This is a genomic window from Erythrobacter sp. K21-9, from assembly GCF_055808355.1.
Window position 1 is genome coordinate 738694 of sequence record NZ_CM147866.1, and the last position, 922746, is coordinate 1661439.

Consider the following 922746-nt stretch of genomic DNA (forward strand, 5'->3'; position numbering starts at 1 on the left):
CTTTCCTGCGCACCAAGAAAAAGCTGCTTCCCGATGCGATCCATTACGGCGCGATGCTGGAAGTCCCGGCCCTCGCAGAAGTGCTGGACCTCCTGCTGCCAAAGCTGAGCTTTCTCTCGGTTGGAACCAACGATCTCACCCAATTCCTGTTTGCCGCCGACCGCGCGAACCCGAAACTCGCCGAGCGTTACGACTGGCTCAGCGTGCCGATTATGAGGTTCCTGCGCCGGGTCGTCCAATCGACGGTCGGCAGCGGTGTCGATCTGGGTGTGTGCGGCGAGATGGGTGGACGCCGGCTGGAAGCTCTCGCGCTGCTCGGTATTGGCTTTCGCAGGCTCTCGATTACGCCTGCCGCAGTCGGTCCGATCAAGGAACTGGTGCGCAAGGTCGATCTTGCAGAACTCAGTGAAGCGATGACCGGCTGGTTGACCGACCCTGCGGTCGATCTGCGAAAGGAGCTTTCCGCATGGGCCGAAGCGCGCGAGATCGAAACCGACTGATATACCGCGCCGAGAGACAGTCCGCCCCCGGCGCGCGCCGGTCCGCCGCGCGAATCCTTGACAGGACTCGACGAAAAATACTTGGGTGGGGAACAGAAAATAGTATAAAACCCACGCAAGAGTGGATCGGGTCATGAATGATGAGCAAGACAGCAGCATGGAAGAGCTGACTGCCGAGCCTGCAGAGGTACCGGCGGGCGCAGGTGATCGCCTGCGTGAAGCGCGCAAGCTGCAAGGGTATGAGCTCGATCATATCGCAGCCGAAACGCGCATTCCGGTCCGTCACCTTGAGGCAATCGAGGACGGCGCATTCGACGAATTGCCATCGCGCGCATACGCGATCGGATTCGCGCGCACCTATGCCCGCGCAGTCGGGCTCGACGATGGCGAGATTACCGACAGGGTTCGCGAAGAATTGGCCGATGGCCGCGCGCGCCAGTCCGCGCTTGCAGGAGGCATGGAGCCGGGTGACCCGGCCAAGCTTCCGTCAGCAGGACTTGCATGGTTTGGCGCCGCCGCCGCGGTCATTCTCGCGGTCGGTATCTTTGCATTTTACAGCACCTACTTCGCAGCGGGCACCGGCCCCGCGCCGCTTGTGACTGAAAACGAAAGCGACGAGGATCCCGACCAGCTGGCGCTCGAAGATGGCAGCTCATCCGGCGCGATGACAACCAGTGGCCGGTCGATCGATTCCTCGGGCCAAGTCGTTTTTACCGCGCTGGAGGACGGCGTCTGGGTGCGTTTTTACGAGGACGAAGGCGAGCGTTTTTTCGAAGCGCAGATGGCCAGCGGAGATACTTTCGAAGTACCCGGAGATTCCGAGGCACCGCTCATCAACACAGGCCGCCCCGATGCCTTTGCGATCACGATCGACGGTCAGGAAGTGCCCAAACTCGCCAATGAGCCGATGACGCTAGGTGATACGCCGATATCGGCATCGGCATTGCTCGCACGAGCTGAGACCGACAACGCTGCTGCGCCTCAGATCAATTGATCCCGGTTAACCCAGCAGTCTTTCCCACCGATTTAGTAGCTGCCGCGCTCGACTTGATGCGCGCCGGACGGCACAGATTCGGCTGATATTCATGCGCAGCCCGGCAGGTTGATCCCCTATTGCAAAATCCGGTCAGGCAAGCGCGAACACGCGCTTTGCGGCATTTCGCAAACAGGTAGCGCGAACACATAGAGAGGGAGCAACACAGCTCATGAAAATCGCTCTTCAATCAAAGATTTCGAAAACCCTGGTGCGCTCTGGCGCCGCATTGGTCGTCGCCGCAACCGCCGTGACTTCGCCAGTCCCCGCCTTGGCACAGGACAATTCTTCCGATTCCCGGCTGCGAAAAATCGAAGCCGAAATCCGCGCGCTCCAGCGCAGCGTCTTTCCCGGCGGCGACGGTCGGTATTTCGAACCGCAGATCACGAGCGGCGAAACCAGCACTGCGCAGACACCGTCGAACGCGCCTTCGACCACGGCGGTTACGGACATTCTCGCTCGGCTCGATGCGATGGAAACGCAGCTTCAGCGGCTGACTGCAATTGGCGAAGAGAATGCCAATGCGGTCTCCCAAATTCAGAGCCGGCTGGCGTTGCTGGAATCCTCGCTAGCGGCAGGAGCGAGCCTAGCCGAAACGGTCAATGTCGAACAACGCGCCTCTACCGAGACCAATCTGAGCGCCATGACCGGCGGCGCTTCGGCTCCGGCAACCGCCCCGGCAGAACCGGCGGCCGTCCAGCCTGGCGCCGACCCCGAAACTCCCGGTCCGAGTGCAGAGCGCCTCGCCGCAGTTCAGGAAATCGCCAAGCCGCAAACAGGCGATGCAGCCGACGATGAATATTCCTATGGTTTCCGGCTCTGGAATGCTGGCTTTTATCCCGAGGCGCGGCAGCAATTGTCGAGCTTTGTCGATCAGTATTCCGATCACTGGCGCGTCACATGGGGCCGCAACCTGCTGGGGCGCGCTTTCCTCGACGACAATATGCCAGAAGAGGCCGCACGCTGGTTCTTGCGCAATTACCAGGCCGACCGGACGGCGCCGCGGGCACCGGACAGCCTGCTTTATCTTGCGGAGGCCATGATCGCGATGGAAGACACGCGCCGGGCATGCATCGCCCTCGCAGAATTTGGCGAGACTTATCCGGCGGTCGCGAGCGGGCGTTTGCTTGACCAGTACGAGACCAATCGCCGCAGGATTTCGTGCGAAGGATGAGCCTTAAGGTAGCAGGGGGCGCTCATTGATACGGACCTTCATCCCGATCTGATCGCGCGGTTTCGCGCTGACCTTGATCGCTTCGGTTTCGCCGATGCGCGGCTGGGTGTCGCAGTTTCGGGTGGGCCCGACAGTCTCGCGCTCCTGCTCCTCGCCCATGCTGCATGCGGTGCGGCCAACGTTGCAGCCGCAACTGTCGATCACGGTCTGCGCCCGGAAAGCGCGAGCGAAGCGGCATTCGTGGCAAAGGTGTGCGAAAGTCTCGGTATCGAACACGCCACGCTGAAGGTCGAAATATCCGAAGGCAATATCCAGTCGAGCGCCCGTTCGGCGCGGTATCTGGCGCTCGGACAATGGCACGATACCACCCGCGTCGGCGCTGTCATGACGGCGCACCACGCGGACGATCAGGCCGAAACCGTGATGATGCGCCTCAACCGGGGCAGCGGTGTGCCGGGCCTCGCGGGCATCCGCTCGACCGCCGAAATTCCCGGATGGGGCGGCACGCTTTTTCGCCCGCTGCTACGCTGGACAAAGGCCGAACTCGAAGCCGTGGTCGAGCAGGCAGGGATTGAGCCGGTGCGCGATCCTTCCAACACCGATGAGCAATTCGACCGCGCGCGCGCGCCGCCTTCTGTCGGAGCAGGACTGGATCGACCGGCAGGCGCTAGCAACGAGTGCCGAGCACCTTGAAGACGCCTGGCGCGCCATCGAGTGGTTCGCCTCCGAAGACTGGGAAACGCATGTTGTCCCTGATTCCGATGATCAGGGCCGGGCCTTTCGCTATTACGCCAATGTCCCGCGCGCCATCGCGATCGAGACGATTTGCCGGATCATCGCAGAGCTTGGTGGAACGGCAACGCGCAGCGAGGCGGGGCGGGCATTCGACCGTTTGTGGCTAGGCGATAACGCTTCGCTTGCCGGGGTGCTGGTCGTACCGGGCACCGAGCAGATCGAGCGCACCGGTGTGACCATGCGGGTGTGGCGCTTCAGTCCGGAGCCGCCGCGCAATCACGGTTAGGTGATGATCTTGTCACCGATGCCGACCATCTCGCCGCGCGTGATCACGACCATGTCCCCGCGCTTGGCGATGGCGAAGAGTTTCTCCGCGAACGGATCGGGCACTCCGATACAACCGTGGCTCGCATAGCCGTTGAGCACCGGCGAACCGTGAATCGCAATCCCGTCCCACGTCAGCCGCAGCGTCCAGGGCATCGGGGCGTTGTTGTACTTTTCGGAGATGTTGTCCTTTTCCTTGGTCAGGATAGGGAACGAACCAAGCGGAGTGGGATGCTTCTGCGCGCCCAGCAGCGCGACCGCGGTGCCGATTTCATGGCCATCGCGGAAGACGCTGATCACCCGTGCGTCGAGATCGACCGTGATCACTGTTGCGCCGGTTTTGGGCGCGCGGCTTTCATCCCAGTGCCACTCGCCATAGCGTATGGTTCCTGCGATCGGCAGGATGCTCTTGATTACGAAAGGGTCGTCGCTGACGATAGCCGGTTCAGGGGCCGGCTCGGGAACGGGCTGCACGATGGGGTTTGCGATCATGCGGGCCGCCGGTCCGTGCGGGGCTTCGCCTTCGGTTACGTCACCGGGCAGCCGGGGCATCTCGACGTCGATGCGCGGCGCGTCTTCGCCCGGTGCGCGCTCGGCGCCATAGGCGACGGCAGGGGCGCCGGTATCCGGATCTATGGCGCGGATTTCGACATCCTGTTCATCTTGAACATTCGCATATGATGTACCGCCTGCGAATGCGACGAGCGCCAAGAGACCGGTGAATCGCGCAAGATCGAGTGCTTTTTTCATGCGGCACATATACCGAATTTCTCGTTCAACTGCCAGCGACTAACGCGCGGTCGTCTCGCGAAGGGACGAGGGGACGGCGCAATCGTTAACGTGTCGCACTTAAGCGCGGCCTCTAACCGTGCGCCCCAAACTGATTGGCGATGCTGATCGATAGACGCAGCATGAGCGCATAGGCCCGCTCAATCGGATCGATAAAATCGCGCCCGATCTGGGCGTACCCTTCGCTGGAGGCATCGGGATAATCGGCGGGGGCGTCCATTGCGAAGTCGCTCGGTTCAGGGAAATGGGTCGGGAAGGCTCGCCGCATCTGCGCAAGGGCGTCCTCAATCCGCAGCGAGAAGACCATTTCGAGCACGTCTTCGCGGCTGATATCGTTGGCGCGGCTGAAAACCGGGACCGATACCGCTTTCAAGAATATGTGCTGCATCAGCGCGAGCCGCACAGATTGAGCCGCGCCGATCATCCGTCGTGTGTTTTCGCGGTTCGTGTCGCGGCTTTCAGCGGGAAGCAGGTCCAGCAAGCGGTGGAACTTGAGCGCATCGACGCGCAGCCGCGAGGCGAGCCTGCGGTAAACGCCGGTCCGGTCATCCTTGGTGAGGAACTCGGCGAGGGTCTCGCATGCTGCCGACAAATGCGGCTCGGTCCCGCGATAGGGGCGGCTGGCCCAATAAGCCGAATTGAACAGCTCGCCATGCGCCGCCACCGTCTTGATACTGGCAAGCGCGTTCGAGGCGCGAGCAAGGCCGATCAACTGCCGCCCGCGCGGGCTGGCTTCGATCAGGCTGGCGAGCTCTTCGTAATTGCCGTCCGCCGCGCTGCCGATGCCCGAGATGACATTCACCGGATAGCCAAGCTGTTGCAGGATCGAATTATGCGGGATCGCGCGTATCTGCCGCAAATTCATATCGCGGTCGGCGGAAATGTCGGATTGGCGGCGCGAAACGCGGCTGCCTGTCGAATTGAGCAGGCCCAGACCGAAGGCCGTGACTGCGCGCGAATAGGTCGCGCTGCGCAGGTGGCGGCGCTGGTCGGCGCGAATGGCACGGTAGAAATCGAGGCTCAGGTCCGTGCGGTCGTAGAACGGGTCATCCGCAGCCTTGGGATCGTGCCGGGGCGAGCAGGCAATGCGCGACAACGTCGCTAGGGCCAGTTCCGGACCTGCAAAGAACAGGTATCCGTCTCCGCCCTGAAAGCTGACCTCGGGTTCAAGCTTGATGTCCGAACGCGCAAACCGGTCGCGTGCCCAGGCGCTCATCGGCCATGTCAGGCGGTCGTCGAAACCTGCCGGATGCGCTCCGCGCCCCATGCTCTCGCCATGCGTGTTGAAGATCAGCGCGGAAACATCGGTCAGCCCGCTCTTCGCCATGGCCTGTGCGAACCGGCCTTGCAGCCGCTCGATGGCGAGGCTTGCCGGGATCTGTCCCACGAACCTCCCAGCGTCGGAAAAGCCGGTCTGGATGCAAGCACGCCCGCGCTGGCGGACATAGTCGCGGTACTGATCCTCCGCGCACAGCGCATCGAGGAAGCGCCCGCCATGTTCGAGCGCGCTTTCCGTTTCGAACAGCGGCGACACATCGACCATTTCCTCGATTCCGAAAGCGCGCGCGAAATACAGCGCGGCGAGGATCGTCGAGGGCTGCTCGCACTCGGCGATCAGCATCCGGATCGGCGTATCGGCGTCAATATGCTCGAGGATCTGCGCCATCGCGAGGAATTGCCGGATCGCAGTCGAGCTTTCGATGGCGAGGCTGGCGAAATTGGTGCGCATCGGCTCGATCCGGGCGAGCAGCGCGCGCAAGGTCGCCATCGCGCCCTTGCTGGCGAGGTCGAGGGTGGGCTGATCGGTCAGGCGGCTGCGAATGGCGTTGTGCAGCTGTTTGGCATTTACGCGGAAGTGGACGTGCCCCATGCCAAGCCCGTCGGCGCGCATACAGGCGGCGAGGGTCTTGAGAGCAATCGCGCGTTCTGTATCGCTGGCCGAGCGGGCCTCGGTCTCGAGGCTTTCGATGATCGATTTGAGCGATGTGAGCTTGTCTGGATGCTCGTAGGTCAGCCGGTTGGCAGCCTGCGAGAGCGCTTCGGGTTCTGACAAGTCCTCGGCAAAATCCTCGGCGCTGCGGGCGGCATGGTCGGCGCCCGCACGCAAGGTTTCGATGGCGGCATGGTCGCTGTCGATCTCGGCGAGGTTATCGGCAAAGCGCAGCAACCGCTCGGCCTTTTCGGAAAGGCGGAAACGGATCGAGGTGTACCATTTGATATCGGTGCGCCCGTCCATGTCGTACCCGACCCAGCTTGCGAACCGAAACGGCAGGGGCGCAAGATCGAGCCACTTTTCGGGCCAGGTCTTTGCCGCATGCGCCAGCGTATCGCGCACTATCAGCGCGCGCGCGTCCTGCGCGTTGGCGAGCGCCTTGGTCACTTCGCCGTGCTCGTAATCCAGCGTGATATCCGGACGTGCCGAGTGCGCGGTGCAAACCGAGCGTGTCACCGGCGCATCGCTGCTGGCCGCCTCGGCGACGGCGGCCGTCTGGTCGGGCGTCATCAGGAAGGTCGGGTGCGCTGTGAAGACAGCGTGCAGGCGCGGGCTCTCCCACTGCGCTCTGAATTCATCGAAGTCGCTGCTCGCGGCGAACGCGGCTCGACAGCGCGTCGTGATTGGCTTTTGGAGTGACCGGTGAAACCAGCCGCTGCAAACGCGTTGCACGTGCTTCCAGACCGGAACATTCGAGCTCTTCGACCAGCGCCTCAAGGGCATCGAGATCGGTCGATCCGGCCTCCAGCGCACGCGACAGGTCGAGCCCCAGCTGGAACACCGGATTGAATAAAGGCGTCTCGCGCGCGCGGGCGTGCAATTCCTGGAGGCGTGCGCTGAGATCGGCCGTAGACTTGAGCGGCAAGGTCATGCGCTGGGTTCTCCGAGGTGTTCCTGGACGTAAGCAGCCGCTGCGCCGAGGAGGCCGGGCTGTGGGTGGGTAATTAGCTTTACAGGAAGTGTAGACATCAGCCCGGCAAAACGCCCTTTGGCAGTGAAGCGCGAGGCAAAGCCCGATGCCACGATGGTTTCGCGGATCCGGTAACCAAGGCCGCCAGCGACAACCACGCCTTTCGCCCCCTGGATCAACGCGATATCGCCAGCAACCGAGCCGAGAGCAAGGCAAAATCGGTCCACCGCTGCAGCAGCGAGGCTGTCTGCGCCTTCCATCCCTGCGGTCCAGATTTCGATGTCGCTCATTTCCTTAACCGCGCGGCCTTCCATCGCGGCGAGCGCTGCGTAGATGTCAACGATGGCCGGGCCCGAGACGACACGCTCGTCGGATACGCGTGTGTGCCGTTTCCTGAGCCGCGCGAGGATTGCATCCTCGATCGCGTCGACCGGCGCAAAATCACCGTGGCCGCCTTCGGTCGCCTGCACGCGGTAGGTTCCGTCCGGGCGGCGATAGAAATAGGCGACGCCCAAGCCTGTGCCGGGGCCAAGGACGCTGATCGTGCCCGGATCGGGGAGAGCGGTGTCGGGTCCGGCGAGATGCACGAATTGATCAGTGGGAGCGCGCGCGGCGGCGTGCGCAACCGCTTCGAAATCGTTGACGATGGTGTAGTGCGAGCAGCCCAGCTTGCTCCCGATCAGGGGCGGGCGGATGATCCACGGATTGTTCGTGAAGCGGATAAGATCGGGCGTGATCGGCCCGGCGACTGCCATCGTAACCGCATCGGGCAGCGCGCCGCCCATGCGTTCGCGGTAATCCTCCCACGCGGTCTGGAAGCTTGCATGGTCATCGGTGTGGAGCGTCGTCGGCTCGCCCAGTGTGATCGCGCCGCCAGATTCGATAGTGGCGATAGCAAAGCGCGCATGTGTCCCGCCAATATCGACCGCGACGATATCTTGACTGTCACCCAACGTTTACAGCCCCGCGCTGGCGAGGATGGCCGATGCGCCCTTTTCCGCGCCGTCGGCATGGGTTTGCAGCATCCGGTACATTTCGCGCCCGACGCCCCATTCGCTTTGCGGATCGGTTGCGGCCTCGCGCGCTGACAGGTCGGCGTTAGTCGATAGCTCCCCGGTCTCAGCGCAGACCTTGATCACGTCACCATCTTGAAGAAGCGATAGCGGCCCTCCGCCAAGCGCTTCGGGCGTACAGTGGATCGCGGATGGCACCTTGCCGCTCGCGCCAGACATGCGGCCATCGGTGACGAGCGCGACCTTGTGTCCGCGGTCCTGCAGCACGGCAAGCGAGGGCGTGAGCGAGTGCAGTTCGGGCATGCCATTCGCGCGCGGACCCTGAAAACGGACAATGACGACCACGTCCCTGTCGAGTTCGCCAGCCTTGAAAGCGGCGACCACGTCCCTTTGGTTCTCGAACACGCGGCACGGCGCTTCGACCGTCCAGCGTTCCTTCGCAACAGCCGAAGATTTGAAACAGGCGCGCCCGAGATTGCCAGTAACGAGCCGCATTCCGCCATCGGGCTGAAACGGGTCGGAGGCCGGGCGCAGCATCTTGTCATCGCGGCTTTCGGTTACCGGTGTCCATGCGAGCGCCTCTTCGCCGTCCAGCGCAGGTTCGGCGGTGTAGGCTTCCATTCCACCCTCCCAGACGGTCAACAGATCGCCGTGAGCGAGCCCTTCTTCAAGCAGCGTGTGGGTGACATAGGACATGCCGCCTGCTTCGTGGAAATGGTTCACGTCGCCTGATCCGTTGGGATAGACCCGTGCCAGCAGCGGTACGACACTCGACAATTCGGCAACATCGTTCCAGTCGATGATCACGCCAGCGGCGCGGGCCATTGCCGGAATGTGGATCGCATGGTTGGTCGATCCGCCGGTCGCGAGCAGGCCGATCACCGCGTTCACGATGGCCTTTTCGTCTACCACCTGTGCGAGCGTCCGCTCGGTCGTGCCCGCCAGTTGGGCCAGTCGGTGCATGGCGGCGCGGTCGAGCGCCTGGCGCAGCTTGGTCCCAGGCTGGACGAAGGCGCTGCCCGGAATGTGCAGCCCCATCATCTCCATCATCATCTGGTTGGAATTGGCCGTGCCATAGAACGTGCAGGTTCCCGGTGAGTGGTACGAGCCAAGCTCGCTTTCGAGCAACTCGTCACGCCCAATCTCGCCAGCCGCGTATTTCTGGCGGGTTTCCTGCTTCTGCTTGTTCGAGATACCCGACGGCATCGGACCTGACGGCACGAACACTGCAGGCAGGTGGCCAAAGCGCAGCGCGCCCATCAGCAGGCCGGGCACGATCTTGTCGCAAATGCCGAGGCAGGCGATCCCGTCGTACATCTGATGTGACAGCGCGATGCCGGTTGAGAGCGCAATGACATCGCGGCTGAACAGTGAGAGTTCCATCCCGTCTTCGCCCTGGGTCACGCCGTCGCACATTGCTGGCGTCCCTCCTGCGACCTGCGCGGTCGCGCCGACTTCGCGCGCGAAGATCTTCATCCTGTCGGGATAGCGGCCATAGGGCTGATGCGCGGACAGCATATCGTTATATGCTGTCACGATGCCGATATTCGGGCCGCGCCCCGCCTTCATCGCGTCCTGATCCTCCAGCGCGCCTGCGAAGGCGTGGGCGAGGTTGGAGCAGGCAACGTCCTTGTGCTCGGGCTTGCGATCCGCCTCGCGCTGCATCAGCTCGAGATAGGACGAGCGCGAGTCTTGCGAGTTTTCAATCACCCGCTGGGTCACCCGGTGGATGGTATCGTTGAGTTTACTCATGCCAGCTCACTCCATCGCGTTCGGCAAGGGCGATTGCAGCGCTCGGCCCCCAGCTGCCTGCGCCATATGTCTTGGGTTTGATGTCTGCGGTTTCCCACACTTCGCGGATCGCATCGACCCAGTGCCACTGCGCCTCGACCTCGTCGCGCCGCACGAACAGCGTCTGGTCGGCATTGATCAGGTCGAGCAGCAGGCGCTCGTAGGCGATCCGGCGGTGCTGGCCGACAAAGGCATCGGGCATGGTGATCTCCAGCGGCACTTCGCGCAGCCGCACGCCTTGCACGCCAAGTCCCGGAACTTTCGCCATCAGCGAGAGCGTGATGTTCTCCTCGGGCTGGATGCCGATCACCAGACGGTTAGGCTGCATCGTCGCGCCCATCTCCTCGAAAATGGAGTGCGGCACGCAGCGGAATTTGACGACAATCTCGGTCACGCGTTCAGGCAGGCGCTTGCCGGTGCGCAGGTAGAACGGCACGCCTTTCCAGCGCCAGTTATCTACGTGCGCCTTGATCGCGACGAAGGTTTCGGTGTCGCTTTGCTTGCCGAGTTCATCGTCATAGCCGGGAACAGCCTCGCCGTTCACTGCGCCAGCCCGGTACTGACCAGTCACCGTTTCGCTCGCCTCGACGCGGCGCAGTGCGCGCAGGGCTTTCACCTTTTCATCACGCACGGCGGTCGCATCGAAGCTCGTGGGAGGCTCCATCGCGACGAGCGCGAGCAATTGCAGCATGTGGTTCTGAACCATATCGCGCAGCGCGCCTGCATCGTCGTAAAATGCGACGCGGCCCTCCAGCCCGACCGTTTCGCCGACGGTAATCTGCACATGATCGATATAGTTCGAATTCCAGATCGGCTCGAACAGGATATTGGCAAAGCGTAGCGCGAGCAGGTTCTGGACCGTCTCCTTGCCGAGGTAGTGGTCGATCCGGAAAATGCGGTCCTCGCTGAACGCCTCGGCGACCGCGTCGTTGATTGCACAGCTTGTTTCCAGGTCGGTCCCGAGCGGTTTTTCCAGGCCGATACGCACATGCTCGCCGGTCAGGCCCGCATGTTGCAGGCCCGCAATCGTGGGGCCAAACAGGCTCGGCGCGGTCGAGAGAAAAATCGCAAGGCCGCCGTCCTCGTTGGCATTGTCCGAAGGGCCGACCTTCTCCGCGAGCGCCTCATATCCTTCGAGCGTGGTCGCATCGAGCGCCTGATATGAAAGCCGGTTGAGAAAGGTCGCCATTCCGCCCCTCCGCTCCGCCGGAAGAAAGGTCTCCAGAGCCTCGCGGGCCATGTCGCGAAACGCATTGTCGTCCATGTCGCTTCGGGCTGTGCCGATGATCCTGAGGTTGTCGGTCAGCAATCCATCCGCATCGAGCGCACACAGGCTCGGCAGCAGCATCCGCCGCGCCAGGTCGCCAGTGGCGCCAAACAGCAGCAGGCGGTCAGCGTTAATTGCCGGTTCGGACATCAATCCATTCCCCTCGCGTCAAGAGACGTGCCGCGACATCGCGCGGTTTGCCACAGTCCTAGCGCGATGCACCATTGTCGGCCATAGCGCTGCATAGCTATTCAATTGCGCCTTGAGGGAGAGGCTTTTTCATGGAAACTCCGCGCAAACCGATGCGAGTGACCAGTTTCGACGTTGCCGAGCGGGCCGGGGTGAGCCAGTCCACCGTCAGCCGTGCGCTGTCGGGATCGGTACCGTCATCAGCGAAGCCACGCGCGACAAGGTCTTGGATGCGGCACAGGAACTCGGTTACTTCGTCGATGAGCGCGCGGCCCGGCTCCGGCGAGGACATACAGGCACACTGGCAACAGTGGTCATTTGCAAGCCGGGCGGCGGAGCGCGTGACGTCAACCCGTTTTCCTACGCGCTGCTGGGCGGAATTTGCGCGGCAGCCGCTGAACGCGGGCTGGAAGTGCTGGTGTCGCTGCAATCGGAAGAAGAGAAGTTGTTCGGGCATTACGTCGAGCGCGGTCAGGCCGAGGGCATGATCGTAATCGGAACCACGGCCAATCGGGCTGCGTGGGATTACTTTCGCAAGGTGGGCGAAAACACGCAGCCTGTGGCCTATTGGGGGTCGCCGCTCGGAGATCTCGATTGGGTCTCTTCCGACAACGAAACCGGGGCCAGGCTGGCCGCGGAGCACTTGGTCGAGAAGGGGTGCAGGGACCTCGTTTGCGTCGGCTCCCGCACCAGCGCGCAGCGGCAATTTGCCGAGCGGGTCGATGCATTCGAGGCCCGCGCAAAGGAACTCGGCGCAGTAGCCCGACTGGCCGAGATCGAACCGGGCGGAGCGCGCCGCGAGCAGGGCCGTATGGCGACCGAGCGACTGCTTGCGAGCGGATCGGAATGCGACGGCATCTTCGCGGTTTGCGATGCGCTCGCATTCGGCGTGATGGAAGCGCTGCAAGCGGCTGGCCGGTCTGTCCCCGCTGACGTGAAGCTGGTCGGTTTCGACGGTATTCCTGCCAGTGAGATGACCACGCCGCCTCTTACCACGATCGAACCAGACCTCGATTGCGCTGGCAGGCTCTTGGTCGAGGCGGTTGCGGATGATGGGGCGGATGATGGCGCGCGCTTAAGCATCCGCCGGGTTCCGGTCCGGTTGGTTGAGCGCGGCAGCACCTAGAAAGCCCGATCAGCGCGAGCCGCAGCGCCGCTTCATTTCCATTCCATGCAATCTGCCTCTCCCCAGGCACGTCTTGACGATGCCGGGCTTCAAGTGTCGACTTCAAATACATGAAAAGAAAAGAATTCGAAAGTTGCCCAAAATATACAATATTATTTCGGAGCGTAATGTTAAAAAACTCAAATCAATCTCTATGATACTGTATTCGATACAGCGTTATCTAACAAAACTAACAAACGAGATTGGTCGGGTGTGGAAGAGCCACCGCGCGGGACGTTGTTCCTGCGACGCGCATGATGCGAACCATAATAGTGGGAGATTATCATGGCAAAGGCAGAGAAGACCAATCGTAAACCGGTGATCATTACCTTCAAGAAGAAGGACAAGAGATCGAAGTCCGAAGACAAGCAGACAATCCTGCAAAACGCGATCGACCAGGAGGTCGCATTTGTGACCGCCGACAGCGTTTCCACGCAGGCTCGCCCGGTCGCATCCGGGCAGGACATGGCCAAGCTCGGCTATGACGTGAACCGGTATGAGGCTCCGATCCTGATCGCGAACCTCACCGATGCCGAAATCCAGAAGCTCAAGAAGGACAAGGACATTGCCCGGATCGAGGATGACGGCGAGATGTATGCGCTCGACGGCCCCGATGCGCTGGCGCAGACCACGCCTCCGGGGATCACTCAGGTCAAGGCGCCTGCAGCATGGCCGAGCAGTATGGGCGAAGGGATCAAGGTGTTCATCTGCGATACCGGGATCGATTCCGATCACCCCGACCTCGTCGCCAATCTTCGCACGGGCAAGAGCTTCGTTCCGACCGAAAGCACCACCGAGGATTTCAACGGGCACGGAACGCATTGTGCTGGCACTGTCGCCGCGGTTGACAACAACATCGGCGTCGTCGGCGTCGCCCCACATGCATACCTCTACCCGGTCAAAGTGCTCTCCAGCACCGGCAGCGGAAGCTGGAGTTACCTTATTGCCGCACTTGACTGGATCATGTCGAAGAAGGGCGCGCGCATTGCCAGCATGAGCCTCGGCGGCGGCGGCGCTCCGCAGGCGCTCGGCGATATGTGCGAGGCGGCCTATGATGACGGCGCGCTGCTGGTGGCGGCCGCGGGCAATTCCGGCAATGGTGTCCAGCCGCTGTTCCCGTCACGCTATCCGCATGTGATCGCGGTGTCGGCAATCGACTTCTCGGACCAGTTGGCGAGTTTCTCCAACACCGGCGCCGAGATCGAACTGGCAGCTCCGGGCGTCGCTATACGCTCCACCACGCGCGGTGGCGGTTATGGCAATCTGAGCGGCACTTCGATGGCGCGCCCTCACGTCTCGGGCGCGGCAGCGCTCGCCTGGGGGTCGCATCGCAGCGTGAACAACAAGCAGGTGCGTTGGCTGCTCAACACCTTTGCCGACAAGATCGGGGACCAGGACCCCTTGAAATTCGGCAATGGTCGGGTCGATTGCAACACATCGGCCTTCTGGATCGGCACTCCGCAAGAGCACGTGATCTGATCGAGTGAGGAGTTGTCAACGTTGAGCAGGGGGCAGGGCATGGATCAGGTATCTACCGAGGTCACGGTCATTCCGCTTGCGAGCGCGATCCAGCGCCCTGTCCCCGCTTCGCGCAAGACCCGCGATATCGTGCCGCCGGGCTATGGCAGGCGCGAGCAATGTAGGCCGTTCGTCGCGGCGAATGGTGCAGGCCTGTCGATCCTTTCCCCTTTTACATGGGGCTATTGCCAGCCGGAGAATGTACCAAGCGGAGCGCGCAGCTTTCGCTCTCCGATTTCTGGCGGATGTCCGCACCGCGTGTTTTACGTGGTGGATGAGCCGGCGAGGCAATTTCGCGGCAATCAGTTCGCCTTGCCTGAGAGCGTCACCGAGCGCACCGGTCCGATGGCAATGCCGGGGCTCAGCTTCTTCGAGCGGGCCGATCAGCAGGGGCAGATCAAGCTTCACCTGCCCTATATGCTGCGCACTGAGAAGGGGACCGCCATGCTGTTTCTTCCACCGATCAACCGCCCACGCAGCGACGGATTGACCCTGCTTTCGGGCCTTGTGGAAACCGCATGGTATGCTGACGCGGTCAATATGGTCTTCGAACTGCCGGAAGCCGATAGAGCCGTCCATGTCGAGACAGGCGAATCGCTCGCGCAGGCGATCCCCGTGGCATCGAGCGTCGTGAAAACGGTGCCGGTCATGCTGGAGCCGCATCGCAGGCAGGTGCGCGATGCGCTGGGAGAAATGAGGGATTGGCGCGCGGCCAAGGGCAAGGACAAGTCCGCCTACAAGACGCTGGCAAGGAACCGCTGATCGCAGCGGCGACCTACTCCGGCAGAGCGCGCATTTCTCCGTCAGCCTCAATTCGCGCGACCGCCGGGTCTTCGGCCAATGCCTTGAGCCCCTTGGCGTCGATCACGGCAACAATCATTGGCAGGGCCTGCATTCGGTTGATCACTTCGACCCCCTCCGCGCTCGCTACCTGAGCGCCATCAGCATCGGGTTTAAGCGTGATGATCACGCGTTCCCGTACCGGCGCATCATCCGTCCCCGCTTCGAGAGCGGTGCGCAGGTTCTCGTCTACCTTGTCGGTCATCGCAATATCTCCAGCTACAGCATCGTACCGGCACGCAGCCTGTTTGCCCGGCTACATCGGCAGGCGCACTCATCTGTCCGCCTGCCTCTGTTTCAGGGGAGCAAGCGAGCAGCGCTAGCGCCGGGCCGGACCCGAGTAGGCAGGCCGCGTTTCGGGCGGTCGTCATTAAGGCCATGTTTCTCATGGGAAGACTATACCACAGCTGGCCAGCGGAGCGCTGATCATCGCATGGTCTGTCCCGAGGTAAAGCACGGTCTGCCGCGTTTTGGCAGGAATGCCATCCTTTAACCCGCTCCTACGAAGCGCTGCATTCCTGAACTTCGACGCTTGAATGCAGGAAGCGATTGGGGCCGAACGTCGTGAGGAAACTGACATCGGCGGCATCGCGGCCCACACCGATCTTCGCTGTCTTTGCAGGGTCCGCCATGCCGGTGGCATCGACGATTTGCCACGCTCCGCCATGCTCGCGGCTGGGGTCGGCGAGAAACACTTCGGCCACTGCATGAAAATCCGGCGGTGACACGCCGGGCGCGAAGCAGGCGACATAGCGCGCCGGGATGGTCGATGCCCGCGCCAGCGTGACCAGGACATGCGTGTAATCGCGGCAGATTCCCTCGCGCGCGATCATGCTGTCTATCGCGGTGGTCGAAGGATTGCTGGAGCCGGGCGAGTAGGTAAAGTGCTCCTGCAGCCACTTCGAAATCGCAGCGATCTTCTCACCTCCGGTGAAATCGCCGAATTCGGACGATACGAAATTCTGGAAGCGGTCGGCGTGGCAATACCGCGAATCGAGCAGGTATTGCACCGCCTCACCGGGAAGGTCGTGCGGGTCCAGCGCGGCGAGTGATGACAGGTCCGACGTAATCCTTTGAGGTTCGATCACAGCGTCGTAGCTGACTTCGAACCGGCCTTTGGACCTGATCCAGATGCGCTCGCCGATATCGTCTTGCGCCGCAATACGGGCTAGGTGTTCTGCCTGGCTCATCTCGGTGTTGGCGGAGAGGATGCGCTGCTCGGGAAGAGCGGCCGCCTCGAACTGCAACAGCGCATCGGTAAGCTGGTCGGTCTCGAATGCGAATTGGGTCTTGATCTGAATGGCCATTACTTAGCCAAGGGTCGTGAAGCGGAACCGTTCCCGATTGCAGGCAATGCGGCACAATAAAGCACCGGCAGGACGAGGCTTACGAAAGCGCGCCGAACAGGTCGTGCGCGTCAGCGTCCTCGATCACGGCATCGACGATGTCGCCTGCCGCCAGCGTTTCAGGCACATTGCGCAGGTAGACCGATCCGTCGATCTCCGGCGCGTCCGCCTGGCTGCGACCGGTCGCGCCGATATCGCCGTCTTCGTCCGGCTCGCCGACCTCGTCGATGATGACCGGGATAGTCCGCCCAACTTTTGCGGCTAGTTTCGCGGCGCTGATCCGTTCGGTTACTTCCATCAGACGGGCGTAGCGCTCTTCCTTGATCTCTTCGGGCACGGGATCGGGCAGGTCATTGGCCGCAGCGCCTTCGACCGGCTCGAACCGGAATGCGCCGACGCGGTCAAGCTGCGCTTCCTCGAGCCAGTCGATGAGGTATTTGAAATCCTCTTCGGTTTCGCCGGGGAAGCCGACGACAAATGAGGACCTTACCGCGATGTCGGAGCAAATTTCGCGCCAGCCCTTCAGGCGTTCGAGCACCTTGGCCTCGTTGGCGGGGCGCTTCATGCGCTTGAGAACGCTAGGCGCGGCGCGCTGAAACGGGATGTCGAGATACGGCGTCAGCAGCCCCTCGGCCATCAGCGGGATGACCTTGTCGACGTGCGGGTAGGGATACACGTAATGGAGCCGCACCCACGGCGCGGCATCGTCGGTCGTGCGCAACTGGCCGAGTTCGCGCGCGAGATCGGTCATGTGCGCGCGGACCTCGCGGGCGTCCTGCCCCAATGGCCAGAGCCGCGCCTCATGCCGCGTATCGACACCGTAAGCGCTCGTGTCCTGGCTAATCACGAGCAGCTCTTTCGTGCCCGCAGCGAGTAGCTTTTCCGCCTCGCGCAGCACCGCATCGATGCGGCGGCTGGCGAGCTTTCCGCGCAGTTGCGGGATGATGCAGAACGCGCAGGAGTGATTGCAGCCCTCGGAAATTTTCAGATAGCTGTAATGGCGCGGCGTCAGCTTGATATCGGGCTGAGGGATGAGATCGACATACGGGCCTTGCGAGGGCGGGGCATGTTGGTGCACCGCTTCGACCACTTGCTCGTATTGATGCGCGCCGGTCACGGCGAGCACTTGCGGATGCGCGGCGCGGATCGCGTCGGCCTCTTCGCCCATGCAGCCGGTGACGATGACGCGGCTCGTTCTCCGAAATCGCCTCGCCGATCGCGGACAGGCTCTCTTCCTTCGCGCTGTCGAGGAAGCCGCAGGTGTTGACCAGCACAACGTCCGCACCGGCATAGTCGGGCGACATTGCATATCCATCGGCGCGCAGGCGCGTGAGGATGCGTTCGGAATCGACCAGTGCCTTGGGGCAGCCGAGAGAGACCATGCCGACGCGCTTTGCGTCAGGGAGAGAGGTGGTGGAAGTGCTCATATTGGCCGCGCCCCTACACGTGTGCGGTCGATTGCGCTAGCTTCGAGCGCGGGACAGGGAGAACTCGCATGAATGATTTTGCACTATGGCCCGTGCTTGCGGGCGCCGCAGCATTCTTTGCCGTCGGCGCGCTCTGGTACGGAGTGATTTTCGGCAAGCCGTGGCAGAAGGCTGCGGGAATGTCTGACGAGCAGGTCCAGGGCGGCAACATGGCGCTGATATTTGGCCTGACATTCCTGTTCGAAATGCTGATCGCAATGGTGCTGTGGCACTTGCTGGCTCGGACCAACCCGGCCTCTCATGTCGTCATGATAATGTCGGTGGGCTTTGCGCTCGGCGTCATGATTCCGGCTGTTGGGATCCATTACCTGTATCTGCGCAAGACTTTCGCGCATTTCCTTATCGATGCAGGGCACATGTTGTTCGGCATGGCAGCAATGGGCGGCGTGTTCGTGCTATTTCGCTGAGCCCTGAGGGACGGGCGCTTGAGAAGGATTGCCGTCAGTTGGCGTGACCATCTCCGCGCGTGGTTCCATTTTCGGTCGCGACGATTTCCACGATGACATCACCTTCCTGCAGGCTCTCGCACTCTTCTTCCCAATAGCCGATCGCGCGGCCATTGCGGTAAATGCGAAGGCCGCGTCCGCCGGTGCTGAGCTCCGTAATCGAAGAACCACATTCGTCTTCCGTGACCACGCGTTCGACCAGCTGAACCCGTCCTGTGACCGAGGCGAGGTCTGACAGGTATTCGGCAATATGCGCGCCCTTGGCCGAGCCTGCGAGCAGCAGCCCTGTAAAACGCACCGGGTTGATGACGTTGTTGGCCCCTGCCTGCCGGGCAAGAAGTTCGTTATCGTCGGCGCGCACGACCACGCTGATCGGGACCTTTGGCGCGAGATGGCGCACGGTCAGCACGATCAGGATCGACGTGTCGTCGCGCCCGGCGGAAACCAGCACGGTCTGCGCTTCCTGGATCTCGTACTGCTTTGAGCGTTTCGTCGCGCGTCGCATCGGCGGCCATCACGTTGACGCCAAGCTTTTCAGCAGAGCGCAGTCGCTCCTCGCTGGGATCTACCACGACGATGCACCGGGCATCGGTGCCGCGCTCGATCAGTTCCTCGACGCTTTGCGAGCCGGAAATGCCATAGCCCAGCACGACCACGTGATCGGACAATTTCTCCTGGATACGGGCCATGCGCCATTTCTCCCAGCTACGCTTGATTATGAAGTTGTAGGCCGTGCCCACGAAAATGAAAAAGACCGCGAACCGGATCGGGGTCACGATCACCGCCTCGATCAACCGAGCGCTGTCGGTAACCGGCGCGATATCCCCGAACCCGGTCGTCGTGATCGAGATCATGGTGAAATAGACAATGTCGAGGAAGCTGACTTCGCCATCGACGCTGTCGACCAATCCGCCGCGGTCGAACCAGTGGATCATGACGACGATGAAGATCAGGAACAGTGCGAGGCCCAGCCGGATGCTCAGGTCGCCCCAAACGGGGATCCTGACTGCACGGCGCAGCGGCTTGAACTTGCTCGCCGCGACGACCTTGTCGGGCTTGGCGTTGAATACGCGGTCGGGTTGCCGTTTTGCCATGATCGTATGTGCCCCTGCCGTGCCGCCCTAGCTTTCGAACCGCTTGGCCATCGCATCCAGCGACGTGTGGTGCGTGAGATCGAGCTGAAGCGGGGTAACAGCAATATAGCCATCGTCGATCGCTTCAAGGTCGGTTCCGTGATCCAGCGTGTGCTCGATCGCGCGCAGGCCGAACCAGAAATAGCGGTGGCCGCGCGGATCCTTGCCCTCGACAATCGAACCGCGCGAGTAATCGTGAAAGCCTTGCCGCACGACGCGGATGCCCTGCACGTCTTTCGGCGCGCGCGGCGGGAAGTTAATGTTGACGAGCGCGCGGTCATCGAACGGCACATCGAGCAGCGGTTTGAGCACTTTCGGGCCCCATGCGCGCGCCGCTGCAAAGAGATCGCCGCCAGCGGCGCTTTCGCGGCTGTAAACCTGGCTGAGAGCGATGGATCGCACCCCGGCCAGCGCACCTTCGATGGCGGCGGAGACCGTGCCGGAATAGGTGATGTCATCGCCGAGATTCGCCCCGCGATTGACGCCGGAGAGGATCAGGTCGGGCGGACCGTCCATCACCTCGCGCAGCGCCATCATCACGCTGTCGGTCGGCGTGCCAGTTACGGCGAAGCGGCGCTCGGCGAATTGCTGGAGGCGCACCGGGTGGTTCAGGGTCAGCGAATGGCCCGCGCCCGATTGCTCCTCGGACGGGGCACACACCCAGATATCGTCCGAGAACTGCCGCGCGATCTCTTCCAGCACCTCGAAACCGGGCGCGTGATAGCCATCGTCATTGGTGAGAAGAATGCGCATCAGTCGGCAGGCTCCAGCGTGGTGATACCGCCCATGTAGGGTGCAAGCGCCTCGGGGACCATCACGCTGCCATCGGCCTGCTGGTAATTCTCTATGATCGCGACCAGCGCGCGGCCGACAGCGAGACCCGATCCGTTGAGGAGGTGAAAATACTCGCTCTTCTTCGATCCATCGGGCCGGTAACGCGCATTCATACGGCGCGGCTGATAGGTGCCGCCGTCGGAGCACGAGCTGATTTCGCGGTATGCCTGCTGACCAGGAAGCCAGACTTCGAGATCGTAGGTCTTCATCATGGTTGCGCCCATATCGCCAGCGCACAGCGCCATAACTCGGTAGTGCAGGCCGAGCGACTGGAGGAGCTTTTCGGCGATGCCAGTGATGCGCTCGTGCTCTGCCGATGCATCCTCGGGCAGGGCGGCAACGATCATCTCGACTTTTTCAAACTGGTGCTGGCGGATGAACCCGCGAGTGTCGCGCCCCGCAGCGCCTGCTTCGGAACGGAAACAGGGGGTAAGCGCGGTCAACCGCATCGGAAAGTCGCTTTCGGCGAACAATTGCTCACGGAAGGAGTTTCCGAGCGCCATTTCTGAGGTCGAGATCAGGAGGCGGTTGTCCGTGGTGCGGAACAAGTCTTCGGCGAACTTCGGCAACTGCCCTGTGCCGTAGCCGGCTGCTTCATTGATGAGCAGTGGCGGGTTGCATTCGGTAAAACCATGATCGCGCGTGTTCGTGTCGATCATGAACTGGCCAAGTGCGCGGTGGAGGCGGGCCATGTCACCGCGCAAAAAGGTGAAGCGCGCGCCGGAAATCTTCGCGCCGGTTTCGAAATCCATACCGAGGGCCGGCGCAATATCTGCATGTTCTTGCGGCGCGAAATCGAATTGCGGCTTTTCACCCCACTCGCGCAAGAAAACGTTGTCGTCTTCGCTCTCGCCGTCCGGGACCGATGGGTCGAGCAGGTTGGGCAGCGCAAGCAAGACGCCGTTCAATTGCTCTGCCATTTCGCGCTCACGCTCTTCGAGTGCGGGCATCGACTGCTTTATCTCGGCCACTTCGGCCTTGAGCGCTTCGGCGGTTTCGGTGTCGCCCTGACCCATCGCCTTGCCAATCGCCTTGGAGGCATCATTGCGGCGCGATTGTACCTCTTGAAGCCTTGTCGTTAGCGCCCGGCGTTGCTCATCCAGCGCAAGGATGTCCTGTGCAACGGGTGCCAGCCCGCGCCGCGCCATTATCGCGTCAAACCCCTCAGGATCGTCTCGTATCAAGCGGATATCATGCATGGGGAGCGCCTATGCCCGCTTCGCATGAGATTTGAAAGTGCGCAGAAGGGGTTGGGGCCGGACTTGCTGTCTTGGGGAAGGCGTCCGGCCCCTTGGAGAGAGGGTCAGAAGTTGAATTCGGCAGTTACGTAAAACCGCCGCGGATCGCCATAGAAACCCGTTAGCGTCCCTTCGAGGCCAAGCGTCGGCGTGAACGGTGTGCCTGGCGGGAAGCCGCCGGTCACGAAATTATACCCGGCAACAATATATTCCTTGTCGAACAGGTTCTTGCCGTGCGCTCCGATGGAGAACAGCCCGCTATCGGCGGTGTAGACGATGCTCGCATCGACGAGCACGAAGCCGTCCTGGTCAAGGAACGGGTTGGGCACCTCGAACTGGCTCGCATCGGAACGCAGCGAGCCGTTGCCGAGAAAATCGACCATGCCGCCTGCTGCAGGAACTCCAAGCACGAAACCCATATGCGCGGTGATGTCGGGTGTGTTCTGAAAGGTGCGCTGGTCGGCGACATCGTTGCCGAATGCGTCGATGAAGGTGTTGAACTTCGCATCGAGGACGCCGAGCGACCAGTTGACGTTAAGACGGCTGCCATCGCCCGCAAAATCGCGTCCGACCAGCGCGCTGCCTTCAAACTCGATGCCGTTCACATCGGCGCTCGCGGCGTTGGAAGTGATGCCGATGAAGCTATCGTTGATCCCGTCACCATTGGTGTCGAGACCGACTGAACCGGGGATCTGGACATCGTCATACTGGCCGAGAAAGGCTGCAATCGCGATGTTGAGGCGGTTGTCCAGCAGCGAGGCTTTCCAGCCCAGTTCATAGCTGTCGACCGTCTCGGGCGCGAAGCGCAGGAATTCGAACTGGTCGTCGAAATCGACGTCACCATCACCGTCAAGATCGGGTGCGGCACTGGTTTGTCCGCGCGGATCGAAGCCGCCGCCTTTGAAGCCCTGGCTGTAGGTGAAATAGAAATTGTGATCGGGCGTCGGCTGGAAGCTGATCGAGGCGCGGGGGTTGAAATCCTCGAACGTCTCGCTCCCTTCGAAATCGCTGGTCACTGCGATCGGTATCGCCGCGCTGTTCGGATCGAACAGGTCCGAAAAGCCGCCGATGAATGTGGTGCGCAGCACGCGGCTGGTGCGTTTGTCATTCGTATACCGACCGCCCAGTGACACACTCAGCGTGTCGGTGATGTCGAAGGTGAAATCGCCAAACACCGACCATGTCTCCGTGCCGACTTCGCCCAATGTCTGCGCATTCAGGCCGGGCAGGCTGATGAGGTCGCCGGTGGTGAACAGCGCCACATCGAACGCGGTAAAGGCGTTCGCGTCGAGATAATAGAAGCCAACCACGCCGGACAGCCGGTCGCCTTCGTAAAGCAGCTGCAATTCCTGGCTGAACTGGTCGTTCTCGTAGATCGCGGGCACATCGAGGTCGGCGGCTGGCAGACTGTCGAAATCGATCGGCGTGGTGGATTTATCCTCGCGATATCCGGTGATCGATTTCAGCGTGATCGTCTCCGAAAGCTCGACCGCGATGTTAAGCGCGCCGCCATAGGCTTCGACCTCCTGATCGACGATATCGAGCCCGGCGCGTGTGTCGAACACATCGTCGAGAACAGGCGCTCCGGTGAACAGCCCGGGGATCAGCCGCGTGCCCTGACGCGCTTCGCTTTCGTCGAGGATATAATCGCCCGACAGCCGGACGAAGACCGGGCCGTTGTCGAATTCGAGCGTACCGCGCGCGGCCCAGACGTCCTTGTTGTAATTTTCCGTGCCGAGATTGAGGTTGTCGCCAAACCCGCCGCGCGACAGGCGCGCCCCGCTGGCGCCTATCGTCAGCGTATCGGTTAGCGGCGTGGAGCCGGTGATGACCAGATCGGCCTGATCGTATGACCCATAGGTTCCGCGGATCGAGAGGCTCGGATCGTCGGGCAGCTCTGCCGTGACATATTTGATCGCGCCGCCAATTGTGTTGCGACCATAGAGCGCGCCCTGCGGTCCGCGCAGCACCTCGATCCGTTCGACATCGTAAACATCGAGGACGGCGGCTTGCGGGCGGTTGAGATAGACATCATCGACATACAGCCCGACGCCGGCCTCGAAACCTGCGACCGGATCCTGCTGTCCCACGCCGCGAATGAATGCGGTGAGGGTGGTGTTGGTCCCCCGGCTCACTTCAAGCGTGATGTTGGGCACTTGCTGGGCGACCTGCGTCAGTTCCAGAACGCCCTGTTGTTCGAGCATGTCGCCCGTGATCGCCGTGACCGATAGCGGCACATCGACGAGCCGCTCCTCGCGCCGCCTGGCGGTGACGATGATGCCGGGGCCGTCCATTTCCTCGGCGCTGTCCGCGCTACTAGCAGCGCTATCCTGCGCGGCCGCCGGCGCGGCAAGCATGGCAAATCCCGCGCAGCCGGACAGCAGCGCAGCACGTGTGGCAAACATCATATTCATAGGTTGGCCCTCTCCCAAAAACCTTGTGACAGCTTCAATATTGAAAGTTGAACCAACTTTCAAGTTTAGTCTTGTCGAAGCGCCCTTGCGCCCTTACTCACACAGTGGGAGGAGTAGCGGATGGCAGGAAATGGGGGCAGCCAGTACAAAGTCGCAGGTCATGCCTTGGCTGACGATAAAACGCCGCGCACCGAGCGCGGCCGGCGGACTTTGCGCAAGCTGCTCGATGCTTCGGCAATCGAATTCGGAGAGAAAGGCTTTCACGAGGCGTCGGTCAGCTCCATCACGCGGCGCGCCGGCGTCGCGTTGGGCAGTTTCTACACCTATTTCGACAGCAAGGACGCGCTGTTCCGGGCGCTTGTGGCGGACATGAGCGAGAACGTGAAAACCAGCGCACGCTCGGCGCTGGCCCACGACATGGGCGCTCTGGAAATCGAGCGCGCCGCGCTCGCCGCGTTTCTCGATTTCGCCCGCGAGCACAAGGAAATCTACCGCATCATCGACGAGGCGGAATTCGTCGATCCGGCGAGCTACCGCGCGCATTACGAGACGATTGCGGAGCGCATCCAGGCCCGGTTCGAAGCAGGCTCGGCCAGCGGCGAATTCCGAGCGGGTCTCGGTGAACTGGAGGCGTGGGCGGTGATGGGAATGAACGTGTTCGTCGGCCTGCGCTACGTCGTCTGGAGCGATGCCGGGGAGGCCCGCCCGTCGAGCGAGATTGCAGGTGCGGTCAACGAATTGCTCGCCAAAGGTATCGCGAAGCGCGATTGATTGCCGAATAACTGATCTGAAAAGATGGTGGGCGCGGCAAGGATTGAACTTGCGACCCCACCCGTGTGAAGGGTGGGAAAACGGGCGTAGGCGGCTTTACACGGACAATAAAAGTCAATAAAAACAATCATGGGTGTTCGGACGTGTCCGCCTATGTTTTTCATGTTTTTTTCATGGATTTTGGAGAGTCGCGAAAATGCCCGATCTGAGCCGTATCGGAGAGCGTGAGAAGCTGAAGCCCAAGGCCGGGGATGAGCCGCATTGGCAACGCCTGCGCCAAGGGGTCTATCTCGGCTACCGGCCTTCGAAGAAAAAGGCAGGCGGCACATGGTTTGCTCGCTTCTATGACTCCGAAGCCAATCGCAATTCTCGCAAGCGGCTGGGCGACTATGGCACGCTCACAGGCCATGACGTTTTCAAGCAGGCCAAGGCGGATGCCGAAAGCTGGGCCGAGACGGTCGAAAGCGGCGGCGAACGCCCCCGCGATATGGTGACGGTCAAGGATGCGTGTGAAGCCTATCTGGAGCAAAAGCCCGGATCGATTGCCGAAGGGGTCTTTCGCCGCCATGTCTATTCCGATCCAATCGCCAAGGTGAAGCTCGATAAGCTCCGGCGGCACCATCTGAATGCATGGCGCAAGCGGCTTGAGCAGGCTCCGGCCTTGCTCACGCGCAACAAGAAGGGTGAGAGGCGTTGGAAGGAACGCGCAAAATCGACTGTCAATCGCGACATGGTGCCGCTGCGCGCCGCGCTGGGCATGGTCCTAAAGCCCGGTGCGCCGAATACGGATGCGGCATGGCAAGAGGCGCTTCGCCCCTTCAAGGGGGCTGACAAGCGCCGGGAATTGTATCTGGACCGCGACGAGCGCCGCAAGTTGATTGATGCGACCGGCGAGGAAGCGCGGCCCTTTGTGAAGGCGCTCTGCCTTTTGCCGCTTCGACCTGGAGCCTTGGCGAGCCTCACGGTCCGCGACTTCGACAGGCGCACCCGCTCGCTCACCATTGGCAAGGACAAGAACGGCAACCCGCGCCAGATTTCATTGCCGCCCGTCATTGCCGATTTTATTGCTGAACAGGTGAAGGCCAAACTGCCAGCCCCGCCGATATTCGCGCGCACCGGGGGTAAGGCTTGGAGCAAGGACGCTTGGAAATACCCGATCAAAGACGCAGTAAAGGCTGCTGGCGCGCCCGGTGCTGTGTCGGCCTACACGTTGCGCCATAGCGTTATCACAGACTTGATCCGCGCCCGCTTGCCGATCCTGACGGTTGCGCAGCTATCGGGCACGAGCGTTGCGATGATCGAAAAGCACTATGGCCATTTGGTGCGCGATGATGCCGAAGAGGCACTGGCGAGTATTGCTATCTAGCGGTGGATTACTTCTCCCCAGTCGGGCGATGAACTTGCACGTCTTCGCAACTTCTCCATAGTCGTTGCACGGGGATAGGCAGGCCAGCCGACAAGCGCGTTTCCTACGTGTTTCCCCCAATTCATTTTGGGAGCCGCGAGGGAAGCGGGTTGAGCGACAACGAACCAAATCGAAATCCTTTAATTGTTCCGCGCGAAGGCCCCTTGGCAACGGTGCAGAAAGCGCTTTTGAGTTTCCGCGAGCATCTAGTTGAGAACAACATTCAAGCCGGGGAGCCACCGCTTCAGCCAAAAGATCGAGAACTACCGGGGCGAGACTGGCTGCCCGAACCTGAATGGTTAAGCGGCTGGAGAGCGTTCGAGATTTTCCAGTTGCAGGAAGAGCCATACGAGTGGGCACCTGCGCTAGCTAGGATTTGCAAAGTCATCTCGGATCACGGTCTCGATGGTGAGAGCAAGCCGAACTATGCAATGGCAAAACTGCCTCCCAGTCATCCATTGCTTGATGCCTTTCCCACGGGCACAACTGTTTGGTTTCGGGCGCTTTACGAGTTGCTCTTAGTCAAGAATGGCGAGGAAATCGAAAGGTGGGAGCACCTAGTTGGAGATTTGTATGATTGGATTGGCCCTTGGGATAATCTCCGGCTTCTAGCCCGAGATGCTCTCGAAGAGGCGCTTAGCCATCACTGGAGCATTGACCGGATTTCGCTACCTGAGGCGAAGCAAAACCCCGTTTGGACCTTTCCAATGGCGCTCACATGGATTGCGACAAGGGACTTTCGTGCGATGGCCAGAATGCCCGTATTTTGCCAGCCAGTGAATGAGATTGAAGAAGCAGCGGCAGATGGTGGGGTGTGGGGCTACGCTACGAAGGCACTTGGCTGGTTGCACACTGAGATTTCGTTTGTGCACTGCAAATGCGGCGCGCTCTCTGATTATCGCTTTGAAGCGTGGCGGCATTGCACCTGCATCTCGGTCGCATGGGAGGAACTTGTGCGTCACATGGGCGGGCTGGGGAGCCACGTCCCGGAACTGGTGTTCAATCTTCAAGAGGGTTGGCTTTCGATGACTTGGCCCGATGGGGCAGATGACATTCGCTTCCTTCGCAGTGAGATCATGGAGAAGTGGCCAGCCGTTGCGCCGCCATCAGTGGTATTGCCAACTGCGCAGCCGTCGATAGCTTCTATTGAGCGCGAGTGTCAGGGATGGCTCTTGGAGCAGTTTGCCGATGATCCTGAGAAGAAGCGAACAAAGGGCGACTTTAGAAGCGCTGCGATGGCAAGATTTGGCTCCGGCCTTTCAGAACGCGGCTTCAATCAAAGAGTTTGGCCAAAACTGGCGCAAGAGCATAGGCGAGATGGCGCTGGTGCAAAGCGGAAATCATGACGGCGAATTGAATCGCTGATTTTTTGCGACTGCTATTCGACCGATTTTTTCGGACCGATGTGTCCTGCATCCGCTGGCATTCGCTGGCACTTTGCAGGGGAACACCCAATGGAAAAGCTTCTCGTTTCGATCCTTGATGCCGCCGATGCGCTGAGCGTTGGTCGCACCACTGTTTATGAGCTTATGCGCTCCGGCCAGCTCGACACCCGCAAAATGGGGCGGCGGCGGTTGATCACGGCGGAATCGCTCCGGCGGTTGGTCGACAAGAAGGACTGAGGGGCAAAGCGATGGGCCGGATCAATCCGCGCCGCGCCAAGCTCCACCGGTCCTATGACGTGTGCGAGCTTGCCGACCGGCTAGGCGTGCACAAGAACACGGTGCGCCAATGGATCAAGAACGGTCTGCCCGTGGTGGACGGAACGCGCCCAGTCCTGATTCTTGGTAGCGACTTTCAGGCATGGTGGAGTGAGCGGAGCAAGGCGGCAAAGCGCCCGTGTCAGCCGGGGCAGATCTTCTGCTTCAAGTGCCGGGAGCCGAAGCGGCCTGCGCTGGGAATGGTGGAATATGCCGCCACAAATGCCGTCACGGGCAATCTGAAGGCCATCTGCGAGACGTGCAACACGATGATGCACCAACGCGCCCGGCTGGCCAATCTCGCCACCAGAATGCCCGGAATGGACGTTCAAATCACGCGGTCACCTTCAAGCATAGTTGAGCGGGCGCATCCCTCCCCAAACTGTGACGAAACGAAAGGAGCCTGAGACATGGCAAAGCACAATGCGGCAAACACGCGGATCAAGCGCGAATACTTCCACTATCTGAAGGAAGCGCGGCGGCGGGATGAGCAATCGATTGATCAGGTGGCCAAGGCGCTCGCCCGCTTCGAAGAGGCGACCGGGCACAAGGACTTCAAGCGCTTCCACCGTGAACAGGCTGTGGCTTTCAAGAAGCGGCTGGGCGCGGGGAAAAACGCCCGCACAGGCAAGCCGCTTGCTCGTGCCACGGTGCATTCGACCCTTTCGGCCTTGCGTGAGTTTTTCATCTGGCTTGCTGGCCAGCCGGGTTACAAGAGCCGGATTGCCTATTGCGATGCCGACTATTTCAATCTGTCAGAGAAGGAAGTCCGGATTGCCAAGGCGACCCGCGAAAAGCCGGTGCCAACGCTGGAGCAGGTGCATCATGTGCTGGCGACCATGCCAGCCGGAACCGACATCGAGAAACGCAACCGGGCGCTGGTCGCGCTCGCATTGCTCACCGGGGCACGCGGCGCGGCGCTGGCCAGTCTGAAGCTGAAGCACATCGACCTGGAGCAAGGCTGCGCGCATCAGGATGCGCGCGACGTGAAGACGAAAGGCAGCAAGACCTTCACAACGTGGTTTTGTCCGGTGGGCGGCGATGCGCCGCAAATCGTCACCGACTGGTGCGAGCATTTGCGCACCGCGCTTTATTGGGGCGAAGATGATCCGCTCTTTCCCAAGACGCTTATGGGGTTGGGAGAGCAGGGTGAATTTCAGGCAATAGGCCTTGCCCGCGAACACTGGAGCGGCACCGGGCCGATCCGGGCAATCTACAAACAGGCATTCGCGGCGGCTGGTCTGCCCTACTTCAACCCTCATTGCTTCAGGGACGCGCTGGTCCAGCTTGGCGAGCGCATCTGCACCACGCCTGAGCAATTCAAAGCATGGTCGCAGAATATCGGGCACGAGAAGGTGCTCACCACGCTGACAAGCTACGGCAAAGTGCCAGCCGCACGCCAAGCCGAACTGATCAGAGCGCTGGGACAGGACGCGGGTCATGACAACGCCGCGCTTTTGGCCGAGCTGGCGGATGTGATGCGCAAGCATGGCAAGGACACATAAGACCTTCCAGCCGCGCCGATTTTACTGTTAGGTGGACAATCTAGCAGGGGTCGGCGCGTGCAATTGTTCAATCCAAAAACTATCAAACGACACGTTGAACGCGCGGGCGATCCTGATCCGGCGAAGGCCGACATTTTGCGCCAATGGGCCAATACCATCGCGGACGGATCGATCCAGACCCAAAAGGAAACTGCGCTCCACGGCAACTTCAAACAGCGCATTGTGTGCGAGGTTCTGGGCTACAGTGACTTCAAATCAGGCGAATGGACTGTCGATGCCGAGGCCACGATTGGAGCTGGCTCAGTTGATCTAGCGCTAGGCCATTTCAGTGCTGAATCGAGCAAGATCATCGCCCCTTTCGAACTCAAGGGTGCAAAGACAAAAGACCTAGACGCAATCATGCCGGGGCGTGCCAAGACCCCGGTGCAACAGGCGTGGGAATATGCGGCGGACAACGTCGGCACAAAATGGGTGCTGGTGTCCAACTATCTCGAAATCCGCCTCTACAGCTACGCGGACGGGCGGCAATTCTACGAGAGCTTCGACTTAGCGAAGCTCACCGATCCTGAAGATTATCACCGCTTCATGCGGTTGCTGTCGGCGGACAATCTGCTGAACGGACGCACTCTCGAACTATTGGCCGAGAGTCGCAAAGAAGACCGCGACATCACGGCGCGCCTCTATGCCGATTATCGCGCTTTGCGCAGCGACCTTATCGGAGCGGTGCAGACTGCGCTTCCTGAAGGCGATCCGCTCGAAGCGATCCGGCTGGGGCAAACCATTCTGGACCGTGTGCTGTTCACCGCATTTGCCGAAGACAATGGTCTTTTGCCTGACAACACCCTGTTGCGAGCTTTCGAGCACAACGATCCTTACAATCCCAAACCCGTCTGGCAGAATTTCTGCGGGCTGTTCGGCGCGATTGATAACGGCAACGAGACGCTGAAAATCCCGCGCTACAATGGCGGGCTATTTCAGCCGAACGCGGTGATCGATGCGCTCGAAATCCCCGATGCCATATGTGAGGGCTTCAAGCGGCTGGCCGAATATGACTTCGCCAGCGAGATTTCAGTCACGGTGCTGGGGCATATTTTCGAGCGGTCGATTGCCGATGTGGAACAGCTCCAGGCCGAAGCGCGCGGCGAGGCGGTTCTCGAAAAGAAGGCCAGCGGCACGAGCGGGCGGCGCAAGCGCGATGGGGTTGTTTATACGCCGGACTACATTGCCCGCTTCATTGTCGAACAAACGCTGGGCACCCATTGCCGGGAACTCTTTGGGACTATCCTGAGCCAATACGCGGCGAAGGGCGCGACAGCCGATGATGAGCCGATCAACTGGAGGTCAGGGAAAGCAGAACGGCTGGCGTGGGCCGAATATCGCGACAGGCTCACCGCGTTGCGCATTGTCGATCCCGCCTGTGGTTCGGGCGTGTTCCTTATCATGGCGTTCGACTGGTTGAAGGCCGAGCTGCTGAAGGTGAACGCCAAGCTGGCCGAGCTTGAGGGCAAAGGCATGGCAGGGAGCCTGCTAGACCCGGACAGCGAAATCCTCACGCAGAACCTGTTTGGCGTGGACGTGAACAGCGAGAGCGTCGAAATCGCCAAGCTGAGCCTGTGGATCAAGACTGCGCGCCGGGGAAAGGTGCTGGACAGTCTGGATGCCAATATCCGCGTTGGCGACAGCCTGATCGAAGATAGCTCATACGCCTACCGTGAAGAGGGCTTCGTCTGGAAAGAGGCGTTTCCCGATATTTTTGCCGAGGGCGGCTTTGATGTCGTGCTGGGGAATCCGCCCTATGTGCGCATGGAGCTGATCAAGCCCATGAAGCCATGGCTCGAAAAGCGCTATGAAGTGGTGGCGGATCGCGCCGACCTTTACGCCTATTTCTTTGAACGCGGAATCAAGCTGCTGAAACCCGGCGGGCGGCTGGGCTACATCAGCAGTGCGACATTCTTCAAAACCGGATCGGGCGCACCCTTGCGCGATTTCCTGCGCAAGAACGCGACCATCGAAACCGTGATTGATTTCGGTGATCATCAGATTTTCGAAGGTGTGACGACCTATCCCGCGATCCTCACCATGAGTGCGGGTGCGCCACCGCCGGGGCATAACCTGCAATTCTGGAACATAGATGCGATGCGCGCCGATAGCTTCGCTGATGCGTTCGATGATGCCGCCATGCCTTTTCCGCAGACCGAACTGGGGCGGGGATCGTGGGAGTTGGAGGGCGAGGCATTGCGCGCGCTCAGGGCCAAGATCATGACGTGTAAGCCGACGCTGAAGGACGTTTACGGTTCGCCATGCAGGGGAATTGTCACCGGTCTGAATGAAGCCTTTGTGATCGACACGCCGACAAAGGAAAAGCTGTGCGCCGCCGATCCGCGATCAGCCGAATTGCTCAAGCCTTGGCTGGAGGGCAAGGACCTGAAGCGCTGGCGAGCCGAACCGCGCGAGCTTTGGATCATCTACATCCCGAAAAACCGGGTGAAGATCGATGATTACCCGGCGATCCGCGATTGGCTTTTGCCTCTTAAGGAACAGCTGGAAAGGCGCGCGACAAAGCAGGAATGGTTCGAGCTTCAGCAGGCGCAGGAGGCCTATTCCGGGCCAATTGCAAAGCCCAAGATTTCCTATCCGCACTTCAATGCTGAGCGCCTATTCTCGCACGAAGAGACCGGTGCGTTCTCGAATGATAAGACCTACTTCATTCCGCACAGCGATATGTTCCTGCTGGCACTTCTAAATAGCAGCGCGATTTGGTTTGCGCTCAGCAATCTAGCCCCGGCGGTGCGCGGCGGGTTCCATGAATTGCGGGTGCAGTATGTTGAAACTGTCCCAATTCCAGAGGCGAGCGAACAAGCGCAAGCGGACCTCGCCGCGCTTGCTGATGCGGCACAGACAGCCGCCGAGAACCGTTACAAGCTGGAACTGTCAATCACCCGCCGCATCCCGGACCTTGCCGCCGATCCGGCCAGCGCCAAACTTTCCACCGCGCTCAAGGAATGGTGGACCCTGCCCGATTTCGCCGCGTTTCAGCGCGAAGTGAAAAAGGCGCTGAAGGCCGAAATCCCGCTTAAACAGCGCAGCGAATGGGAAGACTGGATCACGACCACCCGCACCGAGATCAACGCGCTCAGCGCAGAAATCAGGCGGCTGGAGGCCGAGATTAACGCCAAGGTCTATGAGCTTTTCGATCTCACGCCTGAGGAAATCGAATTGCTGGAGGCGAACATATGAGCGGCTTGCCTGATGATTATCTCGATGCGCTTTCTACGCTCGCCAAAGCTTTTGTCACCTATGAAGCCAAGACTGGCGTATCGGCCATTCTGGTGGGCGGCTCTGCCACCGCAATAAGCACAGGCGGGGCATTTATGTCAGAGGACTTCGACGTGGTTGCAGGAGATGATGCAGCATTTAGCGAGGCGATGGCGGCGCACGGCTTCGAAGAGGAAAGCCCGGCTGTGCATGGCCTTGTCGCGTGGTATCACGCTGACTTTCCCCGCTATGCCGTTGAGCAGGTTTCCGGCGGCTATTTCGACGGGAAAGCGGACCGCGCAAGATGCGTTAAACTCACCATTAAGGATGATAGCGCTATTGTGCTTCCAGCCGTTGAGGACTTGATTGCGGACCGTTTAGGCCAATATGAGGTTTCAAGCGGCGATGATGCGATGCTAGAACAGGCTAAAGCCTTGTTTGCGCTATCGAATGGGCTGGATTTGGACTATTTGAAGCGGCGCATTGTCGAAGAAGGTGGAAATGTTGGACTTTTGGGTCTAGAAAACAGCTAGTGAAGCAAATTGCATTCAACGATTTTCAGCGCGCGATTAATGCGCGCAAAGCCGCCATCGGTTTCGATGAAAGCGCGGCCAGCGTTGATGCACGCCGCAACAAAGGCGAACGGCGCACCCCTGCAAAGCGTGAATTGCTGATCAGGACGAAAGCGCGCGCCAAGGCTGCTGGTGTGGCCCCTGTGGTCAGTTACTGAGCGCTCAAACCGCTCGCAAACCACCACTCATTCTGACCAGAATTCTCTGATCCTCACACCGCGTTTTTCATGTTTTTTTCATGGAAACGCTGCCCATCTTTCCTAAGTCATTGAAAAGATGGTGGGCGCGGCAAGGATTGAACTTGCGACCCCACCCGTGTGAAGGGCTGGCTACCCAATCCCGAGCAATCTATATCGTCTAAAGAAGTCTAGCGTTTCCGAGGGTCTGCGCCTAGATCGGGTCCGGGGTGGTCTTAGCGGGTCCGGCCTAAACCGGCCCTTTTGGCTACCCCGGAGCTACCCCCGAGGGAGTTTAGCACGATGGCGACTGCGACAAACGAAGCGACGGTGGGACACAAGCCCGGCTGTGAGAGACTGACCGACAAGCGGCTCGAGAAGCTAAAGGCACCGGAGGGCAAGCGGCTCGAGATAGCCGACACCATCGTCTGGGAGCTCCGCGTCCGCGTGGGCAAGAGCGGCAAGAAGAGCTGGTCGATACTCTACCGGGTGGCCGGACCGGACGGGAAGCGGGGCAAGATGAAGCGCCTCGGGCTGGGCACCTACCCGGCCGTGTCGCTGACCGAGGCGAGGGAGAAGGCGCGCAAGGCCCTTGAGGCTGCCGACCAGCAAATCGACCCCGCCAATGAGCGCGCAATCGAGAACGAGAAGCGCGCCAACCGGACCTTCGAAGTTGTCCTCGAGCGGTATGTCGAATTGCATGTGAAGGTAAGCACCCGAGACGGACAACGCGCGAAGGAGCGGGAGGAGCTCGCCTTGAAAGAGGCGGAGGAGAAGGGAACGAAGCCTCGCAAGGTCGGCAAGTGTCCCGCTGAGCGATTGCTGACCGATCTAGTCCTGCCCAAGTGGCGAGGCCGGTTGCTCGAAAGCATCCGCCGGACGGACGTGATGGAAGTACTCGACGATGTCGTACTGGAACGGGGCGCGAACGTCGCGCGCGAGGTCCGCAAGCACCTCGTCGGGATGTTTAGTTGGGCGATGGATCGGGGCCTTATCGACATAAGCCCGGCGGCCGGGATTAAGCGCAAGGACCTGCGGTACGAGTCGCGCAAGCGGGTCCTCTCGATGGATGAGCTCCGCCGCGTCTGGGAGGCGGTACGGTGAGCTGGGCTATCCCTTCGGTCCGTGGGTCCGCCTCCTGATCCTGACCGGGCAACGGAAGAGCGAAATTGCGGGTCTCCGCCGGGAGTGGTTCGACGAGGACCTAGAGCGCGTGTTCGTGATCCCCGCCACCGTCTATAAGACGGGCATTATCCATGCGGTGCCGCTGTCCGCTCCCGCTTGGGCAATCGTCTCCGAGTTGCCGCGCTGGAATGAGGGGACCTGCCTCCTCTCCGGGACCGGCGACCGCCGCCCGATAAGCGGCTTCTCGAAGGCGGAGGCGCGCTTGCGCAAGAAGATTGCCGAGTACGAGGCAGAGAACGAGCTCAAGCCGATGCCGCGCTTCGAGATGCACGACATTCGCCGCTCCCTGACCACGCATATGATCCGCATCGGCATCCGGGAGGAGCACGTCGAGCGGGTCCTCGGACACAAGATCGCGGGAGTGGCAGCGACCTATAACCAGCACGACTACCTGCCCGAGAAGCGGGCCGCGCTCGAGAAATGGGGCGAGCTGTGGACCTGACCCCGGAGCCGTTGACGGAGGAAGAGCGCAAGGCCGTTGACCTAGCCCTGCGCGTCGGTCGCACTGCCGAAGCTGACCTACCGGCTGCCCTCGTCGAGATGGGCGAGGCGAATAGGAAGGAGCTCCGCGACTTCGGAAGGGCTTGGGCTGCGCTGAGCGAGGAGAGCCGCTCGGTACCGTCGAATGGATGGTCTCCCGCCGCACAGGTGTCGAGGACCGATCCTCGCTGGACGTAGGGCAGGCCGTCGATGACTTCCTAGCGATGACGCGCGGGAAGCGTGGACCGGACATTCCCGGCCTTCGGACGGTTGCCGGAACGCTTCGCGAGATATGGATTGCGCGCGGCGGTGAAGGCACCGTTCGGAACCTATGGCGGGACAAGCAACCGACCTTCGATGCGCGGCGGGAAAACCGAGCACCGACCGAGGCGAGGGGGCCCAGCGAGATGCTCCTCTTCGTGGCGCGCCACTTGATCGACATATTCGGTGCCGAGGCAATCTGCCCTTCGAACAATCCCTCGAAGCTGAGCCTCGAGAGCATCCTCGAGGCTGCCTGTACGAAGGCCGACACGGCATTGCGTGCGGCGTAGCGGAACTTCTAGCGACCTGTGCGACCCGTAATGCCGCTACGAACTAGCTGACCCATTGCGCCTAGACCCTTCGTATCCGCTCGGACGCGGACAGAACGGAGGACGGCGCGATGCCCAAGGACACAGCGAACGACACCCTGCCCGGCTCGGATCGGAGAGCCGACAGGACCGTGATCGACGTGAACGGCGTGAGGGAGATGACCACCCTCGGCAGATCGACAATCTACGCGCTCGCCAAGAAGGGCGAGTTCCCGAGGCCCAAGCCCATCGGCCCCAATCGGGTCGTGTGGCTGAAGTCTGAGGTGCAGGATTGGATCGACGCCAAGCTGGCAGAGGCCGAGGCCGCCTAAAAGTCGGGCCGTCCGCCCTGACATCGCGGCGAACGGCCCTAGCTCGAACACGGGACAGGAAACTACCCGATGACTGAATCTATACCCGCCTCCGATGGCGGCGCGAAGGCCGAAGGATTGAGCGGACCGGAAGCCGCCGCAGCCTTCGCTGAGTGGCTGGGACATACCCCGCTTGCTGTGACGACGATTGTGCCAGACGGGAGAGGCGGGACCCCGACATTCTATCTGGATAGGCCCGAGGAGGTCGCCAGTTTCGTCCGCGAGTGGTCCGGCGAGCGGAACATCTACTATACCCACGCCCGGCTGCGTGAGCGGTCCGGCGAGAAGCCTAAGAAGGCGCACCTAGTGGGGACCGAGTTCCTCCACGCGGACCTCGACCCGCCGAAGAAGAGAATGTCGTCCGAGGAAATCGACCGATGGATAGAGGACGAGCTCGAGCGCATCCGAAGCCGGGAGGACTTGCCGCAGCCGAGCGCCGTTACGGTCTCCGGCAATGGCCTGAATCTCCTATGGCGGCTGGACACCTTCTTCGACCTCGCAAAGCGGCCCATAGACGAGCTCGAGAGCCGCAATCGCGGCCTGTGCCAAGCACTCGGGGCGGACGTAAACACTTGGAACATCGACCGCATTCTTCGCCTCCCCGGCGGTGACAATCTGCCGACCAAATCAAAGCGAAAGCTCGACCGGGTGAGGCGGGAAACCCGCATCGTCTATCTGAGCGCCGAACGATACTCGCTCGATGAGTTCCCGCAGGCAGTCGATGATGGCTCGAGCGCTCCCGAACCGGAGCCGGTCTCGCTTGAGCGTGTCGAGCCGATCCGGCTGACGGACCTGTCCGAGCTCGACAAGTACGCCCCGCCGCCGTGGGTTCGCGGGACGATTGTCGAGGGAGACCATCCGGCGGAGCCGAACAAGTGGGGTGGAGACCGTTCCCGCGCCGTATTCGCCGTGACCTGTGCGCTAGTCCGCGCCGGGGTCCCGCCCGCGATGATCCTCGGCATCCTGATCGACCCCGACTTCGGAATATCGGCACACGTCCGTGACCAGAGCGAGAGCGAGGGAGGGCGCATTCGCTATGCGCAAGAGCAAGTCGAGAACGCGGCGAAGAAGGTTGCGCGGGATGAGGACAGCTTCGCCACGAGCAATGAGGGGAAGATATACGCCAACCACCAAGGCAATATCCGGCTGGCGCTGAGGAAGCTCGGGGTCGAGCTCCGGCACGACATGTTCGCGGATCGCTCGATAATCGACGGGCTCGAGGGCCACGGGCCGCTCCTCGACGATGCCGCCCTTACCCGGTTGTGGCTCGAGATTGACGAGCGCTTTCGCTTCCGCCCGCAAATCGAGTTCTTTACGAAGGTGCTGATGGACACCGCGCGCAACGCGCCATTCCATCCGGTGCGCGACTACCTCGACGGCTTGGAGTGGGACGGTGTCCTCCGGCTCGACACTTGGTTGTCGGAGTACGGCGGCGCGGACGACAACGAGTATGCGCGCGCGGTGGGGGCTCTCCCGCTGATCGCGGTACCGTCCGCCGGGTGAGGGAGCCCGGGTGTAAGTTTGACGAGATGCTGACGCTTGAGAGTGAGCAGGGGACGAACAAGTCCTCTGCCCTGCGCGTCCTTGCGGTACGCGACGAGCAATTCGGTGACGACCTTCCGCTGAACGCGGACGGGAAGAAGGTAATCGAACAGACCGCCGGCAAATGGATTATCGAGGCTGGCGAGTTGAAGGGAATGCGCAAGGGCGAGGTCGAGCACCTGAAGGCCTTCCTATCCCGGCAGGACGACACGGCGCGTCTGTCGTATGCCCGTCTGCCCGTGATCGTGCCGCGCCAGTTCGTGGTGATCGGTACGACCAACAGTGAGCGCTATCTCCGAGACCTTACCGGCAACCGGCGTTTCTGGCCTGTGCGGGTGGGGGGCTTCGACCTCGAGGCGCTGCGGCGCGACCGGGACCAGATATGGGCCGAGGCCGCAACGCGTGAGGCGGAGGGAGCCAGCATCCGGCTGGATCCATCGCTCTACGCGGCCGCCGGGGTCGAGCAGGAAGCACGGAAGGTTGATGACCCCTTCGTTGACTCCCTTGCGGCTGCGCTCGGAGATCGGACCGGCAAGGTGCGCGCGGCCGATGTTTGGAAGCTGCTCGGCATCCCCGCTGGACAACAAACGCAGGAACAGAACGCTCGGCTTGGGGACGCGATGCGCGAACTTGGCTGGGATCGGTCCCGGCGGCGCTTCGGCGGAAAGAAGCCCGAATACGGCTATGCGCGCGGAAACAGGGCGCAAATGGAGCGTCGGATAGAGGTCTCGCTCGGCGCGACAGGCTATTTCGTCGATGAAGCGGCCAGCGACCCTGAAGTGTCGGACGATGACTTGCCATACTGACCCGTTCCTCCCTGCGTTCCCTCCCCGCTGTCGAAGAGGGGGAACGGCATACGGCCAGCTTTCCTTGGATAAATGGCAGGGGCGTTCCCCCCGTTCCTGCCGTTCCGCGCCCCGGCCTATAACCCCCTACGAGGGCCCAAGGCGGAGCCCCCTTCCGCTCTCCTCTTTTCCTCTTTTGTCGAAGAGAGGGGGAACGGGGAGAACGGTACTCGAGATTGGCGGAAAAGCTGGCGCGAGAGCGTTCCCCCAAGGGAGAACGGTGAGTGGGAACGGGCCAGAACGGGTACGATGCGCGACTGCTTGGGCCTCCGCCCACCCACCACCTGATGCGCTGGTGCTTACGCGCGCGGGCGCGAGACCAACGGGCCGGGGAGGGGAGCTGACCCTCTATCGGGGCGAGGCCTTCGACCGCGAAGCCACAGTCCGCATGGATCGGGCGTTGCCTTGTTTGGGCGGGGGTATCTGCCGGGGTAGCGAGATGCTAGGCGGGAGCCTTACTGAAGCCGATCCTTCGGAGAAATTCGGACCACCCGCGATAGCGCTCTGCGCCCGTACCGGGGCTCGATGCCGTGTACCGACAAGGCCGCAAGAATGTCCGCATCGGAGCCGTGCTTGGTCTCCGTCGCGGTGAGCTCCATCGGGGAGAAGCTGGAGCCCATATACTCCTTGAAGCGCACGGTGAGCAGTCGATCCTCTGGCGGCTCTCGATGCTCCCATCCGGTGAAGTCGAGCTTCTCGCTGCCTTGGACCCACCCGCCGGGAGTAAGGTGCATCTCGTCTATCTCGTTGCTGGCCGACATTGCGATCCCTCCGTTGTTAGAGCGGACCCGTGCCGCTGCCCCTTTCATCTCGTGTTCGCCGCGCCGAATTTCAACCTAGCACGCAATGTTCGACCGTTCGTTTTCGGGCGGTCGCCAGCTAGCGTCTCGGCAATGAAAACGACCCTGACTGACCGCCGCAAGCGCCTATTCCTGAAGGAGCTCTCCCGCCACGGCATCCTCGTGCGCGCGGCCCGGGCCGCGAGCCCCCGAGCATCGGCCCGATACGGCGCGCTGCGCACCTTCAAGGACGAGCGCGAGCGTGATACCGAGTTCGCGGCGCAGTGGGACGAGGCAATGGACGCAGCCGAGGCCAGTATTGAGGCCGAGATATTCCGGCGCGCGCAGGAGGGCTGGGAGGAGCCGATCTTCGGCGACCGCCACAAGGAGAAGATCGTCGGCACGGTGCGCAAGTATTCGGACCGCCTGCTCGAGCTCCGCGCCCGGGCGATGCTGCCCCACTACCGCGAGACGCACGGCATCGCGGTGAACAAAACGGTGACGCATAACGTGAATGCCGGTCTCTTGGGCGACGCAGTGGCGAAGGTCGCTCTCGAGATGACGCAGAAGCTGCGGAGCGACCTCCCGGCTCCCGCGAAGGTGATTGACCATGATCCGCGATAAGGCGCGACAACGCATGGGGCTGGCCCCGATGAACCGCGACACGGCGCTGGACGAGCTCGCCTTCGCGGTGACCTACCGGATGATGACTCCCGAAGAGCGCCGCGCGCTGCGACTCGAGCTCGTGATGGAGATGGGTGAGGCGGCACCCGCGACCCCCGAATTGGCCGCTCTTTGGCATGAGGACCGGCTGATTCGGGGCGAGCACCCACCGCGCACACTCTATGACCAATGCGTCCTCGAGCGAGCACGCGACGAGGCCGCCCTAGCCGATGTTCGACGAGGGGTTCTGGCGACTGCGCCAATCCGACCTCGAGGGCGCTGGCTTCGACAAGCGGGAGGCGCGCGACGTGATCGCCTCGCTGCGCTCCTCCTTGGGCAATCCGCCACCCCCCGACGACACAGGAGACGACAATGGGACTACTGAACAACAGGCCGCTTGACCGCACCGATCCGATCCGGGCAGCCGCCAACGACAAGGTCGCGACCGGGCTCCGCTTCTCGAAGGCGATGGCCGAGGCTGGCGCAGCAATGGATGACCTGTTCGCCGCTGACCGCGCCTACCTGGCCGCGTACCGTGAGGCCCACGGGGTCGAGGCCTACTCCTCGTCGCTGATGATGAACCGCTTCCGGTCGATGCTCCTATGCGAGCTCGAGCTCTCGGTTCCCGAGCTCCTGAAGTACCTGAACCAGCCCCGGCAGTCGCTCCCGCGCTGCCGCCGCCTCTCCGACAACATAGCCGCGCAGGTCGAGAATGACCTGTCCTCCCTCCCTACCGAAAAGGAACCGACCCAATGACCAATCCGCAGAAGAAGTTCGACATTCTGGATATGACCGTGAACGAGGTCTCGACCGTTGACGTGCCCGCGCAGAGGGGAGCCGTCGCCGTGATTATGAAGCGCGACGGGGACGGAGTGGACATCCGCAAGAACGCCTCCGAGGTTGCCACAGGGCAGGCCGCGCCGCTGTATAAGGCGGTCGAGTACGCCGACGCCATCATGGTCCGGGCCGAGGAGATTGCGCTGGCGAAGGGAATCACCGCCGGGAGGGCACTGATCGACTACGCCGTGTCCGATCCGGCGTTGAAAGACCTGTCCTGCGCAGAGCGGATGGCCGAGGCGAGCTTCCGCAAGGCGCGCACCGATGCGGTGTACGAGGCGAGCGACAAGTGGAGCTGACCCAGCAGCAGGTCCTCGACCACTACGCGGGGACGTTCGACGAGAGGCAGCGGAGGGCGCACACCGTGGCGCTCGCTGCCGCTCTCGCCTTCGAGAGAGACAAGTGGCCCAGCCTCGAGCTCGTCCGGCGCGTCTCGGCACTCTACGACGTGGCAGTCGAGGAGCTCGGTGCCTACTTTGGGCTGATCCGCCAGCCCGGCGAGCGCGAGGTCTGGGTGGACGTGTTCCGATCCCCGGAGCACCAGCACTTCGTCCGCGACACGATGACCAAGCGCCAGAGCCAGTGCTACGGCACGATGTTGGCGATGCTCGAGGTGGCGTGAAGGTCCGGGCTCGCCGCTACCGCAATATGCGCGACCTCGAGGGCGAGCCGATCCCGACGCAGGACCGGAAGTGCCTGCGTTGCGGCAAGACCTTCGAGAGCGAGGGTCCGCACAATCGGATGTGCCACCCGTGCCGGACGCACGACCTGAGCCCGTATGCGATTTAGTCGTCTTGGTCGAAGAAGGCCTTGACCAACGCGGTGCCGACAGTCGCGGCCAGCACCGGAGGGACGGCGTTGCCCACTTGGGTAAATTGACGAGCTGTGGGACCGACAAACACGTAATCGTCTGGGAAGGTCTGTAGGCGAGCGCATTCGCGGACGGAAAGAGTGCGAGGGACCTCCGGATGGAGGTGTGATCGTCCGCCACCATTCGTGCCGCCTGCTATGACTGTCTTCGAAGGTCTCGTCGGATCGAGCCTATCGACGCGACCGAGTTGATCTCTTTGCCCATAGTCGAGGACCATATACCGCTGGAGCGATCCCGCCTTATGTTTCCGGGTCTCGTGGTTTGCGATGTTGTGTCCGGGGGGTATCTCGAGAACACTCCCGCTGCCGATATGATCTTGAGCCTCGGGTACCACGAACTGGCCGCCGGTCCGCGAACCGACAACGAACATCCGCTGACGATACTGCGGGACGCCATAGTCCGCCGCCTCGAAAACGGACGGCTCGGCTACGGTGTAACCGGCCTCCTCGAGTTGTGCGATTGCAACCGAAAGTTGTTCGCCCCCGTCGATGTCTCGGAGCCCGGGCACATTCTCGATTAAGAAGGCTGCTGGTCTGAATTCCTTTATGAGAGCCACAAAATCGAACAACAGGTTTCCGTTCTTCGCGTGATCGAAGCCGACGCGCTTGAAGTTGTCCCCCCACTTAGCGAAGCGCTGATTGGCTGCGATTGAGAATGGCTGACAAGGAGGGCCACCGACGAACAGACCTTTGAACGGCCGGTCGATGAGCGGCTCTAACGCCGCAATAACATCTTCGACCTTTGAAACATCGCCATCGTGGAATGGCGGGCCAAACACGTTCCACTGCGGTCGGTTTTTGCGCAACGTGCGACAGAATATCTCGTTGTGCTCGAAAGCAGCCACGTTTTCGAACCCCAATGCCTCGAGACCCAGATCCATACCTCCGCAACCGGTAAAGAAACTGACGACAGGAATGCCTTTGCCTACCTTCTCGAACGATTGAAGATCGACCGGACGCCCACCATCCCACACCCGGGAACGACTGTTCGAATAGCTGAGGTCGTGGAGAGCGTAGCCTTCCCTCTCGAGGAGTTCGTATAGATCGGCGTCCTTCTCGACGGCCTTGGCGATTAGCCGCCTCTGCTCCTCGTACGAGAGGGCTGCCAATTCGTTTGCTAAGTTCCTAGCCAGCATACTTTGCTTTCGCCTCCTCGTAGACTTTCCGTGCCTCGGCAGCGTCGGAGAAGTCCTTCTTCCCTTGGGCTTTGAGCCATTGCCCGTAGTATCTGTGGACCGCTCGGTGACACGACGGACAGTTAGCCACAAGGTCGTCGAGAGCGGTCCCCTTCTTCGTCGTACGCGTTCCGGAACAAAGTGGCAACACGTGATGTATGTCGAGGACCCGATCTACCCACGGATATTCGTCTGACGTGTCTTTTTGACAGAAATCGCAAGTGGCGGAAGGGTGTGCCTCGAAGAAGGCTTCTCGCAACTTTGAGTTCCGCTCGATCTTGAGGTGCGTCCGCTCGACCCGGTTGCCTTCGGCAAATCCCGCCTCGACTGCATCGCTGACCACCGTGTTGCTGTAATCGAGATGAAGATCGGCCGTCGCCGAGGGGAATAGGGCGGCAAGTCGAGCGATCTCCTTATTGCCGTCTGCCTCTCGCGGCCCTCCGACCGGATCGAGCTCCTCGAACACGTCTTTCGCGTCGCTCTTGTCGAGCGAGACTGAGAGCGTGTTAGCCGTGGAGCTTAGATAGGAGACTTGCGCCAGTACCCTGCGGAGGCTTTCGATTGCTTGGCGCTTGTTCCCTATGACGGGGTAGGTGTTGTCGATAATGCCAAGAAACGCCGTTTGGTCCTCGTCTCCGACAAAGCCGGAGCCCGCAAATGCGTCGATGATCTTGCCAAAGGCCGTTGACTGTTCCCCCACGTACCGCTCGAGCCAAAACGTATTTGAGGCTGAACAGTAGTGGGAAGCGCATTTCGGCGGTAGCATCCCAGCCCTGTAAGGCAGGCGAAGGGTCTGTCGTCGCCTCCGCTAGAAAATGGAAATACTCGTCGCTTGTGACCTTGCCGTCGTCTGCGAGGAGTTTCGCGAGCGCTGTTGGGCGGCCTGTTCCGTTGTCGTCGAACGCGATTAAGCTGAGTTTGAATACCCGCTGATAGTTGCGCCACGGCCTCTCGTATCCCGGCGTGTTGGGGGAGAAGGGTAGGCCAACCGCAGCAACTAGATCGGCATTGAGCGCGGACTTAATGTCCGCTTTGGTCGCAAATTTCGCGATCTTGCGGAGCGCATCGAACTGGAAATAGTCGAGCCTACCTTGATCCCAGTGCCACATGATTGCTCCGCCTACGAGTGAGCGTGGACGGTAGCGGTCAGCTATCTTGGATGCCAGCGAACGGCCCGGGAAATGCTTCTGTATCTGTGGATTAGGGGTCCCTTGCTATCCCGAGTAGAAAAAATCTCGAGACTACCCCTGAGGCTACCCCCGAGCGGGGTAGCGGGAAAATAGACAGCTAAGTGCTTGATTTATGGTGGGCGCGGCAAGGATTGAACTTGCGACCCCACCCGTGTGAAGGGTGTGCTCTACCACTGAGCTACGCGCCCGCCGGATTTGCCTCGGAGGCAAGGGCAGGGGCGCGCGTTTACTGCGGAGCTTTCAGCTTTGCAAGCGCCGAGGGCTGGCCCTCCGGCGTTACTTGGCGAGCAGGGCCTGAAACAGCTCGACCAGACCCGCCGCGTTTTTTGTGCGCACTGGAGCAGCCTCGGCAGGACATTCAAGGCAATAGGCCTGGATGCCGCGCGATCCGGCCAGTCTTTCTGCGTCTGCCAGCAGGCGCGATAGCGCAATGTCACGATTGAGCGCTGCCCGCGAAAACAGGTCCGCGCCGCGCGCCTGCTGTGTGGGAGCAGATGAGCCTGCGAGCAGCTGGCGAATGAGCGAATCGTAATTGGCCGCCTGCGCTCCGAGAAAGCGAGCGCGCCAACCATCGTCTTCGATACCCGCCTGCGTTGCAGCCCATGCCAGCGCATCGTCGAGCCCGCCGAACTGATCGACAAGGCCAAGCTGCCGGGCCGAGCCGCCATCCCAGACGCGGCCCTGCGCAATCGTGTCGATCTGCGCCGGGGTCTTGCTGCGCGCGGTGCTGACCCGTTCGAGGAAGTCGCTGTATGTGTCGGTGACCGTCGCCTGCAGGATGGCGTCGACCTCGGGTGTCAGCCCAGCGATCAGGTCCGGCTGACCCGATAGCGGTGTGGTGCGGAAGCCATCGGCGTTGACGCCGATCTCCTCAGCTGCGTTCTCGAAAGTCGGAAGCACCGCGAATACGCCAATCGAACCCGTGATGGTCTCGGGCTGGGCGAAGATGCGGTCGCCCGATGTCGCCACCCAATATCCGCCGCTGGCCGCAACATTGGCAAAGGATACAGCGACCGGAATGCCTTTCGCGCGGTAACGTTCGATTGCGCGGCGAATTTCCTCCGAAGCCGTGACGGAGCCTCCGGGTGAATTCACGCGGACAACCAGCGCCGCCAGATCATCGTCCAGCGCGTCATCGAGCAGGTCCGCGATCCGCGTCCCGCCTGCTGTGCCAGGGCCTGCCTCACCGTCGACGATCGTGCCTGCCACGGTCACGACGCCGATGGCCTTGCCACTCTTGGATGGCGCTGTGTCCGCAAGATAGGGGAGCAGCTCGCTTTTGGCATAGGTCCCCGGGCTTTCGTCCCAATCGTCAGCGCCAGCGACCTCGGCGACCCGGTTGCCGAATTCGACCGTGTCGCCAAGCTTGTCGACGAGCCCTGCGGCCAAAGCCGCCTTTGCAAGGTCTCCCTGGCTTTCCTCGACCCAAGCAACGGGGTCGGTGGTGACCCGGTCAAGGTCGATTTCCGGGCGGGCCTTTTTGACATTGGCCTGCCATTCCTCCCACAGCGCTCCATAAAGTGCCGAGATGTTTTCGCGCGCTTCGTCGGACATGGAATTGCGCGAATAAGGCTCTACCGTTGCCTTGAATGTCCCGACGCGGTAAATGCGCGCGTTGACGTTCAGCCGGTCGAGCAGGTCGGCGTAATAGAGGTTGCTGCCGCCCGGTCCGGCGATCACCGCGCCGCCCAGCGGGTCGGCCCACACTTCGGATGCGCGCGCGGCAAGGTGCATGTGATCGTCGCCATAACCGAGCGCGTAGGTAAAGACCGGCTTGTCCGCCTTGCGAACGCGGTCCATCGCCTCGCCCACTTCCTGCAAATGTACCTGCCCGCCGCCGATGAAGGTGGTGAGGTCCATCACGACCGCTTTCACCCGGTCATCGCTCGCCGCTGCATCGAGCGCGCGCACCAGATCGCGCGCCTGGTGCTCCATCGGCGGAGCTTCACCGGCGAGCAGCGCGGCAAATGGATCGACCGCAGAGCGCTCTTCGACGACATAGCCCGACAGATCGATGTAGAGCGCGCCTTCGCGGACCTGACCGGGATTGGGGGCAGCCGACAGCAGGCTGAACAGCGCGAGGAAGAACAGCAACATGAAGGTCAGGACCAGACCGTCCTTCACTCCGACCAGAAATTTCCAGACTTTGCCGACAAATGCCATGTGTTGTGCGTCCTTGTTCGCGCTACCGGGCTACAAGCGCCCCCGCTTTCCCTATAAGTAGGCACGGTTTCCCGCTAAATCCATTGAGAAGCACGCAAGCAATGGGTTGAGCAGTGGACATCGCTCGACTAAGGGCGTTGCTTTAATGACAGGATCGGAAACTTCCACGGCGCATGACCGCTTTCCAGCGGGGCGTCTCGCTTTTCCTCACCGCGATCTGACCGGCATCGGCCAGCTTGAGCGGCACGAAATCCTGTATTTGCTCGACCAAGCTGAACAATGGGTCACACTCAATCGCCAGAGCGCCAAGCATGCCGGATTGCTGGGCGGGCTGACGATCATCAACGCTTTCTTCGAAAACTCCACCCGCACTTTGCTCAGCTTCGAGATCGCGGGCAAGCGGCTGGGCGCGGATGTCGTCAACATGCATGCCGCGCAAAGCTCGGTGAAAAAGGGTGAGACGTTGATCGACACCGCGATCACGCTAAACGCGATGCGCGCCGATGCGATCGTCATTCGGCATGGATCGAGCGGGGCGACGCAGCTGATCGCGGACAAGGTCGATTGCCCGGTTCTCAATGCAGGCGATGGCAGCCACGAGCATCCGACGCAGGCTTTGCTCGACGCGCTGGCCCTGCGGCACAAGCTGCGCGAGCGCGGCGATAGCGGCGAGGATCTGACCGGGCTGACGATCACGATCTGCGGAGACATCCTGCACAGCCGGGTCGCGCGCTCGAACATCCTGTGCCTGCAAGCGCTGGGCGCGAGCGTGCGGGTTTGCGCGCCGCCCGCGTTGATGCCCGCCGGGATCGAAGCGCTTGGCGTGGAGCCGTTCTATAATTTTGATGCAGCGCTCTCCGGGACGGACGTGGTGATGATGCTGCGGCTTCAGTCTGAGAGGATGGCGGGGCAATTCATCCCCTCGGCGCGTGAATACCACCACCTCTATGGCCTCACCAAGGCGCGCCTCGAACACGGGGCAGACGGCGCCATCGTGATGCATCCCGGCCCGATGAACCGCGGGGTCGAGATCGATAGCGAGGTCGCCGACATGCTCGACCGCTCGATCATCACCCAGCAGGTCGAGATGGGCGTTGCGATTCGCATGGCGCGCCTCGACATCCTGACGCGTTCGGCGCGCGGTGTGGAGGGCTGGGCATGAAACAGGCGCGCGCGCTCACGATAACCGGCGGCAGGCTGGTTACTCCCGGCGGCATGATCGAGGGAGCGATCCGCCTCGATAATGGACTGATCGCTGCGCTTGGCGCAGACACCTTGCCGCAGGACGGAGACGAGGTGATCGACGCAAACGGCAAGCTGGTTGCACCCGGCCTGGTCGATCTCGGCGTGTTTTCGGTCGACAAGCCTGCTTTTCATTTTGGCGGGATCACTCGCGCAGCGCTGATGCCAGATCAGTCGCCGCCGCTCGATTATCCCAGCCGCATCAACTACATCGCCAAGAGCGGCAAGCCCGACCTCTGGGTCCATCCGCTCGCCGCTGCAACGCGCGCGCTTGAAGGGCGGGAGCTGGCCGAGATCGCGCTGATGAAGGACGCCGGCGCGCGCGGGGCGGCGACAGGGCGGCGCTGGATCGCCGATAGCGGAACGATGCTGCGCCTGTTGCAATACGCAGCCATGCTCGACCTGGTGGTGGTCGCCCATCCCGAGGACGCCGCGCTCGCAGGCGAAGCAGCGACCACCGCAGGCGCGATTGCGACCCGGCTGGGCTTGCCAAGTGCCCCTGCAGAGGCCGAGGCGCTGGCAATCGCGCGCGACATTGCGCTCGCCGAGATGAGCGATGCGCGGCTGCATTTCCGGCAGGTCACGACCGCGCGCGGGTTCGAGCTGGTGCGCGAGGCAAAGGCGCGCGGAGTGAAAGTCACCTGCGGCATTACGCCTGCCCATTTCATGCTGTCCGACCTTGCGACCGCCGATTTTCGTACCTTCACCCGGTTTTCCCCTCCGCTGCGCAGCGAAGCCGATCGGCAGGCCGCGCTTGCTGCAATCGGGGACGGTGTCGTCGACGTCATTTCGAGCGGCCACGATCCGCGAGGTCCTGAGGGCAAACGCCTTCCGTTTGCCGATGCCGAGCCGGGCATGGCCGGAGCAGAAACGCTGCTCGCCATGACGCTCGGGCTGGTGCGCGACGAAGTGATCGATATGGCGCGGGCATTTGAACTGCTTGCGGCCAATCCGGCGTCGCTGCTTGGCGTTCAGGCGGGTGCTCTCACCATCGGATTTGAGGGTGACATCGCCATAATCGATCCCGATGCGCCGTGGTTCGTCGATCGCACGAAAATGGAAGCGACAGCGGACAACACGCCGTTCGACCGTCAAGGGGCTCAGGGCCGGGTGATCCGCCTGATCAAGGGCGGGGTCGAGGTCTGACCGCACAAAATACCCCCGGAGCTTTCGCTCCGAGGGTCAATTTGCTCAAACCAGTAAGTCCGGATTAACGCGCGCGCGCCGCAATTCGCACACCGCGGTCCACCGCGCCTGCGGGCGGGCTTGAGGCGGCGTAAGCAAAGCAGCCGCGGCCCGTGGATTTCACGGCGGAGCACATCTTGCTTGCGGTCGACTGGCCGAAACCGGCTGCTGCAAGGCGGAAATAGGTGTTTCCGTTCACCACAGCTTCGGTGATGACCACGTCGTGGCTCCTGAGTTGCGGGAATTTTTTCTTGAACTCGGCCCACTTGCCTTCGGCAACAGCGCGGCTGTCGAAGCTGCCAAGCTGGACGAGGTGGGTCGCAGCCTTGCCGGTCGCAACCGCCATGCGGCGCTGCGAGGACGGCTTTGCGACGCGCGCCGGAGCGGCTTTGGCTGCCCTCTTGGGAGCAGCCTTGCCTGCAGTCCTCACCGGCACCTTCTGGATGACAGGCTTGGAAATGTAGCGCGTTTCCGGCTTCGCTTCAGGAGCGGGCGCCGCGGCAACCTTGACCGCTGCAGGCTTCGCTTCGACGGTTGCCGGTGCAGGCGCTTCGGTTTCGCCGAATGCGAGGCGTTCGGCTTCGCTCGGCTCAGCGGTTTCGATCGGAGCCTGCGCAGCGGCTTCTGCCACCATGACCTGCTGGCTCGGGAAATTGGAAAGTGCGAGATAGGTCGGCTGGCCGCCATCGCTGACCGGACGGACGTTCAGGAGACCGGCGACGCGGACCTGGTAATCCTCCGGCTTTACGTTCGCTGCCCAATCGGACAGGCGCGCATCGAGCTGGTCTGCCGGCACGTCTTCTGCAGCCATGACGCGGGCTGCGCGCCAGTTTCCTGCGAGTGCGTAAGTGTAGGCGAGGTTTTGGCGAACCTTTGCGGAGTTCTGGCCGCCGCGAAGCGTATTCGTCAGCACGTGGACGCCGCGCTCCGGCTCTCCGGCGAGCGCCAATGCCAGGCCGAGATCGGCTGGGTCGATTGCGCCTTCCCATTCACCAAGCATCGCGAGGGCATCAGCGTGATCGCCCGTGGCGGTTTTCGCCAGCGCATAGCTGAGCACGGTGCGCGGATCCTGGTCGCCCAGTTCGAGCGCATCGCTAAAGCTGGTCGCGGCCGATTCGAACCGGCCCGCCTCGAGATAGGCCGCACCGAGCATGGCGCGAAAGCTCGAATTGCGCGGCTCGGCAAGAACAGCCGCTTCAGCGTGGGTGATGGCCTTGGCCACCTGACCCTTTTCAAGCGCGACTTGCGCTTTGGCAAAAGACGTCTCAGCTGGTGCGGCTACCGAGCCGGTGCAACCCGTGAGCGCGAAGCTCGCGAGCGCCGTCGTCATGATCAGGCCAAGCTTTGGCGCGCTCATGGAGCCTGCGGTGCTGTGATCGATTGTCCCGGCCATTGGTTTAGTCCCCTGTCCTGTATTGCTCATTTGACTGGCAGTTGGCGTCAATTCGGTTTCATGCGCTCGGCGAGCGCGTCGAGTTCTGCGAATTGCTCGAACATTGAGTCGAGCGCTTCGGTCACCAGCGCCTGCGCGCTGATCCCCTGCATCGTCGATGCGAGGCGAAGTTTCAGATGGCGGTCGGCGTCGAGGCGCAGCGTGAAGGCAGCGCGCTTGCCGGTCTTGCCGGAGGATTTCGCTTTCTTGGTGCGCGCAGTCTTCTTTGCGACGCGCTTGACCGGCGTGTCGTCCGCAGCCGCGTCCATCGCCGCATTGGCGAGCACGCGATCCGACAGGTCTTTCTGCTGGCGACGGACAACCGGGCTGCTGATTAGAGGAACGTCCTCATTGGCGGCCTTGGGTGTAATGGGCACGACGTCGGCCCCTGCGTCAGGCGCACTCAGGACGGGCTGGTCGCCGTCATCTTGGCCCATGTCGTTCCAGCCGAGATCCTCGAGCTGTTCGTCGGCGAGCGCGGCCATGGCGGCGGGATCCTGCGGCATCGGCGCAAGTTGCGGACGCATGGCAGGCTTTGCGCCGCCCTTGCGGGCGAGCAGAGCTGGATTCAGCGAGGCGAAGCTGGCTTCGGACATCGCGCGGCCAGCCTGTTACTGGGCCACCCGGCGGCCAAAGCCACCGGCAGCGCGTCCTGCGCCAGCCTGCTGTGCCTGACCACCTCCCGGCGCGGCAGCAAACACCGTCCGGCGGAAGTTCTTTTCAAGACGGTCCGAAATGTATTTCCAAAGCGCGGTTATTTCCGCTGCACTGCGACCTTCGGGCTCGACTTCCATCACCGTGCGGCCATCGATCATCGAAGCAGCAAAATCGGTGCGGTGGTGAAGTGTGATCGGGGCGACGGTGCCGTGCTGTGACAGCGCGACGGCGGCTTCCGATGTAATCTTGGCTTTCGGGGTTGCCGCGTTGACGACAAACACCAGCGGCTTGCCAGCGCGTTCGCACAGATCGACAGTTGCGCCCACGGCGCGAAGATCGTGCGGGCTGGGCCGCGTTGGAACCACGATAAGCTCGGCTACACCGATCACCGACTGAATAGCCATGGTGATCGCTGGTGGAGTGTCGATCACTGCCAGTTTGAAGCCCTGCTGACGCAGAACCGCAAGATCGTTTGCGAGGCGCGAAACTGTGGTCTGGGCAAAAGCGGGATATTCCGCCTCACGCTCATTCCACCAATCGGCCAGCGAACCTTGCGGATCGATATCGATGAGTACGACCGGGCCAGCGCCAGCGCGCTGAGCCTGTACGGCCAGATGTCCGGACAGGGTTGTTTTCCCAGATCCGCCTTTCTGCGATGCCAAAGCAAGTACACGCAACGCCAGGTCCCCCTATTTAAGACCGTTGATGCCGCACGATTGCGGCTGAGTGACTATGGGATCGCAGACTACCCCTAATTTTGGGTTAACGCGGGCGGCATTGGATTGGCCGAATCGTGGCCGCCGGGGGTGCGCCGCAACTGGGCAACGAAATCCTAACCGGCGTTATCTAAATATATGGCCGACGGATTTGATCGCCCAGTTGCTCAAGGGCTTAAGGTTGGCCGCATCGCTGGCCGCAATTGCAGGAGTGCACTTCGAGATGGCACATAGTCTGAACCATGCGTCCCGCATTGAAAGAGGCCTGATCGCAGCCGGACTGGCGGCCTGCTTCGCTTGGGCCAGCCCGGCCATTGCCGATGTCAAAGACGGCGTCGATGCCTGGAGCGCAGGCGATTACGACCGCGCGGTGAGCGAATGGCAAGCTCCAGCGCAGGCGGGCGATCCCGATGCCTTGTTCAACATGGCGCAAGCCTATCGCCTCGGTCGCGGCGTGGCCGCCGATATGGAGCGGGCAAAGGCGCTTTACGCGCAGGCGGCAAATAGCGGCCATCTGAAAGCTGCGGACAATTACGGTCTGCTGCTTTTCCAGCAGGGCGATCAGCAGGCAGCCATGCCCTACATTCGCGCCGCAGCCCAACGCGGCGACCCGCGCGCGCAATACATAATGGGCCTTGCGCACTTCAACGCGGATTACGCCGACAAGGACTGGGTGCGCGCCTATGCGTATGTCACGCTCGCGCAGTCCGCGGGCTTGCCTCAGGCGGCTGGTGCACTTGAGCAAATGGACCAGTATGTTCCCGAGCCTCAGCGCGCAGCGGCGCAATCGCTGGCTCGCCAGATGGAAGCGGGAGCCACGCAGCGCCGTGCGGTCCAGCTTGCCGCCGCCGATCTGGGCGCGCGTTCGGCTGTTCCAGCTGCGGCCGTTCCCGCTGCCGCAGAAGTGGCGGCAATTCCGGTTCCGCAAGCCAGCGAGCCTCCAGTCCAAGCTCTGGTCCAGGCACAGTCCCGGCCTCCTGAACCGCCCGCAAAGAAAACCGGTGAATGGCGCGTTCAACTGGGTGCGTTTGGCGTCGAGGGCAATGCCGAGCGCCTGTGGGCCAAGCTGTCGGACAATCCCGCGCTTGCCGGAACACGCAGATTGCTGCTGCCATCGGGCAGGGTTACGCGGCTGCTCGCAGATGGATATTTGACCCGCGCCGATGCGCGCTCGGCCTGTGCTTCGCTGAAGCGGCAAGGACAAGACTGTCTCGTCACGCGCAAATAGGCGCGAGAATATAGCGCTTTCCCTCACGCGGCGCGCTGTTAGAAACGGCAGCCGGGATCATGTGGGGACGATCAATGAACGAAGCTGTGCAGTCGCAAATTGCCGACGAACCAATATACAGCGCGGAGGCCGCGCCCGCGCCAGTCACTTCCAGCGAACGCATCTCCACCCTCGATTTCATTCGCGGAATAGCGGTCATGGGTATTTTGGCGGCAAACATCGTCGCATTCGGCCAGCCGTTCCAGGCCTATATGTATCCTGACGCATTCCTGACCGAGCACGGGCCGGTCTCGGATTGGCTGCTGATCGCGCAGTTTGTCATCATCGATAACAAGATGCGCGGACTGTTTACGTTGCTTTTTGGTGCGGGGCTCTACTTGTTCATGGAGCGGACCTGGGCGCGAGGCGGGACACGGTGGCGCCAGATGTGGCGGTTGGCCGTATTGCTGGCGTTTGGCCTTATCCACTTCTTCGTCATCTGGATGGGCGATATCCTGCTTTACTACGCGCTGATCGGTTTCGTGGTCGTGCTCTGCTTGAAATGGAGCGCGAAAACGCAGTTACTTGTTGGCTTGCTTGCATATTTCGTTGGCGCACTCCTGTACGCAGCGATGCTGACCTATTCCTATGCGGTACGCGGAAACCTCGTTTGGCGATCAGGCCGCGATGTCTGAAACCCGGACCAACATGATCGCGGCCAAGGAAGCTGCCATGGCTGACGGCGAGATTGAGACAACGCTAAAAGAAACAGGCGATTTCGCAGGATTGATCGCCCACCGGTTCAGTGAGCACTGGGTCGACCCGATTGCCAACGTATTCTTCGTTGGGATGGAGTCCTTGCCGCTGATGTTGCTGGGTGTCGCGCTCTACCGATACGGTTTTTTCAGTGGCGGCTTCTCGTCCAGCAAGATGCGACAGTGGGGCTGGGCCGGGCTGATCGTGGGCGGTCTTCTGACCTTCGCCCTTGGCCTGGTCCTGAAAAGCGCCGACTTCGGGTTTTACGTAATGCAGGCTGCCTTCATTGGATGGAGCCCCATTCCTCAATTGATGATGGTTCTTGGCCTAGCCGCGCTGATGGTAGAATATTCTCCGGCCTGGACCGGTTGGCTGTCTGAGAGGGTGCGCGCTGCCGGACGTGCGGCTTTCACCAATTACCTTGGCACATCGATCGTCATGATCGCGTTATTTCAAGGATGGGGCCTGGGTCTGTTCGGTGAGTTCAACCGCCCGATGCTATATCTGGTCACGGCGATAGCATGGGCGCTGATGCTGCTGTGGTCGAAGCCGTGGCTGGACCGGTATCGCTATGGCCCGCTCGAGTGGCTGTGGCGCTGTTTGACCTACGGCAGGATATTTGCGTTGCGCAGGTGAGGCGCGGGCGCTTGGGGGTAATCTGCAAAAACCTCCTTGCTATTGAGAATAATTCGCATATCTTGGCTTTGCAAACGCTTCGCAGGAGTGATTCTTTAGCCTTATGTATATCTGCATTTGCAACGCGATCCGCGAAACCGACCTTCGCACGGCGGCCCTGGGCCATGGCGGCGACGCCGAGGCGACATACGCGACGCTCGGTAAACGGCCCAATTGCGGCCAATGCCTTAATAAGGCTGGCGAAATTATCGACCAGGAACGCGCGCTTGCTTCTTGCGAGAAACTCGCAGTCTAAATAAGCGCAGCGCTACTGCGAACGGCTCTCAAATACCTGAATCATAACGATATTTTTTCGCCCGTCCCTTGCTGAATGGGATGAGAGCGCGCATATACAACAGCGCGAGTTCATCACACTGTCCGCACATCCATGCGGCATTCTGCGAAGGGAAACACCGCCATGAAGGGCGATGCAAAAGTCATCGAATATCTCAACAAGGCTCTCACCAACGAGCTGACCGCGATCAACCAGTACTGGTTGCACTACCGTGTGCTGGCCGATTGGGGCGTGACCAAGCTGGCCGAATACGAACGCCACGAAAGCATTGAAGAAATGCAGCATGCGGACCGGCTGGCCGAGCGCATTCTTTTCCTTGAGGCGCTGCCCAATTTCCAAGCGATCCACCAGCTGAAAGTTGGCGAAACGGTGGAGGAGATCCTCAAGGCCGACCTCGCGCTCGAAGAAGAAGCGATTCCGTTGCTGCGCGATGCCGCCGAACACGCCAAGAGCGTGAAGGATTATACCTCCGAGCAGATTTTCGAGGACATCCTCGCCAATGAGGAAGAGCATGTCGACTTCCTCGAAACCCAGTTCGACATGATCGAGCGGATGGGGCTGCAAAACTACGTGCAGCTGCAAAGCCATCCGGTACCGGTGAAGGTGAGACGAACGCAGGCGGCAAATAGCCGCAAGCTGGCGAATAGAGCGCACGAAGGGCGGGGCCGGGTGGCTCCGCCCTTTTGCTAAATGTCGTATCCATACAAGACCATTAACTCTATATTTGACACCCGTCAGCGATGGGCGCAGCAATGTGTCCAGGGAGCGTGATACGGGGGTAAATCACAACACATCGCATCTCAATCACGAGATCGTACGCCTTCCAATTCGATTGGGTCGCACCTTTCGAACTTTGGAGCTTTTAATGAGCAAACTTGTCAAGACCATCGCCGGCAGCATCGCTGCGGCCACTCTCGCCATGTCCACACCGGCGCTCGCCGATATCGAAGTCTACGAGGACTACGCGCCGTCCGACGAAGTCGTCGAAATGACTCTCGTCAAAGTGGATGAGGGACAATTCGAGACCTATCTCGAAGGGCTGCAGAGTACATGGGTGGCAGCCAATCAGATCCAGAAAGATCTGGGCCACATCAAGGATTTCGCAATCTACGGCGTCCCTTATGGCGAGAACCACTTCAACATGGTGCTGATCGTGGTCTACCCCGACACCGCATCCGTCGGCCCAAGCAAGGAGCGCTACATGGCGTTCCTCGATGCGTATGGCAAAGCCAACATCGATCAGGGCAACACGACCGTGCTCGAACTCTACAACAAAATCCGCAAGATTCAGGGCACTTACGCACTTCGTGAAGTCGAAATGCTGAAGTAAGCGCAATCGAAACGGACTGTTTCAGGAAAGGGCGGGGCTGCGAGGCTCCGCCGTTTTTCTATGTCTTGGCTTTCCGCGGACCGCCCGCCGCAAGCTGCGTCTCGCGCAGGAACACGATCAGCGCCGCAATCAGGAATGTGATGGTAAGCACCCACATTACGGCGATGACGGTTCCGATCCTGGCGCTGACGTAAGTCGATACGAACAGCAGTGCGATCACCACGCTGATGATTACCGCACCGGCAGACGACAACATGATGGCCCGGCGCGCCAGAGCGCGCCTCTTGCACAGCCAGTCGACTTCCTCCGTATGGTTTGGCCCGCGATCACCCTCGTCCTGCGCCTCGAGGCGCTCGATCCGTCCGGCGACCCAAGTCAGACGCGCCATCATCACGTTCATGATGCTGCCGATACCGACGAGCAGGAATGCAGGTGCGAGGCTCGATTGCAGCGCCTGCTGGACGGCGAGCGTGCTCGATGTACGCTGGAGCAATTCGGCGGCGATGTCGGAGGCTGCGAACAGGTCCAGCATCACCGCTCCCCGCTGTAATTGCCCCCACCGCCTTTATTGGCGTTGTAGGGGTTCTTCGGGCTCTTGAGCGTCACGCGTACCGGCACGGCATCGAAGCCGAGCTTCGCGCGGATGCCGTTGACGAGATAGCGTTCATAGCTCTTGGGCAGATCGTCGAGCCGTGTACCGAACACCACGAAGCGCGGTGGGCGGGTGCTCGCCTGCGTGATGTAGCGCAGCTTGATCCGGCGACCACCGGGCGCAGGCGGCGGGTTGGCATCGAGCGCATCGTCGAACCAGCGGTTGAGCGCGGCGGTCGGCACGCGCTTCGACCAGCTTTCGCGCAGGTCAAAGGCCGCGCTGAGCATCGCGTCGAGCCCTTTGCCGGTCTTCGCACTGACAGCGAACAGCGGCAGGCCGCGCACCTGCGCCAGTCCATCGTCGAGTGCGGCGCGGATGCCGTTGAACAGCCCGCTCGCGTCTTCTGCGATATCCCACTTGTTGATCGCGATCATCAGCGCTCGCCCTTCTTCAAGGACCATGCTCGCGATCTTGAGATCCTGATGCTCAAGACCCTGCGTCGCATCGAGCAGCAACACCACGACCTCGGCAAAATCGACAGCGCGCCGGGCATCGGCGACCGAGAGCTTTTCGAGCTTTTCGGTGACATTGCGCTTCTTGCGCATACCGGCAGTGTCGATCAGGCGGATCTCGCGCGTCTCGCCGGATTTGGGATCGTCCCAGTGCCAGTCGATCGCAATGGAATCGCGTGTGATCCCGGCTTCCGGGCCGGTCAGCAGCCGGTCTTCACCGAGAAGCCGGTTGATCAGCGTCGATTTACCGGCGTTTGGCCGTCCGACAATGGCGAGTTTGAGCGGGCCAAGCGGCGCTTCCTCGTCTTCGTCTTCCTGGTCGGCAATCTCGGCAGCAGCTTCGGCAGCGTCGGCCTTTTCACCGATGACCGGCCAAAGCGCGCTGAACAGGTCGGCAATGCCTTCGCCGTGTTCGGCAGAGACTGGGACCGGCTCGCCTAGCCCAAGGGAATAGCTTTCCAGCACTCCGGATTCGCCGGAAGCGCCCTCGACCTTGTTCGCGACCAGCACGATCGGCACGTCATATTCGCGCAGGTAGCGGGCGATTTCATTGTCGAGCGGGGTCAGTCCGGCGCGGGCATCGACGACGAACATCGCCGCATCCGCGCCTTCGAGGCTGGCCTCGGTCTGTTTGCGCATCCGGTCGGGGAGCGAATAATCGTCCTCGTCCTCCCACCCGGCGGTATCGACGACGGTGAATTGTAGCCCTGCAATCTCTGCGTCGCCCATGCGGCGATCGCGCGTAACGCCCGGCTGGTCATCGACGAGCGCGAGCTTTTTGCCCACGAGCCGGTTGAACAGCGTCGACTTGCCCACATTGGGGCGCCCGATGATGATGACCTGAGGTTTCATTTCGCCCATGCAAGTGGCCCCTTACCCGCCACTTGGCAAGCGAGGGCCCCTTTTAGTCCTTCTTGGCGACCGGCGGATTTTCGCCGAGGTCTTCGTACCACGCCTCGACCGGGCCGGTCAGCTTGATCGTCAGCGGCTGTCCCTTGCGGTCTACGGTCTTGCCCGCCTGGACCCGGACCCAGCCTTCGGAAATGCAATATTCCTCAATGTCGGTGCGCACCCGGTCCTTGAACCGGATGCCGACACCGCGTTGCAGCACTTCAGCGTCGAAGGCGTCGTTGCGCGGATTGACCGAGAGGTGATCGGGCGGAGTGTCTGTCTTTGCTTCGTCTGTCATGACGCGCGCCGATAATCGCCTCTTGCCGCAGCGGCAAGCTCAATCGGGCAAAACCGGGCTTTCATCGGGATTCTGGCCGGGCTCGTCCTGGTCGGGAGTAGGCGGTGTGATCTCGTCCGGCGCGGTTTGCGGTGCGGGCTCGGGTATCCTGTCGGGCGGAGCCTCGGGCGGGGATGCCGGTTCGACCGTATCGGGTTTGGGTTCGGGCTGCGTTGCCATTGCGCGTCTCCTTTTCAATCCGGGCGTAGCAGGGTTTCGGGCGTCATCGAATCGTGCTCTTGCTCGCCCGCACCGTCGCGGCGCTGGCGGCGGACGAGTTTGTCGGACAGATCGGTGTCGATCTGCTCGGGATCACTGCGTTCGCCGCGGACCTCTCCCGGCTTGTCGCCATCGGCGGCAAATTCTGCGGCGGTCTTCGGTTTCACCGCAGGATCGATCACCGGCGGGGTCGCGGGCGGAGTGCGGGGCGTTTCGTAGGGATCGTGGGCCATGATGTGATTCTCGCTTTCATCTAACCACATCAACATCGGGGGAGGCGCGGTTGTTCCGCCCTCGCGTCCACTGCCGCGTACGCTTGCGTGCACCATCAGCCTTGCCCTTTTGCCCAAGCGAGGATAGAGGCCCAGCGCAGATGCGCGCGGGGGCTTTCGGGTTTCCCGCGCGGCTTCGTCTGGGCAAGCGGGCGTGGCGAAATTGGTAGACGCGCCAGATTTAGGTTCTGGTATCGCAAGATGTGGGGGTTCGAGTCCCTTCGCCCGCACCAATACCTCGCCCCAGCCTCAGCGCGAACGAAGGTCTCTTAACAAATCGAATGCAAGCTCAAGAAGGCTCCAGTAAAACCCCATGCAGACCAAGCAGACTAGCAATGAAGGCCTCAAGCGCGCCTATCTGATCACCCTGACCGCCGACGAGATTGGCGCGAAGATCGAAAGCGAGATCAAGAAGATCGCGCCGCAGGTCAAAATGCCCGGCTTTCGCCCAGGCAAGGTGCCCGCGAACCTCGTGAAGAAAATGCACGGCGAGCAGCTGCATGCGCAGACGCTCAACGACATGATCTCGCGAATCGGTCGACAAGGTCATCAAGGATGAGAACCTGCGTCCGGCGATGCAGCCGAAGATCGACCTTGGCGAAGGCTATGAAGAAGGCAAGGACGCCGAAATCACGGTCGAGGTCGAAGTGCTTCCCGAAATCGAGACGCCGAGCACCGATGGCCTGAAGCTTGAAAAGCTGGTCGTCCCGGTATCCGACGAAGCGATCGACGAAGCGATCCAGAACATCGCGGGCCAGAACAAGAGCTACAAGGACGCGGCCAAGACCAAGAAGGCAGCCGACGGCCACCAGCTCATTATCGATTTCGTCGGCAAGCTCGGCGATGAAGAATTCGAAGGCGGCAAGGCCGAAGACGCTGCGCTGGTCATCGGTTCGGGCACTTTCATCCCCGGCTTCGAAGAACAGCTTGTCGGCGTGAAGACCGGCGATGAGAAAACCATCACCGTGACCTTCCCCGAGGACTATCAGGCCGAGCATCTCGCCGGCAAGGAAGCGACCTTCGACGTGACCGTTAAGGCGGTGAAGGTAGAAACCGATACCAAGATCGACGACGAATTCGCCAAGCAGCTCGGTCTCGACAGCATCGACAAGCTGAAAGAGATCATGAAGGGCCAGCTCGAACAGCAGACCGCTGGCCTAACCCGCACGCAGATGAAGCGCGCGCTGCTCGATCAACTTGCCGCCGGACACGATTTTGACGTGCCGGAAACAATGGTCGAGGCGGAATTCGAGCAGATCTGGGCGCAGCTCCAGCAGGAAGCCGCGAATGACGACAATCCGGATGACGCTCTCAAACAGATCGAAGCGGAAAAGGACGACTACAAGTCGATCGCAGAGCGCCGCGTGCGTCTCGGCCTGCTTTTGTCGGAAATCGGCCAGGCGAACGGCGTCGAAGTGAGCGCGCAGGAAATGTCGATGCTGATCCAGCAGGCAGCGCAGCAGTACCGCGAAGAAGATCGCGAGCGCTTCATGCAGTATGTTCAGCAGGAACCAATGGCCGCCGCCCAGCTGCGCGCCCCGCTTTACGAAGACAAGGTCGTCGACTTCCTGTTCGACAAGGCCGACGTCACGACACGTGAAGTGACGCAGGAAGAGCTGCAGGCAGCGATCGAAGCCGAAGACGAGGCCGAAGCCGAAAAGGCCAAGGCTGCGCCGAAGAAGAAAGCAGCGGCGAAGAAGGCTCCGGCCAAGAAGCCCGCGGCGAAGAAAGCGCCCGCCAAGAAGGCGGATGCGGACGAAAAGCCTGCGGCCAAGAAAGCTCCGGCCAAGAAGCCCGCGGCAAAGAAGGCCCCCGCCAAGACCACTGCTGCCAAGCCAGCTGCGAAAAAGGCTCCGGCGAAGAAACCCGCCGCCAAGAAGCCGGCAGCCAAGAAGGCGCCAGCCAAGAAGCCGACCGCGAAGAAGGCCGACTGATTAACCGGAAGTCCGGCGCGGGATTAATCGCTCGCCGGTTTCCACGGTTCGAATGAAGGCGCGGGCAGTGTGGCTGTCCGCGCCTTTTCATATGCAGCGCCCGCTTTCAGCACTGCGTGGTCTTCCCACTTCTTGCCGAAAAAGCTGAGGCCGACCGGCAGCCCCTCGACTGCGCCCATCGGCACGGTGAGGTGCGGGTAGCCTGCAATGGCGGCAGGCGAGCCGAACCCGATCGATCCGTCGAAATTGTCGCCGGTCACCAGATCGCTGACCCATGCAGGACCGCGCGTCGGGGCAATGAGGAATTGCACGTCGTTCTCTGCGAACAGCGCGTCGAGCGTCTCTGGTCCGGCAATGCGCAGCGCGTTGGCCTTCGCAGTCTCATAGGCCTCGCGGTCGGTCGTGCGCTCCGCTGTCTCGAAAATGCCCTGATCGAACCACCGCATTTCGGCGGCCGCATTCGCTTCGTTGAAAGCGATGAGGTCAGCGAGGCTACGCGGCGTCTCCTGCCCCTCCATCTCGGGGATCGAGGCGAGGTATTTGCCCATCTCCTCGCGCAGTTCGAACAGCAGCACGGTAAAGCTGTCCTCCCAGATCGCGTCGTTCATTTCGAACTCGATATCGACCAGCACAGCGCCTTCGCGCTCGAGGTCGGTAAGCGCGGTTCCGAAGACCGCCTCGACATCGGTGCGGTCCCCAATCTGGTTGCGCATCACGCCGATCCGCACCCCTTTGAGCGAGGCTCCTGCAAGCCCTGCTGTATAATCCGCGATGCGCGGCACGCCGATTGTGGCGCTATCGGCAGGGTCTTCGCCCGCTATAGCGGAGAGCAGCAGCGCCGCATCATGGACGCTCCTCGTCATTGGCCCGGCAGTGTCCTGCGTGCTCGAAATCGGAACGACATGCGTGCGGCTGACAAGGCCCACGCTCGGCTTGAACCCGATCACGCCATTGATCGAGGCCGGGCAGGTGATCGAGCCGTTGGTTTCTGTCCCGATTGCGCCCCAGGCAAAGCCCGCCGCGACCGCCGCGCCGCTTCCGGAGGATGAACCGCACGAATTGCGGTCGGTAGCATAGGGGTTGCGCGTGAGCCCCCGATCGCGCTCCATCCGCTGGTGGAATCGTTCGAGCGAATGTTGGCCCATTCGGAAAGATTGGTCTTGCCCAGCACCACGCCGCCCGCGCTGCGCAGCTTGGCGATCAGCGGTGCATCGCGCCCGGTGCGGTTGTTCTGGAGAGCAAGGCTGCCCGCGGTGGTCGCGAAATCCTTGGTCTCGATATTGTCTTTCACAAGCACGCTGCGCCCGCGCAGGATACCGGTCATGACAAGCTTTTGCGCCTCGAGCGGGGCGGCAGGGTTGTAATCTATCACCGCGTTGAGCTGCGGCCCCGCATCGTCGAGCGCCTGGATGCGCAGGATGTACTCGTCGACCGCATAGGCCTCGGCAAAGGAATTTGCATCGGGCGCTGCGCGCGGCTCACCATCCTCCGTATCTTGGGCGGCGGCAGCGCCAGCCGTAAAAAGCGAGATTGCGAGGGCGGTCGACGTCAGAAGCTTGGCTGTCATGTGCGAGTGATTGCGCGATTCTTGTGGCTTCGCAAGGGGCTTCGTCAGGCGCGGGGCGGCATTGTGGGTAAGGTTTTGCAAAGGCTGCGTCTCAATACTGGACGCACACTTTCCTGCCATTGAGCTTGGACGAGGCGCGCGCGAAACGGATGCCTCGAACCACCGTCAGGAAACCATGCACACCGCCAGCACAGCCTCAAAGCCCGCTCCTCGCAAGCACTATCACGATATCGATGGTGCGCGGTCGGTGCTGATGTTCCTGTCTGTCGCGCTGCATGCAGGCACCGTTTACGCACCTGCTCGCCCGTGGATCACCAGCAACGCCGCGCGCGCGGATTTCTTCGACTGGCTGATCTTTGGCTTCCACCTGTTCGTGACCCCGACATTCTTTTTTGTTGGCGGGTTCTTCGCGGTGCTGCTGCTGACGCGGCGCAGCGCGGGCGACTTCATCTGGAACCGCTTCCTGCGCACCGCCGTGCCGCTGATCGCGATCGCGTTGACGTTCAACATGATCGAGCATTTCCTGCGTTGGGGGGACGCAGGGGGCGGGGCTCGCTGATCGACTGGATCGCGAGTCCCGCTTTCGTGCAAGTCTGGGCGGACGGGACGTGGCAATTGCACCTGTGGTTCCTGGTGAGCCTGCTGCCGATGTTCCTGCTGGCAGCGCTGGTGCAAACGGCTTTGCCGAAGAATTCGCGCCTGCGCGCGCTCGCAGCCGAGTTTTCGGACAGCTTGGGCGGCTGGATTTCGGGCAGCCTCGCTTTCGCATTTGCGCTGATCGTTTTCGCCCTTGCCAACACTGCGAATTATTCGGCGGCGGCGCTCGTGCCGGGCGGGTACGAGCTGATCTTCCCCGGCTTCCAGAGCTGGTACAAGCTCACGTCCGAATTTCCGTTCTTTGTCATCGGCGTGATGGCGGCGCTGTCGCCGCGTCTGCTCGCCGCCCTGTTCGAATGGCGCTGGTGGATGCCGTTTGCAGCGGCGGCGGCCCTGATCCTCCAGCCATATCCAAGCCCTGAGCAAGGTTTTGCGACCGGCCTTGCGATGCTGTTCCTCAACCAGCTGGCAATCTGGACGTTGGTGCTGTTCATCCTGCAATTCTTCCACCGCTATTTCAGCGCAGGTGGGCCGCGCACCCAGTGGCTCGCCGATTGCGCGCTCTCGATGTATCTCTTCCACCACGCCTTCGTGTATATTTACGGGCAGCTTCTTGTCGACGTGGACTGGCCGATGGCGGCCGAATTCACCGTCCTCACCATCGCGTCTGCCGGCACGGTCATCGCGATCCATGAATTGCTGGTGCGACGCGTCGCGATCATCCGCCTTCTGTTCAACGGTAAGACCGATATCGCGGCGGTGCGCCGCCAGCCGGGCCTGATCGAAGCTTTTCGCATTCGCGGAGGCGAGGACAAGGCGCAGCAGACGAAGCCGGTACAGGCCGGGGCGACAGGCTCTGCCGGACGACTTTCCCCCAGTTGATTGCCAGCTGATCGCCGAATGATTGGGGGCAATTGGTTAAAGCCCTTGAATCCCGTACACCCTGCCCCGACATTGCTTTTCCGACACTCAAGAGGAAACCACCCCACATGATCGATCTGTTCGGCGAGACCGGCGAAACTCACGGCTCACAGGGCCAGTTCACCACAGACCCCCTGACCGGCGCGCTCGTGCCGGTCGTGGTCGAGCAAACCAGCCGCGGTGAGCGCAGCTTCGACATCTTCAGCCGCCTGCTGCGCGAACGCATCGTCTTCATCACCGGCCAGGTCGAAGACGGGATGGCATCTCTGATCACTGCGCAGCTGTTGTTCCTCGAAAGCGAAAACCCTTCCAAGCCGATCAGCATGTACATCAACTCGCCCGGCGGCGTGGTGACTGCCGGCATGGCGATTCACGACACGATGCAATATATCAAGCCGCGCGTGTCGACCGTGTGCATGGGGCAGGCCGCATCGATGGGCAGCTTCCTGCTGGCCGCTGGCGAGCCGGGTATGCGCGTCGCGCTACCCAATGCCCGCATCATGGTGCACCAGCCTTCGGGCGGCGCCCGCGGCATGGCCTCCGATATCGAGATCCAGGCGCGCGAGATCCTGCGGATCAAATCGCGCATGAACGATCTGTATGTGAAATATACCGGCCGTCCGCTCGAAGAGATCGAAAAGGCGATGGACCGCGACACTTTCCTCGAAGCCGAAGAGGCCAAGGAATTCGGCCTGGTCGACAAGGTGTTCGAGACACGCCCCGAAAACGAAGAAAGCGATGACAAGGAAGGTTCAGGCGGCGCGCCCGAATAACGGCGTCATGACGTCTGCAAAACCCGCCCCAGAGCGGGACAGCAGCCTTTCGAAAGCGAGCTTTCATGCGCAGAGGGCGGTTTTTCGCCCTCTGCGCGGACCGAAAATACGTCTCCATGAGTTGATTCATATGGAGTCGGCTATACAGTTGGCGAATCCCTTCCGGGCGCGTTGCCCCCTGCGTGCAAGGGATTCGAGGATAACAGGATGACGAAATTGAGCGGATCTGACAGCAAAAGTACCCTCTATTGCAGCTTCTGCGGGAAGTCGCAGCACGAGGTGCGCAAGCTCATTGCCGGACCCACCGTTTTCATCTGCGATGAATGCGTCGAGCTGTGCAACGACATCATCCGCGAAGAAACCAAAGCCGGGATCGCGGGCAAGAAAGAGGGCGAGGTTCCTTCACCGCGCGAGATTTTCGAGACGCTCAACGATTACGTGATCGGCCAGAACAGCGCGAAGCGCAACCTGGCGGTCGCGGTGCACAACCACTACAAGCGCCTGAAACATTCGGGCAAGGCTGGCGGCGATGTCGAGCTGGCAAAGTCGAACATCCTGCTGGTCGGCCCGACCGGCACGGGCAAGACACTGCTCGCCCAGACGCTGGCGCGCACCTTCGATGTGCCCTTCACGATGGCCGATGCGACCACTCTGACCGAAGCGGGTTACGTGGGCGAGGACGTGGAAAACATCATCCTGAAGCTGCTTCAAAGCTCCGACTACAACGTCGAAAAAGCGCAGCACGGTATCGTCTATATCGACGAGATCGACAAGATTACCCGCAAGGCCGAAAACCCCTCGATCACGCGCGACGTGTCGGGTGAAGGCGCGCAGCAGGCCCTGCTCAAGCTGATGGAAGGCACCACCGCCTCCGTCCCGCCGCAGGGCGGACGCAAGCATCCGCAGCAGGAATTCCTGCAGGTCGACACGACCAACATCCTGTTCATCTGCGGCGGCGCGTTCGCGGGTCTGGACAAGATCATCGCCGACCGTTTGCAGAAGCGCTCGATCGGGTTCGGCGCGCATGTCGCCGATCCGGACAAGCGCAAGGTCGGCGAGCTGCTTGAAAAGAGCGAGCCGGAAGACCTGCTCAAGTTTGGCCTCATCCCTGAATTCGTCGACCGCCTGCCGGTAATCGCGACCCTGCACGACCTCGATGTCGATGCACTCGTCACGATCCTGCAAGAGCCGAAGAACGCGCTGGTGAAGCAGTACCGCAAGCTGTTCGAGCTGGAAGATGTCGAGCTGACCTTTACCGACGAGGCGCTGAAAGCCATCGCCGAACGCGCGATCCTGCGCAAAACCGGTGCGCGCGGCCTGCGGTCCATCGTCGAGGGCATCCTGCTCGACACGATGTTCGATCTGCCCGACATGGACGATGTGTCCGAAATCGTAATCGACGACGAAGTCGTGGCGGGCAAGAAAGACCCGATCCGCGTTGTCGCCAACGACGATGAGGGCAAGAAGGAAGAAGCAGCCTGATCCAGCGATCTTCGAACAGGCACATTCTGTTCGTCTGTAGCCGGAACAAGCTGCGCAGTCCCACCGCAGAGCATATCTTTGCTGACGCACCCGGCATCACGGCGATATCGGCGGGCATCGCTCGCGATGCGGAAGAGCCGCTTACCGACGAACTGATCGCCTGGGCCGATGCGATCTTCGTGATGGAGCGCGTGCACCGGCGGAAAATTCGCGAGAAGCACAGAAGCGCTCTGAATGGTAAGCGGCTGATTGTTCTCGATATCCCCGATGACTACGACTTCATGGATCCGGCGCTCGTCAGCCTGCTAAAGACACGAATGCGGCGATGGCTCCCGGGGGACAGCCTGTGAAAACAATCGGCATCCTTGGCGGGATGAGCTGGGAAAGCTCGGCGCAATATTACGCCATCATCAACCGCGAAGTGCGCAGGCGCAAAGGCGGCATCGCCTCGGCGCCGATCCTCATGCACAGCTTCGATTTCGAACCCATTGCGGCGCTCCAGCGGGAGGGCGAGTGGAACCGGATGGGCGACATGCTGGGAGAGGCGGCAGCCGGGCTTGAGCGCGCAGGTGCCGACATCATTCTTATCGCGACCAACACGATGCACAAGGTCGCACCGCAGGTTGAAGCGGCGATTTCCTGTCCACTCCTCCACATTGCCGACCCGCTTGCCAAAGCTGTCAAGCAGGCGGGCCATTCGCTGGTCGGGCTGCTCGCCACGCGCTTCACCATGGAAGAGCCGTTTTATGCGGATCGCCTCGCCGAGCACGGTGTGGGCGTCGCCTTGCCCGACCAAAAACAGCGCGAAGAGCTTCACCGCATCAACTTCGAGGAATTATGCGCGGGCGAGGTGCGCGAAAGCTCGCGGCAGGCCTGTATCGAAATGATCGATGGCCTGAAAGAAAGCGGCGCTCGGGGCGCCGCTTTGGCCTGCACCGAGATCATGCTGCTGATCGACCAGAGCCACAGCGCGCTGCCGCTATTCGACACGACGCAGCTTCACGCAGGGGCGGCCGCGGACTTCGCGCTTGCTTAATTCACCGCGCTGACGCTCCGCTGCTTGAGTGCGAAGACCAAAACCCCGCCCGGCCTGGAGGAAAGTGGCCGGACGGGGTCAGGTAATGCGCCGCCCCGGATGGGAGGGGTTGGGATGATGGAGCGACGCGAAGCGGGGAATGCGAGATCGATCAGGCCGGGAGGAACACTCCATCGGTCACGTGGATCACGCCATTGGAAGTCTGCACATCGGCCTGTGTCACGGCGGTCGCGCGGCCCTTGGCATCGGTGATCACGATGGTGTCACCGGCAAGGCGCGCCGTAAGCTTTCCGCCCGAAACGGTGTCGATCGTGGCGGTGCCGCCATGCTTGTTGATCAACTCGATCAGGTCCGCGCTGGTCACATTGCCGGCGACTGCGTGGTAGGTCAGCACGGATGTCAGCGCGCCCTTGTTCTCAGGCTTCACGAGCGTGGCGACCGTGCCGTCCGGCAGCTTCGCAAATGCGGTGTCGGTTGGAGCAAAAACGGTGAAAGGACCGGGACTTGCGAGCGTGTCCACCAGGCCGGCGGCCTGGACCGCGGTCACCAGCGTCGTATGGACGCCCGTGCTCTGAGCGGTCTCGACGATGTTCGGAGTGCTCTTCTTGGCATGGTCATGTGCGGCGACCGGCACGGTTGAAATTGCGGCCACACCAGTGGCGGCGGCTATGGCAGCAAAGGCTGCGGATTTGAGCGTCTTGGGGGTTACAGGCATTGGTATCTCCTTTGTCTGCAAGCCCCTCCCGGATCTTGCATGTGGAGCTACGCAGGCCCGTCTCGGGCGGATGCGAAAAAAAACAAATATCTGAAAAATCTGGATGAATTGAGTGGATGGCGCGCCCGCTCGAAGCGTCCGGTCAAATCGGAAGCTCAGACCTGCGAGAACGCGCCTTCGGCCACGACCGGACCTGCGTCGACGCCCTCGGGCTTGCCGCCGAGAGGCTCGCGCGTCAGCAGCAACTGCACCCCGTCGCCCAGGTTGCGGGCGATGTCGGCGGGCAGCTCCATGGACCGCATTTCGCCCGGAACGACCACGCCGAGCGATTGCAGGTCGCTGCCGTCTTCGGGCACTAGCCATAGCTCGTGATCGTGCACACCGTCGGCGGTGAGGCCGATGGCTCCGACCAGCATCTTTTCGCTTTCTGGGATGTAGGTCACGTCGAGTCGGAGGCCGGTGTCGCCGATCGGCACTTGCGCGACCAGCGGGTCGGCGGCGGCTATCTGCTCGGGCGGTTGTTCGACCGGCACGATCACCGGCGTCTGATTGCCGGTGAAAGCAATGAACGCGGCGAGCGCTGCGGCAGCGGCCGAGGTCAATCCCGCGGTCCATTGCCAGCGTCGCACGCGGTGCTGAAGCATTACGACATTGGCCGCCGCGCCGCCTCCGCCTGAAAGCTCTGCCTGTGCCTGGGCGGCCCGCTGCGCGTCCACTCGGGCTTCGATCTGCGCCCACAATTCGGCGCTCGGCACCATCGGTGCCACCTCGTCGAGCAGCGGCGACAGGCGCTCTTCCCACTGCGCGACTTCGGCTGCGAATGCGCTATCGCTCGCCAGCCGTCCGCGCGCCATCAGCAATTCTTCGCCTTCCAGCAGGCCAAGCGCATATTCGGCGGCGATCATTGCGTCGTCGCGCCCGCCGTCTTCAGTCAATTCAGCGTCCGAAGTCATTCGCCCGCCTCCAGGCAGGTGCGTAGCTTCATGATGCCGCGGCGGATCCAGCTTTTCATTGTTCCAAGCGGCACATCCGCCGTCTCGGCGAGCTGCGCGTAAGTCTTTCCATCAAAAAATGCAGCGCGGATATTGGAGCGCGCCGGGTCTTCCAGAGTCTCGAGGCAGGTGTGGACCCGTGCCGCGCGCTCGCCATCGATCATGATCTGATCGGCGAGCGGAGCCGCGTCGGGAAGCGGAGCCGCCTCGTCGACAGGCACGGCGCCGCCGCGCACCTTGCCGGTGCGCAGCCGGTCGATCGCGCGATTGCGCGCAAACGTCGCCAGCCACGAGATCGGGCTCGCGCGGTCGGGGTCATAGCGGTCGGCCCGCTGCCATAGATTTACGTAGACGTCCTGCAAGGCGTCTTCTGCCTCCTTTGTATCGCCCAAGATACGCAGGCAAATGCCGAACAGTTTCACCCGGGTTGCGCTATAAATTTGTTCGAGCGCGGCGCTGTCCCCTTCGCCGAGGCGAACCATTGCTGCGCGCAGGGCCTCGCGCGCTTCGGCAGAGGCGGGGGTGGGTGTGCCTGCCATCAGCAGCCGGTCTCGCATTCGTCACCGCGCCCGCGCTCCACCTGGATTGTCGTGTGGTCGATCCCGAACCGGTGCTCGAGCGAATGGGCGATCTCATGCAGGAAATCATCGGAGCACGGTGCCCCCGGCATGATCAGGTGCGCGGTCAGCGCGGTTTCCGTCGTCGACATTGGCCAGATATGCAGGTCATGCACCGCTTCAACCCCTTCAAGATCAGCCAGATGGCCGCGCACGTCGCCCACGTCAATCCTTGCAGGAACTGCAAGCAAGCCAAGCTTCAGGCTGTCCTTGGCAAGACCCCAGGTGCCCCATGCAATCATCACGACGATTGCGAGGCTGACCAGCGGATCGATCCACCACAGCCCGCTGAACAGGATGGCAGCGCCTGCGACAACAACGCCGACCGAAACCAGCGCATCGGCGGCCATGTGGAGGTAAGCGCCGCGAATATTGAGATCTTCCTGCCCGCGCATGAACAGCATCGCGGTGCCCGCATTGATCGCAACGCCGATCCCGGCGACGATCATCATCACCATTCCCTGCGGCTCCTGCGGCTCCATCAGGCGCTCGATTGTCTCGAACAGGATCGCACCGATGGCGATGGCCAGCAGCAGCGCATTGGCCAGTGCTGCAAGGATGGTCGAGCTCTTGAAGCCGTAGGTAAAGCGCTCCGATGGCGGCTTTTTCGCCGCTATGCTCGCGCCCCATGCAAGCAGCAGCGCAAGCACGTCGGACAGGTTATGGCCCGCATCCGCAACCAGCGCCATGGAATTATAGAGAAATCCGAAAGATGCCTCGACCACGACGAACAGCGTGTTGAGAACAATCCCGATCGCAAATGCCTTGCCGAAATCCTTCGGCGCGTGGCTGTGACCATCATGACCGTGACCGTCATGACTGTGACCATCATGGCTGCGGCCTGCGTGGTTAGGCCCGGCATCTTCATGCCCGCCGTGACTATGATTGTGACCCGCACCCATTGAAATCACTCATAAACGCACGAATCGAGCGCGTCACCCTTTACCACTCTCATGCGCGCCTCGATGGTGTTGCCATAGCGCGCCAGCCATCCCCCGGGATTCTTGACCGAGCGGGTTTTCGGACTGGGCAGGGCGACGGCCATGCGGCTTGCCTCGTCGGCGGATAGCCGCGCGGCGGACTTGCCGAAATAGCGCTGCGCCCCGGCCTCCGCCCCGTACGTCCCGACGCCCGTTTCAGCGACATTGAGGTAGACTTCCATGATGCGCTGCTTGCCCCACACAGCCTCGATCAGGAAGGTGAAATACGCCTCAACACCCTTTCGGAAATATCCTCCGCCCTGCCACAGGAACACGTTCTTGGCGGTTTGCTGACTGATGGTGGATGCGCCCCTGATCCGGTCGCCCCTCGCATTTTCCCTGATCGCCTGCTCGATCGCCTCGGTGTCGAAGCCGGAATGCTCGCAGAATTTGCTGTCCTCCGATGCGATGACGGCTGCGACGAGGTTGGGGTCGATATTGCCGAGGCTCTCCCAATCCTTGGTGATGCCATTTTCGTCCATGAGCATCGTTGCGGTGACGGGGACGGGAATCCATTTGAAGGCTATCACCAGCAGCAGGCTGAGCGCAAACAGGGCGAGAATGATCTTGGCGAGGATGCGCGCAATTTTGATGGCCATGTGGCAGCATCTATCCGCCCCGACCGCGCGGTGCAATCGCATCCGGCTTGTGAAGCGCGCCGCCGCGCGCTTTGAAGCGGCATGACCGGATGCCACGGGGAGAATTGGACCATGCGCTCGTTACATTTTGCCGCCGCCTTTGCACTTGCCGCCGCCGCGCTATCTGCGCCTGCCCATGCCGACGGGCACGATATCGCCCAGGCGGTCGAGACGGATTACGACGCCTATCTTGAACCGCTCTTCATCCATTTCCACCAGAACCCGGAACTGTCCTTCCTCGAGAACAGGACTGCGGCCCGCATGGCGCAGGAGCTTCGCAGTGTCGGGATGGACGTGACCGAGAATGTCGGCGGCACGGGTGTGGTCGGCATGATGCGTAATGGCGAGGGGCCGCTGGTCATGCTGCGCGCCGACATGGACGGGTTGCCGGTGGAGGAGAAATCCGGGCTCGAATACGCCTCTACCGCCACGCAGATCGGGCAGGACGGCGAGAAATATCCGGTGATGCACGCTTGCGGCCACGACGTGCACATCACCTCGATGATCGGTACCGCGCGGCGTCTGGCGGCGATGAAGGACCAATGGAGCGGCACGGTAATGTTCGTCGTGCAGCCCGCTGAAGAACGCGTTGGCGGGGCCAAGGCCATGCTGGCGGATGGGCTGTATGAGCGCTTTGGCAAGCCCGACTATGCGCTCGCGTTTCACATTGGCTCGCAATATCCCGCCGGCAAGGTCACGGCGTCGGAGAGCATCCAGTATTCGAGCGCCGACAGCGTCGATATCATGGTGCCGGGGATCGGCGCCCACGGGGCGAGCCCGCATGCGGGCCGCGATCCGGTCTACATCGCCTCACAGATCGTCACTGCGCTGCAATCGATCGTCAGCCGCGAGGTCGTGCCGCTGAAGCCCGCCGTCATCACCGTCGGCGCGTTCCATGCGGGCACGAAGCACAACATCATCTCCGACCGCGCCGATCTGCAATTGACGGTGCGCGCCAATGACGAGGAAACGCGGGCGCAGCTGCTTGCCGCGATAGAGCGGATCGCGGTCGGCATCGGCACAGCGCACGGCCTCCCCGATGACCTTCCGGTGAAGGTGACGGTGAGCGAAGGCACTCCGGTCACGAACAACGATCCCCAGCTCGCCCGCAGGCTCAATGCGGTCATGAAGCGTGAGCTGGGAGAGGACGCCGTCATTCCCTTCGAACAGCGCGGCATGGGCGCGGAAGACTTTGCCTATTTCGTCTCGGAGGAGCTGGGCGTTCCCGGCTATTACCTCAGGGTCGGAGGAACCCCGCAAGAAGCGTTCGATGCCGCAGCCAATGGCGGCCCGGCCGTGCCCTCCCACCACAGCCCGCTGTTCAAGATCGCGCCGAGACAAAGCGTAACAATGGGCACGCGCGCCATGCTTGCAGCGGTGATGGATTTGGCGCCTGCGGATTAATAATTCTCTTGATCGAGATCCTTCGCAAATAAAAGTTAGCTGCGTTCGTTGCTGGTTACAGTATTTGGCTAAAAATATGGCTGCATGATAAAATTTCCGGACGATATCCGGGAGACTAATCATGAGCGACCCAATTACGATCAACCCAACCTACAGGATTTGGGTGGCAGCACTCATCCTTGCACTGTTTTTTGCTGTTGCTGCGTATTTGATGAACCGGATCTACGGTTCTGGTACTGATGCAACCCAGTGGACGCAGGCGCTCGTAATATTCAACGCTGTCAGCACTTTGGCGACGACCGCGGCTGGCGTGCTACTAGGTGTTGAAGTGCAGCAGTCGAACGTCCAGGCGGCAAACCACATTGCGGCTGATGCGCAATCGCGAGCCGAGCAGAGCGCCTATCAGACCCGGCTTCAGCGCGAAGCCATGACCCGTGCGCTCGCAACGATCGAATCGGTTGAGGCCACGGCGCGGGACACACACAGTCTCGAAGCAGGCGAGGTGAATGCAGTCGGCCGCGCCGCGCACATCCTGCGAGAGGAATTGATACGCGGCGCGACCGATTGATGGTTGTTGATTACGCCATGCCCGGCAGCAGACGGTCGCCTGCGATGCGCTGCATTGCTTTTTGCAGCTTTTCAAACGCGCGCACTTCGATCTGGCGGATGCGTTCGCGTGAGACGTCGTAGACCTTGGAAAGCTCTTCCAGCGTCTGCGGTTTTTCCGTCAGGCGGCGTTCGGCCAAGATGTGCTTTTCGCGGTCGTTCAGGCTGTCCATTGCCTCGACCAGCATTTCGTGGCGCACTTCGGCTTCTTCGGCGTCGGCAACGGTTTCGTCCTGCAAGGGACGATCGTCGGTAAGCCAGTCCTGCCATTCGCCCGAGCCGTCCTCGCCATTGCGCATCGGCGTGTTGAGCGAGCCGTCGCCGCCCATCATCATCCGGCGGTTCATGTTGACGACTTCCTGCTCCGGCGCGCCGAGATCGGTGGCGATCTTCGTCACGTCATCGGGCGACAGGTCGGTGTCTTCGTAGGCTTCGAGCTGCTTCTTCATCCGGCGCAGGTTGAAGAACAGCTTCTTCTGCGCGGCGGTGGTGCCCATTTTCACGAGGCTCCACGAACGCAGGATATATTCCTGGATGCTCGCCTTGATCCACCACATCGCGTAGGTCGCGAGGCGGAAACCGCGATCTGGCTCGAACTTCTTGACGCCCTGCATCAGGCCGACATTCCCTTCGGAAATGAGGTCGGACACGGGCAGACCATAGCCGCGATATCCCATCGCGATCTTGGCGACGAGCCTCAGGTGGCTCGAGACCAGCTGCGCGGCGGCATCGGGGTCTTCGTGTTCGGCATAGCGCTTGGCGAGCATGTATTCATTCTCAGCCGTAAGCACCGGGTATTTCTTGATTTCCGACAGGTAGCGGTTGAGGCCTTGCTCACCGCTGAGCGCCGGGACTGTCGTTCTTGCTTTACTCACTTCTTCCCTAACCTTCCTATTGTCGACCTCGTGCGCCGGACCCCTGATGGGCATCCGGCATTTCGGGCCACAAAGTTACATATAGACGATTCGCACGGAAAAGTGTGCGCTTTTCATCGATTAGAACGTGCAAGTTCGTCGATTAGTTCCTGCATATCCAGTTGTGTGGCCGCGTGAAAAGATACGGTTTCGCGCGATATTGGATGCAGAAATCCCAATTCGGCGGCATGCAGCGCCTGACGCTCGAATTTCAGCTGCAAAAGCAGCGGTTTGAGCGATTTCGGGGTTTTTCCGTAGATTGGATCTCCTAATAGCGCATGGCCGATTGATGCACAGTGAACACGGACCTGGTGCGTGCGGTACGGTTTCCAGCCTGCATTCGATCAGAGAGCTGTCATCCATCCGCTCCAGAACTGTATAATGCGTAACCGCGCGCTTGCCGCGTGAGGAATTCTTTTCGAGCACAGCCATTTTCTTGCGATTGGCGTCCGACCGGCCAATTCTCTCGTCGATTGTCCCGGTCTCAGGTCTGGGGTGGCCGCCGCACACCGCCAGATATCGCCGGTGGATCGAATGATCGGCAAATTGCGCGGCAAGCCCTTCGTGTGCCGCGTCGGATTTGGCGACCACGAGCAGCCCGGAGGTGTCCTTGTCGATGCGGTGGACGATGCCGGGCCGGGCGACCCCGCCAATCCCGGACAATTGTCCGCGGCAATGGTGCAGCAGCGCATTCACCAGAGTGCCATCGGGATTGCCCGCTGCCGGGTGCACGACCATGCCCGCAGGCTTGTTGACGACGATCAGGTGCTCATCCTCGAATGCTATATCGAGCGGGATGTCCTGCGGCTGTGCCTCGGCTTCTGCGGCGGGCGGCACGGTGATGCGATACTGAGCACCCTCGCCGATTTTTGCGCTTGGCGATGCGGCGGGTTTGCCATCGATCTTGACCTGCCCCTCCGCAATCAGCGCCTGCACCCGGGCGCGCGACAATTCGGTCGCGTCCGCGAGAGCCTTGTCGAGGCGCGAGGGAGCGGGAATTGTGCCGGTGATGATTTTGGGCGCGGACATGCTAGGGCCATGCGCGATGCACATCGAGGTGACAAGAGAGGTGATCGAGGCAATGCGGGCCGCTGCCAGCGCCGCGCATCCGCGCGAGGCGCGCGGAATTTTGACGGGCGAGGGCAATCGCATCGCCGGCCTTGTCGAAGCCGCGAACGTCCATCCCGATCCCGAGACACGCTTCGAGATCGATCCGCAGGCGCTGATCGATGCGCACCGGGCCGGGCGTTGCGGGGGTGCCGAGGTGATCGGCTATTTCCACTCGCACCCCTCGGGAGATGCGGCACCTTCGCTAACCGACCGCGCGATGGCCGCGCATGATGGCAAAGTGTGGGCCATTGCCGCCAGCGGCGTTCTCAAATTTTGGCGGGACGATGCGGCGTGTTTCGAAGAGCTTTCCTACGCGGTTGTGAGCCGTTAGATCGCCGGGTGATGATCCCGCTTCTGCCTCGCTTCCACCGCTTTTTGTGCGGATTTGGCGAAGGCTGGTGGAAGGAGGAGTTTTTTCCGCTTAGACAGTGTCTCATGTGTCTCATTCAAAGCCGGACAATCCCAACATCATGACCTCGCAAACCGACCTTGCCGCGCTGCTGTGCTCGCGCCTGTGCCACGATATGCTCTCACCCGTCGGCGCGCTGTCGAACGGGCTCGAACTGCTCGCCGATGAGCAAGACCCGGAAATGCGCAAGCGCTGCGTCGAATTGCTCGAACAAAGCGCCAGGATCAGCACCGACAAGCTCAAGTTCTTCCGTCTTGCTTTCGGCGCGGCTCGGCGGCTTTGGCGACAACGTACCGGTGGAAGAGGCGCAGGACGTGATTGCGGCGCTGGCTGCCGGGAACAAGCGGGTGGAGCTGCATTGGGCGGTGAGCGAGCCAACCTTGCCGAAACCGGCGGTGAAGGTGCTGCTCAACCTCTCGCAAATTGCGCTGGAGGCACTCGTGCGCGGGGGTTCGCTCGATATCGGCGCGGAAAAGCGCGACGGCAATGTCGAGATCGTCGCCCGCGCCACCGGCAAGAAAATCGCATTCGACGAGGTGATCGGCCACGCGCTGCAAGGCGAGATTTCGCCGGTCGAGGTGACGAGCCGCACCGCTGCTGCCCACATGATCGCAACTTTGGCGGAAGAACTGGGCGGCGGACTGCAATATGCGCTCTCGAACGATGCGCTGGTACTGGGCGCGGTGATTCCAGAGCCTGAGGGGATGATCGGATAGGCCTATGGAAAAAAGCGAACTTGTCCATGCGGTGATGCACTCGCCGAATTTCGACGAGCGCAACCAGCCCATAACCATGCTCGTGCTGCACTACACCGAAATGCAGCCGGTCGAGCGGGCGCTCGGCAAGCTGACCAATCCCGAAGCCAAGGTATCGGCGCATTACCTCATCAGCGAGGCAGGTGTGGTTACGCAGCTCGTTCCGGAAGAAAAGCGCGCCTGGCATGCAGGGCTCTCGTTCTGGCGCGGCAACAAGGACGTGAATTCGGCGAGTATCGGGATCGAGCTCGATCATCCCGGCCACAGCGGCGGTTACCGCGAGTTTTCGGAAAAGCAGTTCGATGCGCTGGTCCCGCTGATCGCGCGGATCGTGAAGGATCACGATATTCCGCGCGCCAATGTCGTGGGTCACTCCGACGTCGCGCCCATGCGCAAGGTCGATCCGGGCGAGCTGTTTCCGTGGGACCGGCTCGCGGAATACGGCCTGTGCCTGCCTCGGCCCACACAGCTGGAAAAGGGCGATCCGTTTCCGAACATGGGTTCCTTCATCCTCGGGCTCGAGCGTTTTGGCTATGACATCACAGAGGGCCGCAAGGCGATCGAGGCGTTCGAACGGCGCTGGCGGCCGGAGAAGATCTCTGGCGAATTCGATGCCCAGCTGGGCGCGATCCTCTGGCAATTGCTGCTCGACCGCGACCGCGGGGCGGCACGCTAAGCTTCCCTACAGCTTCGCGCTGGTATAGAGCGCAGCGCGTCAGGGGGCCGAGGCAGCCGCGGGATCTTCGGATCGCGAGGAAAGTCCGGGCTCCACGAAACAGAGGTGGCGGGTAACGCCCGCCGGTCCTGAACGTGGTTCAGGATCAGGGAAAGTGCCACAGAGAGTATACCGCCGATGGCGCCTAAAGCGCACAGGCAAGGGTGAAAGGGTGCGGTAAAAGCGCACCGGGGCACTGGTAACAGCGTCCGCATGGCAAACCCCACCTGGAGCAAGGCCAAATAGGGGTCTCGCGCCCGCCTTCGGGCAGAGCAGGAGTGTTTCGCTCCGAGAGATCCGGGTTGGCTGCTTGAGCCGCTCAGCAATGGGCGGCCTAGATGAATGGCTGCCGCCGCGTGGCAGGTCCCTTGCGGGATACCGCGTGCGGAGACAGAACCCGGCTTATGAGGCCCCCTGATGCATTGTTTGCGCCCTAGCGCTTCGCTCCTTGAGGTCGAAAGCTGCGGAACGCCCCGATCGGATGGCCGTTAGCACGTGATGATAATCTCAGCTTCCCATCCGCGCAGCGCTGCGCAGCGTATCGCCATCATCCTTGCCGTCGTCGTCCAGATCGGCGCGACGTTCCTGCCCGCGCTCGGGTTTGGAGAGCAGATCGGGGAGCGCTCCGACAGCGTCCGCACGCTCATCACGCCGTCGGGCTGGGCGTTCTCGATTTGGGGTCCGCTGTTCCTCGGATCGGCGATCTTCGCGGTGTGGCAGGCGCTTCCGGCGCAGCGTGACAACGCCTTGCTCGACCGGATTGGTTGGCCCGCCGCTGCCGCGCTGGCGGCGCAGGGCGTGTGGGCGGTCTACACCCAGTTCGCCAACCTCACGGTAATTTCGGCGATCATCATCTTCACCTCGCTGATAGGCCTGCTGATCGTCCTGCGAGCATTGGTCCAGCACACCGCATTTACGACCGGCGAGCGGTGGCTGGTCGCGCTGGTGTTCAGCGCGCTCGCGGCGTGGCTGACGTACCGCCAGCATCGTCAACGTGTCCGCCACGCTCGTCTATTCGGGGGTTGGCGAGGAGCGCGCCTATCCGCTGGTCACAGCGATCATGGTCGCGATTGGAGGAGTGATCGCAGCGCTTGCGACCGTGCGCAGCCGCGGCAATCCTTGGTACGCCATCGTCTTCTGCTGGGCGCTCACAGCGATATATTTTCGCGGCGGGCAGGAAGCGGACGTGATCGCCTGGGCCTGCATCGGCGCTGGTGTCGTGGTGGTGCTCTCTGCGATCGCTGGACTTTCGCGGGCCGAAAACCGCCGCCACTGGATCGGCGTCTGACGCGACTATCCGGGCTGGACGCCAACCGCCGGATACAGCTCGTCAAGCGGGCGCGAGCGGCCATCGGAGCAGACCAGCCGCACGTGATAGCGCTTCATCCGGCGCGGATTGGTCACGCCGACGCTATGCGCTATCACGCCGACTTCCTTGCGCATCTGCTCGACAAAGTTGGCAACCCGCACAGCTTTGCTGGCCGGGTCGAGCCCGCGCTGGAGGCTTGGGTCGTGCGTGGTGATGCCGGTCGGGCAGGTGTTCTTGTTGCACTTCATCGCCTGGATGCAGCCAAGCGCAAACATGAAACCGCGCGCTGAAATCGTGAAGTCCGCGCCCGCACACAGCGCCCATGCGACATCGGTAGGGTTCACAAGCTTGCCGCTGGCGACAATGCGGATGCGGTCCTTCAGACCGGCCCGATCCCTGATGTCGACCAGCATCGGCAGCGCCTCGTGCAGGGTCAGCCCGACATTGTCGATCAGCGGGAGCGGCGCCGCTCCGGTTCCGCCGTCGCCGCCATCTACGGTGATGAAGTCCGGCGCGCTTTCGATGCCTCGCCGGTTTACCTCTTCAAAGAGTTCTTCAAGCCAGCCATAGGCGCCGATCACGGTTTTAAACCCGACCGGCTTGCCTGTGACCTCGCGGATATGCGCGATCATGCCGAGCAGTTCGTCGATATTGCCTATGTCGGGATGGCGGTTGGGAGAAATTGATGCCTCGCCCGCCGGGATGCCGCGAATTTCCGCGATTTCCTTGTTCACCTTTGCAGCGGGAAGGATGCCGCCCTTGCCGGGCTTGGCGCCTTGCGACAGCTTGAGCTCAAACATGCGCACCTGCTCATGCGCGGCGACTTCGCGCAGCTTGGCGTTGGATAGGTTGCCGTCTTCGTCGCGCACGCCGTATTTGGCGGTTCCGATCTGGAACACGATGTCGCAGCCCCCTTCAAGATGGTACGGCGACAGGCCGCCTTCACCCGTATTCATCCAGCACCCGGCCTTGGCCGCGCCGTTGGAGAGCGCCCGGACCGCTGGGGTCGACAGCGCGCCGTAGCTCATGCCCGATATGTTGAAGAGCGAAGGCGCGAGGTAGGGGAGCCGCGCTGCGCCTTCTCCGATCAGCATGGCCGGCGCCTTCACCGCATCGCGTTCGAGGGTCGGCCACGGGCAATTCACGAAGATCGGCGTGCCGACCGGCTCAAGATTGCGGGTCGAGCCGAATGCGACATTGGTGGATTTCGCCTTGGATGCTTCGTCGACCCAATCGCGTTGCGCCCGGTTGAAGGGCATTTCCTCGCGGTCCATCGCAAAGAAATACTGGCGGAAAAATTCGCCCAGATCGGACAGGATATACCGCATCCGCCCGATCACCGGGTAATTGCGCCGCACCGTGTCGTTCGTCTGATACCGGTCGATAAAGAACAGCGCGATCAGCGCGAGGACGATCAGCCCGATGACAAAGATGAACAGGCTGGTCAGCCCATCGAGGATAGCGGTCACTGATTGTCCCTCCCAAAGCGCCTCTCGCAAGGAAGTTCGCGCGGCGCTTTTGCAAGGTTACACTATTGACCTGCACGCAGGTGTCTAGCGCGCAGATCAAGGAAGCGGCGGGTCAGGCAGCGGCCTGCTGGCTCACGACCTCGATGGCCTCGTCCTCATGGCTGGTTTGCAACCGGCGCTTCTGACTGCCCTCGAGCACCAGCGTGGTCAGCACCCCGGACCGGAAGGCGCCGGTGTCGATGCCGATGCGGTTGCCGCAATCCATCACGTCTTCGAAGATCGTATGACCATGGACCACGACTTTTTCGAGCGGTCCCGTGTGGTCGAGGAAGCGGTCGCGAATCCACAGCATGTCGCTTCGTTTTTGCGCATCGATGGGTACCGAAGGGTCGATGCCAGCATGGACGAAAAGGTAATCGCCCGCGACGATCATCTCCTCGAAATCCTCGATATATTCGCGGTCGGATTGCGGGACGAGACGCGGGAGCTGATCGAACAGTTCGTCCAGCGTCATCGCGTTGAATTGTTTTCGGGTAAGGCCATAGCTCATGATGGTCTCGCGCCCGCCATGCTTCATGAAATGGCGCAGGATGTCGGGCTTTTCGAAGGCCTGCAGAAACATCTCTTCGTGATTGCCGGCGAGCACGCGAACGATCTCGCTGTTTTTGCCAGGCGCGTGTGCGCGCTATCACGCCGGCGCTGTCCGGCCCGCGATCCACGAGATCTCCCAGCAGGATAACCTGCGTGTCGGCGGGGCCGCTTGCAGCGTCATCCGCCTCGATAGCGGAGATCATCGCCTCATACAGGTCGAGCCGCCCGTGAATATCGCCCATCACATAGTAACGCATCCCCTCCGGAACGGAAGGAAGGCGCGGCTCGGATTTCGAGCTGAAGAGGGAGCGAATCGTGTCGAACATGGTCTGTAATCGCAAAAAGCCGATCGTCCGTGCGGGGATGAACCCAACTTAGGTCGCGGGCAATATGGTTTCTGCTGGTTCACATAAGCATCCGCTTGCTGAACGGCAAATGAGTAGCGATGATCGGGTCGGCACACCTGCTGATGCAAATATCCCACAATCGTGTGGCTTTGTGGACTGCTGTGCAATTACTCTTGTGCAATGCGGCATAAATGTGCACGATTGTTTCACATTCGCACGAGATTGCCGATAAAAATGGCGGCCGGCGAATGTGCAGGTGGGACGAAGCAACAACACAACAAAGGAAGTTGTCATGCTCACGTCCATCCGCGGCCTCACGGCTGCGTCACTCTCTACGGGCCTTATTCTCTCCGCTGCGCCCGCATTCGCTTCTGACACGGTCTCGGAAGATGCGAATACTCAGATCAATACCGATATGGAGATCAGTGCCGAGCTGATTGAGGCTGCGGCCATTCTCGACGAATCGCCGGGCGATACGCCGATCCTCTCGCTTACACCCGCTACCGAGCGGGCAAGCGCGCCGGTCGATCCAGCCACGACCAGCAACCTTGCCGACGATAGTGCCTTCACGTTCTCGGCCAATGTCGCGCTGGCGACTGAATACCGGTTTCGCGGGGTCGCCCTGACCGATGGCGAGATTGCCATCCAGGGCGGTTTCGACCTCGGCCATTCCTCCGGCTTCTACGTCGGCACCTGGGCCTCCAACCTCGACGAACAGACTGTCGGCTACGGCTCGATCGAGCTTGACGTCTATGGCGGCTGGAGCGGCGACCTGACCGATGGCCTCTCGGCCGATGTTGGCGTGATCGGCTATCTCTATCCGGATGCTGGTCCTGGCGAGTTCGATTATGTCGAATTCTACGGCTCGATGAGTTTCGGCCTCGGCCCGGCATCGCTGACGGGCGGCATTGCCTATGCGCCTGAACAGGATTCGCTCGGCGGCACGGACAACCTTTATCTTTACACCGATATTGGGTTCGCCATTCCCGACACGCCGCTGACGATCACCGGCCATCTGGGCTACACCGATGGGTTCCTTACCTTCACCAATGACAGCGAAGCGTTTGACTGGTCGATCGGGGCCGACCTGGCGATTGGTCCGGCAACACTCAGCGCAGCCTATGTCGGTGTCGAAGGTGACGTGCTGATCGATCCGAACGGTACTTTCACCGATGACGCGTTCGTCGTGACGCTCAGCGCGAGTTTCTGACCATTTCGCTCAGTCGCAGGAGCGAACGCCCTATCCGCACCTAAGCAGGCGGAATAGCGGGACCTCTAAGAAGGCGCGGGACCAAATCCGGTCTCGCGCCTTTTTTAGTCGAGGCTGAAATCGACCGTCGTGACGACACGCACCTTCTTGTACGGGCTGTCCGAGGTTCCCCAGCCGCCGCTCTCGCCGTCGCGCGCAGTAATCGAAAAATAGCCCTGCGTCGCGTCCTTGATCGCGCCTACGCCCGCGCCCGAGTCCTCGGCGAATTGTTGGGCCGATGCGCGCGCATCGCGCGTTGCCTCGGCCACCATTTCGGGCTTGATCTCGTTGAGCCGCGTAAACGTGTAGCTCATGCCCGATCCCTCCTCCAGGAAGACGCCGCGCCCTACCAGGTCGAACTGCCGGGCCACGGCACGCTGGGCGCGCTCGATATCGTCGCTTCGCAGTGCCAGCCGCTGCCGGACGGTGTAGGTTGTAACGCCGCGATTGGTGTGACTGGACACGTTCGCGCCCGTCGGTTGCAGCGCGCTCTCGGGAAAGCCGAGATCGCCAAAAAACTGCTCGATGCTCTGCGTGTCGCGGCGCATCTTGGATTGCGCCTTCGCCAGGTCTGTCGAACTGGCCGAATAGCTTATCGTCCAGGTCGCGAGGTCGGCGGTGACATTGCGTTCGGCAAGGCCGCGCACGGTCACCGATCGTTCGGCTTCCTTCGCGCGCAGCAGGCCATCGCCCAGCAGATACCCGCCCAATATCATTCCGGCCGAAGCGATCGCAGCAGTGCCGAACCACCGCGTCGTTGTCGCTCCAAGAGTTCGCTTGCGCGCCGGACCGGTGTTCTCCATGTCTTGCACCGCATCACCTGTCTCTCCGCTCATCGCATCCTCCTATTGTCAATGCGGTGAATTGTGCTTCAGTGTCGATGAACCGAGTTTGAATTGCTGGAGAATGAACATGGTCAAATATCTGCATTCCATGATCCGGGTAAGCGATCCGGATGCCACGGTCGATTTTTTCAAGCTCATCGGACTGGAGGAAGTCAGGAAGTTCGAAGTCGAGGCCGGGCGGTTTACGCTCATCTTCCTGGCCGCTCCGGGACAGGAAGGCGTCGCCGAGGTCGAACTGACCTATAACTGGCCGCCCGAGGATGGCAGCGCGCCCGAGGATTATGATGGGGGGCGCAATTTCGGCCACCTCGCTTACCGCGTCGAGAACATCTACGACACCTGCCAGCGGCTCGCCGATGCCGGTCACATCATTCACCGACCGCCGCGTGACGGACACATGGCTTTCGTAAAATCGCCAGATGGCATTTCGGTCGAGCTGCTGCAGGAGGGCAACCTTGAGCCCAGAGAGCCGTGGGCCAGCATAGAAAACACCGGCAGCTGGTAAGCGCGCGGGCCGGGCGCGGCGTCAGGCCGTGCTCGGCTGATTGCCCTTATCGTCGCATTCGGCCTCGGGATGCGTCGTGGTCAGGCGCAACACGATGAAGCCGAGGATAGCGGAGATCGCCGATCCGGTAAGGATGCCGATCTTTGCCTCTTCGACGAACATCGGCTGCTGCGGAAAGGCAAGTCCGCCGATGAACAGGCTCATGGTGAAGCCGATGCCGCACAGGATGGATATACCCCAGATCTCCATCCACGTGGCCCCCGCCGGGCGCGGTGCGAAGCCGACCCTGTCCGACAGGAACACGATCGAAAAGATGCCGAGCTGCTTGCCGATGACAAGCCCAGCCGCGATTGCGATTGGCAGCGGATCGGTGAATGCCTCGATCCCCATTCCGCCCAGCGCGACGCCTGCATTGGCGAAACCGAACACCGGCACGACAAGGTAAGCGCTCCACGGCGCGAGGCTGTGTTCGAGCTTTTCGAGCATCGAATTGCCATCGGGGCGCTGCATCGGGATCGTCAGTGCGGCGAGCACGCCTGCAATCGTCGCGTGAACGCCGGTGTTGAGCACGCAGTACCACAGCACCGCCGACATCAGGAGATACGGCCACAGCACGCCGACCTTACCCCGATTCATCGCCAGCATGACCCCGAACACTACGGCTGAAATCAGCAGCCACATCATCTTGATCGTAGGCGTGTAGAAGATCGCGATCACCAGCACGGCGCCGATATCGTCCACAATCGCAACGGTCAGCAGGAACAGTCGCAAGGATGCCGGCACGCGGTTGCCCAGCAGGCCGAGCACACCCATCGCAAAAGCGATGTCGGTGGCCGCCGGGATTGCCCAGCCATTCATGTATTCGCCGCCGCCAGACACCGCGATAAACACTGCGGCTGGCACGAGCATTCCGGCCGCCGCTGCTACCATCGGCAGCCGCCGCGCGGCAGGATCGGCGAGCGAGCCTGCCACCATCTCGCGCTTCACTTCCAGACCGACCACGAAGAAGAAGATCGCCATCAGTCCGTCATTGATCCACAGGTGCAGATCATAGAGCTTCGGGATCGGGGTCCACGCCAGCTCGCCATAGAACAATTGCTTGTATTCGGAGGCAAAGGGCGAATTCGCAGCGAGCATCGCAGCGGCAGCGACAATAATCAGCAGGATACCTGCCGAAGCATCGCTTACGAACAGCGCGCGAACGGGCGCGAAGAGCCGACGAAGAGGCGGCGCGAGAGTGGAATTCGTTTCGGACATTGTGCGGGCCCTCTTTTAGAAAACTTGAAGCGGTTGCAAGGGCTATCAGAGCACGTTAGGCTCTTTTTTCTGATCAAGGGATGGGGGTCGCCTTGGCTCTATGGGGCTTTGACTTGTGGCAGTGGCTTGCACTGTTGCAACACGAATTACTGTTGTTTGCAGGAGTATTCTTCCTGATCGGCGCGATCGACGATGTCGCGGTCGACGTCGCCTGGTTGTGGCTTAAGCTGACGGGCCGGGCGAAAACCCCTGAAATGAGCCGTGCCGAACTACAGGACCGGCAATTGCACGGGCCCGCTGCGATATTCATTCCCGCCTGGAGTGAAGCCGAGGTGATCGGCGATACGATCGCGCACACGCTCGGCTGCTGGAAACAGGCGAATCTGCGGCTCTATATTGGCTGCTACCGAAACGACCCGGCGACAATCGCTGCCGTCATGACGGCAGCGCGGGGCGATGCCCGGATACGGATCGTGATTCATGACCGTGACGGGCCGAGCACCAAGGCCGATTGCCTCAACCGGCTCTTCATCGCCATGCGTGACGATGAGCGGCGGATGGCCGCGCGCTTTGCTTACGTCGTGTTTCAGGATGCCGAGGACATGGTCGATCCGGGCGGTCTGGGTCTGCTCGACAAGGCTGTGGCAGAGGGGGCAGACTTCGCGCAATTGCCGGTCGAGCCGATGCCTCAGAGCACCAGCCGCTGGCTGGGTAGCCATTATTGCGAGGAATTTGCCGAGGCGCATGGCAAGGCAATGGTCGTGCGCGATGAACTGGGCGCGGCGCTTCCGGGCGCGGGCGTGGGCTGCGCGGTCTCGCGCGATGCACTGGAGCGATTATGCCGCAGGCGCGCGGACGGATGCCCGTTCTCGTCCGAATCGCTTACCGAAGATTACGAGCTAGGTCTGGGCGTGGCGGAGACCGGCGGCACGTGCCGGTTCGTGCGGGCGCGCGGTGAAAATGGCCTGCTGATCGCAACGCGCGCCTATTTCCCGGCGCGGCTTGACCACGTGGTCCGGCAAAAGACGCGTTGGGTCCACGGCATCGCCTTGCAGGGCTGGGATCGCACGGGCTGGGGCGGGGGCCTGATCGAGACATGGATGCGCGCACGCGACCGCCGCGGGCCGCTCACCGCTCTGGTGCTGCTGATCGGTTACACGCTGCTTGCGCTGACCGCAGCGAGCTGGACTGCAATCGGGCTCGGATATGCCGAGCCGGTCGTTATTTCACCGCTGCTCAAATGGCTGCTCATCGCCAATTTTGTCGCTTTTGTCTGGCGTGCGCTGTTTCGGTTTGGCTTCACGGCACGCGAATACGGAATGGCAGAAGGCATCATGGCGGTGCTCCGCATTCCGGTCACCAACGTGGTGTCGATCATCGCCGGGCGGCGCGCGATCGTCGCCTATGCCAAGACCCTGCTCGGGCGCGCGATCGTGTGGGACAAGACACCGCATTCATCCCATCCCGCCCGGCTTGGTCCGGCGAAGGCAGGCCGATCATGAGCGCTGGCGAAGGCGTGATGCGGCGCGGCAGTCCGCTGGCGATGCTGGCAATGCTCATGGCGGTGTGGGTCGGCGGACGAGCGCTCACATGGGAAAATCCGTTTCCACTCGTCCTCCCCGATATCATTGGCGAGGACCTGCTGTTTGCCGAGGCGAAGACCGGGCGGTTGCGACTGCTTCCGGGCGAGCAACAAGGGCCGAGTGATGCGGCACCGGCGAGTGCCGATCCGACCGAGCCTGCAAGGCATTCGGCGGTGCTGAGCGGCTTTTCGAATGCGCCGAATGGTGAAACCGCCGATGCCGTTCTCGATAATGCGCTGGGGCACCAATTGCTCTGGCTCCGCGCGCTAGGGGCAAAGCTTCCGGTCGGGACGGCGGGCGGCGCAGCGCTCCACGCGCTGCAGACGTCGCAGCGCATTGCCGGTGTTACCCCGCTTTCCCCTCCGGTCGAGCAGCCGGTTTCGCCCGATCGCTGGTCGGTCGATGCGTGGGCCTTCTGGCGGCAGGGATCGAACGCCGCGCCGATTTCGCAGGGGCGCGCCGATCTACGGGGCGAGCCAGGTTGGCGCGAACCTGCAATACCGCTTTGCGCCAGCTTCCAGCCGCGATCCGCGCCTCCACCTCCGCGCCTACCGTGCTCTCGTATCGGGCGGAGAGACCGAGCTTGCTGCGGGCGTATCCGCACGGCCAATCGGCGCCGTGCCGGTTCGCGTCGCAGCCGAACTGCGCGCGGTGCAGAACGATTTCGGCACCGAGGCCCGCCCTGCCATCATCGCTGTCACCGAGCTCCCTCCGCAAGGCTTGCCTGCCGCCTTCCGGCTCGAGGCTTATGGCGGCGCGGGCTATGTCGGCGGCAAGGACGCCACGCCTTTTGCCGACGGGCAGGTCGCGGTGACGCGCGAATTGGCAAGCTTTGACGGACCGTCTGACACCCGCGCCCGCCTGAGCCTTGGCGCAGGCGCGTGGGGCGGCGCGCAAAAGGATGCAAGCCGCGTCGATGTCGGTCCGACCATGCGCGTCGATCTGAAACTGGGCGAAGTGCCTGCGCGCATTTCGGTCGATTGGCGTGAGCAGGTTGGCGGGGATGCCGCGCCCCGATCCGGCGTGGCCGCGACGCTTTCGACACGCTTTTGAGAGCGCTTGCGCCCAGCCGCTTCGAATAGCTCGGGTTTGACGGGGATCGCACTGGCATAGCGGCTATCATCGCAGGCCGTGGTGGGTTAGTGCTCACCGCATGGACGTCTACCTGCCAATCGCGAATCTCTCGGTGAACGGATTCTTCATCGTGCTGCTTGGCGGGTTGACCGGAATCCTCTCCGGGCTGTTCGGGGTTGGCGGAGGTTTCCTGACGACGCCGCTGCTCATATTCTACGGAATTCCGCCAACCGTTGCCGCGGCCTCCGCTGCGACGCAGGTGACGGGAGCGAGCGTGTCCGGCGCGCTGGCACATTCGAAACAGAACGGGGTGGATTACCGCATGGGCGCGGTCATGGTCGGCGGCGGGATCGTCGGCGCGCTGATCGGGGCGGTGCTGTTCAGCGCGCTCCAGGCGCTTGGCCAGATCGATGTCGTCATCAATGTCCTTTACGTCGTGATGCTCGGCACAATCGGTGCGCTGATGATGCGCGAGGCGGTGGACGCATTGCGACCGGCCAAGCAGGGCGCGAACAACCAACCGCGCAAGCGCCGCCATCACCCGCTCGTCGCCGGCCTGCCGTTTCGCTGGCGGTTCTATCGCTCGGGCCTTTTCATATCGCCGCTCGCTCCGCTGATTCTCGGGACGCTGGTGGGCATCCTGACAATGCTGATGGGTGTCGGCGGCGGTTTCCTGCTGGTCCCGGCCATGCTGTACCTGCTCGGGATGAGCGGCAATGTCGTCGTCGGCACATCGCTGTTCCAGATCCTGTTCGTGACGATGGTTACCACCATGACCCACGCGCTCACGACCAAGGCGGTAGATATCGTGCTGGCTGGCCTGTTGCTGCTCGGCTCTGTGCTCGGCGCGCAGTTCGGCACGCAGATCGCCATGAAAGCGCGCCCAGAAATCCTGCGTCTCGTCCTCGCCGCAATCGTCATCGCGGTGGCGCTGCGGATGCTGTACGGCCTCGGCGTCCAGCCTGACGAGATATACACGGTCAGCCCGCTGTAATGGCCTGGCGGGGCGGGCTCGCGGGCAAGGTCGCCGTGCTGGCGGTCGCCGCCGTGTTCCTCAGCGCCCAGCGCGAACCGATCCTTGTGCCCGAAGTCAGTCAGTCCAGGATCGAGGTGCGGCAAGGCTTTACCGGCGCGGACCTGCTTCTTTACGGCGCGGTGATCGATCCCGGCGGAGCGCCCGGAAGGAGCGAATACGATATCGTCGTGGTACTCAAAGGGCCGACCGAGCCGATCCGCTTGCGCGAAAAGGATCGCATCGCGGGCATCTGGATGAATGCCGGATCGAGCGATTTTCGCTCGGCCCCGTCCTTTTTCGCGGTCGCATCCTCGCGCCCGATAAGCGAAATCGTCGATGAGCGCACGGCGGCGATTTACGAGCTCGGCACCGACTTCATCCAGCTCAGCCCCAGTGGCCAGATCGAACCCGAAGAACAGGCGCGCTTCGCCGCCGGTCTGGTCGAAATGCGCCAGCGCGGCGGGCTGTACAAGGAAGACCCGCAAGGCGTGCGCATCAGCGAAGGCGTGCTCTACCAGGCGCGCATCACGCTGCCCTCCAATGTGATCACCGGGCCCTATACTGCGGAGACCTTCGCAATCGCTGATGGCCGCGTCCTGGCAAGCGCCACGGCGGAGATCGCGGTCCAGAAGGTGGGCCTTGAAGGGCGGGTGGTGACTGCCGCCGAACGCTCCTCGCTGCTCTATGGACTGGGCGCAATCCTGTTGTCGCTCAGCATGGGCTGGTTCGCCGGGCGGTTTTTCAACCGATCCTGACCACGTAAAGTCGCTGGTTATCGTTGACGCGATTTTAACCGAAATCTGGCAGTGATTCCCCCTCACGCGAGGATCGGCACAGGCGTGTCCGGCGCGCGTTACCGCATGGGTAAGGGACGACAAATGAACGATATGGCCAGCCAGAACTTCGACAGCAGCGCAGGCGAGGCAGCTGCATCGCAGGGCGAGCGTCCCGACAATGCGCGGATGCCGATCGGCGTCGTGCTCGAAATCTCGGGCGCCGGCTCGCAAATCGCGCTCGATCTCCAGCGGCTCAATGAATGCATGGACGATGACGATCCCTCGATCGTCCTGGCAGGCCAGGTCGGCAGCCAGATCAAGATCCGCGTCGGCGACGCATGGCTGCTCGCCAGCGTCCGCGACCAGCGCAAGGATCGCCGCAACGAGGCCGGCATCATCGCGCATATCGACTTCCTCGGCGAGGGCAGCGAGGAAAAGCTGACCGAGCCGCATCAACGGTTTCCGCCGCGGTGTCACCCGCTATCCGGTCCCCGGCGCGATGGTATATCCGGCCAGCACCGAGGATCTCGAGCAGATCTATGCCAGCGATGGCCGCGCCAACATAACAATCGGCAAGGTCTTCCCGACCCGCGACATCCGCGCCGGGCTTTATATCGACGCGATGCTGGGCAAGCACTTCGCGCTGCTCGGATCGACCGGTACCGGTAAATCGACCAGCGCCGCGCTGATCCTGCACAAGATCTGCGAGGCCGCGCCGAACGGCCACATCGTCATGATCGATCCGCACGGCGAATATTCCGCCGCATTCCGTCAGAGCGGACAGATCCTCGACGTCTCCAACCTCCAGATGCCCTACTGGCTGATGAACTTCGAGGAGCACTGCGAAGTCCTCCTCACCAGCGACGGCAACGAGCTGCAGGTCGACATGGACATCCTTGCCAAGTGTCTGCTGCAGGCACGTACCAAGAACCGGCTCGCCGAAACCATGGGCAAGATCACCGTGGATTCGCCGATCCCCTACCTCCTGTCCGACCTCAGCAACATCATTCAGGACGAAATGGGCAAGCTCGACAAGGCGACCTCCTCTGCGCCTTACATGCGGATCAAGGGCAAGCTCGAAGAGCTGAAAGCCGATCCGCGTTACCAGTTCATGTTCTCCGGAATGCTCGTGGGCGACACCATGGCCGACTTTATCGGCAAGGTGTTCCGTATGCCCGGCAATGGCAAACCGATCTCGATCATCGACGTCTCGGGCGTTCCATCCGACATCACTTCCACCGTTGTCGCCGTTCTTTCGCGGCTCGTATTCGACTTCGCCATCTGGGGCCGCGAGGAACAGCAGCGCCCGATCCTGCTGGTCTGCGAGGAAGCCCACCGCTATGTCCCGAACGAGAAGAACTCGGACGGTTCCTCGGTCGCCCGCATCCTCAGCCGGATTGCCAAGGAGGGCCGTAAATACGGCATCTCGCTGGGTCTCATCACGCAGCGCCCATCCGACCTCGCCGAAGGCGTGCTGTCACAGTGCGGCACGATCATCTCGATGCGTCTCAACAATGACCGCGACCAGGCTTTCGTGAAGGCCGCCATGCCCGAAGGCGCGCGCGGCTTCCTCGATTCGATCCCGGCCCTGCGCAACCGCGAATGCATCATCTGCGGCGAAGGTGTCGCAATCCCGATCCGCGTGAGCTTCGACACGCTCGAAGAGCACAAGCGGCCCGCTTCCGAAGACCCCAGCTTCGTCGATCTGTGGAGCACCGGCGGCGACGAGGAGGAAATCGTCGAGCGCGTTGTCCTCAGGTGGCGCTCGCAGGGGTAGTTCCTTGTTTTCCGCACTCCATCCGGGGTGCGATGTCCTCGGTCCTGGCGCACCTGCGGGCGGGCAGTCGCGCTTGCGGTGCTTCGCGCCGTGCTCCGCAGTTGGATCGTGAGGGCGTAAGACCCGTCACGTGCCGCGTGTGTCTCCATAGAGGTGGATGTGCATTCGGTCGCTCATCCGGTATCCGTGTTTCAGGCATAGCGGCGCGAGCCATTCCTGCCTTGCGCGCAGCGCGTCGCTGGTCGTGCCTTCCGCCATCAGAAAAACGTGGCCCGGTTTGAACCGGTATTTGCGCTGCAATTCAAGCACTTCGTCCACGTCTTCGGGCGCGGCGACGACGAATTTGAAGAACGCGCGCGGGTCGCTGGCGTAGAAATCCAGCCGCTCCGGGATCAGCGCCAGGTCCGCCGCATTGCCCGAATGCGCGAGCTTGGGGCTGACATTGTACTGGTCCACGCGGATATCGACGTGGGCGGGGGCCTTCGTCGTCCCGTTGGTTTCGATCTCCACTTCGATATCGGGCAGGTGCGCCAGCATGTCGGCCAGCGCGCCGCCCTGCATCAACGGTTCGCCGCCGGTGATGACGAGCCGTTTCTGACCCAGCGCCGCGATCCGTGCGGCAGCGTCTTCGGGATCGAGCGAGACCTGATTGGCCTTGCGATCAAAGGTTACGCCTCCGCGGTGCTCGCGATTGTCGCCCTCGAAATGCCACGTATACGCGGTGTCGCACCACGTGCAGGCGAGGTTGCAGCGCGACAGCCGCACGAACGCGACCGGCTGGCCCGCACTCGGCCCTTCGCCCTGAAGCGAGGCGAAAATCTCCGGTCCGCCGGTATCATCGGTGGCAAGGACTAACGCCATTGCGGCGCGCTCCTGCCTGAAACGCATGACACATTGTCCAACATGTCATCCGTATCATACAGGTTCAAAGCACTGAAATCATGAGAGAACCCGCATGTATGATACGGGTGACAACTCTCCAACTTCGGCGTCATGGCAGCGGCTGCGATCATGCCGGTGCCATACCGCGATTGGCGGGCGTAGGAAAGGTGAGCGGGTTTTCACTGCAAGACCTTAGCTGACCAAAGCGGACTGTCTGGTAACGACCCCAATTGCGGACCTTGATACGTCTCAGTAAAAAATCATCTGGGTGCACCGGAAGTAAGCGATCTTCCGTCCAGTTTGTTCGTGCGTAACAATCGAGTCCCACACCTGAGTGCTGCGCCCAAGATGGACAACTGATGAGCGAGCAATCAGTGTGCCATCGCTCGCAGTGCCAACGAAGTTCGATTTGATTTCGACCGTAGTATAGCCCTTTGCTCCATCCGGCAGAGCATTGCCCGCCGCAAACCCGCACACAGAGTCCGCAAGCGCAACTACACTTGCGGCGTGCAGTGCGTTGGCACCGGAGCGAAGGTGGACAGGGCCGATCTCCATCTTTGCTTCGAGCCAACCGTCACCTTCGCCCACCAGAGTAATGCCCATATGCGGCACAAGGCCGCCGTTCGGTGGATTGAAACGCTTGTCTGTCATGCTGCCTCGCTCTTCCCAATAAAGGCATCGACGGTGCGGTTGAATTGGTCGAGTGCACCCTCGAACCTGCCAAATGTCAGCACATCGTTGGCGCCGGATTCCAGACCTGCCTGGATACCTTCACCGATCTCAAAGTCCTCTTCGAGAGTCATGATCGTGATCTTGTGATTGTGTCGCCAATAGGCGTCATCCTTGCCCTCTGCCAAATGCCCGCTCTTGGGGGCCAGAGTGACAAGCCTCAACCCTGTCTGCCCGGGATGGGAAGGTTGGCTGGTGATCCACACGACGTGGTCCTGCTGCACCAACAGCTGGGTCGTAGGAAACAAGGTATAAAGAACATTGGCGTGATCGCGCACGCGCCATTGTTCTCGATCTTCATCGCCGAGCGAAGCCATGCTGGTACGCGGAAGAACTGACCGCATGTGCGGGCCATAGGCACGGTAACTGGACAAATTGTCCTCAAAGTAAGGACCGATTGTGGCGCGATGAGCCACGCGGAAATGATATGCCTCGATTCCCCCTTCGACGATGATTTTCCAGTTTGCCGCGCTCTCAATCCGATCTTCCGCCGCGATCACCATATTCGCCATGCCCAGGCTCTCTATCTCGCCAGCCATAGGAGCGAAGTGGTCATTGAAATCGAACGTGCCGCCGGGATCAGGAACAACCCAGATCAACCCGTATGCTTCCTTGGTGGGCAGTTCATTCAGACCGATCTTGGATTTGTCGACGCCTTCAAAACCGCTCTCGAAATGTGGTGCGCCGATTAGCTCGCCAGAACTGGCGTAGGTCCATGCGTGATAAGGGCAGGTGAAGCGATGCTTGCAGCCAGCATCCTCTTCCACAAGGCGCGCGCCGCGATGGCGGCACACATTGAGGAATGCGCGCACGACACCCTGCTTGTCTCTTGTCAACAGTACCGGCAGACCTGCGACCTCGCACCGCAGGTATGCTCCTGCACCATCAAGCTCGCTCGAATGTGCCGGCGAATGCGGCAAATTGCGGAAAATCGCCGCCTGCTCGCGTTTGAAGCGCTCGTCGCTGACGTAATTTTCGACAGGGCTGAGAGCGACTTGCTCATCCAGAAAAGGAGATTTGGCGGCTTTGAGGTCGAGCAATTCGTCGATCAACTCAAGTTCTGTTGCGCGTTCCATACGAGTCTCCTTACCGTTCGGTAGGTATTTGACTTACCGCTCGGTAAGTGTCAAGTCTCGCAAATGTCAGACGCCGTCCTCGAACCCACCTCCACCCGTGACCGGATGATTGCCGAAGCACGTGAGTTGTTCGCAGACAGGGGCTTCTATGGGGTCAGCATCGCGCAAATCGCCGCTGAGCTTGGTTTCACCAAGCAAGCCCTGCTCCATCATTTCGGAACCAAGGCAAAACTCTACGGGCTCGTTCTTGAGCAAATCGCGAACGAACTTGCAGAGCTACGCCCGGGATCAGATCTGAGCGATGATCCCGCAAAGCAATTTGCCGAATACTTCGTGGCGATGATTTCAGACACACCAGAAAAGGTAAACCGATCGAGGCTGCTGATGAGGGAAATTGTCGACAATCGAGCACGGGCGGAAACGGCTGGCAGCTGGCACCTGAAGTCCTTCTTGGAAGAACTGACTGCTATGCTCCGTGCGGTTCCCAATTGGGCAAAGGCTAGCGACGCGAAAGTTCTAGCCGCAATCATACAGCTATTAGGGGCACTGAATTATCAGGCCGTGTCCGGACCCACCTTTCGCGGAATCTTCGGCGCGCAACCCATGGACAAAGTTGATGCTGCGTTCGCAAATCAACTGCGAACAACTGTTGGCGCGGTTTTGAAAGCGGGACCTGCGAACTGAGCCGAAAACGTAGGTCCGCTTTCCACCCAATTGCGGCCCTACAGCGGCCACAGAAGCGATCCCAAGAGCAGACAGGCGTTTACGGCATACCAGCCGAAAGCGGTCGGTCTGATAACGACCCAATAGCGGAACCTAGTCCCTCCCGATAGTTTATCGTGATGCCAACAATGCAACCGACCATTCCGCTCACATTGCCACTTTTTGAGGTGGCAAGCATTCTACCAGCCTTCGCTTTTTGGCTGCTGTGGCCGGAGGCAAGTGGTCTCGATGATATATTTTGGAACCTCTTGGGACTGATTGCCTGGGTAGCGCTAATCCTCTGGATTAGTCGCGGACGAAGTCGAATTGGTCGTTTGCTCTTTACTGTGTTGATAATTTTGCAGGCCGTTCCGTTCGCCTTCGAGATGCATGAGTTAGATCGGCAGGGCTTTGCCATCGTTTTCCTCAATGTAGCTTACAGCTCGCTCCTTCTCGCACTGCTCTGGAGGCCGACTACTACGAACTGGTTGAGAACTCCGAGGCCGGCTTACGACAGCCAATGAATGTGTCCGCTTTCCACCCAGTTTCGGTCATAGCATAACCGCCCGCTGTCTCCTGAAAGCAGACTCAGCGCAGGCGAATATCTAACCCAATCGCTTGAGTGCGCCCTCCAGCCGTTCTACTTCTGCCGAATGATGCGCGAAGTCGGCTTTGGCCTTCTCGACCGCTTCCGGCTTCGCACGTTCGACGAAGTTGGCATTGCCGAGCCGCCCTTCGAGCGATTTCGCTTCCTTTTGCGAGGCGGCGAGCGCCTTTTCGAGGCGCGCTTTTTCCTCGGCAATGTCGATGATGCCTTCCAGCGGGACGATGAACACGTCCGCGCTTCCCGATGCCTGGGCGGTGACCTGCATGGCGGGGCCGTCAGGCGCTTTGCCTACAGTCACCGGCGTCAGGCGCGCCAGGCGTTCGATTGCGGCGCTGCTGCGCTCGATCGTGCTCGCCGCCAGCGGTGAGGCTTCGGGCAGGAACGCGGCAAGCTTCGCGCCCGGCGGGATGCCAAGCTCGTTCTTGGCACTGCGGACATTGGTGGTGAGGTCGATCACCCAGTCGATGGCGTCGGTGGCGTCCGTGCTGACTTCGGCGCGCGGCTCTGGCCATTTCGCCGTGATCAGATCGTACGGACGTTCCCCCTGCGCGTGCCACAGCTCTTCGGTGATGAAGGGCATGAACGGGTGCAGCATGACGAGGATCTGGTCGAGCGCCCATCCGGCAACCTCGCGGGTTTCCTTGGCCGGCATCGCATCCGGATCGCCTGCGAAAACCGGCTTGATCAGTTCGAGATACCAGTCGCAGAACCTGCTCCATGTGAACTGGTAGATCGCATTGGCCGCAGCATCGAAGCGGAGGTCGGCCATCGCCTGCTCGATTTCCTCGCAGACCTGCTGAACTTCGCCGATGATCCACTGATTGGCGGCGAGGCGAGCTGTCGGGGCCTTGAGCGTGGTCGACGCGCCGATGCCGTTGGACTGGCAGAACCGCGTCGCGTTCCACAGCTTGGTCGCGAAGTTGCGGTATCCCTCGACCCGCTTTTCATCCATCTTGATGTCGCGGCCCTGGCTTTCCATCGCCGCCATGAAGAACCGCAGCGCATCTGCGCCGTACTGGTCGATCAGGCCGAGCGGATCGACGACATTGCCCTTCGACTTGGACATTTTCGCGCCATCGGCTGCGCGCACGAGGCCGTGCAGATAGAGCTTGGGCCACGGCGCCTGCCCCATATTGTACTGCCCCATCATCATCATCCGCGCATCCCAGAAGAACAGGATATCGAAGCCGCTGATGAGCAGGTTGTTAGGGAAGTGCTTATCGAGCAACTCGGTCTGGTCCGGCCAGCCGAGCGTGGCGAAGGGCCACAGCGCGGAGGAGAACCACGTGTCGAGGACGTCGGGGTCTCGAAGGAGCGGAAAGACATCGCCACGAAGCATCTGCGGGTTGCTCCGCATAAAATCGTCATGTTCAGCCTGCGTATCGAACACTCTGATCTGGTCGGGATGGACTTCAATTTCATAACGGTCGCTTAGCTCGGCTGCTAATGCACCCACATCTTCGACTACGAAAGTTTCGCGGACAAAAGTATGCTTGTCGCCGTCGGTTATCTCGCCATAGATGAAGCCACTTTCAGTGCGTTTCGGCCCAAACCAAGCCGGAATCCGGTGCCCCCACCACAGCTGGCGGCTGACGCACCACGGCTGGATGTTCTCCATCCAGTTGAAGAAGGTTTTTTCCCAGCTCTTGGGGACGATTTCGATGGTGCCGTCGCGCACGTCCTGAATGGGTTTCTGCGCGAGTTTCTCCGCATCGACATACCACTGGTCGGTAAGCCAAGGCTCGATCACCACGCCGCCGCGGTCGCCAAAGGGTGTCGCGATTGCACGCGGCTCGGCGTCGTGCTCGACCTCCTCGCCCTTCTTGGTCTTGGCGATGTGCGGGATAAGGTAGCCGTCGGCCTTGAGCTGTGCGACCACGGCCTCGCGAGCGCCGTCCACTCCATCGCGCTTGAAACGGTGCAGGCCGATGAATTTTTCCGGGATGAGGGCGTCTGCCGTCTGGCAGACATTCGCATCGCCATCGAGCATGTTGAGCATCTCACCAGCGGCAAACCCGGCGCGCTTGCCAACCTCGAAATCGTTGAAGTCATGCCCCGGCGTGATCTTCACCGCGCCCGAGCCCAGCTCGGGGTCGGCGTGTTCATCTTCTACGATCCGGATTTTGCGCCCGGTGATCGGCAGGATCACATGCTTGCCGACGACGCTTTTGTAGCGCTCGTCGCTCGGGTGCACTGCAACCGCCATATCGGCCAGCATCGTCTCGGGCCGCGTGGTCGCAACCTCGATATAATCGCGGCCATCCGCCAGCGTCACGCCGTCTTCGAGCGGGTATTTGAAGTGCCAGAAATGGCCCGCAATTGTCTGCTGCTCGACCTCGAGGTCCGAAATCGCGGTTTTCAACTTAGGGTCCCAGTTCACCAGCCGCTTGTCGCGGTAGATCAGGCCATCATTGTAGAGATCGACGAAGGTTTTCAGGACCGCTTTCGTGAAATGCGGGTCCATCGTGAACTGCTCGCGGCTCCAGTCCATCGAACAGCCGAGCCGGCGCAGCTGGGTCGTGATCGTCCCGCCGCTCTCCTCTTTCCACTCCCACACCTTGCCCACGAATTCCTCGCGCGAGTAGTTGGTGCGCTTGTCTTGACGCTCCTCCATCTGCCGCTCGACCACCATCTGCGTGGCAATGCCCGCATGGTCGGTGCCGACCACCCACAGCGCATCCTTGCCGCGCATCCGTTCATAGCGGATCACGATATCCTGCAACGTGTTGTCGAGCGCGTGACCGATATGCAGCGAACCAGTCACGTTGGGCGGCGGGTTCACGATGGTGAAGGCTTCCGCATCCGGGCGATCGGGCCGGAACCCGCCGGTTTCTTCCCAATGCTTGTACCAGCGCGCTTCTATCGCGGCGGGATCGAAAGTCGTGTCGAGGGTCATTGTTTTGTTGTCTCTCGTGCCAAGCCGCCCGCTCCCCCGCCGTTCCACCCGGAAGCCTGACAGACACTGTTCCGGGTAAAAGGGCGGGGGAGCGGGCTGGTGCGGAATTTGCCGTCCTCCCATGCCAGCCGGTTTTGTGCCGTGCAACATTTTGTGCACGGGCGCGCGCCGCGCATGTGCACTTTCCATACTTGTGATGCGACCGTTTTGCTCACATAGATCAGTGCGATGGATGGGGCCGCGCAATTCTCGCTCGAAGACGATGGCGCCGGTGGCGCCAGGCTGGCGCTTTCCGGCCCGTTTCTCGTATCGACCATCGGTTTCATCGATCACGATCTGTTCGCTATCGAGCAGGATCTGAGCAGCATCGACATGTCTGGCATCGAGGAAATCGATACGACCGGGGCGTACATCGCATGCCGGATGGCTGCCGAACACGATGCCGAGATTGTCGGTGCGGACCAGTCGGTGCAGCGCGCGCTCAACGCGATCGACCGCAGCGCAAGCGGAGCCGAGATATCCGCTCCGCGTACGCCGGTCTGGGAGCGCGTACCCGAGGCGATGGGCGAGAAAGTGTTCATCGCGCGCGCAGGGATATTGGGAGTGGTCGGATTTATCGGCCAGATCCTGCTCGGCTTTGGCAGCCTGATCCGCAATCCCAGCCGCTTCCCGGTCAAACCGCTGGTGCGCCAGATGGAGCTGGTGGGCGTGGCCGCATTGCCCATCATCGGCCTCATGAGCTTTCTGATCGGCGTGGTGATTGCGCAGCAGGGTGCGGTGCAGCTCGAACAGTTCGGTGCAGAATCGCTGACGGTGAACCTGGTCGGGCGGATCACCCTGCGCGAGCTTGGCGCGCTGATGACCGCGATCATGGTGGCGGGCCGCTCGGGCAGCGCCTTTGCCGCGCAGATCGGGACAATGAAACTGACCGAGGAAGTGGACGCGATGCGCACCATTGGCATCTCGCCGATAGAGGTGCTGGTAATCCCGCGCATCCTCGCCTGCACGTTCATGATGGTGCTGCTCGGCTTCTACGCCTCCATCGTCGCTATCGTCGGCGGGGCGGTGGTCGGCCAGATGGTACTGGGCATCCCGTTTTTCACCTTCCTGGAACGGATTCAGGAAGTCGTGCCGACCTACGATCTGTGGGTCGGCCTGATCAAGGCGCCGGTCTTCGGCCTGATCGTCGCGCTTGCAGGATGCTATCACGGGATGCAGGTGAAGGGGAATTCCGAGGAGGTTGGCAGGCGCACGACCATGGCGGTGGTGTCTGCAATCTTTGCGGTGATCGTCCTCGATGCTTTCTTCGCGGTGTTCTTTACCGAGATCGGGTGGGGCTGAGCCATGCTGGAAAGAGCTTACCTGCCCGAAGGCGAACCGCCCATCGTGGTCGAGGGACTGGTCAATCGGTTCGGCGATTTCGCCGTTCACGAAGGGCTCGACCTGACGGTCAATTCGGGCGAGATCATCGGCGTGGTCGGCGGATCTGGCACCGGCAAATCGGTGCTGATGCGCTCGATCATCGGCTTGCAGCATCCCAATGCAGGCCGTGTCCACGTTCTGGGCCGCGAGATCACCGGGGTCGATCCCGACGAAAATATCGGCGTGCGCTGCCAATGGGGCGTCCTGTTCCAGGGCGGCGCGCTGTTCTCCACGCTGACGGTGGGCGAAAACGTCGAAGTGCCGATCAAGCAATTCTATCCCGAAATCGAGCCCGAGCTGCGGCGCGATATCGCCCGCTACAAGGTTCAGCTGTCCGGCCTGCCGGAAGACGCGACTTCCAAATATCCGTCCGAATTGTCGGGCGGCATGAAGAAGCGCGCCGGCCTTGCCCGCGCGCTGGCACTCGATCCGAAACTGCTGTTCCTTGACGAACCGACGGCGGGCCTCGATCCGATCGGCGCGGCCAAGTTCGACCGGCAGACCAAGGAGCTGAAAGAGACGCTTGGGCTGACCGTGTTCCTCATCACGCACGATCTCGATACGCTGTACGAAATCTGCGACCGGGTGGCGGTCATCGCCGATAAAAAGGTGATCGCCGTGGGGACGATCCCGGAATTGCTCGAAGCCGAACATCCCTGGATTCACGAATATTTCAACGGTCCGCGCGGGCGCGCCGCCCGCGATACGCATGTTCGCGGGGGAGTGGCCGTAATGGATAAGTCGATGGACATTGCCGTCCAAGAACGGCCATAGGAGCGGTATGGAAACGCGGGCAAATCATCTCTGGGTCGGTGCGGTCACGCTGCTTTTGCTGGCGGCGCTCGCCGCGTTCATCATCTGGATCGCCCGGCTGGGTCAGGGCGATCAGAACGAATACGACATTTTCTATGCGCAATCGGTCTCCGGCCTCGCGAGCGGCAGCCAGGTTTCCTATGCCGGGGTTCCCGTGGGGCAGGTGACGCAGATCGCCCTGTCCGACGAAGACCCCGAATTCGTGCGCGTCCGGATCAAGGTGCGCGAGGAAGTCCCGATCCTGGTCGGCACCACCGCCACGATCCAGGCCAGCTTTACCGGCGTGTCAAACATCCTGCTCGACGGCGCGCGCAAGGATGCGCCGCCGATCACGTGCGAAACCACCGCTTGTCCCGAAGGACGTCCGGTCATCCCGCCCAAGGATGGCGGCATCAACGCGCTGCTCAACAACGCGCCGCTTTTGCTTGAACGGCTCGCGACGCTGACCGAGAACCTCAACATCCTGCTCGGCCCGGAAAACCAGCAGCAATTGACCGGTATCCTGCGCAATTCGAACCGGCTGACAGAGGAGCTGGCGCAGGCTGCACCCCAGCTGGAAGGGACATTCGCCGAATTGCAGGTCACCTTAAGAGAGGCTGGCGAGGCGCTCGATGCGTTCGAGCAGGCGACCGAGACGACCGACGCATTGCTCAATCAGGAAGGGGCCGCGTTGGCCGAGGAACTGCGCGGCACGCTGAGATCTGCCAATCAGGCCGCGTCCTCGCTTGCGGCCACGCTTGAAGACACACGCCCCGCAGCCCGGCAATTGCGCGAAAGCACGCTGCCCGCTGCCGAGGCAACCCTGCAGGACCTGCGCACGACCAGCCGCAGCCTCAGATCGCTGACCGAAAAGCTCGACAGCAAGGGGGCAGGCGCGCTGCTCGAGGGCCAGAAACTGCCGGATTACGAGCCATGAGGGGAACACCGAGGATGACAACACCGAAGCCCTCACCGCGCAGCGCCATGACGTTATTGGCCAGAACGAGCGTTATCAGCGCCGCGGCGATAGCCTTGTCCGGCTGCATCAGTCTGGGCGCCGAGCCGCCCGAAAGCCTGCTGACGCTCAATCCGGTGACGACCGCTGCGGCGGGACCGGGGGCGACGGCAAGCACCGCCGATGCGTCCGCTGCAATTGCGATCCTTCCGCTGGAAGCTCCGGCGAAACTCGATGTCCTGCGTGTGCCCGTGTCCGTGTCGGACACGGAGCTGGCCTATCTTCAGGATGCATTCTGGGTCGAGAAACCGGCGCGCCTGTTCCGCCGCCTGATCGGTGAGACATTGCGCGCGCGCGGCGAGACGCTGGTGCTCGACAATGACGATACGCCGCTATTGGCTGCGCAAAGCGTGCGCGGGACGCTGATGGAAATGGGCTACGATGCGGGCAGTTCGACCGCCGTCGTCCGCTTCGATGCGATCTCGCACCTACGCCGACGGCACAGTCGCCTCGCGCCGGTTCGAGGCGAGCGAGAGCGGTATCCTGCCCGAACCCGGCTCGGTCGGCCCTGCGCTCAACCGCGCAGCGAACACGGTCGCGGGCGAAGTGGCGGACTGGATGACGGAAGCGGGCTGAGACGCCCTCAGCGTGAACCCGCAGCCCGCACGAATTTCCACGCGCTGAGAAAATCGCTCGCGCGTTTGGCGCGCTGCGCCTCGGCCTCGGTATCGCGGCCCCACAGATCGGCCTGCCATTCTTCTTCGAGGCTTGCCGCCCGCCATAGCGCTGCGGCATTGGCGTCGCTTTCTTGTGCCGCAGAGGACAGGGCGATGACCAGCGAAGCCGCAAGCGATGTCATCGCCTCGATCCCGGCCAGTTCGAACCCGTTCTTTTCCGCGAGCCGGGTTTTCAGTGTAGCCAGAGCCTGCTCGCTTTGCGGGTGGTGGACGATGCCGCTCACCCGGGCGAGTGTGATGCCTTCGCTCTCTTCGAAAGCCTGCACGACCGGCTCCCACACGTCTTGCTGGCGCGCATAGAGCGGCTCGTCGGGGTCGGCGCGGTAGAGCAGCGTGTCGGTGTCGCCGAACGCGATGAGCTTGTCAGTTACAACGCCGGTGTCGGCTCCGACGATATCGATGGCGTAATCGGCCATGTCGCGCAGCGGAAACAGTCTTGGATCGAGCTCTTCGCCCTGGATATCCCATTCGTCCGCCAGCACCTGGGCCAGCGTCTTGCTGGGCAGGATTTGCGGCGTACCCTTCACCGTCTTGAGGCCGCGCCCATCGAGCGTGACCTGCCAGCCGCCGCTTTCGCCTAAGCTTTCGACCTCGCGGATGCCCACCGCGTCGAAAAACCGCTTCATTCCTGCTCGTCTCCGGCGTCCGATTTCCATTTCTTCGCGAGCATGGGCGGCGCAAAGAAGAATGCGATCATCCCGGCGAGCGCCAGCACCACCCCAAGCGCGTAAGGCAGATCAACGAGGCTGCGAGCAATCGCGATCCCCACGATGACGGCGCCGATGGCGACGATCCTCACCGCGTTCATTATCATGTAGCGCTTCTGCGCGAGCGCATCGGTGTCTTGAAGGCCGCTCACAGCGCGCGCTCCAGTGCCGCGCCCAGATCGGCCACGCGGTCCACGACCTCGGCTCGCTCCGGTCGCGCGCAATTCCTCCGGCGGGTGGTAGCCCCACGCCACGCCGAGTGCGCGGACATTCGCAGCGCCCGCCATCTGCATGTCGAAGCTGGTATCGCCGATCATCACCGCTTGCCCCGGCGCTGCGCCTGCCTCGAACAGGGCTGCCTCCAGCATGGCAGGGTGCGGTTTGGAGGGGTGGCGGTCGGCGGTCTGGAGCGAGACGAACAGGCCCGCAAGGCCGTGCCCTTCGAGGCAGGCGGTCAGGCCGCGATCCGACTTGCCAGTGGCGACCGCGAGGCTCCAGCCATCGCCGTGCAGCGAATGGAGCAATTCGGCCATGCCATCGTAAAGCGGTTCGTCGAGCAGGCCTTCCTCGCGGCGCGCGCGAAAGCTCGATTTGTAGAATTCCGTGACGTCGCGCGCCTTGTCCTCGTCAAGCTCGGGCGCAAGCTCCCGCACCGCCACGCCGAGGCTCAGGCCAACCATGCGGCGCACCTGGTTGCTGTCAGGCGCGGGCAAATCGGCGCGGGTAAAGGCGCGCTCCATTGCCCAGCACACATCGGCTTGCCCGTCGACCAGCGTACCGTCGCAATCGAAGACCGCCAGCTTCACGCTCATTTCTTGCGGCGTCCGGGCCGGGGCTTGCCCTTGCCTTTACCCTTGGCCTTGGCCGCAGCCTTCGCCTTTTTCTTGGTGGTTTCGGCTGAGATCGTGCGGCTCTTGCGCTCGCCCCGGCGGTCCTTGCGATATTGCTTGGCATGGCGCCGGGCGGCCTGCTTCTTTTCGGTCGGCGTGCGCTCGGGCGCTTCGTCGCGCACGGGCGAGGCATCGGACAGCGACAGGTCGAAACCGAGCGCTTCCATGCTGGAGGCGAAATGCTCGGGCAGCTCGGCGGTCACGTCCAGCTTGCCGCCGCCGGTCGCCGCGCCCGCAGCCTCGTTGCCGGGCTGCGAAATGATGAGGCGGCGCGCGTGGAGGTGCATCTTGCGGCTGATGCTGCCGGTCAGGAAAGCGTCCTGCCCGCCATATTTGCCGTCGCCGACGATGGGGTGGCCGATGGCCGCCATGTGCACCCGCAGCTGGTGGGTGCGTCCCGTGAGCGGTTCAAGTTCGACCCATGCGGCACGCGATCCGGCGCGCTCGACCACGCGGTAGCGGGTGCGCGCGACTGCGCCACCTTCCTCGTCGACATGCATTTTTTCGCCGCCCGTGCCCGGCTGCTTGGCGAGCGGGGCGTCGATCGTGCCTTCGCGCACTTCAGGCGCGCCGACGATCAGCGCCCAGTAGACCTTGCGGGCGCTGCGGCCCGAGAACCTCCGCGAATAGGATGCCGCGCTGCCCGGAGTGCGCGCGATCAGCAACACGCCCGAGGTATCCTTGTCGAGCCGGTGGACGAGGCGCGGACGCGGTGTCTCGGCGTCCTCGACAAACGCGTCGAGCAGCCCGTCGACATGCTTGGTCGTCTTGCTGCCGCCCTGCGTCGCGAGGCCCGGCGGCTTGTTGAGCACGATGGCGCTCGGCGTTTCGCGGATCACCATGGCGTGTGCCTCGGCAATTTCGTCCGCGGTCAGCTCGCGCTTGGGGCGAGGGGCCTTATGCCTGGCCTCTCCGCCCGGAGGGACGCGCAGGGTCTGCCCTTCGGCGAGGCGGTCTTCGGGCTTGGCGCGCTTGCCATCGACGCGGACCTGACCGGTGCGCGCCCAGCGCGACACGGTGGCAAAGCCGATCTGCGGCAGGTTACGTTTGAACCAGCGATCCAGACGGATGCCGTCATCGTCCTCGCTCACGGTGAATTGGCGGACCTGCGCTGCAGCTTTGGGTTTCATGCTGCCCCCCGCATGATGAGAAGACCGACGTAAAGCGCTGCCAGCCCTGCAAGGACCGAAACGGCGGCATAGATGACCGCCAGCCCGGCAAAGCCGCGCTCGATCAGCAGCAGCATTTCAAGCCCGAAGGCGCTGAATGTGGTGAACCCGCCAAGCAGGCCAACGCCAAGCAACAGGCGCAGTGTTTCATTGGTGTGCCCGGTGCGCGCCAGCCACCCGAACAGCACGCCCATCGCCAGGCATCCGATCACGTTGGCCGCCAGCGTCGGCCAAGGAAAAGCCGCGCCCGCGCCGACCTGATGCATGACCGCCCGGCCCAGCTGATACCGACCCACAGCGCCGATAGCGCCGCCAAGCGCAACGGTGGCAGAAGCGGCCAAAGGTGATAGGGTGAGGGTGGTCATTTGCAGCCCTTTAGCGACCACTATGCATCCTGCATAGCGCCGAAGGCAGTTGCAATCGGCGCGGCACCGCCGTTTGACGCTTTGATATCTTGCCAATTTATGCAGCAATCGCTATACGGGCCCTAGTTCGAGCGCGTTCCGAGCCTTGAAAGGGTGGGAATAGCGCCGTTTTTAACGTCAAATTTACGCGCACTCCCGCGATTCGACAGCGGGGCTTCGGTATTCGGGTTTTCGATCATCGGGGCGGGGCGCAATTGGAATGAGGTAGAATTCGTTTATGCAAATCATGGTTCGCGATAACAATGTCGATCAGGCCCTCCGCGCGCTCAAGAAGAAGCTGCAGCGTGAAGGCGTTTATCGCGAAATGAAGCTGCGTCGCCATTACGAAAAGCCCAGCGAAAAGCGCGCCCGTGAAAAGGCTGCCGCCGTTCGCCGCGCTCGCAAGCTCGAGCGCAAGCGCATGGAGCGTGACGGCATCAAGTAATGCTGGCATTTGGGCGGAAATCCGCTTGAACGCTTACACATGATAAGCCATCAGGGCGCGGTATCATTCCGCGCCCTTTTGCTATCCAGATTCCGCGGGACCAATCCCGCCAGAAGCGCGCATCCGATCAGGGAAATCCAATGACCGAAGTTACCCGCGTCCCCATCAAGCCCGTGACCGACGGTTCGCTGACCAAGCTGTGGCTTGGCGTGGCGCTCGCCATCCTGCTCGGCGGCGGCCTTGCATGGGCAGCGATGCCCAAGGGGCTCGACATTGACACGCTCGTGGCTGGCGAGGGTGCGAGCCCGCAGGCCGGCGATGTCGCCTTCGTCAAATACAAGGGCAAGCTGGCCTCCTCCGGCGAAACCTTCGACGAATCGCAGGACATCCCGCTGCCGATCCAGGGCCTGTTTCCCGAAGGCACGCCGTTCCCGATCGAGGAAGGCGCGACCATCGACGGGTTCTTCAACAGCCTTCAGCAGATGCAGAAGGGCGGCAAGTACGAGGTCTATATCCCGTCGGAACAGGCCTACGGTGCGGAGCCGCCTCCCGGCGCGCCGATCCCGCCCAATGCCGACCTGATCTTCGAGATCGAGCTGGTCGATTTCATGTCGAAGGAAACATTCGACCGAAACCTGCAAATCCTGCAGCAGGCCATGCAGCAGCAGGGGCCCGGCGGGATGCGCGGACCTCCCGGCGGACCTGCAGGTGCGCCTCCGCAGAACGCGCCCGGCATGCAGCCGCCGCCCGTTCCCCTCCCGAACGAATAATCCCGAGAGACATGCCATGTCGGTAGACAAGCAGACCGTCGCCAAGATCGCGTCGCTGGCGCGGATCAAGATGGGCGACGATGAACTCGAAAACCTTGTGCCCGAGCTCAACAACATCCTCGAATGGGTCGAGCAGCTGGGCGAAGTGGACGTGCAGGGCGTGGAGCCGATGAGCGCGGTGATCCCGAACACGCTGCGCCTGCGCGAAGACGTGGTCGATGCCGACCCGAAAACTGCTGGCGGGCGGCGCGACGACGTGCTCGCCAATGCCCCTGCCGCCGAACACGGATTTTTCGGTGTGCCCAAGGTGATCGAATAATATGACTGATCTCACACAGCTTGGCGTGAAAGCCATCCGCGACGGTGTACGCGGCGGAGACTTCACCGCCCGCGAAGTGGCGGAAGATTTCAACGCTGCCGTAGCCGCCGCAGCGCAGCTCAACGCCTTTATCGTGACGACGCCCGATCACGCGCTCGCCGCTGCCGACGCCGCCGACAAGGCCCGCGCCGATGGCAAGGATCTCGGGCCGATGGCGGGCGTGCCGATCGGGATGAAGGACCTGTTTGCAACGCGCGGCGTCCAGACCACCGCCGCCAGCCACATCCTCGAAGGCTTTTCGCCGCACTATGAAAGCACCGTCTCGCAAAACCTGTGGGATGCGGGGGCCGGGATGCTGGGCAAGCTGAACCTCGACCAGTTCGCGATGGGGTCGTCCAACGAAACCAGCTATTTCGGCAATGTCTCCTCGCCGTGGCGCAAGGAGGGCACCAATGCCGCGATGTCGCCCGGCGGTTCCTCAGGCGGTTCGTCGACAGCGGTTGCAGCGCGCATCGCGCCTGCTGCGACTGGCACCGACACCGGCGGCTCGATCCGCCAGCCCGCCGCGTTTACCGGGATTTGCGGGATCAAGCCGACCTATGGCCGCTGCTCGCGCTGGGGCGTGGTGGCGTTTGCGTCCTCGCTCGATCAGGCCGGGCCAATGTCGCGCTCGGTCGAGGATTGCGCGATCATGCTCGGCGCGATGGCGGGCTTCGATGCGAAGGACGCGACCAGCCTCAAAATGGACGTGCCCGACTGGGAAAGCGCGCTCAGCGCAGACCTCAAGGGCAAGAAGGTCGGCATCCCCAAGGAATACCGGATGGAGGGGACCGATCAGGCGATCCTCGACAGCTGGGAGCAGGGCAAGGCGTGGCTGAAGGATGCGGGCGCGGAAATCGTCGACATCTCGCTGCCGCACACCAAATACGCGCTGCCCGCATACTACATCATCGCCCCTGCCGAGGCGTCCTCCAACCTCGCGCGCTATGACGGCGTGCGGTACGGCCTGCGCGACCTGCCCGATGGAGCCGGATTGCAGGACATGTATGCAGAGACCCGCGCCGCCGGGTTCGGAGACGAGGTCAAGCGCCGCATCCTGATCGGCACCTATGTGCTGAGCGCGGGCTTCTACGATGCCTATTACAATCAGGCGCAAAAGGTCCGTGCGCTCGTGGCGCGCGATTTCGAGCAGGCGTGGGCGCAATGCGACGTCATCCTCGCCCCGACCACGCCGACCGCATCGTTCCCGTTGGGATCGCTCAATGACGATCCGCTGACGATGTATCTCAACGATGTGTTCGCCGTGCCCGCTTCGCTCGCTGGCCTTCCGGCAATGAGTGTGCCCGCGACGCTGAATGAGGACGGGCTCCCACTGGGCCTCCAACTGGTCGGCAAGCCGTTCGACGAGCAGACCGTGCTCGACGCAGGTCTGGCGATCCAGCAGCGCGCCGGGTTCACCCACGCGCCGGAGAAGTGGTGGTGACAGTGGAGCAACCCGCCGCTGACGCTGCGATGCGCTTCGACGTGCTCGATGCGCTGCGCGGCATTTGTGCGCTGCTCGTCGCGCTTTACCACTTCCAGTCGAACGGCTACATATCAAGCCTGCTGATCGTAAAGAACGGCTGGCTGTTCGTCGACTATTTCTTTGTTTTAAGCGGTTTCGTGATCGCGCATTCTTATGGCACTCGCCTTGCAAACCGCGAGGTGTCCGTCGGGCGGTTCATGGGCCTGAGAATGGGGCGCATATACCCGCTCCACATCTTCGTTCTGCTGGCGTTTATTGCGCTTGAGCTGGTGCTCATCGTGTTCGGCGACACGTTGTCCCGATATGTCTCGCGTGAGGCATTCTCGGGATCACGTGGGCCTGAATCGCTGTTTCAGAGCATCTTCCTGCTACAGACATTTGGATTTGGCGATGCGCGCGGTTGGAATACCCCTGCCTGGAGCATTGCGGTACGAGATCTGGACATACCTGTTGTTCGCGTTTGTATTTCTCGCGCCCAAACGCACGATGCTTGCGATTGCGGCATTCCTCTCGGCGGGATGCGCGATCTGGATGATGGGCTTTTCAGAAGACCTCCATATCACCTTCGAAGGTGGTATCCTGCGTTGCATCTTCGGTTTCGGCATTGGGGTGCTGACCTACCATGCTTTCCGCAAGTTCGGCGGAACAGGCGGGACGGGTTGGGAACTCCTCGCTCTGGCCGCAACTTTTGCATTCGTGTCACTGACCACGCGTGCGCTCACTTTCGTTGCTCCTCTTGTCTTCGCTGCCATGATCTTCATCCTCGCCAGCCAGCGAGGTTTCATTTCAAAGGCACTCGGCGCAAAACCGTTTCAATGGCTCGGGCTGACGAGCTATTCGATCTATATGATCCATGTGTTTGTGCAGGGGCGGATCGGAGAGTTTCTGCAGGTCACCAAGATCGTCGAACTGAGCGTCGATGACATGGGCCGAACCGTGCTTCAGGGCCCACCGTTAATGGCAGACGCGATTACGCTCTCAATGCTCATCGTGGTGGTTATGGGGTCACTCGTAACCTATTACCTGATCGAGAAACCCGGCCGCGACTTGTCACGCAAATTGGTGTCGGGCAGACCCGAAATCTCCGCTGCGCAAAAGGCGGCATAGAATGCTCTTCGCGACCATCTTCCTCGTTTGTTTCGTGATCCTTGGGGGCGTCGTGATGTACCTCTCCAAGACGATCGATCACGGCGAGGCGCGGTTCGATAGCAGCGGCAAGCGAGTCAAGGATGAGCCAGCGGATAAGGGCCCGGTGCGTCCGGCGCAGCGGCTTGAAAAAGACAAACCCACCAATCAGGTGAACAACGATGAGTAATTACCGCATCCAGGGACAGACCGGCGAATGGGAGGTCGTGATCGGCCTTGAGGTCCATGCGCAGGTCACCTCCAATTCCAAGCTGTTCTCCGGCGCTTCGACCACGTTCGGGGCGGAGCCCAATTCGCAGGTCTCCCTCGTCGATGCGGCGATGCCGGGGATGCTTCCGGTGCCCAATGCCGAGTGCATTCGTCAGGCGGTGCGCACCGGCATGGCGATCGAGGCCGAGATCCACAAATGGAGCCGCTTCGACCGCAAGAACTACTTCTACGCCGATCTCCCGCAGGGCTATCAGATCAGCCAGCTGTATCACCCCATCGTGGGCGAGGGGCAGCTGCTGATCGAAGCGGATGAAAAGGGCGGCATTCCCGAAGACAAGATCATCGGGATCGAGCGTATCCATGTCGAGCAGGATGCGGGCAAGCTGATGCATGATCAGCACCCGACCATGTCCTATGTCGATCTCAACCGCAGCGGTGTTGCGCTGATGGAGATTGTCTCGCGGCCCGACATGACCTCGCCTGCCGAGGCGGGCGCCTATGTGCGCAAGCTGCGCTCGATCCTGCGCTATGTCGGAAGCTGCGACGGCAACATGGAAGAAGGCTCGATGCGCGCGGACGTCAACGTCTCGGTGCGCAAGGCTGGCGAGGAACTGGGCGCGCGGACCGAGACCAAGAACGTGAACTCGGTGCGGTTCGTCATGCAGGTCATCGAATACGAAGCAGGGCGGCAGGTCGATGTGCTGGAATCAGGCGGGAGCGTCGATCAGGAAACGCGCCTGTTCGACGTCGCCACCGGCACGACCCGGACGATGCGGTCCAAAGAGGACGCGCACGATTATCGCTACTTCCCCGATCCCGACCTGCTGCCGCTTGTGCTGGAGGATGATTTCCTCACCGAATGCCGCGCGAGCTTGCCCGAACTTCCCGACGCCAAGCGCCGCCGGTATGAGGAAGAGCTGGGCCTGACGCCGTACAATGCGCGCGAGCTGACCGCCGAGGTCGAGACATTCGGACGGTTCGAGACGCTGCTGTCGGTGACGGCGACGAAGATCGGCAAGCCCGAGGCGAAGGTCGCCACGCAGGTCGCCAACTGGTCGCTCTCCACCGCCCCCGGCGTAATGAACGCTGCCGGCGACGAGGCCGATCCGGCCAATGCCACCGCAGAGCGTCAGGCGCAGATCCTCGCCATGCAGGACAAGGGCGAGATTTCGGGTGGTCAGGCGAAGGAAATCTTCGAGCTGGTCCTGCGCGAGGGCCGCGAGCCCGAAGAGATCGCCGACACCGAGGGCCTCAAACAGGTCAGCGATACGGGCGCGATCGAGACCGCCATCGACGAAATCCTCGCGAACAACGCGGACAAGGTCGAGCAATACAAGGGCGGCAAGGACAAGCTGTTCGGCTTCTTCGTCGGCCAGACCATGAAGGCGATGCAGGGCAAGGCGAACCCGGCGGTGGTCAACCAGATCCTGAAGGACAAGCTGGGGTAGCGTTCAGCCAGCGCGCGAATAGGCGAGCTGCATCCAGTCTTTCACTTGCTGGTCGAATTCGGATGCGCTTTCGAGCCTTACCCGGTGGCTGCACATCGCGTTGTATTCCTCCAATCGTCCGCTCGCCGGATCGCCCTTTAGCGCCAGACCGAGGTCGATGCGGGTCCTGGTCGCCGGGGTAATGAGCGCAAACTGCTTCTTGCGGCGCAGGCTGACACTCGCCTTCTTGGGCGCAATTTCCACGTCCTTGCCGAGTGACTGCGCAAACGCGGCGATTTCTTCATAGAGCGGACGCAAACCCGCTTTGCCGCCGGAATATTGCGCGGCCACCAGGTCCACGTCCTCTCCGGTTTCGCGCGATTTCGATGCGATCAGGTTGGCAAAGCCGTGGCTAACGCCATGCTCCTGCTTGAGCAGTTTCATGATCTCGCCATGCTTTTCGGCGCCGCTTGCACGGATCAGAGCGATCCATTCGGGCAGCGTCTTTCCGGTCTTTTCAGGGATATTGGACAGCATCGTTGCCAGCTGGTCATCGGGTGAAGCGGCCATGGGAAACTCCTTTGGGTCAGAGGGTGTCGATTTTCTCGAAGGTCCAGTTTTCGGAGCGGCTGGAATTCGGCGTCAGCGGCTGGGCCAGTCCCATGACGCCGAGCATCAAGCGGGTGCCGAGCGAAGGCCTGCCGGTCTCGACCACCGATTTCAGGGTCTCGACAATCATCGTGCCGCCTTGCGCCATGCTCTTTTCGGTCTTCGTCCCGGCAGGCACGTTGGTGGTGATGAGCGAGAAATCGACCCCGCCCTGAACTTCGGTAAGCTCGTATGTGACCACGCAAGGGGGATCGTCGTAGGCAGTGAATTTGAACGTATGCGAATACCGATGCGGCGGATCGAATTCGATGATTTTGCCAACGACGCTGCGATATTTGCCGTTGGTTGTTTCCATTGCGACCGGCGCGCCGGTTTCCATCTCGCCGGGGGTTCGGCAGACCGCACCGAAGAAGAACGGCAGCATCTCATCGGTCTTGACCAATTCGTTCCAGACGGTCTCGATCGGGGCCTTGATAAAGGCCTTGTAGACTGCCTTTTGCGTCTTCGTTTCGCTTGTGGTCATTTCTTTTCCCCCTGCTTGGCCGCGCTTTCCGCGGCGTGTTTGATCGACGTCAGGCGCGAGGCGAAATGCTCGCTGTATCCATCCATCCAGCGTTCCTGAATGAGCCTGATGGGGACCGCGTTGAGATAGAGCTTGCGCGTGCGGCCCTCTTTCTCGCTCACCACCAGGTCGGCCCGTTCGAGCACGGTGAGATGCGCCATGATGGCGATGCGGCTGACGTCGAAATGGCTCGCCAGCTTGCCGACCGCCATGCCCGGCTCGCCCCGCAAGAGGTCGAGAATTTCCCTGCGCTTGGTGTGAGCAAGCGCGTGGAACAGGTCATCCATGTCCGAATCGGTAATCATGTAATTACATTATTACATAATGCGGCGTGAGTCAACTCGTCGCCCAGACCGCCAACTTTCCGTGCCTATTCCTGACCGCGCCGCCAGCCTTCGCGGGTCATGCCGACGAAGCGTTGACCCAGCCCTTCGGAATTGCGCTCCAGCACATCGCGCAGGCTGGTCGTGTCCTCGATGGCGGCGATGCCTTCGGGCGTGAAGGTCGCGGATTGCACCTCAGGATCGCCCCAGACATGCTGTGACAGGAGCGGGTTGGTGAGCGCCTGCGAGAACGCATCGACCGCGACCATCGATTGAAGCAGCGCTGGCAGCGGGCCGTCTTCGGTGCGCGGCTGGGCAAACAGTCCGGTGTAGAATTCCAGCCTGCCGACATCGCCGTACAGATTGCGCAAGGCCTGCTGTGTCGCCGTGTTGGGCGTGATGTCGTCCCAATCGCGGGCAGGCTTGTGCTTGAAGGCGGATTGGTAATCGACAAACGGCGCGATCCGATTCTCGCGCGCTTGCAGGATCGCAGACTTTTCGACCTCGACAAGGAATGGTGCGGTGTTGAACAGGCCCAGTTCCGCAGCGCGATTGGCGCTGACATCGACAAAGCCGTTCGCAAGCCCGCCTTCGATCAGGGCGGAATTGTTCAGCCTCAGCGCGCCGCCCGGCAATTCCTCGCCGCCCCAATTCAGCGTTTCCGGGATCAGCGAATGCCAGCGGTACAGCAGGCTGAATTCCGCCGTGATCCAGTTGGGCCGGTTCCAGTTCGCCTTCCACGCGGTCGATGGGTCGGCTGTGAGTTTGAGCGGAGTGGAGTTGATGTGGTTGATATATTCCTCGACCACGATCTTGATGAACATCACCGTGACGCAGGCGCGCGCGGCATCGAAGACGCGCTGGTCGTTCCAGTTCGGATTGAGACCCGTGATCATCGCCGCTAGCCGGTTGTGTTCGCGCAGGAACAGCGTGTTGAGCATCGCCACCTGCGGCACGGCGTTCGCCCGGTCGCCGCCCACCGCAAACAGCGTCTCGCGCGCCTCGGGAGTGGTGTGGTCGATTCCGAGCGGGGTATCGAGCAGCGGGCGTCCGGCATCGTCGGTGAAGTCCGGATTGAAGCTCATCCCTCCCGGCTCGAACAGCTTGAGCGGATATTCCTCCAACGTGCCGGTGCGTGAATTGTGCAGGCTTTCGGATTTCAGCCTGCCGCGCAGTTCGGGCTCCTCGCTCAGGGTGCGCAGCGCGAGGGTCTGTTCGACCGTGCGGCCATAGAGCGGGCATTGGTCGATCTCGTGATTGGAGGTGTTGCGCCGCCGGTCCTCGATCGTCTCGCCGCTGCCGAACTCGTTCGAGATCATGGTCCGGATGAAACCATCGGTCAGGTACTGCGCGAAAGCGGGGAACAGGCAGGTCGATTTGGGGCACAGGAGCTGGTCGCGGCTGTCCGGCGCGCGGAACAGGTCGGTCACGCGGTCGGCATCGGGGAGGTCCGGAATATCCTGCGCGGGCAAATGGCGCGCGCTGTAGCTGCGATCGGTCAGACCGCGCCAGCTCACATGATCGTTGAGTGTGCTCCACGGATGCGGCCGGTTGCGCGTGGTCTTTGCGAGGCGGCTGATGGCGAGCCGATTGATTAGGCGCGCAAGCGCGGGTGAAAGCGATGACAGCACCGACGCGATGCGATACGCCAATTTCAGGAACAACGACTGCATGACACCTCCCGGATAGCCCCCGGATGTCTACAGAGTGAGCGAATACCAGAGCGCCGGACTGTCCGCAATCGGGCGGGTTAATGCCGGCAATGGCCTTGCGGGTGCGGGCGCCCGGCGCTTGCCAGGTTCCGCTACTGAAACTGCTCGCAAGAGAAACTCTTCAGCACACGAAAAAGGCCGCCGAAGCGCTGTGCTCCGGCGGCCTTTTTGCGTGTTTCTGGCGAGAGACGCGCTTAGGCGGCCTTCGTACCCGTCAGCGGCATCGCGCCGAATGCGCCGGCATTGACGTTGCCTGCCAGCGTGTCGCCTTCGACGGTGGCTTCGCAATCGAGCGTCATCGGCATCGGGACGGTCATGTTCATCTTCCAGGTCATCTTGTTGCCATCGACCTTGCCTTCTTCGACATCCATCGAGCCCATGCCGCCGGCCATGTTGCCGGAGAAGGTGCCGTCGCCATTGTCGACCACGGTGAAGGTGCCGCTCTGGTCGCCCATCGGGCTCTTGACGGTCGTGTTGTAGGTACCGGAAACGTCAGACATGTATGATCTCCTTGCTGATCGCGGCGGCGGACCGGCGCGCGGTGTTGTTCGAGCGTGATCGGCCCGCATGGCCGTGAAACTCATGAGCGCGGTATTTACACGTGTGTCAGTGCCATTCAACCTCAATCCGGCGCGTAAGAAAAAGGGCGAGAGCCGCCGATGCGCGCTCCCGCCCTTCCTGAATTGTACTTGGCCCTCAAGGCCGTAGCGTCACCCGCCTGGCGTCACTCGCCTTCGGGCAGCTCGCGCACTTCGACCGGCAGGCCGAGCCCTTCGAGCTGGGTCTGCACCATGCTCGCATCGCCGACCACGACCCAGACGAACCTGTCGATATCGAGCGCGGCGCGCGCCGCGGCATCGAGGCTTTCAGCGCTCTGGCCCTGGTACTTCTCGACGAGGCTTTCGTAATAGTCGTCCGGGCGTCCGTAGAGCGCGTTGCTCTGCATGGCGCTCAGGACGGCGGGCGAGGTTTCGAACCGACCCGGCAGCTCTCCGATTTCCTGCGCGACATTGCGCTGCAGTTCTTCGGTGGTGACGCCGTTCGTGGTCAGGAATTCGCTCGTCTCGCGGATCAGCTCGGCAACCGAATCGCCGGTGCGGTCCGCCTGGACGCCGCCGGAAATGGTATAGGCCACTGCGTTCTCGCGCGCCTGCGGTCCGCCGCGCACACCGTAGCTCCATCCCTTCGTCTCGCGCAGGTTCATGTTGAGCCGCGCGAGGAAGTTGCCGCCAAGCGAATTGTTGGCATTGGTGAAGTCGATGTAATTGTCATCGCTTGCATTGAGCGGCGTCAGCTGCGCGCCGAGGATGAAGCTCTGCGGGCTGTTGGGCCGGTTGATGAGGATGATCCGTCCGCCTGCGTCCGGCGCACCATCGAGCGTGAAGCTCTTTGTGCCTTTCGCCGCTGCGGGCGCTTCCCAATCGCCGAACACGCCGTTCAGCGCGGTGACGATTTCAGCCATGGGACGGTCGGAGATCACGAATACCTCGCCATTGTCGGGGCGGATCCAGGTGTCCTTGAAGCTGACCAGATCGTCGCGCGTGATCGAGGTTACGCTTTCGACCGAGCTGTTCCCGCCATAGGGGTTCGCTTCACCGAAGATCTCCGGCGCGATCGAGCGAAAAGCGATGCCTTGGGGCGTCTTCAGCTGCTGCCTGATCCCGGTAACCGTCTGCGTGCGCACACGCTCGAGATCGGCGGGATTGAACGCAGGTTCGCGCACGATATCGCTGAGGAGTTCGAGCGAAGGCACGAGGTTTGACGACAGCGCCGACAGCGTGAAAGTCGACCGGTCCGCTCCGCCGCCGGTCGAGATCGACGCGCCGAGGCGTTCGCGCTCTTCGGCGATTTCCTGACTGGTCATGTCGGCTGTGCCTTCGTCGAACAGCGACAGCGTGAGGTCTTCGAGACCGCGCATATCGACCGGATCGGCCGCGCTGCCCGCATCGAAGGAGAGCGTCACATAGGTCGCCGGGACTGCATCGCGCTGCGCGTAGGTCAGCTGCATTCCGTTGGCGAGCATCGCGCGCTCGAGATCGGGGAAATCAAGCGTTGCGATCGTGTCGATCGGCGGTGCGGGGCGAACCTTGGAGACGGTGATCTCTTCGGCTTCGCGGTCACGCTCAGAGGCGTTTTCGCCTTCAGTCTCGACCGAGGCTGCCTCCTCGTATTGCGCGTCGCGCTCACCCGGTTCGAGGACAAGGGTGAAGCTGGGGCGCGTCATCCAGCGCTCCATCGCGGCTTTCACATCGGCTGCGGTGAGAGTGGCGAGAACATCGAATTGCTTCTGGTAGAAACCCGGATCGCCAGCGAGCACTTCGCCGCGCGCCAGCGTCACCGCCTTGCCGCCAAAGCCGCCGACCTGCTCCAGCCCGCGGATTGTGCCGGCAAGCTGGTTGGTCGCCGCACGGCGCACTTCGTCGTCGGTTGGTCCCTCGGCAATATATTCGGCGATCAGCTCGTCGAGCCGCGCCTCGAGCGTTTCGAGCTCTACGCCGGGTTTCAGCGTGGCGGACACGTTCAGGATGCCGACCCGCTGGAAATCGAAGTTGCCTGCGCCGACGCCGACCGCCAGCTGCTCATCGCGCACCAGCACCTCGTCGAGCCTGCTGGAAGCAAGGCCGCCAAGGATGGTCGCGCCGATATCGAGAGCGGTCAGTTCCTCACTGGTGATGCCGGGGGCGGACCAGAACTTGCTGACAGTGGTTGCGGCCACCTGATCGCGCATCACGCTGCGCTTGTCTTCGGCCAGCACGGGGATTGCAGCCTCGGCCGGATTGTTGACCGGACCGCGCGCGATCTCACCGAAATACTTTTCCATCAGCGGCCGGGCTTCGGCGGCGGAGATATCGCCGGCGAGGACCACGGTCGCGTTGTTGGGGCCGTATTTGTCGCGGAACCAGTTCTGCACGTCCTCCATCGAGGCGCTGTCGAGATCGGCCATCGAGCCGATCACCGAATGGCTGTAGGGGTGCCCTTCAGGGAACATGTTTTCGAGGATTTCATAGAAGACAAGGCCGCCGGGCTGGTTGTCGCCCTGGCGCTTTTCATTCTGCACGACGCCGCGCTGGTTATCGAGCTTCCCCTGCGTCACCGCGCCGAGCAGATAGCCCATGCGGTCGCTTTCGAGCCACAGCGCGCGTTCGAGCGCGGGGCTGGGCACGGTCTGGAAATAGTTCGTCCGGTCGAAATTGGTCGTCCCGTTGGTATCGGTCGCGCCCATTTCCTGGAGGTATTGGAAGTAATCGTTCGGCGCGTTTTCGCTTCCGTTGAACATCAGGTGTTCGAACAGGTGGGCAAAGCCGGTCTTGCCTTCCGGCTCATCCTTGGAACCGACATTGTACCACACCGCGATGCCGACGACCGGCGCCTTGCGATCCTCGTGGACAATCACGGTAAGGCCGTTTTCGAGCTCGAATCTCTCATACGGTATCGCAACCTGCGAGACGAGCTCGGACAGGTCGCCTGCGCCTGCCATTTCGGAATGCGCGTGGCCATCGGCAAGCGCCGGTGCGGATGGAGCGACCATCGCCAGCGCGATTGCAGCAATACTCGTGGAAGCCAGGCGGGCGCCTGCATTGAACAGCGACATGGTGAATCTCTCTCTTTTGAAACTCTTACTACGAATACGGTGCGCCAATTGGCGTGACACTTCAAGTTACATTATTGCACGTTCGTCACCGTGTAGCGCCGCTTGGCATTGGCGAGCACGTCTTCTCGCCAGAACTTGACCGGCTTCAATTGGTGATCGACGAAAAGCTGCATCTGATCGGTGTGGTGCGGGCTGCCGGGCCGGGTGATCGCAGCGCCGAACGGCTGGATCGATTCAGAGCGGACGCGGCTCGCCATCTTGAGGCCATTCGACCCACTGGATGAAGCTGTCGCCGTGGACAAGGCGCAGGCGGCCATCATCATCCACATCCCATGTGGTCGAGGCGCGCAAGGTGTCCGAGCCGCCATCAAGCGGCAGATCGACATCGCCTTGACGCAGACGGAGCAGGTCGCTCATCGGCGGATCGAGCCTGCCGAAATGCTCCATCAAATGCTGGGCTGCATCGTGGAGCATATCTTGAACATCGGGCACTTCGGCTTTGTTTTGATATTCAGCGGACATGAAATCGCGGATCATCAACAATGCCAGAGCATCGGCGCGACCTTTGTTGTCGGCGGTGAAGTCCCAGGTAAGAAGCAGTTCGCGTGCCTCCCAAAGAAGTTCTTCGTCGATTGTCAGGGTTGATTTGATGGTCGTCTTCTTGCTTCGCCAGTTTTCGAGCTCGTCCCACAGATCAGCGACATAGCCCTCGCGTTCATAGGCGGTGTCATACTTGATCCGCTCCAGCGCTGCGCGGTCGAGCAGGTTTGCTTCAGAAAGCAGCTTGTAGGCGCGGCGCGAACGGTTGGTTTGCTTGCGCTCAACCCCCAGCACTGGCGAGAAGTCGTCGGGCAACAGGTCGCTGCCTGCGCCTGCCGCCGTATAAGGTTCGTTGTTGGCATTGTAGATCCAGCCGCTGGGCGGATTGATCAGCTTGGGCAGTTCCTCATAATCGACAGACCCTTCCCAGATCAGGTCGCTGCGGTCGCCCGGCAGCGCGCTGCGCCAATCGGCTCTCACATCGTCGGGCCGGTCGGGGATTGCAGCGTTATAGACGTAGGCGATGTTTCCGTCCTCATCGGCGTAGATGAAGTTCGTGCTCGGGATCGCCATGCGCGCCATCTGCGCCTGCCACTCGGCAAGGTTCGTCGCCTTGTTGAGCCGGTAATAGGCATCGAGCTGCTCGACGCTGTCCATCCCGCCATAGCGGACTGCGAAATAGCCGTCGTCGTTCTTGATCACCGGGCCGTGAACGCTGCGATAGACAGTGCGGCGCACCGGGAGCGTGATCGGCCCCAGCTTTACCGGCAGGGTCACGGTCCTGCTTTCCAGATCGAGCCACTCATCGTCGAGCCGGTAACGTAGTTCTTCCCCGTCAATGCCGGGCGAAACGGCGACTTCGAGCTTGTAGATGTCGGCCATGTCGGGGCGGTTGACGGTGTTGGTCCAGCCAAGGTGGCGGTTATGGCCGAGAAACGGGAAGGGCGAGCCGGGGAAATTCGCCCCGGTGAAATGCCATCCCTCGCCGCTTTCCACGGTGAGTTCGTACCACGCCACGCCGCCGCGCAGCGGTTGGTGCGAATTGGAGATCAGCGTGGTCGGACCGCCCGATTTTTCCGGCGCTACGGCAAAGGCGTTGGAGCCGAGCAGCGCCGCATCCTCGCCCCACGGCAGCGGATGGATGCCGCTATGCGCCTCGGTTTCCTCAAGGCGCGTCGCATCTTCCACCGCAGGCGTCTCCGGCAGGGCAGTGCCGCGCGGAAAGCCCGGAATGTCGGGGCCGAACTCGCGCCGCAGCTCATCGCCCGAGACAAGCGGCGCGATGACATTGCCGAGCCCGTAAAAGAATGGCTGGCGCAGGACGAATCCCGCCGCAACGTCTTCGCCATTGACCGGGAAGAGGTTGGCAAGCTTCAACTCATCCGGATTGTCCTCGGCAAACTGGTTCAGCCCGCTGGCATACGCCTCGAACAGGGCGCGCGTGTCAGCCGGCAGTCCGGCGAACTTGCGCTCCGCCGTGCCGCGCGCATCGAGCAGGTGGTAGGCGTAATCGAACTGCGCACCTTCCTGTCCGGCAATCGCGCCGTAACGCCCCCGGCTCATCGCGACGACATCCTGCAAGGTGAAGAAATCGTCCTCGGCCTGAGCAATCGCCACACCGAAAGCGACATCCGCATCGGTCTCGCCGTAAATATGCGGGACGCCGTATTCGTCGCGGACGATTTCTGCGGTGTAATCCCGCTCGGGCGGAGCCTCTGCCTGAAAGGCGTAATACGGCTCCCACGTCATCAGGCCGATTACCGCCGCCAATAGAACTGCAAGCACGGCGAACCCGGCCCCGACAAACCATTTGCGCATCTACTCTATCTCCCTGGGAGCGGGTTAGCGGGAATGTGCAGGTCCGGGAAGAGGCCAGATCGCAGACCTTTAGGGCGTCTGGCCGTACTTCGTGGCTATCACCGCGTAGGACCGGCGCAGGTGCGGAATTCCAGCCAGACGGGGGAATGCAAGGCCTTCGTCCCGACTATACAGAAAGCCGCCATGCTCCATCGGGGTCTCGACGAGAGCTTCGTCGGAGCCGGGCGCGGTGAATGCGAAGTCCCCTGCCACGCCCGTGCCGCCCTTTGCGATCACCAGCAGCGCGGTCTGGTTAGAGGGATTGGCCACATTGTCCATCAGCTCGTGAGTGACCACTTTCATGCCCAGATCCTCGGCATGGCGGCGCAGGCGGCTGACATAACCGAACTCCCGCATCCTGGTCTGCGTCGCTTCGCTCCCCAGTTCGTCACTCGGTTCCAGGAGGATCAGGTATTTGCTGCACACCCGGTACAGTTCGCTCAGCAATTCGCGCTCGCGTCCGCCATTGGGTTCGAGTGCATGCGAGGAGATCACCGTATCGACGCTGCTCGCCGCCAGCGGAATTTGCGCGATATCGGCGGTGAACAGCGCGACATCGAGCTTTTTGTCGCGCAGGTATTGCGATGCGAAGTGAGCGCGCGACCATGACAGGTCGAAGGCCGCCAGAGACTTGCCGCGCCAGCCGTTCTTCTCGATCATTGCGGCAAAGGTCGTCCCTTCGCCTGTTCCGACATCGAGGATCGAATTGCCCACGTCCAGCCCGTCGATGCGCCGCGCAAGCTCTGCACAGTATGCATCGAGATAGCTGGCCATGTCGGGGTTCGACAAACCTGAGATATACGTGCCGGTTTGCAGGTCGTAGGCGATCTCGATGGCCTCGACGCTGTTGGTGTCCCGGTTGTTTTCGGCCCTCAGCATCTTCGTGATGTTCTGGCCTTCATCATAGGCCTGCCTGAGCCTGATAATGGCGTCGCGGTCCATAGGAGACATCCTCGCAAATCGTTTCTTCACCGGTCGTGGTTGGCCGCGCTATCGGCCAGCAAGATGGCAAGGGCAAGTGCGATCCCGGCCTCCTGCACAGCGTGTGCGCTCACCTGCCTCGATCTTGCCTCGCAGGGATGCGCGGTGGTCTTTCATAGGCGCGTGAGATTGGAACCGGAATGATCCGACCTATATGTCATTCCGACAGTGTCTTTTGCACTTTATGCATCACAGGCTTTTTGAGGTTTCACGATGAATCTGGAAAAATTCACAGACCGCGCCAAGGGCTTCCTGCAAAGCGCGCAGACGGTTGCGATCCGCATGAACCACCAGCGGATCACCCCGCTGCACTTGCTGAAAGCTCTGCTCGAAGACGAAGAGGGCATGGCTGCCGGGCTGATCCAGCGCGCTGGCGGCGAGGCGGCCCTCGCGGTGAGCGCGGTCGATGCCGGGCTGGACAAGATACCGGCGGTGACCGGCGGCGGGGCGCAGCAGACGCCGGGCCTCGATAACGATGCGGTGCGAGTGCTCGATCAGGCGGAAACTATCGCCGAAAAGGCGGGCGACAGCTATGTCACCGTCGAAATGATGCTCGTCGCATTGTCGCTGGCGCCCGGTGCAACGGGCGAAGCGATGAAGGCCGCGAGCGTTACTCCGCAAAGCCTCAATTCGGCCATCGACCAGTTGCGCGGCGGCAAGAAGGCCGACAGCGCCAATGCCGAGGCCAATTACGACGCGATGGAAAAATACGCGCGCGATCTCACTCAGGCAGCGCGCGACGGCAAACTCGATCCGGTCATCGAGCCGCGACGAGGAGATCCGCCGCACCATCCAGATCCTTGCCCGCCGGACCAAGAACAACCCCGCGCTGATCGGCGAACCCGGCACGGGCAAGACCGCGATTGCCGAGGGTCTCGCTTTGCGCATCGCCAATGGCGACGTGCCCGACAGCCTCAAGGGCCGCGCGCTGATGTCGCTCGACATGGGCGCCCTGATCGCAGGCGCGAAATATCGCGGCGAATTCGAAGAGCGGCTGAAATCGGTGCTCGACGAGGTGAAGAATGCCGACGGACAGATCATCCTGTTCATCGACGAGATGCACACTCTTATCGGGGCGGGCGCTTCCGAAGGCTCGATGGACGCATCCAACCTGCTGAAGCCCGCATTGTCACGCGGCGAGCTGCATTGCATCGGGGCCACGACCCTCGATGAATACCAGAAATATGTCGAGAAAGACCCCGCGCTCCAGCGGCGTTTTCAGCCGGTCTATATCGAGGAACCCAGCGTCGAGGACACGATCTCGATTCTGCGCGGTATCAAGGACAAGTACGAACTCCACCACGGCGTGCGCATCACCGACGGCTCTATCGTCGCCGCAGCGCGCCTGTCCGACCGCTACATCCAGAACCGCTTCCTGCCGGACAAGGCCATCGACCTGATGGACGAGGCGGCTTCGCGCATCCGGATGGAAGTCGAGATCCAAGCCAGAGGAAATCGACGAACTCGACCGCCGGATCATCCAGCTCAAGATCGAGGAATCGGCGCTGGAGAAGGAAGGCGACAAGGGATCGCAGGATCGGCTCGAGAACCTGCGCAAAGAGCTCGCCGAACTCGAACAGCAATCCTCCGAGCTGACGACCCGCTGGCAGAACGAGCGCGACAAGATCGAAGGCGAAAGCAAGATCAAGGAAGAGCTCGACCATGCCCGGCTGGAGCTGGAACAGGCGCAGCGCGAAGGCGATCTCGCCAAGGCAGGCGAGCTTTCCTACGGCACGATCCCCGATCTCGAAAAGCGGCTCGAAGCGGCCGAGGGCATGACCGAGAACGCGCTGCTGCGCGAAGAAGTGACCGAAGAAGACATCGCGGGTGTCGTCGCCCGCTGGACCGGAATCCCGATGGAACGGATGATGGAAGGCGAGCGCGAGAAGCTGCTGGAGATGGAAAGCATCCTGGGCAAGCGCGTGATCGGGCAGGAGCAGGCCATCCAGTCCGTATCCAAAGCCGTGCGCCGCGCGCGCGCCGGATTGCAGGACCCGAACCGACCGCTCGGCAGCTTCCTGTTTCTAGGCCCGACCGGCGTCGGCAAGACCGAGCTGACCAAGGCGCTGGCCGGGTTCCTGTTCGACGATGACAGCGCGATGGTGCGGATCGACATGAGCGAATTCATGGAGAAGCACTCCGTCGCCCGGCTGATCGGCGCGCCCCCGGGCTATGTCGGCTATGACGAGGGCGGGGTGCTGACGGAGGCCGTGCGGCGCAGGCCGTATCAGGTGGTGCTGTTCGACGAGGTCGAAAAAGCGCACTCCGACGTGTTCAACGTCCTGCTGCAAGTGCTCGACGATGGGCGCCTGACCGATGGACAGGGCCGCGTGGTCGATTTCTCGAACACGCTCATCATCCTGACTTCGAATCTCGGCAGCCAGTTCCTCTCCAACCTTGGCGACGATCAGAAGGTTGCCGATGTCGAGGACCAGGTGATGGATGTGGTGCGCGGACATTTCCGCCCCGAATTCCTCAACCGGCTGGATGAGATCATCCTGTTCCACCGCCTCGCAATGGAGCACATGGCTCCGATCGTCGCGATCCAGGTCAAGCGCGTGCAAAAGCTGCTCGATGACCGCAAGATCACGCTCGACCTGACCGAAGCTGCGCTCAGGTGGCTGGGCCGGGTGGGCTACGATCCGGTCTACGGAGCGCGGCCTTTGAAGCGTGCCGTCCAGCGTTATTTGCAAGACCCGCTGGCAGAGATGCTGCTCGAAGGGACCGTGACCGACGGGACGACGGTCAAAGTCGATGAAGGCGACGGCGAATTGCAAATGACGACGGCGTGATTGTTAGCAATTTGTGAAATTAAATGACTCATACGTAAAATAACTGAGAAGGGTGGTGGTTTGTTTCGCGCAGACCACCCTACTTTGATTGAATCTTATAGTCATAATCTGTTTAAGTTGCGCAACCGCTTCCTTTCTGTGGGATTAACGCAACACGAGCATGAAAAGTGCGCGAAAAGCGCGTGTCACACGCTCGCAGCTTTGACTTCATTCTTTCGCTATTGCACAAATCCGACATCGCAGGGGCTTTGTCGCGAAGTCAGCAATGGGGATTCTCTCTTCCGCACCGGGTAAGTGCGGGTGGGAGATGTTGTCTGATTGGGTGTCGGAGCTTCGGTTGTCGCAACTGGAGTCACCATGAAAAAGTTTAACAGCAGTTCTGTGAAGGCGCTCGCCTTCTCCGCATCGGTAATCGCGTTCGCGACCGCCGCTCCGGCTTTCGCGCAAGATGCCGAGCCGGGTGATGAATGTATCACGGACACCAACGCACCGGGCACCGTCGATGCCTCGGGCGATTGCATCCAGACCGAGGATGGCCCCACGGGCGCCACCACCGGACAGGGTGAAGAAGTCGATATTACGACCGGCGCATCGGGTCAGCAGCAATCGCAGCAGGGCGGTATCACCGTTACCGGTTCGCGTATCGTTCGCGACACTTACAGCTCGATCTCGCCGCTTCAGGTGCTCAGCACCGAAAACCAGCAGGCTGTCGGTGCATTCGACCCGGCGCAGATTCTGCAGCGTTCGGAAAGCGCCGCCGGTCAGCAGATCGATGCGACCTTCCAGGGCTTCGTCCTCGACAACGGTCCGGGTTCGCAGACGCTGAACCTTCGCGGTCTTGGTGCCGATCGTACGCTTCTTCTCGTCAATGGTCGCCGCCTCGCACCAGCTGGTGTGGAAGGTGCGCCGACCAACCCTTCGATCAACCTCGTTCCTTCGACGCTCGTCGATCGCTACGACCTGCTGCTCGACGGTGCATCGTCGGTTTACGGTTCGGACGCTGTTGCCGGTGTGGGTAACATCATCCTGCGCAAGGACTTCGATGGCCTTGAACTGCAGGCCAACGGCAACATCAACGAATTCGGCGGCGGCGATGACTACACTGTCAGCGCGGCCTGGGGCTTCAACACCGACCGCGCATTCTTCGGCATCGGCGCTGAATATGCACGCCGCGACGAAGTTCGTCTCGCAGACCGTCCGTTTCTCGCCGGCTGTACCACCCCTCTCGAACTGACCGATAGCGGCGAAGTTCGCAATGTCGGGATCCGTGCCAAGGCGATTGTTGAGAACCGCACCCCTGGCGTGACCGTTCGCGAGCAGCCTTGCAACATCACCAGCCAGGTTGGCCGTATCGTCAGCCCGTTCCAGTCCTACGGTTCGATCTACTTTACGCCGGGTCCGGGCAACTCGGGCATCACGAACTACGACGAATCCACCATCGGCGGCGTTGATATCGACGGTGACGGTGACGGCTTCCGCGATGTCGACTTCTCGCTCATCGACCGTAACGGCGCGAACCCGGAACAGGTGTTCATCTCGGGTCAGGAACTCTACAACGTTTTCGCCTACGGTGAATACACGTTCCCGGGCGATGCAAACATCACGCCGTTCTTTGAAGCCAACTACACGCGCGCCGAAATCCAGTCGGACAGCGGCGGTGCTGGCCAGATCTTCCCGTATGTACCGGGCAGCAACCCGTTCAACCCCTGTAACACCGCGAACAACGACTGTGCAGCTGCGGAAGTCACGCTGCTTGGTCGTCCGGGCGCCAACGCAGGCCTCAGCCTTCCTGTCATCCCGGTCCTCTCGATTGTGGGAGACCGCGATAACTTCGATGTTACGCAGGAGCAGTATCGCGGTGTGCTCGGTGTGCGCGGCGATCTGCCCTTCATCGGTTCGAGCTGGACCTTCGAAGTCGCGGGTACCTACTCGCGTTCGGAAGGGTCTTCGGTTCGCTTTGGTATCCGTGAGGACAAGCTTGCGCTTGCGCTCGGTATCGACCCGACCGCCGATTTCGATGGCGACGGCATTGTCGACAATAACGGTGACGGAATTGCCGACGATTACGACCAGGGCGTGGCGTTCATGCCGACGCTGACCAATGGCGCATGCGATTCGGCCAGTCTTGCAAATCCCGGTCTGGCTCTTGCCGACCTGACGCAAGGCTGTGTTCCGGTAAACCTGTTCTCCGCCAACGTCCTTGGCACCGCGATTGGTGACTTCGACACCCAGGCAGAGCGCGATTACCTGTTCGGTATTCGCGGGTTTGACACCACCTATGAGCAGATCCTGCTTTCCGGCTTCATGACGGGCGATCTGTTCGAACTGCCCGCCGGTCCGGTTGGTGTGGTGCTTGGTGCCGAATGGCGCGAAGACTCGATCGACTCGCAGCCGAACGATGTGGCCGCAAACGGCCTTTTGTTCGCCTTTTTCGCTGACCGCGGCGCAACCGGTTCCAAGTGGATCCGTGAGCTGTTCGGTGAAGTCGACATTCCGCTGATCGCTGGCGAAACGCTGGTCGAAGAGCTGACCGTCAACCTGTCCGGCCGTGTCACGGACGAGGAATTCTACGGCACCGCCGGGACTTACTCGATCAAGGCTGGCTGGCGTCCGGTGGCACCGCTGCTGATCAAGTTCAGCTACGGTACGTCATTCCGTGCACCGAACCTGCGCGAGAATTTCCTCGAAGGTCAGTCGGGCTTCCCAACTGTCATCGATCCCTGCGCCGTGCCGGACGATGCGTTCGTAACGCCTGCTGGAGCGACCAGCGGTTTCTACGATCCGACGCTCGACACCCGCGACCAGGCAATCTTCGACAACTGCACACGCGAAGGTCGTGACCCGACCAGCGTTGGTATCGACGTCTCGGCACTGAACACCATTCGCCAGCTGAGCATCGAAGACACCGCAGGCGGCACGTTCGACCTCGATCCGGAAACCTCGCGTTCGATCACCACAGGTTTTGCTTTCGAAGAGAGCTTCGCCAGCGGTTTCGAATTCGCTTTCAACTTCAACTATTTCGACATCAAGTTGAAGGACTCGATCATCGAGCCGTCTTCGCAGTTCATCATCAATGACTGCTACACCCGTCAGGATGGCATTCGCAGCCCGTTCTGCGATCGTATTACGGTCGACACCAACCCGAACTCGCGTCAGTTGGTCAGCGCAACCAATTCCGGCTTCATCAACCTGAACCAGGAATCGGTCCGCGGGATCGACATCAACACGACCTTCGGCAAGGACGTTATGATCGGCGGCGAGAACTTCGATCTGGCGCTCAACCTTCGGGCGAACCACCTGATCGAACGTTCGACCCTCTTCATCGACGACAACGGCAATCAGACCTTTGACGATGATGCGGGCGAATTCGGTCTTCCAAGTTGGACTGGCCGTGCGACCTTCTCGGTCGACTGGACCGATTTCCGCTTCACTTGGCAGACCCGTTACATCGGCGATGTCGAGCAGCAGGCAGACGGTATCGATCCGCTTGACGATGCGTTCGGCAACCTGGGTACTGGCTTCTTCGGTGACACCTGCACAGGCCTCGGCCCGGCTGGTGACGGCGTAAACGGTGACGGTGTATTCTGCCGCGATATCGGTTTCGCCGACGAGTACTTCGAGCACACGGCATCGCTCCGCTGGGATAACGGCACGCTCCGCGTCATCGCGGGTGTGACCAACATCTTCAACGAAGACCCGCCGCTGGTTGACAGCAACGAAGTGTTCAGCGTTTCCAACGTTCCAATCGGAAACGGTTACAACCTGGATGGCCGCGAATTCTTCGGCCAGCTGCTGTACCGTTTCTAAGGGCTAAACCGCTCAATTAAGCCAAAAAAAGCGGCTCCTCGCACTTGCCGAGGGGCCGCTTTTTTGATTTAATGCAAGGTGTTCGAGCCGCTGGACGGGAGGCCAGGCGGTTCATGTGAACACCAATCCATTTTCAACCTGGAAGAGTTCTAAATCATGAAGCTTTTTAAAGCCCCGCTGGCAGCCGCCATGGTCGGTGTATCGGCACTCGGTCTCAGTGTCGCCGCGCCCAGCGAAACACAAGCGCAGGCCAGCGTTCCGGTCGACGTCTGGGCATTGCGCGCTGTCGTCAATGCAGTCCAAGTTTCTCCCGATGGCAAGCATGTTCTCGTGCACAAGGTCGAAAGCCGCGAAGGCGAATATCTGCTTGAAATCTACAGCACCGATGACCTGTCGAAACCGCTCCGCAGGCTTAACGCCGATCCGATGGAAATCATCGGCGCACAGTGGGTCAGCGATAACTATATTTTCGGCACTGCGTGGCAAGTCAAACGCTCACAGGTCAAGCGCCCGGAGCAGGACATTCGCGAATATCTCGCGTATTCCTACGATCTGGAGAACAACACGTTCAGCAAGGCTGCCGGTAATTTCGGCTTGGTAAGCACCCTTCCGAATGATCCTGATAAAGTCCTCATTGGCGGCGGGAATGCCATCCCTGACCCTACCGGGCGCGACCCTTTTGCGGCTGCGCGCCCGAGGGCCTATTACAAATTCGATCTCAGGACTGGTAGCCGTTCGCTCGTTCTCAAGGGCAACAATAAATACCCGCAGGTTGAGCGCTGGGATAGCGAAGGCAACGCAAGATACACCGCTGTGCTTGATCGTACAGACGGAACCTACAAGGAATATTATCGCAAACCTGGCGACAGTTCCTGGACGTTTTTTCAAGAAACAGATTTCACGGATCCCGACAACGTCTATAAATTCTACGGCGGAAATTTCGGTGTAGTCGGTTTCAAGCAGGACGATCCAAACACCGGATATTTCGTGCATGTCGCGGAAGGTGAGGACAAGGCTGGCCTTTACGAGTTTGATTTCTCGTCTGGTCAAATCGGCAAGAAGCTGTTCCAGCCGGAAGACGCCGACGTCCTGGGTATTCAAACTCATTCGATACCGGGCAATGATAAACTCGTCGCTGCCGTCTATCCGGGCGCCAAACTGGAGCGGCATTGGTTCGATGAGGAAGAAAAGGCGCTTTTCGAGGCGCTCGAGCAACAGATCCCTTACGCGCATGACATTTCCATATCGAGCCGCTCACGTGACGGGCTGACGATGATTGTGACCAATCGCGGCCCTCGCGATCCTGGCTCATACTGGATGGTCAAGGACGGGAAGCTGGCCAAACTTGGTAGCCGCAATCCGCTTCTTAACCCCGAACAATTGAGCGATGTGAAATACATCCGTTACAAGGCGCGCGACGGCCTGGAAATTCCGGGATACGTGACGATGCCCAAGGGCGAAGGGCCGTTTCCGCTCATTGTGCAGCACAATGGCGGTCCTGCCGTGAACGGAAGGGTGTCGTTTGACGAGATGGGGCAAATGCTCGCTTCGGTCGGCTACATGGTCTTCCACCCTGAAAACCGCATTTCGACAGGCTGGGGCAAGAAGCACTTCAACGCAGGGTATTTGCAGCACGGTCTGGCAATGCAGGATGACAAGGATGACGGCGTAAAATACCTCATCGAACAGGGCCTTGCCGATCCGGATCGAGTTGCCTTCTTCGGCTGGTCCTACGGAGGCTATGCCGCGTTGGTTGCCGCAGCGCGTCAAGATAACCTGTATCAGTGCTCGATCGCAGTGAACGGCGTGGCCGACGCCGAGAAGCAGTACCTCTACCGGAACGACCCCGATCTGAAGGCGCTTGACGATTGGAACAAGCATCGCGGCGGCACAACGGTCAATCCGATCAACGAAGTTGCCAATGTGAACATTCCGCTGCTCATGATCCACAGCGATAATGATCGCCGTGTCATGTATTATCACTTCAGAGACTATAAGAAGGCATTCGAAGCAGCAGGGAAGCAGGGGCAGTTCGTGACCCTTGAGGGTGCGGACCACTTCAGCAACACGCTGATGTTCAATCACCAGCAGCAGCTATACACAAAGATGCTCGACTTCTTGGCGAATGATTGCGGACCTGGCGGTCTCTGATCTCGCCTCGGCACAGCAACTGATAGAAGAGGGCTCGGTCGCAGGACCGGGCCCTTTTTTCATTGCGCTCATGGCAGCGCCGCGGGGAGGGCGGAGCTTGAGGTCGTCAACCGTGCGAGGGCTACAGGAGCCGCTTGGGTTCAGTGTGGGCCGTGTCTGCCGCACCGGATGTAATGGCTGTGTGTTTCCAAGCATGGCTCGAGAATGCCCGAAGGTGCGCTCCGCATGTCCCGCGCGTTGTTCCTGGTGCTGAGGAGCGTTCCGGCGACTGGCCGATGCTGCTTGCAGCGCAGCGAGAGGGTGGCCACCCGCTTTGATTTGCGGGGCGCTGGAGACGCGGCGTCGCGCTGCGGGCCCGATCCATCTCTGCGTCATGAAGCCGGCGGGAGGGCCGCCTCAAAGGCAAGCGAGGGGACTGGTGAGAAGCTCGCGCAGATCGCTGTCGAGCGAGTTTTCCGAGCGCCCCTCAAGGATCACCCAAGGCTGGGGCTCACTTTCTTCGGGCGGCCTAAATCGCCCACAAAAAAAGCCGCGGTCCGAAGACCGCGGCTCTCTTTGTCGTTTGCTGTCAGCCTGGATTAGAAGCTGAGGCGGACACTCGCTGCATAGCTGCGGCCACGAATGTCATAAACGTTCGGGTAGGTGTTACCCGAGTTGTTTGCAGTCGAACCGATGTTCGAACCGACGATCGGCGGCTGCTCGTCGAGCAGGTTCTGGATGCCGAACACCAGCGTCACGGGATCGATTTCTGCACGAAGCGTCAGGTCAAAGTAGCTGTACGCTTCGATGGTCGTGAATTCCTCGACGAACCGCTCGGGTCCGGAAAGGGGCTCATATTCGAAGCTGTCGATCCAGCGCCAGTTAAGCGACAGTGCGAGCACATCGTAAGTGAGCGTGTTGCGCCAGTTGAACGAGAACTCTGGGTTCAGAGCGCCCGAGCCAACGCCGCCGCAGTTTGTCGAGTAGAACCCGACACACTCACGGTTTACACCGACCGCCGAAGACTGGAATTCTTCGTTGGCAGTCCAGTTACCGGCGAACGACGAGTTCCACCCGATAGCAGCGCTGAGATCAGTGTTGTAGCTGATCGTCAGATCGATACCGTCGGTGAAGATCGTTCCCTGGTTGGAGAACGGTTGCGGGAGACCCGGAGTGGTCGCCAGTTCACCGAACAAGTTACCGGTCGCCGGGTTCCGGCGGATGCCGGTGCAGTTCGGATCGGTCGCCGAGCTACTGTCGATGGTGAAGTTACCATTCGAGTAGTCGTCACCGAAGCAGAGCGCGAAGATGTCATCCTCGGTAGCTTGCGTGATCGCATCGGTGATCTTGATGTTGTAGTAATCGACCGTCGCAACGAGACCGGGAGCGAAATCAGGCTGGAACACGGCACCAATGGTCCATGTGTCAGCATCTTCCGAGTCGAGATCGGGGTTGCCGCCCGAGGTCACGTTCACCTGACCAGCCGGATCGACAATGATCGAACCGATTTGGGTCGGATCCGCACCCTGTGCGAGGCAGATCGCGAGCAGATCGGCATTGCCTGACGGGGCTCCGCCAGCGCATGGGTCAGCCGAGAAGTTCGCCAGGCCCGTAACAAGTGGTGAGAACAGTTCGAAAACGTTCGGAGCACGCGTCACGCGCTGAAAGTTGCCGCGGAACTGGAGCGCCGGAACTGGCGACCAGGTGCCGCCGACCTTCCAGGTGTATTCGGTGCCGGTGGTCGAGTAATCCGAAATACGACCGCCGAGCTGGAGTGTCAGCTCATCGAAGAAGGATGCACCTTCGACAATCGGAATGACAAGCTCACCGAAAACTTCGGACACATCGTAGGAGCCGGTGAAGTCAACAGCAGCTGCGCCGTTACCAAGCACTTCCGAAGGCGTCTGCGATGCAACGTCAGACGACTGACCAGCTACGTAGTCGCGATACTCGACACCGAGCACGAAGTTCACGCCGTTTTCAGCCCATGGAAGGGTCAAACCTGGCTCGCCGGTGATGAAGCCACCGACCTGGAACAATTCATTGAAGTTCGACTGCTGGTTGCCGGTATCGATGAACGCAATGGCGTCTGGCTGAATTGTGCCAGTGTCGCCAAAGATGTTGATCGGGACACAGCCACCAGTCGGATCCAGACATTCGGTCGTGCTCGTGGCATTAAGGGACTGCACCAGACGCGAACGCAGGCCGTTGCCGGACTGGCGCCGCGTACGCTCGCTCTCGCCATAGGCGAAGAAGGCTTCGTACTGGATGGTGTCAGTGATATCGCCGCGGGCACCGCCTTTGACCTGGAATAGGTCGGTTTCACGGACCGAGAGACGCTCGCCAAACTCGACGAAACGACGGCCCAGAGTAAGGCTCGCAGTCTCGAAGTCAGGATCGTTCGGATCTGTCGCCGCACGAGCTGCTGCACAAGCAGCAGGGTCGAGGAATGGTTCCACGACACCCAGCGCACTCTGCTGAGGAGTGGTGGCGGTTGCAGCCTGGAACAGAACGGTATCACGTGCACAGATTTGATCAACGAGTGCGTCCGGCAGGAACGGGTTCGACAGTGGAATGTCGACCGTAACACCGAAGGTGCCTGAAGGCGCGCCGTTGGTTTCAACCGTGCTGTTCACATACATCGCTTCGCCGAAGAATTCGAGCGACGGGCTGACTTCGTAATTGCCCTGCGTGTAGATGCGGTATTGCTCCAGAGGTGTCTGGAAGTAGTTGAACGGGTTGAAGTTGAACGGCGTGAAGCCCGGGTTCACCTGGCCCGTGGCAGGATCGATCTGAACGAACCCGCCATTTACCTCGTTGCCCGTCTCCGGATCGATGACAATGTTGTTCAGCAGACCGCTCGCACCGCCAGCCGCCGAAAGGCGGATTGGAGTGGTGGTCGACGAACCGCCGGGGTTACCGGAGAACGAGCTGATGTTGAACGTCGAGAAGTCGCGGTCGCCCTGACGGAGCGGGTCGCGGTTGGTGTACCCGATGTTGAACACGACATTGCCGCGGCCATCTTCGAGGTTCGCACCGAGCGTAAGGTCGGCACGGAAGACGTTGCCATCGCCCTGTTCGGTGATGTTGTTGGTGACGTTGAGCTCGGCGCCTTCAAAATCAGTCTTGGTGATGAAGTTGATAACGCCCGAGATGGCGTCGGCACCGTAGGTCGAACCAGCACCGCCGGTCAGAACATCGACACGCTCAAGCAGGGCAACGGGGATGACGTCGAGGTTGACTTCGAGCGTGGTCGTCGAAGGAATGACGCGCGTGCCGTTGAGCAGCGAGATGTTACGGTTGGAGCCGATACCGCGAAGGTTGATCAGCGTGGAACCGCCATTGCCGTTATTGGTGTTGGCGCCGATCGAGTTGACGATGCCCGGGATCTCGCGGAGCACTTCTTCGACACCGGAGGTCTGCTGAAGAAGGATTTCGCCTTCGCCAACGACTGCAACCGGGCTCGAAAGCTCGAGGTTGGGGTTGGTGACACGTGTACCTGTGACAATGATCGCATTGTCAGAGGCCTGAGGAACGACCTGGGTGTCCTCATCGACTGTATCCTGATCCTGAGCGAACGACGGAGTCGATGCCAAGGCCAGGCCTACTGCCATCGATCCGGCGCTCAGTCGGAGCTGCGTGGAAAATTTCATATGGTTTCTACCCTCATGACTGATGTCTTTCCCTAGGAGTGAAAAGACACAACAAGGATGGCTCAATTCACCTGGCCCATTCTCCGGCCAGATGCTCTCCTCATCCAATTAGTCGGGCTAGTTGGAAGCGACCCACGCAAAATTTGCGCGGAATTTATCCGTCCAGTCCCTAGGCTGCGGGTTACGCCGCTTGGACCCCGCAAGGGAAGCGATGACGGACGTTTTCGACAAATTGAAATCGCGGTGTAGCACTGTTGCAACACTCGAAAACACTGCGAATTAACCATCGTAGAGCGCCGGTTTGCGGCAATAGTGTTGAAGGCGGCAAAAAGCCCTTAACGCGGTGGGCGCAGCCGCAATGGCATTATCGTCGCACCCGCAAGCCAATTCGAAAAGGCTGCGCACGCGAAAAGCTGGCAATGGGTTCTTGTCTTGCGCGCCGTATCAGGACTGCGATCAGGCCGGCACGACATCGAACACCGCGGTCATGCGTTCGGTCGCGGCCGGTCCGCCGAATGCAGTTGTGCCGTGATACATGGTCGAGGGAAACAGGGCGATGAAGCCGGGTCGCGGCTGGATCGATTGGACAGGAGGCATGTCGAGCGCGAGATCGCGGGGCGGGCGGCCAAGTTCAAGCCATCCGTTCCTTGCCGCGTCATCCACCGCATCCGGAACCGCGAGGTAAAGCGCGCTCGAAAGGATGCCTTCAGGATGAATGTGCGGCACGTGATGGTCCCCGCCGCCTGTGAGCCGCACCGACCATGATCCGGCCATGCCCCAGCCTGCGCCGCGGTGCCGCAGAAGCGGGTGGGCCGGATCGGCTGGCGGCAGCCCTGCGCGATACGTCTCGAGCGCAGCGAGCGCCGCGGCTTGCAGGTCGCCGAAGACTCTCTCGCGTCGCTCAAACAGGTTGCCGCGTGTCTGCGTCCCGCCGCGAAGGCTTTGGCCAATCGGCATCGCGGCATTCCTGTGCAGGAGGCGCAATTCGGCGGTTGCCTCGTCCAACAGGCCCGCCTCGCCCTCAATCGGCAACATCTGGATGAGGCCTTCCTGACCGTGCAGCCAGTCGGCGCGCGCATCCCCTGCGAGCCGCCACACGATCCCGCGCAGCGCCCATGCGGCGATGTCCCACGGGTTTGCCGCAAGCGCTTCGCCGAGCAGTTCGCCTGCCGCGTCGGTGTCGCGCGCGCGCAGACGGTGGCGTGCTTCGTGAAGCGCGCGCTGCGGAGATCGCATGTCCAGTTTCCGGTAGATCGCATCCGCCCGGCTCCAGTCGCCCGCAGTGCCTGCATGAACCGCCTCGAGAAGCATGAATTGCGGCTCTTGCGGGAATTGCTCGCGGGCGCGCGCGGCGACCTCTGCAGCCTCGGCTACGTGATCGAACCCGGCGAGGGTTTCGCAATGCGCTGCGGCAATGTTGGGATCGCGCGGATGCTTTGCCTGCGCGGCGGTATAATGGGAGGTAAAGTCGGCTTCGCCCGCTGACAGCCGCAATTGCGCCAGAAATGCCTGCGCATCGAGAAAGCCGGGCGCTTGGTCGGCGATCTGCCGGGCAACGATCCGCGCGCCTTTCCTGTCGCCGGTCAGTTCAAGCGCGCGCGCCTTGCCCAGCCACAGCTTCGCATTGCCGGGATCGCCGCGCAGCGCTTGGTCGAACAGCGCCAGCGCGGCTGGATCACCGCGTGTCAGCGCTGCGTGTGCGGACTGGGCTGGGCTGGGCGAAGTCATGGCGAAACAAGCGCTAACCACCTTTGCCGTAGCGACACAAGCCGTGCCGGTGCACGGGGTGCGAATGGCCTCTCATTTTGCCCGCTTGATTCCCGCGCGGCGCTCCCATAGGCCGGTGGCAAACAGCAACGTTTACGTAAACGAGAGGACACCCCCGATCATGCCTACAGCCTATATCGTCGAAGCCGTCCGGACCGCTGGCGGCAAGCGCGGAGGCCGTCTGGCCGGCGCGCACCCGGTTGATTTGCTCGCAAAATCGCTCGATGCCGTGGTGGAGCGCAGCGGCGTCGATCCGGAGGCGGTCGACGATGTCGTGACCGGCTGCGTCAGCCAGGCGGGCGAACAGGCCGGACAGGTCGGGCGCATGGGCGCGCTCGCATCGAAACTGCTCCCGCAATCCACACCCGCCGTCTCGATCGACCGCCAGTGCGGTTCCTCGCAGCAGGCGATCCAGTTTGCAGCGCAGGCCGTGATGAGCGGCACGCAGGACGTCGTGATCGCCAGCGGCGTCGAAAGCATGACGCGCGCGCCGATGGGTTCGAACATGACGCTGCACATGAAGGAAGGGCTGGGCAATTACATGTCGCCCGGCGTCATGGAGAAGTATCCCGGCGTCCAATTCAGCCAGTTCATGGGCGCGCAGATGATCGCGGATAAGCACGATTTCACCAAGGATCAGCTCGACAGCTTCGCGCTTGAAAGCCACATGCGCGCGATCAAGGCGACCGAAACCGGGGCGTTCGAAAACGAGATCGTGCCGGTGCAGATCGAGACGCCCGAGGGCGAGGAGATGCACACGGTCGATGAGGGCATCCGCTTCGACGCGACGCTTGAAGGGATCGCAGGCGTCAAGCTGCTTGCTCCCGATGGCAAGATCACTGCGGCGAGCGCAAGCCAGATCTGCGATGGTTCCTCGGCGGTGATGGTCGTCTCCGAAGAGGCGTTGAAGCGCCACAATCTCACCCCGTTGGCGCGCATCCACAACCTCACCGTAACCGCAGGCGATCCTGTCATCATGCTGGAGGAGCCGCTGTTCGCGACCGACAAGGCGCTGGAGCGGGCTGGCATGAAGATCGGCGATATCGACCTGTATGAAGTCAACGAGGCCTTCGCCCCGGTCCCGCTTGCATGGCTCAAACACACCGGTGCGGACCCCGACCGCCTGAATGTCCACGGCGGCGCAATTGCGCTTGGCCACCCGCTTGGCGCATCGGGCACGAAGCTGATGGCGACGCTGGTCCACGCTCTCCACCGGCACGACAAGAAATACGGTCTTCAGACGATGTGCGAAGGCGGCGGTGTCGCCAACGTCACGATCATCGAACGCGTTTAACACTCAAAATTCACAAGAGGATTTTTCAATGGAAGTTTCAGCCAACACCCCTGCCGTCGTCACCGGCGGCGCCTCCGGCCTCGGCGCAGCCACCGCACGTGCGCTCGCCGCCAAGGGCGCGAAAGTCGCAATCTTCGATATGAACGAGGAGAAGGGCGAGGCAATGGCCGCCGAAATCGGAGGCGTCTTCTGCAAGGTCAACGTGACCAGCGACGACGATGTCGATGCAGGCTTTGCCAAGGCCCGCGAAGCGCACGGTCAGGAGCGCATCCTCGTCAACTGCGCCGGCATCGGCAACGCGATCAAGACCGCCAGCCGCGACAAGCAGTCGGGCGAGATCAAGCACTTCCCGATCAGCGCGTTCGATTTTGTGATCCAGGTCAATTTGATCGGCACGTTCCGCTGCATCGCCAAGTCGGCGGCGGGAATGATGACGCTCGACCCGATCAATGAAGACGGCGCGCGCGGCGCTATGGTCAACACCGCATCGGTCGCTGCCGAAGACGGTCAGATGGGCCAGGCGGCCTATTCCGCATCGAAGGGCGGGGTGGTTGGCATGACGCTCCCCATCGCGCGCGACTTGATGCGCGAAGGCATCCGTGTGAACACCATCCTGCCGGGTATCTTCGAAACCCCGCTGATGAACGCCGCCCCGCCGCAAGTGAAGGAAGCGCTCGCCGCCTCCGTCCCGTTCCCAAAGCGCCTCGGCAACCCTGAAGAATATGCCAAGCTTGCCATGTGCATGATCGAAACCGGATACTTCAACGGTGAAGACGTGCGGCTGGACGGAGCGATCCGCATGGCACCGCGTTAAAACTCAAATCGCCATCAAGGCATTTATCGCCGTCCGTGCACAGGCATGGGCGGCGATTTTCGTTTTGGGCTCTCTGAAGCTCCCGCATCCGCCCGCGCTCTCAACCTGTAAATGCGGCAGTACGGTCATATCCTTCCAAGCGACCATGCGATCTCAATGAACAGGTTATCACGACCTTGAGGTCTTTCGATGCGGCGACGTCGAAAACCGTACTTATCTTTGAATTTATTACAGAATTGCCATGCTTAATTTCCAGTAAACCATTGTGGCTATTAGGAAAATCCTCAAAAGTTAACGAATTGGATACGATTCCCCAATATTGCGCTTAGTGACTTTGGAGGTTTTAATGCCGAACTTTATGTCACGCCTAAGGCAGGACACTGCTGGTAACACGATAGTCATCTTCGCCGCCTCACTTATTCCGCTAGTCGGCATGGTCGGCAGCGGGCTCGATGTGAGCGTAGCGTATATGGCGCAGGCCAAGCTCCAGAATGCCTGTGACGCAGGTGTTCTGGCGGGGCGGCAGGCCATGCAGGGGAACAGCTGGAACAGCGAAGCCGAAGCCGAAGCCAACAAGCTGTTTGATTTCAACTTCCCCAGCGGGACCCATGGCGTGCAGGACGCAAATTTTAATATTTCGCAGGACCCTGACGACCCGGCGCAGCTTGTCGGATCGGCAACTGCAACCGTACCCACGGCATTGATGAAGGTGTTCGACTTCGACAGCATCGACATTGCCGCCGATTGCGACGCCAAGCGCGACCTGGGGCACAACGATGTCATGGTCGTTCTCGATGTGACGGGTTCCATGAACAATGCGCCATCGGCTGGCGGCGGGACGAAAATCGCGCGCCTGCGGACTGGTGCCATGGGTCTTTATCGCGCGCTGGACGATGCGGCGAACGGATCGATCACACGATTTGGTCTGATGCCGTATTCGCATACTGTCAATGTCGGGGGCTCTCTCGATAACAACGACATTCTAGTCGACCAGGAGTATGTCGACCGCAATGTTGAATGCGGTACGATGGTCCTGCTGGTATGTATATGACACGAAAACCGTGAGTATCGACGACTCATCCTGGGACGTCTCAGGGGGTGCTGAGGCAGACCTAGAAGCTTACCGCACGAGCGGAGAAGCCTGCATCGAGGAACGCCCGAGCATCGGTAATGACTACACTCCGTTCGAGATTGACGACTTAATCCGCCGGGCCGATGTGGATGATAGGGCAACAAGCGGTAGTGATACATTGCACCAGTTCGGTCGCTACGATCCAGACGTGCAGGAAGGCGAATCGCAGGACGGCTGCCCGTCCCCAGCGGTGCGACTGCAGGCTTACGGAAGCGAGTCTGATTTTCAGACCGCCGTAAACACTGCCACAGCCAATGTAACCGGTGGTACTTACCACGATGTCGGGATGTTGTGGGGCACGCGCTTCATTTCTCGCACCGGCTTCTTCGCTGGGGATAATCCGACGGAAATTGACGGCATTGCGGTCAATCCGCACATCGTTTTCATGACCGACGGCATGCTCGATACAGGTGATCGATTGTATTCTGCGCACGGCGTCGAGCGCTATCAGGATAGGACTGACACTTGGGATCTGCAGACTGCAGCGCACCTTTCTCGCTTCGACTCGGTTTGCGATGTCGCAAAGTCGATGGGGGTTACAATCTGGGTGATCGCGTTGGATGTCACCGATACGGATGACGTCGAGCCCTGCGCCACCAGCAGCGCGCACTTCTACACCAGTGACGGTTCCGATCTTGAAGAAGTCTTCGAGCAGATCGGTCAGGGTATCGGCAATTTGAGGCTCACGAAATGACTTTTCTTTGCAACCTTGCCGCCCGTCTGCGCCGTGATACGTCGGGCGCGACCCTCGTGGAATTCGGGTTCATAGTCGGGCCAATGTGTGTTCTGATCCTTGGCGGGCTGGATCTAGGATACCAAAGCTATGTCCGTTCTGTCATGCAAGGCGCGCTTAACGATGCTGCGCGTACTGCAGCGGTTCAGAACCCAGAATTCAGTTCCGAAGGCGAGACCGTCGAGGAGCAGGTGGAAAACATGATTCGCGATAGGGTCGACACCGTTGCGTCGAGCGCGACGATCACCGTTACCCAGAGGAGCTTTTTCGAGTTCTCTGACATCGGCAATCCGGAAAAATTGATGACTGACGTCAACGGCAATGGCGCGTACGATGAAGTCGACGGCGATTGCTGGGAAGATGCCAACAACAATGGCGAATATGACACCGATACCAATTCGGGAATCGATGGCCGCGGTGGAGCGAATGATATCATTTTCTATACCGCCAACGTGTCGACTCCTCGCCTGTTGCCGCTCGACGGCATGATTGGTTTGCCATCGACGATCGACATGACATTGGAGGCTGCGGTCCGCAACCAGCCCTACGGCACGCAGGCGACGCCGCCGGTCATCTGTGCGGAGCCAATGTGATGAGCAAAATTGATCGCCTCTTAATGCGCCGGATGCAACGCGATGAACGCGGTGTTGCGATGATCGAGTTTGCATTCGCAGCGCCGATGTTTCTTGTGCTGGTCTTGGCCGGGCTCGAATTGTCCAACCTGGCAATCTCACATCTGCGCGTCAGCCAGCTTGCAATGACTGTGGCGGACAATGCGGGCCGCGTCGACGTGGGTATTGACGAAGCCAATATTCACGAGGTTTTTGCCGGTGCCGGGGTAGTTGGCAACGCGCTCGACTTCGAACCGAATGGCCGCGTGGTGCTTTCTTCGCTCGAAGACAATCGGCAAAGTGGAACTGATGCTGGCCAGATGATCAGTTGGCAGCGTTGCTGGGGCTCACTCGACGTCGATCCGGCTTACGCGGTCGAGGGCGATGGTGCCGATGATGATCTGCTCGAAGACGGTATCGGTCCAAGCGACAATCTGGTTTTCGCCAGCCCGAATGCCGCGGTGATGTTTGTGGAGGCGACCTATGAGTACCAACCGCTCATTTCCTCCGGGTTTTTCGATGCGCCAACCATCCGCTATGAAAACGCCTTCACCGTGCGCTCGCGCCAGAACAACGTCCTTAGCAACACGCAGAATCTCACTGAGCTGACTTGCTGACAGGGCGAAAGCGGTCGGGGTAGACCGCGCCCGATTGGCCCTATGCCGCCGCGTCGCAGCGCGCGCGGCCCAGTCAGATATTCGCTTTCCTACATCGCCGCACCGCCCTATCGAATTGGGCGATGAAAAGGCCCTTCCTTTCCCTTATGGTGCAGCCGGCAGGCCGTCTGCTAAAGGCGGACCTTTTGACCCCAGGACACTGTCTCATGTGTCTCACGGTGCACGGAGGGAAACATGACAGACTACACCCAGATCCTCGTCGAGAGGGAAGACGGCATCGCGACCATCACGCTCAATCGTCCGGACAAGATGAACGCCTATACCCGGACTATGGGGGCGGAGATCATGGCGGCGATGGACGATATCGATGCCGATGACAGCGTGCGCGCGGTGATCTTCACCGGGTCGGGCGAGCGGGCCTTTTGTGCCGGGGCGGACCTGACGCCGGAAGGGGGAGGGCATGTCTTCTCCGACCCGACCGAGGTCGAGGATCTAAGCGATCCGACCGTGCGCGACGGCGGAGGGCTGCTCACCTTGCGGCTGTTCGAATCGAAAAAGCCTCTGATTTCAGCGTGTAACGGCGTAGCTGTGGGCGTCGGCGCGACGATGCAGCTGGCGATGGATATCCGGTTGGCGAGCGATACGGCGCGCTTTGGCTTCGTATTCGCACGGCGCGGGATCGTGCCCGAAGCCGCCTCGAGCTGGTTCCTGCCGCGCATCGTGGGGATCAGCCAGGCGCTCGAATGGTGCTATTCGGGCCGGGTGTTCGGCGCTGCGGAGGCGAAGGAAGGCGGGCTGGTGCGCTCGGTCCACTCGCCGCAGGTCCTGATGAACGAGGCGCGCGAGCTGGCGCGCGAGATTGCGCAGAACACTTCGGCAGTATCGGTGGCGATGACGCGGGCAATGATGTGGCGGTTGATGAGCGCGGACCACCCGATGGAAGCGCACAAGATCGATAGCCGCGCGATCTACCGCCTGTCACGCGGGGCCGACGCGAAAGAAGGGATCGCAAGCTTCCTCGAAAAGCGCGAGCCGCGCTACCCCGCCAAGGTCAGCGAGGACATGCCCGATTTCTACCCCTGGTGGGATGAGCGCACCTACGAATAGGTCAGCCAGGCGGCGCGCCTTGCGCGCCCGGCACTTGCCAACCGCGATGGTTTCAGGTGATACCACTTCGCATGAGTGACGACACCCTCGAAAACAGCGCCGACTGGAGGCTTGCGGGCTTTCTCCCGTACCAGCTTTCGATCGCATCCAACGCGGTCAGCGACCTGATCGCGGAGCGCTATCGCAAGCGCTTTGGCCTGAAGGTCACCGAATGGCGGATCATGGCGGTGCTGGGCGATGGCACGCAGCGGGCCTGCACGCAGCAGGCGCTGACGCAGGTGACGCGCATGGACAAGGTCGCAGTCAACCGGGCGTGCAAGGTGCTCGAAGAACGCGGGCTGATCCAGCGCGTCCCGAACGAGGCCGACGTACCGCTCGCACCTGCTCGAACTGACAGAAGAGGGCGCCTCGATCCACCGCGAGGTGATGCCGCTTGCGCTGGCGACGGAGCGCGAATTGTTCGAAGGCTTTGCGCCGCACGAACGCGAGCAATTCCGCGATCTGCTGGACCGGATGCACGACCGCGCGGCGACGCTTGCGGGCGATAGCTGACCAAAGAAAAGGGTCGGCCAGGCGAACCTGACCGACCCCTTTACCGTGCGAGCATCGTGCCTCGATGTACTCGCGTGACTTACTCGCGGTTGATGAGAGTATCGGAGATCGCACAGGCCGCTGGGCCAAGGATCACGATAAACAGAACCGGGAGGATGAACAGGATCAGCGGTACCGTCATGATTGCCGGCAGACGCGCGGCTTTCTCTTCGGCGCGCATCATCCGCTCGTTACGGAATTCGGCCGACAGCACGCGCAGCGAGCTGGCGAGCGGTGTACCGTACCGTTCGGTCTGGATCATCGTCGTGACCACGCCCCGGACCGCTTCGAGATCGACCCGGTAGGCAAGGTTGTTGAAGGCGAGGCGGCGTTCGTTGAGGAACGACAGCTCGATCGCGGTGAGGGCGAATTCGTCGCCCAGTTCCGGATAGGCGCGGCCCAGTTCCTTTGCGACGCGATTGAACGCGGCGTCGACGGTCAGACCGGCTTCGGCGCAGATCACCAGCAAGTCGAGCGCGTCGGGAAGGCCTTTCTGGATTTCCTTGGTGCGCTTCGACGACTTGTTGCCGAGGTACAATTCCGGACCCTTGTAGGCCAGGAACACGACCAGTGCAGTAGCGCCAAGGCGAGTGAACGGTCCCCAATCGGGGAAGAATTCGACGACGTAGATCATCAGGAACGCAAATGCGCCCAGCACGATCGGCAGGATCGCACGTGCACCGATGATGTAGACCGCCAGTTCCTTATTGCGGTACCCGGCATGAGCCAGCTTCTGCTGAACGGCTTCCAGCTGGCTTTGCTGGAGCACCTTCATGTTGCTCAGCTTTTCTTTGACCTTGTCGGTGTTGTCGGTCTTGCGAACCAGACTTGCGCGCTTTTTCGAACCCTGGGTGATGATCCCGGCCTTCAGCTCGTCGCGGCGCTCGTTGAGCGATTTGACGCGCTTGGCCATCGGGTCCTTGATCGTGACCGCGGCGTAGATTGCCATGATCACGGCAAAGGCGGCGAGGCCGGCCAGCACGGTTCCGACGAGAATAACGTCAAAGCCGAGCAGAGTTGGTCCTGCGGGTTGTTGAAGCATGATTGTTGTCCTTCCCGCCTAGATTTCGAAACTGACCATCTTGGCCATGATGAAGACCCCGATGCTCATCCACACCAGTCCGCCAAGGCCGGCCACAATCAGGCGGTCCTCGTAGAAAAATCCGCCGAGATAGGTCGGGTTGACCATGTAGACCATGATGAAGACGAGGAAGGGCAGCGAGCCGACGATGTAGGCGGAAGCTTTCGATTCCGAGCTCATCGCCTTGATCTTCAGCTTCATCTGCGAACGCTTGCGCAGCACGTCGGCAAGGTTCGACAGCGTCTCTGCAAGGTTACCACCGGTCTCGCGCTGGATGGCGAGGGTGATGCAGAAGAAGTTGAATTCCGGAATGCCCAGGCGGTCGGCGGTTTCCTGGAGCGAATCCTCCATGGTCTTACCGATCTTGATCCGCTCGACGATGCCCTTGTACTCGGCACCAACCGGCCCGGGAACTTCCTGAGCGACGACAGCAAGCGTCTCGGTCACAGGCAGGCCCGAACGCAGTCCGCGCACCAGCAATTCGATGGCATCGGGGAATTTCTCGTTGAACTTGGCGGTGCGCTTCTTGATGAAGTAACCGACCACGAAGTGCGGAATTCCCGCACCGATCAGCAGGCCAACGCCAAGCGACAGCAAGAACGCGCCCGATTGCAGGTAAATCGCCATCGTGATGACCAGCGCAAGGCCGATCGATGCGTAGATATACTGAGTAACGGTCCAGTCCTTACCGGTCCGGTCGAGCCGGGTGGTCAACGCTTCCACGCGCGAACCGGAGCCTGCGACGCGGTGCGCTTTCGGCTTGCGCGCAGCGATCGCCTTTTTCAGCTGCGATTCAACCTTGGTGTCGGTGTTCTCCGAGTGGCGATACCGCAGCGCGTCGAGGCGGCGCTTTTGCGCCTTGCCTGCACCCGAACCGGTCACGAGGAGGTAGCCCACCACGATCACGACAAAGATTACGCCGGTAATGAGCAGTGTTTGGGTAAAGTCCATACTATTGCTTCCCGCCAAGTTCCTACGTTGCGCTGCGCCAGTCGCAGCCTTGCCTCAAGGCCGATCAGACGGCCCGCCCCGCCGCCCCGAACGTCCGCAAGGCGGATGATCGGAGGAGAGGTGAAGAGCGGCTTATTCAGCCGGTTCTTCCACTTCGGCTTTGTCCTTCTTCGCCAGCAGCGATTTCAGGTCGAAGCCGCCGAGGAGCGATTTCTTGTCTTCGCTGAGCGAGGACAGATCTTCTTCGGTTGCGCCGATGATGCGTGTGCCAATCTGGCGGATCACGGCGCTTGCCTTGCTTGACTTGTTCGCTTCGACGAACACCTGGCCAAGTTTGGCTGCGTTGGATGCGGCCTTGATGTCGTAAGGGACAACAAAGTCGATCTTGCGTTCGATCGAGGCTTCGAAATCGGCCTTGCTGATCTCGGCTACGCCAGATTGCACCTTGTTGGCGACAATCATCGGGTGTGCGTGAGCAGCGTTGGTCTTGAGCCACGAAAGGACACGGATCGTGTCGCGCGCCGACGCCAGCGTGAGTTCGCAGGTCAGAACGACCAGGTTCACGTCCGCGAGCAGGTGCGGGAAGTTGATCAGCATGTTGCGCGGCATGTCGATGACGGTCATTTCGAACGCCTGGCGGAATTCCTCCTCCAGTTGCACGAACGCTGCGCCATCAGTCATCAGCGGTTGGCTGATCGGTGCCTCAGCCGAGAGGATCGAAAGCTTTTCATTGGCGCGCGTCATGGCACGCTCGATGAAGAGGCCGTCAATACGGCTCGGATTGTCGATCGCATCGGTCAGTCCGCGGCCCGGTTCCAGATCCAGCGCAAGCGCGCCGGTTCCGAAGTGGATATCGAGATCGAGCAGCGCAGTCGGCGAATCGTGCTCGCCGCTAAACAGCCATGCCAGCGAGGTTGCCAGCGTCGAGGCACCGACGCCGCCACGTGTTCCCACGACGGCTGTCGAAATGTGCTTCTTGACCGCTTCGCCGTCACCCGACTTGGGCGAGGTGAAGACTGCCAGCGCCTGATTGAGCGCATCGTGCAGTTGCTGTGCATTCAATGGCTTCAGCAGATAGTCGTGAATGCCGCTCGCGACGAGGTCGCGGTACAGGCGAACATCGTTGACCTGGCCGATGGCGATAACCACCGTGCCCGGCTCGCAGACTTCTGCCAGAGCGTTGATATCGTTGAGCGGATCTCCGCTTTCCGAAAGATCGACGATAAGGATGGCCGGGCTCGCGCTGACAGAAAGCGACTGGATTGCATTACGCAGGCCGCCCTTATTGCACTTTTCGGGCTGCCAGCCCATTTCGATTACGACCGGGCGTAGCACGTCGAGTGCGGCATCATCGCAGATATACGCTGCAAAAGCGTCACGATTTCCGGGCAAACCTGATTTCCAGGGAGCGTTCATGATTACTGTCCTCCTTGACCTTGAGCATTCTGCAGACCAGTTGCGCCGGTCGGCGTGGCTTCACGATAACTATCAATTGCCTTGGTCCCTGTGGCGATCACGGTTTCACCCGTGCCTTCTTGCCCTTCGAGCAGGTCCTGCGGGTTGGCGACCATGGCGGCCAGGTTGCCGTTAACGGCGCAACCGTAACCCGGGCTTGATCCATTGCCGTAATTCATGTCCGAATTCGCCGACCAGTCCGGGCAGCCCGGAACCGAAGCGGTTGAGCGTGAGATGACCACGCGGGCCTGACCAGGCTGGAGATAGCCAGCGGTCGTCGGTGCGACTTCTTCGACGATCAGGCCATAACGTCCGGCAAGATCATTGACGGCATTCGTCACGGCGGGGCTGTTCGAAGGATCTTCCACCGTGACCCGGTCGCCGTAGCGGAGGTCCATGGTTTCAAACCACCCATTCAGCCGGGACTGCTCGGAAATCGGCAGGCCTTGCGCGTTGGTGTTCACGTCGAAAGTGAAGTTGGTTTTTTCGACCACTGGCTGCTTGGTGCTGTAGAGCGACGTGTTCGTCGGCATCCCCCCGCAGCCGGCAAGGACCAGCCCCATCGAGAGTGCAAGAGCGTGTAGCGGCGCCTTGGCCAGTTTGCTTTTAAATGCAGTGTGCATCGTTCTCACCTTTCTCGAATTAGAGGCTGAAGCCAGGAGCCGCGGCGTCTGCCTTACGGTCCTTCTTACGCTTTTTCTTATCGGCCCGGCGCGGATCCTTCGGAGCGCTGGTCGGGACGATCGCAGCCGGATCGGCATTGCTGATGTCCGGGTTCGGAGCGTCCGGACCCGATGCAGTCGGACCGGGACGCTGTTCGCCCGAGACGCCGGCGTTATCCTGGTAGCCGATGAACTGCTCGAGCTCGTTGGCTGAACGGAAACCGTCGGTCGGCAGCTTGATGTCACGGTCGTTGACCGGTTTCACCAGATACGGAGTAACCACGATCACCAGCTCGGTTTCGCCGCGGCGGAACTCGCGTGAGCGGAACAGGTTGCCAAGGATCGGAACGTCGCCGAGGCCCGGTGCCTTGTCGAGCAGGTTCTGCGAATTGTTGCTCATCAGGCCTGCGATCATGAAGCTCTGGCCGGAGCCGAGTTCCACAGTCGTCTCGGTGCGGCGGATAGTGAGCGCCGGGACCTGGAAACCGTTGAGCGTAACCGCGCCCTGGGTCGACAGCTCGGACACTTCAGGGCGAACCCGCAGCGAAATCCGGCCATTGGCAAGGACGGTTGGGGTGTAGGCCAGGCTGACGCCGAAGTCGCGATACTCGATCGAGACATTGCCGAGCCCTTGACTGACTGGGATCGGGAATTCGCCGCCAGCAAGGAACGTGGCGGTTTCACCCGAAAGCGCGGTCAGGTTCGGCTGCGAAAGCGTGGTGATTAGGCCGAGGCGCTCCGAGAGATCGAGCGCGCCAAGGACATCGAGGCCGAACAGCCGTCCCAAACCACCAAGGGTCGTGTTGCCATCGGAGTTGATACCCGGACCCTCGATAACGATGTTTTCGCCGGTGGTCGGATCGACACCGACGATCAGGCCGGGGTTTTGCACGCCGTTTCCAACAGCAAGCGGACCGTCAAGACGGAAATCGCCGTTGCCGAGCTGGCGACCGGTGCCGATAGCACCGCGGAAACCGCCGGTCGAGAAGTCATAGGTCGACAGGTTGCCGCCGATCTGGCGAACAAGGCTGCGGCTGACTTCGGCGAACTTCACCTGCAGGTTGACCTGCAGCGGAGTTGCGGTCTTCAGACGGCTGATCACATTGGCTTCTTCGCCGAGGAAGGCCTGGACGAGGCGCTCGGCCTCGGCTGCGTCCTCCGGAGCGCCGACTGTGCCGGTCAGAAGGACAGTGTTGGTCCCCATCGTGGCAACATTCACGCTCGCATCGGGCATGGCCAGGGCCAGCATCTGATCGACGCTGCCGATGTTCGAGCCTACCCGGATATTGGCCGAGAAGATCACATCGCCGCGAGCATTGCTTGCGTAGATGGTCGTCTCGCCGCCGGATTTGCCGAAGACATACAGCTGGCGCTGCGATTTGACCTGGACATCCGCGACCCCGTCATTGGCGACGAAGACGTCGGCCATCGAACCAGGGATCGTTACCAGCTCGCCCTTGCCGATCGACAAGACGATTTCCTGGGTCGGGCTGACGACTTGCTGTGCGGTTGCGGTGCTGACCGGAACTGCGGCAAGCGGCGCTGCGGCGATGGATGCCAAAAGCAGTTTGGCAGTAAGTTGGCGTGTCATCTTTCGACCCCCCATGTGTTTCGGCTTGACCGCAGGTGCGGCTTGGAAACGGTGTGTGTGACGAAGCATTGCTATTCCCCTGAGCGTTCGGTCAGCTTGCAGGCTCAACGTGAGCCGCTGACCGGCACTTCGCTGGTGGCCTTGCCGCGGGTTACGCGGACGGTCGGACCTTGATGGACGGGAACGCCGCCAGCTTGAGCCGGGACACCCGGTGCTGCTGCGGTGCGGGCCGTGTTAAGAGCGGCCTGCGCCTTGCGTTCTTCCTGAAGGCGGAACTTCGACACATCGAGCGCGGTCTGGAATGTCTGCTTGCCATCGACCGGACGGCCAATTGCAGTTTGCAGGATACGCTCTTCCTCTTCGGCCGAAGCGCCGTCGGGGATGTCGATGTCGCCATTGGCGATCGCGCGGTCGAGCTCGGCCTGGTTGTCCGCGATCGAGCGCAGGACGAGGCTGAGTGTACCCATGGTCTGGGCGACAGCGACCTTTTCGGCGAGCTTCGGAGTAACTTCGAGCGTCACCGTGCGGAATGCACGTACGATAGTCTTGTTGTCCTCATCCTTGACGGATTCGGTCGACTGGTCGGTGGCGAGGACGCGCAGGTTGCGAAGGATGGTCTCGGCGCCTTCCAGATCGACATCGGTGATCACGTTTTCGAGCGATTGCGTGAGAACGAGGTCGACGCGGTCACCCGGGAAGACAAAGCCTGCAACACCGGTGCGAGCCGAAACCGGCACGGTGACAGCGCGCATGCCCGGGCCAAGCGCCGCAGCAAGAAAGCCGCGGTCGCCGGGGCTGACAAGCGAACCTTGCGTCACAGGTTCACCGGCGGTCACCGGGAAGCGCACGACAGTGCCCAGAAGCTGGTTCACATCGGATTCTCCGCTCAGGAAGTATGCGTCCTGAACGAGTTCTTCCGGCCATTGCTGGTAACCCAGCGCATCGGCAGTGATGATGGTGCCCGCAGGCAGAGCCCGGTTGGCGACAAGCACCTTGGGTCCGGTCGGTTCGGGGGCCGCGACGGCCTCCGGTGCGGCACCTTCGGCGAACATGCTGCGCGCAAGAAAAGCAGTGCCGACCGCAACGATCAGCGCTCCAAGCAGCAGTACCAGCTTCTTCCTATCCATGGCTATTCTAGCCCCCTCGTTTCGGCCCTAAAAAATGATCGGGCGGGTATGGTTTCAATCCGTACGTCCGAATTGGTTAAGATGAAGTTCACGCCACCGGCATGTTCTTCGGAAGGTAGTTGACGGCGAGCACCCAGAGCCCGCCGAATGCGATTGCGACACCGTATGGAATTGCGAGGCGTTCCTTTTGCCGGCGCAGGAAATGCCAGCCGCCCATCACGACAGTGAGCACGCCGCCGGCGATCGCCATGATGATCAGCAATTGGAGAAACGCGGTCGGCTCGATCCACAGAGCGAGCGCAGTCAGCAGCTTCACGTCGCCGCCGCCCATCAGTCCGGCTGCGAACATCGCGGCCAGAACGGCAAAGGCGGCAAGCGCCACGCCAAGCTGCATGGCGACGCCGGGCCACAGCGAAAGCCCGCTGCTCCACCAGAACAACGGCGCGCCAATGGCAATGGCCAGGTTCAGCTTGTTGCTGATCTGGCGGCTGCGCATATCTGTAAACGCGGCAATAAGCAGTCCGATTGCCAAGGCAATCAGCAGCCCGTAGTGAAGGTAGGTCGTAAGCATCTGGCCCCCAGGGGTTGCCTGTCGAACGGTCCGGCAGGTCCTCTTGAGTGTTGTGCTACAGGCGAGTGCTTACCAAACAGTAACCACGACCAGAGGGCAGATATTAGCCACGTGAGCAAAGCTTCTTCAGTTACCAAAAAGCCGCAGTCCGATCCGCCGATCGATCGCCGGGCCATACCGCCTGCTGCGACAGAGGGCGTATTCGAGACACATGACGGTCACGTCCTGCGCCGGATCGACTGGCCCGGCGCGCGCGAGGATGAAAGCGCACAGCGCGGGTCGATCCTGTTTTTCCCGTACCGCGGCGACAATTACGAAAAATATCTCGAAAGCCTCGAAGAATGGCACCGCGCAGGCTGGCGCGTCACCGCAGCCGATTGGCGCGGGCAAGCGGGCAGCGGACGGCTGGGCAAGGACGAGGTCACCGGTCACATCGAGGACTTCGGAATCTGGATCGACGACCTTACCGAGCTTTGGCAGGCCTGGAAGGCCGAGACCCCTGGTCCGCACATCCTCGCGGCGCATTCGATGGGCGGGCATCTTCTCATGCGCGCGCTGGTCGAACGCCGGGTCGACCCGCAGGCGGTATTCCTGAGCGCGCCGATGCTGGGCATGAACGGTCCGCCATTGCCGCTGCCAATGCTGCACGGCGTCGCGACCGTGATGACCAAGGTCGGCGATCCGACCCGGCAGGCGTGGAAGTGGAGCGAGAAGCCCGGTGAACTACCGATAGGACGCAAGACATTGCTCACACACGATCCGGAACGCTACGAGGACGAGCAATGGTGGCGCGATCGCCGGCCCGAACTGGTGATGGGTCCGGCGAGCTGGCGCTGGGTCGAGCGGGCTTATGCCTCGTGGCGCAAGCTGGAGGAGCCGGGCGCGCTTGAAAGCGTGACAACGCCGGTCCTGATCGTCTCGACCAGTGCCGACAAGCTGGTGAGCCACGCGGCCAATGTCCGCGCAGCGCAGCGGCTGCCTAATGGCAAGCTCCATGAATTCGGCGAAGAGGCCGCACACGAAATCCTGCGCGAGGTCGATGATGTGCGCCGGGCCGCGATGCAGGCCATCGCAGATTTTCTCGACACTCACGCTCCGGCGAAAGCAGCCTGAGCGCGTGACGCAGGTGGTTTACGATTTTGCGGTGATCGGGGCGGGGATGGCCGGCGCCAGCATTGCCGCCGAGCTTGCCCCTTACGCATCGGTGATCGTGCTGGAGGCCGAAGATGTGCCCGGCTACCATTCGACCGGTACGCTCGGCAGCGTTCTGGGAGGAGTGCTATGGCGGGCCGGGCGTCGTCCCGTTGACACTCGCATCGGGGAAGTTCCTGCGCGAACACGGCTTCCTGCGCCCGCGCGGTGCGCTGTATGTCGGGCAGGCCGGAGACACGGCAAAGCTCGATGATTTTCTCGACACGTTCAGCGGCACAGGCGTCACGATCGAGCGGCTGGGGCGTGAAGGCCTCGCCAACCGCATGCCGCATATGCGGGAGGAATGGTGCGATGCGATCTGGGAACCGGCCTGCGCCGATATCGATGTAGCGGGCCTGCATCAGCATTACTTGAAATCGCTCAGACAGGCCGGAGCGCAGCTGACCTGCCGCGCGCGGGTCTGCGGGCTCGAACGAGACGAAGATGGCTGGCGGATCGTTGCCGAAAGCGGGGAAACCTACCGCGCTCAATCAATCGTCAACTCCGCCGGGGCGTGGGCCGATACAATGGCGCAGCTCGCCGGAGCGCGTCCCCTGGGCATCGATCCCAAACGCAGAACCGTTGCCCAGTTGCGGGTCTCGCCCGAAGCGCCGGCCGGCATGCCGTTGGTGCTCGACATCAATGGCGGGTTCTATTTCAAATCCGACAATGGCCGCTTGTGGCTCAGCCCGCATGACGAAATCCCCACCGCTCCATGCGATGCCGCACCAGAGGAGATCGACGTCGCGCGCGTGATCGACCGATTCCAGCACGTGACCGACTGGAAAATCGAAGCGGTCGAGCGGCGCTGGGCAGGCCTGCGCAGCTTCGCGCCGGACAGGCTTCCGGTCTACGGCCGCGACCCGGAAGTGCCCGGTTTCCTATGGTTTGCAGGGCAAGGCGGCTTCGGCATCCAGACCGCTCCTGCCGCCGCACGCCTCGGCGCTCAGATCATGCTCGGGAACGCGCCGGACGCGATGACCCGCGAAATTGACCCGGCCCGCTACACACCGGCACGCTTTCATAACGCTGCTGCGAGCGCCGATGCCTAGCCAAGGACCAAGCAATCTGTAAGGTGCACGGCGAGTTTAACGACCATCACAGGGAGAATTAGAATGGCTCACAAGTTTGAAATCTACAAAGACAAGGCCGAAGAATACCGGGTGCGCTTCAGCTACAATTCCGAAGTGATGTTTTCGACGCAGGGCTATTCGAGCAAATCCTCAGCGCAAAACGCCATCGATCTCGATCAAGAAAAACGGCCCGGACGCTCCGGTCGAAGACAACAGCTAAGCTGCAGACCGGTCTCTGACCAAAGCGGGCGCGCCTCAACCGGGGTGGCGCCCGTTTTTATTCGGGCGCGACGTCTTCACTCACTGCAGCGCGTTCGGCCTCATTGCTGGCAAGCTCGTCCACACGCTCGTTCTCGGGATGGCCGTTATGACCCTTGACCCAATGCCAGTCGACGTCATGGCGCGCTGACACCTCGATCAGTTCATGCCACAGATCGGCGTTCCGGACCGGTTTCTTGCTCGCCGTGATCCAGCCGCGCTTCTGCCAGCCCTCGACCCACTTGGTGATTCCGTCGAGCACGTATTTGCTGTCGGAGTAGAGATCGACCTTGCACGGCTCGATCAGCGCGCCGAGCCCCTTGATAACGGCGGTCATCTCCATCCGGTTATTGGTCGTGTCGGCCTCACCGCCGGACAGCTCCTTTTCATGATTGCCCATGCGCAGGAGCGCACCCCAGCCGCCCGGTCCGGGATTGCCCTTGCACGCACCATCGGTGAATATCTCGACTTGTTTCATAGGTCGTTTCATCGACTCGTGTTTACGATCAGTCAAAGGCCTTTTCGCCCAATTCGTCGTAAACGTGCCATCTTGCGACGAATTGCATCGGATCCTTACGAATTACGAGCGCATCATCGGGGGTGTCGAGCCAGTCTTCGGCGCGGCTCGCGACAAATCGCAGAGCGGCGCCTTTCGCTATTCCCGGAAGCAAGGCTCGCTCTGCGGGTTGCAGCGGGCGAATGCTTTCATAGCCAGCTATCATGGCCCGCCCCAGATCGGCGCGGTATTCGTTCGCCTCGTCAAAGCACCAGGCCGTGTGGGTCGTGGCGAGGTCGAGCGCCATTGCCCCGCTGCAGGCAAAGTAGAAATCGATGAGGCCGGTGACCTCGTCATCCAGCATCAGGACATTGTCGGGGAACAAGTCGGCGTGGATATGGGCCTGCGGCAGCGTCTGCAGGTCGATAGCGGCAGCATCGCGCGCAGGCGCGAGCATGGCGGGCAGGTCCGGATGGATCGAGCCAAGGCCGCCAGGCCCGCATTGTTCCAGCACCGCGAGATTGTCGGCAAAGCCCATCGTGTTCGCGCGCGAAAGTCCGAAGTCACCGCTCGCCAGATGCATGTTCGCCAGCACTTGCCCCACGGCGCGTGCCTGCTCGGCGCTGGGCAGGGTGGGGGAAACGCCGGGCAGGAATTCGATCAGGGCGACCGCCTTGCCATGCTCCATCCGGTATGCCGCGCCCGAGCGGTCGTGGATCGTGCGCGGGACCGGGCATCCCTTGGCCGAGAGGTGATCGAGCAGGCCGAGAAAGTATGGCAGGTCCGATAGCTCGATCCGCCGCTCATACATCGTCAGGATATACCGGCTGCCCTTTCCATCAGGCCCGGAGGTTTCGATCAGCCAGTTGGAATTGGACACGCCCTCGGCAATACCCTTTGCCGAAACAAGCGCGCCGACATCGTAATGCGCGATGAGATCGGCCAGCTGTTCCGCGCCAAGATGGGTGTAGACCGCCATGAGTGCAGGCGCTTTTCCGAATTACTCGGTGAGCTGGCGCGGCAGCTTGAACACCATCTTTTCCTCTGCCGCCGTGATCGTGCGTTCGTGGATCGGTCGCAGCTTGCCAAGCGCATCGACAACTTCGCGGACCAGCACTTCGGGGGCGGAAGCTCCGGCTGTGAGGCCGAGCGTTTCGACCCCTTCGAGCCATGCAGGATCAATCTCGTCGGCGCGCTGGATCAGTTTTGCCGGTGTCCCGAGTCGCTCGGAAACCTCGACCAGCCGCAGCGAATTGGAGGAATTGGACGCGCCGATAACCAGTACAAGGTCGCAATCGGGCGCAAGATCCTTGACCGCCGCCTGCCTGTTCGAGGTGGCGTAGCAAATGTCCTCGGCCTTGGGTCCGCTGATATTGGGGAAACGCCATTCCAGCGCGGCGATCACTTCGGCTGTGTCATCGACCGACAGGGTTGTCTGCGTGAGATAGGCGAGTTCCTCGTCACTCTCGAACGGCAGCTTGTCCACGTCCTCGATCGTTTCCACCAGCGTCATCTGGCCCGGTTCGACCTGGCCCATCGTCCCGATCACCTCGGGGTGGCCTTCGTGGCCGACGAAGATGATGTGGCGGCCCTTTTCGATCTGGCGCTCGGCCTGGCGGTGCACCTTGGACACCAGCGGACAGGTCGCATCGAGATAGACCATGTTGCGCCGCTCCGCCTCTGCCGGGACGGCTTTCGGGACGCCGTGCGCGCTGAATACGACCGGTGCATCGGCAGGCACTTCGTCCAGTTCCTCGACAAAGATCGCGCCCTTGGCCTTCAGGCCTTCGACGACATATTTGTTGTGGACGATTTCGTGCCGGACATAGACCGGTGCGCCGTAGCGCTCGAGCGATTTTTCGACGATCTCGATGGCTCTGTCGACCCCGGCGCAAAAGCCGCGGGGCGCCGCGATGAGCAGGTTGAGCGGTTCGTCCGAGGAGACAGGTTTCCTGTCTGAGGCGTCAGTGGTTGGAAATGGGGCGTTCATATGGCTCCCTCTAGCGCTTTGCTGCGCGCACCGCTAGGGCGAGAACGAATGCCGCGCCGATTGTGCAGCGGCTTGTTGGATCGATAATTCAAGGACGTGTTTTTCATGGCATTTCGCACCCGTGTTCTTCCCGCTTTTGCGCTCGCAGCTGCATTGGCAGGATGCGCCCGCGAAGGTGAACTGGTGGTGGACCAGGGCGTCGGCATCACTGCCGTCCTGTCATCGTGCCCGGCGGTCGGCATTCCCGACTACACTGGGGACATCACCGCGTTTCGCGCAGCCGGCGACCCCACGCTCGCCAATCTCGACATGACCGCCAGCATGACGAACCTGCGTTCGACCTGCAACGAAACGGGCGAGCGGGTCTATACCGAGGCGACGTTCGATGTGAATGCCCGGCGCAGCGATGTGCGCGGCGCCCGGACTGTCACTCTGCCGTATTTCGTTACGGTCCTGCGCGGCGGCAGCGCCGTAGTTACCAAGCGGATCGGACAGGTCACGCTGAATTTCGCCGACGGGCAGGAGCGCGCGAGCGCCAGCGGCAAGGCGGGCTCCTTCGTGAACCGCGCCGATGCGACCTTGCCTGAAGACATCCGCGAACGGATCACCCGGCGCCGACGACCTGGCGATGTCGATGCAGCGCTCGACCCGCTTTCCGCTCCTGAAGTAAAAGCCGCGATCCAGCGCAGCCGGTTCGAGATGCTTGTCGGCTTCCAATTGTCCGAGGATCAATTGGCTTACAACGCTACGCGCTAGTGGTTTCGCACGCCATCCGGCGCGCGGTATCCTCGCTCAAGCGGCATCCAGCCGCATCGCTGCGGGCGACCGGTCGGCCTTGCGACGCCGTTGGCGTCGTCTGGCGCTCCATACTCGACCTTTGCCCCGCTTACACTTTCCGCTAACTGCGCCGGTGAAATGACCCAAAGCCAAACCCTTTACGCTGCCTACGCGGCCAAGATCGAAGCTGTCCTTGCCGCTCTGGCGAGCGAAGGCGTGCTGCCTGCCGATGCAAGCTTTGCCAATGTCACGGTAGAACCTCCGCGCGATCCTTCGCACGGCGATCTCGCCACCAATGCCGCGATGGTGCTGGCCAAGCAGGCCAAGACCAACCCGCGCGCGCTGGCCGAGCAGGTCGTCGCAAAGCTCCGGGCCGACCCGAGCATCACGAGCGCGGACATCGCCGGACCGGGCTTCATCAACCTGCGGCTCGACCCATCCGCATGGCTCGCCGAGCTCGCTGCCATCGTCGAAACGGGAGACCGGTATGGCCGTTCGTCGATGGGCGAAGGCCGGATGGTCAATGTCGAATATGTCTCGGCCAATCCGACCGGGCCGATGCATATGGGCCATTGCCGCGGGGCGGTGGTGGGCGATGCGCTTGCAAGCCTGCTCGAATTTGCCGGGCACAAGGTCACGCGCGAATATTACATCAACGATGCGGGCGGCCAGGTCGACGTGCTCGCCCGGTCGGCGCATCTGCGCTACCGCGAGGCGCTGGGCGAGGATATCGGGGCCATTCCCGAAGGCCTCTATCCCGGCGATTACCTCAAGCCGATCGGCGAATATCTCGCGCAGGAGCTTGGCGACAAGCATCTGGGAGAGCCGGAAGAAGAATGGCTCCCCTATTTCCGCGCCGAGGCGGTCGAAAAGATGATGGACCTCATCAAATCCGACCTCGCCTTGCTCGGCATCAGGCACGACGTCTTTTCGTCCGAGGCGGCGCTGCACCTTGCTGGCAAGCCTGACGAAGCCGAGGCATGGCTGCGCAAGCATGACCTCGTCTATGACGGCGTGCTCGAAGCGCCAAAGGGCAAGGCTCCGCCCGAGGATTGGGAGCCGGTCGAACTGCCGCTGTTCCGCTCGACGAAGTTCGGCGATGATCAGGATCGCCCGATCAGGAAGTCGAACGGTGCGTGGACCTATTTCGGGGCCGACCTCGCCTATCACATGCAAAAGGCCGAGCATGCCGATGAACTGATCGACATCTGGGGCGCCGATCACGCAGGCACGGTCAAGCGGATCAAGGCGGCGGTGGCCGCGCTTTCCGAAGGGCAGGGCGAGCCGATCCCGTTCGACGTGAAACTGGTCCAGATGGTCCAGCTGATGCGCGGCGGAAAGCCGGTCAAGATGTCCAAGCGCTCGGGCAATTTCATCACTATCGCCGACATGATCGAGGAAGTCGGCAGGGACGTGGTGCGCTTCACCATGCTGAGCCGCAAGCCCGAAGCGCAGATGGAATTCGACTTCGCCAAGGTGGTCGAGGCTTCAAAGGACAATCCGGTCTTCTACGTGCAGTACGCCCATGCGCGCATCCGTTCGACGCTGCGGAAGGCAGCGGAGGCCGGGTTCGCGCCGTCTTCCGAAGCATTGGAGCAGCTTGGCGACGAAGAGATCGCCATGATCCGCAACGCTGCGCAGTTCCCGCGGATCATCGAATCCGCCGCCAAGGCGCGAGAGGCGCACCGAATCGCGTTTTATCTCTACGATCTGGCGGCAGAGCTGCATGCGTTCTGGAACCTGGGTAACGATGACGCACAAAAGCGGTTCATCGTGGAACAGGATAGGGGTTTGACCGAGGCGAGGCTTTTCCTCGCGCAGGCAATCGGGCAGGTGATTCGCAACGGCCTGAATGTGCTGGGTGTGGAAGCCGTGGAATCTCTATAGCGGTTAGCTAACCTGATGGTATGCTCAGGCTCGATGGAAAGGTTGCAGATCCGTGGTAATCGACGCTGAATTCGAAGAAATTGAGAACACCGACGGGGAATTGGACCTGTCAGAGACCGACAGCCTGCCCTGGCTCGAATCGAATGAAGAGGACGAGGCCGCTGGCGGTGTCGATACCGCCCAGATCGTCGGTTTCGGCGTGGTCTTGCTCGCAATTCTCGTCGGGATCGTGGGTGCGATCTACCTGCTGACAGGCAGTGTCGGTGACAGCGATATCGTCGCCGATGGCAGCACGATCGAGGCGCCCGAAGGCCCGATCAAGGAACGGCCCGAGGATCCGGGCGGCAAGGAGTTTGCTGGAACTGGCAATGTTGCACCCGCCGTGGGCGAAGGTCAGGTGCGCGAAGGGCAGATGCGCAGCGACGATGCCCCGGAGGCGGCGCCGTCTCCCTCCATTGCAATTGTCGGATCGGATCCGGGTCCGGCAGCCGAGAACGACACTGCAACCAAGATCGTCCCCGCCGATCCGCAGGGCGTCGGCGTCCAGCTCGCCGCCTATGGCTCACGCTCGAGGGCGCAAACCGGCTGGCAGACGCTGACCCGGCAGACCGATGTGCTGAACGGCGTGAAGAACCGGATCGTGACAGGCGTGGTGGATGGCAGCACCGTGTACCGCCTCCAGGCGGTCATGCCCGATCGCGCAGCCGCCGAAGAATTGTGCCGCAAGATCAAGGCAGACGGTCTCGATTGCGCGGTCAAATCGTAAGCCGACGCGAGGCGAATGGTTGCCGTATTGCGCGCACCGTCCCGTTTTCCCCCACAATAGGTGGTTAGCGCGCTTGCCTGACGGTGTGCCTCCTGCAAGTCTCATCGCATGATTCCGGCGATTTTCGGATGCAGCGGCCCCAGATTGACGGTACCGATGAGCGCGCTTTCTTCCGCGAGGCGGATCCGGCGGGCTACATCCTGTTCGGTAGAAATTGCGAAAATCCGGAGCAATTGCGAGCCCTGACCGATGAATTGCGTGCGCTCCACGGACGTGACCGGCTGCTCGTATCGATTGACCAGGAAGGCGGAAGGGTTGCGCGCCTGCGCCCGCCGCACTGGTCGGCCTATCCCACCGGGGAAGCGTTCGACCGGTTGTACGATCTTGCCCCGGCCAGCGCCATCGAAGCGGCCCGCGCCAATGCGCACGCAATGGGGCTGGAGCTTTCCGCAATGGGCATCACGGTCGATTACCATCCTCCGCTCGATGTGCGGCAGGCAGGTGCTCATGACGTAATCGGCGACCGCGCGCTCGGCAGTGATCCGGTGCAGGTGGCTGCGATTGGTCGCGCGATCCTCGAAGGACTTGCTTCAGGCGGCGTTGCGGGCTGCATCAAGCATATGCCCGGCCACGGGCGCACCAGCGTCGACACGCACAAGGAAATGCCGACCGTCCATGCGAGCGCAGAGGAACTGGAGAGCGATCTCGCGCCTTTCCGCGCGCTCAATTCGGCGCCCATCGGGATGACCGGACACCTGCTGTTCCCGGTGTGGGATGCCGACAATCCGGCCACGTTGTCCGCCAAGATCATCCGCGACATCATCCGCGGCGAAATCGGCTTCGACGGCCTGCTGCTCACCGACGATATCGACATGGAGGCGCTTGAGGGGACCATCCCGGAGCGTTCGGCCCGCGCCCATGCAGCGGGCTGCGATCTCGTGCTCAATTGCTGGGCGAAGATGGACGATATGCAGGGCATCTGCGAGCGGCTGCCGGCCATGTCGGACAAGACGTCCGAGCGACTGGACCGCGCGCTTGAGGACACCCGGATCGAGCCGAATATCCCCGGCGCGCAAACGGAATTGCTGGCCAAGCGCGATGCCTTGCTCGCGCTGACGGGAGAAGCGGCGTGACCGGACCTCCCGAAGACGGCTTCATGTTCACAGGCGGCGTAGCAGGCATGGATGAGCCAATGGCTCAGATGCCTGATGGCTGGGCCGATGACGATACTGCAACGCAGAGCGCAAAAGCAGGCGACGAGGCGCTCTATCTTGAGCTTGACGGGTGGGCAGGGCCGCTGGACCTGTTGCTCGACCTTGCGCGCCGGCAGAAGGTCGATTTGCGCCAGATATCGATCCTCGCCCTGGTCGACCAGTACCTGACCTATATCGAACGCGCCGAAGAGCTGCGGCTCGAGCTGGCAGCCGATTACCTCGTGATGGCGGCATGGCTGGCCTATCTCAAATCCTCGCTGCTCCTGCCCAAGGAAGAGCAGGAAGACCCCAGCCCCGAAGAGCTCGCCCTGCGCCTGCAATTGCGGCTCCAGCGGCTTGGCGCGATGCGCGAGGCGGCGGCGCGGCTGATGGGGCGCGACCGGGTCGGGCGCGACACATTCCTGCGCGGTTCGCCCGAGGGCCTGCGGATCGACCGCAAGACCCAGTGGAAGAGCGATGCCTATTCGCTCATCCAGGCGTATGGGCAGGTGAAGGCCCGGACTGCGCCGCGCATCTACCACGTCGCCGACCGCCCGGTGATGACGCTCGACAGCGCGCTCGACCGCGTTTCCGCTATGCTGGGCGTGACGCTCGAATGGATGGATATCCGCGACTTCCTGCCGCGGCACGCCGAACCGGCGCTGCGCAAGTCGGCGCTCGCATCGAGTTTCGTAGCGGCGCTTGAGCTTGCCCGCCTTGGCCGCGCCGAGATCGAACAGGACGCGGCGTTTTCTCCGCTGCGCATCCGGCGATTGAAGGAACAGGCCGCAGCATGAGCGAAACCGCAGTCACTGGTGACGCGCCGACCGGCAACGCTGCGCCCGCGCGCACGCTTGACGAGATCGAGCGCGCGCTTGAGGCGACCCTGTTCGCAGCTGAAGACCCGATGAGCGTCGATGCGCTCTCCACCCATCTCGGCGGGCTCGAAAACGCGGCAGTGCGCGAGGGATTGAAGACGCTCGCGGCGCATTATTCCGAGCGCGGGGTGCACCTCGTCGAGCGCGGGAAACGCTGGCATTTCGAAACCGCGCCCGACCTTGCCCACTTGTTGCGGCGCGAGCGCGAGCAGGTCCGCCGCCTGAGCCGGGCCGCCACCGAAGTGCTATCCATCATCGCCTATCATGAGCCGGTCAGCCGCGCGGAAATCGAATCGATCTCGCGGGGTGCAGACCGCGAAAGGTACGCTCGACGTGTTGATGGAGGCCGGGTGGATCAAGCTGGCCGGACGCCGCGAAGTCCCCGGACGCCCTGTCATTTACGCAACCACGCTGGAATTTCTCGACCATTTTGGGCTTTCTTCGCGCCGCGACCTGCCCGGCATGGAGGAATTGCGCGCTGCCGGACTGCTCGATCCGGTGGACGATGCGCTTGAAGAGGCGATGGAGAGCGCGGGAAGCCCGCCAGACGCGGACGAAGCGTCGACGAGCGAGGAACCCGGCACGCGCGAATCGGACCCCGATACGCACTGACGATCCGCGCAAAATCGCGCCGCTGGATCATCCCGACTGGCGCGAAGGCGTGATCGGCCCTATATTGGGTTCACACACAATTAGAGAGAGTTCGCATGGGCGGTATCGGCATCTGGCAAATCGTAATCGTGGCGCTTGTCGTCCTGATCCTGTTCGGGCGCGGTCGTATCTCCGAAATGATGGGCGATTTTGGCAAGGGCATCTCCAGCTTCAAAAAAGGCATGACCGAGGAAGAGGAAGCCGATAGCGCCGCAAAGGCGCAGATCGAGGCTCCGACAAAGGATGTGCCGCCCACTGAAACCAAGACCGGTGACCGCAGCGATTCCGCCAGCTAACCGCTGCGACTACACGCGGCTCGCCCGCTTGAAAGCACTTAATGTTCGATATCGGCGCTGCTGAACTTCTTGTTATCGTCATCGTGGCGATCCTCGTGATCGGTCCCAAGGAAATGCCGCGTGCGATGCGCACCGGCCGGGCGCTGGATCGGGCAGGTCCGCAAAGTCTCCGCGCATTTCCGCACCGGCATCGATGCGATGGTCCGCGAGGCCGAGCTTGAGGACATGGAAAAGAAGTGGAAGGCGCAGAACGAGGCGATCATGAAGCGCACCGCCGTGAACGCCGAAGTCGATGCGGGCGAACCGGTCATGACCGGGCCGCCTCCAATTGCCGCCGATAGCGAGCCGGAAGGCGGGCCCGATCCGATGGCCGACGATCCTGCTCCCGAGGCCGATGACGGCGCTCCCGAATTGCCCCTGGCGCCTCGCAAGGACATCCGCGGCTCCCGCGGAAAAACGGCGGAGTAGGCAGCGGCAATGGCCTTCGAGATATCCGACATAGACGAGACGCGCGCGCCGCTGCTCGATCACCTGGTGGAGCTGCGCTCGCGCCTTATGCGCTCGGTGTTTGCGCTGATGATCGGCTTCGGGATCTGCCTGTATTTCGCCGATCCAATCCTGGCCTTTCTGGTGAAGCCTCTGAAAGCGGCATTTCCCGACGGGGAGGGCCAGCTCATCTTCACCCGCTTGCCAGAGCTGTTCTTTGTGGACTTGAAGGTCGGCCTGTTCGGCGGGTTCATGGTCAGCTTTCCGATCATCGCCAACCAGCTCTGGGCGTTCGTCGCACCGGGCCTGTACGCGCGCGAAAAGAAGGCGTTTCTGCCGTTCCTGATCGCAACACCCGTGCTGTTCATTGGCGGCGCATCGCTCGCCTATTTCGTGGTCATGCCGACCGCGTTCAGGTGGTTCCTCGGCTTTGGCGGCGACGCGGGCGGGCTGGCTGTAGAGGCGCTGCCGGCGGCGGGCGATTATCTCGATCTCGTAATGCAGTTCATCCTGGCCTTCGGATTGACTTTCCTGCTGCCGGTGCTGCTGATGCTGCTTCACAGGGCAGGGATCGTCACGCGCGCGCAGATGGCGGGGGCGCGGCGCTATGTTGTGGTCGGTGTCGTTGCGCTGGCAGCGATTGTCACGCCGCCTGATCCCGGCTCCCAGGTCATTCTCGCCCTGCCGCTGCTGGTCCTGTTCGAAGGGTCGCTGCTGCTGATGAGGCTGCAGGAACGTGCGGTGGAAAAGGACGCTAAGGCCGCGGCTGCTGCCGCAAACGAGGACGAGCCAACAGCCGAGGCCTGAGAGTTCTCAGAGCTGGGAGCGGCGGTGCGGCCTTATCCTTCGGTGACCCGCAATAGGCCGACTACCGATATCGTGGGGGGCACCTGACTGTCGGAACAATGCGATCGAGGCGCGGGTACTGGACAAAAAAAGGGGCCCCGAAAGGAGCCCCTTTGAATTGGTATCGACCGAAGCTTACGGGCTGGTCGGAACGTCGTCACCGCCGTCTGCAGCGATGATGATGCCAGCAATGATTGCGGCAGCAGCCAGAATGCCGATGATGATGCCGGAACCGTCACCCTCGAGTTCGCTTTCGCTTTCAACTGGAGCAGCGCTGCGCTCGAAAGCTGCTTCTGCGATCGCAGGCGAAGCAGCAAGCGAAACCGCTGCGGTAGCCAATGCGAGGTTACGGATTTTCATCGATTCGTCTCCTGTGAGCTCTTAATTAATCTGGTTCGGACCCGAGTTAGCGAAGTCCGGCAATTCTTACAAGCCCTAATTTGTATCAATCCTTAGGTCGGGTCATCCCAAGAATGGTTCGTAATCAATATTTTATCCGGCGATCTTCCGAAAAACGCCAGCGCAGATGGCACTTCCCGTCAAATCAGTTGTGTGCAGTTGCACAATTGCAACCTAGGCTTTGATTCGACGCAGTTTTAGCCGCTCCGCCGACGTGCCTGACCGATTAACGGAGCGAATCCGCAAACCCTTTGCACTCTACTTACTTCATTACGTGACCAAATGATGAAGCTGCATCTATATTTGATCAACTAAGTAACCAGACGTAGCTGTGGGCTATTCGTTCCAGAAAAGACGTCAGCGCGCTCGTTTCCCGCCGACCCACACTTCATGGATGGTCGTCTCGCGGATTTCGGCAGGGGATGCGATCATCGGGTCGCGGTCGACGAGGATGAAGTCGGCGCGTTCGCCTGGCACGAGTCGCCCGAACTTGCCATCGGCAAAGCCGGCATAGGCTGCGTCAGCCGTGAAGGCCTTGAGTGCGGCTTCGCGGCTGACGGTTTCACTGGGCAGCCAGCCGCCGAATGGCTCTCCGTTGGCGTCTGTCCGGCTGATGGCGACCGCAAGTCCTGCGAACACGTCAGCCGGTTCGACCGGCGCGTCCGAGCCGAATGCAAGCTTGCCGCCGACCTTCAGCACGCTGCGCCATGCATAGGCTCCATCCAGGCGGTCCGGGCCGAGGCGTGCTTCTGCCATGGTGCGGTCCGAGGTCTGGTGCAGCGGCTGCATCGAAGCAATGACGCCGTGATCGCCGAAGCGCTCAAGGTCGGCAGGATCGACGATCTGCGCGTGCTCGATCCGCCAGCGCCGGTCGCCTTCATAGGTCTCGGACAATTCCTCGATCGCATTCAGCACTTCGGCGTTCGCGGCATCGCCGATCGCATGAATGGCGCTCTGGAAATTGTCGAGCGCGGCGCGGCTCATCAGGTTGCGCAATTGCGCGGGTGTCAGCAGCGGCAGGCCGGTTGTGCCGGGTTCGTCCTCGTACGGCTCCTTGAGGGTCGCGCCGCGCGATCCCAGCGCGCCGTCGAGATACAGCTTGATGCCGCCGAGGCGCAGCTTGTCTTGATAGAGCCACGGGGTCGGGCCGGGTCCGGCAATCAGGTCCATCGTGTCCGCATCGGTGGCGTAGGACATGATGCGGATGCCGAGCCGTCCAGTATCGCCAGCGCGGCGAAAGGTCTGCCAATCCTCGATGCTGGTGCCCATGTCGGCCACGGCGGTGATCCCGTTCTGGAGCAGGCGTTCCTGAGCCTTGGCCAGCGCGGCGTCGCGGTCTTCTGGGCGCGGAGCGGGAACGACAGCGTTCACCAGCGCTTCTGCCGCGTCGACAAACACGCCTGAGGGCTCGCGGCTGCCGGCCTTGCGGATAATCCGCCCGCCAGCGGGGTCGCCATTGTCGGCAGTGACGCCTGCGCGCTTCATCGCCATCGTGTTGGCCCAGCTTGCATGGCCATCGACGCGCCCAAGCCATACCGGCCGGTCAGAGACGATCGCATCCAGCTCCTCGGCAGTCGGGAAGCGGCCAAGGCCCCACTTTTCCTGGTTCCAGCCGCGCCCGAGGATCCACGGACGTCCGGGATTCTCCTCGGCAAATTGCTCGATCTTCGCAAGCGCGTCGTCGAGCGAGGTCGTCTCCGACAGGTCGAGCAGCAGCGCGCCAAAGCCGATGCCCATCACGTGAACATGCGCGTCGATCATGCCGGGCAGCATCACGCGGCCCTGGCCATCGATCCCGTAATCGACATCGCGCGGGCGCTCCTCTCCGCTTTCGAGCACCTGCGTGATGATCCCCTGATCGTCGAACACGAGCCCCGTGAAGCGGACAACCTGGCCTTCTTCATCGACCGTCACGCCGTCGACATTGTCGATCAGCGTGTCGGCCAGCGCCGGAGTGGAGGCGAATGCGGCGAACGCCGCGAGGCTGCGGATTACACTACGGAGCATCTCGTTCCTTACTTTGATTGGCCTGATGGCAGCCGGGTGATGAGCGCGCTCGTATCGCGCCTGCCGCCGCCTGCGGCCTGTACGTCGGCATAGAATTGATCGACGAGGGCGGTGACCGGCGAGGACAGGCCGAGCCGCTTCGCTTCATCCAGCGCATAGCCCAGATCCTTGCGCATCCAGTCGATGGCGAAGCCGAAATCGAATTCGCCTGCGGTCATGGTTTTCCAGCGATTGTCCATTTGCCAGCTCTGGGCGGCTCCGCCGGAGATCGCCTCGTAGGTCTTTTCAAGATCGAGGCCCGCTGCCTCGGCCAGCCGGATCGCTTCGCCCAGGCCGCCAAGAACGCCCGCAATGCACATCTGGTTGGCCATTTTCGCGGTCTGCCCCGCGCCGCTCGGCCCGACATGCACGATGGACTTCGCATAGCATCCCATCACCGGGCGCGCGCGGTCCATCGCAGCGTCCGAACCCCCGCACATGATCGCAAGCTGGCCATTGACCGCGCCCGCTTCGCCGCCGCTTACCGGAGCATCGACAGCCTCCACGCCGTGCGCTTCCGCTTCGCTCGCCAGAATGCGGGCCATGTCGGCGGAAACAGTGGTGTGGTCGACCAGCAGCGATCCGGCGCGCATTGCGGTGAGCGCGCCCGCTTCGCCGAGCGCGACTTCGCGCAGGTCCTCGTCATTGCCGACGCATATGAATACGATATCCGCCTCGCGCGCGGCCTCTGCCGGGGTCTGCGCAAAGGCAATCTCAAGTCCTTCCTCGCTCCAGACCTGCTGCCATTTGGACGCCCGCTCTGCCGAGCGGTTATACGCGGTGACCGGGTGTCCGGCGCGGGCGAGGTGCCCGGTCATCGGGCCGCCCATCACGCCGAGGCCGATAAAAGCGATTGCTTGCGGTGAAGTCATGGCGCGCAGCACTAATGGGATTTCGCAGGCTTGCCAATGACATCGCGGCGTCTTTGCCGGACGATACTTTTCCGCGGCAAAGCCAGATGCGCCGGGGCCATAGCAATTCTTGGTGGCACGCCGAGCCTTAGGAATTGCCCTTGCCCGCCGGACAGCCTAATCCCGCCGCCATCATGACTGCCGAACCCGCATCAGCCGAACCGCTCAGCCCGCACACAGCCAGCCCCGATGAGCTGACCATCGACACAATCCGCGCCGCCGCCGCGCGGATCGAAGGCGCAGTGGTCAACACGCCGATGATGCATTCGATCACGCTCTCGGAGATTACCGGCGCGGATATCTGGCTCAAGTTCGAAAACCTGCAATTCACTGCGGCGTATAAAGAGCGCGGCGCGCTCAATGCGCTGCTCCACCTTACCGACGAACAGCGACAGCGCGGCGTGATCGCGGCCTCCGCAGGCAATCACAGCCAGGGATTGTCCTATCACGGCACGCGGCTGGGCGTGCCGGTCCATATCGTGATGCCGCGCACCACGCCCACCGTAAAGGTCATGCAGACCGAGAGCGTTGGCGGGCAAGTTGTGCTCGAAGGGGAAACCTTCGACGAGGCGCACGCCCATGCGCGCAAGCTTGAGGCGGAGATGGGCCTGACATTCGTCCATCCCTTCGATGACCCGCTGATCGCCGCCGGGCAGGGCACGGTCGCGCTCGAAATGCTCGAGGTCCAGCCCGATCTCGATTGCCTGGTCACGCCAATCGGCGGGGGCGGGCTCATCTCCGGCATGGCAACAGTCGCCAAGGCTCTGAACCCCGATATCGAGGTTGTCGGCGTGCAGGCGGCGCTGTTCCCGAGCATGTTCGACAAGATCAAGGGCGAAAGCCACGATTGCGGCGGCGATACTCTTGCAGAAGGCATAGCGGTCAAGAAGCCGGGCGAGTTCACCAGCAAGGTGATTGCCGAGCGGGTCGACGATATCCTGCTGGTCGATGAGCCCGCGCTGGAAAAGGCGGTGTCGCTATTGCTCCAGATCGAGAAGACCGTGGTCGAAGGGGCGGGGGCCGCCGGTCTTGCGGCGGTGCTCAGCAACCCGGAACGCTTTGCGGGAAAGACCATCGGGCTGGTTCTGTGCGGCGGCAACATCGACACCCGCCTGCTCGCCAATGTGCTCCTGCGCGACCTCGCCAGGCAGGGCCGCCTCGCCCGGTTGCGGGTGACCTTGCAGGATCGCCCCGGTGCGCTCTTCAAGGTGATGAGTCTGTTCGACCAGCACAACGTCAACATAATCGAGATTTACCACCAGCGCATTTTTACCTCGCTTCCGGCCAAGGGCCTGATCACCGACATCGAATGCGAAGCGCGCGATGCCGAGCAGGTCGAGCGGCTGGTCGACGCGCTGCGGGCGAAGAACTACGCGGTCCAGATGGTGGAACTCAACTAAGACACGCACGGCGCGAGTGCGCTCTTGCATCCAATATTGCTGTTTATGACCGGAGAAATCGGTCCGCATTGGCCGCAATTTGTGCGCCGAATTGTGCAAAGTAAGGCATTATTCACCGTGTTTCATGGTTAAGGGTCTTTTACCGGGGAACCCGAAAAGGCATAACAACGTCTTAACAAGAACAGAATCGATTCCCGCAGCCAAGAGGACGCAGCCAAACCCGTGACGGCCCCGATCCGCTTTCCCCGTTTCTTTGTGACGAGCCCTGCGCCGTGCCCGTATCTGCCCGGGCGGCAGGAGCGGAAGGTCTTTACTGAGCTTAAAGGCGCACACTCCGACCAGCTGAACGAGGCACTGGGCCGCATCGGTTTCCGCCGTAGCCAGACGGTCGCGTACCGGCCAAGCTGCCTCGATTGCCAGGCCTGCGTATCGGTCCGTGTTGTCGCCGCGGAATTCAAGCCGTCGAACACGCAAAAGCGCGATATCAGGCGCAATGCAGACCTCGTCGTGACCGAATGCCGCCCGTGGGCAACCGATGAGCAGTTCGAATTGCTCGCGAAATATCTCAGCGTCCGCCACCCCGATGGCGGGATGTCGGCCATGGACGAGCTCGATTATGCCGACATGATCGAACACACGCCGGTCACCAGCACGGTGATCGAATATCGCGAACCATCGGTGGATGGCGAACCCGGCAAGCTGGTCGGCGCGTGTCTGACCGATCGTCAGGGCGACGGCCTGTCCATGATCTACTCGTTCTACGATCCGGATCACGAGGACCGCGCTGGTCTGGGCAATTACATCATCCTCGACCACATCAAGCGCGCGGCAAGGGGCGACTTGCCCTATGTCTATCTTGGATATTGGGTCGAAGGCAGCCCGCGGATGCAATACAAGGTGCGCTATCGCCCGCTCGAGCGGCTGACGCGCGATGGCTGGCAACGGATGGACCGCGAAGAGCAGGGCAAGTTGATCGCCGAAGCGACAGCACCTCGCGGCGAAAAGACTGGAACATTGGGCGGCGCAAGGGGTAAAGACGGGCAACCGGTCAAATTTCCCGCGAGCTAATATTTGCAAGTTTTACAATTGGATCTTTTCTTGGCGGGCGGGCTCTGCGTGGCAACCGCGCTTGTCCCGGTTGAGGCCAATGCATTCTCGGAAGACAGCAATGACCAACAGCAGGAGGAGCAGGCAGCCCCTCCTCAGCCCGAACCGCAGCCTCTGCCGCCGATACTCCAGAGCCGAAACCTCGACGAACTGATCCCGGAAAGCGCGGTCGGCGATGCCGAGGACTGGGCGCAGCAGGGCACGCCCGACACAGCGCGCGCCGAAGCCGACGTCGAAGCGGTGTCCGATGCTGCCGAAGACGAACTCGAAGCGGCGCCGGATCCGGCAGTGGCTGCAACGCTCGACGGTTTCGAGATTCCTCAGCCCGAACGGCTCGAACCCGATCCAGACGTCGAAGCGCTCGCCGAGATCGATGCTCCCGATCTGATCGAGCTTCCCGAGCTGGAAGAATTCGAGATCAGCGATGAATTGATCCTCGCCTTTCCGGTCGATAACGACCTCTTCCCGGAACGCACCAATTTCATCGAGCGGTTCAAGGTGCTCTCGACGATCGAGACCCTCGAAAGCGGCGATGACACCGTGCCCCAGCTTGCCGCCCGCGCGCGCGCCGATGAAGAGCTGCTCACCGAAATGCTGCGCACCTACGGGTATTACAGCGGAGAGGTCGCGCGCCAGCTATCGGGCGGGCGGCGCGGGGATAACGGCGATATCGCCGGGTCGGATATCGACCCGCAGGTCCGCTTCGATATCCTGCCGGGAGAGCGCTATTCCTTCGCGCAGGTCGATCTGGGCAGGCTCGACACCGCGCCCGATTACGCAGCGCTGCGAGAGAGTTTCGCGATCCAGCCGGGCGATCCGCTGCAATCGGACCGGATCGTTGCCGAAGAACAGGACCTTCGCCTGGCGCTCGGCGAAAGCGGCTATCCGTTTGCCGAGGTCGAGGCGCCTTCGCTGCTGATCGATCATGCCCGCAATGAAGGCGACCTGTCGCTGCCGGTCGAGCCCGGCGGCAAATACGTGTTCGGCGGGATCGACAGCGAAGACCCGAAATTCCTGTCTGGCCGCCACCTTTCCCGAATTGCACGGTTCGACAATGGCGATGTCTATCAGGCGAGCCTGCAAGCCGATCTGCGGCGCGCGGTCATCGCCACCGGTCTTGTCACCAGCGTCGCGGTCACCCCGCGCGAGATCGCTCCGCCGCAAGATGGCGAGCCGGGCCAGGTCGCGCTCGACGTCGAGTTCGAACGCGCACCCCTTCGCACCATCGCCGGAGCCATCGGCTACGGCACCGAAGACGGGGTGAAGGTCGAGGCAAGCTGGGAACACCGCAACCTGTTCCCGCCCGAAGGCGCGCTGAAGCTGCGCGGGATCCTGGGCGCGCGCGAACAATTGGCGAGCGTCACCTTCAAGAAGAACAATTTCCGCGACCGCGATCAGGTTCTGACCGTGGATGCCTATGCCAGCGACATCGAGACCGAAGCCGTCGATGCACGCACGATAGCGCTGCGAGGTTCGTTCGAGCGGATTTCCAACCTGCTATTCCAGAAGCCCCTGAGCTGGCAGGTCGGGGCGGAGGCGCTTTACACCGATGAGCGCAACCGCGTGATCGGCGGCGTTCAACGCGAGCGTCAAACGTATAATATCTTCGGGCTCTTCGGAAGCGCCACACTCGACTCGAGTGACGACTTGCTTGATCCGACAACGGGGTATCGCATCACCGGTTTCGTTGCACCGGAGGTCTCCAGGTCTCTCAGCACGGAGACGTTTTACCTGCGCGCACAAGCCGATGCGAGCTATTACCATGAGGTTGGGACCACTGTCCTGGCTGGACGAGTTCGGGCCGCGACGATTCAGGGCGCCGAAGCCTTTGAGATCGCTCCTTCGCGCAGGCTGTATTCGGGCGGCGGCGGCTCGGTTCGAGGCTACGGATTTCAGGGTATCGGACCGCGTAATGATTTCGGCGAAGCGACAGGCGGGGGTTCGCTTGTCGAGCTATCGCTTGAAGCACGCATACAGACCGGGCTTCTGGATGGCGCTATAGAGGTTGTACCGTTCATCGATGCAGGTTCGGTCTCGCTTGGTTCGACACCGGATTTCCGCTTTGTCCAATACGGCGCAGGCGTGGGCATCCGGTACAAGACCAGCTTCGGCCCGATCCGCGTCGATGTCGGAGCGCCGCTCAATCCGACCCAATTCGATGCGCCAGTCGTTGTCTATGTCAGCCTTGGGCAGGCGTTCTGATGGCCGAGGAAGACGTCATCACCAGCGAGGAAGCCGACAGCCCGGTGCGCAAGCGCAAGCGCCGCTGGGCCAAGCGGGCGGGCTGGGTGCTCGCAATCCTGCTCCTGCCGCTCGTGCTGGCCGGATTGTTCCTGAGCACTCCGATCGGCAAGCGGTTCGTGACCGAACAGATCGCGCAGGTTGCGCCCGCATCCGGGATGCGGTTCGAGGTCGGGCGGATCGAAGGCGACATTTACGGCAAGGCTGTCCTGCACGACGTCATTTTCAGCGATCCGAAGGGCGAGTTCCTGACGATCCCCGAGGTCGTGCTCGACTGGTATCCGCTGGCGTTCCTGTGGAGCGGTATCGACGTGCGCGAACTGACCGCGCGGCGCGGACGGCTCGAACGCCTGCCGGAACTGCTGCCCGGCGATCCCGACGCGCCCCTGCTTCCCGATTTCGATATTCGGGTCGATGAACTCAACATCGAAAGTTTCGTCCTTGCCCCCGGTATTGCGGGCGATCAGGCGCACACGGTCGATCTGTCGGGCCAGGTCGATATTCGTGCAGGGCGCGCGCTCGTACAAGCGGATGGCCGGGTCGGACCGGAAGATCGCCTTGCGCTGTTGCTTGATGCGGAACCCGATGGCGACCGGTTCGATGTATCGCTTGATTACCGCGCGGCAGCCGACGGGCCGATCGCGCTGATTGCAGGTCTCGACTCGGCCTATGAGGCGCAGATCGACGGCGACGGCAAGTGGTCGCGCTGGCTTGGCTACGCTCTGGTCAGACGCCAACGCGGGGACGCCGAGCCGGAGCGGGTGGCCGCGCTCAGGCTCACCAACATCGCAGGCACATACACCGCGCTGGGGCAGATCAGCCCGCCGGTGAGCGGCGGCGGCATCCTCGACCGGGCGCTTGGCGATGCAGTATCGCTGGCGCTGAGCGGGACTTTAGAAGACAGCGTGTTCGACGGGCGCATTTCCGCCATTTCTTCCGCGCTGGATCTGCGCGGCGGCGGAGCGGTGGACCTTGCCGGCAACCGATTCGACGATTTCGATACGCGCGCCGTGGTCCGCAATCCCGACCTGCTGGGCGAGGCCGTCTCGCTGCAAGATGCGCGACTGACCGCAACCATCGACGGGCCGTTCCGCGACCTTGAAATCGCGCATCAATTGAATGTCGAGCAGCTCGCCGCCGGTGAAACCCTGATCGAAGGGCTCGCGCAATCGAGCATCGCCACTTTCGACGGCGAAAGGTTCGCCCTGCCGCTCGATGCGAGCGTGGAACGCGTCGTGACCGGTACAGAACTGGTCGATCCGCGGCTCGTCGGCGGGACACTGACCGGCCGGCTGACCTATGCGGGCAGCCAGCTGAACGCTGACAATGCGCGCCTCACCTTTCCCGGCCTCGAAGCGGTTCTCGCGATGAGGGGTGACACGGGACGCGGTATCTATGCGCTGGCCGGGCCGGTCAGTGCCAGCGGGCTCGAGCTTCAGGATATCGGCACGGTGAACGCATCGGCTGACATGGTCGCGCGCTTCGGTGCGGACATCCCATGGAATGTCCGCGCAAATATCGCAGGCAACCTCGGTAACGTCAACAACGCTACGGTTGCGAACGTTGCAGGCGAGACAATCGAATTTGCAGGCGCTTTCGGCGTCGCTGCTGACCAGCCGAGCCGTGCTGCGCGACATGACGCTTGAGAGTGAGCGCCTGAGCGCCCGGTTCGACAGCCAGATCGTGGACGGCCGCACCACTCTGGCTGGCGGCGGAAGCCACACCGAATACGGGCCGTTCACCGTCGATGCCGAGATATCGGGCGAAGGCACGCGCGCCGAACTTGTGCTCGCCGACCCGCTTCCGGCCGCCGGGCTTCGCGATGTGCGGCTCGTCATTGCGCCAAGCGAGAACGGTTTTGCCATCGACGCGTCAGGCGGATCGCTGCTCGGACCGTTCGAGGGCCAGCTTGGCCTGATACTGCCCGCCGATGCACCAACCCGGATCGCGATCGACCGACTGCGCGTCTACCGCACGAATGTCGCGGGGGCACTCGTGCTGCGCGAGGCCGGGATCGCAGGCGATCTGGCGCTGGAAGGCGGCGGATTGAACGGCACGGTCTCGCTCGCTCCGGGGGCAGGCGGAGCACAAGGTTTCGATCTCGACCTCACGGCGCGGCAAGCACATTTTGGCGGAGACACGCCGATCGGGATCGCTAATGCCGATATCGATGCATCCGGTACATTCCGAGAGGGCAGCAGTCAGATTGACGCCGACATTCGCGGCTCGGGCTTCGAATACGGTGCGCTCAGCATCGCCAATTTCGCCGCCGAAGCCTCGATAGTCAACGGGCGCGGCAACGTCACCGCATCGATCGCCGGACGGCGCAGTGACCGTTTCGCGCTCAAGCTCGACGGTGACATCGCGCCGGAACGCATTGCGCTCTATGCGCGCGGGGAATTCGGCGGACGGCAAATCACCATGCCACGCAGGGCGGTGCTGACGGCGTTGGACGATGGCAGCTGGCGCCTCGCCCCGACGCAGATCGGCTTTGCCCGCGGCTTCGCGATACTCGAGGGACAGCTTGGCGGTTCTGCCACGTCGCTCGAGGCAAAGCTGGCGGACATGCCGCTGCGGCTGGCCGATCTGGCCGGGGCCGAGCTGGGGCTTGGCGGGCGACTATCCGGCGTCATCACCTGGGATCATGGCGCGGACGGACCGCCGGTTGCCAATGCCCGCGTGCGTATCGACGACTTTACACGGTCCGGCCTGGTGTTGTCCTCGACGCCGATCGACGTGCTTGCGGTGGCCGATCTTACGCCCAGCCGGCTGACCGTCGGCGCGCGCCTGCGCGAAGACAGCCGCCGGCTCGGCAGGCTCGATGCGCGCATCACGGGCCTGGGCGGCGGGAGCGATCTTGCGGGCCGGATCATGAACGGACGGCTCGACGCCGATTTTGCCTATGATGGCGGGGCGACGGCCTTGTGGCGGCTTGCCGCGATTGAGACATTTGACCTCGCCGGACCGATCAGCATTAGCGCCAAGGCGCGCGGCACCCTGTCCGATCCGCGCATCACCGGCGCGCTGGCGAGTGACGACCTGCGGCTGCAAAGCGCGATTTCGGGAACGGACATCAATGACGTCTCGGCGCGGGGCCGCTTTGCCGGTTCGCGGCTCCAGCTCACGCGGTTTTCCGGCACGACGCGGGGCGGCGGCCGGGTGCAGGGCAGCGGCACCGTCAACTTTGCCTCTATGGGAGCGGGTCGCGGACCGCAGATCGACCTGCGCGCCGCAGCAACCGATGCGCGCCTGCTCGCCGCCAACGGCCTCAACGCGACCATCACCGGCCCCTTGCGCATCGTGTCCGATGGCGCGGGCGGGACAATAGCCGGGCGCGTTTCCATCGACCGCGCAACCTGGAAGCTGGGGATCGCAGCGGAGGACATGTCGCTGCCGCAGATCGCCACGAGTGAGATCAATCGGCCTGACAGCCTGGGGGAAGCGAGGACGGCGGCCTCCGGCTCGTGGCGCTATCTCATCAACGCAACCGCGCCAAACAGGGTGTCCGTCGACGGCCTTGGCCTCGAAAGCGAATGGGGCGTCGACATCGCGCTGCGCGGCACAGTCGACGACCCGCGCATTGGCGGCGAGGCACGCCTTGTGCGCGGCGACTACACTTTTGCGGGCACCCGGTTCGAACTGACCGAGGGGCGCATTGCCTTCGACGCCAACGTTCCCATCGACCCAAGGCTCGCCCTGGCTGCGGAGACCAGCGCTAACGGGACCGATGTCAGCGTATCGATCACCGGCAACGCGCAGTCTCCGCAGGTCGCCTTCTCGTCCGAGCCTCCGCTGCCCGAGGAGGAGATCCTCTCCCAGCTGCTGTTCGGCGGATCGGTCACTTCGCTATCCGCGACCGACGCGGTCCAGCTCGGCGCAGCGCTCGCTTCGCTCAGGGGCGGGGGAGGCGGGCTCGATCCCATCGGCGATCTCAGGCGCTCGATCGGTCTCGACCAGCTGCGCATCGTCAGCGCCGATCCGGCGCTTGGCCGGGGGACCGGCGTGGCGCTTGGCAAGAATGTGGGGCGCCGCGTCTATGTCGAGATCGTGACCGATGGGCGCGGATACAGCGCCACCTCGGTCGAATACCGCGTGACCCGCTGGCTCGCCCTTCTGGGGACCGTTTCCACTATTGGCCGCGACAGCGTGCTGGCAGAGATCAGTCGGGACTATTAGCGCTATTCGGACGAGCCGGCCAGCGCGTCGGGATCGACCAGCACGGTGTCGATCGGGATCACCACACCGTTGCTGCCCACCACGGGATCGCTTTCAAGGCGCGCTCTTTGCCCGCCTGCATTGCTGACCACGACAGCTTCGCCATCGAGCGTCAGCGTCAGGTCGCCCGAGCCGAAGGTCGCAAGGGTGACTTCGCCGCCATTGTCCGCAATCGCCGCGCGGATCGCGTCGGGCGTGAGCGCGCCGGGTACCATGTGTTCGCGCAGGATTGCCGCCACGATCGCTCCGCGTGCCTCATCCTCGAGCATCGCTGCGGCATCATCGCCCAGCGCCTCGAATGCGGTGTCGGTTGGCGCGAAGACGGTGTAGCTGGCCTCACCTTCGAGCACGCCGTCCAGCCCAGTTCGCTCCAACGCGCCTGCCGCGACCGAGATGCTCGCGGTATCGGCCACCACTTCGGACAGGGGATCGCCCGAGCGGTCGGTGACGCCCGGCCCGGTGTCGATATCGGTTTCGCTCTCGCAGGCAGCGAGCGTCAGGGCGATGCCGGCGACAAAACCGGTCTTTAGAGACATGCGGATCATGCGAGGCTTCCTCAGATTGCGAGGTCGATAGCAGCGGCGACGAGCGCCGTTTCGGGATCGATCTCATAGACATACCCGTCGGAATAGCGATAGCGCGCGTCCGGGCGGTCGTAATACCGATCTCGGTAGGCATAGGGCACGTTGTAGACATCGTAGCCGCGCGGCATCGGCTGGCCGACGGTGATCTCGTCACCGGTCAGCAGCGCTGCAACCGATGCAATCGCTGCGGTCTCCGGATCGACGCGGTAGATCACGTTGTCGGCATAGCGATAGCCGCGCGGATCATCGAAGCCGTAATAGCTCTCGTAATAGCGCGGCAGCGGGCGCGCCTCGTACGTGCTCGGCCAGATGTTGCCAATGCCGAGCGCGCCTGCGAGCAGCGGGACAAACCCGGCAAGCCCGTCCGCCTGGTAGCGCAGCAGGTAGCCGTCATTGTAGAGATACCGTCCGCGTTCCGCGCCGAACAGGCCGAAGAAGCCGGGGTCGTAGCTGCGATAGCGCTGGCGCGCCTGGCCCGGAGGCAGACAACCATTGCGTTTCTTGGCGAGGCCCGGCGGGCAGCCATCGATCAGGCGGGTGCGCGTGCCGAAAGTGTCGCGCAGCAAGGCGGGCGCATAGCCGATATCGATGTCGATCCCGCCATCACGGCGCCCGTCATTGCCGCGGCCCTGATTGCCGCGAGCCGCATTTGCGCCGCCTCTCTGGTCGTTACCGCGCACGGCTGCGCCGCTCCCGCGATTTGCGCCGCTATTGCCGCGTTCGGCCTGCGGCGGAGGACCGCCCCGGTTTCCCACGTTGCGATTGCCGCCGCCATTGCCGCGATCTACCTGCGCGGGCGGACCGCCGCGATTGCCGGCATTCCCGTTGCCGCGGCCCTTATTGCTGCTATTGCCGGGCTCCGCCTTGGCCGAGGCGGCCGGCGAGCCGCCATTGCCGTTACCTTTGCCATTGCCATTGCCGTTGCCCTGTCCCTGCGCAAAGGCAGCGGGACTGGCGATCAGAGCGATTGCAGCGGTGCTTGCAAACCATTTCATCATGGCAAATCCTCCATTGGGTGAATCAACTCCATGACTATTGCCCGGTTCCGCAATGCGCACGCCGACCGCCCGTGCTCCGGCCTATGACTGGTACAGCGCTGCTTCTTCCGCACGCCGCCGCACGAGGCCTTTCAGTACGCGGCCACCGGCCTTGTTCCAGCGCGCAAACTCGGCTGCTGCGCCTTCGGTGTCTCCGGCGACGTGCTTCTTGGTCAGGGTAGCGCGGACGATGGCCCCGGTGTTGTAGTGGAAGCTGACCATCGCATCGAACTGGCTCTGCGTGGTGGGTGCATAGCCGATTGCGCGCGCCACTCCGGTGGCATAGCGGGCAAGGTCGCTTTCGAGCCGCGCGTCGCACTGCGCCTGCGTCCACACCGTGCCGGGGGCAATACGCCCGCCTGCGCCGTCAGGTCCGGTCGCACCCCAGCCGATCGTCCACGGATCGCCGCCCGTGCCGGGATCGGGATAGGCCTCGATCATCCCATCGCGTCGCAGCCGCGCGCAGCCCTCGAAGCGCTTGATCAGGGCGATGCCGTCAGGCCCGATGCGGTCCGGATTGCCCGTTTGCGCGGGCGGCGATGAGACACATGAGACAGTGTCCTGGGGCGAAAACCCGGACGGGTCGGGAGCGCCGCCGACTGCCCGGTCGATAGCGTCGACTTCGGACTGGCGAAGCCCGCGCTTCAGGATCTTGCGGACGGTGTCGAAAATGGGTTTGCGTTGGTCTGGGCCGGACATTGCGGGGCCTCCTTTGAGAATGGGGGAGACCGGGCAATTAGACACAATTCAGACGAGTAGGAAAATGGTCTCTAGTGTATCGTAAAGCCTTTTTGCGAACCGGTTGAAATTACGAGGCGAGGTCGCGTTCGATATGGTCAAGCATCACGTCAGTGGTCCATTCAAGATCGGTGACTAGGATATCGGGTTGATACACTTCGCCTGAACCGCGTGGGCGATTGACCCAGATCTTGGTTGGCAGGATCACGACACCGCGATCCGAGGGCAGGTCCTGAAAACGAGTCTCAAGATATTCACTGTCCGCCGAAGTCGGGGCGCCGACCAGCGTTACATCGGGAAAGCGGGTAAACACATCTACCGCATCGAGGCATGCGCTTGCGCATGCACCATCCGTAATGACATACACAGGGGGCAGCGCGCGAGGCTCGGTCGGGGACGCTTTGGCGAGCAGCTTATTGCCGATATGCTCCTTGGCAAACGTCTGGCCCGCATCGCGTGCAGCCGTAAGTTTCGTCTTCATCTCGTCGATCAGATCGGCGATTTCAATCATCCCGAGCTCGCGTCGGTTTTCGGCGGCTTCCGTAAAGTGAGCGATGTTGCCTTCGTCAGCCAGATACCAGACTTGGGTGTCACGGAAGTAATCGGCCATCGCCCAGTCGACGGCCTCTTCACCCCATAGTCTCTTTGCCACGTTATAGGACCAAGTTGAGCTTCCGCCGCCGTTCCGACGCAAGTCGATCACGATGGCGCGCGCTTGCGCAAACTCGTCCTGATGCGCATCAAGATCGCTGAACAGCGTCTCGTATTGCGCTTGGCCGTCGGGGCCAGGCGAAAAGGTAGAGAGCGTAATATACTGAATGCCTTCCCGCAGCTCGGTCAGGCCGACAGGGGCGCGCTTGCCCTTCTCGATCGCCGCCCAGAACCGCTCTTCGGGCTCCTGTGACCATATGAGGTCGTAGGATACGATAACACCATCCAGGCTTTTGAAATCGCATGCGTTAGGCGGAGCTGCAGTCATCAACTGTGGGCGTGAAAAGAACGTGCTGGCAAAAGACCACCATTGCCCAGCCTCCTTCGGTCGACCTTGAAAAGCGAACACTTGCTTAGCGATCAGGCTGTTGGCGTCCTCCCCGTCGCATGCGATCAGGGCAGAGCCAAGCGCAGGGCCGGCATGGCTCGTTTCCGTGATGACGAGTGCTTCGCCGCGCCATTCGGCGGCAAATCCGGGCCAGAGCGTACCCCTGCTAGAATAGCTGACGAATGTGCGAGCGTGGCCATCGGCAAGAACGCCGTTGAAGGCGCTCATCGCCAGAGCGTGACCGGTGTGGTCTTTAGCGCCCTGCGCAAAGGCGAGCGCTTTGTCGCGCGCTCTTTCAAGCAATGCCGGAAAGTCTCGATTGTTCGGATCGTACATGCCCGGATGATGGCGGGCGAAGATCGCGTATGCGCTCTCGATGTCCTCAATTGCAGCGGCGCGGCGATCGATTTCCGGTTCAGCGTTCCCTGCTTCACCCTGCGCGGCCTGCGCAAGCAGAGGCTGCGTGACGAAACTTGCATTCAGCGCTGCCGCAGCCACCATAGATTTCGAACTGGCGCGTCGCATTAAGAACTCTCACCGCCATGATTAAGCGGTTAGCATAGCTTTTGCGCGTCCTGACGACAATGCTTTGATATAAAAACATAAAAGCCCGATCTCTCGACCGGACCTCAATGTAATTCTACCGCTTCACTACTTGAGGCCTGTCTCGGTCGGTCCAATACCAACCGCAAAGGCGGCTGCCGGTCCACAGCGATGCCATCGTTCATCGCAATAGCAAGGAAGCGGAGCCGCGGATGCGGCTCCGCCATTATGAATCATGCGCTGTAATACATGTCGAATTCGACCGGGCTCGGTGTGGTTTCGAGGCGCATGACCTCTTCCCACTTGAGCTCGGAATAGGCGACGATCTGGTCTTGCGAGAAGACATCGCCCTTGAGCAGGAATTCGTGATCGTCTTCCAGTGCCTCGAGCGCTTCGCGCAAGGATCCGCAGACGGTCGGCACGTCGGCAAGCTCGGCTGGCGGCAGGTCGTAGAGGTTCTTGTCCATCGCATCGCCGGGATGGATCTTGTTCTCGATCCCGTCGAGGCCCGCCATCAGCAGCGCGGAGAACGCGAGATACGGGTTCGCCAGCGCATCGGGGAAGCGGAATTCAACGCGCTTCGCCTTCTCGCCTGCGCCGTACGGAATGCGGCACGAAGCCGACCGGTTGCGGGCTGAGTAGGCGAGCAGCACCGGCGCTTCGAAGCCGGGGACCAACCGCTTGTAGCTGTTGGTCGTGGCATTAGTGAAGGCGTTGATCGCCTTGGCATGCTTGATGACGCCGCCGATGTAATGGAGGCAGGTTTCCGACAGGCCGGCATATTCGTTGCCCGCGAAAGTCGGCTTGCCGTCCTTCCAGATCGACATGTGGCTGTGCATGCCGCTGCCGTTATCGTCCTTGATCGGCTTGGGCATGAAGGTCGCGGTCTTGCCGTAAGCGTGCGCGACCTGCTGCACGACGTATTTATACACCTGCACCTGGTCGGCGGCTGTCGTCAGTGAGGAATAGGTGATGCCAAGCTCGTTCTGGGCAGCGGCCACTTCGTGGTGGTGCTTGTCCATGTTGAGGCCCATTTCGAGCATCGTCGCGACCATTTCGCCGCGAATGTCCATCGCGCTGTCGACCGGTGCGACGGGGAAATAGCCGCCCTTGGCGCGCGGACGGTGGGCCATGTTGCCCATCTCGTATTCCTTGCCGGTGTTGGTCGGCAGCTCGATATCGTCGATCGCGTAGCCCGATCCGGCATAGCCGTCCTCGAAGCGGACATCGTCGAACATGAAGAACTCGGGCTCAGGCCCGACATAGATCGTGTCGCCGATGCCGGTCGATGCGAGATAGGCCTCGGCGCGTTTCGCGGTCGAACGCGGATCGCGCGAATACAGCTGGCCGTCCGACGGCTCGACGATGTTGCAGAAGATCGACAGCATCGGGGTTGCGGAGAACGGATCGACATACGTTGCGTCCATGTCCGGCTTTAGGATCATGTCGCTTTCGTTGATGGTCTTCCAGCCTTCGATCGAGGAACCGTCGAACATCAGGCCATCTTCCAGCGCGTCTTCGTCCATGACGCCTGCGGCCATGGTGAGGTGCTGCCATTTGCCCTTCGGATCGGTAAAGCGCAGGTCGACCCATTCGATTTCTTCGTCCTTGATCTGTTTCAGGACGTCCTTGGTGCTAGCCATGTCGGTATTCTCCAGCTGGTAGTTCGAGAGGTGTGCTCATCATGATGACGAGCGAGAGCGGGATTGGTTCAAAGTTGGACGCTAGATCGCGTCATCGTTGGTTTCGCCGGTGCGGATGCGCAGCGCGGTTTCGACCGGGCTGACGAAGATCTTGCCGTCTCCTATGCGCCCTGTCTGTGCAGCGGCGGCGACCGCTTCGACCACGCGTTCGGCCTGGTCGTCTGCGACCACGACTTCGAGTTTAACCTTGGGAAGGAAATCGACGACATATTCCGCGCCGCGATACAGCTCGGTGTGGCCCTTCTGACGGCCAAAGCCGCGCGCTTCGGTAACGGTGATGCCGGACACGCCGATTTCGTGCAGCGCCTCCTTCACCTCGTCGAGCTTGAAGGGCTTGATGATCGCCTCGATCTTCTTCACGTGCGTGGTTTCCCCCGGGTCGGTCTGGTTATTGACATTATTCTAACCAAGAATCGTGCCAAAAGCTGCGCAACACCGGGTTACTTGATCCTGCCGCTGGCGCAAGGGTCTTGCCGGGGTGCTCGCGTCTTGAGCAAGATTGTTCGCGCCCGCGAAATGCTGCACAGTTTGCAGACGCCGCGTGCCTAAAATTTGGGCAACACTCGGCTGGAGCGGGTCAGCGCGACAGCGCAAGTCCAGCCGTCTCAGGCAGGCCGCACATGAGGTTGAGGTTCTGGATCGCCGCGCCCGATGCGCCCTTGCCAAGATTGTCGAGCACCGCGACGAGGCGGGCCTGCGACCCGTCGCTGGAATCGTAAACGTAGAGGTCGATCCCGTCCCATGCGGGCGCGCCCTGACGCAGCAGCAATTCGGCTGGCAGGTTGGCGGACGAATGCACTTTCACAACCTCGCTGCCGGCATAAAACGCGGTCAGCTCGCCTTCGAGGAACGCCGCCGAAGTCGCCCCGGTCATGGCGGCGAGCGGAAGGGGGATATCGACCACCATGCCGCGATGCGCGTTCACGACGCTCGGCGAGAAAACCGGCGGATGGGCGAGCCGGGCCACGCGCTGCATTTCGGGCAGGTGCTTGTGCCCGAGCGCGAGGCCATAGGTGCGAAAGGCGATGTCGCCTGCGTCTTCGAACCGGCCGATCAGCGCGTTGCCCCCGCCCGAATATCCGCTCACTGCATTGACGGTATAGGGCCAGTCCACCGGCAGCAGCCCGGCCTTTACCAGCGGGGCGACAAGCGCGAGGAAACCGGTCGGATAGCAGCCCGGGTTCGACACCCGTCTGGCAGCGGCGACCACATCGCGCCCCGTCAGCTCGGGAAAGCCGTAGGTCCATCCGTCCGCAACACGGTGCGCGGACGAGGCATCGATGATGCGGGTGTCGCTCCCCTCCGCCAGGGCCGCCGCCTCGCGCGCGGCATCATCCGGCAGGCACAGGATGGCGATGTCGGCGGAATGAAGCGCGTCCTTGCGCGCCGCGGTATCCTTGCGCTGCGCATCGCCGAGCACGATCAGGTCGAATTCGCTGCGGCCCGTGAGCCGCTCGCGGATTTCGAGGCCGGTTGTCCCGGCGGCTCCATCGATGAAAAGACGCGTTGTCATGGCCGCATCTGTATACGCTTGGCGGGGTCGTTCAATCCTTTAGGGGCTGCTCAAGGGATTGCTCGAGGCAAGCGGCCTTGCAATAGCCGCTTGGCCCATCGGGGCCGGTGCAGCCCCAGACCCACTCGCCAGCTTTATCCAGAACCTCGAACCGCGCGCCTGCATCCAGCTGGTGCATGATCTCGCTGTCTTCGCGCGGGGCGAGGTGAAGCTCCGCGCCGCCAGCGCCGATCGTGTGGATATGCGGGACAACGTAATGCGCGGCGAGGTGCGTCCCGGCAAGCGCGATATGCGCCAGGTCACCGCGCAGCGGCAGGCTGCCGGGCTTCGGCTTCTTGACCGGACCTTTCAGTCCGAGAATGCCGTCCGGTATGCCGTAATCGCCTGATTGCACGTCTGTGCCGCTCATCCAGGAAAAACCTTCCGCCCCGTTTGTGCGTCCGCGCCCGGCAGGCGAAGACCTCGATCCTGCGCGCTTAGCGCCGCAGCGGTTGACGGGCAAGCGAGCGTTTTGGGAAGCCCGAAAGAGGGACAGGCATCAGCCAGAAAAGCGGTCCTTGAGCATATGCCACGAAGCGCGCAGGCCGTAGGCGGTTCCGCCCTTTGTCCGCCCCGGCTTGGCAAAGGGACGCCATGCGAATGTGTCGAAATGCACCCAGTCCAGTCCGTCTTCGACGAACCGGTCGAGGAACAGCCCGGCGACGCTCGCCCCGGCATAGGGGTTCGTGTGCGCGTTGGAGATGTCGGCAATGTCGGAATTGAGATATTCGCGGTATGCCTCGGGCAGGGGCAGGCGCCAGGGTTCATCGTCATGCGCCTTGCCCGCGGCAATCAGCGCCTCGGCGGTCGCATCCTCGCGCGCCATCATCGCGGCGTAATCCGGGCCGAGCGCGACGCGCGCCGCGCCGGTCAAAGTGGCAAAGTCGATCACCAGTTCGGGCTTGTCCTCGCTCGCGCGGGTCAAGGCATCGCCGAGGATCAGGCGCCCTTCGGCATCGGTGTTGTGGATCTCGACGCTCAGCCCCTTGCGGCTGGCAAGCACATCGCCGGGGCGGAAGGCATTGCCTGCGATTGCATTTTCGACCGCCGGGACGAGCAGGTGGAGCCGCACTTTGAGCCCGCCGCCCATGATCAGGCCCGCCAGCGCAATCGCGTGCGCCGCGCCGCCCATGTCCTTCTTCATCAGCCGCATCCCCGACCCAGGCTTCACGTCGAGGCCGCCGGAATCGAAGCACACGCCCTTGCCGATGATCGCAAGCACGGGATCGTTTTCCGAGCCCCAGGTGAGGTGCATGATGCGCGGGGCATGTTCGCGCGCGGCGGCGCGGCCCACGGCGTGGACCATCGGATATCCCTGCTCCAGCGCGTCGCCCTTGGTCACGGACAGGTTGCCGCCATGCGCCTTGGCGAGCTTTTCGCATTCGGCTTCCAGAGCGGCTGGCCCCATGTCTTCGGCAGGCGTGTTGACGAGGTCGCGCACCAGCATCTCGGCCTTGGCCTCTGCGGTGATGGCATCGATGCGTCCCGGCTGGCTTGTCAGCAGGACCCGCGGACCTTGCGCGTTCTCGTCTTCCTTGTAGCGGGTGAAGCGGTACTGCGCGGTCAACCAGCCGAACATTGCCGGGCCTGCCCCCGTCTCCGCCGCGTCGCCCGCCAGCCGGTATGTGCCTTCGGGCAAATCTTCGGCAAGCTTGGCAAGGCACCAGCTCGATAATCCCTGCGGATCGGCAACCCCGCCGACGGCGAAAAATCCGTCGCTATTGGGCACGATCCCGACCTGGTATCCGCGCCCTTCGAATTTCTGTCCGGCAAGGCTGGCGCGCTGCGCCGAACTCAAGCTCTTGGCGAATTCGTCGAAGCCGTCCTTGTTCACGAGGTGAATGTCTACGGCGTCCTGGCCGCGATCGGGCTGGATGAGGTCTGTGATATCGTTCATGGTCCTTCAATTAGTGATGGCAAACGCCATGTCACGCAAAGTTTCGCAAGCGCGGGGAGGGATGGCGCCATGAACAGGTATCTGATCGGGAGCGCAGCGGTGCTGGCGATGGCGGCGTGCTCCTCGCCCGAAGGCGCGGGCGAAAAGGCCGCCGCATCCCATCTCAGCGCCTCGGCTAAAGCCGGGGCGGTCAGCTTTTCCGATAATTCGGAGCAGGGTGAGGCAAAACGCGAATTCTCGTATAGCTGGCCGGGCGAAGTGTCAGCGATCCCCGCGCTCGCCGCAGAGCTGACGCAGGAGCGGGATGTGAGGCTTGCCGAGCAAACATCGCAGTGGACCGAGATGGCCGCATCCTGCCCGCCTGACGCCGTGAGCTGCCGCATGAACACGTATGAGAGCGAATGGACAGTCGTCGCCGACACGCCCGGGTATTTGAGCCTGTCGAATTCGTTCTACACCTATACCGGCGGCGCGCATGGCAATTACGGGCGCGCAGCGCTGGTTTGGGACCGCGAGGCCGGGCGCTCGCTAGAGCCGCTGCAGATGTTCGGCTCTCCAGATGCGCTGGATTCTGCCATCGGGCGCAGCGCATGCGATCTCCTCAATGCCGAACGCGAAAAACGGCGCGGTCAGCCTGTGCCGCAGGGCGCGGGCGAATGGCCGAACCAGTGCGTCGCTATTGACGAGGCCGCCATTTTCCTCGGCTCTTCGACCGGCACGCGGTTCGACCAGATCGGCGTGTACTACGCGCCGTATGTCGCCGGCGCCTATGCCGAGGGCGATTTCGAGCTGACCCTGCCGGTGACTGAGGCCGTGCTCGATGCGGTTCAGCCGGCCTACCGCGACGCATTCTCGCCAGCAAAGTAGAAATTCGCAGGCAAGCTCGCTACATAGCGCGAATGACCGAATACCAACTCGTAGAGAGCAGCGACACCGTCTACCGCGACGGGACGATCAAACTTCACACCGAAGAAGGCTTTGAAGGGATGCGCAAGGCCGGACATCTGGCCGCGACGATCCTCGATGAAGTTGCCAACCTTGTCGTCCCCGGCGTCACCACGGCGCAGATCGACGACCGCATTCGAGAGATGATGCTGGATGCAGGCGCGGTCCCGGCAACGCTGGGCTACCGGGGCTATACGCATTCGAGCTGCATCTCGATCAACCACGTCATCTGCCACGGCATTCCGGGCGACCGGGCGCTGAAGGATGGCGACATCCTCAACGTCGATGTGACCCCATTGCTCGATGGCTGGCACGGCGACACGAGCCGCATGTTCTTTGCAGGTGAGCCGTCGATCAAGGCGAAGCGGCTGGTCGATGTGACCTATGACTGCCTGATGCTCGGGATCGAGGCGGCGGGCAAACCCGGCGCGCGGCTCGGCGATATCGGCGCTGCGATCGAGGCCCATGCCAAGCAATTCCGCTACGGCGTGGTGCGTGAGTTCTGCGGCCACGGCCTCGGCCGCCTGTTCCACGATGCGCCAGAGGTGGTGCATGCAGCGAAGGCGGGCACAGGGCCGGAGCTGAAACCCGGCATGTTCTTTACCATCGAACCGATGATCAATCTCGGCAAGCCTTGGGCAAAAGTGCTGGGCGACGGCTGGACCGCCGTGACCCGCGACAAGTCGCTCTCCGCGCAATTCGAACACAGCCTCGCGATCACCGAGGATGGTGTCGAGATTTTCACCAAGAGCCCGACGGGGCGCGACAAGCCGCCTTATGCCTGAACCTTCGAGCTGATTGCAGGACGCAGACGGGGGATACATGGGTTCGTTTGCCAATCTCCTGACCTGGTACCGCATCGCCGCTGCGCCTGTTGTGGCAGGGGTGGCGATTGTGGGGCTGCGCGATGCGTTTTTCATCTTGCTGATCGTCAGCCTTGCGACCGATGCGGTGGACGGGCCGATCTCCCGCTGGACGGGGACGGCTTCGCGGTTCGGCGCTCGGCTCGATACGATTGCCGATGGCCTCACCACGATCGCAGCCCTGCTGGGCCTCTACATCTTTGAGCGCAGCACCATCCAGCCCGATCTGGGGTGGCTGTACGCCTTTCTCGCCACCTATGCGGCCGCGGCCACCGTGTGCCTTGCGAAATTCCGGGTTTTTCCGGCCTATCACTTGTATCTGTCGAAGATCGGCGCGGTTCTGGCCGGGCTTTTCATCGTCTGGCTGTACCTGTTCGATTATTCGCGCGCGTTCCTGGTCGCGGTGTTCGCGGTGGGTATCCTGGCCAATCTGGAATCGATCCTGACGACATTGCGGCTGCGCGCGTTTCGGGCGGATATCGGGAGCGTGCTCGCGATACGGGGCCGCGGCGCGGGTACCTAGAGGAAGAACACCGCCAGCACCGCGACCATGATAGCGATGACGCCGACCGAATAGGCCAGCATCACCTTCACCTCTGGCGTCAGGCGCCGCATGGTCAGCCATTCGAAGCTCAACGCCATCAGGATCGTGATCGGCAATTGCACTCCGATTGCAATCGGGTCGGGCAGGCCCAGCACCTGCACCACACGGGCATAGGCCGGGGTCATCAGCGCGAGCGTGCCGATCAGCATCGCTTGTCTGTGCGCGTGCAAATTGCCCTGGCGCGCGAAATGGATGCCCGCGATGTAGAGCGGCACGAAGGTCACGAACGCCGCGACATTGACGATGGTCACTTCGAAGCGCCCAAGCTCCTGCCCGATATTCCACGAGATAATCACGCCCGACACCACCATTGCAATCACGAGGGCCACGGAAACCTTGCCCAGCGACTTGTGCAGGGCGAACCGTTTCCACGCCGCTAGCGAAGCCTGATTGGCGAACAGCGCAAACCACGCCAGCATCACCACTGCATGAAAAATCACGACCGGCGTGAAGCGTGCCAGCGTCTCGGGGTAAAACAGCGATTTCGCGCCGAACGCCACCACGCTGAACAGCAGCAGTCCATTGCCGATCCGCCGCAACCGGATGTTTGCGGCGATCTGGTCTTTCGGTTCCAGCACTTAAACGTCCCTTGCAGCCCTGATCGCGGCCCCGGCGGCGAATGGCGCGATGGCCACCAAGGCGAGGCTTATGGCTGCAACGAAGCCGAGGCTTGCTTGATCCTGACGCGCCAGAGATCCCGCGCCGAAAATCAGGATCGGCAGGGCTAGCGGGATCAGCAGCAGCCCCGAAAGCGCTGCGCCTGCCCGCAGGCTCGCTGTGAGCGCGGCGATCATCAATCCGATTGCGGCAAGCCCCGGAGTGCCCGCGAGCAGGCCGAGCAACAGCAGGTGCAAGGTCGGCCCATCGAGCGCCAGCAGCGCGGCGGCGGGAAACGCGGCGAGGATCAGCGGCGGGCCAAAACTCAGCCAATGCGCGGCGAGGCGCACTGCCATCATCACCTCTTCGGTGAGGCCGCGCAGGCGGAGCTGGTCGAACACGCCCAGCTCGATATCCTGCGCCACAAGCTTTTCGAGCGGCAGGATCGCGGCAAGCAGTGCGGCGATCCAGACGACGCCGCCTCCCGTTCGGCCAAGCAGGCTGGCGTCCGGCCCGACCGCAAACGGGTACAGCATCGCGACCGCGACGAAGAACACGACCGGAAGAGCCGCTCCGCTGCCTGCGAAGGGGAAGAACTTGGCCAGATCGCGTTTGAGCAGCGCGGCGATCATGCGGCGTCCTCGGACACGTTTTCAGAAGTGGGGGCGAAGTCCTCGATAGCGAGCGTTTGCAAGCCTTCGATGGCCAGTGTCTGGTGCGAGGCAATCAGCGCAATCCCGCCGCCGCCGACATGCAGCTGGATCAGCGCGGTGACCTGCTCGATTGCGGCTGCATCCAGCCCGCTCAGCGGTTCGTCGAGCAGCCAGATCGGCAGGCCCCGATTCAGCAGCGCGGCCAGTCCGGCGCGCTTCCTCTGGCCGGTCGACAGGTAACGCACCGGCACATCGAGCAGCGGCTCCAGTCCCAGCACGCTCAGCGCGCCCGAAGGATCGCCGCAGCCATCGACGCGGTTCCAAAACGCCAGCGCCTTTCCCAACGGCTGGTCGGGATCGAGTGCGGTGCGTTCATCCAGCAAACCCGCCCCGCCATGCCGCTCGATGGTCCCGGCAAATGGTGTGAGCAAGCCCGCGAGGGCGCGGATCAGCGTCGTCTTGCCGGTGCCGTTCGCGCCGGTGACATGGCAAGCCTCGCCCGCGCCCAGACCAAGCGTAAGACCGCGAAAAAGCACCCGGTCGCCGCGCCGACAGGCCAGAGCTGTTGCAGAAAGAGTGGGGGCGGCAGAACCTTGCATCGAGATGTGCGTTAGGCAAAAGCTATCCCGCCCACAACACTCTGACACAGGAGCCTCCCCCGATGGCCAATGTTCCCGAACTCGACGAGAAAGAACGTGCAAGCCTGCTGGCCGATCATCCCGATTGGGAATCGGCGCGCGAAGGCAAGGCGATCACGCGCACATTCCAGTTTGGCGATTTCTCCGAAGCATGGGGATTCATGAGCCGCGTCGCGCTGCTTGCGGACAGCCACGATCACCACCCGGAATGGTTCAACGTCTATGCCAACGTGGAGATCACGCTGACCACGCATGATGCCGGGACAAATGGCGGGCTATCGCACCTCGATGCGAAGCTCGCGCGCGCTATCGACAGGATCGCAGGCTGATCATCGGCCCAGCAGCGAGGCGGCTTCGCGGTTTTGCTTGCGGATCTTCCCCGGCATCCAGCGTTTGGCGAAATTGAGCTTTCTGGCGGTCTTGCCGACGAGATAGTGCAGCCCGTCGCCGTGGACCGCGTCCCATATAGTTTCCGCGACCTCTTCGACAGGAGTGATTTCCAGCCCCGCCGCTCTTACCCGGTCGCGCACAGGCTCGTTCGAATGGCGGTTGCCGGTCCCGTCCAGCAACGGGGTTTCGATGAAACTCGGGCAGATCGAGCACACCTTGATGTCCTCCGGCGCCCATTCGGCATCAAGGCTTTCGGCGATGCCGCGCACTGCGAACTTGGTCGCGCTGTAGACGCTCATACCCGTGCCGCCGGTAATCCCGGCTGCGCTTGCGATGTTGACGAGGCAGGAACCCGGCGCGGTCTTTTGCAGGTAGGGATAGACCGCCTGCGCGCCGTAGAGCACGCCTTTCAGGTTGATATCGAGGCAGCGGTCGATCTCTTCGGTTTCAAGCTCCGCGAGCGGCCCGCCGGTGCCGATCCCGGCATTGTTGACCATCACGTCGATCCGCCCGCCCGCAGCCGTCGCGAACGCTTCAAGCGCGGTGTCCCACGCCGCGCGGTCGCGCACATCGAGCTTGTGCATGTATTTGAACCCGCCCTCGATCAGGCCGAGCGTGTCTTCCATTCCGGCCTCGTTGATGTCCGCGATACCGACGAACCAGCCGCGCTCGCCGAAATAGCGCGCGGTCGCGCGGCCGATGCCGGACGCTCCGCCGGTGATGAAAATGCTGCGGCGCTGGCCGTCTGTTTGCGGTGCCTTGCTCATGTGAACCCTTCCCAAGATTTCAATTTGAAACCTGTTTAGGGACAGGCGGCGCTTTTGTCATCCGCCCAGCGCAGTTTCCAGTCCCTGCACGTGTCCCGCGCCTTCGACGATCTCGGCGGTCGAGGGTTCGAGCACATCGCCCAAAGGCTCGGCGCGCCCGCCAATGCATTCGGCAAGAAAATTCTCCGCCACCGCGAAGAATGCAATCGAATTGGCGGGCTTGGCAAAGCCGTGTCCTTCGTCGGGGTAGAGCACGTAAGTGACCGGAATCCCATGATCCTTCATCGCACCGACGATCTGGTCGCTTTCGGATTGCTTGACGCGCGGATCGTTTGCACCCTGCGCGATCAGCAGCGGCTTGGTGATCTCGTCCGCCTTGTAGAGCGGACTGGCTTCTTTCAGCAGGGCAAGCCCTTCTTCGGTTTCGGGATTCCCCATCCGCTCATGGAATGTCTTGACCAGCGGGGCCCAATAGGGCGGGATTGTGGAGAGCAGCGTTTCGAGATTGGACGGCCCGACGATATCGACGCCGCATGCGAACACGTCTGGCGTGAAGGTCAGTCCGGCAAGCGTCGCATAGCCGCCATAGGAGCCGCCCATGATCGCGACCTTGTCCTCCTGCGCAATGCCTTCAGCGACGGCCCAGCGGACCGCGTCGATCAGGTCGTCATGCATCGCGAGGCCCCACTGCTTGTTGCCGGCATTGATGAAGCCTTTGCCAAAGCCGGTCGAGCCGCGGAAGTTTACCGACAGGACCGCATAACCGCGATTGGCGAGCATCTGGTGGATCGAGCTGAACCCGAACGTGTCACGCGCCCACGGTCCGCCGTGGACCAGCAGCACCATCGGAACAGGCTCGCCGGGGCGTCCGTTCGCATCGGCATCGCTGCCCGCCGGTAGCGTCAGATAGGAGGGCAGGGTCAGCCCGTCACGGCTGGCGATCTCGACCGGGTGCATCGGCTGGAGCGGTGCGCCCTCAAGTTCGGGCCGGGAGACGTAGAACGGCGTCAGAGTGCTCGCCTCGCGGTCATAGATATGGGTCGCGATCGGGCCGGTCAGCGGGTCGTTCCACACGATCCACGACGCATCGTCATCAGTGCGGCTCATGATCCCGTATTCGCCATCGAACTGCGCGCGCAGCCAGTCGAGCGAGGCCTTGAGGTCGGCGTCGATCGCGGTCCATTCGGTCTTGAGGTAATTCACCGAATAGGCCTGCACTTCGCCCGTCTGCTGGTGGCGGATCGTGCCGCCGATATCGGCCTTGTCATCCTCGGCGATCAGCTCGCGCTCACCGCTTGCCGTATCCTGCGCGTAGAGCGCCGCCGTATCGCGGCCCCGGCTGTCGAGCCAGTACAGGATCGAGCCATCGACCGTGTACCCGGCGGGCGAGGTCGTCAGCGCATCCTCCATTGCCGTGCTTTCGAACGGTTCATCCTCGACATCATTGCCCGCCACGCGGAAGTAGTCGGTCCCGCCTGCCTCGTTCTGCTGCATGGCCATCTGCAGCGTCAGCGTGTCGTCCGCCATGAACCCGGCATAGGCGTTGTTCTCGTAAACCAGCTCCAGCGAGCCGGTGTTGAGATCGAGCAGGTGCACGTCGTGGAATTGCGGATCGCGGTTGTTGAGGCCGACCAGCACCTTGTCCTTGATCGTCTCCGAGGCGCCGACGATCTGCACCCGCGTGTTCTCGAACGGAGTGAGGCATTCCTCCTCGCCGCTGGCGATGTCGATGCGGTAAAGCAGGAAATTCTCGTCCCCGCCCTTGTCCTGGATATAGCCGACGCTCTTGCCGTCTGGCGCCCAGAAATGCTCGCGGATCGGGCGGTCGGTGGAGGAGGTGATCGCCTGCGCATCGTCAGGCTTGGCGCGCGGGGCGACCCAGATATTGAGCACGCCATCCTTGGGCGCGAGCCAGCTGAGCCATGTGCCATCGGGACTGATCTTGCCCTGAGCGCGGGTCGGGTTGCCGAATAGATGCTCGCGCGGGATCAGCGGGAATTGGTCGATAGCGGTATTGGCGGTCGTCATGGTCTCTCCCTTGGATGAGGGTGACAGCTAGGGAGCGGGGCGGGGATTGCAAATGCCGGGGTGAGTCATTGCCGGCTCTTGACCCCGATTGCGGACACCCGCCCCCAAGTGTGATACCCTCTGACCGATCAGTCGCTGCTCCAGCTCGGTTTCAACTTGTAAGAATGGCTGAGCGGTTTTCTGACTGATGCAGGGAGGCTGCCGTGTCCAAAGATCCTACCGAGATGGCGAACCGCATGTGGAGCAGTGCTGCTGCGGACTATGATGACATCAGCTTCAGCATCTCGGATGCTTTGGTTCATACTACGATGCGCCTGAACCCGTCTCCCGGTGACAGTGTCATCGACATAGCAACTGGCACGGGGATGAGCGCGCGTTTTGCGGCACGGTTTGCTGCCAGCGTTACTGGAATTGATATCGCCGACGGCCTGCTGGCCGCTGCCCGTGAAATTGCGGCGCATTGTGAGCCGCCCATTACGTTTACGAAGGCGGATGCAGCGAACCTCCCATTCCCTGAGGCGCATTTCGACCGAGCTGTTTCGACTTTTGGCATCATGTTTGCACCCGATCAGGAAGGCGCTGCAGCTGAACTCGCAAGAGTCCTGAAGCCCGGTGGCAGGGCGGTAATCACCTCATGGGCTCCTGACCCCGCTGTCGGGCGCATATTCGAATTGGTCAGTGAATATCAGGATTCGAGCTCAGCGAGCGGTCCCTCACCCATGGTCTGGGGGAGGAACGTGGTGTCAGCGACCTGCTGGGCGAAAACTTCGAACTCAGTTTTGAAAACGGGGTAAGCTATGGTTGTTTCGACTCAACGGAGCATCTCTGGCGCTTCTACATTCGCACTTTTGGCCCGATGCGAGAGATTGTCGAAGCCAACGACGATTCCGTCGTCCAGGAATTGGGCCGCCGCTTCAAGGAAGAGCATGAAAAATTCGATGGCGGAATGGGGCTAACGATCCCGCGCCCCTACCTCCTCGCAAAGGCGGTTCGTCGACGCTCGGATTAGGCATTCGGTTTGCCTCCCGCGCAGCGTCCATTTGCCGTCCCAGTCACAAAGCCGGATTGGCGTAGTAATGCCAGGTGAAGATTGCCATTGCGCCCCGGTGCGGTGACCACCGTTCGCCGATTTCGCGCAGTTCCTTTTCCTTTGGCCGCTCGTCCAGCTCCAGCAGGCGTTTCACACCTTCCTGCACCGCCAGATCACCGGCAGGCCACATGTCGCCGCGCCCTTCGGCGAACAGCAGGTATATCTCGGCCGACCAGCGCCCGATGCCCTTGATCTGGGTGAGTTCTTCGACCGCCTCTTGATCATCCTCGGGCAGGTTGTCGAAATCGACCGCGCCCGCTTCGACCAGCTCGCACAGGCTCCGCGCATAGCCCTGCTTCTGCCGCGACAACCCGCAGGCGCGCAGCGTATCGAAATCGCGTTTCAGCAGGCAGGCGGTCGTGAAATCCTCGCCCAGCTCGCCCTCAAGCTTGTTCCACATCGAGCTTGCCGCCGCGATCGAGACCTGTTGACCAACGATCGTGCGAAGCAAGGTCTTGTAGCCGCGATCGCGCAGGCGCGGCTCGGGATAGCCGACGCGCTGCAATTCGGCGGCGAGCCTTGCATCGCCTGCCGCCAGTTGATCCAGACCGCCTCTGATCTGCGCCGCTGTCAGCCCCACTCACATTTTCCTTAGCTTGCGTTGGAATCCGGAACGTCCTAGCAGCGCGGCTGTTTTAGCGATAGCGCGCATCCTTGCGCTCAACCTGTCAAAGAGGAACCGAAGCCCATGCCAAAGCTGGTCGTCACCAATCGTGAAGGCGAAACAAGCGAGATCGAGGTCGAAGACGGCCTGACGGTGATGGAAGCCATCCGCGATAACGGCTTTGACGAGCTGCTGGCGTTGTGCGGCGGGTGCTGTTCGTGCGCGACGTGCCACGTGCACGTGGTTGGCGGCGCGACCGACAAACTGCCGGCGATGAGCGAGGACGAGGACGACCTGCTCGAATCCTCCGAGCACCGCACCGAAAACTCGCGCCTTTCATGCCAGATCCCGTTCACGGCAGAGCTTGACGGGCTGAAGGTAACTATCGCCGAAGAAGATTAATGTTGTTTGCGGGGGCGGGGCGAAGGCTCTAAATCCCGGGCATGAACATTACCCAACCTTACGGCGATACGCTCGCCCTGATCGGGAACACGCCGCTGGTCCGCCTTGCCGGGCCGAGCGAGGCGGCGGGCTGCGACATCTGGGGCAAGTGCGAATTCGCCAATCCCGGCTCATCGGTAAAGGACCGCGCGGCGCTCTACATGATCCGCGATGCCGAAGAGCGCGGGGAATTGCAGCCCGGCGGCACCGTGATTGAGGGCACGGCCGGCAACACCGGCATCGGCATCGCGCTGGTCGCCAATGCGCTCGGCTACAAGACGATCATAGTCATGCCCGACAACCAGTCGAAGGAGAAGATGGACACGCTGCGGGCACTCGGCGCGCAGCTCGTGCTCGTCCCACCGACCAAATATGCCGACCCTGCGCATTTCCAGCACGTCTCGCGCCGCATGGCGGAAGAAACCGAGGGCGCGATCTGGGCCGGGCAGTTCGATAATGTCGCCAATCGCAAGGCTCATATCGAGACCACGGCACAGGAATTGTGGGTGCAGACCGGCGGCAGAATCGACGGCTTCACCTGCGCTGCCGGGACCGGCGGGACGATTGCGGGCGTCGGCATGGGGCTGAAGGAAAAGGACGAGAATATCCGCATCGCGCTGACCGATCCGCACGGCGCGGCGCTCTACAATTACTACGCCCACGGCGAGCTGAAAGGCGAGGGATCGTCCGTCGCCGAAGGGATCGGGCAGGGCCGCATCACTGCCAACCTGGAGGGCGCGCCGATCGAAACGCAGTTTCGCATTTCCGACGAGGAAGGGCTGGTCTGGGTCGAGCACCTGCTGCGCAAGGAAGGGCTGTGCCTTGGCCTGTCATCCGGCATCAACGTTGCCGGCGCGATTGAACTCGGCAAGCAATTGGCCGCCGAGGGAAGCGAAAAGCCGCAGATCGCAACGATCCTGTGCGACACCGGGTTTCGCTACCTCTCGACGCTTTACAACGCCGAATGGTTGGCCTCGAAAGACCTGCCGGTGTTCGACTGGCTGGCGCGCGAACCGGCTGGCTGATAGGCTGGGCCAATGGCTAGCAGAAAGCTCTTCGGACGCATCGGCGATGAACCCGCCTCGGGTGGTGAGCCGCCAGAGGGCGCACCGCTCGGCGGGACGCGCGCCGAGGCGATCCAGCGGCTCCAGGTCGGCCTGTTCGGGATATTCGCGATGGTGCTGCTGGTCGGGCTGGCGAGCATCATCGGCGGTCAGGCCGAACTTGCGGAGCAGACCGCCGTGCCCGAAGCCGCTCCGACTACGGAGCCAACCGAAGCGCCGCCGCAGCGCGATCCGCTGGTCGATGCAGGCGTTGTGCCCGATATTCCGGTGGACCCTTCGCCAAGCCCGGCGCCCAGCGGCAATGCCGACAGCGCCGCTGCGGCGCCGCCCGAACCCGCGGCTCCGCCAGCCGACGTCGAATTTCCGTAATGCGATTTGCCGCCCAAGTCGCGGGCGCAGGATTGGCCGCGGCAGCGCTGGCCGCTTTGCCGGGCTGCGAAGCGAGGACTGCGGAGGCCGAGCCCGCCGAGGCGCCTGCCGCAGAGGTTGCGAGCGCAAAACCGCTGCTCGGTCTGATGACGAGCCTGCCGCTTTATTGGCCGCTGGGCGCTTCGTTTGGAGAGTTCGCGAGCGGCGAAGCGCAGGTGCCGCCCCAGCGCCAGACGCTTGAGGCCGGGTTCGAGCTGATGCCGCTCGATACGCTTTCGCCGATTGCCGGTCTGTCGACTGGCGATCCTGACACCGATCCACTCGCCGGGCTTGACCGGTTGGCGGTGATCCAGCCGCGCGGTCTGTCCCCGGCGGACAATGTAGCGCTGGATGACTGGGTAAAGGCCGGGGGCAAGCTGCTGCTCGTGCTCGACCCGATGCTGACGGGTGAATACGAATTGCCGCTGGGCGATCCGAGGCGGTACCGGTGGATATGGCTCTGATCCCGCCCGTTGTCGTACCGCTGGGGGCTGGGCGTCGGGTATGACGAGAGCCAAAGCGCGGGGCTGCGCAGTGTCGCTATTGGCGAAGGCCAGCTCGTGGTCAATCTGGCCGGAAACGTAATCCTTCAGGATGGCGGGGCGGGAGAGTGCGAAGTGCTCGCCGAGGCCATCGCGGCGCGCTGCCGGATTGACGAGGGCGAGGTGATGCTACTGGTCGATGCGTTCGTTTTCGAGCAGGGGCAGGCGGCTCCGCTCAGCGACTTCATGGACTTCGCCTTCCCATGAGAGCGATTTGGGGAAAATGCGGGATGCAGTTGCGCCTGCCGACTCCGGACAAGGGACTCGAGCGGGAATATCGGGGAAATAGCCTGAATTCAGCGCTTTCCTACGGGAAATTGCGGGATGTTTGGGGTTATCACGGGTGTGGTAGGCATTTAGATTATCCAAGAAAAGTGTTATAAAACAGATACTTTCCGTTTAATCCCTAGATTTCCCGTAAAAAGCCCTTTCATCATACTCGCATCCCCGATATTACCGGGTTCCATCAAACATGTCTGTTTGCCCCGCGTCACCTGAATTCGGTCGGCGCGCCGCCTCCGTTCGCGCGGTGGCGGCTGCGGGGAAGGCATGTCTGGTGCGATGGGCATTTCAATCGGGAATGCCAGTCGGGGATATGAGGGGATTGAGAAGCGTGTCTGCGCTCGGGACATATAGCGGAAAAGCCTATTCGCCTTCGGGCGATAAGGGTCGCTTCGTCCTGCCTCCCGCGTTCCGCAAGGCGGTCAAGGAAAGCTCCGGCGGCAGCAAGACGCTGTGTCTTGCTGCGCATGAGAAATTCGATTGCCTGATCGGGTTCGGCCTTTCGCGGATCGATGAACTGCACAAGCAGCTCGACCGCGAGGAAGAGCGCGCCATCCGCATGAATGTCACCGAGTTCGACCGCGATATCCGCGCCCAGCAGCTCTTCGGGTTTGAGCAGCTCCCTTTCGACGATAGCGGGCGCTTCGTCATGCCGGATCACCTGCGCGATCTCGGCAAGGTCGATGGCGGACTGTACTTCCACGGTGCGGGCGAATTCTTCTTCGTGTGGAATCCCGAGGAACTGGCGCGCATGGATAAAAGCTTTCGCGGTGCGCAGGTTACCTGCGCCAGCATGGTCAAGGAAGCCGCAACAAAAGCCTCCAAGAAGGGGGGCGGCAAGTCATGAACGCGCCTCACATCCCCGTCCTGCTCGACGAAGTGATCGCTGCGATCGGCCCGCGTCAGGGTATGGAAATAGTCGATGCGACCTTCGGCGCGGGCGGCTATTCGGCGGCGCTGCTGGAAAATGGCGCGCGCGTCTATGCCTTCGACCGCGATCCCAATGCGATCCGCGATGGCGCCGCGATGGTGCAGAAATATGACGGCAGGCTCTCGCTGCACGCCGAACGCTTCTCGCACATGCGCGAGGAACTGGAGCGCATCGGAGTGCCGCAGGTCGATGCCGTCGTGATGGATATCGGCGTTTCCTCGATGCAGCTCGATCACGGGGAGCGCGGCTTTGCGTTTTCCAGTGACGGGCCGCTGGATATGCGCATGAGCCAGGACGGCGAAAGCGCAGCCGATTTCCTCAACACGGCCGATGAAGCCGCGATTGCCGACGTGCTTTACGAATACGGCGAGGAACGCCAGTCGCGCCGCGTCGCTCGCGCCATCGTCGCCGCGCGCCCGCTGGAGACGACCGGCGAGCTTGCCCGCGTGGTGCGCAAGGCGCTGGGGCACAAGCCGCACGACAAGAAAGACCCGGCGACCCGCACATTCCAGGCGGTGCGCATCCATGTAAACGATGAACTGGGCGAGCTGCGCGCAGGGCTGTTGGCGGCAGAGGCTCTGCTGAAAGATGGCGGCGTGCTCGCGGTGGTCAGCTTTCACAGTCTCGAAGACCGCATCGTCAAACGCTTCCTCAAAGACGCCTCCGGCGCGGGCCGCGCAGTCTCCCGGCACCTGCCCGGCGAAATCCCAGGACCCGATCCGGTTTTCACGAGAGTCTCCAAGGCGATCCGCCCGTCCGAGGCCGAGATCGACCGCAACCCGCGCGCGCGCTCATCGACCCTGCGCCACGCCATCCGCACCGCAGCCCCAGCAAGAGAGAGGAACGCAGCATGATCGTAACCAGCACTCAGATCCGTTCGCTCGGATGGGCCGCTGTCCTCGCGGTGTGCCTCGGCCTTTTCGCTGCGCTCAGCCTGCGCGTCCATGCCGTCAAAAGCGAGGTGCTGCTGGCAGAACGCCAGATCGTCTCGCTCGAACGGCAGACAAAATTGCTCGAGACCGAGTTCGAGACCCGCGCCAGCCAGCGCCAGCTTGCCAACTGGAACGCGGTCGAGTTCGGCTTCGAAGCGCCGCGCGCCGACCAGTATCTCGAAGGGGAGCGCCAGTTGGCGAGCCTTGGCCAGCCGCTTGGTCCCGATGCGCCGCGCCAAATTCGCGTTGCCCGCGCCGAAATTACGGATGCTTCGGGCGAGGCGGATGAACCGCGCGAAATGGTCTCGCCGATCACCGGCGCGCCGATCACGCTCGCCGCTGCCAATATCGAAGACGATGCTGGCGCGGTGTTCGCCGATGCGTTTGGCGATTTTCTGATCGAGGCATCCCCGATCCGCGCTGCCAATGCGCGGACCGCTGCCAGCGCGGGTCTCGCAGGTGAAGGCGCCGGGGGCCGCGAATGAATTCTTTCAGCCCACAATTGGGGCTGGGCTTCACAGGGGGACCGCTATTCGCGCCGGATGCAGCGCCGCATTCGCCGCTCAAATCCGCGCAGGGTCCGGCAGTCCCGGCGGGCCGCGTCCAGCTGTTCCAGCTTCGATTCCAGTCGCTGCTTACCGCGCGGACGCGGGTGCTGTTCGTCGCGGCGATCTTCACCGCTGTCGCTGCGGCGGCGCTTTTGCGCATTACGTGGCTCGGCTTTGCCGGGTCTGCGCCGACGCATTCGAGCCTTGCTGAACAATTGCTCCCGCCGCGCGGCGAAATCACCGACCGCAACGGAGCGCCGCTCGCACGCGCGTTTCCAGCCTACGCCTTGTGGTATGATCCCAAGGCGATGGGCGATGGCGGCGATCCGCTGGTGGGCGAGCCGGAAGCGGTCGCCGCGCAACTTGCTGCGATTTTCTCCGACATGGACGAGGCAGAAACCGCTCGGAGGCTGGCCAGCGGGCGCGCGGGATATCTGCGCCGCCGCGTGCTTCCCGAGGACGCCAACCGCGTGTTTGAACTGGGCGAGATCGCGCTGCAATTCCCGCAGGAACCCGACCGCCACTATCCGCAGGGCTCGCTTGCAGCGCATGTGCTTGGCTACGTGGTCGAACAGCAAGGCGGCAAGATCGGCATGGAGGAAGTGCTCGAGGAGCGGCTGTCCGATCCCGACCTGCGCGCCAATCCGGTCGCGCTGTCGATCGACGTGCGCGCGCAGGGCGCGCTCGAAGACGAGCTGCGGCGCGGAATGCTCGCCACCGATGCGCTTGGCGCAGCGGGTATCGTGCTCGATGTCGATACGGGCGAGATCATGGCGATGGCCTCGCTGCCCGAATTCGATCCCAACGTGGTTGGCGCCGATGGTGCGCCCAACGTCTTCAACCGCGCGACCAACGGGCTTTACGAGCTTGGCTCGACCTTCAAGCCGCTGACGGTTGCTGCCGCAATCGACGCAGGGGTCATCCGCAATCTCGGGCGGGAATGGGATGCGACCACGGTCGAGGTCGGGAACCGCCGCATCCGCGATCTCAAGCCCAAGGGAGAGACGCTGAACGTGCCGCAGGCGCTGGTCTACTCTTCAAACACCGTTACTGCGCGCGTGGCGGACAAGCTGGGGACGGAACGGCTGCAACAAATGCTGGTTGATCTCAACATGAACCAGAGGCCGTTTATCGAGCTGCCCGCGCGGGGCAAGCCGCTCTGGCCGCAGAACCCCGAGAACCGGCACACCAACATGGTGATCGGCTACGGTCACTCGCTCGCGGTCACGCCGCTGCATCTGGCGAACGCCTATGCGGCGATGGTCAATGGCGGCATCTGGCGTCCCGCGACCCTGCACAAGCTGGATGCCGGCGATATTCCGCGCGGCAAGCGGGTGTTCAAGGCGTCGACTTCTGCCCGGATGCGGCAGATGCTGCGCATGATCTCGATTTACGGCACGGGCCGCAGCGCCGATGCGCCCGGCTTCCGGATCGGGGGCAAGACCGGCTCGGCTGAGAAACCGGGCAAGGGCGGTTATAGCCGCCGCAAGATCATCTCGACGTTTGCCGCCGCTTTCCCGATGGATCGTCCGCGCTATGTCGTGGTCGCAATGATCGACGAGCCGCGCGGCACCGTCGCAAGTTCGTTCCAGCGCACCGCCGCGTTCAACGCCGCGCCGGTGGTCGGGCGGCTGGTTCCGCGCATCGGCCCGATGCTGGGCGCGCGCCCGGATGCCAGGCGCGACGTGGATATCTCCGACCTCCGCTATCTGGTGGAGAAAGATAAATGAAGCTCGCCAGGCTGATTGAAAGCGCGGGCCTGGACGCCAGTAATGCGCCGCCGGACGCAGGCGTCACCGGCTTCGCCATCGATCACCGCAAGATCGCACCCGGCACCGTGTTCGGCGCATTTCAGGGCGCAAACTTCAATGCCGAAGACTTCATCCCCGCCGCCATCGAAGCAGGCGCGGTTGCTGTTGTTGCCCGGCCCGAGGCTTCGGTCCAGGGTGCCGTGCACATCGCCAGCGACGAACCGCGCCGCGCGTTTGCGCAGCTCGCCGCGCAGTTCTTCACGCCCGTCCCGCCGCATATTGTCGCGGTTACGGGCACGAACGGGAAGACCTCGACCGCCGAGATGACGCGGCAGATATGGCGCATGTGCGGCGAGCGCGCGGCCAGCATCGGCGCGCTCGGCGTGACCACGCCCGATGGCAGCGTTTCGACCGGGCTGACCACGCCCGACATCGTCACATTCCTGTCGAACATGAGCGGGCTGGCGCGCGAAGGCGTGACGCATGTCGCCTACGAAGCGTCTAGCCACGGCCTCTCGCAATTCCGCAATGAGGGCCTGCCCGTCACCGCCGCAGCCTTCACCAATTTCAGCCGCGACCACCTCGATTATCACGGCACGATGGAGGATTATTTCGCGGCCAAGATGCGGCTCTTCGGAGAGGTTGTGAATGAAGGCGCGCCCGCCATCATCTGGAACGGCGCGGATGCGAATGAATGGACCGACCAGGCCATCGAGCAAGCCGCCGCGCGCGATCTCGACGTGCGCACGGTTGGCGAGAAGGGTGAGTTTCTGCGCCTCTCCGAGCGCGAGGCGACCCAGCTCGGACAGACCCTGACCATCGAGCATGGTGGCGAGAGCCGAACCGTGAAGCTGCCGCTGATCGGCGCCTACCAGGCCGCCAATGCGTTGGTTTCGGCGGGGCTGGCGCTGGCGACTGGCGCGAACGCTTCGCAGGTTTTCGATGCCGTAGGCCGCTTGCAGCCGGTGCGCGGGCGGCTCGAACGCGCGGTGATCACCGCCAGCGGCGCGCCGGTCTATGTCGATTACGCGCACACGCCCGACGCTCTGGAAGCGGCGATTGTCGCGCTGCTGCCGCATGTGAACGCGGATAAGGGCGGCAAGCTCATTGCGGTGTTCGGCGCAGGCGGGGACCGCGATACGGGCAAGCGCGCTCCGATGGGCAAGGCAGCGTCGCGCAAGGCGGACGTGGTGATTGTCACCGATGATAATCCTCGCGGCGAAGATCCCGCCGCAATCCGCTCAGCCGTGCTGGCCGGCGCTGGCGACAACGCCTCGGAAATGAGCGGACGGCGCGAAGCCATTTCCGCAGCCATTGGGCAGGCAGGAGCGCACGACATCATTCTCATTGCAGGCAAGGGCCACGAAGAGGGCCAGATAATCGGGTCGGGAGACGATATGCGGGTATTACCGTTCAACGATGTTCAGGTCGCGCGCGAATGCGCTGCGGAAAGCGCGTCCAAGGGTTCCGGGGAGAGCGCCGTATGAGCGCAGCCCACGCACTCCTGCGCGCATGGCCCGCCGATCCGCGCGACACGCTGCCGCTTGCCCTGTGGGACGCGGCCAGCATCGAGGCGGCAACCGGCGGAAAGGCCAGCCATGCCTTTCGCGCGTCGGGTGTCGAAATGGATTCGCGCGACGTGCGTCCCGGAGACCTCTTCATCGCGCTCAAGGGTGAGGCGATGGACGGTCACAAGTTCATCGACGGTGCGTTCGCCAAGGGAGCGGTTGCCGCCATCGTCGACCGCCCGGTCGATTATCCGCATGTGCTGGTCGAGGATACGACCAAGGCGCTCCGCGATCTTGCCCATGCCGCGCGCGACCGCTCGTCCGCAGTGCGGATCGCGGTCACGGGATCAGTCGGAAAGACCGGGGTGAAGGAAGCGATTTTCGCCAGTCTCGACCGCGCAAGCAGAGGCGCAGCGCATCGCAGCGTGCGGTCCTACAACAACCATGTCGGCGTCCCGCTCAGCCTCGCGCGGCTGCCTGCTCGCGCTAAATTCGGCGTGTTCGAGATGGGCATGAACCACGCAGGCGAAATCGCACCGCTGGCAGAGCATGTTCGCCCTCAAGTCGCGCTCATCACGACGATCGCACCGGCGCATATCGAAAATCTCGGCAGCATGGAGGCGATTGCGGATGAGAAGTCCCAGATATTCAACGGCCTTGCCGAAGGCGGCACGGCGGTAATCCCAACCGACAGCGAATACACTGCTCGCATGATCGAGCACGCGCGCAAGCTGGGCGTCAAGATCGTGACCTTTGGACGCAGCACCGATGCTGATGTCCGGCTGCTCGATGCGATCCCCAGCGCCAATGGCGGATCGCTCGTAACCGCTGATCTCGGAGAGGCGCGCCTGTGCTATTCGGTCGCGGAACCGGGTGAGCACTGGATCGCCAATTCGCTTGGCGTCATGGCGGCAGTGCGCGCAGCGGGAGGCGATCTCGCCGCAGCAGGGCTGGCGCTGGCGGAGATGGGCGGCCTGAAAGGACGCGGCGCGCGCTTCGATATCGCAGCTGCGGGCGGTAAGGCGCTACTTGTGGATGAAAGTTACAACGCGAACCCCGCTTCGATGCGCGCGACCTTGCGCCAGCTTGGCCAGACACCTGCCCACCGGCGCGTCGCGGTGCTCGGCAGCATGAAGGAACTCGGTGATTTCGCAGCGAAATTCCACCGCCAGCTGGCAGAGCCGTTAGCCGAGGCAAAGATCGATCACGCCATCCTCGTCGGCGAGGAGATGCGCGCGCTCGCCAGCGAGCTTGGACGGCAACTGGGAAACCCCTAGCAATCCGCTTGGCATTCGCCCCGGCTTCGAGCATTGCGAAGGGCCTGACGAAGCGATCGCGGCGCTAGAGCAATTCGGTCTCACGCACGGCGATGCCGTGCTGGTAAAGGGCTCCAACTCGATCGGCCTCGGCAGGCTGGTGACACACTTTACGAGCGCCTCGGGCTAAGCGGGGGCGAAGGACCTGGATGCTCTATCTACTCGCTGAATGGCTGGGCTTCGAAGGAGCACTCAACCTTGTGCGCTATCAGACGTTCCGCTTCGGCGCGACGTTGATGACGGCGCTTATATTCGGGCTCATCATCGGGCCGCGTTTCATCAACATGCTGCGCGTGCGCCAGGGCAAGGGGCAGCCGATCCGCGAGGACGGCCCGCAAACGCACCTCGCCAAGGTCGGCGCGCCGACGATGGGCGGGCTGATGATCCTGGTCGCGCTCGTGTTCGCGCTGCTGCTGTGGATGGACTTGCGCAGCCCGCTGGTCTGGGCCTGCCTTGCGGTCACCGTCGGGTTTGGCGTGATCGGGTTCTTCGACGATTACGACAAGGTGTCCAAGAACTCGCACAAGGGTGTTTCGGGCAAGGTCCGGCTGCTGCTTGAATTCGCGGTCGCAGGCGTGGCGTCCTACCTGATCGTCAGCCAGATCAACACCAATCTCTACATTCCGTTCTTCTCCGAAGTGCAGATCCCGCTCGGGCCGTTCTACTACCTGTTCGCCGCTTTCGTGATCGTGGGCGCAGGCAATGCCGTGAACCTGACCGACGGGCTGGACGGACTTGCGATCATGCCGGTCATCATTGCTGCGGGCACGTTTGCGCTGATCGCCTACCTCGTCGGACGCGTCGATTATTCCGACTATCTCGGGATTCCCTACGTGGAAGGTGCGGGCGAACTTGCGGTGTTCTCCGCCGCGATCATGGGTGCAGGGCTCGCATTCCTGTGGTTCAACGCCCCGCCGGCTGCGGTGTTCATGGGTGATACCGGCAGTCTTGCGCTCGGCGGAGCGCTCGGCGCGATTGCCGTGGCGAGCCATCACGAGGTCGTGCTGGCCATCGTCGGCGGGCTGTTCGTGCTCGAGGCGGTGTCGGTGATTGTGCAGGTGTTCTGGTTCAAGCGCACCGGACGGCGCGTGTTCCGCATGGCGCCGATCCACCACCACTTCGAACAACTCGGCTGGAGCGAGAGCAAGGTCGTGATCCGGTTCTGGATAATCGCAATCATCCTCGCGATGATCGGCCTTTCGACGCTCAAGCTGAGGTGAGACTGCTGCCGTGATCACTTCCCCCGCCTTCGCCGACAAACGCTATGCCGTGCTCGGCCTGGCGCGATCGGGTGCGGCGGCGGTTGAAGCGCTGCTGGCCAGCGGGGCTGAGGTCACTGCATGGGACCGTCAGGATATTGCTCGCGAACCGTTCGAGGGACGCTGCGCGCTGGCCGATCCGCTGGGGATCGACCTGACCGGTTATGACGCTGTAATCGTCTCCCCCGGTGTCCCGCTCAACACCCACCCTGTCAAGGCCCATGCCGAGCGGTTCGGCGTGCCGGTGATCGGCGATATCGAGCTGTTCGCCCTTGCGCGCGGCAACCTGACCGAGCACAAGGTCGTCGGCATCACCGGCACCAACGGCAAGTCGACCACGGTGGCTTTGCTGCACCACATCCTCAAACTGGCGGGCCTTCCGTCGCTGCTCGGCGGCAATATCGGGGAGCCGATCCTGGCGCAGGAGCCGCTTGAGCCTAACGAGCAGGGCACGGGCGTCTATGTGCTCGAATTGTCGAGCTACCAGATCGACCTGACGCGCTCGCTCGCCTGCGAAGTCGCGGCGCTGACCAATATCACGCCTGACCATCTCGACCGCTATGACGGGTTCGAGGATTATGCGTTTGCCAAGGGGCGGCTGTTCGCAATGCAGGGCTCTGGCCAGTTCGCGGTGTTCGGCAGCACTGCCGGGCCTGCCGGCGCGATCATGCGGGCCGAACAGGAGCGCCGTCCGCAGGGCCGCGCGATCGCCGCCGATCTAGAGCGGTTCGCGCCGATGCAGTCCGAGTGGCCGGGGCTGCAAGGGCCGCACAATCTCGAAAACGTCGCCGTCGCGGTCGCACTGGCGGAAGAGCTGGGCGTGACCGAAGGCCAATGGCGCCACGCCCTCCCGCGTTTCCGCAACCTGCCGCACCGCATGGAACTGGTGTGCGAGGAAGACGGCGTGCTGTTCATCAATGACAGCAAGGCGACGAACCCCGCCTCGACCGCTCCGGCGCTTGCAGCGTTCCCGCCCGATCCTGATATCCGCGGCGGAGCGCAGCGCATCCACTGGATCGTGGGCGGGCTGGCCAAGGAAGACGGGCTGGGCGAATGCGCCGATCATCTCGGCAATGTCGCGGCGGCATACACAGTGGGTGAAGCGGGGCCGATGTTCGCCGACCTGCTCACCGATCAGCTACAAGGGGTCGAACGCTGCGAGCTGGTGAGCGAGGCGGTAAGCCGCAGCCGCGCCGCTGCGCAGCCGGGCGATGTCGTGTTGTTCTCCCCGGCCTGCGCGAGCTTCGACCAATTCCGCGATTACGAGAAGCGCGGCGAGCACTTCCGCCAGTTGGTCGGCGTCATGGCCGAATGCGACGATTGCAGCGCCGCAGCCGACATCGGGACATCAGCATGAGCGGCACCGGCACCTTCGCTCCCTCGCGCGGTGAGCGCTCGGGCCGTACAGTGTCCGGTCCGGGCCGCCGATGGAGCGATCACGCGCGCATCTGGTGGCGCGAGATCGACAAGGGGCTGTTCTTCCTCGTCCTGCTGCTGATGGCACTCGGCACGGTCGCGGTCGCAGCGGCGGCGCCAGCAGCGGCGGAGCAACTGGGGCGGCGCGGCGTCACGGTCGGCGAATTTCATTACCTGCGCCAGCACATCATGTGGCAGGCGCTCGGCATTACGGGCATGATCGGCGTATCCTTCCTTGACCGGGATTCAGCCCGCAGGCTCGGTATTCTTGCGTTTGCGGGTTTCCTGTTCCTGCTGTTTCTTGTGCCGGTCTTCGGCGTGGAGAAAAACGGCGCGCGGCGCTGGCTTGAGTTCGGCATGTCCTTGCAGCCGTCAGAATTCCTCAAGCCCGGTTTTGCGATCATGCTGGCGTGGATCCTGTCATGGCGGCTGAGGGACCAGAACCTGCCGGTCCTGACCTTCGCCACAGCGATCATGGCGCTGGTGGCAGGGCTTCTGATGCTCCAGCCCAATCTCGGAGCGACGATCCTGTTCGGCGGGATCTGGTTCGTGCTGGTGTTGCTAGCAGGCGTATCGATCCAGCGGATCGGCGGTCTGATCGGGCTGGGACTGGTGTCGCTGACGGCTGCCTATTTCCTCTACGACAATGCCCGCTACCGGATCGACTCTTTCCTCGGCGGAGGAACCGCGTTTGACCAGGTTGACCTCGCGCAGCGCACTCTGCTTGCAGGCGGCTGGACCGGCAGCGGATTGTGGCTCGGAATTCGCAAGATGAACCTGCCGGAGGCGCACACCGATTACATCTTCTCTGTCATCGGCGAGGAGTTCGGGCTGTTAATGTGCGGGCTCATCGTGCTGGTGTATCTCGCCATCATCGGCAAGGCGCTGATGCGGCTGGTCGATGAAGACAATCTGTTTGCGCTGCTGGCGGGCGCGGGGCTGGTTACCCAGATCGGCGGCCAGGCGTTCATCAACATCCTGGTGAACCTGCAACTGTTCCCGTCGAAGGGGATGACGCTGCCGCTGATCAGTTATGGCGGATCATCTACGCTCGCCGTGTGTTTCACCATCGGGCTGCTATTGGCCATCACCCGGAGAAATCCTTTTCTCGAGCGCGAGAGCACCGGATTGAAAGACTTATTCGAGCGCCCGAAAACCGGGCACAAGGAGGACCGCGCATGAACAGCGAGAGCGGCAAAGCGGCGCAGCATGTGCCATCGGGCGCGAGCCGTCATTTCGTGCTCGCAGCAGGGGGCACGGGCGGGCACCTTATCCCGGCCTTCGCGCTTGCGACAGAATTGCAGGCGCGCGGGCATCATGTCGCGCTGATTACCGATGCGCGCGGGGCGAACATACCAGGCAAGCCGTCCGGGCTGACCGCGCATGTCCTGCCCGCTGGACGCTTCGGCAAGAACCCGCTGCAATGGATCCGCGGCGCGCAGCGCGTGTGGGAAGGGCGCAACATGGCGCTGCGCCTGTTCGAAAGTTTCGAACCGAGCGCGGTGATCGGTTTTGGCGGCTATCCCGCATTGCCGGCTTTGCTCGCTGCGACTTCTGCCAATATCCCTACGGTCGTGCATGAACAGAACGCCGTGCTGGGCCGGGTCAACCGGCTGCTGTCGGGCCGGGTCGATGCCATCGCGACCTCCTATCCCGAGGTCGAACGGCTCAAGCCCAAGCATCTGGAAAAAACTCATCTGGTCGGCAATCCGGTTCGCGCCGAGGTGCTTTCCCTGCGCGATGAGGAATTTCCGGCATTCACCGAAGACGGCCTGCTGCGCGTGCTGGTGACCGGCGGCAGTCAGGGCGCGAGCATCCTGTCCGATGTCGTGCCAGACGGTCTCGCCATGCTCCCGCCGGCACTGCGCCAGCGCCTGCAAGTCACGCAGCAATGCCGCAGCGAGGATGTTGACCGCGTGCGCGAGCGTTATGCCAATCACGATATTCCTGCCGAGCTCGGCACCTATTTCGAGGATATGGATGAGCGGCTCGCCGATACGCACCTGTTTATCGGGCGCGCGGGCGCTTCCACGATTGCGGAGCTGACCGCTGTGGGCCGGCCCGGAATCCTGATCCCGCTACCGATTGCGACCGATGATCACCAGGCCGTCAACACGCGCGAAATCACGAAGGCGGGCGGCGCGCGCATGATCCGGCAGGCGAAATTCACGCCGAAGGAACTCGCCAAGCAAATCCAGGCGATGGCGCAGAACCCCGCAAGCCTCGCCAATGCAGCGCACGGCGCGTGGAATTGCGGACGGCCCAAGGCTGCGCGGGACCTTGCCGACCTCGTCGAAAGCATGAGCGGGATTGACCTGATGGACGTGATCCGCGTGGGCGGAAACAACGCCCGCGCCGCGACGCAGGGCGCTCCGGCTGGCCAGGGCGCAACAAAGGACCGCGCTGCATGAAAGGCGTTCCGACAGACATTGGTGTCGTCCATTTCGTCGGCATAGGCGGGATCGGCATGTCGGGCATCGCCGAGGTGATGAACAACCTCGGCTACACGGTGCAGGGCAGCGACATCAAAGAAGGCCCCACGGTCGACCGGCTGCGAGAGCAAGGCATTTCGGTCAAGATCGGGCACGATGAAAAGAACGTCGAAGGGGCGGGCGTCGTCGTAACCTCCAGCGCCGTTCGCCGGACCAACCCCGAGGTCGCCCATGCGCTCGAAAACCGCGCGCCTGTCGTGCGCCGCGCGGAGATGCTGGCGGAACTGATGCGCCTCAAATCGACCGTCGCGGTCGCGGGGACGCATGGCAAGACCACGACAACCAGCATGATCGCCAGCCTGCTTGACTCCGGGGCAATCGACCCGACCGTCATCAATGGCGGCATCATCGAACAATATGGATCGAATGCGCGCCTCGGCGACAGCGACTGGATGGTCGTCGAGGCCGATGAGAGCGATGGCAGCTTCCTGCGGCTCGACGGCACCATCGCGGTCGTGACCAATATCGATCCCGAGCACCTCGACCATTACGGCGATTTCGACGGAGTGAAGAAAGCCTTTGTCGAGTTTATTCACAACGTGCCGTTCTACGGCGCGGCTATCCTGTGCATCGACCATCCCGAAGTACAGGCGGTGATCAGCCAAGTCCGCGACCGTAAGGTGCTTACCTACGGATTTTCGCTCCAGGCCGATATTTGCGGGGTGAATGTGCGCCCGCATGACGGGGGCAACACATTCGACGTGATCGTGCGCCAACGCGGTGAGGAAGATCGGCGGATCGAAGGCGTCCACCTCCCGATGCCCGGCAAGCACAACGTCCAGAATGCGCTCGCCGCGATCGCGGTCGCGGTCGAGATGGGCTGCCCCGACGACGTGATCTGCAACGGTTTTGCCAGCTTCAGCGGGGTCCGCCGCCGCTTTACCAAGGTCGGTACGGTCCCGTTTGACACTGGCTCTGCCACGATTATCGACGACTACGCCCACCACCCGGTTGAGATCAGCGCAGTGCTTGGTGCGGCGCGCGAGCAGGTCGATGCGGCGGGTGCTGGCGGGCGGGTCATCGCTGTCGCTCAGCCCCATCGCTACACCCGGCTGAACGATCTGATGGACGATTTTCAGACCTGCTTCAACGACGCTGATATGGTCTATATCACGCCTGTCTACGAAGCGGGCGAAGACCCGATCGAGGGCGCCGATGCAGACGGGCTCGTCGCGGGCCTGAAATCGCGCGGGCACCGCTCTGCCGCTACAATCGAGGACGAAACCGACCTTGCGCGCACTCTGGCCGAGGAAATCGGGGCCGGGGACATGATCGTGTGCCTCGGCGCGGGGGATATCACCCGCTGGGCTGCTGGCCTTGCCAGCGCAATAGAATCACAACGGGGGGCATGAGCGACATGGTTCAGCCCGACGACTGGTTCGACCGCGACGATGGCACCGCGCCGACCTGCGCGGTCGAGGGCGGGGCGGATGCGCCCGTGCCGATTGCCGATATTCGCGGCGACCTGACGCGCAACGCGCCGCTGAAGAAGCTCGTCTGGTTCAAGAGCGGCGGCGCGGCCGACTGGTTGTTCGAACCGGCCGATCTTGCGGATCTGAAGTTGTTCATGGACCGCCTTGGCGGGTCGATGCCAGTCATGGCGCTTGGCCTCGGCTCCAACCTCATCATCCGCGATGGCGGCGTTCCCGGCGTAGTGATCCGCCTGGGCAAACCGTTTTCCGAATGCGAAGTGACCGGGGAGACGGCGATCACCTGCGGCGCAGGTACGCCGGGCATCCTCGCCGCATCGAGCGCCCGCGATGCCGGGATTGCGGGCCTCGAATTCCTGCGCGGCATTCCGGGCACGGTCGGCGGCTTTGTGCGCATGAATGGCGGCGCCTATGGACGCGAGGTGGCCGACATCCTGATCGATTGCGACGTCATCTTGCCCGATGGCGAACTTGTCACGCTGCCCAAGGCGGACCTGCAATACACCTATCGCCACTCGGCTCTGCCCGACGGCGCGGTGGTGGTCTCCGCCCGGTTTAAGGGCGCGCCCGGCGACCCCGAGGAAATCGGCGCGGAAATGGACCGCATCGCCGAAGCGCGCGAAAACTCGCAGCCACTGCGAACCAAGACCGGCGGTTCGACCTTCAAGAACCCCGAAGGCAAGAAGGCATGGCAACTTGTCGATGAAGCAGGCTGTCGGGGTTTGAAGATGGGCGGCGCGCAGGTGAGCGAGAAGCACACCAATTTCCTTATCAACACAGGCGACGCCACCAGCGCCGAAATCGAGGGGCTGGGCGAGGAAGTCCGCAAACGCGTCCACGAAAAGTCCGGTGTCGCGCTCGAATGGGAAATCCAGCGGGTGGGGCGGTACCGTGAACGAAGAGGAACTGAGCGATTTTGAAGAGGGCATACTTCAAAACATCGAGGAGCATGGCTGCCAGGTAAATTATGTTTTCGATCCGGAAGACGTGTTTCCGGACAGGAGCTATTCAATAGGCTTTCCTGAGTCGGTCAAGCAACCAGAAGTAATCTGCTTCGGTCTCGGCAACAAGTTGATGATTTCTATTATTAACGACCTTCTCAGGCAATGCCGGCACGGGCTGACCATGCATAACGGTTCGCTCGTCAGTGACTTGCTTGACGGTTTTGACTGCGTGTTGCGGCGCGTGCTTCCCGATCACATAATCGCAGACAACTTCGGGTCGGCTATGTGGTATTCGCGCTATCGCGGTTGGGGGCCGATGGAGGATGCATTTCAAATCGTATGGCCAAGCTCAAAAACAGGATTGTTTCCGTGGGAGGACGGAGTAGCCCAAGAGGTCATCGATGCGCAGCCAGCGCTCTACGAGGTAGCGGCATGAGCGATAAACTCCACGTTGCAGTCCTGATGGGCGGCTGGGCGAATGAGCGCGAGGTTTCGCTGATGAGCGGGCACGGCGTGGCCGATGCACTTGAAAGCCGGGGCCACCGCGTCACCCTGATTGATATGGACCGCGATGTCGCCGCGCGCATTGCCGAGGCCGCGCCTGATGTCGTGTTCAACGCGCTGCACGGCGTGCCGGGCGAGGACGGGACGGTTCAGGGTATGCTCGACCTGATGGGCATTCCCTACACGCATTCTGGTGTTGCGACCTCGGTTATCGCCATCGACAAGCAGCTGACCAAGCAGGCGCTGGTTCCGCACGGCATTCCGATGCCCGGCGGACGGATTGTCAAGTCGGACGAACTCTTCGAGCGCGATCCAATGCCGCGCCCCTTTGTGCTAAAACCCGTCAACGAAGGCTCCTCTGTCGGGGTCGCGATCGTCACCGAAGACAGCAACATCGGTAATCCGATCGCGCGCGATGCAGCAGGGCCATGGCAAGATTTCAGCGAACTGCTCGCCGAACCGTTCATCCGGGGGCGCGAGCTTACGACCGCTGTGATCGACGGCGAAGATGGTCCGCGCGCGCTCGGCGTGACAGAACTCATCATCGAGAACGGGTTCTACGATTTCGAGCACAAATACACCGAAGGGCGCGCGCAGCACGTATGCCCGGCAAAGATCCCCGCCGAGATCGCGCGCCTGTGCGAACAATATGCAATCAAGGCGCATCAGGTGCTTGGCTGCCGTGGCACGAGCCGGACCGATTACCGCTGGGACGACGACGCGGGGGAGGACGGCCTGTTCGTGCTGGAAACCAACACTCAGCCGGGAATGACCCCGCTCAGCCTCGTGCCCGAGCAGGCGAAACATGCAGGGATCGACTATGCTGAACTGGTCGAGATGATCGTGCGCGATGCGCTGCGGGTGCACACCGACAATCGCAAGGAGGACGCACATGGCTAATATCAAGCGTTCGGGCGGCAAGGGCGTCCGCCGCGCGGCCAAGGCGCAGGGACGCGCGGCTGGCGCGCGCCGGGCCAAGGCGAAGACAACCGGCCTTGTCGACAGCGCAATGGGCATCCTGCCTTTCACCGAAGAGCAGTGGAGCCGCATCTGGCTCGCTGTCATTATCGGCGGCGCGGTCGCGCTCGCCTGGGTGATTGCCAATCTGGCAGGCGTCCCGGCAATGGCGCAGGCGCAAGTCGCCCACATGGCTTCGGACGCCGGTTTCGAGGTTCGCCACGTGCGCGTCACCGGTACCGACCGGATGGATGAGCGCGAGGTCTATGCCCGCGCTCTCGCACAGCGGGACCAGCCGATGCCGCAGGTCGATATCGAGAAGCTGCGCGCCGATCTGCTCGAATTGCCGTGGGTCGCCGATGCGCGTGTCTCGGTCCAGCTGCCCGAAACGCTCGCCATCGATATTGTCGAGCGCGAGCCGCATGCGGTGCTTGAGCAGCCGAACAAGCTGATGCTGATCGATGCGGGCGGGCATGAACTTGCACCGATTTCGCGCGACGCCGCCGCCGGGATGCTGCGCATTTCCGGACCCGGATCGGCCAAGCAGGTTGCCAGCCTCGACCGGCTGCTCGCTGCTGCACCCGCGCTTCAGCCGCAAGTCGTGTCGGCCGAATGGATCGGCAATCGCCGCTGGAACGTGACGTTCAAGACCGACCAGGTGCTGGCGCTGCCCGAAGGGGATGACGAAGCCGCCTCCGCGCTGGTGAAGTTTGCGCGCATGGATGGTCAGAACCGCCTGATCGGCGGCAAGGTCGCCAGTTTCGACATGCGCGATCCCCCGCGCATCTACATGCGCATTCCGGGCCGCGCCGACGAAGTGCAATCGCTTGCCGAGAATGCGCCCTGATGCCCGCTTCCAAACCCGCCTCCCGTAGCAAAGCCGCACCGTCCAAGGCCCGCCTCGCCAAGGTCTTTGGCGCGGTCAATATCGGCTCGTTCCGCATCTCCGCCATGATCATGGGCGAAACCGAAACCGGCGATTTGCTGGTCCTTGGGTCGGGTCACCGCGCCAGCGCCGGGGTCAAGCGCGGCTACGTCACCGACATGCGCGCGGCGACCTATGCCATCAGAGACGCGGTCGAGCGGGCGGAAAAGAACGCCGGGCAGAGCGTGCAGGGCGTGTGGATCGCCTGCGCCGGGGCGGGGCTGAAAAGCAACGTCTCCAAAGTTGAAATCGAAATTGGCGGCCGCCGGATCGAAGAGGAAGACGTCGAGCACCTGCTGATCGCGGCGCGCGATACGATCCAGCCCGATGGCCGCACGGTCCTCCACGCGCAACCCGCCCATTACACGCTCGACGGCGCGCACGGCGTCGCCAATCCGCGCGGCCTTCATGCCGAACGGCTGGGCGTCGATGTGCACGTCATGCTTGCCGATGGGGCGCCCGTCCGCAACCTCATGGAAGCGGTACAAAGCGCCCATCTCGAAGTCGAAGGGGTGGTCGCCGCGCCGCTGGCGGCGGGCTATGCGTGCCTCTCCGAAGAAGAGCGCGAACTCGGCGTGGCGCTGGTCGAGATCGGATCGGACGTCACCAATGTCTCCGTTTTCGCAGGCGGGATGCTGCTGGGCCTGCGCGCAGTGCCGATCGGATCGGGCGACATCACCGACGCCGTTGCGAGCGCGTTCGGCATCCGCCGGTTCCAGGCCGAGCGGCTCAAATGCGTGTCCGGGTCGGCCATAGCGAGCCCCAGCGATCACCGCGAAATGATCCCGGTCAACGGCCCCAATGACGACTGGGAAGAAGGCGCGTCGGGACCCGTCGCTCGCGGCGCGGATGACAAGAACCGCATTCCCCGTGCCGAGCTGGTCTCGGTGGTCACGCAGCAGCTGTCCGAACTGACCGGCGAGATTGGCAAGGCATTGAAGGAAATGGGCTTTTCGGGATCGCGCGCAGGGCAGGTCGTGCTCACAGGCGGAGGCGCAGAGCTCGCTGGCCTCGCCGAGTTTACACAGAGCGCACTCGGCATGCCGGTGCGTATCGGGCGCGCCCCTTCGCTCACCGGACTGCCCGAAGCGCGCGCGACCCCGGGCTTCGCGACACTGGCGGGACTGTGCCTTTATGCAGCCGATGATCCGGTCGACATTCGCGCGGTCGGTCGCCGCGACGGCGAAGCGCATGGCTTTGGCCCGTCAGCACCCGGATCCTTCGCGCTAGGCCGAATATTTCGCGCGCTAAGGGAATATTTTTGATGTTCGCCTACGTTCTACTGCGTGGGCAGAGCGTGTATGGGGTGTTATAACCCGCTGTGGATAAGGATTTCTGCGGTATAACGGGCTTGTAGCGTATGTGTCACAAGCGATTTGAATGAATGGCAAGGCCAGGCGGTAGATAAAACAGGGACGCCCCCGCCTGCTTGGAGGAAGAATTAGATGAGCATCAATATCGGACCAGCAGCCAGCGACGATATGCGTCCGCGCATTACCGTGATCGGGATCGGCGGCGCCGGCGGCAACGCGATCGCCAATATGATCGCCTCGGAAATCGAAGGCGTGGATTTCCTCGTTGCGAACACCGATGCGCAGGCGCTCAGCAGCAGCCCTGCGGAAAAGCGCATCCAGCTTGGCCCGGACATCACCGGCGGCCTTGGCGCAGGCGCGCGTCCCGAAGTGGGCAAAGCCGCAGCCGAAGAAACCGTTGCCGAGCTCGAGGAAGCTCTCGAAGGCGTGAACATGGTCTTCATCGCAGCCGGTATGGGCGGCGGCACCGGCACCGGTGCAGCGCCCGTGATTGCCGAGGCGGCCCGGCGCAAGGGCGTGCTCACGGTCGGTGTCGTGACGAAACCCTTCCTGTTCGAAGGCGCGCGCCGGATGCGCGCTGCAGAGGCCGGTATCGAGGAGTTGCAGGATCACGTCGATACGCTGATCGTGATCCCGAACCAGAACCTGTTCCTGATCGCCAGCCCCGAGACGACTTTCAAGGAAGCCTTCGGCCTCGCTGACGAAGTGCTGCAGCAGGGCGTGCGCTCGATCACCGACCTGATGGTGATGCCGGGCCTTATCAACCTCGACTTTGCCGATGTGCGCTCCGTCATGAGCGAAATGGGCAAGGCGATGATGGGTACGGGCGAGGGCGAAGGCGAAAATCGCGCGCTCGACGCTGCCGAACAGGCAATCGCCAACCCGCTGCTCGACGGTGTGTCGATGCAGGGCGCGAAAGGCGTGATCATCTCGATCCTAGGCGGCGAAGACATGAAGCTGCTTGAAGTCGACGAGGCCGCAAATCACATTCGCGAACTGGTCGATGAGGATGCCAACATCATCTGGGGCAGCGCGTTCAACCAGGATCTCGAAGGCAAGATCCGCGTGTCGGTCGTCGCGACCGGCATCGAGCAAAGCGCTGCGGCAAAGGCCGAAAGGTCCCAGCCGGTTTCGCTGTCGAACGCGCGCGCACCCAAGCGCCCGATTCTCGACCTCGGCACACAGAGCGAGGATGAAACCATCGAAGCGCCGCTCGACCTGACCGCACCGGCGCCCGAGCCGGAAGCCGAGCCCAAGGTTGAGATGGAACCGGCTCCCGAACCTGCAAACGAGGCGGAACCTTTCGACCTGACCGGCATGCAGGCGGGCGACGACATGGGTGAGGACGACGGCGACGATGTCGATGGCATCGTCGATCCACTCGCTGGCTTGCGCCAAACTGAAGAGGACGAATACGAGCTCGCCAGCGAAGCCGAGGAAGGCTCGCTCGCCGATCCTGCCGAGGACGCGCATTTCGCAGCACCCGGCGATGATGGGTTCGCGGACAGCGATGGCGGTGATGCAGGCACACCGGAACCGCTCGAGCTGGGCGGCGACTTCGCCGAAGCTGACGGAGCGGGAGGCGGCGATGACCTGCTCGGCGATGCCGACCGCCTTGCCGCCGAGGACAAGCCGGTTGAGGCCCGCCAGGGCGGAAGCGGCGGCAGCACGGGAGCAGGCGGTGACGCCGGCGAAAGCGGCAGCGGCTCGGGCGGAGCAGCACCCGGCAAGGCGGCTGATGCAGCCGCCGGGGGCAGTACTTTGTTCGAACGCATGGCCAATCTGTCGCGGTCAGGCACCGATGACAAGGACGAGGATGATGAGGACGGTGACGACGATGCGCCCGCACTCAGCATTCCGCGGTTTCTTGGACGTCAGAACAACCAGTAAAACGGCCTCGCAAATACCGCGCTTCCAGCTTTGAAGCTGCGTCGTTTCGGCGGGCGCGCGGTGCTGTTCGCCTCGCATTCAGGCGCGGCGGCCTAGCGCGGGATGACAATTCGGCTAGCTGAACATTCGTGATGACATTCTTTACCCGCCAATTTTCGCTCGCTCGCTCCGCCATGATCGCTGCATCGGTGCTCGGTCTGGCTGGTCTGAGTGCGGTGCCCGTTTCGGCCCAACGATCGACCTCGCGCGCGGTGGTTCAACCGCTTCCGACAAAGGATTTGCAGCGTCTCAACCGCGCGCTGATCCGGCTCGCCAATAATCCGAGAAGCGTGGATGCGATGATCGAGGCGGGCGACGCCGCGTTGAGTGTCGACGATCTCGAGGCCGCTATGGGATTTTATGGGCGTGCAGAGGACCTTTCGCCCAACAATCCGCGCATCAAGCTCGGTATGGCAAGCGTGTATTTGCGTTCGGGCCGCCCGGTCGAGGCGCTGCCGTTCTTCGCTGCTGCACAGAGCGCGGGCGCGGAAACGCGGGACTTTCTGAGCGATCGCGGGCTGGCTTTCGACCTCATCGGCGATGCCGAGAGTGCGCAGGCCGTCTACGTCCGGGCCATCGCGATCAATCCCTCCGATAACGAGGCCAAGCGGCGACTGGCGCTGAGTTATGCGATCTCGGGCAATCGTGCAGGCTTTGAGGACACTCTGAGGCCGCTGCTGGACCAGCGCGATTTCGGCTCATTTCGCGCGCGCGCTTTCGGACTGGCGATCCTCGGCGAACAGGACCGGGCAGCGGCCATCGTCGATGCGGTGATGCCGCGCGATCTTGCGAGGCGGATCACGCCCTATCTTGAATTTATGCCGCGCCTGACAAAGGCGCAGCAGGCGGCTGCGGCCAATATCGGTGTGTTCCCGCGCGCCGCCGATATCGGGCGCGAAGACCCGCGCATCGCAGCATATGTTGGCGCTGCAGGCAGTTCGGCGGCAGCCGCCGCGCGCGAAGCCGATAGCAAGCTCGAACCGGCAGGAGAGCCGCTGGGCAACCAGGCGCAGGCCGCAGCCGATGCTGCGACCACGACGGTGCAGCCCGCGCAGGCGCAGATTGCGACGGCCCAGCCCGAGCCCGCTCAGGTTCAGCCCGCACAGTCACAGCCCGTACAGTCACAGCCCCGGCCCGTACGTGCCGAACCGGCAGGCGCGCAGCCAGCCAGCGTGGCCGATGCGTTCGCGGATATTGGAAGCAGCGCTCCGCCAAAGACCGATACCGCCGCGAACGCGGTCGATCTTGGCGCAATCCAGATCCCGCGCGAAGCCGCGCCCGCACCAGCTGAGCCTGCAGAGCCTGTTCATCCGAGCCGGATCTGGGTCCAGGTGGCAACCGGGCAAGATATGGCCGCGCTCAAGTTCGACTGGGCGCGCTTGTCGCGCCGCGTGCCCGAGCTGCTCGGCAGGTTCGAACCGCATGTGACGCCGTGGGGGCAGGCCAACCGCCTGCTCGCCGGACCGGTCGCAAATCTCGCCGAAGCGCGCGATCTCATCAATGCGCTGAAGCAGGAGGGCGTTGACACATTCCGCTTCACCAGCCCCGAAGGCACTGAAATTAAACAATTAAAGTAATAAATTCGGCTCATCCCCGAGTTTCTGTGCACAAGCTTTGAACAAGCGAAGCGCGTTCTCCCCAGCCGCGCCGAGCGCCCGGATTGCCAAGCGATAGGTTGTGCAGGCATCCCTCCAATCGATGACATTCAAAGCCCAATCCCCCGAAGGCTCCTCCTGATGAGAGCGCACGAGTACGATTTCTCCGCGCAGGATGACGCAGCGCCTGTCGATATGCTGGCCGCGCTGTTCGAGGCGCGGAACTGGACCTGCGAGATCGTCTCCGATGACGAGATGACCGGGGAAGTGCAGGGTAGCTGGGCCAAGTACCAGCTGCGCGCGATCTGGCGTGCGCCGGACAATGTGCTGCAATTTCTCTGCCTTCCCGACATCCGCGTGCAGGAGGACAAGAAGCAGCGGGCCTACGAATTGCTGAGCCTCGTCAACGAGCAGATTTGGCTCGGCCATTTCGATATCTGGTCGAATGGCGAGGTCCTGCTTTATCGCCACGGCGCCTTGCTAGGCGATGACGGAATGCTGAGCCTGACGCAGGCGCAGTCACTGGTCGAAAACGCCATCGACGAATGCGACCGGTTCTACCCGGCTTTCCAGTTCGTGCTGTGGGGCGACAAGAGCCCGCGCGATGCGCTGGATGCGGCAATGGTTGACGCGGCGGGCGAAGCTTAGGCAAGGGCAGTTGCCGAAAGGTGGTTTTTCCCATGCCCAACACTGGCCAGCCCGGCAGCGCACAATCCGAGATCAGGCAGCTGCTTATTATTGGCTGCGGCAATATGGGCGGCGCGATGCTGGCCGGCTGGCTGGCTGCGGGGTTTTCGCCCAAACGCTTCGCGGTTCTCGATCCGGCGCTTGAGGCTGCTCCTGACGGTGTCGCGCTATACCGAACGCCGGAAGACGCCGCTGCAGCGGGCGCGCATGACGCGGTTCTGCTTGGCTTCAAACCGCAGCAATTGAGCGCGCTCGCGCCCGGTTTGCAGGGCCTTACGGGCGAGGGCGCAAAGGTCTATTCACTGCTCGCGGGCCTCACGCTGGCGCAGTTGCAAGACGCTTTCCCGAAAGCGGCCTTGCATGTTCGGGTGATGCCCAATCTCGCTTCGCGCATCAACAAATCGCCGATCATCCTGCTTGAGCGCGGGCTCGATCCTGCCGCGCGCCCGGACGTAACCGCATTTTTTGGCGCTCTCGGCACAGCCGTCTGGCTGGAGGATGAGAGCAAGTTCAACCTCGTCACGGCCCTCGCCGGATCGGGTCCGGGATTTGTCTATCGTTTCATCGATGCGCTTGCGGGTGCGGCGACCGATCTGGGCCTGGATCAGCACCAGTCGGAGGCGCTCGCGCTGGCGATGGTGGACGGAGCCTCATCGCTGGCGGCGGGCGAAACCATTCCTCCCGGAGAGCTCGCGGACCGGGTCGCAAGTCCTGGCGGGATGACGCGCGAAGGGATGAATGTGCTCGATAAAGATGGCGCACTTCGCAAGTTGCTCGTCGAAACCCTGCGGGCCACCGCAGAACGCGGATCGGAGCTTTCTGCCGAAAATAATTGATTTGGCAGGACAAGTGGCCGGGCACTTGGGTTAATTTCCGTCAACATCTTGCTACCGGTTTCGCTTGAAATCCGATGACAAAACACCGATATTGCTCTCGAAGAGGCGCGGCATTTCGCGCCGTTATTGGAGTTAAGGATCCAAAATGGCTGATTGGAAAGACACACAGCGCACCGGATTTGGCTCGGTGCCGCGCGCCGGCGGCGACGTCGCTGGCGTGACTTATGACGAGGGCCTGCGCAAGCATATGCTCTCGATCTACAATTACATGGCCTCGGGCGTGCTTTTGACAGGCATCGTCGCGCTGCTGTTCGTCAATTCGCCGTTCTTCGAAATGGCCTTTCAGGTAGTGCAGACGCCGGGTGGGGTGGCTCTTTCGGCTACCGGACTTGGGTGGATCATCCAGTTGTCGCCGCTGGCAGTGATGCTGTTCTGGTGGTTTGGCGCGAACAAGGCATCCGTAGGTACGCTGCAAATCGCCTTCTGGTCGTTTGCGGTGCTGTTCGGACTGTCGCTCTCGACAATCCTGGTGATCTACACCGGCGAATCCGTTGCAGCAGCGTTCTTCTCGACCGCTGCGGCTTTTGCGGGTCTCTCGCTGTGGGGCTACACCACGAAGAAAGACATTTCGGGCTGGGGCAGCTTCCTGATCATGGGCGTAATCGGCCTTTTCGTGGCGATGCTGCTCAACGTGTTCTTGTTCCAGTCGGGCGTGATGTCGATGGTCATCAGCGTGATCGGCGTGCTGATTTTCGCCGGTCTGACGGCGTACGACACGCAGCGTCTGAAGAACCAGTATCAGTATGTTGCCGGGACCGAGATGGCTGGCCGCGCGATCATTTTCGGCGCGCTGAACCTCTATCTCGACTTCATCAACATGTTCATCTTCATCCTCCAGCTGCTCGGCAATCGCGAGTAATTGCGGGGCGTTGATCAGATCGGAGGCACACTTCTTCGATCAAACTGGTGAAATCTCTTATGCCCGGGACCTTTAACGAGGTTCCGGGCATTTGCTTTGCACCACGATGTGACTATCGAAACGCACTTAATACCAGAGCAATGCGGTGTCGGGCATGATCTGCCACCGGTAATGAGAGAGAAAAGCATGAAATTTGCGGACGGTCGCACCGCCAAGAACCAGCCCGCGCGGAGACGCGCACCTGCCGGGCTGCGTATTACCGCCGTGGCGATGGCAGTCACGGTGCTCGGTGCCTGTGCCAGTCCGCCGCCGCCTCCGCCGCCGCCGCCTCCGCCTCCTCCGCCCCCACCTGTCGTTGAAGCGACCCCGTATCGTCCGCTGCCGCCAGCGGGCGCGGCCTATGTGATGCGCATTCCGGGCAGAGATGCGATGGGTCGCCGCCAAACAGTCAACCGCAATATCAGCGCCGATGAAAAGGTATGGCATTTCCGCTCCGCCTGGAACGTCGCCGCACTCAATTGCCTTGCCCCGCAATACGAGCCCATTCTCGAGGCCTACAGCACCTTTATCGACGAGCACGCCAGCGCTCTGATGGAGGTCAACAACCGGATCGACGAGGTCTACAATATCGTGGCCGAAACTCGGCGTGATGCGATCATGGCGCGCGAAAACCAGATGACTAGCGTCTACAATTTCTTCGCCTTGCCTCCTGCAAGGGCGAAGTTCTGCCGGGCCGCGCTCGACATCTCCAATCGGGCGCTGGCCGCGCCGCCGGCCGATCCGCTTGCATTTGCAGAAGCCAATTTTGCGCAGCTCGAAGCGCCGTTCGAAAGCTTCTTCAACGAATACGAAAACTACCAGCGCATGTCGGCGGCTTGGGACGCCAAGTTCGGGGACCTGTTCGGTCCTTCGCAGCCCGGCTGGGTCGCCGTGCAGGCGGCTCGCCGGAGAGCGGCGCTCATCCCGACGGTACGGAGAGAGCGATCCCGCCTCGACCCTTGCAAGCCCCACCCGTGAGGCGGGTGTCGTGATCGACACTCAAACCGGCGCTGCGGTGCCGGTATTGCCGGTCGAGGAGGACTTCGTGTCCCAGCCGGTAGTCGAACCCGTCGCGACTGACACTGCCACTGCCGATCGGCGCGAAGCCGAGCCGGCTCCTGCACCGCGGGGCCTGCGTTAATCCGTCCGCGCGGCTTGCCGAACTCATCGTCACAGCGTAACGCATCGCCATCACTTCGGTAACGGGAACGCGGTTCAATTCCGCGGCTGTCCCTGCAACTGTAAGCGGTGAGCGACTGTTTCGCGCGGCTCTTCATGGGCCGCAGCCACTGGGGAACACCAGCACGGTGCCCCTGGGAAGGTGAGAGCCAGACGCGCATGATCCGTGAGCCAGGAGACCGACCGAAGCGTGTCGCTTGTTGCCTGGTTCAGGGATTGATCCGGCGCGAAAGAACTTTCGTTTCGAGCGACGATGTACTGGCCGGGAGGGTTCGCCCTCGCGGTCAATGTGTTGCTTGAACGGGAGGAATTATCCGTGAAGAAAAATTCGATATTGTGCAGCACCGCGTTCGCGGCGCTTGGATTGTGCGCGCCGGTCGCGGCGCAGAACGCGGATGGGAAATATCTCTATCCCGGCCAGACCGAAAAGCCCGAAGTGCTTGTGACCGCGAGCCGGACCGACAATTCGGTTTCGCTGGATGAATATACCGGCTCCGCCTCGGTCATCACGCCGCAGCAGCTGGAACAGCGGCAGACCCGCGACATTGCCGATGTGCTGCGCGATGTACCTGGTGTGGCGGTCAGCTCGGTCGCGGGGCAGACGCAGATTCGCATGCGGGGTTCGGAGGCCAATCATGTGCTGGTGCTGGTCGACGGGATCGAAGTTTCCGACCCCTTTGCCGGTGAATTCGACATCGGCACCCTTCAGGCCGAAATCGGGAGCCGGGTCGAAGTGCTGCGCGGACCGCAATCCGCGCTCTACGGCAATGACGCGATCGGCGGCGTGGTCGCGTATGAAAGCGCAAGCGGGCGCGATCTCGAAGGGTTCGCCGCGCGGATCGAGGGCGGCACACAGGGCACGATCAACGGCTCGGCCCGGATCGGTGCGCTTGGCACGGCATGGGACGCAGCGCTCTCCGCCACTGTCGTCAGCACGGACGGCCAGCCCAATGCGAGAGGCGGGTCGCGCGACATCGGGCGAGACAGCTATACTGTGTCGGGCAAGGGCGCTGTGGACCTTGCACCGGGTCTTGAACTGCGCGCTGCGGGCCGGTTCATCCGCACCGAGGGCGACTTCAACGATAGCGACTTCGACACCGCCGCGCCGACATTCGGGCTGATCATCGACAGCCCCGGCACGCGGTTCGAGAACGAGGCTCTCTATGGGCTTGTCGGCGCGCGTATTGACGCGCTGGAGGGACGCTGGACGCACGATCTGTCGGCCCAGATCGCCGACATTACCCGCGACAGCTTCGCCGCATTCGGTCGCACCAGCGGCAGCGAAGGCGACCGGCTGAAGGCATCCTATGTCAGTGCGCTTGAAATCGGCGAGGGGCACAACCTGACCTTCGCCGCCGACTGGGAGCGCGAGCGGTTTCGCAACAACGATCCCTTCGGCGTGGCCTCGGATACGCGGCAGCAAATCGAGAATATCGGCCTTGTGGGCGAATATCGTTTCACCTCGGAGCGCTTTGACCTGTCCGCCGCCCTGCGTCACGACATCAACGACCGTTTCGCCGATGAGACCACGTTCCGCATAGGTGCAGGCTTCGCTGTGAGCGGCACCACCCGCATCAGGGCAAGTGCGGGGTCGGGCATCAAAAACCCCGGCTTTTTCGAGCTGTTCGGTTTCTTCGATGGCCGTTTCATAGGCAACGAGAATCTGAGCCCCGAAAAATCGACCGGCTGGGAAGTCGGCATCGACCAGCGGTTGGCGAATGGAGCGGTCACTCTTTCCGCGACGTATTTCGACAGCGAGCTTGAGGATGAGATTTTCACGACTTTCCCTGCGCCCGATTTCATCGCGACGCCTGCAAACCGGGCCACCGAAAGCACCCAGAGCGGCGTGGAGCTGTCGGCCCGCGCGCGTCTGGGCGGCGGCTTCAGCCTCGATGCGTCCTACAGTGTGCTCGACGCCGAAGAAGACGGGGCCGAAGAGGTGCGGAGGCCCGATAACATCGCCAGCGCAGCGTTCAACTGGTCCCACCCCCAAGATGCCGCGTCGGCCACGCTTGTCATCCGTCACAATGGCGCGGCGGAAGACCTCGCCTTTACCGACCCGAGCTTCGTTCCGGTGCGGGTGAGCCTGGACGATTATTCGCTGGTGAATATCAACGCGCGGGTCCGACTGACCGACGGGATCGAAGCGTTCGGAAGGGTCGAGAATGTGCTCGATGAGACCTACGAGCAGGTGTTCAGCTTCGTCTCTCCAGGGCGCTCTGCGGTGTTGGGATTGAAGGCGAGCTTCTGACGGCCCGCAGTGATGCTGCCCGTCAGGTCGTATGAGCGAGGATATCGCAGTCCGGATGGCCTGCGCATACAAGAACGTCTCGCAATTTGATCGGGAAATGCATAGGTGCGTCCCATGCATTTCCTCGATCAGGCCAAAATCTATCTCAAATCGGGCGCAGGCGGGCCGGGAGCGGTCAGCTTTCGGCGCGAGAAATACGTCGAATATGGCGGCCCCGATGGCGGCAATGGCGGCAAGGGCGGCGATATCATCTTTGAAGCGGTGCAGGGTCTCAACACCCTGATCGACTTCCGCTACGCCCAGCATTTCAAGGCCAAGCGCGGTAATCACGGTCAGGGCCGCGATCAGACCGGTGCGGGCGCACCCGACATGATCGTGAAAGTCCCGGTCGGCGCGCAGGTCCTGTCCGAGGACAAGGAAGAGGTTCTCGCCGATTTTACCGAGATCGGCCAGCGCATCACCTTCCTTGAAGGGGGAATGGGCGGACGCGGCAATGCGTCGTACAAAAGCTCGACCAATCGCGCGCCGCGCCAGCACCAGCCGGGCGAGCCGGGCGAGGAAATGTGGGTGTGGCTGCGGCTGAAACTGCTTGCCGATGTGGGCCTGCTGGGCCTGCCCAATGCGGGCAAATCGACCTTTATCAACGCGGTGTCCAATGCCGGGGCCAAGGTGGGGCATTACGCCTTCACCACGCTGATCCCGAAGCTGGGTGTGGTCAATCACAAGGGCCGCGAGTTTGTGCTGGCCGACATTCCCGGCCTTATTGAAGGTGCAGCAGATGGCGCCGGGATCGGTGACCGGTTTCTCGGGCATATCGAGCGCTGCCGCGTGCTCATCCACCTGATCGACATTGCCGGTGACGACCCCGCCGCGGCCATGAAGACCGTTCGCGACGAACTCGCCGCTTACGGAGCCGGGCTGGAGGACAAGCCGCAGCTGGTCGCGCTCAACAAACTGGACCTAGCCGACAAGGAGTTGGGCGAAGCATTCGCCGATGAGCTGATTGCAGCAGGCGCGGACAAGGTATTCCGGGTGTCCGGCGCGACCGGAGAGGGGATCGAGGAACTGCTCGATGCCGTGCTCGGCTACCTGCCGGACAGCACCTCGACAGAAACCAATGCAGCCGAAGTCGAGAACGCGGAAGAGGATGGCGGTGAGTGGTCGCCGATCTGACGTGATGCGCCCGGCCTCGATCAAGGATATCGGCTCGGCGCGCCGGCTGGTGGTCAAGATCGGCAGCGCGCTGCTGGTTGAAGACGGTGAGCCTGCATTGGCGCAGCTGCGCTCGCTGGCTCAGGACCTGGCGGGGCTGCGTACGAACGGCACCCAGATCATTGTCGTCAGCTCTGGCGCAATTGCGCTGGGCGCAGCCCGGCTTGGCCTGCCCAAAGGCGGACGTGCGAGCCTGTCCGACGCGCAGGCGGCAGCCTCTGTCGGGCAGGTTGCGCTGGCGCAGCTTTGGGCCGGGGTTCTGGGCGAGCACAATCTGCTGGCTGCACAGATGCTGGTCACTTTGGGCGATCTCGAAAATCGTCGCCGCTACCTGAATGCGGCTGCCACGCTGGAGCGCCTGCTGGAGGCGGGCGCTGTCCCGGTCGTCAACGAGAATGACAGCGTCGCGACCGAAGAGATTCGCTTTGGCGATAATGATCGGCTGGCGGCGCGCGTGGCGCAGGCGGCGGGCGCGGATGCGGTGCTGCTGCTATCCGACGTGGATGGTCTCTATGATCGCCCCCCTCACGAAGAGGGCGCGCAATTGGTCGAGCGGGTCGAAGGCGTCACGCCGGAGGTCATTGCGATGGCAGGTGACGGCTCATCCTCTGGGCTGGGCTCAGGCGGGATGACGGCAAAGCTGCAGGCGGCACGGATCGCCGAGCGGGCAGGTATCATGCTCGCGATCATCAATGGCACTCGGGAATCGCCGATAGCCAAAGCGGTTGCCGCCGATCGCGGCACCGTGTTCCTCCCGGTGAGAAGCGATAACGCGCGCAAGGCCTGGCTCGGAGGGCGGCTGGCCCCCGAAGGCAAGCTCGCAGTCGATGCGGGGTGTGTCCGCGCGTTGGCCGACGGCGCAAGTCTGCTGGCGGCGGGTCTCACTCACATCGAAGGCGAATTCCAGCGCGGCGACCTCGTCAGCCTGCACGGTCCCGGCGGGGAACTGCTCGGGCAGGGGCTGGTCGAATACAGCGCAGCTGATTGCCGAGCGATCCTGGGGCTGCGCGAAAGCGAACAGGAAGCGCGGCTCGGCTATGCACCGCGCGCGGCAGTGGTCCACCGCGACCACATGGTGCGATCTTGAGGATGCATCCATGACGATAGCAATCACGGGCGGGACCGGCTTTGTCGGCAGCGCGGTCCTCGACGTGGCGCGGCAAAAGGGCTTTCCGGTAAAGGCGCTTGCGCGCGGAGAGCAGCCGGAGCAGCCGGGTGTCACATGGGTCCGCGGCGATCTGGACGATTCAGCCGCCTTGCGAGAATTGGCGGAAGGGACAGAGGCGGTGATCCACATTGCCGGCCTCACCAACACGCCCAATCCAGTGCGCTTCGAAGCTGCCAATGTTGCCGGGACCGCGAATATGATCGCCGCTTCCAAGGCGACCGGGACGGACCGCTTTGTGTTCGTCTCTTCGCTCTCGGCGCGCGAGCCTGAATTGTCGGCCTATGGCGGATCGAAGCACCGGGCGGAGAAGCTGGTCGAAGCGAGCGATCTCGATTGGACCATTGTGCGCCCTCCCGCCGTGTATGGCCCGCGCGACACCGACATGTTCGAGCTGTTCCGCTCGGCCAAATACGGTATCGTCCCGGTGCCCCCCGAAGGCCGCACCTCGATCATTCATGTCGAGGATCTGGCGCGGCTGCTGGTTGCGCTGGTCCCATCGGACCACAAGGTGACAGGCAAGACGTTCGAGCCGTGGGATGATAACGGCTTTGGCTACGAGCATTCCGAGCTTGGCAAGATGATCGCCGAGGCGGTGGGCAACCCCAACGCCATTGCGCCAAAGCTGCCCGCGTCGATCCTGCATCTCGCTGCAAAAGCGGATCAAGCCATTCGCGGTCCCAAGGCCAAGCTTACACCCGACCGTGTCGGCTACATGCTCCACCCCGATTGGGTGTGCGACATGAAGAAAGCGCCGCCGATCTCGCTGTGGCAGGCGGTTTGGCCGGGCGAGGAAGGTCTCAAGATGACCGCCGATTGGTACAAGGCCGAAGGCTGGCTGTAGCGCGCGGCTTTGACTTGCCCGCGCGAAGCCCTAGAACGCGTGCGGGTTCGCATGATTAGGAAATGGCGCGCAATTGTGCGCTTCGACATGCATTGGGGACTAATATCATGAAATATATCGCACTTGCCGCAGCTCTGGCGGCCGTAACTGCTTGCTCGCCTGCAGAAACCGAAGAAGCGGCGGAAGTGGATACCGCTGCGGTCGAGGATACGGAAATTGTCGCTGACCCCATCGCAGCCGATGGCGCGCCTACGCCGGGCACGTACGAAGTCACCAATTCCGAAGGCGGCGTCAGCACCGAGGTCATCAACGCAGATGGCACTTTCACCAGCACCGGCCCCGATGGCGAGGTACCGACCGGGACATGGGAACAGCGTTCTCCGGAAGAGTTCTGCACGCAGGGCGACGGTGAAGACGCCATGACCTGCTACGCCGAGGGAGTCGATGCGGACGGCGTCTGGACTTCGGTCGATCCCGATGATGGCGAGGTTTCTACGGTCGTGCGGGTCGACGCCGACAGCTGATCGCAGGCCGACATGACGAAGGGCGCCGGCGCGGAGTTAATTCGCTCTCGGCGCCCTTTCCATTGCCGCAATCCCGGTGAGGATCAGAGGAACGGCTCCTCGCCCGGTTTGTGGATGCCGCATTCGGTCTTGTCCCAGCCTTTCCACCGGCCCGAGCGCGGGTCTTCGCCGTCGGCTACCTTGTGCGCGCAAGGTTCGCAGCCGATCGAGGGGAAGCCCTGCGCGACCAGCGGATGGCGCGGCAGGTCGTGCTCCTCGAAATACGCCTGGATGTCCTGTGCCGACCAGTCGATCAGCGGGTTGATCTTGAGGCGGCTCGTGCTCATCCGAGGTGTCGACTTCGAAGCGGGGAAGGTTGGCGCGGCTGCTCGACTGGAACGCCTTTCGCCCGGTGAAGCTCGCATCGAAGCCTGCGAGCGCTTTGGCCAGCGGCTTGACCTTGCGAATTTCGCAGCAGCCATCGGGATCGTAGGACCAGCGCAGGCCGCTTTCGTCCTTGGCGATGACTTCGGCTGCTTCGGGCGTCAGGATCTGAAGATTGGTCAGGCCAAGCCGCTCAACCACCTCGTCGCGGTATTGCAGCGTCTCGGCGAAATGCTTGCCGGTTTCGAGGAACAGCACCGGCACATTCGGATCGACCTGCGCGATGAGGTGGAGCAAGACCACGCTTTCGGCGCCGAAACTGGAAACGACGGCAATATCGCCTGCCAGATCGCCCTCGATCACCCCTTCGAGCATTTCGCTGGTCGAGCTGCCACGGAACATGCGGTTGAGGCGCACCGCGTCATGATCGGAAAAACGCGGCGCCGTGTCGATCCGGTCGACCGCGCGGTCGAGCGCCTCCTGCTGGTTCAGCGGAGCGGAGTTCTCGCGCTTACTCATGGCGCAATTCCGGGATGGTCGTGCGGCGGTCGGCAGCGTTCTGATAGACATTTTCCCACGTCGCAAAGGCGCGCCTCGCTTCCTCTTCATCGAGCGGCTTGTCGGGGGCAAAGGCATCGAACCCGCAGCGGCGCATGTGGCTGAGCTGGTCGATCAGCACGTCGCCCACGGCGCGCAGTTCGCCTTCGTAACCGGCTTCGCGCAGGATACGCGCCGCCGAATAGCCCCGCCCGTCGGCGAAGGTCGGAAAGTTGACCTCGACGAGTGCCAGCCGGTCAAGGAAGGGCAGGAGCAGACGCGCATCGTCGCCCGGCTCGATCCGCACGGCGGTTGCATTGGTCTGGTCGCAGCACGCATCGACGGTGACGGTGCCGTGATCGGCGACTTCGTCATCGCGAAAGCGGAACTGGACGTCGTCCGGGCTGGTGCCAAGATCATTCGCCATAGAGCGCCTCCTTGAACGGGGCCATGCCGATGCGGCGGTAGGTATCGAGGAACCGCTCCCCTTGCTCGCGCTGCGCGATGTAGACATCGGTAACGGTCTCGACCGCCTCGATCACTCCGTCCTCGGTAAAGCCGGGGCCGGTGATCTTGGCGAGGGACACGTCTTCCGCCTCGCTCCCGCCGAGCGAGAGTTGGTAGTTTTCAGTGCCCTTCTTGTCGACGCCGAGGATGCCGATATGGCCCGCATGGTGGTGCCCGCAGGCATTGATGCAGCCCGATATCTTGAGCTTCAATTCGCCCAGCTCGCTTGTCTTGCCGGATGTGTCGAAGCGTTCGGATATGCGCTGTGCGAGCGGGATAGAGCGGGCGTTGGCAAGACTGCAATAATCGAGGCCGGGGCAGGCGATGATGTCCTCGATCGTGTCGAGATTGGGCGCGCCAAGGTCCGCCGCATCGAGCTGCGTCCAAAGCGCATGCAGGTCAGCGATCTTCACATGCGGCAGGACAATGTTCTGCGTGTGCATCACGCGCAGCTCGTCGAAACTGTATTGCTTCGCGAGCCGCGCCATCGTGCGGATCTGCTCGCCGGTCGCATCGCCGGGGATGCCGCCGACGGGCTTGAGCGAGATCACCGCGCTGACATAGTTGTCATGCTTGTGACGGTGCGTGTTTCGGTCGACCCACAGGGCAAAGTCGGGATCGGAACGGTCGATGGTTTTCGGCCCGTCCTCGAACGCAGGATCGGCGAAAAACGGCTTCAGCCGCTCCAGTTCCGCGTGCGGGGGTTCGACGCCGACGCCGAGCAGGTGCGCGAATTCCTCCTCGACCTGGCGCTTATATTCCTCCGCGCCCAGTTCATGGACGAGGATCTTGATGCGTGCCTTATACTTGTTGTCGCGCCGGCCATAGCGGTTGTAGACCCGCAGGCACGCCTCGGCATAGGTGACTAGCTGATCGAGCGGTACGAAGTCGCGGATCATCGGAGCGATCATCGGGGTGCGGCCCATGCCGCCGCCAACATAGAAGCGCGCGCCGATTTCGCCATCCTGCTCGACAATCTGAATGCCGATATCGTGGAGCCGCATCGCCGCGCGATCTTTCTCTGCCGCGATCACCGCGATCTTGAACTTGCGCGGCAGGTACGTGAATTCCGGGTGGAAGCTCGACCACTGACGCAGCAGCTCGGCATAGGGGCGCGGATCGACCAGCTCGTCATGCGTCGCGCCAGCAAAGTGATCAGAGGAAATGTTGCGGATGCAGTTCCCGCTCGTCTGGATCGCGTGCATTTCGACCTTGGACAGGTCTTCGAGAATGTCGGCGGCTTCCTCCAGCTTGATCCAGTTGTACTGGATGTTCTGGCGGGTGGTGAAGTGGCCATAGCCGCGGTCGTACTTGTCCGCGATATCGCCAAGCGCAGTCATCTGTTCGCTGTTCAGCGCGCCATAGGGGATGGCGACGCGCAGCATGTAGGCGTGGAGTTGCAGGTAAAGCCCGTTCATCAGCCGCAGCGGCTTGAACTGGTCTTCGGTCAGCTTGCCTTCGAGGCGGCGCCGCGCCTGATCGCGGAATTCCTCGACGCGCGCATCGACCATCTGCTGGTCGTAATTGTCATACTTGTACATGTCAGATTACCCAGTCGAGAGCTTCGGGGTTTTGCGGTTTGAGCGTAAGGTCGGGGCGCACTGTCGGACCGAGTGCGCGCACGCGGTCCTTGATGTGGGCGGGGCGGACCTTGCCGTCATCCTCGCGCGTGGCATCGAGCGAATAGGGCACGTTGACGCGGCGCGCGGCTTCTTCGCGGGCCATGATTTCCTCGGCTTGCTCGCCGACATCGACGGCGTCATCGACATAGATCGACCATGCCTCGCCGTCCCACCATACGACAGCGCCGGATTTGAGGTCGTTTCCCGTGAGTATCTTCATTGCGCGGCCTCGATTGCTGTCCGGACGAGCGTACTATCCTCGCGCGCGGTCACATCGCCGATCACGATCAGCGCCGGACTCTTGATCCGGTGCTCGGTGACGAGGTTCGGCAGGCCAGCGAGCAGCCCGCGCACCACGCGCATGTCCGGGCGCGCACCGTTTTCAATCACCGCCAGCGGCACGTCGGGGGAAAGACCGTCGGCCATCAGCTTTTCGGCGATCTGCGGCGCGGTCTTCACGCCCATGTAGATCACCAGCGTGCGCCCCTTTCCGGCAAGGCCCGACCAGTCCTGATCGGACAGTCCTTTGCACTGGCCCGCAACAAAGCTCACGATGCTGGAGGCGTCGCGGTGGGTAAGAGCGATGTGGGATGCCGCTGCGGCGCCATTGGCGGCGGAGATACCCGGCACGATTTCGACGCGGACACCGGCGGCCTTGGCGTCTTCGGCTTCCTCGCCGCCGCGCCCGAAGATCAGCGGATCGCCGCCTTTCAGGCGCACGACGTCGCGCCCGGCGAGCGCCTCGCGGATCAGCAGCGCATTGATCTCGCCCTGCGGCAGAGTGTGCCTGGAGCGCTGTTTGGCGACCGAGATCAACTGCGCTTTCGGGTTGGCGAGCGCAAGAATTTCGCCGCTTACCAGCCCGTCATGGACGATGAGGTCTGCGTGCTCGATCAGCCGCGCGGCGCGCAGGGTCAGGAGGTCGGGATCGCCCGGTCCTGCGCCCACGAGATAGATGATTCCGATATTATCCATGCTGCCGAAATGGCCGGGTGCACCCGCTCACGCCAGCGAGAATGGGTTTGCGAGCGATAAGGAAAGCTTTTGCGGCGACTTAGCCCGGTTTGGTGTGCCGATCCGCGAGCGCTTCGATCAGGCGGTCCATTTGCTCACTCGCACGCAAATTGAGATCGCGCTGCGGGAACGGGATTTCGATCTCGTGTTCCTTGAACAGCTCCCACATGCGCATGTACACGTCTGACCGGATATTCGCGATGCCCTCCTCGGGGTCCTGGATCCAGAACCGCACATCGAAATTCACCGAGCTATCGCCGAATTCCATGACGTTTACGCGCGGCTTTGGCCGCTTGAGAATGCGGTCGGTTTCCGCCACCGCCTGATAAAGCAATTCGGTCACAAGGTTCAGATCGCTGCCATAAGACACGCCGACCGGGGCCTTCACGCGTACATCGCGCGAGGAATAGGACCAGTTGACCACCTGGTTGATCATCAGGTTCTCGTTCGGGATCAAGTGCTCGGTCTGGTCGCGGGTGATGACCGAAATCGCGCGGATACCGATCTTGCGAATTTGCCCGACACTTTCATTGCCTGCGCCATCGGTGACCGAAATCACGTCGCCCGGCTTGATCGACTTGTCGAGCAGCAACAGGATCCCCGAAATCAGGTTACCAAAGGTCTTCTGGAGGCCGAAACCGATGGCGAGGCCGAATGCGCCGCCGAAAAAGGCAAGCGCGGTGAGGTCGATGCCGAGCAGGTCGATCCCGATCAGGAACGCGAGCGCCCAGATGGCAATCGTGCTGAGCTTTTCCGCAAGCACCTTTTGCGTCTCGTCGAACTTGGATATCCGCCGGATCAGACCGCGGCTGAACCGTGTCGCCATCCATGCCAGCGTGATGACCAGCAAGATGACACCGATGACCAGCAGGACGTCGAGCAGCGAGATACGCAGATTGCCGATCTCGAAAGCGAGGCCCCTCAGCGTTTCGAGAAAAGCGCCAGCGGTTTCGCTGCGCTCGCCGACATCCTCGACGAGATTGCGCGACCCTTCGATGACCTCGACCGGTTCTTCCGGGGTTGGCTCGGGCGTCGGTGTCGCTTCGCCTTCCGGCGTAGTGCCATCTGCGCCGGGCTCGCCCGCCGCTGCATCGTCGGCGCTCGGGTCGACGGTCTCGGTCACATCGGCTGGCAGCGAGGCGGACGTCGTCATTCTTGTTCCATCTTTGCAAGCGCCTGTGCGAGGTCCGCGATCAGGTCCTGTGGGTCTTCCAGCCCTATCGATAGGCGAATGGCGGCGCGCGCGCCAGAGCCGCCCTGTGCAAGCGTCGGCGCGCCCATCACCGCGCGGTGATCCTGCGGGAAAATCGGAAGCGCAAGGCTTTCATACCCGCCCCAGCTGTAGCCGATGCCGAAATGCTCGAGCGCGTCGACCACGCGCCCGCTCGCCTGTGGATCGCCGCTGGCAAGTACGAAGCTGAACAGCCCGCATCCGCCGGTGAAATCGCGGGTCCACAGATCGTGCCCCGCATCGCCGAGCAGCATTGGGCACATGACCGCGCCGACCTGCGGCTGATCGGACAGCCACCTGGCGATAGCGAGCGCGCTCGCGGTGCTCTGGTCCAGCCGGATCGCCATAGTGCGAAGGCCGCGCGCCGCCAGCGCTGCATCATCGGGGGAGACGACCTGCCCAAGTTCCTGCGACGTGCGGCGCAGCGCGCGGTACCAGCGCTCGCCCGCGCTCGCCGACCCCATCATCAGGTCTGAGTGCCCGCCGACATGCTTGGACAGGCTCATCATGGTGATGTCGCAGCCATGCGTAAGCGGCGCAAAGCCGAGCGGGCTGGCCCAGGTGTTGTCGATCATGCTGACCGCGCCGTGTTCGCGCGCGATGCGAGCAAGCGCAGGGACATCGCAGACTTCCATCGTCAGGCTGCCGGGGCTTTCGAGCCAGACGGCCTTCACCGGCTCATCGAACAGGGCCGCATAAGAAGCTAGATCGAGTGGATCGAAGAAGTCGGTCGTCACGCCGAGGCGCTTCAGCAGTCCGGTCGCCATGCTGCGCGAGGGGTCGTAAGCGTTGTCGGTCATCAGCAACCGGTCGCCGGGTCGCAGGATCGCCAGCATACACCCGGCAATCGCCGCGACGCCGCTGGGGTAGAGCACGGTGCCGTGCGCGCCAGGCTCGATTTCGGTGAGCGCATCGGCCAGCGACCACTGCGTCGGTGCGCCGCGCCTTCCGTAAAAGAATCCGCCATCGGCGTTGGACTTGCCGGCTGCCTTGCGGTCGGCCTCGCTGTCGTAAAGGTGGGTCGAGGCTCGCCAGACGGGCGGATTGACGACAGGCCCGGTCCATTCCTTGCGCCTCCCGGCCTGCGTGACGCGGGTGGCGGGGCGCGTGTCCTTGGAACCGTTATCGCTCATGGCGTCCTGTTCTTTTGGGGCCCTTGCGCTTTGGGCGTATCGGGATCGGCGCTCCATTCCTGCCAGCTTCCGTCATACAGCGCGGTGTCGTCATGGCCGATGAGGTGCAACGCGAACAGCAGCACGCTTGCGGTCACACCGCTCCCGCAGGTGGTGATGACCGGCTGGTCGAGATCGACCCCCGCCTCCTCGAACGCGGCACGCAGGGCTTCGGCGGACTTGTAGGTGCCGTCATCATTGAACACCTTGCCGAAAGGCAGGTTGAGCGAGCCGGGAATGCGTCCGTTCTCGCCGCCATGCACCGGGTCGGTGCCGCTGCCGAACACGCGCTCGGCGCTGCGAGCGTCGAGCACCTGTTCGGCCTGGGTATCGAGATTGACGAGCATGTCATGCTTGCTGCGCACACCCATTGGCGAAAAGACACCGCCGGTTTCCACCGGATCAAAGTCCGCCACGCCGCTTTGCAGTTCGCGCCCTTCCGCTTTCCATTTGGCCAGTCCGCCATCGAGGATCGCGACGTCTTCAATCCCGTGCGCGGTCAGGATGAACCACGCCCGGGCCGAGGTTTTGACGTCGCTGTCATCGTAAATGACGACGGCGCTTTCGGGCGCGACACCCAGAGCATCGAGGCGCCCTGAAAGCTGATCGGCGCTGGGCAGGGCAGCGGGTACGTCCGACCCCGCGTCGGTCAGGCTCGCCAGATCAAGCAACCGCGCGCCGGGAATATGCGCGGCCTCATATTCGGCGCGCGGATCGCGGTTTGCAGCGGGGAGGTGGCGCGATACGTCGAGGATGACGAGATCGGGGCTGCCCAGGCGCGCAGCCAGCCAATCGGTCGTGACGAGGCTAGGTATCGGGTCGCTCATGAGCGGAGCGGTAGCGCGGCAGCCACCTCTCGCCAAGGCCCTCCTGTGGGAGAAGACCGTATGTCAGGCGGGCTGGGCGGTGCTTGCCTCTTTCAGCTCGCGGGTTCGCAGTCCGGCGATATTTCCCGGCGGGCTGTCGAGCGAGATCGGATGGAGACGCGCCTGGCTTGCCGCGCTCGGCGCGCCGACGATGAAATTGCGGGTGTGCTCTGAAAGCCCGCGCGCTTTCAAGGTGAGCAGCAGGAGCGGGATAAAGAGCGGGGTCTGGCCCTGGCGGAAGCCCTGCACCTCGTTCCACGGTAGCTGAACCTCGCCGATGACCGTGCGGCTTTGATGCGGGCCAATACGCTCGACTTCATGCGGCTGTGGTTTGCCGGTCGGCATGGCGATCCCGCTTTCCCGCTTGGCCGTGGCGAGGACTGCGCCAATGACCAGGTCGCGGATCGCCCGGTCCGTCCGATTGCTGATCTCGATCCGGTATTCGACCGTGAATTTCATCACGCTGCGCGAGGCGCTGAGGATATTGACCTGCAAATCGATGTCGCCGGGCGAGCGCGGGACTGGTGGCGGCGGCGCGGTGTCCGGTGCAGCGTCCGGCTCGAGAGCCATGTCAGGGGAGAGGACGACCGGCTCCCGATCGGAGGGCCCGGCATTGGCGCGGGCCGCCGGTTTGGCGGGCGCGCCATTCAGCTTTGCAATCGATTGCCTGACCCCGGCTGTCATTGTTCGTGCGCTAATAGCCCGCGCTGGCTGGGCCGCGGCTTTCCTGCGCCATATCCACCATGCAAAGGCGGCGAGCGCGGTCAGAAGCGTGATGAGGGCGGCGATTGCCACGTTCGAAATGCCCGGCCCCGCCGATTGCGGCACGGGGACGACGCCCCCAGCGATATCGCCCGGTTCCGTGCCAGCAGCAGGACTGCGTTCGGACGGCGCATCATTGTACCAGCCGTCCCCCTCGAATGTTGGCTCGGCTATTTCCGGCGCAGCGACGCTTTCTAATGCGTCGACCGCTTCAGCAGGAGGCAGCGCGCTGGTTGCGGAAGGTGGTGGGCCGACGCACGCGCGCTGGATCCGATGAGGCGGGCTCGCTCCGGGCAGGAGCAGGTGCCTGCGTGGGCGCGGCGGAAGGCGTCGATGCAGGCGGCACCGATGCGGGCGGCGCTTCTTCCACCACCGGAGCGGGCGCCGCGGTGGGCGTTGGTGAAGGGCTAGGCGCAGTTTGCGCAGGCTCATCGACGATTGTGCGCGGGCTGATCGCTACACCCGAGCGAACATCGGCAGGCCCTTGCGGTGCCGGTGTCGGAGTGGGCGTGGGCTCAGGCAGGCTGAACGATCCGGGCGAGCTTTGCGCGGCAAGCGGACCGGACAGACCGATCGCGGCTGCGGCGACGCCCACGGCAAAGGCATGGCGCGCTTTCATAAAGGCAAGCGACCTTTTGTGGGGACGGAGATGGAGAGTGTTCGCGCGCATGGTGCGTTATATATCGTTGGCGGGTCTACGTTAGCGGGGGTGCTGTATAACTCACATAAATGTCTGCGCATGCGCGTCCAGTTCCGCGCTTGCACGCTCGGCAATTTCGCGGCAACAGCGCGGCATGGAAAGCACACCAAAAACCGAACCTGATCCGCAATTTCTCGGCAAGGATACCCCGCTACCCGCTTCACCGGAAGAGGCGCAGCTCGATTATGTGCCGAACCCGCGCAAAGACAGCCTGTTTCTGGTGCGCTTCGCCGCACCCGAGTTCACTTCGCTGTGTCCGGTAACCTCGCAGCCGGATTTCGCGCATCTCGTGATCGATTACGCGCCCGGCGAAACCATCGTCGAATCCAAAAGTCTCAAGTTGTTTCTGGGGAGTTTTCGCAACCACAACGGCTTCCATGAGGATGTAACTGTGGGAATTGGGCAACGCCTTGCAGAAGAAATGCGTCCGAAATGGCTTCGAATAGGCGGCTATTGGTATCCGCGAGGCGGCATTCCGATCGACGTATTCTGGCAAACAGGGGCGCCGCCCGCCGAGTTATGGTTACCGGACCAGGGTGTGCAGCCCTATCGCGGCAGAGGCTGATCCTCGGGCGAGAGCACAGAATCAATCGGTTAATTGGTTAAAACCCCACGAAAACCGCGCGATTCCTCTTTTCATTTGTTCGTCATATTGTATGAATAGATCGACTTGGGAACAGGAGGAGGGAGTGCGCGGTCGCGTGAATTTCTTAACCTCTTCCGACATACGAACCTTTTTTTGCTCGAGGGGCACCTGATGACTATTCCTGCCAATACCAAATTCCGCGCTATCGGCGGAGCTTCCGTTCTTGCACTGACGTACCGGGCTCGCTGGTCCTGCTTTTGCGCAATCCGCACCGGCACCTCTTGCTGCTGCGCCAGCCGCTCCGACCACTCCCACGCAGCCTGTCCCGGTGGTCCAGTGCGTTGAGGATACGCCTGACAATTTCGTCTGCGCGCCGGGCACCGATCCCGATGGTGTTGGTGAAGACCCGACCCCCGACGATCCTGCCGATCCGATCACGATCACGATCCAGGACGGTGCCTTTGTCACAGGTTCGACTGGTTTTTCCAGCGGTGCGTCGGTTACCGGCGACAGCGGTACGGTCGTGACGAACGCGGGTTCGATCGTTGGCGGCGCGAACGGCGCGGTCATCCTGAACTCGGACGCGACGCTCGACAACTCGGGCTTCATCAGCTCCGACTTTGCAATCGCTATTCGTCTTGGTGATGACGTCGATGTCACCAACAGCGGAACGATCTACGGCAATTCGAGCGTAGGCCTGATCGCCGGTCGCGATGGGAATGTTCTCGTCAATTCCGGCCTGATGCAGAACGATGCGGGTTCGGTGCTGTTCACCACGGGTGACGGCCTTCCGACCGTGACGAGCGTCGACAACCAGGTGACTGGTTCGATGTTCACGACTGCGAATGATTCCACCGTGATCGATATTCAAGAGCGCGGCGTCGTGAACAATGACGGTCTCATGCAGTCGTTCGGCGACGGTAGCGGCGTCATCAGCATTGCTATCGCAGGCACGGTCACCAACGGCGGCAATATTGCTGCGAATGGCGACAATCTTACCGCAATTACGGTTGGGGATTCCGGGTCCGTTACGAACGACGGACTCATCCAGACGACGGGAGCCGCCGCTGCAGGAATTCTGACGGGTGAGAATGGCACCGTGGTCAACACCGGAGAGATTTCGGTTGCGGATTCTGGTATCGGCGGTGCTGTTCAGGTCGGAGACGGAAGTACTGTCACGAACGACGGTACGATCTCGGTACCGGCGGCGATAACGATTTCGGTGTGCTCACCGGATCGGATACGACCGTTACGAACAATGGCCTTATCGAGGCTACCGGAACAGACATCACTGCTGGCATTCTGGACTCCGACGCATCTAATGATTCCAACGTGGTCGTAAACAATAGTGCGACCGGGATCATCCGGTCTGCCGGTGACGGCTCCAACGCCAGCGGTGTTGCTCTGGGTGTTTTGACTGGCGCAGCGACCGACAATGTCGTCAATAACGATGGCCTTATCGAGTTGACCGGCGACGGAATGGCGGGTGTCTGGCTTGGCAATGGCGGCGTCATCAACAACACTGGAACCATTCAGGCCACCGGTGACGGCGTAAACGCAGTCATGTTCAACGACGTAGGCACGCTCAACAACAGCGGTACAGTGGCCACGACTGGCGCAGGTTCGGTTGCGATCGTTGCCGACAGCGCAGTGTCGATCTTCAACGCCGACACCGGCGTCATCAGCTCCGCACAAACCAACGCGGTCCAGCTGGTCAGCCCCGATGCGGTGCTTGAAAACTTCGGCCTCATATCTTCGGACACCGATGCCGCTGTAACCAGCAATGCCGAATCGCACGAAGTCTTCAACTACGGCACCATCACTGGCGGTGCCGGTACGGCTGTCGACCTCGGTGCTGGCTTTGACACGTTCTATGTCCTCAATGGCGGTGACGTGAACGGCACCGTCGATGGCGGAGCGGACGGCGACACGCTGTTTGTGTTCGTGACAGATGACAGCCAGACCTCATTCAATGTTTCGGAACTCGGCACGACCTACGTCAATTTCGAACGCTACGGTCTCGGCACGCAGAACTTCGATCCGAACGACACCACGGTTTCGACCGCAGGTACCGGACGCCTCATCCTGACGGGTGAGACCGATGCAGCGCTTGCTATCTTTAACAGCGCCTTCCTCACTTCGGACCATGGCAACATCGTGTTCCTCCAGGCTCGCGAAAACCCGAATGATGGGACTACTCCTGAAAGAATCCTCATCATCGCCCAGAACGGTTCGATCGATACCAACCTGAACGATGCGATCCGCGTCATCGACGACGGCTTTACCATCAACAACGTTGGTACGATCCGCTCCAACAGCGACGAAGCGATCGAAGCTGAAGGCATCAACGATCTGTTTGTTGGCAACAGCGGCCTGATCATCGCCGATGCCAGCGGCGACATGGCCATCGAAGCGAACGACAACCTCACCGTGGACAACCGTGGCCGGATCGAATCCGTAACCTCGACCGCGATCGAGGCTACCGGCACCGGACTTGACGTGCTCAACCTCGCAACAGGTGAGATCGTTGCCGCTGCCGATGACGCAATCGTTGGCGTCGATGGCGTCTTGATTGAAAACGCCGGCCTGATTTCGGGCGGTGAGAACGACGCGATCGAATTGAACGACGGTACGATCACCAACTCTGGCACGATCATTTCGACGTCTTCGGCGATGGGTGTTCTCGACGCAGGTATTGCCTTCGCAGGCGGTGCCGAGGCGAGCACCGTCACAAACGAAGCTGGCGGCGTCATCGAAGGCGATGTCGCAATCATTTCGGATGTCGGCAACACCGGCGACCAGACAGTGGCGAACTTCGGTACACTTACCGGTACCGTATCGGCGAAGCCGTGGTGCTCGGTGCTGGTAACGACGAATTCCAGCACTGGACCGGCGCTGTCACCGACGGCAACGTCCGCCTTGGCGGTGACGACGATACCTTCATTCTTGAAGGTTCGATGTCCTCGATCCTCGGTACGGTTTCGGGCGATGGCGGCGACAACACCGCTATCCTCGGCGGCGTGTTCGACGGCGACAATCTAGTGAATTTCCAGAACATCTCCCTCGGCCAGCTGTTCGACCTGCGGGTCTCGGGTGACCGCATGGTAACCGGCGACACATCGGTCGACGGCAACGTTACCTTCGCTCTGGGTGTCGATACACTCATGGTAGATGGCGACCTGGTATTTGCCGATGGTTCGGTCATCACCATCCTGACCCCGCTGGACGAAGCTCTGCTTGGCCAGACGGTGTCGGTGATCGAGGAAACCGGCGCGTTTGCCGACAATGGTACCACGATCAACGTCATCGATGACGATCTGCTGATCGAATACACCCCGATCATCGGCTCGCTCCAGGTCCAGGTCGGAACGGCCAACCCGCTCGCAACTTCGGGCGATGCGAACATCGTGGCAATCAGTGGTGCAGTGACCAATGCGATCAATGGCGGCACTCTGAGCGCCGCCAACTTTGCAGCGTTCAACGCGCTTCCGGATGCTGCCGCCTACCAGGCTGCCCTGATCGATGCGCTGCCTTCGCTTAGCGAAGCTGCGGGCCGTGAGATCTTCGAAACCTCCAGCGCGGCGAGCGATGCACTCGATCGTCACCTGGCAGCCGAAGGAACCTCGGTCTGGGGTCAGGTCATCGTTCGCGGTGCCGAGCAGGACGCTCTTTCGCCAACGGTCAACGGCTACGATTCCGATCAGCTGATCTTCACCGTCGGCGCGGATTTCGCAGCGACCGAAGGCGTCCGTATCGGTGCACTCGCAAGCTATGCCGACATCGACAGCGATGACGACACTGCCACGAAGAGCGCGGAGATCGAAAGCATCAAGCTTGGCCTCTACGCAGCGATCGACCTGTTCGAGCGCGGTTTCCTCAACACGGAAATCGCTTACCTGACCGGTGAAGTCGAAACCTCGCGTAGTGGTTTCCTCGGATCGATCACTTCGGGCTTCGATTTCGACGGCATCACCGCTCGTTCGACATTCGGCTATGACGTGCTTGAAGACGCAAACGTATCGCTGACGCCGAGCATCGGTGTGAATGCGGCGCGGATCAACTTCGACGACGCCGTCGAAGCTGGCGGGTTCGGCTTCACGGTCGAGCGCGGCGATGCGGAATTCATCGAACTGCGCGGCGGCATCGAACTGGGTGCGCAGATGTCCGAAGGCGTGGATGCCTTCATCAAGGGCACGATCATCCACGATGTCATCGACAGCGATCGCAGCTTCCGCCTCTCCTCGGCTCAGCTTCCGACCTTCAACGCGCGGCTTCCGCTGCGTGAGCAGGACCGGTTCGAACTGGCTGCGGGCGCAAGCATCGACGTGTCGGAGACCTTCGCGATCGATCTCAGCTACCTGGGTGATTTCAACGAGGACTACAGCGGTCACGCTGGACGCGCAGCGCTCCGCTTCTCGTTCTGATCCGAGTAAGCCTACAAAAAAGGAAAGCCGGTCACTGCAAAGTGGCCGGCTTTCTTTTTGTCGATCATCGTGAGCTGCGCGAGGACGAACTGACGCGTTGACCCGGCATAACCTACACGGCAGCGGCAAGAGAGCTAGCCGCGGGCCTTCATGATCGCCTTGTTGCGCGCATCGACGATCCGGAACGCCTTGAGCACGGAATAATCTTCGTCGGTCCGCCCCTCATGGCCCAGCAGCCAGAGTTGCTGATAAAACCAGTATATCCCGGCAAAGCCATTGATCGCCTTCATCATTTGCAGGCGCTTCAGGAAGCCTAGCCAGGCCGGGATCAATTCCAGGTCGTCCTCGAACCGCGGCAGTGCTTCGCGCCCCTCGATCAACTGGCGCGGCGCGTCGGTTACCAGACACATCGGGCGGCCCAGTCCGATCACGTCCGCTGCGCCGATTTGGAGCGCCTGATCCATTGCGGCGCGCGCGCGAAAACCGCCGGTCACCATCAACGGCACGCCGACCTCGTCCTGCATCGCCTTGGCAAAATCCACGAAATAGGCCTCGCGCGCGGCGGTGGAGGGCGCGACGTTCTGCGCCTCCTCTTCCTCCATCCCGGCAACGCCCATCAGCTTGGGTTGTTCGTAGGTTCCGCCCGAAATCTCGATCAGGTCGGCGGAGGCTTCCTCGAGCCATTTGACGACCGCCAAGCTATCCTCGAAGGCAAAGCCGCCCTTCTGGAAGTCCGCGCTGTTGAGCTTGACCGAGATCGGAAAGTCCGGCCCAACCGCCTCGCGCACTGCACGGACGGCTTCGAGCAGGATGCGCGCGCGGTTCTCGAGGGTACCGCCATATTCGTCGGTCCGCAGGTTCACGCGGGGGCTGAGAAATTGCGAGATCAAATATCCGTGGGCACTGTGAATTTGCACGCCGGTGAAGCCTGCATCCTTGCACGCCTTTGCCGCGATTGCCCAGCGCTCGACCAGATCTGCAATCTCCATGGTCGTCAGCGGCGTAGGCTTGCCGAATTGCCCGCCCGGCAGCGCAAGCGCGACATCGGAGGAAGATTTGGGGTGCGGATTGACCAGTTTTTGCGTCTGCCGCCCGCCGTGGCTGAGCTGCGCCCAAAGGTGATTTCCCCCGCGAGTTCCGGCCTTGGCCCAGCCTGCAAGCCGTGCGGCCATGTCGGCATCCGGCTCGCGCTCGATCACGACATTGCCGGGCCGCTCAAGGTGATCCTTGTCGATGATGATATTGCCGGTCAGCAGCATCCCCGCGCCGCCATCGGACCAGATGCCGTAGAGCCGCTCAAGCTCCGGTGTCGGGCGGCCATCGGGCGTCGCCAGCCCCTCTGTCATTGCCCCCTTGGCGATGCGATTGGGAAGCGTGGCCCCGCAGGGCAGGGTAAGCGGATCGCTGAGCATTTTCACCTCGGTTCAAGTCGCTGATGGCAACCCGGCTAGACGGTGGAGGCAATGCATTCAACCGCGCCAGCCCCGCACGGACTGGCGAGGGTGCAGGCAAGGTCAACTCCGAATTTGTCGAACATTTCGATCCGGAGGTGCGCAAGAGGGGAAAATGGTGCCGGCTGCAGGAGTCGAACCCGCGGCCTGATGATTACAAATCAACTGCTCTACCAACTGAGCTAAGCCGGCCCATTCATCGTTACCGATGCTGCTGCGGCGCAGACAATCGGAACGCGCGCCAAATGCGTCAAAGCGCGCCGAATGTCCACCCCTCTGTATAGGCGATTTGCGCGGTGAGGCACTTTGGCTCCCACCGGCGCTTTTCGGGGGCCACCTTGCGCAGCCACGCAGCCGTCAGCAGCGCGTCGGAGGAGTGGTCGTCGATCTCGCCGATGCGGTCGACCGGCGGGCAATTGAGCACCTCCAGTGCAGCGTTGAGGTCGGCATAGGTCAGCAGCTTGGTCCGGCTGCCGCCTCTGTTCTGAAGCTGCGCCGCGGTCTCTTTCGACGCGAGGCCGGTATAGATCTCGACCAGCATTGAACCTCCCTGTTTGAGGCGTTTGTCCGGAACCGGGTCGATTGGCCAGACGGGCAAGTGCCCCTGCAAGCGGTGGAGCATCCGCATTCCGGTGAGCGAGCTTTTGCCGACCTGCGCTGCGCCGACGAGGTTGAAATTGCTCACCGGGCGGCATTTTTGGGCGCGCTGCGCTGTTTCGGCTTCTCGGAATCGGCCCTCTCGGGTCACCGCTCCGGGCAGCAGGAAGCGGTCGCCGAGGTGATCCTTCCCGTGGCGGAAATAGCGCGAGGCCTCTGCATGTTCGACAAAGCTGCTTGCGCCCAGATGCGGGTCGCCCTCGCAAATGTCGTCGATCAGCGCCCACAGCCGCTTGGCGCTTTTCGGGCTGTCCTTCCAGCCGGGAAAGAATGCGCCTGCATCATTGAACGGCAGGCTGATGCCGAGGTCGATCCCGACCAGCGAATTGGCGGGCAGGTCGTCGCGCAGGATTTCGAACACGTCATTGCGCGAAAATCCGCCCTTTGGTGGGTCGACGAGAACCGGCGCGCCGCCGTGTGCCTCGGCGATGGCGAGCGCGATGCCCTTGTGCCGCTCGCCGCGCGCGCCCGACCAGTCGATGGCGACGAAGTGGTCCCATTCCCTCATTGTTTGCGATCGCTGCGAAGCTTGTTCCAATATCCGATCCGCTCGCGCACCTTGCGCTCGAACCCGCGCTCGACCGGATCATAAAAGGTCTGCGGCTCCATCTCTTCGGGCCAGTAATTGTCGCCTGAGAAGCCCTCATCGGTGTTGTGATCGTAAGCGTAGCCTGCACCGTAGCCGATCTCCTTCATCAGCTGGGTCGGTGCGTTGAGGATATTGGCAGGCGGCATCAGGCTGCCGGTTTCCTTTGCTGCCTTGAACGAGGCTTTTTGCGCGGCATAGGCGGCGTTCGATTTGGGCGCGGTGGCGCAGTAAAGGCAGGCTTGCACGATGGCGAGCTCGCCCTCGGGACTGCCAAGAAATTCATAGGCGTCCTTTGCGGCGAGGCACTGGGTGAGCGCCTGCGGGTCGGCGAGGCCAATGTCTTCGGAGGCGAAGCGCACGAGGCGGCGCAGGACGTATAGCGGCTCTTCGCCCGCGGTCAGCATGCGCGCCATGTAATACAGCGCCGCCTGCGGGTCGGACCCGCGCAAGCTTTTGTGCAGCGCGCTGATCAGGTTGTAATGCCCGTCGCGGTCCTTGTCGTAGACGGCAACGCGGCGCTGCAGGAATGCGCCGAGGGCTCCGGGATCGAGCGGCTCGGTGATGGACGCGTTGTAGAGCGTTTCCGCTTGGCCCAGCAGGAACCGCCCGTCGCCATCGGCGTGTCCGATCAGCGCGGCGCGCGCATCGCCGGTGAGGGGGAGGGGCCTTCGAGTTTCTCGGCGCGCGCGAGCAACGCTTCGAGCGCGGCGTGATCCAGCCGTTCGAGGATCAGCACCTGCGCGCGGCTGAGCAATGCGGCGTTGAGCGCGAAACTGGGGTTCTCGGTCGTCGCGCCGACCAGCGTTACCGTGCCGCGCTCGACAAAAGGCAGGAAGCCGTCCTGCTGCGCGCGGTTGAAGCGGTGAATTTCGTCCACGAACAGCAAGGTGCGCTGGCCCGCCTGGGCCATCTTGTCGGCTTCGGCAAAGGCCTTCTTGAGGTCGGCAACGCCGGAGAACACCGCGCTGATCGACACGAACCGCATCCCCACTTCATCGGCAAGAAGGCGCGCAATGCTGGTCTTGCCGGTGCCGGGCGGTCCCCACAGGATCATGCTGGACAGCTTGCCCGCCGCGACCATCCGCCCGATCGCGCCCTCCGGGCCGATCAGGTGGTCCTGCCCGATAATCTCCGCCAGCGCGCGCGGGCGCAGGCGGTCGGCCAGCGGCGCGTCCTCTCGCGGCGCATCGTCTCGCGCGGGTGCTGGCGCGTCGTTTCCAAACAGGTCTGCCATTCGTGGACCGAGATAAGCTGCTCGTCGGAAATTACCATCCAGCACTTGCATAGATAGCTCCAAGATATATCTTCAACCTATCGAAACGTTTCTGGAGACATAGTATGACCTGGCAGAAATATGGACGCGGCGGCTGGAACAATCTCGGCCCGATGATCGCGATGATGGCCGCTTCGGCGGCGAGCGAGTGGGAGGACGGCGAACGGCGACCGCGCCGCGCACGCAACTGGCAGGACGGGCCGAAGCGCCGCAAACGCCGCGGCCGGATGTTCGGCACAGGCGAACTGCGCCTCGCATTGCTCGCTCTGATCAATGAGGAGCCGCGGCACGGATATGAGCTCATCAAGGCGGTCGAGGACATGACCGGCGGTGCGTATGCGCCCAGCCCCGGCGCGGTCTATCCGACGCTGCAATTGCTCGAGGAAGAAGGCCAGATCAAGCAGGCCAAGCCCAAAGGCAAGGATGATGACGGCGAAACCGGCGGCAAGAAGCCGTTCAAGGCGACGAAGTCGGGCAAGGCCGAGCTCGAAGAACGCGCAGACGAAGTCGACCAGCTGATGGGCCGCCTGGGAGAGCACGGCGAACGCGCCGAACGCGTCAAGGAAAAGTCCCCCGACCTGTTCCGCGCGATGGGCAATCTTGCAAACGTGCTCAAGAACCGCGCGAAAGCTGGCAAGCTCGATCAGGCCGCAATCAACGAGATCGTCGACATCATCGACGAGGTGGCAAAGCGGATCGAGCGGCTCTGACAACTCTGCCCCCTTCGTCGGTGCGCCTACACCCCTGATCGTTAACGCATTTGCGGCGCGCCGCCCGCGCGCCTAGTCTCCTGTGCATGGAAGCGGCCAGCCAATAAGGCCGCCTGACGCGAGGAGGGGACATTGAGCAAACTTGGTGGGCCAAAGACACCTTGGCACCTGTGGGTCATAGGCATCGTTTCGTTATTCTGGAATGCTGGCGGCGTTGCCAGCTACATGTTGACGGAACTGGGCATGCTCGAAGGCATGGACTTCCCGCCTGACCAGCTTGCATATTTCTACAGCTTTCCTGCGTGGGCGGTCGCGTTCTGGGCGCTTGGGGTTTGGGGATGCTTTTTTGGCTCGCTCGCATTGCTGTTCCGCAGCAAATGGGCTGTTGCAATGTTCGGTATCTCAGTCGTGGGGCTGATCGGCACGACCGTATATCAACAACTGCTTTCGGAATTTCCTGATTCCATGGACACTACGGGACAGACACTGTTCGCGGCGGCGATCTGGGTTATTACCATCGGGCTGCTCATCTATGCGAGCCGCATGAGGCGAGCTGGCGTGCTGAAATGATGGCTAGCTGATCAGGCGGCCTCGGCAGCCTGACCGGCTTCCGCTGCCTGCAAGGCCTGGCGATCCTCGATCAGGCGGACATAGGTGTCGGCCACGACCTGGTTGATCGCTTCCCAGCTGTATTCGCGGCTGCGCGCTTCGCCTGCTGTTCCGTGCGACATGCGCAGGGCCGGGTCGGTGCAATAGGGAGCAATCGCCTCGGCAAAAGCGGCGCTGTCGCCGGGAGGGACGAGCCGCCCGGTCACATTGTCGTTGACGAGGCTCGATGCGCCGGTCGCCCCGGCGGCGACCACCGGCAATCCGCAGGCCATCGCCTCCAGCGTGACATTGCCGAAAGTCTCGGTGATCGAAGGATTGAAGAAGACATCGCCGCTCGCGAGCGCTTGTCCAAGGTCAACGCCGGTCTTGAACCCGGCAAAGATGCCGCCCGGCAAGGCGTTCTCGAACCATTCGCGCGCCGGTCCGTGGCCGATCACCAGCACCTTGTGCGGCACCTGCCGCTTGCGCAGCTGGACGATGGTTTCGGCAAAGACGTCCAGCCCCTTTTCCATGACCAGTCGGCCGAGAAACACGATCGCGACATCGTCATCGGCAAGGCCCAGCGAGCGCCGCCATTCCAGATCGCGCTTTTCCGAGGAGAAGATGGTCCGGTCCACCCCGCGCGACCAAAGCGAAATGTCGTCATGCATGTCCATGCTCAGCAGCTCGTCGATCATGCTCTGTGACGGCGCGACCAGCGCGTCGCAGCGATTGTAGAAGCGCCGCAGCATTCGCACCACCAGCGGCTCGAGGAAGGCCATCTTGTAATAGCGCGGATAGGTTTCGAAGCGCGTGTGCACCGAGGCAAGCACAGGGATATCGTGATCCTGCGCCCAGCGCAGCGCCGAATGGCTCGCGACATCGGGCGAGGACAGGTGGACGATATTGGGCTTGAACTTCGACAGGTCGCGCCGGACTTTCGAATTGAGCCCGGTGGGAAAGCGATATTCGCCGCGGTCGAAGGGAAAACCGACCGAAGGCAAGCTGACCAGATCACCGGTCGGCTCGAAGTCGGGCTGTGCCACGGTCGGCGAATAGACCCGGACGCCGGCTCCCTTGCCCAGCAAGGAACCCACCAGACGATTGAGCGCCTGATTGGCGCCATCGCGGGTGTAATTGTAATTGCCGCTGAACAGGGCGATGCGGAGATCGGAAGTCTGCATTGCGAGCGACGTTTAGGGCAGTGCGAGCGATATTGCGAGAGGGAAGGGACGCAACAAATCTCCGCCTGCTGCGTTGACTTCGCGAACCACATCACTAGAGCGGCCAGCGGGCCACGCGGTCCCAACGCCGCGCGAGCTCTCTGCAAGGAGAGAATACATGAATGATTACGCACGTGGGCTCAGCCATGAGCCGCCGCTCAAACCTGAGCGTCCTCAATTTTCATCCGGCCCGACGGTCAAGTTCCCCGGATGGTCCCTCGACAAGCTGAAAACCGAATCGCTCGGGCGCTCGCATCGTTCCGCGATCGGCAAGTCGCGCCTGAAATACGCGATCGACCTGTCAAAAGAACTGCTCGGTATCCCCGACGATTACCTCGTCGGCATCATGCCGGCCTCCGACACCGGCGCGCTCGAAGCGGCGATGTGGACGATGCTCGATCCCGCGCGTCCCGCGACAGTCGCGGCGTGGGAAAGCTTTGGCAATGTCTGGATTCAGGATGCGGTAAAGCAGCTGAAGCTGCCGAACCTGCAAACCCTCTCGGCCGATTACGGCGAGATCCCCGACCTTTCGACCATCCCGCAGCGCAACGACGTGGTGTTCACCTGGAACGGCACGACCAGCGGCGCAATGATCCCCGACACAGACTGGCTGGAGCCGGGGCGTGAGGGCATCACAATCAATGATGCCACGAGCGCGATTTTCGCGATGGAGATGGACTGGCCCAAGCTTGATGCCACGACCTTCAGCTGGCAGAAAATCATGGGGTCGGAGGCGCAGCACGGAATGCTGATCCTCTCGCCCAAGGCGGTGGAGCGGATCGAAAGCTACGATCCGGCATGGCCGCTGCCCAAGCTGTTCCGCATGAAAAAGGGCGACAAGCTCAATCGCGGCATCTTCGAAGGCGCAACGATCAACACGCCATCGCTGCTCGCGACCGAAGACTACATCGCCGCGCTTGAGTGGGCGAAGTCGATCGGCGGGCGCAAGGCGCTGTTCGAGCGGGCCAACACCAACGCCGACCTGGTCAAGAACTGGATCGAGGCCAAGCCGTGGCTGCGCAACATGGTCGCCGACCCGGCGCAGCGTACAAATACGGGCGTGTGCATGGTGTTTCAGGGCGATTGGTATGAAAGTCTGTCCGCAGAGGACCAGGCCGCTGTTCCGAAGAAGATCGTCAAGCTGCTCGAAGACCGCAATGTCGGGTACGACTTCAACGGCTACCGCGACGCTCCGCCGTCCCTGCGGATCTGGTGCGGCGGCACGGTCGAGGCGGAGGATATCGAACGCCTCCTGCCGTGGATCGAATGGGCCTACGAGACCGTCAAGAACGGTTGATTTTCGGGCGGTCCGGAAAATCGGACCGCCTCACCTCCTCCCAATGAAAGGCTAGCCGCGCGCCGACCGGTGCAAGGCTGGCGATAGGAATTCATCATGAGCAAACCCAAAGTCCTTATCTCCGACAAGATGGACCCGAACGCCGCGCGTATTTTCGAAGAGCGCGGCTGCGATGTCGATGTCATCACCGGCGAGAGCCCTGAAGAACTCAAAGCGCGCATCGGCGAATATCACGGTCTCGCGATCCGGTCCTCGACCACGGTGACGCCTGAAATCCTCGACGCGGCGACTAATCTCAGGGTCATTGGCCGCGCCGGGATCGGGGTCGACAATGTCGATATCCCATACGCATCGAGCAAGGGCGTGGTGGTGATGAATACCCCGTTCGGCAACTCGATCACCACCGCTGAGCACGCGATCGCGATGATCATGGCGCTGGCGCGGATGATCCCTGCTGCCGACAGCCGCACGCAGAAAGGCGAATGGCCCAAGAAGGATTTCATGGGCATCGAGGTGACCGGCAAGACGCTCGGCCTGATCGGTGCGGGCAATATCGGCGGGATCGTCGCGAGCCGGGCGCAGGGCCTCAAGATGAAGGTCATCGCCTACGACCCCTTCCTGACCGAAGACCGCGCGATTGAAATCGGCGTCGAGAAAGTCGATCTCGATAACCTGCTGGCGCGCGCCGATTTCGTTTCGCTGCACACTCCGCTGACCGATCAGACGCGCAATATCCTCAGCCGCGAACGGCTCGAAAACGCCAAGCCCGGCATCCGTATCGTCAATTGCGCGCGGGGCGGATTGATCGACGAGGTTGCCCTCAAGGATTGCCTCGAAAGCGGTCAGGTCGCAGGCGCCGCGCTCGACGTGTTTGCCGAGGAACCGGCCAAGGAGAACCCGCTGTTCGGCGCGCCGAACTTCATCTGCACCCCGCATCTGGGCGCATCGACCACCGAAGCGCAGGTCAATGTCGCGCTGCAGGTGGCCGAGCAGATGGCCGATTACCTCGTCAATGGCGGCGTTACCAATGCGCTCAACATGCCCTCGCTGACCGCCGAGGAAGCGCCGAAGCTGAAGCCCTATATGGCGCTGGCCGAAAGCCTCGGCAGCCTTGTCGGACAACTGGCGCACGGCAACCTCACCAAGATCAGCATCGAGCGCGAAGGCGCCGCCGCGCAGCTCAATGGCAAGCCGATCACGGGCGCGGTGCTGGCGGGCTTCATGCGCCGCTATTCGGACACTGTGAACATGGTCAACGCGCCCTACCTTGCAAAGGAGCGCGGGCTCGACGTCAGCGAAATCCGGCACGAGCGCGACGGTGCGTTCAACACCCTGATCCGCGTAACGGTCGAAACCGACGCCGGACCGCGCTCGGTTGCTGGCACATTGTTCGGGGCCGACAAGCCGCGCCTCGTCGATATCTTCGGGATCGGGATCGAAGCCGATCTTGACGGCGACATGCTCTACATCGTCAATGACGACAAACCCGGCTTTATCGGGCGGATCGGGTCGCTGCTGGGTGAGCGCGGCATCAATATCGGCACGTTCAACCTCTACCGCCGCGATGCGGGCGGGGAAGCGGTGCTGCTGCTCAGCCTCGATCAGCCACTGAGCGCCGAGATCCTGGCCGAGGCCGAAAAGGTCGAAGGCGTGAAGATGGTCAAATCGCTCGTCTTTTGAAAATGAGGCGTCCCCGGACTTGACCCGGGGACGCTATCGCCGCAGGCGCTTGTCCAGATGACAGACACATCCGACCTCCTCCCAGAAGGCCTCGAAGACCGCCTGCCGCAGTCCGCCGCGCGCATCACCACGGCCATGCGCGCCTGCCTCGATGTGCTGGAGAGCCAAGGATATGACCGCGCGCGTCCGCCGCTGCTCGAATTCGAAGGCTCGCTCGCGCGCGGGATGCAGGGGATCACTACGCGGCAGATGTTCCGCTTCGTCGATCCGGCAAGCCTGCGCACGCTTGCTTTGCGCAGCGACATTACGCCGCAGATCGGGCGGATCGCGGCCACCAGCATGGCAGACGCGCCGCGCCCGCTGCGGCTTGCCTATTGCGGCGATACAGCGTTGATCCGGGCGAGCCAGCTCGATCCCGCGCGGGAGCGCTTGCAACTGGGTGCGGAGCTGGTCGGCGCCGATACGGTCGCCGCGGCTGGCGAGATCGTTGCGCTGGCCGTGCGCGCATTGAGCGCGGCGGGCCTCACCGGCATCTCGGTCGATTTCACGCTCCCCGATCTGGTGGACACGCTCGCTGCCGAGGCGATGCCGCTCGAACCCGATACGGTCGAGCAGGTGCGCCGCGAGCTCGACACCAAGGATGCAGGCGGATTGAAGGCGGCAGGCGGCGAGGCGTACCTCCCGCTGCTCTATGCCACCGGCCCGTTCGAAGAGGCGCTGGCGAGATTGCGCGATCTCGATGCAGGAGGGGCGCTCAAGAGCCGCCTGGACGGATTGGAAGCGGTCGCTGCACGCATCGGAGAGACGGCGCGGCTCACGCTCGACCCCACCGAACGCCACGGTTTCGAATATCAAAGCTGGTTCGGATTCACGCTCTATGCACAGGGCGCGCGCGGGGCTGCGGGGCGGGGCGGCACTTACCAGATCGGCGGGAGCGATGAGGCCGCGACCGGCTTCACGCTTTATGTCGATGCCGTGGCCGAGGCCGCGCCCGATCCGGAAACACAGCGCACCGTCTACCTCCCGCTGGGTTTCAGCGACAGCAAGGCCGAGCGCCTGCGCAGCGAAGGCTGGCGTACTGTCGAGCAGCTTTCGGACGGTGAAGACCCGCGCGCACTCGGATGCTCGCACGTGCTGGTGAATGGCACACCCGCCGAATTGTGAAGCGGCAAAAGGAGATCGTCGATGAGTGAAAAGCCGGTTGCCATATCGATCGATCCCGACCCGCTCGAACCCTATGCACTTGCGCCCGCGTGGCGTGTGGGCGATCTCGTATTTCTCTCAGGGCAGGCGGCGATAGCCGAGGACGGCTCGATTGTCGGCGAGGATGATTTCGACCTGCAACTCGGTCAGACGCTCGCCAATATCGAGCGCGTGCTCGAGGCGGCGGGCAGCGATATGTCGAAAATCGTGAAGGTCACGATATACCTCACCGACATGGCGAACTTTCCTAAGATCGTCGACGCGCGCAAGAAGCACTTCACCCCGCCATACCCGGCGGACACCACGGTCGAGGTGACCGGGCTGGCGCTGCCCGAACTGATGGTCGAGATCGACGTTATAGCAAGCGCCGCCTAGCTGAAAAGCTGCGCCAGGAATTCATCGATCAATATTGTCGCGGGATCGCCCGGCGCGCCCAATTCGCGATTGAGCCGCCCATGATCGGTGCCTTCGATAGGCAGCGCTTCTGCCATCGCCCCGGCATCGCGCAGAGCGAGCGTAAGCGCGGCAGATTGCGTCTCCGATCGCGCGCGCTGTGCGACGTAGAGCAGCAACCAGTTGGGCGCGTCCGGCGCGCCAACATGGGTGACGGGCGAGAGCGCGCTATGGCGGGCGGGGTCGTCTCCGAAGACGTCGCTATACAGGTTCTTCGCGCTTCCCTCGGCATCTACGATGCTCTGGCCAATATCATATCCCGCCCCGTCGAGCAGGATCACGCCCCGGATCGCGCCGAAGGCATCGCCTGCATATTGCGGATCGGTGCTGACCAGCGCCGCAAGATGGGCGCCCGCGCTGTGGCCCATAACCGCGATCCTGTCCGGGTCGAAACCGATGGCGGAGGCCTGACCGCGCAGCGCCCGAAGCGCCGCGCCGATATCCTGCGCCTGGCTCTCCACCGGCGCATCGGGCATCACCCGGTATCCGGTCGAGGCGAAGTAGTAATTGTTCCCGGTGAAATGCGCAGGTTTCGATTGGACGAGCTTGTGATTTCCGAACGACCAGCCGCCGCCGTGGATGTGCAGGACAAGCGGCAATTCATCGACCGCCCCCTCCGGTTCGAAAACGTCGATCTGCTGGCGCTGGTGCTCGCCATAGAAAACGGTGCGGTCGGCGCGCACGGGCGCCTGCGGGACTGCGCCGGTACGCTCACCGCGCTGTCCGCCGCGTTGCTGCATGCGCGCGAAGGGCGCTCGCGCTGCTGTGCGAAAAGCGGCGCAGCGATCAGCGAAATAATGCCAGCGGCAGCAAGGGACTTGGACAGTCGGTTCATGCAGCGTCTCCTCATCGTGCGCCCAGATAACGCCGTTCTTGCCCGAACCCTTCGCCGTGCCAACAGATTTCATGTCGCAAACCGTATCGCTGCGGAAGCGAATTACCGCTTTCCTACTCGCACCCTGATGGTGCAGGCCCGGTGCAATGACACGTTACGCATTTCCCTGCGGCAATCCGCCTAAATCGACCGGTTTCAGGGCCGTTTTGACTGCTCAGACTTTTTTGCCCCTGAACACTGTCTCATGTGTCTCATGAATTGGGTCTGCAAACGGTTGCCCTAACCCTCCCAACCGCCTAGGCCCGCGCGGTTTGTTCACCCGGAAAGAAAGCTGATAAATGGCCAACGTCACCGTGATCGGCACCCAGTGGGGCGATGAGGGCAAGGGCAAGATCGTCGATTGGCTCGCCAGCCGCGCCGATGCCGTCGTCCGCTTCCAGGGCGGGCACAATGCCGGCCATACGCTGGTGATCGATGGGAAGGTCTTCAAACTCAGCCTGCTGCCCTCCGGCATTGTTTCGGGCACGATGAGCATGATCGGCAACGGCGTGGTGCTCGATCCGTGGGCGCTGCGCGACGAGGTCGAAAAGCTCGAAGGGCAGGGCGTGGTCATCAATGACGACAATCTCGCAATCGCCGACAATTGTGCGCTGATCCTGCCGATGCACCGCGACCTCGATGGCCTGCGCGAGACGGCGGCGGGCAAGGGCAAGATCGGCACGACCGGGCGCGGCATTGGCCCCGCTTACGAAGACAAGGTCGGACGCCGCGCGATCCGGGTGTGCGATCTCGCGCATCTCGACGATCTCGACCCCCAGCTCGACCGGCTGTGCGCGCACCACGATGCACTGCGCGCCGGGTTTGATCAGCCGCCGGTGGACCGCGAAGCGCTGCTGAACGAACTGCGCGACATCGCTGACTTCGTGCAGCGGTTTGCGCAACCGGTGTGGAAGCGGCTGAAGAAGGTGCGCAAGGCGGGCGCGAAGATCCTGTTCGAAGGCGCGCAGGGAGTGCTGCTCGACGTCGATCATGGCACCTATCCGTTTGTCACGAGCTCGAACACGGTCAGCGGCGCGGCGGCAGCGGGGAGCGGTCTGGGACCGAACTCGACCGGCTTCGTGCTCGGTATCGTGAAAGCCTATACGACGCGCGTGGGCTCAGGCCCGTTTCCGACCGAGCTCGATGACGACGTCGGCCAGCGGCTCGGCGAGCGCGGGCACGAATTCGGGACTGTCACCGGGCGTCAGCGCCGGGTCGGCTGGTTCGATGCGGTGATCGTGCGCCAGACCTGCGCGATCAGCGGCGTGACCGGCATAGCGTTTACCAAGATCGACGTGCTCGACGGGCTGGACACTGTGAAGATCTGCACCGGATACCGGCTGCGCGGGAACGTCTATGACTACCTGCCGAGCCATGCAGGCGAGCAGGCCGAGGTCGAGCCGATTTACGAGGAAATGGAAGGGTGGAGCGAAAGCACCGCAGGCGCGCGCAGCTTTGCCGACCTTCCCGCGAACGCGATCAAGTACATCCAGCGCGTGCAGGAACTGATCGAATGCCCGGTGGCGCTGGTCTCGACCAGCCCGGAACGCGACGACACGATCCTGATGCGCGATCCGTTTGTGGACTAGCGCGGGATTTGCGAGATCGGACAATGCGCGATATCCTGTGCGATATGAACCGCTTGCTCGCCTCGCTCCTGCTGCTCGTGCTCGCGGCCTGTGCTGCGCCGGGCAAACCGGTTGCCGAGGCCCCGCAGGCCGATCGCGGTGCGCAGCGGGCGATGACTGCTACGGCCCCGGTGAGCGCGCCGCTGGTCGCGGACTACCTCCTCGTCGACAAGTCCGAACGCCTGTTGATCGCCTATCAGGATGGCAAGCCGATCCGCGCCTATCGCGGGCTGAGCTTTGGCGATGCTCCGGCTGGGCACAAGCGCTTTGAAGGGGATGAGCGCACGCCGGAGGGGCTCTACACCATCGACAGGCGCAATCCGCGCAGCAGTTACCACCTGTCGCTCGGCATCTCCTACCCGAATGCAAGCGACCGGGCCTTTGCCGCGCGGTATGGCCGCAGCGCGGGCGGAGACATCTTCATCCACGGCCAGCCAACCGGCTATCGCGGACCGCCGCTGCAAGGCGACTGGACCGATGGTTGCATCGCTCTCACCAACGCCGAGATCGAGGAGCTGTGGCGCATCGTGCCCGACGGGACGCCCATCGAGATCCGCGCCTAGTCCTGCTGATGCTTGCCCTCGCTGAGCAGCGCTACCTGCACCTGCAGCCGCTTCACCTCGCGCAGGACAGTGAGCATGTTCATGCGGGCGAACATCCACTCTTTCAGAAAGCCCTGCATGATCAGTAGGCCAATCGTCGTAAGCCCCCAGCCCAGCATAGCGTCGGTGCCATCGGAAGTGACCGCGCGGTAGAAACAATAGGCCAGGCCGATACCGATCACGATAGCTATGGCAAAGCTGAAGCGCGCCCAGCCGCCCAGCGGTCCGTGCCAGCTATCGCCGATCTGCTGAAACATCCCGCGATCTTCATCGAGGCTGGCGAGAAACGCGTGGTCGTCGCTTCCCAGCGCTTCGGCGATACGGGCGTCGGTTGGGTTGGGGTTGCTCATGGCAAGTCTCCTGAGGTTGGTTCGGAAAGCGCCACCTTGAGTTTGCGGCGCGCGTGAAACAGGCGGCTTTTGGCCGTTCCTGTCGGGATGTCTTGGACTGCTGCAATCTCGGCGAGGGTCAGGCCCTCGACGAAGTGAAGGTGCGCGGCAAAGCGTTGATCAGGAGGCAGTGCGGCAAAGGCCTGGTTCAGCGCCAGTGCCTCGTCCGCCTGCGGATCGAGCGATGGTTCCGGCGAATTGGCCGCTCCGTCTTCGAGCTTCCGGCGGCGGATGGCGCCGCGCAAATGATCGGCGCCGCGACGATGCAGGATCGCAAAGGCAAAGCTGCGGAACCGCGCAGGATCGCGCAGACTAGCAATCCCCTTCCAGATGCCGATCCAGCATTCCTGCGTGAGATCGCGCGCAAGGTCGGCATCTCCGGTGAAACGGTAGGCTGCGCGGGTCAGCCGGGTGTTCCAGCGCATATGGAGTTTGTCCAGCGCGCGCCGGTCGCCCTGCTGCACCATCACGACGAGCAATTCGTCAAACAGAACGCCTGCCTTGGGCGCGGAAAGGTTGGAATTGCCGCTCATTACAAAGGTAGTCGGGCAATAGGCGCAAATGGTTCAATCGCGATGTCGGAAATTACGCAAATTGCACGATATCCTTGACCTGATCCTGCTTTGTTCTACTCTCGTTCTCAATTGAAGGAGGCGATTCGATGAGTAACGCGGGGCAAATGGATGGCGATTTCAGCTACGATGTGGCGCGGGATTCCGCCGGCTTGCCAGCACGTGTCGCGATTTTCGCGGACCGTCCGCGAATGCGCGAAGAGATTGCGCAGGACATGGCAGGCGCGGGCTTTCGCACGGTCGATGGCGGTGAGATCGCCGCCCTGCTCGACGGCCCGATTACCCTGCTCGGCGATGTGGTGATGATCGATTGTCCTGTGCTCGATGGCCGCGGGCTCGCCTCTCTGGCGCGGCTGGACATGCGGGTTTCGCGCGCCGGAGCGCAGCTGGTGGTATCGACTTCGCTCGATGCGCTTGACGACGTGTTCGCCGCGCTCGACCAGTCGCATCCGCAGATACTGGTGCAGCCGAGCCGGGCCGAGCGGATTGTCGCTGTGGGCCGGGTGCTCGCCGACATCGGGGGCAGCCGCGCGCGCGAAATGAGCGACGATGACCGGCTCAGCCTGATGAAGCTTGCCCAGCAGGTCGAAAACATCGCGCACAAGCTGGAAGGACTGTCGGACAGTCCCGGCCACGCAGGGTCTTACACGCCCGCTTCGGAGGGCGACCTGGTCAATCCGGTTTCGCCAACACACCTGTATGATGCCGCGCACCCTCCGCTTCCTGATCCGCGCCTCGTGCGCCAGATGCTTGCCGCGCGGCAGGCCCGCGCGCGCTTTTTCGAAGGCGAACTGTTCGCCGATCCGGCGTGGGACATGCTGCTGGACCTGACAGCGGCGCATTCGGAGCACAAGCGCGTGTCCGTAACGTCGCTTTGTATTGCCGCAGGCGTTCCGGCAACCACGGCGCTGCGCTGGGTCAAACAGATGGTCGATAGCGGGATCTTCGAACGGATCGCTGATAGTTCGGACAAGCGGCGCGCCTTCATTGCGCTTAGCGAACGGTCTGTCGAGGCTATGGCGCGCTATTTTGCCGAGGTCGAGATTCCGCTGGCGCAGGCGGCCTAGTCTGGCGCGCGTTCAGCCTCGCCGGTCCAGCGCAGGATTACTGTGAGGCGGGCGTCTCCCGAGAGTTCACTGGATTGCTGACACTGCGCAGGGCCGCCAGCCGCGCGCGCGGCCCGGCAATCGGCCCGGTCGCACACGAACCGCTGCGCATCGGCGCGGGCGCGGGCGAGGATTGCGGGCGGAACCGCGCCATCGCTGCACACCGCATCGGCCTCTCCCAGCATACGCGACTGCCTGATCGTGAGGTCTTCCGGATCGCCGCTGCCGATGGCAAATTCCGCCGTTTCGCTGGGCGCATCGCCAAATTCGCCGCGCGACCATGGCTCGACCCGGTCGGCAGAGGCAGGGTCGAGCGGATCGAGCGGTCCGCCCTCACGCAGGCCCGCATCGATCGCTCGGCGTCGTTCGCCGCCATCGGGGAGGCGCTCTCTCAGAAGCAGCCGGGCGCTCTTGAGCGCATTGGCTAGGCTCCCGAGGGATTGCGGCAGGAGACGCTCCAATCGTAGCCGGACATGCTTGGCAAGCCCTGCCGAAGCGCCGCCGGTTCCCACCGCGATCAGCAGCGGATCGCGGTCGAGGATGCTTGGAGTGGTAAAATCACACAGGTCGGGCCGGTCGACCACGTTCACCAGCATCCCTGCGCAGCGCAGATTGATCGCCGCCGCCTCGCATGCATTCGCATCCTCATAGGCGACGAAGGCAATCCGCACGCCCTCATCGACCGCGCGTTGAATGTCGCCAACGATCATACCGCCCGCGCGCTCCACCAGGCGGCGCTTTGGCTCCGCTGCGTCCCCTTCGCCCAGCACCAGCACCTTCTGCCCGGCGATCTGGTGGAACAGTGGCAGGCTGGCCAGCTCAGGCGTCCTTGCGCTCATCGCAGCGTCAGGCGAGCCATTCCGGCACGCGCTCCGCATCCATGATCGAGCCTGCATCGATCCGGTCGGCGACGACAGCGAACTTGTCGCCGTCAACCAGCACCTCGGCGACGAAGCCGCGCGAATTGTAGCTCGATGCCATCGTCGCGCCATACGCCCCGGCGGTGCGGAACACTGCCAGGTCTCCGCCTTCGAGATGGTCGCATTCGCGGCCCATCGCGAAGGTGTCGCCGGTCTCGCAAATCGGGCCGACAATGTTCGCGGTCATGTCCGCACCGCTGGGTTCGACCGCTTCGAAATGGTGGTATGCGCCGTAGAGCGCCGGGCGGGCGAGGTCGTTCATCGCTGCATCCACGATCACGAAGGGATGGTTGAGCCCGCGCTTCACCCGCACCACGCGCGTCAGCAGCACGCCGGCATTGCCCGCGATCACGCGGCCCGGCTCGAAAATGAGCGAGACGTCCCAGTTCTTCGTTACCCGCGCGACCATCGCGCCGTATTCGGCGGGCGAGGGCAGTTGCTCGCCGCGCTTGTACGGCACGCCAAGTCCGCCGCCCAGATCGACATGGCTGATCGTGTGCCCCGCACCGCGCAGCGCCTTGACCAGAGCGCCGAGCTTTTCAAAGGCGCTTTCGAGCGGCGCAAGCTCGCCCAACTGGCTGCCGATATGGACCGCAACGCCGCGCAGCTTTACGCTCGGCTGGCCTGCAAGCTTGCCGAAGATCTGGCCCGCCTGGTCGATCGGCACGCCGAACTTGTTGTCCGCCTTGCCGGTCGAAATCTTGTCATGCGCGCCCGCATCGACATCCGGGTTGATCCGCAGCGCGCATTGCGCGGTCTTGCCTATTCTTGCGGCAATCTCGGCGAGTTCGAGCCCCTCTTCCTCACTCTCGATATTGAATTGGCCGATCCCGGCTTCGAGCGCTTGCTCTAGCTCGCGCGCGGTCTTGCCCACACCGGAAAAGACGATTTTCTCCGGAGCCATACCGGCAGCCAGCGCGCGGCGCATCTCGCCCACGGACACGCAATCCGCTCCGTAACCCTGGCGTTGCAACACCTTGAGCACGGCAAGATTGGGGTTCGACTTGACCGCAAACGCGATCAGCTTGTCCGGCAGATCGTCCAAAGCCTCGCGAAAAACGCGGGCATGACGTTCCAGAGTGGCGCGAGAATAGACGTAGACCGGCGCGCCGACCTCGCCCGCGATGCGCGGCAGGGGAACGTCCTCGGCGCGCATCACGCCGTCCTTCAGGGCAAAGTGATCCACGGCTTCTCTCGTCTATTCGGGGGGAAGATCGAACGGATCGTCTTCGCGTTCTTCGCTGCGGCGGCGCAGTTCCACGCTGCGTTCGGGCGCGGCGAGCGCGTCGAGTTCGAGCAATTCCTCGGCCGTACGCTGATCAGCTGCGCCGTAGGGAGCGACCGGCAGGCTCGCGCCTTCGGGCGGGGCGAGCTGCGCGCGCGAACCGCACGCGGCGAGCGCCAGTCCCAATCCAAACAGCAGGGCATTCCGCATCATTCGTCCATTCCAAGCTCTGCGCGCGCGCGCTTAACCTGACTACGTACCTGCTCGGGCGCGGTTCCGCCATAGCTTGCGCGCGAAGCGACCGAGGCATCGACGCTGAGCGCATCGAACACGCGGCTGTCGATCTTGCCGTCGATCCCCTGCAGGTCTTCGAGCGGCAATTCGTCGAGGGCGACGCCGCGCTTTTCCGCCAGCTTCACAGCTGAACCGGTAATGTGATGCGCCTCGCGGAAAGGGATGTCGGCCTCGGTCACCAGCCAGTCGGCAAGGTCGGTCGCGGTGGCATAACCAAGCTGAGCCGCCTCACGCATCCGGGCGGTGTTGAAGGTGCTGTCGGCGATCATCCCGGTGGTTGCCGCGATGCTCAGCGCCATCAGGCCGGCGGCCTCGAAAACAGGCGGTTTATCGTCCTGCATGTCCTTGGAATAGGCGAGCGGCAGGCCCTTCATCGTGATCATCAGCGCGGTGTGGCATCCGATAACCCGTCCCGCATGGCCGCGGACAAGCTCGGCGGCGTCGGGGTTCTTCTTTTGCGGCATGATCGAGCTGCCGGTGGACAGCGTGTCGGGCATCCGCACAAAGCCGTATGGCTGGCTCGCCCAGATGATAAGCTCTTCCGCCAGGCGCGACAGGTGGAGGGCGGTGACGCTCGCTGCATAGAGGTAATCCATTGCGAAATCGCGGTCGGATACGGCGTCGAGCGAGTTTGCGGTGGGCCGCTCGAACCCCAGCGCCTGTGCGGTCATGTCGCGGTCGATGGGAAAGCCCGTCCCCGCCAGCGCCGCCGATCCGAGCGGGCTTTCATTCAGCCGCGCGCGGGCATCCGACAGTCTTGAACGGTCGCGCCGTAACATCTCGTAATAGGCCATCAGGTGGTGGCCGAGCGTCACTGGCTGCGCGGTCTGGAGGTGGGTGAAGCCGGGCATGATGCTGGCCGCATGTTCCTCGGCGCGGAACACCAGTTCGCCTTGCAAGGCTTCGAGGCCGTGATCCATCTGGTCGATTGCCTCGCGCACCCAAAGGCGGAAATCGGTCGCCACCTGGTCGTTGCGGCTGCGCGCTGTATGGAGCCGTCCGGCAGCGGGACCGATCAATTCGGCGAGCCGCGCTTCGGTGGTCATGTGGATGTCCTCGAGGTCCCAGTCCTCGGGAACTCCGCCCATCTCGTATTCGGAGGCGATCTGCGAAAGGCCGTCTTCGATCGTCTTTGCGTCGGTGCCGCTGACGATCCCTTGCCTGGCGAGCATCGACACATGCGCTTTGCTCGCGGCGATGTCCTGCCGCCACAGCGCCTTGTCGAACGGGATCGAGGCATTGATTTCGCGCATGATCGCGCTAGGCCCTTCGGCGAACCTTCCACCCCACATCGTATTGGATTGGGTGCTGGAACTGTCTGGAGAGTCGCTCATGATCCGCTTTTCACTCGTTCTCGCCGTCTCGGCGCTTGCCCTGAGCGGCTGCGATAGTGCGCCAGAGGAAACAGCGCAACGCGGTAACGAGAGCGCCGCTGCGGCAGAAGCGCCAGGCCCGCCGCCGCTGCCCGGCCAGATCGTGCGGTTCAAGGCGGGGACCGAAATGCCCGATCTGACCTTCACCGATCCAGATGGCGCCGAACTCAGGCTCACCGATCTCAAGGGCACGCCGGTCCTGCTCAACCTGTGGGCGACGTGGTGCGCGCCCTGCGTGATCGAGATGCCAACGCTGGATGCGCTCGCGGCGCAATTGGGCGATGACGTCAAGGTGCTCACCGTGAGCCAGGATGTGCGCGGGGCCGAGGTGGTCGCGCCATTCTTCGCCCAGCGCGACTTTGCCAATCTCGAACAATGGCTGGACGAGGACGCAGACCTGTCTGCTGCGCTCAATGAAAGCGGGCTGATGCCGCTCACCATCCTGTTCGATGCCGAGGGCAGGGAATTGCTGCGGGTTGCGGGCGGCTATGAATGGGACAGCGAGGAAGCGGTCGCTCAGATTTCCGAGGCCATCGCTTCGCCTGCCAGCGCCGAGTAATCGGGCGGGGCAAGGCCAAGCGGGGCGAGCGGGAAGCCGAACAGGCCGCTCATCAGCTGCGCTTGTATTTTCGATGCCGGCCATAGCTGCGAAAGCGGTGCGAGCAGCCGGTCGCGCAGCGCCGGGTGCCACGACGTGCTTGACTGGTAAAGCGGAGTGAACAGCGCGGTTATCCATTGATACAGCCACACGTGATCGCGCCTCCAGCCAACCGCGAGGCGAAGTTTCTCATCGAGGGTGCGTCCTTCGGCGAGGCCGCGCGCCAGACTCCACGCATCGAGCAGCGCCATATTCGCGCCTTGCCCAAGCTGCGGGCTGGCCGAGTGCCACGCATCGCCAATCGCGATCAACCGTTCAGCACGAGGGCGCTTGTGCGCGCGGTGGGCGTAGCGAGCAAAGGTCAGCTGATCCCGGCTGGTGATCCGGTCGAGCAGGACGGCGGTTTCCGGCCACAGCGCGCGCACCTCGTCCTTCCAGGCATCGAGCGGCATGTCCTGCCACGCAGCGTAATCCGAACGTTTCAGCGACCAGAAAAACGCGACCTCCGGGCTGGCCGCGTTTTTGCGCGCACCAATGGGCAGGACGCCCACCATCTGTGCCGCGCGGCGGTATCTCTGTTCAAGCAAATTGCCCGCGAACGGATCGTCCGGTCCGGTGGGCAGGCTCGCCCAGAGCGCGCCGAATTCAAGCACGCCCTTGGGTTCCTGGTCGAACACGGTGCGCCAGCCACTCGCATCGACCACGAGGTCGAATTCCGGTGAGCGTGATCCATCCTCGAAGACGACATGGCGGCCTTTCGGTCCCAATCCGGTTGCGTTGACCGTGCGCCCGGTCTCGATGGTGATGGTGCGCGCCTTCGCCGCCTCGAACAGGACGCCGAACAGGCTTGCCCGGTGGATGCCGATGCCGAATGCGTCTCTTAGCCCGAGCTTGTCATATGACGCATCGAGCACGAGCTTCCCATGCTCCTCAAGGCCGCGCAGCGCATCGATCCGCGCCCCGCGCCGGAAGATCTCTGCGCCGAGACCCAACCGTTCGAGCACCGCCATACCGCTGGGCTGGATCATCAGTCCGGAGCCGACTGGGCCGGGCTCGGCGAACCGATCGAAGATGGTAACGCTGTGACCCTGACGCTCAAGCAGCAGTGCAGCGGCGAGACCTGCCGGACCGCAGCCAGCAATAGCAATGGTCAGCGGCGCGTTGGTCAATGGCTCCATGCACCCGGTCTTGCAGGATCGCCCAGACGCGGTCGAGTGCATCCGGCGCGCAAACTGTGGAGCGCACCGCAACCGACCAGAATCAAGGCCATGACGGGAAATACGTGGTGGGCGATGACAGGCTCGAACTGCCGACCCTCTCGGTGTAAACGAGATGCTCTACCAACTGAGCTAATCGCCCCAACCACGCTCGCCCTTGTACGGGCGGGAGAGCGCTATCTAGCGGCTAAAACTTCAAAATCAATCGCTGATATGGTGGAAACGGCATCGCGGCGCTAAAGGCTGGCCGTATGAACGCGCCCCATCTCCTCGTCCTCGCCACGGGCGGAACCATCGCCGGTATCGCCGGCTCTGCCACACGGCACGATTACCGGCCCGGCCAGATCGGAATCGCGGACTGGCTTGATCAGGTGTCCGAATTCGGGCTTCCCGCTAGGCTGACGGGAAAGCAGATCGCCAATATCGGATCGGAGGATGTCGGCCCAGCTATCTGGAGCAAGTTACACGCGGAAATCACCGCCGCGATGGCGGATGAGGCGGTGGACGGCATCGTTATTACTCACGGAACCGATACTGCAGAGGAAACCGCCTTCCTGCTGGACCTGACGCTGCCTGCGACCAAGCCGGTCGTGCTGGTCGGAGCGATGCGACCTGCGGACGTGGTTGGCAGCGACGGAATGCGCAACTTCGTCAACGCGGTGCGCGTCGCGGGCGATCCGGGCGCAAGCGGGCGCGGGGTGCTGGTGGTGATGGGCGACCGGGTGCTGGCGGCGCGCGATGTCCGCAAGGTCCGCACGCGCGGCACCGACGATGCGTTTCGCGGCTTCCCGCGCGGAGGCATCGCGCTGGTCACGCCGAGTGCGCTCGAATGGTTCGGCAATCCGTGGCGTGAAGGCGAGGGCGCGCGGTTCACCTACTGCGAAGACCTGCCCGAAGTGGAAATCCTCTACATCGCCGCCGGGATCGAGCCTGAGCTCGTCGACCGCATTATCGGAGGCACCGCCGAGGGCATCATCGTCGCCGGCGCCGGGGAGGGAAACATGCCCGAAGCCGTGCGGCAACGCTTGGCCGAACACGCGGAGAAAGGCGTCGTGGTCGTGCGCGCCAGCCGCGTCGATGAAGGGTTGGTCGACCGCGAAGAGGGCGAGGATGACGCCAACCGCTTCGTCGCGGCGCGCGCATTGAATCCGCAGAAATCGCGCATCCTGCTGAAGCTGTTGCTGGCCGAGGGGGAAAGCGACCTGGCAGTGATCCAGGCCGCTTTCGATAATCCCTGATTACTTTCCTGATCAGGCCCAGGGCGTGACCAGATACTTCTCGCCGGTTTTCATCTGGCGATAATCTGTGATCGCGTCCTTGGTCAGCATTTCTTCGAGATTGACCTTCGCCTTGTAATGCGAGGCGAATGTCGTGGTCAGGTTCTGCTGCACGCGGGTGCGCATCTTTACGACCGTCTCCATTCCGACCTTCTGAAGGAACGGGGTCAGCAGCCAGCCCGAAACGGTCCATTGCAGGCCGTAGCTCGGCGTCAGGATCGTCGGGCCGAGGTCGAGCCGCCCGTACATGTACATCTTCTTGTCCTGATTGGAGCCGTAGCGCGAATATTCGTCCATCTGCGAGGCTGCGACCTGTTCCATCGCCTTGAGCACATGGTCGGTGTTCTGCCCGCCGCCGATCGGATCGAAGCCTAGGAATGCGCCGGTCTCGGTGATCGCGGTGCGCAGCTGCTTCATGTAATCATCGTCCGACGAGTTCACGACATATTGCGCGCCAAGACCTTTCAGCAGATCGACATGGTCCTGCTTGCGCACGATATTGACGATCTTCATCCCGTCCTCGAGCGCGATCTTGTTGAGCATCTGGCCGAGGTTCGACGCCGCGGCGAGGTGGATGATCGCATCGTGGCCTTCCATCTTCGCGGTCTCGACAAATCCGAGCGCGGTCATCGGATTGACGAAACTGGACGCGCCAACCTCGGATGAATGATCGCCCAGCGGCAGGCACATCATCGCATCGGCGATAGCGTACTGGCTGAAGGCATTGCCGGGAACGCAGGCGACCCGCTGGCCCATCAGCGCCTTGGCCATGTCGCTGTCGCCGGTCGCGACAACTTCGCCAGCACCTTCGTTACCGGCGGGCAGGCGCTGTCCGTGGCGGTTCTTCTGGCCTGAAAGGAACGGCTCAGGCATGTCGGCGACGACCTTGCCGTCCGAATAGTCGGCATTGTCGAAATCGGCGGCGCTGGTGAGGATCGCGAGGTCGGACGGGTTGATCGGCGCGGCCTCCATCTTGACCAGCACCTGGTTTCCAGTAGGCTGCGGGAAGCTCTCCTCGCTAATTTCTAGAATGAGTTTCCCGTCTGCGCTGAGCGTGGTGAAAAGCTGCTTGCCTGTAGTGGTCATGATTGTTCCTCTCCTGAGTCGGGATATGCTGTATCTGGATATTGGGCCTCGACGAAGTAGAGGCCATAGGGCGGGGCGTTAAGCCCTAATTGCTGGCGGTCGCGCGCCTCGAGTGCCTTGGCGACCTGATCGACCTCCCACGTGCCTGCGCCGACGAATTTGAGGCATCCGACCATCGATCTGACCTGGTGGTGAAGGAAGCTGCGCGCTTCGGCGTGAATATGTATCTCGGGCCCGAAAGTGCTCGACGCGCGCACGACTTCGAGCCTGTCGAGCGTTTTCACGGGGTCCTTTGCCTGGCATTTGACCGAGCGGAAGGTCGTGAAATCGTGCTCTCCGACCAGAGATCTTGAGGCGCGCTGCATCGCTTCGATATCGAGTTCGGGTGCAACCTGCCATGCGCGGTTCTTTGCCAGCGCAAGCGGCGCGCGGCGATTGACGATGCGGTAGAGATACTTGCGCCCTTCACACGAAAAACGTGCATGCCAATCCTCGGGCACGACCTCGCAATGATTCACCGCGATGGGCTGGGGGCGCAGATGGGCGTTGATCGCCTCCATTAGGCGGAACGGCGTGATGTCCCGCTCCAGATCGACATGGCTGCGCATGGCAAGCGCATGGACACCGGCATCGGTGCGGTCGGCGCTGTTCAACGTTGGATTTTCACCCGTGATGGCGTGCAGCGCATCTTCGATCGCCTGCTGCACGCTCGGCCCGTGCTTCTGCCGCTGGAGACCCTGGTATGGCGTGCCGTCAAACTCGTATGTGAGTGCAAAGCGGGTCAAGACAGCGTCGTCCCCGCCGAGAGCGCTCGCCCGCGCAGGAAATCGGCGCGGTCCATGACCGGTTTGCCCGCGCGTTGCAGCCGCAGGGGGCGGATCGCGCCGTCTCCGCAGGCAATCGCAAGATCATCGTCCAGCACTGTGCCCGGATCGCCCGAGCCGTCGCAGCCTTCCGCCTTGAGCAGCTTGATGCGCTCCCCTTCGTATTCGAACCATGCGCCCGGAAACGGGGCGAGGCCGTGGATATGGCGCACCAGTTCGCCCGCAGGCCGCGCCCAGTCGATCCGTGCCTCGGCCTTGTCGATCTTGGACGCGTAGGTCGCGTGCGTGTCGTCCTGAGGCTGCGGGGCGTAGCCATCGAGGTCGGCCAGCACCTCGACCATGGCGCTCGCTCCCAATTCTGCGAGCTCTTCGGTCAGTTCGCCGGTCGTCTTGTCGTTCACCGGCGTGTGCACGATGTGCAGCATCGGCCCGGTGTCTAGGCCTGCTTCCATCTGCATGATCGTGACGCCCGTCTCCTCATCCCCCGCCATGACCGCGCGGTGGATCGGCGCGGCTCCGCGCCAACGCGGCAGGATCGAGGCGTGGATGTTGAGGCAGCCGTGTTTCGGCGCGTCGAGGATCGCTTGCGGCAGGATCAATCCATAGGCGGCGACCACTGCAACGTCGGCTTCGAGCGCAGCGAATTCGGCCTGCGCTTCCTCGCCCTTCAGCGATTTGGGAGAGCGAACCGGTATGCCCAAAGCCTCGGCCTGCGCTTGCACAGGGGAGGGACGCAGCTTCTTGCCCCGACCCGCCGGACGCGGCGGCTGGGTGTAGGCGCATGCAATTTCGTGTCCCGCATCTTGCCCCCATTCGTGCAGGGCGACGAGCGCTGGCACGGCAAAATCCGGCGTTCCCATGAATATTATGCGCATGACGGTGCTTGCGGGCCTTTCTCGAAGTGACGCCAGCCCCTATCTCTCCCCTCATGGCATCGCAAGAGATCGAAGCTTTATCGGGAGCGCTTGCCCGGCTCCCCGGCCTTGGCCCGCGCTCTGCGCGGCGGGCTGTGCTGTGGCTGGTGAAGAACCGCGAACAGGCGCTGCCTGCGCTGCTCGAGGCGCTGGACGCGGTGTCGGAGACGCTGGTGGAGTGCCAGACCTGCGGCAATGTCGATACGAAAGATCCGTGCGGCATCTGCGCCGATCCCAAGCGCGATGCGAAGGCGCTGTGCGTCGTCGAGGATGTTGCCGATGTCTGGGCGCTGGACCGCGCGCGGCTGTTTCAGGGGCGCTATCATGTGCTCGGCGGTCGGCTCTCCGCGCTCGACGGGGTTGGGCCGGAAGATCTCAACATCGCGGATTTGCTGAAGCGCGTTGCAGCCAAAGAGGATGGCGTCGCGGTCGATGAGGTCGTTCTCGCCATGAACGCCACGCTGGAGGGGCAGACAACCGCGCACTACCTCGCCGAGCGGCTGGAGGAGCACAATGTCCGCATCACCCAGCTCGCCCACGGCCTGCCGGTAGGCGGTGAGCTGGATTATCTCGACGAGGGCACGCTGGCCCAGGCCCTCAGGGCGCGGCGGCCCATGAGCAGTTAGGTCACGGCAGTCAAAGGGCGACTGGGTCAGGCTAGTCTTGCGGAGGCTATCCCTCAGCAAATTGCCGCGAGCGAAGAAACAACTATCCTTGCGGGCAATGCCTGCACGCACTAAATTGCGATCATGGCTATTCGCGAAATTCTTGAAGTGCCGGATCCCCGGCTCAAAACCGTGTCCGAACCGGTGAAACCAGACGAGTTCAATGACGAACTGCGCGCGCTCGTAGAGGACATGTTCGAAACGATGTATGACGCGCCCGGTATCGGTCTTGCAGCGATCCAGGTCGGCGTGCCCAAGCGGGTGCTGGTGATCGATCTCCAGCCCGAAGACCCTGACGCCGAGCCAGTCGAATGCGACCATGATCACGGGGACGATGGGCACAAGCATACCCATCCTGCGACCAGAAAAGAGCCGCGCACTTTCATCAACCCCGTGATCATCGATCCCGCCGAGGAGCTATCGACCTATCAGGAGGGCTGCCTCTCGGTCCCCGAAATCTTCGCCGATGTAGACCGCCCCGCGACCTGCACGGTGCGGTATCAGGACCTGGACGGCAAGGAGCACGAGGAAAACCTAGAAGGTCTGCTCGCCACCTGCCTCCAGCATGAAATGGACCACCTCGAAGGTATCCTGTTCATCGATCACCTCTCCCGCCTGAAGCGGCAGATGGCGCTCAAGAAATTGAAGAAGCTGCGCCAGGCGGCTTAACCCTCGGTCTTCATCCGTCCGACCGCAGCCTTCACATCGCGGATCACTTCCTTGCACATCTGCGCGCAGCGCTTGCAGTGGCGGTCATCGTGCATCGAGCAATGTTCGAGGCATTGTTCGCGCGCGACGATGGTTGCGAGGCCCATCGCGCGGATGGCGATCACGTTCTGACCCGTGCGGCGTGAACCCATGCGGTAGAAGGCGGTGCAGGCATCCGAGGCGTCGAGGCAGCGGCGGATGCATTCGGCGCGCTCCTTCGCATCATCCTCTGCCAGACAGGCATCGGCGCACGAATTGATGATTGCCGCGCCGTACATAGCGTGCTTGACCGCCTCGCCCAGATCGGAGTTGTAACCGTCACCCACATGCGGGTGGTCCTGTATCATTTCCTTGATCGACATCGGTTTTCTCTCCTTTGTATGTGGAGCGAACGGGGCTGGGGATTGGTTCCAAATTGGCTGCATTGGCGCTTGGCGTGCGGCGGCGTTCCAGCTATGTTCCGCCAATGGATGGAAATATTCTTGTAGCTGCTATTGGCGCTTTGGCGCTGCTCATCGGGCTGGGTGTGGGCTGGTTTCTGGGCGGTAAGCCCGCGGCTGAGCTGCGCGAGCGGCTGGGCGAGCGTGAGGGCGAATTCAAGTCAGCGATAGCTGAACTGGGCGAGGCGAAGGTGGACCTTTCGGCAGCGAATGAACGCGCCGCGCGGGTCAGTGCATTAAGTGAGGAGCTGGAAGCTGCGCGGGCCGAAAACGCCGCGTTCAAGGCGGAGCGCGCCGGCTTTGCCGAGCAGAAACGCCTGCTCGAAGAATCGCGCGGGGCATTGCTCAAGGAATTTGAAAACACCGGCGCGCAGGTGCTGGGCAAGGCGCAGGAGGCGTTCCTCAAGCGCGCCGATGAACGCTTCAAGCAGTCCGAGGAAGCAGGCGAGCAGAAGATCAAGGCACTGCTTTCGCCGGTCGGTGAGCGGCTCGCCAAGTACGAAAAGCAGGTCGAAACGCTGGAAAACCAGCGCAAGGATGCGTTCGGGCAGCTGCACGGTGTGATCCAGTCGATGCGTGAGGGGCAGGAAGAGGTAAGGCGCGAGGCGCAGCGGCTCGGCAATTCGCTGACCAATGCACCCAAGGCGCGCGGGCGCTGGGGCGAGCGCGCACTGCAAAACGTGCTCGAACAATGCGGGCTAGCCGAGCACACCGATTTCCACCTCGAACAATCAGTCGATATCGATGCTGGTCGACAGCGCCCCGATGCCATCGTCAACGTGCCAGGCCAGAAGCAGCTTGTGATCGATGCGAAGGTGTCCTTGAACGCCTATCAGGCCGCGTTCGAGGCGGATGATGATGCCGAGCGGATCACGCATCTCGACCTTCACGCCAAATCCATGCGCAATCACGTGCAGACGCTCGGTAGCAAAAGCTATCAGAGCCAGTTCGACGACGCGCCCGATTACGTGGTGATGTTCGTGCCGGGCGAGCATTTCGTCGCCGCCGCGCTAGAGCATGATCCGGAGCTGTGGGATTTCGCCTTTCGCAACAAGGTGCTGCTCGCCACGCCGACCAATCTAGTCGCCATCGCGCGCACCGTCGCGCAGGTCTGGCGGCAGGACAAGATGGCCGAAGAGGCTGCCGAGATCGGCAAGATGGGCGCGGAGCTCTACGACCGCCTGCGGGTTGCCGCCGAACACATGAAACGCGTCGGCGGAGGGCTGGAGACGGCGGTCAACAATTACAACAAGTTCGTCGGCAGTTTCGAGCGCAACGTGCTGACTTCGGGCCGCCGCATGGCCGAAAAGGGCATCGAAATCTCGAAAGAGATCGACGACGTCCCGCTGGTCGAAGGCGCACCGCGCTACACCGCAAAGGACGTGGATGAGATTGAGACGCTGGAGGACAAGCGGGACGCGGCGGAGTGATGTGGAGGAATTTAGAACTCCATAAGGTCGCGGGATCGCTCGCCTAGATCACTGCACGCAAGCTAGAAAAGTCGGCTCCGTTTGGGAACCAAATTGAACGCCAGCGTTCAATAATGCGAAGGTCGTTTCGGCGGCCCAAACGAAAGCGCGAGCCATGACCCAGTTCCCACTCGATACCGCCACAACTTTGACTAAGCTCGATTCGGACCGGGTGCAGGCCGATGGCGGCGCCGAGTACTGGAATTTTCAATCCGCGTTCGGAGGTTGGGCGTTGGCCGCCGGGTATTCGGCGATCCAGGCTAAACAGCCGCAAAACAGCGCGCTGGCCAGCGCAACGGCCACATTCCTGAAGCCACTACCGCAAAGCGGACTGGTTATCGATGTTCGCACCCTACGCGAAGGCCGGCGGACCAATTTTTTTAGAACCGAATTTTTTGCAGGGTCGGAACCGACCGAGCCAACCTTTGCCGCCGATTTCGTCTTTTCCGAATTGCGTGACAAACCGCTGGATTACAGCGTCGATTTCCCCACTGTAGAACCGCCTGAACAATCGGACCGCATTCCCGATACTCCGGGCCCGCGCTTCCTCAGCAAATACGAACAAAGGATGTGCCTGGGCACCGCATTTACCGAGCAAGAACGCCCGCATTCTGCCGTTTGGGTGCGCGATGCCAGCGATCGGTACCGTGGGATGAAAAGGCTCTTCTGGCGGTATCCGATACCCCGATGCCGCGGACATTCTTCCTCGATTCCACACCCCGCTTCGGGGTCACGGTGCAATATGATCTGCACGTGCACTGCACCGCTGAGGAATTGACTGCGCTGGGCAGCGAATTCATCCTGGTCGAAGCGCACGCTGACAGAGTGCGAAACGGTAGGTTTTCGCAAACTACGCGCATCTGGTCGAAAGCTGGCCAACTTCTCGCCATCTCGAATCAACTGGCCTTCTACTGACGGAGACCTGCGCTGCCGGGCGTGCGATCAAATGTCGCAGCTATGGCTGAGCACCTGTGCTTGCCTGCCTCGGCCATCCGATGTGCCGAAACAGGCGAAACATCCATGCGCTTTTTCTTGGGCCTAGTCCTGCCGCGTTCTGATCGCCGCAACCCGGCTTAATCGCACCGGCAATCGCCGCGCGGCGGACCAATCAGTCTCCTAAGCACTCCAGAACTTCATAGGCCAGCACCGCCCCTGCAACCGCTGCATTCAGACTGTCGGCGCGCCCGCGCATCGGCATCATGACGCGCAGATCGCATTCGGCCTCGTAGGCTTCGGGTAGGCCTTGCGACTCGTTGCCGATAAGGATGAAGCAGGGTGCGTCATAAGCCGCGCCGCGATAAGGCACCGCGTCGCGCAAGCTCGCCGCGACCAGCTGTCCCGCGCCGCCGCGCAGCCACTGCGTGAACTCCTCCCACCGCGCCTGCGCCAGACCTTGCGTAAAGATCGCGCCCATGCTGGCGCGCACCGCCTCTGCACTGAAGGGATCGGCGCAATCGTCGATCAGGATCAGACCGCCTGCGCCCACGGCGTCTCCGGTGCGCAGCATCGTGCCAAGATTACCCGGATCCCTGAGCGCCTGCGCCACCAGCCAGATTGGCGCGGCACCGCGGTCCAGGCCCGCCAGCGCGGTTTCCCATTCGTCGAACACGCCGGCAACGCTCTGCGCGTTCGACTTGCCGGTGATCTTGGTGAGGATGTCCGGCGTGGTCTCGATCACCTCGCCGCCCGCGCCGCTGACCTCGCCCTCCAGCCGGTCCAGCAGCGGGTGCGGCTCGCGCGCTTCGGCCATGACCAGCTGGCGCGGCAGGCGTCCGCCCTCGCGCGCATCTTCGAGCAGGCGCAGCCCCTCGACTAGGAACTGGCCCGCGCGTTTGCGGTGTTTCTTGTCACGCAGGGAGCGCAGGTATTTGACGGTCGGATTGGAGAACCCGGTGATCTGTTTGCGCATGAGCCGGCGCTATTCTTCGCCGAATCCGTTTTCGATCAGTCCGACGAGTTCGCCAAGCACGCTTTCGGCATCGCTGCCGCCGACGATCACGTCCACATTATCGCCCTTGGCTGCGCCGAGCATCATCAGGCCGAGGATCGATCCACCCGCCGCTTCATTGCCGTCTTTCGCGACCCGAACATCGACGCCTTCGGGCAGTGCGGCAACTGCGCCGACGAATTTGGCGCTGGCCCGCGCATGCAGACCGCGCTTGTTGACGATGGTGACGTTGCGGCGGAGTTCGCTCATCCCATTGGCCTCACGCCTTCGCAGCGGTCTGCCCGGCATCCTCGCCGAGTAGTTCGCTGGCCACGGTGATGTAGTTGCGCCCGGCCTCCTGTGCGGCCTCGACCGCTTCGACCACGCCCATTTTCTTGCGCGCTCCGGCAAGGCGGATCAGCATCGGCAGGTTGATCCCGGCAATGACCTCCACCCGTCCCGTATCGAGCAATGAGATCGCGAGATTGGAGGGCGTGCCGCCGAACAGGTCGGTCAGGATGATAACGCCGCTGCCAGCATCGACGGTTTCGATGGCGGCTGCGATTTCGGCGCGGCGTTGTTCCATGTCGTCGCTCGGACCGATACAGACGGTCGCAATGCCGCTCTGTGTGCCGACAACGTGTTCCATCGCTTCGACAAATTGGTCCGCGAGGCGGCCGTGGGTAACCAGGATCAAGCCAATCATACGGGAAGTTACGTCCGTCAGTTACCTAGCCCGGCACACGTTCGATTTCATCGGCGGCGCGCGAGCCCAAATTTCGATGGCGGACAGTGGGCGAAAATCCCGCGTCGCGCAAGCCTTGGGCCATGCGTTCGGCGGTGAAGACCGAACGGTGTCTCCCCCCGGTACACCCGAAAGCAATGTGCACATACGCCTTGCCCTGCGCCTGGTAGCGGGGAAGCAGGGTGAGAAGCAGGTCGTGGATTTGCTCGAAAGCGGTATGAAACGCGGGGTCTTTTTCGATGTGTTCGCCGACCGGCGCGTCACGCCCGGTTAGTTCACGCAGCCCCTCGACCCAGTGCGGGTTGTCGAGAAACCGCATGTCAAACACGAGGTCGGCGAGCGGCGGCATCCCGCGCGCGAAACCGAAGCTCGAAATGGTCAGCGTGGCATCACTGGCCTCGCTGTTGTCGAACAGGTCGCGGACATGGCCCTGCAATTCGTTCGTGGCGAGCGAGGTTGTGTCGATCACCGTGTCCGCCCAGCGCCGCAGAGGTTCGAGCAGCTCGCGCTCAGCCCCGATGCCTTCGAGCAGCGGGCGCCCCTGCGTCATCGGGTGGCGGCGGCGCGTTTCATTGTAGCGGCGCTCAAGCTCGGTGTCGGCGCAGTCGATGAACATGAAGCTGACGGACAGGTCCTCGCGCTCGGTCAGGTCCTTGAGCAGGGCGATAATGTCGCCCGGCACGAAGCCGCGCGTACGCGAGTCGAAACCGATGGCGAGCGGGCCGCGCTGCTCGACCAGCGGCTCATCACCGGGCGCGACGAGTCGTTCGAGCAGGCGGACCGGGAAGTTGTCGATGGTCTCCCAGCCAAGATCTTCCAGCACATCGAGCGCAGTCGATTTGCCCGCGCCGGACAGCCCGGTGACCAGCAGCAAGCGCTGCCGGCCGGGATCGGCAGGAGGAGTGGCGGCAGGATGCGCAGGTTCCATGTGCCCTGTCTCGCGAGAATACGCGCGAATGGAAAGCGCCTTTTTTGCAAGGGCTGTGGATTGCGGCGGATCAGCCCGGCTTGAGCCCATGGTTCGCTAGAGCCCATTCCGCACGCAGGGCAGGGGCGATATTACCCGGATCGAAGGGGAGGGCTGGGATTCCAGCCCCCAGAATGTCCTTTGCCGGGATGTTCTCCGGCATACGCTCGGGGCTTTGTCCGAGGGAGAGGATGAGGGCGACCGGCACTTCGGTTACAACCGGCAATTCGATCAGGCCCACTCCATGCACCTCGAGCAGGCCCGCGATGTTCGGCGGAGGGGACGCGAGGACCTGCGTCCCGCGCCGCTCCAGCGTGACGCCGTCATCGCCGATCAGCGCTGCGCCGCGGTCGATCAGCGCGAGCGCGAGGCTCGACTTGCCGATGCCTGGCGCGCCTTCGATGAGGAGCGCGCGGCCATCGACCGCGACCGCGCTCGCCTGAAGAATAATGCGGTCCGCGCCGCTCACGCAGCGGGAAGCCGGAAACGCAGGCAGGCACCGGGCTCGCCATCGGGGCGGGCCTCAGCAGAAAGCGAGCCGTCATGCGCTTCGGCAATGGCGCGCGCAATGGCGAGACCGAGGCCGGAATGGTTGCCGAAATCCTCCCGCTCGGGCCGGATCGAATGGAATCGGTGAAAGACCTTTTCGCGCGCATCTTCGGGAATGCCCGGCCCGGAATCGCACACCATCACAGTTACACAATTGCCGTCATTGTCGATCATGACCTCAATCGGAGCTTCGTACCGGAGAGAAGGAGACCGCGTTGTCCAGCAGGTTCTCGACCACCCGCTCCAGCCGCGCGCCCACGCCTTCGACATAGGCGGCAAACCCGCGAGTTTTCAGTTCGATGCGGTGATTGAGGTTTTCTGCCCGGTGTTCGCGGCTGCCGATGATCTCGCGCACGAGGCTGGCCATGTCGATGCGTTCGCGCGTCGCGCGCGACATTTCGGCATCGATCCGGCTCGCGTCGGAAATTTCGGAGACAAGGCGGTCGATCCGGCGCACGTCGTGAGTGGCGATCTGTTCGAGCTCGCGGCGAGTATCCGGGTCTTCGACACGCGGGAGCGATTCGATCGCGCTGCGCAGGCTCGCAAGCGGGTTCTTGATTTCGTGCGCGACATCGGCGGCAAAGCTGTCCACCGCATCGATGCGGTGGCGCAGGGCGCCGGTCATATCGGACACTGCCCGCGCGAGCAGGCCTATATCATCACTGCGTTCAGGAAGGCGCGGAACCTCGACCTCGCGCTCGCGCCCCTGCCGCACCTTGACTGCGGCGCGCGCCAATTCGCGCAGAGGTGTGACGATGGTGCGCGCCAGATAGAGCGAGAGCATCGCGGAGGCGAACAGCACCAGCAGCACCGCCGTCATCAGTGTCGTACGCGCCGCCTGCACGGTTGCGGTGATGTCCACGGCGTTGCGCACCGTCAGCAGGGTCGCACCGTTCAGCCCGACCGGTGCTGCGGCGGTGATGACCGGCGTGCCATCCTCCCAATCATAGAGCGTAACCTGGCTGCGGCCTTCCTCACGCGCGCGAACCAGTTCCGGCCACGCATCGGCCATCTGCGCCTCGGGCTCGAGGTAATCGGTCACCGGCTCGGCGCTGACGATGGTGTCGACTGTCCGGTCGAGCCAGCGGGCGAATTGCTGTTCGCGCGTGTCATCGCTGATGTCGTCGAATTCGAAGGAGGGTTCATCGAGCGCGAAGCTGTCGGCCCACAGCAGGCCTTCGGCATCGAACATGCGCAAGCGCATTCCCTGTTCCTTTCCGATCTGGACCAGCAACGCCTCCTGCCGGTCGCGGGTCGCCCCGGCGAGTGCCTCTGCGGTGATCTGCGCTTCAATCCGGGCCAGCTTGAAGCGTTCGTTGATAAGCTGCGTGCGGTAGCTGTCGATATAGAACAGGCCGCCGCCAAGCAGGGCCAGCGGGAGGATGTTGACGACGAGTATGCGTGCGGTAAGCGAAAACCGAGCCGCCCCCGCTCAAGGTCTCGGTGCTGCCGCCAACTGGCAATGTTTCCCGGCTGACCTTGTGATAGGCATCTTCAGCCATCGTTGAAGCTGTATCCCGCGCCATATAGCGTCTCGATCGCGCCGAATTGCGGGTCGGCGCTGCGGAATTTGCGCCGCATCCGCTTGATATGGCTGTCAACGGTCCGGTCATCGACGAAGATATCGTCGGGATAGGCGGCATCCATCAACTGATTGCGGCTCTTGATGACACCCGGTCGAGCGGCCAGCGCTTCGAGGATGAGAAACTCGGTGACCGTCAGGCTGACCGGCCGGCCATCCCACGTCACGTGATGGCGTGCCGGGTCCATCTGCAGGCGGTCGCGCTCAAGGCTGTCCGGCGCGGGCTGAGCTGTGCTGCCGTCTTCTCCGCCGGTGTCGCGCACCGGATCGGCGCGGCGCAGGATGGCCCGGATGCGCGCGATCAGCAGGCGCTGGCTGAACGGTTTGGCGATGTAATCGTCTGCGCCTAGCTCGAGTCCGGCTTCCTCGTCCTCCTCATCGTCCTTGGAGGTGAGGAAAATGACAGGCAGCGCCACATGCTCGCGCACTTTCTTGAGCAGCTCCATGCCGTCCAGTTTGGGCATCTTGATATCGAACACGCCGAGCGCAGGCGGGTTCTCGATCAACGCCTTCAGCGCGGTCTCCCCATCGGAATAGAGCCGCGTCACGAACCCTTCTGCCTGAAGCGCAATGGAAACCGTGGTCAGAATGTTGCGATCATCATCGACCAGAGCGATTACCGGCGCATCATCGGGCATATCGGCAGCGGCGCTCGATCCGGCCTGGGCGCCCTCTTCACCCGGTGCGCCTTCAATGGTGTCGGTCATGCTATTTCTCCTGCGGCGCGCGTATCCCTGCCGCTTTTCCAGAGGATTAGCGGTTTCGGGGCGCGGAAACAACGCGCGGCACAAATGGTATCGCGCTGCGATCGGCATACCTCTTTGGGCGAATCGCCATGAGGGCGTTTGACGCGCGCGGGGAGGGCATATATCGAAGGAATAATTGGGATCTGACGGATTCTACGGGCTTTTTCCTGCCCTTTTTCCGGGCTATTGCGCTCATCTGTGCATACGTATGCACGAGTCTCTGGAAAATGATCGTGTCCGTCTGCCAATAGCCAGTCCTTTGATGGAGAATTCACGTTGACGCCTCTTGCCCAATCGCTGTCCAGTCAGGGGATTGAAACCCAGGCGGAAATCCACCCCAATCTTGGCACGCCTGCGCTGGTGGAGGCCTCTCTGGCCGCCGGTGAAGGCGTGCTGTCGAAGCACGGGGCCCTTGTCGTGCAGACCGGAGCGAAGACCGGGCGCAGCGCAAACGACAAGTTCATCGTGCGTGATGCCGCCACCGAAGACACGGTGTGGTGGGGCAAGGTGAACAAGGGCATGACGCCCGAGCACTTTGCCAATCTGAAGGCGGATTTCATGGACGCCGTCGCCGGCAAGGAAACGCTTTATGTCGCGGACCTGTTCGGCGGATCGCAGCCCGAGCACCGCGTGAACGTGCGCGTGATTAACGAGCTTGCGTGGCACAACCTGTTCATCCGCACCCTGCTGGTGCGTCCGACCAAGGATCAGCTTAGCGATTTCGCGCCCGAATACACGATCATCGACCTGCCGACTTTCAAAGCTGATCCGGCACGCCACGGCACGAACAGCGAAACCGTGATTGCGGTAAACCTGTCCGAAAAGCTGATCCTGATCGGCGGCACGAAATATGCAGGCGAGATGAAGAAGAGCGTCTTCGGCATTCTCAATTACCTGCTGCCGATGAAGGGCGTCATGCCGATGCATTGTTCGGCGAATATCAGCGAAGACGGCAAGACTGCCGTGTTTTTCGGTCTGTCAGGCACGGGCAAGACGACCCTGTCCGCCGATGCCAGCCGCACACTGATCGGCGATGACGAGCATGGCTGGTCGGACACTGCGGTCTTCAATTTCGAAGGCGGCTGCTACGCCAAAATGATCCGCCTGTCGGAAGAGGCGGAGCCGGAGATTTACGCGACCACGCGGCGGTTCGGCACGGTGCTCGAAAACGTGGTCATGGACGAGGAAACGCGCGAGCTCGATTTCGACGACAACTCGCTCGCGGAAAATACGCGCGGCGCCTACCCGATCGACTACATTCCCAACACCAGCGAGCACAATCTCGGCCCCGTGCCGAGCAATGTCGTAATGCTCACCGCCGATGCGTTTGGCGTGTTGCCTCCGATCTCGCGCCTCACGCCCGATCAGGCAATGTACCACTTCCTGTCGGGCTATACCGCCAAGGTCGCCGGGACTGAAATCGGCGTGACCGAGCCGGAAGCAACGTTCAGCACGTGCTTTGGCGCGCCCTTCATGCCGCGCCACCCGAGCGTTTACGGCAACCTGCTGAAGGAAAGCATTGCCAAGTGGCAGGTGCAGTGCTGGCTGCTCAACACCGGGTGGACCGGCGGCAAATACGGCACCGGCAACCGCATGCCGATCAAGGCAACGCGCGCGCTGCTCAATGCCGCGCTCGACGGCGATCTCGACACTGTTGAGTACCGCAAGGACGGTAATTTCGGTTTCGAAGTGCCGGTGCAGGTGCCCGTGCTCGCCCAACAGGGCATCGACCAGACAATCCTCGATCCGCGCAGCACTTGGGCGGACAAGTCCGAATATGACCGGACCGCGCACAAGCTGGTGCAGCTGTTCATCGACAACTTCGCCGAGTTTGCGCCGCATGTGGACGAAGGCGTCCGGCAGGCAGCGCCCGCTGCGCCCGTCGCGGCCTGATCGCCGCCAACGAGTTGGAGAGGGGAGCCCCGCCTTGCGCAGCGACGCAGGGCGGGGCTTTTTTTCGGCACATAAGCTGTTTTCGGGCGTCTATTCAGTAACAGGGATCAAGCAACGACAGGAGAGCACGCAATGAGCCTTTTCGACCAGATACTGGGCGCGGCCCACAACCACCCCACCGTCAAGAACATGGCCGAAAAGCTCGGCATCGATCAGGAAACTGCGGAAAAGGCTATTGCGGCGCTCACCGAAGGGCACCAGGCCGATGGCGACACGCTCGATGTCGCCGCTCAAAAAAGCGGGCTCGACCAGGGCGTTCTCTCGCAGGTCATGGAACATGTCGGCGGCGAAAGCTCGCTGACCGGGTTCATGCAGCTGCTGGACAAGGATCATGACGGCAATCCGTTGAACGATATCACCGACATGGCGTCGGGACTGTTCGGCAAGAAATAAAAACCCGTACCCCCCGCAAATATTTTCAGGAGAGACGCAATGAGCCTTGCTCAAATGTTGCAACAGACCGGCGCCATCAGCTCGATGGCGAGCGAACTCGGCATTGATGAAGGGACCGCGAAGACTGCGGCTGGCGCGCTGCTTCCGGCGATTGTGGCCGGGATGGGCCGCAGCGCAACGGGCGGGGCGACCACGCCCGATCCGATGGGCGGACTTGGCGGCCTGGCCGGGGCGATCCTCGGCGGTGGCGGTGCATCGGCTGGCGGCTTGCTCGACGCGGTTCTGGGTAACAGCCCCACTCCAACCGCGCCCGGCAATGACATTCTCGGCAATATCTTCGGCAGCAAGGATGTGAGCCGATCGGTCGCGGGCGAGGTCGCATCGATGACCGGCCTCGATGAAGGGCTGCTCAAGAAGATGCTGCCGATCCTCGCAATGGCTGTTGCCGGCTACATGGCCAAACAGGCGACCGGCGGAGGATCGGCCGGCGCTGCCCCGTCGCAAAACCCGCTGGGCGGCATACTGGGCTCAATCGTCGGCGGCATGATGAAGCGCTGATTGCAGCCGGGGCGGCGACGCATTCAGTCGCCGTCGCCTTCACCGTCTCCGTGATCGTCCGTTTCGTCACCAACGCGACTATCCGGGCGGCCCATTGAGAGCCGCATCGGTGCTCCCTCGGGTGCCTGTTCAAGCACGTCGATCATGTTCTTGGCGAGTTCGGCCCTGCTTCCGCCGTGAGGATCTGCGGCGAGCGGTTTCAGGCTGAACTTCGCCAGCTCGATCTTGCCTTCACTCGCTTGCATCATAGCCACCTGCACCCAGAGATGTTGGTCGAACGGCGCGAGCTGTGCCGCTCGTTCGAGCGCGGCGCGCGCATTTTCCGATGGTGCGACACCGCGCTCGGCATAGCTGCGGTAATAATAGATCAGCGGCAGTGGATGATCGTTCTCACGCTGGTTGAGCGCGGTGAACGGAGCCATCGCTTCCTCGTATGCCTGATCGGGCACGGCGGCATCGGCAGCCTTGCGGAACAGCGCATATCCCTTTTGCACGTAGGGATTGGTGCGCGCGGGATCGAGCGCGATGGCACGGTCTGCTGCCGCAATGGCCGCATCGTCATTGCCGGCATCGTATTCCGCCTCGGCGAGGGCGGACAGCACGCCGGGATCGTTTGGATACTCGGCAGCGACTTCGCGCACCTCGACTAGCAGTTCCTCTGCCTGCTCGCGGTTGACGCCGCGCTGCGAAACCATGCGCAGTTCCATCACTTCCGCTTCGCCTTCCGGCAGTTTGCGCAAGCTTACCTCGCCGATCTGGAACCGCTCTGGGCCGAGATTGAAGGTGAACATCCGGCGCTCCCGAAGATATTTCTTCAGCTCTTTTTCGAGCTGGTCGAGATCGCCGAAGACGGCTTCGCCCGCTTCAAGCGAACCCGTGCCGTTCGCAATCGCCATCAGATAATCGTTCAGCTGCCCCGCACGCTCCTTGGAGAATGTGAGGTAGTGGTACAGCAGCCAGCTGCGCCCGTAGAATCCGTCGCCGCTCGATCCGCGCTTCCTTCTCTTGTAATCGGGATCGAGTAGTTCGTGGACAGACACCGGATTGCCGACATTCAGTTCATAGGCGCGGTGCTGCGCGGGTCTGCCGATCATGACGCTGCCATCCTTGTCGAAGGTGGCGGCGGCGAAGAATTCGGCGGCCCCTTCGCTCATCCAGCGCGGCATGGCAAAACGGCTGCTCGAGATCAGGAAATGGTGCGCGTATTCATGCAGGAGCACCACGGTCGAGAAGTGCGGATACCCGTTCTGATTGCGGATATCCTGGACAAAGGCCCGGCTGGCCCCGGCGCGCGGGACATAGAAACCGGCGATGTTGCTGTTCTTCTGCCCGGCGAGGCGCCGCAGGTCGCGTCCCGATCCAACCACGAAAATCGTGACCCGGTTGGACGGGCTCGGCTTTCCGATCGCGCGTCTCGTCAGGTAGGACAGCGCACCATGATAGCGTTCGAGGTTTTCGGCAAAGCGGCGAATGTCCTTCTCGCTGTCATCGGCGTAAATGACGAAGTGGTCGGATGATGCCTCATACCAATCCGCCCTGGCGGGCGATGCAATGGCCCCAAAAGCGAAAACCGAAAGAAAAAGCGAAAAGATTTTGGATTTCATGATCCCGCGCGTCCCCTTAACTCAGTAAAGAGTGCCGCGACACGACTGAATTCGCAATGAATTTCTTCGGATAATTACTCGCTAACCGTAATCGCCGCGCTTGCGATCGTCGAGGTAGCTCCAGATTCGGCTGACCACCACCGATCCCTCGCCGACCGCGCTGGCCACCCGCTTCACCGATCCCGAGCGGACATCGCCCACGGCAAAAATACCGTCAGTGCCCGTTTCGAAGGGTGTGTCGCGGCCAACCTCTGCGCCGGTGCGAACGAAGCCTTTCTCGTCAGTTTCGACGAGGCCGGAGAGCCAATCGGTGTTGGGAGCAGCACCGATCATGATGAACAGCGCCCTGGTTTCGATCTGACGCTCTTCACCATCGGACTTTACAGTCACCGAGCTCAGCCAATCATCGCCGTGCAATGCCGTGACTTCGGTGTGGTAGTGTATCGTGATCTTCTTGTCGGCTTCGAGCCGCTGGCTGAGATAGCTCGACATGGACGCGGCAAGGCTGCCCGAGCGCACCACTAGGTGCACGTGCGCGGCGGTGCGCGAGAGGAACATCGCCGCCTGACCGGCAGAATTGCCGCCGCCGATCACGACTACTTCTGTGCGGGCGCAGAAACGCGCCTCCATCTCCGTAGCGGAGTAGAAGATGCCCGCCCCTTCGAGCCGTTCGAGATTATCCAGCGGGAGCCGGCGATATTGCACGCCGGTGCTGACAAGGATGGCGCTTGCGCAAATCTCGTCCTCATCGTCGAGCCGGGCGCAGAAGGTGCCGTCCTCGCGTTTGGTCAGGCCGATAACGCAGCGCGGCATCACGAAGCGTGTGCCGAATTTGAGCGCCTGGATCTGGCCGCGATAGGTGAGGTCGGTTCCGCTGATCCCGGTGGGAAAGCCCATGTAATTCTCGATCCGGCTGGACGTGCCTGCCTGCCCGCCCACCGCAGTATCCTCGATTACCAGCGCATCGAGCCCTTCGGACCCGGCATAGACCGCTGCGGCCACTCCTGCCGGGCCGCCGCCGACAATCAGCAGATCGAAATCACGCTGCGAGCAGATATCGAGATCGAGCCCGAGATATTGCGCGACCTTGCGCGGGGTCGGGTCCTCAAGTTTTTGGTCGGTGCCAAGGATGACCGACGGGTGATGACCGGTCAGGTCGCAGACTTGCGCGGTTTCCTCGTCGGTCGCATCCATGTCGTAGCTTTCGAACGGAATGCGGTTGCGCGACATGAACCGCTCGACTGCCTGCACTGCCGGATCGCGATCGGCGCCAATGATCTTCACTGCCGAATTGCGCATTTCAAACTGCTTGCGCCGGCGCGCGGCGAAGACCGTGATGATATGGTCGGATAGCTCCGGCACACGGCTCATCAGGTCGAGCATAGCGGTGCGCGGGGCGGCGATGACCCGGGTCTCACGCGCGGCGCGCATTTTCAGGTAATTGGTGCCCCGGTTCAGAAACCCGATCTCGCCCATGAACTGCGTTGGTCCAAGCGAGGATTCGAGCATGCGCTCGCCAGTGTGCGGATCGACCACTTCGATCTCGCCGTCCACCACGTATATAAACGTGTCCATCGGATCGCCCAGATCGGCGACGATTTCGCCTTTCGGATAGGTCTTTTCCTCACCGATCTCGCAGATCGCCGCGACGTGATCGTCGGCCAGCGGGACGCGCCGCATGGTTTCGAGGTCTTCTCCAAGCTGTTCCATACGCGGCTCCCGTTATGTGATGCGAGCTATATGGTGTCAGGCGCGCGCGCCTGCAATGTAGCGCGAAACCGTCTTCTCGACGACATTGAGCGGCGCATTCCCGCCCATGATGACGGCGGTGTTGAAAGCCTTGAAATCGTAGGCGCTGCCAAGCTCGGCCTCGGCCCGCGCGCGCTGGCGCACGATTTCGCTGTGGCCCAGCTTGTACCCGGTCGCCTGGCCCGGCCAGCTGCAATAGCGGTCAACCTCGCTGGCGACTTCTTCGTACTTCGAACCATTGCGTTCCACGAAGAAGCGGCGCGCCTGCTCGCGGCTCCAGCCTTTCGAATGCAGGCCGGTGTCGACCACCATGCGGCAGGCACGGAAGGCGAGCGACTGGAGATAGCCGAGCCGCCCGACCTTGAAATCGTCATACGCGCCAAGCTCGTCGGCAATCTGCTCGCCATACAGCGCCCAGCCTTCGCTAAACGGGTTGAAGGCGAGAATCGAGCGGATGAGCGGCAGGCGATTGGAATATTCGCCCTCCCAGACATGGCCCGGAATGGTCTCGTGATAGGTGAGATCGGCCAGGTCGTATTTGCGGTGCAGGTCGGTGGTGCGCAGATTGATCCAGAACCGGCCCGGGATCGTCCCGTCCTTGCTTCCCGCTCCGCCATAGGCTCCGGGAGCGCCGGCTTCCTCGGCAATCGAGATGCGGGTCACTTCGAGATTGGGATCGACCAGTTCGTCGAAGGCGCGGGGCATCTGCGCCTTGATCCAGTCCACCCGCTCATCGATGAAAGCAAAGATTTCCTCGCGGCCCTTGTCGCCTTCGGAAAACTTGTAGCGCGGGTCGGCGGCGAGCGTCTGCATCCGCTCCCCAACCGTGCCGCTGGTGTAGCCGATCTCTCGCAGGATCGGGTCCATTCGCCCGTGCAGCGCTTCCAGCTCTTCGAGGCCCTGGCGGTGGATTTCATCCGGGGTGAGGCGGGTCGTGGTGCTGGATCTGAGCGCCCAATCATAGAATTGCTCGCCGCTGGGGCGTGCGGAGATCCCCGGATCGGAGGTTGCGGCCGCGCGTTGCAGTTTCAATTCTTCGAGCTGATCCGAAAGCGCACCTGCAATCGCCCCGCTTTCCATTGCGAGCGCAAGCTCGGCGCGCGAGCCGGGCAGGCCGATTTCTTGCAGTGATGCGCGCAGATGATCGGTGAAAAGCTCACCCTTGGCGGCGCTCGCGATGGACAATTCCATCTGGCCGATGGCCTTGTCGATCAGGAAATCGGGCGGGACCACGCCCATGCCGCGCGCCTGACGCATTCGTTCAAGCTCGCCACCAAGCACGGCGGGAAACTGCTCAACCCTCTCGAGGTAGAAATCGGCATCCTGCGCATCGCGGAGCGGGTGGTCAGACTGCATGAAGCGCGGCGCGCCAATATACGCGCCGACATTCTGGATGACGACATAGGGCGCCGTGCGCCAATTGCCGACCGGCGTATCGCCGTACGGCAGCGCGAAGCCATCGAGCGCCAATTCGTAAGCGCTTTCGACCACCTCGATATTGGTCAAGGTCTCGGTGTCGAGGCCGGCGCGGGGGTAGGCGCGCAGTTTGGCGAGGTTGTCCCGCAGCGTCGCAGCGTAGGCATCCTGCCCTTCCGGGGTCTGATCCTCCAGCTTGCCGCGCAGATGGGCATAGCTGCCGGTGTCGACGCCAAGGGTCGTGGCGCGTGTCGGTTCGTGCTCCAGCATCGCATAGGCGATCTGGTCGAGCATCTGATTGGCATCCGTCGCCGCAGTGGCCGGAGCGCCTGCCTGATACGCCGCCCCCGCGCAGCCCGGAACAAGCGCCAATGTGGAAACGCCGCCAAGCCCGTAAAGGGCCTGACGGCGCGTGATGTTCTGGTTTGTCTCTCTCATGGCGCGTGGGTGTACCGCGCGCCTGAAAGGTGTCAAATCAGTTCTTGAGTTCGCCCGGAACGACGCCGCCGGCCTTGGCGATTTCGTCCATTACATCGCGGTGCAGCTTGATGTTGTCCTCAGCGCTGCCCGAATAGCCGGTATTGCCCATTTCCTGCGCAAGTTCCTTGCGGTTCTCATAGCTCGGATCGATCTTCACAAGCTTCATGAGATCGACGATCGAGGTGCGCCAGTTGAGATCTTCGGCGCCCGGGATATTGGCGATACGCTTTTCGACTTCGTCCTGGCTGATCGGCGCGCGCTCTTTTGGGCCCGAGGTCGCGGTGGGCTGCGGGTTGCCCTTGATCTCGTCCTTGTCGTCATCCCCGAAAATCGCGTTTTTGATCGAACTGAAAATACCCATGCATTCCTCCTCTAAATGGTCTTGCAAGTGCGGCAGTCGCGTGTGCAAAGCACATCTGACGGACACTTCTCCCCTACCAACGTATGACGAGGCTATTCGTTCATGGATATCGTACTTTCCATCGTGATGCTTGCAGCATTCGCCCTGCTGGCAGGCGCTTTCGTCTATTGGCGGCGCACCAGAGAGGTGAAGCAGCCCGCGCTGATGGTCGTGCTCGCGATTATCGCGATTGCGAATGTGCTGATCTGGACCGTGCCGACATCGGACGGCAGCTCACCGATTGAAGCAGCGGAGGCGGCTGGCGAATGATGCCTCGCCAGCCGCCGCATAGTCATTCAGGCAGCTTCCAGTTTACGGAATTCCGATACGTGCCGGAGATCGGGTTGCCGTAGCTGTCCTTTGCCGGTTCGAACTTGGCGCGGCGCTGGATCAGCTTGCAGGTCGCCTCGTCCAGCGGACTGTGCCCGGTCGACTTGGTGATCGTGCAGTCGCTCACCTTGCCCTTGCGGTCGATGGTGAGGGCGAAGCTTGCGACACCCGATAGCCCCTCGCGCACCCAGCGTGGGCGGAAATCGTTGTCGGTAACCCACCGCCCCGGATTGCCGCGCGGCGACGCCTTGATCGGATCGGGCAAAGCGGGGGACGGAGTAGCGTTACCGACTGGACCGGGAATGATGAACGGTGTCACGGAGGTTGTGTCCGGACCGGGCAGTGCGATGATCGGATCACTCGTCCCAAGCTCGAAATCGAATTTCGTATCGGGCATTGGAGCAACCGTCGGAGAAGGCTGCTGAGCCTGAGGCGCCGCATCCGGCTGAGGTGCAGGATCGGGAGGGGGCGGCGTGACATCGGGCTCAACCGGCGTGACGTCGAATACGTCGGGGTTCTGGATCACGTCCGGGATGACTCCCTTGACTGCGAGGCCGATGACCAGAACGGCTCCGACTGCTGCTGGCACGCCCAGCGCACCGAGCATCGCGACCGGGTTCGCGCGATTGGCAGTTTGCGCATAGTTCATATTGAGGCTCCTCTCTCACGTTTTCATGTGAGCGGCGCCAGAAACGAAGCGAGGCTGGACTATCGAAACCGGCACCTCTCACCTTGTATGTTACAACATAACATTACGAAGGCAAGGCCTTTCGCGTTGTTTTTAAAGACCTATTTTGGCGAGCGTCCTTAAACGGCGGCCGCGAGGGCGACCGACCGCCCGCTGGCCCACATGGGCCGAGGACATCGCACCCCGGGTGAAGTGCGCACAAGAAACCAATCAAATGATCCGAGAGATCACTTGATCGGACAATCCGGCGACAGGCGGAAGTCGAGGTAATTGTCGACCGACTTCATCATATCGTCCATTTCATTCTCGAAGAAATGGTTCGCGCGCGGGATTTCGTCGTGGTGGATGGTGATGTGCTTTTGCGCGCGCAGCTTGTCGACAAGCTTTTGCACGGCGGTCGGCTGCACCACCGTATCGGCAGCGCCCTGCACGAAAATGCCGCTAGCCGGGCATGGCGCAAGGAAGCTGAAATCGTACATGTTCGCCGGCGGAGCGACGGAGATGAAGCCGCGCACTTCCGGGCGGCGCATCAGCAATTGCATTCCGATCAGCGCGCCGAAGGAATATCCCGCAACCCATGTCGTCTGGGCCTCCGGGTGAATCGACTGAACCCAATCGAGCGCGCTTGCGGCATCGGAAAGCTCGCCAATGCCGTTGTCGAAGCTTCCCTGGCTGCGGCCAACGCCGCGAAAGTTGAAGCGCAGGACCGCAAAGCCGCGATCTGCAAAAGTCTTGTAAAGCCGCTGGACGATCCGGTCGTTCATCGTGCCGCCGCCTTCCGGGTGCGGATGCAGGATCATCGCAACAGGCGCACGCGGGCGCGGGGGAGGGGAGAAACGACCTTCAAGACGGCCTTCGGGGCCGGGGAAGATGACTGATGGCATGAATGGACCTTCGAGAATTGGGTGTGGCACGCGCCGGGTGGCGCGGCTGAACGCGCGCTCTATATAAGGTCAGATGCAGATTTCGCAATTTTTTGTAGGGCAGTCCCATAGCTGAGCGGATCTACCTGGATCATGCCGCCACATCGCCGCTTCGCCCCGAGGCAAGGCAAGCGATGGAGGATGGCTTTGCGCTATGGGCAAACCCGTCCAGCCCCCACGCCGAGGGCCGCAAGGCGCGCGCCGCGCTGGAAGATGCGAGAGACCGCATCAAGACGCCGCTGGGCTGGGACGGCGAGCTGATCTTCACAAGCGGCGCGAGCGAGGCGGCGGATCTTGCGCTCAATTCGGCAAGGGCCGGAGCGCGGCTGGTCAGTGCGGTGGAGCATGACGCGATCCTGAAAGCCGCGCCCGATGCCGAGCGCTTGCCGGTGCAGAGCGATGGCTCGCTCGATCTCGACGTGCTGGCAGAGGCGGTGCAGCGCGAACGCCCGCTTGTCGCGGTCCAGCGGGTCAATTCGGAAACCGGCGCGCAGCAGGATATCGCGCGCATCGCCGCGATCGTTCACGAAGCAGGCGGCCTGCTGCTGACCGATTGCGCCCAATCTACCGGCAAGACACCTGTTCCTTCGCAGGCAGACATGGCCATTGTGTCGGCGCACAAGTTCGGCGGCCCGATCGGCATTGGCGCTCTGCTGGTGAAGGACTACGCCATGCTGGAGGCGAGCGGCGGACACGAACGCGGATACCGGCGAGGGACGGAGAACCTGCCCGGCGCGCTGGGCATGGCCGCGGCGCTGCAGGCTGCGGGGAAACCTTACATCGGCAATGATGTGCTTGCCCCGCTGACGGGGTTGGCTGAGCAAGTCGTGAACGTGGGCGGCACTTGGCTGAATTTTGCTCTGGATGCGCCGTCGCCCTACATCGCCGCCCTGGCCATGCCGAACATGTCGGGCAGCGCGCAGGTGATGCGCTTCGATATGGCGGGGATCGCGGTGTCGCAGGGCAGCGCCTGTTCGAGCGGGACGATGAAGTCCAGCCATGTGCTCGCGGCAATGGGACTGGATGAAGCAGTTGCCGCAAACACGATCCGGATGAGCCTCGGGTGGTCGACAACACGGGCAGAGGTTGAACGCTTCGCCGAAACATGGACAGAACTGGCACGCATATGATCTATCTCGATTACCAGGCCACCACGCCGCTCGCGCCCGAGGCGCGCGATGCGATGCTGCGCTGGCTCGACGGGCCGGAAGGCACAGGCTTCGGCAATCCGCACAGTCCGCATCGCATGGGTCGACAGGCTGCCGCAGCGATTGAGTTGGCGCGGGATCGGGTCGCCGCCTTGCTGCCTGCAGGCGGACGGGTGATCTTCACCGGCAATGCGCGCGAGGCAATCAATCTCGCCATTCGCGGCAGCGGGAGCGGGGGAAGCGTGTCGGTCTCCGCTATCGAACACGCGGCGGTTTACGACACGGCAAAGGCGCTGGGCGAGGCGCATATCCTCAATGTCTCGAAAGAGGGGCAGTGCAACACCGCTCAGGACGTGCCTGCCGACGTGCGCCTGATCGCGGTGATGCAGGTCAATAACGAGATCGGAACGATCCAGCCCACCATCGACTGGCACCGCAAGGCCAAGGAAAACAACGCACTGTTCCTGATCGACGCGGTGCAGGCGTACGGCAAGATGGAAGTGACCGGCGCGGACATGATCGCCATTTCCGCGCACAAGCTGCACGGGCCCAAGGGTATCGGCGCGCTGTGGGTGCGCGACGGTATCGATCTCGATCCGCAGGTCACCGGCGGGCTGCAGGAAGGGGAACGTTCGGGCACGCTATCACCCGCCCTGGTGTCCGGTTTCGGCGCAGCGGCGCATCTGGCGAAGGAGCTGAGAGAGCAGGACGCGGCCCATGTCGAAGAGCTGTGGAAGCGCGCGCGCGAGCTGTTTTCGGACTGGGAGCTCAATGGCAGCGAGGTTGCGCGCTACCACGGCAATCTGAATATGCGGCGCAAGGGGCTCGACGTGAATCGCCTGATGTCGGAGTGCCGCAATGTGATGTTCTCAGCAGGGTCCGCCTGCGCCAGCGGTTCGGGCAAGACCAGCCACGTGCTCAAAGCCATCGGGCTTTCCGACAAACAGGCAAAGTCCTCGATCCGCATCGGTTTCGGGCGCTACACCCAGATGGCAGACCTCGAAAAAGCCGCCGAGACGATCAACGCCGCGGCCAAGGACCAGGAAGTGTGAGCATTTCGGTTACCTTCATCGACCCGCACGGTGAGCAGATTTTGGCCAGCGCCGAACCAGGCGACAACTTGCTGCGCATCGGACAGGCGGCGGGCTTGCCGCTTGAGGGCACGTGCGAGGGGCAGATGGCGCGCTCGACCTGTCATGTGATCGTCGCCGCCGAATGGTTCGACAAGCTTGCCGAGGCGAGCGAGGAAGAGGAAGACATGCTCGATTTCGCCGCCGGAGCGCGCCGGACGAGCAGGCTTTCATGCCAGATCGACCTTACGCCCGAACTCGACGGCCTCACCGTCAGCGTCCCATCCGAAAGCGCCGATGCGCGGCGGATGTGAGCCGCTGCCTAGCGCACCCGTGACGGGGCGATGATAACCGCGTTCGCAAGCAGCAGGTCCAGCCCATCGAGATAGGCGCGCAGCGTGGGATCATGCGCGAAACCGATGGTCATGCCCTCGCCAGAAGGCTGCGCCATCAGATAGGGTTTGAAGGCGAGCTGCCGGCGGTTCTCATCCCAGACATATCCGCTCGCGATCAGGCTGTCCGCCGCCGCAAAACGCAGCACGTTGGTGCCGCTGGATCGATCGAGCGGAGTGAATATCTGCGAACCCTGCGCATCGACGACGGCACCGTCATCATAGCCTGCCGAGAGGAAATGATCGCGGTCCGCTACCGTGTTGAGCAGTGCCCCCGGCAGCGTGTCGGGTAGCGCCTGCTGGTCCTGTATGGCAGAGCGATATTCGTCCGCGCTGGTGAGTTCGTTGCCTTGTGCAAGCGCGGGGCTTTCGCCGTCCTCGCCATCTTCCGCCTCTTCGGGGTTGAGGCCCAGCGCCGCCTCACGCCTCACCGCAAGCAGCGGGTTATCGCCGCTGGAAAACGCGCCAAGACTTCCCCCGATGGCGACAAGCACGCCGCCGCGCTTCACGAATGCATCGAGCGTTGCAAGTCCGCCTTTGCCCAGATCATCGCCCGGTGAACCATCGGGAACGAGCACGACGTCGTAATCGGACAGGTCCGCGCCCGCGAACCGGTCGGTACGGATCGGCACGAGCGGGAGGCCGAGCCGCTGTTCGAGGACATAGCGCGCCGCCCCCGCGCTGAGCTGCGAGATGCCGTCATCCCACGCAATCGCGACCTTGGGCAGGGTAAGGCGGACGAAAGCCTCGCTGCCGAGGTTCGGCCCATCTTCGACCCAGCTGTCCTCCAGCGCTATGGTGTGCGCGCCGACTTCGCGCGCTAGCGCTGCGAGGCGAACCATCGCCGCATCGGTGTTCGCGCCGCTTGCGAAGACCACGGTCCCGCGCGGAAATTCGCGCCCGTCCTTAATAAAGGCTTCGTCGGTAACGCGGCCCTCGATCCCTTCGCGCAAAGCGAGCGTAACCAGCCGCGCCTGACCGCTATCGGTCCACGGAACGGCGACCGCGAAACTCCCCGACCCCTCGGCCTTGGGAGCGATCGGCATGTCGGCGGACAGCATCTCGCCCGAGGCGGCGGCGTTGCACAAGGTTACGTCGACACCCGACATAAAGCCGACCGACCATGCGGTCACATCGTAAAGTTCATGACGCAAATCGCGCGCGCGGCGCTGTTCCTGCTGGCGGACGAACGCCTCGGGCAGGGGCGTGTCGCGGTCGAGCAGGCTGCGCACGAGCCGCCCGGCGGGCTGCGACTGCGGCACGGCGAGATAGCCTTGCGGGAAGGTCCGCCCGCACACATTTGCCGCGCTCGTCCTTCGGTAAACGGTGATGCCTTGTGCGGCGAGCCTGCGTCCCAGCGCCTCGGCATTCCATCGGCGAGATGCGAGGTCGATCAGATAGGTCCCGCGCCCTGCCGCGCCATTGGCATTGGCAGCGCGGTAGGCGGCATAATCGCCTAGCAGGCGGCCGGCATTGTCGGCCACCGCCTCGGCGGTCGAAAAGCTTGCGATGAAGTGATTGCGCACCCCGTCGCCATAGGTCAGCGTGGTTCCGTCGCGCCGCTCGAGAACGAGGCCGCGCGCCGATCCCTGCTCATACGTGCTCCCGATCGCGCCGTGATGCGTGTTCCATGTGTCGCCGTAACCGGGGTAGAACAGGTCATAGACCTCGCGCGTGAAATAGGGCTCCCCTATGCGGTCGAACCATGCCGCGTTGTTGCGTCCGATCAGCTCATAGGCGCGGCGCTGCGCGGCTGTGATATTGGGGTTGAGCGGCTGCGCGGCCGGGCTGAAGAAATAGGTATCGTCGCCGCTCATCTCGTGCACATCGACGACAACGACCGGGTTCCACTCGCGGATAGCGGCGACCTTGCCGCGCGTCTCTGGTTGGCTCAGCGTGAACCAGTCGCGGTTGAGATCGAACATGTAGTGATTGACGCGGCCCGAAGGCCATTCCTCGTCGTGCTCGGCGGACTGGCGGTCGGCGGCAGGCTGGATCCCGACCGCGCCGCGAAAATGGTTCACGAAGCGCGCGCGTCCATCGGGGTTCTGCATCGGGTCGATGATGACGATGCTTTCGCGCAGGATACGTTCGGCCCGCGCATCGCCCTGCGCGGCGAGCAGGTGATACGCCATCATCAGTGACGCATCGGTCGAGGAAATCTCGTTGCCATGCACGCCGTAGGTCAGCCACGTCACAGGCAGCGCGTCGCCATTGCTCGCGCGCCCGGCGGAGATTGCGGCGAGGTCGGCCTGAATAGCGCCGATCCGCGCCATGTTTTCAGGCGCGGTCAGAATCACGTAGTTGAGCGATCGGCCTTCCCAGCTTTTCGCATATTCGATCATCCGCATTCGCTCGGGCGCAGCCTCTGCAAGAGCGCGCAGGTAAGTCAGCGCTTCGTCGGGCGAAGTGATGCGCGCGCCGGGTTCGTGTCCGACCGTTTCGGTCAGCGTAGGAATGGAAGGCTCAAATTCCGCTTCCAGAAAGGACTGCGCAAAAGCCGCTCCCGGAATAAGCGCAAGCGCACCGAATACCGCCAGAAACCGGCCCAACCATTCACCGCGCATTGCATTCCCCTGAAATTCGAGATTCGTTCGTTGTTTCGCTTTTCTTCCGGGAAGCCGCCGCCGGGGTCAAGCGGCGGCTTCCCGAATAACGAGAGCCCGAACGGTCTAGACTTCCGTGGCTGGCGGGGCGGTTTCCTGCGCTGCAGCGCCCGTTTCTGCGCGATCCCTTCGCAGCCGCCGCCACAGCCACAGGCCGGCCAGGAGCAGGATGGCGAGGGGCAGCACCACCGCGAAGGCCATCATCAGGAACGCGATGGTCGAGCCGAAAATCGCGCCCATCGCGCTCCACGCCTTGCGGATAGGGTCGGAAAAGCCGCCCGATGCCCGCGTTCCGGATTCGTAAGTGACCGCCATCTGGCTGAAGGCAACGCGGTCGCGCATTTCGGTTAACCAGCTGCGCGCCTGGTCGATCTCCTGATTGACCTGCGCCACGCTGCGTTCGGCCTGGACCAGCTCTGCCACCGTACCCCGGCGCGTGCGCAGCACGTCCATCAGCCGGTCGCGAAGCAGCGTGCGGGCGCGCAGCCGCGCCTCGGTATCGACGATCTGCTTGGACAGGTCTTCGCCGTCGATCGAGGAAGAGACGAGCTCGCCATCGACAGTGCCGGAACTCTTTTCAAGTTCCTTGGAAAATTCTCTTGCGACACCCGACGCTACTGCAAGCTGAAGGTTGCCATAGGAATAGTCCCCGTCCTGATCGGCCTGCCGCATCGAGATGATCCGGCACACCTGGGGCCCGCGCGCTTCACACATATCGGCGTGCCGCTCCTGAAGTGGCTTGATCGCATCTGCAGGCAACCGGAACCCGAGCGCATAACGATATGCGATCTGCGGCAGGCCAACCGGGATATTTCCCGCCCCGTTCGGTATTGTCTCACCCGAACTTGCCTGCGCTTGATCCGCGCTGGCCTCTGCCATTTCGAAGGTTTGGCTGGCAGGCGCCGGGGGCGACGAAGGCGGTGCTGGCGGCATGCCCGCTTCGGCTTCCTGTATATCGACTGTCGTCACACGTTCCATAACGGAATGCTCGGACCCGTCCGAACATGCGGTCATCAGGACTAATGCCAACAGCAACAAGGGGGTGGCTTTACGCATGGTTTCTCTCCCAATCTGGCCGACCAGTGGCGAGTCGTGCCTTAATTGAGCCTCATTTGTGCCACATTTTCGCCATAATGCAAGTCTGATGTATGTTACAACATATCCTTACCCGCACTAAGGTCCAGAGAAAAAGAAAAACCCCGCCACACGCATCTGCGTGGCGGGGCCTGAGTCAGCCAAATGACGGGAGGCCATGACTGAACTCGATTTAGATACGGATCAGGCGTTCTCGGGGATGCGTGCCATGTCTTCGGCCATTTCCAGCGCGCTCATCAGAGTGCTGGTGAAGGCGGGAATGTCGTCCGGATTGCGGCTGGTAATCAGGTTGCCATCGAGTGCGACGGTCTTGTCCACGACGTTGCCGCCTGCATTTTCGAGGTCGGTGCGGATCGAGGGCCAGCCGGTGACGGTCTTCCCGTCGATAATGTCGGCTTCGGCGAGCAGCCACGGAGCGTGGCAGATCGCGGCGATCGGCTTGTTCGTGCCATCGAACTGCTTGACGAGGTCGATGACGGTTTCGTTCATGCGCAGGACGTCCGGGTTGATCTGTCCGCCCGGCAGCAGCAGCGCATCGTAATCGCCTTCCGACACTTCATCGACGGTCAGGTCGACCTTGACGCTGTCGCCCCAGTTGCCGTCCTTCCAGCCCTTGATTTCGCCATCTTCGAGGCTGGCGACGGTAATATCGGCGCCGGCATCTTCGAGCAGCGATTTGGGTTCCATCAGTTCTGACTGCTCGAACCCGTCGGTGGCGATGATGAGGATGCGTTTCATGAAATGTATCTCCTTGTAATTGCTTTGATTATTATACGCATCACATGCGAGATCGTTCCTGATGGCAGTCAGGGTGTGGCGGTGGTAAGGCGAGTTGCAATCGCCTTGCCTGCCACCAATTTCACTTGGCATTTGATATCGGCATTTGAGGGCCTTCGGAGAATTCACGAATGACCATGCAGCAACGCGCGCAGGCCCTTGTCGAGGCGCGCTGGTTCGAACGTTTCATCATTGCGGTGATCGTCGTCAACGCGATCGGGCTGGGGCTTGAGACTTCCCCTGCCGCGATGGCCATGGCGGGCGATCTGATCCAGCGGCTCGACCAGATTGCCATCGCGATATTCGTGGTCGAACTGGCGCTGAAGCTGTTCGCCTACCGCCTCGCGTTTTTCCGCAACGGCTGGAACGTGTTCGACCTTGCCATCGTCAGTGCCGCGTTGGTCCCGGCAGGCGAGCAATTCTCCGTCCTGCGCGCGCTGCGCATCCTGCGGGCGCTCCGGCTCGTCTCTGTCGTGCCCAGCATGCGCAAGGTCATCGTGGGCCTGTTCAGCGCGATCCCCAGCATCGCGACGGTGATCGTCATGTTGCTGCTACTGTTCTACATCAGCGCGGTAATGGCGACGAAGCTGTTCGGGCAGGCCTTCCCCGAATGGTTCGGATCATTGGGAGCATCGCTTTACTCGTTGTTCCAGATCATGACGCTGGAAAGCTGGTCGATGGGTATCGTGCGCCCGGTGATGGAGGTGTTCCCGTGGGCATGGATGTTCTTCGTGCCATTCATTCTCATCACGAGCTTTATCGTGCTGAACCTGTTCATCGGTGTGATCGTTAACGCCATGGCCGAGGCCACCGACGAAGAAGCGCATGACGAGCGCGAGATGATTATCCGCGAATTGCGCGAGTTGAGAGGCGAGATAAAAGCTCTGCGCAAATAACCTCCGGAAAGAGAAGCGCTCCATTTCAGGCGGCTCAATTTCAGGCCCTTCACCTGGTCTGCGTTCGATTCATCTTTGGTGCGAGCAGCGTCTCAAAATTGGAATGCATCAACACATGTCTGGCTCTTGTTGCCGGGTTGGGTCAGATCAGTTTCTGCGACCCCGAGGGCTCGAATCACAATTCGACCTTCAACTTATGAGCCCTGCATCAGTGCGGGGCTTTTTTTGGGGTGACGTCCGTTCCCCGTCTCACATCTCGCCCATTCCTGTGGAAACGCCTCTCCCCTGTGCAGACGGGCGTTGCTAAGCCAGCGGCATGTCCGAGACTACCACCCCAGACGATTCTGATCCGTTCGACGCGATTGTCGATGCGCCGTTCGATGCGGCCCTGTCCGAGCGCTATCTCGTCTATGCACTCTCGACCATCACCGCGCGTTCGCTGCCGGACCTGCGCGACGGGTTGAAGCCGGTTCACCGGCGGCTGCTGTGGACGATGCGTCAGTTGAAGCTCGACCCGTCCAACACCTTCAAGAAATCCGCCCGCGTCGTGGGTGAGGTGATCGGCAAGTATCACCCGCATGGCGATACCGCCGCGTACGATGCGATGGTGCGGCTCGCACAGGATTTCTCGCTGCGCTATCCGCTGGTCGAAGGGCAGGGGAATTTCGGCAATATCGATGGCGATAACGCCGCCGCCTATCGCTACACCGAGGCGCGCCTGACCAAAACCGCGATGCAGCTGATGGATGGGCTGGATGCGGGCACGGTCGATTTCATCCCGACTTATAATGGCGAGGAGGAAGAGCCCGAGCTGATGCCGGGCCTGTTCCCGAACCTGCTGGCCAATGGCGCGAGCGGGATCGCGGTCGGCATGGCGACCAATATTCCCAGCCACAATGTCGCCGAGATCATCAATGCGACGCTGGAGTTGATCGACAATCCGCACGTCGAACACGCGCGGCTGATGGAACTGTTCCGCGGCCCCGATCTGCCCACGGGCGGGCAGATTATCGACAGCAAGGACGTCATCTCCGAAGCCTATGCCACGGGGCGCGGATCTTTTCGGGTGCGCGGCGTGTTCGAGGCTCCCGAAGCGGACAAGGCGGAGGATCAAGCGGCCGGGATCGAGCGGCTGGGCGGCGGGCAATGGCAGCTTGTCATCTCGGAAATCCCCTACCAGGTCGCCAAGGGCAAGCTGATCGAGCAGATCGCGCAGGCGATTGCGGACAAGAAGCTGCCCATCCTCGAAGACGTGCGCGATGAAAGCGACGAGACGATCCGCATCGTGCTCGTGCCCAAGAGCCGCAATGTCGATCCGGAGCTGCTCAAGGAGAGCATCTTCAAACTGACCGACATGGAAACGCGGTTCGGGCTGAACCTCAACGTCCTCGATGCCAGCCGCACGCCGATGGTCATGGGGCTGAAGGAGCTGCTGGAGAACTGGACGCGCGCGCAGATCGAGATACTCCAGCGCCGCACGCGCCACCGGCTCGAACAGATCGCGCGGCGGCTGGAACTGGTCGAAGGCTATATCATTGCCTTCCTCAATCTCGACCGGGTGATCGAGATCATCCGCACCGAGGATGAGCCAAAGCCGGTGATGATGAAGGAATTCAGCCTCACTGACCGCCAGACCGAAGCGATCCTGAACATGCGGCTGCGTAGCTTGCGCAAGCTGGAGGAGATGCAACTGCGGCAGGAAAAGGACGACCTTGAGGCCGAGCAGGACGATTTGCAGAAACTGCTCGACAGCCCCGCACGCCAGCGCACGCGGCTCAAGAAAGATCTGCGCACCCTGCGCAAGGACTATGCCGAGGACACCGCGCTGGGCGCGCGCCGCACCCGGATCGAAGAGGCCGAGCCTGTCGTCGAATTTTCGATGGACGCCATGATCGAGAAGGAGCCGGTGACGGTGATCCTCAGCCAGAAAGGCTGGATCAGGGCGGCGAAAGGGCATGTGCCGCTCGACCAGGAATTCAAATACAAGGAAGGCGATGCGCTGGCCCATATCCTGCACGCGCAGACGACAGACAAGCTGCTCATCGCGGCGCATAATGGGCGGTTCTATACGCTCGGCTGCGACAAGCTTCCGGGCGCGCGCGGCTTTGGCGAACCCGTGCGCACGATGATCGACCTCGAGGCCGATACCGCGATAGCGAGCATGATCGTGCACAAGGATGGCGGCAAGCTGCTGCTCGCCTCCAGCATAGGCAAAGGCTTTGTTGCCGAGACCAGCGAGCTGCTCGCGGAAACGCGTAAAGGGCGGCAGGTCGTGAACCTGAAAGGCAATGCCGAGCTGCGCGTGATCCGCGAGATCGCGCCGGAACACGATCACGTCGCGTGCGTGGGCGAGAACCGCAAGCTGATCGTATTCAACCTCGAGGAAATGCCGGTCATGGCGCGCGGGCAAGGCGTGATGCTGCAACGTTACCGCGATGGCGGTCTGTCCGATGCGACGACGTTCAAGCTGGAGGACGGCCTTAGCTGGCAGATGGGCGGATCGGGCGAGCGCACCCGGACCGAGACCGACATCTGGCAATGGAAAGTTGCCCGCAGCGCCGCAGGCCGCATGCCGCCGCAGGGCTTCCCGAAAGACAACAAGTTCTAGTGGCTGCTCGGCCCGTTGTGGACCGGACCACTCCGGGCCAAGGGCGGCGCTGCCTGCCCGCAAGCCGATGAGGGCGCAGGCAACCGCAAGCTGGGTGGAGCGCGAAAGCAAAAAAGCCGCGAATGTCGCTGTGACATCCGCGGCTTTTTCGTAAAGCTTGTGTTCGGGGAGGCTTACATGCCTGCGCCGGTCACGTCTTCGGTTCCGGCGTCGGCGGTCTCTGCCTGCTCACCGGCTTCCTTCGCCGCAGCCTGTGCCGGGGTCAGGATCTCGGCGCCTTCCGGCACTTCGACGGTATTGGCCGCGAGCTGTTCGGCCGAATACAGGGCCATGAGCGCGCCGTTCGGATCGACTGCGAAGGAATCGCGCTTCAGCGTGATGATACCGTTTTCATTCTGGAGGATCACGGTGTCTTCGCTGTCCACGGTGTAGATGGTGCCAGCCGGCATGTTGTCCGCGCTGATGACAGCTGCGCCAACGACGAGGGCGGAATCGCGCGCAGCGTTGGCCTTGTCTTCCTGCGTTTTCATCATCCCGTCGATCTGTGCCTTGGTGGCGTTGACGGTCCACTTGCCTTCGCGTTCGGCGAGGAGGTTTGCGGGCAGTGGGGCCTTGTACGCGCCGGTATCAACGGTCACGATGCCTTCTGCATTGCTTTCGACGGTGCCGATCGGGGCATCGTCATTTCCAAATACGGTGGTTCCGGCGTCTTGCGCGGAAGCCGCGATCGGGGTCAGTGCCAGGGCCGGAGCGGTGGCCAGGATAGCCAGCTTTGCGAAATTCATAAGGTGTACTCTCCGTTGTTCAATCTCGTAGAGGGGCCGCCGCACAATGGGAGGGCAGCGCAGGCAAATTTGGCATCGGGCCTGCACTGAGGCCTGTCTGAGGACGCCAAAAGCGATGAAGTGCGCTCACAATATCAATGTGCGATACGCGCAGGTGGTTCCCATAATGGGGGACAGGCCGCATGACAAGCGGGCGGCCTGTGATCCTTTTTATGAAGCCGCGCAGCTGAAGCGAAGCTTAACGTAAACGTCAAGCTCGACTAAGCTCATCGTCGAGGATTTCGCCGACCCGCCGCTCATCGGGGAAGCCTTCTTCGACCCAGCGCCGTTCGACCGCGCGCAGGATCTCGCGCGACCTGCGGGCCGGCATCCACGCCGCGCGCGACTATGGCTCCGCCTTTCAGCGGCAGGTCGGGAATCGGCCAATCCCTGACCGCGTCCGGGCTTCCGCCGAGCAGCAGCAGACGGTGCACGGCGATGCCGGTCCCTTCAGTATAGGCGAGCGCCTTGGGATCCTCGCGGTCGCTCTCCAGCCGCTTGGCCGTGCCGACCAAGACCGCCCGTTGCGCTTTCGACAGGCGCAGGCGAGCCGACACGATCTCGGCAATATCGGGCGAAGGCGGCAGCAGCGCGGCGAGGCGGCGCAGCGGATCGGCAGGCAGCCCGTGCGCGCGCTCGCGCTCGATCACGTCGCGCATCAATTCGACATGCGGCAGCGCGGTTTCGGGCAGGACGACGCGCAGCACGGCGCGGTTGAACATTCGCTCCACGGTCTCGCCCGGATCGGGCAGCGCCAACAGCTTGAGCAATTCATCCGCCACCCGCTCGCGGCTCAGGCCCTTGAGCGTGTCGGCGAGGGACGCGCAGGCTTCCTCCGCTTCGTGGTCGAGCTGGGCGCCAAAGCGCGCCTGGAAGCGGTAATAGCGCAGGATGCGCAGGTGATCTTCGGCAATTCTCTCCCTTGCATCGCCGATAAAGCGCGCGCGGCGCGCGGCAAGGTCGGCGAGCCCGCCGAAATAATCGGATATCTCCAGCGTGTCCGGATGGGCATAGAGCGCGTTGATGGTGAAGTCGCGCCGCGCCGCATCTTCGCGCCAGTCATCGGCAAAGGCCACGGTCGCGCGCCGCCCGTCGGTCGAGACATCCTGGCGCAAGGTGGTGATTTCGACGGGTCCGTCTTCGAGGATGGCGGTTACGGTGCCGTGGTCGATCCCGGTCGGGACCGTACGTATGCCAGCCTCGCGGCACTGGTCGATCACCGCGTCCGGCAGGTGCGTGGTCGCGCAATCGACATCGCTCACCTCGGCGCCCAGCAGAGTGTCTCGCACCGCTCCGCCGACCCAGCGAATACTGTCTGTGCCCAGCGCCGCTATCAGCGCGGACAGCCCTGCGCGCTGCGGCCAGTCAGCGCCCTTAAGCGATCCGGGTAGACCGGCCGCGGTCACTGCGAGCGCTCCAGCGAGATGCGCCGCGACAGGTTGGCTATAATGGCCGCGGTTACGCCCCAGATGCGAAAGCCTTCGTAATCCATTTCGAGATAGCGCCGGTTCGCCCCCCGCCAGTACACTTCGTTCACCGCCCAGTTACTCCGATCCAGCAGCAGCGCAAGCGGCGCCTCGAACCAGGCTTCGACTTCCGAGGGGTTGGGGGTCAGGTCGAGGCCCGGTGGCACCACGCCGAGAACGGGCGTGACGGCAAAGCCGGTGCCGGTCTGGTAAAGGTCGCTGGTGCCGATCACGCGCACCTCGCTGCGGGGGAGGGCAAGCTCCTCTTCGGCCTCACGCAAGGCGGCGGTCACGGCATCCTCTCCGGGATCGATCTTGCCACCGGGAAAGGCGACCTGCCCCGGATGGTCGCGCATCCCGCGCGGGCGCTGTGTCAAGATGACCTGTTCGTTGTCCGGGACGTCCGTCACTGCAATCAGCACCGCCGCCGGGGTCGAGCGTCCATCGGAGAATTGCGCATCGTCCCACAGGTCTGGAAGATCGCGCGCATGTCCGGCTTCGAATGCTGATTTCAGGGAATCGAAAACCGTGCTCATGCAGCGTGCATTGTCCTTCAGGGCAGTAGCGAGAAGATCGCGCCCTGGCTCGTAACCATCAGGCCCTGTTCGATATCGTCGCCGCTCGTCTCCATCGCGATATCGGCCAATTGCGCGTAGGTCGAGCGGTTAAGCCGCGCTTCGCATCCGCGCCGCACATGCAGGTAGATCGCCGGAGTGTCGGGATCGCCTGCTGCGCGGATCGCATTGTCGGGGCCAGCGACGACGAGTTCGTCGGTGTTCAGCCGGAAGGCAATCTCGCCATCGCGCATGACGCAATCGACCGCGATGAAGGCGGCGTCGTCGACCTCGATGCTCAGTTTCTCGAACGGGGTGACCAGCCAGTGCTGCCCACTATCATCGCGGGTAAGCAGCCCCGAAAATGCGCGCACCATTGCCGGGCGGCGGATCGGATCGCCTTGATGATACCAAGTGCCATCGGCGGCGATGCGCATGTCGCTGTCGCCGATCTGCTGCGGCGCCCAGCCTTCGACAGGTGGCAGCTTTCGATCCGCAACCTGCTCGGCAATCTGGGCAAGGGTGAGTTCGGCGAGATAGGGCGGGGGTTCGTAGGGCATGGGGAGATAACGCGACGCCCATGCGCAGCGTTCCCGTGAAGGGTGCGGGCATTCTCGTCAATCGCGCCCGGCAATCCCGCCTTCGGGGTTCCAGGGGCCAAGCACGCCTTGCGCCGGCATGGCGGATAAAGCCGCGCCGCGTGCGAGCAGGCGTTCGGGATCGTAGGGGCCGGGGCAGCGCCAGCCGCCGGTTGCAGCCGCCGAAAATCCCCAGCGCCCGTAATATTCGGCATCACCAATCAGCACTTGCGGGAACGACGCAGAGCCATCTCCCGCCAGCCGCGCTTCGGCATCCAGCATCGCAGCCATCAGGCCCATGCCAAAGCCTTCGCCTTGCCGCTCTGGCAGCACCGCCACCGGGCCGACCATAATCAGCGGCACCGGGCGCGCATCGTCATCGATCAGCGCAATCGGCCAACACTGGACCGTTCCGACCAGCAACTCGTCCTCATCGATCGCAGCGAAACTCAGCGCATCCAGCCAGTCCATCCCGGCGCGTATCCGGTACGCGGTGCGCGCATGGCGATCGGTCCCGAAAGCGCGGTCGAGCAATTCCTCGACCATTGCAGGATCGACGGCGGAGAGCGGGATCAGGGTGGCGGTGTCAGACATTGGGCGGCGCGCTTAAGGGGTTTGCGGCCCTGTGCCCAACAAAAAATCACATGGTGATCTTCAGGACCCTTCCGCCTTCACCGTCTTCTGCGACCCAGATGCTGCCGTCCGGTCCCTCTTCGACCGAGCGGATGCGGGCGTCCATGTCGTAACGCTCGGCCTCCTCGGCGCTGTCGCCGTCGATCGTGACGCGGACCAGTCCTTGCGCCTGCAAACCGGCGATCAGCGCGTCGCCTTTCCATGGGCCGAACATGTCACCGGAATAGAAAATCATGTCGCCGGGCGCGATCACCGGCGTCCAGTGGACGGCGGGCTTGGTAAAGCCATCGTCCTCGGTGTGGTCGGTGATCGGATCGCCGTTGTAGTGGTTGCCATAGGAGCGCGTGGGCCAGCCGTAATTGGCGGCGGCTTTGACGAGGTTCAGTTCATCACCGCCTGCCGGGCCGTGCTCGACTTCCCACAGGCGTCCTTCGCTGTCCCAGTCCATGCCGAGAATGTTGCGGTGGCCGTAGGACCAGATCTCGGCGGTCGCGCCGCCTTCTTCGGCCATCGGATTGCCGTCTGCTGGCGTTCCGTCGAGGTTGAGGCGGACGATCGTGCCGAGCGTGTTCGAGGTGTCCTGCGCCGGGTCAAGCTTCTGACGGTCGCCGCTGGCAATGAACAGGTGCTCGCCATCGGGAGAAACCGAAATGCGGTGCGAATAATGGCCCCGGCCCAGGACCTTGGGCGACTGGCGCCAGATCACCTCGAGGTTTTCGACTGCGCAGGCATCAGCCTCTTCGCAGACCATTTCGCCCCGTCCGACAACCGCGCCGGCAGAGGCGTCTTCACCGGCTTCCGCCCAGCTCAGATACACAGTGCGGCGGTCCATCGTCCCGGAGGCTTCGGCGGGGAGAAACGCGATGTCGCCCAGACCGCCTTGCCCGCCGAACAGGACCTCCGGCACACCACTGACCGGGCCCATCCGGCCCGCGCCGTCATTGGCGGCGGTGTCGATGAACTTGATCGTGCCTTCCTTCTCGGTGACGAACAACATGCCTGTGCCCGGAGCGAACTCGATTGCCCACGGTTTGTTGAATTCGCCCATCGGGGTGATTTCCAGCGCGGGCGCTGCACCTTCGGCGGCAATTTCTTCGCTATCCCCCGTTTGGGCATTGGCGCAGCTTGCGAGCGCGAAGGCGGAGAGGGAAAGTGCGAGCGGAAGCTTGGATGTGTAGGTCATGGTTCAGATAACTCCCGATTGTGAATTCAGTGCCCGCCTCCCGGCAATACCTCTGGTCATCGGTGTCGACGAGGCCGGACGCGGGCCGCTCGCGGGGCCGGTCGTGGCCGCTGCGGTGGTGCTGGGCGAAGGCGTACCGGCAGGGCTCGACGATTCCAAGAAGCTTTCCGCCAAACGGCGCGCGGCGCTCGACGAAGACATCCGCCGGACATGCGGCTGGGCGGTTGCGGTGGTGGACGCAGCAGAGATCGACCGGCTCAACATATTCCAGGCGACGATGGAGGCGATGACGCTGTGTGTGGCCGAGCTTGCCGGGAAGTGCGGGGGTGAGCCGGGCGAGGTTCTGATCGACGGGAACATGACGCCAGCGGGCCGACGCGAAGGCTGGCGCTGGCGCGCGCGCGCAATCGTCGGCGGAGACGGGATCGAGCCTGCGATCAGCGCGGCGTCCATCATCGCGAAAGAATGGCGCGACCGCATGATGATCGAGGCTGCGCGCGACCATCCTCATTACGGCTGGGAGCGGAACAAGGGCTATGGAACGCGCGAGCACATGGAGGCGCTTCGCGCGCATGGTCCCTCACCGCTTCACCGTCGGAGCTTTGCACCGGTTGCACAGGCAAACCTTTTGTGAAGGCGCCGCAACTACCCTAAGCGCCCCTGATGCTTGAAGCGATTCTCCTTAGCCTTGCCGGATTGGTCGGACTTGCCATCGGCGGTGAACTGCTGGTGCGCGGTGCCGTGGGCATCGCCCAGAAACTTGGCGTCTCGACGCTGTTCACCGGGCTGGTGATCGTCGGTTTTGCCACTTCGATGCCCGAAATGGTCGCGAGCGCGCAGGCCGCCATGGCCGGATCGCCGGAGATCGCGTGGGGCAATATCGTCGGATCGAACCTCGCCAACACGCTGCTGATCCTCGGCGTCTCCGCGCTCGTCATGCCGATCGTGCTGACCGGGACCGGCAGGCGCGATGCGGTGGTCGCACTGGGCGTTACGCTGCTGCTGTGGGGCCTCGTCCTGTCGCAGATCGGTGCGCGCTGGGTCGGCGTAGGCCTGCTCCTCGGCATCCTCGCCTATATAGTGTGGCGCTATCGCCATCCGGGCGCGGCGCAGCTTGAGGAAGAGGATGAGGACGGTCCCTCCAACGCGGTGATCGCCGGGCTGTTGTTCGTGGTCGGCCTCGCAATTCTCGTCGGAGCCGGCAATGCGCTGGTGACGGGGGCCATATCGCTCGCCACGATCTTCAACGTTCCGGAGACCGTGATCGGCCTGACCGTGGTCGCAGTCGGAACCTCTCTGCCCGAACTCGCAGCCTCGATTGCGGCGGCGCTGCGCGGCAAGCCGGGCCTCGCGCTCGGCAATGTCGTTGGCTCCAACATCTACAATATCCTGCTGATCGGGGGCGCGACCATGAGCATCGCGCCTTTCGCGCTGCCGATGGATCTGGCCGGATTGCAGATGGCGCTCCTCACCGGAAGCGCGGTCCTGCTGCTCGGGCTGCTGTGGAAGGCCCAGCGCATCGGGCGCGCTCGGCGCGGTCCTTGTTGCAGCATTCGCCGCCAATGTGGTGCTGGTCTTCAATTAAGGTCCACCACCGAGTCCTCCTGACCACACCCCTCCATATCGAGTCCCTGATAAGCCAAGGGACTCAACATCTTGTGCCGGTCACCTTTCGTTCCGTCTGAAGGCAGCCGCGTTTTACCCCGCGTTAACCATGAAGCTCCAGAATCTCTGCTTGACGGGGAGTCATCGAGGACTCACCCTGTGGATAACTCTGGGTCCGGTTTGTGGAGAATAAAGTCGTGGGCGTGATCGAAACAGCGAAAGTGCGCAGCAAACGCGCTGTGAAGACGTCTCCGGAAGACATTCGCGCTCTCCTGCCGACCGGGCAAATCCTCTCCGGCGATTGTATCGAGGCGATGCGGTCCCTGCCTGACAATTCGATCGATTGCGTGTTCGCCGACCCTCCATACAACCTGCAGCTCGGCGGCGACCTCAACCGGCCCGATGGCAGCGAAGTCGATGCCGTGACCGATCACTGGGACCAGTTCGACAGCTTCCGTGTGTATGACGAGTTCACGCGCGGCTGGCTGACCGAAGCGCGCCGCGTCATCAAGCCCGACGGCGCGCTGTGGGTGATCGGCAGCTATCACAACATCTTCCGCGTCGGCGCGATTCTGCAGGACCTGGGCTTCTGGATTCTCAACGATGTCGTGTGGCGCAAGACCAATCCGATGCCCAATTTCAAGGGCACGCGCTTCACCAATGCGCACGAAACGCTGATCTGGGCGAGCCAGGGCGAAAAGGCACGCTATCACTTCAATTACCGCGCGATGAAGACGCTCAATGACGAGCTTCAGATGCGCAGCGACTGGGTGCTGCCGATCTGCTCGGGCGGAGAACGCCTGAAGGAAAACGGCAAGAAAGCGCATCCCACGCAAAAGCCCGAAGCGCTGCTATACCGCGCGCTGCTGGCAACGACCGAGGCGGGCGATGTGGTGCTCGATCCGTTCTTCGGTACGGGCACGACCGGCGCGGTCGCCAAGCGGCTGGGCCGCGAGTGGATCGGCTGCGAGCGGGAGGATTTCTACCGCGACGTCGCGTACAAACGCATTTCCCGGGAACTTCCTCTCGATGAGAGCGCTCTGAAGACCATGCAGTCTAAGAAGACCGCGCCCCGGGTCGCCTTCGGGACGCTGGTTGAAACCGGACTGATCGCGCCCGGCACCAAGGTATTCGACAAAAAACGCCGCTGGGTCGCGATCGTCCGGGCGGATGGCTCGCTCGATTATCGGGGACAGACCGGATCGATCCACGGCCTCGGCAAGGATTTGCAGGGCGCGCCCAGCTGCAATGGCTGGACCTTCTGGCATTACGAAGTCGATGGAGCAGCCGGTAAGGAGGTCAAACTGATCGACGCTGCCCGGCAGACCTACCTGCTGGCGAGCGAGGACTGACGCGGCACGCGCTGCGAATTCCGGCCCAACATGCGGGCGCTCTTACTTGGGATGCGGCTCCTGGCGTTTTTGCCTGATAAGCTCGGCCATTCGGACACTCGCTCCGGCTACTGTCTTGCGGGCATAATCCGCTCCGACATTTTCTGCCGTCGCCGCCGCATCGGCGAACAGCCGCCCACCGACCGATACCACCGTCAGCTGCTCAGGCTCTGCGAACCGGCTGCTCTCGATGGTTTCCCGTAATTTCGCCAGCGTGTGCTTGCGCGGCAATGCGTCGGAAAGGCCGATATCCATCGCGTCGGGGTGCTGCGCTTTCAGCTGATTGGCGAGCGCTTCATCGCTATCGGGAAAAGCCATATCGACATGCCAGCCTGCATCGGTGAACAGATCGGCAAGCAGTGAAGTGCCAAGCCCATGCGGCTCGCCCGGAGCGGTGGCCAGAAGGATGCTGTAGCGACTTCCCCGAAGCGCGCCGGGTGTCGGGCTTTGCCGGATGGCGTGACCGGCAAGCTGCAACATGCTGATCCCGATCGTCAGGTCAAGCTCCGAACAATCATCGGACAGCCAGGCATCGCCGAGCGCGCGGGCGGCCGGTTCGATCAGGTGGGTAAGGATCGAATCCCCCTCCCAACCTTGTTCGGCCAAAGATGCGATCAGCGAGTTGATACCGATATCATCGCCATTCAGGACAAGATTGATCAGGTCCGGCACCTGAGGTGTGAGGCGATGCTCCGCCTTGGCACGGTGAAGATAGCGCGAGGCTTCGTCGTCGCCGTGATAGCTGAGCAGATCCCACGCACCGAATAGCCTCGCGGGGATGATGTGTTCGCTCAGAACCTCGATATCGGAATGGCGCGTATCGCGGTGAATCGAGGTCCAGATTGTCTTCAGGCTTGCTGGCGGGCCTTCCAGTGTCTGGAAAAACCGCCCGTTATCGTAGAGCAGCATGCCCGTTACGCCCAGGCTGCGATTTCGCTCTCGCGCGTTCCAGGACAGCTCGCGCAAATCGACCGCAGTGGGCCGTGCCGTCGCCGTGCTTTGATAGGTTATGCTGCTCGTCCAATCGCCTGGATCGGTATTGCTCGTCTCTAGCTGCGTTGGCACTTCGGCCTCCCAGTCCACCACCGGGATGCACTTACAGGTTTGCCTTGCGCGACACTTGGTGAATCATGGTCAGGGTTCAAGCGAGACCCCTGCATTCTGAACGCGGTACAGACAAATCCGGGTAACCAGCCAAACTGCTGGTCCGGGTGCCGGGTCGCGGTCACCAAATTGTTCCTGTATTCTATCCCAAGTCCAAGCTGTCGTGGATGCCGCGCCGAGTCAAGCGAGATCGAACGCCCGCTGGCTCGATTGCCAGCCCGATTTCTCACGCCGATCTGTGGAGAGCGCCAGCATCGCGGATCATTCGCTCTGTCCTACATCGCGCGGCTGCGCTAGCACCGCTGCATGTCTGCAATCACGCTGAAATCGAGCCCGTCCGCGACTCTTTTGGGCTGCGAATCGGGCGGAGGGCTTTTTGATCCAGGACACTGTCTCATGTGTCTCATCCCAACACGAGAATTGCGGTGACTGCGCGCCTGTACCTCCACCCCATCGGCCTCGCATCCGGTCCGCAGGCCGAGGACGGCGCAGCGATTCGGCTTGCCGGAAGCATGGTGTATGCCAGCAGGTTTGCGCTGGTCGTGCGCGAAGGCGGCGCAGCGGTAAAGCGTGTGCTGTTCGGCGCGCGCGGGTTCGAAAGCGCTCTGGATGGGCTTGATGCCGGGCTGATCGAAGAGGCGCAGCTTCAGTGGGCGAACCTGCAAAAGACACATGCACCGATGCAGGTGGGTGAGCGGACCATCCGGTTCGACCAGCCGCAGGTGATGGGCGTGCTCAACGTGACGCCCGACAGCTTCTCCGATGGCGGCGAGTTCCTTGAGCGCCCCGATGCGGGCCAGGCCCATGCCGCCGCGATGCTGGAGGCAGGCGCCGCGCTGATCGACATTGGCGGGGAGAGCACCCGTCCCGGCGCTCCTGCGACATGGGAAGGGGATGAGAAAGACCGCGTGCTCCCGGCGATTGCTTACTGCGCCGCGATGGGCGCCGCGATCAGCGTGGATACGCGGCGCGCTGGCGTGCTCGAAGCGGCATTGGCGGCGGGGGCGCATGTCGCCAATGACGTGTCGGCGCTGCGCTACGATCCGCGCATGACCGAGCTGGTGGCCAACAACGCATGTCCCGTGATCCTGATGCACGCGCCGGGCAGCGGCGATGACCTGCATGAGGGCGGCGAGTACACTGACGTGGTCAGCGAAGTTTTCGACTTCCTGAAGGCAGCGCGCGAGCAGGCCATTGCAGGCGGCATCGCCGAAGACCGCATCATGCTCGACCCCGGCATCGGCTTCGGCAAGACGCTCGCGGACAACCTCGCACTGCTGAACGCCTTGCCGCTGTTCCATGCACTGGGATCGCCGCTGCTCTTGGGTGTGAGCCGCAAACGGATGATCGGCGCGCTCTCGAACGAAGAGGCAGCGCATGAGCGGCTCGGCGGCTCGATTGCGCTGGCGGCGCGGGGCATGGATGCAGGCGTGCACATGCTGCGCGTGCACGATGTGAAGGAGACGGTGCAGGCGCGCAATGTCTGGCGCGGACTGCGCGATGCGGCGCTCACCGACTTCGCGCAATTGCCGATGGATTAGGCGATATCGTCGCAATAATGTCACGCAAAGCGCGCTAGGGAAGCGCGAAGTTCATCAACAAGGAAACGCCGATGCTCCGCCTTTCACACCTCACCCTGACCGCTGCGGCGGTCGCCTTGACGGCAGCGCCGCTGCACGCCGATGGACACGAAGCAGAGGCGAAGCACGAACAGCATCAGATGCAGCACCACCGCCACGGCGATGGCCATGTCCCGATCTACGCCGAAGACCTGCTGGAGCCGTATTACAAGAAACTGGAGCAGCGCACCGACCTGCCCGTCGCCCCGGTCAATGCCGCGATTGCGTCCGAGACGGTCATCACCCGGCTCGCCTTTGGCAGCTGCAATCACCAGTCGCGCTCGCAGCATATGTGGGCACAGATTGCCGCGACCAATCCGGAGCTGTTCCTGTTCATCGGGGACAACAATTACGGCGATCAGGGATGGGACGGCGATGCTGCGCTGACGACCTTGCGTGAGGCGTACGCGGTGCAGGCAGAGACTCCCGAGCTTGCCGCATTCCGCGCGCAGGTCCCGATGATGATCACCTGGGACGATCACGATTTCGGCTTCAATGATGGCGGCGCAAGCTTCGCCTTTCGCGGCTGGTCGGAGACGATCTTCGAGACGTTCTGGGGCGCGTCGGACGAGGTGCAATCGCGTCCGGGCATCTACGAAAGCCGCATGTTTGGCACCGACGGCAGGCGCACGCAGGTCATCATGCTCGACACGCGCTTCTTCCGCTCTGACCTCGAGACGATGCCCTACACGCCCGAGCGCCCGCCGCTTGGACCGTATGCGCCGAGCGAGGATCCGGCCAAGACCATGCTGGGCGGGGCGCAGTGGGAATGGCTCGAACAGGAGCTGGCGAAACCGGCGGACCTGCGCGTGATCGTCTCATCGATCCAGGTGATCACCGATGCGCACAATTACGAAAGCTGGGAGGCGCTTCCGCGTGAACGCGCCAAGCTGTACGCATTGCTGGCGGGCCGCGCGGAAAGCGGTATGGTGCTGCTGTCAGGGGATCGCCATGCGGGCGGCATCTACTCCGACACTCCCGAGGCCGCCGGAGGTGAGCGCATCTGGGAGCTGACCAGTTCGTCACTCAATTATTCGTTCTCTACGACCGAACGCAACACCGCGCGCGAGCCCGACCCCAAGCGGCTCACCGACTTCATCTCGGAAGAGAACTTCGGCCTTGTCGAGATCGACTGGGATGCGCGCATATTTACCACCAGCCTGCGCGGCAGCGAAGGCGAGGTTCGGGTGACGCGCACCGTCAGTTTCTAGGCCCGCCTAGCCGGGGGACGCAGCGCTCCCGGCGAGCAGTCCGCCGTCAAGGGTGAGCTCCGCGCCGGTCATGTAGGCGCTGTCTTCCGACGCGAGGAACACGCAAGCGGCGGCGACCTCCTCGACCGTGCCGAAACGCTTCAATGGCGTATCGGCGACGAGCGCGGCCATATTGGCCTCGCGGTCTTCCCCGTCGCCCAGCATCGGCTCCCACATCGGTGTGAGGATCGCTGCGGGATGGACCGAATTGCATCGGATCGCCCAGCCTTGCTGCGCGGCGTAAAGCGCGACCGACTTGCTGTGATTGCGGATCGCTGCCTTGCTCGCGGCATAGGCGGCGGCTCCTGGAATGCCGACCAAGCCGGAGCGCGAGGACATGTTGATAATCGAACCTGTGCCCTTCGCCTTCATCGCCCGCAGCGCATATCGGCAGCCGAGGAACGTGCCATCGGTGTTGACCGCGTGGACCGCGCGCCAGTCTTCGAGCGAGGCGCGCTCCGGATCGTGCGGGCGAGGGCCTTCCTCGAACCCGGTAATCCCGGCATTGTTGACAAGTACGTCGATGGCCGGGAATTCGGCCTCGATCCGGTTCCAGTCCGCTTCTCGGCGGACGTCCAGTTCGCGGAACTCGCACCCCAGCGTTGCTGCGGCGGCTGAGCCGGTTTCAGTGTCGATATCGGTCAGAACCACGCGCGCGCCTTCGGCAAGGAAGCTTTCGCAGATCGCCTTGCCGATACCGCGAGCAGCGCCAGTGACGACGCACAGCGTGTTGGTGAGTTTGAACATGGGGTTACCTCGGGAATTCAGATGTCAGAAACGGCGCACAATTCGCCCGGAGCTGGGTTTGATCCGCCCTAGCGGTTGCTCTTGTTCACCTGACATGCTCCCCGATTTGCAGACGCAGGCTAAGCCAAGCCGCGCCGCCGATCAAGCGGCGTTGTCGATCCCGAGATCGGAGAGCTTGCGATACAGCGTAGAGCGTCCAATTCCAAGGCGCCGGGCCACTTCGGTCATCCGGCCCCGGTAATGCCCGATCGCGAGGCGGATCACGTCGGCCTCGATCTCTTCGAGTGGGCGCAAATTGCCATCGTCGGTGTAGAGCATCACGCCCATGCCCTCATGCGAGCTTGCCAGCGGATCGCTTTCGATCTCACCCAGCATCTCGGAGAGCTGCGGGAAGCTTTCTGCGGTCAGCGAATTGCCTTCGCAATAGACCGCCGCGCGGAACAGGACCGATTGCAGCTGGCGCACATTGCCGGGCCAATCATAGGCGGCGAGCAAGGCAAGCGCTGTATCAGATACGGACAGATGCCGAAGGCCCGGCTGCTCACCGATCCGGCCAAGGAAATGGCGGGTCAGGGCCGGTATGTCGCCGGACCTCTCGCGCAGCGGGGGAAGGGCGATGCGGGTTGCGGACAGGCGCTTTGCCAAGGCAGCATCGAAATGGCCCGCATCGACGAGCGCAGCAAGTCCGATATTGCTCGCGGCCAGGACGCGTACATCGACGCGGAAACCATGAGCGGCGCCGATGGGCCGGACGATACCGCTCTCGAACGCTTCGGCGAGGCGGCTTTGCAGGTCCGGCGTCAGGCGGTCGACCTCGTCGAGGACAAGAGTGCCGCCATCGCATTGTTGCAGCGCGCCGATCTGGCGGTCGAAGGCGCCGGGAAAGGCGTTGGGCTCATGCCCGAACAAAACCGATTCCATCGAATTGGGCGGGACGCTGGCGGCATTGATGAAGCGCAGTGTCTCCTTCACACGCGGGCTGGCGGCGCGCATGGCGCGCAACAGCATTTCCTTGCCCGTACCGCTTTCGCCCTCGATCAATGCATGTCCGTGCCCGCGCGCAGCCTTGGCCGCCTGAGCGAGTGCCGTGCGGAATTTGGGTGCAGTGCCGATCATCGCATCGAAATCGAGCGAGGCGGACATCTTCTCGGCCAGCGGGGCGAGCTCGTTCTGCGGAGCCTCGCGCGTGGTGACGCTGCGCAGTGCCTCCATCAGGCGGTCGGGCGAAACCGGTTTGACGAGATAGTCGCTCGCGCCTGCGCGCATCGCCTCGACCGCGAGCAGCGGAGAGGCGCTGGTCGTCAGCATCAGGATCGGCAGGGCAGGGCGGCGGCTCTTGAGTTCTTCGATCAGTGCGCAGGCATCATCGCCGGGCACCCACTGGTCGAGCAGGATCGCGGACAATTGCATGCCTTCGCGTGTCCCGAGCATGGCGATCGCGGTTTCTCCATCCGGGGCCACGATTGTGCGCCAGCCATCGCGCGCCGCAATGGCCGATATAAGCCGGCTTTGCGCAGGCTCATCGTCGATCAGCATCAGCAGACGCGTATCGACAGCCATTTCCGGCGCATTATCAAGGTGCGAATCCATATCGGACATAGTTTGAGCCGCAAATCCTCCACACGCCCCCGAAAACCGTCCCAGGGTGAAACGTCGGGCGACTCTACGGAGATTGGGTAAAGACCGGATTAAGGCTGAACTCGCGCAATGACGGTTTTAGCGCAGTTTCGTCGTGTCTGCGCGTCCACTCCTCTCAATAGAGCGGGCTTGAGTGCAGGGCCGCTCCGCGATACGGGCAGTCACATTCAATCATCGGCAACCATTTGCCGAACCCGACGTTAAGCATCAAAGAGGATTACCAGGGCCATGGCTTCGCACGATATGGACAAGGCAAAGCAGACCTACAGCGGCTTCATGAGCACGCTGAAATGGGCAGTGCCGCTGATCGCGGTCATAACACTTTTCGTAATTATGCTGATCGCAGAATAAAGGCAGACACCGCCACGTGAAAATTGCTGTCCTGAAAGAACGCGCCGCAGGCGAAGAGCGGGTTGCCGCTACGCCTGAAACGGTCAAGAAATTCATTGACCTCGGAAACGAGTTCGCAGTCGAAGCGGGGGCCGGTGAAGGCGCCTCGATTTCGGACGATGCCTATTCCGAGGCAGGCGCGAGCATTGGCGATGCCGCCGCGCGCGTGAAACACGCGGATATCGTTCTCGCGATACAGGCACCGGAAGTCGCGCTTCTCGAAGGGGCTAAACCGGGCGCGTGGGTGGCAGCGTTGTTCGATCCGTTCAGCAACGGCGATCTCGTCGAAGCCTATGCCAAGGCGGGTTACGAGGCGCTGTCGATGGAATTCATGCCGCGCATCACTCGGGCGCAGAGCATGGACGTTCTTTCCAGCCAGTCGAATCTTGTAGGCTACAAGGCCGTTCTGACTGCGGCACGACACGTTCGGGCGCGCATTCCCGATGATGATGACGGCGGCAGGCACGGTCAAGGCGGCCAAGGCGTTCATCATGGGCGTCGGGGTTGCCGGGCTCCAGGCGATCGCCACGGCGAAGCGGCTGGGCGCACAGGTTTCCGCCACCGACGTGCGCTCCGCCACGAAAGAGCAGATCGAAAGTCTCGGCGCGAAAGCGATCTTCGTCGAGGATGTCGAGGGTATCGAAGGCGAAGGCTCGGGCGGTTACGCAACCGAGATGAGCGACGAGTACAAGGCCGCGCAAGCGAAACTCGTATCCGAACACATCGCCAAGCAGGACATCGTCATCACCACCGCACTCATCCCCGGACGCGCCGCACCTCGCCTGATCACGGACGAGCAGATTGCCACGATGCAGCCGGGCAGTGTGATCTATGACCTCGCGGTCGCGCAGGGCGGTAATGTCGAAGGTTCCGTGCCCGATGACATGGTCGTGCGTCACGGCGTCACCATTATTGGCTACGCCAACACGCCCGCGCACCTCGCCGCCGACACCTCGGCGCTGTTTGCGCGCAACCATTTCAACTTTCTCTCGGCTTTCTGGGACAAGGAGGCAGGCAAGCCCGAGCTCGACGACGAGATCGGCGACGCGATCCGCCTGACCAAGGGCGGCGAGATTGTGAACGAGCGGCTGAAGGGGGCCTGATCCATGGATTTCATCAGCATTCTCTCGATCTTCGTGCTGGCGTGTTTTGTCGGCTATTATGTGGTCTGGTCGGTGACGCCCGCGCTGCACACGCCTTTGATGGCGGTAACCAATGCGATTTCGTCGGTGATCATCGTCGGCGCGCTGATCGCGGCGGCGGAGGCGGGTAGCCCGACCGCGAGATATCTCGGCCTTGCAGGCGTGGTGCTGGCGAGCATCAATATATTCGGCGGGTTCGCCGTGACCGAGCGAATGCTCGCAATGTACAAAAAGAAGGAGAAGTAAGAGATGATCTTCTCCATTTTCGCGGGCGCATCAGACGCCGCTTCGGCAACACCGGCATGGGTCCCGCTCGCTTACCTCGTTTCGGGCGTATTCTTCATCCTCGCGCTGCGCGGGCTTTCCAGCCCGGCGACAAGCCGTGCGGGCAATCGCAACGGCATTATCGGGATGCTGATCGCGGTGGCGACGACGCTTGTCACGCATGACGTTGCCAACCTGCTCGAGATCGGCATTGCCATCGCCATCGGCGGGCTGATCGGCTTCACGATCGCGCGCCGGATTGCGATGACGCAAATGCCCGAGTTGGTCGCAGGCTTTCACTCGCTGGTCGGCATGGCCGCGGTGCTGGTCGGCTGGGCTGCGTATCTCAATCCGGGCGCATTCGGCCTGCTGGTGGACGGAGCAATTTCTCCGGTCAGCAAGATCGAGATGGGCCTTGGCATCGCCATTGGTGCGATCACCTTCTCCGGCTCGGTCATCGCCTTCGCCAAGCTTTCGGGCAAGATGAGCGGGTCTCCGATCCTGCTGCCGGGACGCCATATCATCAACCTTGGCACGCTGGCCGCGATCATCATCCTGACCGGGCTGTTCGCGGCGGCCACAGGACCCGCGGCGACGCTGCCGTTCATCGTTGCGGTTACCGTGCTCGCCTTTGCGATCGGTTTCCTGCTGATCATCCCGATCGGCGGAGCGGACATGCCGGTCGTGGTGTCGATGCTGAACAGCTATTCCGGCTGGGCGGCGGCAGCGATGGGCTTCACGCTCGGCAACACCGCGATGATCATCACCGGCGCGCTGGTAGGTTCATCGGGCGCAATCCTGAGCTACATCATGTGCCGGGCCATGAACCGCAGCTTCATTTCGGTGATCGCGGGCGGCTTCGGCGCGGATGCGGCCGCTGGCGGCGGGGAAGCGCGCGAGCAGCGCCCATACAAGCAGGGCAGCGCGGAAGACGCCGCCTACATGCTCGAACAGGCCGAGAAGGTCATCATCATTCCGGGCTACGGCATGGCGGTGGCGCAGGCGCAGCACGCGCTGCGCGAAATGTGCGACCTGCTCGAGGAAAACGGCACCGAGGTAAAGTTCGCCATCCACCCGGTTGCAGGCCGGATGCCAGGGCATATGAACGTGCTGCTGGCAGAGGCGAGTGTCGATTATGACAAGGTGTTCGAGCTTGAGGACATCAACTCCGAATTCGCGCAGGCCGATGTCGCTTTCATCATCGGCGCGAACGACGTGGTGAACCCGGCGGCAAAGACCGACAAGACCTCGCCGATCTACGGGATGCCGGTCTTCGATGTCGACAAGGCCAAGCAGGTCTTTTTCATCAAGCGCTCGATGGGCGGTGTCGGATACGCGGGGGTCGATAACGACGTCTTCTACATGGATCAGACGGTCATGCTGCTGTCCGACGCAAAGAAGATGGTCGAGGAAATCGTCAAGGCGATCGACTAGGGTTAAACCGCCATGCGCAACATCGTGATCCTGTTGATTGTCTTCCTGATCGGGCTTGGCGCGTGGTTCTTGCTGCGCGATGACGGCGTGGTCGAGCAGGTCACTGCGCAGCGCATCGAGCAGGCGCTTCTCGACAACCGTGTCCCGCCATCGATGGCCGAATGCATGGCACCGCGACTTGCCGACAGGCTCAGCATCAGCCAGCTGCGCAATCTCGAACGTGCGGCCCCGCAGGAGGGCGAAAGCCGCATCCCGCTCTCGACCGGCGAGGCGATGGCGCGGCTGCGGCGCGTCGAAGATCGAGCTGCGCTTGAAACGGTCGTGACAGTCGCGGGCGGCTGCGGCTTCGACCTGATGCTGCAAGGCCGGTAGAGCACGCGGCGCTGGCAGGCTTGTCAGCACTCCCCATCGTGCGGCATCATGCGCTCGACGAGGAGAAGACCATGTTCAAACCAATGATGACCGCTGCGCTGCTTGGCTGCGCTGTTTCAGCATTCCCGGCGACAGCCCAACCCTCCGAGGCCACCGAGCGCGTTGGAACCGAATTCATGGTTTTCGAGGCCGTTGCCACCGAACAGGCGAAAGCCGAATTCCTGCGCGGTCTCGCTCTGCTTCACAACTTCGAATACAGCCGCGCCGCCGCAGCCTTTCGCGCCGCGCAGGACGCCGATCCCGATTTCGTCATGGCGTATTGGGGCGAGGCGATGACGCATAACCATCCTCTCTGGGATGAGCAGGACCGCGACGCCGCACGAAACATCCTGGCCCGGCTCGCTCCGACGCCTGAAGCGCGGCTCGCAAAGGCTCGAAACCCGCGCGAGGCGGCATGGCTTGGCGCTGTCGAAACGCTCTATGGTGAAGGCGAAAAGAAAGCGCGCGACCTTGCCTATCTCGCCGAGATGCGCGCGATGCTGGACTCTGACCCTTCCGATATCGACGCGCGCGCCTTCACCGGCCTTGCCATCCTCGGCAGTTCGCATGGCGGGCGGCAGATTCCGATCTACATGGAAGCCGCAGGGCTGCTTGAGGAAGGGTTCCTCGAGCATAAGCAGCATCCGGGCATCCTGCATTACCTGATCCATTCCTATGACGACCCGGATCATGCCCCGCTCGGCCTGCGCGCGGCGCGCCGATATGCGGTCATTGCGCCCGATGCGGGACACGCGCAGCACATGGTCAGCCACATCTTCAACGGATTGGGCATGTGGGAGCAATCGGAGATCGCCAATGTCAACGCCGATGCCGTGGTGGATCGCCAACGCATAGCTCAAGACCGCGCGCCAACTTCGTGTGGTCATTACAACGAATGGCTGGTTTATGCGCGCCTGCAGCAGGGCAAGGATGCGCGTACCGATTATCGACGGTTGTCGCGCGCAGGCAGAGGCGGAGCTTGCCCGATTTGTCGAGAGCGGAGAACCGGGATACCCCGCCGCTGCAATCAGCTATGGCGACATGGAACTGCGCTACGGGATCGAAACCGGCGACTGGCGCACACCGATCGGGTCTACCCCGCCTTTCTACTCGAAATTGCGATATGATTTTGCGAATGCCGAAATGCTTGCATCGATGGGAGACGCGGCGCGCGCGGCCAATGCCTTGGCAGTGCTTGAGGACGAGGCGGCGGCGACGATTGCGATCATTAAATCGATGTCGGCGGGCGCTGACCAGATTTCGCCCTGGGTTCAAGCTGCGGTGGATCAGGGCAGGGCCGTCCATGCCCTGTCATCGGGCGAGACCGAGCGCGGGATCGCGATGCTGCGTTCCGCTGCCGAGGCGGAAGCAGCGCTTCCGGCGGTGTTCGGTCCGCCCGCTATTCGCAAGCCGAGCTATGAACTGCTGGGGGAGGTGCTGCTGGAGCAGGGCGACGCGGATGGAGCGGCAGAGGCATTCCGCCGGGCGCTGGCGTTTGCGCCCGGCAGGCGGCTGTCGATCGCAGGACTGGAAGCGGCGCAGGCTGACTAAGCGCTCTTGCAATCCGCCTCTCTTGCGGCACTATGCAAGCGGGAGAGGGAGACACCCATGATCAGACTGACAATAGCTGCGCTCGCGCTAGGCAGCGCCGCGCCCGTTCTTGCCGAAACGCACACGATTGCGCCGGGCGACGGAGCACAGGAGCGCTTGCAAGAGGCGCTTATCCTGGCGCAGCCGGGTGATGAAATCGTGCTGGAGGCAGGCCGCTACGCGCTGACCGACGGGCTTAGCCTCGACGTTGACAGAGTGACCGTGCGCGGGGCTGGCATGAATGCGAGCGCGCTCGATTTCACTGATCAGCAAGGGTCGGGCGAAGGGCTGCTGGTGACCTCCGACGGAGTGACCTTGCGCGATTTTGCCGTCGAGAATGCCAAGGGTGACGGTATCAAGTCCAAGGGCGCGGACCAGATCATCTATCACGGTTTGCGCGTCGAATGGACCAATGGGCCGGATGCAGGCAATGGCGCCTACGGCATATATCCGGTCGAGGCGCGCGATATCCTCGTGCAGGACAGCTATGTGCGCGGAGCATCGGATGCTGGCATCTATGTCGGCCAGTCGGAGAACATCGTCGTGCGCCGCAATCGGGTGGTCGAAAACGTCGCCGGGATTGAGATCGAGAACAGCAATTTCGCCGAGGTGACCGAAAACCTCGCGACGCTCAACACGGGCGGGATACTGGTCTTCGACCTGCCCGGCCTGCCGAAGGTTGGCGGCGGATCGGTGCTGGTTGCGCGCAATGCGGTGATCGACAACAACACCGACAATTTCGCGCCCGAAGGCAATATCGTCGCCAGCGTGCCGGCGGGGACCGGGGTGATGGTCATGGCGAACAAAGGCGTTCAGGTGCTCGACAACGCGCTCGTCAACAATTCAACCTCGCATGTGATGCTGATCGCCTACACTCAGCCCTTCGATGATGAGCGCTACGAGCCGCGCCCGGTCGATGTGGTGGTGCGCGGCAATGTTTACGGATCGGGCGGGAATGCGCCCGATTTCGAAGGCGGAGACCTGCTGGCCGCTGCAGTGGGCGGCGCGCTGCCGCCAGTGCTGACGGACGGGCTGCACGCGAACCTTGCGGTCGAGGACGCGGTGCCGGTCGTGTCGCTCGGACTGACTGAGGTCGGCCAGCCTTTCACGCAGGCCAGCCCTTCGATTATCGAGCCGGTGATCGCCGGCGGCGCGGCAGTGCTTGCCTCGGTCGTCCTGCCTGACGGGATGGAGGCGCGGCTGCAGTGAAGCGCTCGCTTGCCTTGCTGTTGGCCGGTGCGATTGCCTTGGGCGGATCGATCGCGGCGCGCTCCGGCGGGCCGGAGTTGGTAAATCACTCTGCCATCATGGAAGAGGATCTGCCGCGCAATTTGCATGACTTTGCCTTTTTCTCTGATCCGGCTGCCCGGCGACCGAACAGCGGCGTTATTCGGTATGAACTGAACACGCCGCTCTATTCGGACGGGGCGGACAAGCTGCGGTATATCTACCTCCCGCCGCAAACCGAGCTGACCGCCGATGAAGATGGCCTGCTCGAATTCCCGGTCGGTTCGGCGATCATAAAGACATTTGCTTTTGGTACGGGCGAGGCGCAGCGCTATATCGAAACGCGCGTGCTGCTTCACCGCAGCGATGGCTGGACCGCGCTGCCTTACCGCTGGAACGAGGAGCAGACCGAGGCAAGGCTAGCCCTGGCGGGGGCGAGGTTGCCGATCACCACTCCGGCGGGCGAGAAAATCAGCTACCGCATACCGAACAAGAACCAGTGCAAGACCTGCCATAGCAAGGACGGAGCTGTCATTCCCATCGGACCCAAGGCCCGCAACCTTTCGCGCGAATGGCTGGGCGAGATGGTGGATACAGGGCTTCTGGCCGCTGTCCCCGAAGGCTCGGACGTCCTGCCCGATTGGAGCAGCCGCGACGATGCTGCCACGGCCAGTCTCGCGCGGGCTTATCTCGATGTGAACTGCGCGCATTGCCACCAGCCGGGAGGGGGCGCGTCGAATTCCGGGCTCGATCTGCGCTGGGAGCAGGACGATCCGCACAAGCTGGGCATTCGCAAGCCGCCGGTCGCCGCGGGCAGAGGCGCAGGCGGACACGCGGTGTCGATCGCGCCCGGTGATCCGGGCTCTTCGATCCTCGTCTACCGGATGGATTCGGCCGAGCCGGGTATCGCGATGCCCGAACTGGGGCGCTCCACCGTGGACCCTGTCGGCGTAGACGTAGTTAGCCGCTGGATCGAGGAAATGCCTGGGGCGGATGCATTGCGATGAAGTGGCCGCTGCGAATCCTCTTCACGCTGATCGCGCTGCTGGTGATCGCTTTCCTAATTTTCCGAACGCCCGACACCGATCTTGTCGAGATGCGCGCGAAATACGGGACTGCGCCGTCGCAATTCGTTCAGATCGGGGACGGCGTGATTGCCCACGTTCGCGACGAGGGACCACGCGATGCACCCCCGATCGTCCTGCTGCACGGTTCCAATTCGGACCTGCGCACATGGGATGAATGGGCCGAGGGGTTGAAGCAGGAATACCGGGTCGTGCGCTTCGACCAGGTCGGGCACGGTCTGACCGGAGCGGACCCCGATGACGATTACAGCCGTGCCAATTTCACCGAGGATATTCGCGCGCTCACCTCTTCACTCGGCATTGATAGCTTTGTCGTCGGAGGCAATTCGATGGGCGGCAAACACGCGCTCGCCTTTGCCGCGGCATATCCCGAAAAGGTGAGGGGGCTGATCCTGGTCGATGCGAGCGGAGGGCCGATCATCCGCAACGACAATGATGACGAAGACAGCGGCAATATCGGGTTCACGATTGCGCGGACGCCCATCGTCAACAGCATCGCTGAACAGATCACGCCGCGCAGCCTGATCGAACAATCGCTCCAGCAATCGGTTGCGGACCCGTCAGTCGTCACCGAGGAAATGGTCGATCGCTATTGGGAATTGCTGCGCTATCCCGGCAATCGCCGGGCGACGATGAAGCGGTTTTCGACCGATTACGACCCGCTGGCCGAAGGCGAGATTGCCGGCATCGAGGCACCAGCGTTGATCTTGTGGGGCACCGAAGACCGCCTGATCCCGGTCGAAGCGGGCGAATGGCTCGACCGGGTGATGCCAAACAGCCGTGTCGTCACCTATCCCGGTATCGGTCATTTGCCGCAGAAAGAGGCACCGGCAGAGACTCTGGCAGATGTGCGCGAATGGCTTGCTGATGTCGAAACAACACCTGTGCCGCCAAACCCTGGGAATTAACCGGTAGCTATAGACGCCGGATCAAGTTCGCCGCTAGATCGTTTCTATCGCTTCTGACCGGATTCGAGGAACTACCTTTGCGCAAATTGGGACTTATTGGCGGCATGAGCTGGGTGTCGACCGGTATCTATTACGATCGGATCAACCGCATCGTGCAGAAACGCTCGGCGCCGATGGCCAGCGCGCCGTTGCTCATCGAGAGCCTCGATTTCTCCGAGCTATACGGCTTGCAGGAGGGAAAAGACTGGAAACGAGCCGCAGGCGTTCTCGCCCGCAGTGCCAAGCGGCTTGAGGCTGGCGGCGCAGAGGCGCTGATCATCGGGGCCAATTCGATGCACAAGCTGTATGACGAAGTCGCAGAGGAAGTCGGTATTCCGATCCTGCATATCGCCGAGTATGTTGGCCGCGCTCTGAAGGATGCCGGCCATAAACGCGCAGCCCTGATCGGCACGCGCAACGTTATGACAGAGAGTTTCTACCGCAAACGGCTCGTCTCCTACGGTATCGAGCTGCTCCCGCCCAATATGGACAATGTCGAAACGCTCAACCGCATAATCTACGACCAGCTGATGGTTGGAAAGATTACCCGTGATGCCGAGCGGCAGCTGAAAACCATCATCACCAACAAGGCGCAGGAAGGGGCCGACTCGATCGTCCTCGCCTGTACGGAACTGGATCTGGTTGTCGATGTAGATGCAAACGTCTTGCCAGTGTTCGACTCGACGCGAATTCACTGTCAAGCGGCGGCAGACTGGATCCTCGAGCACGAATTGGTGGAATAGCGCGCATCTCACCGCTTTGGCGGCACAACTCGGCTTAAGCAGGCAAATCATAGGATGCATCCGACATTCCTCGCGCCTAGGCGGGAATTGAGTTTGTCATTGCAACGTAATGAACAGATTCTGGGTCCTCGGGTCGCCTGAGGTCCTCGGGACCGCTCTCCACCCCCCCCCCCCCAATGCACCCGGAGAGCGGTCCCACTCCTTTTTCCCGATATCGAACGGGGCGGCGGCGAACCGGTTACTGTCCACGGCAATCATCCAAGGTTGCCCATCTGTTCCCGTTGAGCCGAGCCCCGCGCTGACCTAATCGCTAGAACCGTGATATTCCGCGCGCCCTATGCTGCCGACCCGTCGAAAACGCGCGGGCGTGAATTCGAAGTGCGGCGCTGCGCTGGTGAGGGCATGGCTGGCCCTGCGCCAACGAATGCCGAGACCCGCGGACCGCGCAGCGAATTTCAGCGCGACCGGGACCGCATCATTCACTCGATGAGCTTTCGCAGGCTCAAATCGAAAACGCAGGTCTTCATCGCACCGGATGGCGACCACTACCGAACCCGCCTTACGCACAGCCTCGAAGTCGCGCAGATCGGGCGCGTCCTCGCCCGCGCGCTCGGGCTGGATGAAGACCTGACCGAGGCGCTGTGCCTCGCGCATGACTTAGGCCATCCGCCGTTCGGCCATGCCGGGGAAGACGCGCTGGCGGAAGCGATGAGCCGCCACGGGGGATTTTGCCACAACGCCCAGGCGCTGCGCACGGTTATGCGCATCGAAAGCCCCTATCCCTCGCATGACGGGCTGAACCTGACATGGGACCTGCTCGAGGGGCTGGCAAAGCATAACGGGCCGGTAAACGCTCCGAACTGGGCGTTAGCGCAGCTCGACGAGGCGTTCCCGCTTGATCTCGGGACGTGGCCCTCGCTCGAGGCGCAGATCGCCGCTGTCTCCGATGATATCGCCTATGACAATCACGATATCGACGACGGGCTGAGGGCGGGCTTTCTCGATCTCGACGATTTGATGGAGCTGAACTTTCTCGCCGACCAATGGCGCGCTGTTGAAAAGCGGTTTCCCAATGCACCGCGCGACCGGATGCTGCGCGAGCTTATCCGCGACCAGATCGGCCTTATGGTGAACGACGTCATCGAGCATACGAGCGCGCAGGCAGATGGCCTCGGTTCGGCAGGCGAAGTTCGCGAGGCAGGCCGGCAAATCGGCGGGTTCTCGCCGGAAATGGCGGTCCACGAACGCGCTCTCAAATCGTTCATGTACACAAAGTTATACTACCACCCAGAACAGGTCGAAGCCGCACAGCGCGCGCGTGACGTTATCGCGCGCCTGTTCGCGGCATATTCGCAGGACGACCGGCTCATGCCCGAAGACTGGCGGCAGCGCCTTCCCGAGCATGATCCGGGCCGCTCACGCGTGATCGCTGATTTCATCGCCGGAATGAGCGACAGTTTTGCGATGCAAGCCTGTGCTACGATCTACGGCGAACAACCGCAGGGACTGAGCAATGTCTAACCTTAGGCGCGGCGCGCGTGCAAGCAGGACCATGGGGCGCAAGGCCCCTGAACGCATCGGAATGGTCGGAGCCACCGGGCTGATCGGGCGCCGGGTCATCGAGATATCGAGCGAATCCGAGCAGGCCCGGATCGTCGGCATCGCCCGGCGCGAAATCAAGCTGCCCGAAGGCGCGCGTATGGAGATGTTCGTCGCCGATCCGGCGAAGTGGGGCGAAGTGTTCGAGGCGGTCAAGCCGCGCTCGTTCATATGCGCGCTCGGCACCACCTGGAAAAAGGCGGGCCGCGATGAGGAGGCATTTCGCGCGGTCGATCAGGACCTGATCGTCGAAACCGCCGAAGCGGCCAAAGCGGCAGGCGTGCTCAACATGGTGCTTATCAGCGCTGCGGGCGCCCATCCGGGCTCGAAGAACCTCTACATGAAAGTGAAGGGCGAGACAGAGCAATTGGTGACAAAGGTCGGTTTCAAGCGGCTCGACATTCTGCGCCCCGGCCTGCTGCGCGGCTCACGGCAGAACGATTTCCGCCTTGCCGAGAAAGCCGCAATGACATTCGCTCCGTTGGTCGAGCCGATGCTGCCCGCCAAATACGGGATGTATCACTCGGTGAAAGCTGACTTGGTCGCAGAAGCCGCGCTGGGGCTGGCTATGCGCCGCGCGCAGGGGCGCTTTACCCATGATCTCGACGCGATGAAACGCGCAGCGCGCGAATGGCGCGCCAAGGCCGAGAAAGACCTGGAAGACCTCGAAGAGTGATGGATTGGGGACTGGTCTTCAATGCCGTCAATCTGATTGCGCTGACTGCGTGGGCGTGCCTGATCGCGCTGCCGCGCTGGCCATCCCTGCTATCCGCTGTGCTCTACATGGGCGTCGGGCTGCTCTGCCTGATCTACGCAACCGGCCTGATAGCGGTGCTGTCCGGCGTGCTCCCGGCGGGCGAAGGCGGGGCGGATTTCACCTCCATCGAAGGCGTGCGCGCGATCTTTGCAAGCGATGTCGGGGTGACGATCGGCTGGACGCATTACCTCGCCTTTGACCTGTTCGTCGGCCTGTGGATCGCACGCGATGCCGATGCGAAATCTGTCTCGCGCTGGTTACAGGCACCGGTCCTGCTCGCGACCTTTATGGCCGGGCCGCTAGGCCTGTTCGTCTGGCTGCTGGTTCGAGAGCGCCGCGCGCGGGCATCGGGCCGCTGGCAGTAGCGTAAAGCGCTGGACCGCTGGACGCGCTTTGCCCTAGACTTGCGCGTAATAATGCATCTGGGGAGAGATCACGGTCATGGAGCAGAACGCCCATCACAGCTTTGTCACATTCGATAAAATCCTGAACTTCTGGGCGAAAGAGCGGCCCGACGCGACCGCCTTCGAACAGGAAGGGCGCATCACCACCTATGCCCAGGCAGACGATTTGACCCGGCGCCTGATCACTTTGTTCAGGGACCGAGGCATTGCCAAGGGCGACCGGATCGCGTGGCTCGGCAAGAATTCCGACCTCTATTTCCTGCTCTACCTCGCGGCTGCCCGGATGGGCGCGGTGATGGTGCCAATCGGCTGGCGGCTGGCCCCGCGCGAAATCGCCTACATCCTCGAGGACACAGGCGCAAAGCTGTTGTTTTGCGGAGAGGAATTCTTTGAAACGGCGCAAGACGTGTCGCAGGAAGTACCGGCCAAACCGCAAGTGATCGAGGCTGAATTCGCCAGGCGCGAGGCCGCGCAACTTCCGCCTGCAAGCTACGCCCCGCCCGGCGAGGATGAGCCGATCCTGCAGCTCTACACGTCCGGCACGACCGGCAATCCAAAAGGTGCGGTGCTTTCGAACGGAAACCTGCTCGGCCTGCGCAATCCGGGCAACGAGGCGGGTCTGCCGTGGAATTTCTTCGAAGATGGCGATTGCATGCTGATCGCCATGCCATGCGCGCATATCGGCGGAACCGGCCTGATGAATATCGCCGTCGCCAATGGCATCCGCAGCGAGGTGCAGGCCGAATTCACTCCCGTCGGCGTGCTAGAGGCGATCGAGAACGGCGCGACCCATATGTTCATCGTGCCCGCCGCGCTGCAAATGGTGGTGCAGCACCCGCGCGCAGCCGACACCGATTTCTCGCATCTGCAATACCTGATGTACGGGGCCGCGCCGATGCCGCTCGAGCTGCTGAAAGAAGCGGTCAAGACCATGCCCACCACCAAATTCCTGCAAGCCTATGGCATGACCGAGACGAGCGGCACGATCTCGCTGCTGCCGCCGGAGGATCACAGCCTCGAGGGAAATGAGCGGATGCGCTCGGCGGGCAAGGCTGTGCCGGGGGTCGAGATCGAGGTCAGGGACAGCGACAATAGCGAGCTTCCGCGCGGCGAGATCGGTGAGGTCTGCATCAGATCGCCCTCCAACACCGCCGGATACTGGAAACTGCCCGATGCGACGGCCAGCACGATCGACGATGATGGCTGGCTGCATACAGGCGATGCCGGGATCATGGATGATGACGGCTATGTCTACATTCAGGACCGGATCAAGGACATGATCATCTCGGGCGGCGAAAACGTCTATCCCGCAGAGGTCGAGAATGCCATCTTTGGACACCCTGCCGTCGCAGAGGTCGCAGTGATTGGCGTCCCGTCCGAAAAGTGGGGCGAAGAGGTGAAAGCCTGCGTCGTGTGCAAACCCGGCGAGGAAATCGATGAGGGCGAGGTTATCTCCTACACGCGCGAACGCATCGCTGCGTTCAAGGCACCGAAGAGCGTGGACGTCATTCCAGAAATGCCGCGCAACGCCTCAGGCAAGATCCTGCGCCGCCAACTTCGCGACCCTTACTGGGAGGGGCAGGAGCGGCAGGTCGGCTGACCGGTGAAACGTCATGCGCCCGCGACCGAGCGTAACCGGGAAGCTATTGCGGCGGTTCTGGAAATGGAATTGCCGGACCAGGGTCTCGTGCTGGAGATCGCCAGTGGATCGGGCGAACACGCGGTGTTCTTTGCTGAACGCTTTCCCGCGCTTGGCTGGCAGCCGAGCGATCCCGATCACGATGCGATCGCCTCGATCGCCGCGTACCGAGAGGATTATGGTGGATCGAACCTCCTCGAACCGGTGGTGCTGGATGCGGCCTTGCCGGACTGGGCTCCGCGATCCGCAGAGGCTGTCCTGTGCATCAACATGGTCCATATCAGCCCTTGGTCGGCGACAAACGGACTGTTCAAGGGTGCGGCGCATGTCCTGAGCGGCGACAATGCGCCGCTGATCCTCTACGGGCCATACTTCGAGGATCAGACCGAGCCTGCGCAATCCAATCTCGATTTCGACCTCAGCTTGCGAGCACGCAACCAGGACTGGGGCATTCGGCAGGTCGCAGACATGGACAACGCCGCCCGCAGGCACGGTTTCGTCCGTGCCGCACGTCACCTAATGCCGGCGAACAACCTGATGCTGATCTATCGGCGGATTTAGGTTTCTTCGTCGACAGCGTCGGCGACCGATTTAAGGTCGTCGCCCACACCGCGCACAGTGTTGCACGCCGCCGTCGAGGCGAGAATTGCGGCCACGGCCACGGCATTGAAAATCTTGCGAGTCATTGTTTGTTACCTTCGTATCCCGAGCAGCGAGGATCGCCGCAAAACCGCCCGATGGCAACAAAAAAGGGCCAGCCCTTGAGGCGAGCCCTTGTGCGGCGGTTCGAGCGAACCCGTTTTTATGTTTCTTCATCCACCGCATCAGCTGCAGAATTCAGGTCGTCACCCACGCCGCGCACCGTGTTGCAGGCTGCGGCTGAAAGGGTCATCGCGCCAAGGGCGATTGCGATCAAGGTCTTGCGGATCATTGAATCCTCCTCTCGTTCGAAGACATATATCGCTATAATTCATAGCGCTGCGTTCGGTTCCTTGGCTGCGGCAAGACGCACTTTGGCGCGGGCCAATTGCCGCTCGCGCCAAGCGATCAGCACGCCTGCGCCGATAATGAGCGGTGCACCGATCCACAGGCTCGCGCCGGGAGCCTGGTCGAACACGCTCCAGCCGTACCAGGTCGCCCACAGCAGCGATGTGTAATCCATCAGGAGGATGACCGCCGCCGACCCGAAACGCAGCGATGTGGTCAGCAGGATTTGCGCAAGCGCCCCGCACAGCGCCATCGCGACGATGATCGCCCAAGTCTGCGGATCGTGCGCGCCGATCACGAACGGCATTGCCAGAGCGGTGAGGGGCGTGGTGATCGCGGTGAACCAGAACACGATGCTCCACGGACTCTCGGTCTTGTTGAGGTCCTGAATCTGGAAACTGATCAGCGCGACGAGCAAGGCTGCGAACAGCCCGATTGCCGCGCCCACCGGATCGACGAGGTCGCTCCCGCCGCCGAGGAAGCTGGGTTGGGTTATCAGCAGCACACCTGCAAATCCGAGCACCACCGCGCCCCAGCGATACTTGCCGACGCTTTCGCCAAAGAACAGCACCGAGATCATCACGGCGAAAAACGGCGCGGTGAAGCTGATCGCGGTCGCCTCCGGCAAGGGCAGCAGCATGACCGCTCCATAGACGAAGAACATTCCGGTGATGCCGTAGGCAGCGCGCCGGGCATGTGCGCCAAACCGCTTTGTCCTGACGATCGCAAGCCGGCCCCACGCCGCGAGCAGTCCGACAATGCAAACGAGCGTGATCGCCTGCCGCCAGAAAACCAGCTCCGCCAGGTGCACGCCGCGCGTGCCTGCGAGCTTCACGAGCATCGCCATCGTCGCCAGCACTGCAGCAGTGGCAAGGCGCACGCCTAGGGCGAGCAGCGGGCGAGGGCGGGCGACGGAACCATCCATTGACCGCGCGCTGTAGGCGCGTACGAGCATTGCGCAAGCGCCGTGAACGACTACATCGCCAGCCTGCTATGGATTTTCTCACTCAACTCGCATTTGCCAGCGACGCTGTCCTGCTTGCGCTGGCAGGCGGTGCGTTCTGGATCCTCGCTGCATTTTGCGCGCTGATGGAGCGACGGCGCGGCAAGGCACGCGAGCTCGACCGGCTCGAGCGGGTCGGCTTCATGCCGTGGACGACCTTGTTCGTGCTGTGCGCCATAATCGGCGGCGGGATGCTCGCGATGAGCTTGCCGGTGGTGCTTGGGAATTTGTGACATGCGCACACCATCCGGCGCGCGCGCACAATTTTACAAACACGCCTCAAGATACGCTTGGTCAAACCCGAACTGACGCGCTTTTTCGAGCGTGTAGGGGCGCAGTCCCGAGCTTCTGAATTCGCCAAGGATCTTGCCGTCTTCGCTTTCGTCCAGATATTCGAACTTGAACAGGTTCTGGGTCACGATCACATCGCCTTCCATCCCGATCACTTCGGTGATGTCGGTGGTACGGCGTGAACCGTCGCGAAGGCGCTTTACCTGAACGATCAGGTCGACCGATTCAGCGATCTGGCGCGAAATTGCCTCTTTCGGGATCTTGATGTCCCCCATCAGGATCATGTTTTCCATACGGCCAAGGCATTCGCGCGGACTGTTGGCGTGAAGCGTACACATGGAGCCATCGTGGCCCGTGTTCATGGCGGCGAGAAGGTCGAAACATTCCGCGCCGCGAATCTCACCCAGGATGATCCGGTCAGGACGCATACGCAGGGCGTTCTTGACGAGGTCGCCAATCGTAATCGCGCCTTGCCCTTCAAGGTTAGGCGGACGCGTTTCGAGCGGCAGCCAGTGCGGCTGTTGCAGACGAAGTTCGGCGGCATCCTCGATGGTGAGAACGCGCTCGCCCGGGTCGATCATCTTCGACAGGGCGTTGAGCATGGTCGTCTTACCCGAACCCGTACCGCCCGAGATCACGACGTTCATCCGGCATGCGCCCGCGATCTTGAGCGCGGTACACATCTTCTCGCTCATCGAACCGAATTCCTTGAGCATATCGAGGGTGATCGGCTTCTCGGAGAACTTACGAATTGAGATCGCGGTGCCGCGCAGCGACAGCGGCGGGACGATCACGTTGACACGTGAACCGTCCTTCAAGCGGGCATCGGCCAGCGGCGTGGTCTGGTCGACGCGGCGGTCGACCTGGTTCACGATGCGCTGGGCAATCTGGAACAGGTGCTGTTCGTCACGGAACCGGATCGGCGCCATGACGAGCTTGCCCTTTTTCTCGATATAGGTCTGGTCCGGGCCGTTGACCATGATGTCGGACACGTCCGGATCGTTGAGCAATTCCTCGAGCGGACCGAAGCCCAGCAGCTCGTCGATGAGGACTTTTTCGAGCGCGAATTGCTCGCGGCGGTTCAGCGTGACCTTAAGCTCGGCCAGCACTTCCATGATGATCGGCCGGAATTCTTCCGACAGCTCTTCCTTGGAAAGCGTGGCGGCGGCTTCCGGATCGACACGTTCGAGCAGGCGCGGGAGCACCTGCTCCTTGATCTTGTGGACGCTGGCTTCGAACCCGCCGGTTTCGGATTCAGACGCGTGGGTCGCGTTCATGCGTTCGGCGAGGCGGTCCATCGCTTCGGCAGAGTTCTGCGGTTTGGAATTGGCAGGTGGCGGCGCGGCCGATTTCGCCTTGTCGCCTTCTTCGGGCAGCGGCGGGAATTGTTCGCCGCCTTTCGCATCATCGCCTGACGGTTTCCCGGTCGTCATGGGACGCGCAACGCCGAACGCTGGACGTCCGCCCGCTTTCGAACCGCCTGCACCACCTTTTTTACCGAATGCGCTCATTCCAAGCCCCCGAGGCCAAACATTTCAAACCATTGCACTTGTTCACATCAGGGCGAACAGCGCCTCTCGAAGTTTGGTGAATAATTCGGAAACCTTATTTTTTTCCTAAGCCGTGCATCGCCGCGTGGACTGCTCCGTTTCGCTTGCGTTTCTTCCGAGCCGAGTTCACGGCGGAACGATGGCGCGGCAGATGGGACAGCACGTATGACCGGGGAAGAGCGCACCGGGCTTGCCTATGCTGTTGCCGGATTTGCGACGCTGTCGGTTGGCGATGCGGTGGTGAAGAGCATGGCGGGCGATTGGCCTCCTTACGCGGTGGCAGCCGTGCGTTTCTCGATCGGAGCGCTGGCGCTTTCCGCGCTTTTGCTGCGCAGCGAAGGCGCCCAGGCCTTCAAGCCGAGCAATCCCTGGCTACAGGTGGCACGCGGCACGTGTCTAGCGCTGGCTTCGGTCTGCTTCTTTTCCGCGATCTACATAATGCCGCTCGCCGAAGCGATGGCAATTGCGTTTCTCTCTCCGGTGCTGACGCAGGTGCTGTCGGTTCCACTGCTGGGAGAAAAAGTGAAGCCGGCGGTCTACGGTGTATCGCTGGTTGCACTGGCGGGCGTGGCCATCATCCTGCGGCCAAACCTTGCCGAGCTGGGCTGGGGCGCGCTGTTGCCGCTTGTGTCGGCGGTGTTCTTCGCGCTGATGATGATCGCCAACCGGGCTAGCGCCGGGCAGGGCAGTGCGCTTTCCATGCAGGTGTTCATTGCAGCAATCTGCGCGCCGATCCTGATCGCGCTCAGCGCCGGGCTGAAATTGTCGGGCATTGAACAGCTCGATTTCGGCTGGCCAAGCTGGGATGTGGTGGCGCGCTGCGCCGTCGTTGCCTTCACCGCCAGCACCGCGCACTGGCTCGCCTATATCGGCACCTCGAAAGCGGGGGCCTCGCAAGTTGCTCCTGCGATCTATGTGCAGATGCTGATCGCTATCGCGCTGGGATGGTGGTGGTTCGGAGATCGGCCCGACCTGTTGACGCTGATCGGTGCCGGGCTGATCATCGCCGCAGGGCTGTTCTTGTGGCGCGACGGCTTGCGCACCAGTTCGCAGCATGAGGGCTTGCCGTTAAAGCGATAGCGGCTAGGAACGCACCTTCCTTCAAGGCTTTGTTCATATGCGCGGGCGCAGTCGCGCAGCACCAACAGGGGACACGACCAGACATGTGCGGCATTATCGGGATTGTAGGCAGCGAGCCTGTGGCGGACCGGCTGGTGGATGGCCTGAAGCGGATGGAATATCGCGGCTATGACAGCGCCGGCATCTGCACCCTGCACGAAGGCCGGCTGGTCCGTCGCCGGGCCAAGGGCAAGCTGTCCAATCTCGTCAATGTCCTGCGCGATGAAGATGCGCCCGGCCATGTCGGTATCGCGCATACGCGCTGGGCGACGCACGGCGCGCCAACCGCCGAAAATGCGCACCCGCATGCGACGGGCGAGGTAGCCATCGTCCACAACGGCATCATCGAAAACTTCAAGGAATTGCGCGCGGAACTGCGCGGAGACGGTCGCACTTTCGAAAGCGAAACCGACAGCGAAGTTGTCGCTCACCTGATCTCTCGCCGGATCGAGAATGGCGAGAGTCCGGCAGAGGCGGTGAAGAACGTCCTGCCCCGGCTGCGCGGCGCCTTCGCGCTCGCGATCGCGTTTCGCGACCATCCCGGAATGCTCATCGGCGCACGGCTCGGATCGCCGCTCGTGGTGGGTTACGGTCCCGAAGGCGAGGAGCCGGAGATGTATCTCGGCTCCGACGCACTGGCGCTCGCCCCGCTGACCCAGCGCATATCCTATCTCGAGGAAGGCGACTGGGCGGTCATCACCCACGAAGGCGCGCAGATCTTCGACCTCGATGGCAATGAAGTCACTCGCGAGGTGCGTACCTCGGGCGCATCGGCAGCCGCCACGGAAAAGGGCAATTACCGCCACTTCATGCAGAAAGAGATTTTCGAGCAGCCCACGGTCGTGGCGCAGACGCTCGGATCGTATCTGCGCCGCGACGATTACTCGGTGGCACTGCCGCAGTTCGACTTCGACATTTCCTCCGTCCGCCGCCTGACCATCGTCGCCTGCGGTACGTCCTATTACGCCGGGCTGGTCGCGAAATACTGGTTCGAACAATTCGCCCGCGTGCCGGTCGATATCGATGTTGCCAGCGAGTTCCGCTACCGCGAGCCGGTTCTCGAAAATGGCGGCCTCGCTCTTTTCATTTCCCAAAGCGGTGAGACGGCGGACACGCTCGCCGCGCTGCGCCACTGCAAGGAAGAGGGCCAGACCATCGGCGTGGTCGTCAACGTGCCAACAAGCACGATGGCGCGCGAGGCCGATCTGCTGCTGCCGACCCATGCCGGACCGGAAATCGGGGTCGCATCGACCAAGGCGTTCACATGCCAACTTGCCGTGCTCGCCGCACTGTCCGCGCACATGGCTGTGAAGAAGGGCCTGATGAGCCGCGAGGAAGAAATCGATGTCGTTCAGCACCTGCTTGAGGCGCCCGCGTGCCTGAACGCCGCGCTCGATCATGATGATGACATTGCCGCGATGGCGCACCTGATCGCTCCGGCGAGGGACGTGTTGTATCTGGGACGCGGGCAGGATTACCCGCTCGCCATGGAAGGGGCGCTGAAGCTCAAGGAAATCAGCTACATCCACGCCGAGGGGTATGCTTCTGGCGAAATGAAGCATGGACCGATCGCGCTTATCGACGATGATGTGCCGGTGGTCGTCATTGCGCCGTCTGGACCCCTGTTCGAAAAGACTGTGTCCAATATGGAAGAGGTGCGCGCGCGGGGCGGGCAGGTTGTCCTGATTTCCGATTCCAAGGGCCTTGAGGATGCTGGCGAGGGATGCATGGCGACCATCGAAATGCCGAGCGTGCATCCGCTGATCGCGCCGCTCGTTTACGCCATCCCGGTCCAGCTGCTCGCCTACCATGTCGCAGTGGTCAAAGGCACCGATGTCGACCAGCCGCGTAACCTTGCGAAGTCCGTCACGGTCGAATGAACGAAATTCGCGAAAATTGAACTCGTAAAGACTGCGGGGCGTTTGAGACCCTGATCGCACTCCCGAATCCTGCGGGGATTTGGTTGATGTTATTGAATTATATATGAAATATATCAAACTCGGGGGCGCGAAATTTATTTTAACCTCGCCGCCAATTTTACCCGCCACTAACCTTTGCTCCTTAATTCCTTTTCATTGTGAGCAAACCGGTTCCATCCCCACAACAGGCCGCGTCGCCTGACCTGACCGTTTCAGCCGTTCTTGGCATAAAGAACCGCGAGGATCCGGACTGGGCGCGGCTGCGCGGATTGCAATATGCCGAGTTGGCCAAGCTGACGTTCTACCGGGCCTGCGGACAGGCCGTGTTGGCGCTGTTCGTCGCTCAGATATTTCTCGATGCCGTCCCGGCCATATGGATTATTGGATGGGTGATTGCGCTTGGAGCAGTGCATGTTCGCGGCGTGATAATCGACAACCGACTGGCCGATGCGGATCGCCGCCGGCTCACACCGGATGAATTCAGACAAAACCTCACGACCGCGGTCATGTCCGGGATGCTATGGTCGGTTCCGGTACTGGCATTCGCACCCTTTGGCACTGCAAGCGATCTTGCAGCGCTTCTGGTGATCCTTGTCATAGCGATCTGCGGGTCGATATTCTTCTTCACAAACTCCCCGGCCAGCATTGCATGTTCGACCCTGATAATCGGGACCGCGACACTCATATTCTGCGCGCTGAACGGTCTTTGGGTCCTGATGGGGGCAACATTTGTCTTCATGATCGTCGCCTTGCTGGGCACGGTAGAAGTCGGAAGGCTCCATCTGGCCAGAAGCATAGCCGAGACGAGCCTGGTCGAAAAGGAGGAGGTCGTCTCGCTACTGCTGCGGGAGTTTGAAGAGAACGAGGCGGACTGGCTGTGGGAGGTCGATACAACGCGGCGCCTGCGCTCTGTCAGCCCGCGGTTCGCATTCGCTCTCGGCCATGCGCAAGAGGAAGCGGAGGGCAAGCCGCTGCTGGAGCTTATCGCGACGCGTAATTGCGACCCGCGCGACTACGCGCCGAGCCTGCGCGAACTGGCCGAGCGGTTGAAGAACCATGAAAACTTCTCGAACCTCATCGTGCATGTATCGATCAGGGGAGAGGAACGCTGGTGGGAGCTCTCAGGCACACCGATGCGCGATGAGCGCGGCCGGTTTGTCGGGTTTCGCGGGGTCGGCTCCGATGTGACCGAGAAGCGCGCCTCGAGCGAGAAAATCGCCTACCTCGCCCGGTTTGACACGCTCACTTCGCTGCCGAACAGGTTGCAGATCAACGAAGGGCTGGGCGAGGCTCTTCGCTATGCGGCGCAGTGGCGCACCCGATGTGCGTTATTGATGGTCGATCTCGACCGGTTCAAGGCGGTCAACGATTCGCTGGGACACATGATCGGAGACAAGTTGCTCGCGCAGGTCTCCTCCAGATTGCAGGCCATGATCGGTAACGATTTGCTGTGCGGCAGGCTGGGCGGCGACGAATTCGCCATCGTCATTCGCGACGCAAGCGATGGGGAAATCATCGGTGATACCGCGCTGAAGGTGATCGAGGCGCTGTCCGAACCCTATCAGGTCGATCAGCACACGCTCTATGTCGGAGCCAGTGTCGGTTCGGCAGTCGGGCCGCGCGATGGCAATTCGGTCGAGGAACTGATGCGCAATGCCGACCTTGCGCTGTACCGCGCGAAAGATGTCGGCGGCGGCGAGCATTGCCGCTTCGAACCTGAATTGCACGCCACCGCAGAGGAACGCCGTCGGTTGGAGGTTTCGCTGCGCAAGGCGGTGCTCGAAGACGAGTTCGTGCTGCATTACCAGCCGGTGGTCGATGCGCGCAGCGAAGAGATCGTCAGCTTCGAGGCGCTGGTGCGCTGGAACAGCCCGGAACACGGTTTCGTGAGCCCCGGCAAATTCATTCCGCTGGCAGAAGACACGCGGCTCATCGTGCCGATCGGCAAGTGGGTCCTGCTCGAAGCCTGCATGGAAGCGCGCGCCTGGCCCGAACACATCAAGGTCAACGTGAATGTCTCGCCCGAGCAATTGCTCGAGCCGGAATTCCACCAGGACGTGATCGACGCGCTGGCCTCAAGCGGGCTCAGGCCAGAACGCCTTGAGGTCGAGGTGACCGAGAGCATCTTCGTGCGCGACGCGACAACCGCGCGCAATTCGCTCGAACAGATCATGGCGCTCGGCTGTTCCGTCGCACTTGATGATTTCGGGACCGGCTATTCCTCGCTCGGCTACCTGCGCAAGCTGCGGTTCTCTACAATCAAGGTCGATCGCACGTTCGTGCAGGGCGCGGCGCAGGAAAGCAATGAGAGCCTCGCGATCATCAACGCCGTGGTTGCGATGGCGAAAAGCCTCGACATGACGACAACGGCGGAAGGCGTGGAAACGGCCGAGGAAGCGGAGCTGATCCGCAATCTGGGATGCGACAAGATCCAGGGCTTCTACTTTGGCCGCCCGATGTCCCGCGAAGAAGCAGGCCGCCTGTTCCGGAATAATCCTGACAGTCGGCAGGTCGGCTGAAAGCCGCAGCGCGCCGGTCTCAAGCGCTGACCAGCGACCCGATTGCGCTTTCGAACAGCCGCCGACCATCAGCGCCGCCAAGCGAGGGATGCGCCGCATCCTCAATCGCGCGCTCCGGGTGGGGCATCATACCGAGAACCCGGCCATTGGCGCTGACGATCCCTGCAACGTCGCGGCGCGATCCGTTTGTCGCCTCCGCATAACGAAAGGCGACGCGGCCTTCGCCTTCGAGCTCGTCGAGCACGCTGTCCTCGGCGAAATAATTGCCGTCATGATGGGCCACAGGGATCCGGATTGTCTCGCCCTGCTGGAATCCCTGCGTGAAAAGCGATGAGGTGTTCTCGACCGTCAGCGGCACGGTGCGGCACACGAAGGTCTGTCCGGCATTGCGCATCAGGGCGCCCGGTAGCAGGCCGCTTTCGGTGAGCACCTGGAAGCCATTGCACACCCCGAGCACTGGCACGCCGCGTTCGGCTGCCGCCACGACAGCACGCATGATCGGGCTCTTCGCCGCCATCGCGCCCGATCGCAGATAATCGCCGTAGGAAAAGCCGCCCGGCAGCGCGATCAGGTCGAGCCGCTCAGGCAATTCTGCATCGCCGTGCCAGATCCGGATCACAGGCTCTCCGGACACCGCCTCCAGAGCGACAGCCATGTCGCGGTCGCAGTTCGAACCGGGGAAGGTAATTACGCCAGCGCGGAAGCCCATCAGGCAGGCTCCTTCGTGCCGTCCAGCTTCTCGATCGCAAAATCTTCGATCACCATGTTGGCGAGCAGCTTCTCGCACATTGTGGTGAGCGCTGCGTCGCTGGTATCATCCGCGACTTCCATCTCGATCATGCGCCCGATGCGGACATCTTCGACCCCGTCGAAACCGAGCCCTTCGAGAGCGTGATGGACCGCGCGTCCCTGCGGATCGAGGACACCGGGCTTCAGGCGGACAAGGATGCGGACTTTCATGAGACGGTTCCTGGTTATGGAGGCGCGATGCAAGCAGGCCTGACCCTATAGCGTCCGCATGCAGCCGTGCAATTGCTGCTGCAAACCTTCCCCCGGTGGAATGGCGCCATGCCGGCCTGGCGGCGCAATTGTGTAGCAGGGCTGCAACATTCGGCTGAAGAGCGACACAGGTTGAACGGTTTTTCGCAGCATTTTGCAGACTCGAACTCGGCAGCATCGCGCAAATCTGGCATCAATCGGGGCGTATTCTTGCTGCATCCGCCTCTCCCCGCGTCCAAGAAAAGGCCCAATTTCATGACACACCGCGTTCTTACCGCTCGTTCGCTGCTTGCCAGTTCGACGATTTTCACCGCGGCTGCATTTGGCCTTTCCGCGCCTGCCGCCGCTCAGGATGCGGAGGCCGAGGCAAACTCCGGGCAGCTTCCCTCGATCATCGTCACCGCCAACCGGCGTGAGGAAAACCTGCAAGACGTTGCAGTGTCGGCCGATATCCTCGACCAGGGCCGCGTCGACAACATCTTTGCCGCAGCCGCAGATACGACGGCGCTGGCCGGTGCGGTTCCGGGCCTGAATGTCGAAAGCTCGAACGGGCGCGTCGCCCCGCGATTCTACATTCGCGGCCTTGGCAACACCGATTTCGACCTCGCCGCATCGCAGCCGGTCTCCGTCATCATGGACGACATCGTCCTGGAGAACGTGACGCTAAAAAGCTTCCCGATCTTCGATGTCGAACGGATCGAAGTGCTGCGCGGTCCGCAGGGCACTCTGTTCGTACCGCAACACGCCCGCCGGAATCGTCAAGATCGATACGGTGAAGCCGAGCCATGAGACCGATGTCGATGTCGGAGTGTCGTTCGCATCGCTCGACACTATAACGCTGAACGGCGCTGTCGGCGGATCGATTGCCGAGGAAACGCTTGCTTTCCGCGTTTCGACCCAGCTCCAGCGCCGCGGCGACTGGATCGACAACGGGTTTACAGGCGAGGAGAATGTCCTTGGCGGTTATACCGATTTCGCGGTGCGGGGTCAGTTGCTCTTCAGCCCGACCGAGCGGACCGATATCCTTGCGCTGGCGCAATTCCGCGATCTTGCGGGCAGCTCGACCTTCTTCCGCGCCAATATCCTCGGCCCTGGCGACAATGATCTCAACGAGAATTACGACCGCGATACCGTGTTCTACGATGCGGGCGGCGGCAATCCGGCGGAATACCAGCAATGGGGTGCCTCACTGAACATCAGTCACGAATTCGACGGCGCTACGTTGACCTCGATAACCGGCTACAATGAAAGCGAAGGCTTCAGCCGCGGCGATGTCGACGGCGGATTTGGCGCGGCCTTTCTGCCGGAATCGGGTCCGGGTTTTATCCCGTTTCCGTCCGATACGGAGGATTCAATCGACCTCTATCAATTTACGCAGGAAATCCGTCTCGCCTCGAACACCGATGGCCCGCTAACGTGGCAGATCGGCGGTTTCTATTTCGAGAGCGATTTCGATGTGACGACGGTCGGCTTTGACTTCCCGCCGCCGGTCACGGTGAACCATACCAATGAGGCGTGGGCGATCTTCGGTCAGGCGAGTTATCAGCTGACCGAGGCGCTGCGCCTGACCGGCGGCCTGCGCTACACCGACGACCAGAAAGACTTCATCGTCGTGTCCGGTTCAGCGCCGCAGCCCGTAAGCGTGCAAGACGACCAGATCGACTGGGACGTCAGCCTGTTCGTCGATGTGTCGGACAGCGCGAGTGTCTATGCCAAGGTTGCCGATGCGTTCCGCGGGCCAACCATCCAGGGGCGCGACGTCGCGTTCTTCGCGCCGCCTTCGGTCGCGCAATCGGAAAACATCATGTCCTATGAAGTCGGCTTCAAGACGGAGCTGGCCGACCGCGCCGTGCGCCTGAACGGTGCAGTGTTCTACTACACCGTCGAAGACCCGCAGTTTACCGCTGTCGGCGGCGGCGGGAACCTGGTGCAGCTGATCAACGCAAATGAGGGCGAGGCCTACGGCTTCGAACTCGACAGCGCGTTCCAGATCACTCCCAATTTCGAGGTCACTCTGGGCCTCGCCTACAACGACACCCAGATCAACGATCCGAACCTCGCCGTGGGCATTTGCGCGCAGTGCACGGTGACCGATCCGACGGTTGATATCGCCGGATCGACCCGCGCGCTGGTGGATGGCAACCCGTTCCCCAACGCACCCGAATGGAGCGGCGACCTGACCGCCAGCTACACCATCCCTATTGGAGCGAGCGATGAATTCTTCATCTTCACCGACTGGACCTATCTCGGCGAGACCAACTTCCTGCTTTACGAAAGCCTTGAATTCAACGCTGACAGCCGGATCGAGGGCGGCCTGCGCGTCGGCTATCGCGGCAATGACGGTCAGTGGGAAGTCGCCGCCTTCGCTCGCAACATCACCGATGAGGACAATGTGCAGGGCGTTGTCGACTTCAACAACAACACCGCATTTGTGAACGAGCCGCGCGTAATCGGGGTATCGCTCGGCTTCAGTTACTGATCCGCAGCCGCAAGTTCCGGCTCAGCAATAATGATAACCGGAGTAAGTCTATGGGGCTGGCAGTAGGCGAACTGTCAGCCCCATTTCCTTGCTGTGCTCAATCCTCGTCCGTAGCGCGGGCTTTCTCGCCCGGCACCACCTGAATTTCGAGCGCGGCTGCAGGATCGAGATATTTCACCGCAGTCGCTGTCAGCTCGGCTGGTGTGATGGTCTTGAGCAGCTCAGGCCCGTCGAAAAAGCGGTCGAGCCGGTCCGGCTGGCTCTGCGCGTTGTCGGCAAGGCCCATCCAGCCCCCGAGGCTCTTGAGCGCATTGTCATAGCTTTCAAGCAGCGGCTTGCGCGCCCGGTCAACGAGGTCTTCGTCGATAACGTCACCGCTGCGAAGATCGTCCAGCATCTGCGCGATAGCTTCCCTGGTGGGCTCGACCTGGTCGACGTCGATATTAGCGCCAAGCGAAAACGTGCCGTAGTCGCGGTAAATCCGGCTGCTCTGCATCGTCGCATAGGGCGAATATGCCTGCCCCAATTCCTCGCGCAGGCGGTCGAGCATTTCGAGCCGCACGGTCTGCGACAGCAGCCATATGCGCAGAGTTTCCTCAAAATCCTCGTCATCGGTCGTGGGCCAATAGAGCCGCAAGATCGCCTGATCCGCCTCGCCTGCGTGGGTGAGGGTGCGCAGGGACCGGTTATCGGTGAAGGTCCGCGTGCGGGCCTCTTCGCGCGGGAGGAAGTCGGCCTCGCGCGGGGGGAGCGCGCCCAGCGTCGATGCAACCGCTGCAATCGCGGCGTCCTCGTCGAGATCGCCGACCAGCGCAATTTCGATGGCGCCATTGCGCAGCCGATCGCCGATTGCTGCATCGAGACGCGCGTAATCGAGCGCGAGAAATGTGTCTTTCGATTGCAGGGTAAAGCGCGGATCGCCGTCCGACAGGATGCCGCCGATCTGCGCGCCGAGCGCGCTTGCCGGGGTCGCATCGAGATTGGCGAAGTAGTTTTCGATCCCGCGCCGATACCGCTCGACGCCCTCGCGGCGATAGCCCGGATCGGTGAGCGTGGCGGCGGCAACCTGCAATTGCAGCTCGAGGTCGCGCGGCGTTGTGCCCGCGCTCATCACGAAGCTTTCGGAATTGCTGCCAAGGCCGAAGCTGACCGTCTTGCCTGCGAGCACCGTGCCCAGTTCGTCCTGGCTGTGCTGCCCGAGCCCCCCGCCAGCGAGCGCGCTGACCATCGCGGTCTTCAGCGGATCGTCCGGAGTGTTCATCAGGCTTCCGCCATCGACCGACATGCGGAAATTGATGCGGTCTTCGCGGATATCGGTCTGCTTCAGTGTCAGCCGAACGCCGTTGGCAAAGGTGATGTACCTCAGGCCGAGGCGCTCCTCACCGGAGTCCGAGACGATCACACCCGGCTCACCGAAAGCGGTGTAGGCAAACTCCACAGGGCCGCCATATTCGGGCGCAGCGATCGGCAAGGCCATGCCATCGGCAAAGGCGCTGCGCAGGGCCTCCTCGCCGCCCTCTGGCGCGGCGTGGCCTTGAAAGCGGATCAGCGGCTCGATCAGAGGTGCGGCATCGCGGGTCAGCTCCGCCAGCACGTTTTCCGGGGTAATCTGGTCCTGCACCGCTTCAAACACAGCGAGCCGATAGGCCGGCGTGGTCGGAATGCGATCATCCGAGACGAGCCTCAGCGCGCCGCTTACATAAACGCGGTTGGTCCGCGTCGACTCGCCCTGGACCGCATTTTCGAGCCGGGTGCGGATATTGGCGAGCTGCTCGTCGATTTCTGCCTGGGTGAAGCCGAAGGTGAGCGCCTGATTGACCTCGCGCACGGCGGCAAGCACGCCCTCACGCCATTCGCCATCGGCGCTGGATACGGACAGGGTGGTAGAGCGGGCATCCTCGAAGACATCGCTGCTGCCGAACCGGGCACCGCGGAACGGCGCGTCTTCGCCGCGAGCGAGCCGGGCGAGGCGGCGATTGATGATGGCATAGCCGATAGAGCGGATCGAAGCGGTTTTGCGCTCCGCCAAGGTGTCGGGGCGGTCCTGCCACGCGGAAAGCCGTGCGATCTGCACACTTTCGGACAGGGCCGGGTCGATATAGATATCGGTCAGCCCCCCGCGCGTGATGTCTATCGGACCTGTTTCCGGATCGACCGGAGCCGCCGCAGCATCCCAATCACCAAAGCGTGCGCTGATGAGCGCTTCCATCGCCTCGATCTCGAAATCGCCGACTATGACCAGCGTGGTGTTGGCCGGTGTATAGGTGCGTTGGTAGAGGCTGCGGAGCTGCTCTGCGGTTGCGCTCTCAAGGCTTTCCACGGTCCCGATGGGCAGCCGGTCGGGAAGCGCGCATCGGGGGCGATGAATTCGAAGCCATCCTCCTGCGCGCGCTGGCGAAATCCCGCCCGGTCGCGCCGCTCGGCCAGGACCACGCCGCGCTCACGGTCGACCGCATCTGGCGCAATGGTCAGCTCGCTCGCCGTCTCTCGCATCAGCATCAGCGCGGTATCGAGCAGGTCTTCGTCGTTCCTCGGCAGGTTAAGCATGTAGGTGATCGCGGACAGGCCGGTGGTCGCATTGGTATCGGCGCCAAACGCAAGCCCTTCGCGTTCGAGCAGCTTGATCATCTCGCCCTCGGGAATACCCTTGGACCCGTTGAAGGCCATGTGCTCGAGATAGTGCGACAGGCCGCGCTCGGCCTCTGTCTCGTCGAGCGATCCGGAATCGATCCGCATCCGGATAATTGCGGTGCCTTCGGGCGTCGCGTTCTGCCGCAGCACATACCGCATGCCGTTGTCGAGCTGCCCGAAGACATAGCCCGGATCGACCTCGACATCGCTGACTTCGAAGAACCATGTCGGCTCGCTTGCGTCCGAGGTCTCTTGCGCGGCCACCGGGGAGTCCTGCGCGGCAAGGGCCGAGGTCAAAGCGATATTGGGCAGGGCAAGCAAAAGCCCCGTGACAACGACACGTGCAGAAGATTTCATGATTTCAGACAGACCCTTTTCATCCCCGTGGGCCATGCAGCCTAGCGAATGAACTGGCGCTGTCAGGTCATTTTTGGGGGAGGCGTGCCGCGCAGGCGTGAGCGATGGCTCGACAGGTCGAGCACTTCGCCGGGGCCGCTGTCCTCTTCCTGCAGCAGGCCGAGCCTGCGTGCGACTTCGCGGTAGGCTTCTTCCTCGCCGCCCAGATCGCGGCGGAACCGGTCCTTGTCGAGCTTTTCGCCCGATTTCATGTCCCACAAGCGGCAGCCATCCGGGCTGATCTCGTCGGCGAGGATCACGCGGCTGTAATCGCCATCGTAGAGCCGCCCGAATTCGAGCTTGAAATCCACCAGGCGGATATCGATCCCGGCGAACATGCCGGACATGAAATCGTTGATCCGGATCGCCATCGAGGAAATGTCGTGCATCTCTTCGTGGTTGGCCCAGTTGAAGCAGGCGATGTGCTCCTCGGAGATCAGCGGATCGCCGAGCGCATCGTCCTTGTAATAATATTCGATCAGCGTGTGCGGCAGCGGATCGCCTTCTTCAAGGCCGAGCCGCTTGCAGATGGAACCCGCCGCGACATTACGCACGACGACTTCGATCGGGATGATCTCGACCTGCCGCACCAATTGCTCGCGCATGTTGAGGCGGCGGATAAAATGTGTCGGGATGCCGATATGCGAAAGGCGGCTGAAAACGTGCTCGCTGATGCGATTGTTGATCACGCCCTTGCCGTTGATCGTCCCGGTCTTCTCGGCATTGAAGGCGGTCGCATCATCCTTGAAATACTGGATAATCGTGCCCGGCTCCGGACCTTCGTAAAGGATCTTGGCCTTGCCTTCGTAAATCTGGCGGCGACGGGACATTTGAGCAGCCTCCCAGCTCGACTAAATAACCCTCAGCAAGTGGTGCCCGGGGGCGGAATCGAACCACCGACACGCGGATTTTCAATCCGCTGCTCTACCCCTGAGCTACCCGGGCACTTGCTGCGGCGACGGTCTGGCTGGAAACGCTCAAACCGGCGAGCAAATGAGAGCGGGCCTATGGCGAACTGGCACGCGCTTGGCAAGAGGGAAATGGGGTATTTCTGCCGCCATGCGCCTATTCTTGCGTGTCCCAATCGGCGGTCGCGATTTCTTCCGGGCTGGCCGGGCGGCTGGGCACGGCATAGCCATCGCCGAACCACTTTGCGAGATCGCGGTCCTTGCAGCGCGTGGAGCAAAACGGCGAGTGTTCTTCAGAGCGCGGTTTCTTGCAGATTGGGCAGGGTTTTTGCGGCATATTCATTTCGCAGGCTCCGGGCCAACCGCTCCTTCTGCCCTTTCGCCCCGATTGTTTCCGGGTATCTTCAGGGTTGAGGCGTGGAGGAAGCGGGCGGGTTGGTTCAACATCAAGGCTCAATTATCTGGACCTGCGCCGCTTCGAGCGCAAGTGCGGGATTGCTCTCGATCCGCACCTGTTTTCCGGTGCGGCGCGCCAGCTCTTCCAGCCATTCGGATTTCAGCTTGGCTTTGAGCGCCGGGTGAACCGTGACGAGCAGGACTGCGCCCGCGCCCGCGGCCAGCTCCGCGCGGCGAAGTGCCATGCGCGCGCACATTCCGACACGTGACGTTGCAAAGCGGTGCAGGAGCGAAGGCCCTTCCATCCGCGCGGCGATCTGCACAAAGCCAAAGCCGTTCATCGCGGTCCGTTCATGCGGCCAGTCGTTCAAGACCTCGTCCAGAGCCGCATCGATAGCTTTGCGGTCAGCCTTGTCTGAAATGGTGGGAAAATCGATGCCGATATTTCCGCCCAGATCAAACGCTCTGAGCCAGCTCGCGATAACGGGTACGGCCGCCAAAGCCAGTTGCCGAGCGGTGCCTGATCCGTCCACATCGATCAGCGTCATCGCTGGCGTGACGCTGAAATGCAGCGAGCCGCCATCGAAACTGATCTCGCCAGAAGATGCTGCCTCCCAAATATCTTCCCAGCAACCCCTGGCGAATTCGCGCACCTCGCGCGCCTCGGGGAGCCATTTGAGGTCCGCTGGATGCTCGGTTTTGAGGTAGCGGCCTTGCGCCCGTTTGAACCGCCCCTTCTCACCCACTGCCGCGCGAGTGACCGTCAGGGTGACCATTTCGCCTTCGGTCAGATGCGAAGGCAGGTGGTCGACAAGGATTTCCCGGCCCGCATTGGTCATTGCAGTGCCGCGCCGCGCCCCGCCTGGCTTGGCGGCAAGCTTGGCCTCAACCTGCTGACCCGCGAAAAGCTCGCCGGGCCAATGCAACTTTGCAGCGATTATCTGGCCTGCAATCGTCAGCAGCGCGCGGTCTTCGCCAATGCCGCGCTCGACAAACCAATCGCTGGTCCGCTCTTCAACCAATCTGGAACCCCGCGGATTTAAGCAGCGCGCGGGTCTCGTAAAGCGGCAGGCCCATCACACTTGAATGGCTCCCGCGCATCCATTGGATCAGCGCCTCGGCCGATCCCTGTATTGCATAGCCGCCTGCCTTGCCGCGCCATTCGTCCCCGGCAAGGTAGGCCCCGATTTCCTCGCGGCTCAGCGATTTGAATCGAACGATATTTTCGCTGAGGCGCGATTTCACAGTGCCGTCGGGCGCGCGAAGCACCACGCTCGAAAGCACGGTATGCCTGCGCCCTGACAGCAGCTCGAGGCAGCCCCGCGCCTCTGCTTCGCTCTCGGTCTTGGGCAGGATCCGCCGCCCGGCAGCGACTACCGTGTCGCCCGCAAGCACAAAGCCGGGTGCTGCCGCCGCTGCGGCTTTCTCCTCACCCATGCGCAGCGCGTAATCGCGCGGGCGCTCTGCCTTGAGCGGCGTTTCGTCGATGTCGGTCGGTGAAACTGCGTCAGGTACGATTCCGATCCGCGCGAGCAGGTCTCGGCGGCGCGGGCTGGCAGAGGCGAGGGTGAGGTGAAGGGCGCTCATCGGCGCGCCTTGCGGTTAGGCCGGGCCGGGCCCCTGACCGGGGCCGCCGCGACCGGGCATGAACCGGTAAGTGATGCGCGCCTTGGTCAGGTCGTAAGGGGTAAGCTCGCACAGCACTTCGTCGCCGACCAGCGCGCGGATGCGGTTCTTGCGCATCTTGCCCGCAGTGTGGCCCAGAACTTCGTGACCGTTTTCAAGCTCGACCCGGAACATCGCATTGGGCAGCAATTCGACGACACGCCCGCGCATTTCGAGGAGTTCTTCCTTGGCCATGTAGTTCCTTCATCAGTGCAAGGCGCGAATTTTGCGCCGGAAAATCGCGAGCCGCTCGTCGGCTCTGGCGGGCCATTTAGCGATGCCGAGAACAAAAGGGAAGCCTCGTGCGTTACGGGCCTGATCCAATCGCACCTCCATCTGGTGCATCCCGTTCATGTCCACCTCCGTATATCGTGGTGCAAGTTGATACAATTCAGGTGCTTGTCCCCCGTCTTTCATTGCTCAAAAGGGCACGAATGATCTTCACCCCCTCTTCCCGCGCCCTGTTTGGCACCGGCGTCTGTCTTTCGGCGCTGTGGCTGGGCTGCGGAGCCGTGCCAGCGGCTGCGGCTGCGCAAGCTGGCGGAGCGCAGGAACAGACCGACGCGTCTCCGCCGGTGCAGGCGCCAGCTCCGGCAGATGACGAAATCGTGGTTCGGGCGCAGCGCCTGCGCGGGCAACTGGTGGTCGAACAGCCCCCCTGCTCGAGCTTAATGAAGAGGATATCGCGGCTGAGGGCGTCGCCTCGATTGCCGATCTTATCACGCAGATCACAGCGCAGACCGGATCGGCGCGCGGTCGCGGCAGCGGACGTCCGATCACGCTTATCAACGGCATACGGGTCGGCAGTTTCCGCGAGTTTTTCCAATACCCGCCCGAAGCGCTCGCCAAGGTCGAAGTCTTTCCCGAAGAGGTCGCCCAGCGTTTCGGCTTCGCTCCGGATCGCCGCGTCATCAACCTCGTGCTGAAGGAGGATTTCACGAGCCGCGAGGTCGAGCTTGAATTCGAAGGTCCGTCACGCGGCGGATATCTCGTGAACGAGCAGGAACTCGGCTATCTCAAGATCACCGATGGCGGGCGGCTCAACCTGAATTTCGAGGCCAATGACACCAGCCTCCTGACCGAATCCGAGCGGGACATAATCCAGACGCCGGGCTCGGTTTCCGACATTGCGAGCGACCCCGAACAGGCCGATTTTCGCAGCCTTGTGGCCGACAGCCGGTCGATCGAAGGCAATATCAGCTGGGCCAAGGCTTTCATCGAAAGCGGCACTGCCGCCTCGGCCAATGTCAATTATGCGCGCAATGACAGCCGGTCACTTTCCGGCCTCAACATCGTCACGCTGACCGATCCATCCGGTGATAGCGCGCTGCGGACATTTGGCGAGGAAACCCCGCTGGAGCGGCGCGTGTCGAGCGATACGCTGTCCGGGTCCGGCTCGATCAGCAAGTCGGTAAACGCTTTTCGGCTGACCAGCACCTTCGACGGATCATTCAGCGAAACCGAGACCGAGATCGACCAGCGCTTTGACACGGATGCTTTGCAATCCGATGCGATCGCTGGATTGATTGCGATCGACGCGCCGCTGCCAAGCGCCGCCGGTGCCGGGTTCGATATCGCCAATCGGCGCACCATATCGACGGTTTCGCAAACAACTTTGCGCGGACCGATTGCCACCCTTCCAGCGGGCGACGTGATTGCGACCTTCGATGCCGGAGCGGACTGGCAGCGCATCGAGAGCGACGACACCCGCGCGCTGCTCGACACCCAGCTTACACGGCGGCGCTTGTCGACCGGCGCAAACCTGGTGGTTCCGATAACCAGCCGCCGCAACGGGTTCGCCGACGCGCTGGGAAGCGTCTCGTTGACCGCGCAGGCGGGACTGGAAGACCTGTCCGATTTCGGACTGCTCGGGGATTACAATGTCGGATTGAACTGGCAACCGACCGAGCGGCTTGACCTGTCGGTAAATTATATACTGCGTGAGGTTGCGCCGTCGCTTTCGAGATCTGGGTGATCCGCAGGTCACGAATTTCAACGTTCCGGTGTTCGATTTCGTCAATGGCGAAACAGTGCTTGCGACCGTGATCACGGGCGGCAATCCCGACCTGCTGGCGGAAACGCAGCGCGATTGGAAACTCGCAGTGAACTGGCAATTGCCGTTCTGGGATAATTCGCGCCTGTCAGTGGAATATATTCGCAACCGCTCGGACGATGTGACCGCCGGATTCCCATCTATCACTCCGCAGATCGAGGCGGCCTTTCCCAGCCGCATCACACGCGATACGGCAGGGCAGCTTGTCGCGGTCGACAACCGGTTTGTGACCTTTGCGGAAACGCGCTCCGACAGGCTGCAGATCAACCTTTTCACACGCGGCAGCTTCGGTATGCGCGAGCGCGGCGGCGGTGAAGGGCGCGGAAGGCGTGGCGGACCGCCACAGGCCTCTGGCCGGCCACAAGGCAGCGGCGAGCCGCCAAGTGCGGATCGACGCGCGCAATTCAGGCAGTTTCGCACACGCATTTGCGCCGATGACGGGCTGGAGTTCCTTACTCGCCTGATCGAGCGCGTCGAAGCGGGCGAGGATGTTTCCGGCGAAATCCCCGGCTTTGATCCAGCGCGTTTCGAGCGCATCCTCTCGCGCGTGAGAGACGAGAATGGCGACATCACGCCAGAGCGCCTCTCCGCTTTCCGGGAGCGTTTCTGCGACATGGACCCGGCGATGTTCGGCGGGCGCCCCGACCGCGCCGACGGACCGCCTGGCGGCAGCGACAGCGCCAATTCTTCCGAACAGCGCGGTCCCGGCGGCGGGATGCGAGCTGCCTTTGCCTCCCTGCGCGAACGCATATGCGGTGAAGGCGGGGCCGGGCAGCTCGCCAAGATCGTCACAGCCATAGAAAACGGCGAGGCCACCTCCGAATTGTTGCCGGGCATGGACCCTGCATTCCTGAAACGCCTGCTCGACCGGGCGCGGGGTGATGATGGTGCGATCTCGCAAGAGGCCCTGGACCAGTTTCGCGAGCGTATCTGCTCAGGCGAAGGCAGGCCCGGCGGCGGGCAGGCTGGCGGGCAGGCTTCTGGACGCAGCGGCGGCGGGCCATTCGGCGGCGGCAACCCGTTTGCCCGCGGGCGTGCTTCGGGCTGGCGCTATTTTGCGAGCCTCAATCACACGATAGAGCTGGAAAACGACATCCTGATCGCGCCGGGTATCGCCCGCCTCGACCAGCTGGACGGCGATGCCACCAGTGCCTTTGGCTTTCCGCGCAACAACACCCGCCTCGAAGCCGGGCTCTTTGGCAAGGGTTTGGGCGTACGGCTCTCGGCAAGGTATGTCGGCGAAACCCGGCTCGACGGATCGGGCCTGCCAGGCAGCACCGACCTGTTCTTCAGCGATCTGGCGACCTTTGACTTGCGAGTTTTCTCGAACCTGGCGGATCTGTTCGGTTCGGAAAGCCAAGCGCTCAAGAACCTGCGGGTCAGCCTGCGCGCCGACAATATCTTCGACGCGCGGCGGCAGGTCCGCGACGAGAACGGCGACACACCGATCAATTACCAGCCGTTCCTGATCGATCCGACCGGACGGTTTATAGGCATCGATATCCGGAAGCTGTTCTAGTTCAGTCTCACTTTCGGAAACAGGATACGCTGGTGAAGCTTGGGCTCGAACGGAGCCCACTCGCCTTCAGTCTGCGCCAGTCGGTCGGCCATTGCCACCATCACAGACGGGTTGAAACCAAGTCCTAAATGGCTGGCGTAAACTTCGATATTCTCGCTGGGATGTTCGTCGTGGGTTCTCTCGGGATGCTGCACACTTCCGCGCCAGTGCACGATGCCATCGGTCTTGGTGTAAACCGATGACGTGGGCACGGGAGGGGCGGCGTCGAGGCCCTGGAACTGGCCGCCGCGCAGCTCATCCGGTTCGTTTCCGTTGAAGAATTCGAACAGACGCGCTGCATTGGTATGGTTGCGATCGTCTGAAATCGGGCTGCCGAGGCTCATGACCAGCCGCACCTTCTCCGGATGAAGTTTCGCCAGTTCGCGCGCAAGCGCGCCGCCAAGGCTCCATCCGATCAGCGAAACCGTGCGTCCGCTCGTTCTATACAGCCGCGTTAGCTGCGATTCCAGCTTTGACAGGAGCACTTCGTTGACGCGCACATTGCGGCCCGAGATCCCAGCCATGCGCATCATAGCCAAGCCGGTCCAGCAGGCGCCGCATCGGGACGGTCGAATTGTTGGTCGCCATGAAGCCCGGCAGGGTCACGACCGCATGGCCATCACCTTTGGGCAGAGCGGAGAGAAACGGGCGAGCGGCGTAAAATGCCCCAAGCTCGAAGAGAGCGCGCCCCTCTGTGAATGTCCAGAATCGGTTCGGAGGAACCGCTGCTGGCAATTCCCGTCCGTTGGCATGTGCGCTCGGTGCCATGCTTGCCATTACTTGCTCTCCTCGGCGATGCGACTGGTTGTTTTCTTTGGTGTTCTCTTGGCAGGCTTTTTGGCTGCCGTTTTCTTGGTTGGCGGCTTCTTGGCCGCCGTGTTCTTTGCTGGCGCCTTGCCAGGGGCGCGCTTGGCGGCGGGCTTGCTCACGGCCTTGGCCGCTGCAAGCATCTCGTCGAAACTTTCCTGTATGCAATCGGCGTAGAATTCAGGGTCGGGCATGATGTCGCGGCAGGCGGTGAAGCTGATGATCGCTTCATCGACATAGCTCTGGACGATATGTGCAAGGCCGAGGCCGTCGGTCAGGCAGATGAGCGAGAGCGCCATGCTCTCCATCCGCGCGCCCGCAGAATAGATATGCACCGGCGGGCCGGGTACATTGGTCACCACGGTGTTGAACGGCATCGCGACGCGGTGGGCGAGGCTGACGCGGCTGAACAGCTGCGATCCCAGCGCCATGTAAAGCAGCGGGTTCACCTTGCTCACCTCGGTCATGGTGCGCGCGCCCAAGGCGTTGGTCATCGCCTTCGAGTTGCTGGTCTGGCCGAAGACATATTCGAGCCGTTCCTTGTGATCGGCAATATGTGTGCCGAGCGGCGCGATCATGGCGGCAACCTGGTTGCCCATGTCGCCTTTCTCATCGTTCGAGCGCACCGAAATCGGCGCCATCGCGGTCATCGTGCCCTTGGGCAGGTCGCCTTTTTCGGTGAGGTATTTGTGAAGTGCGCCGCCGATAATGGCGAGCGCGACGTCGTTCACTTTCGCCTCTGGCAGGAGCGCGCGGATGGATTTCAGCTCGGTCAGGCTGAAACTGCGCCCTTCGACCACGCGGTGCGAGGAGATCGAGCGGTTGAAGCGCGTGCGTGGCGGCACGTAATCGCTGGAAAGCTTGAACTGGCGTGTCACCAGCCCCTTGATCGCGCTGGCGACGCCGGGGACGGCCTGCGCTGCAACCTGCGCCTGTTTCAGCGGATTGAGCAGCGCGTTGACGTAGGATTTGCCGAGCAATTCGACTGCGTTCGGGATTTTCTCCGGCTTCCAGTCATCGGGCTCGTTCGGCGGCGCGGTGGAGGGCGAGACGGTATGGATCGCCTCCATCAGGTCGATGCCGCTCATGCCGTCAATGGCGGAGTGGTGGACCTTGGTGACGAAGCCGAAGCAGCCCTTGGGAAAGTCGCGCACATTGTCGAGCCCCTCGACCACGGTGAACTCCCACGGCGGGCGGGTAAGGTCCATCGGGCGTGCGTGAATGCGCGCGGTCTGGATACACAATTGCCGCCAGTCGCCGGGCTTTGGCAGTGCGACATGGCGGACGTGGTATTCGAGATCGAAATTCGGATCCTCGATCCAGTACGGGTAATCGAGGTCGAACGGCACGCGCACGAGGCGTTGCCGCATCGTCTTCGACAGCTGCATCCGGTCGTGAAAGAACTGCAGGATGTCCTTGAACCGAACGAAACCGCCCGGCGCCGTTTCCGGGTTATAAATCAGAAGGTTACCGATATGCATCGGCGAATTCGGCGATTCCAGCGCTACGAACGAGGAATCCATGCCTTGCAATTGCCGCAAGGTTCTCTCCCGCAGGACTGCTGATGCTCAGCAGTTTCGGCCCGTGTTCGAGCTCTGAAGAGGGACGTAGGGATGTTTCAGTGCTGTGACAACCTTACGCACGCGGCAGGAATTGCCGTAGGGGAAGGCTTCGCCGCAATGAAATTACCCGGCGATAGCCTCTGCGGCGGCCACTCCGCTCGCCCAGGCCCACTGGAAGTTGTACCCGCCGAGCCACCCGGTCACGTCCACCGCTTCGCCGATTGCATAGAGGCCGGGGACTGCTTTGGTTTCCATCGTCTTTGATGAAAGCTCGCCGGTGGCGATGCCGCCGATGGTGACTTCGGCCTTGGCAAATCCCTCTGTGCCATTGGGCGAAAAGCGCCAGTCGGCCAGTTTTTCCCCAGCCGCGCGCAAATCCTTGTCTGAGACGTTGCCAAGCTCGCGCTCGATCCCGATCCGATCGGCAAGCGCATCGGCCAGCCGGTCGGGCAGGTGTTCGCGCAGGACGGTTTTGAGGCTCGCCTTGGGCCTGTCGCGCTTCAGGCCGATCAGCCACTCCGCGTCTGCCTGCTCGAGGAAGCGGATGCCGATCGGCTCGCCGTGCCGCCAATAGGAGGAGATTTGCAGGATGGCGGGGCCGGAGAGCCCCTTGTGCGTGAACAGCGCGGCCTCTTCGAAGCGCGCCTTGCGCTTGCCGCTGCCTGCCGAGGCGGTGACCGGGGCCGATACGCCCGACAATTCGCGGAACAGCACGTCTTCGCCGCCCAGTGTCAGCGGCACGAGGGCAGGGCGCGGTTCGACCACTTTCAGCCCGAATTGCCGCGCCAGGTCATAGGCAAAGCCGGTTGCACCCATCTTCGGGATCGACGGACCACCGGTCGCGATCACCAGATTCGGCGCAGTGTAGGCCTGCCCGCTCGCCATGACGCCGAACGTTCCATCGAGATGCTCGACCGCCGTGACCTCGGCATCGCAGACCACATCGACCATATCCTCAGGGCATTCATCGAGTAGCATCTGCACGATCTGCTTGGCCGAGCCATCGCAGAATAGCTGGCCGAGGGTCTTTTCATGCCATTCGATCCCGTGCTTGTTGACGAGGTCGATGAAGTCCTGCGCGGTGTACCGGGCGAGGGCGGACTTGGCGAAGTGCGGGTTGTCCGACAGGTAATTGCCCGGGCCGGCGTGGACATTCGTGAAATTGCAGCGCCCGCCGCCCGAAATCAGGATCTTCTTGCCCGGTTTCTCCGCCTTTTCCAGAACAGCGACCCGCGCGCCGCGTTGGCCGGCTTCGGCAGCGCACATCAGCCCTGCCGCACCCGCACCAAGGATGATCGCATCATAGTGTCGCGTAAGGCCTGAAGACATGGCGCGGCGATAGGCGCGCGCCGCTCGATTGCCAATCGGGGACTGGACAAAAAGAGGCGGAGCAGGACCAGCCGGGGGCTAAACCTCGGTCCTGCTCCGCACATCATGACGGCAGCCGGTCAGGGCTGGGCCACCGTCACAAGCTTGCCAAGCGTGTTCCATTCCTCGCGCGGAGCCCAGTTGCGGTTCGCGCCGAGATATGAATGATCGTCGAGTTCGAGCAGGCCGATAATGACTTCCGCGACGATGGTCGCGCCTACCGGGCCGAGCCCTTCGCCCTTCTTCGAATTGCCATTCGGCTGGGCCCTGCCGACAGCTTCTGCCTCTGCAAGGATGTAGAGCCACAGCGGGATGCCTTCCTCGCCAAGGTCGCCATTCACGTTCCCGACCTTGTTGAGCGTCTTGTTGATATCGCTCTGATCCACCCCCATCGCCTGCGCAACCTTCTCCCCGGCTGGCAGCAGGAAAGTGTTGCCTCGCAGCAGGTTGCGGGTTGCGAGCGATTTTTCCGCAGCGCTGCCGGTCACGAACGGCAGGTCGAGCAGGTCGGCGGCGAGCAGCGTGTCGAGCTTTTGCGCGCGTTCGACCTGGCGGTTCTCGGGCGTGAACAGCAATTCGTGCCAATCGACCACGTCATCGGCGTTGGTCAGCGCGTCAAAGCCTTCGCCCAGTTCCGATCCGAACAGTTCGAGCCGCTGGCCGCCCTGCTGCACCTGCAGTTTCATAGGGATCATCGAGTGTCCGAAGCGGTATGCGGCGACGGAGAATTCGACCGGGATGAACGGCACATGCCCGCAATAGAACTGCCTTCCGCATCCAAGTATGCGCTCGACCACCGGCTCTCCGCATACATCGGTCAGGAAATCGTTCACGACCGCCCACTGGTAATGCCAGGTCGTTTGGCGGCGCGCCGCTTCGTAAAGGTCATGGCCTTCCAGCCCGTCTTCGCTGTTGAGGGTGTCGGCCACGTGATTGTGGAAGCGAATGATCGCTAGCTGGATCTGGCTGATGACACGGTTTTCGTCATTGCGCGGGTCGCCGATGATTGCACGGCCATTGGGCGAGCGAAGCAGGTCGCTTTCGGCGATGCCCGCCTGTCCTGCATTGTCCGCTCCGGTCAGCAGCTTGACCCCGCCAAACGCGTCGCCCTGTTCGTACAGATAAGGCTGCGCTTCGGGTCCGAGACCGTAAATGCAGTCGAGGTCGAGCGTCGGGGTGCGCACATTGGCGATCTCGCCCGGATCATCGACAACCGTGTCGAACGTGCTGGAGGTGTCGAGCGTGATGTCGTGATCGACGAACTGGCCGAAGAAGATCATGCCGACGGGGACATCCTGAGTGCGGCCCTTGTCGTCGGGATCCTGCATGTTGCCGCCGACCTTGCCGATCTCGATCAGGATTTCGGGCCGTGTGTAGGCCGGGGCCAGATCGCCGAACATGCGTCCGAACCGGTCGTCGCGCTGCTCGATCCCGTATTCGCTCATGCGACAATACGGTGAAAGCCCTTCTAGCGGCTTCATGCCATGATGATCAGAATTACTCACGAGCTTGCCTCCTGTTAACACAAGTTAGGCAACCCTTATTTATATTTATTGATTCGTAACTTAGAGTGGAATGGCTTTATAAATGTAAAGATTCGCCAATTGGTGTAAAATTGGCGACGAATTGATAAATTCGACTTGATTACTGTTTGTTATTTGGGGGCAAGGGGCGTCAAGCCCGCCCGGACTTCCATCTCCGCGCCGAGCGCCCTATCTGGCCTGTATGTCAAAGACCCCGGCTGGTACCCCGCACGATCCGAGAGGGGCCGAGCGCTTCAATGAGGAGCGCGCGGCCTACACCGTCTCGCGTGCGCAACCGAACCTGGAGGCGGGGGTGACTGCGATCCGTGAAACGGTGAAGACGCTGAAGCCGGTGCCGGGGGTCTACCGGATGTGCGATGCGCGCGGCGACGTGCTGTATGTCGGCAAGGCGCGCAGCCTGAAGGCGCGGGTGGCGAATTACGCGCAAGTGGCGGGCCTGACCGGGCGGCTCCAGCGGATGGTGAGCCAGTGCCGCAGCATGGAGATCGTCACGACCAATTCGGAGGCCGAGGCGCTGCTGCTCGAAGCGCAGCTGATCAAGCGGTTCCGCCCGCCGTTCAATGTCCTGCTGCGCGATGACAAGAGCTTTCCCTTCATCCTGCTGCGCGCCGATCACAAGTTTCCGCGCATCCACAAACATCGCGGTGCACGCAGGGCGAAAGGCAATTATTACGGTCCCTTCGCCAGCGCCGGCAGCGTGAACACCACGCTGAACGCCTTGCAAAAACTGTTTCTGCTGCGATCCTGCACTGACAGTTTCTTCAACAATCGCGACCGGCCTTGCCTGCTCTACCAGATCAAGCGTTGCTCGGCGCCGTGCGTCGACCGCATATCCGAGCAGGATTACGACGCGCTGGTCGATCAGGCGAAAGACTTCCTCGCGGGGAAATCGGGGCAGGTGCAGGCCAATCTCGAAAAGCAGATGGCCAAGGCTGCCGAGGAGCTGGATTTCGAGACTGCCGCGATCCTGCGCGACCGGCTGCGCGCGGCGACCTTTATCCAGGGCTCGCAGGCGATCAATGCCAGCGGGGTGGGCGATGCGGACGTGTTCGCGCTCGCGGCCAAGGGCGGGCATATCGCGGTGCAGGCGTTCTTCATTCGCGGCGGGCAGAACTGGGGGCACCGCGCGTTCTTCCCCAGCCACACGAAGGACGTCGAAGAGGCTCAGGTGCTCGCCAATGTCATGCTGCAATTCTACGAGGAAGTGCCTCCTCCGCCGACGGTGCTGGTCGACCGGGTGCTGCCCGAAACCGAGCTGATCGAAGCGGCCCTGACCGAGCTTGCCGAAAAGAAGGTCGTGCTGTCCGTCCCGCAGCGCGGTGACCGGCGCAAGCTGATGGCTCAGGCGAGCCGCAATGCGGTCGATGCGTTGGAGCGGCGGCTGGCCGAATCCGGGACCAAGGCAAAGGTCAATCGCGACCTGGCCGAATTCCTCGAACTCGACGCGCCGCCCGAGCGGGTGGAGGTGTATGACAACAGCCATATCCAGGGCGCGAAGGCGGTGGGCGCGATGATCGTTGCCAGTCCCGAAGGTTTCGAAAAATCGCAATACCGCAAATTCAATATCCGCGAAGCGCAGACCAATGATGATTTCGGGATGATGCGCGAAGTGATGAAGCGCCGCTTCACGCGTGCAATGAAGGACGATCCCGACCGTGAACGCGCAGGCGTGTGGCCCGATCTCGTGCTGGTCGATGGCGGCAAGGGACAGATGTCGAGCGTCATGGAGGTGCTGGGCGAGCTTGGTATCGATGACTTGCCGGTCATTGCCATTGCCAAGGGTCCGCATCACGGGCGCGAAGGGCGCGAGGTCTTCCACTTTCCGGACGAGCCGCGAGAAGACGCTGCCGACCAATTCGCAATTGCTGTTCCACCTCCAGAACCTGCGCGACGAGGTCCACCGCTTTGCAATTGGCGCGCACCGGGCCAAGCGCTCCAAGGCGATTACCGCGTCACCGCTCGATGAAATCCCCGGCATCGGCCCGGCACGTAAGCGCGCTCTGCTGCTGCATTTCGGGACTGCAAGCAAGGTCCGCGCAGCCGCGCTCGAGGACTTGCAGCGTGCGCCGGGGGTCAGCGACAAGGTCGCGCAGCAGATTTACGATTTCTATCATGCTGGCGGCTAGGATCGTCGGCGAAGAGCTGTCGTGACAATGCAGGAATTAGTGCCTACCTAAGTTCAAAGAACAGAATTCAAGGACGAATGTGACACACTATTCCCCCGTGAGCCCGGCGCAATCCGCGTCGCATGAAGCGCGCGATGCGCTCGACCCGCGCCAGCTCGCGCGCGATCTCTCCAAGTTCCGCACGCCCAATACGGCGAGAAGCTGGTGGGAGTTTGCGATCACGTTCGTGCCCTTTGTCGCGCTGTTCGCCGCTCTGCTCACGGCGGTGTCTGCCGGATACTACCTTGCGCTGCTGGCAACTCCGCTGGCGGGTCTGTTCCTGCTGCGGCTATTCATCATCCAGCACGATTGCGGGCACGGGGCGTATTTCGAGAGCCGCAAGATGAATGACTGGCTGGGCCGCGCCATCGGCGCGCTGACCCTGACGCCCTATGATTGCTGGCGGCGCTCGCACGCGCTGCACCATGCGAGCACCGGCAATCTCGACGCGCGCGGGTTCGGCGATGTCGATACGCTGACGGTGCGCGAATTCCGCGAGCGGTCGTGGCTGGGGCGGTTCGGCTATCGGCTGTACCGGCATCCGATCGTCCTGCTCGGCCTTGGCCCGGCTTACCTTTTCATGCTGCGCCACCGCCTGCCGGTCGGCCTGATGAAAGCCGGATCGATCTACTGGGTGAGCGCGATGGCGACCAATGCGGTGATCGCAGTCATCGCCATCGGACTGATCCTCCAATTCGGCCTGCTTGCAACCGTTCTGGTGTTCGTTCCCGTCCTGCTCACCGCGGCATCGGTCGGCGTGTGGCTGTTCTATATCCAGCACCAGTTCGAAGACGCGCACTGGGACCATGCCAAGCAATGGACGTTCCATGATGCGGCACTGCTCGGCAGTTCGCACCTCCACCTGCCTGCCGTGCTGCGCTGGTTTACCGCCAATATCGGCATTCACCACGTCCACCACCTTGCAAGCCGGATCCCGTTCTACCGGCTTCCCGATGTGCTCAGGGCGCACCCTGAGCTTGCCGAGGTCAATCGCTTCACGACCCGCCAGACGATCAAGCCGCTGCTGCTGACGCTGTGGGACGAAAAGCGCCGCAAGCTGGTGAGCTTCCGCGAGGCTGCCCGGCTGCCCGCTTAGGCGACCCGAAGAAAATTCTGCCCGCAATCAAAAAGCCCGGTCCGCTTTACGCGGCCCGGGCTTCGTTGTTCTTGCTGCCTAATGGCTGAGCTGTCTCATTTAGGGTAGGTCCAGGTGTCCCCGCGCGCGAGGTTGTCGCTGGCGAATTTCCAGTTCAGCTTGGACCCGACAACAGCGTCGAGATAGGCCGGACGCTTGTTCTGGTGGTCGAGGTAGTAGGCGCGCTCCCACAGATCAATCACGAGCAGCGGGTTCACCCCGTCATGGTCGGCGATAGTGTCGCCGTCATGCGTTTCCTCGATAGTCAGGCCGCCATTCTTTTCGGCGAGCCAGACCCAGCCGCTGGCAAAGTGACCTGCGCCGCGCTCTTTCAGTTTGTCCTTGAGGGCATCGACCGAACCGAACGAGCTGTCGATGAGCGTCTTAAGCTCGTCCGAAGGCGCAGTTTCTTCCGCCGCCATCGAATGCCAGTAGAACGCGTGGTTCCAGCTTTGGGCGGCGTTGTTGAAGAGGCCCTGATTGTCATTGCGCGCTGCCGATACGACAGCTTCCAGCGATTTGTCGGCGTGATCGGTGCCTTCGATCGCGGAATTGGTCTTGTCGATATAGGCTTGGTGATGCTTGCCGTAGTGATACGAAAGCGTCTCGGACGAAACTAGCCGGTTCAAGAGCGGTGTCGTTATACGGTAGGTCGATGAGTTTGAAAGCCACGGTGCTGCCTCTTCTTGTTGAATTTGGTGTCGCTGTAACTGCAACGCTCCGCCTTGGTAAAGGTTGCAATTCAGCGGCGAAGATCCCTGCGCGCATCGACCGGATGAGCGCAATCGCGCGCTACTTCCTGTCAGGCAGCCTTTTCGAGCGATGCCCTGCGAAACTTCGCATCGGCTTTCAGCTGACTGTGTTCGACCCATGTGGAATGCACTCCACTGGAAATCTTGTGCGGCAGGGCGAGGCGGCAGATCGGGCCCTTGGCAATATCCGACGCATCGAGGATGGCGCATTCGGACGTGCCGGAGTTTTCATCGATCAGAAAGGTGATCAAATAGCCTTCATCTTCCGATGACGTCGTGGTTTGTCCTACCGCTGCGCTGCTTGAGGATTTTGCCGGCTTTCTGGGCACCATCGGGCTTTCGCTCGCATAGACACCTTCGGGAAGCTCGTAGACCTGTTCCTCGCCCGTTTCGGTGTCGTGGCGAACATAGCCGTTGAACAGGAACCAGCCGGGCCGCGTCGTCGTCGACCAGATGTAGCGCGATTTCTGCATCAGGTAATCGGGATTGATCATGCCGAATTCGACGATGCGGTCGCTGAGCCGCTCTTCATGGCACTCCCCGGTCGCAAGATTGAACCGCCAACGGTGGAGGCGCGACTGGAACGAATGCTCGTCCACATACGCCATCATGTGACTGTATTCGCCGGCTTCCTCGATCGGGTCGGGCATCGGCTTGTCCTGATAATACCCCTCAAGCACGACTTCATCGCCCTCGGGACCGGATATTTCATAGGCATTGGTCCAATGCAGAACATAGGTTGGCGAAGCTTCGAACCAGCGGATGTCTTCGGGCTGGCCGTGGCGGGGGATAAGGGCAAAACGGGTCGGCACCCCGTCATGGATGCGCGCTGCGTGAATGTCGCGCTTCAGCAATTCCTCGTCCCAGAACAGCGGCATGTCGTTGAGGATCGACCAGTTCTTCGTGATCGCCATGTCATGTGGCAGGCGCGGACCGGAAAGCGGGATCGGCACGTAGTGGACCAATTTGCCCGCGCGATCGACCACTCCGTAATGCATGAAGGGCGCATGTTTGGAATAATTGAAGAACATCAGCTCCCCGGTCGTTTCATCCACTTTGGGGTGCGCCGAAACCCCATCGAGCGGCCCCCACGGAGCCTTGCCGAGATTGTCGAGCGTGACCGGATCCATCTGCCATGCCTCGCCGCATTGGTAGAAGGTCGCGAGCGCCACTCCTGCATGGACGACGATGTCGGTGCTGCCGGTATCCTTCAGGCTGCCGTGCGCGCCAAAACCGGGGCGTTTCGATAGGGCAGGCGGGTCCATCAGTCCGCCCCAAAGCGAACCGTCCGCAATCTGTTCTTCAGCGAAGCAATTCGTGCGCACGAAGCGGTTGCGATAGCTTGCTGTGCCGCCCGAAATGCTGACCTGATGGATCATCGCATCGCCATCGAAGGGGTGATGGCGGCCCAGCGGCTGGTGCACGGGGTTTTCGGTGTTGCGCAGGTAAATACCGTCGATATCGGCGGGGATCGCGCCTTCGATAACCTCGAGACGGTCGACATCAAGCTCTTCGTGAACCGGCGTCCACGGCCCGGACAGATAGGGATGGTTTGACGGCTTTAGCGTCGTCTTTACCGGCGGTTGGCGCGTGATCTGCATGATAAGGCTCTCCAGATTGGATCAATGCTAGCGCACCCGCGCGCGCAAGAAAACTGCGATAAAGAACGCCGACAAATTTGATCTGGATCAAAGCCATTTGGCGAAAATCAGGGCAAATTGATATCCAACAACAAAGGAGAGCCCCGATGAAATCTATTCTTGTTCACGCCGCCGATGACAATTGCATGGAAGCGCGGATGCAGGTTGCGCTCGACATTGCCCGCTCCACCGGCGCGCACATCACATTCCTGCAGGCAGTCAGTTTCGAGGTGTTCGCGCCCGGTGACTTCTACGGTTCTGCGATGGCCGCGGCGATGCCGCGCATCAGAGAGGCAGCCGAGGAATTGCGGCAGAAAACGGAGGCCGATCTCGCCAACGAGGATGCCGCATGGGAATGGCAGTTCATGTACGGCATGGCCGAACACCGCCTGCTCGAACAATCCGCGCTGCATGACCTGATCCTGGTCGGACCGCACGATATCGGAGAAGAAGGCGCGCACCGTCCCTCGGCCATGGTTGGTAACCTCGTGCTGAAAGCGCCCGTACCGGTGCTGGTCGTGCCCGAGGAAACCAAGCGGCTCGACCTCAATGCCCCGGTCATGGTCGCGTGGAACGGATCGTCCGAGGCATGCGTTGCGCTGCGCGCCGCCGTGCCGCTGCTGGCGCATGCGAGCGAGGTTCACCTCGTCAGCGTCGCGGAAGAAGACGACAAGCAACGCTTCGATTTCTCTGCGAGCGAAGGCGCGAAATATCTCAGCCGCCACGGGATCGAATCCGAGATTGTCGAGATCTCGCGCGGCGACGCGAAAATCTCCGACGCGCTGTTTTCCGCAGCGCAGCAGCGTGAATGCTCGATGATGATCATGGGCGCTTACGGTCACTCGCGGCTGGCCGAGATGCTGCTCGGCGGCGTAACCCGCCACTCGCTGACCGACCCGCATTTGCCGATGTTCCTGGCGCACTAGTCTTCTTTCCGCCGTCGAGCTTCGGGCGCAGCGCATCCGCGCTGCTTGGCTTCGCGACCAAGGGCGCGGCGCGCGGAAAGCAGGAGACCAGAAACCCGTTTTCCTACTCGCTCATGAGCGGGTATCAGCCAGCGGCTATTTCGTCGTGAGGGGGAGTTTGTGAGCCCGGAACATTTCACCCCCTGGACACTGTCTCATGTGTCTCATGCGCAGCGATGGGCGCCGCTTCAGGGTCAGGCCTTGGACTTGCGCTTTCGCATCATGCCTTCCTGCGCGACGCTCGCCACCAGATCGCCAGCCCGGTTGAAGATGCGCCCGCGATTGAAGCCGCGACCGCTGCCCGACCACGGCGCGTCGGTTGCGTAGAGCAGCCATTCATCGGCGCGCGCTTCACGGTGAAACCAGATGGCGTGGTCGAGGCTGGCACCGACCAGCTCGCCGCGCATCCATGAAAGGCCATGCGGAAGCGCGCTCGTGCCGAGCAGCGTGTAGTCGCTGGCATAGGTGATGATCGCGCGGTGGAGGGCCGGGTCATCCGGCAGCGGGGCTGCGGTCCTGAACCAGGTGTGGGCGCGCGGCTCGCGCGGTTCGGAGTTCATCCAGTGCAGCCGGTCGATCGTGCGCATCTCGATCGGGCGAGGGCGCAGCATGAGGGCGCGCTGCGCATCTGAGAGCTTGTCGCCGATCTTGTCCGCCATGATCCGCCGCATCTCCATGTCGGATTTCAGGTCCTCGGGCGGGGCGACGTCGGGCATCGGCGAATCGACATGCTCCATACCGTCCTCGGCAACCTGGAAGCTGGCGGTGAGGTTGAGGATCGGAGTGCTCGATCCGTCCTCGTTCTCCTGCGCAGCCACGACGCGGCGATTGGAGAAGCTGCGCCCGTCGAAATCGCGCTGGATGCGGTATTCGATCGGAATGCCTTCCTTGCCGCCGCGCAGGAAATAGGCGTGAAGCGAATGCGCGGTCTTTCCGTCTGCTACCGAAGCCTGCGCAGCCTGAAGTGCCTGCGCGAGCACTTGCCCGCCGAACACACGGCCAACGCCGCCCTTTTGCGGATGGCCCGAGTAGATATCGGCGGCGCGCTTTTCGACCGTCAGCAGGCGGACCAGCCCGCCAACGAGTTTTTCGGGTGTCGGTGTGTCGCTCATTCCTGCGCCCATGCGGGGGCATTGGGGCAAGGTCAAGATCGCAGCGCCCCGGCAAAGGAAAACCCCGCCCGGATCGCTCCGAGCGGGGTCATCGTCCGAAAAAGTCGATCGGAATTTAGTGAGTCCCGGCCAGCGCCGCGAGCAGAAGCAGCGCGACAATGTTCGTGATCTTGATCATCGGGTTCACGGCTGGGCCTGCGGTATCCTTGTAGGGATCGCCCACGGTATCGCCGGTCACGGCAGCCTTGTGAGCCTCCGAGCCCTTGCCGCCGTGATTGCCGTCTTCGATGTACTTCTTCGCATTGTCCCACGCGCCGCCGCCAGCGGTCATGGAAAGCGCCACGAACAACCCGCCGACAATCACGCCGAGCAGCAGAGCGCCCAGCGCCGCGAAGGCGTTTTCCTGACCGGCGAGGCCGTAGATCACGAAGTAGACAACGACCGGAGCCAGGACCGGAAGCAGCGAAGGAATGATCATTTCCTTGATCGCCGCCTTGGTCACGAGGTCAACCGTGCGGGCATAATCGGGCTTCTCGGAGTAATCCATGATGCCCGGCTTCTCCTTGAACTGCTCGCGCACGTCCTTGACCACATCGCCGGCCGCGCGGCCAACGGCGGTCATGCCCATCGCACCGAACAGGTACGGGAGCAGTGCACCCAGCAGCAGACCCACGATCACATACGGGTTCTCAAGGCTGAAATCGACGCTCGCGTCCGGGAAATAGGCCCGAAGGTCGGCGGTGTAGGCCGAAAACAGGACGAGCGCTGCGAGACCGGCAGAACCGATGGCATAGCCCTTGGTCACAGCCTTTGTGGTGTTGCCGACCGCATCGAGCAGGTCGGTCTTCTCACGCGCGCTGTCATCCAGCCCCGCCATTTCGGCGATGCCGCCAGCGTTATCAGTCACCGGACCATAGGCATCGAGCGCGACAACCATGCCGGCCAGCGCCAGCATCGCGGTCGCACCGAACGCGAGGCCAAGCAGGCCAGCGAGCTGGTACGCACCGATGATGGCGGCGATGATCACGATGGTGGGCAACGCAGTCGATTCAAGGCTGATCGCAAGACCCTGGATCACGTTGGTGCCGTGGCCCGTTTCCGAAGCCTTGGCGATCGAGCGTACCGGGCGGAAATTGGTGCCGGTGTAATACTCGGTGATCCAGATGATGATGCCGGTCAGCGCAAGGCCGATAAGCGAGCAATAAAACAGATCCCTGCCCGTGAATGGCACCATGTCGGTGCCCGGGTTGAGAACTGTGTTCATGTCGATACCTACCGTGCCGAGCGCATATTGCGTGACAAGGTAGATCAGCGGAATTGCAAGGATCGCAGTGACAAGGAAGCCCTTGTACATCGCGCCCATCACATTGGTTCCTCCGCCGAGGCGCACGAAGTAGGTGCCGATGATCGAGGTGACGATGCACGCGCCGCCAATCAGCAGCGGCAGCGCCATCAATGGCAGCAGCAGGTCGCCCACTTGCGTCAGCAGCAATGCGGTCAGAACCATCGTCGCACCCACGGTGACGACATATGTCTCGAACAGGTCGGCAGCCATCCCTGCACAATCGCCCACGTTGTCGCCAACATTGTCGGCGATCACGGCGGGGTTGCGGGGGTCATCCTCCGGGATGCCGGCCTCGACCTTGCCGACGAGGTCGGCACCGACGTCAGCGGCCTTGGTAAAGATACCGCCGCCCAGACGCGCAAAGATCGAGATCAGCGATGCGCCGAATGCGAGGCCGATGAGGCCATCAATCACGATGCGGTCGCTCGGGCTCAGACCCATCGGGCCGACGAGCACATAGAAGAACACGGCAATCGCGAGCAGGGCGAGGCCAGCCACCAGCATACCGGTGATCGCGCCGGCACGAAACGCCAGTGTCAGACCTTCTTGCAGACCAGTGCTGGCCGCCTGCGCGGTGCGCACGTTCGCCTGTACGGAAATGTTCATGCCGATATAGCCGGCCACACCCGAAAGCAGCGCACCGACGACGAAACCGACCGCCGGGACGAGGCCGAGGAACACCCCGACGATGATTGCAACGACCACACCGACAATGCCGATTGTGGTGTACTGGCGGTTCAGGTAAGCCTGCGCACCTTCCTGGATGGCGCCTGCGATTTCCTGCATTTTTTCATTGCCGGTGCTCGCACTCAGCACTTGGCTGCGAGTGATCACGCCGTAAATCACGGCGAGCAATCCCAGCCCGATTGATATCAGAATTAGGTTCACGAATTATCCCCTCTCGTGACGCGGAAATGTATTGGGAATTGCGCCTGATTAAAGATCCCGCTTTTTGATTATGCGGCGCAAGGGCGCACAGTCATACGGGCTTGTCACAGGCTGACAAGCCTCAAACGCGCGCGTATGCGCCCGTTTCACCAGTTTTGGCAGGGCAGATGCGCGCGCGGAGCGTTCAGCCGTGCTGATAGCCGAGGCCTTCGGGGTCGTCGATCGGATCACCATCGAGCACCAGCGGCGCTCTCCCGCGCGGCTCTGCCGTACCGATCATCGTCGCCGGAACAGGCAGCGCGTTTCCTTCGGGTAGGGTGAACAGCAGCTCGTAATCATCGCCCCATCGCATGCATTCGTCAGCGCGGTCGGGGTCGGCTACCGGCGCGCTGGCGCTTTCGACCGCTATCGAAATGCCGCTGGCATGCGCCATGCGAAAGACGTCGAGCAGCAGGCCGTCGGATACGTCCATCATGGCTCCCACATGCGGGGCAAGCGCCTTGCCTTCCGCCATCCGCGGCGCGGTCGATTGAACGCCTCCAGATGCTCGTCAAAGCCTTCAAATCCGAGCATAGCGCGCCCGACGGTTCCGGTGATGAAAACGCCGTGCCCCGCTTGCGCGCCGCTACGCGAAGGGACTGGGCGGGAAGTCGCCCTGCCGATAGCGGTCAGGCTGAAAGTGCTGGCCCCGGTCGCGGCGATCGTGTCTCCGCCCATCAGCGGCACATTGTAGGCAGTGAGGACCTCGCGCAGGCCCTCGATGAAGCGTTGGTCGTTACCGCCAAGCGCATGGCCAAGCAGCGCGCCGATTGGCTCTGCACCCTTGGCAGCGAGGTCGGAAAGATTGAGAGCGACGAGCTTCCAGGCAACGTCAGCAAGATCGGCGTTGCGCCTGTAATGTGTGTCTTCCGCCATCAGGTCGTGATTGAAGATGAGCGTTTCCTCGCCGATCTCGATCAGCGCGCAATCATCTTTCAGACCGCGCGATCCCTCATGCAGCGGCAGCGTGCGCAATGCCGCGAGAAATTCGCCCTCAGTCATCATACCGCGAGGTGTAGCATGACCGTGCACGCCTAGGGAAATCAGCGGCGCGCTTCCTTGGCGACCGCATCGAGGATGCCGTTCACGAATTTGGCTTCGCGGTCATCGAAGAACGCCTTCGCGACATCGACATATTCGCTGATCGCGGTCGCCGTGGGGACGTCGGCGCGGGCGAGCAGCTCGTATGCGCCGCCGCGCAGCACCTGGAGCATGGTCTTGTCGAGGCGCACAAGCGTCCAGCCCGCTGCCAGCTTTTCGGTAAGCAATGCGTCGATCTCATCGCGGCGCGCATCGACGCCGCGCACGATGTCGTCGAAGAACTGCGTTTCGGCATCGGCGAACACTTCGCCTTCGTATTCGGCGTCATCGACTTCGCGGCCCAGCCGGTGCTGGTGAAATTCGTTGAGCAGCTTGGCGAGCGGGGTCTTCTCCATCTGCTGCTGGTAGAGCGCCTGTACGGCGGCGAGGCGCGCAGCCGAGCGGGCGGCGGATCGGGCGGTCGTGTTCATTTGGATCTAAGCTCCACCGATTTGGCGTGCGCAGGGAGGCCTTCTGCATGGGCGAGGGCAGCGGCGGCCGGGCCGATGGCTGCAAGCGATGCTTCATCGAGCCCAAGGAAGCTGGTGCGCTTCATGAAATCGAGCACTGAAAGCCCGCTCGAAAACCGCGCGCGGCGACCGGTCGGCAGGACGTGGTTGGGCCCGGCGACGTAATCGCCGATCGCCTCTGGCGTCATCCGGCCAAGGAAGACACTGCCCGCATGCTTGATGCTCGACAGCATCGGTTCGGGGTTGTCGACGGCAAGCTCGACATGTTCGGCGGCGAGCCTGTTGGCGAGCGCGGGTGCTTCGGTTTCCAGGTCGCCGACCTCGATGATTGCGCCGTTGGCCTCCCAGCTGGCTGTGGCCGTGTCGCCGGTTGCAAGCTGCATGATCTGCAGACGCAGGCAATCGCGCACGAGCAGGCCGAAAGAAGGATCGTCGGTGATCAGGATCGATTGTGCCGTCGGATCGTGCTCGGCCTGGCTGAGAAGGTCGGCGGCAATCCAGTCGGGATCGTTCTTGCCATCGGCGATCACGAGGATTTCGGATGGCCCGGCAACCATATCGATGCCGACCACGCCGTAAAGCTGGCGCTTGGCCTCGGCGACATAAGCGTTGCCTGGGCCGGTGATGACGTCGACCGGCTTGATCCGCTCGGTGCCGTAGGCAAGCGCGCCGATGGCATGTGCGCCGCCAACGCGCCAGATCTCGTCGATCCCGGCTATGTGAGCGGCGGCGAGGACGAGCGGATTGCTCTCTCCGCGCGGGGTCGGGGTCACGACGACAAGCCGCTCGACGCCCGCAACCTTCGCCGGGATCGCATTCATCAGCAGCGATGATGGATAGGCCGCGCGCCCTCCCGGTACATATAGACCTGCGGCATCGACTGGACGCCAGATCGCGCCGAGGCGCACACCGGCATCATCGATGTAGTCGCGGTTCTCCGGCAGCTGCGCCTCGTGATAGGACCGGATCCGCGTGGCGGCGAGTTCGAGAGCATCGCGCAGCTCGGTATCGAGGCTCGCATACGCTTCCTCGCAGCGCTCCGGCGTGATCAGCCAGTCTTCGTCGGCAGAAAGCGGATAGCTGTCGAAACGCTGGCTGTATTCCACCAGCGCATGATCCCCGCGGCCTTTGACGGATTTCAGGATGTCAGAAACCTGTATCGCGACATCGGCGTCGGTTTCGCGCCGCGCATTGACGAAGCTGTCAAACTGCTTTTCGAAATTGGGATCGAGAGTGGAGAACGACTGCATCAGGCGGCCTGCTCTGTTCGTGCCTGCGCGACGGCGCGAAAGGCTGCGACCAGTTCGGCGACGCGCGGGTCCTGTTTGAGCGCGGCCCGGTTGACGATCAGCCGCGCTGAGATGTCGATGATGCGGCTCGTTTCGACAAGCCCGTTCTGCTTCAGCGTGCGCCCGGTCGAGACCAGGTCGACGATCTGGCGCGCCAGGCCAAGCGAGGGGGCAAGTTCCATTGCGCCGTTTAACTTGACGCATTCGGCCTGGATACCGAGCCGCCTCGAAATGCTTGCGCGTGAGGTTGGGATATTTGGTCGCGACGCGCAGGTGACTGGCGCGTGAGGTTTCATCCGGATCGCTCGCGAGCCGTGCAACCGACAGGCGGCAGTGGCCGATATCGAGGTCGACCGGCGCGTACAGGTCGGCATAATCGAATTCCTCGATGACGTCGGAGCCGACAATCCCGATCTGCGCCGCTCCGTGCGCCACGAAGGTCGCAACGTCGAACGCGCGCACCCGGATAAGGCGCATGTCCTTGCGCTCGCAATCGAAGGAAAGCGCGCGGTTGGACTTGTCGTGAAAGCCGTCTTCGGGCACGACGCCGGCGCGCGCCATTACCGGCAGCGCTTCGTCGAGAATGCGCCCCTTGGGCACCGCGAAGGTCAGCTGCCCGAATGTGTCGTTTGCCTGGTCGGTCGTCATTGCGCATCTTTTGTCATTGCGCGGGCGCACTTAGGCACTGCCACGCAAAAGGGCAATGGAAACGCGCGCGATTGGGGAGGTTTGCTTGGGCACGGAAAGCATCATGGCCATCGAAGAATTCGGGCATGCGCTTGAATGGCAGGCGGTCCATGCCGAAGAAAACGGCGCGTCCTGTACCGCGCGGGTGATCCGCGCGCTTGCAAGAGTGCGTGACGGCGACACAGCCACCGGCAGGCGGATCGCCGGGTGGGAGGGGCTGACGCTCAAAGACGCAATGCCGCTGCGCATGGCGGGCGGGCTGCATCACTTGCTCTTGTCCGGGCAGGATGACCGGCTGGCGCGGGTCTATAGCGGCCAGATCACCGATCAGGGACGGGTCGATGCTTTGGTGTGCGACCTCGTCGAAACCTACGACACGCAGCTGCTCCCGTGGCTAGACGGACCGCCGCAGACCAACGAGGCAGGCCGCGCGGCGAGTATCATGAGCGGATTGCTCTGGCTCGCTCAGCATACCGTGCCCAAATTCGAGCTGTTCGAATTGGGCGCTAGCGCGGGCGTGCTGACCATGCTGGATCGCTACAATCTCCGGCTGGGCGCAACTGAGGTCGGGCCATCGAATTCGCCAATGCAGATCGTGCCCGAATGGCGCGGAGAGGGCGCTCCGCCTGCCGCACCAGAGGACTTCGAAATCCTCTCCGTGAGAGGCTGCGATGTCACTCCGATAGACTTGTCCGATCCGGACAGCGCGCTGCGATTGAAGAGCTATGTCTGGCCCGATGCGCCGGGCCGCATGGCGCGGATCGATGCGGCGATTGAGCTGGCGAGCGCCAACCCGCCAGATCTCGTGAAGCAGGATGCTGGAGATTTCGTCGCCGAAATGCTCGCCCGGTACGCAGTCCGAGCGGACAACACGGGCGATGTTCCATTCGATCATGTGGCAATACATGCCTCCCGAAACGCAGGAAGCGATCGCGAGCGCTTTCGACGCAGCAGGGGCAAAGGCCTCGCCCGCGCGCCCACTCGCATGGATTTCACTTGAAACCGATCCTGCGACGTTCCGCCATGAATTGAAGGTACGGCATTGGAACGGTGACGACGCCAATGGCGAACCTGTTCTGCTCAGCCACGCTCACCCTCACGGCGCGTGGGTGGAGTGGAGCGGTACTGGCTAGCGCAGAAAATCTTCCATCGCCGCGTTGACCTTCTCGGGCGCTTCCCAAGGGACGAAATGGCCGCAATCGGGCACTTGGACGACAGTCAGCGGATCGACGATTTCTTCTAGCCCTTGCAGGTTTTCCGGCGGCAGTGCGAGATCGTCCAGTGCCCAGATCACAAGCGTCGGGATGGTCAGCTTGGGCAATTGCGGCGGGGCATAGCCTTCCGGAACCTTGAACGGGGCGTCCATCGTGGGCACGTCGATCAGGCTGGCCCGGTAGTAATTGAGCATTCCGAACGCCGCATCGCGGTTCTGCCAGTCGCGCAGCAATTGGTCGCGCTCTTCGGGCTCCATCGCGCCGGGCCGGTCCCATTTGACCTCCTTGAGCAGAATACCGGTCAGGCCCTGATCCTTGATCAGCGGATCATTGGCCGGATCGCGAAACCCGCGAATATACTGGCTCGCCTCGCGCTGACCAGGATGGGTGTAGAGCAGCTTCTGGAATATCGCGGGATGCGGCGCATTGGCGATGACGGCGCGCTCAACCCGCATGTGCTGGCCGCCCAGCGCCACGCCCCACGCAATCGCGCCGCCCCAATCGTGACCGACAATCGTGAATCTCGGGATCGACAGCGCATCGGCGAGCAGGAAGATATCCCCGATCAGCTTGTCCGGCGTGTAGGCATCCACCTCTTGCGGTTTGGACGACCCGCGATAGCCGCGCTGGTCGGGCGCGATGCAGCGATAGCGGTCCTTGAAATGCGCGATTTGATGCCGCCACGTGCGGTGGCTTTCAGGGAATCCGTGGAGAAAGATGAGCACCGGCGCATCGACTGGCCCTTCATCGACCACATCGAGATGCATCCCGTTGGCGAGTTCGACGCGTTTCTGTTCCATGGCCGTCAGCCCTCGCTTTCCATCTTTTCCATATAGCCGTTCGCGACCATCCGCTCGATCTGGTCGAATAACTCTTCCGGCGCGCGGCGCAATTCGCCCATGCCAGCCTCGGTCCCTTGGGCGACGATGATTTCGCGCTCGCCTGCGGCCATACCGTCGAGCATCGCCTTTGCCGCGTCGTCGGCGGGAATGCCTTCATCGATCACCTGGTCGCTGCGCCCGCGTTTGCTGCCATCGCCAACCATTGCATTGCGCGCGACATCGGTCGCGACCGAGCCGGGGTAGATGACATGGACGCTTACCCCGGTTTGCGAGAGCTCAGCGCGCAGGGCGTCGCCATATCCGGCAAGCCCGAATTTAACCGCGCTATAGGCGGTGCGCATGGGCACGCCGACCTTGCCCGCGATGGATGAAATAAAGGCGAGAGCGCCTGAGCCGCGCTCCACCATGTGTCCGATAAGCCCTTGCGAGAACGCGATCTGCGCGGTGAGGTCGATATCGATAATGTCGCGGTAGACTTGCATGTCCGTCTTGAGCGCCCGGCTGCGCTGCGACACTCCGGCATTGGCGAATGCAACATCGACGCCGCCTTTCCAGGAGATCGCCTGTTCGGTGGCCTCGGCAAGCGCGGCGTCATCGCGGACGTCGAATGGCAGGATCAGCGTCTGAGTGTCGTTTCCGGCACAATCCGCCGCCACTTTGGCAAGCCGCGCCTCATCGCGGCCCGAAAGTACGACATTCGCGCCGCGCGAAGCCGCGTCCCGCGCGAGCGCCGCGCCGATCCCAGAGGAAGCGCCTGTGATCCAGACGACCTTGCCGGTGTAATCCATCTTCGTATTCTCCAATCTCGAATAACGACCCAACCGGCCATGCCTGTGCCCGTACTGCTAATCTTCGAACTTGCTCTCTTCGCGCAGCTTTAGGCCCGCAGTTTGCAGCGGCGTGACAGCTTTCTTGAACTTGCCGGGCGTCATGTGGGCGAAGCGCTTGAACTCATGGTTCAAATGGGATTGGTCGAAGTATCGCAGTTCTGCAAGGATGCTTTCATCGGGGCTGCTCAAACCGCGTATGGCCGCCGCGATATCGAGGAAGCGGCTTCGTCTCAGAACAGCCTTTGGCGTCAGGCCGAAATGCACCTTGCAGCGCCGCTCCATCTGCCGGACCGACAGGCCGATCTGCTCCGCAGCATCTTCGATGCGGATGGTGGAATTGACGCGCGCGATTTTTTCGAACTCGGCCATCTCCGCATCGGTTTCGTACCGCCCGATCGCTTCGATCCGCTTCCAAAGAGCGTGTTCCATTGCCGCGACCTTGCCGGCGTCATCGGTCGCCGCCTCGACATTCCTGAGCATCTCGCGGGAATCTTGCCACAGCATCGTCTCGAGGCCGATCAGCTTGTCGACAAATTCGTGATGCGGACGCCGTGCAACGCATCGCCACGCGCTGGGCCGAACTGCAAACCCAGCCACTGCGAAGCTGCCTTTGACGCGAACCAGAAAAGGGAGCTGGTTCGATCCGAACAGCAGGGTTTTGCTGGGGTTGGACCATTTGCCCGGCGCAACTTCTCCGACCCACTCACCTTTGAGCAGGCACCTGACAAATGCCGTTTCGGAAAGCAGGAAATCCTCGATTACGAAATCGTCGGGTAGCTCGGCCTCGAAAACGTAAAGGCGCCTAATATACGGCCTCAACCGCTCGGACGGACGATAGGTTCGCGACAGCAGCACCTTTTCGTCTTCTCCCCCGACCCAATTCGAGCGCCCGGCAGCGGGCGTCTGCGTTGTTAAGCAGCATTAGGGAACGTGGCTGCTGAAATTGCAAGAGCCCGATCTGTTGTTGGCGGTTTCTTACAAGCCGTCCGGGCTTATCTGCGCGCGCCGTGCGCTTCGATCAGTTTGGCAAGGTTTTCTGGAAACAGCGCCTCGTGCCAGTCGCAAAGCTCATCGCGCGTGAACCAGCGGTGCTGCGTCATCAATTTCTGCTCGAGCTCGGTGTGATGCGAGATGTCGATTTGCGCTTCGGGAGTGCGGACAAGGAAATAGCGCTCATCGCCTTGCACCGGCTCTCCTTCGACGGTGACGAATTCGGGCGTGGTGCGCGCGATCTGGCTGCCGGGATGAGCTGTGATGCCCGTCTCCTCGAACAATTCGCGCCGCGCCGCATCCTCGAAACTTTCGCCCGGTTCGCATGCGCCGCCCGTCGTCACCCAGAAGGGCGGACGTCCCGGCACATCGAAGCGAAACATCAGCGCGCGCTCCTGCGGATCAAGCACGATGATCCGGGCCGAACGGCGCAGGCGCTTTGCCGGGTTGAGGTCAGCCATCAAGCCTGCGTTGCGCTGTCTGGCGCGCTCGCCTTGATCGCGACTGCGTGGACACGTTCACCTACGATGTCGCCGAGCGCCGCGATCACCGCGCGTTGGCGGGCGAGGCGGTTCATCGGTGCAAACGCATCAGCCTCGATCACTATCGTGAAATGCGATTCGCCCGAACCGTCATCGCCCGAATGGCCCGAATGGCTCGCGCTGTCATTGATGATCTCGAGATTGGAAGGCGCGAACGCCTCGACCAGGCGCTGCTGCATTTCGTCTGCGATAGTCCCGCTCATTCCCACTTGTCCTTTTTGCAATCACGTTCCGCTTGGAATTTGGGACGCAAGTTACCATTCTCAACCCTTATGCCTTCCGCAAAGTTCCACGTACCGCCATGAAAGCGACGAGCGTGTATGCGAGCATCCGACCTGCCGCGACGCGGGGAATTTCGCGCGCCCGGCTACCAGCCCAACGGGTTCGACGGACCGGGCGAGTGGCGGTGGTTCTGCCTTGAACATGTGCGCGAATTCAATGCCGGTTATGACTGGTTCGAAGGGATGAGCGCGGAGGAAATCCTGTCAGCGCAATCACCGGCCAGCGGCTGGCGCACCGAAAGCGCGGCGTTCTCGCCCAAGGCTGCGGTCGATGGAATGCCGCGCTGGGCCGATTTCAACGATCCGCTCGATGCCATTTCCGCACGCGCAAGCGGTATCCGCAGCCGGGCCGAGCGCGAGGCGAGAATGGCGATGGACGGGCGCTTTTCAAAAGACGAGGCCGAAGCGCTGGAGACGATGGGCCTTGGCAGCAACACCGACAGACGCCGCCTGCGCCGGCGTTATTCGGAGCTCGTCAGGCGCTATCACCCGGATCGCAATGGCGGAAATCGCCAGTACGAGGCGCGGCTGAACAAAGTGGTTGAGGCATATCAGCTGCTTCGCCAGAGCAAGGCTATCGCCTAACTGCCTGCGGCTTCCTCGATCAGCTTTTGGTCGACCGCCACCGCCTCGATACATTTTGGCCGCTGGGTGCAGCGTTCGACGTAGGCCTTGAAAGCGGGCGTTTCAGGGATCGAGCCAAAGCGCAGGCCCCAGATGAACTGGCTGCCGACATAGGTATCGGCCATCGTGAAGCGGCTACCGGCGGCGAAGTCGTTCTTGGACAGCCAGCCATCCATCGCCGCGAGCGTTTTTTCAAGGCTGCCAAAGCCCGCCATGCCGACGCGCTCTTCGGGCACTTCCCAGTCCATAGCCTTGGCGATGACCGCTTGTTCCAGCGGCCCGGCAGCGAAAAAGAGCCAGCGATAATAGGCTGCCTTTTCGTGGGTGTCGGGGAGCAGGCCGGCATCGGGATGCGTTTCGGCGAGGTAGTGATTGATTGCTGCCGCTTCGGTGATCACGTGATCGTGATTTCCGTGATGGTGGACGAGGGCAGGCACCTTGTTCATCGGATTGATGTCAGTGAAATTGTCTGGCCGCGAGGCGAAATCGAAGACAACCTGTTCGTAGTCCGCGCCCGCTTCGTGCAGCGCCCAGCGCGAAATCTGCCCCCGGCTCATCGCGACGGTGTAGAATGTGAATTCGGCCATAATGTCCCTTCCTCAACGCCCTTTGGTCAGGATCGGTTCGAAGGCACCAAAAATCAAGCGAGAGCCGTCAAACGGCATGTCGTCGCCATTATGATTTTCAAATCCTTCACCTCTCATCAAGGCCTCATTGGCTTTTTCGAAAACCTGCTTGTTCGGCCAGATCACCCAGCCGGTGACGATTTTCTCACCCTCGGGGGCATTGACAGCCTTGCGGTAATCGGTGCTTTCTCCATCCGGTACATCGGCCTCCCAAGCCTCCATGACCTCGAGCGCGCCGTGATCCATCGACCAGTTTGCCATGAATTCAGCAGCTTCGTGATATTTATCGCGGTTCTCTTCCGGCACTGACAACACCGCACAGGCAACATACATCGCTGATCCTCCCTCAAGCTTCTGTCGCAAAGCTAATGCAGGAATGCGGCGATTTGCCGTCAATTCTGCCGGAATGCCCAGCGCAGGGTCCGCCCCATGCCCCATGTCGCTGCGCGCGCAGGGAGGGCGGTGATGGCGGGACGTTTGAGCCGCAGCATACCGCGCGCCCAATCTGGCAGCATGGCAACGGCCTCCGCACCGATCATCGTCTGAAGCGCAGGCGGAGCACCCTTCGGGCGCTGGTTCAGCACCAGCTGGGCAACTTCGCGGGCCTCGGGCGAGGCGCGAAGGTCGCTGCGGAGCTCGCGAAAAATTGCGTCGGCCTCGTTCTGCGTTTCGGGCACCGGATCGGCGCCCAGCGCGCGGGCGATCACGGCGAACTGGCGGTAATATTCATCGCGGTCGGCATAAGACATGTCCGGGCGAACGTGCCGCACGTATCCGGCAAGAAAGCTTTGCGCTTCGACCACGTGGACCCATGCGAGCGTGCGCGGATTGTTGGCGATATAGGGCGTCCCATCGGGCAACGTGCCGCCCACCTTCGCATGAATGCGGTTCACCCGGTCGATCGCCTTCATCGCTTCGTCGCGGTGACCGAATGTCGTGACCGCGATGAATTTCGCCGTGCGGCGCAGGCGGCCATGCATGTCCTCGCGAAAATTCGAGTGGTCGAGCGCGCCCTGAAGCGCATGCGGATGGAGCATCTGCAACATCAATCCGCGTATGCCGCCGGTCATCATCCCGACAAGATCGGCGTGCACCATGCGGATCGGCGTGTTGCGTTCGAACAGAGCTTCGTCCGATGGCGGAACCGGTTTCTGGCCCTGGGAAGTGTCGTTGAAGACGCCGCGCACCTGCTCGACAAGCCTCATTCGCAGGGTTTCGATTGGATCGGGCATTTCGACAATGTAATCACACCAATCGGATTTTTCGAGCCGCAGGCCTCTTTAATCTTACGCAGGCACGGGCCATTTCACGGTGATGCAGATCAATGCCGATTTCGATGAGCCTGTTCTCGTCCACACGAAAGCGCTTGCATGGCAGCCCTCACCGATGGCGGGGGTCGAACGCCGGATGCTCGACCGGATCGGAGGCGAAGTGGCCCGCGCGACCTCGCTTGTCCGCTATACGGAAGGCAGCGCCTTTTCGGAGCACACACATTCCGGCGGCGAGGAATTCATCGTGCTCGAAGGCGTATTTCAAGACGAGCTGGGCGACTATCCAGCGGGAACCTATGTCCGCAACCCGGTCGGCACGCGCCACATGCCGCGCTCGGAAGCCGGCTGCACGATTTTCGTGAAGCTGTGGCAATTCGAACCGGACGATCAGGAACAGATGTCGGTCAACCTCGCAAACCTCAAGACTAGCTCCGACCCGGCTCGTCCCGGCGTTCGCAGAGCTGACCTGGCAGACCGAAGCTACGAGCAGGTCGCACTCGAGGACTGGACCGCCGGCTGCGAGGCCACATTAGAGGAAAGAAACGGATTTGAATTGCTGGTGCTGTCAGGATCACTCGACCATTCGGGCGAGACTTATAGCCAGCATGACTGGATTCGCTGGCCGGCGGGAAAGACGGCGTATTTCTCGGCTGGTGGCAACGGCGCGCGCGTCTGGATCAAGCGCGGACATTTGCGTTTCATCCGCGTACCCGGCGAATAACGCTGCAAAAACGGCCCGACTTGCAAATTTAGCAGGTCCAGCTGTCTTGCAGCGCGGCCTCTTGCACTCTAACCGGGGCGCGCAATGAACTCACATTCCTCAGAAGAATTCGCCGGCACGAGCGCCATCCCTTCGAAACCCGACACGACGGTCGATGTGCGCGACACATTCGGCATCGATATCGACTGGCAGGTTCCGGCGTTCAGCGAAAATGACGAACACGTGCCCGAGCTTGACGAAAGCTACGTTTTCGATGCCGACACCACGCTCGCCATACTTGCAGGCTTTGCCCACAATCGCAGGGTCATGGTGCAGGGCTATCACGGTACGGGTAAATCGACCCATATCGAACAGATCGCCGCGCGCCTCAACTGGCCGAGCATCCGCGTGAACCTCGATGCGCATATCAGCCGTATCGACCTCGTTGGGCGCGATGCCATCGTGCTCAAGGACGGATTGCAGGTCACCGAGTTCAAGGAAGGCATCCTGCCCTGGGCGCTTCAACACCCGGTTGCGCTGACCTTTGACGAATATGATGCGGGCCGACCGGACGTGATGTTCGTGATCCAGCGCATCCTCGAATTCGATGGCCGCCTGACGCTCCTCGATCAGAACCGCGTGATCACGCCGAACCCGTATTTCCGCCTGTTCGCGACCACCAATACGGTCGGTCTTGGCGATACCAGCGGTCTTTATCACGGCGCGCAGGCGATCAACCAGGCGCAAATGGACCGCTGGAACATCGTGGTGGCGCTCAATTACCTGCCCGCCGAAACCGAGCAGCAAATCGTCAAGTCGAAGACGCCGGAGGCCGACGATGCGCTCATCGCGGACATGGTGAAGGTGGCTGAGCTCACCCGGCAAGGTTTCATGAACGGCGATATCTCGACCGTCATGAGTCCGCGCACGGTCATCACCTGGGCGCAAAACGCGGCGATTTTCAATTCGGTCGGCTTCGCATTCCGCCTCTCCTTCCTCAACAAATGCGATGAGGCAGAGCGGACTTTGGTGAGCGAATATTACCAGCGCGTGTTCAACGAGGACCTGCCGGAAAGCGCAGCGCAGGGCAGCTGAACCAAGGCACTTGCCCGCAGGTGTAATAGCCTGCTAATACAGTCGTCATGGGAGTATTCTCGCGATTCCGGAAACGGTCCCGGCAGGACAACTTGCGCGACAGCGAAGCGGGATTCTTCCCGCTTTACGAATCGCAGCGTGCCTATACCGGCGATGACGATTTCGCCGCTTCCCCTGCGCCGCGCTTTGTGCCCGATTACGACAAGTGGGATCGGAAGCTTTCATCGCTCGATACCGATGTAGAGCGTGAGCGGCGCAAGAGGCTCCCGTGGTGGCGCCCCGCCAAGTATCGCGGCCGCCGCAAGCGCTGGTGGGCGGTGCGCGTATTCGTTGCAGCGATCCTCGTCTTTTTCGCGCTCGCCGCGTGGCTGGCGATTACCGCGCCGCTGTCCAAATCGCTTGAGCCCATTGCCGCGCCGCAGGTCACTTTGCTGGCTAGTGACGGAACGCCGATTGCTCGCAGCGGGGCGATGGTGGATGCGCCGGTGGAGGTCGATAAATTGCCACCGCACGTAATCGAGGCGTTTCTCGCTATCGAAGACCGGCGGTTCTATTCGCATTGGGGCGTGGACCCGCGCGGCATCGCGCGGGCGGTCTGGACCGGGCGGGGCGGGGGCAGCACGATCACGCAGCAGCTCGCCAAGTTCACTTTCCTCACGCCCGAACAGACACTCACCCGCAAGGCGCGCGAGGCGCTGATCGCGTTCTGGCTCGAAAGCTGGCTGACGAAAGACGAGATCCTCGAGCGGTACCTGTCCAACGCCTATTTCGGCGACAACCAATACGGCCTGCGCGCGGCCTCGCTGCACTACTTTTACCGCAAGCCGGAAAACCTCCTGCCGCAGCAGGCGGCCATGCTTGCCGGGCTCTTGCAGGCTCCTTCGCGCTACAACCCGACCAGGCATTATGATCGGGCGAAACGGCGGATGGACCTCGTCGTCGGCGCCATGGTCGCCGAAGGTTACCTGACAGAGGCCGAGGCGGCTGCCTTGCCCGCACCAAAGCTCGACGTGCGCACCCGCGACGACCTGCCTACCGGCACGTATTTCGCAGACTGGGCACTGCCTATTGCGCGAGAGGGGGTGGAGGCGAGCTATTCGCGCCAGACCTTCACGACGACGCTGGATGCAGGGCTTCAGGCGCTCGCCAGCCGGGTAACCAATCGCGCGGCGCTTGGCGATGCGCAAGTGGCTCTCGTGGCCATGCGGCCCACTGGCGAGGTGGTGGCGATGGTCGGCGGCAAGGACTATGCCGCGTCGCCATTCAATAGAGCCACGCAGGCAGAGCGGCAGCCGGGTTCGACATTCAAGCTGTTCGTCTATCTCGCCGCGCTGGAGGCAGGGTGGGAACCCGAAGACACGATCCCCAACACGCCAATAGAGACGGGCAGCTATCGCCCGAGGAACTCGCGTGATAATTATTCCTCCACGATCACCCTCGAAGATGCGCTGGCGACCTCGAGCAATGTCGCAGCTGTTCGGCTGTTCAACGAAGTCGGGAGCGAGCAGGTTATCCGCACCGCGCGCTCGCTTGGCGTGAAATCACCCATGCCCGAAGGCGATCCAAGCCTGGCGCTGGGCACCTCGACTATGACGCTGCTTGAGCTGACATCCGCTTACGCGGGGGTCGCGGCCAATTCCTTCCCTGTTCGCGCGCATGCCTTCCCGAAGGCGGAGGAAAGCTGGTGGGACTGGCTTTTGACGCCGGAGGACAATGTTTCGAGTCGCGCTCACGGCGACCTTGAACAGATGCTGCGGGCGGTGATCAATCGCGGCACGGGCCGCGCTGCAACGCTGCCGATTGCCAATTACGGCAAGACCGGGACGACCCAGAACAACCGCGACGCGCTGTTCGTCGGATATGCGGGAGACCTCGTGGTCGGCGTGTGGGTCGGCAATGACGACAATTCACCGCTCGACGGAGTGACGGGCGGCGGATTGCCTGCGCGCATCTGGAAAGACTTCATGCGCAGCGCGCTGTCACTGCCTGCTCCCCAGCCGAGCGCGGCTCCCGATCCTGAAGGCCCGATCCAGCCCTTCGATATCGAGGAAGGTGCGACGATCCTGCTGGATGAGAACGGATCGCGCATCACTTTCGACGAGGATGGCATCACGATCAGCGCCGAGGTCGAGGGTGTGCCGCTCGATTTCAGGCTCGACGATAACGGGCTGGCGGTGGAGCCGGTCGAGCGCGAAAGATAAGGCTTAGCCCGCCCGTTTCAGGCCATCAGGATGTTGAGTATCGCCGTCGCAATCGGGCGGTCCGGGTCATCCTGCCACGCCTCGACCGCGATATTGGCGTTGCGTCTGCCAAGCCGGGTGATCCTCCCCTTGGCAAAGCTCGGCTGCGATTGGCCCGCGGACAGATATTGCACGGTGATATTGACCGGCTTGAGCTGTGCCTCGCGGCCTTCCTCAACCAACCGGGCGCGCAGCGCGGCATAGCCCGCATTTTCCAGCAGCCCGGCCGTCGCTCCGCCATGATAGTGCTGCGGTCGCCCCTCGACCGAAGGTCCGAAATCGACTGTCAGGACGGGCACGCCGTCGTCGTAGCTGCTGATCCGGATGCCGAGAGCGCGCGCATAGGCGGGCAGGCCGAGATCAATCATCGCCGGTCCCCGCTTCGCTTCCTGCTGCGCCAGATGAAGGCACCTTGCCCTCGCGCGGATCTTTGCCGATCGTCATGAAAACGCCCGCGACATGGGCGACCGGATCGCTGTGATCGCCGTCATGGGCGATGCCGCGCACGAATGCGGCTGAGCGCGTGGTGCGGTAGCATTCGACCCGGCCCCAGACCGCGCTGCGCTCGCGCGCCGGGCGCTGGTAATCGACCCTCAGATCGAGCGTCGCGATGGGCGCGAACGAGCCTTTCGTCTGCCAGATGGACATCCCGCTGGCCATATCCATCAGGCTGATGATCGGGCCCGAGGCGAGAACGGCGCGATCAGGATCGCCGAGCAGGTCCTCTCGCCACGGCAATTCAAGCTCGACCCAATTGTCCGCATGGGCGCGGTATTTCATCCCGAGCCAGCCGGTGTGGCCGTGCCGGAAGAAGAATTTCGACGCTTCGCTGGGATCGAACCGGGGAAGGGAAGTAGCCATGCGGGCGATCCTTGGAAGCCAAGATGCCCCATTACAATCATTTAATTTCTCGCGGCGCCTTCGTCTCGGCACCTTTGCCAATGCGCCCACCGGCAATTCCGCCGCTGGGCCTATTCGAGGAAAACTGAAATGAACCTTCCGAAAATCGATCTTGCCTCGCTGCCGGGGCTCGAAACGGCGCAAGGCCTGTTCGGCTCGGCCACGCAGCTGAGCGCGAACTACGAGGACTCCGTGGTCGGCATTATGGTCTATATCTACGATACCGGCGGCACGGCGATGATGGTCTGACCCGGCAAGGTCGCGGTACGATGCACGTGCATCCCGACATTGCGGCGCTGCGAAGCGATCCGGCTGCGCAGCGCCGCGCGCAGGCCCGAATGAGCAGCGCGGCTACGGCCTGGAAATCGATTGCCGAGGTCGGTGCGGTGCGCGGCGATATGACGCGGTATGGCGCAGGCGCGGATGTTGCCGATTGCCCGTCATTGAGGGCGCTGCTTTCGGACCACATTATTGCGAGCGATTTTGCGGATCTCTGGCGAGCCATGTTTCTTGAAGCCCTGCACGATGAGCCGCTTGGCGAGATACCGTTTCGCTATCGCTACACTGCGGGCCTTTCGAGCGTGCAATTGATGCATGTAGGCAGGGCGACGCTCAGCCTGCTGGCCTACGAAGAGCGTGGTAAACCCGGGGGCAATGGGCCGGGGACCGCGATGTTCGCGGACCGGCAGAGCCATGAAATCATCGTTGCAGGCTCTGCGGCCGGAACACTGCATCGCAAGCAGCGAGGGGCAACCAATTTGCTACCGGTTCAAACAGAGCAGCGGCGATGGAGTGCAGGCGATTGCATCACGCTTTCGGGGCCTGATGAAAGCCGGCAGATCACGGACGTCGCCGGTTCGATGGTGCTGCTGCAATTGTCCCGCGTTCCGGAGCGGCCTGGCCCGTCCTGCGAATACCGATTGACCGATGGCGCTCTCTTGCAATCGGCGAGCGGCGACAAGTCCGCCAGCAAGCGCCTGATCGCGCTCGCGGTGCTCGGCGAAATGGGGGATGGCCGCGCGCTTGACGTCATGGCGTCCCGCGCGCTCGACCAGCAGGAGGATCCGGATGTGCGCTGGGAAGCGGTGAGGCAGGCGCTCGCGATGGATGCGCGGCAGGGCCTGGCGCTGCTGACGACGCTCAAAGAACGCGCGGACGATCCGCTCGCACCGCCAGCATTGGATCTCGAAACGCAGCTGCTGGCGGCGAACGCCGAACTGGCGCGAGCCATGCGAAAGGCCGCCTGATGCCGCAAGTATTCGACAATCCGTCCGGCGAGAAATGTTCACTGCCGGAATGCATCGAAGCCCTTGCAGAAATCAGCTTCGACCCGCTCGATCCCGGCAGTACGGCGGAGGCGGCAAGGTGGCTGCGGCGCCTGACCAACAATCGCGGCTTCCTCGCCGACCTGCTTGTCGACCGGCTGTGTGGCAGGTCCGAGCACGAGGTCGACAGCGGCTTTGGCCCGCAGGCCATCGTCCTCAGCCCGCTGCGCGGAAACGTGTTCCTGCGCGCAAATATCTGGCCGGCCGAGCACGACTTGTGCTTTCGCAACAGCGGCGCTGCAGCCTTCGTTTACGGCGTGCCGCACGACCACAATTTCTCATTCCTGACGAGCGGCTATCTGGGGCCGGGTTACCGCAGCGACTACTTCGAATACGATTACGGGGAAATCTGCGGATATGCCGGTGAAGCCGCGACCCTGCGTTTCATCGAGCGCAGCGCGCTAAATGAAGGCAAAATGATGCTCTACCGCGCGCACCGCGATGTACATTCGCAATTGCCTCCAGAGCGCCTCTCGGTTTCGCTCAATGTGATGCATGTCGATCCGACGCAGTGCTGGTACGATCAGTACGGCTTCGATCTGGAAAGCCGCGAGGTGACCCGGGTGCTGAGCCCGAATTCGACCGAGACTTTCCTGCGCGTCGCCATCGGGCTGGGCGGAGACGAAGCGCTGGAATACGCGGACTGGGTTGGCCGCTCGCACCCGAGCGAGCGACTGCGGCTTGCCAGCTTCGAGGCCCGCGCAGCCCGGATGAAAGACAATGCGGGCCGAGATCGGCTCTGGCGCAGGGCCGAGGATTCGGGAAGCCGAATGCTCGCAGCGATTGCGAAAGACCGCCGCGCCTTGATCTGAGGTTAGATCACGCCGCCAGCGAGCCGGTCGATCGCTCCTTGCAGGATCACGGCGGCTGCGTGACTGTCGATGGCTTTGGCCCGCTTGGAGCGGCTGACGTCCTGTCCGATGAGCGCAGCCTCTGCGCTTTGGGTGGACCAGCGCTCATCCCAGAGCAGGACCGGCAGATCGAACGCTTCGGCGAGGTTTCGGGCAAAAGCGCGGCTTGCTTGCGCGCGCGGTCCTTCGCTGCCATCCATATTGCGCGGCAGGCCGAGTACCACGCCCTTTGCACCGCGCTGCGTGATGAGCTGTCCAAGCACAGCCTTGTCACGGCCCCATTTGCCGCGTCCCAGCGTCTTGCCATTCGTCGCAAAGCGCCACCCCGCATCGCAGCTCGCTGTGCCGATCGTCTTGGTGCCCAGGTCAAGGCCGAGCAGCACGCCGCCATCGGGCAGCGCCTCCGCGAAATCCATAGCGGACTCGGTGATGAAGCCGCCCTCTGTCAGTTTGCGGTTTCCATGGCCCGCACGCGCCGCTCGACATCTGCCTGCGTGTTCGCCCAGAACAAGGGGATGTCATAGACGTGGTAATTGTTGCCGGGCAGGACGTAGGATCCGAGATCGGGCGGGTCGCCGATCAGCAGCAATCCGCGATCGTCACAGCGCGCCGGGACCGCACCGGGCACGAGCTCACCGCTCGACATGCTGTCATCAGGAACCAGCGTTCCGAGATTGGCGCTTTCGGGTGCAGCTCCGCCGAACGTGCCAGTCAGCGGGTTGGTGCACAGGATTGTGCTGTCTCCGCGAACCTCCCCGTCGAAACCCACGGAATTGGCGTAATACCTCATCACCGAAGACGGATCGGCAGGCTCTGCAAAGCTAGACCATGAGAGCGCGCATCCTGTTTGCGCCGGGGTGGCGCAGGCTGCGATTCCCATCGCCGGAAGATCGTGATCGACCGATATCGGCCAGCCGATGACATAGGCCGCGACCAAGCGGTTCGCCGCGCCCGAACCTTGCACTTCCTCACGCAGCAAGCGGAGCAGATGCAGCGATCCCTGGCTGTGCCCAGCGAGCACGATAGGCGTGTCTTCGTCCAGCGAGCTTACGAAATAACGATAGGCCTCAAGTACATCGGCGTAGGCCGCATCTATCGCCTGCTGACCTTGTGGTTCATCTGTAAGGAATGCGCCCATGGTCGCCTGGCGGTAGCGCGGCGCCCAGATTTCACTCGCACCGTTGAACGGGCTTGCCATGCCGCGCACGTAAATGCGGGCGATCCGCTCAGCATCTTCATCAGCATCTTCGCCAATCGGCGCGTTCCAGTTGTCGCGGCTCAGATAGCTGGTCGAATGAATGAAGAAGACCGCGAAATTCGGCAGCGGCTCGGCATCATCGCGAGATATATTCGCGTCAGACTCCGCTCCCGCTGCGGCGGCGAAGGCAGGCTGCCAGCGGGCAGGATCATCGACGCCGATGCCCGGCTGTGAATACCACAGGCCGGGGTCCTGATAGGCGTTGACTTCGAGCGGCTCGGTCGGAGTAAATTCGCTGGATGGAACCAGGGCAAACGCCGCCAGCTCTTCCTTGAACATCTCATAGCCGATCCGGCCCACGAGAAAGAGGACGATACAGAACGCAATGAGGTAGAGAAATTTCTTGGCCATGATGTTGTTCAAACGCGCCAGCTACTCTTCCGTTTCATACCCTTCGGCAATTGGCGGGCGCAAAGTCGTCCATGCCCGGTCTCCGCGCAGGCTGCTGAACCAACTTGCAGGGTTCCAGGTGGTCGATCCGTCGAGCGAGAAGGTGATGAACTCCGCCCGGTACGCCGATATTTTCTAATGGAATACCTTGGCCCAGCCCACGCGCTTCGGCCGAAGCACGGCTGTCGGCGCTTTCATCGCGGTTGTCGCCCATTACGAACACGTGGCCTTCGGGAACGGTGTAGGCATCGAAGTTATCGAGGATCTGGCGGCGGTGATCGAAAATCAGATACGTCGCGCCATTCGGCAGCGTCTCGCGGTAGGTCTCGACCTCGAAATAGTCCTGACCGTCCTCGCCGGTTTCGCGGTATGGTTCAAAATTGGTGAGGCACGGCCTGCCTTCGCAGATAAGGTTCGGTTCGAACGGAATGCGCACGTCGGGCACCTGTTCGCGCTTTATCGGTGTGCCGTTCAGGATAATACGTCCCTCGCGCACTTCGATCGTGTCGCCGGGCAAGGCCACGACCCGCTTGATATAGTCCTCGTCTCGCGTTGGATGCACGGGGATGACTATGTCGCCATATTCGGGTGTGGAGGGGAACACCCGCCATTCACCGCGCGGCAGCAGGTGGAAGCTCGCAGATGCCCAGGACCAGCCATAGGGGTATTTGCTGACGACCAGCCGGTCGCCAACCCACAGGCCGGGCATCATCGAGGTGGAGGGGATGTAGAAAGGTTTCGCAACAAGGCTGTGAAACGTCAGAACCGCGAGCAGCATGATCGCAAGTCCGCGCAATTCGGCGAACCAGTTGATCTTCTCTTCGCCATTCTCCTCCGCAGCAGTAGAGGAGGCAAGGTCGGCTTTCGCCTGGTTGGGATTGCTGGTGGTCACGGGCTTTGCTTTATGATCACGCTCACTTGGGAATGGCTTCGATTATCACGAATGCCTGCGCCCATGGATGATCGTCGGTTAGGGTAAGGTGAATGTGAGCCTCATGGCCTGCCGGGATCATTTCTTCAAGCCGCTTTGCAGCCCCGCCGGTCAACGCGAGCGTCGGAGCGCCCGATGGCGCGTTGACCACGCCGATATCCTTCATGAATACGCCGCGCTTGAAACCGGTGCCCACCGCCTTGCTGAACGCCTCCTTCGCGGCGAAACGCTTGGCGTAGGTTCCCGCGATGGTGAAAGGGCGGCGGCGGGCCTTGGCGCGCTCGATATCGGTGAAGACGCGGTTTTCGAACCGTTCTCCGAAGCGGGCAAGCGAATTGCCTATGCGCTCGATATTGCAGAGGTCAGAGCCGAGGCCGATGATCATGATGCGTTCTCTCCAGATGCCGCAGCCTCCTGCGCCCTCGACCATTTCGCCCGGACGATATCCCGGCAGGATCGGGGTGGAGGGATGGGGGCGCTAGGGGGCATCGGATAGCGCACTCAGCCGCCACTCCTGATTATCAGCGCTGCCAGCAACATCAGGACGATCACATGCAGGAAAACCTGCGATTTGAACAAGGGATGCGCAAAATCGCCCTTGGCCAGCCGCAACGAACCGACGAAGCCGAAGACTTGCAGCACGACCCAGCTGGCGGCGAAAACCACCATCGCATTCTCTCCGATGGCATAGCCCAGAAACCCCACCGCTGTCAGGAACAGGGTCGAACCGAAGAAAGCCCAGCGTTTCTGCTCGGAGGTGAGTTCCGGGGCCTTGCTGGTGTCCATGCTAGCGCGCATCGTCCATCAGATCGCGCATCCGTTTGATGGCGTTTTCGAGCCCGACAAACACCGCTTCGCCGACAAGATAATGCCCGATATTGAGCTCGGCGATCTGCGGGATTGCTGCAATTGGCTGGACGTTTTCAAAAGTGAGACCGTGGCCCGCGTGCGGTTCGATCCCGTTTTTCGCTGCAAGCGCCGCCATGTCGGCGATGCGCCGCAATTCGCGCGCGGTCCGCTCGCTGTCCCCGTCCAGAATCGCATGGGCATATTCGCCGGTGTGAAACTCGACGACCGGCGCACCGAGCCGCAGCGCGGTTTCCAGCTGGCGCTCATCCGCCTCGATAAACAGCGAGACGCGGATGTCGGCGCTGCGCAATTCGTCGATTATCGGCACCAACGTGTTGTGCAGGCCTGCTGCGTCGAGCCCGCCTTCGGTGGTGCGCTCCTCGCGCTTTTCAGGGACGATGCACGCCGCGCGCGGTTTGTGCCTGAGCGCGATGTCCAGCATTTCGCGGGTCGCCGCCATCTCCAGATTGAGCGGCAGGTCGGTCGCGTCCTGAATTCGCGCGAGGTCTTCATCGCGGATATGCCGGCGATCCTCCCGCAGGTGCGCCGTAATCCCATCGCCGCCGACGCTCGCCACGATCTGTGCAGCCCGGACCGGATCGGGATGATCCCCGCCGCGCGCGTTACGGATGGTCGCAACGTGATCGATATTCACGCCGAGGCGCAATGGGTTGGGATGGAGCGATGCGTTCATATGGCGTGCGGCCTATTCCTTTCGGCTTCCCGGCTTCGTGATAGCTACGCGGGCGAGTTCTTCAGGGATGCTGTCTTCGTCATAGGTCGGAAAATCGAACGCGGCGAGAGGGTAGAACGGCACCCCGAGTTCAACCGTCACGACAGAGCGATCGATCAGAGCGCATTCCGCGATCACTTCGCCGCCCTCGCGCGCGACTGCCGCGATTGCTTCTCGACTGGAAAGGCCGGTTGTGACGACGTCCTCGACCATGAGCACCTTTGCACCGGGGTCGATTGCAAAGCCGCGTCGCAGATGAAACGTGCCCTCGGGCCGCTCAAGAAAGAGAGCGTCTTTGCCAAGAACGCGGGCGACTTCGTGGCCGATAATGATGCCGCCCATTGCCGGCGACACCACAACATCGACCTGCTCGAGAATTTCGGGGGGAATGCCTGCGACGATGGCCTGCGCGAGTCGCCCGGCTCGTTCGGGATTCATGAGGACGCGCGCGCATTGCAGGTAATGACCGCTATGCTTGCCGGACGACAGCTTGAAATGCCCTTCCAGCAGCGCGCCCGAGCTGCGGAATTCGGCAAGCACTTCTTCTTCGGTTTGCGGCAGGTTTACAGAGGCGTTCATAGGCGAGAGGGACTCTATTTTTGCGGTGTTGAAACAGGCAGTCTTGCGCAACTATCATGGCGCATTGCATAATTTTCTCCCTAGAAGCGCTTGAGGCACTGGGCAAGCGCCGCTAATAGGCGCGCGAAGCTGACAGAAGTGTCAGCAATGGCGTTGTCCGGAACCGCTCGAATGGGAGCGGGTTTCGATTGGACAGCATGGGATTAAAATCGAAAGCGATCTGGACACCTTATGATGGGTCACATCCACACCCGTTTGAAACTGGGGCTAATTGCGCTCCTCGCAGCCGTCATGGCGGTCATGGCTCCGCAAGCAGCCATCGCACAGGAAGTCGTCGGAGCAGATGTCCCGGTAAGCGCCGAGCCCCTCGAAGTGCCTGCGGGTGAAACCGAAGCGCCTGACGCGACTGGCGGTTACGTGCCGATGGACCCGACCGAAGGCAAGGGCATGCCGACCAGCGCGAATGACGATATCTGGGCCAGCATGACGTTTCAGGACCAATACACGGCTGACGGTGCCTATGCGCTGGGCATGCACGATTACATCCTCCTGCCGGTCATCACGCTGATCAGCCTGTTCGTGCTTGGCCTGCTGCTGTGGGTGATCCTGAAGTACAATCGCCGCTCGAACCCGGTCCCTTCGAAGACAACGCACAACACGCTGATCGAGGTCGTCTGGACTGTTGTTCCGGTCATCATCCTCGTAATCATCGCCGTGCCTTCGATCACTCTGCTGGCCCGCCAGTATGAAACCCCGCCCGAAGATGCGATCACGATCAAGGCGACCGGTTATCAGTGGTATTGGGGCTACACCTATCCCGATCACGGCGAGGTCGAGATCATCTCGAACATGCTGTCTGACGCTGATGCGATTGCAAATGGCGAGCCGGCCCAGCTGGCTGTGGACAACCGCATGGTCGTGCCCGCCGGTGTGCCGCTGCGTATCCAGACCACCGCCGCCGACGTGATCCACGCCTTTGCCGTGCCGTCGTTGTGGTTCAAGATGGACGCCGTACCGGGCCGCCTGAACGAAAAGATGCTGACCATCGAAGAGCCGGGCCTTTATTATGGCCAGTGCTCCGAGCTGTGCGGTGCGCGTCACGCCTATATGCCCATCGCTGTCGAAGCGCTGCCGATGGCAGAATTCGAAGCGTGGGTGCTTGAACAGGGCGGCTCGCTGCCCGGCGCAGAGGAAATGACCGACGAGGCGCTGCCGCTCGGCCAGGAAACCGGTGTTGAAGTCGATGCCGATTCCGATGCAGCAGACGCCGACATTCCCGCTCCCTGAGCGCGATTCGATATTGAACGACGAATAAGACTGAACCGAGAGACACTGAACGATGGCAACCACTGCAGAAGGTTTTGACGCTCCGACCGCCGGACATGGCGGCGATCACTCGCATGATCACGCGGACCACAAGCCGGGCTTTTTCGCTCGCTGGTTCATGTCGACCAACCACAAGGATATCGGCACTCTGTACCTGATCTTCGCGATCATCGCAGGGATCGTGGGCGGTGCGATTTCCGGCATCATGCGCATGGAGCTCGCCGAGCCGGGCATCCAGTACCTGCAGTTCTGGGCTCAGTTCATGGGCGGCACGAGCGACATCAATACCGCGCTCCACATGTGGAACGTGTTCATCACAGCGCACGGCCTGATCATGGTCTTCTTCATGGTCATGCCGGCCATGATCGGCGGTTTCGGCAACTGGTTTGTCCCGCTGATGATCGGCGCGCCCGACATGGCGTTCCCGCGGATGAACAACGTTTCGTTCTGGCTGACGGTCGCCGGTTTCTTCAGCCTGCTGTTCTCGCTCTTCGTACCCGGCGGTACGGGTCCGGGCGCTGGTGTCGGCTGGACGGTTTACGCACCGCTTTCGACCACCGGTTCGGTCGGTCCTGCGGTCGATTTCGCAATCTTCTCATTGCACCTTGCGGGCGCTGGCTCGATCCTTGGTGCGACCAACTTCATCACGACCATTTTCAACATGCGCGCGCCGGGCATGACCCTGCACAAGATGCCGCTGTTTGTGTGGTCGGTGCTGGTGACGGCGTTCCTGCTGCTGCTCGCGTTGCCGGTTCTGGCTGCGGCGATCACCATGCTTTTGACCGACCGTAATTTCGGCACGACGTTCTTCGATCCGGCTGGCGGCGGCGACCCCGTTCTTTACCAGCATCTGTTCTGGTTCTTCGGCCACCCGGAGGTCTACATCATGATCCTGCCGGGCTTCGGCATGATCTCGCAGATCGTCGCAACCTTCAGCCGCAAGCCTGTGTTCGGTTATCTCGGCATGGCCTATGCCATGGTCGCGATCGGCGTCGTCGGCTTCATCGTGTGGGCGCACCACATGTATACGGTCGGCCTCGACGTGAACACGAAGATGTACTTCACCGCAGCCACGATGGTTATCGCCGTCCCAACTGGCGTGAAAATCTTCAGTTGGATCGCGACGATGTGGGGCGGCAGCCTCGAATTCAAGTCGCCGATGGTCTGGGCGATGGGCTTCATCTTCCTGTTCACCGTGGGCGGTGTGACCGGCGTTGTGCTCGCCAATGGCGGCATCGATGATAACCTGCACGACACGTATTACGTTGTGGCGCACTTCCACTACGTGCTGTCGATGGGTGCGGTGTTCTCGCTGTTTGCTGGCTTCTACTACTGGTTCCCGAAGATGAGCGGTCGGATGCATTCCGAGCTGCTGTCGCACCTGCACTTCTGGGTGTTCTTCATCGGCGTGAACGTGATCTTCTTCCCGCAGCATTTCCTTGGAATGAATGGAATGCCGCGCCGCTATCCCGACTATCCCGAAGCGTTTGCCTTCTGGAACGAGATCAGCACCTATGGCTACATGATCATGGCAGCTTCGATGCTGATCTTCTTCGCGAACCTGGCCTATGCGTTCACTGCTGGCCGCAAGGCGGGTAACAATCCGTGGGGCGAAGGCGCGACAACGCTTGAGTGGACTCTCTCGAGCCCGCCGCCGTTCCACCAGTTCGAAACGCTGCCGGTGATCGAGGACCACCACGATTACCACGATCATATGCCGCGCGACGAGAAGCCGGCCACGGCCTGATCCGCAGAGCCTTCCTCGGGCGGCACAGATGCTGCTCTGATGATGGACAATAAGAAACGGGGAGGGCGCGCTGGCAATGGCGCGCTCTCTCGTCAACTCGAAACCGAAACAGTACGACTAGATGGATACGCTCTTAACCCCGACAGCAAGGCCGCAGGTAATGCCGTACCGATTGGCGTGATTTCTTCACGCTGACCAAGCCGCGCGTCATGACGCTGGTGATCTTCACTGGCATCTGCGGCTTGCTTGCGGCTCCGGGCAGCATTCATCCGGTGCTCGGGTTCACCGCCATCCTTGCGATTGCGATGGGCGCTGGCGGATCGGCAGCATTGAATCACTGGTGGGAAGTCGACCTTGACAAGGGCATGAAGCGCACCGCCAACCGTCCGCTCCCGGCAGGCCGCCTGCGGCGCGAGGACGCGCGCGATTTCGGTATTTTCCTGTCGGTGACGTCGGTCGGCCTGATGGGCGTCGCAATCGGCTGGCTGGCAGCAGCCTCACTCGCGGTTGCCATCGTCTATTACGCAGTCGTCTACACGATGTGGCTAAAGCCGCGCACGCCGCAGAATATCGTCATCGGCGGCGGCTCGGGCGCGTTTCCGCCGTTCATCGGCTGGGTTGCGGTCACCGGAGAGATCACATTGATGCCGGTGCTGCTGTTCGCGATCATCTTCATGTGGACGCCGCCGCACTTCTGGGCGCTCGCGCTGTTCATGAAGTCCGATTACGCCAAGGTCGGCATCCCGATGATGCCGGTTGTCGCGGGCGAGCGCTCCACGCGCCGCCAGATCCTCATCTACACCGTTCTGCTGGCACCCGTTGCCGTCGCCCCGTGGGCAATTGGAGCGACAAGCTGGGTCTATGGATCGGTCGCCGTTGCCTTGTCGCTGCTGTTCCTCGCCCTGGCGATGCCGGTGGGAACGCGCACGCGCGCCGAAGAAGACTTGATGAGCGAGGAAAAGACGCTGTTCAAGTTCAGCATCTATTATCTCTTCATCCTGTTCGGCGCCTTGGTCGCAGACCGCTTGCTTGAAACGAACGGGCTGATTTCCGGGGGCATGTTCGCATGACGCCCGAAGACGAAGCCGAGACCAAGCGTCGCCAGAAGGCGCGCAACCTTGTGCTTGGCGGAACGCTGATTTTCTTTGTCGTCCTGTTCTACCTGATCACGATTGCGAGGCTGGGTAGTCAATGAGCACCGCCAATCCCGCGATCGACAACAAGAACCTGCGCACCGGCGGTCTCGCGCTGCTGGGCGCGCTGGCGATGCTCGGTCTCGGATACGCTGCGGTGCCGCTCTACGACCTTTTCTGCCGCGTAACCGGCTTTGGCGGGACCACCCAGGTCGCCAGCGAGGCCGATGCGAACAAGGCCGCGCTCGCGGGGATCAACCGCGACATCTCGATCCGCTTCGACGCTTCAACCGCGCGCGATGTTCCGTGGAGCTTCCGCCCGGCACAGGCGACCGATACGGTGCGCATTGGCCAGCGCGACATCGCAAGCTACATCGCCCGCAACGATGACAGCGTCGCGATCACCGGCACGGCGACCTTCAATGTCGAGCCTGCGCAGGCAGGCAAGTATTTCCACAAGATCCAGTGTTTCTGCTTCACCGAGCAGACGCTGCAGCCGGGGCAGGAAGTCAACATGCCCGTGCTGTATTACGTCGATCCAGCCATCCTCGAAGACGAGTTCATGGCCGATGTCGAACAGATTACACTGAGTTACACTTTCCACCGCGCGAAAGAGGCCGTAAGCACGGGCTCCTGACGCGCAAACCGATTGACCACGTATCCTTTAGGGATGGAACGCACACGATGGCTGGCAACGTAAATCACGATTATCACATTCTCGAACCCGATATCTGGCCGCTGGTCGGATCGATTTCGGCGCTCACTTTCACCTCCGGGATGGTGCTGAGCTTCTACCCTGACCTGTTCGGGATGGCGAGCAGCATCGTGATGTGGGCTGGCCTCGCCGGACTGATTGCGACCTTCTTCATGTGGTTCAAGAATATCGTTGTCGAAGCGCAGCGCGGCGATCACACGCCCGTCGTGCAGCTGCACATGCGTTACGGCATGATCCTGTTCATCGCTTCTGAAGTCATGTTCTTCGTAGGCTGGTTCTGGAGCTTTTTCGACTTTGCGCTGTTCCCGACGCCGCTCGAGGTTATCGGGGCGGGGACTGCCGATCAGGAAACAATCAACAATTTCGGTGTCGCAGGGGCGCAGGCCACTCTCGTGCCTGAAGGCATGGAAGTGCTTGATCCTTTCAGCCTTCCGCTGCTCAATACGTTGATCCTGCTGTGCTCGGGCACTACCGTGACCTGGGCGCACCACTCTCTGATCCACGGCGACCGTGACGGCCTGAAGCAAGGCCTTTGGGCGACCATCGCGCTTGGCGCGCTGTTCTCCGCGATCCAGGCATATGAATATGCCGTGGCGCCGTTCAACTTCGGCCAGAACACCTACAGCTCGGCTTTCTACATGGCGACGGGCTTCCACGGGTTCCACGTCATCATCGGCACCATCTTCCTCGCGGTCTGCCTGTTCCGGGCGTACAAAGGCCACTTCACGCCGCGCCAGCACTTCGGTTTCGAAGCGGCGGCGTGGTATTGGCATTTTGTCGACGTGGTATGGCTGTTCCTCTTCATCGCCATCTATATCTGGGGCGGTTGGGGCGCACCGGTACACTGATGAGCGCGGGCGAAAGTCCGGCACACACGAAGTGTCAGCCAGGACTATTCCAGGCTGCCCTTTCTGGTTTGTGCCCGCGTTGCGGCACAGCCACGCTGTTCGAAGCGCCCGCGCGCGTTGCGCTGAAGTGCAATAACTGCCAGCTCGACTTCACGGGTCTTGAGCGCGGCGGCAGGCTTGCTGGGCTGGTAACGGTCCTGATCGCTGCGCTCCTGATCGGCCTTGCAACTGCGATCGACATTGCGATCGAGCCGCCGTTCTGGTTGCAAGTGCTGTTCTGGGGCCCCGCGACAATCGCCGCGGTGATCGGTGTGCTGCGCTTATACAAGACTGCGCTGCTTTACCGGCAGTATGAAGCGCAGACCGAGAAAGAGGCGGCAAGCGAATGACTGCTCGCATTCCCGTTATACCGACGATCATCGTGGTCGCTGCTGCGGTGACTATGGTTTGGCTCGGGTTCTGGCAGTTGGGGCGGGCTGACGAGAAGGCCGAGTTGCTGGCGCGATATGACGCCGCAATCTTCGCAGGCAGTGAAGCGCGCTTTCCGACGAGCGGGGATGGCAAGGGCGTCTGGTTCCGCCGCAGCACCCTCGATTGCGCCGAAGTGCTCGGCGTGGAGACTGTCGCCGGGACAGCCGCGAATGGCCAGAAAGGCTGGGCGCAGCGCTTCACCTGCGCGGTGGATGGCGGGACTGCGCTGGTTGACCTAGGTTTCTCGCGCGCAATTGAGCCGCCATCTTGGAACGGGGGACCGGTCAAAGGGGTGATCGCGCCTGGCCCGCGCCTGGTCGCGGACCCTCCGCTCGCCGATTTGCGTCCGCTCGTGAAACCCGACCCCAGCGACCTGCCCAACAACCACCTGGCCTATGCGGGCCAGTGGTTCCTGTTCGCGCTGACCGCGCTGCTGATCTACGGTTTTGCCGTAAGGTCACGCCTGCGAAAGAAGGACTAGGAGCGCGCGCAGGCGAGCTTGCTTGCTCTCGCCCTCGCACCCCGCTAACCGCAGCGAACTCATGGAATACATCTCCACCAGAGGAAGCGCGCCCGCGCTCGATTTCGAAGGCGTCACACTGGCGGGCCTCGCCAGCGATGGCGGGCTTTACCTGCCGCGCGAATGGCCGCGTTTCAGCGAAGCCGAAATTCGCGCGCTGCGCGGCAAACCATATCCCGAACTCGCCGCAACCATCATGCGGCCGTTCGTTCAAGGCAGCCTGACCGACGACGAACTCGATGCGATGTGCGCGGCGGTCTACGGCGATTTCGGCCACGCGGCGGTGACACCGCTGGTCCAGCTCAACGAACAGCATTGGCTGCTCGAGCTGTTCCACGGCCCTACGCTGGCATTCAAGGATGTGGCGCTCCAGATGCTCGGCCATCTGTTCGAGACTTTCCTGGCACGGCGCAGCCAAAAGATGATGATTGTCGGCGCGACCAGCGGCGATACCGGCTCCGCTGCAATCAATGCAGTTGCAAACCGCGACAATGTCGAGATCGTGATGCTGCACCCGAAAGGCCGGGTCAGCGATGTGCAGCGGCGTCAGATGACGACCGTGCGCGCGGCGAATGTCTACAACCTCGCCATCGATGGCAGTTTCGATGACGCGCAGGCGCATGTGAAGCGCATGTTCCGCGACGAGGATGTTACCGGCACGCTCAAGCTGGGCGCGGTCAACTCGATCAACTGGGCGCGGCTGATGGCGCAGGTGGTCTATTATTTCTACTCGGCGCTGCAACTCGGCGCGCCTGAGCGCACAGTTGCCTACAGCGTGCCCACCGGGAATTTCGGCGATGTGTTTGCAGGCTATGTCGCAGCGCAGATGGGACTGCCGATCGAGCGGCTGATCGTTGCCACCAATGTGAACGACATCCTCCACCGCGCGCTGTCCGAGGGCGATTATTCGGTACCGGAGGTGTGACGCCGACCATCACCCCTTCGATGGACATTCAGGTCAGCTCCAATTTCGAACGGTTGCTGTTCGATTGCGGTGGGCGCGATGGAGCGGCGTTAGCGGATCAGATGGGCGCATTCGAGGCGTCGAAGGCGATGCGGCTGACGAATGCTCAGGCGCAGGGCGCATCGGCCCTGTTCACGAGCATTCGCACCGATCAGGACGAAACCGCACGGGCGCTCGCATGGGCATACCGCGAGACCGCGCAGGTGATTGATCCGCATACCGGCGTCGGCCTGCATGCGAGCATTGAAGCAGGCGAAAGCGGATTGGTCGGGAAGGATGTGCCGATCGTCACGCTCGCCACCGCTCATCCGGCGAAATTCCCCGACGCGGTCGAGCGTGCAGTGGGCGTGCGTCCGGCCTTGCCGCAGCGCGTGGGCGACCTGTTCGGACGCGAGGAACACTTCACCGAAATCTCCGGCGATTACGAAGCTGTGCGCGATTTCGTGCTTCAGAACGCCGCTTCTGCCTGATGGCGACAATTGCGCCTCAGCCTGTGGTGATGGAGTGCGCCGGGTGGGACGCATATCGGCTGCTCGATAGCGGGGCAGGCCGCAAATACGAGGCTTTCGGCCCGTACGCCTTCATCCGTCCAGAGCCTCAGGCGCTGTGGCAACCGCGCCTGTCCGAATGGCCAGCAGCAGGGGAGTTTATCCCCGGATCGGACGAGGACGGCGGCGGGCGCTGGCATTTCGAAGGCGAGTTACCCGAAGAGGGGTGGGACCTTGCATGGAACGAGGTCCGGTTCACGGCGCAGCCGACCCCTTTTCGGCACCTGCAATTCTTCCCCGACATGGCCCCGGTATGGAATTGGATGCGCGAGCGCCTCGACGGACGCGGTGATACCGAGACGATGAACATGTTCGGCTATACCGGCCTTGGGACGCTGGCGCTGAGCCGTCACGGCAAGGTGACGCATGTCGATGCTTCGAAGAAATCGGTTGCTCAGGCGCGTGAGAATGCGGCCTTGTCCGGCATGGAGGATTGCCCGATCCGCTGGTTGGTGGATGATGCGGCGAAGTTTGCCGCGCGCGAGGTTCGGCGAGAGCGGCGCTACGACGGCATCATTCTCGATCCGCCCAAATTCGGGCGCGGGCCAAAGAACGAAACGTGGCGGATCGAAGAAGGCTTGCCGGACCTGATCGGTGACTGCGCCAAGCTGCTCGATGACGAGAGCGCATTCCTGTTCCTGACGGTTTACGCGGTGCGGATGAGCTCGATTGCGCTTGCAGGACTGCTCGAGGAAATGCTGCGCCTTTTGCCCGGCATCATCGAACACGGCGACCTTGCCGTGCGCGAGGAGCCGGCGGAAGGGGGCGATCCGCAACGCCTGTTGCCCACGGCAATCTTCGCGCGCTGGTCGAATCCCGGCTAAGGGCAGAAAACATATGAACGATTCGCTTATTCTCGAAGTCGCCGACCTCGAAGTCGATGTCCTCACCGGCATCTATTCGGAGGAAACCGGCAAGCCGCAGCCGCTCCGCATCACGGTGCAGGCCAGCTACGATGTCGCCGATCATTACGATGCCGACACTCCGCTCGATGCGAGCAAGAATTACATGGACCTGAAATTTGCAGCCTCCGAGGGCCTGCCAGAAGGAGTGCATTTCAAGCTCATCGAAGCCGTCGCCGATCACATTTGCGAGACCCTGTTCGTGCAGGACAGGCGTGTGCAGGCGGTGACGGTCAAGATCGTGAAGCTCGCCATTGCCGAGGCGAACGAGCAAATCGGCATTACATTGCATCGCGGTCGTCCGGCTGACTGATGCAGGACGCGCTGGTCATCGATGCTCTGCCGACAAGCGGTATCGATGCGAGTGCGGCGTTCTTTGCCAACCATCTCGAGGCGGCGCGCACACTTCTCGGCGCGGCGAGCACGGACGCGCTTGCCATCGTCGTGCCGCCTGCACGGAGCGATCACGATGACTGGCGCCGCGCTCTTGCCCGCGACCTGGCGCGGGAATTTGCGCCCAAGCGGGTGAACGTTGTCGGCGGCGGTCAAGGGGAAACTCTCGACCGGACGCTCGCATATTTGGGGAATGCGCCCGGCGTCACGGGCCAGTATATTGCTCTGCATGGATAGTTCGCTGAAATCCGGGATGACCGAAGAAACGGTTCGCAAGCCAGATCTTATTGCGGTTGGCGGGGGCACTGCGCCGCTGGTCGACCAATTCAACCGATCGATCTCCTATCTCCGGCTGTCGGTGACGGATCGCTGCGACCTGCGCTGCTCCTATTGCATGCCGGAGAAGATGACGTTCCTACCCCGGCGCGAAGTCCTGACACTGGAAGAGCTGTACGAGCTCGCCACCGGCTTCATCGCGCGCGGCGTGACCAAGATCCGGATTACCGGCGGCGAACCGCTGGTGCGGCGCGATATCGTGGACCTCTTTACGGCGCTTGGCAGGCGGCTTGGGCACGGCCTCGAAGAGCTTACCCTGACAACCAACGCGACCCAGCTGGCGCACCATGCCGATGCGCTGGCCAAAGCGGGCGTTCGGCGCGTGAACGTGTCGCTCGATACGCTCGACCGGAACCGTTTCGCTGCGCTGACGCGGCGCGATGCGCTGCCGCAAGTGCTGGAGGGGATCGCAGCTGCGAAGGACGCAGGGCTGAACGTCAAGCTCAACGCCGTCGCTCTGAAAGGCGTGAACGAGGAGGAATTGCCCGATCTGATCGCATGGGGGCGCGCGCAGGGTCACGATGTCACCCTGATCGAGGTCATGCCGCTGGGCGATATCGAGGAGGAGCGGCTCGACCAGTTCCTGCCGCTTAGCCTTGTCCGGGAGCGGTTGGAACAGCGCTGGACGCTGGAGGACATCGACCATTCGACAGGAGGACCGGCGCGCTACGTGCGAGATCGCCGAGACGGGCGGACGGCTTGGCCTGATCACCCCGCTGACCGGCAATTTCTGCGCGGGCTGCAACCGCCTGCGCGTCACCGCGACGGGGCAGCTCTACCCATGCCTCGGCGGATCGGAGCGGGTTGACTTGCGCGCGGCGCTGCGCTCGGACGACCCTGAACGCTACGTGGCCGAGGCGCTGGCGCAGGCGATGATGATCAAGCCGGAGAAGCACCATTTCCGCATGGACGAGCGCGGCGCGCAGCCAGCGCAGCCGCGCCATATGTCGATGACCGGGGGCTAGGCATGTCGGTCAAGATCGTGTTTCTCGGTCCCTTGCGCGATATTGCGGGCGAGGACAGCCGCGAAGTGCCCGCACCGCTCGGATGGACGAACCTGATCGAAACAGTCGGTCCGGATGTCGCGGAGCAGCTAGCCAATGACCGGGTCAATATCGCGTGCGCAGGCACAGTACTCGCCGACAAGACCGCGCTGATGGCTGAGGACGGCGACGAAGTAGCGCTGCTTCCCCCGGTGTCGGGTGGCTAGGCTGAGGCTGGAAACGCCGCTCGACGTGCGCCTGCTGGACAATGGGATGAGCATTGGCGAGGCTCTTGCGGCGTTCAACGCTGCATATCCGCAAGCCGGCGGCACGGTCAGTTTTACTGGAAAGGTGCGCGGGGGCGGCGATGTCAAAGCGCTTGAGCTGTCACATTACGAAAAACTGACATTGCCGGGGATGGTGCAATTGGCCAAGCAGGCCAGCGCGCGGTTCGCCGTCGACGGCTTGCTCATCTGGCACCGCACCGGGGTGATGCATCCCGGCGATGCAATCGTGCTGGTCGCAGCCGCGGCGCGCCACCGGCGCAGCGCCTTTGAAGCGGCGGATTTCTGCATGGACCACCTCAAGAGCGCAGCGTGGTTCTGGAAACGGGAAAGGCGCGCCGATGGCTGGCACTGGATCGAGCCGCGCGAGAACGATCACCGCGATCTCGAACGCTGGAATTCAAAATAAATCGGCAAGTTTGATCTGGATCAAGGTGGCCTGCACGCTTCGCGCATAATTCTCCATTCAACAAAGGAGAAGCCCCATGAGCAAGCAAGTACAGGACGTCATTGCCCGCGGCGACGCCCGCATTGTCGAGGCCCCGGCCCATCTTCCGAACGCGCCGCGCCATCAGGTCGAGACCGACCGCAATTTCGAGCTGCCGACCGCGCTCTACGCTGCGACTGTTGGTTGCTATCTGGCTTTCATCGGGCTGATGTTCGCGGCCTTCAGCACTCCCGGCCTCATCATTCCGGTGGCGATCTTCGCCGTGCTCATCGTCGCCGGGTTCGGTGTTCCTGCCATCTGGATCCGTCTGAAGGGCAATGCGAGCAAGCCGATGAGCTTGGGCAAGTTTGGAACCGCCGGCATCATGACCCACACCGGACGCCTCGCTTCGCGCGATGCGGCGATCCAGGTGCTGATACTGCCGGTTCTCGTCGTTCTTTGGGCCTGCGCTGCCATCACGATCGCTGCGCTGGTGTAATCGAAGGGGCTTTCGATTGCCCAGATGCTTGATCTGAGCCGGATCTAGATAGTCTGGCGGTCGGAGAGGGCCTGAAGGAGCGCGGGATCGACCAGTTCGATCCCGCGTTTTCCTTTGCGCAGGATCGCGCCCGTTTCCTCGAGCTCGCCAAGCTTGCGGCTGACGGTTTCAATCGTGAGGCCCAGCATGTTGGCGATTTCTCCGCGCGTCAGCGGCAGCTCGAATTCGGTTGCCGGGTGACACGAAGACTGGCTGGCTGCGGCAGCAAAGTCATGCAACAGTGCCGCGAGCCGGGTCTCGGCATCGGCCTGCGCGGTCAGTTCGAGCAGACTGCGCGTGGCCAGCAGGTCTTCCTGGCTGCGCCGCAAGAGCGCGCGGGCGAGCGCGGGATAGGCGTCGATGGCATTCTCTATATCCTTGCGCGCGAAGGTGCACAGCCGACTCTCGGTGAGCGCCACCACATCGTGATGCGCGAAGGGCGCGAACAATTCACCGATAAAGCCAGCCGGATGGACCAGCGCCAGAATCTGCTCGTTGCCGTCGCGGTCGATTGCCGAAACCTTCAGCGCGCCCGAAACCAGTGTCGCGCAGGCCGCTTCCGCGTCTCCTGCCGCAAACAGCATTTCGCCGCGCTCCAGCGTGCGCGTCCGGCCCGCAGCCGCCATCGCTTCGCGCTCTTCTTCGGTCAGAACAGAGCGCGCAGCGCTGTCTTTTACGGGGCAGGTTTCACATGCGAGGTTCATGATCGAAGCCGCTCCCACAAATTGTCCAGCGCACTGTCTTGTTCGTTCAAGAGTGCGGACACAAGCGCGCGCGCCGCGTCGATATCGTCGGTCGGCGCGAAGGTTGTCGCGGCCTCGGCCTTCAGCAAGTCGAGATCGCCGACGGCCATCGTCGTGTCGCTTCGCATGGCGGTGAGGTCTGCGAGCGCAACGAGCGCACGCTGGCGCACATTGCTTTCGATCCCCTGTCCGCGAGCGCTTTCCACCAGGCGGCTTACTCCGCCCTGCGCTGCGCGAAATTGCCGGTGCGATTCCTGCGCGCGCTCGGTCAGCGCCGATAGGTCGGAGACCGAAGCGACCGGGCGAATCGGTTCAGCTGTATTGCCGGGCGCGGGCGCAAACGCGCCCACGGCCCGCTCGGCATCGCGGATCGCGAGCGAGGGATAGCGATCCTTGTCACCGGCGCATCCCGTGAGCAGTGCAGCAGCCATCATGGCCGCAAGAAAAGGGGGGAGAGGCGATTCATGCTGGCTTTAGCGAATATCATGATGGTAACGCGCCGGAAACCCGGCTTCTGTCGGGAATCGGAAATGTCGACGCTGGGGCAAATTTGTCACCGAACGAGCGTTGACTTGAAGCAGTGTTTCCCTTAACGGCGACCATCTTTCCGACGCTGCATCCCTTGCAGCGCCGCATTGCCGTTTGATAGGCGCGGGAACGTCCGCGCGATATCAGACACGCCAAGAGATTGAGAGTATAAGCCATGTTCGCGATAGTGCGCACAGGCGGCAAGCAATATCGGGTTGCCGCCGGAGACAAAATTGCCGTTGAGAAACTCGCAGGTGAAGCCGGCGATACGATTACGCTGGGCGACGTCCTGCTGGCAGGTGAAGGCGACAAGGTCGCTGACGCTTCCAAGGTGAATGTCTCGGCAGAGATCATCGCACAGGCCAAGAGCGAGAAGGTCGTCGTTTTCAAGAAGCGTCGCCGTCACAATTACCGCCGCAAGGCCGGTCACCGCCAGCAGATGACCCTGCTGCGCATCACCGACGTTGGTGAAGGTGCCAAGAAGGCTCCGGCGAAGAAGGCGGCTGCTCCGAAGAAGGAAGCGGCTCCCAAGACCGAAGCCAAGGCTGCACCGGCGAAGAAGGCCCCGGCCAAGAAGCCCGCAGCCAAGGGCGCGGCTGCCGAAGCGAAAGCAACGGCAACCGAAGCCAAGAAGGCAGCTCCTGCAAAGAAGCCCGCCGCAAAGAAAGCACCGGCCAAGAAAGCGCCTGCCAAGAAGGCAGCGCCCAAGGCCGAAGACAGCAAGTAAGGATCAGGACCCATGGCACATAAAAAAGCAGGCGGTTCATCGCGTAACGGTCGCGATTCGGCAGGTCGCCGTCTTGGTGTGAAAAAGTTCGGCAGCGAAGGCGTCGTTGCAGGCAACATTATCGTGCGCCAGCGCGGTACGAAGTTCTACCCGGGCAGCAATGTCGGGATGGGCAAGGATCACACCCTATTTGCGCTCGAGCACGGCGTAGTGCGATTCCACAAAGGCAAGCAAGGCCGCAAATACGTGTCGGTAGACGCCATTGCGGAAGCTGCCGAATAACCGGACGATTCGTTAAAGGGATCGTCCTCCAGGACGGTCCCAGCCGATAGATCGGCAGACGAAGAGGGAGATGGGGCTTTCCTGGTAATCAGGGAGCCTGTCTCCCTCTTGTCGTTTCTCCCTCACATTCCGGCGAAATTTTCTTTCGCCGCAATGCATATGTCACGCATCGTCCCTAATTGGACGGAGCGGGGCGAACTCGGTTGGTGAGGAGAGAATTCGTGTTCCATCGTAGCGACAGATTGCTGCTGAGACCGATCTGGCCGGAAGACTGGCAAGGTGTGCTTGCCGGAATTTCCGACGAGGGCGTCGTCCGCAATCTCGCCCGCGCTCCGTGGCCCTATGCTGCTGAAGATGCGCGCAAATTCGTTTCGCTACCGATCGATCCGATGTTTCCGCGATTTCTCATTACACGCGCGCGCGATGCGCAAGTCGTCGGCTGTATCGGAATCGATCCGCTGGAAGATCGCAAGGATGCGATCGAGCTCGGCTACTGGATCGCGCGCCCGTTCTGGGGGCAAGGCTTTGCGTCCGAAGCAGGGGCAGCCGTGCTCGCGATTGCGCAGACGCTCGGCCATGAAACGATTGTCGCGTCGCATTTCCTCGATAATCCCGCATCGGGCGTAGTCTTGCGCAAGCTCGGCTTCGAACCGACCGGACGGGTGATTGAACGCCATTCGTGCGGGCGCGGTGAAAAGGCGCCCACCTCAGAATATGAGCTGTCGCTATCGGAGCGTGACATGATGCAGCCAGCTGATCCGGCGTCGCAGGCCGCGTGATCCTGCTTCACCCGAGCAAAAGAAAACCCCGGCCGCCCATACCGAGCGCCGGGGTTTTTCTGTTTCAGCCCAAGATGCTTACTCGGCAGGCATGACCGCGTCGCTATAGGGGCTTTCCCATTTCTGGATCAGCTCACGGTCGTCATGCTGCCACGGATGGAAACTCGGTTTGAGAATGCTGGCCCATTCGAAGAACATGCGGCGCATCATCCCCGGCTTCCACCACAGGAAGGCGTAGAGTTTGCGCTTGGCCTGCCGGCGCGTGAAGCCGTCCTGTTCCAGCAGTCCGATGGCATCCCTGATGCGGTTGCCGAAATACTTCTTCGTAATCAGGGCCGCGATCATCGCGCGTGTCTTGTAACGCTTCCAGGCGCTCCAATCGCGTGTCGCATGCAGCCAGACATCGTAGACGAGGCCCTTGTGCTCGATCTCCTCGGTTGCGTGCCAGCGCCAGACCTCTGCAGCAACCGGATCGGCTCCCTGGAGATATTCAGGATATTGCAGCAGGTGGCGGCTTATGATCGCCGCGAAATGTTCGAGTGCGATGGTGATGGCGAGGTTGAATTCCTTGGGCCGACCTTCGGTCAAGGCGAGCATCGCCTGGATGCCCTGGTCGATGCTTTCGACATTGAAACCATGGTCTGAAACCAGCCGGTTGAACGCTACATGTTCGCGGGTGTGGTTAATCTCCTGCGTCGTGAAAGCCTTCACTTCACGCGCCAGATCCTTGGGCAAATCATCGCGGAACAGCCGCAGCGTGTCGATAAAAAACGCCTCCCCGCGCGGCAGGCTGGCGGACACCGAATTGTACCATGCCGTCGCAACGGGATCGCCCGAATGCCAGTGGCGCGGGACCATTGCCTCTCGCGGAAAGCGCTCGTTTCGCACGATCAGCTCATGCTCGGCGGGCGTCGCGGTGCTGCGAGCGAGGCCGAGCGAAGAATCGCCTTTTGAGGCACTATCGACGGGCGCAGAGCGGTCGATTTCGAACGAGGTTTGCTTGTTCATGGCTTCACTTTTTATTAGGGATGCAAATTAATGACAAGTCGCAAGAGGTTAACGCCGGAAGAGTCGCGCAGTTCCGCCCTTGAGGCAGCGCGCGCACTCCTGATCGAAACAGGTCCGCAATCGGTCACGCTGAAAGCCGTGGCTGCGCGGATCGGGCGCACGCGCGCCAATTTGCTCCACCACTTCGGATCCGCATCGGGCCTGCAAAAGGCGCTCGCCGAACATCTCGCCAAGACTGTGTGCGAGACGATCATCGATGCGGTGCGGGCCAGCCGCGCTGGGCTGGGCTCGGCACGTGAAGTCGTGGACCTCGCCTTCGATGCGTTCGACCGGGAAGGGGCGGGCGCACTCACCAGCTGGATGCTGCTCACCGGCAATGAGGATGCGCTCAATCCGATCATCTCGACCATCCATGATCTCGTCGACGAAATCGCACCCGAAGAGGCCGAAACGCACCGCGACAAGATGCATGTCCACAAGGACACGCTTAGCCTCGTGCTGCTGGCGCTGGGCGATGCGCTGATCGGTGCGGCGCTGGCCAAATCTCTGGGCCTGCCGCGCGATACTGCGCGGGACCGGGCGGCGGCAAACCTTGAGGCCTCACTCGCGGAGCATCACACAGGGTAAGTCAGCCTGCGAGCGCGGCGGCCTGCCATTCAGGCAGCGTATCGGGGTCGAGATCGGCCACACGCAAATGATCCACCGCCAGCGCAAGGTCGGGATACGCCGCCTTGCGCCGTTTCTCCTCGGACTGGCCGAGCGGGACAACGACCAGCCGCCGATTGACCTTCTGGCGCCAATTCATGCGGGCAGTGTTTTCCTGCCCGATATAACAGCCCTTTTCAAAGCTGACGCCATTTAGCTCGACCGCATTGGTTTCCAGCCAGAGGATGTCACCAAGCTCGGCGCTGCCTTCAGGGACGCCCAGGGACAGCCGGTGGGCGCGGTAAGCCGCATCGCCGCTTTCACCGTGCCCGGCAGGCGCAACCGCGCGGTAGCCCAGTCCTGCCAATCTCGGGTCGGGCGATGCGCCGCCAAACGGCTCGCGGCTCCAGCAGGCTGCCAAAGCATTGTCGCGCGCCATGTCGATGGGTCGGCGCAGGCGGTAAAGCGAAAGGCGCCTGACCAGATCGTCGGCTGCTTCGGCTTCGCAGTCGATAAGCAGCGCTCCATCGTTACCCGGCCAGACCAGAAAATCGAACATTGCCTTGCCTTGCGCCGATAGCAGCCCGGCGTAAGCGGGTAGAACGCCGGTCACGTCATTGGTCACAAGCCCCTGCAGGAAATTCGCAACATCTTCTCCCGCCTCTCGCGGCGAGACGCGAACAATTGCGCGGTTTTTGAGCACCTTGGCAGTCATGGTCATGCAACCCTCTTCGAAATCGCGTTGGCCAGCCGCTCGCCGAGCTCTGGTCCCTGTTCGGGATACAGATAGGGTTCGATCAGCTCGGCTTCCATGACCATAAGCGCTCCGTCTTCGGCGCGCAGCATGTCGACCCGCGCGTAAAGCGGGGCTGCGAACGGCAGCGCGGTGATGATCGCCGCCGCTTCAGATAGTTCTTTGGGTGAAGGCTGGTAGATGCTCTCGGTCCCGCCATAGAGCGACTGGATACGGTAATCGCCATCCGCCGGGATCTTGCGCAGGGCGTGGCTCAAGTCGCCATCGATGAAGATGAAGCTGAGCTCGCCTTCGGTGGCAATCGCGGGCAGGAATGGCTGAAGCATGGCTCGGTGGCCGTAGCGCCAGTCTTCGCCGGGCAGGGCATCGCGGTTCAAAAGCACCTGGTCGAGCGCGCCCGCACCGACCTGCCGTTTGACCACCAGTCTATCGCAGCCGAAGCGGTCCATTGCAGCGCTCGCGTCGGCAGCGGTGACATCGCTTGCCCACTGCGTCGGGATCGTGCGCGCCCCGTTTTCACCAAGTGCCTTGAGATAGGTTTTCGACGCATTCCAGCGGACGGTTTCGGGCGAATTGCAAACCGTTATGCCGCGCGCGCAGAGCGCTTCCAGCTTCGCGAGAAATTGCTCAGCCTTGTCCTGATAATTCCAGGCCGTGCCAAGGATAACGAGATCGAGCCCGTCAAACGCCTCGGTTGGCGCTTCCCAATCGACGACGCGAAGATCGAGGGCGCGGCTTTGAAAGGCTGGACCAAGTGCCGCAATCATAAGGTCGTGTTCGTAGGCATCGCCCCGCCGCCGGTCGCCGTTTCCGGGCAGCGTCGTTTCGCACGCAAGAAATCCGATTTTCCTCATCACGCGCGCTCTATTCGGGCGCGGCGGGGCTGGAAAGAAATATCGCGCACGCTTAAGGCGGCAGGCATGACCGAAAGCCTCACGATCCGCCGCCCCGATGACTGGCACCTGCATTTCCGCGACGGCGATATCATGCGCGGCGTCGTCCCCTATACTGCTCGCCAGTTTGCCCGCGCGATCGTGATGCCGAACCTGACACCGCCGGTGACGACTGCGCAACTGGCGGTTGAATACCGCGAGCGCATCCGTGCGGTACGTGCCGGAGGGCGCGCGCTTCGAACCGCTGATGACCTGCTACCTCACCGATACCACCGATGCGGACGACTTGGCGCGCGGGGCGGCGGAGGGGATTTTCACGGCGGCGAAGCTTTACCCCGCCAATGCCACAACGAATTCAGCGCACGGGGTTAGCGACGTCCGGAAAATCTACCCTGTGCTCCAGCGGATGGAGGCCGAGGGCATCGTGCTGTGCATCCACGGCGAAGTCACCGATAACGATATCGACGTGTTCGACCGAGAGGCAGAATTCATCGAGCGCCATTTGCGCGCAATCGTGCGCGATTTTCCTAAGCTGAAAGTGGTGTTCGAACACATCACGACAGCGGATGCGGCGGCCTTCGTCGAAGAGTGCGGCCCCAATGTCGCGGCGACGATCACGCCGCAGCATCTTCACATCAATCGCAATGCGATGCTGGTGGGCGGCATCCATCCGCATAATTATTGCCTGCCCGTGGCCAAGCGCGAAACGCACCGGCTGGCGCTGCGCAAGGCCGCAACATCAGGTTCGCCCAAATTCTTCCTTGGTACCGACAGCGCTCCGCATCTGCGCTCGGCCAAGGAAAACTCGTGCGGCTGTGCTGGAATTTTCAACGCGCCATACGCACTTGAAAGCTATCTTGCGGTGTTTGAGGCTGAGGGCGCGCTGGACCGATTTGAAGGCTTTGCCTCGCTCCACGGTCCGGCGTTCTACGATCTGCCGGTGAATGAGGATGAAATCACGCTCGAACGTGCACAGGTCAATGTTCCCGAAAGCCTGCCGCTGGTGGACGAGGAAATCGTGCCGTTCCATGCGGGGCAGGTGCTTGGCTGGCGGCTGGTTGATTAAGCCGCGGCTTTGACCCGGCGGCTTTTCGCCCACAGGTCGGCGACGAAGATCGCAACCGCAGTCCAAATCAACAGGAAGCTGCCAAGCTGCACTGGTTTCAACTCTTCGCCAAAGACCGTCAGGCCCAAGATGAAGACGATGGTCGGCGCAAGATACTGGATGAAGCCGAGCGTCGAATAGTTCATCCGCTTCGCCGCGAGCGCGAACAGCAGCAGCGGGACGGCTGTGACGACGCCGGAAAAGGCGATCGCAACACTCAAGCCAAGGTCAGGTCCGAAGGACGGGCCGAGCCGGGCTCTGCGCATACCACCATGCAATCCCTGCTGCCGGGAGCAACAGGATCGCGCTCTCGATCGTAAGGCCGGGCAGCGAGCCTACCGGAATCTGTTTTCTCACGATCCCGTATAATCCGAAACTGAATGCAAGTGTCAGGCTGATCCACAAGGTCGTGATCGCGCCTGCCGCCAGCAGGGCAACCGCGCTCGCGGCGACCGCGACAGCGAGCCACTGCCATTTGCTGAGCCGCTCCCCGAGCAGCAATGTACCGAGCAGCACGTTGAGCAGCGGGTTCAGGTAATACCCAAGGCTGGCCGCATAGACCTGATTCTGCATGATCGCCCAGATATAGACGAGCCAGTTGATCGCTATCAGCAGCGCGCTCGCAAACAGGGCGATCAGCGTTCGCCGATTGCCAAGCGCCTCTCGCACGGTACGGAAATTGCCGGCGCAGCGCTACGATCAACAGGCAGAAAGGCAGCGTCCAGATGATCCGCCATCCGACGAACTCAAAGGGCGGCACGCTGGTCACCAGCAGCAGGTATACCGGCAGAAAGCCCCAGATGAGATAGGCGCCCAGCGCTGCGGGCAGGCCGGAAGGCTCTGTGCCGGGTGCAGCCGGTGATGTGGTTGGGGAGAGTGCCATTCCGCTCCGCCCCTAGGCCGCGCGTGGGTCCGGCGCAAGCACGGGGGTTGCGCTGGAATCACGTTCACAAAACCCCACATAAAGCTGAACAAATGCTTTCAGACTGGATTGCAGCGCGTTCAGGCTCGCCTGCGTATAGATGAACAACCAGATCGAGGGGCGTGGGCATTCCACCAAATCTGCCGGCGTCCTTCCTCCCTCTTGGGCCATCCCCACCAACGGCCTGAGCGCGGCAACCACCAGCCGTGGAAAGCGCCTCCAATTCCGCAAGGGATTGGGGGCGTTTTCGTGCCTGGTTTGTGCGTGACAGGGTCGCAGAAAGCCGAATGTTAACCTTGCTGCGTCACTACCGGCGCATGTCGAAAGTGCTGCCTGCCTCTACGCTGACGATGACCTGTGCTGTTGCATTGGGTCTCACGCTCGGCGGGTGCGCGCAGGAACCGGCGCCCGCGCCCAAACCAGACGTTGCCGCCCAGGATCCGCTGCTGGCGCGCGCGCTCAACGATCCGCTGATGGTCGATCCGGACCTTGCCTATCGAAACGAGGCAAACGCCGCCGTTACGGTGAGCCGCGATCACATCCTGCCGCCATTTGCGGCGACTGACGAGCTTGCCAATCGCGCCCGTGAAGAGGCGCTAGCCGAGCTGCTTGAAGAGGGTCCGCTGACCGAATTTCCGGCCGCAGCCGATGGCACCGCTCCCGCAGACCTGACCGGGATTGCCTATGCCGACGATATGCTGGTGTCGGTACCGGCGGATCGGCTCGATGCGCGAAAACTTTAAGAGAGAGCCTCGACTGGGCCGCCCTCATGCCGGAGCCCGCTGCGATCATGCCGCATGGCATGGTTCAGCAAGCCGCCGGAGCGGAACGCGGCAATTGTTCGGTTCGCGTCGTGCGATACCTGACACCAGCCCGGATCGAGGACGCGGTGCAGTATCATCTCACGAAGATGACGCGCGGCGATCTCGACGTCAGCTATTACAGCGGGAAGCAACCTGCGCTCATCGGGCAAAGCGCTACCCGGCAGGTCGCCGTGTTCGCGCGGCGCGGTCCCGGCGGCATGAGCGCAATCGACCTGATTACCTGGCGCATGTGAGCGCGCGGTTCACTCCTTGAGGCCCACTCCAATGGTCGCGCGCGGCTGTTCCATTTCGGTGCTCGCAACGGGATAGGCGCAGTAATCGGCGGCATAGAAGGCGGCGGGGCGGTGATTGCCCGACAGCCCGATCCCGCCAAACGGTGCCGCGGATGATGCGCCGTTGGTTGGGCGATTCCAGTTGATGATCCCGGCGCGGATATTGGCCCAGAACCGGCCATAATCCTCGGGCGATCCGCCGATCAGCGAGGCGGACAGGCCAAAGCGGGTGTTGTTCGCCTCGGTAATGGCAGCGTCGAGATCGGGCACCCGGATGACCTGCAGGATCGGCCCGAACAGCTCGATATCGGGCCGGTCTTCGATGTCCGTGGTGTCGATAATGCCGGGCGTGAGAAACGGTTTTTCGGGGTCGGGACGGCGCAAATGCGTGAGCGGCTTGCCTCCGGCGGTCACCAACGCCAGGAAGCTTTCGCCCAGCCGGTCTGCGGTGTCGTTGTCGATCACCGGACCCATGAATGGCTGCGGATCGCCAAGTGGGTCGCCGACCAGCAGTTTCTTGGTCAGCGTAACCAGCTCTTTCATCAGCGGATCGTACATGTCGTCGAGCACGATCAGGCGACGCGCGGCGGTGCAGCGCTGGCCTGCCGTGGTGAAGGCGCTCTGCACGATCAGCACCGCTGCATCCTTAAGCTTCGGGGTCTTCGTGACCACCAGCGGGTTATTGCCGCCCATTTCAAGCGCGACGATTTTCCCCGGATTGGCGGCCAGCTTGCGGTTGATCGCGATGCCTGCATTGGCCGAGCCGGTGAACAGCACCCCGTCGATTCCCGGATGGGCGACCAGCTGCTTGCCTGCCTCAGGCCCGCCGATGATCAGCTGGATAACGCCTTCGGGAAATTCGGCCTTGCGGAAACATTCGACCAGCGCTGCGCCCACGGCGGGCGTTTTCTCGGATGGCTTGAACAGGATGACATTGCCCGCGATCAAAGCGGGAATGATGTGCCCATTGGGAAGATGCGCAGGGAAATTATAGGGTCCGAGCACCGCCATCGGACCATGCGGCTTGTGTCTGACCGAAGCGCTGCCATTCAGGCCGCTATCGAGCTTCTTCTTGCCGGTGCGCTCGGCATAGGCATTGATCGAAATCTCGACCTTGTTGATGACCGCCTCGACCTCGGTCCTGGCTTCCCACAGCGGCTTGCCGGCTTCGCGTGCGATCAGTTCTGCGAAGCCGTCTGCTTCGGCGCGGACTTCATTGGCGAAGCGGCGGACCATCTCGATCCGGTTGGCGAGCGGGCGCGCAGCCCATGATGGCCATGCACGCCGAGCAGCGCTGACTGCGGCATCGACATCGCCGTGCTCGCCCTGCCACAGTTCCTCACCTGTCGCAGGATCGTAAGATATCAGCATGTTCTCGGTCATGCGTTAGCTCTTTCCCCCGGAGTGCCACCCTCGCTTGTCATGGTCATAAAATTGCAGCGCAGCAAGCCCTGGCCAATCCGGTAGTGTGAGCGGTGACGAAAAGATAGGGTTAACGCGCAGGTCAGGGGGATGCATCGGATCAATTCTAGCCGGTTTAGCTGCAGCGCTTCATTCGCGGAGAGAATGGCCCGAAGCCTCGGGCATCTCACCATGCGCCTCACCCATGCGGCGTAGCTGGGCGACTTTGTCATCGAGCATCTGCCAGTCATCGCGCTCGTCGATGGCGGACCAGATTTGTTCGACCTCTTCGATGAGCATGGATTGCGGACCATCCTCATTCCAATATGCGCGCTCTTTGTCGATGGCTTCCGTTGGCTCATAAGCCTTCAGCACTGCTTCCAACTCGTCGTTCGGATCGCCTTGCCAATACTCCGGTCCGCCACGAAGCCAGTAAAAAAATCCATCAGGCGACCATTGGCGCTCGCGCATTGCTTTTTCGCAGCCGGAAATCATCGCTGAGTCAGCCTCAACTCCGCGCGATTTGACGCCCAGCCGCCAGCACCAACGGCGCCCGACCGCCTCCATGTAAAGCGGCCCAAAGCGGTTCATCGCCGCCACAAGCGGCTCGGTATCGGCGAGCATCCGCAGCGCCACCGCCAGCTGTCCGCAATTCCAGTGCAGCGCCTCCGGTTGGCGGCCAAAGGCATAAAGGCCGCCGTGGTCGAAATAGGCAGCGGTAAAGCTCGGATCCCATGTCGGCAGCCAGCGCCACGGCCCGTAATCGAAGCTCTCGCCGGTGACGTTCATGTTGTCGGTGTTGAGCACGCCGTGGACGAAGCCTGCGACCATGTAGCTGGCGGCGAGATCGGCGAGACGTTCGACCACCTGGTGCATCAGGATCACCGCAGGCTCATCGCGGCCCGGTGCATCCTCGGGCGGGAGCGGGCCGGGGAAATGCTTGAGGCAGTAATCGACCAGCGCCTCCATGCGCTCGCTCTCTTCAAGCGCGAGCAGCCGCTGGAAAGTGCCGATGCGAATGTGCGAATGATTGAGCCGCACCATCACCGCCGAACGCGTGGGCGAGGGTTCATCACTGCGCATCAGTTGCTCCCCGGTTTCGATCACCGAGAAAGTCTTGGAGGTGTTCACCCCTAGCGCTTCGAGCATTTCGGTGGCGAGGATTTCGCGCACAGCGCCTTTCAGAGTGAGCCGACCGTCGCCCGCGCGGCTGTACGGCGTCTGGCCCGAACCCTTGGTGCCGAGGTCTAGTAGCCGCCCGTCCGCGCCGCGCATCTGGGCGAACAGGAACCCGCGACCGTCACCGATATCGGGATTGTACACTCGGAACTGGTGGCCGTGATATTTGAGCGCCAGCGGCTGCGGCAGGTTGCCGGGCAGCGGTTTGAACCGCCCGAAATGTTCTGTCCACGCTTTGTCATCCAACTGGCCCAGACCCACCGACTGCGCCCAGCGATCATTGCGAAAGCGCACGGTCGTCTGCGGGAAATCGGCGGCCTCGACCGGAGCGCCGAGCCAGTCGGCCAGCTCCAGAATGGCGGGGTCTGCGGTGTAGCTGGAAGGTTGCGGTTCTGCTCGCATGGCGCGATAGTGGGGACAAGCGAAGACCGGCGCAAGCGCGTCTGCCTGCAAAACCTGTGAAGGAAATCCGCCGAACATGGCATCAAGCTACGAAGACCGGTCCTGGACCAGCGAGGACGGGCTCGACCTGCATTACCGCGATTATCCGGGCCCGGATGAGGAAGGCAGACTGCCGGTCCTGTGCATGCACGGTCTCACTCGCAATGCCCGCGATTTCGCCGCCTTGGCCGATCATCTGAGCAATACGCGCCGCGTTATCGTGCCCGAAATGCGCGGGCGCGGGATGAGCGATTATGCGCCGACATCGGAGACGTATAACCCGGTGCAATATGTCGCCGACGTCGAAAAACTGCTCGCGGAAGAAGGCATCGACCGGTTCGTCGCAATCGGCACATCGATGGGCGGGCTGATGACGATGATGCTCGCCCATGCAAAGCCGGGGCGGATCGCGGCGGTAGTGATGAATGATATCGGGCCGGAGATCGATTCCTCGGGCGTGGACCGTATCGCAGGCTATGTCGGGCAGGGGGGCAGCTATCCCACGTGGATCCACGCCGCCCGATCGCTGAGCGAAGTTCACGGCGCGGCCTTTCCCGATTTCGACCTCGACCAATGGCTCGAAATGGCGAAGCGCACACTTGTGGTCAGCCAGAACGACCGCATCAGCTACGATTATGACATGGCGATTGCAGAACCCTTCAGCGAGCCGGGCAATGCCGCGCCCGCCAATCTATGGCTTGCCTTCGAGGCGCTGCGCGATGTGCCGATGGTGCTGATCCGCGGCGAGTTATCGGACTTGCTCACGCCCGAAACGGTCAGACAGATGCAGGCGCGCAATCCCAAGATGAGCGTGGTAACCGTACCGCGCGTGGGCCATGCCCCGACGCTAGACGAACCCGAAGCGCGCGCCGCGATAGACGAATTGCTGGCCAGCGCAGAATGACAGGCACGCCCCGGATATTGCACTGCCACTCGACTTTCGCGGCAGGCGGAAAAGAGGTGCGCTGCGCCAAGCTGATCAACGCCTTTGGCAAGGGGCTGTCGCACCATATCGTCTCGGCCATGCCCGAGCAGATGGATGCGCGCGCGCTGATCGATCGCCGCAATACGCAGGTTGGCTATCCGAGCGATTTTCCGTCGCTGACCGGCAGGCCAACACCGGGGCGGCTGGTGGGCATTGCGCAGGCGCTCAGGCCCTATGACCTGATCCTGACCTACAATTGGGGCGCGATGGATGCGGTGATGGCGCATACCGTGTTCGCGCAGCAATTCGGCCTGCCTCCGCTTATCCATCACGAGGATGGCTTCAACGCGGACGAGGCAAGCGAGCTGAAACGTTCGCGCAACTGGTATCGCCGCATCGCGCTGGGCCGGGCGCATTCGGTGGTCGTGCCGAGTGAAACTCTTGAGCAGATTGCGGTCGATGTCTGGAAACAGCCGCGCGCCCGCGTGGTGCGGATTCCTAACGGCATCGACACCCGCGCATTCGCGCAAAAGCCCGATCCCGGAGCACTGCGCCTCGTCAAGCGCGAGGGCGAGAAGTGGATCGGGACACTTGCCGGGCTGCGCGCGGTCAAGCAATTGCCGCTGCTGGTCGAGGCAGTCTCGCATCTGGGCGAGGACTGGCACCTCGTCATCCTGGGCGAGGGACCGGAGAAGGACGCCATCCAGGCCGCTGCGGTCGAGCACGAAATCAGCCACCGGGTCCACTTACCCGGCGCCGTTGCCGAGCCGGAAAAAGTGATAGGCATGTTCGATATCTTCGCGCTCTCATCGAAATCCGAACAATTCCCGCTCTCGCTGGTCGAGGCCATGGCCGCCGGACTGCCCGTGGCTGCGCCCGATGTCGGCGATATCAAATCGATCGTGTCGGAGAAAAACCGCCCCTTCATCGCGGTGCCTGGCGATGCGGGCGCACTTGCTGCGATGTTGGGGGAAATTGCGCAAAACTCTGACCTTGCGAAGGAAATCGGCGCGGCAAACCGCGAGAAGGCGGCAGCGCAGTTCGATGCATCGCGCATGATAAAGCGCTATGGCGACCTGTATTCCGGCGCTCTGGAGGGTAAGTGGGAAGGCCCGAAATAGGCCCGCCTGCGGGCTGCGCTTCATACGGGGTTAAACTGCCAAACGGCATCTCAGGCGGGGAGAGAGGTGCTGAGCGCGCACACACGGCATTGCGGAAGGGTGCGCGCCCGCCTAAAGGTCTCGCAAAATTCGTTAATGGCATGAGGAAAAGAGCCCCGTGGCGCTAGGCCCAATTGGTTCCAGGAAACCCGCAAAAGGCAAAAACCCCGACGGCAGCGAGACCAGCGCCGAGGACGAGATCCTCATGCGCGAAATCGATGATGCGGTGCGGCAGGACGATGCACAGCAATTCTTCCAGAAATACGGCGTCGCTCTGGGCATTGCGCTGGTCCTCGGCCTGGCCGCGTTTGGCGGGTATCTGGCGTGGGATCGCTATCAGGAAGGGCAGCTCGAAGAGCAGTCCGAGGCGCTGGTCACAGCTCTCGATTACACCGAAGCAGGCGATTTTGAGCAGGCGGAGCAGGCCGCCGCACCGCTGATCGAATCCGGCGCAGCAGGACCGCGCACGGCAGCGCGCTTCCTTCAGGCAGGTGCGGCACTTGAGCAAGGCGAAACCGCCGAAGCGGTGGAGCTCTATGCCGCGATAGCCGCCGACGACAGCGCCCCATCGGTGCTGCGCGATCTTGCGCGGATCCGCGAGGTGTCTTCCAATTTTGACGAGCGCGATCCGGTCGACGTGATCGCCAGGCTCGCAGACCTCGCTGTGCCCGGCAACGCGTTCTTCGGGAGCGCGGCGGAGCTGACCGCAATCGCACACCTTGAAGCGGGCAACCGGGCCGAGGCAGGCGCGCTGTTCGCCGAGATCGCCAAGGATGAAGATCAGACCGACACGCTGCGCACACGCGCACGGCAGATGGCAGGGTTGCTCGGCGTGGATGCAATCGAAGATGTCGAGCAATTGCTCGAGGATGAGGGCGTTGACCCCGAACAGGGGCTCGTGCCTCTTTCGCAATAGGGCTTTTTGCTGAGCGCAAGATCGCACCGGAAAGAATTTTGGACGGACGAATGATGACCAACTTTAATCGAGCCCGAACCGCTTTGATCGCGGGCGCCATGGCCGCGGCACTTACAGGCTGCGCCGGAGACGGCCTGTTTGGCGGCGGCAAGAAAACCACGCCGACCGTGGGTGAGCGCATGCCGATCCTTTCGCGGATCGAGAGCGGCGCAGAAGTCGATCCGGCGCTGGCGAGCGTCAGCGTGGTCCTGCCGCCGGCACAAACCAACGCTGAATGGGCGCAGGTGGGCGGCTCTGCCAGCAAGTCCTACGGGCACCTTGCCCTCGCTCAAAACCCTTCAAAGGTCTGGACCGCAAAGATTGCCGGGGCCAGCAACCGAGAGCGTCTTGCGGCCACTCCCGTGGTGGGCAACGACAAGCTGTTCGCGGTCGGCTCCAACGGCACGATCCACGCCTTCGACAAGGCGACCGGCGCATCCATCTGGCGCTCCGATGCTGTGATGGAAGACGACATGCGTCCCTCTGCGTTCGGCGGCGGGGTCAGCTATGACAGTGGCCGCCTCTACGCCACGAACGGCGCGGGCGAAGTCAAGGCGCTCGAAGCGGCGACCGGCGAGCAGATCTGGAAAGTGAAGCCCGCAGGCCCGCTGCGCGGATCGCCGACCATCGCTTTCGGCCAGATCTTCGTGATGACGCAGGACAACCAGATCATCTCGTTGCAATCCTCCGACGGATCGCTGGTGTGGGACGAATCGGGTTCGACCACTCAATCGGGCGTGTTCGGCGTTGCCGCTCCGGCAGCGGGTCAGGGCACCGTCATCGCGGGCTATTCGAGCGGCGAGCTGAACGCATACCGCTACGAAAACGGGCGCGTGCTGTGGGCCGATGCGCTGGCGCGGACCAATATTTCGACGCAGGTCAGCTCAATCACCGATATTGACGCCGATCCGATTATCGATTCGGGCCGCGTCTATGCGCTGGGCCAAGGCGGTCGCATGGCCGCCTATGAATTGGTCACCGGACAGCGCATCTGGGAGCTTAATCTTGCAGGGATTTCCACTCCTTCGATTGCCGGCGAATGGATTTTCACGCTGACCGACGATGCGCGCCTGCTCGCAATCGCGCGCTCCACGGGCCGCGCGCGCTGGATTACTCAGCTGCAGCAGTTCCGCGACGAAAAGGACCGCGAAGGCCCGATTTTCTGGACCGGACCGGTGCTGGCGGGCGGACAATTGTGGGTGGCGAGTTCACGCGGCGAGATCTGGCGCGCCAGCGCCGGTGAAGGATCGGCGCAGCTTTTCGCCGATATTGACGAGCCTGTCAGCCTGCCTCCGATTGTCGCGGGCGAACACCTTTACGTGCTCGACGATAGCGGCACGATCCACGCCTACCGTTAACCTGTTCAGCGCGCCTGTTCCTCCTGCGGACAGCGCTGAATCCGGCATCAAGGCATTAACCCTTTTGCGCTAACGCCGCAGGCGTCATGAGCGCGGAAGCACACACCACACCGCAAGCGGGCGCGGCAGCATTGAAAAGCGCGCCGCCCAAAAGCGATGTTTCGGCAGGCGTCGGCCTGGCTGGATTGCTCGGCCTGGTCGCATGGCTGTTGCTGTGCCGCAATTATCCGTTTTTCGCCGAGGCGCTGGGACTGTCCGGAGAGCTCGCGCCGTCGCGCGGTGTGCTGTCCGGTCCTTATGCAGCAGTGGCTGCGATGCTGTTCACAGCAGGGCCGATGGCGGTCTGGTCGGTGCTTGTCGAAAGGGTGCATCTGCGCCCCTCGACCGGGATCGACTGGAATCTGAAGCGCCCGATGGCAGATATCCTGCCGACCTCTGCGGTCAAGATCGCGGGTTTGTGGGCGACCTATGCGATCATCGCCGGGCTGTATTGCCTCGGCCGGTGGTATTGGGAAGGCTCATACCTGTTTGCCATGCAGGTTCTGACGGTGGCCGCGGTGCCGATGATCTTGCTGAGCGCGCCTTATGTCCTCTGGCTCGACCGGGTGATGATCGATCCGCGCGACAGCTCGTGGCATTTCGGAGCGCTGCTTACCGGACGCGGCGGCTGGGACCTCGAGCAGGTCAAGAAGCACTGGCGCGCATGGATCATCAAGGGGTTCTTCGGCGCATTCATGATCTCGATCCTGCCGCCCGGATTTGCCTTCGTGGTGGAGGCCGAACTGAGCGAAATCGCGAGCAATCCGGTGGCGCTGGGGATGCTGTGCATCACGTTGCTGTTCGTGGTCGATGTGCAGATCGGCACGGTCGGCTACCTGTTCACGCTCCGCCCGCTCGATGCGCATATCCGCTCGGGCAATCCGCTGCTCGGCGGCTGGATCGCGGCGCTGCTGTGTTACCCGCCATTCGTATGGGGCCTGATCGGCAGCAACAGCCAGGTGCTGAGTTACGAGAGCAATGTCGCGGGCTGGGGGCACTGGCTGGCGGGCAATGAGGCTGTGCTGTGGGCGTGGGCGGCGTGGCTCGTATTCCTTACTGCGGTCTATGCGTGGGCGACGGTTGCGTTCGGTATCCGGTTCTCCAACCTGACCTATCGCGGCGCGCTGACGAACGGCCCGTATCGCTACACGCGCCACCCGGCCTACCTGTCGAAGAACCTCTATTGGTGGTGTTCGGTCATGCCATTCCTGGTGACCAGCGGGTCGGCTGTGGACGTCATCCGCAACACGTTCTTCCTGCTGGTGGTGAACGCGATCTATTACTGGCGCGCCCGGACCGAAGAAGCACACCTCCTTGCCGAGGATGCGAAATACCGCGAATATTACGACTGGATGGAGCAAAATGGCGCAATCACCGCGCCGCTTGCCCGCCTCAAGCGCCGCATCCTGCGCGGCGTAGACCGGCGTGGGCACGGCGCAAGCGGGGCGGTCGCCGAACCCGCCGAATAGCGCTTACATCAATGGCGCGCCGTCATCGGCCTCGTATTTGAGCGCCTGAATAACTTTCACGTCCAGATCGCCCAGCGCCTTTTGAAAGGCGGCCATGTGCGGCTCCTGAAAATGCGAAACGAGGGCTGCATCATCGACCCACTTTTCGGTGATGTGCAGCATGGAGGGATCGAGCACGTCCTGCGCATAGGCGTAGCTGATGCAGCCTTCCTCCTTGCGCGAGGCCTCGACCATGGCCGTGAACGCGGCCCGACCGGCTTCCAGCGCGCCTTCGCCCAGTTTTGCTTCTGCCAATACGATCAGCATTCCCCGTCTCCCCCTAGAATGAAAATTTGTAGACCCGCGACACGTCGCCGTTCCACTCGCCATGATAGGCGTCGAGCAGGCGCTGGGCCGGAACCTTGCCGCTGCTCACAATCTCGTCGAGCGTTTCCAGATAGCCTGTCTCATTGTCGCCGCTCGCATTGAGCCGGTCGCGCGCCGCCAGCCCTGCATGGGCGATCTTGAGCACGTCGCGTCCGAGGTCCTGCATGGTCCCGCCGCCGGGCAGTTTTGTATCGAGGCCGAGGCGCGGGACTTCGTTGCGCAGCCGCTCGCGCTCTTCCATCGACCAGCCCTTGACCAGGTTCCAAGCCGCGTCGAGCGCGCCCTGGTCATACAGCAGGCCGACCCACAGCGCCGGGAGCGCGCAAATGCGGCTCCACGGACCGCCATCGGCACCGCGCATTTCCAGGAAGCTCTTGAGGCGCACTTCGGGAAATGCGGTCGAGAGGTGATCCCACCAATCGCTTGCCGTGGGCCGTTCACCGGGAAGGACCGACAGCTTGCCGTCCATGAAGTCGCGGAAGCTCAGCCCTGCCGCGTCGATATACTTACCGTCGCGGAACACGAAATACATCGGGACATCGAGCATGTATTCGGCCCAGCGTTCGTATCCGAAGCTGTCCTCGAACACGAAAGGCAGCATACCGGTGCGGTGCGGATCGGTATCCGACCAGATGTGGCTGCGATAGGAAAGGTAGCCGTTCGGCTTGCCTTCGGTGAAGGGCGAGTTTGCGAACAGCGCGGTTGCCAATGGTTGCAGCGCGAGGCCGACGCGGAATTTCTTTACCATGTCGGCTTCAGACGAATAGTCGAGATTGACCTGGATCGTGCAGGTACGCAGCATCATGTCGAGGCCGAGATCGCCGACCTTGGGCATGTGCCGCATCATGATCTCGTAACGGCCCTTGGGCATTACGGGCAGGTCTGCGCGGGTCTTGTCGGGCCACATGCCCAGGCCGATGAACCCGACCCCGAGACGCTCGCCAATCTCCTTGACCTGAGAGAGGTGCCGGCCTGTTTCGGCGCAGGTCTGGTGCAGATTTTCCAGCGGTGCGCCCGACAATTCGAGCTGACCGGCGGGTTCAAGGCTGACCGTCCCATCCGCGCCGCTCATGGCGATGACCTTGCCGTTTTCCTCGACTGGCTCCCAGCCGAACTCCCGCAAACTCAGCAGGATGTCGCGGATACCTCCGTCCTCGTCATAGGACGGGGCGCGTCTGTCCGATTGGTGATAGACGAATTTTTCGTGCTCCGTCCCGATCCGCCAATCGCTCTCCGGCTTTTCGCCCCCGATCATGGGCGCGAATAGCTGCTCACGGTTTTCGATGACCGGTTCGTTGGCGTCGGACGCTTCTCTGGTGCTCATGGGCGCGTGCTCATGGATTTGGCACTCCTCTCTTGTCAGTTGCCCTAGAAAACCGATTCGCGTGTGAAAAGCGCAAATTGTGTTTTGTGCGAGGAAGTCATTCTTCGGTCGCTGCGCATTCGGGCCAATCGCCTGCCTGCGCCATCCACACGGAAAGCGCCGCGATTGCAGCGGTTTCGCCGCGCAGGATACGCGGTCCCAAGGTGATCGGGATGCTTGAGGGAAGGGCGCGGATCGCTTCTCGCTCGGCATCGTCGAAGCCGCCTTCCGGGCCAATCAGGATTGCAGCAGGACCGGTATGGGAAGCGAAAGCCGCAGATGCCGGCGCGCCGCCGAGCTCGTCGGCAAAGAACAGCGCGCGCTCCGGTGGCCAGCCGCGGAGCAGCGCATCGAGCTTGGCCGGCTCGGCCAATTCAGGCAAGGCGGTGCGGGCGCATTGTTCGGCGGCCTCTGTCGCAATCGTGCGCGCGCGGTCCATGTTGAGCTTGTCGGCGACGCACCGCCGGGTGATCACCGGCTGGATCTGCGCGGCGCCAAGCTCCGTCGCTTTTTCCAGCACGAGGTCGAAGCGGTCTTTCTTGAGCAGCGCCGGGCATAGCCACAGGTCGGGCACTTCTTCGCGTTCGCGCAGGCGCTCTGCCACTTCGACAGTGATCGCCCGCTTGCCCGCATCGGTCACGCGCGCAGCCCATTCGCCTGTTGCATCGTCGCACAGAATCACCGCGTCGCCGCTCGACACGCGCATGACCCGGCCAAGGTAATGCGCGGCGTTGCCGGAGATGGTAACGGTCGCGCCTTCGCCAAGCTCGCGCTCGACGAACAGGCGCGGTGCACTTTTGGGCGGCCATGCGGGTGTCCGGGGCGTGGGAGTAGCGGGCATGGCTTTGCACTAGGCGCGCGCGGCGCTAAGGAGCAAGTCATGAGCGCACGATTGGCACAGTTCGGGATCGCGGGCGTCTTCCTGATACTCGGAGGATGGGCGCTGTTTGCGCCGGGCAGCGTGATCGACCTCGCCTTTACCGAGGACTACCGCGAGAACACCTTCGTCACGCGCTTCGTCATGGCGGCCTTTGGTTCGCAGGCAGTGCTGTTCGGCATCATGGCGCTGTTTCTGCGCTGGACCGCTACAGCTTTCGCGGTGTTCGCCGCGGCGCTGCTGCCGTTCTTCGTGTTCAACTGGTATTTCCATTACGAGATGCCGGTCCTCAGCTCGATCGGGATGCTCGATTTCGCCGGCAATGTGACCATGCTCGCGCTTGCATTGATTGGCTGGCGCGCGGCGAGGCGGGATGAAGCCTTGGCGTGAGCGATACGGTCGTTCCCGATAGCGAGCATCGCGGCCTGATCGAGCGCCTGCCGCAGGGCCCGCGCGATCTGGCACAGCTGGCGCGGTTCGACCGTCCAATTGGCTGGTGGCTGCTGTTCTGGCCATGCGTGTTCGGCGTGTGGCTTGCCGGGGCAGGGTGGCAATTGCCATTGCTCGGCTGGCTGCTGCTCGGCGCGATTGCGATGCGCGGGGCGGGATGCGTCTACAACGATATCGTCGATGCCGATCTCGACAAAAAGGTCGCGCGCACCGCCGCGCGTCCGGTGGCGAGCGGGCGCATATCGAAGACAGCTGCGTGGACGTGGCTTGTCGTGCTGTGCCTCATCGGCCTTGCCGTTTTGCTGCAACTCAGGCTCGAGGCGCAGATTGTCGCGCTTGCCAGCCTCGCGCTGGTTGCCGCCTATCCCTTTATGAAGCGGATCACCTGGTGGCCGCAGGCGTGGCTGGGCATGGTCTTCAACTGGGGCGTTCTGGTCGGATGGACGCAGTTGCGGCTCGACAATTGGGACGTGCTCGCCTGCATCTATGCGGGTTGCATCTGCTGGGTGATCGGATTCGACACGATCTATGCATTGCAGGACCGCGAGGACGATGCGCTCGTCGGGATCAAGTCCAGCGCGCTGCGCATGGGAGATAGGGTCCATCGTGGGGTCGGCGCATTCTACGCCGCAACAATAGCGCTGTGGGGCCTCGGCATCTGGCTATACCGGCCCGATTGGCTGGCGCTGCTCGCGCTAGCTCCAGTGGCCCTGCATTTGGTCTGGCAAGTCGCAACGCTTGACCCGGAGGATGCTGCCAATCCGCTCGAACGCTTTCGGTCGAATCGCTGGGCCGGCGCGCTGATGGCGGCGGCGCGCTTTGTCGTAGGCAATGCCTGATGTGCAATCTCTACCGCATGACCAGGAACAAGGACGAGGTCGCCAGATGGTTCGACGCGGTTGACGCGCTGGGCGGCGCGAATTTTGGCGAAGAGGTCTATCCCGGCTATCCCGGTGTGGTCGCAGCAGGGGGTGAAATCAGGCAGATGACCTGGGGGTTCCCGCTCGTGATGAAGGGCAAATCGGGCCAGCCTCTAAAGCCTAAGCCGGTCAACAATGCCCGCACCGACAAGCTCGGCAGCTTTTTCTGGCGCTATTCGTTCGAGGAGCGCCGCTGCCTGATCCCGCTCACCGCATGGGCTGAGGCGCAGGGACCAAAGGGCAGCAAGACCCGCACATGGCTTTCGCTGCCGGATGCAGACCTGTTTGCCTGCGCCGGCGTCTGGCGGGAGAGCGATGAGTTCGGGCTGTGCTATTCGATGGTGATGATAGACAGCGCCGGATCGGCTGCCGAGGACGTGCATAGCCGGATGCCGGTGCTACTGGCTCGGGACAATTACGAGGGCTGGGTTTCTGGATCCTCCGAAGATGCGCGTGCGCTGTGCACGCCGTGGGATGGTGACCTGAAGATCGAGCGCACCGACCAGCCGTGGGTGAAGAGCGCGGCGAGCCAGAAAAACCTGCTTTGACCGCGCGGCTTGCGGGGTGGGCCAAACATCGGCTCGCGAGGCATCGGTTCGTTCATGTCGCCTCTCCCGCATAGCTGACAATTTCGTATTCGATGCCGTCCCAGTCGAAGAAATAGAACCGCTTTCCCGGCTCGTAATCGCCGTGCGAAAACGGCTCCAGCCCCGCTGCAATCACGACCTCTTCCGCCGCGTCGAGATCATCGACCAGCAGGCCGACATGGTTGAGCGGCTGTCCTTTCGAGAAGTTCCCATTCACTCCGCGATCGGTATAGAGCGCCAGATAGGTCGCGCCTTCGCCGGGTTCGCCAATATGGATGGTGTCCCCGCCCAGCGCCGATTTGCCGCGCCAGCGCTCCTCCCAGCCAAGCAGCTGCCTGAACAGTTCCGCGCTGCGCTCGGGCTGCGTCACCGATAGATTGGCGTGTTCGATCCGTCCGATTGGCATGGCATTGCCTCCTTGTCATTGCGTCACCCGAATCGCCGGGCTTGAGCATGATGCAATCTCAACCTAACTTGAGATCAAGCTAATTTTCGAAGGAGCTTGATCTTGCCTGCACGTCTCAGCAAATCGGACCTCATCCCCATCGGTGAAATGGCGCGGCGTACCGGGCTATCGGTGTCGGCGATCCGTTTCTACGAGGACAAGGGGCTGATCGAGCCGGTCCGGTCATCCGGCAATCAGCGGCGCTTCCTGCGCTCCGACATTCGCCGGGTCAGCTTCATTCGCATCGCGCAGCAGCTTGGCCTGACGCTCGGCGAGATCGAGGCGGAATTTGCAAAGCTGCCCTACGGCCGCACGCCGACCGCGCGCGACTGGAAGGCGATCAGCACCTCGATCCGGCGTGTGCTCGATGAACGCATTGCCGAGCTTGAGCGCACGCGCGACCGGCTGGATGGATGTATCGGCTGCGGCTGTTTGAGCCTGAAGAAATGCGCGATCTACAACGCGAATGACCACTTGGCCGCCACAGGTCAGGGGCCGCGCAAATTGCTCGCGGACTAGCTTTCCGGGCCGAGTTCCGGATCGAGGTCGCGCGGGCGGGCGAAATGGATCAGCTTCGCGCAATGATTTTTCAAGTCCGCCCAGCTGTCGATCTGGCATTCCAGCACGGCAAAGGTCGCGGTTGGAAACTTGACCGACGCCTCCTCGAACAGGTCATTTTCATGCGAGGGCGAAACGAGGTCGAGCAGCACTTCCTGCAAGCCTGGATTGTGCCCGGCAATCAGGATAGCCGATGGCTCATCGCCATCCGATTGCGCGTGGTCCTGCACGGTGTCGAAAATCGTGTCTGAGCTCGCGAGATAGAGCCGCTTGTCAAATTCGGGCTGCATTGCCGGAAGCGCAGCTTCGAGCGTCGCGGTGACGCGCGCGGCCGGGCTTGCGACCAGCTGGTCCCACTTGATTCCGTGCCCGCGAATATGGTCACCGATCAGCTTTGCCCCGCGCCGTCCGCGATCGTTGAGGCCGCGGTCGAAATCGCGCTGAGAGACATCGTCCCAGTCGGACTTGGCGTGCCGCAGCAATCCGAGGATTTTCGTCACTCGCTCCAACTCCTCATTACGGGTCCCTGATCGGCGCGGCGCGCCTTCGCCTGTTTCCTCAACACGTAAGCTGCGCTCATGTAAAGGAAATGCGGCAGCCGCATGACTTTACGCCAGAGCGTAAAGCATGGGCTGCCGCGTGTGACCGGCGCGAGGAGTGCGCTGGCCGCTGGGGACTGATGGATTTTCTAGGCGCGCTCGGCGGCAGGCGCGCGCTGCCCGCCGAGCATGATGACCGGCTTGGCGTTCTTGCGAAATTCTTCCTTGTAGCGTGGGTGCTCGGTTCCCATCCACCGGTCCCACCAGGTGAAATAGAAGCCGTAATTGTGCCGGTCGCTATGGTGCAGGTCATGGTGCGTGGTGGTGCTGATCCAGTCGGTCAGCGGATTGTCGACCCAGCCCGCCGGAAACAGTTCGGACCCGGCATGGGCCATCACGTTGCGGATGATCATGTGCCACAGGAAGAACAGCAGCGCGAGGCCGGCATAGGCGACACCGAACAGGCTGGTGATGAGCAGGAATAGCGGCATGAAAGCTGCTTCCAGTGCGGCCTCCCAGCTGGAAAAGCTGTAGGCGGTCCACGGCGTCGGCGTGCGCGATTTGTGGTGATGGAGGTGGGTTGCGCGAAACAGCCGCTTGGAATGCATCGCGCGGTGGATCCAGTAGAAATACGCGTCGTGCACAACCACGATCAGCGCAATCTGCCAGATCAGCGTAAAGAGCGAGAAGCTTTCCAGCTTGAGATTGATTATTCCCAGTTCGCGCCCGACCAGCGTGGCCAGCGTCGTAACCGCAAACACGAAGACGGTGCGCATCGATGACAGGACCTCGCGGCGGTAATCGGTGAGCTTGGCAGCCTTGCCGCGCTGGATACGGCGATTGCCTGCCCAGGTCCGCGCGATAAGCAGGAACGCCGTGAGCACTCCCGCTGCGATGAGATAGCGGCTGAAGTCGAAATACATCGCATCCATGAAATGCGCAGCGACCCGCTCCATGACGTAATCGAAAGTAAATTGGGATTTGGGCGCTGGGGAAGTCACGGCGTTCTCCTGAGAGTTGATGCACAATGTCTGCCCGACGCGGCACCGAAAAGCTTCTCATTGGCGAAAAATGCGCGTCGAATTCGAAATCGACCGGCGATTTTCAGTTTTGACCGATCGCCCCGGCGCTATCACCGGCCTCGCCATTGAAGGACAAGCGCCTGAATTCGCTGGGTGTCGTCCCGGTTTCGGACCGAAATGCCCGGTTGAAGGTCGGGAGCGAATTGTATCCCAGGTCCATCGCAATGGTGAGCACGGGCAAGTCCACATCCTCACGCCGCGACAGTTTTTCGCGCGCTTCGGCGATGCGGTAGCGATTGAGGAAGGCGGAAAAATTGCGGTGGCCAAGGCGCTGGTTGATGAGCGCGCGCAGCCGGTGCTCGGGTGTGTCGAGCTCGGCCGCCAATCCGGCGATGGTCAGGCCGGGTTCGCGGTAGAAGCCCTCCGCCATCGCGTTGGAGAGCTTTTCGTGCAGCACTGTTTCGGAGGGCGTCAGATCCAGCGGTGCAGGATCGTCCTCCAAATGCGCATCCTCTTCGGTTGCGACCAGCAGATCCGGGTCGGTTCGCATCAATGCCAATCCTGCAAACAGGGTTATGAGCAGGATGAAAAATGCGTTGATGAACTGGACCATGGGGAGCTGCCGCTCGATCCCCGCGAAAAGCTCAAACAGCTCGAATATGAGTATTCCGCCCGCTTGCGCCGCTACCATCACAGGCAACCAGAGACGCACGACCCGGCGCTGCTCGACAAGGTCATCCTCGCGCTCGAGCAAGCCGACGCGCAGCAGGTCAGCAATGAGGCCAAGCGCAACAAAATGCAGGATCAGAAATCCAGCCGGATCGGTGAGCGGTACGAAATTGCCGAACACCCATCCGGTCACGAGGACCGCCACGACAATCGCGGTTATGCGCTGTGACGGATCGCGTTCGAACAAACGTCTTGAAAACAGCCATATCCAGAACGGCGTGAGGATCGCCACGAGATCGACAATCGGATCGAGCGGGCCGTCCGCCATCATCGCGGGACTTGAATTGATCAGGTAGGCGGTCGCGCCCACCACCATCCCGAGGACGGGTAGTTTTATTGTGCCGCGCACCTCGCCAGCGGCAATCTGCGCAAGCAGCATCAACCCTGCGCCGATGCCGATTAGCCGTACCAGATAGTCGATCTGTTCGATCATGTGGGACTATCTGGCAATTTCCCGGCCACCTTTCCAGCCGCTTCGCCGGTTCCGCTCACCTCTTCGCCGATCAGCCCGCCGCGAATACGCTCGAGCGCCTCGTCCAGCGTCACGCGGCGCACGGCGGTGCCTTCGGGAAATGCGGTGAGGAGCCTGCTGGGGAATGCGGCGGAGAGCACTACGAAATGGCCGTGGTCATCCTTGTTGCGGATCAGCCGCCCAAAGGCCTGTGCCAGCCGGGCGCGGATGATGCGGTCGTCATATTGGCTCCCGCTGCCTTGCTCTTGGGCGGACGCGGCACGGCGCGCCTTGTGAAGGATATCGGGGCGCGGCCACGGGACCGCTTCCAGCGCGACGCAGCGCAGCGAGCGTCCCGGCACGTCCACCCCGTCGCGCAAGGCATCGGTGCCGAGCAGGCTGGCGCGCGGATCGTCGCGGAAGATATCGACCAGCGCGCCGGTGTCGATCGGATCGACATGCTGCGCGAAAATCGGCAGGCCTTCGCGCGCGAGCCGGTCGGCGATCCGCCCATGCACCGCGCGCATCCGGCGGATCGCGGTGAACAGGCCCAGCACGCCGCCTTCGCTTGCCTCGATGATCCGCGCATAGGCTCCGGCCAGGCCGGGCAGGTCGCCCTTCTTCACATCGGTCACGATCAGCACCTCGGCGCGGCTGGCATAGTCGAACGGGCTTTGCGCAGCGGATAGCAGCGGCTGGCTCTCGACATGCGCTGCGCCGGAGCGGTGAATGGCCGATTCCCATTGTTCGCCCTGAGGGTCGCCGTCTTGCGAGCCGATCCGGTCCGTCAGGGTCGCGCTGGTCAGCATCACGCCGTGCGCAGGTTCGAGCACGACCTTGGCGAACGGCTTCATCGGATCGAGCCAGCGGCGATGGATTGCGACGTCGAATTCGCGCGCGTCGCTGCGGTCGACCGCGAGCCAATCGACGAATTCCGGATCGGCCGGGCCGCCAAGCCGGGCGAGCAGCGATTCCCACGCAGCGATCAGGTCGACCCGCCATTGCAGCGAAAAGCGCGCGCCTTCGATCCGGGCGCGGCCCTGTGCGTCGAGCCAGTCGGGCGGATCGGCCATGATTGCCTCCAGCCTTCCGCCCAGTTTGATGAGGGGAGAACGGATTGCGGCGAGCGCTTCGGCAGCGGCTCCAGCGGCCTCGATCACCTCGCCGGGAAGGCCGCTAGCCTCGGTTTCGATGCCGTAGCCCGCCTCCTGGCCCCCGCTTTCGTCGCGGGCATAGGTCGCCGCGCGAATAGCAAACAGCAGCGTCTCAATCGGACCGGACGGTTCGCCCTCGACCAGCCGTTGCAGCCAACCGTCGCCGGGGAGCGCCGCACCCGCCTCGCACGCATCCTCGATCGCCTCGCCGCCTGCATCGTCATAGCTGGCGACATCGGCGAGCCGCGCGGCAAGGCCGCGGCGGCGGCCCCGGTTCTTGCGCTCCGGACCCATGATCCAGCGCCTGAGTTCGATAGCTTCCTGCCCGGACAGCGTCGCGGCAAAGGTTGAATCCGCTGCCTCGAAAACGTGGTGGCCCTCATCGAAGATCAGGCGGGTGGGGCGCCCTGTGTGCTGGGGGGCGTGGTCGCGACCCCTCGCGGCGTTCACCATCACCAGCGCATGATTGGCGATGACGAGATCGGCCTGAGCGCTGTCGCGCACCGCGCGCTCGATGAAGCACTTTCGGTAATGCGGACACCCGGCATAGATGCATTCGCCGCGCTGGTCGGTCAGCGCTGCAATACCGCGTTTGCGAAACAGCGTGCCGAGCCAGCCGGGCAGGTCGCCGCCGATCATGTCTCCATCGCGGGTGAAGGCCGCCCAGCGCGCGACAAGCTGCGCAAGGATTGCGGGGCGTCCGGCAAAGCCCCCCTGCAATGCGTCTTCCAGATTGAGCAGGCAGAGATAATTCTCCCGCCCCTTGCGCACCACCACCGGAGGCGTGCCATCGGGGCGCTTTACGGGCCATGCGCGGCGGCTTTCGCTGCGCAGTTGCCGCTGAAGGTTCTTGGTGAAGGTCGACACCCAGACGGTCCCGCCCGAGGCGCTCGCCCACAGCGATGAGGGCGCGAGATAGCCCAGCGTCTTGCCGATCCCCGTGCCCGCCTGCGCCAGCGCGAGATGCGGCAGGTCGCGCTTGTCCCTCGGGGCGAAAATGCGCGCGGCGTCGCTGGCATAATCGCGCTGGCCTTCGCGTTTCTCGGACCCCTCTCCGGTCAGGTGATCGAGCTGCTGGAGCACATCCTCCACCGGCAGATCGACCTGCCGGGGCGAACCACGCTCTGCTGCCTCCTCCCATTCGGGAAGAGTTGAAAAGAGCCATTTTTCGGCCTTTTCGGGCCTCACGATGTGCGGTTTGAGGACCTGCGCCCACGGCCAGCGCAGCCGTTCAAGCGATTGCAGCGCGCTCCATGCTCCCTGCCGCTCGAACCATTCGGGGTCTTCGCATGCCGCGACCAATGCGCCCGCTGCGTTCTGGAGGAAAGCGGGCACGTCCTCATCGCCTGCCGGCTCGTCGATTTCGAGCGCCTGCGCCAGCCCTCGCGGCGTCGGCACGCAGAACCGCGCCGGGTGCACGAAGGCGAACAGTTCCAGCAGGTCGAGGCCGGACAGGTCGGGATAGCCCAGCCGGTTCGCCACCAGCGGAGCGTTGATGATCAGGACCGGCGTGTCGGATGCCGCCATGATCGCATCCCCCTTTGACACGGCGCCGGTTTCTCCGGTGGGAGAGCGCAGCCAATTGCCGCCGTGGCTCGCATGAAGCGCGGGCAAGGGGAGCGGCTGGGGAGTGGGCGGAGCAGGGGGATTCACGCCCACAGGAATGGGCAAACCGGCTCCAAAAGTAAACGTCCCAGCTTCACGGAAAGAAAGGCGGCGCAGCGCATGACCACACCGCCTCTCTCTTTCGCCCCTAAAGCGATTGCCCCAGGGCTAACCGTTAGAAGCTTTTCTGCACGCCGATGATAAAGGAATAGTCGGTCGGCATTTGCGGGCCATTCAGGTCCTGCACAACCGGCAGACCGCCCTCTATTCCCAGCCTCCATCCCCGCAGCGCGCCGCCTGTTGCCGCGAGGTTTACTCCGGCAAAAGCGGTGACTGTTTCTCCGCCTTGGAAGTCTGGGTTGGCTGTCTGCACCGGCCCAGCGATTGCCGGATCGGTACCGTCGACTTGCCCTATCGTTTCAGCCTGAACGCGGCCAGAAAGGGCAATCGCGGGCGAAAGCGCCGCCTGGGCCCAGACTGTCGCCATCGCCCGGTTGCCGAACGAATAGCCTTCACCGTTATCGCCCAGCCGGATCGTCCCCTTTATCTGCGCACCCCAGCCGAACGCTTCGCTTCGGTCGATATAGGTGACGCCGGGTTCAAGGTCCCACGTGCCCGATCCGATCTGCATCGGGTAAGGCGTGCGCACGGTCGGCGTACCGCCCATCGGTGTGAGGATATCGTCCTCTTCGGTGATGGTGCCGGTGGGGATCGAGATGCCTGCATTGAGGTGGATCGTATCCGTCAGGCCGATCAGCGCGGAAACCTTGGTATCTCCCAAGTCGGCCGTGCGCGTGCGGAAGTCGCCTAGCCGGTCTGTTCCCATGCCGCCCTCAAAGGTGACGTGGTCCATTTCCTTGGTGATGTAATTGCCCATCACCATCAGCGTGACCTGATCGGAAAGTCCGTACATCAGCCCCGCCATGTGCATGTCCATCCGCATCGAGACTGGTACGATCCGCAAGGTCGGCGGCTGGCCCGGCGCTCCGAAGAAGCGGTTCGGAACATTGGTTACGACCTGCTCGGGCGTCACATTGTCGGTCCCGATCTGAATGCCCGCCATGTCCATGTGCATGAACCTGTAGCTGACCATCCATTCGCCTTTACCGTGGCGGTGGTCTCCCATGACGCCAATCGGTGCGTGGTCGAGGGCATTTACGCCGCCGGGGGTGCCGTTCTCGTGGCCTTCATCGGCGAAGGAAGGGGCTGCACCGAAAACGGCGCAAGCAATGGCGAGCGCGCTGCCCGCCTTGAAAAGCGATATCATTTGAAAGTCTCCTGAGTGTCTGAAATCGGGGTTCAGACGAGGAGCGGGGGTCCCGTCGCTTCGTAGGCCGGAAAGGGCGGCCGGGTTGCAAGCGTGCGGATCGGCGCTGGCTCGTGAACGAAGCGCGCAAAAGCTGCGTTCTTGAGTGTCGGAGACTCCGGCGCAAGAGTGGGGCCGCAGGCTGAGCAGCACGGGTTTGCCGAGGGATCCTCGCCGTGTGATGAATGCGGATCGGCCTGACCGGCCTCGGAATGAGAATGCTCGAAAGCCTGCGCGCCAGCTTCGATAGGTGCTGCCTGCGCCTGATCCATGCAGCAAGGAGCCCCAAGCGCGCTGCGAAGGCAGACCGCGAGTAGCAGCAGGGCCAGATAGATGGGGCGCCTTGTGCTGAACATGCACGCTCGCTTTAGCAAGCAGGACAAAACCGGCAAGTGCCTGTTTGCGCTCGCTCGATGCGCGCGCTGTGCTAACGCTTGGCCTTCTCGAAAAGCTCGACCAGTTCTTCAAATTTCTCGCGCTGTTCGGCTTCATCGCCGCTCGCGATGGCCTCGGCGACGCAGCAGGCGGCGTGGTCCTTCAGCACCTGGCTTTCAACCTTGGCCAACGCGGATTTGATCGCGGAGATCTGGTGCAGGATGTCCATGCAATAGCGATCGTCCTCAATCATTTGAGCGACACCGCGAACCTGCCCGGCAATCCGGTTGAGCCGATTGGATTTTGCGGTCTTTGCATCCGGCATTGAAATAAGTCCTGTTGAAATACCCTCGGGGGGTATATATGTGCGGAAACCGAAAACAGCAACCAGACGTATATCACTGTATGCCCACTTCACTGAATAGACGCAATTTCATCACAAGCACTGCCGGTCTCGCCGCCGCGACATCGCTCGCCGTGCCGGGCTGGGCAAAGGGCCGCTCGCTGACGCACGCCAGCAACGGGTTTGGAGAGTTGTCGGGTCAGGATATCGAGCTGTCGATCGACAATCACCACTTTACCACCGGCGGCAGGTCCGGCCACGCGATTGCCGTCAATGGCAGCGTGCCGGGGCCGCTGATCCGTCTGAGGGAAGGGCAGGACGTGCGCCTGCACGTCACCAACAACCTCGATGAGGATTCCTCGATCCACTGGCATGGGCTGCTGTTGCCGTTCCAGTTCGACGGTGTGCCGGGCGTCAGCTTTCCGGGGATCAAGCCGGGACAGCGTTTCACCTACGAATTCCCGATCCGTCAGAATGGCACCTATTGGTGGCACTCGCATTCCGGGCTTCAGGAACAGGCGGGGCATTACGGCCCGCTGATCGTGGAGAGCGCCGATCCCGATCCGCGCTATGACCGCGATTACGTCGTGCTGCTGAGTGAATTCACGCCGATGCACCCGCATGAAATCATGCGCAAGCTGAAGGTTGGCGAGCACTATTTTCAGCGCCAGATGAACACCGCGACCGAGGGTGAGCTTACGGGTGAGCAGCGGCGCATGTGGGGCGAGATGCGGATGAACCCGCGCGATATCTCCGATGTCACCGGCACGACCTATACTTATCTCATCAACGGCCACGGTTCCGCTGACGATCTGCAACTGGATTTCAAACCTGGTGAGCGCGTGCGGCTGCGCGTCATCAATGGCAGCGCGATGACGTTCTTCAACGTGCGCATTCCGGGCGTGCCGATGACGGTCATTCAGGCCGACGGCAAGGACGTGCAGGAAGTCGAAGTCGACGAATTTCAGATCGGCACGGCGGAAACCTACGATGTGATCGTCGCGCCGCCAGAGGGCAGCCATGCGCTTACAGCCGAGGCGATGGACCGCAGCGGAATGGGCGTCGCCAGCCTCACCAGCCACAAGGGTCATAAAGCCACCCCGCCGCCGCTGCGCGAAATCCCGACGCTCAGCATGACCGACATGGGCATGATATGAGCGCGATGGAGGACATGGACCACTCCATGCGCGACAAGTCCAAAGCGCCTGCAGACATGAAGGTCGGCGCAGGCGTGGACATGATCGCGCCTGCTCCGATGGACCGGATGGATTTCCCCGGCCTCGGCCTCGACAAGGTCGATCACCGCGCGCTGCGCTACACCGATCTCAAAGCGAAGACCATGAATCCGCACCGTGAGATTGAGCGCGAGATGGAGATTCACCTGACCGGCAATATGGAACGGTATATGTGGAGCTTCGACGGGAAGAAGTTCACCGCAGTCACCGACGATCCGATCCGCTTCGGCTTCGATGAGCGGGTGCGGGTCAAGCTGGTCAACGATACGATGATGGCGCACCCGATCCACCTGCACGGCCATTTCTTCGAATTGGTCAACGGCGCGGACCACATGCACCAGCCCTTGAAGCACACCGTAGTGGTGCAGCCCGGCAGCACGGCGACATTCGATGTAACGGCGAATGAACCGGGCGACTGGGCGTTTCACTGCCACCTGCTCTACCACATGCATTCCGGCATGATGCAGGTCGTGACCGTCAGGCCGTTCCCCGTTCCGGGAGAGGCCTGATGCGCGCCCTGTTGCTGGCCAGCGCGGCGCTTCTCGCCGCCCCGCTTCATGCGCAGGATCACTCTGCGCATGGAAAACCCGCCGCTCAAGCCGAGCCTGAAATGGACCACTGCGCAATGGGCCACCTGCCGCCAGAGCAGTGCCCGCCGGGAGATGCAGACGCGATGGACCGTCCGCAGCATCAGGAAATGGACCAGCTTGAGCAAAAGGAAATGGATCATTCCCAGCACGAGGGTATGGACCAGCCTGAGCCTGCCGAAATGGATCACTCGCAGCACGGGGCTGCGGCTGCGGAGCAGGACGATACGGATCACAGCGCCCACGGGGATGCACCCGATAAATCCGCACCCGGTGCTGCGCCCGAAAGCGCTGTGCCAGCTCGCGCGCTTGAAGGCCCGCGTCACGCTGCCGATGCCGTCTGGGGCGCAGACGCGATGGCCGAGGCCCGCGATCATCTCGCCGAAGAAACTGGCGGTATGAAAACCGGCATGGTCCTGATCGAGCGGTTTGAGGCACGCCTTCCCACAGAGGGCGGCGACACCGGCTTCGTATGGGATGCGCAGGGCTGGTATGGCGGCGACCTCAACCGCTTCGTGCTGAAGACCGAGGGCGAGGGGGAATTCGAGGAAGGCGTCGAAGAGGCCGAGATACAGGCGCTTTTCAGCTGCGCGATCGGTCCTTTCTGGGATCTGCAGGCGGGCGTCCGCTTCGATCCGGAACCCGACTCACGCGGCCATCTTGTGCTGGGCGCGCAGGGCCTTGCGCCCTACATGTTCCACGTCGATGCAGCTGCTTTCTTGTCCGACAAGGGCGATCTGACTGCGCGGATTGAGGCTGAGTACGACCAGAAAATCACCCAGCGCCTGATCCTGCAACCGCGTATCGAAATCGAAGCGAGTGCGCAGGGCATTCCCGAGCGCGGCCTCGCCGCCGGTATTACCAAGGTGGAGCCGGGCCTGCGCCTGCGCTACGAATTCGTGCCCGAGTTCGCGCCGTATATCGGCGTGGAATACGAAGCCAAGACCTTCGGCACAGCCGACCTCGCTCGCGATCAGGGCGACGACCCGGACGGGGTCAAGCTGCTGGTAGGACTGCGCGCCTGGTTCTGAGCGTCCGCGCTGTCCTACACGCAGGGCGCGCGCTACACCGGCAGACATGCTGCGATTTGCGATTCACCCCGGCGGAAAACGGAAAGTCACACTCAGAGGCCGTCCGTTTGCCTCTAACCTCTTGATTCAGAATATATTTGTTCGCGAGCCCGTTTTCCCGAAGCATGGGTTTGTGTGTAACACGCCTGCGCTGTTCGCGCTTGCAACAACGCGCCCGATCCGCAAATGAACATCGCCATGACCAACACCGCACTCATCGACGCCGCCCGCTCGTCCAAGGCCTGGCCTTTCCAGGAGGCGCAGCGCCTGCTCAAGCGCTATCCCGACGGGACAAAGCCCGATGGCTCGCCGGTCATCTTCGAAACAGGCTACGGCCCATCAGGTCTGCCGCATATCGGCACGTTTCAGGAAGTGCTGCGCACCACGCTGGTGCGCCGCGCGTTCGAGGCTTTGATCGGTGCGAAGCCCGAGGACGGCAAGACGCGGCTCGTGGCCTTTAGCGATGACATGGACGGTCTGCGCAAGGTGCCCGACAACGTGCCCAATCCGGACATGCTGACCGAGCATCTGCACAAGCCTCTTTCGCGGATCCCCGATCCGTTCGAGGCCGGACACGAGAGCTTTGCCGCGCACAACAACGCGAAACTGCGCGAATTCCTCGACCGCTTCGGCTTCGATTACGAATTCGTCGCAAGCAACGACATGTACAATTCCGGGCGCTTCGACGACGCGCTGCGGCAGGTCCTGCGCAAAAACCAGGACATTCTCGACATCATGCTGCCGACGCTGCGCGAAGAGCGGCGGCAAAGCTATTCGCCGGTCCTGCCGATCTCTCCGGTCAGCGGACGGGTTTTGCAGGTGCCGGTCGAAGTGGTCGATGCCGAGGCGGGCACGATCCGCTTCACCGATGAAGACGGTAGCGTGGTCGAACAGAGCGCGCTGGGCGGTATGTCCAAGCTGCAATGGAAGGTCGATTGGGCGATGCGCTGGGTCGCGCTCGGCGTTGATTACGAGATGTACGGCAAGGATCTGACCGACAGCGGAGTGCAATCGGGCAAGATTGCGCGCGCGCTTGGCGGGCGCAAGCCCGATGGTCTGATCTACGAGATGTTCCTCGATGAGAATGGCGAAAAGATTTCGAAGTCGAAGGGCAATGGCCTCTCGATCGAGGAATGGCTTGAATATGGCAGCGAGGAGAGCCTCGGCTTTTACATATTCCCCAATCCCAAGAGCGCCAAGCAGCTGCACGCAGGCGTGATCCCGCGAGCGGTGGACGATTACTGGAGCTTCCGCGAGCGCCTGGCCGAGCAACCGCTCGACAAGCAGCTGGGCAACCCGGTCTGGCACCTGTCGCGCGCCAATGGCGGGTTCGCCAATGACGAAGTAGGGGACGCAGAGGCTCCGGGTGCTGGCGACAGCCTGCCGGTGCCATTCAGCCTGCTGCTGAACCTCGTCGGCGCGCTTGGCGCGGAGGCGAGCAAGGATGCGGTGTGGTCCTATCTCGACAATTACATCGAGAACGCCGATCCCGCCGCGCATCCCGAGCTGGACCAGCTGGTGGGCAAGGCGATCAACTATAACCGCGTCTTTATCGCGCCGACTCTCACGAAGCGGGCGCCGGTGGATGGCGAGGTTGCAGCGCTCAAGGCTCTCGATGCGGAGCTGGCGGGGGTCGATCGCGGGATTTCGGCAGAGGATCTGCAAACGATCGTCTACGAGATCGGCAAGCGTGAGGCGTTCGGTTTCGAGAGCCTGCGCGACTGGTTTCGGGCGCTCTACGAGACACTGCTCGGCAGCGAGCAGGGTCCGCGCATGGGCAGCTTCATCACGCTCTACGGGATCGAGCCGAGCCGCAAGCTGATCGCGGAGGCGTTGGCGCGAGAGTCGTTTTAGGGGCGTAGGGTTCGGGCGGCATGGCCCTTGCTCATCGAGAAATGCGCTTTCCTACTTCCATTCGCGGGTGCGATACCACTTGGTAATGACGTACTTGCTGCCCTTGATGACCGGCGCGCCGGCATGCATCGTCCCCTCATTCGGGGAGCCATCGGGCAGGGCATTGTTCCACACGAGCAGGACGCCAGGCTTAGGCTCGATATTGATGCCGATTTCGGTGAAATGCGCGCCGCCGCCTTCCTCGACTTCGTTGAGGTAGGCCATCGCAGTCCAGCTACGCTGACCGCCGCGCTTGCGCTCGTGCTCCCAGTATTTCTCGGAGGTGTAGAACCAGTCATTGTGCGGCTTGAATTGTTGCCCCGGCAGATAGCGCTGCCCCTGTATCGCCTCGCCGACGATGGGGTTCAGGCCGAGCAGATCGTCGATCCGGCGCGAGATGCCTTTCACGAAGCTGTCGGAAGGGTCGAGATCGCCAGAGTATGAAGTGCGAAAGCCGCTTTCATAGCCAAGTTCGTGCAGCGAGGAAGGGCGGGCGATCAGGTCGATCATGACGCACAGCCGCTCGCATTCGTACCGCGCTCAGGAAATCACCGATGGCGAACATGTCGGCCTTGTCGGTCTCGATCTGATAGGCGCCCGGATCGGCTTCGAGACGTTCGCGCACGCTCTTGCCCAGGCGCTTCAGCGCGGCTTGATCGGGAATCACTTGGGTCTTGGTCATGCCTTTGATTAGCAATTGACCCACGCCGCGCAAGCAAGCCGCGAGCGCCACTCGAAAACCCCCGCCGGATCGCTCCGACGGGGGCATGTGCCTCATCTTCAAGACGATGAGAACTGAGAGTGACTTACCAGAAGAAGTCGTAGATCACGTCGACCACTTCACCGGTGTAGATATCGACGAGCATCACGTCGTCGTAATACCGGACCCAGCGATACGGACCGTAGACCTGCGGCAGGCGGTAAGCCCAAGGGTCGTGGATGTAATACCTCGAGCTGAAGAACAGGCTGTCGAGGAAGAACCCGATCCGGATGCGGCTGTAACGGTGACCGCGATAGGGCGAGTAATACCGGCCCAAGCGGAAGACGTTACGGTTCGCGCGGCGATAATTGTTCCAGTTGTACCGGCGGTGACTGCGCCATCCACGATCCCACCGGCGGAAATTGCCATAGCGGTGGTTACGGTATCCTCGGTCGCCGCGATAATGGCGGCGCTGATCGCGGCGATAGTCGCGGCGACGTTCTGCGCGGCGCTCGGCTCTCCTGCCATCGCGGTAGCCATCGCGGCGGATGCGGCGATCCTCGAAACGGTCCCGGCGGCGTTCCTGGCGGACACCATTGCGGTATCCGCGATCGCGCGCCCGGTCTACCCGGCGTTCTACCCGGCGATCGAACCCGCGGCCATCGCGGCGATCTGCACGCCGCTCGGCCCTGCGGTCTGCGCGGCGGTCCACGCGTCGGTCTGCACGGCGATCAACACGCCGGTCCACGCGACGCTCGGCTCTGCGGTCCGCACGGCGATCAACACGGCGCTCGGCCCGGCGATCCACACTGCGGTCTACCCTGCGATCGGCGCGCTGCTCGGCCCGGCGTTGCTGGCGATTGACAGCCTGTCGCTGGCCAGCGCGATCATTGCGGCGAGTTTCCTGCCGCCTTTGCCGATTTTCGCGGGCCTGCTGACGCTGACCACGGTTCTGGCGAGCCTCGCGGCGCTCACCGCGATTGTCGCGGCGCGCTTGCCCGCGATTGGCCCGGCGTTCACCGCGGCGCTCTGCGCGGCGGTCGCGGCGGCCTTCAGGCTGCTCCGCTTCAGCTGCGCCTTCTGCTTCGACGGCGCTGGTGGCGGCGAAAGCTTCTTCGGGTGGTGCAACAAGCGCCAGCGCGAATGCGAGGGCGGAAAGTGCACTACCCTTTAGTAACAAGGATATGTTCAAGGGTGCCTCCTGTGTCGCCGTTCCACCACTCACGGCAAGGTTGATACGTTTCGATACAATGGGTTCTAGAGACGAGTCGCTGTCCCGATCCTTAACCGGTCGTTTAGGGTTACGTTAATGTTGAGCGCGATTTTTCTTAACGACTTGACCGGGTGCTGCAAACCGCCAATTGCGCGGGGCGATGCTGGATAATTACGAAGACGTTCACCGCGATTTGGCCGACCGGCTTGTCCGCGCAGCCAAGGATCGCAAGTCGCCGATGCACACCCCGGCGGTCGTCTCTGCCGACGTCGATGCGCGCACCATGGTGCTGCGCGAATTCGATGCGGATGCCTGGACGCTGCGTTTCCACACCGACACCCGTGCTCCCAAGGTTGCCGCGATCGAAGCCGATCCGCGCATGGCTGTTCTGTTCTACGACAAACCGGAGAAGATCCAGATCAGGGTGCGCGGTGCAGGGACGATATTGCGGGAAGGTCCGGTGGTCGACCGCGCCTGGGAGCGCGGCGATAACTTTGCCCGGCGGTGTTACCTGGGCGAGGGGCCGGGGACGGTTTCGGATACGCCGATCTCTGGCCTGCCGTCCGAGTTTGAAGGGGTCGAGCCGGATGACGAGGCGCTCCTTCCTGCGCGTGAGAATTTCGCGGTGCTGCTGGTGGAATTGCACGAGCTCGACTGGTTTTACCTTGCGCACACAGGCCATGTGCGGGCGCAGTTCCAGCGCGGAGCGGGCGAAGAATGGCAAGGGCGCTGGGTCTCGCCGTAAGCAGCGTCATACATGGACGCCATGAATTGTGCCGTTCGAGCATCACACCTCGTTTGAAACATCGCTGATCGCTGACAATCAGCTGGATCAAGGTGACAAGTCGCTGCTGACTATGTTAACGTTCACAAAATCGAAATTATGTCTGGGTCGGCATGGCAAATAGCAGCAGAATACTACTCGCGTTCGATAATGTCGGCGCGGAATATGTTTCCCGTATCAAGGAAGGGGCGATGCGGGCGGTGAATGCTTCGGGCTATTCGCTCGATTGCGAAAACCTCTATGGAACTGCCAAACAGTTCTCCGATATCCTGTCGGCACAGGAATATGCCGGTATCATTCTTACACCCCCGTTGTCCGATGACCGGCACGAACTGCTCCAGGCAGAGGCGTTGGGTGTTCCGGTGGTTCGCATCGCTCCGATGCTCGATCTTGAGCGGGGCAGCACGGTCATCATGGATGAATACAACGCGGCCCGTGCCGTAACCCAGATATTGCTGGATAACGGTCATCGCCGCATCGGGTTCATCAAGGGTCCGCGCGAGCACCTCGTCAGCATCCGCCGTTTCAACGGTTTTGCCAACGCTTTGGGGGGCAGTGCCCAGCGGGTCGACCAGAACCTCATCGTGCAGGGCGATTTCTCGCGAGAATCCGGATTCGAGCAGGCCGAGCATCTGTTCAGCAAGGATGTTACGGCGATCTTCGCCAGCAATGATGAAATGGCGCTGGGCGCGCTTGATGCAGCCAGCAAACGCGGATTGAGCGCGCCCGATGACCTTTCGCTGGTCGGCTTCGACGGCAATTCAGCCGCAACCCGCTGCAACCCGCCATTGACCACGGTTCGCCAACCCCTTGAGGCAATGGGCGACGCCGCAGTGCGAATTCTCTCAGCCCAGCTCGGCGGCGGCGGACCCGGTAAGGTCAATGAAGACGTTCCGTTTTCGATCATGGAAGGCAAATCGGTGGCGGACTATTCGGCCCCATTAACCGGCTGAGCGGTGTCTGTATTCCGAAAGTGAGCGGCTTAGGGCTGCAAGGATATTGAAGAGTCGCGGAGCACGGCTTTGTTTAGTAGCGGCGGACTTGATCCGGCATCTCGCTTACTTATTGCGTCGTTCGCAGATGAAATAAGCGGGAACCGAGATTATGTCCCGGGCGATGGTCAGATTTGCGTTGTTGCTGCATACTTATCAGCAAACGGAACGAATTTCGGAAGTTTACGAAAGAATTGTTCTGTATCTGCCAAAGCGTAGAAACGGTCATCGAAGTCTCCGAAGTCGAAGTCTTCATCTAAAGTATCAAGGCGATCCCTTCGTGCATCTGTGGTTTCGCAGGGATAGGGCGCGCCAAGCACCGCCATCGCTTCCTCAATGAGGTCGGCCACTTCAGGCATCCCTATTGCTCTATACCCCCTGACTGCTTCGGGGGCAGACGTTCCAGTCGAGTTGAAAAAGTACTGATCGAAGCCACCGTTGTAGACCTCGGCGTGAAGCCAATCGACAGCAAACAGGTTTACTGCTTTCTCTGGAATCTTCTCGATCGACTTCAACCATGTCTCGCGGCCATCATAAAAGTTGAAGGTATCCCAGTATGGCTCGAATACCTTAGGGTATTCACGTGGCGCGTTGAAGATACCCATAATCAGCTCCCTCGACTTATGGGAACGATAGAGCAGAATTATGAATAATTCGCGCTGACTGCAAGATTACCTAGTCAGCTTTTTATAAGCCAACCGCGTAGGCCGATCCGCCGCATCACCCAAGCGCCGCCGCTTGTCTTCTTCATACGCCTCGAAGTTGCCCTCGAACCACTCGACGTGTGAGTTGCCCTCGAACGCCAGAATGTGCGTTGCCAACCGGTCCAGAAAGAAGCGGTCGTGCGAGATTACCACGGCGCAGCCGGCGAAGTTCTCGATGGCTTCTTCGAGCGCGCCCAAGGTTTCCACGTCGAGGTCGTTGGTCGGTTCGTCCAGCAGCAGCACGTTGCCGCCCTCTTTCAGCATCTTGGCCATGTGCACGCGGTTGCGTTCACCGCCGGACAGCTTGCCGACATTTTTTTGCTGGTCGGCGCCTTTGAAGTTGAACGCGCCGACATAGGCGCGGGTCGAGGTGTCGTGGCCATTGACTTGCATGTAATCGAGCCCGTCGGAGATTTCCTCCCAGACATTGTTTGTCGGTGTCAGATCATCGCGTGACTGGTCGACATAGCCGAGATGCACGGTGTCGCCGATTTCGATCGTGCCGCTATCGGGGGTTTCCTGCCCGGTGATCATCTTGAACAGAGTGGATTTACCCGCGCCGTTCGGACCGATCACGCCGACAATCCCGCCGGGTGGCAGTTTGAATGAGAGGTCTTCGAACAGCAGCTTGTCGCCATAAGCTTTCGAGATATTGTTCGCCTCGATCACCTTGCTGCCAAGGCGCTCGGGCACCTGGATGACGATCTGCGCCTTGCCGGGCTTGCGCCCGTCCTGCGCGTCCTGGAGCTGTTCGAACTTGCGGATACGCGCTTTCGACTTGGTCTGGCGCGCGGCAGGGGTTTGCTTGATCCATTCAAGCTCGCGCGAAAGCTGTTTCTGGCGGTCGGATTCCTCGCGGCTTTCCTGTTCGAGGCGCTTGGCCTTTTTCTCAAGATAGGTCGAGTAATTGCCCTCATACGGGTAGTACGAACCGCGATCCAGCTCGAGAATCCACTCCACCACATTGTCGAGGAAGTAGCGATCGTGCGTGATCATAAGGACGGCGCCAGCATATTCCTTGAGGTGGTTTTCGAGCCACTCGACGGATTCCGCATCGAGATGGTTGGTTGGCTCGTCCAGCAGCAAGATACCCGGCTTCTGGATGAGCAGGCGGGTGAGGGCGACGCGGCGCTTCTCTCCGCCCGATAGGTTGGTGACCGGCGCATCGGAGGGCGGGCAGCGCAGCGCCTCCATCGCGATCTCGAGCTGGTTGTCGAGCGTCCAGCCATCGACCGCGTCGATCTTTTCCTGAAGCGCGCCCATCTCTTCCATCAGCGCGTCGAAATCGGTGTCGTCGCCCGGATCGCCCATCTCGGCTGAGATCGCGTTGAAACGCTCGACCATCTCGGCGGTCTCGCCGGCCCCTTCGCGCACGTTTTCGAGCACGGTCTTGCTTTCGTCGAGATGCGGTTCCTGCGGCAGGTAGCCAACGGTGATGTTCTCGCCTGGCCACGCCTCGCCGGTGATGTCGGTGTCGATCCCGGCCATGATCTTCATGAGCGTTGACTTGCCCGCGCCGTTCGGCCCGACAATGCCGATTTTCGCGCCCTGGTAGAATTGCAGGTTGATGTTGCTCAGCACCGGCTTTTGAGCGCCGGGGAAGGTCTTGGTCATGTTCTTCATGACATAGGCGTATTGCGCGGCCATCGGGGTCGTCCTTTTAGGTCGGGAATCTGTGAGAAATCGTTGGGTGCGCAGATAGTGCGCAATGGTGCGCGGGGCAAGGTCGCTCGCTTTCTGCCAACCACGGATACGGCTCTGCAAACTGCGGCGCATACTACGGAAAGCTTTAACTTTAATCGGTTAGAGAGTTTTGCAAGGAGCTCTCGAAGTAATGCAAGCACAGATCATGGGGCTGATCACGCCGCTGATGGCGGCGGTATTTGCCATCACTTTTGCAGTGATGTGGCGCGCGGGAGGGATGCGGCGTCATGTGCTGGGCTTTGCCGTGGCATATGCGATGTTCGCCTGCGGTTTTCTGACGACACACCTCGTGTCGCCGGACGCGATCTATCTGTTCCACCTGACGCAGCTGTTCTACAGCGCGGGCGCGGCGGTCTTGCTCGCTTCTGTATGCGAGCGGGTCGGTCAGCGGTTGCATATCAAGAGCATGATTGCCGTCTATGTCATGGCTGCGGCGGCTCTGACCTTGTCGGTTGCGTTGTCGAACGACGCTGCGCCGCGGCTTTTGATTGTGAACATCGGCTACGGTGTGATGTTCGTGATCGGAGTGACAACGCTGCTGAATGCGCGTCGGCGTGATCTGGTCGATCTTGCCCTGATCGCGATGATGGCGTTCCAGGCTGCCGATTTCCTCATCCGCCCAACTCTGACCTTGATGTTCGAGCGATCGATCGACGTCGTGGTTTACCGGGAATCGGTCTATTATTCGATCATCAATCTCGTGCTCGCGGTCAAATCGGTATCCACTGCAATGGTGCTGATCGGGGCGACGCTGTCCGAGTGGGTCAATTCCCTGCGCGAGCGCGGCGACCGGGACGGCCTGACAGGGCTGCGCAATCGCAGCGCTTTCGAACATGCGATCAAGTCCATGTTGCCGAAAGCACAGGCCGAACGCGCGCCTTTGAGCCTTGTTGTTGCCGACATCGATCATTTCAAACAGGTCAACGACATCTGGGGCCATCAGGCGGGCGATGAGGCGATCAAGTCATTCGCGCACCTTATCGCAAGCCGCGTCCGCGGATGCGACCTCTCGGCACGGGTCGGGGGCGAGGAGTTCTGCATTGCCGTTTGGGATTGCGACAATGCAGCCGTTCAGCAGCTGGCAGAACGGATCCGGGTTGCTTTCGGCAAGCTTGAACACAAGGCGCTGGGTGATGACATGCGGCTCACCGCATCCTTTGGCGTAGCCACCGCGGCGAGCGGCGAACCTTATGCGCGGCTCTTCGCACGCGCGGACGCCGCGCTGTACCGGGCGAAAGAATCAGGGCGGAACAGGGTCGAAAACGCCGACCTCAAGATTACTCTCGGCGCTTCGCCAGAGCTTTCAGGTGACGCTTCGTTGAGGCGTGTCGCTGTTCGGTAAAGCCAGCTTGAAAGCGCGCACGGACCGTACCCGCTGGACAGGGGCAGCGCGCGCAGATAGCAGCCGAGCCATGAAAAACACCGCACTCGCGCTCGCCGCCCTTTCGCTATCGACCGCTGCCTATGCCGACGATCACAGCGATCCCCACATCTCAATCGAAGCGATGGCCGAGGCCACTCTTACGCAGGACACCATAGCGTGGGATTTCGTCGAGGGTATCACCACCGAGGTTGGCCCGCGACAAGCCGGAACCGAGGCGGAGAAGCGGGCGCGTGAATGGGCGATGGCGTGGCTTGCCAAGAACGGGTTCCAGAACATTGCCGACGAACCGTTTCAGATGGACACATGGGTCCCCGGCGACATCCACAAGGCGCGCGTGACCGGACCGTTCGCGCAAGACCTCGTCATCCAGCCGCTCGGCAATAGCGCGGCGACACCCGAGGGCGGGATCGAGGCAGAGCTGGTCGAATTCGACACATTCGACGAATTGCTAGCCGTCCCTGATGGCAGCCTGAGCGGAAAAATCGTCTATCTCAGCCATGACATGCGCGTCTCCATGGATGGCTCGCATTACGGATATTTCGGACTGGCGCGCTTTGCCGGACCGACGGTGGCGGCCAACAAAGGTGCAGCCGCGATCGTGATCAAGTCGGTAGGCACCGATTACCACCGCAACCCGCATACGGGGACCACGCGTTGGGGAGATTCGGCTATTCCGATCCCGGCGGGCGCGATCAGCCTGCCCGATGCGGCCAACCTTGAACGTATGTTCGACAGGGCGGGGGACAGGCCGATCACACTCCGGCTGGAACTCAATCCTCGCCGTTTGGGCATGACGACCAGCGGCAATGTCGTGGGAGAGATCGTTGGCAGCAATCCCGATCTTCCCCCGGTGCTGCTTGCCTGTCACATCGACAGCTGGTGGAACGCGCCCGGCGCATTCGATGATGGCGCAGGCTGCGGGATCATCGCCGCCGCTGCCCTGCATGTCTCGCACACTGGGCAACCGCTGCGTACGATCCGCGTTCTTTTCGCAGGTGCCGAGGAAGTCGGCCTGATTGGCTCTACCGCCTACAGCGAGGCGCATGGTGACGAGCCTATTGCAGTTGGCCTGGAAAGCGATTTCGGCGCGGACCGCATCTGGCGGTTCGAAAGCAATTTTCGCGAGAGCAATCCTGATCTCCATGCAAAGCTCGCCAAATCGGTCGCGCGCTTTGGCGTTGCCAATTCTACCATTACCGCTAGCGGCGGGGCGGACCTCAACATCGTTCGCGACCAGAAAGGCGCGATCATCGATCTGCAACAGGACGGCGCGCGCTATTTCGATTTTCACCACACGCCCGACGATACGCTTGACAAGATCGACCCGGTGCAGCTGCGCCAGAATGTCGCGGTGTGGACGCAGGTGGTGGGCATTCTCGCAAATGAAGAGCGCTCGATCCAGACGGGCGGGATGATCCCGACCGCGCCCGAGATCATGGACAAATAAGCGGACCCGTTTGCGCGGTGGTTCGTTCTCCAAAGCAACAGGAGAACGACCATCTTTACTTCGCAGACCGAAATCGACCTCATCATTCGCGGCCTGATCCTGGGAGCGATCGCGCTGATCTGGATGACCGTGCTCATCAGGATCAACGGGCTGCGCTCTCTGTCCAAGATGACGAACTTCGATTTCGTCATGACCATCGCACTGGGCAGCCTGGTCGCGGGCGCCGCGCAGGCGAGCGACTGGTCCGGCTTTGGTCAGGCGATGCTGGCGATGGCGGGCCTGATCCTCGCGCAGGCGCTCTCGGCGCGCTTGCGCAAATCGTCCGACACCTTCGAGCAAATCGCTCATAACGAACCGCTGATGCTGATGCGTGACGGAGAGATTCTGCGCGAAGCCATGGCGCGGTCGCGCGTGGCCGAAAGCGACCTCATCGCCAAATTGCGCGAGGCCAATGTGCTCGATTTCAGCGAAGTGCGCGCGGTGGTGCTGGAGACGACCGGGGACGTATCGGTGCTTCACGGCGAAAAGCTGGACGAGCGGCTGATTGCAAACGTACGCAGCAGCCCCGATTGATCAGGCGCGGACGATCCCGCTGAGCGGCGCTCCCGCCCGGCCCGGAAACAGCGTTGCGAAAGCAGCAGCAGGATCGAGGCCGAAATGCTCGGACGCCGCGCCCGCAAGCACCGCCTCCAGCGCGGTTGTCGGCTTCAGGTCGCGTGACTGGTAAAGCTGGCTGTCTTTCAAGCCCGGCCAATCTGCGACAACTCGGCCGCCGCGCACACCGCCGCCCATGACAAACGCCGCACTCGCCGTTCCATGATCGGTGCCGCCTGTGCCGTTATAACGCGCGGTCCGCCCGAACTCGGTCGCGACCAGCACTATCGTATCGGCCCACGCGCTGCCCATCGACGCGCGATATGCGCCCAGGAGCGTGTCGAGCTGGCTAGCCTGCCTGTGGAATACGCCGCGCTGGTTGGCATGGCTGTCCCAGCCGCCGAGCTCGATCATGGCGATCCGCGCTCCGCCTGCACCGCGCATCAGGGACGCTGCCAACTCGCCAGCAGCCTTCGCATCGCGCAGATTCCTCAAGCCGTCATCCGCCGCCATCGCCTGCGTCCCGAGCGCTTGCGCCCACAAACCGCCCAACTGCTCATCATTGGCATAAAGCATGCCGACACGTGCGAGGAAGTCGTCGCTTGCCTGCGGAAGGGCCGAGGGAGCGTAATTCGAGCTTGGAGCCGCACCGCGCAGCGCCAGCGGCACACTCGGTGCAATCGCAAGCGCACGGGGCGGTTCGCCCTGCTGCTGGCCGATCAGCGCGGCGAGCTTGTTCAGCCAGCCATCCGATTTTGCGAAGGGTTTTTGCGCGCCGGTCTCCAGCAGGTTCTGCCCATCGAAATGCGAGCGCTCGCGGTACACGGTCGAGGTGGCGTGGACGAACAGCGCTTCGCCTTGATCGAATGCGCTGCCGACCTGCTCAAGCGCGGGGTGGAGCGCGAACATGCCGCCTGCTTTGCGCGCGCCGTCATATTCCGGCAGCACGCTTTCACGCAGGGATGCGAAGTGGGGATCGCCTACTGGCGCAAGCATTGCCATGCCGTCGGCCGCGCCGCGGAGCAGGACGAACATCAAGTTCCTGGTCCCCGCCGCCCTGGCGAAGGCCATGCGCGGCGCGGCCAGCGTGCCCGCGCCGAATGCGAGCGATCCTGCAAGGAGAGTGCGGCGGTCGAGATTGTGAAGCATGGCCGAGTTATCTCCGCATCATTTCAGGCGCTACAAGCAGCAGGCCGAGCGCCTGCGATCCGCTTTCCGCGCGGCTGAGCCACAGCTCGGTGTTCTCGCTCAGGGCGCCCGGGAATGCCTTGCGTGCGCGATCGAGCACATTGTCCGATGGCGCCCCGCGCGCAATCCTTTCCGCCAGTTCGACCCGGCGGAAAAGCGCGTCGGGCCCGGCCCAGCTCGCATCCGTATCATCATAGCCAGCCGGCGATGCTGCGCGCCACGGCACCTGTCCCAGCTCTCTCAATGCGCCGGAGATGCGGTTTTCCTGCAAATCGTCCACCCCCGTGAGGCGCAGGACCGTCACCAGCCAGTCGAAGGGCTGGCGGTATTTGACGGGCTGGTCCGTCCAGCATTCGGACGCTTCGACCAGCGTGCGGGTCAGGCTGGCTAGGTCGCCGCCCGTGCGCAGAAAATCGGCCTCGAGCCGCGCGACGAGCGAAGGCGGAGGCGTGTCGCCGGTAAAATGGCGCGCCAGTTTTGTGGCGATGAAGGATGCGGTCTTCGGGTGCAGCGCAAGATCGCCGAGCACGGTGAGTGCCTGCGCGGCTCCGCGCACTGAATAAGTCCGTCCCAGGATGGTGCGCGAGCCCGGCTCATGTGCGAACTCGACGAAGGCCGCCCCGGTATCCTGCGGCTCCGCAAAACGCTCCACGCGCCCAATGCCCTGTATGGTCCATCCCGTCAGGGCGCGGGCGAACTCGGTGACGTCAGCCTGCGAATAGCCGCCGCCGACGCCCATCGTGTGCAATTCGAGGATTTCGCGCGCAAGGTTCTCATTGATACCGCCGCCTCGCGCATCGGCATCACGGCGTCTGCTCCGGCGTTCCTGGAATGGAGAATTGGGACCGACCGAGCGAAACTGGTCGAGATAGAGCAGCATTGCGGGGTGCAGCACGACTGCTTTGAGCATATCGGAAAACTTGCCGAGGACATGCGGGCGGATCGCTCGAAACTCGTGATTTCCGACCTGGTGCTGCGTTCCGGGCTTGCCCGCCGAGACGCTGAAATGGTTGGACCAGAAATGCACGAGGCGCTCGATCAGCGGTGCATCGCTGTTCACGGCGACATTGGTGCGGATGCCGATGTCGCGGCGCAGGATGGCGTTGCCATTGAGGTATGAGCGCCGGATTTCGGGCGGGATGTTGTCTGGCATGGCCCGGCGGCTTTCTTGCGTGCCGGTCGCCGTCATCGAGGGGGCGGGCACATTGTCAGCCATCACGCCCTGCCGCTGGCGGCGAAGCGTGCGTAGCTGCTCCAGGATCTCGCCCGCCTTGTCCGATGTGTCTTCGCGCTCGGCAATGGCGGGCGGCGCGGCGTCATAGCGATCCATCTGCTGCAAGAGGTATCGCGCCGGGTCCCCCGGCACATCCGCTCCGCGCTGGAGGCCATATCCAAACCGGGAAAGGGCAATGTGGGCCTTGCTCATGCTCGCCTGCTGGCTCCTTGCCTTGCTGCTGTTCAGCCGCGCAATCCTGGCGCGCAGTAATGCGCAAGTCACGCCTTACCGCGTCGCAATTTGTCGCAGCGTCTACACCTTTAACAGGCGAGCCGCTCAAACCCTTCGCGCCGCTTCAGGTTGAGGCGCAATGGCTCGCGATGAATTGTTCGTGTGTGGGCAGTGAGTGAACCGAGCGTTCGATGACCTTGCGGACATTGACCAGGAATTCGTCGAGTTGACTGTCCGTCAGGGCATCCGCCATTGGATCGTGGCTGTGCGGCATGATCCCTTGTCCCAGCATCACCTGCACCCAGCTTGCCTCGCGGAACAGGTCATCGGCATCGCGCCCGACGCGCCCGGATGCAGCGAACAATTCCTGCTTTTGCGCGACGCTTTCGGGCACTTCCATGCTGCGGCAATACTTCCAGAACTCCGAATCTTCGCGCTCGGTCTGTTTGTAATGCAAGATCAGGAAGTCGCGGATCTGCTCGAATTCCGCAGCGCAGCGGCGATTGTATTCGCTGCGCTCGGCAGCGCAGTCCGGGCTGCGCGGGAACAGCTGGATCAGCCGGCTGACATGCGACTGGATGAGGTGGATGCTGGTGGATTCGAGTGGTTCGAGAAATCCGCTCGACAATCCTATACTCACGCAATTGTGCGACCAGAATTGCTCGCGCCTACCGGTGGTAAAGCGGATCGGGCGAGGATCGGCGAGTGGCTTTGTATCGAGCCCGGCGAGCAGCACGTCGCCCGCGTCATCGTCGGACATGAAGTCGCTGCAATAGACGTGCCCGTTGCCGGTCCGGTGCTGGAGCGGGATGCGCCATTGCCAGCCTGAGCTTTTTGCGGTCGCCCGTGTGTAAGGCACCAGCGTTTCACGGCGTTCGCTAGGCACGGCCTGCGCGCTGTTACAAGGCAGCCACTTCGACCAGTCCTGATACCCAACGCCAAGCTCCTGACCCATGAGGATTGCGCGAAAGCCCGTGCAGTCGATGAAGAAGTCGCCCGCTACATCGCGGTCATCGCCGAGGCGGATCGAGGTGATGTCGCCGCTCTCGGGATCGCGCGCAACCGATTGCACGATCCCCTCCGTGCGCTTCACACCGCGCTGCTCGGCATATTCGCGCAGGAAAGCGGCATAGAGGCTCGCATCGAAGTGATAGGCGTAGGCGAGGCCCGTCATGGCGGTGTTTCCGACCCGGTCGAGCTTGGCGAACTTCGCATTGTCGGCTGCAAGCTTGTGCAGCGAATAGTGCCACAGATCGCGCTCATGCCCCCCGGCAGAAGCGCGTTTCCAATGTTGGTGGAAAGGGACGCTGGCGAGGTTGAGGCCCGCATCGCCGAATGTGTGGAGGTAGCTCGAGCCAATCCGGCCCCAGTCGACAAATTCGATGCCCAGTTTGAACGTGCCATGCGCGCGCTTCAGGAATTCGTATTCGTCGAGGCCCAGTATGGTGTTCAGCCGGATGATCTGGGGAATGGTCGCCTCGCCGACGCCAACCGTGCCTATCGCGTCGGATTCCACCAGCTCGATCTCGAGCGTCTTTCCCAACAGGCGCGCAAAGGCCGCTGCCGCGATCCAGCCGGCGGTTCCGCCGCCTACGATTACGAGTTTCTGGTGCGGGGCCTTGGTCATCGCATCACATTGGGCGGAAGAAGGCGTTGATCGTCAAGCGTCCCGCGCGCGGATCGGTGGGCAATTCGGCGGAATTGTCGATGATCCCGGAGTGGAGAAGATTGCCGCGATAGAAGATCGCCTCGTTGAATGTGCCGGGTGCTGCATGGGTGCGCTCGAAATGCGGTGCTCCGTCGGTGACATAACGGCGTTGGGGAAGGCCGCTCTTCGACACATCGTCCTGCAAGGCCGCGGCATAGCGTGAATAGTTCTCGTCGCTTAACTGCTCGAGGCCGGTGGATTTGTGGCGGAAGAAAGCGGTCCCGCCGTGATCGGTCGTGTGGAGATAGAGCATCATCGCCAATTGCTGCGAATCGGTCCCGTCGACATGCGGGAAGCACTGAATCGGTATCAGGTCCTGCGGAGGCGTCGTCACGATCGAATGCCATGCCTGCATCGACCACCCTTCTGCTCCGCCGCCGAAGTTTTCGGATAGCATTGGAGAGAGCACTTCGAGCCATGCCGCGCAAATGGCGGGATCGATCGGTGCACGAATTCCGGGATATTGCGGAGTTATCTTTGCAAAATTTTGCAAAACAGCATGATCTATTGCGGCCTGAGGGTCATTCAGAATGTTGCCAACCGTGACAATTTGCTGATTTCCCGAGGAAAATTGCCGATTCGTCAAATTTGCCAGCGAGATTGCCAAGTTTTGCATTGGATTGCTGGCCGCTCCGTCCCGCCGATACATTGCGATAAGGCTATCAAGAGGGCGGGTGCTTGCCAACTCAGTTGATTTATAGCCTTGATATATAATGATAAAACATGCGATAGCGATTGCTAAAAAATCGGTCCCTTACCGGTCCTGGTCTGTAGGTGACCCTTTCCATGACAAATGTGTGACTCGCGCGCCACAGCTTGTTGATAGTTGTACGTCCAAAAGTAATTTTCTAGTGACGGAGTCAATCAAGTATCTGATATTAAGCAAAAAGATACCAAACTTACAAGGCGCCAACGATATCGCGATTGGCGATTTACCTTCCGCACAATCTCCGCTATGAAAAAAACTGCAAACACGTAGAGAGAACGTGATGCTTGGGGAGGTTTAGAATGGGACTGAAGCGTTATTCCGCTCACGCTCGCCTGCTTTGTGGAGCAGCAACGGGCCTGGCAATGGTTGCAACAGCGATGCCAGCTGTTGCGCAGGATACTCAAACTGAAGACGTTGCCGATGGTGAAGAGAACGTCATCATCGTTCGCGGCATTCGCTCGTCGATCGAAACATCGCTCGATGCCAAGCGTGAGGCCAACTCGATTGTGGAGGTCATTTCGGCCGAGGATATCGGCCAGTTGCCCGACCTCTCCATTGCGGACTCGCTCGCCCGCCTGCCTGGCGTCACCGCGCAGCGTGTGCGCGGCCGTTCGCAGCAGATCTCCATTCGCGGCCTTGGTCCGGACTTCTCGCTCGCGCTGCTCAACGACCGCGAAGTCGTATCGGCGGGTAACAATCGCGGTATCGAATTCGACCAGTTTCCATCCGAGCTGATCGGCCAGGGCATCGTCTACAAGACCGCCGATGCGCGCCTTGCCGCTATCGGCATCGCCGGGGCTGTGGATCTCCGCACGATCCGCCCGCTCGACTTCAAGGACGACACGATCAGCCTGTCGGCGCGCTACGTCCTTAACGATAGCGGTTCGCTCAATCCCGATTTCGCTGACGACGGCTACCGGTTCTTCGGCTCCTATATCGGCCAGAACGATGTCGGAACGGTTGGCTGGTCCATCGGTGCGACCGTGCAATCGAATCCGACGCATTTTATCTCGCGTGAGCTGAAAAGCAGCGACGAGCAGACGAGCCGCGATGCAAGCGGTCTGATCTATCCGGCGGACAACCCGCGCCAGGGCGTTGTCAGCCGCGAATTTGAGCGCACCTCGGTTGCAGGCACGCTGCAATTCGAACCGAGCGATCGGTTCGAGGCTACCTTCGACGCGTTCTACACCGACACCCGGGATTCGGGTATCTTCCGCGGCACTGAAACTCCGATCGCTTCATGGAGCGGCGCAAGTTTCGATGGCGCCACCGGCAGCGGACCGTTCGCGGACACTGCAACCTATTCGGCTGTGGTTCCGATCCTGAGGACCGACACGGAAGGCAACGAATCCGAAATCTTTGCAGCAGGCGCAAACCTGCAGTGGGGCGCGACAGAACGCCTGACTTTCGTGCTCGATTTCGGCTATTCGACACTGGACCGCAACGACATCGATTACGAAAGCTATGCCGGCACCGGCGCTGCGCGTTCAGGTGCCCAGGATACGCTTACTTTCAATATGCCTGCCAGTGGTCGCTACAGCATCGATGGTGCGCTCGATTACACCGATCCTGCCAATGTCCTGCTTACCGACCCGGGCGGCTGGGGCCAGGTCGGCTTCATCAAAGAGCCGATCATCGAAGATGAACTCAGCCAGCTACGTGCCGAGGCGGATTACGAATTTGATGGCGGTTTCCTCGATAGCATCACGATCGGCTGGCTCTATACCGACCGCGAAAAGAACTTCGATTCCAACGAAGCCTTCATTCGCCAATCGAGCGCCTTCACCGATGGCGCTCTGGCAGTCCCTTCGGGCGCAATCGTTGGCACGACCGATACCGGCGGATTGAACAACGATATCCTTGCCTATGATCCGTCCAGTTTCCTCACCGACGGCACCTATCTGCTTGAAAAGGGCAATTTCGACACCGAATGGGTCGTAGAAGAGCAGGTCCACAACTTCTACATCCAGGCCAATATCGATACGGTGCTGGGCACGGTCCCGGTTCGCGGCAATATCGGCCTTCGCTATGCGGACACAGAGCAATCTTCGACCGGCACCATCGGAGGCGGCATCAACACGGTTGAGTTCGCCTATGATGACTGGCTGCCCAGCGCGAACTTCAGTTTCGAGGTCGCAGACGATTTGTTTGTTCGGCTGGCTTACGCCAAGACGATCACTCGGGCCCGGCTCGACCAGCTTGCGGCAAACCAGAATATCGGGACCAACCCGCTGGCTTGCGCCGATACGAACGGCGACCAGATTCCGGATACCGTGCTCGGCTTCAATCCGCCGCAGCTAGTCTGCTTCAACCTGAGCGGCGGCAACCCGACATTGCAGCCGTATGAATCTCAGTCGTTCGATATCTCGGTCGAGAAGTATTTCACGCGTGGCACCGCCGTTATCGTGGCTGCCTTTCACAAGGACCTGTCGGACTGGGTTATCGATTTTGCGGACACGATCGACCTCGAACAGCAGATCGTGAACGCCGGGTTCGGTTCGATCCTGACATCCGCGCCTGAGCTTGCGACAGGATCGTTCTCCGGTCCGGTAAACTTCGCTGACGGCACGATTACCGGCATCGAGGCGACTGTCCGTGTGGACTTTGTCGATATTACACCCGCACTCGATGGGTTCGGCGGCAGCTTCAGCTTCACCTACGCCGAAGCAGAAGTTGAAGACGAGACGATGACTGCGCTCGACATTCCGGGCTATTCGGAAACGGTCTGGTCGGGCGACATCTTCTACGAGAAGGATGGCTGGCAGGCGAAAGTTGCCGCACGTCACCGTGGCGGCTTCCTGTCCGAAGTGCAGAATTTCGACGGGACTCTAAGCGGCGCGGATGCGCGCAGCGAAACCATCGTGGATGCGCAGATTGGCTACACATTCGAAGAAGCATCAGGTTTCCTCGAAGGCTTCGGCGTCCAGTTTGAAGTGTTCAACCTGACCAATGAGCCGTTCGTCACGCAGAACGACCTGTTCGATGCAGGCGGACGCTCTGGCGGCAACGTGATCGGGAATTTCCCGAGCCGTCACGAGCTCTATGGCCGCACATACAACTTCACGATCCGCAAGAATTTCTAACGGGTTTTGGGTTGAGGGGGCGTCGGGTCGCATGACTCTCCAAGGGGGCTCGCTGGAAACAGCGGGCCCTTTTTCTTGTAGCAATCCTCAGGCGGCGAGGGGGGATTTGCAGTGCCGCGCGAGGAATTCGGCGTGCTCCGGCATTTCGGCGACCGCACTGCGCATCGCTTCGGAGATCGCTTTCATCCGGTCGGCTACCGGCACGTGATTGCGCATCTCGGCCATCGCCGGCGCCTGTCTCGGGACGATATCCTGCCCGAGATAGACCGCGATCCAGCTGGGATTGGCAAACAGTTCGCGCTCGTCCGAAACGATCATGCCGTGGCTGCGGAAATGATCGATCTTGTATTGCAGGCTGGCGGGTATCTCCATCGCCGAACAATAGCGCCACAGCTCCGCATCGTCGCGAGACGTGGCCTTGTAATGCAGGATCAGGAAATCGCGGATGCGCTCATATTCGGCGGTTGTCTGCGCGTTGTACTCGCTCGCCAGAAGCGGTGACATTTCGCGGTCCGGCATCAGCGCGAGCAGCCGCAGGATACCGTACTGGATGAGGTGGAGGCTGGTCGATTCCAGAGGCTCCATAAAGCCTGCCGACAGGCCGATAGCGACGCAGTTGCGTTCCCAAAACTTCGCGCGTCGCCCGGTCACGAAGCGCAGGGTGCGCGGATCGCCCAAGGGCTCGCCGTCGAGTGAGGACATGAGGGTATCGGTTGCTTCATCTTCGCCGACATATTCGCTGCAATGGACATAGCCGTTGCCAGTGCGATGTTGCAGCGGGATGCGCCATTGCCACCCGGCCGATTTGGCGGTGGAGCGTGTGTAAGGCGTGATGGTGTCCTGGCTTGCGCAGGGCACTGCGATGGCACGGTCGCATGGGAGCCAGTGTTGCCAGTTCTCGTATCCCGCCCCGAGTGCACCTTCGATCAGCAGACCGCGAAAGCCGCTACAGTCGACGAAGAACTCGCCCGCGAGAGTAGCGCCATTGTCCAGGGTGACGCTCTCGATAAAGCCGTCCTCGCCGTGCAGAGCCACCTCCACAACGCGGCCTTCGACCCGCCTGACCCCGCGCGCCTCGGCAAATTTGCGCAGAAACGCGGCGTAGAGCCCGGCATCGAAATGGTATGCGTAATCGAATGTCGACTGGATCTTGCGCCGGTCGGCTTGCGGGCGTGCGAACTTGCCCGCTTTCGCCATCGCCCAGCACATCGAGAAATCGTCTATCGGCCCCTCGACACGTCCGGCGAGGGCTTCCCGCATCCAGAAATGATAAAACGGGACCTTGTCGAATTCCGCGCCGTATTGCCCGAACGGATGGAAATAGCTGTGACCAATGCGCGACCAGTCCACGAACTGTATACCGAGCTTGAAGGAGCCCGACGTTTCGCGCACGAAAGTCGCTTCGTCGATGCCGAGGCGCTGGTTGAAATTGCGGATTGGCGGAATGGTCGCCTCGCCCACACCGACCGTGCCGATCATTTCGGATTCGACCAGGGTAATCTCGCAGTTGCCGCCTACAGCGTCGGCAAGCGCCGCCGCAGTCATCCACCCCGCGCTGCCGCCGCCGACGATGACGATCTTTTTCAGCGGGCCGGGCGGATTTGGCATCTCAGCCCCCGCAGCTGTCGCGGATCAGCAGGCTGGTTTCAAGCCGCTCGGAGCTCGCCTGCCCGCCTTTGGTATCGATCAGTTTCGACACCAGCATCCGCCCTGCAAGATTGGTGTCCTGGTCGATCGTGGTGAGGCGAGGGGTCACCAGCCGTGCGGCGGGAATATTGTCGTATCCTACCACCGATACGTCTTCCGGGACCGATCGCCCGCTCAGGCTGAGCGCACGCATCGCGCCGATTGCGATCAGGTCGCTTGCTGCGAAAATCGCGTCGAAGTCCAAACCCCGGCTGATGGCCGAGCGGGTTGCAGCTTCGCCCGAATGCACATCGAAATGCGCCGGCACGGTGAGGCTGTCGTCCAGCGCGATAGCGGCTGCCTCGAGCGCCTGCCGATAGCCGCGAAACCGTTGCTCGGCCTCGGGCGCTTCGGTATCGCCAAGGAACAGCACGCGCTTTCGGCCAAGCCGCAGCAGGTGCGAGGTTGCCCGGCGTCCGCCCGCGACATTGTCCGAACCGATGGTGCAATATTGTGCGTCGCCAAACTCAGCTCCCCACACGACGAACCGGTCGTCGCGCGATGCGAGCGAGTTGAATGCCTGGTGCAGCGAGCTTTGTCCGATGAAGATCATGCCGGTTGCGCGGCTCGTGGTCATTGCGAATTCGAGGTCTTCGGCAGAGCGCGGGAAGACATGGCTGATGACGAGGTCGACATTGCGCTCGCGCGCAGCCTCCGCGATGCCTGCCAGCAATTCGAGGAAGAAGGGGTCGGCAACGCGGGTTTCGCGGGCCTGGGGCGCGGGCACGATCACCGCGATGGTCGCCTCTGCTCCGACCGGTCCGCTCGGCATGTTGCGGCGAAATTCGTAATCGTGCGCCCGCGCGATTTTCCAGATTTCCTGCTTTGTGCGCCGCTTGACCGCCGGGCTGTCGTTGAGCGCCCGCGACACGGTCGAAATCGATACGCCGGCTTCGCGAGCGATGTCTTCCAATCGCGCGTTCTTTTTAGCCTTTACCTCGGCGTCATCCATTCCGTTTGTGGCTCCTGTTACCTGGCCCAGTACCCTGTCCTGGGTTCGAGCCGGGACGGGATCGCTCCATCTGCATTGGCTGAGTTCTCATCGGCAATCACCTTGGCAGCGCCGAAGCGCGCGGGCGGTGACCACTCGGTCATCTGATCCCCCAGATTGAACACGCACAAAACGTCGCTTTCATCCGATGTTCGCACGAATGCGACGATGCCTGCCGGAGTGTCAAGCAAAGTGCTGCCGCCTGCAATCATTGCGGGCAGCGACCCGCGCAGCGACAGGAGGCCGCGCGTGTAGCTCATGGTCGAGCGCGCATCGGTCAATTGGCGGTCGATCGCGCGCTCTGCATGGGCCTGATCGAGCTTGAGCCATGTCCGGTTGGCACAGGAAAACCCGGCCTGCGGTGCGCGCGCGGCCCAGGGCATCGGAGTGCGCGCGCCGTCGCGGCCCAAAGTGTGCGGCCAGTTGGCGATCGCTTCGGGGTCCTGCAGGTCTTCGAACGCGACGTGTCCCTGCGGCAGGCCCAGTTCCTCCCCCTGATAGATGATCGGATTTCCGCGCAGCGAAAGCAACAGGAGCATACTAAGCCGGGCCACCTGCTCGAAATCCTCATCACCCGCCCAGCGCGTGACCGATCGCGGTGCATCGTGGTTCGAGAAGGCCCAGGACGGCCAGCCTTCGTCCGGCGTTCCGTCCCAGTGCGACAGGGTTTCGCGGACGAGGGCCGCGGTTAGCTCGGGCGCATAGAGAAAGTCGAAGTTGTAGGCTGAATCGAGCCGTTTTCCGCCTTCGGTGAATGCCTTCATTTCGGCGAGCGGATCGGGGCCGCCAACCTCTGCCACGGTAAAGCGTCCGGGGTATTCGTTGATGACCGAACGGATGCGTTCGAGAAAGGCAGGAATATCGTCATGCGACTGGTTGAATTGCTTGATCTGCATGTCGAAGGGCCGCGTAACCTGCTCAATCGGCACACCTGAGGGCGGGTTGTCTCGCAGCTGCGGGTCATGCATCGAGAAATTGAGCGCATCGAGACGGAACCCATCGACGCCCCGGTCCAGCCAGAACCGGGCCACATCGAGCAGCGCGTCCTGCACGTCGCGGTTGTGGACGTTGAGGTCGGGCTGGCAGGTCAGGAAATTGTGAAGGTAATATTGCCGCCGCGGTCCGTCCCATTGCCATGCCGAGCCGCCAAAGACCGACTGCCAGTTCGATGGCGGCGAGCCGTCGGGCTTGGGATCGGCCCAGACATACCAATCGGCTTTCGCGTTGGTGCGATCCTTTCGGCTTTCCTCGAACCAAGCATGTTCATCCGAGGTGTGCGAATAGACCTGGTCGATAATGACCTTCAGGCCGAGCCGGTGTGCCTTCGCGATGACGGCATCGAAATCCGCGAAGTCGCCAAAGCTGGGGTCGATCCCGCAGTAATCGGACACGTCGTAACCGAAATCCTGCATCGGAGAGGTGAAGAACGGCGATATCCATATCCCGTCCACGCCGAGCGACGCGATATATTCGAGCCCCTCGGCGATACCGCGAAGGTCGCCGATACCGTCGCCATTGATGTCGCGGAAACTGCGCGGGTAGATCTGGTAGATCACAGCCCCGCGCCACCATTCATCCGCACTCGCCAGCGTCATGCGGTTCGTTGTCGCAAATGGCTCGTTCAATTGCCCACCTCTGAAACGCGGGCCACGCACCAGCCGAACGGTGCGAGCTCCAGTTTGACGCTGCCGGGAGCTGCAACCGATGCAGGGCAGGTGCCGTGCAGCGTTTCCAGCGCCCGAGCTGAATAGCCGATCGTGGAGGTTGCGCTCAAGCTTTCCGCATACGTATTGAATGCAAGCAGATATTCATCCCCGGTTTCCGGATCGAAGCGCGAGAAGCTGACGAGGCCGGGGCCGATATCGTCGAAAGTCCGCGTGACTTGTCGGCCACGCCTGAGCCCTGCGCGCTGCGCCCGGATCACCGCGAATTCCCTGATCAGCGTGTAGAGCGGATGCGCGGTGTCGAAATTGGCCTGCGCGGTCGTCGCATCGGTGCCGATCAGGTCGTTGTCATTGTAGCTCTCGGTCAGGCTCGCAAACATGTCCTCGCGCGCGGCCTGGTCGTTGCCATCGCCGACAAAGCCTTGCTCATCGCCTGAATAGATGACCGGCGACCCGCGCAGCGTCATCAGCATCGCATGACCCAGCTTCACGCGGGCGAGCAGCTCGTCCTGAGAGACATTGGGATTTTCCGCTTTGATGAGTGTCGAGAAACGGCCCATGTCGTGATTGCCAAGGAAGGTAGGCATTGTCCGCGCCGCATCTTCGCCGCCCTCGTAGTTTACGTCGCCCGAGAACATTTCCACCATGACGCCTGCTGGCTCATTGCGCGCCAGAGCGTCCCGCACCGCTGCCTGGAATGCGAAGTCGAGCACCGCGGGAAAGCCATCGCGGCGCGTGAAGCGGGCGAGAAATCCGCTGTCGCGGCTGTCCGAATACACCTCGCCGAAGATGTGGAAATTGGGAATGCCTTCCGCCTCGGCAGTTTCGAGCATGGCAGGAACAAATGCCTGCCAGAACTCCGGATTCACATGCTTGGCGGTGTCGATCCGAAAGCCGTCGATTCCGAAGCGGGTGATCCAGCTTCGGTAGATGTCGATCATCCCGTCGACGACGCGCGGATGCTCGGTGTAGAGATCGTCGAGTCCGGCAAAATCGCCGTAGCGGCTGCTTTCGCCCGAGAAAGTCGTGCTGCCGCGATTGTGGTAGTAGAGCGGATCGTTGAGCCAGGCTGGAGCTTTCACGTTCTTTTCCGCCTCGGGCACGACCGGGGTGTAGGCAAAGTCGGGCGAGGTCAGTTTGGCAAAGTTTTCTGCTGTCTGGACCTCGTCGCCGAGGAACCCTTCGTTGATCGGCTCGCCATCGGGTCCGCCGCGCCGGGAATAGGGGTAATCCGATAGACTGCGATATGCATAGTCGAATGCGTCGCCCTCGGTGTAACCGATCACATCGGCAGTGTGGTTGGTGATGATGTCCATATAGACCTTCATCCCGCGCGCATGGGCGGCGTCCACGAAAGCCTTGAACTCATCATTGGTGCCGAAATGCGGATCGATCGAGGTGAAGTCGGTCACCCAATATCCGTGATATCCGGCGCTTTCATCGCCTTCAGGGCCCTGAACAGGCTTGTTCTCGAAGATCGGCGCGAACCAGATCGCGGTGATGCCCATGCCTTCGAGATAGTCTAACTTTTCCGTCAGTCCCCTGAGGTCGCCGCCGTGATAGAAGCCCTTGTGCGCGGGGTCGAAGCCGTGGGTCAGCCGATCCCCGGCAATGCCGCCGCGATCATTGGAAGGATCGCCGTTCTCAAAGCGGTCCGGCAGCACGAAATAAACCACTTCGTCCTCTGGCGGACGCTCCCGGAAAGCGGGAACCTCTTCCGGTGTTTCCGACATGGCAAACGCCGTTCCGGACATGCCGAAAAGCGCCGCAAGCGAGACCAGCAGGATTCGTTTCATCTCTAACCCCTCCGACCATCTAAATGCCATCATGCTTCGAAGTTTGCAATTCTTTGTATCGCAAATTTTCGCAGGTCATGAAACTCGAATTATGCTTTTTTTTTATGACTATGAGACAATTCAAAGGCTTCGATGCACAAACCTATCCGCAGCATCATGCAAAGATTCTTGCAAATTTTTGCAAGAACGTCAGACTGTGGGCTTGCCAACGCACCGGAGAGTGCGCGGCAACGCTCGAACTGGTAGAGCGCAATGGGGCCTCTTGTCACGCATGGCGGCGACAACGGGCACGAGAGGGTGAGAGGGATCGACATGAACAACGCGGCTGGCAAGCTGGCGGAAAACGGCGCGGCGGAATTAGGTCCGGGCCGCAAACCGGCGATGAATCCCGCGCAAATCTGGAACATGAGTTTCGGGTTTCTCGGGATCCAGATCGGGTTCGAGCTTCAGAACGGCAATGTAAGCCGCATTTTCCAGACACTCGGCGCGGAAGTGAACGAGCTTGCGATTCTATGGATCGCGGCACCGATGACCGGACTGATCATCCAGCCGATCATCGGTCACATGTCGGACAACACCTGGGGCCGGTTTGGCCGACGCCGTCCGTACTTCCTCATCGGCGCGATCCTCGCCAGCCTTGCGCTGTTCATCATGCCGAATTCGCCGACCTTGTGGGTCGCAGCGGGGATGCTGTGGATCATGGACGCCTCGCTCAACATCACGATGGAGCCGTTCCGCGCATTCGTCGGCGACAATCTGCCCGACCGGCAGCGGACGCGCGGCTATGCGATGCAGAGCTTTTTCATCGGGGTGGGCGCGGTCATCGCGGGGTCATTGCCGTGGGTCATGACCAACTGGATGGGCCTGTCTAATACCGCACCTGCAGGCGAAATTCCCGAGACGGTCCAGTGGGCGTTCTATATTGGCGGCGCAGCGCTGCTGCTGGCGGTACTCTGGACGGTGTTCAGCACGAAGGAATACAGCCCCGATGAAATCGCCGGGTTCGAAAAGGCGCGGCACAAAGCGCTGGGCATCGAGCAAGGTTCGCATGAAACCGTTCGGCGTCTCACCAGCCAATTCTTCAACGGCGGGGCCATCTGGATTGTCATCGGCGCGGCATTCGCCGCGTTCGTCCTGTATTCCCGCACCGAGCCGCGCCCTGACTGGCTCGGCTCGGTCGAGATGGGCAAGGAGCTCTATATCCTGGCGGGCCTGATCGCAGCATTCGGGGTGATCCAGATCGTCGCAGGATTGCTGCGCCGGTCAGGCAAGGACCAGGGCGGCTTCATGGAGGTCGTCAACGACCTGTTCGCCATGCCCACGACCATGCGCCAGCTGGCGGTGGTCCAGTTCTTCAGCTGGTTCGCAATGTTCGCGCTGTGGATCTACGGCACGCCTGCGGTCGCCGATTACCACTTCGCCTCGCCCGATCCGGCGACGCGCGGCTATCAGGATGCGGCTCGATTACTGGGGATTGATGAGCGCGGTACGTAATGGCTTGGCCGCTGCCGCAGCCCTCGGTTTTGTGCTGATCGCATCGAAGGTCGAGCGGCGGCATCTGCACAGCTTCAACCTGGCGGTGGGAGCAGCCGGATTTGCGGCGATGATCCTCATCCGCGACCCCTCGCTCTTGTGGGTCTCCCAAGTGGGGCTGGGGATTGCATGGGCTTCGATCGTCTCGCTGCCTTATGCCATTCTCGCAGGTTCCGTCCCGGCGCGGAAAATGGGCATTTATATGGGCATTTTCAACATCTTCATCGTCGTGCCGCAGCTGATCGCTGCGACCTTGCTCGGGTTCCTGCTGACGGTGTTTTTCGACGGAGCGCCCGTTTATGCGATGGCAATAGGGGCGACGTCATTCGTGCTCGCTGCCATAGCGACCTTGTTCGTGACCGATGGGGCGAGCGCCCTGAAGGAAGCGGGCGGCGATCTGGCGGAGGCGGGATGATGATCATGCGCACTTTCGCATTCGCATTTGGCGCGTCGCTATTTCTGACAGGTTGCGATGCCGGCAGTCAGGTTTCGGGCCAGACCGCGAGCCCGTACGAGCCGCAGCCATATGTCCAGTTCGAAAACGCCGAGTGGACCCGCGATGCGGTAATCTACCAGATGAACACCCGCCAATTCACGCAGGAGGGCACGTTTGCCGCCGCGCAAGAGCACCTCCCGCGCCTTGCCGAAATGGGCGTCGATATCGTCTGGCTGATGCCGATCCATCCGATTGGAGCGGAGAAACGCAAGGGAACGATGGGGAGTCCCTATGCGGTGCTCGATTACCGCGCGGTCAATCCCGACCTCGGCACGGACGAGGAATTCCGCGCCTTTGTCGAGCGCGCGCACGAGCTGGGACTCAAGGTCATTCTCGATTGGGTAGCGAACCATTCGGCGTGGGACAGCGCGCTGGTGACCGAAAATCCCAATTGGTATACCCGCACTCCCGAGGGCGAGATGATGCCGCCGGAGGGCACGGACTGGTCCGATGTTGTCGACTTCGACTACTCGCAGCCGGACCTGCGCGAATACATGACCGGCAGTCTGACCTATTGGGTGCGCGAATTCGATATCGATGGCTACCGCGCGGACGTGGCGGGATATGTCCCGCTCGATTTCTGGGAGACCGCGCGCGCGGAACTCGACACAATCAAGCCGGTCTTCATGCTCGCGGAATGGGAGACTCGCGACCTGCACGCCAAGGCGTTCGATGCGACCTATGCGTGGGGGTGGAAGGAAGCGATGCAGAAACTTGTCGCCGATGGCAGCGGCGCGAACGAGATGCGCGGCTATTATTCGGGCCAAAGTGTGACATGGCCGCGCGCGGCCTACCGCATGGTCTACACAGACAATCACGACCAGAATTCATGGGACGGCGTTGCCTCGGAAATCTATGGGCCGGCCTATGAGGCGGCTATTGCGCTCAGCTTTGCCGGGCCGGGCATCCCGCTGATCTATAATGGCCAGGAAGCCGATCTCGACCGGCAGCTCGAATTTTTCGAGAAGGACGAGATCGATTGGAAGACGGGCCAATACGATGCGCTGCTTCGCCAGCTGATCGCGCTCAAGACCGAAGAACGCGCGCTGTGGAATGGGCGCTACGGTTCGCCTATGGTCGAGGTTCCGAGCAGCGCCAGTGAGGATGTGCTGAGCTTCGTGCGGGGCGAGGAGGGTGAGCGCGTATTCGCCGTGTTCAACCTGTCACCGCGCGCGCATGAAGTGACGTTCGAGCTTGGCCGCCATCACGGGGACTACGCTGACGCGCTAACGGGAGATGCAATGCGGTTCGCAGAGGGTAGCGCGCTTGCGCTTGAGGCGTGGGGCTACCGCATCTTCCGCGAATCCGATTGAGTATCAGGGCTGGTCGATAACCAGCGTTTGACCGGCGGACACATCCGCGCGGATCGTCTCGGTTCCGTCGGGCCACACGATGCGCAATCCGGCTCGTTGTATGCGAGCCCATCCCGAAGATCTGGTCGACCGAATTGTGCGAGGTGAAATTGCTGTTCACCGCCACCATCCGGGTCTGCGCGGTGTCGGCGATGGTCAGCGTGAGCACCGCGCCGATTGCGCGCGTATTCGGCGCCTTGCCGCGAAGGCGCACTTTCAGCGTGTTCGCGCCCGACAGGTCGTTGCGCCAGACATAGGCAGCGTTGCTCGCCTCGGCGGTGAGCAACAGCACATCGACATCGCCGTCATTGTCGAAATCGTCGCACACGACCCCGCGCCCCTGGTCGGTGTCCTGAATGGAAGATGTGGCTGCTTGATCGGTGAACGTCCTGTCGCCCGCGTTCATCCACAGCCGGGTCGTGTCGTTGACGTAATTGGATGCCGACGGGTCCTTGCCCGCTTCCCAGCCATTTGTCTGATAGATATCGAGCCAGCCATCAGCGTTGAAATCCGCGAAGCACGAACCCCAGCCCCAGCCGCCCGGCTCCACTCCCGATGCAGAATTGCGGACAAAGCCACCGCCTCCTGTGTTGTCGAACAGGCGGTTGCCATTGATCGACGATACGAACCAGTCGAAATCGCCATCATTGTCGAAATCGCCGATCGCTGCACCCATGCCATTCTCGTCATCCGGCGTGAACCCTGACGCGCTGAAAGTGCCGTTGCCGTTGTTGAGCAGGACCTTCGATCCGCGGAAGTCCGACACCATCAGTATGTCGAGATCGCGGTCCCCGTCGATATCGGCAAAACCGGGCGCGAAGGTGTAATCGTAATTGCGACCCAAAACGCCAAGCGGAAGGTCGAATGCGAGCAGGGTGGCAATCCCGCTCGTCTGGCTTGCAGGGGTAAAGCGCATTACGCCCCCGCTGCTGTCGTTGCGCCATAAGGTCTCGGTTTCGCCGGGCACGGCCGGATTGCGGGGCGTGCCCCAATGTGCCAGCAAGACATCGAGATCACCGTCAGCGTCATAATCGCCGAGCGCCATGGAAATCGTATGGTCGGAATTCGCGGTATCGAAGCCTGTCCCTGCCGTCACATCGGTAAACGTGCCGGCCCCGTCATTGGCGAAGAGCTTTGTCGGGCCCCCTTCGAGCCCGCCAAGCAACAGATCGAGATCGCCATCACCATCAAGGTCGCCAAAGGTCGGACCGCTGTGCCGTCCATTGCTCGATCCGCCAAGTGTGTAGGCGAGGCCCGCGGAAGCTGCGCGTTCCTCGAAGCGGGTGCCGCCCTGATTGACGTAGAGCAGGTTCGGGCCGCTATCGCCGCGCGCAACGAACACGTCGAGATCGCCGTCATTGTCGATATCGCCGGAAGCAGCCCCGCCTGCAAATTGCGCAACCATCACATTCAGCCCGCTAGAGAACCCGAAGGAATGTCCGATACCCATTGCCGCGGTCCGGTCCGAGAATGCTGTGATCGGACCTGCTGGAAGAGTGTCGGTCGCGACTGGCGTAGGGGTCGGGATCGGCGTTGGTGTGCCAGCAATTGGACCGACGCCCGGCACAGCCGAGTTACCACCATCGTCGCCGCATCCGGCGAGCGCCGCGAGGCAAAGCCCTGTACTGGCCAATGCGGCAAAGCGCACGTTCGTCATCGAATTCCTCTCCCCGAAGCGCGGGATCTGTCAGCGCTCAATGCAAAAGTTTGCATAAAAATGCGTTGGAGAGAAGCAGTATTTCCATGCTATATGGGGAACTGAGAGAAAGATTTGCAGAAATTTGCATAATGCATGAATGGCTGCACGCTGCAAAATCGATGGGAGAGAAATCGATGCTGAACATTCAATCTGGTGTCATGGGCGCCTGCGCGCTTTTCGCCCTGGCCAGCGGACCGCTTCATGCCGAAACGCTCGAAGTGACATCGCCCGATGGCGCTATCACGGTCACCGTCTCGGACGAAGGCGGTCATGCGACCTATAGTGTTTCGCATGGCGGCGAGTTGGCGATGGAGCCTGCGCGGCTGGGCCTGCTGTTTGCCGATCATCACGGCTTCGAGGACGACCTCGCGATTACCGCTTCGGCCCGCAATGCCCATGACGACAGCTGGGGGCAGCCGTGGGGTGAGCGCCGCATCGTGCGCGATCATCACAATGAACTCGCCGTGACGTTCTCTGCCGAAGAGGGGCCGGACCGGGCAATGACGGTGCGGTTCCGCGTCTTCGATAGCGGCATCGGATTTCGCTATGAGCTGGCCGAGCAGGAAGCGCTTGAAGGTGACCTGCGCATCACGGGCGAGCTGACGCAGTTCAATATCGGCCCGGAAGCCGAAGCGTGGTGGACGCCCAGCCGGCAGTACAACCGCTACGAATACATCTACCGTGACGGCAAGGCGGGCGTGGTCGATGACGCGCACACGCCGGTTACCTTCCGCCAGCCTTCGGGCCTGCACATCTCCATTCACGAAGCCGCGCTGGTCGATTATTCGGGCATGTCGCTGCTCGCGCTTCGCCCCGGCAATTTCGAGGCCGCGCTGCGGGCCGGATCGGACGGGATCAAGGTCCACACGCAGGCTCCGTTCAAATCGCCCTGGCGCACGATCCAGGTCGCTCCCAAGGCGGTTGGGCTCATCAACTCCGACATCATCCTCAACCTCAACGAACCGAACACACTCGGCGATGTGTCATGGGTGGAGCCCGGCAAATATGTCGGCATCTGGTGGGCGATGCATATCCGCGACCGCACGTGGGGCAATGACGGCATCCACGGCGCGAACAATGAGGATACGCGGGCGTATATCGACTTCGCCGCCGAGCATGGCTTTAAAGGCGCGCTGGTCGAAGGCTGGAACACTGGCTGGGACGGCGACTGGTTCAATAATGGCGAGCTGTTCAGCTTTACCGAAGCCTATCCCGATTTCGACCTCGAGGAGCTCGGCGCCTATGCCCTGTCCAAGGGCGTTCGTATCATCGGCCACCACGAAACCAGTGGCAATGTTGCGAATTACGAAGCGCAAATGGAGGACGCTTTCGACCTCTACCGGCGTGTCGGCGTGTCGCAGGTCAAGACCGGCTATGTCGCCGATGCGGGCGACATTGTGCGGTACGACGAAAACGGTGTGAAGCAATATGAGTGGCACGATAGCCAGTTCATGGTGGGTCATCACCTGCGCGCCGTGAAAGCCGCCGCCGAGCGGCAGATCTCGATAAACGCGCATGAGCCGGTGAAGGACACCGGCCTGCGCCGCACCTATCCCAACTGGATGACCCGCGAAGGCGCACGCGGCATGGAGTTCAACGCGTGGGGAACGCCGCCCAATCCCACTTCGCACGTTTCCACGCTGGCCTTCACCCGGATGCTGAGCGGGCCCATGGACTTTACGCCCGGCATCTTCGACCTGAAGCCGAATGAGAAACCGCCCCTGCGTGAAGACATGCAACGCGGCGATCCCTCCAACCGCCCGCAGACCACGCTTGCCAAGCAGCTGGCGTTATACGTGGTGCTCTATTCGCCGCTCCAGATGGCAGCCGACCTCCCGGAGAATTACGAAGCGCGCCCGGACGCCTTCCAATTCATCAAGGATGTTGCCGCCGATTGGGAAGAAAGCATCGCGCTGCAGGGCGAGGTCGGACAGTTCGTCGCCATCGCACGGCAGGCGCGGGGATCTGACGAATGGTTCCTGGGTGCGGTTACCGATTCTGAGCCCGCGTGATCTGAGCGTCCCACTCGATTTTCTCGACGACGGCGTGACCTACAAAGCCCAGATCTACCGTGACGGCGCCAATGCGCATTGGGACACCAACCCGTACGATTACGTGATCGAAGAGCGCGAAGTCACGACCGCAAGCGCGCTGGAGGCGGGACTTGCATCGTCAGGGGGCATAGCGGTGCGGTTTGTGCCAAAAACCTAAGAGATGATGGTCGGGGAGAGAGGATTCGAACCTCCGACCCCCTGTACCCAAAACAGGTGCGCTACCTGGCTGCGCCACTCCCCGACATTCATCTCGTTCGTTCGCGACACCGGCTGAGCCCCATTCGAGACCTTGGTGGGCCCGGCAGGATTCGAACCCGCGACCTAGCCGTTATGAGCGGCCAGCTCTAACCGCTGAGCTACAGGCCCACAAAGTCCCAAAGCGTCGCTTCGCGGCGCGAACGAGGAAGGCCCCTACAGCGGCCTATCGCGAGACACAAGCACGAAGCGCGCTCGATATCACCGAATTATCGCTGCACGTACCGATATGATGTCTTTCAGGCTCGCCGATGTCACTTCGCGCTGGTGGAGATAGGCGTAGGTCTCTCGCAGCCAGTCATACAGGCATTCCACGTCGTGGCGGGTCTTTGCATAGGGCGTATTACCAGGCGCGAGCGAGGGGCTGTGCAGCGACATGACCAGCAGCGGCAGCCCGTCATCGAGTGCAATGTCGATACCCCGCAGCGCCTCCTCGCGGGTAACACCTTCGGGCGTGAGGGCAATGCGTTCGAGCAGATGAAGCCTTGAAAATGCTGCGAACATGGTCGGCACATGGCGCTGGGCGCGGTGCAACCGCTTGCCGAGCTGACGCAGCACGCCCCAATAGACGCTCGTTATCGGCAGCTCCAGCACGCTGCGGTCCGGGTCGGCCCAGTAAGGCCGCACCGGATGGTGGGTGTAATCGGGTCCGCCTTCGTCGCTGTAATCGAACAGCGGGCGCACCGACATGTCGATCGCGACGCCCGCTTGTTTGAGCATTGCAATGCTGCTTTCTCCGAGGCCGTAGCGTCCTCCGCGATAGGCGAGCGGCTGCACGCCAAACGCCCTCTCTATCGCCTCGAAAAGCGCAGTGAATTTCGCCGTTTCGAGATCAGGAGGCAAATTGCCCGCAAAGGAATTGCGCCGGCTGAGCTCCTCGTCGAACGGCGGATTGACCCAGCTGTGGAGCTGCGCCCCGATATCGGCTTTGCCGCGCAAGACCGCATCGGCGATGATCTCTGTCGCAGCTTCGTGCTGCGTAATCGGCCAGTCGACCAGGTAGACCGGGTGCGCGCCAATCTCTTCGCAGAAGCCCTGGAACCGCGCGATCTCGTCGACATGATCGAGGCTATAGCCGCCGCGCTGGAACGGCGCGTTCCAATCGAACTCTTCCTCGGTATCGACAGTCAGGACGACCCGCTTGCCGAAGCCATCGGCAAATGTCGCAGCGCCGCCCGGTGGGGCTGGCTCCAGAATAGAGCCTTGTGCCATCCTTGATCGCCCTCCCGGGCGTGAGGGCCGCCGGCTTTATCCGAGCGGCCGGTGAAAATGCTCTCCAGAGACGTTATCAGGCCTGCGCGCCTGCGTCTCCTTTCCCGTCTTGGCTAGGCAGGGCCTGCAGGGCGGTCAAGAGCGGCAGGGTGAGCGTCACCGCTTCATCATTCACGGTAAGCTTTCCGCCAGCGCCGCGCGCTTCGGCGCGGGCGAGCCGCAATGTGAAGCCGGCGCCAAAAAGTCCGGCATTGATCGCGGTGTCGACGGGCTTGGCCTCGGCGGCAAACACGTCTTCTTCGGCAATCAACTGTGCGGGCAAATCGCAGGTCAGCACTGCTTCGCCGCCTTTCGTAGTGATCTCGGCAACCAGCATTTCGCCCGATGCACACAAGCCGCCAAGGGTTGCGAGCAGCCGCCAAAGGAGCGCTTCTGCGTCGTCGCTGTCCAGCGCGACGATGACTTTGCCCGCGGCCTCGGGTTCGAAATCGATCCCAGCCATGCGGGCGCGCAGGACTTGTCCAATCTGCCTCGTGACGCGCGCGACGAGGTCGGTGAGGTCGGTCTCGCCCTCCTCCGCTTCAATTGCGCCGGTTTCCAGCTTTGCCAGTCGGTCGAGTTCCTCGAAGCCTGCAAGAATGCGCGCCGCGTCGGCGGCGATGGCGGCGGCGAGAGCGCGGTATTCGTGCGGTGCTGGGCCGAACAATTGCTGCTGGATGACCTCGGCATAACCTTGCACAGCGGTGACGGGGGTGCGCAATTCGTGGAGCAATTGACGGATCCGGTCGGCTTCGCGGGCAGCGGGAGACATGCGGTCGCCGTCCCCGCCTCCGAGACGCCTGAACCGGCCGAGATAGCCCGCAAAGTTGCCTTCTTCGGTAAAGGAGGGCTGCGCATCGACGATCCATTCGCCCGCGATCGCTTCCGAACCTTTGAGCGTCATCGCACCGGTTGCGATTGGCTGGCGGCGGCCAAAGGCACGCTCGAGCGGCGTCTCGCTGTCATTGCCGCCAAGAACCGGCGGCCTCACCAGCCGAGTGCCGACCACCATCGGTGCAATTTCGCTCTCCGCCCAATCGATCCGTCCGCTGGCATCGGCGGAAAAACCAAAGGCGCGAATGATCCGCTCACTGGGCTGAGCGACTTCGCCCAGCGGAAGGCGAGGGGAGCGATCGGTGTCGGTCGGTGCAAGGTCCCGGGTGCGGCGGAATTGAGCGATACGCTCGACCAGCGCGGAGATTTCGCTCCGCCCTGAATCGGCGGGATCCATCGTGCGAACCGGTTGCCGCGGTGTCGGCTCGGCCTTCCGGGCATCGCTCGGCCAAGGCTCGCGCGCCGGTGCGGGCTCCGGTGTCGGTCCGGGTTCCGCTTCCGGCTCGGGGGCAGACACAGCAGGGTCATCCTGCCGCTCGCCTGCCGGGCGCGGCAGGCCGCGATCATACACGCCAAGCCGTTCGAGCAATTGCTCGGCATCCACCGGTAAATCGCGCCGCAGCCGCAGGAAACCGCGCGCACGCACTGGCAGACGCGGGATTAGCGCGGACCAGTCTTCGGCGGTCAATTGCGCACGGCCCAGAGCTGCCGAAGCCACTTCGGGTTCGTGCTCGGCAAGATGGGCGGCAAGGTCGGCGCTGCGAAACCGCCAGCCGGCCTCCCGAATCATTTTGGCGCGGTTCCCTGCCGGAATGTCTTCGGCAAGCTTGTCCATCCGCAGCCATGCGGCGGCGACCAGGCTCTGGCTGCGTTCATCCAGGCTTGCAAACTTGCGGTTGCCCAGGATGTCCAGCAATTGCCGGAATTGCGCGCGTGCGCCCGCCTCGCTCGTGGCGCGCTGGCGCAACACAGTAGCAAGGCGGTCGTCAAAGAACATCGGGGCTCCAGCTATCCAATGGGCTCGCTCCATAATGCGGGCGCATCGATTCCATCATAGCCATTACACCATGCGGCATCTGTTATAGGTGAACAGTGACAGTGCGTTGCAAAGCGGGACAATTGCTGGCAAACCTAATAATATTAGCGATGCGCGCATCCTTGCGGGCATGTTCTTTCGCTTTCGGGTTAATTGCAAAGCGGCGATCAATTGAGCGGCGCCGCGTTCGCTACGGGGAGTTGCCCACCAATGGCCAATCTAGACGAGATCGACAAGCGCCTGCTGGCAGAATTGCAGGCTGAAGGCCGAGTTACCAACGTCGAACTTGCCCAGCGCGTCGGATTGACCGCACCGCCATGCCTGCGCCGGGTGCGTGGACTTGAGGAAGACGGCGTTATTCGCGGCTATCACGCCGATCTCGATCCATCCAAGCTCGGCTTTGCGATTACCGTTTTCGCGATGGTAAGCCTGAAAAGCCAGGCCGAGAGCGCGCTGCGCGAGTTCGAGGACCACATGGCCGGCCTGCCCGAAGTGCGCGAATGCCACATGCTCAATGGCGAGATCGACTTCATTCTCAAGATTGTGAGCCAAGACCTTCAAAGCTTTCAGGAATTCCTGACAGGAAAGCTGACCCCCGCGCCCAATGTGGAAAGCGTCAAAACCTCGCTGACAATCCGCACTTCGAAACAGGTGCCTGGCGCGCCTCTATGAGATGGCGTCTATGACCGGAGAGGATACCGCGCGCATGGACGACGACCTGACCGGCCACTGCCTGTGCGGTGCGGTGTCGATCACTCTCGAGCGCACTCATAAACAGATCGATGTGTGCCACTGCACAATGTGCGCGAGATGGGGCGGGGCCATGTATGCCGGGCTCGAATCGGACGGCGCCACCGTCACCGGTGACGACAGTATCTCGGTGTTCCAGTCGAGTGAGTGGGCAGAACGGGCCTTTTGCGCCAGGTGCGGCAGCAACCTCTGGTACCGGTTCAAGCCGACCGGCAATCGCACATTCCTTGCAGGCCTGTTCGATCTTCCCGAAGGCTGGGACATCAAACAGCAGATATTCGTCGATGAAAAGCCGGACTGGTACGATCTGGTTCAGCAAAGCCCGATGAAGACCGGCAAGCAAATCATCGCTGAGGCGAAGGCGGCGGGTTTCAGCTTCGATTAGCGGTCAGTGCAGTTTCAGCTTGGGCCGAATGATGCGGTTCACGCGCCCGACGATCATCAGTCCCATTCCTTTCCACCAGCCGTGGATACCCAGCAGGTGGAGGCGATAGAGCGAGGTGTAGATGAAGCGCGCCATGCGCCCTTCCACGGCGAGGCTGCCGCCGACGAGGTTTCCCATCAGGCTCCCGACGGTTGAAAAGCGGCTGAGCGAGATCAGCGAACCCTTGTCCTGATAGACGAAGGTCTTGAGCTTCCTGCCTTTGAGCGATCGCACGATGTTGTCGTAAACGGTGTTCGCCATCTGATGCGCGGCCTGAGCGCGAGGCGGGATGGGCGCATCTTCCCCTTCGGGCACGTAGGAGGCGCAATCGCCAAGTGCGAATATGCGATCATCGGTCAGCGTTTGCATGGTCCCGTGCACTTTGATCTGGTTGCGCGGGTTCGTCTCGAGGCCGAGGGTGCCGAGGAACTCCGCGCCCTTCACCCCTGCCGCCCAGACGATAAGGTCGGCCTCGATATGTTCGCCCGAACTCGTCAGCAAGGTGCGCGGACGCGCCTCGATCACCTGCGTGTCGACCTTCACCGCCACGCCCAGCTCGGTCAGCTCGTGCCGGGCGGCATCGGACAGCCGTTCGGGCAGAGCAGGGAGGATACGCCCGCCCGCCTCGAGCAGGGTTACGTTCAGCCGGCTTTCGTCGAACACTTCGAGCCCGTAATGCCGCAGCGCCCCAGCCGCATTGTATAGCTCGGCTGCTAGCTCGACACCGGTTGCGCCCGCGCCGACGATGGCGATTTTCACCTGCTCATTAGCGTCGGGATTGGCCATCATCGCGCGGCTTACCCGCAGGCAATGGTTGAGCAAGCGCGCGCGAAACCGGTCGGCCTGCTCGCGGGAATCGAGATAGATGCAATGCTCCTTGACGCCGGGCACGCCGAAATCATTTGAAATCGATCCGACCGCAAGGACAAGGTAGTCAAAGCGGATCGTGTGACCGGCAATCACTTCGGTGCCGTCCTTGTCGTACATCGGGGCGAGGCTGATCGTTTGCGCCGCGCGATCGATCCCGTCGAGGCTGCCCTGAAAGAACCGGTAACCCCAGCGGTAGCAATGTCCGCGGTAGCCAACTTCATCCAGATTGGCGTCAAGCGATCCTGCGGCGACCTCGTGCAGCAACGGCTTCCAGATGTGGCTCAGATTCTGATCGACAAGGATGATGTCGTGATGCTTGCGCCCGAACTTCGCGCCCAGCTTGCGGACGAGCTCCAGCCCGCCAGCTCCGCCGCCCACCACCACGATCTGCGTCTTGCGATCCACGCCGTCATCCCCGCCGGTCACTCCTTTGGAATGAGCGATAGCAGAGGAATCGGCAGGATTGCCAATATGAGCCTCGCCAGCGCGCGGCTTGATAACGGATTCATGTTTCACGATGCGCCAACGGTTTCGGGCGGCATTGGTGCCCGGCGCTGCGTTCCGAATGTTCCAATAAGCCCGCGCACCTACTCGCTCAAGCACAACCAGATTGGAGGCAACCTACGCATTCAACCGGAGGGAAAATTACGGAGAGGATCGCTAGGCAAGCCAGCTAAGGGTTTGCAAAAAGGGGGGCTAAGCCATTGAACGCGCTATTCGAATATGAGCAATACATGCCGCATGGCATGTGCCTGTTGTGGGAGCCGTGGCTCGTCCTGCTTTGGGCGGGATCGGACCTGCTGATCTTTTTTGCGTATATGCTCATCCCCCTTGCGCTTTTCATGGTTTTGCGCAGGCGACCCGATATTCGCCACCGCGGCCTGGTCACACTGTTTGCTTCGTTCATTCTGCTGTGCGGTGTGACCCATGCAATGTCGATCGTGACTCTATGGACCGCAATCTATCCGCTAATGGGCGCCCTTAAGTTGCTGACCGGATTGGTTTCACTCGCGACCGCAATCGCGCTGTTTCGCCTTATCCCGGCATTGGTCCGCATTCCGACACCGGACCGGCACGAGGCCTTGCTCGATCAATTGTATGCGACGCTGGATGAACTGACCGAAGCGCGTGACGAGCTTGAGCACCGGGTCGAACAACGCACCGAAGAGCTCGAAGAGGCAAACTTGCGGCTCGCCTATGTTGCGCGCGACGCTGTGCAGCGCAGCCGCAAGCTCATCCAGGTCGTGTCTTCCCTGACGCGGCCCGGCGTAGATGCCAGCCAGCACCCGGCAAGCTTTCTGCGCGAACTTCGCGGACGGATCAACGCTCTGACCATCGCAACTTCGACGGTGATGGAGCAATCCGATCAATCGACCGCACGGCTTAAGCGCGTGATCGAGCGCCAGATCGAGCCATTGTTTTCGAACCCGCGAAAGCAGTTGCATGTCGATGGCCCCGACATTGAGGTGGGAGCGCAAGGTGCACAGCAAATCAGCCTTGCCGTATGGGAACTCGCCTCGAGACTTGTGCAGACCCCGATCCCAAGCCGGAAACTGCCGCTGATCTCCGTGACCTGGAGTATTGATGCTGACGGACAGGGTGACCCTTGCCTGTCGCTTGAATGGCGCGAACAGGCAGCCCCAGCCGATCCGGATCAGGACGGTCTGGCAGGCGAGAAAAAGCCGTTTCATGCGGAGGAATTGTCGGAATTCGGGCAGGCATTGCTCACAAGGATCGTCCCGACAATGCTCGGCGGCGAAGGCGAGATTAACGTCGAAGACGACGCCTTCGTCTACCGTCTGAGCTGCCTGCAAAGCGCGATTGACGATCTCGGTGACGACGGAGTAACCAAAGCACTCGGCAGCGGAGAAATGCAGCAGCAGCTTCTTGCGGGAGTATGAGGCGATTGCGCATGTGCGCCGTCAAGCGGTGATGGCGAACCCCCGAAGATGCTCGGCGCCGCATGTATGGAGGGTGAGTGTGCCTATGCTTCGCGCTCGTCCAGCCATTCCTCAAGCCATTTGATCGAGTAGTCCCCGTGCAGGACATCGTTCTGGCGCAGCAATTCCTGATGCAACGGGATATTCGTCTTCACGCCTTCGACGACCATTTCCTCCAACGCGCGGCGCAGGCGCATGATGCAGCCCTCGCGGGTGCGGCCATAGACGATCAGCTTGGCGATCATGGAATCGTAATAGGGCGGGATGCGATATCCGGCGTAAAGGCCCGAATCCACCCGCACATGAAGTCCGCCCGCCGCGTGGTAATAGGTTACTTCGCCGGGGGAGGGGGCAAAGGTGAACGGGTCTTCGGCGTTGATCCGGCATTCGATCGCGTGGCCGCGAAATTCCAGCTCGTCCTGGCTGACAGATAGCGGTTTGCCATCGGCGATGCGGATTTGCTCTCGCACCAGATCAACACCCGTGATTGCTTCGGTTACCGGGTGTTCGACCTGAAGCCGGGTGTTCATTTCGATGAAATAGAACTCGCCGTTTTCCCACAGGAATTCGATCGTGCCTGCGCCGCGATAGGCCATGTCGCGCATCGCTTTGGAACAGACCTCGCCCATGCGCTCGCGCTCCTCGTCCGAAATGACGGGCGAGGGCGCTTCTTCGAGCACTTTCTGGTGGCGCCGCTGGAGCGAGCAATCGCGCTCTCCCAGATGGATCGCGTTGCCATTTCCGTCGCCGAGCACCTGGAATTCGATGTGGCGCGGATTGCCGAGATATTTCTCGATATAGACTGTGGCATCGCCGAATGCGGATTTCGCTTCATTACCGGCGGCCTGCATCAGGCTGGCGAGTTTGTCTTCGCTCTCGCACACTTTCATGCCGCGCCCGCCGCCGCCAGAAGCAGCCTTGATGATCACCGGATAGCCGATCTCGGCCGCGATTTTCTTGCCTTCTTCCGGATCGGAGACCGCGCCATCGGAGCCGGGGACCAGCGGCAGGCCAAGCTCGCCCGCGGTCTTCTTTGCCTGCACCTTGTCGCCCATCGTGCGAATATGCTCGGGCTTGGGGCCGATCCAGGCTATGTCATGCGCCTCGACTATTTCAGCGAACTTCGCGTTTTCCGAGAGGAAGCCGTAGCCAGGATGGATCGCATCGCACTGCGCAACCTCTGCTGCCGAGATAATGTTGGCAACGTTGAGATAGCTGTCGGTGGCAGAAGGCGGGCCGATGCAAACGGCATGATCGGCGAGCCGCACATGCATGGCATCGGCGTCGGCGGTGGAGTGGACCGCGACTGTCTCGATGCCCATTTCGTGCGCCGCCCGGTGGATGCGCAGCGCGATTTCGCCGCGATTGGCGATGAGGATACGGGAAATGCTCATGCTTGCGGTACCGGTTATGCGATGACGGCTAGCGGCTGGTCGAATTCGACCGGCTGCGCGTTGTCGACCAACATCGCCTTGATCGTGCCCGACCTGTCGGCGGTGATCGGGTTCATTACCTTCATCGCTTCAACGATCAGGATCGTGTCGCCTTCGCTGACCTTGTCGCCAACCTTGACGAAGTTCGCCGCGCCGGGCTCGGGGGCGAGATAGACCGTGCCGACCATCGGCGATTTCATGGCGTCGGCGTGATCATCTGCTCCCGGTGCCTCGGCCGGAGCCGGAGCAGCCGGTGAAGGTGCAGCGGCCGGAGCAGGCGCAGGGGCTGTAGCCATCACGGGCGCTGCGGCCACGCCGCCGCGCGATACGCGGATCTTGCGATCGTCGTCCTCGACTTCGATTTCGGTTAGACCGGTCTCATTCAGAAGCTCGGCGAGCTCGCGGACCAGTGCTGCATCGATATTCATGCCGGACTTCTTGCCAGCCGCCGGCTTACTCGTAGCCATGCATACCCCTTGTGTAGTTTGGGGTGTGACTATTCACGCGAATTGCGGCTGGCAAGTGGCAATCGATGCAAACCCTGCAATCTGTTAGGCTGGTCAGACCTCGCCCGACGCCACGGCGTCGAGTGCGATGCGATAGGAATCGGGGCCGTAGCCCTCCACCGTCTTCGCCGCTGCCATCCCCACATAGCTGGTGTGGCGAAAGCTTTCGCGGACCTTGGGATCCGACAAGTGAACCTCGATAACAGGAGTTGTGATGGCCCTGATCGCGTCGAGCAGCGCGATGGAGGTGTGGGTGTAGGCAGCCGCATTGAGCAGAACCGCGCGCGCTCCCTCTGCCTGCGCCTCGTGCAGCCAATCGACCAGCATCCCTTCGTGATTGCTTTGCCGCAAGTCGATGACAAGGCCGAGTTCGCGCGACTGGTCCTCCAGCATCCCTGCAATCTCATCCAGCGTAGTGGAGCCGTAGATCTCAGGCTCACGCAGGCCAAGAAGATTGAGGTTGGGGCCGTTGAGGACATAGACGGTGTTGGTCATCCGCTGGGCTTAGCGCGGCACATGCAAAGTGCAAAATTTCTCGCTCGGGTAGAACAGGCGCTGGATGAGAAGCGCTTCGACCGAACGCAAGTCTCGCGGGTCAGCAATCAAGACAAGCCGATATTGCTGACCCATTTTTTTCGAAACCTGGCTCGTCAGGAAACTAACGAATTGTATAAAAAGGGCTAAAATTCCTTCGCATCGCGCAGAATGGGTTAAGAGGCGTGTTAATTAAAGTCACCCGACTGTAATCGCTCACCGGGATACAAAGCTAATACTTAATTGCGTATTAGTTAGCGTAGGCCGCTGTGTTATTGGTCGGGACTGGAACATCGAAAGAGGAGGAGACGATGCCTGTTCAAAGCACGAGCACCTGGACAATAGCACGCGGTATTCTGAAGAAAGACGGTAATCCGGTCGAACAGATCAAGTCTCCCAACACCAGCGGAAACTTTGCGAAACCGCCCAAGATCGTGGTGATGCATTACACGGCGGGCAGTTCGGCGCGGTCATCGGCCAACTGGTTCAAGAACCGCAATGCGTCAGCGTCGGCGCATGTCGTTATCGCCCGAGATGGCACGGTGCTTCAGTGCGTTTCCTTCGACAAGGTGGCGTGGCATGCGGGCCGGTCTCGCTGGGGGAGTATCAAGGGTTTGAACCGGCATTCAATCGGCATCGAGCTCGCCAATTGGGGGCCATTGCAATCTTCAGGCGATGGCTGGGCGTCCTACACCGGATCGCGGATTGCGGATCCTGTCATCGCCGCGCATCGCAACGGCAATCCGGACGGATCGCGCACGCCGATTGGCTGGGAGCGCTATTCCGAAGAACAGATGGAAAGCGCGCGGGCAGTTGTCGCTGCGCTTGTCGAAAAATACGCTATCAACGAGATCGTTGGACATGACGATATCGCCCCGGTGCGCAAGCACGATCCGGGTCCTGCGTTCGACATGACGCGGTTTCGCAACGCCATGCTCGGATCGCGCGGCGATGATGGCGATGCCCATGCCACTGTCAATGCAGCGAGCGGGCTGAACCTGCGCGCCGGACCGAGCACCAGCAACGATGTGATCGCGAAACTCGCGGACGGTACGAAGCTGGAATTGCTCGGCCAGGCCGGGGCGTGGCTTCAGGTCTCGGCGCTTGATGGCAGCGGTGTCCCGGTTGAAACCGGCTGGGTCCACTCGCACTACGTGAGGATGTAGTGGAGTTGGCGCTGCTTGTTGGCTGCGGCGCTTATCTGTCGACGCCCTTCACTTTGCCCCATTGGCGCGCGGCGGTGTAGCCGAGATAGCCGGTCCCGAAGAGCGCGTAGAGCGGTTCTGGCAGGCCGCCGAGATAGGCGTTCATGCCCGCTGCAATATCGCGCGCAGCGCCGGGGTTGAAAGCGGCGAGCAGACCCATTGGCAACGCCCACAGGATGAGCGAATACATCACATAGAGAAATGAGGGCCGGGCGCGGCTGGTCCACGGGTCTTTCGAATTGGCCTCGGCGACGATGGCCTGCAGGCGCGCCTCGATCAGGCGCATTTCCTGTGTGCCTTCCAGCTTCATGAGCTCGAGCTTGGCTTTGGCTCGGGCCTCCTTGTCGGGGATGATCTTGTCGATGATCGAGGTGATCGGTCCGATCAGGGTTTCGAGAATAGCCATGTGTCGCGCTCCAATTGGGGGTGAATCGCGAGTTTGCTAACCTAAATGGTTATAGTAGGAAAATCAATAAACCTGTTATACCTCACCGGCCTCGGCCAACACGCGTTCAGCCAGGGCAAGATGCGGTCTGTCCAGCATGTTGCCATCCATTGAAACGGTGCCCGCACCCGGATTGTCGGCAAAGGCCTGGATCACGGCGCGCGCTTCGGCGATTTCCTCCGCGCTGGGCGTGAAAGCCTCGTTTATCGGAGCGACCTGTGCCGGGTGGATCGCGAGCATCCCTCGAAACCCTTGCGCGCGGACGCTCCTCGCGCGGGCGGACAGTGCATCGAGGTCGCGGAATTCGGGCTGTACCGTTTCGATCGGCGCGACGCCTGCCTTGACCGCGCCGAGCAGGCACAGGCTCCGCGCCATTTCGTAGACGTGGGCGTATTCGCCATCGGGCCTGCGCTGCTCGCGCGCGCCCAGTTCGCTCGAGAGGTCTTCCGCGCCCCAGCTCATCGCTACAAGGCGCGGCGCGCCGCCATAGGTGCCGGTCGTGAACATCGCCGCGGCGGTTTCGGTCACGAGTGCCGCCACCCGGATTGCGCCGACTTCCAGCCCCGCTTCGACCTCGCGAGCTGTGAGCATCGCGTCTATTCGCTCGACATCATGACCGCCCTCGGCCTTGGGCAGGAAGATACCTCCGGGAGCAGCTGGGACCACCGCGTCGAGATCGGCCTCGGTCCAGTCTCCCGAGAGCGGATTGACCCGGACCCAGACGCGCGAACGGTCCACCGCGCCGGTAACAGCCTCGACCACGGCACCGCGCGCATCCGCCTTGTTCTCGGGCGTCACCGAATCTTCCAGATCGAGCAGCGCTACATCGGCATCGCTCGCTATCGCCTTTTCCATCTTCCTCGCGCTATCGCCCGGCGCGAACAGCCATGAGCGCATTCGGGGAAGGGGGTGCTGGCATCGGTCATCGGATCATCCTCTCGTGCCGACCGGTTAGGCGGGCAGGGTGAGCCGCGCAACCGCTAGAACGAACCTTCGATGTCGAAGGAATAAATCGTGCCGAAGCGGCGCCGCCGCTCCTCGCGAAAATCGACAATGCCTGCGCGACGGTCAATGAAGATCGTACGGTCGAATTCGTCTTTTTGGTCGAGCAGGTTTCCGACCCTCAACCGCGCAGTCATGCCGAACACGTCCTTGTGCTCGACGAATACTCTCGCAAAGCCGAGCGTTTCGATACGCTGCGACACTTCGCCGAGACGAAGGCTGGGGCGGTTCTCGTCGAAGCGATAGAAGGCGCCGATTGCCCAGGGCGTGCCGATGAAGTCTTTTCGCACGTCCAGCTCGAATTCGATGAAGCGGAAATCCGAGAGCTGGCGCGGTGTGCCGAGCAGGGGATCGAGCAATTCGCTGTCCGACCATTCCAATTCCGCATCCAGCCGCAAACCGGGGATGCCGACCGGATCGAACAACAGTGTGAGCTCTGCATCGATACCGCTACGGGTAGCGGAATCGATGTTGCCGGGAGATTCTCCGCCACCTGCAATCGGGATCTGGTCGACAATATCGCTGATCTCTTCGTGGAAAGCGCGCAGGTTAAGCGATCCCAGTGCACCGAGCCCGAGCGCGCTCAGGTCCTGCGTCGCCTCGACTTCAAACAGCCAGCTTTGCGGCGGGACGAGGTTTGCATTGGTGACATCGACGCGGTCCTGGTCGAGATCCGTCGTGGCGATAAAATCGAAGAAGTCGAGCTGGCCGACAACGCGCTCGACCCGGCCAGACAGATTGAGCGTGCGGCCCGCTTTCCAATCAAACGCAGCAAACCCCTTGGGACGATAAAATGTGCGCGTCTGCCCGGCTTCGCCGGACTGGCTGATCTTGGAATATTCTCCGCCGAGCGAGATCTGCATCTGCAGGCTCTCTGCCAGTGCGCGGTTGAAGGTGACGCTGCCCTCGGCTCGGTCTTCTTCTACCCGTGCGCTCGCTCCCTCGAACTGGACGGGCTGCAAATCGCCAAAGGCATCGCGTTCCTGAAGTGAGGATTCAATGTCGAGGAAATTCTTCACTCCCTCCAGCGCAATCTGCAGATCGCCGCCGAGCCCGCCGAACGAATATTCGCCGCGCGCAATCGTTTCGCCTTCATCGGCGTCGCGTGCGAATACGGACCCTTCGAGCGCGCGGTACCGTCGGCGAAGGAGGTCACCACGGCAGAGACGGTCGGGCTGTCCTCGTACCGATTGTATCCAATCAGCTTTAGTCGGCCGCCGCCGAGAGCAAAGCTGTAGTCCGCGCCGACCTCGTAATTGAACTCGTCTTCCGTCGTCGTGAAGCGCCGCAGCCGGTCGACGGTGTCGATGATGCCGCTGCGCTCGGACACCTCGCGGTTGCGCCTGATATTGCCACCCAGGCTGCCGGTCAGGTTGAGGATATTGCCGTTGATGGCCGAATGCGCATAAGAGCCCGACAGGGTCATGCGATCCGAATTGAAATTGGACTGCTCATCGCGAGTGTCGATCAGGTTGCCTGCGGCATCGAAGACCCGTTCGATCCCCTCATTGCCGCGCCGCCCGGCATCGTTTTCCAGGCTCAGCGTCCATTCGGTATTTTCGCCCCCGCCCGCGAGAGAAACTTGCCCATCGCCCCAGCGGAACGGAACGCCAAACGATCGCCATTCTGCAGAATAGCGGAACTGTCCGGTCACTCCTCCGGTCGAGCGGGTGATGACATTCAGGACCTGACCGGTGAGGCCGCCGATATCGAGGCTCGCCCCGTCTACGATCTCCAGCCGCACGACCTCGTCTGCGGGGATGCGTTGAAGCGCCTCGACCGGGCCGTTGGACTTGCCCGATATACGCTGGCCGTTGATGATGACATTGGTGCTGGCTTGGCCGAGACCGCGATTGCCCTCGTCCGACTGGATCGAAAAGCCGGGAATCTGCCGCGCCATGTCGAGCGCACTGCGAGGGGCGAAGCGTTCGAAATCCTCAGGCGTGAAGACCCGGCGAGTTCGCGCTGAGCCGGTCTCCGACGATCCTTCCTGCGCGGCAGCACCGTCCGATGCCACGGACACGTCTCCGCTTACCGCATCCGCCGCAGCGGGAGCCAGCGTAAAAGCGCCGAAACTGGCGGTCAGGAGTAAGGGATAGAGGCTCATACGCTCTCGTTCTGGGAAGTGATAGCGCTCGGCGCACGCTTGAAACAACGCCATGAACGAAAACAATCGCTTGGCAAACGCTTGGTGAGAAACACAGCGGCACTATTCGACGAACGTTCCACAGGCTGGGACAATCGGGATTGACCAAGAATTTTGCAGTGGCCCGCCAACTCACCAATACGGGCGCGCAGATCATATTCGTGACTGGATATATCGCAAATGAGCCGCCCAGAGACGTCCGAAGATGTGGCGGTGATCGAGAGATCGCTCGACGTAAACAATCTCCAAACAGCCATTGCGCAGGTCTATCCGGTCAGGCAGCGCCGCGCCTCCTGATGCATTACTCCATGCGGATCGAGCGATAGGGCGCACGGCAATTCATCCGCCCATGCGGTTGCTCGACCACGCCACGAAAGCGAGGATGAACCCGTCCATTCGCAAGCCCAAGAAAACGTGATCAGCTTTGTATGAAGGCTTCGACGAACCGCTCATGCGGCGGCATGGCTTTCGTCAATTCGCTGTTCTGTGCACTGATTTTCGCGAGGAGATCGCTGAGCTCGCTGTCCGTCATTTCATCGGCAAGCGGGTGCCAGCTTTGCGGAATCACGCCTTGGCCGAGAAATACCTGCGACCAGCCAACTTCGGTGAACAATTCTTCTTCTTCGCGAATGAAATGTCCGGCTGCTCGAAACTGTTCGATCTTTGCCGCCAGCGTATCCGGTAGCTCCATGCTGCGGCACGCATCCCAGTACGCTTCGCCTTCGCGCCCGTTGGCCCAGTAATGCAGGATCAGGAAATCCCTGATCCGGGTCCATTGCCGCGAGATCTCGTGGTTGAATGCCGCGGTGATGGCGGGATCCGGCTTGCGGCGCGGAAGCATCGCCATCAGGCGCGCCACCGAATACTGGATCAGGTGGATACTGGTGGATTCGAGCGGTTCGAGAAACCCTGCTGACAGGCCCACGGCCATGCAGTTTCCGATCCAGTGCTTTGCGCGCGTGCCGGTCTGAAAGCGGATCTGGCGGGGTTCTGCGCTTGGGCTGCCCTCGATATTGGCCAGCAGGTGGTCCCGCGCCTCGCCATCCTCCATGAAATCGCTGCAATACACCACACCGTTGCCGGTCCTGTGCTGGAGCGGGATGCGCCATTGCCAGCCAGCCTTGTGGGCCGTCGACGTTGTGAACGGAGGCGGGGCTTTGTCGCTCTGGCACGGCACGGCCTGCGCGCTGTTGCAGGGCAGCCAATGGCTCCAGTCGCGGTAGTCCGAACCTTCGAGCTTCGATATCAGCAGGGCGCGAAATCCGGAGCAATCGACGAAGAAATCACCCTCGATGCTTCGGCCATCCTCGAGTGATACGCTTCGGATCGATTTGCGATCGGAGCCGATAGCAACCTCCGCGATCTTCCCCTCGATCCGCTCGACGCTCTTGTCTTCCGCAAACCGGCGAAGAAAGGCTGCGTAAAGCGAAGCATCGAAATGATAGGCCCAAGGCATGTTCACGCCCTGGGCAGGCAAACCGCCGCCCGGCATCGCCATCTTGCCTGCACGCGCTGCGACATCATTGATCGCGTAATCGCCGAACGGTCCGGCCAATCCCATTTCTTGACCGCGCAGCCAGAGATGGTGGAAGGGAATGACGCCTGTGTTCTGACCTACTTGGCCAAACGCGTGAAGGTAGTCGCTGCCTTCACCGTTCCAGCCGACGAAGCGGATGCCGAGCTTGAAAGTCGCCTTGGTCTCGCGGACGAACTCGCGTTCATCTATGCCCAAGGCGCGGTTGAATGTGCGTATCTGTGGGATGGTCGCTTCGCCTACGCCGACCGTTCCAATCGCGTCGGATTCGATCAGCACGATCGGCGTCGTCGTCACACGGGAGAGCGCCGCGGCCGCCATCCACCCGGCAGTGCCGCCGCCAACGATGACGATACGCCGCAGCCGGTCGTCAGGGCCCGCGGAGTTCAGTTTGTCGCTAACTTTCATGACGCGTCACCTAGCTCGCTTCATCACGGTCTACCAAGAGCGAGATGAAAAAAGGGCGCCGCGAAGGGCGCCCTTTCTGTATTTCAGGTTGCTCGTGTCTTAGAACCCGAGCTGTTCCGTGGTGAAGCGGAAGCCTGCGTAGAAGTAGCGGCCAAGCCAGCCGGTCGGGGTGTTGTCCAAACCGCGTGACGGCAGTTCATTGGTGAAGTTGTTCACCCCAAGGAAGAAGCTCGCACGTTCATCATCGGTCCGGAATTCGGCCCGCAGATCGTGGATGAACCGCGAGTCGATTTCGAGGAACTCAGGTGCCGCAATATCGGGATCACCTGCGATTTCGTCGATTTCGAACCGCAGCTGTTCACCGATGTACTGGACACCGTAATTGAGCAGGAAGTTGTCCTTCTCCCAAGTGATGTCGGCATTGCCAACCCATTCTGGCGAGCCGATTTCACCGCGATCGTCATCGACGATGCCGCCATTGGCTGGCAGGAATTCGAGCTTGTCGAGGTAGCCCAAGGTTCCTCGCAGATTGATCCGGCCAATATCGCCTGGCTCAAAGCTGTAATTGAGCGTGATATCGGCACCGGCAGTTTCGAGAAACGCCACGTTCTGCGGGCCAAGGATGAAGTTAGATACGAATGCGGTACCTGTATCGCGCGTGATCGCATCACAAAACACGTTGTTAAGGTCCGGCGAGTCCACACAGAACTCCGCCGTTTCGGTCAGTGTAGGGGTTCGAACCGCATTCGTTAGACGGATATCATACCAGTCGAACGTGAGAGTAAAGCCCGGAACGAAGCGCGGCTGCAGGATTACACCCGCAGTCCAGGTCTCGGCATCCTCTTCAGTAAGGTTGCGGTTACCCGAAACCACACCTTCAAGGCTCGCACTCGAAGCGATGTCGCTGTCAAAATCGAACGTGTTGAAGTCTGCCCCAAGCCCATTGATCAGCGTTTCGCAATTGGAGACGCGGAACGAGGTGCCCTGGTTGATGTTGGCCGGGCTGCAAGGATCGGCCAGAAACGCAAAAGTACCGGTGCGCGGAGCGAACAGCTCGGTGATGTTCGGTGCGCGAACCGATTCCGAATATCCGCCGCGGAAGCGGATGTCCTCGATCGGTGCCCACTGGCCGTTGACCGACCACGCTTCAGTGCTGCCAATCGTCGAGTAGTCGGAATACCGGGCCGCCACCGTGACTTCGAGCAATTCGAAGAATGGCACGTCGGAAAGGATCGGCAGGTTGATCTCGCCGAAGACTTCCCAGACATCGAACCCACCGAGTTCGTTGCCAAGCAACGCGAGATCCTGCAACACGCCCGACCCAACGTCGTCCGGACCGGTAGGCGGATCGAAAGTCGCTACTTGCGTCGAGATGGTATCTGGTTCGAAATCGCTCCCTTCGTCACGGTACTCGGCGCCGAAGGCATAACTGATCGCGCCGCCGGGCAGTTCGAAAATCGCGCCGAAGTCCCCCGAAACGAAGCCGTTGATCACGTGCTGGTCTAGGGAGAAGACGTTGGAGGTATCGGCGAGGATGAATGCGAGCGCATCAGCGCTCGGTGCACCTTCACCGAAGATGTTCAGAGGCACACATTGGCCGGGCGAGAACGTCTGCGGCGCTTCGCCGTAATTGAGGTTGCCAGCATCGACGATCGCGCCGCCATCGAGGTTGACGCGGCAATCGACGACGCCGTTCGGCGTACCGGTCAGGAACGCGCCTGCATCGACGGCATCCAGCGCCGCGAAGTACCGGTCTTCAATGCGCTGGTTGGTCGAGGTGTATTTCGTGTCGTTCTTGCCATAGACATAGCTGATCTCGAACCGGGTGTTTTCGTTGATGTCGCCTTCGAAGCCAACGACCGTACGATAAAGGTCACGCTCGAAGATTTCATCGCGCGTTCCGAAATCGAAGTTGTCTCGGTTGAAGAGGACGCCGCCAAACGTACCAAGACCCGCTGCACGGATGTTGGCAGGGATCAGCGGGCTGTCTTCGGAGATGAACGTGAAGAAGTCGAACGATGGCTGAGCAACCGTGAAGTTGTCAGTCTTTACGTACTTGCCTTCGGCGAAGAACCTAATGTCCGGCGTCAACTCGTAATTAAAGAACGCGTTGAACGAGTGGTGCTCGGTCCCTGCCTGAAGGTCGCCCTGATAGCTGTTGATCGGGGTGTTGTCACCGCCCTGTGCAAGGAAGCCCGACTGCGGCAGGAAGAGACCCGGATCGTATGGCGTTCCGTCGCCGTTGAAGGCTGGAGTGAACGAACCGTCGATGACGATACCGCCGCCCGGCGAGCTGTCAGACCAACCGATACGGTCGAGGAAAACATTGTCGGGAATGTTGGGATCATCGGGAATGTCGTTCGGGTTGCGGACCAGCGTATCGGCTGTGAACCGGCCGTTGGGACGCGCCAGCGCATCGACACGGGCATCCTTGCGGAATTCATAGGACAGCGCGATGTTGGCGCGGTCATCGGCGAAGTTCTTGCCGACAGTTGCGGAAACAAAGGTGCTCTCGGCATCGCCGAAATCAGACACGCCTTGCTGCGCGCGGAAATCGACGCCTTCGAAATCGCGGCGCATGATGAAGTTCACCACGCCCGAAACACCGTCGGCACCATAGACCGACGAGACACCGCCGGTCAGCACGTCGATACGTTCGATCAGGCCGACAGGGATCGTGTTGATGTCGACCGCAGCTTCACCGGATACACCGGCGATATGACGGCGGCCATCGACCAGCACCAGAGTGCGGTTCGGGCCGAGATTGCGAAGGTCGAGGAGGTTGACGCCAGCGGCACCGGTACGGGCCTGTGAACCGGCGGCATCGAAATTGTCTTCCGAATTGAACAGGGCCGGCGTCTGGGTCAGCAACTCGGTCACGTTCGTCAGACCCGACTGCTCGATATTCTCGGCAGTGACGGCAACGATCGGAGTAGCGGTTGCTGCTTCAGGGCGCTGGATGCGGGTACCGGTGACGACGATGACGTCGCCCGGTTCGGCCTGGTTGCCTTGGGTCGTGACGTCGGCGTCAGGTGCGGACTGCGCCGAAGCGGCTGCAGGTGCGAAGAGGGAAAGGGCAGCAAGTCCTGCCCCGGTCAGCAAAGCGCTTTTGCGGCCTTGCAAACGTGTGAAAGATTTCATGTTACGACTCCATTAGATGCGGGGACGAGGAAATTTGAGCCCGCATAGAACAATTGCGACAAGCAATAATCATGGCTGCGGACTCGCTTGCAGACAATGCAACTCCGCCCGTCAGATCGTTCTTTTGAGTGCTTGTTGCAAAATCGCAACAAGCTTGGCTTGTGCGAGTGGCATTTCGGCCCGCAATGCTGCGCGCCGCCATTTCGGTTTGGCAGCAGCAGTTCTCGATTCAATGAGTGTTTCCACTGGTCGGGACGACTGGATTCGAACCAGCGACCCCCACACCCCCAGTGTGATGCGCTACCAGGCTGCGCTACGTCCCGTTCCAGTGGAGGCGCGGCCTATACGGCGATGGATGTCGCCATGCAAGCGCGATCGAAAAGGTTCGTCGGGCAAAATCGCGGGAAAAGCTTGGCGCGCGCTCTTGAGGTTCGATTGCGAGGCGCTTGCAATGCTGCTAGGCGCGCCCACTTGAAGCTAAGGGGAGGGGCCGCGTAGGCAGAAATGCCGCGATCCCGCGCCATACGTAGATCATTACCAACTTGTACTGGGTTCGATGACACATGTTTGAAATTCTCGCCGCAGCAGGCGCAGCCGCCGGTGAAGCGCCGCCCGCCTGGATCAACTGGCTGCCGATCATCGGCATGATCCTGATCTTCTGGTTCCTGATCATCCGTCCGCAGATGAAGCGCACGAAGGAACACCAGGAAAAGGTCGCCGGGCTGAAGAAAGGCGACCAGGTCGTTACCCAGGGCGGACTTGTCGGCAAAGTCGTGAAGGTCGACGACACCTATGTCGAGATCGATCTGGCAAAGGATGTCCGCGTCAAGGCGGTCAAGCACACGATCGGCGATATCATCCCGCCGGGCGGCAGTGCAGCCAACGACTGATAGCGACACCACAAGCACACTCCCTTCACGACTGAGATACAGCTCCGATGCTCGATTTCCCCCTTTGGAAGAAAATTTGGCTGTGGGTCCTGACCCTACTCGCCGTGGCGGCAGCGATACCCTCGCTGTACAATGCGACCGGCGGGGACTGGCCCGATGCCCTGCCGGAGCCGACCGTCAATCTCGGCCTCGACCTTGCGGGCGGATCGCACCTGCTGCTTGAGGCGGAAGGCGAAGAGGTTGCAGCGCAACGGCTCGAAAACATGGAAGAGGCCGTGCGCGCCGCGATGCGCAATGCCGAACCGCGCATTCGCATCGGCGATGTCTCGACGGCAGGCGGCGAATTGTCGTTCATGCTCGACAGCGTGAGCGATATCGACCGGGCGCGCGGCATCCTCGAACCGATGATGCAGGGTCCGGACCTCGTCCGCGAATGGGATCTTACGGTCGTCGATACCCAGCGCATGGTGCTGACCCCGACACAGGGCGGGACTGAGAATGCGGTGAACGATGCGATGGAAAGCGCGACCGAAGTGGTGCGCCGCCGTATCGATGAACTGGGCACGCGCGAGCCGACGATTATTCGCCAAGGCGACACGCGGATCGTGGTGCAGGTGCCGGGTCTCGAAGATCCCGAGGCGCTTAAGGAATTGCTGGGCCAGACCGCACAGCTCGAGTTCAAGCTGGTCGATGAGAACGCGCTGATCACCAACATCCAGGCCGGCATTGCACCTCCGGGAAGCCAGATTTTCCCCTATAGCGAAGGAAGTAATCTTGAAGGCCAGTCGGTCGCGGTCAAGCGGCTGGGCGGTATTCGCGGCGACAGCCTGACGGGCGCGCAATCCGGCATCAGCCCCGACACCAATGAAGACGTCGTCAACATCCAGTTCGACCAGCAGGGCGGCCAGAAATTCGCGCAGCTTTCGACCCAGAATGTCGGCAAGCAATTCGCGATCATCCTCGACGGCGAGGTGCTCTCGACCCCTGTATTCCGCGAACCGATCCTCGGAGGCTCGGCGCAGATCTCAGGCAGTTTCACTGCCGAAAGCGCGAACAACCTTGCGATTTCGTTGCGTTCGGGCGCTCTGCCGGTTCCGCTGACGGTGATCGAGGAGCGCACGGTCAGCGCTGAGCTGGGCGCGGATTCGATCCAGAGGGGGCTCATTGCGATGCTGATCGGCAGCTTTGCTGTGATCGCGTTGATGATCGCGACCTATGGCCGCTTCGGCATCTATGCAACGATTGCGCTGTTCTTCAACGTGTTGATCCTGCTCGGCATCATGGCGGGCCTCAACACGACGCTCACCCTGCCGGGAATCGCCGGTTTCGTGCTCACGATCGGCGCGGCGGTCGATGCGAACGTGCTCATCAACGAGCGTATTCGCGAAGAGCGCAAGCGCGGGCGGCGCGTGATCGCGGCGGTCGAGAATGGCTACAAGGAAGCGAGCCGCGCGATTTACGACGCCAATATCACGAACTTCATCGCGGGCGTGCTGCTGTTCCTGTTCGGCTCTGGCCCAGTGCGCGGCTTTGCCGTCGTGCTGATCATCGGGCTGTTCACGTCCGTCTTCACCGCATTGACGCTGACCCGCATGTGGGTCGCCGGATACCTTCGGGCCAAGCGCCCCAGCGACATCAACGTTTGAGGAGGGACCACGCATGAAACTGCTTAAACTCGTCCCCGCCGACACCAATATCCGCTTCCTGAAGCTGCGTGTCCCGTTCTTTATCTTCAGCATCCTGCTGATCATCGGCAGCTGGGCCGCCGTGCTCACCCAAGGCCTCAATTACGGGGTCGATTTCGCCGGCGGTCAGGAAGTCCAACTGACCTTCGAACAACGCGATCAAGCCCCCGTGGGCGAACTGCGCGAGCTGGTCGGCGGATTGGGCTACGGAACGCCCGTGGTCCAGGAATTCGGTGCGCCGAACGTGGTCTCGATCCGTGTTCCCCTGCCCGAAGAGGTCGAAGATACCCCCGGCGCTGCAACCGAGATCGGCAATGAAGTCATCGCCATGATCCAGGGCCAGTATGACGAGGTTCGGACCGACGGCAACAACACCGTCTCAGGCAAGGTTGCAGGCGAATTCCGGCAGGACGCCGTCCTCGCGCTTGCGCTCGCGATGCTGGGCGTGGCGATGTATATCTGGATCCGGTTCGAGTGGCAGTTCGGCGCAGGCGCGCTGTTCGCGCTGTTCCATGACGTGTCGGTGACGCTGGGCATATTCGCGGTCTTCCAGCTCGAATTCTCGCTCCAGATCATCGCCGCGATCCTTGCGATCATCGGTTACTCGCTGAACGACACGATCGTCGTCTATGACCGTATTCGCGAGAACCTGAAGAAGTATCGCAAGATGCCGCTGCCAGAGCTGCTCGACCTGTCCGTCAACGAGACGCTGGCGCGCACCGTGATGACCTCGCTGACGTTGCTTGTCGCGCTGCTGCCGCTGCTGCTGTTCGGCCCGGCGAGCCTGTTCGGCCTCGTCCTCGCGATAACCGCGGGCCTCTTCATCGGTACCTATTCGAGCGTCTATCTCGCGGCGCCGATCCTGATCTGGCTGGGCGTGACCTCGGACAGCTTCGTGCCGAAGGAAACCGAGGCGGACTTGCAGGAGAAGAAAGCGCGCGGGCAGGTGTAAAAGCGGCGCTTCAGGCGCTCGCTATCAACCGCTCGTAATGCGCAGCCAGTTCGGCGGCGTTGTTTTCCCAGCTGAAGCGCTCGGCCAGCGCCGCCACGTTCATTGCCTTGGGCGGGAAGTTCAGGACTGCGTTGACCGCTTCGGCAACCGCCTGCGGCGTGCGCTCTGACAGCAAGCGGTACCGGCATTATCGTTCACGATCAATTCGCGCGCACCCCCGACATCGCTGGTCACCACTGGCGTGCCGCAGGCGAGCGCTTCAACCCATGCATTGGCCAGCCCCTCACTGACGGTCGGCAGGACCATCACGTCGGCGGCGGAGAGGATAAGCGGCAGCATGTCGTGATCGAGCGAACCGGCAAACAGGATGCGCTCCGATGTGCCGGTGGATATGGCAAGGTCGCGCAGTTTGTCCTCGTCCTCGCCCTGGCCGACCAGCACCAGGCGCGCACCGGGAATATCGGGGAGAGCGGCTATGACGCAGGCTTGGCCCTTGCGTTCGATCAATGCGCCGACGCTGACCAGCAACGGGGCGTTGTCGGGCATCGCAAAGCCCAGTTCCTGCGCCAGCTGGCTGCGCAGCTGCGTATGATCCAGCGGGCGAAACCGGTCGCGGTCGAGGCCGGTATAATGGACCGTGATCTTGTCCTGCGGCATTCCGAGCGCGGCCATGTCGCGTGCCAGTGCCTTGCTCACCGATAGCAGTCCGGTCGCGGCATTCGCGGCTTCGAGCATTTGCTCAAGGGCAAAATCCTGTTTCCCCCAATAGGAGATGTCGCTGCCACGCGCCTTGATCGACAGCGGCGTGCCAAGCGCCTTGGCGACATGCGCGGCTGCCGGGCCATCGGGGAAGAAAAACTGCGCATCGACGATATCGACCGGATGCTCTGCATTGATCCGCTCGGCCAGCGGGAGCACGGCCTTGGCAATCGCCGCCACGTTGCGCCGTGCCCCGACCTTCGGGATCAGGCTGAAGCGCGGGCGGTGGACCTCGATCCCGTCCTCGCTCGATATCTCATCGAGCTGCGACAGCGCCCGGTAGCGGCCTGCCGCGACGGGCGGGATGCCGATCGGATTGATTACGGTAACCTGCCAATCGCGGCGTTTGGCCAGCGCCTCCAGAGAACGCGCCACGAACGTACCGAAACGCGGGTTCACCGCGTTCGGGTAGAGCGTGCTGATGGCCAGAACGTGCTTCACGATGGCTCCTTGATCCAAGGTCCCGCATTGTCTTGTGCGGCGGGTAAGATGCTTTCAACAAACACAGTTAAAGCGCCGGTTTCCCTGTTTAATCTCAAAGCGGCCGCACCAGCATCACGGCCACGGCGACCCATGGCGGATTGTCCACGACCTGCTGCTTTTGCCCAGCGCCGGGAGGAAGCAATCCGACCAATGTGCCACGCCGGTCGATCAGCCGCCCGAATGCGAAGCGTCCGCCGGGGCGCGGGACCAGGCAATCGCGGTTGATCGCCTCGGCAGCGTCTTCCGGTGCAACCTGCCGCAACCATAGCAAATCTCCGGGCCGGTATTCGCCAATGCTCTCGGTCACACTCAGCACGGTTAGCGGGCGCTCCGAGGATTGTGCGGCCAGATCAGATGGCAGCACCGCCTCTGCCGGAGTGTCCAGCGCCTCGGCCCCTTGCGCGCCAAGCCGCGCTATGACCTGCGGCTGGGCATTGTCATCGGAGCGCACGAGCGTTTCGGGATCGACGCCCAGCGCCGCACCGATCCGGTCCATCCACTTTATCGAGAGATTGCGCATTCCCGTTTCCAGCCGCCCGATGGTCTGGGCGGTGGTGGGCGGATCGCAGGCTTCGGCCAGCTCGGCGAGCGTCAGTCCCTTGGCCTTGCGAATATCGCGAATACGGTTGATCATTGGCTCTCACTTATCGCTTAATGAACCCATTTGGTAATAATTGCTGTTTCCTACATCTGCCCGATTGATGCAAGCCCCTTTTCACCATTTCGGTAAAAGAGGATGTGTTATGCCACGCAAACTGGTGGAAAAGGAACTGACAAGCGAAGGCCCGAAGCGGTCCGGAGCAGCCACGGGCAAGCGCCGCACCGTCACGATGAATGTCGGCGAAAGCCCGATCGAGTGGCTGCATTCACGCGGACATCTCGAACGGCGGCTGTTCGAGGCGGGCGAGGCGCTGCGGCGCGATTACGAGCGCGCGCAGCTTTCGCCGAATGTCACGATGCGCTGGGACCCGGTGCGGATCAAGGCCACCGGCGATCAAGGGCTTTCACCGGGTGAAAAGCAGATTGCGGCAAAGGACCGCTTCGACGGCGCACTGGCGCTGGCGGGCAAGGGCCTCGACGATGTGCTGTGGCGCGTGGTGTGCGCTGGCGAAGGCCTGCCGGACGCGGAAAAGGGCCTTGGCTGGCCCGCGCGCAGCGGCAAGCTTGTGCTCAAGCTTGCGCTGGAGCGGGTCGCGGATTTCTATCGCATCGGGTGAGGCAGGTCGCCGATCTTTCACCGGAGCGGATCAGCTACCGTAAAAGAAGCGCTCTTCCGCAATCTTGCCGTCCCGGACGGTATAGACCCCGACCTCCTTCATCTGCGAGCGTTCGCCATCCATCGTGACGTCCATCTCATAATTCACCGCGAACTGATCGCCGAAGACGTAAGGTCCGTCGGCGCTCGAGCTGTGGACCTGCGCATTCTCGTTCCACCAAGCGTGTTTTTGCAGCAGTGCCTCGCGCCCTTCGACGCGCGCCATCGGGCTGTCGGGCATGGGTTCGAGGCTGACGATATCGTCGGCCCAGTAGGTCTGGTATCCTGCTTCGTCGTCGTCAGAGACGGCCTTGGTGAAATCCTTGGCAAGTTGTTCGATCGACATGGCTGTTCTCCCCAAAATGATCGTCGCACCATGAACCTTGAATGTGGCGCTATCAGGACAAACGGAGCCGGAGGATTTTGGTCCCTGGACACTGTCTCATGTGTCTCATGCGCAGGCCGCCTCGGCCACTACTTGGCGCAATTGCGGTATCACGTCGCTCTCGAACCACGGGTTCCGCGCGCTCCACATCCGCACCCTCCACGAGGGATGAGGGAGGGGGAGGAAGGGGGCGTATTCGGCGTAACGGCGGACCCGCTCGGTCATAGTCAGTTTGCGGGTGTGCGGGAGGTAGTGCGCCTGAGCGTACGAGCCGACGAGCAGCGTCAGTCGGAGTGCAGGGAGCAGGTCGAGGACGGGCTGGTGCCACCGGGGCGCGCACTCTGGTCGCGGAGGAGCATCGCCGCCCTTCGCTTTGCCCGGATAGCAGAAGCCCATCGGTACAAGCGCGACGATGTCGGGGTCATAGAATGCGGGTTTGTCCAAGCCGAGCCACCCGCGCAGCCGGTCCCCGCTGTCATCGTCCCACGGAACGCCGCTGGCATGGACCTTCGTGCCGGGAGCCTGACCGATGATGACGATGCGCGAGCGCGGCGAGAACTGGATGACTGGTCGCGGCCCGAGCGGCAGGTGCTCGGCGCATAGGGTGCAGGCGGCGATCTCGCGGTGGAGGTCGGCGGCCCGCTGCGCGCTCATCCCTCGACCTGTTCGGCAAGGGTCAGCCAGCGCTCCTCGGCAGCGTCCTTCTCGGCCCGCGCGTTTTCGAGGCCCTTGGAGATGGTGGTAAAACGCTGCTGGTCCGATGCGTAGAGATCGGGGTCGGCAAGAATGGCCTGCGCCTTGGCAATCGCGGCTTCCAGCTCCTCAATCCGCGCAGGCAGGATCTCGTAATCGCGCTGGTCCTTGTAGGAGAGCTTGTCGGGCTTCGACGGGGAAGGTGCGGGCGAAGGCGCGGGGGCGGGTTTGGAGGCCTGCCTGGACTTGCCCACGACGCGCTTCTGCCGCTTGGCCTCCCAGTCCTCGTACCCGCCTGCAACGACGTCGACCGTGCCCGACCCGTCGAGGCCGAGCGTGAGGGTGACGGTGCGATCCAGGAAGTCGCGGTCGTGGCTGACGATCAGGACCGTGCCGTCGAAATCGGCGATCACCTCCTGCAGAAGGTCGAGCGTTTCGAGATCGAGATCATTGGTCGGTTCGTCGAGTACGAGGAGGTTGGCGGTGCGGGCGAACTCGCGGGCGAGCAGCAGCCGGGAGCGTTCGCCACCGGAGAGGATGCCGACCTTGGTGTCGACGATCTTGGGATCGAACAGGAAGTCCTTGAGATATGCCTGCACATGCTTGCGCTGCCCCCGAACGTCGATCCAATCGCCGCCTTCTGCAAGGATATCGCGCACGCTGGCGCCGGGTTCGAGCAAACGGCGCTGCTGGTCGATCATCACGCCCGAAAGCGTAGCGGCGCGCGTGATCGTGCCGCTATCAGGTTCAAGCTCTCCGGTGAGCATGCGCAGCAGCGTCGTCTTGCCCGCGCCGTTCGCACCGACGATGCCGATGCGATCGCCGTTCTGGATGCGGAGGGAGAACGGCTTGATGATGGTGCGATCATCGAAGCTCTTGGTGATCTTGTCGGCAACGATCACCGACTTCGATTTGAAGTCGTCGTCGCTCGCAAGCTTGAGCTTGGCAGTGCCGCTGTCAGAAATCATGGCCGCGCGGGTAGCGCGCATCTGGTAAAGCTTTTCGAGCCGCCCCTGGTTGCGTTTGCGCCGCGCGGTCACCCCGCGCTCAAGCCAGTGCGCCTCCAGCTTGAGCTTGGCATCGAGCCGTTCGGCGGCGCGGGCTTCCTCGGCATACACCTGCTCTTCCCACGCTTCGTATCCGCCAAAGCCGACCTCCTTGCGGCGCATTGTCCCGCGGTCCAGCCACAGCGTCGCGCGGGTCAGGCGCTTGAGAAAGGTCCGGTCGTGGCTGATCGTGATGAATGCACCCTTGTACCGGGTCAGCCAGTCCTCCAGCCAGTCGATCGCGCTGAGGTCGAGGTGGTTGGTCGGCTCATCGAGCAGCAACAGGTCGGGATCCTGCGCCAGCGCTCGTGCGATGGCGGCGCGTCTCCGCTCGCCTCCGCTGGCGCTTTCCGCATCGGTGGCCATGTCGATGCCGAGCTGTCCTGTAATGGCTTCGACTTCGTATTCGGCAGGGGGATGCTCGCCAGCGAGCGCGAAATCCATCAGCGTGTCGAAGCCGCTGAAATCAGGCTCCTGCTCGAGGAACACGATGCGCGTGCCCGGTTTTACCCGGCGCGTGCCGCGGTCCATCTCGATCCGGTCGTCGATCAGCTTGAGCAGCGTTGTCTTGCCCGCGCCGTTGCGCCCGATCAGCGCGAGCCGGTCGCCCGGCAGCACATGCAGGTCAATGGGCTCTGCGCCCTGTCCCGGCTGGGGACCGCCGAACAGCCAGCGGCCGCCCTGCTGCAGGCCGAGCCCTTCGAGGCTGAGGATGGGAGGTTGCGCCATAGGCCGCGCGAGTTAGGCGCTGCGCACCGCCACCGCAAGGGCGCTTTGCTATGGCTGCGATGCCTTCTGCGCTTCGACCATCTCCGCCACATCTGCAAGCAGTGCAGGCGCATCGAAGACGATCCCGTCCTTGATGGTCCAGCGCACCCCGCCAACGGTCTCAAGCTGGTTGGTCTCGCGGTTGAGCCGGGTATGGCCGGTCCCGTAAAGCACCTTGAGGTTCGCCAGCGGGTTCTCGGACACGATCAAGAGATCGGCAAGCTTGCCAACCTTGATCGAGCCCATTGGCGGCTCCTCGCCCTTGGGATCGTAGAGTTCACGCGCGCCATCGATGGTGGCTGCCTGGATCACCTCGAGTGGAGTCAGCCCTGCCTCGCGCAGCATCTCGAGCTCGCCGATATAGGCGAACCCCCAAGTCTGGTAGATGTAGCCCGGATCAGACCCGGCGGTAACGCGACCGCCGCGATCCTTGAACTCGCGGGTCAGATCAAACCATTTGCGATAAAAACCGCTCCATGCTGTCTCGTCCTCGCTGGTCCAGTCGTGGTAATAGCTGCCGTGATTGGTCAGGCTCGGAGCATAGAACTGCATCAGCGAGGGCAGCGTGTATTGCTCATGCCATTCAAGGTTGCGCGCCCGCATGACATCGCGGCTGGCCGAATAGATATTGAATGTCGGGCTGAGCGTCACGTCATTGGCGATGAGGAAGTCAATATACTCGTCCCATTCCTCGCTTCCCGGTTCGCCAACCTGCTGCGCGAGGCGCGCGACCCATGCGAACCGCGATTGCTCATCGAGGTAGTTGTAGTCCACCGGATATTGCGGAAGGCGGCTGCCATCCAGCAGGCTTTCGAAATGTCCATAGAAATGGGTGACGCCGTCGAGGCCAAGCTCCACAGCCTTGCGGGCATTGACCTCGGCTACGCCGCGCTGGCCGAGATGGGCTACCGTGCCAAGGCCCTCCGTCTCGGCTTGATCGAGGATCGCCCCGAGAATGTGCGGGGGTTCATTGTTGAAGAACTTGATCCCGTCATAGCCCTCGGCCTTGATCCAGCGCACCCAGTCGCGGCCCTCGTCCGCGCTGTCGATTATGCCGTATGGCCCGACCGCGCCCGGCACGGTGTAGGCGAACAGGCGCGGTGCGGTGATGGTGTTGGCAGCGCTGCGCTGTTTCTGGTCGATCGAGGGGTCGTTCGGTCCGAACCCGAACCCGACGCCGCGCACGCTGGTGACGCCGTGCGCCAGCCACAGCTTGAACCCGTAGGATGGCTGGGGCGCCTTGAACGGATCGCCATTATGGCCGTGCGTGTCGATGAAGCCGGGCAAGACATACATGCCGCCAACCTCGATCACGCGGTCGGCGGCGACATCAGCTCCGCCGCCGCGCACAATCTGCGCGATCAGGTTGCCTTTGACCACGATGTCGACCGGACCTTCGGGAGGAGCGCCGGTGCCGTCGATCATGGTCGCGCCGCGGATCAGGAGCGTGCCGAACGGTCCTTCGCCCTCTCCGGTAGGGCGTTCGGGCACACGCTCCATGACAGGCTGCGCCATCGCGGGCTGGACGAACAGGGGCGCGGCGAGAGCCAGTGCCGAGAACGAAAAGGCTGCAGAACACAGTCTGGAAAGCATGGAAATCCCCCTCTTGCCGCCATGCATAGCGCCGACCATCCGCTTTGCACACAATTCCATTCAGAGGATCGAAAGGGCGAGCAGATCATTGAATGATCTATGGAGGATAGACCTATGAAAAGCTGGCTCATTCCCGGCGCGCTCGCGCTTGCTGCGCTCACCGCCGCACCTGCCCACGCTACCACCGTCGAAATCGAGGCCGAGGGACCGGTGATCGAATTATCCGTGTTCGAAAGCGTGACGACCGCGCCCGATATTGTGACGATCGGCGCAGGTGTGAACACCGAGGCGCCGACTGCTGTCGAGGCGCTTCGTCAAAATTCGGAAAAGATGCAAAACGTTATCGACCGGATCAAGGCGCTGGGTGTCGATGAAAAGGATATTCAGACTACCGGCATCAACCTCAACGCACGCTTCGACTATGACCGGACGAACCAGCGGCAGGTGTTTCGCGGCTACCAGGTCTCGAATCGTGTGAGCGTGAAGCTGCGCGAAATAGACGAGACGGGCGAAGTGCTGGATGCGCTCGTGGTCGCCGGGGCCAACGACCTGAGCGGGCCGAGCTTCTCGATCGAAGACGACGAAGCGGCCAAGGATGAAGCGCGCAGCCGAGCGGTAGAACGCGCGCAGAAGCGCGCCCAATCCTATGCCGAGATGGTCGGCTATGGCGGCGCGCGGGTGCTCGCGATCAGCGAGGCGATCCGGGCGAGCGGGCCAATGCCGCCAATGGTCTCGCGAGATGCGATCATGGTCACAGGCGCGCGCGCAAATGCACCGGTCCAGCCCGGCCAGGTCAGCACGGGAGTGAGCATCACGATCAAGTACGAGATGGTGGACGGCGGCTGAACCGGCGGCAACGCGGCCATTCACAGCTTGTTCAACGCGCAATCTCTAGGCATGACAGCACCATGAAGGCCATTCCCGCATTTTTCGCCGCCGCTTCGCTGGTGCTTGCCGCTCACTCTCCAGTGGTGGCGGTCGAGCGCGCAGTGCAGGACCAGCAGCGCACTGACCAGGGCGAAGCGCGCAAGGAAATGCGGGCCGGCAATCAGCTTTCGCTTCGCGAGATTGAAAAGCGCGTTCTCCCCCGGATGAGAGGCTCCGAATATCTTGGTCCCGCCTACGATGCGACCGCACGCGCCTACCGGCTCAAGTTCATCAAGGATGGCCGCGTGACCTATGTCGATGTCGACGCGCGCAGCGGCCGGATCATCAACCGTTCACGCTGATACGGAACTCGCGGTGTTGTCCAATCATTGGGGGACAGTGATCGCCGCTGCACGCGCCCCTCGCTTGACGCGCCCCGTGCAAAAGCGCACGAACCCGGCGACTTACACACAGATATCTGGTGGACTATGCGCATCCTGATTGTCGAAGACGAACCCACTCTCGGCCAGCAACTCAAATCGACCCTCGAACAAAATGGCTACGCCGTTGATCTGTCGACCGATGGCGAGGACGGGCACTTTCTTGGCAGTACCGAAGATTACGACGCCTGCGTGCTCGACCTTGGCCTGCCTGAAATTGACGGGCTGTCGGTGCTCGGCATGTGGCGCAAGGAGGGGCGGGATTTCCCAGTTCTGGTCCTGACCGCGCGTGACAGCTGGTCGGACAAGGTCGCAGGCCTCGATGCTGGCGCGGACGATTATCTCGCCAAGCCATTCCAGACCGAAGAACTGATCGCCCGCCTGCGCGCGCTCATCCGCCGCGCTTCGGGCAACACATCGTCCGAGCTGACGGCTGGCAATGTCCGGCTGGACACACGCTCGGGCCGGGTCACTCTCGATGGCGAGCCGGTCAAGCTGACGGCGCAGGAATACAAGCTGCTGAGCTATCTGATGCACCACAAGGGCAAGGTGGTCAGCCGCACCGAACTGATCGAGCATATTTACGATCAGGACTTCGACCGCGATTCCAACACGATCGAAGTTTTCGTCACCCGTATCCGCAAGAAACTTGGCGCAGAGGTAATCACTACGATCCGTGGCCTCGGTTACAGCCTCGACGACCCCGCAGACGCACCCCGAGCGTAAGGGCGGCGATGCCGAACCTGTTTCGCCGGCTGGCGAGACGGGCGAGGGCGCGCAGGCCGCCGCGCCGAGCGATGTGCCCTTACCTCAAGCGCGCAGGGGCAGCCTCGCCCGGCGCATGGGCTTTATCGCGGCGGTGTGGATTACGGTGCTGCTGCTGGGCGGGGGCCTCGCGCTCGACCGCACGCTGACCAATCAGGTCAGGCAGAACTTCGACGAGCAGCTTGAATACCAACTCACAGCGATGATCGCGTCCGCCGAAATCGATTCTTTCGGTGAGGTCTGGTTTTACCGAACTCTGGGTGACCAGCGCTTCCTGGAGCCCGGAAGCGGACTCTACTGGCAGATCAGCGGGGGCGAGTATGAGCCGTGGCCCTCGCGCAGTCTGTGGGACAGAACACTCGAGGTCAAAGGTGATCACTTCGACAACGAGGCGCATTTCTACGATTCAGACCAGTTTGAAGGCGAGCCGCTTCGTGTTGCCGAGCGGACGATAATCCTCCCAGGAAGCGAAACGCGCTGGACCTTTGCTGTCGCCAGCGCGACCGAGGAGATGGATTACCAGATCCAGCAAGTTCGTCTGATCCTCATCTGGAGTTTTGCGGTGCTGGGCCTCGGCCTGATGGTCATGGCGCTGCTGCAAATCCGCTATGGCCTGCAACCTCTCCGCCGGGTCCGCGCGGCCATATCCAAGCTGCGGACGACCGGTGAAAACCGCATTACCGAACCGCTGCCGAGCGAAGTTCAGCCGCTGGTCGAGGAACTTAACGGGCTGCTCGAGCACTCGGAAAAGCAGGCTGAAGAGGCTCGCACCCATGCGGGCAATCTCGCCCACGCGCTCAAGACCCCGCTCACCGTGCTCACCAATGCCGCAACCGCGCGCTCGCCCGACCTCAATGAGGCGGTGTTCCGCGAGACACGCACCATGCAGCGCCATGTCGATCACCATCTCGCCCGTGCCCGAGCAGTGGGTCGCCGCGCCGTGGGTCATGCCCGGACCGATGTTCGCGCCAGTGCAGAGGCTGTGCGGCGCGCTGTCGAACGGCTTTACCCCGAGGGGCGCCTGGACATTGCTGGCAGCAAGGACACGATGGTCGCGATCGAGCGGCAGGACCTCGACGAGATCCTGGGCAACCTAATCGAGAACGCGGCGAAATATGGCGGTGGTAGCGTATTCGTGACGGTCGATGCCGACCCGGACAGCGAGGACTGCGTGATCTGGATCGAAGACGACGGGGTCGGTATCCCAGAAGGCGAACGCAGCCGCATATTCGATCGCGGTGCGCGGCTCGATACCGGAAAGCCCGGCACCGGCCTCGGCCTCGCCATCGTGCGGGATGTCGCCGAGATTTATGGAGGCGGTGTGACCCTTGGCGAAAGCGAAGACCTTGGCGGACTGCTGGTCGAGCTGCGGTTGCCCCGGGCATAGGTTTTGCGCGCCGGATTTTTGCGCAGCCGTGCGAAGGGTTTCGAAAGCTCGCCCGTTTCCCAAGCGAGCTACAACACGCAAACGGGGCCTTTTGCGCGAGATCATATGACCATTGGCAACACGCCAATTGCCGAAACGGACAGCGCAGACGCGGCCCTCGTGGCGCGGATTGCTTCGCGCGAGGAAAGCGCCTTTCGCGAGACCATCGCCGCGCATGCGACCATTCTGCACCGGATTGCCTACCGCATGACGGGAGATGCGCATGAAGCGGAGGATATCGCGCAGGAGACAATGCTGAGACTGTGGGATCACGCACCGCAACTGGAGACGCGCGGAAACGCGTTGAAGCTGGCGCCGTGGCTGAAGCGTGTCGCGATGAACCTCGCGCTCGACCGGCTGAGACTTAGAAAGCGCAGCTCCGACGCAGAAGTGCCTGAGCGGGCGGATGAAGCGCCGCTGGCCGATCAGGTGATCGAAGGCGCAGAGGAAGCGCAAACGGCGCGCGAACTGGTGCACGAGCTGCCAGAACGACAGCGAGCCGCGATCGTCCTGACCCATTATGAAGAATTACCCAATGCCGAAGCTGCCGCCGTGCTCGATATGAAACTCAAAGCCTTTGAATCCCTGCTTTTCCGCGCCAGGGCCGCGCTGCGCACATCGTATGAAGCGCTCGCTGCGCAAGGGGATGAGGCATGAGCGATATGGACAAGGATATCGGACCGATTGCACCCGGCAGCCCTCTCGGCAAGGTGCTGGACGGGTTCACCGCTCCCGAAATGCCGGCTGGATTTGCCGACCGCGTGGTCGCTGCGACAGAAGGCCGCGCGGCCACTTTGCCGACCCCGCGCGCCAATGGCGCTCGCTGGCGGAGCGCCCGGCGGCTAGCGATCGGGGCGCTGGCTGCGGGTGCGCTCGGCACGGCAGCGGCGGCAACCGGAGTGCTCGAGGAGCTTGGCGTGGAGCTCCCTTCGCCGCAGCAGGTTTGGTCGACGATCACCGGATCGCCTCCTGCACCTCCTCCGGCGTCGCCTGCCGAAGAGCAGCGCCCGGCAATAATCCCCGAGACCAATGCCCCCGTCACGATCGAAGGGCCTATCGACACGCCCGAGGAGCTTGAGGAAGCGTTTCGCCGGGTCGATGAAGTGCTCGATGCAAGGCGGGAAAATCGCCGCGGGCGAGTGGATCAGCGGATCGACAACGTTATCGAGCGCCGCCGCGAGCAGGGCCTTCCTGCTCCCACTCCCGAGCAGGAAGAGCGGCTTATGAATCGTGTCGACCGGTTCCGCGAACGCCGCGACGGACAGCTTGATGAACGGATCGAAGGACGCCGCGAGGAATTTCGTGAACGGATCGAAAATGGCGAGGAACTGACCCGCGAGGACTTTCTGCGCGAATTGCGCGAGGACGGGCAGGATGGGGCAGCCAGCTCGCGCCTGCAACGCCTCCGGGACATGACGCCAGAGCAGCGCCGTGAGGCATTGCGGCGCTTTCGTGAGCGACGCCAGGACCGCCTGAACGAACTCCAGCAGGAGGCGTCGCCACTCGATGCGCCCGACGAAGCGGTAAGCGAAGAGCCTCCGGACCCGGAACTGGAAACCACTGAACCTCAGATGGATGACAGCCCCGAATAGATTTTTTGCGCGCGCCGCGAAGGGTGCAGCGCGTTTCCTCGTTCATTGAGTGTCACTGGCTGCCGAAAGGTGGATCGGCAGCCGGAAAGACCCCGCATGGATGACACGACATTGGATGAGGAATTTAGACATGAGAACGACCCTGACCCTGACTGCGCTTGCCGCGCTCGCCAGCGCTTCTGCCGTTTCCGCGCAGGAGCAGACACGGACCAAGACTTTCGAAGGACCGAATGCGTCCGCGACGCAAACGACTACGGTCGACCGCGAAGCCGGAACCTTGAACCGCGACCGGACCGTGACGAACACGAACACCGGGAACACCGCATCGAGCACTCTCAATCGCCAGCGCACCGATACGGGCGCCACCGTCAGCCGGTCCCAGACGGGCCCTGCCGGAAACACCCGCTCGCTTCAGGGTGAGAGGGTACGCAGCGAAAACGGCACCACTTTCACTGGCACCGCAACCGGTACCGGCGCGGTAACGAATATGGCCTTGCGGGCTCTCGCAGCCGCGACGGGCAAGGCAATTCGTCTGCAAGCCAAAGGGTGACGAACCCGGCTGGCGAGACCGTCTTCAGCCGCGACCGGACCACGACCCGCAGCAATGGTCAGGTCAACCGCACCGTTGATCGCTCGCGCAAGCAAGGCTTCAAGCCGCGCCGTCCGCGCTAGAAGCTCCTCCCGGCAGGCCAAGGCCCCCTGGGTCTGCCGGACACCACCGGGTAGGTTTCGATATTGCCCGGCACCGATGGGCGCGGAGTACCGATCCACTCCGCGCCCATTTTGCATATCATGAGGATGACAACCATGTGCGATTGCCGCGATGAAAGAATAGCGCTCGAAACCGGCAGACCCGTAGTCGGAAGGCCCGGGTCCGAATCGCTGCCGGGAGCGGAGTCATCACGAAACGACCGGTAACGCCTGTCTAGCTGCCGCGCGCCTTTTCATGGTGCCGGATCACTTCTTCGATGATGAATCGCAGGAATTTTTCACTGAATTCCGGGTCGAGATCGGCTTCTTCGGAGAGTTTTCGCAGCCGCGCGATCTGGCGCTGCTCGCGCGCAGGATCGGCGGGGGGAGGGTCACTTTCGCCTTGTACTCCCCGACGGCCTGCGTGATGCGAAAGCGCTCGGCCAGCATATGGATTATCGCCGCATCGATATTGTCGATGCTTTTGCGATAGGCTGCGAGCTGGGAATCGTCCACTGGGCCAGGTGGCGGGGACGCGTGCGTTTCATTGGACATCACGTGCAAAGCTAGCAGCAATTCAGCGCTTGCCAAGCGCTTGAGGCTCGACCAAAGCCGCACCCTATGACTGCAGAAGTCGTCTCCATGCCGCGCAAACGGCCTACGCTCGATCCGATGCTGTCGCTGACCGCAAGCGGCATGAATTCGGTCAATACTGTGATCCTTGAACGGATGCAGAGTGAGATTCCTCTCATTCCGAGCCTCGCCGGCCACCTGATTTCGGGCGGCGGAAAGCGGCTGCGCCCCATGCTCACGCTCGCCGGAGCGGAACTGGTCGGATATCAGGGCACGCGCCATCACAAGCTCGCAGCGGCTCGTGGAATTCATCCACACCGCGACGCTCCTGCATGACGATGTGGTTGATGGAAGCGAACTGCGCCGGGGAAAGGCTGCGGCGAATATCATCTTTGGCAATCCGGCCACGGTGCTGGTTGGCGATTTCCTGTTCAGCCGTGCTTTCGAGCTGATGACCGAAGACGGTTCGCTCAAAGTGCTCAAGATTTTGAGCAATGCGAGCGCCGTGATCGCCGAGGGCGAAGTGTCGCAGCTTACAGCGCAGCGCCAGATCGAAACGAGCGAGGAACGCTACCTCCACATCATCGGCGCGAAGACCGCCGCCCTGTTCGCGTGCCGCGAGCCAGATAAGCGCCGTGGTCGCCGAATGCGGTGAGGAGCAAGAGCGCGCGCTGGAGGATTACGGGCGCAACCTGGGCGTGGCTTTCCAGCTTGTCGACGACGCGATCGATTACGATTCCGATGCCTCCGAAATGGGCAAGGACCAGGGCGACGATTTCCGCGAGGGCAAGATGACGCTCCCGGTGATCCTCGCCCATGCGCGCGGATCGGAAAACGAGCGAAAGTTCTGGAAGGCCGCGATCGCCGGACACCGCACATCGGATGACGATCTGGCTCACGCGATCGAATTGATCGACCGGCACAACGCGGTTGACGATACGCGCGAGAAAGCGCGCCACTTCGCGCAGCGCGCAGTCGATGCAATCTCGATATTCCCCGAAAGCTCGGCGCGGTCCGCGATGGCCGAGGCCGCGCAGTTTGCCGTGGCGCGCGGCTACTGAACGAGAAAGACCCCGACCTCGCTGAGCGAAGCCGGGGCCATTTCAGATAGGTCCAGGGTGACTTACTGGCGCGTCGCGTTCCAGCGGACGACGCTATCGTCACGCGGGTCGGTGCTGACACCCGAAAGCGTGTCGCCATCAACGGTCAATTCGAGAACATTCACCGTCTCGCCATCACGTGAATAGGTCTCGCGGTAGACGTTGTCGCTGATCCTCTCGACCGCAATCATCCCGCCGCTATCGTCGCCTTCTGGAGTGACCGCTTCACCGCCGAGAACCGCGGTATATCCCCCGCCATTGCCCGTGCTGGTAATGGTGTCACCGTCGATCGCATAGGTGAACAGCAGCCCCGCATCGGTCATTTCGCCGAGATCGCTGACGGCCCATTCGCCCGAAGCTGCGTGGGAGCCATCAGGCCCTGCTTCGACGCGGGAATACATGGTCGACCCTTCGACGACTTCATCGCCATCCAAATTGGTCCAGGCGATGGTCATGGAATCGCCGTCCTCGCCGACGGTCCAGGTCGACTTGCCCTTTTCCTCATCGCCGAGGCGCGAAGCGGACTCGATTGTCATATCGTCGACAATGTTGACCTTGATGCCATCAATGCCGGGCCGGTCCACTGTCTGCCACTCACCGTCAGCGGTAACCGAGAACGGGGGCAGGCAGCTGTTGCAGGTGTATTCGCCGTCGGCGATCGTGTAATTGTTGTTGGAATTTTCAAACTCGGCAGAATCGAGATTGGCTTTCCAGGTGCCAGCGATGCTGCCTGTTTCGGCTGCCACGACCGCCTCTGTGTCGGCAGCGCCTCCGCAAGCCGTCACGCCCATTGCAAGCGTCGCCACGGCAAGCGCCGTCATCATCTTTTTCATGAATTTCCCCTATATCAGTTTTCATCTGCCCCGACCGCTCGAAGCGGATCTGTCGGGCTGTGCTTTCAACTGCGTCCCAACGCCCGAATACCAGCATTTGCGGCAATTAACCAAATCTCCTCCGCCCCATTTCGGATAAGCGAGTGAAATGAGAGAGATGCGCGCCAGGGGCTGTCTCGCTTCCCTGATTGTGCCAAGGATGTTCTCGTGTCCGATCAGCTCCCGATCCTCGATGTGTTGCCCGAAATTCGCGCCGTTCTCTCCGACTCGGGAGCCGGGGTGCTGGTTGCGCCGCCTGGCGCCGGCAAGACAACAGCCGTGGCGCCAGCGCTTCTGGACGAGGCATGGTGCAGCGGACAGATCATCATTACGTCGCCGCGCCGGGTTGCCGCGCGTGCCGCAGCCGAGCGCATGGCGCAGAACATGGGAGAGAAGCCCGGTGAGACGGTCGGGTATCTGACCCGCCTCGACAGCAAGGTTTCGGATAGAACCCGCATCCTTGTCGTAACCGAGGCGATCCTTGTGAACCGCCTTGTCGATGATCCGGAACTGCCCGGCGTTTCCGCCGTCTTGTTCGATGAAGCGCATGAGCGGCATCTGGACAGCGATCTCGGACTCGCTCTCGCGCTGGAGACACGCGAGGTGCTGCGCGAAGACTTGCGGGTGCTTGTCATGTCCGCGACTATCGATGGGACGCGCTTTGCCCGGTTGCTGGGCGAAACTGCTACGGTGATTGAAAGCGAAGGTCGCAGCTTCCCGCTTGAAATCCGCTGGCTCGGCAGCGATGCCAATGCTTCGGTCGAGGATCAGGTTGCAGCGGGCGTGGTAACGGCGCTGCGCGAGAATGACGGGGACATCCTCGCTTTCCTGCCCGGCGTTCGGGAGATCGAACGGGTACGAGAGCGGCTGGAGCCACGACTCGCGGACATTTCTATCCTGCCGCTTCACGGGCAGGTCGAACCAGCGGAGCAGCGTGCCGCGATCCGGCGCGACCGTGAAGGCAGGCGCCGCATCGTGCTGGCAACGGCAATTGCCGAGACCTCGCTGACTCTCGAAGGGGTTTCAATCGTTATCGACAGCGGCCTCGCGCGCTACGCCGAGTTCGACCGGGCAGCGGGGACAACGCATCTGGTCACACGCCGCGCAAGCAGGGCGGCGGCGACTCAGCGCGCAGGCCGTGCCGCTCGGCAAGGGCCGGGCGTCTCCTACCGCTTGTGGGAAGAGGGCGGCCACGGCGGCCGGCCCGAGTTCGCGCCTCCCGAGATCGAGATTGCCGACCTTGCTCCAATGTTGCTCAAACTAGCGAAATGGGGCTCCAGCGATCCGGCGGAAATGGCATGGCTCGACGCACCTCCCGAAGCTTCGATTGCGGCGGCGAAGAGCAACCTCAAAGCTCTGGGTGCACTCGATGGAGAGGGCCGTATCACGCAGTGGGGCGAGGCTATTGCTGCGATGCCGATGGCGCCCGATCAAGCCGCGGCAGTGCTCCACGGTGCGAAAGCGGGCTGCACGGAGGAAACGGCCCGATTGGTGATGCTGATCCAGGAACGCGGACTGGGCGGGCGGAGCGAGGATCTTGCGCAGCGACTCTCGCGGTGGGCAGGGGATCGATCAGGAAGGGCGCAGAGCGCAGCGCGGATCGCGCAAGGGTGGGCGCGCGCCGCTTCAGAAACGCACCGCACGAGCGAGACCCCCGCACAATCGGCAGCCGAATGTCTGGCCCTGTCCCGCCCCGCATTTGTCGCCATGCGCCGCGATGCGAAAGGAGAGCAATGGCTCAGCGTCGGCGGACGCGGTTTCCTGCTCGACCCGGCGTCACCGCTTGCGAGCGCCCGGTGGATCGTGATTGCCGATGCGCAAGGCCAGGCGAAAGGCGCGCGCATCACTTCGGGCGTTGAAATCGCCGCCGATCGCATCGAGGTGCTGTTCTCGAATGAAATCGCGGAACGATCGATAGTCCGCTGGAATGACTCGGAAAACCGCACCGAATCTCGCCGCGAAAAAAGGCTCGGGGCGGTCGTGATCTCGCGCGGTCCCGATCCTGCGCCAGATGGCGAGCAGGTAGTGCATATCCTTGTGGAAAAGGCTCTGGAAAAGCTGGGGGACGTTTTGCCGGCTCGGCTTTCTGGCCCGCGCCGAATTCGCCGGGGTCGAAGGACTTTCGAGAGCTGCCCTGCGCGAGAGTGCAGACATCTGGCTTGCGCCATTGCTGTCGGGTCGGCGTGATCTGAACCTCTCGCCGCAACGTTTTGCCGACACCGCGCTGGCGATGCTCGACTGGGGGACGCGGCAGCGGCTGGACGAGTTGGCGCCGATCCACTTCACATCGCCTGCCAACACGCGCCATCCTGTCGACTACACGGGCGACGACGCGCCGAGCACCGAAGTTCGTGTCCAGGCGCTGTTCGGCCTCGATAGCCATCCGCTGATCGAGCCGGACGCCGCTCCTGCTCAAGCTGACCAGCCCCGCAGGTCGTCCTATCCAGTCCACGCGCGACCTGCCGGGTTTCTGGCGCGGCAGCTGGTCCGATGTCGCGAAGGATATGAAGGGCCGGTATCCGAAACATCGCTGGCCCGAAAAGCCTTGGGTGGAAAAGCCGAGCCTCAAGACCAAAAACGCCTTCAATCGAACGTGAGTTTGGATTAATGGGCATTCCATGACCGCAAGAATTTACCAGCAACCCAAAAGCGCAATGCAATCGGGCAAGGCCAAGACCGACACCTGGGTGCTCGAATTCGAACAGAGTGAAGCGCGTAAGCCTGATCCGCTCATGGGCTGGACCGGGAGCGGCGACACGCAAGCGCAGGTTAAGCTGAATTTCCCGACCAAGGAAGCGGCCAAGGCCTATGCCGAGAAATACGGCATTCACGCGCGCGTTCACGCGACACCGCCAAAGTCGCTCAAGATCCAGGCCTACGCCGACAATTTTCGGTAGCCTGAAGGCAGAAGGCCGCACAGGCTTCACCGCAAATCCACTGTTGAAATGTTCACCTCTCCCCGCCATATGGCGGATCGGGAGTCGGGTGGACGTTTGCGTTCGCTCACCGGGTCAGGTCCGGAAGGAAGCAGCCCAGGTGAATTGCGGCGGGTCGCTCGGCTCCTTTTTCCAACACATCGTGCGATCATCGCCATGACAAACGCTGCGCAAGCGCCTAGCTTGTCGGCGTGACTGATTCCGATCCAGACCTGACCGAAAACGAACAAGAAAACGCGCCGACAGCTGCCGAGTTGGAGGCTGCCGGGCAAGATTCGATGTTTGGCGGGGAAGAGGCCGAACCGGCCAAGGCCGCGTCGGTGCCTGCTGAGGCCGGGCCAGCCGCTGCGCCGCCCGCGGCGGTCATTGCCTCTGGCCAACCGGATCAACCCTACCGCGTACTGGCCCGCAAGTACCGCCCGCAGACATTCTCCGAGCTGATCGGTCAGGAGCCGATGGTGCGAACGCTGGCAAACGCGATCGAGCGTGACCGGCTGGCGCATGCATTCTTGATGACCGGGGTGCGCGGGGTCGGGAAGACCTCGACCGCGAGACTGATCGCCAAGGCGCTCAATTGCGTCGGTCCGGACGGGGAAGGCGGCCCGACAATCGATCCTTGCGGTGTGTGCGAGCCGTGCACCGCGATCGCCGAAGGCCGCCATATCGATGTCATTGAGATGGACGCCGCATCGCATACCGGTGTCGACGACGTGCGCGATATCATCGAGCAGGTGCGCTACGCGGCGGTGTCAGCGCGTTACAAAATCTACATCATCGACGAAGTTCACATGCTTTCGCGCAATGCCTTCAACGCGCTTCTCAAGACGCTCGAAGAACCGCCAGCCCATGTAAAATTCCTGTTCGCCACGACCGAAGTCGAGAAGTTGCCCGTTACGGTCTTGAGCCGCACGCAGCGTTTTGACCTGCGCCGCATTCCCTCGGACTTGCTGGCCACCCATTTCGGCAATGTATGTCAGAAGGAAGGCGTAGAGGCCGAGGGCGAAGCACTGCGGATTATTGCTGCCGCTGCCGAAGGGTCGGTGCGAGATGGTCTTTCGATCCTCGATCAGGCGATTGCCCATGCCGACCTCGACGCGGACAGCAAGGTTACCGCCGGGCGTGTCCGCGACATGCTCGGCCTTGCCGACAAGAGTGCGCAGCGCAGCCTGCTTACGCACCTGCTCGAAGGCGATGCCAAGGCGCTGCTGGCAGCGATTGAGGAGCAATACGCGCTCGGCGTCGAACCCTTGGCCCTGATGCGCTCGCTCATGGACCTCGTTCACAAGATCACCGTGGCGCAGGTTTCGGGCAGCGAACCCGATGCCCCCAGCGAAGAGGAACGCGCTGCGCTTGCCGGGTTTGCCGCCCGGCTTGGCGCGGGAGAATTGCACCGTTTATGGCAATTGCTGCTCAAGGGACATGACGAGGTCAGACAGGCACCCGACCCGCTTGTTTCGCTCCAGATGGCGTTGCTGCGCGCGCTTCATGCATCCGGGCTTCCCGATCCTGGCAAGCTTGCCAAGCGTATCGAAGAGCTAGCCAATCGCGCCCCTGCTTCTCCTGCGGCGCCCGGAGCAGACAGCGCTGGCGGAGCGGCAGCGGAACATGCCAGCGCCGCGGCTGGCCCCGCGCCCGACTGGGCGGAACTGGTCGACCGGATCGATCACGCGGGACAGTTGCGTGTCGCGCAGATCATGCGCGACCGCGTGCGGGTGATCGAACTGGGTTCGGAAAAGCTCGTTTATGAGCAGGCCGACAATTTCCCGGATGACCCCTCTCCAGATATGCGCGACGCGCTATTCAAACTGACGGGAAAGCGTTGGTTGGTCGAGAAAGGATCAGGAAATGCCGCGCCAAGTTTGCGTGAAACTGCCGATGCGCAGGCCGATGCCGCGCGCGAGAGGGTCTTGTCCGATCCAATGGTGAAGGCCACATTCGAAGCATTCCCCGACGCCGAGCTGATCGAGCCCGATACGAATGTGGCCCGCGCTTCCGGCAGCAAATGGAACTGATGGAGTAATTTCGATGAAATCGATGGAAGAAATGATGCAGGCGGCACAGAAGGCCGCTGAGAATATCCAGACGCAGATAAACGACATGCAGGTCAAGCTCGACAACATCGAGGTCGAGGGTGCAGCGGGCGGCGGTCTTGTGAAAGTGCGCGCGACCGCCAAGGGCCGCATTCTCGGCGTTGCGATCGACGACAGCCTCATGAAGCTCGAAGAAAAGCAGATGGTTGAGGATCTGGTTACCGCCGCGTTCAACGATGCGCGCGACAAGGCTGACCGCGTTTCCGCCGAGCAGATGAAAGAGATGCAAGGCGGCATGGGCCTGCCTCCGGGATTCAACCTGCCGGGAATGGGCGGGTAGTCTCCTTCCGCTTGCCAGTTTGATCCGTCCATGCGACCTCCACAGCTTAGTCGGCTTGGGAGTTGCGGCGCGGCGCGCGGCTTCCCATATCCTTCTGCAAAGGCGCGCCCCAATGGCCGCTCGGACGCTATTTCATGACACAGACATTCCCTCTTCTCCCCCTGCGCGACATCGTCGTGTTTCCCGGCATGGTTGTGCCGCTCTTTGTTGGCCGCGATAAGTCGGTCGCCGCGCTCGAAGCGGTGATGGAAGCGAGCAAGGATATTTTCCTTCTGGCGCAGCTTGATCCCGGTTGTGACGATCCGGAAGGCGAAGACCTCTATGATGTCGGCGTCGTTGCGCAGGTCCTGCAAATGCTCAAACTGCCCGACGGGACCGTGCGCGTCATGGTCGAAGGGACTCACCGTGCAAAGCTGAACGATCTGCGCGCAGAGGAAAATTATGTCATCGCCTCGGTCGACATGCTCGAGCCTGAAACCGTGGCTGGCAACGAGGTCACCGCCTTGATGCGCCAGGTGACGGAGCAATTCGGTGAGTATGCCAAACTGAACAAGAAGCTCGGCGATGAAACCAATGTCGAGCTTGGTGATGTGGACGATGCCGGGCAGCTTGGCGACATGATCGCCGCTGCAATCAATGCCAAGGTTTCGGACAAGCAATCACTGTTGACAGAGGCCAATCCGCTGAAGCGGCTCGAACTGGTCATGGCCTTCATGGAAGGCGAGCTTTCCGTGCTTCAGGTCGAGCGCAAGATTCGTGGCCGCGTGAAGCGGCAGATGGAAAAGACCCAGCGCGAATATTATCTCAACGAGCAGCTCAAGGCGATCCAGAGCGAGCTTGGCGGGGGTGACGGCGAAGAAGGCGACGAGATCGCCGAGCTCACCGCGCAGATCGAAAAGACCAAGCTTTCGAAAGAAGCGAGGGCGAAGGCCATTGCCGAGCTGAAAAAGCTGAAAGGCATGCAGCCGATGAGCGCGGAAGCGACCGTTGTGCGCAATTATCTCGACGTGCTTCTGGGCCTGCCTTGGGGCAAGAAATCGAAGCTCAAGAAAGAGATCGCCAAAGCGCAGGAAGTGCTCGACGCAGATCATTACGGTCTCGAAAAGGTCAAGGACCGGATCATCGAATATCTCGCGGTGCAGGCGCGGACCAACAAGCTCAAGGGCCCGATCCTGTGCCTGGTCGGCCCTCCGGGCGTCGGCAAGACCTCGCTCGGCAAGTCCATCGCGAAGGCGACCGGGCGCGAATTTGTGCGCCAGTCCTTGGGCGGTGTGCGCGATGAGGCAGAAATCCGTGGTCACCGGCGCACGTATATCGGCTCGATGCCCGGCAAGATCGTCAACAACCTCAAGAAAGCCGGGACCAGCAATCCGCTGTTCCTGCTCGATGAAATCGACAAGCTCGGCCAGGACTTCCGCGGCGATCCCGCCTCGGCCTTGCTCGAGGTTCTCGATCCTGAGCAGAACGACAAGTTCCAGGATCACTACCTCGAGCTAGATATCAGTCTTTCGGACATCATGTTCGTGACGACGGCCAACAGCCTGGACCTCCCTCAACCTCTGCTTGATCGGATGGAGATCATCCGTCTCGAAGGGTACACCGAAGACGAGAAGGTCGAAATCGCCAAGCGGCACCTGATCGAAAAGCAGGTCGAACAGCATGGCTTGAAGGAAGGCGAATTCGAGCTGACCGATGAGGCGCTGCGTGATCTGATCCGGTATTACACCCGCGAATCCGGGGTCCGAACTTTGGAGCGCGAAATTGCCCGGCTGGCGCGCAAGAGCCTGCGCAAGATCCTCGAGAAAGAAACCGAAGCCGTGCGGATCACTCCGGACAATCTCGGCGACTTTGCTGGCGTGCGCAAATTCAAGCACGGCATGAGCGAGGATGAGGCGCAGGTAGGAGCCGTCACGGGTCTGGCATGGACATCGGTCGGAGGCGAATTGCTCACGATTGAAAGTGTCACGACGCCGGGCAAGGGAGAGATCAAGACGACCGGCAAGCTGGGCGACGTGATGAACGAGAGTATCTCCGCCGCATTCAGCTTCGTAAAGGCGCGTGCTCCCGCCTACGGCATCAAGCCGTCATTGTTCCAGCGCAAGAACATCCATATCCACCTGCCTGAAGGGGCGGTGCCGAAAGACGGTCCGAGCGCAGGTATCGGGATGGTAACCTCGATCGTTTCAACGCTTTCAGGCGTTCCTGTCCGTACCGGATGTTGCGATGACAGGCGAAGTCACTTTGCGGGGCCGCGTCCTCGCCATTGGCGGTCTCAAGGAAAAGCTCCTCGCAGCTCTACGCGGCGGGATCAAGACGGTGCTCATCCCGGAAGAGAACGAGAAGGATCTCGCCGAAATTCCGCAGAACGTGAAAGACGGTCTGGAGATCATACCGGTCGATCATGTGGATGTCGTCCTGGAGCACGCGCTGACCGACATGCCCGCATCGATCGAGTGGACCGAAGCGGACGATCTTGCCTCGCAGCCTAGCGCTGCTGCTGGCAATGGTCCGTCTTCGGGCGGTTCGAATACGCCCACAGCGCATTGATTCTCGGCAGCAGAGCCCGTCGGTTCGGATTATTCTGATCCGGCAGGTTCGTTTGCATTGGGCGTATCGACCAACCTCGGTTCGTCGCAAATGCTTACCAATCCGCTAAAAAGCCCGCATTTCTGCGTTATTTGCCTTTGACAGCCCCTGTAAAAAGGGCTCAACCTACGCGCTTTCGGAGAAGCGATTCACCGAGGCCGATTGTCGAAGAACGCAGAAGAAATAATGAGGGGGTTCTCAAGATGAACAAGAATGATCTGATCAGTGCTGTTGCCGATGCCAGTGGGCTTTCGAAGAATGATGCAGCCGGCGCCGTGGAAGGCGTTTTTGATGCGATCACGAAGTCTTTGTCGAAGGGTGAAGAAGTGCGACTGGTTGGATTTGGAACGTTTTCCGTCGCGCGCCGTAAGGCCTCGACAGGCCGCAACCCCCGGACCGGTGAGCCGATGACGATCAAGGCGTCGAACCAGCCGAAGTTCAAGGCCGGCAAGGGCCTCAAGGACGCAGTCAACTAAGATTGACGATAATGGAATTTTCGGCGCAGGTGGGGCGCTGAATAAAAGAACCCCGCTGAGCATACCGCTCGGCGGGGTTCTTTTGTTTCCGGTCGGCTAGTGCGCCGTCTCAGTCGCCGCCAATCGAGATCAGCGCAGTTGGGGCCGCAGCAGTGCGCTGCGAAATGTCCCATGTCAGCTTTTCGCCTCCGGCTACCGCACTCGGGCCTTCGTCGGTGTTGTTTGCCCGGATATTCAAGTCGCCCCTGGTCACAATGGTGAAGGTGCCTTCAAGCTGCGGGATATCGGCCAGAGCCTCTTCGCTTTTGCTGCCTTCGCCCATTGCAGCCATACCGGCCATCCCGGCGAAGCCACCCATTCCGCCCATCATCGCGCCCATTGGATTATTGCCATCCTGAGCCGCGAAACCGGGCGCATTCACCCGGACAACCTTGCCATCGCGGATGATCATCTGGACGAATGGATTGGTCATCGGCACATCTTCGATCACCGGGAAGAGGAAATCGTGAGTGATCTTGCCGCTCACTTGATAGGTGACATCGAATACACCGTTGCCTTTCGATTCGACGCGGTTCCACCCTTCATGGCGCAGCAGCAGCGCGGTCAGCTCTTCCACCGCTTCAGGATCGCTGGGGTCTATACCTCCGGTGATCGCTGCCATCTGCTCGGCCTGTTCTTTGGCCTTGGCGGCGCGGGCTTCGGCGCCGGCTTCCCATTCCGCGCGTTGCTCGGCCACTTCGGCATCGGTGCAAGCACGCGTTTCGAAATCATCGTCATAGCATTCCGAAGGTTCGAACTCTTCGGCAGCCGCGCCCATCTGCGCCAGGCTCGACAGGCCGAGGAAAAATATCTCGCCTTCATAAGAGAAGGTGAAGCTTTCATCTTCGCTCAGGACTAGCTCCGACGTGAACTTGCCGGGCGTAATGAAACAGCCGGTTAGCAGCAGAGAAAGGGCGGCGAGCAGGCTGGCGGCGCCCATGCGGATCGATGTGGTTTTTGTCATGATACTATCCTCCCCCGTGGATGTTACTATCTGGTTGCCACCGCATATAAAGCGATGGCCGCGGCGTTCGATACATTGAGACTCTCGATCGCCGAAGAGATTGGCAGCCGGGCCAGCGCATCGCAATGCTGCGTGATATTGTGACGCATCCCTTCGCCTTCCGCGCCCAGGACGATCGCGACCGGACCGGCAGGAAGCGCTTCTTCCAGAACCGCGTCTGCCTCTCCTGCCATGCCGATCCGCCAGTATCCCGCATCTGCCAGTTCATCGAGCGCGCGCGCAAGGTTGACCACACGGATCCACGGCACCGTCTCGAGCGCTCCGGATGCGGACTTTGCCAGCACTCCGCCCTCGGGAGGAGCATGGCGGTCCTGCGTCACGATACACGCCGCATTGAATGCCGCCGCCGAGCGCAGGATTGCGCCGACATTGTGCGGATCGGTTACCTGGTCGAGGACAACGACCGGGCGCGCAGGATCGCCATGCGCGACATCATCGAGGAATGACCCGTCGAGCGGTTCGCATTCGAGTACGAGCCCTTGATGCGGCGCATCCTTGGCCACTAGCCGCGCAAGGTCCGCGACCTCGGCATATTCGACCGGAAAATCGGGCGGAAGCTCACCGTCGAGCGTCTCGATCGCGTCGCGCGTCGCCCACAATTTGCGGTGCTGGCGGTCGGGGTTCTTGAGCGCTGCCTCTACCGGGTGCCGGCCCCACAGCCGGACATGACCGGACGTACCCTTACCCGATCCGCGTCCGCCTTTCATTCGCCCCGCGCGGCCGCGTAATGCGCGTTTTCGATCACCTTTGGCCATGCTCGCTCCAGTATATAGGTTCTTTCGCCAGCCCCCCTGCCAGCAGCCCCATTGACAGGCAAGCGCCGCTTCGCCAAAGGGGCGCCTCTCGGCAGCGCACTGCCCGTCATCGGACAGCGCGCAACTTCCAGCAGAGCAGCGATTTGTTCCTGCAAGGCATGGTGTGGACAGGTGGCCGAGTGGTTAAAGGCAGCAGACTGTAAATCTGCCCGCGCAAGCGTACGCTGGTTCGAATCCAGCCCTGTCCACCATTTGCCTCCACGAGAATCCGATTGGAAATTTCGTACCGTAATTTCGCCGGGCTGTATGCACAGCGCGCTCCTGCTTGCCCTTGCCGGGGGTGAGGGAGGGTATTATTGCCCGCATCCCCCAATGAAAGAAGGCCATGCAGACCGTGCAACCCACCCATCGCCCTGTAATCTCCGCGACCGGCCTCTACACGCCCGAGGCATCGATCTCGAACGAGGAGCTGGTCGAGAGCTTCAATGAATTCGTCAATCGCCACAATGATCGCCATGCGGAGGAAATCGCAGCGGGAGATGTCGAGGCGCTCCAGCATTCCTCGGTCGAATTCATCGAGAAGGCGAGCGGGATCAAGTCGCGGCACGTGATGGCGAAAGAGCCGGTGCTCGATCCAGATGTGATGAGCCCTCGCTGGGATGAGCGTTCAAATGACGAAATTTCGATCATGGCCGAAATCGGTGTGATCGCTGCGCGGCAGGCGCTCGAGCGGGCGGGGCGGAAGGCCGAGGATGTCGATGCCGTGCTGTGCGCAGCATCGAACATGCAGCGCGCCTATCCGGCTATGGCGATTGAAATTCAGCAGGAACTGGGGATCGACGGCTTTGGCTTCGATATGAATGTTGCGTGTTCTTCGGCCACTTTCGGAATTCAGACCGCCGCTGATTACGTGCGCGCAGGAAATGCCAAGAGCGTGCTGGTCGTTAGCCCGGAGATCACGTCCGGTCACCTCAATTGGCGGGACCGCGACAGCCACTTCATTTTTGGCGATGTCGCAACGGTACCGTGCTGGTGGAGGACGCAGCGATGGCGCCCGAGCAGCACTGGGATATCCTAAGCACCAAGCTCAAGACGGTCTTCTCGAACAACATCCGCAACAATTTCGGTTTTCTCAATCGCGCACATCCACAGACGGCTGAGAACGCAGACAAGCTTTTCGTCCAGGAAGGCCGGAAGGTCTTCAAGGAAGTTGTCCCGATGGTCGCGCAGATGATTATCGACGAAGCGGAAAAGCTCCAGATGGACCCGGCCACCTTGCGCCGCCTCTGGCTCCACCAGGCCAATGCCGGGATGAATCGCCTGATTGCGCAGCGCGTGCTCGGCCACGAAGCCGATGATGACGAGAGCCCGACGGTCCTCGATACCTATGGCAACACGTCGAGCGCGGGATCGATCATCGCGTTTCACTTGAACAGCGATGACCTGAAAGGAGGAGATACCGGGCTGATCTGCAGCTTCGGTGCCGGTTACTCCGCCGGGACGGTATTCGTGCGCAAGGTCGCCTGACGCGCCAGCACGGCATCCCATGCGGTGATGATCCGCTGCGATACCCACCAGATCGCCGCAACAGCGATCAGCGAAACCAGACCGTCCACCGCATAATGGTAGGCGAGGTGGACGCTACTGATCCACGTAATGAAGAAGAACACGCCAAAGAACGCGCCCCAACCGGCATGGATGCGGCGGACCGCTATCCAGTAAAGAAACGCTATTGCGCAATGCATGCTGGGCATGGCAGTAATCCCGCTTCCAAGCCCGTTCTCTGCTGTTCCATACCATTCGAGAAGCAGGCCCTGCACACGCAAGGTCATGACCGGAACCTGCTCATTCGCTGCATTTAAATACGCCATCTGGGCATCGAAATGCGGATCACCGAATAGTGGGCCGACAAAGCACGGGCCGACAGACGCAAGCCAGGTCGCCATGGCTCCCCCGATCAACGTCCAGCTCAGCACATATGACAGGAAGAACTGCCGGCGAAGTTGGCTGTCGACCTTCGCGAAGGCGAAATACATCACGCCGGGATAGAGCAGCAGAAACCAGAGCTGGTACAGGAGCGCCAGAAACGCCGTGACGATCGGGAATCCCAGGACCGGCTGCAAAACCTCCCAGGCGTCGTATCCGAAGAAGATTGCGCGGTCCCATTGAATGAAAGCCTCGTCCCAGGTGTAATCGTTGAAGAGCGGGATCGCTGACTTCATTTTCGAGAAGAACGGAAGCAGGATCACCGCAACGCCCAGCATTGGCAGCCCGGCATAAACCACCTGCTTGAACCGGGGCGTGGAATAGCGCGCTTTCAAATGCGCAATCGGGCTGTCGGGCCGATGGCGATAGAGTTCGCGGCTTGCATCGAAGCATGCGAGCAGGACCACGAACAAGCCGAAAATCTGCACATTGACCACGGCACCGCCGAGGCTCGGATTGATTCCGCGCGACGCGAGTAGTCCGATGCACAGCGACATCAGCGCGATACCGACGACGTAGATCGGAACTTCGCGCAGCCAGCGCTGCTGCGAACTCTCGTTCACGGCTTCCAGCGATGTTTCTGCGGAGGGATTCATTGCGGTTGCTCGTCGCATGTGTGGGTTTCGAGGGCCTGATTACGGTAAACGTCTCACTAAAACGTGAATAATGACCGAAAGGGCGTTGGTCTGCCGATGGCCCGGGCGAATGGCTCAATTGCTTGAAGATTGAAGAGTTTGCTGCGCATGAAAGGCTCTGTTCGCTTGCGAGCAGGCGCTATGCTGCCTATCTGCGAGCGTATGGCAGGTGAAATTCTCGATAATCAGGGGCGCGGCGATGCTGGCTGGAGCTGGCCGCCGATCCACCCCGAAGGACGCAAATATGGCGTGATCGCGGTCGCTATCAGCCTAGTACCGCTGTTGATCTTCGACTGGGAGATCATCGGCTGGCCGCTGCTGATGCTTTCCGTAGGCGTGTTCGCCTTTTTCCGTGACCCGGAGCGAGTCGTGCCGCAGGCGGATAATGCGATTGTTGCTCCGGCGGACGGGGTGGTGTCGCTCATCACCACCGTCGAGCCGCCGCCTGAATTGCAGGTCGATGACGGATCGGGGCATCCCGGCCTTCCCGACGGCCCCGTCACACGCATTTCGATATTCATGAGCGTGTTCGATGTTCACATCAACCGGGCGCCGATTGCCGGGACAATTCGGCGTCTCGTCTACATTCCAGGCAAGTTCGTGAACGCCGACCTCGACAAGGCAAGCGAAGAAAACGAGCGCCAGCATATCCTGGTCGAGCGCAATGACGGCAAGGCAATCGGCTTCACCCAGATTGCCGGACTGGTCGCGCGGAGGATCGTTCCATTTGTGAAGCCCGGCGATACCGTCGCCAAGGGACAGCGGGTTGGCCTGATCAGGTTCGGCAGCCGGGTCGATGTGTATCTGCCTGCAGGTACTGATGCGAAAGTCTTGCTCGGACAGCGCTGTATCGCCGGTGAGACGATCCTGGCAGAGCTCGGCACACAGAGCTTGCTGGAAGGCATCTCGCAATGATGCCTCCAGCCAAGACCGCGCTTTGAAGAAACCGTCAGTCAGAAATCCCGCCAATCCGTCCGGCGCCAGGCTCGGTCCCAAAGCGGCTGAGGACGATGACGCGGAACGCGTAGGCGAAGCGCGTCCACTCAGCCTACGCGCGATGTTGCCCAATGCGATTACGTACCGCAGCTTTATGCGCGGGGCTGACCGGAATTCGGTTCGCGGTCGAGGGGCAGTGGGCTTTTGCCATTCTTGCAGTGATCCTGGCCGGGGTTCTCGATGGGCTTGATGGACGAATAGCTCGGTTGCTGAACGCGCAATCCCGGTTTGGTGCCGAGTTGGACAGTCTTGCGGACTCGCTTTCTTTCGGGATGGCCCCCGCGCTCATCCTGTACATGTGGTCATTGCAGGAGCTCGACCGTTTCGGCTGGTTCGCGGCGCTTGCCTTCGCCATTTGCTGCGCGCTGCGACTTGCCCGTTTCAATGCGCAGATAGACGTCGATGAGCAGCCGCACAAATCGGCAGGCTTCCTGACTGGTGTCCCGGCTCCTGTGGGCGCTGGACTGGCTTTTGCACCGTTCTATCTTTGGCAGGAAACGGGGGTGGAACTGTTCCGCGATCCGATCTTTCTTTCGATCTGGATCAGCCTGATCGCTGTGCTCCTGATTTCCAACATGGCAACGTTGAGCTGGGCGGCGATACGTCCGCGCCGGGGTATTAGGCTGTGGTTGATCGCGCTGATGACGCTAGCATTTGCAGCGTTGTTGCTGGAGCCGTGGTGGTCGCTGACCGCCCTCAGCGCAGTCTATCTCGCTCTCATGCCCTATGCGCTGATCAAGTATGGCAGGATCAAGCGGCGCCGAGCAGGCGGGCAGGCGCTCTCCCACGGCGCGGCAAGCGAGTCGCAAACGGACGAGTAGCTCCCGTCGAAACCCGCGGCGCGGCCGGTCGAACCCTGACAATCTGAGCCTCAACCTGCGGGACGAAACCCGCCTTCATCAAAGCGGTCTGCCGTTTGAGCGACGCGTAGGCACTGCTGGCGCGCAGCCCGCAATCGATCAGTGTCAAAGCGGTGGCGATGCCAATTACGGTTACCAGAATGGTGAGCGTCGCTGTGATCATGGCCGTTTCCCCTTCGCTATCGACGCAGCCAGATCAAAACGCTGGACTGCATCAGTAGATGTCCGTACTATCTTTGTTCTTCAACCTATGTTCCTTATATGTTCCAGCAGGTCAAGCGGAAAATTGAGCAGGCAGGCCATTTTCTTCGAAAAGACTGGATTTCTGCGCAAGCCGTCGCTAATTGCGCGGCCTCGCTGAAAACGCGGGGCACTCCGCCCGGCTGATTCAGCGAAATTCACATGGAAGGCGCTTCACACCGGTGCTGCCAGCGGGATCTCCGCCAGCGGTTCCAAGCCTTCCAGAGGACTAACCGGAAAGGAATTACCTATGGCGGCCACTACCGTCACAATGCAGCAATTGATTGAGGCCGGCGCACATTTCGGCCACCAGACCCACCGCTGGAACCCGCGGATGAAGCCGTACATTTTCGGCAACCGCAATGGTGTTCACATCATTGACCTGTCGCAGACCGTGCCGCTGTTCGCGCGCGCTCTCGATTTCGTCGAGCAGACTGTCCGTTCGGGCGGCAAGGTTCTGTTTGTCGGCACCAAGCGTCAGGCGCAGGAGCCGATTGCTGAAGCAGCTCGCGCCTCGGGCCAGCACTTCGTCAATCACCGCTGGCTCGGCGGCATGCTGACCAACTGGAAGACCATCAGCGGTTCGATCAAGCGTCTCAAGACCCTTGAAGAGCAGCTTTCGGGCGAAACCGGCGGTTTCACCAAGAAAGAAGTCCTGCAGCTGACGCGTGAGCGTGAGAAGCTGGAACTGTCGCTTGGCGGCATCCGCGACATGGGCGGCATTCCGGACGTGATGTTCGTGATCGACGCCAACAAGGAAGACCTCGCCATCAAGGAAGCAGCCGTGCTCGGCATTCCGGTGATCGCGGTGCTCGATACCAATGTCGATCCGACCGGTATCGCTTTCCCTGTTCCTGGCAATGACGATGCAAGCCGCGCGGTTCGCCTCTATTGCCAGGCAATCGGCGATGCAGCGAATGCCGGCAAGGGCGGCGCACAAGCCGATTCGGGCGAAGACGTTGGCGCCATGGCAGAGCCACCGGCGGAAGTCGCAGCCGAAGCCTGAACTTGATTTTGTTGGATGCGCGTCAATCGCGCGTCACAATCGCAAACTAGCGCGCCGGGCATCCCTAGAAGGCCCGGCGCCTCAAATCTTTGAAGGAATTCAAAAATGGCCGATTTCACCGTCGCCGATGTGAAGACCCTGCGCGAGAAAACTGGCGCGGGCATGATGGACGCCAAGAAGGCGCTGACCGAAGCAGGCGGCGACATCGAAGCCGCTGTCGACGCGCTGCGCGCCAAGGGCCTCGCTACTGCACAGAAGAAGTCCAGTCGTACCGCGGCAGAGGGCCTCGTCGGTGTCGCTGTCGAGGGCACCAAGGGCGTTGCTGTCGAAGTGAACTCCGAAACCGATTTCGTTGCGAAGAACGATCAGTTCCAGGATTTCGTCCGCAAGACCACCGATGTCGCCCTTACGCTCGGCAATGACGATGTCGAAGCGCTGAAGGCTGCGAGCTATCCCGATGGCGGCACCGTGTCCGACAAGCTGACCGACAATGTTGCGACCATTGGCGAGAACCAGCAGATCCGCCGCATGAAGACCGTTTCGGTCGGCAACGGCGCTGTTGTCTCCTATGTCCACAACGCCGCTGCAGAAGGTCTCGGCAAGATCGGCGTCCTGGTCGCTCTCGAAGGCGATGCTAGCGACGACGTCCTTGCGACGCTTGGCAAGGACATTGCGCAGCACGCCGCTGCGATGTTCCCGCAGGCGCTCGACGCCGACGGCCTCGACGCCGACGTGATCGCGCGCGAGCGCGCCATTGCACAGGAAAAGGCTGCCGAAAGCGGCAAGCCTGAGAATGTGCAGGAAAAGATGGTCGAAGGCGCGGTCAAGAAATACGCCAAGGAAAACGCGCTGCTCAGCCAGATCTTTGTCAAGGATGGCAAGGCAACCGTGGAAGAGTACGTCGCGCGCACTGCGAACGAAGCTGGCGCCACGATCAAGCTCGTTGACTATGTTCGCTTCCAGCTCGGCGAAGGCATCGAGAAAGAAGAGAGCGACTTCGCAGCAGAAGTCGCAGCTGCTGTTGGCGGCTAAGCTTCCCTCAGCTTCGAATGATCAAGGGCCGTCGCAGCAACAAACGCTGCGGCGGCCTTTCTTTTTGCACGATCTACTTGATCTGACCGTAGCCTTCGAACTTCGCTGGATCGGTACCGCAACCGGTAATTGCGGCGACTGTCTGCGGTGTCTGTTCGGCTGCGATCAGGTCCTTCCAGGGCACATTATCGACGAGGCAGCCTGCCTGTTCCTCGCTCAGTTCGAATTGCCTTCCCCATGTCGCGATCATGGTCTCGCGGCGCTTTGCGGCTTCCCCGCGATCGGCGACGGCGCTGGTTTCGGATGAGGCTTCACTCGCCGAGCTTGCCCCACCGGCTTCGTCCAGAGATGCGGTGTCGCTTCCGCAAGATGCGAGCAAGATGGGTGCGGCGATGATTGCTACTTGTCTCATGTTACCCCCGAGAAGCACGATGTGCATCGTGTTGTAGCACAATCGGGCGTTCAGATCATTTCATGGGGCGGGCCGGATCTCGATCAGCCAAATTTCCGGCTGCGTGAAGAGCCGGATCGGCAGGAGACTTGTCCCGAGACCCGCCGTGGTCACCAGCGTCTTGCCGTGCTGCTCCATGATCCCGCAGGCATACAGGTTGCCATAATTCGACATCGTCGCTGGGGCTCCGCCCCAGGGATAGGCGATCTGTCCGCAATGGGTGTGCCCCGCGAGTATAAGATCGACATCAACCGGTACCTGCGGAAACACATCGGGACTATGGGTCAGGACCACGCGCGGTCCAGTAAGCGGCTCCATCGCGGCCGAGGTCGCGTCCAAATCAGCCCGTTTGGTGAAATCATCATCGACCCCGCCAACTGCGATCGGGCCAAATTGCGCCGCCTGGTTTCTGAGCACAGTGATTTGATCGTGCCGACCAAGCTGGCCAGAAAGCGCAGGCCAATCATACCAGTATTCGTGGTTTCCCGGCACGAAGACCACACCATAGGTTGCCTCGAGCGCGGCAAGCGGATCCACGATCTCCTTCGCACTGTAGATCTTCGTGGCGGTGCGCTTTTCACTGACGAGATCACCTGCAATGGCGACCAGGTCCGGTTGCAGCGCGTTTATTTGCCCTACGATCCGCGCGAGCCTTTCCGGCGGCATATCCGGACCGGCGACATGGATATCGGCAACAAAGGCAATTGTCACCGAGGACGAACCGGACGGAAGGGCTGAGCTTGAAATCGCGAAGTGCTGGACCACGGGATCGCGCAGCGTGTCACTCCACGCCTTCCCGGCAAAGACTACGCCTGCCGCAAACGCCGCAAGCAATAGTATCGCCAATGCTCTGCCAAGCCTCCGACCGGGCCTGACCGGCATCGCCGCGCGATCAGCCCCAGACATCATAATTCAGTGCACAAAAACCGAGGCCGAGATGCAGCGAACTGCCGCCGACCGTGTCGCATTCATGCGGCATGCCGGCTGGCACGAAAAGAAACTCGCCTGCTTGCAAAGTATGCTCGAAAACCGGGTTGGCTTCCTTGCCAGCCTGACCATCCTTGCCTTCGGCATCGATTTCCGGGGCGAAGATACGCCAGCGTTTGGCGCCTTCGATCTGCACGAGAAAAAGATCGATCGGATCGGCGTGACGGATGAGCGCGCCCGACTTGCCGGTCGATCCGATTGCGCCGACCCTCACCGGTTTGTCGGACCGGTTCAGGTAATCGCGCACAATCGCCGCCAAATGATCGTCGAATCGGTGTGCGGATTCCATAATGACGCTTGCACCGCGGTCTATCACGCGGCCCAGCTTTTCTCGGTCGAGGTCGCCGTCCGTCTGCAGGAATTCCAGCGGGATGAAGTTGCGGTTCGATGATATCCTAACCTCGCCCAAGTCGTTGGCATCAGCCGCCATCGCGCAAAGCCTGTCCCACGAAAACAGATCGCCATCCCAGCGGGTGCACTTACCGGCCTGAAGCGGCAATTTGCGGCGATCGCGGTGTGTGAGGATGGCTTCCGGCGTGATCGGCGCAAGAAAATCAGCCAGAGGCGTGGACACGTTCGCTTGCCTTTCCCTTTGCGTGTATTCGCTTTGCGGCTAAGGGAACCGCCGTCTGGAAACACCAATTGGAATTTGGATAAGTATGCCCATTCCCGAAATCAAGCGCGTCCTCCTCAAACTCTCGGGAGAAGTTTTGATGGGCGAACAGGAATACGGGATTGATCCAGCCTATGTCGCGCGCCTTGCCGAAGAGGTGAAGGCGGCGAAGGAAACCGGTCTTGAGGTGTGTCTCGTGATTGGAGGCGGCAATATCTTTCGCGGCGTTGCAGGCGCGGCGCGCGGCCTCGACCGCACGACGGGCGATTACATGGGGATGCTCGCAACCGTGATGAACGCGCTAGCGATGCAGAATGCACTCGAACAGCTCGGCGCGCAGACGCGCGTGCAATCGGCGATCCCGATGAGCACCGTGTGCGAGCCTTACATTCGCCGGCGGGCGGAGCGGCATCTTGAAAAAGGCCGCATCGTGATCTTCGCAGCAGGCACCGGCAATCCGTTCTTCACCACAGATACGGGCGCCGCTTTGCGCGCCGCTGAATTGGGGTGCGATGCGCTGCTCAAGGGAACCAGCGTGGACGGGGTCTATGATAGCGACCCCAAGATTTACCCCGAGGCGACCCGTTTCGAAACCATCACTTACGACCGTGTCCTGTCGGACAATCTCAAGGTCATGGACGCAACAGCGGTTGCGCTTTGCCGCGAGAACGACATTCCGATAGTGGTGTTTTCAATTCGAGAAAAAGGCAACGTTGCCACCGTCCTCGCGGGCGAAGGCACGCAGACGATTGTACAGAAGGAAGCGTAATCCATGCCGCAATACGACAAGGCAGATATCGAGCGCCGGATGAACGGCGCGGTCGAGGCGCTGAAGAGTGACCTTTCGGGCCTGCGAACGGGCCGGGCCAATGTCAGCTTGCTGGATCCGGTGCAAGTCGAGGTTTACGGGTCCATGATGCCGCTCAACCAGGTGGCCACCGTGAACGCGCCAGAGCCGCGCATGCTGGCGGTGCAGGTGTGGGACAAGACGAATGTCTCCGCGGTTGAGAAAGGCATTACCAAGGCCAATCTGGGTCTGAACCCGATGACCGACGGCCAGACGGTTCGCCTGCCCATGCCCGATCTTACCGAAGAGCGCCGCAAGGAACTGGCGAAGCTTGCCGGCCAATACGCGGAAAAGGCCAAGATCGCGATCCGCAACGTCCGCCGCGACGGGATGGAAGACCTGAAGACCGACGAGAAGAAGAAAGACATCTCGGAGGACGATCGCAAGCGTATGGAAGACGAGGTCCAGAAGCTTACCGACAAATACGTCGCCGAAGCCGATGACGCAGCGGCCAAGAAAGAACAGGAAATCCTGACGCAGTGATGCGTGCGGGGGCAGGGAGAGCCAATGGGCGACATGCCCGCTCAGTCTGACGGACACGCTGGCGCCCATTCGAATGGGGCGGGTGCGCGTCACGTAGCCATCATAATGGATGGTAATGGTCGCTGGGCGAAGAAGCGCGGCCTGCCGCGCTCGATCGGTCATCAGCGCGGTGTCGAGGCGGTGCGGCGGCTGGTGCGCGGGCTGGAGCCAACGGGGCTCGACTGTCTGACGCTCTACGCGTTTTCTTCGGAAAACTGGAAGCGCTCCGAAGACGAAGTCGATGATCTGATGAATCTAATGCGCAAGTTCATTAAATCCGACCTGCCCGAATTCATCGCCAATGACGTGAAGCTCAAGATCATCGGCGACTGGCAATCGCTCGCTCCCGATATTGTCGCCATGCTCGAAGACGCGCTTGCGCAGACCGCGAACGGATCGAGGATGCTTGCGGTGGCACTTAATTATGGTGCGCAGCACGAGATTGCGCGCGCTGCGGCGAAGGCTGCAGAGCATGGCGAGATTACCGCTGAGGGGATCGAGGCACAGCTCGATACGAACGATCTGCCGCCGCTCGACCTGCTGATCCGCACCAGCGGCGAGATTCGCCTCTCGAATTTCCTGCTGTGGCAGGCGGCATATGCAGAAATGCTTTTCGTCGACACGCTATGGCCCGATTTCAAGCCCGAGCATCTCGCTCAGGCACTCGATGATTTTGCCCGGCGGGAGCGTCGCTATGGCGGAAGATAAGGCGCTTTCGAAACGGCAGCGGGCGAAGGAAACGGTTAAGGGGCTCGCAGACCTGCCGATCCGGTTTGTCTCCGGCATTGTGATGGTCGCCATAGTCTCGGTCGCCGTCTGGCTCGGCGGCTGGTGGTGGTCCGGCCTAGTTATCCTTTTGGCTGGCCTGACCCTGTGGGAGTGGAACCGGCTTGTGCGCGGTTTCGAGGTATCGGGCCTGGCCGAGGTGACGTGGCTTTTCTTTGGCGCCGCCTATGTCAGCGCGGCAGCATTCGCAATGGTCGAGGCACGCAACAGTTATGTTCCGCTATTCTTCGCGCTTGGCTTTCTTGCGCCGGTGATCGCGGTCGATGTGGGCGCCTACTTCGCCGGCCGCGCCATCGGCGGGCCGAAGATCGCCCCTTCGATCAGCCCATCCAAGACGTGGGCAGGGCTGGGCGGCGGGGCAGTCGCGGCAAGCCTTGTTGCGCTCGGCGTTCTGTATACTTTTCCGGATGCGGGCCATTTCGGCAATCCGGCGCCGGACGGCGTGCAAATCGCGAACGTGCTCGCAGCTATCGTCGCCGGAATTGTCGTCGCGGTCGTAGCGCAAACAGGCGATTTCTTCGAAAGCTGGATGAAGCGCCGGGCAGGGCGGAAAGATTCTGAGCAACCTGATCCCCGGACATGGCGGCATCTTCGACCGGCTCGACGGGTTTCTTGCCGTTTTCTTGGTGCTGTTCGTCACGCGAATTCTGATAGGATGATGCCGGAATGACTCGTTCGATCACCATCCTCGGTGCCACCGGCTCGATTGGCGCCTCGACCCTCGACCTGATCTCGCCGCGATTCCGACCGTTGGCGGGTAGAGGCGGTGACCGCGAATTGCTCGGCTAAGGAGCTGGCAAAGCTCGCCCGCGAATTCGGAGCAAGGCTTGCCGTCGTTGGAGATGAGGGCTGCCTGGGCGATCTGCGCGAGGCTCTGGCAGGCAGCAATATCGAGGCGGCTGGCGGCGCGCAGGCGCTGTGTGAAGCGGCTGCTCGTCCGGTCGACATCACCGTGGCTGCAATTGTCGGGTGCGCGGGGCTCGGTCCAGTAATGGCGGCGGTAGAGCGCGGCGGTACTATCGCACTTGCGAACAAGGAAGCGCTCGTATCCGCAGGCGAGGTGCTTACCGCAGCGGTCGCGCACCACGGCGCGACGCTGCTTCCGACGGACAGCGAGCACAATGCGATATTCCAATGCCTCGCCGGTAACGATCTCAAGGATGTCGCGCGGATTACGCTTACTGCGAGCGGAGGCCCGTTTCGGACATGGACGCCCGAGCAATTGCAGGCTGCGACTCCCAAACAGGCGGTCGCGCACCCCAACTGGTCGATGGGAGCAAAGATCAGCGTCGATTCGGCAACGATGATGAACAAGGGCCTCGAATTCATCGAGGCACATCATCTCTTCCCGGTCGGGCTCGAAAAGCTGCGGATCGTCGTTCACCCGCAAAGCGTCATTCACTCGATGGTCGAATACCGCGACCGCTCGACGCTCGCGCAGCTTGGCCCCTCGGACATGCGCGTGCCCATTGCGTCGTGCCTCGCTTGGCCCCGGCGAATGGACACACCTTTAGAGCCGCTCGATCTTGCGGGCATTGGCGAGCTGACATTTTTTCCCACGGACGAGGCCCGTTTTCCGGCCACCCGGCTTGCCCGCGAGGCTATCAAGGCAGGAGGCGCCACCCCGGCAATCCTCAATGCTGCGAACGAAATTGCAGTTGCTGCGTTTCTGGACAGTCAGATAGGGTTCATGGGTATTACGGCAGTGGTGGAGAGCACTTTGAGTAAATTTAGCGCTGCTGCGCCCGGCACTCTGGAAGATGTGCTGGAAATCGATGCGGAAGCACGAGCGCGCGCAAGACAATCCCTGGAAAGCACCGCCCTTGTTTGAATCGCCGCCCTTCTGGATGTATCTTGTCGGCTTTCTGCTGTTGCTCGGGCCGCTGATCACCTTGCATGAACTCGGCCATTACCTCGTAGGCCGCTGGTTCGGTGTTGAGGCCGATGCATTCTCGATCGGCTTCGGCAAGGAAATGGCGGGATACACCGATAGGCGCGGCACTCGCTGGAAACTGTCGGCATTGCCGCTTGGCGGATATGTTCAATTCAGGGGCGACATGAACCCCGCATCGGTCCCGGACCCCCATGCGCCGGTCGAGCGGGGCAGTTTTCAGGACGCGGCCCTGTGGAAGCGAGCGTTGATTGTCGCAGCCGGTCCGGTTGCCAATCTACTGATAACCGTCGCGATTTTCGCCTCCCTGTTCGCCCTTTACGGTAAGCCGACCATCGTCGGAGCCGAGGATTCGCGGACCATCGGCGAATTCACGGAAACATCCGTGGCAGCCGAAGCTGGAATGCAGGTCGGCGACACGATCGTCGCAATCGACGGCGTTCCGGTTGACGATTTCGAGGCCGTAAGGTCCGAGATTGCCCTCTATCCGTCCAAGAACCTTGTGGTCACAGCCGAGCGCGACGGAGACAGGCTAGATTTTCCAATGACGACCGAACGGGTCGAGATGACCGATAATTTCGGTAACACGAGTATCGTCGGGCAGATTGGTATCGCTCCATCGGGCGGCGAATACATCATCGAGGATGTCGGCGCGCTGGAATCGGTCCCTATGGCTGTGGCGCACAGCTGGGACGTGCTCGGAATGATGCTTACCGGGCTGAAACAGGTCGTATTGGGCGAACGCTCGATCAAGGAGCTTGGCGGGCCTGTAAAGATTGCCAAATATTCCGGTGAGCAGATGAGCCTCGGGCTGGTCGCGTTTATCAATTTCGCTGCGCTGATCTCGCTTAACTTGGCATTCATCAACTTCTTGCCAATCCCCGCACTCGATGGTGGCCACTTGGCGTTCTACGCCGCGGAAGCGGTTCGTCGGAAGCCGGTTGGACCTGTAGCAACCGAATGGGCGTATCGCACCGGCATTTTCCTTGTGCTTGCGTTCATGGTCGTTGTGACAGTCAACGATGTCACCTCGCTGGCGTTCTTCGGATCGTTATTCGGCAGTTAGCCGGGGAAAGGAAACGGGCGAACCGGGATTGTCCGGGGACACCGCTTGATTGCGAAGGCTGCATGGGGCAGAGGCAAAGACGGACCGATATGGACCGCGAACTACACGCCGCGGGAATGGCGTGCCCAGAATTTTCGGGCGTGGCAAAGACGGGTTAGACGGGAACTTTTACTCCATGAATCGACGCAGCGAGACAGGCAGCATCCCTGCCACTCCCAAAGCTTTTACCCGCGCGGGCAGGCTGGCGATTGCCTTGTCCGGCGCGACAATGCTGGCTGGCGTGCCATTCGCTGCCCAGGCTCAGGACGAAGGTCAGGATGCAGAGCCGGCGACCACTGCCCAACCTGCGCCAGCGCCAGCGCCTGCGCCCACACCGGCTCCGGCACCTGCCCCCAGTGCGGATGTTATTCGCACAATCAGCGTTTCCGGTGCCGAGCGGCTCGAGCCGACCACGATCCTCAGCTACATCCGCCTGCGCGTGGGCCAGGAATACACCTCCGCCGCCGCTGATGAGGCGCTGAAGGATCTGGGCGCGACCGAGCTGTTCTCGAATTTCTCGATCCGCAACGATGCCGGCAACGTGGTGATCACGGTCACCGAAAACCCGGTCATCAACCGTATTGTTCTCGAAGGAAACAAGCGGCTCGATGCGGACAAGATCCTGCCCGAGATCAAGTTGTCGCCGCGTCAGATCTTCACCCGCTCGAAAGTCCGCGCCGATGTGGCTCGCATAGTCGAGCTGTATAAGCGGCAGGGCCGGTTTGCTGCCACTGTGGAGCCACAGATGGTCCAGCTTCCGCAGAACCGCGTCGATGTCGTGTTCGAGATCACCGAGGGACCGAAGTCCAAGGTTCGCCAGATCAATATCATCGGGAACGAAGTGTTCTCCGATGGCGAGCTGCGCGGTGAAATGGTCACGAAGCAGTCGCGCTTTTACCGGTTCTTCAGCTCTAACACGAGCTATGATCCGGACCGTCTGGCATTCGACCAGCAGAAGCTGCGCCAGTTCTATCTGACCGAGGGCTATGCCGATTTCCGTGTGGTTTCAGCCGTTGCCGAGCTGACGCCGGACCAGGAAGACTTCATCATCACCTACGTCGTCGAGGAAGGCGAGCGTTACAAATTCGGCGATGTCGACGTTGAAAGCCAGCTTCGCGATTTCGACAGCGATGTGATGAGCACCCAGTTGCCGATGCAGACCGGCGATTTCTACGACGCGAAAGCTGTCGAGGACACGGTCGAACAGCTCACCGAGCTAGCTGGTCGCTTCGGTTACGCGTTCGCTGACGTGCAGCCGCGTTTCAGCCGCAACAAGGACGACCTGACGATGGACATCACGTTCATCCTCAGACAGGCGCCGCGCGTCTATGTCGAACGGGTCGATGTGAACGGCAACACGCTGACGCAGGACAAGGTGATCCGCCGCGAATTCCGCATCAGCGAGGGCGATGCGTTCAACTCGCTTGGCGTGCAGCGCACCACGGCCCGGATCAACTCGCTGGGATATTTCCAGGAGAATTTCGAGGTCAACCAGGTCGAAGGCAGCGCGCCCGACAGGATTGTTCTTGAAGCAAATGTTGAAGAGCAGCCGACCGGCGAATTGCAGTTTTCAGCCGGCTTCTCTTCGATCGAGCAGTTCATTCTGGCAGGCAGTATCCGCCAGCGGAACTTCCGCGACCGCGGCCAGACCATCGGCCTGAGCCTGAATTATTCGCAATTCTCGCGCTCGGCACAGATCAGCTTTACCGAACCCTATGTGTTCGATCGCAACATCTCGGCGGGCGTCGACGTCTATCGCCGCGATTTCAACAGCTTCAACTTCCAGAACCGCGAACGCAATACGACATTCGAGCAGGCGACCACTGGCTTTGCAGTTCGTGTGGGTGTCCCGCTTACGGAATTCATGTCGCTCGTCGGCAGTTATACGCTCAATTACGAAGAGGTCAGCCTCGACGAAAACCTGTTCTTCTCCGACCTGAACGGCGACGGGATCACCGAATGCGATCCGCTGCTCGCTGGCCGCTTCTTGTGCGACGCGATTGGCGACAGGTTGAGCTCTATCGTCGGTCTCAGCCTCAGCTACAATTCGCTGAATTCGCGCCTGCGCCCGACACGAGGCCGGACCATGTCGCTCAGTTCGGAGTTTGCCGGACTTGGCGGTGACCAGCGGTATCTGCGGTTCCGCGGACGCGCCCAGCAATTCTGGAACGTTGCGAACAGCGGCTTCATTTTCTCGCTTTCGGCAGAAGGCGGAACGATCATTCCGCTGCGCGATCGCGGCGGGCCGGGCGTTGACGATATTCTACTCACAGATCGCTTTCAGCTTGGCGAACCGCAGTTCCGCGGCTTCGATATTCGCGGCGTAGGCCCCCGTATCCTGACGCAGCCATATGTGACCGATGGCGACGGAAACCGTGTGCCCATCACGGACCGCCAGTCGGTGCGCGATGACGCGATCGGCGGGCGCAATTACTACCTTGCCCGTGCCGAACTGGAAGTTCCGCTTGGTACTGGCGCGCGCGAGCTTGGCCTGCGACCATCTGTCTGGGTGGATGTTGGCGCTCTGTGGGGTGTCGAAACTCCGATCCTCCAGGATAATCCGAACGGCATTCAGAATCTCGATACCGACGGGAATCCGATCTTTATCGAAACCGTGACGACCACCAATACCGATGGCACGACGACCACAACGCAGGTGGCGACAATAAATCCGATCGCGGCCGATGGCGTGACAGCGAACATCCCCAGCATCCGCGCCAACAGTGCAATTCGCGAGGTCTTCCTCGGGAATTCGCCGAGCCCGCGCATCACCGCAGGCATTGGGGTAAACTGGAACTCGCCATTCGGGCCGTTCCGTATCGATTTCGCCCAGACGATCCGCAAGGTCGCGGGCGATGATGACAAGACTTTCACGTTCAACGTAGGAACTCAGTTCTAATGAAATTTATGACGAAAATTCTCGCCCCGGCTGGCATGACGCTTGCCGCTATTGCCATGACCGCGCCGGCTACCGCGCAGGTCCAGGGAGGCATCGGAACCGCAGATGTTTCGCGTGCAATACTCGGCACGACCGCCCTGCAGACCGCCTATCAGCAGGTCAACACCACTTACGCAGCGCAGCTCGAAACCCGCCGGACCAAGCAGCAGGAACTCAGCACGCTGCTCCAGCCCTTCGACCAGAATGGCAACGGCCAGCTCGACGATGCCGAGCTTCCGGCAGTCCAGAGCTCGCCAAACTTCGCGCAAATTCAAACGCTTGAAGGCGAGATCGCGACGATCAATACCCAGGTGAACAACGCCCGGATTTTCGCTGTCGAGCAGATCCTCGCCCAATATCCGGCAGCGATTCAGGAAGTGGCTGCGGCTCAGCAGGTTGCGGTCGTGTTCCAGCCGGAAGCGATCCAGTATGCCGGTGAAGGCGCCGACATCACTCCGCAAATCACCACCTCGCTCAACACCAAGGTGCCTTCGGTCGGGATCGTCCCGCCAAACGGTTACCGTCCGAGCCGCAATGGTGCGCAGGTCTTCCAGCAGATCCAGCAGACTCTGGTCACTGCACAGCTGATCCAGCAGCAGCAGGCGCAGCAGCAACAGCAGGGCAATACGCAGGCTCCAGAGGGCCGCTAAGGCTCTTTGATCTGATTTGGCACGATACGGGGGCAGGGCATGAGCGACGAACCGAAATCTTCGGAACCGATTGTGGATTACGACATCCACAAGGTGCTCAATGCCCTGCCGCACCGTTATCCCCTTTTGCTGGTTGACCGGGTCAAGGCGATCCATCTGGGCGAGAAAATTCATGCGGTGAAAGCCGTCAGCATGAATGAGGAGTTCTTCCAGGGACATTTTCCCGGCGCTCCGATCATGCCCGGCGTTCTCCAGATCGAGGCGCTCGCGCAGGCAGCAGCGATCCTGGGCATCGAGACGCTTGAGCTCGCCGGGACCGGCAAGCTCGTGATCTTCATGGGGATCGACAACGCCAAGTTCCGCAGCCAGGTGACCCCCGGTTGCCTGCTCGACCTGGAGGTGGAATTCTTGCAGCAACGCCGCCGCGTCTACAAATTCAAAGGCAAGGCTAGCGTCGAGGGCAAAACTTCGTGCGAGGTCGAGTTCACTGCGATGATCGCAGATCCGCCCGAGAATTGATGTAAGATCACTTGCAATTTGCTGGAACGGCGCTATTTGCGCCGCTTCCAGTTTTTATAGCGCCGCCGGTCGGAACCGGCGAAAGCTTCAAAGGAATAAGTCATGAAAGCCGAAGGGCATCCCGAATACCACACCATCAAGGTCAAGATGACAGATGGCAGCGAGTTTGAAACCCGCTCGACCTGGGGCAGTGAAGGCGACACCTTGTCGCTCGACATCGACCCCACCAGCCACCCGGCATGGACCGGCGGCAAGCAGCAGCTTCAGGAAGGTGGCCGCGTTGCCGCGTTCAACAAGCGCTTTGGCGGGTTGTCGCTCAAGAAATAAGTATGAAACACCAGTTTGCAGCCTTCGGGCTGTAAGGGAAGGGCGGTCCGACGGGGCCGCCTTTTTCATTTGTCAGAAATCGTATTCGACGTTGCAGCCTCTTTGCACGGTGGCATCGACGCTCAACAATCCTGTAACATAGGTCCCGAGCGGCTTTGTGCCGTCCTTGCACTCTATCTGGAGTGAGCCATCGCCGCCGACTTGGCCGACCCATGTTGCCCACGGCAGCCGGGTCAGGTTGTCGCGTGCACCGTTGCCGTACTCAAAGTAAGCGATCGCCACCTGATCGTGCGGATCCGAAACGGTGCTCGTGCCAATCCAGAGCAGCAGCACCACGAGCGGCACGGCAAAAGCCATAGCCGTCCCAGCGCAACCGGCCAACGCGGCCTTGCCGCTTGATGCCCGGTAAGCCCATGGCCCGCCTTACTCGGTCTCAGAAGCACACTTGATGCAGCGCGTCGCTATCGGGCGTGCTTCCAGCCTCTCCTTCCGGATCTCTTCTCCGCATTTGGCGCAGGTGCCATAGGTGCCGTTCTCAATACGAAGTAGCGCGAACCGGATCTGTTGAATTTCCGCGCGCAGGACGTCGTCCACGCCTTCCAGCGCCTCGTCATCCGCGAGATCGATAGCCTGTTCGCTCGAATCGGCCTCGAGCGGGTGGCGCAGGTCGTCCTCGATCACTTCTGCGCGTTCGAGCAAGTCATCCAGCCTTGTGCGCAGTTTTGCAGCCATATCCTGATAGTCGTTCATCAGCCCCTCCACGGTTTTTCGCGATACCACTTGGTTATCACATACTTGGTACCCTTGCGCACCTTCATGGCATGGTGGAGGGTCGAGACATTGCCGCTGCCGTCCGGGTTGCGATTATTCCACCCGACGATCTTACCCAATTCGGGCTGGATTTTCTTATCGATCACCTTGAAGCGCGTTGCGCCTCCGGCAGCGACATCGTTGAGGTAGACCATGAAAGTCCAGGTGCGCTGACCGGATTTGGAGCAAAACTTCTCCCAGTCCTGCCCGCCCGGATTGAACCAGTCGGTGTGCTGCTTGAATTCCTGCCCTACCTCGTAGCGCTGGCCTTGCAGAGGCTCGCCGTGATCCGGGTCGATCTGGGTGAAATCGTACAGCAGTGTTTCCAGCTTCTGCACGGCCTCCTGGTCGGGTTTCAGATCGCAGGTCTCGCTGGTGCGGAACGCCGCATCTCCGTTGTAATCCGCGACCGTCGACGGCCGCCGGTCGAGGTCGATCAGGCGGATCAGTTCCTCGCAATGCTGCGGCGTGAGGAATTTCGGCTTCACCACCATCTCGATCTTGGGTGAAGGCACACGCTTCACGCCGGGGTGAGAGCGCAGGATTTCGATCGAGGATTCGCCAGGGCCGACCATGAATCGGAGATAGCTCTGCGAGCCGCCGCCGCCAAGGCGTCAATCTGCGCGAGAAATAATCTTGCGCACAGCGCTATTCAGGGCAGTTTTCGCTTCCCTTGAATGGCGCTTTGTGCAACAGGCTCGCCGCGCGTTCGCGTGGCCTTGACCGGCGGCGCAACACGCGTAAACCGCCCCTCCTGCGCGGACTTGGCAATGACCGGAAGGTTGCGTTGAGTAGGGGCATGTGGCGATCGTAGTTCAGTTGGTTAGAACGCCGGCTTGTGATGCCGGAGGTCGCGGGTTCGAGTCCCGTCGATCGCCCCACTTCGCCCGTTTCTCAATGCGTGTCAGGTAATCGCTTGCACCGCGCAACATGCGCAGAAGGTAGGGGCTTTTCGCATATGACCGCATTCTGGACCGAACCCGATTACGACGACCACGAGATGGTGCATGTCGTGCGCGATCGTGACAGCGGGCTCATGGCAATTATTGCGGTGCATTCCACGCATCTCGGACCCGGCGCTGGCGGCACGCGGTTCTGGCACTATCCCGATCCGAAAGACGGCCTGCGCGATGCGCTGCGCCTCTCTCGCGGGATGAGTTACAAGAACGCGATGGCAGGTCTGCCGATGGGCGGAGGCAAGGCCGTGATCCTGGCCGACGCGGCTCGCACCAAGACACCCGAATTGCTCGCTGCTTTCGGCGACGCCGTCGAAGGGCTGGGCGGTCGCTACGTCACGGCGGAAGATGTCGGCATCAGCGAAGCGGATATGGTGGCCGTTTCAAAGCGGACTGCGCACGTTTCGGGTTTGCCGGCGAATGGCGAGAATGCTGCAGGCGGCGATCCCGGACCGTTCACGGCCATCGGCATTTATGAAGGCATCAAGGCCGCCGTCCGCCACAAGCTGGGCAAAGACAGTGTCAAGGGGGTGCATGTCGCGGTCCAGGGAGTTGGCAGCGTTGGCGGAGGCGTCGCCCGGCTCCTTGCGAAGGACGGCGCCAAGCTGACCGTTGCCGATATCCACGCCGATCGCGCTGCTGCTTTGGCGCAGGAACTCGGCGCAAATTCGGTTGATGCCGATGCGATCCTTTCGACGCCGTGCGATGTTCTGAGCCCCAATGCGCTTGGCGCGATCCTCGACGAGGAAAGCATCGCGAGGCTCGACACGGCAATTGTCGCAGGCGGCGCTAACAACCAGCTCGCCCGCGCCCATCACGGCAAGACACTGTTTGATCGCGGTATCCTGTTCGCGCCAGATTATGTCATCAATGCAGGCGGCATCATGTCGGTGGCGACCGAGTATCTCGCTCGCCGCGATGGCGAGCAGGCCGGGGTCGAGAGAGTCCATGAACGCATCGCGACCATTCCGGAGCGGCTCGAGACAATCTGGAATTCGAGCGATTCGTCGAACACTCCGCCCGATGTCGTGGCCGACCGCATGGCACAGGAATTGATCGGAAGGGGCTGACCCGGTCCCGCTTTCCCCGGCCAATTGCAGCAAACAGGCATAGCATTGCACTATTTGCGGCCTTGCGAGGCGCGGCTGGGGGACTATTACAGTCTCAGGGATCACCTGCATGCATATCTACGCCAATCCCAAACGCTTCCTGTCGCTGGCAAAGTGGCTGATGCCGCTCCTGTTCTGGGGCGGTCTGGTGCTGTCGATCGGTGCGATTGCGTGGGGGCTGGTGATGGTGCCGCCCGACCGGCTGATGGGCGAAAGCGTGCGCATCCTTTTCATCCATGTGCCCGCTGCCTGGCTTGGCATGGGCGGATGGACCGGGATTGCTATTTCGAGCGCCATGCTGCTGATCTGGAAGCACCCGCTCGCCAGCATCGCCGCGCGCGCGATTGCATTGCCGGGCATGACATTCACCGCCATCTGCCTTGCGACTGGATCGATCTGGGGCAGGCCAACCTGGGGAACCTGGTGGGTGTGGGACGGACGACTGACTTCGATGCTGGTGCTTCTGTTCCTTTACGCCGGATATATCGCACTCGCACAGGCGACGGCCCGCGAGGGCGGATCGGCAAAGATCGCTGCGATCTTCGGACTGGTCGGAGCGATCAATATCCCGATTATCAACCGCTCGGTCGTGTGGTGGAATTCGCTCCACCAACCACCCAGCATTACAGCGGGCAACAGCGCAATCGACCCGACGTTTCTCTGGCCGCTGCTTGCTGCAGTCATCGGCTTTTCGCTGCTTTTCGGCGGTATCGTGCTGATGCGGATGCGCGCTCTCATTGCCGAACAGCAGGTTGAGGCACGCCTGCGCCGCCGCGCGCTCGACGATGACGTGCCTGTTGCCGCCGCTCCCGCTATGAAGGGGGCATGATGCGCGAGTCACTGGAGCATTGGGATTTCGTGATCGCAGCCTATGCTGTGGGCCTTGGCGCGCTTGCCCTTTTGATCGTGTGGAGCTGGCGGGCGATGCGCCGTGCTGAACAACGCCGGGATGAAATGAAGCGCCGATGAAAGCCAAGCACCAGAGACTGACCCTGGTGGGTTTTGCGTTGATCGCGATTGTCGCGGCAGGATTGCTAGCGGCATGGACACTGCGCAACCAAGCAAATTATTTCTACCTGCCCGAACAGATGGCTGCCGAGCCGCCGGCTGTCGGCCAGGCAGTGCGCCTCGGCGGTATGGTGCAGCCCGGTTCGATCCTGACGCAGCCTGACGGGATCACTGTGAAATTCACCGTCACCGGCAACACGCAAAGCACGGTGCCGGTTCGCTATAGCGGCATTCTGCCCGATCTCTTCGTTGAAGGATCGGGCGTCGTGGCAGAAGGCAGCCTTGGCCCGGACGGCGTGTTCCAGGCGACCAATCTGCTCGCCAAGCATGACGAGAATTACGTGCCCCGCGAACTTGAAGGGCTGGAGGGCCACAAGGCTGCCGATTACGCCTCCGAAACTACGGTCGGGATAGAGTAGGGGCTTGGACAGGCAATGATCGCTGAACTTGGCCTGGCCGCATTATGGCTCGCAGCGGCGCTATCCGTGTTGCAGATGGTGGCGGGCGCGCTCGGCCTGAAAACAGGCGATGCGCGGATGGCGGCGTTTGCAATCTATGCGCGCCCGGCAGCAGTCGTTCAGGCTTTCCTCGCGGTGCTGTCTTTCGGCCTGTTGCTCTATGCGTTCGCAATAACCGACCTTTCGATCAAGCTCGTCGCGACCAATTCGCATTCCATGAAGCCGTTCATCTACAAGCTGACTGGAACGTGGGGCAATCACGAAGGATCAATGCTGCTTTGGGTCGCGGTGCTCGCGCTTTCGGGCGGTCTGCTGGCAGGGCTTGAGCGCCGCCTGCAAGAGAGCACGATGAACGCGACGCTCGCGGTGCAGGGCTTCGTGGCGCTGGGGTTCTACGCGTTCCTGCTCTTGTCATCGAACCCGTTCGAGCGGCTGCCGATCCTGCCGCAGAAGGCGTGGGTCTCAACCCGCTGCTTCAGGATATCGGCCTCGCGATCCATCCGCCTACGCTCTACATCGGCTATGTCGGCCTGTCGGTCGCATTCAGCCTCGCAATGGGCGCGCTGATGACCAAGCAGGTCAAGCCCGACTTTGCGAAGGTCATGCGGCCCTGGGTGCTGTTTGCCTGGGTGTTCCTGACGCTTGGGATAACGGCGGGCTCCTACTGGGCTTATTACGAGCTTGGCTGGGGCGGTTGGTGGTTCTGGGATCCGGTCGAGAATGCCTCCCTGATGCCGTGGTTGGCGGCAACGGCGCTGCTGCATTCAGTAAGCGTTCTTGCGGCACGCGATGCGCTTCGTACGTGGACGATCATGCTTGGCGCGCTCGCGTTTTCCATGTCGATGCTCGGCACATTCCTCGTTCGCTCTGGCGCGCTGACGAGCGTCCATGCCTTCGCGGTCGATCCCGAGCGAGGGACGTTCATTCTGGTCCTGCTGGGCCTTTACATCGGTGGTAGCCTGGCGATCTTCGCTGTGCGCGCGGGGTCGATATCCGAGGGCAAGCGGTTTGCCGTCACCAGCCGGGAGGGCGCGCTGGTGTTCAACAACGTGATGCTGTCCGCGATCCTCGCAATCGTGCTGCTGGGCACGCTCTATCCGCTTTTGACCGAAGCCTTCGATGTGCGCGTCTCGGTCGGCCCGCCCTATTTCAATCCGGCTGGCGCAATCTTCGCAATCCCGATGTTCATCATCATGGCAATCGGTCCGCTGCTGCGCTGGAAGGCTGACAAGCCAACTCGCCTCCGCTTCGAATTGCTGTTGCTCGGATTTATCCTGTTCGCGGCAACCGTCTTGATCGCGGTTCTCGGTGACTATCCGCTGCTGCCGACCATAGGCCTCGCGCTCTCGCTGGCTATGGCGATCGCGGCCTTTCTGCCGCTGCGAGGCCGCATGCTGGGGCGCACACCGCTTGCGACATGGGGCATGGTCACGGCCCATTTCGGAGTGGCAGTTGCGCTGTTCGGCATGGCGAGCGAAAGCGCGTTTACGCAGGAGCGGCTCGCGGCGATGTCTCCCGGAGGGACCGAGGAACTGGCCGGGTGGACTGTCACGCTCGACGGGGTCGATCCTGTTGCCGGTCCCAACTGGACCGCCATCGAGGCGCGGCTGTCCGCGCAGCGCGGCGATGAAGAGCCGACGATCCTGACCCCGCAGGCCCGCAACTTCTGGGCTCCCTCGCAAGCGACGAGCGAAAGCGCGCTTATTACCCGCTGGGACGGCCAGCTTTACGCCGTCATCGGAGATGCAGCAGGCGTCGATGAAAATGGCGAGGGGCGCTGGCAATTGCGTGTCTGGTGGAAGCCCTTCGTCACTTTCATCTGGTATGGCGGGCTGCTGATTTCGCTCGGCGGGATATTGTCGATCATCGGGCGGGTGCGCGTGGACCTGCGCCGGCGAAAGGCCATGCAACTTGGCGAGCAACGCCGTGCTGACAAGGCAGCGCTCGATGCTTCCGAAACCCCGCCAGCTGCCCAGCCGGAGCCTGTCTGATGCGCACGATCTTCTTCATCCCATTGGCGCTGTTCCTGTTCTTCGCGGGACTTGCCGGGTACATGCTGACACAGGACAAGGATCAGGCGGTTCCGTCAGCCATGATCGACAAACCGCTGCCCGATTTCGATCTGCAGCCCGCGACAGACGGTATTCCGGGCACAAGCCGCGCGGATTTCGTCGGCGGTGAGCCGAAGCTCCTGAACATCTGGGCCAGCTGGTGCCTGCCGTGCATCGCCGAGGCTCCGCAGCTCGAGGCTCTCAAGGAAGAGGGTGTCGAGATCATCGGCATCGCGATCCGTGACAAGCCTGAGGACGTGGCGAACTTCCTCCAGCGGCACGGCAATCCTTACAGCCGGATCGGCGCGGACGACATTTCCGCGCTCCAGATCGAAATCGGCGCGGCGGGCGTCCCCGAGACGTTCGTCATCGATGCCTCGGGCAATATCCGCTACCAGCACATTGGCGACATCCGGGAAAGCGATGTGTCTAAGCTGCTCGAGATCCTAGAGGAAGTGCGCTGATGCGGTGGCTGCTCGGTCTTTTGCTTGCGGCGCTGGCGATCCCGGCCTTCGCGCAGGACGCCCTGCCGCCTGCGCCGTATGCCTACAAACAGCTCGACGATCCCGCTCTCGAGGCCGAAGCGACCGCGCTCATGGAGACCTTGCGGTGCCTCAGGTGCCAGTCGCAGAGCATCAATGACAGCGACGCGCCGATGGCGGGCGATATGCGCCACCAGGTTCGTACACGTATCCTGGCTGGCGAGGAGCCGGAAGCAATCCGCGCGTGGCTCGTCGAGCGCTACGGCGATTATGTAAGTTACCAACCCGAGGTCAGCGCGGCGACCTGGCCGCTCTTCGCAATACCCGCGCTTCTCATCCTCATCGCATTGCTCGTGTTGCTGCGCCGGCTTGGCAAGCGGCGCAGCGAGGGCGCATCGTAATGGCCGGTTGGCTCGCGATCCTCGCGCTGGCGCTCGGCGCCTTTGCACTCGCGGCGTTCGCGCTGCGCCTTCCGCGTGAAGGCTATGCGCTGTTCGGATCGGTCCTGCTGTTCGGCCTTGCCGGCTATGCGTGGCAAGGCTCGCCGGAGCAGCCTGGCAGTCCGAAGGCGGCGCAGTTGCAGGAACCGCGCTCGGGCGAGGGCATGGTCGAGGCGCGCCGCTCGCTGTTCGGTGAGAATGCGCCTGTGCCGAATTACCTGCTGACCTCCGATGCCTTTGCGCGGCGGGGGCAGTTCGATGACGCGGCCGGGATGCTGCGGCGCGGGCTGACCGAAAACCCGAACCATCTCGAAGGATGGCTGGCGCTCGGCATGGCGCTGACCGGTCACGCCGACGGAGCCGTCACTCCCGCTGCGGCTCATGCCTATGACCGTGCGCGGGTGGTTGATCCGGCGAACCCGGCGGGCGATTTTTTCCTCGGCTTTTCCTACCTTCAAAGCGGCGAGATCTCGTCAGGCGCGAAATGTCTGGGCCAGTCTGCTTGAACGAACGCCGGATGACGCACCATGGCGAGCCGAGCTGGAAGGCCGCATTGCACAGCTCGACCGGATGATCGCCAATGCGCCGATGCTGCAATAGTGCCACACTTGGCGGAGGTCGTAATGTTGCGGGCGCGAAAACGCAGTGCTAGGGGCCGCGACCTTGCGGAGAGCCGCATTTCGACTGGCGCAGGTCATGGTCATGGCCGCGTACAAGGGCAGTACCGTGCTCGGGAAATCCAGATAGAATGAGCGACACAGCGACGGCATCTTCGGCGGCTCCGGCCCACCAGCCCCCTACCGGGGGGCATGGGCACAATGCGTCGAAAAAGGCGCTGGCCGTGGGCGCGATCGGGATCGTCTTTGGCGATATCGGCACGAGCCCGCTTTATGCGTTTCGCGAAACCTTTGTCGGCCCGCACCCGCTCGCGCTCGACACGCCGCATGTCCTCGGGGTTATCAGCCTGATTTTCTGGTCGATGACACTGGTCGTCTCGATCCAATATGTCTCGATCCTCATGCGCGCCGATAACAAGGGGCAGGGCGGGTCGCTCGCTTTGGTCGCGCTGATTTCCCGCAGTATTTCCAAGTCGAAATATGGCTGGGTCGCGATCCTGCTCGGCGTGTTTGCGACCTCGCTGTTTTACGGCGACAGCATGATCACGCCCGCGATTTCGGTGCTTTCGGCGGTCGAAGGATTGACCGTGGTCGATCCGGGATTTCAGCGGTACGTCATTCCTATCGCGCTCGGCCTGCTGGTGTTCCTGTTCATGCTGCAACGACGCGGCACGGCCAAGGTCGGAGCGCTGTTTGCGCCAGTCATGATCGTATATTTCACGGTGATCGCAGGGATGGGCCTGTGGCAGATCGTGAACACACCGGAAATCCTGTGGGCGCTCAACCCCTATTACGCAGTCAATTTCTTCTTCCTCGACGGCTGGCTGGCCTTCCTCGCGCTGGGTTCGGTGGTTCTCGCCGTGACCGGTTCGGAGGCGCTGTATTCCGACATGGGTCACTTCGGGCGCGGACCCATGCGGCTTTCGTGGTTCGGCTTCGTCATGCCATGCCTGCTGCTCAACTATTTCGGGCAGGGCGCGATGATCATCGGCTTGCCGCCTGAACAAGCTGCCGAGGCCATCCAGAGCCCGTTCTTCTTCCTTGCCAGCGAGGAATACCGCCTGCCGCTCGTGTTCCTGGCGACGGTCGCGACATTCATTGCGAGCCAGGCGGTGATTTCGGGCGCGTTCTCGATCACGCACCAGGCGATCCAGATGGGCTACATCCCGCGCCTCAATGTCATGCACACGAGCGAGACAGAGGGCGGCCAGATCTACATTCCGTTCATCAACTGGGCGCTGATGGTGGCGGTCATCATCCTTGTTCTGACATTCCAGAATTCGTCCAACCTTGCGAGCGCTTATGGCATCGCGGTGACGGGCGCGGTCACCATCGACACGCTGCTGATGGCGGTGCTGTTTGTCGGCGTTTGGAAGTGGAAGTGGTGGTACGCGTTGCCGATCGTGCTGGTCTTCCTGATCGTCGACGGCGCGTATTTCGCAGCCAACCTGACCAAGGTGCCGGAGGGCGGCTGGTTCCCGCTGATGGTCGGCTTCATCGCCTTCCTGCTGCTGACGACATGGGCGCGGGGCCGCAAGCTGATGCGCGAACGGATGAGCGAGGTCGCGCTGCCGATGGAAATCTTCGCCAAATCGGCCAAGAATTCCGCGCTACGCGTCCCCGGCACCGCGATCTTCATGGCGTCTAGCACGGCTGGCGTGCCCTCTGCACTGCTCCACAACATCAAGCACAACAAGGTGCTGCACGAGCGGGTCGTGATCCTGACAGTCGATATTCAGGACGTGCCCTATGTCGATCCCGATGCGCGCTGCGAGTTCACCGACATGGGCGACGGGTTTTACCGTGCGGTGCTGCATTATGGCTTCATGGAAGAGACCAACGTGCCCAAGGGCCTCCAGAAGATGGAGCGCTGCGGCGGCGAGTTCGACATGATGCACACAAGCTTCTTTCTGTCGCGCCAGACGCTGCTTGCGAGCGACAAGCCGGGGATGCCGATCTGGCGCGAGAAGATCTTCGCATGGCTGCTGAGAAACTCGGCCAGCGCGATGACTTTCTTCAAGCTCCCCACCAACCGTGTGGTCGAGTTGGGGAGCCAGGTCGAAATCTAGCATTGTAGGATACGGGTGACACATTCTCCAACATGTCATGCGTATCATACAGGTGAATTTCTATACAGTTCAGGCGTTTGGCGATGTTGGATACGGGTGACAACTGTCCAACATTTCGCGGGCTAGAGGATGCAATTTTCAAAGAACCGCGCGCAGTATGACGCGCTCGCGGCATGTAGGAAAATGGTCATCTGCGTTGAGGATCGAGGTCAGCCGACGGGACGTGCGCTGATGATCCGTTTGCGGACAGTGGCGCTGCCCCGCACACAAAGCTCCATGCTGCGATTGTAATCCTAGCTTGCCATAGCCATCTAAAGTCCAGCTACCAGTCGCAATCGACGGTCACCGCTTCCACAGTTGGAAGCCCTTTCCTTCAGTTCCGCCTCATAGTCGCAGCCGGGTCAATTCTGGCGCGCTGCACACTCGTTCGACGGAATGACAGATGACACATTTTGGCAAGATCAAGAGCTACGACAGCAGCATGGGCACTGGCTCAATCACCCCTGAAAAGGGTGGCGAAGCGCTCCGATTCAAGAAGGCGGACCTTCAACAGGAAGGTCAGGTCCCGAAGGTCGATCAACGTTTCAGTTACGAAACCAGCGAGGTCGACGGCGGAAAGAAGAGTGCCGTAAGCTTGCAGCATCAGCAGGGCGACGGCCAGAGCCAGAAGGCTCAGGCCAGCAAACAGCAGGGCTGACGCCGAATAAGCAGGGCCGGGAGCTTAACCACTCCCGGCTCAGCCAATGGCAGAGTGCATCAGCTACGACGCGGCCCGACGGCGATGCTGAGGCAAGTCTTAGCCGCCGCTAGTCGTCGGGGACTCTTTTTCGAGCTGGCCACGCTGATTGCGAGCATGAGCCAAGGCATCCGCTAGATTTGTGTAGCGATAATCGCCCACCTGATAGCTTCCAACCAGCGTGAGAATGATGCCCAACCCGCGAAGCTCAGCCATGTCTTGCGCCAATGCCTCACATTGAGAAACGTCTACACCGCCGCCTTCACCCAACATGTGTGGGTGGCAGCGCGGAAGAAATTTGTCTGGGGTCATTATCTATCTGTCCTTTCGAGGCGCCAGCAAGACGTCTTCCAACCGCAAGAAGCGTGTCGGTATGTCAGCCTGAAGCAGAGTGAAATTGCGCTAATAGCGGCCTTGGAACTCACGCGGAGCTTTCGCCCACAAACCGGGCACCCACATGTTCTTGCCGGGCGATTGCGGTGTTCTCTACGTCAATTTCGATGAGGTAGGGCGCGACGAACCCGGCGTAGTCATCCTTGCGCTGTTGAGGCAGGTCTTGCCAGCCGGTGATCGACCCGCGACAATTCACTTGCCCGCATACACATGGGCCGGCGAAATGTTCGATCCGGTAGTTGCGCATTGCGTAGTCATATGTGGCTTCGTCCTCGGCAGCGATGTCGCACATCGCGACAATGTTATGGCCGCCCGATTCGTTTAGAACGATGCCGCAATTCGGATCGCACGAATGGTTGAACTTGGAGCTCAATCCCTTGTGGAATCTAAATCTGGTCTTGCTGATTTGCGAGGCATGCGAGTGATTGGTTATCGGCCTATCGTCCAGCACCCCTAAATAGAGAATGTCGCCTTTTCTGAATGATCCCAACGCAAAAACGCCTTGGCCGCGTCCGTTTGCAGATCGCTCCTCGATAACAATTGTCATGCAGGATCTCTCAGTCGGCTATGGCGTGTTGAAACCACGAGCCATTCGCCCTGGTCTTTGCGACAGGGTACTGCGCGACGCCGAGCTTCTGCCGGGCTTCGTGGATCAAGTTCTCATGATGATTGACACAGCCGTGTTGCGCAATCCGGGCTTCTGCCGCTGCGACATTCATCAAGGCGACTTGGTGGTCGTAAAGAAGTCTGTTGAGGCTCAATTCGCGTTCTCCCTAATGCGGGAGCGCAATTGTCTCTCAGTCGAGAGGGCGCACAAAAACGTGCTCTCGATTGTCACTAGATGGTGATGATCGTCTCAATCTACAAGCTACAGACCGTCAGAATTTGTCCACCATGCCTACAAACTCGAACGTCCGCTCCCCAAGCCCAACCGGCCTCTGCCTTCACTCCGCCGCTATCACCGTTATCTCTGTCTGCCGCCCGTCGATGTAGCGCACGGTTTCGCCGTCGAAGAAGGCATCTTCCTCGGTACGGAAATCCACTTTTTGACCGCCCCATTCGGGAACCTGCGAATAGCTTGTCAGCTCGATCGACCATGCGGTGTTCGCCCGGATGCGATAGGTGCCGCGCGGGTCGGCGTTCTGGTTGTCCCAGAACCCGATGGCCGTGCCCGCGCCGTGGCCGTGCGTGCCGATGGGGTGGGTGTAGATCGAAGGGTCGAGACCCTCGGCGATGGCCTGCGCGCGCGCCCGTGCCAGCACCTCGTTGCCGCTCAGCCCGGTTTTCATGTTCGCCGTGAGGATGTCCTGCACCCTGTTGGAAGCTGCCAGCCCTGCGGCAAGTCCTGCGGGCACTTCGGTTTCGCCGGGTCTCAGGACATAGGCGAGGTGCTGCGTATCTGTGTTGAGGCGCAGATAGGTGATGCCGAAGTCGGTCCACAGCAGGTCGCCGGGCTGGATCACCGTATCGCCGCGCAGCATCCCGTCCGCGCCTTCGCGCTGAATGCCGATGCTGGGATGAAACCACGGCGTCAGGCCAAGGCCGGCGAGACGTTCACGGTACCACCATTGCACGTCGGCGGCGGTGGTCGTGCCGGGCGTGATGACCTGCGGTGAGAACGCCTCGGCAATGATCGCATGGGCGGTGCGCACGATGGAAGGATACAGCTCCATTTCCGAAGGAATGCGCGTCTCCAGCCAGCGGGTGCTCAACGTCTCGCCGGACACGATCCGGTCGCGGTACATCGGGGCGAGCGCAGCGTTCATTGCGAGGAACTGGCTGTGCGTCATCCCGTCGCCGAACACGGTCATGTCCGAGAAGTTGACGGCGATGGACTGCGGATCGCGCGCAGCGATGATATCGGCGACTGCCTGCCACTGGTCCGGCTGGCTTTCGGGCTGCCATGATGGCTCGAACAGCCCGGCAAGGCCGTAGCGGCTCACCGTCAGGCGCTCGATGGGCTGGCCATTGCCGGGATCGTGGAAGATGAGGATCGTGCGCCTCCGCGCCGCCATGCTGCGCGCATCGAGCATGGAAGCGACGACCGGCTCCTCGAAATATTCGCGGCTCATCATCAGCCACAGATCGACGCCTCCCTCGCGCATGATCTGGGGGATCACAGTGTCGAGCCGCTCCGCGAGGATACGGTCGATCACATCGGCGCGCTCGCGCATGGTCAGGATCGGCGGCAGCTGCGGGGCGGCCTGCTCGGTCTCGCTCATGGGGATCGCCGGGGCGGCACTTGCAGGGCTCAGGGCGAGGGCGGAGGCCACCGCCAGCATTGCCGTGTTGAACATGCGCATCGATCAAAGCCTCTTCGTGACGTGAAACGCTGCCATAACAGCACTTTCGCCAATGTGCAGCCAGTGCGCCGGGGACGACGTCAGGAGGTCGGCGGCTCGTTCTTCACCACTTCTTCTTCCTGTCCGACATCGAGGCCATGCTTCATCAGCATCGGGATGTTGGCGAAGGTGAAGAGGAAGGTGAGCGGCAGGAACACCCACAGCTTGGCCCAGAGCCAGCCCTCGAACGTCATGTAGGCGACCAGCGCCTCGTTCAGTCCGGCAAGGATCAGGAAGAACACGCCCCAATTGCGCGACAGTTTGAGCCAGCCTTCGTCACGCAGCCCCTCGAATGCCGCCTCCAGCAGGATCTTGAGCAGGGGTTTGCCCATGAAATATCCCGCCAGCAGCGCAGCGCCGAATATGCCGTAGATGATCGTCGGCTTCAGCTGCACGAAGCGCGGGTCGCCGAAGAGTATCGTCAGCGCGCCAAAGCCGACGATGAGCGCGGTGGAGAACCACAGCATCGGCGAAATCTTGCCCAGCCGCCATTTGGAGATGATCAGCGCGCTCACGGCGGCGACCATGAAGGCGCCGGTCCCGTACATGATGGCAAGCAGCTCGCCCGCCGGGTTCGGATCGTCCGGCGCGTTGAAGCGGTACACGGCGAGAAAGACCAGCAGCGGCCCGTAATCGACCGCGACATTGAGCCAGCTTGAACCGGCTTTCTTGGTTTCGGCATCAGCCATCAGGCCACTCCTGCAATTACGCGCGCCACCAGGTCCGGATCGAAGGGGCGCAAGTCTTCCATTTTCTCGCCGACGCCGATTGCGTGGATCGGCAGGCCGTATTGCTCGGCAGCAGCCACCAGCACGCCGCCGCGCGCTGTTCCGTCAAGCTTGGTCATGATGAGGCCGGTGACGCCCGCGACCTCCTTGAACACGTCGATCTGCGAGAGCGCATTCTGGCCGTTGGTCGCATCCAGCACCAGCACGACGTCATGCGGAGCCTCCGGATTGAGCCGCCCGAGCACGCGGCGAATTTTCTCAAGTTCGTCCATCAGCTCGCGCTTGTTCTGGAGGCGTCCGGCGGTGTCCACGATCAGCGCGTCGATCCCGGTGTCGGTGGCCTGCTTGACCGCATCGAAGACGATGCTCGCTGGATCGCCGCCCTCTGGCCCGCGCACGAGATCTACCCCGGCGCGCTCGGCCCATGTCGCGAGCTGGCCGATGGCAGCGGCGCGGAAGGTGTCTCCGGCGGCGAGCAGGACGCCGTAATCATCCTCGGTAAAGAGGTGCGCCAGCTTTGCGATGGTCGTCGTCTTGCCTGATCCGTTGACCCCGATCACGAGGATAACCTGCGGGCGCGGGAAGGCGGTGACTTCAAGTGGCTTGGCGACAGGGCGCAATATCTCGGCAATTTCCTCGGCGACGGCCTCTTTCAGCTCGGTCTGCGTGATCTGTGCGCCAAAGCGCTTTTCCGCGAGCCGCACGCGGATACGGGAGGCAGCGGCAGGGCCGAGGTCGGAGACGATCAGCGCATCCTCGATATCGTCCAGCGTCGCATCGTCGAGCTTCCCGCCGCCTGCGATGCCGGTCAGGTTTTCGGACAGGCGGTCCGACGTCTTGCGAAATCCGCCGAGGAGCCTTTCGCTCCAGCCAGTTTCGCTCATACCAGTTGCCCTTCCTCGATGCCGCGCACTGTCAGGTTGAAGATCTCGCCTGCTGGCGTGCCTTCGGGAAGCACCGCGCGGGCGTAGCCGGGCGCATAGCCGGTCCCGTCGCGCTCGGCGAGGACCGGCAGGGTTTCGCCCACAAGGCTGGCAAGCCACGCGCCGCGCACACCGGCAACAGCTGCGCGCAATTCCGCGGCGCGGGCCTTGATCAGCGTCCGGTCATGCTGCGGCATCCGTGCGGCTGGCGCGCCCGGGCGGGGCGAGAATGGGAAGATGTGGCCGTGCACGATATCGAGCTCGCGGATGATCGAGAGGTTCTCGGCATGGTGCTCGGCGGTTTCGGTCGGGAAACCGGCCATCAGGTCCGCTCCCACAGCAATATCGCGGCGCCGGGCCTTGAGGCCGTGCACGAGGTCCAGGGCGTCGCCGCGCAAATGGCGGCGCTTCATGCGCTTGAGGATGAGGTCCGCGCCGTGCTGCAGCGAGAGGTGGAGGTGCGGCATCACGCGCTCTTCATCCGCGAACAGGTCGAACAGCGCCTCGTCGATCTCGATCCCGTCGAGCGAGGACAGGCGCAGGCGGGCAAGCTCGGGAAAAGTGTCGAGCATCGCGCGGACCAGCACGCCCAGTTTCGGATCGCCGGGCAGATCGTGGCCCCATGATGTAAGGTCTACGCCGGTGAGCACCACTTCCTTCGCGCCGAGGTCGAGGTGCTGCTCAACCTCGCGCAGCGCGTCGGCAATCGGAAGCGAGCGGCTGGCCCCGCGTCCCTGCGGGATCACGCAGAACGTGCAATCGTGGTCGCAGCCGTTCTGGACCGATATGAAAGCGCGGGTCTTGGTCGGGGCCAGGGGGGCGGCGTCCACCGGCACATTCCAAGCGCGCGGATCGAGCTTTGCGGTGTTGGCGATCAGGCCGTCGACCTCGGGCATGTCGGCGATTTGCTCGCGCTCGATATCGGCGGCGCATCCGGTCACGATCAGGCGCGCATCGGGGCGCGCGCGCCGGGCCTTGCGGATTGCCTGCCGGGTCTGGCGCACGGCTTCTGAGGTGACCGCGCAGGAGTTCACCACGACGACATCGCCCGCATCCGCCAGCATGGCCCGCATCCGCTCGCTTTCGGCGATATTGAGACGGCAGCCCAGGGATATGACCTCTGGCGCGCTCACGAATAATCGTCCCATTCGAACGTGCCGCGAAAGGCTTCGGTGGCGGGGCCGCTCATGCGGATTGTCCCGCCTTGCTCCCAGGCGATGGTAAGGTCGCCGCCGGGCAGCGTTACGGTCACGGGGCTTTTTGCAATACCCTTGCGGATCGCTGAGACAGCGGCCGCGCAGGCACCTGTGCCGCAGGCGCGGGTCAGACCGGCGCCGCGTTCCCAGACATGCAGTGTGAGGTGGTTCTCGCCCGCAAGGCTTGCGACGTTCACGTTGATGCGCTCGGGGAAGAGCGGATCGGTTTCGATCACCGGACCGAGCGCAGCCAGATCGACCGCGCTGGCATCATCGACGAAGAACACCGCGTGCGGGTTGCCGACATTGACTGCCATCGGCGTCTCGAGCGGCTCCCAGCCGACCGGCATGGCGGCGGTGTCCATCGCGTAGGCAAGCGGGATCGCGTCCCAATCGAAGCGAGGCTCGCCCATGTCGACGCTCGCGCCGCCATGCGCCGGTTCAAGCGCAATCGTCCTGCCTGCCGTTTCGACCGTGGCCGCTTCGCCGTGCAGCAAGGCCACGGCGCGGCTGGCATTGCCGCAGGCCTCCACCTCGCCGCCGTCGGAATTGTAGATGCGCATCCGGAATGCTGCGCGGTCGCTTGGTTCAAGCACGATGAGCTGGTCGCAGCCTATACCTTCGCGCCGGTCTGCAAGCGCGCGTGCGGCGGCCTCGGTCATGGGCGGCACAACATTCTCGCGCGCGTCGAGCACGACGAAATCGTTTCCGAGACCATGCATCTTGATAAAGGGGACGCGCATTATGTCGCGCATCTATGCACGGGAGGGCCCCGCGTCCAGTCCGCAGCGCGATCGCGCCCGGCGCAAGCGTTCAGCGGCGCGCGCTTTGCCGTGGCCGGTCGTGCTGAGCGGCGAACCGGGTTTCGCCGTCATCGCCGTCTTCCACGGCGTCGCTGGGCCGCACCGGCTCATTGGCGCTTGCAAGCAGGTTCATTCGGCTCAGACGCGCCTCGACCTGCTCGGCGGTTTCGGGCTGCCCATACAGGAACCCTTGCCCCTTCAGCTCGCCCATCTCCTTGAGCACCGCGAGAATCTCTTCGCTTTCGATCCCTTCGGCTGTGATCGGCAGATCGAGCCCCCGGCCAAGCGAGATGATCGCATCGACGATTTTCGTGCTGCCTTCATTGTTGCGCAATTCGCGCACGAACGAGCGGTCGATCTTGAGCCGATCGAAAGGGAGCGAACGCAGTTGTTCGAGGCTCGAATAGCCCGTTCCGAAATCGTCGAGGCTGACCTTCACACCCTGATTGCGCAGGCTGGTGATGGTCGAGCGGACCATGCCGATATTGTCGTGCAGGCAGCTTTCGGTGATCTCGATCTCCAGCCGGTGGGGCGGGAAATTGTGGGCGATCAATTGCTTGAGCAGCTTCTGCGCAAACCACGGATCGCGCAATTGCACCGGAGAGATGTTGACCGACAATGTCAGCGATTCGTCCCAGTGACGCGCATCCTCGAAAGCCTGTTCCATCAGCGCTTCGGACAGGTCGGCGATCAGGCCGATTTCCTCGGTAATCGGAATGAAGATCTCAGGATTGACGAGGCCAAGCTGCGGCGACTGCCAGCGCGCCAGCATTTCAAAGCCAGCCAGTTGACCGGTCCCGAGATCGATCTGCTGCTCGTAATAGGGAACGAATTCGCTTTCGATCAGGCCGCGCCGGATTCCGGCTTCGATCTCGTTGCGGAACCGAAGCTCGTTTTCCATGGTCGGCTCGAACCAGAAATAGCGGTTCTTGCCCTGTTTCTTCGCATGGTACATCGCAATGTCGGCGCGGTGCATCAGCTGGCTGGCATCGCTGACCATCGGGTTGAGGCCGTGCTCGTCATGATCGGTCGCGATCCCGATCGACATGGTGGCATCGACCACCAGGCTGCCGAGCCGGAACGGCAGGACGATATTGTCGAACAGGCGGATAACCAGATCGTCGATCCGACCGCGATGCTGGGAATCGTAGGCGACCACGAAAGCGAATTCGTCTCCTCCGAGCCGTGCGAGAATTGCGTTGTCGGGAAGCTGCTCGAGCAACCGCTTCGCCAGTGAAACCAGAACCTGGTCACCGATCGAATGGCCGTGCATGTCGTTGATCTGCTTGAAATTGTCGAGGTCGATCATGGCGTAGGCAACGGCCTGACCGCGGCTGTTCGCCGTGGCGCGAAGGCGCTCGGTCGCGGCAGCCATGCTCCGGCGATTGAGGCAGGCTGTCAGGGGATCGATTTCGGCCAGCTCCCGCGCCTGAGCCTCGGCCCGCTTGCGCTCGGAGATTTCGTGCGTGAGCTGGCGATACCGGCGCCAGCCAAAGATGATGAGGGCGATGTTGAGCAGCAGCGCATTGGCGAGCAGGTGATCGGGCCCGGCACCATCTGCGAAAACCGCGTCGATGACGCTTGGCAGGACAGACCCGCCAGTGCCGACGAACAGGATGATTGCAGCAATGGCGATGCCCAGCGCTACGATATCTTTCTCGGCGCTGCCGATCTGCGTCTTCTCGTCGTCTTCTTTCACTGCACTCTTTTCCTGACAGTGTGCGGCACGTCCCCCAAATCGAGATGCCCCCCACAAGAAAAGCCAATTCAGGTCACGTATGGCGTGGGGCAATAAAAATCGGGTTAATTGTGGAGGATAGGGTATTCGTAGGGGTGGCTCGGCCAGCTGCGGAAGAGTAACCGATGGCGGACCGACATTCACAAGGAGGCGTTTTCGTGGCGAAGTCCGACCGCAATTACTGGCTGATGAAATCCGAACCCTTCAAATATGGCTGGGATGACCTCGTTGCCGAAGGGGAAGGCACCTGGGATGGCGTGCGCAATCACCTTGCCAAGAACAACCTGGCGGCGATGGAAGTCGGCGACGAGGCGTTCTTCTACCACTCGCGCGAGGGGCTGGAGATCGTCGGGATTTGCGAGGTCAGCGTCGCCGGGATCACCGATCCGACCGACGAAACGGGCAAGTGGGCCGCCGTGAAAGTGAAGCCCAAGCGCAAATTCGATAACACGGTGACGCTCAAGCAGATCAAGGCTGAACCGAAGCTCGCCGATTGCGAGCTCGTGCGGCTCTCGCGGTTGTCGGTGGCAAAGATCAAACCCGAAGAATGGGACTTGATCTGCAAGATGGCCGAGGGTTGACGCCGTAGATTTTGGCTGCACCGGATCGTGGGAATTGCCCGCTGCAAGATGGCGTGCTCCGAATGATGATGCGGTGACCGGTGCATCTGGCGCGGCAAGCGCGGAACGATCGCGTTTCTGGCCCGTTATCTGTTTGTAACCATTATACAATTCAGACAACGGAGAACAGCAATGGGTGAACTTACAGACAAGGTCAAAGGCAATGTCAAAGAAGCCGTCGGCGAAGTGAAGCAGCAGTCGAGCGACCCCGAAACCCGCGCCGAAGGACGCGCGCAGGAGGTGGAAGGCAAGGTCGACCAGACCAAGGGCGAGATCAAGGGCGCGCTTGGCGACGACATCTAAACGCCTGACAAATTCGAAAAGGGGGCCGCTTCCAGCCGGGAGCGGCCTCTTTTTTGTGCGCGATCAGCGTGCGCGCAGCCCGCTGACGGTCGCGCCGCTCGCTGCAAGCTGCTCGACGTCGATTTTCATGTGGATGAGCCTCAAGCCGATACGATCGCGCGCTTCGGTCAGGGCTTCGCGGAACTCATCGGTCGTCGATACCGCTTTGCTCCACGCGCCAAACGCCGCGCCCAGCATGGCGAAATCGGGATTGGAAAGCTGTGTGCCCGATACCCGGCCCGGATACTCGCGCTCCTGATGCATCCGGATCGTGCCGTAGGCGCCGTTATCGACCACCAGCACCAGCATGTTCGCGCCGTGCTGCGCTGCGGTTGCAAGCTCTTGCCCGTTCATCAGAAAATCGCCGTCACCTGCGACAGCGACCACGGTGCGTTCCGGTTCGCGCAAGGACGCCGCTACGGCAGCGGGCAGCCCGTATCCCATCGCGCCGGTACGTGGGAGCGAGCTGGGTCGGAAACCCGTCATAGCGCCAATAGCGGTGCCACCATCCGGCGAAATTGCCCGCACCGTTGCAGATGATGCTGTCCGCAGGCAGCGCCTCCCGCATGAATACCACGCACGCGGCCATGTCGAGCGCGGGCGGATTGTCGGACGCCTTGGCCGTTGACCATTCCTCCCATTCGCGGTGCGCCTCTGCCCCGGCATCGAAGGGGATGATCGAATGGTCTTCCCACAAGGCGGCGGTTTCAGCGAATTCATCGACCGCGCAGCATAGCGCAAGCTCGGTGCGGTAGACGCGTCCCAGCTCTTCGGGGTCGGGATGGATGTGCACGAGCAGCTGGTCCGGATGCTCCAGCGCCGGGACGTCGTATCCGTCGGTCGTCGCCTCGCCCAAGCGCGCGCCGATGGCGATCACGAGGTCGGAGGACTTCACTCGCTCGACCAGTTTCGGATTGGGGCCATAGCCGAGATTGCCGGCATAGACCGGGGATGAGGGCGCAATCGCGTCCTGACGCCTGAACGCGGTTGCAACCGGCAGGCCGATGCTCTGGGCGAATTGCTGAAAGTGATCGCGCGCCTTCGCATTCCAGCCCGCACCGCCGATGATCGCGACGGGGCTGGCGGCATCGGCGATCAGGCCGAACAGCGCCTGCATGGCGTCAGGGCAGGCTGCCTGCGCCGGGCGGGTGACGAGCGGGCGAGGCGAAACCGCAGGATCGACGGGATCGCACAGCATATCCTCGGGCAGGGCGAGGACGACCGGGCCGGGCCGCCCGCTGATCGCAACCGAGTGTGCGCGGGCGATATATTCCGGGATGCGGGCAGGATCGTCGATCCGCGCCGCCCATTTGCAGATCGGTCCGAAAAACGCCTCGAAATTGATTTCCTGGAAGCCTTCGCGGTCGCGCATTCCGCGCGCGACATCGCCAACGAACAGGATCATCGGCTGCGAATCCTGGTGTGCGACATGCACGCCGATACTGGCATTGGTCGCACCGGGCCCGCGCGTGACAAACGCGATGCCGGGGCGTCCTGAACCGCCGGCATTCATCGCTCCATCGGCGCAGGCCATGAACGCGGCGCCGCCCTCCTGACGGCAGGTTATCGTCTCGATCCCCGAGCGTTCGTGCAGCGCATCGAGGACGGCAAGAAAGCTTTCTCCCGGCACGGTGAAGATCCGGTCGGTCCCTTGCTCGGCCAGACATTCCACCAGCAGTTCTGCGGCGCTTTTGGCGGGGGTGTTCACGGACCTGTTCTCCTGTCGTCCCGGTGCCCCTCGCGCTTAGCCCCGGCGGCGCTTGCAGGCAATGAAGCGCGCCATCCCTATCGACATGGTTAGCGCCCGCACGGTTTTGTCCCACCCTGCAACACCGGTTCTGCAAGCCCTGTCAGGAAGTTAAGAAAGTGTTAACACGCCTCTCAGGTTCACGATTGCCCCGCCACTGAAGCGGCGCAGCAAACACACGAGGTCGAATATGCGCAGAAGTCTGGTCCTTACCGATGAATCGAACCGTCACCCGTTTCGGGCGACCCTTCCGCCGCGTGTAAAGAACGACCTGCTCGATATTCCGGCCGAGAGCCTGTGGCGGCTCACCGCGCAAGACGTGCGCGGCTTTGCGAGCGTCTATGTTGCCGCGACGGCCGCCGTGCTGGCCTTCATTTTCTGACGACCTCGACCTTGGCGTGGATGAGCCCGTTCGTGGCTCCAGCCGCTTTCTCTGCGTTGTAAAGCAGGCGCCCAAGCCACGCCGACACCCCGGTCATCGCGGCGGCGAGCAGCAATTGCTCGGCCACGGGAATGCCGAGCGAGGTCATTCCGATTGCCACGGCCGAGCCGATCATCATCGCCAACGAATTTACGATGTTGTTCGCCGCAATCGTGCGGCTGGCTGCATCGTGCGCGCAGCGTGTGGTCAGAAACGCGTAGAGCGGCACCACGAACATGCCCCCGGCGGTCGAGATACCCAGCAGCATCAGCAAAAGCGGGATCGCCAGCGGTTCCATGATCCAGATTTCGATGGGCAGCAGCTCCCCGGCTTCGTTGGGAATCCATGCGCGCGAGACGATGTAGAAGCCGACAACGAACGCGCCCATGATCATCACGCAGACCGGCGCGAAACGGGCCGATACATCGCCTTTGAGCAAGGCGTTAATGCCGACCGATCCGATCGCAATCCCGATCGAGAAGATCACGAGGAACAGGCTGGCGACTTCCTTGCTGGCGAGCAGCTGGTTCTTTGCCAGCGGCGGAAACTGGATGAAAAGCACCGCACCGATAGTCCAGAAAAAGCTGATCGCGACAATCGCAAACCAGATTTCGCGATTGTGCATGGTCTCTTTGACAAGCTTGAAGCTCATCACCACCTGGTCGGCCAGCGCGACCGGTGCATAGCCGAGCCAGCGCAGCACCGGGTTGCGGACTTTCTCGGCATAGGGCTCCAGCAGCGGGAAATGCAGTTCATAGTCGCTCTGCGGCGGCGCATCGGGCACCCAGCGGCTGACGAAATACCCGGCAATTGCCGTCAGCACGATCAGGATCATCGCCACTTCGACATAGACGAACCCGGCCAGGATCGTGCCGGTCAGGATTGCGATATATGTGCCGGCCTCGACCAGGCCCGTACCGGGCAGCACTTCATCCTTATGCAGATGCTGGGGGAGGATTGCGTATTTGATCGGGCCGAGAAACGCCGATTGAGCGGCGGCAAGGAAGACGACGAACAGCAGCAGCGGAATGGCGACGGTATGCACCGCAATGCCCTGCCACGCCATGAACAGCCCGACCGCACCAAGGCTGGCCCAGCCGATCTCGCACAGTTTCACCTTGCGGATGATCGCGGCCTTGTCATGCGTATCGGCAAGTTGTCCCGCCAGCGCGCTGAGCAGCACAAAGGGCAAAATGAAGATCAGCGATGCAAGACCGCTGAAGATCGCCTCCTGCTTTTCATCATTGTAAACCGAATAGACCACGAACAGGACCAGAGCGGTCTTGTAGAGATTATCGTTGAACGCATTGAAAAACTGCGTGACCATGAGCGGCATGAACCGCTTGCGGGTCAGGAGACGCGTCGATGTGGTCATGTCAGAATATCGAACTCGCTCCTCAGACTTCCCACATAACGTACGCGCTCGCATGCACAAGGGTGTTCACAAGAGCGTTCACAAGCGGTGCAACGAGCCTTTTACGCGGTCAAAAGGCGCGTTAGAGCGGTTGCCACCATGTTGACGCTGCCCAACATCCTGACGCTGTCGCGCATATTCGCCCTGCCGCTTCTGGCGTTCTTCCTGTGGTGGCCGGAATGGCGGCTGGGCTATGCAATTGGCTTCGCGCTGTATTGCCTGATCGGGATCACGGACTTTTTCGACGGCTATCTCGCCCGCGCGCAGGGGACCGTGTCGAAGCTCGGCATCTTCCTCGATCCGATTGCGGACAAGATCATGGTGGCGACCGTCATCCTGATCCTGACAGCACAAGGGTATCTGCGGGGTCCGTATGTCGGCGACTTCCATGTCATCGCCGGGCTCGTCATCCTGATGCGGGAGATTGCAGTGTCGGGCCTGCGCGAATTCCTGGGCGGATTGCAGGTTTCTGTCCCGGTATCGCGGCTCGCCAAGTGGAAGACGACGTTCCAGCTGATCGCGCTTGGCGCATTGATCGGCGGCGGCGCGGTTCACGGCCAGCCATGCCAGGCACCCGGCGGCGAATGCCTGACGATTGCTGAAAGCTGGGTCCATGTGATCGGCCTCGGCAGCCTGTGGGCGGCGGCGATCCTGACGGTCATCACCGGTTGGGACTACCTGCGGGTCGGCCTCAAACACATGGATTGATCGGTGTCTGCTGGCGGCGGCTAAGGATCGGCATGCCGCGATAAAGTCTCACTTGACCGCGCAATACAAAGTCCAGTCACGGAAGCGTGAAACCTTTCCGGGGCTCCAGCACTAATTGGTTAACGATGGCCAATGCCGGACCACTCGGAATGGAACATGAAACCACGCGCAACCTCGCAGAAAAGCCTCGGAGCCCCGTCAACTCCTTCTCAACCCTTCCATTCTAGGAAGGGCCAATGAGCTTGACCCTGACTTCCTTTCTGAGCGCCTTTCTCAAGGTTGGCGCTGTTGCGCTGGTCCTCAACGAAGTGCGCGGCATTATCCTGGCTGTTCCGGTGCTTTACGCGATGGTTCAGGCCGGCGGATCTGCGGTTGCGCTGTGGGTCGGGTTCAGCACGCTTGCGGGCATCGCGCTTTCGGTGATCGTCCCGCTTTTTGCCGCGAAGAAAATCGATGGTTTCGTGAAACGCAAGCAAGCTGAAGTGACGGCTTAGCAGGCTCACCCACGCGTCCTATCCGGCGCGCAATTCCTCTGCCAGCAATTTGAAATCCGCCTCGCGCGGCGAATTCTTGCGCCATACCAGCACGATCTCGCGCTTGGCGCTATCGCTCTCGACCGGGCGCGCGACGACCTCGGTGCCGGTCAGGATGCCTGCATCGATCGCCATTTCCGGCAGCATCGTAAGGCCGAGGTCATTATCGACCATCTGCACCAGCGTATGCAGGCTCGTGCCGATCATCGAAGCGCTCGCGCGAAGTTCGCTGCGATTGCAGGCGGCCAGCGCGTGGTCGCGCAGGCAGTGACCATCCTCAAGCAGCAACAACCGCCCCTGGTCGATCATTTCCGGCGGGATTTTCGCAGGCGGATCGCGCGGATCGTCTTTCGGGAATGCGACGAACAGCCGGTCATCGGAGATATGTTCCACCTCAACCTCGCCCGTGTCGAAGGGCAGGGCGAGCAGCACGCAATCGACGCGGCCATGCTGGAGCGATTCGATCGCATCCTGACTGGTTTCCTCGCGCAGCATCAACTGAAGATCGGGACGCTCTTTCCTGAGGCGCGGCAGGATGCGCGGGATCATGAAGGGCGCGATCGTCGGGATCACGCTCATGCGCAGCTGGCCCGAAAGCGGCTTGCCCGAGGCCTGCACCAGATCGGACAGCTCCTCCGCCTCGCGCAGCAGGCGGTTGGCCTTGGCCACGACCTGCTCGCCCAGAGCGGTGAAGCGCACCACGCGGCGGCTGCGCTCGACCAGTGTTACGCCGAGCAGCGATTCAAGTTCGCGAATCCCGGCGGACAAGGTCGATTGCGAGACAAAGCTTGCATCGGCAGCGCGGCCGAAATGGCCGTGCTCGTGCAGCGCGACAAGATATTGCAGCTGCTTGATGGTGGGCAGGTAGGTGCTCAAATTACTCAGCCGCCCCAATCATTCTGCTGCCAACGCTTCTTCCATACTGGCCTGCATGTCGTCGATATGAGTCATTTTCAGCCTGCCGCCCTCGACGGCAAAGGCCAGCTTGCCTTCGACCAGCTCGAGCGCATCCTTGCCGAATACATCGTAGCGCCACCCTTCGAGCACTTTCAGGTCGCGCACCCCGGCGGCAAGCGCTTCCATTTCATCGGCGCGCGTAAGCAGGCGGGCAGCGACGTCAATTTCGCGCGCGCGGATCTTGAGCAGCAGCTTGAGCAGGTCAGCGACCAGCGCCCCTTCCTTGCCCAGCGGAGCGCCGCGCTTGATCTTGGCAGGCATTTCATCCTTGGGGAGCGGTTCTGCATCGCCGATCACCCGCATCAGGCGCTTGCCGATATCATTGTCGCGCCAGGCGGCGGACAGTCCGCGCACCTTGGCCAGGTCGGCCTGTTTCTTGGGAGGATGGCTGGCGATGTCGGCCAGCGTCTCGTCGCGCATGATGCGGCTCGCGCGGGATATTCTTGTGCTGCGCTTCGCCTTCGCGCCATCCGGCCAGCGCTTTCAGGCGGCCAAGCACCTGCGGATTGCGGCCCTGCGAACGGATGCGCTTCCACGATGTGTCCGGATTGACGATATAATTGCTCGCATCCGCCAGCTTTTCCATCTCCGCGTTCAGCCAGTTACCGCGGTCGGTCTTGATCAGCTTGTTAAGGATCTTGGGAAAGATCTTGGACAGGTGGGTGACATCGCCGATGGCGTATTCGATCTGGCGGTCGGTCAGCGGACGGCGGCTCCAGTCGGTAAAGCGCGCGCCCTTGTCGATGGTGATGCCCAGCCATGTATCGACAAGGTTGGCATAGCCGATCTGCTCAGACTGGCTGATCGCCATCATCGCGATCTGCGTATCGAAGATGGGGAAGGGGGTCTTGCCCGTCAGGTTGACGATGATCTCGACATCCTGCCCGCCGGCATGGAAGACCTTGAGCACGTCCTCGTTCTCGCACATCAGGTCGAGCAGCGGGGTGAGGTCAATCCCGTCCGCCAGCGGATCGATGGCGGCGGCTTCCTGCGTATTGGCGATCTGCACGAGGCAGAGTTCCGGCCAATAGGTGTTCTCGCGCATGAATTCCGTATCTACGGCGACGAATTCTGATTGGGAAAGGCGCTCGCACAGATCGGTGAGAGCTTCGGTGGTGGTGATCAGATCATGTATTTTCATTTGTCTTCTTGTCGTTTTGAGCGGAGTACCGCTCCCGGGATTGTCCCACTGGCCGAAATGACCGGCGCGCCTCACTTGACAAAGCGCCATGCTTGCCCTGTTAGCGCGCGCACAATATCGCGCGGGAAAATCCCTCACGCGATGCTGGCGCGCCAATAGCGCCATACACCCAAACAGGACAAGAAATTAGATGCACGCCTATCGTTCCCACACTTGCGCACAGCTTTCGGCCGAAAATGTCGGAGAAACCGTCCGTTTGTCGGGCTGGGTGCACCGCAAACGCGATCATGGCGGCGTTTTGTTCGTCGATTTGCGCGATCACTACGGAATCACCCAGATCGTGGCGGATGAGGATCTGCCCGCGCTCCCGGTGCTTGAAAAGCTGCGCAATGAATCGGTCGTGACCATCGACGGCGACGTGAAGGCGCGCACGCCCGAGACTGTTAACAAGGATCTGCCAACCGGCGAGATTGAAGTGTTCGCGCGTGAGATCACGGTGCAAAGCGCAGCCGAGGAGCTGCCGATGCCGGTGGCAGGCGAGCAGGAATATCCCGAGGAAATCCGCCTCAAATACCGCTTCCTCGATCTGCGGCGCGAAACCATGCACCGCAACATCATGCTGCGTTCGAAGGTTATCACTTCGCTGCGCCAGCGGATGATCGACCAGGGCTTTACCGAGTTCCAGACCCCGATCCTGACCGCATCCTCGCCAGAAGGCGCACGCGACTTCCTCGTGCCGAGCCGGATGCATCCGGGCAAATTCTACGCTCTCCCGCAGGCACCGCAAATGTTCAAGCAGATGCTGATGGTGTCGGGCTTCGACAAGTATTTCCAGATCGCGCCATGCTTCCGCGACGAAGACCTGCGCGCCGATCGCAGCCTCGAATTTTACCAGCTCGATTTCGAAATGAGCTTTGTGACACAGGAAGACGTGTTCCAGGCGCTTGAGCCGGTGCTGGCCGGCACGTTCGAGGAGTTCTCGGGCGGTTACAGCGTCACGCCATCGGGCAGCTTCCCGCGCATTCCCTATGCCGAGGCGATGCTGAAATACGGCACGGACAAGCCGGACCTGCGCAACCCGTTGATCATCAGCGACGTTACCAGCCACTTCGAGAAGTCGGGCTTTGGCCTGTTCGAAAAGATCGTGGGCGGCGGCGGCGTCGTCCGCGTCGTTCCCGCGCCGAAGACCAACGAGAAGAGCCGCAAGTTCTTCGACGACATGAACAACTGGGCGCGCTCCGAAGGCTTTGCCGGGCTCGGCTACGTCACTCGCAAGGGCGGCGAGTTCGGCGGCCCGATTGCCAAGAACCACGGCCCCGACCTTATGGCGCAGCTATATGACGAGCTCGGCCTTGGCCCCGATGACGGACTGTTCTTCGCCGCTGGCAAGGAAAAGGACGCGGCGAAGCTGGCAGGCGCTGCACGCGCGCAGGTCGGCGAACAGCTCGAATTGATCGAGCAGGATTGCTTCAAGTTTTGCTGGATCGTCGATTTCCCGATGTTCGAGTGGGACGAAGACGCCAAGAAGGTCGATTTCTCGCACAACCCGTTCTCGATGCCGCAGGGCGAGATGGATGCGCTCGAAAACATGGACCCGCTCGAGATCAAGGCGTGGCAATACGACATCGTCTGCAACGGCTACGAATTGTCATCGGGCGCAATCCGGAACCACCGCCCGGACATCATGTACAAGGCGTTCGAAATCGCCGGCTACGACAAGGCAACCGTCGACCGCGAGTTCTCCGGCATGATCGAGGCATTCAAGCTGGGCGCACCGCCGCATGGCGGGTCGGCTCCGGGGATCGATCGCATCGTCATGCTGCTGGCGGGCGAAGAAGCGATCCGCGAGGTCATTGCCTTCCCGATGAACCAGAAGGGCGAAGACCTGATGATGAGCGCGCCTTCGAAAGCGGAACCGGCGCAGCTGCGAGAACTGTACCTGCGCACGATCGAACCGCCCAAGAAAGACACTCCCGAAAAGGGCGGGCAGGATCAGGCCGGGAAGGACGCCTAACGATCACGATGGGGGAGCGCCCGTCTTGCGCGCGCTACCCCAAATGATCGGCACCTTACTGCGCTTCAGGCGCGTACCGCGGCTGCGTCTTCGGGTAGGCCGCCAAGATCGTAGACCAGCTTTGTATAGGCATCGAGATAGGCGAGCACGATGACCTGGCCGATCTCCGTATTCTGATAACCGCTCGCGCCCACAGCGCCGAAACCGGTCCACCAGCCGCCGCCCCCGCCGCCGCGGAACCGCAGGTCGCGCTTGCGTGCGTAGCCTTCGACCAAAGCCTCTTCGACCGTCGTGCGCGCATTAACGACCGAAAGCGTGACGTTCGCTTCTTTCTTCTTGACGTTGATGCCGCCGACAATCCCGCCAAGCGCGCGGCGGCCCAGCAAGCCGCCCAGCACGGCGCCGACGCCGCCTCCGCCGCTATCGCTGTTCGTGGTCACGATATCGGGCTGGAGGAAATAGTCCGCCGCCTTGACCTGTCCGCGGCCCAGGTTCGAACCTTCCTGTAGCTCACCTTGATCGGCGAGCGCGCGCTCCATTGCGCGGCTGCGCATCGAGCGACCGCGATTGACCAGCGTAAAGCAGCCCGAGCGTTGCACGAATATTCGCATGATGGCCTCGGGACTGCCGAGGCTGAGTTGCCGCCACCACTGATTGTCAGGCTCCACAATCGCGATGGTCCCCAGATTGCGCGTGCATTGCGGAATTTCGGCGGTTCCGCGCTCCTGATCCTGGCGTCCGGAGGAACGATCCTGCGCAGCGGATGGAACCGCGCCCAGCGCGAATACGGTTGCGGCCACTGCCGCGTAAAGCGAAGTCTTGAACATGCATCTTGCTCCCGTTCAAAAGAGAATGACGCGGGCTTCAACAATTTTGAATACCCAGCAAGAATGCGTACCCAAGGCTGGCCTAGCATAGCTGGCGAGAAAATCCATCGCCGGGCTATCTGGCATTACGATTGGCCGCTGATGCCAGCGGGATAAAGCTCAATTGGTCGCGGCACGCAAAAATGCGCCCGACCGCAAGGCCGGACGCATTTCTGTTCTGGATGAAATAGGTTTGGCGGAGCAGCGTATTTCGCTGAAATCAGCGCTCCCCAAAACAAACACGCGCTCTACGCCAATCCGTGTGTTGGTTCGGGCGGAGCGCAGCGCAGCACGCAGGCTGCGGCGCTCGACACCCTAAGGACGCTCATCCACGCGCCCTATCCCTGGACGTTATGCGAATTGTTCTTCCAGCATGTCACTGAAACGTTCGCCTTCGCGGACTTCGCGGTAGGCCGACTGGATCAGCATGCGGGTCGAGCTGTCGAAGTCGCAATCGTCGTCTTCGAGGACATCGCGGAACTGTTCCGCAAGATAGTCTTCGCCTTCTTCGACGCGTTCTGCGGCGGCTTCGTTACCGTTGGAAAACGTGTCGGTGATGGACAGCCATGTCTGGTGCATCTGGCTGGTCGTACTCGGCGAATTAATGGGGCTTTCACCGCGCGACGAGAGTGCCCCGTTCAGCGTGTTCAGCGTCTTCGAACGTTCGCTGGCGCGGCGTTCCAGTGCCTGGGTCAGCGCCGGGCTCTCGGCCTTTTCTGCGGCCTTGCGGTAGCCTTCGACCGAATCGTAAGTGGTTTGGGTAAGGTTCTTGAGAATGTCGACTGTATTAGTCATGGATCTCCTTGAGTATTCGTTTTCAAATTTCCACGCGCCGTTTGCGCCGTGGTTTCAATGACTTAACGGGCGGAGGGCGGTATTCGTTCCGATCCTTCGCCAGTCCGGACGTCAGCTGCGACGAACCGTGTCAGCCAGCTCTAAATCTCTGGTTTAGTGGCCAAAAAGCAGAAAAACCTGTCGCATCCAATGACGGCATGGTCCGAGCGGAGGCCGAATGAACGTCGCCCCATGCGCGCGCAGGCGGCGTCCTCGTGCAGCGCGCGCGCAGGCCTGACCGGATAGATTTAAGCCGGATCTGGGGCCGGGAGGGTGGACGCGCATCAACCGGGCGCACACCGACCTCATCGAGGGCGCGCTAGATTCGATCAGTGGACAGGACCTCAAAGCCCTTGTGATCTTCGGCGCATGCCATAAATACATGACCGAGCGCGCCTTGATGCTGCGCAGCGATATCGAGCTGACACCGGCCTATTCGCTGTTCGGGTGAGAGGTGCGGGAACGGGGGCTTTCGTGATCTTCACTTGCGCTCTATCGAACCGGCCTTTAGGGCACTTTTTGAAATTCTAACCCCAATTCAAGAGGGACACACATGAGCGATACTGCCGACCGCGCGCAGAAAATTGTCGTCGAGCACCTTGGTGTTGAAGGCGACAAGGTTACTCAGGAAGCAAGCTTCATCGATGATCTGGGCGCTGACAGCCTCGATATCGTCGAGCTGGTCATGGCTTTCGAAGAAGAATTCGGCGTAGAAATCCCCGACGATGCGGCTGAGAAGATCAGCACGGTCGGCGATGCCACCAAGTTCATCGAAGAACATAAGGGCTAATCGCCCTCAGCATGCCCGCATGTGCGGGTGTCTGACCGACAGGCCCGAGCCCTCTTTCCCGAGGGCCCCGGGCCTGTAGTGTTTCAGGGTCGGCGCAAGCCTGGCCCTACCAACGCCCAGAGAGGCTGCTGGCCAGGCGGGTCGCCGGCCAAAGACGCAATTGGAGAGTTGAATGCGCCGTGTCGTCGTAACCGGATTAGGTCTTGTCACCCCGCTGGGCGGCGATGTCGAGACGAGCTGGCGAAACCTGATTGCAGGCGAAAGCGGTGCCGGGCAGATCACCCGTTTCGATACCGAAGGGCACAAGGCCACCATCGCCTGCGAGGTGAAGGACAAGGATCACCCATGGGGCTTCGATGCGGACAAGCGCGTCGATCACAAGGTGCAGCGGCAGGTCGACCCATTCATCGTCTACGGCATCGATGCGGCTCGGACAGGCGCTCGAAGACGCAGGCCTGACCGACATGACCCAAGAGGAGAAGGAGCGCACCGGCTGCTCCATCGGCGCCGGTATTGGCGGGCTTCCGGGGATCGAGAGCGAAAGCATCGTCCTGCATGAGCGCGGCCCCGGGCGCGTCAGCCCGCACTTCGTGCATGGCCGCCTCATCAACCTTGTCACGGGTCAGGTGCAAATCAAATACGGCTTCATGGGGCCGAACCACGCAGTCGTGACCGCGTGTTCGACCGGGGCACACTCGATTGGCGATGCCGCGCGGATGATCGCGATGGACGATGCCGACGTGATGCTCGCAGGCGGCGCGGAAAGCACCGTGAACCCGCTCGGGATCGCAGGCTTCGCGCAGGCCCGCGCGCTCAACACCAGCTTCAACGACCGCCCGACCGAGGCGAGCCGCCCCTATGACAAGGACCGCGAAGGCTTCGTCATGGGCGAGGGCGCAGGCGTGGTTGTGCTTGAGGAATATGAGCGGGCCAAGGCGCGCGGCGCGACGATTTATGCCGAAGTGACCGGTTACGGCCTCTCGGGCGATGCCTACCACGTCACAGCACCTCATCCGGAAGGCAAGGGCGCGGAGCTGGCGATGCGCATGGCGCTGAAGAAAGCGGGCCTCAAGCCGGGCGACATCGACTATGTCAACGCCCACGGCACCAGCACGATGGCCGACACCATCGAGCTTGCCGCGGTCAAGCGCGCGCTGGGCGACGATCTGAGCGGCGCATCGATGAGTTCGACGAAATCCGCCATCGGTCACCTCCTGGGCGGTGCTGGCGCGGTCGAGGCGGTGTTCTGCATCCTCGCCATGCGCGACGGGATCGTCCCGCCGACGCTCAACCTGCACAACCCCGACGACGGCACCGAAGGCATCGACCTCGTCCCGCTTGAGGCGAAGAAGCGTGAAGTGCGGGCCGTGCTCAACAACAGCTTCGGCTTTGGCGGCACGAATGCGTCGCTGATCATGCAGAAGGTCGATTGATCAGATGGACTGGACAATCAAGCTTGGCGTGATTGTAGGCATGCTGACCGTGTCGGTTCTTTTTCTGACGCTTTTCGGAGTGCTGCCGTCAAACTGCTACGATCTCGCAGATAGTTGTCCGAATGAAAGCGTGATGATGGCGGGGGTGATCCTCGCTTCATTGTTCGGAGGCGTCTCGTCTGGGTGGCTTGCCAACCGGTTGGCGCAATGGACTCGAACGTGAAACGTATCGGCTGCATCGCCGGCCTCGCTCTGGTGCTGCTCGGCATTGCGGGCCTCGTATTCGGCTCGCAAGCGTTCGGTGAAACCTCGATCGAGGAGGAGACGCCGTTCGTAATCCCCGCCGGGTCTTCGCTGAGCGCAGTGGCGAACAAGCTAGAGGAGGAGGGGCTTATCTCTTCTGCCGACGGCTTTCTGCTGCGCGCTCGCCTGTTCGGCTCCAGCGAGCCGATTCAGGCTGGCGAGTTTGCGCTCACCCCGGACATGAACCAGGGCGAGATCCTTGCCGCGTTCCAGAACGGCGACGTGATCCGCCGCTTTATCACCATCCCTGAGGGGATGCCGTCCATCCTCGTCTGGGAAAAGCTCATGGAAGAAGAGCTGCTTACAGGCGATATCGATGTCCCACTCGAAGGCTCGGTGCTGCCGGATACCTATGCGTTCGAGCGCGGACAGGACCGCGGCGAAATCATCGAGCAGATGCAGACGGCGATGGACCGCTACCTCGCCGAAGCGTGGGCCAAGCGCGGTCCCGACATCGCGGTCGAGACCATGCGCGAGGCGCTGATACTCGCTGCGATTGTAGAAAAGGAAACCGGCACGGCATCCGAGCGGCGCACCGTGGCAGGCCTGTATTCGAACCGCGTGAAACAGGGGATGTTGCTGCAGGCCGATCCGACGATCATCTATCCGATCACCAAGGGCAAGCCGCTAGGCCGCCGCATCCGCCAATCGGAAATCGCAGCTGTAAACGGGTACAATACGTACACCCGTGTCGGCCTGCCCGAAGGTCCGATCACAAATCCGGGCCGCGAAAGCATCGCAGCGGTGCTCAACCCTGAACCGCACGAATACCTGTACATGGTTGCTGACGGCACCGGCGGGCATGAATTCAACGAGACGCTCGAAGGTCACAACGCCGCTGTAGCGAAATGGTATGTACTCCGCCGCGAGAGGGGTGAAATGTAGCGGGATGGATCGTGTAGGACAGCTTGCGATGAGCATCCACGCGCGGCGGTCCTCGGCGGATCGCAACCAAGAACGCCGCGAGAGGGGTGAAATGTAGCGACACGATGCCTCAGCCCTTTATCGTCACCGCAAAACTGCCCCCTGACATCCATCGCTGGGCCGATGCCTTGCGCCGCGAGCACTTTCCCCCGGAACGCAATCACCTCCACGCGCACGTCACCCTTTTTCACGCTTTCGCACCGTCGCTTTTGGATGAGCTGAAGGATTTCCTGCCGCGCATCGCGCGTGAGTTTGCTCCGCCCGGGGCGCGCATCACTGGCCTGATGGACCTCGGCAAGGGCACGGCTATCCGCCTGGAATCGCCCGATCTTCTCGCCCTGCGCGCGCTCATTGCAGATCATTTTCACGGCAGCCTGACCGATCAGGACCTGCACGAGCCGCGTCCGCATATCACCATCCAGAACAAGGTCGCGAAAGACGATGCGCGCGCGCTTCAGGCGCAGCTTGGCCCCGAGATCGAAGAGCGTGATTTTGCCTTTCCTGCGCTCGAACTGCACCGTTATCTGGGCGGGCCGTGGGAAGCGGTGAAGACAATCCCTTTCCGCGGGCGCTCCCGTCCCTGACCCCGCCAGCGCGCAGACGCGTAACAATGGTTGACCATCGCGCGGGCGCGCCCTAAATGCGCCGCTCGCTCGAGGCAAAGCCCGCGCGAATCCGGGCCGGAATTACCGACCCGGAAGCCCGATGGGGCGGAGTAGCTCAGGTGGTTAGAGCAGCGGAATCATAATCCGCGTGTCGGGGGTTCAAGTCCCTCCTCCGCTACCAATCTCGAATCCGCATGGGTTCGCATTCTTCCGTATAAATCCGAAAAAAATAATGAAATCAAAGCGGTGTAGCTGATTCGCGTCCGCTTGCGTTCGCTTGCATGCGCTTGAAGCCGGATTTGGAGTGGGGGTATTTTGGGGGTACTTTCGGGGGTACCGAAAAGGAGCGATACCCCCAATGGCTTTGAGTGAGATTCAGATCAAGAATGCGAAGGCGGCAGAACGACCCTACAAGCTTGCCGACGGCGAAGGGCTATTCCTCCTCGTAAAAGGGAACGGTTCGAAGCTTTGGCGCTTGAAATACCGCTATCGCGGGAAGGAGAAGCTGCTTTCCTTTGGTGCTTATCCTGGCGTCGGAATCGCGGCTGCGCGTGAGTTGAAGACGCTTGCAAAGGCTGCCTTGGCCGAAGGCAAAGATCCGATGGTCCACAAGCCTGGTCGAGATTTCGAGCCAGAGAGAACCTTCAAAGCTGTTGCTGAGATGTGGCACAAGAATCGAAAGAGCAGCCTCGATCCAGCTCATGCGAAGCGTGTCTGGTCTAGGATGGAAAGGGACGTGTTTCCGGTATTGGGCGAAAGGATGATGCACGAGATCACCCCGCCTGAAGTTTTAGGCGTGATCCGCAAAATTGAAGAACGGGGCGCTCTGGATATCAGTCGGCGTGCGAAGCAGAGCATTGGCCAAGTTTTTCAGTTCGCCATCGCGAGTGGGCTTTGCGATGCGGACCCCACGGCTCATCTTCGCGGTGCTCTGAAGCCGCGCCCTCGAGTAAAGCATATGGCCAAACTGCCGCTCGCTCAGTTGCCAGAGCTCATAAACAAGCTGGATCAATACAATGAAGAAGGGGAGCGACGCTCCGAGATTACTCGCGCAGCGCTCACCTTCGCGCTTCTGACATGGGTCAGAACGAAGGAACTTCGTTTCGCCAAGAAGCACGAGTTTGAGGATCTAGACGGAAACTCTCCGCTTTGGCGCATCGGGCCTGATCGAATGAAGATGCACCGTGAGCATATCGTACCATTGTCAATGCAAGCCGCTTCGCTCGCCAAGGACATGATTGCATGTTCTCAAAGTGACTATGTGTTTCCAGGCCAGAAGCGTGGAGTGCCGCTATCCGAAAACACCATGATCTATGGTTTGTATCGTCTCGGCTATCACGGTCGGCAGACTGTTCATGGCTTCAGAGGTCTTGCGAGCACATGGGCCAATGAACAGCTTGTCGAAGTCGGTCAGCCGCCAATGTGGATCCGAAAGTACCATGAAGACTGGGTCGAGCTTCAACTGGCACATAGCGAGGAGAACGAAGTTCGCGGGGCCTACAATGCCGCAGAGTATTTGGCGCCGCGTCGCGCCATGCTTCAAGATTGGGCGAACTTCCTCGATGCGATGCGCGGAAAAACAGACAATGTCGCGATCTTGAGAGCTGCGTGATTTAACGCGCTACGCCGGCACTTGGCCCAGCCACTCAACTCGAAGGCGGTCAAAGCCCACAACGATACCCTCGGCGGTGACCTCGAAACCGAAGTCATCGTTCAATGGTTCGTAGCCTTCCAGAACCCAGTGGTCGCCTGCATCTGTCACGATCGCTGCCCCACGCGGGAGATGCTCGAGCCGTCCGCTGATCCTTTTCCGATTCGTGTTCATAGCTCTCCATATGCCATCCATCTTTGGATAACGCTCCTCACATATCCCGGCGTTTCCCGATTTCTTGGAATTCCGCCTGCACGCGATACCGCGCCGGGCCCCGCATTGTAGGCTGCCAGTGCGAGATGGATCGCACCAAATCGGTCGAGCATCTGCCTTAGATACCGTGCGCCACCGTCGATATTTTGAGCTGGATCGTGCCGATTGGTGACACCTAGTTCTCGTGCTGTTGCAGGCATAAGTTGCGCAAGACCGGCTGCACCAGCCGGACTGATCGCCATCGGATTGAAACGGGATTCCTGCCAGACCAATGCCTGGAGCAAGCGAGGCGGCAATCGATACCTTGCTTCAGCTTGGCGGATGAGGGGTTCGTAAAGCGTCTCTTTGAAACTCCGGTTAGCGGGGGATGGGGTCTCTCTTTCGGTCCCAATAACCGCCAATGAAGGGTCATACGTGACTTCTTTGTCCGCCCGCTTTTCGACTTTGCTCAGTCGATGATCAAAGACCTGGAACTCCTGCGCCCGAGCGATGGCGGGGATCGCGATTGCAAGCCCACAACACACGCCAGTTACCCATTTTCGTCTCATCGCGCTCTCTCCTAGCTTGCCTTGATGGACGACAGAACATAAATAGAACACTGGGGTGTAGGAAAGCGCCATACGCGTCCGGCAAGAGGAAAGGGGGCAGTCTGCAGGGGCAATTGTGCGGCGATGGAGCCAGTATGTCCGTTTCGAACTCAACCCTATCCCGTCCTTCACTTGAGGAAACCGCTCGCAAGCTCTGCGAGAGTCGCGGCGGGAAGTGGTATGGCACCAAGGGCATGGCCTGTTGTCCTGCGCATGACGACCGTACGCCTTCGCTTGGTGTTATGCTTGGCCGGAAGGCCATTTTGCTCCACTGCTTTGCTGGTTGCGACCAAGCGAGCGTGCTCGCTGCCCTCGCTCGAGACGGGATCGAGACCTCAGCGCTATTCTCAGGCTCCTCTGACGAATTTCCGAGCCAGCCGAGCTATTTTAGCAAGCCATCGAGCGCAGCACTCCGCATCTGGCGCGATGCTCGGTCGTTGCATCAAAGTCCTGCCAAGGCCTACCTCGAAGAGCGCGGCATCCTTGCAACTTCCCATGCGCTGAGGTTTCACCCACGGACACCGCTTGGTCCGAAGGGGCGCGCCCGCTTCCTGCCGGCGATGATCGCTGCAGTCAGCCTCGACGAGGGGCCAATTGCCGTTCACCGAACCTTCCTGTCGCATTCCGGCGATATGCAGGCATCGTTTGCCAAGCCGAAACGTGCGCTGGGTTCCCTCGGCGAGGCGGCGGTACGTCTGTTCGCACCCGCTGAGCGAAGGCTCGGTCTCGCCGAAGGCATTGAAAGCGCGATGTCGGCCTATGCGCTCACCGGTATCCCAACATGGGCGACGCTGGGCAACGAACGCTTCGGCCTGGTTGCGATCCCGGAGTGCGTGAGCGAACTCCATCTCTTCGTCGATCACGATGCGGGCGGCGACCTCGCAGCCGACCGAGGGCACGATGCCTATCTGCGTGAAGGGCGACACATCCAAGTCCGGAGGCCCAAATCGCGCGGGACCGACTGGAACGACGAACTCCAGTCATGGCTGAGCCGAAAGGCGGGTCGATAAGAGGAGAGAGGGCTTCTCGAATTCCTGACCCGGCAGAGGGCGCATGTCCCGATGCCTCAATCAGGAGGACGACAAGCCATGTTCCAGTCAGACTTTTTCCCCGACCGTCAAACATCAAGCACGGTTCCGCTCGCCTTCGCAATCGGAGAGCAAATTGCCCGGCGACTTGCGAATGGATGCCATCTCACCCGAGCGGATATCGCCGAATTCTTCGCCGCTCAAACCGGCGTGCAGGACTGGGGCAGTGCCTGGACCATCGACGATTACAACAACGCGGTCGAGGTTGGAGCCTTGCTCTGGCTTCGCGAATTCTCACGGATCGGACTTGATGCCGGTTTCCATGAGGCTACAGCGGGGTTTGATTGGCTCGATGCAGCCTTGCCGCCTCGCCACGTGCGCAGCGAGGCCCAGGTCGAACTTCAGCAGTTCTCGACGCCGCCGATCCTTGCATGGCTGATGGCCAAGGCCGCGTCGCTTAGGTCCCCCGATCACATTCTCGAACCGTCAGCGGGGAATGGCGCACTTGCGCTCTGGGGCGACGTTCGAGATTGCTCGATGACGCTCAACGAAATCGATCGCGCGCGCCGCGACGCGCTCGCGCATATCTTCCCTCGTGCTCGTCTATCAGCACATGATGGCGAGTTGATCGCCGAACTCACCAATGGTCCAAGCCCCAGCGTCATCCTGATGAACCCTCCCTTCGCCCGAAGCCACGAACGGGGCGTCGATGGCCGCACGGCAATGCGCCACTTGCGCAGTGCGCTGCGGATTTGCGCTTCAAGAGGTCGCCTCGTCGCCATTCTCCCGGACGGCTTTGATGCCGTGGCTTTTGTCGAAGACCAGGAACAGGCTTCGCTGCTGCTCAACGTCCGGCTGTCGGGCGCATTCTCACGAAGCGGAACCGGGATCGCGGTCAGAATGGTGGTCATCGAGAAGGCGGCTCTTCAGGACGTTTCCACGATCACGGGGGAGTTCGCCGATCTCGCCGAACTGAACTCCTGCCTGGCGCACCTGCCCGATCGCGCGCCGAGGCAACCGAACATCCATCGCCTACCTGTGCGCTCGATCGCAACCTCGGTAAGCGGCGCTGCCGTGCGCAAGCCGGTCGCACCTTTCGCGACTGGAGCTGCCCAGAAACGCGCGTCGCTCGCGCTCGACTATCAAGCCCTGGAAGATCCTGCACCCGTTCCCGAGCAAGCCGGTATCTACCTGCCTTACCGACCGAGCCGTGTCATCATGCAGGATGCACCCGTTCACCCGACCCCTCTTGTCGAGTCAGTGGCTATGGGCTCGGTCGCCGCACCGGTGCCGGAAGCGCGCCCCTTGCTTCCCGCGAAATGGCAGGAGGGCAAACTGCTCTCTACCGCACAGTGCGAAACACTGGTCTACGCTTGCGAGGCATTCGCCCGCGACCTTCCCGGGCAGTTTCGACCGAGCCAACTGGGGACGACGGTTGAACTCGCGGAGGACGGTCACTCCTACAGGCGGGGCTTTTTCCTCGGTGATGGTACGGGCGCGGGCAAGGGCCGCCAAATCGCGGGCGTCATTATGGATCGCTGGCTCTCGGGGGAACGCCGTCACATCTGGATCACCAAGAACGAGGCACTGCTCGAAGACGCGCGCCGCGACTGGGAAGCGCTTGGCGGGCTTCCGCTCGATATCCAGCCGCTCTCCCGTTGGAAGCTCGGAGGTCCAGTAACGATGCCCGAGGGCATTCTCTTCGTCACCTATCCGACGCTTCGTTCTGGACGCGCCGAGGATACGAGGCTCGATCAGATCCTCGCCTGGGCCGCCGAAGATTTCGAGGGCGTGATTGCCTTCGACGAAGCCCATTCCATGGCGAATGCGCTCGGCTCTTCCTCCACCCGCGGCAAAGTCAAAGGCTCAGAGCAAGGGATGGCAGGGCTCAGGCTGCAAAACCACCTGCCGCGAGCACGTGTTTTGTATGCCTCCGCTACCGGCGCATCGGACATTGCCAATTTGGGCTACACGGCACGGCTTGGATTGTGGGGTCCGGAAACCGCGTTTCCGACGCATGAGGCATTCATGACCGAAATTCGCGCCGGCGGCGTCGCGGCGATGGAACTTGTTGCCCGCGATCTCAAGGCACAAGGGCTCTACCTTGCACGCGCATTGTCCTTTGCCGGGGTCGAATACGAGATCCTCGAACATCAGCTTACTGAAGCGCAGGTGAGGATCTACGATGCCTATGCCGATGCCTGGGCGATCATCCACCGCAACCTCGACGAGGCGCTCGAAGCCACAAGGGTGGTCGACGAGGACAGCGGCGATACGCTCAATCGCAACGCCAAGGCTGCGGCGCTCTCGATATTCGAAGGCACCAAGCAACGTTTCTTCGCGCAGCTCCTGCTTTCGATGAAACTGCCGAGCCTGATCCCGGCGATGGAAGAGGCACTCAGCGATGACCATTCGGTGGTCGTGCAGCTAGTCTCGACCGCCGAGGCCATGCTCGACCGGCGCCTGGCCGATCTTTCGGACGAGGAGCGAGAAGCGCTCGATATCGATCTCTCGCCGCGCGAATATGTCATCGATTATCTGGCGAAGAGCTTTCCGGTGCGCCTGATGCAGGTCTTCACTGACGAGGAGGGCAACCTGCGTTCCGAAGCGATGATCGACGAGCACGGCAATCCCGTTCTCTGCTCGCGTGCCATCGCCGCACGCGACGCACTGATCGAGCAGCTTTGCGCATTGCCCCCTATCGCGACTGCACTCGATGCCATCATCGAGCATTTCGGGACCGAGGCCGTGGCGGAAGTTACAGGCCGCACGCGCAGGTTGGTCTTGGGACGCGACGGTCAGCAGCGGCTTGAACGTCGCAGCGCAAGCGCCAACGTCGCTGAAGCACAGAGCTTCATGGACGGGACGAAGCGTATTCTGGTCTTCTCGGACGCAGGGGGTACGGGACGATCCTATCACGCCGATCTCGATGCGCAGAACCAGCAGCGCCGCGTCCATTTTCTCCTCGAACCGGGCTGGCGCGCGGACAATGCGATCCAGGGTCTTGGCCGGACAAACCGTACTAACCAAGCTTCTCCGCCGCTGTTTCGCCCGGTCACTACCGATGTGAAGGGCGAACGCCGCTTCATCTCGACCATCGCGCGAAGGCTCGACGCATTGGGCGCTCTCACACGCGGCCAGCGTCAGACAGGGGGACAGAACCTGTTCGACCCTGCCGACAATCTCGAAAGCGATTACGCGAAAGACGCGCTCACGCGCTGGTTCCACCTGCTTTACGATGGCAAACTCGAGGCGGTTGATTTCGGGGACTTCGTTGAGAGGACGGGACTTAAGCTCGAGAACCCCGATGGCGGCCTGAGCGATAATCTTCCCACGATCCAACGCTGGCTCAACCGCATCCTTGCGCTCCCGATCGCACTGCAGAACGGCATCTTCGAGGAATATCTCGGACTTGTCGAAGCGCGGATCGAGGCCGCACGTGACGCTGGCACGCTCGATCTGGGGCTGGAAACGGTTCGTGTCGACAGCTTTCAAGTGCTCTCTGATGAAGTTCTCCGCACCGATCCTGTCTCTGGCGCCGAAACCCGCCTCGTTTCGCTCGAAGTGAAACGCCAACTGCGTCCGCTGCGCTTAAAGCGCCTCGTGAGGATGCACGAGGTCGGATCGCGCCAGGCAATTCCCCTGCGCAATGCGCGTTCGGGCAAGGTGGCCCTGTCGGTTCCGGCTCGACGCCTCATTGCCGATGATGGCGCGATGATCGAACGCCGTCGCCTCCTCCGACCGCTTCAATCGGCCAACTGGACGCTTGAGGCGCTCGGAGAAAGCTTGTGGGAAGAGGTCGGCGTTACCGAGTTCTCCCAGCTCTGGGCACAGGAAGAGGACGCTGCAGCTGCTTCGCCGGTGACCGAACGAGTGTATCTGGCGACGGGGCTGCTGCTTCCGGTCTGGAAGCGGCTACCTGGCGACCATGTCCGGGTGACGCGACTTGCCGCCGAGGACGGGAGCTCGATTATCGGACGCGAAGTCCTTGATATCGACCTTGCCAAGATCGCCGAAACGTTCTGCTTGAAGGGTGTGTCCGGCCCTGCTCCGGCCGAGCTCGGAAGACTGGTCCTGACAAGCGGAACGCCCCAGCCGTTCGCCAGTCATGACACTCTGACCGTCAAGTGGTCATTGGTCGGCGGCGAGCAGCGCCTCGAACTCACCGGTTACGCGCCTGAGCGCCTCGACTGGTACAAGACCAAGGGCTGTTTCACCGAGATCATTCGCTACCGTACGCGTCTCTTTGTCCCTGTATCGAAGGCATCGACCGTGCTTCCGGCCATTGCGGCCTGAAGGGCAAATCCACGACTGCGCGTGAGAGAGGGGAGGGAGCCGGTGGCTTGTTGGGCCATGCACCTTCGCGTGGCTCTTCAATCCATCAGGAGACACCCCATGATCCAGTCAATTCCCTTGAAGAAGCTCGTCCCAAGCCCTCGCAATGTGCGTAAGTCGAGCGACGTCCTTGCCGATCTGCAGTTGCGTGCGGACATTGCCGCCCGAGGCCTGTTGCAGAACCTCGTCGTGCGAAAGGCCAAGCGCGGCAAGTTCGAAGTCGAGGCCGGTGGTCGCCGTCTGGCTCAGCTCCAAGCGCTGGCCGAAGAGGGCACGCTTCCCAAGAACCACGAGGTCACCTGCCTTGTGATCGAAGGCGAGGAAAGCGAGGTTCGCGAAGCGAGCCTTGCGGAGAACTTCCAGCGCCTCGCAATGAACCCGGCCGACGAGGCGCAGGCTTTCGCTGCGATCATCGAGGCGGGAGCCAGCACTGAAGACGTGGCCCGCCGGTTCGGTCTCACTGTCCGCTTTGTCGAAGGCCGTCTGCGCCTGGCGGGTCTCGCACCTTGTGTCTTCGAAGCGCTCGCCGAAGGCGCAATCACGCTCGAAATGGCCAAGGCCTATGGGGCAATCTCGGACATCGATCGTCAGGCGCACGTCTATGCCGAACTGCAGGATGCCTGGTATCAGATCACGCCTGACACGATCCGCCGCATGGTGCTCGATGCCACGGTGCATGGCTCCGATCCGCGCGCGGTTCTGGTCGGGCGCGATGCCTACCTTGCTGCAGGTGGCCGCATCGAACGCGAACTCTTCGACGACGAAGCCAGCGAAAGCTGGATCGATGTCGCGTTGCTCGAAGACCTTGCCCAGAAAGCGATGGATGATGCTGCGAAAAGGATCGCGGAAGAACACGGGCTTGCCTGGGTACGACCGACGCTTGGGAACTATGTCAGCCACGATCTCGTCGAAGGCCTCAATCGGCTCCCATGCGAACCGGCTCCGCTCACAGAAGACGAGGCTCGCCAGCTCAGCGACTTCGAAGCCGACTACGACCGGACGGCGGCCATCCTCGAAGATGAGGACAGCGATGAAAGCGAGGTCGAGAAGGCGGAAGAAGAACTTGTCTCGATCGACCGCGCGATGCGCGATCTCAACGATCGTCCGCCGGTCCTTGCCGACGAGCTCAAGTCGGAGGCTGGAGCCTTCCTTGTGCTTTCACGGAATGGCGAACCGGCAATGGTGCCGCAGTACTACACGGAGGCAGAGGTCATCGACGAGGATGACGGAGCTGTCGAACCGGTTGATGCAGGTGCTGATTCCAAGCGCAAGAGCGGTGCGCTGTCGCAGCGTCTGCTCGACGAGCTCGCGATGCAGCGTCGCGATATACTAGCGATCCATCTCGCCAACGATCCCGCACTCGCGCTCGACTTCATGGTCTTCACGCTCGCAGATGCCGATGGGCATGACTGGCGCGCGAAGAAGGCATCGACGCTGGTCGGCTCGGTAGCATCCGGACCGGTGACCGGTTTCGAGGCCAAGGATGCGCCCGCAAGCGCAGCGCTTGCTGAATTCGCCGCTACGCTCGACGAGAGCTGGCGCGCCGGTGAGACCGATGTCGAGCGGTTCGAACGCTTCCGCGCATTGAGCGATGAAGCACGTTCCGCCTGGCTCGGCCATGTCGTATCCCGCACCCTGGTCGCGAGCCTTGCCTGTGTAGGCGATCGCTCGGCACCGCTGCACGAGATCCTCGGGTCGCTGCTTGAGATCGAAACCGCGCATTGGTGGCGGCCAACGGCGGCGAACTTCTTCGATCGTGTGGCCAAGGCGCGCGCACTCGAAGCGCTCGATGCAGCAGGCGGCGCTGAACTCATCAGCCGCTATGCAGGTTCGAAGAAAGCAGAACTGGCGAGCGCAGCTGAACGCATCTTCTCCGGCAATTTCATCGGAGAGGCGGATGTGAAGACGCGAGCGGGAGCGTGGGTGCCGGAGATCATGCGCTTCGGTTCACCTGAGGAACCGGTCGAGGATGAAACTGCGGACCCGGCTGAGGACGAGACCGCGAACGAAATTGCCGAGCAGGCTGCCTGACCCCTCCTGACAGGTTCAGGTCACTCGGCGGGCGGTCCGTCCCTCTCGGGACGGGCCGCCTTTTCGCGTGTCCTTCCGAAGGTCGCCTGCGATGGTGAGGCTCAGAGGGGAGGGCGCCTTGTTCATCCTGAACCCGGACACGTCCGTTCCGGTGATCAGGAGACGATCGATGACCAAGTCCCGCCGCACTGCTTCGACATCGCCAGCACAGCGCATCACTGCCGCCATTATTGAAAAGCTCGAAGAGGGGGCCAAGCCCTGGGTCAAGCCGTGGCGTGGTTTGCCGCTTTCTCGCCCGCTGCGCTCCTGCGGGACGCCGTATCGCGGTATGAATACCTTCTGGCTCTGGATGGTGGCCGATGCCTGCGGATACGCCTCGCCATACTGGATGACATATCGCCAGTGCCAGAAACTCGGCGGCCAAGTCCGCAAGGGCGAAAAGTCGACCATCGCGATCTTCTACAAAAGCTACACCAAGGAAGTCGAAACCGCTGAAGGCGGTCAGGATACGGAGAGCCGGCGCGCGCTGAAGGCCTATTCGGTCTTCAATGCCGACCAATGTGATTGCCTTCCCGAGTTCTACCATCCCAAGCCGCTGGTTGCCGCGCTGGAGCCCGAAGGCCGCGAAGAGCGGCTCGATGCGTTCTTCGGCCAAGTAGGCGCCAACCTGCGCCATCATGGCGCGCAGGCCTATTACGAGCCGTTGCGCGACCGCGTCACTATGCCGCCTGTGGAACTCTTCGAAGCCTACGACCACTATTACGCAACGCTCGCGCATGAGCTGTCGCACTGGACCGGCCATTCCTCGCGGCTCGATCGCGATCTCAAGAACCGTTTCGGCAGCGACGCCTATGCTGTCGAAGAACTGATCGCCGAACTGTCCTCAGCCATTCTCGGGGCAGAGTTGGTTCTTCCAGTCACTCACCTCGATCATCATGCGAGCTACATCGCGTCTTGGCTCAAGATCCTCAAATCGGACGAGCGCGCGATCCTGACCGCGGCTGCAAAGGCCGAGGAGGCAGCCACGTTGTTGCTCGAACTGGGTGGACTTCAAACATGCGAAGGCGAGACCGACGTCGATCTTGCTAGTGCAGCCTGAGGAGCGGTGAGATGGGACGTTCCGTCAGCTATCCGACCGGCTCGTTGGTAGCCTTTCGCCTCCTCGACGACGACGAAGACGACGATGCGGATTGGGTCTATGAGTGCCTCGTCGACGAAATCATCGATACCACAAAGGCAGCCTTTCCTTCCTTCGAGACCTTCGATGGATGGCGCGGTCGCGAGGACCGTATCCTCCTGCGCAACGCTTTCGCCGATTGCGGGATATCGACCTATTGCGGGCTTGCCGCGATCTGGCTCGCCCCTCGCGATGATGCTCGCTTTTGGGAAGCTGACTTCTTTCACCCGCGCGCGGCCTGTGCTCGCCACTGGATCGCCCAGGTGGCGCCGCGTTTCGAGCGAACGTTCGGCGAACTCAAAATGGTCGGGCGTTTCTCGAACGGAGAGAGGCGGTCTTCGAACGTCAGACATCTTGCATTTGAGGGATAATTGTGTATATCTTGCACATGAAAGGACAGGCTATGGCGACGAAGCCACTCGAATTGCAGCCCGATGATGGTAAGGTACTCACATCTGCTATCGCGCGCATTGCCGAGTTCTGGGGCCTCACCAATCCCAAACTTGGTGCGATCCTGGGGGTGTCGGAATCGACCGCCTCACGCCTGCGCTCGGGCAAGGCGCAGCTCGACCCTGCATCGAAGTCTTTCGAAGCTGCTCAGTTCCTCTTGCGACTATTCCGTTCGCTCGACGCGCTGCTCGGAAGCGATGACATGTCTGCGCGCGCATGGCTGACGACCGCCAATCTTGATCTCGATGCGCGCCCGATCGATCTCGTCGACAGCTTCAAAGGTCTTATCACCGTTTGCGACTATGTGGACGCCCACCGCGCTCGCGTCTGAGTTCCGCCGCTACCGCCGAACGGTATGGCGAGTGGTCGAAGCACAGCATCGTATCTCGACAAACCGACTGACCTCCGATCTTGGCGAGCAACAGCGGCTTGAAGAACTGGCAGATAGCGTAAAGCCTGACTTGCCGAAGTCCGCGCACGGTTTGCATTACCTCCTCGCTTCACCCTTTCGCTATGGCCACACGGTTGCAAGCCGCTTTCGCCGGCCAAACGAGCGGCCCGGGATATTCTATGCCAGTGAAGCCGAAGGCACGGCGATCACCGAGACCGCCTACTGGCGGCTCAAGTTCTATAGCCGCTCGCCGGGGTTCGTTCCGGGCAATCGGACAAGCGAGCATCTGAGCTTTTCCGTACCCGTATCGGTCACGCGGTTGACCGATACGACCAGACCGCCGCTTGAGGCCGATGCCCAGCGATGGCTTGACCCGGACGACTATTCGCATTGCCAGAATCTTGCTGCGTCGGTGCGCGAGGCGGGCGGGCAGGCCATCCGCGCGCGTTCCGCGCGTGACCTTGACGGTATTAACCTCGCACTGCTCGATCCGGTCGGCTTTGCGAAATCGGAACCGGACCATGGTCGCGGGTGGCATCTGCGCCACGAAGGTGATCGACTAACCGCGATCGCAGCGTTCCCCCATGCAGAAGTGCTTGCCTTCACGCCAGGACAGTTCGGTCTCCCGGAGCGCTCCTGAACCGATCCGGGACTCCTCCCAGACAACTCCAGCACTACTCCGACATTATCCCGCGCGAGCCTGTTCGCTTGTCTTCGTGCCCTGGACCGGTCAGGTCTCACAGCAACCCGCGCAAGGCTGCGGCCCGTGTGGCCCGCGCCAGCCTTGCCTTGCGGGGTTTCCCGCTGACGCGGTGCGGTGGTCCCTTGTCCCGGTCCTTCTCGGACACGGCGAACAGGCCCGCGCGGAAATTCCTCCGTCGGCATTCGCCGGTCTCAGGAGGACTACCGATATGTACGACAGTTTCGCCACGCAGCTTGCCGGCCTCGATCTATCCGGCTTCACGATCACGCCTGCCCCTTTCAACGAATCCGACTTTCCTTGCGAGGACGCCATGGCTCACACGCTCGGAGCAGTCTGGTCCGATCTCTTCGCGCTGTTTGCCGACACAGCGCTCGAAGCCGACGCCGAGGATCTCGCCTGGGGCTTCGTAAATCTCTTCCACCGCGCCGCCAGCCGCAAGTCGGCCCAGGTGGACCGGGCCTCGGATGAAATCCGCGCCCTATTGGCATCCGCCGACGGGTCCGAAGTGCATTCGTCAAACCTCGAGGAACAAACCCTGCGCGCCCAGTCTGCTGAAGCCAGCATGCAGGTGTTCGAGCAGATGCGTGAGGTTGCAGCAGGTCTCTATCGCGACGAAACCGGTTCCTCGTGGAAGCCCGTATCGGGATCGCGTGCGCGCCACTCGAAGAACATGACATCGTACCGTGATTGATGCCGGCGACTATTTGCGCGTACGCAAGGAACGTCGTCAGGCTGCACATTCTCCCGAGGGTACTCCGGTGGTCTTTGCCGGTGGTCGCAACCGCTTCGAATGCGAGGCCGACGCCAAGACTTACGCGGCAAACATCTGGGCTACACTCGACAGGGTGCGCGAGGTCGTTCCTGACATGTTTCTCGTACACGGCGGCGACGGCAAAGGAGCCGATAGACTGGCTGCATCCTGGGCTGAGCGTCACGAAGTCCAGCAACTGACGTTCGGCCTTGAGCGTCGTCGGGGTGCTCGTGCAGGGTTCAAGCGCAACGAGCAAATGCTTGGTCTCAGCCCTCGCTACGTGGTGGCATTTCCCGGCAATGGCGTGACCGAACGCCTGGTGATTGAGGCCAAGAGGCAGCGCATCACGGTTGTTGATCGTCGCGGGCCGTTGGGTACTAGTCCCGCCTGACGGGGAAAGAGCAACTAGATCTCTCGGATGATCAATTCCCAATCGTCGAAAAATGGGCGTCCCCATCCAAGGCCGCCCATGAGGCAAAGGACTCATTGCTGCTCCGAGGCTTACGGGTCGCAATGGCTAGGGAGTACCGAACGCAATCAATTCGATTGTAGGGTTATGACATGCCCGAATAGATACTCTTCTGAACAGCTTCGTTGCTCATCGCGCGTAACCAGCGCGCCTGTGCAGCAAGCACTTCTGGGACGAACACGTTTGTTGCTGGCTGCGGCGCGGTGCTTGTCGTTCCCGCATCTGACTTTCCAAGCTACAAGACCGGCAATGCAACTCGATGATCTTCTCCTGCGCTACTTTGCCTCGACCAATCTGGCTGAGATAGTACCCGACACTTTCGCAGCTGGGATCGAGCATTGCCGGGTCGACCTTGGCCTCGAGCAGGACCGGGGCAAGCGCTTTGCACTGTGGTCGTTCCTTCACATGTTCGGGTCCGCCCCCGACCTCGACGTGGCGTTCGAAAGCGAGGAAGATCGGGAAGCAGCTCGCAACTTCATGGATCTCCTGGCGGCATCGGGAGGCGATGGTGTAGGTTGATTGAAGCGGGATCACGCGAGCCTTCAGACCCGCACCCGATACCCATCCGGCTTTCTTCGCGAACAGTCCTGAACCAGGTCAGCTGAGGAGCCGCAACCCGTTCCTTTCCGGCCGTGTTGGCAGCTGCGCTGCCTGCCCGCACCACCCGTCATGAACAGGTTTCCCTTGGAGCTTCGCTCCTGCGGTGCAGTCCTCCCATGCCCTGCTTCTTTCAGATGTTCGCAAGCCGGAGATGGTCTCCGGTTTGAGGAACTGAAGGAACTTACATCATGACCAATATCGCAATCCTCACTGGCCGCATCGCACGCGATCCGGACACCCGCGAGACCAAGGGCGGCACCAACGTTACCGGGATCACCGTCGTCACCGATCGCCCTGCGCGGGACAAGGATGGCAAGACCTACAAGGACGAGAACGGCTACACCGCCAAGGAAAGCGAATTCCACCGTGTGACCTGCTTCAATGGCCTCGCCAAGACCGTCGGACAGTTCTGCTCTAAGGGCCAGCTGGTTTCCGTCCAAGGCCGCATCCACTACACCCAATGGGAAGACAAGGACGGGGTCACACGCTACGGCACCGAGATCCTCGCCGACAAGGTCGACTTCCTCTCTAGGGGCAATGGCTCCGGCGAGAACGACGAGAACACGGAAGCTCCCGAAATCGACTGATCTCAGCCATCCAGCCTCCCAAGAAAGGGCTCTGTCCAAACCGGATAGGGCCCTTTCTCGTATTCACTATCAGTGGCTTTGAGCTGTGCGTGATGCGGAGGCTTGCTTTTGAACAAGCCGCTTTATGGCTTCCTCTTCGCCGAGTTTTCCGAGCTCATTTGCAACTTCGGATAGGCCCCTCTTTGAGAAGGTTTCTAACCCCGTTCCAAGAATAACCTGGCCCAGTTCAATGGCAGCCTGTTTCTCGAGTTCTTTCTGACGTTTGTCGAGTGCCAGCCTGTCGGCCTCCAGTTTCTGGAGTGCGGCTACAGCGCTTCGTTTCGATGGCATTGAGGATACTTCTTTCTTCCCCTCCGATGACCCTCTCCTCGGCTGACGTGCACTATCACCCGTCCTGTAGGAAAGCGATTTCCCCTTGGTTTTCGCGAACACCTGAGATCGAACGGGAGGGGAGTTTGGCTCACGGACTTTCAAGGATGATGGGCGTGCAGCTGGCGCGTCAAGGACGGCGGGGCCCCACCATTTTGCCGTCCCTTCGCTTCGCTGCAGTCCGACAAAATCGTTGCCCCCACCGCCGCTTGGCGGTCGCCCAGCCGGGCGATCCCTGACCCGCCAGCCACACTCCCATCTGCCTTCCTCTCGTCGTCTTAGCGACAGATATCAGGAGGATTTCATGACTGCACTTGCATCGTTTCAATCAAACTCGAACAGCTACTTCGAAGCACTGGCCACTGCCGAACGGCGGGCCTTGCACAGCTTCTTCGACCAGCACGTCGTGGAAGACAATGACCTAGGATACTTCGCCCTGGACGAGGGTGACTACAACGCCTTGCCGGCGCATCTGGCCAGCCGGGTGGTGCACACGGTGCACGGCGCGATGCTCGACGAGTTCTGAACGTCCGATGGGGCGGGAGCCGGTGACGGTTCCTGCCCCTTTTTTGTGTTCGCCGGTGGAACAAGAGAGAGTGGTAAGGAGCGGTGCTGGTGACGCGCTCGGTCCCGCACCACCTGCGGCGGCGCTCCTGCGGGCGCGGCGTATTTGGTCCGGGCCCCGCATGCACTCCTGAGCGCCAACGGGTCGAAGCGGCGCGAGGCTGACGGGAGCGACAAACCCCGCTCCCTTATCTCGCACGCGCTTCTTTTGCCGTCAGCTTATCAGGGGTGCGTCTTGGTTGGGATGCTTGCTTCCGAACTAGCGCTTGCGGTTCGCTTCAGCGTCCCGGGCTGTTGCTTTCGCTTGATCGGCACGGATGCTAATGCCCGTTCAAAATCCATCCCCTGTCGTTTCTGGACTTAGACCTCGCAGTGGGAAAACGGTAGCACACCGTACGCAGTAGCACTGCTGTGTTTTGGGAAAAAGTGCAATAAAATCAGTGCGCGAAACGCTCAATGTGCTCGGCAGAGAGGGCGCTGTTGAATGCCGCCCGGTCCCCGCAAATGACGGTGTTTCCAAGGGTTCTGGGGGCAGTTTGGACAAGGGTGAATGCCATATGGTCCCCAAACGTCGAAGGTCTGCCCGTAGAGCACTTCTCGATGGTAATTTTGCCCGTCGTAAACTGCCGTTGCGCGAGCGCGAATACTGCATCTGGGACACCGAGCTTGCGGGCTTCGGCCTGCGCATAAGGCCGAGCGGGAACTACTTCTGGTTCGTTCGCTTGCGGCATCGCGGGAAGCATCGCCGCATCACCCTTGGCCAGACCGACGAGCTTGAGGCGGGACCGGCAAGGGCGCAGGCCCGCCGCATTCTCGCGGAAGCCGCGCTCGATGGTTTGCCCAAGCGCGCGGTGGTCAAGGCCACACCGACCATGAACGATTTCGTCGAAGCCTATTGGGACGATCTCTCGCGCGTCTGGAAACCCTCGACCAACAAACGGAACTGGGATGCTTGGCGGCTCACCATCAAACCAGTCTTTGGCGATACGCGCGTAGCAGACATTCTCCCACCAGACATTCACCGCTGGCGCGATGGTTGCGCGGGAGAGAGCGAGGTGAAGTTCAACCGCGCCGTGCCAGTGCTGTCCGCGCTGTTCAAATATGCCGAAGCGCTCAAGATGCGTCGGCCAGGTTCGAACCCATGCCGAGGGATGCCACGCTACAAGCGGCAAAGCGTCGAACGCTATTTGACGCCAGCCGAGTATCGCCGGATCGGAGCGGCCTTGCTCAAGGCCGAGGCGGACCGACCAGCAGAGGTCGCAATCGCTCGGCTGCTACTTTTCACCGGCGCGCGTGTTGGCGAGATCAAAAACCTGCGCTGGGAGTGGGTGAAGCCGCCCCGTCTGCTGCTGCCAGATAGTAAAACTGGCCCCAAGGTGATTTGGCTCAATTCACAGGCGCAGGTCATCCTTGCGGGGATCGAGCGGCGCGAGGATAGCGAGCTTGTATTCCCGAACAAGACCGGCAAGCGTCCGGTGAACTTCGACCAATGGTGGTTTGTCTTCCGGCGGTGCTGCGCTTTGCCCGACGTTCGCATCCATGATCTGCGCCACAGCTTTGCTTCAACCGCGATCATGGACAACGTGCCGCTATCGACCATTGGCAAACTGCTTGGCCACAAGCTGGTCGAGACGACCGCAAAATATGTCCACCTGTCCGATGATGTGATCGGCGAAGCCGCCGAGCGAGTTTCCGGCTCGCTGGCGCAAGCGATTGGCCTCAGGCCATGACCGCCGCCAGCCTCAAGAAGATCGTAGAAGAGGCGCTTGCCGAGGTCGGCGCGACGGTCAACTTCAAGCTCATTCCCAAAGGCAAGGCGCGTACGACGACCTGGCTGGGCGTCGAGCACGGCTTTGGCATCCGGCACTATCCGAGCGGTCGCAATGTCTACATCGTGCAGACTCGCATGGCAGGCCGCATGCGCACGGTCACAATCGGGCCTGCATCGGTCCTCACTCGCTACCAGGCACAGATGGTCGCGCGTCGCGTCATCGCTTACGCGCAGGTGGGTCGCGATCCCGCGACCGAGCGACAGCGCATCCGGTCTGCGCCTAGCTTCGCCGACTTCGTGACCGAGTATTGGGATCGCTGGGCACCACGCTGGAAAGCATCGACATTGGAAACGCACACCGGCTACCGCCGCCGCTATCTCGATGACGCCTTTGCTGGCGTCTACATCGACGAACTGAACGAGGGCCACGTGACGGGCTGGTTTGCGGACCTCAACAATCGGACAGGGCCGGGAGCATCGAACCGGACTTTCGAAATCCTCAAGCACATGCTGAACAAGGCAGAGGACTGGGGCTACCGGCTCGAAAACACCAATCCGTGCCGTTCCGTCCGGCCCAACCGCAAGCGCCAGTGCGAGCGCTTCCTTTCGAATGAAGAACTCGCTTGTCTGGGTGCCGAGTTGGCGAAGTTGCGCTCATCTGAGGATCGCACCAAGCAATGCGCGGGGGCGGCCATCACGCTCCTGCTGCTGACAGGTTGCCGCAAGAGTGAAATCCTCACGCTCGAATGGAGTGACATCAAAGGCAACCGGCTGCACTTACGCGACAGCAAGACCGGGCCGCGAACGGTATGGCTCGGATCGGCAGCGCGCGAGGTGATCGCCGCGCTTCCGCGTTTCGAAAGGATTCCATATCCGTTCTGGAACTACAGCTACCGCAAGCCGCTTCGCTGTGTGAACGGATTCTGGCGCAGGCTTCGAGACGAAGCAGGACTACCCGGCGTTCGCATCCATGACCTGCGTCATACCTTCGCCAGCCACGCGGCGATGAACAAGGAAACTTTACCGATGATCGGGCGTCTGCTCGGCCATGCCAATGTGCAGACTACGGCGAGGTATGCGCACTTTGATGACGGTCATCTGCTGGAGGCTATTCAGCAAGTGGGTGATTCAATCGAGAGCTTGCTGAATTGAGCCAGCGGCAACGAGCTTAGAAAAAACCAACGATGACCGAGTGAATGCCTCATAGATGGCATGCGTTTTCGCCCGTTGGCTTTCAGCTTTGAGAGAGATTCCTGACGTTTCGATGGAGATTGCCAGCTAGCGAAGTGCGTTAACCGAAGTGTCCGCTTTGCGCCCTCATTTCTTGCCGTTCCGGCTCCCAAAGACTCCTCTCAAAAGCAGTCGTCCAACGGGTCCCGCTACTAAGTCCGTCTCTCTCGGTCGACGAAAATCTTCGCGAAGAGCTTCTCGGGCCTGGTGTCGGAGGCGATGCCGGGCTTTGAGTAGAGCACCTTGTCGTATTCGTTTGCGACAAGATCGGGATCGTAAATCCACGCCGCATCGAGGAAGCCCCACAAGGTTTCCATCGGACGCTGCTCGCGGATCCCGTGGACGATGATGACGGCGGTCTTGGGCTATTGTGTTTCCTCTTCGGACATCACGCTCCCCTTGAGGCTGGGCTGGGCAGGATAACCGCTAGCGTACTGAGACGGCTATCGGAAAGCCTGCGGTTTGACCGGGTGAAGCCGCAATCCTTGCCCCGCATCCGTCCTGCAAATTCGGAAGAAACAGGACGGCGCGAGGCAAGCCCCCCCAAGGCCGATGGCCTGACTGTGGAGCGGTTTTGGTGAAAGGTCGGGCGAGGTCACTTGCCGTCGTCGTCGCCCGAACCGGTGATGATTGCGAGAAGCGCCTTCGCTAGATCACCCTTGTTATCGTCGTAAGCTCCGGTGAGGGCGCGAAGCGCGATAGACTCATCCTCGGTCTCGAATACGACGGTACCGTGATCACGGGACGAAGATTTTCGGGAAAAGGGATCACGACGCTGGTCTTCACATCCTTCAGCATCTTTTCGTTGTAGACGAACCCTTCTTCGACATCGCCCAGATCGATCCGAAGGGGCGCATCGAGACTGATGTCTTTGGCAGGCTCTGCTGCGCCTAGCACCGACTTATCGCTGAATTGAACCAGCAGCACCACGCGTTTGCGGCTCCCACCACGACGAGGGGCAGCTTGGCCATAGGTAAGCTTGGTGGCCTGGTAGCTGATCTGAAGCAGCTCCTCTTTCCCGTCACGCGACTTGGTATGTGTCAGCGTGAGTTCGCCTTCGAGGCTGAAAGCAGGGTGCGGTTTTCGCTCACCGTTCGTGCCACGCGCAGTACGCAGAATCGTGAGGGTCGCTTCCTTACCTTCGGCTTCTTCTTCGTCCGCCTTCTTTGCGTGCGGGAGGCAACCCTCAGCGAAGATGCCGGTCGCAGCGTAAACCGCGCTGCGATTTTTCTGGAGATCGTCGAGCAACTCTTTGCCAAGCTTAAGAACGAAGTCGACGCCAAGCGCCGCGACTGCGCCGCCGACGCCGACCGCATCCACCCCATCTTGACCGGCAACAATGGGCTCCTCGTCAGCATTCTTGCAAACGAAGTCCACTGTGTTGACCCCAATATAGTCAGGTTCTGTGTTCGCTGCCTCACTCACATATGGCGTCGTCAGCCGTCCTCCCCCGCACCCGGCCAGCAGCGCGCACACGGCTGCGGTAGCGGTCAGGCGGACGGTAGTGCTCGTCTTGATCTTACGCATGTTCATCTCGTGTCTCCCCTTCAAAGCACGCCTGCAAAGCGCAGGAACTTGTCGAAACTGTCGATCGGATCGGCGGCGATGGTGGACTCGTTGGGATGCCACTTGTGGTCCTTGCCGCTGCCGACATGCCAGATGGAATTGCCGTCCTCGACAAGCAGCCCGACCAACGTCTCAGCGACGATCAGGCTTCCAAGATTGCCCAGATGCTTGCTGTCAGCGCGCAGCTCGGCTTCGAGCAGGAGGTAGAGCCACAGCGGGGTGTCATTGAGATAGCCGAGCTGATCGAGCAGGCCATCGGCGAACCCATTGAGTTCGTCCTTGCTCAGCGGGGTAATTCCCGACTTCGAGCCGAGATCGTCCAGCACCTGCTGCGCGGTCGGGATGCAGAGCACGTAGGAGCGGCGCAGATTGCGGGCGGCGAGATTCTGTAGGCCCGGATCGCCGATCAGCTTGTCGAGTCCTTCGGCTAGCGAAGCGTCGGTCGGCCTCGCATTGCGCTCGGCATCCGGCGATCCGATCAGGAAATTGTTCCAGTCGATGATCCAGCTATCGGGCAAAACACTGCCAGCAGGAATATCGTCGCCGCCGGTGAAGAAGAACAATTGCGCGAGCGTCGCGTTGGGGAACGTCGCATTGTACCGATAGGTCGGACGGATCATCGAATGCCCGAAGCGGAACCCCGCGACGCTAAATTCGAGCGGCATCTTGCCCTCGCCCTTGGAAAACTTGGTGTACCGCTTCGCCTGCGTTGCGATCACCTGCCCCAATTGGCGATTGTCGCAGATGCGCGGCAGATAGGCGTTGAGGACGAGCCATTGATAATGCCGGATCGTCTGCTTGCGCGCCTCGGCAAATTTCTCCACCTCATCGAAGGTGTCAGGCAGCACATCGACGACGGCATTGTGAAACCGGATGAATGCCAGATGCAGCTGAGCAACGATTAAATTTTCATCATTGCGACCATCGGCGATCACCGCCGGGCTCAAGCTTCGCTTATTCTCGTCCTGCAAAAGCGAGGCTTTGGGTTGGGTCCTGGGCAGATCGTTCTCTCGCCCGCCGGTACCGTGCGCCCGACCTTGAGCTTGGCCGTGTCGCCATCGCGCACCTGACTTTGCACCGCCTCAGTCAAACCATAGACGCTGTCGAGCCGCAGGGTCGGATCGCGTCCGTTCTTGAGCACCCTCTTCACGTCCTTGCGCGGATTGCGGGTCAGTTTGCCGCTTTTGGGAACGATCGAGAATTCTTCGAGAAGCGCCGGATCGGTATCGGTGTTGAGCGTGATATCGTGGTCGATGAACTGACCAAGATAGGTCAGGATTGCTTCCTGACCCGTGGGGCCGAGCAGACCCGTGTCGGAGATCATCGCTTCGCCAAGCTTGGTCAGGTTTTCGAACGCCTTCCGGTCTTCGGGCAGGCCGTCGCCGTCGAAAATATAGTCGAACGGATTCTTTTGAAGTTCCTCTTCCATCAGCTCGGCCTGCTCGCCGGGCGCTACGAAGCAGAACTCGCTGCTTGCCTCGTCGCGCCTATCGTGCCCCTTCGGGCAAACTAGGTCTCCATGTCCAACATTCGCCAGCATTTCGTGTTCTCCTTCGCGTCAGGAATAATGACGAAGGAGGACATCGCCTGGCGGGTGGCGCAATCGCGTGAGCGCAGCGTTCAAGCTGCGTGAAAAGCGCGCGAAACTTGTCGCTATTGCGCCTGGCGTGCCCGAATCAGCTGCGGCAGCGCGCGCATCGCAGAGGCGAGAATATCGGGCCCAAGCGAGACCGCCTCCGCATCGGCTTCTCCGGATGCCACCAGCGGCTCGACAAAACCCACCAGCGGGAAATCGGGCGCTTTGGCAAGCGCCGCATCGAGGCTCGCGCGAGCCTCAGGCCAAGCGCCCCTGGCGACGTGGCAAAACGCCATCCCGCAATTGATCTCGCCGCCCGCATTGCTGGTCGGATTGACCCGTAAGGCCAGCTCGAACCGCATCAACGCACGCTCGACATTGCCGCGCGCAAGATCGACCCAGCCACCCCAAAACAGCGCCGGCTGGTGCTCCGGCATGATTGCCAGCGCGCGGGCGATGATTAGATCGGCACGGTCGATATCCTCACCCAGCAACATCAGCGTTCCGGCACAATAGCCGAGCGATTCGAGATTGTCCGAACCGACCCGCATCGCGGTCTCGAAGTGAGCAAGCGCAGTGCGCCGTGCGTCCTCTGGTTCGTCGAGACCGCCGAGCAGGAATGCCCCCGCATGGCAGAACGCCGCGAGCGATGTTGCCCATGCGCAGTTAGGCTCGTCCGCCACCAGCTCTGACACCACCCGCGCCGCCTCTCGCAGGTCCGCCGGTCGCCAGCTGCGATAGAGCGCATTGGCCTGCCAGTAGCGATCATAGCTCGACGTCGCAGGGACTCGCATTTGCAGCGCGCGGCGGCGTTCATTGAGGTCAATTCCGGTCCAGATTTGCGGCGCGATGGCCTCGGCGATGGTGCGCTCGAAGGTTAGCGCATCGCCTTGGCGCCCTTCAAATTGACCGCTCCACACTTGCTCGCCGCTGTTTCCGTAAACGATCTTCGAGAAGACCCGGCACTGGCCGCCATCCTCGGCAAGAAAGGCAGTTCCTTCGATCAGATATTGCACATCGAGCCGTGCGGCGACCGCCTGGCGTGAACTTTCGCGTGCGAGCGCTTCGGCGGCAGCGTTGCCGGAGACGACCAGCAATTGCGGAAACTCGCTGAGGCACAGCGCGAGCATCTCGGAAAAGACCATCCCGCGCGGATCGTCCTCGGTTGCGGGCAAGGTCGCAAAGGGCAGCACCGCAAGCGCTGGTTTGGGCGTCGGACGCGCGGCTACAAAAGCAGGCGCTGCGGTCTCTGCCACAGCGTCGGGCGAGTTGGGCTCGCGTGTCTTCAGCTCTTCGTAGAGATCGCGGGCACGGTCGCGCTGGTCTCGCAACCAGTCCTCAAACTCATCGGCATCGGCTAGGTCAATGCCCTCCATAAAGTCACCCGCGAGCCGTCCGTCGGAAGGCAGACGTCGCCGCTCAAGATCGAGCATATCAACGTCGACATGTTCGAGCGCCAGCGTGACGCGCCGCAGTTCCGATTTGAGAATGCGGTCGGCATCCGCGGCGCGCAGCCGTTTGCGCAGGTTGGACAGTTCGCGCCGAAGGCTGTCCTGCGCCTGCTTCTGCCCGCGCGAGCCCCACAGCATTCCCTCAATCCGACGCCTTGCGCGCACGCCATCGGGGCCGAGCGCAAGGAAAGCCAGCATGGCCGCGCCGCGCTCGCTGGTAATTTCGATCCTCTGCCCGTCCGGCGCGAACAGGCCAAACGGTCCGATCAGCTGTAGCCGGAATTTGATGCTGCGCCCCCTGAATTCCCGGTCCTTAGGATGCCAGCGTAAGTGATTAACCCCGGGGGCGAAAGTGCAAATCACGCATTTTGGACGCAGGGTCTGACAAATCGATTCGCACGTACCGCGCAACACTTGGCACGTGTGGCAATTGCATTGGGGAGCAAAATGATCCGAACCGTCTTTTCTTTAGCCGCATTGCTGCTGGTACTGGGCGCGTGCAGCGGCCCACAACAATTGCTTGGCTCGCGTCCGATGCAGTTTACGTGTCTCAATCTTGAGCCGCATATTGCGCGCTATGACCACCGGCTTTTCTCCGATCTTCAGCGCGATGCGGTTGACCCCAATATCATGGACGCGATTGAGCCTGCCAATATCGACGTGCAAATGGCGTTCTACCACGCTCTTGCGCCGCGAGAGGGCTATCAGGGGAAGCTCCTGTTGCTTTCCGGCGGCGGGCAATGGGGCGCGTTCGGAGCAGGATTTTTAAGCTCTGGCATTCCCAATCCCGACGACGATGACAATCCTTTCCCCCGTGAGCAGCAATGGAACGCCATCACGGGGATCAGCACCGGCGCGATCCAGGTTCTTTTTGCCGGCGCGGACGATTTGGATGAGATGGCGCGGCAATACCGTCTGCCAAACGAAAACCCGGCCAGTTCCAATGGTTTGTTTGGATTGCTGTCGAAGGGGTCTGAGCATGACCTCACCAACCTTCGGCGGTTACTCCAGAACGAGCTATACGGCTCGAAAGGCAGCGATCTATTGACGGGCATAGTCAAGAACACCAAGCGTCCCGAATTGTTTATCGCAATGGTAGAGGGACGCTCGACCGATCTCATCATCGTTCATCTCAGCGGCTATATACGTGAAAACCTTAGCTCAGACGGCACGGATGGCGAGCTTACCAGGACGGAAGTAGGAGACTGCGTCACTGGTCTCACTCTTGCGTCGAGCGCTATTCCATTGCGCCTCACTCCGATCCAGATTGACATCGCTCAAGGGAAACACCCGACCGGCGATTACCGCACCTTTATGGATGGCGGGGTGCGCTCGTCGGTGATCGACCAGCAAGTGATCGACTTCATGGAAGCGAGCTACACAGCCGCAATGTGTCGCTCGGTCGGCTTCGACGGATCGACGCGCGAGCTGACGTGCACCCGCGAAAAGCTTGGAGCGATCAACGACCAGACCCGCCTTGAGACCTATCGCGCGCCCCTCCTCTACGTCGTGCGCAATGGACCGACTATCGTCCCAGCCGGCTCGCTCGACACCGAAATTGACGATGATCCCGATGCCTATGTCACCGCGCTGAGGGGCTACTCGATCCTCGTGAATCAGAACGAGCTCGCCTCGGTTGCCGAAATGCAAGCGCGCTATCCGTTTGCGGAGCTCCGGTTCATCAGCGCCGACGGCTATAACTGGCTAACTGACGGTACGCCCAAAGATCGCCCTGGCGTGTGCCCGGAGCGGAACGAGAAGGTTTACTTTGATGCGGTGTTCATGCGCTGTCTGGTCGATTTCGGCATCTGGCGGCGCAACAACCGCAACAGCCAAGGCAATGCCAACCCCCAAGACGACGGCTGGCATGTGCTTTCGCCGCTAATCCCTGACCGGATCGACGGTGGAAATATGCCGCTGCCGAGCGAACGAGCCTTCGATCTTGCCGACGATCTCAACCAGGGGCTCAACGCGCGCTGAGCGGCGTCGGCCAGCCCAATCCACTGATCCGAGAACACAAGAGGGAGCACAGCAATGCCCAGCAAGAGTCTGCAAATGTTCGCCGCATGGTCGAACTACAACCTCACCGTCGGCGATCCGCGCCCTCCCTTTGGATCGCTAGCGATGACGGTCGAGAACCTTTTCAGCCTGCACTGTTCAGACGTCGACCCGGACGAGCCGATGGAGGCATTGTCTGCGACGGGATCGGTGCTGTTGTCCTATGTCAACGAGCTCGAGAAGCTGCTCGAAGGGAAAGGTCCGGTCGGCATTCCTGCGCGCAATTTCACCGCCGCCACGGTCGGGCGCGGTTGGAGCTTTGCACCGCTCACCGGCACGCCGGTAGCGCAATTGCTGGGGGCGGGCCTGAGCTGGACCGGCAAGCTCGACAAGTGCGACATTGATGACGATTTCAAAGGCGACAGCTCGAAACTCATGATCGCAGGTGGCGGCACGCGGCTGCGCGAGCTGGTGGGCGTCGCGGAGCCCATGGGCCTTTCGCTCCCGACCGGGGGAAGCCATCTTGGCCAAAGCCTTGCGGGCGGTTTCGGGACCGGCACGCACGGCTCGCGGCTGGGCACAGGCGGCCTCCAGAACATGGTCCGTGCGATGCACATTGTCACCGGTCCGGGCGAGCATGTGTGGCTCCAGCCGAAAAGCTCACCCGTGCTGTCGAGCAAGGACATAGGCAAGATCGCGCTGCCGACCGGCTGCACCGAGGTGACAAGCGACGAAGATTTCGCCAACGCGCTGATCCATCTGGGCGGGATGGGGATTGTAAACGCGGTGGTGGTCGAACTTGTCGAGCGCGAGCGCTTCAATGTTCTCGCCATCGATCAGAAGATCGACGAGAAATGGCTCGACTTGATTTCAGCCGGCGACTGGGATGGGATTGCAAGAGGGCTCGGCTTTCACAATGACGAGCTGCAATTCTACGAACTCACAATCGACCCGCAGGACCCTTGCGGCGATCATGCAGCGCACCTGGCCTACACGCTGTCGAGCTCAAACGATCTTGTCGAGCCGCCAGATCGTACCCGCCCCGTCCCCGCAGACTCGATCGCCAATCTCGCCGCGTTCGTGAAGCGCAGCCAGGAAGCGACCCCCGCCCCCTTCGATCCCGGAGCCGGTTCTTCGACGCTGGCGATTGACGGCCCTCTCGATCCGGTGGTGGTCGGCGTGTTGCGACAGATGCTGCGCGATTCAGGCTCGTCGGCGGTGTTCGAGCATTATCTCAAGGAAGGCGGCTTCACGAATTTCACCCGTCCGATCGACCCGGAGAAAGACGCGCTGATCAAAGGCAGCTGGGGGCAGATCCATGGCGACGAGATCACCGGCGGCGTCCCCGGATCGCTCTACAACGCCTCCTTCGCGATCGAGATCAATCACGCAAAGGATGCGGTCGACGTAATCACAAAAGCCGTTGCAGGACTGGCGGGGAGCTTTGTGTTCACCTTGCGGTTCGTGAAGGACAGCGCCGGGACGCTCGCCTTCACTCGCACCGGAGAGCGCGCAGTGATCGAGATCGATGGCTTCTCGCCGCTCGCCATCTCGCTGGCGCAGCAGCAATACATCGCGACCGAGGCGGCGAAGGGCAACAAGCCGGACGTACACATCCTCGCCGCCTTTGCGCAGCTTTCAACCACGCTTGAGCGCGGCGCGATTGCAGTGCGGCGGGCACTTGAGGCGGCAAAGATCGGTTACACGATGCACTGGGCAAAGCTCGGCAATCTCGACGCCGCAAAGGTCGCCAGCGACTATTCCAACGGCGAGATTGCCTCGTGGCAGAATACCCGCAAGAAATTGCTCAATCAGCAAGGCCAGGTGCTGTTCTCGAACCCGGCGTTGGAGGAATACGGGCTGGTCTAGGACCGCACCCGCGCCACGACCCCGGCTGTGCGCGGCGGGCCGATGACGCGCAGGACATTGCCGAAGAACAGCGAAAGGTCGAAACTGTATTCCACTGGCTGCGCATCGGTGATGTTGCGCACTAACGCGCCGATCTCGATCTCGCTTCCGCCCGCGTCGAATTCGAGCGCAGCGCGGGCGCCCAGCAGCGCGTAGCCGTCGCCGCGCACGAGGTCGGAATTGATCGTGTTGTAGAACACCGCGCTGCGATAGCTGCCGTCCGCGCTCAAGGTCAGCGCGGTTCCTGCGCCCAGTGTCCCCTGTCAGCGTCCGCTTTCTTGATTCTTTCGACCAAAAGCAGACAGTCCGCAATCGGCCCAGACCTTGCTGCAATCGGACTGCGATCGACCGAAAGTGGGCCATAAGCGGACCGTCGGGTTGTAGGTGCCATACTCGCATAGCAGCCATTGAGTTAAATTTGGCTCGCTTCTTGCTAGTTATTCGCTCCCGGTAACGCAAACGCACGGAAACATGGTGACTGGTCGGCTCGGACCGAAGCAGCCGATCAATTTCTTGAGGTGTCAGCCCAAAAATCTCGACAGTCTTCACGAACCGAGGCTCTGTGACCCGCTCGGAAAAGTGCCACCTGCGCTTCTGCGAAGAAATGCGGGCTAACAAATAACTTCCCACTGCTTGACGACGTAGTGTTTCAGATGCTCAGTCAATGTATCCGCAGTATTTCGCGAAATCTGTTCTCATTGGGGGGAAACTTGCCTTATCTTCGTATCGTAAAAAAAAGCGTTCCTCACCTTTTCTTAGCATTAGCAATAGCGGTGATATCCGTGTTGGCGCTGCATTTCATCGACGCGGAGGTCGAAGACGGGAACAAAGAGTTTGTTCTAGGTCTCACGTACAAAGACATTGCTCTAGTCGTACCTAATGCGGAGTTTGTAGCCTACATCACCGCGGGAATATACGTCTTCCTACTGCTTTTAGCGAGCCTCGGAAAATGGCTGATCAGGAGGTTCATTAGGCCGGCGATTGGAAACAACGTCATGCCTAAGGAAGAGCGCGAGACGCTAATTCAGTCGCTAAATGCACAACTTAAAGAATTTTCTATTCGGTCGTGTTGGCCACCACATAGTCCTTCGGCCAAAGCTGCAAGCTTTACTGTTAGATTAGACTTTGGCGATGCTAGCCTGTCTACTCAGAAGTCCCAACTAAGAAAGCTTCAGCGATTCCTAGTGCATCCAGTTCGCGCAGATAGAGCTGAGGAAGCCAAGGAGTCGATTTGCGTCATCAAGGGCGAGCCCGGCGCCGGAAAGTCTATTCTCACACAAGAGGTGCAAGCCTCGCTGGTCCGTGGCCTTGAGGCAGATGCTCACGCGTTACTTCCAATCATCGTTTATGCCGCCGATTTATGCTTGGAGGATTTTGACCAAGAGCCTAGCGCTGATTCCGCACTCAAGACTTTTCTGATCTCGAAGCTGCTAGCCTCCCCGCTAGAAACGGATGATGACCTAGCAGAGTTCCTAAAGGGACATTGGCAAAGCCAGGATTTTTTGATCGTCGTTGACGGGCTTGATGAGATTGCGCAGCGCGGCGCATATGAGCAAATTCAACAAAGACTGAAGGCGCTTATTCAAGAAGAGATCGCTCAGTCTGGAAAATTTGCCAGGCGCTTTCTTCTTTCATGCAGGATCCACGACGACCTCGACATCTATCGAGGCAGCCCAACAATTGAACTGAAGGGTTTGAGTTCTCAGGCAGAGCGCGATGAATTTTGCAAGAAGCTTATTGGGCAAAAAGCCAAAGGCCCTGAGGAACAAGAAAGGCTGAAGAACGCCCTACAATCTCAAACTGCGCGTCTAACATCACAGGACCTGTTTCGGCGGAATCCTTATTTCCTTTCTCTCCTCGTCGATCATTACAATAATCTCTATCCAGATGAGGAGTTAGCGGATCTAGATTTCAGTATAATCATGGACCGCTACATCGAGCGCGAAGCGGCTCGTGCAGTCCGGAAGGACATAGACGCAGGATTTGTAGGCTATCGGCGAGGACAGGTGCTGGAAGAGACGTCGCTTATCTCGTCCACATTCCTAAAGTTTCTCTCATTTTACCTGCTCTGCTCCGGATCTGACCAAGCGCTCTACAATAAGTCAGCTGTATCTCGAAGCATGCTTGAGGCACTCGAGGAAGCAATTCGGTCGGCCAATACAGCGGACGGCGGGCCATGGGCTCGGCTAAATGATTACATTCACAAGACTGAGCAATCAGAGGAAGTCTCCGAGCTTGAGGTGAGCTTGCTGGCTCAGAGTGGTGCGCTCAGCGAGCCGGACGCACAAAAGCTAAGGGATGCCACGCTGCATCTCCATCGCCCATTGGTTGACCGGATCAAGAGTGCGTTCGGAACAATTCCGACGCATACAAGAGTTGCGGAAGATGACTTCTATGATCGTCTCTCAGAGCATCTTGTCCAAACAATCGACGATTCTGGAATCTCTGACTACAGGAAATTCTGTTCTCTCCTGTTCGCACGCGGCATTGCCGCGGCGCATAGCGTAAGGCTGATATATGTCACTTGGGAGGGAGATGTCCCGCACGTGCAGTTCAGACATCGGCGGCTAGCTGAGTACTTCGCGGCTGGCTATTTCAGGGACAGGTGGTCGGAAGCGCCATGGGGGACCTACTCGCCTTGGCACACTCCAATCTTTAACCTCGTCGCGGCAATTGAGGGAAAGAACTGCGAGGCCTTTGATCTAGTAGCAAGTCGGGTCAAAGAGACTGTCCCGAGTTCAGCATTTCACTGGCGTAGTAGCGTGACTGACGCCGCCGAGATTGCCGCCTTCGCCGATAGAGGGGAGCGGTTTACCGAGGTCGCTGGAGCCTTAGTGATGAGGCTAGCAAGTGCAATGCGCGAGCTCGGCTCAAAGACCGTCAAAGACAGAGATTTCGCGTCTCAGTTCTCAATAATCAATGCGATTGGCTTTATCGGCGATATTGGGGTCAGATCCATTGGGGCCGCCAAGGCACTCAAGGGCCTACTAGAGAAGGAGATCGCCAAACTTCCGTCCGTGTTCCTTGCTGAGAAACTGCGCGCGGCAAATGCTATTACACAGTTCACCGGCGTTGAGCGGTCAGTCGAGTTCAGATTTGGAACCATAAAGGACCTCATCCATCACCCGGAGAACCTTCAACCCAACGCGTTACGATCTTCCAGGTCACACGCGATCCCGGAATTGGCTTTTGGATGGATCCTAGTGGTCACAAGCGAGTTGCTGTTCTTAGCCGCTTCATTGGCGATCATCGGCTTCGCGATCGCCTCGACACTAGAATCTGAGTTATCGCCACAAGTCTATTGGTCAGTTGGCATGACCCTGCTTCCGGCATTGGGCCTGCTGATATTGCTGCGAACCCTTCAATGGAGGTCATTCCCTAGAGGCGCTCGCAACCTCTTAATTCCATTCATGCTCATCATACTTGCGCCTTTTGCGATTGCCATTTTTGGCCTCGCGCTTGCGCTCCTGCCCATTGCTCTCCTCGTCGCGGCACTGCTGAATTTTCGAGACATCTGGCGAGCAATTCGTAGAGGTCTGGTAGAGCTCTGGGAGACCATCAAGGAACTCCCACACATCATCATGAGGATCGGAGCCTTTCTTATCCAGCATTGGAAGGAGGGGCTAGCTAGCGTCGTTGTCTTAGGCATCGTTGGATTTGTACTGTATTTGGTTACGGCTCTGGTTTGGACTGCGCCCTTGGAGCCGGCAGAGGCAGCCGATGACTCTGCTACATTGGCGGCGAATGGCAAAGCTGCGGGGGTCTCAGCTTTAGATGAGAGTTCGTACCGGTGATGAGAGTTCGAATGAAGGCCCATCAAGCGTCACGGATCCTTGCGTTGCCGCAAGGCGTCTTGGGCGAGAGCTTGCCTCCAATGCGGAGAAGGAGATTGGTTCAGCTGAGGAGCTAGAGGAGTATCGACGCAGTATTGACTCAGGCATCGCTCAACTGGCTGCCATCGAGAACGCTCGATCTTGTGTGGGGTGGCTTGAAGAGAATGAACCAGTCTCTGATCGGGCTTACGCTTGGCTCAGAGAGAAGAATGCGGGCGCTATCCCGATACCTCGGGATTGGAAACCAACCTTTCGCAAGCCAGACTTCGAAGTTCTTAAATTTGGTATTGAAGCACCAATCCCCGAACTGCCTGAAGACAAGATTACCGCTGGCTGGTTTGACTCTTCAGGCTTCGAAGCCAGGAAGACTGAAGCAAATCTAAGGAGTGACGCTGCAGCGCTCGTGGCGCTTCGAGAACGGATGCGAGAGTCTTTGAATGCCGGCCAGATCACCAATTCGCCAACAGCAGATTTGCCAAATAGCCTAGAGTTCTTCGAACTTTATCAGAGGGTCGCGAACTTGGAGTCTCAAGCCGAGGCAAGAGTTCAAATGATGCGGAGCAGAGCTGAGAAGTTCGACGACAGAGCCTCAAACATGATCAAGAGACTACTCTTATTCGTAGTTTTCGCATCTGGCGCCATTCTCGCTGGAGCCATGCTCATTAGAGATCGCCGCGAACGGAGATTCTTGGACGAGGTTACAACGATGGACAGCGCCAAGATCCTTTCCCTTCTAGAAGACAAGAAAGTCAGCATCCGCATGAGGAGGAAAGTGATTGATATCTTGCTCGACCATCCAGCGAGCCAAGAGATAGCCGAGCAGCTAGAAAACGTCTCAAGAATGATCGGTGGAACTAGTACCGAAGAGGTCACATTCAGGCTGGAGCTTCAGAAAGCTGCGTCAGTTATGAGCGGCAGAAGTCGCTTTTGAAGTAGTAGGCAAGAAAGATATGCAAGCAGCCCCTCCACGGGCTTCAAATGAAGTTGCGTAAGTATTGAGGAAGAACGCACGGTCTTTTCCGGACTGGTAGGAATTGTTTGGGCCGTGAGCGGACTGTCTGGTCTTGGCATTCGAATGCAAAAAAACGGACTTTGGCGGAGGCTGACCACAAAGCAGTGTTTGGACAGCTTTCTTTGGTTCATCGGCCCCGGGCATGAGAGTGGTTTCGGGAATCTGCGCGCCGACGGTGTAAACTGGTCAATCGGAAAGTTCCGAGGGACATCGCAACTCGTCTAGCTGGCTCACCTTTCCATTCTCCGACGTATGAGTGCCTCCTGATCTTCACGCTTAGCCTGATATTCATAGTCGCTGGCAACTCCGTGAAGGACGCGCGCAAGATAAGGCCATTTGGTTGCCAACGCTGCGCTCCAATCGTCGTACTTCTTAGCCAAATCTCGTTCTTGGTTGCCACCTTCTCCCCTCCAGTGGACGCCCCTGGAGTTGTGCAGTCCGACATTCAGACCACGGCCAATTTCCTGTGACCCGATTTCTTCCAAGACGTTCCTGACAGGCTCACACGGCCATACGCCATCTTCACCGACCGGTGCTTTTGCAAAATACTGACCTATCTGAGAGTCCGCGACTTCTTCGCGATCCAGTTCTTTGGCCGCAGCGCGAACCTGAACCACCCAGTCACGCAGCTTGCCTTCGTCAATCTCGCCATCTTCATTTGTTGCTGGAATCCTCTTGAGCCTGCGCAACAGTTCATACGCCATTCGTGCTCGGCGGCCACGGAGTTCCTCGTCGTCTAGTCTGTATTTCTCTGGGTCCTCGCCGCCGTTTTTACGAATAAATGCTCCAACCAATGAGTCGACGTACATGATCGGGTTCTGCCCGACATGTTTTTGAAGCTCCGGTACGTCATAATCGGTGTGGTCTAGGGCTTGTAGATACCGAAACTCCATCATGACGATCTGATCGTTGTCGGCATCTTCGCGCTTGGACAGTTCTTTGAACGCATCCGCTATTGCGTGAGATTGCAACTGGTAAGATCCGGCAGGCTCCTCGTCCGAAATAGCCACTTGGTCGAGAAGATTGACGATACGATCGGTGTCGATCGATTTCCAATCGAACCGGGCGAGCGAGAATGCGACACGCGGTCGCTTTGCGCCAATGAGCTTGTCGATAGCTACTGCCAACGCTTCGGGATTGTCGTGCAGTATCCCGGGATGCACCGTGGACCAGTATCTATCCGATACGTCCTTCCCTGCTTTTTCGAGCCAATCCCAGGTCTCCTGCTCGAACGGAAGGCCAAGCATGATGTTGACTTTGCGAGTGGTAGACGCCTCTGCAAGCAAGTCGGCGACAATTCTCTCCCTTTGAGGATCATGGGTCTCTGAGCGCAAGAAGCCTGCGAAAACTTCCAGCGCATTTGCCAAGCCTTCTTCATATTGATCGAGGCAATCGTTCAAAACGGTGACCGCTTGGCTTTGGTCGTCAACTTGCGACGCGAGTGCTCGACCAATGGAGAACGCGGCTTCGCTGCCTGTTGCGAGCTCCAAGATTCCCGCGCTTCCCGAACCAGTCCAAATCTCACGGATTGCCTGTTCGCGTTTTTTGGCGATCAGTGCGTCCCGCTTGCGCCAATCGAATTCGTCATCCTCGATCTCGTCTGCGGATGGATCGATCCAGGTTTGTTTGAAGAGCCAACGGTGTTTTTCAATAAGGTCTTTGGGCGTGAGCAGGTCGAGCGCATTCTTGTAACGCCCCTCAAGTTTCTTGGTCACTTCGCGCTTCTGGGCCCGCCGCGTCGTGTAGGTCTGGCGGATAGTTTCCTTGAGTTCTGCCTTATCCGCGGGGCTAGCATCGCTTTTTGCCCATTCATCGACCAAATCCCAAATCCGGAATTGGTACTCTTCGGGCAAACCAGTAGCTGCCCGTACTAGATCGCCAAGCGATTTACCGGATTGTTCAGGCCATTTGAGGCACATCTCCAACGCAAAAGTGGCAAAGTCGCTCGATTCACCGTTCGTAACGGGATGGCCCGCTCCAAGAGAATCCGGGCGCCAGTCGGGCCGGTAGTTGTAGTGACCGATACGCGACCCAGCATCAAATTGTTCTATCGCGATTTCCCAGGCAATGGCCGGGAAACGATGCGCTATCGTTTCAAAGATATCCTTGCGCATCTCTGCTGGCGCAGCGGTTTGGGGCTTCCAGCAGCGGAAAATTCCCCCCAGTGTGTTGCTGGGCTTGTTCACCCAGTTATCTTCAATCAGTTGCTCGGACAGCCTTGCCAGGATCAGCGACACTCTTGGAAGATAGACAGGGTTCCAAGCCAACGCTTCCAGCGCCCACATAAGGCCGGTCCGTGGGCATCCCGACATTGGTCCGGTGCCGGCAGGGCGCAACAGCGACAAGACGACGGGTTCCGGCTGCTGGAGATCGGTCTCGATAATCTCCAGGAACGTATCGGGCGCGGCTTCCGCATAACTTGGAAGATCGCCGCTCTGAGAATCGAGCAGTCGAGGGGAAAGCGGCGTCATGAGTTTCTTGATGAGCTGCCTGACGCGCGAGGCAGCATCTATCGCCAACCGATCGCCAAACAGATTTTCCGCGTGAACAGCGAGAATGACCAGCGTTTCACAAATCGCCCGCCTACTCGCGCGCGAATGTTTTCTGGTTTTGCCGTAGATATTCGCGGCCCAGCGATCGTCTTCCGGGAGGTCCAGCGCTGGATCATCCTCCGACAAGACCAATTCGGCTGCACGGAAAAACCGTTCGAGGTCGTCTTTCGTGAGATGTCTAGCGATACCGTAGAGGGCATCGATTTTAGAGGTGACGCCGCGAAATTCTCCCAGCGACCAAAGCGGGGTGTGCGGTATCTGCTGCAATCGTGCGATATTGGCTTCGAGCTCGCCATACTCGTCGGCACCGGCAATAAGCGTCAGCACGGTCTGATCTGCTTCAAACTCGCTATTCCAAACCCCGACAAGCGCGAATGGCGCGAGCGCTCGCGCTAAATTGTTATCTGCCGCCCAGGCGGGGTGCCGAATAGCCTCGATTGGCGACATGCGCCGTCGCAGCACAGTGAGCGAACCACCGGACTCTCGGCTCCATGCCTCAATCTGCTCACTCGGCAGGTCGATTTTCTCCAATGCCTCGCGAAATGGTTGACCCGGCAGGATTTCCAGGGAGATATCCGCACGTTCGACACGGGCGTGCCGCGAGCCGGAAAATGATCGTGTGAAAGCGACGATAGGCATCGCCCACAACTTTCTCGACTTCATCATCGACGATCACCGGGATGACGTCCGGGTTCGTTTTCGAGAAGCTCCGAAAGGTCTCCGCGTCGCGAACAATGACGACGCGATCGGCGTTCCTTTGCAGAAGTTCAGAACCAGAGCCGAACAAACACGCCAAGTAGGCTTGCGCTTCGATGCGAGAGTCCGCGGATATCGTGAGCGGTTCTGTTGGATCGGAGCCAAGCCAGTCGCTGGCGCGCTTGTTATATTGCTCGACAAAAATGTCGAACAATTGAGGAGGTATCTGCGGCTCGGTTACACCTGCCCATTCATTCCAGGATTGGTTGAGCGTAGAGACACTTCGTGTCGGCTTGCCGAGCCGTTCGGCAAGCCATGCCTGGGCCGGGATTGACTGATCGAGCCATTGCTCAAGATCGCTGGCATCGAGAGCGGTTACGCTTTTCCATTTTTCTTCTGCGGTCTTCTTTTCCGACCAAGCCTTCTTGCCGGGCCAGTTTCGCGGGGTGATGAAAACGAAGTGGATCTGCTTGCGCTCTTCATCCGAGAGATCGCGCGTCCGGGCATCGTAGTCACCATTGGCTTTGCTGATCGGATTCTTGTTGCATCCGAACTCCCATCCGGAACTGCCGTTCGGCACCCACGGACCGGCTTCTTCGGTTTCGAGCAGGCCGTCCCAACCGTGGCGCTGCGAATTGTCAAAGCCGGGAAAGTCGATCCGTGTGATGCCGCGTGTCGTTGTCAGTGCAAGCTTACGGATAAGGACAGCCAATTGCTCGCGCGCTTCGAGACGATCCGCCCATTGCTCGATATCTGCCGCCTTTATGGTCAAGAATGCCGGAACCAATCGCCTTACGGCCAAATCGCCCGCGCTCTTTCTTGCCTTTGCTTGGTCGTAAGCAGTCTGAAGCTCGATCAATTCTTCTGCACTGGCACCAAAGGCTTTCTCGAGGCGTGTGGCCATTTTCGTTGACAGGTTAGCATTCCCATTGAGCAAGTTGGAAAGGGCAGGTCTGCCAACACCCATCATCTGTGCCGCCTTAGTGACGGACATTTTTTCCGGAATGACCTCCCTCTTGATATATTTACCCGGATGCTCTGCCTTAGTCATATCGCCCTCGATCACTATTTCTTATAATGTGTAGCGTTACACAATACAGAATGGCGATATAGAAGTCAATCTGGGATGGCGGCGGTGCCTTGAAGAGCGTTCATGCTTGCCCGATGAGACGGGCGCCGCTTAGGTGCTTCGGGATACAAAACCTACCAACAACCTTCCTAAGCACCAAAGCCGCATCCAAGGCGGTAGAGGTGGATTTATCCTCGCATTCCTTTCATCAGGTCGATCATAGCTGAACGGCAGCTTTCGCGTTCTGGCGAGGGCACCCCGAACGTCTTGGACTGGGGCGCAAAGTCGACGCTAGCCGAGCCAGAATTTGACCGGGGCAAGCGCTTTGCGCTGTGGTCGTTGCTGCACATGTTCGGGTCCGCCCCCGACCTCGACGTAGCGTTCGAGAACGAGGAAGACCGGGAAGCAGCGCTTGGGCTTCATGGATCTCCTGGCGGCATCGGAGGGCGATGGGGCAGGCTGATTGCAGCAGGGTCTCGGCACCTTCAGACCCGCACCCGATACCCATCCGGCTTTCTTCGCGAACAGTCCTGAATCAGGTCAGCTGAGGAACCGCAACCCGTTCCTTTCCGGCCGTGTTGGCAGCTGCGCTGCCTGCCCGCACCACCCGTCATGAACAGGTTCCCCTTAGAGCTTCGCTCCTGCGGTGCAGTACTCCCATGCCCTGCTTCTTTCAGATGTTCGCAAGCCGGAGATGGTCTCCGGTTTGAGGAACTGAAGGACTTACACCATGACCAATATCGCAATCCTCACCGTACCGCATCGCCCGCGATCCGGACACCCGCGAGACCAAGGGTGGCACCAACGTTACCGGGATCACCGTCGTCACCGATCGCCCAGCGCGCGACAAGGACGGCAAGACCTACAAGGACGAGAACGGCTACACCGCCAAGGAAAGCGAGTTCCACCGGGTGACCTGCTTCAACGGCCTCGCCAAGACCGTCGGGCAGTACTGCACCAAGGGCCAGCTTGTCAGCGTCCAAGGCCGCATCCACTACACCCAGTGGGAAGACAAGGACGGGGTCACCCGATACGGCACCGAGATCCTCGCTGACAAGGTCGAATTCCTCTCGCGCGGCAACGGCTCGGGCGACGAGAACGACGACAACAAGGATGCTCCCGAGATCGACTGAACTCTCTCGTCGATCTCCCTCCAGAAGGGGCCCTGTCCGAGCCGGACAGGGCCCCTTCTTGCGTTGTTCAACCTCTCTGGTGGGGAGGGGCCTGGCTCACGGTTGTCCCATTCTGATGGCCGTGCAACCGGCGCGTCAAGGACGGCAGGGTCCCACCATTTTGCCTCCCCTTCGCTGCGCTGCGGTCCGACGAAATCGTTACCCCTACCACCGCTCCACGGTCGCCTTTTGGGCGATCCCTGACCGGCGGGTCGCACGCCCATCCCTCCTGCTCCTGCCGTCAAAGGCAAACATCAGGAGGATACTATGGCTACGCAATTTCAACATACTTCGAACTCGGAACGCTACTTTGCCGCGCTGGCCGTGGCAGAACGTAGGGCGCTGCACAGCTTCTTCGATCAGCATATCGTTGAGGACAAGCGCTTGGGATATCTTGCCTTGGACGAGGGCGACTACAACGCACTTCCGGCCCACTTGGGAACGCGCGTAGTGCACACGATTCACGGGGCGATGTCGGACGAATTCTGACCGCACCGACGGGGCAGGAGCCGATAACGGTTCCTGCCCTTTTTGTGTTCGCATGGATGAAGGTTGGCGAAGACGCGGTGCGAAGGTTGGACGCAAAGTCGGCCTCCATTGGACCCGATCAAGACGAGGCCATTTGGCGTGACGGTTCAGGGCCCGGGCCAATACCTTTTGCTCCTCTTCCTTCATAACCACGGAGACCAGAACGTTGGTCGCTGATGTTGGCTATCTGGTCCCCATTCCGGAACATTTGAGGAAAATCCCGGTCGAGGCATCTCGTTTCTGAACGAGAAATTCCGCCGCTAATGTCAACGCTGCGCTACGCTTCCGTTCTGAAAAGAAAGCATTTTTTCCGATAATTTGACTGGGTAAGCAACTGGTCACTGACACGCAATCTAGAATGGGCTTGACCCAGCACACCGTACGCAGCGGGGCTGGCGAGTAAGATCATGAGGTTTATCGTGAATTTGGTCTTGTCCACTTTTGTGCCAGTCGCGTGCCAGTGGCCTTCTTGACTGTGCCAGAGTGTGCCGAATTCGTTTAACATGCTGAAGTTCTATGTTAATTTTCCGGTTTCCTACACCCTATTGCCCGTGCCAGAGTGGCACTTGCTTTTCCGAAGAGTGAACCAGGTTCTTTTTAGCAAAAGGAACTTGGATTCATGCAAAGACATCATCGTTTTGTGACCTATGTCACGCCTCTCATTGCCGAGTGGACTAAAGCTCAGGCCGATGAGCGGCGGGTAAGTTCAAGCATCGTGATTGGCGATTGTATTTTTGATGCCTGGCAGCGTGACACGGAAGCCGATTTGAGGACGCCAGCGACCGATCCGGTTCGCCAGAACATCTTCATCACCGTAGCTTTGGATGCGCTGCTCACGCACCATTCTGTTCCCAATCTGCGCGAGCAGACGGTCGCGGCCTATCAGCGCCGGCTGGAGCGTTTGGGGCTCGTTGCGCCGCGCCCGCAAGGGGGCAGCGATGAAGCATAAACTCGTCAACTTCACTCGCGGAAGCCAGCTCCTTGGGCACTTTGGTTTCATGTTTGCAGCCGGGCTCAAAGGCCCGCTGATCATCACACTGCTGGTCATTTTAGGACTGATCTATTTGGAGGTGACAAGCAGCCTCACTGACCACCAAACCTACCTTGTCTGGATGCACATCTACTCATCCATTTATGCGTTTATGGAGTTCGATCCTGACAAGCTAGTGAACCTCACCTTGGCTGATGGAAGCATGATCGCGTTTCCAATCAGCGTAGTGATAGACTACCCGCCCATGAAGGAGGCAATCACCGCCTTTGAGGGGGCAGTTGAGGCTGCGCTTGTCACGTCGGCGTGGGGCCTTGTTCCTGCCTTTATTGCCTTTTGGTGGGTTGCTGAACACTTCGGTTGGCGCTCCAAGCAAAGGAAGCATGTGCGCGGCGCATCGCTTGCAAGCCTTGCTGAACTGGAAGGCGAAATCGACGATCACAATCGCCATGAACGCGCTCGCGAATATGGCAGCAATTTGGGATGGAGGTGGCGGCTTGCAGGCAGCAGCGCGCTAGCTTCAGCCGGTCTCTATAGCCCCGCGCACCTTGCAGGCGTGAGCTGGCCCTGGCGTAAAGAGCAAAGCCACACCATGCTGGTCGGCACGACAGGCACGGGCAAAACGGTCGCCCTTTTCGAGCTCCTTTCCGAAATCAGACAAAGAGGCGAACGTGCGGTCATTTTCGACCTGACCGGCGCCTTTATCGAAACCTTCTTCGATCCCGAACGCGATATCATTTTGAACCCACTGGATACGCGCTGCCCGAGCTGGAGCGTCTTCGATGATTGCACATCGCGCGCGGAGTTCCATGCAGCAGCGGAGTCGCTTGTGGCCCATGATGGAGGCGGCTCGGAACAGTTTTGGGTGCTCGCTGCGCGAACCCTATTTGTTGAAACATGTATCAAGCTGAAGGAAGCAGGGCGCGGAACCAATGCCGCGCTTGCCGATGAATTGATGAATGCAGATCTCTCGGATCTGCACCGCCTGGTAGAGGACACAATGGCTGGACCGATCAGCACGCCGTACCGCTGCTCGCATGGCGGAATCGGTCCGCGCCGTCTTCAATGTGAACGCAAAAGCGATGCAAATGCTCCCTCAATCAGGGGACGCTTTTTCGGTGCGGCAGTGGGTGACTGGCGAAGGAAAACCGGGCTCCTTTCTGTTCCTATCCGCGCGCTATGTAGACATGAGCGTGCTCTCACAATTGCTGACGCTGTGGCTTGATACAGCGATCAACACGCTGATGACGGGTCGCCGGACGCGTGACCTGCAACTGTGGTTTCTGATTGATGAGCTCGGCGCTCTTCACCGCCTGCCGTCGCTCGAAAAAGGTCTGCAGACTGCGCGCAACTTTGGCGGTGCTATCGTCACGGGTGTCCATACCTTCGCCAAGCTCAAAGAGGTCTATGGCGAGAACATGGCAATGACCTTGTCTTCACTTGCCAGGACCAAACTGATCCTCGCCACTGCAGATCGTGAGACCGCCACATGGTGCTCCGACATTATCGGCCACCGCGAGGTTCGCGAGATGGAAGAAGGGTACAGCTATGGCTACAACAATGCGCGCGATGCAGTCAGTCTGACGCCGCGTCGGCAGGTGGTTCCGCTGCTTTTGCCTGATGAGTTTATGGGCCTTCCAAGCCTTGAGGGCTTCATCAAGTTCCCTGATGGTTTTCCGGCGGCGCCTGTCTCTTTGCAACCCCGAGATTGGCCGCGCCGGGTCGAAGGTTTTATCCCGTACGAGGATGCCAAAGGACCAACGTCAAAGGCAAAGGCTGAAACTCTCAAGGAAGGCGAGGAGACTTCCGAGGCTACGGCGAATAAGGGCGGAGAGGAAGGAGAAGACGGCGGCGATCCGCGCAAGATGAAGGAAGCCACGGATCGCAAGCGTGAGCCAGCGAAGCGTCCCAAAGCGCAGTCTCAAGCGCGTGACAAGAAGGTAAAGACTGACAAGCGAGAACGTTCGGAGTCTCGCTCTAAGACAACCCTCAAACAAGCTGTTGAAGCCTCGCTCAAAAGCGAAAGAGCAGCCTCTTTGGGCAAAGTACAAGGCGAGCTTCCGCTTAGGGAGCAGCAAGTCGATGAGCGTGAATCAGACGCTCTGAAGAAGCCTTCGCCTCGCACTGATCGGCCCGATCCTGACGCCGCGCAGCGTGAAGGTGAGCAACGAGCAAAGACGGATAAGACGCTTCAAGAAGAGCAGCAGCGCTCGCTCTTGGGCGGCGCGGCACGCGAAGAATATGATCACGATCTCGGCGACTTCGACGCTGAGATGTGATTGCGATGATCGGGGAGGACAGAGGGAGTTGAATTGTGTGAGGCCTGCCCATGCTTTCCGTTGCCAATGTCCGCTCGTCCTCCGCAGCGGCCAACTACTTCGCATCCGACAATTATTACGCCAAAGCTGATGCTGATCGCTCGGGTGAATGGCTCGGTGAAGGCGCAACGCGGCTTGGTCTAGAGGGGAAGGTAGACGCCAAAGCCTTCGACGCTTTGTTGCGCGGTGAGCTCCCCGATGGAACGCAAGTTGGCAACCTTGGGCAGGCCCATAGGCCAGGAACCGACCTTACATTCTCTGTTCCCAAGAGCTGGTCGCTTCTTGCCCTTGTGGGCAAAGATGAGCGCATCATCAGCGCTTATCGTGAGGCGGTTGTCGAAGCGCTTCAATGGGCGGAAAAGAACGCTTCCGAAACCCGCATCATGGCGCAGGGCAAGGTTCAGACCCAAAAGACAGGCAATCTGGCGATTGGGCTTTTCCAGCACGACACCAATCGCAATCAGGAACCCAATCTCCATTTCCACGCCGTGATCGCCAATGTGACACAAGGAAAGGATGGTAAGTGGCGGACGCTCAAGAATGATCGTCTATGGCAGCTCAACACCACGCTCAACTCCATCGCGATGGCGCGCTTCCGAATGGAAGTCGAGAAGCTTGGCTATGAAACCGGGCCAACGCTAAAGCACGGAAACTTTGAAGCGCGCGGGATCTCGCGCAGAGATGTCATGGCCTTCTCTTCGCGGCGCAAGGAAGTGCTCGCAGCGAGGCAAGGTCCAGGCCTTGAAGCCGGGCGGATCGCTGCGCTTGATACCCGCTCTGCCAAAGCGCCGATCGAGGATCGCGATACTCTTGGCGGCATGTGGCAAGAGACAGCGCAGTCCATTGGGCTCGATCTAACTCCCATAGTCGAGCGCGCGCGCGTGCGATCCGTGATGCCCGAGAAGCCTCATTCGGGTTTCGCGACACTGGTGGAACGGGGACGAGCTCTGCTTGGCAAGTTTGCCAGCCATGTTCGAGGGGTCCCTGAAGATCCATTGGTGCCCGCCTCGGTGCTTAAACAGGACAAGCAGATGATCGCAGCCGCGCAAGCGGTTGCCTCGGCCGTGCGGCATTTGTCGCAGCGCGAGGCCGCTTTCGAACGTGCAGCGCTCTACAAGGCGGCATTGGATTTTGGGTTGCCAACGACAATTGACGACGTCGAAACGCGAACCCGCGCACTAGTCAATTCTGGTCATCTTGTAGCGGGACGCGGCGAGCACAAGGGCTGGCTCGCATCGCGAGAAGCGATCGAAACCGAGCAGCGCATCATCGCCGCAGTTCAAGCGGGAAAAGGAGAATTCGCGTCTGATCTCAACGCTGAAGAGGCAGAAACCCGCGTGCAGGCCTCGGCAGAAATTGGGCACGGCTTTAGACTGAATGACGGCCAACTCTACGGCGCGCGCCTTATCTTGACTTCATCGGATCGAACCGTCGCGGTGCAGGGCGTGGCAGGTGCTGGCAAAAGCAGCGTGCTTGGGCCGGTCGCCAAAGTGCTGGGCGAAGAGGGACGGCCTGTCATCGGCCTCGCAATCCAGAACACGCTCGTCCAAATGCTGGAACGCGATACGGGGATTGAATCGCAAACGCTTGCCCGCTTTCTGGGGGTTGGAAGCCTTTGCTGGATGATCCCTCCAATCGAATTCTCAAAACCGAAGCAAAGCAGGCGCTCGGTAGCAGCGTACTCATTCTGGATGAAGCTTCGATGGTCGCCAACAGCGACAAGGAGAAGCTCGTGGCGCTCGCGAACCTAGCTGGTGTCCATCGCTTGGTGCTTATGGGCGACCGCAAGCAGCTCGGCGCTGTTGATGCCGGCAAACCCTTTGCGCTTCTGCAAAAGGCCGGCATCGCGCAGGCTCACATGAACACCAACCTGCGCGCGCGTAATCCTGTTGTTCGCGAAGCCCAAGCCGCTGCGCAGAAAGGTGATGTTCGAACTGCGCTTGCCAAACTTGAGCCCCATACGATCGAAGCCAAAGGCGATGGCGCGATTGTTGCAGCCGAGCAGTGGCTTTCGCTGAAGCCAGAAGATCGAGAGCACACATCAATCTATGCCTCGGGGCGAAAGATCCGCTCAGCTGTCAATGAGGCTGTGCAAACAGGTCTTCTTGCTAGCGGGCAGATCGGGCCGGAGAAAGCTCAATTGGCTGTACTAGAGCGCGTGAACACCACTTATGAAGAGCTGCGCCATGTTGCAGCCTATCGGACCGTACCGCATTCTTGAGGTTTCAAAGAGACAAAAGACGCTTGGCCTTATGCCGGGACAATACAGGATCTTAGGCAGGGATCCGAAACGCGAAAGGGTCGCTTTGGAGAGCGCCCGCGGAAAAAAGTTCAGCTTCGATCCTTCGCGGATTAGGGCCGACAAGGCCAATGACACTCTGGCTCTATTCAACGACCGACAGCTCGAAATCCATCGTGGCGACAAAATTCGCTGGACGCTAAATGATCACAAGCGCGGGCTGTTCAACGCTGACCAGGCAAAGGTCATTGCCATCGATAAGGGCAGGGTCACAGTTGAGACCTCCAAGGGTGAGGAAGTGATGCTTGATAAAGACGATCCTATGCTGAAACGCATTGATCTCGCCTACGCGCTAAACGCTCACATGGCGCAGGGCCTCACCTCAGATCGCGGGATTGCTGTCATGGATAGTAGAGAACGCAATCTCTCGAACCAGAAGACGTTTTTGGTGACGGTGACCCGACTGCGCGATCATCTGACTTTGGTCTTGGATAGCACTCAAAGGCTGACTGCCGCTGTTGCTCACAACAAGGGAGAGAAGGCCTCCGCCCTTGAGGTTTCATCCCGCTTGCAAGCTGCTGCAGCGAAAGGTGGCGAGATAGAACGGAGTGAAACGAGCGAGAGAAGCCCCGACAAAGAACTCGAGCACATCAAGAGTAAAACGCTTGATCGAGGGATCTAGTGACCGCTTTGCGCTCCAATTTAAGCCGATTAAGCCACCACTAACTCTCCTCAATAGCCGACACTGTTATGTCCGGAACTCTGCCTCCACATTTCATCGAACTCGTCTTTGGGTCGGCCAGGCAAAATTCGAGCGATTGAATCAGCGCGGTAACATGAGATTTAAGCGTAGGGCGGACCATCGGTCACTGTTCCGAGCACTTCGTATGCTTGTTCGCGTGAATTTTGTTGACTTCCTTCGAAACTTCCACGAACTTCCAAAAAGGTAGGAGAAGTGGTTTGGCAAATACCTTCAGCTTTGAGGCGATACGCGGCATCCAAGCGCGCACCGCTTACTATACTATTATGGTCCCTTTAAAGATGGTGCCTCGGCTTTTCCTCTTTGATGAAGGAGAGCTTCCAGCAGACTTGCGTGCCCAACGTGTTCTATCAAAAGCTCGTGTCCCGCAAATTGCGTCCTATCTTAGCGGCAATTCAGGCGAATACATTCTCAGTTCGCTGTGCGCTTCAATCGATGGGGATCTGGTATTCGAACCCGCGACGCCGAACGGCCCTCTACGGAACGTCGGGCTTTTGAGCTTTCCGATGGACGCGAAGATATTGCTGAACGATGGTCAGCATCGGCGCGCAGCGATCGAGGAAGCTCTGCGCGAGTGTCCGGAACTCGAAGGCGAGACCATTTCGGTTGTGGTATTTGCCGACCGTGGTCTTTCGCGAAGCCAGCAGATGTTTGCGGACCTCAATAAGAATGCTGTGCGGCCTTCAGGGTCCCTCAGCGCGCTCTACAACCACCGTGACCCGCTCGCCCGTCTGACCTCTGACGCGCTCTCCCAGGTGCTGTTTTTCGACCGCTTTATTGAGCGCGAGAAGACCTCGATTTCGAACCGGACGAATAAACTCTACACGCTTTCGAGTCTCAACCAGGCGCATGAGTGGTTGGCAGGGCCGGCTCGCTGATCGCTTCGGCTCTGAGACCGCCGAGCTGACAATTTTGTTCTGGAATACGGTCTACGCGGCCATGCCCGACTGGCAGAGGTTGGATGCTGGGGCCATTTCGGCTTGCGAGCTTCGACACGAAACGGTCCACGCGCACGGCGTGATGCTGCAAGCTCTTGGCGTTGTCGGCGCTACGGTGATCGAAAAGGATGCGGGTGACCTGGCTACAGTACTTGAGCCCTTGAAGGAGGTTGATTGGTCGAGGCGCAACCTCGAGCTTTGGGAGGGGCGGGTCCTAAATGGCGCCCGAATTGCAGGACAACGCAGATCTGTTCTCCTTGGAGCGGCAGCGCTTTTCCGGACTTTAGGCTTGCCGCTCGATCAGCGCGTCGTTTCAGCCGAAGAATCGATGGACGACAAAGCCATGCAACGGGATGCTGCATAATGGCCAGCACGAGTAATCCGCAGCAGGCCACCTTCAAGGATTTGGAAGCTTCGATCAGGACCGCCTATGTGCGGGACGATCGTCCGTGGGTGATCGGCTACAGTGGCGGCAAAGATCTCGACATGCGCTTTGCAGCTAATCTGGCGCGCTCTTGCAAGCCTTCCGCCGGCTGATCGCGTCAAGCCGGTTTACGTCCTAAGCTCGGACACGTTGGTCGAGACTCCGGTAATAGTCGATTACATCGATAGCACGCTCGCGGATATTAACGCAGCGGCCCAGGCTCAGCAAATGCCGATCTCGGCGCACAAGGTTTCACCAGATATCTCGGATAGCTTCTGGGTCAATCTCATTGGGCGAGGCTATCCAGCACCCTCCCGGCGTTTTCGTTGGTGTACTGAGCGACTGAAGATCGACCCAGCCAACGCCTTCATCAAGAGTAAAGTGGCTGAGTTCGGCGAGGTAGTGATGATACTCGGCGTCCGTCGAGCGGAATCGGCAACCCGCGCTCAGGTTATGGCGCTGCACAAGCACAATGACTCGGAATTTTCGCGCCATACGCGCCTGCCGGGCGCGCTCGTCTACACGCCGATTGAGGATCTTAGCCTCGACGATGTGTGGAGCTATCTCTTGCAAGGCGACCGACCATGGGGCGGTGATAACAAAGAGCTTGTTACCCTCTACCGCAATGCGCAAGCGGGCGAATGTCCACTTGTCGTCGATACCAAGACCGAGAGTTGCGGGAAGTCCCGGTTCGGCTGCTGGGTTTGCACCGTTGTCACCAAAGACAAGGCAATGGAGGCGATGGTCGACAATGGTGAAGAATGGCTCGAACCTCTCCTTGAGTTGCGGGATTTTCTAGCGGCTACCCAAGACCCTGAGCGTAAGAAGGAAGTTCGGGATTTCCGGCGCCGTAATGGCAGCGTGACCTTTGTCGAGGCGCGCGAGGCTCCTATTCCGGGACCTTATCTCTTCGATTTTCGCAAAGAGATCCTTTCCCGACTGCTCACGGCCCAGAACGAAGTCGCCCAAGATGCCCCCCCAGGAGAGAAGGTGGTGCTCATCCAGGACGCCGAATTGCAAGAGATTCAGCGCATCTGGCGTGAGGAACTGGGCGACTGGCAGGACACGGTCCACTGCCTTGTGGTCGACATATTGGGACGCGAACTCGAGCGTAAACAGGCGTCTGACTTTCGGTTTGATGCGGGTGACGTGGCCGCCCTGCGCACTGTCTGCGACGACCATGACTTGCCACCTCAACTGCTGGCGGAACTCCTTAACGCGGTGCGCGACGTGGCCGGGCAGAAGCGCCGAAGTTCCATCCACAAGAGGATTGAGACTATTCTTTGCAAGGAATGGCGAGACCTCGATGCCGTGATGGATGAGCGAGAAGAGCGAGTGCAGGCCGCGGGGCATCTCTTATGATCATTGAGCAGCTCCGACTTCGCGACTTCGGGATTTATGGCGGCGAACATAAATTCGACCTCGACCCAGACGGAGACGGCGGCAAGCCGATCGTGCTGATAGAAGGGCACAATGGAGCGGGCAAGACAACTTTTCTCGAGGCCATCCGTTTGGCCCTTTATGGCAAAGCAGCTCTTGGCAATCGCGTTTCCCAGAAGGCGTATGAGGCCCATTTGAATGATCGCGTGCATCGTGGTGGTTCGAAAGACATGATGGAGGTTGGTCTCGATCTACGGCGTCACGAGAAGGGAGAGGATGTTGCCTACTCCATACGGCGTGAATGGACGGTCAAGGACAGCGGCATCGATGAAAAGTTGACAGTGTTAGTGGATGGTGCCTGCCGAGACGGTACCAGTGTCGAAGAGTGGCAGGACATCCTTAACGACATGATACCGCCCGGGGTGTCGCAGTTGTTCTTTTTCGACGGCGAAAAGATTCAGGAGATTGCCCAAGGGGATGCGTCTGCTGGACTCCAGCAGGCCATTCGTCCGTTGCTTGGTCTAGACATAATCGAGCAGCTGCGGAGCGACCTTGCCCTATTTGTTGCACGGCAGAGGTCAGGCGAGGGCGTGGAGGACCTCCAAGCCGCAAAATGCGATTTGAAAAGGGCTGAAGAAGATCTTACGCATGCGGAGGAAAAAAGGGCGCAACTCGCGTCTGAGCGTGATCAGGCCAATTCCCGTCTCCATCGCGCCGAGGCGGCTTTTCGAAAGGAAGGCGGCATGTCCGCTACTGATGAGGGCGGCGCAAAGCAGGACCGGAAGCGCGTAGAGGAAGAGCGGCAGGCGCTCCTTAGCGACCTTCGAGAGATTGCAGCAGGTTTTGGTCCCCTCATGTTGGCCCCCGTGACGCTGCGCCGACTACAGGATGCAGCAGGCGAGGCGGAACTCCATCAAGGCAAAGTGGCTGCAAAGAGTCTTATCGACGCGTTCGAAGCGCAAGAGTCCAAGCTGACGGGGCGACGTCCAGCGGTATGGGAGCAGTTTCGCCAATTCATTGCTGCAGAGACCAAGACATTGCCGCGCTGGGCGCAAAATGGAGCGGGCATCTTGCGACGCCGGTTGGCTGAAGTGGAGGCTTTTGACCGGTATCGCTGCCACGAATTGGCCGAACACCTCGACAAAAATCTGCTTGCTGCGCAGGCCGCCGACGAACAACTTGAAGCCTTTGCCAAAGGCGTTGGAGACGTCTCGCTCGACGCAATTCGTAAGGCCGAATTTGAGCGAGGGCGCATCAGCGCCGCGCTGGAAGAGCAGGATGGCTTGATAACGCGTCTTCGCAGCCGAAGAGATCGCGAAAGGGCGCGACTTGAGCGCTTGCAAGACCAGATCTTCGCTGCCGCCAAGCTTGACCGGGGCGCGGAGCTTGCAGGACAGGCAAGGGCCGCCCTGCTTGATTACGAGAAGCTTGTCCTCGAACAGCGCATCGCCGCTCTGGAAGAGTATGTCCTTGCTTGCCTGCACAGGCTTTTGAGACGGCCAACATTGGTGGGGCGGGTCAAGTTCGATCCCGAAAGCTTCGACATTTCGCTGGTCGGCAGCGAAGGGGACTTAATTGCGCTCGATAGTATGTCAGCGGGTGAACGCCAGCTCTTTGCTGTCGCACTCCTGTGGGCACTTGCTAAGACAAGCGAACGCGCTCTCCCGCTCGTGATTGACACACCGCTAGGCCGGCTTGATCGTCTGCACAGAGAGAGGATCATTGGGCAGTATCTCGCCGGAGCCAGTGAGCAGGTAGTTCTGTTGTGCACCGATACCGAATTGACCGCTGAAGTGGCTGCGCAACTGGAGCCTTTCGTAAGTCGACATCTCAAGCTCGGGGTCAGCGAAAGAGACGTCACCACAGGGGTAACGGTTCTGAATGGGCCTGTTGTAGAGGATCGGGCTTATGCTTCCCTCTAAGATTTCCATTTCGAAAGACGCGGGAGGCGTCCTGCGCTCCTTGGCGCAGCGGGCGCGGCTGACACCCAATCTTCTTGCCCGGATGGCGCTTACGTCAAGTCTGGAAGCTGGCGCGCTCGGGCAGGTCGCGAGGCCTGTGGAGGGGAGCGGACTCGAGTTCAATACATATACCCTTCTGGGCGCTGATCAGAATGTTTACTTTGCGCTTGTCGAATTGGTCGAAGGCGATACCATAGATGAAGCGGACCTTGATCGTCTGATCGACTGCACGGTGGCGCATATAGAGCGCGGAATTTCGCAGATCGCTCTGAGAATAAAAACACCGGGCGATGTTGCGCGTTTGATAGCTGGTGAACGGGCGTGACCCAACCGATTTACCTCGATCACAACGCATCGACACCGACTGATCCGGTGGTGATTGAGCGGATGGCCGCGTCCATGCGTACTCATGTCGCCAATGCTTCCTCTGTCGACCATGCGTGGGGAAATGCTGCTTTTCAGGCAGTCGAAGCCGCCCGATGCAACATTGCCGAACGCCTGGGCGCACGGCCTAGCGATCTGGTTTTCACGAGCGGCGCTACCGAGGCGAATAACATCGCGATAAGGGGGCTTTTCGCGCCTTGCGTTCAGACAATCGTCGCCAGATCGTCACCGCGGCAACCGAGCATCCCTCGGTGCTGCAGACGGTTCTGTCGCTCGAAACGGAGGGCGCAGATGTGGTGGTGTTGGCGGTCAACGAACACGGTCAGATCGACCTCAGCGAACTCCGCGCCGCGCTTGACCGCGAGACGGCGCTCGTAACGATTATGGGCGCTAACAATGAAACAGGCGTTATTCATCCTGTCACCAAAATTGGAGCGATCTGCTCCGAAGCGGGTGTCGCGTACCATTGTGACCTTACGCAGCTTGTAGCGCATTTGCCGGTAGATTTTTCCAAGCTCGGGGTAACCCTCGCGAGCCTTTCTGGGCACAAGATGTACGGGCCTAAAGGCATCGGAATGCTGTTCGCACGATCCAGGCGGCCACGCGCTCGACTTGTCCCACCTTCAACGGGGGGAGGACAGGAGCGGGGGCTGAAGCCCGGAACACTCAACACCGATGCCATACTAGGGTTGGAAGCAGCATTTGAGCGACGGGAGGACTGGTTGCAGCGCATAGGTGAACTCGAGGCGAAGCGGGACGCTCTCCAGCACGAGCTCCTCTGTATTCCCGGTCTCGAGGTCAACGGCGGCGTCAGCCAACGTATTCCTAATACATTGAGTGTGAGCATTGCGGGGGTCGATCCACATGCCCTCCAGCATAGATTGCGCGATCAACTCATTTTCTCGACAGGAAGCGCCTGCGCGACCGACAAAGTGCATTTATCGACGGTTTTGTCGGCTATGTTCGGTCCTTCGGAGCGAACCGAGACAGGATTCCGCTTAGGTCTTGGGGTGACGACGAGAGATGCTGATATCGTCCGTGCCGCAGAGCTCATCCGGATGGCTGTTTCGATGTTGCGAAGCGGGCAGATGGGCGAAGTCGACAAGATGGTTTCGATCTAAGCCGGGCCTTGCTGCTGATGATTGAGAGAGAAGACTCTCATCGCCTGTCCAATAATGGCCTCTTGGCGCGTGGTGGCCGTTGCAGCGGTCCACTCATTATGCCCGACTAGCTCCTGATTCAGGCGGAGATTGGACGCCGCAAAGATGGCCTTCTTCTCAGTGAACTCCTTGTTCGCGGCGTCATCATTGGCTTTGCCCGCCAAGAGCGTAAGGTTGCCAAGTTGGTGAACAAGCGGTCTCAGTAGAGGATCGGCGCTAACTGGGTTCCGAGGACCTACATGTTCGATAGTTATTTTGCTTAGATCGATAGCCTGATCGGGTGTGACATATTGCGGGCGACCTTGGGCACCTGCTTCGAACCATCCCTTGGTAAACTCGGTGATCGCGAGTAAAAAACGAATGGCCTTCTTATCTCGGTTGTAGTCGAGGTCCTGAATACCGTTCGCGAAGGCTTCATCGTTTGCATGCTGCACCAGCAAATCGCGCAATCTGGCCTCCAAATCGCCGGTACTGAAGTTATCGGGTTCCTCGAGCAGGCTTATCTGAGGTATACGCATCGCCTTCTCGAATGGGCCGATGGGAGCGCGGACCACTACGCCATAGCGGAATCCAAACAAGATCAGATCGAGCAGGATCCGGGTGCGTATTTGCTGGTTGGCGAAACGCGCATTGTAGAGCAAAGGCAAAATCCAGCCCTGCTCTTGTTCGCCCAGCAGCGATTGGGCAAGGCATCGTTCAACAGCTGAGAATTCTCCGTTGAGGCCCGTGCTGACGTCGCCTTTTGAGAGGGCCTCGATGGCCCGGATGTCATCCCGCCGTTCGCGTACGGATTGTAGCAATTCGCGTGCATCGTCGGGCGTGAGTTGCTCCATCCCCTCAAGCTGCGGGAAAAAGCCGACCTCGAATTTTGCCGATGTTCGCGCGATCGGATCAGACCCTGGAAAGCGCGCTTTCTGCGCTAGCTGCAAGGCATCATCAGGAGAAGGCTTCTCGATCGAAGCGATAGCGAGCCATGCGCCTCGCAGATCCGCAAACTCCGCATCCTGCAATTTCCCTTCGCAAAGCTCCATCGTCGATGCGCGGAGCAAATCGCACATGCTGACAGGGATTCCGCGATTGTTAAGGACCCGGAAGATTTGGCTCGCATGGCGCGGATCGCCAGCCTCGATATGCACGATCTCGAGGTCGGTGACGAGCAGCCGGTAAAAGCCATTCAGCACATCTGGTTTGTCGGCTGCGGCCTCTCGTTTCCTAGCGATGAAACTGGAAATCCGCTTTTGGGTATCCCGCAGTCGTTCCTCGGACTCCGATCGGGCATCAGGCATTTCGCCGCGAAGTAAGGATTTAAAGTACGCATCATCGGCTTGGTTGAGGCTAATCGAGAAGGTTTCCTTGATTTCCATCAGCTGTACATCTTCAGCCATGATGTATTGCGCCCAAAGGAAATCGGCTCGGCTTTCCAACGCCTCACGGGTCGCCTCATCGGCAGGCAAACACTCTGTAGCGAGCGAGCGGTATTCGTGGACGAGCGTGGACATGAAGAGCGCAAAGGTCGCCAATCGCTGCTGGCCGTCGAGAACTTGCCTGTGCGGTTGTATTGAATTGCCGGGATCGGCCGGTCCAGTGACAATCGATCCGAAGAAATGCCTCTCTGGTGCATCGTCGCGACGCTTGAGAAAGCAGCGTTCGATGTCGGCCAGGAACGCGTCGACAGCTTCTGCGTCCCAAGAGTAGACGCGCTGAAAGGCCGGGACCTTGAACACCGTGATGCCGCCGAAAAGGGCTGCCAAAGTATGTGCGCTTGCGCGCTGGCAAAGCATGTCCCCGCGCGAAATGGTCGGTACGAGCACCATCGCTATACTTCCGAGAGCTCGGCCAAAAGCGCTTCGTAGCGCTGCATAAAGCTAGAGGCGTCAGATGGCCTGGGTCGCATGCGGTCCGCGAGTATCTTGAAGCCTCCAGCTGCATACAGGTTGAGGAGCTTTAAGCCGTCCGGGGATAGGCGCGTTGGAGCCGATACTTTAAGTAGACGCGAGATCGCGCGTTCGAGCTGTCGCTCTGTGTATTCCTCGGTATGCAGATTAGCGAGTTCGGCTTCAACAAGGAGCCCGGCAATGTATTCTGCGAACGGTTCGTAATCTTCGGGGTAGGTTGTGAGAAAACGGTCGCCCTTCAGGCTTTCAGCGCCTCCTTGCTTTCTTGCAAGCAAGCCGACCACTAGGCTAGCCCAGTAGGCGTCAAACATGATCATATCTCGTTGTTCGCCAGCAGATCGCGAGAACTTGGCGAACAACTTCTGTGACCGGTAGTCAAAAAATTCGCGCGCGCGTTCAGGGAGAACGAAACCCGTCGCAGCCGCCCCGCTCGCCGCCTCGTTCAACGCGTTTCTCCACTCTGAAAAGAAAAGAACGTTTGCAAGTCGTCATGAACGACGACCTCGCCGGTGTCGCGTTCTAGCGAGATCGTTTGAAACGCCGCTTTTGGATCATCCCTGAATGCCTCCGCAAAACCTTCGCGTTCGCTTGAGATCACGAAGACGATAAGCTGCTCGAACAAGGGGGGAATGAGTGACCCCACCGTGGCGCGTAGTTTGAGGTCAAGCGATACTGCTGGGGAATCAACAATGAAAGGCATGCCGAAAGGGGCCTCGTAGAGCAAAGCCGTAAGGAAAGCATAGCAGACAGCCAGTTTCTGGCCTTCACTCGCACCGTCTTTGGGCATGTCGCCTTCGCCGCGCAGATGTAGTCGACCTTCAATCCGATCGACGCGCAAGGGTTCGTTGGTGAGAATGGCATCGAGATTCTCGTTTGTCCTACTCTTGATCCTTTCGCGAAGTCGTCTCTTTGCCGCCTGCCTTGCGCTGCTCGCGGCTTTGATGAGGAGATCGGCCGATTCCATGTAGTCGCGTGTTCCGGCTGCGGTTTCGTAGCGTTCGCGCAATTCTTTGTAGCGGCGTCGGCAAGCATGGACGTTTGTACGCCAATCGACGTCTTGCCCTTCGCTTTGTGTCAGAAATCTGAGGGCGTTCTCTTCGAGGACAAGTTTTTCGCCGATCGCATCGCGCTCTTTGGTAAGCGCTTCGATTTCTTGCCGTCCAACCTTCCGTGCTTCTTCATTAATGCGGTCCTGCTCCTGGTCAGCTCGACGTAACCGCGCGTCTGCGTCGCTCAAGTCGTCAACGATCGCAGAGTAGGACCTAACCGACGGCATAACCGTGGGAAGGAGGTAGCGGATTTCGTTGATCACGGTGACCTCTTCCTCGCCGAGATAGTCTTCGGCGTGTTCAAGGATGTGAGCACGATCCTTTTCCTCGAGGTCACGGCCGCAAATGCATTGCTCGCGGCCCGCGATGATCGTGAAAAAAGTGCTGGATGATCGGGGAAGGTTGCGGCTTTCCAGTGTTTCGCTAAGGCGCGCAAGGCGTTCGGGGAAAACAGGGCTGATCGACAGTGGCGATCGAAAGCTTGTCAGGGCCAGATCACTTGCGGTCGCCTTGTCTGCTTTGGCCTTGGTACGCTCGTCGATTACCTTTTGCTGGCGCGCATTAAATTCTTCATCGTCAAGGCCGAGCTGCTCGATTCGAGCGGCGATTGCTTCCAGTCTCTTGCGTTTTTCAGCAAGGCTTTTTTCGAGCTTGGTCTGTTCGGCTTCGAGCTTCTCTAGTGCTGCTTTCGCGTCGTCGGCTTCCTTTTCGGCCTTTTTGACGCTGTGCGTTGCACTTGCAGTGGTAATATCCTTTACTCTTTGGCGCCGCTTATCCTTGAGCCGCTCGACGGTACTCGCGACATCACCGAGCGCGTCGAGGCCATAGAGAACCTCGAGCGAATTGTCGGCATCGCCGGCACCATCCTCAATCATTTTTGCGGCCAGCTCGCCGTCGAAGACGAAGAGTTCGGTAACTCCCCTGCGAAGAGTGTCCGTAACGAGCGCGGGTAGATTATGCCCATGCTCGCGCCCTTCTAGTCCATCGGTGTAAAAGAACGCTTCGCGCGTATTAAATTCGAAGCGGATACCAACGGTGTAGAGGTCCTTATCCAGTTGGAGCCGGAGCTCGAAAAAACCGTCACTTACACTATCGCTTCCGCGGAAGGAGGCGATGTCGACCGGACGACGACCACTCAGAACTGTGCGGATAAGCGACATGGTCGTCGTCTTGCCGGTACCATTTGGCATCTGAAGCAGTGTTATCGGCTTAGAGTCCGGGTCAAGACGGACGTCGGCAGATCGCAGGTAACCCCGTAGATTGCGCGCCTTCCATCCGAGAATCCGAAGCTGTAGCGCCATCAGGTACGCTCAGCCTTCTGGTGCTCGAGTAGTTCGTCAATCATCCAGCTCGTTTTGTCCTGGGTGGGAAGTGCGGTGCGCGCGTTGATGAGAAACTGAGCCAGTGAACGCGCGAGCTCCTCGTCCTTGACAAGAGCACCGACGGCCGCGCGGACCGCCTCGTCGATTTCCTCATCGGCGCCAACCATTGCTATGTCACTTCCTCCAACTTGACTTGGCTTAGCCGGGTAAACCAGTCGTGACGATCCCGGTCTGACCTACCACCTGAGTTGTTATCTTCCCCGAGGTCGACGAAATCGAGTACATGCGCACGCTTGGTGGGATCATTAGGATCGATCCTGAGACATCGACCAAGTCGCTGTATTGTTTCAAGTCTCGCTCGCGCAGAAGCGAAAAGGACAATATTGCGCACCGATGGAATATCGATGCCCTCTGATAGTCTGTGACAACTTACTAGGCATTGTACTCGTCCTTGAATGAATTCTTCTAACCGATCAGAATCGGCCCCCTCGTAGTAAGTAGCAAAGATGATCCCACTGTCCATCAACTGGCGCTGCACAAGTCTACCAAATTCGCGCGTTTCAACAAATATTAGTGCTCTCTCGTAGAGGTCGGGCCTTTCAAGAAGATGCTTTGTGAAGGGTGGGATTTTCGAGAGCGATGTCTTGCGAACTGCGGCGATATCGCGGTAAAGCGCCTCGTCGCTCGTCGCCTCGCCCGCCGCGCGACGAGCGTGATGGCGCCTGATCGCTTGCCGAATGGCTTCCTTGTCTTCATTGGATAATTCATATGGCAGCGCTTTATAGTCGAACTCGCACAGGATGCCCCTTCGGATTGCGTCCTCGAGCGTGAATTCGAAAATCGTCGGTCCGACCTCGTCCTCAATGAAAGCTTGTCCCTCGGCGTCGTAAATGCGCTCCGGCGTTGCGCTGAGCCCGAGACGGTACCCGAAAGGACTTACCTTGCTATTCAAATCCCGGACCATCGACGGAGAACCAAAGCCATGGATCTCGTCGCCAACTAACATTGCCTTCGCAGCCACTTCCGGCGGGAAGCCACCCAGGACTTCCTGTAGATAGGATTGAGCGACGAACAGAATCTTTGGTTCGGCGGTAGCCTGAAAGCGCGAGGCTTCCCGATGCGGCCCAAAGTGCCGGAACAGGGCCCAACGGCGTTCGTTGAGAAACTCCACGTACCATTGCTCGAGCAAGTCGAGACTTCGTGTTGTGACGAGGACGGTATCGAGCCCAACGTCGTGAGCGAGGCGAGCGATGATCTTTTGGGCTGTGCGGGTTTTGCCAGTCCCGGTAGCCATTTCGAGGACGCCAGCGCGTTTTTCTAGGAAGCGCTCGACCGCGTGATCTTGATGGACCCACTTTCCCTCGGCTTTTGCATCTTCTTGTGGCTCATATGGGCGAGGACGTGTTCGAGAAATGCGAACAAGGCGACTGCGGATTGCTTCGGGTAAACTGAAACTTGCGACATGGGGGTCGCGGCCTGCCCAGATACGTTCGAATCTTGCTTGATGCCGGGCAATTCGTTCAGCATCGCGCTCGCCTTGCCAACTGCAAAAAATGTCGAGCGTTTCGAAGTTGCGAAAACCTCGCTCTGTTTCATTCTGTGAACCATGGAAGACAACAGCACTTCCGCTGCTGTCCGAAAAGAGCCCCATCTTGGGATGATAATCCCCATCCAGTTTTCCCATTGGCACTGCCAAACGCACTTCGAGCAATTCGTCGGCAATCATCCATGTCAGGACCTGGACGGGATCGTCACGCGAATGGGCTTCGAGATTCTCGACTTCTAAACGGAGTGAATCTGCCAGCTCGCGATCAAGCCGAGCGCGGTCTCCGTTCTTCAACGCTGCCCAGTCTTTGGCAGAGAGAATTGGGCTCGTCAGGAGGCGCATGTGACCACCATGGGCTGCAAAGGCCGAGAGGCCCTTGGCTACCCGCCGGAGCCACGACGACGAGAAATAGCCGACGCCGCGATCATAGGTCGCACTCAGCTTAAGGCACGGATTGTATAGAACCGCGTCGATGTCATTTACGGAGGTATCTAAGTCCGCCGGTAGTTCTAGGTCACTTAAGCCTCGCAATATCGCCCCACTCATTAACATATTGGAAGGAAAGCATGTCTCCGAAAGTAGTCATAGATGCTAGACAACGGATACGCTAGAGCGCGATGCTGTTTCTGGCGCAGCCCATTCGGTTCCAAGCTACATGATGGGTCATTTCCGTTGTCAATGAAAAGGGACGATCCCGAGCGGGAACTTACGCCTCCCGATTGCCGATAACGGACAGTCCGCTTTCGGCCCCTTAGTTGGCTCTTTGTGAACTGCGTGTCGCCCTTTGCTTTGAGCAATTATGGGATTGTGAGGTGCATCAAATCCTGTCCGAAATTTGCATACATTTTTCGGACACACCGTATCGACAATGTCCGAAAATGTGCTACATATTTCGGACATGAATGCTGATGTGTCATCTTTGAAAGCGCAGATTCTCGAGCGCATCGCAACTCAGCCGGGGAACGCAGTCTGGACGCCATCTGACTTCCTCGAACTTGCTAACCGTGATGCAATCGACAAAAGCCTTCAGCGGCTGGTGAAGTCTGAAGAGCTGCGTAGGATCGACCGGGGATTATACGATAAACCGCGTCTCAACAGTCTTACCAAAGAAATGAATGCGCCCGATCCTCGACAAGTTGTCGAGGCAGTGGCGCGTCGAGACCAAATACGCGTGCTCGTGGATGGAATGACAGCAGCCAACGATATTGGTCTAACCAATGCTGTGCCGGCGAAAATTGTCGTACACAGCGAGGCTAGACCCAAGACGATCAAGCTTGGTAACCTCACCATCGTCTTCAAGCAGACCGCCGCCAGCAAACTCTATTGGGCTGGCCGCCCAGCGATGCGGATTGTCCAAGCCTTGCACTGGCTTCGCGACACGATGTCGAGTGATGATGTAAATGACTGGCGCGAGCGAGTGACCGATCTTCTTGCTGATCCCGTTCATGGGGAGAAGTTGCGAGCCGACCTAGCAGATGGCTTCACTACACTACCCGCCTGGATGCAGGACTTTTTACGTCCATTACTGCACGATCAGGCACCACTATCGTGAACTCTATTTTCGATGAAGTTCTGCGCGCCGATGCAGTAACGCGCAGCGGGCTATACGCAGCAACTGCGCAGAGGCTCGGTACAACGCCGCAAAACGTAGAAAAAGATCTCTGGGTTTGCTGGACGCTAGACGCACTATTCAACGGACTTGGTGAAGGGCCTCGGTTGTTGTTCAAGGGCGGCACTTCTCTGTCCAAGGCATTCGGTCTGATCGAGCGCTTTTCTGAAGACATCGATGTGACTGTCTTCCGCGATGATCTGGGCCATCCAGCGTCAGTTGAAGAACTCGAAGCGTTGAGTGGTAACAAACGCAGAGCCGCGCTCGACCAAATGCGTGAGGCCTGTGAAGCCTATATCAACGGGCCGTTGTTGGAGCGCCTTGAGGCACTCTGCGCTGAAACCGTTACTAGAACAGGCATCGAGAAAGCTGCGCTACGGGTGGAGCCTGACCCTCACGATCGACAGACCCTCTTGTTGGTCTATCCCAGTGCTACGCCCACTGATGACTACATCGCGAAGTCGGTGAAGATCGAATCAGGCGCAAAGTCAGCCCTCGATCCCAATTCGCTACAAACCCTCACACCTTATGTCGATGCCGATGTTCCGGACATCGATCTCTCCGTACCGAACGTGACCGTAGTCGATGCCGGGCGTACGTTCTGGGACAAGGTGGTCATCCTTCACGGTCTGCGGCGCTGGTATGAGAACCGGGGGCAATTGCGGGGTAATGGGCAACGTGTCTCACGCCACTATTACGATGTGTTTCGTTTGCTCCAGTCCGACGCAGGCCTAGCAGCGCTGAAAGACCCGGCTCTCGGTGAAGACTGTGTCGCTCACGCCCGCATGTTCTTCAATCGACCGCCATTCGATCTAGCCTCGGCCCGCCCGCCAACCTTCGCCTTGTGTCCCGAGGAAGGAATGATTGATGATCTGCGGCAGGATTATCAGGCAATGAGTGTCATGATTTTCGGTGATGCGCCTGCATTCGACGAAGTTATTGAAGCAGTCGCCGACTTGCAAAACCGTTTGAACGGGCGAACATGACAGGCTTCCTCGACCGCCTGTTCGGAAAACGCACGCCTGAGCGCAAAGGGGGAAGCAAGCGCTCGGGTGCAAGGCTCGATATCGACGAATATAGCCGCGGTCTCGTAATGATCGCGCAACTCGACTTCATAGGTCATCACGCCAAGTCGACTAACTGCACCTACCGCTTGATATGGACCGACAGAACACCTGACGGCTCGCGAGGCGGGAACCGAGAAAGCGGGCACGGTTCGTGGTCACTGCTTCTTCACGATCAGATCGTCACATCTGGCAAACTTGAGCGACCACAAGAGGGAAAAGTCGCCGATAATGGCGTTTTCATTCTCCATGATTGGATGTTTGGAAACGGATTACAGAGCCGTTTCACCGCCTATGACCGCGATGGGCAGCAGCTCATTAATCAGCACTTCGCAGCCAACCTTATGAGCAATAGCCTCTCTCCTGATGGGCGCTATGCGATCTGCCAAACAGCTAATGCACCTGGGAGTGATGACAGCTGTCGGTACATGCTGTTTGACCTTGAAGCCCGACACGAGATGGCAAGATGGGAAGTCGAGACTGGTTGGGCTGAGGGCTATGATTGGGATACTGGCGCGGAAAAAGTAATCATTTGCCTGAAAGATGGAGAGCGGGTCGCTTACGATTTTGCTGGTTCTATGATCGACCGTGACGGTTGGCAGAGAGCTCGGATCGCAGCTGGCGATCTGGGCGTGATCAAAGACCTGCTGGCATCGCAAGAACCCCTTTCAGAAGGAGCGCGAACGGAAATCAAGGCTGGTCTCGAACGTGCAGCGCGCGAAGGTGAGCTATGGGGTCAGGCTCGTGCGTACCGCCTTTTGGGTGAAATGTATGAAGCTGAGGGTAAGCGTGAGAAGGCGATCACGGCCTATGATGAGGCGCTAACACTAGACCCTAAGGTCGGTGTCGCAAGACGCGCTGACAAGCTTCGAAAACAAATGGGTCAGGGCGAGGCGAAACCTGCGCGCAGAAAACAAAGCCGTTTCGAAAAACAAGCGCAGAGGCTTGGTATCGAGCATGATGTAATCGTGCTTGAGAAGGGTGACGGAAAGGACTGGAGGCTACAGGCAGCCCATCAATGGTCCTCGGTCGAGTTTGCTTCACTGGAACACTATCGCAATTTGGGCTGGAGCGGAGCTGCTTCCGAAGGCGGTTTAATCTTGACTTTGCTCAAGGCGGCATCGTTTCCAAGGCTCGATCCACGCAACGCCGACACCTTTGTCGAAGCATTGTATGCGCAAAACGTTGCGTTTGATGAGGACCGTTTCGACAAGGGAGATCTGATCGCGGCGGTTTCACAAGCGACGCGTTCTCAGATCGAAACCAACTGGAAGATCATCTCTGCGAGCGCTGGGAGAACCCCAGCACTCTACCCCACCGTCCATGCAGAGCACGTGCTCGGCCTGTTCGAAACCCTCGGGACTGAACGTCTAGCGAGGATTGCTGAGGTCTTCGCAAATGCCCCATACGATTTCAGATCCGGCTGGCCTGATTTGACTTTGTGGAAGGATAATCTGGCCCGTTTTGTCGAAGTGAAAGCGCCATCCGATAGCTTTCACGCTAGTCAGGCCCGACTTATCTCCAAGCTGCTGCTGCCACTTGGATTTGACGTTGCATTGGCCGAAGTTCGGCCAAGCCCATAAGTACGGTCAATCGCCGAGAAGATGTACCGCTTCCATCTGTTTGCGGATAGGCAAGATTAAAGAGCTCTCCCAAACCATATGACCCGTACCGATCACTTCAACTCCTTCACGATCCACATCATTCCATGAAGGATAGGCGGGATTGTCACTGGAAATTGTTATCTGTTTCGCGCCTGGCTTGAGCGCGATACGCTTTACGACCAGCGTATCGTCGGAGCGCAGCACATAGATCCCATCCCTCAGCCTTGATCCATGGTCGGACGCATCGACGAGAACTTCGTCGCCATCGCTAAGTGTGGGCTCCATGGAATCGCCCAGGACACTGACGATTGAGAGACTGGCGCCCTTAGCGCCAGTCAATCTCCTGAGCCATTTCTCGTCAAAGCCAAAGCGCGTGTAACTCGATTCATCGGATGCAATAGCACCAAAGCCGGCCGAGGCATCAACGTCCAAAACGGGAACTTCGATCATTCCGTCCATTGGTGTTTGAGCAGGGCCACCGAGCCTTTGTTCATCGACGCCAAAGAAGCTTGCAAGTGTCTTGCGATCCTCGGGGTCAAGGATACGAGGCGATCCGCGTTTTATGAATTGCTGGATATAGCTTGGATTACGTCCAAGCAGCCTTGAAACCGCCGCGTAGCCGTATCCGCCTTGGGTGATCAGCCGCTCAAGTTCCTCTCTAACATGTTCCATTTGTGTGGTCCTTCAGGATCGATCGTAGGATTTCTTCCTAGACTCGCGGAAATCATCCTAGTAAGAACATAACAAGAACACAAGGGATTTGCGAGTCGGAGTGAGAAAGGTATGACGCTGCTGGAACGGATCGAAAGGCATCTGAAAGACAACCATATTTCTGCAACGCGTTTTGGTAGGCGAGCCGTGGGCGATCCCCGATTTGTGCTCGATTTAAGAATGGGGCGCAGACCACGCCGAAGAACCGTTGAACGACTCAACGCCTATTTGAACACGCCTGAGAGCAGGCGTCCCTCGATCCCACAGCAGCATTGCGCCAAAGGCGCGAATGAATCGGTCAGTCGACGCTAGTTACGGCTAGTTATCAGCCAGATTTTGAGCTTCGCGCAACTTGGCTTACACTTGCTGCTCGAAAGCAGAGGGGGCTTTGGCTTCTGGCGAAAGGACGCTGACTTATGAGCAATTCCGACAAAACTCCGCCAGAAAGCAAAGGCGATTGGGAAGGCTTTCGTGAGATCGACCGCGCCATCGCTGAAGATCGCCTTACATCCTACACCTGGAAGAAAACTTGGGCTGATCCATGGGGAAAGGCGGGATTGGTCCTTTTCGGTCTCCTATTCACTGCGTTTGTCGTTTTCGTCATCATCTACGACGGCTTGATCTAACTACCATTCCTTCACACCATCAGCTGCTTCAGGAGACGCGCCTCTTGCGTCCCGCGTGGTGCGATCAAGCCTGCCTCTCCTTTGCTCAATCCTACGAGAGCCCTCGCTTTGCCACCGGCTGACGTCACCAGCGACCTCGTCTCTGGAATCTGAAGTGTGTGACAGCGAGCTCGACACTCCGCCAAGGCGAACTGAACCGCGAACGCCGCTAGCGCTTCCGACATTGGGCCGGGCCACCGGGGCTCCATCAGGTAGGACAAGTTCGCTCGCGATCTCGTCATTGAGGCCATCAGCGTAGCTTTCAACAAAGCGAGATTGCAGTTGTTGCCCTTGCGGGCTCATTTGGAAGTCGATGTCATCAAAGCGAGCTTGGCCGTAATAATCACGGTTGGCATCGATCTCTGCCATACCCCATTCGCGGTAAGCTTGGCTCAGATTCAAGCTTCCAGCAGCATTGGCGCTTTCATACCAGCTGGCCTGGCTTTCGAGCCGATTGGCTATCTCTTCTGCGCGCCGTGCTTCGACTGTGTAACTTTGCGCTTCAGTTAGCGAAGTGGTGACGCCGGCTGCACTGCTCGAGACAAGCGCTTCCGAGCTTGAGCTCGTTTCCCGTAAGAATCCCTCTCTCGAGCTGGACCAGTTCTGGCTTTCTGAAATTTGGCTCAACGCGCTTTCGATGCGCGAACGATCTTCCGAGGCGATTCCGATGTCGCTATCGGTCCAAGTTTGATTACGGCCGCCTTTGAGGCCCAAACTCCCTGCGACTGAGCCTCGCTCTCCCTTGACGCCTAAACCGCCATCGCCATTCAGGAACCATGAGACCGTGATGTCGTCCGAGGCCCGGCGCGATAGGCCAAATTGCTGCTGGAGTGTGTTCGACGCATTGTCGAGCTCGCTGAAGGTTCTGCCAATGCTGTCATTGGTTGACGTTCCGCTGACCGTCTCATTGGAGCGCGACCGGGTGTAAGCATCGCGCAGCTCGCTGAAGCGTGTGACCGCTGAGCTGGTTGATTGCTGAGCGAGATTGGAGAAGGTCTCGCTCTGGCTGCGGCTCTCGCTCGCCATGGTCGAAAGTCGGCTGGAGAAATCCTGTCCAAGTGTCGGGGTAAAAGGATAGCTCGAGTTAGGCACGTTGGCGAACTCAGCTTGTGGGAAGCTGGTTGTCTGGGTGCCGTTCTCGCCAAACCCACGCGTCTGGGCGGCCCCATAAGCGATGTTTGGCGCGAGGCTGCCTTGCGCAAATTGGCGGGAGAACACGCTTGAATTGTCGAGATTGGTGTTGCCGAGCGAGAGATTGCCTGTGCTCGCTTCGCGCGCTGCCTCTTCCGCTGCGTTCTGGCTGGGATTGAGATAGCTTGTGGCTTGGCCCGAAATTGCCATCGCCCCGCGAGCAACCCCGCCTGCGAGGAAGGGTATTGAGGCGACAAGATATCCAGCGAGAATACCAATATCGTTGTTGACGTCGGTCATGCCGGAAAAGGTTGCAAGGCTAAGGCCGCTAGTGCCGCTTGCGGCTGCAACATCGCCTGCGCCTTTCATCATCAAGATCATGTGGAGGATGACGAAGAGCGGTCCCCAGGCAGCGAGGTAGAAAAAGCCGGTCACATAGCCTCTCAGCGCAATCGGCCCGGTCCTTGGCATTAGGAAAAGCGGGAAGAGAACTGGAAACAGCGCGTAGAATACCACCGTCAGCACGACATTGAGGATCGGCACCCATTTCATCGCATTATGGGCGATTGAGGAATAGGTGCGTTCGGTCTGGATATCGGCTCGGGTCTGGGCAAACACATCGACACTTGAAGCGCCGCTTGATCCGGCAAAGCCATGCATGGCCTGATTCATCGCGTTGATCGTCAGCACTTGGCGAAAGATGCTGCTCGCATCCTTCGAAATGCCTGTCAGATATTGGTAAGCGACGGGCAAGTCTGCGATGAGCTTGGCCTTGGCTAGCGCTTCGGTTTGCCTCGGATAGAGCTGGCGGTACGGCAACAAGCGTCATCTCATCGATCATGCCCGCCCATTGGCCAGATAGGCTTGTGTAGGCCTCACGGCAGGTGACGATATTGGCTGTGACGCTGTCATCACCTTGGCGAGTCAGGAACTTCTGCGCGCGCGCTGGGCTACCCGGCGCTATCGTTGCCCATATGTCATCGCTTTCTGAGAGCTCTTTCATCGAATAGCGGCCAAGCAGCAGATCGTAGAACACGCATTGGCGCACATGCTCATCGAAGTTCGCGGCAAATTCGGGATCAGCGATGCGCAGGCTCCGCGTCGCCTCGAGGAGGCGTGCGCCATAGATCATACCATTCTTCGAATAATTGAGATCATCGGGCAGCCCGAACACCGTCTCAGCCGAACGTGTCAGGTAATCACCAATTTGACTGGTGAAGCTCGCCATAAGTGCAAGGCCTAGTGGGACATTAGCGACTGTTGCAGGAGCCAGGCTGGGATTGACGCGGTCTGTCACTTGCACATCCATGCGCGGCACCATCAGGCACATATAGATGAGTGTCGCTCCCAAGAACCAGTTGAGCCAAGCGCGCCAATTCTGATTGAATGCAACGACTATAACCGCCAGCGTCATAGCCATAACGAGCGCCACCTGAATCAGGCTCTTATAGCCTCCGGCACCCGTCCAAGCGGCTACGGCGTTCAGGACATTGACGATGTATTCGCCGCCGCCCGTGGTGAAGATCTCAACCATTGTCTTTGCCTCAGGGCACTATCGAGCGCGATTGCAGGCCGCGCGACCAGTCGAGCGCAGCCGACATGGACGGTGACATCGACGCGGCGAGCGCGTTTTCGATCATCGCTGTCTTCTCGATGATCTGCATGATCGCAGAGACTTTGGCTTGGCCTGTCGCTTGCCGCTGGATGAGACTGCTACGCACTTCGGTCACTTGTCCGCGCCAGATCGCCAACTTGGCTTCGTCCGCAGCAATAAAGCTCGCCATCGAACGGCCAGCTTCCGACACGATCCGGTCAAGGATTGCATAGAGTAGATCGACGCTTGCAATTTCAGCCAGCGTATCGCGGTCATCGGTCGGCATGCCGCGCCCATACGCGGCTTGGACAGTTAGTATCTTGTAGAGCGGGATCGAAGCGACCTGAAGCAGCTCCTTCTCGGCATTCCCGATGGCCGTGTCCGTCCGGATCGCATCGACCATATTGCCAATGAGCTGCGCCACCCGTGGTCGGATCGCCTTGGCGTTTGACAGGCTCATCTGCTGGAAGGTGGGATTGAGGCAGAGATCGGTTTCATCGCAGCGGAACACGCGCACGCTTTGGCCCAGGGTTCCATCAAGCAGCGCGCTCACCAGCGTCGAAGACGCATCGCCCGCGAAGGGCACAAACTTGCCCGGCTCGTCATCCTTGGGCGGGACGTAGATAACCGTGCCGATCAGCGTCATGGCGTATTCGGCGAGCTCGCGGTCGAAAGTGCCGCTGGGGTTGAAGAAAGCGCTCTCTTTAAGGACGTGCCAGGTGTAGTTGCGCGCTACGCCGGGATTGACGTCTACATAGTCAGTACCGGCGCTTTCATTGGTTGAAGCGCGCTGGCCTCGCGCGCCGCAGCCATGCTTGGCAGCGGCATAGTCGGTGAAGATGCCTTCAGAATTCCCGATTGCTTCGCAGATCGCTTTGTCGGCCAAATCGCCTTTGGGCCACAGGCCTCCCACCAGCCCCTGCGCCATCTCACAGGAGTTGATTGAGAGATTGTTCATGAGCTGAGCCTTTTTGCTAAACTCCTGCATGATCTTATTGCATTCAGGGCAGACGGTATCGATCGCCAAGCTGAAGGCGAAGCCGACTGCATTGTTGGCCACTGCCTTCATTAGCGCGACCATCTCGCTTGCATTGATAAAGGAAAAGGAGCCCGCAAAGATATCGATCCCGCCGCACCCCGCACGCGCTCTTGGCAATTGCAGATTGGCGATATTGGTCGTCTTTTGCGGAAATCGTGTCCACACATTGCCCAGACTATAGTAGCCTGCGGACTGGCCTTCGAAGGCGGTCGGACCAGTGACGTTCGCCGCCGCGCCCATGTCATCCATGAAGCGGTCCATGCTGTCGCCGACATTTGCCGCAAGAGGCGAGGCTATCATGCTGGCAGCAGCAAGGCCGAGCGCAGCGTTTCTGATGCTAGTAATCATGTCCGGCTTCCTTTGAGGTGAGGAGATAGATGCGGTCTTGCAGCTCATCAGCGGACAGCACACCGTATCCGATCGGGATCGGCTCGTTTGGCCTCGCTGTCCCACAGGACCAAAGCGGGCGTTGCTTTGGTCTCAAGGCCCATCCGCTCTCTTTGATTGGTCTCGACCCTGTAGTCGGGGAAATGCCTTGACGGCCCGCCATCGGTTGAGATCGCGCGTACGGTGATCCCCCAGCGGCTGGCTACGCCTTTAACGATCGGGCTCATCACTTCGCAGGGGCCACAAGTGGCGCTAAAGAAATAGAATAAGCCATAACGCTCCGAGAGCCTGCCCATCACGGTGTCGCGTTCTGCTGCCCGCACATCCTGCCACTGTTTTTTGGCGACCGCACCGACAGGACGCTGCAGCGTGTAATCGAGTTCGGGATCCTGCCAGATGGCCCGCTGCCAGACGTCGGAGAAGAGCGAAGCACGATCGAGCTGCGCGCGCTGGAAGCGGATGTACGCTGCGACATTGTCTCTGGTGGGATAGAGGATCGCACGCGCTTTCAATTCGCGCAGCTCGCTGGTGATTGCTTCCAATTCTTGGGTGGCTGGGATCGATACTGGCTCCGGCTCTTCCTCTTGTTGGGGCGCGTCTTTGCGGACAGGCTTGGCGCAATAGAACCAATAGCCGAGCTTACGCTCCTGGCAGTAGAGCGTGTCCGCTGCTGCGCTTCTTTCGGTGCTCTCAACTCGCTGTGCGCTTGCCGGCGCTGTGCTCAGGACTACTGAAATCAGGATTAGCGCCAGCCGTGATGCAATGCTCATCATTGACCGCCCCTTGCGTAATAGTCGTCGATCTTTTGCTGGATGAGGATGGAGGTCTCGAGTTCATCGGGAAGCCGGGCAGCCTCGGTGAATTCGGCATAGACTTCGCTGAAATCCATGAGGCTTAAATCAAGCAGCGCGAACTCGTTGAGGGTAAAACCTTCGCACTGCTCGTGCCTGGGCTCGTCCCATGGTTTTGGAAGCTGTTTGCGACCCTGTTCCTGCAAAATGCGCGAGAGCTTACTCTCAAAGCAGCAATAGGCTTTCTTCTTTGTCAAGCAGACACCGAGGAACTTCTTCGAACAATAGGTCCCGACATAGGCACATAGCCCTTGCGCATCGCGTTCATGGAGCAGCACTTCCTCGCGGTCGCAGCCAAGTGCGACCAGCAGGCTGATGCCGGGGATCAGCGGAAAGCCTTTGCCCTTGCAGCAATTGAGCACGCCAAAGACTTTGGACGAGCAGGTGTTTCGGGTCCCGCGGAATAGCGTCAGCGTATTGGGATCGAACTGCCCACGCGCCTCATCCATTGCATTAAGCGCGGTGACCGCATCTTTGAACTCATCATTGGGCGTCCGCTCAATGGTCTCGCAGCTTCCATCGATGCAATAGACATCGCCATCGCAGACGAACTGGGGTGAGTTCTCGGTTTCTGGAAGCGGGCATTCGTAGATGCGCTCCCAGGTCTCACAGGGAACCTCCTCTGTGATGCATTCTTCGCGCATAAAGCGGCAGGTGCCGAGCGCTTCGATATCCGAGCAATCGCTTGCCGCTTCGCGCGATGTGCAAGTGTAGCTTCGCTCCCATTCCCAGCAGCTCTGGGTGACAGCCACTCCATCAACAATCCGGGTTTGCGGGGTCTCATCGGTACAGATTTCCGCATCGAGTGTGCAATCTCCATCCTCCGCAAAAGGCTGGCACTGGGTTTCATCTGGAGCGGCGTCGACCGTGCTTTGCGTGGTGATCGCAAAGGGCGAGTAGCGCGAGTCAGGCGCATCGCAAGAGATTTCGGCGATAGGGTCACCCGGTTCAGAGCAGTAACGGTTAAAGCCGTTATCCCACCACTGGAGACATGGGCCGGGCCGATAGCCGGTAATGCGGCACGAGCCGCTGTTGAATGTAGAGCACCATGGGAGTCCTTGTTGGATGCCAGTATCGTTGCAGAGATAATGCCATTGCTGGCGCTGGGTCACGCTGGCGACAAGCGGAACTGCGCATTGCCCCTCGGCTTGCTCGATCCGTGTGCCTGTGTTGCATGTGGCTGTGTAAGTGCCAGCGGACCCAGCACCAGGCGGCAAGGGTACGCATTCGCCTTGGCTGCCTGAGATCGACATACCGCTGGTGTAATCGAGCGGTGTTGTATTGATCGCCAAACTGCGGGCAATCACCGCTTCAATATCATCGCTTTCGAAGCGCGCGCGATTGGCCATGCTGTCGCGCACCAGGCGATGGCCTTGATGATTGCGCGATGCAGCTGTGGCCGCTCCCTCGATCTGATCGGGATTATCGGCGAGCCGCTCGAGATTTCGTACGGCCTCGCGGTCATAGTTGGGGAGCTCGGACGCGCTTGGTTGCGCTTTGCTTACCACTTGCGCTTCACCGCGCAGGCTCTCGCCGAAGGCTTTGCCGTCGCTTCTGGCTTCCTGCTGCTGAGCCGAGGCAGGCGTGGCGAGCAAAGACAGAGCGAAGAGTAGAGTTTTGATGGATGATCGGCGGATCACATGTGCTCTCTTTGCATGCGGTGAAGATGAAGGCGAGCAAGGCGGGCACCGGGGCCGCCGCCGCTGGCAAAGGTTTCGAGCACTTCGTCCACGCTGATATTGCCAGCGACGCGGTCATGGGGTGGCACGGCATCGGTGCAGTCGAATCCATCGCAGGGTGCAAAGTCGCTTGCGACCATGACGAAGCTCGGTGCAGCTTCGATCTGAAAAGCGCGGAAAAGACGCGGATCGATCCCGAGTGCGCCGGCTTCATCACCATCACTCCAAATTGCTGCGAGACGCTGCTTAAAGGCTTTGCTGTCGCCTTGAGGGAAACCTCGAAGGACAGTGATACCGCCCGCTTTGGTCACGTCTCGCACCAGCGCTTTCAGCGAAGCTTCCGGCATGCCTAGCGAAGCAAAGGCGATGAATTTGGGTGTCTCAGTGAGGCTCGCCGCTTCTGCATCGGCTTGCGCGCGGATCATACCATCCAGATCAAGCGGGCCTCCATCCACTGCCGCCTGGGCTGTCGCGGCGTAGCCAGCGCGATTGTCATTTGCCTCTTGCTGGGTTTGTTTGGCTTCTTGTGCCAAAATATCGGCTTTGGTGCGCACTGCGGTGGCGAGCGCTTCGGCGTCTTTCGTATGTTCGTTCGCACGAGCCCGGATTTCGGCAAGATCGAGCTCGGGTGAAGCATCCTGTGCTGATGCAACAGCTACAGTTGCAGCGATCGCAATGCTGGTGATGGCGAAGAGCGAAAAGGCGTGTCTCATAGCGCGCAGCAGTTCCTTTTGCGCCAGACGAGATACCCCATGTCTTCGCCAATGGCGGGGATCATCTGTCCGGGAGATTGAAAGGTGGTCGATGCCCCGATGGGCGGGCAGGCGTAGCGGCCTTTGGTCGCCGGATTGGGGTTGGTGGCTTGAAAGCGATATTGCTGTTTTCTCATCACCGGCATGAGGTATTTGCCGCAGAGCCCTTTCGAGCCCATTGTGCCCCATGAAACGAGCTGGCGGTGCAGCTTGTAAGCAAAGCGTGAGAGCACGAGCCGCGAGGCTTGCACATGGCCGATCGAGGCAGAGACATTGCCATTCATCGGATACATTGAGCCCTGGCAGCCCGCGCACCAGAACATTTCATCAAGCGGAAGATTGGCGGTCGAAGCCGCGCAGTCGGCAGCGCAGGCGGCTAGTGCGAGCGGATTGGCGAAGAGCACCGCTTCGGGGTTGATGATCGCGGTGAGCTCGCTGTCCTGCCACAGCGGATCAATCTCGGAGATGTAGAGAATGTCGATTGAGCCGGGTTCGAGGCACAGGAAATCAGCAACGATTTCCATCCAGTAGATGAGCGGATAAGCATACCAGTGGACATGCCAGCTCGAATAATACTGGCTTGCTCCGCCAATCGCAGACGGTCCGGAGATCGAGCGAAAGCCAATATCGAAGCCGGGATCGAGCTTCATCCCGCCCAGATTAACGAAGCACCATGGCTTCATGCTGACATCGGCAAGCCGTACCGGCTCCCAGAACCCCATCGCGATGCCGGGCCGGATACCGCAAAGGCAAAGCGGAAAATCAGGATTATCGGGATCAGGACGGCTTGAAGGCCAGATTTCAAGCCCGCCGACGGAAATCGGGAAAAGGCACGACCAACAAATATCGGTGATCGGATTGACGAACTGCCCGGTGCATTTGCCCGGCCCGGCATCAGCGGAAGCGGGCGAAGCGAAGGCCAACGACAACGAGGCAATCACGAGAGCCAGGAAAGCGCGGAAACTGCTCATGGCCGCACCTTCCGCGTTGGCAAAGCGATCTCGCTTACCTCAAGTATGCGCCCTTGCTGACGCACTCGTGCTGGCACAGCTTTGATGTTGAACTTGGCCGTGAGTTTGCCGGCTTGATCGAAATAGAAGCGGCGTTGACGAGTTTTCATGAGTTCGAGCGGTGCGCCTTTGACCAAGATCAGCTTGGCCTTTGGGTCTTGCTCAAGCGCCCATCGGATCTGCGCTGGATCATCGCCATCGAGGAACAGAAGGTCAGCGCGCAGCTTCACACTGTCGAGCGGATTGACCCGCGTTCTGGCAGCATGGATGAGCTCGCCTTTTGCCCCGCGAATATCGGCAGCCAGCGTGATGGTTGGATCGAAGATCCAATTGCGGCTTTCATGCGCGCGGATGAGGCCGGGAACAGGATCGGGCCGATTAACCCGCGCAATGGTCCGCCGCTTCAATTCCTGATTAAGCCGCGTGGTCTCGCCTGACTTCTCCATCTGGACAAGCCGCGAGTGGATCTGTTCGAGCAGGTCGCGCTCGACAATCGGAAAGAGCGCGCCGCGCTGACCGAAGTCGCGCGCTTGCGCCTGTATGGGCAGGATTGCGAGGGAAAGCGCGATGAAAGACAGAGTGGCGCGCATCACAGGATGGCCCTCCCGCTGCCCATGATCTGCTTGGAGCAGACAAAGCCTATCTCCGCATAGCGGCTATCAAGCCCGCGCGGATGATCGGTTCCGGCATAGAAGCAGCCCTCCGGTATCATGCCTTCCGGCCCTTGTGTGAGCGGTACGCCGAGGCTGGTTCTGTCGAGCCGCGTCGCAATGGGTTTGGCATTGATGAAGACTTGGTCGCCTTCATGGCTGACCATATCGCCGGGCATGCCCAGCGCGCGCTTGCCGAACATTTGTGGCTCTTTGCCAAAATGACTTGTAACGAGGCGGCTCTTGGGAGGCTCAAAGAATATCAGGCTGCCACGCGTTATCTGCGCGTCATTATCGAGCCAGAAGGCCCAATTGGGCAGGCTTGGGCTCGCATTGATGAGGAAGGCGTGGTTTTTGCTAAAGGCATCGAGTGGTGCCCAGGCGAGCGGCAAGAGGACGACCCCTATGAGGAGCAGCGGGCGCTTGAAGCGAAGAGGCAGATTCATGGCCGTTCTCCCGCATTGAGCTTTTCAGCGATGCGCGCTTCGAGCTCGGGTGTTGCGTCCTCGGCCGCGCCTGCGAGCACAGCTTCGGCAACCAGAATGACGCGCCCGTCGCGTCCCATATCCTCAACCGCGCTTTCGGCTGCTTTGAGGTAGGCAAGGCTTGCCGCCTGGACCGCCGCAGGATCCGCGTCAGCGCGCGCGGCTTCTTTGACAAATGTCCCGATCGTCTCGGCAAGCCGAACCGTAACAATGCGTTGTATGGCCGGTTCGCTTGTGATCTCGCGTGTGATCCAAACGCCCCAGAGCAATGCGGCGATGCAGGCTGACATGACAAGCGCTTTGAGAAGGAGCGGGCGGGTGAGGTTTGCATCAGCCATGAGACACCTCGCCTTCATGGAGACGGCGCTCAAGCCGACGCAGAAAACCTGGCATTCTAAAGAGGGCAAGCGTCCCCGCGATTATAAGGAAGGCGATCTGCAAATCCGATGCAAAGAGCCGCCGCGCTAAGGGTTCAGCGGTCCGATAATGGTCGGCAAGATTGCCGAGCTGCGCAAACAGCGTGGTGAGATCCCAGCCTGTTAGCAGCAGAAAAACGAACAGCGGCAGGCCAAGCACCAGTAACAGAGTGCTGGCTGCGAAGATGACGCATTCGATCAGCACAAAGCAGCTGCCTTGGAAGAGCGCGAGCCAATTGAAGGATCGCCGCGTGCGCTGTGCCCAATTCGTCAGGGGCAACGGTGTGCGATCGACAAGCGTGTTGGTCTCGAGCGTCATTGGCTTTTCACTTGGATGCCCGCGACCAGGGCGACTGCGCGTTCCAGAGGCATGCCGCTTCCGACATGGCTCTGGATGGCAGCATAGGTGTCAGGATCAGAGGAGAAGATCGTCGCTGAGAGCGGGTCGAGCACTAGCCTTCCGACCGCTTCTGTCTCCGGGCCCTTCACATAGATCTCGCTATATTCGGTGCCCGATCGCTTGAGGCTGCGGATCAGCGTCTCGGTGCGGTCATCCATGTCGAGCCGGGCCTCCTTGCGGAAGTCGGCGATGGTCTCGGGCTTTTGCTGGAGCACCAGCATCCAGTCGCTGTTTTCAAGCGCGGCGCGCGCGCCATCCGATTTGTAGTAGTCATTGAGAGATTGGGTGGCGGTTGCGAGAGCGCCGCCATACTTGCGCGCCGTTCGAGCGTAAGTCTCGACAAACTCGCCCATCGACCCGCCTTTGAGCATGGCCCAGGCCTCGTCGATAAGGAGCAGCTTCTTGGTCGCTCTTGAACTACGCGTCATCGCCTGACCGGTCATGAACATGATGGCTGAGAGAACGACGCTCCTCAGCTCCTCCCGGCTCGCCAAATCGCTCATCTCAAAGACGGTGAAATCATCTTCGAGTGCAAAGCTGGCTTTGCCTGAGAAAAACCCGGCATAGCTTCCGCCCTGGCAAAAGGGTGCAATCGCTGTCGCAAGCTCTTTACCAGCTTGGTTCTCGCTTGAATGAAGCGCGTGGGCGACATCGTCCACCGCGCCGCCGCTGCCGAGCGCATCCCATACATGGGTCACTGCTTGGTCGATCAATCCGCGCTCGGTGTCCGATGGTGCCGTGCTTGGCCGCGCCATCTGGCCGATAATGGCTTTGATCATGGCAAAGCAATCGAGCCGATAGTCCTCGTTGATCTCGGCGCGCGCATCATCGACCATCGAAAAGGGGTTGAGTGAGAAGCCCGAGGCGAGTGTGAACTCGACAAAGCGACCACCTTGCAGCTTCACTGAATGCTCAAAGCTGCGACCGTCATCGATCACGACGACCTTCGCGCCCGCGCCGCGCAAGGCGGTGCAGAGCTCCTGCAGCAGGACCGATTTTCCTGAACCTGATTTCCCGCAGATCGCGATGTTGTGATTGCCCGCATTGTTCTCGAAGGGCGACCAGAAAAAGGGCTGGCCGCGCCGCCCAAGCAGCAAGAGATGCGGGATTTCTCCGCCGAGATACTCGCCTTGCATCGGCGCGATATTGGCAGCTGTCGTCGAGAGCATCGTCCGAAAGCGCTTGAGACGCGCCATGTCTTGGACAAGGCCGTCCGCAAGGCTCAGCGGGAAGGCAGCGACCAGTCCTTGCAATTGAAGGAAGCGTTCGTCCGCCAAATCCCATCCTGCCGCTTTGTAGATTGCCTTGATTGTGCGCTCGTGCGCATCGCCTTCGCCAAGCGGGGAGATGGTGGTGACACCATAGAAGAGTTTGACCAGTTTCTTGCCCGCTTGAAGCTCGGCCTGAACGTGTTTCCATTCAGTAGGTTGCTGGGAGAGATTGGGAAGAAAGCGCGCGCTTTTCGTTTCAGAAAGGCTGGTAGTACGCATGAATTTATAGCCTGCGCGAGCGCTAGCTGCTTCCTGATCGGGATAATGCAGGCACAGCATGGTGGCTGCAGGGCAGGGAAAGCGCAGTTTGTCGGTGAACATATCACCGATGAGGCGCGCACATTCCCACGGCGCCCAGCGTTCAGGTGTCGAACGCGCGCCATAATGGCGAACGTCAAAGCGGTCGGGATAGCATTCGCCCATTTGCGGCACGCCATCGCGGCTTCGCCCGGTTTCGCGAAAGCGCTCGGTGCGAAGGATCAACCGATCATCTTCCACTTCCAGTTCGATATCGCGTCGGATCGCTTGGGCATCGAGCGTGTCTTCGCGGTTCCAATGTGTAGTCTCAGGCTCGCGCGCCGTGGTGGGCGATGTGAGTTCATCGATCAGCGCCAAGAGCCCAGCGGGCTCAAGCGGGGTTGACGAAAGGCCCAGCGAATTGAGCATGCCCATCAGGCCCTTGCGGCATTCGCTAAGCTCTGCGTCGCTCACATTGCTTGGAACTGGCGCGCCAAGCGAAATGATCAATCGTGTATGGCGGGCATGGAAAGGCGCGTGCTCGGAGCCCGATTGCCAGACAAGATCGTAAAGCCGGTCGGTGCGCGCTTTGGCTATCGCTTCATAGATGCCGCCTTGCTCGTAACGCGGAGCAAACCAGGGCGCGACAATCGAGCCGATGCGCGGGCTCGCGAAATTGAGCACTTGCAGACATGCGCCCCGCGGCAGACTTTCAGAAAAGAACTGGCCCAGAATCTCGCCCGTGCGTTCGTCGGCACCGATCAGCGGGGTTACTTCAAGCGCAAAACCTTTCGAAAGGGCGTTGCGATAGAGCCCAGCGCCTTGATCGAAGACGCGGTAGGGTAGCCAGTCCGACAGCATTTCAAGCGAAAAATGCGCCGCCGTTTGGTCGGCCTTTTTGGCATCGCCGAACAGGCCTGAAAGAAGCGCATCGCGCGCAGAGCTTAGTGAGAGGGTCATAGCGTCTCTCCATCATCTGTTGGCGATTGGGGCACCCGGCCTGGGGAGGGGAAAGGCCGGGTGCCCCTGCAACCGGCGCTTTCGCGCCGGGCAGCTCCGGAAAAGTCTGGGAGGGGATAACCAGAACTTCCGGGAGCTGCTGCGGGGTAAAACTGGAAGGTGGAGCAATGGGTTGCTTTTGCTGTGTGCCTTGGCTGGCACGGTACCGAGCGCGCGAAGAACCTGGCCCGTTGAGAGTGGCGCCCGCCACTCCGAATGCGGCGGCTCGGGCAAAGGCACATGGACAACGCGCGCTTCGTGCTCACGTCCGCTGGCATCGCGCCGCGCAGCGACTACAATACGCAGCTTGCGGTCGCTGCTTGGCGCTGTGACCTGAGTGACAGGTTCTTGAGGCAGGCTCGCCTTGGTCGCGGCTTCATCAATCGCCGATGTGGGCGCGCAGCTGCCACCCGGCGCGCGGCAAGCGAAATCACCGCTCACATTGCTGCCCAAAGTTGCGCAGCCACTGATTGTGACAGCGAGCCCAGCAAGGATCGCAAGCTTGTAGGTGCGCGGGCTCATTGGTCTGCTCCGCCTTTGGCAAAACGGATCAGCGTTTGCGTATCGCGGTAGCCGTGAAGCACTGCACCATCTTTCGCGCGAACGATGACGGGCGTTCCGGAAAAGCCATTGGCTTTGGCAAAGGCCTCATTGGCATCTAGCGCCTCGCTTACATCGCAGCTCGAGGGTATTGGGTGTGTCTGCCCGGCATAAGCCTGATGCATCGCTTTGGCGGGATCACGGGCGCAGAGCGCGCCTTCAGCCATCCGGCGGCTTGATGCGCCAAAGATCGAGATCGGGCGTTCTTCGATGAAAAGGCCTGTGTCTTTGAGGGCGCCGGTGAGCTGGCGGCAATAGCCGCATTGAAAGTCTGAAAAGACGATCAGCTTCTCACCCCTGGGATTGCCCCAGTGCACTGCGCCGTCTTTCGGAAGGCCAGCTGTATCGACTTCGGATTTCGCAGCTTTCGCTTTGTGGCTTTGATCCGCGCTATCAGCGCCTCGAGCGGCGCGCGCGGCTCCTGCGGCCAGAAGATCGGGGTTGAGCTCGATCAGCCGAGTGGCTGTCACATCACGGCGTTTTTCAAGATCATAGAGCCGTCCGACGAAGAGATAGCGCGCCGCCTCGTCGATATAGAAAAGCGTGTCGCCTGAGACCACTTCGCACCAGGGCGCAAAACTCTTGCAATCTAGCGCATCAATCGGCGTTTTTGGCAGCCGGAGCTTGAGCGCTTGGCTGACATCGCGCGCAATCGCGGCATGGGCCGGGATGGCGGTCACCATGGCGACACCGCTGGTGAGCACGGCAGCGGCGCTCGCTGCTGCGATCGAGAAATGAATAGCCCGTGTCATCAGACCGGGACGAAAATCGTGAAAGTTCATTGAGAGGGGCTCCTGACATGGACGCCGTCGAGAAAGACGATTTCGACTTCGATGCCGGTCGGCATCTCGACGACGGGTTGGTATTGTTCGGCGCGTTCGATGAGGTATTGGCTGACGGTGTCGGCGGCTTCGCCAGCGCCTTGGCCAAAACCGCCTGCAAGAATGTCGGTGGGTGAGAGCGCGTCGCGCTGGCCATCCTCGCCGACACGGTACGGCAAAAATGCCATTGGCGTTGGCGGAAAAGCCCCGGCCAAACCCGCCGACAATCCCAGCGAGCAGCGCTTGGCTTACAAGACTGCCTTCGCGGCTCACGACGCGGCCGCGAACGCCGGACTTGCCAGCAAAGGCGATGAAACCCTTGACCTCGCTGACCGCATAACGACCGCCTGGCTGCGCGCAGGTCATACGCACCAATTTGACGTAGACTTTCTCAGCCGAGAGATCGCCGCGCGCTGCGCCATTGACGAGGCAGCCGGTCAAATCCGTGGTGAGGAGGCGTTTGTCTTTGAGGACAGAGCGCGCCGGGCCAGTGATGCGCAGCACCACAGGGAGCGGATCGCTTTGACTGGTCACGCCCGTAGACGCATCAACCCCGACGATGACCGTCGCAGGAGCATAGCTGTTGGGCGGAAGATAATCTCTGCTCGCTTCCAAGAGCAGCGGTGGTGATCCATCGTTTACACTGGTGGGCGCAGCCTTGGAGTTCTCGCTTTTAAAGCTGAGCAGGCTTGCTTTTGGCTCGGTGAGCGGTGCTGGCTCCAATGCTGTTGGCTTGGAGCCAGGCTGAGGCGGAGCAATCGGCGCGACAGGCGCCACAGGAGGATTGGCTCTTGCACTTTCGAGCTCCGAACGAAGGGCCGCATTTTCAGCTGAGATCGCATCGATTGCGGCCTGGCCATCGCTCAACATCCGCGCGTTTTCGCCGCGCAGTGTATCGAGTTCCTGTTCGATCGAGCTTTTGGGAAGCTGGCTTTCTTGTAGGTCTTTGATCGCCCGGCCCTGCGCATCGAGCCGATTGCCATAGGTCGCCACAAATTCCCGCTGAGAGAGATTGCGGTTGACCAACCCGCCCGTATCGATGGTGGTCGCACCGCCATCCGTGCCATTTTCCGCTTCATCGCCGCTGAAAATGAACATCGATCCGCCGATGAGGGCTACTGAGCCGATCCCGGCGAGGAGCAGCTTTTGCCGTTTGGCGATCGCGCTGTTGAGACCCGCTCTTTTGCTGTCGGGCGCTTTGGCTTTGCTCTCGGCCATCACTTGAGTCCTCCCTTGGCAAAGACGAGGAAGGCCCGCGTCGTCTCGCCGGGTGCGAGCGTTTCGCTGGCATAGGCAAAGGCGAGCGCGCCTGCGGGCCCATCGCGCTCATTTGCAAGATCGATTGCCTCAGATCCGAGATTGCGCAGGGTGAAGGCTTGGCCGGTGAGTTCCCCGCCCTCGTATTCTGCGACCTGTTGGACTTCGAGGCTGCCAGTGCGGCGCGGGCGTGACAGCGCAGCCCGCGCACGGAAACCTGGCAAGACGGCATCGCTCGCCATCGCTTCGATCAGACGGATCGCGGCTTCGTCTTCGGATGGTGCGGAGTTCAAGCCGTCGCCATCATCAGGTTCGGCTAGCGCTGGATTGGTGACGAAGAGCTGGCTCGCTTCTTCGCCTTCGATTGCGCAGGCGAATTTGTAGACATGGCCCTTACTGCTGGTGGCAAAGAAGCTGACCCGTGCGCTCGCATATCGCTGCGGGACGGAGACATAGATGTCGCCGCGCACTGGCTCATGCGTCACTTCAAAATCATTATAGGGATAGCCGCTTGCCATCTTTGAGACATTGGCAAAGCCGTCTTTGATCAGCGCAATCCGGGTGAGCGCACCGCGCGCGAGGACGCAATCAATCGTTGCCCCATCAGCGGCTTCGACAAACTGATCTGCATGCGCAGGCGAAGCCTGGATGAGCGAGGCTGAAGCGAGCAGCACACTTGTAAGGGCTGTCGGCAGGGATCGGGTGGAGAAGCTCATTGGCTTTCCTCCTCTTGGGCAGGAAGTTGGCGGAAACCGGTCAGGCCAAGGCTGAGGCCGCGGCGCCGCCAGATGAACTCAAAGCTGCGGGTCTGGCTGGCGATCACTTGCGCGCCGACAAAGGTCTTGAGCGTTCCGCTTACAGTTGAAGTGAGTGCGTCCGGATCGACATGGATTTGCGCAATCACGAAGGCTTGGCTGATGTCCGAGCCGCGCTGCTCATCAACGATCTTGACCAGTTCAGCCTTAAGACTTCCGCGCGCTGCTGGATCAGCAAGCTTGAGGATGCTCTCCATCCAATAATCGAGGCTTTCGGGCGCGCGATTGAGCAACATCAGAGCGGTGTCACGGGTAACAAGCTCGAGATATGTCGCGTCGATCCCGCTACTCGAGAGCTCGACCCGTTCCGATGTGATCGGCATCAGGATGAGCGCTTCATCGCGAGTTGCTGCGGTACCGACAGCGAGAACCGTGGAAAGGCCGAGCGCGCCTGCCAGCGCCGCAAAGCGGTTGCGCTGCTTCAAATGGCGTTGCGCCTCTTCATAAGCGAATTCAGATTTCATCTGCTTCCTCCCTCAGCCGGCAAGCAGGCGGCAATGGGAGGGCGGCGTGGCTTTCAAGCCGAGGAAGCTCCCCGGCAAATACCAATAGGCAGCGTGCACCAGTTTCGAGCTTGCACCAGATCTTTTCGCTTTCCGAAGAGCGAACCAGGTCACGGCCGCGAGGCCAGTCCCGATGAGAATGTGCTGCGCTAGAATGCCCCAAGCGAACGGGATCAGCAGTCCCGCAAACTCATCGATTGTCCAAAAGCCAATTAGCTCCGGATCATCGAGTCTTTGAGGCACCAGGTATGTGTCGACCATGCCGCCCTCCTTTCAGCGTAACCAGCGATCAGATGGTCGCGGTCACGACAGAGGTGACGATCGGCACACCGGTGCCAACGCCGATGCCAACGCCCACGGGCACAGCGACCTGGCCAAGCGCGAAACGGCCTGAGGCCAGCGCGATGAGGCCACCGGCGAGGCTAAGGACGGTAATGATCTTACCGCCGGAGCCTTCGAGGAAGTCTGTGAACTTCTGCAGCGCGGGATCGAAGGTCGTATCAGCGCCGGCATAGGCCGCGCCGGCGCAGGCCAGGGCAACGGCTGCCGGGACGATATAGTCGCGTGTCCGAATGTTGCTTTTGGCCTTTGGGGGAGAGTAAGGGTCTTGGTCATCGAGGAACTCCATTTGGAACACAAAACAGCGATGCGTTCGCTGTATGTTCTTCCTCGATTGAGTGGTGGGGTGTAGGAAAACAGAAGGCGGAAGTTGTCGGTCGCCGAACAAGCAAAAATCGACAATCTGCTGCCAATCGCCGCGAAATGCGCACCCGGTCTGCTGTCGTGCGCTTCGTTGGCCGCTTTTTGCGCGGCGGCGGACAACAATTGCGCGCCGGTGACCGGTTTTTGCGCGAATCACGGCTCGGCGGCGTATCACGCGATCCTATACGTTCCTTATATGTTCTTCTTTCTTTCCTACAGCCTCCTTGCTCGGGTAGCGCGACTCCTTGCCGAGAAACCCTTAGGAAAGCCCATTGGTCACTCCCGATAAATCCGCAGACGAGGTGCAGCATGACGGTCTCGCGAAACTGCTGGCGGCCACTGTTTTGAACAGCGGCAAGACACGCATCGAGATATCCCGGCAGTCAACCATCCATAAGGATGCACTGCGCCGTATTCTGACAGGCGAACGGACAGCGACGCTATTCGAAGCATCGCGCATATTGATCGCTTGCGGAGTTGATCCGAACCTCGCTCTCGTGCTTTTCATTCTGACCGATGCGGACCAGGCGGTTCAGTGGATCGATACCGAGATCGGCGCCTTCCTTGGCGCATTCCTCACCACGCTACCGGTCGCATTGACCTGCGAACTCGGATCGAGGTTGCAGGAAGTGCGGCCACGCTGGGCAAAGGGGACGGCCCAAAGGCTCGCGCGCCTCCTCGCCGAACACATTGATGATCTTGAACGAAGAGACGCGCTCTTTATTCATAACGAGTACGAAAGCGCCGATGGCTGAAACGGAGACTCCAGCGTCGGGCGGTCCGACAAGCACCGTTGCCAATATCGCGGTGCCATCAGAGCGGCTGCTGCGCCTTCCTGAAGTCATGGAGCGCGTAGGCCTCCGACGTACGGCCATATACCAAAGGATGAGGGAAGGGCGGTTTCCGCAATCGAGGTCGCTTGGACCAAGGTGTACAGTATGGGTTGAATCGGAGATCGATGATTGGATTGCTGAGGTGACGAAAGCGTGACCTGGACGTAGTCATTGCGGCCGCGACCTCCGCTTTCTTTGATCAGCGCGCCACCCACCCTCGTCAGCGGCAAGGCCATCGCAGGATACAGCTTTCAGGTGATTTCGTTCGCCTGGTATATGGGCGCGCGGCGGTACCGCCCGAGCCTTCAGGACTTGATGGCAGAAACCTTCGATAACGGCCTGCGCAAACATCGCGAGCGCCCGGCGGGTAGGTAACGCGAGCCTTCTTTCAGATCAGGCCTTTTCGCCGCTTCGCCACCTCAAGCATCTCGAACGATGCCCCAGGTCAGCTTAAGCAACCGCAAACCACGTAGATTTCCGCATGTTAGCAAATCGTAATCCTGACTAGCCCCTTTCCAGGAGCGCGGCGATGGAACTGCTCGAATTTGCCTGGTCTGATATACTGCCTTTCATTGCCATTGGATTTTTGGCGCAACTGATCGATGGCGCGCTCGGCATGGCATTCGGCGCCATTGCGACGACATTCTTGGTCGGGTTCGCGGGCGTTTCGCCTGCTCAGGCATCATACAAGGTCCATGTCATCAAGATTTTGACCAGCGGCGTATCCGGTATCAGTCACGCGATCGCGGGAAACATCCATAAACGTCTGTTCCTGATGATCCTGTTTCCCGGCATACTTGGCGGATTGATCGGCGCCTTTGGTCTGGCGCGATTGGACGGGGAGGCGGTAAAGCCTTTTGTCTTCGCTTACTTATGCCTTCTGGGCCTGCTTCTGCTTTTCAAGGGGATGAAGGGGCGGCCCAGGCACAGGGCACCAAGGGCTGTTGTCCCTCTTGGATTTGTTGGCGGCTTGTTCGATGCGATCGGCGGAGGGGGATGGGGTCCGGTCGTTAGTTCCGGGCTGATGCTACAGGGTACAGAACCGCGCAAGGTTGTGGGATCGGTGAACAGCGCCGAGGTTTTTGTCGCGATCGCGATCTCCGGGGCATTCCTAGGACAATTCGGCTTCGAAGGAATGGCATCAGCCACTCTTGGCCTCTTGATAGGAGGCGTCATTGCCGCACCCTTTGGAGCTATCGCAGCGAAGTACATACCAGCCCGCGCTATGTTTGTGCTGGTCGGCAGCGTCCTGACGATCACGACTGGCTACTGGTTGGCGGGAAATCTCATCTGAAGGCAAGATCCAGATTGCACGCTAAAGCAGTCGGCCCGCAGCTATCCGTCATATTACTCCCTGCATTTAAAGGTTTCATAGTCTGGCTGCTACGGGCCTATCTGATTGGGTCATCGTTTCCTTGCGGTTACTCGCCAGCCAGCGACCCTTTTATGACACGATTCGTGACGGGACACTTGACGGATATCAAGTGCGGGATGCGAAAGCTCAGAAATTGATCCACCAGAAGGCGATGCTCGCTGCCAAGGTGAGCATGCTCAGCGCCAGCGCGCGTCCTGCCGACTGGGCTTTTCGGCCCCCGTTGATTAGGGTAATCGCGAGCTTGACAGACATGTTCGCAAGTATGGTGCCTGCAAGGGCGATCGCAGCCAGCCACGGCGCGACAGCATTGACCGGCAGGCCCCCTGCCGTCACGATTGCAACATCGACATCCATGGATCCCATCAGGAAGAGCATCACGGCGATCCCTTGCTCGCCAAAGCGTTCCAGGCCCCAGCGGGCTGCCACAGCGCCGACCGCGACGAAGGCCAGGAAGCCGAGCGCGGGCAGAAGCGCGATTGGATTTTTGGGCAACTGCGTCCGCTGACCGCCACTTTGACCGCGCCAAAGCCACGCTCCGGCGATCCACGTCACCAGCAACGCAGGCAGCACGATGGATGAGAAAGCGATGATTAGACGCGGCGCGAGTATCGCGACGAGGATGACCACGCGGACATACATCACCGCGCTCGCCAGAACGATACCAGTGCACTCGATCCCGCTCGCAGTGTCATCGCGCAATCGCTGGGCCAGCGACTGGGTGACCGCAGTCGAAGAATATGCCCCGCCAATGATAGCCGTGAGCACCGTTCCGTATCGCGCGCCCAGCGCTCGGTCGGCGACGTAGCCTAGGAAGGAGAAGCCGGTGACAAGGATGACCACGAGCCAGAGATTCTGCGGGTTCCATGCATCCATCGGCCCCATGTTGCGATCGGGAAGGAAGGGCCTGACGGCAAGGGCGATAACCGCGAAACGGACAGCGGCTTTGAGGTCTGCCTCGTCGAGGTTGGCGATCCAACGATGGGTTTCGGTCCTCAGCGCCAGGACCATCGTCACCAGGGCAGCAAAGGCCACCGCAACTTCCGGCGAACCGAAGCCGGCGACAAAACTCAAAGCGAGTGTAGCGCCCGCTGCCGCCGCGCTTGTGGCGTCGGCCTCGTTGGTAAGCTTAGCTTCACGCAGATAGGCCAACGCAACGATAAGCCCGAGAGTGATGATAATCGCAAAGCCGATCAGTTCGGCCTGATACCGCGCTAGAATGCCGGCAATCCCGCTCGCAATGGCGAGGACGAGGAATGTTCGCACGCCCGCGGCACGTTCGCCATCCTTGCGGGTGCGCATCGTCCAGCCTCGCTCGATACCGATCAATAGTCCTACTGCCGCGGCAGCGAGCATTGGCAGCCAGACTTCGTCCAGCTCGATCACAGACGATGGCGCGCACGACTGAGCGCGATTAGATCTCGCACGTCGGCAATCAACGGGCCAGCAACATCGATCCGGTTGCTGGGGTGGGGCACGCTATTGCAGCTCACGAGTTCGGCGAATTTTGCGTTGGTCGTGATCCGCTGCGGCAGGTGCTTGGCCAGCGCATGAACAGCGACGTAGATTGTCGGCTGCTTGGCGTCTTGCGCCGTTCGCTCGACGATGGCAGCCATCGTTCCTCCGCTCGAGACGATATCGTCGATCACAACCGGTGTCATTTCAGGGTGCAAACCGTCCAGAGTGCCGCTGATGCGTACGTTGCGGTCGCCCAAGCGCTGCTTCTTGAATACCGAAAAGGGCGCATCGATGTGCGCGGCAATACGCTGGATCCACGGTGCACTTTCGCTGTCGGGTCCGATCAGGAACGGATGCTCGATCTCTTTTGCGATCCAATCGCCAATGGGTGATGTTGCTTTGGTTGCACGGGTTGGGATCGAAAATACTTCTCCCAGATGCTCGATCCGGTGAAGGTGCGGTTCGAGCGTGACCAACCAGTCGAAATGCCTGGAAAGGATCGCCGCAAAGATCTGTGCAGAGACGGCTTCGCCATCGCTAAAAGCCTGATCCTGTCGCATATAGCCGAGGTAGGGCGCGACCAGCCCGACCTGATGCGCGCCTTGCGTGCGCGCCGCATCGGCGGCGAGCAAAAGGGGCATGATCCATTTATCGGGGTCATCAAGACCGCAAAGAAATACCACCGCACGATCGACGACCTTGGTGTCGAGACGGATGTAGCTTTCACTGTCCGGAAACCGTCGGTGCTCGAATGAACCTGCCTCCATGTCGCCCCCAGCAAGTATGCTGTCTTTCAGACTTTCAGCCGCGTGGAGTGTAAACAGCAGGGGCCTCAACTAGCGCGTTCCTCGATCAGATCGCAATTCGCCCGGTAGTAGTCGAGCGCATATTCCAATTCGCCGATGCTTTCGCCATGGAGCGTGATCAGCGGCTGCCCGCGGTCCACCGGATCGCCGATATTGACGTGAAGCTCGAGTCCTGCCGAGGGCGATCGCGGCGCTCCGGCGAGCTTGGCGAGGCGCGCGAGCCGTCTATTGTCGACCGCGGTGATATGCCCCGCACGCTCGCATTCGATTACGTGCCGGAACGCAGCCCTCTCTGGCCTCCGAAAGCCGCCTTGCGCTTCGCAAATGGCCACGAATTTTGCCATCGCGCGACCATCGTCGAGAATGGCTCTCGCCGCGTCCTTGCCCTTGCCTGGCGGGTATGCGCCGCCCATTTCGAGGATCGCAGCAGCGAGAGCCAATCCTCGTTGCCGCAATTCATGCGGGGCGGTGCGTCTGCATTCGAGCACCGCGAGGACATCACGTGCCTCCAGCGCCGGACCTATGCCGTCACCGACGGGTTGCAATCCATCCGAGATGACGGTCTCGACATGCAGGCCGAAGGCATCTCCAACGCTTTTCATATAGGTGATGAGTTCCTCGGCATCGGCGGCTGACCGAACTTTGGCGGTCGGCCCGACCGGTATGTCGATCAGCACATAGGTCGATCCGGCGGCAATCTTCTTCGACATTACCGATGCGACCATTTGAGAAGTGCAGTCGAGCTCCAGCTCCCGCTCGACCCGGATAAGCAGATCGTCGGCAGGCGAAAGTTCGACCCCGCCGCCCCAGACGATGCAGCCGCCTTCCTTTTCGACGACCTTGCGCATCTCATCGCCGCTTAGATCGACGCGGGTCATAGTTGCCATGGTATCGGCGGTCCCGGCTGGCGATGTGATCGCCCGCGAAGAGGTTTTCGGGATCGTCAGACCTGCGGCTGCTACAATTGATACCACTATAGGTGTCGTCCGGTTGCCGGGCAGGCCGCCCACGCAATGCTTGTCGACCACGACATCGCCCGGCCAGGCAAGCCTGTCACCTATCGCGACCATCGCTTCGGTCAGCGCAACCATCTCGCCTGCTGCTGGAGGCTGACTGGCCAGCGCTGCGATAAACGCCGCGGTTTGCACATCGGAAAGCCGACCTTCGACGATATCGCGGAAAATCGCACTGGCGTATCTCGCATCGAGCCTGTGACCGTGCACCTTGCTGCGTAGCGCACCCATCGAAGTCAGGCTTCTGGGGTGGTGCAGGGTGACATTGTCGCCCCTCTCGAGGCCGAGCTTACTCCAAGCGATCTCCGAAAGACCGATTTCATCAGGCGCAATGAGGGCATCTTCCACCTGATACAGCCGGGCGATCACCTGGCGATCCCCGTGGCGCAGCTCGACCCGGGCTCGCTCTGTAAGCCCCTCCGATCGGGCGACGGTGCAATCGCGGTTCACGATCGCTATCGCCTCGCGCTGAGTGTGCAAATTGAGCCGTCTTGCCTTGAGCGGCACGAGCTCGCGAGGGCGATCAAGATCGACGGGTACGAGAGACGAAGCCTTCACAGTTTCACCCGCTCACCATGTTCGGGGACGCGGGCTTTCCAACCGAGCTGCTCAGCGATCTCAAGGCGGAAGCGGTCGGCAGGTTGCGCTTCGCCATGCACGACGAAGCATTGCTCTGGCGGCGTTTCGAAGCCGCCAAGCCAGCGCAGCAACTCATGTTGGTCCGCATGCGCGGACAGCATGTCTAGCGAGACCACCTCTGCCTCTACCGGAACATGTTGGCCGTGAATCTTTATCGTGTCTGCACCGTTCAAGAGCGCTGCACCCCTGGTGCCGCCTGCCTGATACCCTGCCATCACAATCGTGCTGCGATGGTCGGGAGCATAGCGCTTCAGCCGATGCAGAATGCGTCCGCCGGTCACCATTCCGCTTGCGGAGATTATGATTTTGGGACCGGGCTCCGTATCGAGCCTCTTGGAGGCTTCTACGTCTCGCGTGTAGATCACATCGTCCCAGGCAGCGCGGCATTGCGCGGCGCTGAGACGATGGTCGGCGGCATGGTGGCAAAAGAGGTCGGTTGCGCTGCAGGCCATCGGGCTGTCGAGATAGACGGGCACATCGGGCAAGTTCCCACGCCGGCGGATGGCGTAAATGTGATAGAGCAGGGCCTGCGCGCGACCCACTGCAAAGGAAGGGATAATGACGCTGCCACCACGCGTGATTGTCCGTTTGATGATGCTCTCCAGTTCCTGCTGGGGTGCGAAGTCCGGATGACACCGGTCACCATAGGTGGATTCAACCAGCAGGTAATCCGCTTGCGGCACAGGCTCGGGATCGAACATCAGGGGATCACCGTAACGCCCGACGTCCCCCGAAAAGACGATGCGCGTCCCATCCGCGATCATATCCACGCTCGCCGCGCCCAGAATATGCCCTGCATAGCGGAACCGGATTGAGCAATCGCTCACGACGTCGATCCGCTCTCCCAATGGCTGCGGTGCGAAGGATTTCAGCGAGCGCAGCGCATCGGCCCTGGTGTAGAGCGGCAGGGCGGGATCATGCTTGCTGAAACCGCGGCGATTGGCATAGCGCGCGTCCGCTTCCAGAAGGTAACCGCTATCGGGTAGTAGCAGGTTGCAAAGGGCGTAGGTGCCCTTCGTGCAGATCACTTTCCCGGCAAACCCGTTCTTCACCAGCAACGGCAGGTATCCCGAGTGATCGAGATGCGCGTGGGTAAGGACGACCGCATCGATACTCGCAGGATCGACCGGCAGGGGATTCCAGTTGCGCGACCTCAAGACCTTGTAGCCCTGAAACAGGCCGCAATCGACGAGCACCTTGTGACGCGGTGTTTCGACGAGAAATTTCGATCCCGTCACCGTGTCTGCTGCGCCGAGAAAAGTCAGATGAACGATACGTACCTCCTGCCAGTGATTGCCACTGGCCCGTAGAGACTCGGTAAGAGCATCCCATCATCGCAGCCTGTATCCGTAAATCTCCCGAGTAGCGGTTGGCTATCTCCCTGGAAGCGGCAGCGAAGAGCTAAGTACATTCACCGATGCCGTGACATGGTCGTCAGCCTCTAGTCTCGCTCCCATTCAAGCAGCGAACTGGGAATCAGCATGTACCAATCATCGGGTTTCGAGCTTCTGGATCGAGCGGTGTCGATGCCTGCTCGCGATGGCGAGATTCTTTTCGAAAAAGGTGATTCATGCCGGACCACTCTTGAAGTCTGCCGAGGGGTCGCGCGAGCGGTCGCCTATTCGCGCGAAGGGGATCGCCAGATCATGGCGTTCTTTTTCGCAGGCGACTTTATAGGTTTGCCGCTGTTGCAAACGCATCGATACTCAGCGGAGGCTGTGGGTGGCCTGTGCTTCACTCGACATTCTACGCAACTTTTTCGGACGGGTTCCGCCCTGCAAGATCCGGTTCAACCTGATTTTTTCGTCGATGCCGTTTGGCGTGAAGAGAAGGCCTTCATTGCGCGGAGCCTGATTCTCGGGCGAGTGGGAATGAGGGCGCGCGCTGCCGCGTTTCTCGACTATCTTGCCCAGCGACTGGAGGTTGTGGATGGCATGCTCAACCTTTCGATTCCGCAAGGCGACATGGCATCGTATCTCGCCACCTCTCCCGAGACCATGTGCCGCACTCTGCGCAGCCTTCGTGACGAACGAATTATCTCAATGCCTTCCCGCAACCGACTGGAAATACTCGACGAATACAAGCTCAAAATGATTGCTGAAGGTGATTAGAGGATATGCCTCTCCGGCTCGTCCTTTACCCGAAGATGGCCTTTTAAGATTGTCCCGGAGGCAGCCGAATAAACAGGATTTAGGATGGTTAACACAAGGATAACCCTCAACACTTACGATTGTAGGCATGGTCAACGCTGAACACGCCTATTCATTAAAGCCCCGGATCGGGATTAGGGGGAGAAGGCGATGCGTTGGAGGCTCGTAAGACTGGAGCATGGGCCCACACGTGAATTTCCAGCGGGTTCTGCCGTGCGCGCCTATCTGTTGCGCATTCCCTTGCAGTCCAATGGACACATCGAGACCGACACGCATGCGCGCGATCCAGAGCGCTCGACTGTGCGCAGATTCTGGCCCGACGAAAAGGATCGATCCGGTTATGTCGTAAGATGCGAAGGCACCTGGGAGCTGGTTTCTGTCGGCGACAAAGAAGAAGCCGAGGTGATCGGCTGGTTCGAGGATTGCCGATTCTCGGCAAGCGCAATCATCTCCATCACCGAACCGGCGAATGGGGCGATACCCTTCGAGGTGGCGGATATTCGCGTCGACTGACGTTCCCTATTCCGTGCTAGGAGCTTGCGCTGCTGCTCGCCCTTCGCTCTTGTGTTGCTCTGTTTCGCCAACGCCCGCAGCAAAGGCGATACGCAGCAGATCGGAGAGATTGAATACGGCGAGCTTTTTCATGAGGTTGGCGCGGTGTATCTCGACCGTGCGGGGGCTGATATCCAGATCGTAGCCGATGGTCTTGTTTGGATACCCCTTGGTCAAACCGACCAGCACTTCGTGTTCGCGCCGGGTCAGGCCGTTGACCAGCAATTCCGCCTCTGTCCGCCTTTTGCTTTTTTCGCCTGATCTTGCGAGCCGGTCGAACGCCTCGCCGATGGCTTGCAGTGCCGTGTCCTTTGCAAAGGGCTTCTCAATGAAGTCCACCGCCCCTGCTTTCATCGCCCGGACCGCCACTTCGACATCGCCGTGGCCGGTCATTACCACGACAGGGAGAGGCGCGCCGCGTTCGCGCAGTTCCGCCTGGACTTCCAGGCCATCCACCTCCGGCATCTGTATGTCGAGCAGCGCGCAGCCCGGTTCTAAGGAACGCACCTCCTTCAGAAACTCCACCCCGCTTGTGTAGATTTCGACCTTATGACCCGAGGTCTTGAGCATGAAACCGACCGAGCGACGAACTGAATCGTCGTCATCGACAAGATAGACGGGATACTCACTGCTGGTCATCGGTACTCTCCGCGAGTGGGACGGTGAAATGAAAGGCACAGCCACCAAGGTCGGATGGCTCGACCCAGATCTTGCCATCATGCGCCTGGATGATGGTATGGCAAATCGACAGACCGACGCCCATTCCGCCCGATTTGGTGCTGTTGAAGGGATGGAACAACCGCTCCACGACTGCCTCGTCCAATCCGGGGCCACTATCGATGACGGAAACTCGCGCGAAGCCGTTGGCGGTCTTCTGCGTGTGGACGCGCAATTGCCTATGCCGGGACTCGAGCATCGCTTCGAGCGCGTTACGGATCAGGTTGAGCACGACCTGTTGGATCTGCACCGGATCGACGAGCACCTTGTCGGCGCTTGCATCTATCCGAGTTTCGAAATCGACGCCTTTCCCATCCCCGTTCATCAGGGACAAGGCTGAGGCTTCCTGAATGATGCGGCTGAGGCTGACGATCTGGCGTTCGGTCTCGCCGCGTTTGATGAAATCGCGCAGCCGGTGGACGATCCGACCCGCGCGTAAGGCCTCGGACGCGCATTCCTCAAGGGCTTCACGCACCATTTCGATGTTGTCCGGACTCGGCTCGCTCAAAAGGTCGCGCGCCGAATGGGCGTAATTTGTCACCGCTGTCAGAGGCTGGTTCAGTTCATGCGCCAGTGACGTGGCGAGCGAACCCATCGCGGAAATTCGCGATACATGCGCCAGTTCGCTCTGCAGCGTATGCAACTCGCGTTCAGCCTTCCGGCTTTCGCTGAGGTCACGGATATAGGCGACAAAGGAGTGCTCTCCATTCGTCTTTAGTTCGCCAAGCGCGATGCTTATCGGAAAAGAACTGCCGTCGCGATGGCGGGCTGTCGTCACCCGCCCAGTCCCGATAATACGCGCCTCTCCCGTAGTAAGATAGCGCTGCATATACGTATTATGGCTTTCGCGGTCGGGAGAGGGCATGAGGATGCTGACATTCTGGCCCATCACTTCGCTCTCGGTATAGCCGAACACGGCCTCCGCGCCTGTGCTGAACGAGGCGATATGTCCGTGTTCGTCCGCGATGATCATCGCATCGGGGACCGTATCGATGAGGGCATGCAATTCATCGGCGCTGCGCAAAGTCATCGATGACTTTGATTGCTCATTGGCAGGATAAGAATTGGACATGTCCACCGCTTTCACTGAACGGAGGAATATCCACACAGCATTCAAAACCTAAGGCATTTACGGAACTATAGCGAGTCACAACCTCATTTGTCGCTCTTGTCGGAGATTGGTTATTCGTGCTGCGATCCATCGATAATTGAGCCGGCTTCGTCGCCCGCTTTAAGGACATTTACGGATCGCAACGCCAGCCCGCATCGATCAGGCTCAGCCTCATCGAAGGAGACCCGCCATGTCCGATCTGAAACACCCCGCATCCCCGAAGCAGCAAGCCAAAAGGTTCTCCAATCGGGACGCGGAGAAGGATTGGAGCGGCTTGGTGACCACGCAGGCCGGAGAGGAGATACTAATCACTCCCGCCCGCCCTTCTGACAAGGAAGCGCTGGCCCGCTTCTTCAACGGCGTGAGCCGACGCGACCTCTACTTCCGTTTCCTTTCCGGCATGCGCAAGGTCGATGAGGGGCGGCTCGCGCAGATGACCGACGACAGCAATGATCGCACCATCGATTTCCTTGCGGTCGATCCTGAAAGCGGTGAAGTGCTCGCCAGTTCGATGCTGGGAGCCGACGAGGACTTCGAGACCGCAGAATTCGCGGTTTGCGCGCGAGAGGACATGAAACAGCGCGGGATAAGCTGGGCGATGCTCGATCACGCGGCGCGCTATGCCGAGGCAATGGGCATCGCCAAGATCACCTCGCTTGAAAGCGCGCAGCAGAAGGACGGGCTCGATCTCGAACGGCAAATGGGTTTCAAGATCCTACCATGTCCCGACGACCCGACCCTGATTATCGCCGAAAAAACGTTCTAAGCGGCACCCCTGCGAATGACCGGGAGCGAGCGTGCTTGGCACACATTGACCGCCGAGCAGGCGCTTTCAGTTCTGGACGCTAAACGACATGGTCTATCCGAGGCAGAGGCGGATGCCCGCCTTGCCCGGTTCGGCCCCAATCGATTGCCCGAAGCACGGATGCTTGGGCCAGCTCAGGTCTTCCTGCGTCAGTTTCGCAGCCCGCTGATCTATCTTCTCCTTGTCGCCGGCATCCTCTCGCTTGTCTTGGGCGACCGCTGGGATGCGGCATTCATTTTCGGCGCGCTGGTGCTCAATGCGACGATCGGGGCCTTTCAGGAACTCAAGGCCGATGCGAGCGCACGGGCGCTGCGATCGCTCGTGCCGCAAACCGCCCGCGTACGGCGCGGCGGAGTTACGCGCGACGTCGCCTCCGAAGATGTCGTGCCTGGGGACGTGACCGAGCTTGAAAGCGGCGTTTCCATCATCGCCGACATGCGCCTCATCGAGGCCATCGGGATCGAGGTCGATGAATCGACCTTTACCGGCGAATCCATGCCGGTTGCAAAACGTGCAGAAGCTCAGCTGGCGGAAAAGGCAGTCGTCGCAGACCGTAACAATATGCTTCACGCGGGCACATCTGTGGTTGAGGGCAGGGCGCTTGCCGTGGTCACTCAGACAGGCGCTACCTCGCAACTGGGGCATATCGACCGCACACTCGCGCAGGCGGCAAGCCATGCTGGCGCGATACCGCTTGTGCGACGCATGGCGTTGCTCGCTCGCCAGATTGCCCTGATTGCGGTGGCGCTGATCCTGGTTCTCGGAGCGCTATTGGCGCTGGAGGGACAGCCGCTTCGCGATATCGTGCTCCTTGCGATTGCGCTTGCTGTGGCGGCCATTCCCGAAGGCCTGCCCATCGCTGTTACCGTTGCGCTCTCTTCCGCCGCTCGCAGAATGGCACGGCGCAATGTCATCGTGCGAGCATTGCCAGCGGTCGAAGGGCTGGGGGCCTGCACCCTGATCGCCAGCGACAAAACCGGCACGCTGACCGTCAATCGATTGACTGTCGAGAAGGTCACGCGGCCCGGCGGCGCGAGGGTGGAGCGAGAGACATGGAAGACGGGCCATGCTGACCAAGCGCTTGTCCGCCTCGCTGAAGCAGCTGGGCTCTGTAACGAAGCCAAGCTCAAGGCTCATGGCAGTCCGGTAGGCGATGCGGTCGACTTGGCCCTGCTTGATTTCGCGCGCGAGAACGGGTGCGACATAGAGCACCTCGTCGCGGCGGATCGCCTGTCGATCGTACCTTACGAACCCGCGCTCCGATACGCAGCGGTGGAGGCGGACTTCGGCGCCGAAGTGCGATCGGTTGTGAAGGGCGCGCCCGAAACCGTGCTCGCCATGTGCCGGGATCAGGATGGCGAGGCACTGGACCTCGCCGAGCGACTGGCAGCGGAGGGATATCGCGTTCTCGCTCTGGCAGAGGGGAGAGAACACTCAGGCGACGGTCATATTCACGATCACTTGTACGATCTCGAGCTTCTCGGGTTTGTCGGACTGACCGATCCGCTGCGGCACGGCGTGATCGAAGCAGTGGCCAAATGCCGCGAAGCCGGGGTTTCCGTGTCGATGATTACCGGGGATCATCCCGCGACCGCGCTGGCAATCGCGCGCAAGCTCGGGATGGAGGCCGATGAAAAGGGCGTGGTTACCGGGGCGGAACTGCAAATGCTGGCGGACGACCCAGAGGCGTTCGCGCGCCGTGTTACTTCGAGCCAGGTCTTTGCGCGCACCGAACCGGCACAGAAGCTCGCCATCGTAAGGGCGCTAGAAGAGGCGGGCCATACGGTAGCCGTCACCGGCGATGGCGTGAACGATGGACCGGCGCTCCGTATGGCGGATATCGGTATTGCGATGGGGCGCAGCGGCACCGATGTGGCGCGCGGTGCATCCGATCTTGTGCTCGCGGACGACAACTTCGCAACAATCGTTGCTGGGATCGAAGAGGGTCGCGTGACCTTCGCCAACATCCGCAAGATCGTGCTGTTCATGCTCGCGACCGGCGCTGCGGAAATCCTCATGTTCCTGCTCGCAATATCGCTTGGCTTACCCATGCCACTGACGCCTGTGCAGCTGCTTTGGCTCAACCTTGTGACCAATGGCGTTCTCGATGTAACACTTGGTTTCGGGCGCGGCGATGGCGATGAATTGAAGCATCCACCGGAGCGCAAGCTTGCCTCCCTGATCGATCGCAATGCTCTTTTCCTGATGCTTCCTGGGGCCGTGTTGATGACCGTTATTGCAATCTGGGTGCTGGAGGATCGATTGGCGCTCGGCATGCCGATCGAGGATGCGCGCAATCATGTGCTTTTGATGGTCGTGACGTTTCAGGTCTCTTTTCTCTTGAGTATCAGGAATCTGAAGGTCCCGTTTTGGCGCTGGCATTCACCCGAAAACGGCTGGATGTTCGTCGGAATGGGCGTTGCCATCGTATTGCAAATCGGGGCAATGACGTTTCCGCTGCTTCAGAAATTCCTCGAAACCGGCCCTGTTGAACCCGATTTCCTGCTTGTGTGCGCAGGCGCTGCACTGGCGGTGCTGCTGGCTACGGAAGGGGTGAAGCTGTGGCTAGCGCGCAAATCCCGTTCCGACGCAGATGGCCTTGCTGGTCGCTCGATGGTGGAGGACTCCATACGTCATGGGCAGGAATAGGTCTCTCCAGACTTTGAGGGGTAATCGCTAGGCCTAAGGATCAATCCGTATCGCGCCAGTCTTTCGATAGGGCGAAAACTGCTGCGTGACACCGGCAAAGTTGGGATTGTGCAAGTCGATATCGGACTGTCGACATTGAGCGGGGACATCGGCGGCGACACGCTCGCGAAGTCCTTCATTGCTTCATTGTGAGGGGCGATGCGTGCGCAGGCAGGTTGCCAGAGTCCGAGATCCATGGCTCGTGCCACTCGAGACGAGCAATCATAGTTGTCAATGGGAGAACCAAAACATGACCTCACCAGCTCCACTTGACCCCTTCGTTGCGCTGGGCGGAGGATTGTTGATAGGCATTGCCGCCGCCTTTTTGTTGCTCTTTTCCGGACGCATTGCTGGGATTAGCGGCATGGTCGCGCGCGCGACCGGCATCGCCGATACCGGTATTGCGCGGAATCAGGCGATCGCATTCGTGCTGGGACTTCCGATCGGCGCCCTTGTCACCGGGTTGTGGGTCCGCTCGGCGGACGTTGCGGTGACCTCTTCCGTTCCTCTCCTGATTGGTGCCGGATTGCTGGTCGGGTATGGCACGCGCATGGGCAATGGCTGCACCAGCGGACATGGCGTTTGCGGCGTTTCCCGGCTTTCTCCCCGATCACTGGCGGCTACCGTTTCTTTCATGCTCACTGCCTTCTTGGTAGTCGCCGTGGTTCGCTTCATGCTTATGGGAGCATAGCGAATGCGACAGATCCTCACAGCGCTTGTCATCGGCATTCTTTTTGGTGCTGGTCTGACAGTTTCAGACATGATTAATCCGGCGCGCGTGCTCGCTTTTCTCGATATCTTCGGCAATTGGGACCCCGCGCTTGCCTTTGTGATGGGCGGGGCGATCATACCCTCGGCGCTCGCCTATCTTGTGTCGAACAGGATGCAAAAACCACTGCTCGATAGTCGGTTCTTCATCCCAGAAAACCGAATAATCGACAGGCAATTGCTCTACGGGGCCGCTCTTTTTGGAGCGGGTTGGGGCCTTGTTGGATATTGCCCAGGCCCCGCCATTGCCGGCTTGGCGTTCGGTGATTGGCAACCAATTGTCTTTGTTATCGCCATGCTCGCCGGAATGTGGCTGCACCGGTTTTCGACTGACCTCATCAAGACCCGGAAGTCGGTCGCCTGACGGCTCGCAATGGCAGTGCCCTCCACACTGACGCGCTATTTGCCAATCTTGGACTGGGGAAGGCGATACGACCGAGGCGCTTTGGGCAGCGACATGATGGCGGCGGTGATCGTTACCATCATGCTGATCCCGCAAAGCCTCGCCTATGCGTTGCTTGCTGGGCTGCCGCCGGTCGTGGGCCTCTACGCGTCGATCCTGCCGCTTGTCGCTTACGCGCTGCTTGGAACAAGCCGCACGCTTGCGGTTGGTCCGGTTGCCGTCATTTCGCTAATGACCGCCTCGGCTGCGGGCAGTGTCGCGGCCCCGGGAACGCCTGAATATCTTGAAGCGGTCATTGCGCTCGCCATGCTCTCGGGGATCATGCTCGCGATCCTCGGCTTCGTTCGCGCCGGATTTCTTGCCAACCTCCTTTCGCACCCGGTCATCTCTGGCTTCATCACTGCCAGCGGCATCCTCATTGCGACGAGCCAGCTCCGCCACATTCTGGGCATTGCCGGGGGCGGGGATACCATGCCCGAGCTTCTGGAGAGGCTCGCGGCGAATATCGGTGCCTACAGCATTCCCACCCTTGCAATCGGCATACCTAGTCTTGCATTTCTGTTCTGGGTTCGCAGCGGCCTCAAGCCCTCTCTCGTAAAGGTTGGTCTCAAACCGGCGCTGGCTGACATCTGCGCCAAGGCCGGACCGATCGTCGCGGTGGCCGCGGCCATTCTCGCAGTAATTGTGGGCGGGCTTGAAGAACAGGGTGTTCAGATCGTCGGCTCCATTCCCTCCGGCCTTCCTCCCTTTAGGGTACCGCAAGTCGATCTCGGGCTGTGGAGCCAGCTTTGGCTCCCAGCGTTGCTCATTTCGATCATCGGCTTCGTCGAAAGCGTCTCGGTCGCGCACACGCTCGCCGCCAAGCGCCGCCAGCGAATTTCGCCCGATCAGGAGCTGGTTGGCCTTGGTGCAAGCAATATCGCATCAGCATTCTCGGGCGGATATCCTGTTACGGGAGGCTTTGCCCGTTCGGTTGTGAATTTCGATGCTGGTGCGCGTACTCCGGCGGCGGGGGCCTATACCGCCATTGGTATAGCGTTGGCCTCGGTCTTCCTCACCCCACTGCTGTTGTCCTTGCCGGTCGCCACGCTTGCCGCAACCATTATCGTTGCAGTGCTCGGTCTCATCGATTTCAGGACTCCGTTGCGTTTGTGGCGCTATTCCAAAAGCGACTTCTCCGCCCATGTCGCCACCATTGCCATGACCTTGGCAATGGGAGTTGAGATCGGGGTTGTCGTTGGCGTCTCGACTGGTCTGATGCTCTATCTTTGGAAAGCGTCGCGGCCCCATGCGGCCATTGTGGGCCGGGTTCCGGGAACAGAGCATTTCCGCAATGTGGACCGGCATGAGGTCATCACCTGGTCGCACATTCTCTCTATCCGGATTGATGAGAGCCTGACATTCCTGAATGCCCGCTGGCTTGAGGAATATGTGCTTGAACGCGTTGCAGAAAGGCCGGAACTGAAGCATGTCGTTTTCCTGTGCTCTGCAGTCAATTCGATCGATGCGTCGGGTCTTGAAAGCCTTGAGGCGATCAATCACCGTTTGTCCGACGCGGGGATCAGTTGCCACCTTTCCGAAGTTAAAGGGCCAGTGATGGACAAGCTCCAGCAGACCGATATCCTCGAAGAGCTGCATGGCAGGGTATTCCTCTCCCACGACCGCGCGATAGCGCATCTAATACAGTTGACTGACGCGGATCCTGAAGGTGAGGATCGCTGGCGCGCCCGCGGCCTGATCTGATCTCGAAGTCGCTGCACATCGGACATCTACCTATAGTTCCCGATCGCTGACCGCCGCATTTTCCTCCTCGATTTGTGGGACCAGAGGAGTTGCAACCATGCTTTCGATCACGCGCAAGATAGCTCTTGCAGCCACCAGTGCGATCATTCTCGCAACGACCGGTTGCGCAATGAGCAGCACGCCTTACCAGCCGCTGGGCGCAGGTACGCGGGTGTCTGGCGGATACTCGGATATCCGAATCGATGAAACGCATTACCGGGTCAGTTTCGCGGGCAATCGCCTGACATCGCGCGAGCGGGTCGAGAGCTACCTGTTGTTCCGTGCGGCAGAGCTGACGCTGCTCAAGGGCTATGACTATTTCATAATCCAGGACCGCGAGGTCGAGCATCAGATCGAGCGGCAGGTTCGCCGCGATCCGCTCTACGACCCGTGGCATTCGCCGTATCACACCTACTGGCGACCTTACTGGCGGTACTACCGCACCGGGCTCGGCTGGTATCACTGGTATCCGTATTACGGCGATCCATTCTGGGCGACCCGGTACAATACCCGCACGATCGAACGGTTTGAGGCAAATGCCGATATTGAACTGGGCCAAGGGACAAGGCCAAACGGTAACCTTCGCAGCTTCGACGCCCGCGAAGTCCGGGATCGCCTCGCTGCGCAGATCGAATACCCGACCGAATAGCCCCTAGTCGCGTGGGGTCACGCGCATCCCGTCCTCGATCATGCTGCCAGGATTGATAATGACGCTCGCGCCTTCTTGGAGCCCGCCTAGCAATTGCGCGTGTTCATCGTTGATTTGCCCCAGTTCTACCGTCGTTATGCGGGCTCGACCGCCCTCGACACTGAATACTTGCCACTCGCCATCGGGACCGCGGAACAGCGAACCGACCGGCAATCTCAACGTGTCGTCGGCGCGCCAGAGTTCGATGGTCGCATCGACTTGATAGCCATGGCCGAGCCTCGCGGCGTTTGCGATCGAACCCGTGTCGAATTTGACGATGACGTTCACCCGCTGCTCTTCGATCCCGAGCGCCGAGATCCTAAGCTGACCGAAAGGCTCGATCCGTTTGACTTTGCCGATGAGCGGATCGGGACCGCCCCACTGGGTGATCTGAACGCGATCGCCGGGCTTCACCCGCACCGCCTCGCGGGAGAGCAGGTCGACGACCAGCTCGATCGTGTCGGGATTGCCTATCGTCACCAACTGAGTTCCCTCGGGCATGACCCCCTCGCTTTCGTTGATTACGGACAAGACTTCACCCGACGCAGGAGCACGAACGCTGACAGGGCCGCCGCTTCCGGTGCCGCTGGGATTAGCGAGCATCGCGCGCAGGCGCGCAACTTCGGCACGGGCCTGTTGCTGTGTGGACCGGTCGGTTGCAACACGGGTGCGGGCCGCTTCAAGCTGCGCCTTGGGCAGAAATCCGCGCTCGAAGATGGCTTCAGCGCGCTCCAAATCGCGCTGCGATTGCGCATAAGATGCGCTCGCGCCGCTTTCCGCAGCGCGGGCTGCGGCAAGCGCACCGCGCATCTCGTCGCGCGTGCGTTGATCGAGCGGGCTGGAAGGACGCCCGGTCATCCGAGTGATCAGCGCGCCACGATCGACCGCATCACCAGGCTCGAGCTCAATGCGCGACAAATATCCCGTGACGGGAGTGGCGACGACATAGACCTCTTCGGCACGTGTGACGCCGTCGTCCGTGATACCCACACTCATTTCACCGCGCGAGACCTCATCGGTATCGACCGCAACAGCTTCCGGCCACAGCGAATAGATCAACCCTGCGATCAGCAATGCCATTATCAGAATGGCCCAGCGCCAGCGTTTTACCCGTTCCATCATCACTCGCGTGCTTTCAATACTCGGACCATGTCGAGCCGCATCACTCTTCGCGCCACAACGACAGCGGTCAGCATGGCTGCGATGAGGACGACGATTGCCGATTCGGCATAAGTCGCGTTGGAGGGGGCGAAGGGAAGGCGGAAGAGGTCGGATCCGAACATGCGCAGCATCAGCTGTGCGAGCCAGTAACCGATGAACAGGCCAACGGGCACCGACATGACCACCAACAGGGCGATCTGACCGATCAGGACGACAGCCACTTCCAGCCGGTGGTATCCCAGCACCCGGAGTGTCGCCAGCTCATGCGCGCGCTCGGAAAACAGAATGCGCGCGCTGTTGTAGACCACGCCGACCGCGATCGCCGAAGCGAAGGCGATGTAGAAGAAGATCATGGTGTTGATGTTGTCGTCGATCATCTCTTCGAACCGCGCCATTTCGAGATCACGGTCACCGATGCTGAGCACCGCGGGCATGGCCTTCAGGTCGGTCAGGATTTCGCCGCGCTTCGCTTCGTCGATCAACAGCATTGCCGCCCCCACCGGGGCACCGTCGCGGGCGAGCGCGCCGATCGTGCTTTGCGTGGCGTAAGCGCGGTTACCAATGAATTCGTCGACCATCGCGCCGACCGGCAACAGAGCCTCGGTCCGCCTGCCTCCCAGCATTTTCACGTATACGTTGTCGCCTGCTTCAACCCCCAACTGATCGGCAAGTTGTCGGCTCAGCATCAGGCCGCCCGGAGGCATATCGATCAAATTGCCTCGCTGATCGATCCGTGCACTCAGCTTCGCACCCTGGGGGATCGCTTCGAGTGCCGTCCGCTCGACCTTGTTGCCATGGCTCATCTCTACGCTAAGCCCGCGAACCGGTTCGACCCGCAACACCCCCGGCATCTGTGCCAATTCGTAGAGCACATCGTCGTTGCGCGCTTCCGTGAACGTAACCGAGATGTCCTGCTGCTGCGACCGGAAGAAGTAGGATTCCAGCATAAACTCGCTGGAATCGATGAACTGCAGGGTCGAAAACAGCAGCCCCATCGACAGCGCGACGCCGCCGACCGTCATCGCCGATCGCGCGGGCCAGCGTGCGATATGCCGCACGATCATGTGACCGATTGCGGTAAACCCTGCTTTCTGGCCCAGACGTTCAATAGCACCGGCACGGTATATGGGGGAGGGGGCGGCGACATGGCAACAGCCGGTGTCAGCCGCGCTGCCGACCACACTCCGCTGATCGCGCCTATGCTGGCAGAGGCGATGGCGAGCGCACTCGCTCCAAGAAATACGCTCGGCGCGAAACTAAAACGCAGGATCGGGAAGTGATAGTAGCGCGCGTAAAGTTCGGTCAGCGAGCGAGCCATCCAAACTCCGCACAACGCCCCCAGGATGGTCGCCAGAATTGCGATGGCAATAGCGAATTTGAGGTAGTGTCCGGCTATTGCGATGTCCGAATAGCCAAAAGCCTTGAAGAGGCCGATGAGCGAACGCTGAGTTCGGATCATCCTGCCAAGCACGACGTAGACAAGGAATGTCGCGACCAACAGGAACACCGGAGGAAATATCGTGACCATCGCCTCAAGCTGATCGAGTTCGCTGTCGAGGAAGACGTGGCTTGGATGATCGTCGCGGCCATAGGCACCGGTGCCTCCATATGGCCCCAGAATTCGGTCGACCCCGCGAATGACATCTTGCAAGGACGCGTTCCGTTGCAATTTCACAGAGAGCGCGTTGATTGCTTCGGTTCTGTCCGTTGCTGCCTCGAGCGCTTCCTCGCCCATCCAGAACACGCCGAAGCGCGTGTCGTCGGGCACGATGTCGCCAGGCGCAAGCGCATTGACGTAGTTCGGGGCGAAGCCGACGCCGACGATCCGCAATCTTTGCTTGCGGCCATAGATGATCGCGTCGAATTCGTCGCCCGGACCGACATCGTTTGCAACCGCGAAGGCGTTGTCGACCACGACTTCACCCGGAGCATCGAGTGCCGGCATCCGCCCCGTTTTCAATGTGACGAGGTTGATCCGGTCGCGCCCGCGTTCGTCGACCGATTGCAGCAGGGCGCGGACCGCTTCGACCCGGTCGGGGAAATCCAGGATCGCATATTGCAGTATCGACCCCTGCGCTTGCTGCGCGCCTTCAAGCGCAGCGACCCGGTCGACGATGCTGCGCGGCGCGCGAGTCATGTTGGCGAAGACGTCGCCGAAATTGTTCTCCGAATAATAGGCCTCGCGGGTCTCGTATAACGAGCGGTGGACCCCCATCGACAGAATGAAGGTGGCAGAGGCCGCAGCAAGCACGATGGCAATCGCAAATGCCTGACCGCGCATGCGCCACAGATCGCGCACCAGCTTGAGGTCGAGCGCCTTCACCAGCTGATCTCCGAGGGATGGATGCGGTGCGTGTTGGTCTCGATCCGCGCGATCCTGCCGTCGAGGAAATGAAACACTCGGTCTGCCATTGCAGCAATGCCGGCATTGTGTGTGATGATGAGGAGCGTGGTGTTGAGATCGCGATTGGCAGCCTCAAGCGTCTCCAGCACGCGCACGCCCGTCTGACTGTCGAGAGCGCCGGTGGGCTCGTCGCAAAGGAGCACGCCGGGCTGCTTGGCGATCGCACGGGCGACGGCGACGCGTTGTTGCTCCCCGCCTGATAGCTGAGCGGGATAGTGGTGTTTTCGTTCAGCCAATCCTACCAGCGCAAGCGCGTCGGCTGGGTCCATCGGATCGTCCGCAATGTCGGTGACAAGGCGGACGTTTTCCTCTGCGGTCAGGCTGGGGATCAGATTGTAGAACTGAAAGATGAAGCCCATGTGCGCGCGGCGAAAGCGGGTGAGATCGTGATCGTCGAGCGCCGTCAACTCGGTGTCTCGATAGTGAAGCGTTCCGGATGTCGGTCGATCCAGCCCGCCAACGATGTTGAGCAGGGTCGACTTGCCGCTTCCCGATGGCCCGAGGAGCACCAGTACTTCACCCTCGCATATGTCGAAATCGACCCCGCGCAAGGCGTGCACTTCCGTTTCGCCGGTGACATAGATCTTGCGAAGATCGCGTCCGGAGAAGGCGTTCCGCTCCAGCAGTGTTGCATCTTTCTGGGCATCGACATGCATCGCTTCAGAATAGCGGAGGCGGATCGAGGCGCTTTACGTAAATGCCGCAGGTGTGATCGCTAACGCGCGAGAGACAAAAGTAGAGCGACACCGCCTAGGTAAACACATATCGCTGCAATCGAATCCTGACCCATGCGAAAGACCACGCGATCGCGTCGTTCGATCAGGCCGATCACGAAAATCCCTGTCAGCACCAGCGCGAGCATTGCGGCGGCGATCTCGAAACCGCCCGCCCGCTCGATCACACCCTGACCGGGCGCGACCAAGTCGATCGCGAGGATGATCGCGAGGTTGAACATGTTCGAGCCGAAGATCTCGCCGATCGCCAGTTCGTAGCGTTTGTGACGCATCGCCCCGACAATCGCGCTTGCCTCGGGGAGAGAGGTCGCTGCGGCAATGATAAGCAGGCCGACGACGCTTGTGCCGAGCCCCGTTTCCCGCGCGATGGTATCACCGGCATTGGCGAGCGCCACACCGCCCACCAGAATGACCGATGCCAATCCCGCGAGGACCAATGCAAGTTTTCTAGTCGAGATCGATTTTTGACGTGTCTCTTCGGCGACTTCCAGATCGGGCGGATTGACCACTTGCCACATCGGTCGTTTTTCCGCGCGACCGGAAACCACCAGCGCGATCAGGACGCAGCCGAAAATTGCAACCGACCAGAGGCTTACAGGGCCACCGAAGTCTCCTTCGCCGATACCGATTGCAGCGCCGACCAAGGCGAACAGGGTCATACCCAGAACGCCCTGAATGAGAGTGACGGGCCGCGCCACGACCGAGGTCAGCGGGCGGGCGCCAAGGGTCATATCTGCGAGCGCCAGCAACAGCAAATTGATGCTCGCGCTGCCCAATATGTCGTTGAGCGAGAGCAGCGGCGCGCCGATGGCTGCCGCCGTGGTTCCGGTGGCGAGCTCTGGGAGCGAAGTAATCCCGCCGAGCACGAGCATCCCAGCCAGCCCCTGTCCAACGCCTGTTTTGTCGCTGAGCGCGACGACATAGGCCGGGAGTCGCGTTCCCGCCCACCACACCGCCGCAGCGGCAAGGACAAAGACGAAGGCCGTTTGCCAGAGAATGCTCATGGGTCCGACCATCATCCTTCTCTTCGGTCATCTGTATCCGTAGATGCCCGTGGCTACAGTCTCACCGAGCGACCCTCGGAGGATTGCGTAGTTACGCGCCCCCCGCCCGACCATAATTTCCGACATTTCCTCCCTTTCGCGGGGCAAACTCGGAGATCGTCATGAGCACAACAATACTTCCCCTGTTCGACAAATCCCTCCAATCGACTGCGATCTGGCTTGGAGAAATTCAGTCAGAGATCGGACCGGATCGGGCGTTTGCATGGAGGGTCCTCTCAGTGGTTCTGCAGAATTTGCGGGATCATCTGCCTCTCGAATTGTCGGCCCATTTCGGGGCGCAATTGCCCATGATCGTGCGCGGTACCTTCTATGATAGATTCGATCCCACCGGACTTCCCAAACAGGCCAACAGCGCAGAGGAGTTTCTCGTATCGGTTTCCGATGGCCTGAGTGGGAGCCGGGGCATCGATCCGCGCGATGCCGTGCACGCCGTATTCGGCGTGCTCGACCGCCACTTGTCCCGCGGTCAGATCGACAAGGTCATCGGTGCATTACCGCATGGGATACGCGCGATGTGGCCTGAGAAAGAGACGGCAGATTGAGGGCAGGGATGGGGCGGGCAAGGCTTACCGGCATAAGATGGTGCGCATCATGAATGCCGGTCAGACCATTCGCTGGTTTGAAACGCTATCGCGCCAAGACGTGCCGCTTGTGGGCGGCAAGAACGCATCCTTGGGCGAGATGATCGGCGCGCTTGCGAAGAAAGATATTCGCGTGCCACCGGGCTTTGCGACGACTGCGAGCGCCTTTCGGGAATACCTCACCTTCAATGACCTCGAACCGGTGCTGGCTGACGAATTGGCCAAGTATCACGAGGGGAAGTCGGCTATTTCGCAGGCTGGAGCAGCGATCCGCGCGGCGATGCTGGGCGGCAATTGGCCGGAGGACATGGCCTCCGCGATCCTAGCCGCCTATCGCGAGCTCGGCACTCGAGTTGGTGAGAGCGAGCCCAGCGTGGCTGTCCGCTCCAGTGCAACAGCCGAAGACCTTCCAGACGCCAGCTTTGCCGGACAACAGGAAACGTTTCTCAATATTCGTGGAGAAACGGCCCTGCTGGAAGCCTGCAAACGCTGCTTTGCTTCCCTCTATACGGACCGCGCGATCGTCTACCGCGAGATCAAGGGATTTGCACATGAGGAGGTGGCGCTCTCGATCGGCGTTCAGCAGATGATCCGCTCCGACGAAGCTGGAGCGGGTGTGATGTTTTCGATCGACACCGAGTCGGGGTTTGACCGTGTCGTGCTCATCAATGCCGCCTGGGGATTGGGTGAGAGCGTGGTGCAAGGAATGGTCGAGCCTGACGAATACCACGTCTTTAAACCGCTTCTGGATGACGAGAGGTTCGTTCCGGTCATCGAGAAAAAATGCGGGCTCAAGCAGCGCAGGTTGATTTATGCACCGGACGGCAGCGGCACACGCTGGGTCGATACCGATAGCGCAGATCGTCAGGCCCAGGTGCTGAGCGATGAGGAAATCCTTGTTCTTGCGCGCTGGGCGAGGACTATTGAACAGCACTACGGCTGCGCCATGGATATGGAGTGGGCCAAAGATGGCCACGACGGTGATCTCTATATCGTGCAGGCGCGCCCCGAGACCGTCCAGGCCCAGAGCCTGTCCGATGTCTTGCATACGTCAAAGGTACTTGAACCGGGGACCGTTCGTGTGACCGGGCAAGCCATCGGTTCTGGAGCGGCCAGTGGCCCGGTCTGTGTGATTTCCAGCGCCGACGAGATTGAGCGTTTCGTCGACGGGTCTGTCCTCGTCACAGGCGTAACCGATCCAGATTGGGTGCCGGTCATGAAGCGCGCTGCAGCCATCGTCACCGACCATGGCGGCCGCACGTCTCACGCCGCTATCGTCAGCCGCGAACTGGGCGTTCCTGCGATTGTGGGTTGCAGCACCGCGACAGCGAGCCTTGCGGACGGCCAGCAGGTGACCGTCAATTGCACCGAGGGGGATCTCGGTTTCGTACACGAGGGTCTGTCGGACATTCGGGAAGAGAGCATCGATCTGTCGGCGCTCCCCGACACGCGCACGAAGGTGATGCTGAACCTCGCGGATCCCGGCGCTGCTTACCGCTGGTGGAAGCTTCCGACCGATGGTGTGGGACTGACGCGGGTGGAGTTCGTGATTTCCAATCACATAAAGGTCCACCCAATGGCTCTGCTGGAGCCTGAGCGCGTAGCCGATCCTCACGAGCGCGTGGCGATTCGCCAATTGACGCGCGGATTTGAATGCCCTTCGGAATTCTTCGTCGATCGTCTCGCGCGCGGATTGGCGCGGATTGCTGCGCTCACGTTTCCGAAGAAGGCCATAGTCCGCTTCAGCGATTTCAAGTCGAACGAATACGCCGATCTTATCGGAGGCCGGGCCTTCGAGCCGCCCGAGGAGAATCCGATGCTCGGATTTCGCGGCGCATCGCGATATGTCTCCCCCTGTTCCGGGAAGCGTTTGCGCTCGAATGCCGTGCCGTACGCAGATTGCGTAAGGATATGGGCTTTACCAACATCGCCGTGATGGTGCCGTTCTGCCGTACAGTCGGTGAGGCGGATGGGGTGCTTAGCGAAATGGCGGCCAACGGGCTCGAGCGCGGCAAGGATGGTCTTGAAGTGCTGGTCATGTGCGAAGTGCCGAGCAATGTCGTGCTCGCCGCCCAGTTTGCAGAGCGTTTCGATGGCTTCTCGATCGGAAGTAACGACCTCACCCAGCTGACGCTTGGGATCGACCGCGATTCCGAGCTGCTGGCGGACCAATTCGACGCGCGCGACCCGGCGGTGAAATGGATGATCCGCCATGTCATCGCCGAAGCGCACGAGCATGGGAGGTCGGTTGGCCTGTGCGGACAGGCGCCAAGCGATCATCCGGATTACGCGGAATTCCTGGTCGAATGCGGGATCGACTCCATTTCGGTGACGCCCGACAGCTTTTTCGCGGTCAAAACCCATGTCGCTGCTGCGGAACGGTCCAACAAACCTGCGGAGGGGCTGGAAGGAGCATCATCCCGATCATGAACATCGCGACATTGACACTCAATCCGACCATCGACGTCGCCTACGCAGTCGAGAAACTTTCGCATACCGACAAGCTGCGAGCACCGCCCCAGCTTGTCGACCCCGGTGGCGGCGGTTTGAACGTGGCGCGGGTGTTTGTGCGAATGGGCGGAAATGCACGCTGCGTCTATCTTTCAGGCGGATCGACCGGCATCGCGCTCGACGCCTTGCTCGACCTTCATCAACTGCTGCGTGAGAAGGTCGCCATTGCGGGCGAAACCCGTATCAGCACGGTGATTTGCGAGGCATCGAGCGGGCAGGAGTACCGTATCGTTCCCGCTGGCCCGGAAGTCAGCGAGGCGGAATGTGACGCTTGTCTGCGACGTATCGCGGAAATCAAATGCGATTGCCTCGTTATGAGCGGTTCGCTCCCGCGCGGCATGCCCTCCAACTTCTATGCAAAGGCCGCCGCTGTCGCCGACCGGCGAGGCATCCGGACCGTTCTCGATACATCGGGCGATGCTCTCGCCGAGGCCGTAGCAGCTGGCGGGCTGGAGCTTATCAAGCCCAATCTAAGGGAATTTCAGGATCTTATCGGAGAAGAGCTGACAGATGTCGGCGTAATCGGCGAAGCGGCGAAGCAAATCGTCGCTCAAGGCGGCGTCAGGCTCGTTGCGATCAGCATGGGAGAGCGCGGGGGTGTATTGGCGAGTAGGGATGGCGTAATTGTGATGAACGCACCTGACGTGGATGCGAAAAGCGCGGTCGGGGCCGGGGACAGCTGCGTTGCCGCCATGGTGCATGGCCTTGCATCCGGGAAAAGCGACGAAGACGCATTCCGGCTCGGCATTGCTGCCGGGGCCGCGGCCTTGATTTCCCCAGGTACGGGTCTCGCTGCCGTCGACGATATCGACGCGATTTACACCGGGCAGCTACGGCGATCTGCGTAGTTACCCGCGCGCCATGAGAGAGCATCTTCGCTGCGTGAATAGAGCGATGGAGCGAAACTATGGCCGAACTCATGAAAGCTGCGATCTTTGTCGAACCCGGAAGGATCGTGCTCGGCGAAAAGCCGATCCCCGATGTCGGTCCTCTCGATGCGTTGATCCGTATCACTACGACAACGATCTGCGGCACCGATGTCCATATTCTGAAAGGAGAGTACCCTGTCGAGAAGGGGCTGACCATCGGTCACGAGCCGGTGGGCGTTATCGAAAAGCTTGGATCGGCTGTTACAGGATATGAAGAAGGCCAACGCGTCATCGCGGGAGCGATCACGCCATCCGGAACATCTTACGCCTCTCTATGCGGCTGTCACGCGCAATGCGGAGGGCAGGGCAAGCATGGCTTCAAGGCCATCGGCGGTTGGCGTTTTGGCAATACGATCGACGGTTGTCAGGCGGAATATCTCCTCGTCCCAGACGCGATGGCCAACCTCGCGCCTGTACCCGACGGGCTGACCGACGAACAGGTGCTGATGTGCCCGGATATCATGTCGACCGGTTTTAGCGGCGCGGAATCGGGCAGGATCAGGATTGGCGACACGGTTGCCGTTTTCGCTCAGGGTCCGATCGGCCTTTGTGCGACGGCAGGCGCGCATATGATGGGCGCGACCACGATCATAGGTGTTGAGACTGTTCCTGAACGACAGGAAATGGCCCGAAAAATGGGTGCGACCCATATCGTCGATTTCGCGAAAGTCGATCCGGTCGATGAAATCTTGAAAATCACCGACGGACGCGGTGTCGATGTCGCAATCGAAGCGCTCGGCCTGCAGGAGACATTCGAAGGCGCAATGCGTGTCCTTCGACCGGGCGGAACCCTGTCTTCGCTCGGCGTTTATTCCGGCGATCTGACCATCCCGCTGGAACCACTCGCTGCTGGCCTTGGTGATCACACAATCCGCACAACACTATGTCCAGGAGGCAAGGAACGGATGCGGCGATTGATGGATGTGGTCGCATCGGGCCGTGTCGATGCGGGGCAGCTGGTGACGCACCATTATCCGCTGGACTCGATCGAAGATGCATATGAACTGTTTTCGCACCAGCGCGATGGCGTGTTGAAGGTAGCGATCAGGGCTTAGTGGTTGCAGTGACAAATCCGCGAGCGCTTGTGCTGGCTGTTGGATCAAAACGCTGCAATCCGGGGCCATGTCATGGTCCAACCAATGGATCCCAGGTTGAGGGAGCGGATCAGCTAACCGTGAGCGATCACGCATGAATATGCTCCTCCAGCAACACACACGCAGCCGAATCGCTGATGCAGAGACGAACCTTGATGTCCTCGAAGTTGTCGAGATCCACAAGTCCTTCGGCAAACGCGAGGTTTTAAGAGGGGTTTCATTGCAAGTGGGCAGGGGGAGGTTGTGGGCATGTTCGTACCGCGACGGTGCCGGCAAGACTGTCACGTTCTACTGCATTCTTGGCCTGATAATGTGTGATATGGGGCGGATCATGCTGGGTGATCGCGATATCTCGCGGCTTCCTTTTTATCGACGTGCGCTTCTCGGGCTCGGCTATTTACCGGAGCAGCCTTCGATCTTTCGTGGTCTCACCGTTGCGGGGAATATCAGAGCGATGCTCGAAATCGTCGAACCCGATGAAAGCGCGCGCAGTCAGCGATTGGAAGCATTGCTTTGCGATCTGCGGATCGAGCATCTGCGTGACGCTGCAGCAACTGCGCTTTCCGGTGGCGAGCGGCGGCGTTGCGAAGTGGCGCGTGCCCTGGCTTTGAATCCATCCTTCATACTGCTTGATGAACCTTTCGCAGGGATCGATCCGCTTACGATCGCAAGCATCAAGGAGATGATTCTGGACTTCAAGGCGCGCGGCATAGGTGTCTTGCTAACCGACCAGAACGTGCCCGAGATGATCGAAGTGATCGACCGGGCTTACCTGCTCGACGATGGTGTCATGGTCTTCTCAGGATCACCGGATCAATTGCTCAAGGACGACAATGTAATCGCTCGTTATCTGGGCAAGCGCGAATAGTGGGCTGAGCGAGCGTGTCTTACGCTGCGTGCCGATTGGACGGAAGACAGAGGCAAAAGCGGGTAGAGTGCGGTTTTGCGGATGATGATTTGGGGGCCCGATCTGCGCCGCTATCCGTCGACATGGTCTGCCAGCCAACGCGCCGCAGTACCGATCCTCACGAACCTTGCGGCATCGGCGTCTGGAATATTGACACCGAGCCGCTGATGCAGCGCGGCGATGAGGTTGAAGATGTCCATTGAGTCGAGGTCGAGCGCCTCGCGGACATCCTCCTCATCACCGATAGATATCGGTGCAACATCCGGTGCAAGTGTCTCGATCTCCTCGATCACGATCGCGCGGGCCTCGGACAGGTTCATAAGGTCTCCGGGTCGTTTAACTGCGCCTCGACCCGACGCAACAACAAGGCCCCGCGATGCCCGTCATTTGCTCGGTGATCTCCCGCCAGCGTCGTGGTGAGAACCGGGCGCACAACCAGTTCATCATCGTGTGGCCAAGGCCGTTGCACCACGCTGCCGAAGCCGATTATCGTGACTTGTGGCGGATAAATGATCGGTAACAGGCTCTCCACCCCGCGTTCGCCAAGGCTTGAAACGGTTGCGGTGCCATCGCTGATCTCGGAAGAGCGGAATTGGCCACGCCGGGTACGGGCAACGAGGTCGCGCAGTTTCGTCATCAATTCAGGCAGCGCGAGCGTATCTGTATTGCGAATGCACGGCGCGGCCAATCCGCCGCCGCGAATTGCGATAGCGCTGCCTAGGTGCACGGCCTCGCTGGCCTTGTATCCTTCCTTGTCCAAATGTCCGTTGAATTCCGAAAATTCGACCAGCGCAAGCGCAACTGCCTTGAGCAGCAACGCGCCAAGAATCAGGCGCTCTGGTGGAGCGCGGCCGGCATTGTAGCGATCCAGCCATTCCAGCGCTTGGGAGATTTCGAAGGAATGGGTTAGATAATAGTGAGGAATTTCGCGTTTCGAACGCGCCATAGCTGCAGCGATCGCGCGGCGCATTGCGGACAGGTCCGGCCCGGGCGCGGCGCCTGGCCCGGGTACCTTCGAAACGGCTTCGACATCGGCAAGCTGGATCGCCCCTTCAGGTCCGGAACCGTTTATCGAGGTGAGATCGATGTTGCGTTCTCTGGCCAGCTTGCGGGCTGCGGGCGAAGCACGGGCTTTTGACTGAAACCCGATTTTCGCGGTAGCAGCCACGGGTTTTTCCGGAGCAGGTTGGGGCGAGACTGCTTCGGTCGGCGCAGGCGATGGTCCGGCTTCGGCAATCGCTTCACCGGCTCTCTTGATCCTTGCCAAAGGCGCACCCACTGGAACGCTTGCGCCCGCTTCGACCAGCAATTCCTCGATCGTTCCGTCTTCGAAAACTTCGACTTCGATCGCGCCCTTGTCGGTCTCGACCACAGCTACGATATCGCCCTGTTCGACCGCATCGCCCGTTTGCTTGAGCCATTCGACGAGCGTTCCAGCAGCCATATCGGCACCGAGCGAAGGCATGGTGAAAACCCCCATCGCTCAGCGCCCCATTGCCGCCAGCCCTGCGGCAACAATTTTGGCGATGCTCGGCAAGGCGGCCTCTTCGAGATGTCTCGCATAGGGAACCGGCACCTCCTCGCTGCAAACCCGCAACAAGGGTGCATCAAGGTTCCAGAAGCCCTGCTCGACGATCCGCGCCATGATTTCCGCCGAGAGGCTGCCCGAGCGCCAACCTTCATCGACGATGACGCAGCGCCGCGTCTTGGCAAGACTGGCAAGGATGGTAGCATCGTCGAGCGGGCGCAGGACGCGCAGGTCGATCACTTCGGCGGCGACCCCATCAGATCGGAGTTCTTCGGCTGCGGCCAGCGTCTTTCCCAACGATCCGCCATAGGTAACGAGCGTGAGGTCGCTTCCCTCGCGTCGGATCTTCGCGCGATCGATATCTACCACAACCGGTTCGGCGACATCGGCGCTTTCATTATACAGGAGTGCGTTTTCGAAGATCAGCACCGGGTCAGGGTCTTCAAGCGCGGGGCCGAGCATTCCGGCCGCATCCTCCACTGTCGCCGGGGCAAGCGCGCGGATGCCGGGAATATGCGCATACCACCCCTCGAGACTGTGCGAGTGCTGAGCGGCAAGTTGTCGTCCGCCACCGGTCGCCATGCGGATTACCACGGGCACATTGAATTGCCCTCCCGACATGTGCCGGATTGTCGCGGCATTGTTCATGATCTGGTCGAGCGAGAGCAGCGAGAAATTGCAGGTCATCACCTCGACGATCGGGCGCATTCCGCCCATCGCCGCACCGATACCCGCTCCGGTAAAGCCGCTTTCTGACAGCGGTGTGTCGCGGATGCGCTCGGGGCCGAATTCGTCAAGAAGGCCTTTCGATACGGCATAACACCCGCCGTAATGACCGACGTCCTCGCCCATCAGAAAGACGCGGTCATCTTCCTGCATCGCCTTGCGGATGGCACCGCGCATCGCCTCGCGATAGGTGAGCGTGGTCATATGCGCTTCTCCGCGCCGGCATCGCGCATGAGGTCCTCGACCGGCTCCCAGGTGCCAGCCTCGGCGAATGCCACCGCTTCGGCCACTTCCCGCTCGACCTCCGATTCAACTTCCTCGACATCCTCGTCGCGCAGTCCCCCCGCGCTCAATGCCCACTTACGGAAACGCAGGATCGGACCTTTGCCCTTCCACTCCTCGACTTCTTCCTTGGCGCGGTAGAGCTGCGGATCGTACATGGAGTGCGCGCGAAAACGGTAGGTGCGGCATTCGAGGAAATGCGGTGCCCCGGTTTTGCGGATTGCCGCGACGGCTCGCCGCGAAGCCACTTCCACAGCGACAACGTCCATCCCGTCGACCGGTTCGGAGGTCATGTTGTAACTGGCAGCCTTGGCGCTGATGTCCGTTTCGGATTCGGACAGTTCCAGAGCTGTCCCCATGGCGTAAAGATTGTTTTCGCACACGAAAAGCACAGGCAATCGCCACAAGGCGGCGAGGTTGAGACTTTCGTGGAATTCGCCCTCTGCGGCGGCGCCTTCACCGAAGAAGCAGGCTGTCACCCGGTCGCGACCAGCGAGCTTGTCCGCAAGCGCGAGCCCGACCGCGATGGGGAGGCCACCGGCGACGATAGCATTTCCGCCGTAGAAACGCGTGGCCGCGTCGAACAGATGCATCGAACCGCCGCGACCCCGGCTGCACCCCTCCTGCTTGCCGTACATCTCCGCCATGATGGCATTGGCGCTAACGCCTTTGAGCAGCGCATGGCCGTGCTCGCGGTAGGTGGCGACCACCGCATCGTCGGGGTCGAGTGCTTCCATTACGCCCGTCGCAACCGCCTCTTCGCCGATATAAAGGTGCAGGAAGCCCCGGATTTTCTCCTGCGTGTAAAGTTCGGCGCATTTCTCCTCGAAGCGGCGAATGCGCAGCATCTGGTGCAGGAGCTTGCGGCAATGCTCGCGATTGAGATGAATCTTGGTTGTCCTCTCGCTCATGCGACTTTTTCCAAGGTCGATGTATCGCCTTCGGGAAGGCCCAGCTCGCGTGCCTTCAAGAGCCGCCGCATGATCTTGCCGGAGCGGGTGCGCGGCAAGTCATCGGCGATCTCGATCTGGCGCGGCGCGATCGCTGCACCCAGTTTCTTGCGCGCGTGGCCGAGCAGCTCGCGCCGCAAATCTTCACTCTCCTCGAACCCAGAGTGTAGCGTGACGAAAGCCTTGACGATCTCGCCAGCCCGCTCGTCGGGTACGCCGATCACCGCCGCTTCGGCCACCGCCGGATGTTCGACCAAGGCGCTTTCGACCTCGAACGGACCGATCAGGTGACCAGCGGACTTGATCACATCGTCGGCGCGTCCGACGAACCAGAAATATCCGTCGTCGTCGCGCATCGCCAGATCGCCGCTGAGATACCAGCCGTCGCGGAAGGACTTCTCGTAACGCTCCTGTTGGCCGAGATAGGTGCGGAACATCGACGGCCAACCTGGACGCAGCGCGAGATGTCCCGGCAGCATCGGCTCGTCGATCACGCGCACCATGTCCCCATCAGTGTCGAGGATCGCAGCTTCGATGCCTGGAAGGGGCTTACCCATCGATCCGGGCTTCACGTCCATCGATGCGTAATTGGCGATCATGATGCCGCCGGTCTCACTCTGCCACCAATTGTCGTGGAAGGGCATGCCGAACACCTCGTTGCTCCACACGACCGCTTCGGGATTGAGCGGTTCGCCCACGCTCGCCAGAAAGTGCAAGTGCGAAAGGTCGTATCGCCGCGCGATCTCCGCGCCGGCGCGCATCAGCAGGCGGATGGCGGTAGGCGCGGTGTACCAGACGGTGACCTCCTCGCGTTCGAGCAGCGCATACCAGCGCTCGGCATCGAATTCGGCTTCGTCGATCACCATTGTGACCCCCGCACACAGTGGGGCGATGATGCCATAGGATGTTCCCGTGACCCACCCAGGATCGGCGGTGCACCAGAAGACGTCGTCCTCCCTGAGGTCGAGCGCGATGCGCCCGGTTGCGTTGTGCATCACTACCGCTTCGTGAACATGGACCACGCCCTTGGGCTTGCCAGTCGTTCCGCTGGTGAAATGGAGTAGCGCCACGTCTTCCGGATCGGTCTGAACGCATTCAAAGCGAGGCTCCGTTTCAGTCAATGCCCTTGTGAGGTCAATCGTGCCTGCGGGTGGCTGTTCGGCGCTCGGGGTCAGGAAAACATGCGTCAAATGGGGCAGATCAGCGCGCGCCGCGGCCACCTTCTTTTCGTAATCGCGCGGTGAGGCGAGAAGCACATTGGCCTCGCCGATCTCCAGGCGCGAGCGTACCGGTTCGGGCCCGAATGCCGAATAGAGGGGGCAAAAGACACCGCCCGCTTTCAGCGTCCCGAGAGCGGCGATGTACAGTTCAGGCGCGCGGCCTAGCAGGGAATAGACCTTCGTACCTTTGCCAAGCCCATGATTCGCCAGAATCCGCGCAAACCGGTCGGTTTCGCGCTCCAGATCGGCATAGGTGAAGCTCTTGCGCTCACCATTCTTGCCTATCCAGCGGATCGCTTCCTTCGTGCCGCGGCCTTCGACCACATGACGATCGACCGCTTCGTAGCCGATATTGAGCCAACTGCCTGCTTCGCTATCCAGCCAGTCCCTGAAGGTATCCCAGCCTATCGTGCTGCTGGCGCTATCGTAGTCACGCATGACCGCCGCGCGTTTTGTTTGTTCGGATTTACGGATGGGCTCGTAGGGCAAAGCGCTTTTTCCCTGATCGCGGCGTCGTTGTCTCGCACGGTGATGAGCCCTCGTTCCTCGCGGGTAACTACGGAATGTCCCGAGGTCGCGCTTGCCAACACCGAAAAGGCCCGCGCTTATCTCATCTGCTGCTCGGCTCGTCGCTCCTTTACGGGAGGTTGCGTATAGAGCCGGTGGCTCCTCGCGCCGCATTGTCGGTTGTGCAGGAAGGGCGCGTCTGCCTTTTCGAAGGAGGAACAGATGTACGCCAGCCGCGAACCCGCACCACAAAAGACTGAGAACCTGCCCCCGGTTGGCAGGACGGCTGCCGTTCAATTTGAAAGAAACGAGCGGATTGCGAAGGTTCGTGCCGCGCTTGTTGGCGTGTCTCGATGAGACCCCTCATGCCAGAACCGTGGGGGCCCACGCTGTCGCAATTGCCGGAAGCCTCGCTCTAGAGGTCGTGGCTGCGCGAGTGCTTCCCGAAAGTCGGTCATCGGGCATACCGGCCGATCCCATTGCCTGGCAGCTCCGCCAGCATTCGCATCGCAAAGCCCTTCAGGAGTTGGCCAATGAGGTCGGGGTTTCGCGCGATACTGCCGAGGTCCTTCTGACCGGGGAGCCCGCCGACGAACTCATCGATTGGGCCGATACGAATGGTGCTGCACTCATGGCGCTTGCAACGCATCGCAATTTCAATCGAACCGGCCTTGGCTCGACGGCCCTGCACATTCTCGAACATGGCACGGTTTCGTTGCTTCTCGTGCCACCAAGGCATGAGCAATCCGCGGCTCGGTATAAACGCATTGTGGTTCCGATCGACGGTTCGGCGCGTGCCGAAAGCGTTCTGCCGGTGGCTCTGAGGATTGCGCGCACCCACAATTCCCAACTCGTCCTTTGCCATGTGGTGCCGCGTTTGAGCGGTCTCAACACATTTTCCTCGGGATCATCGAGCGAACTGAGCGCAGAGATCGAGCGGCAGAACGAACGCCATGCTCGCGAATCGCTCGAGCAGCTTCGCTTGCGCGCGATGGAGGACGGGATCGATGTGCAGGTTCGCATGCTTGGTCCCGACGATCCTCGCCATGCCTTGTGCCGAATGTCCCATGAATTGGAGGCCGACCTCGTCATCATTTCGTCGCACGGAGCAACGGCATTGAGCGATATCCCATGCGGCAGTGTCGCGGAATATCTCGCGAGCCATTGCGCGATGCCCGTGCTGATGGTGCGACCAAATCTGGTCACCGGATTGGGTCAAGACTCCTTTGACAGCGAGGGCCAGTCGGTCTTCCGCTTCGTTTAGTGGCTGACGCTCCTGAAAACCTGTCACCGCTGGAACATGTCGCGAATGAGCTCGGCCAGAGCCACAACATCACGAGGCAACCGGCCTCGCTAATCGGACTGTTGCGTGAACCCCGCGCGGTGGAACGCTGGTTCACCGCTGCGCGCATGGCATCCCGGAAACCGGCCCCCGAAGTCGCCAAAGCTGCTGAATGGCTGCTCGATAACGACTATCAGGTAAATCGGACCCTGCGGCAAATCCGAAAGGATCTGCCGCGCGAATTCTATGCAAAGCTGCCCGCTCTGGCGGATGGCGAAATTGAGGGGCCGCGCGTGTTCGTGCTCGCGCACGAATTGCTTCGTGCGACGCATTTGCAGCTTTCACTTGCCAATGCGGTCAGCTTCGTCCGCGCCTACCAGCGTCACCAGCCGTTGACGATTGCGGAGCTCTGGGCCTTCCCCACAATGCTCAGGATCGCCTGCGTCGAGATATTGGTCGCCGCGCTTACCCCAATGCTATCTGGAGAAGTGGAGGCTGATTTTCCGCTGTCGAGTTGTGCCAGTGAGTCGCAGTCGCTGGGCGCGACCGATCGGGTGGCAAGGTCGATCGCCAATCTTGCCGAATTGGCAGCGATACCATGGGAAGAATTCTTCGAACGGGTCAGCCTGGTGGATTCTATCCTTGGCGGCGATCCAGCTCAGGCATACCGCCAGATGGATTTCGAGACTCGCGACCGGTATCGCAGCGCCATCGAAGAAATCGCGGAGTGGAGCGGGGCCGGGGAAATCGAAGTGGCGGAGTCCGCGATCGCGCTGGCCCGCGCAAGGGGCGCCGAAACGGTTGCGCATCACGTCGGCTATTGGCTGATAGACGATGGGCGCCGCCAGCTTGAACGCCAGTTTTCAGCGAGACCCGGCTGGAAAGAGCGCGCAAGGCGGGCCATGCTCGATCATCCCGGGCGGTTGTTCAGTCTCGCCATGCTCTTCTCAGGCCTTCTATGCGCTCTGCTACCGGTTGCTTATCTGGCGCGGATCGAGGCTGCATGGCCCCAATGGGTCGCGGCCCTGCTGCTGAGCCAGGTGCCTGCATCGATCCTCGCCATCACTCTGGTCCACTGGTTCGTCACTCAGATCACCGAGCCGCGACTGCTTCCCAAGCTGGATGAGAGAGACGGTGTTCCCGGCGCTTTCCCGGTCACGATTACAGTGCCAGTCGTCATTGCGGATGCAAGTGAAGTCGCCGACCTTACTGAACAGATCGAAAAGCACTGGCTCGCCAACGCCGATCCCAGTGTTCAGATCGCACTGCTCGTCGATCTGGCGGATGCTCCCCACGAGGTCATGCCGTTCGATCACGCGATCATCGATGCGCTCAGAAAGGCGATCGAGAGCTTGAATGAAAAGTATCGGGAGGGCACGAGAACGCCGTTTAACCTGCTGATGCGGCCACGGCTCTTCAATGTCGGCGAAGGCTGCTGGATGGCTTGGGAGCGCAAGCGCGGCAAGCTCGAACAGTTCAATCGGATGCTGGTCGAAGGTGACCGCGCGCCGTTTTCCCTGATTCTCGGTGATCCGCTTGCGCTCGACACGACACAGTTCGTTGTAACAGTCGACGCCGATACGATGCTGCCGCCGCGTTCGGTTGCCAAGCTGGCAGGCGTGCTCGCCCATCCGCTCAATCGACCGCAGATCGATCGCGTCAGCGGTAGAATTCTTCGCGGATACTCGCTTATCCAGCCGAGGGTCGAGATATCTCCGGAAAGCGGGCGACGCACGCGCTTTGCAAGGCTCTTCACTGGCGAGACTGCGATAGACATATACAGCCGCGCCGTTTCAGATGTCTATCAGGACCTTTTCGGCTGCGGGATATTCGTAGGCAAGGGCATTTATGACTTGGGCGCTTTTCATGCGAGCACTCAGGGACGGGTCCCGGAAAATGCGATCCTCAGCCATGATCTTTTTGAGGGGGCACTGGGCCGCGCCGCGCTTGCAACGGACATCGTTCTCTATGAGGGGTTTCCGGCGACCTATAGCCAGTATTCGAAACGGCTCCATCGCTGGGTTAGGGGTGATTGGCAATTGCTGCCGTGGCTGATGGGCCGGGTTCCAGATGCTACAGGCAGGCTGGTGCGAAACCCGATACGCGGGATCGATCGCTGGAAAATACTCGACAATCTCCGGCGAAGCCTGGTCGCGCCGGGACTGGTTGCGCTTGCGCTCGCCGGATGGCTATTTCTGCCCGGCAGTCCTTGGTTCTGGACGGGTTTGGTGCTGCTGGCTCCGGCCGGCCAGCTGTTCATCGACCTGGCAAGCGGATTGGCGCGCGGACGGCGCAAGGGCTTGAGCTATGGCTTCTGGTCGAGGCTGGGAGATCAGTGCGGGCGCTGGCTGCTGTTCATAGTCTTCATGCTGCACGAAGCGCTCATGTCGCTGCATGCGATTGCAGTGACGCTCTGGCGGCGTTCGGTTTCGCACAAGCGCTTGCTCGAATGGGTTTCCGCTGCGCACATCGAAAGGAATGCCGACGGCGCCACTAATTCTGCCTATTATTGGCGCTCCATGGCACCATCGGTTGCGCTCGCGCTGGCGATGACGGCGGCGATCATCACGACTAGGCCCGAAGCGATATTGCCTGCCTCGCTGCTGCTGCTGTCTTGGATTCTCGCGCCGGAAATCACGCGGTTCATCGAGCAGGCACGGCGTAGCGAGGAGCCCGACGCCTCGCGCCTGGACACGGCATTCCTGCGACAATTAGCCCGCAAGACTTGGCTTTACTTCGAGACATTTGCAGGGCCGAGCGACAACTGGCTGCCGCCAGATAACTTCCAGGGCGAGCCGCATGAGGAGATCGCGCACCGGACCTCGCCGACCAATATCGGAATGATGCTCATGTCTATCGCAAGTGCGTGGGATCTGGGTTTCATCGGCAGGGCCGAAATGGCTGCTCGCGCGCGGAATGTATTCGACAGTCTCGCCCGGATGGAGCGGCATCGCGGACACTTTCTCAATTGGTATGAAACGCATCATTTGCGTCCGCTGGAGCCACGCTACGTCTCGACCGTCGACAGCGGCAATCTCGCCGCAGCCTTTCTGGTCCTCGCGCAAACGCTGCGCGATGCGAGCGACGATTACGCTCTTGAACCCCAACGCTGGGCAGGGCTGGACGATGTCATTCGCCTGGTCGAAACGCACGCCCATGCTCTTGCCGAAACGCAACGCCTGATCGAACGCCTTGATGCTCTTCAGCGAAATGCGCGAGAGATGAAACGTACCGGCGCAGATTTGCGCGCCGACCTGCGCAATCTGGTCAACCACGATCTGCCCGCGCTCGAACGTGAGGCGGACCAGGTCATGAACAGCCTGGCTGAGACCCAACCTGAAGAGGTTCGCGATCTTAATATCTGGACCGAGCGCCTGCATCATCACCTGCACGACATGCTGCGCGACGCATCCGGCGAGGTTCCGTTTGAAGCCGACCTTGATGGGCTCGCCGAGGAAGCGGAGCGGTTCGCCTGGGCCATGGACTTCGCCTGGCTCTACGACCGGGAGCAACGGCTGTTCTTTATCGGGCACAACGTTAGCACCGGGAAGACCGACACCCACCACTACGACTTGCTGGCTTCCGAAGCGCGGATCGCAAGCTTCTTCGCTATCGCCAAGGGCGATGCGCCTATCGAGCACTGGTTCCACTTGGGCCGCCCCGTGACGCGAGCAGGCAGCGGCCTTGCGCTGGTATCGTGGAACGGGTCGATGTTCGAATACCTGATGCCGCGGCTGCTGATGCCCGCAAGATTGGAAACCCTGCTTGGAGAAAGCGACAGGGTAGCTGTTGAAATCCAACGTCTTCATGGGGAACGGAGCAATACGCCTTGGGGTATCTCCGAATCAGCCTATGCCGCGCGCGACCCCGAACACCGCTTCCGCTACCGCGCATTCGGAGTGCCAGGCCTCGGGCTGCGCCGGGGACTGGCGCAGGACAGTGTGGTCGCGCCTTACGCCTCTGCGCTCGCATTGGCCGTCGATCCTGTATCCGCTCAGGAAAATCTCAAGTGGCTTGACGAGATAGGGGCGACCGGACGCTACGGAATGTGGGAGGCGATTGATTTCACCCCCGACCGCGCGCGTCCCGAACAGGCATTCGCCCCGGTCAACGCATTCATGGCGCATCATCAGGGAATGATCCTGTGTGCGATCGGAAATCTCCTAACAGGCGATGTTCTGGTCGATCGATTCATGCGCGATCCACGCATCGATCTAGTAACCTTGCTGCTGTCGGAACAAATCCCCCATGAACTTCCGGTCGAGATCGAGCGCCTTGAGACTTCCGAAAGCGGGGACGAGGCGCTCGGTGTCGAGCGTATCCGCCACGAGTGGACGCCTCCGGTCAGCAGAGATCCGCAGGTGCTGCTAATGGGTAATGGCCGCATGGCAAGCAGCATATCCACAGCCGGCGGGGGAGGGCTGCGCTGGCAGGGCCAGGCGCTGACCCGCTTTGTGGCCGATCCCACACTCGATGCGGAAGGGAACTGGCTGTATATCCGCGATGAGCATTCCGAACAGGTATGGTCCGCCACGTTTCAGCCTACCGGCGTTGAGCCGCAGGAAGAACACGTCTTGTTCCGCACACACTGCGCCGAGTTTCAGCGGCGCGAACGCGGAATATTCACTCGGCTCGAAGTGACCGTAGGCGCAAATGAAGACATCGAATTGCGCCGTCTGACAATCATGAACGAAACCGATCGGAGGCGTGTTCTGCGGCTTACGAGCTATGCGGAAATCGTCCTCGCGCCGCCGCTGGAAGACGAGCGACATCCGGCTTTCAGCAAGCTGTTCGTGAAAAGCGAAAGGATCGAAGAACCGGCCGCGCTGGTGTTCTCGCGCAGGCCAAGAAGACCCGAGGACACGCCGCCAGTGCTTCTTCAGGCGCTGATTGGGCCCGATGGCATTGTCGGCGATACGCTGTTCGAAACAGATCGCAGGGGATTCATCGGGCGAAATCGCTCGGTCCGCGATCCGCTGGGCGCATCGAGTCCACTGAGCGTACCGCTCTGGCTGGACGCTTGACCCGGTTGCGGCATTGCAGACGAAGGTGGAACTCGAGCCAGGGCAAAGCACTGAGCTTTGTTTGGTCACGATCGCCGCGGCCTCTCGGGCTGCGGCGCTCGACAGGCTGGACCGTCACGCCACTCTCGCGGCGATCCGGTGGTTGTTCGACGATGCTGAGATGGAAACGTCGCGCGCATTGCTTCGCGCCCGGCTCAATCCCGCCTCATTGTCGCTGGTCCACGCGCTGGGTTCGACCCTGACCTATCCAGGCGGCACGATGCGTTCGTCTTCGCAAACTATCCGCAGCAACCGACTTGGACAGTCGAGCCTTTGGGGAATGGCCATATCGGGCGACCGTCCGATCCTTCTGCTCAAGGGCGAGTTCGAGGAGGATTTATCGATCGAGTTCGTCGTCGGCGCGCATCAGATCTGGCGGAGGGCAGGGCTCGAGGTTGACGTCGTCATCCTGAAGACGATGGGATCGGCCTATCTCGAACCGGTGCGCGACGAGCTGACACAGTTGCTGCTCGAGATCGGAGCGGCTGAGATGCTTGGGCGTCAGGGTGGCTTCCATTTGGTCTTTTCCGACCAAGTCGGCGCGCAGCAAGTCCGTTTGCTCGAAGCCATGGCATGGGCCATTATCGATGGCGATGCAGGGACTATCGCCGAGCAACTCAGCCAAGCGACCGAACATCTGGAGGCACCCTCAATCCTGCCTTCACTCGACTACGAGCCGGAGCGCGAGCGTCCCCCAAACCGCCCCGATGACCTCATCTTCGACAATGAGTATGGGGATTCGCGCGCAATGGACGCGAATATGTCATTCACCTCGAACCAGGTATGTCTACGCCTGCGCCATGGGTGAACGTCCTTGCCAATGAGCATTTTGGCTCCTTGGTCACGGAATCGGGCGGCGGGTTTTCATGGTCGATCAACAGCGGCGAGTATCGCCTCACACCCTGGACGAACGATCCGGTTAGTGATCGTCCAGGAGAAACGTTATACCTGCGCGACGAGGAAACCAGCGATATATGGAGTGTGACGCCGAACCCGGCAGGAGACGATGCGACCTGCCAGATACGTCACGGGGCGGGTTATACCGAGTGGTTGCGCGCCTGTCGCGGGATCGAGCAGCGGATGCGGGTCTCGGTGGCAACCGAGGATCCGGTGAAATTGGTGCGCCTCACCTTGAGCAATCGGGGCGCGCGCGATCGGCGTATCACCGCCACATACTACGCCGAATGGCTGCTCGGCGCTCTGCCCAGCACCTCGCGCAGGCATGTCTCATGCCGTTTCGATGCCACGTCACAAGCCATTCTCGCAACCAACCCATGGAGTAGTGATTTTGCGGGCAGGGTAGCCTTCCTGACGTCCAATTACGATGTCCACAGCTTCACCACCGATAGGCAGGAATTCCTCGGTCGGTACCGGGCAATGTCGCCCAACCTGCGGGATTGAAAAGATGGGGCCTGAGCGGTGCGCAAACTGCAGGCGGCGATGCTTGCGCTGCCTTGCAGGTGCATCTGGACATAGTCCGCGGCGAGACGGTGGAAATCGTGTTTGTGCTTGGCGAATCGAAATCGGAAATCGCTGCGCTCGACATGGCGCGCAAGTGGCGAGCAAAGAATATGGCTAGACAATCCGAAAACGAGGTCGCCGGTCAATGGGATGACTTGCTGAGCTCGGTCGAGGTCTCCACTCCCGATCCCGCTTTCGATATCGCGGTTAATCGCTGGCTCCTCTATCAAAGCCTCTCATCGCGGATCATGGGCCGCACAGGCTTCTATCAGGCGAGCGGCGCGATCGGATATCGCGATCAGTTGCAGGATGTGCTCGCTTTCCTGATTGCCGATCCGCACCGAGCGCGAACCCATATTCTTGAATGTGCGGCGCACCAGTTCGAAGAGGGTGACGTGCTCCACTGGTGGCATCCCCCCACCGGACGCGGCGTGCGCACGCGCTGCTCCGACGATTTGTTGTGGCTACCCTATGCCGCCGCGCATTATGTCCATTCGACCGGCGACGTGTCGATACTGAAAGAAGACGTGGCCTTCCTTTCCGCGCCGCCGCTCACCGATCACGAGCACGACCGCTACGCCCAGTTCGAAGCGGCGGGCGATCCGCGCCCGCTGATCGAACATTGCGAAAGGGCGCTCGAAAAAGTGGTCTTGGGTAGCCACCGCCTGCCGCTGATCGGGGCAGGGGATTGGAACGACGGCATGGACCGGGTCGGTGACAAGGGACGCGGCGAAAGCGTTTGGCTCGCGTGGTTCGCTGCGGTTTGTGCTGCCTCGCTCGCGCAGTGCGAGCGCTTGCTTGGGCGCGAAGCCCAGGCGCGCCATTGGGCACACCGGGCCGCGACATGGCGCAGAAATGCGGAGGAAAACGGATGGGATGGGGAGTGGTATCGCCGTGCCTATGACGATGAAGGCGCGCCACTCGGTTCGCACGAGAATGATGAGTGCATGATCGATTCCATCTCACAGTCATGGTCGGTCTTCGCTGGACGCGCCTCTCAGCGCAGCCGGACGGCATTGCAGGCGGCGCTTCGCGAATTGGTGGACGATGACGCGCAAATCGCCCGCCTGCTTTGGCCCCCGTTCGATCAGGCGATGCATGATCCTGGCTACATCAAGGCCTATCCTCCGGGAATTCGCGAGAATGGTGGGCAGTATTCGCACGCCGCAGCATGGCTTGGTCTTGCGCTTGCCCGAACCGGCCAGGGCTCCCACGCCTATCGCATCTTCAACATGCTGAACCCGATCCAGCACGCTATGACCAGAGACGATGCGGACACGTATCGGACCGAACCATATGCGCTGGTTGCGGATATCGGTTCGACCGGAAGCTATCGCGGACGCGGCGGGTGGAGTTGGTACACCGGGGCGAGCCGCGTGGACATGGCGGTTGGCGACCGAAGGCATTCTCGGCCTCACACTGCGCAACGGCAAGCTCCATGTCGCGCCCTCGCTTCCAGATGGCTGGGACGGCTATAGCGCGCGGCTGAATTATCGCGGGGGAACGATCGAGTTGAAAGTCACCCAGATCGGACAGGCGGCCGGACGGGTGCGTGCCCGGCTGAAGGTCGATGGACAGGTGCAAGATCGAGAGGATGTGACCTTTCCGCCGCCTGGTAAGGTCATCAGGGTCGAGGCGGTTATTGAGGGCTCTAGCGAAGAAAATCAGAGTCTTGAGGCCATGTCTCTGTAAACCGCCGCTCTGTTGTCCGCCGCGACAGTTAGCTGCGGAACCATACGTATTCCGTTCTGGCAGCGAGCGGGCAACCTTCTCGTCGCACGCTCGATGGAGGGCTGTATGACTAGACACCCCGTGACTTTCGCAAATCGGAAGGCTGCCGGACGCGCGCTTGCACGCGAGCTTTCGTCGCGCGAATGGCCCGATCCGGTCATACTCGCTCTACCGCGCGGAGGAGTCCCGGTTGCATACGAAATCGCGCACGAGTTGAGCGCGCCGCTCGATCTGGTGATGGTGCGAAAACTCGGGGCGCCCGGCCACGAGGAATATGCCATTGGGGCGGTTGTCGATGGTGACAATCCCGAAGTGGTGCTCGACGAGAAGGCGAGCCGCGGCTTCCGGCGCGAGCGAGGCTTACATCGCGCATCAGATCGCCGCGTCGCTCAAGGAAATAGGCCGCCGCCGGGCAGCTTATGGGCTCGACGCGCCGCCTCATCTGAGAGGGTGCACGGCGATCATGGTGGATGATGGGATCGCCACGGGCAGCACGGCCAAGGCAGCGCTCAAGGCGATCCGCAAATCAGGGCCTTCTCGTATCGTCCTTGCGGTCCCGGTGGCGCCGCCGGACGCGATTTCGGAATTAACCCCGCTATGCGATGAGATCGTGTGCCTTTCGCAGCCGCGAGATTTCTACGCGGTGGGGGCGCATTACGAGAACTTCGGGCAAACGAGCGATATCGAAGTCGTACGATATCTCGAGCTTGCCCGCCGAGATGCAAAACAGGAAAGCCGATGATCGGCCACAATTGTGTTGACCGGGCAAGAGCCTCGTCCCGCAGCCGTCCAGGCGCTGATTTGCCCTTCACAAGTGTGAGGCGGAAACGAAAGCTGGGCTTGCGGGGGTTTACCTAATGAACAGGCAGAGCGGGACGCATACCAGTATGGTATGACTGCTCGCCACGCTCGCCTTCTAAACTATCTCCAATTCGAGCGGCTCCCATGCGAAACGGCACTCCTTGTCGATGCGATAGATGCTGCGATCGGGCACCTCTCGCCAGTGCTCATGGCTGATCGGTTCGGATGCGACCACAAGTGCACGGTATCCTGTGCGTGGATCGTGATGGACATGCGGAAATCCGCAGATTTCGCAATCGTGCACACCCACGCGCTCGACGTAATGGAGCGGCCGTCCAATGCGCGTGCCGATCATCTCTTCCCCATCCATCAGGATCAGGTTGAGACCAAGACGCGCCTGAGGATCGATCGCTCGTACATGAGCAGCGAGCCAGGCGGCGACGTCCCGCACGATGTCGAAAATCGGTCGGTGCGGAGAGACGATCTGCCGCGCTCGGATAAGATGCAGTACGTGTTCGCTATCGGTCTGGCCGACGATCGACACTCGGCGGTTGTCTGGGACCTCTTCGAGAAGCACGGGGCGGATCAGGTCGAAATGCGGCACCGTCCCGTTGTGCGCGAGCACCCAGCCTCCATCGACAAAAGGATGCGTGTTCGCAAGGCTGGGGGCACCCACTGTGGCGCGCCGGACATGCGCCAGGACCTGCTTCGAATAGACCCGCGCTGCGGCTCTTCGAAAGTGTTCGCCATGATATGCCGCCCAGGCCTGTCTTTCGATGTGCGGCCCGCTCTCTTCAAAGGTCGCGACACCCCACCCGTTCGCATGGCTCTTGCCCGATCTGTCCGCTTCGCTCTGCACCATGAGCGCGTTTTGCGCATGCACGAGCGTGCATTCGACCTTTGTGGGCTCGGTCGCCCGAAATCCATAGAGACGGCACATGGCGCGCTTTCTCGTTCCTCGATCGCTAAGCCGATATCCGCAATTGTCCGGATATCCGGTTCATGAGCGACGTTGTGCGAGAGCTGTTCGACGAGTTCCAGCGCGATCACGAGACGCTGGGACGAGGGTTGCATGCCATTGCTTCGGCGCTGCGTGCCGGCGATGATGGTCAGGCGACGGCGGCTGCGCGCGAGCTGGATCAATTAGCCGGAGCGCATATCGCTTTCGAGGAATGGCACTTCTATCCCGAGCTGCGCAGGTTGCTTGGCGATGCGGAAGTCGATGCGTTCGAAACCGAGCATGTCCGCGGGGTGCAGGCGATCGCGCGGTTGGCGACGTTGAAGCCAAGCGAAAGTCTAACCGCAGCGCAGCGCGATGGAATGCTCCAAGATGTCGCCGCGATGCAGGCCCATACCGATGAGTGCGGCGAACATTTCGGCGCGCTCGGGCGCGTTCCACTGCCACGTCAGGAAGAGCTGCTGGCCTCGCTTAGGCAATTGCGTGTGCAGTCACCGACATGGACGTCGGTAGCCAAGGAGGGGCCGTCGCAATGAGCGTTGCCCCCGTTTCACCACAGTCGAAACTATCAAGCAGAAACTGGGTTTTTCACGAAGGTTACACGTCGTTTTTGAGCGCTGAAGAGAACGCGCATGTAAGCACGGTTGCGCGCCAGATGCTGCGCGAGGATCCTCGCCTCGGCCGAATTCCTCCCTTCGGGCCGCTTTGTCGGATTGGCCTCGTCGATGCCCCTTCGTTGCTGATCGAGGACCACAGCGGCATTCAATTGGCCCACGAGCGCGGTGTCGATCAAAGTTTGAGCTACCGCGCTGCGATGCTGGCGGGGGACGGCGATCTTCTGGTTGTTTACGGAGAGCGCGATGAGGATTTCGAGGCCTACTGCCGCGAGGTTCTGGGTCTGGGCCACGTTACTGTCGTTGCACCCCCAATCGCCGGTCCCGCACAGACACTGTCGCAGATTTGCCTCGAGGATGAGGACCTCATCGCTATGGCCTCGGACATCGCCCGGGAAGCTGGCGCGCTCAATTTCGTACCCTATATGGTGACCGGCGGCGTTTGGCGCCTTGCCAAAAGGATTGCCGACGACGCCCGGGTTCCGGTGCATGTGGCCGGACCCGGACCGACCCTGTCGCGAGCAGTCAACGACAAACTCTGGTTCTCGCATCGCGCCTCAATGCTTCTGGGCCGCAATGCCGTGCCGCACAATCGGACCGTTTATGGGATGAGCGCGCTTGTCGGTCACTTGCAGCGATTCGTAAAGGAACATCATGTCGTCGGGCTCAAACTGCCGAGCAGCGCTGCCTCGCTCGGCAACATGGTGCTCGAAAGCCAGCAATTCAGTGGAAAGCCCGCGACGATGATCGCAGCGCAGCTTGCCGAAGCGATCAACCAGCGCGGATGGGACAGCCCGTTTCCGCTTCAGCTGACGGCCTGGGAGGGGCCTCTGCTTGGAAGCCCTTCCGTACAGCTCTGGATCCCTATTCCTGCGGATGGCCCACCTATCATAGAAGCCATCTTCGACCAGCAGACAAGCGGGGAATCCGCGCGCTTCGTGGGCGGCGCTCCCAGCCTGCTGGGCGAGCGATTGCAACGCGAGCTCGCGCGTGAGGCTGCGTCGCTTGGAACGTTGTTCCAGAGTCTCGGCTATTTCGGGCGGTGCAGCTTTGATGCCGTGGTCGTGGGTAAGGGCGAAGCGCGTGCCGACCTTCACTGGGTCGAATGCAACGGGCGATGGGGCGGAATGTCGCTGCCCATGACGCTTGCCAACAGGCTGGTTGGCGATTGGCGCGAGCACGGATTTCTCGTCTTCAGCCACTTCGATCCCGATGGCGTTCCGCCTACGGTTTCGCAATTGCTCGACCGCTGCGAAGACCTGCTCTTTCGGCGAGATCGGCAAAGCGGCCTGGTCCTGTTGACGCCCGGACGGCTTCCCTATGGCGGGGTCGATTTCCTCGCTATCGCCGCCGACCAGAGTGCTGCGCAGCGATTGAGCGAACAGGCAATCGCGCGCCTCTCATCGCCCGCCTGACCATTGAACCTAATGCGCGCGTCATTGGAGCACGCGCGCCAACGCGTCGAGCCTAAGGGACATTACATATCTTACCACCAGGCTCGTTTGAGTAGCTGTGCTGTTGCGACCCGGGGGCTGGCTATTTGACGTTAGCCCCAAAACTCAAGGCCCTGCTCAAGCGCAGGGCCTTCTTGTAACTACCGAAGGGCGCGGAATATCCGAAGCATTTTTCCGCTATCCCATCTTCTATCCGCATTTGGCAGAAAGGCAGCGCTTGGCCGAACCTCGCTATGCGAGACCGTCGCTTTGAAGCGCCTCACGGATATCTACGTATGGCTGCGCGGACGTTCTCAGACCAATCAATGAGGGTCCCTTCAATGCTGCCGAGAATACGCAGGAGATTTTCAGGATGGAAGCCCGGATGGATGAAAATGATGCGGCGCTTGGCGCTGCAATTGCGCAAGTCGAACGCGCGATCGCAGGCGATGGCCTGCGTCCAGAAGTAAAGGCCTTCTTCGACGAGGCTACGTTTACGGTGACCTATGTCGTGTCCGACCCTTTAACGGGCGAAGCAGCTGTGATTGATCCCGTGCTCGACTTCGATCAAAGCTCGGGCCGGACATCGAAGACCTCGGCTGATAAAGTCATTGATTTCGTCAATGCGAACGATCTCAAGGTAAAGTACCTGCTTGAGACGCATGCTCACGCCGACCACCTTTCCGCCGCGCCGTACCTTCAGACACGCGTTGGCGGAAAGATTGCGATCGGTGAGAACATCACCATGGTCCAGCAGACGTTCGGAAAGCTCTTCAATGCCGGGGCCGCGTTCGTGCATGACGGGTCTCAATTCGACACGCTTTTCGGCGATGGGGACACATTCGAGATCGGTAACCTGCCCGTTTCAATCCTTCATGTCCCAGGTCATACGCCGGCTTGCATCGCCTACGTGATCGGCGACGCGGTGTTCGTCGGAGATACGATGTTCATGCCGGACTATGGCACTGCGCGCGCCGATTTTCCCGGCGGCGACGCCCGGCAATTGTTCCGCTCGCTGCGCCGTATCCTTTCCTTACCTCCGCAAACCCGGCTGTTCATGTGCCACGATTATCTGCCGCAGGGGCGTCAGCATCACGAATGGGAAACGACTGTCGGAGCGCAGCGCGAGCACAACATCCATGCCCATGACGGGATCAGCGAAGACGATTTCGTGAAGATGCGAGAAGCGCGCGATGCGACACTCGACATGCCGCGCCTCATCCTGCCTTCGGTGCAGGTCAATATGCGCGCTGGCCATTTTCCGGCGAGCTAGAGGAGAACGGGGTAACCTATCTTAAACTGCCGGTGGATGCGCTGTGATGGTTTCGCGCAAATCCACGGTGAGATCTGTGCAGTTTCGTACCTGCCGAGGTTCCGACCGCAAATTGGGATCGGAGCTGTGAAATGGAGGTTCGTGAGATTGATGGAGATTTTGCGGTTTCTGGCCAGTTTTCGCCGGAGAGTATGGCGCGTTTGGCCGAGCGGGGGTTCGTAGCTGTTATCTGCAATCGGCCCGATGCTGAGGAGCCGGGGCAGCCGGGGATCGACGTGATGCGCGCGGCAGCGCAGGATGCTGGCCTTGCCTTCCACCACATTCCGGTGAGTGGCGGCACCTTTCCCGAACCGGCGATCGCGGCTTTCCGCGCGGTTCGGCTCGGCACAGACGGGCCGATGCTCGCCTATTGCCGTACCGGGACACGCTCAATCACGCTTGAGACACTGGCAAACCCGCACAATCGCCCTTTATCGCGGCGTCTTCAAGATGCGCAGGTCGCCGGATACGATCTTTCCGCGATGGCCGATCGGTTTGGCGACTGAAGTGAATCATTGAGGAGCCCAGGCCATGGCCAAAGCAACAAATCATGAGGTGGTCATCGTCGGTGGCGGCGCAGCGGGTGTCGCTGCGGCTGCGTCTCTATTGAGACGCCGCCCCAGCCTCGATGTCGCGATTATCGAGCCTTCCGAAACGCATGCTTACCAGCCCGGCTGGACTATGGTCGGTGCAGGAGTGTTCAATCGCGAGGCCACGGTAAGGCCCATGGCCAGCGTGATGCCCAAGTGTGTGGATTGGCTCAAGGCAAAGGCCGCGAGCTTCCGTCCCGAAAACAATACGGTCACGCTCGCCGACGGGTCGACCATCCAATACGAAATATTGATCGTAGCACCCGGCATTCGGCTCGCCTGGGAGAAAATTGCTGGCCTCGAAGACACGCTTGGCGAGAATGGTGTGACCTCCAACTATCGCTATGATCTTGCACCCTACACATGGGAGCTGGTCCAGGGCCTGAAATCAGGCCGCGCGATCTTCACGCAGCCAGTCATGCCGATCAAGTGCGCCGGAGCACCGCAAAAGTCGATGTATCTGTCCTGCGACCACTGGCTACGAAACGGCGTTCTGGGCGATATCGAAGTCGAATTCCGCAACGCGGGCGGGGTTCTGTTTGGCGTTCAGGACTACGTCCCGGCGCTGATGGAATATGTTGAGAAGTACCACATCGGTCTCCAACTCGGCTGCGATCTGATCGCGGTCGATGGGCCTGCGGGATTTGCGACTTTCGAAAGCGAAGACGGCCAAGTGAACCACGAGTTCGACATGCTGCATGTAGTACCGCCGCAGGTCGCGCCGCAGTTTCTCGCTGATAGCCCGCTTGCGGCGGAAAGTGGTTTTGTCGATGTCGATCAGCATACGCTTCAGCATGTTCGTTACCCCAATGTCTTCGGGCTCGGCGATGCGGGATCAATGCCGAATGCAAAAACCGCGGCAGCTGCGCGAAAACAGGCCCCGGTGGTCGCGGTAAACGCCCTGCGTCAATTGGATGGCAAGGGACCTACTGCGGGCTACGACGGCTATGGGTCGTGTCCGCTCACAGTCGAGCGCGGCAAGATCGTGCTCGCCGAGTTCGCCTATGGCGGGAAACTGGCACCCAGCTTCCCGAAATGGCTTATCGACGGGACCAAAGCGCAACGTCTGTCCTGGGTTTTGAAAGCCGATTTTCTGCCATGGCTTTACTGGAACGGCATGCTCAAGGGTCGGGAATGGCTTGCCGGGCCGGGTAACATGATCGCGCAGTAATCGTGCCTTTCTCGGATACATCAGATCGATCCAACTTAGGAGGTTCCCTTAGTGAGGGCGCTCTCAATGGCAGCTAGCGCTTTCGGATCAAGGATCGACTTTCGAGGAGTTCTCGTATGAAAATCGCGACTGGTACGCTGGTGATGGCGCTCGATGGCAGCAAGCTGCAGCTGTTCAGGAACCAGGGGGACACTCGCAAACCTGTGCTTGCACCGATCGTTTCTGAGCAGAACGAAAATCCGCGATCAAGCGGTCAAGGTTCGGATCGTCCCGGCAGATCCTTCTCTAGCGCCTCACCCAGGCGTAGTGCGATGAGTGACATCGATCTGCACGACAAGAACGAGCAGGATTTCGCGCGCAGCGCTGTACAAACGCTTGACCAATATCAGTCGGAGGACGGCAGTCAGGTAATAGTTCTCGCATCTCCGTCTGCGCTTGGCGAGTTTCGCAAATGCTGCCCCGAGCGGCTCAAGCCCTCGATCATCGCGGAGATCGACAAGGATGTCGTCAACCACACACCCGAACAGATCGCCTCGATCATTTCTTCGACAGAGAATTGAGAGCGCATCCATTACGCTCGTTCTCGCTTCAACGGAGCCTAGGATGGCAACACAACCACCAGAGCCTGACCGGATCGAACCCAAGGCACCACCGGAACGCCCGGCGCGTGAGCCTGCTCCTGAGCCTGTTCGGCCACCGGAAACCGAACCATTGCAGCCTGACATTGATGAACCCGATATCTCTCCTGACGAGTTTCCGACGCCAGAGTAATCGCCACCCGCGACCGCTTCCAAAAATGGCGGACGGGATCAGTCGCACCTCCGATCGATGAAATTATAGCGAACGTCGTTTGCTTAGTCCTTGGCTTCGCTGAGCCAAGGCACGGTCGATATCCATAGCGTCGAGCAGATTGCGCTTGTTGACAATGCCTGCAAATCCGCCCCTCCGGTCCACGACGCCCACGATGGGTGCGCCATCCGAAATCATGTCAGCGGCTTTTTCGGCGCGGCAATGCATGGAGACTAAAGGTATGTCGGTGCGCATGACCTCTCCTGCCGTCTTCTGTTTCCCGGCATCGCTTGCATGCCGGATGACGTCGGAGCGCAGCAGAAAGCCACTGAGCTCGCCTTCGGAGGTGATGACTGGGAACTCGTCGCTATCAGAATGCAAGATCTCGTCGACCAAGCGGCTGATCGGATCGGTCTGGCAAAAAAGCGCGTGGCCGGTCACCATCACCTGCGCAACGGGAAGGCCGCCGATTGCATCGCGAATGCGCCCAACCTGCGCCTCTGAGGTCGCTGAGACGAAAACAAAGACGCTTATCGCAACGAGCAGGATGTTGCCCATGAAAAGGGCCACAAAGCCCAGGCCCACGGCGAGCATCTGGCCAATTCGTGTTGCGATGCTGGTCGCTTTGGTGTGCGGCAGGGCAAATGCAAGCAAAGCGCGCAGAATGCGGCCACCATCCATGGGAAAAGCCGGCAAGAGATTGAACAAGCCGATAATCAGATTGAAGATTGCAAGCTGCTCGATCAGATCGATTTGACCAAGCGAGAGATTCTGAACGGCTTCGATGGTCGGCCATCTCCCGAGCAGTAGAACCAGCAAACCAAAAAGCAGGAAATTCACCGCTGGTCCCCCAATGGCGATTGCAAGTTCTTTCTCCGGCTCGCTGGGAATTCGTTTCAACTTAGCGAGCCCGCCAATGGGCAGCAGAATGACCTCAGGCGTTTCGATCCCGAATTGCCGCGCAGCGCTTATGTGTCCGAATTCATGCAAGACGATACACACGAACATAAGGACAATGAGCAGCACAATATCTGCTGCCGCGCTCAAGCCCATCGAAACAAAGGCACCAACTGCAATGAACGTGAGCAAGAGCAGAAACGTCCAGTGCAGCCGAACCGATGTCCCTTTAATCGTGGCTATGGGCATGGAGCGCAGCATCGGCTGGTTATTGATCTTCACTCTGCGGTGCATCCTCGGGTGTTGTCTCCTCTTCGGGTACAACGCGCATCGGGGTGTCAGGCAAGTCGACTTCAACTCCGCCCTCTGGCGCAGTAGTCCACTCAGTGGAAGGCGGTTCGAGTTCAGGCTCCGGTGCTTGGTCTTGCCGCATGACGTCGGTGAAGAAGAATATGCCCCCGGCTATGATCAGTAATATGATCACGACTGCCCAGAACGGTGAGATTGTTGATTTATTGCCGGTTGCCATTGGAATGTCCTCTTGGTTGTGTCGGCACCTTTATCGTTGGTGAGCACCGAGCGGCTCATCCGGAAACCTCCGTAGTCTGATCAGTTAGCACGGGGCAGTGAGCGAAGACCCTGCTTCCGAGTCCCTTCTGGCTCGGTCGTTCGTGGGTTTCTGCTGAGTGCGCCATTGCTCGCCAATGGCCGCATCGGTGCTGAAGTGAATGCCATCCATCCGAAGTGGCCCGCCGCTCGGAGGTTCTGGCCGAGAGGGCCCTGCCGATCAGGCTATGTCACACGCAATTCCTCGAAAAGATCGTTGCGCAGTGGATCAGCATGAGGACATTTACGGATATATGACGAGTCAAGCCTCGGGCATCCCGGCCCCATGACACGCATCCTCATCATCAACGGCCATCCAAGCGGAGAGCCGGATCACTACGTTCCGGCCCTGGCATCCGCCTACGAGAAAGGGGCGCAGGAGCGACACGAGGTAAGGAGACTGGATATCGCGCTACTTGAATTCGCGATGCTTCGTGAGCCGCGTGTTTGGAATGAGCTTGAGCCGGAAGAGGACGTTCTCAAGGCACAGGAGGACATCGAATGGGCTGAGCATATCGTCATCCTTTACCCGCTTTGGATGGGCGATGTGCCCGCGCTACTCAAAGCCTTCCTCGAGCAGGTGCTGCGTCCGGGTTTCGCGATTGAGATTACGGCGCAGGCGAGATGGCGAGGTTTGCTGACGGGTAAATCGGCGCGTGTCATCGTTACGATGGGAACGCCAGCGCCGGTCTATCGCCTGTTCTTTCGCTCCCACAGTGTGAAGAGCCTCAAACGCCACATCCTTCATTTTGTCGGGATCAAGCCCGTCTTCACGACCATCATCGGACGCGTGGATAGCTGGCCGGGCTATCGCAGGAAATGGCTGAGGCGAGTCGAGGAACTCGGGCGGCGTGGGCGATGAACATGGTCGCAGCCGATGTTTCCGCGGTCACCATGGAGGCCATGGAGTTTTCGTCCGTGGGTTCGCCGCTTCAATTGGTTGAACGGTACGATGCCGTTGCCTGAAGCAAATGAAATCTTGCTCGAGGTGCTTGCCTGCGGGGTCTGTCGCACGGACCTCCATATCGTTGATGGCGATATCGAAGATGGACTGCCTATCGTCCCTGGTCATGAAGTGGTCGGACGCGTCATAGCGAAAGGCAATCAAGTAAACCGCTTCGCAATTGGCGATCGGGTGGGTGTGCCTTGGCTTGGTTCGTCATGTGGACGATGCGACTATTGTCGCCACCGTCACGAGAATTTGTGTGATGAACCGGTCTTCACCGGGTTTTCCGTCGATGGCGGTTACGCATCGCATTGCATTGCCGATACGGAGTACTGTTTCGCAATACCGCCGACCATTGACGACGTTCATGCCGCTCCCCTGCTTTGCGCTGGCCTGATCGGATATCGCGCCTTCTCGATGTGCGGCGATGCGATGCGGATTGGCTTTTATGGCTTCGGCGCTTCGGCGCATATCATCGCCCAGATCGCCACCGGGCTCGGATGCAAGATCGTCGCTTTCACCCGGCCAGGCGACGGGGCTGCGCAAGAGTTTGCGCGCGAGATGGGCTGCGTGTGGGCCGGCGGTTCAGATATGTTGCCGCCATTCGAACTCGACGCGGCAATCATCTTCGCCCCGGCGGGTGAACTCGTGCCGCAGGCCTTGGCCGCGGTCCGCAAAGGAGGCACCGTTGTATGCGCGGGCATTCATATGAGCGATATCCCGTCCTTTCCCTACGAACTCTTATGGGGCGAACGCCAGATACGCTCGGTCGCCAATCTGACGCGCGCGGACGGCGAAAGTTTCTTCACAGCGATCGCTGCCGTTCCGGTGAAAACGCGCGTCGAAGTCTTCCCGCTGGATCAGGCGAACGAGGCGCTCGAAAGGCTTCGCTCTGGATCAATCACTGGCGCAGCGGTGCTCGTTCCATGATGCGTATTGGTATCCTGTTTCTGGCAGCGCTCGTCGCGCTCTCGCAGTCTGCAATTGCGCAAAGCTCCTGGTCCACTGCGGAGGCCGAGAACCTGCATCGGTGGATGCAGCGCGCGGCAGAGGAAGGGATCGAATTGCCCGAAAAGGAGGCTATGGACCTTCGCACCTCGATAGATGCCGACGATCTCGAGAGCCTCGATCCCGTTGCGGACAAAGCTGCGCTCATATTGATGCGAGCATGGCGGGGCCGGTGTTGTGGCTTGGCGAAGCCTTCATGGTGGCACATCGATGGCCATCTGACTGACGCAGATTTGGAAGCTGGCTTGAAAGCGGCTTTACAAGAGAGCTATCTCGACACCTATCTGCGCTCGGTCCGCCCGTCGCACCCTTACTATTCAGCGCTGGTCGGGGCACTTTCCGAGGAAACCGATCGAGACCGCCGCCAAGTCATCATCGCCAATCTGGAGCGCTGGCGCTGGCTGCCTGCACAGCTCGGCAAACGATATCTCCTCGTGAACATTGCCGCGCAAGAATTGACCTTGTGGGAGGACGGCGTCGTGATGGATAAACGGCGCGTGATTGTAGGAAAGCCCGTTACCCGCACTCCCGTTTTTACGACGCAGGTTAGCGGTGTGGTCCTTAACCCCTGGTGGGAAATCCCGTCGAGCATTGCCCGCGAAGGCATCGCCAGCTTCGTCAGGCGAAGCCCTGCTGCAGCGCGTGCTCGTGGCTACGTTTACCAGAATGGGCGATACAGGCAGATGCCAGGGGACAATAACGCTCTGGGCCGCATGAAACTGGTAATGCCCAATCCGTACAGCGTGTTCCTGCACGATACGTCAAACCGGGAACTGTTTGCCGAAGACCGTCGGTTCTTCAGCCACGGCTGTATCAGGGTGGACCGGGCGCTGAACTTCGTCGAAGTGTTGTTTGGGAACGATGGTTGGGACATGGCGCGCGTCGAACAAGAGGTGGCGACAGGCAGGACCCAGACATTCGAGCTCTCGGAAAGCCTCCCGCTTTACGTCACCTATTTCACTGCCGAGCCAAAGGCCGTTGGCAGCATACGGTTCTGGGAAGACATCTACGATCGCGACCCAGTGAAGATCTCCAGTTCCTCGCTCAGCGTGGCTACGGAGGTTTACGGATCATCTCTTTTCCTCGCTTCGTCCACATCGGACGAAATCCACGGAGAGCAGACATGCCAGAGTTGAGCGTCACACAACCGATGCCACAAGTTGCCAAGCGCTTTTCCAACCGCAAAGCCGAACGCGATTGGAGCGCCGAGGTCACTACCGAAAGCGGCGTGGAGATCCTGATTACCCCGGCGAGACCTGAGGACAAGGAAGCGCTCAGGCGCTTTTTCGACGGTGTCGCGCGCCGCGACATCTATTTCCGCTTCCTGTCTGGAATTCGCAAAGTCGATGAAGACCGCTTGATGGAGATGGTCGACGACTCAAACGATTGGACCATCGACTTCCTCGCCTTCGATCCGTGGACGGGCGAGATCATGGCTAGCGCGATGCTTGGTGCCGATGAAGCTTTCGACTGCGCTGAATTTGCCGTTTGTACCCGCGAAGACGCAAAAGGGCAGGGGATCAGCTGGGCCTTGCTCGATCACGCCGTTCGTTATGCGAAGGCTACGGGAGTGAAGAAGCTCACGTCGCTTGAAAGCGCAGATCAACATGATGCTGTGAAGCTCGAAAGAGAGATGGGCTTTAAGATCAAATCCAGTCCCGATCATCCAGGCATGATCATTGCAGAAAAGGTGTTCTGAGTACCATTCTAAGGAGGTTTCCGTATCCGGAGTGGCCCCTGTCCGCAGTAAAATGGATTCCCCCATAAAAAGGAAATTTGGGAGACCTGAAATGACTGACGAAACTATGCTTGCTGAAAGACCCCGCGAAAACGCCGGTCTGTCGGATTACCTGCGCGAACCGTTCAATCGGCTGCGCGGCGAAGTGGATCGGATTTTTGACGAATTCCCGCCGCGCTTCCCCACGACTAATCTCGGTCTTCGCTATCTTGCATCGCTGCCCATGCCGGCGCTCGAAATGCGCGAGACTGACAAGGAATACCACCTTGCGGTCGAATTGCCCGGAGTGCCTGGCGATGAAGTCGATATCAGCGTCGATGGCGACCTGCTAATTCTCAAGGGCGAGAAAAAGGAAGAGCGCGAGGAGAAAGAGCGGGACTACACCGTTTCCGAGCGCAGCTATGGCATGTTCGAGCGACGCGTCACTCTTCCTGGCGATTGCGACGCCGACGCAATCGAAGCCAGCTCTGACAACGGCGTGATTTCTATAACCATCCCTCGCATTAAGAGCGCACCTGAGAAGGCTCGCAAAATCGAGATTTCCACCAACACCAACAGCTGAGCGGGCATTGGGGGGAAGCCCCACCGCCAGCTCAAGGGCCATTCCGCGCCGATTCAGTCGGGGCGGGATGGCCCTTCTTCATGGCCAAGAGAAGCGGACCGAGATTGAGTTAGTTTTCGCTGGTGTGCCCGATGCCGGCCCTTTTGCCTGACGACACCACTCCGCACGCAGGGAGCCGTGTTCCAGCTTACCACACGGCCAACACCGCGAGAATCACGATGATGACTGATCTTTTACGACGGCGTTTCGGCGAAAGCCTCCTGGCGCATATTGCGGCCCATCATGCCATTGCCGGTGCATCGGAAGCAGTCTGCGGCGGTGCGGAAAGCAGTCCGAGGATCTGCTTTCCGAAGGCCCCCAGCCCGAACAGCATTGCCAGGAACAAGACGAGCAAGCCTGCGACCGGTATCAGCGCGAGCGCCAACAGGATAACGACGCCTCCCAAAGGCCACATGATCCCTTCAAAGGTGCTTTCTGCATTGCCGCTTTTCTTTGTGACGATCCTGCGCGCAGTCATCCCGATGAAATGCGCGGTGACCGCAACGGCGATCGGTGTGAGCGCTAGCGATACGATGAACAGGAATACTGCCAACGGAATCCCAATTCCTGTCCAGAGCAGGGCGATCCCGAGGACCGGAACTACCGCTGCGAACAGCGCCCCTATGCCCAGCGCCTGAAGAGGTGCGCCCGACAACATGTGCGACGTGGCCTGCATTACCCGCGGGACGATCAAAACCAGTAGCGCGACAATCACGAAATAGCTCACGATCATCGAGAGACTGAAAAACAGGAAGAACTGCCCCAAGCCCCTGGCGGCATCTTCGACCGCATAGGAATCGGTCGCTTCCAGCTCGGTGCGCTCACCCTCGATAATCGCTGCTGGATCTACCGTCAGGCTTGCGCTGCGATAGATGAGATCGCCCCCAATCCGAGCATTCGGGCCAAGGGTAATCGTGTCGCCTGAGAGCCGAGCCGTCCCCGGGACGACGGAGTTCACGAAAATCTCATTCGCACCGATCCGCAGGTCCTGGCCAACGGGCCCTTCAAACCTCACTTCGCCGCCAGCAATGACAGCGGTTCCACCGATCTCGAATGTCTCTTTCGCCGCGATTTCACCGCCCGCGATGATGACATCATCGGCGATGGTGGCGGCCTCCAGCTGGATATCGCCACCCGCCGCGACAACATCCTTGACCTGAGCGTTCGAGACTGTGAGATCGCCGCCAGCAAGGAAGAGGTGGTCAGCTTGTGCGCCGACGACATCTATGCTGCTGCCAGCGGCGAAGAGATCGTCCGTGGTCTCTTGCGATACGCGCAGCTCTTCGGCGGCGAGGAAGATCATATCGCTCGCTTGAGCCGTGTCGGCTGGGGCAGGCGCAGCTGCGTTTTGACCGACAGAGCTCGCGGGCAGGGCAAGGGCGCTGCATGCGGCAATTAGTCCGAGTGTCATGCGTTTGACTGGCGCTTGGTTAAAGACGGTCATGGCAATTCCTTCCCGCCGGGCGATTTACCCGACTGCATGCCAATTGTGCCGTTGGTGCATGGCAGCCAGTATCCGTAAATATCCGGATGCGGGCTCAGCCGCATCATCTCAGCGCAGTCACGAAGCACAATCGATGCAGCGAGTTGCAATTGGGCGGGCTTTAAGCCGTGCCTCGCCGATCTCCTTGCCGCATTGCGCGCAGGTGCCATAAGTGCCGTTCTCGATCCGCGCCAAGGCGTAGCCAATCTGTGTCATCTCAGCTCTTAGCGCCTCGTCGACACCTTCCAGCGACTGGTCATCGGCCAGATCGATGGCTTGCTCGCTGAAATCGGCATCGAGTGGGTGCCGCAGGTCATCCTCTATGATCTCCGCACGGTCCAAGAGATCCTTGAAACGGGCTTTGAGCGCGGTCGCGAATTCGGCATTGTTGGTCATAAGCGCAATCCTGAAACAAGGCCGTGACAAACACGGCGATCACTCTTGCTAGGGCGTATCTGCGCCCCGAGGCTCTACGGCAATTTACGTAGTTCGCGAAAATGCGGTCGCGCTCATTGATCTCACTCCAGATTCTGAATGGAGGCGACTGCGATGCGATCAATTCTACTACATGTTCACGACGACAAATGCTTCGAAGCACGCCTTCAAGTGGCATTAGACATGGCACGGCAATGCAAGGGCCGCATAACTTTCGCGCAGGCTGCGCCCTATGATTTTGGCATGCCGACGGACTTCTATGGGGCCATGTCAGCCGAGATGATGGTCGACTACGGCAAGACTTCGAAGCAGTTTCGCGCCGACGTCGAGAAAGAGCTTTCGAACGAAGACGTGCTTTGGAGTTGGGTTTCATCAAGCGGTTCGGCTATGAACCTCATTGCGGGCCATGCTCCTATTCATGACGTCGTTATTGTAGGCGCGCACGATCCGCTTCAGCTAAATGGCTCGCCTTCCCGGTTTGTTGCGGAGTTGCTGGAGCGTGTCCGTGCACCGATCTTGGTAATTCCGGAACATGTGAATACCATCGATATTGAGGGGCCGGTTGCTCTGGCCTGGAATGGGGCACCTGAGAGTGCGCACGCTCTGCGGGCCGCGTTGCCCCTAGTCAGCCGAAGCAGTTCGGTTCACATCTTGACCGTCGAGGAGAAAAAGAAGGGCAGCCGGGAAGACAAGTTCGACCTGCCTTCGATGCAAGCTTCTGAATATCTGGCTCAACACGATGTAACGAGCGAATTAACCGAGCTGACCAGAAATAAGGGCGACTCAATTGCCGAAACTCTCGTGGAAGCCGCTCGGAGCCGCGAGGCGGGATACCTCGTTATGGGCGCCTACGGCCACTCCCGCTTCCGCGAACGGATACTTGGTGGGGTCACGCGCGATATGCTGCGTGAGCCGCAATTGCCTCTGTTCCTTGCCCATTAGGGTGCGCTCTGGACTTTAGGGGAGAACACCAATCATGTGGATAGCCAGAGCTCTTGGCACGCTTGTTCTTGGAGGTGCAGTCTACGCATGGTCCACCAACTTGTCGCGTGAGTTCAAGCGCCGACGCCGGGAGGCATCCTGCAAGTTGATGCTGGAAGGGAAGAAGCTTGAACGAGAGGATATCGCGCATCTTCCGGGGCCAGCGCAGCGCTACATCGAGCTAACCAGTTCGCTCGGTAAACCTGTCGTGAGCGAAATCACGATGGAGTTTGAAGCGACCATGTACGATGCGCCGGGAACCAAAGGGATGACTGGCCTCGCATCGCAGTATGATCGTTTCGACGAGATGCACCGCCTTTTCTTCATGCGTACTATGATGAAGGGCTTACCCATCAGTGTTTTGCATGACTTCGAAGTCGACGAGGCGACCATGAAGGTTCGTGCAGCAGGACTGTTCAATGTCGTGGATGCGAGCGGCCCTGAATTGACGCGCACCGAGACGGTGACAATCCTGAACGACATTGCGTTCTTTGCTCCATCGAGGCTCATCGACGATCGTCTCGAATGGACAGAAATCGACGACAAGAGCGCGAAGGTCGCATTGACCGTTGGGACAAACACGGTTTCGGCTGAGCTGATTTTCAATGAGGCGGGTGAGCTGGTCGACTTCATCTCCGAAGACCGGGGCATGATGGGAAGGGACGGCAGCTTACGAATTGCCCGCTGGTCCACGCCGCTGGGCAATTATCGCAGGTTTGATGGCTGGCGTATCGCAAGCGAAGGCGATGCGATCTGGCACCTTCCAGAAGGTCCATTTACCTACGGTCACCTACGCTTGGTCAAGTACGAAGCGCGCTAGCTATGAAGCGGCGCTGGCACATCGGATTGGTGATGATCGGCGGTCTGGTGGTGCTGGGCGCGACCGTCTCAATCTTCGGCAATCGCGCAGCCGACACGCGCAGGTCTGAACTTGCAGCGGAGCGCTCGCTTGCTGAAACCCGCCACGGGCAAATCGAGTACGCTAGTTGGGGCGAGGGGCCTCCGGTGCTGGTCATCCATGGCGCTGGCGGCGGATTTGATCAGGGTCGGCTGCTGGCCGAGGCCATGGCCGGCGATACCCATCGCTTCATCGCTGTATCGCGCTTCGGTTACCTCGGCAGCGTCATGCCCTCCGATCCGTCCACCGCTGCGCAGGCAGAGGCCATGTTGGACCTGCTCGATCGGCTCGGAATCAACCGGGCGAGCATTCTTGCCATGTCCGGCGGGGTGCCTCCCGCGCTCAAATTCGCGGAGTTGTTTCCTGATCGCACGGACCGGCTCGTGCTGTTGTCCTCCGCCCCCTTCACGCCTTTCAGCCCGGAGATTGAGGAACGGCCGATCCCGACCTGGGCATACTCCACTTTGCTGGGCAATGACGCGGTCTACTGGGCGCTGACGAAGGCTGCAGCTCGCCAATTGCGAAGCGCCTTCGATGCGCGCCCGGAATTGCTTAAAGGTCTCTCAGTTGAAGAGGTGCAGTTCGTTGATCGCTTAGTGGACGGCTTTTTGCCAGCCTCGGATCGGCTTGTCGGTGTTGGCAACGAAGGCGCTGCGGTCGATCCGGATGCAACCTACAAACTCGAAGCGATCCGCGCTCCAACACTGGTAGTTCATGCGAAAGACGACCAGTTGAACCCATTCCCAATCGCGGAGAGCATCGCAGATGAGGCTACCCAACGCCAAACTGCTTGAGTTTGAGAATGGAGGGCATTTGCTCCTAGGATATCACGCACGATTACGTGTGATCGTGGGGCAGCATTTACAGGGCACGGGCGAACGTCAGCATTCGTCGGTACTGGAGGAGACATAATGACCAAGTTAATCCGAATGCTCTGCGCGCTGATTGTCGCCGTCTCCTCGCTTACTGTCCATGATAAGGCTCGTGCCGATATTGTTGTCGAAAACGTCAGTATCGTTGACGTTGAAACGGGCGCGATCAATGAGCGACAGACTGTATTGATCGAAGGAAATCGGATAACCCGTATCGCCGACCAGTTCGAGCCTCCTGCCACAGCGGAGCGGGTTGATGGCGAAGGCAGGTTTCTGATTCCCGGCCTTTGGGACAGCCACGTCCACCTATTTTCGTCTGCGACCGAGCCTGACACGGCTTTGCCGCTCTATATCATTAATGGCGTGACAGGCGTGCGCGATATGGGCGCGCTGTGGCCGATTGCCGAGCAGCAAGCGCTTCAGGCGCAGATCGAGGCAGGCGAGGTTCTTGGACCGAGGCTCGTGCTGTCGGGAGCTTGGGTCGATGCCAGCCCCGGTTCGTGGCCCGGCATGTTTCTGGCAGATACACCCGAGCAAGCGCGCTCGGTCGTTGCGCGCATTGCCAGTCAAGGTTGGGCGGCGGTCAAATCTTATTCGATGCTGGACGAGGCAAGCTATCTCGCGCTGGGAGAGCCATCCGAAGAGGCGGACCTGCCGCTTGTTGGCCACATCCCCGAACGCGTTTCGCTGAAGACTGCGGTCGCCGCCGGGCAGGACGGTATGGAGCATTTCGGTCGTATTCCGATGGCATGTTCGACCGAGGAGCAAGCGATGCTCGATACTCTGCGGACCGCGATGGCGGCAGGCGCGCCGCTTGATCAGGTCTTTGGTATTATGGCTTCGCGCAACCGGATCATCCTCGAGAGCTGGGACGAAGAGCGGTGCCGAGGGCTACTTGCGGAGCTGGCTGCAGCGAAGCTTCATGTGAGTCCGACATTGGTTGTAGCTGATTTCTATCTCGGCAATTGGCCCAGCGCAGACACGCCGCGCATGCGAATGCTCCCAGCCGATGTTCGCGAAGCATGGGGGAAGCCGGATTTCCGACTGGAAGCGATGACCGACGAGGTGCGCGCGCTGGCGCAAGACAGCATCGCGCTTGACCGCAGGACATTCCTGATGGCGCACCGTGCGGGGGTCCCGATCCTTGCATCGAGCGATGCCTCCTTTGCTAATCCGTATCTGTTCCACGGGTTCTCGCTGCTCGACGAGCTTGAACTTTATGTCGAAATCGGCCTGTCGCCGCGAGAAGCGCTGTTTACCGCTACCATCGCGCCGCCGCGTTTCTTTGGGCTTGATGATCAGGATGGCTCTATCGTCGAAGGGCGACGGGCGGACCTGGTTCTCCTTGACGCGAACCCTTTGGAGGGGCTTGCAACCCTGCGCGAACCGCGAGCCGTTATTGTCAATGGACGCTTGCTCGGCAGTGAAGCGCTCGCCGCGATGGCGGCGGATTTGCGTGATAAGGCACAGTTGGGCGAGTAATCAGGCGCGACTAAAAAAGGCCGAAAACCAGCAAAGATCCGCACGCAATCGCACCGGCAATTGGGACAAAGGCCGGGACAACAAAACACTCTTTTGGCACCCGATCCTCGCGTCGTTTCACCCGCAGCAGCGATATATTCACGAGGACAAAGGTCACCAGCACGATTTGCGAAGTGCGCTCTGCGAGCAGCCCGATGGGAAACAGCTGCGAAAGCGCAATAATGACCGATACGACCGCTGCGGTTGCTACAAGCGGGGTCTGCGTGCGCTTTGAAACCGAGGCGAATTGCCGCGGCAGATAGCCTCGGTCCGCCATGCCATAGACCATCCGAGATGCCATGATGATCTGGATCAGGATCCCGTTCACAGTCGCGATCACCGCAATAACTCCAAAGGCATCGCGCACGATACCCGGTGCGTCGCCGAACGCGAGCAACAGAGGCGATGAGCTTTCCGCAAGCGCCTCTATCGGGATGGTCGTGATGACGGCGATGGTTGTCAGTATGTAGAGCGCGCTCGAGACGAACAATGTAACCAGCACTGCTCTTGGATACGCGCGGCGCGGGTCGCTTTACCTCCTCAGCGACGCTCGCCATGTCCTCGAAACCGATAAAGGCGAAGAAGGCCAGCGTCGAAGCGGCGAAGATGCCGAACCAGTGAGCCATTTCGAATGTGGGGATCAGAGCTGCCGCTGGCAGGATCGCAGGAGCAGGGCCGGCGAAACTCCATCCGATGACTAGAAGCAATCCAGCCACTTCGATCAAAGTGATTACTGCAGCAGCGGTGACGGATTCTTTGATGCCCCATGCAGCGAGCAACCCCATAACTACGACCGTCACGATCGCCAGAAGTGGGATCGGCAATCCAGTCAGACCGCTGAGATAACCTCCGGCTCCAATCGCCACGGCTGAAGCCGAGACGATGCCCGATAGTGCGATAAGGAGACCTATTGACGTGGTAAGCCAGCGCGTTTGAAAGCCGGCTTCGACATAGGCGGCGGCCCCGGAGCTTACAGGATAGCGCGTGGCCAGCTCGATGTAGGATAGCGCCGTAATACCGACAATCGCAGCCGCGATCAAAAAGGAAATCGGCGCGTAGATGCCTGCCTGCGCAGCCGTCGCCCCGACAAGGACATAGATCCCCGCGCCAAGAGTGACGCCCAGACCATAAAGGCTTAGCAATGGCCATGACAGGGCGCGTTTGAGCTTCGGGCCACCCTCTGGCTCCTGCGTAATCGCCGGGCCGGCAAAAGGATCTGACCCGGTCATACGGCGGTTTCTCTGCCCATGTCAGACCCTCAACCTCGCCCATACCGGGAGATGATCGGACGCTTGTGTGGCAAGGGAGCTTTGATGGACGCCCCATTCCAGCGCTTCGACCCGGTCGCAATGCATAATGCGGTCAAGACGGGCGAGAGGGCGCTGGCTGTGAAAGCTGCGCCCACAATCCAGCACTGAAAAATGCTTGCGAAACACCTTGAGGCATCCGGCGTTTCGGCGCCATTCGTTGAGGTCACCCGTCAGGATTGTCGGGCCGTGCTCTTGTTCTTCCCTCGCAAGATCGGCGATCACGTTGGCCTGCTTTGTCCGCCAGAGGCCCGAAAGATCGAGGTGCATCCCGAATACCGAAAGAGCTTTGCCTTTCACACTAAGTCTCGCGGTGATTACGCCTCGCGGTTCGAGGTAGGGAATATGGATGATATCGTGATGCTCAATCTCGATGCCCTCGCGAACAAGGATGGCATTGCCATGCCATCCCATGGAGTCGTGCTGGACATCGAGAGGCACGGGTTTGTAGTCGGAGTGTGCCTCGATCAGGAAGGCGGGCAAAGCGCTCTGGCGCTTGCCAAATCGACGATCGGCTTCTTGCAGAACGACGATATCGGCATCCACCTCCTCAAGCACATTCAGAATGCGGATCGGCCTGCGGGTCTGGTCGGTGCCGATTGCCTTGCGAATGTTATAGCTCGCAATCTTGATCTCGGCCATCGCCATCAGATCAGATCTGCCATAAGACGTGCTGTGTTTTGAGCCACTTTGGAGAGCAGAGAGCGCTCCTCCCACGTCTCCAGATCCAGCCTTTTGCAGCTATCAAGAAGCTGTTGCTCGATCTGCCGCAAATCTTCTGCGAAACCGGGATCGAAGGAGATGAGATCGACCTCGGCGTTCAGCTCAAAGGATCGCACATCCATGTTGCTTGTCCCGACGATAGATACCTCGTGATCAACGCGGAAGTGTTTGCCGTGGAGGAAGTCGGGGCCATGAAGGTAGATTTCCAGACCGGCTGCCATCAGCTCAGAGTAATAGCTTTGCTGCGCCAATCCGACGAGGCGGTGATCGCTGCGCTCAGGCGTGATCAAGCACACTCGCACTCCGCCAAGTGTCGCAGCCTTGATGGCCGAAATCATCGCGTCGTTGGGAATGAAATAGGGGGTTGTGATGACAATTTCTTCGGCAGCGTTGTACATCGCCTGAGCGAAGATCAGGTCCACTCCGACTTCGGGGCTCTCCGGTCCTGTCGCCACGATTTGCGCGCTGCAGCCTTCCGAGTTCGCCGGGCGAGGAAAGAACTCCGCGCTCGCCAGCTCCTCAAGGGTTTCGAGATACCAATCCAGGGCAAATACTGCCTGAAGTTGTGAGACTGCCGGCCCCTCAATCCGTAGCAGCAAATCCTTGTTGACCCAGCGCGAATGCTGAATCGGGTCCCAGATGTTTTGCGAGCCTGTGTAGCCCACTGTGCCGTCGACGACTGCTATCTTGCGGTGATTACGCAGATCGACTCTCGAGCTTCGAAGACGACGGCGCAGCGGAAGAATATCGTAGACTTCAACCTCAACACTTTTCAGGCGTCGTTTTAGCTTTCGCAGCGAACCATATGAGCCGAGCGCATCTACAAGGACACGACAGACAACACCTCGCTCTGCTGCCCTTCCCAGCGCTTCGATGACCTTGCTGCCTATGCGATCATCCCTGAAAATGTAGAACTCAAGATGGACATGATGCCTTGCCGCATCGATATCCCTGATGATCGTGTCCAAAGCCTGCTCATAGACATCCAGCATCTCGATCCTGTTCCCCGCGGTTGCGGGAAAACCGCCGATGCCTCTGGCCAGGCTCTCGACTGCCTTGTTGTCGGAAGACAATTCTGGTGGTGACTCCGTGTCTTCGATCTGCGACTGGATGCGATCCAAAAGCCTAGGAAGCCGGTCGATCCGAGTCTTTCGGTCGGCGGCGAAATACGGTCGACCGATCAGCGCATATGCCACGAGCGCGACCCAAGGGAGGCCTAGGAAGACAAGCAGCCAGCTGCGCGCTTCGGCAGGTGGCCTGCGAAATGGAACGAGCACGAACGCGACGGCGGCAATGATCCATCCGGCGACCACGAACTTGTTCGCCCACAGCCATGCTGGCCAGCTCGGCAGCAGGTCTGCAATGGTCGTAGGATCGAACGGCGTCAGAGGAGCGCTCCCGTCAGCGACATTCGCTGTGATTGTATAGCATCGAACGCCAGCATCAGTTTCTTCTCGATATGAAATCGAGTACGACTTCCCAAGACCCGAAGCCCAGGAAGATCCGGCCAGCCATCATGGACAGAAGCATAACCAGTAAGACAGCCCAAACGAACAGGATCCCGCCGGTGATGCGCCAGCTCTTTGGCGGCAGCCCCTGAAACAGGAACGTGGCGATCCCCGCTACGTTCACGCACACCAGATTGACGGCAAAGAGAAACGCCGCGTTCGCGCTAGCGACCGGAAAACCGGCGCCCAAATAGATGCCGACAGCAGCGAGCGGAGGAACCAATGCAACCGCTATCATCACTCCCACAAGTGCAAGTGATGCACCGCGGCTGAAGGCAAGAACACCTGCGGCACCGCATGCAAGAGCCAAGGCCACGTCCGCAGGCTGGACAAGGGTGCGGTTTCTGAGCTCAGGGGTTAGAGGGTCGATTTCGACAATCAATCCAAGGATTATTCCCGACACCACGGCGAAAAGACACCCGATGGCAAGGGTTATGGATGCTCTTTTTCCGAGTTTGCTATCGCCCACCGTCGCGGCCAGCGCCACTCCCATGGTTGGTCCAAGCAAGGGCGCGATAATCATTGCACCGATGACCACTGCCGTCTGGCCACTGCGCATTCCGAGCCCCGCGATGATGGCAGAAAGTGTGACCGTGATGAGGTAAGATGGCCTGACATGCAGGCTTTCTTCGATATCATCGTAGAGTTTATCGGTGCTCAGCCTGTCACGGCTGAAGAACCGCTCCAGCGCCGTCGGGGGAGGAAGGTCTGTATCGAGCGGCAGTTCTGTATCTGGAGTTTCCTCGATTGGCGGTATGACAGCTTCAAGCGCTTCGACATAAGCGGCGAATTGCGGTTCTTCGTGAAAGACTTCGTACAGCTCATTCAGCAGTCGCTCCGTGTAGCGTTGCTGAACGATGCAGCTGAACTTTTCTTGCCCGCCGGGAACGGTTTCCCTCCAGAAGCGACGCGCATGCTTTCGCATAATCTCTTCCAGCTCTTCGATGCGCTTTTCCGGCAGATAAATCTTCACAATCCTTGCGGACATCCAACCTCTTTCCGAGCCGCCCGATGAGCCCATCTACGCCGTAGCGGGGTCGCCAAGGCTGTATCTATGGAAACATCCTTAGTCACTGTTCATGTTCAGTGCGCCCGCGCGGATCAGACATTCACATCGAACAATGAGCCGATGAGGGCGGTTGCAGCCATGGCGAGAGCGCCCCAGCCTAGGACCCGAACGATTGCTCTTCCAAACGGTGCGCCTCCGGCTTTCGCTCCTGCGGCGCCCAGCATGGCCAGAGAGACGAGGGCGGTCGCTACGATGGTTGTGACATTCGCGGAGGAGGGAGCGGCAACCGACGCCAGGACTGGCAAGGACGCGGCCACGCTGAAAGTAATGCCAGATGCAATTGCGGCCTGAAGAGGCCGGGCTCTTTGCGCTTCGATGATCCCGATTTCATCGCGAAGGTGAGCGCCTAAAGCATCGTGTGCCATCAGTTCTTTTGCTACTGTCGCTGCGGTTTCGTCGCTCAATCCGCGCTCTTTGTAGCTCATCTCCAATTCGTCGAGTTCTTCGTCGGGCACTTCAAAAAGGGCTTGCCGCTCACGTTTGATATCGGCCCGCTCGGCATCCCGCTGGGAAGAGACTGAAATGTACTCTCCAGCGGCCATCGACATGGCACCTGCGGTAAGGCCCGCAATACCGGATAAGACGATTATGTGCTGCTCAGCCCCAGCGGATGCGATGCCAACTATCAACGAGGAGTTGGAGATAATCCCGTCATTTCCGCCCAGCACGGCTGCTCGCAGCCATCCGCCCCGATGGACATAGTGCGGGTCATCGGGATGGGCGTTTGTGGGGGCCATTTGAATCCAGTCTTATCTGTGGCGGCTCCGTAGTGTGCTTCTTGAGCGAAGCCCGGCTGCTCGACAATCGAGGTGGCTCATCGATCGTACAGAGCTACTTCGACAACCAGCTCTCGGCAGCTTCGTTTTCGCCTAGTTCGAAGCTTTTGATTTTGATGCCCGGAAACACGGCACCTTCGATTTCCGCGGTTGTCCTGATCCACGCGGAATCGCTGAGAACTGCGCATTTGTCGAATTTGCCGAGCAGGCCAAAGAGTTTGGGCAAGCGGCTGAATTCCACCGCGATCGCTCCCACGGTCGGCAGCTCGAAGTCGGTAATTCGATAGAGCATTAGACCATTCCTAATGCCGTCTGACACCTCGATTAGCTTATCAAGAGCAGTTCCCATCTGGTCTGAATTGAGCTCGCCGTCGAGTTCGATGTCGACCCGATTTGGTGATGATTTCGTAACCTTGAGCATTGGCGGACCTCTCATGTCAAAGGTGCCTCGTCGGTGCAGAAACTATGGATCACCAACACATAGGATTTGCGGCGGTCAGCATTGCGCTGAGGCAGTCGGCGCATTCTAGATTAGAAGAGATAAACCGCTCTCAGTAATTACCCTTAGTCGACCGTCCGGCTGCCCTTGGGTCGGAAAGGGTACGCCTATCCGAAAGCGTCAGTAGGCTGTGGCAGGAGGAGGGGCAGCTCCTGCCGTTCGGAGCAGGGCTAAACAGCAGATCATCACGCTCTGGATGCGTTGATCGCGCCAATGCAACGACTTGGCGCAAAGTCCGGATTTTGTGGGTATCAGTGGGGGTACTTCTTGGGCTTGCGCTGAAATTAACTAGTGGAAACAAGTAGATAGATGTTCTCCATATGTCCCTCCTCCGCTACCAACATTGTCACTTCAGCGACGTTGGCTTACGCATCCGTTCATGGGAAGCTGGAGATCCCGTGCACTTGCCTTTTCTGCGGCGCTGCTGGCGCTTGCGGGACTAGTTTTCTGGCTATTCTGGACGCCGCTCCCATCTGCAACCGCCCGTGACGCAGTGGGTAAAGAGCGGATTGTTGAACGGGGTGGCCGACAAATAGCCTATTACGTCAGCGGGCAAGGGGCGCCAGTGCTCTTGCTCGCGAGCCTGGGGCGCGAAGCGAGCGACTTCAACGAACTGGTGAAGGACCTGAACGCAGCTGGCTATCGCACGATCGCTTTTGAAGCGCATGGAATCGGCAATTCCGACATCCCCGCACGAGACTTCAACCTGCTGGACATCGCGAACGATGTTGCCATCGTCGTGGAGGGCGAAATCACCGCCCAGGAAGACGTGGTGGTCGTCGGGCACGCATTTGGAAACCGGGTGGCAAGAGCGTTCGCCACGCTCTCTGATGACCGGGTTGGCGGCGTGGTCCTGATTGCATCAGGCGGCAGAGAAGGCGTGCCTCCGAAAGCGAACGAGGCCTTGAGGGCGATCTTCAACCCACTTCGTTCATTTGCCCAGCGCAAATCAGACGTGCAGTTCGCATTCTTTGCAGAAGGCAACGTGATCCCCGGTTACTGGGCCAGAGGCTGGCACACCGGGACAGCGATCTGGCAAGGCAAGGCAGCAAGACAGCCTTATGAGCAATGGGGCGCAGGCGGGACGAAACCCATGTTAATCCTGCAAGCCGAAAAGGATAGGATCGCGCCGCCGGAGGATGCCGGTTTGCTGTTGGCTCGCGACATGCCTGACCGGGTAAAGCTGGTCTTGGTGCCAAGAGCGGGACACGCCTTTCTGCCTGAGCGTCCGGATAAGGTCGCAGCCGAGATCATTGCTTTCATCGATGAATTGCGCTCGCAAGACGCAACAGGCGACTAACCCCGCTCCGCGTGTCGGGCTGTAAGTCGCGCGTATGGTAATCGCATTCGCGGTGACACAAGCGAGTATTGGATCGCTTCGCTGCTCGGGAATTTGCCTGCAAGGACGGCACTCGGCGAATCGCCTCATCGGGCCTCCGTCAAATCGCGCGAATTCTCGAAGTTGCATATCCGGTAAGCAATTCCACGCTGCTTCGAGCCGGATGGCCTTTACCAGATCTTAGCGATTGCAGCACGCAGGTCTCTGCGATTTCTGGCGCATTCGACGCTCAAGGGGAGGCTTCACACTTCTTTCAAATTTCTTACCATTTTAACCTTCTTGATAAAGGAGAACCCAGAACCTCCTCGGCTATTCCCGGTGTGTGATCGGTGCATCAAAGCACCCGCAACATTTAAATGAAGCGCTGAAGTCATTGTCGATCAGCACCGCGACAGCCGCAGTTGCCATTTCGCTAGCCAGTTCGGCCAGCGCGAATGACACACGGCCCTATGTGATGCCGCAACTGGACACGATGCTGTTCGCAGAAGGCCCCTCGGCTGCCGCATCAGCAGACGTTTCAGTGAGCGCGAGTGAGACCATCGCGCCTGTGACTATGGAGCAGGTCGCTTCGGTCTATCTGCCCGAGACCAATGCGCAGCCGACCGTCGAAGCGAACGCTCTCGAGGCTCTTATCATCGAAGACGGCCCTACAAACGCGCCGGAAGGTTTGCTGACCCTCCCTTCATCCAGTTTCAATACGACGAATGACCGCGTCTTGACCACGCGCAGTCTGACACCGAACGCAATTGACCCGTATTATGGCGACATCGATGCATTCTACGGTGATATTGTCGCATTCTATGGCGATATCGACGCGTTCTGGGATGACATCAATCCGTTCTACGGCGACATCGACGCGTTCTATGGCGATATTGATGCGTTCTGGGGTGATAGAAGCCCCTTTTACGGAGATATTGGCGCATTTTGGGGCGATATCGACGCATTCTGGGGCGACATCGTCGCATTCGATCAAACGCATTTGGCATCGGTTGGCGATTTCTGGAACGTGAACGGTGCGCTGATTTCACAGACGGACAGCCTGTGGACCAACTTGCAAGCGAACTCCGCCACTTTCGGCGAATACAGAGCCGTCTCCGACAATTTGCAGACCTTGCTCGATGATGCCGTGGCAAAATTCGGCTCGGCTGGCTTCACCGAAGCCAAGGGCGCGGACATTCTTGCGCGGCATGGGTTGGAAATCGGTCAGCTCGGCACCATCCAGAGCCTTACGGCGGGACAGCGCGCAGCGTTCTATCTCGACTGGCACGACAGCGTAATGACCTACGCCGGGATCGACCACGTCGATCACTGGATGGGCACTGTAAACTGGACGCCATCGGTAACCCAGATCCAGGGTTCTGGTAGTCAGACCCTTGTCGGGGTGATCGATTCCAACTTTGGTTCGAACGGCGACCTTGCTGACAATCTGGTTTGGAGCTCGGGAACCGACAATGATCTGAATGGTCACGGTGCGGGCGTTGCGAGCCTTATTGTTGGCGCACATGATGGCCACGGGGTGATGGGTATCGCGCCGAACGCCAAGGTTGCAGCCTATAATCCGTTTGATGCCGATGGCCAGGCTACGTGGGACAGCGTTGCTCTCGGCATCTGGGCGATCAAGGGCCAGGCAGTCTGGAATTCGCTCATCGGCGAAAACCAGCGCGCCAGCGTTATCAACCTTTCGCTTGGCGAAGCCGGCTGGGTGGCACCTCAGGGTCTTGCTGACATGTTCGTACCGTTGGGATATCAGCACCCTGAGCGACAGCACCGTATATGTGATTGCCGCAGGCAACGATGGTATCGCGCAATCAACCGACATCGAGTGGGATTTCACGACCACGCAATACTCGCAAGTTGATCCGATGATGGCGCTCATGATGGGCTATTCCGTCTCTACGGATTCGGACAGCGATACCGCTGCGATCTTCGTGGGTTCGGTTCGCCCTGACGGCTCGATCTCGGAATTCTCGAACCGCCCCGGCGATGCGTGTCTGCTGGACAATGGTGTGTGCCACAGTGGCAATGAGCTCATGAACCGTTTCATTGTTGCCCCGGGTGAATTGCTGCTGGTGAACGATGGCAGCGGCGGCCTTGCGCGCCGCTCCGGCACGTCATTCGCCGCGCCGCTCGTTTCGGGTGCGATCGCACTTCTGCATGACCGCTGGCCTTGGCTGTCGGATCACTCGCATGAGACAGCGGACATCATCTTCCGTTCAGCCAAAGACCTTGGTGCCCCCGGTGTCGACCCCGTCTATGGCCACGGCCTGCTCGATGTGACCGCGTCACAGGCGCCGCTCGATTTTGGTGCGCTGACCTATACCTTCTACCAGAGGAAGGGCAAAAACTACCGCTCCACGACGCAGACAGCCAGCAATCTGCTCGGGTCCGGCGTGCCGTCATGGTGGGAAAGCAGCGACGTCTTCCTGACCACATTCGAAGACATTGGCGACACCTACAGCGACTTCGCAATTCCGATGTCCAGCTTTACCTATGGCAAGCAGACCAACACGCTTGGCAATGGGTACCAGCGAATGCAGGATTTTGTGTCCGATCGTTTCGCCAACTGGTTGCTCAGCAATGGCGCAGACAAAGACGGCGACGGTAATCTGGGTGTGAGCCAGGTACGCTCCAACGCGATGGAAACCCAAGGCCAGTGGTCGATGCGTTTCGATGCCATTGCCCCGCGTTTCAGCGATGATGGCGCGATGCGGCCGGTCCACAATGCGGCCACTTTGTCGAACCCGAAGGGCAACACGTCCTTCACGCTGGGTCATGGTCAGGGTGCGCTGGCACTGGCTGGCAACAATTTCGGCATCATCAGCGATCATGACCACGAAACAGGCGGCGTTAACCCCGTCCTCGGTCTTGCATCGGGTGAAACTTTCGCCGGAGCAACATACAAGCCGGCCTCCGCGACTATCGTAAGTGTCGGCTACAGCCAAAACCGCGAAGACTGGCGCGATCTGGACGGCGTCTCGGAAATCGAGCGCAACGTGCAACGCGCTTTGGGAGCGCGTGAAGCAGAAGCCCTTACATTCGGAGTTGAGCAGAAAGTCACCAAGACCCTCTCGGTGAATGCGCAATATACCTATCTGCGTGAAAAGGACGCTGTGCTCGGGGCGCAGACAACCGTCGAGAGTTTCCTCGGCGAAGGCTCGCGCACCAACGCCGTGACAGTGTCCGCATCGATGGATCTGGGTGACGGCCTTTCGTTCGATCTGTCGGCAACCGGCGGTGCAACGAAGACTGCCGATGGCCAGCTTCTGGCAACCTCACGCGATGTAATGAGCACCGCGGGTCAGTTCACCGTGAACAAGCGCGGTGTCATGGGCGACCGTGATATCCTTCGGGTGTCGGTTGGTCAGCCGCTCACAGTCGAAAACGGCGAGCTTGAACTGCGCAGCGAGCAGGTTGTCGATCGCCTGACAGGCGAACGCGGTGTCGTGACGCAGACCATCGGGATCGAGACCAAGCGCCGCTATACCGGAGAGATCATTTACGCGGCGCCCGTCAGCAAGACTTCCGAATTGGGCGTGGTCGGACGCTACATCAGCGCCGGAGAAATCGGGCAGGACGAAAGCTTCATGGTCGGTGCGAATTTTGGACTGCGGTTCTAAGACCGCAGCATGGACTATCGGCGGGCTGTTTGGCGGCCTGCCTGCCAGAGAAGATAAGTAAGGGATTGTGATATGATCTACGGAGCAATCAAGGCAATCGCACCCGCCGCTGCCGCGTCGCTTTTGGCGCTCGCTGCACCTGCAACGGCGCATGTCGAAATGCCGGTCGACGTCTATCAGTCGAGTGTTGATAAGGCCCGCTCGCTGATGGTCAAGAACCCGACCGCCGCTCTCGACCTTGCCCGCGGCGCGAAGCATCTGGTCGACACTGAGGCAGCGAATGCGCTCATGAACGGCCTGATCGCCAACTGGCTCGAAGGCGAGGCTTTGCTCCGGCTCAATCGCAGCGAAGAGGCGGTCGGAGTTATCCGACCGGCTCTCGCCGAGGCTCAGAAATCGTTCGCAGAAGAGAAGATCTACGCTGACCTGCTGCGCTCGGCAGCATCGCTCGAAGGTCGGACAGGCAATTCGCGCCAGGCGCTCGCTCACTTTCTCCTCGCGCAGGAGCAGTACGAGAAGCTCGGTGAAACGCGCAGTCAGGCCATCGTTCTGCAGAACATCGGGTCGCTCTACTCGCGGGCGCGTGAATACGAACGCGTCCTGACATACTACCGCAAAGCCGCCGAAGTATTTTCCGACGACGCCATCCTGTCGCTGTCGGCGCACAACAATATCGGCAACGCGTTGAAGGGAATGGCGCGTTACGGTGAAGCCGGAAACGAATTTGCCAAGGCCCTGAATATCGCGAAGAAGATGCATAGCCCGCTGCTCGAGGCACGCATCCTCACCAATCTCGCTGCGGTGCAGCGACTTGGCGGCGATGGGGCGCAGGCTGAAGAGACCGCAAGGATCGCTCTGGCGCTTGCCGAGGACCATGCCCCCGACTGGACCCCCTTCATTTACGGTGTCCTTGCACAAGTCGAAATTGATCGCGGCGAACTTGTGCAGGCCGAGGTCTATATCAACCGCACCTTCGCCAATGTGTCCGTGGATAATACCAATGCCCTGTTCCGCGATTTCCACCAGGCCGCAGCGGAGATCTTCGAGCGCAGCGGCAAGGCCGACCTTGCGGAGCGTCACGCGGCAGCATTCGCTCGCCTTGATCGTGAGGCAGAAAAGGTGACGCTTGCTGGGTGATCCTGCGCTCTTTGTTTGCCATCGATCCCAATGACTTCTGAAATTGACCGGCACCTTTTTTCGAAATGGACCGGCAAGAAAGCACGGAACGCTCTGCGGCTGCGGGCGTTAGGTTTGCTAAATTCCCACGCGCCGACTGCAGCTTTCAACATCTTGAATTGCCTCGCATTCGGCCAGGTCATTCTGAAAGCGAACCATGTCACAAATCCAGACCATCAACCCGGCCACTGGCGAACCGCTCGAAACATACGAGACGATGAGCGAGGGCGAAGCGTTCGCCAAGATCGAGGCCGCGCACCGCGCCTTTCTCGACTGGCGCCGCAAGACCCATGAAGAGCGCGCGCCCTATCTGCGCAAGATCGCCGAAGTCCTGCGCGGCAACGCAGACCGCTTTGCCGAACTGATGACGCGCGAAATGGGCAAGCTGCTCAAGGACGGAAAGACCGAAATCGAGATTTGCTCCCGGATTTTCGAATACACTGCCGATAATGGTCCCTCGGAACTGGCCGATCAGGAACGCAAGCATAGCGGCGGGACAAAGCGCGGGATCGTGACCTTTGCGCCGATCGGAGTAATCTACAGCGTCCAGCCCTGGAATTTCCCGGTTTACCAGCCAGCCCGCGTGCTCGCAGCAAACCTGATGGCCGGCAATTCGGTGATCCTGAAACATGCCTCGATCTGCACGGGCAGCGGCCTGCTGCTGCGCGACCTGTGCCTCGAGGCGGGATTGCCCAAGGGGCTGTTCGACGTCATCCTGGTCGGGCACGATCTGTCCGACAAGATCATCGAGCACAAGCTGGTGCGCGCGGTCACCATGACCGGCAGCGACGGCGCTGGCAGCCATATCGGCGAGCTGGCGGCGAAGAACCTGAAGAAAACCGTTCTCGAACTCGGTTCGAACGATGCGTATCTCGTACTTGAGGATGCCGACATCGACCTTGCCGTGAAGACGTGCGTTCAGGGCAGGCTCTACAACAACGGCGAGACCTGCGTCTCGGCCAAGCGCTTCGTTGTGACGGACGCTGTATATGACCAGTTCGTTTCCGCCTTTGTCGAGCAGATGAAGGCGGTCACGATGGGCGATCCGAGGGACGATGACACCCAGCTCGGTCCGGTCTCCAGCGAAGAGCAATTCGATACGCTCGTCGAGCAGGTCCGCAAAAGCGTCGAGGGCGGGGCCACGATCCTGTGCGGCGGCGATCCGGATGACCGCGATGGCTATTACTATCCCGCAACCGTGCTGGCCGATTGCAAGCCGGGCGCGCCCGCCTATGACGATGAGCTGTTCGGACCGATTGCGTCTGTGATCCGTGCTCAGGACGATGACGACGCGATGCGCATCGCCAATGACAGCCGCTACGGCCTTGGCGGCGGCATTTTCACAAAGGATCAGGACAAGGCGATCCGGCTCGCGCGCGATCATTTCGACACCGGAATGGTCCGCATCAATTCGTTCGGAGCGAGTCGATCCGGCGATGCCGTTCGGCGGGGTCAAGGATTCAGGCTACGGCCGCGAACATGGCGGGTTCGGCATGAAGGAATTCGTCAATACCAAAGCGGTCTATCTGCCGGAGTAGCGGGCGCCTGCGCGCCCGACACCGCAATTCGCCCGGTGGATCGTGGCACTCGGCATGGACGATGCGTGGCGCGAAAGCGGTGATTGGGGCGATTTCTGCGCGCCGGTGAGTGATACCGAGATCACCTGCAAATAGCGTTTCTATTGTCATCGGCGTGCAGCGCCCTAGACAGAATGTATGGCAAAGGGGACTCACGATTTTGCGCCTGATCCGCGCAATGATACCGTACTGATCGACATCAATGGGACGCTGGTCCCGCGCGCCGAAGCGATGGTTTCGGTGTTCGATAGCGGCTTCATGCTTGGCGACGGTGTGTGGGAGGGGCTGCGCCTGCATCGCGGGCGGATTGCTTTTCTGGAAGCGCATCTCGACCGCCTTTATGAGGGCGCGAAGGCCATTGCGATGGATCTCGGGCTGACCCGCGAGGAACTGACGCGGCGGCTCGATGCCACGATCGATGGCAATGGAATGCGCGGCGGCGAAGGCGTGCATATCCGGCTGATGGTCACGCGCGGTATCCGCTCGACCCCTTATCAGGACCCCCGCGTGGTGATTTCTCCCGCGACCGTCGTTATCGTGCCCGAATACAAGGCTGCGCTGTCTCAAACGATCGAGAAGGGCATTCGGCTGTTCACGGTGCATGTGCGGCGCGGCGATCCTGCGGTGCAGGACCAGAAGCTCAACTCGCACAGCAAGCTGAATTGCATCACCGCCTGTATTCAGGCAACACAGGCAGGTGCGGACGAGGCGCTGATGCTCGATCCGCACGGCTTCGTCGCGACTTGCAATTCGACGCATTTCTTTATCGTGCGCAAGGGAGAGGTTTGGACCTCCAGCGGCGATTACTGCCTCGGCGGGATCACGCGCAGCAATGTGATCCGCGTGTGCCGCGAAGAGGGCATACCGGTGTTCGAGAAGAATTTTTCGCTCACCGATGTCTACGGCGCGGATGAGGCGTTTGTGACCGGAACGTTTGCCGGAGTGGTGCCGGTGACCGAGGTTGACGGGCGCCACCTGACCGATGCGCGCGGTCCGATGGTCGAGCGACTGCAAGGGCTCTACAAGGCGCTGATGGATCGGGACGCCGAATGACTGTGCGCATTGCGATGTGGTCCGGCCCGCGCAATATCTCGACCGCGATGATGCGCAGTTTCGGCGCGCGCGGCGATTGCGCGGTGTCCGATGAGCCGTTTTATGGCGCCTTCCTCAAAGACAGTGGTCAGCCGCATCCGATGGCGGCGGAGACCATCGAGAATATGGAGTGCGACTGGCACAGTATTGTCGCTGCGCAGTCGGGGCGCGCACCCGGCGGGAAGGCGGTCTGGTATCAGAAGCACATGCCGCATCACATGATTGGCCCTGTCTCGATTGCCGACTTTCCGGATCACCGCCACGCATTCCTGATCCGTGCTCCCGAGCGTGTGGTGGCAAGCTATCGCAGCAAGAACGAGCTGCGAAGCGCAGAAATGCTCGGCTTTGCCAAATTGCGCGAATACTTTGATGCGGAAGCCGGTACCGCACGGGCAGTGCGCCTCCCGTGGTCGATTCCGATGACATATTGCGCGACCCCGCCGGCACTCTGTCGCGGCTTTGCAAGGCACTCGGTATCGCGTGGGATCCGGCCATGCTGTCATGGAAGAAGGGCCCTCATCCGGAGGACGGCGTATGGGGCGCGCATTGGTATGATCGTGTCAACGGCTCGACCGGCTTCGGCGCTGCGCCGGGGGCGCTGCCCGAACTGGACGGCGACTATGCCAGGGTCGCCGAGGCCTGCCGCGCCGATTACGAGGCGCTGAGGCATCATGCGATCTGAGCGTGTTTTCCCCGCCTCGCAATTTGAAGCGGTCCCGCTTGCACAGAAGCTCTGCTAGCACGCGCGCCTATGAACGAATGGATTACCTTGGCGCGAGATGCGGCGCAGGCGGCGCAGACCTATTCCAACGCGGTGCGCGAAGCGGTGCGATCGCGCGTAGGCTCCGACCCGGCATTGCTTACAAGCGAGCAGCGCGCAGTGCATGGCTTTGCGTGGATTGCGGCCAGCGTCGCGGCGCTTGAGGCGACCGCCGACTGGGCTGCGCGCGCAGAGGGTGCAGGCCGTTTCGGGCGAGATCGAGGAACTGGCTCTGCGCATCGGCTTTGGCGAATATTGCGGGCAATTGGCGCACGGCGTCCCGATGAGCGCGAGCGAGGTCGTGCGTGCAGACGCGCTCGGTGCGGGTGAAGCGGCGCGCGCATTCGCCGGCAATCCTGCCGCAGCGCGCTTTCTGGCCGAGGGCAGCACGGCCCAAACCCGCGCCGAATTTGCACGGCTGCTGAGCGAGGGGGCCCGGCCCGACGAAAGCCTCGGCGATGAAACGCTCGACCTGATCCGCGAACAATTTCGCGCCTTTACCGCCGACAGGATCACGCCCCGCGCGCATGAATGGCATCTCGCAGACGACCTCATCCCGGACAGCGTCATCGGCGAGATGGCTCAGCTTGGCGTGTTTGGCGTGTGCATTGACGAGGCGCATGGCGGCCTTGGCCTGGGCAAGCTGGCGATGTCGATCGTGTCGGAGGAGCTTTCGCGCGGCTGGATCTGCGCAGGTTCGCTCGGCACGCGCTCGGAGATAGCAGGCGAACTGATTGGCGAAAACGGGACCGAAGCGCAAAAGGCGAAATTCCTGCCCGGCATTGCGGACGGGTCGATCCTGCCGACCGCCGTATTTACCGAGCCGGATACCGGCTCCGACCTCGCCAGCGCGCGCGCGCGCGGGCGCAAGACCGAGAGCGGCGACTGGCGCGTGGACGGGGCCAAAACGTGGATCACCCACGCGGCGCGCGCCGACCTGATGACGCTGCTTGTGCGCACCGACATGGACGAACCGGGCTACCGGGGACTTTCAATGTTCCTCGCCGAAAAGACCCGTGGGAGCGACTGCGATCCGTTCCCCGATGCCGGGCTGGATGGCAGCGAGATCGAAGTGCTCGGTTACCGGGGCATGAAGGAATATGCGCTTGGCTTCGATGGATTTGCGGTCGCTGACGAGGCGCTGCTGGGCGGTGCTGAGGGGCAGGGTTTCAAGCATCTGATGCGCACCTTTGAGGGCGCCCGCATTCAGACTGCCGCGCGCGCCATTGGTGTGGCGTGGAATGCCTTCGACCTCGCGCTCGATTATGCCGAGGGGCGCAAACAGTTCGGCGAGCCGCTGACGCGGTTTCCGCGCGTGTCCGACAAGCTCGCATTGATGGCCGCCGAAATCGTGATGAGCCGCGAGCTGACCTATTTTGCCGCGCGGCAAAAGGATCGCGGCAATCGCTGCGATATCGAGGCGGGGATGGCGAAGCTGCTGGCAGCGCGCACCGCTTGGAGCGCGGCAGACAATGCGGTGCAGGTCCACGGCGGCAACGGCTACGCGCTTGAATATCCGATCAGCCGGGTGCTGTGCGATGCGCGCATTCTCAACATCTTCGAAGGGGCCGCCGAAATACAGGCGCAGGTGATCGGACGCGGTCTGCTCGCAGGCCAGCGGTGATAGTTTGTGTTGCAGTGCAGCGCATTTGTTGACGCACCGGTCTGACGCTTTATGCCGGTAGTCATGCATTCTGGCATCGCTCCCGGTCCTCCGCCTTCGCTCGCTTCGCTGATCGCGGAAGGTCCGACCGCGTTGTTCCTCGATTTCGACGGGACGCTGGTGGAGCTTGCACCGGGACCGGATGCGATCGAGCCGCGCGCCGGACTGTCCGAAAGCCTCGCCGCGCTGGCCGACCGGCTGGAAGGGCGCTGCGCTGTGGTGAGCGGGCGCGGCCTGTCCGACATCGAGAAGCACCTCGGGCCGATCACGATTGCCGGAGCAGGCTCGCATGGTTCGGATATGCGCCGCCGGGACGGCAGTTTGCTTGGGCAGGGCGCGGAGCGCCTTCCCGGTGAAATCGAGAGCGATCTACGTGCCTTTGCCGCCGATAACGCGATCGATTACGAGGAAAAGCCGCATGGCGGCGCTCTGCATTACCGCTCCAACCCGGATGCCGGCAAAGCGGCACGGGAATTTGCACAGAACCTGGCTGAAGAGCACGGCTGGGCGGCGCAGCACGGCAAATCCGTGGTCGAAATCGTCGCCAGGTCCGCCAACAAGGGCGCGGCGGTCTCCGCTTTCATGAATGAGCGCCCGTTCGCCGGATCGCTGCCCTTTTTCATCGGCGATGACCTCACCGACGAGGCGGGCTTTGCCGCGTGCGCGGAACACGGCGGGGCAGGGATTCTCGTCGGCTCGCGCAAGGACACGCGCGCCCGCTATCACCTCCCCGATGTTCAATCCGTGCACGAATGGCTGGAATTATGACCGAGCAGCGCCTTCCCAATCTTGAACTGTGGCCAATCGGCAATTGCCAGGTTTCCGGCCTTGTCGACCAGACCGGCGCGCTGGTGTGGGGCTGTGTGCCGCGTGTCGATGGCGATCCGGTATTTTCCGCGCTCCTCAATGGCGATCAGCGCGATGCCGGCATCTGGCGCTTCGAGCTGGAAGGGCAGGTGAGCGCGAGGCAGGAATACATTCGCAACACACCGAATCTAGTCACGACGCTTGAGGCGAAAGACGGAAGCGCGGTCGAAATCCTCGATTTCTGCCCTCGTTACGAGCGTTCCGGCCGGATGTACCGCCCGGTTGCCTATGTCCGTATCGTCCGCCCGATTGCCGGTAATCCGCGCGTCAGGGTGGTGCTCAACCCGGTCAAGAATTACGGCGCGCAGGTTGCCGACACAACGCATGGCACCAACCATATCCGCTATCTCGTCGGCCCGCAGGCGCTGCGCCTCTCCACTGATGCGCCGGTCGGTTACATCATGGAAGGCCGCACCTTCCGGATCGAGGAAGACACGCATTTCTTTCTCGGCCCGGATGAGCCTTTCGTCGGGAACGTGCGCGAGGAAGTCCGCTCGATGGAGCAGGCGACCCGCAAATACTGGCAGCGCTGGGTGCGGATGCTGGCCATCCCGCTCGAGTGGCAGGAAGAGGTCATCCGCTGCGCCATCACGCTCAAGCTGTGCCAGCACGAGGAAACCGGCGCCATCGTCGCTGCGCTCACCACCTCGATACCCGAAGCGGCAGATTCGGAGCGCAACTGGGATTACCGCTACTGCTGGATCCGCGATTCCTATTACACGATCCAGGCGCTCAACCGCTTGGGCGCGCTCGATGTGATGGAGAAATACCTCTCTTACCTGCGCAACATTGTCGACGGCGCGCGCGGCGGGCAGATTCAGCCGCTGTATTCAGTGATGGGTGAGAGCGAGCTGGATGAAACCACCGCCAGCTATCTTGCCGGGTATCGCGGGATGGGGCCGGTGCGGCGCGGCAATGCCGCCTACAAGCAGATCCAGCACGATTGCTATGGCCAGATCGTCCTGCCGAGCGTGCAGGGATTTTTCGATACCCGGCTGTTGCGGATGGCGGATGAACGCGATTTCGAGAACCTCGAACAGGTCGGCAAAATGGCGTGGGCGATGCACGACCAGCCGGATGCAGGGCTTTGGGAGTTTCGCACCCGGCAGGAGGTCCATACCTATTCGGCGGTGATGAGCTGGGCTGCGTGCGACCGGCTCGCCAATGTCGCCGAGCATATCGGCAAGACCGACCGCGCAAAGCTGTGGCGCGAGCGCGCGGACGCGATCCGCGAAAAGATCGAAACAGAGGCGTGGAAGGAAAACGGGAAGGGCGGCCATTACGGCGCCAGTTTCGAGAGCGACTATCTCGACGCCAGCCTGCTCCAGATGGTCGAGCTGCGCTTCCTCTCGCCCGATAACGAGCGTTTTCAGCAGACTTTCGCCGCAGTCGAAGAGCATCTGCGTCGCGGCAACCATATGCTGCGCTATGCCGCCGAGGATGATTTTGGTGCGCCCGAGACAGCTTTCAACGTATGCACCTTCTGGCTGATCGAGGCACTGCACCTCGCCGGACGCGATGACGAAGCGTGCAAGCTGTTCACCACCATGCTCAGTCACACCACCCGGTCGGGCCTGCTTTCCGAAGACCTCGACTATGAAACGGGCGAGCTTTGGGGGAACTTCCCGCAGACCTACTCGCTGGTAGGAGTAATCAACTGCGCCGGATTGCTGTCCAAATCTTGGAGTGAAGTGCGATAACCCGTTCATGAGCCGCCTTGTCGTCATATCGAACCGCGTCGCCGTGCCCAAGGCGCGGGGCGCGGCCGGTGCGCAGGGCGGGCTTGCCGGAGCGCTCAATGCTGCGCTCAAGGATTATGGCGGGCTGTGGTTCGGGTGGTCCGGGCAGGAAAGCGAAGACCGCACCGGAAACATGAACCTCCAGCGTAATGCCGGTGTGACCACCGCGACCATCGACCTCTCGACCCGCGACGTTGACGAATATTACAATGGCTATGCCAACTCGACCCTGTGGCCGCTGTTCCATTACCGCATCGACCTCGCCGAATTCGAGAACGAGACCGGGCGCGGCTATGAGCGTGTGAACGAACGCTTCGCCGAAAGCGTGATGCCGCTGATCGAGGAAGACGATCTCGTCTGGGTACACGACTACCACCTCATCCCGATCGGCAATCGCCTGCGCGAACGCGGCGCGAAGAACCGCATCGGGTTTTTCCTCCATACACCGTGGCCGCCGACCCGCCTGCTGACATCTCTGCCGTTTCATGAGCGGCTTGTGCTGACCATGCTCAGCTATGACCTGATCGGATTTCAGACCGAGGAATGGCTGTCCAGCTTCGTGCATTATTGCGAGACGGAACTTGGCGCGACAGTCGATAAGAACACCGGTCAGATTACGCATGAGGGGCGCACCACCATCGCTCGTGCGTATCCTATCGGCATCGACTGGGACCATTTCCAGCAGCAGGGCGAATCCGATGAAGCGGTGAAAGCGGCTGAGCGCCTGGCAGCCTCGACGCGGGATCGGACCGGCATGATCGGAGTGGACCGCCTCGATTATTCGAAAGGCCTGCCCGAAAGGATCGACGGGATTGGCCGCTTTTTCGACCAGAATCCCGAGCGGGTGCGCGATCTCGTCTTCATCCAGATCGCCCCGCCGAGCCGGGAAGATGTCGAAAGCTACCAGACAATTCGCGGGACGCTCGAGCAGAAAACGGGGCAGATCAACGGCGCGCGCAGCGAAGTGGACCTCGTCCCGATCCGCTACGTTAACCAGGGATACAGCCATGCCGAGCTGTTCGGGTTCTTCCGCGCAGCGAAGATCGGCATGGTCACGCCGCTACGCGACGGAATGAATCTCGTGGCAAAGGAATATGTCGCCGCGCAGGACCCCGATGATCCGGGCGTGCTGATCCTGTCGGACTTTGCCGGGGCCGCGCATCAGCTCGATTGCGATGGCAAGGGCGCGCTGATCGTCAATCCGCACAGTCCCGATGCTCTCGCCCGCGCCATAGAAACCGCGCTCGACATGCCTCTGGACGAACGCAAGAGCCGCTACGAGGCGATGATCACGACTGTCCGGGATGACAATGTGCAAGCGTGGACCAAGACTTTTTGCGATGATCTGGCGGGCGGTGATCTGGCTAAAGCCTGATCGCGCTGCAAGCGGGCCGCTCGTCTAGACCCAGCGCCGCTCCAATGGACGTGCCTCGTCCAGAATGCCGGCATCGCGAGCCAGCCGCGTCTTGAGATCGAGATGACGACCGCCGCCCTGCTTGGCGAGAACCCTGTCGATGCGATCGACCAGAACGCTGGGCGTGAAAGGTTTGCGGATGTAATCCTGCGCACCGGCATAGATCGCGCGGTCCTCGTCAGCCTCTCCGCGCATTGCGGTGAACATAATGACGGGCAAGTCGTAGAATATCGCCGAGCCGCGCAGTTTTCGCAGCAGGCTGACGCCGGAGATGCCCGGCATATCCTGATCGAGCAGCAACAGGTCGGGCCGGCGACCTTCCATCAGGGCCCATGCTTCCTCGCCGCTGGTCACCCAGCCGCAGGCGTTGCCCGCATCGATCAGGACATCGCATGCCATCTCTGCAACGAGCTCGTCGTCGTCTGCGATGAGTACATATACCATAGCGAAGCCCCTGTTTTGTAGCGTGATCTGAAGCGCTGCGGCGTTGGTTACTCGCATGGTTACCACTTCATCCTTTGCGCAGGGGTACGCATCGACACGTAATGCGCTGCGCCATTATTGTGTGAGCGCGGTTGTGCGTGCGCACTGCCACTGCCACTCTCGCCCGTGATGATTCGAGATACTCAGACCAGCCCGTTCCTCCCCACCGAGGCGATTCACAACCTGCGCGACTATGGCGGCTATCCGGTCGCGGGCGGCGGGCGCGTGAAGACCGGTTTGCTGTTCCGTTCGGGCCATCACGCCGAAGCCACCGAAAGCGATCTCGGCACGGTTGCGGGGCTCGATCTCAAGCATGTGATCGACCTTCGCGGGGATAGCGAGCGTGCGCGCCATACGTGCCGCAGGCCGGACGGCTTTGATGCGCAGGTGCTTTTCTTCGAAGGCGAAACGGCGGGGCTGGCCCCTCATCTCGAGGCGGCGGAAGGCAGCGTGGACGCCGCCAGCGCCCACACCGCGATGGTCGAACTGTATGGCGCGCTGCCTGACCGCACCGGACTCAATGCGATCTTGAGCGAATATTTCGCGGCACTCGCAGCAGGAGAAGGGGCCAGCCTGGTCCACTGTGCTGCGGGCAAGGACCGCACCGGTATTGCGGTCGATCTGCTCCACCAGATGCTGGGGGTGCATCCCGACGACGCGATGCACGATTACCTGCTCACCAACAGTTCGCCCCGCAATGAAGAGCGTATTGCGCACGGAATGGCGCTGATGGGCGACAAATACGGTGCCACTGACGAGGCGACGATGCGCGCGCTGATGGGCGTCGATACCGAATTTCTCGAAGCGGCGCGCAAATCCATAATGGACCGGTTTGGTTCGGTCGATGCGTATCTCGAGCAGGTGCTTGGCGTGGACGAGACCCGGCGCGCGGCCATCATAGATCAGCTTGTGGATGCCTAAGACAAACCTCGCCCGCACGAATTGAAGGACGGCGTACGAGCGCCTAAGTCGGGAGGCGCAAATCAACAGGAATACGAAACATGGCTACCCATCGCACGAAGATGCTCATTATCGGCTCCGGCCCGGCAGGTTACTCAGCCGCCATCTATGCTGCGCGCGCAATGCTCGAACCGATCGTGGTGCAGGGCCTCCAGCCCGGCGGGCAGCTGACCATCACCACCGATGTCGAGAATTACCCCGGCTTTCGCGATGTCGTGCAGGGCCCCTGGCTCATGGAAGAGATGAAGGCGCAGGCCGAGCATGTCGGCACGCGCATGATGTGGGACACGATCGTCTCGGTCGATCTCGATCACGGCCCGCCATACACGGCGATTGGCGACAGCGGCGATGAGTATGTCGGCGATACTCTGGTGATCTGCACCGGCGCTCAGGCCAAGTGGCTGGGCGCACCGGGCGAACAGGAACTCGGCGGTAAGGGCGTATCGGCCTGCGCGACCTGTGACGGGTTCTTCTACCGCGGCAAGAAGGTCGCGGTGATCGGCGGCGGCAATACCGCTGTCGAAGAGGCTTTGTATCTCACCAACCATTCAGACGATGTGACGCTGATCCACCGCCGCGATGAGTTGCGCGCGGAGAAGATCCTGCAGGACCGTTTGCTCAAGCACCCCAAGATTTCGACGCTGTGGAACAAGACCGTGACCAGTTTCGAAGCCGGGGACGACGGCGCGCTGCATCACCTCGTGCTCGAGGACACGGTGACCGGCGAAAGCTCGACCCTTGAAGTTGACGGCGCGTTTGTCGCCATTGGCCACGCTCCGGCGACCGAGCTGTTCAAGGGCAAGCTGCCGATGGATGACAGTGGTTATCTCGATGTCGAGCCCGGCACGCCCAAGACCGCTCTTCCCGGAGTGTTCGCGGCGGGCGACGTTACCGACCACGTGTACCGCCAGGCGGTCACGGCGGCGGGGATGGGCTGCATGGCCGCGCTGGATGGAGAGCGCTTCCTCGCGGCGACGGCCGATGCGCCGGCAGTGCCTGAGACCGAAGCGGCGGAGTAACCCTCAGCCCGCGCTTCGCCGCTTGCCGATCAGGTCGTCACGAAGGGGCTGGCATCCGTTCCAGCCCCGAAGACGATGCTTGCAGCGCTGACGATCAGCGCAATCAGGATCACGCTGGAAAGCGCGAATAGCACGAAGCGCACCAGCACCTTGTTCGCGGTGACCTGCACGACGCTATGGATCACGCGCAGGCCGACATAGAGCCATGCGAGGAAGGCGTTCATCCCGTCGCCCGCGCCGAGCAGCGCGAGCACGATTGCAACCGCATAGAACACCGTAGGTTGTTCATGCAGGTGGTTGTAATTGTGCGCTTTCCACTGAACTTTCTGGGGCAGCTTCTGGTCGAGCAACCCCACGACCTGCGCATCGTCGGGCTGAATTTGCGCCTTGTTCATCGCAGGAATGCGGCTGGCATACATCCACGCCCACATGACCATCGTCCAGATCATTAGCGCGACTGCGGGTTGAAGGATATCCATTCCGATCATGTGCGAAATTCCAGTTCAGATTGTTGTCAAAGCGCGCTCGGATCGGCGAACAGCGTCGCCATCACGGCACGTATTGCAAGCGCGATCAGCGCGATGGAAGCGAAGAGGAAGAGCACGAACCGCACCGGGACCGCGTTCACGAGGATCTGCCATAGCGAATGGATGATGCGCAGCCCGACATAGATCCAGGCCAACAGCACATCTAACGCGCCCGGACCCACCAGTGCAATGATCAGGACGACTGCGTAGAAGATCGTCGGCTGTTCGTGCAGGTGGTTGTAATTGTGGGCTGGCCAATTCGCCTTGTCGGGTATCACGCCTTCGAGATCGCCGCCGCGCGCACCCGGTTTACGCGGCAGGGTCGACTTGTCCTTGACCTTAGCGACCGCACCGAAGCGCGCCGGTATGATCCACAGCATGACGACGAGCGTCCACAAGATCAGCACCGCTGCCGGTGCGAGAAGCTGCGCTTGCATGGAATTGATCCCCTATTCCTCTCTCTTGCCGCGCTTCCTGCGAAAGCATGCGGGCAATGTCAATTCACGTCGCCGCGATGGTCTTGGCAAAGCGCGCCGGATCGGCATTGCCGCCGGTGAGCATGATGACCGTACCCTCGTCGACCGGCACCGTCCCCGCCAGCGCCGCAGCCAGCGCCGCCGCGCCGCCGGGTTCGAGCACCATGCGCAGGTTGGCAAAGGCCCAGCGCTGCGCGCCGAGCACTTCGTCGTCGGTGACAGTGACCCCCGGCTCTGCGCGTCCGGCGAGCATGTCGAGGTTGAGCTGCTTGGTCGCAGTGGGTTGCAGCGCATCGCAGATGGTGCGCGTAGAATTGTCTCCCACATTCACGATTTTCCCCGCTTCGAGCGCCTGACCGACCATGTCCCAGCCCTCTGGCTCGACCACATGGATGGCGCTTTCCGGGCAGGCAAGGCTGAGGCCCACGGCCAGCCCTCCGCCGCCGCAGCAGGTCACGATCCGGCTGGGTTCACGCCCCAATTGAGCCGCCGTTTCGAGGCCCGCTGTGCCCTGACCCTCCATCACCCACGGATCGCCGAAAGCGTGGACTAAGGTTCCGCCCTGTTCCTCGACGATCCGCGCTGCCACTGCGTCGCGGTCTTCGCCGGGGCGCTCGTACAGAACCACCTCGGCGCCGAGTGCGCGGGTGTTGGCCAGCTTCACCTCAGGCGCATCGCGCGGCATCACGATGGTCGCCTTGATCCCCAGCCGCCGGGCCGCCCATGCGACGCCCTGCGCATGGTTGCCGCTCGACACTGCGACCGCGTGATCGTCTTCGAGATTGCTGAGCCGCCACCATGCGCCCCTGATCTTGAAGGCGCCGATCGGCTGGAGGTTCTCGCACTTCACATGCGCCCGGACGCCGCCAATCTCGACCGGCAGAAGCGGGGTGGGGGCAAGCGGGATCGCCTGAAGGCTGGCAAGCGCCTGCGCTACGCCCTCGGCAGTTGGCTTGCGCTCAGTCATGGCTATCGGCACCTCGGCCATGAGACACATGAGACAGTGTCCTGGGCATAAATCTCTTCCCCCTCACACGCGGGCACCAGAACCGGCCCGAACAAACGCCAGAATGGTCCCGATCATGCATCCGGCCCCTATGGCGCATTGCCGCGCAGTAGGAAATCCCGGATCGATTGTCGCCCCTGCCGCATTGCATTAGGGAGCGCGCAAGAATCGAGTTTTGAAAGGTGTCACCAATGTCGAAAGTCCTGGTAATCGGTGCGGGCGGGGTCAGCTCGGTCTGCGTCCACAAGATGGCGATGAATCCGGATATTTTCCCCGAAATCCACCTCGCCAGCCGGACCAAATCGAAATGCGACGCCATTGCGAAAAGCGTGAAGGAGCGCACCGGCGTTTCAATCGAGACCTACGAGATCGACGCCGAGGAAGTCCCGGCAATGGTCAATCTCATCAAGAAAATCGGTGCGGAACTGGTTGTGAACCTCGCGCTTCCCTATCAGGACCTGCCAATCATGGACGCCTGCCTTGAGGCGGGCGCGCACTATCTCGACACCGCCAATTACGAGCCCAAGGACGAGGCGAAATTCGAATACAAGTGGCAGTGGGCGTATCACGACAAATTCAAATCCGCCGGGCTGATGGCGCTGCTCGGCAGCGGGTTCGATCCGGGCGTGACCAGCGTGTTCACGATGTGGCTTAAGAAGCACAAGCTGAAAACCATCCGCCAGCTCGACATCCTCGATTGCAATGGCGGCGATCACGGCCAGGCCTTTGCGACCAACTTCAACCCTGAAATCAACATCCGCGAAGTGACCGCGCCCGCGCGGCACTGGGAGAACGGCGAGTGGGTGGAAACGCCCGCCATGCAGGTGAAGACCGAGTTCGATTTCGAGCAAGTCGGCACGAAGAACGCCTACATGATGTATCACGAGGAACTGGAGAGCCTCACCAAATTCAACCCCGAGATCGAGCGCGCGCGGTTCTGGATGACGTTCGGCGATGAATACATCAAGCACCTCACCGTGCTCCAGAATGTCGGCATGACCCGGATCGATCCTGTCCGCTATCAGGGGCGGGAAATCGTTCCCCTGCAATTCCTCGCCGCGGTGCTTCCCAAGCCGGAAACGCTCGGCGAGACGACCAAGGGCAAGACCAATATCGGCGTGATAGCGACTGGCGAGGCGCTGGATGGGTCAGGCGAGAAAACGTTCTACATCAACAATATCTGCTCGCACGAGGCCGCGTACGAGGAAACCGGCAATCAAGCGGTCAGCTACACCACCGGCGTGCCCGCAATGATCGGGACCGCGATGATGGTCACCGGCAAATGGAGCGGCGAGGGCGTGTTCAACATGGAAGAAATGGACCCCGATCCGTTCATGGAAATGCTGAACGAACATGGCCTGCCGTGGCAGGTTGAGGAGCTGGACGGGCCGGTGGAGTTTTGATGCGGACTACCGTCGGCAATACCGTAGTTGAAACTGTCAAAGGCAACATCGTAACGATGGAGTTCGACGCAATTGTCAACGCCGCGAATTCTTCGCTTTTGGGCGGCGGCGGCGTCGACGGGGCAATCCATCGGGCGGCGGGCAGGGAGTTGGTTCATGAATGCCGCCTTCTGGGAGGGTGCAAGACCGGGCAGGCCAAGGCTACCGGCGGCTATGATCTTCCTTCGAAGCACATAATTCACACGGTAGGGCCCGTTTGGCGCGGCGGCCTGAATGGCGAGCAGAGACAGCTGGCGAGCTGTTACCGCGAGTCTCTCTTGCGCGCGATCGACGTCGAAGCGCGGACGATCGGTATTCCGGCAATCTCGACCGGTATTTTTGGCTATCCATTAGACCTTGCATCGCGGACTGCGATTGAGACGATTTCAGGCTTTATTGAGGAAAACCCAGGAGCCTTGGCTTTGGTCGCTCTGGTTTGCTTCGATGACAAGGCCAAGGCCGCATTCGATGCGACACTCACAGGCCGCTGACTGCAGCCAGTCCAGCGATCCGGGCGCGTTTGCCGGGTCCAATCTCTAGGGCCCCTAAGCCTTCCAGGCCGTTTGGAACGCCGCTTTCAGCATCGCAGCTTGCTCCGGGTCGGGATAGCTGTGCGCAATCCGCGCTAGCTGCAATTCCAGCGCGTCTTCCCCTTCGATCCCTTTCAGCTTCGACGCTGCATCGCGCATCAATCCCGGGTCCTGCTTGAGCGCGCCGAGCACCATCAGCGAAATCCACGAATACGGATAGCGCGGGTTGAGCGTCGCCGCTTCGCGCATGAGCGCCTCGGCTGCATCAAGATCGCCCTGCATGAACCGCGCGAGGCCGCGCTGGAGCATCGGGAAATACTTCCACGGAAACAGCGGAGCGACGCGGGCGTGGTCGTGCAGTGCGCGTTCGGCGTCCTGCGGCCTTGCGTGATGCAGGTAATGCCGCGCGAGATAGAGGTTCGCGATCCAGTGCGCGGGCGCCTGTTCCACCGCCTTTTCGGCCAGCGACAGCCCTTCCGCGGGGCGCGTTATCATAAGCAAAGCGTGGGCCGTCCATGCGAGCACGGTTGGATCCTCGGGCGCGAGCGCGAGCGCCATGTCGCAGTGGCTGCGCGCCTCGTCGGCTTCATCACTTGCAAGCGCTCCGCCCAGTTCGAAGTGCGCTGCGAGCGCATTGGCAAGCGCTGCGTGGGCAGCGCCGTAGCTGGCGTCCATCGTGACCGCCGCGCGGGCTTCTTCTATCGCGATTTCGAGGTTGGGGACGTCGATCCGCTGATAGGCCGCATTGGCGCGCATCACCGCCTGCCATGCGGACTGCGCGCGTGGCTGGGCAAGCGATGACCGCGTGATCTCGCCAATAATGATCGCGCCGATCCGGCCTGCAATATCGAACACCAGCGCATCGGGCGGGATGCCGCTTTCGAGGGCCGCCATATCGGGGAGTCGACCTGCGCTGACCACGCCAGACGGCCCGTTGCCTGCTCGATCACGGAGCAATGGACGCGGGCGCTGCTTTCCCCCTGACGCACTTCGAGTTTTGCACGGTAATCGGTGTCTGCTCCGGCATCTGACGCCAGCACAACCATGTCGCGATTGATGCTGAGCGCCGCTGCGGTGTCGCCTGAAAGAAGCTCGGCAAATTCATGGCCTAGCTCTGCGTGGCCGCGAAACACCGGCGGTTCGAACCGCAGGCGCGGGGGCGAGGGGAGAGCGCTGCCATCTTCTGCGTTCCGAGGGCGTTCCTGCGCGCCGTCATGCAGCAGGCGGTAACCGATCTTGGGGATGGTCTGAATCGTGAAGCCGCCCATTTCCGCAGCCAGCCTTCGCAGGCGGCCAATGCAGCGCTGGATCGCGTCATCGCCGACGATCACGCCGTCCCAGCACTCCTCGACCATCGTGTCGCGGTCCACCGGCGTCCCGGCACGATCCGCGAGCAGGACGAGCACCTGCATCACCCTCGGCTCGATCGAGACAGTCTGCTCGCCTGCCGTGACAGAGCGCAGCGCGGGTTCGACCGTCAGGTCGCCCAGCTCGAAACTGCGGCTCTTGGCGAGGTCGACCGTCATCGGTTTCTCATCGGCAAATCATCGGGCCCGCAGCCTATCTGTGCAGCGCATTGCAAGCAACAAGCGCCGCCATTCCGCAACCAATCAAGGAAAAGTTCGATGTTGGAATTCTTGGCGGCCCTTGCGGCCATGTTCATACTGTTCGCGGTGTTCGACGCCGTGGCACCTGCTCGAAAGCAGCCTGACAAGAGGCTGTGGCGCACGCGCGGCATTATCGGCTTTGCGCTCTATTACCTGATCGCGTTCACCGCCCCGTTTCTGTGGGACGGGCTGCTGGCGCGGTACACGCTGCTGGACGGGTCCCTGCTGCCATTATGGGCGCAGGTGGGCGGCGGATACGTGCTGTTCAACCTGTTCATGTATTCGTGGCACCGCACGATGCACGGGAGCGATTTCCTGTGGCGGCACCTCCACCAGATGCACCATTCCGCAGAGCGTGTGGATATCTGGAGCGCCTACTGGTTCCATCCGCTCGACATGGCTGGATGGGCCTTGCTGGGGAGCCTCGTATTCGTGGGCGTTTTCGGAGTGTCCCCTGAAGCGGCGGTGATCATCAATCTGATGGGCAGCTTCATGGCGATGTTCACTCACTCGAACATCAGGACACCGCACTGGCTGGGTTTTTTCATCGCCCGGCCTGAAATGCATGCAGTCCATCACGAGCGCGGCGTCCACCGGTACAACTATGCCGATCTGCCGTGGTTCGACATGCTGTTCGGCACCTATCGCAATCCGCGAAAGGCTCCGGAAAAGGCAGGCATCGTGGATGGCGGCTCAGACCGGATCGGCGACCTGCTGATCGGGCGAAGCATCGGCTGAGCCCGCTTCAGTTCGGGAAGCCTGACCTTAGCCCCCTGCGGTGTGCTTCCCGTTGCGGAGGGTCCGGCCCGCGCGCTAACCACGCGGGTCGGGCCTTTCGCTTTGCACAAGGGGACACTAAGTGCAGCGGCATGGAAACCAAAGCCGGCGATCCGGGCGCGTTTGCCCAATTCGATCTCTCCCGTGTCGATAGCCCCGCCTTCGTCGTTGATGCGGCGAAGCTGCGCGCCAACTGCCAGATCCTCACAGATATTCGCGATGCGGCGGCCAGCGATGGCGGCAGTATCAAGGTGTTTGCCGCATTGAAGGCGTTTTCGATGTGGTCGACCGCGCATATTCTCGGCGAATATCTCGACGGTGTTTCCACGAGCGGCCTGTGGGAAGCGCGGCTCGCGTCGGAATTCTACGACGGAGAAATCGCCACCTATTCCGCCGCGTTCAAGCCGGAAGAGCTGGAGGAAATTTGCCGCCTTTCCGAACATATAATCTTCAACTCGCCCGGCCAGATGAAGCGCGCCGCGCTGATCCTTGACCATGCGGCGACCACCGGCGGCGACGTCAGCGTCGGCCTGCGGATCAATCCCATGATCGCGACCGGCGAGGTGCCCAAATACGATCCGTCCGCGCCCGGATCGCGGCTCGGCTTTCCGCTCGACCAGCTTACCGAGGAGGCAATGGAGGGCGTGGAAGGCATCCACTTCCACAATCTGTGCGAGCAGACCTTCGAGCCGCTCCAGCGCACATGGGACCGCGTGTTCGACGCCATCGAGCCGTGGTTCGGACAGCTCAAATGGATCAACATGGGCGGCGGCCACCATATCACCCGCGCCGATTACGAGCGCGGCGAGCTGGTCGAACTGCTCAAGGATGCCGCCGCCGATACAGGCGCGCAGATCATCATAGAGCCGGGCGAGGCGATTGCGCTGGATGCTGGCATCCTCGTCGGCGCGCTGCTCGATACGGGCTTTAACGAGGTCCCGCTGGGCATCACCGACATTTCGGCCACGTGCCACATGCCCGATGTGCTGGAGGCGCCGTATCGCCCCGCAATGCTGGGCGAGCTTGCCGATGAGAGCATTCCGATCAGGCTGGGCGGACCGTCCTGCCTCGCGGGCGATGTGATCGGCGATTACCGCCTGCCGGTCCCGGCAGAGGCAGGCGCCCGCTTCGCTTTCCTCGACCAGGCGCATTATTCGATGGTGAAGACGAATACCTTCAACGGCGTGCAATTGCCGAGCATCTGGCTGTGGGATAGCGAAACCGACGCGCTCGAATGCGTCAAACGTTTCGATTACGAGGATTTCCGCGGTCGGCTCAGCTGATCGCGGATCGTATCAGGACCGCCGCCGCACCCTGCGCCGATCGCCGCCACTGACGTCCGACACGGCATCGCGCAGCACCTGCCCGCGTTCGTTCTGGTTGATTGCGACCGCGAGGCTGGCGAGAGCGGAGAATTGTTCGGCGGCCTCGGCCACGCGCTGTTCGTCGCCGCTCGCATCGATCGCCCCGCTTTCGAACAGGTCGCCGCTTTCCACTGCAACAATCACCGATCCACCCGCAAACAGCGCGCGCACGGCGTCGCCATGAAACGCTTTTTCCAGTGCGACGAGATGTTCGACATAGGACGGGTGCACGAGCGTGCGCGCCTCGACCTGGTCATCGCTCCACACCTCGAACACGTTTTCGAAGGCCGGGTGGACCTGGTCGACGTAATCGAGCCGATGGCCCTTGAAACTGGCGTGATCCTTGCGCCCGCCAAGGCCCAGCCATTTCTTGTGCTTGCCCGCGCGCTGCAACAATGTGGTGGAGTGAAATTGGCGGCCGAACTCCATCGTGATGACCGCACCGCGAAACACCGTGACCCAGCGGCGATGCTTGCCCGATCCGCGCCGCTCTTCGAGGTGGGCTTCGTAAAGCTGAAAGCCGTGGCCCTCGAGCCTGCCGGACCAGCTGTCCTCGAACGCGTCGCGGTCATGCTTCGGGACGAGGCCGTATTTCTTGCGCGCATCGAACTCGCTTCCGGGTTCGACATCATGCTCGTATTCGACCCCGAAATTGCGGGCGATGGCGGAATTGATGCCGATCTTGATTTCGCGTTTCGCCGCGGTGATCGGTGCATATCCGAACGCGCCGATCCCGGCGATTGCTGCAAGGCTGATCCAGAACTTGATATTGCCAAGTCCTAGCGGGGCAAACCAGAGAAAGGCGAGCGCCGGCAGCAGCGCAATGCCGCCGTAGAACCAGCGATCGTGCGCCTTTTGCTTGGCGGCTGCGCGCATGGAAGATTGATCGGAAAGCCAGTCTCCCAGCTCTCCGCGCATCAATCCCTGGATGTCAGCGTGCATCATTTTCGCCAATTTCCGTCAATTCCCGCCCTGTGATGCGATCTTTTAACCAATCGGGGTTAGGATTTGGTTGCCCGGTAAAGGAGGGGCGCGAAATGGTTGAGATTTTTGGCTGGTTCTGGACTTCGGCAATCGTCGTGATCTCGGTCGGCACGGTGCTGCTGATTATCGGGATTTACAACAGTCTCGTGGCGAAGCGGCAGAACGTGAAGCAGGGCATCGGCGATATCGATGCGCAGCTGCGCCAGCGGCACGACCTCATCCCCAACCTCGTCGAAACCGTCAAAGGCTATGCCGGGCACGAAGCCTCCACCCTCGAAGCGGTGATCCAGGCCCGCAATCAGGCGGCCAAGGGCTCGCCGTCCTCGGCGGAAGAAAAGGGTTTGAAGATCGCGCTGGAAAACCTGCTGGCGCTGGGCGAGGCTTATCCGGACCTGAAAGCCTCCGCAAACTTCCAGGAATTGCAGCGCGAGCTGGCCGATATCGAGGACAAGCTGGCCGCCGCACGCCGCGCGCTCAACGCTGCGGTTGCGCAATTCAACACTGCACGTGAGGCGTTCCCGGCGGTGTTGTTCGCTGGCCTGCTCGGTTTCCGCGAGGCCGATTTCCACCGGCTCGACGACAGCGAAAAGGGCGTTGTCGACCAGACCCCGGCAGTTGCATTCTAATTCAGACGGAACTTTACTGCTGGGTGTGATTTGAGGTTGCGAGAGCGCGCATAACGCTTATATGCGCGCTTCCGCTGCCCCAAGGGACACGTTTTCACCGCAAGGCAGCCTCAAAACCGTAAAAGTTTCTGGGGGTCCCTTGAATTGCACACCTACCCTGACGCCCAATTTTCTGACGCACGCTCTGTAGCCGCGGCTCTTCAGCCGGACGAGCCGGTCATCCTCAATCGCCCGCATGCTGCGAAGCGTGGCGCAGAATTCTTTGTCGGGAAGTTTCCCGGCAAGGTGCTCTATGCGGTGAAAGCCAATCCTGCACCCGACCTGATCGAGGTGCTCTGGGATGCAGGCGTGACCCATTACGACGTCGCATCGATCGCCGAAGTGCGTCTCGTGCGCGCTGTCCTGCCTGATGCGACGCTGTGCTTCATGCATCCGATCAAGACGCGCGGTGCGATCCGTGAGGCGTATTTTCAGCACGGCGTGAAAACCTTCAGCCTCGACACGCAGGAAGAGCTGGAGAAAATCGTCGAGGCATGCCGCGATCCCGAGACCGGCGAACCGGCAAGCGATCTGCGCCTGTGCGTGCGCCTGCGCGTCTCGTCCGAATATTCAGAGCTTTCGCTCGCCAGCAAGTTCGGCTGCGACCTGCTTGAAGCGCCCGGGCTGCTTCAGCAGGCGCGCCAGCATTGCGATTGGCTGGGCGTGTGTTTCCACGTCGGCAGCCAGGCGATGACCCCGTTTGCTTTCGTGCAGGCGATCGACCGCACCCGCGCCGCCATTGCCGAGGCCAGCGTCGTGATCGACATGATCGACGTGGGCGGAGGCTTTCCGAGCATTTATCCGGAGATGGAGCCGCCGCCGCTCGAAGATTACTTCGCGATCATCCACCAGCATTTCTACGCGCTCCCGATCGCCTACAATGCAGAGCTGTGGTGTGAGCCCGGCAGGGCGCTGTGCGCGGAATATTCCAGCATGATCGTCAAGGTCGAAAGGCGTCGCGGGAACGAGCTTTACATCAATGACGGCGCGTACGGTGCGCTCTACGATGCGGCGCATGTCGGCTGGCGTTTCCCGGTAAACGCGCTCGAAGACGACCTGCGCGACGGGCTGGAGGATTTCTCGTTCTACGGTCCCACTTGCGACGATGCCGACTACATGGCCGGACCATTCCCGCTGCCCGGAGACATCCAGGCGGGCGATTATATCGAGATCGGGATGCTGGGCGCATACGGCGCGGCGATGAAGACCGGCTTCAACGGCTTTGGCGATGCGGAGTGCGTCGTGGTCACCGACGAGCCGATGATGAGCCTGTTCAACGGCACGCGGGTGCGCGAGCCGAGCGATAACGTGGTGAGCTTGCGGTAGGCACTTGCCCTCTCTTTGGCTTGCTGTATTATTACAGTAACTCACAAGAGAGGAAGATGATGAAACCGCTGAAATTCCTGCTCGCCATCGCGGGCCTGATCGCAGTTCCGGCAGCGGCGCAAGGCGGCGATGCCGCGCCCGAGCCGATCGAAGTCATGGTCCTCGGCATGTATCATTTCGCCAATCCCGGCCTCGATGCGGTCAACATGGAAGTGGATGATGTGCTCGCGCCGCGCCGCCAGCGCGAGATCGTGGTCCTTGCCGAGACGCTTGCCAAGTGGCAGCCGACCCGCATCGCGGTCGAAAATGAAGCAGACGCGCCATCTTTCGAATTGGCGAGTTTCGGCGATTATGAAGAGCTGATCACATCGAGGCGTTCTGAAAGCGTGCAGGTCGGCTACCGCATGGCGTACATGCTCGGACATGAAGCTGTCTATGGCTATGACGAGCGCGGCGGGGAGGGAGAGCCCGATTACTTCCCCATGGGCAAGGTCATGGAATTCGCTGAGGCAAACGGTCAGGCGGAGCTGATCGGCCAACTGCTCGCAGAAGTGCAGGCCATTATTGCTGACGAGCAGGCCAAGCTGCCTGAGCAATCCATTGCGGAATCGCTGATCCTGCATAACCGCGAGGACATTGTCGGGGCGCAGCACGACCGCCTCTATTATTCGCTTCTGTCGATCGGCGACGGCGAGAACCAGCCCGGCGCTGAGCTCAACGCCTTCTGGTACATGCGCAATGCCAAGATGTTTTCCAAGATTGACATGATTGCAAAGCCCGGAGACCGCATCCTGGTTCTCGCGGGCAGCGGTCACGCCACCTGGCTCAAGCATTTCGTGCGCAGGATGCCCGGATACGAGCTCGCCGATCCGCTGCCCTATCTGAAGCAGGCGGCCGAGCGTTCTGACGCGCAGGAATAGGCGAGACCTTCTCAAGCAGCGACGGCGGCTGACCCCGACCATTCGCCGTCCGGCTCACGCATGTCGCGCCGCGCGATCATGCGATTGCGTCCCTGCTGCTTGGCCTCATACAGCAGCGCATCGGCTTCGCGCAGGACTTCGCGCAGGTCGCGCGGGCCGGTCAGGGTCACGAGCCCGGCGCTAGCCGTGACGATCAGGCCGGGCTGCACTCCGGTCGCTTCCTCGTGAATCGCGTTTCTCAGGCGCTCCGCCTCATCGTGCGCGTCTCCGCCGAAGAAGATCACCGCAAATTCCTCGCCTCCCATCCGGGCTGCGAGCCCATCCGCACTTTCGAGTGCAAAGGCTGTATGCACCAGCACCCGGTCGCCGATATCGTGGCCGAACGTGTCATTGATCCGTTTGAAATTATCGAGATCGAACAGGACCAGCGCGCTCACCGAAGCGCCAAAGGCGTTTTCCAGCCCGCGTCTGTTGGCAAGGCCCGTAAGCGGATCGGTCTGAGCGAGGGCGAGCAACATCTCTTCGCGGTCTTCGGCGCGGTCGCGTTCTCGTCGCAGGGTCATGAAACGATCGGTAATGCCAAGTGCGGTTACGATGAATTCGATCCCGAGCATGATGAACAGCCAATTCAAATAATATGGCATTGGGTTGCCGGTGGCGATGTGCCACGGGACGTTTATGAGATTCAGAGCGAGGATCGGCGCCCACCCGGCCAATTGGAACCGCGCTGTTCGGCTGCGATTCTTCAGCGCGACTGCCACGCTCACAGCGACGAGAAGCACAATGGCGAGATACAAGGCCAGTCGCGCGAAATAGTACGCGGGCGGCGGCTGCGTCATCCAGTAAACCGGGATGAAAAACAGTGCGATGGGGAACGACCAGAACAGCAGCTTTCGCAGCCTGTCGGGGATCGCGTCGGGTTCGAGGTAGGAAGCCACGAATGGTCCGATCAGCGCGACCATCAGGTCGAAACCGAGGAACCCGAGCATATAGCGCGGCACTTCGTCGTGCCCGAAAAAGGGTCCGAGATAAACAGGTGACAGGGTCAGTGCGAGCACACCGATGGCGATGCAGCGTGCGGCGTACCAGAGCAGGTATTTCTGTCGCAGCACGCCGAACGATGCAGCGCTGAAAATGCAGGAAAGCAGCGCCACGCCGAGGAACAGTCCCGCAGCTAGCCCCGTCCAATTGACGCTGATAAATTCCGAGGAGAACATTGTCTCCGCAAAGCTATCCCACGCGTCGAACTTATACTTCCCGTCCATGAATTACTGCGACCCTTTTCCCTTGCGGGGAGGAGTATTGGTCCGACATTAAGATCGGGTAAGCAAACTGGGGAATTCTGGCTCTGATTGAAGCCGATGAATCACGCCGCGGTTGAACCGTGTACTTGCATCAGAAGAATGCTGTAACGAACAGGCCAAGGCTAACAAATGCTCCGGCGACCGGGACAAAGGCCGGGACTTCGAAAAAGTCCGCGATCGCCGACTGTTTGCGCATCTTCAACCGGATCAGCGCGCAATTGACCAGCACGAACACCAGCAGGACGATCTGCGAAGTCCGCTCGGCCAGCGTTTCGATTGCAAAGGACTGCGAGAGCAGCACGATGATCGCCACCACCAGCACCGTGGCCGCAACTGGAGTGCGAGTGGCGGCGGAGATGTGGGCAAGCGGGCGGGGCAGGAAGCCGCGATCGGCAAGGCCAAAGACCACCCGTGATGCCATGATGATCTGGATCAGGATGCCATTGACGGTGGCGATCACCGCGATTGCGGCGAAGCTCTCTCTGAAGCCGCCGGGCGCATTGCCGAACACAAGGGCAAGCGGTGCCGCGCTGCCTGCCAGCTCGCTCATCGGGACGGTCATCACGACCGCCATCGTGACCATCAGGTAGAGCAGCGTGGTGACGACAAGGGTGATGATGACGGCGCGAGGGAAGGTGCGTGTGGGCTCTTTCACTTCCTCGGCGACATTGGCCATGTCCTCGAACCCGATGAAGGCGAAAAAGGCGAGGACGGTCGCCGCGCCGATGCCCAGCCACGCCGTGCTGCCTGCCGGAGACAGGATCGCGCTTGCGGGAACGACGATTTCCGCTCCGCCGAACAGGCTCCAGCCGATCACCATCAGCAGCCCGCCGATCTCGATGAACGTGACTACCGCCGCGGCAGTAACGGATTCGGTGATGCCCCAGGTCGCGAGCAGACCCATCGCGAGGACGGTGATGATCGTGAGCGTAGGCACGCCGAGGCCGACCAACTCTGCGAGGTAGGACGCCGCGCCGATCGCGACCGCCGATGCCGAAACGATCCCCGACAGCGCGACCAGCAGCCCGACTGTCAGCGTCAGCGGCTTTACCCCGAAGCCCGCATCGACATACGCCGCCTCTCCCGCGCTGACGGGAAAGCGGGTGGCCAGCTCGGAATAGCTGAGCGCGGTGATCGAGACGACGATCGCCGCACATACAAACGCAATCGGCGCATGGATGCCCGCCTCCTGCGCGGTCGCGCCGACAAGAACATAAATCCCCGCACCAAGCGTCACGCCGAGGCCGTAGAGCGTGAGCAAAGGCAGCGTCAGCGCGCGTTTGAGGGTACGCTGTTCGCCGCTCGGCGAGGTCTCCGCCTCGGCATTGGGACCGCTTTGTTGCATCACTTGGCTCGCCTCCGCTCCCCGGCACGATGCCAGTGTGCGATTGCTTTCAGCACGCGAGTGTAGGCGCATATCGGGTCATGATGAAGGGCCACCAGGGCATACCGGCTTTCTCGCCTTCCCGCGCTATTGCAAATCATTTGCGGCGCGCGAAGAGATTAAGTATCAAGCACTTCACCAAGGAGGTCTTCATGTCGATCCGCACCGTAGCCGTTGCTACCGATTTCAGCTCGCGCGCCGACCGCGCCATCGATAGGGCTGTGCAATTGCACCGCGACAGAGGGGCAAAGCTTCTCGTGATCCACGCGACCGATCGGGCGGAGGACGATCCGGCAGACCTGGCCGCGCTATCGGGGAAAATGCGAGCGGTCACCGGCCTCGATGACAAGGCCGACAATGTCGAATTCGTATTTCCGGCAGGCTCGCCGACTGCAGCCATCGCCAATGCCAGCGCGCGCGATGATGTTTCGGTGCTGGTGATCGGACCGGCGCGTTACAACACGCTAGGCGACTTCTTCCTCGGGACCGCAGTGGATTACGTCTTGCGCAACACGGTCAAGCCGGTGCTGGTCGCCAAGATGCGGGCGCATGGCGCCTATCGCCAGATCGTCGCCGGCACCGATTTCTCGCCCGGCTCAGCCCATGCGATCATCACTGCCGCGCGGATGTTTCCCGATGCCGCATTGCACGTCGTGCATGCGTGGCAAGTGCCGTTTCAGGCTTGGCAAAAGGACAGCTATGTCGCCGAAGAAGTCGAGGACGCCGAGCGCGCGCAGTTGGCCGAGTTCATGACCGGCTTGGCCGCGCGCGAAGCCCGCCTGTCGGATGCGACGAGCGAGCTTGTTAAGGGCAACGCGAACGAGGCGATCCGCAAGGGGCTGGCGCTAGACCCGGCAGCTCTCGTCGTGCTCGGAAGCCACGGCACCAGCGGCTTCAGGCAAGCAGCCATCGGCAGCGTGACCAGCGATCTGCTCCGCGCAATCGAAGCGGACACGCTGGTGGTGAATACGAGGGATGCGGAAGACTAGTTCCAACTGGCCTCGGAGATCAATCAAAGCCCACGAACCGCGCTGCGTCATCAACGCTCTTGCGCTCGCTGACGACGGCATTGGCGGGAAAGTCCGGATCGGGCCAGCCTAGCGCGACAGCCTTCATGATCACCTGATCGTCCGGGATGCCGGCATGTTCGCGCACGACGGGGCTTTGCATGATGCCTTGCGAATTGATTACGCAGCCAAGCCCGCGCGACCATGCCGCATTGACCAGCGCGGTGGTCACCGCTCCGCAATCGAAGGCCGTGTCGTCGCTGCTGGACAGCTCCTTGTCATAGGTCACGATAACGCAGACCGGCGCGTCGAACTGGCGGAAGCCGCGCAGGACCCAATCCTGCCGCCGTTCCTTGTCATCACGCTCTATCCCCATCGCACCGAACAGCTGCTTGGCGACGCCGATCTGGCGCTCGCGGTGGACGCCAGCGAACGGTTCCCCGCGCCGAAACTCGCGGCTGTCGGGTTCGCCTGCGAGGATACGCTCGGTATTGCCCTTGCGAATGCGGTCGAGCGGTTCTCCGGTAATGATATGGAAATACCACGGCTGCGTGTTCATGCTTGTCGGCGAACGCATCGCCAGCGTGAGCACTTCCTCGATAAGCGCGCGCGGCACTGGCTTGTCGAGATAACCCCGGATCGAGCGACGTCCGAGGACGACTTCGTCAAAGCGTTGATCTGGTGAACCGAAAGCTTTGCTCATGATAATCCCTGTTGAAGCGGCCTCACGCTGGCTTTGCCAATTCAGGCTATCGCACGCAACTTCAGGATGCGAGCGGCAAGCGGATGAAATTTTTCGGGGTCCACCTTGGCAAGGCGCCGCTTCCCGATTCGAGCGTCTGCAAGAGCAAGCATGTTTACGAGTGGGTCGTCGTCTTCCAGCGCTTCAGCGATCGACAGGTCATGAATAAATGACCAGCAGGCCTGATAGGCGTCTTGCCGGCTGAATTCACCAAACTCGGTTGATTGGCTTTTCCAGGCTGCATTTTGCGTGTCCGAAGCTGGCTCCCAGCCGTTCGCGATATAATTGGCGCGAGTGCAGAAATTCGCAATGACCTCGCCGTCCCAAGTGAGCCAAGCATGCCCGCATGTGCAGGCTCCATAAGCCGCGCTGTTTATGTCCAGACGTCCACTCAATTCGGGCGCGAACCGCTCCTTTACCAATTGCCTGAGCTTGCTCCAGCGCATTGCTCTCAAGCCGCCTCGGCCAGCTGCATCTCCAGACGGTCCCAGATTTCCACCAAGGCCTCGGTCAGTTCGTCCATCATCGCTTCGGTATGGTTCGGTCCGGGGGTGAAGCGCAGGCGCTCGGTTCCGCGGGGGACGGTGGGGAAGTTGATCGGCTGTACATAGACGCCGTATTCGGCGAGCAGGATGTCGCTGATCTTCTTGGCGCGGACCGGGTCGCCGACCATCAGCGGCACGATATGCGTGGTCGAATCCATCACCGGCAACCCGGCTTCAGCGAATTTGAGCTTGAGCATCGCGGCAGCCCTTTGCTGGGCGTTGCGCTCGATATTCGAGGATTTAAGGTGCTTCACCGATGCGAGCACGCCAGCGACCAGCACGGGCGAAAGCGAGGTCGTGAAGATGAAACCCGGCGCATAGGAGCGGATGCAGTCGATGATGCGGGTGTCGGCGGCGATATAGCCTCCCATCACGCCGAATGCCTTGCCCAGCGTGCCTTCGATAATGTCGATCCGGTGTGCCGCGTTGTCGCGCTGCGAAATGCCGCCGCCGTTCTCGCCATACATGCCGACCGCGTGCACTTCGTCGATATAGGTGAGCGCGTTGTATTTCTCGGCCAGATCGCAGATCGCGTGGATCGGGGCGACATCGCCATCCATCGAATAGACGCTTTCGAACGCGATGACCTTGGGTGTCTCGGCGTCTTCGGCGGCGAGCATTTCTTCGAGATGCGCCATGTCGTTGTGGCGGAACACGCGCTTTTCGCAGCCGGAATTGCGGATCCCGGCAATCATGCTGGCATGGTTCAATTCATCGGAGAAAATGACGCAGCCCGGCAGCAATTTGCCCAGCGTGGAAAGCGTCGCATCGTTGGAGACATAGCCGCTGGTAAAGGTCAGCGCGCCTTCCTTGCCATGCAGCTGCGCAAGCTCGCGCTCCAGCTCGACATGCAGGTGCGTGTTGCCGCCGATATTGCGCGTGCCGCCAGAGCCTGCGCCGACATCGTGCAGAGCTTCTTCCATCGCGCCGACTACCTTTTCGTGCTGGCCCATGCAGAGGTAATCGTTCGAGCACCACACGGTGATCGGCTTGGGGCCGTTGTGACCGTGAAAGCAGCGCGCATTGGGATAGGCGCCCTTGTTCCGCATGATGTCGATGAAGACGCGGTAGCGCCCTTCCTCGTGGAGGCGGTCAATCGCCTGATCGAAGATATGCTCGTAATTCACGTGAGGCTCTCGTAGCGCTTGCGGCGATTTTGACCGCCTTGGACAGCGGTGGAAATAGGCAATCGGTTCCCGGTTTGCCACCGCGATCTTTGCGAATTACTCGCAGCTAGAATGGCTCGAATTGATGCAGACCATAGCTTTGCAGGAGCGTTCGCCTTGGCTGGTTGTCTGCCTCGCCGGTTCGCACGGTGACCACCGCGCGGTCCTCGCCCGATCGCGCAAACGGCTGGCCCTTGGTCAAAGCGGCGATGCGGCGAGCAATCCCTTTGGCGCCGTGGACAAACGCCACGCCGGGGCCGAAGACCTCGGAAAGTTCGGGTTCGAGCAGCGGGAAGTGCGTGCAGGCAAGCACGACCGTGTCGATTTCTCCGCCGCGCGGCGCATCGAGCAGGCCGGAGACCTCGCGCCTCACCGCATCGATTCCAATCGCCTCGCCGCGAATTTTCGCCTCTGCAAGGTCGACCAGGCCGGGCGCGGCGCTGCGGATGAGCAATCGGTCGGCGGCGAAATCGGCCTCAAGCCGGTCGACATAGGGCTGGCGCACCGTGGCAGCGGTGCCCAGCAGGCCGATGACACCGGTTTTCGTAAGCGCTGCTGCAGGCTTGATAGCAGGGACGGTGCCGACAATCGGGATCTCAAGCACGTCGCGAACCATACCGAGCGCGATAGTGCTCGCGGTGTTGCAGGCGATGCAGATCAGGCGCGGGCGGTACCGCTCCGCCATCCGGCCCAGCAGTCCGCAGACGCGCGCGGCGACCTCGGCCTCCGTCTTGGTTCCATAGGGCAGTCCGGCAAGATCGGCGGCGTAGATCACCGGCGCGTTCGGCAGAGCTTCGCGCAATTCGGCCAGCACGGTGAGGCCGCCCATTCCGGAATCGAACAGCAAAATCGGGGAGGATGGATCGGTAATGGTCGTTATTGTCCGCTGTGAACTTGTCGCGAGGCGGTCTATTACTTAGGCAGCGACAAAAGAAAAGCGCGCGCTGGATAAGGCACGCGCATCTGCTGGGGTCACAATGGAACCGTTACTCGCCGCCTTGCTGGGATATCTTGCCGGATCGATACCGTTCGGCCTGCTGCTGACGAGGGCCGCCGGGCACGGCGATGTGCGCAGCATCGGCAGCGGCAATATCGGCGCGACCAATGTGCTCCGTACCGGGAACAAGGGGCTGGCTGCGGGCACGCTGCTGCTTGATCTGCTCAAGGGATTTGCCCCGGTTTTCGCCGCCGGGATCATCTGGGCCGGGGATACGGGCGATGTCGCAAAGGCATTTGCCGCTGGTGGCGCGGTGCTGGGGCACTGCTTTCCGGTGTGGCTGAAATTCAAGGGCGGGAAGGGCGTGGCGACCAATGCAGGCGTCGCTTTCGGGCTCGCATGGCCCATCGGCCTTGCTTACGCGCTGATATGGGTTTCGATGCTGGCGATCTTTCGCGTATCCTCGCTCGCCGGGATGAGTGCGGTGGTGGCCGCTGCCGCTGCTGCGCCGCTGTTCGGTTATCCGCAATTCTTTCCCGTGCTCGCAGCGATTGCCGGCCTGATCATTTATCTGCACCGTGAGAACATCGCGCGCCTGGCCAAGGGCGAAGAACCGAAGGTCGGCGGCAAAAAGTGACGCTATCGCAAGACGAAGCATTCGCGCGCATTCGGCTGCTGCGCTCGCCCAATATCGGGCCTGTAAGCTATGCCAAGCTGCTGGCGCGTTTCGGCACGGCGGCGAAGGCGATTGAGGCACTGCCCGATCTCGCGGCGCGCGGCAAATCACGCTACCGGCCAGCGCCCACGGACCGGATCGAGGCGGAGGTGACCGCCGTTCGCAAGGCCGGCGCGCGCTATCTCTTCCACGACCAGCCCGATTATCCCGCACTGCTCGCCGAGATCGAGAGCGCCCCTCCGATCGTCACCTGCCGGGGCAACCTTCCGCTGGCCAGCAAGCCGTGCGTTGCGATGGTCGGCGCGCGCAATGCCAGCGCGGCGGCGGTAAAGCTGGCGCGCGAGTTTGCGACCGCGCTTGCAGGGGCCGGGTTCACAGTCGTCTCCGGCCTCGCCCGCGGGATCGATGGTGCAAGCCACGAAGGCGCATTCCCGCAGACGATTGGCGTGATCGCAAGCGGGATCGACATCGCCTACCCTCCGCAGCACGCCGACCTGCAGGAGCGGATTGCAAGCGAAGGCCTGCTGATCGCGGAACAACCGCCCGGCACGGAGCCGCGCGGTCGCCACTTTCCCAGCCGCAACCGGATCATTGCGGGGCTGGCGAGCGGCACGCTGGTGGTAGAAGCCGCGCCAAAATCGGGCACACTCATCACCGCGCGGCTGGCAGGCGAGGCGGGGCGCGAAGTGATGGCGATCCCCGGCTCGCCGCTCGATACGCGCTCGCTTGGCTGCAACCAGCTGATCCGGGACGGGGCGGTGCTCGTGCAGAGTCCAGAGGAAGTGATCGAGCTGCTCCACAGCTTCACCGGTGCGCCGCGTTCGACCTTCCGCGTCGAAGAAAGCGTGACCGAATTCGATTACAGCGACCTCGCCGAGGCCGATCCCGCTGAAGGGGCCGAGGCGATCAATGGATTGCTCTCGGTCGCGCCAATTGCCGTCGATGAACTGATCCGCCAATCGGGCGCCAGCGCGCCGGCGGTCCATATGGCGCTGCTTGAACTTGAAATCGCTGGGGAATTGGAGCGGCATGCGGGTGGACTGATCAGCCTGACCGGGGCAGGCAGCTGAAGACCATGACAAGGGGCGCAAGACACCGATGAAACGCGAAGCAACTTTATCGAACCTGCTCAGCCAAACCTTTGCCGAGCTCGGTGACAATCCGCGTTTGTTGGCCATTTTCGTTGCTGTTTTGACGCCGTTTACTGCCGCGTCCGAGTTTTTCCAGGGGGGCGGATCGGGTTACGACTACGGGTTTGGGTTCGGGTTTCAGATCACCCCCGACCTGATCGCGCAGGGAGCAATTGCAGTCATCATGGTAATCGCCGCTACCGTCGTAAGCGTGATCTTGACCTATTGGCTGTATGCCGGACTCATAAGACAAACCGCGACACCGGGATTTGCCCGTTTCTGGCCGTGGCTCGGCATCTACATTCTCTCGACGCTCGGCATCCTGTTCGGGATGATCCTGCTCATTGTGCCAGGCATCATCCTGGCGGTGCGATGGACAATCGTGCTCCCGCTGATCGTGGGCACCGATACGCCTGCAATGGATACGTTCGGGGAGAGCTGGACCAGAACGCGCGGGTGCGGCTGGTCGATCTTTGGCGCGTTCGTGATCCTGTTCATTGGTCTTGTGATCATCGGTTCGATCATCGGCGGAGCGACGTTCCTGATCGGCGGAGAAACATCCATTCCGGGCCTGATTCTGTCAGCGCTGTCCGAGACGGTTTTTACCGCTGTCTTCGTCGCGCTCGCCGTGGCCGCATATCGCCTGCTCTACAACAACACCGATGATCTGACCGAGATGTTCGCCTAACGGCACTCGCGCATCCAGCCGCGCGGTAATTGCCCGCGCGTTTCCTATTGCGCTTGGCTTGGCGGGAGTTTTCGTGCAATCGCTCCCGCCACTTGACGGCGCGCGAACCACGACCCCACTCTCGCGCGTACGTACACGTGTAGGGACACAGACCAGACCATCATGCAGCTTGTCATCGTTGAATCGCCGGCCAAGGCGAAGACTATCGAGAAATATCTGGGCAAGGACTTCAAGGTTCTCGCCAGCTACGGCCACGTGCGCGATCTGCCTCCCAAGGATGGCAGCGTGCGGCCCGATGAAGATTTCGCGATGGACTGGGAATTGTACCGCGACAAGCAGAAGCGGTTCAAGGAAATCAGCGACGCGGCCAAGAATGCCGACCGGCTGGTCCTCGCGACCGACCCCGACCGCGAAGGTGAGGCGATCAGCTGGCATGTCCAGGAGCTGCTGAAAAAGCGCAAGAACCTGCCGGCAAAGGTCGACCGGGTCACTTTCAACGCCATCACCAAGTCGGCAGTGACCGAAGCAATGAAGTCACCGCGCGAACTCGATCAGCCGCTGATCGACGCCTATCTCGCCCGCCGCGCGCTGGATTACCTGTTCGGCTTTACCCTGTCGCCTGTCCTGTGGCGCAAGCTGCCCGGTGCAAAATCGGCAGGCCGCGCGCAATCGGTCGCGCTGCGTCTGATCGTTGACCGCGAGCGCGAGATCGAAGCGTTCAAGGCGGACGAATACTGGTCGGTGCTCGCCAAATTGCAGCATGACGGAACCGCCTTCGATGCGCGGCTGGTGCGCTATAATGGCAAGAAGCTGGAAAAGCTGAGCCTTGGCAATGAAGGCGCCGCGATGGAGGCCAAGGCCGCTGTCGAAGGCGGGCGCTTCACCGTCGAGGGCGTCGAGACCAAGCCGCTCAAGCGCAACCCGGCGCCGCCGTTCACGACGTCGACCATGCAGCAGGAAGCCTCGCGCAAGCTCGGATTTTCTGCCAGCCACACGATGCGGCTGGCGCAGTCGCTTTATGAAGCGGGCGCGATCACCTACATGCGTACCGATGGCGTGCAGATGGACATGAGCGCCATCCTGGCCGCGCGCGATGCGATCTCCGAGCGCTTCAGCGATGATTACCGCCCGGAAAAACCACGCTTTTATGCCACCAAGGCCAAGAATGCGCAGGAAGCGCACGAAGCGATTCGTCCGACCAATTTCAGCCGTGACAAGGTCGGGGCAGGGGATGAGGCGAAGCTCTATTCGCTGATCTTCAAGCGCGCGATGGCGAGCCAGATGGCGGCTGCACAGCTCGAACGCACCACCGTCACCTTGCGCGATGCAACCGGTCAGCACGAACTGCGTGCCAACGGTCAGGTCGTGAAATTCCCCGGTTTCTTCGCCGTTTATCAGGAAGGCTTCGACGACAAGGAAGACGACGAAGACGGCCTGCTGCCCGCGATGAAGGATGGCGACGTGCCCGCCAAGACCGATGTCGAAGCCAACCAGCACTTCACCCAGCCGCCGCCGCGTTTTTCCGAAGCGAGCCTTGTCAAACGGCTCGAAGAACTCGGCATCGGGCGTCCATCGACCTACGCCTCGACCATCCAGACATTGCGCGACCGCGACTATGTGCGGATGGAGAAAAGCCGTTTCCACGCAGAGGAAAGCGGGCGTTTGCTCACGGCGTTCCTCGAACGCTTCTTCCCCACATATGTAGCCTACGATTTCACGGCTGGCATGGAAGAGGAGCTGGACGTCGTTTCCGACGGGCGCGAAGAATACAAGGAGCTGCTCGCCAAGTTCTGGAAGGACTTCAAGCCCAAGACCGAAGAGGTCATGGAAAAACTGCCGAGCGAAGTCACCGAAGTGCTCGACGAATACCTGTCCGACTACCTATTCCCGCCGCGCGAGGATGGCAAGGACGCACGGTTCTGCCCGCTATGCGAGCAGGAAGGGCGCGAAGGCGGCAAACTCAATCTGCGCGGGGGCCGCTTTGGCGCGTTCATCGCGCGCCAGAACTATCCCGAATGCAAATACACCCGCCGCTTTGCCCAGCCGGGCGCGGATGGCGAAGATCCGGCGGAAGACGGCCTGATGGGCACGCACCCGGAAACCGGCGCGGAAATCCACCGCAAATCCGGGCGGTTCGGACCTTATGTCGAAATGGAGGTCGAGGAGAAGAAGCAGCGCGCCTCGATCCCCAAAGACCTTGACGATTTCGATCTCGAATGGGCGATCAAGTTGCTCGACCTGCCGCGGATTGTCGGCGCGCACCCTGAAACGGGCAAGGAAATCGAAGCCGCCATCGGGCGCTATGGGCCTTACCTGCGTCACGATGGCAAATACGCCAAGCTGCAAAGCGCGCGCGATGTCTTCGACACCGGCATGAACGCGGCGGTCACGATGCTGGCCGAGGCCGCCAACCGTAAAGGCGGCGGACGCGGAAAGGCAGAACCGATCAAGACGCTGGGCGAACACCCGACCAGCGGCGGCGAGATCAAGGTCATGCCGGGCCGCTATGGCCCGTACGTGACCGACGGCAACGTCAATGCGACGATCCCCAAGGACGTGAAGCCCGAAGATATCGAGGCAGCACAGGCGATCGAGCTGATCGATGCCCGCGCGGCCAAGGGACCGGCCAAGAAGAAGCGCAAGAAAGCGCCTGCCAAGAAAAAGGCTGCTCCAAAGAAGGCGGCGGCCAAGAAAAAGGCTCCGGCGAAGAAGACGGCAACCTCGGATTAACTATGGTCATAGGTCAAATTTTGACCCTGCGGCGTTGGGATTTCGTCAAGTATTAGCCCGTATCACCGGTATCTCAGACCAGGGACACCGCACCGTGATTGAAATCGAAGTCCAGAACGAGACCCACCAGAGCCAGGAGCGTGTCCGCTTTGCTGCTGTGCCGCGCATCGGCGAAGGGATTCGCTTGCGCGCGCCCGACGGGATGTGGGCCAGCTACGACGTGATTGACGTGTGGTACCAGAAAGCCGAATTCGGCGATGTCTGGATGCCATATCTGCATGTGCGAATTACGCCCGGAGAAGGCGAAACAGCCGACCTCACCGAAGAAGACATTCACGAAGATGAGGCGCATGACCTGAGCGGCGAGAACGACTTCGCTTCGCTCGGAGGGGAGCACGAGCCATTCAAAATCTGATCAAGCGAAACACCGGGCCTAACCGCAACCGCCGCGACAACGATGGCAAGAGCCTCGCCGAAAGGTTGACCGAAGCACGCGACGGCGCCAAGCCGGTCGAGGCCCCGGACGACGTCGAGGACGCCATCGGCAGCGCACCGCCGCCTGCGGGCGATGCTGGCGAAACCGAGTCGATCGTCGAAGCCGCAAAGGCGATGCGCGACCGCTTCGGCGACGCCGTGCCCGACCAGGCCGCAGCAAAGGTCTGCCTGATCGTCGATGACAGCCGCGTGATCCGCAAGGTCGCCTCGAAGATCGCCAAAAGCCTCGGCTATGTGCCGGTAGAGGCGGAAAACGGCGAAGAGGCGCTGGCGCGCTGCACGAACTCCATGCCCGCCATCGTGCTGACCGACTGGAATATGCCCGAGATGGACGGCATCGAATTCGTGTCGAAACTGCGCGCGATCCCGACGCCGAAAGAACCTATCGTGATCTTCTGCACCTCCAACGGAGAGGCCAAGGACATCCACGAAGGCATCGGCGCAGGCGCGGACGATTACATCGTTAAACCCTTCGACGAGAGTGCGTTGAAAGCGAAGCTGGAGAAACTTGGAGGGGCTGAGCGCGTTTGCACTCGCCAATCCTGAACCAAGCGCCTACGCGGGAGCGATGGGCAAGGAACACTTCGAACGACACAAGCAGCCGTGGAACGCGGAAGAGGCGGGCAAGCTCAAGCTTCTGGCGTCAAAGGGTCAGGGGCTGAAGCAGATCGCGAAAGCGCTCAACCGCAGCGAAGACTCAACCAAGAGCTTCGCCAAGCAGCACAAGATCAAGATTGCGAAGAAGCGCTAGGGGCCCGAGCATTGAGCTCTAGCGTGCAAATTACTGCGAAGCGTGGCTGTCGAACATCTTTCCGAAGACAAGGATGTAGCGGCCCGGAGATCCCTCCACGCGATTGATCGCTATTGTCAGATTACCTCGCCGTCGTCCTGTGCCGATTGAGTGAAGGCTGACTTGGCCCTTGTCTTCGCTGCGCTCAATTACTTCGTAACCGAGCCGTTCGAATTCGGAGCGGTAAAACGCTTCAAGCTCATCGGAAGTGGCATTGACCTCAACCAGCATGGAAATGCCGTCGAGCATCGCAGAAATGACTTTGGTATCTGGATAAAGATTGAGGCCGTAAGGCGGAGTCACTTCGCTGGCTTCAGGCCCACTCTGGAACATGCCTTCTGGTAGATTGTCTGGTGCAAGGCTGGCATCTGGTGAGCAGGCACCAATCGCCAATGTAGCCAAAACGGGCAAGGTTGTGATTGCGCGCCTCACTTCACCCAGTCCAGCCCAATTTCCTCGAACACTTCCTTGTCGTCGGACCAGCCTTCGCTGACCTTTACGTGCAGGAACAGGTGGACCTTCACACCAAGGATTTCCGCCAGCTCCTTGCGCGCGGCCTCGCCGATGGCCTTGATCCGCTGACCGCCCTTGCCGAGCACAATGGGGCGCTGGCTTTCGCGGGCGACCACGATCTGCTGGTGCACTTCGAGGGAGCCATCGGGCCGGGTCTTATATTGCTCGGGGCGCACGGCGGTGTCGTAGGGAAGCTCTTCATGAAGCTGCTGGTAAATCTGCTCGCGTGTGATTTCCGCGGCGAGCAAACGTTCGGATGCGTCGGAAACCTGGTCCTCGGGATACATCCACGGCCCCTCGGGCATGGCCTTGGCGAGCGCTTCCTTCATGTCCTCGACACCGTCACCGGTGAGAGCGGAGACGAAAAAGATCTCGTCGAATTTCACCTTGGCGGCCAATTCCTCGGCCAGTGCGAGCAGCGGCTCCTTCTTCGCCCGGTCGACCTTGTTGAGGACGAGGATTTTCTTCTCGGGCCGGTTCTCGAGCGATTCCAGCAGTGGGAGCAATTCGTGCCGCCGCTGCTTCACTGGATCGACCAGCAGCAGGATCGCGTCCGCGCTGTTCGCGCCTTCCCATGCGGCATTGACCATCGCGCGGTCGAGGCGGCGCCTCGGCTCGAAAATGCCGGGGGTATCGACGAGGATCATCTGCACCGGCCCGAACAGCGCGATGCCAAGCATGCGGGCGCGGGTGGTCTGCGCCTTGGAGCTGGTGATCGCGACTTTCTGGCCCACGAGCTGATTCACCAAGGTCGATTTGCCCGCATTGGGCGCGCCGATTACGGCCACGACGCCGCAATAGGTTGGCGCTTCTTCTACATTCACCCGTATTCCTCCAGAAATGCTTTTGCGGCGCGCTTTTCTGCTTCGCCCTTGCTTGTCGCGATGCCTTGCGCCTCGCCGACATTGTTGATGCTGACCTGCACGGTAAAGCGCGCGGCGTGGTCCGGCCCGGTGCGCTCGATGACCTCGTAGCGCGGCATTGCCCGGCGATTGCCGGCGGCCCATTCCTGCAGCGCGCTCTTGGGATGTTTCGCCTTGCCCGCATCGCCATCCAGCTCTTCTTCCCAGAGCTGGTAGATCGTCTCGCGCGCGGCATCATACCCGTTTTCGATGAAGTTTGCCCCGATCAGCGCTTCCATCACATCGCCAAGGATATTTGCGCTGTCGGCGCCGCCGTCCTCGCGGGCCTGCTTGCCGAGGCGCAGATGTTCGGGAAGGGCGATGGTCCGCGCGATCCGGGCGCAGGTCTGTCCGCTGACAAGCGCGTTGAGCCGCTGTGACAGCCGCCCCTCGGGCGCGTCACCGGCGCTGTAGAGCCAACTCGCCACAGACAGGCCGAGCACACGGTCACCGAGGAATTCAAGCCGCTGGTAATCGCGTTCATTCGCGCTCGCCAGACCGCCGTTGAAGCTGCCGTGAGTCAGCGCCTCGAGCCAGGGCCCTTCAGTCCGGACCTTGAAGCCATTGGCCTCAAGCCATTCGCGGGTTTCGGGCGCGAGGGTGCTCAAAGCGTGCGTCCTATCCTGCTCCAGCGCGCAGCGGAGAACCACGTCCACGGCTTGAGCCATTCGGCGCTGCCATCGGTCGACCACATGATGATCGCTGCCCGACCGACCAGCATATCCTGCGGGACGATCCCGACCGCATCGCCCGAAGCGGCGGGAAAGCGGCTGTCGCGCGAATTGTCGCGGTTGTCGCCCATCACGAACATGTGCCCCTCCGGGATGATCGCCTGCGGCATGGTGTCACCCTGAGTAAGGCCGAAATCGAGCACTTCGTAACTGCGGTACGCTGGGCAGCGTTTCCCTGAAACGGCGGTAGCGGCAGACGGAGTTCTGAACGTCTGTCAGCACTTCATCCGCGCCCCATGCACATGGAGTATTTGGCGAAACCGGGATGTCGAAATCGGGAATCGGTGCCTTGGGGATGAGATCTCCGTTCAGGACGACCTGACCGCCGATAATCGCAATGCTGTCTCCCGGAAGTGCGATCACCCGCTTGATATAGTCGGTATTATCGATCGGGTGCTTGAAGATCACAAGGTCCCCGCGATCGGGCTCGCTTGCAAACAGGCGGGTGTCCGGCAAGCCGACATCGAAGGGCAGCGAATTGCCCGAATACCCATAGGACCACTTGGCTGCGAGCAGGTAATCCCCGTTCCACAGCCGCGGCAACATGCTTTCGGAGGGAATCGAAAACGGCGAGAACACCAGGATGCGCAGCAGCAGCACGGCGACGACCAGCTTGACGACGAACATCGCGAAGCTGGCGAAGCTTTCTCCGCCGGTTTCCTCCTCGGGAATGTCGGCTGGTGCAGTTTGGGTCTTAACATCCATCGCTCGCCCCCTTACTCGCACGGGATGAACGCGCAAAGGGGTTTGCTGCATGACATCCGAGACGAATTCCGCAATCTGGTCCAGGCTCGAAGGTATCGAGCGCCGCACTTTGGCCGATCTGTTCGCAGCCGATGCCGAGCGCGTGAGCAAGCTCAGCCGGCGGATCGAGTTCGATATTCCCGAACACGGCACCAATGGCGTGCTGCTCGATTGGTCGAAGACGCACCTCGACGATGCGCTGCTCGCGGCGTTCGAGGAGCTTGCCGAGGCATCGGGCTTTGCCGCCGCGCGGGAGGCGCTGTTCGATGGCGGGATTGTCAATCCGACCGAGGGACGTCCGGCCACCCACGGTGCGATGCGCGGCAGCGGGACCGAGGCACAGGTGGAAGAGGGCGAGCAATTGCTCGCACGTATGGGAATGCTGGTCGAGGCGATCCATCAGGGCGCGCTGGGCGAGGTCAAGCACCTCATCCATATCGGCATCGGCGGATCTGCACTCGGACCGGACCTCGCGGTCGATGCCCTGACCCGCGATCTCGAATTGGTCGATGTCCATGTCGTCTCCAATATCGACGGGCTGGCGCTGGAGCAGGCCTTTGCGGCCTGCGATCCACAAACGACGCTGATTGCTGTAGCCTCCAAGACCTTTACCACGACCGAAACGATGACCAACGCGTCGAGCGCGCTGAAATGGCTCGCCGATAGCGGCGTGAACGATCCGAGCGGGAGAGTGATCGCGCTTACGGCAAATCCCGAGCGCGCGGTCGAGTGGGGCGTGGATGAAACGCGCATCCTGCCATTCCCGGAAAGCGTCGGCGGGCGCTATTCGCTGTGGTCGAGCATCGGGTTTCCGGTTGCGCTGGCAACGGGCATGGAGGATTTCCGCGCGATGCTGGCAGGCGCGCGCGCGATCGACACGCATTTCCGGGAGAATGAAGGGCGCGCCAATGCGCCGCTGCTCGCCGCCTTTGCCGACCAGTACTACACCCGCATCCGCGGCTGCCAGACGCGCGCGGTCTTTGCCTATGACGAGCGGCTCGCGCTGTTTCCCGACTATCTCCAGCAGCTCGAAATGGAATCGAACGGCAAAAGCGTGACGGCGGATGGCGAGCCGGTCAGCCGCCCGACCGCGCCGGTCACGTGGGGCGGGGTGGGGACCGATGCGCAGCATGCTGTGTTCCAGCTGCTGCACCAGGGCACGCACCTGATCCCCGTTGACTTCATCGCCAGCATCGCGCCTGGCGACGAGCTGGACCCGGCGCATCACAAGGCGCTGCTGATGAATTGCCTCGCGCAGGGCGCGGCGTTGATGGCGGGGCAGGGGTCGGACGATCCGGCGCGCTCTTATGAGGGAGATCGCCCCTCGGCGATGTTCCTGGTAGATGACCTCGACCCGGCGATGCTCGGCGCGCTCATCGCGTTTCATGAGCATCGGACATTCGCCAATGCGGTGCTGATGGAGATCAATCCGTTCGATCAGTTCGGGGTGGAACTGGGCAAGCAGATCGCGAAACAGCTGAGTTCAGGCGACGGTCAGTTTGATCCATCTACAAGTGCATTAATGGAAGCAGCGGGCCTGTGACGACCGGAGCGATTCTCTAATCGTCTGTTAAGCATGTTCCAAGTATTTGGATCAATCTTAGGCCCTCTGGTAATTTTATTCCAATAGTTCGCGAGGCTCAATCGCGATGATGCGTTGCAGCATTGTTTGCGGGATATAATTGCGCTCGGCAGCGTTTTGAGTACATTGCCGGTCTTCATTCTCCAGTAACTCACCCCCTTCGAGGACACTTTATGCTCCGCTTTTTCTCGCTGTCCGCAGCAACGGCTGCACTTGCGCTTTCTCCGGCAGCGATGGCAAATGACGACATGGGCGATGCCTCGATCCCGGTACCGGCAGCACCCCGGTAAAGCTGGTCGAATTCGACGGTGAATGGGAGGTCCTGAAAACTTCGTCGCGCCTGCGGATCTGGCGCACGCATCTTGCCTACACGCTCACCGTCGACGAGAATGGAAATGCGACCGAATGCGAGCTCGATGAAGGTTTCCGCCGGACTTATGTGAAAAACAAACTGTGCGCGGTGCTGCTAAAACATCACACGTTTGAACCTGCCCGGGATTCCTCCGATGAGCCGATCGAGAGCAGCTACACTGCCCGCTTGTCCTACATGGACATGCGCGCCAAGAATTAACCTCTTGCGATCATTCGATTGACTTTCCGGCTGCGCGGCCCCATCTGCGCAGCGAATGAGACATGCATGCCTCGCGTGAAGCGGCGGCTCTTACAAATCCGCCCCGGCGCATGTCTCCCCTGAATTTCTTACAGACTTCCCTTTTCACGCGGGCGGTTTCAACCCCCGCGATGCGCGACGATTCCATCCGGAATCCGCCGGCGCACCGCATATTTTGCGAGTTTTATCATACATGACATTTGAAACACTCGGGCTGTCCCAGCCCGTTCTCCAGGCGCTCGACCTTAAAGGGTACGACACGCCGACCCCCATCCAGGAACAGGCGATCCCGCCGGTCCTCGAAGGGCGCGACCTGCTGGGCATCGCCCAGACCGGCACCGGCAAAACCGCCGCTTTCATGCTTCCGAGCATCGACCGGCTGCGCGACAGCGACAACCGCATTCCGTTCAAGAGCTGCCGTATGCTGGTGCTCGCCCCGACACGCGAACTGGCCACCCAGATCGCCGCGAGCGCCAAGGATTACGGCGCGCTTGCCGGACTGAAGGTGCAAGTCATCGTCGGCGGAACTTCGGTGAACAAGGACCGCAACAAGCTGCATCGCGGCACCGATATCCTGATCGCGACACCGGGTCGTCTGCTCGACCTGATCGACCAGAAGGCCTTCAACCTGACCGGTGTCGAAGTGCTCGTGCTGGATGAGGCGGACCAGATGCTCGACCTCGGCTTTGTTCATGCGCTCAAGCGGATCAACCAGCTTGTCCCCAAAGAGCGCCAGACGCTGTTCTTCAGCGCGACCATGCCGAAATCGATCAAGGAACTGGTGAGCAATTATTGCAACAATCCGGTGCAGGTCAGCGTGACCCCTGCGGCCACGACGGCTGAGCGGATCGAGCAATTTCTCTTCATGGTCCAGCAGGACGAGAAGCAGTCGCTGCTCGAGATGATCCTGTCGGGCAGGCACAAGGTGCCCGGCGACATCGAACGGGTCCTGATATTCACCCGGACCAAGCACGGCGCGGACCGCGTTGTGAAGAAACTGGACCGGGCAGGCATCGCCGCCAATGCGATCCACGGCAACAAGTCGCAGCCGCAGCGCCAGCGCGCGCTCGATGAGTTTCGGCGTGGCAAGGTCGGCATTCTGGTGGCCACCGATGTGGCCGCGCGCGGGATCGACATTCCGGGTGTGAGCCACGTGCTCAACTATGAGCTGCCCAACGTGCCTGAACAATACGTTCACCGGATTGGCCGGACCGCGCGCGCGGGCCGGGACGGTATCGCGATTGCGTTCTGCGCCGAGGACGAGCGCACCTATCTCAAGGACATCCAGCGCAACACCGATGCAGAGCTTGATCGGCTCGACCTGCCGGAAAACTTCCGCGCAGTCGTCGAAGGTGTCGGCCCCACCAAGCCGCCACCCAAGGGGCAGACTCGGGTTTCGCGCAACAAGATCAGGCCGAAGCCAGCTGGCGGCGGCAAACCGCGCGGCGATGGACCTCCGCGCGGCGACAATGCCTCGGGCGGAAAGCCCAAGCGCAAGCATCCCAATCGCCAGGGCCGTCCGAAGAATTCCGGCGGCGGCAGCGGTCGTCCCGGTGGCGGACAGCGCCGCGGTGGCGGTGGCCGGCGCCGTGGTGGCGGCGGAGGCGCTCCGCGCGCAGCCGAGGGCTGAAACCTTTCGTAACCTCCAGCGTCTGACCTTCGAATACCCTTGGATACCTGGCGCGGTTGGCAATTCCTGCCAGCCGCGCCATAGGGCGCAGGGACTTATCAGGAGCATCAGGCGTGGCAGAACCCGAATACGATTTCGACCTTTTCACAATCGGCATCGGTTCGGGCGGCACCCGCGCAAGCCGCGTAGCAGCAGCGCACGGTGCGCGGGTTGCGGCGGCTGAGGAATACCGCGTCGGCGGCACCTGCGTCATCCGCGGCTGCGTGCCGAAGAAGATGCTCGTTTATGGCGCACAATTCGCAGAAGACCTCGAAGATTGTCAGGAGTTCGGCTGGACGATCGAGGGCAAGAGCTTCGACTGGGTGAAGCTACGCGATCACGTGATGAAAGACGTGGCGCGCATCGAAGGCGTCTACACGGACACCCTCGAAAAGCACGACGTCACCCTGTTCCATGAGCGCGCCGAGATCACGGGCGATCATGAAATCACGCTGGAAAGCGGCAAAGTCGTCACTGCGGCGCATATCCTGATCGCGACCGGCGCGACCCCGCATATTCCCGATTTTCCGGGCAACGAGCATGTCATCACCTCGAACGAGGCGTTCCATCTCGATGAAGTGCCCGGTTGCATCCTGATCCTTGGCGGCGGTTATATCGCCAATGAATTTGCAGGCATCTTCAACGAGTTCGGGGCCAAGGTCGTCGTTGCCAACCGCTCTGACGTGATCCTGCGCAGCTACGATTTCTCGATGCGCGACCGCTTGATGCAGATCTCGATGACGAAGGGGATCGAATTCCTCTTCCACGCCGAGGTCGAAAAGATCGAGAAGCGCGACGATGGCACCTTCGCGGTCAAGATGACCGGCGTGGAGGAGCGCACTTTCGACCTCGTCATGGCCGCCACCGGGCGAGTGCCGAATGTCGAGGGACTTGGCCTGGAGAATGCTGGCGTGGACCTTGGCAAGAGAGGTGAGATCAAGGTCGATGAGTTTTCGCGGACCAATGTCGATTACATCTATGCTGTCGGTGACGTGACCGACCGGGTGCAGCTGACACCTGTCGCCATCCGCGAGGGCCAGGCCTTTGCCGACAGTGTCTTCGGCAGTGTCGAGCCGTATTGCGTCGACCATTCCTGTATCCCCAGCGCAGTCTTCAGCCACCCGCCGATTGCTTCGGTGGGTCTGAACGAGCGCGAGGCGAAGGAACAATATGGGCAGGTGAAGACCTACACCTCCGATTTCCGCCCGATGAAGAACGTCGTGGCTGGGCGCAATGAGCGCAGCCTGATCAAGATGATCTGTGATGGCGCAAATGGCCAGATTCTGGGCGTGCACATGATCGGCCCCTACGCACCGGAGATCATGCAGACGGCAGCGGTCGCGGTGAAAGCGGGTATGAACAAGGCCGATTTCGATGCGACCACTGCGATCCATCCGACCGTCGCGGAAGAACTGGTTCTGCTAAGGTAAGGTCTGCGTCCTCGACAAGTGGGTCAGGATACGCTGCAAAACAGGGAGAGCGACATGGCAAGCACAATCCTCGTCACCGGCGGAACCGGCTATATTGGCGGTGAGATCATCGACCAGGCTCTCGCCGCCGGGAAAACGGTGCACACCACCGTTCGAAACTCCGAGAAAAGCGAACCGCGCCTGCGCGAGCGCTGGAGCGATGCGGGTGAGCGTCTGAAGGTTTTCCAGGCCGACCTCGAAAACGACGAGGGCTGGGCCGATGCCTGTGCCGGATGCGACGCAGTGGCACATGTCGCCTCGCCCTTTCCGATCGCTGTGCCCAAGAGCGCCGATGAGCTGGTCGAACCGGCCCGTGCAGGCGCAATGCGGGCGCTGACCTTCGCGCAAGGTGCTGGCGTTAAGCGCTTTGTCCTCACAAGTTCGGCAGCGGCGATTGCCTATGGTCATCCGCCGGGCCGGAACCATTTCACCGAAGACGACTGGACAGTCCTCGATAACCCGGCAGTCCCGCCCTATCACCGCTCCAAGACCGTGGCAGAGGGCGATGCGCGGGCGTGGGTCACTGCACATGCGCCGGAAATGTCATTCTGCTCGATCAACCCGGTCGCGGTGCTTGGGCCGGTGCAGAATGACGACCTGTCGACTTCTATCGCGCTGGTCGAGCGCCTGCTCACCGGCGAAATCCCCGCAATCCCCGATGTCGGCTTTGGCATCGTCGATGTGCGCGACGTGGCGAAAGCGCATCTGCTCGCGCTCGATGCGGACGAGGACACGGTTAGAAACGAACGTTTCCCGGTTTCCGACCGGTTCCTCTGGATGAAGGATATCGCCGAGATCATCCGTGAACGCACTCCGGCGTATGCGGGCAAGGTCCCGCGCCGCAGGCTGCCCAATATCGCGATCAAGCTGCTCGCTCCGTTTGTCGCCGACCTCAAGCAGGTGAAGACCGAGTTAGGCCGCACGCGCGATGTCTCCGGCAAACATGCAAGCGACGTGCTCGGCCTTGAATACATCTCCGCTGCCGACAGTATCGAGGCGACCACCCGCAGCCTTGTCGATCATGGCATCGTGAGGTTCTGATGGATCTTGCGGGCAAGACCATACTGCTGACCGGCGGGACTGCCGGTATCGGTCGCGAAATGGCGCGGCAGCTCAAGGCGAAAGGCGCCGAGGTGGTTCTGACGGGCCGCAACCCGGACCGCCTCGCGGCGATGACGAAGGAGGGGTTCGAGACAATCCCCGCCGACCTGTCGAGCGCCGCCGGGGTCGATGCGCTGATCGCCGCATGGGGAGAGCGCAAGCTCGATGTCTTGATCAACAATGCCGGACAGCTGGTGGATCACGATTTCAGGAAGGGCACGCCCGATCCCGATGCGGCGGATGAGGGTATCTACGCCAATCTCAGCGCGCCGATCCGGCTCATCACCGGGCTCATGGAGCTGCTCAAGGAGCGCCCGCAAGCCGCCATCGTCAACATCACCTCCGGCCTCGCCATTGCACCCGCCGCGCGCCAGCCGGTCTATTGCGCGACCAAGGCGGGTCTGCGATTTTATTCGCTGGCGCTGCGCGAACAGCTGAAAGACACCGCGATCCGTGTGATCGAAGCGCTGCCTCCGGTCGTCGATACGCAGATGAATGACGGCAATCCGTTGAAGAAGATGGCGCCCGAACAATGCGCCGCTGCCATTGTCGAGGCGATCGAAAAGGACCGCGACGAGGCCAATATCGGCATGACGAAAGCGCTGCGCATTGCAGAGAGCCTCTCGCCAGCGCTTGCACGCAGCGTCACGCTCAAGTTTTAGAAATCCTTGATTTTGATACGTTGACGCTGCGGCGCGGCTCCGGCATCGACTGCACGCAACAAAGCAAGCAGGGGTCTTCAATGTCTGCCAATATTGCCGAAATGGAACGCCGCCGTGCAGCCGCCGAAATGGGCGGGGGCCAGAAGCGGATCGACGCTCAGCATGCGAAGGGGAAACTCACGGCGCGCGAACGGCTCGACGTGCTGCTCGACGAAGGCAGTTTCGAGGAGCTGGACCGCTTCGTTGAACACGATTGCGTCGATTTCGGTATGGCCGAGCAGCGCATTCCGGGGGACGGCGTCGTCACCGGCTCGGGCACGATCAACGGGCGGCTGGTCTATGTCTTCAGCCAGGATTTCACCGTCTTCGGCGGCTCGCTGTCGAAACGCCATGCGGAGAAAATCTGCAAGGTGATGGACACCGCGATGAAAGTCGGCGCTCCCGTTATCGGCCTCAATGACAGCGGCGGTGCGCGCATTCAGGAAGGCGTGGCGTCACTGGGCGGCTATGCCGAGGTGTTCCAACGCAACACGCTCGCCAGCGGTGTCATCCCGCAGATCAGCCTAATCATGGGGCCGTGCGCGGGCGGGGCGGTGTATAGTCCAGCGATGACCGACTTCATCTTCATGGTGAAGGACAGCAGCTACATGTTCGTCACCGGGCCGGACGTCGTGAAGACCGTCACCAATGAAGTCGTGACGCAGGAAGATCTGGGCGGGGCGATCACGCACACGACCAAGACCAGCGTGGCCGATGTCGCGTTCGAGAACGACGTTGAGACGCTGCTCGCAACCCGGCGCTTCTTCCAGTACCTGCCGCTGTCCAATCGCGAAGACGTGCCGGAATTGCCGGTGAACGATCCGTGGGACCGGGTGGAGGACAGCCTCGATACCCTGATCCCCGACAACGCCAACCAGCCCTACGACATGCACGAAGTCATCGCGAAGGTGCTGGACGAGGGGGACTTCTTCGAAATCCAGCCCGCGCACGCGGCGAACATCATCTGCGGCTTTGGCCGGGTCGAGGGGCGCACGGTGGGTGTGGTCGCAAACCAGCCGATGGTGCTGGCAGGCGCGCTCGATATCAACTCGTCGAAGAAAGCCGCGCGGTTCGTGCGGTTCTGCGATGCGTTCGAAATTCCGATCCTCACCTTCGTCGATGTACCCGGCTTCCTGCCCGGCACGTCGCAGGAGCTTGGCGGCATCATCAAGCACGGCGCGAAGCTGTTGTTCGCCTATGCCGAGGCGACCGTGCCCAAGATCACCGTGATCACGCGCAAGGCCTATGGCGGCGCCTATGACGTGATGGCGTCAAAGCACCTGCGCGGCGACCTCAATTACGCATGGCCGACCGCCGAGATCGCGGTGATGGGCGCGAAGGGCGCGGTGGAGATCATCTTCCGCCAGGACCGCGACGATCCGGACAAGATCGCCGAGAAAACGAAGGAATACGAAGACCGCTTCGCGAACCCCTTCGTGGCCGCACAGCGCGGCTATATCGACGAGGTGATCAACCCGAGGAATACGCGGCGGCGGATCGCGCTTGGGCTAAGGAAGCTGCGGACCAAGCAGCTTGAGAACCCTTGGAAGAAGCATGATAATATTCCGTTGTGATGCGCCGACACCGATCTGATGCGACCTACATCGCGTTTTTTCTCGTTGTGTTGGTGATAGCACTGCTGGCCGTCGTTGATCCTTTCGAAATCTCTTCGCCGTCGCGCCGGGCTTTGGGCGGATTGGTCCTCGGCCCATTGTTGATTTGGTATACTATTCGAAGTTGGTGCAGGGGTGTCTTTCCGGAACTCTCCAAGAGTAGCCGTGACGAAAACTCTTTTCAGTTTTGGTTCTGCTTCGTCGTATTCGCTTTAACGGGCATCACTCTCACGATAATCGGTCTCAGAGCATCGTTAGGATATTGAAATGAAACTAGGCCGTCTCAACCACATCGGCGTCGCCACGCCCTCGATCGAAGCCTCGATCACGCATTACCGCGACGTGATGGGCGCGATCGATATCCATACGCCATTCGACTTGCCCGAGCAGGGGGTGAAGGTCTGCTTTATTGACACGCCGGGTGAAAACTACACCGACGGCACCCAAATCGAGCTGATCGAACCGCTTGGTCCCACCAGCGCAATCAACAACTTCCTCGAAAAGAACCCTCTCGGCGGGCAGCACCACGTCTGCTTCGAAGTCCCTGATATCGAAGAGGCGCGCGCCGAATTCGAGGCCATGGGCAAGCGCATTCTCGGCCCCACTCGCATCGGTGCGCACGGCACGCCTATCTTTTTCGTCCATCCAAAGGACATGCAGGGCGTGCTTACAGAGATCATGGAAACGCCGAAGGAAGGTGCGCACTGGTCGAACTGACCGGTCGCCTTGTGAGAGAAACAACATGTCCGATTACGAAACCATCCGCGTCGAAACCGACGGCCCGCTCACCACGATCACGCTTAACCGGCCCGACCGGCTGAACGCGATGCCGCCGCAAATGGCGGACGAGATCGGTCAGGTCTTTTACGATCTGGGTGACAGCCGAGCTGTGCTCATTACGGGCGAGGGCAAGGGTTTCTGTTCGGGAGCCGATCTGTCCGCGCGCAGCGATGACAATCCGCTGATGGGCAAGGGCGGCTCTCACGAAGCGCTCAACAATCACTACAACCCCGCTGTCAGCCACCTGATCCGCGCCGACGTGCCGGTGATCTGTGCGGTGAACGGTCCGGCGGCGGGTGTCGGGTGCAGTCTGGCGCTGGCGGCGGATTTCACGCTCGCGGGGCGTTCAGCCTATTTCCTGCAGGCCTTCGTCAATATCGGCCTTGTGCCCGATGGCGGCTCCACATGGCTGCTCGCCCGCGCAATCGGCCGCGCCCGGGCCACGCGGATGATGATGCTGGGTGAGAAGATTGGCGCCGAACAGGCCGAGGAATGGGGCCTGATCTACAAATGCGTCGATGACGAGTTGCTGATGGACGAAGCGCGCGCGCTCGCGGCCAAGCTCGCCAACGGTCCGACGCTCGCCTATGCCGCGATGAAGCGCAACATCGCGACCGCGCTGGACGGATCGCTGCAACAGGTGCTGCTGGCCGAATCCGAAGCGCAGCATCTCGCGGGCCGAAGCGCCGATGCGCGAGAAGGCGGCAAGGCCTTCCTCGAAAAGCGCAAGGCTGAATTCAAGGGAGTTTGACGCCCTGCCTCTTTTGCGCCGCTCCAATGTGTGATTAGAGGCATTCCATGACTGACAAACCGACCCCCGCCGACTGGAAAGCCCTCGCCGAAAAGGAATCGAAAGGGCGCGATCTCACTTGGGAAACGCCCGAGGGTTTCGATATCAAGCCGCTCTACACCGAAGCGGATCACGCCGATTTCGATCCGGGCCTGCCGGGCTTCCCTCCGTTCACGCGCGGGGTCAAGGCGAGCATGTATGCCGGGCGTCCGTGGACCATCCGGCAATATGCGGGCTTTTCAACCGCCGAGGAATCGAATGCATTCTACAGGCGCAATCTGGCGGCGGGGCAGAAGGGCCTCAGCGTCGCTTTCGATCTCGCCACCCATCGCGGCTATGACAGCGATCACCCTCGTGTCGTCGGCGATGTCGGCAAAGCGGGTGTGGCGATCGACACGGTCGCGGACATGGAAATCCTGTTCGACCAGATCCCGCTCGACACGATGAGCGTCAGCATGACGATGAACGGCGCAGTGATCCCGGTCATGGCGTTCTACATCGTCGCAGCCGAGCGCTCGGGCGTGAGCCAGGACAAGCTTTCAGGCACCATCCAGAACGACATCCTGAAGGAGTTCATGGTCCGCAATACCTACATCTATCCGCCCGAACCATCGATGCGGATAGTCTCGGACATCATTGCATATACCTCGGCCAACATGCCGAAATTCAACTCTATTTCGATCTCGGGCTACCACATGCACGAAGCCGGAGCGACGGCGGTGCAGGAGCTTGCCTTCACTATCGCGGACGGGAAGGAATACGCCGAAAAGGCTATGGCGACGGGCCTCGATATCGATGCGTTTGCCGGACGGCTGTCGTTCTTCTTCGGCATCGGCATGAACTTCTTCATGGAGATCGCCAAGCTGCGCGCCGCGCGCACGCTCTGGTACCGCGTGATGGACGGGCTGGGAGCGAAGAAAGATCGCTCCAAGATGCTGCGCACACATTGCCAGACGAGCGGTGTGAGCCTGCAGGAGCAGGACCCCTACAACAACGTCATGCGCACCACGATCGAGGCGATGGCCGCGACCTTGGGCGGGACGCAGAGCTTGCACACCAACGCTCTTGACGAGGCGATCGCGCTTCCGACCGATTTCTCAGCCAGGATCGCGCGCAACACGCAGCTGGTGCTGCAAGAGGAAAGCGGCATCACCAACGTCGTAGATCCACTGGGCGGCTCGCACTACATCGAGGCGCTGACCGCAACGCTCGTGGAGGAGGCTGAAAAGCTGATCGCTGAAGTCGATGAAGCCGGCGGGATGACTGCCTATGTCGCTACTGGCGCTCCCAAGGCCGCCATCGAGCGCGCGGCGGCGGAAAAGCAAACGAGCGTCGACAAGGGCGAAACGGTGATCGTCGGGGTCAACAAGTACCGCAAGGACAAGGAAGACCCGATCGAAACGCTCGACATTGACAACGCCAGGGTGCGCAAGGGCCAGATCGCGCGGCTCGAAAAAGTGCGCGCCGACCGGGACGAGGATGCGCGCCAGGCGGCGCTTGCTGCGCTTACCGAGGCAGCGGGCACCGATCCCGCAGCCGCGCGCGCGGCGCTGGGCGATGGCCGCGACGAACGCGGCGTCCCGCTGCCGCCTTCGAAGATTGCCGAAATGGAGGCAAAGGGCGATGTAAACCTGCTCGCCAAGGCGGTCGATGCAGCGCGCGCCGATGCGACATTGGGCGAGATTTCGATGGCGATGGAAAAGGCCTTTGGCCGCCATGACGCAACGCCCAAGCCGGTCTCAGGTGTTTACAAAAGCGCCTATGAATTCGACCGCCGCTGGGCGCAGGTCACAGACGGCGTCGATGCGGTGGAGCGCCGACTTGGACACAAACCCCGGATCATGGTCGCCAAGATGGGTCAGGATGGGCACGACCGCGGCGCAAACGTGATCGCCAGCGCCTTTAGCGACATGGGTTTCGAGGTCATCTCAGGCCCGCTGTTCCAGACCCCCGAAGAGGCGCGCGACATGGCGCTGGAGCACGACGTGGATGTCGTTGGCGCATCCAGCCTTGCCGCCGGTCACAAGACCCTCATCCCCGAGCTGATCCGCCTGCTGAAAGACGCAGGCCGCGCAGATATCAAGGTTACAGCAGGCGGCGTGATCCCGGCCAGCGACTACGACTTCCTGCGCGAAGCGGGCGTACAGGGCATTTACGGCCCCGGCTCGAACGTGGTCGAATGCGCGGCGGATATCCTGACGCTACTCGGCCACAATATGCCGCCGCCGGGAGATCTCGGGGGCGAAGGGCTGGACGAGGCGGCGGAGTGAGCAAACGCCTTGCGATCCAGGTCATTTTCGTCGTCCTAGGCCTCAGTTGGATGGTTTTCGCTGCTGTCGATTTCCTTGGAAGCACCATGGGCGACTGCGCCGATGACAGGAGTTGCGAGATAGCGAAAGACTTGGCTATGTCGCGTTGGTTCTGGCGCAGCCTTTGCGTCACAATTATCTTGTTTGTTGCCTACCGCTTTTTCCAAGTTGAGCCGGAAGATTGACCCTCGGCTTCTCCGTCGACCCACTGCTTCCCAAGGCGCGCGGGGGAGGGCAGCTCAGAATGGGCCTCGTGCGGCTCACCGAGGACGAGTGGCGTCAGCCTGGTCCCGATCTTGAGGCGCGCGCAAAAGCCTTTGCCGAGTGGCCCGAGGGCGTTCAGCTCACACCGCAAGTCGAGACTCCGGGGCGTGAGCTTGCCGCCATGCTCGGCGTCCCCGGTGCACTTCCTGAAGCGGCGCTCGCCTCTCACGAAGACATGTGCCTGCTTACCAAGGCCGATGGCGACAACCAGTATCGGCTCATCGGTGCAGCGGTAGCTTGGCCCTCCGACTGGCATCCCAAGGACAAGATCGGCCTGCCCCTGCGCTCGCTACACGCCCCCATCGCCGGCTATGAAGAGCAACTTGCGACCGGGGTCGACCGCTTCATGGAAACGCTCAAACCCGGTCCGATCTATGGCCGCTGCAACTGGTTCATCGCGCCCGCAGGTGATCGCCGCTGGCTCGCGAAGGGCCCGCCCGAAGACGCATTTGCCCATGTCACGCCGGACAATGCTGGTGAAACGCTGTTCGTGCGCTCGGAACGCCAGACGCTGCGCCGCTTGCCCGAAACAGGCGCAATCCTGTTCACAATCGGCATTTATGTCGAACCGCTGGGCAATCTCCGTCCGAGCAACATCGAGATGCTTGCCAACGCGGTGAAATCGCTGGTCAGCGGCGAGGGCGACCGTCGCGGGGTACCTCACTATGCAGATGCGCTTTTGGGTTTCGTGATTGGCAAATAATTACCGCCCGCAATTGAGAAGCTTAGGCTGACCTTGTCGAATTCATACAAGTCGGGCCATTTTGCGGCTCGGCCTCCTGCGCTAGTATGTCCACATAGATCGCAAGTTCGCAATCTGTGGGTCGCCTAATCTCGGGAGGGAAGACTATGCGTAAAACACTGATGTTTGCCGCGGCGTTAGCGATGCCGCTCACTGCGACGCCTGTGCTGGCTGACAATCATGCCGAAGCGCCTGAAATGGCCAAGAAGGACTGGTATCAGGTCGTCTTCATCAAGTTCCATGAGGGCAAGGAAGAAGAGGCGATGAAGCTCATCGAATCGTTCGTGGCGGTCGATGAGGCGCTGGGCCGTGAAGGACCGGTCGCGATGCACATGAATACCGGCGAATGGGACATGATGGTTGCCTTCAAGATGGAAGAAGGTATCGCCGAAATGGGCTGGGCCTCGAACCCGCGCAACGATGAATGGAATGCTGAGCTCGCAAGGCAACTTGGAGGCGAGGATAAAGCTGCAGAACACTGGCAGAAATATATGGCGACTGTTGCCAATTCTCGAGCAGAAGTCGCTCACGTCGACCTGTAACGCGCGCTGCAAGGACATGGCCTGAAATTAGTCAGGTTGATCGGGGCCTCCGAGGGCGGCATAGGCGTAGCGACGTCTTTCCATCCTTTCGGAGGCCCGCTTGTTTTCCAAGATATTGATTGCCAATCGCGGCGAGATTGCCTGCCGGGTCATCACCACCGCGCGGAAAATGGGAATCGCGACCGTCGCGGTCTATTCGGATGCCGATGCGCGCGCGCCGTTCGTCAAAATGGCGGACGAGGCGGTGCATATCGGTCCCGCGCCCGCCGCAGAAAGCTATCTGATCCCAGAAAAGATCATCGCCGCCTGCAAGGAAACGGGCGCCGAGGCCGTGCATCCCGGATACGGTTTCCTGTCGGAGCGCGCGAGCTTCGTCGAAGCGCTCGAGGCTGAGGATATCGTGTTCATCGGTCCGCCCCCGGGCGCGATCGCGGCGATGGGCGACAAGATCGAATCGAAGAAACTTGCGCGTGAGGCCGGGGTGAATGTCGTCCCCGGCTTTGTCGGCGAGATCCGCGATACCGAACACGCGGTCGAGATTTCGGAGGACATCGGCTACCCGGTGATGATGAAGGCCAGCGCGGGGGCGGGGGCAAGGGAATGCGCCTCGCCTGGTCGGAAAAAGACGTGCGCGAAGGGTTCGAAGCGACCAAGCGCGAGGGGCTGAACTCCTTTGGCGATGACCGCGTTTTCATCGAGAAATTCATCGAAAACCCTCGCCATATCGAAATCCAGATCCTCGGCGATAAGCACGGCAATGTGCTCTATCTGAACGAGCGCGAATGCTCGATCCAGCGTCGCCACCAGAAGGTGGTCGAGGAAGCGCCGTCGCCTTTCGTGACTCCCAAGATGCGTGAAAGCATGGGCGAGCAATGCGTCGCGTTGTCCAAGGCGGTAGATTACCATTCGGCGGGGACGGTCGAGCTGATCGTCAGCGGTGCCGATCCGAGCGGTGAGAGCTTCTATTTCCTTGAAATGAACACCCGGTTGCAGGTCGAACACCCGGTGACCGAGGCGATCACCGGCATTGACCTTGTCGAGCAGATGATCCGCGTCGCAGCGGGCGAAAAACTCGCCATGACGCAGGGCGATATCGGCATTGACGGCTGGTCGATCGAAAACCGCGTTTACGCCGAAGATCCCTATCGCGGGTTCCTCCCATCCACCGGACGTCTTACCCGCTACTCGCCGCCGGTGCCGGGCTGGACCGATGACGGTGAGGTGCAGGGCAAGGCCCGGCGCGGGGTCGCCCACGGCGTGGGCGCTGTGCGCGTGGATGACGGCGTTTACGAAGGCGGCGAGGTGTCGATGTTCTACGACCCGATGATCGCCAAGCTGATCACCTGGGCTCCGACCCGCGAAGAGGCAGCGGACCTCCAGATCGAGGCGCTCGATGCGTTTCGGATCAAGGGGCTTGGGCATAATGTCGATTTTCTCAGCGCGATCATGCAGCACCCGCGCTTTCGCTCCGGCGAGCTTACGACCGGCTTCATCGCCGAGGAATATCCCGAAGGCTTCGAAGGCGCTCCTGTAACCGAGGAGTTCCGCCGGATGCTGGCGGCGATCTGCGCCGGGAACGAGTTTACCTGGCAGGCCCGCGCGCGCCAGATTTCCGGCCAGCTCAACGGCACTGACGAGGTCACCAGCGAATGGCTCGTGAAGCTTGGCGACACCCGCCACGAAGTCATTTTGGGAGAGGGTCATGCGGTGGTCGACGGAACGCTAGTCGAGGGTAATTCCAATTGGCTGCCGGGCATGGTCCAGGCGGTCGCCACCAGAGAAGCAGACGGCGAGATTGAAGAACAATACGGGCTGATCGTGGAGCGCGACGGCAATCACTGGGTCGTCACCACACGCGGCGCATCCCACCGCGCGCTGGTCCTGCCGCTAAGGCTGGCGCAGCACGAAAGCCTGATGATCGAAAAAGAGCCGCCCGACCTCTCCAAGATGCTGATCTGCCCGATGCCGGGTATGCTGGTGAAGCTGCACGTCGCCGAAGGCGAGGAAGTCCAGCCCGGCCAGCCACTCGCCACGGTCGAAGCGATGAAGATGGAAAATATCCTGCGCGCCGAGAAAGAGGGCACGATTGCGGCCATCAACGCCGAAGAGGGCGAAAGCCTCGCCGTGGATGCGGTGATTCTCGAACTGGAATAGCGCCGGCGGATTGGGCCTGAAATGGATCTCGCAAAGGCTGGTGAAAGAAATTACGCGCAGGAGTGGTGAAATCTTGCCAGCCCATTGTATGCAAGCGACAAATTCAGCGGCTCGTCGCATTTTCACACATCAAGACTCGCCTATTCACTCCTCTTTAGGGAACTATCCCTGTCCGCTTCGTGCGGATCTTGGTGGATAAACGTTTGGGGATTTGGCTGTGGCGAAGAGGGGTGCTGGATATTTCGACCGTCGGGGGAATTTCTTCAAATCCCCGCGCGACGCCACTGCAAGCGACATTGCTGCCCTCCTTGGACAGATCGGCGACGGAGAGAGCCTCGCACCCGGAATAGCGCACCTGCTGCTGGACCGCCGCTCCGATATCGAACAACTCTTTGCCGAGCATGACGAGATGATGGCCGAGCATGGGGCCGCCGGCTCACCGAAGCTGACGGACATCAGCGCGAAAATCTCGAAATTGCCAAGCCGACCCGCGAGCTGACGCCTAGTTTTCCAATTGCGTGAGGATTGCCGCGGCACATTCGGCTGGAGCCTGACTTTCGGTGTTGACCTCAAAATCGTAGTCGATGCCCTTGTGCAGATGCAAAGATTGTTCGCGCGCTAGTCCAATGAGCCTGTCGCCGCGCTTTTCTTCTCGCCGTGTGACTGCCTTGAGCGGTGCATCGACCTTCACCACAAGCAGCTGAGCATCAGCGAGCCTCGCCCTGTAATCGTTGATGTCTGCCAGATGGGCAACATCGTCCACCACCACATTCAGGCGCGCCCGCGCAAGCGCGGCAACAAATGCGCGCATTTCTCGAATAAGCAGGTTGCCATGAAGGCCGGTGCCAATCCGGGGTAGAATGCTCCTCTCGTGCTCGACCTGCTCGACAGGAAACCAGTTCTCGTCCGTTTCGCGTCCATCCGGCAGCATCGCCATGAAACCGTCCAGCGCCACGTGAAGAAAATCATCCTCAGCTGCGGACTGGATTGCCTTGGCCAGAGTGGTCTTGCCCGCGCTGCTGATGCCGTTGAGGATGAGGACGGTGGCCATCAGCCATCCAGGATCGCCACCGCGCGGATCCATCCTGCGCTTGCGCGTTCGATCTTTACCGGGAAGCAGCTGAACGTGAAGCCGTGCGCCGGCAGGCTTTCCAGATTGGTGAGTTTTTCGATCTGGTAATAGGGCCGAATGCGTCCGGCCTTGTGGCCCTCCCAGATGATCGACGGATCGCGGCTTTCGGCCCAGCGCCGCGCGGTATGGCTGAACGGCGCGTCCCAGCTCCACGCATCGGTCCCGACCACCTCGACCCCTCGCTCGGTCAACCACAAGGTTGCCGCCGCGCCGAGGCCGACGCCCTGATCGGTGAAGCCCTCCGTGCCGTAAACTGCGCCCGACTGGATCAGAACAATGTCGAGCGGCTGGGGCGAGTATTCGATCGTCACAAACGCCTTCTCGAGCTCATCGGCAGTCACGACATGGCCGTGCGGAAGATGTGAGAAATCGAGCTTCACACCGGGGCGAAAGAACCGGTCGAGGGGCGCTTCGTCGATGCTGGGTGCGGGTTTTTCGCCTTCATTTGTGGTCGAGTGATAATGCCACGGCGCGTCCATGTGGGTGCCGTTATGGGTCGAAAGTTCGAGCATCTCGACCGCCCAGCCTTCGCCGTCCGGCAAATCGTCTTTTTCAAGGCCGGGGAAGAACATCGCGATCTGCTCCCACGTATCCTCGTGCGCCATGTACTGGATTTTGGGGCGCATCACCTCCGGGTCGGAAATCACGTCGTTGGTGATGGGGATCGAGAGGTCGATGAAGCGGGTCATCGCAGCAGGTTAATGCGCCTGGAGCTGCTCGTCGAGGAAGGCCGCAACATCCGCCAATTCGACATCGCGGGCAAGATAGGCTTGACCGATATCGTTGAGCAGCAGGAAGGGCAGCGTGTCCCCCTCCATCTTCTTATCGTGGCGCATATGCTCCGCGAGCGCCGTGCCGGAGCATTCGAGACCGAGTGCGCTGACCTCCGATGGCAGTCCGGCTGCGTCGATCGCGCTGGCGGCCCTTTGCGCGTCCTCCAAGGACAAATCGCCGCGCCGCGCCGAATACCGCGCGGCGAGCACCATCCCGGTCGCTACCGCTTCGCCGTGAAGCAGGCGCTCGGAAAATCCCGTTTCCGCTTCAAGCGCGCGCCCGAATGTATGGCCGAGATTGAGCAGCGCCCTCACGCCAGTCGTCTCGCGCTCGTCCTCGGCAACAATGCGGGCCTTGGCGCGGATACTTGTCGCGATAGCATGGGCGAGAGCATCGGGTTCGCGGGCGAGCACCGCCGCGCCATTATCCTCGAGCCAGCCGAAAAATTCCGCATCGCCAAGCAGGCCGTATTTGATGACTTCTGCATAGCCCGCGCGCATTTCGCGGTCGGGTAAGGTGTCCAGCACCGCAGGATCGATCAAGACGGCCGAGGGCTGGTGGAAGGCCCCGATCAGGTTCTTGCCCGCGCGCGTGTTGATCGCGGTCTTGCCGCCGACCGAGCTATCGACCTGTGCCAGCAGGGTGGTCGGAATCTGCACGAAGCCGCATCCGCGCTTCGTCACCGCGCAGGCAAACCCGGTGAGGTCGCCGACGACACCTCCGCCGAGTGCGAAAACGTGGTCTGTGCGGGTAATACCGAGCTGGAGCAGCCAATCGGTGAGCCGTTCCAGCTCGCTCCAGCTTTTCGCGCCTTCGCCCGCTTCGACGACGAACCAGTCAGCCTCGTATCCCCCAGCTGAAAGGCTTGCATCGATTGCGGACTGATACAGGCCATGCGTGTTCGTGTCGGCCACGAAGGGTGTTTTGCGTCCGCTCTTGCCGCGGCTTGTCAGAAACCCGCTCGCTCTGTCCGCAATATCGCCGAGAAGGCCGCGCTCGATCATCACATCGTAACTGCGCCCGCCGAGGGCGACGGGAATTACAGCCATTGGTCGATCGCCTCGATAATGCTCTTCGCCGTGTCAGAATGCGGGCCGTTCTCGCTAAGCACGCGGATTTGCGCCTGCCCGTAGAATTGGCTGCGTTCATCCAACAGCCTTGTCAGGATTTCCTTCGGATCGCCGGTCTTGAGCAGCGGGCGGTGATCGCGCCGCGAGGTGCGCTCGACGAGTGTGTCGATGTCGCAATCGATCCACACGGCGATAGCCCGCTCAAGGATCAGCGCGCGCGTTTCGGGATCGATGAATGCGCCGCCCCCGGTCGCGATGACGCCGCTGTTTTCGTCGATCAGCCGGGCGATGACACGTCGCTCTCCGTCGCGGAAATAGGCCTCGCCGAACTCTTCGAAAATCTCCGCGACCTTGCGCTGCGCGGCGTCTTCTATGGCGTCATCGGCGTCGATGAAATCGCGATCGAGCATCGCGGCGAGCCTGCGTCCGACCGTCGATTTGCCCGCGCCCATCAGGCCGACAAGCACCACCGGCCGGTCGATCCGCGCGGAAATGCGGGCGATATCCCGATCGTTCAAAGAGGCTGCGGCAGTCATTGCCGCATGGCCTATAGATGGGGTAGAGCGCGCGCAATATGTCAAATTTATCGCGTCGTCGTCATGCACAAGGTAGGGTCCTCGGCCAGGGATCGGCCCGGGGATCAAGCCGGGGATCGAGGAAGCGCAGGCCGCCGCTGGCCCGGTGGCCGGTTTACGCAGGAGTTGGGGTACTCGCCGTGTTGATTTTTGCCTACATCGATGGCGGCGAAGAGCCGATCCGTCCCATTATCGAGCATGTTGACTTGCCCGGCGCACCAACGGTGAACGATTGATGCGGCGCGGTCTCCTGCTCGGGAGCGCAGCAGCGCTCGGCCTGGTTGGCGCTATCGGCGGCACGTTCGCAGCGTCTTTGGCAGAGGCGCAGGACGCGCCCGAATCGCTCCTCCCGCCGGGCTTCGACGATCCGGCGCCCGCGCCCACGCCGACGCCGGTTCCAACCGCTTTGCCGACCGCAGCTCCGCGTCCTGCGCCGACAATCGCGCCGCCGCTCGATCCCGATCAGCCAAGCCCAAGCGCACCGTCGGTGCCCGGCGATCTGCCCCCGGTTCCGACGCTGTCGGGCGAAGAACTCGCCGATATTCCGACGCTTGAGGAACTGGAGAACCTCTCTCCGGACGAGCTCGACGAGCGGCTCGGGCTGAAACCGAAATTCGACATACCTCCAGCGGCCCGGAGGTCGCTGTCGCAGGTCGGCTTGCTGTCGCCAGAGGAGGGCGGATTGCCAACGGCATCGCTCGCAAATCAACCTGCCGAGCTGGTCCGCGCGATCCTTGCCGGGACGCAGCGCGACATGGTTTCGCGCTGGGGCCACATATTGGTGCGCCGCGCGCTGGCGAGCCGCCTGACCGCGCCGGACGGAATGGACCCGGTGGAATTTGCAGCGCTGCGCACGGCAGTGCTCAACCGGATGGGAGAATTCGCCCTGGCCCGCGCGCTTGTGCAGGACGTCGATACGGGCAACTGGAATACGGCGCTGACCAGCCAGGCGCTTACCGCCTATATCGCGGCGTCGGATATTGTCGGCGTGTGTCCAGCGATCCGGCTCCAGGGCTCGTCGCGCGAAGATCCGCAATGGGTCATGATGCAGGCAATCTGCAACGCCTACGCAGGCGAAGGCGCGCTCGCCGGATCGCAGCTCGACCGTGCGCTTGGGCAGGATATTGCCCCTGCCATCGATGTGCTGCTGGCTCAGCGTTATGCCGGGGCGGCAGGGCGCGGGCGCAGGGCGGTCGATATCGAATGGGACGACGTCGAAGAAATCACGCCGTGGCGCTTTTCGCTGGCCAACGCGGTTGGCGAAACCATTCCCGCCGACCTGGTAGAGGCCGCCATCGAGAGCGACGAAAGCGGATACTACGCCCGCGCCGCTGCGACGGCCCCGATGCTTCCGCTCGCCGCGCGCGAAGGCTACGCACGACGCGCCGCGACCGAAGGCATCCTGTCCTCAAGCGCCATGGTCGATCTTTACAGTCAGATTTACGCCGACAACTCCATCGGCGATGAAGTGGGAGAGAGGGCAGCGTCCCTGCGTGAAGCCTATGTCGCCAGCGATCCCGAGGCGCGCATCACGGCTATGCAGCAATTGTGGGGAGACAAGGACGATTACTCGGGCCGCGTCACGACCGCTTATGCCGCAGCCCGCATCACTCCCTCGAAGGATTATGCCGGATATTCAGGCGGATTGATCTCTTCCATGCTGGCTGCTGGGCTAGACCGCGATGCGGCGGCGTGGCGGGGTGTCATAGCGGAGGGAAGCCTTGGCTGGGCGCTGTTGACGTTGGCCGAGAGCGGGGCGGGCAATGCCGCGCAGCAAGGCATCGACACCTTCGCCGATAACGATGACAGCAGCGAGATGCGGGCGACCGCTTTTCTTGTCGCCGGGCTTGCAGGGCTCGACCGGATCGCAGCGGACGACCTGGCCGAGTTCACCAACCGAGTCGGCATGAGCCTTGACCGGCAATCGCGCTGGACGCGGACGATCCAACGGGCCGCTGCGACTCGCAATGCTGCGCTAGTTGCGCTGCTGGTGGGCCTCGGGATGCAAGGCGATGACTGGTCGCAAATGACCCCGCTGCACCTGTTCCACATCACATCCGCGCTGCGGCAGGTCGGGCTTGAAGCGGAAGCGCGGATGATCGCTGCAGAAGCGGTCTCGCGGGCCTGATTGCTGCGCGCGTGCCATTCGCAATGTCCGCTGCAACCCAGTCCTTCCTCGATATGCTGGCCGCAGAGCGCGGCGCAGCAGCCAATACTCTGGCCGCATACAGACGCGATCTGGACGGGGCGGAAAAGCTTATCGGCGATCTTGCCAAGGCACCGCGCACGAGCGTTGCAAAATTGGCTGGCGCATGGGCAGCGCTCGCCCCTTCGACAGTGGCGCGAAAGGCGTCCGCGCTGCGCCAGTTCTTCGGTTTCGCGGTGGATGAGGGATGGCGCAGCGACGATCCCTCGGGCGCGCTTCCGTCTCCGCGAACGCAGCGTCCGCTGCCCAAGGTTCTCTCGCACCATCAGGTCGAGGCGCTGCTGGAGCGCGCAGAGATCGAGGCGCAAAGCGGGAAACCTGCCAGTATCCGGCAGCTTGCCCTGCTCGAAATGCTTTACGGATCGGGCCTGCGGGCCACCGAACTTGTCTCGCTACCCGTCAGTGCTGTCCCCCGTGATGCGCCGCTGATCACGGTAATGGGCAAGGGCGGACAGGCGCGGATGGTTCCTGTAGGCGAGCGGGCGAAAGAGGCGCTCCAGAACTGGATCAAAGTGCGCCCTGCCGAGCAGCAATCGCGGTTCCTGTTCCCTTCGCGGTCGAGGAAGGGCGGGGACAAACATCTCTCGCGCGTCAGGCTTTTCCAACTGCTCAAGGAGCTTGCCGCGCGCGCCGGGCTGGATCCGGCAGGCATCAGCCCGCATGTCCTGCGCCACGCCTTTGCGACCCACCTGCTGGAGGGCGGGGCCGATCTGCGCGTGCTCCAGACGCTGCTCGGTCATGCCGATATCGCTACGACACAGATCTACACCCACGTCGACGCCGCCCGGCTCGTAACACTGGTGAATTCGCGTCACCCTCTTGCTACCCGGCGCGCATAGGCTTAGCGCGTCTGCCATGATTGCTTATCTCGATTTCGAGAAACCCGTCTCTCAGCTTGAAGAGCGCATCGCAGAACTGCGCAGCGCAAGCGAGAATGATGAGGTTGATATTTCCAGCGAAATCGCGCGGTTAGAGACCAAGAGCGCGGAATTGCTTGCCAGCACCTATGCCTCGCTGACGCCGTGGCAAAAAACGCAGGTGGCGCGCCATCCCTCGCGCCCGCATTTTCGCGACTATGTCGAGCACGCGTTCGAGGACTTCATGCCACTGGGCGGGGATCGCTACTTTGGCGATGACCTCGCGATCATGGGCGGCTTTGCCACGCTGAATGGCCGCCGCATCATGTTGATCGGACATGAGAAGGGCAACGACACGCAGAGCCGGCTCAAGCACAATTTCGGCATGGGCAAGCCGGAGGGGTATCGCAAGGCGATCCGCCTGATGGAGCTTGCCGGGCGGTTTGGCCTGCCGGTCGTCACTTTGGTCGATACGTCGGGCGCGTTTCCGGGGATCGAGGCGGAGGAGCGCGGCCAGGCCGAAGCCATCGCCCGCTCGACCGAGGCCTGCCTGGCCCTGCCGGTCCCGATGGTCGCTGCCATCGTGGGTGAGGGCGGCTCTGGCGGAGCCGTGGCGCTGGCCAGCGCCGAACGTGTCCTGATGCTCGAACATTCGGTCTATTCGGTGATCTCGCCGGAAGGCTGCGCATCGATCTTGTGGCGCACGTCGGAAAAAGCGTCCGAGGCGGCGCAGGCCATGAAGGTCACCGCGCAGCATCTCAAGCGCTTGAAGGTCATAGACCGCATCGTGAAAGAGCCGGCCGGCGGTGCGCACCGCGATCCGGTGACGACTGCAATGAACCTTGGCAGCGCGCTTAGTGAAGAGCTCGATGCGCTCGCCGAGCTCCCGAGCGACACCCTCATCCGCACCCGAGAAGAAAGGTTCTTGCAGCTCGGGGGCTAAGCAGCCGCGCGTTTCCGGAACATCTGAGCCGCGATTGTATTGGTTGAATATACAATCGCTGCGATCAGAGTTGTTAAGAGGAGCGCGCAGAACATGATAAAAATCAAACGTATGGCTAAACTGGGGTGCGCCTCGGCGCTGGCTCTCACGCTTTCCGGCTGCATGGGTGGCGGCGGTTCGATCCCCTCGGCGTCCGCACCCATCACCCAGCAAGAAGCGCAGCAGGGCGCGCAGTACCATCCGCAATTCCTCGCCCAGTTCGGCGGCGCGATGACCGGCCCGCAGGCAGCCTATGTCGAGCAGGTCGGCAAGAATATCGCGGTGCAATCGGGCCTCGGCAATGCGCGTGAAAGCTTCACGGTCAGCCTGCTCAACAGTCCCGTGAATAACGCATTCGCCGTTCCGGGCGGATATATCTATTCTACCCGCCAGCTGGTCTCGTTGATGAACAACGAAGCCGAACTGGCTGGCGTGCTTGGGCACGAGGTCGGCCACGTCGCCGCACGCCATTCGCAGCGGCGCCAGCAGGCCGCACAGCGCAATTCCATTCTTGGTGTGCTCGGGGCGATCGGTAGCTCGATCCTGCTGGGCGACAGCTCGATCGGAGACACTCTGTCGCGCGGCTTCCTGCAAGGGTCGCAGCTTTTGACGCTAAGCTTCTCGCGCAAGCAGGAGCTTGAAGCCGACGATCTCGGCATCCAGTATCTCACCCGCGCAGGGTATGATCCGCGTGCAATGGGCACCGTTCTGGCCAGCCTCGCCGCGCAAAACTCGCTCGATGCGCGGCTTCAGGGGCGCGATAATGCGACGATCCCCGAATGGGCTTCGACCCACCCCGACCCGGCAAGCCGGGTGCAGTCCGCGCTCAGCAAGGCGCAGGGTCTTGGCGGAAGCGTGACCAATCGCGACACCTTCCTCTCGCGGATCGATGGCATGATCTACGGTGACGATCCCGAGCAGGGCGTTGTCGAAGGCCGCCGCTTCATCCATCCGGACCTGCGTCTGTCCTTCACGGCGCCGCAGGGTTTCTACATGGTCAACGGCACAACTGCGGTGAGCGTTCAGGGCCAGAGCGGCCAGGCACAGCTCACGCTTGCCCCCTATGCCGGCGATCTGGACAGCTACATTCGCCAGCAATTCCAGAAGCTTGGCGGAGAGAATAACAATCTTGCTCCGTCCCAGATCGAGCGTACGACCGTGAACGGCATTCCGGCGGCATATGGCATCGCCCGCGTCAATAACGGCAACAACCAGGTCGACGTGGTGGTGTTCGCTTATGAATTCTCGAATGACCGAGCGTATCACTTCCAGGCGATCACTCCGGCCGGTCGCACGGGGACGTTCACGTCGATGTTCCAGTCGATGCGGCGCATCACTCAGGCGGAAGCCGATGCGGTCATCCCGCGGCGTATCGATGTGGTGACGGTGCAGCGCGGCGATTCCGTGAGTTCGCTTGCACGCCGGATGGCTTACACCGATGGGCAGGAGGCGCGGTTCCGCGTTTTGAATGCGCTCGGTTCGAACGACACGCTTCAGGCCGGACAGAAAGTGAAGATCGTCGTCAGGTCGCGCTGATTACGCGCGGCCTTTTCGGCTGATCGGCGCGTTCGCAAATCTGCAGCGCGCATAAAAAAAGCGGCGGGGAAATCCCCGCCGCTTTCTTTTTAGCTTAGTCTTGCGACTTAGGCCATTTCGGTCTGAACTTCCGAGAAAGTATCCGAAAGGGTGTTACCCAGTGCGCCCATTGCAGTCACGGCAGCAACAGCGATAAGAGCTGCGATAAGGCCGTATTCGATTGCGGTTGCACCCTGCTCGTCGCGAGCCAGCTTGTTGAAGAAAGTCATTGATAGTCTCCTGGTTTGAGTCTTCGGTACCCGTGTCCGCTCAAATTAAACGAACAGACAAATATGGATTTAGCGAGCGGTTCTTGAAATTTTCCTAATCCGGAGCCTTTCAGAAACCTTAATTTGGTCAGTTCGCTGCATCCGCTTGCGCATCCCTGACATAGCTCCACATTTCGATGGTCTCATTGGCAACGCCTGTGAGAGCACCGACCATGGCGAGCACGATCAGACTTACGATCAGACCGTATTCAACGGCAGTGGCACCTGTGTCGTTCGTCCCAATGTGCTTTAGGAATTTCGTCAAACTCATGTGTTCACCTGTCAATACGTTCCTGACAGCTTCAGATATCTCCCCAAGGGCTTAAGAAATGGTTGATGCCTGTGCTCGAAATGGAAAAAATCCCGACATGAACAGTGGTTGGCTAACGGTTGTCGCAGCAGCGCTGCAAGCAGGCGATGACCACTGGGTGATGCACCGCAGACCTTTTGAAAAGCATCATGGCGGCCTATGGGAATTTCCTGGCGGAAAGGTCGAAGATGCTGAAATTCCAGTGAATTCTCTGATCAGGGAATTGCACGAGGAATTGGGAATTATCGTCGCTGCCGAGGATTGCGAGCCGATCGCCTTTGCCGAAGAACGCGATGCAAGGGGCCGCACGCCGATTGTCATCCTGCTTTACAGAATCGCTGTTTGGGAGGGGGAGGCCCGGGCACTTGAGGGCGGTGAGGTAGGTCTCTTCACCCGGTCCGGGATCGCAAAGCTCGACAAGCCGCCACTGGACCAGGAATTGGCGGTGCGCCTATTCGCCAAAACATGAGTTGTTGCGCGAAGATGCATAAACAAAGGTTGCCAAGGCGCGCCGACACTCTTATTTGGCCCCTCTAACGCGCGCCAGTAGCTCAGCTGGATAGAGTACCTGACTACGAATCAGGTGGCCGGAGGTTCGAATCCTTCCTGGCGCGCCAAGAAAGCCCATCCCTGCAGGGGGTGGGTTTTTTTGTTGGAGGGTTGATTGTCGGCGATGCCACAGCCGCCCGCGCGCTCCACCCTGCCACCCGGAGCCGACCGGGATAATGTCCGGGTGGGAGGGTGGCAGGGCGCAGGCGGCCCGGTCCAATCAGACACCCTCAATCCCGCACACTCTCCTCGAGAGCGTGCATGTCCTCGTCCGAAAACCCGAAATGGTGACCCGCTTCGTGAACCACGACGTGACGCACCAATTCCTCGAAACCGACGCCGGTCTGCCGCATCTCCATCAACAGCGGTTGGCGGAACAGGCTGATGACGGGCGGCATGTCACCGCTCGACCACGATGATTGCTCGGTAAGGGGAATGCCCTCGTAAAGGCCTGACAGGTTCCAGCGGCTTTCTATCTCTACCGATGCAAGCTGGTCTGGCGATGCGAATTCCTCGATCCGCAGCACGACATGGCTCAGTTGCTCGCGAAATTCTTCCGGCATCCGCGCCAATGCGCGCCGTGCGGCCTCTTCGAATGCGGCTGTGCTGGGCTCTGCTGTTTTCATCGCACCCATTTGGTGATCGGTCGCATCCCGCGCAAGATTTCGGAACGCGAGGCGGTTTCACCCATTGATCAGGCAAGACATCAAGGAGTTTACCATGACCGAACAGACCACTGTTCTTAACCGCCTGAAGACCGATCACGATCGCCAGCGCGAACTGCTCGACCAGATTGCCGAAACCAGCGGAGACACGGACCGCCGCCGTGAATTGTTCACCGAGCTGACCAAGGAGCTGAAGAGTCATGCTGCCGCCGAAGAGCAGGCGGTGTATTCGGAAATGCTCGCCGACCCGGACGTGAGCGACGAAACGCGCCATTCGGTAGCAGAGCATCACGAGATCGACGAAATGCTCAACGATCTGGCCGCAACCGACATGAGCTCGCCTGCATGGCTGCAGAAATTCAAGCAGCTGGACGAGCGCTACCGCCATCACATCAACGAAGAAGAAGACGATCACTTCCCCGACTTTGCCGAGCAGATCGACGAAGCAATGGACAAGGAAATGACCGAAACTTTCGACGAGCGGAAGCAGGCCGAAAAGGAATCTGCCGAGGTTACTCCAGAAAAAGCGGAAGACGCCAAGGAATAACCCAACTGACATACACCGAACAAGCGCGCCCTTCGCACTGCGGAGGGCGCGCTTGTCGTGTTACCGCGGGAATTGCCATCATCTGCAATCTACGCGATGAAAACCGAGAGAGGCCATCCGGTCCGAAACCCAAAGGGGAACTGCGAGTGAGTGAAGGAAACGGATACGTTGACGATCCGGGCGTGAAGAAAAAGCCCGATGTTCCCGAGAATGTGCAGGATGCGATCCGCACCATTCTGAAATGGGCGGGCGAGGATCCGACGCGCGAGGGGCTGCTCGACACGCCCAAACGGGTTGGCCGCGCGTGGCTGGAATATTGCGAGGGCTATCAGGAAGATCCCGCAATCCACCTCAGCCGGGTGTTCGAGGAAGTCGGCGGATATGACGAAATCGTCTTGCTGAAAGACATCCCGTTCCAGTCGCACTGCGAACACCACATGGCCCCGATCACCGGCATAGCGCACATTGCCTATTTGCCGAAGGACAAGGTCGTCGGCATCTCGAAGCTTGCCCGCGTGCTGCATGGATATGCTCGGCGGCTGCAAATTCAGGAGCGCCTGACAGCGCAGGTGGCGCAGTGTATCTGGGACAATCTCGATCCGGCAGGCGTGGCGGTGGTAATTGAGGCGCAGCACGGCTGCATGACAGGGCGCGGCGTGAAAACTCCCGGCGTCGGCATGACAACCAGCCGCATCCTCGGGTGTTTCCTTGAAGATCATCGCAGCCGCAAGGAAGTGATGAGCCTGATGGGGTATTAGCGACCGGGGCCGCTCTTCCATGCTGCGCGCATGCAACGCACAATTTTCCTACATAGAGCGTGCCATGTAACAAAAGCGAGCCCCCGATCCTTCAGGGACCGGGGGCTCGTTCTTTGATATCGTCGGCCTTTTCCTGTGACACACAACTTGCACCTTGAAACGGTTCGAAGTTGGAAAAGTGTCAACCGTATCCAACACTCACAAAATCGCACAATTCAGCGGGTTTGAGCGTGTTGGATATGCATGACACATGGGCAGATGTGTCATGCATTCGTGCACCCATCGGCGTCAAAGCTGCCCGAGCATGTGCTCCGCGCTGGAAACACGGAAATCGCCCGGCTCCTCGACATTGAGCTGTTCGACGACGCCGTCATTGACGACCATCGAGAAACGCTGGCCGCGCTTGCCCATGCCGAAACCCGATCCGTCCATCGTCAGGTCGAGCGCTTCGACGAAATCGGCGTTACCATCGGCGAGCATGGTGATGTCGTCGCTGCCCGCAGCACTGTTCCAGGCGCCCATGACGAACGCATCGTTCACGGCTGTACCGACAATCTCGTCTACGCCCTTGGCCTTGAGCTCTTCTGCTTTTTCGACGAAGCCGGGGAGGTGCTTGGCCGAGCAGGTCGGGGTGAACGCGCCCGGGACCGAAAAGAGCGCTACCTTCTTGCCTGCGAAATAGTCGCTCGCCTGAACCTGCTGCGGTCCTTCTGCGGTTGCTTTGACCAGGGTCGCGTCGGGCAGTTTGTCGCCTACCGAAATCGTCATGTTGGCATTTCCTTTCGTGTGCGGGGGATGTTGCGACACGATATAGGACCTCTTGCCTCTGCGGCAACAATTACAGATATAAAGATAAGTTTATATTTGCGTGTCGAGCCCCCGAGCGCTACGCCAGGGATCAAGATTTCAAGACTATCCGATTTTCAATTCAGGAGACACTTATGGCGACCCTCGCTGCAACCCACGAACACATCATCAAGGACATCTCGCTGGCGCAATACGGACGCGACGAAATTTCCATCGCCGAAACCGAGATGCCGGGCCTGATGGCGCTGCGCGAGGAATATGGTGCATCGCAGCCGCTCAAGGGCGCGCGCATCACCGGCTCGCTCCACATGACGATCCAGACTGCTGTGCTGATCGAGACGCTGACCGCGCTGGGTGCAGATGTGCGCTGGGCGACCTGCAACATCTTCTCGACACAGGACCACGCCGCCGCAGCTATTGCCGCGCAGGGCATCCCGGTATTCGCGATCAAGGGCGAAACGCTGGCGGATTACTGGGACTATGTGGGCCGCATCTTCGACTGGTCGACCGATGAGAACCCTGACCTCACCGCCAACATCATCCTCGACGATGGCGGTGATGCGACCATGTTCGCGCTGTGGGGTGCACGTATCGAAGCCGGTGAGGAATTGCCCGCACCGCAAAACGCCGAGGAAATCGAATTCCAGCGCGCGCTCAAGGCCTATGTCGCTGAGAAGCCCGGCTACCTCACCAAGAGCGTCCAGAATATCAAGGGCGTGTCCGAGGAAACGACCACCGGCGTGATGCGGCTTTACCAGATTGCCAAGCAGGGCAAGCTGCCTTTCCCGGCGATCAACGTGAACGATTCCGTGACCAAGTCGAAGTTCGACAACCTTTATGGCTGCAAGGAATCGCTGGTCGACGCGATCCGCCGCGCCACCGATGTTATGCTGGCCGGCAAGGTTGCCTGCGTTGCCGGATACGGCGATGTCGGCAAGGGCTCGGCAGCGTCGCTGCGCGATGGCGGCGCCCGCGTCATGGTCACCGAAATCGACCCGATCTGCGCTCTGCAGGCGGCGATGGACGGCTATGAAGTCGTCTCGATGGAAGAAGCGACCAAGCGCGCCGACATCTTCGTGACCGCAACCGGCAACGAAGATGTGATCACCGGCGAGCATATGAAGAACATGAAAAACATGGCGATCGTGTGCAATATCGGCCACTTCGACAGCGAGATCCAGATTTCCGCGCTCGACAATTACGAGTGGAAGGAAATCAAGGAAGGCACCGACATGGTGACGCTGCCCGACGGCAAGTCGCTGCTGATCCTCGCCAAGGGCCGCCTTGTGAATCTCGGCTGCGCTACCGGCCACCCGAGCTTCGTAATGAGCGCAAGCTTTACCAACCAGACGCTCGCCCAGATCGAGCTCTTCACCAAGTCGGACGAGTACGAGAACGACGTCTACGTCCTTCCTAAGCACCTCGACGAGAAGGTCGCTGCGCTGCACCTCGAAAAGCTTGGCGTTGAGCTCACAAAGCTCAGCGAGAAGCAGGCCGACTATATCGGCGTGCCATCCGAAGGCCCGTTCAAGCCGGATCATTACCGCTACTAAAACGCGCACAATCGGCGGGTTTTGCGCCGCCAGACAGAAGGCCCTCGCAAATCATCGCATTTGCGGGGGTTTTTCGTGTCAGCGGCAGTTGCATCGGCTGGCCTGCGGGCATAGCTGACTGTGACAATGGAATTTTCACCGCTCGCCCTTGCTGTAATCGGATTGATCCTCGCCGCATGGACGGTGGCGGCGGCGATTCTGATGCTGCGCGCGAGTGCCAAAACGCGGCGAACCAAGGCGCTCCAGACGTCGCTCAAGCGGATGCAGCACATGCTCGATGGCGCTCCGGCAATCCCGATGCTGGTGCGGGTCGATGGCCGGATCGAAGCGCCCGAGCGGCTCGCCCGCTGGCTTGGCCTCGACACGATGCCAACCTATTTGAGCGAGCTGTCGGGCGATGACAGCGACGGCGAAGACAGGGGCCTTTCGCGAAAGCAGGTGGAGGACCTGTCCGACAAGATCCGGCTGACGCAGAGAAGCGCGGCTACTTTCCAGCTCGCGATGACGCCTCCGGGGTCGAACCGCAGCCTGGCAATGCAGGGCGCGCTTGCGGACCCGCAAATCTCGCCCGGAGGCGCGGCGCTCGTCTGGGTGTTCGACTTCACTGAAAGCGAGGATGAACTGTCACGCCTGCGCACAGCAACCGCACGGGCAGAAAGCGATTTCGCGGCCCTGGTTGGCCTGATCGAGGCAGCGCCCGTGCCGATGTGGTTTCGCGGCAAGACAATGCGGCTGCAACTCGTCAACCAGGCCTATGTCGATGCGGTCGGCGCGGAGAGCGCAGAGACGGTCGTTCGCGACCAGGTCGAATTGCTCGAATCGGAACAGGGCAAGGCCCCGGCCGAAATCGCCCGCCGTGTGTTTGTCGAACAGGAAGCTCAGGACGGAACCACCACCGCCACCATTCACGGCGAGCGGCGCACATTGCGGGTCAGCAACCAGCCGCTCGGCAAGGAGGGCGTCACCGGTTACGCGATCGATATCGAGGAGCAGCAGCAGGTCCGCCGCGAATTTCGCGCCTTTCGCGATGCCCAGCGCGCGATGCTGGACCAGCTTTCGGTCGGAGTGGCGCAGTTCGATGAGAACGAAGAGCTGACATTCGCCAACCGCCCCTTTCGCCGCCAGTTTGAGCTGGACGAAGGCGCGGTGCGGCAGCGCACGCCGTTCGACAGGTTCCTGTCCGATGCCCGCGAGAAGGGCCGCACTCCCGAAGTGCGCGATTTCCCCGAATGGCGCAGCGAACATGCCGCGTGGTTCGATACGACCGAGATGCAGGAGGAGGCGTGGCCGCTTCCGGGTGGGACGCATCTGCGCATTGTTGCGCAGCCCATGCCCGATGGTGGGCTGGTCCTGATCGCGGAAGATCGCACCGAGAGCCTCGCGCTCTCAGCCACCCGCGACACATTGCTGCGCACACGCACCGCGACGCTCGACAGCCTGTTCGAGGCGCTGGCGATTTTCCTGCCGGATGGATCGGTTCAGCTTTGGAATCGCAGCTTTGCCGGGACATGGGGGCTGACGAGCGAGTTTCTCGACACGCATCCCAGCGCCGATGCGCTGCTGGCGGCAATCGGAGACAATCTCGATCGGAAGAGCGATGCGGCCAAAATCAGCGCGGTTGTGCGCGCGGCAACCCTCGACCGGCGCGAGAAAGAGGGACTGGTGCGGCTGGCCGATGGGCGGACGCTGCGCTTCGCCGGTGTCCCGCTGCCCGATGGCAACGGCCTGCTGACCGTGCTCGACATCACCGATTCGCAAAAGGCGGAGGAAGCGCTGCGCGAGCGCGCGGTTGCGCTGGAAGAGGCGGATGCGGTCAAGGCGCGCTTCCTCGCCAACATGTCCTATGAATTCCGTACGCCGCTGACGACTATAGGCGGGTATGCAGAGCTCCTGAAAAGCGGTGCAGCGGGTGAGCTTGACCCCGGGTCGGAAGAGTACGTCGATTCGATCCTCGCGGCAGTCGGCCGGCTACGCGAACAGGTCGAAAACGTGCTCGACCTGTCGCAAAGCGAAGCGGGCTTGTTGCCTATCGACAAGGAGGAGATCGACCTGCTCAGCTTTCTTACCAGGCTGGTGCGGGACCGTGAAACAGCGATTATCAAGGCGGGCCTCGGCCTCGACCTGAAAGGCAAGCGAGGGCGGAAAGTCGATGCCGATCCGCGGCAGCTGGGCCGAGCGGTCGGAAATTTGCTCGACAACGCCATCGCCGGGACGCCGAAGGACGGACATATCCTGATCGAGATCCTCAGGGACGAGCCGGAAAGCGAGTGGAGCGCAAGCTTCCTCATCCGCGACAATGGCGCAGGGATGAGCGAAGAAGAGCTCGCCCTCGCGATCGACGGCGGCAATCCGGGCGAAGACGGCGAGCATGAGAAACGCGCCGGGCTGGGCATTCCGCTCGCACGCCAGCTTGTCGCAGCGCATGGCGGATTGCTCGAGATTTCGAGCGAAGAGGGCGTGGGCACAGCCGCGGTCATCCACTTGCCGTGAGCAACGAGCAGCGATACGACCTGCCCGATCTCGCCGCGATGGAGCGGCTGGGCGCAAGGCTAGCCACGACATTGCGTGCGTGCGACGTGATCGCGCTTGAAGGCGGGCTGGGTGCGGGCAAGACGACGCTCGCCCGGGCGATCATTCGCACGCTTGGCTATACGGGCGAGGTGCCTTCACCCACATTCACGATCATCGAAACCTACGATGCGCCGTCTTTGCGAGTGCCGGTGGTTCACGCCGATTTCTACCGGCTCAAGGATCCCGCAGAAGTCGAAGAGATCGGGCTGGACGATTACCGCGACGGTGCTGCGCTGATTGCCGAATGGCCGGACCATGCGGGCGGTTTCGCGCATGAGCCAGCCTGTCTCTCAATAAGACTCGAAAATCCGACCGAAACTGAGGATGCGGGACGAATTGCGATTGCCCGCGCGGGCGCGGATTGGCTAGGGCGTTTGCCATGAGCGGTCTGCCCGAAGGTATCGAGGAATTCCTCAGAGAAGCGAACTGGGACGGGGCGGAGATCGACCCGATCCCGGGCGACGCGTCCTTCCGCCGCTACTTCCGCCTGCGTTCGGCGGAAGGTGAGGGCGCAATGCTGATGCATGCACCTCCTCCGCACGAGGATCCGAAGCCTTTCCTGCACGTGGCGCAGTGGCTCAACGCGCACGAGATGCGGGCACCGCAGATACTGGCTGCCGATCCACCGCAGGGCTGGGTCCTGCTCGAGGATTTCGGCGATGACCGGATGCGCGACTGGCTCGACGATCATCCCGAGGGCGAGCAGCCCGCCTATGAAGGCGCAATCGACGCTCTGGTAGAGCTTCACCAACGCCCGCCCGGACCATTCCCTGCATACGACATGCCGACCTATCTGCGCGAAACGGGTTTGCTGACCGAATGGTATGCGCCCGCGCAGGGCGTGGACGTCGATGTCGCTGCCTACCTTGCCGCTTGGGAAGAAGCGCTCGCGCCCATGCTCGCGCGCCAGCGGCCCGGCGTTACGGTGCTGCGCGATTACCATGCAGAAAACATCATGCTGCTCGGCGATCCGGCCAAGCGTGCGCCGCAGGGCATCATCGACTTTCAGGACGCGCTCGTCGGCCACCCGGCTTACGACCTTGTGTCGCTGTTGCAGGATGCGCGGCGCGACGTGTCCCGGGATCTTGAGGCGGCGATGCTGGAGCGATACCGGCAGCATGCCTCGCCCGATGAGCATTTCGAGGCCGATTACGCCCGCCTCGGCGCGCAGCGCAATGCCAAAATCGTCGGCATCTTCACCCGCCTCTACAAACGCGATGGCAAGCCCCGTTATCTCGAAATGATCCCGCGAGTGTGGAACGCGATGGAGCGCGACCTTCAGCACCCGGCGCTGGATCCGGTCGCGCGCTGGTTCGATACGAACATCCCGGCAGACTTGCGCCGCAGCGGAGGGGCACGATCACATGAGCAAGCAGGAACTGGCCAGCGATACGGCGATGGTGATGGCAGCCGGTTTCGGCAAGCGAATGCGTCCGCTGACTGCCTCCCAGCCCAAGCCGCTCGTCAGGGTCGCGGGCAAGGCGCTGATCGATCATGCGCTCGACCGGCTGGATGAAAACGGGATCGAGCGGGCGGTGGTGAACGTGCATTACCTCGCCGATGCTCTCGAAGCGCATGTTCTGGACCGCAGCTCTCCAAGAATAATCGTCTCCGATGAGCGCGAGGAATTGCTCGAAACAGGCGGCGGCATGGTGAAGGCGCAGCTGCATCTGCCCGACCCGTTCTTCTGCCTCAATGCCGACAACATCTGGCTTGATGGGCCGCGCGATGCATTCCGCGACCTCTCCGCGCGCTGGAACCCGGACGAGATGGACGCGCTGCTCCTCGTGGTCGGCCATGCGGGGGCCGCGAATTTCTCCGGCCAAGGCGATTTTCATATGACTGCCGAAGGCCAGCTTTCGCGCCGCCAGACCGGGCGGATCGCGCCGTTTATCTACACCGGCATCCAACTGGTGTCGCACCGCCTGCTGCGCGAGGCACCCGAGGGCAAGTTCTCAACCAACATCCTGTGGAACCGCGCGATCGAAGAGGGGCGGCTCTTCGGCGTCTCCTTCACCGGCACGTGGTTCGAAGTGGGCACTCCGCAAGCTATCGGCCCGACCGAAGACGCTTTGAAGCGTGGGTGAAAAGGCCGACCCATCGGTCTATTCGATCGCTGCGCATCGCGGCTTTGCCGATGCGCTTGTTGCCGGGATCGTGCCGCGATATTCGCAAGACGATGTCGGTCTCGCCCGGCTGACGCTGCTGGTGCCAAGCTCGCGCGCGGCGCGGACCATATCGGAGGCGTTCGTGCGGCATTCCGGGGCGACCGGCCTGCTGATGCCGCGCATGGTAACCGTAGGCGATCTGGACCTCGATGAAGCGCTGGGAAGCTTGCTCGATCCCTTGGGCGCAAGCGATATTCCGCCCGCGGTCGAACCCACGCAGCGCTGGCTTGAGCTGGCAAGACTGATCGAGGCCGAGAACGCGGAGGCTGGCAAGGTGCCGCTTACCGGAGCAGCCCGACTAAGGCAGGCGCGCGACGTCGCACGAGCGATGGACCGGCTGCTGGTCGAGGACGTGCCGCCCGAAGACCTGACGAGCGAAACCGTGCTCGACCTGCTGGGGGACCTTTCGGAGCATTGGAAAAAGTCGCTGCGGCTGTTCGCCCGCGTACAGGTGCGCTGGCTCGAGCGGTTGCGCGAACTCGGCCGAGTTGACGCCGCGACCCGGCGCAACATGCTGTTCGAGCGTGCTGCGCGCCGGTGGCGCGACCATCCGCCCGAAAGCCCGATCGTGGCAGCGGGCGTTACCAGCGCCTCGCCGGCATTGGCGCGGATGTTGAGGGCAATTGCGAACCTTTCGAATGGCGCGGTGATTCTCCCCGATCTCGACCTGTCGATTAGCGGGGATGCGTGGGATGAGCTGGGCCGCGCGGGCGCTTCCCCGGAACCGGGCGAGACTGTGTTCGGCAAGTCGGATGCGCTCACCCACCCGCAATATCATCTCAAGCTGCTGCTCGAACGGATGGGCATCGCGCGCGGCGAAGTGCGGCAATGGCACCGCAAGGGCGCTGCCGCCGCTCCGCCCGAGCGCACTCACGCGATTAGCTCGCTGTTCCTGCCGCCGAAAGCCAGCCAGTCTTGGATCACGCTCGATAGCGACAAGCGGCGACTGTCGGGCATCAGGCTGATGACGAGCGCCACCGCCGAAGAAGAAGCGCAGGCGATCGCGCTGCTCGTGCGCGAGGCATTGGAGGAACCGGAGAAACGCATTGCCGTCGTGACCGCCGACCGCGCTTTGGCGCGGCGGGTGGTGCAGCATCTTGCGCGCTGGAATATCACCGCCGATGACACGGCGGGCCAAGAGCTGTCACTGACACCGGCGGGGCGGCTGTTCGGGCTGCTTGCAAGGCTGATGTCGGATGGATTCGATCCTGCGCCGCTCATCGGGACGCTCGCCCATCCGCTGGTGCATTCGAGTGACACCGATGCACGCCGCGCATGGCTCAGCGCGATGCGCCGGTTCGAGCGCGAATTGCGCGGCCCGTCGCCCGCACCCGGCCTCGGTCCGCTGCGCGAAATCGCCCATAAGGCCAAGGTTGGCGAGTGGTGGGATGAGGCCGCGCAGGTCCTCACGCCGCTGCAGATATCAAGTGACGAAATGACGTTCGCAGGGGCGCTCGATTTGCTGGTGATCGCCGCGGAAGCGCTTGCCGGAGAAAAGGTATGGGCGCGCGAGGACGACCGCGCGCTATCCGGGATGGTCGATGATCTGAGGCTGCATGCGCGCGCGCTCGGCACGCGTGTCGCCCCTTCCGATATCGCCGGCGCGCTGCGAGATTGTATGGACGAGATTGCGGTGCGCCCGCCCTATGGCGGCCATCCGCGCGTGAGTATTTACGGGCTACTCGAAGCGCGCATGGCGCGTGCGGACTTGGTCATTTGCGGCGGCCTCAACGAAGGCAGTTGGCCGCAGCCGCCGGGCGCGGATGCCTTGCTCGCACCGCGAATATTGCGCGCCCTCGGCGTACCGGGAGCCGAGTTTCGCATCGGGCTTTCCGCGCACGATCTTGCAGGCGCGATGGGCGCGCCCGAAGTCGTGCTGAGCCGGGCAGGCCGTGACAGCGAGGGGCCAACACTCGCATCGCGGTTCTGGCTGCGAGTCGATGCGCTGCTCGGCGAAAAGCTCGCGAAGGAGCACCGCGAGCAGGCGATCCCCGCATTGCTGCCGCAGATCGACCGCGACCCGCCGCGCGCAGACGATTACGAGCAGCCAAGGCCCATGCCCTCGCCGCAGCAGAGGCAGGTCAAGATCAGCGCAACCGCGCTCGACCGCCTGCTGGGCGATCCGTATCAATTTTACGCGCGCGAAATCCTCGGGCTGAAACGGCTCGACCCGCTCGCCGCCGATCCGTTCGGCGATCCGGCGCTGCGCGGCACTCTGGTGCACGATATTCTCGACAAGTGGCACAGGGCGCGTGTCGACCAACCCAATCTTGCGATCGTGCCCTTTGCCGAGAAGGTTCTGCGCGCAAAGCAGGTCCACCCGCTGTTCTGGGGCCTGTGGAGGCCGCGTATTTGCGCTGCGCTTGAGCATTTCGAGGAATGGCTGGACGAAGACGCTCGCGACGGGCGGGAAGTGCTCGCGACCGAGATCTGGGGCGAGATGTTCTTTGAAGGCGTGAAAGTCATGGGGATCGCCGACCGGATTGACCGCATGCCTGACGGGACGCTCGCCATTGTCGACTACAAGACCGGCAGACCTCCCAAGACCTCGCAGGTCGAGGCGGGCTATGCGCTGCAACTTGGCGTTCTGGGCCTGATTGCGCGCGAAGGCAGCTTCGATAGCAAGGATGGCAGCATCAAAGGCAATGCAAGCCTGTTCGAATACTGGTCGCTCGCGAAGGATAAAGGTGAGTTTGGCTTTGTCGATGTGCCGATGAAAGTCGGCGGCAAGCGCTCAGGCCTGCTCCCTGAGGAATTCCTGCCTGAGCATGAACGCCACCTGCGCGAGGCCATTTCGAAATATATCAGGGGCAGTCAGCCCTTCACCGCGAAAGAGAACCCCGACTATCCCGGCTACACCGATTACGATCAGCTGATGCGGCTTGAGGAATGGATCATTCGCCTCGCAAATCCGAACGGGAAGGGCGCGGCATGAGCGGGGAGGGCAGGGTCTATCCTCTTGCCGGAGAGCAGCGCGATGCCGTCGATCCGGAACACAATGTGTGGCTGTCCGCCTCTGCCGGGACCGGGAAAACACAGGTGCTTTCCGCGCGGGTGCTCCGCCTGTTGCTGCGCCCCGATGTCGATCCCTCCGAGATATTGTGCCTGACTTTCACCAAGGCGGGCGCGGCCGAGATGGCGAACCGGATCAACGCGGTACTGGCGCGGTGGGTGCGGATGGAGCCGACCAAGCTCGCGGGCGAACTCGGCGATCTTGGAGCGGATATCACTCCGGAGACGCAGGACCGCGCGCGGACCCTGTTTGCGCAGGTGCTCGACTGCCCCGGCGGCGGGCTGAGGATCGATACGATCCACGCATTCTCGCAGTGGCTGCTCGCCAATTTCCCTGAAGAAGCCGACCTGCCCCCCGGCGCGCAGCCGATGGAAGACCGCACCCGCGAACTGCTTGCGCGCGAAGTCCTGTCCGACCTGCTGGTCGAGGCGGAGAGGTCAAATGACACGCGGCTGCTCGAGGCGACCGAGTTGTTCACGACTGCCAAGGAACCCGGAGCACTCCGTAGCTGGCTGATGCGCTGCGCAAAGTACGAGGAAATGTGGGAAGGACCGGGCGCTTGGCAATCACCGATGGATGCGCGCGTACGGCAATTGCTCGATATGCCTGCGGATGCGGATGAGGAGTGGACCTTCGAAGGACTTGGACCGGATCGGTTCCCGGATGATCATCTGCTCACGATGATCCCTCCGCTTGAAGAATGGGGCACGAAGACCGCTGACAAATGCCTGCTTTTCATGCGTGAATGGCTGACGCTGGCCCAGGCTTCGCGCAAAGATGCAGTAAGCGGCTTCAAGGGCACGCTCCTGAAGGCGGACGGTACCCCGAGCCTGCAACTTAAGAAACCGCGCGAAAACCATTCAGGCTTTGCCGATGGCCAAGAGATGGTTTCGCAAGCGGTGCTACAAGTAGAAGAACGCCAAGCGCTCCTGAAGCTCGCCACCTTGCTCACCGCGTCGCTCGAAATCGACCGCGCGTTCGCGCTCCGCTGGCAGGAGGCCAAGCGGCGCGAGGGGCTGCTCGATTTCGACGATTTGATCCGTAAAGCTGCGGTTTTGCTCAAGGATAGCGCGACCGCCGACTGGATCCGCTACAAGCTCGACCGGCAATTTGACCATATCCTGATCGACGAGGCGCAGGATACCAATGAAGCGCAGTGGGACATCTTCTTCGCGCTGATCGACGACTTTTTCAGCGGCGAGGGCGCGAGCGGTGACCGGCTGCGCACGATCTTCACTGTCGGCGACTACAAACAGGCAATTTTCGGCTTCCAGGGGACGAGTCCGGAGAATTTCTCCCGCGCGAAGCACAAGGTTTATCGCGCGATCATGGCGGCGCGCGAGAACGTGGCCGACATGCGCGATGGCAGACGGGTTCCAGGGTGGCGCGACCTCGATCTTGGCCGGTCCTTCCGGACGTCTCGCCCGGTGTTGGAATTCGTCAACAAGGCGATCGCAACGCTTGGCCACGAGGAATTCGGGCTCAAAACCGAACCAGAAGATCATATTGGCGATGATCGCGCCGGTCTGGTTACGCTGTGGAAGCCTGTCACCCCTGCCAGCGCCCTCGATGGCGACGACGATGAAGAGCGCGATTGGCTGCCCGCGCATGAAACAGTGTTGGCCGAGAAAATCGCCGAGCAGGTTCGCAGGTGGGTGAGCCTTGACGAGCCGTTCGTGCTCGCCAAGTCCGAGCCGCACCGCCATGCCGAGGCGGGCGATGTCATGGTGCTCGTGCGGAAACGCGGGGCGCTCGCGGCGCAGATCGTGGCCAAGCTGCATGCGAAAGGCGTCTCAGTTGCAGGGGTCGACCGGCTGCGTCTGGGCGCTCCGCTGGCGGTGAAGGACCTGATGGCGGCGCTGCGCTTTGCTGCGCAGCCGCTGGACGATCTCTCGCTCGCAAACCTGCTGTCATCGCCGCTGATGGGGTGGTCGCAGGACGACCTGCTTGCCTATCTTCCGCGCGAAAAGGATGTGCGACTGTGGCGTCATTTGCGCGACAGTCAGGACCCGTTTGTGGCGGCAAGCTGCGACACGCTGAAATCCCTGCTGGCGCGCGCCGATTTCGAAACTCCGCAGGCCCTGCTAGCCTGGCTGCTAACGGGTCCGTGGAAAGGCCGCGAGCGCCTTATCGCGCGGTTGGGACGCGAGGCAAACGATCCGATCGACGAACTCGTCAACGCCGCCTTTGCATTCGAAAGCGCGCATGTGCCCAGCCTGACCGGCTTTATCGAATGGTTCGACGCCTCGAATGAGGACCTGAAACGCGACGCCGACAGTGCGGGCGGCCAGGTGCGGGTCATGACGGTCCACGGTTCGAAAGGGCTTCAGGCGCCTATCGTGATCCTTGCCGATGCGACCGGCGCGCCGGGGCTGGGCGGCGATCTCGAATTGCCCGATGCTTCGTTGGGCGAGGAGACAGGCCGCACGGTCCCGCTCCCCTCGCTATCGAAGGAAGAGAGGCGCGGGCCGCTGCAGCAAGCCGAAGAGGCGGTCGATACCGCCAGCATGGAGGAGCATTGGCGGCTGCTCTATGTCGCCATGACCCGCGCGGAAGAAGCGCTCTTTATCGGAGGTTCGCTCGGCAAGAAGGAGGCCAAGAAGGGGTTGCCCCACGAAGACAGCTGGTACGCGCGGCTTGAACCGGTCTTTGAAACCGATGAATTTGAGGACGGACTTTGGGGCGCTCGCCGCGAGTGGGGTGAGCGGGCTGATCCGCTGGTGATTTCTGACAACGCTGAGCCGGAAGTTGGCAGGCCGGCTCTGCCCGCGTGGGCGACTACGCCCATCGGACCGGAACCGAGCCCGCCGCGCCCCCTATCGCCAAGCGCGGCTGGCGAAGAGCAGGGTGCCGATCCACCGCTTCCGGCAGATGCGGTGGCCATTGCTGCGCGGCGCGGCGTGCACATCCACCGCCTGCTTGAGCGACTTCCCGACGTGCCGATGGGAGAACGCGAAGAGGCGGGAGCGGCATGGCTGGAGCGGCAGGCCGCCGACCTGGAGCCCGGTGATCGCACCGAAATGCTGGGAAGCGCGCTTGCAGTCCTGGATGCAGAGGATTTCGCAGACATCTTTTCCCCGGAAGCTCTGGCGGAGGTTCCCTTGACTGCAACCGTGGGCAACACTGTCATCGCGGGCACTGCCGACCGGCTGCTGGTCAGGGACGACACCGTTACGGTGGTAGATTTCAAGACCACGCGCAGGCCGCCGATGGCGGCCGAGGACGTTCCCGCAGCGACGCTAAGGCAAATGGCCGCCTATGCCGCCGCGCTCGGAGTGATCTTTCCGGGCCGCGCCGTGCGAGCCGCGATCCTCTACACTCATACCCCGCACCTCATCGAAATCGCGTCAGACGTCATCGCCTCGCACAAGGATCAATTGGGCACAGCGCAGGAAAGCTATATCCCGCTCGATGTTGAGTGAGCGGCGAAACGCACTAAATAGGTCGCAACCAAGTTACAGGAGAATGCAGATGTCCACCGTCAACGTGACCGATGAAAGCTTTAAGGCCGACGTCCTCGAAAGCGACAAGCCCGTGCTGGTCGATTTCTGGGCGGAATGGTGCGGTCCGTGCAAGATGATTGCCCCGGCGCTCGAGGAAATCAGCAACGAACTGGGCGAGCAGGTTACCATCGCCAAGATGGACATCATGGAAAACACCGGCATCCCCGCCGAAATGGGCGTGCAGTCGATCCCGCTGATGGTGCTGTTCAAGAACGGTGAAGCGGTCGCGCGTAAGGTCGGCGCGGCCCCGAAGAGCCAGCTCAAGGACTGGATCGAAAGCGAGATTTGATCGCTATTCAGTGATTATTGGGGCGGGGCCAATACCCGCCCCACAAATTCGTCCCAGATCGAGGGACTCGAAGCCCCCACCAGACCCGGCTTGCCATGTTCGTCGACGCGGTATTCGCTGCCGTCGAGCCGTGCAGCCTTGCCGCCCGCTTCATTGAGCCAGAGCACGCCCGCTGCATGGTCCCATGCATAGGTCCGCTTGAAACTGGAGACATCGTTCTCGCCCAGCGCGAGGCGCGGATATTGCTCGGCGGCGCAGCGCGGGATATCGACCAGTGAGTAGTGCGGAGCGAGCTTCGCATCGACCTGTGCACGCTGTTCTTCGGTCAGGAAAATGCGGCTGATCGCGGCCACTGGCGGAGCATCGCCGGTGGTCTGCGCGCGGACTTTCTCGCCATTGACGAACGCGCCTTCGCCGGCCTTGGTGTGGCACAGCCGATCCTTCGTGGGATCATAGATCCACCCGGCTACCGCTTTGCCGGCATCGGCCAGCGCGATGATGATTCCAAACGGCTCCTTGCCCTCGGTAAAGTTGGCTGTGCCATCTAGCGGATCGATGATCCAGCACTGGCCGGAAAGGTGCTCGAGCACGCTTTCATCTGCATGCACCGCCTCTTCTCCAACGACAGCGACGCCGGGAGCAAGCTTGGTCAGGGCCTCGGTCAGGAAGCTTTCGACCTCGCGGTCGACCACCGTGACAGGATCATCCTCGCCCTTCATCTCGATTTCGTTTTCGGCCAGCGCGCGGAAGCGGGGCAGCATGGATCGCTGTGCCGCAAAGCGCATCAGGTCGCGGATTTCATCATCGAGCGCGCTCATTTCAGCTCCTGTAATCCGCGTTGATTGAAATGTATCCGTGGGTGAGGTCGCAGGTCCATACGGTTGCGCGGCCATCTCCCTTGCCCAGGTCAACAGCGAGGTCGATATCTGAACCCTTGAGGTGCTCGGCAACCGGGGCTTCATCGTAATCCTCGACCGGCATTCCGTTGCGTGCGGCCCACACGCCTCCAAACGCAATCGAGAGCCGGTCCCGGTCTGCCGGTTCGCCCGCCTTGCCCACTGCCATGACGACGCGCCCCCAATTGGCATCCTCGCCCGCGATGGCGGTCTTGACGAGCGGTGAGTTGGCGATGGCAAGACCGACGCGCCGCGCGCTGTCGTCGCTCACCGCACCGGAAACGCGCACGGTGATAAATTTGCTCGCCCCTTCGCCATCGCGCACGACGAGCTGGGCAAGCTCGCGGCAAGCCTGGGTCAGCGCAGCGGCAAAAGCGTCGGCTCCGGCGCTTTCCCATCCCTCGATCCTGTCATTGCCCGCCTTTCCCGTGGCAAAGGCAAGGACCGTGTCGCTGGTCGAGGTGTCCCCGTCCACCGTGATGCAGCTGAAGGTCTCACCGTTGGCGCGGTTCAAGACCTCTTGCAGAAAATCAGGCGCGACATCGGCGTCGGTGAAAACGTAGCCAAGCATTGTCGCCATGTCGGGTGCGATCATGCCCGATCCCTTGATTATCCCGCACAGCTCCACCCGGGTATCGCCGATCATCGCAGAGGCGTGCGCCCCCTTTGCGAAAGTATCGGTGGTCGCGATGGCTTCGGCAGCCTCCTTCCATCCGCACGGTTCGGCTGCGAGCGCTGCTGCAACGCCTTCGCGGGCCCTATCCTTGGGCAGTGGCACGCCGATCACTCCGGTCGATGATACGAGCACATCTTGCGGTGTGCAGCCTAAGCCCTCGGCAATTTGTGCCATGATCTCTTCGACCGCTTCACGGCCCCGGTAGCCTGTGAATGCGTTCGAGTTGCCCGCATTGACGATTAGCGCACGCGCGCTGCCTTTTTTGACCTGTTCGCGCCCCAGTTCGACTTCGCTTGAGGCGCAGGCGCTTTGTGTAAAAACGCCGGCAACCGACGTTCCTTCGCAAAATTCGGCAAATGTAAGATCGGCGCGGTCCCAATCCTTGTAATGTGCCCGCGCGACGCGCAGGGTTGCGCCCTCGATAGGCGGCATTTCCGGAAAGGGCAGGGCGAGCGGCGAGACAGTCAAATCCATAGCGCCACCGCTTAGGCGACCGCCTGCTTGCAGTAAATCCGCCAAAGCGAGTGGACGCGGGACGCAAAAAGGATTATCTTGCGCAGCAATGACGCGTAAGCTTTTCGCCTTTCTGGCCCTGCTTTCAGGCCTCGCCGCACTCAGCGTGCCGGCTGCTGCGTCCTATTCCCCGTCATCTTCGTCCTGCGACGCAAGTGTTTCGTACCGCAGCCGACCAGTCTGCCTCTGACAAGCAAACGCAAGGCAAAAGACAACCGGGGAAGACTACAGCCAATATCAAAGGCTCGAAGTCCGATCCCCGCACACCCAGGCCGCGTTCGCTGCGCCTGCCCGTGCTGATGGGGATCGAGCGCGCTTACGAATAGCGCGCGCTCAAGAAATCCTATTGTAACGCGCCTCTACGTCTGGCGCGAACCCCCCATATTAGATTCATAAGCTCTTCGGCGTCCGTTTGCGGGCCGTTCGCAATTCAAGGCAACCCTCTCCCATGTTCGATTCACTCATGAAGTCGGTGTTCGGTTCTTCGAACGACCGCTACATCAAATCCCTCGGCAAGATCGTCAATGAAATCAACGGGCTTGAACCTGCAATGCAGGCGCTTTCCGATGACGAATTGCGCGCTCAGACCGACAAATTCCGCGCTTTGCTCGATGACGGCAGCACGCTTGACGAGATTCTTCCCGAAGCGTTCGCGACCGTCAGGGAGGCATCGGTCCGGGTGTTCGGTATGCGTCACTTCGATGTGCAGCTGATCGGCGGCATCGTGCTCCACCGCGGCGAGATCGCGGAAATGCGCACGGGTGAGGGCAAGACGCTGATGGCGACGCTCGCCGTTTACCTTAACGCGATTGAGGGCAAGGGCGTGCACGTCGTTACCGTCAACGACTACCTCGCCACGCGCGACGCGGAATGGATGGGTCAGCTCTACAAGTGGATGGGGCTCACCGTCGGGGTGATCATCCCGAACATGGACGAATATTCCAAGCGTGACGCATACAACGCCGACATCACCTACGGCACGAATAACGAATACGGCTTCGACTACCTGCGCGACAACATGAAGCACGAGCGCAGTCAGATGGCGCAGCGCCCGTTCAATTTCGCGATTGTCGATGAGGTGGATTCGATCCTGATCGACGAGGCTCGCACCCCGCTCATCATCTCCGGCCCGACCGAGGACAAATCCGATCTCTATGTGAAGCTCGACGAGGTCGCGAAGGAAATCCCGGAAGATTGGTACGATAAGGACGAAAAGAGCAAGAGCATCCAGCTCAACGAAGACGGTCTCGACAAGGTCGAGGCGCTGCTGATCGAAAAGGGTCTGCTTGAAACCGACAACCTTTACGATGTCGAGAACACGCAGGTGGTGCATCACCTCGACCAGGCATTGAAGGCGGTCCACATGTTTCGCCGCGACGATCACTACATCGTCAAGGACGAGAAAGTCGTGATCATCGATGAATTCACCGGCCGCATGATGGACGGGCGGCGCTGGTCGAACGGCTTGCATCAGGCGGTCGAGGCCAAGGAAGGCGTCAAGATCGAGCCTGAAAACCAGACCATGGCCTCGATCACGTTCCAGAATTACTTTCGGATGTATCCCAAGCTTTCGGGCATGACCGGTACGGCGGCGACCGAAGCGGCGGAGTTCTGGGACATCTACAGCGTGAATTGCGTCGAAATCCCGACCAACCTGCCGATTGCGCGGATCGACGAGGAAGACGAGTTCTACAAGAACACGCTGGACAAGTTTGCCGCCATCGCAAAGGCGATCAAGGAGAAGAACGAGATTGGACAGCCGGTCCTGGTCGGCACGGTCTCGATCGAGAAATCCGAGCTGCTCAGCCAGTTCCTCGACAAGGAGGGCGTAAAGCACGAAGTGCTCAATGCCCGCCAGCATGAGCGCGAAGCGCATATCGTCGCCCAGGCCGGACGGCTCGGCGCGGTGACCATCGCCACCAACATGGCCGGACGCGGGACCGACATCCAGCTCGGCGGCAATGTCGATTTCCGGATCGAGGATGAAACCGGCGAAATGGAAGACGGGCCTGAAAAGGACGCAGCCATCGCCAAAATCAGAGAAGCGGTCGCCGAGGAACGCCAGAAGGTGCTCGATGCGGGCGGCCTGTTCGTGCTCGGCACAGAACGCCACGAATCGCGCCGGATCGACAACCAGCTGCGCGGCCGCTCTGGCCGTCAGGGTGACCCGGGTCTTTCGCGTTTCTATCTCTGTCTCGAAGACGATTTGCTGCGTATCTTCGGCCCGGACACGCTGTTCGCCAAGATGATGAATTCGAACCTCGAAGACGGTGAGGCGATCGGCTCCAAATGGCTTTCCAAGGCCATCGAAACCGCGCAGAAAAAGGTCGAGGCACGCAATTACGACACGCGCAAGCAGGTCGTGCAGTACGATGACGTGATGAATGACCAGCGCAAGGTCATCTACGAACAGCGCGAAGAGATCATGGATTCCGAAACGGTCGACGATGTGGTTGTCGATATGCGCCACGACACGATCAATTCGATTGTCGGCACCGCTTGCCCTCCCGGGTCCTATCCCGAGCAGTGGGATATCGAAGGCCTCAAGGAGAAGGTCGAGGAAATCTTCAATCTCACCCCGCCATTCGATGCCTGGCTGGAAGAAGACCAGGTCGAGCCGGAGATCATCGAAGAGCGCTTGCGCACCGAAACCGACGCACTCATGGAAGAGAAGATCGCCAAGAACGATCCGGGAATCTGGCGCATGGTCGAAAAGGACGTGCTGCTGCGGCAGCTCGATTTCCACTGGAAAGAGCACCTCGCAACGCTCGATGCACTGCGCCAGGTGATCTGGATGCGCGGCATCGCCCAGAAACAGCCGATCAATGAATATAAGCAGGAAGCGTTCGGCCTGTTCGAAAACATGCTCGACACCCTGCGTGAGGAGGTAACCAAGCTGCTGTTCAAATCCGAGCTGCGGATTGCGCAGCCGGAGCCCGATGCACTTCCCGATCTGCCCGATTTCCTGACCGGGCATATCGATCCGCTGACCGGCCTCGACAATTCGGGGGACGATGACGGATCGTCGGAACGGCCAGAATTGTTCGGTTCGCTGGCCGGTTCGGCGAAGGCCGCGGCAGGTCCGGGCGGGGCCAACACCGATGACCCCTATGCGAACCTCAATGTCAGTCGCAATGCGCCGTGCCCATGCGGCAGCGGGAACAAGTACAAGCATTGCCACGGCGCGGCGGGCGCAAGACAGACTGCTTGAGCCGAGCCGGAAGGACTAGGGCAGGGCAGCGATGATCGGAGCTGTTCCGGTGCTGCTCGCGCTCGCTTTCCTGGTGACGGCGCTGCTTTATGCGAGCGTTGGTTTCGGCGGCGGCTCAACCTATGCCGCGCTGCTTGCGATATCCGGTTTGGATTACCGGTTGCTTCCGATGGTGGTGCTGGCCTGCAACATAATCGTCGTGGCGGGCGGCACGGTGCGTTTCGCGCGAGCGGACGTGCTGCCTTGGCGCGGAGCGCTGGCGATGACGGCAATAGCGGCGCCGGCCGCTTTCCTGGGCGGTCTGACACCCATTGCCGAGGCGTCCTTCATGGTGCTGCTCGGCATGAGTCTGGTCCTGACGGCTTTGAGCATGCTGATCCCGATCAATGACGCGAACGGGGCCAATCCGTCGAAGGTGGCGCGCTTCTTGCCGGTCATTGCCGCACCGCTGGGCTATCTGGCTGGACTGGTGGGTATTGGCGGCGGGATATTTCTGGCGCCTCTGCTGCATCTCGCCCGTTGGCGCGATGCGCGCGCAATTGCGGCGACGGCGAGCTTTTTCATACTCGTCAATTCGCTCTTCGGACTTGCCGGGCAATTGCTCAAGCCAACCGGAGGTTCGTTCGGAGCCGCGGTCGGCGCTGCGTTACCGTTGCTAGTCGCTGTCGCCATCGGGGGGCAGATCGGCAGCCTGTTGGCGGTTTTAATCCTGCCAAAGCGCTGGATCAGATGGCTGACCGCTGCACTTGTCCTGGCCGTGGGTGTCAGGCTGCTCTGGACTGCCTGACGTCGGGCTTGATTAGCGCTCCGGCTGCTGATTATGTTGGCTAACAGCTGATTCGCTCAGCGAAAAAAACAAAAAATCTTGAGGAAAAATGGACAAAGACAAGGCTGGAACCGCGTCCGGGAGCGCGGGTAAAGGGCGATACGCTTCACCAAAACTCGTCGAATACGGTTCGGTAAGAAACCTGACAGGTGGGAGCGGTGGAATCATGGGCGATGGCGGTGGCCAGATGACCCGCGGGCGAGGAATGATGATGTTTTGATGCGCGAACCACCGCTCGCAGCCGTATCTTCTGGTGTTTGCTGATCAGCTTGCGCGAAGCAAACGGGAGAAAAAGCCGCGCGGCTCTTCCATCGGCTGAATCTTGCCATAGTGATAACGGCGCAGCGTCGGGTCGCGGAATGGACGCGGCTGAGTCCACGGATCGGGGGCGCTGCTGCGATAGCTGTACTTGGACATGATGGGGCTCCTTTTCAAACAGGAGACCGGCCTAGACAGCGCACTCGCGTTAACGAAAGCGTAACTCATGCCCAGTCCCAAAACGGGATTGGACGGAGCCAAAAAGTTAACAAAGGGTTGAGAAAAATGGCTCCCCGAGTTGGATTCGAACCAACGACCAAGTGATTAACAGTCACCTACTCTACCGCTGAGCTATCGGGGAGCAGCACCCGGTTTGTCTGCCGAGTGCGAAGCGCGCGTATATGGGCGGCGAACCAGCATTGCAAGAGGGTTTTGCGGGATTCTTACTCGACCACGAATTGCTCGGCGACGATCCGCTCTTCGAGCGATTGTCCGGGGTCGAACAGCAATTCAAGCTCGGTATCATGGGCGATTTCAAGTACGACTTCGGAAATGTCGCGCAGTTCTTTCTGGTCGGCAACCGCTGCGACCGGACGCTTGTCCGGATCGAGCACCCGCAATTTGATCCGCATCCGGTCGGGCAAGATCGCCCCGCGCCAGCGGCGAGGGCGAAACGGGCTGATTGGGGTCAGCGCGAGTACTTGGCTGTCGAGCGGCAGGATCGGTCCGTTCGCGGACAGGTTGTATGCGGTCGATCCCGCAGGAGTGGAGACCAGCACACCGTCACAGATCAGCTTCTTGATCCGCGCGCGGTCGCCCACAGTCACCTCGATCCATGCCGTCTGGCGGGTTTCACGAAGCAGCGAAACCTCATTGATGGCGCAGAGCGAATGCTCCCTGCCGTCCTGCGTGACCGCCTGCATTCGCAGCGGTGCGATCGATTTGCGATTCGCCTTGGCAAGACGATTGGCAATGACCGCGCGCTTGTCATAGCGGTTCATGAGGAACCCGACCGTGCCAAGGTTCATGCCGTAGGCTGGGATCACGCGGCCTCTATCGAGCATGGCATGCAACGCTTGCAGCATGAAACCGTCCCCGCCGAGCACGACTGCCACGTCCGCTTTGTCTAAAGGAACCCAGTCCTGCTGGTGCGCGATCGCCTCATAGGCTTCCTGCGCGCGCGGTGTGTCGGACGCGAGCAAGGCCATGCGCTGAAAGGGATTGGTCCCGCCATTGGCCGCTTTGCTCATAAACCCGGTCAGGCCCCCTCCAGCCTCAATCGTACTGCCTACAAAGCGTCTGTTCGCCGATATGATCCGGGAAGCAGACTGGCCACTCTAATGAATTGTCCTGATGTTCCAATTTTGGGCGGATTGCAAATGGTGTAAGCTTTGCTGGATTTCCTCGCGTAAGCGCCGTGGAGGTCAAGGAAAAGCATGGAAAGCAAACGCCCTCCTCTCAGCCCATCGCTTCGGGAACCGCTTCACGGATCCTTTCCGGGCGTAAAAGCCGCTGCGCTCGACAAGGACTTGCTGCGCGCGCTGGACCGGGCGGAAATCGAGGTCTTGTTCCAGCCGCAGTTTTCGGGGACCACCGGCGCGTTGGTCGGAGCGGAGGCGCTAGCGCGCTGGCAGCATCCGACGCTTGGCGAGATTGGCGCGCGCGACCTCTTTGCGATTGCCGAGCGTGCGGCGCTCGTGGCGCCCCTGTCGCGCCATGTCGTTGCCTGTGCGCTCGAAGATGCGGGTGCGTGGCCCGAATATCTCGGCCTGTCACTCAACATCACACCGGAGGAGCTCGGTGATCCGCGCTTCGCATCGGATTTCGCCGAGCTGATCGGCCGATGCCAGATTGCGCCTGAGCGGTTGATGCTCGAGATCACCGAAGACCTCCTTCTGCGTAACCTCCAACAAGCGAGCGAGGCGCTCAAAGCCTTGCGAAGCCTCGGTTTTCGCACGGCGCTCGACGATTTCGGGGCAGGCTTCTGCAATTTTCGATATCTGCGCGAATTGCCGCTCGACGCGATCAAGCTCGACAAGATCATGGTCGAAGGGGTTCCCGGCGATACCAAGGCACTCGCTGTCCTGCGCGCAATCATCGCACTTGCCCGTGCGCTTGATCTCGATGTCTACGCAGAAGGGATTGAGAGCGAGATCCAATTGGCAGCGATCAAGTCGGAAGGCTGCCAGTATTGGCAGGGTTTCCTGCGCGCCCAGCCGATGAAAAGCGACGATATGCTTGCGCTCGCCGCGACTGCAAGAGGGCGCGGGCACGGGTGATCAGGCGGGTTCTCGGGCCTTTTTGCGTTCCGCCTTGCGCACGATCCCGCTCAGACCCTTGGTCAGCTGGAACAGTCCGTTCAGACGGCTTTGCGGATCGCCCCATGCGCGATTGATCACGAGCTTCATGTCGGGGCGCAGCTTGGCGGTTCCTTGCAGCCTGTCGACATAGGCGATCAGGCCCGGCCCGTCGGGGAAATCGTCATTGTGAAAGGTGACAAGCGTGCCGCGCGCGCCGACATCGATCTTCGCGATGTTGGCCTCGATAGCCTGATGCTTGATCTCGATCAGGCGGATCAGGTTCTTGGTCGGCTGCGGCAGGTCGCCGAAGCGATCGATCATCTCGGCCGCCATGCTTTCGATCTCGGCCTTGTCTTGAGCCTGGTTGAGACGGCGGTAAAGCGCCATGCGCACCGCGAGGTCGGGCACGTAATCCTCGGGGATCATGATCGGAGCATCCACTGTGATCTGCGGCGACACCTTATCCTTCGCTGCCTCCAGACCCATTTCGCCCGCCTTGGCGGCAAGGATCGCGTCCTCCAGCATCGACTGATAAAGCTCGAAGCCGACCTCGCGGATATGGCCCGATTGTTCATCACCCAGCAGATTGCCCGCGCCGCGAATGTCGAGATCATGGCTGGCAAGCTGAAAACCTGCACCAAGGCTGTCGAGATCGCTCAGCACCTTAAGGCGCTTTTCCGCGACTTCGGATAGCTGCACGTCCTTCTCATAGGTGAGATAGGCATAGGCGCGCAGTTTCGCTCGCCCGACGCGCCCGCGCAGCTGGTAAAGCTGGGCAAGACCGAAGCGGTCGGCGCGGTGAATGATGATCGTGTTCGCGCTCGGCAGGTCGAGGCCGCTCTCGACGATGGTAGTCGACAGCAGCACTTCGTATTTGCCTTCGTAGAACGCGCTCATGCGCTCCTCGATCTCGCCTGCACCCATCTGGCCGTGGGCGGAGATCGCTTTCACTTCGGGCACGTTTTCGTGCAGCCATTCCTCGACCGAGGCCATGTCGGATATGCGCGGCACGACGATAAAGCTCTGCCCGCCGCGGTGGTGTTCGCGGAGCAATGCCTCGCGCATCACCATGTCGTCCCACTCCATTACATAAGTCCGAACAGCGAGGCGGTCGACTGGCGGGGTTTGGATCGTGGAAAGCTCGCGCAGCCCGGTCATCGCCATTTGCAGAGTGCGCGGGATCGGGGTGGCGGTGAGAGTGAGCATATGCACATCGGAGCGCAGCTGCTTGAGCTTCTCCTTGTGCGTCACGCCAAAGCGCTGCTCCTCATCGACAATCACGAGCCCGAGATTGCCAAATTCGGTAGATTTGGAAAGGATCGCGTGCGTGCCGACGACAATGTCGATATCGCCGCTCGCCAAGCCTTCGCGCGTCTCGGCCATTTCCTTGGATGAGACGAGCCGCGACAGGCGGCCGACCTTGAGCGGGAAACCTGCAAAGCGTTCCGCGAAGTTCTGGTAATGCTGGCGCGCGAGCAGGGTGGTGGGGGCCACAATGGCGACCTGCTGACCATTCATTGCCGCCACGAATGCCGCGCGCAGGGCCACTTCGGTCTTGCCGAAGCCAACATCGCCGCAGACGAGGCGGTCCATCGGCTTACCGCTTTCAAGGTCGCGCAGCACGTCTGCAATGGCTGCGTCCTGATCGTCGGTTTCTTCCCAGGGGAAGCGGTCGACAAACTGGTTGTAGCTCGCTTCTTCGGCTTCGAAGACCGGTGCTTTCTTCAGCGCGCGTTCGGCGGCGACTTTCATCAGCTCGCCTGCAATCGCAGTGATGCGCTCCTTCAGACGGGCGCGGCGTTTCTGCCACGCTTCGCCGCCCAGCCGGTCGAGCGGGACGGATTCTTCACTGGAGCCGTAGCGCGAGAGGACGTCGATATTTTCGACCGGGATAAACAGCTTGTCGCCGCCTGCATATTCCAGGGCGACGCAATCGTGCTGGCTTTTGCCCACGGCGATGGGGTCGAGGCCGAGATATTTGCCGATTCCGTGCTCGACATGGACCACGAGATCGCCCCTCGCGAGTGCCTGAAGTTCGGCGAGGAAGGCATCGGAATCCTTGCGTTTTTTCTTGCGCCGGACGAGCCTGTCACCGAGCACGTCTTGCTCGGTGAGGATTTCCAGCTCGTCGTTTGCAAAGCCCGCCTCGAGCGGGAGGACCATCGCCGCGGTCTTGCCCTTGGCGGAGAGTCCAAGCGCTTCCTGCCAGCTTTCGGCCTGCACGCTTTCACAGCCAGCTTCGGAAAGGATGGAGGCAATGCGGGAGCGAGAACCCGTCGAATATGCAGCAAGCAGCGGCTTGCGGCCCGATTTCGCGACCGCTTTCAGATGCGCGGCGGCGGCTTCGTAGATATTGTCGCCGCGGCCGCGTTCAGGCGTGAAGTCGCGCGCAGCCTTGAAGCCGAAATCGATGCTCGCTCCGCTTTCGGGCGCTGCGAAGACACTGGCACGGTGGGCTGGCGCGGATTTGAGCGCGGCGGCGAATTCGTCCTTGGCGAGATAAAGCGCATGCGGATCGAGCGGACGGTAGCTGCCGGCCTTGTCCGCCGCGATGCGTTCACGCTGGTCGTGATAATCCTGAATGTCAGTGAGGCGTTCTTCGGCTGCCCCGAGAGCGGCCTGGTCGATCACCACCAGATCATCATCGCCGAGATGGTCGAACAGGGTGGCGAGCTTTTCCTCGAACAGCGGCAGCCAATGCTCCATGCCCGCGAGCCGCCGCCCATCGCTCACCGCCTCGTAGAGTGGGTCCTGCGTGGCCGCCGCGCCGAACATCTCGCGGTAGCGGGAGCGGAAGCGCTTGATGCTTTCCTCGTCGATCAATGCCTCGGATGCGGGCAACAGCAGGTGCGATTTGAGCGTGCCGGTCGACCGCTGCGTGCCGGGATCGAACAGGCGCAGGCTTTCCAGCTCGTCGCCGAAGAAATCGAGTCGCAATCCCTCGTCGAGCGAGGAGGGAAAGATATCGACAATCGACCCGCGCACCGCGAATTCGCCGTGATCGACCACCGTGTCGGTGCGCGTGTATCCTTGCCGGGTGAGCAGCGCCGCGAGGCTTTCATGCCCAATCGTCGTGCCCGGTTTGAATTCGCGCACACTCTCGCGAATGCGGAAAGGAGTAAGCGCGCGTTGCAGCACGGCGTTGACCGTTGTGACCAGCAGCTGCGATCCGCCCGCGGGGCGTTGCAGCCGGAACAGCGCCGAGAGCCGCGCCGCGCTGACTGAGAGGGCAGGGCTCGCGCGGTCATAAGGCAGGCAATCCCACGCGGGAAACTCGATCACCTCGACCTCGGGCGCGAAGAACCTCGCGGCTTCGGCAGCCGCGCTCATCGCGGCATCATCGGGCGCGATGAACACCGCGCGCTGTTTTGCCGCACGCGCAAGGTCGCTCATGACAAGCGGGACCGCACCGCGAGGCAGCGACGAAAGCGTGAGCGGGGTCTCCGCCGCGAGGATGCGGTTCAGGTCGGGCATGCCAGGTAAGTCAGGTATATCCTGTCAAAGGCCGGGGCAGGCGAGTGTTCCCCGGACGCATAATTTGGTCGCCGATTAGCGCGGGATATCGACGTAGTCGAGCGCCTGCATCTTGGTGATCTGGGTGCCTTCGAAGCGCTCGGGCACGGGCGCGGTTTTCATCGCCCAGGCCATCACGTCTACGTCGTCTTCGGCCAGGAGGTCCTCGAACCATTCGAGCTCGCTCTCATCCCATCCGGACGAGTACCGATCGAAATATCCGCCGATCATGTAATCGGCCTCACGCGTGCCGCGATGCCATGCGCGGAATTTCGCTCTTGCGAGGCGTTCATCGAATGTGGGCATATCCGTCATGCAGGGGCAGGTAAGGCACTCGGCAATCGCGTTCAAGGCGGTATAGAGTGCAGCCATGCGCCCCGAGGCCCTCAACCCGCTGTTTGCCGAAGCCCGCGACCTGGAAGGAGTCGGGCCGAAGCTGATGAAGCCGCTGGAAAAGCTGGGTCTGACGCGGATAAAGGACCTCGCCTATCACCTGCCAGAGCGGTTCGTGACGCGGCGCGCCATTGCGAATCTGGATGAGGGCAGCGAGGGCGAGCAGGTCATCGTCGCGCTCACCCCGACCGAGCACCGCGCGGCTCGCAATCCCGGACGCGGGCCGTACCGGGTGCTGGCGCAGGACGAGGCGGGCAATATCTGCGCGCTGACCTATTTTGGACGCGCCTCCTACACCGCGAAGAAACAGCTTCCGGTTGGCGAGAAGCGTTGGGTTGCCGGGCGGATCGACCGCTATGGCGACATGCTCCAGATCGTCCATCCCGACCATATAGAGGAGGACAGCTCCGCGCATATGGGCCGCATGGTCGAGCCCGTTTATGCACTGTCCGAAGGGCTGACCCAGCCGAAGGTCGCCTCTCTCGCCGCCCAAGCGCTCGAGCGACTGCCCGAGTTGCCCGAATGGATCGAGCCGGGGCAATTCGAGCGCGAAGGCTGGCCAAGCTGGCGCGATGCGCTCCACCTTGCGCACAAGGACATGCACGAAAAGGCGCGCGACCGCCTCGCCTATGATGAGCTGCTTGCCAACAGCCTCGCGCTTCTGCTGGTGAAAGCCGATAGCCGCCGCCGCAAGGGGCAGGCGATGGCCGGCGATGGGCGTATGCGCGAAAGGCTGGATCTGCCGTTCGAGATGACCGGCGCGCAGAAACGCTCGATTGCCGAGATCGAAGGCGACCTCCAGCAAGAGGCTCCCATGCTGCGCCTACTGCAAGGCGATGTGGGCGCGGGCAAGACCGTGGTGGCGCTGGCTGCGATGCTGATCGCGGTCGAGGCTGGCAAACAGGCCGCACTGCTCGCCCCCACGGAAATCCTTGCCCGCCAGCATTTCGAGACGCTTCGCAAAATGGCCGCACCCACCGGCGCCGAGGTTGCCCTGCTGACCGGTCGCGCAAAAGGTAAGGAGCGCGAGGGCATCCTGATGGGGCTGCTCGACGGCTCGATCGACATTCTCGTGGGCACACACGCGATTTTCCAGGATACGGTGAATTACAAGGATCTCGGCCTTGTGGTGATTGATGAGCAGCACCGTTTCGGGGTGCAGCAACGTCTCGCACTGGCGGCCAAGGGCAAGAGGGCGCCGCATACGCTCGCGATGACCGCGACGCCTATCCCGCGCAGCCTAACGCTCGCCCAATATGGTGAAATGGATGTGAGCCGCCTCGACGAACTGCCTCCTGGACGTCAGGCCATTGAGACGCTGGTCGTATCGCAGGACCGCGCCGAAGATGTGATCGCCGGTGTGCAGCGCCACCTTGCCACCGGCCAGCAAGCCTATTGGGTCTGCCCGATGGTGCGCGAGGCAAGCGGCGCATTTCAGGCCACCGACATTGCCGCCGCCGAAGCGCGCTATGCCGAACTGCGCGAGCGATTTGGCGCAGATGTCGTGATGGTCCACGGCCAGCTCAAGCCTGAGGAGAAGGACGCCAATATGGAGCGCTTCGCCAGCGGCGAGGCGAAATTGCTGGTGGCGACGACGGTGATCGAGGTCGGCGTAGACGTGCCCTCCTCGACTTTGATGGTGATCGAACAAGCCGAACGTTTCGGCCTCGCTCAGCTGCACCAATTGCGCGGGCGCGTGGGGCGCGGAAGCGAGAAAAGCCGGTGCCTGCTGCTGCGCGGCTCGGAACTCAGCGAGACGGCTCAAAAGCGTCTCGCTCTGATGCGCGAGACACAGGACGGGTTCCGCATTGCCGAGGAAGACCTGGAGCTGCGCGGCGGCGGGGAATTGCTGGGCACGCGGCAATCGGGCGAGGCGGCGTTTCGGATTGCCGATCTGGAACAGGTGCAGCGCCTGCTGCCCGTGGCGCACGGAGATGCGCGGCTGCTGATGGACCGCGATGGCGGGCTCACCAGCGACAGGGGCGACGCCGCGCGGCAATTGCTGTATCTGTTCGAACGCGACTGGGGCGTGCAATTGCTGAGGGGCGGATAGCACGATGTTTGGACCGGACCCGATCGATTTAAGCGATCCCTCGCCGTATCTGGCGTTGTCCTATTACGGCCACCTTCTGTTTGGAACGGTCGCAGTTCTCGCCGCTTTGACCGCATTTTCCGTCACCAAGGGCGGGCAGGTCCACCGAACCGCCGGCTTCGTCTTCGTTGCAGTGGTGGCGGCAGTGTGCGTCAGCTCTTTCGAGATGCTGGCCAATGTTTTCATCCCCCCGCTATTCATGGCGGTCTTTACCGCTATCTATGCAGTCGGCGGTGCGTGGCTCGCCCTGCAAAAGGGAACAAGAACGGTGCGGTCGGCGGAAGCCGGACTGATGCTGTTCGAAATAGCAGGCTTTGCGATTTTCCTGAGCGTGGCGATCCCGGCGGTGCAGGCCGGGTTGGTCCCGCCATTCGGGCCGATTGTAATCGCGGTTATTCCCCTGATCCTGGTCGCGGGCGACCTGAACTGGCTGACACATCCCGAGCAAAGGGCGAAACTGCGCATCGCACGGCATATCAACCGAATGGTCTGGGGTTTTGTCGTTATCGTGCGTGCACCGCTCGTAGAATTAGCCGCAGCCGGGCTTCCGATTTCGCAACCGGTTACGATTTTCGGGCCGATAGCCTTGGGTATTGTGATGATCGTCTATTTTCGCCGCCGCTACGTAAGACGAGCCGCGCCTGCGGCCAACTCACGACCTGTCTAGACCTTGAGGCTCGAAACCAATGCACCGAGCCGCCCTTGTTACCTCGTCCCACACCGCGTCAAAATCGCTTTCATCACCGTAATAGGGGTCTTTCACCGGGGTTCCCTCGCGGCCATCGACGAGATCCATCAACAGCGAAACCTTGGCCGTGCTATCGCGCGGAGCCTGCGCTTTGATCCCGGCGAGATTGGCTGTATCGAGCGCAAATAAATGGCTGAAGCGATAGAAATCATTCCGTTCAAGCTGGCGTCCGCGCAGGCCGGAAATATCGACACCGTTGCGCGCTGCGACAGCAATTGCGCGGCGATCGGGCGGCTGGCCTAGATGATACGAGGCCGTGCCAACCGAATCTACGTTGCAATCAAGTCCTGCCTTTTCTGCCGCGGCACGAAATGCGCCTTCCGCCATCGGAGAGCGGCAGATATTGCCCAAGCAGACGAAAAGCACGCCGAGCGGGGGATTAGCGTGTTCCAACATGTCCTCACGTTAAGCTTGCAAATGCAACCGTCACAATACTTACAGTGCTGAATAGGGAGTTAACTTTATGCGCCTGTTAACCATGGGGGCCGTTTTGGCACTCGCGCCGCTCGCGCCGCTCGCGCCGGTTCTGGCCGGACCGGTCGAGGATTACGAGCAATTGCGCGAAGAAGTGTGGGAGGCGACGCTCAATGCCTCGCCGCAATTGGCGACCAGCGTGGGCGACCGGCGCGGGGACGGCGAACTGGGCGATCTTTCGCTCGAAGAATACGATCGCCAGATCGCCGAAACCCGTGCTTTTCTCGCGCGCCTTGATGCTATCGACTCGGAGCAGCTCCCTGCTGACTTGCAGGTCGACTATGCGATCCTGAAAAGCAGCGCCGAAGACCGGATTGCGGGGGCGGATTTCGATCACAATCGCTATATCCTCTTCACCAATCGCGGCGGTTGGTTCTCCGGCTTTGCTTCGCTGCCGTACCGCTCGCCATTCTTCACGCTGGCCGATTACCGGAGCTATGTCGGGCGGCTCGCCAAGTTCGCCGATTTCAATGCACAGGGTATCGAGCGCAGCCGTGAAGCCGTCGCGCGGAGGCTGACGCAACCCTGCGAGCCGATGCAAGGCTTCGAAAACCGGATCACGCAGCAAATTGCCGAGGACTATACGGCGTCGCCGTTCTGGCAGCCATTTGCCGGAGACAGGCCGGCCTCGATCACCGAAGCGGATTGGGAGGGGCTGAAGGCACAAACGCGCGCGGTGCTCGAAGGGTCAGTGTTCCCGGCCTATGAGAGGTTTCTGAGCTTTTACAGGGCCGAGTATGAGCCCAATTGCCGAACCGGCACTCCGGGCATTCTCGCAACTCCGAATGGCGAGGCCTATTACGCCTACCGCGTGCAAAGCTTCACGACGACCGACATGACGCCGGATGAGGTCCACGACCTCGGCTTGTCCGAAGTCGCGCGCATTCGCGCTGAAATGGTCGAAACCGCGACCGAGGCCGGCTTTGATACGCGCGAGGCCTTCATCGAGCACCTGCGCACCGACCCGCAATATTACATGACGGACGAGCAGGAATATCTCGAATACACGCAGGCGCTGGCGAAGAAGATCGACGGCTTCATGCCCAAGCTGTTCGGCAAGCTGCCGCGCCAGCCTTACACTGTGCTCCCGATCCCGGCGGCGAACGCGCCCGGCAACACCACCGCCTATTACGAGCGGGGATCGCTGGAAACTGGGCAGGCGGGCATTTACCGTCTCAACCTGACCGAGCTGGACCAACGCCCGCTGTGGGAGTTGCCAGCCCTCGGCGTGCATGAGGCTGTGCCGGGGCACCATCACCAGATCTCGCTGCAACAGGAACTCGATATCCACCCGCTGCGCGCGAATGGAACCTTCTTCACCGCCTTTGTCGAAGGGTGGGGGCTGTATTCAGAGCGGCTCGGGATCGAGATGGGGTTGTACGACACGCCCGCCAAGGAGATGGGCCGCTTGTCCTACGAGATGTGGCGTGCGGCTCGGCTGGTTGTCGATACCGGCCTGCATTCGAAGGGGTGGAGCAAGCAACAGGCGGTCGACTTCATGCTCGACAACACCGCGCTTTCGCCCGGCAACATCGACGCCGAAGTCAATCGCTACATGACGTGGCCGGGTCAGGCGCTCGCCTACAAGATCGGCGAGCTGAAAATCCGCGAATTGCGCAGCCGCGCCGAGGAGGCGCTCGGCGCCGATTTCGACCTGCGCGCCTTTCATGACACGGTGCTCGAAAACGGAGCAGTCCCGCTTTCGGTGCTGGAAGATTACGTCGACAAATGGATCGCCGAGCAACAGGCCGCCGATTAAGCCGCTTTCGCCGGGAGGGGCTCGGTGTTGCCGAGCACCTCTTCGGTTATGCGGCGCACGTTCGCTTTGGCTTTCAGCCGCGCGCCCAGCAGGGCTGTGCCTGAAACCTTGCGCTGAACGAACAGCGTCTCGACCGGCGGGAAGGCCCAGGTGTCCTTGTCTTGGGCGATCTCCCAGCCTTCCTCGCGCAGCAGAGGGACGAAGGCGCGGTCGCCGAAGTCGAACGGCTTGTCCTCGCGCATTTCGTTGACGACGATCTCGATCATCCGGTCGACGCGGTCACCGTGCTTTTCGACGACGATAGGCAGCATGAAGCCAGCCTTGATCGTTTCGTCTCGCGCGCGGTCCTTGTCGCCCGCCATGCCGGCCTCCAGCATGGCGCGGTAGGCGTTCGAGACATCGGGATCGACGTCGCGGCAGGCGCCGAAATCAAGCAGCACGATGTCGCCGGTGTCGCGGCGGAAGCGGTAATTGGCGAAGTTCGGATCGGTCTGCATGACGCCAAATTCGAACAGTTCGCGCGCGACCAGCCTGAGCAGCCGCGAATATACCTCGTCGCGGCGCTCATCGGTTTCGTTGGAAAGCTCCTCGATGCTGACCCCGTCTTCGAAGCTCATGGCCAGAATGCGGTCGCGCGTCAGCCCTTCGTGCAGCGTGGGCACGACAAAGCCGGGTGTGCCCGAAAGCCGCTCGCGGTACATTGCCATCTGCGCGCCCTCGCGGCGGTAATCGGCTTCCTCGTGCAACTGCTTTTTCGCCTCGGCGAGCAGCATGTCGATTTCAAGCTCTGGCGGGGCAAAGCCTGCGACCCGCAGCAGCGTCATGACGTTATCGACATCGCTGTCGATGCTTTCCGCGATGCCGGGATATTGCACCTTGATCGCAAGCTCCTGACCGTCACGGGTCAGGGCCTTGTGAACCTGTCCAATCGAGGCAACGGCAATCGGGCGGGGATTGAACCAGCGAAATTGCTTGCGCCAGTCCGCCCCCCACTCGGCGCGCAGCGCGCCGTCAAGCTGGCGGGCGGGCATGAAATTGGCTTGATCGCGCAAGGTCGCAAGGATGTCTGAAAGCTCGGCGGGCAGGAAATCGCCCGCATCCATGCTGATCATCTGGCCCATCTTCATCGCCGCGCCGCGCAGGTGCGAGAGACGGTCCGCCATGCGTTTGGCATTGCCAGGAGTAAGGATCAGGTCGCGCGGAGACAGGCTGTCCCCGGTGCGCAGCCGCCGCGCCCCTTCTGCGACCATGCCGCCGGCGACACCGCTGGCAAGCCGGTCGAAGCTGGCGAAACGCGATACGCGTCCGGATGGTACGGATCGCTCGCGCGAGCGGTCTGATTTATCGGCCATGGTTCCTCGATGAAGCTTCTCTTGATCCCATACACAGAACGGCCCCGGGCCGCGAAGTATCCCGCCGCCCCTTCAAAACGCTGCTGCAAACGACGCGGGCCCGGAGAAAACTCCGGGCCCGGGCCGCTCGATAATCGTCGAGTGAATGTGTTGGGTCAGATTACGCGATGGCGCGCGTTCCGCCTGCAATATAGTTCACATACACGGCGTGGATGAGGCCGGGGATGAAGAACAGGAGCGTCAGGATCAGGTTGATGATGAAGTCTGTTCCGAGACCCTTCTTCAGGGCAACGCCAAGCGGCGGAAGAAGGATAGTGGCGACAAGTGCAATAAGTTCGAGCATTGAGCTGTGGCTCCTTAATGGGGTTTAACATGTGACGCTGTTTCGCGTCGTCATTTGCCCAATCAACGGGTCTACGCCGGCTATCGTTCCGAAATATCGTTAGGAACCAAATGCTTGGTTGTGCGTTTCGTCGGGGTGTCTCAGCTAATGCACAGGCCGCCATCGACCGGCAGGCATTGTCCGGTGATATAATCGCTGTGGGGTGAGGCCCAGAACACCGCGAGGCCCTCCAGCCCTTCATGATCGCCCGGCCTGCGCAGCGGGATGCGCTTTTCCATCCACGCTGCAAACTTTGGATCGGCGGCTGAGGTGATCTCGGTTTCGTAATAGCCGAACAACAGCGCGTTGGCAGTGATCTGGTGGCGCGCGAGCTCGAACGCCGCCCCGCGCGTCAAGCCGTTAAGCGCAGCCTTGGATGCCGCATAATCGGAGCTGCGATTGACGCCCATGATTGACTGGCCGGAACTGGTCGCGACCAGTTTTCCGCCTGCATCGCCTGCCCCCGCTCGCTCGATCATGTGACGCGCCACGTGTTTGTAGGTAAGTGCGGGGCCGCGTGCGTTCACTGCCATCACTGCGTCCCAGCCCTCTGCCGTCATATCCGGCACTCCCGCGCCTGAACCGGCGCGCCCGGCATTGGCAAAACACACATCGACACGCCCAAAGGCATTGAGGGTCGCGCCCATTGCATCCTCGATCTGCGTTTCTTCGGCGACATCGCAGACCAATGTCTTGACTTCGGCCCGGTACGATGGATCGCAATTCGAGCAAGGCTTTTGCGTTTTTCTCTTCATTGCGCGCCCAGATCGCGACATTCGCACCCGCTTTTACAAGGCCGCGCGCCATGCCGAGGCCAAGGCCGCCATTACCGCCTGTGATGACCGCAACGCGGCCAGAAAGATCGAACAGGTCCATTGCGAAAGTGGTGGCGCAATTGGCGCAGCACCGCAAGCGCACGGGAACCACGCCCACGCCCGTGCGCTTCTGGCGCTATGGACGCCAACACATCGCTCACCCCCGCATCGCGCTGGCTCGGTTATGCCGGATTGCTGCCGCAGATCATTTGCGTTGCATTGGCCATCAGTGGGCATGAGTACCGCTTTTCGGCGCTCGCTGGCGGGTTTGCCTATGCCGCAGCGATATTCAGCTTCCTCGGAGGAGTGTGGTGGGGACAGGCCATTGCCAGCGGCAAGGGTGGGGCGGGGACTTATCTGGTGGCAGTCATCCCCAGCTTGCTTGCGGTAGCGCTGTTCTTGCCTTGGAGTTTCGGGTGGGAATGGCCCGGTCCGGCGCTGATCTATCTCGGCGCGCTGATCCTCGCGTCCCCGCTGGTCGACCGCGCGCTTGGGCTTGCCGCGAAGGATTTCATGCGGCTGCGGGTGCATTTGTCTGTGGGGCTGGGCGTGCTCACTATCCTGCTGGGATTTGTGGCGGAGGCGATTGTCTAGCGCCCAAGGTTTGCGGATGGGCGCGCGCAGTCTCTCCGCGCGCGCCCACCGATCGCATCAGAATTTGCCGAGCAGCGTGATCACGCCTTGATGGCGCGACAGAGATACGTCGTCCGCGAGGCCAAGCGCGGCAGTGTCCACATCGCCGTAATCGGAATAGCGGTATTCGATCCTGATCCCGAAATTGCTGCCGAGATCGATCTCGCCGCCGGCGCCGACACGGATGCCGCCGCGGCTCTCGCTTTCGGAAAGCTCCAGCACTCCATCATCATACTCGCCCTCGACCGAGGCGTCGGTGTAGCCTGCCTTGAGGTAGAGAATGCCATTGGGCCCGGTTCGCATTCCAGCGCGAACGCCTGCGTACAGATCCCGCCCTGCGTTGACGGAGACGCGGTCACCGACCACCAGCACATCGTTGAAATCGAATCCGATGCTGGAATCGGTGTATTCCGCTTCCAGGCCGAGCACCATGCCGCCATCGAATTCGACGTCGTAGCCGATGGTGACGCCGACAAGCAGGTCTTCTTCGCTGCCGGAAACACCTCCGCTTTCAGCTTCGATGCTGTCCACACCGACGATTGCTCCAGCTGCGAATTTGCCGCCAGATGTGTCGCCCTGCGCGAAGGCTGGCGCGCTGAACAATGCGGCAGCGCCGCCGATTGCGAGTGTCAGATTTTTCATGGAATTCCCTGTGGTTATGGTCTGGGTGCGGGTCGTATCGCAGCCATAGATCGCAATCATGCGATGACGGTATTGAGGGAAAACCCTTAGCTCGCGAAAAATTGGCGCTGGCCAAAGCCGCGGCGATTTGCCGGATTGGAAGGAAATTGGTCGGGAAGAGAGGATTCGAACCTCCGGCCCCCGCCTCCCGAAGACGGTGCTCTACCAGGCTGAGCTACTTCCCGACTCAGGTCCGCTAAATCGTGCGATTATGCGGGGTAGGGGCGCGCCTATAAGTGTGGATGGGCGGGGTGGCAAGCGGGCAATTGGCGCGTATAGTTTTACTCATGGCGACACTTGAAACCGCGAAGACGATTCCTTCGAAGCTTACCGGCCCCGGCCATCCGGAGTGGCAATATCTCGATCTGATGCGTCAGATATGGGAGAGCGGCAGCGAACGGGTCGATCGCACGGGCATAGGCGCGCGCTCGATTGCGGGCGCAATGCTGCGCTATGATCTGGCAGGCGGCGCGATGCCGCTGCTCACGACCAAGCGGGTGTACTGGAAAACCGCGACGCGCGAGATGTTGTGGTTTCTGACCGGCGAAACCAACATTCGCCCGCTGGTGCTGCAGGGCGTCAAGATCTGGAACGAGTGGCCGCGCGCGCGCTACGTCAAGGAAACGGGCGAGGAGATTAGTCTTGAGGATTTCGTCCAGCGGATTTCCGATGATGAGGATTTCGCAAAGCGCTGGGGCGATCTCGGCCCGGTCTACGGCAAGCAATGGGTCGACTGGCCAACCTACCGCTATCGCAAGGACGGTCTGTTTGAGCGCGGAGAGGGGATCAACCAGATCGCGCAAGTCGTCGAGAGCCTGAAAACCAATCCCGGCAGCCGTCGCCACATCATCGAAGGGTGGAATGTGGCCGAACTCGACCGGATGGCGCTGCCGCCGTGTCACAAGACCTACCAATTCCATGTCGCGGGAGACCGAACTCAATTGCATGCTCTACCAGCGCAGCTGCGACGTTGCGCTGGGGTTGCCGTTCAACCTGTGGTCGGCGGCGCTGCTCCAGCGCATGATCGCTCAGCAAACCGGGCTCGAACCAGGTGAGCTGGTCTGGATGGGCGGGGACGTGCACCTCTATCTCAACCACGACCACCTGATCACCGAGCAGCTGTCCCGCGAGCCGGAGGGACATCCGACTCTGGAAATCACCAGAAAGCCCGAAACAATTTTCGACTACAAAATCGAGGATTTCGTGGTGCATGATTACGCGCCGCTGCCTCCGATCAAGGCTCCTGTTGCGGTTTGATTGCGCCTGCTTGACCGAGGTAAGAGCCTGACATAACCGCTTATGCTCAAGCGCTAAAAAGCGCCGCAGTCGCACGTGGCGCCGCTGCATTTCGCATTTGTCTGCGTACCCTTGATGGGAGAGCACCCTTATGGCCGAACCGGTACGATACGAACCCCAAAACCGGCGACAACCGGCCTGCGCTCGCATTGCACGTGCCGGAGCCGCGCTCGCGTCCCGGCGACCCGGTCAATTTCAAAGACGTTGCAATCAGCGAAGCCGGCGCGCAGCCGCGCCCCGATGAAAGCGCGCATCCCGATGAAATGCACGAGCTCGCCTATGACCTCGTCCGGGTTCTGGGCGACGATGACAAGGCGCATGGACCGTGGGATCCGAAGCTGGACCCGGAAACGCTGCGCACCATGCTCGGCCACATGGCGATGGTCCGCGCTTTCGACGAACGGATGTTCCGCGGTCAGCGGCAGGGCAAGACTTCGTTCTACATGAAGTGCACCGGCGAGGAGGCGACCAGCGTCGCCGCCTCAATGGCGCTGGCAAGTGACGACATGGTGTTCCCAAGCTACCGCCAGCAGGGCATCCTGATCGCGCGCGGATACCCGCTGATCGAGATGATCAACCAGATATACTCGAACAAGGGCGACAAGCTGAAAGGCCGCCAGCTACCGATAATGTATTCGAGCCGCGAGCACAGCTTTTTCAGCATCTCCGGCAACTTGGCTACGCAGACGCCTCAGGCAGTCGGGTGGGCGATGGCGAGCGCGATCAAGGGCGACAGCCGCATCGCCGCGACATGGGTAGGCGAGGGTTCGACCGCAGAGGGGGATTTCCACAGCGCCTGCACCTTTGCGACCGTTTATAATGCACCGGTTATCCTCAATGTTATCAACAACCAGTGGGCGATCAGCAGCTTCTCCGGGTTTGCCGGGTCGGAGCGCACGACCTTCGCCGCGCGCGCTCTCGGCTATGGCCTTGCGGGCCTGCGCGTTGACGGCAATGATGCGCTGGCCTGCTACGCCGCGCAGCAATGGGCCGCGAACCGCGCGCGCGCCAATCAGGGGCCGACCCTGATCGAATATTTCACCTATCGCGCAGAAGGGCACTCCACTTCGGACGACCCATCGGGCTATCGCTCCGCGCAGGAGCGCGAGGAATGGCCGCTGGGCGATCCGGTAATGCGCCTCAAGAAGCACTTGATCGCGATTGGCGAATGGGACGAGGATCGTCAGGCCGCGATGGACAAGAAATGCGCCGAAGAGGTCAAGGCGACCACCAAGGAGGCCGAAAAGAACGGTATTCTCGGCCACGGCCTCCACCACCCGTTCCACACCATGTTCGAAGACGTGTTCGAAGAGCTGCCCTGGCACCTCGAGGAACAGGCCGCGCAGGCCACGCATGAGCGGATTGCCAAATTTGGCAAGGAAAGGCCGTACGAATGAGCGCTGAGGCCAAGACAGACGCTCCGGCAGCGGCCGGTACAGGGGAGCGCCGGATCAACATGATCGAGGCGATCAACGAAGCGCTCGACATCATGCTGGAGCGCGATGACGACGTCATCGTCATGGGCGAGGATGTCGGCTATTTCGGCGGCGTTTTCCGCTGCACCGCCGGGCTTCAGGAAAAACACGGCAAGACCCGCGTGTTCGACACGCCGATTTCGGAATGCGGCATCATCGGTGTCGCGGTCGGCATGGGCGCCTACGGGCTGCGCCCCGTTCCGGAGATCCAGTTTGCCGATTATATCTATCCGGGCCTCGACCAGCTCATCAGTGAGGCCGCGCGCCTGCGTTACCGTTCGGCGACCGAATACATCGCGCCGATGACCGTGCGCTCACCCTTTGGCGGGGGCATTTTCGGCGGGCAGACGCATTCGCAATCGCCTGAGAGCATCTTTACCCATGTCTCCGGCCTGAAGACGGTAATTCCGGCGACGCCTTACGACGCGAAAGGCTTGCTGATCTCCTGCATCGAAGACAACGATCCGGTGATCTTCTTCGAGCCGAAGCGCATCTATAACGGGCCGTTCACCGGCTTTTATGACAAGCCGGTCGAGCCGTGGAAGAAGCACAAGGATGCCGTCGTTCCCGAGGGCTATTACAAAATCCCGCTGGGCAAGGCGCGCCACGTGACCGAGGGCGAAGCTCTGACCGTGCTGACCTATGGCACGATGGTTCACGTCGCAGAGGCGGTGTGCCGTGAGAAAGGCGTCGATGCGGAAATCCTCGACCTGCGCACGCTAGTCCCGCTCGACATCGAGGCGATTGAGGCGTCGGTCAAGAAGACCGGGCGCTGCCTGATCGTCCACGAAGCGACCCGCACATCCGGCTTTGGCGCGGAGCTTTCCGCACTCGTCACCGAACGCTGCTTCTACCATCTCGAAGCGCCGGTCGAACGCGTCACCGGTTTCGACACACCCTATCCGCACAGCCTTGAATGGGCGTATTTCCCCGGCCCCGTCCGTATTGGCGAGGCCATCGACAAGATCTTGAGCGAGTAACCGCACATGGCGAAATTCACTTTCAACATGCCCGATGTGGGCGAGGGCGTTGCCGAGGCGGAGATCGTCGAATGGCAGGTCAAGGTTGGCGACATGGTTGCGGAAGACCAGCACCTCGTCGATGTCATGACCGATAAGGCGACGATCGACATTGAAAGTCCGGTCGATGGCAAAGTGATCGAAGTTGCGGGCGAAGTCGGCGACGTGATCTCTGTGGGCGCGATGCTGCTGGTGGTCGAGGTCGAAGGCGAAGTGCCGGACGAGCCAGAGGACAAGAAACCGTCCGAGCCTGAGCCTGCCCCGGTTTCCGAGCAAACCGAAACCCGCATCGAAGTCGAAAACCCGGATGCCTCCGATGCCGACGATGCCATGGCCGCCGACCCGGAGCCTGCTCCTGAACAGAAGGTCGGTTTCAGCGGGCCATCCGGCACCGGCAAGACCATGGCGTCAAAGGTCCTCGCCAGCCCTGCGGTTCGCAAGCGTGCCCGCGATCTCGGGATCGATCTTGCGCAGGTGAAGCCCGCCGAAGGTGGCCGCGTGCGCCACGGCGATCTCGACCAGTTCCTGTCCTACAATTCGGGCGGCGGGTTCGCCGCTGCCGGAAGGACACGCGAAGACGAAGCGATCAAGGTCATCGGCCTGCGCAAGCGCATCGCCCAGAACATGGCTGCGGCCAAGCGCAGCATTCCGCACTTCACCTATGTCGAGGAATGCGATGTCACTGACCTTGAGCGGATGCGCGCCGACCTCAACAGCGCTCGCGGAGAAAAGCCGAAGCTGACCATGCTTCCGCTGCTCATCACTGCGATCTGCAAGCTGGTCCCGGATTACCCGATGATCAATGCGCGCTACGATGACGAGGCTAATGTCGTCACCCGTCACGGCGCAGTGCATCTCGGCATGGCGGCGCAGACGGATAACGGACTGATGGTTCCGGTGATCAAGGACGCGCAAAGCCGTAATATCTGGCAGCTCGCGCGTGAAATCGGTACGCCTGGCAGAGGCTGCGCGGGATGGTTCGGCGAAATCGGACGAGCTTTCCGGTTCGACCCTGACCGTCACTTCGCTCGGCCCGCTCGGAGGCGTGGCGACCACTCCGGTCATCAATCGTCCCGAAGTCGCGATTATCGGCCCGAACCGCATCATCGAGCGCCCAATGTTCGTCACCGGTCCCGATGGCAGCGAGCGAGATCGAGAAGCGCAAACTGATGAATATCTCGATCAGCTGCGACCACCGCGTGGTCGATGGATACGACGCGGCGAGCTTCATTCAGGACATGAAAAAGCTTATCGAGACGCCGGTTTTGCTTCTCGGCGAATAAAGATCGAAATATCGCTGTCAGAGCCGTTGACAGCAAAGTTCGTGGGGCCTAATGGCCTCGCTCCCAAGCGGTGCAAACCCTGGTTTAAACGGGTCAAGTTTAAGCGGGTGTAGCTCAGTTGGTTAGAGCGCCGGCCTGTCACGCCGGAGGTCGCGAGTTCAAGTCTCGTCACTCGCGCCACTTGGGAAATCCTCAAAAAATCGAAGCTCTCGCTCCGGATGACGTCGCAGCGGCCCGATGATAAACCAATCGGTTGACTTTCTGCTGCCACAGTGAAATACTAAACCATATGGTTGAGAGTAACACACGCATCGACACGATCTTCCGCGCTCTTGGCGAGCCCACGCGGCTGCGGATGGTTCAGGAACTCAGCCGCGGAGAGCGGACCATTGGCGATCTCGCGGCACCGCTAGACATGACACTCGCTGGAGCATCGAAGCACGTGGGCGTGCTCGAGCAGGCAGGGCTGCTCACTCGCGAAAAGCGCGGGCGCGAACGGGTGTGCAGGTTGCGACCCGAAGCGCTCCACGCGGCGCGCGACTGGACCTCGAAATACAGCGCATTCTGGAACGAGCGGCTCGATGCGCTCGATGCAGCGATCAGGGAGGATGAAGATGACTGATTACGGCAAGCAAACCGGACCCACGCAGCTCGAATTTACCCGCACGTTCGATGCCAGTCGTGCGAAGGTCTGGGAATTTCTGGTGGACGGCGAAAAGCGCAAACTGTGGTTCTGCGGCGGAACCACCGATGCCGAGGTCGGAGGCAGGATCGTCTTCGAATTCGACCACCGGCGACTGTCAGATGGATCGCCGCCTGAAAAATACGCCTCCGAGGAGGTTGTCACGCATTATGGCAAGATTCTCGCGTACGATCCGCCCCGACATCTGGCCTTCACCTGGTTCGAGGTCGAAGGCGAGGGCGAAAGCAATGTGGACATGAAATTGCGTGAGACCGAGGACGGCAAGACCGAGCTCCACCTCTTTCACACTGGCATTGCCGGGCGCGATATGCTCGTCGGAGTGCTCGCTGGATGGCATGGTCACTTCGACCTATTGGCAGAAGTCCTGACCGGAGCGCGCACAACCGATTTCTGGGCGCGTGACAGCCAGCTTGAGGCGGAATATTCCGAGCGGGTCTAGCTGGCGTCGGCTGGTGGGCTCCAGCTGCCGGTTTCCATCCAGATCAGAAACCGGCGCAGCGGCAGCAGCCAGATCAGGCCGAGCACAAGGTAGATCACCGTTTGCGCCCATCCGGGCCAGACGCCGATGATGCCCGGCGCATAGCGCGCGATCACCACGCCGTAGACGATCAGGAACACGAACAGTCCGATGATCCCGACCGGAATGCGCCAGGTTGGTGTCTCTCGCATCAAGTGATCCCGTATATTCGGCTGGGGGTGATGACCGCATCGAGCGCGATGTCATGCGGCTGGGTCGGCAGGATTTCACAGAGCTGTGCATCCCATGCGAGACCAATCGCCAGGCGTCCGGGATGTTCCGCCAGCCAGCGATCGTAATGACCGCCGCCCTGTCCCAGACGGTCGCCGTCTGCGGTGAAACCCACCAGCGGGATGAACAGCACATCCGGTGTAATCTCGGCTGCATCCGCGCTCGGCTGCGCGATGCCGAACGGACCCGCTTCGAGATCGGTTTCGCCAAAGGGATCGGAGTGCTCACGAAAAATCATGGGCGCATCGGGCGCTGTGAAAGCGGGCAAGGCGACGCCGTGTCCCAGCTCATGGAAAAACTTCGCATATCCGCCCGCTGGCGCCTCGGTCTCATTCGCGCGATAAAGCCCGATGACCGCGTCACTGGAAATCTTGGCCAGCAGCGGCGCGGGCGGCCGGTGAAACAGCAGCGCCCTGATCGCATCTGGCTGAGCCGCGACATGTTCTCGGCGCGCCTTGCGCAGTGACGCGCGAAGTTCGGATTTCGAATTCGACATTACCCGGACAGGTAGTCCTCGGGCCGCGAGGCCGCAAGGGCGACCGGGGGCCTGCGGAGCGAAGCCAATCCGCGCTCAAGCAGCGCAGCGTCAGCGCGAAAGAAGGTGACGGAACCACCATGGGTCGTTGCCAGAGAAATCCTCTGACGCGAAAACGTCAGGTGGGCGCCGTATGCCCTGGCTCCCAGGTTCCATTCCGAAGAACGCAGTGGCCCATAAACCAAGACAGGGACAGCTCCCGATGGATAGCTTATAGCCTCAGGGATGTTCGAACGGCTCGTGCCGGGCAGTCCCGCCATGACAGGACTTAGGACGCCGCGCTCGCCTCTTCAAGCGCTGTCGCTGTCTCTTCGGCCCGCGTGGCGAGTGCCTCGATCCGCTCGATCACTTCGTCGCTGACCGCAGGTTCGCCGAACAGGTCGTGCTGGTGGCTCGCTGCCTCGCGCATATCGGCAAGCTGCGATTTGAGATCCGCCACTTCTTCGCGCGCGCGTGCCTCGGCCTTGGTCAGCGTTTCGATTTCGGCGCGAAGCTCGGCTTTCTTGCCGCCAGAGCGCGCTTTTTCGTGCTCGACGGTCTGGGTCGATTTCTTCGCGGTTTTGCGCGCTTCGGCCAGCTCATCGGCGAGGAACAGCGCGGCGAACAGCATGTTCTGCGCCTCTTGCGGGGTGCGCGATGTGCCCAGCTGCGCATATTTCTCGTCGATCATCGCCGCCAGTTTGGTGATGTGAGCCTCTTCGCCGTCGGCGCAATTTACCGTGTAGGAGCGGGGGCCGATTTTGAAGGAAACCTGGCTCATGGCGCTATTCTCACCCTTCCAGCTCGGCGATCACCGCGTCGAGTTCGCCCAGCGTTTCAGCGACTTCCTCGCGCAATTTTTCGTGCGCGTTGACGAGCGCGAGCACCTTGACCGGTTCGCCATTGGCGCTGGCATCGTCAGCGGATTGGCCCGAGGGTTTGGCGGATATGGCGGTGCAAGCGGAAGCGATCCGCTCCAGTGCGGCGTCGATACGCGTCATGGCGGATACGATCCGGCTCTCGCCCATACACCGCTGAATACCAAGATTGCCGTTCGCGCGCAAAGCGTTGGAACCGCCTGTTGATAAGTGCTCTTGGCAGGAAACCCGATCGGTCTGTTGGGGAGCAAGTGCCCACCGCAGGCGGGGACCGCTTGACCTCACTATAGTGCTCGGCAATGGCATCCATACGGATCGAATCGACCGGACCCGCGGTCGGCGACCCGAGCGGCGCAGAACAATTCACGACCGCACGCCAGCAGGAGGCACTCGAGCCGCATGACGATTGATACCGCCCGCTTGCAGGACATGGCCAACGCCATCCGCGCGCTTTCGATGGACGCGGTGCAAGCTGCCAATTCGGGCCATCCGGGAATGCCGATGGGTATGGCCGATGTTGCATCGGTGCTGTTCCAGAGCCATCTGAAATTCAATCCCTCGCGCCCCGACTGGGCCGATCGCGACCGGTTCGTCCTGTCCGCCGGCCACGGTTCGATGCTGATCTACAGCCTGCTGCACCTGTCGGGCTATGCCCGTCCGACGATGGAGGACATTCGCAATTTCCGGCAGCTGGGTTCGCCGTGCGCAGGCCACCCGGAAAACTTCCTGCTAGAAGGCGTCGAATGCACCACCGGGCCGCTGGGTCAAGGGGTTGCGATGGCCGTGGGCATGGCCATGGCAGAGCGGCACCTCAATTCCGAATTCGGCGACGATATCGTCGATCACCGTACATGGGTTGTTGCGGGCGACGGGTGCCTGATGGAGGGCATCAATCACGAGGCTATCGGGCTCGCCGGACACCTGCATCTCGGGCGGCTCATTATACTTTGGGATGACAACAACATCACCATCGATGGGCCTGCGGACCTCTCGACCAGCGAAGACGTCAAGGCGCGCTATGAGGCTACCGGCTGGCACGTCGTCGAATGCGACGGGCACGATTTCGGCGATATCGACCGCGCGCTCGAAGAAGCGAAAGCGGATGAGCGCCCTTCGCTCGTCGCGTGCAGGACCGTGATCGGGAAGGGCGCTCCGACAAAGCAGGGCACCAGCGCAACCCACGGCGCGCCGCTCGGCCCCGAAGAGGTGGCGCGGGCGCGCGAAATGCTGGGCTGGGACGCCGAGCCTTTCACCGTTCCGGGCGAGATTCTTGCCGACTGGCGCGCTACCGGCGACGCGGGCCGCGAGGCGCATGGTGCGTGGGAATCGCGGCTTGCGGATTCGGAGATGCGTGCCGATTTTGAAAACCGCATGATGGGCGTTGCCGATCTCGCTGCGCCCGCTCTCGAACAGCACATCGCCGCGCTGGCGGGCGGCCCGCAAAAGGTCGCCACGCGTAAGGCTTCGGAAATGGCGCTGGGACCGCTCACCGAAAACATTCCGCACATGATCGGCGGCAGCGCCGACCTGACCGGATCGAACAACACCAAGACGCCAAGCACCGAGGCGATGACAGCGGACGATTATTCCGGCCGCTACGTCTATTACGGCATCCGCGAGTTCGGCATGGCTGCCGCGATGAACGGTATGGCGCTGCATGGCGGCGTCGTTCCCTATGGCGGGACTTTCCTGATCTTCTCCGATTATTGCCGCAACGCGATCCGCCTGTCGGCGCTGCAGAAAACGCAGGTCATCTACGTGATGACGCATGACAGCATCGGGCTCGGCGAAGATGGACCCACGCACCAACCTGTCGAGCAGGTCATGAGCCTGCGCCTCGTGCCCAATCTCAACGTCTATCGCCCGTGCGACACGATCGAGACGGCAGAGTGCTGGGCGCTGGCGCTGCAAACGCCCGAGACGCCTTCGATCCTCGCGCTCTCCCGCCAGGGCTTGCCGCAGCTGCGCGGTGAAGGCGATGCCGATTGGTCGGCCACCACCAATCGCTGCGCGCAAGGCGGCTACCGGATGCGCGAGGCATCGGCAGCGCGCAAGGTCGTGATCGTCGCATCGGGCAGCGAAGTCTCGCTCGCGATGGAATGCGCCGATCGGCTTGAGCAGGACGGGACCGGCGTCGATGTCGTCTCGATGGTTTGCGCCGAGCTCTTCGATCAGCAGGATGACGATTACCGCGCCGAGATGCTTCCGGCAGACGCATTGATCGTATCCATCGAGGCAGGAAGCACGTTGGGCTGGGAACGCTATACTGGCCGCAGCGGCCTCAACATTGGGATCGACAGCTTTGGTGCTTCGGCCCCGGCGAAGGATCTCTTCGCACATTTCGGTTTCACGGCGGAGGCTATCGTCCCGCAAATCCAGAACAAATTGAACAGCTAAGCAGGAGTTTCTTTTATGGCTACCAAAGTCGCCATCAACGGTTTCGGCCGCATCGGACGTCTTGTCGCACGCGCAATCCTTGAACGCAGCGATCACGATCTCGAGCTTGTTTCGATCAATGACCTTGCCGACACCAAGTCGAACGCGCTGCTGTTCAAATACGACTCCACTCATGGCCGCTTCCCCGGCTCGGTCGAGGTCGAGGACGGCGCTATTGTGGTCGGCGGCAAGTCCATAGCCGTCACGAGCGAGCGTGATCCCGGCAACCTCCCGCACGCCGATCAGGGCGTCGATATCGTGCTCGAATGCACCGGGTTCTTCCAGAGCCACGAAGCTGCCGAGCCGCACCTGAAGGCGGGTGCAAAGCGGGTGCTGATCTCTGCTCCGGCGAAGAACGTGTCCGCCACCATCGTCTACGGCGTGAACCACAATGTGCTGACCGCCGACGACGTGATCGTCTCCAATGCGAGCTGCACCACCAACTGCCTTTCGCCTATCGCCAAGGTGCTGCACGACACCGTGGGGATCGAGCGCGGCTTCATGACCACGATCCATTCCTACACCAACGATCAGCGGATGCTCGACCAGATGCATGGCGACATGCGCCGGGCGCGCGGTGGTGCGCAGAACATGATCCCGACCACCACCGGCGCAGCGCGCGCGGTCGGCCTCGTCCTGCCGGAACTGGCTGGCAAGCTCGATGGCTCGTCAGTGCGTGTGCCGACGCCGAATGTGAGCCTCGTCGACCTCGTCTTCCAACCGGGCCGCGACACTTCCACGGAGGAGCTCAACGCCGCGCTCAAGGCTGCTGCGGATGGCCCGATGAACGGGGTGCTCGATTACACCGATGAGCCACTGGTTTCCTCGGACTTCAATCACCACCCGGCCAGCTCCACGGTCGACAGCCTCGAAACCAGCGTGATGGAAGGGAAGCTCGCTCGCGTCGTCAGCTGGTATGACAACGAATGGGGCTTCTCGAACCGCATGATCGACACCGCCGGTGTGATGGCGAAGTTCCAGTAAACCCTGCGCTGCACCGGAGACTCCTCGCCATGCCCGCTTTCAAGACCCTCGACGATCTCGGAGATGTGACCGGCAAGGTTGCGCTAGTCCGGGTCGATCTCAACCTTCCGATGAAGGACGGATCGGCCACCGATGTGACGCGGGTCGAGGCGGTCAAGCCGACGATCCTCGAACTCGCGGACAAGGGCGCGAAAGTGCTGCTGCTGGCGCATTTCGGGCGTCCAGGCGGAAAGCGGTCCTCGGTGCTTTCGACCAGCATGGTCGTGGGGGATGTCGAGGAGGTGCTCGGCAAGGAGCTGATGTTCATTCCAGAAGTCGCCGGGCCTGTGGTCGAGCAATCGATCGGCATCCTGCGCGATGGCGATATCGGTCTGCTCGACAACACGCGCTTCTGGCCGGGTGAAGAGGGCAACGATCCAAATTTTGCGCAGGCCATTGCGGCGCACGGCGATTTCTACGTCAACGACGCATTCAGCGCCGCGCACCGTGCGCACGCGACGACCGAGGGCATTGCGCACTATCTACCCGCCTACGCGGGCCGGGCGATGGAGAAGGACCTTAAAGCGCTCGATGCCGCTCTTGGTAATCCCGAAGCACCCGTCGCCGCAGTGGTCGGCGGAGCGAAAGTCTCGACCAAGCTCGCCGTGCTCGAAAACCTCGTTGGAAAGGTCCAGCACCTGATAATCGGCGGCGGCATGGCCAACACGTTCCTCGCCGCGCGCGGTGTGGATGTCGGCAAATCGCTCGCCGAGCATGACCTCACCGATACCGTAGCGAAGATCCTGGATGAGGCCGATCATGCCGGTTGCACGGTGCACCTGCCATACGACGTCGTCGTGGCGAAGGAATTCGCCGCCAATCCGGACAGCCTGCGCACCTGCAACGTCCACGAGGTCGCCTCCGACGAGATGATCCTCGATATCGGCCCGCAGGCGACCGAAGCGCTGGCTGACGTGCTCAAGACCTGCCGCACGCTCGTGTGGAACGGCCCGCTCGGCGCGTTCGAGACCGAACCGTTCGACGCCGCGACCATGGCGCTGGCTCGTCACGCTGCCGCGCTGACGCAGGAAGGCTCGCTCATCAGCGTTGCCGGGGGAGGGGACACTGTCGCAGCGCTGGCGCAGGCGGGTGTGACCGATGACGTTACCTACATCTCGACCGCTGGCGGCGCTTTCCTTGAATGGATGGAAGGCAAGGAATTGCCCGGCGTGGCGGCGCTGAAAGCCTGAAGGCGGAGACACCTAATGGCCGATATTGCTGCAATCCTAGAAGCGAACGAGCTTCATTTCATGCAATCCTGGATGCACCGCGATGCCGGTGCGATCCGCAAACTCGCCGCGCGCGATTTCATGATGATGATCGGGACGAGGCCTCCTGAAATCCTCGACCGCCCCAGCTTCGTCGCTGCCATCGAGCAGGGCTTTCGCTGCACCGGCTTTCGTCTCGGGGAATCGTTCGTGCGAAAGTATGGGCGCAGCGCATGGTACGTGGCGGGCGCGCAGCTCGAACTTAAACTCGGCGCGATGGACTGGTCGGGTGAATTCATGATTACCGACCTGTGGCGCAAATCGCGCTTTAGCGGATGGAAACTGGCCGAACGCAGCCTTTCCCAGACCGGCAAGAATGAAGAGCTGGCCGATAGAATCAGAAAGCTGCAATTGTGGAAATGATGGTTTGATGGGCGAGCCAGTGACCGAATATGGCTACGGCAATGCCGTGCGCTGCGAAGACGGCGAGTTTGCCGGGTGGCATCACTGGAACCACGACCCGTACGAAACGCACTCCGGCCCGTTCTTCATGCGGCGCGAGGACGACGGCACCTATCTGAGCGCGTTTCGCGCCGAGGATCGCCACATGAACGGCGCGGGCTTCATGCATGGCGGCTGCCTGCTGACCTTTGCCGACTTCGCACTGTTCGCGATTGCCACCGACGCGCTGGACGGAGCCAATGCGGTGACGATGAACCTGTCCGGCGACTTTCTGGGCGCAGTGTCAAAGGGCGCACTGGTCGAGGCGCGCGGCGAAGTTACGCGCGGCGGCGGCAAGACGATATTTGTTCGCGGCCTGATCACCGGTGACGGTGAGCCCGCGCTCAGCTTTACCGGCATCATCCGGCGTTTCAGCAAGAGCTGAACGCTCAGCGGTATTCCGGGTTGGGCGCGTCGAAGCGGTAGCCTTCGTCCCACAATTCCTTCGAATTGCCATAGGCGGGAAAGCCCCCTGTATCCTTGAGCATCCGCGCGAGGTGCATGAGGTTCCATGTCATGAAGGTCGTGTTTCGGCGCGTAAAACCATTGTCGAACCCTGCGCGCGAACCATCGTCCAGCTTGTCGCCGAAAGAGGGTCCAGGGCCAGCCTCCCCGATCCATCCGGCATCGGCCTGCGGCGGTATCGTGAAGCCGACGTGCTGCATCGAATAGAGCACGCCCATGCCGACATGCTTGATCCCGTCCTCATTACCGGTGACGAGGCAACCGCCAACCTTGCCATAGAATACGTACTGGCCGCGGTCGTTCTGCTGGCCCGAATGTGCGTAGAGCTTTTCTATGATCATCTGGCAGACCGAGCTTTTCTCGCCCAGCCAGATCGGCGTGCCGAGGACCAGTATGTCGGCGGCATCGACCGTTTCCCACAGCTGGGGCCAGTCATCCGTGCTTGCACCGTGCTCGGTCATGTCGGGATAGACACCATAGGCGATGTCGTAATCGGTCGCGCGGACCTCTTCCACTGTGACCCCGGTCTCGCGCATGATACTGGCCGACATGTCGATAAGGGTTTGCGTATGGCTTTCTTCGGGCGCGTATTTGAGGGTGCAGTTTATGAAGACCGCGCGCAGGTCGCTAAAGTCGGTCTTGTTCTCCTTGCACAGGCGTTCCTGCGTTTCGTCCAGCATCGCCGTTCCTCCCATTTTTCAAAAGACTTACGCCTCAAGAGAGGATTGTTTCCGCCGGCGGTATTGCAGTACGCCAGTGCCCTCGGTAAGGCGCGCGCGACCGCTTGTTGCATAGGTATGCAAAGACAAAGGATTTCCGATGAACACCGAAGAGATGACCGCCAAGATCAGGGACGGGCAGGGCTTTATCGCTGCGCTCGATCAGTCGGGCGGCTCCACGCCCAAGGCGCTGCGCGGTTACGGTGTCGATGACAGCGAGTGGTCGGGCGATGATGAGATGTTCGCAAAGATCCACGAGATGCGCTGCCGGATTGTGGAAAGCCCCAGCTTTACCGGCGAAAAGATCCTCGGCGCGATCCTGTTCGAAAAGACAATGAACGGCTGCAACACGGATGGCATCGCCATCCCGGAGCTGCTGCGAAGCAAGGGCATCGTTCCGTTTCTGAAGGTCGACAAGGGGATGCACGACCCCGAGAACGGTGCGCAACTGATGAAACCGATGCCCGAGCTTGCCGCTCAATGCGCGCGGGCAAAGGAACTTGGCGTGTTCGGGACGAAAATGCGCTCGGTCATCCACGAGGCTAACGAGGAAGGCGTCGCCGCCAATATCGCGCAGCAGATGGATTTCGGTCTGGAAATCCTCGGCCACGGCCTGGTGCCGATCCTCGAACCCGAAGTGAACCTGAAAAGCGAAACGCGATCCGCTGCCGAGGCGATGCTGCTCGCAAGCGCCATCGACCAGCTGAACCGCGTGCCTGAAGGCAAGCAGGTCATGTGGAAGCTTTCGCTGCCCGTCGAACCCAACACCTACAAGGCGCTGGTCGATCATCCCAAGGTGCTGCGCGTGGTGGCGCTATCGGGCGGGTTCAGCCGCGACGAAGCGTGCGCCGAGCTGGAAAAGAACAGCGGCATGGTCGCCAGCTTCAGCCGCGCGCTGCTCGAGGAACTGCGCGCGAATATGGACGATCACCGATTCAACGAAGCGCTGGAGCAGGCAATCGACCAGATCTACTGCGCGAGCGTTGCCGGCTGAACCGGCAGGCATCAGAATTCCGGAATAAATTCGATATCGAGGCTGTATTTGCCCAGCGGGATAGCGCCATTGCGCACCGGCGGAGTACCCGCGCTCGTCAGCAACAGCGCGCCGCCCGGTACGGGGGTCAACTCACCAAGCCGCAGCGGAATTTCGCGCATTCCGGCGCCTCTGCCGTCGTAGGGATGCAGGATGGCCGAGACGGTCAGCCGGTCGCCGCGAAAACAGAGCACCGGATCAGGGCAGCGCGATTCCTCGAGGATGCCGATGGGTGTGATCTCGACATCGCCGACCGCAACCCGCTCGAAAAAGGCCACATCGTACACGGCATCATAGCTGTCCTGCGCAGCGGCGGCTGCTGCAAGCGCGAGGATCCCGGCGACGGGCAGGGCGGTGCGGATAAAAGCGGTCATCAGGCGTGCTCCTTTTGATTTGAACATACATCAGGAGCGCGGCGAAATCCCGTATGGTTTACGCCTGGTTCACCATGGGACAGTCAGCCTTTGTTGCCAGCAAAGTCAGCTGCGATTGGCGTGATCAGTCAGGCGCGCTATGGGGCGCTCATGAGTGATACCGCGACCCAGCTTTACCTGATCTCTCCGCCCGTTGTCGGAGGGGATTTTCCCGACCGCCTCGAACGTGCGCTTGGCGCGGGCAAGGGCATCGTTACTGCATTCCAGTTCCGGGTAAAGGGCGCGTCTGACCAGCACGAACTGGCCGCGTTGGCCGAGCCGCTGCAGGCCATCTGCGCCGAGCACGACGTTGCCTTCATCGTGAATGACAGCGTGCCGCTCGCCAAGAGGTTGAAGGCGGACGGCGTGCATCTCGGGCAGGAGGACGGCGACCCGAGGGAAGCGCGCGAAGAACTGGGGCGCGAGGCACAGATCGGCGTGACCTGCCACGCTTCGAAGCATCTCGCGATGGAGGCAGGTGAGGCCAGCGCAGATTACGTCGCTTTCGGCGCGTTTTTCGACAGCACGACCAAGGACAAGGGCGATGCCGAGCGCGCGACCACCGAAATACTCGAATGGTGGTCGACCCTGTTCGAGATTCCCTGCGTCGCGATCGGCGGCATCACTCCTGAAAACTGCAAGCCGCTGATCGAAGCGGGCGCGGATTTCCTCGCGGTGTCGGGCGCGGTCTGGAACGCCGATGACGCGGCGCAAGTGATCGCCAGCTTTGCGGAGCAAATCGCGGCGTCGTGAGTTAGTCCTTGTATCCGGGGTGTTTTTGCGCCTCGCCGATAGGAGGATCGCCAATGTTTCGCCCAATGCCAATCGCCGCTGCGCTTTGCGCGCTTACTCTCGCAGGTTGCAATATCAGCACCTCTGACGGCGAAGAGACAGACCAGACCGCGCAGACCCCTGCCGAAAGCGATTACGGTTACGAAACCTTCGGCAGCGACAATCTCGCCGACACAATGGCATCGAACGACGACCGATATTTGAACGAGAGCGGCGAGGACGCCGAGAGCGATCCTGCACAATCAACCGAGCCCGAAGACAGCGAGAAGCGCCCGATCATGCAGGCGCAGGTCGTGCTCGACCGGATCGGCTTTGGTCCCGGCGTGATCGACGGCAAGATGGGCATGAGCACCGAGAACGCCCTGATGGGTTTTCAGGAAGCGAACGACCTCGATCGGACCGGCAAACTGGACGAAGCGACAAGGGAAGCGCTGTCAGAGTGGGACCGCATTCCCGCCACGCGCGTCGTGACGATCCCGGCAAGCTGGGCCGATGCAACCTACACGGATATACCCGAGGACACCGCCGATAAAGCCAAGCTTGAACGCATGGGCTACACATCGCTCGACGAGAAAGTGGCAGAGCGGTTCCACACCACGGTGGAAGTGCTCAAACAGCTCAATCCCGGCGGTAAGCCTGCGGGGACGGACAGTCCGGACGCCGGGTCGCCGACCGAGGACCGCGCCACGGACAGCACGTCGGATCGGACTTTCCTCACCGCAGGTCAGCAGGTCCGCATTCCGAATATCGGTGCCGACAAGATTGCGCCCGGATCGGTCGAGGACCGCGACTGGCAGCAGACGCTCGCATCGCTTGGCGTCGGGACCGAGCAGACCGAGGTCGACCGCATCGTCGTGAGCAAGGCCGGCAACACGCTGAAGGCATATCAGGGAGAGAAGCTGGTCGCGCTGTTCACCGTCAGCTCCGGTTCGAGTGAATTCCCGCTGCCTCTGGGCGAGTGGGACATCCTCGGCGAAGCCTACAACCCGCCTTATCGTTATGATCCGGAAGTGCTGGGCAATGACGATGCGGACGGCGAGACTTTCATGCTGCCTCCGGGGCCTAACTCTCCCGTCGGCGTGGTCTGGATTGACCTGAGCAAGGAGCATTACGGAATCCACGGCGCGCCCGATCCCGAAACGATTGGCCGGGCGCAGAGCAGCGGGTGCGTGCGGCTGACCAACTGGGATGCGGCGCGGCTCAGCCAGATGGTCTCGCAATCGACCGAGGTGATATTCGAAGCGTAGGAGCTGGACGATTGCTGGAGAGGGGTAAGGCGCCATGAAATTTGCTGACAGGCTTTTGACGATCATCATCACCGCCACGCTGACATCGGCGATCTGGATCGTGTTTGGCGGCACGTTCCGCGACATGGCGACCGAGCGCCAGACGGGCGGAGACTTGGCGAGCGCGCAAGCCGACACGGCGCAGGAAGACCCCGGCGGCTTCGAAGCGCCCGAATCCATCATTCCGGCGGGGACCGATAGCGGCGAAGCGCCGCCGCCGGCCAGCGACAGGACCGGCGAGGCCCAAGGCGCGGGTTCGAATGCGCTGATGATACCGGTGCGCGGCACCGAGCCCGGCGAACTGAGCGATACTTTCTACGACAATCGCGGCGGCGGATCACGGCTGCACGAGGCCATCGACATCATGGCTGATGAAGGCACCGACGTCATCGCCGCAGCACCGGGCATGATCGCCAAGCTCCACAAGTCGGGGCCGGGCGGCAATTCGATCTATGTCCGCAGCGGCGACCGCAAGACGATCTATTACTACGCCCATCTTGCCGAATACGCCTCGGGTCTGCGCGAAGGCCAGTCAATCCGTGCAGGCCAGCGGCTTGGTACGGTCGGAAGCACCGGCAACGCCGACCCTGCCGCGCCTCACCTTCATTTCTCGATCATGGAAACCACGGCGGATGCAGATTGGTGGGAGCCATCCAATCCGGTGAACCCCTATCCGCTGCTCACGCAGGCCGCGCAATAGCTGCCCGCAGCGCAGTCAGCCGGTCCCGCCAAGCCGCGTGCAAAGCAGCTTGCCGCGCTTCAGCTGGTTCGTGCCGACGCGCTCGAATTGCTCACCTTTCTTGGGGCCGCGCGTGAAGCTCAGCTTGTCGCCGCGCAGGATATACGTGCCGCGTCCATCGGCGTTGGTGTAGCTGGATGCAGGGCCGATGGTGAAGCCTTCGTCGTTGACCACGGTGTAAGCAGCGCCAGCGGCATCGCCGGGCAGAGCGCACTGGTATTCGCCGTGCGGCATGGTGCGCAGCATTCCTCCGGGAGGAGGCGCCTGCGCAGCGTCTGCCAGCGTGGGCGCAGCGGCAGCGATCAAGGCTGCAAAAGCCGTCAGCAGGAAGACATGACTTGATTTCATTACGGAATCCCTTGTTGCGCCTGCACATAGCGGTTTGCGCGTCTTCACACCACGCGGTTAACCACGCTTGCCTGAATTGAGGCTGAAACAGGCGCCGGTGCGCGCGATCGGCGAGCGATGCTTGCCGTGGGCAGCGGCCTTCGCTATTGGCGCGCATCCATAAATTCCGCGCGCGCCCCAATGCGGAGCGCCGTCTCTTCCGATACAAAGGCACACGGCCCCATGAAAATCAGCGGCGTCGATATTCGTCCCGGCAACATCCTGGAATATGAAAAAGGCATCTGGAAAGTTGCCAAGATTCAGCACACCCAGCCCGGCAAAGGCGGGGCCTATATGCAGGTCGAAATGAAGAACCTGCAGGATGGCCGCAAGACCAATGTCCGTTTCCGCAGCGCCGACTCGGTAGAAAAGGTGCGCCTCGATACGCAGGAGTATCAATTCCTCTATGAAGACGGCGATATGCTCGTCTTCATGGATCAGAACACTTACGAGCAGATCATGCTGCCCTCCGACCTGCTCGGCGATGCGCGCCCGTTCCTGCAGGACGGGATGCAGGTCAAGCTGGAGCTGTGGGAGGAAAAGCCGATCAGCGTCGAGCTGCCGCAGCAGATCGAGGCCGAGATTGTCGAGGCCGACGCGGTTGTGAAGGGGCAGACCGCCTCCTCCAGCTACAAGCCGGCCGTGCTCGACAACGGCGTTCGCATCATGGTGCCGCCGCACATCGAAAGCGGCACGCGGATTATCGTGGATGTCTACGAGCAGACCTATGTCGGAAAAGCGAGCTAAGCCGGCATGAGCATGTTTTCAGGCCTGATCCGCGTCATGGAACGCGCCGCGCGCAAGGCGGGCAACCGTTTGCGGCGCGATTTCGGCGAGGTCGAACACCTTCAGGTAAGCCGCAAGGGCCCGGCGGACTTCGTGTCCAAGGCCGATATGCGCGCCGAGCGCATCCTTTACGATGAACTCCTCAATGCCCGTCCGGGCTGGGGCTTTGTGCTCGAAGAAGCGGGCGTGATCGAGGGCGATGAGGGAATGCCGCGCTGGATCGTCGATCCGCTCGACGGCACCTCCAATTTCCTTCACGGCATCCCGCATTTCGCGATCAGCATCGCGGTCCAGGAGCCGCGGCTCGACGGAAAAGGCTGGGGCGATGTCACCGCTGCGGTCATCTACCACCCGATCAATGACGAGACCTATTGGGCGGAGAAGACGCGCGGTGCATGGCTGCAGGATGCGCGCCTGCGCGTTTCGGGTCGCCGCCAGTTGTCGGAAGCCCTTATCGCAACCGGCATCCCGTTTCAGGGTCACGGTGACTTCGCAGAATGGAGCCGCATTTTCGGTGCCATCGGTCCGGAAGTTGCCGGTATCCGCCGGTTCGGCGCCGCATCGCTCGACATGGCCTATCTGGCGCAGGGGCGCTTTGACGGGTTCTGGGAGAGCGGCCTCAACGATTGGGACACCGCTGCGGGCTGCTTGCTGGTGCGCGAGGCAGGCGGCTTCGTCTCCGATTTCCGCGGACGTTCCAATCCGATCCATTCCGCGCAGGTGCTGGCGGCGAACGACGCGCTACACTCGCGCCTGCACAAGATTCTGGCGGGAAGTCTGCGGTAGGGTTTCTGCGCTCAAGCAGCGGAGCGATAGCGCAGAAATAGTGGTGCCCCTGGCCCGACTCGAACGGGCACTCCCGAAGGAAAGCGATTTTGAGTCGCTCGCGTCTACCAATTCCACCACAGGGGCACACCTGAGCAGAGCGCGGCTGTTAGCGAGCCGGACGCGCTCTATCAACCCACATCGATCCTCAATTTGATCACGCCTTCGTCGCGGCTGTCGAAAAGCTTGTAGGCCTGGGCTCCTTCGCTCAGATCGAAGGTGTGGCTGAACAGTCCATCGGACTTGATCCGGCCCGATTGAACCAGCGGGACAAGATGCGGCCACATGTTCTGCACTTCGCAAATGCCGCCGCGCACCGTCACGTTCTTGAACATGATGAGCGGTAGCGGCAGCGCATCGTCGGGCTCCGGGATGCCGATGAAACTGGCTGTTCCCTGACGCGCGACGAGCGGCAGCACCGAATTGATCGCACCTTTCGCGCCGGAGGCCTCGAACACCGATTGCACGCCCACTCCGCCGGTTGCCTCCGTGATCTGCGCCGAAAGATCAGGGCCGGGCGCGAACACCTCCGCCCCGAGCGCGGCGGCCATGTCCCGGCGCGATGCGACCGGGTCGATGGCGAACACCCGCGATGCGCCAAGCAGGAAAGCGAGCTCCACCGCGATGATCCCGATCGGGCCGAGGCCCACGACAGCCACGGTCCCGCCCGGCTGAGGATCGGCGCGGGTAAGGCCGAAATACGCCGTCGCCATGCCATCTGTCAGCAGCAGCGCCTGTTCGTCCGTCAGCCCGTCGGTCGAATAAAGCGTCGCATCGGCATTCGGTACGTTGACGAATTCCGCCTGACCGCCCTGAAGTTTCGGCCCGATGCCGAATGCGGTCGCTTCGCGGCAGGCGAGAACTTTTCCAGCTAGGCATTGCGGGCACGTGCCGCAGCCGGTTCCGCCGACCGCCAGCACCTTGTCGCCGACCTTGAAGGCGTGAACGTCCCTGCCGGTTTCAACCACTTCGCCGATAAATTCGTGCCCGCAGCAAAACTTCGGTGCATCGGCGCTGTATTCGGTCTTACCGATATGCGCGCCGTGATACATGTGCAGGTCGCTGCCGCAGATCGAACAGCTCTCGACCTTCAGGATCGCGCTGTTGGCGCTGCGAAGCTCCGGATCGGCATAGCTTTCATAGCGGATGTCGCGCGGTCCGTTGAACACCAAGGCTTTCATCGAGATCTCCCTTTTGCCGATCCGTTGGGACGGCACTATCGCGGCGCAGGCACACAAGCGCAAGCGTGGCATTCGGCTAAAATCGCTTGATCTTCTGTCGCTAAGTTGAGAAGTCGCGGGAACCCGAGATGATCGACTTCCCATCCTATCATGCACTGGCCGCGATGGTGGTCACTGTCCTCATGTTCGTGGGCTTTGTTCGCGGGCGCATGTCGATTGAGATCGTCTCGCTGCTGACCATCGCGGTAATCGCGGTCGGACTCTACTTCTTCCCGCTCGAAGGGACGCGCCCGATAGATGGGCTGGCGCTCGCATTTGGCGGTTTCGGACATTACGCGCTGATCACGATCTGCGCCCTGATGGTCATGGGCCGGGGGCTGGTCGTGACCGGCGCGCTGGAGCCTGCCGCGCGCATCCTTGAACGCGTATTCAAGATGAACCTTCAGCTGGGCTTGCTCGTCTCGCTGCTGATTGCGTTTTTCCTGTCGATGTTCGTCAACAACACTCCGGTCCTGGTGCTGATGATCCCGATCTTCGCAGCACTTGCGCAGCGCGGAGCGCTGCCGACATCGAAGACGCTCATGCCGCTCAATTCAGCCTCGCTGATCGGCGGTCTCGCAACGACAATCGGCACCTCGACCAATATTCTCGTCGTATCCATCGCGGTCGATCTGGGCATGCGCGAGATCGGGGTGTTCGATTTCACTCCGCTGGTGCTGCTCGCCGGGCTGGTTGCGCTGCCCTATATGTGGCTGGTTATGCCGCGCCTGCTCGATGACAACCGGGTCGAGGCGGACGATAATTTCAGGCGGTTCCACACGCGCCTGAGGATCGGCAATGACAGCGCGCTGGTCGGCAAGAACGCCGCCGAACTCGTGACGAGCCTGCCCGACGGAATCCGCTATCATGGTGAGCCAACCGGCCCGATGCAGGTGCAACAGCGCCTGCATATATCCGGATCGCACGAAGCGCTTGAAGATGCGGTGCGCGAACTCAAGGGTGAGCTTGCTCCGAACTGGGTGCTCGACCGGATCAAGCGTAACGCATCGGCATCCGGTGAGGACATCATGGTGGTCGAAATGACCGTTACCGCCGATTCCCGCCTGCTCACGCGGACCTTGCCATCCTCGGGCATTGCCGACCTCTACGGTGTCGCGGTGCTCGGCATCCACCGCCCGGAGCGGTTGCTGGGTGAGAAAGACCAGTATTCGGGCGGCGGCGATCTGCGCATGATGGAAGGCGACGTGCTGCTCGTCATGGGCCTTCAAGCCGACCTCCAGTCTTTCGCCCGCGCAGACAGCCTGTTGATGCTCGAAGGCGCGCGCGAGCTGCCGCGCCGGTCCAAGGCGCTGCTATCGGCGGTCATCATGGGCTTTGCGGTGCTGACGGCCTCTTTCGGTATCTTCCCGATCGCGATCTCCGCGCTGGCAGGCGCGATCCTGATGTTCGTGACCGGCTGCGTGAAGTTCGACCGTGTGGGCAGGGCGCTGTCCGGGCAAGTGATCGTGCTGGTCGCGGCCAGTATTGCAATCGGGCGCGTCATTGATGAAAGCGGGGCGGCTGCCTGGCTGGGAGAAGCGCTATCGATCGGGCTTGGCGTGTTGCCGCCCGCATTGGTGCTCGCCGCGATCATGGCGTTCGTGACCGTGCTGACGAACTTCGCCTCGAACGCGACCGCCGCGACTGTCGGCACTCCGATTGCATTCAGCATTGCCGCACAGCTTGGCCTGCCTGCCGAGCCGCTGGTGCTGGCCGTGCTGTTTGGCTGCAACCTCTGCTACGCGACGCCGATTGCCTATCAGACCAACATGCTGATCATGGCCGAGGGTAATTACGATTTCTCCGATTACATCCGAACCGGCGTGCCGCTGGTCGCGTTGATGGTGACGACGCTCTCGGTGTTGCTGGCGCTGTGGTACGGCCTGTAATCGCCGCGCTTTCCTACTGCGTTTGCCAGTGGCAATAGCGGTGCATGGCGATGGATAAACGAAGCTTGGGTCGGGGCGATGGAGAGCGCCGATCCGGGAAAGCGGTTTTTGCGCCCAGGACACTGTCTCATGTGTCTCATGGCCAGAGGATGGAAGGGGACTGGGAATGAGGATTGCAGCGATATTGACGGGTGTTTGCGCCTTGGCACTGGCGGCACCGGCGCAGGCCGACGAACTGCGCGATGCGGTGTTGGAAGACATGCCGGGCCTGATGGAGGTTTATAAGGACCTGCGCGCCAATCCGGAGCTCAGTTTCCAAGAATTCAAGACCGCCGAGAAGCTCGCCGCCCGTGCCCGCGAACTGGGCTTCGAGGTGACCGAAGGCGTCGGACAGACCGGCGTCGTTGCGGTGATGCGCAATGGCGAAGGCCCTACGGTGATGCTGCGCGCCGACATGGACGGGCTACCCGTGACCGAGCAGACGGGACTGCCTTACGCCTCCAAGGTGCGCGGTGTCCCGGCAAGCGGGGTCGAAAGCGGCATCATGCGCGCCTGCGGGCACGATACGCACATGGCCGCGTGGGTCGGTGCAGCGCAGCTGCTGGCCGAGAGCCGCGATGCGTGGTCGGGGACGCTGGTGATGATCCTCCAGCCTGCCGAGGAGCTGGGTCTGGGCGCGCTCGCCATGCTTGACGACGGCCTGTTCGAACGCTTTCCCAAGCCCGATTACGTGCTTGGCTTCCACGACGCGGCAGGCGCGCCTGCGGGCTTCATCGGCTATGCCAAGGGATATGCGCTCGCCAATGTCGACAGCGTGGACATCTCGGTCAAGGGCGTGGGCGGGCACGGTGCCTATCCGCATACGACCAAGGATCCGATCGTGATTGCATCCTCGATCGTGATGCGGCTGCAAACGCTGGTGAGCCGCGAGACGAATCCGCTGGATTCCGCTGTGGTGACGGTCGGCAGCTTCCTCGCCGGGGCGAAGCACAACATCATCCCAGATGAAGCGAAGCTGCAATTGACGGTGCGGTCCTACGGTGCGGAATCGCGCGCGGCGCTGCTTGAAGGGATCAGGCGGATCGCGCGGGCCGAGGCGATGGCGGCAGGGCTGCCCGATGACATGCTGCCGACCGTGACGGTGCAGGAGCCTTACCTGCCATCGACCTACAATACGCCCGAATTCACCGAGCAGGTCATGACGGGGCTCGCAGGCCGCTTTGGCGACCGGATCAGGGAAGTGCCGCCGGTGATGGGCGGCGAGGATTTCGGGCAGTTCTACCTGGCCGATCCGGAGAACATCGAATCGCTGATCTTCTGGGTCGGAGGTGTGCCGATGGAACGCTATGAGGCGGCGCAGCGCGGCGAGGTTGAGCTGGTCAGCCTGCACTCACCCTTCTGGGCACCCGATGCAGAGGTGGTTATCGCGACCGCTACCGAGGCAATGACAGCGGCGACCCTGGACCTGATGCCGAAAAGCGGGGGGTGATCACCGCCCTCAAGTAGCGAAGCGGTAGGATAGACAAGAGGCCCTCAAGCAGCGGAGCGGTAGGGCAGACAAAAACGCCCTCAAGCAGCGAAGCGGTAGGGCAGCCAAAACGCCCTAAAGTAGCGAAGCGGTAGGGCATCAAAAAAGTAACGACCGCCGAAGCGCTGCAGATCGCAGCGTTCCGGCGGCCGTATTCTCCTCCCCAGGAGAACTGATGCGGGTTCCGCGCTTTCCTATTCGGAGGAAGGCACGTAGGTGCCGAGCCGGTGGTGCAGCGCGTTGATCTTGGCAAGCTCGTCGCGGTCTTCGGTGCCCCGGGCGTGGCTCTCCAGCGCGCGGCGAAGCAGCTTCATGTCCGCGGTCGAAAGCAGCGCGCGGGCGCGCGACGGTTCAGTCTTGGGTGTATCGGTGTCGCTCATCGTGTCTCTCTCCCTGGTCCTGTCGCGGACGTGGTGACGATGGTTAAGCTAATGGAGGGACTGGAAGGTTCCCGCAAGGCCGTAAGGGGCGCGGCCCTGCGGAAACGTCCAGCCAGTTCGGATGGCTTGGACAGCTGTTCAAGCAGCCTCGAACTGGTTCATCGTGTTGTCCTTGCCGCCCGCTTTCAGCGCAGCTTCGCCGGCGAAGTACTCCTTGTGATCATCGCCGATGTCGGAACCGGCCATGTTCTGGTGTTTCACGCAGGCGATACCTTGGCGGATCTCCTCGCGCTGGACGTTCTTGACGTAGCCAAGCATCGCCTGCTCGCCGAAGTACTCGCGCGCGAGGTTGTCGGTGCTGAGCGCTGCCGTGTGGTAGGTCGGCAGGGTGATGAGGTGGTGGAAGATGCCCGCGCGCTTGGCAGCGTCGGCCTGGAAGGTGCGGATCTTCTCATCGGCCTCGGCAGCGAGATCGGTGCTGTCATATTCGACACTCATCAGCGCTTCGCGGTCATAGCCGGACACGTCCTTGCCCGCTTCGGCCCATGCGTCATAGACCTGCTGGCGGAAGTTGAGCGTCCAGTTGAACGAAGGCGAGTTGTTGTAAACCAGCTTGGCGTTGGGGACGACTTCGCGGATCCGGTCGACCATCCCTGCGATCTGTTCAACGTGCGGTTTCTCGGTCTCGATCCACAGCAGGTCTGCACCGGCCTGCAGCGAAGTGATGCCGTCGAGTACGCAGCGGTCTTCGCCGGTGCCGGCGCGGAACTGGTACAGGTTGGACGGGAGGCGCTTGGGACGCAGCAACTTGCCGCCGCGGCTCAGGAAGACGTCGCCGTTCTTGATGTTCGCCGGATCGACCTCCTCACAGTCGAGGAAGCTGTTGTACTGGTCGCCGAGATCGCCTTCTTCCTTAGTGTAGGCGATCTGCTTGGTCAGGCCGGCGCCGAGGCTGTCGGTCCGGGCCACGATGACGCCGTCTTCTACGCCCATTTCGAGGAAGGCGTGGCGGCAGGCGCGGATCTTCTGGTGGAAGTCCTCATGCGGGACCGTGACCTTGCCGTCCTGGTGGCCGCACTGTTTTTCGTCCGAGACCTGGTTTTCGATCTGAAGTGCGCACGCACCCGCTTCGATCATCTTCTTGGCAAGCAGATAGGTTGCCTCGGCATTGCCGAACCCTGCGTCGATATCGGCAATGATCGGCACGACATGCGTTTCGTAATTGTCGATCTGGTTCTGGATATCCTTCACCTTGACCTCGTCACCTGCTTCACGGGCGGCGTCGAGATCGCGGAACAGGCCGCCAAGCTCGCGGGCATCGGCCTGTTTGAGGAAGGTGTAGAGCTCCTCGATCAGCGCTGGGACACTGGTCTTTTCGTGCATCGACTGGTCGGGAAGCGGACCGAACTCGCTGCGCAGCGCTGCAACCATCCAGCCGGACAGGTAGAGGTAGCGCTGCTTGGTCGAGCCAAAATGCTTCTTGATCGCGATCATCTTCTGCTGCGCGATGAAGCCGTGCCAGCAACCGAGCGACTGCGTGTAGTCGGCGGGGTTGGCGTCATAGGCTTCCATATCGGCGCGCATGATCTTGGCGGTGTATTTGGCGATGTCCAGACCCGTGGGGAAACGGTTCTGGATCGCCATGCGCGCAGTGGCTTCGGCGTCGATTGCGCCCCAGCTTGGGCCGTTGGCCTCGATAACGCTTTGCATCTGGGAAACTGTGTTCTGATAGGTCATGGTCGATCTCCTTCGTATCTTGGGGAGGGTTACGAGATCGCTGTGGCCTGCCGCAGCGCAGCATAACAGGAAAACTTACAAACTTTCTTGTCTGTATACCGCGAAATGCGGCAAATCTTGTGTAAGTGTGTAAAGTTATTTACAAGTGGCTACATGACTGACACTGCTCTCCTCGCAGGCCCGGCCCTGCGCCGCTTGCGCAAACGCGAAGGGCTGACACAGGCTGCAATGGCGGCCTCACTCGGCATTTCTCCAAGCTATCTCAACCTCATAGAGCGCAACCAGCGTCCGCTCTCCGCGCGGGTACTTGTGCAGGTGATAGAGCGATATGACTTCGATCCGCGTTCGCTGCGAGAGGACGAAGCGATCGGCGGCGTGGACGGACTCGTTCGCCGCATGTCGGACAAGCGGTTTGCCGATCTCGGGATCGACCGTGAGGAGGTGCAGGAATTCCTGGCGGCGGCCCCGCAGGCGGCGGCCGCCTTCGCTCGTCTCTACGACACGGCTGGCGAAGCGAGCGGGCGTGCAGAAGATCCGGCAGGCGATGCCCGTCAGGCGGTTGAACGCTGGCAGAACCACTTTGCCGATCTGGACCACGCGGCAGAGCAGACAGCCGACGAATTGCGCCTCTCACGCGGCGATACCGGAGCGGCCTTGATGGAAAGGCTGCGGGAAAAGCATCAGCTTTCGGTCCGCATCCTGCCAGTGGAGGTCATGCCTGGTATCGTACATCGGCTCGACCTGCATGCGCGGCAATTGCAACTGTCCGAAATGCTTCCCGGAGCCGCGCGCCGGTTCCAGATTGCGCGGCAGGTTGGCGCGCTTGAACAGCGTGAGGTTATCGACACGCTTGTGGCGGGCGCCAATCTTGCGTCTGACGAGGCGCGCGGACATTTTCGTGAGCATGTGACCGATTACGTCGCAGGGGCGCTGCTGATGCCGTATCGCCGGTTTCTAAGGGCCTGTGAGCAGACGGGATACGATGTCAATATTCTCCAGCGCCGATTTGCCTCCAGTTTCGACCAGATCGCGCAGCGGCTTACCACCTTGCAGAGAGTGGGCGAGCGCGGTCTGCCATTTTTCAGCGCCCGCTTTGGGCGAACGGGACGAATGGTGCATTTCACTGCCGGGGCGAGCGGGGCGATGCATCCGATCGAAGGCGCGCGCTGGCCCGCCTGGGTGCCTTATGCCGCATTCGAAAGCCGCGGGTCGCTGCTGACACAGGCCGTCACGTTTGGCGAGGGCGAAGCGGTCCCAAAACACTGGTTCACGATTGCGCGCACGGTTGAAGTGGACGGTGTGGCCTGTTCTTCGCGCAAGTCAGTAGTCCTGGGCCTGGAGGCACGGTTTGCGGGCGAACTCGCCCATGCGCGGGGCGTATCGCTTGCGCCAGAGGATGCCGTCCCGCTGGGTGTGGGATGCCCCCGCTGCGGACGCGCGGATTGCCTTACGCCTGCGCCGAAGCGGCTGCTCAGCGAGTAATTTGTCTACATTGAGAAATTTGCAACTCTTTGGAACGCAAGCTAATTCAGGATGTTGGTGGCTCAGGAGGACGCAAATATGACTGAAGAACGCATTTCAACGACCGAGGATGCTGCAGGCAACACACACACGACGCATATCGTTCGCGATGACAATTCGGGCGGCGGCGGTAGCGCCAAGTGGGTTTTTCTCGCCATTCTTGTGATTGGCATTGCCGTTGCGGCTTATCTGATGTCGCAGGCAAATACCGCTGAAATCGCGAAGGATGAGGCGATCACCGATGCCGCCAACCAGGTCGGAGAAGCCGCCGGTCAGATCGGCGACGCTGCCGAGGATGCAGCGGATTCTGTAACTGGCGGGGAATGAACATCCGTTAAGGATCAAAAAGCGCGCAGGCTGCGGTGTTCGAAGCGGCCTGTAAAATTTACCGACACTTAAACTCTCGTCGTTAGGACGGCACTCGCACACAAACCGCGAGCGCCGTCCAAACCGATGATCCGCCTGTTCAAGCATTATATCCCGCACGCCGTGATACTTCTCGGCCTGCTCGATTTTGCGCTGCTTTTCCTGGCAGGCGAACTCGCGTGGCAATTGCGCGCGGCCCAGATCGGGGTTGATGCGGGGTCGCTCGGCGATCGCTGGCTGCCGCTTGCAGGTTCGGCTGCGATTGTCTGGACCGCGATGATCTCGGTCGGCGTCTACGGACCGTATGCGCTGCGCAGTCTGCGGTTTGCCGGCGCGCGCCTGCTGGTTGCGATCAGCCTGGGGATCATCGCTCTCGCGTTCATCGATTTTCTACTGCCCGGCAGCACCTTCTGGCGCTCGACCCTGCTCTATGCGATGGGCTTTGCGGTCCTTGTGCTCGTTGCCGACAGGTTGCTGCTGAACACATTCCTTGGCTCTTCGGCATTTCGGCGCCGGGTCATGGTGCTCGGGGCTGGCGACCGCGCCCAGCGCCTGCGTGAGCTGGCGGACAAGCAGGAAAGCGGCTTTGTAATCGTTTCCTATATCGCGATGAGCGAGCCCGAGCGCGTGGTCGAGGAAGCCATCTCGCGCGAGGCGATCCACGACCTTGGCCGGTTCGTCGAAAATCTCGGCGTAAGCGAAGTGGTGCTCTCGTTGCAAGAGCGCCGCAACGCCCTGCCGCTGGGGGACCTGCTGCGGATGAAAACCAAGGGCGTGCACGTCAACGACTTCTCCAGCTTCCTGGAGCGCGAGACGGGCCGGGTTGATCTCGACACCGTCAATCCGAGCTGGCTGATCTTCTCCGACGGATTTTCGAGCGGGCGAATGCTGTCGAGCGCGATCAAGCGTGTGTTCGACATTACCGCCAGCCTGATCCTGCTGATCCTCACCGTGCCTATCATCGCAATCTTCGCAGTGCTGGTGAAGCTCGACAGCGACGGGCCCGCCTTCTTTCGGCAAAAGCGCGTCGGCCTGTTCGGTCAGACGTTTAACCTTATCAAGCTGCGCTCGATGCGGACCGATGCCGAAAAGGACGGCTCGCAATGGGCCAGCGAGAACGATCCCCGGATAACCCGGATCGGACGCTTCATCCGCAAGGTGCGGATCGATGAACTGCCGCAGACATGGAGCGTGCTCAAAGGCGAGATGAGCTTTGTCGGCCCGCGTCCCGAAGTGCCGCAATTCGTCGATACGTTGCAGGAAGACATACCGTTCTACGGCGAACGCCATATGGTCAAACCGGGTATCACCGGTTGGGCGCAGATCAATTATCCGTACGCCGCATCGAACGAGGACAGCCGCAAGAAGCTCGAATACGACCTGTATTACGCCAAGAATTACACGCCCTTTCTCGATCTGGTGATCCTGCTTCAGACCGTGCGCGTGATCCTATGGCCGGAGGGCGCGCGCTGATGTTCGATTTCTCTGTCATCGACCTCTACGCACGCATGGCGTGCTACATTGCAGGGGCAGTTCTAAGCGCGGGTGCCGCAGTTTGGATCGCCCGTTTTGGAGACGCGGCGCGGCCCGACCGCCGGTACCGATGGTTGCAGCGTGCCTCGCAACGGCGGTGTGGTGCGGCCTTGCTGCCGCATTCGGACCGCAGCAACCCATCACTATCCTGGCAGAGACGGGACGCAACCTCGCCTTGATTGCGGTGATTTTCAGGCTGTTTTCCGCCGACGGGCGCGATGAAAGCCTCAAGCCGATACGCCCTGTAATCATCGCGCTGGCGTTGGTGCAGATGTTCCAGCCGGTCCTGCTGCTCGTGGCCGCGCGCGCACGATCCGTGCCCGAGCTTACCGCTCTGACCTTCGAGGTGTCGGCGGTGCTCAATATGCTTGTCGCGATCGGAGCGCTGGTCCTGCTGCACAACCTCTATGCCGGCGCCGGGGCTGCATCGCGCCAGATCCTGCGCTGGAGCGGGATCGCGCTTGCGGGCATCTTTGCTTACGACCTCAACCTTTACACCATTGCTTATCTGGTGGGCGAGCACCCTGGTTTCCTTGTTTCGATGCGCGGGCTTGTCGCCGGTGCGATGGCTGGAATGCTGGTGCTGGGCGGCAATGTCGCGGGGTCCGGCCTGCATTTCCGCCCGTCTCGCACCGTGACATTCCAGACGCTGTCTCTGCTGGTGATCAGCAGCTACCTGCTCGTCATGGTCCTTGTGACCCGTTCGCTGACGCTGCTCGGCGGAGACCTAGCGCGGGCAGGGCAGATCATGTTCCTCGTGCTTGGCATCGGCCTTGCCGCGATATGGATCCCGTCCAAGCGCGTGCGCGGCTGGCTTCGCGTGACGGCGACGAAGCACCTGTTCCAGCACCGCTACGACTACCGCGAGGAATGGCTTCGCTTCACCGCTACTATCGGGCAAGGAACGAGCAGCGGCGCGAGCTTCTATGAACGCGCGGTAAAGGCTGTTGCCGACATCACCGATAGTCCGGCTGGCCTTCTGCTGGTCGCCAATGAGGATGCGCGGCTTGAGCTGACCGCCCGTTGGAACTGGCCGACAATCGAAGTCCCTGCGGTCGCCGGTGACTACGGGCTGTGCGAGTTGCTCGAAAAGCATGGGCACATCGTCGATTTCGGCGAGGTGCGAAGCGGAACCGAACATCACGACGAACTCGATCACCTGCCCGAATGGATGCGCGGCGAAGAGGACATCTGGGCCCTAGTACCACTCATCCATTTCGACCGATTGGTCGGCGCAATTGTGCTCGCTCGTCCCCGTATCGAACGCAGGCTGGATTGGGAGGACTTCGACCTGCTGCGCGTAGTCGGTCAGCAGCTCGCGAGTTACCTGGCCGAGCAGGCCGGTCAGCAAGCCCTGATGGATGCAAGCCGGTTCGATGAATTCAATCGCCGAATGGCATTCGTGATGCACGACATCAAGAACCTGGCGAGCCAGATGTCGCTGCTATCGGCAAACGCCCAGAAGCATGCCGACAACCCGGCCTTTCGAGCGGATATGCTCGTGACCCTGCGCAATTCATCCGAGAAATTGTCTGCGCTGCTTGCGCGGCTCGGACGCTATGGAGCCGGCCCGGTCGAGCAGCTTGCCGAAATCGAGCTGGGTGAATTTGGCCGGGCCTTGGCTGAACGGTTCAAATCGGTCCATCCAGTCGTATTCAACGAAACGCAAATGGTCCGTGTGATGGCCGACCGGGAGTCGCTTGAACAGGCGCTGATCCATCTTGTCCAGAATGCGGTCGAAGCCAGCGATCCGGATTCGCCCATATATATCAGTACGTCGCATGAAGGACTGAACGGTCAGATCGACATTATCGATGCAGGCCACGGGATGAGCCCCGAATTCGTACGGAGCGGCCTGTTCAAGCCTTTCGTTTCGTCAAAGGACGGTGGGTTCGGTATCGGTGCCTTCGAAGCGCGCGAGATGATCAAGGCCATGGGCGGACGCCTGATGGTCGAGATCGCGCGAAGGTGTCGGCACGAGGTTCAGCACGATCCTTCCTGTGGCCGAAACGCGCCGTCTCGCATCCCATTCCGCCCACGATAACGCATTGCCCCATGAGGTCGCCAATGGCTGACAAGAAACCGACACTGCTCGTCGTCGAGGACGATGAGGGTCTGCAGGCCCAGCTAAAATGGGCTTATGAAGACTTCGAAGTCGTGATCGCGGGTGACCGCGACAGCGCTATCGCGGCGCTTCGCAGCGAGGCGCCCGCTGTCGTAACGCTGGATCTCGGCCTGCCGCCGGATCCCGATGGCACGACCGAGGGCTTTGCCGTGCTCGATGCGATCATGGAGCTGAAACCGGATACCAAAGTCATAGTCGCCAGCGGTCACGGCGCGCGCGAGAGTGCGTTGCAGGCAATCGAGCGCGGTGCGTATGATTTCTATCAGAAGCCGGTCGACATCGATGCACTCGGCCTCATCGTCCGGCGTGCCTACAATCTCCACGAAATCGAGGCTGAGAACCGCAGGCTGCTGGCGCATTCGAGCGAGGACAAGACGGTGCTTGGACGGCTGATCACCGGAGCGCCGGAGATGGTCAAGGTTGCGCGCACGATCGAGCGCGTGGCGAGCACCAGCGTCTCGGTCATGCTGCTGGGTGCGAGCGGAACAGGCAAGGAATTGCTTGCTCAGGGGCTGCACGACGCCAGCAACCGCAATAATGGACCATTCGTGGCGATAAACTGCGCAGCAATTCCCGAGAATCTTCTCGAAAGTGAGTTGTTCGGGCATGAAAAAGGCGCCTTCACAGGCGCGGTCAAAACCACCGAAGGGAAAATCGAGAGCGCCAATGGCGGCGCGCTGTTTCTCGACGAGGTCGGCGACATTCCCCTGCCTCTTCAGGTAAAATTGCTCCGCTTCTTGCAGGAACGAACGATCGAGCGGATTGGCGGGCGCAAGACGATTGCAGTCGACACCCGGATTGTCTGCGCCACTCACCAAGACCTCGAAGCGATGATCGGCGCGGGCACTTTCCGCGAAGACCTGTTCTACAGGCTCGCCGAGATCGTGGTTCGGATCCCGGGCCTTGCAGAGAGGCACGGCGACGCCATTCTGCTCGCCAAGGCATTCCTCAAACGGTTCGCCAAGGAAATGAACCCCGCAGTTACAGGTTTCGCGCCCGACGCCCTGACCGCCATTGATGCGCATGACTGGCCCGGCAATGTCCGCGAACTGGAGAATCGCGTGAAGCGCGCCGTCATCATGGCGGATGGCAAGCTGGTGAATGCGGGCGACCTCGATTTCGATGACGAGGAAGAAGATAGCGCCGGAGTGCTCAATCTGAAATCTGCCCGCGAGCAGGCCGACCGCCGCGTTATTCGCCATGCGCTGGCGCGTAGCGAAGGCAACATTTCGAGCACTGCCAAACTGCTCGGTATCAGCCGTCCGACACTCTACGACCTGCTCAAACAGTACGACCTGCATGCCTAATCAGCGCGCGGCCTTGGTTGCCGTGTGCGTAAGCGTGCTGCTCACCGCATGCACCGCTGCCAATGAGCGCGCGGCGGGGCCAGAATCTGGCGATAGCGAAATTGCTAGTCTGATCGAGCAGGCTCAAAGTGAGACCGCTAAAGGCGAATTGCCTGCGGCGGGCCGCCTGCTGGACCAGGCGTTGGCGATCGAGCGCAGCGATCCGGCTCTGTGGGTCGCGATTGCGCGGCTCCGCTATCGCGGGGGCGAACACATCGGAGCGCTAGAGGCGGCGGATCTTGCGTTGACCCTCGAACCGCAATTCGCACCGGCGCTTTTGATGCGCGCGCAGCTTGTGCGGGATGCTTACGGAATGGAGGCGGCGCTGGCATGGTTCGAGCGGGCGCTAGAAGCAAATCCCGACGACGCCGATCTCCTCGCCGAATACGCTGCCACTTTGGGCGATCTGAACCGTAACCGCGATATGCTGAAGGCCGCGCGCAGCTTTGCCGATGCCCATCCGGATGATCCGCGAATTCATTTCCTGCATGCTGTGCTGGCGGCTCGGGCCGGCGATCCGGTGCTCGCCAGCAGCTTGCTCAAACGCAGCAAGGCGGACAGCGCGGCCGCCATTCAGATGAGTGCGCTCATCGATATGCAGCAGGGCAATTTCGACAGCGCGGCGTCATCGCTGGAGAATATGGCCGCGAGCCAGCCGGGGAACGCGCGGGTGCAAGACCTGCTTGCGAGGGCGCTGTGGCTTGGCGGGCGCGACCGCGAATTGACCAATCGCTTTGCCGAGCGGGCCGGGAGCGATGCTGCCTCGCCCTACCTCAACATGCTGGTGGGCCGGGCGTATGAACGGCTCGGCCAGCGCGCCGATGCTGCCGGTTACATAGAGCGCGCCTTTGCCGGGAGAGGGGACGGAGTGGCAGTCTTGCTGGCCGATGCGGATATTCTGCCTGATGCTACGGCGAGGATGCGGGAATTGGTCGAGGCCGAGCCGCCGCGGAGAAGCGCAGGCCCATGCAGAGGATATTCTCGAAAATTTTGCAGGATCATCTGACGTTCGCGTCCTTGCGGGCGATGCGGCCCTGGAACGCGGCAATCTTGCTCGCGCCCTGGAGCAATATGGGCAGGCGGCGCAGATCAGCCGCCCGTGGCCGCTTACACGCAAAATCATCCATGCTTACCGCGAGGCCGGTGATGACGACGCAGCCGAGGCGCTCCTGATCCGGCATCTGAGAGGCGAGCCGCTCAACACCGAAGCGCTCGTGATGCTGGCGCAAAGCAGCGCGGCTGACGGAGACTGGCAGCGAGTTTCGCTGATGATCAACAATGCGGTTGGCCAGGGAGCGACGAACGACCCTGCGCTGCTGGAGCTGCGCTTGCAGGCGGCTCGGGCATTGGGAGACGATGCGATGGCTGAGCAAACCGCTTCTGCATTGGCGAAGCTGCGACCGGGGCCATTCCTCAACCGGTAGCGGCAAGCCACTCGACAAGTGGCCGCGCCGAAGGCAGGGCGCCCAGCAATGGCGAAGTGGAAATCGACTCTGGCCGACCCGATGATCGCCGTGCTGGTGATCGCGACCGGTCTCGCGCTTGTGATTCCAGCGACCGGTGAGACACGCGAGACCGCGCAAACCGTGTCCAGCGTTTCGATCTTCTGCTTGTTTCTCGTCAACGGAATGCGGATCGCGCGCGGCGAAATCGTCCGCGCCGCAGCAAACTGGCGCTTCTTCACGCCGCTCGTGCTGTTCGTGTTCGGGGGAATGGCAGTCCTCGGAACCGGCTCGGCCCGCATTGCAAGCCTGTTCGTCACGCCCGAAATCGCGCTCGGGTTCATTTTTCTGGGCGTGCTGCCGTCGACGATACAATCGGCCACGAGCTATACTACTCTCGCAGGAGGCAATGCCGCGCTGTCGGTGGTCGGCGCGGCGCTGATCAACATTCTCGGCGTGTTCGTAAGCGCACCGCTTTTCGCTTTGCTCGCTGGAAGCGAGGCGGTCGATCTGGGCACGGAGACGATTGTGCGGATCGGAGTGATCTTGCTCCTGCCGTTTGCAATCGGGCAAGCGGTCCAAGGCTTTACGCGAGAATGGCTGATCGCGCGCAAGGCAAAGATCGTGTGGCTTGACCGGATTGTGATTGGCATCGCCGTCTATGTGGCGATGTCGGGCGCAGTTGGGCAGGGCCTCATCGCCAGTATTTCACCCATCGCAGGCGCGTGGCTGCTTACTGTGACGATCGCGTTCATGGGGCTTGCCTACTTCCTTGCCTGGAAGGTGGCGGAGATCGGTGGATACAGCCGCGAGGACCGGATCGCGTTCTTGTTCGCCGGACCGCAAAAGAGCGTCGCCATAGGCGCTCCGCTCGCCGCGATCCTCTTCGCGCCATCCGTCGCCGGTTTCGTGATCGCGCCGTTGCTGCTGTATCACCTGCTGCAACTTGTCGTCGCAGCGCCGCTCGCTACTCGGCTGGCGCACCGGCCTGCGGATTAGCGGCTTGCTGCTTTCGGTTGTGCCGGATCGACCACCACAGCGAAATACCGATCAGCACCGCGCCGATCAGGCCCGTGATGGTTTCGGGGATGTGATACTTGGCCGAAAACAGCATGATGAAGCCGAGCACAATGATCGCCCAGAATGCGCCATGCTCAAGATAGCGAAACTGCGACAGCGTTCCTGCGCGCACAAGGTGGATCGTCATCGAACGCACGAACATCGCGCCAACCGACAGACCGATCGCGATAACGATCATGTTGTTCGACAATGCGAATGCGCCGATAACTCCGTCAAAGCTGAAGCTCGCATCGAGCACTTCGAGGTAGAGAAACCCGCCAAGGCCGGAACGCACGACTTCGCCCGCTGCCTTTTTCTTGGCTTCGCCTTCCTCGATGATCGCGCCGAGCGCGTGGACGCCGATAAACGTGACCAGTCCCATGATTCCCGCCGTAAGGAAGGTGAGCGCTTCTTCGGGCGTAAGGAGGGTGGAAACGCCGTAAATGACCGACAGGACAAGTCCTAGCTCAGCCGCAGGAACGCTTGAGAACCTGTTCACGTTGCGCTCGATCACGGCGATCCAGTGGATCTCCTTCTCTTCATCGAAAAAGAAGGTAAGGCCCACCATCGCGAGGAATGCGCCCCCGAAGCCGGCAATGCCGATATGGGCAGCCGAGACGATCCGCTCGTATTCCTCGGGATTACCAAGTGAAAGCTCGATCGCCTGCCAAGGTCCGATTTGCGCCGCGATGGAAACGATGGCGATGGGAAACACGATCCGCATCCCGAACACTGCGATGAGGATACCGATGGTGAGGAAGCGCTGCTGCCACACCGGGTCCATCTCACGTAGCACGGTTGCGTTGACCACCGCGTTGTCGAAGCTCAGCGACACTTCGAGGATCGACAGGACGAACACGATCCACAGGATGGATAGCATCCCGCCAAGGGTGCCTGTGCTGGCCCAGCCATACCAGCCGGCCAGCCCGAAGCAGGCTGCGGTGAAAAGTAGGGAAAATGTGTAATAACGCAGGAGCGTTTGCATCAGGATATCGTGCCTTGATCGAGATTGTGGTCAGCTCTTGGGCTGGTAGGTCTGTTCTTCGCCGGGAAAGCTGCGGGTCCGAACTTCTTCAGCGTATGTGGCCACCGTCTTGTCGATCATGCTTGCAATATTATCGTAGCGCTTAACGAAGCGGGGCACACGTTCGAACATGCCGAGCATGTCTTCGGTCACCAGCACCTGCCCGTCACACTGTGCCGAAGCGCCAATGCCGATTGTGGGGCAGGACACTGATTTGGTAGCCTCGATGGCGATGGGTTCGACAACGCCTTCGATCACGATGGAGAACGCACCCGCCTTGTCGAGAGCGACTGCATCGCTGACGATCTTGTCGGCCTCTGCGTCGGAGCGTCCGCGCGCAGCGTACCCGCCAAGCACGTTGACCGCCTGCGGGGTCAGGCCGACATGGCCCATGACCGGGATGCCGCGTGAATTGAGGAATTCGACCGTCGGTGCCATTGCCTCACCGCCCTCGAGCTTCACTGCGGCCGCGCCCGTCTGCTTAAGCAGGAAAGCAGCGCTTTCAAAGGCTTGCTCAGGCGAACTCTCATACGATCCGAACGGCATGTCGATCACCACAACCGAATGATACGAGCCGCGAACGACTGCCGCGCCGTGATTGGCCATCATCTCCAGCGTTACGGGAATGGTCGAAGGAAGGCCGTAAATGACCTGGCCAAGCAGATCTCCCACGAGCAGCAGGTCGCAATGCGCATCCAGCAGCTGCGCCTGCCGCGCGGTGTAGGCAGTCAGCATCACGAGCGGCTTTTCCGTTACGCCGTCTTTCTTGCGGGCACGGATGCGCGGCACAGTCAGGCGCTTCATCGGCGCGGGGGTAGGATTGGCGCGGCTGGTGCTCGTATCGAGCTCGAAGGTCGTGGACATGGCGCGCATTTAGCGCCCGGCTGCGCAGAACGCAAAGCTTCACCCTTGGCGCGGGCGCAGAAACATTGCAGAGAGGAAGGACATGGGATGGCGCGTCAGGGACGTGCGGCAAGAGGGTACATTTTCAATCATGGTAGCATCCACCGGTTCGGGCCACGAAAACTGGTCGTCGCGCAGTGCATTTATCCTGGCTGCGGTCGGTTCAGCGGTCGGCCTCGGCAATATGTGGCGCTTTCCAGCAGAAGCGGGTGAGAACGGCGGCGGCGCGTTCGTGCTGTTCTACATGTTCTGCGTGCTGCTGATCGGCCTTCCCGTTTTGCTTTCCGAGGTTTTGATCGGGCGGCACGGTCAAGCCAATGCGCCTGAGAGTGTGCGCCGCCTTGCGCGCGATTCCAAGGCGTCCGAAGGTTGGAGCGTACTTGCCGTAATGGGCGTGTTTGCCGCTTTCCTCATCCTCAGCTTTTACTGCGTCGTAGGTGGCTGGGTCGTATACTACATCGGGGTTTTCGTGAGCGACCTGTTCCAGACCGGTCTGGCCGGCGGCGCATTTGAAGGGCGCGCAGCAGAAGATGTCGAAGGTCTGTTGCCCGGCCTGTTTGGCAATGGCGGCCTGATGGTCGGCCTCAATCTCGGCTTCCTTGCGGTGACGATGTTTTTTGTCGCGCGCGGCGTTTCCAGCGGGATCGAATGGGTTGCGGTCTACCTGATGCCTTTGTTCTTCGTCCTGTTCCTCGGCATCACGATCTACGGAGCTTTCACCGGAAATTTCGGTGATGCGGTGAGCTACCTGTTCACATTCGATGCGTCGAAATTAACCGGGGAAGTGATGCTGGCCGCTGTGGGCCAGGCGTTCTTCTCGCTCTCGCTGGGTGTGGCGGGAATGATGACCTATGGCGCCTATGCCAATCGCGACACCAATCTGGGCGAGACTTCGGGCATTATCGCCACTGCCGACACAGGCGTTGCGCTGCTGGCCGGTCTGGCGATTTTCCCAATCGTTTTTGCTGCGGGTCTTTCGGCGAGCGCAGGTCCGGGGCTGATGTTCCAATCGCTTCCGATTGCGTTTCAGGCGATGCCGTTCGGTTCGCTGATCGGTCTTGCGTTCTTCATCATGGTGTTCTTCGCTGCATTGACCAGCTCGGTTTCGCTGCTTGAAGCGCCAACGGCTTGGATGTTCGAGAAATTCAACATGGCGCGCCCTGTCGCGACAATGATTGTGGGGACGGGCGCTGCCATCCTCGGCGTGCTGTCGGCGCTGTCGTTCAACGAAATCGCTGAATTCTATCCGCTAGGGTTCATCCCGATCTTTGCCGAGGCGAATTTCTTCGATGCGCTGGACGGTGTAACGGCCAAACTGTTCATGCCTATCGGCGCGATCCTCACTTGCATTTTCGTCGGTTGGATTGCCGATGCGAAGCTGATCGATGACGAGAATGGACTGGATGGGCTGCTGCACCAGACCTGGCGCGCGCTGATCCGCTATGTATGCCCGGTGATCCTGACGGTGATCTTGCTCTACGGCATATTCGGCTAGAAAAAAGGGCCGCTCCTTTGGGGGAGCGGCCCTTTTGCGGCCCGGTGTTATGGTCTTGTTTCCGGGGGTCAGGTCTTAAAGCGTCGTTTCGGCGTGCTTGTCCTGGACATCATCGTGCACGGTCATGCCCATCGCCATCTTGGCGGTGGTGAGCAGGCTCAAATCTCCGCTCCAGATCTCTGCATCGCGCAGGTCCATGCGCAGGAACAGGATGTTGGGGTCGTTCTTTCCGCTGTCGTACCAGGCTTCGACGAAATTGTTCCAGAACTGGTCGAAGCGGTCCTGGTTGTCCTCGATGAAGAGGCTGCCGTGGAAGCGGGCATAGACGTCATGCCCCTTGCCCTCATAGGTGGCTGTGACCGGACCAAGCTTTGCAAAATCGCTGTCCTTGGTTGTGAAAAACCAGATCGCGCTGTCGGCATTCTTGTCGGTCTGTGCTGTCATCGGCACGGCGGTCTGTGGTTCTCCATCACGCTGGAGGAACACGAAGGGCGAGATCGTCCAGCGCCTTCCAGAATTTGGTTTTCAGTTCGTCGGCATTACCTTGTTCGTAGCGCATTTTAATCTCTTGTATTTGCTCGATTAACGGCTTGGCGTGTGTGATGTTCCCCGATGGAGGCAGGGCGAGGCCGTGATCGGGCGGGCTGTCAGAGGCATTGCATGTGCGGCGCAAATATGGAACATAATGGGAACAAATGAGACTCGGGCGAGTCTCCCCAATGTTCTCAAGGTTTCAGATGACGGCTTCCGTTTCCTCCAGCGGCGCAAAGGCGCTTCACGATTTCCCCCTGCCGGACCGCCCCGTGGTTTGCGGCAAGGAGCCGAGTGCCTCCAGCCTCGATTCCATGCCGCGTCTCTCCGCTCAGGATATCGCTGCACTGTCAAAGGCGCGCGAGGGGCGTTGGCGGCCGGGACTTGCCGACCAACCCTTGCACAGCGAGGTTTTTGCCAGTGCTTCAGATGCGGGAGGAGCAGGGCTGGCGCTGGCACTCGCGCGTGATGCGCTTCAGGTCGCAGGGCAGCAGGCAGAGGGTCAGGACTCAGATCCCCTGAAACAGGTCGAGGATCGCAGACAGGTGCTGTGGGTGCAGGACAAGGGGGCAGTGCAGCGCAGCGGGCGCCCCTACCGCCACGGTCTGCCACCAGAATTGCGCGACCGCTTGATCCATGTCGAAGCAGGCAGCCCTGAAGATGCGCTGTTCGCGCTGGAGGAGGGGCTGCGCTGCCGCGACCTTGCCTGCGTTATCGGAGAGATTACCGGCAATCCGCGCGCGCTCGATTTCACCGCTTCGCGCAGGCTCAGCCTGGCAGCGGAAAAGCATGGCGTGGCGCTGTGGCTCGTGCGTCTCGATGCGGCACCCGAGCTGTCCTCGGCGCGGATGCGTTGGCGGGTAGATCCCGCACCTTCTTCGCCTGCGCGCTGGAACGCCGCCGCGCCGGGCGCACCCGCATGGAAGGCAGAACTGTTCCGCGCGCGCAGTCACGCCCCCGGAGAATGGATATTGAACAATGACAAAGGACGTTTGCGAGCACAGCGCGCCGGGACTCCAGTCGCAGCCAACACGCAGGGTGCTGGCGATCTGGTTCGCGCGACTGTCGGTCGATCGCTGGCGGCTTGCGCAAGGGTGTGAGCCGGGGGAAGGCGCAGACGCTTTCCCAACCGCACTGATTACCGAAACCGCACATGGGCCGCGGATCGATGCGGTCAACGATGCAGGCTGCGCTGCCGGCGCGCAGGCAGGCATGATGCTGGCCGATGCGCGCACTTTGTGCCCCGCCATCCAGACCGCTCCCGCAGACCCCGCAGGCGATCTCGATGATCTGGAGAAACTGGCGCTGTGGTCGCAGCGTTGGGGGCCGTGGAGCGCGCTCGATCCGCCCGACGGTGTGCTGGTTGATATCACCGCCGCCGCGCACTTGTTCGGCGGAGAGACCAAGCTGCTCAGCAATGTCGAGGCGGCTTTTGCCAGGCGCGGCCTGCAAACCCGCGCCGCGATTGCTCCCACCGCCGGGGCTGCGTGGGCGCTTGCTCATTTTGGCGCTCATTTCGGGTCTGCGCGCGCGATCCTTGGTCCTGCGGAAGATGGCGCGCAGCGTCTCGCCGATCTTCCCGTCGCAGCGCTGCGGCTCGATCAGGACGTGCTGACCGTATTGCGGCGGCTGGGGCTCAAGCGGTTGGGCGATCTTGCAGGCATTGCCGCCGGACCGATAGACAACAGGGATTTTGGGCAGGAAGCTGCTGCCCGCGATGCGCTTCACCGCCGGTTTCGCAATCGCAAATCGCCTTCCGCCAATCCACTGGTCCGGCTCGATCAATTGCTGGGCAAGGTGCCCGAGCCGCTGCTGCCGGTGGTTCCCCACCATGCCCCGCTGGTCCAGCGCCGGTTGATGGAGCCGATCCGGCATCGCAGCTTGCTTGAGCAGGTGCTTGCCGATCTTGTCGATGACATGGTGCGCGAGCTCGAAGCGCGCGGGGAGGGCGCGCGGCGGCTAGAGCTAGGCCTCTGGCGGGTCGATGGCGAAGTGATCGTGCGACGGCTGGAACTGGCGGCTGCCACGCGGGAGGCGGCGCATATCATACGCCTGTTTGCAGGCAAGCTGGACGATATCGAAGCAGGCTTCGGCATCGAGACAGTGCGGCTACGCGCCAGCTGGGCCGAACCGCTCGGCCTTTCGCAGGGGGATGTCGAGGAAGCAGCCGAGCGGCATGGAACGTCGCTGGGTGCCTGCATCGACCGGCTGACGGTCCGCCTTGGCCCGCAGGCAGTGCGCCGTCCGGTGCCGCGCGCCAGCCACCTGCCCGAACGCGCACAAAGCTGGCAGCCGCCGCTGGAACCCGAACCGAGTTCACAGGCCATGCTCGAATTTCATGAAAGGCCGCTGAAATTACTGGACAAGCCTGAAGTAATCGCTGTGCTTTACGCTTCGCCGGATGGCTTGCCGCAGCGTTTCCGCTGGCGCGGCAATGTGTGCGAAGTGGCGCGGGTCGACGGTCCGGAGCGGATCGCGCCTGAATGGTGGCGCGAGAAATCGACCGTCCGCTTGCGGGATTACTACCGGATCGAGGACAGGGAAGGGCGGCGATACTGGATTTACCGGCACGGTATAGTCGGCGATGGCAGGGGCGGAATGCCGCAATGGTATCTGCAAGGGCTGCATGCCTGATTTTTCAGAATTTTTCGAATAATCAGCCCCCTATATCCGCGATCAACATTTTTTTACCATTGCCACCTAGAACGTTCACCATGAACATGCACAGCATCTCGCGCGCTGCAGAGCGCCGTTCGCTTAGCCTGATGGTCAAGGGCCGGGTCAAGTCACGCCCGGTCTATGTCGATTTGATCGATATTTCCGAAGGGGGATGCAAGATCAGGGGCTCGGCAGGCTTCGCCAATGTCGGTGATCGGGTCACGATGAAAGTCGACGGCGTCAACGCCCCGCTCGGTACGATTGCATGGATCGAAGGCAAGGTCGCGGGAGTCTCATTCGAAGGCCAGATGCGCGCGGCCGTGGTCGATCATCTGGTCCACGCGCAAGGCACAAAACTCGGCGATGACAGCGAAGATCACAGACGCAAGCTGTAACAACGTGCAGTTTTGACAAAAAAGGGGGCGATGCTGCGAAGCACCGCCCCTTTTGTTTTCTTGCACCGATCAGTCAGACGGAGCGACGAGCAGACGGTTGTTTACCGGCTGCAGCGAACGCGCACTCATGCCAAGCGCGCCTTCCATTGCGGCGATCTGTTCAGCGCTGGCTTCCAGCGAATCCTCGACGACATGCCAGTTGACGTTCTCGCTGCAAGGCGGCGTGGTCAGCGAACCCATGTAGCGATAGACTTCGAGTTCGTCCGGCACCATCGCGCCCATGTCGATCGAGACACTCGCGCCGTCACCGGCGGGCAGCGCATCGATGATGGTCTGGAGACCTTCGTTTGCGTCACCTTCCTCGAACATCACGCCGAGTACGCCAAGAGTTCCGTCGCGTGTTGCATGGACGAAGTGTGCGGTGAGCGGAAAGCGCTCGCCGCTGATCGCGTGCTCGGAGGGGGTGTGGAAGTGAACCTGGATGAGGTTGAACAGGCGATCGCCTGATACCATGCCCTGGCCGGCTGCTGCGTCGATCTGCACCTTGTGCTTGCCGACACGCAGGGTGCCGTCCGTCATCCCGTAATCAGCCGCGAGAGTGATTTCACCGAGCGCGCTGGATGTGCCGAGATCGATCGGCGATTGCATCATGCCTGCATCGCAAGCGGCAAAGTCAGGGCTGGCCTGAGACCAGTTTTCAGCCGCTTCGCCATCGGTGTATTCCCAATCCTGCGCAGTTGCAGAGACGGTCGCCATCGCGATGGCCGCGGTGGCAAGAAGGGGTGTTGCGTACTTCATCTAAAGCTCCCTTGGGGAGCGACGATGTGCCCCCCGTGTTCCTATGCGGCTACTGCCGCAGGTTACGTCCGACATCACGAGCAGGATTGCTCGCCAGAGGGGCCCGGTCCGTAGTGGAATAATGTCTCATTTCGCCTTGGGTTCCAAGTGAATTGCAACATTTGCATTTGCTGAATTTGATAGGAGAACATATAAAGAACGAATAGGTGATAGATGACTCAGCAAACACTCCGGCAAAAACTCGAAATCCTCGCCGATGCGGCGAAATACGATGCCTCGTGCGCATCGTCCGGAACGGCAAAGAAGAACTCGCTGGGCGGGAAGGGCGTTGGCTCGACAGAGGGGATGGGTATCTGCCATGCCTACGCGCCCGATGGCCGGTGTATCTCGCTGCTGAAGGTATTGCTGACCAATCACTGCATTTTCGATTGCCACTACTGCATCAACCGCAAAAGCTCGAATGTGCGCCGCGCACGCTTTACCCCGCAGGAAGTCGCCGACCTCACGCTGAATTTCTACAAGCGCAATTATATCGAGGGGCTGTTCCTTTCGTCGGGCATCATCAAAAGTTCTAACCACACGATGGAACAAATGGTCGAGTGCGCGCGGATATTGCGCGAGGAATACGATTTTCGCGGCTACATCCACCTCAAGACCATCCCGGAAGCGGATCCCGAATTGATCCACCAGGCAGGGCTCTATGCCGACCGCGTGTCGATCAATGTCGAATTGCCGACCAGGAGCGGCCTGACACGGCTTGCACCTGACAAGGATGAGCGCCAGATCGAAGGAGCGCTCGCCAGAACCAAATCGCGCATCATTGAGGCAAAGGATGAGCGCAAGCGGTTCAAACACGCCCCGCGCTTTGCGCCGGCGGGCCAGTCGACCCAGATGATTGTGGGTGCGGACAATGCGAGCGATGCAGATATCGTTGGCAAAGCGAGCATGCTTTACGGCAGTTTCGGACTGCGCCGGGTCTATTACAGCGCATTCTCGCCGATCCCCGATGCGAGCGCGGTTCTGCCGCTGAAACGCCCTCCGCTGATGCGCGAGCACCGGCTGTACCAGTCGGACTGGCTGATGCGGTTCTACGGCTATGCTCCCGGAGAAGTCGCGCAGGCGACCGACGCGCATGGTAATTTGCCGCTCGATATCGATCCCAAGCTTGCATGGGCGCTGAAATTCCGGGGTAGTTTCCCGGTCGATGTGAACCGCGCCTCGAAAGAGCAATTGCTGCGAGTTCCAGGCCTCGGAACGACGGCGGTGGCGCGCATTCTGGCGGCGCGGCGGCACCGGACGCTGCGGTTGGACGATGTGGCGCGGCTCACCCAGTCGATTGCCAAGGTGCGCCCGTTCCTGGTGGCGCTCGACTGGCGTCCGACGACCCTCACCGACCGGGCGGATTTGCGCGCGTTGCTCGCGCCCAAGCAAGAGCAGTTGGAGCTGTTTTGATGGTGTCACAATGACCGCCATGCAGAACGTCTCCTTGGGCGAGCATTACGTTGTTCACCTGCCTGCGCCAGACGAATTCGCCTTCTGGAGGGAGCGGGCGAGGGGGTTGATCCAGTGCGATGTACCGCCGGACCGCGTGAGCTGGGCCGAACCGGGCGGGACGGGCGATCTCTTCGCTCAGGAAGGCCCCTCGCGCGGCGAAAAGCGCCTGCCAGTGCCGGACAGGGACGCGAGGCCCGTGCGTGCCTCCAAGCGTTTCATGAAGCTCGCGCGCAACGCGGCGCTCCATTCCGACCCCGAACGCTTTGGCCTGCTCTATCGAATGCTCTGGCGGCTCCAGTCGAACCCGCGCGCGATGGAGGACAAGGCCGACCCTGACGTGCGCCGGATCGAGGAACTCGACAAATCGGTGCGCCGCGACAGTCACAAGATGCACGCCTTCGTCCGCTTCCGCGAGGTCACCAGCGAGGATGGAAGCGAGCACTACGCTGCGTGGTTCGAGCCGGATCACCATATCGTGCGCGCCAATGCGGGCTTTTTCATGCGGCGCTTCGCCAACATGAACTGGTCGATCCTCACCCCGCGCGGCTGCATCCATTGGGATGGCGAAACCATGCGCGAGAGCGGTCCGGCCCAGCGCAGCGATGCACCGCAAGGCGATCCGGTCGAGGATTTATGGAAGTCCTATTATGCATCCATCTTCAATCCCGCGCGGCTGAAGGTCGGGGCGATGCTCTCCGAAATGCCCAAGAAATACTGGAAGAACATGCCCGAGGCGGAGCTGATCCCGGACCTCATCGCAGGCGCACAGGCGCGTGAGGCAGGCATGGTCGCGGCGGGTGAGCGGGAAGAACGCAAGCTGCCGGCGAGCCTCGATGCGATTGGCCACGCGATTGCGGATTGCCATGACTGCCCCATTGCCGAATGCGGGACGCGCGCGGTCATGGGTGAGGGAGCCGTCGGCGCTCCCCTGATGATCGTGGGCGAACAACCGGGCGATCAGGAGGATGTGGCTGGTAAACCGTTTGTGGGACCAGCGGGCCAACTGCTCGATGAATATCTCGAGCGGACCGGGATCGACCGTTCCAGCGCCTACGTCACCAATGCGGTGAAGCATTTCAAATACGTCCAACGTGGGAAGCGGCGCATTCACCAAAGCCCGCAGGCCAAGGAGATCGACACCTGCCGCTGGTGGCTGGAGGCCGAGCGCGAGGTCGTCAAACCGCGTGTCATCCTCGCGCTCGGGACCAGCGCAGCGCGCAGCCTCCTTGGCAAGACGGTGAGCATCTCGAAAGCGCGCGGCGAACCGATCGCGCTTGAGGGCGGGGCTGAACTGTGGGTGACCGCGCATCCCTCCTACCTGCTGCGGCTTGATGGCGAGGCTCGGGACAAACAGGCCGCGCTGTTTGCAGCGGATCTTGCGGCGGTGAAGGCGCGGCTCACGCAGCTGGCGGCGTGAAATGCCCGAGGCTCCGCTTACCCCTGACAAACGCGCGCTGGAGATCGATCCCGATCTGATCGAGACGTTGCCGCGCGCGCCTTTCGTCGAGCTTGGACTTGTCAGCTGTTTCAGCTTCCTGCGCGGGGCGTCGGACGCGGTGGATCTGGTGATGACCGCCCGTGCGTTCGGCTACGATGCGATCGGGATAGCCGATGCCAATTCGATGGCTGGCGTTGTGCGCATCCATACCGAGGCCGCGACGCTGAAACTGCGCCCGGTGATCGGCGCGCGTATCGAAACGGTCGAGGGATTGTCCTTCCTCGCCTATCCAAGAAACCGCGATGCCTATGGCCGCCTGTGCCGCCTGATCAGCGCAGGCAGAATGCAGACACTCAGCGGAGAATGGCAGGAAAAGGGTGTGTGCGAGATCGACTTGGCCATGCTCGCCGAACACACCAGGGACGTGCAGCTTATACTGTTTCCGCCTGAGGATTTGGACAGACAATTCACAATTCGCGTGCTGAGCAATGTGGTGGCGTTTCCGGTTTCGCGCAGAGACGCAGAGGCACGCAGAGACCGCAGAGAGATAGCACCGACGGCAAAGCCGCACTCTTCCTCCAGCGATTCGGTAAGCGACGAGGCCGGAGGACATGAAGGGCCCTGCGGCGCGGGCGACATCTCTGCCTCTCCCGTTTCCTCTGCGTCTCTGCGCGAAACAACCCTGCTGACGGTACCGCATTCGGGGACCTGCTTGGCCATTTGAAAGAACGCCTGCCCACGCTCCGCCATCTCGCGGCGAGTTATCTCTACCGGGGCGACGATATCGCCCGGATCGACCGGCTTGATGCGTTGGCGCGCGCCAATGGCGTCACCCTGCTCGCGACCAACGATGTGCACTATCACGCGCCCGAACGCCGCCCGCTTCAGGACGTGATGACGGCGATTGCGCACAAGACCACGGTGGCAGAGGCCGGACACTTGCTCCACGCCAACGCCGAGCGGCACCTCAAGCCTTCGCACGAAATGGTTCGCCTGTTCGCACGCTGGCCGCGCGCCATCGCCGCCGCGCGCGAGGTCGCCGATGGGTGTGATTTTTCGCTCGATGAACTGCGCTACGAATATCCGGAGGAAATCTATCCCGACGGCATGTCCCCGCAGGAATATCTCGAGATCGAGACGTGGAACGGCGCGCAGCGGCGTTACCCCAATGGCGTGCCAGACAGTGTGCGAGACACGCTGGAGCGCGAACTCGCGCTGATCGCGAAGCTCGAGCTTGCGCGGTATTTTCTTACGATCAAGGATATCGTCGATTTCGCCCGCCGCGTGGAGCCGCCAATCCTGTGCCAGGGGCGCGGCAGCGCAGCCAATTCCGCCGTGTGCTATTGCCTTGAAATCACCAGCGTCGATCCGGCCAAGCACCAGTTGCTGTTCGACCGCTTCATCTCCGAGGAACGCCGCGAGCCGCCCGATATCGATGTCGATTTCGAGCATGAGCGGCGCGAGGAGGTGATCCAGTATATCTACAAGAAATATGGCCGCGCGCGTGCCGGGCTCACCGCGACCGTGATCCATTATCGCCCCCGAATGGCGATCCGCGAAGTGGGCAAGGCGATGGGTCTGAGCGAGGACGTCACCGCGAGCCTCGCAAAGACCGTCTGGGGCGGGTGGGGCCGTGAGATCAGCGAGAAACACGCCGCCGAAACCGGCATGGACGTGACCGATCCGCACCTCAAACGCGTGCTCAAACTGACCGAACAGATGATCGGAATGCCGCGCCACCTCTCGCAGCATGTCGGCGGGTTCATCCTTACCAAAGGCGCGCTGACGGAGACGGTGCCGATCGGCAATGGCGCGATGCCCGACCGCAGTTTTATCGAATGGGACAAGGACGATATCGAGGCGCTCGGTATCCTCAAGGTCGATGTGCTGGCGCTGGGAATGCTGACCTGCATCAAGAAGTGCCTCGACCTGCTGGAGGCGCATCATGGCCGCAGCCTGAGCCTCGCCACCGTCCCGCGCGAAGATCCTGAGACCTATGCGATGCTGCGCAAGGGGGATTCGCTCGGCGTGTTTCAGGTCGAAAGCCGCGCGCAGATGAACATGCTTCCGCGCCTGCGCCCGCGCGAGTTTTACGACCTTGTGATCCAGGTTGCGATTGTGCGTCCGGGGCCGATCCAGGGCGACATGGTGCACCCTTACCTGAAGCGCCGCCGGGGCGCGGAGCAGGTGGTCATCCCCAAACCGTCTCCCCAACACGGCCCACCCGATGAGCTATCAAGCATCCTGGAGCGCACGCTGGGCGTGCCGATCTTCCAGGAGCAGGCGATGAAAATCGCCCTCGACGCGGCAAAATTCTCGTCGGCCGAGGCCAACCGCCTGCGCAAGGCGATGGCGACCTTCCGCTCGCGCGGCATGGTCGATGAATTGCAGGACATGATGGTCGAGCGGATGGTAACGCGCGGATATGCGCGCGAATTTGCCGAGCGTTGCTTCAACCAGATCAGGGGCTTCGGCGAATACGGCTTTCCCGAGAGCCACGCGGCCAGCTTTGCGCACCTTGTTTACGTATCGAGTTGGCTCAAATGCCATTTCCCGGCGGCCTTTGCCTGCGGCCTGCTCAATTCCCAGCCAATGGGTTTCTACGCCCCTGCGCAGATCGTGCGCGATGCGCGTGAGCACGGGGTGGAGGTCCTGCCCGCAGATGTGAACCACAGCGCATGGGACTGCGCGCTTGAAAATCTGGTTTCTCACAGAGGCGCAGAGGAAGCAGAGGCGCAGACAGGGGAAGTCCTTGCGACGAAGCCGCTCTCCTCTGTCAACAGTTCGGTAAAGGGAGAAGTGGCAGAATGTGAATATGCCTTCTGCAGTGAAAACATCTCTGCGTCTCCCTTCCCCTCTGCGTCTCTGCGAGAAACAGGAAGCGGGGACAAAGGCATTCTCGACCGCCATATCGCGCTGCGGCTTGGCCTGAGGCAGATTGACGGCCTGCCCGAACACGTCGCCGCAAACCTGATTGCGGCGCGCGACAAGCACGGGGTCTACCGCGACGTTGCCGAACTGCGCGAGCGAGCGGGGCTTTCGCCTGCCCATATAGAGCGGCTCGCCAGCGCGGATTGCTTTGCTTCCATGAACCTGTCGCGCAGGCAGGCATTGTGGGATGCGCGCAGCCTGGTTGCCGGGCCGGATCTGCCGCTGTTTCGCGCGGCGGAGGAGCGTGACGAAGGGGCGGAGCGCGTGGCCGTACAATTGCCGCGGATGCCGATGTCGGAAGAAGTCGTGGCCGATTACCAGACCACGCGGCTCAGCCTCAAGGCGCATCCCATGGCCTTCCTGCGGCCTTCTTTGGGAGAGCGGGGCTTTGTGCGCGCGTGCGACCTTCGTGATCGCAAGTTCCGGTCGATGGTGCAGGTCGCAGGAGTGGTACTGATTCGCCAGCGTCCCGGTAGTGCGAAGGGCGTGTGCTTCATCACGCTCGAAGACGAAACCGGGGTAATCAACCTGGTCGTGTGGCCGGACCTGAAAGAGAAGCAGCGCCGCGTCGTGATGGGTGCACGGCTGATGGAGGTGCGCGGCAGGGTCGAATATGATGACGAGGTGATCCATGTGATCGCGCACCACATGACCGATGCGACCGACCAGCTTTACCGGCTGTCCGACGATATGCTCAACGCACCGGTTGCGCGCGCGGATCACGTCAATTCGCCGCTGCCATCGCAGGTCGGCGGAAAGCGAGTGATAAATCCGAGGGACGGCCTCACCGATCAAGATGGCGCTGCGATCCGCCCGCGTGACCTGATCGACCAATTGCCCGATGCCGGCGGAGTGCCGCAACGTGGCCGCCGGAACGCTCCCAATACCCGCGTCCATCCGCGCAATGTGAGAATACTTCCTAAGTCGCGCGATTTTCACTAGGGCTCGGCGCATGGCTCGTAGCACAGGAAAACGGCGCATCAGCGGACGCATAGGGCGCTTCACTGTCGACCGGCGAGATCCTGCTTTTGCTGGTTTTGTTTGCGGCGGTGATTGCCGGTTGGAGCTGGCTGGAACGGCATCCCGAGCATAACCCTTGGGCACCGCTCGACCTACGCGATCCAATTGGCATGGCGACAGCGAACAAACTGCTCGCGCTCAAGGACGATGTGGAGCTGTGCCGCGTCACGCTTGACCGCAGCGATGTGGCGTTTCGTGCACTTGAAGGAACTGGCAACGGCGCGTGCGAGCGGCCCGATCGCGCGCAGCTAGAAGCCTATCCGCTTTCGCCCGACACACCGGCTGTCACCTGCCCGGTCGCCGCCGCGCTCGAACTATGGCGCGACAAGACGGTTGAGCCCGCCGCGCGAGAGATCCTCGGCAGCGATCTTGCCCGGATCGAGCATCTCGGTGCCTATTCCTGCCGGCGGCTGTATGGGCGCGAAAAAGGCGCGTGGAGTGAACATGCGACAGCAAATGCAATCGACATCTCCGCGTTCGTCCTGGCAGACGGAACGCGGATAAGCGTGCTTTCCGATTGGGATGGGAGCGCCGAAAAAGCCCGCTTCCTCAGAGAGGTGCGCACCGGCGCATGCGGCGTCTTTGCGACCGTGCTTTCGCCCGATTACAACGCAGCCCATGCCGATCATTTCCATTTCGATCAGCAAAGCCGCTGGTCGGGCGTCTGCCGTTAGGACCGGCGCCTCAACTGGTTTCGAGCGCATAGCCCGCCGAACGCACTGTGCGGATGGGGTCTTTTGCACCTTCGATCATGATCGCCTTGCGCAGGCGGCGGATATGCACGTCGACCGTGCGGAGCTCGATATCGCTGCCGGTGCCCCAGACCCCATCGAGCAACTGCCCGCGGCTGAAGACCCGGCCGGGGCTTTCCATGAAGAATTTGAGCAACCGGTATTCGGTCGGGCCAAGCTGTAAGGAGCGCCCGCGCCGCTGAACCTTGTGCGCCACAGGGTCCAGCTTGATATCGCCCACCTCGATTGTTTCCCCTGCCAGCGCAGGGCGAATGCGGCGCATCACTGCTGCCACACGGGCCAGCAATTCGCGCGGGCTGAAAGGTTTGGTCAGGTAATCATCCGCGCCTGTTTCAAGGCCGCGCACACGGTCATCCTCGGCTTCGCGCGCGGTCAGCATGATGATCGGGACGTGCGCGGTTTCCTTGTCGCGCCGGAGTCGCCGACACACTTCGATGCCGCTCGTCCCCTCGATCATCCAGTCGAGGATGATGAGGTCGGGGACGTCTTCGCTCGCCAGAACGAGCGCTTCATCCCCGTCACTGGTGGAGCGAACGTCGTACCCTTCGTTCTGGAAGCGGTATTCAAGCAATTCGGACAGCGCCGGATCATCTTCGACCAGAAGCAATTTGGCGGCTGACATGATTGCGGACTCCCTAACCCCACGCTCCGAGCGTGCCGGAGCTACGGCAGTGTCTATGTTTCAATTCGGCTACCGTTTCATGACAGGCAGGCCAGAGAGTTTTCCACAAGGGTCAGCCTAGGGCCGGTCTTCCTCGGGCGGATACGAGCCGGTCGCAGCAAAATGGACCATCTCCGCGACATTGGTCGCATGGTCACCGATACGCTCAAGGTTGCGCGCGACGAACAGCAGTTGGGCCGCACTCGAAATGGTTGCAGGATTTTCGACCATGTGGCTGACAAGGTTACGGAAAATGCTGTTGTAGAAGGCATCGACCTTGGCGTCAGTGGCAATCACTTCGCGGGCGAGGCCCGGATCGCGTGCGGCATAGGCGGTGAGGACATCGTGTACCATTTCGCCTGCAAGGTCGCCCATCGCTGGCAGCAATGTGAGCGGCTCGAACCGGTCGCGGCCCTCGATCATGTGCACCCGTTTGGCAATGTTCTTCGAATAGTCGCCGATCCGCTCGACCACGCCGGCGATCTTGAGTGCAGCGATGACTTCGCGAAGATCGTCCGCCATCGGAGCGCGCAGGGCGATGATCCGCACTGCGAGCTTGTCGACCTCGGTTTCGAGTGCGTCGATCTTCTTGTCGCGCGCCACGACGCTGTCGCCAAGTTCCTCGTCGCCGCGCACCATCGCGTCCAGCGCTTCCTGAATCGCGACTTCGGCAAGGCCGCCCATCTCCGCGATCAGGCCGCGAAGCCGGGTGATATCCTCATCAAAAGCTTTGACTGTATGGTCGGGCATTAACCGTAACGTCCTGTGATATAGTCTTTGGTGCGATCTTCGATTGGATTGGTGAAGATATCAGAAGTCCTGCCATATTCCACGATTTGGCCGAGATGGAAAAATGCGGTGCGCTGGCTGACGCGGGCGGCCTGCTGCATCGAGTGGGTAACGATGACGATGGCGTAGCGCCCGGAAAGCTCGTCGATCAACTCCTCGATCTTGGCCGTGGCGATGGGATCGAGTGCGGATGCAGGTTCGTCCATCAGGATGACCTCGGGATCGACCGCGATGGCGCGGGCAATGCACAGACGCTGCTGCTGGCCGCCGGAAAGCGCGGTGCCTGAATCCTCGAGACGGTCCTTCACCTCATCCCACAAACCGGCGCGGGTAAGCGATTTTTCGACGACCGCATCTAGATCGACTTTCTTCTCGGCAAGCCCGTGGATTTTCGGCCCGTAAGCTATGTTGTCATAGATCGATTTTGGGAACGGATTCGGCTTCTGGAACACCATGCCGACGCGCGCGCGCAACTGCACGACATCCATCGCGTTCGAATGAATGTCGTCCCCGTCAAGCTCGATCAGGCCCGTCACCTTCGCCGAAGGGATTGTGTCGTTCATGCGGTTGAAACAGCGCAGGAAAGTCGATTTACCGCACCCGGACGGCCCGATGAAGGCGGTTACATAGTCGGGCGAAATGTCGATCGACACATCGTCGATGGCTTTCTTGTCGCCATAATAGACCGAGACATCGCGCGCCTTCATCTTGGCGCCGGTGTCTTCCATATTTTCGTGAATGACAGTCACCAGGTCTTCTCGAATTTGTTGCGGAGGTAGATTGCGAGGCCGTTCATCAGCAGGAGGAACAGCAAGAGGACTATGATCGCGGCGCTCGTGCGCTCGACGAAGCCGCGATCGATCTCGTCGGACCACAGGAAGATCTGCATCGGCAGTACCGTGGATGGCGAGGTAAAGCCATCGGGGGGCGTCGCCACGAAGGCTCGCATTCCGATCAGCAGCAGCGGTGCGGTTTCACCCAGAGCACGTGCCATACCGATGATCGTTCCGGTGAGGACACCTGGCATGGCGAGCGGCAGGACATGGTGGAACACGACTTGAACGGGCGACGCGCCCACTGCAAGCGCACCATCGCGGATTGATGGCGGAACAGCCTTGATCGCGTTGCGTCCCGAAATAACGATCACCGGCATCGTCATGAGCGCGAGTGTCATGCCGCCAATCAGCGGAGCCGAACGATAATTCGGGAACAGCCACAGGAATACGGCCAGTCCGAGCAGGCCGAAAATGATCGAAGGGACAGCAGCGAGGTTGTTGATCGAGACCTCGATAATGTCGGTCCAGCGGTTCTTCGGTGCGTATTCTTCAAGGTAGAGCGCGGCCAGTACGCCGATCGGAAAGGCGAGCAGGAAAGTCACGATCATGGTCAGGATCGACCCTTTGAGCGCGCCCCAGATGCCAGCCGCCTGCGGACTGGTCGCATCCGAGCGGGTCAGGAAGCCGATGTCCCAGTTTTCTGCGAGCTTATCCTCGGCCTGCAATTGCTGCGCTAGCGCCTGCATCTCCGCCGATCCCTCGCCAGCAAGGCCGGAAGCGAGATCGGATGAGGCGGGAAGGTAGAAAGTCTCGGAACGTTTGATCAGCGATGGGTCCGATGTCAGTGCGGCGGCGACGTCGCGCCATGCCTCGCGGCTGAGTTCGCTCGCCCCCTCTTCGCCAAGCGCCTCCTCCGCGTAGAACTGGACGACTTCGGGCATGCCCTGCAACTCGAGAACTTGCAGCGCCGATGGCGCGCTGAGCGATGCTTCGTCGCCGGTGATCCCGCTTTCCGGGAAATCAATCGGCACTTCGAGCTCGGCGCGCTGAAACCCGCCAACGCCGTTGAGCAGCATGTTGCCGAGCAGAAAAATCAGCACCGCCACCGAGAACACGATCGCGCCCTGGCCCATGAGCTTGAAATTTCGCTCCGAGCGGTAACGCTTTGCCAGACGCTTTTCGAACTCCGGCGTGCGCGTCGGGCCGACATCGTCTGGCCCATGCGTCATGGCTGGGCTCTCGATGGCACCTGCGGGAGGGTTAGCTGAACTATTCATAAGCTTCACGGAACCGTTTGACGACGCGCAGTGCGATCACGTTGAGCACAAGGGTGACGAGGAACAACGCGAAACCGAGGGCAAACGCGCTGAGATAGGTCGGATGATCGGTGCTCTGCTCGCCCGTCAGCAACTTCACGATTTGCACCGTGACAGTCGTCATGCGGTCGAGCGGATTCGCGCTGAGATTGGCGGCGGTCGATGCTGCCATGACCACGATCATCGTCTCGCCGATCGCGCGGCTCACAGCCAGCATCACGCCTGCAACAATCCCTGGAAGGGCGGCGGGAAAGAGCACCTTCTTGATCGTTTCGGACTTGGTCGCTCCCATCGCGTAGCTGCCATCGCGCATTGCGCCCGGCACGGCGGCGATGGAATCGTCGGCCATGGAGGAAACGAACGGGATGATCATCACGCCCATCACGACACCTGCGGCGAGCGCGCTTTCCGTTGAAGCTCCCGAGATGCCAATCGCCACTGCGGCGTCGCGGATTGCGGGCGCGACGGTGAGTGCGGCGAAATAACCATATACCACGGTTGGAACACCGGCGAGGATTTCGAGCGCGGGTTTCACCCACTGCCGCAGCTTGGGATCGGCGTATTGTGTAAGGTAGATCGCGCTCATCAGGCCGAGCGGTATTGCGACGATCATTGCGATAATCGCACCGATGAAGAGCGTGCCCCAGAACAGCGGGATAGCGCCGTAACGGGACCCGTCGGGATTGTCCGCGCTGCTCATCGGGTCGGGACCCCAGAACGTCCCAAAAAAGAAATCGACCGGCGAGACAAGGCTGAAGAACCGGTAGGTCTCGAATACGAGGCTCGCAAATATGCCGAAGGTCGTAAGGATCGCCACCAGCGATGCGAGGAGGAGCACGATCATAACCGTCCGCTCGACCCGTGTGCGCGCCTTGAAATCCGGACGAACCCTGAGAAACGCGAATGTTCCGCCGGCAAATGCGATCAAGATCGTCACGATCACGCCGATCAGATTGTAGCGACCGATCGCCTCGCGGAAGGGCTCGATCAGCGGTTCGGCACCTGCGTTGAACACGCCGGGTGCGTTGCCTCTTGCAACTGCGCGCGCCTCGGCAAGCCACGAATCGCGCTCGAAGCCGAATGCGGGGAGGTTTTGCGCGCCGGGTGAGGCAAGCGCGCTCTGGTTCACGAGCTGCGGTGCGATGAATGACCAGAGTGCCACGAATGCGAGGACAGGGATGACGATCCAGATCGCCACGTACCATGCGTGATAGGTAGGGCGCGCGACGGGGCGCACGTCGGGGCTGGCCTTCTGGAAGCTCCACGCCTTGGCGCGGCCCGCGAGCCAGCCTGCCAGTCCCAGCCCGATGGCAATCAGAATGAGCGTGATCGGCGACATGAATTAAACCTGTTTCCCCTAAACGCGTATCGCGCGGTGTCAGTTGCCCAAAGTCGATTGTCTGGTTGAATGGCGCGCCCGCAGCGTAATGTGCCGCAAATGCTCCACGTCGATCTCAGCCCGCACATTTCTGTACGAGAGACCGCCCTTTGCCGGTCCGATGTTCAGAAAATAAGACACTGCTAAGACAATTCCCGACTAATTGTCTCAGCGCTCTCGGAAATCGTCGCTATTTCGCCGTTATCCTGTTGTTCTGCCTGCGGAAGCCGCACAACGACGCGCGTGCCTTTGCCGATGTCGCTATCGATATCGAGCCTGCCGCGATGGCGCTCCACGATATGTTTGACGATGGCGAGGCCCAATCCGGTCCCTCCAGAGGCCCGGCTACGCCCCGGATCGGTGCGGTAGAATCGCCGGGTGAGATGCGGCAATTGCTCAGGAGCGATTCCGTCGCCCTGATCGACCACCGAAATCCGAGCCTGCTTGTCCCGCGACACGTCGAGCGTCACTTCAACCGGTGATCCGGGGGTGCCGTATTTAAGAGCATTGTCGACGAGATTGCGCACCAATTGCTCAAGCTGTTGGCGATCACCATGGACGCTCGGCTGCTCGCGTAATTCCAGCTTGAGGCGTTTGGTCCGGTCCGGCCCTGCCGCATCGCGCGCGGCGCGTTCGACCAGCGGGGCAAGCTCTATCAGCTCGCTGGGAAGGTCGTGCTTTTCGGCTTCGACCCGCGACAGGCTCATCAGGTCGCCGATCAGGCTCTGGAGGCGTTTGCCCTCGCGCTCGATCGTGCCGAGAAACTTTTGCGAAGTGGGGGAATCGAGGCTGTCCGCACTTTCACTCAGCGTTTCAACGTAGCCAAGAATGGCGGCCAGAGGCGTGCGCAGCTCATGGCTGGCATTGGCTACGAAGTCGGTATGCGCGCGGCTGATATCGGCCTCAGCCGTCTGATTGATGAGTTCGATGACCGCGATGTCGCCTTGCACGTTCTGGCGATTGATCTCCCAAATGTCCTGCCGCCTCACGAGACCGCGGACGATAGCCCGGCCATTGCGATCTTTGCCGAAGAGCGAAATCGCCTCGGGCTGGCGAAAGGCGACGCGCGCATCCTGGCCGACCATGTGCTGGCCAAGGATTCGGCGTGCGGCTGCATTGGCAATCGCGATCTTGTTCCTCTCCGTCACCATGATCGGCGTCGAGGAGTTCTCGATGAGTTTGCGCAGCGATTCGACGCTGAAAGATTGCTCGACGATGACCTTTGGCGGCTCTGGAGGCCGACCTGTCGCCAGCATCAGCGATCCGAGCCAAACGCCCAGCACCGCGAGCGAAACGATCGGATCGAGGCCAAGCATCAGCATCGCGAAGAACGTCACGGTGGCCAGCAGGATGCCAGCAAGCGGGATGGTCTGCCTGATGCCCATGTCGCATAGCGCCTTAACGCCAAGCGATCCCGGTTGGAAGCGCAGAGCGGGCGATGCGCACAGTAAGGCGCGTCACCGAAATCCAAACCTGTGAAGGGAGGTGGTGACCCCTACGGGAATCGAACCCGTGTTTCAGCCGTGAAAGGGCCGCGTCCTAACCGCTAGACGAAGGGGCCACGCTCATTTGCGAGAGCGCGCATCTAGGGGGTGTGGGGAATGGGTCAAGCCCCGTCAGTGCCCGTTTTGCGAAAAATTGCGCAGCCGGGCAATTAATCTGCGAAAGCGGCGTCTTCGAGATGCAATTCGGCCGCCGGGCGGGGCCCCCAATCGTCGATCTTCACTCTGCCTGCGAGATGGAATCGCCGCCCCTTGCTGCGGTGAAGCAGCGTCTGCGCCATTTCCGTTTCCGCTGCGCGAAACGCGATCCCCTTGAACGAGCGACCGTCTTCGCCTGATGCAATTATGCGCAGGTGATCCGTCCCGACAATGTCCGCCTTCACAATGCGAACCGGTCCGACGGCGATCCGCGGTGCGGGCCAGCCCACCCCGTATGGCCCCGCCGCATCGAGCGTAGTGACCAGATCAGGGGTAAGCCCGCCGGGCGCGAGCGACAGATCGAGCTGCATGGACTGTCCTGCACGGGCGCGTTCGACATCGCGGGCGAGGCGGGTGTCGAGAAATTCGGTGAAGGCGGCGAGTTTGTCCTGTGCGATCGTCAGGCCGGCGGCCATCGCATGTCCTCCGCCTGCAACCAGCAAGCCTTCTTCGCGCGCGGCGATGATCGCAGCGCCAAGGTCGACGCCGCTGATGGAACGTCCGGAGCCCTTGCCAGTGCCGTCCGAGGCATCGTTAGCAATGACGATCGAAGGCTTGCCCGTCTTTTCCTTGATCCGACCAGCGACAATGCCGATCACGCCGGGATGCCAGCCGTCCCCGGATAAGACCTGCACAGCCATGTTGTGCTGGCTCGCCACCTGAGCCTCCGCCTGCTCCTGCACTTCGGCCTCGATTGCGCGGCGTTCTTCATTCAGTGCAGAGAGCTGCTCTGCGATGCCCCGCGCTTCTTCCGGATCATTGGTGGTCAGCAGCCGAACACCCAGAGTGGATTCGCCGATCCTGCCGCCCGCATTGATACGCGGGCCGAGCGCGAAGCCGAGGTCGCTGGCCTGCGGCGCGCGTTTCAACCGGCTCGCATCCATCAGCGCCGCCATGCCGATCCGCTCACGCCGGCCGAGTATCTTCAGTCCCTGTGCCACAAAGGCCCGGTTGAGCCCATGCAGAGCCGCCACGTCGGCCACGGTTCCCAGCGCAACGAGATCGAGCAGGCTCATCAGGTCCGGCTCATCGCGCTGCTTGAAATACCCCTCAGCGCGCAAGGTTCGCACCAATGCGATACCGAGCAGGAAAGCAACCCCGACCGCAGCGAGGTGGCCGTGACTTGCCGCGAGGTCGTTCTCGTCGAGACGATTGGGGTTCACGAGCGCTGCTGTCGGAGGGAGATCGGCCGAGCACTTGTGGTGATCGACCACAATCACGTCCACACCGACGTCGCGCGCCATGCCCAGCGCCTCATGCGCCATCGCGCCGCAATCGACGGTGACGATCAGGCTCGAACCAGCGTCTGCCAGTTTGACCAGCGCTTCTCCGGTCGGGCCGTATCCTTCGAGCAACCGGTCGGGGATGTAGTATTCCGCCTCGAGGCCCAGATCACGCAGCAACTCGACCATGAGTGCCGCGCTGGTGGCTCCGTCGACATCATAGTCACCGTAGATCGTCACCTTTTCCTGCGCCAGAACAGCCTGTGCGATGCGCTGCGCTGCCTGGTCCATGTCGCGGAATTCGGAAGGATCGGGCAGGAATTCGCGCATGGTCGGTTTCGCGTGGCGCGCCACGTCATCCGGTGCGACGCCGCGGGTCATCAGCAATTGCGACAGGATGTCATGGTCGAGGCTGTGAATTCCCTCTGCCGAGCTGCCGCTCAGGTCCATGTTTCCTCCGCGCCAGAGCCAGGAACGGCCCGTAAGCGATTCTGATACGCCGAGCACGTGAGAGAGCGATTGGGTGGCCATGAACGCACGTTAACCCAAGCAGGGTGTTCGTGACAGCCACCGGCATTGACAATCGACAGTGCAGTCGTCTTGCTTCGAGAAATGTCCAGCGACGCGGCCACTTTGAATTTGCTAGTGATCTGGCACAGCCGAACCGGGGCCAGCGAACAGATGGCGCAGGCTGCGGCCAATGGCGATGGGATCGCGCTCGAGCGGGCTCGGGACGTCACCGCTGCGCAGCTTGTATCGTCGCGCGGATATCTGTTTGTCTGCCCCGAGAATCTCGCATCGCTGAGCGGCGAGATGAAAGAGATGTTCGATCGGACCTATTATGAGGTGCTCGGCCAGCTCGAGGGGCGTCCCTACGCGACGATTATCGCCGCTGGATCGGACGGCGAGGGTGCGCAGCGCCAGCTGGATCGAATCGCCACGGGCTGGCGGCTGAAACGAGTCGCTGACCCCATGATCGTCAACTTCGAGGCGCAAACGCCTGAGGAAATTCTCGCTCAAAAACAGGTTTCTGCGTCAATTCTCACCGATTGTAGGGAATTGGGAGAGGGACTTGCCGAGGGATTGCGACTGGGTGTCTTTTGACCTTTCAAAAAGAACAAGATTCTGTGGGTAATCGCGACTCGACGCTGGCCAAGAATATCGTCAGGGTTTCAGGCTCACGTCTGCGCGTAGGTCCGCAAGACTAAGGGGGTCTTGAGCGATTTCTGAAAGCCAGCGCGCGAATGCCACAGGAATGCACCTGCTGTTTGCTCCCGGCAAACGGCCCACTCGTGCTGCCATAAGGGAATTCGCAGAACGCCACAGGTCAGTAACGGTCACGCACGATCCCATGGGCGAGCCGCCGCTTCACCTTGTCGCTGCCAACGGCCAGGAAGAAAACTCGTCCAGGCCGCCGCAGGGCGGGGTCGAAGAAACTGTTTGGGTCGAATTGCTCCATGACGGGCTGACCTTCGACTTGCAGGGGCTCGCGCCGGGCAAGGCGTGCGCCACGCCAAGCGTCGAATACAAGTTCGACCTCGATCAATCGCCGGCATCCATGAGGCTGGAGGGATTGCAGTTGCTTCCAGGCCAGCATCTGGGCAGCAGCGCGAACACCATGCCGGTCGCGAGGGCCCTGATCGGTCTGGCGCGCGATATCATCCACCACTTCGATCATTTGCAGGCGGTTGTATGGGGGCCTGCATTCAGCGCGATCGGCAGGCGCTTTTTCGAGATCCATAGCAACTGCATGGCTTGAAGGCGGTGCATTTCCGGCGCTGGGGCTGACAGCCTTTCGCGAGACGAGCGACGGCGCGCTGCAGAGCGTTGGTCTCGATTACTGGATCGGGCAGGAACTTCGCATCGAAGAGCCCTTGTCGAATGACAAGGTAGGCGCGACCCGGCTTGGTGTCCGAATCATCAATCAGTTGGTGATCGTGGGCGGGCTTGAGCAGAGTGAGCGTATCGTGTCGCCTGATGGCAACAATCTCGTGATGCGCCCCTCTCGCAATGGCAAATTCGTGCGAGTCTGGCGCGAATAGCACTTGGTACGGGGCGCAAATCTACCACTGCGAGCTGAGTATGGTCGCGCCAAGAGGCGTGTCCAGGAGCGGTCGGTCGTGCCCTTTTACAGTGTGAACCGGCGGCAATCTGCCGCATACGAACCCGGCTTTCAGCGCCATCATTTGCTGCCGCGCCAATTGCTCTCACGTCATTGCTTTGGAGAAATGTTCTGCCAGATCGGGCGCGTGCAAGTGGGGTTCGACGACTTCAGGGTGAATGGCCTACTTCTGCCCTCCACCGACGCGGCGACGGTTCGAACGGGCCTGCCGCTGCACCGCGGGCCGCATCGGCGCTATAACGAGCTTGTCCTCGACCGCGTCGGCCGGATCGAGGCGAGCTGGTCGCAGGATCGCGAGCAGGACCCCGAATACGCGCTTGCCGAAGCGCTGCTCCGGCTGACCTTGCTCCAGTCCGCCCTGCGCCGCCGTTTGCTCGATGAGCGCCGCCGGTTCCTGCTGAGCCGCAAGGACCCGCTTGGCAGCGGCTTCGACTTTACCGAGCTTGATGCGATGGCGGAGACCCTCTGGCAAGCAACCTGAGCGCTTACTCGGCGGCCTCCGCCATTGCGGTCCACGCTGTGTAGTCCGAGTTCGCGAGCAACCGCGCCTTGGCCTCGTGATATTCGCGCTCCATCCGCGCCACGAGATCTTCGACCGTGCCGACCGACTTGACCGCCCCGACGCCCTGGCCCGAACCCCAGATGTCCTTCCACGCCTTGGCCTTGGTGTTGCCGCCGCTGCCGAAGTTCATCTTCGACGGATCGCTTGTCGGGAGATCGTCCGGATCGAGCCCGGCATTTTCGATCGAGGAGCGCAGGTAATTGCCGTGCGCGCCGGTAAACAGGTTGGTGTAGACAATCCCGCTCGCATCGCCGTCAACAATGCCCTGTTTGTAAGCGGCATCCGCGTTGGCTTCCTCGGTCGCGATGAAGGCGCTGCCCGAATAGCCGAAATCGGCCCGCATCCCTTGGGCCGCAAGGATCGAGGAGCCGTGCGCGATCGAGCCGGACAATGCGACCAGCCCGTCGAACCATTCGCGGATCTCCTGCATCAGCGCGAACGGTGAGAGCGCACCGGCATGTCCGCCTGCTCCGGCAGCGACCGGGATCAGGCCATCGGCACCTTTCTCGATCGCCTTCTTCGCAAAGCGGTTGTTGATGACATCGTGCATCGTGATCCCGCCCCAGTTCCGGACCGCCTGGAAGATCTCTTCCCGTGCGCCGAGCGAGGTGATCACCATCGGCACCTGCCATTTCTCGCAGGTTGCCATGTCGGCCATCACGCGGTCGTTCGACTTGTGGACGATCTGGTTGACCGCGTAGGGAGCCGCCGGGCGGTCCGGGTATTCGCGATTATGCTTCGCGAGTTCCTCTGTAATCTGGTGCAGCCATTCATCGAGCAGCGTTTGCGGGCGTGCATTGAGTGCGGGAAAGCTGCCCACGATGCCCGCCTTGCACTGCGCGATAACCAGCTCCGGGCCGGAGACGATGAACAGCGGCGATCCAATCAGCGGCAGGCGCAGGCGGTCGAAGGGGGCGGGAAGCGGCATCAATGTCTCCAAATGCGAGTTTGCTGCGCGGTAGGTTGCAGAATGCAATCAGGCAAGCACCTCTTCAATGCGATAGAACCGCGCTGCGTTCCCGGCATAAAGCGCCGCTTTCTCATCCGCGCTCGCGCCAATGGTCAGCCGCTTGAACGCATTCCAGAGCACCGGATAGGTCGCGCCCCAGCGGTCCACCGGGTAATTGCTTTCGAACATGGCGCGCTTCGGCCCGAACGCCTCGATGCAGGTTTCGATGTAGGGTCGCCATAGTCCGGCAAGGTGCTCGGAGGTCGATCCGGCCGCCGGGCCTTCCTCCGGCATCGCGCAATTGTGCATCGCCAGCCCGCCCAGCTTCACGACCACGTTTTCGCGCGCGGCCAGCTCCTTGATGTTGTGCCGCCAGGTGTCGAACCGCTCGTGCAGCTTGCCGGTATAGCTCGCCATGCCGAGCGGCGTGCCGCAATGGTCGAGGCAGATCGACGTATCAGGGAAGGCGCGCGCGAGGTCGATCACGTCGGGTATCTGCGGCTCGAGTATCCACGCATCGAAGCTCATTCCGCGCTTGCCGATCTCGGCAAAGCCTTCACGGAAGGTGCTGTCGCGGTAGAGCTCGGGCGGGGCATGGAAGGGCGGGCCGAGCACTTCGGGATCAGTGTCCCACGCGCCCTGATGGCGGATCCCCTTGAACCGGCCAGGCGAGGCGGCGTGCAGCGCGTCCAGCACCTCTCCCGCTGCGTGTCCTTGCGTCAGGTCGGCGTGACCCACGATTCCTGCACAAGCGCGCAAATCGCCGTAGAGCCCGCTTGCCGACTGCGCGGCGAAGCCGTTCACATACTCGACCTCGCCCACCGGCTTCTTTGCCTCTCCATAATCCGCGTTGTAGAACGCACCGCATTCCATGAAGACCGTCGCTATGACGTTATGCCCTGTCGTCAGGTCGGCGTGGAACTGGTCGAAGGTGTAGTGCGCGACGGGGACCAGCGTTTCGAGGAAACGGTGCCGCGGCTCTGGAAACGCCGGCAGCATCGCGCGCAGATCCCACAGATGGTGGTGGGGATCGATGATCGGGAGGTCTGGTTCGAGTATCTCTTCGGTCATGCTGTCACGCTCTCCCTTGCGGCCTGTTTTCGGCCATGTGCGGGCCACTCTATGAGACACATGAGACAGTGTCCAAGGGGAGAAAACGAGACCGCTCCCACTTCTCAACAATATCGCGAGGGAGAAGGGGAAAATTGCGCCATGAGACCCGCCATAACGCCGCGCTCTCGAGTAGGAAAACTCAGCGGACCGCCCGGCGATAAAGATGCCATGTCGCATGGCCCAGTAGGGGTAGGGCGATGACCAGTCCGAAGAATGCCGGTATCATCGCGGTAAACAGCACGGCCGCGATGATCATCGCCCAGACAAGCATGACGAATTTGTTGGATTGCACAGTCTTGAAGCTGGCGATGATGGCGGTGGCAAAGCTGACCGGTTTGTCCACCAGCATCGGGAGGCTGATGACGGTCATCGAGTAGAACGCGAAAGCCATCACCGCGCCCACCGCGCTTCCCACGGCGAGCATCGCGATGCCCATATCGGTGGTGAGGAAATCCAGGCTTTCCGAACCCGGCCCTGCCTCGGCCATGAAAATCGCGGAAACGGCGTGGGCCACGATCATCCAGAAGGCGAACGCCACGAACACGATCACTCCCATCGAGAGGATCTGTTCATCGCCTTTGCCCTTCAGCGCGCCAAGGACGTTGCCCCAAGTCAGCTGTTCGCCTGCCTCGCGCCGGCGACTTGCCTCGTACAATCCGACCGCGACGAACGGTGCGATTAGCGGAAATCCGGCCATTGCCGGGATCAGCAGGCTGGTTTGACCCATGACAAGCGCGAGATAGCCCAGAGCGAGACCCGTCAGCACATAGACCCCGCCAATCGCGATCCCGTATTGCGGCATCGCTGAGAAGTCTTTCCATCCGGCGGCAAGCGCGGACCAGAGATCGCTAACGGCAAGGTCATCTGCGACCTTGGCGGGCGGCTGCGGTGCTTCGAATGCATCCTCTAGCGCGGTCATGGGTATCGCCTCCTCTCTCTAAAGGCTGCTCGACAATGCGGATCAGTATGCCCCACGTCATTGCGCTGGATCAAATTGCAGGAGACCTTGCGCAAGGTCTCTTCGCTGTTGCAGCATTTTTCACAAGCCAAAGCCGCAAAGATCGCGTATAGGCACGGCAACTCCCTGCGGGATCGCCCGGCTACCCGCTGTGCGTCCCGCCCGCCAGCACCTTGAATACTGTCGGTTATTTGCCTGCGCTCACCCGCATTCTTGCGCGTGTGCGCTCCTGACCATCTTTCCCCGAGTATACCCTATGTCCTTTCCCGAACTTCCATCCACACTGCAAGAGGCCCTGGCCGAGCGTGAATATGTCGCCGCCACCGATGTGCAGGCTGCAGTTCTCAAGCCCGAGGCGCGCGGGCGCGATCTCGTCGTCTCGGCTCAAACGGGGTCGGGCAAGACGGTCGCCTTCGGTCTCGCGATTGCGGACGAATTGCTGGGCGAAGACGGTACGCGTGCCGTTTGCGGTCCCGCCCAAGGCATTGGTGATTGCGCCCACGCGCGAGCTTGCTCTGCAGGTAAGCCGCGAGCTTGCATGGCTTTATGGCAAGGCCGGCGGGCGGGTTACGACCTGTGTGGGCGGCATGAACCCCTCGCAGGAGCGCAAGGCGCTGCGCAGCGGTGCGACCATCGTGGTCGGCGCGCCGGGACGTTTGCGCGATCACCTCGAGCGCGGTGCGCTCGACCTGTCGGAACTGGCGGTCGCGGTGCTCGATGAAGCGGACGAAATGCTCGACATGGGCTTTCGCGAAGAGCTCGAAGCGATCCTCGATGCGACGCCCGAGGGCCGCCGCACATTGCTGTTCTCGGCCACGATGCCGCGCCCGATCGAGGCACTCGCTCGCCGTTACCAGCTCAATTCGCTGCGCATTGCCACCATCGGCAAGGAGCGCGGCCACGGCGACATCGCGTATCAGGCGGTGACGGTATCTCCGCCCGAGATCGAGAACGCGGTGGTGAACCTGCTGCGCTATCACGAGGCAGAAACCGCGATCCTGTTCTGCGGGACGCGTGACAAGGTGCGACACCTTCACGCGACGCTGCAGGAACGCGGCTTTGGTGTCGTGGCCCTATCGGGCGAGCATTCCCAGCAGGAACGGAATCAGGCTTTGCAGGCGCTGCGCGACAAGCGTGCGCGGGTCTGCGTGGCGACCGATGTGGCCGCGCGCGGGATCGACCTGCCGTCCGTCAGCCTGGTCGTGCATGTCGAAATTCCCCGCGATGCCGAGACCCTGCAGCACCGCTCCGGTACCGAACCGGGCGAGCGGGCAAGAAAGGCACGGCTGTGCTGATCGTCCCGTTCTCGCGCCGCCGCCGGGTCGAGAGCATGTTGCGCAATGCCAAGATTACCGCCGAGTGGACCGATGCGCCTGACCGCGATGCAATCAAGGCCAAGGACCACGAACGGCTGCTTTCGGTGTTGCTCGAACCCGCTGAATTCGACGACGCCGACCGCGCGCTGGCGAAGAAGATCCTCGCTGAACGCAGCGCGGAGGACATCGCTGCGATGCTGGTGAAGGCGCACCGCGCCAAGATGCCCGAGCCTGAGGAATTGACTGCGAACACGCCCGAGGCCCGCCGCGATGCGCAGAAAGAGCGCCAGCGTCCCGGCTTCGAGGACACGGTATGGTTCAAGATGGATATCGAGCCGCCGCCAGAACGCCGACGTGCGCTGGATACTGCCGCTGATCTGCCGCCGCGGTCACGTCACCCGCAACGAAATCGGCGCAATCCGTATCTCACAGGGCGAGACGTTCTTTCAGATCCCGCGCGCCCATGCCGACAAGTTCGCCGACGCGGTGCAGCGCACCGCCGAAGCCGATCAGGACGACAAGCCGGTTCATATCGAACTCTCCGACGAAGCCCCGCGCGATGCCGGACGCCGCAACCGCAAGGAGGGACCGGGCGGTCCCGGCGGACACGTTAAGGCCAAGCCGTTCCGCAAGGGTAAGCCGCACGGCAAGTCTGGCGGCAAGTTCGATGGCAAGCCCGGCAATTTCGCCAAGTCCAAGGGTAAGGGCGGCGGCAAAGGCAAGCCCTTCAAGGGCAAGCCGCACAAGGGCAAGGCCGCTAAGGGCTGACGCCGACCTCGGAGTTCGCCGCGCTCAGCACGGCGCGGACACTCGCGGTCGCGACATCTTCGTCGATCCCGCAGCCCCAAATCGTGCGGCCTTCGGCGTCGACGCATTCCAGGTAGGTCGCAGCATTCGCGTCTGTGCCTGATCCGAGCGCCTGCTGGGTGTAATCGACCACTTCGAGTTCGAGCCCGAATACCTCCCGCAAAGTGTCCATCACGCTCGAGATGAGGCCGTTGCCCCGGCCCGAGACTGTTTGCTCCTGCCCTTCGACCGCGATCTTGCCGCTGAAGATTCGCGTGCCGTCAGTGGCGCGCGATTCTTCGTAGTCGATCAACTGGAAATGCTTGTCCGGCGTCTGCACGTGATAAGCAGCCTTGAACGCTTCCCAGATGTCGTCCGCATTCAGTTCGCGCGCATTTCCATCGGCGAGCCGCTGCACATGCTTGGAGAAATCGGCCTGCATCTTCTTGGGCATTTTCAGCCCGTGGTTCTTTTCCAGTACCCACGCAAAGCCGCCTTTGCCGCTTTGCGAATTGACGCGGATCACTGCCTCGTAATCGCGGCCAAGGTCTGCCGGGTCGATAGGGAGATAGGGGACGCGCCAGTATTCGTCGTTTTGAGCGTCGTTCGCCTCGAACCCTTTCTTGATCGCGTCCTGATGGCTGCCGGAAAACGCGGTGTAGACAAGTTCGCCGCCATAAGGGTGGCGCTGGTGCACGGGCAGGTCATTGCAATATTCCACCGTCTCGATCACGCGGTCGATGTCGGAGAAGTCGAGGCCCGGTTCGACGCCTTGCGTGTAGAGATTGAGCGCCATCGTCACGAGGCAGCAATTGCCGGTGCGCTCGCCATTTCCGAACAGGCATCCCTCTACCCGGTCCGCGCCAGCCATCAGGCCAAGCTCCGCGGCTGCAACGCCGGTTCCCCGGTCGTTATGGGTGTGGAGCGAGATTACTGCGCTTTCGCGGTTCGGCAGGTTGCGGCAGAAATACTCGATCTGGTCGGCGTAGATGTTGGGCGTCGCTGCTTCGACCGTGGCGGGCAGATTAAGGATGATCGGGTGTTCGGGCGTGGGCGCAAGCACTTCCATCACCGCCTCGCACACCGAAATGCTGAAATCGAGTTCGGCGGTGGAGAATGTCTCGGGCGAATACTGGAAGTGCCAATCGGTGTCGGGGCGCTTGGCCGCTTCGTCGCGCATCACTTTGGCGCCCTTCACGGCGATCTCGCGCACCTCGTCCTTCGACATGCGGAACACGATGTCGCGCCACGCCGGGCTGACCGCGTTGTAAAGGTGAACGATGGCCGAATGCGCGCCTTCGAGGCTTTCGAAGCTGGTGCGGATCAGGTCTTCGCGGCTTTGGGTGAGAACCTGCACGATCACGTCGTCGGGGATCGTGCCGGATTCGACCAGATGCTTGATGAAGGTGAACTCGGTTGCGCCTGCGCTGGGGAAGCCGACCTCGATTTCCTTCACCCCGATTTCCACCAGCAGGTCGAAGAAGCGCGCTTTCTTCACCCCGTCCATCGGATCGATGATCGACTGGTTGCCATCGCGCAGATCGGTCGAGAGCCAGCGCGGTGCTTTTTCGATGAGGCGTCCCGGCCATTGGCGGTTGGGCAGGTCGATCTGGCCGAACGGACGGTACTTGGCAGAAGGGTTCTTGAGCATGTTCATGGTGTACGACTTTTCGCGGTATCAATGAGGAGATGGCTGCTGCGGTTCCCTTGGATGCCGGGCCGCGCCAATGTCACACGCAGCCGCTCACGCCCAAGGGCGAGTAAGTCGTAGAAGCAGGCCAATCGTTGGTTTCATCGCGCTCCGTTGTTGCCGATTACTCCGCGCGGCGCAAGCGCCAACCGGACTGACGCGGTGCACCGCGACTTTTTTCGCCAAATCTTTGCGTCGCTGTAACCTTCCGCCGGAAGGGCGCGAACCCCGATGTGTCGCCGGGCAACAGGCTATCCGGATCACGATGACGAGTTTGAATGAATACCAACCCTTAGGAGGAATATCCCATGAAGAAGTCCATTTTTGCAATCGCATTGCTCGCCACCGCCGCTGCATGCAGCGCTCCGGCCAGCGAGACCGCCGATACCGCCGACACCACCACCGTCGAAGCTCCGGCAGAAGCAGCCCTGTTCGCCGATCTCGGCGGTGAGGCAAGCGGCCCGGTCCACACCGCTGCAAAGGGCGACACGCTCGCCGTTTCCGGTTTCGACGTAGTCAGCTATTTTACAGGTGACGGCGTTCCCGTCGAAGGCGCGGAAGAATACACCGTGCGCTACAACGGCTACGACTACCAGTTTGCCAGCGAAGACAACGCCAACACATTCATCGAAGACCCGGCCAAATACGCACCGGCCTATGGCGGATATTGCGCATGGGCGATTGGTGCCAACGATGCGCTCGCACCGGGTGACCCCAACGTCTACGAAATCGTTGACGGCGCGCTCTACCTGAATTTCAGCGAAGACGTTCAGGACCGCTGGGAAAAGGACATTTCGGGCTTCATCGCGAAGGCGGATACAAACTACCCGACGCACTCGCCTGACGAGCACTTTCAGGACTGATCAGTCCGCCAGATACAGGGCCGTAAAACAAGACCCCCGCCAGCGAGAGGAACGCTGGTGGGGGTTTTTGTGTGGGGATTGCAATTCTGCCGTTATCAACCGCAGCGCGCGTCGCGGATCACATCCTGATTGTCGAGCATGATGTTGAGCCGCGGATTGGTCACATCCGGCCTCACGAATTCGCCGCCGGGGCGAAGGAAGCGTATATCTCCAGCCTTGCCGGTCAGCGCTTCGATATCGATGCGGGTCTGGAAATCGGCCACCCTGCCGATAAACGGACCCATCATGTTGGCCCCGCAAATGGCCGACTCCGGGTCGGTCATCGTTCCCGCAGCAAACGCGCCTGGAGCCGCTCCGGGCAGCGCCTGCGCGACGGTTGGCGGGGCACCGGCTGGCTGCGCGGACCCTCCTGCGCCATTGATACGGGCTGCAAAATCGTCCGCCGCACTCGACGCGTCGGAGGAATCCGCATTGCCGCCGCAAGCTGTCAGCACAAGCAGTGCGGATGAAAACAGTGATGCAGAAATGAGTTTCATGGTCGATTCCGTCATGTGAATGCCTGCCCAATGTACAGCGACATTGGCGTTTCACCTTAATGACATTTTTTTTGTGCTATCGCTACGCTGCATGAGCACAGGGCTTTTTTGTGCTGTTGCCACGCTGCATGAGCACAGGTTTTTTTGTGCTGTCGCCACGCTGCATGAGCACAGGGTTTTTTGTGCTGTCGCCACGCTGCATCAGCACGGGACTTCATTGTGCAGTCGCCAAACGACATGAGCACGGGATTTTCTGGTGCTATCGCTACACTGAATTTGCGCGGGATTTGCTCGCTATCGTTTGTGTGCCGTAGCGAGTGGCCGAAAGCTAATAGCAGTCGATCCGTTCGATCACCCCGTTCTGATCCAACTCTACATTGAAACGGTGGGAGCGCAGATCCTCGATCACGGGAGTATTGTGAGGAATCCAGCGGAAATTCCCTCCGGCCTTGTCCTTCGCCATATCGGACAGCGCCTTGCGGATTTCAGGTGTCCCTTGCTTCCCGACATAGTCCTGCGCACGGTCGGCGCCGCACTGATCCTGCGTGAGGCCGAGGCAATTGCTGCCTGCCGGACGGCGAATGTCAGGATTGATGCCGGGGCAAGGCGGCAGATCACTCGGCAAGCGCGTTTGCGGCGGCACTTCAGGAGGCGCAGGCAATCCCGCAGAGGTTTGCGCAGGAGATGCGGGTGCGGCCCGCACCGGGTCTTCGGGCAGAGGGCCAGGGGCGGCTGCGGCGCACCCGGCAAGGCGCGCAGACGCGATCATCGCGGAAAAGAGCAGGTTCATGAAGGCGTTATGCCGCTCGCGGGCTGACCCGCCGCTTAACGCGGACGAATACGGTCCCCGGTCAGTTGATCGACACTGGTCACGCCCATCAGGCGCATTCCGCGCTCGATTTCGTCCTTGAGGATGCCGAGCGCACGTTCCACGCCGTCCTGTCCCGCCGCCGCCAGCGCATAGAGATAGAGACGCCCGCCTGACGCCGCTGTCGCGCCGCTGCATAGCGCTTTCAGCACGTGTGTCCCGCGCCTGATGCCGCCATCGCAAATGATCTCGATCTCGCCGCCGACCGCATCGACGATTTCTGGCAGTTGGTCGAAAGGCGCGCGGCTGCCGTCGAGTTGCCGCCCGCCGTGGTTTGAGATCATGATCGCATCCGCGCCGATCTGGACTGCGCGGCGCGCATCGTTTGCGCTCATCACGCCTTTCAGCACGAATGTCCCGCCCCATTGCTCGCGGATTGCGGTTGCCGTGTCCCAGTCCATCGAGGTATCGAGCATCGTGTTGAAATAATCCGCGATGCTCACCGCCTTGCTCGATCCCTCGGTCACATGCGTATCGAGATTGGGCAGGCGGAATTTCTCGCGCAGCAGGTAATCGAGTGTCCAGCGCGGGCGGGTGGCGTAGCTCCACACGCTCGCCGGGGTGAAGCGGGGCGGGGTGGTAAAGCCGCTGCGCAGGCATCGTTCGCGCTTGCCCGACACAATCGTGTCCACCGTCAGCGCCAGCGCATCGAAGCCTGAATTCTGGCAGCGCTCGATCATGTTCGTGTTAAGGCCGGTGTCCTTGTGGACATAGAGCTGGAACAGCTTCGGGCCATTCGTCAGCGCGGCAATCTCCTCGATGCTGCGTGTCGCCAGGCTGGATATACCGAACCATAGCCCGAATTTCTCCGCCGCCTGCGCCACCGCCGTCTCTCCCTGCCAGTGAAAGGCGCGCTGGACCGCCGTGGGAGAGAGCATGAGTGGCAGCGCGCTTTTGCGGCCAAGAATGGTGCAGGACGTATCGATTGCCTCGACCCCCGCCAGCACGTCCGGCACCAGATCGCAGGCCTCATAGCTGCTGGTATTGCGCGCCTTGGTCAGCTCGTCATCGGCCGCGCCGTCGATGTAATCGAACACCGGGAAGGGCAGCCGCGCCTTCGCCAGACGGCGGAAATCGTCGATATTGTGGCAATCGGAAAGGCGCATCGGTGTCCTGAAATCTGGTCGCGAAACTCTTGGCCGATTGGGTCAAATGTGTCGAGTGCGATGCGATTGCCGCCGATAAGTCGCGGCCCTTCCCAAAAAAATTTGCAGCATGTGTCACCAATAGCGCGAAGCTTGCGAACTCCATGATGTGAGCGGCCACTTGGCGGCCTTCAGGAACCCCAAGCCAGTTCCCCTGCTGGCAAATCCCCTGACGACCCCGCCCGAAGGCTTACCCCTCCAGGTGGCCGCTTCACCAATTTTTTAGGAGAACCCCGATGAAGTTTCGTACCTTACTTATTGCAGCGGCCGCAATTGCCGCGCCGCTCGCGCTGACCAGCGCACCCGCTCAAGCCGATGGCGGTATCTTTGTTGGCGTCAACCAGGGCAACATTGCCGTGGGCGGCTTCGACACCGTCAGCTACTTCCAGGGCGACGGCGTCCCGGTCAAAGGCGACGCTCGCTACACAGTCCAGTATATGGACGCAGAGTTCCGCTTTTCCAGCCAGGCCAACGCCGACGCGTTCAAGGAAAATCCCGCAGCTTATGCCCCGCAATTCGGTGGCCATTGCGCTTGGGCGATGAGCCGCGGCTCGCTCGCACCGGGTGATCCGCAGGTCTACAAAATCGTCGATGGCAAGCTTTACCTCAATGTGAACAAGCAGGTTCAGAGCATGTGGCTGAAGGATATCCCCGGCTTCATCGCCAAAGCGAATGCCGCCTGGACAACCATTCCCGATGGCAAGCGCTTCGGCGACTGATCGCAACACCGAATTGGGCACTCCGGCATCACCCTGACCCCCTTCGAGCCGGGGTGCCCGATACCAACGAAATACGAGAATTCCAGAACACGAAACGGATGCTTGAAAGGAAATACTAATGTCGAATTCGAAGAGCCTCGCCAAAATGCTGATGGTCGCAGGCGGCCTCGCGGTCGCCAGTGTCGGAGCGCCAGCGCTTGCAGATGCACCGTGCGGCCCGAGCGCCTCGAGCAGTTCATCGAGCAGCTATGCCGACAAGCGGGCCCAGGCCCGGGCAGAGCGCAAGGCCGCCAAGGAAGCAAAGGCCAATGCCTGTGCAGCCGCTGCTTGTGCAGCAAGTGCCTGCGGAGCGGCCTGTGATGCAGCCGACTGCGGTGCATCGGCCTGCGATGCCGCAGCTTGCGGCGCGGCAGCGTGTGAAGCGGCGGGCGACGCCTGTGCAGCCAGCGCCTGTGAAGCTGCCGGCTGTGAAGCCGCCGCCTGTGAAGCTGGAGCTTGCGCACCGAAAGCCTGACGGTGCGCCACCAGGGTGTGGCCGGGATTTACTTCCTCCTAGGTGTTCCGGTCACACCTTTTTTGAAACGATCTGCGGACCGCGTTACGGTCCACGAAATTAGGAGGAAGCAGCGGCCCGCAGAGCGAAAGCTCTCGCGGGTCGTTCGCTGTGCCAAGACAGCCCTAACAGCGTGCAGGAGTGCTGCGATACCGCGCCTGGAGCCGCTTGATGTCGTATTGCCGCGCCGGAGTGTAGGCCGGGCAGGGTTCGTAATTCGGATCCATTTGGAGGCAGCCTTCGCCGCAGATCAGGTTGGCGGTTTGCGATTGCCAGTCGATCCGCCAGAACCGCCCGCCCGGCGTTGCGAGATAGCCGTCCATGCGGCTCGCGATGTCGCTTTGCAGGTCTTGCAGCGAGGGCGCCTCGTCATCGTAAACGATGCTGGCGCCGCCATGCGTATGAAAACTGGCGATAGGGGTGATGCCGACTTGCCCTTTGTAATCGTACTCGCAGCTCGCAATGTCGCCTTCACTGATGGTCATGGTCGAGAGCTGGCCCAGCTCGTTCTCGACGATGACACCGCAAAATTCGCGCCTCTCGCTGAAGGAGCGCCGCTGAAGGTCGTTCAATTGCTGGCGGGCGTAGGTCTGCACGTCCGAGCGCGCGGCGATGGTCTCGCGCTGTTCGTAAACCGGTTCGCGATTGGCGATCCGGATTACGATCAGCAGCCAGACCACCGCACACCCGGCAAGGATCAGGGCATTGTTGCGGGAGATCGACATATCACCCGGCTAAGTGGCGCTAATTCTTTGATTTGTCGACCAGCTTGTTCGCGCTGATCCACGGCATCATGGCGCGCAGCTCGGCTCCGGTCTTTTCGATCGGATGCGCCTCGGCGGTCTTGCGGCTCGCCTTGAGTTCGGGCTGGCCCGCGCGGTTATCGAGCACGAAGTCCTTCACAAACCGGCCCGACTGGATATCGGCGAGCGCGCGCTTCATTTCGGCTTTGGTCTCATCGGTGATGATCCGCGGACCGGTCTTGATGTCGCCGTATTCCGCCGTGTTCGAGATCGAATAGCGCATGTTGGCAATGCCGCCTTCGTACAGCAGGTCGACGATCAGCTTGGTTTCGTGGAGACACTCGAAATAGGCCATTTCGGGCGCGTATCCGGCTTCGGTCAGGGTTTCGAACCCAGCCTGGATCAGGTGGGTGATCCCGCCGCACAGCACGGCCTGCTCCCCGAACAGGTCGGTTTCGCATTCCTCGCGGAAATTGGTCTCGATGATGCCGGAGCGCCCGCCGCCGACACCACTGGCATAGGCAAGCGCGACGTCATGCGCGCTTCCGCTGGCATCCTGGTGGATGGCGATGAGGCACGGCACACCGCCGCCGCGCTGGTATTCGCTGCGCACGGTGTGGCCCGGGCCCTTGGGCGCGATCATGATGACGTCGATATCGTCCTGCGGCTCGATCAGGCCGAAATGCACGTTGAGCCCGTGCGCAAAGGCGAGCGCGCTGCCCGGCTTCATGTGTCCGGCGAGGTCGTTTTCCCAGATGCCTGCCTGATGCTCGTCCGGGGCAAGGACCATGAGAATATCGGCCCACTTGGCCGCTTCGGTGTTGGAGAGCACCGTGAAGCCTGCATCCTCGGCCTTCTTGGCGGTCTTGGAGCCTTCGCGCAGGGCGATGGCGACGTCTTCGACCCCGCTGTCGCGCAGGTTCTGGGCATGGGCGTGGCCCTGCGAACCGTAACCGAGAACGGCGATCTTCTTCGATTTGATCAGGCCGAGATCGGCGTCGGCGTCGTAATAGACTTTCATTTGCTTTATTCTCCTTAGGCGCCTGCCGCGCCGCGTATCATTCCCACAACGCCTGAACGGCCAACCTCGACGAGGCCGAGGTCGCGCATGAGGCCGATGAAACTGTCAATCTTGTCCGGCGCACCGGTCAGCTCGAATACGAAGCTTTCGGTGGTCGTATCGACCACACTGGCGCGGAAGATATCCGCAACGCGCAGCGCCTCGACCCGCTTGTCGCCCGTGCCCGCAACCTTGATGAGAGCAAGCTCACGCTCGACATGCGGGCCGGCGGTGGTGAGGTCGGAGACGCCGTGGACGGGTACGAGACGTTCCAGCTGCGCTTCGATCTGGTCGATCACCTCGGGCGGGCCGTTGGTTACGACCGTGATCCGGCTGATCGCGTGATCGTCCGAGATGTCGGCCACGGTGAGGCTGTCGATATTATAGCCGCGCGCGGTGAACAGCCCGGTGATCTTGGCGAGGATTCCCGGCTCGTTATCGACCGTCACGTTGAGCACGTGGCGCTCGGAGGCGGCGCTTTTGATTTTCATTGTCGGTTTCCCCTCGCGCCGCGCCTAGACCAGCGCCTTCGCCTCGTCATCCATCGTGCCGTCGACCTGATCGCCGTAAAGCAGCATTTCGGTGTGCGCTGCACCTGACGGAATCATTGGCAGGCAATTGGCGTCCTGCGCGACGCAGCAATCGACGATCACCGGGCCGTCATGCGCCAGCATTGCCTCGATCCCCGCATCCAGCTGATCGTCGCCTTCGATCCGGATACCCTTCCAGCCATACGCTTCGGCGAGGCGGACGAAATCGGGCAGACTGTCCGAATAGCTGTTCGAATAGCGGCTTTCATAGGTCAGTTCCTGCCACTGGCGGACCATGCCCATATATTCGTTGTTGAGGATGAAGACCTTGATCGGCAGGCGGTACTGGCTTGCCGTGCCAAGCTCCTGAATGTTCATCTGGATCGAGGCCTCGCCCGCAATATCGATCACCAGAGCGTCGGGAAAACCAAGCTGCGCGCCGATGGCGGCGGGCATCCCATACCCCATCGTGCCGAGCCCGCCGCTGGTGAGCCACTTGTTTGGCTTGTCGAAGCCGAAATATTGCGCCGCCCACATCTGGTGCTGGCCAACTTCGGTGGTGATGATCGGCGAGCGTTCGTGGGTGAGGGCATAGAGCCGCTCGACCGCCTTTTGCGGCATGATGGCGCCGGGGTGTTTCTTCGATTTTTCAGGATAGGCGAGGCATTCGCGGGCGCGCCAACCGGCGATGCGCGCCTTCCACTCGCCAAGGTCCTGCGCGCGCTTGTCGCCCCATGCGTCGATCATCTGTCCAAGCACTGTCGCGCAGTCGCCGACAATGCCGAGATCGACCGGCACGTTCTTGTTGATCGAGGAGCGGTCGATATCGATGTGGATTTTTGTGCTGTCGGGCGAGAACGCATCGAGCCTGCCGGTCACCCGGTCATCGAAGCGCGCGCCGATGCAGACCATCACGTCGCAGCGATTCATCGCCATGTTCGCCTCGAACGTGCCATGCATCCCCAGCATCCCGAGCCAGTCGGGATGCGTGTTGGGGAAACAGCCAAGGCCCATCAGCGTCGAGGTGACAGGCGCGCCTGTGATGTCCTGGAACTGGCGCAAAAGCTCCGATGCCTCCGGGCCGGAATTGATCACGCCGCCGCCAGTGTAGAACACCGGGCGCTCCGCCTTCTGGATCATCTCGACCGCTTCGATGATGTGCTCGGGCGAGGCTGCCATTTGCGGTGCATAACGGTGCGATGCGGTCAGTTTGGAGGCGCGGCTCATCGAAGGGACGGCGATCTGCACGTCCTTTGGGATGTCGACGACGACCGGGCCGGGGCGGCCGGTAGTGGCGATGCGGAACGCTTCCTCGATTGTCGCGGCGAGGTCAGCCGGGTCTTTGACGAGGTAGTTGTGTTTCGTGCAGTGGCGGGTGATGCCGACCGTATCGGCTTCCTGAAACGCATCGGTCCCGATCAGCGCGGTAGGAACCTGCCCGGTGATGACGACCATCGGGATGGAATCCATGAACGCATCGGCAATGCCGGTCACCGCATTGGTTGCGCCCGGTCCCGAGGTCACGAGCACCACACCCGGCTTGCCGGTCGCGCGGGCATAGCCTTCGGCGGCGTGGGCAGCACCGGCCTCGTGACGCACGAGGATATGACGCAGGCGCTCATCGCCGAACAGCTCGTCGTAAATCGGCAGGACTGCGCCGCCGGGGTAGCCGAAAACGAACTCGACTCCCTGATCGACGAGGCTCTGGGTCAGGATGGCGGCGCCGGTCTGTTTGTCCGGCTTGGGCTGCTCCGACACGGATACTTCCTTCACTTCGCTGTTACTCAAGGACCGCAATGGCCCGGTATTTCGCCAGCGCTTCTACCAAAAGACGAGGCCCGGCGCAGGGGGAATGCGTCGGGCCGGGATGAGCACCGCTATTCATTACATTCTAACGTGTCAACCGTTAATCACGCAATAAAGATGCGAAAATATCACCCACGGCGATATTTTCAGACTCGACGCGCGTCCAATCTTCCGGCGTCTGCCGCCTGAACCACGTAAATTGGCGCTTTGCATAATTGCGCGTGGCCTGCGGGCCGCGCGCGGTCAGCTCTTCGCGGTCGATCTCCTTGGCAAGGTACGCGGAGATTTCGGGCGCGCCGATGGCTCGCATCACTGGCAGGTCAGCGGGCAGACCGCGCGCAAGCAGCGCCTCGACCTCGCCAATCGCACCGTCCTTCAGCATCGCTTCAAAGCGCTGGTCGCACCGGTCGTAAACCCACTGCCGCTCGGGCAAGACGACCGCCGCGTGCAGATCGACATAATCGCCGATCCCGCCGGTCTTGGCGAGCTGCCAGTCGCCCAGCGTCACCCCTGTCGAGCGTTTCACTTCGAGCGCGCGGGCGATGCGTTGGCTGTCACCCGGTTCAAGCTCGCTTGCGCGCTGCGGGTCTTCGATCATCAGGGCGGCGTAGGCGCTCTGCGGATCAAGCGAGCGGGTGACCTCGCGGACTTCCGGATCGATTGCCGGGATGGGCGCGATGCCTTCGAGCAGGACTTTCATATACATGCCCGTGCCACCGACCAGCACCGGTAGCGCGCCTGCTTCATGCGCTTCGGCGATGACTTCCTTGGCCCGGCGCGCCCAGTCGGCGGCAGAGCAGCTGTCCGCGCCGTCCCATTCGCCATAGAGGCGGTGCGGATATTTCTTCTGCTCTTTCTCGCTCGGTGCGGCGGACAGGATCGGGATATCCTTGTAAACCTGCATGCTGTCCGCATTGATGATCCAAGTGTCGAGTTTCACCTTCGCGCGGGCGTCCGCCAGTTCGAGCGCAATTGCACTCTTGCCGGTTGCGGTCGGCCCTGCGATGAGCGCGAGCCGGTCCTGTGACGACGATTTCGGAGTTTTCTTAGTGCTCATTGCCCGCCTGATAGCAGACACTGACAATGGGGAAACCGGCGATCTTGAAACACGCCTTGATGCAGCGGCAGAGGCTTTCGCAAATGAAGGCATGCCGCTCGCCTCGGCAGTGATGCTCGATACTGGCGGCGACGTGCTGCAATTAAGCTTTGCCGAGGCCGAACCCGCAACGGTGCTGGCGGGCATCGACAAGTTCTTCGCGCCGACCGATGCGCTGGTGAGCGCAAATGAGATCGCTGTCCCGCACCTCTTCGTGTCAGACATGGATTCGACCATGATCGGGCAGGAATGCATCGACGAACTCGCCGATTATGCCGGGATCAAGCCGCAGATCGCGGCCATCACCGAACGCGCGATGCAGGGCGAGCTCGATTTCGAGGCAGCTTTGCGGGAGCGGGTTGCGCTGCTTGCGGGCCTCGATGAAAGCGCGATCCAGAATTGTATCGAAGACCGGATCAGGGCGACGCCTGGTGCGAAAACGCTGACCGCGACGCTTGCGTCGCACGGTGCGCGGTGCGTGCTGGTAACGGGCGGGTTCCATCATTTTGCGGATCCCGTGGGTGACAGCCTCGGATTTCACCGGGTCGTGGGCAATCGGCTCGAAATTGCCGAGGGCAAGCTCACCGGAATGCTTCAAGGCGAGATCACCGATTCGCGGACGAAGAAAGCGGTGCTTGGCGCAGAAGCGGCGGCGCTGGGGCAGGGCGCTCTCAGCCTCGCGACGGGCGACGGCGCCAACGACATTCCGATGATCGAGGCTGCGACCTACGGTTTTGCCTGCCGCGCCAAGCCCAAGGCGCGCGCAGCAGCCAATGGCCGGATCGACCGCGGCGATCTGACCGCGGTGCTTTCCTTGCTCGGCATTCCAGCGCAAGATTGGGTGGCGGATTGAAGTGCAAATCGAGCCGGCCGAAAAAAGCGTTTTGATTGGGAACCGATCTCTGTTATTAACATTGGTGTAAGTAAGGGCTGGTAAGCAGTCCCCGGAACAACACCAAAGAGGCCAACGAACCATGTCCGCCCCCGAATACTCCGATCAGTTCGCCGCCGACGGCACTGTCCTGCGCCATCCGGACCGCCCCGAGCCGCGCTATTCGCTCCCGCGTGCGGTAAAGAATTTCCGCCTGCTGATGAAGGACAAGGAAGACACCAGCCTCGTCTTCAAGATCTACGAATCGCTTCCTTCGCGCAATTTCATGCCGCGCGTTCGCGACCTCACTCTTTCCGAGCGCGGCGAACATCTGCGCCGGACCGAACCCAATCTTCCCGAGATTCTCGACGACCACGCCAAGCTTCGCAAAACGCCCAAGGGCAGCCTTGCTCACGCCTATTGCGATTTCATGGAAACCGAAGGCCTCTCTGCCGCCGGCCTCGTTGCCGAAGCGGAAAAGCTTGGACGTCCGAAATATCCCGACCTCGTGCAATGGTTTGCGGAGCGTTCGCGCGACACGCATGACCTGTTCCACGTGCTGACCGGCTATGGCCGCGACGCGCTGGGCGAGCAGTGCGTGCTGCTCTTCACGCACGGGCAGTCCCCGACGCAGGGCCACCTGCTGATCGGTTACGCCGGTGCGGCCAACATCAAGATGCAGGTCAAAGGCAGCAAGGCACCCGTCATGGGCGCTGTCATGCAGGCCAAGCGCACCGGCAAGGGCGCGCCGCGTTTGATCGAGCAGCCGATCCGCGAGCTTCTCAAACTGCAACTCGACGACGTACGGCAGGCGCTCAACATTCCCGAGCCGACCAAGTATCGCGAATGCCACCGCATCTGGGCGGACGAGGGCATCGACCCCTACAACTTGCTCGGCAGCGAAAACACGGACAGCGAAGAACTCGTTTCCGCCTGATCTCGCGCCGCAGCGCAAGTCAAAGCCGCTACAGCCAGCTCGCAATCTGGCTCAGCGGCTTTTTCTTTAGCGCGTGGGCAGGTACGGTCGCGTCCTTGTCAGGGTGGCCGACAACCACGATCATCAGCGGCTTTTCCCATTCGGGCCGCTCGCGCGCCTGGCGCAGGAATCCCATCGGGGAGGGCGTATGCGTCAGCGTTGCCAGCCCCGCTTCATGCAGCGTCGCAATCAGCATCCCGCAGGCGATCCCGACGCTTTCGTTGACATAGTAATTCTGCGTCGTGCCGTCCTCCTCGATCCCGCCCTTGCGCTGGGCAAAGACGACAATGAGGTAGGGGGCAGTTTCGAGAAATGGCTTGTCCTCGTCCGTGCCGAGATCCTTAAGCGCGCCGAGCCATTCATCCGAAGCCTTCGGATCGTCACCATCGGCTCCGTAAAAGCGCCGTTCCTCGGCCTCCGCCGCCTCGCGGATGGCGCGCTTTTTCTCAGGCGAGCAAACCACGGCGAAATGCCACGGTTGGTGATTGGCCCCATTGGGCGCGGTGCCCGCAGCCTCGATAGCGGCTTCGATGACTTCGCGCGGAACAGGCTCATCCGAGAAGTACCGGCAGGTCCGGCGCAGCTTCAACCGGTCGCGCAATGCTCGCGCGCGAGCGATACTTTCGTCATCGGGGAGTGCTTCAAGCGAATAGGGTACAGTTTCGTGGGTGCGCATGTGCTCACTATCGAATGTCACGCGCGCAATGTGAAGTGGACTGTTAACTGACATTGTTGTAAATAGCGGACATAGAGGAGGACGTGATGGCTTCGATTGACCTGCCACTGGTAGCGCCCGAGCGCACTATCTCCGGCTTGCAGCCGCGCAAGGTGCTGCATCATTTCGGCAAGCTGGTCGAAGACAAGGAGGACACCGAGCAGGTGTTCCACATCATCGAGGCGACCAAGGGCAAGGGCAGTCACAAGCAGGCGTGGAACTTCATCAAGTCTGACGATGGCCAGCGTTTCCTGCGCGATGAAGTCGACATTCCCGCCATGCTGGATGACCATGCGCGCTGGGCGGACCTGCCCGAAAACAGCGTCGCACAGCATTATATCCGCTTCATGAAGCGCGAAGGTTTGAGCGCGGCGGGCCTTGTCGCCGAAAGCCACAAGTGGGCACCGCCCGACCAGCTGCCGCAGGACCTGACGCAGTGGTATTTCGACCGGCTGCGCGACACGCATGACCTGTTCCACGTGTTGACCGGTTATGGGCGCGATGCACTGGGGGAGGCGAGCCTGCTCGGCTTTTCTTATTCGCAGAACAGGAACACCGGCGTGCTGTTCATCGCCTATGCTGGCGCGCGGCAGATCAAGAAGGTGAGCGGGACCAAGGCACCGCTGTTCTCATCGGTGCGTGAAGGGCAGCGTATGGGGAAGGCCGCAGCCAAGATCGCGCATGAGGATATCGAGGCGCTGATGCGCGAGGATATCGCGGATGCGCGCGCACGGCTGAAAATCGGCAAGCCGAATACTTACCGCGAATGCCTGCTGATCCTCGAAAGCGAAGGCAATATGGCCGAGGATCTGGGGCTGTCAGAGCCAAAGCCGCAGGTGCAATGCTGCGACGGACCGGGACCTCACGCCGCCTAGCGATCGGCTTTCGGGATTACGAATTTGAGGCCCGACCATACCTCATCCACGGCGCATTTCTTGGTATCGACGAAACCTGCATCCAGCCCGGCCTCGCGCACATCGTTCTCGCCCACTTGAGTATCGACGCCGGACGCCTGTTTAGGCCAGCTTACCCAGACCTGGCCATCCTTGTTAACGCGCTCGCGCAAGTCTTTGATCTTACTGGTCAGGCTGGCAGGGCAAGTGACAAAGATGTGGCCAGCATCGAACCCGGCATCGGGGCTTTTCTGGTCCTCCAGATCAAGGCCGAAATCATTGATTTCCGCGCGGACACTATCGGGCATTCCGTCGAACCAGACGCACATGCCGTCTTTCAGATTGAGCTTCTTGGCGAGCGGCGTTCCTGAATATCCAGCGGTCATCAGCGCTTCTCATCGCCCGCGCCAAGGATAGCCTGCGCGGTCTCGAGCAGCCGATCCGACATGGCCTGAGGCGTCGCCGCAAGCTTGCCTGTCACCCATGCGCCAAGCGCAGCCATCACGGTGCCCGAGATCAGGATCGCATGCAGCCGTGCATCGGGCCGCATGCCGAGTTCTTCCTGCAGCAGGCGAGCAAGCAGATTGCCGATCCGCTCCGAATCCCGGCCTGCCAGAAGCTTTCGGCCGCGCTCGCGGTTCTCCAGGATATGTGCCATCAACCACACCATCTCCTCGCGCGCTCCCGCACCGACAAGGCAATGCGCGATACGGTACGAACAGCGCTGACAGGCTCTCATCGAAGAGTGCCTCGACACCATTGAAGTGATCGTAGAGGGTCGAGCGTGCGACCCCGGCCTCGGCCACGATTTCCGATACGGCGGGACGCTTCTTTTCACTTGCGAGCAACAGGCGATTGAACGTCGACAGAATTTGTGCGCGGGTTTCCGCTCGGCTTGAACCGGACTTTTGCGTCAGATCGTCCATTGTGCGCTGGGCCTCCCTCGCGGCATCACTTTGCCGAAGGAGAGAGATACGCATGGACGATGACAAACTGCAATCCCTGCGCTGGCCCGGGATTTTGCTCGCAGGAGCCGCGCTGGTGGCGGTGGTGCTGATGCACCACCATCCGCATGGCGGCGACGGTGCTGGAATGATCAGGGGTGTGCATGGGGGGCTGCTTGCGATGATCGTGATCCAGCTATCGGTGATGCTGCTGTTGGCCCGCGCGCTGGTCTGGTCGCTTCCCGTGGCACTGGGGCTGGCGTTCTTTACGCTCGGGACTTGCGGCGCTCTGGTGGCGGGGACCATCAACGGCTTCGTCGTACCCGCTCTGTCGGATTATCCGGCAGGCGATATCGGAGGCGGGACCTTCGAGCTTGCGTGGGAGATCAACCAGCAATTCGCCCGCAACGGCGCAGTCGCGGTGGGGGCAGGGATCGCGTTGTTCGGCCTGTCGCTTTGGCGCGTTCGCTGGCGTGTGACCGGCGCGCTGGGCCTTGTCGCGGGTCTGGTCCCGGCGGCTTTGCTGATCACGGGCGTGACCGACATGCGGTTCTATGGGGCGATGTTCACCTATATCAGCCAGAATTCGTGGTTGATCCTGCTCGGCTTGATGCTGGCATGGGGCCCGCGCAATGCGGACTAGGCGGCGGCGTGTTGCATGAGGCAGTCGCCATAGTCCACTGCAAGATGCCAAAGCGCGCCGATGCCGAAAGCGCGCGCCCACCAGCGCGGGATCGCCAACATCGCGGCATACACCAACGCTGCTTCCCAGCCGTGCAGCAGGTGGAACCCTATCGAGCAGCGATCCGGATCGAAGATCGGGTCCGCGAGCAGGTGATCGAGGTCGATCAGATTGGCCGCTGCAATGACGGCCCCGGCGCGCAGCCATTCGCCGCGCCAGACAATTGCAGCGATTGCAAACGGGACGAGCCAATGGCCGCCATAATGCAGGATCGGTTGAAGCAGCTCCACCAGCGGTGCGGCTTACGCTTCCATCCAGTCGCGGAAGAAGCTTTCATGTGCTTCCGTCATCTCCTTCAGCGACACGCCGAGAAGGCTGTCGCCGCCGACTGTGCCGATGCGGTGGAAGCCGACCATTTCGGCCTCGGGCGTTTCCGGTCCCTCGGCGACGATACGGTTGAACGCTTCGATCTTGTCAGGCGAGACGGTCAGCACGTAGCGCGCCTGGTCTTCGCCGAACCACCACTGCGCGGCGGTGTAATCCTCATTGGCCTCGACCTCGGCCCCGATGCCGCCCGCCATCGCCATTTCTGCAAGCGCAACGGCGAGGCCGCCATCGGAGAGGTCGTGAACTGCGTTCAGCAAGCCTTCGCCGATCAGGCGGCGGGTAATGTGGCCTGCGCCGCGCTCGGCAGCGAGGTCGACCGGAGGCGCGCGCCCTTCATCACGGCCATGCACTTCCTTGAGCCACAGTGATTTGCCGAGATGCGAGCGGGTCGGATCAGGCTTTGCCCAGAACTCGGGCGCGATCATGTAGATGGCGTCGCCTTCGTTCTTGAAAGCCATCGTCATCATGCGCGACGCATCCTCGATAATGCCGACGCCGCCGATTGCCGGGGTGGGCAGGATAGCGGAGCCGCCGCCGGTCGCCTTGCTTTCGTTGTAGAGCGAGACATTGCCGCTCACGATCGGGAAGTCGAGCGCACGGCAGGCATCGCCCATACCTTCGAGTGCATAGACGAATTGCGCCATGATCTCCGGGCGCTGCGGATTGGCGAAGTTGAGGCAGTTGGTGACCGCGAGCGGGCGCGCGCCGACTGCGCAAAGGTTGCGGTATGCCTCGGCGATGGCCTGTTTGCCGCCCTCGTACGGGTCGGCATGGACATAGCGCGGGGTGCAATCGGTGCTGATCGCCAGCGCCTTGTCTGTACCGTGCGCGCGCACGACACCCGCATCTCCGCCTGTCTGAAGCGTGTCGCCCATGACCTGGCTGTCATATTGCTCGGCAATCCAGCGGCGCGATGCGAGGGCAGGGGAGGCCAGCATTGTCAGCAGGTCCGCGCCCGGATGGCTGGTGCCGGGCGCATTCTGCATCGGGGTGATACCCGCCCAATCGGTGTATTCCGCTTTCGACAGGTAGGGCCGGTCATACTCGGGCGCATCGGCAGCCAGCGGGCCAAGCGGAATGTCGCACACGACCTCTCCGCCAAATTCGAGTACCATGTGCCGCGTATCTGTGACCTCGCCGATGATGGCAAAGTCGAGCTCCCACTTCTCGAAGATCGCAGCGGCCATCTCCTCCTTGCCGGGCTTCAGCACCATGAGCATCCGCTCCTGGCTCTCGCTCAGCATCATTTCGTAAGGCGTCATGCCTTCTTCGCGGCACGGCACCTTGTCCATGTCGAGCCGGATGCCCGCCTTGCCATTGGTCGCCATCTCGACGCTGGAGGAGGTTAGGCCCGCTGCGCCCATGTCCTGGATCGCGACGATGGCATCGGTTGCCATCAATTCGAGGCAGGCCTCGATCAGCAGTTTTTCGGTGAATGGATCGCCGACCTGCACGGTTGGCCGCTTCGCCTCGGCGTCTTCCTCGAAATCGGCGCTGGCCATGGTCGCGCCGTGAATCCCGTCGCGGTCGGTCTTGGAGCCGACATAGACGATTGGGTTCCCCACGCCGGTTGCGGCTGAATAGAAGATTTTGTCGGCGTCGGCGACGCCCACTGTCATCGCGTTGACGAGGATGTTGCCGTCATACGCCGGATGGAAGTTGGTCTCGCCCCCCACGGTCGGGACGCCGACGCAATTGCCGTAACCGCCAATGCCCGCGACGACGCCTTGGACGAGGTGCTTCATCTTGGGGTGATCGGGCCTGCCAAAGCGCAGCGCGTTCATGTTCGCCACCGGACGCGCGCCCATCGTGAACACATCGCGCAATATGCCGCCAACACCCGTCGCCGCGCCTTGATATGGCTCAATGTAACTCGGGTGGTTATGGCTCTCCATCTTGAAGATGGCCGCCTGTTTTTGTCCCTCCGGCCCATCGCCGATATCGATCACGCCAGCATTCTCGCCCGGACCGCAGATGACCCAGGGCGCCTCGGTCGGGAGCTTCTTCAGATGCAACCGGCTCGATTTGTAGGAGCAATGCTCGGACCACATGACCGAGAAGATGCCGAGCTCCACCAGATTGGGTTCACGGCCCAGTCCAGTGAGCGCGCGCTCATATTCCTCGGGGCTCAGACCATGCTGTTCGACAATTTCAGGGGTAATTTCGCTCATGCGCGCCCCTGTAATTCAGACGCCCGTCGACGCCAACCCGCCACGTCTAATGAAATAGCGATTCTCCCCGATCCACCAAGCAAACCCGGTCGCCAGCGCAAAGGCGAGGAGCGCTTGCAGGTAGAGCGCGGGTCCTGCCGATGCCGGCTCCGGCCCGAACCAGTTGATCGCCTGAAACGCGGCGAGGACGAACAGCAGGATCAAGGGCGGCCCAATTGGACCCCGCGTCCGCTTGAGGTAGAAAACAAAGGCAACCAGCGTGATGCCGGCCTCCAGCGGAATGGCGGCATAGGGATAATTCCAGAGGCCGAGGCCGTAGGTCTCCTCACCGCCTGCAATGGTCAGGTCCGGGCGGTGCGTGATCCAGTCGAGCAGCCAGTGCGACATCACCACCAGCCCCGCGAGCAGTGCGCCAAGCAGATCGCGCCTCAGAATCAGGATGACCCCGGCCATCGCTACCGCCCAGATGCCGGTCCCGAGCAGCGAATGCGTATACGGCATGTGATAGAGGTCGAACGGCACCATCACGGTTGCATCAGGGTCCACCCGCATTCGTTCGACCCCGAGCAGGGCGAGCGAGAAGAATCCCCAGTCCACCAATTGCGCGGCGATGAAATAGGTCGCCAGCTTGGGCCCGTTCGGGCTGATGGCAGCGGCTACGAAAGCCGGTGCAAAATGTCCGATAAACATGCTTCCGCCCCCTGATGCGGTGCTCAATTCGTAAAGCGCAAAGTCGCCCATGTCGCAGCGGCGCTGGTCGTGCCGGTCGCGAATGCTCCCCACATGATATCCATCACCGAGATTTTGGTCGCCCACACCTTGAAGACCGCCTGGCTGGTGAGATCGAATGTCGCGTAGCACAGTGCGCCGAGCAAGGCGCCGTTGAGGAGCGCGGTCGCCACCGACCCGCTATCCAGCCCCGGTTTGATCGCGAACCATACCATTCCGGCCAGGTAGATCAGGTAGAAAGCAGCCGCGGTTCCGGCGTTGAAATCCTTCGCCATGATCTCACCGATTACCGGGCGATAGAGGTTTGGTCCGGCCCAGCGCAGCCACATCGCATCGAGCACTCCGAACACGATTGCGGCGATGATATAGGCGATGACGAATTTGATCATAGGTGCGTTCCCCGTGGCACTTGCTCTTGTTCAGCCGGCCTTTGTATCGGGCCAGCCTTGACCGGGCAGTCCGGCGCGGTCAATGCTCCAGCGCATGGACGAGGGAAATGGTTCCGCGCAGCAAGCGGATGACATCACGAAGATGAGCTTTGAACAGGCGCTCGGCGCGCTGGAAAGCATTGTGCAGCAGCTTGAGCGCGGCGACGTCCCGCTCGACGAATCGATCACGCTGTATGAGCGCGGCGAGCAATTGCGCGCGGCCTGCCAGAAGCGCCTCGATGCAGCGCAGGCCCGGATCGAGAAGATCGTGACCGGCGCCGACGGCAAGCCGAGCGGCACGGCCCCGCTGGACGGAGCGAATTGACATGACGCTTGTGGGGGTTGGTGACGACGTTCTGGGCGCCGAGCTCAAACGGGTGCAGGAAGAGATCGATTCGGTATTCGACGCCTTCCTGCCGGTGCCGGATGACACGCGCGCCCGGCTGGTGGAGGCGATGCGCTATGCCACGATCGGCGGCGGTAAGCGGGTAAGGCCGTTCCTGGTCGTAAGCACTGCAGAGCTGTACGGCGTCGACCGCACGGCGGCCCTGCGCGCCGGTGCTGCGGTGGAGGCGATCCATGCTTATTCGCTGATCCATGATGATCTGCCTTGCATGGACGATGACGATCTGCGCCACGGTAAACCGACCCTGCACAAGACTTTCGACGAAGCGACAGCCGTGCTTGCAGGCGATGCGCTCCATGCACTGGCATTCGAGATCCTCGCCGACATGGGCACCAGCAGCGATCCGTTCGTGCGCAGCGAGCTGATCGCAACGCTTGGCACGGCGAGCGGCATGAACGGTATGGCGGGCGGGCAGATCATGGACATGGTCGCGGATGAAGAGGGCGTGGATTACGACCTGCATTCGATCACCCGGCTCCAGCAATTGAAGACCGGGGCGCTGCTGGCCGCTTCGGTCGAGATGGGCGCGATCCTTGGCAAGGTTCCACCCGAAGGCCGCGCGCACCTGCGCGCTTTTTCGCGCGATATCGGGCTGGCGTTCCAGATCGCAGACGACCTATTGGACGTCGAGGGCGATCAGGAAAAAGCAGGCAAGGCGCTGCGCAAGGACGAAGGACAGGGCAAGCAGACCTTCGTCACGCTAATGGGCGTCGACCAGGCCCGCGAACAGGCCCGCGCGTTGGTCGATCAGGCGGTCGCGCATCTCGGCAATCACGGTGAGGAGGCCGACACGCTACGCGCGCTCGCGCGCTTTATCGTCGAGCGTGATCGGTGAGAGCGGGTCTCGTCATGGCCGCCTCGTTGACATGTGCTCTCAGCGCGTGCTCTTCGGAACCGGTTTACGAAACAGATAAGCAGGGCAATGGGACGACACTCGCGCCTTCACCGGACAAGAATGTCTTGGTCAATATCCTGGTCGATCGGTTCTATGTGCCCGCTTGTCTGGATGCGAAGCCCGTCAGCATGATGAGAAAAACGACCCCGGAAGGCGCGACAGTGGTGCGCGCCTACACTGCACCTGTGACCTGCGTAACCGGTCTGATTGATCTCGTTCGGGAGTGTCGGTTTTACCGAGAGTGAGCCCGGCATCTATACCGGTACCGCTTGTCCGACGGCAGCGAAGAGCGGATCAGGGTCGAGATTGCCGATGATCGTTCTATCGGCGGCATCGAATGGGAGATCGATTACAATGAGTAGGGGCATCGGGATCTACCCCGGCACATTCGATCCGATTACCCTTGGCCACGCCGATATCATCCGGCGCGGGTCCAAGCTGGTCGACACGCTCATCATTGGCGTGACCACCAATCCGTCGAAAAACCCCATGTTCTCGAACGAAGAACGGTTTGCGATGGTCGAGCGAGAGGTCGAACAGCTCGGCCTCGAGAACGTCGAAGTCGTCGGGTTCAACGCGCTGCTCGTCAAATTCGCGCAGAAACAAGGCGCGAGCGTCATTATTCGCGGACTGCGCGCCGTTGCCGACTTCGAATACGAATACCAGATGGCCGGCATGAACCAGCAGCTCGACGACGATATCGAGACCGTCTTCCTCATGGCGGACGTCTCGCTTCAGCCGATTGCGTCCAAGCTGGTCAAGGAGATCGCGCTATATGGCGGCGATATCGCGCCCTTCGTCAGCGATCCGGTGCGTACCGAAGTCAATGCCCGCGTCGAGAAACTCGGTCGGAAGGGCGATTACTAGGGCGCGCAATAGCTGTCGATGGCGCCACTTCATTCATTGAAGTGTCAGGCTCACCCGGCTAAACCGCGCAGCATACGAACAATTTGATGAAGATGGATATGATCAAGCACACCCTCGGCGCGCTGGCCGCCCTTTCGCTGCTCGCAGCCCCATCGGCGGTCTATGCGCAGGACATGAACGAAGCGGCGGAGCAAACCCGTGCGGATACGCGCAGCTTCGTGCCTATCAATTACGATGCGACCGAAGATCTCGAAGACATCTGGGTGCTGGACCTGTCGAACGGCGAGCGGGTGAAAATCCGCCTGATGCCGGAATGGGCGCCCGATCACATCGAGCGAGATCAAGACGCTCACTCGTCAGGGCTTCTACGACGGGATCATCTTTCACCGCGTCATCGACGGCTTCATGGCGCAGGGCGGCGATCCTACGGGGACCGGACAGGGCGGCAGCGAGCTTCCCGACCTTGAGGAAGAATTCAACCCGATGCCGCATGTGCGCGGCACGGTCTCAATGGCGCGCGCCACCGAGGAGGACAGTGCGAACAGCCAGTTCTTCATCGTGTTCTACCCGCGCTTCAACCTCGACAAGCGCTACACCAATTTCGGCCGCGTGATCGAGAACATGGCTGCGGTCGATGCGATCAATCGCGGAGAGCCGCCGCAGAACCCGACGCGCATCTTGCAGGCTTCGCTTGCGAGCGACGGCAAGGCGCCGCCAGTGCCTGCGCCGCCTGCCCCGGTGCAAGAGGAAATCACCGCCGACCTCCTGAGCGCACCGATCGAATCGCAGTAAGGCTTTCGCGCGGCCCAACCTCGCGCTAGTCGCCCGGCCATGCGCGTTGACCTTTTCGATTTCGAGCTTCCCCAGGAACGCATAGCCCTGCGGCCCGTGCGTCCGCGCGATGCGGCGCGTATGTTGCTGGTGCGCGGCGAGGAACCGTTTCAGGATCGCGGCGTGCGCGACCTGCCGGAGCTGCTGGACCCCGCAGACGTTCTCGTTTTCAACGACACCCGGGTCATCCCGGCACAGCTCGAAGGGCGCCGCGCCAATGGCGAGGCACGAGATCGGCGCGACCTTGCACAAGCGCATGGACCTTCGCCGCTGGCAGGCATTCGTCCGCAACGCGAAGCGGGTGAAGGACGGCGACCAGATCGTTTTCGGAGGTGGGGTGACCGCCATTGCCGAAAGCCGGCTGTCAGACGGCAGCATCACACTGTTTTTCCAAGGCGATGAGCCGGTCGAGGTGCTGCTCGACCGCGCAGGCACCATGCCGCTCCCGCCCTATATTGCACAAAAACGCGGCGTGGATGAGCAGGACCTCACCGACTACCAGACGATGTTTGCCAAGGAAGACGGTGCTGTCGCTGCTCCCACCGCTTCGCTCCATTTCACGCCGGAACTGATCGAGGCGATCGATGCACGCGGGATCGGGCGCGAGACATTGACCCTGCATGTGGGGGCGGGAACATTCCTGCCGGTCAAGGCGGACGATACGCAGGATCACGCAATGCACTCCGAATTCGGGCGCATCACGGCGAGCACCGCCGAGCGGCTGAACGCCGCGCGTGAAGCCGGGGGCCGCATCATCGCAGTCGGCACCACGGCGCTGCGTCTGATTGAAAGCGCGGTGGGAGAGGACGGCACGATCAGGCCATTCGCAGGCGATACCGACATTTTCATCACCCCCGGCTACCGCTTCAAAGGCGTCGACGGGCTGATGACCAATTTTCACCTTCCGAAGTCCACATTGATGATGCTCGTGAGTGCCTTGATGGGGCGCGAGCGCATGATGGCGGCATACCGCCACGCGATCGCGAACGAGTACCGCTTCTATTCCTATGGTGACTCCTCGCTCCTGCTTCCCTAACCGGACTGTATGTCCGAACCGATCCTCGAAATTTCCGGCCTGACCAAGGTTTACAAGGGCGGCGTCAAGGCGCTGGACAATGTCGATCTCACCATCCGCAAAGGCGAGATTTTCGCCCTGCTCGGACCGAACGGTGCGGGCAAGACCACGTTGATCGGCGCAGTATGCGGGTTGGTGCGCCCCTCGAGCGGCACCGTCACGGCCTTTGGCAAGGACCTTGCGTGCAACTGGCGTGAGGCGAGGGGACGGATCGGTCTAGTCCCGCAGGAACTCAGCACCGACATGTTCGAAACCGTGCAGCGCGCGGTGAGCTATTCGCGCGGGCTGTTCGGCTTTCCGCCCGACAAGGCGCGCATTGAGGAAGTGCTGCGAAGCCTCTCGCTCTGGGAAAAGCGCGACAGCCAGATCCGGGAATTATCAGGCGGAATGAAGCGGCGCGTCCTGATCGCCAAGGCGCTCGCCCATGAGCCCGACCTGCTTTTCCTCGATGAACCCACAGCGGGCGTCGATGTCGAGCTGCGCAAGGACATGTGGAAACAGATCGCGGCCCTGCGTGAGCGCGGCACGACGATCATCCTCACAACGCATTACATCGAAGAAGCCGAAGAGATGGCGGACCGCGTCGGGATTATTCGCAAGGGGCAAATCCTGATGGTGGATGACAAGGACGCGATGATGCAGCGCATGGGCCGCACCGAAGCGGTCATCGCACTTATTGAGCCGCTCACCGACTTGCCGCCGGGCATCGCGGCCTTCCCCGTCGAGCTGCGCGCGGATGGATTGGAAATCTGTTACCGCGGCGGTGATGGCAGCGGGAAGGGACGCGAGGACGTCGCGGCGCTGACTAAGGCACTGATCGCAGCAGGGATCGATTACCGCGGTATCGACATCCACGACAGCTCGCTGGAGGACATCTTCGTCGGCCTCGTTTCCGAAAGGGAGGATGCGTGATGGGGTTCAACCTGCGCGGTGCATGGTCGATTTACCAGCGCGAATTGATGCGGGCCTTCCGCACCGCCTTCCAGTCGCTGCTCGCGCCGGTGCTGACGACTTCGCTCTATTTCATCGTGTTCGGCTCCGCCATTGGCAGCCGGATGGAGCCAGTGCAGGGCATCGAATACGCTGCCTTCATCATTCCGGGGCTGTTGATGCTCACGCTGCTGGGGGAGACGACCAGCAATTCGAGCTTCGGTATCTACATGCCGCGCTTTACCGGCACGATCTATGAGCTGCTTTCCGCCCCTGTCGGCGTGGCGGAGACGCTGGTCGGGTTCGTGGGAGCCGCAGCAACCAAGAGCCTGATCCTAGCCGCGATCATTCTCGCTACCGCGACCCTGTTCGTCGATTACACGATCAAACATCCGCTGCTGGCTGTGGGGTTCATCATGCTGGTGGCGGCAAGCTTTTCGCTGTTCGGGTTCATTCTCGGGATCTGGGCGGACAGCTTTGAAAAGCTTGGTATCATTCCAGTCCTGATCCTCACTCCGCTTACCTTCCTTGGCGGGACGTTCTACTCGCTCGACATGCTGCCTGCGCCATGGAACAAGATTGCGCTTGCCAATCCAATCGCGTTTCTGGTGAGCGGCCTGCGCTGGACGTTCTACGGCACATCGGACGTGTCGATCGGCATATCTCTCGGGCTGACGCTCGGCTTCCTCGCCTTGTGCACCGCGATCATCGCCTACATCTTCAAGACCGGCTGGCGGCTGCGCGAGTAATTCACGTAAGTCAGGATCACGTCGTCATTCGTCCGGTTGTTTTCACAGCTGGTCGATCCCTCGCGGTTACAACGGCTTGTTCAGCGAAACGAAAGAGCCAGCCGACCAATTCCGGCAAGTCCACCCCGCGGACGTAACCGGAGGAATTCCAATGAAATATTACAAGATTGTCTCGCTATCCCTAGTGGCGGGCACAGCCATGGCGATCCCCAGCGCCGCCTATGCTCAGGACGGCGAGGCAGAGCCTTTCGTCAGCGCATCAGTCGGCTATCACGACATCGGAACCGTGCTCCCGGATGATGACGGTGCCATCTACGGCGTCGTTGCCGGGGTCGATGTGCCGGTTGGCGAAACGCTGTTTGTCGGCGCGGAAGGCAACTTCCACTTCGGCGACGGCTTCATCGACAACGAATACGGCGTTGCTGCCCGTCTGGGCCTGCGTGTCGGCGCCAACAGCAAGGTCTATGTTCGCGGCGGATATCAGGAGGTCGATTTCGACTTTTCGCAATTCGCTCCCGTAACTCTGCCTGCGGGTTTCGATACCACCGAAGGCGATTACCTCGTCGGCGCCGGTGCCGAGGTTGGCCTTGGCGATGGGCCAATCAAATTGCGCGTTGGCCTCGATACGATTGCATTCGATTCCACCCGCGTCACAGGCGGCGTGCTCTTCGCGTTCTGATTGCGACTATCCAGCACAATAGAGGGCGCGAGCGGCTTACTGCGTTCGCGCCCTTTTTGTGTGCGCTTGAAGGTGACAGATCGGCGCGAGACCGTTAAGCGCGGCGCGCAGATGACGACACGTTTCTCCTTCAATCTAAAAGCCACCGATGGCCGCGCGCGCACCGGCACAGTCTCGATGCTGCGCGGCGATATCCAGACACCGGCCTTCATGCCGGTCGGCACGGCGGCCACGGTGAAGGCGATGAAGCCCGAGGCAGTGCGCGCGACCGGTGCGGACATCATCCTCGGCAACACTTACCACCTGATGCTGCGCCCCGGAGCTGAGCGGGTCGCAAAGCTTGGCGGGCTTCACGCATTCATGAACTGGCAGCGCCCGATCCTGACCGATAGCGGCGGTTACCAGGTGATGAGCCTGTCCGATCTGCGCAAACTGACCGAGGAGGGCGTCGAATTTCGCAGCCATCTCGACGGGTCGAAGCACATGCTCACTCCCGAACGTTCGATGGAAATCCAGCGATTGCTCGGCAGCGATATCGTGATGGCGTTCGACGAATGCCCGCGCGCCGACCGACCGCGTGACGAGATCGCGGCGAGTATGGAGCTGTCGATGCGCTGGGCCAAGCGCAGCCGCGACGGGTTCGACAGCGGAGAAGATCATGCCGTCCGTTCGGCCTTGTTCGGGATCCAGCAAGGCGCTCTCGATGAGCCATTGCGCAAGATCAGCGCGGACAAGCTGACCGACATTGGCTTCGATGGGTATGCCGTGGGCGGGCTGGCTGTGGGTGAGGGGCAGGAGGCCATGTTCGACGTTCTCGATTACGCACCCGAAATGCTTCCCGCAGACCGACCGCGATACCTGATGGGCGTTGGCAAGCCGGACGACCTTGTCGGAGCGGTCGAGCGCGGGATCGACATGTTCGACTGCGTCCTGCCTACGCGCTCCGGACGCAACGGACAGGCTTTTACGTGGAACGGCCCGATGAACCTGCGCAACGCTCGTTTCAAGGAGGACACTGCGCCGCTCGATGAACGCTGCGTATGTCCGACCTGCGGAAGCTATTCGCGCGCGTATCTTCACCATTTGCAGAAGTCGGGCGAGATTCTTGGCTCGATGCTGGTGACCGAGCATAATCTTGCATTTTACCAAGCCTTGATGCGGGCGATGCGCAGTGCCATTGCGGAGCAGCAATTTGCTGTGTTTGCCGCTCAATTCCGGCGCGACTACCTTGGAAGTGACAATTGATGCCTGACCCCTCGCCCGAACGCGCGGTCGCTCCTTCGGCCAAGCTGCCCAGCGAATGTGAGACCATGCTCGAGGTAAGGGCAGGCGTGGATGCAACCGATCGGGAACTGGTCGCGCTGCTGGAGCGCCGGTTTGGCTACATGCGGGCCGCAGCGCGGATCAAGCAAACCCGCGAAGCGGTGCGCGATGAGGTGCGCAAGGCCGACGTGATAGCAGCGGCGGTCAGCGACGCAGAGGCTCGCGGTATCCCGGCACACGTCATCGCCGACCTGTGGGAGCGCCTTGTCGAAGGGTCGATCGAATATGAATTCGAAAACTGGGATCGAATTCGAAAGTGATGCGTAATATGAGCCTCTCTATGAGGCACAAATCAAGGCGGTCCGTTCGGGGCCGCCTTTTTTGTTTCACCTGCGTCGGGTCAGGAATGGTTCGAGCCGTCCCTGCTTCTTGTGCGGCTCAGCCTGCCTCACCGAACGCGCCAGTTTTTCGATCTTTCGCGTCCATTTGCCCGCATTTTTCTCTGCACCGCCGAATTTGACTTGTCCGAGCGGCAGGATGCGGACCGGCTTGAACCCGCAAAATCCCAGGATTTGCCCTTTCCATCTCCGGATGATGGAATTCCAATAGGCGAGGAACAGGAAGACCGGCGGCGTATCCATCGTGACGATTACATCGGCGGAGCGCCCTTCCATATTGCGGTCCCACCATGTGTCGTCATCGTGATAGGCGAAGGTGAAACCGGGGAGCATCAGCCGGTCGAGCAGCCCTTTCAGCAGGGCAGGTTCGGCTCCCCACCACATTGGGAATACGAACACGACGTGATCGCAAGCGTCGAGCGTTTCGGCCAGCGCTGCGATATCCGGCTCCCATTCGGTGCGTTTGCGATAGCCGTGCCGGAGGTTGGGAGTGAATTCTAGATCGCGCACAGCGATCCGGGTCACAGCACAGTTTGCAGGCAAAGCGTTTTGAT

At 61.4% G+C, this 922746-nt stretch carries 846 protein-coding genes, 18 tRNA genes, 3 other RNA genes, 69 pseudogenes and 1 riboswitch (2 of these 937 cut by a window edge); of the genes and pseudogenes, 521 read left to right on the top strand and 415 right to left on the bottom strand.

The features are described 5' to 3' along the window. The 3 genes from ptsP to AC0L39_RS03715 form a co-directional block, all read left to right on the top strand. Positions 1–500 carry the final stretch of a phosphoenolpyruvate--protein phosphotransferase gene (gene ptsP / locus AC0L39_RS03705; RefSeq protein WP_473260836.1) on the top strand. It extends 1771 nt beyond the left edge of the window, so the window shows 500 of its 2271 coding nt (coding positions 1772–2271); its start codon lies off the left edge, out of view; its stop codon occupies positions 498–500. A gap of 133 nt (positions 501–633) precedes the next feature. Then, positions 634–1494, top strand: coding sequence for a helix-turn-helix domain-containing protein (locus AC0L39_RS03710; RefSeq protein ID WP_473260838.1), 861 nt, complete (start codon positions 634–636; stop codon positions 1492–1494). Positions 1495–1705: 211 nt separating this feature from the next. Further along, positions 1706–2707, top strand: coding sequence for a tetratricopeptide repeat protein (locus AC0L39_RS03715; protein WP_473260840.1), 1002 nt, complete (start codon positions 1706–1708; stop codon positions 2705–2707). A gap of 3 nt (positions 2708–2710) precedes the next feature. Here the strand turns inward: AC0L39_RS03715 and AC0L39_RS03720 are convergent, their stop codons facing one another. Then, entirely contained in the window at positions 2711–2911 is a 201-nt protein-coding gene (locus AC0L39_RS03720; protein ID WP_473260841.1) for a hypothetical protein, read from the bottom strand. Here AC0L39_RS03720 and tilS point away from each other — a divergent pair. Continuing rightward, the gene (gene tilS, locus AC0L39_RS03725; protein ID WP_473262262.1) at positions 2852–3400 is read left to right on the top strand and encodes a tRNA lysidine(34) synthetase TilS; all 549 of its coding nucleotides are present in this window, start codon (positions 2852–2854) and stop codon (positions 3398–3400) included. The genes AC0L39_RS03720 and tilS overlap by 60 nt on opposite strands. Continuing rightward, the gene (locus AC0L39_RS03730; protein ID WP_473260843.1) at positions 3309–3728 is read left to right on the top strand and encodes a hypothetical protein; all 420 of its coding nucleotides are present in this window, start codon (positions 3309–3311) and stop codon (positions 3726–3728) included. The genes tilS and AC0L39_RS03730 overlap by 92 nt, the downstream gene beginning before the upstream one ends. Here AC0L39_RS03730 and AC0L39_RS03735 read toward each other — a convergent pair. From AC0L39_RS03735 to zwf, 5 genes and pseudogenes are all read right to left on the bottom strand, one after another. Beyond that, the gene (locus tag AC0L39_RS03735; RefSeq protein WP_473260845.1) at positions 3725–4516 is read right to left on the bottom strand and encodes a L,D-transpeptidase family protein; all 792 of its coding nucleotides are present in this window, start codon (positions 4514–4516) and stop codon (positions 3725–3727) included. The two genes, AC0L39_RS03730 and AC0L39_RS03735, sit on opposite strands and share 4 nt — an antisense overlap. Positions 4517–4628: 112 nt before the next feature. Then, positions 4629–7419: pseudogene (locus AC0L39_RS03740) on the bottom strand (phosphoenolpyruvate carboxylase). After that, complete coding sequence (locus tag AC0L39_RS03745; protein WP_473260846.1) at positions 7416–8411, bottom strand: glucokinase; 996 nt, start codon at positions 8409–8411, stop codon at positions 7416–7418. Before AC0L39_RS03745 ends, AC0L39_RS03740 begins: the two are co-directional and overlap by 4 nt. A 3-nt stretch (positions 8412–8414) precedes the next feature. Continuing rightward, a complete protein-coding gene (gene edd, locus AC0L39_RS03750; RefSeq protein WP_473260848.1) occupies positions 8415–10223 on the bottom strand; it encodes a phosphogluconate dehydratase in 1809 nt (602 codons plus the stop codon). Next, the gene (gene zwf / locus AC0L39_RS03755; protein ID WP_473260849.1) at positions 10216–11679 is read right to left on the bottom strand and encodes a glucose-6-phosphate dehydrogenase; all 1464 of its coding nucleotides are present in this window, start codon (positions 11677–11679) and stop codon (positions 10216–10218) included. The genes edd and zwf overlap by 8 nt, the downstream gene beginning before the upstream one ends. Positions 11680–11831: 152 nt before the next feature. On the opposite strand from zwf, the pseudogene AC0L39_RS03760 reads away from it, so the two are divergent. The 4 genes and pseudogenes from AC0L39_RS03760 to AC0L39_RS03775 form a co-directional block, all read left to right on the top strand. Then, a pseudogene (locus AC0L39_RS03760) lies at positions 11832–11882 on the top strand (hypothetical protein); the annotation flags it as partial. Between the two features lie 146 nt (positions 11883–12028). After that, positions 12029–12844 (top strand): substrate-binding domain-containing protein, encoded by an 816-nt coding sequence (locus AC0L39_RS03765; protein ID WP_473260851.1) that lies wholly within the window; start codon positions 12029–12031, stop codon positions 12842–12844. Positions 12845–13168: 324 nt separating this feature from the next. After that, positions 13169–14362: a S8 family peptidase gene (locus AC0L39_RS03770; RefSeq protein WP_473260853.1), complete on the top strand. Its 1194-nt coding sequence runs from the start codon at positions 13169–13171 to the stop codon at positions 14360–14362. 39 nt (positions 14363–14401) lie between these two features. Next, on the top strand, positions 14402–15163 hold the full coding sequence (locus AC0L39_RS03775) for a DUF6065 family protein (protein WP_473260855.1): 762 nt from the start codon (positions 14402–14404) through the stop codon (positions 15161–15163). Positions 15164–15176: 13 nt separating this feature from the next. On the opposite strand, the gene AC0L39_RS03780 is transcribed toward AC0L39_RS03775, so the two are convergent. The 3 genes and pseudogenes from AC0L39_RS03780 to rimO form a co-directional block, all read right to left on the bottom strand. After that, positions 15177–15446 (bottom strand): hypothetical protein, encoded by a 270-nt coding sequence (locus AC0L39_RS03780; protein WP_473260856.1) that lies wholly within the window; start codon positions 15444–15446, stop codon positions 15177–15179. A gap of 295 nt (positions 15447–15741) precedes the next feature. Next, positions 15742–16548: a transglutaminase-like domain-containing protein gene (locus AC0L39_RS03785; RefSeq protein ID WP_473260858.1), complete on the bottom strand. Its 807-nt coding sequence runs from the start codon at positions 16546–16548 to the stop codon at positions 15742–15744. 79 nt (positions 16549–16627) lie between these two features. Beyond that, positions 16628–18014, bottom strand: a pseudogene (rimO, locus tag AC0L39_RS03790) (30S ribosomal protein S12 methylthiotransferase RimO). A 68-nt stretch (positions 18015–18082) separates the two neighbouring features. On the opposite strand from rimO, the gene AC0L39_RS03795 reads away from it, so the two are divergent. Further along, positions 18083–18481, top strand: a complete 399-nt coding sequence (locus AC0L39_RS03795) for a DUF1761 domain-containing protein (protein WP_473260859.1) — start codon at positions 18083–18085, stop codon at positions 18479–18481. Positions 18482–18515: 34 nt separating this feature from the next. On the opposite strand, the pseudogene AC0L39_RS03800 reads toward AC0L39_RS03795, so the two are convergent. From AC0L39_RS03800 to AC0L39_RS03815, 4 genes and pseudogenes are all read right to left on the bottom strand, one after another. Beyond that, positions 18516–19614: pseudogene (locus tag AC0L39_RS03800) on the bottom strand (potassium channel family protein). 27 nt (positions 19615–19641) lie between these two features. Further along, the gene (surE, locus tag AC0L39_RS03805) at positions 19642–20406 is read right to left on the bottom strand and encodes a 5'/3'-nucleotidase SurE (RefSeq protein ID WP_473260861.1); all 765 of its coding nucleotides are present in this window, start codon (positions 20404–20406) and stop codon (positions 19642–19644) included. Next, the gene (gene serS / locus AC0L39_RS03810) at positions 20406–21686 is read right to left on the bottom strand and encodes a serine--tRNA ligase (RefSeq protein ID WP_473260862.1); all 1281 of its coding nucleotides are present in this window, start codon (positions 21684–21686) and stop codon (positions 20406–20408) included. The genes surE and serS overlap by 1 nt, the downstream gene beginning before the upstream one ends. A gap of 104 nt (positions 21687–21790) precedes the next feature. Beyond that, positions 21791–24139 carry a TonB-dependent receptor gene (locus AC0L39_RS03815; protein WP_473260864.1) on the bottom strand — a complete coding sequence of 783 codons (2349 nt, stop codon included), beginning with the start codon at positions 24137–24139 and terminating at the stop codon, positions 21791–21793. 120 nt (positions 24140–24259) lie between these two features. Between AC0L39_RS03815 and AC0L39_RS03820 the strand changes: the two genes are divergently transcribed. From AC0L39_RS03820 to AC0L39_RS03860, 9 genes are all read left to right on the top strand, one after another. Beyond that, complete coding sequence (locus AC0L39_RS03820; RefSeq protein WP_473260865.1) at positions 24260–24910, top strand: TetR/AcrR family transcriptional regulator; 651 nt, start codon at positions 24260–24262, stop codon at positions 24908–24910. A gap of 196 nt (positions 24911–25106) precedes the next feature. Further along, positions 25107–26276 (top strand): tyrosine-type recombinase/integrase, encoded by a 1170-nt coding sequence (locus tag AC0L39_RS03825; protein ID WP_473260867.1) that lies wholly within the window; start codon positions 25107–25109, stop codon positions 26274–26276. Positions 26277–26425: 149 nt separating this feature from the next. Beyond that, positions 26426–27661, top strand: a complete 1236-nt coding sequence (locus tag AC0L39_RS03830) for a hypothetical protein (protein ID WP_473260869.1) — start codon at positions 26426–26428, stop codon at positions 27659–27661. Positions 27662–27769: 108 nt separating this feature from the next. Next, positions 27770–27937 (top strand): helix-turn-helix domain-containing protein, encoded by a 168-nt coding sequence (locus tag AC0L39_RS03835; RefSeq protein ID WP_473260871.1) that lies wholly within the window; start codon positions 27770–27772, stop codon positions 27935–27937. Between the two features lie 11 nt (positions 27938–27948). Beyond that, positions 27949–28422: a helix-turn-helix domain-containing protein gene (locus AC0L39_RS03840; RefSeq protein ID WP_473260873.1), complete on the top strand. Its 474-nt coding sequence runs from the start codon at positions 27949–27951 to the stop codon at positions 28420–28422. Positions 28423–28425: 3 nt separating this feature from the next. Beyond that, positions 28426–29520: a tyrosine-type recombinase/integrase gene (locus tag AC0L39_RS03845; RefSeq protein ID WP_473260875.1), complete on the top strand. Its 1095-nt coding sequence runs from the start codon at positions 28426–28428 to the stop codon at positions 29518–29520. A 57-nt stretch (positions 29521–29577) separates the two neighbouring features. Beyond that, on the top strand, positions 29578–32757 hold the full coding sequence (locus AC0L39_RS03850) for an Eco57I restriction-modification methylase domain-containing protein (protein ID WP_473260876.1): 3180 nt from the start codon (positions 29578–29580) through the stop codon (positions 32755–32757). Beyond that, a complete protein-coding gene (locus AC0L39_RS03855; RefSeq protein ID WP_473260877.1) occupies positions 32754–33308 on the top strand; it encodes a hypothetical protein in 555 nt (184 codons plus the stop codon). Before AC0L39_RS03850 ends, AC0L39_RS03855 begins: the two co-directional genes overlap by 4 nt. Next, complete coding sequence (locus AC0L39_RS03860) at positions 33308–33505, top strand: hypothetical protein (RefSeq protein ID WP_473260878.1); 198 nt, start codon at positions 33308–33310, stop codon at positions 33503–33505. Before AC0L39_RS03855 ends, AC0L39_RS03860 begins: the two co-directional genes overlap by 1 nt. A gap of 119 nt (positions 33506–33624) precedes the next feature. Here AC0L39_RS03860 and AC0L39_RS03865 read toward each other — a convergent pair. After that, positions 33625–33688 (bottom strand) — tRNA-Leu (locus AC0L39_RS03865). Between the two features lie 138 nt (positions 33689–33826). Here AC0L39_RS03865 and AC0L39_RS03870 point away from each other — a divergent pair. The 6 genes from AC0L39_RS03870 (at position 33827) to AC0L39_RS03895 (ending at position 38476) form a co-directional block, all read left to right on the top strand. Beyond that, complete coding sequence (locus tag AC0L39_RS03870; protein WP_473260880.1) at positions 33827–34627, top strand: Arm DNA-binding domain-containing protein; 801 nt, start codon at positions 33827–33829, stop codon at positions 34625–34627. Continuing rightward, positions 34593–35150, top strand: coding sequence for a tyrosine-type recombinase/integrase (locus AC0L39_RS03875; RefSeq protein WP_473260882.1), 558 nt, complete (start codon positions 34593–34595; stop codon positions 35148–35150). The genes AC0L39_RS03870 and AC0L39_RS03875 overlap by 35 nt, the downstream gene beginning before the upstream one ends. Before the next feature lie 187 nt (positions 35151–35337). Beyond that, entirely contained in the window at positions 35338–35739 is a 402-nt protein-coding gene (locus AC0L39_RS03880; RefSeq protein WP_473260884.1) for a hypothetical protein, read from the top strand. 110 nt (positions 35740–35849) lie between these two features. Continuing rightward, positions 35850–36089, top strand: coding sequence for a helix-turn-helix transcriptional regulator (locus AC0L39_RS03885; protein WP_473260886.1), 240 nt, complete (start codon positions 35850–35852; stop codon positions 36087–36089). Positions 36090–36158: 69 nt separating this feature from the next. Continuing rightward, positions 36159–37631: a virulence-associated E family protein gene (locus AC0L39_RS03890; RefSeq protein ID WP_473260888.1), complete on the top strand. Its 1473-nt coding sequence runs from the start codon at positions 36159–36161 to the stop codon at positions 37629–37631. Positions 37632–37657: 26 nt separating this feature from the next. Further along, the gene (locus AC0L39_RS03895; RefSeq protein WP_473260890.1) at positions 37658–38476 is read left to right on the top strand and encodes a VapE domain-containing protein; all 819 of its coding nucleotides are present in this window, start codon (positions 37658–37660) and stop codon (positions 38474–38476) included. A 494-nt stretch (positions 38477–38970) separates the two neighbouring features. On the opposite strand, the gene AC0L39_RS03900 is transcribed toward AC0L39_RS03895, so the two are convergent. After that, positions 38971–39276, bottom strand: a complete 306-nt coding sequence (locus tag AC0L39_RS03900; RefSeq protein WP_473260891.1) for a hypothetical protein — start codon at positions 39274–39276, stop codon at positions 38971–38973. Between the two features lie 132 nt (positions 39277–39408). Here AC0L39_RS03900 and AC0L39_RS03905 point away from each other — a divergent pair, with 132 nt between their 5' ends. The 4 genes from AC0L39_RS03905 to AC0L39_RS03920 all read left to right on the top strand — a co-directional run bounded on the left by AC0L39_RS03905 (position 39409) and on the right by AC0L39_RS03920 (position 41416). After that, positions 39409–39918, top strand: coding sequence for a hypothetical protein (locus AC0L39_RS03905; protein ID WP_473260893.1), 510 nt, complete (start codon positions 39409–39411; stop codon positions 39916–39918). Between the two features lie 411 nt (positions 39919–40329). Beyond that, the gene (locus AC0L39_RS03910; RefSeq protein ID WP_473260895.1) at positions 40330–40713 is read left to right on the top strand and encodes a hypothetical protein; all 384 of its coding nucleotides are present in this window, start codon (positions 40330–40332) and stop codon (positions 40711–40713) included. Beyond that, positions 40710–41093: a hypothetical protein gene (locus tag AC0L39_RS03915; protein WP_473260896.1), complete on the top strand. Its 384-nt coding sequence runs from the start codon at positions 40710–40712 to the stop codon at positions 41091–41093. The genes AC0L39_RS03910 and AC0L39_RS03915 overlap by 4 nt, the downstream gene beginning before the upstream one ends. Next, positions 41084–41416, top strand: coding sequence for a hypothetical protein (locus tag AC0L39_RS03920; protein ID WP_473260897.1), 333 nt, complete (start codon positions 41084–41086; stop codon positions 41414–41416). Before AC0L39_RS03915 ends, AC0L39_RS03920 begins: the two co-directional genes overlap by 10 nt. A gap of 163 nt (positions 41417–41579) precedes the next feature. On the opposite strand, the gene AC0L39_RS03925 is transcribed toward AC0L39_RS03920, so the two are convergent. The 4 genes from AC0L39_RS03925 to sppA all read right to left on the bottom strand — a co-directional run bounded on the left by AC0L39_RS03925 (position 41580) and on the right by sppA (position 46192). After that, positions 41580–42800, bottom strand: coding sequence for a DNA cytosine methyltransferase (locus tag AC0L39_RS03925; RefSeq protein WP_473260899.1), 1221 nt, complete (start codon positions 42798–42800; stop codon positions 41580–41582). Further along, positions 42790–43539, bottom strand: a complete 750-nt coding sequence (locus tag AC0L39_RS03930) for an HNH endonuclease (protein ID WP_473260901.1) — start codon at positions 43537–43539, stop codon at positions 42790–42792. Before AC0L39_RS03930 ends, AC0L39_RS03925 begins: the two co-directional genes overlap by 11 nt. Before the next feature lie 603 nt (positions 43540–44142). Beyond that, positions 44143–44217, bottom strand: a tRNA-Val gene (locus AC0L39_RS03935). Positions 44218–44305: 88 nt separating this feature from the next. Next, positions 44306–46192: a signal peptide peptidase SppA gene (gene sppA, locus AC0L39_RS03940; protein WP_473260903.1), complete on the bottom strand. Its 1887-nt coding sequence runs from the start codon at positions 46190–46192 to the stop codon at positions 44306–44308. A gap of 145 nt (positions 46193–46337) precedes the next feature. Here sppA and AC0L39_RS03945 point away from each other — a divergent pair, with 145 nt between their 5' ends. Together AC0L39_RS03945 and AC0L39_RS03950 are read left to right on the top strand one after the other, a co-directional pair. Then, positions 46338–47354: an aspartate carbamoyltransferase catalytic subunit gene (locus AC0L39_RS03945; protein WP_473260904.1), complete on the top strand. Its 1017-nt coding sequence runs from the start codon at positions 46338–46340 to the stop codon at positions 47352–47354. Then, entirely contained in the window at positions 47351–48580 is a 1230-nt protein-coding gene (locus tag AC0L39_RS03950) for a dihydroorotase (RefSeq protein ID WP_473260906.1), read from the top strand. The genes AC0L39_RS03945 and AC0L39_RS03950 overlap by 4 nt, the downstream gene beginning before the upstream one ends. Before the next feature lie 64 nt (positions 48581–48644). Here AC0L39_RS03950 and AC0L39_RS03955 read toward each other — a convergent pair whose 3' ends face one another. Genes AC0L39_RS03955 through AC0L39_RS03965 form a run of 3 tightly spaced genes read right to left on the bottom strand, consistent with a single transcriptional unit; the run spans position 48645 to position 51385 of the window. Then, complete coding sequence (locus AC0L39_RS03955) at positions 48645–50012, bottom strand: SPOR domain-containing protein (protein ID WP_473260908.1); 1368 nt, start codon at positions 50010–50012, stop codon at positions 48645–48647. Between the two features lie 47 nt (positions 50013–50059). Further along, a complete protein-coding gene (locus AC0L39_RS03960; protein ID WP_473260910.1) occupies positions 50060–50647 on the bottom strand; it encodes a type II toxin-antitoxin system HicB family antitoxin in 588 nt (195 codons plus the stop codon). Between the two features lie 15 nt (positions 50648–50662). After that, the gene (locus AC0L39_RS03965; protein WP_473260912.1) at positions 50663–51385 is read right to left on the bottom strand and encodes an AAA family ATPase; all 723 of its coding nucleotides are present in this window, start codon (positions 51383–51385) and stop codon (positions 50663–50665) included. 262 nt (positions 51386–51647) lie between these two features. Here AC0L39_RS03965 and AC0L39_RS03970 point away from each other — a divergent pair, with 262 nt between their 5' ends. The 6 genes and pseudogenes from AC0L39_RS03970 to AC0L39_RS03995 all read left to right on the top strand — a co-directional run bounded on the left by AC0L39_RS03970 (position 51648) and on the right by AC0L39_RS03995 (position 55687). Further along, the gene (locus tag AC0L39_RS03970; RefSeq protein ID WP_473260914.1) at positions 51648–52652 is read left to right on the top strand and encodes an SPOR domain-containing protein; all 1005 of its coding nucleotides are present in this window, start codon (positions 51648–51650) and stop codon (positions 52650–52652) included. Between the two features lie 74 nt (positions 52653–52726). Further along, on the top strand, positions 52727–53326 hold the full coding sequence (locus AC0L39_RS03975; protein ID WP_473260916.1) for a DUF418 domain-containing protein: 600 nt from the start codon (positions 52727–52729) through the stop codon (positions 53324–53326). Continuing rightward, positions 53319–54023: a DUF418 domain-containing protein gene (locus AC0L39_RS03980; RefSeq protein WP_473260918.1), complete on the top strand. Its 705-nt coding sequence runs from the start codon at positions 53319–53321 to the stop codon at positions 54021–54023. The genes AC0L39_RS03975 and AC0L39_RS03980 overlap by 8 nt, the downstream gene beginning before the upstream one ends. Before the next feature lie 103 nt (positions 54024–54126). After that, complete coding sequence (locus AC0L39_RS03985) at positions 54127–54318, top strand: (2Fe-2S)-binding protein (RefSeq protein ID WP_473260920.1); 192 nt, start codon at positions 54127–54129, stop codon at positions 54316–54318. 162 nt (positions 54319–54480) lie between these two features. Then, positions 54481–54986, top strand: a pseudogene (gene bfr / locus AC0L39_RS03990) (bacterioferritin). Between the two features lie 236 nt (positions 54987–55222). After that, positions 55223–55687, top strand: coding sequence for a hypothetical protein (locus AC0L39_RS03995; RefSeq protein WP_473260922.1), 465 nt, complete (start codon positions 55223–55225; stop codon positions 55685–55687). 58 nt (positions 55688–55745) lie between these two features. Here the strand turns inward: AC0L39_RS03995 and AC0L39_RS04000 are convergent, their stop codons facing one another. From AC0L39_RS04000 to AC0L39_RS04020, 5 genes are read right to left on the bottom strand one after another with little or no spacing between them, the layout of a single operon-like run. Continuing rightward, complete coding sequence (locus AC0L39_RS04000) at positions 55746–56219, bottom strand: DUF2721 domain-containing protein (RefSeq protein ID WP_473260923.1); 474 nt, start codon at positions 56217–56219, stop codon at positions 55746–55748. Then, positions 56219–57643, bottom strand: coding sequence for a ribosome biogenesis GTPase Der (gene der / locus AC0L39_RS04005; RefSeq protein WP_473262264.1), 1425 nt, complete (start codon positions 57641–57643; stop codon positions 56219–56221). The genes AC0L39_RS04000 and der overlap by 1 nt, the downstream gene beginning before the upstream one ends. A 52-nt stretch (positions 57644–57695) precedes the next feature. Beyond that, positions 57696–57980 (bottom strand): DUF3297 family protein, encoded by a 285-nt coding sequence (locus AC0L39_RS04010; RefSeq protein ID WP_473260925.1) that lies wholly within the window; start codon positions 57978–57980, stop codon positions 57696–57698. 39 nt (positions 57981–58019) lie between these two features. Continuing rightward, positions 58020–58199: a hypothetical protein gene (locus AC0L39_RS04015; RefSeq protein ID WP_473260927.1), complete on the bottom strand. Its 180-nt coding sequence runs from the start codon at positions 58197–58199 to the stop codon at positions 58020–58022. Positions 58200–58213: 14 nt separating this feature from the next. After that, positions 58214–58471 (bottom strand): hypothetical protein, encoded by a 258-nt coding sequence (locus AC0L39_RS04020; RefSeq protein WP_473260928.1) that lies wholly within the window; start codon positions 58469–58471, stop codon positions 58214–58216. 187 nt (positions 58472–58658) lie between these two features. Between AC0L39_RS04020 and AC0L39_RS04025 the strand changes: the two genes are divergently transcribed. Further along, positions 58659–58743: transfer RNA gene (locus AC0L39_RS04025), tRNA-Leu, on the top strand. An 80-nt stretch (positions 58744–58823) separates the two neighbouring features. Continuing rightward, positions 58824–60444: pseudogene (tig, locus tag AC0L39_RS04030) on the top strand (trigger factor). 23 nt (positions 60445–60467) lie between these two features. Here tig and AC0L39_RS04035 read toward each other — a convergent pair. Then, a pseudogene (locus AC0L39_RS04035) lies at positions 60468–62011 on the bottom strand (amidase). Positions 62012–62186: 175 nt separating this feature from the next. Here AC0L39_RS04035 and AC0L39_RS04040 point away from each other — a divergent pair. From AC0L39_RS04040 to AC0L39_RS04060, 5 genes are all read left to right on the top strand, one after another. Further along, entirely contained in the window at positions 62187–62570 is a 384-nt protein-coding gene (locus AC0L39_RS04040) for an acyltransferase family protein (protein ID WP_473260929.1), read from the top strand. 26 nt (positions 62571–62596) lie between these two features. After that, on the top strand, positions 62597–63490 hold the full coding sequence (locus AC0L39_RS04045; protein ID WP_473260931.1) for an acyltransferase family protein: 894 nt from the start codon (positions 62597–62599) through the stop codon (positions 63488–63490). Positions 63491–63597: 107 nt separating this feature from the next. Beyond that, complete coding sequence (locus AC0L39_RS04050) at positions 63598–64302, top strand: ATP-dependent Clp protease proteolytic subunit (RefSeq protein ID WP_473260932.1); 705 nt, start codon at positions 63598–63600, stop codon at positions 64300–64302. Positions 64303–64509: 207 nt separating this feature from the next. Then, positions 64510–65784 (top strand): ATP-dependent Clp protease ATP-binding subunit ClpX, encoded by a 1275-nt coding sequence (gene clpX, locus AC0L39_RS04055; RefSeq protein WP_473260934.1) that lies wholly within the window; start codon positions 64510–64512, stop codon positions 65782–65784. Between the two features lie 346 nt (positions 65785–66130). After that, positions 66131–66820, top strand: coding sequence for an aspartate/glutamate racemase family protein (locus AC0L39_RS04060; RefSeq protein ID WP_473260936.1), 690 nt, complete (start codon positions 66131–66133; stop codon positions 66818–66820). Positions 66821–66971: 151 nt separating this feature from the next. Here the strand turns inward: AC0L39_RS04060 and AC0L39_RS04065 are convergent, their stop codons facing one another. From AC0L39_RS04065 to mtgA, 5 genes are all read right to left on the bottom strand, one after another. After that, entirely contained in the window at positions 66972–67535 is a 564-nt protein-coding gene (locus tag AC0L39_RS04065; protein WP_473260938.1) for a fasciclin domain-containing protein, read from the bottom strand. Positions 67536–67690: 155 nt separating this feature from the next. Beyond that, positions 67691–68488, bottom strand: a complete 798-nt coding sequence (locus tag AC0L39_RS04070) for an anti-sigma factor (RefSeq protein ID WP_473260940.1) — start codon at positions 68486–68488, stop codon at positions 67691–67693. Beyond that, a complete protein-coding gene (locus AC0L39_RS04075) occupies positions 68485–69066 on the bottom strand; it encodes a sigma-70 family RNA polymerase sigma factor (RefSeq protein WP_473260942.1) in 582 nt (193 codons plus the stop codon). The genes AC0L39_RS04070 and AC0L39_RS04075 overlap by 4 nt, the downstream gene beginning before the upstream one ends. Further along, positions 69066–70046 carry a cation diffusion facilitator family transporter gene (locus AC0L39_RS04080; protein WP_473260943.1) on the bottom strand — a complete coding sequence of 327 codons (981 nt, stop codon included), beginning with the start codon at positions 70044–70046 and terminating at the stop codon, positions 69066–69068. Before AC0L39_RS04080 ends, AC0L39_RS04075 begins: the two co-directional genes overlap by 1 nt. A 5-nt stretch (positions 70047–70051) precedes the next feature. Further along, the gene (gene mtgA / locus AC0L39_RS04085) at positions 70052–70723 is read right to left on the bottom strand and encodes a monofunctional biosynthetic peptidoglycan transglycosylase (protein ID WP_473260945.1); all 672 of its coding nucleotides are present in this window, start codon (positions 70721–70723) and stop codon (positions 70052–70054) included. A 111-nt stretch (positions 70724–70834) separates the two neighbouring features. Here mtgA and AC0L39_RS04090 point away from each other — a divergent pair, with 111 nt between their 5' ends. After that, positions 70835–72166, top strand: a complete 1332-nt coding sequence (locus AC0L39_RS04090) for an amidohydrolase (protein ID WP_473260947.1) — start codon at positions 70835–70837, stop codon at positions 72164–72166. A 121-nt stretch (positions 72167–72287) separates the two neighbouring features. Then, complete coding sequence (locus AC0L39_RS04095; protein WP_473260948.1) at positions 72288–72734, top strand: hypothetical protein; 447 nt, start codon at positions 72288–72290, stop codon at positions 72732–72734. 10 nt (positions 72735–72744) lie between these two features. Here AC0L39_RS04095 and rpoH read toward each other — a convergent pair whose 3' ends face one another. Together rpoH and AC0L39_RS04105 are read right to left on the bottom strand one after the other, a co-directional pair. After that, on the bottom strand, positions 72745–73587 hold the full coding sequence (rpoH, locus tag AC0L39_RS04100) for an RNA polymerase sigma factor RpoH (protein WP_473262265.1): 843 nt from the start codon (positions 73585–73587) through the stop codon (positions 72745–72747). Between the two features lie 173 nt (positions 73588–73760). Further along, positions 73761–74715: pseudogene (locus AC0L39_RS04105) on the bottom strand (RluA family pseudouridine synthase). A 16-nt stretch (positions 74716–74731) separates the two neighbouring features. On the opposite strand from AC0L39_RS04105, the gene AC0L39_RS04110 reads away from it, so the two are divergent. From AC0L39_RS04110 to rnpB, 4 genes and pseudogenes are all read left to right on the top strand, one after another. Next, positions 74732–75127: a M67 family metallopeptidase gene (locus AC0L39_RS04110; protein WP_473260950.1), complete on the top strand. Its 396-nt coding sequence runs from the start codon at positions 74732–74734 to the stop codon at positions 75125–75127. A 139-nt stretch (positions 75128–75266) separates the two neighbouring features. Next, positions 75267–75921: pseudogene (locus AC0L39_RS04115) on the top strand (histidine phosphotransferase family protein). A gap of 4 nt (positions 75922–75925) precedes the next feature. After that, positions 75926–76636 carry an N-acetylmuramoyl-L-alanine amidase gene (locus AC0L39_RS04120; protein WP_473260952.1) on the top strand — a complete coding sequence of 237 codons (711 nt, stop codon included), beginning with the start codon at positions 75926–75928 and terminating at the stop codon, positions 76634–76636. 40 nt (positions 76637–76676) lie between these two features. After that, positions 76677–77096: RNase P RNA component class A (gene rnpB / locus AC0L39_RS04125), an RNA gene on the top strand. A gap of 86 nt (positions 77097–77182) precedes the next feature. On the opposite strand, the gene AC0L39_RS04130 is transcribed toward rnpB, so the two are convergent. Next, positions 77183–77680 (bottom strand): hypothetical protein, encoded by a 498-nt coding sequence (locus AC0L39_RS04130; protein WP_473260954.1) that lies wholly within the window; start codon positions 77678–77680, stop codon positions 77183–77185. Here AC0L39_RS04130 and AC0L39_RS04135 point away from each other — a divergent pair. After that, on the top strand, positions 77670–77963 hold the full coding sequence (locus AC0L39_RS04135) for a hypothetical protein (protein WP_473260956.1): 294 nt from the start codon (positions 77670–77672) through the stop codon (positions 77961–77963). The genes AC0L39_RS04130 and AC0L39_RS04135 overlap by 11 nt on opposite strands. A gap of 5 nt (positions 77964–77968) precedes the next feature. Here AC0L39_RS04135 and AC0L39_RS04140 read toward each other — a convergent pair whose 3' ends face one another. From AC0L39_RS04140 to AC0L39_RS04150, 3 genes and pseudogenes are all read right to left on the bottom strand, one after another. Further along, the gene (locus AC0L39_RS04140; protein WP_473260958.1) at positions 77969–79453 is read right to left on the bottom strand and encodes an FMN-binding glutamate synthase family protein; all 1485 of its coding nucleotides are present in this window, start codon (positions 79451–79453) and stop codon (positions 77969–77971) included. A gap of 112 nt (positions 79454–79565) precedes the next feature. Continuing rightward, entirely contained in the window at positions 79566–80099 is a 534-nt protein-coding gene (locus tag AC0L39_RS04145) for a metallophosphoesterase family protein (RefSeq protein WP_473262503.1), read from the bottom strand. 100 nt (positions 80100–80199) lie between these two features. Further along, a pseudogene (locus AC0L39_RS04150) lies at positions 80200–80370 on the bottom strand (serine/threonine protein phosphatase); the annotation flags it as partial. A gap of 313 nt (positions 80371–80683) precedes the next feature. Between AC0L39_RS04150 and AC0L39_RS04155 the strand changes: the two are divergent. Next, complete coding sequence (locus AC0L39_RS04155; RefSeq protein ID WP_473260959.1) at positions 80684–81601, top strand: TorF family putative porin; 918 nt, start codon at positions 80684–80686, stop codon at positions 81599–81601. A gap of 104 nt (positions 81602–81705) precedes the next feature. Here AC0L39_RS04155 and AC0L39_RS04160 read toward each other — a convergent pair whose 3' ends face one another. Beyond that, positions 81706–82356, bottom strand: a complete 651-nt coding sequence (locus AC0L39_RS04160; RefSeq protein ID WP_473262267.1) for an SIMPL domain-containing protein — start codon at positions 82354–82356, stop codon at positions 81706–81708. Positions 82357–82552: 196 nt separating this feature from the next. Here AC0L39_RS04160 and AC0L39_RS04165 point away from each other — a divergent pair, with 196 nt between their 5' ends. Continuing rightward, entirely contained in the window at positions 82553–82990 is a 438-nt protein-coding gene (locus AC0L39_RS04165) for a VOC family protein (RefSeq protein WP_473260960.1), read from the top strand. A gap of 21 nt (positions 82991–83011) precedes the next feature. On the opposite strand, the gene nhaA is transcribed toward AC0L39_RS04165, so the two are convergent. Beyond that, entirely contained in the window at positions 83012–84247 is a 1236-nt protein-coding gene (gene nhaA / locus AC0L39_RS04170) for a Na+/H+ antiporter NhaA (RefSeq protein ID WP_473260962.1), read from the bottom strand. A 134-nt stretch (positions 84248–84381) separates the two neighbouring features. Between nhaA and AC0L39_RS04175 the strand changes: the two genes are divergently transcribed. From AC0L39_RS04175 to AC0L39_RS04195, 5 genes and pseudogenes are all read left to right on the top strand, one after another. Next, on the top strand, positions 84382–85749 hold the full coding sequence (locus tag AC0L39_RS04175; RefSeq protein ID WP_473260964.1) for a glycosyl transferase family protein: 1368 nt from the start codon (positions 84382–84384) through the stop codon (positions 85747–85749). Between the two features lie 483 nt (positions 85750–86232). Continuing rightward, on the top strand, positions 86233–86883 hold the full coding sequence (locus AC0L39_RS04180) for a hypothetical protein (protein ID WP_473260966.1): 651 nt from the start codon (positions 86233–86235) through the stop codon (positions 86881–86883). A gap of 100 nt (positions 86884–86983) precedes the next feature. After that, entirely contained in the window at positions 86984–87898 is a 915-nt protein-coding gene (locus AC0L39_RS04185; RefSeq protein WP_473260968.1) for a sulfite exporter TauE/SafE family protein, read from the top strand. After that, positions 87898–88674: a TIGR02186 family protein gene (locus AC0L39_RS04190; protein ID WP_473260970.1), complete on the top strand. Its 777-nt coding sequence runs from the start codon at positions 87898–87900 to the stop codon at positions 88672–88674. Before AC0L39_RS04185 ends, AC0L39_RS04190 begins: the two co-directional genes overlap by 1 nt. A 132-nt stretch (positions 88675–88806) precedes the next feature. After that, positions 88807–90472 (top strand): annotated as a pseudogene (locus tag AC0L39_RS04195) (ATP-binding protein). A 126-nt stretch (positions 90473–90598) separates the two neighbouring features. Here AC0L39_RS04195 and AC0L39_RS04200 read toward each other — a convergent pair. The 3 genes from AC0L39_RS04200 to AC0L39_RS04210 all read right to left on the bottom strand — a co-directional run bounded on the left by AC0L39_RS04200 (position 90599) and on the right by AC0L39_RS04210 (position 93159). Continuing rightward, positions 90599–91333, bottom strand: coding sequence for a 7-carboxy-7-deazaguanine synthase QueE (locus tag AC0L39_RS04200; protein ID WP_473262268.1), 735 nt, complete (start codon positions 91331–91333; stop codon positions 90599–90601). 270 nt (positions 91334–91603) lie between these two features. Beyond that, positions 91604–92005: a PaaI family thioesterase gene (locus AC0L39_RS04205; RefSeq protein ID WP_473260971.1), complete on the bottom strand. Its 402-nt coding sequence runs from the start codon at positions 92003–92005 to the stop codon at positions 91604–91606. Next, complete coding sequence (locus AC0L39_RS04210) at positions 92002–93159, bottom strand: aromatic ring-hydroxylating oxygenase subunit alpha (RefSeq protein WP_473260600.1); 1158 nt, start codon at positions 93157–93159, stop codon at positions 92002–92004. Before AC0L39_RS04210 ends, AC0L39_RS04205 begins: the two co-directional genes overlap by 4 nt. A 63-nt stretch (positions 93160–93222) precedes the next feature. Here AC0L39_RS04210 and AC0L39_RS04215 point away from each other — a divergent pair, with 63 nt between their 5' ends. Then, the gene (locus AC0L39_RS04215; RefSeq protein WP_473260598.1) at positions 93223–93843 is read left to right on the top strand and encodes a TetR/AcrR family transcriptional regulator; all 621 of its coding nucleotides are present in this window, start codon (positions 93223–93225) and stop codon (positions 93841–93843) included. 623 nt (positions 93844–94466) lie between these two features. On the opposite strand, the gene AC0L39_RS04220 is transcribed toward AC0L39_RS04215, so the two are convergent. Further along, positions 94467–97364 carry a valine--tRNA ligase gene (locus AC0L39_RS04220; RefSeq protein WP_473260973.1) on the bottom strand — a complete coding sequence of 966 codons (2898 nt, stop codon included), beginning with the start codon at positions 97362–97364 and terminating at the stop codon, positions 94467–94469. A gap of 228 nt (positions 97365–97592) precedes the next feature. Between AC0L39_RS04220 and AC0L39_RS04225 the strand changes: the two genes are divergently transcribed. From AC0L39_RS04225 to AC0L39_RS04245, 5 genes and pseudogenes are all read left to right on the top strand, one after another. Then, the gene (locus tag AC0L39_RS04225) at positions 97593–98705 is read left to right on the top strand and encodes an MlaE family ABC transporter permease (RefSeq protein ID WP_473260975.1); all 1113 of its coding nucleotides are present in this window, start codon (positions 97593–97595) and stop codon (positions 98703–98705) included. A 3-nt stretch (positions 98706–98708) separates the two neighbouring features. Beyond that, positions 98709–99560, top strand: a complete 852-nt coding sequence (locus AC0L39_RS04230; protein WP_473260977.1) for an ABC transporter ATP-binding protein — start codon at positions 98709–98711, stop codon at positions 99558–99560. Between the two features lie 7 nt (positions 99561–99567). Then, the gene (locus AC0L39_RS04235) at positions 99568–100515 is read left to right on the top strand and encodes an MlaD family protein (RefSeq protein ID WP_473260979.1); all 948 of its coding nucleotides are present in this window, start codon (positions 99568–99570) and stop codon (positions 100513–100515) included. 47 nt (positions 100516–100562) lie between these two features. Next, positions 100563–100841 (top strand): annotated as a pseudogene (locus AC0L39_RS04240) (ABC-type transport auxiliary lipoprotein family protein); the annotation flags it as partial. A gap of 166 nt (positions 100842–101007) precedes the next feature. Further along, complete coding sequence (locus AC0L39_RS04245; RefSeq protein WP_473260981.1) at positions 101008–101169, top strand: hypothetical protein; 162 nt, start codon at positions 101008–101010, stop codon at positions 101167–101169. 7 nt (positions 101170–101176) lie between these two features. Here AC0L39_RS04245 and AC0L39_RS04250 read toward each other — a convergent pair whose 3' ends face one another. From AC0L39_RS04250 to crcB, 4 genes are read right to left on the bottom strand one after another with little or no spacing between them, the layout of a single operon-like run. Further along, positions 101177–101896: an ATP12 family protein gene (locus AC0L39_RS04250; protein WP_473260983.1), complete on the bottom strand. Its 720-nt coding sequence runs from the start codon at positions 101894–101896 to the stop codon at positions 101177–101179. After that, on the bottom strand, positions 101893–102783 hold the full coding sequence (locus AC0L39_RS04255) for an HAD hydrolase-like protein (protein ID WP_473260984.1): 891 nt from the start codon (positions 102781–102783) through the stop codon (positions 101893–101895). Before AC0L39_RS04255 ends, AC0L39_RS04250 begins: the two co-directional genes overlap by 4 nt. Before the next feature lie 2 nt (positions 102784–102785). Beyond that, positions 102786–103997, bottom strand: coding sequence for an RluA family pseudouridine synthase (locus AC0L39_RS04260; protein ID WP_473260986.1), 1212 nt, complete (start codon positions 103995–103997; stop codon positions 102786–102788). Next, entirely contained in the window at positions 103994–104401 is a 408-nt protein-coding gene (gene crcB / locus AC0L39_RS04265) for a fluoride efflux transporter CrcB (RefSeq protein WP_473260988.1), read from the bottom strand. Before crcB ends, AC0L39_RS04260 begins: the two co-directional genes overlap by 4 nt. A gap of 277 nt (positions 104402–104678) precedes the next feature. Between crcB and rpsU the strand changes: the two genes are divergently transcribed. The 8 genes and pseudogenes from rpsU (at position 104679) to gatB (ending at position 110303) form a co-directional block, all read left to right on the top strand. Next, entirely contained in the window at positions 104679–104885 is a 207-nt protein-coding gene (gene rpsU, locus AC0L39_RS04270) for a 30S ribosomal protein S21 (protein ID WP_006834591.1), read from the top strand. A 140-nt stretch (positions 104886–105025) separates the two neighbouring features. Then, positions 105026–105655, top strand: coding sequence for an FKBP-type peptidyl-prolyl cis-trans isomerase (locus AC0L39_RS04275; RefSeq protein WP_473260990.1), 630 nt, complete (start codon positions 105026–105028; stop codon positions 105653–105655). 16 nt (positions 105656–105671) lie between these two features. Beyond that, positions 105672–105974, top strand: coding sequence for an Asp-tRNA(Asn)/Glu-tRNA(Gln) amidotransferase subunit GatC (gene gatC, locus AC0L39_RS04280; protein ID WP_473260992.1), 303 nt, complete (start codon positions 105672–105674; stop codon positions 105972–105974). A gap of 1 nt (position 105975) precedes the next feature. Then, positions 105976–107457, top strand: a complete 1482-nt coding sequence (gene gatA, locus AC0L39_RS04285) for an Asp-tRNA(Asn)/Glu-tRNA(Gln) amidotransferase subunit GatA (RefSeq protein ID WP_473260994.1) — start codon at positions 105976–105978, stop codon at positions 107455–107457. A 29-nt stretch (positions 107458–107486) separates the two neighbouring features. Then, positions 107487–107819 (top strand): annotated as a pseudogene (locus AC0L39_RS04290) (acyltransferase family protein); the annotation flags it as partial. Between the two features lie 130 nt (positions 107820–107949). Continuing rightward, a complete protein-coding gene (locus AC0L39_RS04295) occupies positions 107950–108606 on the top strand; it encodes an acyltransferase family protein (RefSeq protein ID WP_473262505.1) in 657 nt (218 codons plus the stop codon). A gap of 1 nt (position 108607) precedes the next feature. Beyond that, entirely contained in the window at positions 108608–108814 is a 207-nt protein-coding gene (locus tag AC0L39_RS04300) for a hypothetical protein (protein WP_473260996.1), read from the top strand. Next, positions 108807–110303, top strand: coding sequence for an Asp-tRNA(Asn)/Glu-tRNA(Gln) amidotransferase subunit GatB (gene gatB, locus AC0L39_RS04305; protein WP_473260998.1), 1497 nt, complete (start codon positions 108807–108809; stop codon positions 110301–110303). Before AC0L39_RS04300 ends, gatB begins: the two co-directional genes overlap by 8 nt. A 3-nt stretch (positions 110304–110306) precedes the next feature. On the opposite strand, the gene AC0L39_RS04310 is transcribed toward gatB, so the two are convergent. From AC0L39_RS04310 to AC0L39_RS04345, 8 genes and pseudogenes are all read right to left on the bottom strand, one after another. Next, on the bottom strand, positions 110307–110852 hold the full coding sequence (locus tag AC0L39_RS04310) for a DUF5655 domain-containing protein (protein WP_473261000.1): 546 nt from the start codon (positions 110850–110852) through the stop codon (positions 110307–110309). Positions 110853–110868: 16 nt separating this feature from the next. Continuing rightward, complete coding sequence (locus AC0L39_RS04315; protein WP_473261002.1) at positions 110869–111414, bottom strand: SRPBCC domain-containing protein; 546 nt, start codon at positions 111412–111414, stop codon at positions 110869–110871. Continuing rightward, entirely contained in the window at positions 111411–111758 is a 348-nt protein-coding gene (locus AC0L39_RS04320; RefSeq protein WP_473261004.1) for an ArsR/SmtB family transcription factor, read from the bottom strand. Before AC0L39_RS04320 ends, AC0L39_RS04315 begins: the two co-directional genes overlap by 4 nt. Positions 111759–111823: 65 nt before the next feature. Next, positions 111824–113449 (bottom strand): peroxidase family protein, encoded by a 1626-nt coding sequence (locus AC0L39_RS04325; RefSeq protein ID WP_473261006.1) that lies wholly within the window; start codon positions 113447–113449, stop codon positions 111824–111826. A 233-nt stretch (positions 113450–113682) separates the two neighbouring features. Beyond that, on the bottom strand, positions 113683–113988 hold the full coding sequence (locus AC0L39_RS04330; RefSeq protein ID WP_473261008.1) for a hypothetical protein: 306 nt from the start codon (positions 113986–113988) through the stop codon (positions 113683–113685). Between the two features lie 224 nt (positions 113989–114212). Continuing rightward, the gene (locus AC0L39_RS04335) at positions 114213–117080 is read right to left on the bottom strand and encodes a M16 family metallopeptidase (RefSeq protein ID WP_473261010.1); all 2868 of its coding nucleotides are present in this window, start codon (positions 117078–117080) and stop codon (positions 114213–114215) included. 71 nt (positions 117081–117151) lie between these two features. Beyond that, positions 117152–119438: pseudogene (locus AC0L39_RS04340) on the bottom strand (acylase). A 69-nt stretch (positions 119439–119507) separates the two neighbouring features. After that, complete coding sequence (locus AC0L39_RS04345) at positions 119508–120419, bottom strand: class I SAM-dependent methyltransferase (protein ID WP_473261012.1); 912 nt, start codon at positions 120417–120419, stop codon at positions 119508–119510. Positions 120420–120671: 252 nt separating this feature from the next. Between AC0L39_RS04345 and clpB the strand changes: the two are divergent. From clpB to AC0L39_RS04360, 3 genes and pseudogenes are all read left to right on the top strand, one after another. Then, a pseudogene (clpB, locus tag AC0L39_RS04350) lies at positions 120672–123250 on the top strand (ATP-dependent chaperone ClpB). Positions 123251–123607: 357 nt separating this feature from the next. Beyond that, positions 123608–127057, top strand: a complete 3450-nt coding sequence (locus AC0L39_RS04355; RefSeq protein ID WP_473261014.1) for a TonB-dependent receptor domain-containing protein — start codon at positions 123608–123610, stop codon at positions 127055–127057. A 156-nt stretch (positions 127058–127213) separates the two neighbouring features. Then, a complete protein-coding gene (locus tag AC0L39_RS04360) occupies positions 127214–129208 on the top strand; it encodes an alpha/beta hydrolase family protein (protein WP_473261016.1) in 1995 nt (664 codons plus the stop codon). A 578-nt stretch (positions 129209–129786) separates the two neighbouring features. Here AC0L39_RS04360 and AC0L39_RS04365 read toward each other — a convergent pair. Both AC0L39_RS04365 and AC0L39_RS04370 read right to left on the bottom strand, forming a co-directional pair. Next, positions 129787–132840, bottom strand: coding sequence for a TonB-dependent receptor domain-containing protein (locus AC0L39_RS04365; protein WP_473261018.1), 3054 nt, complete (start codon positions 132838–132840; stop codon positions 129787–129789). Between the two features lie 456 nt (positions 132841–133296). After that, complete coding sequence (locus AC0L39_RS04370; protein ID WP_473261020.1) at positions 133297–134568, bottom strand: 2OG-Fe(II) oxygenase family protein; 1272 nt, start codon at positions 134566–134568, stop codon at positions 133297–133299. Positions 134569–134728: 160 nt separating this feature from the next. Here AC0L39_RS04370 and AC0L39_RS04375 point away from each other — a divergent pair, with 160 nt between their 5' ends. The 8 genes from AC0L39_RS04375 to AC0L39_RS04410 all read left to right on the top strand — a co-directional run bounded on the left by AC0L39_RS04375 (position 134729) and on the right by AC0L39_RS04410 (position 141463). Next, positions 134729–135901: an acetyl-CoA C-acetyltransferase gene (locus AC0L39_RS04375; protein WP_473261021.1), complete on the top strand. Its 1173-nt coding sequence runs from the start codon at positions 134729–134731 to the stop codon at positions 135899–135901. Between the two features lie 28 nt (positions 135902–135929). Continuing rightward, positions 135930–136715 (top strand): SDR family NAD(P)-dependent oxidoreductase, encoded by a 786-nt coding sequence (locus tag AC0L39_RS04380; protein ID WP_473261023.1) that lies wholly within the window; start codon positions 135930–135932, stop codon positions 136713–136715. A gap of 346 nt (positions 136716–137061) precedes the next feature. Next, positions 137062–137766 (top strand): pilus assembly protein, encoded by a 705-nt coding sequence (locus tag AC0L39_RS04385; protein ID WP_473261025.1) that lies wholly within the window; start codon positions 137062–137064, stop codon positions 137764–137766. Between the two features lie 10 nt (positions 137767–137776). Next, complete coding sequence (locus AC0L39_RS04390; protein ID WP_473261027.1) at positions 137777–138541, top strand: hypothetical protein; 765 nt, start codon at positions 137777–137779, stop codon at positions 138539–138541. Positions 138542–138597: 56 nt separating this feature from the next. Further along, entirely contained in the window at positions 138598–139173 is a 576-nt protein-coding gene (locus AC0L39_RS04395) for a TadE/TadG family type IV pilus assembly protein (RefSeq protein ID WP_473261029.1), read from the top strand. Further along, a complete protein-coding gene (locus AC0L39_RS04400) occupies positions 139173–139808 on the top strand; it encodes a TadE/TadG family type IV pilus assembly protein (protein WP_473261030.1) in 636 nt (211 codons plus the stop codon). The genes AC0L39_RS04395 and AC0L39_RS04400 overlap by 1 nt, the downstream gene beginning before the upstream one ends. Positions 139809–140042: 234 nt before the next feature. Beyond that, positions 140043–140915, top strand: a complete 873-nt coding sequence (locus AC0L39_RS04405; protein ID WP_473261032.1) for a crotonase/enoyl-CoA hydratase family protein — start codon at positions 140043–140045, stop codon at positions 140913–140915. Between the two features lie 71 nt (positions 140916–140986). Further along, a complete protein-coding gene (locus tag AC0L39_RS04410; protein WP_473261034.1) occupies positions 140987–141463 on the top strand; it encodes a MarR family transcriptional regulator in 477 nt (158 codons plus the stop codon). Positions 141464–141546: 83 nt separating this feature from the next. Here AC0L39_RS04410 and AC0L39_RS04415 read toward each other — a convergent pair whose 3' ends face one another. The 7 genes from AC0L39_RS04415 to AC0L39_RS04445 form a co-directional block, all read right to left on the bottom strand. Beyond that, positions 141547–142548 (bottom strand): type II secretion system F family protein, encoded by a 1002-nt coding sequence (locus AC0L39_RS04415; protein ID WP_473261037.1) that lies wholly within the window; start codon positions 142546–142548, stop codon positions 141547–141549. 18 nt (positions 142549–142566) lie between these two features. After that, positions 142567–143538 carry a type II secretion system F family protein gene (locus AC0L39_RS04420; protein WP_473261040.1) on the bottom strand — a complete coding sequence of 324 codons (972 nt, stop codon included), beginning with the start codon at positions 143536–143538 and terminating at the stop codon, positions 142567–142569. A 132-nt stretch (positions 143539–143670) separates the two neighbouring features. Beyond that, a complete protein-coding gene (locus tag AC0L39_RS04425) occupies positions 143671–144954 on the bottom strand; it encodes a pilus assembly protein CpaE (protein WP_473261042.1) in 1284 nt (427 codons plus the stop codon). Positions 144955–144956: 2 nt separating this feature from the next. Beyond that, positions 144957–145616, bottom strand: coding sequence for a CpaD family pilus assembly protein (locus AC0L39_RS04430; protein ID WP_473261044.1), 660 nt, complete (start codon positions 145614–145616; stop codon positions 144957–144959). 19 nt (positions 145617–145635) lie between these two features. Then, positions 145636–147246, bottom strand: a complete 1611-nt coding sequence (locus tag AC0L39_RS04435) for a type II and III secretion system protein family protein (RefSeq protein ID WP_473261047.1) — start codon at positions 147244–147246, stop codon at positions 145636–145638. Between the two features lie 104 nt (positions 147247–147350). Further along, the gene (cpaB, locus tag AC0L39_RS04440) at positions 147351–148373 is read right to left on the bottom strand and encodes a Flp pilus assembly protein CpaB (RefSeq protein ID WP_473261049.1); all 1023 of its coding nucleotides are present in this window, start codon (positions 148371–148373) and stop codon (positions 147351–147353) included. 88 nt (positions 148374–148461) lie between these two features. After that, on the bottom strand, positions 148462–148944 hold the full coding sequence (locus tag AC0L39_RS04445) for an A24 family peptidase (RefSeq protein WP_473261051.1): 483 nt from the start codon (positions 148942–148944) through the stop codon (positions 148462–148464). 111 nt (positions 148945–149055) lie between these two features. Here AC0L39_RS04445 and AC0L39_RS04450 point away from each other — a divergent pair, with 111 nt between their 5' ends. The 3 genes and pseudogenes from AC0L39_RS04450 to AC0L39_RS04460 all read left to right on the top strand — a co-directional run bounded on the left by AC0L39_RS04450 (position 149056) and on the right by AC0L39_RS04460 (position 151428). Beyond that, positions 149056–150057, top strand: coding sequence for an alpha/beta fold hydrolase (locus AC0L39_RS04450; protein WP_473261053.1), 1002 nt, complete (start codon positions 149056–149058; stop codon positions 150055–150057). Between the two features lie 46 nt (positions 150058–150103). Further along, positions 150104–151187 (top strand): annotated as a pseudogene (locus AC0L39_RS04455) (NAD(P)/FAD-dependent oxidoreductase). 63 nt (positions 151188–151250) lie between these two features. Continuing rightward, a pseudogene (locus AC0L39_RS04460) lies at positions 151251–151428 on the top strand (YegP family protein). 57 nt (positions 151429–151485) lie between these two features. Here AC0L39_RS04460 and rnhA read toward each other — a convergent pair. The 3 genes from rnhA to ispH are packed head-to-tail and all read right to left on the bottom strand — an operon-like array spanning position 151486 to position 153952. Continuing rightward, entirely contained in the window at positions 151486–151944 is a 459-nt protein-coding gene (gene rnhA / locus AC0L39_RS04465; protein WP_473261055.1) for a ribonuclease HI, read from the bottom strand. 28 nt (positions 151945–151972) lie between these two features. Further along, entirely contained in the window at positions 151973–152941 is a 969-nt protein-coding gene (locus tag AC0L39_RS04470; protein ID WP_473261058.1) for a homoserine kinase, read from the bottom strand. A 21-nt stretch (positions 152942–152962) separates the two neighbouring features. Further along, entirely contained in the window at positions 152963–153952 is a 990-nt protein-coding gene (ispH, locus tag AC0L39_RS04475; RefSeq protein ID WP_473261060.1) for a 4-hydroxy-3-methylbut-2-enyl diphosphate reductase, read from the bottom strand. A gap of 105 nt (positions 153953–154057) precedes the next feature. On the opposite strand from ispH, the gene AC0L39_RS04480 reads away from it, so the two are divergent. From AC0L39_RS04480 to tatC, 9 genes and pseudogenes are all read left to right on the top strand, one after another. Further along, on the top strand, positions 154058–154708 hold the full coding sequence (locus AC0L39_RS04480) for a hypothetical protein (protein WP_473261062.1): 651 nt from the start codon (positions 154058–154060) through the stop codon (positions 154706–154708). A gap of 159 nt (positions 154709–154867) precedes the next feature. Beyond that, positions 154868–156616: an arginine--tRNA ligase gene (argS, locus tag AC0L39_RS04485; protein ID WP_473261064.1), complete on the top strand. Its 1749-nt coding sequence runs from the start codon at positions 154868–154870 to the stop codon at positions 156614–156616. 52 nt (positions 156617–156668) lie between these two features. Beyond that, positions 156669–157382, top strand: a complete 714-nt coding sequence (locus AC0L39_RS04490) for an SPOR domain-containing protein (RefSeq protein ID WP_473261066.1) — start codon at positions 156669–156671, stop codon at positions 157380–157382. A 108-nt stretch (positions 157383–157490) separates the two neighbouring features. Further along, a pseudogene (gene nagZ, locus AC0L39_RS04495) lies at positions 157491–158515 on the top strand (beta-N-acetylhexosaminidase). A 68-nt stretch (positions 158516–158583) separates the two neighbouring features. After that, the gene (locus AC0L39_RS04500) at positions 158584–159372 is read left to right on the top strand and encodes a segregation and condensation protein A (RefSeq protein ID WP_473262270.1); all 789 of its coding nucleotides are present in this window, start codon (positions 158584–158586) and stop codon (positions 159370–159372) included. 110 nt (positions 159373–159482) lie between these two features. Continuing rightward, positions 159483–160065: pseudogene (gene scpB / locus AC0L39_RS04505) on the top strand (SMC-Scp complex subunit ScpB). 95 nt (positions 160066–160160) lie between these two features. Beyond that, positions 160161–160400 (top strand): twin-arginine translocase TatA/TatE family subunit, encoded by a 240-nt coding sequence (locus tag AC0L39_RS04510; protein ID WP_473261068.1) that lies wholly within the window; start codon positions 160161–160163, stop codon positions 160398–160400. A gap of 41 nt (positions 160401–160441) precedes the next feature. Further along, a pseudogene (gene tatB, locus AC0L39_RS04515) lies at positions 160442–160868 on the top strand (Sec-independent protein translocase protein TatB). 9 nt (positions 160869–160877) lie between these two features. Further along, complete coding sequence (tatC, locus tag AC0L39_RS04520) at positions 160878–161693, top strand: twin-arginine translocase subunit TatC (RefSeq protein WP_473261070.1); 816 nt, start codon at positions 160878–160880, stop codon at positions 161691–161693. A gap of 174 nt (positions 161694–161867) precedes the next feature. Here the strand turns inward: tatC and AC0L39_RS04525 are convergent, their stop codons facing one another. The 3 genes from AC0L39_RS04525 to AC0L39_RS04535 all read right to left on the bottom strand — a co-directional run bounded on the left by AC0L39_RS04525 (position 161868) and on the right by AC0L39_RS04535 (position 165049). After that, positions 161868–162092 (bottom strand): hypothetical protein, encoded by a 225-nt coding sequence (locus AC0L39_RS04525; protein WP_473261072.1) that lies wholly within the window; start codon positions 162090–162092, stop codon positions 161868–161870. A gap of 396 nt (positions 162093–162488) precedes the next feature. Then, positions 162489–164138 (bottom strand): amidohydrolase, encoded by a 1650-nt coding sequence (locus tag AC0L39_RS04530; protein WP_473261074.1) that lies wholly within the window; start codon positions 164136–164138, stop codon positions 162489–162491. 8 nt (positions 164139–164146) lie between these two features. Further along, positions 164147–165049 carry an NAD(P)-dependent oxidoreductase gene (locus tag AC0L39_RS04535; RefSeq protein ID WP_473261075.1) on the bottom strand — a complete coding sequence of 301 codons (903 nt, stop codon included), beginning with the start codon at positions 165047–165049 and terminating at the stop codon, positions 164147–164149. 173 nt (positions 165050–165222) lie between these two features. On the opposite strand from AC0L39_RS04535, the gene AC0L39_RS04540 reads away from it, so the two are divergent. From AC0L39_RS04540 to AC0L39_RS04560, 5 genes are all read left to right on the top strand, one after another. Next, on the top strand, positions 165223–166488 hold the full coding sequence (locus AC0L39_RS04540; protein ID WP_473261076.1) for a threonine ammonia-lyase: 1266 nt from the start codon (positions 165223–165225) through the stop codon (positions 166486–166488). A 222-nt stretch (positions 166489–166710) separates the two neighbouring features. Then, positions 166711–167556 carry an arginyltransferase gene (locus tag AC0L39_RS04545; protein ID WP_473261078.1) on the top strand — a complete coding sequence of 282 codons (846 nt, stop codon included), beginning with the start codon at positions 166711–166713 and terminating at the stop codon, positions 167554–167556. Positions 167557–167604: 48 nt separating this feature from the next. Continuing rightward, positions 167605–169797 carry an autotransporter assembly complex protein TamA gene (locus AC0L39_RS04550; protein WP_473261079.1) on the top strand — a complete coding sequence of 731 codons (2193 nt, stop codon included), beginning with the start codon at positions 167605–167607 and terminating at the stop codon, positions 169795–169797. After that, positions 169797–171482, top strand: coding sequence for a translocation/assembly module TamB domain-containing protein (locus AC0L39_RS04555; RefSeq protein WP_473261081.1), 1686 nt, complete (start codon positions 169797–169799; stop codon positions 171480–171482). Before AC0L39_RS04550 ends, AC0L39_RS04555 begins: the two co-directional genes overlap by 1 nt. Continuing rightward, entirely contained in the window at positions 171421–174012 is a 2592-nt protein-coding gene (locus AC0L39_RS04560; protein ID WP_473261082.1) for a translocation/assembly module TamB domain-containing protein, read from the top strand. Before AC0L39_RS04555 ends, AC0L39_RS04560 begins: the two co-directional genes overlap by 62 nt. A gap of 2 nt (positions 174013–174014) precedes the next feature. Here the strand turns inward: AC0L39_RS04560 and AC0L39_RS04565 are convergent, their stop codons facing one another. The 9 genes from AC0L39_RS04565 to AC0L39_RS04605 form a co-directional block, all read right to left on the bottom strand. Next, on the bottom strand, positions 174015–174596 hold the full coding sequence (locus tag AC0L39_RS04565) for a fasciclin domain-containing protein (protein ID WP_473261084.1): 582 nt from the start codon (positions 174594–174596) through the stop codon (positions 174015–174017). An 11-nt stretch (positions 174597–174607) separates the two neighbouring features. Beyond that, a complete protein-coding gene (locus AC0L39_RS04570) occupies positions 174608–175633 on the bottom strand; it encodes a hypothetical protein (protein WP_473261086.1) in 1026 nt (341 codons plus the stop codon). Positions 175634–175714: 81 nt separating this feature from the next. Further along, complete coding sequence (locus AC0L39_RS04575; RefSeq protein WP_473261088.1) at positions 175715–176371, bottom strand: lysozyme; 657 nt, start codon at positions 176369–176371, stop codon at positions 175715–175717. Between the two features lie 109 nt (positions 176372–176480). Next, positions 176481–177974, bottom strand: coding sequence for a S41 family peptidase (locus tag AC0L39_RS04580; RefSeq protein ID WP_473261089.1), 1494 nt, complete (start codon positions 177972–177974; stop codon positions 176481–176483). Positions 177975–178225: 251 nt separating this feature from the next. Next, the gene (gene glnA / locus AC0L39_RS04585; RefSeq protein ID WP_473261091.1) at positions 178226–179635 is read right to left on the bottom strand and encodes a type I glutamate--ammonia ligase; all 1410 of its coding nucleotides are present in this window, start codon (positions 179633–179635) and stop codon (positions 178226–178228) included. Positions 179636–179716: 81 nt separating this feature from the next. Continuing rightward, positions 179717–180055 carry a P-II family nitrogen regulator gene (locus AC0L39_RS04590; RefSeq protein WP_218315410.1) on the bottom strand — a complete coding sequence of 113 codons (339 nt, stop codon included), beginning with the start codon at positions 180053–180055 and terminating at the stop codon, positions 179717–179719. A gap of 217 nt (positions 180056–180272) precedes the next feature. Beyond that, a complete protein-coding gene (argC, locus tag AC0L39_RS04595; RefSeq protein WP_473261093.1) occupies positions 180273–181208 on the bottom strand; it encodes an N-acetyl-gamma-glutamyl-phosphate reductase in 936 nt (311 codons plus the stop codon). Between the two features lie 31 nt (positions 181209–181239). Next, the gene (locus AC0L39_RS04600) at positions 181240–181617 is read right to left on the bottom strand and encodes a hypothetical protein (protein WP_473261095.1); all 378 of its coding nucleotides are present in this window, start codon (positions 181615–181617) and stop codon (positions 181240–181242) included. Positions 181618–181746: 129 nt separating this feature from the next. Continuing rightward, a complete protein-coding gene (locus AC0L39_RS04605; RefSeq protein ID WP_473261098.1) occupies positions 181747–183144 on the bottom strand; it encodes a leucyl aminopeptidase family protein in 1398 nt (465 codons plus the stop codon). Positions 183145–183213: 69 nt separating this feature from the next. On the opposite strand from AC0L39_RS04605, the gene AC0L39_RS04610 reads away from it, so the two are divergent. The 3 genes from AC0L39_RS04610 to AC0L39_RS04620 are packed head-to-tail and all read left to right on the top strand — an operon-like array spanning position 183214 to position 185475. After that, on the top strand, positions 183214–184011 hold the full coding sequence (locus AC0L39_RS04610; protein WP_473261099.1) for a DUF4163 domain-containing protein: 798 nt from the start codon (positions 183214–183216) through the stop codon (positions 184009–184011). A gap of 32 nt (positions 184012–184043) precedes the next feature. Then, positions 184044–184874, top strand: coding sequence for a type I methionyl aminopeptidase (gene map / locus AC0L39_RS04615; protein WP_473261101.1), 831 nt, complete (start codon positions 184044–184046; stop codon positions 184872–184874). Between the two features lie 37 nt (positions 184875–184911). Beyond that, the gene (locus tag AC0L39_RS04620) at positions 184912–185475 is read left to right on the top strand and encodes a CDP-alcohol phosphatidyltransferase family protein (protein ID WP_473261103.1); all 564 of its coding nucleotides are present in this window, start codon (positions 184912–184914) and stop codon (positions 185473–185475) included. On the opposite strand, the gene AC0L39_RS04625 is transcribed toward AC0L39_RS04620, so the two are convergent. From AC0L39_RS04625 to ccmA, 3 genes are read right to left on the bottom strand one after another with little or no spacing between them, the layout of a single operon-like run. After that, positions 185472–186134, bottom strand: a complete 663-nt coding sequence (locus AC0L39_RS04625) for a hypothetical protein (protein WP_473261105.1) — start codon at positions 186132–186134, stop codon at positions 185472–185474. The genes AC0L39_RS04620 and AC0L39_RS04625 overlap by 4 nt on opposite strands. Then, the gene (locus AC0L39_RS04630; protein WP_473261107.1) at positions 186135–186785 is read right to left on the bottom strand and encodes a heme exporter protein CcmB; all 651 of its coding nucleotides are present in this window, start codon (positions 186783–186785) and stop codon (positions 186135–186137) included. It abuts the gene before it with no gap. Next, complete coding sequence (gene ccmA, locus AC0L39_RS04635; RefSeq protein WP_473261108.1) at positions 186782–187405, bottom strand: heme ABC exporter ATP-binding protein CcmA; 624 nt, start codon at positions 187403–187405, stop codon at positions 186782–186784. The genes AC0L39_RS04630 and ccmA overlap by 4 nt, the downstream gene beginning before the upstream one ends. A gap of 62 nt (positions 187406–187467) precedes the next feature. Here ccmA and AC0L39_RS04640 point away from each other — a divergent pair, with 62 nt between their 5' ends. Beyond that, a complete protein-coding gene (locus AC0L39_RS04640; RefSeq protein ID WP_473261110.1) occupies positions 187468–187773 on the top strand; it encodes a 4a-hydroxytetrahydrobiopterin dehydratase in 306 nt (101 codons plus the stop codon). On the opposite strand, the gene AC0L39_RS04645 is transcribed toward AC0L39_RS04640, so the two are convergent. Next, positions 187774–188601, bottom strand: coding sequence for an SDR family oxidoreductase (locus tag AC0L39_RS04645; protein WP_473261112.1), 828 nt, complete (start codon positions 188599–188601; stop codon positions 187774–187776). A gap of 57 nt (positions 188602–188658) precedes the next feature. After that, complete coding sequence (locus tag AC0L39_RS04650) at positions 188659–190629, bottom strand: S9 family peptidase (protein WP_473261114.1); 1971 nt, start codon at positions 190627–190629, stop codon at positions 188659–188661. A gap of 203 nt (positions 190630–190832) precedes the next feature. Between AC0L39_RS04650 and AC0L39_RS04655 the strand changes: the two genes are divergently transcribed. Both AC0L39_RS04655 and AC0L39_RS04660 read left to right on the top strand, forming a co-directional pair. Next, positions 190833–191423, top strand: coding sequence for a class I SAM-dependent methyltransferase (locus tag AC0L39_RS04655; protein ID WP_473261116.1), 591 nt, complete (start codon positions 190833–190835; stop codon positions 191421–191423). 62 nt (positions 191424–191485) lie between these two features. Beyond that, entirely contained in the window at positions 191486–191638 is a 153-nt protein-coding gene (locus AC0L39_RS04660) for a hypothetical protein (protein ID WP_473261118.1), read from the top strand. A 43-nt stretch (positions 191639–191681) separates the two neighbouring features. On the opposite strand, the gene AC0L39_RS04665 is transcribed toward AC0L39_RS04660, so the two are convergent. Continuing rightward, a complete protein-coding gene (locus AC0L39_RS04665) occupies positions 191682–192299 on the bottom strand; it encodes a DNA-3-methyladenine glycosylase family protein (protein ID WP_473261120.1) in 618 nt (205 codons plus the stop codon). Positions 192300–192407: 108 nt separating this feature from the next. Between AC0L39_RS04665 and AC0L39_RS04670 the strand changes: the two genes are divergently transcribed. From AC0L39_RS04670 to AC0L39_RS04830, 33 genes and pseudogenes are all read left to right on the top strand, one after another. Beyond that, positions 192408–192725 carry a 2Fe-2S iron-sulfur cluster-binding protein gene (locus AC0L39_RS04670; RefSeq protein WP_473261122.1) on the top strand — a complete coding sequence of 106 codons (318 nt, stop codon included), beginning with the start codon at positions 192408–192410 and terminating at the stop codon, positions 192723–192725. 41 nt (positions 192726–192766) lie between these two features. Further along, positions 192767–193789, top strand: a complete 1023-nt coding sequence (locus AC0L39_RS04675; RefSeq protein ID WP_473261124.1) for a cysteine synthase A — start codon at positions 192767–192769, stop codon at positions 193787–193789. 12 nt (positions 193790–193801) lie between these two features. After that, on the top strand, positions 193802–194197 hold the full coding sequence (locus tag AC0L39_RS04680) for a hypothetical protein (protein WP_473261126.1): 396 nt from the start codon (positions 193802–193804) through the stop codon (positions 194195–194197). After that, on the top strand, positions 194197–194700 hold the full coding sequence (locus AC0L39_RS04685) for a hypothetical protein (protein WP_473261128.1): 504 nt from the start codon (positions 194197–194199) through the stop codon (positions 194698–194700). The genes AC0L39_RS04680 and AC0L39_RS04685 overlap by 1 nt, the downstream gene beginning before the upstream one ends. 9 nt (positions 194701–194709) lie before the next feature. Further along, a complete protein-coding gene (locus AC0L39_RS04690; RefSeq protein WP_473261130.1) occupies positions 194710–194985 on the top strand; it encodes a hypothetical protein in 276 nt (91 codons plus the stop codon). Positions 194986–195391: 406 nt separating this feature from the next. Next, positions 195392–195907: a division/cell wall cluster transcriptional repressor MraZ gene (locus tag AC0L39_RS04695; RefSeq protein ID WP_473261132.1), complete on the top strand. Its 516-nt coding sequence runs from the start codon at positions 195392–195394 to the stop codon at positions 195905–195907. Further along, positions 195904–196845 carry a 16S rRNA (cytosine(1402)-N(4))-methyltransferase RsmH gene (rsmH, locus tag AC0L39_RS04700; protein WP_473261134.1) on the top strand — a complete coding sequence of 314 codons (942 nt, stop codon included), beginning with the start codon at positions 195904–195906 and terminating at the stop codon, positions 196843–196845. The genes AC0L39_RS04695 and rsmH overlap by 4 nt, the downstream gene beginning before the upstream one ends. Beyond that, positions 196842–197408: a hypothetical protein gene (locus AC0L39_RS04705; RefSeq protein WP_473261136.1), complete on the top strand. Its 567-nt coding sequence runs from the start codon at positions 196842–196844 to the stop codon at positions 197406–197408. Before rsmH ends, AC0L39_RS04705 begins: the two co-directional genes overlap by 4 nt. After that, positions 197405–199201, top strand: a complete 1797-nt coding sequence (locus AC0L39_RS04710; RefSeq protein WP_473261138.1) for a peptidoglycan D,D-transpeptidase FtsI family protein — start codon at positions 197405–197407, stop codon at positions 199199–199201. The genes AC0L39_RS04705 and AC0L39_RS04710 overlap by 4 nt, the downstream gene beginning before the upstream one ends. Continuing rightward, positions 199198–200709 carry a UDP-N-acetylmuramoyl-L-alanyl-D-glutamate--2,6-diaminopimelate ligase gene (locus AC0L39_RS04715; RefSeq protein ID WP_473261140.1) on the top strand — a complete coding sequence of 504 codons (1512 nt, stop codon included), beginning with the start codon at positions 199198–199200 and terminating at the stop codon, positions 200707–200709. Before AC0L39_RS04710 ends, AC0L39_RS04715 begins: the two co-directional genes overlap by 4 nt. Next, a pseudogene (locus AC0L39_RS04720) lies at positions 200706–202176 on the top strand (UDP-N-acetylmuramoyl-tripeptide--D-alanyl-D-alanine ligase). The gene AC0L39_RS04715 and the pseudogene AC0L39_RS04720 overlap by 4 nt, the downstream one beginning before the upstream one ends. A gap of 19 nt (positions 202177–202195) precedes the next feature. After that, positions 202196–203266 carry a phospho-N-acetylmuramoyl-pentapeptide-transferase gene (mraY, locus tag AC0L39_RS04725; RefSeq protein WP_473261142.1) on the top strand — a complete coding sequence of 357 codons (1071 nt, stop codon included), beginning with the start codon at positions 202196–202198 and terminating at the stop codon, positions 203264–203266. Between the two features lie 10 nt (positions 203267–203276). After that, positions 203277–204662, top strand: a complete 1386-nt coding sequence (gene murD / locus AC0L39_RS04730; RefSeq protein WP_473261145.1) for a UDP-N-acetylmuramoyl-L-alanine--D-glutamate ligase — start codon at positions 203277–203279, stop codon at positions 204660–204662. Continuing rightward, positions 204659–205903, top strand: coding sequence for an FtsW/RodA/SpoVE family cell cycle protein (locus tag AC0L39_RS04735; protein ID WP_473261147.1), 1245 nt, complete (start codon positions 204659–204661; stop codon positions 205901–205903). The genes murD and AC0L39_RS04735 overlap by 4 nt, the downstream gene beginning before the upstream one ends. Next, entirely contained in the window at positions 205900–207132 is a 1233-nt protein-coding gene (gene murG / locus AC0L39_RS04740; RefSeq protein ID WP_473261150.1) for an undecaprenyldiphospho-muramoylpentapeptide beta-N-acetylglucosaminyltransferase, read from the top strand. Before AC0L39_RS04735 ends, murG begins: the two co-directional genes overlap by 4 nt. Continuing rightward, positions 207129–208565 carry a UDP-N-acetylmuramate--L-alanine ligase gene (murC, locus tag AC0L39_RS04745; protein WP_473261151.1) on the top strand — a complete coding sequence of 479 codons (1437 nt, stop codon included), beginning with the start codon at positions 207129–207131 and terminating at the stop codon, positions 208563–208565. Before murG ends, murC begins: the two co-directional genes overlap by 4 nt. Beyond that, a complete protein-coding gene (gene murB, locus AC0L39_RS04750) occupies positions 208562–209563 on the top strand; it encodes a UDP-N-acetylmuramate dehydrogenase (protein WP_473261153.1) in 1002 nt (333 codons plus the stop codon). Before murC ends, murB begins: the two co-directional genes overlap by 4 nt. After that, the gene (locus AC0L39_RS04755; RefSeq protein WP_473261155.1) at positions 209535–210023 is read left to right on the top strand and encodes a DUF4262 domain-containing protein; all 489 of its coding nucleotides are present in this window, start codon (positions 209535–209537) and stop codon (positions 210021–210023) included. The genes murB and AC0L39_RS04755 overlap by 29 nt, the downstream gene beginning before the upstream one ends. Continuing rightward, a complete protein-coding gene (locus tag AC0L39_RS04760; RefSeq protein WP_473261156.1) occupies positions 210020–210991 on the top strand; it encodes a D-alanine--D-alanine ligase in 972 nt (323 codons plus the stop codon). The genes AC0L39_RS04755 and AC0L39_RS04760 overlap by 4 nt, the downstream gene beginning before the upstream one ends. Then, positions 210984–211895, top strand: coding sequence for a cell division protein FtsQ/DivIB (locus AC0L39_RS04765; RefSeq protein ID WP_473261157.1), 912 nt, complete (start codon positions 210984–210986; stop codon positions 211893–211895). The genes AC0L39_RS04760 and AC0L39_RS04765 overlap by 8 nt, the downstream gene beginning before the upstream one ends. After that, positions 211895–213238 (top strand): cell division protein FtsA, encoded by a 1344-nt coding sequence (gene ftsA / locus AC0L39_RS04770; protein WP_473261158.1) that lies wholly within the window; start codon positions 211895–211897, stop codon positions 213236–213238. Before AC0L39_RS04765 ends, ftsA begins: the two co-directional genes overlap by 1 nt. 180 nt (positions 213239–213418) lie before the next feature. Next, on the top strand, positions 213419–215176 hold the full coding sequence (ftsZ, locus tag AC0L39_RS04775; RefSeq protein WP_473261160.1) for a cell division protein FtsZ: 1758 nt from the start codon (positions 213419–213421) through the stop codon (positions 215174–215176). 131 nt (positions 215177–215307) lie between these two features. Beyond that, entirely contained in the window at positions 215308–216792 is a 1485-nt protein-coding gene (locus tag AC0L39_RS04780; protein ID WP_473261162.1) for an SPOR domain-containing protein, read from the top strand. Between the two features lie 159 nt (positions 216793–216951). Next, positions 216952–217458: a type III secretion system chaperone family protein gene (locus tag AC0L39_RS04785; RefSeq protein WP_473261164.1), complete on the top strand. Its 507-nt coding sequence runs from the start codon at positions 216952–216954 to the stop codon at positions 217456–217458. Positions 217459–217490: 32 nt separating this feature from the next. Further along, complete coding sequence (locus AC0L39_RS04790) at positions 217491–218333, top strand: pyrroline-5-carboxylate reductase family protein (RefSeq protein ID WP_473261166.1); 843 nt, start codon at positions 217491–217493, stop codon at positions 218331–218333. A gap of 145 nt (positions 218334–218478) precedes the next feature. Next, positions 218479–219252 carry a Bax inhibitor-1/YccA family protein gene (locus tag AC0L39_RS04795; RefSeq protein WP_473261168.1) on the top strand — a complete coding sequence of 258 codons (774 nt, stop codon included), beginning with the start codon at positions 218479–218481 and terminating at the stop codon, positions 219250–219252. A 186-nt stretch (positions 219253–219438) separates the two neighbouring features. After that, positions 219439–220269, top strand: coding sequence for a hypothetical protein (locus AC0L39_RS04800; protein ID WP_473261170.1), 831 nt, complete (start codon positions 219439–219441; stop codon positions 220267–220269). Between the two features lie 10 nt (positions 220270–220279). Beyond that, positions 220280–220432: a hypothetical protein gene (locus AC0L39_RS04805; RefSeq protein ID WP_473261171.1), complete on the top strand. Its 153-nt coding sequence runs from the start codon at positions 220280–220282 to the stop codon at positions 220430–220432. 39 nt (positions 220433–220471) lie between these two features. Next, a riboswitch (cobalamin riboswitch) is annotated at positions 220472–220672 on the top strand. Positions 220673–220786: 114 nt separating this feature from the next. After that, positions 220787–222721, top strand: coding sequence for a TonB-dependent receptor plug domain-containing protein (locus AC0L39_RS04810; protein WP_473261173.1), 1935 nt, complete (start codon positions 220787–220789; stop codon positions 222719–222721). Positions 222722–222835: 114 nt separating this feature from the next. Further along, positions 222836–223894: a GTPase ObgE gene (gene obgE, locus AC0L39_RS04815; protein ID WP_473262271.1), complete on the top strand. Its 1059-nt coding sequence runs from the start codon at positions 222836–222838 to the stop codon at positions 223892–223894. Between the two features lie 4 nt (positions 223895–223898). Next, positions 223899–225020 (top strand): glutamate 5-kinase, encoded by a 1122-nt coding sequence (gene proB / locus AC0L39_RS04820; RefSeq protein ID WP_473262272.1) that lies wholly within the window; start codon positions 223899–223901, stop codon positions 225018–225020. A gap of 10 nt (positions 225021–225030) precedes the next feature. Continuing rightward, positions 225031–225942, top strand: a complete 912-nt coding sequence (locus AC0L39_RS04825; protein WP_473261175.1) for an NAD-dependent epimerase/dehydratase family protein — start codon at positions 225031–225033, stop codon at positions 225940–225942. Between the two features lie 107 nt (positions 225943–226049). Further along, positions 226050–226466 (top strand): hypothetical protein, encoded by a 417-nt coding sequence (locus tag AC0L39_RS04830; protein ID WP_473261177.1) that lies wholly within the window; start codon positions 226050–226052, stop codon positions 226464–226466. A gap of 83 nt (positions 226467–226549) precedes the next feature. On the opposite strand, the pseudogene AC0L39_RS04835 reads toward AC0L39_RS04830, so the two are convergent. From AC0L39_RS04835 to AC0L39_RS04880, 10 genes and pseudogenes are all read right to left on the bottom strand, one after another. Continuing rightward, positions 226550–227348 (bottom strand): annotated as a pseudogene (locus tag AC0L39_RS04835) (phosphoadenylyl-sulfate reductase). Beyond that, a complete protein-coding gene (locus AC0L39_RS04840; protein WP_473261179.1) occupies positions 227341–227793 on the bottom strand; it encodes a DUF934 domain-containing protein in 453 nt (150 codons plus the stop codon). The pseudogene AC0L39_RS04835 and the gene AC0L39_RS04840 overlap by 8 nt, the downstream one beginning before the upstream one ends. Then, the gene (locus tag AC0L39_RS04845; RefSeq protein ID WP_473261180.1) at positions 227783–229414 is read right to left on the bottom strand and encodes a nitrite/sulfite reductase; all 1632 of its coding nucleotides are present in this window, start codon (positions 229412–229414) and stop codon (positions 227783–227785) included. Before AC0L39_RS04845 ends, AC0L39_RS04840 begins: the two co-directional genes overlap by 11 nt. A gap of 1 nt (position 229415) precedes the next feature. Then, positions 229416–229715: a DUF2849 domain-containing protein gene (locus tag AC0L39_RS04850; protein ID WP_473261182.1), complete on the bottom strand. Its 300-nt coding sequence runs from the start codon at positions 229713–229715 to the stop codon at positions 229416–229418. After that, on the bottom strand, positions 229712–230470 hold the full coding sequence (gene cobA / locus AC0L39_RS04855; protein WP_473261183.1) for a uroporphyrinogen-III C-methyltransferase: 759 nt from the start codon (positions 230468–230470) through the stop codon (positions 229712–229714). The genes AC0L39_RS04850 and cobA overlap by 4 nt, the downstream gene beginning before the upstream one ends. Positions 230471–230549: 79 nt before the next feature. After that, the gene (locus AC0L39_RS04860; protein ID WP_473261184.1) at positions 230550–231662 is read right to left on the bottom strand and encodes a mechanosensitive ion channel family protein; all 1113 of its coding nucleotides are present in this window, start codon (positions 231660–231662) and stop codon (positions 230550–230552) included. Continuing rightward, positions 231659–232873 (bottom strand): cystathionine beta-lyase, encoded by a 1215-nt coding sequence (gene metC, locus AC0L39_RS04865; protein WP_473261187.1) that lies wholly within the window; start codon positions 232871–232873, stop codon positions 231659–231661. Before metC ends, AC0L39_RS04860 begins: the two co-directional genes overlap by 4 nt. Then, positions 232870–233739 carry a sulfurtransferase gene (locus tag AC0L39_RS04870; protein WP_473261189.1) on the bottom strand — a complete coding sequence of 290 codons (870 nt, stop codon included), beginning with the start codon at positions 233737–233739 and terminating at the stop codon, positions 232870–232872. The genes metC and AC0L39_RS04870 overlap by 4 nt, the downstream gene beginning before the upstream one ends. Positions 233740–233802: 63 nt before the next feature. Then, a complete protein-coding gene (locus tag AC0L39_RS04875; RefSeq protein WP_473261190.1) occupies positions 233803–234606 on the bottom strand; it encodes a hypothetical protein in 804 nt (267 codons plus the stop codon). Between the two features lie 145 nt (positions 234607–234751). Beyond that, positions 234752–235159: a hypothetical protein gene (locus AC0L39_RS04880; RefSeq protein ID WP_473261192.1), complete on the bottom strand. Its 408-nt coding sequence runs from the start codon at positions 235157–235159 to the stop codon at positions 234752–234754. 175 nt (positions 235160–235334) lie between these two features. Here AC0L39_RS04880 and queF point away from each other — a divergent pair, with 175 nt between their 5' ends. From queF to AC0L39_RS04900, 4 genes are all read left to right on the top strand, one after another. Then, a complete protein-coding gene (gene queF / locus AC0L39_RS04885; protein WP_473261193.1) occupies positions 235335–235805 on the top strand; it encodes a preQ(1) synthase in 471 nt (156 codons plus the stop codon). Positions 235806–236154: 349 nt separating this feature from the next. Beyond that, the gene (locus tag AC0L39_RS04890; protein ID WP_473261195.1) at positions 236155–237168 is read left to right on the top strand and encodes a hypothetical protein; all 1014 of its coding nucleotides are present in this window, start codon (positions 236155–236157) and stop codon (positions 237166–237168) included. Further along, a complete protein-coding gene (locus AC0L39_RS04895) occupies positions 237051–238868 on the top strand; it encodes a beta strand repeat-containing protein (protein WP_473261197.1) in 1818 nt (605 codons plus the stop codon). Before AC0L39_RS04890 ends, AC0L39_RS04895 begins: the two co-directional genes overlap by 118 nt. Beyond that, the gene (locus tag AC0L39_RS04900; RefSeq protein ID WP_473261199.1) at positions 238784–240250 is read left to right on the top strand and encodes an autotransporter outer membrane beta-barrel domain-containing protein; all 1467 of its coding nucleotides are present in this window, start codon (positions 238784–238786) and stop codon (positions 240248–240250) included. Before AC0L39_RS04895 ends, AC0L39_RS04900 begins: the two co-directional genes overlap by 85 nt. A gap of 134 nt (positions 240251–240384) precedes the next feature. On the opposite strand, the gene AC0L39_RS04905 is transcribed toward AC0L39_RS04900, so the two are convergent. The 4 genes and pseudogenes from AC0L39_RS04905 to AC0L39_RS04920 form a co-directional block, all read right to left on the bottom strand. Continuing rightward, entirely contained in the window at positions 240385–241662 is a 1278-nt protein-coding gene (locus AC0L39_RS04905) for an NADH:flavin oxidoreductase/NADH oxidase family protein (protein ID WP_473261201.1), read from the bottom strand. 155 nt (positions 241663–241817) lie between these two features. Then, positions 241818–241893 (bottom strand) — tRNA-Thr (locus AC0L39_RS04910). A 58-nt stretch (positions 241894–241951) separates the two neighbouring features. After that, positions 241952–242866, bottom strand: a complete 915-nt coding sequence (locus AC0L39_RS04915) for a hypothetical protein (RefSeq protein WP_473261204.1) — start codon at positions 242864–242866, stop codon at positions 241952–241954. Beyond that, positions 242863–244181: pseudogene (locus tag AC0L39_RS04920) on the bottom strand (replication-associated recombination protein A). Before AC0L39_RS04920 ends, AC0L39_RS04915 begins: the two are co-directional and overlap by 4 nt. A 104-nt stretch (positions 244182–244285) precedes the next feature. Between AC0L39_RS04920 and AC0L39_RS04925 the strand changes: the two are divergent. Next, entirely contained in the window at positions 244286–244930 is a 645-nt protein-coding gene (locus AC0L39_RS04925; RefSeq protein WP_473261206.1) for a PadR family transcriptional regulator, read from the top strand. A gap of 132 nt (positions 244931–245062) precedes the next feature. Then, the gene (locus AC0L39_RS04930) at positions 245063–245500 is read left to right on the top strand and encodes a hypothetical protein (RefSeq protein WP_473261208.1); all 438 of its coding nucleotides are present in this window, start codon (positions 245063–245065) and stop codon (positions 245498–245500) included. Positions 245501–245511: 11 nt separating this feature from the next. On the opposite strand, the gene AC0L39_RS04935 is transcribed toward AC0L39_RS04930, so the two are convergent. Then, positions 245512–246702, bottom strand: coding sequence for a glycosyltransferase family 4 protein (locus AC0L39_RS04935; protein ID WP_473261210.1), 1191 nt, complete (start codon positions 246700–246702; stop codon positions 245512–245514). Positions 246703–246859: 157 nt separating this feature from the next. Here AC0L39_RS04935 and AC0L39_RS04940 point away from each other — a divergent pair, with 157 nt between their 5' ends. The 4 genes from AC0L39_RS04940 (at position 246860) to AC0L39_RS04955 (ending at position 251296) form a co-directional block, all read left to right on the top strand. Continuing rightward, complete coding sequence (locus AC0L39_RS04940; protein WP_473261212.1) at positions 246860–248038, top strand: phosphoserine transaminase; 1179 nt, start codon at positions 246860–246862, stop codon at positions 248036–248038. A 96-nt stretch (positions 248039–248134) separates the two neighbouring features. After that, on the top strand, positions 248135–249718 hold the full coding sequence (gene serA, locus AC0L39_RS04945; RefSeq protein ID WP_473261215.1) for a phosphoglycerate dehydrogenase: 1584 nt from the start codon (positions 248135–248137) through the stop codon (positions 249716–249718). A gap of 57 nt (positions 249719–249775) precedes the next feature. Next, entirely contained in the window at positions 249776–250882 is a 1107-nt protein-coding gene (locus tag AC0L39_RS04950; RefSeq protein WP_473261218.1) for an ATP phosphoribosyltransferase regulatory subunit, read from the top strand. 21 nt (positions 250883–250903) lie between these two features. After that, on the top strand, positions 250904–251296 hold the full coding sequence (locus AC0L39_RS04955) for a RidA family protein (protein WP_473261221.1): 393 nt from the start codon (positions 250904–250906) through the stop codon (positions 251294–251296). Here the strand turns inward: AC0L39_RS04955 and AC0L39_RS04960 are convergent. Beyond that, on the bottom strand, positions 251293–252282 hold the full coding sequence (locus tag AC0L39_RS04960) for an alpha/beta hydrolase (RefSeq protein WP_473261223.1): 990 nt from the start codon (positions 252280–252282) through the stop codon (positions 251293–251295). The genes AC0L39_RS04955 and AC0L39_RS04960 overlap by 4 nt on opposite strands. A 265-nt stretch (positions 252283–252547) precedes the next feature. On the opposite strand from AC0L39_RS04960, the gene AC0L39_RS04965 reads away from it, so the two are divergent. Further along, a complete protein-coding gene (locus AC0L39_RS04965) occupies positions 252548–253837 on the top strand; it encodes an adenylosuccinate synthase (RefSeq protein ID WP_473261225.1) in 1290 nt (429 codons plus the stop codon). A 23-nt stretch (positions 253838–253860) separates the two neighbouring features. Continuing rightward, positions 253861–254439 (top strand): L,D-transpeptidase family protein, encoded by a 579-nt coding sequence (locus tag AC0L39_RS04970; protein ID WP_473261227.1) that lies wholly within the window; start codon positions 253861–253863, stop codon positions 254437–254439. Here the strand turns inward: AC0L39_RS04970 and AC0L39_RS04975 are convergent. Together AC0L39_RS04975 and AC0L39_RS04980 are read right to left on the bottom strand one after the other, a co-directional pair. Beyond that, a complete protein-coding gene (locus AC0L39_RS04975; RefSeq protein ID WP_473261228.1) occupies positions 254436–254828 on the bottom strand; it encodes a DUF6768 family protein in 393 nt (130 codons plus the stop codon). The genes AC0L39_RS04970 and AC0L39_RS04975 overlap by 4 nt on opposite strands. Further along, on the bottom strand, positions 254825–255400 hold the full coding sequence (locus AC0L39_RS04980; RefSeq protein ID WP_473261230.1) for an RNA polymerase sigma factor: 576 nt from the start codon (positions 255398–255400) through the stop codon (positions 254825–254827). The genes AC0L39_RS04975 and AC0L39_RS04980 overlap by 4 nt, the downstream gene beginning before the upstream one ends. 128 nt (positions 255401–255528) lie before the next feature. Between AC0L39_RS04980 and AC0L39_RS04985 the strand changes: the two genes are divergently transcribed. Continuing rightward, entirely contained in the window at positions 255529–256506 is a 978-nt protein-coding gene (locus AC0L39_RS04985) for a MarR family transcriptional regulator (protein WP_473261232.1), read from the top strand. Here AC0L39_RS04985 and AC0L39_RS04990 read toward each other — a convergent pair. From AC0L39_RS04990 to argH, 4 genes are read right to left on the bottom strand one after another with little or no spacing between them, the layout of a single operon-like run. Further along, positions 256503–257384, bottom strand: coding sequence for a precorrin-2 dehydrogenase/sirohydrochlorin ferrochelatase family protein (locus AC0L39_RS04990; protein WP_473261234.1), 882 nt, complete (start codon positions 257382–257384; stop codon positions 256503–256505). The two genes, AC0L39_RS04985 and AC0L39_RS04990, sit on opposite strands and share 4 nt — an antisense overlap. Positions 257385–257391: 7 nt before the next feature. Beyond that, positions 257392–258651, bottom strand: a complete 1260-nt coding sequence (gene lysA, locus AC0L39_RS04995; protein WP_473261236.1) for a diaminopimelate decarboxylase — start codon at positions 258649–258651, stop codon at positions 257392–257394. Between the two features lie 12 nt (positions 258652–258663). Then, complete coding sequence (locus AC0L39_RS05000) at positions 258664–258900, bottom strand: hypothetical protein (protein WP_473262274.1); 237 nt, start codon at positions 258898–258900, stop codon at positions 258664–258666. Then, positions 258900–260276 carry an argininosuccinate lyase gene (argH, locus tag AC0L39_RS05005; RefSeq protein WP_473262275.1) on the bottom strand — a complete coding sequence of 459 codons (1377 nt, stop codon included), beginning with the start codon at positions 260274–260276 and terminating at the stop codon, positions 258900–258902. Before argH ends, AC0L39_RS05000 begins: the two co-directional genes overlap by 1 nt. A gap of 40 nt (positions 260277–260316) precedes the next feature. Here argH and AC0L39_RS05010 point away from each other — a divergent pair, with 40 nt between their 5' ends. Further along, positions 260317–260916: a TlpA family protein disulfide reductase gene (locus tag AC0L39_RS05010; protein ID WP_473261238.1), complete on the top strand. Its 600-nt coding sequence runs from the start codon at positions 260317–260319 to the stop codon at positions 260914–260916. Here the strand turns inward: AC0L39_RS05010 and AC0L39_RS05015 are convergent. Together AC0L39_RS05015 and AC0L39_RS05020 are read right to left on the bottom strand one after the other, a co-directional pair. Continuing rightward, the gene (locus tag AC0L39_RS05015; protein WP_473261240.1) at positions 260874–262133 is read right to left on the bottom strand and encodes an FAD-dependent oxidoreductase; all 1260 of its coding nucleotides are present in this window, start codon (positions 262131–262133) and stop codon (positions 260874–260876) included. The two genes, AC0L39_RS05010 and AC0L39_RS05015, sit on opposite strands and share 43 nt — an antisense overlap. Before the next feature lie 105 nt (positions 262134–262238). Beyond that, positions 262239–262314, bottom strand: a tRNA-Val gene (locus tag AC0L39_RS05020). A gap of 109 nt (positions 262315–262423) precedes the next feature. Here AC0L39_RS05020 and AC0L39_RS05025 point away from each other — a divergent pair. Then, the gene (locus AC0L39_RS05025; RefSeq protein WP_473261242.1) at positions 262424–263410 is read left to right on the top strand and encodes an asparaginase; all 987 of its coding nucleotides are present in this window, start codon (positions 262424–262426) and stop codon (positions 263408–263410) included. Between the two features lie 12 nt (positions 263411–263422). Here the strand turns inward: AC0L39_RS05025 and AC0L39_RS05030 are convergent, their stop codons facing one another. From AC0L39_RS05030 to fmt, 3 genes are read right to left on the bottom strand one after another with little or no spacing between them, the layout of a single operon-like run. Then, on the bottom strand, positions 263423–264535 hold the full coding sequence (locus AC0L39_RS05030; protein ID WP_473261244.1) for a zinc-binding dehydrogenase: 1113 nt from the start codon (positions 264533–264535) through the stop codon (positions 263423–263425). After that, positions 264532–265320 (bottom strand): tRNA pseudouridine(38-40) synthase TruA, encoded by a 789-nt coding sequence (gene truA, locus AC0L39_RS05035; RefSeq protein WP_473261246.1) that lies wholly within the window; start codon positions 265318–265320, stop codon positions 264532–264534. The genes AC0L39_RS05030 and truA overlap by 4 nt, the downstream gene beginning before the upstream one ends. Beyond that, complete coding sequence (gene fmt, locus AC0L39_RS05040; protein WP_473261248.1) at positions 265317–266234, bottom strand: methionyl-tRNA formyltransferase; 918 nt, start codon at positions 266232–266234, stop codon at positions 265317–265319. The genes truA and fmt overlap by 4 nt, the downstream gene beginning before the upstream one ends. A gap of 53 nt (positions 266235–266287) precedes the next feature. On the opposite strand from fmt, the gene recR reads away from it, so the two are divergent. Both recR and def read left to right on the top strand, forming a co-directional pair. Next, entirely contained in the window at positions 266288–266899 is a 612-nt protein-coding gene (gene recR / locus AC0L39_RS05045; protein ID WP_473261250.1) for a recombination mediator RecR, read from the top strand. Between the two features lie 123 nt (positions 266900–267022). Then, positions 267023–267607, top strand: a complete 585-nt coding sequence (gene def, locus AC0L39_RS05050; protein ID WP_473261252.1) for a peptide deformylase — start codon at positions 267023–267025, stop codon at positions 267605–267607. On the opposite strand, the gene AC0L39_RS05055 is transcribed toward def, so the two are convergent. Then, complete coding sequence (locus AC0L39_RS05055) at positions 267604–268008, bottom strand: four-helix bundle copper-binding protein (RefSeq protein ID WP_473261254.1); 405 nt, start codon at positions 268006–268008, stop codon at positions 267604–267606. The two genes, def and AC0L39_RS05055, sit on opposite strands and share 4 nt — an antisense overlap. Before the next feature lie 104 nt (positions 268009–268112). Here AC0L39_RS05055 and AC0L39_RS05060 point away from each other — a divergent pair, with 104 nt between their 5' ends. From AC0L39_RS05060 to AC0L39_RS05070, 3 genes are all read left to right on the top strand, one after another. Beyond that, positions 268113–269516: a DNA recombination protein RmuC gene (locus AC0L39_RS05060; RefSeq protein WP_473262277.1), complete on the top strand. Its 1404-nt coding sequence runs from the start codon at positions 268113–268115 to the stop codon at positions 269514–269516. Between the two features lie 154 nt (positions 269517–269670). Beyond that, the gene (locus AC0L39_RS05065) at positions 269671–270333 is read left to right on the top strand and encodes an acyl-CoA thioesterase domain-containing protein (protein ID WP_473261256.1); all 663 of its coding nucleotides are present in this window, start codon (positions 269671–269673) and stop codon (positions 270331–270333) included. Beyond that, positions 270243–270470, top strand: a complete 228-nt coding sequence (locus tag AC0L39_RS05070; RefSeq protein ID WP_473261258.1) for a hypothetical protein — start codon at positions 270243–270245, stop codon at positions 270468–270470. Before AC0L39_RS05065 ends, AC0L39_RS05070 begins: the two co-directional genes overlap by 91 nt. A gap of 193 nt (positions 270471–270663) precedes the next feature. Here AC0L39_RS05070 and AC0L39_RS05075 read toward each other — a convergent pair whose 3' ends face one another. The 9 genes and pseudogenes from AC0L39_RS05075 to AC0L39_RS05115 all read right to left on the bottom strand — a co-directional run bounded on the left by AC0L39_RS05075 (position 270664) and on the right by AC0L39_RS05115 (position 275963). Continuing rightward, complete coding sequence (locus AC0L39_RS05075) at positions 270664–271464, bottom strand: TrmH family RNA methyltransferase (protein WP_473261260.1); 801 nt, start codon at positions 271462–271464, stop codon at positions 270664–270666. Positions 271465–271473: 9 nt separating this feature from the next. Beyond that, complete coding sequence (locus AC0L39_RS05080) at positions 271474–271752, bottom strand: HPr family phosphocarrier protein (protein ID WP_473261262.1); 279 nt, start codon at positions 271750–271752, stop codon at positions 271474–271476. Between the two features lie 10 nt (positions 271753–271762). Continuing rightward, positions 271763–272188 carry a PTS sugar transporter subunit IIA gene (locus AC0L39_RS05085; protein WP_473261264.1) on the bottom strand — a complete coding sequence of 142 codons (426 nt, stop codon included), beginning with the start codon at positions 272186–272188 and terminating at the stop codon, positions 271763–271765. A 25-nt stretch (positions 272189–272213) separates the two neighbouring features. After that, positions 272214–273155 carry an RNase adapter RapZ gene (gene rapZ / locus AC0L39_RS05090; RefSeq protein ID WP_473261266.1) on the bottom strand — a complete coding sequence of 314 codons (942 nt, stop codon included), beginning with the start codon at positions 273153–273155 and terminating at the stop codon, positions 272214–272216. Positions 273156–273225: 70 nt separating this feature from the next. Further along, positions 273226–273663 carry an HPr kinase/phosphorylase gene (locus AC0L39_RS05095; protein ID WP_473261268.1) on the bottom strand — a complete coding sequence of 146 codons (438 nt, stop codon included), beginning with the start codon at positions 273661–273663 and terminating at the stop codon, positions 273226–273228. Further along, entirely contained in the window at positions 273660–273917 is a 258-nt protein-coding gene (locus AC0L39_RS05100) for a sensor histidine kinase (protein ID WP_473261270.1), read from the bottom strand. Before AC0L39_RS05100 ends, AC0L39_RS05095 begins: the two co-directional genes overlap by 4 nt. 4 nt (positions 273918–273921) lie before the next feature. After that, positions 273922–274977 (bottom strand): sensor histidine kinase, encoded by a 1056-nt coding sequence (locus AC0L39_RS05105; RefSeq protein ID WP_473261272.1) that lies wholly within the window; start codon positions 274975–274977, stop codon positions 273922–273924. Positions 274978–275061: 84 nt separating this feature from the next. Next, positions 275062–275142 (bottom strand): annotated as a pseudogene (locus AC0L39_RS05110) (hypothetical protein); the annotation flags it as partial. A gap of 95 nt (positions 275143–275237) precedes the next feature. Further along, positions 275238–275963: a response regulator gene (locus tag AC0L39_RS05115; RefSeq protein ID WP_473262280.1), complete on the bottom strand. Its 726-nt coding sequence runs from the start codon at positions 275961–275963 to the stop codon at positions 275238–275240. Positions 275964–276347: 384 nt separating this feature from the next. On the opposite strand from AC0L39_RS05115, the gene AC0L39_RS05120 reads away from it, so the two are divergent. From AC0L39_RS05120 to AC0L39_RS05130, 3 genes are all read left to right on the top strand, one after another. Beyond that, entirely contained in the window at positions 276348–277964 is a 1617-nt protein-coding gene (locus AC0L39_RS05120) for a phosphoenolpyruvate carboxykinase (protein ID WP_473261274.1), read from the top strand. 132 nt (positions 277965–278096) lie between these two features. Next, complete coding sequence (locus tag AC0L39_RS05125) at positions 278097–278417, top strand: hypothetical protein (RefSeq protein ID WP_473261276.1); 321 nt, start codon at positions 278097–278099, stop codon at positions 278415–278417. A gap of 39 nt (positions 278418–278456) precedes the next feature. After that, positions 278457–278975: a DUF937 domain-containing protein gene (locus AC0L39_RS05130; RefSeq protein WP_473261278.1), complete on the top strand. Its 519-nt coding sequence runs from the start codon at positions 278457–278459 to the stop codon at positions 278973–278975. Positions 278976–278998: 23 nt separating this feature from the next. On the opposite strand, the gene AC0L39_RS05135 is transcribed toward AC0L39_RS05130, so the two are convergent. From AC0L39_RS05135 to AC0L39_RS05150, 4 genes are all read right to left on the bottom strand, one after another. Next, positions 278999–280579 carry a hypothetical protein gene (locus AC0L39_RS05135; protein WP_473261280.1) on the bottom strand — a complete coding sequence of 527 codons (1581 nt, stop codon included), beginning with the start codon at positions 280577–280579 and terminating at the stop codon, positions 278999–279001. A gap of 81 nt (positions 280580–280660) precedes the next feature. Continuing rightward, positions 280661–282289 carry an FAD-dependent oxidoreductase gene (locus AC0L39_RS05140; RefSeq protein WP_473261282.1) on the bottom strand — a complete coding sequence of 543 codons (1629 nt, stop codon included), beginning with the start codon at positions 282287–282289 and terminating at the stop codon, positions 280661–280663. A gap of 36 nt (positions 282290–282325) precedes the next feature. Continuing rightward, positions 282326–284182 (bottom strand): DUF885 domain-containing protein, encoded by a 1857-nt coding sequence (locus AC0L39_RS05145; protein WP_473261284.1) that lies wholly within the window; start codon positions 284180–284182, stop codon positions 282326–282328. 37 nt (positions 284183–284219) lie between these two features. Then, on the bottom strand, positions 284220–284585 hold the full coding sequence (locus AC0L39_RS05150; protein WP_473261286.1) for a DUF3597 domain-containing protein: 366 nt from the start codon (positions 284583–284585) through the stop codon (positions 284220–284222). Between the two features lie 102 nt (positions 284586–284687). Between AC0L39_RS05150 and AC0L39_RS05155 the strand changes: the two genes are divergently transcribed. After that, positions 284688–284894, top strand: coding sequence for a hypothetical protein (locus AC0L39_RS05155; protein WP_473261288.1), 207 nt, complete (start codon positions 284688–284690; stop codon positions 284892–284894). A 22-nt stretch (positions 284895–284916) separates the two neighbouring features. On the opposite strand, the gene AC0L39_RS05160 is transcribed toward AC0L39_RS05155, so the two are convergent. Together AC0L39_RS05160 and AC0L39_RS05165 are read right to left on the bottom strand one after the other, a co-directional pair. Continuing rightward, positions 284917–285603, bottom strand: a complete 687-nt coding sequence (locus AC0L39_RS05160) for an energy transducer TonB (RefSeq protein WP_473261290.1) — start codon at positions 285601–285603, stop codon at positions 284917–284919. Positions 285604–285869: 266 nt separating this feature from the next. Then, entirely contained in the window at positions 285870–286526 is a 657-nt protein-coding gene (locus AC0L39_RS05165) for an alpha/beta hydrolase (protein ID WP_473261292.1), read from the bottom strand. A 173-nt stretch (positions 286527–286699) separates the two neighbouring features. Between AC0L39_RS05165 and AC0L39_RS05170 the strand changes: the two genes are divergently transcribed. The 3 genes from AC0L39_RS05170 to AC0L39_RS05180 are packed head-to-tail and all read left to right on the top strand — an operon-like array spanning position 286700 to position 289097. Continuing rightward, positions 286700–287695 carry a cysteine desulfurase family protein gene (locus tag AC0L39_RS05170; protein WP_473261294.1) on the top strand — a complete coding sequence of 332 codons (996 nt, stop codon included), beginning with the start codon at positions 286700–286702 and terminating at the stop codon, positions 287693–287695. Next, positions 287692–288765: a cysteine desulfurase family protein gene (locus AC0L39_RS05175; protein WP_473262283.1), complete on the top strand. Its 1074-nt coding sequence runs from the start codon at positions 287692–287694 to the stop codon at positions 288763–288765. The genes AC0L39_RS05170 and AC0L39_RS05175 overlap by 4 nt, the downstream gene beginning before the upstream one ends. Continuing rightward, positions 288762–289097, top strand: coding sequence for a 2Fe-2S iron-sulfur cluster-binding protein (locus AC0L39_RS05180; RefSeq protein WP_473261296.1), 336 nt, complete (start codon positions 288762–288764; stop codon positions 289095–289097). The genes AC0L39_RS05175 and AC0L39_RS05180 overlap by 4 nt, the downstream gene beginning before the upstream one ends. A gap of 8 nt (positions 289098–289105) precedes the next feature. Here the strand turns inward: AC0L39_RS05180 and AC0L39_RS05185 are convergent, their stop codons facing one another. The 3 genes from AC0L39_RS05185 to AC0L39_RS05195 all read right to left on the bottom strand — a co-directional run bounded on the left by AC0L39_RS05185 (position 289106) and on the right by AC0L39_RS05195 (position 293614). Further along, entirely contained in the window at positions 289106–291742 is a 2637-nt protein-coding gene (locus tag AC0L39_RS05185) for a M14 family metallopeptidase (protein WP_473261298.1), read from the bottom strand. A gap of 105 nt (positions 291743–291847) precedes the next feature. After that, positions 291848–292837 (bottom strand): DUF4349 domain-containing protein, encoded by a 990-nt coding sequence (locus tag AC0L39_RS05190; protein WP_473261300.1) that lies wholly within the window; start codon positions 292835–292837, stop codon positions 291848–291850. 222 nt (positions 292838–293059) lie between these two features. Next, a complete protein-coding gene (locus AC0L39_RS05195) occupies positions 293060–293614 on the bottom strand; it encodes a type 1 glutamine amidotransferase domain-containing protein (protein WP_473261302.1) in 555 nt (184 codons plus the stop codon). A 170-nt stretch (positions 293615–293784) separates the two neighbouring features. Here AC0L39_RS05195 and AC0L39_RS05200 point away from each other — a divergent pair, with 170 nt between their 5' ends. Together AC0L39_RS05200 and parC are read left to right on the top strand one after the other, a co-directional pair. After that, positions 293785–294549 (top strand): ion transporter, encoded by a 765-nt coding sequence (locus AC0L39_RS05200; protein WP_473261304.1) that lies wholly within the window; start codon positions 293785–293787, stop codon positions 294547–294549. Positions 294550–294865: 316 nt separating this feature from the next. Continuing rightward, positions 294866–297157 (top strand): DNA topoisomerase IV subunit A, encoded by a 2292-nt coding sequence (gene parC / locus AC0L39_RS05205; RefSeq protein WP_473261306.1) that lies wholly within the window; start codon positions 294866–294868, stop codon positions 297155–297157. A gap of 173 nt (positions 297158–297330) precedes the next feature. Here the strand turns inward: parC and AC0L39_RS05210 are convergent, their stop codons facing one another. The 6 genes and pseudogenes from AC0L39_RS05210 to AC0L39_RS05235 all read right to left on the bottom strand — a co-directional run bounded on the left by AC0L39_RS05210 (position 297331) and on the right by AC0L39_RS05235 (position 302395). Then, positions 297331–297942 (bottom strand): hypothetical protein, encoded by a 612-nt coding sequence (locus AC0L39_RS05210; RefSeq protein ID WP_473261308.1) that lies wholly within the window; start codon positions 297940–297942, stop codon positions 297331–297333. Between the two features lie 250 nt (positions 297943–298192). After that, a pseudogene (locus tag AC0L39_RS05215) lies at positions 298193–299387 on the bottom strand (CCA tRNA nucleotidyltransferase). Next, positions 299384–299983: a CoA pyrophosphatase gene (locus AC0L39_RS05220; RefSeq protein ID WP_473261310.1), complete on the bottom strand. Its 600-nt coding sequence runs from the start codon at positions 299981–299983 to the stop codon at positions 299384–299386. The pseudogene AC0L39_RS05215 and the gene AC0L39_RS05220 overlap by 4 nt, the downstream one beginning before the upstream one ends. A 17-nt stretch (positions 299984–300000) precedes the next feature. Beyond that, positions 300001–300561 (bottom strand): DUF1285 domain-containing protein, encoded by a 561-nt coding sequence (locus AC0L39_RS05225; protein WP_473261311.1) that lies wholly within the window; start codon positions 300559–300561, stop codon positions 300001–300003. A gap of 57 nt (positions 300562–300618) precedes the next feature. Beyond that, on the bottom strand, positions 300619–301173 hold the full coding sequence (locus AC0L39_RS05230) for a GNAT family N-acetyltransferase (protein ID WP_473261313.1): 555 nt from the start codon (positions 301171–301173) through the stop codon (positions 300619–300621). Positions 301174–301219: 46 nt separating this feature from the next. Continuing rightward, entirely contained in the window at positions 301220–302395 is a 1176-nt protein-coding gene (locus AC0L39_RS05235) for a PQQ-dependent sugar dehydrogenase (protein ID WP_473261315.1), read from the bottom strand. Here AC0L39_RS05235 and AC0L39_RS05240 point away from each other — a divergent pair. The 3 genes from AC0L39_RS05240 to AC0L39_RS05250 all read left to right on the top strand — a co-directional run bounded on the left by AC0L39_RS05240 (position 302394) and on the right by AC0L39_RS05250 (position 305352). Then, the gene (locus AC0L39_RS05240; protein ID WP_473261317.1) at positions 302394–303029 is read left to right on the top strand and encodes a ribonuclease HII; all 636 of its coding nucleotides are present in this window, start codon (positions 302394–302396) and stop codon (positions 303027–303029) included. The two genes, AC0L39_RS05235 and AC0L39_RS05240, sit on opposite strands and share 2 nt — an antisense overlap. Positions 303030–303058: 29 nt before the next feature. Then, positions 303059–304003 carry a sodium:calcium antiporter gene (locus AC0L39_RS05245; RefSeq protein WP_473261319.1) on the top strand — a complete coding sequence of 315 codons (945 nt, stop codon included), beginning with the start codon at positions 303059–303061 and terminating at the stop codon, positions 304001–304003. A gap of 218 nt (positions 304004–304221) precedes the next feature. Then, on the top strand, positions 304222–305352 hold the full coding sequence (locus tag AC0L39_RS05250) for a DNA methyltransferase (RefSeq protein WP_473262285.1): 1131 nt from the start codon (positions 304222–304224) through the stop codon (positions 305350–305352). A 42-nt stretch (positions 305353–305394) separates the two neighbouring features. On the opposite strand, the gene AC0L39_RS05255 is transcribed toward AC0L39_RS05250, so the two are convergent. Beyond that, positions 305395–306456, bottom strand: a complete 1062-nt coding sequence (locus AC0L39_RS05255) for a BLUF domain-containing protein (RefSeq protein ID WP_473261320.1) — start codon at positions 306454–306456, stop codon at positions 305395–305397. 464 nt (positions 306457–306920) lie between these two features. On the opposite strand from AC0L39_RS05255, the gene folP reads away from it, so the two are divergent. Together folP and AC0L39_RS05265 are read left to right on the top strand one after the other, a co-directional pair. Further along, positions 306921–308036 carry a dihydropteroate synthase gene (folP, locus tag AC0L39_RS05260; protein ID WP_473261322.1) on the top strand — a complete coding sequence of 372 codons (1116 nt, stop codon included), beginning with the start codon at positions 306921–306923 and terminating at the stop codon, positions 308034–308036. 71 nt (positions 308037–308107) lie between these two features. Next, positions 308108–309325 (top strand): alkaline phosphatase D family protein, encoded by a 1218-nt coding sequence (locus AC0L39_RS05265; RefSeq protein WP_473261324.1) that lies wholly within the window; start codon positions 308108–308110, stop codon positions 309323–309325. Between the two features lie 6 nt (positions 309326–309331). On the opposite strand, the gene AC0L39_RS05270 is transcribed toward AC0L39_RS05265, so the two are convergent. Both AC0L39_RS05270 and AC0L39_RS05275 read right to left on the bottom strand, forming a co-directional pair. Further along, entirely contained in the window at positions 309332–310111 is a 780-nt protein-coding gene (locus AC0L39_RS05270) for an SDR family NAD(P)-dependent oxidoreductase (protein ID WP_473261326.1), read from the bottom strand. A 141-nt stretch (positions 310112–310252) separates the two neighbouring features. After that, positions 310253–311710: a sigma-54-dependent transcriptional regulator gene (locus AC0L39_RS05275; RefSeq protein WP_473261328.1), complete on the bottom strand. Its 1458-nt coding sequence runs from the start codon at positions 311708–311710 to the stop codon at positions 310253–310255. A 267-nt stretch (positions 311711–311977) separates the two neighbouring features. On the opposite strand from AC0L39_RS05275, the gene AC0L39_RS05280 reads away from it, so the two are divergent. From AC0L39_RS05280 to AC0L39_RS05355, 16 genes and pseudogenes are all read left to right on the top strand, one after another. After that, the gene (locus AC0L39_RS05280; RefSeq protein WP_473261330.1) at positions 311978–312100 is read left to right on the top strand and encodes a hypothetical protein; all 123 of its coding nucleotides are present in this window, start codon (positions 311978–311980) and stop codon (positions 312098–312100) included. A 16-nt stretch (positions 312101–312116) separates the two neighbouring features. Beyond that, positions 312117–313242 (top strand): annotated as a pseudogene (locus AC0L39_RS05285) (NAD(P) transhydrogenase subunit alpha). Between the two features lie 3 nt (positions 313243–313245). Further along, positions 313246–313527 carry an NAD(P) transhydrogenase subunit alpha part 2 gene (locus AC0L39_RS05290; protein WP_473261332.1) on the top strand — a complete coding sequence of 94 codons (282 nt, stop codon included), beginning with the start codon at positions 313246–313248 and terminating at the stop codon, positions 313525–313527. A 3-nt stretch (positions 313528–313530) separates the two neighbouring features. Beyond that, positions 313531–314979 (top strand): NAD(P)(+) transhydrogenase (Re/Si-specific) subunit beta, encoded by a 1449-nt coding sequence (locus AC0L39_RS05295; RefSeq protein ID WP_473261333.1) that lies wholly within the window; start codon positions 313531–313533, stop codon positions 314977–314979. 12 nt (positions 314980–314991) lie between these two features. Continuing rightward, positions 314992–315351 carry a hypothetical protein gene (locus AC0L39_RS05300; RefSeq protein WP_473261335.1) on the top strand — a complete coding sequence of 120 codons (360 nt, stop codon included), beginning with the start codon at positions 314992–314994 and terminating at the stop codon, positions 315349–315351. A gap of 71 nt (positions 315352–315422) precedes the next feature. Beyond that, positions 315423–316517: a hypothetical protein gene (locus AC0L39_RS05305; RefSeq protein ID WP_473261337.1), complete on the top strand. Its 1095-nt coding sequence runs from the start codon at positions 315423–315425 to the stop codon at positions 316515–316517. A 16-nt stretch (positions 316518–316533) separates the two neighbouring features. Further along, entirely contained in the window at positions 316534–316941 is a 408-nt protein-coding gene (locus AC0L39_RS05310) for a hypothetical protein (protein WP_473261338.1), read from the top strand. 57 nt (positions 316942–316998) lie between these two features. Then, positions 316999–318189 (top strand): parallel beta-helix domain-containing protein, encoded by a 1191-nt coding sequence (locus AC0L39_RS05315; RefSeq protein WP_473261340.1) that lies wholly within the window; start codon positions 316999–317001, stop codon positions 318187–318189. Beyond that, entirely contained in the window at positions 318186–319214 is a 1029-nt protein-coding gene (locus AC0L39_RS05320; protein WP_473261342.1) for an SO2930 family diheme c-type cytochrome, read from the top strand. Before AC0L39_RS05315 ends, AC0L39_RS05320 begins: the two co-directional genes overlap by 4 nt. Further along, complete coding sequence (locus tag AC0L39_RS05325; RefSeq protein WP_473261344.1) at positions 319211–320200, top strand: alpha/beta fold hydrolase; 990 nt, start codon at positions 319211–319213, stop codon at positions 320198–320200. Before AC0L39_RS05320 ends, AC0L39_RS05325 begins: the two co-directional genes overlap by 4 nt. 77 nt (positions 320201–320277) lie before the next feature. Further along, a complete protein-coding gene (locus AC0L39_RS05330; RefSeq protein WP_473261346.1) occupies positions 320278–320982 on the top strand; it encodes an aspartate/glutamate racemase family protein in 705 nt (234 codons plus the stop codon). A 321-nt stretch (positions 320983–321303) separates the two neighbouring features. Beyond that, complete coding sequence (locus AC0L39_RS05335; protein WP_473262287.1) at positions 321304–322503, top strand: deoxyguanosinetriphosphate triphosphohydrolase; 1200 nt, start codon at positions 321304–321306, stop codon at positions 322501–322503. A 31-nt stretch (positions 322504–322534) separates the two neighbouring features. Further along, entirely contained in the window at positions 322535–323257 is a 723-nt protein-coding gene (locus AC0L39_RS05340; protein WP_473261348.1) for an NAD(P)H-binding protein, read from the top strand. Beyond that, the gene (locus AC0L39_RS05345) at positions 323257–323703 is read left to right on the top strand and encodes an ABA4-like family protein (RefSeq protein WP_473262288.1); all 447 of its coding nucleotides are present in this window, start codon (positions 323257–323259) and stop codon (positions 323701–323703) included. Before AC0L39_RS05340 ends, AC0L39_RS05345 begins: the two co-directional genes overlap by 1 nt. A gap of 76 nt (positions 323704–323779) precedes the next feature. After that, complete coding sequence (locus AC0L39_RS05350; RefSeq protein ID WP_473261350.1) at positions 323780–325342, top strand: long-chain-fatty-acid--CoA ligase; 1563 nt, start codon at positions 323780–323782, stop codon at positions 325340–325342. A gap of 63 nt (positions 325343–325405) precedes the next feature. Further along, on the top strand, positions 325406–325942 hold the full coding sequence (locus AC0L39_RS05355; protein ID WP_473262291.1) for a DUF938 domain-containing protein: 537 nt from the start codon (positions 325406–325408) through the stop codon (positions 325940–325942). Here AC0L39_RS05355 and AC0L39_RS05360 read toward each other — a convergent pair. The 3 genes from AC0L39_RS05360 to AC0L39_RS05370 all read right to left on the bottom strand — a co-directional run bounded on the left by AC0L39_RS05360 (position 325939) and on the right by AC0L39_RS05370 (position 327293). Next, positions 325939–326067 (bottom strand): hypothetical protein, encoded by a 129-nt coding sequence (locus AC0L39_RS05360; protein WP_473261351.1) that lies wholly within the window; start codon positions 326065–326067, stop codon positions 325939–325941. The two genes, AC0L39_RS05355 and AC0L39_RS05360, sit on opposite strands and share 4 nt — an antisense overlap. A gap of 116 nt (positions 326068–326183) precedes the next feature. Further along, entirely contained in the window at positions 326184–326312 is a 129-nt protein-coding gene (locus AC0L39_RS05365; RefSeq protein ID WP_473261352.1) for a hypothetical protein, read from the bottom strand. A 39-nt stretch (positions 326313–326351) separates the two neighbouring features. Then, entirely contained in the window at positions 326352–327293 is a 942-nt protein-coding gene (locus tag AC0L39_RS05370; protein WP_473261354.1) for a DMT family transporter, read from the bottom strand. A 68-nt stretch (positions 327294–327361) separates the two neighbouring features. Between AC0L39_RS05370 and AC0L39_RS05375 the strand changes: the two genes are divergently transcribed. Next, entirely contained in the window at positions 327362–327604 is a 243-nt protein-coding gene (locus AC0L39_RS05375) for a hypothetical protein (RefSeq protein WP_473261356.1), read from the top strand. 33 nt (positions 327605–327637) lie between these two features. On the opposite strand, the gene AC0L39_RS05380 is transcribed toward AC0L39_RS05375, so the two are convergent. Then, a complete protein-coding gene (locus AC0L39_RS05380) occupies positions 327638–329173 on the bottom strand; it encodes a CpaF family protein (RefSeq protein ID WP_473261358.1) in 1536 nt (511 codons plus the stop codon). A gap of 204 nt (positions 329174–329377) precedes the next feature. Between AC0L39_RS05380 and AC0L39_RS05385 the strand changes: the two genes are divergently transcribed. The 3 genes from AC0L39_RS05385 to AC0L39_RS05395 all read left to right on the top strand — a co-directional run bounded on the left by AC0L39_RS05385 (position 329378) and on the right by AC0L39_RS05395 (position 334769). Further along, entirely contained in the window at positions 329378–330292 is a 915-nt protein-coding gene (locus AC0L39_RS05385) for a DMT family transporter (RefSeq protein ID WP_473261360.1), read from the top strand. Positions 330293–330375: 83 nt separating this feature from the next. Next, positions 330376–332211, top strand: a complete 1836-nt coding sequence (gene glmS / locus AC0L39_RS05390) for a glutamine--fructose-6-phosphate transaminase (isomerizing) (protein ID WP_473261362.1) — start codon at positions 330376–330378, stop codon at positions 332209–332211. A gap of 197 nt (positions 332212–332408) precedes the next feature. Continuing rightward, positions 332409–334769, top strand: a complete 2361-nt coding sequence (locus tag AC0L39_RS05395) for a putative bifunctional diguanylate cyclase/phosphodiesterase (RefSeq protein ID WP_473261364.1) — start codon at positions 332409–332411, stop codon at positions 334767–334769. A gap of 19 nt (positions 334770–334788) precedes the next feature. Here AC0L39_RS05395 and purQ read toward each other — a convergent pair whose 3' ends face one another. Both purQ and purS read right to left on the bottom strand, forming a co-directional pair. After that, positions 334789–335478 carry a phosphoribosylformylglycinamidine synthase subunit PurQ gene (purQ, locus tag AC0L39_RS05400; RefSeq protein ID WP_473261366.1) on the bottom strand — a complete coding sequence of 230 codons (690 nt, stop codon included), beginning with the start codon at positions 335476–335478 and terminating at the stop codon, positions 334789–334791. Continuing rightward, positions 335478–335729 (bottom strand): phosphoribosylformylglycinamidine synthase subunit PurS, encoded by a 252-nt coding sequence (gene purS, locus AC0L39_RS05405; protein ID WP_473261368.1) that lies wholly within the window; start codon positions 335727–335729, stop codon positions 335478–335480. Before purS ends, purQ begins: the two co-directional genes overlap by 1 nt. A gap of 294 nt (positions 335730–336023) precedes the next feature. Here purS and AC0L39_RS05410 point away from each other — a divergent pair, with 294 nt between their 5' ends. Continuing rightward, positions 336024–336557 carry a TonB-dependent receptor plug domain-containing protein gene (locus AC0L39_RS05410; protein WP_473261370.1) on the top strand — a complete coding sequence of 178 codons (534 nt, stop codon included), beginning with the start codon at positions 336024–336026 and terminating at the stop codon, positions 336555–336557. Then, positions 336541–338247: a TonB-dependent receptor gene (locus AC0L39_RS05415; protein ID WP_473261372.1), complete on the top strand. Its 1707-nt coding sequence runs from the start codon at positions 336541–336543 to the stop codon at positions 338245–338247. The genes AC0L39_RS05410 and AC0L39_RS05415 overlap by 17 nt, the downstream gene beginning before the upstream one ends. Positions 338248–338344: 97 nt before the next feature. Here AC0L39_RS05415 and AC0L39_RS05420 read toward each other — a convergent pair whose 3' ends face one another. The 8 genes from AC0L39_RS05420 to infA form a co-directional block, all read right to left on the bottom strand. After that, a complete protein-coding gene (locus AC0L39_RS05420; RefSeq protein ID WP_473261374.1) occupies positions 338345–340567 on the bottom strand; it encodes an insulinase family protein in 2223 nt (740 codons plus the stop codon). Next, positions 340480–341235 carry a M16 family metallopeptidase gene (locus tag AC0L39_RS05425; protein WP_473261376.1) on the bottom strand — a complete coding sequence of 252 codons (756 nt, stop codon included), beginning with the start codon at positions 341233–341235 and terminating at the stop codon, positions 340480–340482. The genes AC0L39_RS05420 and AC0L39_RS05425 overlap by 88 nt, the downstream gene beginning before the upstream one ends. Positions 341236–341297: 62 nt before the next feature. Beyond that, positions 341298–342104: a phosphoribosylaminoimidazolesuccinocarboxamide synthase gene (gene purC / locus AC0L39_RS05430; RefSeq protein ID WP_473261378.1), complete on the bottom strand. Its 807-nt coding sequence runs from the start codon at positions 342102–342104 to the stop codon at positions 341298–341300. Positions 342105–342144: 40 nt separating this feature from the next. After that, positions 342145–342219, bottom strand: a tRNA-Phe gene (locus tag AC0L39_RS05435). Between the two features lie 120 nt (positions 342220–342339). Further along, positions 342340–342525: a DNA gyrase inhibitor YacG gene (locus tag AC0L39_RS05440; RefSeq protein ID WP_473261380.1), complete on the bottom strand. Its 186-nt coding sequence runs from the start codon at positions 342523–342525 to the stop codon at positions 342340–342342. 103 nt (positions 342526–342628) lie between these two features. After that, positions 342629–343600 carry a ribonuclease E/G gene (locus AC0L39_RS05445; protein ID WP_473261381.1) on the bottom strand — a complete coding sequence of 324 codons (972 nt, stop codon included), beginning with the start codon at positions 343598–343600 and terminating at the stop codon, positions 342629–342631. After that, a complete protein-coding gene (locus AC0L39_RS05450) occupies positions 343593–344165 on the bottom strand; it encodes a Maf family protein (protein ID WP_473261383.1) in 573 nt (190 codons plus the stop codon). The genes AC0L39_RS05445 and AC0L39_RS05450 overlap by 8 nt, the downstream gene beginning before the upstream one ends. Before the next feature lie 15 nt (positions 344166–344180). Then, a complete protein-coding gene (gene infA, locus AC0L39_RS05455) occupies positions 344181–344438 on the bottom strand; it encodes a translation initiation factor IF-1 (RefSeq protein WP_473261385.1) in 258 nt (85 codons plus the stop codon). Between the two features lie 724 nt (positions 344439–345162). Between infA and AC0L39_RS05460 the strand changes: the two genes are divergently transcribed. Both AC0L39_RS05460 and AC0L39_RS05465 read left to right on the top strand, forming a co-directional pair. Then, complete coding sequence (locus AC0L39_RS05460) at positions 345163–346218, top strand: hypothetical protein (protein ID WP_473261387.1); 1056 nt, start codon at positions 345163–345165, stop codon at positions 346216–346218. Continuing rightward, complete coding sequence (locus AC0L39_RS05465; RefSeq protein WP_473261388.1) at positions 346184–347815, top strand: hypothetical protein; 1632 nt, start codon at positions 346184–346186, stop codon at positions 347813–347815. Before AC0L39_RS05460 ends, AC0L39_RS05465 begins: the two co-directional genes overlap by 35 nt. Here AC0L39_RS05465 and AC0L39_RS05470 read toward each other — a convergent pair. From AC0L39_RS05470 to AC0L39_RS05490, 5 genes are all read right to left on the bottom strand, one after another. Then, positions 347812–348378 (bottom strand): alpha/beta fold hydrolase, encoded by a 567-nt coding sequence (locus AC0L39_RS05470; protein WP_473261389.1) that lies wholly within the window; start codon positions 348376–348378, stop codon positions 347812–347814. The genes AC0L39_RS05465 and AC0L39_RS05470 overlap by 4 nt on opposite strands. Then, positions 348296–348631 carry a hypothetical protein gene (locus AC0L39_RS05475; RefSeq protein WP_473261391.1) on the bottom strand — a complete coding sequence of 112 codons (336 nt, stop codon included), beginning with the start codon at positions 348629–348631 and terminating at the stop codon, positions 348296–348298. The genes AC0L39_RS05470 and AC0L39_RS05475 overlap by 83 nt, the downstream gene beginning before the upstream one ends. Further along, positions 348631–350202 carry a WS/DGAT/MGAT family O-acyltransferase gene (locus AC0L39_RS05480; protein ID WP_473261393.1) on the bottom strand — a complete coding sequence of 524 codons (1572 nt, stop codon included), beginning with the start codon at positions 350200–350202 and terminating at the stop codon, positions 348631–348633. The genes AC0L39_RS05475 and AC0L39_RS05480 overlap by 1 nt, the downstream gene beginning before the upstream one ends. 144 nt (positions 350203–350346) lie before the next feature. Then, positions 350347–351552 (bottom strand): BaiN/RdsA family NAD(P)/FAD-dependent oxidoreductase, encoded by a 1206-nt coding sequence (locus AC0L39_RS05485; RefSeq protein WP_473261395.1) that lies wholly within the window; start codon positions 351550–351552, stop codon positions 350347–350349. Between the two features lie 119 nt (positions 351553–351671). Further along, positions 351672–353096, bottom strand: a complete 1425-nt coding sequence (locus AC0L39_RS05490) for a peroxidase family protein (protein ID WP_473261396.1) — start codon at positions 353094–353096, stop codon at positions 351672–351674. 220 nt (positions 353097–353316) lie between these two features. On the opposite strand from AC0L39_RS05490, the pseudogene uvrC reads away from it, so the two are divergent. Next, positions 353317–355261: pseudogene (gene uvrC / locus AC0L39_RS05495) on the top strand (excinuclease ABC subunit UvrC). Between the two features lie 79 nt (positions 355262–355340). Next, positions 355341–356396: a fatty acid desaturase gene (locus tag AC0L39_RS05500; protein WP_473261398.1), complete on the top strand. Its 1056-nt coding sequence runs from the start codon at positions 355341–355343 to the stop codon at positions 356394–356396. A gap of 95 nt (positions 356397–356491) precedes the next feature. Here the strand turns inward: AC0L39_RS05500 and AC0L39_RS05505 are convergent. Together AC0L39_RS05505 and AC0L39_RS05510 are read right to left on the bottom strand one after the other, a co-directional pair. Continuing rightward, positions 356492–357107 (bottom strand): annotated as a pseudogene (locus AC0L39_RS05505) (superoxide dismutase). Between the two features lie 130 nt (positions 357108–357237). Continuing rightward, a complete protein-coding gene (locus tag AC0L39_RS05510) occupies positions 357238–358788 on the bottom strand; it encodes a carotenoid oxygenase family protein (RefSeq protein WP_473261400.1) in 1551 nt (516 codons plus the stop codon). A 146-nt stretch (positions 358789–358934) separates the two neighbouring features. Between AC0L39_RS05510 and AC0L39_RS05515 the strand changes: the two genes are divergently transcribed. After that, complete coding sequence (locus tag AC0L39_RS05515; RefSeq protein ID WP_473261402.1) at positions 358935–359753, top strand: universal stress protein; 819 nt, start codon at positions 358935–358937, stop codon at positions 359751–359753. Positions 359754–359986: 233 nt separating this feature from the next. Here AC0L39_RS05515 and AC0L39_RS05520 read toward each other — a convergent pair whose 3' ends face one another. From AC0L39_RS05520 to hisG, 7 genes and pseudogenes are all read right to left on the bottom strand, one after another. Next, the gene (locus AC0L39_RS05520; RefSeq protein ID WP_473261404.1) at positions 359987–360904 is read right to left on the bottom strand and encodes an acyl-CoA thioesterase; all 918 of its coding nucleotides are present in this window, start codon (positions 360902–360904) and stop codon (positions 359987–359989) included. Positions 360905–361019: 115 nt separating this feature from the next. Then, the gene (locus AC0L39_RS05525; RefSeq protein ID WP_473261406.1) at positions 361020–363137 is read right to left on the bottom strand and encodes a sodium-translocating pyrophosphatase; all 2118 of its coding nucleotides are present in this window, start codon (positions 363135–363137) and stop codon (positions 361020–361022) included. A 184-nt stretch (positions 363138–363321) separates the two neighbouring features. Then, positions 363322–363612: a hypothetical protein gene (locus AC0L39_RS05530; RefSeq protein WP_473261408.1), complete on the bottom strand. Its 291-nt coding sequence runs from the start codon at positions 363610–363612 to the stop codon at positions 363322–363324. After that, a complete protein-coding gene (locus tag AC0L39_RS05535; RefSeq protein WP_473261409.1) occupies positions 363609–364181 on the bottom strand; it encodes a thiamine-phosphate kinase in 573 nt (190 codons plus the stop codon). The genes AC0L39_RS05530 and AC0L39_RS05535 overlap by 4 nt, the downstream gene beginning before the upstream one ends. 38 nt (positions 364182–364219) lie before the next feature. After that, positions 364220–364687, bottom strand: a complete 468-nt coding sequence (gene nusB, locus AC0L39_RS05540) for a transcription antitermination factor NusB (protein ID WP_473261411.1) — start codon at positions 364685–364687, stop codon at positions 364220–364222. Continuing rightward, complete coding sequence (gene hisD / locus AC0L39_RS05545; RefSeq protein WP_473261413.1) at positions 364684–365976, bottom strand: histidinol dehydrogenase; 1293 nt, start codon at positions 365974–365976, stop codon at positions 364684–364686. The genes nusB and hisD overlap by 4 nt, the downstream gene beginning before the upstream one ends. Then, positions 365976–366663: pseudogene (gene hisG / locus AC0L39_RS05550) on the bottom strand (ATP phosphoribosyltransferase). Before hisG ends, hisD begins: the two are co-directional and overlap by 1 nt. Positions 366664–366766: 103 nt before the next feature. On the opposite strand from hisG, the gene AC0L39_RS05555 reads away from it, so the two are divergent. After that, a complete protein-coding gene (locus AC0L39_RS05555; RefSeq protein WP_473261414.1) occupies positions 366767–367702 on the top strand; it encodes a DUF2332 domain-containing protein in 936 nt (311 codons plus the stop codon). Then, complete coding sequence (locus tag AC0L39_RS05560) at positions 367608–367835, top strand: DUF2332 family protein (protein ID WP_473261416.1); 228 nt, start codon at positions 367608–367610, stop codon at positions 367833–367835. The genes AC0L39_RS05555 and AC0L39_RS05560 overlap by 95 nt, the downstream gene beginning before the upstream one ends. On the opposite strand, the gene AC0L39_RS05565 is transcribed toward AC0L39_RS05560, so the two are convergent. The 5 genes from AC0L39_RS05565 to AC0L39_RS05585 all read right to left on the bottom strand — a co-directional run bounded on the left by AC0L39_RS05565 (position 367832) and on the right by AC0L39_RS05585 (position 371323). Then, positions 367832–368716 (bottom strand): alpha/beta fold hydrolase, encoded by an 885-nt coding sequence (locus AC0L39_RS05565; RefSeq protein ID WP_473261418.1) that lies wholly within the window; start codon positions 368714–368716, stop codon positions 367832–367834. The two genes, AC0L39_RS05560 and AC0L39_RS05565, sit on opposite strands and share 4 nt — an antisense overlap. Before the next feature lie 5 nt (positions 368717–368721). Next, entirely contained in the window at positions 368722–369546 is an 825-nt protein-coding gene (locus tag AC0L39_RS05570) for an SDR family NAD(P)-dependent oxidoreductase (protein ID WP_473261420.1), read from the bottom strand. 57 nt (positions 369547–369603) lie between these two features. Next, positions 369604–370443, bottom strand: coding sequence for a helix-turn-helix domain-containing protein (locus AC0L39_RS05575; RefSeq protein WP_473261422.1), 840 nt, complete (start codon positions 370441–370443; stop codon positions 369604–369606). Positions 370444–370580: 137 nt separating this feature from the next. After that, entirely contained in the window at positions 370581–371039 is a 459-nt protein-coding gene (locus tag AC0L39_RS05580; protein WP_473261424.1) for an NUDIX hydrolase, read from the bottom strand. Then, a complete protein-coding gene (locus AC0L39_RS05585) occupies positions 371039–371323 on the bottom strand; it encodes a BolA family protein (protein WP_473261426.1) in 285 nt (94 codons plus the stop codon). Before AC0L39_RS05585 ends, AC0L39_RS05580 begins: the two co-directional genes overlap by 1 nt. 117 nt (positions 371324–371440) lie before the next feature. On the opposite strand from AC0L39_RS05585, the gene AC0L39_RS05590 reads away from it, so the two are divergent. Further along, positions 371441–371986, top strand: coding sequence for a DnaJ domain-containing protein (locus AC0L39_RS05590; RefSeq protein WP_473261428.1), 546 nt, complete (start codon positions 371441–371443; stop codon positions 371984–371986). Here the strand turns inward: AC0L39_RS05590 and AC0L39_RS05595 are convergent. The 3 genes from AC0L39_RS05595 to AC0L39_RS05605 are packed head-to-tail and all read right to left on the bottom strand — an operon-like array spanning position 371983 to position 373856. Next, positions 371983–372612, bottom strand: a complete 630-nt coding sequence (locus tag AC0L39_RS05595) for a glutathione S-transferase family protein (RefSeq protein WP_473261429.1) — start codon at positions 372610–372612, stop codon at positions 371983–371985. The two genes, AC0L39_RS05590 and AC0L39_RS05595, sit on opposite strands and share 4 nt — an antisense overlap. A gap of 12 nt (positions 372613–372624) precedes the next feature. Next, the gene (locus tag AC0L39_RS05600) at positions 372625–373047 is read right to left on the bottom strand and encodes a DUF1428 domain-containing protein (RefSeq protein WP_473261431.1); all 423 of its coding nucleotides are present in this window, start codon (positions 373045–373047) and stop codon (positions 372625–372627) included. Then, positions 373044–373856: an oxygenase MpaB family protein gene (locus tag AC0L39_RS05605; RefSeq protein WP_473261433.1), complete on the bottom strand. Its 813-nt coding sequence runs from the start codon at positions 373854–373856 to the stop codon at positions 373044–373046. Before AC0L39_RS05605 ends, AC0L39_RS05600 begins: the two co-directional genes overlap by 4 nt. A 109-nt stretch (positions 373857–373965) precedes the next feature. Here AC0L39_RS05605 and AC0L39_RS05610 point away from each other — a divergent pair, with 109 nt between their 5' ends. From AC0L39_RS05610 to AC0L39_RS05620, 3 genes are all read left to right on the top strand, one after another. Then, positions 373966–374643 (top strand): cupin domain-containing protein, encoded by a 678-nt coding sequence (locus tag AC0L39_RS05610; protein ID WP_473262292.1) that lies wholly within the window; start codon positions 373966–373968, stop codon positions 374641–374643. A gap of 84 nt (positions 374644–374727) precedes the next feature. Beyond that, a complete protein-coding gene (cobS, locus tag AC0L39_RS05615) occupies positions 374728–375717 on the top strand; it encodes a cobaltochelatase subunit CobS (RefSeq protein WP_473261435.1) in 990 nt (329 codons plus the stop codon). Between the two features lie 47 nt (positions 375718–375764). After that, positions 375765–377918, top strand: coding sequence for a transglycosylase domain-containing protein (locus tag AC0L39_RS05620; RefSeq protein WP_473261437.1), 2154 nt, complete (start codon positions 375765–375767; stop codon positions 377916–377918). A gap of 17 nt (positions 377919–377935) precedes the next feature. Here AC0L39_RS05620 and AC0L39_RS05625 read toward each other — a convergent pair whose 3' ends face one another. Together AC0L39_RS05625 and AC0L39_RS05630 are read right to left on the bottom strand one after the other, a co-directional pair. Next, positions 377936–378325: a PaaI family thioesterase gene (locus AC0L39_RS05625; protein ID WP_473261439.1), complete on the bottom strand. Its 390-nt coding sequence runs from the start codon at positions 378323–378325 to the stop codon at positions 377936–377938. Next, a complete protein-coding gene (locus AC0L39_RS05630) occupies positions 378318–378818 on the bottom strand; it encodes a PaaI family thioesterase (protein ID WP_473261440.1) in 501 nt (166 codons plus the stop codon). The genes AC0L39_RS05625 and AC0L39_RS05630 overlap by 8 nt, the downstream gene beginning before the upstream one ends. Before the next feature lie 129 nt (positions 378819–378947). Here AC0L39_RS05630 and AC0L39_RS05635 point away from each other — a divergent pair, with 129 nt between their 5' ends. From AC0L39_RS05635 to AC0L39_RS05645, 3 genes are read left to right on the top strand one after another with little or no spacing between them, the layout of a single operon-like run. Beyond that, complete coding sequence (locus tag AC0L39_RS05635) at positions 378948–379106, top strand: hypothetical protein (RefSeq protein WP_473261442.1); 159 nt, start codon at positions 378948–378950, stop codon at positions 379104–379106. A 20-nt stretch (positions 379107–379126) separates the two neighbouring features. Then, on the top strand, positions 379127–380104 hold the full coding sequence (locus tag AC0L39_RS05640) for a HEAT repeat domain-containing protein (RefSeq protein ID WP_473261443.1): 978 nt from the start codon (positions 379127–379129) through the stop codon (positions 380102–380104). Next, on the top strand, positions 380104–380994 hold the full coding sequence (locus tag AC0L39_RS05645) for a transposase (RefSeq protein WP_473261445.1): 891 nt from the start codon (positions 380104–380106) through the stop codon (positions 380992–380994). The genes AC0L39_RS05640 and AC0L39_RS05645 overlap by 1 nt, the downstream gene beginning before the upstream one ends. 2 nt (positions 380995–380996) lie before the next feature. On the opposite strand, the gene ruvX is transcribed toward AC0L39_RS05645, so the two are convergent. The 7 genes and pseudogenes from ruvX to pyrE all read right to left on the bottom strand — a co-directional run bounded on the left by ruvX (position 380997) and on the right by pyrE (position 385773). Continuing rightward, positions 380997–381449 carry a Holliday junction resolvase RuvX gene (gene ruvX / locus AC0L39_RS05650; protein WP_473261446.1) on the bottom strand — a complete coding sequence of 151 codons (453 nt, stop codon included), beginning with the start codon at positions 381447–381449 and terminating at the stop codon, positions 380997–380999. Positions 381450–381478: 29 nt separating this feature from the next. Next, positions 381479–382642, bottom strand: a complete 1164-nt coding sequence (locus AC0L39_RS05655; protein ID WP_473261448.1) for a DUF3089 domain-containing protein — start codon at positions 382640–382642, stop codon at positions 381479–381481. 21 nt (positions 382643–382663) lie between these two features. Beyond that, a pseudogene (gene lepB / locus AC0L39_RS05660) lies at positions 382664–383495 on the bottom strand (signal peptidase I). A 100-nt stretch (positions 383496–383595) separates the two neighbouring features. Beyond that, on the bottom strand, positions 383596–383997 hold the full coding sequence (gene acpS / locus AC0L39_RS05665; protein WP_473261450.1) for a holo-ACP synthase: 402 nt from the start codon (positions 383995–383997) through the stop codon (positions 383596–383598). Positions 383998–384113: 116 nt separating this feature from the next. After that, positions 384114–384398, bottom strand: a complete 285-nt coding sequence (locus tag AC0L39_RS05670; protein WP_473261452.1) for a pyridoxal phosphate biosynthetic protein — start codon at positions 384396–384398, stop codon at positions 384114–384116. Between the two features lies 1 nt (position 384399). After that, the gene (locus AC0L39_RS05675; protein WP_473261454.1) at positions 384400–385155 is read right to left on the bottom strand and encodes a pyridoxine 5'-phosphate synthase; all 756 of its coding nucleotides are present in this window, start codon (positions 385153–385155) and stop codon (positions 384400–384402) included. Between the two features lie 12 nt (positions 385156–385167). Beyond that, positions 385168–385773, bottom strand: coding sequence for an orotate phosphoribosyltransferase (pyrE, locus tag AC0L39_RS05680; protein WP_473261456.1), 606 nt, complete (start codon positions 385771–385773; stop codon positions 385168–385170). A gap of 234 nt (positions 385774–386007) precedes the next feature. Here pyrE and coxB point away from each other — a divergent pair, with 234 nt between their 5' ends. The 16 genes and pseudogenes from coxB to AC0L39_RS05760 all read left to right on the top strand — a co-directional run bounded on the left by coxB (position 386008) and on the right by AC0L39_RS05760 (position 397869). Continuing rightward, complete coding sequence (coxB, locus tag AC0L39_RS05685) at positions 386008–387060, top strand: cytochrome c oxidase subunit II (protein ID WP_473262294.1); 1053 nt, start codon at positions 386008–386010, stop codon at positions 387058–387060. A gap of 52 nt (positions 387061–387112) precedes the next feature. Beyond that, on the top strand, positions 387113–388846 hold the full coding sequence (gene ctaD / locus AC0L39_RS05690; RefSeq protein WP_473261458.1) for a cytochrome c oxidase subunit I: 1734 nt from the start codon (positions 387113–387115) through the stop codon (positions 388844–388846). A gap of 209 nt (positions 388847–389055) precedes the next feature. Then, a complete protein-coding gene (locus AC0L39_RS05695; protein WP_473261459.1) occupies positions 389056–389916 on the top strand; it encodes a heme o synthase in 861 nt (286 codons plus the stop codon). Further along, positions 389913–390041, top strand: a complete 129-nt coding sequence (locus tag AC0L39_RS05700) for a hypothetical protein (protein ID WP_473261461.1) — start codon at positions 389913–389915, stop codon at positions 390039–390041. The genes AC0L39_RS05695 and AC0L39_RS05700 overlap by 4 nt, the downstream gene beginning before the upstream one ends. After that, positions 390038–390616, top strand: a complete 579-nt coding sequence (locus tag AC0L39_RS05705) for a cytochrome c oxidase assembly protein (RefSeq protein ID WP_473261463.1) — start codon at positions 390038–390040, stop codon at positions 390614–390616. The genes AC0L39_RS05700 and AC0L39_RS05705 overlap by 4 nt, the downstream gene beginning before the upstream one ends. 47 nt (positions 390617–390663) lie before the next feature. After that, positions 390664–391542 (top strand): cytochrome c oxidase subunit 3, encoded by an 879-nt coding sequence (locus tag AC0L39_RS05710; protein ID WP_473261464.1) that lies wholly within the window; start codon positions 390664–390666, stop codon positions 391540–391542. A gap of 68 nt (positions 391543–391610) precedes the next feature. Beyond that, the gene (locus AC0L39_RS05715) at positions 391611–391931 is read left to right on the top strand and encodes a DUF983 domain-containing protein (protein ID WP_473261465.1); all 321 of its coding nucleotides are present in this window, start codon (positions 391611–391613) and stop codon (positions 391929–391931) included. Then, positions 391928–392494: an SURF1 family cytochrome oxidase biogenesis protein gene (locus AC0L39_RS05720; protein ID WP_473261467.1), complete on the top strand. Its 567-nt coding sequence runs from the start codon at positions 391928–391930 to the stop codon at positions 392492–392494. The genes AC0L39_RS05715 and AC0L39_RS05720 overlap by 4 nt, the downstream gene beginning before the upstream one ends. A gap of 61 nt (positions 392495–392555) precedes the next feature. Further along, positions 392556–393967 (top strand): annotated as a pseudogene (thrC, locus tag AC0L39_RS05725) (threonine synthase). Next, entirely contained in the window at positions 393967–394869 is a 903-nt protein-coding gene (locus AC0L39_RS05730) for a class I SAM-dependent methyltransferase (RefSeq protein WP_473261469.1), read from the top strand. The pseudogene thrC and the gene AC0L39_RS05730 overlap by 1 nt, the downstream one beginning before the upstream one ends. A gap of 13 nt (positions 394870–394882) precedes the next feature. Further along, the gene (locus tag AC0L39_RS05735) at positions 394883–395260 is read left to right on the top strand and encodes a dihydroneopterin aldolase (protein WP_473261471.1); all 378 of its coding nucleotides are present in this window, start codon (positions 394883–394885) and stop codon (positions 395258–395260) included. Then, positions 395260–395577 (top strand): Rossmann fold domain-containing protein, encoded by a 318-nt coding sequence (locus AC0L39_RS05740; RefSeq protein WP_473261473.1) that lies wholly within the window; start codon positions 395260–395262, stop codon positions 395575–395577. The genes AC0L39_RS05735 and AC0L39_RS05740 overlap by 1 nt, the downstream gene beginning before the upstream one ends. A gap of 16 nt (positions 395578–395593) precedes the next feature. After that, a pseudogene (gene moaA / locus AC0L39_RS05745) lies at positions 395594–396641 on the top strand (GTP 3',8-cyclase MoaA). A gap of 2 nt (positions 396642–396643) precedes the next feature. Further along, positions 396644–396886, top strand: coding sequence for a MoaD/ThiS family protein (locus AC0L39_RS05750; protein WP_473261475.1), 243 nt, complete (start codon positions 396644–396646; stop codon positions 396884–396886). Continuing rightward, positions 396879–397352: a molybdenum cofactor biosynthesis protein MoaE gene (locus AC0L39_RS05755; RefSeq protein ID WP_473261477.1), complete on the top strand. Its 474-nt coding sequence runs from the start codon at positions 396879–396881 to the stop codon at positions 397350–397352. Before AC0L39_RS05750 ends, AC0L39_RS05755 begins: the two co-directional genes overlap by 8 nt. A 76-nt stretch (positions 397353–397428) precedes the next feature. Continuing rightward, the gene (locus AC0L39_RS05760; protein WP_473261479.1) at positions 397429–397869 is read left to right on the top strand and encodes a hypothetical protein; all 441 of its coding nucleotides are present in this window, start codon (positions 397429–397431) and stop codon (positions 397867–397869) included. A 44-nt stretch (positions 397870–397913) separates the two neighbouring features. On the opposite strand, the gene AC0L39_RS05765 is transcribed toward AC0L39_RS05760, so the two are convergent. Further along, positions 397914–398612, bottom strand: a complete 699-nt coding sequence (locus tag AC0L39_RS05765) for a Crp/Fnr family transcriptional regulator (RefSeq protein ID WP_473261480.1) — start codon at positions 398610–398612, stop codon at positions 397914–397916. Beyond that, entirely contained in the window at positions 398609–399085 is a 477-nt protein-coding gene (locus AC0L39_RS05770) for a hypothetical protein (protein WP_473261482.1), read from the bottom strand. Before AC0L39_RS05770 ends, AC0L39_RS05765 begins: the two co-directional genes overlap by 4 nt. Positions 399086–399354: 269 nt before the next feature. On the opposite strand from AC0L39_RS05770, the gene rplU reads away from it, so the two are divergent. The 3 genes from rplU (at position 399355) to AC0L39_RS05785 (ending at position 400967) form a co-directional block, all read left to right on the top strand. Next, on the top strand, positions 399355–399906 hold the full coding sequence (gene rplU, locus AC0L39_RS05775) for a 50S ribosomal protein L21 (RefSeq protein WP_473261484.1): 552 nt from the start codon (positions 399355–399357) through the stop codon (positions 399904–399906). 12 nt (positions 399907–399918) lie between these two features. Then, a complete protein-coding gene (gene rpmA / locus AC0L39_RS05780) occupies positions 399919–400188 on the top strand; it encodes a 50S ribosomal protein L27 (protein WP_473261486.1) in 270 nt (89 codons plus the stop codon). Between the two features lie 221 nt (positions 400189–400409). Beyond that, positions 400410–400967, top strand: coding sequence for a GNAT family N-acetyltransferase (locus tag AC0L39_RS05785; protein ID WP_473261488.1), 558 nt, complete (start codon positions 400410–400412; stop codon positions 400965–400967). A gap of 78 nt (positions 400968–401045) precedes the next feature. Here AC0L39_RS05785 and AC0L39_RS05790 read toward each other — a convergent pair whose 3' ends face one another. After that, complete coding sequence (locus AC0L39_RS05790) at positions 401046–401975, bottom strand: metal-dependent hydrolase (protein WP_473261490.1); 930 nt, start codon at positions 401973–401975, stop codon at positions 401046–401048. A 30-nt stretch (positions 401976–402005) separates the two neighbouring features. On the opposite strand from AC0L39_RS05790, the gene AC0L39_RS05795 reads away from it, so the two are divergent. After that, positions 402006–402602, top strand: a complete 597-nt coding sequence (locus AC0L39_RS05795; RefSeq protein ID WP_473261492.1) for a TetR/AcrR family transcriptional regulator — start codon at positions 402006–402008, stop codon at positions 402600–402602. 1 nt (position 402603) lies between these two features. Here AC0L39_RS05795 and ygfZ read toward each other — a convergent pair whose 3' ends face one another. Together ygfZ and AC0L39_RS05805 are read right to left on the bottom strand one after the other, a co-directional pair. Further along, positions 402604–403335 (bottom strand): CAF17-like 4Fe-4S cluster assembly/insertion protein YgfZ, encoded by a 732-nt coding sequence (ygfZ, locus tag AC0L39_RS05800; protein ID WP_473262296.1) that lies wholly within the window; start codon positions 403333–403335, stop codon positions 402604–402606. Between the two features lie 2 nt (positions 403336–403337). Beyond that, positions 403338–404228, bottom strand: coding sequence for an ATP-grasp domain-containing protein (locus AC0L39_RS05805; protein ID WP_473261494.1), 891 nt, complete (start codon positions 404226–404228; stop codon positions 403338–403340). A gap of 66 nt (positions 404229–404294) precedes the next feature. Here AC0L39_RS05805 and pyrC point away from each other — a divergent pair. Then, positions 404295–405333 (top strand): annotated as a pseudogene (gene pyrC / locus AC0L39_RS05810) (dihydroorotase). Here pyrC and AC0L39_RS05815 read toward each other — a convergent pair. Both AC0L39_RS05815 and AC0L39_RS05820 read right to left on the bottom strand, forming a co-directional pair. Continuing rightward, positions 405330–405593: a hypothetical protein gene (locus AC0L39_RS05815; protein WP_473261496.1), complete on the bottom strand. Its 264-nt coding sequence runs from the start codon at positions 405591–405593 to the stop codon at positions 405330–405332. The pseudogene pyrC and the gene AC0L39_RS05815 overlap by 4 nt on opposite strands. A 7-nt stretch (positions 405594–405600) precedes the next feature. Continuing rightward, complete coding sequence (locus tag AC0L39_RS05820; RefSeq protein WP_473261498.1) at positions 405601–406041, bottom strand: EamA family transporter; 441 nt, start codon at positions 406039–406041, stop codon at positions 405601–405603. Between the two features lie 540 nt (positions 406042–406581). Between AC0L39_RS05820 and AC0L39_RS05825 the strand changes: the two genes are divergently transcribed. After that, positions 406582–407037: a hypothetical protein gene (locus AC0L39_RS05825; protein WP_473261500.1), complete on the top strand. Its 456-nt coding sequence runs from the start codon at positions 406582–406584 to the stop codon at positions 407035–407037. A gap of 26 nt (positions 407038–407063) precedes the next feature. Next, positions 407064–407351 carry a hypothetical protein gene (locus AC0L39_RS05830; protein ID WP_473261502.1) on the top strand — a complete coding sequence of 96 codons (288 nt, stop codon included), beginning with the start codon at positions 407064–407066 and terminating at the stop codon, positions 407349–407351. A 9-nt stretch (positions 407352–407360) separates the two neighbouring features. Here the strand turns inward: AC0L39_RS05830 and astD are convergent, their stop codons facing one another. Next, the gene (astD, locus tag AC0L39_RS05835) at positions 407361–408773 is read right to left on the bottom strand and encodes a succinylglutamate-semialdehyde dehydrogenase (RefSeq protein WP_473261504.1); all 1413 of its coding nucleotides are present in this window, start codon (positions 408771–408773) and stop codon (positions 407361–407363) included. A 168-nt stretch (positions 408774–408941) separates the two neighbouring features. Next, positions 408942–410372, bottom strand: coding sequence for a protein adenylyltransferase SelO (locus tag AC0L39_RS05840; protein WP_473261506.1), 1431 nt, complete (start codon positions 410370–410372; stop codon positions 408942–408944). Between the two features lie 76 nt (positions 410373–410448). Between AC0L39_RS05840 and AC0L39_RS05845 the strand changes: the two genes are divergently transcribed. From AC0L39_RS05845 to AC0L39_RS05865, 5 genes are all read left to right on the top strand, one after another. Further along, positions 410449–411315 carry an alpha/beta fold hydrolase gene (locus AC0L39_RS05845; RefSeq protein ID WP_473261508.1) on the top strand — a complete coding sequence of 289 codons (867 nt, stop codon included), beginning with the start codon at positions 410449–410451 and terminating at the stop codon, positions 411313–411315. Next, on the top strand, positions 411312–412457 hold the full coding sequence (locus AC0L39_RS05850; protein WP_473261510.1) for a glycosyltransferase family 4 protein: 1146 nt from the start codon (positions 411312–411314) through the stop codon (positions 412455–412457). Before AC0L39_RS05845 ends, AC0L39_RS05850 begins: the two co-directional genes overlap by 4 nt. 244 nt (positions 412458–412701) lie before the next feature. Next, positions 412702–413412: a tetratricopeptide repeat protein gene (locus AC0L39_RS05855; RefSeq protein ID WP_473261512.1), complete on the top strand. Its 711-nt coding sequence runs from the start codon at positions 412702–412704 to the stop codon at positions 413410–413412. A 50-nt stretch (positions 413413–413462) separates the two neighbouring features. Then, a complete protein-coding gene (locus tag AC0L39_RS05860; RefSeq protein ID WP_473261513.1) occupies positions 413463–414809 on the top strand; it encodes a PQQ-binding-like beta-propeller repeat protein in 1347 nt (448 codons plus the stop codon). 86 nt (positions 414810–414895) lie between these two features. After that, positions 414896–416317, top strand: coding sequence for a methyltransferase family protein (locus tag AC0L39_RS05865; protein ID WP_473261514.1), 1422 nt, complete (start codon positions 414896–414898; stop codon positions 416315–416317). Between the two features lie 3 nt (positions 416318–416320). Here the strand turns inward: AC0L39_RS05865 and AC0L39_RS05870 are convergent, their stop codons facing one another. The 3 genes from AC0L39_RS05870 to AC0L39_RS05880 all read right to left on the bottom strand — a co-directional run bounded on the left by AC0L39_RS05870 (position 416321) and on the right by AC0L39_RS05880 (position 418887). Next, positions 416321–416623, bottom strand: coding sequence for a putative quinol monooxygenase (locus AC0L39_RS05870; RefSeq protein WP_473261516.1), 303 nt, complete (start codon positions 416621–416623; stop codon positions 416321–416323). A gap of 13 nt (positions 416624–416636) precedes the next feature. Beyond that, positions 416637–418007 (bottom strand): glutamate--cysteine ligase, encoded by a 1371-nt coding sequence (locus AC0L39_RS05875; RefSeq protein ID WP_473261517.1) that lies wholly within the window; start codon positions 418005–418007, stop codon positions 416637–416639. A 97-nt stretch (positions 418008–418104) separates the two neighbouring features. Further along, on the bottom strand, positions 418105–418887 hold the full coding sequence (locus AC0L39_RS05880) for a 16S rRNA (uracil(1498)-N(3))-methyltransferase (protein WP_473261519.1): 783 nt from the start codon (positions 418885–418887) through the stop codon (positions 418105–418107). A gap of 39 nt (positions 418888–418926) precedes the next feature. Between AC0L39_RS05880 and AC0L39_RS05885 the strand changes: the two genes are divergently transcribed. The 3 genes from AC0L39_RS05885 to AC0L39_RS05895 are packed head-to-tail and all read left to right on the top strand — an operon-like array spanning position 418927 to position 420841. Continuing rightward, complete coding sequence (locus AC0L39_RS05885) at positions 418927–419313, top strand: hypothetical protein (RefSeq protein WP_473261521.1); 387 nt, start codon at positions 418927–418929, stop codon at positions 419311–419313. Continuing rightward, entirely contained in the window at positions 419310–420212 is a 903-nt protein-coding gene (ubiA, locus tag AC0L39_RS05890) for a 4-hydroxybenzoate octaprenyltransferase (protein WP_473261523.1), read from the top strand. The genes AC0L39_RS05885 and ubiA overlap by 4 nt, the downstream gene beginning before the upstream one ends. Beyond that, entirely contained in the window at positions 420212–420841 is a 630-nt protein-coding gene (locus tag AC0L39_RS05895; RefSeq protein WP_473261525.1) for an SOS response-associated peptidase, read from the top strand. The genes ubiA and AC0L39_RS05895 overlap by 1 nt, the downstream gene beginning before the upstream one ends. A gap of 52 nt (positions 420842–420893) precedes the next feature. Here AC0L39_RS05895 and AC0L39_RS05900 read toward each other — a convergent pair whose 3' ends face one another. Then, positions 420894–421286, bottom strand: a complete 393-nt coding sequence (locus AC0L39_RS05900; protein ID WP_473261527.1) for a VOC family protein — start codon at positions 421284–421286, stop codon at positions 420894–420896. 147 nt (positions 421287–421433) lie between these two features. On the opposite strand from AC0L39_RS05900, the gene soxR reads away from it, so the two are divergent. Further along, on the top strand, positions 421434–421844 hold the full coding sequence (gene soxR / locus AC0L39_RS05905; protein WP_473262298.1) for a redox-sensitive transcriptional activator SoxR: 411 nt from the start codon (positions 421434–421436) through the stop codon (positions 421842–421844). Here the strand turns inward: soxR and AC0L39_RS05910 are convergent. The 6 genes from AC0L39_RS05910 to AC0L39_RS05935 all read right to left on the bottom strand — a co-directional run bounded on the left by AC0L39_RS05910 (position 421841) and on the right by AC0L39_RS05935 (position 429389). After that, a complete protein-coding gene (locus tag AC0L39_RS05910; RefSeq protein ID WP_473261528.1) occupies positions 421841–422383 on the bottom strand; it encodes a SixA phosphatase family protein in 543 nt (180 codons plus the stop codon). The genes soxR and AC0L39_RS05910 overlap by 4 nt on opposite strands. A 188-nt stretch (positions 422384–422571) precedes the next feature. Continuing rightward, complete coding sequence (locus AC0L39_RS05915; protein WP_473261529.1) at positions 422572–423423, bottom strand: sterol desaturase family protein; 852 nt, start codon at positions 423421–423423, stop codon at positions 422572–422574. Between the two features lie 103 nt (positions 423424–423526). Then, positions 423527–424606: an AraC family transcriptional regulator gene (locus AC0L39_RS05920; RefSeq protein WP_473261531.1), complete on the bottom strand. Its 1080-nt coding sequence runs from the start codon at positions 424604–424606 to the stop codon at positions 423527–423529. Next, positions 424603–427305, bottom strand: a complete 2703-nt coding sequence (locus AC0L39_RS05925) for an ATP-dependent DNA helicase (protein ID WP_473261533.1) — start codon at positions 427303–427305, stop codon at positions 424603–424605. The genes AC0L39_RS05920 and AC0L39_RS05925 overlap by 4 nt, the downstream gene beginning before the upstream one ends. 253 nt (positions 427306–427558) lie before the next feature. Further along, the gene (locus AC0L39_RS05930; protein ID WP_473261535.1) at positions 427559–428650 is read right to left on the bottom strand and encodes a transporter; all 1092 of its coding nucleotides are present in this window, start codon (positions 428648–428650) and stop codon (positions 427559–427561) included. Between the two features lie 466 nt (positions 428651–429116). Beyond that, a complete protein-coding gene (locus AC0L39_RS05935) occupies positions 429117–429389 on the bottom strand; it encodes a metal-sensitive transcriptional regulator (protein ID WP_473261537.1) in 273 nt (90 codons plus the stop codon). A gap of 80 nt (positions 429390–429469) precedes the next feature. Between AC0L39_RS05935 and AC0L39_RS05940 the strand changes: the two are divergent. The 3 genes and pseudogenes from AC0L39_RS05940 (at position 429470) to AC0L39_RS05950 (ending at position 434153) form a co-directional block, all read left to right on the top strand. Next, positions 429470–431151: pseudogene (locus AC0L39_RS05940) on the top strand (copper resistance system multicopper oxidase). After that, on the top strand, positions 431151–432260 hold the full coding sequence (locus AC0L39_RS05945) for a copper resistance protein B (RefSeq protein WP_473261539.1): 1110 nt from the start codon (positions 431151–431153) through the stop codon (positions 432258–432260). Before AC0L39_RS05940 ends, AC0L39_RS05945 begins: the two are co-directional and overlap by 1 nt. A gap of 237 nt (positions 432261–432497) precedes the next feature. Beyond that, a complete protein-coding gene (locus tag AC0L39_RS05950) occupies positions 432498–434153 on the top strand; it encodes a lysine--tRNA ligase (protein ID WP_473261541.1) in 1656 nt (551 codons plus the stop codon). A 51-nt stretch (positions 434154–434204) separates the two neighbouring features. Here the strand turns inward: AC0L39_RS05950 and AC0L39_RS05955 are convergent, their stop codons facing one another. The 3 genes from AC0L39_RS05955 to AC0L39_RS05965 form a co-directional block, all read right to left on the bottom strand. Then, the gene (locus AC0L39_RS05955; RefSeq protein WP_473261543.1) at positions 434205–434702 is read right to left on the bottom strand and encodes a prolyl hydroxylase family protein; all 498 of its coding nucleotides are present in this window, start codon (positions 434700–434702) and stop codon (positions 434205–434207) included. Next, a complete protein-coding gene (locus AC0L39_RS05960; RefSeq protein WP_473261545.1) occupies positions 434653–434874 on the bottom strand; it encodes a hypothetical protein in 222 nt (73 codons plus the stop codon). Before AC0L39_RS05960 ends, AC0L39_RS05955 begins: the two co-directional genes overlap by 50 nt. A 124-nt stretch (positions 434875–434998) precedes the next feature. Beyond that, complete coding sequence (locus AC0L39_RS05965; protein ID WP_473261547.1) at positions 434999–435229, bottom strand: RcnB family protein; 231 nt, start codon at positions 435227–435229, stop codon at positions 434999–435001. Positions 435230–435355: 126 nt separating this feature from the next. On the opposite strand from AC0L39_RS05965, the gene AC0L39_RS05970 reads away from it, so the two are divergent. The 3 genes from AC0L39_RS05970 (at position 435356) to AC0L39_RS05980 (ending at position 437842) form a co-directional block, all read left to right on the top strand. After that, entirely contained in the window at positions 435356–436066 is a 711-nt protein-coding gene (locus AC0L39_RS05970) for a hypothetical protein (RefSeq protein ID WP_473261548.1), read from the top strand. A 199-nt stretch (positions 436067–436265) separates the two neighbouring features. Continuing rightward, positions 436266–436850, top strand: a complete 585-nt coding sequence (locus AC0L39_RS05975) for a pyridoxamine 5'-phosphate oxidase family protein (protein ID WP_473261550.1) — start codon at positions 436266–436268, stop codon at positions 436848–436850. A 152-nt stretch (positions 436851–437002) separates the two neighbouring features. After that, positions 437003–437842 (top strand): substrate-binding domain-containing protein, encoded by an 840-nt coding sequence (locus tag AC0L39_RS05980; RefSeq protein WP_473261552.1) that lies wholly within the window; start codon positions 437003–437005, stop codon positions 437840–437842. Between the two features lie 167 nt (positions 437843–438009). On the opposite strand, the gene AC0L39_RS05985 is transcribed toward AC0L39_RS05980, so the two are convergent. Beyond that, positions 438010–438486: a DMP19 family protein gene (locus AC0L39_RS05985; RefSeq protein ID WP_473261554.1), complete on the bottom strand. Its 477-nt coding sequence runs from the start codon at positions 438484–438486 to the stop codon at positions 438010–438012. Positions 438487–438552: 66 nt separating this feature from the next. Continuing rightward, positions 438553–440232, bottom strand: a complete 1680-nt coding sequence (gene ettA / locus AC0L39_RS05990; protein ID WP_473261556.1) for an energy-dependent translational throttle protein EttA — start codon at positions 440230–440232, stop codon at positions 438553–438555. 187 nt (positions 440233–440419) lie between these two features. Between ettA and AC0L39_RS05995 the strand changes: the two genes are divergently transcribed. From AC0L39_RS05995 to AC0L39_RS06005, 3 genes are all read left to right on the top strand, one after another. Then, positions 440420–441631 (top strand): GGDEF domain-containing protein, encoded by a 1212-nt coding sequence (locus tag AC0L39_RS05995; protein WP_473261558.1) that lies wholly within the window; start codon positions 440420–440422, stop codon positions 441629–441631. 70 nt (positions 441632–441701) lie between these two features. Next, entirely contained in the window at positions 441702–443120 is a 1419-nt protein-coding gene (locus tag AC0L39_RS06000) for a M28 family peptidase (RefSeq protein WP_473261560.1), read from the top strand. A gap of 123 nt (positions 443121–443243) precedes the next feature. Then, positions 443244–443693, top strand: coding sequence for a DUF421 domain-containing protein (locus AC0L39_RS06005; RefSeq protein WP_473261562.1), 450 nt, complete (start codon positions 443244–443246; stop codon positions 443691–443693). Here the strand turns inward: AC0L39_RS06005 and AC0L39_RS06010 are convergent, their stop codons facing one another. From AC0L39_RS06010 to AC0L39_RS06025, 4 genes are all read right to left on the bottom strand, one after another. Beyond that, positions 443694–444863, bottom strand: coding sequence for a DUF1501 domain-containing protein (locus AC0L39_RS06010; protein ID WP_473261564.1), 1170 nt, complete (start codon positions 444861–444863; stop codon positions 443694–443696). A 7-nt stretch (positions 444864–444870) separates the two neighbouring features. Beyond that, complete coding sequence (locus AC0L39_RS06015) at positions 444871–446328, bottom strand: DUF1800 domain-containing protein (RefSeq protein WP_473261566.1); 1458 nt, start codon at positions 446326–446328, stop codon at positions 444871–444873. A 145-nt stretch (positions 446329–446473) separates the two neighbouring features. Beyond that, entirely contained in the window at positions 446474–447976 is a 1503-nt protein-coding gene (locus tag AC0L39_RS06020) for a tryptophan halogenase family protein (protein WP_473261568.1), read from the bottom strand. Positions 447977–447980: 4 nt separating this feature from the next. Further along, positions 447981–448673, bottom strand: a complete 693-nt coding sequence (locus AC0L39_RS06025; RefSeq protein WP_473261569.1) for a DUF6445 family protein — start codon at positions 448671–448673, stop codon at positions 447981–447983. A 455-nt stretch (positions 448674–449128) separates the two neighbouring features. Here AC0L39_RS06025 and AC0L39_RS06030 point away from each other — a divergent pair, with 455 nt between their 5' ends. Beyond that, positions 449129–451849, top strand: coding sequence for a TonB-dependent receptor (locus AC0L39_RS06030; protein WP_473261571.1), 2721 nt, complete (start codon positions 449129–449131; stop codon positions 451847–451849). Between the two features lie 87 nt (positions 451850–451936). On the opposite strand, the gene AC0L39_RS06035 is transcribed toward AC0L39_RS06030, so the two are convergent. From AC0L39_RS06035 to AC0L39_RS06050, 4 genes are read right to left on the bottom strand one after another with little or no spacing between them, the layout of a single operon-like run. Beyond that, entirely contained in the window at positions 451937–453457 is a 1521-nt protein-coding gene (locus AC0L39_RS06035) for a tryptophan halogenase family protein (RefSeq protein WP_473261573.1), read from the bottom strand. A 1-nt stretch (position 453458) separates the two neighbouring features. Further along, entirely contained in the window at positions 453459–454487 is a 1029-nt protein-coding gene (locus AC0L39_RS06040; protein ID WP_473261574.1) for a LacI family DNA-binding transcriptional regulator, read from the bottom strand. A 17-nt stretch (positions 454488–454504) separates the two neighbouring features. After that, on the bottom strand, positions 454505–456121 hold the full coding sequence (locus tag AC0L39_RS06045) for an alpha-amylase family glycosyl hydrolase (protein ID WP_473262299.1): 1617 nt from the start codon (positions 456119–456121) through the stop codon (positions 454505–454507). A gap of 26 nt (positions 456122–456147) precedes the next feature. Continuing rightward, entirely contained in the window at positions 456148–457986 is a 1839-nt protein-coding gene (locus AC0L39_RS06050) for an alpha-amylase family glycosyl hydrolase (protein WP_473261576.1), read from the bottom strand. A gap of 312 nt (positions 457987–458298) precedes the next feature. Between AC0L39_RS06050 and AC0L39_RS06055 the strand changes: the two genes are divergently transcribed. The 3 genes from AC0L39_RS06055 to AC0L39_RS06065 are packed head-to-tail and all read left to right on the top strand — an operon-like array spanning position 458299 to position 461328. Continuing rightward, complete coding sequence (locus AC0L39_RS06055; protein ID WP_473261577.1) at positions 458299–459480, top strand: MFS transporter; 1182 nt, start codon at positions 458299–458301, stop codon at positions 459478–459480. Then, positions 459464–459934 (top strand): hypothetical protein, encoded by a 471-nt coding sequence (locus AC0L39_RS06060; protein WP_473261579.1) that lies wholly within the window; start codon positions 459464–459466, stop codon positions 459932–459934. The genes AC0L39_RS06055 and AC0L39_RS06060 overlap by 17 nt, the downstream gene beginning before the upstream one ends. Positions 459935–459939: 5 nt before the next feature. Beyond that, a complete protein-coding gene (locus AC0L39_RS06065) occupies positions 459940–461328 on the top strand; it encodes an alpha-amylase family glycosyl hydrolase (RefSeq protein WP_473261581.1) in 1389 nt (462 codons plus the stop codon). Positions 461329–461905: 577 nt separating this feature from the next. Here the strand turns inward: AC0L39_RS06065 and AC0L39_RS06070 are convergent. After that, positions 461906–463024: pseudogene (locus tag AC0L39_RS06070) on the bottom strand (FG-GAP repeat domain-containing protein); the annotation flags it as partial. A 176-nt stretch (positions 463025–463200) separates the two neighbouring features. Between AC0L39_RS06070 and AC0L39_RS06075 the strand changes: the two are divergent. Both AC0L39_RS06075 and AC0L39_RS06080 read left to right on the top strand, forming a co-directional pair. Next, positions 463201–465078: a glycoside hydrolase family 97 protein gene (locus AC0L39_RS06075; protein WP_473261583.1), complete on the top strand. Its 1878-nt coding sequence runs from the start codon at positions 463201–463203 to the stop codon at positions 465076–465078. Further along, complete coding sequence (locus tag AC0L39_RS06080; RefSeq protein WP_473261585.1) at positions 465050–465277, top strand: glycoside hydrolase family 97 C-terminal domain-containing protein; 228 nt, start codon at positions 465050–465052, stop codon at positions 465275–465277. Before AC0L39_RS06075 ends, AC0L39_RS06080 begins: the two co-directional genes overlap by 29 nt. Before the next feature lie 7 nt (positions 465278–465284). Here AC0L39_RS06080 and AC0L39_RS06085 read toward each other — a convergent pair. The 4 genes from AC0L39_RS06085 to AC0L39_RS06100 all read right to left on the bottom strand — a co-directional run bounded on the left by AC0L39_RS06085 (position 465285) and on the right by AC0L39_RS06100 (position 468457). Continuing rightward, positions 465285–465361: transfer RNA gene (locus tag AC0L39_RS06085), tRNA-Pro, on the bottom strand. Between the two features lie 49 nt (positions 465362–465410). After that, a tRNA-Ile gene (locus AC0L39_RS06090) sits at positions 465411–465486 on the bottom strand. Between the two features lie 90 nt (positions 465487–465576). Continuing rightward, entirely contained in the window at positions 465577–466587 is a 1011-nt protein-coding gene (locus AC0L39_RS06095; protein ID WP_473261586.1) for a polysaccharide deacetylase family protein, read from the bottom strand. Positions 466588–466663: 76 nt separating this feature from the next. Beyond that, positions 466664–468457, bottom strand: a complete 1794-nt coding sequence (locus AC0L39_RS06100) for a histidine kinase dimerization/phospho-acceptor domain-containing protein (RefSeq protein WP_473261587.1) — start codon at positions 468455–468457, stop codon at positions 466664–466666. A 249-nt stretch (positions 468458–468706) separates the two neighbouring features. On the opposite strand from AC0L39_RS06100, the gene AC0L39_RS06105 reads away from it, so the two are divergent. Both AC0L39_RS06105 and AC0L39_RS06110 read left to right on the top strand, forming a co-directional pair. Continuing rightward, a complete protein-coding gene (locus tag AC0L39_RS06105) occupies positions 468707–469168 on the top strand; it encodes an Lrp/AsnC family transcriptional regulator (RefSeq protein WP_473261589.1) in 462 nt (153 codons plus the stop codon). A 1-nt stretch (position 469169) separates the two neighbouring features. After that, the gene (locus tag AC0L39_RS06110; RefSeq protein WP_473261590.1) at positions 469170–469631 is read left to right on the top strand and encodes a GFA family protein; all 462 of its coding nucleotides are present in this window, start codon (positions 469170–469172) and stop codon (positions 469629–469631) included. A 3-nt stretch (positions 469632–469634) separates the two neighbouring features. Here AC0L39_RS06110 and AC0L39_RS06115 read toward each other — a convergent pair whose 3' ends face one another. Further along, positions 469635–470945, bottom strand: coding sequence for an NAD(P)/FAD-dependent oxidoreductase (locus AC0L39_RS06115; protein WP_473262301.1), 1311 nt, complete (start codon positions 470943–470945; stop codon positions 469635–469637). Positions 470946–471244: 299 nt separating this feature from the next. On the opposite strand from AC0L39_RS06115, the gene AC0L39_RS06120 reads away from it, so the two are divergent. Further along, entirely contained in the window at positions 471245–472441 is a 1197-nt protein-coding gene (locus AC0L39_RS06120; RefSeq protein ID WP_473261592.1) for an HWE histidine kinase domain-containing protein, read from the top strand. Positions 472442–472524: 83 nt separating this feature from the next. On the opposite strand, the gene accC is transcribed toward AC0L39_RS06120, so the two are convergent. The 3 genes from accC to AC0L39_RS06135 form a co-directional block, all read right to left on the bottom strand. Then, positions 472525–473874 carry an acetyl-CoA carboxylase biotin carboxylase subunit gene (gene accC, locus AC0L39_RS06125; protein WP_473261594.1) on the bottom strand — a complete coding sequence of 450 codons (1350 nt, stop codon included), beginning with the start codon at positions 473872–473874 and terminating at the stop codon, positions 472525–472527. A 14-nt stretch (positions 473875–473888) separates the two neighbouring features. Then, positions 473889–474380 carry an acetyl-CoA carboxylase biotin carboxyl carrier protein gene (accB, locus tag AC0L39_RS06130; protein ID WP_473261595.1) on the bottom strand — a complete coding sequence of 164 codons (492 nt, stop codon included), beginning with the start codon at positions 474378–474380 and terminating at the stop codon, positions 473889–473891. Between the two features lie 93 nt (positions 474381–474473). Further along, on the bottom strand, positions 474474–474914 hold the full coding sequence (locus AC0L39_RS06135; RefSeq protein WP_473261596.1) for a type II 3-dehydroquinate dehydratase: 441 nt from the start codon (positions 474912–474914) through the stop codon (positions 474474–474476). 350 nt (positions 474915–475264) lie between these two features. Here AC0L39_RS06135 and AC0L39_RS06140 point away from each other — a divergent pair, with 350 nt between their 5' ends. Continuing rightward, positions 475265–476119, top strand: a complete 855-nt coding sequence (locus tag AC0L39_RS06140) for an N-acetylmuramoyl-L-alanine amidase (protein WP_473261597.1) — start codon at positions 475265–475267, stop codon at positions 476117–476119. A gap of 31 nt (positions 476120–476150) precedes the next feature. Here the strand turns inward: AC0L39_RS06140 and AC0L39_RS06145 are convergent, their stop codons facing one another. From AC0L39_RS06145 to AC0L39_RS06175, 7 genes are all read right to left on the bottom strand, one after another. Beyond that, positions 476151–476564: a holin family protein gene (locus AC0L39_RS06145; protein WP_473261599.1), complete on the bottom strand. Its 414-nt coding sequence runs from the start codon at positions 476562–476564 to the stop codon at positions 476151–476153. A gap of 75 nt (positions 476565–476639) precedes the next feature. Further along, positions 476640–477458: an HpcH/HpaI aldolase/citrate lyase family protein gene (locus tag AC0L39_RS06150; protein ID WP_473261600.1), complete on the bottom strand. Its 819-nt coding sequence runs from the start codon at positions 477456–477458 to the stop codon at positions 476640–476642. Positions 477459–477583: 125 nt separating this feature from the next. Next, a complete protein-coding gene (locus AC0L39_RS06155; protein ID WP_473261601.1) occupies positions 477584–478624 on the bottom strand; it encodes a hypothetical protein in 1041 nt (346 codons plus the stop codon). After that, entirely contained in the window at positions 478621–479766 is a 1146-nt protein-coding gene (locus tag AC0L39_RS06160; RefSeq protein ID WP_473261603.1) for a TonB-dependent receptor plug domain-containing protein, read from the bottom strand. The genes AC0L39_RS06155 and AC0L39_RS06160 overlap by 4 nt, the downstream gene beginning before the upstream one ends. A gap of 403 nt (positions 479767–480169) precedes the next feature. Next, entirely contained in the window at positions 480170–481693 is a 1524-nt protein-coding gene (locus AC0L39_RS06165) for a tryptophan halogenase family protein (protein WP_473261604.1), read from the bottom strand. Between the two features lie 99 nt (positions 481694–481792). Next, positions 481793–484834 carry a TonB-dependent receptor domain-containing protein gene (locus tag AC0L39_RS06170; RefSeq protein ID WP_473261606.1) on the bottom strand — a complete coding sequence of 1014 codons (3042 nt, stop codon included), beginning with the start codon at positions 484832–484834 and terminating at the stop codon, positions 481793–481795. A 246-nt stretch (positions 484835–485080) separates the two neighbouring features. Then, positions 485081–485157, bottom strand: a tRNA-Pro gene (locus AC0L39_RS06175). 240 nt (positions 485158–485397) lie between these two features. Here AC0L39_RS06175 and yajC point away from each other — a divergent pair. From yajC to secF, 3 genes are read left to right on the top strand one after another with little or no spacing between them, the layout of a single operon-like run. Beyond that, a complete protein-coding gene (gene yajC, locus AC0L39_RS06180; protein WP_218315158.1) occupies positions 485398–485724 on the top strand; it encodes a preprotein translocase subunit YajC in 327 nt (108 codons plus the stop codon). A 47-nt stretch (positions 485725–485771) separates the two neighbouring features. Beyond that, on the top strand, positions 485772–487370 hold the full coding sequence (gene secD / locus AC0L39_RS06185) for a protein translocase subunit SecD (RefSeq protein ID WP_473261608.1): 1599 nt from the start codon (positions 485772–485774) through the stop codon (positions 487368–487370). Between the two features lie 13 nt (positions 487371–487383). Continuing rightward, entirely contained in the window at positions 487384–488361 is a 978-nt protein-coding gene (gene secF / locus AC0L39_RS06190) for a protein translocase subunit SecF (protein WP_473261610.1), read from the top strand. Between the two features lie 10 nt (positions 488362–488371). On the opposite strand, the gene AC0L39_RS06195 is transcribed toward secF, so the two are convergent. The 3 genes from AC0L39_RS06195 to AC0L39_RS06205 form a co-directional block, all read right to left on the bottom strand. Beyond that, the gene (locus tag AC0L39_RS06195) at positions 488372–488536 is read right to left on the bottom strand and encodes a hypothetical protein (RefSeq protein WP_473261612.1); all 165 of its coding nucleotides are present in this window, start codon (positions 488534–488536) and stop codon (positions 488372–488374) included. Beyond that, positions 488482–489561 (bottom strand): glycosyltransferase, encoded by a 1080-nt coding sequence (locus AC0L39_RS06200; RefSeq protein ID WP_473261613.1) that lies wholly within the window; start codon positions 489559–489561, stop codon positions 488482–488484. Before AC0L39_RS06200 ends, AC0L39_RS06195 begins: the two co-directional genes overlap by 55 nt. Before the next feature lie 94 nt (positions 489562–489655). Beyond that, complete coding sequence (locus AC0L39_RS06205) at positions 489656–490237, bottom strand: helix-turn-helix domain-containing protein (protein WP_473261614.1); 582 nt, start codon at positions 490235–490237, stop codon at positions 489656–489658. 109 nt (positions 490238–490346) lie between these two features. Here AC0L39_RS06205 and AC0L39_RS06210 point away from each other — a divergent pair, with 109 nt between their 5' ends. Further along, positions 490347–490820, top strand: coding sequence for a DUF6456 domain-containing protein (locus tag AC0L39_RS06210; protein WP_473261616.1), 474 nt, complete (start codon positions 490347–490349; stop codon positions 490818–490820). 30 nt (positions 490821–490850) lie between these two features. Here AC0L39_RS06210 and AC0L39_RS06215 read toward each other — a convergent pair whose 3' ends face one another. The 4 genes from AC0L39_RS06215 to AC0L39_RS06230 all read right to left on the bottom strand — a co-directional run bounded on the left by AC0L39_RS06215 (position 490851) and on the right by AC0L39_RS06230 (position 495343). After that, positions 490851–491204 carry a SnoaL-like domain-containing protein gene (locus tag AC0L39_RS06215; protein WP_473261618.1) on the bottom strand — a complete coding sequence of 118 codons (354 nt, stop codon included), beginning with the start codon at positions 491202–491204 and terminating at the stop codon, positions 490851–490853. A 105-nt stretch (positions 491205–491309) separates the two neighbouring features. After that, positions 491310–491897: a uracil-DNA glycosylase family protein gene (locus tag AC0L39_RS06220; protein WP_473261619.1), complete on the bottom strand. Its 588-nt coding sequence runs from the start codon at positions 491895–491897 to the stop codon at positions 491310–491312. Continuing rightward, positions 491894–493711, bottom strand: a complete 1818-nt coding sequence (locus AC0L39_RS06225; RefSeq protein WP_473261621.1) for an ABC-F family ATP-binding cassette domain-containing protein — start codon at positions 493709–493711, stop codon at positions 491894–491896. Before AC0L39_RS06225 ends, AC0L39_RS06220 begins: the two co-directional genes overlap by 4 nt. Positions 493712–493759: 48 nt before the next feature. Next, on the bottom strand, positions 493760–495343 hold the full coding sequence (locus AC0L39_RS06230; protein ID WP_473261623.1) for an amidohydrolase family protein: 1584 nt from the start codon (positions 495341–495343) through the stop codon (positions 493760–493762). A 114-nt stretch (positions 495344–495457) separates the two neighbouring features. On the opposite strand from AC0L39_RS06230, the gene AC0L39_RS06235 reads away from it, so the two are divergent. The 8 genes from AC0L39_RS06235 to AC0L39_RS06270 all read left to right on the top strand — a co-directional run bounded on the left by AC0L39_RS06235 (position 495458) and on the right by AC0L39_RS06270 (position 501105). Beyond that, positions 495458–496189, top strand: coding sequence for an SIMPL domain-containing protein (locus tag AC0L39_RS06235; protein WP_473261625.1), 732 nt, complete (start codon positions 495458–495460; stop codon positions 496187–496189). Between the two features lie 62 nt (positions 496190–496251). Then, a complete protein-coding gene (locus tag AC0L39_RS06240) occupies positions 496252–496572 on the top strand; it encodes a PepSY domain-containing protein (protein ID WP_473261627.1) in 321 nt (106 codons plus the stop codon). 126 nt (positions 496573–496698) lie between these two features. After that, a complete protein-coding gene (locus tag AC0L39_RS06245; RefSeq protein ID WP_473261628.1) occupies positions 496699–497376 on the top strand; it encodes a response regulator transcription factor in 678 nt (225 codons plus the stop codon). Further along, complete coding sequence (locus AC0L39_RS06250; protein WP_473261630.1) at positions 497327–498802, top strand: sensor histidine kinase; 1476 nt, start codon at positions 497327–497329, stop codon at positions 498800–498802. Before AC0L39_RS06245 ends, AC0L39_RS06250 begins: the two co-directional genes overlap by 50 nt. A gap of 105 nt (positions 498803–498907) precedes the next feature. Beyond that, the gene (locus AC0L39_RS06255) at positions 498908–499498 is read left to right on the top strand and encodes a sigma-70 family RNA polymerase sigma factor (protein ID WP_473261632.1); all 591 of its coding nucleotides are present in this window, start codon (positions 498908–498910) and stop codon (positions 499496–499498) included. Beyond that, positions 499495–500433 carry a hypothetical protein gene (locus AC0L39_RS06260; RefSeq protein ID WP_473261634.1) on the top strand — a complete coding sequence of 313 codons (939 nt, stop codon included), beginning with the start codon at positions 499495–499497 and terminating at the stop codon, positions 500431–500433. The genes AC0L39_RS06255 and AC0L39_RS06260 overlap by 4 nt, the downstream gene beginning before the upstream one ends. Before the next feature lie 130 nt (positions 500434–500563). Next, positions 500564–500983 carry a hypothetical protein gene (locus AC0L39_RS06265; protein WP_473261635.1) on the top strand — a complete coding sequence of 140 codons (420 nt, stop codon included), beginning with the start codon at positions 500564–500566 and terminating at the stop codon, positions 500981–500983. Beyond that, the gene (locus AC0L39_RS06270) at positions 500980–501105 is read left to right on the top strand and encodes a hypothetical protein (RefSeq protein ID WP_473261637.1); all 126 of its coding nucleotides are present in this window, start codon (positions 500980–500982) and stop codon (positions 501103–501105) included. The genes AC0L39_RS06265 and AC0L39_RS06270 overlap by 4 nt, the downstream gene beginning before the upstream one ends. A gap of 253 nt (positions 501106–501358) precedes the next feature. On the opposite strand, the pseudogene AC0L39_RS06275 reads toward AC0L39_RS06270, so the two are convergent. After that, a pseudogene (locus tag AC0L39_RS06275) lies at positions 501359–501678 on the bottom strand (chorismate mutase). Positions 501679–501744: 66 nt separating this feature from the next. Here AC0L39_RS06275 and AC0L39_RS06280 point away from each other — a divergent pair. After that, positions 501745–502757: pseudogene (locus tag AC0L39_RS06280) on the top strand (polyprenyl synthetase family protein). A gap of 62 nt (positions 502758–502819) precedes the next feature. On the opposite strand, the gene AC0L39_RS06285 reads toward AC0L39_RS06280, so the two are convergent. Next, on the bottom strand, positions 502820–503629 hold the full coding sequence (locus AC0L39_RS06285; RefSeq protein WP_473261639.1) for a hypothetical protein: 810 nt from the start codon (positions 503627–503629) through the stop codon (positions 502820–502822). 207 nt (positions 503630–503836) lie between these two features. Here AC0L39_RS06285 and hrpB point away from each other — a divergent pair. The 7 genes and pseudogenes from hrpB (at position 503837) to AC0L39_RS06320 (ending at position 512036) form a co-directional block, all read left to right on the top strand. Beyond that, positions 503837–506265 (top strand): annotated as a pseudogene (gene hrpB, locus AC0L39_RS06290) (ATP-dependent helicase HrpB). A 21-nt stretch (positions 506266–506286) separates the two neighbouring features. Further along, the gene (locus AC0L39_RS06295; protein WP_473261641.1) at positions 506287–506565 is read left to right on the top strand and encodes an ETC complex I subunit; all 279 of its coding nucleotides are present in this window, start codon (positions 506287–506289) and stop codon (positions 506563–506565) included. A 77-nt stretch (positions 506566–506642) separates the two neighbouring features. Continuing rightward, an RNA gene (gene ffs / locus AC0L39_RS06300) (signal recognition particle sRNA small type) lies at positions 506643–506737 on the top strand. Between the two features lie 58 nt (positions 506738–506795). After that, positions 506796–508616, top strand: a complete 1821-nt coding sequence (locus tag AC0L39_RS06305) for a DNA polymerase III subunit gamma/tau (protein WP_473261642.1) — start codon at positions 506796–506798, stop codon at positions 508614–508616. A 13-nt stretch (positions 508617–508629) separates the two neighbouring features. Beyond that, on the top strand, positions 508630–508974 hold the full coding sequence (locus AC0L39_RS06310) for a YbaB/EbfC family nucleoid-associated protein (RefSeq protein WP_473261643.1): 345 nt from the start codon (positions 508630–508632) through the stop codon (positions 508972–508974). A 134-nt stretch (positions 508975–509108) separates the two neighbouring features. Next, positions 509109–511521, top strand: a pseudogene (gene lon, locus AC0L39_RS06315) (endopeptidase La). Between the two features lie 242 nt (positions 511522–511763). Beyond that, the gene (locus AC0L39_RS06320) at positions 511764–512036 is read left to right on the top strand and encodes an HU family DNA-binding protein (RefSeq protein ID WP_473261645.1); all 273 of its coding nucleotides are present in this window, start codon (positions 511764–511766) and stop codon (positions 512034–512036) included. 109 nt (positions 512037–512145) lie between these two features. Here AC0L39_RS06320 and AC0L39_RS06325 read toward each other — a convergent pair whose 3' ends face one another. Together AC0L39_RS06325 and AC0L39_RS06330 are read right to left on the bottom strand one after the other, a co-directional pair. Further along, entirely contained in the window at positions 512146–513039 is an 894-nt protein-coding gene (locus tag AC0L39_RS06325) for a hypothetical protein (RefSeq protein WP_473261647.1), read from the bottom strand. 26 nt (positions 513040–513065) lie between these two features. After that, a complete protein-coding gene (locus AC0L39_RS06330; RefSeq protein WP_473261649.1) occupies positions 513066–513854 on the bottom strand; it encodes a TrmH family RNA methyltransferase in 789 nt (262 codons plus the stop codon). 165 nt (positions 513855–514019) lie between these two features. Here AC0L39_RS06330 and AC0L39_RS06335 point away from each other — a divergent pair. Together AC0L39_RS06335 and AC0L39_RS06340 are read left to right on the top strand one after the other, a co-directional pair. Then, positions 514020–514105 (top strand) — tRNA-Tyr (locus tag AC0L39_RS06335). Positions 514106–514239: 134 nt separating this feature from the next. Beyond that, a pseudogene (locus tag AC0L39_RS06340) lies at positions 514240–515381 on the top strand (beta-ketoacyl-ACP synthase III). Here the strand turns inward: AC0L39_RS06340 and AC0L39_RS06345 are convergent. Then, positions 515342–516436: a phosphatase PAP2 family protein gene (locus AC0L39_RS06345; protein WP_473261651.1), complete on the bottom strand. Its 1095-nt coding sequence runs from the start codon at positions 516434–516436 to the stop codon at positions 515342–515344. The pseudogene AC0L39_RS06340 and the gene AC0L39_RS06345 overlap by 40 nt on opposite strands. Positions 516437–516637: 201 nt before the next feature. Between AC0L39_RS06345 and AC0L39_RS06350 the strand changes: the two genes are divergently transcribed. The 4 genes and pseudogenes from AC0L39_RS06350 (at position 516638) to tsf (ending at position 520609) form a co-directional block, all read left to right on the top strand. Then, entirely contained in the window at positions 516638–517390 is a 753-nt protein-coding gene (locus AC0L39_RS06350) for a phosphatidylserine decarboxylase (protein ID WP_473262302.1), read from the top strand. 22 nt (positions 517391–517412) lie between these two features. Then, positions 517413–518292, top strand: a pseudogene (locus AC0L39_RS06355) (CDP-alcohol phosphatidyltransferase family protein). Positions 518293–518821: 529 nt separating this feature from the next. Further along, a complete protein-coding gene (gene rpsB, locus AC0L39_RS06360; protein ID WP_473261653.1) occupies positions 518822–519577 on the top strand; it encodes a 30S ribosomal protein S2 in 756 nt (251 codons plus the stop codon). Between the two features lie 105 nt (positions 519578–519682). After that, entirely contained in the window at positions 519683–520609 is a 927-nt protein-coding gene (gene tsf / locus AC0L39_RS06365) for a translation elongation factor Ts (RefSeq protein WP_473261654.1), read from the top strand. A 73-nt stretch (positions 520610–520682) separates the two neighbouring features. Here tsf and AC0L39_RS06370 read toward each other — a convergent pair whose 3' ends face one another. From AC0L39_RS06370 to AC0L39_RS06380, 3 genes are read right to left on the bottom strand one after another with little or no spacing between them, the layout of a single operon-like run. Then, the gene (locus AC0L39_RS06370; protein WP_473261656.1) at positions 520683–521021 is read right to left on the bottom strand and encodes a hypothetical protein; all 339 of its coding nucleotides are present in this window, start codon (positions 521019–521021) and stop codon (positions 520683–520685) included. Between the two features lie 60 nt (positions 521022–521081). Further along, entirely contained in the window at positions 521082–521894 is an 813-nt protein-coding gene (locus tag AC0L39_RS06375; protein ID WP_473261657.1) for a metallophosphoesterase, read from the bottom strand. A 58-nt stretch (positions 521895–521952) separates the two neighbouring features. Then, the gene (locus AC0L39_RS06380) at positions 521953–522621 is read right to left on the bottom strand and encodes a JmjC domain-containing protein (protein WP_473261659.1); all 669 of its coding nucleotides are present in this window, start codon (positions 522619–522621) and stop codon (positions 521953–521955) included. Positions 522622–522706: 85 nt separating this feature from the next. Between AC0L39_RS06380 and pyrH the strand changes: the two genes are divergently transcribed. From pyrH to rpmE, 10 genes and pseudogenes are all read left to right on the top strand, one after another. Continuing rightward, complete coding sequence (gene pyrH / locus AC0L39_RS06385) at positions 522707–523429, top strand: UMP kinase (RefSeq protein ID WP_473261661.1); 723 nt, start codon at positions 522707–522709, stop codon at positions 523427–523429. Between the two features lie 3 nt (positions 523430–523432). Continuing rightward, a complete protein-coding gene (gene frr / locus AC0L39_RS06390; RefSeq protein WP_473261662.1) occupies positions 523433–523990 on the top strand; it encodes a ribosome recycling factor in 558 nt (185 codons plus the stop codon). Between the two features lie 24 nt (positions 523991–524014). Further along, positions 524015–524737 carry a polyprenyl diphosphate synthase gene (uppS, locus tag AC0L39_RS06395; protein ID WP_473261663.1) on the top strand — a complete coding sequence of 241 codons (723 nt, stop codon included), beginning with the start codon at positions 524015–524017 and terminating at the stop codon, positions 524735–524737. Beyond that, positions 524724–525485: a phosphatidate cytidylyltransferase gene (locus AC0L39_RS06400; protein ID WP_473261664.1), complete on the top strand. Its 762-nt coding sequence runs from the start codon at positions 524724–524726 to the stop codon at positions 525483–525485. The genes uppS and AC0L39_RS06400 overlap by 14 nt, the downstream gene beginning before the upstream one ends. Beyond that, positions 525482–526646 (top strand): annotated as a pseudogene (gene dxr, locus AC0L39_RS06405) (1-deoxy-D-xylulose-5-phosphate reductoisomerase). Before AC0L39_RS06400 ends, dxr begins: the two are co-directional and overlap by 4 nt. Continuing rightward, positions 526639–527772 (top strand): RIP metalloprotease RseP, encoded by a 1134-nt coding sequence (gene rseP, locus AC0L39_RS06410; protein WP_473261666.1) that lies wholly within the window; start codon positions 526639–526641, stop codon positions 527770–527772. The pseudogene dxr and the gene rseP overlap by 8 nt, the downstream one beginning before the upstream one ends. 175 nt (positions 527773–527947) lie before the next feature. Then, positions 527948–530710: an outer membrane protein assembly factor BamA gene (gene bamA, locus AC0L39_RS06415; protein WP_473261668.1), complete on the top strand. Its 2763-nt coding sequence runs from the start codon at positions 527948–527950 to the stop codon at positions 530708–530710. Then, positions 530710–531399 (top strand): OmpH family outer membrane protein, encoded by a 690-nt coding sequence (locus AC0L39_RS06420; RefSeq protein ID WP_473261670.1) that lies wholly within the window; start codon positions 530710–530712, stop codon positions 531397–531399. The genes bamA and AC0L39_RS06420 overlap by 1 nt, the downstream gene beginning before the upstream one ends. 39 nt (positions 531400–531438) lie before the next feature. Continuing rightward, entirely contained in the window at positions 531439–531918 is a 480-nt protein-coding gene (gene fabZ / locus AC0L39_RS06425) for a 3-hydroxyacyl-ACP dehydratase FabZ (protein WP_473261671.1), read from the top strand. Positions 531919–532020: 102 nt separating this feature from the next. Beyond that, positions 532021–532245, top strand: a complete 225-nt coding sequence (gene rpmE / locus AC0L39_RS06430) for a 50S ribosomal protein L31 (protein WP_473261673.1) — start codon at positions 532021–532023, stop codon at positions 532243–532245. A gap of 72 nt (positions 532246–532317) precedes the next feature. Here rpmE and AC0L39_RS06435 read toward each other — a convergent pair whose 3' ends face one another. The 3 genes from AC0L39_RS06435 to AC0L39_RS06445 all read right to left on the bottom strand — a co-directional run bounded on the left by AC0L39_RS06435 (position 532318) and on the right by AC0L39_RS06445 (position 533630). Further along, positions 532318–532602, bottom strand: a complete 285-nt coding sequence (locus tag AC0L39_RS06435; protein WP_473261675.1) for a hypothetical protein — start codon at positions 532600–532602, stop codon at positions 532318–532320. A 66-nt stretch (positions 532603–532668) separates the two neighbouring features. Then, positions 532669–532995 (bottom strand): TraR/DksA family transcriptional regulator, encoded by a 327-nt coding sequence (locus AC0L39_RS06440; protein WP_473261677.1) that lies wholly within the window; start codon positions 532993–532995, stop codon positions 532669–532671. Further along, positions 532995–533630 carry a prolyl hydroxylase family protein gene (locus AC0L39_RS06445; RefSeq protein WP_473261678.1) on the bottom strand — a complete coding sequence of 212 codons (636 nt, stop codon included), beginning with the start codon at positions 533628–533630 and terminating at the stop codon, positions 532995–532997. Before AC0L39_RS06445 ends, AC0L39_RS06440 begins: the two co-directional genes overlap by 1 nt. A 229-nt stretch (positions 533631–533859) precedes the next feature. Here AC0L39_RS06445 and AC0L39_RS06450 point away from each other — a divergent pair. From AC0L39_RS06450 to AC0L39_RS06500, 11 genes and pseudogenes are all read left to right on the top strand, one after another. Next, positions 533860–533936: transfer RNA gene (locus AC0L39_RS06450), tRNA-His, on the top strand. Between the two features lie 77 nt (positions 533937–534013). Next, positions 534014–535081 carry a Leu/Phe/Val dehydrogenase gene (locus AC0L39_RS06455; protein ID WP_473261680.1) on the top strand — a complete coding sequence of 356 codons (1068 nt, stop codon included), beginning with the start codon at positions 534014–534016 and terminating at the stop codon, positions 535079–535081. 109 nt (positions 535082–535190) lie between these two features. Then, complete coding sequence (ccmC, locus tag AC0L39_RS06460; protein ID WP_473261682.1) at positions 535191–535949, top strand: heme ABC transporter permease CcmC; 759 nt, start codon at positions 535191–535193, stop codon at positions 535947–535949. Then, complete coding sequence (gene ccmD / locus AC0L39_RS06465) at positions 535946–536089, top strand: heme exporter protein CcmD (RefSeq protein ID WP_473261684.1); 144 nt, start codon at positions 535946–535948, stop codon at positions 536087–536089. The genes ccmC and ccmD overlap by 4 nt, the downstream gene beginning before the upstream one ends. Then, entirely contained in the window at positions 536086–536547 is a 462-nt protein-coding gene (gene ccmE, locus AC0L39_RS06470) for a cytochrome c maturation protein CcmE (RefSeq protein WP_473261686.1), read from the top strand. Before ccmD ends, ccmE begins: the two co-directional genes overlap by 4 nt. Before the next feature lie 15 nt (positions 536548–536562). Further along, positions 536563–538577 (top strand): annotated as a pseudogene (locus AC0L39_RS06475) (heme lyase CcmF/NrfE family subunit). Further along, the gene (locus AC0L39_RS06480; protein WP_473261688.1) at positions 538577–539101 is read left to right on the top strand and encodes a DsbE family thiol:disulfide interchange protein; all 525 of its coding nucleotides are present in this window, start codon (positions 538577–538579) and stop codon (positions 539099–539101) included. The pseudogene AC0L39_RS06475 and the gene AC0L39_RS06480 overlap by 1 nt, the downstream one beginning before the upstream one ends. Further along, positions 539101–539520, top strand: coding sequence for a cytochrome c-type biogenesis protein (locus tag AC0L39_RS06485; RefSeq protein WP_473261690.1), 420 nt, complete (start codon positions 539101–539103; stop codon positions 539518–539520). The genes AC0L39_RS06480 and AC0L39_RS06485 overlap by 1 nt, the downstream gene beginning before the upstream one ends. Further along, positions 539520–540065, top strand: a complete 546-nt coding sequence (locus AC0L39_RS06490; RefSeq protein WP_473261692.1) for a tetratricopeptide repeat protein — start codon at positions 539520–539522, stop codon at positions 540063–540065. Before AC0L39_RS06485 ends, AC0L39_RS06490 begins: the two co-directional genes overlap by 1 nt. A gap of 242 nt (positions 540066–540307) precedes the next feature. After that, positions 540308–542245: a potassium transporter Kup gene (locus tag AC0L39_RS06495; RefSeq protein ID WP_473261694.1), complete on the top strand. Its 1938-nt coding sequence runs from the start codon at positions 540308–540310 to the stop codon at positions 542243–542245. Positions 542246–542687: 442 nt separating this feature from the next. Further along, positions 542688–542942, top strand: a complete 255-nt coding sequence (locus AC0L39_RS06500; protein WP_473261696.1) for a cold-shock protein — start codon at positions 542688–542690, stop codon at positions 542940–542942. 99 nt (positions 542943–543041) lie between these two features. Here AC0L39_RS06500 and AC0L39_RS06505 read toward each other — a convergent pair whose 3' ends face one another. From AC0L39_RS06505 to AC0L39_RS06540, 8 genes are all read right to left on the bottom strand, one after another. Then, a complete protein-coding gene (locus tag AC0L39_RS06505) occupies positions 543042–543293 on the bottom strand; it encodes a hypothetical protein (RefSeq protein WP_473261698.1) in 252 nt (83 codons plus the stop codon). Positions 543294–543402: 109 nt separating this feature from the next. Then, the gene (locus tag AC0L39_RS06510; RefSeq protein ID WP_473261700.1) at positions 543403–543921 is read right to left on the bottom strand and encodes an SET domain-containing protein-lysine N-methyltransferase; all 519 of its coding nucleotides are present in this window, start codon (positions 543919–543921) and stop codon (positions 543403–543405) included. 397 nt (positions 543922–544318) lie between these two features. Then, the gene (locus tag AC0L39_RS06515) at positions 544319–545677 is read right to left on the bottom strand and encodes a M24 family metallopeptidase (protein ID WP_473261702.1); all 1359 of its coding nucleotides are present in this window, start codon (positions 545675–545677) and stop codon (positions 544319–544321) included. A gap of 80 nt (positions 545678–545757) precedes the next feature. Then, positions 545758–546405, bottom strand: a complete 648-nt coding sequence (locus tag AC0L39_RS06520; protein WP_473261704.1) for an inner membrane-spanning protein YciB — start codon at positions 546403–546405, stop codon at positions 545758–545760. Then, positions 546405–547328, bottom strand: coding sequence for a signal recognition particle-docking protein FtsY (gene ftsY / locus AC0L39_RS06525; RefSeq protein ID WP_473261706.1), 924 nt, complete (start codon positions 547326–547328; stop codon positions 546405–546407). The genes AC0L39_RS06520 and ftsY overlap by 1 nt, the downstream gene beginning before the upstream one ends. Continuing rightward, a complete protein-coding gene (locus AC0L39_RS06530) occupies positions 547325–548500 on the bottom strand; it encodes a MiaB/RimO family radical SAM methylthiotransferase (protein WP_473261708.1) in 1176 nt (391 codons plus the stop codon). The genes ftsY and AC0L39_RS06530 overlap by 4 nt, the downstream gene beginning before the upstream one ends. Further along, positions 548497–549306 (bottom strand): diaminopimelate epimerase, encoded by an 810-nt coding sequence (gene dapF, locus AC0L39_RS06535; protein WP_473261710.1) that lies wholly within the window; start codon positions 549304–549306, stop codon positions 548497–548499. The genes AC0L39_RS06530 and dapF overlap by 4 nt, the downstream gene beginning before the upstream one ends. 70 nt (positions 549307–549376) lie before the next feature. Further along, complete coding sequence (locus AC0L39_RS06540) at positions 549377–551065, bottom strand: putative bifunctional diguanylate cyclase/phosphodiesterase (protein WP_473261712.1); 1689 nt, start codon at positions 551063–551065, stop codon at positions 549377–549379. Between the two features lie 227 nt (positions 551066–551292). Between AC0L39_RS06540 and AC0L39_RS06545 the strand changes: the two genes are divergently transcribed. Together AC0L39_RS06545 and AC0L39_RS06550 are read left to right on the top strand one after the other, a co-directional pair. After that, the gene (locus tag AC0L39_RS06545; RefSeq protein WP_473262304.1) at positions 551293–551685 is read left to right on the top strand and encodes an EVE domain-containing protein; all 393 of its coding nucleotides are present in this window, start codon (positions 551293–551295) and stop codon (positions 551683–551685) included. 171 nt (positions 551686–551856) lie between these two features. Next, positions 551857–552027, top strand: a complete 171-nt coding sequence (locus AC0L39_RS06550) for a CsbD family protein (protein WP_473261713.1) — start codon at positions 551857–551859, stop codon at positions 552025–552027. Between the two features lie 63 nt (positions 552028–552090). Here AC0L39_RS06550 and AC0L39_RS06555 read toward each other — a convergent pair. Continuing rightward, positions 552091–553774 (bottom strand): annotated as a pseudogene (locus AC0L39_RS06555) (thiamine pyrophosphate-binding protein). A 229-nt stretch (positions 553775–554003) separates the two neighbouring features. Here AC0L39_RS06555 and AC0L39_RS06560 point away from each other — a divergent pair. Further along, on the top strand, positions 554004–554195 hold the full coding sequence (locus tag AC0L39_RS06560) for a hypothetical protein (protein WP_473261715.1): 192 nt from the start codon (positions 554004–554006) through the stop codon (positions 554193–554195). Here the strand turns inward: AC0L39_RS06560 and AC0L39_RS06565 are convergent. After that, a complete protein-coding gene (locus AC0L39_RS06565; protein WP_473261717.1) occupies positions 554185–555609 on the bottom strand; it encodes an MFS transporter in 1425 nt (474 codons plus the stop codon). The genes AC0L39_RS06560 and AC0L39_RS06565 overlap by 11 nt on opposite strands. Before the next feature lie 138 nt (positions 555610–555747). Between AC0L39_RS06565 and pgsA the strand changes: the two genes are divergently transcribed. Beyond that, positions 555748–556356: a CDP-diacylglycerol--glycerol-3-phosphate 3-phosphatidyltransferase gene (pgsA, locus tag AC0L39_RS06570; RefSeq protein WP_473261718.1), complete on the top strand. Its 609-nt coding sequence runs from the start codon at positions 555748–555750 to the stop codon at positions 556354–556356. A 236-nt stretch (positions 556357–556592) separates the two neighbouring features. Further along, on the top strand, positions 556593–556850 hold the full coding sequence (locus tag AC0L39_RS06575) for a hypothetical protein (protein ID WP_473261720.1): 258 nt from the start codon (positions 556593–556595) through the stop codon (positions 556848–556850). A gap of 18 nt (positions 556851–556868) precedes the next feature. On the opposite strand, the gene AC0L39_RS06580 is transcribed toward AC0L39_RS06575, so the two are convergent. Both AC0L39_RS06580 and rnd read right to left on the bottom strand, forming a co-directional pair. Further along, positions 556869–557765: a hydrogen peroxide-inducible genes activator gene (locus tag AC0L39_RS06580; protein ID WP_473261722.1), complete on the bottom strand. Its 897-nt coding sequence runs from the start codon at positions 557763–557765 to the stop codon at positions 556869–556871. 18 nt (positions 557766–557783) lie between these two features. After that, positions 557784–558987: pseudogene (gene rnd / locus AC0L39_RS06585) on the bottom strand (ribonuclease D). A 190-nt stretch (positions 558988–559177) separates the two neighbouring features. On the opposite strand from rnd, the gene aspS reads away from it, so the two are divergent. After that, positions 559178–561001 (top strand): aspartate--tRNA ligase, encoded by a 1824-nt coding sequence (gene aspS, locus AC0L39_RS06590; RefSeq protein WP_473261723.1) that lies wholly within the window; start codon positions 559178–559180, stop codon positions 560999–561001. A gap of 65 nt (positions 561002–561066) precedes the next feature. On the opposite strand, the gene AC0L39_RS06595 is transcribed toward aspS, so the two are convergent. Next, positions 561067–561828 carry a CsgG/HfaB family protein gene (locus AC0L39_RS06595; RefSeq protein ID WP_473261725.1) on the bottom strand — a complete coding sequence of 254 codons (762 nt, stop codon included), beginning with the start codon at positions 561826–561828 and terminating at the stop codon, positions 561067–561069. A 390-nt stretch (positions 561829–562218) separates the two neighbouring features. Then, a complete protein-coding gene (locus AC0L39_RS06600; protein ID WP_473261727.1) occupies positions 562219–562662 on the bottom strand; it encodes a ferritin-like domain-containing protein in 444 nt (147 codons plus the stop codon). Positions 562663–563254: 592 nt separating this feature from the next. Here AC0L39_RS06600 and AC0L39_RS06605 point away from each other — a divergent pair. The 7 genes and pseudogenes from AC0L39_RS06605 to AC0L39_RS06635 all read left to right on the top strand — a co-directional run bounded on the left by AC0L39_RS06605 (position 563255) and on the right by AC0L39_RS06635 (position 568368). Continuing rightward, the gene (locus AC0L39_RS06605) at positions 563255–563491 is read left to right on the top strand and encodes an acyl carrier protein (protein ID WP_473261729.1); all 237 of its coding nucleotides are present in this window, start codon (positions 563255–563257) and stop codon (positions 563489–563491) included. 172 nt (positions 563492–563663) lie between these two features. Beyond that, positions 563664–564924, top strand: a pseudogene (gene fabF, locus AC0L39_RS06610) (beta-ketoacyl-ACP synthase II). 4 nt (positions 564925–564928) lie between these two features. After that, positions 564929–565147 carry a hypothetical protein gene (locus tag AC0L39_RS06615; protein WP_473261730.1) on the top strand — a complete coding sequence of 73 codons (219 nt, stop codon included), beginning with the start codon at positions 564929–564931 and terminating at the stop codon, positions 565145–565147. Next, positions 565144–566112 carry an endolytic transglycosylase MltG gene (gene mltG / locus AC0L39_RS06620; protein WP_473261731.1) on the top strand — a complete coding sequence of 323 codons (969 nt, stop codon included), beginning with the start codon at positions 565144–565146 and terminating at the stop codon, positions 566110–566112. Before AC0L39_RS06615 ends, mltG begins: the two co-directional genes overlap by 4 nt. A gap of 104 nt (positions 566113–566216) precedes the next feature. Next, positions 566217–566735, top strand: coding sequence for a 2'-5' RNA ligase family protein (locus AC0L39_RS06625; protein ID WP_473261733.1), 519 nt, complete (start codon positions 566217–566219; stop codon positions 566733–566735). A gap of 125 nt (positions 566736–566860) precedes the next feature. Continuing rightward, positions 566861–566937: transfer RNA gene (locus AC0L39_RS06630), tRNA-Met, on the top strand. A gap of 177 nt (positions 566938–567114) precedes the next feature. After that, positions 567115–568368, top strand: coding sequence for a tyrosine-type recombinase/integrase (locus tag AC0L39_RS06635; RefSeq protein ID WP_473261735.1), 1254 nt, complete (start codon positions 567115–567117; stop codon positions 568366–568368). Positions 568369–568377: 9 nt separating this feature from the next. Here the strand turns inward: AC0L39_RS06635 and AC0L39_RS06640 are convergent, their stop codons facing one another. Beyond that, on the bottom strand, positions 568378–568581 hold the full coding sequence (locus AC0L39_RS06640) for a DUF5818 domain-containing protein (protein WP_473261736.1): 204 nt from the start codon (positions 568579–568581) through the stop codon (positions 568378–568380). Further along, entirely contained in the window at positions 568578–569240 is a 663-nt protein-coding gene (locus AC0L39_RS06645) for a lytic transglycosylase domain-containing protein (protein ID WP_473261738.1), read from the bottom strand. The genes AC0L39_RS06640 and AC0L39_RS06645 overlap by 4 nt, the downstream gene beginning before the upstream one ends. Before the next feature lie 404 nt (positions 569241–569644). Here AC0L39_RS06645 and AC0L39_RS06650 point away from each other — a divergent pair, with 404 nt between their 5' ends. From AC0L39_RS06650 to AC0L39_RS06695, 10 genes and pseudogenes are all read left to right on the top strand, one after another. Further along, positions 569645–570217, top strand: coding sequence for a DUF7146 domain-containing protein (locus AC0L39_RS06650; protein WP_473261740.1), 573 nt, complete (start codon positions 569645–569647; stop codon positions 570215–570217). 78 nt (positions 570218–570295) lie between these two features. Further along, entirely contained in the window at positions 570296–574531 is a 4236-nt protein-coding gene (locus AC0L39_RS06655; protein WP_473261742.1) for a strawberry notch-like NTP hydrolase domain-containing protein, read from the top strand. Between the two features lie 99 nt (positions 574532–574630). Beyond that, complete coding sequence (locus AC0L39_RS06660) at positions 574631–576601, top strand: ParB/RepB/Spo0J family partition protein (protein ID WP_473261744.1); 1971 nt, start codon at positions 574631–574633, stop codon at positions 576599–576601. 169 nt (positions 576602–576770) lie between these two features. Continuing rightward, positions 576771–577700, top strand: a complete 930-nt coding sequence (locus AC0L39_RS06665) for an ArdC family protein (RefSeq protein WP_473261746.1) — start codon at positions 576771–576773, stop codon at positions 577698–577700. Positions 577701–577711: 11 nt separating this feature from the next. Next, positions 577712–578142: pseudogene (locus AC0L39_RS06670) on the top strand (hypothetical protein). A gap of 39 nt (positions 578143–578181) precedes the next feature. Continuing rightward, positions 578182–578559: an MbcA/ParS/Xre antitoxin family protein gene (locus AC0L39_RS06675; RefSeq protein ID WP_007163751.1), complete on the top strand. Its 378-nt coding sequence runs from the start codon at positions 578182–578184 to the stop codon at positions 578557–578559. A gap of 31 nt (positions 578560–578590) precedes the next feature. Then, on the top strand, positions 578591–579259 hold the full coding sequence (locus AC0L39_RS06680) for an RES family NAD+ phosphorylase (RefSeq protein ID WP_473261748.1): 669 nt from the start codon (positions 578591–578593) through the stop codon (positions 579257–579259). A 271-nt stretch (positions 579260–579530) separates the two neighbouring features. Then, positions 579531–580464: pseudogene (locus AC0L39_RS06685) on the top strand (DUF2493 domain-containing protein). Positions 580465–580791: 327 nt separating this feature from the next. After that, complete coding sequence (locus tag AC0L39_RS06690) at positions 580792–581061, top strand: hypothetical protein (protein WP_473261750.1); 270 nt, start codon at positions 580792–580794, stop codon at positions 581059–581061. Between the two features lie 269 nt (positions 581062–581330). Then, positions 581331–581729, top strand: a complete 399-nt coding sequence (locus AC0L39_RS06695; RefSeq protein WP_473261752.1) for a single-stranded DNA-binding protein — start codon at positions 581331–581333, stop codon at positions 581727–581729. Positions 581730–581798: 69 nt separating this feature from the next. On the opposite strand, the gene AC0L39_RS06700 is transcribed toward AC0L39_RS06695, so the two are convergent. Beyond that, a complete protein-coding gene (locus tag AC0L39_RS06700) occupies positions 581799–582059 on the bottom strand; it encodes a DUF6437 family protein (protein WP_473261754.1) in 261 nt (86 codons plus the stop codon). Between the two features lie 343 nt (positions 582060–582402). Here AC0L39_RS06700 and AC0L39_RS06705 point away from each other — a divergent pair, with 343 nt between their 5' ends. The 3 genes from AC0L39_RS06705 to AC0L39_RS06715 all read left to right on the top strand — a co-directional run bounded on the left by AC0L39_RS06705 (position 582403) and on the right by AC0L39_RS06715 (position 585585). Beyond that, entirely contained in the window at positions 582403–582624 is a 222-nt protein-coding gene (locus tag AC0L39_RS06705; protein ID WP_472621196.1) for a hypothetical protein, read from the top strand. A gap of 667 nt (positions 582625–583291) precedes the next feature. After that, positions 583292–584392 carry a tyrosine-type recombinase/integrase gene (locus AC0L39_RS06710; RefSeq protein ID WP_473261756.1) on the top strand — a complete coding sequence of 367 codons (1101 nt, stop codon included), beginning with the start codon at positions 583292–583294 and terminating at the stop codon, positions 584390–584392. Further along, entirely contained in the window at positions 584389–585585 is a 1197-nt protein-coding gene (locus AC0L39_RS06715; protein ID WP_473261758.1) for a tyrosine-type recombinase/integrase, read from the top strand. Before AC0L39_RS06710 ends, AC0L39_RS06715 begins: the two co-directional genes overlap by 4 nt. A gap of 230 nt (positions 585586–585815) precedes the next feature. Here AC0L39_RS06715 and AC0L39_RS06720 read toward each other — a convergent pair whose 3' ends face one another. The 5 genes from AC0L39_RS06720 to AC0L39_RS06740 form a co-directional block, all read right to left on the bottom strand. Beyond that, on the bottom strand, positions 585816–585980 hold the full coding sequence (locus AC0L39_RS06720) for a hypothetical protein (protein WP_473261759.1): 165 nt from the start codon (positions 585978–585980) through the stop codon (positions 585816–585818). A 331-nt stretch (positions 585981–586311) separates the two neighbouring features. Continuing rightward, positions 586312–587088 carry a hypothetical protein gene (locus tag AC0L39_RS06725; RefSeq protein ID WP_473261761.1) on the bottom strand — a complete coding sequence of 259 codons (777 nt, stop codon included), beginning with the start codon at positions 587086–587088 and terminating at the stop codon, positions 586312–586314. A 122-nt stretch (positions 587089–587210) separates the two neighbouring features. Next, positions 587211–588200 carry a peroxidase family protein gene (locus tag AC0L39_RS06730; protein ID WP_473261762.1) on the bottom strand — a complete coding sequence of 330 codons (990 nt, stop codon included), beginning with the start codon at positions 588198–588200 and terminating at the stop codon, positions 587211–587213. Next, the gene (locus AC0L39_RS06735; RefSeq protein WP_473261764.1) at positions 588173–588769 is read right to left on the bottom strand and encodes a hypothetical protein; all 597 of its coding nucleotides are present in this window, start codon (positions 588767–588769) and stop codon (positions 588173–588175) included. Before AC0L39_RS06735 ends, AC0L39_RS06730 begins: the two co-directional genes overlap by 28 nt. A 113-nt stretch (positions 588770–588882) precedes the next feature. Then, a complete protein-coding gene (locus AC0L39_RS06740) occupies positions 588883–590454 on the bottom strand; it encodes a hypothetical protein (protein ID WP_473261766.1) in 1572 nt (523 codons plus the stop codon). A 249-nt stretch (positions 590455–590703) separates the two neighbouring features. Between AC0L39_RS06740 and AC0L39_RS06745 the strand changes: the two genes are divergently transcribed. Continuing rightward, positions 590704–592236 (top strand): patatin-like phospholipase family protein, encoded by a 1533-nt coding sequence (locus AC0L39_RS06745; protein WP_473261768.1) that lies wholly within the window; start codon positions 590704–590706, stop codon positions 592234–592236. A gap of 54 nt (positions 592237–592290) precedes the next feature. Further along, complete coding sequence (locus AC0L39_RS06750; RefSeq protein WP_473261769.1) at positions 592291–594123, top strand: hypothetical protein; 1833 nt, start codon at positions 592291–592293, stop codon at positions 594121–594123. Here AC0L39_RS06750 and AC0L39_RS06755 read toward each other — a convergent pair. Further along, positions 594120–594392 (bottom strand): hypothetical protein, encoded by a 273-nt coding sequence (locus tag AC0L39_RS06755; RefSeq protein ID WP_473261771.1) that lies wholly within the window; start codon positions 594390–594392, stop codon positions 594120–594122. The two genes, AC0L39_RS06750 and AC0L39_RS06755, sit on opposite strands and share 4 nt — an antisense overlap. A gap of 480 nt (positions 594393–594872) precedes the next feature. Between AC0L39_RS06755 and AC0L39_RS06760 the strand changes: the two genes are divergently transcribed. Both AC0L39_RS06760 and AC0L39_RS06765 read left to right on the top strand, forming a co-directional pair. After that, the gene (locus AC0L39_RS06760) at positions 594873–597956 is read left to right on the top strand and encodes an NACHT domain-containing protein (protein ID WP_473261773.1); all 3084 of its coding nucleotides are present in this window, start codon (positions 594873–594875) and stop codon (positions 597954–597956) included. Next, a complete protein-coding gene (locus tag AC0L39_RS06765; RefSeq protein ID WP_473261775.1) occupies positions 597937–598926 on the top strand; it encodes a hypothetical protein in 990 nt (329 codons plus the stop codon). Before AC0L39_RS06760 ends, AC0L39_RS06765 begins: the two co-directional genes overlap by 20 nt. 311 nt (positions 598927–599237) lie before the next feature. On the opposite strand, the gene AC0L39_RS06770 is transcribed toward AC0L39_RS06765, so the two are convergent. From AC0L39_RS06770 to AC0L39_RS06780, 3 genes and pseudogenes are all read right to left on the bottom strand, one after another. Next, positions 599238–602198, bottom strand: coding sequence for a hypothetical protein (locus AC0L39_RS06770; protein ID WP_473261777.1), 2961 nt, complete (start codon positions 602196–602198; stop codon positions 599238–599240). 931 nt (positions 602199–603129) lie between these two features. Next, positions 603130–603306: pseudogene (locus AC0L39_RS06775) on the bottom strand (helix-turn-helix transcriptional regulator); the annotation flags it as partial. A 309-nt stretch (positions 603307–603615) separates the two neighbouring features. After that, positions 603616–603747: a hypothetical protein gene (locus tag AC0L39_RS06780; RefSeq protein ID WP_473262507.1), complete on the bottom strand. Its 132-nt coding sequence runs from the start codon at positions 603745–603747 to the stop codon at positions 603616–603618. A gap of 307 nt (positions 603748–604054) precedes the next feature. On the opposite strand from AC0L39_RS06780, the pseudogene AC0L39_RS06785 reads away from it, so the two are divergent. The 13 genes and pseudogenes from AC0L39_RS06785 (at position 604055) to AC0L39_RS06845 (ending at position 617537) form a co-directional block, all read left to right on the top strand. Then, positions 604055–604457: pseudogene (locus tag AC0L39_RS06785) on the top strand (single-stranded DNA-binding protein). A 306-nt stretch (positions 604458–604763) separates the two neighbouring features. After that, entirely contained in the window at positions 604764–604985 is a 222-nt protein-coding gene (locus AC0L39_RS06790) for a hypothetical protein (RefSeq protein ID WP_473261778.1), read from the top strand. Between the two features lie 679 nt (positions 604986–605664). Next, positions 605665–605973, top strand: a complete 309-nt coding sequence (locus AC0L39_RS06795) for a hypothetical protein (RefSeq protein WP_473261779.1) — start codon at positions 605665–605667, stop codon at positions 605971–605973. Beyond that, positions 605963–608291, top strand: a pseudogene (locus AC0L39_RS06800) (type IV secretion system DNA-binding domain-containing protein). The gene AC0L39_RS06795 and the pseudogene AC0L39_RS06800 overlap by 11 nt, the downstream one beginning before the upstream one ends. 50 nt (positions 608292–608341) lie before the next feature. Then, a pseudogene (gene mobF, locus AC0L39_RS06805) lies at positions 608342–611251 on the top strand (MobF family relaxase). A 278-nt stretch (positions 611252–611529) separates the two neighbouring features. Next, on the top strand, positions 611530–612207 hold the full coding sequence (locus AC0L39_RS06810) for a DNA sulfur modification protein DndB (RefSeq protein WP_473261781.1): 678 nt from the start codon (positions 611530–611532) through the stop codon (positions 612205–612207). Further along, positions 612179–612631 carry a DNA sulfur modification protein DndB gene (locus AC0L39_RS06815; protein ID WP_473261782.1) on the top strand — a complete coding sequence of 151 codons (453 nt, stop codon included), beginning with the start codon at positions 612179–612181 and terminating at the stop codon, positions 612629–612631. Before AC0L39_RS06810 ends, AC0L39_RS06815 begins: the two co-directional genes overlap by 29 nt. Continuing rightward, the gene (locus tag AC0L39_RS06820) at positions 612631–612804 is read left to right on the top strand and encodes a hypothetical protein (protein ID WP_473262509.1); all 174 of its coding nucleotides are present in this window, start codon (positions 612631–612633) and stop codon (positions 612802–612804) included. Before AC0L39_RS06815 ends, AC0L39_RS06820 begins: the two co-directional genes overlap by 1 nt. Continuing rightward, positions 612734–614053 (top strand): DNA phosphorothioation system sulfurtransferase DndC, encoded by a 1320-nt coding sequence (gene dndC, locus AC0L39_RS06825; RefSeq protein WP_473261784.1) that lies wholly within the window; start codon positions 612734–612736, stop codon positions 614051–614053. Before AC0L39_RS06820 ends, dndC begins: the two co-directional genes overlap by 71 nt. Next, positions 614050–615993 carry a DNA sulfur modification protein DndD gene (gene dndD / locus AC0L39_RS06830; protein ID WP_473261786.1) on the top strand — a complete coding sequence of 648 codons (1944 nt, stop codon included), beginning with the start codon at positions 614050–614052 and terminating at the stop codon, positions 615991–615993. The genes dndC and dndD overlap by 4 nt, the downstream gene beginning before the upstream one ends. 40 nt (positions 615994–616033) lie before the next feature. Beyond that, positions 616034–616357: a DndE family protein gene (locus AC0L39_RS06835; protein ID WP_473261787.1), complete on the top strand. Its 324-nt coding sequence runs from the start codon at positions 616034–616036 to the stop codon at positions 616355–616357. A gap of 62 nt (positions 616358–616419) precedes the next feature. Continuing rightward, positions 616420–616551 (top strand): annotated as a pseudogene (locus AC0L39_RS06840) (hypothetical protein); the annotation flags it as partial. A gap of 62 nt (positions 616552–616613) precedes the next feature. Then, the gene (locus tag AC0L39_RS06845) at positions 616614–617537 is read left to right on the top strand and encodes a cysteine desulfurase family protein (protein WP_473261789.1); all 924 of its coding nucleotides are present in this window, start codon (positions 616614–616616) and stop codon (positions 617535–617537) included. Here AC0L39_RS06845 and AC0L39_RS06850 read toward each other — a convergent pair. The 5 genes from AC0L39_RS06850 to AC0L39_RS06870 are packed head-to-tail and all read right to left on the bottom strand — an operon-like array spanning position 617534 to position 623730. After that, positions 617534–619390, bottom strand: coding sequence for a DUF262 domain-containing protein (locus AC0L39_RS06850; protein WP_473261790.1), 1857 nt, complete (start codon positions 619388–619390; stop codon positions 617534–617536). The genes AC0L39_RS06845 and AC0L39_RS06850 overlap by 4 nt on opposite strands. A gap of 2 nt (positions 619391–619392) precedes the next feature. Next, complete coding sequence (locus AC0L39_RS06855) at positions 619393–619917, bottom strand: hypothetical protein (protein ID WP_473261792.1); 525 nt, start codon at positions 619915–619917, stop codon at positions 619393–619395. Then, entirely contained in the window at positions 619914–621821 is a 1908-nt protein-coding gene (locus tag AC0L39_RS06860; protein WP_473261793.1) for an AAA family ATPase, read from the bottom strand. The genes AC0L39_RS06855 and AC0L39_RS06860 overlap by 4 nt, the downstream gene beginning before the upstream one ends. Next, positions 621821–622009 (bottom strand): hypothetical protein, encoded by a 189-nt coding sequence (locus tag AC0L39_RS06865; protein WP_473261794.1) that lies wholly within the window; start codon positions 622007–622009, stop codon positions 621821–621823. The genes AC0L39_RS06860 and AC0L39_RS06865 overlap by 1 nt, the downstream gene beginning before the upstream one ends. A 2-nt stretch (positions 622010–622011) precedes the next feature. Continuing rightward, positions 622012–623730, bottom strand: a complete 1719-nt coding sequence (locus AC0L39_RS06870) for a DEAD/DEAH box helicase family protein (RefSeq protein ID WP_473261796.1) — start codon at positions 623728–623730, stop codon at positions 622012–622014. A gap of 526 nt (positions 623731–624256) precedes the next feature. Between AC0L39_RS06870 and AC0L39_RS06875 the strand changes: the two genes are divergently transcribed. The 3 genes from AC0L39_RS06875 to AC0L39_RS06885 are packed head-to-tail and all read left to right on the top strand — an operon-like array spanning position 624257 to position 627644. Further along, the gene (locus AC0L39_RS06875; RefSeq protein ID WP_473261797.1) at positions 624257–624940 is read left to right on the top strand and encodes a DUF6088 family protein; all 684 of its coding nucleotides are present in this window, start codon (positions 624257–624259) and stop codon (positions 624938–624940) included. Further along, entirely contained in the window at positions 624937–625983 is a 1047-nt protein-coding gene (locus AC0L39_RS06880) for a nucleotidyl transferase AbiEii/AbiGii toxin family protein (RefSeq protein ID WP_473261799.1), read from the top strand. Before AC0L39_RS06875 ends, AC0L39_RS06880 begins: the two co-directional genes overlap by 4 nt. Further along, positions 625980–627644, top strand: a complete 1665-nt coding sequence (locus tag AC0L39_RS06885) for a VRR-NUC domain-containing protein (protein WP_473261800.1) — start codon at positions 625980–625982, stop codon at positions 627642–627644. The genes AC0L39_RS06880 and AC0L39_RS06885 overlap by 4 nt, the downstream gene beginning before the upstream one ends. Before the next feature lie 56 nt (positions 627645–627700). Here the strand turns inward: AC0L39_RS06885 and AC0L39_RS06890 are convergent. Beyond that, a pseudogene (locus AC0L39_RS06890) lies at positions 627701–628337 on the bottom strand (S24 family peptidase). Positions 628338–628792: 455 nt separating this feature from the next. Here AC0L39_RS06890 and AC0L39_RS06895 point away from each other — a divergent pair. After that, positions 628793–629002 (top strand): hypothetical protein, encoded by a 210-nt coding sequence (locus AC0L39_RS06895; protein WP_473261801.1) that lies wholly within the window; start codon positions 628793–628795, stop codon positions 629000–629002. Here the strand turns inward: AC0L39_RS06895 and AC0L39_RS06900 are convergent. The 17 genes and pseudogenes from AC0L39_RS06900 to AC0L39_RS06980 form a co-directional block, all read right to left on the bottom strand. Beyond that, positions 629003–631706 (bottom strand): annotated as a pseudogene (locus tag AC0L39_RS06900) (conjugal transfer protein TraG N-terminal domain-containing protein). Between the two features lie 10 nt (positions 631707–631716). Further along, complete coding sequence (locus tag AC0L39_RS06905) at positions 631717–633153, bottom strand: conjugal transfer protein TraH (RefSeq protein ID WP_473261802.1); 1437 nt, start codon at positions 633151–633153, stop codon at positions 631717–631719. Further along, positions 633143–633962: pseudogene (locus AC0L39_RS06910) on the bottom strand (conjugal transfer protein TraF). The gene AC0L39_RS06905 and the pseudogene AC0L39_RS06910 overlap by 11 nt, the downstream one beginning before the upstream one ends. Next, positions 633962–635680 (bottom strand): conjugal transfer protein TraN, encoded by a 1719-nt coding sequence (locus AC0L39_RS06915; protein ID WP_473262305.1) that lies wholly within the window; start codon positions 635678–635680, stop codon positions 633962–633964. Before AC0L39_RS06915 ends, AC0L39_RS06910 begins: the two are co-directional and overlap by 1 nt. Beyond that, positions 635680–636435 (bottom strand): type-F conjugative transfer system pilin assembly protein TrbC, encoded by a 756-nt coding sequence (trbC, locus tag AC0L39_RS06920; protein ID WP_473261804.1) that lies wholly within the window; start codon positions 636433–636435, stop codon positions 635680–635682. Before trbC ends, AC0L39_RS06915 begins: the two co-directional genes overlap by 1 nt. Continuing rightward, complete coding sequence (gene traU / locus AC0L39_RS06925; protein WP_473261806.1) at positions 636432–637445, bottom strand: conjugal transfer pilus assembly protein TraU; 1014 nt, start codon at positions 637443–637445, stop codon at positions 636432–636434. Before traU ends, trbC begins: the two co-directional genes overlap by 4 nt. Then, on the bottom strand, positions 637442–638074 hold the full coding sequence (gene traW, locus AC0L39_RS06930) for a type-F conjugative transfer system protein TraW (protein ID WP_473261808.1): 633 nt from the start codon (positions 638072–638074) through the stop codon (positions 637442–637444). The genes traU and traW overlap by 4 nt, the downstream gene beginning before the upstream one ends. Continuing rightward, entirely contained in the window at positions 638074–638580 is a 507-nt protein-coding gene (locus tag AC0L39_RS06935; RefSeq protein ID WP_473261810.1) for a S26 family signal peptidase, read from the bottom strand. Before AC0L39_RS06935 ends, traW begins: the two co-directional genes overlap by 1 nt. Further along, a complete protein-coding gene (locus AC0L39_RS06940; RefSeq protein WP_473261812.1) occupies positions 638577–638957 on the bottom strand; it encodes a TrbI F-type domain-containing protein in 381 nt (126 codons plus the stop codon). The genes AC0L39_RS06935 and AC0L39_RS06940 overlap by 4 nt, the downstream gene beginning before the upstream one ends. After that, positions 638950–639354, bottom strand: a complete 405-nt coding sequence (locus AC0L39_RS06945) for a hypothetical protein (RefSeq protein WP_473261814.1) — start codon at positions 639352–639354, stop codon at positions 638950–638952. The genes AC0L39_RS06940 and AC0L39_RS06945 overlap by 8 nt, the downstream gene beginning before the upstream one ends. Then, positions 639351–641903, bottom strand: a complete 2553-nt coding sequence (gene traC, locus AC0L39_RS06950) for a type IV secretion system protein TraC (RefSeq protein ID WP_473261816.1) — start codon at positions 641901–641903, stop codon at positions 639351–639353. Before traC ends, AC0L39_RS06945 begins: the two co-directional genes overlap by 4 nt. Before the next feature lie 557 nt (positions 641904–642460). Further along, positions 642461–643324: a DsbC family protein gene (locus tag AC0L39_RS06955; protein WP_473261818.1), complete on the bottom strand. Its 864-nt coding sequence runs from the start codon at positions 643322–643324 to the stop codon at positions 642461–642463. Next, positions 643321–644581 (bottom strand): annotated as a pseudogene (locus AC0L39_RS06960) (TraB/VirB10 family protein). The gene AC0L39_RS06955 and the pseudogene AC0L39_RS06960 overlap by 4 nt, the downstream one beginning before the upstream one ends. Next, positions 644581–645336 carry a type-F conjugative transfer system secretin TraK gene (locus AC0L39_RS06965; protein ID WP_473261820.1) on the bottom strand — a complete coding sequence of 252 codons (756 nt, stop codon included), beginning with the start codon at positions 645334–645336 and terminating at the stop codon, positions 644581–644583. Before AC0L39_RS06965 ends, AC0L39_RS06960 begins: the two are co-directional and overlap by 1 nt. Further along, complete coding sequence (locus AC0L39_RS06970; RefSeq protein WP_473261821.1) at positions 645333–645899, bottom strand: type IV conjugative transfer system protein TraE; 567 nt, start codon at positions 645897–645899, stop codon at positions 645333–645335. The genes AC0L39_RS06965 and AC0L39_RS06970 overlap by 4 nt, the downstream gene beginning before the upstream one ends. Positions 645900–645911: 12 nt before the next feature. Then, on the bottom strand, positions 645912–646199 hold the full coding sequence (traL, locus tag AC0L39_RS06975; protein ID WP_473261823.1) for a type IV conjugative transfer system protein TraL: 288 nt from the start codon (positions 646197–646199) through the stop codon (positions 645912–645914). A gap of 28 nt (positions 646200–646227) precedes the next feature. Then, positions 646228–646566, bottom strand: a complete 339-nt coding sequence (locus AC0L39_RS06980) for a hypothetical protein (RefSeq protein WP_473262307.1) — start codon at positions 646564–646566, stop codon at positions 646228–646230. 81 nt (positions 646567–646647) lie between these two features. On the opposite strand from AC0L39_RS06980, the gene AC0L39_RS06985 reads away from it, so the two are divergent. The 4 genes from AC0L39_RS06985 (at position 646648) to AC0L39_RS07000 (ending at position 648767) form a co-directional block, all read left to right on the top strand. Continuing rightward, positions 646648–646929: a hypothetical protein gene (locus tag AC0L39_RS06985; RefSeq protein WP_473261825.1), complete on the top strand. Its 282-nt coding sequence runs from the start codon at positions 646648–646650 to the stop codon at positions 646927–646929. After that, positions 646913–647395, top strand: coding sequence for a hypothetical protein (locus AC0L39_RS06990; protein ID WP_473261827.1), 483 nt, complete (start codon positions 646913–646915; stop codon positions 647393–647395). Before AC0L39_RS06985 ends, AC0L39_RS06990 begins: the two co-directional genes overlap by 17 nt. Beyond that, positions 647388–647630 carry a helix-turn-helix transcriptional regulator gene (locus AC0L39_RS06995; protein ID WP_473261829.1) on the top strand — a complete coding sequence of 81 codons (243 nt, stop codon included), beginning with the start codon at positions 647388–647390 and terminating at the stop codon, positions 647628–647630. Before AC0L39_RS06990 ends, AC0L39_RS06995 begins: the two co-directional genes overlap by 8 nt. A gap of 372 nt (positions 647631–648002) precedes the next feature. Beyond that, the gene (locus AC0L39_RS07000) at positions 648003–648767 is read left to right on the top strand and encodes a sulfite exporter TauE/SafE family protein (protein ID WP_473261831.1); all 765 of its coding nucleotides are present in this window, start codon (positions 648003–648005) and stop codon (positions 648765–648767) included. A gap of 207 nt (positions 648768–648974) precedes the next feature. Here AC0L39_RS07000 and AC0L39_RS07005 read toward each other — a convergent pair whose 3' ends face one another. From AC0L39_RS07005 to AC0L39_RS07020, 4 genes are read right to left on the bottom strand one after another with little or no spacing between them, the layout of a single operon-like run. Next, positions 648975–650231 (bottom strand): MgtC/SapB family protein, encoded by a 1257-nt coding sequence (locus AC0L39_RS07005; protein WP_473261833.1) that lies wholly within the window; start codon positions 650229–650231, stop codon positions 648975–648977. After that, positions 650228–651139, bottom strand: a complete 912-nt coding sequence (locus tag AC0L39_RS07010; RefSeq protein ID WP_473261835.1) for a ribose-phosphate diphosphokinase — start codon at positions 651137–651139, stop codon at positions 650228–650230. Before AC0L39_RS07010 ends, AC0L39_RS07005 begins: the two co-directional genes overlap by 4 nt. After that, positions 651136–652680 (bottom strand): thymidine phosphorylase family protein, encoded by a 1545-nt coding sequence (locus AC0L39_RS07015; RefSeq protein WP_473261837.1) that lies wholly within the window; start codon positions 652678–652680, stop codon positions 651136–651138. The genes AC0L39_RS07010 and AC0L39_RS07015 overlap by 4 nt, the downstream gene beginning before the upstream one ends. Next, entirely contained in the window at positions 652677–653999 is a 1323-nt protein-coding gene (locus tag AC0L39_RS07020) for an MBL fold metallo-hydrolase RNA specificity domain-containing protein (RefSeq protein ID WP_473261839.1), read from the bottom strand. The genes AC0L39_RS07015 and AC0L39_RS07020 overlap by 4 nt, the downstream gene beginning before the upstream one ends. Before the next feature lie 243 nt (positions 654000–654242). Here AC0L39_RS07020 and AC0L39_RS07025 point away from each other — a divergent pair, with 243 nt between their 5' ends. Beyond that, positions 654243–654872 (top strand): Crp/Fnr family transcriptional regulator, encoded by a 630-nt coding sequence (locus tag AC0L39_RS07025; protein WP_473261841.1) that lies wholly within the window; start codon positions 654243–654245, stop codon positions 654870–654872. A gap of 252 nt (positions 654873–655124) precedes the next feature. After that, positions 655125–655424: a hypothetical protein gene (locus AC0L39_RS07030; RefSeq protein WP_473261842.1), complete on the top strand. Its 300-nt coding sequence runs from the start codon at positions 655125–655127 to the stop codon at positions 655422–655424. Positions 655425–655430: 6 nt separating this feature from the next. Here the strand turns inward: AC0L39_RS07030 and AC0L39_RS07035 are convergent, their stop codons facing one another. Next, positions 655431–656102 (bottom strand): response regulator transcription factor, encoded by a 672-nt coding sequence (locus tag AC0L39_RS07035; RefSeq protein ID WP_473261844.1) that lies wholly within the window; start codon positions 656100–656102, stop codon positions 655431–655433. Next, positions 656089–657252, bottom strand: coding sequence for a PAS domain-containing sensor histidine kinase (locus tag AC0L39_RS07040; RefSeq protein ID WP_473261846.1), 1164 nt, complete (start codon positions 657250–657252; stop codon positions 656089–656091). Before AC0L39_RS07040 ends, AC0L39_RS07035 begins: the two co-directional genes overlap by 14 nt. Before the next feature lie 229 nt (positions 657253–657481). Between AC0L39_RS07040 and AC0L39_RS07045 the strand changes: the two genes are divergently transcribed. From AC0L39_RS07045 to AC0L39_RS07070, 6 genes are all read left to right on the top strand, one after another. After that, positions 657482–658057: a GNAT family N-acetyltransferase gene (locus AC0L39_RS07045; RefSeq protein ID WP_473261848.1), complete on the top strand. Its 576-nt coding sequence runs from the start codon at positions 657482–657484 to the stop codon at positions 658055–658057. 15 nt (positions 658058–658072) lie between these two features. Further along, on the top strand, positions 658073–660745 hold the full coding sequence (locus AC0L39_RS07050) for a cation-translocating P-type ATPase (RefSeq protein ID WP_473261850.1): 2673 nt from the start codon (positions 658073–658075) through the stop codon (positions 660743–660745). Positions 660746–661034: 289 nt separating this feature from the next. Further along, the gene (locus AC0L39_RS07055; RefSeq protein WP_473261851.1) at positions 661035–661475 is read left to right on the top strand and encodes a YeeE/YedE family protein; all 441 of its coding nucleotides are present in this window, start codon (positions 661035–661037) and stop codon (positions 661473–661475) included. 3 nt (positions 661476–661478) lie between these two features. Continuing rightward, positions 661479–661916: a DUF6691 family protein gene (locus AC0L39_RS07060; RefSeq protein ID WP_473261853.1), complete on the top strand. Its 438-nt coding sequence runs from the start codon at positions 661479–661481 to the stop codon at positions 661914–661916. Between the two features lie 9 nt (positions 661917–661925). Continuing rightward, positions 661926–663698: a SulP family inorganic anion transporter gene (locus AC0L39_RS07065; protein ID WP_473261854.1), complete on the top strand. Its 1773-nt coding sequence runs from the start codon at positions 661926–661928 to the stop codon at positions 663696–663698. A gap of 97 nt (positions 663699–663795) precedes the next feature. Continuing rightward, positions 663796–664386 carry a CC0125/CC1285 family lipoprotein gene (locus tag AC0L39_RS07070; RefSeq protein WP_473261856.1) on the top strand — a complete coding sequence of 197 codons (591 nt, stop codon included), beginning with the start codon at positions 663796–663798 and terminating at the stop codon, positions 664384–664386. 3 nt (positions 664387–664389) lie between these two features. Here the strand turns inward: AC0L39_RS07070 and AC0L39_RS07075 are convergent, their stop codons facing one another. From AC0L39_RS07075 to AC0L39_RS07095, 5 genes are read right to left on the bottom strand one after another with little or no spacing between them, the layout of a single operon-like run. Then, positions 664390–665547 carry an efflux RND transporter periplasmic adaptor subunit gene (locus tag AC0L39_RS07075; RefSeq protein ID WP_473261857.1) on the bottom strand — a complete coding sequence of 386 codons (1158 nt, stop codon included), beginning with the start codon at positions 665545–665547 and terminating at the stop codon, positions 664390–664392. Continuing rightward, complete coding sequence (locus tag AC0L39_RS07080) at positions 665547–666608, bottom strand: ABC transporter permease (protein ID WP_473261859.1); 1062 nt, start codon at positions 666606–666608, stop codon at positions 665547–665549. The genes AC0L39_RS07075 and AC0L39_RS07080 overlap by 1 nt, the downstream gene beginning before the upstream one ends. A 38-nt stretch (positions 666609–666646) precedes the next feature. Next, positions 666647–667909 carry an ABC transporter permease gene (locus tag AC0L39_RS07085; protein ID WP_473261861.1) on the bottom strand — a complete coding sequence of 421 codons (1263 nt, stop codon included), beginning with the start codon at positions 667907–667909 and terminating at the stop codon, positions 666647–666649. Further along, positions 667906–668646: an ABC transporter ATP-binding protein gene (locus AC0L39_RS07090; protein WP_473261862.1), complete on the bottom strand. Its 741-nt coding sequence runs from the start codon at positions 668644–668646 to the stop codon at positions 667906–667908. Before AC0L39_RS07090 ends, AC0L39_RS07085 begins: the two co-directional genes overlap by 4 nt. A gap of 59 nt (positions 668647–668705) precedes the next feature. Beyond that, entirely contained in the window at positions 668706–669743 is a 1038-nt protein-coding gene (locus tag AC0L39_RS07095; protein WP_473261863.1) for a sodium:calcium antiporter, read from the bottom strand. A 146-nt stretch (positions 669744–669889) separates the two neighbouring features. Here AC0L39_RS07095 and AC0L39_RS07100 point away from each other — a divergent pair, with 146 nt between their 5' ends. The 6 genes from AC0L39_RS07100 (at position 669890) to lptB (ending at position 675771) form a co-directional block, all read left to right on the top strand. Then, positions 669890–670330 carry a DUF2267 domain-containing protein gene (locus AC0L39_RS07100; protein WP_473261865.1) on the top strand — a complete coding sequence of 147 codons (441 nt, stop codon included), beginning with the start codon at positions 669890–669892 and terminating at the stop codon, positions 670328–670330. A gap of 49 nt (positions 670331–670379) precedes the next feature. After that, complete coding sequence (gene ppsA, locus AC0L39_RS07105; RefSeq protein WP_473261867.1) at positions 670380–672305, top strand: phosphoenolpyruvate synthase; 1926 nt, start codon at positions 670380–670382, stop codon at positions 672303–672305. Continuing rightward, positions 672224–672799 carry a putative PEP-binding protein gene (locus AC0L39_RS07110; RefSeq protein ID WP_473262309.1) on the top strand — a complete coding sequence of 192 codons (576 nt, stop codon included), beginning with the start codon at positions 672224–672226 and terminating at the stop codon, positions 672797–672799. The genes ppsA and AC0L39_RS07110 overlap by 82 nt, the downstream gene beginning before the upstream one ends. Further along, entirely contained in the window at positions 672796–673728 is a 933-nt protein-coding gene (locus AC0L39_RS07115; protein ID WP_473261868.1) for a 1-phosphofructokinase family hexose kinase, read from the top strand. The genes AC0L39_RS07110 and AC0L39_RS07115 overlap by 4 nt, the downstream gene beginning before the upstream one ends. A gap of 59 nt (positions 673729–673787) precedes the next feature. Further along, a complete protein-coding gene (locus tag AC0L39_RS07120; protein WP_473261870.1) occupies positions 673788–674864 on the top strand; it encodes an NAD(P)-dependent alcohol dehydrogenase in 1077 nt (358 codons plus the stop codon). A 133-nt stretch (positions 674865–674997) separates the two neighbouring features. Next, positions 674998–675771 carry an LPS export ABC transporter ATP-binding protein gene (gene lptB, locus AC0L39_RS07125; protein WP_473261872.1) on the top strand — a complete coding sequence of 258 codons (774 nt, stop codon included), beginning with the start codon at positions 674998–675000 and terminating at the stop codon, positions 675769–675771. 110 nt (positions 675772–675881) lie between these two features. On the opposite strand, the gene AC0L39_RS07130 is transcribed toward lptB, so the two are convergent. Genes AC0L39_RS07130 through acsA form a run of 5 tightly spaced genes read right to left on the bottom strand, consistent with a single transcriptional unit; the run spans position 675882 to position 680954 of the window. After that, positions 675882–676130 (bottom strand): acyl carrier protein, encoded by a 249-nt coding sequence (locus AC0L39_RS07130; protein WP_473261874.1) that lies wholly within the window; start codon positions 676128–676130, stop codon positions 675882–675884. Then, positions 676127–677275, bottom strand: coding sequence for a dihydrolipoamide acetyltransferase family protein (locus AC0L39_RS07135; RefSeq protein WP_473261876.1), 1149 nt, complete (start codon positions 677273–677275; stop codon positions 676127–676129). The genes AC0L39_RS07130 and AC0L39_RS07135 overlap by 4 nt, the downstream gene beginning before the upstream one ends. 18 nt (positions 677276–677293) lie before the next feature. Continuing rightward, positions 677294–678268, bottom strand: coding sequence for an alpha-ketoacid dehydrogenase subunit beta (locus AC0L39_RS07140; protein ID WP_473261877.1), 975 nt, complete (start codon positions 678266–678268; stop codon positions 677294–677296). Then, a complete protein-coding gene (gene pdhA / locus AC0L39_RS07145; protein WP_473261879.1) occupies positions 678265–679257 on the bottom strand; it encodes a pyruvate dehydrogenase (acetyl-transferring) E1 component subunit alpha in 993 nt (330 codons plus the stop codon). Before pdhA ends, AC0L39_RS07140 begins: the two co-directional genes overlap by 4 nt. Then, the gene (gene acsA / locus AC0L39_RS07150; protein WP_473261880.1) at positions 679254–680954 is read right to left on the bottom strand and encodes an acetate--CoA ligase; all 1701 of its coding nucleotides are present in this window, start codon (positions 680952–680954) and stop codon (positions 679254–679256) included. The genes pdhA and acsA overlap by 4 nt, the downstream gene beginning before the upstream one ends. A gap of 445 nt (positions 680955–681399) precedes the next feature. On the opposite strand from acsA, the gene AC0L39_RS07155 reads away from it, so the two are divergent. The 8 genes from AC0L39_RS07155 to AC0L39_RS07190 all read left to right on the top strand — a co-directional run bounded on the left by AC0L39_RS07155 (position 681400) and on the right by AC0L39_RS07190 (position 691302). Then, positions 681400–682287 carry a universal stress protein gene (locus AC0L39_RS07155; protein WP_473261882.1) on the top strand — a complete coding sequence of 296 codons (888 nt, stop codon included), beginning with the start codon at positions 681400–681402 and terminating at the stop codon, positions 682285–682287. After that, positions 682287–687329 (top strand): glucoamylase family protein, encoded by a 5043-nt coding sequence (locus tag AC0L39_RS07160; RefSeq protein ID WP_473261884.1) that lies wholly within the window; start codon positions 682287–682289, stop codon positions 687327–687329. Before AC0L39_RS07155 ends, AC0L39_RS07160 begins: the two co-directional genes overlap by 1 nt. Before the next feature lie 61 nt (positions 687330–687390). Continuing rightward, a complete protein-coding gene (locus AC0L39_RS07165; RefSeq protein ID WP_473262510.1) occupies positions 687391–688176 on the top strand; it encodes a hypothetical protein in 786 nt (261 codons plus the stop codon). After that, positions 688152–688769, top strand: a complete 618-nt coding sequence (locus AC0L39_RS07170; RefSeq protein WP_473261886.1) for a hypothetical protein — start codon at positions 688152–688154, stop codon at positions 688767–688769. Before AC0L39_RS07165 ends, AC0L39_RS07170 begins: the two co-directional genes overlap by 25 nt. Beyond that, the gene (locus AC0L39_RS07175) at positions 688766–690307 is read left to right on the top strand and encodes a GH36-type glycosyl hydrolase domain-containing protein (protein WP_473261887.1); all 1542 of its coding nucleotides are present in this window, start codon (positions 688766–688768) and stop codon (positions 690305–690307) included. The genes AC0L39_RS07170 and AC0L39_RS07175 overlap by 4 nt, the downstream gene beginning before the upstream one ends. Beyond that, positions 690219–690521, top strand: a complete 303-nt coding sequence (locus tag AC0L39_RS07180; RefSeq protein ID WP_473261889.1) for a glycosyl hydrolase family 65 domain-containing protein — start codon at positions 690219–690221, stop codon at positions 690519–690521. Before AC0L39_RS07175 ends, AC0L39_RS07180 begins: the two co-directional genes overlap by 89 nt. Before the next feature lie 105 nt (positions 690522–690626). Then, positions 690627–691034, top strand: coding sequence for a phosphoribosyltransferase family protein (locus AC0L39_RS07185; RefSeq protein WP_473262512.1), 408 nt, complete (start codon positions 690627–690629; stop codon positions 691032–691034). After that, the gene (locus tag AC0L39_RS07190; protein WP_473262310.1) at positions 690958–691302 is read left to right on the top strand and encodes a phosphoribosyltransferase; all 345 of its coding nucleotides are present in this window, start codon (positions 690958–690960) and stop codon (positions 691300–691302) included. Before AC0L39_RS07185 ends, AC0L39_RS07190 begins: the two co-directional genes overlap by 77 nt. Before the next feature lie 174 nt (positions 691303–691476). Here the strand turns inward: AC0L39_RS07190 and AC0L39_RS07195 are convergent, their stop codons facing one another. Next, positions 691477–692301 carry a class II glutamine amidotransferase gene (locus AC0L39_RS07195; protein WP_473261891.1) on the bottom strand — a complete coding sequence of 275 codons (825 nt, stop codon included), beginning with the start codon at positions 692299–692301 and terminating at the stop codon, positions 691477–691479. A 62-nt stretch (positions 692302–692363) separates the two neighbouring features. On the opposite strand from AC0L39_RS07195, the gene AC0L39_RS07200 reads away from it, so the two are divergent. From AC0L39_RS07200 to AC0L39_RS07230, 7 genes and pseudogenes are all read left to right on the top strand, one after another. Further along, the gene (locus tag AC0L39_RS07200; protein ID WP_473261893.1) at positions 692364–692855 is read left to right on the top strand and encodes a hemerythrin domain-containing protein; all 492 of its coding nucleotides are present in this window, start codon (positions 692364–692366) and stop codon (positions 692853–692855) included. Between the two features lie 74 nt (positions 692856–692929). Continuing rightward, positions 692930–694348: a preATP grasp domain-containing protein gene (locus AC0L39_RS07205; RefSeq protein ID WP_473261895.1), complete on the top strand. Its 1419-nt coding sequence runs from the start codon at positions 692930–692932 to the stop codon at positions 694346–694348. A gap of 403 nt (positions 694349–694751) precedes the next feature. Next, positions 694752–695686, top strand: a pseudogene (locus AC0L39_RS07210) (MBL fold metallo-hydrolase). An 84-nt stretch (positions 695687–695770) separates the two neighbouring features. Next, complete coding sequence (locus tag AC0L39_RS07215) at positions 695771–696184, top strand: protein tyrosine phosphatase family protein (protein WP_473261897.1); 414 nt, start codon at positions 695771–695773, stop codon at positions 696182–696184. A gap of 25 nt (positions 696185–696209) precedes the next feature. Continuing rightward, positions 696210–697439, top strand: coding sequence for an NAD(P)/FAD-dependent oxidoreductase (locus tag AC0L39_RS07220; protein ID WP_473261899.1), 1230 nt, complete (start codon positions 696210–696212; stop codon positions 697437–697439). A 143-nt stretch (positions 697440–697582) separates the two neighbouring features. Next, positions 697583–697999 (top strand): baeRF12 domain-containing protein, encoded by a 417-nt coding sequence (locus AC0L39_RS07225; RefSeq protein WP_473262312.1) that lies wholly within the window; start codon positions 697583–697585, stop codon positions 697997–697999. Between the two features lie 43 nt (positions 698000–698042). Beyond that, positions 698043–698210: a hypothetical protein gene (locus AC0L39_RS07230; protein WP_473261901.1), complete on the top strand. Its 168-nt coding sequence runs from the start codon at positions 698043–698045 to the stop codon at positions 698208–698210. A gap of 63 nt (positions 698211–698273) precedes the next feature. Here AC0L39_RS07230 and AC0L39_RS07235 read toward each other — a convergent pair whose 3' ends face one another. Together AC0L39_RS07235 and AC0L39_RS07240 are read right to left on the bottom strand one after the other, a co-directional pair. Then, positions 698274–699407, bottom strand: a complete 1134-nt coding sequence (locus AC0L39_RS07235) for a site-2 protease family protein (RefSeq protein WP_473261903.1) — start codon at positions 699405–699407, stop codon at positions 698274–698276. Continuing rightward, entirely contained in the window at positions 699394–699654 is a 261-nt protein-coding gene (locus AC0L39_RS07240; protein WP_473261905.1) for a hypothetical protein, read from the bottom strand. Before AC0L39_RS07240 ends, AC0L39_RS07235 begins: the two co-directional genes overlap by 14 nt. 363 nt (positions 699655–700017) lie before the next feature. Here AC0L39_RS07240 and AC0L39_RS07245 point away from each other — a divergent pair, with 363 nt between their 5' ends. From AC0L39_RS07245 to AC0L39_RS07265, 5 genes are all read left to right on the top strand, one after another. Further along, entirely contained in the window at positions 700018–700593 is a 576-nt protein-coding gene (locus AC0L39_RS07245) for an NAD(P)H-dependent oxidoreductase (protein WP_473261907.1), read from the top strand. Between the two features lie 96 nt (positions 700594–700689). Next, positions 700690–701607 (top strand): zinc-dependent alcohol dehydrogenase family protein, encoded by a 918-nt coding sequence (locus AC0L39_RS07250; RefSeq protein ID WP_473261909.1) that lies wholly within the window; start codon positions 700690–700692, stop codon positions 701605–701607. Next, positions 701604–702821 (top strand): L,D-transpeptidase family protein, encoded by a 1218-nt coding sequence (locus AC0L39_RS07255; RefSeq protein ID WP_473261911.1) that lies wholly within the window; start codon positions 701604–701606, stop codon positions 702819–702821. Before AC0L39_RS07250 ends, AC0L39_RS07255 begins: the two co-directional genes overlap by 4 nt. Before the next feature lie 14 nt (positions 702822–702835). Beyond that, the gene (locus AC0L39_RS07260; protein WP_473261913.1) at positions 702836–703384 is read left to right on the top strand and encodes a GNAT family N-acetyltransferase; all 549 of its coding nucleotides are present in this window, start codon (positions 702836–702838) and stop codon (positions 703382–703384) included. Between the two features lie 91 nt (positions 703385–703475). Beyond that, on the top strand, positions 703476–703985 hold the full coding sequence (locus AC0L39_RS07265) for an Hsp20/alpha crystallin family protein (RefSeq protein ID WP_473261915.1): 510 nt from the start codon (positions 703476–703478) through the stop codon (positions 703983–703985). Between the two features lie 280 nt (positions 703986–704265). On the opposite strand, the gene AC0L39_RS07270 is transcribed toward AC0L39_RS07265, so the two are convergent. Next, on the bottom strand, positions 704266–705435 hold the full coding sequence (locus AC0L39_RS07270) for a DUF8173 domain-containing protein (protein WP_473261917.1): 1170 nt from the start codon (positions 705433–705435) through the stop codon (positions 704266–704268). Positions 705436–705585: 150 nt separating this feature from the next. Next, complete coding sequence (locus tag AC0L39_RS07275; protein WP_473261919.1) at positions 705586–705903, bottom strand: TraR/DksA family transcriptional regulator; 318 nt, start codon at positions 705901–705903, stop codon at positions 705586–705588. Between the two features lie 153 nt (positions 705904–706056). On the opposite strand from AC0L39_RS07275, the gene AC0L39_RS07280 reads away from it, so the two are divergent. From AC0L39_RS07280 to AC0L39_RS07295, 4 genes are all read left to right on the top strand, one after another. Next, positions 706057–706884 (top strand): universal stress protein, encoded by an 828-nt coding sequence (locus tag AC0L39_RS07280; RefSeq protein WP_473261921.1) that lies wholly within the window; start codon positions 706057–706059, stop codon positions 706882–706884. A gap of 148 nt (positions 706885–707032) precedes the next feature. After that, positions 707033–707743, top strand: a complete 711-nt coding sequence (locus AC0L39_RS07285) for a DUF6544 family protein (protein WP_473261923.1) — start codon at positions 707033–707035, stop codon at positions 707741–707743. A 2-nt stretch (positions 707744–707745) separates the two neighbouring features. Continuing rightward, positions 707746–708615 carry an alpha/beta fold hydrolase gene (locus AC0L39_RS07290; protein ID WP_473261925.1) on the top strand — a complete coding sequence of 290 codons (870 nt, stop codon included), beginning with the start codon at positions 707746–707748 and terminating at the stop codon, positions 708613–708615. 117 nt (positions 708616–708732) lie between these two features. Next, positions 708733–710175 carry an amidohydrolase family protein gene (locus tag AC0L39_RS07295; RefSeq protein WP_473261927.1) on the top strand — a complete coding sequence of 481 codons (1443 nt, stop codon included), beginning with the start codon at positions 708733–708735 and terminating at the stop codon, positions 710173–710175. Positions 710176–710185: 10 nt separating this feature from the next. On the opposite strand, the gene AC0L39_RS07300 is transcribed toward AC0L39_RS07295, so the two are convergent. From AC0L39_RS07300 to AC0L39_RS07330, 7 genes and pseudogenes are all read right to left on the bottom strand, one after another. After that, complete coding sequence (locus AC0L39_RS07300; RefSeq protein WP_473261929.1) at positions 710186–710716, bottom strand: APC family permease; 531 nt, start codon at positions 710714–710716, stop codon at positions 710186–710188. Between the two features lie 40 nt (positions 710717–710756). Continuing rightward, positions 710757–711443, bottom strand: a pseudogene (locus AC0L39_RS07305) (APC family permease); the annotation flags it as partial. 21 nt (positions 711444–711464) lie between these two features. Further along, positions 711465–712169, bottom strand: a complete 705-nt coding sequence (locus AC0L39_RS07310) for an endonuclease/exonuclease/phosphatase family protein (RefSeq protein WP_473261931.1) — start codon at positions 712167–712169, stop codon at positions 711465–711467. Continuing rightward, complete coding sequence (gene cls, locus AC0L39_RS07315) at positions 712169–713557, bottom strand: cardiolipin synthase (RefSeq protein WP_473261933.1); 1389 nt, start codon at positions 713555–713557, stop codon at positions 712169–712171. Before cls ends, AC0L39_RS07310 begins: the two co-directional genes overlap by 1 nt. A 130-nt stretch (positions 713558–713687) precedes the next feature. Next, entirely contained in the window at positions 713688–714740 is a 1053-nt protein-coding gene (locus AC0L39_RS07320) for a TIGR00341 family protein (protein ID WP_473261935.1), read from the bottom strand. A gap of 113 nt (positions 714741–714853) precedes the next feature. Then, positions 714854–715558 (bottom strand): VIT1/CCC1 transporter family protein, encoded by a 705-nt coding sequence (locus tag AC0L39_RS07325; RefSeq protein ID WP_473261937.1) that lies wholly within the window; start codon positions 715556–715558, stop codon positions 714854–714856. 94 nt (positions 715559–715652) lie between these two features. Beyond that, positions 715653–716018, bottom strand: coding sequence for a SpoIIAA family protein (locus AC0L39_RS07330; RefSeq protein ID WP_473261939.1), 366 nt, complete (start codon positions 716016–716018; stop codon positions 715653–715655). 643 nt (positions 716019–716661) lie between these two features. Here AC0L39_RS07330 and AC0L39_RS07335 point away from each other — a divergent pair. From AC0L39_RS07335 to AC0L39_RS07390, 12 genes and pseudogenes are all read left to right on the top strand, one after another. Then, positions 716662–717396, top strand: a complete 735-nt coding sequence (locus AC0L39_RS07335; protein WP_473261941.1) for an alpha/beta fold hydrolase — start codon at positions 716662–716664, stop codon at positions 717394–717396. Positions 717397–717808: 412 nt separating this feature from the next. Next, positions 717809–719293, top strand: coding sequence for a S8 family serine peptidase (locus AC0L39_RS07340; protein ID WP_473261943.1), 1485 nt, complete (start codon positions 717809–717811; stop codon positions 719291–719293). Continuing rightward, positions 719211–721052: a S8 family serine peptidase gene (locus AC0L39_RS07345; RefSeq protein WP_473261945.1), complete on the top strand. Its 1842-nt coding sequence runs from the start codon at positions 719211–719213 to the stop codon at positions 721050–721052. The genes AC0L39_RS07340 and AC0L39_RS07345 overlap by 83 nt, the downstream gene beginning before the upstream one ends. 72 nt (positions 721053–721124) lie before the next feature. Next, positions 721125–722189, top strand: a complete 1065-nt coding sequence (locus tag AC0L39_RS07350) for a tetratricopeptide repeat protein (RefSeq protein ID WP_473261947.1) — start codon at positions 721125–721127, stop codon at positions 722187–722189. 196 nt (positions 722190–722385) lie between these two features. After that, the gene (locus AC0L39_RS07355) at positions 722386–723849 is read left to right on the top strand and encodes an NAD-dependent succinate-semialdehyde dehydrogenase (protein ID WP_473261949.1); all 1464 of its coding nucleotides are present in this window, start codon (positions 722386–722388) and stop codon (positions 723847–723849) included. 94 nt (positions 723850–723943) lie between these two features. After that, positions 723944–724858 (top strand): aminotransferase class IV, encoded by a 915-nt coding sequence (locus AC0L39_RS07360; protein WP_473261950.1) that lies wholly within the window; start codon positions 723944–723946, stop codon positions 724856–724858. A gap of 50 nt (positions 724859–724908) precedes the next feature. After that, positions 724909–725211: pseudogene (locus tag AC0L39_RS07365) on the top strand (sulfotransferase-like domain-containing protein); the annotation flags it as partial. A 92-nt stretch (positions 725212–725303) separates the two neighbouring features. Then, positions 725304–725579, top strand: a complete 276-nt coding sequence (locus AC0L39_RS07370) for a sulfotransferase-like domain-containing protein (protein ID WP_473261952.1) — start codon at positions 725304–725306, stop codon at positions 725577–725579. Positions 725580–725648: 69 nt separating this feature from the next. Further along, positions 725649–727281: pseudogene (locus AC0L39_RS07375) on the top strand (acyl-CoA dehydrogenase family protein). Positions 727282–727344: 63 nt separating this feature from the next. Next, positions 727345–728088 (top strand): trehalose-phosphatase, encoded by a 744-nt coding sequence (gene otsB / locus AC0L39_RS07380; RefSeq protein ID WP_473261954.1) that lies wholly within the window; start codon positions 727345–727347, stop codon positions 728086–728088. After that, positions 728085–729887: a glycoside hydrolase family 15 protein gene (locus AC0L39_RS07385; protein ID WP_473261955.1), complete on the top strand. Its 1803-nt coding sequence runs from the start codon at positions 728085–728087 to the stop codon at positions 729885–729887. Before otsB ends, AC0L39_RS07385 begins: the two co-directional genes overlap by 4 nt. Positions 729888–729894: 7 nt before the next feature. Next, the gene (locus AC0L39_RS07390; protein ID WP_473261957.1) at positions 729895–731301 is read left to right on the top strand and encodes an alpha,alpha-trehalose-phosphate synthase (UDP-forming); all 1407 of its coding nucleotides are present in this window, start codon (positions 729895–729897) and stop codon (positions 731299–731301) included. Between the two features lie 24 nt (positions 731302–731325). Here the strand turns inward: AC0L39_RS07390 and AC0L39_RS07395 are convergent, their stop codons facing one another. Then, positions 731326–731784: a response regulator gene (locus AC0L39_RS07395; protein WP_473261959.1), complete on the bottom strand. Its 459-nt coding sequence runs from the start codon at positions 731782–731784 to the stop codon at positions 731326–731328. A 168-nt stretch (positions 731785–731952) separates the two neighbouring features. Here AC0L39_RS07395 and AC0L39_RS07400 point away from each other — a divergent pair, with 168 nt between their 5' ends. Together AC0L39_RS07400 and trxB are read left to right on the top strand one after the other, a co-directional pair. Beyond that, complete coding sequence (locus AC0L39_RS07400) at positions 731953–732744, top strand: tyrosine-protein phosphatase (RefSeq protein WP_473261961.1); 792 nt, start codon at positions 731953–731955, stop codon at positions 732742–732744. 80 nt (positions 732745–732824) lie between these two features. Then, entirely contained in the window at positions 732825–733802 is a 978-nt protein-coding gene (trxB, locus tag AC0L39_RS07405; protein WP_473261963.1) for a thioredoxin-disulfide reductase, read from the top strand. A 29-nt stretch (positions 733803–733831) separates the two neighbouring features. Here the strand turns inward: trxB and AC0L39_RS07410 are convergent, their stop codons facing one another. The 3 genes from AC0L39_RS07410 to AC0L39_RS07420 all read right to left on the bottom strand — a co-directional run bounded on the left by AC0L39_RS07410 (position 733832) and on the right by AC0L39_RS07420 (position 735772). Then, positions 733832–734290 (bottom strand): MAPEG family protein, encoded by a 459-nt coding sequence (locus tag AC0L39_RS07410; RefSeq protein WP_473261965.1) that lies wholly within the window; start codon positions 734288–734290, stop codon positions 733832–733834. Positions 734291–734316: 26 nt separating this feature from the next. Next, a complete protein-coding gene (locus AC0L39_RS07415) occupies positions 734317–734766 on the bottom strand; it encodes an MAPEG family protein (RefSeq protein WP_473261967.1) in 450 nt (149 codons plus the stop codon). A 64-nt stretch (positions 734767–734830) separates the two neighbouring features. Further along, a complete protein-coding gene (locus tag AC0L39_RS07420) occupies positions 734831–735772 on the bottom strand; it encodes a threonine ammonia-lyase (protein WP_473261969.1) in 942 nt (313 codons plus the stop codon). A 230-nt stretch (positions 735773–736002) separates the two neighbouring features. Here AC0L39_RS07420 and AC0L39_RS07425 point away from each other — a divergent pair, with 230 nt between their 5' ends. After that, positions 736003–737214: a saccharopine dehydrogenase family protein gene (locus tag AC0L39_RS07425; protein WP_473261971.1), complete on the top strand. Its 1212-nt coding sequence runs from the start codon at positions 736003–736005 to the stop codon at positions 737212–737214. Further along, positions 737214–737744: an O-acetyl-ADP-ribose deacetylase gene (locus tag AC0L39_RS07430; RefSeq protein WP_473261973.1), complete on the top strand. Its 531-nt coding sequence runs from the start codon at positions 737214–737216 to the stop codon at positions 737742–737744. The genes AC0L39_RS07425 and AC0L39_RS07430 overlap by 1 nt, the downstream gene beginning before the upstream one ends. 794 nt (positions 737745–738538) lie before the next feature. On the opposite strand, the gene AC0L39_RS07435 is transcribed toward AC0L39_RS07430, so the two are convergent. Then, a complete protein-coding gene (locus AC0L39_RS07435) occupies positions 738539–739309 on the bottom strand; it encodes a winged helix-turn-helix domain-containing protein (RefSeq protein WP_473261975.1) in 771 nt (256 codons plus the stop codon). 99 nt (positions 739310–739408) lie between these two features. On the opposite strand from AC0L39_RS07435, the gene AC0L39_RS07440 reads away from it, so the two are divergent. Beyond that, entirely contained in the window at positions 739409–740128 is a 720-nt protein-coding gene (locus tag AC0L39_RS07440; RefSeq protein WP_473261977.1) for a sterol desaturase family protein, read from the top strand. A 131-nt stretch (positions 740129–740259) separates the two neighbouring features. Beyond that, on the top strand, positions 740260–741450 hold the full coding sequence (locus tag AC0L39_RS07445; protein ID WP_473261979.1) for a carboxynorspermidine decarboxylase: 1191 nt from the start codon (positions 740260–740262) through the stop codon (positions 741448–741450). A gap of 12 nt (positions 741451–741462) precedes the next feature. Here AC0L39_RS07445 and AC0L39_RS07450 read toward each other — a convergent pair whose 3' ends face one another. Continuing rightward, the gene (locus tag AC0L39_RS07450; RefSeq protein WP_473261981.1) at positions 741463–742476 is read right to left on the bottom strand and encodes a DUF3137 domain-containing protein; all 1014 of its coding nucleotides are present in this window, start codon (positions 742474–742476) and stop codon (positions 741463–741465) included. Between the two features lie 92 nt (positions 742477–742568). Here AC0L39_RS07450 and AC0L39_RS07455 point away from each other — a divergent pair, with 92 nt between their 5' ends. The 3 genes from AC0L39_RS07455 to AC0L39_RS07465 all read left to right on the top strand — a co-directional run bounded on the left by AC0L39_RS07455 (position 742569) and on the right by AC0L39_RS07465 (position 745426). After that, positions 742569–743141 carry a LemA family protein gene (locus AC0L39_RS07455; protein WP_473261983.1) on the top strand — a complete coding sequence of 191 codons (573 nt, stop codon included), beginning with the start codon at positions 742569–742571 and terminating at the stop codon, positions 743139–743141. A gap of 144 nt (positions 743142–743285) precedes the next feature. Then, positions 743286–744506, top strand: a complete 1221-nt coding sequence (locus tag AC0L39_RS07460) for a type III PLP-dependent enzyme (protein ID WP_473261984.1) — start codon at positions 743286–743288, stop codon at positions 744504–744506. Between the two features lie 56 nt (positions 744507–744562). Next, on the top strand, positions 744563–745426 hold the full coding sequence (locus tag AC0L39_RS07465) for a DUF5694 domain-containing protein (RefSeq protein WP_473261986.1): 864 nt from the start codon (positions 744563–744565) through the stop codon (positions 745424–745426). A gap of 11 nt (positions 745427–745437) precedes the next feature. On the opposite strand, the gene AC0L39_RS07470 is transcribed toward AC0L39_RS07465, so the two are convergent. Together AC0L39_RS07470 and AC0L39_RS07475 are read right to left on the bottom strand one after the other, a co-directional pair. Then, positions 745438–746691, bottom strand: coding sequence for a GGDEF domain-containing protein (locus AC0L39_RS07470; protein WP_473261988.1), 1254 nt, complete (start codon positions 746689–746691; stop codon positions 745438–745440). Between the two features lie 130 nt (positions 746692–746821). Then, positions 746822–748075: an APC family permease gene (locus tag AC0L39_RS07475; RefSeq protein WP_473261989.1), complete on the bottom strand. Its 1254-nt coding sequence runs from the start codon at positions 748073–748075 to the stop codon at positions 746822–746824. Positions 748076–748266: 191 nt separating this feature from the next. Here AC0L39_RS07475 and AC0L39_RS07480 point away from each other — a divergent pair, with 191 nt between their 5' ends. Next, the gene (locus AC0L39_RS07480; protein WP_473261991.1) at positions 748267–749103 is read left to right on the top strand and encodes a universal stress protein; all 837 of its coding nucleotides are present in this window, start codon (positions 748267–748269) and stop codon (positions 749101–749103) included. Between the two features lie 19 nt (positions 749104–749122). Here AC0L39_RS07480 and AC0L39_RS07485 read toward each other — a convergent pair whose 3' ends face one another. The 4 genes from AC0L39_RS07485 to murI form a co-directional block, all read right to left on the bottom strand. Continuing rightward, the gene (locus AC0L39_RS07485; protein WP_473261993.1) at positions 749123–749824 is read right to left on the bottom strand and encodes a nitroreductase; all 702 of its coding nucleotides are present in this window, start codon (positions 749822–749824) and stop codon (positions 749123–749125) included. Between the two features lie 41 nt (positions 749825–749865). Continuing rightward, positions 749866–750309 carry an SF0329 family protein gene (locus AC0L39_RS07490; protein ID WP_473261994.1) on the bottom strand — a complete coding sequence of 148 codons (444 nt, stop codon included), beginning with the start codon at positions 750307–750309 and terminating at the stop codon, positions 749866–749868. Positions 750310–750314: 5 nt separating this feature from the next. Then, positions 750315–751535 carry a 5-aminolevulinate synthase gene (gene hemA, locus AC0L39_RS07495; RefSeq protein ID WP_473261996.1) on the bottom strand — a complete coding sequence of 407 codons (1221 nt, stop codon included), beginning with the start codon at positions 751533–751535 and terminating at the stop codon, positions 750315–750317. Positions 751536–751641: 106 nt separating this feature from the next. Further along, positions 751642–752403, bottom strand: coding sequence for a glutamate racemase (gene murI, locus AC0L39_RS07500; protein ID WP_473261997.1), 762 nt, complete (start codon positions 752401–752403; stop codon positions 751642–751644). Positions 752404–752551: 148 nt separating this feature from the next. On the opposite strand from murI, the gene plsY reads away from it, so the two are divergent. The 7 genes from plsY to AC0L39_RS07535 all read left to right on the top strand — a co-directional run bounded on the left by plsY (position 752552) and on the right by AC0L39_RS07535 (position 758981). Further along, the gene (plsY, locus tag AC0L39_RS07505; protein ID WP_473261999.1) at positions 752552–753148 is read left to right on the top strand and encodes a glycerol-3-phosphate 1-O-acyltransferase PlsY; all 597 of its coding nucleotides are present in this window, start codon (positions 752552–752554) and stop codon (positions 753146–753148) included. Next, entirely contained in the window at positions 753145–754257 is a 1113-nt protein-coding gene (gene dprA, locus AC0L39_RS07510; RefSeq protein ID WP_473262001.1) for a DNA-processing protein DprA, read from the top strand. The genes plsY and dprA overlap by 4 nt, the downstream gene beginning before the upstream one ends. Before the next feature lie 28 nt (positions 754258–754285). Beyond that, positions 754286–755005, top strand: a complete 720-nt coding sequence (locus AC0L39_RS07515) for a DUF7847 domain-containing protein (RefSeq protein ID WP_473262003.1) — start codon at positions 754286–754288, stop codon at positions 755003–755005. Between the two features lie 162 nt (positions 755006–755167). After that, the gene (topA, locus tag AC0L39_RS07520; protein ID WP_473262005.1) at positions 755168–757735 is read left to right on the top strand and encodes a type I DNA topoisomerase; all 2568 of its coding nucleotides are present in this window, start codon (positions 755168–755170) and stop codon (positions 757733–757735) included. 94 nt (positions 757736–757829) lie between these two features. Further along, on the top strand, positions 757830–758150 hold the full coding sequence (locus tag AC0L39_RS07525) for a hypothetical protein (protein ID WP_473262007.1): 321 nt from the start codon (positions 757830–757832) through the stop codon (positions 758148–758150). Positions 758151–758215: 65 nt separating this feature from the next. Then, positions 758216–758776, top strand: a complete 561-nt coding sequence (locus tag AC0L39_RS07530) for a response regulator (protein ID WP_473262009.1) — start codon at positions 758216–758218, stop codon at positions 758774–758776. A 22-nt stretch (positions 758777–758798) separates the two neighbouring features. Next, a complete protein-coding gene (locus tag AC0L39_RS07535; protein WP_473262011.1) occupies positions 758799–758981 on the top strand; it encodes a hypothetical protein in 183 nt (60 codons plus the stop codon). Between the two features lie 30 nt (positions 758982–759011). On the opposite strand, the gene AC0L39_RS07540 is transcribed toward AC0L39_RS07535, so the two are convergent. The 5 genes from AC0L39_RS07540 to lepB (AC0L39_RS07560) form a co-directional block, all read right to left on the bottom strand. Next, positions 759012–759353 carry a hypothetical protein gene (locus AC0L39_RS07540; RefSeq protein ID WP_473262013.1) on the bottom strand — a complete coding sequence of 114 codons (342 nt, stop codon included), beginning with the start codon at positions 759351–759353 and terminating at the stop codon, positions 759012–759014. 95 nt (positions 759354–759448) lie between these two features. Next, positions 759449–760357, bottom strand: coding sequence for a GTPase Era (era, locus tag AC0L39_RS07545; RefSeq protein WP_473262015.1), 909 nt, complete (start codon positions 760355–760357; stop codon positions 759449–759451). Then, positions 760354–761043: a ribonuclease III gene (rnc, locus tag AC0L39_RS07550; RefSeq protein WP_473262017.1), complete on the bottom strand. Its 690-nt coding sequence runs from the start codon at positions 761041–761043 to the stop codon at positions 760354–760356. Before rnc ends, era begins: the two co-directional genes overlap by 4 nt. Beyond that, the gene (gene lepB / locus AC0L39_RS07555; RefSeq protein WP_473262019.1) at positions 761040–761276 is read right to left on the bottom strand and encodes a signal peptidase I; all 237 of its coding nucleotides are present in this window, start codon (positions 761274–761276) and stop codon (positions 761040–761042) included. Before lepB (AC0L39_RS07555) ends, rnc begins: the two co-directional genes overlap by 4 nt. 4 nt (positions 761277–761280) lie before the next feature. Next, positions 761281–761871: a signal peptidase I gene (lepB, locus tag AC0L39_RS07560; RefSeq protein WP_473262021.1), complete on the bottom strand. Its 591-nt coding sequence runs from the start codon at positions 761869–761871 to the stop codon at positions 761281–761283. A gap of 49 nt (positions 761872–761920) precedes the next feature. Between lepB (AC0L39_RS07560) and pgi the strand changes: the two genes are divergently transcribed. The 14 genes and pseudogenes from pgi to AC0L39_RS07630 all read left to right on the top strand — a co-directional run bounded on the left by pgi (position 761921) and on the right by AC0L39_RS07630 (position 778735). Further along, positions 761921–763453 carry a glucose-6-phosphate isomerase gene (gene pgi / locus AC0L39_RS07565; protein WP_473262023.1) on the top strand — a complete coding sequence of 511 codons (1533 nt, stop codon included), beginning with the start codon at positions 761921–761923 and terminating at the stop codon, positions 763451–763453. 842 nt (positions 763454–764295) lie between these two features. After that, entirely contained in the window at positions 764296–765732 is a 1437-nt protein-coding gene (locus AC0L39_RS07570) for a DEAD/DEAH box helicase (RefSeq protein WP_473262025.1), read from the top strand. A gap of 113 nt (positions 765733–765845) precedes the next feature. Beyond that, entirely contained in the window at positions 765846–767201 is a 1356-nt protein-coding gene (gorA, locus tag AC0L39_RS07575; RefSeq protein WP_473262027.1) for a glutathione-disulfide reductase, read from the top strand. A 54-nt stretch (positions 767202–767255) separates the two neighbouring features. Next, positions 767256–768281: an NAD-dependent epimerase/dehydratase family protein gene (locus tag AC0L39_RS07580; protein ID WP_473262029.1), complete on the top strand. Its 1026-nt coding sequence runs from the start codon at positions 767256–767258 to the stop codon at positions 768279–768281. Further along, positions 768281–769003, top strand: a complete 723-nt coding sequence (locus tag AC0L39_RS07585) for an SDR family oxidoreductase (protein WP_473262031.1) — start codon at positions 768281–768283, stop codon at positions 769001–769003. Before AC0L39_RS07580 ends, AC0L39_RS07585 begins: the two co-directional genes overlap by 1 nt. 80 nt (positions 769004–769083) lie before the next feature. Next, positions 769084–770616, top strand: coding sequence for an acyl-CoA carboxylase subunit beta (locus tag AC0L39_RS07590; RefSeq protein WP_473262033.1), 1533 nt, complete (start codon positions 769084–769086; stop codon positions 770614–770616). Positions 770617–770922: 306 nt separating this feature from the next. Continuing rightward, positions 770923–771372, top strand: coding sequence for a methylmalonyl-CoA epimerase (mce, locus tag AC0L39_RS07595; protein ID WP_473262035.1), 450 nt, complete (start codon positions 770923–770925; stop codon positions 771370–771372). Positions 771373–771397: 25 nt separating this feature from the next. Beyond that, positions 771398–772186 (top strand): enoyl-CoA hydratase-related protein, encoded by a 789-nt coding sequence (locus tag AC0L39_RS07600; protein WP_473262037.1) that lies wholly within the window; start codon positions 771398–771400, stop codon positions 772184–772186. 47 nt (positions 772187–772233) lie between these two features. Continuing rightward, on the top strand, positions 772234–774495 hold the full coding sequence (gene scpA / locus AC0L39_RS07605) for a methylmalonyl-CoA mutase (protein WP_473262039.1): 2262 nt from the start codon (positions 772234–772236) through the stop codon (positions 774493–774495). Further along, positions 774492–774719, top strand: a complete 228-nt coding sequence (locus AC0L39_RS07610) for a hypothetical protein (RefSeq protein WP_473262041.1) — start codon at positions 774492–774494, stop codon at positions 774717–774719. Before scpA ends, AC0L39_RS07610 begins: the two co-directional genes overlap by 4 nt. Then, the gene (locus AC0L39_RS07615) at positions 774716–775501 is read left to right on the top strand and encodes a heme-dependent oxidative N-demethylase family protein (RefSeq protein WP_473262043.1); all 786 of its coding nucleotides are present in this window, start codon (positions 774716–774718) and stop codon (positions 775499–775501) included. Before AC0L39_RS07610 ends, AC0L39_RS07615 begins: the two co-directional genes overlap by 4 nt. Before the next feature lie 146 nt (positions 775502–775647). Beyond that, complete coding sequence (locus AC0L39_RS07620; protein ID WP_473262045.1) at positions 775648–776082, top strand: hypothetical protein; 435 nt, start codon at positions 775648–775650, stop codon at positions 776080–776082. A gap of 100 nt (positions 776083–776182) precedes the next feature. Continuing rightward, a pseudogene (locus AC0L39_RS07625) lies at positions 776183–778236 on the top strand (ATP-binding protein). Between the two features lie 217 nt (positions 778237–778453). Then, the gene (locus AC0L39_RS07630; protein ID WP_473262047.1) at positions 778454–778735 is read left to right on the top strand and encodes a hypothetical protein; all 282 of its coding nucleotides are present in this window, start codon (positions 778454–778456) and stop codon (positions 778733–778735) included. A gap of 3 nt (positions 778736–778738) precedes the next feature. Here the strand turns inward: AC0L39_RS07630 and AC0L39_RS07635 are convergent, their stop codons facing one another. Genes AC0L39_RS07635 through AC0L39_RS07650 form a run of 4 tightly spaced genes read right to left on the bottom strand, consistent with a single transcriptional unit; the run spans position 778739 to position 781748 of the window. Continuing rightward, positions 778739–779287 (bottom strand): chloramphenicol phosphotransferase CPT family protein, encoded by a 549-nt coding sequence (locus tag AC0L39_RS07635; RefSeq protein ID WP_473262049.1) that lies wholly within the window; start codon positions 779285–779287, stop codon positions 778739–778741. After that, a complete protein-coding gene (locus AC0L39_RS07640) occupies positions 779287–780057 on the bottom strand; it encodes a cyclase family protein (protein ID WP_473262051.1) in 771 nt (256 codons plus the stop codon). The genes AC0L39_RS07635 and AC0L39_RS07640 overlap by 1 nt, the downstream gene beginning before the upstream one ends. Before the next feature lie 9 nt (positions 780058–780066). Beyond that, positions 780067–781191 carry a 3-dehydroquinate synthase gene (gene aroB, locus AC0L39_RS07645; protein WP_473262054.1) on the bottom strand — a complete coding sequence of 375 codons (1125 nt, stop codon included), beginning with the start codon at positions 781189–781191 and terminating at the stop codon, positions 780067–780069. Next, positions 781182–781748: a shikimate kinase gene (locus AC0L39_RS07650; RefSeq protein ID WP_473262056.1), complete on the bottom strand. Its 567-nt coding sequence runs from the start codon at positions 781746–781748 to the stop codon at positions 781182–781184. Before AC0L39_RS07650 ends, aroB begins: the two co-directional genes overlap by 10 nt. A gap of 274 nt (positions 781749–782022) precedes the next feature. Here AC0L39_RS07650 and AC0L39_RS07655 point away from each other — a divergent pair, with 274 nt between their 5' ends. The 4 genes from AC0L39_RS07655 (at position 782023) to AC0L39_RS07670 (ending at position 787368) form a co-directional block, all read left to right on the top strand. Next, a complete protein-coding gene (locus tag AC0L39_RS07655; protein ID WP_473262057.1) occupies positions 782023–783915 on the top strand; it encodes a hypothetical protein in 1893 nt (630 codons plus the stop codon). A 23-nt stretch (positions 783916–783938) separates the two neighbouring features. Beyond that, positions 783939–784832 (top strand): tyrosine recombinase, encoded by an 894-nt coding sequence (locus tag AC0L39_RS07660; RefSeq protein ID WP_473262059.1) that lies wholly within the window; start codon positions 783939–783941, stop codon positions 784830–784832. A 16-nt stretch (positions 784833–784848) separates the two neighbouring features. Then, the gene (locus tag AC0L39_RS07665) at positions 784849–785793 is read left to right on the top strand and encodes an acetyl-CoA carboxylase carboxyltransferase subunit alpha (RefSeq protein WP_473262062.1); all 945 of its coding nucleotides are present in this window, start codon (positions 784849–784851) and stop codon (positions 785791–785793) included. 93 nt (positions 785794–785886) lie between these two features. Continuing rightward, complete coding sequence (locus AC0L39_RS07670; protein WP_473262064.1) at positions 785887–787368, top strand: M48 family metalloprotease; 1482 nt, start codon at positions 785887–785889, stop codon at positions 787366–787368. 107 nt (positions 787369–787475) lie between these two features. Here the strand turns inward: AC0L39_RS07670 and AC0L39_RS07675 are convergent, their stop codons facing one another. Together AC0L39_RS07675 and AC0L39_RS07680 are read right to left on the bottom strand one after the other, a co-directional pair. Next, complete coding sequence (locus AC0L39_RS07675) at positions 787476–787637, bottom strand: Flp family type IVb pilin (protein WP_473262066.1); 162 nt, start codon at positions 787635–787637, stop codon at positions 787476–787478. 127 nt (positions 787638–787764) lie between these two features. Beyond that, positions 787765–787947, bottom strand: coding sequence for a Flp family type IVb pilin (locus AC0L39_RS07680; RefSeq protein WP_473262068.1), 183 nt, complete (start codon positions 787945–787947; stop codon positions 787765–787767). 97 nt (positions 787948–788044) lie between these two features. Here AC0L39_RS07680 and AC0L39_RS07685 point away from each other — a divergent pair, with 97 nt between their 5' ends. Beyond that, positions 788045–788455, top strand: coding sequence for an NUDIX domain-containing protein (locus AC0L39_RS07685; RefSeq protein WP_473262070.1), 411 nt, complete (start codon positions 788045–788047; stop codon positions 788453–788455). Between the two features lie 71 nt (positions 788456–788526). After that, positions 788527–788603: transfer RNA gene (locus AC0L39_RS07690), tRNA-Arg, on the top strand. A 162-nt stretch (positions 788604–788765) separates the two neighbouring features. On the opposite strand, the gene AC0L39_RS07695 is transcribed toward AC0L39_RS07690, so the two are convergent. Continuing rightward, entirely contained in the window at positions 788766–789161 is a 396-nt protein-coding gene (locus AC0L39_RS07695; RefSeq protein ID WP_473262072.1) for a metallopeptidase family protein, read from the bottom strand. Between the two features lie 94 nt (positions 789162–789255). On the opposite strand from AC0L39_RS07695, the gene AC0L39_RS07700 reads away from it, so the two are divergent. Both AC0L39_RS07700 and folE read left to right on the top strand, forming a co-directional pair. After that, entirely contained in the window at positions 789256–789747 is a 492-nt protein-coding gene (locus AC0L39_RS07700) for a hemerythrin domain-containing protein (protein ID WP_473262074.1), read from the top strand. Positions 789748–789893: 146 nt separating this feature from the next. Next, on the top strand, positions 789894–790505 hold the full coding sequence (folE, locus tag AC0L39_RS07705; protein ID WP_473262075.1) for a GTP cyclohydrolase I FolE: 612 nt from the start codon (positions 789894–789896) through the stop codon (positions 790503–790505). 288 nt (positions 790506–790793) lie between these two features. Here folE and AC0L39_RS07710 read toward each other — a convergent pair whose 3' ends face one another. Beyond that, on the bottom strand, positions 790794–791273 hold the full coding sequence (locus tag AC0L39_RS07710) for a redoxin family protein (protein WP_473262077.1): 480 nt from the start codon (positions 791271–791273) through the stop codon (positions 790794–790796). Positions 791274–791446: 173 nt separating this feature from the next. Between AC0L39_RS07710 and ahcY the strand changes: the two genes are divergently transcribed. The 8 genes from ahcY to trxA all read left to right on the top strand — a co-directional run bounded on the left by ahcY (position 791447) and on the right by trxA (position 804409). Then, positions 791447–792865 (top strand): adenosylhomocysteinase, encoded by a 1419-nt coding sequence (gene ahcY, locus AC0L39_RS07715; protein ID WP_473262079.1) that lies wholly within the window; start codon positions 791447–791449, stop codon positions 792863–792865. Between the two features lie 126 nt (positions 792866–792991). Beyond that, a complete protein-coding gene (locus tag AC0L39_RS07720; RefSeq protein ID WP_473262081.1) occupies positions 792992–795355 on the top strand; it encodes a PAS domain-containing sensor histidine kinase in 2364 nt (787 codons plus the stop codon). Between the two features lie 38 nt (positions 795356–795393). Continuing rightward, positions 795394–795819 carry a tRNA (adenosine(37)-N6)-threonylcarbamoyltransferase complex ATPase subunit type 1 TsaE gene (gene tsaE, locus AC0L39_RS07725; protein ID WP_473262314.1) on the top strand — a complete coding sequence of 142 codons (426 nt, stop codon included), beginning with the start codon at positions 795394–795396 and terminating at the stop codon, positions 795817–795819. Next, positions 795816–796952 (top strand): aminoglycoside phosphotransferase family protein, encoded by a 1137-nt coding sequence (locus AC0L39_RS07730; protein WP_473262083.1) that lies wholly within the window; start codon positions 795816–795818, stop codon positions 796950–796952. Before tsaE ends, AC0L39_RS07730 begins: the two co-directional genes overlap by 4 nt. After that, positions 796834–797523, top strand: a complete 690-nt coding sequence (locus tag AC0L39_RS07735) for a nucleotidyltransferase family protein (protein WP_473262316.1) — start codon at positions 796834–796836, stop codon at positions 797521–797523. Before AC0L39_RS07730 ends, AC0L39_RS07735 begins: the two co-directional genes overlap by 119 nt. After that, positions 797516–800539, top strand: coding sequence for a PD-(D/E)XK nuclease family protein (locus tag AC0L39_RS07740; protein ID WP_473262084.1), 3024 nt, complete (start codon positions 797516–797518; stop codon positions 800537–800539). Before AC0L39_RS07735 ends, AC0L39_RS07740 begins: the two co-directional genes overlap by 8 nt. Next, positions 800494–804039 (top strand): double-strand break repair helicase AddA, encoded by a 3546-nt coding sequence (gene addA / locus AC0L39_RS07745; protein ID WP_473262085.1) that lies wholly within the window; start codon positions 800494–800496, stop codon positions 804037–804039. The genes AC0L39_RS07740 and addA overlap by 46 nt, the downstream gene beginning before the upstream one ends. A gap of 49 nt (positions 804040–804088) precedes the next feature. Next, the gene (gene trxA / locus AC0L39_RS07750) at positions 804089–804409 is read left to right on the top strand and encodes a thioredoxin (RefSeq protein ID WP_473262087.1); all 321 of its coding nucleotides are present in this window, start codon (positions 804089–804091) and stop codon (positions 804407–804409) included. A 14-nt stretch (positions 804410–804423) separates the two neighbouring features. Here the strand turns inward: trxA and AC0L39_RS07755 are convergent, their stop codons facing one another. Beyond that, positions 804424–805227 (bottom strand): inositol monophosphatase family protein, encoded by an 804-nt coding sequence (locus AC0L39_RS07755; RefSeq protein ID WP_473262088.1) that lies wholly within the window; start codon positions 805225–805227, stop codon positions 804424–804426. A gap of 1 nt (position 805228) precedes the next feature. Further along, a complete protein-coding gene (argJ, locus tag AC0L39_RS07760; protein WP_473262089.1) occupies positions 805229–806455 on the bottom strand; it encodes a bifunctional glutamate N-acetyltransferase/amino-acid acetyltransferase ArgJ in 1227 nt (408 codons plus the stop codon). 487 nt (positions 806456–806942) lie between these two features. Between argJ and secA the strand changes: the two genes are divergently transcribed. The 3 genes from secA (at position 806943) to AC0L39_RS07775 (ending at position 810751) form a co-directional block, all read left to right on the top strand. Then, on the top strand, positions 806943–809705 hold the full coding sequence (secA, locus tag AC0L39_RS07765) for a preprotein translocase subunit SecA (protein ID WP_473262091.1): 2763 nt from the start codon (positions 806943–806945) through the stop codon (positions 809703–809705). 31 nt (positions 809706–809736) lie between these two features. Further along, on the top strand, positions 809737–810492 hold the full coding sequence (locus AC0L39_RS07770; RefSeq protein WP_473262092.1) for a sulfite exporter TauE/SafE family protein: 756 nt from the start codon (positions 809737–809739) through the stop codon (positions 810490–810492). Positions 810493–810580: 88 nt separating this feature from the next. Further along, positions 810581–810751 carry a lasso RiPP family leader peptide-containing protein gene (locus AC0L39_RS07775; protein ID WP_473262095.1) on the top strand — a complete coding sequence of 57 codons (171 nt, stop codon included), beginning with the start codon at positions 810581–810583 and terminating at the stop codon, positions 810749–810751. 44 nt (positions 810752–810795) lie between these two features. On the opposite strand, the gene AC0L39_RS07780 is transcribed toward AC0L39_RS07775, so the two are convergent. The 3 genes from AC0L39_RS07780 to AC0L39_RS07790 all read right to left on the bottom strand — a co-directional run bounded on the left by AC0L39_RS07780 (position 810796) and on the right by AC0L39_RS07790 (position 812039). After that, positions 810796–810948 carry a hypothetical protein gene (locus AC0L39_RS07780; RefSeq protein ID WP_473262097.1) on the bottom strand — a complete coding sequence of 51 codons (153 nt, stop codon included), beginning with the start codon at positions 810946–810948 and terminating at the stop codon, positions 810796–810798. A 127-nt stretch (positions 810949–811075) separates the two neighbouring features. Next, positions 811076–811150: transfer RNA gene (locus AC0L39_RS07785), tRNA-Asn, on the bottom strand. 82 nt (positions 811151–811232) lie between these two features. Beyond that, positions 811233–812039 (bottom strand): NAD kinase, encoded by an 807-nt coding sequence (locus AC0L39_RS07790; protein ID WP_473262099.1) that lies wholly within the window; start codon positions 812037–812039, stop codon positions 811233–811235. A 186-nt stretch (positions 812040–812225) separates the two neighbouring features. Here AC0L39_RS07790 and AC0L39_RS07795 point away from each other — a divergent pair, with 186 nt between their 5' ends. Further along, positions 812226–813068, top strand: coding sequence for an EAL domain-containing protein (locus AC0L39_RS07795; RefSeq protein WP_473262101.1), 843 nt, complete (start codon positions 812226–812228; stop codon positions 813066–813068). Here AC0L39_RS07795 and mfd read toward each other — a convergent pair whose 3' ends face one another. Then, entirely contained in the window at positions 813069–816563 is a 3495-nt protein-coding gene (gene mfd / locus AC0L39_RS07800) for a transcription-repair coupling factor (protein ID WP_473262102.1), read from the bottom strand. A 75-nt stretch (positions 816564–816638) separates the two neighbouring features. Continuing rightward, entirely contained in the window at positions 816639–816917 is a 279-nt protein-coding gene (locus tag AC0L39_RS07805; RefSeq protein ID WP_473262318.1) for a succinate dehydrogenase assembly factor 2, read from the bottom strand. A 55-nt stretch (positions 816918–816972) separates the two neighbouring features. Between AC0L39_RS07805 and recG the strand changes: the two genes are divergently transcribed. Together recG and AC0L39_RS07815 are read left to right on the top strand one after the other, a co-directional pair. Continuing rightward, on the top strand, positions 816973–819048 hold the full coding sequence (recG, locus tag AC0L39_RS07810) for an ATP-dependent DNA helicase RecG (protein ID WP_473262104.1): 2076 nt from the start codon (positions 816973–816975) through the stop codon (positions 819046–819048). A 4-nt stretch (positions 819049–819052) separates the two neighbouring features. Beyond that, on the top strand, positions 819053–819754 hold the full coding sequence (locus AC0L39_RS07815) for a hypothetical protein (protein WP_473262106.1): 702 nt from the start codon (positions 819053–819055) through the stop codon (positions 819752–819754). On the opposite strand, the gene AC0L39_RS07820 is transcribed toward AC0L39_RS07815, so the two are convergent. Then, on the bottom strand, positions 819740–820231 hold the full coding sequence (locus AC0L39_RS07820) for a low molecular weight protein-tyrosine-phosphatase (protein ID WP_473262107.1): 492 nt from the start codon (positions 820229–820231) through the stop codon (positions 819740–819742). The genes AC0L39_RS07815 and AC0L39_RS07820 overlap by 15 nt on opposite strands. A gap of 67 nt (positions 820232–820298) precedes the next feature. On the opposite strand from AC0L39_RS07820, the gene AC0L39_RS07825 reads away from it, so the two are divergent. After that, positions 820299–822068 carry a DUF885 domain-containing protein gene (locus AC0L39_RS07825; protein ID WP_473262109.1) on the top strand — a complete coding sequence of 590 codons (1770 nt, stop codon included), beginning with the start codon at positions 820299–820301 and terminating at the stop codon, positions 822066–822068. Here the strand turns inward: AC0L39_RS07825 and AC0L39_RS07830 are convergent. From AC0L39_RS07830 to AC0L39_RS07845, 4 genes and pseudogenes are all read right to left on the bottom strand, one after another. Continuing rightward, entirely contained in the window at positions 822065–823420 is a 1356-nt protein-coding gene (locus tag AC0L39_RS07830; protein ID WP_473262111.1) for an ABC1 kinase family protein, read from the bottom strand. The genes AC0L39_RS07825 and AC0L39_RS07830 overlap by 4 nt on opposite strands. Before the next feature lie 160 nt (positions 823421–823580). After that, positions 823581–823763 carry a YqaE/Pmp3 family membrane protein gene (locus tag AC0L39_RS07835; RefSeq protein ID WP_218317886.1) on the bottom strand — a complete coding sequence of 61 codons (183 nt, stop codon included), beginning with the start codon at positions 823761–823763 and terminating at the stop codon, positions 823581–823583. A gap of 140 nt (positions 823764–823903) precedes the next feature. Beyond that, the gene (locus AC0L39_RS07840) at positions 823904–824557 is read right to left on the bottom strand and encodes an SDR family NAD(P)-dependent oxidoreductase (RefSeq protein ID WP_473262112.1); all 654 of its coding nucleotides are present in this window, start codon (positions 824555–824557) and stop codon (positions 823904–823906) included. A gap of 16 nt (positions 824558–824573) precedes the next feature. Continuing rightward, positions 824574–824678, bottom strand: a pseudogene (locus AC0L39_RS07845) (SDR family NAD(P)-dependent oxidoreductase); the annotation flags it as partial. 77 nt (positions 824679–824755) lie between these two features. Here AC0L39_RS07845 and AC0L39_RS07850 point away from each other — a divergent pair. Continuing rightward, positions 824756–825211 carry a DUF3429 domain-containing protein gene (locus AC0L39_RS07850; RefSeq protein WP_473262114.1) on the top strand — a complete coding sequence of 152 codons (456 nt, stop codon included), beginning with the start codon at positions 824756–824758 and terminating at the stop codon, positions 825209–825211. Between the two features lie 57 nt (positions 825212–825268). Here the strand turns inward: AC0L39_RS07850 and AC0L39_RS07855 are convergent, their stop codons facing one another. Next, a complete protein-coding gene (locus AC0L39_RS07855; RefSeq protein ID WP_473262115.1) occupies positions 825269–825892 on the bottom strand; it encodes an outer membrane protein in 624 nt (207 codons plus the stop codon). Positions 825893–826039: 147 nt separating this feature from the next. Next, positions 826040–826116 (bottom strand) — tRNA-Pro (locus AC0L39_RS07860). Positions 826117–826218: 102 nt separating this feature from the next. Here AC0L39_RS07860 and thyA point away from each other — a divergent pair. From thyA to AC0L39_RS07895, 7 genes and pseudogenes are all read left to right on the top strand, one after another. Next, a pseudogene (gene thyA / locus AC0L39_RS07865) lies at positions 826219–827188 on the top strand (thymidylate synthase). A 194-nt stretch (positions 827189–827382) separates the two neighbouring features. Then, a complete protein-coding gene (locus AC0L39_RS07870) occupies positions 827383–828624 on the top strand; it encodes a thiamine pyrophosphate-dependent enzyme (RefSeq protein WP_473262117.1) in 1242 nt (413 codons plus the stop codon). Beyond that, on the top strand, positions 828621–829682 hold the full coding sequence (locus tag AC0L39_RS07875) for an alpha-ketoacid dehydrogenase subunit beta (protein WP_473262119.1): 1062 nt from the start codon (positions 828621–828623) through the stop codon (positions 829680–829682). The genes AC0L39_RS07870 and AC0L39_RS07875 overlap by 4 nt, the downstream gene beginning before the upstream one ends. 6 nt (positions 829683–829688) lie before the next feature. Continuing rightward, positions 829689–831004: pseudogene (locus AC0L39_RS07880) on the top strand (dihydrolipoamide acetyltransferase family protein). Between the two features lie 103 nt (positions 831005–831107). Beyond that, a tRNA-Asp gene (locus AC0L39_RS07885) sits at positions 831108–831184 on the top strand. A 109-nt stretch (positions 831185–831293) separates the two neighbouring features. Next, positions 831294–831626, top strand: a complete 333-nt coding sequence (locus AC0L39_RS07890; RefSeq protein WP_473262121.1) for an ArsR/SmtB family transcription factor — start codon at positions 831294–831296, stop codon at positions 831624–831626. Continuing rightward, entirely contained in the window at positions 831619–832146 is a 528-nt protein-coding gene (locus tag AC0L39_RS07895) for an SRPBCC family protein (protein ID WP_473262123.1), read from the top strand. The genes AC0L39_RS07890 and AC0L39_RS07895 overlap by 8 nt, the downstream gene beginning before the upstream one ends. On the opposite strand, the gene AC0L39_RS07900 is transcribed toward AC0L39_RS07895, so the two are convergent. The 5 genes from AC0L39_RS07900 to AC0L39_RS07920 all read right to left on the bottom strand — a co-directional run bounded on the left by AC0L39_RS07900 (position 832143) and on the right by AC0L39_RS07920 (position 833970). Further along, positions 832143–832376 carry a DUF2842 domain-containing protein gene (locus AC0L39_RS07900; RefSeq protein WP_473262125.1) on the bottom strand — a complete coding sequence of 78 codons (234 nt, stop codon included), beginning with the start codon at positions 832374–832376 and terminating at the stop codon, positions 832143–832145. The genes AC0L39_RS07895 and AC0L39_RS07900 overlap by 4 nt on opposite strands. Next, complete coding sequence (locus AC0L39_RS07905; RefSeq protein ID WP_473262126.1) at positions 832376–832951, bottom strand: 5-formyltetrahydrofolate cyclo-ligase; 576 nt, start codon at positions 832949–832951, stop codon at positions 832376–832378. The genes AC0L39_RS07900 and AC0L39_RS07905 overlap by 1 nt, the downstream gene beginning before the upstream one ends. Before the next feature lie 107 nt (positions 832952–833058). After that, positions 833059–833247, bottom strand: a non-coding RNA gene (gene ssrS, locus AC0L39_RS07910) — 6S RNA. 11 nt (positions 833248–833258) lie between these two features. Beyond that, the gene (locus AC0L39_RS07915) at positions 833259–833750 is read right to left on the bottom strand and encodes a cell division protein ZapA (RefSeq protein ID WP_473262127.1); all 492 of its coding nucleotides are present in this window, start codon (positions 833748–833750) and stop codon (positions 833259–833261) included. A 10-nt stretch (positions 833751–833760) separates the two neighbouring features. After that, entirely contained in the window at positions 833761–833970 is a 210-nt protein-coding gene (locus AC0L39_RS07920) for a hypothetical protein (protein ID WP_473262130.1), read from the bottom strand. A 276-nt stretch (positions 833971–834246) separates the two neighbouring features. Here AC0L39_RS07920 and tkt point away from each other — a divergent pair, with 276 nt between their 5' ends. From tkt to AC0L39_RS07945, 5 genes are read left to right on the top strand one after another with little or no spacing between them, the layout of a single operon-like run. Next, positions 834247–836244 carry a transketolase gene (tkt, locus tag AC0L39_RS07925; protein WP_473262131.1) on the top strand — a complete coding sequence of 666 codons (1998 nt, stop codon included), beginning with the start codon at positions 834247–834249 and terminating at the stop codon, positions 836242–836244. A gap of 15 nt (positions 836245–836259) precedes the next feature. After that, entirely contained in the window at positions 836260–837267 is a 1008-nt protein-coding gene (gap, locus tag AC0L39_RS07930) for a type I glyceraldehyde-3-phosphate dehydrogenase (RefSeq protein ID WP_473262132.1), read from the top strand. A 29-nt stretch (positions 837268–837296) separates the two neighbouring features. Then, positions 837297–838496: a phosphoglycerate kinase gene (locus AC0L39_RS07935; RefSeq protein ID WP_473262135.1), complete on the top strand. Its 1200-nt coding sequence runs from the start codon at positions 837297–837299 to the stop codon at positions 838494–838496. 15 nt (positions 838497–838511) lie between these two features. Then, a complete protein-coding gene (locus tag AC0L39_RS07940) occupies positions 838512–838937 on the top strand; it encodes a nuclear transport factor 2 family protein (protein ID WP_473262136.1) in 426 nt (141 codons plus the stop codon). A gap of 7 nt (positions 838938–838944) precedes the next feature. Beyond that, positions 838945–839400: a PaaI family thioesterase gene (locus AC0L39_RS07945; RefSeq protein WP_473262137.1), complete on the top strand. Its 456-nt coding sequence runs from the start codon at positions 838945–838947 to the stop codon at positions 839398–839400. Positions 839401–839404: 4 nt separating this feature from the next. Here the strand turns inward: AC0L39_RS07945 and AC0L39_RS07950 are convergent, their stop codons facing one another. Continuing rightward, on the bottom strand, positions 839405–840160 hold the full coding sequence (locus AC0L39_RS07950; RefSeq protein WP_473262139.1) for a flavodoxin family protein: 756 nt from the start codon (positions 840158–840160) through the stop codon (positions 839405–839407). Positions 840161–840299: 139 nt separating this feature from the next. Here AC0L39_RS07950 and AC0L39_RS07955 point away from each other — a divergent pair, with 139 nt between their 5' ends. Further along, on the top strand, positions 840300–841193 hold the full coding sequence (locus AC0L39_RS07955; protein ID WP_473262141.1) for a fructose bisphosphate aldolase: 894 nt from the start codon (positions 840300–840302) through the stop codon (positions 841191–841193). Positions 841194–841204: 11 nt separating this feature from the next. Here the strand turns inward: AC0L39_RS07955 and AC0L39_RS07960 are convergent, their stop codons facing one another. Then, positions 841205–841606, bottom strand: coding sequence for a hypothetical protein (locus tag AC0L39_RS07960; protein ID WP_473262142.1), 402 nt, complete (start codon positions 841604–841606; stop codon positions 841205–841207). 150 nt (positions 841607–841756) lie between these two features. On the opposite strand from AC0L39_RS07960, the gene thiE reads away from it, so the two are divergent. From thiE to AC0L39_RS07975, 3 genes are read left to right on the top strand one after another with little or no spacing between them, the layout of a single operon-like run. Then, entirely contained in the window at positions 841757–842398 is a 642-nt protein-coding gene (gene thiE / locus AC0L39_RS07965) for a thiamine phosphate synthase (protein ID WP_473262144.1), read from the top strand. 53 nt (positions 842399–842451) lie between these two features. Beyond that, positions 842452–843684 (top strand): L,D-transpeptidase family protein, encoded by a 1233-nt coding sequence (locus AC0L39_RS07970; RefSeq protein ID WP_473262145.1) that lies wholly within the window; start codon positions 842452–842454, stop codon positions 843682–843684. A 34-nt stretch (positions 843685–843718) separates the two neighbouring features. Continuing rightward, complete coding sequence (locus AC0L39_RS07975) at positions 843719–844423, top strand: M23 family metallopeptidase (protein ID WP_473262146.1); 705 nt, start codon at positions 843719–843721, stop codon at positions 844421–844423. Positions 844424–844438: 15 nt separating this feature from the next. On the opposite strand, the gene AC0L39_RS07980 is transcribed toward AC0L39_RS07975, so the two are convergent. Next, positions 844439–844810: an elongation factor P gene (locus AC0L39_RS07980; protein WP_473262148.1), complete on the bottom strand. Its 372-nt coding sequence runs from the start codon at positions 844808–844810 to the stop codon at positions 844439–844441. 222 nt (positions 844811–845032) lie between these two features. Between AC0L39_RS07980 and efp the strand changes: the two genes are divergently transcribed. Both efp and AC0L39_RS07990 read left to right on the top strand, forming a co-directional pair. Further along, positions 845033–845596 carry an elongation factor P gene (efp, locus tag AC0L39_RS07985; RefSeq protein ID WP_473262149.1) on the top strand — a complete coding sequence of 188 codons (564 nt, stop codon included), beginning with the start codon at positions 845033–845035 and terminating at the stop codon, positions 845594–845596. Between the two features lie 6 nt (positions 845597–845602). Beyond that, on the top strand, positions 845603–846421 hold the full coding sequence (locus AC0L39_RS07990; RefSeq protein ID WP_473262150.1) for an inositol monophosphatase family protein: 819 nt from the start codon (positions 845603–845605) through the stop codon (positions 846419–846421). A 41-nt stretch (positions 846422–846462) separates the two neighbouring features. Here the strand turns inward: AC0L39_RS07990 and AC0L39_RS07995 are convergent. Then, positions 846463–846547, bottom strand: a tRNA-Leu gene (locus AC0L39_RS07995). A 44-nt stretch (positions 846548–846591) separates the two neighbouring features. Then, a complete protein-coding gene (locus tag AC0L39_RS08000; RefSeq protein ID WP_473262151.1) occupies positions 846592–847641 on the bottom strand; it encodes a zinc-binding dehydrogenase in 1050 nt (349 codons plus the stop codon). Positions 847642–847769: 128 nt separating this feature from the next. Here AC0L39_RS08000 and AC0L39_RS08005 point away from each other — a divergent pair, with 128 nt between their 5' ends. Continuing rightward, on the top strand, positions 847770–849569 hold the full coding sequence (locus AC0L39_RS08005) for an SLC13 family permease (RefSeq protein WP_473262152.1): 1800 nt from the start codon (positions 847770–847772) through the stop codon (positions 849567–849569). A gap of 166 nt (positions 849570–849735) precedes the next feature. Continuing rightward, positions 849736–851058: an amidohydrolase gene (locus AC0L39_RS08010; protein ID WP_473262153.1), complete on the top strand. Its 1323-nt coding sequence runs from the start codon at positions 849736–849738 to the stop codon at positions 851056–851058. A 233-nt stretch (positions 851059–851291) separates the two neighbouring features. Here the strand turns inward: AC0L39_RS08010 and AC0L39_RS08015 are convergent, their stop codons facing one another. Together AC0L39_RS08015 and AC0L39_RS08020 are read right to left on the bottom strand one after the other, a co-directional pair. Next, positions 851292–851477, bottom strand: a complete 186-nt coding sequence (locus AC0L39_RS08015; protein WP_473262155.1) for a hypothetical protein — start codon at positions 851475–851477, stop codon at positions 851292–851294. 138 nt (positions 851478–851615) lie between these two features. Continuing rightward, positions 851616–853214, bottom strand: a complete 1599-nt coding sequence (locus AC0L39_RS08020) for an isocitrate lyase (RefSeq protein WP_473262157.1) — start codon at positions 853212–853214, stop codon at positions 851616–851618. A 153-nt stretch (positions 853215–853367) separates the two neighbouring features. Here AC0L39_RS08020 and AC0L39_RS08025 point away from each other — a divergent pair, with 153 nt between their 5' ends. From AC0L39_RS08025 to AC0L39_RS08050, 6 genes are all read left to right on the top strand, one after another. Beyond that, positions 853368–854696: a helix-turn-helix domain-containing protein gene (locus tag AC0L39_RS08025; protein ID WP_473262160.1), complete on the top strand. Its 1329-nt coding sequence runs from the start codon at positions 853368–853370 to the stop codon at positions 854694–854696. 78 nt (positions 854697–854774) lie between these two features. Further along, positions 854775–855062, top strand: a complete 288-nt coding sequence (locus AC0L39_RS08030; RefSeq protein WP_473262162.1) for a hypothetical protein — start codon at positions 854775–854777, stop codon at positions 855060–855062. 126 nt (positions 855063–855188) lie between these two features. Further along, on the top strand, positions 855189–856574 hold the full coding sequence (locus tag AC0L39_RS08035; RefSeq protein WP_473262165.1) for a TIGR03013 family XrtA/PEP-CTERM system glycosyltransferase: 1386 nt from the start codon (positions 855189–855191) through the stop codon (positions 856572–856574). A 130-nt stretch (positions 856575–856704) separates the two neighbouring features. Further along, entirely contained in the window at positions 856705–858678 is a 1974-nt protein-coding gene (prsK, locus tag AC0L39_RS08040) for an XrtA/PEP-CTERM system histidine kinase PrsK (protein WP_473262168.1), read from the top strand. 23 nt (positions 858679–858701) lie between these two features. Then, entirely contained in the window at positions 858702–860066 is a 1365-nt protein-coding gene (gene prsR, locus AC0L39_RS08045; protein WP_473262170.1) for a PEP-CTERM-box response regulator transcription factor, read from the top strand. Next, complete coding sequence (locus AC0L39_RS08050) at positions 860059–861111, top strand: tetratricopeptide repeat protein (RefSeq protein ID WP_473262171.1); 1053 nt, start codon at positions 860059–860061, stop codon at positions 861109–861111. The genes prsR and AC0L39_RS08050 overlap by 8 nt, the downstream gene beginning before the upstream one ends. Here AC0L39_RS08050 and AC0L39_RS08055 read toward each other — a convergent pair. Beyond that, positions 861104–861478: a hypothetical protein gene (locus tag AC0L39_RS08055; protein ID WP_473262173.1), complete on the bottom strand. Its 375-nt coding sequence runs from the start codon at positions 861476–861478 to the stop codon at positions 861104–861106. The two genes, AC0L39_RS08050 and AC0L39_RS08055, sit on opposite strands and share 8 nt — an antisense overlap. Before the next feature lie 99 nt (positions 861479–861577). Between AC0L39_RS08055 and AC0L39_RS08060 the strand changes: the two genes are divergently transcribed. Beyond that, the gene (locus AC0L39_RS08060) at positions 861578–862546 is read left to right on the top strand and encodes a bile acid:sodium symporter (RefSeq protein ID WP_473262175.1); all 969 of its coding nucleotides are present in this window, start codon (positions 861578–861580) and stop codon (positions 862544–862546) included. Here the strand turns inward: AC0L39_RS08060 and AC0L39_RS08065 are convergent. Together AC0L39_RS08065 and panB are read right to left on the bottom strand one after the other, a co-directional pair. Then, the gene (locus AC0L39_RS08065; RefSeq protein ID WP_473262177.1) at positions 862515–863591 is read right to left on the bottom strand and encodes a DUF475 domain-containing protein; all 1077 of its coding nucleotides are present in this window, start codon (positions 863589–863591) and stop codon (positions 862515–862517) included. The two genes, AC0L39_RS08060 and AC0L39_RS08065, sit on opposite strands and share 32 nt — an antisense overlap. Before the next feature lie 30 nt (positions 863592–863621). Then, complete coding sequence (panB, locus tag AC0L39_RS08070) at positions 863622–864494, bottom strand: 3-methyl-2-oxobutanoate hydroxymethyltransferase (protein WP_473262178.1); 873 nt, start codon at positions 864492–864494, stop codon at positions 863622–863624. A gap of 130 nt (positions 864495–864624) precedes the next feature. Here panB and AC0L39_RS08075 point away from each other — a divergent pair, with 130 nt between their 5' ends. Next, on the top strand, positions 864625–866028 hold the full coding sequence (locus tag AC0L39_RS08075) for a sodium-dependent transporter (RefSeq protein WP_473262180.1): 1404 nt from the start codon (positions 864625–864627) through the stop codon (positions 866026–866028). A gap of 75 nt (positions 866029–866103) precedes the next feature. Here AC0L39_RS08075 and AC0L39_RS08080 read toward each other — a convergent pair whose 3' ends face one another. Continuing rightward, positions 866104–866472: a pyridoxamine 5'-phosphate oxidase family protein gene (locus AC0L39_RS08080; RefSeq protein ID WP_473262319.1), complete on the bottom strand. Its 369-nt coding sequence runs from the start codon at positions 866470–866472 to the stop codon at positions 866104–866106. Between the two features lie 401 nt (positions 866473–866873). Between AC0L39_RS08080 and AC0L39_RS08085 the strand changes: the two genes are divergently transcribed. The 3 genes from AC0L39_RS08085 to AC0L39_RS08095 all read left to right on the top strand — a co-directional run bounded on the left by AC0L39_RS08085 (position 866874) and on the right by AC0L39_RS08095 (position 869612). Further along, positions 866874–867659: an ImuA family protein gene (locus AC0L39_RS08085; RefSeq protein ID WP_473262321.1), complete on the top strand. Its 786-nt coding sequence runs from the start codon at positions 866874–866876 to the stop codon at positions 867657–867659. 112 nt (positions 867660–867771) lie between these two features. Beyond that, positions 867772–869193, top strand: coding sequence for a DUF6504 family protein (locus AC0L39_RS08090; RefSeq protein ID WP_473262322.1), 1422 nt, complete (start codon positions 867772–867774; stop codon positions 869191–869193). A gap of 80 nt (positions 869194–869273) precedes the next feature. Next, entirely contained in the window at positions 869274–869612 is a 339-nt protein-coding gene (locus AC0L39_RS08095; RefSeq protein ID WP_473262181.1) for a PilZ domain-containing protein, read from the top strand. A 69-nt stretch (positions 869613–869681) separates the two neighbouring features. Here AC0L39_RS08095 and AC0L39_RS08100 read toward each other — a convergent pair whose 3' ends face one another. Next, positions 869682–870410, bottom strand: a complete 729-nt coding sequence (locus tag AC0L39_RS08100; protein ID WP_473262182.1) for a carbonic anhydrase — start codon at positions 870408–870410, stop codon at positions 869682–869684. A 213-nt stretch (positions 870411–870623) separates the two neighbouring features. On the opposite strand from AC0L39_RS08100, the gene AC0L39_RS08105 reads away from it, so the two are divergent. The 5 genes from AC0L39_RS08105 (at position 870624) to AC0L39_RS08125 (ending at position 877967) form a co-directional block, all read left to right on the top strand. Beyond that, positions 870624–871862 carry a putative DNA modification/repair radical SAM protein gene (locus tag AC0L39_RS08105; protein WP_473262184.1) on the top strand — a complete coding sequence of 413 codons (1239 nt, stop codon included), beginning with the start codon at positions 870624–870626 and terminating at the stop codon, positions 871860–871862. Between the two features lie 10 nt (positions 871863–871872). Further along, the gene (locus AC0L39_RS08110; RefSeq protein WP_473262185.1) at positions 871873–873321 is read left to right on the top strand and encodes a UdgX family uracil-DNA binding protein; all 1449 of its coding nucleotides are present in this window, start codon (positions 871873–871875) and stop codon (positions 873319–873321) included. 1 nt (position 873322) lies between these two features. Then, entirely contained in the window at positions 873323–874066 is a 744-nt protein-coding gene (locus AC0L39_RS08115; protein WP_473262186.1) for a PHP domain-containing protein, read from the top strand. Beyond that, positions 874063–877215 carry an error-prone DNA polymerase gene (locus AC0L39_RS08120; RefSeq protein WP_473262188.1) on the top strand — a complete coding sequence of 1051 codons (3153 nt, stop codon included), beginning with the start codon at positions 874063–874065 and terminating at the stop codon, positions 877213–877215. The genes AC0L39_RS08115 and AC0L39_RS08120 overlap by 4 nt, the downstream gene beginning before the upstream one ends. Positions 877216–877301: 86 nt before the next feature. Further along, positions 877302–877967 carry an extensin-like domain-containing protein gene (locus AC0L39_RS08125; protein ID WP_473262189.1) on the top strand — a complete coding sequence of 222 codons (666 nt, stop codon included), beginning with the start codon at positions 877302–877304 and terminating at the stop codon, positions 877965–877967. A gap of 10 nt (positions 877968–877977) precedes the next feature. On the opposite strand, the gene phoB is transcribed toward AC0L39_RS08125, so the two are convergent. The 8 genes from phoB to recJ all read right to left on the bottom strand — a co-directional run bounded on the left by phoB (position 877978) and on the right by recJ (position 886419). Beyond that, positions 877978–878667: a phosphate regulon transcriptional regulator PhoB gene (gene phoB / locus AC0L39_RS08130; protein ID WP_473262190.1), complete on the bottom strand. Its 690-nt coding sequence runs from the start codon at positions 878665–878667 to the stop codon at positions 877978–877980. A gap of 117 nt (positions 878668–878784) precedes the next feature. Next, positions 878785–879456 carry a phosphate signaling complex protein PhoU gene (phoU, locus tag AC0L39_RS08135; RefSeq protein WP_473262192.1) on the bottom strand — a complete coding sequence of 224 codons (672 nt, stop codon included), beginning with the start codon at positions 879454–879456 and terminating at the stop codon, positions 878785–878787. Then, positions 879456–880223, bottom strand: a complete 768-nt coding sequence (gene pstB, locus AC0L39_RS08140) for a phosphate ABC transporter ATP-binding protein PstB (RefSeq protein WP_473262324.1) — start codon at positions 880221–880223, stop codon at positions 879456–879458. The genes phoU and pstB overlap by 1 nt, the downstream gene beginning before the upstream one ends. Positions 880224–880240: 17 nt before the next feature. Next, positions 880241–881500 carry a phosphate ABC transporter permease PstA gene (gene pstA, locus AC0L39_RS08145; protein WP_473262194.1) on the bottom strand — a complete coding sequence of 420 codons (1260 nt, stop codon included), beginning with the start codon at positions 881498–881500 and terminating at the stop codon, positions 880241–880243. Between the two features lie 40 nt (positions 881501–881540). Next, positions 881541–882926, bottom strand: a complete 1386-nt coding sequence (gene pstC, locus AC0L39_RS08150) for a phosphate ABC transporter permease subunit PstC (protein WP_473262195.1) — start codon at positions 882924–882926, stop codon at positions 881541–881543. A gap of 182 nt (positions 882927–883108) precedes the next feature. Further along, positions 883109–884350: a sensor histidine kinase gene (locus AC0L39_RS08155; RefSeq protein WP_473262197.1), complete on the bottom strand. Its 1242-nt coding sequence runs from the start codon at positions 884348–884350 to the stop codon at positions 883109–883111. Between the two features lie 101 nt (positions 884351–884451). Further along, positions 884452–884526, bottom strand: a tRNA-Glu gene (locus AC0L39_RS08160). A 93-nt stretch (positions 884527–884619) separates the two neighbouring features. Continuing rightward, positions 884620–886419 carry a single-stranded-DNA-specific exonuclease RecJ gene (gene recJ / locus AC0L39_RS08165; RefSeq protein ID WP_473262199.1) on the bottom strand — a complete coding sequence of 600 codons (1800 nt, stop codon included), beginning with the start codon at positions 886417–886419 and terminating at the stop codon, positions 884620–884622. Positions 886420–886500: 81 nt separating this feature from the next. Here recJ and AC0L39_RS08170 point away from each other — a divergent pair, with 81 nt between their 5' ends. The 4 genes from AC0L39_RS08170 (at position 886501) to AC0L39_RS08185 (ending at position 888491) form a co-directional block, all read left to right on the top strand. After that, positions 886501–886992: a flavodoxin family protein gene (locus tag AC0L39_RS08170; protein WP_473262201.1), complete on the top strand. Its 492-nt coding sequence runs from the start codon at positions 886501–886503 to the stop codon at positions 886990–886992. 247 nt (positions 886993–887239) lie between these two features. Then, positions 887240–887647, top strand: a complete 408-nt coding sequence (locus AC0L39_RS08175) for a hypothetical protein (protein ID WP_473262202.1) — start codon at positions 887240–887242, stop codon at positions 887645–887647. A gap of 115 nt (positions 887648–887762) precedes the next feature. Then, on the top strand, positions 887763–887930 hold the full coding sequence (locus AC0L39_RS08180) for a hypothetical protein (RefSeq protein WP_473262203.1): 168 nt from the start codon (positions 887763–887765) through the stop codon (positions 887928–887930). Between the two features lie 78 nt (positions 887931–888008). Next, positions 888009–888491: an AHH domain-containing protein gene (locus tag AC0L39_RS08185; RefSeq protein WP_473262204.1), complete on the top strand. Its 483-nt coding sequence runs from the start codon at positions 888009–888011 to the stop codon at positions 888489–888491. A gap of 4 nt (positions 888492–888495) precedes the next feature. Here the strand turns inward: AC0L39_RS08185 and AC0L39_RS08190 are convergent, their stop codons facing one another. The 3 genes from AC0L39_RS08190 to AC0L39_RS08200 form a co-directional block, all read right to left on the bottom strand. After that, on the bottom strand, positions 888496–889500 hold the full coding sequence (locus AC0L39_RS08190; protein WP_473262206.1) for an NAD(P)H-dependent flavin oxidoreductase: 1005 nt from the start codon (positions 889498–889500) through the stop codon (positions 888496–888498). Positions 889501–889548: 48 nt separating this feature from the next. Continuing rightward, positions 889549–890592: an amidohydrolase family protein gene (locus AC0L39_RS08195; RefSeq protein WP_473262207.1), complete on the bottom strand. Its 1044-nt coding sequence runs from the start codon at positions 890590–890592 to the stop codon at positions 889549–889551. A gap of 181 nt (positions 890593–890773) precedes the next feature. Then, complete coding sequence (locus tag AC0L39_RS08200) at positions 890774–891553, bottom strand: DUF2189 domain-containing protein (protein ID WP_473262208.1); 780 nt, start codon at positions 891551–891553, stop codon at positions 890774–890776. 295 nt (positions 891554–891848) lie between these two features. On the opposite strand from AC0L39_RS08200, the pseudogene AC0L39_RS08205 reads away from it, so the two are divergent. Further along, a pseudogene (locus tag AC0L39_RS08205) lies at positions 891849–893676 on the top strand (DEAD/DEAH box helicase). Here AC0L39_RS08205 and leuA read toward each other — a convergent pair. Continuing rightward, complete coding sequence (gene leuA, locus AC0L39_RS08210; protein ID WP_473262210.1) at positions 893666–895351, bottom strand: 2-isopropylmalate synthase; 1686 nt, start codon at positions 895349–895351, stop codon at positions 893666–893668. The pseudogene AC0L39_RS08205 and the gene leuA overlap by 11 nt on opposite strands. 341 nt (positions 895352–895692) lie before the next feature. Here leuA and AC0L39_RS08215 point away from each other — a divergent pair, with 341 nt between their 5' ends. Then, on the top strand, positions 895693–896247 hold the full coding sequence (locus AC0L39_RS08215; protein WP_473262211.1) for a YHS domain-containing (seleno)protein: 555 nt from the start codon (positions 895693–895695) through the stop codon (positions 896245–896247). Positions 896248–896342: 95 nt separating this feature from the next. Here AC0L39_RS08215 and AC0L39_RS08220 read toward each other — a convergent pair whose 3' ends face one another. The 3 genes from AC0L39_RS08220 to AC0L39_RS08230 all read right to left on the bottom strand — a co-directional run bounded on the left by AC0L39_RS08220 (position 896343) and on the right by AC0L39_RS08230 (position 898757). Then, entirely contained in the window at positions 896343–896783 is a 441-nt protein-coding gene (locus AC0L39_RS08220; RefSeq protein ID WP_473262212.1) for a hypothetical protein, read from the bottom strand. Positions 896784–897111: 328 nt separating this feature from the next. Then, on the bottom strand, positions 897112–897573 hold the full coding sequence (locus tag AC0L39_RS08225) for a hypothetical protein (RefSeq protein WP_473262214.1): 462 nt from the start codon (positions 897571–897573) through the stop codon (positions 897112–897114). Between the two features lie 35 nt (positions 897574–897608). Beyond that, positions 897609–898757 (bottom strand): alpha-hydroxy acid oxidase, encoded by a 1149-nt coding sequence (locus AC0L39_RS08230; RefSeq protein ID WP_473262216.1) that lies wholly within the window; start codon positions 898755–898757, stop codon positions 897609–897611. A gap of 275 nt (positions 898758–899032) precedes the next feature. On the opposite strand from AC0L39_RS08230, the gene AC0L39_RS08235 reads away from it, so the two are divergent. Next, the gene (locus AC0L39_RS08235; protein ID WP_473262217.1) at positions 899033–899515 is read left to right on the top strand and encodes a YHS domain-containing (seleno)protein; all 483 of its coding nucleotides are present in this window, start codon (positions 899033–899035) and stop codon (positions 899513–899515) included. 118 nt (positions 899516–899633) lie between these two features. Beyond that, positions 899634–900029: a hypothetical protein gene (locus AC0L39_RS08240; protein WP_473262218.1), complete on the top strand. Its 396-nt coding sequence runs from the start codon at positions 899634–899636 to the stop codon at positions 900027–900029. 164 nt (positions 900030–900193) lie between these two features. Here AC0L39_RS08240 and AC0L39_RS08245 read toward each other — a convergent pair whose 3' ends face one another. The 5 genes from AC0L39_RS08245 to miaA form a co-directional block, all read right to left on the bottom strand. Continuing rightward, the gene (locus tag AC0L39_RS08245; protein ID WP_473262220.1) at positions 900194–900793 is read right to left on the bottom strand and encodes a DUF4329 domain-containing protein; all 600 of its coding nucleotides are present in this window, start codon (positions 900791–900793) and stop codon (positions 900194–900196) included. A 19-nt stretch (positions 900794–900812) separates the two neighbouring features. Further along, a complete protein-coding gene (gene ilvC, locus AC0L39_RS08250) occupies positions 900813–901832 on the bottom strand; it encodes a ketol-acid reductoisomerase (protein ID WP_473262221.1) in 1020 nt (339 codons plus the stop codon). Positions 901833–901846: 14 nt separating this feature from the next. Continuing rightward, a complete protein-coding gene (ilvN, locus tag AC0L39_RS08255) occupies positions 901847–902362 on the bottom strand; it encodes an acetolactate synthase small subunit (protein ID WP_473262223.1) in 516 nt (171 codons plus the stop codon). 24 nt (positions 902363–902386) lie between these two features. Further along, on the bottom strand, positions 902387–904174 hold the full coding sequence (gene ilvB / locus AC0L39_RS08260) for a biosynthetic-type acetolactate synthase large subunit (protein WP_473262225.1): 1788 nt from the start codon (positions 904172–904174) through the stop codon (positions 902387–902389). A 133-nt stretch (positions 904175–904307) separates the two neighbouring features. Continuing rightward, positions 904308–905264: a tRNA (adenosine(37)-N6)-dimethylallyltransferase MiaA gene (gene miaA, locus AC0L39_RS08265; RefSeq protein ID WP_473262227.1), complete on the bottom strand. Its 957-nt coding sequence runs from the start codon at positions 905262–905264 to the stop codon at positions 904308–904310. On the opposite strand from miaA, the gene serB reads away from it, so the two are divergent. Then, on the top strand, positions 905257–906156 hold the full coding sequence (gene serB / locus AC0L39_RS08270) for a phosphoserine phosphatase SerB (protein ID WP_473262230.1): 900 nt from the start codon (positions 905257–905259) through the stop codon (positions 906154–906156). The genes miaA and serB overlap by 8 nt on opposite strands. Before the next feature lie 121 nt (positions 906157–906277). Further along, complete coding sequence (locus tag AC0L39_RS08275) at positions 906278–907111, top strand: Coq4 family protein (protein ID WP_473262232.1); 834 nt, start codon at positions 906278–906280, stop codon at positions 907109–907111. A gap of 28 nt (positions 907112–907139) precedes the next feature. On the opposite strand, the gene AC0L39_RS08280 is transcribed toward AC0L39_RS08275, so the two are convergent. Further along, the gene (locus AC0L39_RS08280; RefSeq protein WP_473262234.1) at positions 907140–907826 is read right to left on the bottom strand and encodes a nitroreductase family protein; all 687 of its coding nucleotides are present in this window, start codon (positions 907824–907826) and stop codon (positions 907140–907142) included. An 86-nt stretch (positions 907827–907912) separates the two neighbouring features. On the opposite strand from AC0L39_RS08280, the gene AC0L39_RS08285 reads away from it, so the two are divergent. After that, positions 907913–908740 carry a Coq4 family protein gene (locus tag AC0L39_RS08285; protein WP_473262236.1) on the top strand — a complete coding sequence of 276 codons (828 nt, stop codon included), beginning with the start codon at positions 907913–907915 and terminating at the stop codon, positions 908738–908740. Here the strand turns inward: AC0L39_RS08285 and AC0L39_RS08290 are convergent. From AC0L39_RS08290 to AC0L39_RS08300, 3 genes and pseudogenes are all read right to left on the bottom strand, one after another. After that, positions 908737–909144, bottom strand: coding sequence for a DUF3052 family protein (locus AC0L39_RS08290; RefSeq protein WP_473262238.1), 408 nt, complete (start codon positions 909142–909144; stop codon positions 908737–908739). The two genes, AC0L39_RS08285 and AC0L39_RS08290, sit on opposite strands and share 4 nt — an antisense overlap. Further along, positions 909144–909416, bottom strand: coding sequence for a hypothetical protein (locus tag AC0L39_RS08295; protein WP_473262514.1), 273 nt, complete (start codon positions 909414–909416; stop codon positions 909144–909146). The genes AC0L39_RS08290 and AC0L39_RS08295 overlap by 1 nt, the downstream gene beginning before the upstream one ends. Before the next feature lie 115 nt (positions 909417–909531). Then, positions 909532–909738: pseudogene (locus AC0L39_RS08300) on the bottom strand (hypothetical protein); the annotation flags it as partial. On the opposite strand from AC0L39_RS08300, the gene AC0L39_RS08305 reads away from it, so the two are divergent. Further along, positions 909737–910345: a hypothetical protein gene (locus AC0L39_RS08305; protein WP_473262240.1), complete on the top strand. Its 609-nt coding sequence runs from the start codon at positions 909737–909739 to the stop codon at positions 910343–910345. The pseudogene AC0L39_RS08300 and the gene AC0L39_RS08305 sit on opposite strands and share 2 nt — an antisense overlap. Here the strand turns inward: AC0L39_RS08305 and AC0L39_RS08310 are convergent. From AC0L39_RS08310 to AC0L39_RS08325, 4 genes are read right to left on the bottom strand one after another with little or no spacing between them, the layout of a single operon-like run. Then, positions 910342–910674, bottom strand: coding sequence for a DUF6122 family protein (locus AC0L39_RS08310; RefSeq protein WP_473262242.1), 333 nt, complete (start codon positions 910672–910674; stop codon positions 910342–910344). The two genes, AC0L39_RS08305 and AC0L39_RS08310, sit on opposite strands and share 4 nt — an antisense overlap. Before the next feature lie 12 nt (positions 910675–910686). Further along, the gene (gene purL, locus AC0L39_RS08315; RefSeq protein ID WP_473262244.1) at positions 910687–912942 is read right to left on the bottom strand and encodes a phosphoribosylformylglycinamidine synthase subunit PurL; all 2256 of its coding nucleotides are present in this window, start codon (positions 912940–912942) and stop codon (positions 910687–910689) included. Positions 912943–912957: 15 nt separating this feature from the next. Further along, on the bottom strand, positions 912958–913632 hold the full coding sequence (locus tag AC0L39_RS08320) for a hypothetical protein (protein WP_473262246.1): 675 nt from the start codon (positions 913630–913632) through the stop codon (positions 912958–912960). A gap of 23 nt (positions 913633–913655) precedes the next feature. Then, positions 913656–914060 carry a DUF2177 family protein gene (locus AC0L39_RS08325; protein ID WP_473262248.1) on the bottom strand — a complete coding sequence of 135 codons (405 nt, stop codon included), beginning with the start codon at positions 914058–914060 and terminating at the stop codon, positions 913656–913658. A 94-nt stretch (positions 914061–914154) separates the two neighbouring features. On the opposite strand from AC0L39_RS08325, the gene AC0L39_RS08330 reads away from it, so the two are divergent. From AC0L39_RS08330 to AC0L39_RS08375, 10 genes and pseudogenes are all read left to right on the top strand, one after another. Next, positions 914155–914424 (top strand): exodeoxyribonuclease VII small subunit, encoded by a 270-nt coding sequence (locus tag AC0L39_RS08330; RefSeq protein WP_473262250.1) that lies wholly within the window; start codon positions 914155–914157, stop codon positions 914422–914424. A 1-nt stretch (position 914425) separates the two neighbouring features. Then, complete coding sequence (locus tag AC0L39_RS08335) at positions 914426–915340, top strand: polyprenyl synthetase family protein (protein ID WP_473262251.1); 915 nt, start codon at positions 914426–914428, stop codon at positions 915338–915340. Between the two features lie 414 nt (positions 915341–915754). After that, positions 915755–916267 (top strand): pantetheine-phosphate adenylyltransferase, encoded by a 513-nt coding sequence (gene coaD, locus AC0L39_RS08340; RefSeq protein WP_473262253.1) that lies wholly within the window; start codon positions 915755–915757, stop codon positions 916265–916267. A gap of 98 nt (positions 916268–916365) precedes the next feature. Further along, positions 916366–917059: pseudogene (locus AC0L39_RS08345) on the top strand (peptidylprolyl isomerase). Positions 917060–917098: 39 nt separating this feature from the next. Further along, a pseudogene (queA, locus tag AC0L39_RS08350) lies at positions 917099–918134 on the top strand (tRNA preQ1(34) S-adenosylmethionine ribosyltransferase-isomerase QueA). A gap of 9 nt (positions 918135–918143) precedes the next feature. Then, on the top strand, positions 918144–919085 hold the full coding sequence (locus tag AC0L39_RS08355) for an ABC transporter ATP-binding protein (protein ID WP_473262254.1): 942 nt from the start codon (positions 918144–918146) through the stop codon (positions 919083–919085). Then, positions 919085–919852, top strand: a complete 768-nt coding sequence (locus AC0L39_RS08360) for an ABC transporter permease (protein WP_473262326.1) — start codon at positions 919085–919087, stop codon at positions 919850–919852. The genes AC0L39_RS08355 and AC0L39_RS08360 overlap by 1 nt, the downstream gene beginning before the upstream one ends. A 151-nt stretch (positions 919853–920003) precedes the next feature. Next, positions 920004–920531, top strand: coding sequence for an outer membrane beta-barrel protein (locus tag AC0L39_RS08365; protein ID WP_473262255.1), 528 nt, complete (start codon positions 920004–920006; stop codon positions 920529–920531). 111 nt (positions 920532–920642) lie between these two features. Beyond that, entirely contained in the window at positions 920643–921776 is a 1134-nt protein-coding gene (gene tgt, locus AC0L39_RS08370) for a tRNA guanosine(34) transglycosylase Tgt (RefSeq protein ID WP_473262257.1), read from the top strand. After that, the gene (locus AC0L39_RS08375; protein WP_473262259.1) at positions 921776–922114 is read left to right on the top strand and encodes a chorismate mutase; all 339 of its coding nucleotides are present in this window, start codon (positions 921776–921778) and stop codon (positions 922112–922114) included. The genes tgt and AC0L39_RS08375 overlap by 1 nt, the downstream gene beginning before the upstream one ends. A gap of 66 nt (positions 922115–922180) precedes the next feature. On the opposite strand, the gene AC0L39_RS08380 is transcribed toward AC0L39_RS08375, so the two are convergent. Continuing rightward, a protein-coding gene (locus AC0L39_RS08380; protein ID WP_473257063.1) for an NAD(P)H-dependent oxidoreductase crosses the window boundary here: on the bottom strand, positions 922181–922746 show its 3' portion. 67 nt of this gene lie beyond the right edge of the window; 566 of the gene's 633 nt are visible here — the last part of the coding sequence; its start codon lies beyond the right edge, outside the window; its stop codon occupies positions 922181–922183.

Coding starts and splice junctions, on each gene's coding strand:
- AC0L39_RS03710 (WP_473260838.1), top strand. CDS start 634: ATGAATGATGAGCAAGACAGCAGCATGGAAGAGCTGACTGCCGAGCCT.
- AC0L39_RS03715 (WP_473260840.1), top strand. CDS start 1,706: ATGAAAATCGCTCTTCAATCAAAGATTTCGAAAACCCTGGTGCGCTCT.
- AC0L39_RS03730 (WP_473260843.1), top strand. CDS start 3,309: ATGAGCAATTCGACCGCGCGCGCGCGCCGCCTTCTGTCGGAGCAGGAC.
- AC0L39_RS03735 (WP_473260845.1), bottom strand. CDS start 4,516: ATGAAAAAAGCACTCGATCTTGCGCGATTCACCGGTCTCTTGGCGCTC.
- edd (WP_473260848.1), bottom strand. CDS start 10,223: ATGAGTAAACTCAACGATACCATCCACCGGGTGACCCAGCGGGTGATT.
- zwf (WP_473260849.1), bottom strand. CDS start 11,679: ATGTCCGAACCGGCAATTAACGCTGACCGCCTGCTGCTGTTTGGCGCC.
- AC0L39_RS03770 (WP_473260853.1), top strand. CDS start 13,169: ATGGCAAAGGCAGAGAAGACCAATCGTAAACCGGTGATCATTACCTTC.
- AC0L39_RS03775 (WP_473260855.1), top strand. CDS start 14,402: ATGGATCAGGTATCTACCGAGGTCACGGTCATTCCGCTTGCGAGCGCG.
- AC0L39_RS03780 (WP_473260856.1), bottom strand. CDS start 15,446: ATGACCGACAAGGTAGACGAGAACCTGCGCACCGCTCTCGAAGCGGGG.
- AC0L39_RS03785 (WP_473260858.1), bottom strand. CDS start 16,548: ATGGCCATTCAGATCAAGACCCAATTCGCATTCGAGACCGACCAGCTT.
- AC0L39_RS03795 (WP_473260859.1), top strand. CDS start 18,083: ATGAATGATTTTGCACTATGGCCCGTGCTTGCGGGCGCCGCAGCATTC.
- surE (WP_473260861.1), bottom strand. CDS start 20,406: ATGCGCATTCTTCTCACCAATGACGATGGCTATCACGCGCCCGGTTTC.
- serS (WP_473260862.1), bottom strand. CDS start 21,686: ATGCATGATATCCGCTTGATACGAGACGATCCTGAGGGGTTTGACGCG.
- AC0L39_RS03815 (WP_473260864.1), bottom strand. CDS start 24,139: ATGAATATGATGTTTGCCACACGTGCTGCGCTGCTGTCCGGCTGCGCG.
- AC0L39_RS03820 (WP_473260865.1), top strand. CDS start 24,260: ATGGCAGGAAATGGGGGCAGCCAGTACAAAGTCGCAGGTCATGCCTTG.
- AC0L39_RS03825 (WP_473260867.1), top strand. CDS start 25,107: ATGCCCGATCTGAGCCGTATCGGAGAGCGTGAGAAGCTGAAGCCCAAG.
- AC0L39_RS03835 (WP_473260871.1), top strand. CDS start 27,770: ATGGAAAAGCTTCTCGTTTCGATCCTTGATGCCGCCGATGCGCTGAGC.
- AC0L39_RS03840 (WP_473260873.1), top strand. CDS start 27,949: ATGGGCCGGATCAATCCGCGCCGCGCCAAGCTCCACCGGTCCTATGAC.
- AC0L39_RS03845 (WP_473260875.1), top strand. CDS start 28,426: ATGGCAAAGCACAATGCGGCAAACACGCGGATCAAGCGCGAATACTTC.
- AC0L39_RS03855 (WP_473260877.1), top strand. CDS start 32,754: ATGAGCGGCTTGCCTGATGATTATCTCGATGCGCTTTCTACGCTCGCC.
- AC0L39_RS03870 (WP_473260880.1), top strand. CDS start 33,827: ATGGCGACTGCGACAAACGAAGCGACGGTGGGACACAAGCCCGGCTGT.
- AC0L39_RS03875 (WP_473260882.1), top strand. CDS start 34,593: ATGAGCTCCGCCGCGTCTGGGAGGCGGTACGGTGAGCTGGGCTATCCC.
- AC0L39_RS03880 (WP_473260884.1), top strand. CDS start 35,338: ATGGTCTCCCGCCGCACAGGTGTCGAGGACCGATCCTCGCTGGACGTA.
- AC0L39_RS03885 (WP_473260886.1), top strand. CDS start 35,850: ATGCCCAAGGACACAGCGAACGACACCCTGCCCGGCTCGGATCGGAGA.
- AC0L39_RS03890 (WP_473260888.1), top strand. CDS start 36,159: ATGACTGAATCTATACCCGCCTCCGATGGCGGCGCGAAGGCCGAAGGA.
- AC0L39_RS03895 (WP_473260890.1), top strand. CDS start 37,658: ATGCTGACGCTTGAGAGTGAGCAGGGGACGAACAAGTCCTCTGCCCTG.
- AC0L39_RS03900 (WP_473260891.1), bottom strand. CDS start 39,276: ATGTCGGCCAGCAACGAGATAGACGAGATGCACCTTACTCCCGGCGGG.
- AC0L39_RS03905 (WP_473260893.1), top strand. CDS start 39,409: ATGAAAACGACCCTGACTGACCGCCGCAAGCGCCTATTCCTGAAGGAG.
- AC0L39_RS03910 (WP_473260895.1), top strand. CDS start 40,330: ATGGGACTACTGAACAACAGGCCGCTTGACCGCACCGATCCGATCCGG.
- AC0L39_RS03915 (WP_473260896.1), top strand. CDS start 40,710: ATGACCAATCCGCAGAAGAAGTTCGACATTCTGGATATGACCGTGAAC.
- AC0L39_RS03925 (WP_473260899.1), bottom strand. CDS start 42,800: ATGCTGGCTAGGAACTTAGCAAACGAATTGGCAGCCCTCTCGTACGAG.
- sppA (WP_473260903.1), bottom strand. CDS start 46,192: ATGGCATTTGTCGGCAAAGTCTGGAAATTTCTGGTCGGAGTGAAGGAC.
- AC0L39_RS03945 (WP_473260904.1), top strand. CDS start 46,338: ATGACAGGATCGGAAACTTCCACGGCGCATGACCGCTTTCCAGCGGGG.
- AC0L39_RS03950 (WP_473260906.1), top strand. CDS start 47,351: ATGAAACAGGCGCGCGCGCTCACGATAACCGGCGGCAGGCTGGTTACT.
- AC0L39_RS03955 (WP_473260908.1), bottom strand. CDS start 50,012: ATGGCCGGGACAATCGATCACAGCACCGCAGGCTCCATGAGCGCGCCA.
- AC0L39_RS03960 (WP_473260910.1), bottom strand. CDS start 50,647: ATGTCCGAAGCCAGCTTCGCCTCGCTGAATCCAGCTCTGCTCGCCCGC.
- AC0L39_RS03970 (WP_473260914.1), top strand. CDS start 51,648: ATGGCACATAGTCTGAACCATGCGTCCCGCATTGAAAGAGGCCTGATC.
- AC0L39_RS03975 (WP_473260916.1), top strand. CDS start 52,727: ATGAACGAAGCTGTGCAGTCGCAAATTGCCGACGAACCAATATACAGC.
- AC0L39_RS03980 (WP_473260918.1), top strand. CDS start 53,319: ATGTCTGAAACCCGGACCAACATGATCGCGGCCAAGGAAGCTGCCATG.
- AC0L39_RS03985 (WP_473260920.1), top strand. CDS start 54,127: ATGTATATCTGCATTTGCAACGCGATCCGCGAAACCGACCTTCGCACG.
- AC0L39_RS03995 (WP_473260922.1), top strand. CDS start 55,223: ATGAGCAAACTTGTCAAGACCATCGCCGGCAGCATCGCTGCGGCCACT.
- AC0L39_RS04000 (WP_473260923.1), bottom strand. CDS start 56,219: ATGCTGGACCTGTTCGCAGCCTCCGACATCGCCGCCGAATTGCTCCAG.
- der (WP_473262264.1), bottom strand. CDS start 57,643: ATGAAACCTCAGGTCATCATCATCGGGCGCCCCAATGTGGGCAAGTCG.
- AC0L39_RS04010 (WP_473260925.1), bottom strand. CDS start 57,980: ATGACAGACGAAGCAAAGACAGACACTCCGCCCGATCACCTCTCGGTC.
- AC0L39_RS04015 (WP_473260927.1), bottom strand. CDS start 58,199: ATGGCAACGCAGCCCGAACCCAAACCCGATACGGTCGAACCGGCATCC.
- AC0L39_RS04020 (WP_473260928.1), bottom strand. CDS start 58,471: ATGGCCCACGATCCCTACGAAACGCCCCGCACTCCGCCCGCGACCCCG.
- AC0L39_RS04040 (WP_473260929.1), top strand. CDS start 62,187: ATGCACACCGCCAGCACAGCCTCAAAGCCCGCTCCTCGCAAGCACTAT.
- AC0L39_RS04050 (WP_473260932.1), top strand. CDS start 63,598: ATGATCGATCTGTTCGGCGAGACCGGCGAAACTCACGGCTCACAGGGC.
- clpX (WP_473260934.1), top strand. CDS start 64,510: ATGACGAAATTGAGCGGATCTGACAGCAAAAGTACCCTCTATTGCAGC.
- AC0L39_RS04065 (WP_473260938.1), bottom strand. CDS start 67,535: ATGCCTGTAACCCCCAAGACGCTCAAATCCGCAGCCTTTGCTGCCATA.
- AC0L39_RS04070 (WP_473260940.1), bottom strand. CDS start 68,488: ATGACTTCGGACGCTGAATTGACTGAAGACGGCGGGCGCGACGACGCA.
- AC0L39_RS04075 (WP_473260942.1), bottom strand. CDS start 69,066: ATGGCAGGCACACCCACCCCCGCCTCTGCCGAAGCGCGCGAGGCCCTG.
- AC0L39_RS04080 (WP_473260943.1), bottom strand. CDS start 70,046: ATGGGTGCGGGTCACAATCATAGTCACGGCGGGCATGAAGATGCCGGG.
- mtgA (WP_473260945.1), bottom strand. CDS start 70,723: ATGGCCATCAAAATTGCGCGCATCCTCGCCAAGATCATTCTCGCCCTG.
- AC0L39_RS04090 (WP_473260947.1), top strand. CDS start 70,835: ATGCGCTCGTTACATTTTGCCGCCGCCTTTGCACTTGCCGCCGCCGCG.
- AC0L39_RS04095 (WP_473260948.1), top strand. CDS start 72,288: ATGAGCGACCCAATTACGATCAACCCAACCTACAGGATTTGGGTGGCA.
- AC0L39_RS04110 (WP_473260950.1), top strand. CDS start 74,732: ATGCACATCGAGGTGACAAGAGAGGTGATCGAGGCAATGCGGGCCGCT.
- AC0L39_RS04120 (WP_473260952.1), top strand. CDS start 75,926: ATGGAAAAAAGCGAACTTGTCCATGCGGTGATGCACTCGCCGAATTTC.
- AC0L39_RS04155 (WP_473260959.1), top strand. CDS start 80,684: ATGCTCACGTCCATCCGCGGCCTCACGGCTGCGTCACTCTCTACGGGC.
- AC0L39_RS04160 (WP_473262267.1), bottom strand. CDS start 82,356: ATGATATTGGGCGGGTATCTGCTGGGCGATGGCCTGCTGCGCGCGAAG.
- AC0L39_RS04165 (WP_473260960.1), top strand. CDS start 82,553: ATGGTCAAATATCTGCATTCCATGATCCGGGTAAGCGATCCGGATGCC.
- nhaA (WP_473260962.1), bottom strand. CDS start 84,247: ATGTCCGAAACGAATTCCACTCTCGCGCCGCCTCTTCGTCGGCTCTTC.
- AC0L39_RS04180 (WP_473260966.1), top strand. CDS start 86,233: ATGCGTGGGCCTTCTGGCGGCAGGGATCGAACGCCGCGCCGATTTCGC.
- AC0L39_RS04185 (WP_473260968.1), top strand. CDS start 86,984: ATGGACGTCTACCTGCCAATCGCGAATCTCTCGGTGAACGGATTCTTC.
- AC0L39_RS04190 (WP_473260970.1), top strand. CDS start 87,898: ATGGCCTGGCGGGGCGGGCTCGCGGGCAAGGTCGCCGTGCTGGCGGTC.
- AC0L39_RS04200 (WP_473262268.1), bottom strand. CDS start 91,333: ATGGCGTTAGTCCTTGCCACCGATGATACCGGCGGACCGGAGATTTTC.
- AC0L39_RS04205 (WP_473260971.1), bottom strand. CDS start 92,005: ATGACAGACAAGCGTTTCAATCCACCGAACGGCGGCCTTGTGCCGCAT.
- AC0L39_RS04210 (WP_473260600.1), bottom strand. CDS start 93,159: ATGGAACGCGCAACAGAACTTGAGTTGATCGACGAATTGCTCGACCTC.
- AC0L39_RS04215 (WP_473260598.1), top strand. CDS start 93,223: ATGTCAGACGCCGTCCTCGAACCCACCTCCACCCGTGACCGGATGATT.
- AC0L39_RS04220 (WP_473260973.1), bottom strand. CDS start 97,364: ATGACCCTCGACACGACTTTCGATCCCGCCGCGATAGAAGCGCGCTGG.
- AC0L39_RS04225 (WP_473260975.1), top strand. CDS start 97,593: ATGGATGGGGCCGCGCAATTCTCGCTCGAAGACGATGGCGCCGGTGGC.
- AC0L39_RS04230 (WP_473260977.1), top strand. CDS start 98,709: ATGCTGGAAAGAGCTTACCTGCCCGAAGGCGAACCGCCCATCGTGGTC.
- AC0L39_RS04235 (WP_473260979.1), top strand. CDS start 99,568: ATGGAAACGCGGGCAAATCATCTCTGGGTCGGTGCGGTCACGCTGCTT.
- AC0L39_RS04245 (WP_473260981.1), top strand. CDS start 101,008: ATGCGATCTCGCACCTACGCCGACGGCACAGTCGCCTCGCGCCGGTTC.
- AC0L39_RS04250 (WP_473260983.1), bottom strand. CDS start 101,896: ATGAAGCGGTTTTTCGACGCGGTGGGCATCCGCGAGGTCGAAAGCTTA.
- AC0L39_RS04260 (WP_473260986.1), bottom strand. CDS start 103,997: ATGAAACCCAAAGCTGCAGCGCAGGTCCGCCAATTCACCGTGAGCGAG.
- crcB (WP_473260988.1), bottom strand. CDS start 104,401: ATGACCACCCTCACCCTATCACCTTTGGCCGCTTCTGCCACCGTTGCG.
- rpsU (WP_006834591.1), top strand. CDS start 104,679: ATGCAAATCATGGTTCGCGATAACAATGTCGATCAGGCCCTCCGCGCG.
- AC0L39_RS04275 (WP_473260990.1), top strand. CDS start 105,026: ATGACCGAAGTTACCCGCGTCCCCATCAAGCCCGTGACCGACGGTTCG.
- gatC (WP_473260992.1), top strand. CDS start 105,672: ATGTCGGTAGACAAGCAGACCGTCGCCAAGATCGCGTCGCTGGCGCGG.
- gatA (WP_473260994.1), top strand. CDS start 105,976: ATGACTGATCTCACACAGCTTGGCGTGAAAGCCATCCGCGACGGTGTA.
- AC0L39_RS04300 (WP_473260996.1), top strand. CDS start 108,608: ATGCTCTTCGCGACCATCTTCCTCGTTTGTTTCGTGATCCTTGGGGGC.
- gatB (WP_473260998.1), top strand. CDS start 108,807: ATGAGTAATTACCGCATCCAGGGACAGACCGGCGAATGGGAGGTCGTG.
- AC0L39_RS04310 (WP_473261000.1), bottom strand. CDS start 110,852: ATGGCCGCTTCACCCGATGACCAGCTGGCAACGATGCTGTCCAATATC.
- AC0L39_RS04315 (WP_473261002.1), bottom strand. CDS start 111,414: ATGACCACAAGCGAAACGAAGACGCAAAAGGCAGTCTACAAGGCCTTT.
- AC0L39_RS04320 (WP_473261004.1), bottom strand. CDS start 111,758: ATGATTACCGATTCGGACATGGATGACCTGTTCCACGCGCTTGCTCAC.
- AC0L39_RS04325 (WP_473261006.1), bottom strand. CDS start 113,449: ATGCAGTCGTTGTTCCTGAAATTGGCGTATCGCATCGCGTCGGTGCTG.
- AC0L39_RS04330 (WP_473261008.1), bottom strand. CDS start 113,988: ATGTCTGACGTTTCCGGTACCTACAACACGACCGTCAAGAGCCCGATG.
- AC0L39_RS04335 (WP_473261010.1), bottom strand. CDS start 117,080: ATGTCGCTGTTCAATGCAGGCGCCCGCCTGGCTTCCACGAGTATTGCT.
- AC0L39_RS04345 (WP_473261012.1), bottom strand. CDS start 120,419: ATGGACCGCGACGCCATTATCAGGCTCAGGCAGGCCTATGATGAAGGC.
- AC0L39_RS04355 (WP_473261014.1), top strand. CDS start 123,608: ATGAAAAAGTTTAACAGCAGTTCTGTGAAGGCGCTCGCCTTCTCCGCA.
- AC0L39_RS04360 (WP_473261016.1), top strand. CDS start 127,214: ATGAAGCTTTTTAAAGCCCCGCTGGCAGCCGCCATGGTCGGTGTATCG.
- AC0L39_RS04365 (WP_473261018.1), bottom strand. CDS start 132,840: ATGAAATTTTCCACGCAGCTCCGACTGAGCGCCGGATCGATGGCAGTA.
- AC0L39_RS04370 (WP_473261020.1), bottom strand. CDS start 134,568: ATGACTTCGCCCAGCCCAGCCCAGTCCGCACACGCAGCGCTGACACGC.
- AC0L39_RS04375 (WP_473261021.1), top strand. CDS start 134,729: ATGCCTACAGCCTATATCGTCGAAGCCGTCCGGACCGCTGGCGGCAAG.
- AC0L39_RS04380 (WP_473261023.1), top strand. CDS start 135,930: ATGGAAGTTTCAGCCAACACCCCTGCCGTCGTCACCGGCGGCGCCTCC.
- AC0L39_RS04385 (WP_473261025.1), top strand. CDS start 137,062: ATGCCGAACTTTATGTCACGCCTAAGGCAGGACACTGCTGGTAACACG.
- AC0L39_RS04400 (WP_473261030.1), top strand. CDS start 139,173: ATGAGCAAAATTGATCGCCTCTTAATGCGCCGGATGCAACGCGATGAA.
- AC0L39_RS04405 (WP_473261032.1), top strand. CDS start 140,043: ATGACAGACTACACCCAGATCCTCGTCGAGAGGGAAGACGGCATCGCG.
- AC0L39_RS04410 (WP_473261034.1), top strand. CDS start 140,987: ATGAGTGACGACACCCTCGAAAACAGCGCCGACTGGAGGCTTGCGGGC.
- AC0L39_RS04415 (WP_473261037.1), bottom strand. CDS start 142,548: ATGCTTCAACAACCCGCAGGACCAACTCTGCTCGGCTTTGACGTTATT.
- AC0L39_RS04420 (WP_473261040.1), bottom strand. CDS start 143,538: ATGGACTTTACCCAAACACTGCTCATTACCGGCGTAATCTTTGTCGTG.
- AC0L39_RS04425 (WP_473261042.1), bottom strand. CDS start 144,954: ATGAACGCTCCCTGGAAATCAGGTTTGCCCGGAAATCGTGACGCTTTT.
- AC0L39_RS04430 (WP_473261044.1), bottom strand. CDS start 145,616: ATGCACACTGCATTTAAAAGCAAACTGGCCAAGGCGCCGCTACACGCT.
- AC0L39_RS04435 (WP_473261047.1), bottom strand. CDS start 147,246: ATGACACGCCAACTTACTGCCAAACTGCTTTTGGCATCCATCGCCGCA.
- cpaB (WP_473261049.1), bottom strand. CDS start 148,373: ATGGATAGGAAGAAGCTGGTACTGCTGCTTGGAGCGCTGATCGTTGCG.
- AC0L39_RS04445 (WP_473261051.1), bottom strand. CDS start 148,944: ATGCTTACGACCTACCTTCACTACGGGCTGCTGATTGCCTTGGCAATC.
- rnhA (WP_473261055.1), bottom strand. CDS start 151,944: ATGAAACAAGTCGAGATATTCACCGATGGTGCGTGCAAGGGCAATCCC.
- AC0L39_RS04470 (WP_473261058.1), bottom strand. CDS start 152,941: ATGGCGGTCTACACCCATCTTGGCGCGGAACAGCTGGCCGATCTCATC.
- ispH (WP_473261060.1), bottom strand. CDS start 153,952: ATGAACGCCCCATTTCCAACCACTGACGCCTCAGACAGGAAACCTGTC.
- AC0L39_RS04480 (WP_473261062.1), top strand. CDS start 154,058: ATGGCATTTCGCACCCGTGTTCTTCCCGCTTTTGCGCTCGCAGCTGCA.
- argS (WP_473261064.1), top strand. CDS start 154,868: ATGACCCAAAGCCAAACCCTTTACGCTGCCTACGCGGCCAAGATCGAA.
- AC0L39_RS04500 (WP_473262270.1), top strand. CDS start 158,584: ATGCCTGATGGCTGGGCCGATGACGATACTGCAACGCAGAGCGCAAAA.
- AC0L39_RS04510 (WP_473261068.1), top strand. CDS start 160,161: ATGGGCGGTATCGGCATCTGGCAAATCGTAATCGTGGCGCTTGTCGTC.
- tatC (WP_473261070.1), top strand. CDS start 160,878: ATGGCCTTCGAGATATCCGACATAGACGAGACGCGCGCGCCGCTGCTC.
- AC0L39_RS04525 (WP_473261072.1), bottom strand. CDS start 162,092: ATGAAAATCCGTAACCTCGCATTGGCTACCGCAGCGGTTTCGCTTGCT.
- AC0L39_RS04530 (WP_473261074.1), bottom strand. CDS start 164,138: ATGCTCCGTAGTGTAATCCGCAGCCTCGCGGCGTTCGCCGCATTCGCC.
- AC0L39_RS04535 (WP_473261075.1), bottom strand. CDS start 165,049: ATGACTTCACCGCAAGCAATCGCTTTTATCGGCCTCGGCGTGATGGGC.
- AC0L39_RS04540 (WP_473261076.1), top strand. CDS start 165,223: ATGACTGCCGAACCCGCATCAGCCGAACCGCTCAGCCCGCACACAGCC.
- AC0L39_RS04555 (WP_473261081.1), top strand. CDS start 169,797: ATGGCCGAGGAAGACGTCATCACCAGCGAGGAAGCCGACAGCCCGGTG.
- AC0L39_RS04565 (WP_473261084.1), bottom strand. CDS start 174,596: ATGATCCGCATGTCTCTAAAGACCGGTTTTGTCGCCGGCATCGCCCTG.
- AC0L39_RS04570 (WP_473261086.1), bottom strand. CDS start 175,633: ATGATGAAATGGTTTGCAAGCACCGCTGCAATCGCTCTGATCGCCAGT.
- AC0L39_RS04575 (WP_473261088.1), bottom strand. CDS start 176,371: ATGTCCGGCCCAGACCAACGCAAACCCATTTTCGACACCGTCCGCAAG.
- AC0L39_RS04580 (WP_473261089.1), bottom strand. CDS start 177,974: ATGCGACGCGCCAGTTCGAAATCTATGGTGGCTGCGGCAGCGCTGAAT.
- glnA (WP_473261091.1), bottom strand. CDS start 179,635: ATGGCTAGCACCAAGGACGTCCTGAAACAGATCAAGGACGAAGAAATC.
- argC (WP_473261093.1), bottom strand. CDS start 181,208: ATGACAACGCGTCTTTTCATCGATGGAGCCGCCGGGACAACCGGCCTC.
- AC0L39_RS04600 (WP_473261095.1), bottom strand. CDS start 181,617: ATGAGCGGCACAGACGTGCAATCAGGCGATTACGGCATACCGGACGGC.
- AC0L39_RS04605 (WP_473261098.1), bottom strand. CDS start 183,144: ATGAACGATATCACAGACCTCATCCAGCCCGATCGCGGCCAGGACGCC.
- AC0L39_RS04610 (WP_473261099.1), top strand. CDS start 183,214: ATGAACAGGTATCTGATCGGGAGCGCAGCGGTGCTGGCGATGGCGGCG.
- map (WP_473261101.1), top strand. CDS start 184,044: ATGACCGAATACCAACTCGTAGAGAGCAGCGACACCGTCTACCGCGAC.
- AC0L39_RS04620 (WP_473261103.1), top strand. CDS start 184,912: ATGGGTTCGTTTGCCAATCTCCTGACCTGGTACCGCATCGCCGCTGCG.
- AC0L39_RS04630 (WP_473261107.1), bottom strand. CDS start 186,785: ATGATCGCCGCGCTGCTCAAACGCGATCTGGCCAAGTTCTTCCCCTTC.
- ccmA (WP_473261108.1), bottom strand. CDS start 187,405: ATGCAAGGTTCTGCCGCCCCCACTCTTTCTGCAACAGCTCTGGCCTGT.
- AC0L39_RS04640 (WP_473261110.1), top strand. CDS start 187,468: ATGGCCAATGTTCCCGAACTCGACGAGAAAGAACGTGCAAGCCTGCTG.
- AC0L39_RS04645 (WP_473261112.1), bottom strand. CDS start 188,601: ATGAGCAAGGCACCGCAAACAGACGGCCAGCGCCGCAGCATTTTCATC.
- AC0L39_RS04650 (WP_473261114.1), bottom strand. CDS start 190,629: ATGACGACCGCCAATACCGCTATCGACCAATTCCCGCTGATCCCGCGC.
- AC0L39_RS04660 (WP_473261118.1), top strand. CDS start 191,486: ATGCGAGAGATTGTCGAAGCCAACGACGATTCCGTCGTCCAGGAATTG.
- AC0L39_RS04670 (WP_473261122.1), top strand. CDS start 192,408: ATGCCAAAGCTGGTCGTCACCAATCGTGAAGGCGAAACAAGCGAGATC.
- AC0L39_RS04675 (WP_473261124.1), top strand. CDS start 192,767: ATGAACATTACCCAACCTTACGGCGATACGCTCGCCCTGATCGGGAAC.
- AC0L39_RS04680 (WP_473261126.1), top strand. CDS start 193,802: ATGGCTAGCAGAAAGCTCTTCGGACGCATCGGCGATGAACCCGCCTCG.
- AC0L39_RS04685 (WP_473261128.1), top strand. CDS start 194,197: ATGCGATTTGCCGCCCAAGTCGCGGGCGCAGGATTGGCCGCGGCAGCG.
- rsmH (WP_473261134.1), top strand. CDS start 195,904: ATGAACGCGCCTCACATCCCCGTCCTGCTCGACGAAGTGATCGCTGCG.
- AC0L39_RS04705 (WP_473261136.1), top strand. CDS start 196,842: ATGATCGTAACCAGCACTCAGATCCGTTCGCTCGGATGGGCCGCTGTC.
- AC0L39_RS04710 (WP_473261138.1), top strand. CDS start 197,405: ATGAATTCTTTCAGCCCACAATTGGGGCTGGGCTTCACAGGGGGACCG.
- AC0L39_RS04715 (WP_473261140.1), top strand. CDS start 199,198: ATGAAGCTCGCCAGGCTGATTGAAAGCGCGGGCCTGGACGCCAGTAAT.
- mraY (WP_473261142.1), top strand. CDS start 202,196: ATGCTCTATCTACTCGCTGAATGGCTGGGCTTCGAAGGAGCACTCAAC.
- AC0L39_RS04735 (WP_473261147.1), top strand. CDS start 204,659: ATGAGCGGCACCGGCACCTTCGCTCCCTCGCGCGGTGAGCGCTCGGGC.
- murG (WP_473261150.1), top strand. CDS start 205,900: ATGAACAGCGAGAGCGGCAAAGCGGCGCAGCATGTGCCATCGGGCGCG.
- murC (WP_473261151.1), top strand. CDS start 207,129: ATGAAAGGCGTTCCGACAGACATTGGTGTCGTCCATTTCGTCGGCATA.
- murB (WP_473261153.1), top strand. CDS start 208,562: ATGAGCGACATGGTTCAGCCCGACGACTGGTTCGACCGCGACGATGGC.
- AC0L39_RS04760 (WP_473261156.1), top strand. CDS start 210,020: ATGAGCGATAAACTCCACGTTGCAGTCCTGATGGGCGGCTGGGCGAAT.
- AC0L39_RS04765 (WP_473261157.1), top strand. CDS start 210,984: ATGGCTAATATCAAGCGTTCGGGCGGCAAGGGCGTCCGCCGCGCGGCC.
- ftsA (WP_473261158.1), top strand. CDS start 211,895: ATGCCCGCTTCCAAACCCGCCTCCCGTAGCAAAGCCGCACCGTCCAAG.
- ftsZ (WP_473261160.1), top strand. CDS start 213,419: ATGAGCATCAATATCGGACCAGCAGCCAGCGACGATATGCGTCCGCGC.
- AC0L39_RS04780 (WP_473261162.1), top strand. CDS start 215,308: ATGACATTCTTTACCCGCCAATTTTCGCTCGCTCGCTCCGCCATGATC.
- AC0L39_RS04785 (WP_473261164.1), top strand. CDS start 216,952: ATGAGAGCGCACGAGTACGATTTCTCCGCGCAGGATGACGCAGCGCCT.
- AC0L39_RS04790 (WP_473261166.1), top strand. CDS start 217,491: ATGCCCAACACTGGCCAGCCCGGCAGCGCACAATCCGAGATCAGGCAG.
- AC0L39_RS04795 (WP_473261168.1), top strand. CDS start 218,479: ATGGCTGATTGGAAAGACACACAGCGCACCGGATTTGGCTCGGTGCCG.
- AC0L39_RS04800 (WP_473261170.1), top strand. CDS start 219,439: ATGAAATTTGCGGACGGTCGCACCGCCAAGAACCAGCCCGCGCGGAGA.
- obgE (WP_473262271.1), top strand. CDS start 222,836: ATGCATTTCCTCGATCAGGCCAAAATCTATCTCAAATCGGGCGCAGGC.
- proB (WP_473262272.1), top strand. CDS start 223,899: ATGCGCCCGGCCTCGATCAAGGATATCGGCTCGGCGCGCCGGCTGGTG.
- AC0L39_RS04825 (WP_473261175.1), top strand. CDS start 225,031: ATGACGATAGCAATCACGGGCGGGACCGGCTTTGTCGGCAGCGCGGTC.
- AC0L39_RS04830 (WP_473261177.1), top strand. CDS start 226,050: ATGAAATATATCGCACTTGCCGCAGCTCTGGCGGCCGTAACTGCTTGC.
- AC0L39_RS04840 (WP_473261179.1), bottom strand. CDS start 227,793: ATGGCGAATGATCTTGGCACCAGCCCGGACGACGTCCAGTTCCGCTTT.
- AC0L39_RS04845 (WP_473261180.1), bottom strand. CDS start 229,414: ATGTACAAGTATGACAATTACGACCAGCAGATGGTCGATGCGCGCGTC.
- AC0L39_RS04850 (WP_473261182.1), bottom strand. CDS start 229,715: ATGAAGATACTCACGGGAAACGACCTCAAATCCGGCGCTGTCGTATGG.
- cobA (WP_473261183.1), bottom strand. CDS start 230,470: ATGGATAATATCGGAATCATCTATCTCGTGGGCGCAGGACCGGGCGAT.
- AC0L39_RS04860 (WP_473261184.1), bottom strand. CDS start 231,662: ATGACGACGTCCGCCTCGCTGCCAGCCGATGTGACCGAGACCGTCGAC.
- metC (WP_473261187.1), bottom strand. CDS start 232,873: ATGAGCGATAACGGTTCCAAGGACACGCGCCCCGCCACCCGCGTCACG.
- AC0L39_RS04870 (WP_473261189.1), bottom strand. CDS start 233,739: ATGAGCGACCCGATACCTAGCCTCGTCACGACCGATTGGCTGGCTGCG.
- AC0L39_RS04880 (WP_473261192.1), bottom strand. CDS start 235,159: ATGAAAGCGCGCCATGCCTTTGCCGTGGGCGTCGCCGCAGCCGCGATC.
- queF (WP_473261193.1), top strand. CDS start 235,335: ATGGAAAGCACACCAAAAACCGAACCTGATCCGCAATTTCTCGGCAAG.
- AC0L39_RS04900 (WP_473261199.1), top strand. CDS start 238,784: ATGTCCTCGATCCTCGGTACGGTTTCGGGCGATGGCGGCGACAACACC.
- AC0L39_RS04905 (WP_473261201.1), bottom strand. CDS start 241,662: ATGCTCAGCGATCCGCTTACCCTGCCCTGCGGGGCCACGCTTCCCAAT.
- AC0L39_RS04915 (WP_473261204.1), bottom strand. CDS start 242,866: ATGAGGGAATGGGACCACTTCGTCGCCATCGACTGGTCGGGCGCGCGC.
- AC0L39_RS04925 (WP_473261206.1), top strand. CDS start 244,286: ATGACCTGGCAGAAATATGGACGCGGCGGCTGGAACAATCTCGGCCCG.
- AC0L39_RS04935 (WP_473261210.1), bottom strand. CDS start 246,702: ATGCAGACTTCCGATCTCCGCATCGCCCTGTTCAGCGGCAATTACAAT.
- AC0L39_RS04940 (WP_473261212.1), top strand. CDS start 246,860: ATGAATGATTACGCACGTGGGCTCAGCCATGAGCCGCCGCTCAAACCT.
- serA (WP_473261215.1), top strand. CDS start 248,135: ATGAGCAAACCCAAAGTCCTTATCTCCGACAAGATGGACCCGAACGCC.
- AC0L39_RS04950 (WP_473261218.1), top strand. CDS start 249,776: ATGACAGACACATCCGACCTCCTCCCAGAAGGCCTCGAAGACCGCCTG.
- AC0L39_RS04955 (WP_473261221.1), top strand. CDS start 250,904: ATGAGTGAAAAGCCGGTTGCCATATCGATCGATCCCGACCCGCTCGAA.
- AC0L39_RS04960 (WP_473261223.1), bottom strand. CDS start 252,282: ATGAAATCTGTTGGCACGGCGAAGGGTTCGGGCAAGAACGGCGTTATC.
- AC0L39_RS04965 (WP_473261225.1), top strand. CDS start 252,548: ATGGCCAACGTCACCGTGATCGGCACCCAGTGGGGCGATGAGGGCAAG.
- AC0L39_RS04970 (WP_473261227.1), top strand. CDS start 253,861: ATGCGCGATATCCTGTGCGATATGAACCGCTTGCTCGCCTCGCTCCTG.
- AC0L39_RS04975 (WP_473261228.1), bottom strand. CDS start 254,828: ATGAGCAACCCCAACCCAACCGACGCCCGTATCGCCGAAGCGCTGGGA.
- AC0L39_RS04980 (WP_473261230.1), bottom strand. CDS start 255,400: ATGAGCGGCAATTCCAACCTTTCCGCGCCCAAGGCAGGCGTTCTGTTT.
- AC0L39_RS04985 (WP_473261232.1), top strand. CDS start 255,529: ATGAGTAACGCGGGGCAAATGGATGGCGATTTCAGCTACGATGTGGCG.
- AC0L39_RS04990 (WP_473261234.1), bottom strand. CDS start 257,384: ATGAGCGCAAGGACGCCTGAGCTGGCCAGCCTGCCACTGTTCCACCAG.
- AC0L39_RS05000 (WP_473262274.1), bottom strand. CDS start 258,900: ATGCGGAATGCCCTGCTGTTTGGATTGGGACTGGCGCTCGCCGCGTGC.
- argH (WP_473262275.1), bottom strand. CDS start 260,276: ATGTGGGGTGGAAGGTTCGCCGAAGGGCCTAGCGCGATCATGCGCGAA.
- AC0L39_RS05010 (WP_473261238.1), top strand. CDS start 260,317: ATGATCCGCTTTTCACTCGTTCTCGCCGTCTCGGCGCTTGCCCTGAGC.
- AC0L39_RS05015 (WP_473261240.1), bottom strand. CDS start 262,133: ATGGAGCCATTGACCAACGCGCCGCTGACCATTGCTATTGCTGGCTGC.
- AC0L39_RS05025 (WP_473261242.1), top strand. CDS start 262,424: ATGAACGCGCCCCATCTCCTCGTCCTCGCCACGGGCGGAACCATCGCC.
- AC0L39_RS05030 (WP_473261244.1), bottom strand. CDS start 264,535: ATGACCACTACAGGCAAGCAGCTTTTCACCACGCTCAGCGCAGACGGG.
- fmt (WP_473261248.1), bottom strand. CDS start 266,234: ATGCGCATAATATTCATGGGAACGCCGGATTTTGCCGTGCCAGCGCTC.
- recR (WP_473261250.1), top strand. CDS start 266,288: ATGGCATCGCAAGAGATCGAAGCTTTATCGGGAGCGCTTGCCCGGCTC.
- def (WP_473261252.1), top strand. CDS start 267,023: ATGGCTATTCGCGAAATTCTTGAAGTGCCGGATCCCCGGCTCAAAACC.
- AC0L39_RS05055 (WP_473261254.1), bottom strand. CDS start 268,008: ATGTCGATCAAGGAAATGATACAGGACCACCCGCATGTGGGTGACGGT.
- AC0L39_RS05060 (WP_473262277.1), top strand. CDS start 268,113: ATGGATGGAAATATTCTTGTAGCTGCTATTGGCGCTTTGGCGCTGCTC.
- AC0L39_RS05065 (WP_473261256.1), top strand. CDS start 269,671: ATGACCCAGTTCCCACTCGATACCGCCACAACTTTGACTAAGCTCGAT.
- AC0L39_RS05070 (WP_473261258.1), top strand. CDS start 270,243: ATGCCGCGGACATTCTTCCTCGATTCCACACCCCGCTTCGGGGTCACG.
- AC0L39_RS05075 (WP_473261260.1), bottom strand. CDS start 271,464: ATGCGCAAACAGATCACCGGGTTCTCCAATCCGACCGTCAAATACCTG.
- AC0L39_RS05080 (WP_473261262.1), bottom strand. CDS start 271,752: ATGAGCGAACTCCGCCGCAACGTCACCATCGTCAACAAGCGCGGTCTG.
- AC0L39_RS05085 (WP_473261264.1), bottom strand. CDS start 272,188: ATGATTGGCTTGATCCTGGTTACCCACGGCCGCCTCGCGGACCAATTT.
- rapZ (WP_473261266.1), bottom strand. CDS start 273,155: ATGGAACCTGCGCATCCTGCCGCCACTCCTCCTGCCGATCCCGGCCGG.
- AC0L39_RS05100 (WP_473261270.1), bottom strand. CDS start 273,917: ATGATCGACAATGACGGCAATTGTGTAACTGTGATGGTGTGCGATTCC.
- AC0L39_RS05115 (WP_473262280.1), bottom strand. CDS start 275,963: ATGCCCGATGATGCGCCGGTAATCGCTCTGGTCGATGATGATCGCAAC.
- AC0L39_RS05125 (WP_473261276.1), top strand. CDS start 278,097: ATGAGCCTTTTCGACCAGATACTGGGCGCGGCCCACAACCACCCCACC.
- AC0L39_RS05130 (WP_473261278.1), top strand. CDS start 278,457: ATGAGCCTTGCTCAAATGTTGCAACAGACCGGCGCCATCAGCTCGATG.
- AC0L39_RS05135 (WP_473261280.1), bottom strand. CDS start 280,579: ATGAAATCCAAAATCTTTTCGCTTTTTCTTTCGGTTTTCGCTTTTGGG.
- AC0L39_RS05140 (WP_473261282.1), bottom strand. CDS start 282,289: ATGGAACAGCTTGGAGAAGACCTCGAAACCATGCGGCGCGTCCCGCTG.
- AC0L39_RS05145 (WP_473261284.1), bottom strand. CDS start 284,182: ATGAGAGAGACAAACCAGAACATCACGCGCCGTCAGGCCCTTTACGGG.
- AC0L39_RS05150 (WP_473261286.1), bottom strand. CDS start 284,585: ATGGGTATTTTCAGTTCGATCAAAAACGCGATTTTCGGGGATGACGAC.
- AC0L39_RS05155 (WP_473261288.1), top strand. CDS start 284,688: ATGGATATCGTACTTTCCATCGTGATGCTTGCAGCATTCGCCCTGCTG.
- AC0L39_RS05160 (WP_473261290.1), bottom strand. CDS start 285,603: ATGAACTATGCGCAAACTGCCAATCGCGCGAACCCGGTCGCGATGCTC.
- AC0L39_RS05165 (WP_473261292.1), bottom strand. CDS start 286,526: ATGCCATCAGTCATCTTCCCCGGCCCCGAAGGCCGTCTTGAAGGTCGT.
- AC0L39_RS05170 (WP_473261294.1), top strand. CDS start 286,700: ATGGAGGATGGCTTTGCGCTATGGGCAAACCCGTCCAGCCCCCACGCC.
- AC0L39_RS05175 (WP_473262283.1), top strand. CDS start 287,692: ATGATCTATCTCGATTACCAGGCCACCACGCCGCTCGCGCCCGAGGCG.
- AC0L39_RS05185 (WP_473261298.1), bottom strand. CDS start 291,742: ATGCGCGGTGAATGGTTGGGCCGGTTTCTGGCGGTATTCGGTGCGCTT.
- AC0L39_RS05190 (WP_473261300.1), bottom strand. CDS start 292,837: ATGCGTAAAGCCACCCCCTTGTTGCTGTTGGCATTAGTCCTGATGACC.
- AC0L39_RS05195 (WP_473261302.1), bottom strand. CDS start 293,614: ATGAAACGCATCCTCATCATCGCCACCGACGGGTTCGAGCAGTCAGAA.
- AC0L39_RS05200 (WP_473261304.1), top strand. CDS start 293,785: ATGACCATGCAGCAACGCGCGCAGGCCCTTGTCGAGGCGCGCTGGTTC.
- parC (WP_473261306.1), top strand. CDS start 294,866: ATGTCCGAGACTACCACCCCAGACGATTCTGATCCGTTCGACGCGATT.
- AC0L39_RS05210 (WP_473261308.1), bottom strand. CDS start 297,942: ATGAATTTCGCAAAGCTGGCTATCCTGGCCACCGCTCCGGCCCTGGCA.
- AC0L39_RS05220 (WP_473261310.1), bottom strand. CDS start 299,983: ATGAGCACGGTTTTCGATTCCCTGAAATCAGCATTCGAAGCCGGACAT.
- AC0L39_RS05225 (WP_473261311.1), bottom strand. CDS start 300,561: ATGCCCTACGAACCCCCGCCCTATCTCGCCGAACTCACCCTTGCCCAG.
- AC0L39_RS05230 (WP_473261313.1), bottom strand. CDS start 301,173: ATGTCTGACACCGCCACCCTGATCCCGCTCTCCGCCGTCGATCCTGCA.
- AC0L39_RS05240 (WP_473261317.1), top strand. CDS start 302,394: ATGGTTCAGATAACTCCCGATTGTGAATTCAGTGCCCGCCTCCCGGCA.
- AC0L39_RS05235 (WP_473261315.1), bottom strand. CDS start 302,395: ATGACCTACACATCCAAGCTTCCGCTCGCACTTTCCCTCTCCGCCTTC.
- AC0L39_RS05245 (WP_473261319.1), top strand. CDS start 303,059: ATGCTTGAAGCGATTCTCCTTAGCCTTGCCGGATTGGTCGGACTTGCC.
- AC0L39_RS05265 (WP_473261324.1), top strand. CDS start 308,108: ATGCTCCGCCTTTCACACCTCACCCTGACCGCTGCGGCGGTCGCCTTG.
- AC0L39_RS05270 (WP_473261326.1), bottom strand. CDS start 310,111: ATGTTCAAACTCACCAACACGCTGTGCGTCGTCACTGGCGCTGCTCGC.
- AC0L39_RS05275 (WP_473261328.1), bottom strand. CDS start 311,710: ATGTCCGATATGGATTCGCACCTTGATAATGCGCCGGAAATGGCTGTC.
- AC0L39_RS05280 (WP_473261330.1), top strand. CDS start 311,978: ATGGCTTCGCACGATATGGACAAGGCAAAGCAGACCTACAGCGGCTTC.
- AC0L39_RS05290 (WP_473261332.1), top strand. CDS start 313,246: ATGGATTTCATCAGCATTCTCTCGATCTTCGTGCTGGCGTGTTTTGTC.
- AC0L39_RS05295 (WP_473261333.1), top strand. CDS start 313,531: ATGATCTTCTCCATTTTCGCGGGCGCATCAGACGCCGCTTCGGCAACA.
- AC0L39_RS05300 (WP_473261335.1), top strand. CDS start 314,992: ATGCGCAACATCGTGATCCTGTTGATTGTCTTCCTGATCGGGCTTGGC.
- AC0L39_RS05305 (WP_473261337.1), top strand. CDS start 315,423: ATGTTCAAACCAATGATGACCGCTGCGCTGCTTGGCTGCGCTGTTTCA.
- AC0L39_RS05310 (WP_473261338.1), top strand. CDS start 316,534: ATGCTTGCATCGATGGGAGACGCGGCGCGCGCGGCCAATGCCTTGGCA.
- AC0L39_RS05315 (WP_473261340.1), top strand. CDS start 316,999: ATGATCAGACTGACAATAGCTGCGCTCGCGCTAGGCAGCGCCGCGCCC.
- AC0L39_RS05325 (WP_473261344.1), top strand. CDS start 319,211: ATGAAGTGGCCGCTGCGAATCCTCTTCACGCTGATCGCGCTGCTGGTG.
- AC0L39_RS05340 (WP_473261348.1), top strand. CDS start 322,535: ATGGGGCGCAAGGCCCCTGAACGCATCGGAATGGTCGGAGCCACCGGG.
- AC0L39_RS05345 (WP_473262288.1), top strand. CDS start 323,257: ATGGATTGGGGACTGGTCTTCAATGCCGTCAATCTGATTGCGCTGACT.
- AC0L39_RS05350 (WP_473261350.1), top strand. CDS start 323,780: ATGGAGCAGAACGCCCATCACAGCTTTGTCACATTCGATAAAATCCTG.
- AC0L39_RS05355 (WP_473262291.1), top strand. CDS start 325,406: ATGGAATTGCCGGACCAGGGTCTCGTGCTGGAGATCGCCAGTGGATCG.
- AC0L39_RS05360 (WP_473261351.1), bottom strand. CDS start 326,067: ATGACTCGCAAGATTTTCAATGCCGTGGCCGTGGCCGCAATTCTCGCC.
- AC0L39_RS05365 (WP_473261352.1), bottom strand. CDS start 326,312: ATGATCCGCAAGACCTTGATCGCAATCGCCCTTGGCGCGATGACCCTT.
- AC0L39_RS05370 (WP_473261354.1), bottom strand. CDS start 327,293: ATGGATGGTTCCGTCGCCCGCCCTCGCCCGCTGCTCGCCCTAGGCGTG.
- AC0L39_RS05375 (WP_473261356.1), top strand. CDS start 327,362: ATGGATTTTCTCACTCAACTCGCATTTGCCAGCGACGCTGTCCTGCTT.
- AC0L39_RS05380 (WP_473261358.1), bottom strand. CDS start 329,173: ATGAGCGCATTCGGTAAAAAAGGTGGTGCAGGCGGTTCGAAAGCGGGC.
- AC0L39_RS05385 (WP_473261360.1), top strand. CDS start 329,378: ATGACCGGGGAAGAGCGCACCGGGCTTGCCTATGCTGTTGCCGGATTT.
- glmS (WP_473261362.1), top strand. CDS start 330,376: ATGTGCGGCATTATCGGGATTGTAGGCAGCGAGCCTGTGGCGGACCGG.
- purQ (WP_473261366.1), bottom strand. CDS start 335,478: ATGGGCTTCCGCGCTGGCGTAATTACCTTCCCCGGTTCGAACTGCGAC.
- purS (WP_473261368.1), bottom strand. CDS start 335,729: ATGAAAGTCCGCATCCTTGTCCGCCTGAAGCCCGGTGTCCTCGATCCG.
- AC0L39_RS05410 (WP_473261370.1), top strand. CDS start 336,024: ATGACACACCGCGTTCTTACCGCTCGTTCGCTGCTTGCCAGTTCGACG.
- AC0L39_RS05425 (WP_473261376.1), bottom strand. CDS start 341,235: ATGAAATCTTCTGCACGTGTCGTTGTCACGGGGCTTTTGCTTGCCCTG.
- purC (WP_473261378.1), bottom strand. CDS start 342,104: ATGTCCCGTCGCCGCCAGATTTACGAAGGCAAGGCCAAGATCCTTTAC.
- AC0L39_RS05440 (WP_473261380.1), bottom strand. CDS start 342,525: ATGAATATGCCGCAAAAACCCTGCCCAATCTGCAAGAAACCGCGCTCT.
- AC0L39_RS05450 (WP_473261383.1), bottom strand. CDS start 344,165: ATGAGCGCCCTTCACCTCACCCTCGCCTCTGCCAGCCCGCGCCGCCGA.
- infA (WP_473261385.1), bottom strand. CDS start 344,438: ATGGCCAAGGAAGAACTCCTCGAAATGCGCGGGCGTGTCGTCGAATTG.
- AC0L39_RS05470 (WP_473261389.1), bottom strand. CDS start 348,378: ATGGCTGGGATCTCGGGCCGCAATGTGCGCGTCAACGAAGTGCTCCTG.
- AC0L39_RS05475 (WP_473261391.1), bottom strand. CDS start 348,631: ATGGCAAGCATGGCACCGAGCGCACATGCCAACGGACGGGAATTGCCA.
- AC0L39_RS05485 (WP_473261395.1), bottom strand. CDS start 351,552: ATGTCTTCAGGCCTTACGCGACACTATGATGCGATCATCCTTGGTGCG.
- AC0L39_RS05510 (WP_473261400.1), bottom strand. CDS start 358,788: ATGCAGATCACGCGCCAACCGCCGGTAAAGACGACGCTAAAGCCGTCA.
- AC0L39_RS05515 (WP_473261402.1), top strand. CDS start 358,935: ATGAAATCTATTCTTGTTCACGCCGCCGATGACAATTGCATGGAAGCG.
- AC0L39_RS05520 (WP_473261404.1), bottom strand. CDS start 360,904: ATGAGCGACACACCGACACCCGAAAAACTCGTTGGCGGGCTGGTCCGC.
- AC0L39_RS05530 (WP_473261408.1), bottom strand. CDS start 363,612: ATGATGGACGTATCCGACGGCCTGCTGCTCGACGTCTTTCGCATGGCG.
- AC0L39_RS05535 (WP_473261409.1), bottom strand. CDS start 364,181: ATGATGACTGAGGGCGAATTTCTCGCGGCATTGCGCACGCTGCCGCTG.
- nusB (WP_473261411.1), bottom strand. CDS start 364,687: ATGAACACGACCGCCCGATCCGCCGCCCGCTCGGCTGCGCGCCTCGCC.
- hisD (WP_473261413.1), bottom strand. CDS start 365,976: ATGCAGTCGTTCTCCACTCTCGATCCCAATTTCGAAAAGCAGTTTGAC.
- AC0L39_RS05555 (WP_473261414.1), top strand. CDS start 366,767: ATGGCCATCGAAGAATTCGGGCATGCGCTTGAATGGCAGGCGGTCCAT.
- AC0L39_RS05560 (WP_473261416.1), top strand. CDS start 367,608: ATGCCTCCCGAAACGCAGGAAGCGATCGCGAGCGCTTTCGACGCAGCA.
- AC0L39_RS05565 (WP_473261418.1), bottom strand. CDS start 368,716: ATGGAACAGAAACGCGTCGAACTCGCCAACGGGATGCATCTCGATGTG.
- AC0L39_RS05570 (WP_473261420.1), bottom strand. CDS start 369,546: ATGGATTACACCGGCAAGGTCGTCTGGATCACAGGCGCTTCCTCTGGG.
- AC0L39_RS05580 (WP_473261424.1), bottom strand. CDS start 371,039: ATGGCTGACCTCAACCCGGCAAAGCGCCTGCGCCGTTCGGCCCGGATC.
- AC0L39_RS05585 (WP_473261426.1), bottom strand. CDS start 371,323: ATGAGCGGGACTATCGCAGACGAAATGCAGCAGCGCCTGGTCGAGGCG.
- AC0L39_RS05590 (WP_473261428.1), top strand. CDS start 371,441: ATGCGAGCATCCGACCTGCCGCGACGCGGGGAATTTCGCGCGCCCGGC.
- AC0L39_RS05595 (WP_473261429.1), bottom strand. CDS start 372,612: ATGGCCGAATTCACATTCTACACCGTCGCGATGAGCCGGGGGCAGATT.
- AC0L39_RS05605 (WP_473261433.1), bottom strand. CDS start 373,856: ATGAGGCTTGTCGAGCAGGTGCGCGGCGTCTTCAACGACACTTCCCAG.
- AC0L39_RS05610 (WP_473262292.1), top strand. CDS start 373,966: ATGCAGATCAATGCCGATTTCGATGAGCCTGTTCTCGTCCACACGAAA.
- cobS (WP_473261435.1), top strand. CDS start 374,728: ATGAACTCACATTCCTCAGAAGAATTCGCCGGCACGAGCGCCATCCCT.
- AC0L39_RS05620 (WP_473261437.1), top strand. CDS start 375,765: ATGGGAGTATTCTCGCGATTCCGGAAACGGTCCCGGCAGGACAACTTG.
- AC0L39_RS05625 (WP_473261439.1), bottom strand. CDS start 378,325: ATGATTGATCTCGGCCTGCCCGCCTATGCGCGCGCTCTCGGCATCCGG.
- AC0L39_RS05630 (WP_473261440.1), bottom strand. CDS start 378,818: ATGGCTACTTCCCTTCCCCGGTTCGATCCCAGCGAAGCGTCGAAATTC.
- AC0L39_RS05635 (WP_473261442.1), top strand. CDS start 378,948: ATGAACCTTCCGAAAATCGATCTTGCCTCGCTGCCGGGGCTCGAAACG.
- AC0L39_RS05640 (WP_473261443.1), top strand. CDS start 379,127: ATGCACGTGCATCCCGACATTGCGGCGCTGCGAAGCGATCCGGCTGCG.
- AC0L39_RS05645 (WP_473261445.1), top strand. CDS start 380,104: ATGCCGCAAGTATTCGACAATCCGTCCGGCGAGAAATGTTCACTGCCG.
- ruvX (WP_473261446.1), bottom strand. CDS start 381,449: ATGGATTTCGCGGAGGCGCTGCCCGATGGCGGCGTGCTGCTCGGCCTT.
- AC0L39_RS05655 (WP_473261448.1), bottom strand. CDS start 382,642: ATGGCCAAGAAATTTCTCTACCTCATTGCGTTCTGTATCGTCCTCTTT.
- acpS (WP_473261450.1), bottom strand. CDS start 383,997: ATGATCATCGGCCTCGGCTCTGACCTCTGCAATATCGAGCGCATAGGC.
- AC0L39_RS05670 (WP_473261452.1), bottom strand. CDS start 384,398: ATGGACACCAGCAAGGCCCCGGAACTCACCTCCGAGCAGAAACGCTGG.
- AC0L39_RS05675 (WP_473261454.1), bottom strand. CDS start 385,155: ATGAACGCATCGCTCCATCCCAACCCATTGCGCCTCGGCGTGAATATC.
- pyrE (WP_473261456.1), bottom strand. CDS start 385,773: ATGAACGCCTCTGTAAACCTGCCGCAAACCGAAGAAGAAGTGCTTGCC.
- coxB (WP_473262294.1), top strand. CDS start 386,008: ATGGGTCACATCCACACCCGTTTGAAACTGGGGCTAATTGCGCTCCTC.
- ctaD (WP_473261458.1), top strand. CDS start 387,113: ATGGCAACCACTGCAGAAGGTTTTGACGCTCCGACCGCCGGACATGGC.
- AC0L39_RS05695 (WP_473261459.1), top strand. CDS start 389,056: ATGACGCTGGTGATCTTCACTGGCATCTGCGGCTTGCTTGCGGCTCCG.
- AC0L39_RS05700 (WP_473261461.1), top strand. CDS start 389,913: ATGACGCCCGAAGACGAAGCCGAGACCAAGCGTCGCCAGAAGGCGCGC.
- AC0L39_RS05705 (WP_473261463.1), top strand. CDS start 390,038: ATGAGCACCGCCAATCCCGCGATCGACAACAAGAACCTGCGCACCGGC.
- AC0L39_RS05710 (WP_473261464.1), top strand. CDS start 390,664: ATGGCTGGCAACGTAAATCACGATTATCACATTCTCGAACCCGATATC.
- AC0L39_RS05720 (WP_473261467.1), top strand. CDS start 391,928: ATGACTGCTCGCATTCCCGTTATACCGACGATCATCGTGGTCGCTGCT.
- AC0L39_RS05730 (WP_473261469.1), top strand. CDS start 393,967: ATGGCGACAATTGCGCCTCAGCCTGTGGTGATGGAGTGCGCCGGGTGG.
- AC0L39_RS05735 (WP_473261471.1), top strand. CDS start 394,883: ATGAACGATTCGCTTATTCTCGAAGTCGCCGACCTCGAAGTCGATGTC.
- AC0L39_RS05740 (WP_473261473.1), top strand. CDS start 395,260: ATGCAGGACGCGCTGGTCATCGATGCTCTGCCGACAAGCGGTATCGAT.
- AC0L39_RS05750 (WP_473261475.1), top strand. CDS start 396,644: ATGTCGGTCAAGATCGTGTTTCTCGGTCCCTTGCGCGATATTGCGGGC.
- AC0L39_RS05760 (WP_473261479.1), top strand. CDS start 397,429: ATGAGCAAGCAAGTACAGGACGTCATTGCCCGCGGCGACGCCCGCATT.
- AC0L39_RS05765 (WP_473261480.1), bottom strand. CDS start 398,612: ATGAACCTCGCATGTGAAACCTGCCCCGTAAAAGACAGCGCTGCGCGC.
- AC0L39_RS05770 (WP_473261482.1), bottom strand. CDS start 399,085: ATGATGGCTGCTGCACTGCTCACGGGATGCGCCGGTGACAAGGATCGC.
- rplU (WP_473261484.1), top strand. CDS start 399,355: ATGTTCGCGATAGTGCGCACAGGCGGCAAGCAATATCGGGTTGCCGCC.
- rpmA (WP_473261486.1), top strand. CDS start 399,919: ATGGCACATAAAAAAGCAGGCGGTTCATCGCGTAACGGTCGCGATTCG.
- AC0L39_RS05790 (WP_473261490.1), bottom strand. CDS start 401,975: ATGAACAAGCAAACCTCGTTCGAAATCGACCGCTCTGCGCCCGTCGAT.
- AC0L39_RS05795 (WP_473261492.1), top strand. CDS start 402,006: ATGACAAGTCGCAAGAGGTTAACGCCGGAAGAGTCGCGCAGTTCCGCC.
- ygfZ (WP_473262296.1), bottom strand. CDS start 403,335: ATGACTGCCAAGGTGCTCAAAAACCGCGCAATTGTTCGCGTCTCGCCG.
- AC0L39_RS05805 (WP_473261494.1), bottom strand. CDS start 404,228: ATGAGGAAAATCGGATTTCTTGCGTGCGAAACGACGCTGCCCGGAAAC.
- AC0L39_RS05825 (WP_473261500.1), top strand. CDS start 406,582: ATGTTAACCTTGCTGCGTCACTACCGGCGCATGTCGAAAGTGCTGCCT.
- AC0L39_RS05830 (WP_473261502.1), top strand. CDS start 407,064: ATGCCGGAGCCCGCTGCGATCATGCCGCATGGCATGGTTCAGCAAGCC.
- astD (WP_473261504.1), bottom strand. CDS start 408,773: ATGACCGAGAACATGCTGATATCTTACGATCCTGCGACAGGTGAGGAA.
- AC0L39_RS05840 (WP_473261506.1), bottom strand. CDS start 410,372: ATGCGAGCAGAACCGCAACCTTCCAGCTACACCGCAGACCCCGCCATT.
- AC0L39_RS05845 (WP_473261508.1), top strand. CDS start 410,449: ATGGCATCAAGCTACGAAGACCGGTCCTGGACCAGCGAGGACGGGCTC.
- AC0L39_RS05850 (WP_473261510.1), top strand. CDS start 411,312: ATGACAGGCACGCCCCGGATATTGCACTGCCACTCGACTTTCGCGGCA.
- AC0L39_RS05855 (WP_473261512.1), top strand. CDS start 412,702: ATGCGCGAAATCGATGATGCGGTGCGGCAGGACGATGCACAGCAATTC.
- AC0L39_RS05860 (WP_473261513.1), top strand. CDS start 413,463: ATGATGACCAACTTTAATCGAGCCCGAACCGCTTTGATCGCGGGCGCC.
- AC0L39_RS05865 (WP_473261514.1), top strand. CDS start 414,896: ATGAGCGCGGAAGCACACACCACACCGCAAGCGGGCGCGGCAGCATTG.
- AC0L39_RS05870 (WP_473261516.1), bottom strand. CDS start 416,623: ATGCTGATCGTATTGGCAGAAGCAAAACTGGGCGAAGGCGCGCTGGAA.
- AC0L39_RS05875 (WP_473261517.1), bottom strand. CDS start 418,007: ATGAGCACCAGAGAAGCGTCCGACGCCAACGAACCGGTCATCGAAAAC.
- AC0L39_RS05880 (WP_473261519.1), bottom strand. CDS start 418,887: ATGCCCGCTACTCCCACGCCCCGGACACCCGCATGGCCGCCCAAAAGT.
- AC0L39_RS05885 (WP_473261521.1), top strand. CDS start 418,927: ATGAGCGCACGATTGGCACAGTTCGGGATCGCGGGCGTCTTCCTGATA.
- AC0L39_RS05895 (WP_473261525.1), top strand. CDS start 420,212: ATGTGCAATCTCTACCGCATGACCAGGAACAAGGACGAGGTCGCCAGA.
- AC0L39_RS05900 (WP_473261527.1), bottom strand. CDS start 421,286: ATGCCAATCGGACGGATCGAACACGCCAATCTATCGGTGACGCAGCCC.
- soxR (WP_473262298.1), top strand. CDS start 421,434: ATGGCGCGGCGTACCGGGCTATCGGTGTCGGCGATCCGTTTCTACGAG.
- AC0L39_RS05920 (WP_473261531.1), bottom strand. CDS start 424,606: ATGATCGAACAGATCGACTATCTGGTACGGCTAATCGGCATCGGCGCA.
- AC0L39_RS05925 (WP_473261533.1), bottom strand. CDS start 427,305: ATGGCGGCATCCGACACGCCGGTCCTGATCATCAACGCTCCGCTGGTG.
- AC0L39_RS05930 (WP_473261535.1), bottom strand. CDS start 428,650: ATGATATCGCTTTTCAAGGCGGGCAGCGCGCTCGCCATTGCTTGCGCC.
- AC0L39_RS05935 (WP_473261537.1), bottom strand. CDS start 429,389: ATGCCGGATGCAAAGACCGCAAAATCCAATCGGCTCAACCGGATTGCC.
- AC0L39_RS05945 (WP_473261539.1), top strand. CDS start 431,151: ATGCGCGCCCTGTTGCTGGCCAGCGCGGCGCTTCTCGCCGCCCCGCTT.
- AC0L39_RS05950 (WP_473261541.1), top strand. CDS start 432,498: ATGACCAACACCGCACTCATCGACGCCGCCCGCTCGTCCAAGGCCTGG.
- AC0L39_RS05955 (WP_473261543.1), bottom strand. CDS start 434,702: ATGATCGACCTGATCGCCCGCCCTTCCTCGCTGCACGAACTTGGCTAT.
- AC0L39_RS05960 (WP_473261545.1), bottom strand. CDS start 434,874: ATGACCAAGACCCAAGTGATTCCCGATCAAGCCGCGCTGAAGCGCCTG.
- AC0L39_RS05970 (WP_473261548.1), top strand. CDS start 435,356: ATGGCGGCGCTGATCGCGGCGATAGTCGCGGCGACGTTCTGCGCGGCG.
- AC0L39_RS05975 (WP_473261550.1), top strand. CDS start 436,266: ATGCTGGATAATTACGAAGACGTTCACCGCGATTTGGCCGACCGGCTT.
- AC0L39_RS05980 (WP_473261552.1), top strand. CDS start 437,003: ATGGCAAATAGCAGCAGAATACTACTCGCGTTCGATAATGTCGGCGCG.
- AC0L39_RS05985 (WP_473261554.1), bottom strand. CDS start 438,486: ATGGGTATCTTCAACGCGCCACGTGAATACCCTAAGGTATTCGAGCCA.
- ettA (WP_473261556.1), bottom strand. CDS start 440,232: ATGGCCGCGCAATACGCCTATGTCATGAAGAACATGACCAAGACCTTC.
- AC0L39_RS05995 (WP_473261558.1), top strand. CDS start 440,420: ATGCAAGCACAGATCATGGGGCTGATCACGCCGCTGATGGCGGCGGTA.
- AC0L39_RS06000 (WP_473261560.1), top strand. CDS start 441,702: ATGAAAAACACCGCACTCGCGCTCGCCGCCCTTTCGCTATCGACCGCT.
- AC0L39_RS06005 (WP_473261562.1), top strand. CDS start 443,244: ATGACCGTGCTCATCAGGATCAACGGGCTGCGCTCTCTGTCCAAGATG.
- AC0L39_RS06010 (WP_473261564.1), bottom strand. CDS start 444,863: ATGCTTCACAATCTCGACCGCCGCACTCTCCTTGCAGGATCGCTCGCA.
- AC0L39_RS06015 (WP_473261566.1), bottom strand. CDS start 446,328: ATGAGCAAGGCCCACATTGCCCTTTCCCGGTTTGGATATGGCCTCCAG.
- AC0L39_RS06020 (WP_473261568.1), bottom strand. CDS start 447,976: ATGACCAAGGCCCCGCACCAGAAACTCGTAATCGTAGGCGGCGGAACC.
- AC0L39_RS06025 (WP_473261569.1), bottom strand. CDS start 448,673: ATGCAAAACTTGGCAATCTCGCTGGCAAATTTGACGAATCGGCAATTT.
- AC0L39_RS06030 (WP_473261571.1), top strand. CDS start 449,129: ATGGTTGCAACAGCGATGCCAGCTGTTGCGCAGGATACTCAAACTGAA.
- AC0L39_RS06035 (WP_473261573.1), bottom strand. CDS start 453,457: ATGCCAAATCCGCCCGGCCCGCTGAAAAAGATCGTCATCGTCGGCGGC.
- AC0L39_RS06040 (WP_473261574.1), bottom strand. CDS start 454,487: ATGGATGACGCCGAGGTAAAGGCTAAAAAGAACGCGCGATTGGAAGAC.
- AC0L39_RS06045 (WP_473262299.1), bottom strand. CDS start 456,121: ATGACGCTGGCGAGTGCGGATGAATGGTGGCGCGGGGCTGTGATCTAC.
- AC0L39_RS06050 (WP_473261576.1), bottom strand. CDS start 457,986: ATGAAACGAATCCTGCTGGTCTCGCTTGCGGCGCTTTTCGGCATGTCC.
- AC0L39_RS06055 (WP_473261577.1), top strand. CDS start 458,299: ATGAACAACGCGGCTGGCAAGCTGGCGGAAAACGGCGCGGCGGAATTA.
- AC0L39_RS06060 (WP_473261579.1), top strand. CDS start 459,464: ATGAGCGCGGTACGTAATGGCTTGGCCGCTGCCGCAGCCCTCGGTTTT.
- AC0L39_RS06065 (WP_473261581.1), top strand. CDS start 459,940: ATGCGCACTTTCGCATTCGCATTTGGCGCGTCGCTATTTCTGACAGGT.
- AC0L39_RS06075 (WP_473261583.1), top strand. CDS start 463,201: ATGCTGAACATTCAATCTGGTGTCATGGGCGCCTGCGCGCTTTTCGCC.
- AC0L39_RS06095 (WP_473261586.1), bottom strand. CDS start 466,587: ATGGCACAAGGCTCTATTCTGGAGCCAGCCCCACCGGGCGGCGCTGCG.
- AC0L39_RS06100 (WP_473261587.1), bottom strand. CDS start 468,457: ATGTTCTTTGACGACCGCCTTGCTACTGTGTTGCGCCAGCGCGCCACG.
- AC0L39_RS06105 (WP_473261589.1), top strand. CDS start 468,707: ATGGCCAATCTAGACGAGATCGACAAGCGCCTGCTGGCAGAATTGCAG.
- AC0L39_RS06110 (WP_473261590.1), top strand. CDS start 469,170: ATGGCGTCTATGACCGGAGAGGATACCGCGCGCATGGACGACGACCTG.
- accC (WP_473261594.1), bottom strand. CDS start 473,874: ATGAGCATTTCCCGTATCCTCATCGCCAATCGCGGCGAAATCGCGCTG.
- accB (WP_473261595.1), bottom strand. CDS start 474,380: ATGGCTACGAGTAAGCCGGCGGCTGGCAAGAAGTCCGGCATGAATATC.
- AC0L39_RS06135 (WP_473261596.1), bottom strand. CDS start 474,914: ATGACCAACACCGTCTATGTCCTCAACGGCCCCAACCTCAATCTTCTT.
- AC0L39_RS06140 (WP_473261597.1), top strand. CDS start 475,265: ATGCCTGTTCAAAGCACGAGCACCTGGACAATAGCACGCGGTATTCTG.
- AC0L39_RS06145 (WP_473261599.1), bottom strand. CDS start 476,564: ATGGCTATTCTCGAAACCCTGATCGGACCGATCACCTCGATCATCGAC.
- AC0L39_RS06150 (WP_473261600.1), bottom strand. CDS start 477,458: ATGGAAAAGGCGATAGCGAGCGATGCCGATGTAGCGCTGCTCGATCTG.
- AC0L39_RS06160 (WP_473261603.1), bottom strand. CDS start 479,766: ATGGCGTTGTTTCAAGCGTGCGCCGAGCGCTATCACTTCCCAGAACGA.
- AC0L39_RS06165 (WP_473261604.1), bottom strand. CDS start 481,693: ATGAAAGTTAGCGACAAACTGAACTCCGCGGGCCCTGACGACCGGCTG.
- AC0L39_RS06170 (WP_473261606.1), bottom strand. CDS start 484,834: ATGAAATCTTTCACACGTTTGCAAGGCCGCAAAAGCGCTTTGCTGACC.
- yajC (WP_218315158.1), top strand. CDS start 485,398: ATGTTTGAAATTCTCGCCGCAGCAGGCGCAGCCGCCGGTGAAGCGCCG.
- secD (WP_473261608.1), top strand. CDS start 485,772: ATGCTCGATTTCCCCCTTTGGAAGAAAATTTGGCTGTGGGTCCTGACC.
- secF (WP_473261610.1), top strand. CDS start 487,384: ATGAAACTGCTTAAACTCGTCCCCGCCGACACCAATATCCGCTTCCTG.
- AC0L39_RS06205 (WP_473261614.1), bottom strand. CDS start 490,237: ATGATCAACCGTATTCGCGATATTCGCAAGGCCAAGGGACTGACGCTC.
- AC0L39_RS06210 (WP_473261616.1), top strand. CDS start 490,347: ATGCCACGCAAACTGGTGGAAAAGGAACTGACAAGCGAAGGCCCGAAG.
- AC0L39_RS06215 (WP_473261618.1), bottom strand. CDS start 491,204: ATGTCGATCGAACAACTTGCCAAGGATTTCACCAAGGCCGTCTCTGAC.
- AC0L39_RS06220 (WP_473261619.1), bottom strand. CDS start 491,897: ATGAGCGCGCAGCGGGCCGCCGACCTCCACCGCGAGATCGCCGCCTGC.
- AC0L39_RS06225 (WP_473261621.1), bottom strand. CDS start 493,711: ATGGCGCAACCTCCCATCCTCAGCCTCGAAGGGCTCGGCCTGCAGCAG.
- AC0L39_RS06230 (WP_473261623.1), bottom strand. CDS start 495,343: ATGCTTTCCAGACTGTGTTCTGCAGCCTTTTCGTTCTCGGCACTGGCT.
- AC0L39_RS06235 (WP_473261625.1), top strand. CDS start 495,458: ATGAAAAGCTGGCTCATTCCCGGCGCGCTCGCGCTTGCTGCGCTCACC.
- AC0L39_RS06240 (WP_473261627.1), top strand. CDS start 496,252: ATGAAGGCCATTCCCGCATTTTTCGCCGCCGCTTCGCTGGTGCTTGCC.
- AC0L39_RS06245 (WP_473261628.1), top strand. CDS start 496,699: ATGCGCATCCTGATTGTCGAAGACGAACCCACTCTCGGCCAGCAACTC.
- AC0L39_RS06255 (WP_473261632.1), top strand. CDS start 498,908: ATGACCATTGGCAACACGCCAATTGCCGAAACGGACAGCGCAGACGCG.
- AC0L39_RS06260 (WP_473261634.1), top strand. CDS start 499,495: ATGAGCGATATGGACAAGGATATCGGACCGATTGCACCCGGCAGCCCT.
- AC0L39_RS06265 (WP_473261635.1), top strand. CDS start 500,564: ATGAGAACGACCCTGACCCTGACTGCGCTTGCCGCGCTCGCCAGCGCT.
- AC0L39_RS06285 (WP_473261639.1), bottom strand. CDS start 503,629: ATGAAAAAGATGATGACGGCGCTTGCCGTGGCGACGCTTGCAATGGGC.
- AC0L39_RS06295 (WP_473261641.1), top strand. CDS start 506,287: ATGACCGCAAGAATTTACCAGCAACCCAAAAGCGCAATGCAATCGGGC.
- AC0L39_RS06310 (WP_473261643.1), top strand. CDS start 508,630: ATGAAATCGATGGAAGAAATGATGCAGGCGGCACAGAAGGCCGCTGAG.
- AC0L39_RS06320 (WP_473261645.1), top strand. CDS start 511,764: ATGAACAAGAATGATCTGATCAGTGCTGTTGCCGATGCCAGTGGGCTT.
- AC0L39_RS06325 (WP_473261647.1), bottom strand. CDS start 513,039: ATGACAAAAACCACATCGATCCGCATGGGCGCCGCCAGCCTGCTCGCC.
- AC0L39_RS06330 (WP_473261649.1), bottom strand. CDS start 513,854: ATGGCCAAAGGTGATCGAAAACGCGCATTACGCGGCCGCGCGGGGCGA.
- AC0L39_RS06345 (WP_473261651.1), bottom strand. CDS start 516,436: ATGAATCCCTCCGCAGAAACATCGCTGGAAGCCGTGAACGAGAGTTCG.
- AC0L39_RS06350 (WP_473262302.1), top strand. CDS start 516,638: ATGGCAGGTGAAATTCTCGATAATCAGGGGCGCGGCGATGCTGGCTGG.
- rpsB (WP_473261653.1), top strand. CDS start 518,822: ATGGCGGCCACTACCGTCACAATGCAGCAATTGATTGAGGCCGGCGCA.
- tsf (WP_473261654.1), top strand. CDS start 519,683: ATGGCCGATTTCACCGTCGCCGATGTGAAGACCCTGCGCGAGAAAACT.
- AC0L39_RS06370 (WP_473261656.1), bottom strand. CDS start 521,021: ATGAGACAAGTAGCAATCATCGCCGCACCCATCTTGCTCGCATCTTGC.
- pyrH (WP_473261661.1), top strand. CDS start 522,707: ATGCCCATTCCCGAAATCAAGCGCGTCCTCCTCAAACTCTCGGGAGAA.
- frr (WP_473261662.1), top strand. CDS start 523,433: ATGCCGCAATACGACAAGGCAGATATCGAGCGCCGGATGAACGGCGCG.
- uppS (WP_473261663.1), top strand. CDS start 524,015: ATGGGCGACATGCCCGCTCAGTCTGACGGACACGCTGGCGCCCATTCG.
- AC0L39_RS06400 (WP_473261664.1), top strand. CDS start 524,724: ATGGCGGAAGATAAGGCGCTTTCGAAACGGCAGCGGGCGAAGGAAACG.
- bamA (WP_473261668.1), top strand. CDS start 527,948: ATGAATCGACGCAGCGAGACAGGCAGCATCCCTGCCACTCCCAAAGCT.
- AC0L39_RS06420 (WP_473261670.1), top strand. CDS start 530,710: ATGAAATTTATGACGAAAATTCTCGCCCCGGCTGGCATGACGCTTGCC.
- fabZ (WP_473261671.1), top strand. CDS start 531,439: ATGAGCGACGAACCGAAATCTTCGGAACCGATTGTGGATTACGACATC.
- rpmE (WP_473261673.1), top strand. CDS start 532,021: ATGAAAGCCGAAGGGCATCCCGAATACCACACCATCAAGGTCAAGATG.
- AC0L39_RS06435 (WP_473261675.1), bottom strand. CDS start 532,602: ATGGCTTTTGCCGTGCCGCTCGTGGTGCTGCTGCTCTGGATTGGCACG.
- AC0L39_RS06440 (WP_473261677.1), bottom strand. CDS start 532,995: ATGAACGACTATCAGGATATGGCTGCAAAACTGCGCACAAGGCTGGAT.
- AC0L39_RS06445 (WP_473261678.1), bottom strand. CDS start 533,630: ATGGTCGGCCCTGGCGAATCCTCGATCGAAATCCTGCGCTCTCACCCC.
- AC0L39_RS06455 (WP_473261680.1), top strand. CDS start 534,014: ATGACCGCATTCTGGACCGAACCCGATTACGACGACCACGAGATGGTG.
- ccmC (WP_473261682.1), top strand. CDS start 535,191: ATGCATATCTACGCCAATCCCAAACGCTTCCTGTCGCTGGCAAAGTGG.
- ccmD (WP_473261684.1), top strand. CDS start 535,946: ATGATGCGCGAGTCACTGGAGCATTGGGATTTCGTGATCGCAGCCTAT.
- ccmE (WP_473261686.1), top strand. CDS start 536,086: ATGAAAGCCAAGCACCAGAGACTGACCCTGGTGGGTTTTGCGTTGATC.
- AC0L39_RS06480 (WP_473261688.1), top strand. CDS start 538,577: ATGCGCACGATCTTCTTCATCCCATTGGCGCTGTTCCTGTTCTTCGCG.
- AC0L39_RS06485 (WP_473261690.1), top strand. CDS start 539,101: ATGCGGTGGCTGCTCGGTCTTTTGCTTGCGGCGCTGGCGATCCCGGCC.
- AC0L39_RS06490 (WP_473261692.1), top strand. CDS start 539,520: ATGGCCGGTTGGCTCGCGATCCTCGCGCTGGCGCTCGGCGCCTTTGCA.
- AC0L39_RS06495 (WP_473261694.1), top strand. CDS start 540,308: ATGAGCGACACAGCGACGGCATCTTCGGCGGCTCCGGCCCACCAGCCC.
- AC0L39_RS06500 (WP_473261696.1), top strand. CDS start 542,688: ATGACACATTTTGGCAAGATCAAGAGCTACGACAGCAGCATGGGCACT.
- AC0L39_RS06505 (WP_473261698.1), bottom strand. CDS start 543,293: ATGACCCCAGACAAATTTCTTCCGCGCTGCCACCCACACATGTTGGGT.
- AC0L39_RS06510 (WP_473261700.1), bottom strand. CDS start 543,921: ATGACAATTGTTATCGAGGAGCGATCTGCAAACGGACGCGGCCAAGGC.
- AC0L39_RS06515 (WP_473261702.1), bottom strand. CDS start 545,677: ATGCGCATGTTCAACACGGCAATGCTGGCGGTGGCCTCCGCCCTCGCC.
- AC0L39_RS06520 (WP_473261704.1), bottom strand. CDS start 546,405: ATGGCTGATGCCGAAACCAAGAAAGCCGGTTCAAGCTGGCTCAATGTC.
- ftsY (WP_473261706.1), bottom strand. CDS start 547,328: ATGAGCGAAACTGGCTGGAGCGAAAGGCTCCTCGGCGGATTTCGCAAG.
- dapF (WP_473261710.1), bottom strand. CDS start 549,306: ATGCGCGTCCCCTTTATCAAGATGCATGGTCTCGGAAACGATTTCGTC.
- AC0L39_RS06545 (WP_473262304.1), top strand. CDS start 551,293: ATGAAATCCGAACCCTTCAAATATGGCTGGGATGACCTCGTTGCCGAA.
- AC0L39_RS06550 (WP_473261713.1), top strand. CDS start 551,857: ATGGGTGAACTTACAGACAAGGTCAAAGGCAATGTCAAAGAAGCCGTC.
- AC0L39_RS06560 (WP_473261715.1), top strand. CDS start 554,004: ATGCGCAGAAGTCTGGTCCTTACCGATGAATCGAACCGTCACCCGTTT.
- AC0L39_RS06565 (WP_473261717.1), bottom strand. CDS start 555,609: ATGACCACATCGACGCGTCTCCTGACCCGCAAGCGGTTCATGCCGCTC.
- pgsA (WP_473261718.1), top strand. CDS start 555,748: ATGTTGACGCTGCCCAACATCCTGACGCTGTCGCGCATATTCGCCCTG.
- AC0L39_RS06575 (WP_473261720.1), top strand. CDS start 556,593: ATGAGCTTGACCCTGACTTCCTTTCTGAGCGCCTTTCTCAAGGTTGGC.
- aspS (WP_473261723.1), top strand. CDS start 559,178: ATGCACGCCTATCGTTCCCACACTTGCGCACAGCTTTCGGCCGAAAAT.
- AC0L39_RS06595 (WP_473261725.1), bottom strand. CDS start 561,828: ATGTTCAAGACTTCGCTTTACGCGGCAGTGGCCGCAACCGTATTCGCG.
- AC0L39_RS06600 (WP_473261727.1), bottom strand. CDS start 562,662: ATGACTAATACAGTCGACATTCTCAAGAACCTTACCCAAACCACTTAC.
- AC0L39_RS06605 (WP_473261729.1), top strand. CDS start 563,255: ATGAGCGATACTGCCGACCGCGCGCAGAAAATTGTCGTCGAGCACCTT.
- AC0L39_RS06615 (WP_473261730.1), top strand. CDS start 564,929: ATGGACTGGACAATCAAGCTTGGCGTGATTGTAGGCATGCTGACCGTG.
- AC0L39_RS06625 (WP_473261733.1), top strand. CDS start 566,217: ATGCCTCAGCCCTTTATCGTCACCGCAAAACTGCCCCCTGACATCCAT.
- AC0L39_RS06635 (WP_473261735.1), top strand. CDS start 567,115: ATGGCTTTGAGTGAGATTCAGATCAAGAATGCGAAGGCGGCAGAACGA.
- AC0L39_RS06640 (WP_473261736.1), bottom strand. CDS start 568,581: ATGAACACGAATCGGAAAAGGATCAGCGGACGGCTCGAGCATCTCCCG.
- AC0L39_RS06645 (WP_473261738.1), bottom strand. CDS start 569,240: ATGGCGCTTTCCTACACCCCAGTGTTCTATTTATGTTCTGTCGTCCAT.
- AC0L39_RS06655 (WP_473261742.1), top strand. CDS start 570,296: ATGTTCCAGTCAGACTTTTTCCCCGACCGTCAAACATCAAGCACGGTT.
- AC0L39_RS06660 (WP_473261744.1), top strand. CDS start 574,631: ATGATCCAGTCAATTCCCTTGAAGAAGCTCGTCCCAAGCCCTCGCAAT.
- AC0L39_RS06665 (WP_473261746.1), top strand. CDS start 576,771: ATGACCAAGTCCCGCCGCACTGCTTCGACATCGCCAGCACAGCGCATC.
- AC0L39_RS06675 (WP_007163751.1), top strand. CDS start 578,182: ATGGCGACGAAGCCACTCGAATTGCAGCCCGATGATGGTAAGGTACTC.
- AC0L39_RS06690 (WP_473261750.1), top strand. CDS start 580,792: ATGCAACTCGATGATCTTCTCCTGCGCTACTTTGCCTCGACCAATCTG.
- AC0L39_RS06695 (WP_473261752.1), top strand. CDS start 581,331: ATGACCAATATCGCAATCCTCACTGGCCGCATCGCACGCGATCCGGAC.
- AC0L39_RS06700 (WP_473261754.1), bottom strand. CDS start 582,059: ATGCCATCGAAACGAAGCGCTGTAGCCGCACTCCAGAAACTGGAGGCC.
- AC0L39_RS06705 (WP_472621196.1), top strand. CDS start 582,403: ATGACTGCACTTGCATCGTTTCAATCAAACTCGAACAGCTACTTCGAA.
- AC0L39_RS06715 (WP_473261758.1), top strand. CDS start 584,389: ATGACCGCCGCCAGCCTCAAGAAGATCGTAGAAGAGGCGCTTGCCGAG.
- AC0L39_RS06720 (WP_473261759.1), bottom strand. CDS start 585,980: ATGGAAACCTTGTGGGGCTTCCTCGATGCGGCGTGGATTTACGATCCC.
- AC0L39_RS06735 (WP_473261764.1), bottom strand. CDS start 588,769: ATGCTGGCGAATGTTGGACATGGAGACCTAGTTTGCCCGAAGGGGCAC.
- AC0L39_RS06740 (WP_473261766.1), bottom strand. CDS start 590,454: ATGCTGGCTTTCCTTGCGCTCGGCCCCGATGGCGTGCGCGCAAGGCGT.
- AC0L39_RS06745 (WP_473261768.1), top strand. CDS start 590,704: ATGATCCGAACCGTCTTTTCTTTAGCCGCATTGCTGCTGGTACTGGGC.
- AC0L39_RS06750 (WP_473261769.1), top strand. CDS start 592,291: ATGCCCAGCAAGAGTCTGCAAATGTTCGCCGCATGGTCGAACTACAAC.
- AC0L39_RS06765 (WP_473261775.1), top strand. CDS start 597,937: ATGAGAGTTCGTACCGGTGATGAGAGTTCGAATGAAGGCCCATCAAGC.
- AC0L39_RS06770 (WP_473261777.1), bottom strand. CDS start 602,198: ATGCCTATCGTCGCTTTCACACGATCATTTTCCGGCTCGCGGCACGCC.
- AC0L39_RS06780 (WP_473262507.1), bottom strand. CDS start 603,747: ATGAAGCCCAAGCGCTGCTTCCCGGTCTTCCTCGTTCTCGAACGCTAC.
- AC0L39_RS06790 (WP_473261778.1), top strand. CDS start 604,764: ATGGCTACGCAATTTCAACATACTTCGAACTCGGAACGCTACTTTGCC.
- AC0L39_RS06815 (WP_473261782.1), top strand. CDS start 612,179: ATGAGTGGTTGGCAGGGCCGGCTCGCTGATCGCTTCGGCTCTGAGACC.
- AC0L39_RS06820 (WP_473262509.1), top strand. CDS start 612,631: ATGGCCAGCACGAGTAATCCGCAGCAGGCCACCTTCAAGGATTTGGAA.
- dndD (WP_473261786.1), top strand. CDS start 614,050: ATGATCATTGAGCAGCTCCGACTTCGCGACTTCGGGATTTATGGCGGC.
- AC0L39_RS06850 (WP_473261790.1), bottom strand. CDS start 619,390: ATGGTGCTCGTACCGACCATTTCGCGCGGGGACATGCTTTGCCAGCGC.
- AC0L39_RS06860 (WP_473261793.1), bottom strand. CDS start 621,821: ATGGCGCTACAGCTTCGGATTCTCGGATGGAAGGCGCGCAATCTACGG.
- AC0L39_RS06865 (WP_473261794.1), bottom strand. CDS start 622,009: ATGGTTGGCGCCGATGAGGAAATCGACGAGGCGGTCCGCGCGGCCGTC.
- AC0L39_RS06870 (WP_473261796.1), bottom strand. CDS start 623,730: ATGCGCCTCCTGACGAGCCCAATTCTCTCTGCCAAAGACTGGGCAGCG.
- AC0L39_RS06875 (WP_473261797.1), top strand. CDS start 624,257: ATGTCCGAAAATGTGCTACATATTTCGGACATGAATGCTGATGTGTCA.
- AC0L39_RS06885 (WP_473261800.1), top strand. CDS start 625,980: ATGACAGGCTTCCTCGACCGCCTGTTCGGAAAACGCACGCCTGAGCGC.
- AC0L39_RS06895 (WP_473261801.1), top strand. CDS start 628,793: ATGAGCAATTCCGACAAAACTCCGCCAGAAAGCAAAGGCGATTGGGAA.
- AC0L39_RS06905 (WP_473261802.1), bottom strand. CDS start 633,153: ATGATTACTAGCATCAGAAACGCTGCGCTCGGCCTTGCTGCTGCCAGC.
- trbC (WP_473261804.1), bottom strand. CDS start 636,435: ATGAGACACGCCTTTTCGCTCTTCGCCATCACCAGCATTGCGATCGCT.
- traU (WP_473261806.1), bottom strand. CDS start 637,445: ATGAGCAGTTTCCGCGCTTTCCTGGCTCTCGTGATTGCCTCGTTGTCG.
- traW (WP_473261808.1), bottom strand. CDS start 638,074: ATGCGCGCCACTCTGTCTTTCATCGCGCTTTCCCTCGCAATCCTGCCC.
- AC0L39_RS06935 (WP_473261810.1), bottom strand. CDS start 638,580: ATGAATCTGCCTCTTCGCTTCAAGCGCCCGCTGCTCCTCATAGGGGTC.
- AC0L39_RS06940 (WP_473261812.1), bottom strand. CDS start 638,957: ATGGCTGATGCAAACCTCACCCGCCCGCTCCTTCTCAAAGCGCTTGTC.
- AC0L39_RS06945 (WP_473261814.1), bottom strand. CDS start 639,354: ATGACGCTCGAGACCAACACGCTTGTCGATCGCACACCGTTGCCCCTG.
- traC (WP_473261816.1), bottom strand. CDS start 641,903: ATGACCCTCTCACTAAGCTCTGCGCGCGATGCGCTTCTTTCAGGCCTG.
- AC0L39_RS06955 (WP_473261818.1), bottom strand. CDS start 643,324: ATGAACTTTCACGATTTTCGTCCCGGTCTGATGACACGGGCTATTCAT.
- AC0L39_RS06965 (WP_473261820.1), bottom strand. CDS start 645,336: ATGAGCTTCTCCACCCGATCCCTGCCGACAGCCCTTACAAGTGTGCTG.
- AC0L39_RS06970 (WP_473261821.1), bottom strand. CDS start 645,899: ATGAAATCTGAATTCGCTTATGAAGAGGCGCAACGCCATTTGAAGCAG.
- traL (WP_473261823.1), bottom strand. CDS start 646,199: ATGGTCGACACATACCTGGTGCCTCAAAGACTCGATGATCCGGAGCTA.
- AC0L39_RS06980 (WP_473262307.1), bottom strand. CDS start 646,566: ATGGAGTTCCTCGATGACCAAGACCCTTACTCTCCCCCAAAGGCCAAA.
- AC0L39_RS06995 (WP_473261829.1), top strand. CDS start 647,388: ATGGCTGAAACGGAGACTCCAGCGTCGGGCGGTCCGACAAGCACCGTT.
- AC0L39_RS07000 (WP_473261831.1), top strand. CDS start 648,003: ATGGAACTGCTCGAATTTGCCTGGTCTGATATACTGCCTTTCATTGCC.
- AC0L39_RS07025 (WP_473261841.1), top strand. CDS start 654,243: ATGTACCAATCATCGGGTTTCGAGCTTCTGGATCGAGCGGTGTCGATG.
- AC0L39_RS07035 (WP_473261844.1), bottom strand. CDS start 656,102: ATGACCAGCAGTGAGTATCCCGTCTATCTTGTCGATGACGACGATTCA.
- AC0L39_RS07040 (WP_473261846.1), bottom strand. CDS start 657,252: ATGTCCAATTCTTATCCTGCCAATGAGCAATCAAAGTCATCGATGACT.
- AC0L39_RS07045 (WP_473261848.1), top strand. CDS start 657,482: ATGTCCGATCTGAAACACCCCGCATCCCCGAAGCAGCAAGCCAAAAGG.
- AC0L39_RS07050 (WP_473261850.1), top strand. CDS start 658,073: ATGACCGGGAGCGAGCGTGCTTGGCACACATTGACCGCCGAGCAGGCG.
- AC0L39_RS07055 (WP_473261851.1), top strand. CDS start 661,035: ATGACCTCACCAGCTCCACTTGACCCCTTCGTTGCGCTGGGCGGAGGA.
- AC0L39_RS07060 (WP_473261853.1), top strand. CDS start 661,479: ATGCGACAGATCCTCACAGCGCTTGTCATCGGCATTCTTTTTGGTGCT.
- AC0L39_RS07065 (WP_473261854.1), top strand. CDS start 661,926: ATGGCAGTGCCCTCCACACTGACGCGCTATTTGCCAATCTTGGACTGG.
- AC0L39_RS07070 (WP_473261856.1), top strand. CDS start 663,796: ATGCTTTCGATCACGCGCAAGATAGCTCTTGCAGCCACCAGTGCGATC.
- AC0L39_RS07075 (WP_473261857.1), bottom strand. CDS start 665,547: ATGATGGAACGGGTAAAACGCTGGCGCTGGGCCATTCTGATAATGGCA.
- AC0L39_RS07080 (WP_473261859.1), bottom strand. CDS start 666,608: ATGACGGTCGGCGGCGTCGCGCTGTCGATGGGGCTGCTGTTTTCGACC.
- AC0L39_RS07090 (WP_473261862.1), bottom strand. CDS start 668,646: ATGCATGTCGATGCCCAGAAAGATGCAACACTGCTGGAGCGGAACGCC.
- AC0L39_RS07095 (WP_473261863.1), bottom strand. CDS start 669,743: ATGATGGTCGGACCCATGAGCATTCTCTGGCAAACGGCCTTCGTCTTT.
- AC0L39_RS07100 (WP_473261865.1), top strand. CDS start 669,890: ATGAGCACAACAATACTTCCCCTGTTCGACAAATCCCTCCAATCGACT.
- ppsA (WP_473261867.1), top strand. CDS start 670,380: ATGAATGCCGGTCAGACCATTCGCTGGTTTGAAACGCTATCGCGCCAA.
- AC0L39_RS07115 (WP_473261868.1), top strand. CDS start 672,796: ATGAACATCGCGACATTGACACTCAATCCGACCATCGACGTCGCCTAC.
- AC0L39_RS07120 (WP_473261870.1), top strand. CDS start 673,788: ATGGCCGAACTCATGAAAGCTGCGATCTTTGTCGAACCCGGAAGGATC.
- lptB (WP_473261872.1), top strand. CDS start 674,998: ATGAATATGCTCCTCCAGCAACACACACGCAGCCGAATCGCTGATGCA.
- AC0L39_RS07130 (WP_473261874.1), bottom strand. CDS start 676,130: ATGAACCTGTCCGAGGCCCGCGCGATCGTGATCGAGGAGATCGAGACA.
- AC0L39_RS07135 (WP_473261876.1), bottom strand. CDS start 677,275: ATGCCTTCGCTCGGTGCCGATATGGCTGCTGGAACGCTCGTCGAATGG.
- AC0L39_RS07140 (WP_473261877.1), bottom strand. CDS start 678,268: ATGACCACGCTCACCTATCGCGAGGCGATGCGCGGTGCCATCCGCAAG.
- pdhA (WP_473261879.1), bottom strand. CDS start 679,257: ATGAGCGAGAGGACAACCAAGATTCATCTCAATCGCGAGCATTGCCGC.
- acsA (WP_473261880.1), bottom strand. CDS start 680,954: ATGCGTGACTACGATAGCGCCAGCAGCACGATAGGCTGGGATACCTTC.
- AC0L39_RS07170 (WP_473261886.1), top strand. CDS start 688,152: ATGTCTACGCCTGCGCCATGGGTGAACGTCCTTGCCAATGAGCATTTT.
- AC0L39_RS07185 (WP_473262512.1), top strand. CDS start 690,627: ATGACTAGACACCCCGTGACTTTCGCAAATCGGAAGGCTGCCGGACGC.
- AC0L39_RS07195 (WP_473261891.1), bottom strand. CDS start 692,301: ATGTGCCGTCTCTATGGATTTCGGGCGACCGAGCCCACAAAGGTCGAA.
- AC0L39_RS07200 (WP_473261893.1), top strand. CDS start 692,364: ATGAGCGACGTTGTGCGAGAGCTGTTCGACGAGTTCCAGCGCGATCAC.
- AC0L39_RS07215 (WP_473261897.1), top strand. CDS start 695,771: ATGGAGGTTCGTGAGATTGATGGAGATTTTGCGGTTTCTGGCCAGTTT.
- AC0L39_RS07220 (WP_473261899.1), top strand. CDS start 696,210: ATGGCCAAAGCAACAAATCATGAGGTGGTCATCGTCGGTGGCGGCGCA.
- AC0L39_RS07225 (WP_473262312.1), top strand. CDS start 697,583: ATGGCGCTCGATGGCAGCAAGCTGCAGCTGTTCAGGAACCAGGGGGAC.
- AC0L39_RS07230 (WP_473261901.1), top strand. CDS start 698,043: ATGGCAACACAACCACCAGAGCCTGACCGGATCGAACCCAAGGCACCA.
- AC0L39_RS07240 (WP_473261905.1), bottom strand. CDS start 699,654: ATGGCAACCGGCAATAAATCAACAATCTCACCGTTCTGGGCAGTCGTG.
- AC0L39_RS07245 (WP_473261907.1), top strand. CDS start 700,018: ATGACACGCATCCTCATCATCAACGGCCATCCAAGCGGAGAGCCGGAT.
- AC0L39_RS07255 (WP_473261911.1), top strand. CDS start 701,604: ATGATGCGTATTGGTATCCTGTTTCTGGCAGCGCTCGTCGCGCTCTCG.
- AC0L39_RS07260 (WP_473261913.1), top strand. CDS start 702,836: ATGCCACAAGTTGCCAAGCGCTTTTCCAACCGCAAAGCCGAACGCGAT.
- AC0L39_RS07265 (WP_473261915.1), top strand. CDS start 703,476: ATGACTGACGAAACTATGCTTGCTGAAAGACCCCGCGAAAACGCCGGT.
- AC0L39_RS07270 (WP_473261917.1), bottom strand. CDS start 705,435: ATGACACTCGGACTAATTGCCGCATGCAGCGCCCTTGCCCTGCCCGCG.
- AC0L39_RS07275 (WP_473261919.1), bottom strand. CDS start 705,903: ATGACCAACAATGCCGAATTCGCGACCGCGCTCAAAGCCCGTTTCAAG.
- AC0L39_RS07280 (WP_473261921.1), top strand. CDS start 706,057: ATGCGATCAATTCTACTACATGTTCACGACGACAAATGCTTCGAAGCA.
- AC0L39_RS07285 (WP_473261923.1), top strand. CDS start 707,033: ATGCTGGAAGGGAAGAAGCTTGAACGAGAGGATATCGCGCATCTTCCG.
- AC0L39_RS07290 (WP_473261925.1), top strand. CDS start 707,746: ATGAAGCGGCGCTGGCACATCGGATTGGTGATGATCGGCGGTCTGGTG.
- AC0L39_RS07295 (WP_473261927.1), top strand. CDS start 708,733: ATGACCAAGTTAATCCGAATGCTCTGCGCGCTGATTGTCGCCGTCTCC.
- AC0L39_RS07310 (WP_473261931.1), bottom strand. CDS start 712,169: ATGGCGATGGCCGAGATCAAGATTGCGAGCTATAACATTCGCAAGGCA.
- AC0L39_RS07320 (WP_473261935.1), bottom strand. CDS start 714,740: ATGTCCGCAAGGATTGTGAAGATTTATCTGCCGGAAAAGCGCATCGAA.
- AC0L39_RS07325 (WP_473261937.1), bottom strand. CDS start 715,558: ATGGCCCCCACAAACGCCCATCCCGATGACCCGCACTATGTCCATCGG.
- AC0L39_RS07330 (WP_473261939.1), bottom strand. CDS start 716,018: ATGCTCAAGGTTACGAAATCATCACCAAATCGGGTCGACATCGAACTC.
- AC0L39_RS07350 (WP_473261947.1), top strand. CDS start 721,125: ATGATCTACGGAGCAATCAAGGCAATCGCACCCGCCGCTGCCGCGTCG.
- AC0L39_RS07355 (WP_473261949.1), top strand. CDS start 722,386: ATGTCACAAATCCAGACCATCAACCCGGCCACTGGCGAACCGCTCGAA.
- AC0L39_RS07360 (WP_473261950.1), top strand. CDS start 723,944: ATGGCAAAGGGGACTCACGATTTTGCGCCTGATCCGCGCAATGATACC.
- otsB (WP_473261954.1), top strand. CDS start 727,345: ATGCATTCTGGCATCGCTCCCGGTCCTCCGCCTTCGCTCGCTTCGCTG.
- AC0L39_RS07385 (WP_473261955.1), top strand. CDS start 728,085: ATGACCGAGCAGCGCCTTCCCAATCTTGAACTGTGGCCAATCGGCAAT.
- AC0L39_RS07390 (WP_473261957.1), top strand. CDS start 729,895: ATGAGCCGCCTTGTCGTCATATCGAACCGCGTCGCCGTGCCCAAGGCG.
- AC0L39_RS07395 (WP_473261959.1), bottom strand. CDS start 731,784: ATGGTATATGTACTCATCGCAGACGACGACGAGCTCGTTGCAGAGATG.
- AC0L39_RS07400 (WP_473261961.1), top strand. CDS start 731,953: ATGATTCGAGATACTCAGACCAGCCCGTTCCTCCCCACCGAGGCGATT.
- trxB (WP_473261963.1), top strand. CDS start 732,825: ATGGCTACCCATCGCACGAAGATGCTCATTATCGGCTCCGGCCCGGCA.
- AC0L39_RS07410 (WP_473261965.1), bottom strand. CDS start 734,290: ATGATCGGAATGGATATCCTTCAACCCGCAGTCGCGCTAATGATCTGG.
- AC0L39_RS07415 (WP_473261967.1), bottom strand. CDS start 734,766: ATGCAAGCGCAGCTTCTCGCACCGGCAGCGGTGCTGATCTTGTGGACG.
- AC0L39_RS07420 (WP_473261969.1), bottom strand. CDS start 735,772: ATGACTGAGCGCAAGCCAACTGCCGAGGGCGTAGCGCAGGCGCTTGCC.
- AC0L39_RS07425 (WP_473261971.1), top strand. CDS start 736,003: ATGTCGAAAGTCCTGGTAATCGGTGCGGGCGGGGTCAGCTCGGTCTGC.
- AC0L39_RS07430 (WP_473261973.1), top strand. CDS start 737,214: ATGCGGACTACCGTCGGCAATACCGTAGTTGAAACTGTCAAAGGCAAC.
- AC0L39_RS07435 (WP_473261975.1), bottom strand. CDS start 739,309: ATGACGGTCGACCTCGCCAAGAGCCGCAGTTTCGAGCTGGGCGACCTG.
- AC0L39_RS07440 (WP_473261977.1), top strand. CDS start 739,409: ATGTTGGAATTCTTGGCGGCCCTTGCGGCCATGTTCATACTGTTCGCG.
- AC0L39_RS07445 (WP_473261979.1), top strand. CDS start 740,260: ATGGAAACCAAAGCCGGCGATCCGGGCGCGTTTGCCCAATTCGATCTC.
- AC0L39_RS07450 (WP_473261981.1), bottom strand. CDS start 742,476: ATGATGCACGCTGACATCCAGGGATTGATGCGCGGAGAGCTGGGAGAC.
- AC0L39_RS07455 (WP_473261983.1), top strand. CDS start 742,569: ATGGTTGAGATTTTTGGCTGGTTCTGGACTTCGGCAATCGTCGTGATC.
- AC0L39_RS07465 (WP_473261986.1), top strand. CDS start 744,563: ATGATGAAACCGCTGAAATTCCTGCTCGCCATCGCGGGCCTGATCGCA.
- AC0L39_RS07470 (WP_473261988.1), bottom strand. CDS start 746,691: ATGGACGGGAAGTATAAGTTCGACGCGTGGGATAGCTTTGCGGAGACA.
- AC0L39_RS07475 (WP_473261989.1), bottom strand. CDS start 748,075: ATGCAACAAAGCGGTCCCAATGCCGAGGCGGAGACCTCGCCGAGCGGC.
- AC0L39_RS07480 (WP_473261991.1), top strand. CDS start 748,267: ATGTCGATCCGCACCGTAGCCGTTGCTACCGATTTCAGCTCGCGCGCC.
- AC0L39_RS07485 (WP_473261993.1), bottom strand. CDS start 749,824: ATGAGCAAAGCTTTCGGTTCACCAGATCAACGCTTTGACGAAGTCGTC.
- AC0L39_RS07490 (WP_473261994.1), bottom strand. CDS start 750,309: ATGCGCTGGAGCAAGCTCAGGCAATTGGTAAAGGAGCGGTTCGCGCCC.
- murI (WP_473261997.1), bottom strand. CDS start 752,403: ATGGGCGGCCTCACCGTGCTGGCCGAATTGCGCGAAGCTCTGCCGAAC.
- plsY (WP_473261999.1), top strand. CDS start 752,552: ATGGAACCGTTACTCGCCGCCTTGCTGGGATATCTTGCCGGATCGATA.
- AC0L39_RS07515 (WP_473262003.1), top strand. CDS start 754,286: ATGAAACGCGAAGCAACTTTATCGAACCTGCTCAGCCAAACCTTTGCC.
- topA (WP_473262005.1), top strand. CDS start 755,168: ATGCAGCTTGTCATCGTTGAATCGCCGGCCAAGGCGAAGACTATCGAG.
- AC0L39_RS07535 (WP_473262011.1), top strand. CDS start 758,799: ATGGGCAAGGAACACTTCGAACGACACAAGCAGCCGTGGAACGCGGAA.
- AC0L39_RS07540 (WP_473262013.1), bottom strand. CDS start 759,353: ATGTTCCAGAGTGGGCCTGAAGCCAGCGAAGTGACTCCGCCTTACGGC.
- lepB (WP_473262019.1), bottom strand. CDS start 761,276: ATGCCGCAGGCGATCATCCCGGAGGGGCACATGTTCGTGATGGGCGAC.
- lepB (WP_473262021.1), bottom strand. CDS start 761,871: ATGGATGTTAAGACCCAAACTGCACCAGCCGACATTCCCGAGGAGGAA.
- pgi (WP_473262023.1), top strand. CDS start 761,921: ATGACATCCGAGACGAATTCCGCAATCTGGTCCAGGCTCGAAGGTATC.
- AC0L39_RS07570 (WP_473262025.1), top strand. CDS start 764,296: ATGACATTTGAAACACTCGGGCTGTCCCAGCCCGTTCTCCAGGCGCTC.
- AC0L39_RS07580 (WP_473262029.1), top strand. CDS start 767,256: ATGGCAAGCACAATCCTCGTCACCGGCGGAACCGGCTATATTGGCGGT.
- AC0L39_RS07585 (WP_473262031.1), top strand. CDS start 768,281: ATGGATCTTGCGGGCAAGACCATACTGCTGACCGGCGGGACTGCCGGT.
- AC0L39_RS07590 (WP_473262033.1), top strand. CDS start 769,084: ATGTCTGCCAATATTGCCGAAATGGAACGCCGCCGTGCAGCCGCCGAA.
- mce (WP_473262035.1), top strand. CDS start 770,923: ATGAAACTAGGCCGTCTCAACCACATCGGCGTCGCCACGCCCTCGATC.
- AC0L39_RS07600 (WP_473262037.1), top strand. CDS start 771,398: ATGTCCGATTACGAAACCATCCGCGTCGAAACCGACGGCCCGCTCACC.
- scpA (WP_473262039.1), top strand. CDS start 772,234: ATGACTGACAAACCGACCCCCGCCGACTGGAAAGCCCTCGCCGAAAAG.
- AC0L39_RS07620 (WP_473262045.1), top strand. CDS start 775,648: ATGCGTAAAACACTGATGTTTGCCGCGGCGTTAGCGATGCCGCTCACT.
- AC0L39_RS07635 (WP_473262049.1), bottom strand. CDS start 779,287: ATGGCCACCGTCCTCATCCTCAACGGCATCAGCAGCGCGGGCAAGACC.
- AC0L39_RS07640 (WP_473262051.1), bottom strand. CDS start 780,057: ATGACCCGCTTCATCGACCTCTCGATCCCCATCACCAACGACGTGATT.
- aroB (WP_473262054.1), bottom strand. CDS start 781,191: ATGGCTGTAATTCCCGTCGCCCTCGGCGGGCGCAGTTACGATGTGATG.
- AC0L39_RS07650 (WP_473262056.1), bottom strand. CDS start 781,748: ATGACTGCCGCAGCCTCTTTGAACGATCGGGATATCGCCCGCATTTCC.
- AC0L39_RS07655 (WP_473262057.1), top strand. CDS start 782,023: ATGCGGCGCGGTCTCCTGCTCGGGAGCGCAGCAGCGCTCGGCCTGGTT.
- AC0L39_RS07660 (WP_473262059.1), top strand. CDS start 783,939: ATGTCCGCTGCAACCCAGTCCTTCCTCGATATGCTGGCCGCAGAGCGC.
- AC0L39_RS07665 (WP_473262062.1), top strand. CDS start 784,849: ATGATTGCTTATCTCGATTTCGAGAAACCCGTCTCTCAGCTTGAAGAG.
- AC0L39_RS07670 (WP_473262064.1), top strand. CDS start 785,887: ATGATAAAAATCAAACGTATGGCTAAACTGGGGTGCGCCTCGGCGCTG.
- AC0L39_RS07675 (WP_473262066.1), bottom strand. CDS start 787,637: ATGACTTTCTTCAACAAGCTGGCTCGCGACGAGCAGGGTGCAACCGCA.
- AC0L39_RS07680 (WP_473262068.1), bottom strand. CDS start 787,947: ATGAGTTTGACGAAATTCCTAAAGCACATTGGGACGAACGACACAGGT.
- AC0L39_RS07685 (WP_473262070.1), top strand. CDS start 788,045: ATGAACAGTGGTTGGCTAACGGTTGTCGCAGCAGCGCTGCAAGCAGGC.
- AC0L39_RS07695 (WP_473262072.1), bottom strand. CDS start 789,161: ATGAAAACAGCAGAGCCCAGCACAGCCGCATTCGAAGAGGCCGCACGG.
- AC0L39_RS07700 (WP_473262074.1), top strand. CDS start 789,256: ATGACCGAACAGACCACTGTTCTTAACCGCCTGAAGACCGATCACGAT.
- AC0L39_RS07710 (WP_473262077.1), bottom strand. CDS start 791,273: ATGACGATTTCGGTAGGCGACAAACTGCCCGACGCGACCCTGGTCAAA.
- ahcY (WP_473262079.1), top strand. CDS start 791,447: ATGGCGACCCTCGCTGCAACCCACGAACACATCATCAAGGACATCTCG.
- AC0L39_RS07720 (WP_473262081.1), top strand. CDS start 792,992: ATGGAATTTTCACCGCTCGCCCTTGCTGTAATCGGATTGATCCTCGCC.
- tsaE (WP_473262314.1), top strand. CDS start 795,394: ATGGAGCGGCTGGGCGCAAGGCTAGCCACGACATTGCGTGCGTGCGAC.
- AC0L39_RS07730 (WP_473262083.1), top strand. CDS start 795,816: ATGAGCGGTCTGCCCGAAGGTATCGAGGAATTCCTCAGAGAAGCGAAC.
- AC0L39_RS07735 (WP_473262316.1), top strand. CDS start 796,834: ATGGTGATGGCAGCCGGTTTCGGCAAGCGAATGCGTCCGCTGACTGCC.
- addA (WP_473262085.1), top strand. CDS start 800,494: ATGGATCATTCGCCTCGCAAATCCGAACGGGAAGGGCGCGGCATGAGC.
- trxA (WP_473262087.1), top strand. CDS start 804,089: ATGTCCACCGTCAACGTGACCGATGAAAGCTTTAAGGCCGACGTCCTC.
- AC0L39_RS07755 (WP_473262088.1), bottom strand. CDS start 805,227: ATGAGCGCGCTCGATGATGAAATCCGCGACCTGATGCGCTTTGCGGCA.
- argJ (WP_473262089.1), bottom strand. CDS start 806,455: ATGGATTTGACTGTCTCGCCGCTCGCCCTGCCCTTTCCGGAAATGCCG.
- secA (WP_473262091.1), top strand. CDS start 806,943: ATGTTCGATTCACTCATGAAGTCGGTGTTCGGTTCTTCGAACGACCGC.
- AC0L39_RS07770 (WP_473262092.1), top strand. CDS start 809,737: ATGATCGGAGCTGTTCCGGTGCTGCTCGCGCTCGCTTTCCTGGTGACG.
- AC0L39_RS07775 (WP_473262095.1), top strand. CDS start 810,581: ATGGACAAAGACAAGGCTGGAACCGCGTCCGGGAGCGCGGGTAAAGGG.
- AC0L39_RS07780 (WP_473262097.1), bottom strand. CDS start 810,948: ATGTCCAAGTACAGCTATCGCAGCAGCGCCCCCGATCCGTGGACTCAG.
- AC0L39_RS07790 (WP_473262099.1), bottom strand. CDS start 812,039: ATGAGCAAAGCGGCCAATGGCGGGACCAATCCCTTTCAGCGCATGGCC.
- AC0L39_RS07795 (WP_473262101.1), top strand. CDS start 812,226: ATGGAAAGCAAACGCCCTCCTCTCAGCCCATCGCTTCGGGAACCGCTT.
- mfd (WP_473262102.1), bottom strand. CDS start 816,563: ATGCCCGACCTGAACCGCATCCTCGCGGCGGAGACCCCGCTCACGCTT.
- AC0L39_RS07805 (WP_473262318.1), bottom strand. CDS start 816,917: ATGACGGATATGCCCACATTCGATGAACGCCTCGCAAGAGCGAAATTC.
- recG (WP_473262104.1), top strand. CDS start 816,973: ATGCGCCCCGAGGCCCTCAACCCGCTGTTTGCCGAAGCCCGCGACCTG.
- AC0L39_RS07815 (WP_473262106.1), top strand. CDS start 819,053: ATGTTTGGACCGGACCCGATCGATTTAAGCGATCCCTCGCCGTATCTG.
- AC0L39_RS07820 (WP_473262107.1), bottom strand. CDS start 820,231: ATGTTGGAACACGCTAATCCCCCGCTCGGCGTGCTTTTCGTCTGCTTG.
- AC0L39_RS07825 (WP_473262109.1), top strand. CDS start 820,299: ATGCGCCTGTTAACCATGGGGGCCGTTTTGGCACTCGCGCCGCTCGCG.
- AC0L39_RS07830 (WP_473262111.1), bottom strand. CDS start 823,420: ATGGCCGATAAATCAGACCGCTCGCGCGAGCGATCCGTACCATCCGGA.
- AC0L39_RS07835 (WP_218317886.1), bottom strand. CDS start 823,763: ATGCTCGAACTTATTGCACTTGTCGCCACTATCCTTCTTCCGCCGCTT.
- AC0L39_RS07840 (WP_473262112.1), bottom strand. CDS start 824,557: ATGAAGAGAAAAACGCAAAAGCCTTGCTCGAATTGCGATCCATCGTAC.
- AC0L39_RS07850 (WP_473262114.1), top strand. CDS start 824,756: ATGGACGCCAACACATCGCTCACCCCCGCATCGCGCTGGCTCGGTTAT.
- AC0L39_RS07855 (WP_473262115.1), bottom strand. CDS start 825,892: ATGAAAAATCTGACACTCGCAATCGGCGGCGCTGCCGCATTGTTCAGC.
- AC0L39_RS07875 (WP_473262119.1), top strand. CDS start 828,621: ATGAGCGCTGAGGCCAAGACAGACGCTCCGGCAGCGGCCGGTACAGGG.
- AC0L39_RS07890 (WP_473262121.1), top strand. CDS start 831,294: ATGGTTGAGAGTAACACACGCATCGACACGATCTTCCGCGCTCTTGGC.
- AC0L39_RS07895 (WP_473262123.1), top strand. CDS start 831,619: ATGACTGATTACGGCAAGCAAACCGGACCCACGCAGCTCGAATTTACC.
- AC0L39_RS07900 (WP_473262125.1), bottom strand. CDS start 832,376: ATGCGAGAGACACCAACCTGGCGCATTCCGGTCGGGATCATCGGACTG.
- AC0L39_RS07905 (WP_473262126.1), bottom strand. CDS start 832,951: ATGTCGAATTCGAAATCCGAACTTCGCGCGTCACTGCGCAAGGCGCGC.
- AC0L39_RS07915 (WP_473262127.1), bottom strand. CDS start 833,750: ATGAGCCAGGTTTCCTTCAAAATCGGCCCCCGCTCCTACACGGTAAAT.
- AC0L39_RS07920 (WP_473262130.1), bottom strand. CDS start 833,970: ATGACGCGTATCGACGCCGCACTGGAGCGGATCGCTTCCGCTTGCACC.
- tkt (WP_473262131.1), top strand. CDS start 834,247: ATGACGATTGATACCGCCCGCTTGCAGGACATGGCCAACGCCATCCGC.
- gap (WP_473262132.1), top strand. CDS start 836,260: ATGGCTACCAAAGTCGCCATCAACGGTTTCGGCCGCATCGGACGTCTT.
- AC0L39_RS07935 (WP_473262135.1), top strand. CDS start 837,297: ATGCCCGCTTTCAAGACCCTCGACGATCTCGGAGATGTGACCGGCAAG.
- AC0L39_RS07940 (WP_473262136.1), top strand. CDS start 838,512: ATGGCCGATATTGCTGCAATCCTAGAAGCGAACGAGCTTCATTTCATG.
- AC0L39_RS07945 (WP_473262137.1), top strand. CDS start 838,945: ATGGGCGAGCCAGTGACCGAATATGGCTACGGCAATGCCGTGCGCTGC.
- AC0L39_RS07950 (WP_473262139.1), bottom strand. CDS start 840,160: ATGCTGGACGAAACGCAGGAACGCCTGTGCAAGGAGAACAAGACCGAC.
- AC0L39_RS07955 (WP_473262141.1), top strand. CDS start 840,300: ATGAACACCGAAGAGATGACCGCCAAGATCAGGGACGGGCAGGGCTTT.
- AC0L39_RS07960 (WP_473262142.1), bottom strand. CDS start 841,606: ATGACCGCTTTTATCCGCACCGCCCTGCCCGTCGCCGGGATCCTCGCG.
- thiE (WP_473262144.1), top strand. CDS start 841,757: ATGAGTGATACCGCGACCCAGCTTTACCTGATCTCTCCGCCCGTTGTC.
- AC0L39_RS07970 (WP_473262145.1), top strand. CDS start 842,452: ATGTTTCGCCCAATGCCAATCGCCGCTGCGCTTTGCGCGCTTACTCTC.
- AC0L39_RS07975 (WP_473262146.1), top strand. CDS start 843,719: ATGAAATTTGCTGACAGGCTTTTGACGATCATCATCACCGCCACGCTG.
- AC0L39_RS07980 (WP_473262148.1), bottom strand. CDS start 844,810: ATGAAATCAAGTCATGTCTTCCTGCTGACGGCTTTTGCAGCCTTGATC.
- efp (WP_473262149.1), top strand. CDS start 845,033: ATGAAAATCAGCGGCGTCGATATTCGTCCCGGCAACATCCTGGAATAT.
- AC0L39_RS07990 (WP_473262150.1), top strand. CDS start 845,603: ATGAGCATGTTTTCAGGCCTGATCCGCGTCATGGAACGCGCCGCGCGC.
- AC0L39_RS08000 (WP_473262151.1), bottom strand. CDS start 847,641: ATGAAAGCCTTGGTGTTCAACGGACCGCGCGACATCCGCTATGAAAGC.
- AC0L39_RS08005 (WP_473262152.1), top strand. CDS start 847,770: ATGATCGACTTCCCATCCTATCATGCACTGGCCGCGATGGTGGTCACT.
- AC0L39_RS08010 (WP_473262153.1), top strand. CDS start 849,736: ATGAGGATTGCAGCGATATTGACGGGTGTTTGCGCCTTGGCACTGGCG.
- AC0L39_RS08015 (WP_473262155.1), bottom strand. CDS start 851,477: ATGAGCGACACCGATACACCCAAGACTGAACCGTCGCGCGCCCGCGCG.
- AC0L39_RS08020 (WP_473262157.1), bottom strand. CDS start 853,214: ATGACCTATCAGAACACAGTTTCCCAGATGCAAAGCGTTATCGAGGCC.
- AC0L39_RS08025 (WP_473262160.1), top strand. CDS start 853,368: ATGACTGACACTGCTCTCCTCGCAGGCCCGGCCCTGCGCCGCTTGCGC.
- AC0L39_RS08030 (WP_473262162.1), top strand. CDS start 854,775: ATGACTGAAGAACGCATTTCAACGACCGAGGATGCTGCAGGCAACACA.
- AC0L39_RS08035 (WP_473262165.1), top strand. CDS start 855,189: ATGATCCGCCTGTTCAAGCATTATATCCCGCACGCCGTGATACTTCTC.
- prsK (WP_473262168.1), top strand. CDS start 856,705: ATGGTTGCAGCGTGCCTCGCAACGGCGGTGTGGTGCGGCCTTGCTGCC.
- prsR (WP_473262170.1), top strand. CDS start 858,702: ATGGCTGACAAGAAACCGACACTGCTCGTCGTCGAGGACGATGAGGGT.
- AC0L39_RS08050 (WP_473262171.1), top strand. CDS start 860,059: ATGCCTAATCAGCGCGCGGCCTTGGTTGCCGTGTGCGTAAGCGTGCTG.
- AC0L39_RS08060 (WP_473262175.1), top strand. CDS start 861,578: ATGGCGAAGTGGAAATCGACTCTGGCCGACCCGATGATCGCCGTGCTG.
- AC0L39_RS08065 (WP_473262177.1), bottom strand. CDS start 863,591: ATGCAAACGCTCCTGCGTTATTACACATTTTCCCTACTTTTCACCGCA.
- panB (WP_473262178.1), bottom strand. CDS start 864,494: ATGTCCACGACCTTCGAGCTCGATACGAGCACCAGCCGCGCCAATCCT.
- AC0L39_RS08075 (WP_473262180.1), top strand. CDS start 864,625: ATGGTAGCATCCACCGGTTCGGGCCACGAAAACTGGTCGTCGCGCAGT.
- AC0L39_RS08080 (WP_473262319.1), bottom strand. CDS start 866,472: ATGACAGCACAGACCGACAAGAATGCCGACAGCGCGATCTGGTTTTTC.
- AC0L39_RS08085 (WP_473262321.1), top strand. CDS start 866,874: ATGCCGCGTCTCTCCGCTCAGGATATCGCTGCACTGTCAAAGGCGCGC.
- AC0L39_RS08090 (WP_473262322.1), top strand. CDS start 867,772: ATGATGCTGGCCGATGCGCGCACTTTGTGCCCCGCCATCCAGACCGCT.
- AC0L39_RS08095 (WP_473262181.1), top strand. CDS start 869,274: ATGAACATGCACAGCATCTCGCGCGCTGCAGAGCGCCGTTCGCTTAGC.
- AC0L39_RS08100 (WP_473262182.1), bottom strand. CDS start 870,410: ATGAAGTACGCAACACCCCTTCTTGCCACCGCGGCCATCGCGATGGCG.
- AC0L39_RS08105 (WP_473262184.1), top strand. CDS start 870,624: ATGACTCAGCAAACACTCCGGCAAAAACTCGAAATCCTCGCCGATGCG.
- AC0L39_RS08110 (WP_473262185.1), top strand. CDS start 871,873: ATGACCGCCATGCAGAACGTCTCCTTGGGCGAGCATTACGTTGTTCAC.
- AC0L39_RS08115 (WP_473262186.1), top strand. CDS start 873,323: ATGCCCGAGGCTCCGCTTACCCCTGACAAACGCGCGCTGGAGATCGAT.
- phoB (WP_473262190.1), bottom strand. CDS start 878,667: ATGTCAGCCGCCAAATTGCTTCTGGTCGAAGATGATCCGGCGCTGTCC.
- phoU (WP_473262192.1), bottom strand. CDS start 879,456: ATGCCCGACCATACAGTCAAAGCTTTTGATGAGGATATCACCCGGCTT.
- pstB (WP_473262324.1), bottom strand. CDS start 880,223: ATGGAAGACACCGGCGCCAAGATGAAGGCGCGCGATGTCTCGGTCTAT.
- pstA (WP_473262194.1), bottom strand. CDS start 881,500: ATGACGCATGGGCCAGACGATGTCGGCCCGACGCGCACGCCGGAGTTC.
- pstC (WP_473262195.1), bottom strand. CDS start 882,926: ATGTCGCCGATCACGCTCATTCTGATTGCCATCGGGCTGGGACTGGCA.
- AC0L39_RS08155 (WP_473262197.1), bottom strand. CDS start 884,350: ATGGGCATCAGGCAGACCATCCCGCTTGCTGGCATCCTGCTGGCCACC.
- recJ (WP_473262199.1), bottom strand. CDS start 886,419: ATGGCCACCCAATCGCTCTCTCACGTGCTCGGCGTATCAGAATCGCTT.
- AC0L39_RS08170 (WP_473262201.1), top strand. CDS start 886,501: ATGTCCAGCGACGCGGCCACTTTGAATTTGCTAGTGATCTGGCACAGC.
- AC0L39_RS08175 (WP_473262202.1), top strand. CDS start 887,240: ATGGGCGAGCCGCCGCTTCACCTTGTCGCTGCCAACGGCCAGGAAGAA.
- AC0L39_RS08190 (WP_473262206.1), bottom strand. CDS start 889,500: ATGCCGCTTCCCGCCCCCTTCGACCGCCTGCGCCTGCCGCTGATTGGA.
- AC0L39_RS08195 (WP_473262207.1), bottom strand. CDS start 890,592: ATGACCGAAGAGATACTCGAACCAGACCTCCCGATCATCGATCCCCAC.
- AC0L39_RS08200 (WP_473262208.1), bottom strand. CDS start 891,553: ATGACCGCGCTAGAGGATGCATTCGAAGCACCGCAGCCGCCCGCCAAG.
- leuA (WP_473262210.1), bottom strand. CDS start 895,351: ATGAACATGCTCAAGAACCCTTCTGCCAAGTACCGTCCGTTCGGCCAG.
- AC0L39_RS08215 (WP_473262211.1), top strand. CDS start 895,693: ATGAAGAAGTCCATTTTTGCAATCGCATTGCTCGCCACCGCCGCTGCA.
- AC0L39_RS08220 (WP_473262212.1), bottom strand. CDS start 896,783: ATGAAACTCATTTCTGCATCACTGTTTTCATCCGCACTGCTTGTGCTG.
- AC0L39_RS08225 (WP_473262214.1), bottom strand. CDS start 897,573: ATGAACCTGCTCTTTTCCGCGATGATCGCGTCTGCGCGCCTTGCCGGG.
- AC0L39_RS08230 (WP_473262216.1), bottom strand. CDS start 898,757: ATGCGCCTTTCCGATTGCCACAATATCGACGATTTCCGCCGTCTGGCG.
- AC0L39_RS08235 (WP_473262217.1), top strand. CDS start 899,033: ATGAAGTTTCGTACCTTACTTATTGCAGCGGCCGCAATTGCCGCGCCG.
- AC0L39_RS08240 (WP_473262218.1), top strand. CDS start 899,634: ATGTCGAATTCGAAGAGCCTCGCCAAAATGCTGATGGTCGCAGGCGGC.
- AC0L39_RS08245 (WP_473262220.1), bottom strand. CDS start 900,793: ATGTCGATCTCCCGCAACAATGCCCTGATCCTTGCCGGGTGTGCGGTG.
- ilvC (WP_473262221.1), bottom strand. CDS start 901,832: ATGAAAGTCTATTACGACGCCGACGCCGATCTCGGCCTGATCAAATCG.
- ilvN (WP_473262223.1), bottom strand. CDS start 902,362: ATGAAAATCAAAAGCGCCGCCTCCGAGCGCCACGTGCTCAACGTGACG.
- miaA (WP_473262227.1), bottom strand. CDS start 905,264: ATGAGCACTAAGAAAACTCCGAAATCGTCGTCACAGGACCGGCTCGCG.
- AC0L39_RS08275 (WP_473262232.1), top strand. CDS start 906,278: ATGTCCGCCCCCGAATACTCCGATCAGTTCGCCGCCGACGGCACTGTC.
- AC0L39_RS08280 (WP_473262234.1), bottom strand. CDS start 907,826: ATGCGCACCCACGAAACTGTACCCTATTCGCTTGAAGCACTCCCCGAT.
- AC0L39_RS08285 (WP_473262236.1), top strand. CDS start 907,913: ATGGCTTCGATTGACCTGCCACTGGTAGCGCCCGAGCGCACTATCTCC.
- AC0L39_RS08290 (WP_473262238.1), bottom strand. CDS start 909,144: ATGACCGCTGGATATTCAGGAACGCCGCTCGCCAAGAAGCTCAATCTG.
- AC0L39_RS08295 (WP_473262514.1), bottom strand. CDS start 909,416: ATGGCACATATCCTGGAGAACCGCGAGCGCGGCCGAAAGCTTCTGGCA.
- AC0L39_RS08305 (WP_473262240.1), top strand. CDS start 909,737: ATGGACGATGACAAACTGCAATCCCTGCGCTGGCCCGGGATTTTGCTC.
- purL (WP_473262244.1), bottom strand. CDS start 912,942: ATGAGCGAAATTACCCCTGAAATTGTCGAACAGCATGGTCTGAGCCCC.
- AC0L39_RS08320 (WP_473262246.1), bottom strand. CDS start 913,632: ATGTTTATCGGACATTTTGCACCGGCTTTCGTAGCCGCTGCCATCAGC.
- AC0L39_RS08325 (WP_473262248.1), bottom strand. CDS start 914,060: ATGATCAAATTCGTCATCGCCTATATCATCGCCGCAATCGTGTTCGGA.
- AC0L39_RS08330 (WP_473262250.1), top strand. CDS start 914,155: ATGGACGAGGGAAATGGTTCCGCGCAGCAAGCGGATGACATCACGAAG.
- AC0L39_RS08335 (WP_473262251.1), top strand. CDS start 914,426: ATGACGCTTGTGGGGGTTGGTGACGACGTTCTGGGCGCCGAGCTCAAA.
- coaD (WP_473262253.1), top strand. CDS start 915,755: ATGAGTAGGGGCATCGGGATCTACCCCGGCACATTCGATCCGATTACC.
- AC0L39_RS08355 (WP_473262254.1), top strand. CDS start 918,144: ATGTCCGAACCGATCCTCGAAATTTCCGGCCTGACCAAGGTTTACAAG.
- AC0L39_RS08360 (WP_473262326.1), top strand. CDS start 919,085: ATGGGGTTCAACCTGCGCGGTGCATGGTCGATTTACCAGCGCGAATTG.
- AC0L39_RS08365 (WP_473262255.1), top strand. CDS start 920,004: ATGAAATATTACAAGATTGTCTCGCTATCCCTAGTGGCGGGCACAGCC.
- tgt (WP_473262257.1), top strand. CDS start 920,643: ATGACGACACGTTTCTCCTTCAATCTAAAAGCCACCGATGGCCGCGCG.
- AC0L39_RS08375 (WP_473262259.1), top strand. CDS start 921,776: ATGCCTGACCCCTCGCCCGAACGCGCGGTCGCTCCTTCGGCCAAGCTG.